Here is a 920,250-nt window from a genome sequence, read left to right as displayed (position 1 = left end):
AGCACCACCTGGTGCCGTTCACCGGGGTCGCCCACGTCGGCTACATCCCGGCCGAGACCGGGAAGATCACCGGCCTGTCCAAGCTGGCACGGCTGGTCGACCTCTACGCCCGCCGCCCGCAGGTGCAGGAGCGGCTGACCACCCAGGTCGCGGACGCCCTGATGCGGATCCTCGAGGCCCGCGGCGTGATCGTGGTGATCGAGGCCGAGCACCTGTGCATGACGATGCGCGGCGTCCGGAAGGCCGGCGCCCGCACCATCACCTCGGCCGTGCGGGGCACGATGCTGCACAGCGCCGCGACCCGCTCCGAGGCGATGGCGCTCATCCACAGCCCGCGGCTCCACCGCTAGCGCGCCCGACCCGAGGCGCAGCCGAGCCGCCGGGATATGTCGCCCGACGCCGCACCTAGCCGGCCCCGAACCGGCGGTCGACCCAGGCGCACGACAGCACGTGCGGCGCCGGGTCGGCCACCACCGCGACCGCACGTCCGCCGCGCCCGGCGGCGTCGGTCACGCCGATCCGGTCGCGGCCCACGAGCAGCACCCGCCGGCCGTCGGGGCTCAGGCAGGCGTTGGTCCAGCCCCGCGGCAGCGGGACCGGCCGTCGGCCGGGCGTCCACAGCGCGGGCGGCGTCCGGCCCCAGCCGTGCAGCACCACCGGCTGCCGGTAGCGTCCGGCGCCGGGCTCGGGCGCGAGCCGACGCCGGGCGAGCGGCCGCTCCGGCCGCGGCGGGCCCACGCGCGGAGGCCGGCCGTCGAGCCCGAGCGTGGACCACGTCGTGGGCCGCCCGGGGCGGACGAGGAGCAGCGTGCCGGGACCGAGCCAGCGCGCGGTCGTGTAGGCGGCGGTGGGCTCGGTGACCTCCTCCCACCGGTCGGCGTCGCGCCGCCGGAGCACGACCCGGTCGGCCGACCCGTCGGGCGTCGGCCGGTAGGCGATGACGTCGCCGCGGTGGTTGATGTCGGGCGACGACCCGAGGGAGGGCCGGAGCGGGGTGAGCCGGCCGTCGCGACCCAGGAGCGCGACGTGGTCGACCAGGCTCGACGCCTCGGCGACGACCAGCCCGGCGCGGCTCGCCGAGAACGACGAGACCCCCGAACGGGCCCGGCACGTCGGTGACCTGGTCGACCTCGCCGGCGGCCGGGTCGACGCGGAAGATTTCGTAGTGCCGCCCGCCGGTGCCGGCGAGGAGGTAGACGAAGCCGCGGGCGCCGAGCCCGCTCCAGTCGCCGCTCCAGTCGCCGGCCCCGCTGGGATCCGTCTCCGTGTCCCCGCGCGGGTCCGGGTCGCCCGCCGGGGCCGACGTACGCGGCGATGCGGCGGAGGACCGGTCACCCGGATCCTCCGGCTCGTCCGGGCCGTCCGAGCAGGCCGCGGCCGCCGCCAGGACGACGACGGCGACCGCGGCCCGGGCAGCCCAGGGTCGGCCGCCCCACCCGGCCCCTCTCAATCGAACGCCTCGCAGCGGCGGCCCAGCAGCTGGAACCACTTGGTGCAGTGGGCCCGGATCTTGGTCGAGATCACCGAGCGCAGCGACCGGCTGCCCGCCTGCGGCACCTCGTAGAGCGCCTGCATCGTGTTGCCGACGTGACGGTCGGTGCCCTGGAACGTCCAGTCGTCGCCGGACTCGTAGTAGGCGTTGACCCGGTTGACGTTGTCCCACCCCGAGGGGAGGTCGATCCGCGGGTCGTGCCCCTCGCTGCCCGTGAACCGGTGGTCGTCGCGGATCCCGACGGGGTGGGTCGCGCTGACCTCGGCGAACCCGGCCGACAGCTTGAAGGTGAGGTCGGAGGTGATGCCGCCGTCGTCGGTGACCCGCTCGCCCCAGTCCTGGCCGATGCGGATGTCGGCGCCGTGGTCGACGGTCATGCTGGCGCCGTTGAAATTCGACGCCCATTTGTTCCACGTGTGGCCGCCGCCGACCGCGCAGAGCTCGAACTGCTGCTGCGGACCGGTCGTGAGCCGGCGGGCCCGGTCGATGCGGTAGGTGTGGAGCGACCAGCGGTGGTAGAAGGAGCTGCCCCGGCCGTAGCTCCGCACCACCGGGTAGGCGACCGCACGGCGGCCGCGGGTGCGCACCACGCAGGAGTAGGCGTCGCCGGGCCTCGCGGTCCGGGCCAGCTGCAGGTGACGCACGGATGTCCGGAGCCGGCGGTCGACGATCCGGGGACGGTGCCGCCGGATCTTGAAGCTCACGCGGATCCACTCCTTCTGCCGCTGGACGACGTGCTTCTTGGCCGGTGGCCGCTCGGCGGCGACCGCTCGCGGTGGTTCTGCGGGCCCGGGCGGGTCGGGCTCGGCCGCGTGGGCGGCGGTGACGGTGAGCGGCAGCAACGTGGCCGCGATGACGGACAACAGGATCCGACGCATGGGAACCCCCCGACTCTGCATCGCCGCCGGCCCGAGCGCCGGCGGTCCGAGACGTGCAGCGAAGCAGCGGGTGCCGACAGCGGCAACCGCAGCCGGGTGGGGCTGTGGAGGGCCGTGGGGACACGCAGTAGGTTCGGGCGCATGCTCGAGCCCGTCGTCGACCCCGCCGCGGGGACGCAGGTGATGGGCGTCGTCAACGTCACGCCCGACTCGTTCTCCGACGGCGGACGGTTCCTCGACACCGAGCGTGCGATCGCCCACGGCCGGGCGCTGCTCGCCGACGGTGCCGACATCCTCGACATCGGCGGCGAGTCGACCCGTCCCGGCGCCACCCGGCCGCTGCTGGAGGAGGAGCTCGACCGGGTCGTCCCGGTCATCGAGGCGCTCGCCGCGGACGGTGCCGTGGTCTCGGTCGACACGATGCGCAGCGAGGTCGCCGCAGCCGCGCTGGGGGCCGGGGCCAGCATCGTCAACGACGTCTCCGGCGGGCTGGCCGACCCCGGCATCCTCGACGTCGTCGCCGCGACCGGGGCGACGTACGTCGCGATGCACTGGCGCGCGCACAGTGACCGGATGCAGCGCTTCACGGCGTACGACGTCCCCGGCGGGGTCGTCGAGGGGGTGCGGGCCGAGCTCCTGGCCCGGGTGCGGGCGATCCGCGCCGCCGGTGTCGCCGACGACCGGATCGTCCTGGACCCCGGGCTGGGCTTCGCCAAGGAGCCCGACGACAACTGGCCGCTGCTGCGCAACCTCGACCGGCTGGCGGAGCTGGGCTACCCGCTCCTCGTGGGCGCGAGCCGCAAGACGTTCCTGGGCCGCCTGCTCGCCGGTGCGGACGGCGCGCCCCGGGCGGTCGACGCCCGCGAGGCGGCCGGGGTCGCCGTCACCACCCTGCTGGCGGCGGGGGTGGGTGGTGCGAGGGTGTGGTGCGTCCGGGTCCACGACGTCCGTGCGCACCGCGACGCGCTGCGGGTCGCGGCCCGCTGGACGACCGACGAGGAGAGAGCCGACCGATGACCGACGAGCTCGCCGTGCTCGGCATCGAGTGCTGGGGCCACCACGGCGTCTTCGACCACGAGCGCCGCGACGGCCAGCGGTTCGTCGTCGACCTCGTGCTGGGGGTCGACACCGCTCCCGCGGCGGCCTCGGACGACTTGCGCGACACCGTGGACTACGGGAGCCTCGTGGAAGGCGTCGCCGACGCGGTGCGGAGGGATCCGGTCGACCTGATCGAGACGCTCGCCAGCCGGATCGCCGACGTGTGCCTCTTGGATGCTCGTGTTGAATGGGCGCGGGTGACGGTGCACAAGCCCGACGCGCCGATCCGGACGACGTTCGGGGACGTACGGCTCACGATCACTCGCCACCGACGTGCAGATCCTGCCGGAAAGGGAGAAGGCCACCGATGACCGAGACGCCCAACCCGAACATCATCGATGCCGACACCCTCACCGGGGAGATGCGGCCGATCCGCAGGGTGGTGCTCGCCCTCGGGTCCAACCTCGGCGAGCGGGCCGCCAACCTCCAGGGCGCCGTCGACGCCATCGCCGACACCCCCGACGTGTGGATCACCGGCGTGTCGCCGGTCTACGAGAGCGAGCCGGTCGGCTGCCCGCCCGGGTCCCCCTCGTTCCTCAACGCCGTCGTCCTCGCCGACACGACGCTGTCCTCCCACCGGCTGCTCGACCGGGCGCTGGCCATCGAGGACGCCTACGACCGCGACCGCAGCGAGGGCGTCAACGCCCCGCGGACGCTCGACGTCGACCTGATCGTGGTCGGCGACCGGCGCAGCGACACCGACGCGCTCAAGCTGCCCCACCCCAACGCCCACGAGCGGGCGTTCGTGCTCCAGCCGTGGCTGGACCTCGAGCCCGACGCCTACCTCCCCGACCACGGCGCCGTGGCCGACCTGCTCGACAAGGTCGGCACCGACGGCCTCACCCGACGTGACGACGTGGCCCTCGAGCACGACGGGTGAGGGACCAGCCGCAGCCGGACGACGAGGACGACACCGGGCGCCCCGAGGGGTCGCTGCGCCCGACCCAGCCCGGCGTGGTGACCGGCTGGGCCCTGGCCGGCCTGGTGCTCGGCTGGGCGCTGCACCCGGTGAGCGACCGCCTCGACCGGGTCCCGCCGCTGGTCACCTGGACGCAGCCGTTGGCGCTGCTGCTGCTGGCCTCGATCCTCGGGTACGCCGCGTGGGCGACCTGGCGCACCGTGCACGTGCGCCGCGAGCGGCTGCTGCCGCACCAGGCGGTCAACCGGTTGGTGCTGGCGCGGGCGAGCGCGCTGGCGGCGGCGCTGGTCGGCGGCGGCTACCTCGGCTACGGGCTGAGCTGGGTGGGTGACGTCGCCGAGCTGGCCGACGAGCGGCTGTGGCGGTGCCTGGTCGCGGCGCTCGCGGCGGGGCTCGGCGTCGCCGCGGCTCTGCTGCTCGAGCGCGCGTGTCGCATCAGCAACAGGGACCACAGCACTTAACCTCGGTCACATGACTTCCCCTGCGGGCTCCTCCCGCCGCCGTCAGCGGTCGACCCGGCTCGTGGTCGCCGTGCTCCTGCTGCTCGTCGCCGCCGTCGCGGTGGCGGGCACCGCGGTCACCGGGCAGTGGCTCGCCGTGACCGTCGCCGCCGGCCTCGCCGTGGTCCTGGGCGCTGCCGCCACCAAGATCGTCCACACCGAGCTGGCGGAGTCGCGGCGCGCGGCCGCCCGCGACCGGGCCGAGCAGGCCCGGGCCTACCGCGACCTCGACGTCCGCCGCTCCGCGGAGGGCGTCGAGTTCGCCGCCGACATGCAGGGCCGCATCGCCAAGCGCGACGCGACGGTCTCGCGGCTGGAGAAGCGGCTGGCCGACGCGGCCCAGGAGCTGGCCGACGCGCGACGCCAGCTGGCCGACGTACGGGAGCAGGCGGCGCGGGCCGAGAAGGAGAACGCCCGGCTCGGCGAGCGTCTCTCCGACGCCGAGGAGCGCGCCACCCAGGCCGTCGTCCGGGTCGCCGAGCTCGAGGCGCAGGTCGACACCCTCGCCGCCGAGCGGGCGGCGGCGGAGACCGCGCTCGCCGAGGCGCGGATGCGCAACACCGCCTGAGCGGACCGGCGCGACCGGCCGCACCCGCCGGTTGGCACAATCGCGGGGTGCCCCTCCCCGACGAGTCCCGCTTCGAGAGCGACCCGGCCGCCGTCGTCGGTGCGCCACCCGCACTGCCGGAGGGGTGGCTGGTCGACAGTCCCGACCCGCGTGACCGGTTCGACCTGGCCCGGCTGACGCAGCTGCTGCGCGCCCACCAGCGGCACGGCCGCGGCTGGGCGGGGGCGGGCCTCGACGACGTGCTGGTCGAGGTGGCCGAACCCGGGCTGCGGACCCGCGAGAACGTCGTCGTGCGCGACCCCCGCCGGCCAGGTGCGGGCCTGGGCGAGCGCCCACGACCGCGCCGGCGGCCGGATGCTGCTCATCCACATCGTCGACCGCGACCTGCCCGACGGCCTCGCCGACGCCTGCTCCGGCGTGCTCGTCGACTGGGCGGTCGGGCAGGCCCGCCAGGTGGGCGCCGCCCGCGGCCTCGCCGTGCAGCAGATCGACACCGGCGCGTACGCCGACGACGAGCGGCAGCACCGCTGGCTGGCGGCCGCCGGCTTCGAGCGGGTGCGCCACTGGTGGCAGATGAGCCGGCCGGTGGCGCCGGACGACGCCGACCTGGTGCCGTCGCCGGAGCTGTGGGAGGCCGACGGCGTCCGGGTCCGGCAGGTGCGCCGGGGGGCGGACGGGCTGCCCGACGTCGACGACCTGCGCGAGGTCCACCAGGTGCTCGAGCAGGCGTTCCGCGACCACTTCAACTCGTGGGAGGAGACCTTCGACGAGTTCGTCCACCGGCTCCGCGAGGACCCCGGGCACCGGTGGGACCACTGGTGGGTGGCCGAGCTCCTCGACGACCCCGGCCGACCGCAGCCCGTCGGGGCCCCTCGTCGGCACCGAGACCAGCTCGCCGGGCGGCCCGAGCGGCTCCTACGTCTCCTACATCGGCGTGCTGGGCTCCGCCCGCGGCCGCGGTGTCGGCAAGCGGCTGCTCCGCACGGTGATCGCCGACGCCGCCGCCCGCGGCCGCGACCGGGTCGGCCTCGAGGTCGACGCCGACTCGCCGACCGGCGCGACGGACCTCTACCTCGGCCTGGGCTGGCGCACGTCGTACGTCACCGAGAGCTGGCACCGCGACGTACCCGTCGAGTAGGGACCTTCTCGGCATCGAGTGGGGAGTTCCTCGTCCGCCAGTGGGGGGATTCTCGGGCCACGACGTCGGGAAATCACCTACTCGAGGGTGAGGAAGTGCCTGCTCGAGGGTGAGGAAGTGCCTACTCGAGGGTGAGGAAGTGCCTACTCGCCGCGGAGGGAGGCGCGCAGCGCCCGGTGGATCCCGGTGGGGGTGAGCACGCCGACGAAGCGGGGGCCGTCGGTCACCCCGATCATCGGGCGGTCGTCGCGGAGCAGGAGGGCCAGCGCTTCCTCGAGGGAGGCGCGGACGTCGACGGTCGCGCCGAGGTCGCCGGCAGGGACGCCGTCGAGCGGCTCGAGGTGCGCGGGGTCGATGGCGGTGACCGAGAGCCGCCGCAGGCCGCGCTCGGCGCCGACGAACGTGGCGACCTCCTCGTCCGCCGGGTGGGCGAGCAGCTCGGCAGGCGTGTCGTGCTGCAGCAGCCGGCCGCCCGCGGCGAACACCGCGACCCGGTCGCCGAGCAGCACAGCCTCGTCGATGTCGTGGGTCACCAGCACGACGGTCTTGCCCAGCTCGCGCTGCAGCCGCTGGAACTCCTCCTGCAGCCGGGCACGCTGCACCGGGTCGACCGCACCGAACGGCTCGTCCATGAGCAGCACCGGCGGGTCCGCGGCGAGCGCCCGGGCCACGCCGACCCGCTGCCGCTGGCCGCCCGACAGCTGGTGCGGGTAGCGGTCGCCGAACTCGTCGGGGTCGAGGCCGACCAGTGCCAGCAGCTCGCGGGCCCGCGCCCGCGCGGCCGACCGGGACGTCCCGGAGAGCAGCGGCACCGTCATCACGTTGGCGCTGACCCGCTGGTGCGGGAAGAGCCCCACCTGCTGGATGACGTAGCCGATCCCGCGGCGCAGCCGCACCGGGTCGCTGTGGGTGACGTCGACGCCGTCGATCTCGATCACGCCGGTCGTCGGCTCGACGAGCCGGTTGACCATCTTCAGCGTCGTCGACTTCCCGCAGCCGGAGGGGCCGACCAGGCAGACCAGCTCGCCGCGTCGTACGTCGAGGTCGAGCTGCTGCACCGCGACCGTGCCGCCGGGATAGGTCTTGCTCACGCCCCGCAGCCGGATCATCGGCCGCTCGTCGTCCGCCTTCCGCAACGAGGGCGCGCTAGCGTCCATGCCCGTGACATTACCGGGGGGCGCCGCCACCAGGGCGGAGACCTGCTACGGCCGGTTCACCGGCAACGAGTGGGTGTGCGTCGACTACCTGCGCGACTACCGCGAGGAGATCCAGCAGGCGACCGTCGACCACCTGGTGCTCACGCTGGCGGCCGTCGGTCTCGGGCTGCTGCTGGCGCTGCCGCTCGCGCTCGTCGCCCGGCGGTGGGAGCGGCTTGAGGGCCTGGTGCTCGGCCTCGCCACCAGCCTCTACACGGTGCCCTCGCTCGCGCTGCTGCCGCTGCTGGTGCCGTTCACCGGGCTCACCGCCACCACCGTGGTGATCGGGCTGGCGCTCTACTGCCTCACGATCCTGGTCCGCGCGTTCCTCGACGGGCTGCGCTCGGTGCCGGCGGAGGTGCGCGAGTCCGCGGTCGGTCTGGGCTACGACGGGTTCCGGCTGCTGACCCGGGTCGAGCTGCCGCTGGCGCTCCCGGTCGTCCTCACCGGCCTGCGGGTGGCCATGGTCTCGACGGTCGCACTCGCGACGGTCGGGACGATCGTGGCCCACGGCGGCCTCGGCGACCTGATCAACCACGGCCGGGCGACCGACTTCAAGGCCGAGCTGCTGACCGCGTCGGTGCTCTGCGTCCTGCTGGCGCTGGCCCTGGACCTGCTCGTGCTGCTCGTGCAGCGGCTGGCCACCCCGTGGACCCGCGCCCGCCTGGAGGTGGCGCGGTGAACGTCTTCCGTGAGATGTGGGCCTACCTGACCACCGGCGACCACTGGACCGGCGACGGCGGGATGCTCGACCTGCTCGGCGAGCAGCTGCTGCTCACCGTCACCGCGCTGCTCCTCGCCGTGGTGGTCGGGATCCCGCTCGCGTGCTGGCTCGGCCACCTGGGCCGGGGCGGGTTCCTGGCGGCCGGCGTCTCGAACGTCGGCCGCGCCGTGCCCATCCTCGCCCTGTTGGCGCTGCTGGTGCGCGCGGAGTGGCCAGGGACGGCGTACCTCGGGCCCTACGGTCGCGCGGGGCTGGCGACCCTCGTCGCCCTGGCGCTGTTCGCGCTGCCGCCGCTGATCACCCAGACCTACGTCGCCGTGCGCGGGTCGCCGCCGACACCAAGGAGGCGGCGGTCGGGCTGGGGATGTCGGGCTGGCAGCTGTTCCGGCGGGTCGAGCTGCCGCTGGCGCTGCCGCTCGTGGTGAGCGGGGTGCGGCTGGCGCTGGTGCAGGTGTGGGCGACGGCGACGATCGCCGCGCTGGTCGCCGGTCCCGGGCTCGGCAACGTGATCACCCTCGGCTTCGCCAACCAGGACTACGGCCAGGGCCTGGCCGGCGCGGCCGTCGTCGCGCTGGTGGCGCTGGTCCTCGAGCTGGCCGGCGCCGCGGTGCAGCGCCGGGTCCGGTTGCCCGAGCAGCGCACCCAGCGCCGGGAGCGGGTGAGACGTCCCGACGAGATGTCGGCGCTCGCCCCTAGGGTGGGCGACTGATCCGACCGGACACGCGTGGCTGCGGCCACGGGACACAGAAGGTGGCCTCATGACCCAGCAGCTCCCCGCTCCCGGACGCCGGCTCGCCGCCGCTCTCGCGGCCGGCGCGCTCCTGTCCCCTCTCCGCCTGCGCGGGCGACGACCTCGCGGGCGACGACGGCGGCTCCGGCGGCGACGCCGACGGTGGGGGCGCCGTGACCATCGCCAGCCAGTCGTTCGACGAGGCGGCGCTCGTGACCGAGATGTACGCCCAGCTGCTCGAGGCCGGCGGCTACGACGTCGAGACGACGCTGGTCGACACCCGTGACGCCTACATGGCGGAGTTCCCGGGCGACATCGACATCGTGCCGGAGTACGTCGCCGGGCTGGGCGACTTCCTCAACACCCGGACCAACGGCCCCGACGCGGCCCCGGTGACCACCAACGACGTCGACGAGTCGCTCGCGGCGATCGAGCCGCTGGCCGACGAGGCCGGCATCACCCTGCTGGAGCCGTCGCCGGCGGCGTCGCAGAACGCGTTCTTCGTCACCGAGGAGTTCGCCGACGCCAACGGCGTCACGCGGCTCTCCGACCTCGAGGGCGAGCCGGTCACCCTGGCGGCCCACGCCGACTGCGAGGGTCGCGACGACTGCGAGAAGGGGCTGCGCGAGGTCTACGGCATCGAGATCGAGAAGCTGCTCCCGCTCGGCTACGCCAGCCCGGAGACCTACCAGTCGGTCCTCGACGGGGAGTCCGAGCTGGGCCAGACCGGCACCCTCGACGGCACCCTCGACGACCAGGGCCTGGTGCTGCTCGAGGACGACCGCGGCATCCAGCCGGCGCAGAACCTGGTGCCGGCGGTGTCCAGCGGCTTCCTCAGCGACCACGAGGACGTCCGGCCGCTGCTGGAGGACCTGATGGCCGCGCTGGAGAACGAGACGCTCGCCGAGCTGATCGCCCGGGTCAGCGTCGACCGGGAGAAGCCGGCCGACGTCGCGGCCGACTTCCTCGCCGAGGCCGGGCTGGTCGAGGAGTAGCCCGGCCGGCAGCACCGGCAGCACCGGCAGGACCAGCAACGTAGGCAGCGCCCGGCAGCGCCGCCGGTCAGCGCTCCTCGGCGCGGAGCAGCAGCGCCTCCGGCGCCACCGTGGCGGGGTCGAGACCGGGCACGTCCACCCGCACCGAGCCGTCGGGCAGCGTGACCCGCGGCAGCGGGGGCGCCCAGGCTGCGCGCGTAGCCCACGACGTGCGCGGCGTCGGCGCGGCGGTCCTGCTCGACCAGCCAGCCGGTCAGCCGGTGCGCCGGCGGCAGGGTGGTGCCGGTCAGCGAGCGGCCGGGGCCCCAGAGGTCGCGGACGCCGGCGACGAGCAGCTGCCACCACTCGTCGGAGGCCTCGGGGATGTTGACGAAGTACTGCCACATGTCGCCCGGCAGCACCCGCTCGCGGAAGACCGCGGTCACCGCGGCGGCGTCGTACTCCTCGACCGAGCGCAGCGCCATCCGCTTGGTGGTCCACCGGTCGGTGAGGTCGGCGACCGTCGCCCGCTGCTGGGTGATCGACGTCCCGTCGCCGCGCACCCGCCACTGGTAGACGACCTCGGGCAGGACGCCGACCCGGCCGGCCCGCAGGTAGGCCTCGGTGGTCGTCGGCTGGTCCTCGTAGCGGACCCGCTCGGGCCAGGACAGGCCGGCGCGCTCCCAGAAGTCCCGACGGTAGAGCTTGTTCCACGCGAAGACGTCGCCGAGCAGCTCGGGGAGGTCGTCGATCGCGATCGCGGCCCGGTCGGCGTGCAGCCGGTTCATCCAGCGCAGCCCGGGGCGGCGGTCGCCGTCGAGCCGCACGACGTTTCCGGTCACCAGCGGGGCGCCGGTCGCGCGGGCGTGGGCGAGCAGCAGCTCGACGGCGCGGGGCGTCATCAGGTCGTCGGCGTCGCAGAAGCCGAGGAACTCGCCGCGCGCCTGGCGGACCCCCCTCGTTGCGGGCACCGCCGAGCCCGCGGTTGGCGATGTGGAGGACCCGCACCCGCCCGTCCCGCGCCGCGTAGGCGTCGGCGATCGCGCCCGACTCGTCCGGCGAGCCGTCGTCGACGACCACCACCTCCAGGTCGCGGTGGGTCTGCGCCAGCAGGCTGTCGAGGCACGCCGGCAGGTAGGCGGCGACGTCGTACGCCGGGACCACGATGCTGACCAGCAGTGACCTGCGACGCCTGAACACACGCGGAACGGTACTCAGCGCGCCCACCCGGCGGGCCTCCGGTGATCCGGCCGGTGTAGCCCACGTCACGTCCGCACGGGGTGTCGGGGCGGGATGGATCGCGCCTAGGCTCGTTGTTGCATCGAATGAGCACACGTCCGGTACCCACACCGGCCGGCGGCGCACGCCGCCGGTGGTCGGCGGGATTGGAACGGAAAGGTTCGAGATGATGACGCTGCCGTCGTCCGCCCGCCTCAGCGTGGGCGTCATCGGCGCCGGCCGGGTCGGCGCCGTCCTGGCGGCCCGGCTCCGGGCCGCGGGCCACACCGTCACCGCCGCCGCCGGCGAGTCCGACGCCTCCCGGCAACGCGCCGCGGCGCTGCTGCCGGGGGTGCCGCTGCTGAAGCCGAGCGCTGTCGCCCGCGCCTGCGACCTGCTGCTGCTCACCGTCCCCGACGACATGCTGCCCAACGTGGTGCGGGTCCTCGTCGACTCCGGCGCCGTCCGCGAGGGGCAGTACGTCGTGCACACCTCCGGGCGGCACGGGCTGGCCGTCCTCGAGCCGGCGGCCGCCGCCGGCGCCCGGCCGGTCGCGCTGCACCCGGCGATGACCTTCACCGGCACCGCCGTCGACCTCGACCGCCTCGACGGCTGCGTGTTCGGGCTGACCGCCGGGCCCGCGGACCGCGGGCTGGCGCAGCAGCTGGTCGCCGACCTCGGCGGCCGGCCCACGTGGGTCCCGGAGGAGATGCGGACGCTCTACCACGCGGGGCTCGCCCACGGCGCCAACCACCTGGTCACCCTCGTCAGCGAGGCGATGGGCCTGCTCGCCGCCGCCGGGTCCGACGACCCCGCGGGTACCCTCCGCCCGCTGCTGCAGGCCGCTCTCGACAACGCGCTCGCCGACGGCGACGCGGCCCTGACCGGGCCGATCGTCCGCGGCGACGTGCAGACCGTCGCCGCGCACCTCGACGACATCGCCGCCAACCAGCCCGACACGATCCCGTCGTACGTCGCGATGGCGCGCGCCACCCTCGACCGCGCGGTCACCGACGGCCGGGTGCTGCCGATCCGCGCCGCACGGATCAAGGCGCTCCTCGACGGCGCGACCGCCCTTCACGACCGCCCGGCCGCTCCCGGCACCGTCGCGCACGCCGTGGAGCGTTGATGGCGGTCGCCGGGCGGACGCCCGCGGTCGCGCGCACCCGCGCGGAGCTCGCCGAGGCCCTCGGCCCCCGGCGGTCGCAGGGGTCGCTGGCACTGGTGCCGACGATGGGTGCCCTCCACGAGGGCCACGCGAGCCTGGTGCGGGTCGCCCGCGGGCGCGCCGGCGACGACGGCGCCGTCGTCGTGTCGATCTTCGTCAACCCGCTCCAGTTCGGGCCCGGCGAGGACCTGGACCGCTATCCGCGCACGTTCGACGCCGACCTCGAGGTCTGCGCGCGGGAGGGCGTCGACGTGGTGTTCGCGCCCACCGTCGCGGAGATGTATCCCGGCGGCGTCCCGACGGGCGAGGACAGCCCGGCCGTGACCCTCGACCCGGGTCCGCTCGCCGGTGTGCTCGAGGGGCGCACCCGCCCCGGGCACTTCCGCGGCGTGCTGACCGTCGTCGCGAAGCTGTTCGGCCTGGTGCGGCCCGACCTGGCGGTGTTCGGTGAGAAGGACTACCAGCAGCTGGTGCTGATCCGGCGGATGGCCGAGGACCTGTGTCTCAGCGGCAGCGTCGGCCCGCTGGAGGTCGTCGGCGCGCCCACCGACCGGGAGCCCGACGGGCTCGCCCGGTCCAGCCGCAACCGCTACCTGGACGAGGAGCAGCGGCTGCAGGCCACCGTGCTCCACCGGGTGCTCGTCGCCGCCCGGCGCGACGCGGTCTACGGCCTCGAGCGGGCGCTCGGCGCCGGCCGCGCCGAGCTGCGGGCCGCCCAGGGCGTCGACCTGGACTACTTCGAGGTCCGGGCGCCGGACCTCGGCGAGCTCACCGACGACGCCCCGCCGGGCACCCCCGCCCGCGCGCTCATCGCCGCCCGGGTCGGCTCCACCCGCCTGATCGACAACACGGCGCTCACCCTCGGGGTGCCGCCGACGGAGGGGAGCAGCTGATGCTTCGGACCATGATGACCAGCAAGATCCACCGCGCCACGGTGACCCAGGCAGACCTGCACTACGTCGGCTCGGTGACTGTCGACGAGGACCTGCTCGACGCGGCCGACCTGCTGCCCGGCGAGCTGGTCCACGTCGTCGACATCACCAACGGCGCCCGGCTGGAGACCTACACGATCGCGGGGGAGCGGGGGTCCGGCGTGATCGGCATCAACGGCGCCGCCGCGCGGCTCGTCCACCCCGGCGACCTGGTCATCCTGATCGGCTACGGCCAGATGACGACCGAGGAGGCCCGCGCCCACCGACCGCACGTGGTCTTCGTCGACGCGGACAACAAGGTGGTCGCGACCGGGTCCGACGCCGCGGAGACCTTCGGGGACCCGGCGCTCGCGCGCGGCGACGTCACGGCCGTGGGCTGACCGGGCACCGATAGCCTGCGGCAATGCCCACGCCCGCCAGCACCCGCCGCGTGCCCGGCCGGCTCGCCGCACCCGAGCCCGGGTGGACGACGCGCGCCGACGTCGTCATCGTCGGCTCCGGCATCGCCGGGCTGACCGCGGCACTGCGGCTGCGTGAGCGGGTCGACAAGGTGCTCCTGGTGACCAAGGACGTCCTCGCCGCCGGGTCCACCCAGTGGGCGCAGGGCGGCATCGCGGCCGCCCTCGGCCCGGGCGACACCCCGGAGGAGCACGAGGTCGACACGCTCGTGGCCGGGGCCGGCGCCTGCGACCGGGCCGCCGTCCGGGCGCTGGTCACCGAGGGCCCGGAGGCGGTGCGCGAGCTGATCGCGCTCGGAACGAACTTCGACCTCGACGCCGAGGGGCTGCTCTCCCTGACCCGGGAGGGTGGCCACCACCGCGACCGGATCGCGCACGCCGGGGGGCGACGCGACCGGCGCCGAGATCCAACGGGCGCTCACGGCGGCCGTGGCGGCCGCGCCCGACATCGAGGTGGTCCAGCACGCGCTGGCCGTCGACCTGCTGCTCGCCGAGGACGGCGGCGTCGCCGGCGTCACGCTGCACGTGATGGGCGAGGGGCAGCGCGACGGCGTGGGCGCGGTGCTCTGCCGGGCCGTCGTGCTCGCCAGCGGCGGCCTCGGGCAGGTGTTCTCGCAGACCACGAACCCGGCGGTGGCGACCGGCGACGGGATGGCGCTGGCGCTCCGGGCCGGGGCGACGCTGCGCGACCTGGAGTTCGTCCAGTTCCACCCGACCGTGATGTACCTCGGCCCGGAGTCGCGCGGGCAGCAGCCGCTGATCTCCGAGGCGGTCAGGGGGAGGGCGCGTTCCTCGTCGACGACGACGGTCACCGGTTCCTCCAGGGCCAGCACCCGCTCGCCGATCTCGCCCCCGCGCGACGTGGTGGCGAAGGCGATCATGAAGCGGATGCTCGAGACCGGACGCCCGCACATGTGGCTGGACGCGCGCCACCTCGGCGCCGCGTTCTGGGAGCGCCGCTTCCCCACGATCCTCGCGACGGCGCGGTCGCACGGCATCGACCCGGTCACCCGGCTGATCCCGGTCGCGCCCGCTTGCCACTACGCCTCGGGCGGCGTACGGACCGACCTCGACGGCCGCACCGACCTGCCGGGCCTCTACGCGACCGGCGAGGTGGCGTGCTCGGGCGTGCACGGCGCCAACCGGCTCGCGTCGAACTCCCTCCTCGAGGGCCTGGTGTTCTCGCGGCGGATCGCGACCGTGCTACCCGACGAGCTGCGGCCCTGGTCCGACCCGGTCCCCGACGCCCGCACCCCCGGGCTGGTCTCCGGGGCGGTCCGGCGCGAGCTGCAGGAGACGATGTCGTCGCGGGTGGGCGTCCTCCGCTCCGCCGCCGGGCTCGCCGACGCGTCGGCCGTGCTCGACAAGCTCGCCGGGCACGCGGCCGAGCAGGTCGACCAGGACTCCTGGGAGACCACCAACCTGCTCACGATCAGCGCCGCCCTCGCCGACGCCGCCGCGCTCCGGGAGGAGACCCGCGGCTCCCACTGGCGCGAGGACTTCCCCGAGCGCGACGACCAGCGGTGGTCGGGGCACTTCGACGTCGTCATGGACGACGGGACGACCACGGTGGTGTTCGCGCCGGCGGAGCCGACCGACCCCGGCCGACAGGAGCAACCGGCATGAGCATCGCCCGCACGCCCTGCACCGACCTCCCCGCCGGCCTCCGCGACGAGCTGGCCGGCGCCGGCCTCGACCCGCAGGCGGTGCACGACCACGTCGCGGTCGCGTTCGAGGAGGACCTGCCCGGCGGCGCTCCCGACGTGACCTCGGCGGCGATGCCGGACATGGGGCGGGCCGTCGCCGACGTCGCGGCCCGCGAGCCGGGGGTCGTCGCCGGGCTGGGCGTCGCCGAGCTCGCGTTCCGCTACGCCCTCGGCACGGAGGTGCGGGTCAGCGGACGGGTCCCCCGACGGCTCCGCGGTGGCGGCCGGCGACGTCGTGATGACGGTCGAGGGGCCGGTCGCGGGGGTGCTGACGGCCGAGCGCACCGCGCTCAACTTCGCCTCCCACCTGTCGGGGGTCGCCACGGCGACCGCCCGCTGGGTCGCCGCCCTCGAGGGCACCGGCGCACGGGTCCTCGACACCCGCAAGACGCTGCCCGGCTGGCGCTCCCTGCAGAAGTACGCCGTCCGCTGCGGCGGCGGGGTCAACCACCGGTTCAGCCTGGCGGACCGGGCGATGGTCAAGGACAACCACGCGGTCGCGGCCGGCGGCGTGGTGGCGGCGTACCGCGCGGTGGTCGCGGCCGCCCCGGGGCTGCGGGTCGAGGTCGAGGTCACCGACCTCGACGAGCTGCGCGCCGTGCTCGACGCCGGGTGCACCGAGGTGCTGCTCGACAACATGAGCACCGACGACATGGCCGAGGCCGTTCGGATCACCGACGGGCGCGCCACGCTCGAGGCGTCCGGCGGCCTCACCCTCGACCGGGCGCGCGAGGTGGGTGCCACCGGGGTGGACTTCGTCTCCGTCGGGGCGCTGACCCACTCGGTGACCGTGTTCGACCTCGGGCTGGACTTCCGGGCGCCGTGACATGAGCCTGCTCGCCGTCGACATCCGCAACGCGCACACCGTGCTGGGCCTGGTGCCCGCCGGCGCCGACGCCCCCGGCGAGGTGCGCCACCGGTGGCGGGTGGCGACCGACGAGCACCGCACGGCCGACGACTGGGCGGTGCTGCTGAGCGGGCTGCTGCAGGACCACGCGTCCGAGGTCGACGGAGTGGCGGTCTGCTCGACCGTGCCCGCCGTGCTCAACGCGTGGCGGGAGATGCTCGGCGGCTCCTTTCCCGGTGTCCCGGTCGTGGTCGTCGAGCCCGGTGTCCGCACCGGCGTCCCGATCCTCGTCGACAACCCGCGCGAGGTCGGCACCGACCGGATCGTGAATGCGCTGGCGGCGGCCGACGAATTCGGCGGGCCGGCGGTCGTGGTCGATTTCGGCGGGACCGCGACGACTTTCGACGTCGTCGACGCCGACGGCCGTTATGTGGGCGGCGCGATCACGCCCGGCATCGAGACATCGCTCGAGGCCCTGCGGCGCCGCGGCGCCCAGCTGCGGATGGTCGAGCTCGTGCGGCCGCGCAGCGTGATCGGCAAGAACACCGTCGAGGCGCTGCAGGCCGGCGTGGTCTTCGGCGTCGCCAGCCAGGTGGACGGGATGGTCGAGCGCATCGTGGCCGCACTCGGCACCGACCGGGCGGACGTGCGGGTGGTCGCCACCGGTCACCTCGCGCCGCTGGTGCTCGACGACTGCCGCTGCTTCACCGACCATTCCCCGGACCTCACGCTCCGCGGCCTGGAAAAGGTCTTCCGCCGCAACGCGAGATAATCGGACCGCTATTCCACGGGTATTCCGGATAACCCGTCGATCCGAGTCGCCGGGCCTTGCCGCAATGTGGCAGTCTTTCGCCTCAGAAGTGCCGGGATATCCGGCTCCCGATCGTATTTATCGCATTCAGGAGGAGAATCCCATGGCGCAGCGGGTCAACATCGTCCTCGTCGACGACATCGACGGTTCCGACGCGACGCAGACGGTGTCGTTCGGCCTCGACGGGACGTCGTACGAGATCGACCTCAACGACGAGCACGCGGGCGAGCTGCGCGAGGCGCTGGCCACGTACGTCGGCCACGCGCGCAAGGTCGCCGGCGGCCGGCGGGGCCGCGGCGCCGGCCGGTCCGGCGGCTCGGCCGGCTCCGGCAGCAGCGGCGCCAGCGGTGGCGGTGCGTCGGCCCGGGAGATCCGCGAGTGGGCCCGCGCCAACGGCCACGAGGTCCCCGATCGCGGCCGGATCCCGGCGGAGGTGCGCTCGGCGTACGAGTCCGCGCACTAGCGCCAGCGGCGGCGCGGGCGCTGCCGCCGGCGTATCGGAAGTGAAATCTCCTGTATCACCTCGAGAACCAGGCACGGAGCATCGCCGACCTCCCCTAGGCTGCACGGGCCGCGCACGCTGGTTCGCGCGGCTCGCACACGTCACATGGGGAGATCTTCTTGCGCGCGCTCACGACCGCCCGACGTTCCACGCTCGCCGGACTAGCCCCTGGCCCTCGTCGCGGGCCTGCTGAGCGCCCTCGCGGTCGCGACGCCGGCCCAGGCCCGGTACGCGACCGACGGCTCCGGCGCCTACCTCGGCGCGATCGACTGGTTCGAGTGGGGCGGCCCGCGCGAGGCGATCCCGGCGGGCGGGCTCACCCGCACCAACGAGCGCGAGGTGGCGGGCGGCACCCTCCGCACCACCTGCACCATCGGCGCCGTCTCGGGCGGCGACCTGATCGCCTACCGGCCGGGCAACTGGGGCGGGGACGCCCTCGACGACCTGTACCGGATCGGGGAGCCCGGCAACCTCAACCAGCTGATCTCGGGTCTCGCCAACGCCGTCGACGGCACCACGATCTCCTTCCCCTTGAGCTGCTCCGCGACCCTGGGCGGCGCGCCCGTGCCGCTGGCCGGCCTGGTGATGGCCGATGCCGAGCAGAGCGGCGGCGACGAGTACGTCGAGGCGACGATCCCCGCTGGCGCGCAGTGGCGGATGATCGACCGGCTCCGCACCGACGGCTGCATCTCCGACACCACCGTCACCCGCACCGGCCAGACGCTGCGGCTGACCGGCCCGGCCGCCGTGTGCCCGACCGGACCCGCCGGCGTTGCTTTCATGGAGGACGCCACCTCGGCCGAGGTCACCCTCCAGGGCGGCGGCGTCTCGGCGATCGCGCTCGGCGTGATGCTCTTCAACGACTTCGGTGACGCGCCCGAGACCTACGGCGCCGCGGGCGCCCTCTACTCGCCCGGGTTCACCGGCGGTCCCGTGCCCCAGGGCGACAGCAGCCTGTTCGGGAGCACGCTCAACACCCCGACCCAGCCCGCCACCCGGCTGGGCGCCACGGTCGACTCCGAGGGTGCCCACCAGCCGAGTGCCGCCGCGGACGCCGACGGGTCGGACGAGAACGCGATCACGCCGCCGGCCCGGATCGCCGGCCGCCCCGGCACGACGTACACGCTCCCCCGACGTCGCGTGCACCGGCCCGGGGAACGTCGCGGGCTGGATCGACTGGGACGGTGACGGCGCCTTCCAGGCCGACGAGCGCTCCGACCGCCCCCGCCTGCGCGGGACCGGCGGTCGACCTGACCTGGGACGTCCCGGCGGACGTCGCCACCGGCACGTCCTACCTGCGGCTGCGGATCGGTCCCGACGCGGCGTCGGTCGCCGAGCCGACCGGCGTGACGACCGCCGGCGAGGTCGAGGACTACCGGGTCCGCGTCGAGCCGTTCAGCGACGCCGGTGACGCCCCCGACACCTTCGGCACCAGCCTCGCCGCGGAGGGCCCGGTGCACGGGCTGGTGGGCCACGACCCCGCAGCCGGCACGGCCGACCTGATGCTCGGCGCCACCGTCGACGCGGAGGACGACGGGCAGCCCCGCGCCAACGCCCTCGGCGACGACACGACCGGGTCCGACGACGAGGACGCCCTCGACGACGTCGTCCTCCCGCCCGGTGCGACCTCGGTGGCCCCTCACCGTGCCGGTCGTCAACGACCTCGGCGCCCCCGCCACGCTCTACGGCTGGATCGACGCCGACGAGAACGGCTCGTTCCAGGCCGGCGAGGCCGCGACCGTCGAGGTGCCCGCCGGCGCCACCTCCGCCACGCTGGAGTGGACCGGCCTGCTGGCGCTCCCCGACGGTGCCCGGCCGATGATCCGGCTCCGGCTCACCAGTGCCGCCCTCGCCGACGCCCCTGCCACGGCCGGGCTCGACGAGCGGTCCCGGGGACCGGCGCCGGACGGCGAGGTGGAGGACCACCGCGCGCGGGTCGGCACCGACGTCGCGGACGGCTGCGCGAACCCGTTCGTCGAGACGTTCGGCACCGGCACCGGCTACGGCCCGCCGCTGCCCGCCGGCCAGACGACGTACGCCCACGAGAGCGTGGAGTTCGTCAACGACGGGGAGTACGCGCTGGTCTCGAGCCTCCCCGGCACGGCCGGGCCCTGGTGGCACGAGGGCGGCGACCGCACGCCCGGCGACACCGACGGCCGGATGATGCTGGTGAACGCCGACCTGACCGCGGGGACCTTCTTCCAGAAGACGTTCACCGGCCTGCGGCCCGGCGCCACCTACGACTTCTCGGCATGGATCACCAACGCCAACAACGCCGGCTCGGCGATCGTGCCGAACGTCAGCTTCGTCCTGGTCGACCCCGAGACGCGCAACCTCATCAGGTCGGTCAGCACCGGCGACATCCCGAACACCTCCAGCCTCGAGTGGAACCGCTACGGGCTCCAGTTCGTCGCGCCGCTGTCCGAGGTGCGGGTCCTGATGATGAACAACGCGGCCGGCGGCAACGGCAACGACCTCGCCATCGACGACATCGCCTTCAACCTGGCGTGCGACTGGGGTGACGCCCCCGCCAGCTACGGCACGACTGCCGCCGACGACGGGCCGGTGCACGCCCTCGCCGGCCCGATGCTCGGCGACGAGCGCGACGGGGGAGGCCGACGGCCTGCCGGGCGTCGCCGCGGACGGTGACGACACCGACGGCACCGACGACGAGGACGGGGTCGAGTTCAACCCCGACCTCGGCTACCCGAACCCGACCCTCCCGCACCGGCCCCGACCCGGTCACGGCCGCGCCGGTGGTCAACCACCTGACGGTGAACGCGTCCGACGACGGCTTCGCGAGCGTCTGGGTCGACTGGAACCTCGACGGCGACTTCGCCGACGACGGCGAGCAGGTCGCCGCGGCCCAGCCGGTCACGGCCGGCGACAACGACGTCACGTTCAGCCGCGCGGTCAACCCCGACGACATCCGCACCCACGTCCGGGTCCGGGTCAGCAGCGACGCCACGGCGGTCGCCTCGCCCACCGGGCCGGCGCCCGACGGCGAGGTCGAGGACTACCGGGTGCTGCTGGAGCGGCTGATCAGCCCCGCCGCGTGCTCCCCGACCACCCAGCCGTACTACGCGATGACCTTCGGCGACGTCGTCGACCAGGCCGGCGGCGGCGCCCCCGGGCACCACCGCCCGCTACACCGGCGTCTCCGTGGTCGAGGGCCAGGTCGTCGACATGATCGCGACCACGGCCGGCGGCACCATCAACGCCGACGGCTTCTACGTGAGCGGCGACGACGCGATCTGGAACCTCAACGGCTCCGGCTCCCCCGTCGCGGTGACGTTCCGCTGGGTGCAGGCCGGCACCGACACCCCGGTGCCGTTCAGCAGCATCTGGACGATCAACGACATGGACAACGGCGAGCGGGCGGACTTCCTCCCGCCGACCACGCCCGAGGGGTACGCCGTGACGCCCGGCAGCCAGGTGGCGGTCACCGAGGACCCGGCCAGCGGCCAGGTGACCTTCCGCGGGACCGTCTCCGGCAACGGTGACGTGCGGAGCCGCTGGCAGGCGTGGTTCCGGGACCAGTCCGAGGTCACCGCGACCTGGCGCGGGTTCTCCAACTCCGGGTTCTTCATCGACGGCGACAACGACCTCTCCCTGCCCCAGTCGTGCGAGGACTACGGCGACGCCCCGGACAGCTACGGCACCCTGCTCGAGTCCGACGGCCCGCGGCACACGGTCGCACCCGGCCTCCGGCTGGGCGCCGACTCCGACATCGAGAGCAACGGCCGTCCCGGTGCGGGTGCCGACGGCGACGACCTCGCCGGGTCCGACGACGAGGACGGGATCGACGGCGCCATCGAGATGACGCCCGGCGACCCGACGACGGTCGACGTGACCGCGACCAACGACACCGGTGCGCCGGCCACGCTGGCCGGCTGGCTCGACACCGACGGCAGCGGCACGTTCGAGGCGTCCGAGCGGGTCGTCGTCACGGTCGCCCCCGGTACGGCGAGCCACGAGGTGACGTTCCCCGCCGGCCCGGTGGGCACGACCACGGCGTACGCCCGGTTCCGGCTCTACCCCGGTGCGGTGGCCGACCCGTCCCCGACCGGCGCGGCGGCGACCGGCGAGGTGGAGGACCACCCCGTCACCGTCCTCACCAGGAGCCTCGAGATCGAGAAGACCTCGAACGCCACGGCGGACTCCCGCCCCGGGGACACGGTGACGTACACGATCACCGCGACCAACACCGGCGACGGCGACTACAGCGCGGCCAACCCCGCCCGGGTCGTCGATGACCTCACCGCGGTGCTCGACGACGCGGACGTGACCAACGACGAGCCCACCGCCACCGTCGACGGCGATCCCGTCGGCACGGTGACGGTCGCCGAGCCGCGGCTGACCTGGTCGGGCCCGCTGGCGGCCGGCGAGGCCGTCGAGATCACCTACACGGTGCGGCTCGCCAGCGGCGGCGACGGCACGGTCCGCAACGTCGCCTGGGCGCCGCCGGTCGGCTCCCCGCCGGGTGCGACCCCCCGACTGCGACGACCCGGCGACCACGGTCCCGTGCGACAGCGAGGAGCTGCTGCTGCCGCGCTCGACCGTGACCAAGCAGACCTCGCAGGCGACGCTGCCGGCCGTCGGGGAGGAGCTCACCTACACGATCGAGCTCACCAACCCCGGGCCCGGCGACTGGACGGCCGACGCGCCGGCGTCGCTGACCGACGACCTGGGCGACGTCCTCGACGACGCCGAGCTGGTGGCGGGCTCGGTCACCGGCGGCGCCACCGTGACCGGGGACGAGCTCGCCTGGAGCGGGCCGCTGCCGGCGGGCGACAGCGTGACCGTCACCTACACGGTGCGCTACACCGGCGCGGGCGACCGGGTGCTGCTCAACAGCGCCTGCGTCCCCGTCGCCGACGTCCCGCCGGGCGGCGAGGAGTGCAGCACCACCGAGACCCCCGGGTCGGCGCTGGTGCAGTCGAAGTCGGCCGTCCCCGCGCCGGGGTCGTCGGTGGAGCCCGGTGACGAGATCACCTACACGCTGACCTTCGACAACACCGACGGCCTGGCCCCGGCCAGGGTCGACACGGTCGACGACCTGTCCGGCGTGCTCGACGACGCCGAGCTCGTGGGTCCGCCCACCGCCGACAACGGCCTGACCGTCGACCTTCCCGACGGTGACGGGCTGCTGCCGGTCACGGGGACGGTGCCGGCGGGCCAGACCGCGACGGTGACCTACACCGTCGTCGTGCTGCCCTTCGCCGACCAGGGCGACCACGTCCTCACCAACGCCCTCGCCTGCCAGCCGGGCGAGCCGGCCGGGTGCGAGCCGGAGGTCACCGAGCACCGGGTGCGGCACCTGCGCCTCACCAAGACCAGCGACGCGGCGACCGGTGTCGACACCGGCGACGAGGTCACCTACACGGTGACCGTGCGCAACGACGGTGCCGGCAGCTACTCGGCCGCCGACCCCGCGTCGGCCGTGGACGACCTGTCCGACGTGCTCGACGACGCGACGCTCGACGTCGACGACGTGACCGTCGCCGGCGGCGGGTCGGTGGAGCTGACCGGGACCGACCTGGTGTGGACCGGGCCGCTGGCCGCCGGTGCGGAGGTGACGATCACCTACACCGTGACCGTCACCAACCTCGGTGACCACGACCTCGTCAACGCCGTCAGCGGCGTGCGCTGCGACGCCGGCGACGACGCGTGCGCGCCGCCGCCGGTCGAGACGCCGCTGCCGCACGTCGTACCGGACAAGGCCGCCGACCCCGCTGCGGGCACCGGCCTGGCCGAGGGCGACGAGGTGACCTACACCCTGACCTGGCACAACGACGGCCAGGCAGCCGGTGTGGTCGACGCGACCGACGACCTCTCCGCCGTCCTCGACGACGCCGAGGTCGTCGACGGGCCGACCGTGTCCACGCCCGCGGTCACGGCCGGGCTCACCGGAGCCACCCTCCGCGTGACCGGCCCGATCGGGGTCCAGGAGACGGTGACCGTCACCTACCGGGTGCGGGTCCTGCTCGACGGGGAGCGCGGGGACAACGCGCTCGCCAACGTGCTGACCCCCGACACGCCGCAGGTCGAGTGCGAGGCCGGTGCGTGCACGCCGGTGGAGCCGCCGGCCACCGAGCACCCGATCGGCGAGCTCACCGACCGCAAGAGCGCCACGCCGGCCGACGGCAGGGCGGTCGCCACCGGCGACCGGGTCACCTACACGCTGCACTTCACCAACACCGGGACTGCCGACGTCGCGGTGGACCGTGAGGACGTGGTGAGCGGCGTGCTCGACGACGCGACCGTCGTCCGGACACCCCGTGCCTCCGACCCCGCGCTGTCCGTCTCCCCCGATCCGGGGCGGGAGGTTCGCCGTCACCGGCGTCCTCACCCCGGGACAGACGGTGACGGTCAGCTACACCGTGCGGGTCAAGCCCGTGCGCCGGCAGGGCGACCGGATGCTCGCCAACGCGCTCGTCGACCCGGGGGAGACCGCCCGGGCGCGCTGCGCCGACGACGAGGACAGCACCTGCCACCGGGTGAAGCGCCACGACCTCGCGATCGACAAGCGGGTCGCGGGCGGCACGCGGGTCACCGTCGGCGACCGGGTGCGCTACCGCATCCAGGTCTCCAACCGGGGCCCGGACGCCGCGCCGGGACCGATCCGGGTCACCGACCGCCTGCCGCGGGGCCTGGAGCTGGTCACCGCCCGGGGCAAGGGCTGGGACTGCCGGGTCCGCAAGGGCGCCGACGTGGCGACCTGCGAGCGCGCGGGCGGGATCAAGGCCAGCGGCAAGGCGGCTCCGGTCGTCGTGGTCGCGAAGGCGACGCGCGCGGTCGTCGGCCAGCGGGTCGTCAACACCGCGGTGATCAAGGGGTCGCCCGACACCCGGACCAGCAACGACTCGGACACCGCCCGGATCCGCGTCGTCAAGGTGCCGCCGCTGCCCTCGACCGGGTTCCGCTGGGGACACCTCCCCCGCGAGCCGCACGGGGCGTGAGCAGGGTCGCGCACCCACCTCGGGTGCGCTCCCTCCTCGCCGCCGGGGTCGTGCTCGGCGCCGTCCTCGTGGCGGCGCCGGGCCCGGCGTCCGGTGCGCCGGAGGGGGCGGTGCCGGCGGTGCCGGCGGTGGCGCCGGTGACCCCGGTGGCGCAGTCGGGGCAGGCGGGGCAATCGGGGGCGACACCGCGGAAGGCGTGCTCGGAGGCGGCTCGGCCGTTCCGGCCCGCGTCGGTCCGGATCCCCGGCGTCACCCGGCGGACCCGGGTGCTGGCCCGCGGCCGTGACCGGAACGGCGCGCCGCTGCCGCCGCCCCTGACCGCACGCGGCAAGTGGCAGCTCGCGTGGGACAAGCGGTCCCGCATCCGTCCGGGGAGCCGGTACGGCGTCGTACGGATGCTGGCCCACACCTATCCGCGGGACGGCTCCTACGGCTCCGCGCTCGGCAACCGGCTGCTCGACCGGCTGCGCGTCGGCGGCCGGATCGTCGTCGCCGGGCCCCGCGGCCAGCGGCTGTGCTACCGCGTGGAGCGGCGTACCCGGGTGCGGGCCACGGCCGCGATGGCCGGCTTCTACTCCTCCAGCGGCCGGTCGCGGCTCGCGATCCTCGTGTGCTCGGGCCGCCGGCGCGGGCCCGGGGACTGGTCGCACCGCACCATCTGGTTCGCACGGCCGGCGTAGGTCCGAAAGGATGAACCCGGCGCCGCGACTGCAACCTGCGCGGCACCGGAGGTGTCTACCTGTCACACGTCACCACGACCGACAGGAACCCGCCATGACCACGCCTTCTCGTCCTACCCGTCCTCCCCGTTCTCCCGGCCGCTCCCCGCGTCGTCGCGGCCGGCCTCGGCCTCGCCGCCCTCGGGGCGCTGACCGTCACCGCCGGACCGGCCGACGCCGCCGCGCCCCACGCCCGCGTCTCCGTGGCCGCGTCCGACACCACGCCCGCCTCCGGGGAGCAGTTCGTCCTCACCGGTCGCCTCACGGGCCCGCTCGGCCAGGGCCGCGCCGGCGTGGTCAAGGTCCAGACCCTGCGCGGCGGCACCTTCGTCGACCTCACCGGCGCCCGGGTCTCCACCGACGGCGACGGCGACTACCGGGTGCGCGTGGTCCTCGGCCAGACCGGCCCCCGCGTGCTGCGCGTGGTCGGCAACCCCGCCGGCAGCGACCTGCGCAACGCCCACCGCCGCGTCCAGCTCGCCGTCCACTGACCGACCCGGCACATCTCCGCGCCTCAAACCGGCCGACCCGTCGCATTTCCGCACCTCAGAGCGGCCGACCCGGCGCATCTCTGCACCTCAGAGCAGCCGACCCGGCACATCTCCGCACTGTCCCCTGCGGAGATGAGCCGGGTCGGTGCGTTTCGGGTGCGGAGATGAGCCGGGTCGGTGCGTTTCAGGTGCGGAGATGAGCCGGGTCGGCGCCGGGACCAGCGGCCTGTTCGCTGAGAGCGGACGGGATCGTGGGTTCCCGCGGAACGCGTAGGCTGTCTGCGGGGTTGTACCCCTGTACGAACAGCCCCCGTGACGTGTGAGGAGCAACGGATGTTCGAGCGGTTCACAGACCGAGCCCGACGGGTGGTCGTGCTGGCCCAGGAAGAGGCCCGCATGCTCTCCCACAACTACATCGGAACCGAGCACATCCTGCTGGGCCTCATCCACGAGGGCGAGGGGGTCGCCGCCAAGGCGCTGGAGTCCCTCGACATCTCGCTCGAGGCCGTGCGCGCCCAGGTCGAGGAGATCATCGGCCAGGGCCAGCAGGCGCCGAGCGGGCACATCCCGTTCACCCCGCGAGCCAAGAAGGTGCTCGAGCTGTCGCTGCGCGAGGCGCTCCAGCTCGGCCACTCCTACATCGGCACCGAGCACATCCTGCTCGGCCTGATCCGCGAGGGCGAGGGCGTCGCCGCCCAGGTGCTGCAGAAGCTGGGCGCCGACCTCAACCGGGTCCGCCAGCAGGTCATCCAGCTGCTCTCCGGATTCCAGGGCAAGGAGTCCGGCCAGGCCGCGGCGGCCACGGCCGGCGGTGGCGACGCGCCGTCGTCGTCGCTCGTGCTCGACCAGTTCGGCCGCAACCTGACCCAGGACGCCCGCGAGGGCAAGCTCGACCCGGTGATAGGGCGTGAGCAGGAGATCGAGCGGGTCATGCAGATCCTCTCGCGCCGGACGAAGAACAACCCGGTCCTCATCGGCGAGCCCGGCGTCGGCAAGACGACGATCGTCGAGGGCCTGGCCCAGGACATCGTCAAGGGCAACGTGCCCGAGACGCTCAAGGACAAGCAGATCTACACCCTCGACCTCGGCGCACTGGTCGCCGGCAGCCGCTACCGCGGCGACTTCGAGGAGCGCCTCAAGAAGGTGCTGAAGGAGATCCGCACCCGCGGCGACATCGTGCTGTTCATCGACGAGATCCACACCCTCGTCGGCGCCGGCGCGGCCGAGGGCGCGATCGACGCCGCCAGCATCCTCAAGCCGATGCTGGCCCGCGGCGAGCTGCAGACCATCGGCGCGACGACGCTCGACGAGTACCGCAAGTACCTCGAGAAGGACGCCGCGCTCGAGCGCCGGTTCCAGCCGATCCAGGTCGCCGAGCCGTCGATCGCCCACACGATCGAGATGCTCAAGGGCCTGCGCGACCGCTACGAGGCGCACCACCGGGTCACGATCACCGACGAGGCGCTGGTCTCGGCCGCCACGCTGGCCGACCGCTACATCTCCGACCGGTTCCTGCCCGACAAGGCGATCGACCTCATCGACGAGGCCGGCTCGCGGCTCCGGATCCGTCGGATGACGGCGCCCGCCGACCTGCGCGAGTACGACGACAAGATCGCCGAGGTGCGCCAGCGCAAGGGAGGCCGCCATCGACGGCCAGGACTTCGAGGCCGCCGCGCGTTCTCCGCGACGAGGAGAAGCAGCTCATCCTGAAGAAGGCCGAGCGCGAGAAGCAGTGGCGCGCCGGCGACATGGACGAGGTCGCCGAGGTCGACGAGGAGCTGATCGCCGAGGTGCTGGCGGTCGCGACCGGCATCCCGATCGTGAAGCTGTCGGAGGAGGAGTCGACCCGGCTGCTCAAGATGGAGGACGAGCTCCACAAGCGGGTCATCGGCCAGGAGGAGGCCGTCCGGGCCCTCAGCCGTGCGATCCGGCGTACCCGTGCCGGCCTGAAGGACCCGAAGCGGCCCGGCGGCTCGTTCATCTTCGCCGGCCCCTCCGGCGTCGGGAAGACGTGGCTGTCGAAGACGCTCGCGGAGTTCCTCTTCGGCGACGAGGACGCGCTGATCCAGCTCGACATGAGCGAGTTCGGCGAGAAGCACACCGTCTCCCGCCTGTTCGGCTCGCCTCCGGGCTACGTCGGCTACGAGGAGGGCGGCCAGCTCACCGAGAAGGTGCGGCGCAAGCCGTTCTCCGTGGTGCTCTTCGACGAGGTCGAGAAGGCCCACCCCGACATCTTCAACAGCCTGTTGCAGATCCTGGAGGAGGGTCGCCTGACCGACTCCCAGGGCCGGGTCGTGGACTTCAAGAACACCGTCATCATCATGACGACCAACCTCGGCACCCGGGACATCGCGAAGGGCGTCAACCTCGGCTTCCAGCAGGCCGGTGACACCCAGGGCTCCTACGACCGGATGAAGGCCAAGGTCTCCGAGGAGCTGCGCCAGCACTTCCGGCCCGAGTTCCTCAACCGTGTCGACGAGATCATCGTGTTCCCGCCGCTGTCGCAGGAGCAGATCGTCGCGATGGTCGACAACATGATCGCCGCGGTGGAGGTCCGGCTGAAGGACCGCGACATGCGTCTGGAGCTCACCCAGGGCGCGAAGAACCTGCTGGCCCAGCGGGGCTTCGACCCGGTGCTGGGCGCGCGGCCGCTACGCCGCACGGTCCAGCGGGAGATCGAGGACGTGCTCGCCGAGAAGATGCTCTACGGCGAGGTCGGCCCGGGCCAGATCGTGCTGGTCGACGTCGAGGGCGAGGGCCCCGACGCGACGTTCACGTTCGAGGGTCAGCGCGTCTCCGAGCTGCCCGACCTGCCGCCGTTCGAGACGGTGGTCGAGGGTGGCGGCACCGAGGGCCCGTCCGACGCGGGCTCCGGCGCCGACGTGCCGCGCGCCGGCGGCGAGTGACCGCAGCCTGACGCACGTCCCGCGCCTCCTCCCGCTCCGGCGGGGAGGCGCGGGGCATTTCCGCCGGACCCGGGCCGTGGAGGTGGACCGGACGGGGCGCAACATCGCCGAAACACGGCCGAAGCGTCGCCGCCCCCACCCCGCCGCTAGCGTCGCGCCGGCAGGTCGGCGGAGCCGGCCCCGACGGACGGAGGGCGGCGGGTGCGGGAGCGCAGACGGCAGCGTCCGGACTTCCGTGAGCGCTCGGTCTTCGACGGCCTGGCCCGACGCCAGGTGGGCCAGACCGATCTGGTGGCCCACTCGTTGGCGGTGCTCACCCCGTCGCTGAGTGCGCTCGGGACCGGTCTCGCCCTGCCGGCCCTCGTGGGCCCGGGCTTCTGGGTCAGCACGCTCCTGGGGTTCGGGCTCGCCTGGCTGCTGGCGCTGGTGTTCGACCAGTTCGCGTCCCGCTTCACCGCCGCGGGATCGGTCTACACCTACGTGGCCAAGGGGGCTCGGTCCGGCCGTCGCGCTGGTCGTGGGCGTCGCGATGGTCCTGGCGTACGGCGTCCTCGCCGGGTTCGGCCTGACCGGCGGCGTCCGCCGGCTCGAGGCGGCGTGGGTCGCGAACGGCGGCGACCAGCCCGGCGCGCCGGTGGGGTGGGTGCTGCTGACGCTGCTGGTGGTCGGCTGCGTGGCCGCGATCCACCGGGGCGTCCACTGGTCGACCCGCGCGGTGCTCGTCGCCGAGACGGCGAGCGTCGTGCTGCTCTGCGCGATCCTGGCCCTCTGGCTGGTCCGGCACGGCGCGCCGGGCCCGGAGGTGCTCTCGCTGTCGGGGGCGTCATCGGAGCGGGTCCTGGCCGGCGCCGCGCTGATCGCGACGCTCACGGTCGCCTTCGAGAGCTGCGCCACCGTGGGGCTCGAGACCGACCGCCCGCTGCGGGCGGTGCCGGGGTCGATGCGCACCAGCCTGCTCGTCACGGGCTGCCTCTTCCTCGCCGCCAACCTGGTGGGCACCGTGCAGCCCGACCGGGAGGCCGGCTACACGTGGCGCTGGTTCGCGGTCGGTCAGGAGGTGTCCCGGGCCGACGCCGCCGCCCTCGTCGTGCTCGCCGTGTCGATGGCCGCGCTGGCCGTCTGCGCCTGGATGGCGCTCTCGAGGCTGCTGTTCTCCTTCGCCCGTGAGGGCGTCCTCCCGGCGGGCGTGGGACGCACGAACGGTCACGGCGTACCGGTCGTCGCCACCTGGTGCGCGCTCCCCCGTGGTCGTGGTCGGGCCGCTGGTCGCCTGGCTGACGGGGAGAGGCACGCCGTCCGTGCCGGGGGACCTGCTCCAGACAACGACCCTCCTCATGGGCGTCGCCTACGGCTGCGCCGCGCTGGCCCTGGTGCCGTTCCTGCGCTCGCTCGACGAGCTCCGTCCCGCGACGACCGTGCTGGCGGTGGCGGCTGTGGTGGGCGTCGCCGGCGTCATCTGGCGGTGGGCGTCCGGCGACGCCCAGCTGGTGCTCCCGCTCCTGGGCGGCGTCGTGACGGTGGGCCTGGTCTGGAGCGCCGTCCTGGGCGCAGCCGCGCCCCGGCGGCTGCGCCGGGTAGGCGCGCACGAGGAGACGCTCGTCGCCGACGTCCTGGTGTCGACGGCAGCGGAGGACCACCGTGGCGACCCGTGACCGGCGCGACCGGGGAGACGGCTACGTCGCCCGGCAACCGGCGGCCGTCGACAGCGCGTTCGCCGTGCTCGAGGCCGTGGCCGAGCTGGGCGCGGGGGTGACGACGCGGGAGCTGGTCGACGTGCTGCCGATGTCGCGGGCGACGGTCTACCGGATCCTCAAGCACCTGGTCGCCGAGGAGTACCTCGTCCGGACCCCCGACCTCCGGGGATTCGCCCTGGGCGCACGCGTGCGGGCGCTCGGCAACGCGGCCGCGGTCCTCGCGCCCGCCGACCGGGCCGACGCCCGGAGCTGACCGCCCGGAGCTGACCGGTCGGAGCTGACCGGTCGGAGCTGACCGCCGGGCCGTCTCATTTGGACTCACGCGTCCGTATCCCCGGTGGAACCGTCCCGCCATGCGGCGATGGTCGACTACGGACCCGTCGGCCGAGCAGGTCGACGCCCATCGAGGAGGAAGAGGGTCCATGTACAGACGATCTCCCCAGCTGCGCGGCCGGGCGCGCGGCGCCGGCTTCGCGCTGCTCGCCGGGTCGGTCCTGGCGGCCGGCGCGCTGGGCGCGGTGTCGGCCGCACCCGCCAGCGGAGCTCCCGAACCGGCGACGCTGGTCCTGGCGGACACCGACCGCGACGGCGTGGTCACCGCGGCCGATGCCGACGGCCGTCGGTCGTGGACGAAGGACCTCGGCGCCTTCTTCCTCGCGAACCTCGACGACGACACCGGCCGGTGCCCGACCGTCGCGGCCGATGGCAGCCAGCTCAGCGACGTCCAGCTGGCGGCGTGCAACGACGCCGCCGACCGGGTGGTCAACGGGGACAGCGACACCTTGGACCTCGCCCGTGTCCGGGTGCTGCCCGTCGACACCGCCGAGGTGAGCTCGGTCCGGGTCGAGCTCCGCGGCGTGGGCGCTGCGAAGGTCAACGTCTTCGTCAAGCGCGGCGACGGTACGTCGGCGACGGACTGGGCGCCGCTGCCCGCGAACGGCGCGCTGCCGGGCGACCTGATCGGCCAGGGCGTCGAGCTCGGCATCGAGGGCCGCGACATCATCCGCGACGAGTCCTGGGACGGCACGGTCATCCTGCGCGTGGTGCACCGCAGCGGCAGCACGCAGGTCGGCACCGACCAGGTGGAGATGCGGGTCGCCCCGCTGCTGTTCGCCACCGACCGGATGCCGATGGAGAAGCTCTACATGGCCGACAACCAGACGTCGGTCTACGAGGGCGCCGAGCTCCCCGAGCCGTCCGCGTCGCTGGTGCGCTCCCAGCGCAACGCCGAGGCGCTCGCGACCGACTTCCTGGCCGGCCTGGAACGGATCGGAGCCGACGTCGAGCTGGTGCGGCTGCCCAGCCTCCAGGGCGCGCGCGGCGGCGGCAACGGCACCGACATCTGGACCCAGGACGTCATGGAGCCCGGCCTGATGTCGATCCCGTCACCGGACGGCGAGCAGCAGATGCGGGTGTTCGTCCGGGCGCCGGTGCGCGACGGCCGCGACAACGCCGGCACGAACCCGTTCCGGCAGACCGGTCGCGTCGTCTTCACCGAGCTGCGGGGACCCGACGTCGCCGGCGTGCAGCACTTCGACCCGGCGTACGTTCCGCCGACCATTCCCGGGATGAGCTATGACAGCCGCGGCTCCACCGGCAACTACGGCACCATCCCGGCGTACGAGCACGACGGCGAGTACTACCCGCTCGGCCGGAAGGTCCTCGGCGCCGTGCCGGGCACGGAGTACACCGCCGACCCTGCCTTCAACGAGATGCTGGCGCTGCAGGGCTTCCAGGACCCGATCACGCTCGACACCAGCTGGCTCAGCGTGGGACACATCGACGAGTTCATCTCGGTGGTCCCCGCCGACACCGACCGCGGCTGGGCGCTCGTCGCCGCCGACCCCAGGCTCGCGCTCGACATGCTGCAGGAGCTCGTCGACGCCGGTCGTGGCGGCGAGCAGCTCTACACGCCGTACGGGCTGGTCCCGCCGGAGGGCTCGAACCCGCCGACCATGACCGTGGCCGAGGCGGTCAGCGACGAGCGGGTCCTCAGCGGCGTGAGGATCGGCCACGCCGGCGTCAACCGCGGGCTGCGGGTCCTCCAGGAGGAGGTCGGGCTCACCGAGGACGACATCATCCGGGTCCCGGTGCTCTACCGCGACAACGGCTACGGCCGGGTGGGCGTGCTGATCCCCAACGCCGCCAACCTGATCGGCACCGGTCACGACGTGGTGTTCATCCCCAAGCAGCACGTGCCGGCGGTCGACGGCCAGGACCTGTTCCAGGCCGAGATCGAGGGCCGGTTCGCGGAGATCGGGACCGAGATCCAGTGGGCGGAGGACTACTTCTACACCAGCCGGAGCGGCCAGATCCACTGCGTCACCAACACGCTGCGGGACACGACCTACGGCGACGCGTGGTGGTCGGAGGGCGAGCCGTCCGCCGGGCCGGGCGCGGAGGAGTTCGTCACGATCTCCGAGCCCACCGTCTCCGGCGTGCTCCAGGCCGGGCGCAGGCTGACCGTCCACCCGGGTGCCCTCAGCCCCTCGCCGGACGCGGTCTCGTTCCAGTGGTACCGCGGCGCGACCGCGATCCGCGGCGCCACCGCGCCGCGGCTCACGCTCAAGAAGGCGTGGGCGGGCCAGAAGATCTCGGTCACGATCGTCAGCAGCAAGGAGGGCTACGCGTCCCTGACCACCGTCACGACGGTCGGGGCGGTGCCGCGGACGTTCACGCAGAGCCGGCGTCCCCTCCGTGCGCGGGGTGGTGAAGGTGGGCCGGACGCTCACCGCCCGGCCCGGCTCGGTCGCGCCGAGGGCGGCGACGATCGGCTACCGCTGGTACGTCGACGGCCGGCTGGTGGCCGGTGCCACGAAGCAGCGGCTGAAGCTGCGGAAGCAGTGGGCGGGCATGTCGGTGAAGGTGGTGATCACGGCTCGCAAGCCCGGCTACACGCCGCTGCGGACCACGGTCGCGGTGGGCAAGGTGCGCCGGTGACCCGGCGGCGCTGAGCTCGTCGAGCACGGCCGCCCGCTCCTGCCGCTCCCGGCAGGGGCGGGCGGCTGCGTCTCGCCCGCGGCGGCGCGCTTCGGCACCGGTCAGGGCAGCGCGTAGCGACCGTCGCCGGTCCGGACGACGAGCCCGTCCACGAGCAGCGAGTCGAGGCAGCGCTCCCGCTGCACGGGGTCGTCCCAGACGGCGTCGAGGCGGTCCCGCGGCACCGAGCCGGGAGCGTCCCGGAGCACCGCGAGCAGCCGGCCGCGCACCTGGCGGTCGGTGCCGGCGTAGGTCTGCACGGGGCGGGGCGGGCCGTCGTACGCCGGCCGGCCGGCCGCGCGCCACGCGCAGAGGTCGGCGACCGGGCAGTCGCCGCAGCGGGGCCGGTCGGCGCGGCAGACCAGGGCGCCGAGCTCCATGACCGCGACCGACCAGGTCGCCGCCGTCGGCGGGTCCTCCGGCAGCAGGGCCGCCGCGACCTCCCGCTCCGCCTTCGTCACCGACCGGGGTGGCAGCTCCGCCCCCGCCGACCGTGCGAGCCAGCACCCGACGGACGTTGGTGTCGAGGACCACCTGGCGCTGCCGGAAGGCGAACGCCGCGACCGCCGCGGCGGTGTAGTCACCGACGCCGGGGAGCGCGCGGAGCGCGTCGTGGTCGGCCGGCACCTCGCCGCCGTGCTCGGCGACGATCGCCTGTGCCGCGGCGTGCAGCCGCAGCGCCCGGCGGGGGTAGCCCAACCGACCCCACGCCCGCACCGCCTCGCCGCTCGGCTCCGCGGCCAGCGCCGCCGGCGTGGGCCAGCGGTCGAGCCACGCCTCGTGCACCCGCAGCACCCGCGACACCGGCGTCTGCTGCAGCATCAGCTCGGAGACCAGCACCGACCACGCCGACGCCGACGGGTGTCGCCAGGGAAGGTCGCGGGCGTGCTCGTCGTACCACTCCAGGACGGGTGCGACCAGCCGCTGCGGGGCGGCGAGGGCGGTGGCGGACATCGCCGTCATTGTCGCCCACACCCGTTCCCGGTGCGTCCCCGGTGCGCCTCCGCCCAACCCGGGCGATGGACGGATAACGTCCGGATCCATGCCGCAGCTGACGCGAGGCCCGCTGCCGGCGGGCGTCTACTGGCGACGCCGGCTGTTCGTGCTCAGGCTCGCCGCCAGCCTGGTGCTCGTGCTCGGCAGCTGGCTCGGCGGCGGCAGCGACGGGTCGGACGCTCCCGCTGCCCGGCAGGCCGCCGGCGAGGTGCAGCCCTCGGCCACGATCACCGTCGCGCCTTCGGAGGACCGCAAGGCCAAGGGCCGCAAGGGGCGCAAGACCCGCAACGGCCTCGGACCCACGCAGGGGCCCACCTACGACCCCGGCGTGCTCGCCGAGCCCGACGGCAACTGCGACCCCGCCGACGTGCGGGTGACCCCGGAGGTCGCCACCGCCGAGGCTGGCGACCAGGTCACCATCGGCCTCAACCTCCAGACGATCCAGGCGGAGGCCTGCTACTTCCGGGTCGGTCCCGACAAGGTCACCGTCAAGATCACCGACGGCAGCCGCGAGGTCTGGACCTCGCGCGAGTGCCCCGACGCGGTGCCCGACGAGTCGGTCGTCGTACGCCGCGTCGTCGCGACCGTACTCGAGATGGGCTGGGACGCCCGCGAGTCCGACGACGGCTGCACCAAGCGCCGCGACTGGGTGCGCTGGGGCGACTTCACCATCGCCGCCGCGGCCCTGGGCGGGGAGCCGTCGGAGTCGACGTTCGACCTGGTGCGGCCGACGCCGGAGACGGTGACGGTGCCGCCGGAGGGGGACGGGAAGCGCGACCAGGACGAGCGCGGCGACCGGCGCGGCGACCGGGACCAGCGGGGGGACCGGGACCAGCGCGGCGACCGGCGCGGCGACCGGGACGAGCGGGAGTGGCGGTCCGAGGACGCGCAGGGCGACGGCGGCGACGACCAGCCGACGCGCTGACGATCAGACGTAGCGCTCGAGGATCGTCGACTCGGCGAGGCGGGAGAGGCCCTCGCGGACGCTGCGCGCGCGCAGCTCGCCGACCCCCTCGACCGCCTGCAAGTCGTCGATGCCGGCCGACAACAGCTTCTGCAGCGTGCCGAAGTGGTCGACCAGGCCCTCGACGACGCCCGCGGGGAGGCGGGGGCACCTTGGTGAGCAGCCGGTAGCCGCGGGGGGCGACCGCGCCGTCGAGGTGCTCGCCGGCGCCGATGCCCAGCACCCGCGCGACCGAGGCGGGGTCGACCAGCTCCGTCGCCGAGAGTCCCTCCAGCTTGGCCAGCAGCTCGTTGGGGTCGCGGCTGCGCCGGCGCGACGGCACGTAGTCGCGGATCACCAGCTCGCGCTCGATGTCGACGCCGGTCACCAGCTCCTCGAGCTGCAGCGCGAGCAGCCGGCCGTCGGTGCCGAGCTCGAGGACGTAGTCCTCGATCTCGCGGGCGATCCGGGTAACCATTTCGAGCCGCTGCGCCACGACGGCGACGTCGCGCACCGTGACCAGGTCCTCGATCTCGAGGGCGGACAGCGTCGACGAGACCTCGTCGAGCCGCAGCTTGTAGCGCTCGAGCGTCGCCAGCGCCTGGTTGGCGCGGGAGAGGATCTGCCCGGAGTCCTCGAGGACGTGGCGGGTCTCGCCGACGTACGCCGCGATGATCTGCATCGACTGCGAGACCGAGATGACGGGGAAGCCGGTCTGCCGCGCGACCCGGTCGGCCGTGCGGTGCCGGGTGCCGGTCTCCTCCGACGGGATCGAGTGGTCGGGCATCAGGTGGACGGCCGCGCGGATGATCCGGGTGACGTCGCCGTCGAGGATGATCGCGCCGTCCATCTTCGCCAGCTCGCGCAGGCCGGTGGCGGTGAACGGGACGTCGAGCTCGAAGCCGCCCGTCGAGATCTCGTCGACCGTGCGGTCGCGGCCGAGCACGATGAGGGCGCCCGTGCGGCCGCGGAGGATCCGCTCGAGGCCGTCGCGCAGGGCGGTGCCGGGCGCGATCGAGGCCAGCGTCTCCCGCAGCTGCGGGTCGCCGGGCCGCTCCGTCACCACAGGGTCTCCTCCCAGCCGGACCGACCCGTCGGGCGGTCAGGGTCGTCGCACGTACCTTAGACCGGACCCGGCCGCCGGCCACCACTCTCGATGTGACTCGTCGGGCGACCCCTCAGGCGGCCCGTCAGGCGTCGACGACCCGCAGCGGCCGGTCGAGCTGCAGCAGGCGGACGGCGCTGGCGACGTCGGGGGCTTCCACGACCCGCATCCCGTCGACCGACCGGGGCGGCCGTGGGCCGCTGGACTCGGCCGGCACGAGCGCCATCTTGAACCCGAGCCGGGCGGCCTCCGCCACCCGCTGCTGCACGTCCCGGACCCGCCGGAGCTCGCCGGACAACCCGATCTCGCCGATCGCCACCACGCCGGCGGGCGTCGGCGAGAGGTAGTGCGACGACACCAGCGAGATGGCGAGCGCCAGGTCGGCGGCGGGCTCGGTCACCTTCGCGCCGCCGACGGTCGAGGCGAACACGTCCTGCTGGTGGAGCTGGATCCCGACGTGCTGCTGGAGCACCGCCAACACCATGGCCAGCCGCGACGAGTCGACACCGGACGTCGTACGGCGTGGTCGGTCCTGCGGCGACTTCGCGACCAGCGACTGCACCTCCGCGAGCAGCGGGCGGCGGCCCTCCATCGTGACCGCCACGCAGGTGCCGGCGACCCGCCCGTGGTGCCGCTCGACGAAGATGCCGGTCGGGTCGTGGACCGCGGTGATGCCCTCGGAGCCGAGGTCGAAGCAGCCGACCTCGTCGACCGGGCCGAACCGGTTCTTCACCGCCCGCACCATCCGGAAGCGGGAGTTGCGCTCGCCCTCGAAGTGGAGCACGACGTCGACGAGGTGCTCCAGCACGCGGGGACCGGCGATCGAGCCGTCCTTGGTGACGTGGCCGACGAGCACCACGGTGATGTCGCGGGTCTTGGCCACCCGCACCAGCGCGGCGGCGACCTCCTTGACCTGGGTGACGCCGCCCGGCACGCCGTCGACACCGGACGCGCCGATCGTCTGCACCGAGTCGACCACCAGCAGCCGGGGCCGGACGTCCTCGACGTGGGTGAGCAGCGCGCCGAGGTCGGTCTCGGCGGCGAGGAACAGCTCGTCGTGGACCGCGTCGGTGCGGTCGGCGCGCATCCGCACCTGGGCGGCGGACTCCTCGCCCGTGACGTAGAGCGTGCGCTGGCCGCGCTCGGCCGTGCGCGCCGCCACCTCGAGCAGCAGGGGTGGACTTGCCGACGCCCGGCTCGCCCGCGAGCAGCACCGCCGCTCCCGGCACCAGGCCACCGCCGAGCACCCGGTCGAGCTCGGGCACGCCCGAGGAGTGGTGGACCGCGGCGTCGGCGGGCACGGCGCCGATCGGCACCGCGCGCGTGGTCACCGGGGCCGCCTGCGTGCGCCCGGAGGGAGCGGTCGCCTGCGCCTCGGCGACCGAGCCCCACGCCTGGCACTCGCCGCAGCGGCCGACCCACTTCGCCGTCGTCCAGCCGCACTCGGAGCACCGGAACGACGGACGCGGCGCCGCGGCGCGGGCGGATCGGGTGGAGGCCATGACCGAGACGCTAGGTGACCCCTCCGACAGTCGTATCCTCGACACTCCAGGCGGCTGCGACAGGTTGCCGACGAGCAGGTCGGGCCGGCGTCCGGCCGGTCGATCAGAGGAGGTGGTGGGTGGCAGAGCACGACGCGCCGTCCCTGCCACCGACGGCACCACCGACGGCACCGCCCACGCCGCCACCGACGCTGCCGCCGACGCTCGCCGACGTGGCCGAGATCGCCGGGGTGTCGCGGCAGACCGTCTCCAACGCGATCAACAACCCCGACCTGCTGCGTCCCGACACCCTCGCCCGCGTGCAGCAGGCGATCGAGGAGCTGGGTTACCTGCCCAACCGCGCCGCGCGGCACCTGCGGACCCGCACCTCTCGCCTGATCGGGCTGCGGATGCCGGCGGCCGCGCAGGAGTACACCGCCAACGCCGCCATGGACCGGTTCGTGCACGCCCTGGTCGAGGCGTCGCGGGAGGCGGGCTACCACCTGCTGCTCTTCTCCGGAGGGCCCGACGGGCCGGGAGCGACGGCTGCCGCGGACCTGGTGGCCGGCTACGACGACCTGCTCCGGTCGACGGCGGTCGATGCGTTCGTCGTCACCGACACCTACCTCGGCAACCCGCAGGCCCGGTGGCTCGCCGCCCGCCGGGCGCCGTTCGTCGCGTTCGGCCGGCCGTGGGACGACCCGACCGCCACCCACCCCTGGGTCGACGTCGACGGCGCCGCCGGGGTCGCGCTCGCCACCGAGCACCTGCTCGGGCTCGGCCACGAGCGGATCGCGTGGATCGGCTGGGCGGCCGGCTCCCACCTCGGTGAGGACCGGCGCTCCGGGTGGGTGCGGACGATGACCGGCCGCGGGCTCGACGTCGACGGCCTCGACGCCCGGGTCGACGACACCGTCGCCGGCGGACGGGAGGCGGCCGCGCGCCTGCTCGACACGGCCGGCCCGACGGCGTACGTCTGCGCCTCGGACACGCTGGCGGTCGGCGTGCTCCACGCCCTCGACGAGCGCGGGCTGCGCGCCGGCCGCGACGTCGGGGTGGTCGGCTTCGACGACTCCCAGGTCGCCCAGGTCGTGCCTCCCGGCCTCACCTCGGTGCGCCAGCCCCTCGAGCAGGTCGCCGTCGAGCTGGTCCGGGTGCTCGAGGCGCTGCTCGCGCGCGAGCCCCACGACGGCCGCGGGGTCCTGCTCCGCCCCACCCTCGCCGTCCGCGGCTCCACCGCCTCACGTTGAATCGGGCCTCGTGGTGGGTTGAATCGGGCCTCGTGGTGGGTTGAATCCGGCCTCGTGGTCGGTCGAGTCCGGCCTCGTGGTGACGGGGCCCGCCACGACACCCGATTCGACGGGCCACGACACCCGATTCGACGGGCCGGCGGGCCGAGGTCAGTCGAAGGTCCGGGACCAGAGGTTGACCGCGTAGTCGACCTCGAGGCCCTCGTGGTGGCGCAGGACCTGCTCGGCGACCGCGGGTGGGAGCTCGATCCGCACCACCGCCTCGAGGTCGGCGCGGCTCTCGAAGCGCCACCCCATGTCGACCTGCGTGCGCGTCCAGCCACGCTGCGCCCAGAACCGCTCGATCACCTCAGGGGGGTCGAGGTGGGGGGTAGCCGCGGCGGAACCAGGCGCCGAACGTCGAGCGGGACCCGTCGTTGTCGATCACCAGCGCGGTCCCGCCCCGACGTACCACCCGCTCCAGCTCGGCGAGTCCGGGCTCACAGCCGGGGCCGAAGAAGTAGGCCCAGCGGGCGTGGACCACGTCGACGGAGGAGTCCGGCAGCGGCACCTCCTGGGCGGTGCCGAGCAGCACGGAGACGTTCGGGAGCCGCCGGGTACGCCGTCCGGCCAAGCGCTGCAGCGCCGGGTGCGGTTCGACCCCGACGACGCGGGCGGCGGCTTCGGCAAACCGCGGCAGGTGGAAGCCGGTGCCGCAGCCGAGGTCGAGCACGGTGCGGTCGCGCCACGAGGTGCGCTGCTCCATCGCGGCCCAGAGCCGCGCGTCGGGGTCGGCGGCGCGGTTCTCGATCTCGTAGGTGGCGGTGTGCTTCCAGATGTTGGGGCTCGGGATCGCGCCCCGGGCCGGCCGGCCGCTCAGCGCGGCCTCAGATCCGGACGATGCCGTCCGGCGTCTGCACCTGGGCGGCGAGGATGCCGGGGGTGCCGTGCGGCGCCACCCACTCGACCTTGACGTCCTCCAGCGGCGCCTCGACCGGCTCGCCGAGCCACTCGCTGACCCGCTGCGGGTCGCCCGCGATCTCGACCCCGGCGAGCGAGATCGACCCGTCGGCGCCGGCCGACGGGTGCAGGCTGTCACTGATCTCCCACTGCACGAAGAACGGCAGCTGCGGGTCGGAGATCAGGCCGTTGACGCCGATCTGCTTCCAGCGCAGCTCGGTGCCGTCGGGCCGGTGCCGGCTGCCGACGACGGCTGCGCGGCCGAGCCGCTCCTCGTAGACGGTGATGTCCTTGACGCAGACCACCCAGCCGAGCCAGCCGCCCCCGAGCGCCGACCGCGCGCGGACGGCCTGGCCGAACGGCGCCTTGTCGGACGCCGGGTGGTCGAGGACCTCGACCACCTCGAGGTAGGTGCGGTCGGCGAGCGGCAGGACCATGTTGCGGGTGCCGAACCGCGGGTGGACACCCCCGTCGACGAACTCGCGCCCGAGCGCAGCGCCCAGGCGGGCTGCCGTGCTTTCGAGGCCGTCCGGTCCAGCGGCGTAGGAGAGGTGGTCCAGGCGCATGTCGACATTCTCGGCCTGTGGTCACCGCCACGTGTCGGCGGGGTGCTGGTCTCTTGACGTCGAGAGGGTCAGGGGGCGGTTCGCCGCCGCTGGACGCGACGTGACGGGCAAAACCTCCACTTGTCCGGCATTGCTTTGCCCGACATGTTGAGGTTTCCCCGGTCGGCCGGGGAAACCTCACGTGTCCTACCCCCGGTCCGCCGGATGCAGCGCCAGCGCCGACCGGCTGCGCAGGTGGGCCTCGCAGTGGCGCACCAGCTCGTCGTACGCCGCCTGGCCCATGAGGGCCACGAGCTCGGGGGCGCTGGTGACGTAGAGCGGCTCGACGGCGACGTGGGCCTCGGTGTTGCCGGAGCAGTACCAGTCGAGGTCGTGGCCGCCGGGGCCCCAGCCGCGGCGGTCGTACTCGGTGATGGTGACCTCGGTGTAGGACGAGCCGTCCTGGCGCTCGACGGTGCGGTAGGTGCGGCGGATCGGCAGCTGCCAGCACACGTCGGGCTTGGTCTCGAGCGGGTTGCGTCCCTGCTGCAGCGCCAGCCCGTGGAGCGCGCAGCCGGCGCCGGCGTGGAAGTCGGGGCGGTTGTGGAAGACGCAGCCGCGCTGCCCCGCCACCTCGACGGCCTTGGTCTTCCGCTCGCCGTCCTCGTCGGTCTCGATCCAGTCCCGCTTCCGCACCCGGCGGCCGGGGTGCAGCTGCCACAGGTCGGGCGTCAGCTGGCCGACGTACGCCGCCACCCGCTGCTCGTCGTCGGCGTCGCTGAAGTGCGCCCCCCAGGGTGCAGCAGCCGGTGTCGGGGGAGTCGGCGTAGATGCCGCGGCAGCCGCGGCCGAAGATGCAGGTGTAGCCCGACGTCAGCCAGGTGAGGTCGCAGCGCATCACCTCGGTCTCGTCGTCGGGGTTGACGAACTCCACGAAGGCGCGGGGGAAGTCCAGGGAGACCTCGGGCACGTGCTCCAACGTACTCGCCGTCCGCGGCGGGCCAGGCACCTGGCGATACGGTGGACGCATGCGCCTGGGCGTGCTCGACATCGGTTCGAACACCGGACACCTGCTCGTCGTCGACGCGCACCGCGGCGCCGCGCCGCTCCCGGCGTACTCCTTCAAGCAGCCGCTGCGTCTCGCGGAGCACCTCGACGGCGGCGGCGGCGTGAGCCGGCACGGGATCGACGCCCTGACGGCGTTCACGGCGGACGCGCTCGTGGTGGCGGAGGAGAAGGGCTGCGAGGAGCTGCTGTCGTTCGCGACCTCGGCGGTGCGCGACGCCGACAACTCCGACGCCGTGCTCGACCACGTGCACGACCGCACCGGTGTGCGGATCGAGGTGCTGCCCGGCGAGGACGAGGCCCGGCTGACGTTCCTCGCGGTGCGGCGCTGGTTCGGGTGGTCGGCCGGCCGGATGACGGTGTTCGACATCGGAGGCGGGTCGCTCGAGATCGCCGCCGGCACCGACGAGCACCCCACCGTCGCGCAGTCGCTGCCGTTGGGCGCGGCGCGGCTGGCGGCGACGTACTTCTCGGAGCCGGTCGACGACGACGCGCTCCGCACGATCCGCCGCACGATCCGCGCGGCGATCGCCAAGGACGCCGGCCAGGTGCTGCGGGCCGGTACGACGCACCGCGCCGCCGCGACCTCCAAGACGTTCCGGTCGCTCGCGCGCATCTGCGGCGCCGCGCCCGCCGACCAGGGGCCGCTGGTGCCGCGGTCGCTGGCGCTGGCCGACCTCCGGGCGTGGATCCCCAAGCTGGCCGCGATGACGCAGGAGGAGCTGGCCGAGCTGCCCGGCGTCTCGCCGAGCCGCACGCACCAGATCGTGCCCGGCGCGCTCGTGGCCGAGGCGTGCATGGACATCTTCGACCTGCCCGCGCTGGAGATCTGCCCCTGGGCGCTGCGGGAGGGTGTGATCCTCGAGCGCATCGACCAGCTCGGCACCGCGGACGAGGCCTGACCGTGGACGCTCCTCGCTCCGACCAGCCCGACCAGCCGGCCCAGCCCGACCAGCGGGCCCAGCCGCCCCCTCGGCCGAGGATCGGCCTCTCGACGTCGTCGGTCTACCCGGAGTCGACCGCCCACGCCTTCAGCTGGGCGGCCTCGCTCGGCTACGAAGCGGTGGAGGTGATGGTCGGCATCGACGCGCTGTCGCAGCAGACGACCGCCGTCAAGCAGCTGATGGAGCACCACGAGGTGCCGATCAGCGCCATCCACGCGCCCTGCCTGCTCTTCACCCAGCGGGTCTGGGGGCTGGAGCCGTGGGGGCAAGCTCGAGCGGTCGGCCGAGATGGCGGCCGCGGTGGGTGCGGAGGTCGTGGTGGTGCACCCGCCGTTCCGCTGGCAGCGCGACTACGCGCGCGACTTCGTCGACGGCATCGCGGCGCTCGAGGAGTCGACCGGCATCGCGTTCGCCGTCGAGAACATGTATCCCTGGCGTGCCTCCACCCGCCGGCGGCTCGAGATGTACCTGCCGGGCCGCGACCCGTCGGATGAGCCGTACGCCAACACCGTGATCGACCTCTCCCACGCCGCGATCGCGCAGGACGACCCGGTCGCGATGGCCGAGCGCCTCGGGCCGCGGCTGCGCCACATCCACCTCACCGACGGGTCGGGGTCGGCCAAGGACGAGCACCTGGTGCCGGGTCGCGGGTCGGCGGGAGCGGCGGAGCTCCTGCACCACCTCGTCGACACCGGCTTCACCGGTGAGGTGGTGCTGGAGATCAACACCCGGCGCTGCACGACGCGGGAGGAGCGGGAGGCGGACCTGCGCGAGTCGCTGGAGTTCGCCCGCGAGCACCTGTCCGCGCGGACGCGCGACGCCGTCGCCGGGTCGTGACGGGAGCGGCCGGGGTGACGGGATGACGGGAGCGACAGGGCTGACCGGGAGTGGCAACGGCCGCCGTGGCCGCCGGCCCGGACGACCCGACACCCGGGCCGCGATCCTCGCCGCGGCGCGCGAGCGGTTCGGGTCCGCGGGCTTCGGCGGTACGACGATCCGCGCCGTCGCGGCCGACGCCGGCGTCGACGCGGCGCTGGTGCACCACTACTTCGGTTCGAAGGACGACCTGTTCGTCGCCGCCCTCGAGCTGCCGGTCGACCCGCGGGTCGTGATCGCCGAGCGGGTCGTCGGTCCCTCCGCCGGGCGGCCCGACGGAGCGGGCGAGCTGCTGCTCCGCGGGGTCCTGTCGGTGTGGGACGACCCCGGCGCCCGGCCCGCGCTGCTCGCGATGGTGCGACGGGTCATGGAGCCCGGCGGCGAGCAGCTGTTCCGCGACGGGTTCGTCCGCGTCGTCCTGCTGCCCCTCGGCGAGGCGATCGGCGTCGACCGGCCGCAGCTGCGGATGTCGCTGGTGGCCAGCCAGGTGCTCGGCCTGATCGTGCTGCGCTACGTCGTGCGCCTCGAGCCGCTCGCGTCGCTCGACGTCGACGCCCTGGTCGCGGCGTACGCACCGGCGGTCCAGCGCTACCTGTCCGGGCCGCTCGGGTAGGTCGCGCAGGCCCCTCCCGGCGCAGGTTTCCCAAGGTATGCAGCCGAACCCGCGCTCCCCCACGGCGTACCCACCGTGGGAGGCGCCGGTTCGTCGACATCCCTTGATGAACCTGCGCCCGCAACCCCTTGATCCATCCCGGCGCCCGCCGCATAATTCACCACATGATGAAAAATGCCGTCGAAGCCACCGCCCTGGTCGTCGAGCGCGGCGGGCGCGAGGTCCTGCACGGCCTGGACCTCACCGTCGAGGCGGGCCGGGTGACCGGCCTGCTCGGCCCGTCGGGCTGCGGGAAGTCGACGCTGATGCGGGTCCTGGTCGGCGTGCAGGCCGGCGTCCTCGGCTCGGTGACGGTGCTCGGCCAGCCCGCCGGCTCCCGCACGCTGCGCGACAGGGTCGGCTACGTCACCCAGGCGCCGAGCGTCTACGACGACCTCACCGTCCGGGAGAACCTCGCGTTCTTCGCCCGGGTGCTCGGCGTCGACCGGGCCGAGGCCGACCGGTGCGTCGAGGTCGTCGACCTCGGAGACCAGGCGGACCAGGTGGTGGGCAGCCTCAGCGGGGGGCAGCGGTCGCGGGCCAGCCTCGCCGTCGCGCTGCTCGGGAGCCCCGGCCTGCTCGTGCTCGACGAGCCCACCGTCGGCCTCGACCCGGTGCTCCGCGAGGACCTGTGGGCGACGTTCCACCGTCTCGCCGACGAGGGTGCGGCCGTCCTCGTCTCCAGCCACGTCATGGACGAGGCGGAGCGCTGCGACCGGCTGCTGCTGATGCGCGAGGGGGTCTTCATCGCCGCCGGCACACCCCGGGAGATCGCCGAGCAGGCCGGTGCGCCGGACATCGAGCGGGCGTTCCTCGCCATCGTCCGGGGGCGGGCGGCATGACCCCCCGCACCACCGCCGCCATCGCCGCGCGCGTGCTCACCCAGCTGCGGCGCGACCACCGCACGCTCGCGATCATGCTCGTGCTGCCGTGCCTGCTGATCAGCCTGCTGTGGTGGATGTTCGACGACCTGCCCGGCGACAACTTCGACCGGTTGGGACCCGGTCTGCTCGCGATGTTCCCCTTCATCGTGATGTTCCTGGTGACGAGCGTGACGACGCTGCGGGAGCGGTCGGGCGGCACCCTGGAGCGGCTGCTGGCGATGCCGATGGGCAAGCTCGACTTCCTCCTCGGCTACGCGGTCGCGTTCGGCGTCGTCGCGGCCGTCCAGTCGGCGGCCGCCGTCGCCCTCAGCGTCGGCCTGCTCGACCTGACCATCGCGGGCCCGGTGTGGCTGCTCACCGTGGTCGCGGTCGCCGACGCCGTGCTCGGGAGCGCGCTCGGGCTGTTCGTCAGCGCGTTCGCTCGCACCGAGTTCCAGGCCGTCCAGTTCATGCCGGCGCTGGTGATCCCGCAGATCCTGCTGTGCGGCCTGTTCGTGCCCCGGTCGGCGCTCCCGGACGTGCTCGAGGCGGTCAGCGACGTGCTGCCGCTGTCGTACGCCGTCGACGCCATGCAGCACCTCACCCGCTCGACGTCGACCGCCGAGGTGTGGGGCGACCTCGCCGTCGTGGCCGGGTACGCCGTCGCCGGGCTGGCGCTCGGGGCGGCCACCCTGCGCCGCCGGAGCGCGTGAGGCGTGGCGGCCGCAGCGGGTGCGGGGACCCGCCCGCGGCCGTCGTACCGTGGCCCCATGCGACCCCTGCGTGACGCGCTGCTGCTCCTGTCGCGGAGCGGCGCCGTGAAGCGGACGATCACGACGCTCCCCGTCTCCGCCGCGGTGGTGCGGTCCTACGTGCCGGGCGAGACGGCGGAGGAGGCGCTCGACGCGGCGGCCGCGCTGGCAGCCGACGGCATCGACGTCACGCTCGACCACCTCGGCGAGGACACCACCGACCTGGCGCAGGCCGAGGCCACCGTCGAGGCCTACCTCGACCTGCTCCGCCAGATCGCCGCCCGTGGCCTCGCCGGCCGCGCCGAGGTCAGCGTGAAGCTCACCGCGATCGGCCTCGCCCTCGACGAGGAGGCGGTGCCGGGCGGTGGCCGCAAGATCGCCCTCGAGCACGCCCGGGCGATCTGCCGGGCCGCCCGCAACGCCGGCACCACCGTGACCATCGACATGGAGGACCACACCACCACCGACGCGACGCTCGCGGTCGTGCGCGAGCTGCGCAAGGACTTCCCCGAGACCGGCGCCGTCCTCCAGTCCTACCTCCGCCGCACCGAGGACGACTGCCGCGAGCTGGCCTACGAGGGGTCGCGGGTGCGGCTGTGCAAAGGCGCGTACGACGAGCCGGGCGAGGTGGCGTTCACCGACCCGGACGAGGTCGACCGGGCCTACGTGCGCTGCCTCAAGCTGCTCCTCGCCAGCGGCACCGCCCACGGGCACAGCTACCCGATGATCGCCACCCACGACCCGCGATTGGTCGAGATCGCGTCGGCGCTCGCGAGCCGCTACGGCCGGCCGCAGGGCACCTACGAGTTCCAGATGCTCTACGGCATCCGCCCGGCCGAGCAGCGCCGGCTCGCGGCCGCGGGGGAGTCGGTGCGGGTCTACATCCCCTACGGCACCGAGTGGTACGGCTACCTCATGAGAAGGCTCGCCGAGCGGCCCCGCAACCTGTCATTCTTCCTGACGTCGTTGGTGAAGAAGAGCTAGGCAGGACAGGGCAGCAGGATGAAGCAGACCGCCGTCATCGGCGCGGGCGTGATGGGCGAGACCCTGCTCTCGGGGCTGGTCCGCGCCGGCCGCAGGGTCGACCAGCTCCTCGTCGGCGAGAAGCGCGAGGCGCGCGCCGCCGAGCTCGAGGAGCGGTACGGCGTCGCCGTGGTGTCCAACGTCGACGCGGCCGCCAAGGCCGACACCGTCGCCCTCGTCGTGAAGCCGCAGGACATGGCCGAGCTCCTCGACGAGATCTCCGGGGTGCTCCGGCCGGGCCAGCTGGTCGTCTCGCTCGCGGCCGGCATCACCACCGGCTTCATCGAGTCGCGGGTGCCCGACGGGGTGGCGGTGGTGCGGGTCATGCCCAACACGCCGGCGCTGGTCGACGAGGGCATGTCGGCGATCTCGGCCGGCTCCCACTGCGACGAGGCCCACCTGGCCGAGGCCGAGGACCTGATGGCGTCGGTCGGCAAGGTGGTGCGGGTCCCGGAGAAGCAGCAGGACGCGGTCACCGCCGTCAGCGGGTCGGGCCCGGCGTACATCTTCTTCGTCGTGGAGTCGATGATCGAGGCCGCCGTGCACCTCGGCCTGCCCCGGGTCACCGCGCACGACCTGGTGCTGCAGACGCTGGTCGGGTCGGCGCAGATGCTGAAGGAGACCAAGGAGCACCCGACCGTGCTCCGGGAGCAGGTCACCTCCCCCGGCGGCACGACCGCCGCCGCAGTCCGCGAGCTGGAGGTCCACCGGGTGCGGGCGGCGTTCCTCGCCGCGCTCGAGGCCGCCCGCGACCGGTCGCGGGCGCTCGGGAGCTGATCGGGCGCGGGGACGGCCGGGGGTGGCCTACCAGGCGAGGTCGGCGAGCGACCGGACCCGGGTGACGCCGGCCGGGCGCCGGTCGTAGCGGCCGAGCCGGTCGACCAGCACACCCTCGAGCCCGGCGGCACGGGCGCCCCGCACGTCGTGGCGCAGGGAGTCGCCGACCATCACCGCGCCCGCGGGTTCGACACCGAGGGCAGCGCAGGCGCGGTGGAAGGCGCGCGGGTCGGGCTTCGCCGCCGGAAGCGAGGAGGACGCGAACACCGGGACGCCGTACGTCGCGAGCCCGGTGCGCCGCAGCTTGTCCTCCTGCGCGACCTGGTCGCCGTTGGTGAGGATGCCGACCCGGAGGCCGGCCTCCAGCGCTCCGGCGAGCGCGCGGCCGGCGTCGGCGAACGCCGACCACGCCGCGCGGTAGCAGGCGAGGAAGCCGGCGAACACGTCGTCGGCGACGGCGTCGTCGCGCAGGTCGCAGTGGGGGAGGAACGCGCGGATCCGGGCGCGCCGCTGCTCGCGGAAGCCGATCTCACGGCGCTGCCACCGCTCGTAGTGGTGGGTCTCCAACGCGAACCACCGCTCGACGTGCTCCTCCAGCGACCCGTCGAGCCCCAGCCCGCCGAGCCACACCCGGAGCCCCCGGTCGACGGCGCCCCGGTGGTCGACGAGCGTGTCGTCGAGGTCGAACAGCACGCCGGTCAGCTTGCTCGCGCGCCACCCCGTCCCCGTCACGGACCCATCCTCGCAGCCGCCACCGACGGTCGAATCGGGTGTCGTGGTGCGTCGAATCGGGTGTCGTGGTGTGTCGAGTCGGGTGTCGTGGTTGCTCGAGTCGGGTGTCGTGGTGCGTCGAGTCGTACGTCGTGGTGCCGGCCGTCGCCACGACGTACGAATGAACCGACCACGAGGCCCGATTCAACCCACCACGAGGGCCGATTCGAGCAACCACGAGGCCCGATTTGACCCACCACGAGGGCCGATTCAACCCACCACGAGGGCCGATTCGAGCAACCACGAGGCCCGATTCGACCCACCACGACACCCGAATCAACATCACGGGCCACAGCGGAGAGCTACGCGTCGGGCGGGGAGGAGGCCGAGGGCGCGGGCGCGGGCGATCGCGTCGGCGCGGTCGCTGGTGCCGAGCTTGCGGTAGAGGCTGCGCTGCTGGGTCCGCACGGTGTTGTAGGACACGACCGACCGGTCGGCGACCTGCTGGGTGGTGAGGCCGGCGGCCAGGCCGGCGAGCACCTGGCGCTCCCGCGGGGTGAGCTCGACCAGCGACACCGACCCGGGGAACAGGTCCGGTGCGGAGGCGAGCGGCTCCTGGCTGACGAAGTCCCGTGCGTCCTCGTCGTGGCGGGCCAGGTCGAGGAGGTCCGCCCGCGGCACCGTGGTGAACGCCCGGACGGAGCCGGTGGCGCGACCGGTCGCGACCGCCCGGCGCAGCGCCTCCCTGGCGTGCGCCTGCTCGCCCTGGCGGTGGGCCGCGACCGCCCGCAGCAGCAGGACCTCCAGCCGGTGCCGCGGGATCGCCGACTCCTCCCACCCGATGTCGGTGGCGATCCGCAGCGCCTCGGCGGCGTCGCCGGCCATCAGGGCCAGCCGGGCCCGCCCGGCCCGCAAGAGCGGGTGGTCGCGGAACGGCCCCTCGAGCACGGCGCGGGCGGAGTTCCCGCGGCCGAGCGCCAGCAGGAGGGAGACCTCCACCGCGGCGAGGCTGGCGCCGGCGAAGGAACCGCTTGCGGTCAGCTCGCCACGGGCCTCGCGCTGCCGGCGCAGCTCCACGACCGCGTCCTGGGCGGTCCCGGTGTGGAGGGCGAGCGAGCACAGTGCCGCGGTCAGGAACGGCCAGGTCTCCTCGCGCCCTGTCCGTCCGGCGAGCACGCGCTCGCACTCCTGAGCCCGGTCGAGGTCCAGCCGGTCGAGAGCGTCGAACAGCCGCGCCGCCGCCACCGTGGCCCGGACGACCGGCGCCGTCGACCGCGGCGGGTCGGGCGCGGCGTCGTAGCGCTCGAGCCAGGTCGCGCTCTGCCGCAGGTCCCCGACGCTCGCGTGGGAGAGGGCGAGATGGGCCGCGGCGGTCGCCTCGACGTACCCGAACGGGTCGTCCCCGCTGAGGGCGTGGGCCTCCCGCAGCGACTCCTGCGCTGCCGGCAGGTCACCGACGAGCAGCTCGGCCATGCCGACCTGCACCCGCACCGACGGGTGCAGCGGCACCACCCGCGCCGGGTGCGCGGCGCGCGCCGCGGCGGCCAGCCGCACCAGCCGGTCGCCGTACGCCGTCGCCGCCGCCAGCGCGCCCCGTCGCCGCAGCGCGACCAGCACGGCGAGGCCGCTGTCGACGATCTCCGCACCATCGGACCGCACGGCGAGAGCGGTCAGCTCGTCCTCGCGCGCGGGGAGCCGCGCGATCTCGGGCAGGTAGCCGTCGGGGAGGCCGATGTAGATGTCGCGCGCCGCCAGGGCGCGGCTGCTGGCGGCGATCGGTTCGAGCGGCGTCTCGACGAACGCCCGGTGGAGGTCGTCGGGATGCTGGATCGCCAACGTCAGCCACGCCTCCTCGATCACGCGGACGACGAGGGCAGCGTCCCCGGAGCGCCGGGCGTGGTGCAGCGCGGCGGCCGGCTCCGCGTTCTCCAGGTGCCACTGCGCGAGGCGTGTGTGCAGCCCGGGCACCCGCTCGGGCGAGGTGCGCGCCAGCTCGCGCTCCAGCGCTGCCCGGGCATGCGTCGGCCAGCGGTAGACCCAGTCGCCGTCGACACGCTCGGCGAGGAGCAGCCCGTCGGCCACGAGCGCCTCGATGTCGGGCTTGACGTCGTCGCCGCCGGTGAGCACCGCCGCGAGCTCCTCGGTGAACCCGTCGGCGACGGAGGTGACGAGGGCGAGGTCGGTCCCTCGGGCGCCGCGGGTCTGCGGCACCAACCGGTGCTCGAGGTAGTCGCTCGCGACCCGGTCGACCACGGCCGGCACGACCGCGGGATCGGCAGTGGGGTCGTCCTGGAGCCGCAGCACGGCGGCGCGGGTCACCTCCGGCCACCCGGCCGTCGCGCCGTGCAGCGTCGACGCCAGCGTCGACGCCAGCACCGATGACGGGGCCCGGCCCGCGACAGCCAGCAGCTCCGCCGTCTCGTCCACGGTGAACCGGAGGTCCCGCGCCGTCACCACGGCCGTGTCGACGTCGAGGTGCCTCGGGGCCGTGAACGAGCGGTGGTCGCGGAAGGTGACGACGAGCCGGAGGTCGGGCACGTGCCGCACGATGTCGACCAGGGTGAGCTCGACCTCGGCGTCACCGGCCCGGTCGAAGCCGTCGACGACGAGCACGACCGGGCGGTGGGCGGCAAGCAGGGCCCGCTCGACGAGGCCGGCCAGGTCGTAGGAGCCGGTCGGCCACGACCTGCGGGGCGGGACCGCGAGCCCGGCGTCGGCCAGGACCTCGAGCAGGCCTGCCCAGAACGCGGCCGGGTCGGCGGCGCCCCGTCGCACGCGGAACCAGACCGCGGTGACTGCGGCCGGGTCCAGACGTCGGGCCCACTGGGTGAGGAGCGTGGTCTTGCCGAAGCCGACCGGCGCCCGCACCAGCGTGAGCGGCGACCCGGTGTCGAGCCGGGTGAGCAGCCGCGGCCGCTCGATGACGACCGAGGGAAGCCGTGGTGCTCGGCGGATCCGGCGGTGCGGCCGGTCGGCCGGGTCGGTCGGCCCGGGGTCGGGTCGATCGCCCTCGGGTTGCGCCGGGTGGCCCCCCACCGTCACCTCCTCCGGTCCGTCAGGAGCGGCAACCCTAGCGAGTACGGCGCGGGCGCGAAGCCGGTGAGACGCCCGGTGACGTCGACGGAACGCCCGCCACGGCCATGCGCGGCGGCCCGTCATCCCGGTGAACTGCCCGGTGAATTGCAGGCCGTTCCGCCGACAACGAGCGTTCGGATGCCACCAGGCTCCTGCGGGAGCCGTACGGCGGGTGCCTGCCCGCCGCGGCCGCCACCGCTCCCTCCGAACACCGCGGCAACGAAGGGTCACGACAACAACATGCGCAGCTCGCGCCGTCTCGGGCGTCACCGAATCCTCTCTCCTGCTCGTCGTGCGGACGGTGCTCGGCACCGTGCCGGGGACCACCGGGGACACCCCGACCCCCGACCGCGGCGGTGGGCGAGCATCGTCACCGCCCTGGTCGTCGGTTCCGCAGGGCTGCTCACCTCGGCCCCCGGAGCGGTGGCCGACGGCGAGCTGCCGCCGACCGACCCGCCGCCCGTGGTCGAGACGGCCGACGGCAGCGAGGAGCCGGCGCCCGAGGTCGAGGACGAGCCGACGGACGGCGACGCGGAGTCGTCCGACGACGCGGCTCCGGACGAGGACGCCGCACCGACCGACGAGGACACCGAGCCGACCTCGGAGGAGACGCAGGACCCGGACGAGGGCACCGAGGACGACGCGACGGCGGAGGCGTCGGACGACGCCACCACCGAGACCGACGCCGGTGCGCCCGGCGTGGCGCCGATGAGGTTCGCCGACGGTGGTGCCGGCCTCTACCAGGGCAGCATCGACTGGTTCGAGTGGGGCTCGCACGGCCAGTCGATCAGCAACGGAGCGACGCGGACCAACACGCGCACGGTCGCCGGCCAGGAGCTGGTCACCAGCTGCACGATCTCCGACCTCGCCGGAGAGATCTTCGCCTACCGGCCGGGCTCGTACAGCGGTGACGGCCTGGACGACCTCTACAACATCGGCGGCACCGGCTCGAACAACCAGCTGATCGCGGGGCTGAGCACCCGCAACGGCGGCCTGGTCGACTTCGACTTCGACTGCTCGGTCACCCGCGACGGGGAGGCCGTCCCGCTGGCCGGTCTGGTCATCGCCGACGCCGAGGCCAGCGTGGCCGGCAGCGCGCAGGGTGAGTTCGTCCAGGCCACCGCCCCTGCCGGGGCGACCTGGCGCGTGATCGACCGCTACCGGCCCGAGGGCTGCACCGCCGACGCGGTGATCGACCGCACCGGGCAGACCCTCCGGTTCACCGGGTCGACGCAGCCGGTCTGCGCGACGTACCCGACGGCGGTCGGCTTCATGGACGGTGCGAGCTCCGCCGACGTCAGGGTGCAGGGGGCGGCGTCTCGGCGATCGCCCTCGGTGTCGTGCTGTTCTCCGACTTCGGCGACGCGCCCGAGCAGTACGGCGAGGCGGGCGCCCTCTACTCCCCGCCGTTCGGCGGGGGCGAGGTGCCCCCGGGCACCTCCACCGCCTTCGGTCAGCCGCTCGCGACGCCGGGACAGCCCCGGCCGCGACTCGGCGGCACCGTGACGTCGGAGGACGCCCCGCAGCCGAGCGACGCCGCCGACGCCGACGGCGGCGACGACGCGATCACCGCGCCCGGGCCGATCGACGCCCGCCCGGGCACCACCTACACCCAGGACGGGATCGCCTGCACGGGTCCGGGCTACGTCGCCGGCTGGATCGACTGGGACGGCAACGGCGTGTTCGACGACGACGAGATCGCCGGCCCGCAGCAGTGCGCCGGCGGGTCGGTCGCACTGGAGTGGGAGGTGCCGGCCGACGTCGCCGGCGGTCAGAGCTTCCTGCGGCTCCGGACCGCCAGCGACGAGGACGCGGTCGCCGTTCCCACCGGCGTCACCACCGACGGTGAGGTCGAGGACCACGTCGTCGCGCTCGAGGCGCGCGACTACGGCGACGCACCCGCGACGTACGGCACCCTCGCGGCGGGCGACGGCCCGCGGCACCAGGTCCGCCCGGACGTCTTCCTCGGCGAGGACGTCGACATCGAGGCCGACGGCCAGCCGGGCCCGGCCGCCGACGGCGACGGCGCCGACGAGGACGGGGTGGCCTTCAACCCCGCGCTCGGCTACCCGGCCCCGACGCTGCGCACCGGCATCGACCCCGTCGCGCAGCAGCCGGTCGACAACACCCTGCAGGTCGACGCCTCGGCCGACGGCTTCGTCAGCGTCTGGGTCGACTGGAACCAGGACGGCGACTTCGACGACGCCGACGACCAGGAGGTCGACGCCCAGCCGGTGACCGCCGGTCCCAACGACATCACCTTCTCCCGCGCCGAGAACCCGGCGGGGATCGAGACCTACGTCCGGGTGCGCTACAGCACCGACGCCGCCTCGCTCGCCACGCCCCGGGGCGAGGCGCCCGACGGCGAGGTCGAGGACTACCGCGTCCTGGTGGAGCGGCTCGTGCAGCCCGACACCTGTGTCGTCGACGGCACCGAGTACTACGCGATCACCTTCGCCGAGCCGCAGACCACGGGCACCGGTGAGGTCGGCAGCACGGCCCGGTACGGCGGTGTGACGGTCGTCGGCGGGGTGGCGGTCGACCTGGTGACCGAGCTGGTCGACGGAACGCTCAACCCGAGCACCGCGCCGCCCAACGGCTTCACCTACGGCGGAGCCGGTACGGCGCCCGGCGTGATCGGGCCCGACGACGCGCAGTGGCAGATCACGGGCGACGCCACGATCCGGTACGCCTTCTACGCGACCGGCACCACGACGCCGGTCGACGTCAACGCCGTGTTCACCGTCAACGACATGGACGGCATCCCGAACATGCAGGAGAGCGCCACGTTCACCCGTGCCGACCTCGCTGACTACGCCATCAGCCAGGGCAGCTCGGTCACGGTCACCGAGGACGCGGAGACCGTGACGTTCCACGGGAACGGGAACAACGCCGGCGACCCCCCGAGCCGCTTCCAGGTCGTCCTCGAGGGCACCTCGACCTTCGAGGTCCCGTGGGCCGGCGGCTCCAACTCCGGGTTCGGGTTCGACGGTGACGGCGACATCGGGATCCAGCCCGCGTGCGACGACTTCGGCGACGCCCCCGACGGCTACGGCACCACGCTCGCCGAGGACGGGCCGCGACACCGGATTGTCCCGGGTCTGCTGCTCGGTTCCACGATCGACTTCGACACCGACGGGCGACCCGGCCCGGGCGCCGACGGCGACGACACCGACCGGCTCGCCGACGAGGACGGCGTGGCCGGCGACATCGAGGTGGTGGCCGGCGAGGAGACCACGGTCACCGTCTCGGCCACCAACGACACCGACGACGACGCCACCCTGGTGGGCTGGATCGACCTCGACGGCAACGGCACCTTCGACGACGACGAGCGCCGCACCGCCGCGGTGCCGGCGGGCTCGGGCACGACCGACCACGACCTGACCTTCCCCGTGCCCGCGGTCGCCGGTGACACCTACGCCCGGTTCCGGCTGTTCCCCGGTTCCCCGGCCGACCCGCAGCCGGTGGGTGCCGCGGCCGCCGGCGAGGTCGAGGACCACCCGGTGACCTACGTGCAGGGTCCGCCGATCTTCCTGGGCTGCTCCACCCTCGTGTCCTTCGACGACGGCAACGCCGGGTGGCGGGCCGCGACGACGAGGAACGGCACCGAGGTGGTGCAGGCGCCGCAACCCGTGGGCTGGGCCCCCGACGCCGGCAACCCCGGTGGCGCGGTGATCGAGGACGACATCGACGGCAACTGGACCGAGCTGTGGACCCCGCTGCTGGCCGCCTACGGCTACGCGACCGACTACTCGTTCGCGGTCGGGGAGAGCCTGCAGTTCGACTACAGGAACAACACCGGCATCGGCTACGACGTCTACGTCGGCGTCGTAGGCGCCAACGGGTCGCACTACTGGTACAACTTCCGGCCCCAGATCACCGACTCCACCCAGTGGACCCGGGTGATCGTGCCGATGGACGCCGCTCAGTGGCACACCGCCTTCGACAACGAGACCGGGCCGACCGGGCCGGCGCCCACCGACGCGGACTTCGCGGCGGCCCTGGCGGACGTCGACCGGTTCTCGTTCTCCATCGAGGGTCGGCTCGGGACCGACACGACCGCCTTCGACAACTTCGGTCAGCCCTGCGACGACTTCGGTGACGCTCCGTCCTCCTACGGCACCACCGCCCAGGACGACGGGCCGTCGCACCGGGCGCTGGGCTACAACCAGAACACCGGGACCGCGCCCCTGATGCTCGGCGCCGGCATCGACCACGAGGACGACGGCCGGCCCGGTCCGGCCGCCGACGGCGACGACACGACCGACGCCGACGACGAGGACGCCGTGGCCGACCCGATCCGGGTCGACACCGGGTCCCCGACGACGGTGACGGTCACGGCGACCAACGACACCGACGAGCCCGCGACCCTGGTGGGCTGGATCGACCTCGACGGCGACGGGCAGTTCGGGAACGGTCCCGAGCGGGTGCTCGTCCCGGTCCCGGCAGGCTCCGGCACGGCCGACTACGAGCTGACCTTCCCCGCCGGCACGACGACGAGCGACACCTTCGCCCGCTTCCGGCTGTTCCCCGGAACGGTCACAGGCCCCGACGCCCGGCCGACCGGTCCCGCCGGCGCCGGTGAGGTCGAGGACTACCCGGTGACGGTGCTCGCCACCGGCCTGGAGATCGAGAAGACCTCGGACCTCACCGCCGAGCCCCGGCCCGGGGCGACCGTGACCTACACGATCACCGCCACCAACACCGGGGTCGGCGACTACACGGACGCCAACCCGGCGCGGGTGTGGGACGACCTCTCCGGCGTGCTCGACGACGCGACGTACAACGACGACGCCGCGGCCGACCTCGGCGACGACCCGGTGTGGGCCCTCCCGGTCCTCTCCTGGACCGGACCGCTGGCGGCGGGCGAGTCGGTGACGATCACCTACACCGTCACCCTGCAGGGCGGCGGCGACGGCCTCGTCCGCAACGTCGCCTTCGCGCAGTGCGACCCGGCCGACCCCGACTGCGACACCACCACCCCGGAGTGCGACCCGCCGGAGGACGGCGTGGACCCCGCGACCGGCAAGGTGTGCGCGGAGGAGGAGATCGAGCTTCCCAAGCTGACGATCGCCAAGAGCGCGGACCGCACCGACCTGCCCGCGGTGGGCGAGGCGGTCACCTACACGGTGGTGGTCACCAACGAGGGTCCCGGTGACTACACCGCGGCCGCGCCCGGGCGGATCACCGACGACCTGTCCGACGTCGTCGACGACGCCACCATCGACGAGGCCACGATCGTCGCCGACACCGGCACCGCGTCGTACGACGGCGCCGACCAGCTGGTCTGGGAAGGCGCGCTCGCCGCGGGCGAGTCCGCCACGATCACCTATCAGGCGACGTACACCGGCGGCGGCGACCAGCGCCTGGTCAACAACGCCTGCGTCCCGGTCGAGGAGGCGCAGGACCCGCAGGACCCCTGTCGCCAGGTGACGGTCCCCGGCTCCGGACTCGACGACGTCAAGGTCGCCTCGCCGGCGTCCGGCACCGCCGTCGAGGTGGACGACGAGATCACCTACACGCTGCGGTTCGCAAACACCGGCCAGACCGCGGCGACCGTCGACACCGTCGACGACCTGTCCGGCGTGCTCGACGACGCCGACCTCCTGACCGGCTCGATCACCGCCGACGGCGGTCTCGACGCGACGTTCGACCCGGACCAGCAACAGCTCGTGATCACCGGCACCGTGCCGGTCGGCGAGTCGCTCGAGGTGACCTACACGGTCCGGGTGAAGCGGTGGGCCCTGCAGGGCGACCACGTGCTGCGCAACGCGCTGCAGTGCCAGCCCGGTGACGGTCCCGAGTGCGAGCCGGAGGTCACCGAGCACCCGGTCCGGGCGCTCGCCGTCGAGAAGACGTCCGACCACGTTCCCGGGACCGCTGTCGGAGACACCGTCACCTACACGGTGACGGCGGAGAACATCGGCGAGGCCGACTACACCGCGGCCGACCCGGCGCGCGTGCAGGACGACCTGTCCGGCGTGCTGGACGACGCGACGTACGAGGACGACGCGGTCGCGGACCCGGCCGGAGCCGGCACGGTGACCTACGCCGAGCCGATCCTCGGGTGGGTCGGCGAGCTGGCCCAGGGCGAGCGGATCACCCTGACCTACACGGTCACGCTGACCGGTGCCGGCGACCTCGCCGTCCGCAACGTGGCCTTCGCCGCCTGCGACCCCACGGACGTGGACTGCAGACGACACCACCCCGGCCTGCGACCCGCCGAACGAGAACGGCATGGACCCCGACACCGGACGGCCGTGCGCCGAGGAGGAGTTCGGGCTGCCGCGGATCATCGACTCGAAGTCGGTCGACCCGGCGGACCGGACCTCGGTGGCGGCGGGTGAGGAGCTGACCTACACCCTCCGCTTCGAGAACACCGGCACCGCCGAGGGCGACGTCGCGCGCGACGACCACCTCGGGATGCTGCTCGACGACGCCGAGCTGGTCGACGGACCCACCGTCGGCGGTGACGGCGACCTGACCGCCGAGGTCGAGGGTGACCGGATCGAGGTCCGCGGCACTCTGGGTGCCGGCGACGTCGCGACGGTGACCTACACCGTGCGAGTGAAGTCGGACGCGCAGCGGGTCGAGGACGCCGGCGACGACGTGCTCGGCAATTTCCTGGTCGACCCCGACGAGCAGCCGCCGACGGAGTGCCTGCCGGAGGCCGACGAGGACTCGACGTGCAACCCGGTGCCGCGGATCGTGGACTCCAAGGACGTCTTCCCGGCGGATCGCACGGTCGTCACCGCGGGTGAGGAGCTGACCTACACGCTGACCTTCGAGAATCTGGGTCAGGGCGAGGGCACGGTGGCCAGGGACGACCACCTCGGGATGCTGCTCGACGACGCCGAGCTGGTCGCCGGTCCGGACGTCGTCGGCGCGCCCGGCGTGACGGCCGAGCTCGACGGTGACCGGATCGAGGTCCGCGGCACCCTGGGTGGCGGCGACCTGGTCGTCGTCTCCTACACGGTGCGGGTGAAGTCGGACGCGCAGCGGGTCGAGGACGGCGGCGACGACGTGCTCGGCAACTTCCTGATCGATCCCGACGAGGAGCCGCCGACGGAGTGCCTCCCGACCGCGGACGAGGACTCCACGTGCAACCCGGTGCCGCGGATCGTGGACAGCAAGTCGGTGTCCCCGGCCGACGGGACCTCGGTGGAGGCCGGCGACGAGCTGACCTACACCCTGCGGTTCGAGAACCTCGGCCAGGGCGACGGCACGGTGGCCAGGGACGACCACCTGGGGATGCTGCTCGACGACGCCGAGCTGGTCGACGGTCCCACCGTCGCCGGTGACGGCAGCCTCACCGCCACCCGTGACGGGCGGCGGATCCAGGTCCGCGGGACCCTGGGTGCCGGCGACGTCGCGACGGTGACCTACACCGTCCGGGTGAAGCCGGACGCGCAGCGGGTCGAGGACGGCGGCGACGACGTGCTCGGCAACTTCCTGGTCGACCCCGACGAGGAGCCGCCGACGGAGTGCCTCCCGACCGCGGACGAGGACTCCACCTGCAACCCGGTGCCGCGCATCGTGGACAGCAAGTCCGTCTCCCCGGCCGACCGCACGGTCGTCACCGCGGGCGAGGAGCTGACCTACACGCTGCGGTTCGAGAACCTCGGCCAGGGCCAGGGCGACGTCGCGCGCGACGACCACCTCGGGATGCTGCTCGACGACGCCGAGCTGGTCGACGGACCCACCGTCGCCGGTGCCGGCGCCCTGACCGCCGAGGTCGAGGGTGACCGGATCGAGGTCCGCGGCACCCTGGGTGCCGGCGACGTCGCGACGGTGACCTACGCGGTGCGGGTGAAGCCGGACGCGCAACGGGTCGAGGACGGCGGCGACGACGTGCTCGGCAACTTCCTGATCGGTCCCGACGAGCAGCCGCCGACGGAGTGCCTGCCGGAGGCCGACGAGGACTCCACGTGCAACCCGGTGCCCCGGATCGTGGACAGCAAGTCGGTGTCCCCGGCCGACCGGACCTCGGTGGCGGCCGGCGACGAGCTGACCTACACGCTGCGGTTCGAGAACCTCGGCCAGGGTGAGGGCACGGTGGCCAGGGACGACCACCTCGGGATGCTGCTCGACGACGCCGAGCTGATGGCCGGACCGACCGTCGGCGGTGAGGGTGATCTCACCGCCGAGGTCGAGGGTGACCGGATCGAGGTCCGCGGCACCCTGGGTGCGGGCGATGTCGCGACGGTGACCTACACCGTGCGGGTGAAGTCGGACGCGGACCGTCAGGCCGACGGTGGCGACGACGTGCTCGGCAACTTCCTGATCGATCCCGACGAGCAGCCGCCGACGGAGTGCCTGCCCGCCGCGGACGAGGACTCCACGTGCAACCCGGTGCCGCGGATCGTGGACAGCAAGTCGGTGTCCCCGGCCGACGGGACCTCGGTGGAGGCCGGCGACGAGCTGACCTACACCCTGCGGTTCGAGAACCTCGGCCAGGGCGACGGCACGGTGGCCAGGGACGACCACCTGGGGATGCTGCTCGACGACGCCGAGCTGGTCGACGGTCCCACCGTCGCCGGTGACGGCAGCCTCACCGCCACCCGTGACGGGCGGCGGATCCAGGTCCGCGGGACCCTGGGTGCCGGCGACGTCGCGACGGTGACCTACACCGTCCGGGTGAAGCCGGACGCGCAGCGGGTCGAGGACGGCGACGACGTGCTCGGCAACTTCCTGGTCGACCCCGACGAGGAGCCGCCGACGGAGTGCCTCCCGACCGCGGACGAGGACTCCACCTGCAACCCGGTCCGGGCGCTCGACGTGGACAAGACCTCCGACCGCACCGCGGAGACCGAGATCGGCGACACCGTCACCTACACGGTCACCGCCGAGAACGTGGGTGCCGCCGACTACACCGCCGCCGACCCGGCGCAGGTCCGCGACACGCTCGCCGGCGTGCTCGACGACGCGACGTACAACGACGACGCGACCGCCGACCGGACCGGGACGCTCGACTACACCGAGCCGGTCATCAGCTGGGAGGGCGCCCTCGCCGTCGGCGAGACGGTGACGATCGCCTACACCGTCACCCTCCAGGCAGGCGGCGACCTCCAGGTCCGCAACGTCGCCTGGGGCGGCGGCGGCGACGAGCCGGCCTGTTCCCCGCCGACCGCGGACGGCTTCGACCCCGACACCGGCCGGCCGTGCGCCGAGGAGGAGTTCGGCGTACCCGTCGTCGAGGACTCCAAGTCGGTCGACCCGGCGTCCGGGACGTCGGTGGGCCCCCCGCCAGTCGCTGACCTACACGCTGACCTTCACCAACGCGGGCACCGCCCCGGGTGCCGTCGACAAGGTCGACGACCTCACCCAGGTGCTCGACGACGCCAAGGTGACCGAGCAGCCGACGTCCTCGGACCCGGCTCTGACGGTCTCCGCGATCGTCGACGGCCGGTTCACCGTGCAGGGCACGCTGGCTGCCGGCCAGACGGTCACGGTCAGCTACACGGTGCGGGTGAAGGGTCCGAACGGGCTGGGCGACCGGATGCTCGGCAACTTCCTGCTCGAGCCCGGTGAGCAACCGCCGGCCGAGTGCCTGCCCGCCATGGGCGAGGACGTCACCTGCAACCCGGTGAGTGACGTCGTGGCCGAGAAGTCGGTCGACCCCGAGGACGGCTCGGAGGTGGCGTCGGGCGACGAGCTCACCTACACGCTGACCTTCCGCAACCGCGGCCAGGGTGCCGGCGCCGTGGACTACGTCGACGACCTGCGTGGCGTGCTCGACGACGCCACCATGGTCCGCGAGCCGCGGTCGTCGGACCCGGGCCTGGACCTGTCGGTGCGCAAGGGCAGGCTCCGGATCACCGGTGAGCTGGCCGGGGGGACGACGGCGCGGGTGACCTACACCGTCCGCGTCAAGGCGTACGACGACCAGGGCGACCACGTCCTGGAGAACGTCCTCGCCGCACCCGGCAGCGGGCTGAGCGGCTGCACCGCGGGCGACCCGATGTGCACCAGGAACCCGGTCGATCCGCCGGAGGACCCGGTCACGCCCGACGAGCCGGACGACAACCCGCTGCTCCCCCGACACGGGTGGTCCCACCGTGCTCGCGCTGGTCGCGGGCCTGGCCCTCCTGGTCGGCGGCGGCGTGCTCGTGGTCCGCTCGCGCCGGAGGCGTGAGGGCCTGGCCTGAGGCATCCCCTGCTGCCCCCTGCCGCCCGCGGTCGACCGCGGGCGGCAGGGCGGCACGGCCGACCGTGGTCGCTCAGCCGAGACCGACCGCGGCCTGGGCGGCGGCCAGGACGGGCTCCGTGACCTCGCGGCAGCGCCGGGCGCCCTCGGCGTAGACGGCCGCGACGTGGGCGGGGTCGGCGGAGAGCTCGGCGTACCGCTGCTGCAGCGGCTCGAGCTCGGCGACGACCGCGTCGGTCACCGCCTTCTTGAGCGCGCCGTAGGTGGTGATGCCGTCGGCCGAGCCGCCGCACGCCTCGAGGATCTCCAGCAGGTTGGTGACACCGGGCTTCGCGTCGCGGTCGCGCCGGACGGCGCCGGCACCGGTGTCGGAGTCGGTGACGGCGCGGGCGACCTTGCGGCGCACCACGTCGGGCGGGTCGAGAAGGGCGATCACCCCGGCGTCGGCGCCGGACTTCGACATCTTCCGGGCCGGGTCGGCCAGGTCCATCACCCGTGCGCCGGCCGGGGGGACGGTCACCTCGGGCACGGTGAACACCGGCCCGTAGGTGCCGTTGAACCGCAGCGCCAGGTCGCGGGCGAGCTCCACGTGCTGCCGCTGGTCGTCGCCGACCGGCACCTGCTCGGTGCGGTAGAGCAGGATGTCGGCGGCCATCAGGACCGGGTAGGTGAACAGCGAGGCCCGCACCGACGCACCCTGCCGCGCCTTCTCCTTGAACTGGATCATCCGACCCAGCTCGCCCGTGGTCGCCACGCACTCGAGCAGGTAGCCCAGCTGGGCGTGGGCGGGCACCTGGCTCTGCACGAAGAGCGTGCTCCGGTCCAGGCCCGCCGCCAGCAGCAGCGTGGCCTGCTCGCGGACCGCCGCCCGCAGCGTGTCGGGCGCGCGCGGTGTGGTGAGCGCGTGCAGGTCGGAGATGCCGTAGAAGCAGTCCGCCCCGTCCTGTGCGGCGGCCATCGGTCGCAGCGCCCCGAGAAGGTTGCCGAGGGTCAGCCGGCCGCTCGGGGTCAGCAGCGAGAGTCGTCGGGTGGTGGTCATGGGTCCGCTCCTCGATGAGTGAGCCCACGGACGACCAGGCCGGGTACGACGAACGGCCGCCCGTGGGCGGCCGTCGGATGGGTGTGCTGGAAGGGTGGCCGCCGCTCAGGCGGGCCACCACGACGTCGTACGACTGCTCAGCACCCGACGATCATCCCACAGCGCCGCCGGGTACGGTCCCTGCATGACGACGGCCGGCACCACGGGCTCGGCTGCCCGCTGCCCGGGGCCGGCGAGCGTGGTGTTCGACCGGACGCTCGGCGCCTACGACTTCGGGCCCCGCCACCCGATGTCGCCCCTGCGGGTGGACCTGACGATGCGGCTGGCCGAGGAGGCCGGGGTGCTCGACCACCTCGAGGTGGTGGACGCGCCGATCGCGACCGACGACCTGATCGCCACCGTGCACGAACCCGCCCTGATCGAGGCCGTCGTGCGGGTCGGGGAGCAGCCCGGGCGGGTCGCGGAGGACCGCGGCCTCGGCACCGAGGACAACCCGGTCTTCCCGGGCATGCACCGTGCCTCGGCGCACGTCGTCGGCGCCACCCACGAGGCGTTCCGGCGCGTGTGGACCGGCGAGAGCCTCCACAGCGCCAACATCACCGGCGGCCTGCACCACGCCATGCCCGACCGGGCCAGCGGCTTCTGCATCTACAACGACGTCGCGGTCGGCATCCGCTGGCTCCTCGACCGGGGCGCGCAGCGGGTCGCCTACGTCGACGTCGACGTCCACCACGGCGACGGCGTCGAGCGGATCTTCTGGGACGACCCCCGGGTGCTGACGATCTCGCTGCACGAGTCCGGCCAGTTCCTCTTCCCCGGCACCGGGTTCCCCGACGACACCGGGGGCGAGGGTGCTGCCGGGTCGGCCGTCAACGTCGCGCTCCCGCCGGGCACCGGCGACAGCGGCTGGCTGCGGGCCTTCCACGCCGTCGTGCCACCGCTGCTGCGCGAGTTCGCGCCCGAGGTCCTGGTCACCCAGCACGGGTGCGACTCCCACGCCGACGACCCGCTCGCCGACCTCACGCTCAGCGTCGACGGCCAGCGGGCGGCGTACGTCGCCCTCCACGAGCTCGCGCACGAGGTCGCCGGCGGCCGCTGGGTCGCGACCGGGGGCGGCGGGTACGCCGTGTTCGGCGTCGTGCCCCGCGCCTGGACCCACCTGCTGGCCGTCGTCGCGGGGCACCCGGTCGACCCCGCCTCACCCGTGCCGCCGGGCTGGCGCGACTACCTCCGCGAGCGCTTCGACGCGCCCGCGCCGCAGCGGATGACCGACGGCGCCCGGGCGACGTACCGCCCGTGGGAGGAGGGCTACGACCCCGGCACCTGGCTCGACCGGGCGGTGCACGCGACGCGGACCAGCGTGTTCCCCCTGCACGGGCTCGACCCGGCCGCCTGGTGAGCCGAGAAGGTAAAATCTGCCGGGTGGGACGTCGGCCCGCCGCGCGGGTCAAGTCGACACGCCGTCGCTGCGGGAAGTTGCAGGCGTCCATCTCTTCCCACGAGTCACATCTGGCCCTATTCTCACGCCAGGGCGTCCGCTGATCACTGCTGGGGAAGGCGGTGACGGGCGCTTCCAGAAAGTGTGGTTGTCATGACTCCCACGTCGCACGAGCGCTCCGAGTCGCGCCCGGACCCCAAGTTCCTCACCATCGCCGAGGTCGCGGCGATGATGCGCGTCTCCAAGATGACGGTCTACCGCCTCGTGCACAACGGAGAGCTCCCCGCGGTCCGCGTCGGCCGCTCGTTCCGCGTGCACGAGGACGACGTCGACGAGTACCTGCGCAAGAGCTTCTACAACGCCGGCTGAGCCCGACCCGGCCCCGGTGCGCGCGATCCCGGCCCGGGTCCGGCCGGTCCCGCGCCCGGGCACCGATTCCACGCCGTGTGACGGGCCCGGATAGGCTGCACACTGCCCTCCGGCCACCTGCCGGAGCGTGAAGGTCGAAGACCGGGCCGCCCCGGTCCGGTGTGTTGGAGAGGTCCACGTGGGTTCTGTCATCAAGAAGCGGCGCAAGCGCATGGCGAAGAAGAAGCACCGCAAGCTTCTGAAGAAGACGCGGGTGCAGCGCCGCAAGCTCGGCAAGTAGCGCACGCCTCCCGCGCGGGATCTGGTCGACGGCAGGAGTCGGGGAGCGGGGATGAGCGGTCGGACGGTGCTGGTCACCGGGGTGTCCCGTGACCTGGGCCGTGCCTGCGCGCGCTCCCTCGCCGCCGAGCCCGGCGTCGACCGCGTCATCGGCGTCGACGTCATGCCGCCGCGCGGCGACATCGGCGACGTCCACTTCGTGCGGGCCGACATCCGCAACCCGGTGATCGCCAAGGTGATCGACCGGGAGGAGGTCGACACCGTCGTCCACATGAGCGTCATCGCCACCCCCGGCTCCGCCGGCGGGCGGGGCACGATGAAGGAGCTCAACGTCATCGGCACCATGCAGCTGCTCGCCGCCTGCCAGAAGGCCGAGCGGGTGCGGCAGCTGGTCGTGAAGTCGACGACCACGGTCTACGGCGCCAGCAGCCGCGACCCCGCGATGTTCACCGAGGAGATGGAGCCGCGCCGCCCCGCGCGCAGCGGCTACGCCAAGGACGTCGCCGAGGTCGAGGGCTACGTGCGCGGGTTCGCCCGCCGCCGGCCGGACGTGACCGTGACCCTGCTGCGGTGCGCGAACGTGATCGGCCCGCAGGTCGTCAGCCCGCTGACGTCGTACCTCCGGCTGCCGGTCATCCCCACCGTCCTCGGGTTCGACCCCCGGCTGCAGTTCCTCCACGAGAGCGACCTGACCCGCGTGCTGCGGCACGCCGTCACCACGCCGGTCACCGGCACCTTCAACGTCGCCGGCGAGGGCGTGATGGTGCTCTCCCAGGCGCTGCGCCGGCTCCAGCGCCCGACGGTGTCGCTGCCAGGGTTCGCGGTCGGCGCGCTCGGCCCGGCGCTGCGGTCGGCCCGGCTCGCCGACCTGTCCCCGGAGCTGCTGGCGTTCCTCACCTTCGGTCGCGGGGTCGACACCACCCGGATGCGCACCCGGCTCGGGTTCGAGCCGGCGTACTCCACCGCCGCGGCGGTCGCCGAGTTCGCGGCGACGCTGCCACCGACCGGCGGCCACGCCGACCGGCTCCTCGCCGCGGTCGCCGAGCACCTGCCGGAGCCCGGGCCCGAGCGGTCCGGCAGCCGACCGGTGGCCGTCGGCGGAGGTCGCGATGGGTGACGCGGAGATCATCCCGATCGGCACCCGCGGCCGCCCCGGCCGCGGCACCGGCACCCGCCCGTCGGCAGCCGCCCGCAGCCTGGCGCCGAACGCACGGCGCGGCGCCGCCCGGCCGGACCCGGCGGCCGACGAGCCCGCCGGCGAGACCTCCGACGCCGCGACGGGGGAGCCAGCCGAGGAGCAGGCCGTGCCGGCCGGGCAGCCGGCTGAGGCGGCCGGGCAGCCGGCCGGGACGGCCGCCGTACCCCGTGCGGAGGTCCGGGAGCCGCAGGGCATCCCGGTCGGCGACTGGCTCGAGGCGCTGCAGCTGGCCGCCCGCGAGGTGTTCGGGGAGCAGTGGGAGCCCAAGCTGGCACGGTTCCTCGCCTTGCTGCGGCGGCGGGTGACCGGCGACTACGAGGTCGATGAATACGGCTTCGACCGCGAGATCACCGAGCGGTTCTTCCTCGCGGCGCTGCGGCCGATCGCGAGCAAGTGGTTCCGGATCGAGGTGCGCGGCGCCGACAACATCCCCGCCGAGGGTGGTGCGCTCGTGGTCTCCAACCACTCGGGCACGGTGCCGGTCGACGGGCTGATGACGATGGTCTCGGTGCACGACCACACCGGCCGGTTCCTGCGTCCCCTCGGCGCCGACCTGGTGTTCCGCCTGCCGTTCGTCGGCACCGTCGCGCGCAAGGGCGGCGCCACCCTCGCCTGCCACGAGGACGCCGAGCGGATGCTGCGCAACGGCGAGCTCGCCGGCGTGTGGCCGGAGGGCTTCAAGGGCATCGGCAAGCCCTACTCCGAGCGCTACAAGCTGCAGCGCTTCGGCCGGGGCGGCTTCGTGTCGGCCGCGATCCGCACCGGCGTACCGATCGTCCCGCTGTCGGTCGTGGGTGCGGAGGGAGATCTATCCCCTCGTCGGCAACGTGCCCTCGCTCGCCCGGCTGCTCGGCGTGCCCTACATCCCGATCACGCCGCTGTTCCCCTGGCTCGGCCCGCTCGGCATGGTGCCGCTGCCGTCGAAGTGGCTGCTGGAGTTCGGCGAGCCGATCCGCACCGACGAGTACGACGAGGGCGCGGCCGACGACCCGATGCTGGTCTTCGACGTCACCGACCAGGTGCGCGAGACGATCCAGCAGACGCTCTACAGCCTGCTCGTGCAGCGCCAGTCGGTCTTCCGCTGAGCCGGGCCGCCGGTGTGGTCGACGGTGGTCGGCGTGGTCGAGCTGATCGGCGCGGTCGGGGTGGTCGGCGGTGGACGGCGGCCTCAGGGCCGGTCGGTCCGGGTCGGCGGGCGGACGTGACGGGCAAAACCTCCACTTGTCCGGCATTGCTTTGCCCGACATGTTGAGGTTTCCCCGGTCGGCCGGGGAAACCTCACGCCGTCCGCACCCCCGCCTCGACCGCGAATCGCGACCCGAGGTCGACGAGCCACAGGGCCGGTCGGTCCGGGTCGGCGCGCGGACGTGACGGGCAAAACCTCCACTTGTCCGGCATTGCTTTGCCCGACATGTTGAGGTTTCCCCGGTCGGCCGGGGAAACCTCACGCCGTCCGCACCCCCGCGACCGCCGCGACGGGCGCCCGGGACCGAGCCGCCGTCAGGGGCTGAGCAGTCCGTCGACGAGGCCGACCAGGCCGGTGACCAGGCCGGAGGTGGTCTCCTGCAGCGTTCGCGGCGGGTGCTCCTTCGACGGCTTGCCGCCGAGGGTGTCGCGCAGCTTGTCCTCGATCACCTTGATCGGGTTGTCGGGGGTGGTGGGTGCGCCGGGGCCGCTGGGGTCGGTGGTGTCGCCGGGCTGCTGCGCCGGCGGCTGCTGCTGGGGCGGCTGCGCCGTCTCGTCGGTGGTGGTGGGGGGGCGAGGTGTCCGGCGCCGACGTCGACGAGCCGCCGTCGCGGTCGACCTGACCGGCCTTCTCCTCGACCTGGGCGATGAAGTCGGGGGGCGGGCGCGACGGTGGAGTCGCTGGTGGTCTCGAGGCCGAGCAGGGTGGAGGGCAGGGCCGTGACGCTGGCGGCGAACTCCGGCAGCTCCGTCACCGCGCCGTCACCGCACGTCGGGCAGGCGTTGAACGCCGCGTCGTCGGCGTTGCGCACCGTCTGCGCGGCGGTGATCAGCGCCGGGCGGGCGTCGGCCGGGATCCGGTCGCCGAGCGCGTCGAGCTCGCCCATGCTGGTGCCGGTGAACGTCCGCAGCCGGTCGACACCGGCCTGCTCGCCGGTCTCGGTGTAGTCGTCGATCGCCAGCTCGGCCGCCTGGTGGGCGTGCTCGCCGAAGTCCTCGAGCGTCGCGGCGATCTCGTCGGCGTTCGCGTCGTCGCCGCGGGCGCTGAGCTCCTCGACCTCCTGCAGCCGGCGCTCGGCGTGGGCCAGCAGCGTCTCGGCCCGTTCGGCGTCGCTGGACTGGACGTTGGTCTGCGCGTTCTCGATCGCGCGCTTGACGGGGTAGAGCACGTCGCCGGGCAGGGCCGCCTGGGACGCCATCGCCATCGAGCCGGACGCGGCCACGACGGCGAACCCGCCGAGCACGGCCGCGAGCCGGCGCTCGCGGGACCCGCGACGCTGGCGGGGCGTGAGGCGGGCCACGGTGGCGGCGTCGACCGGGCGGGTCGACGGCTGCCGGGCCGCGGCCACCACCAGGCGGGAGCGCAGGTCGGCGACGAACTCGGGCCGGGCCTCGACCGGGGGAGCCGACCGCAGGGAGCCGACGACCTCGAGCAGGTCGGCGTACGCCGCCGCCGCGGCCTCGTCGCGTTCCGCGGCGGGGGTCGACAGCAGCGCGTCGAACTCGTCGGCGCGTCGCTTGCTCACGAAACCCCCCGTCATGCGTCTCGTCCTCGTCTGGTCTGCCGGTGCCTGCCGCGGTCGGCGGCGCGGTGGAGCTCCGGCCGGTCCCACACCGTCAACGACCGCTCGCGAGCGTTGGTTACGGGAGTCGGCTGCCGGGTCGTCCGGTGGGCGGCGGTCATCGCACGCCCTCCGGCATCAGCTTCGCCAGGTTGCGGACGCCGCGCAGCTGGAGCTGCTTGATCGCGCCCTCGCTGCGGCCCAGGCTCTTGGCGGTCTCGGCGATGCTCAGCCCCTGCAGGAACCGCATGACCAGGCAGTCCTTCTGCTCGTTGGGGAGCCGGGTGAGGGCCTCGAGCAGGATCTCGTTGGTGAGGCTGGCGAGCACCGCGGACTCCGGGCCCTCGGTCGCGTCGTCGTGCTGGCCCATGTCCTCGGTGGTGAGCTCGAGGCGGGTGCGGCCGGCCTTGAAGTGGTCGGTGGCCAGGTTGCGGGCGATCGTCATCAGCCACGCCCCGAAGTCCTTGCCCTGCCACCGGAAGGACGCCATGTTGCGCAGGGCGCGGAAGAACGTCTCGGAGGTGAGGTCCTCGGCCACGACGACCGAGCGGGTGCGGTAGTAGAGGAACCGGTAGACCGAGGGCTGGTAGTGGTCGTAGAGGAGCCCGAACGCGTCGGCGTCGCCCCCGCGCGCCAGCTCGACGAGGCCGATCAGCCGCTCGCGGTCCTCGGCGCTGTCCTCGGAGGAGGTGGCCAGCCGGGAGTCGCCGTAGCCGCCGCCGGCGTCGAAGGACTCCTCGGCGTGCGCCTCGCTCAGCAGCCATCCGAGCGGGGACGGGCGGCGCGGACCGGTGTCCGCGGCACCGGCGGCCGCGAGCGCCGGGGGAGGGGGGAGCACAGGGAGCGTGGGGGAGCAGGGCCGCGACGGCAGCACGCAGGGCCGCGAGGCCGCGCATGACGTCGTGGTCGCGGGACATCCCGGGCCCTCCCTCTGTGTCTCCCTCACGGGGATGGTACGGCTCCGGGGCCTCGGAGGGAACGAAAACCGGTGAACACCCGTATCGAGTTCCCGGATCTGGCCAGTCCTGGCTTGACAAGCGGGGCGGCGGTTGTTCTCGGCGGCCCTTCAGCGGAGGCGGCGCAGCAGCTGCCGCTTGACGACGACCCCCGCGACCACGGCGCCCGACGCGGCCGACCCGAGCACCAGGCCGGCGCGGGCGGCCTTGCGCCCGGTGCGGTAGTCGCGGACCCGCCAGCCCTGCTCGCGGGCGTGGGCGCGGAGCCGGGGGTCGGGGTTGATGGCGCACGGGTCCCCCGACCAGGCTCAGCATCGGCAGGTCGTTGATCGAGTCGGAGTACGCCGAGCAGCGGGCCAGGTCGAGCCCCTCCCGGTCGGCGAGCGCGAGCACCGCCTCGGCCTTGGCCGGCCCGTGCAGGAGGTCGCCGACCAGCCGGCCGGTGTAGACGCCGTCGACGTGCTCGGCCACGGTGCCGAGCGCCCCGGTCAGCCCGAGCCGGCGGGCGATCAGGCCGGCGATCTCGACCGGCGCGGCGGTCACCAGCCACACCCGCTGCCCCTGGTCGAGGTGCATCTGGGCCAGCGCCCGGGTGCCCGGCCAGATCCGGTGCGCCATCGCCTCGTCGAAGATCTCCTCGCCGAGCTCCTCCAGCTCGGTCACCGTGTGGCCGGCGATGAACGCCAGCGCGGAGTTGCGGGCCTCGGCGACGTGCTCGGGGTCCTCCACGCCCGCGATCCGGAAGTAGGCCTGCTTGTACGCCGCGCCCAGCAGGTCGCGGGTGGTGAAGAACTTCCGTCGGTAGAGGCCGCGGGCGAGGTGGTAGATGCTGGCGCCCTGCATGACGGTGTTGTCCACGTCGAAGAAGGCGGCCGCGCCCGGGTCGGACGGCAGCGCGAGCGCCGACTCGACCTCCGCGACGGCAGCGGCGGCCTCGCCGGCGAGCCTCGATCGCTGGCGGAGGTTGGGTCGCCGGCCCCTGTCCGACGGCGGTGCCATGCCAGAAGACTAGGCCGTCCCGGTGGGGCCGGGACGCCGTCGAGGGCCGGTCGCGTCGTCGTCGGCCCTGCGTAGGATCGCCCCCATGCTCTCCCCGGACGTCGCCGCGCTGGTCGCGGAGGCCGCGAGCGAGCACGGCGACCGGCTGGCGGTCGTCGAGGCGGGCGGCCGGGGGATGACCTGGGCCGGGCTGGACCTCGAGGTGAGCCGCGTCGCTTCGGGCCTCGGCGCCGCCGGGATCGTGGCCGGGCACCGGGTGATGCTGGCGCTCGGCAACCGGCTCGAGTTCGTGACGGCGTACCTCGGCGTGCTCCGGGCGCAGGCCGTGGCCGTGCCGGTCAACCCGGAGTCGACCGTCGCCGAGCTCACCCGGATGGTCGGTGACTCCGGAGCGCGCCTGGTGGTCGGCGAGGCCGCGACCCTGCCCGCGGTCCGCGCCGCGGTGGCGGGGAACGACCGGGTGCGGGTGGTCGCGGTCGGCACGTCGCCGGAGCCGGGGGAGCAGTCCTACGACGACCTCCGCGCGGCCGAGGTGCGGCCGGTGCCGCCGCTGCCCGACCCGGAGAAGCTCGCCGTGCTGCTCTACACCAGCGGCACGTCGGGGCTCCCGCGGGCGGCGATGCTGACCCACCGCGCCCTGCTCGCCAACGTCGAGCAGGTGGCGGCCGTCGACCCGCCCATGATCCACGCCGACGACGTCGTGCTCGGGGTGCTGCCCCTCTTCCACGTCTACGGGCTCAACGCCGTGCTGGGCGCCGTGGTCCGGCACCGGGCCAAGCTGGTGCTGACCGAGCGGTTCGACCCCGAGGGGACGCTCGACCTGATCGAGGACGAGGCCTGCAGCGTGGTGCCGGTCGCGCCGCCGGTCTTCGCGCAGTGGCGGCGGGTGGAGGCGCTCGCGGAGCGGCTCGGCCCGGTGCGGCTGGTGCTGTCGGGCTCGGCGCCGCTGGCGCCGGAGGACGTCGCGGAGTTCACGGCCCGCACCGGCGTCCCGGTCCACCAGGGCTACGGGCTCACCGAGGCGGCGCCGGTCGTCACCAGCACGCTGTGCTCCGCCGCCCCCGACCCGGCGTCCGTCGGCGCGCCGCTGCCGGGGATCGAGCTCCGCCTCGTCGACGACGACGGCCGCCCGCTCGACGGCGACACCGTCGGCGACCCCGGCGAGATCCAGGTGCGCGGCGCCAACCTGTTCAGCGGCTACTGGCCCGACGGGGCGGACGGGCCCGACGAGGAGGGCTGGTGGCCCACCGGCGACGTCGGCGTGGTCGACGCCGCCGGCGACCTGCACCTGGTCGACCGGGTGAAGGAGCTGGTGATCGTCTCCGGCTTCAACGTCTACCCGTCGGAGGTCGAGGCCGTCATCGAGGAGGTCGAGGGGGTGCGGCTCGCGGCCGTGATCGGGGTGCCCGACGAGGAGACCGGCGAGGCGGTTGTGGCCTACGTCGTGCCGGCCGACGCCTACGTCGTGCCGGCCGACGCCTCCGTCGACGCCGACTCCGTCGCCGCGACCGCGCTGGCCGCCGCCGTCGCCGACCGGTGCGCCGAGCGGCTCGCCCGGTTCAAGCGGCCGGAGCGGGTCGAGGTGGTCGCCGAGCTGCCGCAGACGGTGACCGGCAAGGTGCAGAAGGGCCGGCTGCGCGGCCGGGAGCGGCGCCGGGCCCTGGGGATCCTGGAGTGAGCGTGCGCGAGCCCCGGGTGACCCTCTACAGCCGTCCCGGCTGCCACCTCTGCGACGACGCCCGGGCGGTGATCGAGGCGGTCTGCGCCGAGCTGGGCGAGGCGTACGCCGAGGTCTCGATCGCCGGCGACCCCGACCTCGAGCAGCGGTTCGGGGAGGAGATCCCGGTGACCTTCGTCGACGGCCGCCAGCACGACTTCTGGCGGGTGGACCCGGTGCGCCTGCGCCGCGCCTTGGCGCCGACCCGGTGAGGCGGTGGGCACGGACCGGCGCGCTCCTCGCCGGCCTGGTGGTGCTGCTGCTCAGCCAGCAGCTCGGCCGCGCCGACCCCACGCAGGACTACCGGCCGGAGCTGCCGCCCGACGCCCTCACGACCGGCTGCTACCCGCTGCCGGGCGGCGTACGACCCGACTTCCCCTACCAGGTGCGCCGCGACCGCGACGTGACCACCGAGGCCGGACCGCGGCGCCGCCTGGAGGGCCAGTACGACGTCGTCGACGAGCAGGAGGCGCTCGCCGCCCTCGTCGCCGACTTCGAGGCGGTCGGCTTCCGGAGCCTCGCCGACCCGGGTGATCACGACGCCGTGCTGCGCCGCCCCGGCGGCGGGCCGGACGCGGTGGTCCGGATCCGGGTCGAGCCGTTCCCCGGGGTCGGGGAGGAGAGCCTGGTGCGCGGCACCTTCGAGCTCGACCTGCCCGTGCACCGGTTGCCCCCGGACGCGCCCGCCGTGTGCCACGACGCGAAGACGACCAAGCGCTGGTCGGGGACGGCCGACCGATGAGCCTCGGCGCGGTCGTCGACCGGGTCGCCCCCCTTCCTGCCGCGGCCGGAACGGGCGATCGGGTGGCTGGTCGGTGCGCACGTGGTGCTCAAGCTGCTGATCTACCCGCTCGCGATGCAGGCGCCGCCCTTCGGCGACGAGCAGCAGTACTACGACGGCGCCCGGGCGCTCTCCAACTACCTGCGCGACCTGTTCGCGTTCCAGGTGCCCGACACCCGCGAGCTCGAGGCCAACGTGGTGGCGTCGGGCTGGTTCATGCCCGGCATGTCGGTCCTGATGACGCCGCTGTTCCTCCTGGTCCCCGACGCCTCCGAGCCGGTGGCGCGGGCCTACCTCGGCGCGGCCAACCTCGTCGTGCTGCTGTGGGCGGTGAGCTCGGTCAGGCGGCACCTGGGGCCCGGGTACGCCGCGCTGGTGCTGGTGTTCCCCGCGCTGTTGCCGAGCTGGGTGCTGATGTCGTTCACCGCCTACGGCGACCCGGTCAGCGGACTGGTGCTGGTGGCCCTGGTCGCGCACGTCGTCGGCGTGCTCCGCACGCTGCGCCGCGGCGAGGCGCCCGGGTGGCGTGAGGCGGTCCGGCTCGGGGTGCTGGCGATCGCGGTGCTCTACCTGCGCTCGAGCACGCTGCCGGTCCTCGCGGCAGTCGGGGCGGTCGCCTTGCTGGCGACGGTGCTCCTCCTCCGCGGCGCGCTGCGGTGGCGCGCGCTGCTGCAGGCGGGCCTGGCCGCGGCCGTGTTCCTCGTGCTGCTGGCACCCTGGTCGCTGGCCGCGTCGCACGTGCTCGGTGCCCGGGTCGTCACCACCACGACCGTGCCGGTCTCGCTCGCCCAGACGTTCGGCGACGAGGAGCAGGTGTGCTTCGGGCCGTGCGACCCCGACAGCCCCACCTGGTTCGAGCCGCTGCGCTACTCCCGCGAGGTCGCGCGGGCGACCGGGACGAGCGAGGTCGAGGTGCAGGAGCAGATGTCGGACTTCGCGCTGCGGGACCTGACCCGGCAGGACTACGCCCGCCGGGCGTGGCGCAACATCGCCGCCTACTTCGGGATCCCGGCGAACTTCTTGCGCTACATCACCCCGCCGGAGGGCCGTGGGCCCGTCGGCGAGGTCGGCGAGCGGGTCGCGTGGGTGACGACGTACCTCCTCTACGCGCCCGTGGCGCTGGCGATGCTGGCGTCGATGTTCAGCGTGCAGCGGCGGTCGCTGGAGGCGCGGCTGCTCGACGTGGTGACGAAGCTGTGCCTCGGTGCGCTGTTCGTGCAGCCGTTCGTGCACATCGCCGGCTCCCGCTACTGGACGACGGCGGGCCCGCTGTTTGTGATCGCCGCGGCGAGCTTCCTCCGGGAGCGGCAGGTACGCCGACGCGAGGCGCCGGAGCCGCCCGAGCGGCTCGCCGAACTCGACGCACGGCTCGACCGGTGGCTCGCCGTCGTGCAGCGCACGCTCGTCGGTGCGACGGTGGCCGTCGGCGTCGTGCTCGGCCTGATGGCGATCTGAGCCGGCGGGCAAGTCGTTAGCGCGGACGGTGGGGGGTGACTAGCATCTCGGCCATGCCCGATCCCACGGACTCGGGGCGCCGTCGGGTGGCGTACGTGCTGCCGGTCTACGACGAGGCGGACGGCCTCGCCGCCTTCCACGCCGCCCTCGTCGAGGCCACCGCGCAGCGGCCCGACCTCGACTACGAGTTCGTCTACGTCGACGACGGGAGCCGGGACGAGTCGCTGGAGCGGCTGCTCGGCCTGCGCGCCGACGACCCGCGGGTCACCGTGCTCTCCCTCTCGCGCAACTTCGGCCACCAGCTGGCGGTCACCGCCGGGCTCGACCTGGTCGCCGAGGAGGGTCTCGCGGACGCGGTGGTGGTGATGGACACCGACCTCCAGGACCCGCCCCGCGTCAGCCTGGAGATGATCGCGATGTGGGAGCGCGGCGTCGACGTCGTCTACGGCCAGCGGCGCACCCGCAGGGACACGTTCTTCAAGCGCACCACCGCCTTCGCGTTCTACTGGACGCTGAGCCGGCTGGCGTCGATCGAGATCCCGCGCAACGTCGGCGACTTCCGGCTGATGGACCGCCAGGTGGTCGCCGAGGTGGCCCGCTACCGCGAGCACGGCCGGTTCCTCCGCGGGATCGTGGCGCACGTCGGGTTCCGGCAGGAGGCGCTGCTGTTCGACCGGGACGAGCGGCGGGCGGGGGAGAGCGGCTACCCGCTGCGGAAGATGCTGAGCTTCGCCGGTCACGGGATCCTCGGCTTCTCCACCGCGCCGCTGCGGCTGATCTCGCGGCTCGGCATCGCGATCTCGCTGCTGAGCGTGCTGATGGCGCTGTACGTCGTCTACGTGCGGGTCTTCCAGCCCGACCAGACGGTGCCCGGCTGGGCGTTCCTCGCGGTCGGCATGTTCATGCTCGGCGGGATCCAGCTGATCATGATGGGCGTGATCGGCATGTACCTCGGCCGGGTCTACATCGAGGCCCAGGACCGGCCGCTGTACTCCCTCGCGCTGGTCGCCCGGGACGGCCCGGTCCCCTCGGGCCCGTCGACACCGGCTCCGCGCCGGCCCCGTGACCTCACCGACACCGACCGGGGAGCGCCCCGCTGAGCGGCCGCCTCTCGTGGACCGCGGTGCGGTTCGCCGGGGTGGGCCTGTGCAACACGGCGATCGACTGGGCGCTGTTCCTGGCGCTGCACGACCGGCTCGGCATCACGCTGGCCAACCTCTGCTCCTCCAGCGCCGGGATGGCGTTCAGCTTCGTCGTCAACGGGCTGTTCACGTTCCGCGCCGGCCGCCTCACCCTGCGCCAGGCGGGCCTGTTCGTGCTCACCACCGGCGCCGTGATGTGGGTCGCCCAGCCGCTGCTCATCCACGGCTGGCTGTGGCTGCTCGACGGACTGGGGCCGGCCGTCGCCTCGGACGACTGGCGCCTCGGCGCCGCCAAGCTCGCCGCCATCGCCTGCAGCCTGGTGCTGAACTTCGCCGCCTACCGCTACGTCGTGTGGCCCGTCACCCACCGCCGTACCCCCGCCGCTCGTTGAATCGGCCCTCGTGGTGGGTCGAATCGTGTCTCGTGGTGGGTTGAATCGGCCCTCGTGGTGGGTTGAATCGGCCCTCGTGGTGGGTCGAATCGGGTCTCGTGGTCGGTCGAGTCCGGCCTCGTGGCGTTCGTCACCGACCCCGCCGGGACCGCCCGGCCGAGATTTTGTTCTCGCGTTCACAAGCTCCTATGGTGATCGGGCCGCGCCAACCACCGGCAGGGGCTGCGGCTGGAAAGAAGAGCTGTGACCGCACGGAGTTCGAGCGAGACGGCCCGGGTGATCCCTGAGGCCACGGTGGCGCGGCTGCCCGTGTACCTGCGGGCGCTCACCGCGCTGGCCGACCGCGGCATCCGCACCTGCTCCAGCGAGGAGCTCGCGACCGCCGCCGGCGTCAACAGCGCCAAGCTCCGCAAGGACCTGTCCTACCTGGGCAGCTACGGCACCAGGGGCGTCGGGTACGACGTCGACTACCTGCGCTACCAGATCGCCCGCGAGATCGGGGTGACCCAGGACTGGCCGGTCGTCATCGTCGGCATCGGCAACCTGGGCCACGCGCTCGCCAACTACTCCGGGTTCCGCAGCCGTGGGTTCCGCGTGGTCGCGCTGCTCGACGCCGACCGCTCCCGCCACCAGGAGGTCGTGGCCGGGGTGGCGGTGCGGCCCTTCGACGACCTCGAGGCGATCGTGCACGAGCACGCGGTGGCGATCGGCGTGATCGCGACGCCCGCGGCGGCCGCCCAGGACGTCGCTGACCGGATGGTCGCCTGCGGCATCACCAGCATCCTCAACTTCGCGCCCGCCGTGCTCGCGGTCCCCGACGGTGTCGACGTACGCAAGGTCGACCTGTCGATCGAGCTGCAGATCCTGGCCTACCACGAGCAGCGGAAGGCGCAGGTCGGCCAGGCCGCAGCCAGCGTCGACGGGGTCGACGGGCTCGACGGGCTCGACGGGGCGGCCGGGGTCGGCTCGGGCCAGCTCGACGGAGCAACGATCGGAGTGGACAAGTGAGCGTCCTCGTCGTCGGCATCTCCCACAACTCCGCCCCCGTCGCGCTCCTCGAGCGGGTCGCGCTCGACGAGGACGGCATCCAGAAGCTGATCGCCGACGCCTCCTCGTGCGACCACGTCGCGGAGGCGACGGTCATCTCGACGTGCAACCGGGTCGAGATCTACACCGAGGTCGAGCGGTTCCACGGCAGCGTCGAGGCGCTCTCCCGGCTGCTCGTCGAGCGGGCCGGCGAGACGACCGAGGCGATCCTGCCCCACCTCTACGTCCACTACGACGACGGCGCGATCTCCCACCTGTTCCAGGTGGCCGCGGGCATGGACTCGATGGCGGTCGGCGAGGGCCAGATCCTCGGCCAGACGCGGGAGGCGCTGCGCCGCGGCCAGGAGCTGGGCACGGTGGGGCCGGCCCTCAACATGCTGTTCCAGCAGGCGCTGCGGGTCGGCAAGCGCACCCGCGCCGAGACCGGCATCGACCAGGTCGCGCCCACGCTCGTCAGCGCGGCGCTCGCCCACACGGACGCGACCGCCGGCGCGGTCGCCGGCAAGGACGTCGTCGTCCTCGGCGCCGGCGCGATGGCGGGGCTCGCCACCGCGACCGTGAGCCGGATGGGCGCCGGCCGGATCACGGTCGTCAACCGGTCCTCCGACCGGGCCCGCCACCTCGCCGAGCAGTACGACGCCCGCCCACTCGGGATCGAGGCCCTCGCGGACGCACTGGCCGACGCGGAGGTGCTGATCACCTGCACCGGCTCCCGCCGGCACGCTGGTCGGGGCCGACCTGGTGCGGTCGGCCCGCGCCGGGACCGACCGGCCGCTCGCGGTGATCGACCTCGCGCTGCCCCCACGACGTCGACCCGGCCGTCGGCGACCTGCCCGGGGTCGCGCTGGTGGGTCTCGCCGAGCTGGCCGAGGCGCTGCACGGCAGCGAGTCCGGCGCCGAGGTGCTGGAGGTGCGGCGGATCCTCGGCGAGGAGGTCACCGCGTTCCTCGCCGCCCGTCGGCAGGCCAGCGTCACCCCCACCGTGGTCGCCCTGCGGTCGATGGCGACCTCGGTCGTCGATGCGGAGATGACCCGTCTCGAGAGCCGCCTGCCCGAGCTCGACGACGCGGTGCGCGCGGAGATCCGGCAGACGGTGCGGCGGGTGGCCGACAAGCTGCTCCACGAGCCCACGGTGCGGGTCAAGCAGCTCGCCGACGAGCAGGGCGCGGTGTCCTACGCCGCCGCGCTCGCGGAGCTGTTCGCGCTCGACCCGGAGGCGGTCGACGCCGTGACCCGTCCGATCGGCGTGCCCGAGGAGGGATCGTCGTGACGGCCTCCGGCACCCGCACGCTCCGGGTCGGCACCCGCCGCAGCGTGCTCGCCACGACCCAGTCCGAGCACGTGGCGGCGATGCTGCGCGAGCGGCTCGGCGTCGAGACCGAGCTGGTCGAGGTGACGACCGACGGCGACCGCACCCAGGCCGCCGGAACGCCGCTGCGCGGCAGCACGACCGGGGTGTTCGTCAGCGCGCTGCGAGACGCGCTGCTCGACGGTGAGATCGACCTCGCCGTCCACTCGCTCAAGGACCTCCCGACGTACGCCGCCGACGGCATCACCGTGGCCGCCGTACCGCCGCGCGAGGACCCGCGCGACGTCGTCGTCGCCCGTGACGGGCTCACCCTCGGCGAGTTGCCGGTGGGCAGCATCGTCGGCACCGGCTCGCCCCGACGGGCCGCGCAGCTGCACGCCCTCGGCCTCGGTTTGGTCGTGGTGGGCATCCGTGGCAACGTCGACACCCGGATCGGCAAGGTGCGAGCTGGAGAGTGTGACGCGGTGGTGCTGGCGCGGGCCGGGCTGTCCCGGATCGGACGGCTGGACGAGGTGAGCGAGGTGCTCGACCCGCTCCAGGTGCTTCCCGCGCCCGGCCAGGGCGCGCTCGCCGTCGAGTGCCGCTCCGACGACCCGCTCGCCGAGCGGCTCGCGCTCGTCGATGACCCCGCCACCCATGCGGCGGTGGTCGCCGAGCGCGCGGCGCTGGCGACGCTCGAGGGCGGCTGCTCGGCCCCGATCGGCGCCCTCGCCGAGGTCGCCGAGGGGGAGGAGGGCCCCGAGCTGTGGCTGCGGGCCGTCGTGCTCTCCGAGGACGGCGCGCTCTCCGTACGACGCTCGGCCTCCGCCCCGCTCACCGACCGCGCCGCCGCAGCCGACCTGGGGTCGCGGCTGGCGCAGGAGATGCTCGACGACGGCGCCGCCGAGCTCCGCTCCGAAGCCCCCGACTCCCCAGGCGACAACGAACCCCCCGCAGGATCGACAGAGGTGCAGAACGCATGACGCGAGCCCGATCGGCACAGCCGGCCACCAAGGCCAAGACTGTGCGTCCCACCGCCCCCCGCCGTCTCCGCGACCGGCGGCGTGGCGTTCGTCGGCACCGGCCCCGGTGACCCCGACCTGCTGACCGTGCGTGCGTTGCGCCTCATCGAGGACGCCGAGGTGCTGGTCACCGAGGCGCCGGAGCACCTGACGCTGGTCGCCGCGCTGCGCGGCGACCTCGAGGCCGACGGCGCGCCGGAGGTCGTCGACGGCGGCTTCGGCGAGGACGGCCAGCCGCTCACCCACGCCGCCCGCGCCAAGGTGGTCGTCAAGCAGGCCAAGCGCGGCAAGCGCGTGGTCCGCCTGCTCGGCGGCGACCCGTTCCTCTACGCCTCCGGGCCCGAGGAGGCCCAGGCGGTCGCCAAGGCCGGCATCGGCTTCGAGATCGTCCCCGGCGTGTCGTCGGTCAGCGCGGTCCCGGCGTACGCCGGCATCCCGCTCACCAACAAGGACCACCGCGAGGTCGCCGTGGTCACCTGTGGCGAGAAGATCGACTGGACGCGCTACTGCGACACCCCGACCCTCGTCCTGCTCTCCGCCGTCGGCCAGATCGGCGACATCGCCAAGGAGCTGATCGCGACCGGCCGCTCGCCGCAGACGCCGGTGGCGATGACCCGGGTCGGCACCACCACCGAGCAGCAGACCGTGACCTCGACCCTCGAGCAGATCGCCGCCGACGCCCGCGCCGCGCGGGTCGCCCCTCCGGCGGTCACCGTGATCGGCAAGATCGTCGACCTGCGCGAGACGCTGTCGTGGTTCGAGACCAAGCCGCTGTTCGGCTGGCGGGTGCTGGTGCCGCGCACCAAGGAGCAGTCGGCGTCGCTGTGCAACCGGCTGCGCCACTTCGGCGCCGTGCCCGAGGAGGTCCCCACCATCTCGGTGGAGCCGCCGCGCAACCCGCAGCAGATGGACAAGGCCGTGCGCGGCCTGGTCGAGGGCCGCTACGAGTGGATCGCGTTCACCTCGGTCAACGCGGTGAAGGCGGTGCGGGAGAAGTTCGAGGAGTACGGCCTCGACGCCCGGGCGTTCAGCGGTCTCAAGATCGCCGCGGTCGGCGACAAGACCGCGCAGGCGATCGCCGCGTGGGGCCTGCGCGCCGACCTGGTGCCGTCGGGCGAGCAGTCGGCCGCCGGCCTGCTCGAGGAGTGGCCGGAGTACGACGAGCAGCTCGACCCGATCAACCGGGTCTTCCTGCCGCGCGCCGACATCGCGACCGAGAACCTGGTCGCCGGGCTGATCGACCTCGGCTGGGAGTGCGACGACGTCACCGCCTACCGCACCGTCCGCGCGGCGCCGCCGCCGGCGCCCACCCGCGACGCGATCAAGACCGGCAAGTTCGACGCGGTGGTGTTCACGTCGTCCTCGACCGTGCGCAACCTGGTCGGCATCGCCGGCAAGCCGCACCCGTCGACGGTGATCGCCGCGATCGGCCCCGCGACCGCCAAGACCGCCGAGGAGCACGGCCTGCGGGTCGACGTGCTGGCTCCCAAGCCCGACGTCGAGCTGCTCGTCGACGCCCTCGCCGACTTCGGCGCGGCGCGCCGCCAGGCGCTGCTCGACGCCGGCGAGCCGGTCACCAAGCCCAGCGACCGCAAGCCCACGGGCCGCCGCCGTAAAGCTGAGTGACGTCGAGTAGGGACTTCTCACCGCCGAGTGGGGACTTCGTCGGCCTCGAGTGGGGGTCCGCGGCCCTCGAGCGGCCGGGCTGCGAGCGCGCAGTGCGAGGAAGTGCCTCCTCGAGCCGGCGGAACCACCCAGTGAAGCGTGAGGAAGTGCCTACTCGACCATCGGGGAGGATGGTGGGATGAGCGAGATCGAGCGTCCCGTCGTCAGGCCGCGCCGGCTGCGCACCACGCCCGCGATGCGGGAGCTGGTGGCCGAGAGCCGGGTGCGGCCCGAGCAGCTGGTGCTGCCCGTGTTCGTGCGCGAGGGGCTGGCCGAGCCGCAGCCGATCTCGTCGATGCCCGGCGTGGTGCAGCACAGCCGCGACTCGCTGCGCAAGGCGGTCACCGAGGCCGCGGCGGCCGGGGTCAAGGGCGTGATGCTGTTCGGCATTCCTGCGGCCAAGGACGCCACGGGGTCGTGCGCGGTCGACCCCGACGGCATCCTCAACGTCGCGATCCGCGACGTGGTCGCCGAGGTGGGGGACGCGCTGGTCGTGATGAGCGACCTGTGCCTCGACGAGTTCACCGACCACGGCCACTGCGGCGTGCTGACCGCCGACGGCAGGGTCGACAACGACGCGACGCTCGCGGCGTACGCCGAGATGGCGCGCGTGCAGGCCGACGCCGGCGTCCACCTGGTCGGCCCGAGCGGGATGATGGACGGCCAGGTCGCCGTGATCCGCGCGGCGCTCGACGAGGCCGGCCACACCGACACCGGGATCCTCGCCTACGGCGCCAAGTACGCCTCCGCGTTCTTCGGCCCGTTCCGCGAGGCCGTCGACAGCTCCCTGCAGGGCGACCGCCGCACCTACCAGCAGGACCCCCGCAACGGCGTCGAGGGCGTTCGTGAGGCGGTGCTCGAGGTCGAGCAGGGCGCCGACATCGTCATGGTCAAGCCGGCGCTCGCCTACCTCGACGTGCTCCGCCAGGTGCGCGACGCCCCGGAGCTGCGGGGGTGCCGGTGGCGGCCTACAACATCAGCGGCGAGTACGCCATGGTCGAGGCGGCCGCCGCCCACGGCTGGATCGACCGCGAGCCGGCGATCGTCGAGACGCTGACCTCGATCCACCGTGCCGGTGCCGACGTGATCCTCACCTACTGGGCCGTCGAGGCCGCGCGGCTGCTGCGCTGACACCGGAAGTGGTCCCGTCGGCACTGGCCGCACCGACCGGGGGGTGCGACGCTCGCGACGTGACCAGCACGGACCCGGTCGTGACCAATCCCGAGCACTACCGCGTCCTGTTCGAGAACGAGCGGGTCCGCGTGCTCGAGTACGTCGACGAGCCGGGCGCCGCGGACGGTCAGGGGCCGCTGGGGCCGCAGTCCGGCTGAGCAGTCCGGCGGCCCGGGGGCTGCCGGCGCCGCACTACCTCGGTGTTCGGGACGCTCCCTCGGTGGTGTGACCTGTCACAGCACCGAGGAAGTGTCACGAACACTGAGTTACTGCACTCCCGGCGGCGGACAGGGGCGCCCCGGTCGGGCAGTGCGCCTCAGTTCTGCGGTGTGCCGGCCAACCGGTCGACGCAGGCGTCCCGGTCGTCCAGCAGCCCCAGCTGCTGCAGCAGCCTGGTGAGGTTGAGGCCCAGCGGGTTCGTGACGTTGTCCAGGAGGCGGGTCGTGCACTCGACGGTGGCCTCGGCGACCGTCCAGAGGTCGGGCGCCACCTCCTCGAGCCCGTCGGTGACGGGGCCGAGCGGGCCCTTGTTGCCGCCACCGCCGTTGTCGTTGCCGCCGCCGTTGTTCCCGCCGTCGTCGTTGCCGCCGCCGTTGTCGTTGCCGCCGCCGGGCGTCTCGTCCTCGGGCTGGGTCGGCGGGGTGACGTCACCGCCGTCGTCGTCCGTGCCGCTGCTGTCGCCGGCCGGGTTCGGCGCGCGGTCCTTGTCGCCGGAGCCGGTGTCGTGGCTGCCGGGGTTGTACGTCGGGGCCTGCGGCACGATGTAGCCGGCCGAGGTGGTGTTGTTGGGGATCGTCGAGAAGTCGCCCTCGAGGTAGGCGTCCATGATCGAGAGCACCAGGTCGACGTAGGACTGGCTGTGGTTGTAGCGGTGGACCGCGGCGCGCTGGCCGACGACGGTGGAGAGGTCGTCGTTGCCGGAGCAGAGGTAGACGGCGCTGGCGAGGGCCGCGTCGTCGATGTCCTGCGGGTTGCGCTTGGAGTCGTTGTCGGCGTCGACGCCCACGACCGACCAGGTCGACGGGATGAACTGCATCGGGCCGATGGCGCGGTCCCACTGGGTGTCGCCGTCGAACTGACCGCCGTCGGTGTCGCTGATCGCCTTGGTGCCGCGCTTGCCGTTGAGCGGCACGCCGAAGATGCCGGGCTGCGCGACGCCGTCGTCGTCGAGCACGTTGCCGCCGTAGCGGCCGTGGTTGGACTCGACGCGGCCGATCGCCGCGACCAGCTGCCAGGTGAGCTTGCAGCTCTTGTCGGCGGCGTTGATCACGGTCTCGGCGCGCTGGTACGCCGCGAGCGCGGCGGACGGGATCTGGTTGGTCGAGGCGGTGGCGACGACGGTCTGGTCGTTGCCACCGGTGAGGCTGTCGGCGTCGGAGACGCTGGCGGGGGCCTCGATCGCCTGGTTGGGCACGCTGGTGCCGTCGGGGAGGGAGGTCTCGGGCTGCTGCTCCTCGGCGGAGGCGACCGTCGGGACGCCGCCGATGCCCGCGACGCTCGCGGTCCAGGCCGCCGACAGCAGGGCGAGCGGGACGATGGTGGCGGCGCGCTGCAGCCGCCCCAGGCGCTTCCTCGACATGTCCGTTCTCTCTCCCCTGCCCTGCCGGGCCCGTCGATCACCCGGGCCTCCGTCGAACCGGACCCGTGTGACGTCGCCCCCACCTCCCGAAGGGAGCGACAACCGGCCCAACGAACTTTGTCATACCCGCGTTACGGGTGTCACATGAGCCAATTTCCGGGTTGACCGGCGTGGCGCACCGCACAGGCGGCCCCCGAGGGCTATCCGCGCACGTGGATCGGTGACAATGGAGCGGTGACTCCTGCCCCGTCCGGCCCCGGCTCCGCGACCCGCCCGACCACGTCGGTACGCCGGTCGGCCGAGCTCTTCGACCGGGCCCGGGCGGTGACCCCCGGCGGGGTGAACTCGCCGGTGCGGGCCTTCAACGCCGTTGGCGGCACGCCGAGGTTCGTCGCGTCCGCGCAGGGCGCGTGGCTCACCGACGCCGACGGCAACGAGTACGTCGACCTCGTCGGCTCGTGGGGCCCGATGCTGCTCGGCCACGCCCACCCCGAGGTCGTCGCGGCCGTGCAGGCCGCCGCGGCCCGCGGCACGTCGTACGGCACGCCCACCGAGGGCGAGGTCGCGCTGGTCGAGGAGATCATCGACCGCACGCCCGTGGAGCGGCTGCGGCTGGTGTCGTCGGGCACCGAGGCGACCATGTCGGCGATCCGGCTGGCCCGCGGCTTCACCGGCCGCGACGTGGTGGTGAAGTTCGCCGGCTGCTACCACGGGCACCTCGACGCGCTGCTCGCCTCCGCCGGCTCGGGGCTGACCACGTTCTCCATCCCCGGCACCCCCGGCGTGCCGGCCAGCTCGACCGAGCTGACGCTGGTGCTGCCCTACAACGACCGGGCCGCCGTCGAGGCGGCGTTCGCCGAGCACGGCGACCGGATCGCCTGCCTGATCACCGAGGCCGCCCCCGGCAACATGGGCGTGGTGCCGCCGGAGCCGGGCTTCAACGCGTTCCTCGCCGACACCTGCCGCCGCTACGGCGCGCTGTTCGTCAGCGACGAGGTGATGACCGGCTTCCGCGTGTCCCGGAGCGGCCAGTGGGGCACCGACGGCGCGGCCGAGGGGTGGCGGCCGGACCTGATGACGTTCGGCAAGGTGATGGGCGGGGGCCTGCCGGCCGCGGCGTTCGGCGGCCGCGCCGACGTGATGCACCACCTCGCGCCCGAGGGCCCCGTCTACCAGGCCGGCACCCTGTCCGGGAACCCGCTCGCCACCGCCGCCGGCCTCGCCACGCTGCGGCTGGCGACACCGGAGGTCTACGACCACCTGGCGGGGGTCGCCGACGTGCTGCGCCCCGCGGTGTCGGAGGCCCTGACCGCCGCGGGCGTCCCGCACGTCGTGCAGTCGACCGGGTCGATGTTCTCGGTGTTCCTCACCGACGAGCCGGTGCGCGACTTCGCCGGTGCCTCCCGCACCGACGTGGCGGCGTACGCCGCGTTCTTCCACGCGATGCTCGACCGCGGTGTCCACCTGCCCCCCTCGGCGTTCGAGGCGTGGTTCGTGTCCGCGGCCCACGACGACCGGGCGGTGCAGGCCGTCCTCGACGCGCTGCCGGCGGCGGCGCAGGCGGCCGCTGCCGCCCGACCCGCGGAGGCCGACCAGTGAGCACACCCGACACCACGGTCCACCTCGTCCGCCACGGCGAGGTGCACAACCCCGAGGGCATCCTCTACGGCCGGCGCGACGGCTTCCACCTCTCCGACCTCGGCCGGCGGATGGCGGAGAAGACGGCCGAAGCGCTCGCCGGGCGCGACGTCACCGTGGTCCGGTCCTCCCCGCTCGAGCGGGCCCGCGAGACCGCCGCGCCGCTCGCCGAGAAGCTCGGGCTCGAGATCGAGATCGACGAGCGGGTGCTGGAGTCGACCAACCGGTTCGAGGGGCTGACGTTCGGCCGCGGCAACAACGCGCTGCGCAACCCGCTGCTGTGGCGTCACCTCTACAACCCGTTCAAGCCGTCGTGGGGCGAGCCCTACCGGGCGATCGTGACGCGGATGATGTCGGCGGTCCACGACGTACGCCGGGCGGCCGCCGGGCACGAGGGCGTGATCGTCTCCCACCAGCTGCCGATCTGGACGACCCGGCTGCACGTCGAGGGGCGGTCGTTCCTCCACGACCCGCGGCGACGGCAGTGCACGCTGTGCTCGGTGACGTCGTTCCACTTCGTCGACGACCGGATCGCCCAGGTCTCCTACCACGAGCCGGCGATCGACCTGATCCCCCGCGCGCGACGTCCACGCGCCGTTCTCGGCGGGCGACGCGCCCGAGGAGCGGCGCCCCGAGGGCTCCCTGCCCGCCGAGGAGCCCGAGTCCTGAGCGTCCGCCGTCCCGCCGCACCCGTCGCGCTCCTGCTCGGCGGCGTGCTCCCTCCTCACCGGCTGCTCCGGGTTCGCGGGCACCGGTGAGCTGGAGTACGTCCCGGGCGCGGGCAACATCGTCGAGATCCCCGCCGACGAGCGCGACGAGCCGGTCGAGCTCGTCGGCGAGACCGTGCAGGGCGACCCCCTCGACCTCGCCGACAGCCGCGGCGAGGTCGTGGTGGTCAACGTGTGGTGGTCGCTCTGCGGTCCCTGCATCGAGGAGATGCCGATGCTGGTCGAGGCGGCCGCCGAGCTGCCTGCGGCCGACACCGAGTTCGTCGGCATCAACATCCGCGACCTCGCCCCCGAGAACGCCGCGGCGTTCGAGCGCGACCGCGGCGTCGACTACCCCTCGATCTACGACCCGGGCAGCGAGACCCTCGACGCGTTCGGGCGCTACCGGCCCTCCGGGATGCCGTCGACGGCTGTGCTCGACCGCGACGGCCGCGTCGCCGCGCTGATCAGCGGCGCGATCCCGTCGAAGAGCACGCTGGTCACCATCGTCGAGGACCTGCTCGATGAGTGAGTGGTTCGAGACCCAGGCCGCGGCCGGGTCGCTCGCGCTCGCGGTGCCGGTCGCGGTGATCGCCGGCCTGGTGTCCTTCTTCTCCCCGTGCGTGATCCCGCTGCTGCCGGGCTACCTCTCCTACGCCACTGGCCTCTCCGGCGCCGACCTGGCGTCCGGTGAGGCCGCGCGGCACCGCGGCCGGATGCTGCTTGGCTCGGTGCTGTTCGTGCTCGGGTTCGCGGTGGTGTTCGTGCTCCTCGGCGCCGCGTTCGGCGGGGGTGGCGTCGTGGCTCCGTCGCTGGCAGGACGAGCTGACGACGGGCATGGGTGTGCTGCTCGTGGTCCTCGGGCTGGTGTTCTCGGGCCTCGTGCCGTGGCTGCAGCGTGACTGGCGGGTGCACAAGCTGCCCAGCGTCGGGCTCGGCGCGGCCCCCCTGATCGGCGCGCTGTTCGCGATCGGGTGGACGCCCTGCATCGGCCCGACGTACGGCGCGATCGTCGGCCTCACCTTCTCCGACGCCACCGCGATGCGGGGCGCCTTCCTCTCCCTCTGCTACGCCGTCGGGCTGGGCGTGCCGTTCATCCTCGCCGGGCTCGCCTACCGCCGCACCCTCGGCGCCGTCGCGTGGGTCCGCCGGCACCAGGCGTGGGTGATGCGGCTGGGCGGGCTGATGCTGGTCGTGATCGGCGTCCTGATGCTCACCGGCGCCTGGGACCACCTGGTGCAGTGGGTGCAGCTGCAGGTCGTGGAGTACGGGGAGACCCCCTGTGACCCAGACCCGCACCCGGACGCCTCCGACGCGCCGGCCGGGCGAGCTCACCGCCCGCGAGCTGCTGCGCTGGTCGTGGCGGCAGCTGACCTCGATGCGCACCGCGCTGCTCCTCCTGCTGCTCCTGGCGCTCGCCGCGATCCCCGGCTCGGTGATCCCCCAGAAGGGCGTCGACGCGCTGGCGGTCACCCGGTGGAAGGAGGAGCACCCCCGACCTCGCGCCGGTCTACGAGAAGCTCGGCCTGTTCTCGGTCTACGACTCGATCTGGTTCTCCGCGATCTACCTGCTGCTGGCGCTGTCCCTCGTCGGCTGCATCGTGCCGCGGTGCGCGGTCTACGCCCGCGCGTTCCGGGCGCAGCCGCCCACGACGCCGCGCAACCTGGCCCGGCTGCCCGAGCACACGACGTACGAGACCTCGGCGACGCCCGAGGAGGTGCTGGCCCGCGCCCGCGAGGTGCTCGGCCGGCGGCACCGGCTGCGCACGGTCGGCGACCTCACCGACTCGGTGAGCGCCGAGCGCGGCCACCTCCGCGAGGCCGGCAACCTGCTCTTCCACCTCTCGGTGCTGGTCGTCCTGGCCGGCTTCGCGGTCGGCGGGCTGTTCGGCTACCAGGGCGGCGTGATCCTCGTGCAGGGCTCCACCTTCGGCAACAGCCTCACCCAGTACGACGACTTCGACCCCGGCGGGCTGTTCACGCCCGAGCAGCTCGACGACTTCGACTTCACCGTCGAGGAGTTCGACGTCGAGTGGCTCGAGAGCGGCGCCGGCGCCGGCACCGCCCGCGGGTTCACCGCCGGGCTCTCCTACCGCGAGGACGACGGGCCGGCCGACGACTACGACCTGCGGGTCAACCACCCGCTCTCCATCGGCGGCACCGACGTGTTCCTCATCGGCCACGGCTACGCCCCGGTGATCACGATCCGCGACGGGGAGGGCGACGTCGCCTGGACCGGCCCCCACCGTGTTCCTGCCCCAGGATTCGTCGTTCCTGTCCTTCGGGGTGGTGAAGGCCCGGGCGGCGAAGCCGACCCCGATCGGGCTCGAGGGCGTCTTCTACCCGACGTTCGCGATGTTCGACGGCGACCCGGTCACGGTCTTCCCCGACGACCGCAACCCGCTGCTGTCGATGCTCGCCTACACCGGCGACCTCGGCCTCGACGACGGCGAGCCGCAGTCGGTCTACGTCCTCGACAAGGACGCGGCCACCCAGCTGGAGAGCGAGGACGGCAAGCCGTTCCGGCTCGACCTCTCCGTCGGCGAGACCATCGAGCTGCCCGACGGGCTCGGCTCGGTGACGTTCGAGCGGGTCGACCCCTGGGTGCGGGTGCAGATCAGCCAGACCCCCGGCAAGGAGGTCGCCCTGGCCGGCGTCGTGCTCGCCCTGATCGGGCTGTGCGGCTCGCTGTTCGTGCGCCCCCGCCGGGTGTGGGTGCGGGCCCAGGCTGCCGCCGGCACCGGGGCGGGGGACACAATGGACCGGACGGTCGTCGAGGTCGCCGGGCTCGACCGGTCCGGCAACGGCGACATGGCCGAGGTGCTGGCCGACGTGGTCACCGCCCTCCGGCAAGACGAGAAGGGAAGCACGTGACCGACGCCGCGTGGGAGACGCTGAGCAACCAGGCCGTGGCCGCCGCAGGGGTGGTCTACTTCGTCGCACTGCTGGTGCACCTCGCCGAGTGGGCGAGCCTGCGCCAGCGGCAGGAGGCGCCGCAGGCGGTCGTCGTCGGTGCAGGCGGGGCCGAGGGCACCGAGCCGCCGGTGACCGCGCACGTCGACGCGGCGGCGACCGGCCGTCGTACGCCGGCCGAGCGGATCGCCTTCCTCGGGCGGCTCGGGTTCCTGCTCACCGCGATCGCCGCCGCCGCGCACCTGGTCTCGCTCGTCGGCCGCGGGATGGCCGCCGACCCCAACCGGGTGCCGTGGGGCAACATGTATGAGTTCACGCTCGCCGGCACCTTCGTCGTGACGGTGATGTACCTCGCGCTGCACCGCCGGTTCCGGCTGGGCTGGATGGCCCCGCTCGTCGTCGGGTTCGTCGTGACCACGCTGATGGTCGCGGTGATCTGGCTGCACGAGCCGGTCGCGCCGCTCACCGAGGCGCTGAACTCCTACTGGCTGGTGATCCACGTCGTGTCCGCCGTGATCGCCACCGGTGCGTTCACCCTCGGCGGCATCGCGTCGATCATGTACCTCGTCAAGGCCCGCAAGGGCGAGACCGCGACCGGTTGGCTCGCGCGGGTGCCGTCGCTCGACGCGCTCGACAAGCTCGCCTACCGCGTGCACGCCTTCGCGTTCCCCGTGTGGACGTTCGCCGTGCTGATCACCGGGCCGATCTGGGCGCACGAGGCCTGGTCGCGCTACTGGAACTGGGACCCCAAGGAGGTGTGGGCGTTCATCACCTGGGTGGTCTACGCCGGCTACCTCCACGCCCGGGCCACCGCCGGCTGGAAGGGCCGCAACGCCGCGATCATCGCCCTCGTCGGGCTCGCCACGCTGTGGTTCAACTTCATCGGCGTGAACTACTTCTCCTCCTCCAGCCAGCACTCCTACGCCGGCGAGGCGCCTGCGGTCGTGCGGCAGCTCTGAGGATCGGGGCTGAGGGTCGCGCTCGGCGGCTGGAGCGGGGCCGGAGGAGCGGGGCCGGAAGGAGCGGGCCGGGAGGAGCGGGGCCGCGGAGGCGGCGCGGCGCTAGCCGTCCTCGGGTGGCTTCTTCGCCCGCCGCCGGCGACGCTCGAGCTCGCGGAGGAAGTCCTCGTCGTCGTCCGGCGCGACCGGCCGCGAGGGCTTCCGGGGCAGCTTCGGCCGGGGCAGGACGGGCTGGCCGCCGGGCCCGCCGCGCTCCTGCAGCGCACGCGTGACCAGGTAGGTCACCAGCGCGAAGATCGCGACCACCAGCAACAGCTTCAGCACACGTCCAGCGTAGGTCGTGGGTGGGCGGCGCGGGTCACGAATCGGACACGACCCGGGTGACGACCTAGGCTGGAGCGGTGAAGGAGTTCTGGGTCTACACCCTGATGCGGGCCGCCGTCTTCGTCGCCTCGTTCGCCGTCGTCTTCGGCCTGTGGTTCGCGGTCACCGAGGACGTGCCGGTCCTGTGGGCGATGGTCCTGGCCTTCGTCGTCAGCGGCGTGGCGTCGTACTTCCTGCTCCAGCGGCAGCGCGAGCAGTTCGCCGTCAAGGTCGAGGGCCGGGCCCAGCGCGCCGCCCGGCGGTTCGAGGAGTCGCGGTCCAGGGAGGACACGGACTGATCGTGGGGTCGGTCCCACTTGCCGCAGGTTCATCAAGGTATGTCGGTGAGTTGCCGCTTCCCATGGTGGGTACGCCGTGGGAGGCGCGGGTTCGTCGACATACCGTGATGAATCTGCGCCGGCCGTGACGGAATGAGCCCCGCCCTCACCCCCCGACGACCAGCCCGCCGAACACCCCGGCCGCCCAGAGCAGCTCGGCGACGCCGGTCTGCTGGAGCACGGGGATCAGGCCGGGTCCGCCGGCGCCGCCGAGCACGGTGCGCAGCGCGGGGACGGTGGGGGCGAGGAAGACCAGGCCGAGCAGCGCCCACCAGGTCGTGAGCGCGGCGAGGCCGGCGAGCGCGGCGACGGCCACCAGCACCAGCGCGGCGTAGAGAACGCGGGTGCGGCGGTCGCCGAGCCGGACTGCGAGGGTGAGCTTGCCGGCGACCCGGTCGGTCGGGATGTCGCGGAGGTTGTTGGCGACGAGCAGCGCGCAGGCGATCGCGCCGACGCCGGTGCCGGCGAGGAGGGCGGGCCAGCCGCTGTCGGCGAGCTCCTCGGTCTGCACGTACGTCGTGCCGACCACGGCCACCAGCCCGAAGAAGACGAAGACCATGACCTCGCCGAGCCCGAGGTAGCCGTAGGGCTTCGAGCCGCCGGTGTAGAACCAGGCGGCGAGCACGCACGCGGCGCCGACGGGCACCAGCCACCAGGCGGTGGTGGCGGCGAGCACGAGCCCGGCGGCCGCGGCGACCCCGAACGCGAGGAACGCCGCCCGCTTGACCGCGCCCGGCGACGCGAGGCCGGAGCCGACCAGCCGCAGGGGGCCGACCCGCTCGTCGTCGGTGCCGCGGACGCCGTCGGAGTAGTCGTTGGCGTAGTTGACCGCGACCTGCAGGGCGAGGCTGACCACGAGGGCGAGCAACGCCTTCCACCACACCGCGTCGCCGTCGTACGCCGCCACGCCGGTGCCGGCGAGCACCGGGGCGACCGCGGCGGGGAGGGTGCGCGGGCGGGCGCCGGCGAGCCAGTGGGCGGGAGTGGCCATGACCGGCGATCTAAGCAGGTACGGCGACGCCCTGCTGCCGCAGGTGCCGTTCGGCCATCCGGGAGGCGGGGTGGATGGCGACGGCGGCGACCACGACGATCGCGGCGATCACCAGCCAGCCGGGCGTCCCCCACTCCATCGCGAGGAACGTGTAGGCGGCGGGCGCCCAGACCGAGCCGATGGTGTAGCCCAGCTGGGAGACGCCCTGGTACTCACCGCGGCGGGCCGGGTCGGAGAGCTCGGCCTGCAGCCCCCACTCGCCGGCGGACTGGAACAGCTCGGCGCCGGTGACGGTCACGTGGCCGATCCACACCAGCGCGATGGTGACCCAGCCGACGGTGTCGTGGGTGACGAGGACGATCCCGCACGACAGCACGAAGAAGTACGCCCCGCGCCGCTGGGCGCGCAGGGAGTCGGCGACCGTGGTGATGCCGCGGGCCGCGGCGACCTGGAGCAGCACCGCCATCACGGTGTTGGTGCCGAACAGCCAGGCCAGCAGCACCCGCGGTGCGTCGGTCGCCTCCACCAGCCACAGCGGGATCACCACGTTGAGCAGCACCTGGTGGGTGGCGAGCACGCCGCCGCAGATCGACATCAGCAGGAAGCCGCGGTTGCGGAGGGCGCTGCGCCGCTCCCCGGCGGCCTCCACGGCCTCCTCCAGGGGAGCCTCGCGCTCGACGTGGTGGGCGGTCGAGGGCAACCGCGAGACCAGCACCGCGTTGAGGAGCAGGAGGGCGGCCGTCGCGACCGGGACGGCCCGGACCACGTCGTCGCTGTTAGTGGCCAGCGCGATGCCGGCGAGCAGGGCGCCGAGGGTGTAGCCGACGTTGCGGGCGGCACGGAAGTAGGCGTTGGACCGCACCCGCTCCTCGCGGGGGAAGACGTCGAACCGGTAGGCGTTGCGCGAGGACCGGGCCGAGGTCTGCACCAGGCCCAGCGCCACCATCATCGCGACGAAGGTCCACCACCCGCCGACCACGAGCCAGACGAGGTAGAGCACCGCCTCGACGAGCGAGCTCAGCGCCCACATCCGCTTGGCGCCGTAGCGGTCGGAGAGCTTGCCGAGCGGCACGGCCAGCGCGAACGTCGCCACGCCGGAGAAGGTGAGCCCGAGGCCGACCTGGGAGGCGGAGAGCCCGACGATCTGGGTGAAGAAGACGGCGCTGCCGGTGAGGAACACGCCGTCGCCGAACGCCGACAGCACCGACTGCGCGGAGAGCCGGCGGACGAGCGAGGTCGGGCCGGCGAGCCGGAGCGCCCGCTCCGAGAAGTGTCTTGACATCAAGACAACTCTACGCCGGCTCGACCGGCAGCGGCGCGGAGGGCGGTGGCTGCTCCGCGAGGGCCTCGGCCGGCGTCACCGGCGTCTCGGCCTCCGGCGGGAAGTGCTGGTCGCGGAACCGCTCGGCGAGCCGCACCGACGGGCCGAGACCGGCGGTCGCGGCGACGATGATCGCCGCGATCACCAGCCAGCCCGGGCCGGACCAGCTCAGCGCCAGGAACGTGAAGAGCGCCGGCGCCCAGCGGGAGCCGAGCGCGCTGCTCACCTCCTGGATGCCCTGGTACTCCCCCGCGCCGGCGCGGGTCCATCAGCTCGGCCTGGAACGACCAGCTCGCCGCCGAGATCGCGAGCTCGGCGCCGGTGACGGTGACGTGGCCGAGCCACACCAGCACCACCGTGAGCAGGCCCGCGGTCGAGTGGGTCGCCATCGTGATCACGCACGAGACGACGAAGAACCCGGTCGACACCCAGGCGTAGCGGATCGCGTCGTGGACGTTGCGCACCCCGCGGGAGGTGTAGGCGGGGAGGAAGATGCAGAGCACCGTGTTGGTGCCGAACAGCCAGGCGAGCAGCCAGGTCGGCGCGTCGGTCGCCTCGACCAGCCACAGCGGGATCACGGTGTGGAGCAGCACCTGGTTGGTCCAGAGCGTGCCCAGGAAGAACATCGCCAGCACCCAGCCGACGTTGCGCACCGGCCCCGGTCCGCTCGGACGCTGCCGGCGCTCGCCGCTCGCCACCCGCAGGTCGTGCGGAGCCGCCGGCAGCCGGGTGATCGCGTAGGCGTTGAGCAGCATCAGCGCCGCCGCGAACCAGGGCGTCCAGCGGATCACCTCGGGGTCGTCGAACGCCAGGGCGACACCGGCGATGAGGGCGCCGAGGGTGAAGCCGACGTTGAGCGAGGAGTACATGTACGCCTGGGTCTCCACCCGCTCCTTCGGTGGCAGCACGTCGAGCACGTAGGCCTGGTGGCTCGAGCCGCCGAGCGACTCGAACGCGGAGAACACGACGGCGACCGCGACGTACTGCCAGAAGCCCTCGACGAACGGCAGGGCCAGGAACGCCGCGGCGCGGCCGATGCCCGAGGCCGCCCACACCCGCTTCGGGCCCAGCCGGTCGACGACCCGGCCGGCGGGGTAGGCGAAGAGGAACTCGGCGACGCCGGCGATGGTGATCGCCAGGCCCACCTTGCCGGCCGACATCCCCACCACCTGGGTGAGGAACACCGCGCTGCCCGTCATGAACGTGCCCTCGCCGGTCGAGAAGAGCATCGACTGGGTGGCGAGGCGCCGGGGACAGCTGCGTGGGCGGGACCAGGCGGCGCAGGAAGCCCCGTCGGTCCCCCGAGACGGTGGTGGACATCGCCGGACATTCTCCGCCCGGCCGCTAGCGTCTGTCGCATGAATTACGTCGTTCCGCAGGGTGATCCGGACGACATCGTCGCCACCCTCCAGGGCTGGCTCGAGGGCCCGGGGGACGTGCGGCTGGTCGTGGAGACCTCCGGCTCCACCGGCCGCCCCAAGCGGGTGGCGCTCCCGCGCGAAGCGGTGCTCGCGTCGGTGGCGGCGAGCCGGCGCCGGCTCGGTGCCGCCGGCCGCTGGGTGCTCGCCGTGCCGCCGACGTACGTCGCGGGCGTGCAGGTCGTCGTGCGCTCCCTGGTCGCGGGCCACCCGCCGGTGCTGCTCGACCGCGACGGCTGGCCCGACGCCGACGGCTGGTTCGTGTCGCTGGTGCCGACCCAGCTCGGCCGGATGCTGGACGACCCGGCGGCCACCGCCGCCCTCCGCCGCGCGCACACCGTGCTGCTCGGCGGGGGCCCGGTCGACCCCGCGCTGCGCCGCCGCTGGACCGAGGCCGGGGTGCGGGTGGTGACGACGTACGGCGCGGCGGAGACCGCCGGCGGCTGCGTCTACGACGGCGTCCCGCTCGACGGCGTCGCGGTCGCGCTCGGCGACGGCGGCCGGATCCGGATCGCCGGCCCGACCCTCTTCGAGTCCTACGTCGGCGACCCGGCGCTGACCACGGCCGCGCTCGTCGACGGGTGGTACCTCACCTCCGACGCCGGGCGGTTCGACGAGGACGGCCGGCTGGTCGTCCTCGGCCGGGTCGACGACGTCGTGGTCTCGGGCGGGGTCAACGTCCCGGCGGTCGCCGTCGCCGCGCGGCTGCGCGAGCACGCCGCCGTCGCGGGCGCCGAGGTGCTCGGCGTGCCGGACGAGGAGTGGGGCAACCGGGTGGTCGCGTTCGTCGCGCCGCGCCGACCGCTCGGGCTCGACGAGCTCCGCGACTGGGTGGCCGCCGCCTGTCCGCGGTCGTGGGCGCCGCGGCAGCTCGTCGTGGTCGACGACGTCCCGCTGCTGCCCAACGGGAAGCCGGACCGGCGGGCGCTCCTCGGCCTGGTCGCGGAGGACGCCCGGTGAGGGTGGTCGCGGTCCCGATGCGGACCCGGTTCCGCGGCGTCACCGTCCGGGAGGCGGCGCTGCTGCCGGGGCCGGCCGGCTGGGGGGAGTGGAGCCCGTTCCTGGAGTACGACGCCCGGGTCGCCGAGCCGTGGCTGCGGGCCGCGGAGGAGGCCGCCGCCGGCGACTGGCCGGCGGCGGTGCGCGACGCCGTACCCGTCAACGTCACCGTGCCCGCCGTCGACCCTGCGACCGCTCACGGCATCGTCCTGCGCGGCGGCTGCCGCACCGCCAAGGTCAAGGTCGCCGAGCCCGGCCAGGCGCTGGCCGACGACCAGGCGCGGCTGGAGGCGGTGCGCGACGCGCTCGGCGCCGGCGGCCGGTTGCGCGTCGACGCCAACGGCGCCTGGTCGGTCGACGAGGCGGTGGCCGCGGTGGGCGTGCTCGACCGCGCCGCCGGCGGGCTGGAGTACGTCGAGCAGCCGTGCGCCACCGTCGAGGAGCTCGCCGCCGTGCGGCGGCGGGTGGACGTGCCGGTCGCCGCCGACGAGTCGATCCGCCGCGCCGAGGATCCCTACCGGGTGCGCGACCTCGGAGCCGCCGACGTCGCGGTGCTCAAGGTGCAGCCGCTGGGCGGCGTCCGCGCCTGCCTGCGGATCGCCGAGGAGATCGGGCTGCCGGTCGTCGTGTCGTCGGCGCTGGAGACGTCGGTCGGGATCGCCGCCGGCGTGGCTCTGGCCGCGGCGCTGCCGGAGCTGCCGTACGCCTGCGGCCTCGCCACCGTCCAGCTGCTCACCGACGACGTGGTGGACGCGCCGCTGCTGCCGGTCGACGGGGCGCTGCCCGTGCGGCGGCCGGCCGTCGACCCCGGCGCGCTCGACCGGCTGCCGGCGCCGCCGGACCGGGTGGCCTGGTGGGAGGCCCGGCTCGCGGAGGTGACCGCGCTGCGGCAGGATCGGCGTCCGTGACCCCTGCCCCCACCCCGCCCTCGGCGACCGCGCTCGCCGACGCCGTCGTCGCCCGGCTGGTGGCGGCCGGGGTCGGCCACGTGGTGCTCGCCCCGGGGTCGCGCAACGCGCCGCTGGCCTACGCCGTCTGGGGCGAGGTGCACGGGCCGGGCCGGCTCGAGCTGCACACCCGGATCGACGAGCGGACCGCCGGCTTCCTCGCGCTCGGCCTCACCAAGGTCGGCGCCCGGGCCGCGGTCGTCTGCACCTCCGGCACCGCGGTCGCCAACCTGCACCCGGCCGTGCTCGAGGCGGCCCACGCCGGCCTGCCGCTGGTCGTCCTGACCGCCGACCGGCCGGCCCGGCTGCGGGGGACCGGCGCCAACCAGACGACCGACCAGGTCGGGATCTTCGGCCGCCTCGTCACGACGTACGACGTCGCCGCGCCCGCCGACCTCGACGGTGTCCCCTGGGATTCACCCGGCGTCCTGCACGTCAACGTGCAGCTCGACCTCCCCCTCGTCCCCACGTCGAGTCCGGCCTCGTGGTCGTCCGAGTCGGGTGTCGTGGCGGGCCCTCCGTCACCACGACCCCCGACTCGAGCAACCACGAGGCCCGATTCGACCAACCACGAGGCCCGATTCGACGTGTTGCCGCAGGGGCCGCGGACGGTGGTGGTGGCCGGTGACGAGGCGGGGCCGCCGGCGCGGGTGCTGGCCGAGGCGGGCGGGTGGCCGCTGCTCGCCGAGCCGACGAGCGGCGCGCGGACCGGCCACAACGCGCTGCGCTGCTACCGGCTGCTGCTCGGCACCGACCTCGGCCGCGAGGTCGAGCGGGTGGTCGTGGTCGGCCGGCCGACGATCTCCCGGCCGGTGACCGAGCTGCTCCAGCGGCCCGACGTCGAGGTGCTCGTCGTCCCCGCGGCCGGCGTGTGGCCGGTGCGGCCGCTCGGCGCCACCCCTCCTCGCCCGGGTCCCGCGTGCCGAGGGCGCGGACGACCCGGCGTGGCTCGAGCGGTGGCGCGAGGCCGACCGGGCGGTCGGCCGCCGGGTCGACCTGCTGCTCGCCGGGCAGCCCGCGATGACGCCGTACGACGTCGCCGGCGCGGTGTCGCGCGCGCTGCCCCCCGGCGGCCTGCTCGTCGTCGGCGCCTCCAACCCGGTGCGCGACCTCGACCTGATGGCGCGGCCGGCGCCGGTGGGGGGAGCGGCGCCGGGTGGTCGGCAACCGTGGCCTGGCCGGCATCGACGGCACCGTCAGCACGGCCGTCGGTGCCGCGCTCGGCCGGCCGCACTCAACCCGCAACCTCGCCCTACTCGGCGACGTCACCTTCCTCCACGACCAGACCGGCCTGGTGCTCGGACCGGACGAGCGGCGGCCCGACCTCACCGTCGTCGTCGTCAACGACGACGGCGGCTCGATCTTCGCGGTCCTCGAGCAGGGCGCCCCGGAGCTGGCCGACTCCTTCGAGCGGCTCTTCGGCACTCCGCACGGGGTCGACCTCGGCTCCCTCTGCGCCGCCACCCGCACCCCGCACCTGCGGGGTCACCTCCCTCCCCGAGCTCGAGCAGGCGCTGGCCTCGCCCAACGGCGGGCTGGAGGTCGTGGAGGCGGTCGTCGGCCGGGCCGACCGCCGCGAGCTCGACGCGGCCATCCGCGGGCTCGCCGGCTGACCACCCGCGAGCCCGCTGCGGCGGTCCACTTGTTTGAGGTCCGGACGCAGGGGGAGGATCGCGCTCGACCAGCACCAACCAGCCGAAGGAAACCGATGAAGCCGTTCCTCCGCATCATCGCCGCGTTCGCTGCTCTCGCGATCGTCGGCAGCATCATGTCCGCGACCGGTTCCGCGCAGGCGGCGCCGGCTGCTCCCTCCGAGCGCGCCACCACGCCCGCCCTCGTCGCCAAGGCCGAGCGCGACGCCCAGCGCGCCGTCCGCTGCTTCCGCAAGTGCTTCGGCGCGGTCTCGATGTCCCGCGACCAGGCGTGGGGCGGCTACATCAACACGCCCACCCGGAAGGGTGCGATCCAGCGGGCGCACAAGCGCTGCAAGAGCCTGTCCAACTACCCCGGCCAGTGCCGCAAGCTCGGCTGGGTGCGCAACGGCTGCATGGCGGTCGCGATCAAGACCAACTCGCAGGGCTGGATCACCAGCTGGGCCACCGGCTACGCCAACCGCAAGGCCGTCGCCAACCGCAAGGCCAAGAAGCGCAACGGCGGCGGCAAGATCCGCGCGTCGATCTGCACGGCCAACTGAGCAGCTCCACCACCGTCGTCGCCCCCGCGGTCCCCACCGCGGGGGCGACGCCGCGTCCGGGGCCGGTCGCTCGGATGGCACCGACGGCAGCCGCGGCAGCCGCGACGCCCGTTGCAGGTGCGGTCCGCGGGCTACGGTGAGCGCATGCGCCTGACCAAGCTCGGCCACTCCTGTGTCCGGATCGAGCACGACGGCGTGACGGTGGTGATCGACCCCGGCGCCTTCACCGAGCCGGATGCGGCCGACGGCGTCCACGCCGTCCTCATCACCCACGAGCACCCGGACCACTACGACGCCGACCGGCTGCGCCGCTGCGACGCGCCGGTGTTCACGATCGCCGCCGTCGCCGACCGGATCCGCGACGACGCGCCCGACCTCGCGGAGCGGGTCACGGTCGTGGCGCCCGGCCAGGCCTGGGAGGTCGGCGGCCTCCCGGTGAGGGCGGTGGGGGAGAAGCACGCCGTGATCCACCCCGACCTCCCGCACTTCGACAACAGCGGCTACCTCCTCGAGGCCGGCGACACCACGGTGTTCCACCCCGGCGACGCCCTCACCGAGCACCCGAGCGTCCCGGTCGACGTGCTGCTCGCCCCGGTCTGCGCGCCCTGGATGAAGGCGGCCGAGGGCATCGACTACGCCCGGTCGGTCGGCGCCGCCCGCAACGTCGCGATCCACGACCGGGTCTACTCCGACGTCGGCCTGGCCATCGCCGACACCCACTTCGGCCGGATCCTGGGCGCCGCCGGTCTCGACTACGTGCGGCTCCCCGACGGGGCCGACCTCCCCCGCTGACCGACCGGCTGGCCGGCCCATCGACCGGCCCATTGACCGGCCCGCGCCCGTCCGCCTGCGGCGCGGGAGGCATGATGGAGCGATGCGCTCCTCGATCATCGGCGCCGCTGCCGGCGTGGTCCTGCTCGGTGGCATCGTCGGCTTCGCCGTCGGCCTGCCCGAGGTCGTCGGCGAGGGGAGCGACGTGGCCGCCGCGACCGACCGGCGCCCGGTCGCCGAGCTGCTCCCCGAGGACCTGCTGGACGGCGAGCTGCAGCGGATCGGCGCCATCAGCCCCCAGTTCACCGAGATGGCCGACCAGGTCGAGTCCTACGGCGCCGACCGGCTGTCGGAGGCCTTCGGCGGCGACGTCGCGGTCGCCCGCTACGCGACCTCCGGCCTGGACACCGAGGTGAGCATCACCGTCTACGACGGGGAGTCCACGTTCTTCCTGCCCACCGGGCCGCCGATCCCGCCGGAGCTGAGCGCCCAGCAGGGGCTCGTCAACGACGTGCAGCAGGTCGGTGACGCGGTCTGCACCGGGCAGTGGCAGGCCCAGGCCTACCAGCAGGGCGGCGCGCCGTTCCAGAACCAGTGCCAGCGGGTGGTCGACGGCCGCACCTTCAACGCCCACGCCGGCGGCGGCTACACGCTCGAGCAGACCGCCGAGGCTCTCGCCGACGTCGTCGCCCAGGCGGGCTGACTCACCGCTGCAGCGGGGTCGCCTCCGCGAGCCGCTGCATCTTGTGCGGGTTGCGCATCGCGAACAGCCGCACGACCCGGCCGCCCTCGACGGCGAGGCTGATCGCCGTGCTGCCCCACGGCTCGGGGGCGTCGACCCGCAGCGCCGGGGCGCCGTTGATGAGCACCGCGCTGACCTCGAGCTCGTCGGTGATCCGGCGGAGGTTGCCGAGGAACGCCGCCACCGGCTCCGACCCGACGACGGGCTCCCGCGCCGCGGCCGCGAAGCCGCCGCCATCGGCCACCAGCACCACGTCGGGCGCCAGCACGTCCATCAAGGACTGGACGTCGCCGGTCGTGATGGCGGTGAGGAACCGGTCGAGCACCTGCCGCTGCTGCTGCTGGTCGACCGCCATCCGCGGCCGCCGGGCCGCCACGTGCTCCCGCGCCCGGTGCGCGACCTGGCGGGCGGCGGCCGGCGTCTTGTCGATCGCGGCGGCGATCTCGTCGTAGGCCAGGTCGAAGACCTCCCGGAGCACGAACACGGCACGCTCGGTGGGGGTCAGCGTCTCGAGCACCGTCAGCATCGCGATCGAGATGCTCTCGGCGAGCTCCACGTCCTCGGCCACGTCCGGCGTCGTCAGCAACGGCTCCGGCAGCCACTCGCCGACGTAGTCCTCCTTGCGCCGCGACAGGGTCCGCAGCCGGTTGAGCGCCTGCCGGGTGACGATCCGCACCAGGTAGGCCCGCGGGTCGCGCACCTCGGCGTGGTCGACGTCCGCCCACCGCAGCCAGGTCTCCTGCACGACGTCCTCCGCGTCGGCCGCGGAGCCGAGCATCTCGTAGGCGACGGTGAAGAGCAGGCTGCGGTGGGTGACGAACGGGTCGACCGGGTCGGTCATGACGCCGACGCTACCGTCGGCTGGCCGGTCGATCGGCCGGTCGATGGGGCGGTCGATGGGGCGAGCGGCTTCAAGCCGCAGGCGGCCGCGAAGCCGTCGGACTCGATGCCGAGCGCGACGTTGGGCCGGGTCGTGAAGTTGGCGAAGGCGATCACCGCGGTCAGCTCGACCAGCGCCGGGTCGCCGAGCTGCTGACGCAGGCTCGCCACCATCTCGTCGGTGACCGTCAGCGGAGTCGTGCTCATCGCCTCGGCATAGCTCATGACCTCGCGCTCCAGGGGCGTGAACGCCGCCGACTCCCGCCACCGCGGCACCTCCCGCGCCTTGTCGAGGTCGAGGTCCTTGTTGCGGGCCTCGAAGTAGTTGAAGTCGAGGCACCAGGTGCAGCCGACGTACGACGCCACCGCCATGTGGGCGAACGTCTTGAGGCCCTCGTCGCAGGCGTCCCACTTCCTCAGCTTGCCGCCGAGGCCGCCCATGGCGGTCAGCACCTTCTCGTTGTGCCAGTAGACGCCGAGCGACGACGGCACCTGGCCCAGCGTCCGCTTCATGATCCGCTTGAGCAGCGCGCCCTTGAGCCCGGTGATCTCGGCCGGCGGGATGCGGGTCTCGGTCATGTCGTCCTCCTCGGTGGGTGTGTTCCGGTGGCATGGCTGCCATGGAGACACCGGACCCTGAGGAGGTGTGACACGCGGTCGGCAGGTCCGGCCGCCGCACCTGCTCAGGCCCAGTAGACGACGACCCGGTCGCCCACCTGGACCTGGTCGAAGAGCCAGGCGACGGCGTCGAGGTCGCGGACGTTGACGCAGCCGTGGGACGCCCCGGCGTACCCCACGGCGGCGAAGTCGGCGGAGTAGTGCACCGCCTGACCGCCGGAGAAGAACAGGGCGTAGGGCATCGGGGTGTCGTAGAGGCTCGAGACGTGGTCGCGGCTCTTGCGGTAGACGCTGAACACGCCCTCACGGGTCGGGGTGTACTGCGAGCCGAACCGCACGTCGACGCTCTTGCGGACCTCGCCGTCGACCACCCAGCGCAGCGTGCTGCTGGTCTTGTCGACGCACAGCACCCGGCCGGTGCGGCAGCGGGGGTCGAGCGCGCCCGGGGCGTTGGTCGTCGGCTGGTTGGTGAGCTCGGCGCGGGTCGGCTCGCTGGTCATCTCGTGCAGCCGGTCGAGGGTGCGCCGGTCGACCTCCCCGGTCACCGGGAAGCCGCGCTTGGCCTGGAAGCCGCGCACCGCCTCGGTGGTGACGTCGCCGTAGAAGCCGGTGACGTCGGCGGCGAACCAGTCGATCTGCGCCAGCCGCGCCTGCAGCTCGCGGACGTCGCGGCCGGAGTCGCCGGGGCCCACCAGGGTCGGACCCGGGACCAGCGCGGGCTCCTCGGGCTCCTCGCGCTGCTCGGGCTGCTCGCGCTGCTCGGGTCGGGCCGGCCGGTCCCCGTCCCGGCGGCTCCCGGCGTCGTCGGCGGTGGTCGTCCCGCCGCCGCCGTGCCGGTCGGCCGCGACGGTCGGGCCGTCGCCCGCCGCGACCTCCCACGGCAGGTCGCCGGTGTGGCTCGCCCGGCCCACGCCGTAGGCGAGGGCGCAGCAGAGCGCCGCGACGACGGCGACGACGGTGAGGCGGCGGACGATCGACATGACGGGTTCCTCGGGGGTGCAGGGCTGACGGGAGAGATGGGGAGGGCCGTGCCCGGGTCGTGGTGACCGTCGGTGCCGACGTCCTCGACAGGGTTGACGCAGCAGCCGCCCCTTTGGTTGCGACGACGGGGCCTTAGGCTGCGCGGGTGGCCCGTGCAGCGCTCGACAAGCAGCCCTCCGACGTCCGTCGGATGTTCGACGCCGTGGCGAAGCGGTACGACCTCACCAACGACGTGCTGTCCTTCGGCCAGGACCGGCGGTGGCGGCGCGAGGTGCTGCAGGCCGTCGACCCGGCGTACGGCGACAAGGTGCTCGACCTCGCCGCCGGCACCGGGACGTCGAGCCAGCCGTTCGCTGACGCCGGGGCGACCGTGGTGCCGTGCGACTTCTCGATCGGGATGCTCCAGGTCGGCAAGCGATCGCTGCCGCACCTGCCGTTCACGGCCGGCGACGCCACCCGGTTGCCGTTCCCCGACGACACCTTCGACGCGGTCACCATCTCCTTCGGCCTGCGCAACGTCGTCGACCCGCTCGCCGGTCTCGCCGAGATGCGCCGCGTCACCCGCCCGGGTGGCCGGCTCGTCGTGTGCGAGTTCAGCCACCCCACCTGGGGGCCGTGGCGCACGGTCTACCTCGAGTACCTGATGCGGGCGCTGCCGGCGATCGCGCGCACGGTGTCGTCGGCGCCCGACGCCTACGTCTACCTCGCCGAGTCGATCCGCGCCTGGCCCGACCAGGAGGGTCTCGCCGCGCTGGTGCGCAGCGCCGGCTGGCAGGCGCCGCAGTGGCGCAACCTCTCGGGCGGCATCGTGGCGCTCCACCGCGCGACCGCCTGAGCGCCGGGTCGCTTTTCGCAAGCCGATCGTGCGGTAAATCCGCAGGTCAGACCGGATCCGGGCGTCCGGACGGCGTTCCGCGCGGGGTGCCGGCCGCGGGCCGGCCCGGGCACCCCACCCCCTGTGCGGGCGCCGCCCCGGGTGGCAGTATGTGGGGCGCGCCACTACGTGATTCCATTCACAAGGTCACGATCCGCCGCACAGGGAAGGGACGGCATGGAGCTCTACACGCCGGTACTGGTCCTCGCCGCTCTCGCCGCGGTCTTCGCCGTCGGTTCGGTGGTCATGAGCGCCCTCGTCGGCCCCAAGCGCTACAACCGCGCCAAGCTCGACTCCTACGAGTGCGGCATCGAGCCGACCCCGCAGGCGGTCGGCGGCCGCTTCCCGGTGAAGTACTACATCACCGCGATGCTGTTCATCATCTTCGACATCGAGATCATCTTCCTCTACCCCTGGGCCGTCTACTTCGACGCGATGGGCTGGTTCGGGCTGGCCGAGATGGTCGTGTTCATCGCCACCGTGTTCGTCGCCTACATGTACGTGTGGCGCCGCGGCGGGCTGGACTGGGACTGAGAGGCACCACCTGTGGGACTTGAAGAGAAGCTTCCGAGCGGCGTCCTGCTGACCACCGTCGAGGGCGTCGCCGGCTACATGCGCAAGGCGAGCTTCTGGCCGGCGACCTTCGGCCTCGCGTGCTGCGCGATCGAGATGATGACCAGTGGCGGGCCCAAGTACGACCTCGCCCGGTTCGGCATGGAGGTGTTCCGCGCCAGTCCGCGGCAGGCCGACCTCATGATCGTCGCGGGCCGCGTGAGCCAGAAGATGGCCCCGGTGCTGCGGCAGATCTACGACCAGATGGCTGAGCCGAAGTGGGTGCTCGCGATGGGCGTGTGCGCCAGCAGCGGCGGCATGTTCAACAACTACGCGATCGTGCAGGGTGTCGACCACGTCGTGCCGGTCGACATGTACCTCCCCGGTTGCCCGCCCCGCCCGGAGATGCTCATCGACGCGATCCTCAAGCTGCACGACAAGGTCCAGCACGCCCCGCTCGGTGCCAACCGGCAGGCGCAGATCCGCGAGCTCGAGGCCGAGGGCCTGGCAGCGCTGCCGACCAGCGACCAGAAGGGCCTGCTGCGGTGAGCGAGGACAAGAAGGACGAGAAGGCCGGGGACCAGCTCGACAAGGCCGTCGAGCAGCCCGCCGTCGACCAGTCGCCCGAGAACGTCCCGGCACCGACCGGCGAGGTGCGCCAGGTCGGCGAGCGGCACGGCATGTTCGGCGCCCGCGGCTACCGGCGACACCAGCGGCTACGGCGGCCTGGTCGCGCCGATCGTCTTCCCGGGTGCGGCGCAGCGGCCCTACGGCGGCTGGTTCGACGTCGTCGCCGACCGGCTCGACCCGCTCATCGACGAGGTCGTCATCCACCGCGGCGAGATCACCTTCCACGTCTCGCCCGGCAACCTGGTCGAGGTGGCCCGCCTGCTCCGGGACGACCCGTCGCTGCGGTTCGAGCTCTGCACGGGCGTGAGCGGCGTCCACTACCCGGGCGACACCGGTCGCGAGCTGCACGCCGTCTACGGCTTCGTGTCGATGACCTTCAACCGCCGGATCCGGGTCGAGGTGAGCGTGCCGGACGCCGACCCGCACCTCCCGTCGCTGACCTCGGTCTACCCCGCCCTCGACTGGCACGAGCGCGAGACCTACGACATGTTCGGGCTGGTCTTCGACGGCCACGCCGCGCTCACCCGGATCCTCATGCCCGACGACTGGCCGGGCCACCCGCAGCGCAAGGACTACCCCCTCGGCGGCATCCCGGTCGAGTACAAGGGCGGCACCATCCAGCCGCCCGATCAGCGGAGGTCTTACTCATGACTACAACCTCACCCCACGGCGTTCTCCGCCTCCCCGCTCCGCTCCTCCGGCGGACAACGCCGCGGGGACCCCGAGGGCTCGGGGCGGTGTGGCATGACGCAGGACATGTACGCCGGCACCTCGGACACCACCGAGGGCAAGGTCTTCACCGTCAGCGGCCAGGACTGGGACGAGATCGCGGCCGGACTGGGCGAGGAGGGCGGCGACGCGGCCGAGCGGATCGTCGTCAACATGGGCCCGCAGCACCCCTCGACCCACGGCGTGCTGCGGCTGATCCTCGAGCTCGAGGGCGAGACGGTGACCGAGGCCCGCTGCGGCATCGGGTACCTGCACACCGGTATCGAGAAGAACATGGAGTACCGCTCCTGGGTGCAGGGCGTCACGTTCTGCACCCGAATGGACTACCTGAGCCCGTTCTACAACGAGGCCACCTACTGCCTCGGCGTCGAGCGGCTGCTCGGCATCGAGGACGAGATCCCCGAGAAGGCCCAGGTCATGCGGGTCCTGCTCATGGAGCTCAACCGGCTCTCCTCCCACCTGGTGTGCATCGCCACCGGCGGGATGGAGATCGGCGCGCTCACCGTGATGACGGTCGGGTTCCGCGAGCGCGAGCTGGTCCTCGACCTCTTCGAGCTGATCACCGGCCTGCGGATGAACCACGCGTTCATCCGGCCCGGCGGCGTCGCCCAGGACCTGCCGCCCGGTGCGCTCGACGAGATCCGCTCCTTCGTCGCGCTGATGAAGAAGCGGCTGCCCGAGTACGCCGCCCTGTGCAACGCCAACCCGATCTTCAAGGCGCGCCTGGAGGGGGTCGGCTACCTCGACCTCGAGGGCTGCCTCGCGTTCGGCATCACCGGCCCGGTGCTGCGCAGCACCGGCTACCCGTGGGACCTGCGCAAGACCGACCCCTACTGCGGCTACGAGACCTACGACTTCGACGTCCAGACCTGGGACACCGCCGACGCCTACGGCCGGTTCCGGCTCCGTCTCAACGAGATGTGGGAGTCCCTGCGGATCATCGAGCAGGCGGCCGACCGGCTCGCCAAGCTGGAGGGCGCCCCGGTCATGATCGGCGACAAGAAGATCGCCTGGCCGAGCCAGCTGGCCATCGGCAGCGACGGCATGGGCAACAGCCTCGACCACATCCGCCACATCATGGGCGAGTCGATGGAGGCACTGATCCACCACTTCAAGCTGGTGACGGAGGGCTTCCGGGTGCCGGCCGGGCAGGCCTACGTGCCGGTGGAGTCGCCGCGCGGCGAGCTCGGTGCCCACGTCGTCTCCGACGGCGGCACCCGCCCGTTCCGCGCCCACTTCCGCGACCCCTCGTTCCACAACCTGCAGGCGATGGGCGTGATGAGCGAGGGCAGCATGATCGCCGACGTGATCGTGGCGATCGCCAGCCTCGACCCCGTGATGGGAGGTGTGGACCGGTGAGCACGAGCACTCCCCTGGACGAGAAGACCCTCGCCGAGCTGCACGAGATCGCCGCCCGCTACCCGGAGAAGCGCTCCGGGCTGCTGCCGATGCTCCACCTGGTGCAGTCGGTGCAGGGCCGGGTGACGCCCGAGGGCATCGAGGCGTGCGCCGAGATCCTCGGCCTCTCGGCGGCCGACGTCAGCGGCGTCGCGACGTTCTACACGATGTACAAGCGCCACGCCGTGGGCGACTACCACGTCGGCGTCTGCACCAACACGCTATGCGCGGTGATGGGCGGCGACGAGATCTTCGCCCGGCTCAAGGACCACCTCGACGTCGGCAACGACGAGACCACCGAGGACGGGAAGATCACGCTCGAGCACGTCGAGTGCAACGCGGCGTGCGACTACGCCCCGGTGGTGATGGTCAACTGGGAGTTCATGGACAACATGACCCCGGAGTCGGCCGTGGCCATGGTCGACGACCTCCGCGCCGGCAACGAGGTGCGCTCGACCCGCGGCCCGCGCGTGTGCACGTGGCGCGAGGCGGAGCGGGTGCTCGCCGGGTTCCCCGACGGCCGTGCCGACGAGGGGCCCTGCCGCCGGTCCGGCCAGCCTGGCCGGGCTGCAGGTCGCGCGTGAGCGCGGCTGGACCGCCCCGGCAGGCGCCGCCGAGCCCGCGGCGGTCGGCTCCGCCGCGGAGGGCGGGGCCGCGGCGACCTCCGCGCCGGCCAAGGAGGGCGCGGCCGCCGAGGCCGACACGAGTCGTGCGGAGTCCGAGACCGTCGAGGAGCAGAGCCCCTCCGGCGAGTCCGGCGCCGAGAAGAAGGAGGCGCAGTGAGCGGCGCACCCACCCTGACCCCGGTCCTCACCGACATGTGGGACGTCGACCGGTCCTGGACCCTCGCCGCCTACGAGGCCAAGGGCGGCTACCGGGCGCTCGACCGGGCGTTCGCGATGGCGCCCGACGACGTGATCGCCGCCGTCAAGGACTCCGGCCTGCGCGGCCGGGGCGGCGCCGGGTTCCCGACCGGCATGAAGTGGTCGTTCATCCCGCAGGACAACCCGAAGCCGAAGTACCTCGTCGTCAACGCCGACGAGTCCGAGCCGGGCACCTGCAAGGACATCCCGCTGATGATGGGGAATCCGCACGTCCTCGTCGAGGGCGTGATCATCAGCTCCTACGCGATCCGGGCCCACAAGGCGTTCATCTACATCCGCGGCGAGGTGCTGCACGTGATCCGCCGCGTGCAGGCCGCCGTGGAGGAGGCGTACGCCGCCGGCCACCTCGGCAAGGACATCCACGGCTCCGGCTACGACCTCGACGTCGTCGTCCACGCCGGTGCCGGCGCCTACATCTGCGGCGAGGAGACCGCCCTGCTCGAGGGTCTCGAGGGCCGGCGCGGCCAGCCGCGGCTGCGCCCGCCGTTCCCCGCGGTCGCCGGCCTCTACGCCAGCCCGACGGTCATCAACAACGTGGAGTCGATCGCGTCGGTGCCGAGCATCGTCGGCAACGGCGCCGACTGGTTCGCCTCGATGGGCACCGAGAAGTCCAAGGGGTTCGGCATCTTCTCGCTCTCCGGCCACGTCACCCGGCCGGGGCAGTACGAGGCGCCGCTCGGCGTCACCCTGCGCGAGCTGCTCGACCTGGCCGGCGGCGTCCGCAAGGGTCACGAGCTGAAGTTCTGGACACCGGGCGGCTCGAGCACCCCGCTGCTGACCGCCGAGCACCTCGACATCCCGCTCGACTTCGAGGCTGTCGGGGCCGCCGGCTCGATGCTCGGCACCCGGGCGCTGCAGGTCTTCGACGAGACCGTCTGCGTCGTCCGGGCCGTGCTGCGGTGGACGGAGTTCTACAAGCACGAGTCGTGCGGCAAGTGCACCCCGTGCCGCGAGGGCACCTGGTGGCTGGTGCAGGTCCTGACCCGGCTCGAGCGCGGCGAGGGCACCGAGGCCGACCTCGACCTCCTGCTCGACCAGTGCGAGAACATCCTCGGCCGGGCGTTCTGCGCGCTCGGCGACGGTGCGACCAGCCCGATCACCAGCTCGATCCAGTACTTCCGCGACGAGTACCTCGCGCACCTGACCAACGGCGGCTGCCCCTTCGACCCCGCGCGGTCGACGGCGTGGGCCGGCGAGGAGGTGATGGCGTAGCCATGACGACCGACAAGGCTGTCACCCAGGCCGACCTGGTCACCGTGACGATCGACGGCATCCAGGTGTCCGTCCCCAAGGACACCCTGGTGATCCGCGCCGCCGAGCAGATCGGCGTCCAGATCCCGCGGTTCTGCGACCACCCGCTCCTCGCCCCGGTCGGCGCCTGCCGCCAGTGCCTCGTCGACGTGCCCGACGCGGGCAACGGCCGCGGCTTCCCCAAGCCGCAGGCCTCCTGCACGCTGCCGGTCGCCGACGGCATGGTGGTCAACACGCAGGTCACCAGCCCGGTCGCCGACAAGGCGCAGCAGGGCATGATGGAGTTCCTGCTGATCAACCACCCGCTCGACTGCCCGGTCTGCGACAAGGGCGGCGAGTGCCCGCTGCAGAACCAGGCGATGTCCAACGGTCGCGGGGGAGTCCCGGTTCTCCGGCGGTCCCTACGGCGGCGAGAAGCGCACGTTCCCCAAGCCGATCAACCTCTCGCCGATGATCCTGCTCGACCGCGAGCGCTGCATCGTCTGCCAGCGGTGCACCCGGTTCGCCGACGAGATCGCCGGCGACCCGTTCATCGCGCTCGTCGAGCGCGGCGCCCAGCAGCAGATCGGCATCGCCGAGGACGCGCCGTTCCTCTCGTACTTCGCCGGCAACGTCATCCAGATCTGCCCGGTGGGGGCGCTCACCTCCGAGGACTACCGGTTCCGTTCCCGGCCCTTCGACCTGGTGTCGAGCCCGGCGGTGGCCGAGCACGACGCCTGCGGCTCCGCGATCCGGGTCGACCACCGTCGCGGCAAGGTGATGCGCCGGCTCGCCGGCAACGACCCGGCCGTCAACGAGGAGTGGATCACCGACAAGGACCGGTTCGCCTTCACCTACGCCCAGCTCGACGACCGGCTGACCTACCCCCAGGTCCGCGACGACGACGGGTCCCTGCGCCCCGCGTCGTGGCCCGAGGCGTTCGCCGTCGCCGCGCGTGGCCTGCAGGCGGCCGGGGGCGTCGGCGTGCTGACGGGCGGCCGGCTGACCGCGGAGGACGCCTATGCCTACTCCAAGTTCGCCCGGGTCGCGCTGAGCACCAACGACATCGACTTCCGGGCGCGCCCGCACTCCGCGGAGGAGGCGGCGTTCCTCGCCGCCCACGTGGTCTCCACCGGTCCGGGTGGCGGAGGCGTCACCTACGACGACCTCGAGTCGGCGTCCACGGTCGTGCTCGCCGGGCTGGAGCCGGAGGACGAGGCCGGCGCGATCTTCCTGCGCCTGCGCAAGGCGGTCCGCGCCGGCGGCACCGAGGTGGTGGCGGTGGCGCCGTACACCTCGCGCGGCCTCGGCAAGCTGCGGGCCCGGCTGGTCCCGACGGTGCCCGGCGACGAGCCGGCAGCGCTCGCGGGGCTCGCCGGTGAGCTCGACGCCACCGCGGTGCTGCTGGTCGGCGAGCGGCTCGCCGCCGTGCCGGGCGCGCTCACCGCGGCCGCCGACCTGGCGGCGCGGTCCGGGGCCCGGCTGGCCTGGGTGCCGCGCCGCGCCGGCGACCGGGGCGCGGTCGAGGCCGGCTGCCTGCCGGGCCTGCTGCCCGGCGGCCGCCCGGTGGCCGATGCGTCGGCCCGGGTCGACGTCGCGGCCGCCTGGGGCGTCGACGCCCTCCCCGAGGTCGCGGGCCGTGACGCCGACGCCATCGTCGCGGCGCTCGCCGCCGGCGAGCTCGGCGGACTCGTGGTCGCGGGCGTCGACCCGATCGACACCGCCGACCCCGCTGCCACCCGCGCGGCGATCGCCGCCGCCGGCTTCGTGGTGGCCCTCGAGCTCCGCGAGTCCGAGGTCACCCGGGTCGCCGACGTCGTGCTGCCGGTGGCGCCGGTGACCGACAAGGCCGGCACGTTCGTCAACTGGGAGGGCCGGCCGCGGCCCTTCGAGGCCGCGCTGCGCAACCCGTCGTCGCTGCCCGAGCTGCGGATCCTGGCCGGCATCGCCGAGGAGCTGGGCCGCCCGCTGGGCTTCCGCACCGTCGAGCAGGCGCGTGCGGAGATGCAGCAGCTCGGCCCCTGGGACGGCGGACGGAGCGCGCTCGACGACTCCTCCGGCCCCCGGACGACGACGGGCGCCGGCGGGGCGCCCGCCGCGACCTCCGGCGACGGGTTCGTGCTCGCGACGTGGAAGCAGTCGGTCGACAACGGCCGGATGCAGGACGGCGACAAGTACCTCAAGGCGACCGCCCGGCAGCCCGTCGCGCTGCTGGGCCGGCGCGCCTACGACGAGCTCCGGCCGACCGTGACCCTCACCGGCGACCGCGGGTCGGTGACCCTGCCGGCCGCGCTCGCGGACGACCTCGTCGACGGCGTGGTGTGGGTGCCGGCCAACTCGTTCGGCAACGGCGTGCTCGCCGACCTCGCGTCGCCGGGCAGCCGGGTGCGGGTGGAAGGAGCACAGGTGTGAACGGCCTCGAGGCGTTCGGCAACGACCCGTGGTGGGTCATCGGCCTGAAGACGCTGTTCATCTTCGTCGTGCTGGTGCTGCTCACGCTGTTCAACATCTGGTGGGAGCGCCGGGTCGTGGCGCGGATGCAGCACCGCATCGGCCCCAACGTCAACGGCCCGTTCGGCCTCCTCCAGTCGCTGGCCGACGGCGTGAAGCTCGCGCTCAAGGAGGACATCATCCCGAAGGCCGCCGACAAGGCGGTCTACCTCCTGGCGCCGGTGATCGCGACCGTGCCGGCGTTCGTCACGTTCAGCGTGATCCCGTTCGGTCCCGAGGTGAACTTCTTCGGGCACGAGACGCCGCTGCAGCTGACCGACATGCCGGTCGCCGTGCTCTTCGTGCTGGCGATCGCCTCCATCGGCATCTACGGCATCGTGCTCGCCGGCTGGTCCAGCGGGTCGACGTACTCGCTCCTCGGCGGCCTCCCGCTCCAGCGCCCAGATGATCTCCTACGAGGTCGCGATGGGTCTGGCGTTCGTCTCCGTGTTCATGTACGCCGGCTCGATGTCGACCAGCGAGATCGTGGCCGCCCAGGACGACTTCTGGTTCGGCCTGATCCTGATGCCGTCGTTCGTGATCTACGTGATCGCGATGGTCGGTGAGACCAACCGTGCGCCGTTCGACCTCCCCGAGGCCGAGGGCGAGCTGGTCGGCGGCTTCCACACCGAGTACTCCTCGCTGAAGTTCGCGCTGTTCTTCCTCGCCGAGTACATCAACATGGCCACCGTCTCCGCGCTGGCGACGACGATGTTCCTCGGCGGCTGGCACGCGCCGTTCTGGATCGACGAGGTCTGGGCCGGCGCCAACGAGGGCTACTGGCCGCTGCTGTGGTTCTTCGGCAAGGTCCTCTTCTTCATCTTCATCTTCATCTGGCTGCGGGGAACGCTGCCGCGGCTGCGCTACGACCAGTTCATGGCGTTCGGCTGGAAGCGGCTCATCCCCATCGCGCTGATCTGGACGGTCGCGGTCGCCACCATGCGCGTCGCCCGCGACGACCTGGCGCTCGACCGGCAGACCGCGATGATCGCGGCCGGCGTGCTGCTCGTCGTCTTCCTCGTCCTGTTCCTCGTCCCCGAGGGCAAGCGGGACGACGAGGAGCAGGCACCGGCGGGCACGACCGCCCGGCGGTCCGGCGGCTTCCCCGTGCCGCCGATGCCGGCGGGCGGGGCCGTCCGCGGGGCGGCCCAGCCGCTGGTGTTCGCGTCGAACGAACCCGTCCGCACCACCACCGACCCCACGAGTGCCGGGGAGGCGCACGATGGCTGACAACCCCACGTCGGGGACCCAGTCGCTCAAGGAGCAGTTCTGGGACCCGGTCGCCGGCTTCGGCGTCACCTTCCGGACGATGTTCCGGAAGGTCGTCACCGAGCAGTACCCGAAGGAGAAGCGGCCGACCGCGCCGCGGTTCCACGGGCGGCACCAGCTCAACCGGTGGCCCGACGGGCTCGAGAAGTGCGTCGGCTGCGAGCTGTGCGCCTGGGCCTGCCCGGCCGACGCGATCTACGTCGAGGGCGCGGAGAACACCGAGGACGAGCGGTTCTCGCCCGGCGAGCGCTACGGCCGCGTCTACCAGATCAACTACCTGCGCTGCATCCTGTGCGGACTGTGCATCGAGGCGTGCCCGACCCGCGCGCTGACGATGACCAACGAGTACGAGCTGGCCGACGACAACCGCGCCGACCTGATCTACGAGAAGTCCGACCTGCTCGCCCCGCTGCTGCCCGGCATGGAGCAGCCGCCGCACCCGATGCGGCTCGGCGACACCGAGAAGGCCTACTACCGCGGCGAGCACGCGGCGGTCTCCGTCGACGCCGAGCACCGGCCGGAGGCCTCCCGCGCCGCGCAGGAGCCGACCGGGGAGGAGCACCAGTGATCGCGTTCTGGGTCCTGGCGCCGGTCATGGTCCTCGCGGCGCTGGGCATCCTGTTCGTCCGCAAGGCCGTGCACGCCGCGATGCTGCTCGCGGTGGTGATGATCAGCCTCGCGATCCTGTACGCCGTGCTCGAGGCGCCGTTCCTTTTCGCCGTCCAGATCATCGTCTACACGGGCGCGATCCTGATGCTGTTCCTGTTCGTGCTGATGCTGGTCGGCGTCGACGCGTCCGACTCGCTCGTGGAGACGATCCGCGGCCAGCGCTGGCTCGCCTGGGCCGCCGGAGCGGGCTTCGCGGTGCTGCTCGCCCTCGGTCTCGCCCAGCTGACGTTCGGCGCGGCCGTCGGGCTCGAGGCCGCCAACGAGGGCGGCAACGTCCAGGCCCTCGCGAGCCTGCTGTTCTCGCGCCACATCTTCGCGTTCGAGGTGACCAGCGCCCTGCTGATCACCGCGGCCGTCGGCGCGATGGTGCTCGCCCACCGGGAGCGGCTGACGCCCAAGGCGCGGCAGGCCGACATCGCGGCCCAGCGGGTCCGCGACTTCACCGAGAAGGGCGCCCCGCTCGGGCCCCCTGCCCCCGCCGGGCGTCTACGCGCGCCACAACGCCGTCGACACCCCGGCCCTGCTGCCCGACGGCCGGCCGGCCGCCGCGTCGGTCTCCCCGGGTGCTCGCCGCCCGCGGCTCGGTGCGGTCGGCCGACGACGTCGCCGACGACATCGACGAGGTGACCGCCCAGCTGGGCCAGGAGCCCGGCCGCAAGCCCGAGACCGCCGGCAAGGACGCCGCCGTGACCAGCTCGGAGGAGGATCCGGCATGACCGAGTACCTCATGCTCTCGGCGATCCTGTTCACCATCGGCGCGGTCGGCGTGCTCACGCGGCGCAACGCGATCGTGGTGTTCATGTGCATCGAGCTGATGCTCAACGCGTGCAACCTGGCGTTCGTCGCGTTCGCCCGCCACCACGGCAACCTCGACGGCCAGGTCGCCGCCTTCTTCGTGATGGTGGTCGCCGCGGCCGAGGTCGTCATCGGGCTCGCCATCATCATGACCATCTTCCGGACCCGTCGGTCGGCCTCGGTCGACGACGCCAGCCTGCTGAAGTTCTGAGGGGCCGATGAGTTCTCACGCGTTGCTGGCCGCTGCCGCGGCCCAGACCGAGCACGACGTCCCGGTCGTCGACCCGGGCGCCGCCGACGGGGTGTTCTCCCTGCTGTGGCTGATCATCGCGCTGCCGCTGCTCGGCGCCGCGGTGCTGCTCCTCGGCGGCCGCTACACCGACAAGTGGGGTCACTACCTCGGCACCGCGCTCCCGATCGGCTCGTTCGCCATCAGCCTGGCCTGCTTCTTCTCGCTGCTCGGCCGCGACGAGGGCGACCGCCAGGTCTCCCAGCAGCTCTACGACTGGATCCACGTCGGCGGGCTCGAGGTCGGCATGGACCTCCTCTACGACCCCCTGTCGGCCCTGTTCCTGCTGCTGATCACCGGCGTGGGGTCGCTCATCCACGTCTACTCGATCGGCTACATGGCGCACGACCCGCGCCGGCGCAGGTTCTTCGGCTACCTCAACCTCTTCGTGGCCGCGATGCTGATGCTGGTCCTCAGCGAGAACTACGTCGGCCTGTTCCTCGGCTGGGAGGGCGTCGGCCTGGCGTCGTACCTGCTGATCGGGTTCTGGCAGCACAAGCCGTCGGCGGCTGCCGCCGCCAAGAAGGCGTTCGTGATCAACCGGGTCGGCGACATGGGCATGGCGCTCGCGATCTTCCTCATGTTCGCCACGTTCGGCTCGACCAGCTTCAGCGAGATCAGCGCGGTGTCCGGAGGGGCGTCGGAGACGACGCTCAACTGGATCGGCGTGCTGCTCCTCGTCGGCGCGTGCGGCAAGTCCGCCCAGGTGCCGCTGCAGGCTTGGCTGCTCGACGCGATGGAGGGCCCCACCCCGGTGTCGGCGCTCATCCACGCCGCCACCATGGTGACCGCCGGCGTCTACCTCGTGACCCGCTCCAACTTCGTGTTCGAGCTGGCGCCGGCCGCCCAGACCGCCGTCGTGGTCGTCGCCACCGTCACGCTGCTGTGGGGCGCGATCCTCGGCTGCGCCAAGGACGACATCAAGAAGGCGCTCGCCGGCTCCACGATGAGCCAGATCGGCTACATGATGCTGGGCGCCGGGCTCGGCGTGGCGGGCTACGCGTTCGCGATCTTCCACCTGCTGACCCACGGCTTCTTCAAGGCCAACATGTTCCTCGGCGCCGGCTCGGTGATGCACGCGATGGACGACGACGTCGACATGCGCCACTACGGCGGGCTCCGGAAGATGCTCCCGGTCACGTTCCTCACGTTCGCCATGGGCTACCTCGCGATCATCGGCTTCCCCGGGTTCTCCGGGTTCTGGTCCAAGGACAAGATCATCGAGACCGCCCTCGTGGAGAACTGGGTGGTCGGGGTCTGCGCGATCCTCGGCGCCGGCATCACCGGCTTCTACATGACCCGGCTGATGCTGATGACCTTCTTCACCGAGAAGCGGTGGTCACAGGGCGTGCACCCGCACGAGTCGCCCGCGGTGATGACCGTGCCGCTGGTCGTGCTCGCGGCCCTCTCGGTGCTCGGCGGCCTCATGCTCGCCGGCGACTGGATCGTCGAGTTCCTCAGCCCGGTGGTCGGCCACGCCGAGCACCACGAGCCGCCGGTGCCGGCGATCGTGATCACGCTGATCATCGTCGCCGTGGTGGCCGTCGGCGTCGCGCTCGCCTTCCTCCTCGTCCAGAAGCGCGAGGTGCCGCGCGAGGCGCCGACCGACGTCTCGTTCGTCACCCGCGCCGCCCGCGCCGACCTCTACGGCGACGCGATCAACGACGCGCTCGTGGTGCGGCCCGGCGGCCAGCTGGTGACCGCCCCTGACCGCGGCCGACCGGACCCTCGTCGACGGCACCTTCACCGGTGGCGCCGCGACGGTCGCCGGGGTCGGCCAGGGCGTGCGCCGGCTGCAGACCGGCTACGTGCGCTCCCTACGCGCTGTCCGTGCTCGGCGGGGCCCTGCTCCTCGTCCTGACCCTGGTGGCGGTGAACCTCTGATGGAACTGACGCTGCTCGTCGCCGTCCCCCCTGGTCGGCGCCCTCGCGCTGGCGCTGGTGCCGCTCCGAGGGGTCGACGTACGCCACCTCGGGCTGGCGCTGGCCGCCGTGCCGCTGGTGATCGCGGTCGTGCTGGCCTTCCGCTACGACACCGGTGGCGGCATGCAGTTCGAGGAGGAGCACGCCTGGATCGAGGCGTTCGGCGTGCACTACGCGCTCGGCCTCGACGGTCTCGGCCTGCTGATGGTCCTGCTGACCGTCGTGCTGGTGCCGCTGGTGCTGCTCGCGGAGTGGCGCGACCTCGACGGTGAGCGGGCCCGCGCGTTCGTGGCGTGGACGCTCGCCCTGGAGGGCCTGTCGCTGGCGGTGTTCTGCGCCACCGACGTCTTCCTGTTCTACGTCGTGTTCGAGGCGACCCTGGTGCCCGCGTACTTCCTCGTCGGCGGGTTCGGCCGCGAGGGCCGCAGCGCCGCCGCGGTGAAGTTCCTGATGTTCCAGCTCGGCGGCGGGCTCGTGCTGCTCGGCTCGGTCATCGGCCTCTACGTCGTCTCCGCCGAGCAGGGCGAGCCGTCGTACCTCCTCTCGGACCTGATGGCGCTCGACATCGACACCACCGCCGGGCGCTGGCTGTTCGCCGGCTTCTTCATCGCCTTCGCGGTGAAGGCGCCGCTGTTCCCGCTGCACACCTGGCTGGCCGACACGACGGAGAAGGCGACGCCCGGCACCTCGGTGCTCCTGGTCTGCGTCCTCGACAAGATCGGCACGTTCGGCATGCTGCGGTTCTGCCTGGGGATCTTCCCGGAGGCGTCCCAGTGGGCCACGCCACTCGTGGTCGTCCTCGCGCTGATCTCGATCGTCTACGGCGCGCTCGTCGCGATCGGTCAGGACGACATCCTCCGCCTGATCGGCCTCACCTCGCTCAGTCACTTCGGCTTCATCACGCTCGGCGTGTTCGTGATGACCAGCCAGGGCGGCTCCGGCGCGGTGCTCTACATGGTCAACCACGGCATCGGCACGGCGGCCCTGTTCCTGCTCGCCGGCTACGTCATCCACCGCCGCGGCACCACGCTGATCAGCCGGATGGGCGGCCTGGAGAAGGCGACACCGGTGCTGGCCGGCCTGTTCCTCGTCGCCGGGCTCGCGACCCTCGGCCTCCCCGGCCTGAGCCCGTTCGTGTCGGAGTTCCTCGTCCTGCTGTCGGCGTTCGACTACGCCTGGTGGGCCGGCGCGGTCGCGGTCACCGGCATCGTGCTCGCGGCGATCTACGTGCTGTGGATGTACCAGCGCACGTTCACCGGTCCGGAGCGGCCGACGCAGGCACCGCCGGCCCGTCCGGGAGTCGCTGCCGACCTCGGCGTCCGCGAGGTCGTGGCGGTCGCGCCGCTGATGGTCGCGCTGGTGCTGTTCGGCTTCTACCCCGCGCCGCTGCTCGACGTCAGCAACCCGATGGTCGACGACCTGCTGGTCCACGTCGGGGCCGAGGACGACGGACCGGACGTCCCGTACGCCGAGCACACCGGCAGCACCAGCGAGGAGGGTGACCACTGATGCCCGAGTTCGGCAAGCCCACCATCGAGTACGCCGAGCTGCTGCCGCTGCTCCTCGTCTTCGGCGGCGCGTGCGTCGGCATCCTGCTCGAGGCGTTCCTGCCCCGCGAGCGCCGGCGGGTGCCGCAGGTCGTGCTGACGGTCGGCGCCCTGGTCGCCGCCCTCGTCGCCACGGTCTGGATCGCCACCGACCTCGAGGAGCACGGCGACGGGGCTGCGCGCGGCCTGGTGGCCGCCGAGGGCGGCATCGTCGTCGACGGCCCGACCGTCTACCTGTGGGGCGTGCTGCTGGTCTTCGGCATCCTCGGCGCCGCGCTCTTCGCCGAGCGCCGGCTCGAGGGCGGGCTGTCGGCGTTCGCCGGCCAGGCGGCCGCGCTCCCCGGCACCGAGGCGGAGCGCCAGGCGGCGACCCGCGGCCTCGACCACACCGAGGTCTATCCGCTGCTGCTGTTCGCGACCGGCGGCATGCTGCTGTTCCCGGCGTCCGGCGACCTGCTCATCATGTTCGTCGCGCTCGAGGTGCTCTCGCTCCCGCTGTACCTGCTCTGCGGCCTGGCGCGGCGGCGCCGGCTGCTCAGCCAGGAGGCGGCGCTGAAGTACTTCCTGCTCGGCGCGTTCTCGTCCGGCTTCTTCCTCTACGGCGCCGCACTGGTCTACGGCTACGCGGGCTCGGTGTCCTTCGCCGAGATCGACGCCGCCGTCCGCGAGGGCTCGGCCAACCACGGCCTGCTGCTCGCCGGCATCGGGCTGCTCGCCGTGGGCCTGCTCTTCAAGATCGGCGCCGTGCCGTTCCAGGCGTGGACCCCCGACGTCTACCAGGGCGCCCCCCACCGCCGTGACGGCGTTCATGTCGGCGGCCACCAAGGTCGCGGCGTTCGGCGCGCTGCTGCGGCTGTTCTACGTCGCCCTCGACGGCGAGCGGTGGAGCTGGCAGCCGATGCTGTGGGTGATCGCGATCGCGTCGATGCTCGTCGGCGCCGTGCTGGCCGTCGTCCAGACCGACGTGAAGCGGATGCTCGCCTACTCCTCCGTCGCGCACACCGGCTTCATCCTCACCGGCGTGCTCGGCGCCCAGGCGTCGGGCGAGCTGGCCGAGGGGCAGTACACCTCGCTCGAGGGGGTGCTGTTCTACCTGACCACCTACGGGTTCGCGACGATCGGGGCGTTCGCCCTGGTCACGCTGGTGCGCGACGCGGGCGGCGAGGCCACGAGCAGTGTCGCGTGGGCCGGGCTCGGCCGGCGGTCGCCGCTGGTCGCCGGCGCGTTCGCGCTGTTCCTGCTCTCGATGGCGGGCATCCCGCTGACGGCAGGCTTCGTCGGCAAGTGGGCGGTGTTCACCTCGGCGATGTCGGCCGGGGCGTGGCCGGTCGTGCTGGTCGCGATCGTGTCGAGCATCGTGGCCGTCGCGTTCTACATCCGCTACATCCGGGTGATGTACTTCGCCGAGCCCGACCCCGACTCCGGTGTCGCCGTCAGCCAGTCGTCGCTGCTGACGGTCGGCACGGTCGCGGTCTGCGCCGCGGCGACGGTGCTGCTCGGTGTCGTGCCGGGCCCGGTTCTCGACCTCGTGGTGGGTGCGGGAGACTTCATCAGGTGAGCTCCGACATGACCTCGAGCCCGGGCGACCCCGCGACACCGGCCGAGCCGGGCAAGCTGGCCCTGCCGGTCGTCGACGAGGCGCTCGCGACCCGGCTGCGGTCGCGGCTCGCGGTCGTCGAGGACGCCCTGCACCGGCACACGGCCAGCCGGGCGCCGTACGTCACCGAGGCGGCGCGCCACCTGCTCGACGCCGGCGGCAAGCGGTTCCGGCCGCTGCTGGTGCTGCTGGCCGCCGAGACGGGGCCGCGGCCGGAGGCCGACGAGGTCGTGACCGCGGCGTGCATCGTCGAGATCACGCACCTCGGCTCGCTCTACCACGACGACGTCATGGACGAGGCTGCGCTGCGTCGCGGCGCCGACTCCGCCAACTCGCGCTTCGACAACCTGGTCGCGATCCTCACCGGCGACTTCCTGTTCGCGAAGTCCTCGGAGCTCACCGCGACCCTGGGTCCGGAGGCGGTGCGGATCCAGGCCGAGACGTTCACCCGGCTCGTCGAGGGGCAGATCCTGGAGACGGTCGAGCCCGGCCCCGACGACGACCCGCTCGCCCACCACCTCGAGGTCGTCGCCGGCAAGACCGGCTCGCTGATCGCCACCTCGGCCCGCTACGGCGCGATGTTCGCCGGCGCGCCGGCGGAGGTCGTCGAGGCGCTGACGGCCTACGGCGAGCTCGTCGGCACCGCCTTCCAGCTCTCCGACGACATCCTCGACATCGCGTCCGAGTCCGAGGAGTCCGGCAAGACGCCCGGCACCGACCTGCGCGAGGGCGTGCCGACGCTGCCGGTCCTCTACGCCCGGGCCTCCACCGACCCCGCCGACGCCCGGCTCCGCGAGCTGCTCGCCGCCGACCTCACCGACGACGCCCTCCACACCGAGGCGCTCGACCTGCTCCGCAAGCACCCCGCGATGGACGAGGCCCGCAGCTTCGTCGTCGCCCGCGCCCGCGAGGCCAAGCGCCGCCTCGAAGCCCTCCCGCACGGCCCCGTGCGCGACGCCCTCGAGGCGTTCGCCGACGGCGTCGCGACGCGGACGGCGTAGGGGGTCGGGGGGCGGCGGGATCGGTGGATCGGGGGGGCCGGCGACGTGAGGTTTCCCCGGCCGACCGGGGAAACCTCAACATGTCGGGCAAAGCAATGCCCGACAAGTGGAGGTTTTGCCCGTCACGTCACCCGCCGCGACCCGACGGGCCCGACGCGCCCGGCGTGCTGACGGCTTCCGGCCTTCGTCCCTCGAGCGAGGCGCCCGCGCCTCAGGCGGCCGACGCCTCCGCGACGAGCGTGAGCTGGCGGCGCCGGTGCTGGAGCGCCTCGAAGGTGAAGACGGCGAGCGCCAGCCAGACCAGGCCGAAGCCGATCCACCGCTCCGCGGGCATGTGCTCACCGAGCACCGTCACGCCGAGGCCGAACTGCAGGATCGGCGCGAGGTACTGCAGCAGCCCGAGCGACGTCATCGGGATCCGGGTGGCGGCGCCGCCGAAGCACAGCAGCGGCACGGCGGTCACGATCCCCGACGACACGAGCAGCAGCACGTGGCCGGCGCCCTCGCCGGTGAAGTGGGCACCGCCGTCGGCGCCGAGCCACAGCAGGAACACCAGCGCGAACGGCGCGATCACGGCCGTCTCGAACGTCAGGCTCTCGACCGCACCCACCCCGGCGGACTTCTTCGCGAGACCGTAGGTGCCGAACGAGAACGCGAGCACCAGCGCCACCCACGGCGGCCGCCCGTAGCCCCAGGTGAGCACCACCACCGCGGCGAAGCCGACACCGAGCGCCACCCACTGCAGCGGACGGAGCCGCTCCTGCAGGATCAGCACCCCCCATCAGCACGGTGACGAGCGGGTTGATGAAGTAGCCGAGCGACGTCTCGACCACCCGGTCGGAGTTCACGCCGTAGATGTAGGTGCCCCAGTTGACGGTCACCACGACGGCCGCGACCACGAGGAGCAGCGTCGTACGCCGGTCGGCCAGCAGCGCCCGGAACGCCGCCGCCCGCCGGGTGAGCACGACGATGACCGCCATCGTGACGACCGACCACACGACCCGGTGGGCGAGGATCTCGACCGCCCCGCTCGGCTCCAGCAGCGGCCAGTACAACGGGAACGCGCCCCACAGGACGTACGCCGTGACCCCCAGCAGCAGCCCGGTCCGCGACTCCTTCACGCCGGGAGCCTAGAGGGCGGGGTGGACGCGCTCAGACGACGGTCCAGGTGTCGCCGGCGTTGATGAGCTGGGTGAGCCGGTCGGTGTCGCTGCCCTCGGCGGTGGCGCGGGCGTCGGTGACCTGTTGGCGGGCGAGGTCGTCGTAGGTGGGTCGCTGGATCTGGCGGAAGATGCCGATGGGGGAGCGGTTGAGGTAGCCGCTGTCGGTGAGCCGGCTGATCGCGAACGCGGTGGAGGGGTCGGGGTGGTGGGCGTCGTGGACCAGGAGCGCCTCGAGCCCGGTCTGGGCGACGTCGACGACCTCGATGCTGCCGCCGGGGCTGCGGGTCAGGCCCTTGTCGCCGTGGCCGTCGGTGCCGCGGGTGCCGAAGGTGATCGGCTGGCCGTGCTCGAGGGGGATGATGGCGTGGTCCTTGGTGTCGGGGTCCTTGATGGCGTCGAAGGCGCCGTCGTTGAAGATCGGGCAGTTCTGGTAGATCTCGACCAGGGAGGTGCCGCGGTGGGCGGCGGCGGCGGCGAGCACGGTGGTGAGGTGCTTGCGGTCGCTGTCGATGGTGCGGGCGACGAAGGTGGCTTCGGCGCCCAGGGCCAGGGAGACCGGGTTGAAGGGGTGGTCCAGGGACCCGACGGGGGTGGACTTGGTGATCTTGCCGATCTCGCTGGTGGGGGAGTACTGGCCCTTGGTGAGGCCGTAGATGCGGTTGTTGAACAGCAGGATCGTCATGTTGACGTTGCGGCGCAGGGCGTGGATGAGGTGGTTGCCGCCGATGGACAGCGCGTCGCCGTCGCCGGTGACGACCCAGACCGAGAGGTCCTCGCGGGCGGTGGCGATGCCGGTGGCGATGGAGGGGGCGCGGCCGTGGATGGAGTGCATCCCGTAGGTGTCGAGGTAGTAGGGGAAGCGCGAGCTGCAGCCGATCCCGGAGACGAAGACGATGTTCTCCCCGGCGCAGGCCGAGGTCGGGCAGGAAGGACTGGACGGCCTTGAGGACGGCGTAGTCGCCGCAGCCGGGGCACCAGCGGACCTCCTGGTCGGAGGCGAACTCCTTGGCGGTCTGCGGGCCCTCGGCGGCCGGCACCGACTCGGTGCCGGAACGGAAGGTGGGCAGTCCGAGGTCGGTGCCGGTGTTGGTCGTGGTCATGACAGGGGTGCCTCTTCGTGGTCGGCGGGAGCGTGGAGACCGTGCTCGCCCAGGTCGACGGTGATGCCCTCGGCCTGCCCGACGAGCTGGCCGATGGCCTCGGCGAGCTCGACGGCCTTGAGCGGCAGGCCGCGGACGTGGTTGTAGCCGACGGCGTCGACGAGGTACTCGGCGCGCAGCAGCTTGGACAGCTGGCCGAGGTTCATCTCGGGCACGAGGACCTTGTCGTAGCGCTTCAGGATGTCGCCGAGGTCCTGGGGAACGGGTTGAGGTGGCGCAGGTGGGTCTGCGCGACGTGGTAGCCGGCGCGGCGCACCCGCCGGCAGGCGGCGCCGATCGGGCCGTAGGTCGAGCCCCAGCCGATGACCAGGACCTTCGCTCCTGATCCTGGGGGGCCGGAGGGGTCGTCGACCTCCAGCGGCGGCAGGCTCTCGGCGATCCGCTCGACCTTGGCCTGCCGGGTGCGGACCATCAGGTCGTGGTTGGCCGGGTCGTAGGAGATGTTGCCGTGCCCGTCGGCCTTCTCCAGACCACCGATCCGGTGCTCCAGCCCGGCAGTGCCCGGGACCGCCCAGGGGCGGGCGAGGGTCGCCTCGTCGCGAAGGTAGGGCCAGAACTCGTCGGCCTCGGCCTGCTCGCCGCCCTCGGCGGCCGCCTTCGCGGCCTTCTTGGACACGTGGTTGGGACTCGTCGCGAAGGCCGGGTCGATGGCCGGCAGGTCCTCGACGGCCGGGACCTGCCACGGCTCGGAGCCGTTGGCGAGGTAGCCGTCGGAGAGCAGCATCACGGGGGTGCGGTAGGTGATGGCGATGCGGGCGGCCTCGACGGCGGCGGCGAAGCAGTCGCCGGGTGACTGCGGGGCGACGATCGGCACGGGGGCCTCGCCGTTGCGGCCGTACATCGCCTGGAGGAGGTCGGCCTGCTCGGTCTTGGTGGGCAGGCCGGTGGAGGGGCCGCCGCGCTGGACGTCGATGACCAGGAGCGGGAGCTCGGTCATGACCGCCAGGCCGATGGCCTCGCTCTTCAGGGCGATGCCGGGGCCCGACGTGGTGGTCACGCCGAGGGATCCGGCGAAGGAGGCGCCGATGGCGGCGCCGATGCCGGCGATCTCGTCCTCGGCCTGCAGGGTGGTGACGCCGAAGGCCTTGTGCTTGCTCAGCTCGTGGAGGATGTCGGAGGCCGGGGTGATCGGGTAGGAGCCCAAGAACACCGGCAGCCCGGAGCGTACGCCGGCCGCGATCAGGCCGTAGGCGAGCGCGAGGTTGCCGGTGATGTTGCGGTAGGTCCCCGCCGGCAGCCGCGCCGGCTTCACCTCGTAGCGCACGACGAACGTCTCGGTGGTCTCGCCGAAGTTCCAGCCGGCCTTGAACGCGGTGATGTTGGCGTCGCGGATCGACTCGTTCTTCTTGAACTTGCTCTCGAGGAACGTCGTGGTGGGCTCGGTGGGCCGGCCGTACATCCACGACAGCAGCCCGAGGGCGAACATGTTCTTCGCGCGGGCGGCGTCCTTGCGGGAGAGCCCGAACTCCTTGACCGCCTCGACCGTCATCCCGGTCAGGTCCACCGGGTGCACGGCGAACTCGGCGAGCTCGCTGCCCGGCTCCTCGACGGTGTCGAGCGGGTTGGCGTCGTAGCCGGCCTTGACGAGGTTGCGCTTGGTGAAGTCGTGGGTGTCGACGATGATCGTGGCGCCCTTGGGCAGGTCGCCCACGTTGGCCTTCAACGCCGCCGGGTTCATCGCGACCAGGACGTCGGGCCGGTCGCCGGCGGTGAGGATGTCGTGGTCGGCGAAGTGGACCTGGAAGGACGACACCCCGGGCAGCGTGCCCTGGGGGGCCCGGATCTCGGCCGGGAAGTTGGGCAGCGTCACCAGGTCGTTGCCGAACACCGCCGACTCCTGGGTGAACCGGTCACCGGTCAGCTGCATGCCGTCACCGGAGTCGCCGGCGAACCGGATGATCACCCGGTCCAGCTGCTTGACCTGCTTGGTCTGGCTCACGTTCGGTCCACTTTCGTCGGTGCGCGGCTGCGGAGGTGCTGCGGAGGTGGCCGTGACGGGGGAAGGACCGGCCGCCGGGCCGATCCTAGAACCTGTTCCAGTTTCTTGCCGGAGTCGTCCGGGCGCTCGGTCCGGATCGTCACGGTCAGGCCTCCAGGGTAGTCCGCGCTCCGGACGCGTCCCGATTTTCGCGCCAACTGCTGAGAGTGCTCCGCGGGGTGATGTCAATCACCTACGTGTGCGGTGTTGCCGACACGCCTCGCGGTTTCACTTGCTAATCAACTAAACATGAGTAATCTACTCGGCATTGACCAGAAGGCGCGCCGCTCGGGGTCCGGCGTACGGAGGGGCACGGCGCGAGCCTGCCCGAAGAGGGAGTGACGAGATGAGAAGGACGATCAAGGCGGCAGTGGCAGGAATGGCCGTCGTGCTGGCGGCGACTGCCTGCAGCGCGAACGCCGACGACGGCGAGACCATCCACATCGTCGGCTTCGCGGTGCCCGAGGCGGCCAACAAGGCGATCGCCGAGGAGTTCCAGGGCACCGACGCCGGGGAGGACGTCGACTTCTCCACCTCCTACGGAGCGTCCGGTGACCAGAGCCGTGCCGTCGAGGCGGGGCTGGAGGCCGACTACGTGCACCTCTCGGTCGGCAGCGACGTCGACCGCCTGGTCGACGCCGGCCTGGTCGCGGAGTCGTGGGACGACGGCCCCAACAAGGGGATCGTCTCCACCTCGGTCGTCGTGCTCGGGGTGCGGGAGGGCAACCCCCTCGACATCCAGGGGGTGGGACGACCTGGTCGAGCCGGGCGTCGGCATCGTGACCGCCAACCCGGCCTCCTCCGGCGCCGCCCGCTGGAACGCGCTCGCGGCATGGGGGCACGTCACGCAGAACGGCGGCTCCGAGGAGGAGGCGACCGCGTTCGTCGACAAGCTCTTCGCCAACGTCGTCTCGCTGACCAACAGCGGCCGTGACGCCACCCAGAGCTTCCTGCAGGGCAACGGCGACGTGCTGCTCGCCTACGAGAACGAGGCGATCCTCGCCGCGCAGAACGGCGAGGGCTTCGACTACGTCATCCCGGAGACCACGCTGCTCATCGAGAACCCCGGCGCCGTCCTCGAGGACGCGACGCCGGCGGCGGAGGACTGGCTCGACTTCGTGCTCAGCGAGGAGGGCCAGCGCCAGTTCGCCCTCACCGGCTTCCGGCCCGTCAACACCGAGCAGCCCGGCACCGTCGACTGGGACGCGGTCGGCCTGGAGCCGGGCGACATCGAGGGCGCACCCGACCCGGCGGACCCGTTCCCCGCGGTCCCGCACCTGCTGACGCTGGAGAACGACTTCGGCGGTCCCGGCTGGGACGGCGTCAAGGACAAGCTGTTCGGTGACGGCGAGGACGGCAACCCGCTCGGCATCATCACCGAGGCCATCGCCAAGTCGGGGCAGGCGACCGAGTGACCGCTCGACGACTCGGTCCGGAGCGGGGAGTCCCTGCGGGAGCCCCCTCGTGAGCACGGTCGCCGAGAGCCGGCGGGGCATCGCCCTGCCGGCCCTCGGCCACGACCTGACCCGGGCATCGGGCATCGGGCTCGGCCTGGCGATGACCTGGTTCAGCCTGCTCGTGCTGATCCCGCTGGCGGCGGTGATGGTCACCGCGTCGACCACGGGATGGAGCGGCTTCTGGTCGGTGGTGACGAACGACCAGACGGCCGCGGCCATCCGGCTGACCGTCACGGCAGCCGCCGGCGTGACCCTGTTCAACGTGGTCACCGGCACCGCGATCGCCTGGGTGCTGGTGCGCGACCGCTTCCCCGGCAAGTGGCTGCTCGAGGTCGTGATCGACGTACCGTTCGCGCTGCCCACGATCGTCGCCGGCCTGGTCCTGGTGTCGCTCTACGGGGTGGACAGCCCGCTCGGCCTCCACTGGGCGAACACGTCGATGTCGGTGTGGCTCGCGTTCGCGTTCGTCACGCTGCCGTTCGTCGTCCGGATGGTGCAGCCGGTGCTCGACGAGCTCGAGGCCGACGTCGAGGAGGCCGCGGCCTCGCTCGGCGCGAGCCGGTTCACCGTGTTCCGGCGGATCGTCCTGCCCAGCCTGGTGCCCGCGATCGCAGCCGGCGCCGCGCTCTCCTTCGCCCGGGCGATGGGGGAGTACGGCTCGCTGGTGCTGCTGTCGGGCAACCTGCCGTTCGAGTCGGAGGTGACGTCGGTGCGCATCCTCAGCGCCATCGAGAACGACAACCGGGCCGGCGCGGCAGCGATCGCGTCGCTGCTGCTGCTGATCTCGCTCCTGGTGATCGTCGCGCTCGACATCATCCAGCGGAGGGTGGCGCGTCGTGGCTGAGGTACGTCGGCACCGCAACGGGCCGGTCACCTACGCGCTGCGTCTGGCCGTCGTGGCCTACCTGGTGCTGCTGATCGGCTGGCCGCTCGCCCTGGTCGGCACGCACGCGTTCGAGAACGGGACCGAGGCCATCCGGGGGATCTTCGAGGACCCGGACATGGTCGCGGCCCTCCGGCTGACCGCGGTCGCCGCCGTCGTGGCGACCGCCATCAACACCGTCTTCGGCGTCGCCGTCTCGCTGCTGCTGGTGCGCAACGAGTTCCCCGGCAAACGGGTGCTCAGTGCGCTCATCGACCTGCCGCTCTCGGTCTCGCCGATCGTGGTCGGCCTGGCGCTGGTGCTCGTCTACGGCGGCCGCGACGGGTGGTTCGGCCCGACCCTGGAGAGCGCCGGCATCGAGGTCATCTTCTCCACCCCCGGCATCGTCATGGCGACGGCGTTCGTCGCCCTGCCGCTGGTGATCCGCGAGGTGGTGCCGGTGCTGAAGGAGGTCGGCACCGAGCAGGAGCAGGCCGCCCGGAGCCTCGGCGCCAGCGGGTGGCAGACCTTCTGGCGGATCACCCTGCCGAGCATCAAGTGGGCGGTCGTCTACGGCGTCGTCCTCACGCTGGCCCGCTCGCTGGGCGAGTTCGGCGCCGTCAAGGTGGTCTCCGGCAACGTCCTCGGCGAGACCCGCACCGCGACGCTGGCGGTCGAGGAGAAGTACCTCAACTTCGACCAGGAGGGCGCGTACGCGATCGCCTTCCTCCTCGCCAGCGTCTCGGTCCTCGCCATCCTGATCGTCTCCGTGCTCCGCGCGATCGGCGCACGCCAAGCAACGAGGTAGTCCATGAGCATCGAAGTGTCCGGAGTCAACAAGAAGTACGGCGACTTCGTCGCCCTCGAGAACATCGACCTGACGCTGCCGACCGGCCAGCTGACGGCGCTGCTCGGGCCCAGCGGCGGCGGCAAGACGACCCTGCTGCGGATCATCGCCGGGCTCGAGGAGGCCGACAGCGGCCGGGTCGTGATCGAGGGCACCGACGCCACGCGGTTGCCGGTGCAGAAGCGCAACGTCGGCTTCGTCTTCCAGCACTACGCCGCGTTCAAGCACATGTCGGTGGCCAGGAACGTCGCGTTCGGCCTCGAGATCAGGAAGACCCCGAAGGCGGAGGTGCGCCGCAGGGTCGGCGAGCTGCTCGAGCTGGTGCACCTGTCCCAGTTCGCCGACCGGCTGCCGTCGCAGCTCTCGGGCGGCCAGCGGCAGCGGATGGCGCTCGCCCGCGCCCTCGCCGTCGAGCCGAGCGTGCTCCTGCTCGACGAGCCGTTCGGCGCGCTCGACGCGAAGGTCCGCAAGGAGCTGCGCGACTGGCTGCGCCGCCTGCACGACGAGGTGCACGTGACCACGGTGTTCGTCACCCACGACCAGGAGGAGGCGATGGAGGTCGCCGACGAGATCGTCGTCGTCAACCAGGGCCGGGTCGAGCAGGTCGGCACGCCGGACCAGCTCTACGACGAGCCGGCGAACGACTTCGTGATGGGCTTCCTCGGCGAGGTCACCCGGCTCGGTCCCGTGCGGCTGCGGCCGCACGACATCGAGGTCGCCGTGACGCCGGGCAGCGCCGGCGCCCTCGAGGGCACGGTCACCCGGCTGCTGCGGGTGGGCTTCGAGGTGCGGCTCACTGTCCAGCCCGACGCCTCGCCCACCGCCGGCGGCAACGGCGGCGGGCCGGAGCCGGTCTCGGTCGTCCTCTCCCGCGCCCACGCCCGGTCGCTCGACCTCGAGCTCGGGTCCCGGGTCTGGCTCACCCCCGCGGTCGGTGCGGCCACGGTCCCGGCCATGGTCGCCGTCTAGGTCGAGGAGGGCCCGGCTCGACGGGTGCGGGAGTGGCCGGGGACGGGCCGCCCGGGCCAGGATGGACGCCCACCCCTCGAGGAGAGCGATGCCGCCGTCGTCCCCGCTCCACCGGCTCGCCTGGCCGCGGCGTACCGAACGGCTGTCGATCCGGCCGGCGACGGCCGCGGACGGCGCCGCGATCTGGCGCTACCGGCGGCTGCCGGAGGTCTCCGAGTGGCTCCCGTCCGCACCGACGACGTACGACGCGTTCCAGGAGCGCTTCGAGCGCCTGGCCGTGAGCTCGATGCTCGTGTGCGAGCGCGACGGCGCCGTCGTGGGCGAGCTGATGGTGCGGCTCGAGGACGCCTGGGCGCAGGTGGAGGTCGCCGAGCAGGCGGCCGGCCGCCAGGCCGAGGTCGGCTACGCGTTCGACCCGGCCCACGCCGGCCGCGGCTACGCCACCGAGGCGGGGCGCGAGCTGTTGCGCCTGTGCTTCGACGAGCTCGGCGTGCACCGGGTGACCGCCGCGTGCTTCGCCGACAACGCGCCGTCGTGGCGGGTGCTCGAGCGGCTGGGGATGCGCCGCGAGAGCGTCCAGCTCAGGAGCGCCCTCCACCGCTCGGGCGGGTGGCTCGACGGCTACGGCTACGCGATCCTCGCCGAGGAGTGGGCGGGCCGGGAGGCCCGCCCCGCCGACGGGCCTCAGCGGTAGTTGGTGAACTGCACCGCGAAGTCGTAGTCCTGCTCCTTGACGAGCGCGATGACGGCCTGCAGGTCATCGCGCTTCTTGGACGAGACACGCAGCTCGTCGCCCTGGATCTGGGCCTTGACGCCCTTCGGGCCCTCGTCGCGGATCAGCTTGCTGATCTTCTTCGCGTTCTCGGAGGAGATGCCCTCCTTGAGTGCGATCGAGATCTTCGAGACCTGGCCCGACTGGCGCGGCTCGGAGGCGTCGAGGATCTTCAGCGACTGCCCGCGCTTGATCAGCTTCTGCTTGAACACGTCGAGCACCGCGCTGGCCCGGTCGTCGGCCGAGGCCTCGATCTCGATCGCCTCCTCGCCCCGCCACTCGATCTTCGCCCCGGTGCCCTTGAAGTCGAACCGGGTCGCGACCTCGCGCGCGGTCTGCCCGAGGGCGTTGTCGACCTCCTGGCGGTCGATCTTGCTGACGATGTCGAACGAGGAGTCGGCCATGGAACCCACCTGCGCTGGTTTAGGAGTCGGGGACGTGCTGCGCTATTGTTTCGCGTCGTCGTCGCCCCGGCCAACATGGGTCGCGACACACCCCCGGCAGGTTGCCCGAGCGGCCAAAGGGAGCTGACTGTAAATCAGCCGGCATTGCCTACAGTGGTTCGAATCCACTACCTGCCACCGGGACAGCAACCGCCCCTGACCTGCGCCAGCCGCGGGCAGGGGCGGTCGCGCATCCGAGGACGTCATACGGGGCGAGGGCGATCGCCCACGCGTCGTATGACGTCCCCGCTCGTCCGGCGCCCTCGTCCCTGAGACTGATTCGGCGGGAAACGCGAACGTCCGGGCCGTCGCTGCGCCTAGGGTCGCGCTCGTGGGCTGGAAGGACATCGCCAAGATCGGCCGGGACTGGGCCGAGGCCAAGAAGACCGAGCTGCTGACCACCGACAACCGCACGCGCGAGCAGGCCCGGGCGGCGCAGGAGGACGCCGACCGCGCGGCGCAACGGGAGGCCGGCACGTCCCTGCTCGAGGGCGTGCTGCCGCCCGCGTGGGCGCAGCGGGTCACCGACGCCCGGCCGGAGAACCGGGCGGCGCGGGAGGAGACCGCGCGGCAGCGCGAGGCGGCCGAGCGCCGCCAGCGGCTGCAGGCGACCGCCGGAGCCCCGGTCTCCCTCGAGGTCTCCGGCGACGAGCAGGGCACGCTGGTCGCCGAGCTCCCGGTGACCGGCGAGGAGCGCCCCGCCGAGCCGCCGTACGACGACGGGCCGGCACCGCTGGCCTGGCTGGTGGTGCGGGTCGAGACGCCCGACCCGGTGCCGCTCGGCACCACCGCCCTCGGCGAGCTGTCACTGGCGGTGCCGGGCCACACCGGCCCCGGGCGCTACGACCTGGTGGACCTGATGCGCCGGGGCGAGGCCGGGGAGATCGAGCCCTGGGAGCCGTTCGACCTCTACCTGTGCCCGGCGGACGAGGTGGACGACCGCACCTGGTACGCCGACCTGTCCGGCGACGCCGGACCCGCCTGGATCGAGGTCGGCGACGGCGTGGTCACCTTCGACCTCCCGATGCAGTCGGCGGTCAACGCGGTCCGGGTCACCGGCTCGGTGCGCTGGGCCTGACGCTGCGCACCCACACCCGGTGGGTGCCGACCTCGGCGAACCCCTCCGCGAGCAACCGGGCCAGCTGCTCGCCGCGCGCGTAGCCGGTCAGCGGCCTCCCGGGGTGCAGCGCCTGCGCGGCCCGCACCGCGTCGCCGACGTCGGACCGCTCGCGGGCCCACACGTTGGACAGGCCGACGGCCGCAGGGGTGTCGTGCACGACCGCCCCGGCCACCAGCCGCCCGCTCCGGCGACCGGACAGGACCCAGAGCCGCGGGTGGTCGAGCACGTCCTCGGTCAGCACCCCGCGGTAGTCGTGGCGGTCGGCCCACTCGGCGAGCACGCCGGCGGAGCGCACGACCGACCACCCGTCCGGCAGCGGCGGCGGCGCGGCCGGCGGGTCGCGGTGGAGCCACCGCGCCTCGAACAGCACGTCGAACCCCTGCGGCCGCAGGTCCAGCCGGGCGAAGGAGTCGGCCACCGAGCCCTCGTCGCCCTCGAACGCCGCGAGCACGTGGCCGGCCCCGACCGTGGGCGCGAGGGTCACCACCTGCGAGTGCCACGGCAGGGGCCGGCCGGTCCGCCACACGTCGTCCTCGACGAGTGCGGGACGGTGGTGCAGCGCGTGCACCTCGTCGTACCACTGCCGGCTGGTGGCGACCGCCGCCCGGAGCCGCTCGTCCTCCACCCCGCCCACGCCGTGCTCCCTGCCGTCAGACCCGGCGGCCGCGGTCGAGCTCCTCGAGCGCCGCGATCAGGTTCTGCGCGTCGTAGGGGCCGACGTGCCGGCGGTCGCCGACGAAGAAGGTCGGCGTGCCGCGGACGCCGCTGGTCTCGGCGCTGGCGACGTCGCGGCGGAGCCGTTCGTGGAGGTCGTCGTCGTCGAGGTCCGTGACGAACCGGTCGACGTCGAGGCCGAGCTCGGCGGCGTGGGCGACCAGGTCGTCGAGCTCGAGGCGGTCCTGGTTGCGGAAGAGCAGGCCGTGCATCTCCCAGTAGCGGCCCTGCCGGCCGGCCGCCTCGGCGGCGACGCCGGCGAGCTCGGAGTGCGGGTGGACGGCGAGCGGCATGTGGCGGGACACGTAGCGCAGCCGGTCGCCGAAGTGGGCACGGACCTCGTGCGCCGCGCCGGTGGCCTTGGCGCAGAACGGGCACTCGAAGTCGAGGTACTCGACGAGCGTCAGCGGCGCGTCGACCGGGCCGAGGATGTGGTCGTGCTCGGGGTCGACCGGGTCGCTGAGCACCATCGGCAGGGCCGCGTCGCGCTGGTCGAACATCGACGCCGCGACCCGGAACGCCAGCCAGCCGACGGCCGTGGCGAGCACCGCGGCGAGCAGGATGCCGACCCGCGCCTGGTCGACCAGCCGCTGGTCGTCGAAGGCGAGCTCGGCGATGAGCAGGGACACCGTGAAGCCGATGCCGGACAGCGCGGCGCCGCCCAGGACGTGGCCGGATCCCACGCCCTCGGGCAGCCGGCCCAGGCCGACGCGGACGGTCGCGATCGCGGTGGCGCCGATGCCGACGAGCTTGCCCAGGACGAGCCCGGCGACGACGCCCCACGTGATCGGGGAGCGCAGCGCGTCGCCGAGCATGCCGTCGCGGAGGTCGACGCCCGCGTTGGCCAGCGCGAACACCGGGACGACGACATAGCTGGTCCAGCCGTGCAGCGCCTCCTGCAGCCGCTCGTTGACCGAGACCGCGCGGTTGAGGCTGAGCCGTGCCGTCCGCTGCACCTGCGGCAGCGGTGACTGGCGGAACGCCCGGAACCGGGTCGCCGCCTCCTCGACCAGCGCCCGGCTCGGCTCCTGCGCCGGCACCAGCAGGCCCGACACCATGCCCGCGATCGCGGCGTGCACACCGGACTCGAGGGTCGCGACCCACAGCACCACCACGACCGCGACGTACGGCGACGCCCGCCACTCGCCGACCCGGTCGAGGCCTGCGAGGGCCGCGAGGCAGACGGCAGCGACCGCGAGCGACACGAGGTCGAGGTCGTCGGAGTAGACGACGCCGATCACCGACACCGCGACGATGTCGTCGATGACGGTCAGCGTGAGCAGGAAGATCCGCAGCTGGGTGGAGACCGCGGGGCCGACCAGCGCGAGGGCGCCGAGGAGGAACGCGGTGTCGGTGCCGATGACGACGCCCCACCCGGCGGCCGCGTCACCGGAGGAGTTGACCGCCAGGTAGATCGCGGCCGGCACGAGCATGCCGCCGATGCCGGCGACGACCGGGACGACCAGGCGGCTGTGCTCGGTGAGCTCGCCGACCGCGAACTCCCGGCGCACCTCCAGCCCGATCACGAAGAAGAACACCACCATCAGGCCGTCGTTGACCCAGTGGTGCAGGTCCATCGTGAGCCCGCTGCCGCCGATGGTGATGTCGAGCTCGGTGTGCCAGAGGTCGACGTACGCGTCGGACCACGGCGAGTTCGCCCACAGCAGGGCCAGGAGCGCGACCGCGACGAGCAGCCCGGCACTGGCCGCCTCAGTGCGGATGAAGCTGCGGAGCGGACCGCGTACCTGGACCTCGAAGTCCTCGCCGTCGGTGGCCGACTGCCCGCTCACGGGCGCAAGGCTATCCATGCCTGACGCAACCGTGTGATGTGCTGGATTCATGCCCGCCCCGCTCGTGCACCCGCCCAAGGCCCGCCCCGGCGACAAGGTCGCGGTGCTCTCGCCGTCGTTCGCCGCGCCCGCCGTGGGGCCCGAGGTCCACGAGCAGGCGCTGGACCGGCTGGCCGGGCTGACCGGCCTGGTGCCGGTCGAGTACCCCACCACCCGGCAGCTGGGCGCGAGCCCGGAGGCGCGGGCCGCCGACCTCGACGCCGCCTTCGCCGACCCCGAGGTCCGGGCGGTGCTGGCGGTCGTCGGCGGCGAGGACCAGATCACCGTCGTGCCGCACCTGGACGCCGAGGCGGTGCGCCGCGATCCGAAGCCGTTCCTCGGCTACAGCGACAACACCAACCTCCACCAGTGGCTCTGGGGCAACGGCGTCGCCAGCTTCTACGGCGGCTCGACCCAGGTCCACCTCGGCCCCGGGCCGGCCGTCGACGACGTGCACGCCCGGTCGCTGCGGGCGGCGCTGCTGACCGGCGACACGCTCGAGGTGACCGACCCCGGCGAGTCCGAGGACGTCGGCCGCGACTGGGGCGACCCGCGGGCGTTGACGGAGTACGGCGACCGCGAGCCCACCGAGCCCTGGACGTGGGCGGGGCCGGCGCGCCGGGTGACCGGCCCGAGCTGGGGCGGCTGCGTCGAGGTGCTGCAATGGGTCCTGACCGCCGGGCGGTTCACCGCCGGTCCCGAGGACCTCGAGGGCGGCGTACTCCTGCTCGAGACGTCGGAGGAGCTGATGCCGGCGCGCGAGGTGGCCTGGATCGTCCGGTCCCTCGGCGAGCGCGGGCTGCTCGGCGCCGTCGGTGCCGTGCTGCTCGCGCGGCCGCCGGTGTCGGACTTCGAGACGAAGCCCGCACCCGAGGAGCGCGCGCGGCTGCGGGCGGCGCAGCGGGACGCGGTGCTCGAGCAGGTCGAGCGCTACAACCCCGGCGCGGTGGTGTGCGTCGGGGTGCCGTTCGGCCACACCCGGCCGCAGTGGATCCTCCCGCACGGCGGCGCGATCACCGTCGACGGCGCTGAGCGGAGGGTCGTCGCCGACTACTCGTGAATGGCCGTCGGCCAGGGGGCCCGGGGGTCCGGGGCCCCTGGGGGGGCAGGCGGGCCGGCGGTCAGGCGCGGGTGAGGTGGAAGACGGGGATCACCCGGTCGGTGCGCGCGGCGTAGTGGTCGAAGTTCGGCCACACCTCGACCATCGCGGCCCAGGCGCTGGCGCGCTCGTCACCCGCCAGCTCCTCCCACCGGACGGTGACGTCCTTGCCGCGGTAGCGGACCGTGGCCGTGTCGGCGGCGCGCAGGTTGGCGGCCCAGGCCGGCGGCTCCGGCGCGCCGAAGGACGACCCGGCCACCAGCCAGCCGCCGAGGTAGGGCACGGTCAGCAGGTTGGTCGAGCGCGGGATCCCGGACCTCCGGCCCGGCACGGTCAGCACGAGGCCGGGGAGCCCGGCGAGCTCGAGGAACCCCACCCGGCCGCGGGTGAGCCGTTGGAGCCGGTCGTCGAGCCAGGCGATCTGCGGCAGGAACCGCGGCATCCACGACAGCTTCCCGAGCCGGACGGCGACAGGGGTGAGCAGACCCATGGCGGCACGTTAGGGCATGGCGGGGTCGGGGCCGGGGTGCCGACTGTTCGATGGGTGTCGCGGGCGACGTGACGGGCAAAACCTCCACTTGTCCGGCATTGCTTTGCCCGACATGTTGAGGTTTCCCCGGTCGGCCGGGGAAACCTCACGCGGTCCGCGCCCCCCAGCGCCCCCAGCGACGCCGCCCCCAGCACCGCCGCGAGCGCAGCCGCCTCAGACGAGCGCGGCCTCGATCGCGGCGACGGTCGCGGCCGGGTCGGCGACCTCGACGGCCCGGCACCAGCGGCGGCCAGCGTCGAGGCCGGCGGGGTCGGGGTGCGGGGCCTCGAGGACGGCGACCGCCGCGTCGGGGCCGTGGCCGTCCCACAGCGCGGCGGTGGCGGCGAGCACGTTGAGGACGCCGTGGCCGTCGGCCGACCGGGTCGCCGCCGCGCCGTCGGTGGCGGCGAAGGCGACCTCGCGGTCGAGGGCGGCGTCCATCCACCCGGCGAGCGTCGGGCTGGCCACCGGCACCGGACCGGCGGCCAGGGGCAGCGCCAGGCCCAGCTCCGCGGCCGCCACCTCGTCGGCCGCCGTCAGCCAGGCGTACGCCGCCGGCTCCGGCGGCAGCGCCACCCGCACGGTGACGTCCTCGGCCAGCGCGCCGTCGGCGCGCGCCGCGTCGACGGCCGCGACCACGCGGCGTACGTTGCCGGCGAGGTCGTCCAGGTCGCGCACCGGCACCGTCAGGGCGGTCAGGGGCAGCCCCTTGCGCCCGCACAGCGCCGCCGGCCCCGCCAGCTGCCCGGCGCCGCCGGTCAGCCGCACGACGAGCGGCGGGCCCCCCGCCGGACACGTGGGGGAGGTCGGTGTCGAGCACGCGCCGCGCGCCGACCAGCGGCGACGGCTCCGCCCCCGCCGTCGGCGTCGACCGGACGCGCGTCGACCAGGACGCCGGCCAGCACCTCGATCCCGCCCATGCCGACCAGCCTAGGCCCGGGGCGTGGTGTGAGCCGGGCCACACCGGGTGGACACCGGCGCCGCGGCCGTCGATAAGGTCTGCCTAACTAAGGCTGCCCTAACACGAGAGGCTCGGCTCTTGTCGCACCTGCCATCCACCCCACCCGTCACCGGCCCGCCCACCCACCACCTCTTCCACCCCGACAACGCCGACGAGTACGCGCGGGTGCTGTCCGAGGGGCTGACCCACCTGGCCCACCGGCTGGCGTCCGTACGCCGACCGGTCACCGGCGTCGGCCCGGCGGAGGCGGCGAAGCCGGTCGCCGACGTCGACCTCGACCGGCCGCTCGGCGACACGGCGGCGGCGATCGAGGAGATGAGCCGGCTGTGGCTCGACGACGCCGTGTGGTTCCACGACCCGCGGTACGCCGCCCACCTCAACTGCCCGGTCGTCGTGCCCGCGCTGCTCGCCGAGCTCTACGTCGCGGCGGTCAACAGCTCGCTGGACACCTACGACCAGAGCGTCGGCGCGACCTTCGTGGAGCGGCGGCTGGTCGAGTGGACCGCCGGCCGGATCGGCTTCCCGGCCGGCACCGCCGACGGCGTCTTCACCAGCGGCGGCTCGCAGTCGAACCTCCAGGCGCTGCTGCTCGCCCGCGGGCGGGCCGAGGCGGCCGGCACCCCGCTGCCGCGGATGCGCGTGCTGACCTCCGCCGACGGCCACTTCTCGGTGCAGAAGTCCGCCCGCCTGCTCGGTCTCGGGGGAGCAGGCGGTCGTGACCGTGCCGACCGACGGGACCCGGCGGATGGACCCGGTCGCGCTCGCCGCGGCGATGGCCCGGTGCGTCGCCGAGGGGCAGGCGCCGATCGCCGTCGTCGCGACGGCCGGGACGACGGACTTCGGCGCGATCGACCCGCTGCCGCAGGTCGCCGACGCCGCCGCGTCCCACGGCGCGTGGCTCCACGTCGACGCGGCCTACGGCGGCGGGCTGCTCGTCTCGCGCCGCCGGCGGCACCTGCTCGCCGGCATCGAGCGCGCCGACTCGGTGACGGTCGACTTCCACAAGACGTTCTTCCAGCCGGTCTCCTCCAGCGCGGTCGTGGTGCGCGACCGGGCCACGCTGGCGCCGGTCACCTGGCACGCCGACTACCTCAACCCGGCCGGCTCGACCAACCCCGACCAGGTCGGCAAGAGCCTCCAGACCACGCGCCGGTTCGACGCGCTCAAGCTGTGGCTCACCCTGCGCACGATGGGTCCCGACCTGGTCGGCGACTACGTCGACGCTGTCGTCGACCTCGCGCACGCGGCGTACGACGCCCTCCGCGCGGAGCCGGCCCTCGAGATCGCGGCTCCGCCGCACCTCTCGACGCTCGTGCTGCGCTACCGACCGCCGGGCGCCGCCCTCGGCGAGGCCGACCTGGGCCGCCTCAACCGCCGCATCCGCGCGGCGCTGTTCGAGCGCGGCACCAGCGTGGTGGCGGCGACGAAGGTCGACGGGCGCCAGTTCCTCAAGCTCACCCTGCTCAACCCGAAGGCGACGCTCGCCGACGTGCTGGCGATCGCCGGCGAGGTCTGCGACGTCGGCCGTGAGCTGGCCGCACCGGCGGTGGCCGCGTCAGCCCTGCGCCCGACCCTGACGTCCGCGGGAGCCGCCCGATGACCCGCACCCACGACTTCGTCGGGATCGGGCTGGGGCCGTTCAACCTGGGGCTCGCCTGCCTGACCGAACCGTTGCGCGAGTCCGGCGAGCTCGACGGCGTCTTCCTCGAGGCCCGCGACCGCTTCGCGTGGCACCCCGGGATGCTGCTCGACGACGCCACGCTCCAGGTGCCGTTCCTCGCCGACCTGGTGACGATGGCCGACCCGACGTCGCGGTGGTCGTTCCTCAACTACCTGAAGGAGAGCGGCCACCTCTACCCGTTCTACATCCGCGAGTCGTTCTACCCGCTCCGCCGCGAGTACGACGACTACTGCCGCTGGGCGGCCGAGCGGCTGCCGAGCATCCGGTTCGGGCGCCGGGTCGAGCGGGTCGAGCACGACGGCGCCGCCTACGTCGTCACCACCTCGCGCGGGGAGGTGTTCCGCGCCCGGCGGCTCGTGGTGGGCATCGGCACGTCGCCGCGGGTGCCGGAGTGCCTGCGGCCGCTGCTCGACGCCGCCCCGGGAGACCGCCCCGCTGTCGCCCTCCACTCCGCCGACTACCTGGCGCACCGGGAGCGGCTGCAGCGGCTCGGCTCGGTCACGGTCGTCGGCAGCGGGCAGAGCGCGGCGGAGGTCTACCACGACCTCCTGGCCGCGTCGCCCGACCACGGCTACCGGCTGACCTGGCTGACCCGCAGCCCCCGGTTCTTCCCGATGGAGTACACCAAGCTGACGCTGGAGATGACGTCGCCGGAGTACGGCGCCTACCACCGCCGGCTCCCGCTGGAGACCCGCGAGCGGCTCGCCCGCGAGCAACGCCACCTCTACAAGGGAATCAGCGGCGATCTGGTCGACGCGATCTCCGACCTGCACTACCGGCTGCGGGTCAGCGGCGACGGGCCGCGCACCACCCTCGTCACCAACACGTCCGTCGTCGGCGGCCGGTGGGACGGGTCGGCGTACGACCTCGACCTGCACCACGACGAGACGGGAGAGGCGTTCGGCCTGCGCACCGAGGGGCTGGTCCTGGCGACGGGGTACGCACCCACGGTGCCGGCGTTCCTGGAGCCCGTGCGCACCCGGATCCGGCACGACCCCCGGGGGAGGTACGACGTGGCCGCCGACTACTCCGTCGACCTCGCCGGCGGGGAGGTGTTCGTGCAGAACGCCGAGGAGCACACCCACTCGCTGCTCGCGCCCGACCTCGGCATGGGCGCCTACCGCAACTCGGTGATCATCGCGGCGATGACCGGTCGGGAGGTCTACCCCGTCGAGAAGCGGATCGCCGTGCAGACCTTCGGCGTGCCCGAGCACCTGCGGCGGACCGACCCGGCGGTGGTGGGCCGGTGAGGACGACGACCGAGCCGCTCGACGTGGACCGCGACCTCGGGCGCCTGCACCGGTGGGTGACCCACCCGCGGTCGGTGTTCTGGGGGATGCAGGGCGCGAGCGTGCAGCAGGTGGCGGCGGAGTACCGCCGGATCGCCGACGACCCCCACCACGACGCGTTCCTCGGCCGGGTCGACGGAGAGCCGGCGTTCCTCGTCGAGCGCTACGACCCGGCGTGCTCGCCGCTCGCCGCCCTGCCGGAGCTGCGCGAGGGCGACGTCGGCATGCACGTGCTCGTCGCCCCGCCGGAGGGCGAGCCGCGCCCCGGGTTCACGGACGCGGCGTTCGCCGCCGCGCTCGACCAGTGCTTCGCCGACCCCGCGGCACGCCGGGTGGTCGTGGAGCCCGACACCCGCAACGACCGGATCCGCGCCAAGAACGTCGCGGCCGGGTTCGTCGAGCTGCGCGAGGTCGCGCTGCCCGGCAAGACGGCGATGCTGTCGGTCTGCACCCGCGCGGACTGGGAGCGCGCCCGCGCCGTCGCCCACCTGGCACCGGAGCCGATGGAGCAGGCGCAGCGGCGCCTGGTGGCGAAGGCGATCGCGGAGTACGCGCACGAGCGGCTGCTGGCGCCGCGCCGGGTCGGGCCCGACGCCTACGTGCTCGACGGCCCGGGGTCGACGTACACCTTCACGGCCCGGGTGCACGCCCTCGACCACTGGGTTGTCGACCCCGGCTCGCTCACCCGCACGGTGGCCGGCCGCCCCGCGCCGGTCGACGCGCAGGACCTGGTAGCCGAGCTCGCGCCGCGGCTCGGCATCCCCCGACCAGCTGCTGCCCACCTACCTCGAGGAGGTCGCGTCGACGCTCGCCTCCTCGGCGTGGAAGCTGCGCAGCTCGACCGCGACGGCCGACGACCTGCTCCGCGCCGACTTCCAGGCGGTTGAGGCGGCGATGACGGAAGGCCACCCGGCGTTCGTCGCCAACAACGGCCGGATCGGCTTCGGCATCGACGACTACCTGCGGTTCGCGCCGGAGGCGGGGCGCCCCGTCCGGCTGCTGTGGGTCGCGGCCCGGCGCGAGCACACGCACCTCGCCGTCGGCGCCGGCGTCGACGAGCAGGAGCTCTACGCCGAGCAGCTCGGCGAGCCGACCGTACGGCGGTTCCGCCGGGTCCTCGAGGGGCACCGGCTCGACCCCGACGACTACCTGTTCGTGCCGGTCCACCCCTGGCAGTGGACCAACAAGATCGCGGTCACGTTCGCCCCCGACGTCGCCCGTCGCGACCTGGTGCTGCTCGGCGAGGGCGAGGACGACCACCGCCCGCAGCAGTCGATCCGCACGTTCTTCAACGCCTCCCGGCCCGACCGGCACTACGTCAAGACCGCGCTGGCGATCCAGAACATGGGCTTCCTGCGCGGCCTGTCGCCCGCCTACATGGCCGCGACGCCGGCCATCAACGACTGGGTGGCGCGGACGGTCGCCGGCGACCCGACCCTGCGCGCGTGCGGGTTCGGCGTGCTCCGCGAGCTGGCGTCGGTCGGCTACACCGGCGACGCGTTCCACCGCGGGGGCGGGCCGTCGCCCTACCGCAAGATGATCGCCGCGCTGTGGCGGGAGAGCCCGGTGACCCGGGTGGGCGAGGGGGAGCGGCTGGTGACGATGGCGTCGCTGCTGCACCGCGACCGCGACGGCGGCGCGCTCGCCACCGCGATGGTGAAGGCCTCGCCGCTCACCGCCGAGGAGTGGGTGCGCACCTACCTCCGCGCCTACCTGCGGCCGCTCGTGCACTGCCTCCTCGCCTACGACCTGGCGTTCATGCCGCACGGGGAGAACCTGGTGCTGGTCGTCCGCGACCACGTGCCGGTGCGGGTCTTCATGAAGGACATCGGCGAGGAGGTCGCCGTGATGGGCGACCTGCCGCTGCCGCCGGAGGTCGAGCGGATCCGTGGTGACTTCCCCGACGACGTGAAGGCGCTGGCGGTCCACACCGACGTCTTCGACGGGTTCCTGCGCCACCTTGCCGCCGTGCTGGCGGAGGACGGCGTGCTGGCGGACACCGAGTTCTGGGCGGTCGTGCGCGAGGTCGTCCTCGAGCACGAGGCCGACCACCCGCACCTCGCCGAGACGGCCGCGCGCTACGACCTGTGCCGGCCGGAGTTCCGGCACAGCTGCCTCAACCGCCTGCAGCTGCGCAACACGCTGCAGATGGTGGACCTCGCCGACCAGGCCCAGTCGCTGATCTTCGCCGGCACGCTCCGCAACCCGATCGCAGGGCCGCAGCGATGACGTCGCCGTTCTCGCTGCGCCCGGTCGCTCCCGAGCGCGACGCCGACCTGCTCCTGCAGTGGGTCACCGAGGACCGCGCGGTGTTCTGGGGGGATGCAGGAGGTCGATCGCGAGCGCGTCGTCACCGTCTACCGGTGGATCGACGAGCAGCCGCACGTGGCGGCGTACCTCGTCCACCACGACGACACGCCGCTCGCCCTCTTCCAGACCTACGACCCGGCGGTCGACGAGGTCGGCGAGCACTACGACCGGCGCGAGGGCGACCTCGGCGTGCACCTGCTGCTGGCCAGCGACCCCGCGCGTGCCGGCCGCACGCCGGAGCTGCTGGCGTTCCTGCTCGGCCACTGCTTCGCCGACCCCGCGGTCCGGCGGCTGGTCGCCGAGCCGGACGTCCGCAACGCCAAGTCGGTCGCGCTGATGCAGCGGGTCGGCTTCCGGCTGGGGCCGGTGGTCCCGGACCTGCCGATGCCCGGCGGTGGGACGAAGCCCGCCCAGCTGGCATTCCTCGAGCGCTCCGACGTCGCGCCCGGCTGACGGCACGGGTCCTGCCCCGGCAGCGGACCTCGTGGACGACGACGGGGCGCCACCCGTGCGGGTGACGCCCCGTCGCAGGGCTGGGGGCCGGGGTCAGGGAGCGACCGGCTGGCCCGTCAGCTTCTTGTAGGTGTAGGCGGTGCCGATCAGCATGATCGGCAGCGTGAAGAGGATGCCGACACCACAGACGATGGCGCCCGCGCCGCCGATCAGGCCGCCGACGATGTACCAGATCAGCGTGGTGCCGAGGTTGTTCTTGACGAGGTCGAAGCTCGCCTTGATCGCGTCCATCGGCGCCAGGTTCTTGTCGACGACGAAGTAGAGCGCATAGCTGCACACGAACCCGATGACGATGCCCGGCAGGTAGCAGAGCACCGTTCCGATCATGACGCCGACGCCGACGATGATCGAGGTCACGAGCACCGGGCCGAGCCGGTCGAACTTGAAGACCTCGCCGGCCTTGAACGGCCGGCCGTCGGTGATGCCGAGGCAGCCGCGGATGATGCCCGCGCCGACCACCTGGGCGTAGATGAAGAACAGGCCGAAGGTGACGGCCCAGATCAGCATCGTGCCGAAGAAGCCGAGGCCGCCGGTGTCACAGGTCCACACGCCGTCGTCGTCGAAGCGGCACTCGGTGTCACCGGAGAGGACGACGGTCGTGAGGATGACTCCGAGGCCGAGGATGACCACGGCGCCGAGGAAGATCGCCAGCGTCGCGATGATCATCTGGCCCATGTTCTGCTGGAACTTGCTCCAGCCGTAGCTCACCGCGCTGCCGAGGTCCCACGGCTGCTGACCGGTGGGCGGCATCCCGCCGCCGTACCCGCCCGGGGGCGGCCCGCCGTACCCACCCGGAGGCGTCGCGCCGTAGCCGCCGGGCGGCATCCCGCCGGACGGCGGCGGGGGGACCCGGAGGGCCCGGAGGCGGCGGGGGAGGCTGGCTTGCCGACATGGTCGTTTCTCCTTCGAGTTCGGTCACCGACGCGGGGCGCCGATGGTCGCGGCACAATCTAGACCGTCCGGGGCCTCCCCGACGGCGAGAAGTCCCGAGAAGTCGCGACCCTGCCCGGTGGGTTCATCCCTCCGGACGAGGACACCGGCCCCAGCAGCGGCGCTGCGACCGGTTGCTAGCGTGGACGGCAGGCATGCAGCCGCGCGCCGGAGGAGGGAGCACCATGCACCGACTGGGTCGCGGCCTGGCCGCGCTCGCGGTCGTGCCCCTCCTGCTCGCGGGGTGCGGTGACGACGAGCCGTCGGCGCCCGGGGACGGGCAGGAGGCGTCGGCGCCGTCCGGCGACGACGGGATCGACTACCCCGACGAGGGCGTCGACCTGGCCCACGAGCCCGACCTGGAGGGCGTCTACGCCGACGCGCTGCAGGTCTACGTCGACTTCGAGCGCGGCCGTCAGCTCGCGGCGCGGGAGGGCGGGGCCAACGAGCTGCTCACCTTCAGCGCGGTCGGGGCCGTGGCCGACCGGGTCGTCGCCGCCGCCGAGCGGCTCGGCGACGAGGGCGCGACGTACGACGGCACCGTGGTGCTCGAGGTCCGCTCGGCGAAGCCGCGCGACACCGTGCTGCGGCTCGAGGTGTGCGTCGACGGCAGCGAGCTCGACGTGCCGGCCGGTGCGCCCGCGCTGCTCGGGACGGCCGACCGGGTCTCCCAGCAGGTGACGGTCACCAACCTCTCCGGCCCCTGGCGGGTGACGAAGGTCGAGCCGCGCGGCTCCTGCTGACGCGCCCGCTCGCGTCACCGTTGCGCACGGGGCGGCGTTGACGTGCGCGGGAGGATGGCCGCGTGAGCAACCCCGAGCAGCGACCCCAGCAGCTGACCTGCACGAGCGCCGTGCCCGAGGGAGCCGGTGTGGAGGTGATGGCGCCGCGGGAGGTGCCGCTCGGCGGGCCGCGGGCGATGACGGTGCGCCGCACCCTCCCGCAGCGGCAGCGGTCGCTGATCGGCGCGTGGTGCTTCCTCGACCACTACGGCCCGGACCCGGTCGCCCAGACCGGCGGGATGAAGGTCGCGCCGCACCCGCACACCGGGCTGCAGACGGTCAGCTGGCTGTTCGAGGGCGAGATCGAGCACCGCGACAGCGCCGGCAACCACGCCCTGGTGCGGCCCGGCGAGGTCAACCTGATGACCGCCGGCCGCGGGATCAGCCACTCGGAGGTGTCGACGGCGACGACCACCGACCTGCACGGCGCGCAGCTGTGGGTGGCGCTGCCCGACGAGAGCCGCCACACCGACCCCGGGTTCGAGCACTACGCGCCCCCCGAGGTCGCCGGCGACGGCTGGCGCGGCCGGGTGTTCCTCGGCACGCTCCTCGGCGAGACGTCGCCGGTGACGACGTACACGCCACTGCTCGGGGCCGAGGTCGTCCTCGACCCGGGCGTCGTCCTCCCGATGGAGGTGGACGCGTCGTTCGAGCACGGCGTCCTCGTCGACCTCGGCTCGGTGGTGGTCGACGGCGTCACCGCCGGCCGGGCCGACCTCGCCTACGCCCCGCCCGGCGACGGGACGCTGGTCCTGACGGCGGGCGACGAGGGCGCCCGCGTGCTCGTGATCGGCGGCCCGCCGTTCGGCGAGGCGATCGTGATGTGGTGGAACTTCGTCGGCCGCACCCACGAGGAGGTCGTCGGCTACCGCGAGGAGTGGCAGGCGCAGGTCCTGGCCGACGACGGGGCGGCCGGGGCCGGCGGGGCCGAGCGCAGCCCCGGGCAGGCGGGCGGCCTCCGCGAGGAGGGTGAGCAGCCGCTCCGCGTCGTCGAGGACGCGCAGCAGGTGCGGCCCGGCCGGTTCGGGGTCGTCGCGGGCGACCACCTGGCGCCGATCCCCGCGCCGGTGCTGCCCAACGCCCGCCTCCGGGAGCGGAGCTGACCGTGGGGCCGGTCGTCGGCGAGGACGGTGTCGCGCGCTGCCCGTGGGCAGGCGGACCCGGCGTGATGCGCGACTACCACGACGAGGAGTGGGGCAGGCGGGTGTCCGGCGAGGCGGCGTACCTGGAGCGGCTGACGCTCGAGGCGTTCCAGTCCGGGCTGTCGTGGGCGACGATCCTCGCCAAGCGCCCGGCCTTCCGCGAGGTGTTCGCCGGGTTCGACGCCGACGTGGTGGCCGGCTACGGCGCGACGGAGGTCGAGCGGCTGATGGGCGACGCGCGGATCGTGCGCAACCGCCGCAAGATCGAGGCCGCGGTCCAGAACGCCCGCGCCACCGTGGACCTGCGCGACGACGGCGGGCTGGAGCAGCTGGTGCTCGGCTTCACGCCGGAGCAGCCGCCCGCCCCGGCGACGACCGAGGAGCTGGCCACCACCTCGGCGGAGTCGGTGGCGTTGTCGAAGGAGCTCAAGCGACGGGGGTTCGCGTTCGTCGGCCCGACCACGATGTTCGCGCTGATGGAGGCGATCGGCGTCTTCGACCCCCACCTGCTGGGCTGCCACCGCCGCGGCCAGTAGCGTGCCCGCATGCCTCGCGTGCACGCCTTCTCCGACGACGCCCTCGGCGACCTCGACGCGGTCGGGCTCGTCGAGCACATCCAGGCCCGGAAGGTCTCCGTCGTCGAGGTGGTCGAGGCGGCGATCGCCCGCACCGAGCAGGTCTGCGACGAGCTGGGTGCGGTCGCGCACAAGGCGTTCGACCGGGCCCGCACGGAGTCCGCGGACCCGCGGGGCGGGTACTTCGCAGGGGTGCCGACGTTCGTCAAGGACAACGTCGACGTCGCCGGCATGCCGACCATGCACGGCACCGACGCGTGGACGCCGTACCCGGCCAAGAAGGACGGCGACTTCGCCCGGATGTACCTCGCCACCGGGCTGCTCCCGCTCGGGAAGACCCAGCTGTCGGAGTACGGCTTCAGCGCCTGCGCCGAGCACCCGCGGCTCGGGCCGGTGCGGTCGCCGTGGAGCACCGACCACTCCGCCGGCGCCTCGAGCGCCGGCTCCGCCGCGCTCGTCGCGGCCGGTGCGGTGCCGATCGCGCACGCCAACGACGGCGGCGGCTCGATCCGCATCCCGGCGTCGGTCAACGGCCTGGTCGGCCTCAAGCCGACCCGCGGCCGGCTCGCGCAGGACGCCGCCATGCGGCAGATGCCGGTGCGCATCGTCCACGACGGCGTCCTGACCCGCAGCGTCCGGGACACCGCGGCCTTCTTCCGCGAGGCCGAGCGCGTCTACCGGCCACTGGCGCTGCCGCCGGTCGGCGACATCACCCGGCCGGGCCGCAAACGGCTGCGGGTGGCGCTCAACACCACCGGTCTCTCCCGCGGCGCCGACGCCGAGGTCACCGCGCTCACCGAGGACGTCGCCCGGCTGCTGGAGGACCTCGGCCACACCGTGATCGAGGTCGACCCGCCGGTCCACGCCGGCTTCGCCGACGACTTCCTCCTCTACTGGGCCAGCCTCGCCGTCGCCATGCTCGGCACCGGCCGGCTGGTCCACGGCCGCAGCTTCGACCGCGCCCGTCACGACCGGCTGACGACCGGGCTGGCCACCCATGCCCGCCGCAACGCCCACCGGCTGCCCGGCGCCGTGCTGCGGCTGCGGCGCTGCGTCCGCGACGCCGAGCTGTTCTTCCAGAAGTACGACGCCACGCTGAGCCCGACGGTCGCCACGCCGACGCCGCGGATCGGGCACCTCGACCCCACCCAGGACTACGAGACCGTCATGGACCGGCTGCTGACCTGGGTGGCGTTCACGCCGCTGCAGAACGTCACCGGCACCCCGGCGGTGTCGCTGCCGCTCGCGACCACGGCGGAGGGGCTGCCGCAGGGGATGATGTTCGGCGCCGGGGCGGGCCAGGAGGCGGCGCTGCTGGAGCTCGCCTACGAGCTGGAGCAGGCCCGTCCGTTCCCGCGGATCACCGGCTGAGCGACCTCCGGGACGGCCGCCGTCGACGGCGGGTGCGCCCCGATTTCTCGTTGGTTGCCCGAGCCTCGTATAGTTCTCCGGCGTTGCCCCTTTAGCTCAGTCGGCAGAGCGACTCCATGGTAAGGAGTAGGTCTACGGTTCGATTCCGTAAAGGGGCTCTGGGAGCACGGGGCTCGCCCCGAACCCCTGGCGGGGTAGCTCAGGTGGTTAGAGCACACGGCTCATAATCGTGGTGTCGCGGGTTCGAGTCCCGCCCCCGCTACGCCAGACGACCAGCAGCGAAGACCAGCAGCAGAGGACTTTCCCGTGGCCAGCAAGAGCTCCGACGTTCGCCCCAAGATCACGCTCGCCTGCGTGAACTGCAAGGAGCGCAACTACATCACCAAGAAGAACCGCCGCAACGACCCTGACCGGCTCGAGCTGAAGAAGTTCTGCCCGCGCTGCCGCACCCACACGGCGCACCGCGAGACCCGCTGAGCCCCGCAGTCGTCGGCACTGCCCGCACGGCCCGGCTCCCGTCGAGGGAGGCCGGGCCGCGGTGTTTCCGGGGAGGTGTCGGGCCACAGCCGCCGCAGATTCATCAAGGTATGTCGCCGAGTCGCCGCTTCCCACGGTGGGTACGCCGTGGGAGGCGCAGGTTCGCCGACATACCGTGATGAATCTGCGCCTGCTGCGCCGCGACCAGCCCCGCCCCGGAGCCCGACCCAGCACCCCCGAGACCGTCCAGCGACCCGCGCCCCCGGGCCCCCTAGGCTGGGCCCATGCCGATCGACGCCTCGCTGGTCGGGCGGGAGTTCCCGCCGACCCGGCCCTTCGTCGTGACCGAGGAGGACGTCGCCGCCTTCGCCGCGGCGACCGGGACCCGCAGCGCTCGGGTGCCGGCGACGTTCCCCATCGTCGTGACCTTCCGTGCGCTCCTCGACTTCCTCGAGGCCGAGCAGGTCGACCTGTCGCGGATCGTGCACGGCGACCAGAAGTTCAGCTACGAGCGGCCGGTGCGGGTCGGCGACGAGCTCACCGCGACGCTGACCGTGACCGGGCTGCGCCAGATCGACGGCGCCGACATCCTCCGCACGACCAGCGCCATCACCGACGCGGAGGGCGGTCTCGTGTGCCGCACCGGCGCCACCCTGGTCCACCGGGGGAACGCATGACACCGCTGGTGCAGGGCGCCGAGCTCCACGCGCAGGAGTTCGTGGTGCGCCGCAGCGACCTGGTCGCCTACGCCGCGGCGTCGGGCGACCACAACCCGATCCACCAGGACGAGGCGGTCGCGGTCGCGGTCGGCCTGCCCGGTGTGGTGGCGCACGGGATGTACACGATGGCGCTGGCCGCCCGTGCGGTCGCGGAGTGGACCGGCGACGCGGAGGTCCTCGACCTGTCCTGCACGTTCACCCACCCGGTGGTCGTCCCCGAGGACGGCGGAGCCACGATCCGGGTCGGCGGCGTCGTCAAGAGCGTCGCCGACGACCGGGTGACGCTGGTGCTGGAGGTGACCTGCGAGGGCCGGAAGGTGCTGGGGGCGCCGAAGGCAGTCGTCCGTGCCTGAACCGGAGCCGGAGGGGCGGCTGGCCGACCACACCACGCTCCGGCTCGGCGGCCCGGCCCGCACCTGGGTGCGGGCCACCAACGAGGACGAGCTGGTCGCCGCGGTCTCGGCGGCCGACGCCGCCGGCGAGCCGGTCCTCGTGCTCGGCGGCGGCAGCAACCTCGTCGTCGCCGACGACGGCTTCGCCGGCACCGTGGTCGAGGTCGCCACCCGCGGCATCGCCGCCGACGAGGACGACGGCGACGACCCCACGTGCGGAGGCGTCCTGGTGACCGTCGCAGCGGGGGAGTCGTGGGACGACCTCGTCGCCCGGGCCGTCGAGCGCGGCTGGGTCGGGGTCGAGGCGCTCTCCGGCATCCCCGGGTCGGTGGGGGCGACACCGGTGCAGAACGTCGGCGCCTACGGCCAGGGAGGTCTCCCCAGACCATCGCCTCGGTGCGGGTCTGGGACCGCAAGCTGCGCGGCGTACGAACCTTCGCCGGCGCCGACTGCGGCTTCGGCTACCGCACGTCCCGGTTCAAGGTCGACCGCTACGACGCCTTCGGCGGCCGCCACCTGGTGCTGTCGGTGACGTTCCAGCTGCGGCAGGGCGACCTCGGCGCGCCGGTGGCGTACGCCGAGCTCGCCCGCGCCCTGGGAGTCGAGCCCGGCGACCGGGCGCCGCTGGCCGACGTCCGCGCCGCCGTGCTGGGGCTGCGCGCCGGGAAGGGGATGGTGCTCGACGAGGCCGACCCCGACACCTGGAGCGCCGGCTCGTTCTTCACCAATCCTGTCGTCCCCCTCGGGGCGGTTCCCGCGGGTGCGCCGACCTGGCCGACCGCCGACCCCGCGCGGGTGAAGACCAGCGCCGCGTGGCTGATCGAGCACGCCGGCTTCGGCAAGGGCCACGGCCCCGACCACGGCCGGGTCTCCCTGTCGACCAAGCACACGCTCGCGCTCACCAACCGCGGCGGCGCCACCACCGCCGAGCTGGTCGAGCTCGCCCGCGAGGTGCGCGACGGCGTGGAGGACGCCTTCGGCATCCGGCTCGTCAACGAGCCGGTCCTGGTCGGCTGCGAGCTCTAGCCCACCGGCCCGGCCAGGAGGGTCGGAGCGGCGGGCGTCGTCAATAGACGAAGCCGGCGTTGAACGCCAGCCCGACGTAGAACAGGTAGAACACCGTCGTCAGCGCGCCGACGACGGTGCCCAGGGCGCCGGTCACGATGCCCGACACGGCCATGCTGCGGTTGCCGTAGCGGCCGGGGTCGGCGTCGATCTCGCGGCGAGCGCGGAGGCCGGTCCCCACCGCGATCGGCCCGATCACGAGGCTGATGATCCCGCTGAAGCAGCAGAAGAGGTTGAACACAGCCAGGAAGAGGCTGGCGCCGCCCAGCGACATCGCCCGGAACGCACCGGCGTGGGCGGGCGCGAAACCCATCGCCGCCAGGTCGTGCGCGCCGAGTGGTGGGTCGTAGGGGTCGAACCGCGGGTCCCGGGAGCCCCCGCCGTCGTCGGGCCGCTCCGGCTCGGGCTCCGGGTCGGACGGCGGCTGGTACGGCGGGTACTGGTCGCCCATCTCGCCAGTCAACCACCGGGCCCTGAAACGCAGCGCCGACCCGGCTCGGCGGCGCCGACCAGGTCACCGGCCCGGGTCGGCCGCCAGCCAGGCGTCGATGTCGGCGAGTGCCTGCTTGCGCAGCTCCGCGGGCGCCCGGCTGGCGCGGAACGACATCCGGGCCAGCTCGGCGAGCTGCTCGTCGGCGAGCTCGTGCGCGGCCCGCACGGTGGCGTACTGGCCGGCCAGGCGGGTGCCGAAGAGCAGGGGGTCGTCGGCGCCGAGCGCGACCGTCGCGCCGGCCTCCAGGAGGGTCGGCAGCGGCACCGAGTACGGGTCGGAGTAGACGCCGAGCGCGACGTTGGACACCGGGCACACCTCGAGGGCGATGTCGGCGTCGACGATGCGGGCGAGCAGGTCCGGGTCCTCGGCGGCCCGCACGCCGTGGCCGAGCCGGTCGGCGTGCAGGGCGTCGAGGCAGGTCCGGATGTGCTCGGGCCCGCGCAGCTCACCGCCGTGCGGCGCCAGCATCAGCCCGGCCCGCTCGGCGATCCGGAACGCGGGGCCGAAGTCGGGGGTCGACCCGCGCCGCTCGTCGTTGGACAGCCCGAAGCCGACGACGCCGCGGTCGACGTACTGCGCCGCCAGCCGGGCGAGGGTGCGGGCGTCGAGCGGGTGGCGGGTCCGGTTGGCGGCGATGATCACCGCGATCCCGAGCCCGGTGCGGGCAGAGGCGTCGCGGACGGCGTCGAGCACCAGGTCGGTGAACGGCGTGATGCCGCCGAAGCGCGCGGCGTAGCCGCTCGGGTCGACCTGGATCTCCAGCCACCGCCCGCCGTCGGCGACGTCGTCCTCCGCGGCCTCGCGGACCAGGCGGCGTACGTCGTCCTCGGTGCGCAGCACCGAGCGCGCGACGTCGTAGAGGCGCTGGAAGCGGAACCACCCCCTTCTCGTCGGCCGCCGTGAGCCGCGGCGGCCACTCCTCGACCAGCGCGTCGGGCAGGTGGATCCGGTCGCGGGCGGCGAGCTCGAGCAGGGTGGCGTGCCGCATCGAGCCGGTGAAGTGCAGGTGGAGGTGCGCCTTCGGGAGCCGGTGGAGGTCGCGCACCCGGCGATCGTAGAGGGCGGCCGGGCCGGACCGCGGGCCCCCGGCGCCGGCCCGTGTCGGACGTTCGTCGGCGGACTGCTTTTGGCCCGGTTGGCAGGGGATGCGTAGACTCATCCCTCGGTGGCTTTCCCCCATGGTCGGTCGCGCCCTCGTGACGGTTCGTTCACGGTGACGCGGGGAGACCGGGATCGCCGTCGGAGGGCACTAGCTCAACTGGCAGAGCATCGGTCTCCAAAACCGAAGGTTGGGGGTTCAAGTCCCTCGTGCCCTGCAGGACCAGACAAGAAGCGGACTCAAGGTGGTGAGCAGCGTGTCGGACAGCAGCGCGACCCAGAAGGGTCGCACGTCCGACGCCGGCAAGGCGGGCGACAAGCGCACCGGACCGGTGACCTTCTACCGGCAGGTCGTCGCCGAGCTGCGCAAGGTGGTCTATCCCACCCGCGACCAGCTGGTGACCTACTTCTTGGTCGTGATGGCCTTCGTCCTCGTGATGATCGCGATCGTCTCGCTGCTCGACCTCGGGTTCGGCAAGGCGGTCTTCGAGATCTTCACGGGCGGCGACAGCGTGTGACGCCCGCTCCCAGCGCGGCGTCCACCCCACCGAACAGCAACTGATGGAGCAGCACGTGTCGGAGCAGTTCCCCGAGTCCACCGACTCGACCGAGCAGTCCCTCGAGGACCAGTACGGCGAGCCGAACGACGGGCCCGACGTCCTCGACGACCCGCGGCTCGACGCCGAGGTCACCGACGAGACGACCGACGCCGAGATGGGCCTCGACGACACCCAGGCCGTCCCGGTCGAGGCGCCCGACGCGGCGCTGCCCGACGACCTCGACGGTGTCGAGGGAGCCGGTGGGGCAGGGGAGGCCGACGGCGCCGCGGAGCCGGCCGACCCGCTCGAGGAGTTCCGCCGCGAGCTCGCGATGAAGCTCGGCGACTGGTTCGTGGTGCACACCTACTCCGGCATGGAGAACCGGGTGAAGCAGAACCTCGAGAACCGGATCCACTCCCTCAACATGGAGGACTTCATCCACGAGATCGTGGTCCCCACCGAGGAGGTGGCCGAGATCAAGAACGGCCAGCGCAAGATGGTCAAGCGCACCGTGCTCCCCGGCTACGTCCTGGTCCGGATGGACCTCACCGACGAGTCGTGGGCCGCCGTGCGGCACACCCCGTCGGTCACCGGCTTCGTCGGCCACAGCCACCAGCCGGTGCCGCTCAGCCTCGACGAGGTCGAGAAGATGCTGGCCCCGACGATCGTCGCGCCCGCCCCGGCCGAGGCCGAGGCCGGGGCCGCCGCCACCGGCGCCGCCGCCCCGACCGCCAAGAAGCCGATCGAGGTCGCCGACTTCTCCGAGGGCGACTCGGTCATGGTCGTCGACGGCCCGTTCGCCACGCTGCACGCCACGATCACCGAGATCAACGCCGAGGCGCAGCGGGTCAAGGCGCTGGTCGAGATCTTCGGCCGCGAGACGCCGGTCGAGCTCAGCTTCAGCCAGGTGCAGAAGGTCTGACGCCGCTCGCGGCGCCGAGGCCGGGACCACCGGGTCCGGGAGCGGGGATTTCACAAGCCCGCCCGGGAGCCGGACAATAGACAGGTTGCCCAGCAACACAGGTGGCAGAGGGCGTCGTACGCCCTCGTCATGACCACGAGAAGAAAGAGACGAGCATGCCTCCCAAGAAGAAGATTGCCGCGCTGGTCAAGGTCCAGCTCCAGGCCGGTGCTGCGACGCCGGCGCCGCCGGTCGGTACCGCCCTCGGTCCGCACGGCGTCAACATCATGGACTTCTGCAAGGCGTACAACGCCCAGACCGAGTCCATGCGCGGCAACGTCATCCCGGTCGAGATCACGATCTACGAGGACCGGTCGTTCGACTTCATCACCAAGACCCCGCCGGCCGCCGAGCTGATCAAGAAGGCCGCCGGTCTGCAGAAGGGCTCGGGTGTCCCGGACAAGGAGAAGGTCGGCAAGCTGACGCGCGACCAGGTCCGCGAGATCGCGCAGACCAAGCTCCCCGACCTCAACGCCAACGACGTCGACGCAGCGATGAAGATCGTGGAGGGCACCGCCCGCTCCATGGGCGTCACCGTCGACGGCTGAGCCCACCCCACCAGTGGCAGGGCCGCGCTGGCCCGACGACCACGCACTCCTGAGAAGAGGAACCACCATGCAGCGCAGCAAGTCCTACCGCGCCGCGGCCGCGACGTTCGACCGCAACGCGATCCACAGCCCGCTCGAGGCGATCAAGCTCGCCAAGGCGTCGAGCAAGAAGAAGTTCGACGAGACCCTCGACGTGGTCATGCGGCTCGGCGTCGACCCCCGCAAGGCCGACCAGATGGTGCGCGGCACCGTCAACCTGCCGCACGGCACCGGCAAGACCGCCCGCGTCCTGGTGTTCGCCAACGCGGCGCAGGCCGAGGCCGCCCGTGAGGCCGGTGCCGACTTCGTCGGCGGCGACGACCTGATCGAGAAGGTCAACGGCGGCTGGCTCGACTTCGACGCCGTCGTCGCGACGCCCGACATGATGGGCAAGGTCGGCCGCCTCGGCCGCGTGCTCGGCCCGCGCGGCCTGATGCCGAACCCCAAGACCGGCACCGTCACGCCCGACCCGGCCAAGGCCGTCACCGACATCAAGGGCGGCAAGATCGAGTTCCGCGTCGACCGCCACGCCAACCTGCACTTCATCATCGGCAAGGCGTCCTTCTCCGAGACCCAGCTCGCCGAGAACTACGCCTCGGCGCTGGAGGAGGTGCTGCGGCTCAGCCGGCCAGCTCCAAGGGCCGCTACATCAAGAAGGTCACGGTCTCCACGACCATGGGCCCCGGCATCCAGGTCGACCCCAACCGCACCAAGAACGTCGCGGCCGACGACGAGGCTGCCGCCTCCGCCTGAGGCCGAGTGGGGGGCTTTCTCCCCATTGAGATGTGAGGAAGTCCGGGTTCGTCCCGGACTTCCTGCCATTTTGAGGGGGAGGAACTCGCCACCCGACTTCTCGGAGGGCGGCGACGGTGTGCTCGCCGGTCTTGGCAGGATGGTCCGGTGCTGGAACCGTTGGGGGGTGCGGCCCGTCGAGGAAGCGGTCTACCGCGCCCTGCTGGCGCGGACGGCGGCCGCACCGGCCGAGTTGACGGGGCCGTCGGGGCAGCCCGAGCCGGACGTGGCGGCCTCGCTCGCGGCGCTCGAGGAGCTCGGCCTGGTGACGCGTGTACCGGGGGCCCGCGGCCGGTTCCGCGCGGTCCGGCCGGACGTCGCGGTGGACGTGCTCGCAGCGCGCCGCCGGGAGGAGCTCACGCGGGCCCAGGCGGCCGCCAGGGAGCTGGTGGCGGTGATGCCGGCCGAGGAGCGGCACCGACCCGAGGACATCGTCGAGGTGGTGGCGGGCAGGGACGCGATCGCCGCCCGGTTCGAGCAGCTGCTCGCCGCGACGCGTGAGGAGCTGCTGGTGCTCGACCGGCCGCCGTACGTCGCCGACGCCGCGCGGTCGGAGTCCTCCGTCCGCGACCTGCTGCGGGACGAGGTGGTCGTCCGAGGGATCTACGCGCCGGAGGCCCTGGAGCTGCCGGGAGCGCTGGAGGCGGCGCAGGATGCCGTCCGCGCGGGCGAGCGCTCACGCGTGCACCCTGGGCTGCCCATGAAGCTCGCCATCTCCGACCGCAGGCTCGCCCTGCTCCCGATCGACGCGGACGACGCGGTCGACGCCGCGCTGTGCATCCGGCCGTCCGCGCTCCTCGACGCGCTCGTGCAGCTGTTCGACCTGATGTGGGAGCAGGCGCTGCCGATCACGGCGCCGCCGGAGGAGGGGGTCGTCAGCAACCGCGACCTCGCCGCGCTGCTCGCGTCCGGCGCCAAGGACGACGTGGTGGCCCGGCACCTGGGCACCAGCAACCGCACCCTCAGCCGCCGGATCGCGGAGATGATGGACGCCCTGCATGTCCGCACCCGGTTCCAGGCCGGGGTGCAGGCGGTCCACCGCGGCTGGCTGCCCGCGTCAGCGGACGGCGAAGGCGTCGACCACCACCTGCTCGAGCGTCGAGCCCCCGGTGTCGGCCGCGTGCAGCCGGAGTGAGACCAGCCCCGTGCCGCGCGGCAGCTCCACCCGGCGGCGCCCCGAGACCTCTGGGCCGACGCTCGCGGGCCGCCACGTCATCCCGCCGTCGTAGGACGCCTCGACGCTGACACGGTCGATCGCCGGCCCCGACCGGGAGGCGTGGTGGCCGAGCGCGATCGTGAACGCGGCTCGGCCGCGCGGCGGCGCGGTGAGCCGGTTGCGCAGGTCGACGGGCACGTCGTAGTCGGCCACCAGGACCGGCTCCCGCCGCACCCGGTCGTCGGGCACCGGCGCCGTGGGGAAGGTCCACCGGGTCTCGGTGCGCGTCGCGAGCTCCGCCCACGACTGCGGGTTCTCGGTGCGGAAGACGATCTCGACCGTGGCGGTGTCGGTCGGCACCGCGGCGATGCCACTCGGGTCCGCGGTGGTGCCGCCCACCTCGCGGCCGTCGGCGAGGACGGTCAGCAGCGTGGCGTAGCCGGTGGTCTCGTCGGAGTACGCCGGCCCGACGTTGCCGGCGCCGTCGACGAGGCCGTGCAGGTCGACGCGGACCAGGTCGCCCGACCGCTCCACCGGCTCGTCGAGGGACGCGACCAGCGGTCCGGTGCCGTAGTGGTGCTCGACCCGCTCGCCCGAGCGGTAGTGCTCGGTGCCGGTGCTCCCCAGCTGGAGGTGCGTGACCGGCGGGCCGGGGAACTGGTGGTTGTAGGGGAACTCGGGGAACGAGACGCCGTAGGTCCACCGTGTGCGGCGGTCGGGGATCCGGTACTCCGTGCGGGTCCTGACCGGCTGCCGGAGCGGGAAGGTGCGCGAGATCGAGAACGTGTCGCCCGGCTGGTAGTGGTAGGCCGCCTCGCTGGCGGTCCGGGCGAGCGACGGCTGGCCGTGGAAGGAGCGCACCTGGGTGGCGAGCTCGTCACGGCTGTATGTGTAGGTCGGCCGGGCGGGGACCTCGCCCTCCTCCTTGATGACGAGGTCGTAGACGTACGGGCTGGCGGACTCACCGCGAACGACGACCCGGGCGCCGCGCGGCAGGCGTCGCAGTGCCCGCCCCTCCGCCCGACTGAGCCGCACCGTGGGCACCCGGAGCCGCTGCGGGTCGGCACCGGGCTCGCTGTTGTCGCCCGGCCCGTCGTTGGCGACCGCGACCAGCCGGGCACCCGCGGCCGCAGCCGCGTTGGAGAGCGCGGCGACGCCGTGGACGTCGCTGCGCCGCACGACCGCGATCGAGCGCCGGAGGTCGAGCCGGGCGATCCGGCGAGGGGCGAGGTCGCCCACGGGCACCACGCGTAGGCGCGCCCTGCCGTCCCACACCGGCCACTGCGCCGAGACGTCGGAGAACCAGTGGGCGTCGTAGTACTCGGGTACGACGGCACCGCGCAGCCGACGTGAGGAGAAGGTGATGTCCGGCGCCTCGAGGCGCAGCCGGGCAAGTGTCCGGAAGTAGCCCGCGCGGACGCGAGCGGTCGGCTGCACGTAGAACGCCTCGTCGAGGAGGCTGGCCGGCAGTGCCGTCCGGCTGGCGGTGCGCCCGTTGCGGGCGGTGCGCGAGAAGCCGAGCTCGAGCGCACCGCCCGGCACCACGCTGGTGGGCCGGCCGGGTGTCCGCACCCGCACGTGGCGTGCCCGGCGCGCGTCGAAGGTGAAGGTGCGGTCGCGGGTGATGCGCACCTCGGGCTCGCCGACGAGGGCGACGCTCTGCGCGGCGAACCCGCTCGCCGTGCTCGGCTGGTCCGCCGGGTTCGTCGTGACGAGCGCCATCACGGCGTAGTTCCCCGGCGGGACGAGCAGGCAGGTGCTCGCCGCCCACGCCTCGGTCGTGCACTCGTCGGTGTCCGCCGGCAGCCAGCGGCTGGCGTCGACCGCGCCCCTCTCGACCTCGAAGACCGCAATGTCGGCCGGCGCCGGCCGGCCGTACCTGTCGACCGCCGCGAACCGCAGCTCGACGAGGTCCTCCGAGCCCGTCGACGCGGTGGCCGGGGGCCGCGAGCCCTCGAGGAGCGTCGGGACCGGCTCGCCCGGCTCCCGCAGCGTCGTCCCGCTCGCACCGCTCGCGAGGACGAGCGAGGGCGACGTGCCGTCCCGACGCGGGAGGGGCTCGACCAGCGTCCTGCCGTGGGCGGACTCCACCAGTCGCACCTGGTCGTCGCCGACCGTGACCGTGCGGAGGCTCGCCGATCGGGCCGGGTCGTCGGTCCATCCTGGGGGCCGGCCCGTGGCGGGCACGGTCCCGCCGAGGGTGAGCCCGGCGGCCACGAGGGCGGTGGTCAGGTGGGCGGCGGCACGGGCACGCGGCATGAGGACTCCGGGCGGTGAGGGTGCGGGCACCTCTTGATAGCCCGCGGCCGCCCGTCCCGGGTAGTCCCACCGCCTGGCGATCACCCGCCATGGCCGCCATCCGCCACCGGCCGAGGCCGCGCCGTCGCAGCTCGTCCGGGAGGTCGCGGGTCACCCGCGGACGAGGGCCTCCAGGGCGGCGAGCTCGACGCAGACGGCGACGCCCGCCATCGCGGCCCGCACCTCCTCGAGCACGGGGAAGGTCGGCGCGAGGCGGATGTTGCGGTCGTCGGGGTCGTCGCCGTGGGGGAAGGCCGAGCCGGCAGGCGTCAGCGCGATCCCGGCCTCCTTCGCGAGCTGCACGACGCGGGACGCCGTGCCGTCGAGCACGTCGAGGTTGACGAAGTAGCCGCCGGTCGGGGTGGTCCACTCCGCGATCCCGAGTCCGGCGAGCCGCGAGTGCAGCGCCTCCTCGACCGCCTCGAACTTCGGCGCGATCAGGTCGCGGTGCTTGCGCATGTGCGCCCGCACACCGTCGGCGTCGCCGAAGAACTCGACGTGCCGCAGGTGGTTGACCTTGTCGGGCCCGATCGCGGCGTACGACAGCCGCTCCAGGTACCACTGGCGGTTGGCGGCCGACGTCGCGAGCGCGGCCACGCCGGCGCCGGCGAAGGTGATCTTCGAGGTCGAGGCGAACATGATCGGCCGGTCGGGGGTGGCCGGAGGCCGACGCCAGCCCGAGCGCGTCGGCGCTCTTGGTCTCGTCGTCGGTGAGGTGGTGCACGGCGTAGGCGTTGTCCCACAGGATCCGGAAGTCGGGCGCCGCGGTCGGCATCGCCATCAGCGCCGCCGCGACCTCGGTCGAGCACACCGCCCCGGTCGGGTTGGCGTACGTCGGCACCACCCACAGTCCCTTCACCGCCGGGTCGTCCTTCACCAGGGCGGCGACGGCGTCGGGGTCGGGCCCGTCGGCGGTCATCGGCACGGTGAGCATCTCGATCCCGAGCTCGGCCAGCATCGTGTAGTGCCGGTCGTAGCCGGGGACCGGGCAGACGAACTTGACCACCGGCTCCTGCGCCCAGGGGCGCGGCGAGCCGGGACCGCCCTTGAGCAGCATCCAGCTGATGACCTGGTACATCATCGTCAGGCTGGAGTTGCCGCCCGCGACGACCGCCGAGGCGTCCACGCCGAGCAGGTCGGCGAAGATCTCCCGCAGCTCGGGCAGCCCGTCGAGGCCGCCGTAGTTGCGCACGTCGGCGCCGGACCGGTCGGTGTGGCCGGTGGGCAGCGCCAGCAGGCCCTCGGACAGGTCGAGCTGGTCGGCGGCCGGCTTGCCCCGGGTGAGGTCGAGCTTCAGGCCCTCGGCCTTCAGCGCCTCGTAGTCGGCCCGCAGCGCCTCGAGGCGCTCGCTCAGCTGGTCGGGGGACAGGTCGGTCAGCGGCGTCGTCACGGGCACCATCGTGCCAGTGCCGCGACCCGCGGCGGAGCCACGGTCCACGGGGCAGGCCGACCCGTCACGGGGCCGCCGCCCCCACACGGGGCGGCGGCCCCTCCCGGGCGCCCGGGAGTCAGCCCAGCCGGAGCCGGACCGACGTCTTCGACGGCCGGAGCAGCGGGGCACCGCCGTACGTCGCCGTCGCGCGGACGCGGCCCACGAGGGCCTTGCGCGCGAGCCGCCGGGCTCCGGGACGCACGGTCACCCGTGCCCGGTAGCGGCACCGGTCCCCGGACTCGGTGACCGCAACCCGCGCGCGTCCGCGCACGGCGACCCGGGTGCGGGTGCCCGCGACCCGCGCCTTGCCGGTGACCGACACGGTCACCCGGCCGGCGCAGGCCGCCGGGACCAGGGCTCCCGTGAGCCGACCGCGGACCGTGAACACGTATGGACGCTTCTGGTCCCTGGTGGGCGACGCCGCGACGCTCAGCGCGGTGGCGGCGGGGCTCCTGCCGACGGCGAACCCGGTGGCCACGGGCGCCACCGCCGTCGGCAGCTCGTCGTCACCGACGTCCTCGGAGCCGCCGAGCCCGAGGTAGGCGCCCCGGCCCCAGCACCGCACCTGAGCGGTGTCGAGGGTGGCGCACACGAAGTCGTGACCGCCGACCGCCGCGGCCCGGACCATCCGGTCCGTGCCGAGCGGGATGGTCGGCAGGATCGGCAGCTCGTCGTCCCCGATCGTCTCCTCGCCCGGCAGCACGAGCTGGCCGTTGCCGTCGTCGCCCCAGCAGCGCAGCTGCTGGGTGTCGAGCAGCGCGCAGGTGTTGCTGCCGGCGAGGCTGACGGCGACCGCTGTGCGCCCGGGGCCGAGGTAGACCGGGCCGCCGGTGGTCACCGCCTCGTCGTCGCCGAGGTCCGTCGTCGTGCCGAGCCCCAGCTCCCCGCTGTTGTTGCGACCCCAGCAGCGCAGGGAGCCGTCGTCGAGGACGACACACGTGTTGCGCTCTCCGGCCGCGACGGCCGTCACGGTCCGGGCGCCGAGGTCGACCGGGCTCCGGGCGATGACGATCTCGTCGTCCCCGTGGTCGTCGGTGCTGCCGAGACCGAGCTGACCGCGACTGTTGTCGCCCCAGCAGCGGAGCCGCCCGTTGTCGAGCACGGCGCAGGTGTGGTCGACGCCGGCGGCGACGGCCCTGACCGTGCGCCCGGCCCCGACGTAGACCGGGGGCACGGACGCGACCGGCTCGTCGTTGCCGAGGGCGGTGGTCGAGCCGAGCCCGAGCTGGCCGTGGGCGTTGTCCCCCCAGCAGCGGAGCTGCCCGTTGTCGAGCACCGCGCAGGTGTGGTTGCCGCCGGCGGCGAGCTGGACCGCCGACCGACCGGGGCCGAGGGCGACGTCGACGCCGTCGGCCACCGGCTCGTCGTCCCCGACGTAGTCCGTGCTCCCGGTGCCGAGCTGGCCCGACGCGTTGAAGCCCCAGCACCGGACCGCTCCGGTGTCGAGGATCGCGCAGGTGTGCTGCCCCCCGGCGCTGACGGCGCGCGCCGTCCGGCCGGGTCCCAGGTCGACCGGGGGGAGGTCGCCGGGCGCTTCGTCGTCGCCGACCGGCTCCTCGTTCCCGGTGCCCAGCTGGCCGTTGCCGTTGACCCCCCAGCACCGGACCTCGCCGGTGACGCCCAGCGCGCAGGAGTGGAAGGACCCGGCCGTCAGCGCGGCGGCGGCCCGCGGGTCGAGGAGGTTCTCACCGGGCTCGGCCGTGGCCGAGGGAGCCGGCAACAGGAGGAGGCCGGTGACCAGGCCCACGAGGAGGAACACGGACGCGGTGGCCCAGCGGACGCGTTCGTGCGGGGACGACGGGCTGAACATGTGTGGCTGTCCTTTCGGTGGAGGGAGCGCCGCCCGGTGTGGACGCGCCGGAGCGCCGTGCGGCGTACCGACGGTCCCGCCACCGGCCCGCGGCAGGAATGCGGAAACCCCCACGTCTGCCCGCCCGCCCCGCCAGGATGAGCCCCATGACGGCCACGCAGCACCTGGTCGGGCGGGGACGCCGAGCTCGAGCGGGTCACCGAGGCGCTCGACCGGGCCGGCAGCGTCGTCGTCGTCGCCGGCGAGGCGGGCATCGGCAAGACCGCGTTGTGGCGCGCGGTGCTGGCCGAGCGCGACGTCCGCGAGCGGCAGCTGCGGGCGGCGGCGTTCGAGGGCGAGGCCGACCTGGGGTACGCCGCGCTCGCCGACCTCTGCGAGCCGCTGGGCCGCGACATCGCCCGGCTCCCCGAGGGCCAGCGACGGGCGCTCGACAACGCCGTCCGGCGCCGGGACGAGGGCGAGGTGGACGAGCGGACGGTCGCCGCCGCCGTGCTCGCCGTGCTCCGGTCCCTCACCGGGCCGACGGTCGTGGCGGTCGACGACGTCCAGTGGCTGGACGAGCCGTCGGCGGTGGCGCTCGGGTTCGCGGTGCGCCGGCTCGCCGACGCGCAGGTCCGCTTCCTCCTCACCCGGCGGGGGCCGGAGCCGACCCGCCTCGAGCGGGGCCTGCGCGACCGGGTGACCACCGTCGAGCTGGGTCCGCTCCCCGACGACAGCACCCGGCGGCTCCTCGGCCGGTACGACGGGCTCCGCCCGCGTCAGGTGCGCAGCGTCGTCGAGGCCGCTGCCGGCAACCCGCTGTTCGCGCTCGAGCTGGGCCGGATGATCGTCGACGGCGGTGGCGGACCGTCGCTCCCGCACGAGGTGGGCGAGCTCCTCCTCGCCCGGCTCTCCGCCGCGCCGCCGGCCGCGCTCACGGCGCTGACCGCGGCTGCGTTGAGTCCCGGTGCCCACCGGTCGGAGCTGCTCGCGGCGGTGGGTGCGGGAGCGGTCGACGAGGCGGTCGCGACCGACCTGCTGGAGGTCGACGGCGACCTGGCGCGGGCGACCCACCCGCTGCTCCTGACCGCGGCCCTCGATCTCGCCGCGCCCGCGCGGCGTCGAGCGTTGCACGGCCTGCTGGCGCCGGCCGTCGCCGACCCGCTCCGCAGCGCGCGCCACCGGGCACTGGCCGCCGACGGGCCGGACGAGGAGCTGGCTGCACGCACCCACGCCGCCGCCGAGCAGGCGGCGGCCCGGCTCGACCGCCGGCTCGCCTGCGAGCTCGGCGAGCTGGCGCTGCTGCTCACCCCTCCCGCCGGTGCCGAGCGGCCGGCCCGGCAGGTCGCGCTCGCCCACTTCCACGCCGCCGCCGGCAACAACCAGCGCAGCCTGGAGCTGACGGCGGAGCCCGATCGGCTGCCGCCCGGCAGCCTCCGCGCCCGCGCCTACCTCCTGCGCACCGACGTCGAGCTGGTGCCGTTCGCCACCCTGGTCGACCACCTCGACCGGGCGCTGGCGGAGGCCGACGACGTGGAGACCCGGGCCCGGGTGCTCACCCAGCGCGCGGCGTACGCCCTCCGCGGGCTGATCCGCGACGTCGAGGAGGCCTGCGGGTGGGCGGAGGGAGGCGGCGCGGCTCGCCGCCGACCACCCGGTCGTGCGCAACCTGGCGCTGTTCGAGGTGGCCTGGGCGCGGGCGGAGCTCAACCGGCCGGTGACCGACCTCCTCGACCCCGGGGTCCGCCCGGCGGCGGGGGTGCCGACCCACGCCTTCTCCGTCGAGCGGGTCGCCGCCATCCGGACGATGTGGCGCGGTGAGCTCGACGCGGCCCGCGACGCGTTCCGCGGCCTGCTGACGGCCAGCGAGGAGCGCGGGGAGGACGAGGCCGTGCAGATCCTGCTCACGCAGATGTGTGAGCTCGAGCTGCGGGCCGGCCGCTGGGACGAGGTGCTGCGGCTCACCGGCGAGATGACCAACGTGACCCTCTACCAGGGCGGCGCGATCTCCGACCCGCGTTGGGGGGCGGCCGTCGCCGCGGGCCGCGGCGACGTCGCGGCGACCGAGCGGTTCGCCGCGGCGGCCGAGGAGCAGGCGGGCGACGCGGAGATGCTGCGCTGGCCCCGATTCGAGATCGGCCGGTCCCGCGGGCTCGCCGCCCTGCTCGCCGGCGACTCCGCCGCGGCGGTCGGCCACCTGCTGCCGGTCTGGGAGCACCTCCGCCGCGCGGGCTTCGCCGACCCGGGCGCGTTCCCGCTCGCACCCGACCTGGTCGAGGCCCTCGTCGCGACCGGCGACCCCGACCGGGCCCGCCAGGTCCTCGACGCGCTCGCCGGCACCGAGGACCACCCCTGGGCGGCGGCGTCCGCCCTGCGGGCCCGCGGCCACCTCGCCGCGGCGGCCGGCGACGACCCGGTGCCGCACCTCACCGCGGCCGCGTCGGCCTACGCCGACCTCGGCTTCGCCTTCGACCGTGCCCGGTGCCTCGCCCTCGCCGGTGCCGCGCTCCGCGCGCGGCGCCGGGTGCGCGACGCGCGGGAGGCGCTGGAGTCGGCCGTCGCCGCGTTCCGCGGGCTCGGCAGCCCCGGGTGGGAGGCATGGGCGGCCGCCGAGCTGGCCCGCCTCGGCGGCCGCCGGGCCGGCAGCGGCCTGACCGACGCCGAGCTCCAGGTCGCCCGGCTGGTGGCGCGCGGCCGGCGCAACAAGGAGGTCGCCGCCGAGCTCTTCGTCAGCGAGTCCACGGTCGAGGCGACGCTCACCAGGATCTACGCCAAGCTCGGGGTCCGCGGCCGGGCCGAGCTCGCCGCCCGGCTCGGGAGCGACGAGGCGCCCGCCGGACACGGGGCTCCGTGACCCGGGTCCGGTCGACCCGGGCTCCATGACCGACCGGCGGAGCAGAACAGGGGGAAACCCCGATCCTCGGCGCCGGTCCACCCGCGAGCATCGGCGCCATGATCGGTCCCCGCCATGCCGTCCTCACCCAGACCGTCGTCCTCCTGCTGCTCGGCGTCGGGGTGACCTGGTTCGCGTTGGGCATGCGCCCTGTGCTCGACCTCGGCGGCGCCTCAGCCTCCGGCGGTCCCTACGTCGTCCGCGCCGAGTGCCCGGACGGCACCGGCCTGGTGCTCGCCGGGTTCCCCCTGGCCATGCTCCCGGCGATGGTCGGGTCGGTGGTCGTCAAGGGCACCGGCGCCCCCAGCCCGCTGCTGCTGATGTGGGTGCTCGTGTTCGGGGCCGGCGGGTGGAACTTCCTCGACGCCGGCCTCCTCGACGGCACGGCCGACGCCGGCTGGATCGTCACCGGCGTCCTCTTCTGGGCGATGGCGCTCCCGGCCGCGGTGCTCCTCCTCGCGCCGGCGCGGGGTACGCCGGCAGGTCGCGCCGGTCGCCGACGACCCGGGCGGCACCCGGTGGACAGGGCGGGCCTGGTGGGCGCTCGCCGTCGTGGTGCTCGCCGCCGGCGTCGCCACCGGCTGGGCGACGTACGAGGTGCTCGCGTGAGCTGGCGGCGACTGGCGTTCGCGCCCGAGGACGTCGCCGACTCCGAGCGGGCCGCTCCGACCCACGACCTGGGCCCCTGGGCGGCCGCCCGGTTCTGGGAGCTGCTCGGCTCCCGGGTGCCGTCGGGGTTCGTCTCGGTGGTGCCGGCCTGGCCGGAGTACGTCTTCAACTGCGCCCGCGGCGTCCTGCCGGGCGACGTGTTCGCGACCGTCCTGCACGAGCTCTACGAGGTGGCGCTGACCAGCCGCGGCCGGCCGGCGATGCCGGGCAGCTTCGCCGCGGTCCGCGGGACGAGCCTGCGCCGGCTGCTGCTCCCGTCGTGGTGGTCGTGGGACCGCCACGACCGGCCGTTCGGCACCGACGCGGTGTGGGCGCCGGCGACGCGGGCGGCCGCGCGGGTCCCCGAGGCCGCCCTCGTGCCGCGGCTCACGCTGCGCCGCGCCGACCGGCTGCCGCTCGCGGGCAACCCCGAGCTGTCGGGGCTCGGTCTGCCCGGCTACCGGCTGTGGGGCGCAGGGGCCGGTCCGGACGGCGCGCTCGGCGACCTGGTGGGCCGGTGGCTCGCGACGGAGGCGGGCCCGGCGCTGCGGAAGCTCACCCACCCGTACGTCGAGGTGGTCGTCCGGGCCGGGCACGTCGCGGTGGTGCGCAACGGGTTCGCGCCGCCGCACGAGGTCGACCTGCTGGCCGACACGCTCGCCGCGGTGGCCCGCGGGCTGCGGGAGGCGTGCGACAGCAGGCCGGCGCCGGCCGGCTTCGGCGCCGAGCTGCCCCCGCCCCCGTGGAGCGACCCGGGCCGACAGCCGTCCGACCGCCTCGACCTCACCTCCGAGCCCTGGTGGCGCGGCTACCGCCAGGTGGCCCACGAGCTGGGGATGACCCTGGAGGACCCGGACGCCTTCCACCGGGCGCTGCCGCACCAGCCGGTGCCGGGACGGGCCCAGGGCGTGCTGGCCGGGCCGGTGCGCGGGCTCGCCTCCCACGGCCGGCTGGCGTGGTTCGCCGACGACGCGCGGCCGGTCGACGGCTGGGTGCGCGGGGCGGTCCTGTTCCCCGCCCGCCCGGGTGCCCGGACCAGGCGCGGCGGCAGCCTCGACGCCGCGACCGGGATGTGGGCGGAGGTCGTCGACGGGTTCGCCGCCTGCTGGACGGTGCGCCGCCAGCGGCAGACCCTGGGTGCGCCCGCGCTGGTCGAGGCGGCGGGCGCCACCGCCCGCTCGCTCGGGCTGGTCTGACGACGACCGCCGGCAGTCGGCGGACGCCGATTTGTGAGCCGCGCCGCGGGCGCCGTAGGGTGGCCCGTGAAACCAGAGACCGCCGGTCGTCCGGGCTGCCTCAGCCCTGACCGAAGGTCCCGCGGAAGCGGGCGACCTGCGCAGGTGACAGAGCAAGACCGGGCACGTCCCTCCGGGGCCGAGCCGGTGTCCACGCCCTGAGCGCCTGCGCTCGGGGCGTTCGTCTTCTCCGGGGTCGTCGCGGCGGGCTCAACGTCCGGAAGGAGACCCATGGCGCGGGCAGACAAGCAGGCCGCCGTCGCGGAGATCGCTGAGTCGTTCAGCGAGGCCGCTGGCGCTGTGCTGACCGAGTACCGCGGTCTCACCGTCAAGGAGCTGCAGGACCTGCGCCGCTCCCTCGGTGCGAACGCCAACTACGCCGTGGTCAAGAACACGCTGGCCAAGCTCGCCGCCAAGGAGGCGGGCATCGAGGGGTTCGACGAGCTCCTCACGGGTCCGACCGCGATCGCCTTCATCAAGGGCGACGTCGTCGAGGCCGCCAAGGGCCTGCGTGACTTTGCCAAGGCCAACCCCACCCTGGTCATCAAGGGTGGCGTCCTGGACGGCAAGCCCCTCGACCCGACCGAGATCGCCAAGCTGGCCGACCTCGAGTCGCGCGAGGTGCTCCTGGGCAAGCTGGCGGGCGCGATGCTCGCCTCGCTGAGCCAGGCCGTCTACCTCCTCAACGCCCCGCTCGCCCAGGCGGCCCGGCTCGCCGGTGCCCTGGAGGCGAAGGCGCAGGAGGACCCCTCGATCCTCGCAGGTGGTGCCGGTACCCCCGCAGCGGACGCTGCGGAGGGACAGGTCGCCGCCGAGGAGGCCCCTGCCGAGGCTGCCGCCGAGGCCGAGGCCCCCGCCGACGAGGCTCCGGCCTCCGACGAGGGCGACAACGCCGAGGCCTGGGGGGCCCCGGCGACACACCACCTGAAAACCCCCGGCCCGTACGACGACCCGACGGGCCACCCGAGAAAGGAACCGCCATCATGGCGAAGCTCAGCACCGACGAGCTGCTCGACGCGTTCAAGGAGATGACGCTGATCGAGCTGTCCGAGTTCGTGAAGCAGTTCGAGGAGACCTTCGGCGTCACCGCCGCTGCCCCGGTCGCCGTGGCCGCCGCCCCGGCCGCCGGTGGCGCTGCCGCCGGTGGCGACGCCGGCGCGGAGGCCGCGCAGGACGAGTTCGACGTCATCCTCGAGGCCGCTGGTGACAAGAAGATCAACGTCATCAAGGAGGTCCGCGCGCTGACCTCGCTCGGCCTGAAGGAGGCCAAGGACCTCGTCGAGGGCGCCCCGAAGCCGGTCCTCGAGAAGGTCAACAAGGAGGCCGCCGACAAGGCCAAGGAGTCGCTCGAGGCCGCCGGCGCCACCGTCACCCTCAAGTGACCTCCGGGGTCACCCGGAGAGATCCGGAGTGACCCGGGAGCGAGGGGCGGCCCGGCCGCCCCTCGACGTTAGCTCGCCCGGAGGCGGGCTCCCCACGGGGAGCCCGCCTCCGGCCGTTTTTCGTCGCACGGCACCGGACGCGGCCCCCGGGTGACGCGCGACACCGAGTCGCGTAACCTGCCCGCCGGGCCCGCGTTGTTACTCCAGAGGAACAAGGTGGGCCGCGACACGTCCGACCGGTGCGGACGGGCGGGCGGCCGGCAGGTTCCTGGGTCACGGGGCCCGCGCCGGGGAAGCGATGAGGGAGAGGCGACATGGGTGTTGAGATCGCTGTCGAGGGGCTGACGAAGTCCTTCGGCAAGCAGCTGATCTGGCAGGACGTCACGCTCACGGTCCCCGCTGGCGAGATCTGCGTCATGCTCGGCCCCTCCGGCACCGGCAAGTCCGTGTTCCTCAAGGCGCTCATCGGCCTGCTCAAGCCCGACGCCGGCTCGATCGTCATCGAGGGCACCGACATCGCCTCCTGCTCCGAGAAGGAGCTCTACGAGATCCGCAAGCTGTTCGGCGTGCTGTTCCAGGACGGCGCGATGTTCGGCTCCATGAACCTCTACGACAACGTCGCCTTCCCCCTCCGCGAGCACACCAAGAAGTCGGAGTCGGAGATCCGCGACATCGTCATGGAGAAGATGGACCTCGTCGGCCTCCTCGGCGCCGAGGACAAGCTGCCCGGCGAGATCTCCGGCGGCATGCGGAAGCGCGCCGGCCTCGCCCGGGCGTTGGTCCTCGACCCCGAGATCGTGCTGTTCGACGAGCCCGACTCCGGCCTCGACCCGGTCCGGACGGCGTTCCTCAACCAGCTGATCGTCGACCTCAACGCCCAGATCGACGCGACGTTCCTCATCGTCACCCACGACATCAACACGGCCCGGACGGTGCCCGACAACATCGGCCTGCTCTACCACAAGCACCTGGCGATGTTCGGCCCGCGCGAGATGCTGCTGAGCTCGGAGGAGCCGGTGGTGCGCCAGTTCCTCAACGCCCAGCGGGTCGGGCCGATCGGGATGTCGGAGGAGAAGGACGCCAACGAGCTCGAGGCGGAGAAGGACATGGACCTGCCGCCGCTGCCGCCCATCGCGCTGCAGCTCGAGCCCTCCAACGGCATCCCGCGGCGCAGCCAGCGGCCGCCGGGCGAGTGGTGCCGGGAGCACGGGGTCACCCCCGCCGCCGGGGTCGTTCACCGCCGAGGCCGCCACGGCAGCCGGGGCCTGAGGGATCGGCATCTGGTGTCATCTCCCACGGCGGCCCGCGTCCTCGCGCCCGTCGGCACCGCAGGCAAGCTCTTCGCCTTCGGTCTCGACGTCGCCCGAGGCCTGTTCCGGCGCCCCTTCCAGCTCCGCGAGTTCCTGCAGCAGGCATGGTTCATCGCGTCGGTCACGATCATCCCCACCGCCCTGGTGGCGATCCCCTTCGGAGCGGTCATCGCGCTGCAGGTCGGCGGCCTGATCAAGCAGTTCGGCGCCCAGTCGTTCACGGGCTCCGCGTCGGTGCTGGCCGTCATCCAGCAGGCCGGCCCGATCGCGACGGCGTTGCTGATCGCCGGAGCCGGCGGCTCGGCGATCGCCGCCGACCTCGGCGCCCGCAAGATCCGCGAGGAGCTCGACGCGATGATGGTGCTGGGCATCGACCCGATCCAGCGCCTGGTGGCGCCCCGGGTCCTCGCCTGCATGCTCGTCGCGGTGTTCCTCAACGGGATGGTCAGCGTGGTCGGCGTCGCCGGCGGCTACGTCTTCAACGTGATCCTCCAGGACGGCACGCCGGGCGCCTACCTGCAGAGCTTCACCGCCCCTCGCCCAGCTGCCCGACGTCTGGGTCGGCATGGTCAAGGCGCTGGTCTTCGGGCTGATCGCCGCGGTCGTCGCCGCCTACAAGGGCATGAACGCCGGCGGTGGACCCAAGGGCGTCGGTGACGCCGTGAACGAGTCCGTGGTCATCACCTTCCTCCTCCTGTTCGTCGTCAACTTCATCATCAGCACGATCTACCTGCAGGTCGTGCCGCCAAGACCGGTTAGCGGGGCGAACGGTCATGGCGAACGTGAAGGCGGTCTACGAACGGCCGCTCAAGGGGCTCGACACCCTGGGGCAGCAGCTGTCCTTCTACCTGAAGGTCCTGCTCGCGCTGCCCCGGACGATCGCGCACTACCCGCGCGAGATCGTGCGGCTGCTCGCCGAGGTGACCCTCGGCTCCGGCGCGCTCGCGGTCATCGGCGGGACGGTCGGGGTCATCGTCGGCATGACGTTCTTCACCGGCGCCCAGGTCGGGCTGTCGGGGTACGCCGCGCTCAACCAGCTCGGGACCGCGGCGTTCTCGGGCTTCGTCTCGGCCTACTTCAACACCCGCGAGATCGCGCCGCTGGTCGCCGGCATCGCCCTCGCGGCGACCGTCGGGTGCGGCTTCACCGCCCAGCTGGGCGCGATGCGGATCTCCGAGGAGGTCGACGCGCTCGAGGTGATGGCGATTCCCTCGATGCGGTTCCTGGTCACCACCCGGGTCGTGGCCGGCATGATCGCGATCGTCCCGCTCTACGTGGTCGGCCTGCTGTCGTCGTACGTCGCCAGCCGGGTGGTCGTCACCCAGTTCTACGGCCAGTCCTCGGGCACCTACGACCACTACTTCAACCAGTTCCTGCCACCCGGCGACGTGCTGTGGTCGTTCGGGAAGGTCCTGGTGTTCTCGGTGGTCGTGATCCTGATCCACTGCTACCACGGCTACACCGCCTCGGGCGGGCCCGCCGGCGTGGGCGTGGCTGTGGGACGCGCTGTCCGCACCAGCATCGTGGCGATCAACGTCATCGACCTGTTCCTCTCGATGGCGATCTGGGGCACCACCACGACCGTCAGGCTGGCGGGGTGACGCGGCGATGAGAGGTCGGGTCCTGGCCGCCCACAAGACGCTGGGCGTGGTGTTCGTGTGCCTGCTGCTGGTCGGCGTCTGGCTGACCTACGCGGTGTTCACGAAGAAGTTCTCCGACTACGAGGAGGTCACCCTCGAGACCACCTCGATCGGTCTCCAGCTGCCCGAACGCGCCGACGTGAAGATCCGCGGCGTGATCGTGGGCGAGGTGCTCGAGGCCGACTCGCGCGGCGACGGCGCGGAGCTCACGCTCGGCATCTACCCCGACGAGATCGACACGATCCCGGCCAACGTCACCGGCGCGATCGTGCCCAAGACGCTCTTCGGCGAGAAGTACGTCTCGCTCGTGGTCCCCCTCGACCGGGCCGTCGGGCACCATCCGGGCGGGCGCACGGATCACCAAGACCGAGCTCAGCACCGAGGTCGAGGAGGTCCTGTCGGACCTCTACCCGCTGCTCCGCACGGTGCAGCCGGCCGACCTCAACCTCACCCTCACCGCGCTCGCCACGGCGCTCGAGGGCCGGGGTGCCCAGCTCGGCGAGAACCTCGAGACCGTCGACGCCTACCTCAAGCGGATCAACCCGCAGATCCCGGCGCTGCTGGAGGACCTGCGACTGACCGCCCAGGTGTCCGAGACCTACGCCGACATCCTCCCCGAGGTGGCGCAGGTGCTCGACAACACCGTGACGACGACGCAGACGCTGGAGGAGAAGGAGGTCGTGCTCAACGCGGCGCTGCGCGACATCCGCAGCTTCTCCGACACCGCCCGCGGCTTCCTCGCCCGCAACGGCGACCTGCTCGAGGAGGCGGGCGAGATCAGCACGAGCATGCTGCAGCTCTTCGCCCGCTACTCGCCCGAGATCCCGTGCATCGCGAAGGCGCTGGTCAACTACGTCCCCCGCATCGCGGAGGCGTTCCGCGGCTACGAGCTCCACATCATTCTCGAGCCGATCCCGACCCAGCCGCGCCGCTACAACGCCAACGACCAGCCCCGGTTCGGCGACACCCGCGGTCCGGAGTGCTACAACCTGCCGAACCCGCCGTGGGACCAGAAGAACCCCTACCGCAACCCGCCGAACTTCGACGACGGCGTCGACGAGCCGACGGGCAAGGGCATCATGCGGGTGGCGCCCGGCTTCGAGGAGGACCCGCTGGGCTACCGCGGCACCACCGAGGACGTCGCCGTGCTCCGCCAGCTCCTCGACGACCGCTACGGCGCCGACGCGGGGTCCGACCTCGGCGTCCTGCTCGCCGGACCGGTCGTCGCCGAGAGGGGTGACTCCTGATGCCGCGGGCGGGCCTCGACAAGAAGACGACCAGCGACCTGGTGCGGCTGCTCGTCTTCATGATCACGACCGGACTCGCGACGGGCGTCCTCGTCGTCACGATCGGCAACCTCTCCTTCGGGAGCACGAAGGAGTACCGCGCCGAGTTCTCCGACGCCACCGGGGTGGTCTCCGGAGACGACGTGCGGATCGCCGGCGTCAAGGTGGGCAACGTCCAGGACGTCGAGATCGCCGACGACAACCGCGCGCTGGTGACGTTCACCGTCGCCGACGACACCCGCATCGACGCGGCGACGCACGCGACGATCAAGTACCGCAACCTGATCGGGCAGCGCTACATCTCCCTCGGCCAGGACGGGCAGAGCGACGACGTGCTCACGGAGGGCGAGACGATCCCGGTCACCCGCACCCAGCCCGCGCTCGACCTCACCGCGCTGTTCAACGGCTTCAAGCCGCTCTTCGAGGCGCTGTCGCCCGACGACATCAACAAGCTCTCCTACGAGATCGTCCAGGTGTTCCAGGGCGAGGGCGGCACCGTCGAGGGCCTGCTCGCCAGCACCGCCTCCCTCACGCAGACGCTCGCCGACAACGACCGGGTGATCGGCCGGTTGCTGTCCAACCTCGACCACGTCCTCGACCACGTCGCCGACCGCGACGCCCAGCTGAGCCGGCTCATCGAGAGCTTCCGCGGCCTCGTGGGAGGGCTCAAGGACGACCGCCAGGCGATCCTCGCCTCGCTCGACGGCATCTCCGACCTCGCGGTCGAGACGGCCGGCCTCGTCGACGACATCAGGGAGCCGTTCGTCCGTGACATCAAGGAGCTGCGCCAGTTCGCCGGCACGCTCGACGACAACCGGGCCGAGATCGACCGGGCGCTGCAGGTGATGCCCATCAAGCTCAACAAGTTCGGCAACGTGGCCACCTACGGCTCGTGGTTCAACTTCTACCTCTGCCACTTCAAGGTGACCCTCCGCAACGGCGACCGGATCCTCCTCAACGTCCCCCTACAGCACCTTCCCGGGTGCCGCGGGCAACAACCGGTGCAGTCTGGGGTGACGGGCGATGGCTAAACCGTTCCGGGAGCGCAACCCGGTCACCGTCGGGGCCGTGAGCCTCGTCGTCCTCGCGCTGCTCATGGTCGGCGCCTTCCGGGCGCAGGACCTGCCGCTGATCGGCGGCGGCGACACCTACTACGCCGAGTTCACCGAGTCCGGCGGCCTCAAGGTCAACGACGAGGTGCGCGTCGCCGGTGTCCGGGTCGGCAAGGTGGAGTCGATCGAGCTCACCGACGGGCTGGTGCGCGTCGGGTTCCAGATCAAGACCGACGCCCGGTTCGGGGCGGAGACGCATGCCGCGATCAAGGTGAAGACGATCCTCGGCTCGATGTTCCTCTCCCTCGAGCCGGCCGGCTCCGGCCAGCTCGACGAGGGCAGCACGATCCCGGTCGCGCGCACGAGCTCGCCGTACGACGTCATCGACGCGTTCGAGGGCCTCGCGGAGACCTCCGCCGAGACCGACACCGACCAGCTGGCGGCGGCGCTGACCACGCTGGCCGACCTGACCCGCAACACGCCCGAGGAGTTCCGCGCGGCGCTCGACGGCATCTCCGCCCTGTCGGAGGTCGTCGTCTCCCGCGACGAGGAGATCAACCGGCTGCTGCAGAGCCTGCAGCGGGTCTCGACGGTGCTCGACGACCGCGACGAGGACATCGTCGCGCTGATGCGCGACGCCGACGTCCTGTTCCGGGCGCTCCTGCAGCGCAAGCAGGCGATCCACCAGATCCTGCAGTCGACGATCACGCTGAGCCGCGAGCTGACCCGCCTCGTCGAGGACTCCCGGGCCGACCTCAAGCCGGCGCTCGACCACCTGCAGTCGGTCGTCGCGGTGCTCAACAAGAACGAGGACAACCTCGACCTGTCGCTGCGGCTGGCCGGCCCGTTCTACCGGGTCTTCGCCAACGTCTTCGGCAACGGCCCGTGGTGGGACACCTACGTCTCCAACCTGCCGCCGGTGCCCGGACCAGGAGGGAGGGGCTGATGAGCGCCCGGCTCCAGCGGGTGCTCCCGCTCGTGGTGATCGGCCTGCTGCTCGCGGCCGCGGTCGTCTGGTGGGTCGGCGGCGACGGCGGCACGAAGACGGTGACGGCCTACTTCCCGCGCACCGTCTCCGTCTACGAGGGCAGCGACGTCCGCGTGCTCGGCGTCCCGATCGGCAAGGTCGACCAGGTGACCCCCGAGGGCACCCGGGTCAAGGTCGTCATGCACTACGACGAGGAGGTCGAGGTCCCGGCCGACGCCCAGGCGGTGATCGTCTCGCCGTCGGTCGTCGGTGACCGGTTCATCCAGCTCACCCCCGCCTACCGGGGCGGTCCCGAGCTGGAGGACGGCGGCGTCCTCGACACCGAGCGCACCGCGATCCCGCTGGAGCTCGACGAGATCTACGGCAGCCTCGACAAGCTGGCCGTCGCGCTCGGCCCCGAGGGCGCCAACTCAGAGGGCGCGTTGACCGACCTGCTCGAGCAGACCGCTCGCAACTTCGGCGGCCAGGGCGCCAACTTCAAGCAGACGATCCGCGACTTCGGCCGGCTCAGCTCGACCCTCGACGACAACAAGGAGGAGCTGTTCGCCTCGGCCGAGAAGCTGCAGGCGTTCGTCGAGACCCTCGCCGACAACGACGGCACCGTCCGCCGGTTCAACCGGTCGCTGGGCCGGGTCTCCGACCTCCTGGACGACGAGCGGCAGGAGCTGACCGGGGCGCTGCGGCACCTCGGGATCGCCCTCGACGTCGTCGGCGACTTCGTGCAGGAGAACCGGGCCTCGCTCGGCCGCAACATCACCGGGCTCAACCGGGTGACCCGGCTGCTGGCCCGGCACCGCGACGACATCGACATGCTGCTGCGGGCCGCGCCGCTGGCGCTGAACAACCTGGGGCTCGCCTACAACCCGCAGGCAGGAACGCTCGACACCAACGCCAACATCGCGAACCTGGCGCACAACCTGGTCAACGACCCCGCCCAGCTGCTGTGCGCCCTGCTCGCGTCCAACGACCCGAAGGGGCAGCTGTGCGGCCTGTTCGACAACCTGCTGCCCCGTGACGTGCCCTTCGGCCTCGGGACCGGGTCGTGGAGCGACGACGCCGACTACGACCCCACGCTCAACGGGCTCGTGGAGGTCGACTGACATGCGCACGAGGCTCCGCACGATGGCCCGGGCCGCGGCCGGTCTGCTGGCGGGCTCGGTGCTGCTCACCGGCTGCGACTTCGACGTCTACCAGCTCCCGCTCCCCGGCGGCGCCGACGTGGGCGACGACCCGATCACGGTGAAGGTCTATTTCGAGGACGTGCTCGACCTGGTGCCGAAGTCGTCGGTGAAGGTCAACGACGTCACCGTCGGGCAGGTGAGCGACATCGAGCTCGACGGCTACACCGCCGAGGTCACGCTGGAGCTCCGCGACGACACCGGCCTGCCCGACAACGCCGAGGCCAAGATCCGCCAGACCAGCCTCCTCGGCGAGAAGTTCGTCTCGCTCGAGATGCCCGCCGACCCCCTCCGGCGACCCGCTCGGCGACGGCGACGAGATCGAGAACGGCGGCCGCAACCCCGAGGTCGAGGAGGTGCTCGGCGCGCTCAGCCTGGTCCTCAACGGCGGCGGTGTCGCCCAGCTCAAGACGATCACCACCGAGCTCAACCTCGCGCTCGAGGGCCGGGAGGACTCCGCACGGTCGGTCCTGCGGCAGGTCGAGTCGCTGATGGGCCAGCTCGACGACCGCAAGGCCGACATCGTCGGAGCCATCCGGTCACTCAACCGGCTGTCCGTGGGCGCCCGGCGCCACATGGACAGCATCGACCGGGCGCTCGAGGAGCTGCCGAGCGCGCTCGACTCCATCGACCGGCAGCGCTCCGACCTGGTGGCGATGCTGGAGGGGCTGGAGCGGCTCGGCGACGTCGGCGTGCGGGTGATCCGGCAGACCAAGGACTCCACCATGAGCACGCTCCGGCTGCTCGAGCCGGTGCTGCTCCAGCTCAACCGCGCCGGGAAGTCGTTCGTCGACGCCCTCAACATCTTCTACAGCTTCCCGTTCGCCGACGACGTCATCGGCCGCGACCCCGCGGTCGCGCGCAACATCCACATGGGCGACTACGTCAACCTCTCCGTCGAGCTCGACCTCGACCTGCAGACGCTGGAGCTCCCGGGCCTGCCGTGCACCGAGCTGGCACCCGCCAACCTGCCCCTCCTCGACCTCGTGAAGCTCTGCGACGAGATCGGGAAGGCGCTGCAGCAGTGCATCCGCCTCAGCAACCCCGACTGCGCGTCCCTGCCGGGCAACGTCATCGGGGCGATCTGCGACGCCGCCGAGCTGCCGGTCCTCTGCGACGTCCTCAGCGGCCGGTCCGGCGGTCGCGGCGGCCAGGCGTCGGCCAGCACGGTGACCGCGCTGGCCGACGAGCTCGGGCTCGGCGGGCTGCAGCTCGACCAGCTGCTCCAGGGCCTGGGACTGGCCCGCGCGCCGGTCGGCGCGCCGGACCAGCCCTCCGCGCCGCGCATCGCCGGCGACCACGACCCGGCGCTCGTCAGCCTGCTCGCGGGCTCGCTCGGGGAGGCGGTGCCCGGTGATCACACGGCGTACGAAGATCCAGCTGCTGGTGTTCGCGGTCATCACCCTGGTCGGGGTGTCGTTCGTCGGCGCGCGCTACGCCCAGCTCGACCGGGTCCTCCTCGACCGGTCCTACACCGTGGTCGCGCACTACCCCGAGTCCGGCGGCATCTTCGTCGGCGGCGAGGTCACCTACCGCGGCGTGGGCATCGGCAAGGTCACCGAGCTCGAGCTGACCGACGACGGTGTCGACGTGCACCTCGAGATCGAGAACGCGTGGGACGAGATCCCGGCCGACTCCCGGGCGCTGGTCGGCAACCGTTCCGCCGTCGGCGAGCAGTACGTCGAGCTCCAGCCCCACACCGACGACGGCCCCTACCTCGAGGACGGCGACCGGATCACCGACGTCGCCACTCCGATCGCGACCGAGAAGCTCCTCGGCGACATCGCCACGACCGTCGACAGCGTCGACCGCGAGGCGCTCCGGACGACGATCCACGAGCTCGGCGAGGCGTTCGGCGGCACCGGCGAGGACCTGCAGCAGATCATCGACACCGGCAACTCGTTCATCGAGACCGCCGATGCGAACTTCGAGCTCACCACCGCCCTGATCCGCGACGCCAACGTCGTCCTCCGCGGCCAGCGCGACTCCGAGTCGTCGCTGCGGATGTTCGCCGACCGGCTGTCGTCGTTCTCGACGGCTCTCGTCGGCGCCGACCGTCACCTGCGCAAGGTGATCGACAGCGGCTCGTTCACCGCCAACCAGCTGCGCACGTTCCTGGAGCAGAACGAGGCGCCGCTCGCGGAGCTGCTCAACAACGTCATCACCACCGGGCGTGTGGTCGTGAAGAACATCCCGGGGATCCGGACCCTCCTCATCGCCTACCCGATCGTCCTCGAGGGGGCGTTCGGAGTGATCGCGAAGAGCCCCGGGACCAACCTCTACGACACCCACATCGGCCTGATCCTGACCACGACGCCGCCGTGCTACGCCGGCTACGAGGGCACCGTCACCCGCGGGCCCAACGACCGCGAGGACCGGCTGTTCAACCTCGACGCGCAGTGCACCGAGCCGCCGACGAAGAGCAACCCGCGCGGCTTCCAGAACCTCCCGCGGGTGACGCCCGACCTCGACGGCGTCCCGGACGCCGGCGAGGAGGTGCTCGCGTCGTTCGACCCCGAGACCGGCGAGCTCGACTGGGACGCCACCGGCCCTGCCCGGTCCACGACGCCGGCCCCATCGTCGGCGGGGTCGCCGGACGGGTCGCAGGCCGGGTTGCCGGTGGGCGGTAACGTGGCGCCGCCGTCGCTCGGAGAGGACTCGTGGAAGTGGCTCTACCTGGAACCCCTGCTGGACGCTCAGGGGTGACGGCCTCTCCTGCTGTCCGCTGGGTCGTCCTCGCCGTCCTCCTCCTGGTGACGGTCGGGTGCCTGGCCGCGGTCGCGACCGTCGTCGCCACCCGGGCCGCCGGCGACGGGATCGGCGAGCGCCTCCAGTCGTTGCGCGACGACGCGCCCCCGAACCGACCCGAGGCCGACGAGCGCGAGCAGCTGCTCGCGCTCGCCCGCGAGTTCGTGACCCGCTTCAACACCTACGGCCCCGACCTGCTCGACGACCAGGGCACGATGCCCGACTACGCCGCGGTCGCCGACCTGATGACCGCCCGGTTCGCCGACGTGTTCACCGAGAACGTCGGCTACGCCGAGGAGACCGTGAAGCAGCTCGGCGCGTCGCGGGAGGCCACGGTGTGGGGCGTCGGCGTCGCGACCCACGACGTCGACTCGGCCCAGGTGCTCGTCGCCGGCACGGTCGAGCTCTCCTACCCCGCGCCCGACCCGGGCGCCGGTGACGACGACGCGACCGGTGACGATGAGCGCGGGGACGGGGGAGGGGCCGCGGCTCACCTCGGGGCCCCAGCGGTTCCGCTACGAGGTGTCGCTGGTCCAGGTCGAGGGCCGGTGGCTCGTCGACGACCTCGACGACGTCGACGACGGGCTCCCGCCGTTCTCCCAGCCCTCGATCCCGGAGCAGGCACCGCAGGACGACAGCGGCGGACCCACCCCGTCCAGCCCGGCGAGCCCGTCCAGCCCCTCCAGCCCCTCGAGCCCTGCGAGCCCCTCGAGCGAGGCGACGACACCGTGAGCCCCAACCTCTACGACCTGCTCGACGTCCCCGAGGACGCGACGACCGACGAGATCCGCGCCGCCTGGAAGGCGGCGATCGCCGACCTCGAGCCGACCGACCGGAGGTTCCGGGCGTTCAACGACGCCGCCGCGGTGCTCCTCGACGCCGACCGCCGGGCGGCGTACGACGCCGAGCTGGCCGCCGCGCGTGCCGAGGAGGAGCCCGCTGACGACGCGGACGGCGCCCCGCAGGTCGACCTCACCAAGCCGGCTCCCGCCGTCGACGACGACGGCGCCCCCCGACGAGCCGGTCGACCCGGACCAGGAGCCCGTCGACCACCCCGACGGCGAGCCCGACCACCAGCCCGACGGCGAGCCTGCCGAGCGTCCGCGCCGGTCCGGCCCACCGAGGTGGGCGCTGGCGGCCGCCGCCGTCGTCGCCGTGGTCGCCCTCGTCCTCCTCGTGGTGGTGTGGTCGTGGCCGGGCAGCCGCGGGGCGGACTCGCCGGCGGACCAGGAGGAGCAGGCCGTGGCCGCGGAGGCGGCCGGCCAGCAGGCCGAGGACGCGGCCGCGGCGGCCGTCCCCGAGGTGTTCTCCTACGACTACCGCACGCTCGACGAGGACCTCGAGCGGGCGCGGCCGCACCTGACCGACGGCTTCGCAGAGCAGCGGTCGGCGCTCCTCGACGACATCCGCGAGCAGGTCGAGGCCGAGCAGGTGGTCGTGACCGCGGCCGTCTCCGGCACCGGGCTGACCCGGGTCGCCCCAGCAGGTGACCGGGCGGAGGTCCTCGTCTACCTCGAGCAGGACAGCCAGAAGGGCGACGCGGCCGCGCGGACGCTGCGGATGTGGGCCAACCTGACCATGGTGCGCGAGGACGGGGAGGGCGGGGAGTGGCTGATCGACGCTGCCTGCACCGAGCGCGACTGCGGGTGAGCAGCCCGCCGGACTGCTGACGGACAGTTGACGGACAGTAGACGGACAGGCCCCGCCGGGGTGGCGCGCTTGACCTGAGCCGGTGCGCACAGCATGATCCCGGGAGGGCTCGTCCCTGGCTGGAGGCTCCGGTGGTTCACGGCCTCGCCAGCGGGTGGCGCCGCGATTGGTTTGCGCCCGGATTTCGTGTATCGTGGCGCCTTGCGCCTGCCCTCAGATGCGCTTCGGCCTGCCCGGTGGCCGATGATGTGGTGGGCCTGGCGCCTCAGAGAGCGAACCCGTCGAAGGACAACTCTTGGCCGCGCGCACCACTCCCGGTAAGTCCCGCATCTCTTTCGCAAAGATCCAGGAGCCGCTCGAGCTCCCGCAGCTCCTCTCCCTCCAGACCGACAGCTTCGACTGGCTCGTCGGCAACGACGCCCACAAGGCGCGCATCGCCGCCCGCAGGGAGGCCGGCGAGGACGCCTCCGAGAAGTCGGGCCTCGAGGAGATCTTCGAGGAGATCTCCCCGATCGAGGACTTCTCCGAGACCATGTCGCTGTCGTTCGAGAACCCGGTCTTCTACGACCCGAAGTACACCGTCGACGAGTGCAAGGAGAAGGACCTCACCTACTCCGCGCCGCTCTACGTCTCGGCCGAGTTCACCAACAACGAGACCGGTGAGATCAAGGGCCAGACGGTCTTCATGGGCGACTTCCCGCTCATGACCCCCAAGGGCACCTTCGTCATCAACGGCACCGAGCGGGTCGTCGTCTCCCAGCTGGTGCGCTCGCCCGGTGTCTACTTCGAGCGCGCGGCCGACAAGACCTCCGACAAGGACATCTACACCGCCAAGATGATCCCGAGCCGCGGTGCCTGGCTCGAGTTCGAGATCGACAAGCGCGACATCGTCGGCGTCCGCCTCGACCGCAAGCGCAAGCAGAACGTCACCGTGCTGCTCAAGGCGCTCGGTCTGGCCGAGGACGAGATCCGCCGCCAGTTCGGCAACTACGAGTCGATGATGCTGACCCTCGAGAAGGACAGCATCAACACCACCTCCGTCCGCGAGGACCTCACCAAGAAGCTGCGCCAGGAGCCCACCCAGGAGCAGGTCGACGCCGAGGTCCGCCGCCTCGCGCTGCTCGACATCTACCGCAAGCTGCGCCCGGGCGAGCCGCCGACGCCGGAGGCCGCGGAGACGCTGCTCAACAACTACTACTTCAACCCCAAGCGCTACGACCTGGCCAAGGTCGGCCGCTACAAGATCAACAAGAAGCTCGGCCTCGACCAGCCGTTCGACCAGCAGACCCTGACCCTCGAGGACATCCTCGCCGCGGTCCGGTTCATCGTGCAGCTGCACAACGGCGACGACCGGCTCGTCGACGGTGACGGCAACGAGGTGCTGGACGCCGACGGTCACCCGATGGAGATCGGCGCCGACGACATCGACCACTTCGGCAACCGCCGGATGCGCACGGTGGGCGAGCTGATCCAGAACCAGCTGCGCACCGGCCTGGCCCGCATGGAGCGGGTCGTCCGCGAGCGGATGACGACCCAGGACGTCGAGGCGATCACGCCGCAGTCGCTGATCAACATCCGCCCGGTCGTGGCGGCGCTGAAGGAGTTCTTCGGCACCTCGCAGCTCTCGCAGTTCATGGACCAGACCAACCCGATCGCGGGCCTGACCCACAAGCGCCGCCTCTCGGCGCTGGGCCCCCGGCGGCCTGTCGCGCGACCGCGCCGGCATGGAGGTCCGCGACGTCCACCCGTCGCACTACGGCCGGATGTGCCCGATCGAGACCCCTGAGGGTCCCAACATCGGTCTGATCGGCTCGCTGGCGTCCTACGGCCGGATCAACCCGTTCGGCTTCGTCGAGACGCCGTACCGCAAGGTCGCCGACGGTCAGGTCACCGACCAGGTCGACTACCTCACCGCCGACGACGAGGACCGCTACGTCATCGCGCAGGCCAACGCGGCGCTCGACGCCGAGGGCCGGTTCGTGGAGGAGCGGGTGCTGGTCCGCCAGCGCAACGGCGAGGTCTCGGAGATCTCCCGCGACGAGGTCGACTACATGGACGTCTCGCCGCGGCAGATGGTGTCGGTCGCGACCGCGCTGATCCCGTTCCTCGAGCACGACGACGCCAACCGTGCGCTGATGGGCGCCAACATGCAGCGCCAGGCCGTGCCGCTGATCCGCAGCGACAGCCCGATCGTCGGCACCGGCATCGAGTACCGCGCCGCGGTCGACGCCGGTGACGTGCTCGTGGCCGAGAAGGCCGGCGTGGTCAAGGACGTCTCCGCCGACCTGGTCGAGGTGATGAACGACGACGGCACCTACCAGACCTACAAGCTGGCGAAGTTCCGTCGCTCCAACCAGGGCACGTCGATCAACCAGCGGCCGCTGGTCTCGGCCGGCGACCGGCTCGAGGTGGGCTCGCCCATCGCCGACGGCCCGTGCACCGACAACGCCGAGATGGCGCTGGGCACCAACCTGCTCGTGGCGTTCATGCCGTGGGAGGGCCACAACTACGAGGACGCCATCATCCTCAGCCAGCGGCTGGTGCAGGAGGACGTCCTCACCTCGATCCACATCGAGGAGCACGAGGTCGACGCCCGCGACACCAAGCTGGGTCCGGAGGAGATCACCCGCGACATCCCGAACGTCAGCGAGGAGATGCTCGCCGACCTCGACGAGCGCGGCATCATCCGGATCGGCGCCGAGGTGACCACCGGTGACATCCTCGTCGGCAAGGTGACCCCCAAGGGCGAGACCGAGCTGACCCCCGAGGAGCGGCTGCTCCGCGCGATCTTCGGCGAGAAGGCGCGCGAGGTCCGCGACACCTCGATGAAGGTGCCGCACGGCGAGTCCGGCACCGTCATCGGCGTGCGGGTCTTCGACCGCGAGGAGGGCGACGAGCTGCCGCCGGGCGTCAACCAGCTGGTGCGCGTCTACGTCGCGCAGAAGCGGAAGATCTCGGTGGGCGACAAGCTCGCCGGCCGCCACGGCAACAAGGGCGTCATCGCCAAGATCCTGCCGGTCGAGGACATGCCGTTCATGGAGGACGGCACCCCGGTCGACGTGGTGCTCAACCCGCTGGGCGTGCCGCGACGGATGAACATCGGCCAGATCCTCGAGCTGCACCTCGGCTGGCTCGGCAAGCAGGGCTGGCACATCGACGCCGACCTGCAGGACGAGGACTGGGCCAAGCGGCTGATCGAGATCGGTGCCGAGAGCGCCGAGCCCGACACCAAGCTGGCGACGCCGGTGTTCGACGGCGCTCGCGAGGACGAGATCACCGGCCTGCTCGGCTCCACGCTGCCCAACCGCGACGGCGTGCGGATGATCGGCTCCGACGGCAAGGCCCGGCTCTTCGACGGCCGCTCCGGCGAGCCGTTCACGGACCCGGTGTCGGTGGGCTACATGTACATCCTCAAGCTCCACCACCTCGTCGACGACAAGATCCACGCGCGGTCGACCGGTCCGTACTCGATGATCACCCAGCAGCCGCTCGGCGGTAAGGCCCAGTTCGGTGGCCAGCGCTTCGGCGAGATGGAGGTCTGGGCGATGGAGGCCTACGGCGCCGCCTACGCCCTGCAGGAGCTGCTGACCATCAAGTCCGACGACGTGCCGGGCCGGGTCAAGGTCTACGAGGCGATCGTCAAGGGCGAGAACATCCCCGACTCCGGCATCCCGGAGTCGTTCAAGGTGCTCGTCAAGGAGATGCAGTCGCTCTGCCTCAACGTGGAGGTGCTGTCGCAGGACGGCACGGCCATCGAGATGCGCGACGCGGAGGAGGACGTCTTCCGCGCCGCCGAGGAGCTCGGCATCGACCTGTCCCGTCGCGAGCCGTCGTCCGTCGAAGAGGTGTGACGAGGAGCGGCCGGCGCGCCTCGTCGCGCCGGCCGCCCCGCCCCGCCCCCCATCACTGACTTTTTCAGAACTATCGAGGGAATCAGCCAAGTGCTCGACGTCAACTTCTTCGACCAGCTTCAGATCGGCCTGGCCACCGCGGACGACATCCGCACGTGGAGCCACGGCGAGGTCAAGAAGCCGGAGACCATCAACTACCGCACGCTCAAGCCCGAGCGTGACGGCCTCTTCTGCGAGAAGATCTTCGGTCCCACCCGGGACTGGGAGTGCTACTGCGGCAAGTACAAGCGGGTCCGCTTCAAGGGCATCATCTGCGAGCGCTGCGGCGTCGAGGTGACCCGCTCCAAGGTGCGCCGCGAGCGGATGGGCCACATCGAGCTCGCCGCCCCGGTGACCCACATCTGGTACTTCAAGGGCGTGCCCAGCCGGCTCGGCTACCTGCTCGACCTGGCGCCGAAGGACCTGGAGAAGGTCATCTACTTCGCCGCCTACATGATCACCAGCGTCGACGAGGACGCGCGCCACCGCGACCTCTCCTCGCTCGAGTCGAAGATCCAGATGCAGCGCGAGAACATCCAGAAGCGCCGCGACTCGATCGTCGAGGAGCGGGCGCAGAAGCTGGAGACCGACCTCGCCCAGCTCGAGGCCGAGGGTGCCAAGGCCGACCAGAAGCGCAAGGTCCGCGAGGGCGGCGAGCGCGAGATGGACAAGCTCCGCGCCCGGCACGACGCCGAGATCGCCCGGCTCGAGGAGGTCTGGGAGACCTTCAAGAACCTCAAGGTCCAGGACCTGATGGGCGACGAGGTCCTCTACCGCGAGCTGAAGACCTGGTTCGGCAAGTACTTCGAGGGCTACATGGGCGCCACGGCGATCCAGAAGCGCCTCGAGAACTTCGACATCGACGCCGAGGTCGCCTCGCTGCGCGACACGATCGCCAACGGCAAGGGCCAGCGCAAGGTCCGTGCCCTCAAGCGGCTCAAGGTCGTCGAGGCGTTCCGCAAGACCGGCAACAAGCCGCAGGGCATGGTGCTCGACGCGGTGCCGGTCATCCCGCCGGACCTGCGGCCGATGGTGCAGCTCGACGGTGGCCGCTTCGCGACCTCCGACCTCAACGACCTCTACCGCCGGGTCATCAACCGCAACAACCGGCTCAAGCGGCTGCTCGACCTCGGCGCGCCCGAGATCATCGTCAACAACGAGAAGCGGATGCTGCAGGAGGCCGTCGACTCGCTGTTCGACAACGGCCGCCGTGGCCGTCCGGTCACCGGCCCGGGCAACCGGCCGTTGAAGTCGCTGTCCGACATGCTCAAGGGCAAGCAGGGCCGGTTCCGCCAGAACCTGCTCGGCAAGCGCGTCGACTACTCCGGCCGGTCGGTCATCGTGTCGGGTCCGCAGCTCAAGCTGCACCAGTGCGGCCTGCCGAAGCAGATGGCGCTCGAGCTGTTCAAGCCGTTCGTGATGAAGCGGCTGGTCGACCTGTCGCACGCCCAGAACATCAAGTCCGCCAAGCGGATGGTCGAGCGGGCCCGCCCGGTCGTGTGGGACGTGCTGGAGGAGGTCATCACCGAGCACCCGGTGCTCCTCAACCGGGCGCCCACGCTGCACCGTCTCGGCATCCAGGCGTTCGAGCCGCAGCTGATCGAGGGCAAGGCGATCCAGATCCACCCGCTCGTCTGCACCGCGTTCAACGCGGACTTCGACGGCGACCAGATGGCGGTGCACCTGCCGCTGTCGGCCGAGGCCCAGGCCGAGGCGCGGATCCTGATGCTGTCGACCAACAACATCCTCAAGCCGTCCGACGGCCGGCCGGTCACCATGCCGACCCAGGACATGATCATCGGCCTCTACTTCCTCACCACCGAGCGTGAGGGCTCGGCCGGTGAGGGCCGGGTGTTCTCGTCGCCGGCCGAGGCGATCATGGCGTTCGACCGGGGCGAGATCACGCTGCAGAGCAAGGTCCGCATCCGGTTCACCGACGCGGTCGTGCAGGGCGTCGAGCCCGGCGAGCCGGTCACCATGGAGACCACCCTGGGCCGGGCGCTGTTCAACGACACCCTGCCCGCCGACTACCCGTACGTGAACTACGAGGTCGGCAAGAAGCAGCTCGGTCAGATCGTCAACGACCTCGCCGAGCGCTACGGCAAGGTCGAGGTCGCCGCGTCGCTCGACGCGCTCAAGGACACCGGCTTCCACTGGGCCACCCGGTCCGGCGTGACGGTGTCGATCGCCGACGTGACGACGCCGCCCAACAAGGCGGAGATCCTCGGCGAGTTCGAGGAGAAGGCTGCGAAGATCCAGAAGCAGTTCGAGCGCGGCCTGATCACCGACGACGAGCGTCGCCAGGAGCTCATCGAGATCTGGACCGAGGCCGGCAAGCTGGTCGGTGATGCGATGGAGGCGGCGTTCGACAAGACGAACCCGATCTTCATGCAGGTCATCTCCGGTGCCTCCGGAAACTTCAACCAGATCCGCCAGGTCGGCGCCATGCGTGGCCTGGTGGCGAACCCCAAGGGCGAGATCATCCCGCGGCCGATCAAGGCGAACTTCCGCGAGGGTCTCTCCGTGCTGGAGTACTTCATCTCCACCCACGGCGCCCGGAAGGGCCTGGCCGACACCGCGCTGCGCACCGCCGACTCGGGCTACCTGACCCGGCGCCTGGTCGACGTGTCGCAGGACGTCATCATCCGCGAGGACGACTGCGGCACCGAGCGCGGCCTGCCCAAGCGGATCGGTGTCCGCAACGAGGCGGGCGTGGTCCTCAAGGACGAGAACGTCGAGACCTCGGCGTACGCCCGGACCGCGGCGGTCGACATCACCCACCCCGACTCCGGGGAGGGTGCTCGCCTCCGCCGGCGACGACCTGGGTGACGTCAAGATCGCCGAGCTGATCGCCGCCGGCATCGAGGAGGTCGTGGTCCGCTCCGTGCTGACCTGCGACGCCCGCACCGGCACCTGCGCGAAGTGCTACGGCCGCTCGCTGGCGACCGGCAAGCTCGTCGACATCGGCGAGGCGGTCGGCATCATCGCCGCCCAGTCGATCGGTGAGCCCGGCACGCAGCTGACGATGCGGACCTTCCACACCGGTGGTGTGGCGTCGGCCGACGACATCACGCAGGGTCTGCCGCGTGTCGTCGAGCTGTTCGAGGCCCGCACGCCCAAGGGCGTCTCCCCGATCTCGGAGGTCGCCGGCCGGGTGCAGATCGAGGAGACCGACAAGGCCCGCAAGGTCCTGGTCACCCCCGACGACGGCAGCGACGTCAAGGAGTACGTCGTCTCCCGCCGCTCGCGGCTCCTCGTGGGCGACGGCGACCACATCGAGGTCGGCCAGATGCTCACGCAGGGCACCCCGGACCCGAAGGAGGTGCTGCGGATCCTCGGTGTCCGGCGGACCCAGCAGCACCTCGTCGACGAGGTCCAGGAGGTCTACCGGAGCCAGGGCGTGTCGATCCACGACAAGCACATCGAGATCATCGTGCGGCAGATGCTGCGCCGGATCACGGTGCTCGAGTCGGGCGACACCAACCTGCTGCCCTCCGACCTCACCGACCGGGTGCTCTTCGAGGAGGAGAACCGGCGCGTGGTGTCCGAGAGCGGCAAGCCGGCCTCGGGCCGCCCCGAGCTGATGGGCATCACCAAGGCGTCGCTCGCCACGGAGTCGTGGCTCTCGGCGGCCTCCTTCCAGGAGACCACCCGGGTGCTCACCGACGCCGCGATCAACGCGCGCTCCGACTCGCTCCGCGGGCTGAAGGAGAACGTGATCATCGGCAAGCTGATCCCCGCCGGCACCGGCCTGGAGCGTTACCGCAACATCCGGGTCGAGCCGACCGAGGAGGCGCGCGCCGCGGCCTACGCCGTCACCGGCTACGAGTCCTACGACTACGAGTTCGGCAGCGGCGGCGGCCAGGCGGTGGCCCTGGACGACTTCGACTTCGGTTCCTACCAGAACTGAGCGGAGCACGAAGGCCCTCCCGAGCACTGCTCGGGAGGGCCTTCGGCATCTCCGGGAGACCCCGACGCAGGCCGTGGCGCCCGGCGACGCCGGCGTAGGATCCCGGCGTGCCGACGCCGGAGCAGATCGTCAGCCACGACGCGGCGCCGCCGCCGCCGGGAGCGAGCCCGTGGGTGCAGGGTGCGGCGCCCCAGGTCGGCATCAGCATCGCCGACCCCGACCCCGCCTGGACGGAGTGGTACGCCGTCCTGGCCGACCGGGTCCGCGGTGCCCTCGGCTGGCGTGTGCTGGCGCTGGACCACGTCGGGTCGACGTCGGTGCCGGGACTGCCGGCGAAGCCGATCGTCGACGTGGACCTGGTGGTCGCCGACCCGGCCGACGAGGCGGCGTACGTGCCGGCTCTCGAGGCGGCCGGCTTCGTGCTCCGGGTCCGCGAGCCGTGGTGGTGGGAGCACCGCCTGCTGCGGCACGAGCAGCCGTGCTGCAACCTGCACGTGTTCGGCCCGGACGCGCCGGAGCCGTGGCGCAACCGCCTGTTCCGCGACTGGCTGGCCGGCAACCCCGACGACCTCGCCCTCTACCGCGAGACCAAGCTCGCGGCCGCGGAGGCGGCGAACGCGGCGGGGGAGCACGTGATGGAGTACAACGCCCGGAAGGCCCGGGTGATCCGTGAGATCTACGACCGGGCCTTCCGGGCGGCGGGTCTGCTGTCCGGGTGACGCGTCAGCGGCCGGTGACCGCGCTCCTGCCGAACGCGAGCCAGACGCCGGCCGGCACCAGGCCGAACACGGCGCCACCGGCGATGCCGGGCACCCCGGTGGCCAGGCAGCCGCCGAGCGCTGCCGTGGCGAGGAGCGCCGCGCAGGCGCCGAGCCCACGGGACACCAGCCGCTCGTGGAAGGCCATCCAGGCCAGGCCGTAGGCCGACGCGAGCAGCGGCACGAACGCGATGAAGGGGCTGAAGTCGGTGAGGATGAAGTAGTTGTAGAGCCCCTCCGCGTCGTAGGTGTCCTCCTCCGCGGCGCCGGGGAGGTAGTCGCCGAGCGCGCCGCGCCAGCCGTAGGCGAGGGTCACCAGGCCTGCCGTGGCGAGCACGCCGAACGAGACGACGGTGGCGCCGAGGGAGCCGGAGAAGCGGCGCTCCACCCGGTGTCGCCAGACCGCGGCCGTGATCAGCAGGAGCAGGGCGAGGAGGTAGCCGAGGGCGCCGGAGATCCGGTAGGGCAGCCAGTCGACGGCGAGCACGTCGGCAGCCTCGACCGGGTACTCGAAGTCCTCGATGCTGGTCTCGGGGCGGCCCTCGAGGAACAGCGCGACCAGGCCGAGGACGCCGCACGCGGTGATGAGCAGCGGCCAGGCGGCGAAGCGACGGGCGGGGGAGGGGGCGTCCGGGATGCCGGGCTCGGTGAGCGGTGAGGTGTTCGTCATGCGCCGAGCGTCGCGGCGCGCGCAGCCCGGGTGCCAGGTCGCCAGGGCCCGAGCTGCCGGGCACCCCGGCCGGGACGCGTCGGCGCGCGACCGCCCGGGTCAGTCCGTCTCGTCGCCGCCGAGCCCCGCCTCCCGGGCCCGGACGATCAGCTGCGCCCGGTCGGGGACGTCGAGCTTGGCGAGCACGCCGTAGACGTAGTTGCGGACGGTCTTGGCGCTGAGCACGAGGCGGCGGGCGATCGTGGCGTTGTCGTAGCCGCGGGCCACCAGGTCGACCACCTCGCGCTCGCGGTCGGTCAGCTCGGGGAACGGCACCGCGCCGCGGGTGCGGGCACCGGACAGGTAGACCGCGGCCCGCTGGGCGAGCTGCGGCCCCATCAGGAAGTCGCCGTTGGCGACCGACCGCACCGCCCGCTCGACCTCCTCCGGCGACGCGCCCTTGAGCAGGAAGCCGCGGGCACCGGCGCGGATCGAGGCGAACAGCGAGTCGTCGTCGCCCAGCATCGTCACGACGAGCACCCCGATCATCGGGTCGCGGCGCAGCAGCTCGCGGGTGGTCTCGACGCCGGAGTCGGCACCGAGGTCGAGGTCCATCAGCACGACGTCGGGCCGGTCGCGCTCGGCCGCGGCCAGCGCGTCCGCCCCGGTGGCGGCCTCGGCCACCAGCTCGACGTCGGGGAGGGTGCGCAGCAGCGCCGCCATCCCGAGGCGGAACACCGGGTGGTCGTCCACCACCAGGACCCTGATCGACCCGACCGCCGTCATGGGAGCACCATCGCCACCCGCGTCCCTCCCTGGTCGCCGTCGACCGTCACCGTGCCGCCGAGCTCCTCGGCGCGCTCCCCGCATCGACCGCATGCCGACGCCCGGCTCGACGCCGTCGCCGATGCCGCGGCCGTCGTCGCAGACCTCGAGCCGGACACCCCCGGCGGCCGGCAGCTCCAGCCGGACCAGGCAGCGGTGCGCCTCGGCGTGCCGCCACGCGTTGCGCACCGCCTCGGCCGCGACCTGGTAGACCACGACCTGGTGGATCCCGTCGAGCCGGTCGGCGTACGGCGCGTCCACGGAGACCGCGAACCGCGAGGTGGAGTGCCGCTCGGCCAGCAACCGGAGCGCCTCGCCGAGCCGGCCGTCGTCGAGGACCGGGGGCAGCAGGACCCGGGCCATCTGCCGCACGTCCTCCGCCCGCCGGGTCAGCTCCTCGCCCAGGCGGCGCAGCAGCACCGCGTCGTCGGGGCTCAGGGCGGACGTGTGGGGGACGGCGGCCAGGGCGAGGGCGGTGCCGGACAGGGCGGGCCCGAGCCCGTCGTGGAGCTCGCGGCGCAGCAGGCGTCGCTCCTCGTGCCGCACCTCGACCAGCCGCGCCCGCGCGCGCTCCAACGCCCGGTTGGTGTCGTCGAGCTGCGCCGCCACCGCCACCAGGCCCGAGATCTGGCGCAGCAGCCGGATGCTGCGCGGGTCGAGGCGCTCGCCGCGCGGAGCGGCGGCCGTGAGCACACCCGCGACGCGCCCGCCGGACCCGAGCTCGATCCGGACCGCCCGGCCGTCGGCGTCGGCGTCCCACCGCCCGGCACTGGCGACCGGGGTGCCGTGGAGGGCCACCGCCACGTGGCCGAGCCGCAGCGCGCGGCGCAGGCTCGCCAGCAGGCCCGCGAGCAGCGGACTGTCGTCGTCGGCCGCGTCGAGAGCGTGCGCCACCCGCTGGAGGAGCACCGAGGGGTCCGCGCCGGAGCCGAAGACCAGCCGCTCGACCTGCCGCTGCAGCAGGTCGCGCAGCGGCAGCACGGCGAGCGCCAGACCCGCCACCACGACCACACCGGAGGACTCCTCGTCCCACGGCGCGACCATGCTGAGGCCCCAGACCGCGAGCACGTAGGCGGCCACGAGACTGGCCGTGAGCAGGGCCCAGACGAGCGTCCGCGAGACGGCGAGGTCGACCCGCCACGAGGTCTGGCGGCGGATGAGGACGAAGACCGACGCGGGCAGCATCACCTCCGCGAGGAAGATCAGCGCGACACCGGCGAGCAGCCACCGGCCCTCGCGGCTCAGCCCGATCTCGAACGCCAGGTAGCCCACGGCGACCAGGACGTGGGCGCCCAGGAACCACGCGAGGCCGCGGCGCTCCCGCTCCGTGCCGCTGCGCAGCCGGAACGCCAGCCGCGCGACGACCAGCAGGCCCAGCATGAAGTAGACCGGGATCAGCCAGCCGTCGACGTCGTGGGCGAGGCCGGCGAGCCGGGTGCCGCCGGTGATCGGGTTGGGTGGGGGCGCCCTCGACCTGCAGCAGCATCCGCAGCGTGGTGGCGAGCAGCACGACCGCCGCCCCGGCGAGCGCCGCTCCGCGGGCGCCCCGGCCGGGCCGCCCCGGCGTGAGCAGCCACGGCAGCACGAGCAGCGAGAGCAGCGTGGCCGTCGTCCATCCGGTCACGGTGACCGGGTTCGACCACGCCTCACCGGCCAGGCCCGGGTGAGCCGTCGCCAGCAGGGTCCAGGCGATGGCGGCCGCGGTGACGCCGTACCCCCACCCGATGGCGAGGAACACCCAGCCGACGGCGTGCCGGCTGCGGGCGACGACCAGCGCACCGACCGGGCCGTAGACCATGCTGATCACCAGGTCGAGCGGAGCCAGCTCGCGGCGGATCTCGTACGCCGGGTCGGGGGTCCCGGCCGTCAGCAGCAGGGCGACGAGCGTGGCCAGCGCCAGCCCGACGAGCGCGACGCCGAGACCGACGGCGACGCGCTCCTGGGCCTGTCGCCGGCCGGCCGGTGCTGCTGACACCGGCACATCATGGCCGCTGGCGCGGCCCGAGGTGGCGGGTTCGCGGTCCTGAACATCCGGGACGGTGCCTGCGGTCGGCGGGGTGTCCGGAGGTGACGTGACGGGCATAACCTCCACTTGTCGGGCAAAGCAATGCCGGACATGTTGAGGTTTCCCCGGCCGGCCGGGGGAAACCTCACGCCGCGCGCGAGCCCACCAGCCCCACCAGCCCCCTCAGCACCACCGCCGCACGCCGTCCCGTGCGGGCGCGCGGTCGCGGGACACGGCGGCGACCCGGTCGCCATGGGTGCGCGGTACGCGCCGGGGAGGAGTCAGGCGGGCGGGCGACCGAAGTCGACCGCCGTCCGCACCGGCTCGGGCGCGCGCTCGGCGATCGCGGCGTCGGGGGTGGGCGCCGAGCGCGTCGTTGACCGTCGAGAACGTCACGCGCAGCGCCGCGTAGAGCGTGAGGCCCAGGATCGCGCGGTCGGTGAAGCCGGCCCGCCGCAGCGCATCGACGTCGCCGGCGGTGGCCTCCTGCGGCCGCGTCGCGAGCTGCCGCGCCCAGTGGACGAGCGCCACCTCGCCGTCGTCGAGCCCGGCCGGGCGCTCCTCGCCCGTGATCACGCCCGCCGCGCTCTCCGGCGGCAGCTGCCGGCTGAACTTGGTGCCCCACGCCAGCGGGCAGTACGAGCTCCGGCGCGCGCCGGAGGTCGCCAGCACCAGCAGCGCCCGCTGCCGCACCGACAACCCACCCACGGCCGCCGCGTGTGCCGCGAGCGCGAACAGGTCGTCGTGCGACTGCGGGTCGTGCGCCCAGAGGCGCGACAGGTTCATCTCGAACCCCCAGGTCGCGCGGTCCTCCGCGAACAACGCCGCTGCGCCGTCGGAGTCCGGTGCCGGGCCGAGGAAGGTCTCCATGTCGGAACGGTAGGCGGCCGGGCGGCGACGTGACGGGCGAAACCTCCACTTGTCGGGCAAAGCAATGCCGGACATGTTGAGGTTTCCCCGGCCGGCCGGGGAAACCTCACGCCGCGCGCGAGCCCACCAGCCCCACCAGCCCCCTCAGCACCACCGCCGCACGCCGTCCGGCGTGAGAGCGCGGTCGCGGAGCACGACGGCGACCCGGTCGCCGTGGGTGCGGCAGGCGCGGCGGAAGTCGGCGCGGCGGTACTCGACGACGAGCACGCGGCCGCCGTACGACGCCACGTAGCGGCCGCACTCGTCGTAGCGGCCGCACTCCTCGGCGATGGCGAAGTCGAAGCCGAGGCGGCTGCCGTCGAGCTCGGCCCAGTTCTTCTGCGCGACGGCGAGTCCCGCGCGGTGGGCGCGGCGGACGAGGAGCCGGGCGAAGGCCTTGGCGTGTCGCTGCTTCACCAGGCCGCGGCTGCGGGCGAAGGAGTCGAGGTTGTCGAGCTCGACGGCGTCGAAGCCGTCGCGCGCGCAGCCGGTCATCCAGCGGCCGACGATCCCGGCGAGCCGCTAGCCGCTTGCGCGGGGTCCGGATGTCGAGCAGCCACTCGCCCCAGGCCTCGTCGAGGACGGGCCGGCCGTCGCGCTTGAGCACGAGTGCCGAGCGCTGGCGCCAGAACCGGCGCTCGTCGGGCTGGGTCTGGAAGCCGTTGACGTAGCAGACGTCGTAGCGGCCGGTCGGGCGGGCGTTGCGGTCGCGCACCACGACACCGACGCGGGCGGCGGGCGGTGCGGCGCCACCGAGCTGGTAGTCCACGTCGACGTCGGCCGGCGGCGGCGTGACCCGCTCGGAGCCGGAGGCGGGCCCCGGGGCGGGCGTCGGGGCCGGCGCGGGCGTGAGGGTCAGCGCGACGGTCAGGACGAGGGCGGCGATCATGCGGACAGTCTGCCCGGGGCGGGCCGGTCCGGCCGCGGCGACGCCCGGCTGAGACAATCCGGGCATGGAGGTCACGACGCCGCAGCGCACCGACGTGCTCGTCGTCGGCGCGGGTCCCGCCGGGTCCGCGGCGGCGGCGTGGGCGGCGCGTCTCGGCGCGGACGTGGTCCTCGCGGACGCTGCCGTGTTCCCCCCGCGACAAGACCTGCGGCGACGGCCTCACCCCGCGGGCGATCGGCGAGCTCGAGCGGCTCGGACTCACCGACTGGGTCCGTGCCCACACCGTCAACGGCGGCCTGCGCGCCCACGGCTTCGGCCAGACGCTGCACCTGCGGTGGCCCGGGGGCAGCCTGCCCGACTGGGGCAGCGCGGTGGCCCGCACCGAGCTCGACGACCACCTGCGCACGACCGCGCTGAAGTCCGGTGCGACCGGCGTCGACGGCGCCCGTGCCGTCGACGCCCGCGTCGAGGGCGGCCGGGTGGTCGCCGTCGTCTTCGAGCGTGGCGGCCGCGGCGGGGAGCGGTTCGAGATCCGCTGCGAGCGGCTGGTCGTCGCCGACGGCGTGCGCTCGCCGCTGGGCAAGGTGCTCGGCCGCACGTGGCACCGGGACACGGTCTACGGCGTCGCCGGCCGCTGCTACGTCACCTCGGCGACCCACGCCGACGACCCGTGGATCAGCTCGCACCTGGAGCTGCGTGGCGAGCAGGGCGAGATCCTGTCGGGCTACGGCTGGATCTTCCCCCTCGGCCCGGGCGGGGTCGAGGGCGCCGGCGGGGTCAACCTCGGCGTCGGCACCCTCGCGACCGCGAAGCGGCCGGCCGACGTGGCGATCAAGCCGCTCATGCGGTTCTACGCCGACGAGCGGCGCGAGGAGTTCGGGCTCGGCGACGAGCTGCGGATGCCGACCTCCGCGCTGCTGCCGATGGGCGGCGCGGTCACCGGCGTGGCCGGTCCCAACTGGGCGCTGATCGGCGACGCCGCGGCCTGCGTCAACCCGCTCAACGGCGAGGGCATCGACTACGGCCTCGAGACCGGCCGGCTGGTCGCCGAGCTGATGGCCGAGCGGCCCGGCGCCGACCTGGCCGCGGTCTGGCCGGCGCTGCTGCGCGACCACTACGGCGAGGCGTTCTCGATCGCGCGCCGGCTGGCCGGGCTGGTGACGGTGCCGCGGCTGCTGCCGTCGCTCGGACCGGTCGGCATGCGCTCCGACCTGCTGATGACGCTGGCGCTGCGCTGGATGGGCAACCTGGTGACCGACGAGGACCGCGACCGCGCCGCGCGGGTCTGGCGCTGGGCCGGTCGCCGGTCGATCGCGCGCGACCACCGACCACCGTTCTCCTGACGCACCCACGACCGGTCCGTCGGGAGGACCGGGATCCGTAGGCTGGGTGAGAGGAGGACGAGATGACGCAGCGGGTGCAGCGGTTGGCGGCGTACGCCGTGATCGTCCGTGGCGACCGGATCCTCCTCAGCCGGCTGTCGACGCGGGTGACCCAGCAGGAGCTGTGGACCCTGCCCGGCGGCGGGATCGACCACGGTGAGGACCCGCGCGCCGCCGTCGTGCGCGAGGTGTTCGAGGAGACCGGGTTGCGCGCGCAGGTCGGCGAGACCGCACACGTCTTCTCGCTGCACCTCTCCGACACCTGGCGCCGCGGCCGCCGGGTCGACGCCCACTCGGTCAGGATCGTGTACGACGGCTGGGTGCCGCCGGACTCGCCCGAGCCGCAGGTGCAGGAGGTCGACGGGTCGACCGCCGAGGCGGCGTGGCAGCCGATCGCGAAGGTGCTCGACGGGTCGCTGCCGACGGTGAGCCTGGTGAGCGACGCGCTGGCCGTGCACCAGCCGCACCAGCACCAGCGGGTCGCCGCCTACGCCTACGTCGAGCGCGACGGGGCGCTGCTGCTCACCCGGATCTCGCCGCTCGGCGTGGGCCCGGGCACCTGGACGCTGCCCGGAGGCGGCATCGACCACGGCGAGGCCCCGCAGGACACGGTGCGCCGCGAGCTGCGGGAGGAGTGCGGCCTCGAGGGCGAGGTCGGTGAGCTGCTCACCGTCCACGACGTGCACTTCACCGGCACCGCACCCACCGGCCGCAACGAGGACTTCCACGGCATCCACCTGGTCCACCGCGCCACGGTGCCCGACGGCGTCGAGCCCCGGGTGGTCGAGGAGGACGGCACCACCGACGCCGTCGCCTGGGTGCCCCTCACCGACATCGCGGAGGGCCGGCTCCCGGTCTACGACGTCGTTCGTGCCGCCATCGACGCCGACCAGCGCCGACGAGCGCAGTCGTCAGGGTCAGCGTGACCTCCAGGTCACCCTCACTCTGACGACCGCTACCTTGGCCCGATGAGCGAGACGGTCTTCACCTACGCGGCACCGGGGCTCAAGTTCGGGAGGGGCGCCGCCCAGGAGGTCGGGTACGACGTCGCCTCGTGGGGCGCCCGGCGGGTGCTGCTCGTGACCGACCCCGGCGTCGCGGCGGTGGGCCACGCCGCCACCGTCGGCGACGCGCTGGTGCGGCACGGGCTCGCGGTGACGACGTACGACCGGGTGCGGGTGGAGCCGACCGACGCCTCGCTGACCGACGCCGTCGACCACGCCCGGCAGGAGGGGCCGTTCGACGCCGTCGTCGCCGTCGGCGGTGGCTCGGCGATCGACACCGCGAAGGCGGTGGCGCTGTTGGTGACCAACCCCGGCGAGCTGATGGACTACGTCAACGCGCCGGTCGGCAAGGCGCGCGCCCCCGAGCAGCCGCTGCTGCCCCTGGTCGCCGTGCCGACCACGACCGGCACCGGCAGCGAGAGCACCACGATCTGCGTGCTCGACGTGCTGGCGCTCAAGGTCAAGACCGGCATCAGCCACCCGGCGCTGCGGCCCCGGCTGGCCGTGGTCGACCCGTCGCTGAGCGCGACGCAGCCGCCGCTGGTCACCGCTGCGTCGGGGATGGACATCCTCTGCCACGCGCTGGAGAGCTACACCGCCCGGTGGTACGCCGACTTCGACGCCAAGACGCCCGAGCAGCGGGTGCCCTACTGCGGCGCCAACCCGATCGCCGACCTCTGGTCCGAGCGGGCGCTCGGCCTGCTGGCGGGCGCGTTCCGGCGGGCGGTGCGGGTCGGGGGGGATGGAGCCCGAGGTCGCCGAGCAGATGGCGATGGCCGCCACCTTCGCCGGCCTGGGCTTCGGCAACGCCGGAGTGCACATCCCGCACGCCAACGCCTACCCGATCGCCGGCCGGGTCCGTGAGTTCCGGCCGGCCGACTACCCGGCCGACGAGCCGATCGTGCCGCACGGGATGGCCGTGGGCCTGACCGCGCCGGCGGCGTTCGGCTTCACGTTCGACGCCGCGCCGGAGCGGCACCTGCGCGCGGCCCGGCTCCTCGACCCGACGGCCGAGGGGAACGGTCCGGACGTTCTCCCGGGCGTCCTGCGGACGCTGATGCGCGACGTCGGCCTGCCCAACGGGCTCGCCGAGGTCGGCTACGGCTCGGACGACGTCGACGACCTGGTCGCCGGCGCGCTCCAGCAGCAACGGCTGCTCGCGACCGCCCCGAAGCCGGTCGGCGCCGACGACCTCGCCGGGATCGTCGGCGGGTCGATGGAGCACTGGTGAGGGCGGTCGGCCCGCAGGCGGTTTCCTGACGCACCCGGCCCCGGCCTCTGCGTGAGAGGCCGGGGCCGGGATGTGCCGGTCACCGGCGAGAACACCTAGTGGGTGCCGACCCGGTTGCGGACGACCAGGGAGGCCGTAGCGGTCGGCGTTGCCGACCGCGTGCACCTGGTAGGCGCGGCCCGGGCGCAGGACGAGCTCCCGCGGCCCGATCACCGCCTGGCGCGAGCCGGGGAGGGTGACCTTGACGCGGTACGTGCCGGCCGGGACGGTCAGGGTCCGCTCGTCCCGCCACGTGAACCGCTCGCCTCCGATCAGCTTCGTCCGGCCGGCCCAGACGTTCACCGCGGGGGCCTGGGCGGCGTGCCGCACGGTGATCCGCGCCGTGCCGCGCTCGGTCGGTCGCACCTTGTCGGTGAACGCCGGCAGCGCGGGCGCCCCGGACGGCCGCAGCGCCGCGAGCAGGGTGTAGCTCTTGTTCGCCCGCAGGTGCAGCCGCTCGTCGAGCACGGCGGTCCCGGAGCAGCGGTCGCCGGCAGCGACGACCTGCACCCGGTGGCGCCCGGCGGGCAGGGCGACGCCCTTGACCCGCTCGCGGAAGCGGAAGTCGCGGATGGCCTTGTCGCCGTCCACGCACACGTCGACCGCGACGCCCGGGATGCCGTGCGCCACGGTGACCGTCGCGGTGCGGGCGGCCGCCCCGGCGGGCTCGGCCTGGAGGGCGCCGGCCGCGGCGACCGCCGTGACGGTCAGTCCGAGCGCCGTCCGCCACCAGCCGCGCCGCCGCGTGCCCTGCCGCCGGCCCGGGCCGGCGTTCACGTTGTCCATCGGATGCTCCTTCTGTCGAGGGTCTGTGGAGGGTTCAGCGTGACTCGCGCCGGGGGCAACTGTCAAGAGTTTGTCTAAAGAACGTTCAAGGTGTGTACAGTGAGCGCCGTGGACGGGTTGATGCGGATCGGGGAGCTGTCGCGGCGCACCGGCGTGTCCCCGGAGCTGCTGCGGGCGTGGGAGCAGCGCTACGGGCTGCTCCGCCCCACCCGGTCGCCCGGCGGCTTCCGGCTCTACTCCGTCGACGACGAGGCGCGGGTACGCCGGACGACCGCCCTGCTCGAGGACGGGCTCTCGACCGCCGAGGCGGCGCGGGCGGCATCCGTCGAACCTCCGGCGGCGCCGCCCGCTGCCGATGCGGCCGCGCCGCCGCCGGCCGCGGTCACCGAGCTCGTCGCCGAGCTGGACCGGGCGGTCCTGCGGTTCGACGGTGCCGCGGCGCACGGGGCACTGGACCGCGTCCTGGGCGCCGTGTCGGTGGAGTACGCCCTCACCGAGGTGCTCATCCCCTACCTGCGCGGGATCGGCGACCGCTGGGCCACCGGCGAGGTGTCGGTGGCCCAGGAGCACTTCGCGTCCAACCTGGTCCGCGGCCGGTTGCTCGGGCTGGCACGGGGTTGGCCCGGGGGCGGGCCCTCGTCGGCGGTGCTCGCCTGCCTGCCCGGCGAGGACCACGACCTCGGGCTCGTCCTCCTGCACGTGCTGCTCGCGCGCCGCGGCTGGCGAGTGACGTTCCTCGGCGCCGACACACCGGTCGACACGCTCGCGGTGACGGCGCGCCAGCTGCAGCCGACCCTCGTCGTCCTGACGACGTACGACGCGGCGGTGTTCCGCGAGCACGCGGCGGCCGTCGCCGGGCTGACCGAGGTCGCGCCGGTGGGGGGTGCTGGCCCCGGTCGACGACGACGCGATCGCGGCCACCGGAGCCCGGCCGCTGCCCCGCGACATCGCCGAGGCCGCGGCCACGCTGGCGGCCGGCTGACCGGCGGCTCTCAGCCCGCGTCGAGCATCCGCCGCAGGAACCGGCGGGTCCGCTCCTCCCGCGGGTCGGTGAGCACCTCGGGCCCGCCGCGCTCGGCGATCACGCCCTGGTCGAGGAACAGCACCTGGTCGGCCACCTGACGGGCGAACCGGACCTCGTGGGTGACGATCAGCATCGTCCACCCCTGCTCGGCGAGGTCGCGCACCACGGCCAGCACCTCGCCGACCAGCTCGGGGTCCAGCGCGGAGGTCGGCTCGTCGAGCAGGAGCACCTCCGGCCGGAGGGCGAGGGCGCGGGCGATCCCGACCCGCTGCTGCTGACCGCCGGAGAGCTGGGACGGGTAGGCGTCCTCGCGGCCCGCGAGACCCACCTGCTCCAGCAGGGACCGGGCGTCGGCCGCCGCCTCCTCGGGGTCCCCGCTTCTGCACCTGCACCGGGCCCTCGACCAGGTTGCCGAGGACCGTCTTGTGGGGGGAACAGGTTGTGCGACTGGAAGACCATCCCGCTGCGGGCGCGGAGCGCCTTGACCGCACGCCGGCGGCCGGCGCGGTCCGCTGCCGGCGCCGGGAAGTCGAGGCTCGTCTCGCCGATCCGCACGTGCCCGCGGTCGGGCGTCTCGAGCACGTTCAACGAGCGGAGCACGGTGGTCTTGCCCGACCCCGACGGGCCCAGCAGCGCGGTGACGGTGCCGCCGGCGGCGGTGAGCTCGACGCCCCGGAGCACGCGGTGGTCGCCGAACGCCTTCTCCAGCCCGCGCACCTCGATCAGGTCGGTGGTCATGGCGTGAACCTGCTCAGTCGTCGCTCGAGCGGGCCCTGCGCCCGCGCGACCAGGTGGCACACCACCCAGTAGTACAGCGCGGCCAGCGCGTAGAGCGGGAGGTACTCCGTGCTCAGCGCGGCCGCCACCTGCGCCTCGCGGAACAGCTCGGGGACCAGCACCAGGGACGCGAGCGAGGTGTCCTTGACCAGCGACAGCAGGGTGTTCGACAGCGGGGGTACGGCGATGCGTGCGGCCTGCGGCAGCACGATCCGGCGCATCCCCTGCCAGTACTCCATCCCGATCACGGTCGCCGCCTCGTACTGGGCACGCGGAACGGAGAGGATCGCGGCGCGCAGGATCTCGGCCGCGTAGCCGCCGACGTTGAGGCTGAAGGCGATGCCGGCGGCGACGTACGGGTCGAGCTTGATGCCGACCTGGCCGAGGCCGTAGAACACGATGAACAGCTGCACGAGCAACGGGGTGCCGCGGATCACCGAGATGTAGGCGCGCGCCGACCAGTCCAGCGGCCGGATGGAGGAGAGCCGGGCGAGCGCGGCGCCGAGCGCGATCGCCAGCCCGACGGCGAAGCTGACCACGGTGAGCGGGATCGTGCCCTTCAGCAGTCCTCGGAACATCGGCCAGGCGGTGTCCTGCACGACCTCCCAGGTCGACCGCGCCGTGTCGGAACCGCCGACGGAGACGTCCCCCGAGCCCTCCTCGACGGTGACGTCGGCGCCGAAGTACCGCTCCGAGATCTCGGCGAGCGTGCCGTCCTCGGCCAGCCTGGCGAGCGCCGCGTCCGCCTCCTGCTGGAGCACCGGGTCGGACTGCCGGAAGGCCAGCGCCTGCCGCAGCGTCTCCTCGCCCGCGTCGCCGGCGATCCGCACCTCGTCGGTGCCCGAGGTGGCGAGGTAGTCGAGCACCGCGATGTTGTCGTTGACGATCGCGTCGACGCGGCCCTGGACGAGCAGCTCGACCCCCGGCCCGAAGTCCTGGACGTACTGCACGTCCGCGCCGGCCTCACGGGCCACCTCCGCCCAGTTGCTGCTCGACGTCTGCGCCGTCGTCCGGCCCTCGAGGTCGGCCAGCGTGGTGATGTCGTCGGTGTCGGTGCGGGTGACGATGACACCGTGGGAGTAGGTGTAGGGCGTGCTGAACAGGTAGCGCGCCTGCCGCTCCGCGCTGATCGTCACCTGGTTGGCGATCACGTCGACCCGGCCGGAGTCGAGCGCGGGGAACAGCGAGTCGAACGGCGCCTCCACGAACTCCACGTCCCACCCGGCCTCCGCGCCGACGGCCTCCACCACCTCGACGTCGAAACCGGTCAGCTCGTCGGTCTCCGGGTCGCGGTAGGTGAACGGCGGGTAGACGCCCTCCGTGCCGACCCGCACCACCCGCGTCGCACCGTCGTCGTCGGCCGTCGCCGGGCTCGCCGCGGTCGTCGCGCTCGCGAGCCCCGGCAGCAGGCCGAGAGCCACGGCGAGCAGCAGGAGGATCCGGCTCCGGGGCACGCGAAGGCCGTACCCAACCCGCGAGTGCCTAGCCTCGGCGGTTTGGGGGTGGGGCGGGTGTCGGTGGGCGTGGGGTTGCGGGTCGGGACGGGGGGCGTCGGCGACGTGAGGTTTCCCCGGTCGGCCGGGGAAACCTCAACATGTCGGGCAAAGCAATGCCGGACAAGTGGAGGTTTTGCCCGTCACGTCGGCCCCGAACGCGAGCGGGCGGTGGACCCGAGGCGCGCTGGTGCACCTCGTGCGGCCCGGGTGAGGCTGCGGGCGGCTACCGCCCGAAGACCTGGAAGATCAGTCCCATCACGCCGGCGAACAGCGCGAAGACGAGGAGCAGGGTGAGCTCGGCCATGCGGCACGGTAGCTCCGGCCGGGGCCGGTCCGAATCCTCGAAATCGGGGAAAGCGCGGGACCGGTGGAACCAGTTCGGGGGACGCCGGACCCCGGCGCCGGCTCACCGAGCCGGCTCGAACTGGCCCGACAACCCGCTTGCCGTCCTCCGGGCGGAGGGAGGATCGTGACCGCATGCTCGAGCTCCGCCCCAACTGCGAGTGCTGCGACCGTGACCTGCCGCCGGACGCCGACGCGTTCATCTGCACCTTCGAGTGCACCTGGTGCGGCGACTGCGCACGGGAGCGGTTCGGTGGGACCTGCCCCAACTGCGGCGGCAACCTGGCGCCCCGGCCGGTCCGGCCGGCGCACCTGCTCGCGGCCAACCCCCCGTCGACGGACCGGGTGCTGAAGGCCGACTGCCTGGCGGCGCACCCGCGGCGCTGAGACCCGCGGAGGCGTCAGCCGCCCTCGCGGGCGTCGAACTCCGCCCGGGCGTGGGCGATCTGGTGCTGGTGCTCCTCGGTCCAGTCGACCAGCGGCTGGATGATGTCGAGGAGGGTGCAGCCCAGGTCGGTCAGGTGGTACTCGACCCGCGGCGGCACCTCGGCGTGGACGGTCCGGCAGACCAGCCCGTCGCGCTCGAGGTGGCGGAGCGTGACGGTGAGCATCCGCTGGCTGATGCCGTCGATCTCGCGGCGCAGCTCGTTGAAGCGCATCGTGCGGCGCTGGAGGAGCGCGATCACGAGCAGCGACCACTTGTCGGCGATCCGGTCGAGGATCTGGCGCACCTCGCAGCCCTGGCGCGCGTCCCACTGGAACGCGTCGACGCAGCCGCAGTCGGCGGCACCCCGCGGCGCCCGCGGGCTCGACAGGGCCGGTGGTCACCTCCGGGGGAACCGGGTGAGGTGAAAGTGCCTACTTCCGCCATGGCTCCATCTTCCTCACGATGGAGATCGGTTACAAGAGGTAACCAACCAACGATTGATAACCAGGAGTGGAAGCGTGAGCACCACCGCCGTCCAGCAGCCCGGAGACCCGGATGACGCCGCGAGCCTGGGGGCTCCTCCTCGTGGTCTGCGGAGCCCTGTTCCTCGAGGGCATCGACATCGCCATGCTCAACGTCGCCGTCCCGGCGATCGCGGACGACGTCGGGCTGAGCGCCGGGTCCGCGCACTGGGTGATCAGCGCCTACGTGCTCGGCTACGCCGGCTTCATGCTCCTCGGCGGTCGTGCGGCCGACCTGCTCGGGCGCCGGCGGGTGTTCCTGGTCGCCCTCACCGTGTTCGTCGCCTTCTCCGTCGTCGGCGGGCTGGCGCAGGCCGACGAGGTGCTCGTCCTCGCCCGGTTCGCGACCGGCGTCTCAGCCGGGTTCCTGACCCCGGCCGGGTTCAGCATCGTCACGACCTCGTTTCCCGAGGGCCGCTGCGCGACCGGGCGCTGGTGGTCTACGGCGCCGTCGGCGCCGCCGGGTTCGTCCTCGGCATGGTCGCCGGCGGCCTGCTGACGACGGTGAGCTGGCGCTGGGTGTTCTTCGGGCCGGCCGTGCTCGGCCTCCTCCTCCCTGGCGGCCGGCTCGCTCCTGATCCGGCCGGACGGGCCCCGCGTGCCGAGGAGCGGCGGGTTCGACGCCGCCGGAGCGCTCACGGTCACCGCCGGCATGGTGGCGGTCGTGTACGCCGTGATCGCGGTCGGCGAGGGCCACGGTGCGGGTGACGCCGTGGTCGCTGTCGCTGCGGCCGTCGCGCTGCTCGTGGTGTTCGTCGTGATCGAGTCGCGCCACCGCTCGCCGCTGCTGCGGCTCGGCCTGCTGCGCGAGGGACTGCTGCCCCTACGCCAGCGGGGCGGGACTGCTCTTCATGGGCGCGTTCTTCGGCTTCCAGTTCGCGGTCACCCTGTACCTCCAGGAGCTCCGGGGCTGGAGCCCGCTGGAGGCCGGCCTGACGTTCGCGATCATGGGTCTCGACCTCGTGGTGGCGCCCCTCGTCACGCCGTTGCTCGTGCGGAGGTTCGGCACGGTCCGGGTGATGACGGTCGGGTTCGTGTCGGCCGCGCTCGCGTACGCCCGGCTGCTCGGCCTGGAGGACGACTGGACCTACCTCGACCTGCTGCCGAGCCTGCTGCTGGTCGCGACGGCGTTCGCCCTCGCCTACGGACCGCTCACGTCCGCGGCCGCCGAGGGCGTGGCCGAGGCCGAGCAGGGGGCCGCCGGTGGCGTCGTGTTCACGGCGTTCCAGCTCGGTGGTGCCCTCGGGCTCGCGGCCGTCACCGTGGCCCTGGCGGCGACCGACTCCGCCGAGGCCACGGTCGCCGACTACCGGCGGGCCCTCGTCGTCGCCACGGCGGCGGCCGGGCTGGCGCTCGTGCTCGGCCTGCTCGCGTCGACCCGGCGCCGCGCCGCCCCGGGAGCGGGCCTGGAGTCCGGGCTCGAGCCGGACCTGGACCCGCGCTGAGGCGACGGGCGGTGCTGGATCAGAGCAGGTCCTTGCGCAGGTGCACGTCGGCGACGCCGGCGCCCTCGGCGAGGAACGTCCGCCGCGCCCGCTCGTCGTGACCGTAGACCCGGAGCCGCACCTCCCGGACGCCGAGCTCCTGGACGTAGGGGCGCAGGGCGCCGAGGAACGACTTGGTGAGGCCCTGCCCGCGGTGCTCGGGGAAGAGCTCGATGGTGTTGCCGTGGAAGTCGAGGCCGTCCTCCCGGCGCACCAGCGTCGCCCACGCGCGCCCGACGACCACGTCGTCCACGGAGCCCATCATCAGCAGCTCGCCCGCGGGCGGCGGGTCCGCGGCGAGACCGGCGAGCCGGTCGTCGAGCCCGGCGAGGCCGATGGCGCCCGGGTCGACGACACCGGCCCGCTCCATCCCGGCCACCAGCAGGTCGCGGGCGTCAGCGGCGAACCGCCGCCGCTCCTCGTCGACCATCGGTCGTACGGCGACCCGCCGGTCGTCCTGCAGCTCCGGCGCGGCGTCGGGGTCGAGCCGCTTGCCCACGGTGGTCATCGTCGCCCGGAACCCGGCCGCGCCGAAGACCGGCGCGAGCTGCGGCGCGACTGCGGTGACGAGGGTCGCGGCGCCCCGCGACGCGGCGTGCGCCTCGAGCGCGGCCACGACCGCCCTCCACTGCGGACTCGCGTCGTGGGGGAGCGTGCACTGAAGCACGCGCACCAGGCAGCGGGCCCCGTGCTGCTCCAGCAGCGCCCCTCCCACCGCGACGTCGTCGACCTCGACGACGACCGCCTCCCTGCCGGTGACCTTCGTCGGGCGCCGGCAGCGGGGTGCCGTCCGCCTCCCGCGCCGAGCGCCACGAGGCGAGCTCGGCCGCCGGCATCGGCCGGAGGCGGGCGGTGATCACGGACGGTGCTGCGCGCTCGCCGGGCGCCGGGCCGGCTTGCCGGGCACCAGGCGGACCTCGTGGCTCGAGCCGTCACCGTTCGCCACGCGCACGACACCGCCGGCGCCGATCTCGCCGGTCGGCACCAGCAGCCACGCCTCGTCCCCCGACGGGCCGGGGGCGGCCATCGGCTCAGCCACGACGCTTCCGGGTGAACGTGGCGCGGGCGGTGGCCTGCTCCCTGGCGGTCTTGGCGGTGGCGCGGAGTCGGCCGTTCTCGGCGGGCCGGCCGCGTTCGGCCTTGTCCGTCACGACGACGGTGAAGGTGCCGTTCTTGCGGGTGCGGACCTTCGCGGCGAGCTTGCGCTTGCCGCCGGCCTTGATGCCGGCGTCGGCCTTGCGCCCGGGCTTGGTCTCGGTGCCGCGCAGGTAGCGCAGGTCGATGCGGCGGCCGGGGAGCGGCAGCTTGCCGATGGTGAGCCGGCCGACGTACCTGATCTTCCCGCCGGAGGGCGCCTTGCCCCCTGGCGGGGGTGAGCCGGAGCCGGGCGTCGCCGGCGACGAAGGTGGTCGTGACGGCTTCGCCGTCCGGGCCGCCGAAGGCGTGGACGAGCCGGTAGCGCCCGTCCTCGCCCTTGGGGTCGAACGGGACGACGACGCGGCCGCGGGCGTCGGTCTCGGCGTCGGTCAGCTCGGGGCGGGGTGTGCCTGCCCGGTGGAGGGCATAGCTGATCGGGACGCCTGCCTGGCGCAGCGGGGTGCCCTCCTGGTCGAGGAGCTGGATCGCGATGTCGCCCTTGCGGTACTCGTCGTCGTCGAACACGTCGCCGTCGGCGAGCACGGCCTCTGCGTCGGTGGCCACCGGGACGTAGGCGGGGGTGGTGACCTCGACGATCCGGTCGACCCCGGGCTCGTAGGCGTCGGTGTCGGTGGTGTTGACGTAGTAGGACTCGGTGGTCTCGTTCGGCTGCAGGGCGCGGACCCTTCCGCGGCCGTCGGTGTAGCCGACCAGCGACCCGTCCGAGAGGCGGCGGACCTCGGCGCCGGCGATGAAGTAGTCGCCGACCGTGTCGCGGACCGTGGCCGTGACCCACGTCCCCTTCGAGGTCACCTCGACCGACTCGGTGAGGATCCGCTCGACCTGCATCTCGAAGACGTCCGTCACCACCGAGACGCTGTCGGTGCCGCGCAGCCCGCGCACGGCGAGGTCGTTGCCCTCGGCGGCGGCGTCGTAGCCGGTGATGTCGTAGGCGACCGAGAACTCGCCACCCGGGTAGTAGGGGAGTTGTCGGGATCGTTGATGTCGAGGATCTTGAACTCGGTGGGGCTGACCGCCACGTTGGTGCCGCCCTGGAAGGTGCCGTCGGACGAGCGCCACCGCGAGAGCCGGACGTTGCCGCTTGTGGCCGAGGTGGTGCCGTTGACCGCGATCATGGTCCCGGTGCGGGAAGAGTCGGCGTAGGGCTGGACGAAGTAGCCCCGCTGGGCTCCGATGGAGACGCTGTGCACGGGGTCGTCCTGGCCGGTGACGGCCACGTCGTTGCGGGTCGAGTAGGTGGTGTCGTCCCCGACGGTGGCCACGACCCGGAGGGCGACGCTCGAGCCGACCGCGCTCTGCCCGCCGACGGTGCCGTCCCAGTACCTGCGCGCGTACCGGCCGGTCCACGTGTTCGAGCCCGCGACCGACGTCCACCCGGCGCTGTCGTCGCCGGCCTCGGGGTTGGGGTTCACCTCGAAGTCGATGCTCGCCCCGGCCTCGAGCCGCTCGGCCACCAGCTCGATGCTCGGTGTGGAGCTCCCGTCGACCCGCAGCGACGCCTTGCCGTTGGCCTGGGTGATCAGCCGGGCGCCGTCACCCTCGGCCGCGTGCGCGGGACTGGTCGTGACGGTCAGGCCGGTGATCGCGAGCGCGCCCACGGCGCTGGTGGCGAGTCCTCGGCGTAGCAGGTCGGTCCGCATGGCTTCTCTCCTCGATCCCCATGGCTCGCTGTCCCGAGAGAGCCCACGGCAGGATAGGAGAACCGGTCCTCCTCCGGTGGTCGATTCCCCGAATCAACCCCACGGATCGGTACGCCGGGTCAGCCGCTGCGCCGTTTCCGGGTGAAGGTGGCGCGGGCGGTGGGCTGCTCCTTGGCGGTCTTGGCGGTGGCGCGGAGCCGGCCGTTCTCGGCGGGCCGGCCGCGTTCGGCCTTGTCGGTGACGACGACGGTGAAGGTGCCGTTCTTGCGGGTGCGGGCCTTCGCGGTGAGCTTGCGCTTGCCGCCGGCCTTGATGCCGGCGTCGGCCTTGCGACCGGGCTTGGTCTCGGTGCCGCGCAGGTAGCGCAGGTCGATGCGGCGGCCGGGGGAGCGGGAGCTTGCCGATGGTGAGCCGGCCGACGTACTTGATCTTCCCGCCGGAGGGGGTCTTGCCCTTGGCGGGGGTGAGCCGGAGCCGAGCGTCGCCGGCCACGAAGGTCGCGGTTGCCTCGGTGGGGACGTCGGCGCCGGGAACGGTGTGGACGAGCCGGTAGCGCCCGTCCTCGCCCTCGGGGTCGAACGGGACGACGACGCGGCCGCGAGCGTCGGTCGTGGCCGAGGTCAGCTCCGGCTGCTGGGTCCCGGCGCGGTGCAGCGCGTAGCCGAGCTCGACGCCTGCCTGCCGCAGCGGTGTGCCCTCCTGGTCGAGGAGCTGGATCGCGACGTCGCCCTCGCGGTACTCGTCGTCATCGAACACGTCGCCGTCGGCGAGGACCGCCCGGGTGCCGCTCGGGATGGGTTGGTACGCCGGGGCGACGATGTCCGCGGTCACGACGTCGACGCCTTCCTCGTAGGCGTCGACGTCGGTGGCGTTGACGTAGTAGGACTCCGTCGTCTCGGTCGGCTGCAGGACCACGACCGCACCCCGGCCGTCGGTGTAGCCGACCAGCGACCCGTCCGACGTCCGCCGAACCTCGGCACCGGGGATGGAGCGGAGGTCTTGGTCGGCCACCTCGATGCGCACCGGCATGCCCTTGGAGCCGACCGGACCCGCCGTGGGGACCGAGACGCTGGTGATGACCTGCGCCTCGGGGACGTCAGCGAACAGAAAGCCGTCGGAGTCGCGCACCGCACGGATGGCCAACGAGCCGTCGGGTGACGCCGCGTCGTAGCCGGTGATGTCGAGGACGGCGTCGAACGCACCGCCGGGGACCGTCGTGCTGTCCGTGCCGTCGAAGTACTTCAGGTCTGCCGGGCTGACCGCTGCGGCCGTGGTGCCGCGGAACTCCCCGGCGCCGGAGTGCCACCACGACAGCTGCACGGCCCCGTCGGTCGCCGAGGTGTTTCCCCGCACCACCGCCAGCGTGGAGGTGCGGGACGAGTCGGCGTAGGGCTGGGTGAAGTAGCTGAGCTCGGCGGTCCTGAACCGCACGCTGTGGTCGCCGTCCAGGCCCTCGACGGCGACGTCGCGGACCGTGGAGTACGTCGTCCCGTCGCCGGTGGTCGCCGCGACCCGGATCGCGACGCTCGAGCCGGCCGCGCTCTGGGCACCGATCAAGCCGTCCCACTCGTGGCGCACGAACCGACCCGGCGGGGCGAAGGAGTCGCCCACCGGCGTCCAGCCCGGGCTGTCGTCCGCGGCGCCCGGGTCGGCGTTCACCTCGAACCGGAGGGTCGCGTCGGCGTCGAGCCGCTCCGCGACGAGCTCGACCGTGGGCGGCCGCTCCCCGATGTCCCAGGCGATGTCGACCCGCAGCGACGCCGTGCCGGTGCTCTGGCTGACCATCCGGGCGCCGTCGCCCTCGGCGGCGTGCGCAGGGCTGGTCGCGACGGTCAGGCCGGTGACCGCCAGTGCACCCACGGCGCTCGCCGCCAGTCCTCGGCGGAGCTTGTCGTGCTGCATGCCACTCTCTCCTTGGGATCCCGTGGCTCGCGTCCGCCGAGAGAGCCTCCGGAAGGATAGGGAGGTCAGGACCGGTCCGTGAGCGGAATACACGAAGTCAGCGGTCCTCCCACGGTCCGCCCGACCAGGGCGCCCGCCCGCTCGCCGAGGAGGCGCCGGCCGCCGACGGGCCCGGGGCCGCGCGTCGCTAGATTGGCGCGATGGCTGCTGTGGCGGGGGACGACCTGGTCGCCGCCCTGCGCCGCCGGGGTGTGGACGCCGACGCCTCCACGCTGACCCGGGCCCTCTACTCGTCGGACGCCTCGGTCTACCGCGTGCTCCCCGCGGCCGTGGCACGGCCGCGGCACCGCGACGAGCTGGAGGCCGTGCTCGAGGTCGCCGCCGAGGCAGGGACGTCGCTGACGATGCGCGGGGCCGGAACGTCGATCGCCGGCAACGCCGTGGGGGAGGGCATCGTCGTCGACACCCGCCGGCTCGACCGGGTGATCGCCGTCGATCCCGACGCCCGGACGGCGCGGGTCGAGCCCGGCGTCGTGCACGCGCAGCTGCAGCGCGCGGCCGCGCCCCACCGCCTGCGCTACGGCCCCGACCCCTCCACCCACACCCGCTGCACGATCGGCGGGATGGTGGGCAACAACGCCTGCGGCTCGCGCGCCCTCGGCTACGGCCGCACGGCCGACACGGTGCTGGACGCCGACGTGCTGTGGGGCGACCGCGCCGCCGCGCCGGGCGAGGTCGAGGCCCGGCTGGCCGCCGTGGTCGAGGCCGAGCTGGCCCACGTGCGGACGACGTCCGGGCGGTTCTCCCGCCAGGTGTCGGGCTACTCGCTGGAGCACCTGCTGCCGGAGCGGCGCTCGGTGCCCCGGTTCCTGGCGGGATCGGAGGGCACGCTCGGCCTGCTGCGCGAGGTCACGGTCGCGCTGGTGCCAGAGGAGCCCCGCGACCTGGTCGTGCTCGGCTACCCCTCGATGGTCGACGCGGCCGACGCCGTGCCGGCGCTGCTGGCGAGCGGCGCCCGGCTGGTCGCCTGCGAAGGCCTCGACGCCCGGATCGTCGACCTGGTGCGGGCTCGCGGCGGCAGCGTGCCGGAGCTGCCGCGCGGCTCGGGCTGGCTCTTCGTGGAGGTCGCCGGCGACGAGTCCGGAGTCGCCGCGGTCGTCGCCGCCTCCGGGGCGCTCGACGCCCGCACCGTCGGGTCGGCCGCGGAGGCGGCCGCGCTCTGGCGGATCCGCGAGGACGGCGCCGGGCTCGCTGCGCGCAGCCTGGGCCGGCCGGCGTACTCCGGCTGGGAGGACGCCGCCGTCCCGCCCGACCGGCTCGGCGCCTGGCTGCGCGACTTCGACGAGCTCTTGAAGGAGCACGGCCTCGACGGCGTGCCCCTACGGCCACTTCGGCGACGGCTGCGTGCACGTGCGGGTCGACTTCGACTTCCGCGACGGGCCGCAGCGGTTCCGGGAGTTCCTCGTCGCCTGCGCCACCCGGCTGCGGGAGCACGGCGGCTCGCTGTCGGGCGAGCACGGGGACGGCAGGGCGCGCTCGGAGCTACTGCCGCTGATGTACGACGACCGGTCGCTCGCGCTCTTCGCCGCGGTCAAGCACGCGTGCGACCCCGACGGCCTGCTCAACCCGGGAGTGCTGGTCGACCCGCGGCCCGTCGACGCCGACCTGCGGCCGGTGCGGCCGGTCGCCGACCTGCGGCCCGTGCTGCGGCTCGTCCACGACAACGGGTCGCTCGGCGCCGCCGCCCACCGCTGCACCGGCGTCGGCAAGTGCGTCGTCCCGGCGCTGCCCGGGCGCGGCGTGATGTGCCCGTCGTTCCTCGCGACGGGGCAGGAGAAGGACTCCACCCGCGGCCGGGCCCGGACACTGCAGGAGGCGCTCGACGGATCCCTCGTCGACGGGCTCGCCGACCCGTCGCTCCACGAGGCGCTCGACCTCTGCCTGTCCTGCAAGGGCTGCGCCTCCGACTGCCCGACCGGGGTCGACATGGCGACCTACAAGTCCGAGGTCCTGCAACAGACCTACCGCCGGCGGCTCCGGCCGCGCAGCCACTACCTGCTCGGCCGGCTGCCGCTCTGGGCGCGGCTCGCCGCGCCGGTCGCGCGGGCCGCCGACCTCGGCCTGCGGGTGCGACCGCTGGCGGCGGTCGCCAAGGCGGCCGCGGGGATGGACCAGCGGCGGTCGGTGCCGTTGTTCGCGTCGCCGACGCTGCGCCGCTGGGCGCGACGGTCGCAGGGCGGCCATGCCGCCCCGGACGTGTGGGTCTGGGCCGACTCGTTCACCGACCACTTCCGCACCGGGCCGGGACGGGCGGCGATCTCGTTCCTGGAGTCGGCAGGGCTCGGCGTGCGCGTGATCGACGAGACGGCGTGCTGCGCGCTGCCGTGGATCACGACCGGCCAGCTGACCGCCGCGCAGCTGATCGTCGGCCGCACGGTCGCCCGGCTCGCGCCGTACGTCGACTCCGGGGCTCCGGTCCTCGGGCTCGAGCCGTCCTGCGTGGCGGCGCTGCGCTCCGACCTCGGCGAGCTGACGGCCGACCCGGCCGCGGCCCGCGTGGCGGCCGGTGTCCTCACCTTCGCCGAGCTGGTGACCCGGCTCGACCTGCCGCTGCCCGACCTGACCGGCACCACGGTCGTCGCCCAGCCGCACTGCCACCACGCGTCGGTGCTGGGGTGGGGACCCGACCGGACGCTCCTGGAGCGGGCCGGCGCGGCCGTCACCGAGGTGCCCGGCTGCTGCGGACTGGCGGGCAACTGGGGCGTGGAGAAGGGGCACCACGAGACGTCGGTCGCGGTCGCGGAGACCCACCTGCTGCCGGCGGTGCGGGAGGCGCTCGCCGCCGACCCCGCCACCGTCGTGCTCGCGGACGGGCTCTCGTGCTCGCTGCAGCTCGACGACCTCGCCGACGTCCGGGCGCGACACCTGGCGGAGCTGCTCGCGGGGCGCGCCGCGGGTCCTGCCGCGGAGGTGGGGTAACTCAGTGTTCGGGGCGCTCCCCGGGCGGTGTGACCGGTCAGGACACCGAGGAAGCGACCGCAACGCCGAGGGGAGCGACCGAACGCCGTGGGAGTACGGCGTCCGGCCCCACCGCACGGCGCAGGCGTCAGGCCGGCTCCGGGACGGGGCCGAGCAGCTCGATGCCGTGCTGCTCGGCGATGGTGAGCACGGCCTCCATGCCGGCACTGCCGGCACTACCGGCACTGCCCTCGGCCGCGAGGGCGGCAGCGGCCCGGGAGAAGCCCTCCATGGCCGCTCCGGGTGAGTGCACGCCGAACGCGACCGCCTCCCGCTCACCCTCGTTGCGGATCGTGTGCGGCGTGCCGCCGGCGAGCGGCATGGTCTGGCCGGCGCGCACGGGCACCCGGTCGACGGCGCCGTCGGCACGGCCGACGTAGAACACGAGCTCGCCCTCGAGCACGTGGTAGACCTCGCTGGGCGCGTGCCGGTGCATCACCGGCGGTCCGCCGCCCGGCGGCATCCGGAGCAGGACGGCGAAGATGTCGCCGTTGGTGTGCGCGCAGTCGGCGAGGACCACGAGCTCGTCGGTGCCGAGGGCGATCCGCTCGGCGTTGGTGGGGTCGGCGGGCTGATCGACAGGTAGCATGTCCATATGTGGAGTATGGACAGGGAGCCTGTCTGATGTCAAGGGAACGGCCCCGTCTCGCCGGTGGCGACCGACCGGTCAACACGGTCGTGCTGCTCCGGGAGGCCTTCGTCACCCTCAACGACCGGGTGATCGCGCGTCTGGCCGAGCGTGGCCACCGCGCCGTCCGGCCGGCGCACAGCGCCGTCTTCGAGCACCTCGACGACACCGGCACGCCGGTGGCGCGGCTGGCCGAGCGGGCGCAGATGACCAAGCAGGCGATGGCCGAGCTGGTCGCGCACCTCGAGCGGCACGGGTACGTCGAGCGGCGCCCCGACCCACGCGACCGGCGCGCCAAGCTGGTGGTCGCCACGGCGAGGGGTGAGGAGGTGTTCGCCATCGCGCGCAACCTGGTGCCGGAGATCGAGGCCGAGATCGAGCGGCTGCTCGGACCCGGTCGGGCCGAGGCGCTCCGCGCCGACCTCGACCGGTTGCGCGAGGAGGAGCCGACCTGAGCGTCGCGGCCACAGGCCCCTCGCTAGATTGGGTGGGTGAACCCCCCGCCACCGCCGACTCGTGATCCCGGTCGCGCTGGTGGGCCTGCTGGCGATCGTGGTCGTGGCCGCGATCCTCAAGTGACGCGCACGGGCTGAGATGGGCAAGTCGACGACCACCGACCCGCTGCTCCGCGGGCTCGCGCGGGTGCGCAGCCACGTGCTGGACCCCGAGCTGCTGGTCCGCGCGGTCGCGTCCGGACGCCAGCGCGGCGCGCAGCCGCGGTGGCGGCGGGCCGAGCTCCGCTGGGTGGACCTCAAGGCCGGGCGCCACCTGCAGGTGACGACGTACGACGCCACCCAGGCGCACACCGCCAACCACCGGGCGGGCGACCCCGCACGCGAGGCCGTCGACGCGCTGCTCGACGAGCCGTTCGGCAACTGGCACGTCGAGACGACGACGCAGGTGCTGCAGCTGCGGGTCACCAAGAAGCTCGAGGCCGTCACCCACGTCAGCGACCGGGACCGGCCGGTGGTTGCCGAGCGCGCGCACGACCGCGACAAGGAGCGGCTGCTGCCGGAGGACGACCCCGTGCTCGCCGCGCTCGGGCTCGCCGACGCCGACGGGCGGATCAAGCCCAGCCGGCAGGCGAAGTACCGCCAGGTCGAGGAGTTCCTGCGGATCCTCGACGCGTCGATCACCGACGCGCTCGGCAACCAGCTGCGCCGCCCGACGCCGGAGGACCCGCTGCGGATCGTCGACCTCGGCTGCGGCAACGGCTACCTCACCTTCGCCGCCCACCGCTTCCTCGCCGATCGGCGCGGCCTGCCCGTGCGGCTGGTCGGCGTCGACGTCAAGGAGCAGTCGCGCGAGCACAACGCCGCCGTCGCCGAGCGGCTGGGCATCGACGCCGACTTCGTCGTCGGCACCATCGACGGCGCCGAGCTCCCCCGACCGCGACCAGCGCCCCGACGTCGTCCTCGCCCTGCACGCCTGCGACACCGCCACCGACGAGGCGCTCGCCCGGGCCGTCGCCTGGGACGCCCCGCTGGTCCTCGCCGCACCGTGCTGCCACCACGACGTCGCCGCCCAGCTGCGGCGGACGCCCACGCCGGCGCCGTACGCCGCCCTCACCCGGCACGGCATCCTGCGGGAGCGGTTCGCCGACACCCTCACCGACGCGCTGCGCGCCACGCTGCTGCGGCTGCAGGGCTACCGGGTCGAGGTGATGCAGTTCGTCGAGAGCCAGCACACGCCGCGCAACACCCTCCTGCGAGCGGTGCGGACCGGCGGGCCGGTGAAGGGCGGGGGCGTCCGCAAGGAGTACGACGACCTCGTCGCCACCTGGGGCATCACGCCGCGGCTGGCGACGCTGCTGGACGAGGGGGAGTGAGCCGGGTGGTCGGGCTGCTCGCGGCGCTGGCGGCGATGCCGTTCGCCGTGGGGGTGACCGTCGGCCAGGAGCCGGAGCCGGCGCCCGACGTCGTCTTCGCGTTCCAGGACCCCGAGATCATCGAGTCCAGCGGGCTGGTGGCCCGCGACGGGCTGTTCGCCACCCTCAATGACTCCGGCGACTCCGCCCGGGTGTTCACCCTCGACCCCGCGACCGGCGAGACGGTCGGCGTCACCGAGTGGGACGCCGACCCGGTCGACCTCGAGGCGATGGCCCCTGTCGGCGCGGGCGAGGTGCTGGTCGGCGACATCGGCGACAACCCGGGCCAGCGCGACTCGATCAGCGTCACCCGGCTGCCGGTCGGCGAGGGGACGCCGAGCGGGCCGGTGACGACGTACGAGCTGGTCTACCCGGACGGACGCCACGACGCCGAGTCGCTGCTCGTCCACCCCGGCACCGGCCAGGTGATGGTCGTCGCCAAGGAGATCATCGGCCGCCTCTACGTCGCGCCCGAGGAGCTCGCCGACGACCGGCCCAACCGGCTGGCCGAGGTCGGCGAGGTGCTGCCGGTCGCGACCGACGGCGCGTTCTTCCCCCGACGGCGACCACTTCGTGCTGCGCGGCTACACCACCGCCGCGGTCTACGAGTGGCCGTCGCTGCGCGAGGTCGGGGAGTTCCCGCTGCCCAGGCAGCGGCAGGAGGAGGGCATCGCCGTCGACGAGCAGGACCGGGTGTTCCTCAGCTCGGAGGGGCAGTTCGCCGAGGTGCTGCAGGTGCGGCTGCCACCGGAGGTGCAGGCCGCGGTCGACGGCGACGACGGCGGCGCGGACGGGGCGGACGACCCGTCGCCGGACGCCTCCTCCGACGGGAGTGAGGACGACCCGAGGGGCACCGGCGTCGACGGTGAGGCCCGGGAGGAGCCCGCCGGCGACGGTGGGTCGCCGTGGGGCTGGCTGCTCGGCGGGATCGCCGGCGCGGTGATCATCGTCGTGCTGCTGCGCTCGTTGCGGCCGCGCTGAATCCGCTGACCCCGGGCGGTGGCCCACGGGTCTTGACGCGGGCCGACGTGTAAGTGAACACTTACGCGTTATGAGGACCATCGACCCGTGGACCGCGCTGGGCGACCCGACCCGGCGCCGGATCCTCGCGCGGGTCGCGCACCGGCCCAGCTCGGTGACGACGATCGCGGGCGAGCTGCCGGTGAGCCGGCCGGCCGTCTCCCAGCACCTGCAGGTGCTGCTCCAGGCGCGGCTGGTCGACGTCCGGCCGCAGGGGGCGGGAGCGGATCTACGCCGCGCGGCTCGACGGCCTCGACGAGCTGCGCCGCGAGCTGGAGACGTTCTGGCGGCACGCGCTCACCAACTTCAAGCAGGTCACCGAGGAAGCCCACCGGAGAGAAACAGAGAAGGAGCAAGGACGATGACCGTCGCAAGCAGTGACGCCGAGGCCGCCGAGGTGCGGCTCGACATCGTGGTCGACGTCCCGCGCGAGCGGGCCTTCGCCGACTTCGTGGAGCGGTTCGACCAGATCAAGCCGCGGGAGTACAACCTGCTCGCGGTCGACGTCGAGGAGACCGTCTTCGAGCCCCGCGTCGGCGGGCACGTCTACGACCGCGGCGTCGACGGCAGCGAGTGCCGGTGGGCGCGGGTGCTCGCGTTCGAGCCGCCGGAGCGGTTCGTCATCAGCTGGGACATCGACCTGCGGTGGCAGCTCGAGACCGACCCCGACCGCACCAGCGAGGTCGAGGTGACCTTCGTCGAGCTCGGCCCCGAGCAGACGCGGGTCGACCTCGTCCACCGCCACCTCGAGCGGCACGGCGACGGCTGGGAGGGCTACCGCGAGGGTCTCGCCGCCGACGACGGCTGGCCGGTGTTCCTCGAGCGGTACCGCGCGCTGACGGGCTGAGACCGGGCCGACGTCGGCGGGACCTGCGAGCATCACCGCGTGACGTCGTACGAGTTCGAGGCGCCGCTGTGGCAGTGGCAGGCCCGCGACGAGCCGGGCGGGTGGTTCTTCGTCTCGTTGCCCTTCGACGTCGCCGACGAGATCGAGGCGACCGCACCGCCGAAGGGGTTCGGCAGCGTGCGGGTCGAGGTCACGGTCGGCGCCACCACCTGGCAGACCTCGGTCTTCCCGAGCAGCGAGGAGAAGACCTACGTCCTCCCGGTGAAGAAGCAGGTGCGCGACCGGGAGCGCCTCGTCGACGGCCGCCGCTGCCGGGTGACGTTGCGACCCCTCTGAGCGGGGTACCTGCACGGGGTGCCCCGCCTGCGCCGCTCCTCGCCCGACCAGCCCGGCTGGACGCGGCGCCGTGCCGGCAAGGGCTGGGTCTTCCTCGACGAGTCCGGCCGGCGGCTGGCGCCGGAGCTCGCCGAGCGGTGCCGGGCGCTGGTGATCCCCCCGGCCTGGCAGGAGGTCTGGATCTGCCCCCCACCCCAACGGCCACCTCCAGGTCGTGGGCACCGACGACGCCGGCCGGCGGCAGTACATCTACCACCCGGTGTGGGTGGAGAAGCGGGCGGCGGAGAAGTACGACCGGGTGCTGCGGTTCGGCAAGCGCCTCCCGCAGGTCAGGGAGCGGGTCCTCGGCGACCTGCGCGAGGAGGGGTTGTCGGTCGAGCACGCCTGTGCGCTGGCGGTGCGACTGCTCGACGTCGGCTACTTCCGGATCGGCAACGACGTCTACGCCGAGGAGAACGGGTCGTTCGGGCTGACCACGCTCGAGCGGCAGCACGTGCGCCGGCGCGGCGGCTCGCTCGTCTTCGAGTTCACCGGCAAGTCCGGCATCGAGCACCGGATCGAGATCGAGGACCCGCTCATCGTCGAGACCCTCGAGCGGATGCGCCGCCGCCGCAGCACCGACCCGTCGCTGCTCGTCTTCCGCAACGGCCGCGGCTGGGGCTCGCTCACTCCCACCCACGTCAACGGCTACCTCCGCGAGGTCAGCGGCATGGACGCCACCGCCAAGGACTTCCGCACCTGGCACGCCACCGTGATCGCCGCCGCCGCCCTCGCGCAGGCACCCGGCCCCGAGGCCACCAAGACCGCGCGCAAGCGCGCCGTCACCGCGGTGATGCGCCAGGTGGCCGACTACCTCGGCAACACCCCGGCGCTCGCCCGGTCGGCGTACGTCGACCCGCGGGTGGTCGACGCCTACGAGGAGGGCCGCACGATCCGCGCCGCCACCCGGCGGACCTTCGACGACCCCGACGCCCGGCAGGCCGCACTGGAGCGGGCGACCCTTCGGCTGGTCCTCTCCAGGTGACGGACCGGCCCGTGGGAGGCTCCTCCCATGGAGGTCACCGTCGTCGAGGGCGACATCACCCGGCAGCAGGTCGACGCGATCGTCAACGCGGCCAACCGCCGGATGCGTGGCGGCGGCGGGGTCGACGGCGCCATCCACGCCGCCGGCGGCCCCGCGGTGCTCGAGGACTGCATCCGCCGGTTCCCCGACGGGCTCGCCACCGGTGACGCCGGCTGGACCACGGCCGGCGACCTGCCGACGCGGTGGGTCATCCACGTGGTCGGCCCCAACCACGCCGCGGGCGAGCGGGACAGGTCGCTGCTGACCTCCTGCTACCGCCGCGCGCTCGAGGTCGCCGACGAGCTCGGCGCCCGCACCGTCGCGTTCCCGCTGGTCTCCCGCCGGGATCTACGGCTGGCCCAAGGAGGACGCGGTCGACGCGGCCGTCGAGACGCTGCGCGGCACGCGCACGCAGGTCGCCGAGGCCCGGATCGTGGCGCTCGGCCGGGCGACGGCACGACCTCGTCGCCGGCCGGCTCTGACGACAAACCGGAGGCCGCCGTCGGTGCGGCCCACTATCCTCACGCACTGGAGGTGTGATGACTGACGAGGCGCTGCAACCTGCCCGGCGGGCGGTCGACGCGGTGAGGGTGGCAGGTGTGCTGGCGTACGTCGTCGGCGTCATCGTCTACCTCGAGTACTTCGGCCTGCCGAAGCAGACCGTCGAGGCGGTGCTGTGGATCTACCTCGGCACGGTCGCGTGGGACGTGCGGCGACCGCTGCGCGAGCACCTCGTCTTCCTCCGCGACTGGTGGCCGCCGTTCGCGGTGTTCACGTTCTACCTCTACAGCCGCGGTCTCTCCGACGACCTCGGCATCTTCAGCGTGCACGTCACCGAGCCGATCGAGGCCGACAAGTGGCTGTTCGGAGGCACGCTGCCGACGGAGTTCCTGCAGGCGCACCTGTGCGGGGTGCCGTGCGAGCGGTCGATGCCGCCCAACTGGTACGACGTGCTCCTCACCACCGTCTACTACTCCCACTTCTTCGCGGCGATCGGTGTCGCGGCCTACCTGTGGAAGCGCAACCGGCACCAGTGGGTCCGCTACATGCGGCGCTGGCTCACGGTGATCGTCGCCGCCGTGGTCTGCTTCGTCGTCTACCCGATGGCCCCGCCGTGGATGGCGTCGCGCGACGGCTACATCACCGAGGACATCTCCCGGATCACGGGCCGGGGCTGGGACTTCACCACCGGCGACGGCGGAGGTGGCGGCGCTGCCGCCCACCAGAGCGTCTCGGCGGTCGGCAACCAGGTCGCGGCGATGCCGTCGCTGCACGCAGGGTTCGCGGTGCTCGTCGCGTGGTGGGGGATCAGCCAGATGCGCAGCGGGTGGCGGTGGCTGCTGCTGCTCTACCCGCTGACGATGACGCTGATGCTCGTCTACTACGCCGAGCACTACGTCGTCGACGCCATCGCCGGCGCGCTGCTGGTGGCGGCGGCGATGGGCTTCTGGGCCTGGTGGGAGCGGCGTCGTACCGCCGGTGCGGCGGAGCCCGCCGGCGAGGCGGAGCTGACGGCGACGCGCTGACCGCTGGTCACGACGCCTTCTTGCGGCCCTTGCCCTTCTCCGCCGCGGCGACCGCGTCGGCCAGCTCGTCGGCCGACATGCTGGAGCGGCCGGGGATGTCGAGCTCCGACGCGCGCTTGGAGAGCTCCTTCTTCGACGGGCGTTTCGACGTTCCCTTCGACCTTCCCTTCGAGGTGTCGTCGTCGGCCTTGCGGGTGCGAAGCTTGTCGACGCGGTGGGCGTTGCCCGGCTTGTGGCCCTTCGCCTGCTCGACCGACGCCTGGAGGGCGGCCAGCAGGTCGACCACCTTCTCCGAGGTCTCCTCCGTGGTCTCCTCCCGGACGATCTCGCGGTTCTTCTTCTTGGCGTCGATCAGCTTCTGCACCCGCTCGGTGTAGGTGTCCTCGTAGTTCTTCGGGTCCCACTTCGTGGTGAGCGAGGTGACCAGGCTGACCGCCATGTCGAGGTCCTTCTTCGACACCTTGGTGCGGGTGGGGAGGTTGTCGATCTCCTTGCCGGGGTCGCGGACCTCGTCGGCGAAGTACATCGTCTCCAGCACGAGCACCCCGTCGTGCGGCCGGATGGCGGCGAGGTACTGCTTGCCGCGCATGACGAACGTCGCGACACCGATCCGCTCGGCCTGCTCCATCGCCTGCACCAGCAGGGCGTACGGCTTCTTCGCGGTGTCGTCGGACGGCGCGAGGTAGTAGGACTTCTGGTAGTAGGTCGGGTCGATCTCGGCGGCGTCGACGAAGTCGGTGATGTCGATCGTCCGGCTGCGGCCCGGCTCGACCGACTCCAGCTCCTCCTGGGTGAGCATCACGTAATCGCCGTCGCCCACCTCGGCACCCTTGACGATGTCCTTGTAGGCGACCTCGTCACCGGTCTGCTCGTTGACCCGCTGGTAGCGGATCCGGTTGGAGGTGCCCTTCTCGAACTGGTGGAAGTGCACCTCGTGGTCCTGGGTCGCCGAGAACAGTCCGACCGGCACGTTCACCAGCCCGAACGACACCGAGCCGGTCCAGATCGCGCGCGCCATCTCTCCACCTCCTGGTCGGACGAGGGGTACCCCCGGGCGACCGCGACTAGACGGCGTACCGCGCCTGCGCCTCCTCCGCCGCCCACCGCCGCAGCTCCTCCTCGGTGTAGGCGCGCAGGACGCAGAACTCGTTGCCGTCGGGATCGGCCATGACCACCCAGGAGACCCCGTCGCGGGCGCGCTGCCCGACGTCGACCTGCGTCGCGCCGAGGCTCTCCAGCCGCGCCACCTCGGCGGCCTGGTCCTCCGGCCGGAGGTCGGGGTGCCACCGGTTCTTCACCGTCTTGCCCTCGGGCACGCGGAGGAACAGCAGGTCGGGGGCGACCCCGTCCTGCGGACTGCCGGCCGGCGGCTCGAGCACGACCTCGTCAGGCGTGTCGTGGGTCCGCCGCCAACCGAGCGCCTCCTGCCAGAACGTCGCGATGCGGTCGGGGTCGGTCGTGTCGAGGTTGAAGCACTGGATGGTCAGGCCGGTCATGCGGACAGCCTTCCACCGGAGCGGCGTGGGGCGGGGGGACATCCGGTCTCGGCGTCGCTCTCCCGGCGGGGCGGGAGGTCGCATCTCCGGGGCCGACGTGACGGGCAAAACCTCCACTTGTCCGGCATTGCTTTGCCCGACATGTTGAGGTTTCCCCGGTCGGCCGGGGAAACCTCACCCCTCGCGCCCGCTCGGACCCCCCGCGCCCCGCCCGCCCCCGCCGGATGCCCACCCGCCCGCCGGGTACCCGTCCACCACACCGAGACGCCCGACGACGGAGGCGAGAGATGAACGCGGACAACAGGGGACGGCTCGACGACGATCAGGAGCGGCAGGAGACGTCGTCGACGACGGACGGGCCGGCGGCGGCCGGTGAGTACGACGCGGCGCAGGGGTCGCCCGACAGCGGCACGCACCCGACCCGCGACCGGGAGGCGGGGATGCCCCGCTCGGACGCGGACGAGGGGAGCGACGCCGCGGACTGAGCCCCCGCAGCGCTACCGGATCGCCCGCCGGTACTGCACCGGCCACAGCTCCTCGGCGTCCTCGCCGAGCTCGCGGGCGGCGCGCAGCGGCCAGTGCGGGTCGCGCAGCAGCTCGCGGCCGAGCAGCACGACGTCGGCGGACCCGTCGGCGAGGATGTCCTCGGCCCGCTTGGGCTCGGTGATCAGGCCGACGGCGCCGACGGGCAGGCCGGCCTCGGTGCGGACCCGCCGCGCGAACGGCACCTGGTAGCCCGGCCCGACCGGGATGTCGGTGAGCACGTTGCCGCCGGTCGAGGTGTCGATCAGGTCGATGCCCTCGTCACGCAGCAGCGCGGCCAGGCGCACGGTGTCGTCGGCGTCCCAGCCGCCGTCGACCCAGTCGGTCGCGGACAGCCGGACGAGGAGCGGCACGCCGCTGACGCGCGCGCGGACCTCCCGCACCACCTCCAGCAGCAGCCTCGCCCGGTTGTCGAACGCGCCGCCGTACTCGTCGTCGCGGTGGTTGGACAGCGGCGAGAGGAACTCGTGCAGCAGGTAGCCGTGCGCCGCGTGGATCTCCAGGACGTCGAAGCCCGCGGCGACGCGCCCGCTCGGCCGCGTCGCCGAAGCCGGCGACGACCCGGTCGATGCCGGCCGTGTCCAGCGGCTCCGGGTCCTCGCGCAACCCGGGGAACGCGACGGCCGAGGGTGCGACGGGGCGCCACCCGCCGTCGGCGTCGTCCACGCCGCCGCGCCGCCCGGTGAAGCCGGAGTACGCCGACGCCTTGCGGCCGGCGTGCGCGAGCTGGATCCCGGCGGCCGCGCCCTGGCCGTGGAGGAACGCGACGATCCGGCTCCAGGCCGCCTGCTGCTCGTCGTTCCAGATGCCGGCGTCCTCGGGTGAGATCCGGCCCTCGGGCACGACGGCGGTCGCCTCGGTGATGACGAGACCGGCGCCGCCGCGCGCGAACGAGCCGAGGTGCACGAGGTGCCAGTCGTTGGGCACGCCGTCGACGGCGGAGTACTGGCACATCGGGGCCACCCACACGCGGTTGCGGATGGTGACGTCACGCAGGGTGATCGGGGCGAAGAGGTGGCTCACGGCGGCGGTGCCTCCTGGGCTCGGGCGAGCGGGTGTCCACCGCCCCAACCCGCACGCGGGGCCGGGGATTCCGAGACGCAGCAGGTCGCGATGTGGCCTCGCTCATCCTCGGGCGCCGGTCAGCCGAACTCCAGGCTGTCGGCGTCGGCGCCCCGCTGCTCGGCCGGTGTGGACCACGGCGTGACCGGCCGGCGCAGGAGCTCGCCGTCGACCCGGACGTCGGTGCGCTCGTTCCAGAACGCGACGTGGTCCCTGACGCGGAGCGCGTCGTCGAGCGGTTGCCGGTAGGTCCAGCCGATGTCACGGCCGGCCGCGGAGCCGTCCGCGGTCGAGAGGTACGTCGCGTGGCCCTTGTAGGCGCAGGTGCTGCGGGTGTCGCTGGGGCGCAGCAGCGACGTCGCGACGTCGGCGGGCGGGACGTAGTACCGGACCGGGAGGTGGGTCTCGATCAGCAGCAGCGGCCGGTCGGTCGCGGCCAGCACGGTGCCGTCGAGGCTGATCTCGACGTGCCGGCGGCTGCTGAGGACGTCGATCCGCTTGAACGGGTCGTGCGGGTGGCCGACGAGCTCCTCGTCCTCGGCCAGCCAGCGGTCGAAGGCCGCGAAGTCGAGCACGACCAGCCCGTCCAGGACGGGGTCGTCCGGCCGGAACCCGGCCCGGTCGAGCCGCCGGTCCGGCCCGACGAGGTCGACGACCGTCCCGGGCGTGGTGTGCGGCTCGAAGCTGTCGGGGCCGAGCATCGGCGGGTACGCCGCGAGGTCGGGCGCCGCGGGCGGCGGCTCGGTCGGCTCGACCGCGAGCAGCAGGTCGTCCTCCGGGACGGCGTAGACCGGCACCAGCCGCCGCGGCTCCCAGACCAGCGCGGCGCGCACGGTGTCGAGCGCGGGCCGCCCGTCGACGTACGCGCGGAGCCGCACCGCGACCGGCTCGAACCGCAGCTCGGAGATCGACTGACCGAGGTGTCGCTTCATGCGCAGGGCCATGGTCCATGAGACACCCGCGCCGCCCCCGGGGTCGAGGCCGTGCGGGGCGACGGCCCCGACCGCGCGGGGGTCAGCCGGTCAGAGGTTCTCGACCACGAAGTCGATGCACCGCGTGAGGGCCTCGACGTCGGCGGGGTCGACGGCGGGGTACATCGCGATCCGCAGCTGGTTGCGGCCGAGCTTGCGGTAGGGCTCGGTGTCGACGATGCCGTTGGCGCGTAGCACCTTGGCGACCTGGGCGGCGTCGATCGCGTCGTCGAGGTCGACGGTGCCGATGACGAGCGAGCGGTGCTCGGGGTCGGCGACGTAGGGCGTCGTGTAGGAGGTCTTCTCCGCCCAGCCGTAGAGGATCGACGACGACTCGGTGGTGCGCTCGACCATGCCCTTGAGCCCGCCCTGGCTGTTCATCCAGTCCAGCTGCTCGGCCATCAGGAAGAGCGTCGCGACCGACGGGGTGTTGTAGGTCTGGTTCTTCGCCGAGTTGTCGATCGCGGTCGGCAGGTCGAAGAACGCCGGGATGTGCCGCTCCGACGCCGCGATCCGCTGCGCCCGGTCGAGCGCCGCCGGCGACATCAGCGCGATCCACAGGCCGCCGTCGGAGGCGAAGCACTTCTGGGGCGCGAAGTAGTAGGCGTCGACCTGGGTGAGGTCGACCGGGAGACCGCCGGCACCGGACGTGGCGTCGACGAGCACCAGCGAGCCCTCGTCGGCACCCTGGGGGCGCACCACGGGCGCCATGACGGCGGTCGAGGTCTCGTTGTGGGCCCAGGCGTAGGCGTCGACGCCGGCCTCCGCGACCGGGGCCGGTCGGCTGCCCGGCTCCGACTTCACGACCGACGGCGCGTCGAGCCACGGCGCCTGCTCGGCGGCCTTGGCGAACTTGGAGGAGAACTCGCCGAAGCTGAGGTGCTGCGACTTCCGCTCGATCAGCCCGAACGTCGCGATGTCCCAGAACGCCGTCGCGCCGCCGTTGCCGAGCACGACCTCGTAGCCCTCGGGCAGCTCGAACAGCGCGGCGAGGCCCTCGCGGACCCGGCCCACGGTGTTCTTCACCGGCGCCTGCCGGTGGGACGTGCCCATCAGCGTCGCGCCGGTCGCGGCCAGCGCGTCGAGGTGGCTGGTCTGGATCTTCGAGGGCCCCGCGCCGAAGCGGCCGTCGGCGGGCTTGAGGTCGGCGGGGATCGTGAGGGCGTCGGTCATGTGGCTACCTTCGGTCGGGGTGGCGTGATGCTGACGACGCTGTCAGAGACGGCACCAGTGTGACAGCCAGGTCACGGCGATGTTGAATCGGGACGCTGCGCGGACACCGGGCCGCCGGCGTACGAGCGAGGAGGGGCCGATGACGACTGCCGACCGCCGTCCCGTCGACCAGCCTGCGGCGCTCGAGCTGGTGACGGTCGGCTACGGGCACCCGGACGCGCTCGCGCTGGTCGAGCGGGTCCAGGAGGAGTACGTCGTCCGCTACGGCTCGCCCGACGAGTCGCCGCTCGACCCGGCGATGTTCGAGCCGCCGGAGGGGCTGTTCCTCGTCGGCTACGTCGCCGGCACGCCCGTCGCGACCGGCGCCTGGCGCCGGTCGCCGGTGCGCGCCCTCGGCGGCACCGACGCGGTCGAGGTCAAGCGCATGTACGTCGTGCCCGAGGCCCGCGGCGCCGGTCACGCCCGCCGGGTGCTGGCCGAGCTCGAGGACACCGCGCGTGCCGCCGGTCACGACCTGGTGGTGCTCGAGACCGGCCTCCGGCAGCCGGAGGCGATCGGGCTCTACACGAGCTCGGGCTACGTCGAGGTGCAGCGCTTCGGGCACTACAGCGACAGCCCCTGTCGCGGTACCTCGGCAAGCGGATCTGACGGCGGGCCCGAGCCCGCCGCCGCTCAGGCGGCGGCGTGGTCGAGCTGCGGTGCGGCGGAGGTGAGGTGGCCGCGTCGCCACAGGGCGTGGACGACGAGCGCTGCGACCACCGAGCCGAGGGTGCCGAGCACCAGGTCGCCGAGCGTGTCGGTGTAGGCGAACTGCCGCTCGGTGCCGCCGCGGATGAACGCGACGTACTCACCCAGCTCCCACAGGATGGCGCCGGTCGCGCCGACGGCCAGCGCCCGCTCGACGGTGCGCACGAGCGAGGTCGACCGGTGCAGGGTCAGCAGGATCACCGCGGCCGCCAGCAGGCCGTTGTTCATGAAGTGCATCCAGTCGTCGAACCAGGTGATCGCGTCGTAGAGGTCCATCCGGTTGCCGAGGATGTCGGAGAAGCAGGTGATGGTGACCAGGAGGTCGGCCAGCCACGGGAACGACGCCCGCTCCTTCCACCACAGCAGCCAGATCGCCGGCACGGTGAAGGCGAGCAGCGGGTAGGCGACCGCCCGCGCCTCCGCGCCCTTGTCCCGCAGGTTCGCGACGTCGGGGTCGACGAGCGCGCTCAGCAGCATCCAGACGAGGAGGAACTTCGCCGTCACGTCCGCGGCCCGTACGACGGGCGGGGTCGGGTACCGGGCGACGACGGCCTCGGTCATGCCAGCTCCTGGTGCGAATCGAACGACGAGAACGGCGATTGTCGCATCCCGCTCCGTCCGCGCCCGCGGCGCGTTTGCCGCAGCGCCGAGCGGTTACCGCTCCGGGAACCCCGAGGAGGAACCATGGACACCTGGGTCTGGATCGTGATCGCCATCGTGGTGGCCCTGCTGGTCATCGCGGCGCTCGCCGCGCTGGCCGCGCGGAGGAAGCGCCACGTGACCCACGAGAAGCACCGCGCCGGCCGGGGAGGAGGCCGCCACCATCCGCACGGAGGCGGCGCACCGGGAGCCGGAGCTGCGCAAGCGGGAGGCGGAGGCGCAGCTGGCCGAGGCCGAGGCGCAGCGGGCGCGCGCCGAGGCCGACCGCCTCGACATGGTGGCCGGCGAGCACCGCGACGAGGTGCGGCGCGAGCGCAGCACGCTCGACGAGCAGCTGCACCGGGCCGACCAGGTCGACCCCGACACCGAGACGCCGCGGCACTCGAGCGGCTGAGAACCGGCGCAGCCACCGCGACCGGGGACGTCGTACGGACGGGGCCACCGGTGACCCCGTCCGTATGACGTCCCGCGAGGAGTCGCGAGCGCGACCGGCTCAGGCGGACCAGTCGGGGTTCCAGCCCTCGACCTCGTCGGCCTTCCGGGCGGACGGTCCGGCGTAGACCGCGGAGGGCCGGATCAGCCGGCCGGTGCGCTTCTGCTCGAGGATGTGGGCCGACCAGCCGCCGGTGCGGGCGCAGGTGAACATCGAGGTGAACATCGGCGCCGGCACCTCGGCGAAGTCGAGGACGATCGCGGCCCAGAACTCCACGTTGGTCTCGAGCACGCGGTCGGGGCGGCGCTCGCGGAGCTCGGCGAGGGCGGCCTGCTCGAGCGCCTCGGCGACCTCGTAGCGCGGGGCGCCGAGCTCGCGGGCGGTGCGGCGCAGCACCCGGGCGCGCGGGTCCTCCGCGCGGTAGACCCGGTGACCGAAGCCCATCAGCCGTTCGCCGTCGTCGAGCAGCCTCTTCACGTAGGCGCGGGCGTCACCGCTCTTCTCGACGTCCTCGATCATGCCCAGCACCCGCGACGGCGCGCCGCCGTGGAGCGGGCCGCTCATCGCGCCGATCGCACCGGAGAACGCGGCCGCCACGTCGGCGCCGGTCGACGTGATCACCCGCGCGGTGAACGTCGAGGCGTTCATCCCGTGCTCGGCCGCCGACGACCAGTAGGCGTCGATCGCGTGCGCGTGCTTGGGGTCGGCCTCGCCCTTCCAGCGGATGAGGAACTTCTCCGCCAGCGTGCGGCCCTCGTCGACCTCCTTCTGGGGCACGACCGGGAGGTGCAGCCCGCGCGCCGACTGCGCGGCGTACGACAGCACCATGACGGCGACCCGGGAGAGGTCGTTGCGCGCCTGCTCGTCGCTGATGTCGTAGGTCTGGCCGAAGCCGAACGCGGGCGCGAGCATCGCGATCGCCGCCTGCACGTCGACGCGCACGTCGCCGGTGTGCACCGGCAGCGTGAACGCCTCCGCCGGCGGCAGCCCGGGCGTGTAGGACCCGTCGATCAGCAGGCCCCACACGTGCTCGAACGGCACCCGGCCGGCCAGGTCCTCGATGTCGACGCCGCGGTAGCGCAGCGCGGAGCCCTCCTTGTCCGGCTCCGCGATCTGCGTCTCGAACGCGACGACGCCCTCCAGTCCGTGGTGTACCTCGGTCATCCGGCGTCTCCTGTCGTCCAGTGCCGCCGCGGACGTCCCGGGACGGGGGGGGCGGCGGGTCTCGCCGCATTCTGCACCACCTGCCGCGCCCGCCGGACGGGGGCGGCGGTGGTGGACGGACGACGGTCTGCCGCGCGCACCCGGCCGGGTGACAGACTCCGTGGCGTGACCGCGATGGAGGAGCCCGACCTCGCCGCGCTGCGGCAGGAGTACGGCGCCGCGGGCCTGGTCGAGGCCGACGCCGACCCGGACCCGTGGCTGATGTGGCGCCGCTGGTTCGCCGACGCGCAGGCGGCGCACCTGCACGAGCCGAACGCGATGGTGGTCGCGACCGTCTCGCCCGACGGCCGGCCCTCCGCCCGGACCGTGCTGCTCAAGGGCGTCTCGGAGGAGGGGTTCGCGTTCTTCACCAACACCGCCTCCCGCAAGGGCGAGGCGCTCGCGCACGAGCCCCGCTGCGCCCTGCTCTTCCCCTGGCACCCGCTCGAGCGGCAGGTGCGGGTCGAGGGGGTGGCCGCACCGTTGGACGCCGACGCGGTGGCGACGTACTTCGCCTCCCGGCCCCGCCACAGCCAGCTCGGCGCCTGGGCCTCGCCGCAGTCGACGGTCGTCCCGAGCCGGGAGGACCTCGCCGAGCGGTTCGCGGCCGCCGAGCGCCGCTTCGCCGGGCGCGAGGTGCCGGTGCCGCCGGAGTGGGGCGGCTACCGGGTCCGCCCCGAGACCTTCGAGTTCTGGCAGGGACGGCCCGGACGGATGCAGACCGGCTCCGCTACCGCCGGGACGGCAGCGGAGCCTGGGTGGTCGAGCGGCTGGCGCCGTAGCGCGTCAGCCGGCCGGCGGGTACACCTCCAGCTCCGCGAGCTGCAGCCGGAACAGGCCGCTGCCCGCCTCGTCCGGCGCTGCCGGGCCGAGCCGTGTGGCGCGCACGCGCAGGTAGCGGCCCGAGCCCTCGACGTCGTACCCGGTCCCGGTGGAGCCGTCGGAGACCTGCCCGGTGAAGGAGCCCACCGTCGTCCAGGTCTCGCCGTCGTCGGAGAGCTCGACCTGGAACACCTCCGGGAAGCCCGCACCGCCGTTGCCGGCCGGCTCGCCCGCGGTGGGGGTACGGGGCCACAGCCAGACCTGCCCGACCTCCTGGACGGAGCCGAGGTCGACCTGCACCCACTCCTCCGCGTCGCGCGAGCTCCGCGGCGGGTCGCTGGTGTAGCCGCGTGACGCCTCGGTGCTCGTCCGGAGGCCGTCGACGAGGTTCGCCCGGCCCCAGGAGCAGCAGTCGATGGTGGCCCGGGCGGTGACCGGCGCCCGGCCGCCAGGTTGTCGGCCGGGTCGGGAGGCGGCGGGGTCGCGTCGAGGGCGACCAGGTCGACCTGGAACCGGCCGGGCCACGGCCCGGTGGCAGACCCCGGAAGCCGACCTCGATCGCGGCGACGTCGATGCCCTCCCAGTCGCCGAGCGGCGCCCGCAGCTGGTTCCACGCGTCGGGCGTGACCCCCTGCTCGACCTCGAGCACGGTGCCGGTGCTGTCGGTGACGCGGAGCCGGCCGAAGAAGGGGCCGGAGCCACCGCCGTAGCCGTTGAGGTGGACGACCAGCGCCTGGTCGGGGGTGAAGGCGCGCGGCTGGTCGAGCCGCACCGACGCGGTGCGCCACTCGTTCGCAGCGATGCCCGGAGTAGGCGTGGCCTCCAGCAGCCGGCGGCCGAGACGAGCGATCCCCGGCCCGTTGGCGGTCGAGGTCACCGCCGCCACCGACGCGGAGCCCTCCGCGGCCGTCCAACCGTCGGTGCCGTCCTCGAAGTTGTGGATCAGCTCCACCCGCGGGTCGAGGCACGCCTCCTCCGTGACGTCGGCGGTGCAGTCGAGGTGGCGGACGAAGACCCGCGTCGAGGCGGTCTCCGACACCGAGCCGAACGCGCGCAGCTCGACCTCGAGCTCACCGCCCGCGGCGTCGACGGCGCGGGTGACCGTGAGGGGCACGACCCGCTGCCCGCGCGCCGGGACCGTCACCCGAGCGGGTCCGGCGGTCTCCCCAGCCCTCCGGGAGAGCGGTCACCGCGACCGTGACGGTGGCCGGCCGGTCGGAGCGGTTGCCGATCGTCGCGGCGACCTCGACCTCGGTCGCGTCCGGCTCCACCACCCGGGTGCCTGAGAGCCGGACGACCGCCACCGGAGCCGCGACCTGCGCCGGGAGCGCGACCGGGACGCGGAGCCCGCGTCCGGAGCGCCGGGCGGTCACCGTCGCCTTGAGGGTGTGCCCACCCTGCGCGGTCACCGGCACCGACACCTCGAACCTCGCGACCGCCTGACGACCTGCCCGGAGCCGCTTCGGCAGCGTCTTGGTCGTCCGCGCCGTCCACCCGCTGGGCAGGGCCAGCCGGGACGCCAGGCGCCGCAGCGGCACCTTGCCGTCGTTTGTGCAGCCGCAGCCGCACCTCGGAGGTCGTTCCCGCGGTCAGGCCGTCGGTCTCGATCGACGCCGCCACCTTGGTGCGCCCGGCCACCGCAGCGGTGAGCGCGGTCTGGGCGCGACGGACGTCGGCCCGCACCGCCGCGGCGGCCTTGGCCGACACGGCCCCGCGGCGCTGCTGGCGGCCCAGCCGGTCGAGCAGGAGCTGGAGTCCGCCGAGCGCGCGGGCCGCCCGGGCCTGCGCCTTCCCCGACGCACCGGCCCGGTGGGCCCGGAGCGCGGCGTCGACGGCGGTCAGCGACTGTCGCAGCGCGGGCCGGAGCACGCGCCGTGCGGCCGGCCGCACCCCCGGCCGAGCGAGGTCGGCGCGGGCGGCCACGACCGCGGTGCGTGCCTGGCGGAGCAGCCCACCGAGCCGGTCGACGGTGAAGGTGTAGGTGCCCGAGCCGACCTCCACCAGCACGTCGTCGCCGGCGCGGCGTACGTCGACCACGCCGGGGCGACCCGCGACCGGCCGGCCGCTCTCGAGCACCCAGCCGGGGCTCCCGGCGCTGACGTGGACGGTGGCCGTCGTGTTGGGCGGCACCGTCACCTGCTGCACCACGGAGCCGCGGACCGTCCGCCACGAGCTGCTGAGGTCGCCGTACGGCGTCGCCACCGTCGCGTTCCCCGACCGCACCTCGTCGGTGACCTGCGGGTCGATGACCGAGCGCCGGTAGCCGACGGACCCCGGCCGCTGCCGGATCCCGGCGACGTCGGCGTAGAGCCAGTCGTCGATCGAGGTGAACATGGGGTGGTTCAGGCTCGAGGCTCCGTTCCAGTCCTCCCAGATCGTCCCGGGTCCGTGCTCGAGCATGTAGCCCCACCCCGGGTGCTCCGTGCTGCGCACCACGTCGAGGACGACGTCGGACCGCCCGTGCATGGCGAGGGCTTGCGGGATGTAGCGGATGCCGGGCAGCCCGCCGGTGAAGTGGCCGCCGCGCTCGTCGACCACGTCGGCGACCAGGGTCTCGACGACGCCGTCGACGTGCTCGTCGGGGACGATCCCGAGGGTGAGCGGGAAGGCGTTGGCGAACTGGCTCGGCCCGTAGCTCGCGGCGACCGGGTCGAGGAACTCCCGGTTGATCGCGGCCGCGACATCGGCGGCCAGGTCGCCCAGCTCGGCTGCCTCGTCGTCCCGACCGGTGAGCTCCGCGGCGAGCGCGACGGTCTGCAGCGCCCAGTAGTAGAACCCGGAGCGGAACAGCGTCGAGTCGGTCTGCTCCACGCCGAGCCAGTCGTTGCCCCAGCGGTGTGCGGGATCGGTCACCAGGTGGTCCTCGGTGGTGGTGCCGAGGTAGTCGACGTAGGCCCGCAGCGACGGGTACTGCTCGGTGAGCAGCCGCGCGTCGCCGTAGCGCTGGTAGACGTAGAGCGGGATCAGGTAGTGCGAGGCGCCCCAGGCGGGATCCGACCGGTTCTCCCACGGGTCGCTGGGCTCGGTGGGGATGATGTCGGGGATCCGGCCGTCGGGTCGCTGGGCGGCGACGTGCTCCTCGCTCCAGTTCGTGTAGAAGGCGGCCATCCCGTAGTTGTTGATCGTCGCCTCCGCCGCGATGTGACCGTCAGCGGTCCAGCCGCGCTTCTCGCGGGTCGGCGTGTCCTCGGGCACGGCGTGCAGCCCGTTGACCTGGGTCTGCCGGTCGGCGGCGTGGAGCCGGTCGAGCATGCTGTCGTCGCTGTCGAAGGAGCCGGTGGGCGCCACCGCGTTGTGGACCTCGCGGGCGACGACGTCGCCCGGCTCGGGCGCGTGCGGCAGCCCGGTCACCTCGACCCAGCGGAACCCGGCGTAGACGAACGACGGCTCCCAGACGGCGCGGCCGCCCGCGGCGAGGTAGGTGTTGGTCTGGGCGGCACCGATGACCCCGTTGTCCACGCGGCCGTCGGTGAGCCGCTCCCCGTGCTTGAGACTGACCTCGGTGCCGGCCGGGAGGTCGACGTCGATGCGCGTCCAGCCGCTGCGGTTCTGGCCGAAGTCGAGGACGTAGACCCCCGGCGCCGGCTCGGTGACCGCGACCGGGTCGTGGTCGGCGACGACCTCCATCGGCTCGAAGGCCGCGGCGGCCATGGTCCCGGGCTCCTCGTCGGTCACCCGGACCTGCTCCCAGCCCGCGCTGTCGGTGCCGGGCTCGGACCAGCCGTCCACCTCGCGCCGGGCGTCGTACTTCTCGCCGTGGAAGCGGTGGGCACGGGTCACCGGACCCACGGTGGAGCGCCACGTCCCGTCGGTCGCGAGCACGTGTGAGGTGCCGTCGGCGAGGGTCACCGCCAGCTGCGCGAGCACGTCGGAGTCCTCGCCGATCATCAGGCCGAGGGCGTTGTCACCCTCGCCGACGAGCTCGGTGACGTCGTAGGTCCGGTAGAGGGCCCGGACGCGGGTGTCGACGCTCGTCGACTCGATCTCGGTGTCCGACACCCGCTCGCCGTTGATCCAGGCCTCGTAGATGCCGCGCGCGAGACCGAACTGCTGCTCGCAGCAGATGCCCTGCCCGTCGGGGCCGCGCTCGAAGCTGCCCCGTCCGGACACGTAGAGCCGTGCCCGGGCGACGTCGTCGGGCAGCGCGAGCTCCCCGCGCAGGTAGGAGCCGCCGGTCCGCTCGGTGCCCGGCGCGATCCAGGCGGCCTGCCAGTCCTCCGCGGCGAGCAGCCCGGTCTCGAACCACGAGGGGTCGCTCCACGACGAGGCACGACCAGCGCCGTCCCAGACCCGGACCCGCCAGTGGTAGCGGGTGGCGGACGCGAGCGCGTCGCCGGCGTACTCCACCCCGGCGGAGCGGTCGGAGGCCACGCGGCCCGAGTCCCAGGCGAGCTCGCCGGCGAAGTCGGACGTGGTGGCGACCTGGACCTGGTAAGCGGACTGCACGATGCCGCGGGGGCGGCCGGTCAGCTGCCAGGCCAGGAGAGGCTGCTCGGCGTCGATGCCGAGCGGGCGGTCGAGGTGCTCGGTCGTCAGGGACCCGACCGCGACCGGCGCCGCGGCAGCAGCGAGACGGGGCGCGGCCGGTTCCACCGCGGCTGCAGGCGCAGCGACGGGTGCGACCGTGGTGATCGCCAGCGCGGCGGCGAGAGCGGCCGGGGGCGAGGACCGAGCGGGAACGGCGGGTACGACGGGTACGGCGGGCATGGCGGGTCGGGAGCATCGAGCGGCGTCCTTTCGTCGCCGCGGACGTTAGAGGCCGGGATGTGACGACGGCAACACTTTCGCTATAACGTTTCAACGGATGGGCCGAAACGTTTCAACCCAGGTCGGCCGCTGCTCTGGCGCGCCCGAAGGGGGCGGCCCCGCTTGTGAGTGAGCGCTCACTCACTTAGTCTGGCGGCATGTCTCCGCGCGCCCGCCCGTTGTCGCCCGACGAGCGCCGCGAGGCGCTGATCGCGGCGACCCGCCCGCTGCTCTACGAGCACGGCCGCGCCGTGACCACCCGGCTGATCGCCGAAGCCGCGGGGGTCGCCGAGGGCACGATCTTCCGGGTCTTCTCCTCCAAGGAGGAGCTCGTCGACGCGACGCTCGCGCGGTGCTTCGAGCCGACCGAGTTCCTCCGCCGCCTCGACGAGATCGACCGCGGGGCGCCCCTGGAGGAGCGGCTGCTCGCGATGACCTCGATCCTGCAGCAGCGGTTCCTCGCCATCTTCGGGCTGATGCGGGCGATGGGGCTGGTCGCTCCTCCGCAGCACCTGCGTGAACACCCTGGTCTCGCGCACGGCCTGGGGGAGGCCCAGGCCCGGATGCTCGCCCTGATCGAGCCGGACGCCCACCGGCTCGCCGTACCTCCGCGGCAGGTGCTCCACCTGCTGCGCATGCTCACCTTCGCCGGCTCCCACGCGGAGATCGCCGACGGGGGAGCTGCTGACTCCCGCCCAGGTCGTCGACACCGTGCTCCACGGCGTCGTCCGCGACGCCGAGGAAGGACCCTGATGCTCCTCCGCCTGCTCCGTGACCACCTCGCGCCCTACCGCGGCTGGCTGAGCGCGATCGTCGTCCTGCAGTTCACGGCAACGGTCGCGATGCTCTACCTCCCGAGCCTCAACGCCGACATCATCGACAAGGGGATCGCTCGCGGCGACACCGGCTACGTCGTCCGGACCGGCGCCGTGATGCTCGTCGTCACGCTCGTCCAGGCGGCGTGCTCGATGTCGTCGGCGTGGTTCGGCGGCCGGACCGCGATGGCCTTCGGCCGCGACCTGCGCCGCGACATCTTCAAGCGCACCGGCGCCTTCTCCGCCCGAGAGGTCTCCCACTTCGGCGCGCCGTCGCTGATCACCCGGGCCACCAACGACGTCCAGCAGGTGCAGATGCTGGCGATGATGACCTGCCTGATGGCGGTCACCATCCCGATCATGATGGTCGGCGGGATCGTCATGGCGATGCGCGAGGACCTCGGCCTGTCCTGGATCGTCGTCGCCACGGTGCCCGTGCTGTTCGTCTGCATCGGCATCGTCGTCTCCCGGATGGTGCCGGCGTTCCGGTCGGTCCAGGAGCGGCTCGACGACGTCAACCGGGTGCTGCGCGAGCAGATCACCGGCATCCGCGTCGTGCGCGCGTTCGTCCGCGAGCCGCACGAGACCGCCCGGTTCGCGCGGTCCAACGACGACCTCACCCAGGTGTCGGTCACCGCGGGCCGGTGGATGGCGACCCTGTTCCCGCTCGTGATGGCGGTCGCCAACGTCGCCAGCGTCGGGGTGATCTGGTTCGGCGGCCACCGGGTCGACAACGGGCAGATGGAGGTCGGCGCGCTCACCGCGTTCCTCGCCTACCTCATGCAGATCCTGATGTCGGTGATGATGGGCACCTTCATGCTGATGATGATCCCCCGCGCGTCGGTCAGCGCGGACCGGATTGCCGCCGTGCTCGACACCGCCTCCAGCGTGGTCCCGCCCGCCGACCCCGTCACCGAGGTGCAGGTCGCCGGCCACCTCGACCTCGAGGGCGTCGGCCTCACCTACCCAGGCGCCGAGGCGCCGGTGCTCTCCGACGTCACCTTCAGCGCCCGCCCGGGGCAGACCGTCGCCGTCATCGGCTCCACCGGCGCCGGGAAGACGACCCTGGTCAACCTGGTGCCGCGGCTGCTCGACGCGACCGAGGGCGTCGTGCGGGTCGACGGGGTCGACGTACGACGTCTCGACCCCGAGCTGCTCTGGTCGCGGATCGGCCTGGTGCCGCAGCGGGCGTTCCTGTTCTCCGGGACCATCGCGTCCAACCTGCGGCACGGCCGCCCCGACGCGACCGACGAGGAGCTGTGGGAGGCGCTGGAGGTCGCGCAGGCGGTCGACTTCGTCCGTGCCATGCCGGAGGGGCTGGACACGCCGGTCGCCCAGGGCGGCACGACGGTCTCGGGCGGCCAGCGGCAGCGGCTCGCCATCGCCCGGGCCCTCGTGCGGCGACCCGAGATCTACCTGTTCGACGACGCGTTCTCCGCGCTCGACGTCGCCACCGACGCCCGGCTCCGGGCCGCGCTGGAGCCGATCACCACCGACGCGACCGTCCTCGTCGTCGCCCAGCGGATCGCCACGATCCGCGACGCCGACCTGATCCTCGTCCTCGAGGACGGCCGCGTCGTCGGCCGCGGCACGCACGAGGAGCTGATGCGCGACAACCCGACGTACCAGGAGATCGCGGACTTCGCAGGGCGTGACGGGGGAGGTGGCGGCATGAGCGGCACCCGCACCATGAAGCAGACCGAGCGGGTCGTCCAGGGCGCCGGTCCCGGTCGCGGTCCGATGGGCGGCGGCATGGTCGGCCAGAAGGCCGACGACTTCCGGGGCTCCGCGCGCCGGTTGCTGACCCTGCTGCGCCCGGCCCGCGGGCGAGCGGTCGCCGTACTTCTCCCTCGCCGCCGGCTCGGTCGCCTCCGTGGCGATCGGGCCCCTACCTGCTGGGGCGCGCGACCGACGAGGTGTTCAACGGGTTCATCGGCGACCGGCTCCCGGCCGGCACCACCAAGGCCGACGCCGTCGCCGACGCGGAGGCCCGCGGCGACGGGCAGTTCGCGGACTTCCTCCGCGGCCTCGACGTGGTGCCCGGGCAGGGCGTCGACTTCGGCGCCGTGGGCCAGGTCCTGCTGCTCACCCTCGTGATCTACCTCGGCGGCCAGGTGCTCGGCTGGCTCCAGGGCTGGCTGGTCAACGACATCGTCCAGCAGACCGTGCGGCGGATGCGCTCCGACGTCGAGGACAAGGTGCACCGGCTCCCCCTCGCGTACTTCGACCGCCAGCCCCGCGGCGAGCTGCTGAGCCGGGTCACCAACGACATCGACAACGTGGCGCAGAACCTCCAGCAGACGATGAGCCAGCTGCTGACATCGCTGCTGATGGTGGTCGGCGTGCTCGGGATGATGTTCTGGGTCTCGCCGCTGCTGGCGCTGATCGCCGTGGTGTCGGTCCCGGTGGCGATGTTCGCGACCGCGCAGATCATGAAGCGCTCCCAGAAGCAGTTCATCAGCCAGTGGCGGCAGACGGGCCGGCTCAACGGGCAGGTCGAGGAGGCGATCTCCGGGCACGCGCTGGTGACCGTCTTCGGCCGGCGCCGGGCCGTGGAGGCGGAGTTCGACGCCGCCAACGAGGAGCTCTACGAGTCGTCGTACCGAGCGCAGTTCATCAGCGGTCTGGTGATGCCGGTGATGATGCTGATCGGCAACCTCAACTACGTCGTCATCGCCGTCGTCGGCGGCCTGCGGGTCACCAGCGGCGCGATCACGATCGGGGAGGTGCAGGCGTTCATCCAGTACACCCGGATGTTCACGCAGCCGATCACGCAGATCGCCTCGATGGCCAACTTGCTGCAGTCGGGCGTCGCGTCCGCCGAGCGGGTCTTCGAGCTGCTCGACGCCGAGGAGGAGGCCGACCCGGTCGGCGCCGAGGTCGGGGTGGACGGGGGCGCGCGGCCGGCGGCGGACGCCACCGCGACCGGTGAGGTGCGGTTCGAGCACGTCTCGTTCTCCTACGACCCCGCCAAGCCGCTGATCGAGGACCTCTCCCTCGTCGCGGAGCCCGGCCAGATGGTCGCGATCGTCGGGCCCACAGGCGCGGGCAAGACCACCCTGGTCAACCTGGTGATGCGGTTCTACGAGCTCGACGGCGGCCGGATCACGCTCGACGGCGTCGACATCACCGCGATGCCGCGGGCGCAGCTGCGCAGCCGGCTCGGGATGGTGCTGCAGGACACCTGGCTGTTCGAGGGCACGATCCGCGACAACATCGCCTACGGGCGGCCCGACGCCACCCAGGAGGAGATCCGGGAGGCCGCGAGGGCGACGTACGTCGACCGCTTCGTGCACTCCCTCCCCGACGGCTACGACACCCGCGTCGAGGACGAGGGGTCGAACCTCTCCGCCGGGGAGCGGCAGTTGGTCACGATCGCGCGGGCGTTCCTCGCGCGACCGGCGCTGCTGATCCTCGACGAGGCGACGTCGTCGGTCGACACCCGCACCGAGCTGTTGCTCCAGAAGGCGATGGCCGCGCTGCGCACCGACCGGACGTCGTTCGTGATCGCCCACCGCCTCTCCACGATCCGCGACGCCGACCTGATCCTCGTGATGGAGGAGGGGCGGATCGTCGAGCAGGGCAGCCACGCCGAGCTGCTCGGGCGCGGGGGAGCGTTCGCGCGGCTGCACGCGGCGCAGTTCGCGGCGGCCGAGGTGTGAGCGGACCGAAAAGTCGTTGTCCGGATTTGGGACCACCGCCTACGGTTGTCGCACACGGGAAAGGAGGTGGTCCGAAGAATGAGTTCTTTCAGGACGCGTGAGGTGGCTGCGCGCTAGCAGCCCCGCTGTCGAGCCGGGACCACCCTCCGTGGGGTCAGGCTCTTGGGCGCGGTGCTGCGGCGAATCCACCGCAGTCACCCGATCCGCAGGTGACCCGGGCGACGTCCACCCGGGGAGGCCCCGACGGCCACACCTGCGGATCGTCCATTTTCGCCGACCCGGCTCGTTCCGGCAGCTGAGAGGCGCCGACCCGGCTCGTTCCGGCGGCTGAGAGGCGCCGACCCGGCTCGTTCCGGCAGCTGAGAGGCGCCGACCCGGCGCATTCCCGCACCGGAAACGTGCCGACCCGGCGCATTCCCGCACCTGAAACGTGCCGACCCGGCGCATTCCTGCAGCTGGCGGTGCGGAGATGAGCCGGGTCGACGCCTTCTGCGTGCGGAGATGAGCCGGGTCGACGCCTTCTGCGTGCGGAGATGAGCCGGGTCGGCGCCTTCTGCGTGCGGAGATGAGCCGGGTCGGCGAATTGGAGAGGGGGGACGAACCGACGTATAGTTGACAAGGTCAACCAAAACCTCCGGAAGCGAGCCGTTCCCTTCGTGACCACCTCCACCACCGTCACCACCGAGCCGGGTCAGATGACCCACCGCGAGATCATGGAGGCCCTGACCGGGCTCCTCCTCGCGATGTTCGTCGCGATGCTGTCGAGCACCGTGGTGAGCAACGCGCTGCCCGCGATCGTGACCGACCTGCACGGCAGCCAGACCGGCTACACGTGGGTCGTCGTCGCCACGCTGCTCACGATGACGGCGACCACCCCGATCTGGGGCAAGCTCGCCGACCTGTTCAGCAAGAAGGTCCTGGTGCAGGCGGCGCTGGTCATCTACACCGCAGGGTCGCTCGCCGCGGCGTTCGCGCCCAGCATGGAGGTCCTGATCGGCGCCCGGGCGGTGCAGGGGCTCGGCGTCGGCGGTCTCACCGCCCTCGTGCAGGTCGTCATCGCGTCGATGGTGCCGCCCCGCGAGCGGGGCCGCTACAGCGGCTACATCGGCGCCGTCTTCGCCACCGCCACGGTCAGCGGGCCGCTGCTGGGCGGCCTGATCGTCGACAGCGCCCTCGGCTGGCGCGGCTGCTTCTTCGTCGGGCTGCCGGTCGCCGCCCTCGCCTTCGTCGTGCTCCAGAAGACCCTGCACCTGCCGGTGGTGCGCCGCGAGGTGCAGATCGACTACGTCGGCGCCACGCTCGTGATGGCCGGCATCAGCGCGCTGCTGGTCTGGGTGAGCCTCGGCGGCAGCAGCTTCGACTGGGTGTCCACCACCTCGGCCGCCCTCGTGGTCGGCGGCGTCGTGCTGGTGGCGGCCGCCTGCTACGTCGAGGCCCGGGTGGCCGTCGAGCCGGTCATCCCGCTGCGGCTGTTCCGCGACCGCACCGTGTCGCTGGCCACCGTCGCCTCCGTGCTCATCGGCGTCGCCATGTTCGGCACCACGGTCTACCTGAGCCAGTACTTCCAGCTCAGCCGCGGCATGACCCCCACCGAGGCCGGCCTGATGTCGATCTCGATGGTCGGCGGGCTGCTGGTCTCCAGCATCGTCAGCGGCCGCGTGATCACCAGCACCGGCCGCTGGAAGCGGTGGCTGGTCGGCGGCATGGCGCTCGTCGTGGTCGGCATCGCCCTGCTGAGCATGATCGACGCGCAGACGCCGCTGTGGCTGGTCGGCCTGTTCATGGCCGTCACCGGCGTCGGCATGGGCGCGACCATGCAGAACCTGGTGCTCGCCGTGCAGAACAACGTCTCCCAGGCCGACCTCGGTGCGGCGAGCTCGGTGGTCGCGATGTTCCGCTCCATCGGCGGCTCGGCCGGCGTCTCGGCGCTCGGCGCGGTCCTCGCCCACCAGGTCGCCGACCACGTCCGCAGCGGCGTGCCCGGTCTGCTGCGCAGCGGTGACATCACCCAGCAGCAGCTCGGCGCCATGCAGCACGACACCGGCAGCATCCCCGACCTCGGCACGCTGCCGCTGCCGCTGCGCGCGCTCTACGAGCACTCCTTCGGCGACGCCGTCGGGCACCTCTTCCTCATCTCGGTGCCGTTCGCCGTCGTAGCGTTCCTCTGCATCCTCCTCATCAAGGAGGTGCCGCTGCGCACGACGTTCGCGCAGGCGGCGGAGGAGCAGGAGCTGGAGGAAGGGGTCGCCCGATGACCGAACGCACCGACGCGCTGCGTCGGCTCGAGCGTGAGGTGAGCGTGATGATCCGGCGGGTACGCCGTGTGATCGGCGAGCGCGCCCGCGCCGTGCACCCCGACCTCCAGCCGTCGACGTACCTCATGCTCGCCTACCTCGTCGAGCAGGGGCCGGTGCGGGCCTCGGCGATGAGCGCCGTCTTCGACATCGACAAGGGCGCGATCAGCCGCCAGGTGCAGACGCTGCTCGACCTCGGCCTCGTCGACCGCACGCCCGACCCCGAGGACGGCCGGGCCACCCTGGTCAGCGTCAGCGAGGAGGGGAGCCCGACGGATGTCGCAGGTCGCGGACCTGCGCCGCCAGCTGCTCGACGAGCGGCTGTCCGGCTGGACGGCGGAGGACCTGGCCGGGTTCACCGACGCGCTGCAGCGCTACAACGAGACCCTCGGCTCGGCAGCCGACTGAGCGACCACCCGGCGCTCAGCCGGTGCGCAGCCACACCGCGGTGTCGGGCGGCAGTCGGTCGCCCACCGGGCCGCTGCTGATCAGCACCTCGCCGTCGGGGAGCCGCACCGGCCCCCGGCCGGCGTTGAGGACCGCGGTGAGCGCGCCGCGGCGTACGACGAGCACGTCGTCGTGAGCCTCGGCGACGCACGCCAGGTCGGTGCCGACCACGTGCTTGCGACGCGCGACCAGCGCCCGCCGGTAGAACGACAGGGTGGAGTGCTCGTCGGCCTCCTGCGCCACCACCGTCAACGCCGCCCAGTCCGGCGGCTGCGGGATCCACGGCTGCTCGGGCGTCGTGCTGAACCCGTACGGCGGTGCGTCGCCCTCCCACGGCATCGGCACCCGGCATCCGTCGCGCCCGACCTCGCCGCCGCGCAGCCACGACGGGTCCTGCCGCGCACCGGGTGCCACGTCGACCTGCTGGAGACCGAGCTCCTCGCCGTTGTAGAGGTACGCCGACCCCGGCAGCGCCAGCATCACCAGCGTCGCCGCGCGGGCGCGGGCCAGCCCGACCGGCCCGCCGCCGTACCGGGTCGGGTGCCGCACCACGTCGTGGTTGCTCAGCACCCAGGTCGGTGGCGACCCCTGGACGGTGGCCAGCGCGGCGATCGAGCCGTTGACGACCTCGGCGAAGCCGCGGGCCGACCACGGTGTCGTGAGCCAGGCGAAGTTGAAGGTCTGGTGCAGCTCGTCGGGGCGGACGAACCGTGCCATCGACTCGGCGGTCTGCGTCCAGGCCTCGGCGACCGCGATCCGGTCGCCGCGGTCGTCGGCGTAGGAGTCGAGGAGCCGGCGCCAGCGGCGGTAGACGTCGTGCACCTCCGGCTGCTCCCACATCGGCTCGTCGCGCAGCACCCGCTCCACCATCGACGACGCCTCCGCCCCGTCGGCCGCGTCGGCCCCCGTCGGCCCCGCTCCGCTCCGGTCGCCGCTGGTCGCGCAGGCCGGCCTCCTTGAACAGCCCGTGCGCCACGTCGACCCGGAAGCCGTCGACCCCGCGGTCGAGCCAGAACCGCAGCACGTCCTCGAACATCGCGCCCACCTCCGGGTTGCGCCAGTCGAGGTCGGGCTGGGTGGCGTCGAACAGGTGGAGGTACCACTGCCCCGGGCGGCCGTCCGCCTCGGTGACCCGCGTCCAGGCCGGACCGCCGAACACCGACTCCCCAGTTGTTCGGCGGCTCGCCGCCTCCGGGGCCGCGGCCGTCGCGGAAGAGGTAGCGCGCCCGCTCCGGCGAGCCGGGCGGCGCCGCGAGCGCCGCGCGGAACCACGGGTGCTGGTCGGAGGTGTGGTTGGGCACGAGGTCGACGACGACCCGCAGCCCGAGGTCGTGGGCGCGGGCCAGCAGCGCGTCGGCGTCGGCGAGGGTGCCGAACAGCGGGTCGATGTCGGTGTAGTCCTCGACGTCGTAGCCGTGGTCCTTCTGCGGCGACCGGTAGAACGGCGTCACCCACAGGGCGTCGACGCCGAGGTCGCGCAGGTAGGGCAGCCGGGAGGTGATCCCGGCGATGTCGCCGACCCCGTCGCCGTCGGCGTCGGCGAAGCTGCGGACGTAGACCTGGTAGACGACCGCCTCCTGCCACCAGCTCACGCGAACGCCTTCGGGTCGACCGCCACCCAGACGTGCTCGGCCGCGGCCGTCACCCGGCCGGCGGGGTCGTAGAGCGTCGAGGCCGTGAACGTCTTGCGCCCCTCGACGCCGCGCACCGTGCCGACGACGACGTACCGCTCCGCCGTCGTCGGCAGCCGGTGGATCCGCGCGGTCATCCGGCCGAGCACCATCGGCCGCTCGTCGATGTCGCTGGCCCAGCCGCCGACGCAGTCGAGCGCAGCCCAGGTGATCGGGACGCCGACCTCGTACGGCGTCCAGGTCGCGGCCACCAGCGGATCACCCTCCTCGGCCGGCCGGCTGCCGCCGCTGTCGTCGGCGGACATCACCCGGCCCGGGAAGATGCGGAGCCCGTCACCGGGGCGACGCTGGGGGCCGCAGGCGAAGCAGGTCGGGAACGGGTGCCGGTGGTGGCCGGCGTAGCGCTCCTCGGCCGCCGCCGCCTCCGTCATCGGCACCCCCGGCACCGGCACCGGGTCGAGGTCGGCCAGGGCCGCCTCCGCCACCGGCCGGCCGTCGTGGTGGGCGACCGCGCCGTTGGCGGTCTCGGTGAGCGGCATCGGCACGTCGAGCGGCGGTGGCTGCCGGAGGGTGACGGTCACCGGCCCGCCGAGGCCGGCGCCCGGCAGGGTCTGGGCGAGCGCGCCGGCCGTCCAGCCGCCGTTGCCCGAGCGGGGCGGGCCGTTGAACCGGCGCGGGACGCTCAGGGTGCTCGGGGTCGAGGTGGGCGGCGGCATGGGTCCGAGCCTGCCAAACCGGTGGGCGGTCGCGCACCCCGGACGGGTGGGTGCACCGGGTTCGGTCGATGGGGGAGAATGAAGTGGTGAGCGACCTGATCGACACCACCGAGATGTACCTCCGCACCATCTACGAGCTGGTCGAGGAGGGGGATCGTCCCGCTGCGCGCCCGGATCGCCGAGCGGCTCCACCAGAGCGGCCCGACGGTCTCCCAGACCGTCGCCCGGATGGAGCGCGACGGGCTGCTCACCGTCGAGGGCGACCGCCACCTCGAGCTCACCGAGGAGGGCAAGCGGCTCGCCACCCGGGTCATGCGCAAGCACCGGCTCGCCGAGCGGCTGCTCACCGACATCATCGGCCTCGAGTGGGAGCTCGTGCACGAGGAGGCCTGCCGCTGGGAGCACGTCATCTCCGAGACCGTGGAGCGCCGCCTCCTCGAGCTGCTCGACCACCCGACCGAGTCGCCGTACGGCAACCCGATCCCGGGGCTCGACGAGCTCGGCGAGGCCCGGCCCAGCGAGCACTTCATGGAGGGCGTCGAGCCGCTCTCGAAGGCCGCCGGCGAGGAGACCAGCCGCGCCCTGGTGCGCCGGATCTCCGAGGAGATGCAGAAGGACGAGGCGCTGATGAGCGCCATGCGCCGGGTCGGCGCCCTGCCCGACAAGACGATCACGATCCAGGCCACCCCCGACGGCGTGCTCGTCGGCGCCGGCGGCGAGAGCGCGGAGATCTTCCCCGAGGCCGCCGCGCACATCTTCGTCAAGCGGCTCTGAGGGGCGGTGCGGGGCGGGTCGGTTGGCGGCGCGGCGCGTCCGAGGGGGTCGGGTCTGGTCACCCGCGGTCGGTGGTCACCCGGGTCGCTCGGGTCACGGCTGCCGCAGATTCATCACGGTATGTCGCCGAGTCCGCACTTCCCACGGTGGGTACGCCGTGGGAGGCGCAGGTTCGTCGACATACCTTGATGAATCTGCACGCACCTGGGACTGAGCACGCCCAGGAGCGACGCGGCCTGAGACCCGACTCTCCGGCCGCCCCTCGCCCCGCCCGTCACCCACCCCGTCGCGCGGCCAGCGCCGGGAGCCACTCCGACGTGCCGGCGTCGACCGTGTACGTCGCCAGGTCGTCGCCGCGGGTGCTGCCGCGGTTGACGATCACGACGGGCACGCCGAGCTTGGCTGCGCGCTTCACGAACCGGAGGCCGCTCATCACGGTGAGGCTGGAACCGGCGACGAGCAGTGTGCCGCCGGTGCCCGCGAGGGCGTCGACGGCGGCGTAGCACCGCTCGACCCGCGGCGCGGGCACGTTCTCGCCGAAGAACACCACGTCGGGCTTGAGCACGCCGCCGCACGCCTCGCACGCGGGGACGACGAACCCGTCGGTGTCCTCCAGCGCGACGTCGCCGTCGGGCCGCACCTCGACGGAGGCGTGCCGCTCCGCCCACCCGGGGTTGAGGTCGGCCAGCCGCTGCTGCAGCGCCGCGCGCGGCGTCGTACGCCGGCAGGACAGGCAGACGACCTCGGCGATCCGCCCGTGGAGCGCGACCAGCCGGGGAGTGCCGGCGGCCTCGTGCAGGCCGTCGACGTTCTGGGTGATGACCAGCTCGGCGCCGAGCGCCGCGACCGCGCGGTGGCCGGCGTTGGGCTCGGCCTGCCGCATCCGGGACCAGCCGAGGTGCGAGCGCGCCCAGTACCGCTGCTGCGGCTCCGGGCCGGCCACGAACTCCTGGTAGGTCATCGGCATCCGGGCGGGGGCGCCCGGTCCGCGGTAGTCCGGGATGCCCGAGTCGGTCGACAGCCCCGCCCCGGTCAGCACCACCAGCGGCCCGGCCGCGCACAGCTCGAGGGCCGGCGCCGCATCCCCTGCCGGACCAGGGGTCGAATCGGGTGTCGTGGTGGCACGAGTCGGGGTCGTGGTGCGGCCAGCGCGCCACGGGACCCGACTCGACCGACCACGAGGCCCGATTCAACCATCGGTGATGAGGGGGGACGAAGCGGTAGCGGCCGTGCCGCTCGATCCGGGTGCCGCCGTCGTCGCGGGTGACGCGCAGCATCACGCCGTCGGCGGGCACGACCAGGACGCCGCCGGGGGCCAGCTGGTCGACGAGGGCCTGGGGAGGGTGTCGGCGGCGGCGGAGACGAGGATCCGGTCGTACGGCGCGTCCGCCGGCCGGCCGAGCACGCCCGGCTCCGCACGGTGCACCCGCACCGCCGGGGAACCGGCCGGCGAGGACCTCCCGGCTGGCGTCGACCAGCTCCGGGATCCGCTCCACCGCGGTCACCGACCCCTCCGGCCCGACCAGCCACGCCAGCAGCCCGCTCGTCCATCCGGAGCCGGAGCCGACGTCGAGCACCCGGTCGCCGGGCCGCGGGTCGAGCAGCCGCAGCATGTCGCGGACGGTGCGCGGCTGGCTGTTGGTGACGCCGTAGCCGATGTCGAGCGCCTGGTCGAGGTCGGCGCTGCCGCGCTGGTGCGGAGGCAGGAAGTCGCGCCGCGGCACCGCCGCGAACGCGTCGGCCAGCCGACCGTCGGACGGCACCGGCTCACCCGTAGCGGAGCCGCGCCCGCTCCCGCGCCTTCGCCGCCTCGACCTCCCGGTCCTTCGGCGGCGCGGTCGTGACGAGGGAGTCGAGCAGCCGCTGCGTCACCTCGGTGACCTCGCGCACCGCCCGGTCGAACGCCTCCTGGTTGGCCTGCGACGGCCGGGTCGCCCCGCTGACCTTGCGCACGTACTGCAGCGCCGCCGCGGCGACCTCGTCCTGCGTCGCCGGCGGCTCGAAGTTGTGGAGGACCCGGATGTTGCGGCACATGCCCGAGCGTACGCCGCTACTCGACGTGCGCGGGCAGCTCGAGGAGCTCCACGTCCTCGCCGGTCACGAGCACGATCCGCCCGTCGGGCAGCGGCACGGCGCGCACCTGCTCGACGTCGGAGCCGTACTCCACCCGCTGCATCCGCTGGTCGTGCAGCCGCCCACCGTCGATCCGCAGCACGGAGAGGTAGCCGACCCGGCTGCCGCGGTGGTGCTCGACGACGGTGAGGATGGTCCGGGCGTCGTGGACGAACGTGAACGACCGCGGGTCGCGGGCCGCGAGCGGCTGGGTGCCGGGCGCGTAGTGGTGGACGTCGATCCGCCGCACGGCCCGCAGGTCGCTCACGTCGAACAGACCGGCCTGCGCCCCCCAGCCGCGGCCGGTCGGTCCCTCGCCCACGCCGACCAGCCGGCGGGGGCCGAGCGGGTGGAGGTAGGAGGAGAACCCGGGGATCTTCAGCTTCCCCAGCAGGCGCGGCCGGTCGACGTCGGTGAGGTCGACGGCGTAGAGCGGGTCGACCCGGCGGAAGGTCACCACGATCGCCAGTCCGTCGGACCACCGCACCGAGGTGATGTCCTCGTTGCGCCCGAGCCCGTCGAGCCGGCCGACCTCGACCAGGTCCTGCCCGTCGCGGCGCAGGGTGACGACGGAGTTGAACGGCCCGGTCTCCGACGTCGGGCCGACGGCCACGCGGAGCACGTCGTCGGCCTCGTCCATCGCCCACCGGTCGGCCACCGCGCCCTCGACCTCGCCCGAGGCGACGTGCGTGGCGCGGGTGCCGTCGAGGGCGAAGTCGAACAGGTGGGTGGTGCCGCCGGTGACGCTCGGCCGGTCGGCGAAGCAGCAGCCGCCCCACGCCGGGCTCGCCGCGAGGTAGAGGTGGTCGACCGACTCGTAGGCGATGTCGGTGGCGCCGGCGACGCCGATCGCGTCGACCTCGCCCGGGGCGGACGCGTCGAAGCCGACCACGGCCACGGTGTCGAGCGCCAGCTCGTCCGACGGGACGGCCACGCCGCGGCAGTCGAGCAGTCGTTCGCTGGCCCCGTCCGTCGTGATCGTCGGCAGCCAGTCGTCGATCGTCGACCGCTCGACCAGGTCGCGGTTGTGCGCCAGCGCCGCCCGGCGGTTGAACTTCCGGCCCGGGTGCACGAACCCGAGGTCGGGCAGCCCGCTCGAGAGCACCAGGCGCACCGTCGAGCCGTGCTGGCGCGCCGACAGCAGGCGGGCGTCGTACGTCGCCTCCGCCACCACCTCCGGCGCCTCCGGCCGGGTGAGGTCGACGGTGACGACGCGGGTGGCGCGCCGCTCCGCTCGGCCGTACGGCGTCCGCTCGCGCGGCGCCTCCTCGTCGACGCCGACCGCGACGACGGTGTCGCCGGCCAGCATGATCTCGCCGCCCTCGAGGCCCGGCAGGTCGAGCGTCGCCAGCCGGTCGACCTCCCCGCCTGCGACGTCGTGCACCTGCAGCTCGTCGTCGCGCAGCCGCACCAGCAGCGAGCCGTCGGTCTTCACCACGTCGGGCTCGTCGACGCCGATCTCCTGCACGTTGGTGCCGGTGTCGCTGTTCTGCTGGCGCACGGTGTGCGCGTCGGCGCTGTACTTGGCGACCCGGTTCGAGAGCGGGGTCTCGGCGTCCACCGCCCCGTCCCGCAGGATCACGTCGTCGTAGAGGGGGTAGCGAGCGGCCCACCCCCAGGCCGTCACCCGTGCGAGCGCACGGTCGACATAGGCCCCGAGCAGGTCCTCGCACGACTCCGCCGGCTCGAGGTCGGCCTGGAACGCGGCGTACGACGGCGCCTGCCCGGCCTCGCCCCCGTCCCCCGAACCGCCCGGCCCGGCGGGGCCGCCCGAGCCGCCGCCGACGGTGGTGCCGAGCACGAACGCGCCGATTAGGCCGGTCGCGACGCCCGCGGTGAGCAGCGGACGCAGCACGAGGCGGCGGCGCCGCGCGGCGGCCTGCGCACCCGCCGCGATCCGCGCCTCCCGGAGGATGTCGTGGGTGGGTGCCTTCCCGACCGGCAGGTCGTCCCACAGGCGCTCGAGGTCGGTCATCGCGAGGTCCCTCCGCTGAGGTCGAGGAGATGGTCGTTGGCAGCCAGCTGCGCGAGGGCGCGCGAGAGCCGGCTCTTCACGGTGCCGGGCGGCACGCCGAGGACGTCGGCGGTCTGCCGCTCGCTGAGCTGCACGAAGTACCGCAGCACCACCACGTCCCGGTTGGGCTTGGTCAGGCACGCCAGCGCCCGGTGCACGGCGTCGGCCACCGCGACCGCCTCCGCCGCGTCGGCCGCGTCCGCCACCCGGCCCGCGGCGCGGCTGCGGCTGTCGTCGTCGAGCGCCCCCCGTGCTCGCCCGGTCCTTCCACCACCGGGTGCGCCGGGAGTCGCGCAGGCAGTTGAGCAGCATCCGGTAGACGTAGGCGTCGCGGTTGTCGGCACGGCTCACCTTGTCCCAACCGGTGTAGCACCGCACCAGCGTGGTCTGCGCCAGGTCCTCCGCCTCGTGCGGCTGCGCGCCGAGGAACACCGCGGCCCGCACGAGCGCACCCCCACGCCTGCTCGACGTACGCCGCGTACGCCTGCTCGCTGTCTCTGTCCACGTGCTCTCCGTCGGTGGTGGGCTGCTGACGGTACGACGGCACGTCCGGCGCCGGAGGTTCCATCTGAACTGCGCTCGCTCCGCTCGCGCGTGTCGTGCCGCCCCGGACGATCCAATTGCGCTCGCTCCGCTCGCGCGTGTCGTGCCGCCCCGGACGCCTCGTCTTCCCTCCCTGCGCTCGGTCGCTCGTTCCTCGCTTCCTCGCTCCGGTCAGTCCAGACGAGGCGGGCGGCACGACGGCTTCGGCAGGTCGTGCGGGGCTGGCACGATGGCCGGCATGGCTGACGCGCGCACGTACGACGTCGTGCTCTTCGGGGCGACCGGCTTCACCGGCGGGCTGACCGCCGACTACCTCGCGGCGCACGCGCCGGACGGGCTGCGGTGGGCGCTCGCCGGTCGCAGCCGGGAGAAGCTCGAGGCGGTGCGCGACCGGCTGGCCACGACGGATCCGCGATGGGCGGGGCTCGACCTGCTCGTCGTCGACCTGACGGACGGCGCCGCCCTCGACGACGTCGTTGGCCGGACCCGGGTGGTCGCGACCACGATCGGCCCCTACCTGCAGCACGGCGGTCCGCTCGTCGCCGCGTGCGCCCGGGCGGGCACCGACTACGTCGACCTGACCGGCGAGCCGGAGTTCGTCGACCGCACCTACCTCGAGCACCACGCGACCGCCGAGGCCAGCGGCGCCCGGCTCGTGCACGCGTGCGGCTTCGACTCGGTCCCGCACGACCTCGGCGCCTACTTCACGGTGCAGCAGCTCACCGAGGCGCTCGGCGGCCCGGTCACGGTGCCGGTGCGGATGCGCGGCGTGGTGCGCGCGGGCGGCGCGGTCTCCGGCGGCACCTTCCACTCCGCGCTCGGCGCGTTCTCCCGCGCCAAGCAGATGCGGGCGGCGATGCAGGAGCGGCGGCGGGTCGAGCCGCGCCCCCAGGGCCGCCGGTCCCGGGCGGTGTCGGGCAAGCCGGGGCGCGACAAGCTGCTCGGCTACTGGCTGCTCCCGCTGCCCACCATCGACCCGTTCGTCGTGGCGCGCAGCGGCGCCGCGCTGGCGGCGTACGGCCCGGACTTCCGCTACTCCCACTACGCCGGCACCAAGACCCTCCCCTACGCCGTCGGCGGTGCCGTGGGCGCCACGACACTCGCCCTCGCTGCGCAGGTGCGGCCGCTGCGCGAGCAGCTCGGCAAGCGGGTGCCGCAGGGCAGCGGGCCGAGCGAGCGGAAGCGGGAGCGGTCGTGGTTCACCGTCGACCTCGTCGCCGAGGGCGGCGGCGCGACCGTGCACACCCGGGTGTCCGGGGGCGACCCCGGCTACACCGAGACCGCGAAGATGCTCGGCGAGGCCGCGCTCTGCCTCGCGCTCGACGACAACCCGCCGACCGCGGGTCAGGTCACCACCGCCCAGGCGATGGGCAACGCGCTGCTGGGGCGGCTGCAGGCGGCCGGGATGAGGTTCGAGCGCGTGGAGTAGGCGCCCGGCGCGAGGTGCGGCCGCTCGGCGGGCTACCTCCGCGCGACCGCCACCGCCGCCACGACGAGCACGACCGCCCACATCACCGCTGCCGCTGTCCAGAGCACCATGCCTCTACGACGCGCCGGAGGGCGATCGGGTTGCGGCGGCCGGCGGGGTTGCCGGTGGGGTTGCCGGCGGTGAGCCGGCGCCGCCGGCCCGCGTACGAGCTCGCGCGTCACCCGGTGCCCCCGGTAGGAGTCGAACCTACGACCTTTCGCTTAGGAGGCGGCTGCTCTATCCACTGAGCTACGGGGGCGGGACCCGCGCATTCTCGCAGGTCGACCCCGAGCCCGCCGGATCCGGGCCCGCGTCGGCTCTGGACGGCGACGTGACGGGCAAACCTCCACTTGTCCGGCATTGCTTTGCCCGACAAGTTGAGGTTTCCCCGGTCGGCCGGGGAAACCTCACGTCGCCCGCCACCCCCGCCACCCGGCCATCCCACTCATCCCACCACCCACCCGCCCGTACACCCGTACACCCGTACACCCGCCCGAGTTTTCACCCCGCGCCCCCGCGACGCACAATGGTGCGGAGGGGTCGGCTGGGCGTCCCCGTACCTTGGACGCGCCACGGAGCGCAGCGCCCCGATTGACATCACCAGGTGATCGATGACCGACAACCCCGGCAGCCCTGAGAGCACCGGAGGGACCGACGTCCCCGCAGCCGCGCCCGGCGGGCGTCGGGGGGCCGCGTGCACGGCGTACGGCGACCTCGGTCGCCGGCCGGCAGGGCCGGGGCAAGCGGCGGGCGCGGAAGCGGCGCACCGTCGCCCGGGTGATCACGGCGACGCTGCTGGCCCTCGGGACGGGGACGGCGGGCGCCACGGTGCTCGTCTACAACAACTGGAGCGGCAACCTCGACAGCAAGGACCTCTCCTCCCAGCTGAAGGACCGGCCGGAGAACGAGGAGGTCGCCGGGCCGCAGGAGCCGCTCGACATCCTGGTGATGGGCTCCGACACCCGTGAGGGGGCCGGCAACAACATCGACGGGCTGGTGGGCGACGGCGAGCGCTCCGACACCACGATCCTGCTCCACCTCTCCGCGGACCGGCAGGACGCCTACGGCATCAGCATCCCGCGGGACACGCTCGTCGACCGCCCCACCTGCTACGAGGAGGACGGCGTCACCGAGATCCCGGGCGCGGAGAACGCCATGTGGAACGAGGCGTTCTCGCTCGGCGGGCCGGCGTGCACGATCCAGCAGTTCGAGCAGCTCACCGACATCCGGGTCGACAACTACCTCGTCATCGACTTCCAGGGCTTCCGCGACATGGTCAACGCCCTCGGCGGGGTGGAGGTCTGCATCCCCGAGGAGATCGACGACGACAAGGCCAACATCCACCTCGAGGCCGGCACCCGTGAGCTCAAGGGCGACGAGGCGCTCGGCTACGTCCGGGTCCGCAACGTCGGCGACGGCACCGACCCCAACCGGATCCGCCGCCAGCAGGCGTTCATGGCCGCGATGATCAACAAGGCGGTGTCGGCCGGCATGCTCACCCGCCTCGACCGGCTGGTCGGGTTCGTCAACGCGGTCACCGACTCGATCACCACCGACTACGAGGACCCGCAGGACCTGGTCAGCCTGGGTCGCAGCTTCCAGGGCGTCGGCCTCGACAACGTCCGGTTCGTGACCACGCCGTGGCAGTACTCCACCATCGACCCCAATCGCGTCGAGTGGCTCCCCGAGGTCGGCAAGCTGTGGCGGCTGGTGCGCAAGGACAGGCCGCTGACCGAGCAGTTCACCGACGAGTCGATCAGCGCCGCCGAGCGGCCCGACGGGTCCGAGCCGCCGCGCGGCGAGGCGAGCGACCCCAGCGGCACCGATGACCCCAACGGCACCGACGACCCGAGCGCCACGGACGGGACGGACGGGACCGACGGGTCCGACACGGGCACCGACGACACCGACGACGGGCTCTCCGACGAGGCCCGCGAGCGGGCGGGCCTGTGCTGACGGGAGCGCCGTGACCGACGAGCAACGCCGCGACGACGTACGCCGTCCGCGCCGGGAGGCCGACTGGGAGCGCCGCCGGCGGCTGGCCGAGGTCTTCGGCGACGTGCTGCCCGAGACCACCCGCGACGAGCGGGACGCCGAGGCGCCCGACGAGGAGCCGGCGTCGGAGCGGTGGCTGCGGTCGCAGGTGCCGCCGCACCACGGCTGAGCGTCGGCCGCGCGCCCCGGCCGGCGTCCGGTCAGACCCCCTTGTCGCCCCTGGCCGCCAGGGAGTCGCGGATCTCCATCAGCAGCTCGACCTCGGTGGGGCCGGCGATCTCCTCCGGCAGGAACCGGGCCTTCGCCTTGGTGTAGGGGACCACGATCAGGAAGTAGACGACCGCGCCGAGGATCAGGAACGCGATCACGGCGTTGATGAACAGGCCGACGTTGACCCCGGCGAGCTCCGCGCTGCTGAAGTCGGGCTGGCCGCCGATCTTGCCGATGAAGCCCATCAACATGTCGGTGAACGTGGTGACCACCTCGGTGAAGGCGAGCGCCATGATCAGGCCCACGGCGATCTCGATGAGGTTGCCGCGCATCAGGAAATTCTTGAATCCGTCCATCCCACTCCTCCTCGGGGATCGGCGCCCTGCGTCGCCAGGGCTCTAGGCTGGCCCGAACCTAGCGGGGTTCCCACGCGTACGTCATCAGTGACGAGGCGGCGGCACTGCTGATCCGGGCCACCTCGTCGTCGTCGACGAGGAGGACGACCAGCCGCCCCGACAACGGGTCGGCGGCCGCGCCGGCCGGTTCGGGCACCGCCGCGACGAGCGCTCCGGGCGCCACGACGTCGGTGCTGCCGGTCTGCGGGTCGGTGGCGAGGACGTCGATCCGGTCGCCCACCGTCAGCAGCGCCGCCTGGTCGGCGTCGGAGAGCCGCACCGGCATCGCGGTCGTGCCCGGCGCTCCCTCCGCGAGCCCCGGACCCACCAGCCGCACGTCGGTCACCGGCTCACCCGCGCGCAGCGGCGCGGCCAGCAGGGCCCCGGCCGGCGCCTCGACCGCGCCGTCGGGCACGGCGTCGGGCGGCACGGTCGTCAGCCGGACGTCGTCGTCGGCCAGCGTCGTGCCCGCAGGCAGGTCGCGGGCCGCCACGAGCAGCGAGGCGCCGGGCGGCTCCGGCGGACGGGCGGCCTGCACGCCCGCACCGACCGCGCCGGCGGTGCACAGCACGGCGAGGAGGCGGCGGCGGCGCAGCACCGCGCGCCGCAGCTCGGTCAGCCGGTCGCGGAGCCGGGCACGGGCCGACGCCCGGTCGGGGTGAGGTCGCATGCGGCGACGTTAGGCGGCAGCGGGGTCGCTCCGCACCCGCCGGCGCGGTTGTCCACAGGCGGGCCGACAGTCCGGGCCGGCCGGCCCCGATCAGCCCGCCCCGATCAGCCTGCCTCGATCAGACCGCCTCGATCAGACCGCCTCGACCGGCCGCCGGCCGGTCAGCTGGAGGCGGGGGCGGCCGCGGCCGCGCTGCTGCTGGAGCCGGAGGAGGAGCTGCTCGACGAGCTCGAGGAGCTGGTCGACGAGCCGGACGACGAGCTCTCCGAGCTGCTCGAGGACGAGCCCCCGGAGCTGCCGGCGCCCGCGGTGCTGCGGCTGTCGGTGCGGTAGAACCCGGAGCCCTTGAAGACGACGCCCACGGCGTTGAACACCTTGCGGAGCCGGCCGGAGCACTCCGGGCAGACCGTGAGCGCGTCGTCGGAGAAGCTCTGGAACTGTTCGAAGGCGTGGCTGCAGTCGGTGCAGGCGTACTGGTAGGTCGGCATCGGATCTCCGTTGGCACTCTCGCGTGACGACTGCCAATACTACGGCAGCCCGAGGCGGGCGGCACAATGACGCCCACCATGGTCGACGCAGACGAGAGCGGCCCCGCCGCGACCCCACCCGCTGCCCGTCCCGGCGGCTTCCGCGCGCTTCCCGCGTCGCTGCGGTGGACGGCGTACGTCGCGGCCGGGCTGGTGCTGGTCCTCGTGCTCACGCTGGTCCTGGCCGTGGCGCTGGTGCGCCGGCCGTGGCCGCAGACCTCGGGCGAGGTCGAGATCTCCGGCCTGGAGGGCGAGGTCGAGGTGCTGCGCGACGACCACGGCATCCCGCAGATCTACGCCGGGACGATGCACGACCTGATGCTGGCGCAGGGCTTCGTGCACGCCCAGGAGCGGTTCTTCGAGATGGACGTGCGGCGCCACGCCACCGCCGGCCGGCTCTCCGAGCTGTTCGGCGAGGCGGGGCTCGACACCGACCGGGTGGTGCGCACGCTCGGCTGGCGGCAGGTCGCGCAGCAGGAGCTCACCATGCTCGAGCCCGCGACCCGCGACCTGCTCGACGCCTACGCCGAGGGCGTCAACGCCTACCTCGAGGACCGGTCGCTGTCGGAGATCTCGCTGGAGTACGCCGTCCTCGACCTCTCCGGGCTCGACTACACGCCGGCCGCCTGGACCGCCGTCGACTCGATCGCGTGGCTGAAGGCGATGGCGTGGGACCTCAAGGGCAACCTCGACGACGAGATCGGGCGGGCGCTGACCGCGGCGGCGGTCGGCGAGGAGCGGGCGGCCGCCCTGTTCCCCCGGCTACCCCTACGACCAGCACCCGCCGATCGTCGAGCAGGGCGCGGTGGTCGGCCGGGTCTTCGACCAGGACGCCGGCGGCGCCGCGGCGCAGCGGCCGCCCACGGGTCCGGCGGTGGAGGAGGCGCTCGCGGCGGTGCGGGAGGCGGCCGCCGCCGTGCCTCCGCTCCTCGGCCGCGGCGACGGCGTCGGCAGCAACGCCTGGGCGGCCTCCGGCGACCGCACCACCACCGGGGCGCCGATCCTCGCCAACGACCCGCACCTCGGCGTCTCGGTGCCGGGCGTGTGGATGCAGGTCGGGCTCCACTGCCGGGCGGTCACCCGCGAGTGCCCCCCTCGACGTCGCGGGCTTCAGCTTCTCCGGCGTGCCGGGGGTGGTGATCGGCCACAACGCCGACATCGCCTGGGGGTTCACCAACCTCGCGCCGGACACGACCGACCTCTACGTCGAGCGGATCCGCGGCGACCGCTGGCAGCACGGCGGGCGGCTGCGACGGCTCGCCACCCGCGTCGAGACGATCGAGGTGCGCGGCGGCGACGACGTCGAGCTGACCGTCCGCGCCACCGCGCACGGCCCGATCCTCTCCGACGTGGCGGGCGACCTCGGCGAGCTGGTGACCGACGCGGGGGAGAGCGGCGTCGTGCCGCACCGGGGCTCCTGGGAGCACGCGGTCTCGCTGGCGTGGACCGCGCTCGACCCCCACCCGACGGCCGACGCGCTGTTCGCGCTCAACGTCGCCCACGACTGGCGCTCCTTCCGCGCCGCCCTCGCCGACTTCGCGGCCCCCGGCCAGAACGTCGTGTACGCCGACACCGCGGGCCACGTCGGCTACCAGGCGACCGGGCGGGTGCCGGTCCGGCGGGCCGGCAACGACGGGCGGCTGCCCACCGCCGGCTGGCTGCCGCGCAACGACTGGACCGGCCGCTACGTGCCGTTCGACGCCCTGCCGCGGGTGCTCGACCCGGAGTCCGGTCTCGTCGTCACCGCCAACCAGGCGGTGGTCGGCGACCGCAGCGGCTACCCCTACCACCTCACCGACGATTGGGACCGCGGCTACCGGTCCGCACGGATCAGCGCGCTGCTGGAGGCCGACGACGCGCTGAGCGTCGACGACATGACGGCGGTGCAGCTCGACGACCGCAACCCGCTGGCGCCGGTCCTGACGCCGTACCTGCTCCGCGTCGAGCTGCCGCGCGGCTACTACTCCGACGGTCGCGAGCTGCTGCGGCGCTGGGACTTCCAGCAGCCCTCCGACAGCGCCCCCGCGGCCTACTTCAACGCGGTGTGGCGCCACCTGCTGGAGCTCACGTTCCACGACGAGCTGCCGGAGGAGCTGTGGCCCGACGGCGGGGAGCGGTGGTTCGCGGTCGTGGCCGACCTGGTGACCCGGCCCGGCGACCCCTGGTGGGACGACGTCGACACGACCACCGAGGTCGAGACCCGCGACCAGGTCCTGGAGGAGGCGATGCGCGCCGCCCGGGACGAGCTGACCGCGCGGCTCTCGCCCAACGCCGAGGAGTGGTCGTGGGGCCGGCTGCACCGGCTCGAGCTGCGCAACAGCACCCTCGGCGAGTCCGGGATCGGCCCGGTCGAGCGGCTCTTCAACCGCGGCGGCTGGGAGGTCGCCGGCGGCGGGTCGATCCCCAACGCGACCGGGTGGGACGCGGTCGAGGGCTACGAGGTGTCGTGGGCGCCGTCGATGCGGATGGTGGTGCCGTTGGACGACCTCGACGCCGCGCGCTGGATCTCGATGACGGGCGTCTCGGGCCACGCCTTCCACGAGCACTACACCGACCAGACCGACCTGTGGGCCCGCGGCGAGACCCTCCCGTGGCCGTTCGGCCGGGCCGCGGTCGACGCGGCCGCGGAGGACGAGCTGGCGCTGCTGCCGGCGGGCTGAGGGGCTCGGCCGCCCCCAGACCAGGTCAGAACCGCCGCACGCCGGCCGGCGACGCGGCGGCCGCGACCGGCATGTCGTGCGGCTCGGCGGGGACGGGCAGGCCGACCTCGTCGTCGTGGAGCAGCACGCAGGTGAACGTGCCCACCGGCACCCGGGCCAGCGCCCGGTCGTAGGAGCCGCCGCCGCGGCCGAGGCGCAGGCCGGTGGGGGGAGACGGCGAGGCCGGGGACGAGGACCACGTCGGCGGTCGCGACCGCGTCCGTGCCGAGGCGCGGGCCGAGCGGCTCGAGCAGGCCGCGGCGGGCCGGGGCCAGCGACGTGGGGCCGCGGTACGCCGACCAGTCGAGGTCGCCGTCGGGCAGCAGCACCGGCAGCACCACCCGCCGGCCCAGGTCGACCAGCCGGTCGAGCAGGGCCGAGGTCCCCGGCTCCGAGCCGACCGAGACGTAGCAGGCGACCGTGGCCGCCCGGCGTACCTCCGGGGTCGCGAGCAGGTGAGCGGCGATCGCCCGCGCCGCCTCCCCGACCTCGGTCAGCGGCCGCCGGCGCCGCGCCGCCAGCAGCTGGTCGCGCAGGGCGAGCTTGGCGACGGCGTGACCGGATTCACCACCGGGACCCGGGCGCGGTTGCGGACTCGGCACACGGCAAGCCTACGATCGGCACATGGGTAGCGCAGGGTTGGAGAAGGCACGGGCGAAGATGGTCGACGCCGGTGTCGATCCGGTAGCGATCGAGACGTTCGCCCACTACTACCGGCTCCTGGAGCACGGGGAGACCGGGATGATCCCCGAGTCGACCATCGAGCCGGTCGACATGGAGCGGCTGGCCGACGTCGAGGTGCCCGACGACGCCGCCGCCGAGGCGGTGCGGCACACCGCGGTCATCAAGCTCAACGGCGGCCTCGGCACGTCGATGGGCATGGAGCGCGCCAAGTCGCTGCTGTGCGTGCGCAAGGGGCTGTCGTTCCTCGACATCATCGCCCGGCAGGCGCTGCACCTCCGCCAGGCCTACGACGCGCCGCTGCCCCTCATCCTGATGAACAGCTTCCGCACCTCCGCCGACACCCTCGAGGCGCTCGCCCGCTACGAGGACCTCCAGGTGGAGGGACTGCCGCTGGAGTTCCTGCAGAACAAGGAGCCCAAGCTCCTCGCCGCCGACCTGATGCCCGCCAGCCACCCCAAGGACCCCGACCTCGAGTGGTGTCCGCCCGGCCACGGCGACGTCTACACCGCGCTGCGGGGCAGCGGCCTGCTCGACCGGCTCCTCGAGCAGGGCTACCGGTACGTGTTCATCTCCAACTCCGACAACCTCGGCGCGGTGCCCGACGCCCGCGTCGCCGGCTGGTTCGCGCAGTCCGGGGCGCCGTTCGCGATCGAGGCGGTCCGGCGCACCCCGATGGACAAGAAGGGCGGCCACTTCGCGCGCCGCAAGACCGACGGCCGGCTGGTGCTCCGCGAGACCGCGCAGACCCCCGACGAGGACAAGGCGGCGCTCGCGGACCTCGAGCGGCACCGGTTCTGCTCGACCAACAACATCTGGATCGACCTGCGGGCCCTGCGCGACACCCTCGACCAGCGCGACGGGGTGCTCGGGCTGCCGCTGATCCGCAACGTCAAGCACCTCGACCCGAGCGACCCCTCCACGCCGGAGGTGGTGCAGATCGAGACCGCCATGGGCGCGGCGATCGAGGTGTTCGAGGGCGCCACGCTGATCGAGGTCGACCGCGACCGGTTCGTGCCGGTCAAGACCACCAACGACCTGCTCGTGCTGCGCTCCGACGTCTACGAGATCGGCCAGGACTTCGCGCTCCGCCTGGTGGGCGAGCGGGTGCCGTACGTCGAGCTCGACGCCGAGCACTACAAGCTCGTCGGCGAGTTCGACAAGCGCTTCCCCGAGGGCGCGCCGTCGCTCGTGAAGGCGTCGTCGCTGCGGGTGGAGGGTGACTGGACCTTCTGCCACGGCGTGCAGGTCGTCGGCGACGTGGAGCTGCGGTCGAACCAGTCCAAGCGGATCGCCGCCGGCGAGGTCGTCTCCGGCAGGGATGGGTAGCCACCCCGGGACGCCGGTCGGGGAGCACCTCGAACGGGTCCTCGGGACGGTCGCGCCGCTCCCCCGGCGCCGGTGCCGTTGCCGGACGCGCTCGGGCTGGTCTGCGCGACCACGGTCCACGCGGCCGTGCCGGTGCCGCGCTTCGACCACGCCGCGATGGACGGGTACGCCGTCCGTGCCGCCGACGTCGCGGCCGCCGGCGACGGCGCCCCGGTCGAGCTGCCGGTGGTCGGTGCCGTGGCCGCCGGGGACGCGGCGGTGCCGGCGCTGGCCGCGGGCACCGCGGTGCGGATCATGACCGGCGCCCCGGTGCCGGACGGGGCCGACACCGTCGTGCCGTTCGAGTGGACCGACGAGCGCACCGGCCGCACCGGTCCGGTGCGGGTGCTGCGCGCGGCTCCGGCCGGGCGGCACGTCCGCCGCGCCGGTGAGGACGTCGCCGGCGGCACCGCCGTGGCCGCGGCCGGCGCCGTCCTCGGGCCGCACCACCTGGGCCTGCTGGCGGCGGCCGGACTGCCCGACGTGCCGGTGCACCCCGCGCCGCGGGTGGCCGTCCTGGCGACCGGCGCCGAGCTGGTCGGAGCGGGCGCGCAGCTCGACGACCTGCCGGGACAAGTGGTCGACAGCAACACCGTCGCGCTGGTCGCCGCGGTGCGGCGGGCCGGCGCCCGGGCGGTGCTGCCGGGCCCGGCGCCCGACGACACCGACCTCTTCCTCGACCGGCTGCAGCGGGCCGCCGACGCCGCCGACCTGGTGGTCACCACCGGCGGCATCTCCGCCGGCGACCACGACGTGGTGAAGGCGGCGCTCGGCGGGCGCGACGAGTTCTGGTTCGGCCCGGTCGCGGTGCGGCCGGGGCGGCCGCAGGGCTGCGGTGCCGTGCGGTCGGGCGACGGCCGGACGGTGCCGGTCGTGGCCCTCCCCGGCACGCCGGTCGCGGCGTTCACGAGCTGGTGCCTGTTCGCGCTGCCGGCGGTCCGCCGGCTCGCCGGACGGCCTGCCGGCGTCGCGCGCCGGCTGCCGCTGGGGGTGCCGGTCACCGCCGGCCCCGACCGCACCTCCGTCCTCCCCGCCACCGTCGACCGCGCGACCGGGACGGTGGCGCCGGCGGGACGTCGTACGGACGGGGCCGCCGGTGGCCCGCAGCGGATGACGTCCGCCGACCCCGCGCCCGGCGCCGGGCACTCCCTGCGGATGCTCGCGGCCGCGGACGCGTTGCTCCTCGTGCCGCCACAGGGGAGGCTGCTCCCAGCGGGCACCGACGTCGAGGTGATCCCCCTGGAGCCGGAGGACCGATGACCGAGCAGCGACTGACCCACGTCGACGAGCGCGGCGCCGCGCGGATGGTCGACGTGTCCGGCAAGGACGTCACCGCCCGCACCGCCACCGCCTCCGGGCGGGTGCTGGTCGCGCCCGAAGTGGTCGCCCTGCTGCGCGGCGAGGGGGTGCCGAAGGGCGACGCGCTCGCCGTCGCGCGGATCGCCGGGATCATGGGCGCCAAGCGCACCCCCGACCTGGTGCCGCTCTGCCACCCGCTCGCGATCGCCGGGGTCGAGGTCGACCTCGCGGTCGCCGACGACGCGGTCGAGGTGCGCGCGACGGTGCGCACCACCGACCGGACCGGCGTCGAGATGGAGGCGCTGACGGCGGTGTCGGTTGCCGCCCTCACGGTGGTGGACATGGTGAAGGCGGTCGACAAGCGGGCGACGATCACCGACGTGCGGGTCGAGACCAAGACCGGGGGGCAAGTCCGGGGACTGGGCGCGGTGACCGGGCTGCCGGCCACCGTGGTGGTGGCCTCCAACCGCGCCGCCGCCGGCGTCTACGACGACACGACCGGCCCGCTGATCGTCGCGGCGCTGCGGGAGCTGGGGTTCGAGGTCGGCGACCCCGTCGTCCGCCCCGACGGCGCGCCCGTCGGCGACGCGATCCGGGCGGCGGTCGCCGCCGGCGCGCGGGTGGTGCTGACGACCGGCGGCACCGGGCTCACGCCGACCGACCGCACGCCGGAGGAGACCCGCCCCCCTCCTCGACCGCGAGGTCCCCGGCCTGGCCGAGGCGGTCCGCGCCGCCGGCATCGCCAAGGGCGTGCCGACCGCGGCGCTCTCCCGCGGGCTCGCGGGGGTCGCCGGCGACTGCCTGGTGGTCAACCTCCCCGGCTCGCGCGGCGGGGTGAAGGACGCGCTCGAGGTTCTCACCCCGGTGCTGGTGCACGCCGTGGAGCAGGTGCGGGGAGCGACCATTGAGGCCCGACGAGCCGCTCCGCAGCCGCCCCCGCGAGCGGATGACCACCGCCACCCCGGGCCGGGCGTGGCCCAACGTGCTCATCTCCGGCACCGACCCGGTCGTCACGCTGCGCCCGATCCGCCGGTCCGACGCCCGCGCCTGGCGCACCGCCCGCCGGCGCAACGCCGCCTGGCTGGCCCCGTGGGACGCCACCGTCCCGCCCGGCGGCGAGGCGCGGCCGACGACGTTCGGCGCCCTCGTGCGGCGGCTCAACCGCGCGGCCCGGCGCGGGACGACGTACCCCTTCGTCATCGAGGTCGACGGCCGCTTCGCCGGCCAGGTCAGCATCAACAACATCGTCCGCGGCTCCGCGCAGTTCGCCTCCGTCGGCTACTGGATCGACCAGCAGTTCGCCGGCCGCGGCGTGATGCCGCGCGCCGTGGCGATGGCGATCGACCACTGCTTCTTCACCGCCCGGCTGCACCGGGTCGAGGTCTGCATCCGGCCCGAGAACACCAACTCGCTGCGCGTCGTCGAGAAGCTCGGCATCCGCGAGATCGGCTACGCGCCGCGGTTCCTCCACATCGACGGCGACTGGCGCGACCACCGGATCTTCGCCGTCACCAAGGAGGACGCGCCGCGGGGCCTCCTCGCGCGGCTGACGGAAGCGGGCGGGGGACGCGTCGGACCCGCGGTGAGGGGCGCTCTCCCGCCGGTGCCGGTGGGCGGTCTCGGTGCCTTGGCCGGCGGGCGGGTCGCCTCGGCAGCCGCAGATTCATCACGGTATGTCGACGAGCCTGCGCCTCCCACGGCGTACCCACCATGGGAAGCGGCAACTGACCTGCATACCTTGATGAATCTGCGCCGACCGCCACCGCCGACCCACTCGTCACACCAGTCACACAAGTCATTCCGTGACACACCGCTGGACTTGCGTCCCATCCTGCGCTAGCGGACCTAGCCTCTCGTCCGTGGACATGAGCGCGTTGATCTTCGTCGCCCTGGCGGTCGCCTGGGCCGTCTACCTGATCCCCAAGGCGCTCAAGCACCACGAGATCGACCGCGCGACGCGACCCGTCGAGAGCTTCTCCAACCGGATGCGGGTGCTCGCCCGGCGCGAGGCCGTCTCGGCGGACCGGGCGGCGCTCGTCGTCGAGCGGAAGGCCCCGGCACCGGACGCCGACGCCCCCGCCGAGCCGGCCGGCGCGACCGGAGCCGCCGACGCCGCCACCACCCCCACCGCCGACGCCGCCACCCCCCGACGCGGCCCCGGCCGACACCGGTGCCGCCGAGGTCGTCCGCACGGCCCTCAGCCCCCGCGCAGCGGCGCGCCCGCCGGGCCGCCGCCGCCCGCGCTGCGAAGCGGCGCCGGCGCGTCCTCGGCCTGCTCCTCCTCGCCAACCTCGCCGTGCTCGGGCTCGCCGCTGCCGGCGTGCTCGCCCTGGGCGTGGGTGGCCGCCCCCGCCACGCTGCTGGTCGCCTGGCTGGTCGCCTGCCGGCTGATGGTGCGTCGGGGAGCGCGCGGCCCGCACCGCGACCGTGCGGGTGCGCAAGCGCCGCACCACGATCGCCGACGTCGTGCTCGCCGAGGAGGACGCCCCCGACGACGGCGCGGACGCCGACGCCGCCGACGGCACCGAGGAGATCCCGGTCGTCGCCGCCGAGGAGCCGGTCGAGCAGCCGGGCGGCTGGGAGCCGGTGCCGGTGACGCTGCCGACGTACGTCGCCAAGGCGCCGGCGGGCCGGTCGGTCCGCACGATCGACCTCGACGCCACCGGCGTGTGGAGCTCCGGGCGCAACGCCTCGGACTCCGCGCTCGCCCGCGAGGCCGAGCAGCAGCGCGCCGCGCAGGCGGACTCCGCCGAGCAGCGACGCGTCTCGGGGGCCTGACAGCGGGCTCGGCGGGGTCCACACTGGACGGGTGCAGATCCTGCGAACCGTCGTCGCCCTCCTCGCCGTCGCCGCGCTCGCCCTCGGTCTCGGCAGCCCAGCGACCGCCGAGCCGGCGCCCGCCCGGGCCGACCTGGCCAGCCTGACCAGCCCGGCCCGCCCCGCGCCGCCGCTCGTCGTCGACGACCCGCGCGGCGATGCCGAGGGCGACCAGCGCCGCGGCCGCCGGGCCGCCGACCTGCTGTGGACGCGCTACGCCGTCGTCGACCGCACCCTCCGGGTGACCTGGCGGGTGGTCGACATGACCGTGCCGCTGACGCCGATCCTCGAGGTGGAGGGCCGGGTCGGCGGACGCAGCTTCACCGTCGACGTCAGCCGGGTCGGCCGCGGCCCGACCGGCGTCGAGCTCTGGATCGGCGCCGACGAGCGCCGGTGCCGCGGCCTCGGCGGCTTCAGCGACCGGCGCCGCGACGTCGGCGGGTTCTGGCTCCCGCTGCGCTGCCTCCCGGCCGGCCGGACGGCGCGGCTGCAGACGTTCGTCATCCTCGAGGCCGACCTCTTCGCCTCCGACAGCGGGCGCGCCGTCCGCCGCCGGATCCGCTGACCCGCGTCATCCGGCGACGTCCGGGTACCTCCCGCCCAGGGCCGGGACCGTCCCGGCCGCGACGACCTCCGGGAGCGACGATGACGCAGGACCCCGCCGACCGGCACCAGGACGACGGCGACTCGAGCGTGTCGGTGTCGCCCGACACCCGGCTCTCCGACCCCACCGACGGACACCCGCCGACCGAGCCGGCCGACCGCGACGACGCGACGTACGCCGCCGGCTCGGCCGACATCGACGACGAGGACGCCGACGGCGCCGACGAGGCCGACGAGGACCGGGCCGCCCGTGAGCGCGACGGCCTCTCCCGCACCGAGCACGACCCCGGCCCGCAGGGCACCGACGCGGACAGCGTCTCCGACGGTCCCGACCAGGAGTCCGGCTTCTACGGCTGAGGGCGCGCACGGGTAACCCCGGCCGCCCTGCTCCGTTGGCCCAGGTGGAAGTGCAGCTCCGCCACGCGGAGCGGTGCCCGGCGGCCGGCCCTGCAGCGGCCGCCGGGCACACCCTCGATTCGGCCGCCCCGGCGGGCGCCTGCTACCGTTTCTCCTCGCATCGGGCCGCCGGACGGCCGGTCGCACAACTCAACACGGGGCTGTGGCGCAGTTGGTAGCGCGTCTCGTTCGCAATGAGAAGGTCAGGGGTTCGAATCCCCTCAGCTCCACCGCAATCCGAGGGTCGTCAGGGTGAGAGTGACCCAGGGGTCACTCTCACCATGACGACCTCCTCACCCGCTCACTCGTAGCGCAGCAGGAACTCCTCGATCGCCTTCAGGTGCCGCACCATGCGGTAGCGGGCCAGCGCGGTGTCGCCCGCGACCAGCGCCTCGGCGATCGCGTCGTGCGCGTGCTGGGAGGCCTCCCCACCGGTCCGCGGCATCGGTGACCTCGTCCGGGCCGAACTGGCGCTCGGTGAGGCTGAGCAGGATGTCGACGAACAGGCGAATCGCCGGGTTCCCGGAGAGGTCCGCGACGACGAGGTGCAGCGTGTGCCCGTGCGGGTGACCGGCCGCCTGGTCCGAGGCCCGCTCCGGGTCGCGGTCCTCGGTGACCGAGCGTCGCAGCTTCCGGATGCCTGCCTCGTCGAGGTGCCGTCCGGCGAGGTCGATCGCAAGCGACTCGATCGCGATCCGGGTCTCGAACAGGTCGGCTGCGGAGACCTGCTGGTAGTCGAGGTAGAGCATCGCCGCCCTGCGGAACGAGCCGCCGTCGGGCGCCGTCACCACGAGGCCGCCGGACGGTCCCTGCCGCATCGCGGCCACACCGTGGTGCTCGAGCAGGCCGACGGCCTGGCGGAACACGGAGCGGCTGACCGCGTACTGGCGCAACAGATCCGGCTCGGTGCCGAGCGTCTCGCCGACCGGCCAGCCGGAGCGGACGATGTCGCTCGCGATCGCCGCCGCGACGTGCTCGGCGCGCTTGGCCGACGGCTCGACCGCGAACCGGGCGAGGACGTCGGACGCGGCGCTGCGCGCGGTCCCCGACGTCATGTCGGTGTCTCTCATCTGCACCTCGTATCTGGAGAAGGGCTAGCCCACACACCGTAAATCAGGATCCTTAATGTGTCCAGATATGTGGTCCACGGCACTGAAACGTCCTAGACTGCCGCTCAAGCGGCAAAAACAGTGACCTCAATGCTTGAAGTTGACGTCAACCAAGGTTTATGGTCGGCGCGTCGTCAGCCCGCCTCCTCCACCGACGCAGGAGCACGCAGCCGCGCTCGGCGTCGGCCGGAGGCCATCGCTCAAGGGAACTCCACATGCAGCCACGTTCGAACCGGGCGGTCCGCCGTCACCTCACCCAGCTGGCCGCGCTCGTCGCGGCAACGAGCCTCGTCGCGAGTGCCTGCGGCGGAGGCAGTAACGACGCCGAGGCCGATGACGGGTCAGCGAAGGGCTCCTGCCCGACCGGCGACCCGTTCGCTCCAGCCCCGCTGGACGAGGAGGCCAGCCTCACGGTCAACCTCCCCGCCCGCATCGACATCTTCGGTGCACTGCTCCTCGCCGACGCGCTGGGGGAGTTCGAGAAGGAGAACATCTCGGTCGAGATCCTGACCCTGCCGTCGGCGGACGCGGCGCCGCAGGTGGCCAGCGGCGACATCGACGTGATGGGTCGCGGACTCGACGCGGGCGCCTTCAATGCCCTGGACGCCGGCCTGGAGATGCGCTTCGTGTACCCCAACGGCTACCCGTCGCCGGACGACAAGTCCGGCTGGTGGTTCAGCTCGGAGATCGCCGCGCAGGGCCCCGAGGCGCTCGAGGGTGCCGTGCTGGCGTCGGCCGTCGGTGTGGGCTCGCCCGTCGTCCTGCCGTTGCTGGACCACCTGGAGGACGGAGGGCTGACGCTCGAGGACGTCGAGTTCCAGGTCGTGCCCACGCCGGACCTCCCCTGGCGCTCGAGAACGGCGCTGTCGACGGCGCCTACGTGTCCTCGCCGTTCTGGTCGGACATGGACGGCGCCGGGTTCGCGGAGTTCGCGTTCTCGATGGAGCCCCCCGACGGGCGGCTACATCTTCGGACCGCAGCTCCTCGGGGAGGACCGAGAGGTCGGCCAGGCGTTCCTGCGGGCCCTGGCGCGCACCGAGCGCGACCACCTCCAGGGCGACTACCTCGAGAACACCGAGGTGCGCGAGGCGCTGGCCGAGGGCATGGAGCTCGACGCCGCCGACCTCGCCCAGATGCCGGCTGCACAGTTCGACCCCGCCCCCGACATGGAGTGGGGCGCCGTCCTCGAGGAGCTGCAGACCGCCTGGCTGGAGGTCGGGGACGTCCTGACCTACGACGAGGCGATCGGCTACGACGAGGTCGTCGATCCCTCCTTCGCTGCTTGCATCCACGGGGACGGGGCATGATCGGCAGTCGGCACGCTCCCGAGCGGGTCGACGCCGTGGGAACGGTTCGTCTGGACAAGCGCGGCCCGGAGGCGGCGCCGTGGGCCGTCGACGCGGTCGGCGTCGGCAAGACGTTCCGAACCACGTCGCGGAGCGTCGAGGCGCTCCAGTCGATGGACCTCCGCATGCGCGAGGGTGAGTTCGTCTGCATCGTCGGCCCGTCCGGCTGCGGCAAGTCGACCTTCCTGCGGATCGTCGCCGGACTGTTGCCGCAGACGAGCGGCACCCTGCGGCTCCGGACCCGCTCCGACGCGATCGTTCCGATCGCGACCGTCTTCCAGGACTACGGCATCTTTCCGTGGAAGACGGTGCTCTCGAACGTGATGTTCGGCCTCCGGGTCAACGGGGTCGCGCGGCGGGAGAGCCGTGAGCGAGCACGTCACTGGCTGGGCCGGACCGGACTGTCGGACTTCGCCGACTCCTACCCGGCGACGCTGTCGGGCGGCATGCGGCAGCGGGTGGGGATCGCCCGGGCCCTCGCGGTCGAGCCCGCGGTCCTCCTCATGGACGAGCCGTTCGCGGCCCTGGACGCCCAGCTGCGCGAGATCCTCCAGGAGGAGCTGCTCGCGATCTGCGAGGCCGACCGGCGCACCGTCATCTTCGTCACGCACAGCCTCGAGGAGGCGCTCGTGCTGGGCGACCGGGTGTGCGTGATGTCCGCGCGACCCGGCCGGCTGCTCGCCGAGCGGGTGGTGCCGTTCGAGCGGCCCCGCGACCGCCACCTGCGTGAGTCGCCGCAGTTCGGTGCGATGCGGGCGGAGCTCTGGGACCTGCTGCGCGGCGAGGTCGAGCCGCAGCGTGCCGCACACGCCGTTGGAGGTGTGCGTCCGTGACCGTGGACCAACGGACCGCCCCCTCGGAGGTCACCCTGATCGAGACGGTGCGCCCGCGGGTAGGCCTCGAGGCGAGCAAGTCGCGGGTACGCCGTCAGGTGTGGCTCGAGCGGGGGCTCGCGATCGGTCTCCCGCTCGCGGCGATCGCCCTCTGGCAGCTGGCGTCCGACCAGGCGTGGATCGACAGCCGGCTCTACCCGGCGCCGACCACCATCGTCGACGAGGGCTGGCACCTGCTCGTCGACGGCAGGCTCCTCGGCGACATCCAGGCCTCGCTCTACCGGATCCTGGTCGGGCTGGCGATCGGCGCGACCTGCGGCCTGGTCGTCGGCACGGCGATGGGGGTGTCGAGGACGCTGCGAGCCGCGCTGGAGCCGACGCTGAACGCCATCTACGTGGTGCCCAAGATCGCCCTGCTGCCGGTGTTCCTCACCATCCTGGGGCTCGGGGAGGCGCCGAAGCTCGCCCTGGTGGGCGTGACCGTCTTCTTCTTCGTGTGGGTCGAGACGATGGAGACGATGGCCAACGTCCCCGAGGGCTTCCGGGAGGCGGGGCGCTCGTTCGGGGTCTCGCAACTCGGCATGCTCCGCCACGTCCTCGGGCCGGCGGCGCTCCCGCAGATCTTCGTCGGACTCCGGGTCGCGATGAGCGTCGCCGTGATGGTGAACACCGCAGCGGAGTTCATCGTCGGCGACGACGGCATCGGCTACCTGATCTTCAACGCTCGTGCGCTGTTCGCCGTGGACCGGATGTACGTCGGGATCGTGGTGGTCGCGCTGCTCGGGATGCTCCTCACCGCACTGATCGGAGCGGTCGGCCGATGGCTGACGCCCTGGCACCAGTCGAGCACCCGCATCCGCTGACAGTCCCGACCGGGTCGGGAGCAGCTCCCGCCCCGCCTATCGAAGGAGATCGTTCGTTGTCGTCGTACCCCGAGGCCCGGTGCTGGGCACCGGCCGTCAACCTGCTCGTCGGCGGTGGTCGGTCGTGAAGTGGCTCGCCGACCCCTGTGACATCCGGCTACGGACGGAAGGTCCCGTCGCCTACATCACGATCGACAAGCCCGAGAAGCGCAACGCCATGAGCCTCGGGACCCTCACCGAGCTGCGCGACGCGATGCTCGAGTGCGACGACCGCAAGGCCGTCCGGTGCGTCGTCCTGGAGGGAGCGGGCAAGGACTTCTGCTCCGGTGCCGACATGACCCCGGTCGGCGAAGACCTGCCCTACGACCCCGCCGACTATCGCGCGTTCGACACGGTCGAGGACGACCTCTGGCAGGTGCGTCTGCGCAGCGAGCTCCGGCTCGCGATCTTCCGGATGCACAAGCCGGTCATCGCCAAGGTGCAGGGCAACTGCCTGGCGGCCGGGACCGACGTGGCGTTCAACTGCGACCTCGTCGTCGCTGCGGACGACGCCCGCTTCGGCTTCCCGGCCGCCCGGTCGCTGGGATCGCCCGCCAACCACATGTGGCTCTACCTGGTAGGCCCCCAGTGGGCGAAGCGCCTGCTCCTCACCGGCGACGTGGTCGACGGCCGGACCGCGGCGCGGCTCGGACTGGCTCTCGAGTCGCACCCGGCAGCGGAGCTGGGGGAGAGGGTGGACGAGCTCGCGCAGCGGATCGCGCTGATGGACCCGGCCCTGGCGGCCGCGCACAAGCGGGTGGTCAACGCCGGTCTCGAGCTCATGGGCTGGGACGTGCTCCAGCGGATGGCGGCCGACACCGACGTGCGAGCGCACCAGTCCGCGGCGAACAAGGAATTCATCGCGACTGCCTCGAGCGAGGGGTTCCGCGCCGCCGTCCACCGCAGGGACGCGCCGTACGGCGCGAGCGAGGTGGTGCTCCGTGACTGACGTCGCGACCAGCGACGGCGTCGTGGTCGAGCACCACGGCACCTGTCGCGTCCTCACGCTCTCCAACCCGGGTCGCCGCAACGCCTTCCACCCGGAGATGCGCCGGTCGCTCGCAGCGCGGCTGCAGGACGCGCACGACGACCCGGACGTGCGGGCGGTCGTGATCACCGGCGACGGTGAGCACTTCTGCGCGGGGGCCGACGTGAAGCGGATCCAGGCCCGGACCACCCCGCCGACCGCGTTGGAGCTGCGGGAGAACATGCGTGACGTGCACGACCTGCTCCGGCGGATCGTGTTCGGGCCGAAGCCGGTCGTCGCCGCGGTGGAGGGCGACGCCTACGGGGCCGGTTGCTCCATCGCCATGGCGAGCGACGTCGTTGTCGCGACGACCGCCTCGCGCTTCGGCATCGCGTTCACCCGGATCGGGCTCGTGCCCGACATGGGCCTGCTGCACACGCTCGGCCAGCGCGTCGGTGCGAGTGCTGCCAAGCGGATGATGCTGACCTCGGCGGTCGTCGACGGGGAGTCGGCGCACCGCAGAGGGATGGCCGACGTGCTGGTGGAACCGGGGTCCGCCCGCCGGGCCGCGCTCGACCTGGCTGCCGAGCTCGAGTCGTACGGGCCGCTCGCCATGGCGCTGACCAAGGGGGCCCTGGCCCACGGCATCACGACGATCGAGGACGCCATGCGGGCCGAGGTCGACCTCGTGCCCGTCGTCGCCGGAACCGACGACCAGGTCGAGGGCATGACCGCTCTGCGTGAGAAGCGGCCGCCCCGGTTCACCGGGAGGTAGGAAGCGATGCCCGACGGAAACGGAGCACTCCAGGGAGTGCGGGTGCTGGACCTCGGCAGGGTCCTGGCTGCACCCTTCGCTGCCCAGGTCCTCGGCGACCTCGGTGCCGACGTCATCAAGATCGAGCGGCCAGGAGCCGGCGACATCGGTCGGCTCTACGGACGCACCGCGTTGCCCACCTCGTGGCCGGCCGGCGGCCGCGACTCGTCGTTCTTCGTGAGCACCAACCGGAACAAGAGGTCGGTGACCGTCGACCTCCAGACCACGGAGGGACGCGACGTCCTCCGCGGTCTGGTCGCCGTCTCCGACGTCCTCATCGAGAACTTCATCGGCGACACCGCCGAGCGGCTGGGGCTCGACCACGCCTCGCTCGCGGCCGTCAACGACCGGCTGGTCCACTGCTCGATCACCGGCTACGGAAAGGACGGTCCGTACGCCGGCCGCCCCGGCTACGACGCCGTGTTCCAGGCGCACAGCGGGCTGATGAGCGTCACCGGCCTCCCGGACGACGTGCCCGGCGGGGGGCCGATGAAGACCGGGCCCAGCCTGGTCGACGTGATGACCGGCCTCAACGCCGCGATCGCGGTCCTGGCCGCGCTCTCCTACCGCGACCGGGTGTCGGGGAAGGGGCAGTCGATCGACGTGTCCTTGATGGACAGCGCGGTCGCCAGCCAGACCCACCTGGTCTCGGAGTACTTCCTCAGCGGGGTCGCTCCCAGCCGGAAGGGCAATGAGGGCAACGGCGGCGGTCCGGCGCAGGTGTTCGAGTGCGCGGACGGTCCGCTGTACGTCTCGGCAGGTTCCGACGCCGCCTTCCTGGCCCTGTGCAAGGTGCTGGGCGCGAGCGACCTGGCCGAGGACCCGCGCTTCGCCGACGTCATCAGTCGTGGCGTGCACACCGAGGAGCTGGGTCCGCTCCTGGCCGAGCGGATCGCGCCGTTCGCCAAGTTCGAGCTGATGGACCGGCTCCTCGAGGCGGAGGTCCCGTGCTCGGTGGTCAAGGACTACGACGAGCTGTTCGACGACCCGCACGTCCGCGAGCGCGGCAGCCGGGTCGACCTCGCCCACCCGTGGGCCGAGGGCGGCTCGGTGCCGGTCCTCGCCAGCCCCCCTGCGCCTGGGGGCGACCCCCGCCCACCTACGCGCGCCACCCGCCTGCGCTCGGGGAGCACACCGCCGAGGTGCTCCACGAGTTGCTCGACCTGGACGACGCCGCGGTCGCCGCCCTGCGCGCCGCCGGCGCCGTCTGAACACCCAACCGAACGAACCCAACGAAAGGTCACCCGATGACAGCCCCCGCAGCGAGCCCCGAGCACGTGCGTCTCTTCGACGCCGACAACCACTACTACGAGCCCTACGACGCCTTCACCCGGCACATCGACCCGGACTTCGCGGATCGCGCGGTCACGGTCGTCCGCGCCGAGAACGGCCGCAACGTCGTCAGCATCGGCAAGACGCCGATGCGCTACAGCCCCGCGCACCCGATGGACTTCGTGAGCGCGCCGGGTTCGCTGCAGGCCATGTTCGAGGAGGGCGTCGTCGTCGACCGGGCCAACAAGAAGTTCCGGATGAAGGGCTCGGACAACCCCGCGTTCATCAACCGCGAAGCCCGCCTGAAGTTCATGGACGAGGAGGGCATCGACGGCTGCATGCTCTACCCCAGCCTCGGCGTCCAGGTCGAGCAGACCCTCGTCGACGACGTCCCCGCCACCTACGCGAACCTGCACGCCTTCAACAGGTTCCTCGAGGACGACTGGGGCTACGACGACGGCCGGATCTACGCCGTCCCGCTGCTGTCCCTGCTCGACCTCGACCGGGCGGTCGCGGAGCTCGAGCGGGTGCTCGGGCTCGGCGCCAAGGCGGTGCACCTGCGGGCCAGCCCGATCAACGGCCGATCTCCCGCCGACCCCTACTTCGACCCGTTCTGGGCCCGGGTCCACGAGGCCGGGGTGCTGGTGTCGATGCACGCGTCGTCGAACATCTACCACGCCCAGGTCTCGAGCCTGTGGGGCGAGGAGCCGCACCCGACGTTCGGTGACATCACGCCGTTCCAGATGTTCATCGGCATGGGGGAGCGGCCGATGGCCGACATGCTCGCAGCGCTCACGCTGCACGGGCTGTTCACCCGGTTCCCCGGGCTCAAGGTCGCCAGCGTGGAGAGCGGCTCGAGCTGGCTCGGCCACCTCCTCCACGAGCTCGACCACGTCGTCCTGCTCGGCCGGCGGAGCCGACTCGCACCCGACCTCGGAGCCCTGCCGAGCGAGCTGCTCAAGGAGCACCTCTACATCTCACCGCACTGGGAGGACGACCTGGTCGCGCTGGCCGAGCAGTTCCCCCGCCGACCACATCGTCTACGGGTCCGACTGGCCCCACGCCGAGGGCATGGCGCACCCCCGGGACTATCTCCCCAAGGCCCAGAAGCTCGGACCGGAGCTCGCGCCGCGGGTCATGGGTCAGACGGCGGCCTCGCTCGTCGGCGCCTGGTAGCGGGAGGACGTCGTGCCATCCGTTCCCAGGGGGACCGGCGGGGGTCCCGCCGACGTCTTCACCCAGCTGTGCGAGGAGATCGGGTGCTCGCCGGACGACGTGGTCAACATCCGGCTCAACAGCCGCGAGCTGGTGGCGGTCGTCCGCGAGCCGGACGGTCTCGCGGTGCTCAGCTTCCGCCACGACGACCAGGGCCTGCGTTTCCACACACGGGTCACGACCCTGGCGCGGTCGGGGTCCGTCGCGCGGTCGAAGGAACCACCGCTCCGGGCGGCCGGCGACTGATGCCGGTCCACCGGGCGCGGCCGGCTGACGGTCGTCATGGTGAGAGTGACCCAGGGATCACTCTCACCATGACGACCTCCTCACACCACCCGCAGCTCGACCGCCGGCTCGGTCTCGTGGTCCATCGGCAGGTCGTAGAGGCGGCGCACGGCGTCGGCGATCGCGGGTGCGCCCGCCACGAGCGCGTCGACCTCGGCGGGGTCGGCGGGGATGCCGGAGCGGGCGACGAGCGCCTCGACGAGGGTGCGGGTCGGGTCGGTCATCGGGCGGCCTCCCTGCCGGTCGAACGGGTGGGCGAGGTGGTGGTCGGTGAGCTCCTGGAACAGGCGGCCGACCGCGAGCACCCGCTGGTCGGCGTACGACGGCCCGATCAGCTGCATGCCGACCGGCAGGCCGTCGACGGTGCCGACGGGGACGGAGAGCGCGGGCTCGCCGGTGGCGTTCCAGTACTGCGTCTGCAGCAGGTCGACGACCTCCTGGAAGTCGAGGTCGTCGGCGAGCGGGGCGGGCCCGCCCGCGGTCGGGGCGACGATCACGTCCACGTCGTCGAACAGCGCCGCGGCGGCGCGCTGCACGTGGCGGCGGACCCGCTGGAGCTGCACGACGTCGGCGCCGGTCAGCAGCAGCCCGGGCAGGGGAGGGCGGCCCGGGTGACCCGGCCGTAGTCCTGCCAGCGCTCCCGCGCGTCGTCGTGGTGGTAGGCCAGTGCCTCCGCGGCGAGGCCCAGCATCACCGTGTCGTTGGCTGCGTCGTAGTGCGGCAGCCGCACCTCGCCACCTCGGCGCCGGCGTCGGCGAGCACGGCGACCGCGTCGGCCATGCGGGCCCGGACGGCGTCGGACGAGCGCTCGAGCGGCTCCACCGCGACGCCGACGCGGAGACCGCGCAGCGACCGGGGGACGGCGCCCGGGTCGGTCGCCGGACCGGACGACCCGTGCCGGGTCATCGCGTCGAGCAGCAGGGCGCAGTCCTCGGCCGACCTGGCCATCGGCCCGACGTGGTCGAACGACCAGGCGAGCGGGAGCACCCCTTCCTGGGACACCAGGCCGTGGGTGGGCTTCAGGCCGGTGATCCCGCACCAGGCCGCGGGCTCCCGGATCGACGCCGCGGTGTCGGTGCCGATCCCGCCGAGCGCGATGCCGGTCGCGACGGCCGACGCGGTGCCGGAGCTGGACCCGCCCGTCCACCGCTGCCGGTCCCACGGGTTGCGCGGCAGCGGGAACGGCTTCTCCGGGTCGGTGAACCCGAGCGCGAACTCCATCGTCGAGGTCTTGCCGAGGAACACCGCGCCGGCCTCCCGGAGGCCGGTGCACGCGGGCGCGTCGCCGGTCGGGGTCGCGTCGCGCAGCAGGCTCTGCCCGGTGGTCGGCGCGTCGGCGGTGAAGACGATGTCCTTGACCACCACCGGGATGCCGTCGAGCGGCCCGAGCACACGGCCGGCCGCGCGTCGCTCGTCCGCCCGCGCCGCTGCCTCGGCCGCCGTGTCCAGCGTGGTCCTCAGGAAGATGCCGAGGTCGCGGTCGTGCTCGGCGACGCCGGCGGCGGCGCGCTCGACGAGGTCGACGGCGGTCACCTCGCCACGGTCGAGCGCGCGGCGCGCGTCGGTGATGGTGCGGGGGCCTTCAGCCAGCGGGTGCTTCATCGAGTCCTCCGAGGACGGCGGGGTTGCGGGTGAGGAGCAGGGCGCAGAAGAGCGCCAGGACGAGGTCGACCGCGACGGCGATCGCGACGGCGGAGCGCACGCTCGCCGCCTCCACGACCGCGCCGAGACCGAGGGAGGCGAGGCCGACGGCGAGGAAGGCGACGGTGAGGTACGCCGCCTGCAGCTCGGCGCGGCGGTCGACCGGGGCGATCGCCCCGATCGCGGTGGCGGAGGCGAGCAGGCAGACACCCGCGCCGGCGCCGACGACCACCGCCCCGACGCCGAGCGCGACGGGGTGCTCGGCGGTGAGCGCGCCCCAGGTGAGCGCCCAGCCCACGGTTCCGGCCGCACAGCCGGTGACCAGGGCCGGGCGAACGGCCAGCCGGCGCAGGGCGACCTGGGCGGTGGCGACCGCCAGGAGCATGAGGGACACCAGCGCGCCGGCGGCGGCGGGGCGACGTCCACCCGGCGCCGCGGGCCAGGTCGGCGCCGAAGCTCCCGAACGCCCCGAACGCGACGTTGGTCGAGGTGATGGCCGCGGCCGCGGGTGCGAACGGCAGCCGGAGCCGGCGGGGCACCCGCACCGGGCGGACCAGCCCGCGCGCGGTCCCTCGGGTCCACGGCACCCGTGCCCGCACCAGCAGGGCGGCGGCGACGAGCGTCGGCACCGCGACGACGGCGTAGGGGGACGACGAGAGGAGCGGGCAGCCGGTCGGCGACCAGGCCGGCGAGCACCGGTCCGACCGCGACGCCGGCGGAGATGACGATCGTGAACCGGAACGCACCGGCTCGCACGCCCCGCGGGTGCAGCTCGATGATCGCGGCCGCGCCGGCGCTCGACGCGACACCGGTGCCGAGGCCCTGCAGGAACCGGGCGCCGACGAGGGCCTCGTACGTCGGGGCGGCGGCGAGCGCGACCAGCGACGCCAGCACCAGGACGGCGGCGCCGCGCAGGGTCGGCAGCCGGCCGACGAGGTCGGACAGGCCGCCGAGGCTGACCAGCACCACCAGCACGCCGGCGGCGTAGGCCGCGAAGGCCACGCTGACCTGGCCGGAGGAGAGCGACCACAGCTCCTGGTACTTCGGGTAGAGCGGGGTCGGGGTGAAAGTGCCGACCATCGAGCAGAAGAGGAGGGCGGTGACCGCCTGCACGGTCCGGGTCCGGGCGACGTCGGTCGCCGCCACCGCCCCGCACCGACCTCGTCACTGCGCGCCGCGGTCGAGCAGCAGCAGGTTGGCGTCGTACGCCGTGTCGAACCGCACCGCGCGGACCCGCTGCCCCCCGCCACCCGACCTCGTCGTCGGCGCCGACCTCGCCGTGCCCGGAGTCGCGGAGGCGGGCGAGCAGCGCGTCGAGGTCGTGGACGACCAGCGCGGGGCAGGACGGCCGGGCGGGGGGCGTCGTCCCACGCCAGCTCCTCGCCGTCGGCGTCGACCGGGCGGGCGAACTCGAGGCGGGCGTTGCGGGACGCCGGTCCGCGGAAGAGGGAGGCCTCGAGGCCGGCGCCCGGGCCGAAGCCGAGCATCGTCTCCATCGCGGGGCCGGCGAAGGTGCCGCGGTAGTACTCGTGGCCCCCGAGCACCTCGGCGGCGAACACCCGGGCGCCGGGGAGGTCGCGGGTCAGGACGACGACGGCCACGACCTCGCTGCACCAGCCCGTCTCGTCCTCGCCGAGCACCGACCGGGTGCCGCGCGGCCGGTGCTGCACCAAGGCGTGGAGGAGCCCGCTGTGGGGCTGGACGAGCATCCGCTCCCGCACCGGGATCGTGGTGCCGGGCAGGTCGTAGTGCACGACGTCGGAGGTGAACGCCCACCCCGCCTCCTCGAGCTCCCGCTCGGTCGCGGCGGAGTCGCGCAGGTAGAAGTCGAGCGCGTAGGGCCCCGGCCGGGTGGGTGGGAGCGGCGCCGGGGTGGGGGGTCGGGGCGCCGGGCGACTCGACCAGCACGACCGCGCCGCCGACGTGCTCGGCGCGCGCGAGGTGCACGACCCGCGACACCGGTGCCGACAGCCCGAGCAGCGGGCCCAGGTCGTCAGCGCCGGGCTCGTCGGCCACGACGGTGAACCCGAACCGGTCGCCGTAGAGCGCGACCAGGGGAGTCGCGTCGGCGATCACCAGGACGACCGCGTCCAGCCCGTCGAACTGCCCGTCGTACACACCGACTCCTTCTGCTCAGCGACTGCGCGGTTCTCTAAAACGTCGGACGATTGCCGGAACGGCGCGCGGGGCCACGGTCCCGCGAACGTCGGATCCTGTCAATGGTTCCGCGCGGAGACTCGACGAGCGGCGCCACCCCGCGGAGAACCGCGCGCTGGAAGATTTCACAGATCTGTCACACGATGGTCTTGCCTTGGTGACCTGGACCACTCTACCGTAATGTCCGACATATCCCCTTGGCTCGGGCGTTCGACCGCAGGACGGAGATTCTGATGGGTTCGAGATTCACACGGCGCGTGGGCGTCGCAACCGCGACGCTGACCGCCGCCGCGCTGCTGGCGGCATGCGGCGGCAACGACAGCGGCGGCGGATCGGGGTCGGACACGACCCTGACGGTCGCCTGGTCGTCGACGCCGACGCAGATGGACCCGAACGAGTTCACCGGGCTCACCTGGGTCTACGCGCTCGACGCGGCGATGGGCACCCTCCTGGAGTACGACACCACCGTGTCGGAGGACGAGCTCGTCGGCACCGACGACATCGTCCCGGCGCTGGCCGAGAGCTGGGAGGAGGACGAGGGCGGCACGTCGTACACGATCACGCTGCGCAAGGGCGTCGAGAGCCCCTACGGCAACGAGATGACCGCCGACGACGTCGTCTACTCCTTCGAGCGGATGTACAGCAACCCCGCGAGCCTCCAGGCCGCGATCCTGCTGAAGACCGCGAACGTCGACCCGGAGAAGCCGGTCGAGAAGATCGACGACTACACGATCCGCTACAACCTGACCGCGCCGTCGGCGCTGGCGATGTCGGTGCTCGCCTACCCGCTGGTCGGCATCCTCGACTCCACCGAGGTCGAGAAGCACGCCACCGACGCCGACCCGTGGGCCGCGGAGTGGCTGGCGAAGAACACCGCGAGCTTCGGCGCCTACCAGCTGGAGTCGCTCGACCCCGGCACCGAGGTGCGGTTCACCGCCAACGAGAACTACTACGGCGAGCGGAGCTTCGACGACATCGTCATCCGCGCCGTCCCGGAGGGCTCCTCGCGGGTGCAGCTGCTCGCGTCCGGTGAGGTCGACATGATCTCCGAGCCGCCGATCGACCAGCTCGACACCATCAACGACAGCGACAACGCCGTCGTCTCGCAGATGCCCGACACCAACCGGCACAACTTCACGGTGTCGGAGAAGAGCAAGGTGCTGGCGGACCCGCTCGTGCGGCAGGCGCTCAACTACGCGATCAACCGCCAGGGCATCGTCGACTCGATCTACCACGGCTACGCCGAGCCGGCCACCAACCCGGTCGCCAGCTCGCTGTGGGAGGACCAGCCGACCGTCGCCGAGCACGACCCCGAGCGGGCGAAGGACCTCCTCGCGGAGGCCGGCTACGCCGACGGCTTCACGATGCAGCTGGCCTACAACAGCGAGCGGCCCGGTCCGTTCGCCGAGAACCTGGCCCGCCTGATCCAGAGCGACCTCGCCGAGGTCGGCATCGAGGTGGAGACCCAGGCCGTCCCGTCCAACACCGACTTCGAGGCCGGCGTGGCGGAGCAGAAGTACGAGGCCTACCTCTACACCGAGCGCCCGGCGCTCCCCGAGATCGGCTACACGCTGTTCCTCTACCTGCACTCGGAGTCGGCGCTCAACAGCTCCGGCTACGACAACCCGGAGTTCGACAAGCTCGCCGAGCAGGTGCTGGTGACCCCGGCGGGCGAGGAGCGGCAGGGCATCATCGGCGACGCGCTCGACGTGCTGGCGGAGAACAACCCGCTGGTCTCGCTGGTGGAGATCCCCGACCTGGTGGGCATCGCCGAGTCGATCGAGGGCTACCACGCGCTGCCCACGGGTGGCTGGGCCTTCCAGGACCTCAGCCGCAAGTGACGGACGGGAAGTGACGGACAAGTGACGGACATGGCCGCGAGCACGACGGCACCGACCGTTCCGGTCAAGCCGAGCAGGACCAGGGGGGCGTCTGCGCCTGGTGCTCTCACGGCTGTTCTTCCTCGTCGCTGCACTCTTCGGGGTGGTGACGCTGTCCTTCCTCCTGGTCAGCGTCACCCCCGGAGACCCCGCCGAGACGATCGCCGGACCCCTGGCCGGTGACGAGCAGGTCGAGGCGATCCGCGCGGAGCTCGGGCTCGACAAGCCCGTGGGGGAGCGGTACCTCGACTACATGGGCGGCCTGCTCCAGGGCGACCTGGGCACGTCGTACTACTCGAAGCAGTCGATCACCAGCGAGATCGCCGACAAGCTCCCCCCGACGCTGCTCCTGATCGTGCTGTCGATCATCTTCGCCGCGCTGGTCGGTACGGCGGTCGGCACCACCGGTGCCTACTTCCGCGGCCGGCTTCCGGACAAGGTGGCGCGGCTCGGCACCGGCGTGTTCCAGGCCGTGCCCGACTTCCTGCTCGGCCTGCTGCTGATCTACTTCCTGTTCTTCATGCTGGGAGTGGCGCCGTCGCCGACCGGGCAGCTCGGGCTGGCCGACCTGCCGCCGCCGAAGGTGACCGGGATGATCCCGGTCGACGCACTGATCGCCGGCGACATGGCGACGTTCAGCTCGTCGATGAGCCACCACCTGCTGCCGGTGCTGACCCTCGGCCTGGTCTACGCGGCGTACTTCGCCAAGACCGCGCGGAGCACGGTCGGCAAGGCGCTCAACTCCCAGCAGGCGCAGTTCGCCCGGGCGCTCGGGCTCCCGGAGCGGACGGTGGTCCGCTACGCCTTCGTCGAGTCCCGCACCACGATCGTCACCTACGCCGGCGTCATCTTCGCGACGCTGTTCGGCGGCGAGGCGATCGTCGAGCGGATCTTCGCCTGGGACGGGCTCGGCCAGTGGGCGCTCCAGGGCATCCTGCGGCTGGACGTCCCCGTCGTCCAGGGCATGGTCCTCGTTGCCGGCGCCATCACCCTCGTCACCTACACGCTGCTCGACATCGTCGTCGGCCTGCTCGACCCGAGGATCTCCCGTGCCTGAACAGCAAGTGACCGCACCCGTCCCCACGGCCGGCGGGCCCGACGCCGAGCCCGCCACCGTGACCCTGCCCGAGCCGGACCGCGTCTCCCGCGGGCGGCGGCTGCTGCGGCTCGCCCGCGAGCACAAGGCGGCGACCGCCGGCCTGGCGTTCCTCGTCGTGCTCGTGCTGGCCAGCCTGTTCGCACCGCTGCCCTACGGCGCCGGTGACACCGACTCCTCCAGCAGCCTCGCGGCACCGTCGGGGGACCACTGGTTCGGCACCGACGCCGCGGGGGGCGACATCTTCTCCCGCGTGATCGTCGCCGCCCGGACCGACCTGTCCCTGGCCCTGCTCGGCACCGTGCTGTCGCTCGTGGTCGGCGTCCTGCTCGGCCTCGCGGCGAGCACTTGAAGGGCAAGGGCAGCGAGCGGGTGGTGCGCGGGCTCGACGCGTTCCAGGCCTTCCCGCTGCTGATCCTGGCGCTGGCGCTGGTCTCGCTGTCGGGCAACAAGCTCTACATGGTCGTGGTCGCGATCGCGCTGATCAACGTCCCGCGGTACATGCGGCTGCTGCGCAGCGAGATCCTGTCGCTGCGGGGAGTCGCGCTTCATCGAGGCCGCGACGGCGATGGGCGCCTCCCCGCTCCGCATCACGTTCCGCCACATCCTGCCCAACACGTGGGGCGTGATCCTCGTCCAGACGTCGCTCACGATCGCGAACGCGATCGTGGTCATCGCGTCGCTGTCGTTCCTCGGGGTGGGCGTGAGCGCGTCCACGGCGTCGTGGGGCTCGATGGTGCGGGACGGCTCGGGGAACATGTCGTCCGGTGAGTGGTGGATCACCACGTTCCCCGGCATCTTCATCATCCTCTGCGTGCTCTCGTTCAACCTGCTCGCCGACGCGATCGGCGACAAGACGTCGAGGAGCTTCCGATGACCAGCACCGACCGGAAGACGGTCCTCGAGGTCGCCGGCCTCGACGTCCGGATCGCGACCCCCGAGGGCGAGGTCAACCCCGTCCGCGGCGTCGACCTCGACGTCCACCGCGGCGAGATCGTCGGCATCGTGGGGCGAGTCCGGCTGCGGCAAGTCGACCACGATCAAGGGCATCCTCAAGCTGCTCGGCCCGACGAGCACCGTCACTGCGGACCGGATCATCCTGGGTGGCGACGCCGACCTGCTGGCGGCCAAGCCGGCCAAGATGCGCGAGATCCGGGGCAACCGGATCGGCTTCGTCGCCCAGAACCCGTTCGGGTCGCTCAACCCGATCTACTCGATCGAGCGGCAGTTCCGCGAGCTGCACAAGGCGCACGGGCGCAAGCTCAGCAAGGCGGAGAACCGCGAGGTCGCGCTCGGGATGCTCGAGGGCGTCGGGATCGTCAACCCGGCCCGGGTCCTCGACGGCTACGCCCACCAGCTGTCCGGCGGCATGGCGCAGCGGGTCGTGATCGCGCTCGCCACCACGCTGTCGCCGGAGCTGCTGATCGCGGACGAGCCGACGACCGGTCTGGACGCCACCGTGCAGGCCCAGATCATGGACCTGATGGCGAAGGTGGTCGTCGAGGAGCAGCGCTCGATGCTGCTGGTGACCCACGACCTCGGCGTGATCGCGCAGTACTGCCACCGGGTGGTGGTCATGTACGACGGCCTCGTCGTCGAGCAGGGCGACGTGATGGACGTGATGGTCGACCCGCAGCACGACTACACCAAGAAGCTGATCGGCTCCGTGCCGAAGACGGGGGAGAAGCTCCATGTCGCTCGTTGAGGTCCACGACGTCCACAAGACCTTCCCGTCCCGGCAGCGGGGCGGCGACCCGGTGCACGCGCTCCGCGGCGTCTCGCTGACGGTCGACGAGGGCGAGACGCTGGCGATCATCGGCGAGTCCGGCTCCGGCAAGTCGACGCTCGGGCGGGCGGTGCTGCGGCTGCTCGACGTCGACTCCGGCACGGTGTCCTTCGACGGCAAGGACCTCGGGGCGATGGACCGCAAGCAGCTGCGCGCCCAGCGCGCGGAGATGCAGATCGTGTTCCAGGAGCCGTTCGAGTCGCTCAACCCGCGGATGTCGATCGGCGCGATCGTCGCGGAGCCGCTGCAGATCCATCGGCCCGACCTCGGCACCGCCGAGACCCGCCGGCAGGTGCGCGACGCGCTGCACCGGGTCGGCCTGCCCGCGGACGCCGCGACCCGGCTCCCGGGTGAGCTCTCCGGAGGACAGCAGCAGCGGGTCGGCGTCGCCCGGGCGATCGTCAGCCGGCCGCGGTTCGTCGTCCTCGACGAGCCGACGTCGTCGCTCGACCTGTCGATCCGGGCGCAGATCCTCGCGCTGCTCGCCGAGCTGCAGGAGGACCTCGGCCTCGCCTACCTGTTCGTCTCCCACGACATGCACACCGTGGAGTGGGTGAGCGACCGGGTCGCCGTGATGTACCTCGGCCGGTTCGTCGAGACCCGGCCGACCGCCGAGCTGTTCGCCGACCCGCACCACGCCTACAGCAAGACCCTGCTCTCCGCCCGGCTCTCCGCCGACCCGCGGGAGAAGCACGCGTACAAGGCGTTCCCCGGCGACGAGGACGTCGTCGCCGTCCGAGCCGAAGGAGCCTGATGTCCGAGCCCGTGACCGTCGTCGACAACGAGTCCCTGCCGTGGGTCAACGGCGGCGAGGTGTTCGCGTCGATGGAGCCGGCGTTCCGCGACAACCTCGGCGACGACCCCGAGCTGGTGGAGCGGCTGCTGTCGCGGTACTGGATGAAGCAGCTCTGGATCGACGGGAGCTCGCGGCGCATCGACCACGTCCGCACCGACCCGGGCTACGTCGACCTCAGCGAGGCCTACCACGACAGCGTCGAGGAGGCGTACTTCCTCGGCGGCGAGGCGACGCTGAGCGCCGAGGGCACGTTCGTGGCGGGCGACTACTTCTGGCGCCCGCCGGGGTGGGTCCACATGGCCGAGGCGCCGGAGGGCTTCGAGTGCATCCTGATGATGGAGGGCGAGGACGCCTCCGAGGGCAGCGGCCGGGTGTCCCGGGTGGTGCGGCCCGACGAGGAGGCCGGCCACAACCCCACCGCGTCCGGTGAGCGCGCGATCGGCCCCCGCGGCTACGTCCGCCGTGTCGAGACGCGGTACCAGGTCTGGCGCGCCCACGACGACACCGTCACCGCGCTGGCCGGGGGGCGGCCGGCGCCACCGCTGCGTCGGGCGAGCCGCTGACCAGCAAGGTCCTCAGCCACAACGAGCACACCGGCGCCCGCAGCGTCCTGGTGCGGCTCCCCTGACGGCTGGTCGTCGTCGGGCAGCACCGTCGACCGCGAGCGGTTCCTGGTGCCCACGACCGGCACGCTCGTCGTCGACGGGCAGGGGCTCTCGCCGCGCTCCCTCGTGCGCGTCGCACCCGACGCGGCGCCGCCCGCGATCGCGGCCGACGGCGACGTCGAGCTGCTGGTGAAGGTCGGTGGACCCCGATGAGCACGGTTGTCCGTCGTCACTACGTCGACACCGCCTGGGGCCAGGTCCACGCTCTCACCGCCGGCACGACCGGCCCGTGGATCGGCCTGTTCCACGAGTCCCCGCTGTCGTCGGAGGTCTGGGTCGACGTGCTGGCGGCGCTGGCTCCCGACGCCCGCGTCGTCGCGTTCGACACCCCCGGCTACGGCGCCTCCACGCCGCCGGACGGGCCCGGCCACGAGATCCCGGAGTACGCCGCGGTGCTGGCGGAGGCGGCCGCCGGGCTCGGCATGTCGGACGCGGTCTTCGGCGGCGTCCACACCGGCGCCTCCATCGCGATCGAGGTCGCCCACCGGTTCGCCCACGGCGTGCGCGGCGTGGTGCTGAGCGGCGTCGCCCTCTACGACGAGGCCGAGCGGGCCGAGCACCTGCGCGGCTGGACGCCGCCGGTGCCGAGCGACACCGACGGCGCCGAGTTCCGGTGGGCCGTCGAGCGCTACCAGCGGATCTGGCCGGAGCTGACCCCCGGGCTGCTCCACACCGCGGCGGTCGAGCTGCTGCGGGTCAAGGACCGCTACCACTGGGGCTACCAGGCCGCGTTCCGCCACGACCCGGCCGAGCCGCTGGCCGCGCTCGACGTGCCGGTGCTGCTGCTCGACGCCGAGTTCGACCTCCTCGCCGACAAGGACCCCCGCGCGCTCGAGCTCGCGAAGGACGCCCGGCTGGTGGTGCTCGAGGGGCTGCACGGGCAGCCGCACCTGCGGGCGCCGGGCGACTACGCCCGACACCTGCTGGCGTTCGCCCGCGAGCTGGCCGCGGAAGGGGCGTCCCGATGACCGAGGTCCGCTGGAAGGCCGACGACCAGGTGATGCGCGCCGTCCTCGACGGTGAGCCGACGATGAACTCCATCGACCCCGTCGTCCTCGACGGCCTCGAGGCGATGATGGACGCGGTCGAGGCCGACCCGTCGCTGCGCGCGGTCGTCATCACCGGCGCCGGCACCAAGGCGTTCAGCGTCGGCATGGACCTCGACTTCCTCGAGCGCTGCTTCGGCGACCCCGACGGGGTCTTCGTGCCGTTCCTGGAGCGCTTCCACGCCGTTCTGCGGCGTCTGGAGCGGCTCCCGGTCCCGGTGGTCGCGCAGGTCAACGGGCTCGCCCGGGCCGGTGGCTTCGAGCTGATCCTCGCCTGCGACCTGGTCGTTGCCGCCGAGGAGGCCCGGGTCGGCGACATCCACCTCGACTTCGGGGTCCCGCCGGGGGCGGGCTCCAGCCAGCGCGCCGCCCGCAAGCTCGGTGACCAGCGGGCCAAGGCTCTGATGCTCACGCCGCGCTGGCTCCAGGGGCCCGAGCTCGTGACGTGGGGGCTGGCCCTCGCGACCGTGCCCCGCGACCGGCTCGACGAGGAGGTCGAGCAGCTGCTGGGCGGCCTGCGCGGCCGCTCCCGCCCGGTCATCGCGCTCGTCAAGCGCCTCGTGGGCGGCGCGACCGACGTGACGCTCGACGAGGGCCTGCGCCTCGAGCGCGCCCTGTTCGAGCGGTTCATCCACGAGGTGCCCGACGCCGCCGAGGGGTTCACCGCCTTCCGCGAGAAGCGGCCCGCGACCTGGGGAGACGCCGATGTCCAAGCCTTCGTCTGAGAGCCTCCCGCTGCTGCCGGAGTTCGCCCGCAGCGACGAGGAGCGCGACTTCACCCGCACCGTCGCCCGCTACCTCGACGAGCACCTCGGTGACGAGCGGGTGCTCGCCCTCGACGAGGCGCGCGAGCTGCCGCTGGAGGTGTGGCGCGGACTCGCGGACCTGGGGCTGCTGGGGGATCGGCGTCCCCGAGGAGCTCGGCGGCTCGGGCGGTGGCGCGGCGGAGGCGTTCATCGTCACCTCCGAGATCGCCCGCCGGTTCCCCTCGCTCGCCACCGACTACGTGCTGATCGCGATGACCGCGCAGACCTACGTCGAGCACGGCACCCCCGAGCAGCAGCAGCTCCTCGCCGGCCTGGCCGGCGGCGACGTCATCTGCTCCTTCGGGATCTCCGAGCCCGACGGCGGCACCGACGCGCTCGCGCTGCGCACCCGCGCGCGGGAGGTCGACGGCGAGTGGCGGATCACCGGCCGCAAGCTGTGGATCTCGATGGCCCACCACGCCGACCACATCCTCCTGCTCGCCCGCACCGACGAGCCCGACGACCCGGCGCGGCGCGCCCGGGGGATCTCGCTGATCCAGGTCCCCATGGACCAGCCCGGCATCACCGTCAACCGGGTGCCGCTCGCCGGGATGCGGGCGGCCGGCACCTGCGAGGTCGTGCTCGACGACGCCGTCGCCCCGCTCGGCAACGTGCTGGGCGAGCGCGGCCGTGGCTTCCACGGCCTGCGCACGTCGCTGGCGATCGAGCGGGTGCTGTCCGCGGCGATCAGCAACGGCATCGGCCGGCAGGCGCTCGACCTCGCGATCGCCTACGCGCAGGAGCGGGAGGCGTTCGGCCGCCCGATCGGGGCGTTCCAGGCCGTCCAGCACCGCCTGGTCGACGCGGTCGCCGGCGTCGCCGCCGCCCAGCTGCTCGTCGAGCGTGCGGTGCGCGCCATCGACGACGGCGTGGAGGCCACCGCGGCCGCCACGCTCGCGAAGGCGCACGCGGCCGAGGCCACCGCCGTCGCTGTCGACGTCGGCATGCGGACGATGGCGGCGATGGGGCTCGCGGCCGAGAGCCGGATGCAGATGCTCTTCCGCGACGCGCGCCTCCAGCTGTTCAGCCCGGTGAGCAACGACATGGCCCGCAACCTGTCCGGCGAGGCGCTCGGCCTGGGGCGGAGCTACTGATGGCCGCGACCACCACCCCGGCGGTCCTCGTGACCGAGGCGCTCGCCCACGACCTGGTCGACGCCGGCGGCTACACCCATCCCCTGTTCCACCCCGACGACCCGGCCCAGCGCCCGCTGCCCGGCCAGGCGGTGCTGCTGCTCATGGGCGGACTGGTCGAGCAGTCCGGTGCCCTCGACCACGCGGTCGCGCTGCTCGAGCTGCGCCGGATCCGGTTCCACGCCATGGTCCGGCCCGGCACCCGCCTCCACGTCGAGGTCGAGCTGGGCGCGGCCACCCCCACCACCGACGGCAGGGCCCGCCAGGACACCACCTGGACGGCGTACGACGACCACGGCACCCTCGTGGCGCAGGCAGATGCGCTCATGCTGGTGCGTGGCCCCGAGCAAGGAGAAGCACGATGACGGGAACGCCCCTCAACATGGCCGGCGGCATCCGCGAGTTCGGCCGGTCGCGGCCCAACGCGCCCGCGGTGCGCGACGGCGACCGGACGCTGTCGTTCGCCGCCCTCGACGCGCGGTCGAACCGGCTCGCGTCGGGCCTGCTCGCGGCCGGCCTGCGTCCGGGCGAGCCGGTCGCCGTGCTCTCGGGCAACCGGATGGAGTACGTCGAGATCGGCGCCGCCCTCGCGAAGGCCGGGCTGCCGATGGTGCCGCTCAACAGCCGCAACTCCCCCTCCGACAACGCCTACATCGTCGGCCACTCCGAGGCGCGCGCGCTGATCATCGACGACCCGCTCGCCGACAACGCCGGCGACCTGGTCGACCGGCTCGACGTCGTCCTCGGCTTCGAGGGCCGCGCCGGACGGCACTACGAGTCGTTCGTCGACGCCGCGGACGAGCGCGACCCGCGGGTGGCCGTGGCCGAGACCGACCCGTTCGCGATCTGCTACACCTCCGGCACCACCGGGCTCCCCAAGGGCGTCCTGCTCACCCACCGCGGCCGGGTGCTGACGGCGTACGCCACGGCGATGGAGTGGGGCCTCGGCCCCGGCCGGGAGACGATGGCGGTCTCCCCCGATGTACCACGGCGCCGGGTTCTCCTTCTCCTACGCCGGCCCGCAGGTCGGCGGTTGCGTGTCCGTGCTCCGGTCGTGGAACCCCGAGGAGTTCCTGCGCGGGCTCGAGCGCGACCGGGTCAACACGGTGTTCCTCGTGCCGACCCACGCCCAGCAGATCCGCCGGGTCTTCGAGGAGCCCGCCCGCTCCTTCGACCTGTCCGCGCTCGAGACGCTCTACTTCAACGCCGCGGCGCTGCCGATCGCGCTCAAGGAGTGGGTCCACGAGGCGTTCCCGGGCGTCGGCGTCCACGAGCTCTACGGCTCGACGGGTGCTCGGTGGTCACCGACCTGCGCCCCGAGGACTCGCTGCGCAAGCCCGGCAGCGTCGGGCACCCGTGGTTCATGAACGAGGTGCGGCTGCTCGACGACGACGGCAACGAGGTCGGCCCGGGCGAGCCGGGCGAGCTCTTCGCGCGGTCGCCGATGCTGATGACCGGCTACCTCAAGAACGAGGAGGCCACGCGGGAGGCGTTCACCGACGACGGCTTCGTGACGGTCGGCGACATCGCCGTGGCCGACGAGGAGGGCTTCATCTCCATCGTCGACCGCAAGAAGGACATGATCATCGCCGGCGGGGTCAACATCTTCCCGCGGGAGATCGAGGAGGTCCTCGCCCGGCACCCGCAGGTCGACGAGGTCGCCGTGGTCGGCGTGCCCGACGACGTGTACGGCGAGCGGGTCGCGGCGTTCGTCGTCGGCCGCCGCCAAGGCCTCGACGTCGCGGCGCTCGAGGACCACGTGCGGGCGTCGGTGGCGAAGTTCAAGCTGCCGAGAGAATGGCACGTGGTGGAGGCGCTGCCCCGCAACGCGAGCGGCAAGGTGCTGAAGCGGGACATCCGCGACCGCTACCTTGCCGAGCACCCGGGTGCGACGGGGCAGGCGACCGGCGACGCCCCGGACCGCACGGCACCCACATCGCGAACGACATCGTGAACGAGGACTCGGAGGAGACCCGATGGCCAGCGAAGACACCCGTGCTGTGACGCTCGCGCGCACCGCGAGCAGCAACGGCACCCTCGGCGTCAGCCGGGTGCGGCCGGCGTACCAGCAGGTGGCCGACCAGCTCCTCGACCTGATCCTCAGCGGCGAGCTCTCCGCCGGCGACCGGCTGCCGTCGGAGGCCGACCTCGCGGCGAGCTTCGGCGTCAGCCGGAGCACGGTGCGGGAGGCGCTGCGCTCCCTCGCCTCGCGCGACCTGGTGGAGACGACCCGGGGGCACGACCGGCGGCACGTTCGTGCGCAAGGTGGAGGTCGGCCAGGTGCGGGAGTACCTGGAGACCTCGATCGGGCTGATGTCCGGAGGGGACGCGATCTCGGTGGTCGAGATGCTCGAGGCGCGCGAGGTGCTCGAGGTGCCGGCTGCCCGGATGGCGGCCACCCGGCGCGACGACAGCCACGTCGACCAGCTGTGGGAGGCGATCGAGCGCGAGACCCACAGCCGGGGGCGCGGGCTGAAGTTCCGCGAGCACCGCAACTTCCACGGGATCGTGGTCCAGGCGGCCGGCAACGGCCTGCTGGAGCTGATGACCGAGCCGGTCTTCCGGGTGCTCCAGGCCAAGTTCCTCGACCCCGACGTCCCGCAGGCGTTCTGGGCCGACGTGGACGCCGACCACCGCACGATCACCGAGGCGGTCCGCGACGGTGACGGCGACGCCGCGGCCACGGCCATGCAGGAGCACCTGGTGCGGCTGCGGGCCTTCTACCACGAGCCGAGGTAGCGGACCGGGCGCCGGGACCCGGGCGGAGCCAGCCCTGCTGGCGAAATACATCAGAACATTCAGAAGCGCAGATCAGAACGCGGTTTCGCTCCACTCAAGGGGCTTGACCAGAATATGTCGGACATTTAGGATTCGAGTCACAAGGACCGGATCGGGAAAGGCGGCAGTGATGGCGGTGCAGGACGGCTGGACGGGCCGGTTCTTCGAGGACTTCGAGATCGGGGACGTCTACAAGCACCCGCTCGGCCGGACGGTCAGCGAGGCGGACAACACCTGGTTCACGTTGCTGACGATGAACACCAACCAGATGCACTTCAACGCCGAGTACGCCGCCAAGTCGGAGTTCGGCAAGCCGCTGGTCGTCTCGACGTTCACCGTCGCGATCGCGGTCGGGCAGAGCGTCACCGACCTCACCCAGAACGCGTTCGCCAACCTCGGCTGGGACGACATCAAGATGACGCACCCGGTCTTCGCCGGTGACACTCTGTGGAGCGAGAGCCTGGTCCTCGACAAGCGCGAGTCCTCGTCCCGCCCGCACGCCGGCATCGTCACCGTGCGAACCCGGACGATCAACCAGGACGGCGACGAGGTCTGCTCGTTCAAGCGGATGTTCCTGGTCTACAAGCGCGGCGCCGAGCAGGTCGAGGGGATCTTCCCCGAGGGCAAGCGACCCCTGACGCTCGAGGCGGAGCAGGACCGGTGACCCTCCGCATCACGTACCAGCCGTGGGGGGAGACCCTCGCGGAGCTGGTCGACGCCGGCCGCCGGGCCGAGGAGGCCGGCGCCGAGACGCTGTGGGTCTCCGAGCTGCACCGCAGCGCCACCGGTACGGCGGCCGCGCTCGCGGCCGGCACCGAGCGGGCCCGCGTCGGCACCAGCATCCTGCTCGCCTTCACCCGGAGCCCGATGGTCACGGCGCTGGAGGCCCTCGACCTCGACGAGCTCTCCGACGGCCGGTTCGTGCTGGGGCTCGGCTCGGGCGTGCAGCGGCTCAACGAGGACTGGCACAACGCCACCTTCGGCAAGCCGGTCGCCCACATCCGTGAGACGGTCCGCAACATCCGGCTGTTCTGGGAGTCCTGCCGCAGCGGCGACCCGATCGCCGTCGAGGGCGACTGGGAGCCGATGCGGATCCGCGGCTACGAGCGGCCGTTCCCGATCGTCCGCACCGACATCCCCGTCTACCTCGCCGCGATGGGCCCGCTGATGACCCGGCTCGCCGGTGCCGTCGGCGACGGCTGGATCAGCCACGAGCTGTGCTCGCCCTCCTACCTCGCCGAGCGGGTGCTGCCCGACCTCGAGGCCGGGATCGGGCGCACCGAGGGCAAGCAGCGCGCCGACCTCGACGTCGTCGTGTCGGCCTGCTGCTCGATCGCCGACGACCTGGCCGTCGCCCGCCGCCGGGTCGCGGGGCTGGTCGGGTTCTACGCCAGCGTCCGCACCTACGCCGACTTCTTCGGCTTCCACGGCCTCGCCGAGGACCAGCAGCGCGTCATCGACGCGTTCCGCGGCGGCGCCGGCGCCGACTACCTCGCCGACACGGTGAGCGACGCGATGGTCGACGCGCTCACGCTCGTCGGCTCCCGTGACGACGTCACCGCCCAGCTCGCCGCGTACGACGGCATCGCCGACTCGGTGAAGCTCAGCCCGCCCACGCACGGCCTCCCCGCGGAGGACACCCGTGCGGCCCAGGAGGAAATCCTCGCCATGATCGCCGACCTGACCGGAGCCACCCGATGAGCACCAACGCCAAGCCGCTCTCCGACCTGCGCATCATCGCCGTCGAGCAGTACGGCGCCGGACCGTTCGGCAGCATGCACCTCGCCGACCTCGGCGCGGAGGTCATCAAGATCGAGGACCCGCGCGCCGGCGGCGACGTGGGCCGCTACGTCCCGCCCTACGGCGAGGGCGAGGACTCGCTGTTCTTCGAGACGTTCAACCGCAACAAGCGCTCGGTGTCGCTCGACCTCAGCACGCCGGCCGGGCGGTCGGTGTTCGAGGAGCTGGTCAAGGTCAGCGACGTCGTCTACTCCAACCTCCGCGGCGACGTGCCGGCCAAGATCGGCATCACCTACGACGACCTCAAGCACCTCAACCCGCAGATCGTCTGCGTCTCCCTCACCGGGTTCGGCATGACCGGTCCGCGGCAGAAGGAGCCCGGCTACGACTACGTGCTGCAGGGCCTCGCCGGCTGGATGGACCTCACCGGCGAGCCCGACGGGCCGCCCACCAAGTCCGGCCTGTCGCTCGTCGACTACTCCGGCGGCTTCGTGGCGGCGATCTCGCTGCTGGCCGGCGTCCACGCCGCCCGCCGCGACGGCAAGGGCATGGACTGCGACGTGAGCCTCTACGACACGGCGATCTCGCTGCTCACGTACCCCGCGACCTGGCACCTCAACGCCGGTTACGAGCCGGCCCGCACGCACCACTCGGCCCACCCCTCGCTGGTGCCGTTCCAGGCGTTCCAGGCCAAGGACGGCTGGATGGTCGTGGGCTGTGCGAAGGAGAAGTTCTGGCAGCGGCTCGCCGTCGTCGTCGGGCGCCCGGAGTGGGGCGCCGAGGAGTCGCCGTACGGCAACTTCTCCAAGCGGCAGCAGCGCAGCGCCGAGCTGCTGGGCCAGCTCGAGGAGATCTTCCTGGAGCGCACGGTCGACGAGTGGCTCGAGGACCTCTACGCCGCCTCGATCCCGTGCGGTCCGATCAACGACGTGCCGGCCGCGCTGCGCGAGGAGCACACGCACGCGCGCAACCTGGTGGTCACGACCGAGCACCCGCGCTTCGGCACCGTGGAGCAGCTGGCCTCGCCGGTGCGGGTCGGCAGCGAGACGCCGGAGTACCGCCGGGCCCCGCACCGCAACGAGGACATGGACTACGTCGCCCGCGAGCTGCTGTCGCTCGACGACGAGCGGCTGGCCGAGCTCCGCTCGGCCGGGGCGTTCGGCAACGAGCACGTGGTGGCCGCACCGAGCGACGAGGGCATCAGCGAGACGGAGGCCGCCGCACGATGATCGCCGAGGAGCTGGCCGCGTGGGCGACGGGACCGGTCACGGTCCCCGACGCCGTGCGCGCCTGCGCGACCCGGCACCTCGTCGACGGGACGGGAACGGCGCTGGCCGCGGTCCGTCTCGGGGCGGCCGAGCCGGCCGTCACGGTCGCGCGCGGCCTCGGCGGACCCGCCGAGGCGACGATCATCGGCACCGACGCGCGGGTGAGCGCGCCCGCCGCGGCGCTGGCCAACGGCACGCTGGTGCACGCGCTCGACTTCGACGACACCCACGCCGGCGGGCTGGTGCACGCGACGGCGGTCGTTCTGCCCGCGGCCCTCGCCGTCGGCCAGGAGCGGGCGGCGTCCGGTCGTGAGGTGCTCGACGCCGCGGTGGTCGGCTACGAGGTCGCCTGCCGGGTGGCCGCTGCCGCGCCGCACCGCTTCCACGCCCGCGGGCTGCACGCGACGATGGTCGCGGGCGTCTTCTCCTCCGCGGCGGTCGCCGCGCGGCTCTACGGCCTCTCGCCGCAGCAGGCCACCGCCGCCCTCGGCATCGCCGGCAGCCAGGCCGGCGGCCTGCTCGCGTTCCTCGGCAGCGCCGCGTCGACCAAGCAGCTCCACCCGGGCATGGCCTCGCACGCCGGGGTGCTGGCCGCCCGGCTCGCCGCCGCCGGTGCCACCGGCCCGGAGACCGTGTTCGACGGCCCGCACGGCGTCTTCGACGCGCTCGCCGGCGGGCAGGCCGACCCGGCCTCGATCGTCGCCGGGCTCGGCTCCACCTGGGAGACCGAGCGGATCGGCATCAAGCCCTACCCCCGTCTGCCAGCTGAGCCACGCGACCGTCGACGCCGTGGGCGCGGCCCGGGAGGCCCGCGGCTTCACCGCCGCCGACGTCGCCGAGATCGAGGCCGACGTCCACCCCGACTCCGCGTCCGTCGTCTGCGACGACTCCCGCGACCTCACCCGCCCGGCGTCGGAGTACGCCGCGAAGTTCTCCCTGCCCTGGTGCGTCGCCGCGTTCGTCGTCGACGGCTCGCTCGGGCTGGACGCGTTCGCGCCCGACCGGCTGCACCGCCCCCGAGGTGGAGGAGCTCGCCGCGCGCGTGACCTGGCGCCTCACGGACGACCGCGGACCCGCGGCCGACGCGGCGGGCCGGGTGCGCGTGACGCTGGCCGACGGCTCCGTCGTCGAGGGCGCGGTCGCCCGCAGCGGCGGCGGCCCCGACCACCCCCTCACCCGCGACGAGGTGGTCGAGAAGGCGGTCGACAACGGCGGCGACGGCGCCGCCGACGTCGTCGCGCTGGTCGAGCGCCTGGACGACCTGGACTCGGTCGAGCCCCCTGCTCGCCGCCACGCACCACCACTGACACCTGTTCGAGAGGAAGGGCCACCGATGACGCTGCAGGCGATCCGCCCCGAGACGTTCCCCTGGTTCCCGTACGACGGCTTCACCTTCTGCCTGGGCCTGAGCGAGGGCGACTCCGCCTGGACGTCCGGACACACCGCCGGCACCTACGACGAGTCGGTCGGCAAGATGACCGTCGGCGGCTCGATGGAGCAGCAGGCGCGCACGGCGTACGCGAAGGTGCTCGCGATCCTCGCCGCGGCCGGCTTCGGCCCGGAGGACGTCACCCGGGTCACCGAGAACGTCACGCTCAGCGGCCTCCCGCACTACGAGGAGGCGGTGGCGGTGCGCACCGAGCTCTTCGGCGACCACCAGCCGACCGTGCGCACCGTGGTCGTCGAGCGGCTGGTGCGCCGGGCCGCGTTCCTCGAGGTCGAGCTGCACGCCGTGCGCGGCGGCGGCAAGCAGCTGGTCGTCTCCAGCGGCGACCGGCCGGCCGGCGGCTGGCAGGCCGCACCGGTGACCGAGGGGGCACGACGGCATCGTCTACCTCCCGACGTTCGTGCCGGTCGACGAGGCCGGCGAGGTGGTCCACCCCGGCGACCTGGCCGGGCAGTACGCCTGGTGCCTCGACCGGGCGGCCGAGATGCTCGCCGAGGCCGGGCTCACCCTCGACCACGCCGTGACGACCTACGACTACGTCACCCCCGCCAGCACCGACGCCGACCGGGCGGCCGCCGAGGAGGTGCGCCGTGAGCGGCTCGGGGGCGGCGGCACCTTCCCCGCGGGCGGGCGGATCGTGATGAGCGAGCTGCACCGCGACGGCGTGCTGGTCGCGCTCGACGTCACGGCGTCGCGGCACCCGCGCGAGCGGGTCGACCCCGGCTGGTCGGCGTACGACGGCGCCACCCGCTCCCCGGCGGTCCGCGCGGGCCGCAGCCTGTTCATCTCCGGCCTCGCCGCGCGCGACACCACCACCGGCGAGGTGCTGCACCCCGGCGACCTCGAGGCGCAGGCAGAGGTGCTCTACCAGCAGATGCTCGACCTGCTCGGCCACGTCGGCCTCGAGCCCGTGGACCTGCTCGAGACCACGGAGTACTGCGTCGTCGACGCGATCCCGCAGTACCGGGTGGTCGCTCCGGTGCGCGAGCGCCGGCTCAGCCCGCCGTGGCCCGCCTCGACCGGCGCCCTGTGCCAGGGGCCTGGAGCAGCCGGGGCTGCTGCTCGAGGTGTTCCCCAACGCGCTGTTCCGGGAGGAGGCGTGAGCCTGCTGACCGACGAGATCCGGTCGCTGGTCGGCACCACCCGGGTCTACACCGCGCCGGAGCCGTTCGGCCGCGTGGCCGGCCGCTACTTCGCGATCGCGACCGGCGACCGCAACCCGCTCTACACCGACGACGAGGCGGCCCGCGCCGCCGGGCTGCCCGGCGTCACGGTGCCGCCGACGCTGGTGTGCGAGACCAACCAGTACGCCGACCTGCCCCGCGACGCCGAGGGCTACGCCGGCCACACGTGGCGGCTCGACATCCCCGGCACCCGTCAGGTGCGGGGCGGCAACCGCTACACGTTCCACCGCCGGATCCGCCCCGACGACGTCGTGACCGCCACCTGGGAGATCACGCGGGTCGAGGAGAAGCAGAGCCGCAGCGGCGCCGACATGCTCGTGGTGCACTCGAAGGCGACCTACACCGCCGCCGACGGCGGACCGCTGGCCGAGAACGAGGAGACCATCATCTTCGTCGCCCTGGAGGGTGCGTCATGACCGCCGTCCGCCCGCAGGTCGGCGACGTCGTGCCGCCGCTGGAGAAGACCGCCGAGGCCGCGGACCTGGTGGCCTACGCCGGCGCCACCTGGGACTGGCACCGCATCCACTACGACGCGGCGTTCGTGGCCGAGAACGGCTGCCGGCGCCGATCGTGGACGGGCAGGTCTACGGCGCCTGGTTCGTGCAGATGCTGCAGGACTGGCTGGGCCCGCGGTGCTTCGTGCGGACGCTGGAGTTCTCCTTCCGCAACCTGATGTTCGTCGGGGAGACGCTGCGCTGCGAGGGCCGCGTGGTGGAGGCCCCCGAAGACGAGGTCGACGAGGTCACCGTCGAGCTCACCGCCACCGTGGTGGGCCGCGACGGCGCACCCGACCGGGTGGCCGCCGCGCCCGCCCGAGCGGTGGTCCTGCTCGGCCGGGCGGACGGACCGGCGGCATGACCGCCGTCGCGATCGTCGGTGCCGCCGAGTGCGACCTCGGGGTGACCGACAAGTCGATCCTCACCCTGCAGGCGCAGGCCGTCACCCGTGCGCTCGCCGACGCAGGCCTGACTCTCGCCGACGTCGACGGGTTCGCGACGACGGGGGTGTCCCGGTTCTCCGCCACCCAGCTCGCCGACTACTTCGCGGTCGAGGCGGCCTGGACCGACAGCACCTTCGCCGGCGGCTGCGCCTACGAGATGATGGTCGCGCGGGCCGCCCAGGCGATCGCCGCGGGCCAGGCGAGCACGATCGTCATCAGCTTCGCCTCCAACCAGCGCTCGGCGCGGTCGCGGAAGCTCGGCGGGGTGGTCTTCGAGAACACGCCCGAGGCGCAGTTCGAGACGCCGTACGACCCGCTCAACCCGATCTCCTACTACGCGATGGCGGCCCAGCAGTACCTCGGCCGGTTCGGCGGTACCCGCGAGCAGCTGGCCGAGATCGCCGTCGCGGCCCGGGAGTGGGCGCTGCTCAACCCCAAGGCCTTCCGCTACGGCGCCGGACCGCTCACCGTCGAGGACGTGGTCGGCAGCCGGATGATCTCGACGCCGCTGACCGCCGCCGACTGCTGCCTGGTCACCGACGGCGGCGGCGCCGTCGTCCTGACCAGCCTCGAGCGGGCCCGCGACCTGGCCCGGCCGCCCGTGGTCGTCCTCGGCTACGGCGAGCGCAGCACCAACACCTCGATGACCGCCGTCGACGACCTCACCACCACCGGCGCCGCCGGGTCCGGGGCCGACGCGTTCGCCCGCGCCGGCATCACCCCCGCCGACGTCGACGTCCTCGAGGTCTACGACTCGTTCACGATCACCGCGGCCCTGTCCGTGGAGGACCTGGGCTTCTGCGGCCGCGGCGAGGTGCTCGACTTCATCGCCGACGGCCGGATCCGGCCCGGCGGCGAGCTGCCGCTCAACACCTCGGGCGGCGGCCTGTCCTACTGCCACCCGGGCCAGTACGGCGTGCTCCTCCTCGTCGAGGCCGTCCGGCAGCTGCGCGGCGAGTGCGGCGAGCGCCAGGTGCCCGGCGCCGAGGTCGCCGTCGCCCACGGCACCGGCGGCATCCTGTCCGCCCACGCCACCGTCGTCCTGGGGGTCGACCGATGAATCCCGACGTACCCGCTCCCGACGACGCCACCGCCGGCTGGTGGGAGGCCACCACCGAGCACCGGCTCGTCGTGCAGACCTGCCGCGGCTGCGGCCACGCGCAGCACCCGCCGCGCGCCGTGTGCGTGGCCTGCTCGGCCACCGACGCGCTCGAGCTCGTCGACGCCGAGGGCCGCGGCACCGTCGACTCCTGGACGGTCGTCCACCGGGCGCCCCGCCCGGAGGTCCCCGTCCCCTACACGGTTGCCCGGGTCCGCCTGGCCGAGGGGCCGATCCTGCTCACCGTCATCGACAGCCCCGACGAGCCACGGCTCGACGACCCGGTCGAGGTCGCCTGGCACGACCTCCCCGACGGCCGGGCACTCCCGATCTTCCGACCAGCACCCGACCGAGAGGCCTGACATGGACTTCCAGCTCACCGAGGACCAGCGCGAGTTCCGCAGCCTGCTGCGCAGCTTCGTCGACAAGGAGATCATCCCGGTCGCCCGCGAGTGGGAGCAGAGCGGTCGCTACCCGACCGAGATCGTCGACGGCATGAAGCAGATGGGGCTCTTCGGCATCACCGTGCCGGAGGAGTACGGCGGCCTCGACCTCGACCCGGTCTCGTTCGCGCTGGTCTTCGAGGAGATCGCTCGCGGCTGGATGGGCATCGCCGGCATCCTCGGCAGCCACTCGCTGGCCTGCCGTCTCATCGCCATGCACGGCACCGAGGAGCAGAAGCAGGCCTACCTGCCCGAGCTCGCGACCGGCCAGCGCCGCACCGGCATCGGCCTCACCGAGCCCGACGCGGGCAGCGACCTGCAGGGCATCCGCACGGTCGCCCGGCTCGAGGGCGACCACTACGTGGTGTCCGGGGCGAAGATGTGGATCACCAACGCCCGCTACGCCGACCCGCTGCCGGTGCTGGTCAAGACCGACCCCGGCGCCTCCCCGGCGCACAAGGGGATGAGCGTGCTGCTGGTCGACCCGTCGCTCGACGGCTTCGAGGTCACCAAGGACATCCCCAAGCTCGGCTACAAGGGCACCGAGTCGTGCGAGATCGTCCTCGACAACGTCCGGGTGCCGCGCGAGCAGCTCCTCGGCGGCGTCGAGGGACGCGGCATGCAGCAGGTGCTGTCGGCGCTGGAGTGGGGCCGGGTCAACATCGCCGCCCGCTCGGTCGGCATCGCCCAGCGGGCGCACGAGGAGGCGCTCGCCTACGCCCAGCAGCGCAAGGCGTTCGGCAAGGTCATCGGCGACTTCCAGGCGATCCAGCTCAAGCTCGCCACGCTCGCCACCAACCTGCAGGCCGCCCGGCTGATGGCCTACTGGTCGGCCGACGCGGTGCGCTCCGGCCGCGCCGACGGCGAGACCGGCATGGCCAAGATCTTCTGCTCCGAGGTCGCCCTCGACGCCGCGATCGACGCGATGAAGATCCACGGTGGCTACGGCTACTCCACCGAGTTCGAGGTCGAGCGGCTCTACCGCGACGCGATCCTGATGAGCATCGGCGAGGGCACCAACGACATCCTGCGCACCGTGGTGGCCAAGGCCCTGCAGCGCGGGGAGACGGTCGTCGGATGACCACCTCGCTCCCGCGGTCCTACCTCTACGTCCCCCGGCAACGCGGGCGACAAGCTCGCCAAGGCGGCGCGGCGGGGCGCCGACGCGCTGATCGTGGACCTCGAGGACGCCGTGCCGCTGGCGGAGAAGGACGCCGCCCGCGAGGCGGTGGCGACCTGGCTGGCCGAGCAGCCGGCCGACGGACCGCTGGAGCTCTGGGTGCGGGTCAACCCCGGTGACCGCGGCCTCGACGACGTACGCCGGCTCGCCGGGTCGCCGGCCCTGGCCGGCCTCGCCCTGGCGAAGGCCGACGCGGCGACCGTCGCCGCCGTGGCGCAGCTGCTCGACGACCTCGGTGACCGCACCACCCGGCTGATGCCGCTCGTCGAGACGCCGGCGGCGGTGCTCGACGTCCGCGCGATCGCCGCTGGGCCGCGCGTGCACCGGCTCCAGGTCGGCGAGGTCGACCTCACCGGGGAGGCGGGCATCGACCCCGGACCCGACGAGCGGGAGCTGCTCGCGATCCGCACGATGGTGGTGCTGGCCAGCGCGGCAGCGGGCATCGAGCCGCCGGTCGGACCGGTCTCGCGGATCACCAGCGACGTCGAGGCGCTCACCGCCTCGACCCGGGCGGTCGCGCGGCTCGGCTTCGTCGGCCGCGCCTGCATCCACCCGGCGCAGCTGCCGGTCGTGCACGACGTCTTCACGCCGACGCCCGAGCAGGTCGAGGAGGCGCGCGCGACGCTGCAGCTGCTCGCCGAGGCCGAGCGCCGCGGCTCCGGGGTCGCCCTCGACGCGCAGGGCCGGCTGGTCGACCCGGCGGTCGTCCACGCGGCCCGGCGGGTGCTCGCGCTGCACGAGCTCGCCGAGCGCTCGAACGGGGCCGTCCCGTGAGCCCGGTGACCGCGCCCCACGCGCTCGACCTCGAGGCACCGCAGAAGTGGCGCCCGGCGCCGATGCCGGGGGCCAACCTGCCGCTCGACCTCGTGCGGCTCGCCTCGCCGTGGAACCGGTTCACCATCCACGGCCGGTTCCCCCGCCGGCTTCGAGCGCCCGGGACCCGGCGGCTACCTCGCCGCCGAGGAGTTCCTCGTGCTGGACGGGGAGCTCGAGATCGACGGCGCGACCTACCGGCGCGGCGACCTCACCGTCATCCCCGGTGGCCACGTCCGCACCGGCATGCGGTCGCCGGCCGGCTGCCGCGTCCTCGCCTGGTTCGGCGGCCTTCCCGACTACCTCCCGGCCTCGGCGCTGCCACCGGTCGACGTCCCGGTCCGGTCGGTGCACGTCGACGAGATGGTCGCGCTGCCCCCCCGTCGCCGCTGGCGCAGTGGTCGCGGGGCACGGTGCCCGACGGCGCCGGCTCGGTCGAGGTCGTGAGCGCCGACCTGCGCCGCTGGGCACGGGAGCCCGAGGCCGCGCCGCTGCCGGACGACCTGGTGCGCCGGGAGCGGCCGTGACCGTCACCCGGGACCCCGACGCGCGCGAGACCGACCCCCGCTGGTCGGGGTTCGACGGGCTCTTCGGCGGCTACGTCGTCGGCCTGCTGGCCGACACGGCGGTCGCCCGGTCGGCGTACCGGCTGGTGTCGCTGACCGCCAACTTCGTCTCCCGCGTCGCGGTCGGACCGGTGGCGGTGCGCACCGAGACCCTCCACCGCGGCCGGTCCACGGAGCTGCTCCGGCTGCTGCTGGAGCAGGACGGTCGCGTGCGGGTGCACGCGACCGCCGAGCTCCTGCACCTCCCCCCGATCCCGCACCCGCTCCGGCGTCGGCAGACGCGCCGGCGTGGGTGCGCACCACCTCCCCGGGCGCGGTCGCCGCGCCCTCCCTCGACGTCGGACGCGGCCGGCTGCCGTTCGACGACGTGATCGACCTCCGGCGCACCTCCGTGCCGCGCATGGCCGACCCGGCCACGTCGTGGGCGCGGATCCGTCCCGAGGCCGCCGGCGGCGGCCTCCGCTCGGCCGAGGCGGTGGCGACGGCGCTCCTGGACGCGCCGACCCCCGGACTGTTCGGCGAGCCCGAGCCGCCGGCGTTCGTGCCGACCATCGACTACGCCGTCCACCTCGCGCCGGACGCCGGGGAGTGGGACCCGGCCGGGTGGCTGCGTCTCGACCACGCCACCGCCTGGGCGACCCGGCAGCACTGCGTCGACGAGGTGCACGCCTGGACCGCCGACGGCCGGCTGCTGGCGACGCTGCGGCAGACCCGGGCGGTGTGGTGGCCGCCGGCCGGGACCGAGGAGTCGGCGTGAGCACCGAGCCCCGCCGGGTGGCGATGATCAACTCCGACGGCAAGTCGGCGCCGACGGTGGCCGACCCGCCCGGTGTGGAGACGACGCTGCACGACCTGCGGCTGCGGCTGCTGGCGCGCACCCCCTACGAGCACCTCGTCACCGAGCTCGGCACCCTCGACGCCGTCGAGCGCGCGGTGGCCGCCGGGTGCGACGCCGTCTACGTCGACACCTTCGGCGACTACGCCGTCGACCGGGCCCGGGCGGCCACCTCGGTGCCCGTGGTCGGGGCGGGGGAGGAGAGCATCAAGTTCGCGGCGACGCTCTATGCCGGGTTCTCCGTCGTCACCGTGTGGCCGCGCTCGATGGGCTACCTCTACGCCGACCGGCTGCGGTCGACGCCGGGCGGCGAGCGCTGCCGCGGCGTGCACCACCTGAGCGGCGACGACGAGCTCGACCGGGTCGGCCGTCCCGACGGCGTGAAGTCGCGGATGCGGCGGCAGGAGGCCGACGTCCTGACCGCGCTGGCCGACCTGTGCCGCCGGGCGGTCGCCGCCGACGGCTCCGACGCGGTGCTGCTCGGCTGCACCTGCATGGCGCCCGCCGCCGACGCCGTCGCCGCACAGGTCGACGTACCCGTCCTCGAGCCGTCGGCGATCGGCCTCACCGCCGCCCACGCCGCCGCCCTCTCCGGCACCCACACGCCGCCCAGCACCGGCGTCGCCCGGCACACCGGCCTGGCCACCGGGCTCGTGGACGCCTGCCTTGCGGCCGGCGGCGCGTCGTCGCCGGGGACCGACGACTGCGAGGTGTGCATCGTGCACCCCGTGCCGACCGACCACCAACAGAAGGGAACGACATGACGCTCACCAAGGACAGGACCGCGCTCCTCGTGGTCGACATGCAGAACGGCTTCCTCGACGCCGAGGGGTCGATGGCGCGGATCGGCATGCCGCACGAGGCGCTGACGCCCGCCCTGCCCGGGTCGGAGCGGCTGGTCGCCGCCGCGCGGGAGGCCGGCGTGCCGGTGATCTACACGCGCTACGTCTACCAGCCCGGCTACGTCGACGGCGGGCTGCTGCCCAACGAGCTGGTGCCGCAGATGGCGGAGGTCCAGGCCCTCGTCGACGGCACCTGGGACGCCGAGATCGTGCCGTCGCTGAAGCCCGGGCCCGGCGAGGTCGTCATCGACAAGTCGCGGCCGAGCTCGTTCTACGGGACGCAGCTCGAGCCGGTGCTCACCAGCCAGGACATCCGCACGCTCGTGATCTGCGGCGTCACCACCAACATCTGCGTCGAGACCACGGCCCGCGACGCCGGCCAGCGCGACTACCGGGTGCACGTCGTCAGCGACGCGGTCGCGGAGTACGACCCGACCCGCAACGAGGTCGCGCTCGGCACCATCGGCTTCGCGTTCGGGTGGCTGGCGACGACCGACGAGGTGGTCGCGGCGTGGGCGTGACCGCTCCGGCGCTGCCGCTGGTCGACCCGCCCGAGGTCGTCGCCCTGCGGGGCACGGTGCGGGCGATCGGCGCCCGCTACGGCCACGACTACTTCGTCCGGACCGCGCGCGAGGGCGGGAACCCCCGCGAGCTGTGGCGCGAGCTCGGCGAGGCCGGGCTGCTCGGGGTCAACATCGCCGAGGAGCACGGCGGCGGCGGCGCCGGCATCGCGGACCTGGCCGTGGTGACCGAGGAGCTGGCCGCCACCGGCGTGCCGCTGATGCTGCTGGCGCTCTCGCCCGCGGTGTGCGCGACCATCCTCGGCAAGCACGGCACCGGCGCGCAGCGCGGCCGGTGGCTGCCGGGGTTGGCGTCGGGGGAGACCGTGATGGCGTTCGCGATCACCGAGCCCGACGCCGGCTCCAACGCCCACCGGATCCGCACCACCGCCACCCGCGACGGCGACGACTGGGTGCTCGACGGCAGCAAGTACTACGTCTCCCACGTCGACAACGCCCAGGCGATCCTCGTGGTCGCCCGGACCGGGGAGGTCGACGACCGCGGCCGCGGGTCGCTGTCGCTGTTCGTCGTCGAGTCCGACGCGCCCGGCATCGGCGCGTCGCCGATCCCGGTGGAGATCACCTCGCCCGAGCGGCAGTTCGTGCTCACCTTCGACGGGGTGCGGGTGCCCGGGTCCGCCCTCGTGGGCGAGGAGGGCAAGGGTCTCGGCGCGCTGTTCAGCGGGCTCAACCCGGAGCGGATCGGCAGCGCCGCGCTGCTCAACGGCATCGCCCGCTACGCGCTGGACAAGGGCGCCCGCTACGCCGGGGAGCGGGAGGTCTGGGGCGTCCCGATCGGGGCGCACCAGGCGGTCGCCCACCCGCTGGCGAAGGCGCACGTCGAGGTCGAGGCGGCCCGGCTCCTCACCGCGCGTGCCGCGGCGCTCTACGACGCCGGCTCGCCGGAGGCGGGCGGGGCGTCGAGCATGGCCAAGTACCTCGCCGCGGAGGCGGCGGGCCACGCGCTCGACGCGGCGATGCAGGCCCACGGCGGCAACGGGATGGCGACGGAGTACGGCCTGGCCACGCTGTCCGGGCTGGTCCGGCTGTTCCGGATCGCGCCGGTGAGCGAGGAGATGGTGCTCAACCACATCGCCCAGCACGAGCTGGGCCTGCCCAAGTCGTACTGATGCCGCTCCGGGAGCCGGCCGGCGGGCTGCGGGTCGAGGACCGCGACGGGGCGCGGCACGTCACCCTGGCGCGGCCGCCGGTCAACGCGCTCTCGCTCAAGGTCTACGACGCGCTCCGGGGGGCCTTCGACCTCGACGCGGTCGGGGCGGCGGGCCGGCCGCGGCTGGTCGTCCTCCGGGCGGAGGGGCGGGCGTGGTGCGCCGGCCAGGACGTCCGGGAGCTGGCCGCGGTCACCGACCGGGCGGCGTACCTCGAGCGTGCGGGCGGCGGGGTCGCGGCCGTGGCGCGGTGCCCGGTCCCGGTCGTCGCCGTCGTCGACGGTCCGGCGGTCGGCGCCGGCGGCCTGCTCGTGGCCTGCGCCGACCTGGTGGTGGCCGGCCCCGCGGCGAGCGTCGCGTTCCCCGAGCTGCGGGTGGGGGCGCCGATGGGCGCGGCGCTGCTGGAGGGCTTCCTCCCGCCGCCGCTGGTCTCCCACGCCCTCGCGACGGGGGCCACCCTCGGTGCCGACCGGCTGCGGGAGGTGGGGGCGGTGGCCGAGGTGGTGCCGGCTGCGGCGCTGGACGACCGGGCGGCGGCCGTGGTCGCCGACCTCCTCGCCCTGCCCGACGACGGCCTGCGCTACCTGCGCGGCTCCCGGCGCCCGGCGGAGCGGGCGGCGGCCTACCTGGCCGAGGTGACGGCCGCAGCCCGCGCGCTGCGGGAGGCCTGACCCGGGCCCCGGCGCGCGGCCGCGCCGGTACGGTGTGCGCCGTGCGTCGGCGTCCGGTGATCCTCTCGACCGCGCTGCTCCCGGCGCTGGCGGTGCTGATGGGGCTGACGGCGCTGGCGGGGCTCGTGGCCGGCTGCCGGGTCGAGGCCCGCGACTTCGTCGTCGGCGAGGGCGACCAGTACGTCGCGATCGGCGACTCCTACACCGCGGGCGTCGGGTCCGGCCGCTACGACCGGGACGACCCGTGCTTCCGCTCCGCGCGCAGCTATCCCCGGCTGGTGGCGCGGGCGACCGGCGCCGACCTCGGCGACGTCAGCTGCTCCGGTGCGACGTCGGACCACCTGGTGACGGCGTACGAGCAGGTGGGCGCGCCGCCGCAGCTGGACGCGCTGTCCGCCGAGACCGACCTGGTCACCGTCGGCATCGGCGCCAACGACTTCAACCTGATCGGCAGCGTGGTCGTGACCTGCGTCCGGCTCTCGGTCGACGCCGAACCGGACGAGACCCCCGTGCACCGACGCCGACCGGTCCGGCGGCCGGAGCCTCGCCGCGGACCGGGTGGCCCAGGTCGAGGCCCGGCTCGGGCAGCGGCTCGCCGAGGTCGAGGAGCGTGCCCCCGACGCCGAGGTGCTCGTCGTCGGCTATCCCGAGGTCGTCCCGCCGGACGACGAGCGCTGCGACCAGCTGCCGATCACCGAGGGCGACCACGCTTGGGCGCGGGACGTGCTCGAGGGGATCAACGCCGCCCTCGAGACCGCCGCGTCGCGCGCCGGCGTCCGCTACGTCGACGTCTTCGCCGCCACCCGCGGCCACCACCTGTGCGCCGACGACCCGTGGGTCGCCGGCATCCGGCCCCCGGTGGGGCGGCGCCCAGTGGCACCCCTACGCCGAGGAGCAGGAGGTCGTCGCCGACCTGGTCCTCGACGCGCTTGCCGAGGAGTAGCGGTCGGCGCGGCCCGGTGGGGTCGGGTGGGTCGGGTGGGTCGGGTGGGTCGGGCCGGTGTCGGGCCGGGTCGGGCCGGAGGGGTTGTCGGCCTCTTCTCGGGGTTGTCGGCTTCTGCAAGGGCGGACAACCCGCGGGATACCCGGTCGGCCGGGTATTCCCCGCCTCGGGGTGACGCCTCGGTCGGGCCGGAGGGGTTGTCGGCCTCTTCTCGGGGTTGTCGGCTTCTGCAAGGGCGGACAACCCGCGGGATACCCGGTCGGCCGGGTATTCCGCACCTTGCTCAGGTCCGCCCCCCACCGAGCCGATAGGACGGTGCCGGTCCCCGACCCAGCTGGAGGCCGCGCTCGACTGAGAGGATCGGGATGAAGGTGTGGAAGTCCAGGTCGGCGCGCGCCGGCGTAGCCGCCGTCGCACTGGCGGCGGCCGTCGCCGGCACGGCGGTGGCGGCCAACACGCAGGAGAGGCCGTCGAACCGCGCCCGGATCACGGTGTGCGTCGGCTCCAAGCTCGACCACCTGCGGCTGGTGCCCAACAGCACGAAGCGCTGCCCCAAGGGCCAGACGCTGCTGACGTGGCAGACGACCGGCGACAAGGGCGCCCGCGGCCCGAAGGGGACCGCCGGCCGCAGTGCCTACCAGCTGGCCGTGGCCCACGGGTTCCAGGGCACCGAAGAGGCGTGGCTGGCGTCCCTGCAAGGCAAGGACGGCCGCGACGGGATCGACGGCGTGAACGGTGCCGACGGCCGCGACGGCGCGGCCGGTGCTGACGGCGCCGACGGCGTGGACGGCACTGACGGTCTGGACGGGGCCGACGGGGCCGACGGCGCAGACGGCGCCGACGGGGCCGACGGGGCCGACGGGATGAGCGCCTACGAGGTCGCGGTCTCCTACGGCTTCACCGGCGACGAGGTCGCCTGGCTCGACTCACTGGCCGGGGCGCCCGGCGCCGACGGCGAGGACGGGCTCAGTGCCTACGACATCGCGGTCGCCCACGGCTACGCCGGCACCGAGGCCGACTGGCTCGCCTCGCTCCAGGGCGCCGACGGTGCCGACGGTCGTGACGGTGCCGACGGCGCGAACGGTGCCGACGGTGCCGACGGGGTCAACGGTGCCGACGGGCGCGACGGCGCCGTGGGTCCCCAGGGCCCCACGGGCCCGCAGGGTCCGGCCGGTCCGGTCGGCCCCCAGGGGCCCGTCGGCGACACCGGCCCCGCCGGTCCCGCCGGACCGGCTGGTCCGCAGGGCCCGGCCGGCGCAGGCGGCCACACCGTCGAGGACGGCCAGGGGCGGCTGCTCGGCGACGTGGTGGCGATGTCGTCGTACGGCGTCACGGTCCTGAGCCCGACCGGCTACCTGGTCGACGTCGGTTGGGACGGTTCGCTCTACCCGGCACAGGCCTACTACTCCGGAGCCGGCTGCACCGGCACGGCGCTGCTCAACGCCGGCGGACCCGGCCAGGGCTCGATCTTCGCGCGGACCGTCGTCTACCTCGGCACGCCGAACACCCTCGCCGTCCCCGACGTGCCCGCCGGTGCCGTCGACGCGCCCAGCACGTCGATGCCGGCCGCGACGATCGACAACCCCACCTGCGGCCCGGCCTCGGGCACCATGCACGGGTGGCGGCTCGAGCCGGCGACCCCGTCCTCGGTCGGGCTGCCGCCGCTGGTGGCCCCGGGACAGTTCGCGACCCCGCTGTCGCTGTCCTGACGCTCGGTCGAGCTCAGAGCCGTCGCGGGCCGCCCCAGCCGGGGGTGGCCCGCGACGGCCCCTCCTTCAGACGGGCCACATACGGACCATTCGAGGACCACCGACGGACCATTCGCTACCGCACCTGATACCGCTGTGACCCCTGGTGCGGCATCGTCTCCGCCGCAGCCCACACCTGCGCTGCGACAGCTTTTCTCGAGGAGCGGAGATGGACATGGGGTATCTAATGGGGTCCAGCAATCACACGCGCCAACCACGGAGGTCCGGACCGGGCAGCCGTCGCCGGCTCCGGGCCGGCCTCGTCGGACTGTTGTCGGTGGTGCTCGCGGTCACCGGCCTCGGAGCACTCGTCAGCCCGGCGATGGCCGCGACGGTCTACGAGATCGAGGGCGACTGGGCGCCGGGCACCCCCCAAGCGTCGGCAAGGGTGACGTCGTCACCAGCGAGTGGCGGGTCAACGTCAACGACGACCAGCCCGCGCCGTCCAACGACCCTGTCGACAACGTGAACTTCACGGTGACGCTGGAGAACGGCCTGTTCCAGGCTCTCCCGGACCTGTGCCGCACGGCCGCGGAGCTGGACCCCGTTTCGAGCATCTCCGACGACGGCCGCACCATGGTCTGCAACCTCGGCACGGTCACCCAGGGCACGGCCCTCCTCGTGCAGGCGCCGGTGGTCGCCGACGGCATCACCGGCGACCAGATCACGGCGTCGGGCACCATCGCCGGCCAGACCGCCGACCTGGACCCGATCGACATCCAGAACACGTTCGGCATGGACATGCTCTGGGGCATCCCGACCGGTTCCGTGATCCCGTCGTCGTCGGGCAACACCGGCGACTTCGCCTTCGACTTCGAGTGGACGCTGTTCCAGGACGTGGGGAGCGACGCCGGCCCGAACTCGGTCACCTACAACCTCAACATCCCGCTCGCCAACGGGCAGCAGCTGTTCCTCGGTCAGCAGAACAACTCGGCGCCGTTCAACCAGCCCTGCACCCCGTTCCAGAACAGCAACAGCGCCGAGGGGCATCCCTACTCCGCCGGCTCCACGCCCGAACGCCGTGCGCCGTTCGTGGAGAGCTGCACCCTGGAGAAGACGGGGCCGAACACGTTCCGGATGACGATCACCGGCATCGACTACTCCCTGACCCAGGTGCCGACCCACGACTCGGCGGGCAACCCGCTGCCGACCGACCAGGTCGCCGTGGCCAGCGGCTCGATCTGGCTCGAGGTGCGCGACCTCACCGCAGCAACGTCGGCGAGCCTGACGGCGAGTGCGCCGACCTACCAGTCGGTGACCGGGCAGACCGACCCCGACGAGCCCGGCAACAACACGTCCAGCAAGGTGATCGTGTTCCCGGGCACCTGGCACCACCAGTGGTGGCGCACCAACGGGGGAACCTCGTGGGACAACACCTTCAAGGTGGCGCCGGGGACGGTCGTGAAGGACCAGACCGCCGACACGATCGCCCTGAGCGGCGTGCCGGACAACACGCCGATGGGTGACTGCGCGATCCTGGACACCGCCTTCGTCGACTACCACAGTGTCGAGCTGTTCGCGTGGGCCGCCGGTGATCCCGTCGGAGAACCCGAGACCGCGCTGCCGGGGAAGCCTCCAGTTCTACGTCGGCAACGACCCCACGGTCACGCCCGGCAGCGGCGGCTACAACCCCGACGCCTTCACCGGCTGCGGCGGGGCGGCGGGCTGGGTCAACGCCGAGCCGGCCGACCTCACCACCGTGAAGGCGGTGCGCTGGACCGGCACCGCAGGTGCGATCGATCACCAGGCCATCGCCATGCGCATGAACGTGACGATCCAGCAGGACGCGCCGATCGGCCAGGACATCTGGAGCTGGGGCGCCACCATCCGTGACGGGGCGTGGTTGTACCCGGGACGCGGCGTCTTCCCGAACAACTACACGCCGACGCCGGGCGAGCGCTACAACGGCACCAACGGCGCCCGCGACATCCTGCACGTCGTCTTCGCGACCCCGGCCATCCAGAAGCTGGCCGACCGACAGGTGATCCGGCCCGGTGAGCCGGCCACGTTCACGCTGCGCTACTCCGCCAACGGGTCGGGGACGATGCCGCCCACGGTCGACGACTACACGATCATCGACACCCTTCCGGCGGGGATGACCTACGTGCCCGGCTCGGCGACGCCGGAGCCCGCCATCAGCCCCGACGGACGGGTCCTGACCTGGAACCTCGACGGGGTGCCCACCAACGCGGTGCAGACGCTCACCTACCAGGCGGTGGCGGACGACTCGGTGACCCCGGGCCAGGCGCTGACCAACACCGTGACCTCGAGCCTGCGCGGTGAGACCTCGCGTCCGGCGGCGCGGCAGGTGACGGTCTCGACCAGCGGCTACACCGAGATCAGCAAGACCGCCGACACGCCTTTCATCCCGAACGTGGACGGCTCCGGTGACGGCGCGGGCTCGTGGACGGTGACGATGCGGTCGTTCGACCCGCTGCCGCAGGCCTACACCGACGTCATCGACATCCTCCCGTGGGAGGGTGACGAGCGCGGGACCGACTACGCGGGCGACTACGAGCTGGCCGAGGTCACGTTCCCGGCGGGATCGACCGGCACGGTCTACTACACGACCGAGGACCCGGCGACGCTCACCGACGACCCCGCCGACCCGGCCAACGGCGCCCCGAACGCGCCGTCGGCGATCTGGTCGACGACGTTCACCCCCGACGCGACTGCGGTGCGGGTGATCGGCGGCGTCCTCGAGCCCGGTGGGGTGCGTCAGTTCCAGGTGCACATCGCCACCGACGGCGCCGACCCGGAGGACTCCTACGTCAACCGGGCCCAGGGCCGTGCCGAGCACACCCGGCTCGCGATGCGCACCTCGGAGCCGATGACCATGGCGTACTACTACGCGGCGACGCTGAAGAAGTACGTCCAGGACAACCAGGGCCGGTGGCGCGACGCGCAGGACGTGACCGACTACCCGTCGTTCCGCTACGGCGACACCGTGCGCTACCGGATCGTCGTGACCAACGTCGGTCAGGGCACGTTGCGCAACATCGAGGTGACCGACGACCAGCGGCCCGACCTGGGCAACTTCGTGGTCGACGAGCTGGCCGCCGGGGAGTCGGAGACCCACGAGTTCGAGTTCGTGCTCGACGAGTCGACCAACGGCACCGTGGTCAACACCGCCTCGGCGACGACCGACCCGCCGCCGGACGCGCCGCCGCCGAACATCCCGCCCGACCCCGCCGGCTTCGAGGTGGCCAACTACACCACCGTGAAGTCGTCGGTGCCGCGGCCGGGCAAGCCGGTCGTGCCGGGTGACGTGATCAACTACACGATCACGGTGACCCAGCAGGGCACGGCTCCGGCGGAGGCCGAGCTCAGCGACAACCTGGCGCGGGTGCTCGACGACGCTCGCTACAACCGCGACGTCGAGGCCACCATCGGCACCGCCCGGGTCCGCCAGGGCCACCTGATCTGGAACGGGGTGATCCCGGTCGGCGAGGTCGCCCGGATCACCTACTCGGTGACGGTGAAGGCCAAGAAGAACCTCGGCAACCACCGACTGGTCAACGCGGTCACCTCGCCCGGCTGCGAGGTGCGCGACGGCGAGACGGTCAACTGCGACACCGAGCACGAGGTGCCGAAGTTCGACCTCAAGCTCGACAAGCGGGTCGTCGGCCGGGACCGCACGGTGGTGGGCGGCAACGTCCGCTACCGGATCCAGGTCACCAACCGGGGCCCGGCGAGGGCGCCGGGGCCGATCACCATGGTCGACCGCCTGCCGCGCGGGCTGGAGCTGGTGTCCGCCAACGGCAAGGCGTGGCGCTGCCAGGTGGACAAGCGGGCCGACGTCGTGACCTGCGAGCGGAACAAGTCGCTGGGCGACGACCGCAAGGCACCGCCGGTGTTCGTGGTCGCCAAGACCACGAAGGCCTCGGTGGGTCGTCGGCTGGTCAACACGGCCCAGGTGAGCGCCAACGGCGACACCGTCCGGTCCAACAACCGCGACAAGGCGCGGGTCAGCGTGGTGCGGGTGCCTCCGGCGCCCAACACCGGGTTCCGGCCGATGCCGAGCATGCTCTGAGGGCGGAGCCCTGAGCACGCTCCGGTGGACGCTGTCCCGCCGGCTGTGCCTGCTCACCGTCGGGCTCGTGCTGGGCGTCACCCTCGTGGCGCCCGGCGCGGGCCCGGCCGGTGAGCCGGCCCACGCACAGACTGTGGGACAGGCGGCTCGGGGGGCTGCCTGTCCCACGGCGGAGCGGGGCTTCCGGCCCCGGCACCTCGCCGTCCCCGGCGTCGTGGGCCGCACCAAGGTGCTCGCCCTCGGGCGCGACCGCAACGGCGCCCCTCGCACGCCGCCGTTGACCGACCGCGGCAAGTGGCAGCTGGCGTGGGACCGGGCGTCCCGCATCCGGCCGGGCGGCCGGTACGGCGTGGTCCGCCTCAACGCGCACACCTACCCGCGCAGCGGCGCCTACGGCTCGGCCCTCGGCAACCGGCTCCTCGCGAAGCTGCGCAAGGGCGACCGGATCGTCGTCACCGGCTCCGGCGGCCGGCGCCAGTGCTACCGGGTCACCCGGCGTACCCGCGTCCCGGCGGGACGGGCGCTGCCGCAGTACTACTCCGACTCGGGGCCGTCGCGGCTGGCGATCCTGGTCTGCTCCGGCAAGCGGCGCGGACCCGGCGACTGGAGCCACCGCACCCTGTGGTTCGCACAGCCGGACCGCTGAGGGAGCCCGGCGACCGCCCGGGGGCGGCGCCGAAGTGCAAAGTTCGACAATTCTCGTCCCGCGGTCCCGACGGCTGCGAGAGGATCCCTCCCGGGAGAGGGACGGCAGTGCGGCCAGCCGGGATGGCCACAACTGAACAACCACGAGGGCCGCTCCGTCGCGGAGCGGTCCCCGCAGGAGGAGGCTCGGTCCCCCTTGAGCGACGTCGTTCCGGGTACGCGTTGCAGCTCCAGGAAGAACACCGCGGCGCAGCCGGCGTGCCAGTCGGCTCCGCCGCAGCGCGGGCACGGCCCCGAGGCGTCCGGCGTCGTGGTCCGGCCGCCCCGCCTGCCGACCCGTTCGGTCGACCGGCCCGAGCTGCTGCGGCGGCTGGACCGGATGGCACCGCTGACGATCCTCGACGCCCTGCCGGGTCTCGGCAAGACCACGCTGGCCGCGAGCTGGGCGCGCGGTCAGCACGCCCGCGGGGTGTCGGTGCAGTGGGTGCAGGCCTCGCTCGGCCACGACGTGACGGCGGCCCTCGACGGGCCGCTCGCCGAGGGCGAGGCGCCGGTGGTCGTGGTCGTCGACGACGCCCACCGCCTGGGGGACCGGTCGGTCGTCGAGCGGCTGGTCGGTGCGGTCGAGCTCGACCACCGCCTCCACCTGGTCGTCTGCTGCCAGCCCGGACACCTGTTCCACGAGGTCGCCGAGGAGCGTGGCGTGGAGACCAACGTCCTGCGCGGCGCCGACCTCGCCGTCCCGGTCGACCGGATCCCCGAGCTCGCCGCGTCCTGGGGTCACGACGTCGACACCGCGGTCGCCGGTCGGCTGCACCGTCTCGTCGGCGGGTGGCCACTGGCGCTGCGGCTCGTGCTCGACGCGACCCCACCCGGGAAGGAGGAGCTCGCCACCCACGCAGCCCACGACTTCCTCGAGCACCGGGTGCTCCCGGTGGTCGCCGACGCGACCGCGCTCCCGACCGCCGCCCGCTTCGCCGTGCCCGACGAGCTCGACCTCCCGCTCGCGGCGGCGCTCATGCCCGATGGCGACCCGTCGCCGGAGGGGAGCCGGGCGGCCGTCGCCGCGCTGGAGCGGCTCGGGGTCCTGTGGCGCACGCCCCGCGACGACGGCGAGCCCCAGTGGCGCTTCCCCGTCCTGGTGCGCAACGGGCTGCGCCGGCTGCTCGAGTGCACCGCGCCCGAAACGCACGCTGACGCACATCGTGAGGTCGCCAGGGTCCTGACCGCGAGCGACGACCGACCCTGGCGGCAGGTGGTGCGGCACGCCCGCGCCGCCGGCGACTGGCGCCGGCTCGCCGAGGCGTGGACGGAGGACGGCTGGATGCTGCTCGGCGGGGACCCGGCGCTGTTCCACGAGGCGTACGGCGGCCTCCCCGCCGCCGCGGTCGCCGACCACCCGACGCTGGGCATCGCCGCCGCGATGGGCGACGCGCTGGCCGCGACCCGCGAAGGCGCACCCTGGCAGCAGTTGGTGGAGGACCTGCTCCGCCACTACGCGGAGATCGGCGCCGGGACACCGGTCGCCTCCGAGGCCAGGGGTCTGCTGCGGGTGGAGCAGCTGACGGCCGCGATGGTCGCCCGCCGCGCCGCGGGCCACCTGGTCGGCGCCGTCGAGCTCGCCGTCGAGGTGGAGGTCGAGCTGGGCCGACTGCGCGGGTCCGACCCGCGCAGCGCCCGCACCTCGCAGGCCGCCTGGGCCCGGCTCCAGGGGGCGCTCACCCACCTCCTCGCGGGCGACTTCACGACCGCGCTCGACCTCGCCGCGGCCGCGCACCACGCCGGAGGCCGCAGGCTGACCGGCTCCGGCGCCGCCGGGTTGCTGGCGGCGATGCACGCCATCAGCGGCCAGTCCGCCCAGGCCCGCCGCTGGCTCGACGCGCACGACGACATCGACGTCGCCGATTGCTGGGCGGCGGACCTGGCCCGGGTGCCGGCGCGGATCGCCCGAGCGATGCTCGCGCTCGACAGGCTCGACACCGCGGCGGCCGCGGCCCAGCTCGCCGAGGTGCCGCTCGAGACCGACGCGAGCGGGCTCTGGCCGCTCGCGGTGATGGCGCACACCCGCCACGCGTTGCTCGTCGACGCCCCCGCGACCATGCTGTCCCGGCTCCACGACGTCGGTCGCGCCACGGCCCGTCAGCTGGCGGAGGAGCGCAGCGTTCCGCGCCAGGCGTTCGACCGGTGCCGCGTCGACCTGACGATGGCGGTCGGCGATGCCGACCGGACCGCCACACTCCTCGGGGCGGACACCGACCCGCCACCCTGGCTGCTCGCGCCCGCCGCCCGGTTCCGCCTCGCGGCCGGTGACGCAGCGGCGGCTGTTCGGATCGCCTCGGTCGCGACCTGGGCCCCCGAGCTGCACACCCGCGACCGGCTCGAGCTGCTCGTCACGCAGGCGTCGGCCCTCCACGCCGGCGGTGACGAGGCAGCAGCGGTCGACAGCTTCCGCAAGGCAGCGGCGATCGGTCGGGAGAGCGGGAACCTCGAGCCGCTCCTCCTGCTGGACCCGGACGTGCGGCGCCGGCTCCTCGTGGCCTCTGGCGAGCACCTGGAGGACGAGGAGGTGCGCCGTCTCGACGCGGCACGTCCGGTCTACCCGCGACGGGTCGAGCTGGTGCGGCTCTCGCCGCGCGAGCGGGAGGTGCTGCGCCGCCTGCCGCGCCACGACACCGTCGCCTCGCTCGCCCGCGAGCTCAGCGTGTCCGTCAACACGGTCAAGAAGCAGCTCCGGTCGGTCTACGCCAAGCTCGGCGTGAGCAACCGGTCGGCCGCCCTGCAGACCGCCCGCCAGCTGGGCCTCCTCGAGGAGGTCCCGGCGCAGCAGCGGTGACGACCCGCCGCGGGTGAGGACCGGTGTCGTCAAGTTCACCCGGTCGACACCGGTCAACCGCGGGACGTCGGGGTACCAGGGGAGAGGTGACGTCGTCCGACGTCCCGTCCGACCTGCAGAGAGGTGGCCCGACGTGCCCGACGTCCCCGAGACCTGGCCGGGGTCGGCGTACCCCCCTCGGCGCGACCTTCGACGGCAGCGGGACCAACTTCGCGCTGTTCAGCGAGGTGGCCGACCGGGTGGAGCTGTGCCTGGTGGACGTCGCGGAGGACGGGAAGCGGAGCGAGACCCGCGTCGAGCTCACCGAGGTCGACGGCTACGTATGGCACGCCTACCTGCCGGGCGTCCAGCCCGGACAGCGCTACGGCTACCGCGTGCACGGGCCGTGGGACCCCGACCGCGGGCTGCGCTGCAACCCCGCCAAGCTGCTCCTCGACCCCTACGCCAAGGCGACGGTCGGCGACATCGACTGGGGTCCGTCGCTGTTCGGCTACCAGTTCGACGACCCCGACGCCCGCAACGACGAGGACTCCCTGCAGCAGATGATGCTCGGGGTCGTCGTCAACCCGTACTTCGACTGGGAGGGCGACCGCCCCCCGCGGACGCCGTACGCCGAGACGCTGGTCTACGAGGCCCACGTCAAGGGGACGACCGCGACCCACCCCCGACGTCCCGGACAACCTCCGGGGGACCTACGCCGGCCTCGCCCACCGCTCCGTCGTCGAGCACCTCCAGGGCCTCGGCGTCACCGCGATCGAGCTGATGCCGGTGCACCAGTTCGTGCACGACGACGTGCTGGTCCAGCGGGGGCTGCGCAACTACTGGGGCTACAACACGATCGGGTTCCTCGCCCCGCACGCCGGCTACTCGGCGTCCGGTGCTGCCCCGGGGCAGCAGGTGCAGGAGTTCAAGGCGATGGTGAAGACGTTCCACGACGCGGGGATCGAGGTCATCCTCGACGTCGTCTACAACCACACCGCGGAGGGCAACCACCTCGGCCCCACGCTCAGCTTCAAGGGCATCGACAACCCGGCGTACTACCGGCTGGTCGAGGACGACCCGCAGTACTACATGGACTACACCGGCACCGGGAACTCGCTCAACGTCGGCCACCCCCACTCGCTGCAGCTGATCATGGACTCGCTGCGCTACTGGGTCACCGAGATGCACGTCGACGGCTTCCGCTTCGACCTGGCCTCGGCGCTCGCGCGGGAGTTCTACGACGTCGACCGGCTGGCCACGTTCTTCGAGCTCGTGCAGCAGGACCCCGTCGTCAGCCAGGTGAAGCTGATCGCGGAGCCGTGGGACGTGGGCCCCGGCGGCTACCAGGTCGGCAACTTCCCACCGCAGTGGACGGAGTGGAACGGCGCCTACCGCGACACCGTCCGCGACTTCTGGCGCGGCGAGCCCAACCTCGGGGAGTTCGCCAGCCGGATCGCCGGGTCGGCCGACCTCTACGAGCACTCCGGCCGGCGGCCGGTGGCGAGCATCAACTTCGTCACCGCCCACGACGGGTTCACGCTCCGCGACCTGGTCTCCTACGAGCAGAAGCACAACGAGGCCAACGGCGAGGACGGCCGTGACGGCGCCGACGACAACCGGTCGTGGAACCACGGCGTCGAGGGACCGACCGACCGGACGGAGATCAACGAGGCGCGGGCGCGGGACCAGCGCAACCTGCTCGCGACGCTGCTGCTCAGCCAGGGCGTGCCGATGCTCCTGCACGGCGACGAGATCGGCCGGACACAGGAGGGCAACAACAACACCTACGCCCAGGACTCGCCGCTGAGCTGGATCGACTGGGAGCACGTCGACCGCCCGCTGTGCGAGTTCGTCACCGAGGTCAGCCGGCTGCGCCGCGAGCACCCGTCGCTGCGCCGCCAGCGGTTCTTCACCGGCACGTCGGTGCGCACCGAGGAGGGCGGCCGGCTCAACGACATCGTGTGGCTGCACCCGGAGGGCCGGCCGATGGAGGAGGGGGACTGGAACGGCGGCCTGCGCACGCTCGGCATGTACCTCAACGGCGACGGCATCGCCGGCCGCGACCCGCAGGGCCAGCCGATCCGCGACGACCACTTCCTGCTGTACTTCAACGGCGGCGACGACGTCGAGGCGACGCTCCCCGACGACGAGTACGCCGCCGGGTGGCAGGTCGTCGTCGACACCACCGGGAGTCTCGACCACGACGCGCAGCTGACGGCCGGGAGCGTCCTCGGCCTGCCCTACCGCAGCGTCGTGGTGCTCCAGCAGTGGCGGGGGCCCGAGCCCGACCCGGACTCCGGGCCCGCGGCGTCGGTCGCCTCGATGGCGGGCGAGTGATGCCCGGCAAGCACCGCGCGCACCGCGAGCCGAGCAGCACCTACCGGCTGCAGGTCACCGAGCGGTTCGACCTCGACGCCGCCCGGGAGGTGCTGCCCTACCTCGACGACCTCGGGGTGGGGTGGGTCTACCTCTCGCCGCTCCTCGAGGCGCACCCCGGCAGCGACCACGGCTACGACGTCGTCGACCCGAGCCGGGTGGACCCGGCTCGCGGTGGGCCGGAGGCGCTGGCGCGGCTGTCGGAGGAGGCGCACCGGCGCGGCATCGGCGTCGTCGTGGACGTCGTGCCCAACCACGTCGGCATCGAGAGCCCGGCCACCAACGGCTGGTGGTGGGACCTGCTGCGGCACGGACGGGGCTCCCGGTTCGCCTCGTTCTTCGACGTCGACTGGGAGGCGGGGGAGGGCCGGGTGCTGGTGCCCGTCGTCGGCGACGACGACCTCGGCGACGACGGCCGGATCGGCAACCTCCGGCTGGTCGACGGGCAGCTCGGCTACCACGACCACCGGTTCCCCGTGGCGCCCGGAACGGCCGACGGCACCGACGACCCGCAGGTCGTGCACGGGCGGCAGCACTACCGCCTCGTCGGCTGGCGGACCGCCGACCACGACCTCAACTACCGGCGGTTCTTCTCGGTCAACACGCTCGCGGGCGTGCGGGTGGAGGACCGGGACGTCTTCGAGGCCACGCACGTCGAGATCGGCCGCTGGTTTCGCGAGGGGCTGGTCGACGGGCTGCGGATCGACCACCCCGACGGACTGCGCCACCCCGCGGCGTATCTCGACGACCTGGCGGGCCTCACCGACTCCGCCTGGGTGGTGGTCGAGAAGATCCTCGAGCCCGGCGAGCGGCTGCCCGACCGGTGGCGCACGGCAGGGACCACCGGCTACGACGTGCTCGCGCTGGTCGACCGGGTGCTGGTCGACCCGGCGGGCGAGCAGCCGCTCGGCGACCTCGACGACCGCCTGCGCGGCGGGGTGCCCCCGTGGCCCGACCTGGTGCGCGCGAACAAGCGGGAGGTCGCGGAGACGATCCTGAACGCCGAGGTGCGCCGGATCGCGCGCGAGCTCGCCCGTGAGCTCGGGGTCGCCGCGGACGAGGAGTGGCGGGGCCCGGTCGAGGCGGTGCTGGTCGAGCTGCTCGCCGCGTTCCCGGTCTACCGCAGCTATCTCCCCCGACGGTCGTGAGCACCTCGACCTCGCCGCCGACACCGTGCGCAGGGAGCGGCCCGACCTGGTGCGGGCGCTCGACGTGGTCCTCCCGCTGCTGGCCGACCGGGTGCGCCTCCCGTCGTTGCGCTTCCAGCAGACCAGCGGGATGGTGATGGCCAAGGGCGTGGAGGACCGGGCGTTCTACCGGTGGAGCCGGCTGACGTCGCTCAACGAGGTGGGCGCCGACCCCGACCACTTCGCCGTCGACCCGGCCGGATTCCACGAGGCGATGCAGGAGCGTCAGCGCACGTCCCCGACGGCGATGACCACGCTCAGCACCCACGACACCAAGCGCGGCGAGGACGTCCGCGCCCGGCTGGCCGTGCTCGCCGAGGACCCGGCGTGGTGGGCGGAGACCCTCGACGCCCTGATCGCCGCCGCGCCGGCCCCCGACCCCGGCTTCGCCAACCTGCTCTGGCAGGCGGCGCTGGGGTCGTGGCCGATCTCGCGGGAGCGGCTGCACGCCTACGCCGAGAAGGCCATGCGGGAGGCGGGCGACCGGACGACGTGGACCGAGCCCGACCATGACCACGAGCGGGCGGTGCACGCCTCGGTCGACGCGGCCTACGACGACCCGGCGGTGCGGGCGCTGCTCGACGGCGCCGCGGAGCGCGTCGCCCGACCGGGCTGGAGCAACGCCCTGGCGGCGAAGCTGCTGAGCCTCACCGTCCCCCGGCGTCCCCGACGTCTACCAGGGCAGCGAGCTGTGGGAGCAGAGCCTGGTCGACCCCGACAACCGGCGACCGGTGGACTACGGGCTGCGCCGCGAGCTCCTGGCCGCCGGCACCGTCGCGGCCCCGCCCGGCGGTCCCGCCGACGACGGCCAGGCCAAGCTCCACGTCGTGCGCACGGCATTGCGGCTGCGCCGCGAGCACCCCGGGCGCTTCGACGACTACCGGCCGGTCGGCGCCACGGGCAGCGCCGCGGGTCACGTGCTGGCGTTCGACCGCGGCGGCGCCGTCACGGTCGTCACCCGGCTGCCGCTCGGCCTCGAGCGCGGCGGCGGGTGGGGCGACACCCGCCTGGAGCTGCCGCCCGGCCGCTGGCGCGACCTGCTGACCGACCGCCCCGCGGCCGAGCGGCTCGCCGACCTGCTCGACGTACTGCCCGTCGCGCTGCTGGTGGAGGAGGAGGGGTGAGCCCGGTGACGTTCGAGGTGTGGGCGCCGCGGCCCGGCCGGGTGCGGCTCAGCCTGGGCGAGGAGGTGCTGCCGATGACCCGCGCCGACGACGGCTGGTGGGTGCCCGAGCGCGACCCGGGGCCGGTGCCCGACGGCACCCGATACGGCTACCTGCTCGACGACGACCCGACGGCGCTGCCCGACCCCCGGTCCCGGCGGCAGCCCGACGGGGTGCACGAGCGGTCCGCGACGTTCGACGCCGCCGCGTTCGGCTGGACCGACCAGGACTGGACCGGCCGCCAGCTCGCGGGCTCGATCGTCTACGAGCTCCACGTGGGGACCTTCAGCCCGGCCGGCACCCTCGACGCCGTGACCGAGCGGCTCGACCACCTGGCCTCGCTCGGCGTGGGGTTCGTCGAGCTGATGCCGGTGAACGCGTTCAACGGCGTCCACGGCTGGGGCTACGACGGCGTGCTGTGGTCGGCGGTCCACGAGCCGTACGGCGGCCCGGCGGCGTACCAGCGGCTCGTCGACGCCTGTCACCGCGCCGGGATCGGCGTCGTCCAGGACGTCGTCTACAACCACCTCGGCCCGTCGGGCAACTACCTCCCCGGTTCGGCCCGTACCTCAAGGAGGGCCGCAACACCTGGGGCGACCTGGTGAACCTCGACGCCGAGGGCTCGGCGGAGGTGCGGCGGCTGATCCTCGACAACGCGCTGCTGTGGCTGCGGGACTTCCACGTCGACGGGCTGCGGCTCGACGCGGTGCACGCCCTCGTCGACTCCTCCGACACCCACCTGCTCGAGGAGCTGGCGGTCGAGGTCGACGCCCTGTCCGCGCACCTCAACCGGCCGCTGACCCTGATCGCCGAGTCGGACCTCAATGACACCCGGATGGTGACGCCGCGCGAGGGCGGCGGCTACGGCATCCACGCCCAGTGGAGCGACGACTTCCACCACGCGGTGCACGTCGCGACCACCGGCGAGACCCACGGCTACTACGCCGACTTCGCCCCGCTTGGTGCGCTGGCGAAGGTCCTCGACCGCGGCTTCTTCCACGACGGCACCCACTCCAGCTTCCGCGACCGGCCGCACGGCCGCCCGGTCGACACCGAGCGCATGCCCGCCTGGCGGCTGGTCGTGTGCGCGCAGAACCACGACCAGGTCGGAAACCGGGCCCGGGGCGACCGGACGGCCGAGCACCTCGACCCCGAGCGGCTGCTCTGCGCCGCGCTCCTCACGCTCGGCTCGCCGTTCACGCCGATGCTGTTCCAGGGCGAGGAGTGGGCGGCGAGCACGCCGTTCGCGTTCTTCACCTCCCACCCCGAGCCCGAGCTCGGCACCGCCACCGCTGAGGGCCGGCTCGCCGAGTTCGAGCAGATGGGCTGGGACCCCGACGAGGTGCTCGACCCGCAGGACCCCGACACCTTCGCGCGCAGCGTCCTGCGCTGGGACGAGGTCGGGGACGGGCACCACGCCCGGGTGCTCACCGGCTACCGGCGGCTCGCCGCCCTGCGGCGCGAGCACCCCGAGCTCACCGACCCCCGGTTCGGCGACGCCACCGTCGACGACGACCGCCGCCGGCTGACCCTCGACCGCGGCCGGCTGGCGATCCACCTCAACCTCGGCGACGACCCCTGGGACGTGCCGGCGGCCGAGGTGCTGTTCAGCACGTCCGACTCGCTCCCCACCGGACCAGCGTCCGAGCCCGTGGCCGTGCCGACCGGCAACGGCGTCCTCGTCCGCCGCTGAGCCCGCACCCCACCGGAGGCACCCCCTGACCACGACCACCAGCCGAGTCGCCCGCGCCGCCCTCGGCGTCCCGTTCCTGTGGCTGGGCTACGAGGCGGCCGCCGAGCCCGGCGGCCGGGTCGCAGCAGCGGCCGACCTCGGGCTCCCGCGGGCGGAGGCGGCCGTCCGGTTCAACGGCGCTGCCATGGCGCTCGGCGGCGCCGCCCTGGTCACCGGCGTGCTGCCCAGGGCCGCGGCGTGGGGACTGGTCGCGAGCCTGGTCCCCACCACGGTCGCCGGCCACGCGTTCTGGAAGGACGACGACCCGGCCACCCGCAAGGCGAACCGGATCCAGTGCCTGAAGAACCTCGGCCTCGCCGGCGGCCTGCTCCTGGTGGCGAGCGAGTCATGAGCCGGCCGGGTCAGGACCTCCGGCTACCAGCGGGTCCGGGGCTCCCGTCGGGCACCACCATCCCGGCCGCCGAGCTGGTCGAGCGGTTCTCCCGCTCACCGGGCCCGGGCGGCCAGTCGGTGAACACCAGCGACAGTCGCGTCGAGCTGGTCTTCGCGCCGGCGTCGTCGACCGGCTTCACCGATGCGCAACGCACCCGCCTGGTCACGAACCTCGCCGGCCGGACGACGGGCGACGGGGCGGTGTCGGTGGTGGCCTCGGAGCACCGCTCCCAGCTCCGCAACCGGATCGCCGCCCGCGAGCGGCTGGTCGAGCTCCTGCAGGAGGCGTTGGCCCCGACCCCGCCGCCGCGCCGTCGAACCGGGCCCAGTCGAGCCGCCCGCCGTCGGCGGGTCGAGGGGAAGAAGCGGCGCGGACGCACGAAGGCGCTGCGGGGGCGGATCCAGGCCGACTGAGCGAGCGCGCCCGCCGCTACGACGAGCCCACCAGGCCCCAGGCCGACGAGTGGACGGCGTGGGGCTGGGTACCGAGGCGCCAGCGCCCTTGCCGCGCCATGGCCGCGGCAGGACACTTGCCAGCACGGCCACCCTTCAGGAGGAGACATGACGAGCACCCCCGACGAGCCGCTCAGCGACGACGAGATGACCACCACCTCCGCCGGTGGGACCGGAGGAGGCGCGGGCGGCGACGCCGACGGCACCGACGGCGACGCCACGGACACCGTCGACGGCGACGCCACGGACGGCGACGCGACCGATGGTGACGGCACCGACGGGGACGCGACCGATGGCGACGCGACCGACGGCGACGGCACCGACGGCGACGGCACCGACAGCGACGCCACGGACGGCGACGCGACCGACGGTGACGGCACCGACGGCGACGCGACCGACGGGGACGCATCCTGAGTGAGCGCCCTCGACCTGCTCAGCGGTGACGCCCAGACCTTCCTCGCGAAGGTCTGGGCGTCCCGCGTGCACCTCCACCGCACCGACCCCGAGCTGCTCGTCGGCCTGTTGTCGCTCGACGACGTCGACCAGCTCCCTCACCGGCAGCGCCATCCGCACCCCGTCGGTCCGGCTCGCCAAGGACGGCGCGGTGCTGCCGGAGTCGGCGTACACCCGGAGCGGCGCCAGCCTCGCCGGCAAGCCGCTCACCGGCCTCGTCGACGCCCGCAAGACGCTCGCGCTCTTCGACGAGGGCGCAACGGTCGTGCTGCAGGGCCTGCAGCGTTACTGGCCGCCGCTGACCCGGCTCGTCGCCGAGCTCGAGCTCGAGCTCGGCCACCCCTGCCAGGCGAACGCCTACCTGACGCCGCCGGGGTCGCAGGGGTTCGCCGTCCACGCCGACAGTCACGACGTCTTCGTCTTCCAGACCGCCGGCTTCAAGCAGTGGGAGGTCCACGGCAGCGACGGCGCCGAGGAGGTGCTGCTCGAGCCGGGCCTGTCGATGTACCTGCCCACCGGGACGCCGCACGCCGCCCGCGCGCAGCAGACCGTGTCGTTACACGTCACCGTCGGCATCAACCAGCTCACCTGGCGCGGCCTGGTCCGCCGCTCGGTCGAGCCGCTGCTCGCGGCGGTGGCCGACGAGCACCTGCCCGCCGGCTACCTCGACGACCCCGGCCAGCTCCGCGAGGGCCTGGCCGACCGGCTCGAGCAGCTCGCGGCCGACGTACGACGCCTCGACACCGGCGCCGCGGTGGAGACCGAGGTCCGTCGCTTCCTCACCACCCGGCCGGCGCGGCTCGCCGGCGGGCTCACCGACGTGCTGGGGCTGCGCGAGGAGCTCACCGACGGCACCCGGCTGCGCCGGCGCCCCGGCCACCCGTGCGTGCTGCTCGACCGCGGCGACCGGGTCGAGGTGCTGCTCGGCGACCGCTCGCTGACGGTCCCCCGCCCGGGTCCGGCCGGCGCTGGAGGAGGTGCGCGCGCGCACCGAGCTCACCCCGGCCGACCTCGCCGACCACCTCGATGCCGGCAGCCGGCTGGTGCTGTGCCGGAGGCTGGTCCGCGAGGGACTGCTCGAGATGGTGCGCTGACCCGTTGACCACCACGACCGAGCGCTTCAGCTGTGCCGCCGCGAGCCTGGGCCGCGACGAGCCGGTCGCCGGCACCGCCACGCACGTCCGCACGTGGCTGCTGCTGGAGCACTCGGGCCCGTGGGGCAACACGGCGCTGCTCGACGCCCGGCTGCCCGAGGGCCTCGGTGCCGAGCTGCGCCGCCGCGCCAAGGAGCACCGCGCGAAGGTGCTGCTCGTCCGCCGGGCGCGAGCGGCCCGCGACCCGGAGCGGCTCAACGTCTTCGCCGCGTACGCCGACCCGCGGGCGCCGCGGCTCGAGCACGGCACGGTGGCCGACCTCCGCGAGGTGCTCGACCTCGACCTCGGCGCCCTGCGGGCCGGGAGGCTCGACCGGCCTGCCGCCGTCGGAGGAGACCCTGCACTGCGTCTGCACCAACGGCCGGCACGACGCGTGCTGCGCGGAGTTCGGGCGGCCGGTCGCGATGGCGCTCGACGCAGCCCGGCCGGAGGAGACCTGGGAGGTCTCGCACATCGGCGGAGACCGGTTCGCCGGCAACCTGGTCGTGCTGCCGGAGGGCCTCTACTACGGCCGCCTCGACGTCGGTGCCGGGCTCGCCGTCGCCGACGCCCACGGCCGGCGCCGCCTGCTCCTCGACCACCTGCGCGGGCGGTCGTCGTACCCGATGCCGGTGCAGGCGGCGGAGATCCACCTGCTGCGTCACCTCGGCCTCGACGGCGTCGACGACCTCACCCTCGTCCGGCGCCGGGTCGACGGCGACGTCACCACCGCGACCTTCGCCGCCCCCCGACGGCGCCCACCACGCGGTGCGGGTGCGCACGACCAGCGACCCGTCGGTCGCGCACCGGCTCACCTGCAAGGCGCACCGGCCCAACCCGGCGCCGCGCCACGATGTGCTCGCGGTCGAGGCCGCTGACTGAGGCGGGGCTGCCGCACTCGGGTGCTGGTCGGCGGGAGTGGGTCGGTCGGGTCGGCGCCGGCTGACGTGACGGGCAAAACCTCCACTTGTCCGGCATTGCTTTGCCCGACATGTTGAGGTTTCCCCGGTCGGCCGGGGAAACCTCACCCCCGCGAACCGCTTCTCTTGACTCGTTCAAGAAAAGGCGGAAGACTGCGCACGTGTCCACCACCCGCGACTTCGAGCAGATGCTACGGGGCGCCGACCTCCGGGTGACCCGGCCGCGGCTCGCCGTCCTCGACGCCGTCCACTCCCACCCGCACGCCGACACCGACACCGTCATCGGCGCGGTCCGCGAACGACTCGGCGAGGTGTCGCACCAGGCCGTCTACGACGTGCTCCGCGCCCTCACCGACGCCGGGCTGGTGCGGCGGATCCAGCCGGCCAGCTCGGTCGCGCGCTACGAGGCCCGGGTCGGGGACAACCACCACCACGTCGTGTGCCGCTCCTGCGGAGCGATCGCCGACGTCGACTGCGCCATCGGGCACGCCCCGTGCCTGTCCGCCTCCGACGACCACGGCTTCTCGATCGACGAGGCCGAGGTCATCTACTGGGGCACCTGCCCCGCCTGCTCGTCCGCACGACCCCGCACCGCACAAGTCAACTAGTTCGCCTCCCGGAAGGAAGCAGATGACCGACAGCACGGACAACCCGACCCCCGAGAGCCCCCAGGGCGTGGACCGCAAGGCGGAGGCGGGGTGCCCGGTCATGCACGACGGCGTGACCGAGCACGGCAGCGAGAGCGAGAACCCCGCGATCGACTCGCCGCAGCCGAAGGCGCACGCTCCGCGCAGCAACAAGGACTGGTGGCCCAACCAGCTCGACCTCTCGGTCCTGCACACCCAGTCCCCGGCGACCAACCCGCTCGGCCAGGGCTACAGCTACCGCGAGGAGTTCGCCAAGCTCGACGTCGAGGCCCTCAAGCAGGACATCGTGGAGGTGCTCACCACCTCCCAGGACTGGTGGCCCGCCGACTTCGGCCACTACGGCGGCCTGATGATTCGGATGAGCTGGCACCAGGCCGGCACCTACCGGGTCCACGACGGCCGCGGCGGCGCCGGCGACGGCAACCAGCGGTTCGCGCCGCTCAACAGCTGGCCCGACAACGCCAACCTCGACAAGGCCCGCCGGCTCCTCTGGCCGGTGAAGAAGAAGTACGGCAACAAGGTCTCGTGGGCCGACCTGCTGGTGTTCGCCGGCAACGTCGCGCTCGAGTCGATGGGCTTCAAGACGTTCGGCTTCGCGTTCGGGCGCGAGGACATCTGGGAGCCGGAGGAGATCTACTGGGGCCCGGAGGACACCTGGCTGGGCGACGAGCGCTACAGCGGTGAGCGCGAGCTCTCCGAGCCGCTGGGCGCCGTCCAGATGGGCCTCATCTACGTCAACCCCGAGGGCCCCAACGGCAACCCCGACCCGCTGGCCTCGGCGCGCGACATCCGCGAGACCTTCGCGCGGATGGCGATGAACGACGAGGAGACGGTCGCGCTGATCGCCGGCGGTCACACCTTCGGCAAGACCCACGGCGCCGGCCCGGCCGAGCACGTCGGTCCCGAGCCGGAGGCCGCGCCGCTGGAGGAGCAGGGCCTCGGCTGGAAGAGCACCTACGGCAGCGGCAAGGCCGGCGACACGATCACGTCCGGGATCGAGGTCACCTGGACCTACCACCCCACCCGCTGGGACAACGAGTTCTTCCACATCCTCTTCGCCTACGACTGGGAGCTGATGAAGTCCCCGGCCGGCGCGTACCAGTGGCGGCCCAAGCACGGAGCCGGCAGCGACATGGTGCCCGACGCGCACGACCCGTCGAAGCGCCGGGAGCCGCGGATGCTGACCTCCGACATCGCCCTGCGGGTCGACCCGGAGTACGAGAAGATCTCGCGCCGGTTCCACGAGAACCCCGACCAGTTCGCCGACGCGTTCGCGCGGGCCTGGTACAAGCTGCTGCACCGCGACATGGGGCCGGTGGGCCCGCACATGCTCGGCCCGTGGGTGCCCGAGCCGCAGGTGTGGCAGGACCCGGTGCCGGAGGTCGACCACGAGCTGATCGACGAGCAGGACGTCGCCGACCTCAAGGCGAAGCTGCTCGACGCGGCATCGGTGTCCCAGCTGGTGTCGCTCGCGTGGGCGTCGGCCTCGACCTTCCGCAAGACCGACAAGCGCGGCGGCGCCAACGGCGCCCGGATCCGGCTCGAGCCGCAGCGCAGCTGGCCGATCAGCCAGGACCCCCAGGTCCAGGCGGCGCTGCAGGCGGTCGAGCAGCTCCAGCAGGAGTTCAACGCCGCTCAGACCGGCGACAAGCGGGTCTCGGTCGCCGACCTGATCGTCCTCGGCGGCTGCGCCGCGGTCGAGAAGGCCGCGCGCGACGCCGGCGTCGAGGTCACCGTTCCGTTCCGTCCGGGCCGCACCGACGCGACCCAGGAGCAGACCGACGTCAGCTCGTTCAAGTACCTCGAGCCGCGGGCCGACGGGTTCCGCAACTACCTGCGGCCGGGGGAGAAGGTGTCCGCCGAGACGCTCCTGCTCGACAAGGCCTACCTGCTCGACCTCTCCGCCCCGGAGATGACCGTGCTGGTGGGTGGCATGCGGGCGCTGGGCGCCAACGCCGGCGGCGCGGAGCACGGCGTGCTCACCGACCGGGCCGGCGTGCTGACCAACGACTTCTTCGTCAACCTGCTCTCGCCCGGCAAGGAGTGGAAGGCGTCGCAGTCGGAGGAGAACGTCTACGAGATCCGCGACCTGGCCTCCGGCGAGGTGGAGTGGACCGCGACGGCCGTCGACCTGGTCTTCGGGGCGAACTCCCAGCTGCGGGCCCTGGCCGAGGTCTACGGCAGCGACGACGCGGGCGAGAAGCTCGTCCGCGACTTCGTCGCCGCCTGGGTGAAGGTGATGGAGGCCGACCGGTTCGACCTCCGCTGACCCGCAGCTGACCCACCGAGGCACCACGGGGTTCACCCCCAGGCCGAGGACGGCCCGTCGCCACCCGGCGGCGGGCCGTTCCGGTCCCCGGGGGTCCCGGGACCGTCCCAGGACCCCGGGACCCTCGGAATGCGTATCAGTGCAGGTCAGCGCGGTTGCACGAACCTGAACATCGCCTCGACATGGTGTTTCGACCGCCCCCGGGCTATGGTCGGAGAACGAGAAGGTATGACGCTGGAGCCACCGGGTACCGGTCGGCCCAGACGCAATATCCGTGGCCCAGCCAACCGCCACGACCGCTCTCGACACCGGGAGTCTGATCAAGTGTCTTCTCTCGCCACCACGGCGTCCCCCACCACCCATCGCAAGTCCGAGATCGGCTCGGTCCCGTCGGTCCCCTCCGACGAGCGCAAGCGACGCACGGCCGAGCTCGTCGCCAAGGCCCACGTCTCCGAGGGCCTGGAGCGTCAGCGGATCCTCGACGAGGTCATCCTGCTGAACATCCCCGTCGCCCATTCCCTGGCGGCGCGCTACCGCAACCGCGGGCAACCGCTCGAGGAGCTCCAGCAGGTCGCCTGCCTGGCGCTCACCAAGGCGGTGCACGCCTTCCGCCCCGACCGCGGCGACGACCTGCTGGTCTACGCCGTCCCGAGCATCCTCGGTGAGCTCAAGCGGTACTTCCGCGACGCCACCTGGACCGTCCGGCCGCCGCGCCGGCTCCAGGAGCTCCGGCCCCGCCTCGCCGAGGCGGAGGAGCGGCTCACCCAGGACCTCGGCCGGCCGCCGCGGCCGTCGGAGCTCGCCAAGGAGGTCGACTGCAGCGAGGACGACGTCCTCGAGGCGCTCGACTGCAGCGACTGCGCGTCGCCCGACTCGCTGCACGAGACGCCGCCGGGCGAGTCCGGGTTCGCCTGGATCGACCGGCTGCCGGCCGAGGAGCTCGGCTTCGACCGCACCGAGGCCGTCGCCGTGCTCGCGCCGGCCTGCCGCCGGCTCAAGAGCAGGGACCGCAAGATCCTGCACCTGCGGTTCTACGAGCAGATGACCCAGCAGCAGATCGCCGACGAGCTCGGCGTGACCCAGGTGCAGGTGTCCCGCCTGCTCCAGCGGATCCTCGCGGACCTCCGCGGATCCATCACCGGCAGCCGCCGCCACACCCCCCGCCGCGAAGGCTGCCTAGGGAGGCGCGCGGGGGCGGTCGGCGCACCGCCCCCGGCGCCGTCATACGAAGCGGCCCGGACCTCTCCCCATCGAGGTCCGGGCCGCTTCGGCGTCTGGTGGCTGTCGCTGCGTCGCTGTCGCTGACGGGTGACTGCGCTCGTCAGGGCTCGTCAGGGCTCGTCAATTCTCGTCGGACCGCTCCGGGCGATCGGCCCGGTCGGCGCGATCGGTCCGGCGGGCCTTGTGTGAGTTGTCGCACCACGGCATCCGCTGCGAGCGGCGGCAGCGGCACAGCGCGACCACGGGTCGGCCGACCGGGTGCACCGTGCCGTCGTCGGCCACGACCTCGTCCGCCCCGCGCAGCAGCATCGGCCCGCCGGGGCACAGCTGCACGGTGACCCGTCCGTCGCCGGTCACGACGCCGCGCTCCGGAGGTCGCGCCAGCGGTCGAGGAGTACGTCGGCCGCGAGGCCGTCGACGGCGAGGCACGCGGCAGCGCCCAGCACGACGTCGGCGCCGAGCGCGGGCTCGTTCTCGACCAGGGCGCCGCAGATGTCGCGGATGGCGAGCTGCTCGTGGACCGCGTCGGCCTCGACGTGCTCGTCGTAGTAGTCCGCGACCTCCGGCGGGAGGCCGAGCCGGCGGGCGCCCTCGGCGATCGCCGCGCACGGCAGCGAGCTGGTCGCCTCGAACGCGGCGAGGTGCCCGAGGGCCGCGCCACGCAACCGGCGGTTGAGCGCGAAGAGGGACATCGTGTTGACCGAGGCGAGCGTGGTCGCCTCGGCCCGGTCGACGTGGGTGAGCAGGTCGGTCGGGATGCCGAGGCTCGTCAACGCCTTCGCGTAGAGACCGGCGTGGATCCGGTCGGGGCGGCCGGAGCCGTACTCGTCGTACTGCAGCTCGGCGAGCGCCACCTTGGCCGGTCCGTCGATCCGGGGCAGCACGAAGCTCTGCGGGTCGGACTCGTGGAGGTGGTAGACGGCGCGCTCGGCGAGGTACTCGCGGAACTGCGTCTTGGTCGCGTGCCGGCCGAGGAACGTCGCCAGCTCGCCGGCGCCGCAGCCGTTGGTCATCCGCGTGAGCGCGGTCGCGACCTCCTTGGCCGTGGTCGGCTCGTCGTCCACGGCGGCGAGCTCGCGGACCGCGGCCTCGAGCGCGGCCTCCATCGGGCGTCGCGCGGCGATGAGCAGCGGGTCCCACTCGAGGTCGGGGTCGATGCCGTCGAACCCGCGGTAGTGGAGCTCGTAGAGCATCCACAGCGCGAGCTGGAAGTCGCGGTCGGTCAGCGGGTCGGTCACCCGCCGCGCGTCGTCGGGTGAGGGCACCGGCCGGGGGCCGGTCGGCACGGTCAGCGCCCGGATGACGGCCTCGCTCACCGGGCCGCACGGCTCCGGGAGGGTCCCGGGTGTACCCGGGATATCGCTACCGTGAGAAGTTCGGGATAGTTTCTCGTGCAGGGTGTGGCGGCTGCTCATGTGGTGGGGGGCCTCCTCTGGTGCCGTCTGAATACCCGTGCGGCTGCGGCCGCATACGCGTGACCGGTTCGAGGTGAGGGAGGCCCCATGGGTGTCGAGGAGCAGGCTGGCGAGCGCCAGACCGGGCGGTTCACCTACGACGTCGCCGCCGCGCGCTGGACGTGGGACGACGACGTCTACGCCATCCACGGCTACGAGCCGGGCGAGGTCGAGCCCACGACCGACCTGTTCCTCCGCCACAAGCACGAGCACGACCGGCAGCGCGTCGAGCAGGCGTTCCTCGACGCAGCGGAGACCGGCGAGCCGTTCAACATCTACTACCGGATCCGTGCCCGGGGCGCGGAGCGACGCGTGGTCGTCGTCGGCGAGGGTGAGCGCGACGACTCCGGCCGGGTGACCCACCTGGTGGGCTACTACCTCGACCTCACCCCCGAGTTCACCGCCGCCGCGGACGAGGCGGTGGCCGCGTCGGCCGCGGCACGCGACACCATCGAGCAGGCCAAGGGCGTGCTGATGCTCGGCTACGGCCTCGACGCGGACGCCGCGTTCGCGATGCTCCGCTGGTGGTCGCGCAACCGCAACGTGAAGGTCCGGGACATCGCCGAGCGGCTGCTCACGGTCGCGCGGGAGGGCCACGTCAGCCACCCGGGCCTCCGACGGTTGCTGGACGCCCTCATCGACGACCTCACCGCGGAGCGTCGCGCCCGGGTGCCCGCGCCGCAGCGGCCCGTGGCCGCCCGGGCGCCGGCCGACCACTCCGGTGCCAACCAGGGCTGAGACCGACGCGGACGCAGGGTCCGGCGATCGAGTCCCCCCTGTCCGGGTGATCGGCCGACTGCCCGTGGGGTGCCGGCGCCTTGCGCCGGGTCAGGATGCGGTCAGAGCACGATGCCGATGAGGACGAACACCGCCAGCACCAGCACCAGGATCGACACGAACCCGATGATCATCACCGGGCGCTTGCTCGACCACTCCGCCATGGGGGGCTGCTCCTCTCAGTCGCCTTCCTCGGACGGCCTCGCCGGCCCGTCAGTCGCCGACCGGTCGTCCGCCACCGTGCCAGTACCCGGGCGTCCCGGCCGCATCCGGTGAGGTCCGTGTCACCCGCAGCGGCGGGTCGGGCAGGGTCGGCATCCGGCGCAGGTCGGGCTCGCCACCGGCCACCGGGCGCAGCCCGTGGCGGGCGATCTCGCGCAGGGTGACCTCCAGCAGCCGGACGGTCAGCGGCTCCCCGGGGCAGCGGTGGCCGGTCGCCGGGTCGCCGCCACCCTGCGGCACCAGCGCGTACGGCGAGGGCTCGCCGTCCGCGAACCGTCGCGGCTCGAAGGCGGAGGGGGGCGGGGGTCGCCGGGGCCGGGCGACCAGGTGCGCGGGTCGGTGTGGGTGCCGACGACGTCGAGCACGATCCGGTCGCCCGGGCGCAGCACCGCTCCGCCGACGGTCGCGGTGCGGCGGACCAGGCCGGTCAGTGCGGGGGGCGAACGGCTGCAGCCGCCGGCACTCGTGGACGTAGGGCCGGAGCAGCTCGTCGGACGTGACGGTCGCAGGCTCCGGCGACCGCAGCAACTGCGCCGTCGCGAGCGTCGCGGGCCAGGCGACGGCCACCGTCGGGCGCAGCACGTTGAGCAGCTCCACGGCCGCCGTGCGGTCGTCGAGGTCGGCACGGGCGGCGATCATCCCGAGCGGCCGGTCGCGTTGCACGATCGACGACCCCTCCCGCACCTCACGGACCAACCGCCGGGCCCAGCGGTTCGCCACGAGCCGCGACCGCCAGCCGCGGGCGTAGGCGACGCCGGCGAACCCGAAGCCGTCGACGATCTCCGCCAGCCGGTGGCTGACCCGGGCGGCCTCGACGTCGTCGAGCCGGATGCCCGCCCAGCTCAGCACGGCGCCGCCGTACACCTCGACCAGCTCGTCGAAGACCGGTGTGCCGTGCTTCCACGACGGCACCCGGTCCTGCAGCCGCGCCCGCACCGCGGCCACGAGCGGCTCGGTGCGCTCGGGGGTGAGCACCTCGAGGAACAGCCGCTTGCGCTCGCGGTGGGCCGCACCGTCGAGCCCGTGCACCGCGCCGCGGCCGAACAGCAGCCACGCGAGCGGCGGCGGAACGGCGCGCGTGCGCGCGACCACCGCCTCGTCGTAGAACAGCCGCGCGCCCTCCTCGCCGCGGACGACGACCGTGCGCCGGGCGAGCATCCGGGTCGCGAAGGCGTCGCGGCCGTCGTGTCGCCGCCGCTCCCGGTCGAGCGCCCGGTAGCCGTCGCGGAGCAGGCGCCAGGCCAGGTCGTCGCGGATCAGGCCGGTCTGGCCGGTCGGTCCGGGCATCGCAGGCTCCTCACGCTCGGCAGTGCCCGGGAAGTACCCGTCGTGCTGCGCCCGATCCCGGGGTGAACGACCGGACGTGGGGTACCGCGCTCGTCATGAGCGACACCGAGTTCCCCGCCCAGCAGCAGGAGCCGCCCGGCCTGACCGGCGAGATGCGGCCGCAACCGGACCACGGTGAGGGAGAGCTACGTCGGCCACGGCCGGTTGGAGGGCAAGGTCGCCCCTGATCACCGGCGGCGACTCCGGGATCGGACGGGCGGTCGCGATCGCGTACGCCCGCGAGGGCGCCGACGTCGCCTTCACCTACCAGCCGGAGGAGAAGGAGGACGCCGACGCCACCACCGCGCTGGTCCAGGACGCCGGCCGCGCCGCGCTGCCGCTCGAGCTCGACCTGCGCGAGCGGTCGGCGTGCGACGAGGCGGTCCGTCGGACGGTGGACGAGCTCGGCGGCCTCGACGTGCTGGTCAACAACGCCGGCTACCAGATGGCGCGCCAGCACAGCATCGAGGAGCTCGACGACGAGCGGATCGACCGGACCTTCAAGACCAACCTCTACGCCCTCGTGTGGCTGTGCCGGGCGGCGGCGCCGCACCTGCGCGAGCGCACCGGCTGCATCATCAACAACACGTCGATCCAGGCCTACGAGCCGTCCTCGACGCTGCTCGACTACGCCGCCACCAAGGCCGCGATCAACAACTTCACCGTCAACCTGGCCGCCCAGCTCGGCGCCGACGGGATCCGGGTCAACGCGGTCGCGCCCGGACCGATCTGGACGCCGCTGCAGCCGGCGACGCAGGAGCCGGAGAAGGTCGAGCAGTTCGGGGCGAGCACCCCGCTCGGACGGGCCGGGCAGCCCGCCGAGGTGGCGCCCGCCTTCGTGTTCCTCGCCTCGCCCAGCGACGCGTCGTACGTCTCCGGGACGGTGCTGGGGGTGACGGGCGGCAAGCCGGTGTTCTGACGGGTGCGCAGGTGGCGCGCCGGGCCGCGCGACAGGCCGGGGACGTCATACGCCCCGTGGGCGATCGCCCTCGGCTCGTATGACGTCCCCCGTCCCGCACCGCCCCGCCCCCGTGCTCGCGGATGAGCGAGTCGGCGCGTGGGTACCGGCGAGCCATGACAGCCGTGGACACGACGACCGAGACCATCGAGTTCAGCGGCCTGCCGATCGACTGGGACCGGCGGGTGCTCCGGCCGCGCGGATGGACGGCCGCCCAGAGCCGGTGGGTCGCCGAGCTCGCCGAGGACACGCCTCCCGGGCCGATCCTCGAGCTGTGCTGCGGCGCGGGACACATCGGGCTGCTCGCCGCGTCTCTCACCGGCCGCGAGCTGGTCCAGGTCGACCGCGACCCGGTCGCCACCGACTACGCCCGCCGCAACGCGGCGACCGCCGGCGTCGCCACCGACGTCCGGACCGCCAGCGTCGTCGGTGCGCTGCGCCCCGACGAGGTGTTCCCCCTCGTCGTCGTCGACCCGCCGTGGGTGCCGTCGACCGAGGTCGGGGACTTCCCCGAGGACCCGGTCGGTGCGATCGACGGCGGTGCTGACGGCACCGACCAGATCGCGCTCAACCTCGGCGTCGCGCTCCGCCACCTCCACCCGGCCGGCCACGTGGTGCTGCAGGTCGGCACCGACGAGCAGGTGGCCGTCGTGCGCTCGGTGGTCGAGGGCCTCGGCAGCACGCAGGAGGCCCGGCACGAGGTCCTCGACGTGCGCGACTGCCGTCCCGGCGGGCTGCTCGTCCACATCGGGCGGGTCCGCGACACCCGGGAAGGCGGGCAGCGGGCGCCACGATGAGCGCCCAGGCCGACGCCGGGCTCGGCACCCACGGCCGGCCGCCGTCGCAGATCACCCGCAACTGGAACGAGCTGCTCCAGGAGCTCCGGGTGGTGCAGACCGGTGTGCAGATCCTCACCGGCTTCCTGCTCACCGTGCCGTTCAGCGACCGGTTCGAGGACCTGGTCGAGCGGCAGCGCATCATCTACCTGTGCGTCCTCGTCGGCGCCGTGCTGACGACCTGCCTGATCGTCGCCCCCGTGGCCTTCCACCGGGTGCTGTTCCGCCAACGGCAGCGGCCGTGGCTGGTGGCGGCCGCCAACGTGTGTGCCCGGGTCGGGCTCGCCGGCCTCGGCCTGGTCTCCGCCGGCGTCGTGCTGCTGGTCTTCGACATCGTCGTCGGGCCCACCGCCGGCGTGGTCGCGTCCGCGCTCGTCCTCGTCGCCTTCGTCACGCTGTGGCTGATGGTGCCCCTGGTCGCGACCGGGCGGCGCGGGGACGAGAGCGAGGACTGACGGGACTGTGATTAACTCGGTGTTCGGTCTGCTTCCCGGGTGTTCTGACCGGTCCCAGCACCCGAGGTAGTGCACCGAACACTGAGTTACATCGCTCGCGCCGGCCCGGCCGAGGTCTGCGCGTGCGCGCTCAGGCCGGGCAGTGCTCGGCGAGGAAGAACCCGAACGGCGCCTCGTCCGCCCCGGCGTGGTCGTGGCCGTCGTCGGCAGCATGGCCACCGGCCGGTACGTCGGCCGGTTCCGACGGCACGACGCTCGGGGTGAACGACGGGTCGGCGGAGGCGCGCAGGTCGTCGAGGACGGCGGTCAGCTCGGTGCGGCCGGCCTCGGCCAGGCTCTCGGGGTAGCCCATCGACCGGAGCCGCTCGACCAGTGTCAGCAGCGTGGCCGCGTCGTCGGCGCTCTGCGTGGCGACGTACTGCGCCTGCACCTGGACGGTGGCTCGCCAGGTGGCGCACCACTCCTCGTCCGGAACCGTCGCAGCCGGCGCCGACGACTCCGACGACTCCGACGACGCGGACGGCTCCGGCGCCGCGTCGGAGCCGTCGTCGGCCGCCCGGCTCAGGCCGAGGGCGACCAGCAGGACGACGACCACGACACCGAGCCCGACCGCCGCGCGCGGCGCCCCGCTCCGTGCATCGGCTCCTCCTGGTGTCCGGCCGCTCCGCAGCCTAGTGGCCGGCAATCGCGGGGCGGGCGCGGCCGGCCGGGCCGCCACCCCCGCATCCGAGCCGGTGTACCGGGTACCGCCCCGCCACCGACGACAGGAGGACCGGATGGGTGAGGAACTGACCGGCCGCGTCGCCCTCGTGACCGGGGGTGGCAGCGGGCTCGGCCGCGCGACCTGCCTGCGCTTCGCGCGCGGCGGCGCGCACGTGCTGGTGGCCGACATCGACGAGGGCTCGGCCGGGCGGACCGCCGAGCTGGCGGCCGACGCCGGCGGGTCGGCGGAGCCGGTGGCCCTCGACGTCGCCGACAGCGCCGCCGTCGACGAGGCGTTCCGGGCGGCGTTCGAGACCCATGGCGAGCGCTTCGACTGCCTGGTCAACAACGCCGGCACCGACCGCGGCGCCGACCTGGTCGACATCGACGACGAGCGGTGGCACCAGGTGTTCGGCGTCAACGTGCACGGACCGATGCACACCGGCCGCGCGTTCGTCCGCGGCCGGCTCGCCCTCGGCCGCGCCGACCTGCTGGCCGACGTCGTCAACGTGGTCTCGATCAGCGCCCTGACCGTCGGCGCCGGCGCGGGCGCCTACAACGCGTCGAAGGCGGCGCTCGGCAAGCTCACCGAGGTCATGCAGACCGAGGCACGCGAGCACGGCTGGCCGGTGCGGGTCTCGGCCATCCACCCGGCGGCGATGAACACGCCGATGATGGAGCAGTGGTCGCTGCCGCAGGAGCGGATGATGGACCCCGACATCGTCGCGCGGCTGATCGAGGTGGCGGTCACGATGCCGCCCGAGACGGTGCTGCAGAACGTCATCCCGACGCTGCGGAACGAGTACTTCCCGCGCTGACCCCAGTGGCGTCGGCGCCGGTGACCCCGGTGACCGACCCGATCACCGCCTCCCAGTCGGCGAGGAACCGCTCGAGGCCGTAGCGCGACCGGGCGTGGTCGCGCGCGACGCGGCCGGTGGCGCGGGCCAGGCCCGGGTCGGCCAGGAACCGGTCGACCGCCCGGGCCAGGTCGTCCGGGCGGGTCGCGAGCACGCCGGTGCCGGGCGGCACCGCGGCGTGCGCCTCGGTGCTCGCGACGGCGACGACGGGCATCCCGAGCATCATCGCCTCGATGAGCGACAGCCCCAGCGACGTCCAGCGGGCCGTGTGCAGGTAGACCCGCCTGCGAGCCAGCTCGACGTGGAGCCGGCTCTGCGGCAGGTCCTCGTACGTCGCGATCGCGCCGTCGGCGCTGCGCAGCTCCTCCACCCCCATGCCGAACAGGTCGACGCCGCGCGGCCGCGCCAGCCGCAGCAGCAGGTCGGTGCCGACCGTGCGACCCCGGCGCACCGGCTCGTTGACGACGACGGCCGCCCGGGCGACCTCGCCGGTGTAGCGGTGGCCGGGGTCGATCACGCCATGCTCGACCACCGTCGTCGGCGCCCGGCCGTTGTCCCAGATCAGCTCGTTGAACCCGGTGACGTGCACGATCGGGATCGCGTCCTGGTCGACCATCGGGTGCCGCGAGTCGGGCACGCCGCCGGGGGCGTCGGCGAGCGGCGTGTTGTGCTCGAGGTAGACCGCCGGGACGTCGCGCCCCGGCCGGCGGCGCAGCCACTGCTCGGCGAGCGCGAGCTCGTGCGGCCGCTGCAGCACGACCAGGTCGACGTGCTCGTCGGCGAGCCGCTCGGGCGGCACCTCGACGGCGGTGTGCGGCCAGGTCCAGGTGCGCGCCCGGCCGAGCCCGTCGGGGCCGCGGTCGGGGGTGACCGGCAGCAGGTACTCGTGCGGGCCCTGCACGAAGGCGGTGGTCCACGAGCCGTGGACGTGCCAGATCAGGATCCTCATGCCGTGGCCACGCTCCGGTGGTCCGCGGGCAGCGTCGCTGCGTCGACGCCGGGCGCCCAGTGCTGCCAGCCGGCCTGCTGCCACCGCTCCCGATCGAGCGCCCGGCGGGCGTCGATCACCCGCGGGAACCGGACCCGCCGCCGCAACCGGGCGGGGTCGAGGTCGGCGTACTCCGGCCACGGCGTCAGCACGAGCACCAGCTCGGCGTCGGTGCAGGCTTCGGCCGCGGTGGCGACGAGCTGCCACGGCCGGTCGGACGGTACGTCGTGCGCGGCCGGGTCGTGGACGAGCACGGTCGCCCCGGCGCCGGCCAACCGGCCGGCCACGTCGACCGCGGGCGACTCGCGCAGGTCGTCGGAGCCGGCCTTGAACGCCGCGCCGAGGACGGCGATCCGACGCCCGCGGACGTCGCCGCCGAGCAGGTCGGTCGCGAGTGCGACCGTGCGGCTGCGCTGGTGGTCGTTGACCCGGTCGACCTGGCGGAGGAAGTCGGCGGCGACGGCGAGCCCGGCGTCCTGCGCCGAGGCGGTGAGCCCGCGCAGGTCCTTGGGCAGGCAGCTGCCGCCGAAGCCGAGCCCGGGCTCGAGGTAGTCGCGCCCGATCCGAGGGTCGCCGCCGAGCACCTCGACCAGTCCGTCGACGTCGGCGCCGGCCTGCTCGCAGAGCTCGGCGAGGACGTTGACCATGGAGATCCGGGTCGCGAGCATCGCGTTGGCCGACACCTTGGCGAGCTCGGCGGTGGCGAGGTCGGTGGTCACGAACGGGACGTCGCGGTCGAGCCACGGTCGGTAGACCTCGCGCAGGGACACCAGGTCGGCGGCGTCCTCGGTCCCGACGACGATCCGGTGCGGGTCGACGGAGTCGGCGACGGCGTGGCCCTCGCGGAGGAATTCCGGGTTCCACGCCACCGACACCTCCGGCCCGGCCGGCGCCGACCGCTGCACGCGGTCGCGGACCTCGCGGGCGGTGCCCGCCGGCACGGTGGACCGGCCGACGAGCAGGCAGGGTCGGCGGAGGAGCGGGGCCAGGTCGTCGACCAGGCCCCAGAGCGCGGAGAGGTCGAGGCGCCCCGGCGGGTCGGTCGTCTCCGGCGTGCCGACGCAGAGGAAGTGCACGTCGGCGCCCGCGGCCTCGTGCAGGTCGGTGGTGAAGCACAGCCGCCCGGCGTCGATGCCGGCGCGCAGGAGGTCGTCGAGGCCGTCCTCGCGGAACGGCGCCCGACCGGCCGCCAGCGAGGCGACCTTCCGCGGGTCGCAGTCGACCGCGACGACGTCGTACCCCTCGCGCGCGAGACAGGCGGCGTGCGTCGCCCCCAGGTAGCCGGTCCCGAGCACGGAGATCCTCATGGGTCGTGCGGTGCCCATCGGCGGGGGGTCCAACCCGGCGCGCGGAGAACCGTTTGTGGAAGCGCTGGTGGGTACCGCTTCTCCCTACGTGGGGCTGACGACGCGCCGACCGGACATGCGTTCGACCAGGAGGAGACGTGCGGGTACTCGGGATCAACGCGCTGTTCCACGACCCGGCTGCCGCGCTCGTCGTCGACGGCCGCACGGTCGCGGCCGCGGAGGAGGAGCGGTTCTCGCGGCGCAAGCACGGCCACCCCCAACCTGCCGTTCGCGGCCTGGGAGCTGCCGTTCCTGGCCGCGCCCTGGTGCCTCGAGGAGGCGGGCCTCGAGCCCGGCGACCTCGACGCGGTCACCTACTCCTTCGACCCCGCGCTCGCCCGGCCCGCGGACGAGCTCGGCCTCGACGACCCCTGGGACGAGCTGCGGCAGCGCTATGCCCGGCACGCCCCGACGATGATCGCGGACGCGCTCCCGGGGCTCGACCCCGAGCGGGTGCGGTTCGTCCCCCACCACGTGGCCCACGCCGGGTCCGCCGCGCTCGCCGCGCCGCACCCCGACAGCGACGTGCTCGTCCTCGACGGGCGAGGGGAGTGCCGCAGCCACCTCGCCGGCCGCTACGAGGGCGGCCGGCTCACCGTCCACGCCGGCCAGGCGCTGCCGCACTCGCTGGGCCTGTTCTACGAGGAGCTCACGGCGCACCTCGGGTTCCAGCGATCCAGCGACGAGTACAAGGTGATGGCGCTGGCGTCGTACGGCGAGCCTCGGTTCCTCCGCGAGCTGCGGGCGAGCGTGGGGATCACGCCGGACGGCGGCTTCCGTGCCGGGCCGGTCGACTGGTCGGCGCTGACGAAGCCCCGGCCCGCCGACCAGGAGTGGACGCCCGACCAGACGGAGTGGGCCGACCTCGCCGCCTCCGCCCAGGCCTGCCTCGAGGAGACCCTGCTCGAGCTCGCGCGCTGGCTGCGCGAGCGCACGGGCGGCGACCGGCTGGCCCTGGCCGGCGGGGTCGCGCTCAACTGCGTGGCCAACACCCGGCTCCACGAGGAGTCCGGCTACGACGAGGTGTGGGTCCAGCCCGCCGCCGGCGACGCGGGCACCGCCCTCGGCTCGGCGCTGCACCACGCGGCGGAGTGCGGCCACCCGGTCGAGCCCATGCCGGGCGCCGCGCTCGGCCGCGGGTGGAGCGCCGAGCAGGTCCGGGCCACGCTCGACGTCGCCGGGCTGCCCTACGAGGAGCCCGCCGACGTCGCGGAGGCGGTCGCCGAGCACCTCGCCGCGGACGGGATCGTCGGGTGGTTCCAGGGTCGCAGCGAGTACGGGCCGCGGGCCCTCGGGCAGCGGTCGCTGCTCGCGCACCCCGGCCACCTGCGCAACCTCGAGCGCCTCAACGACGTCAAGGGCCGCGAGCAGTTCCGCCCGGTCGCGCCGATGGTGCGGCTGGAGCGGGCGACCGCGATCTTCGGCCGCGGGCCGGTGCCGTCGCCGTACATGCTCTTCGTCCACGACGTGGCGCCGGAGTGGCGCGACCGGATCCCGGCCGTCGTGCACGTCGACGGCACCGCCCGGATCCAGACCGTGGCCGAGGACGAGCACCCGCTGACGGCGCGGATGCTGGCGGCGTTCGAGCGCCGCACCGGGCTCCCGGTCGTCGTCAACACCAGCTTCAACACCGCCGGCCGGCCGATGGTCGACACCCCCAGGGACGCCCTCGAGTGCTTCGGCGCGTCGCCGATCACCATGCTCGCGATCGGGCCGTACGTCGTCCGGCGGCCCGGGTGGCGCCCGTGACCGGCGACGTCACGATCGTCATCCCCACCGTGGGGCGTCCGTCGCTCCACGCCCTGCTCCGCGCCCTCGCGCACCAGGAGCACCGGGTCGACGCCCCGGTGCTCGTGGTCGACGACCGACCCGGCGCCGGGCCGCCGCTGCACGTCGCCGACCTCGACCCCCGGCGGCGGGATGGTGCTGGAGGTGCTGCGCAGCGGGGGCGGCGGCCCCGCCCGGGCCCGCAACGTCGGCTGGCGGCACGCCCGGACCCGGTGGGTCGCGTTCCTCGACGACGACGTGCTGCCGGAGAGCGACTGGTACCAGCTGCTGCTGACCGACCTCACCATCGCCGAGTCGGAGGGGCAGGTCGGTTCCCAGGGCCGGATCGTCGTGCCGCTGCCGGCGGACCGGCGCCCGACCGACGACGAGCGGGTGACGATCGGCCTGGTCGGGGCGGCATGGATCACCGCCGACATGGCCTACCGCAGGGACGCGCTGGCCGCGGTCGGCGGGTTCGACGAGCGCTTCACCAGGGCCTTCCGGGAGGACTCCGACATCGCGCTCCGCCTGGGGGCCGACCGCGGCACCGTGCGCACGGGGGTCCGGCAGACGGCGCACCCGCTGCGCCCGGACCCCGGGACCTGGTCGAGCGTGCGGCAGCAGGCCGGGAACGCCGACGACCGGCTGATGCGGCGGCTGCACGGCCCGGACTGGCGGGCGCGCGCCCGGGCGCCGCTCGGCCGGCTGCCGCGGCACGCGCTGGTCACGGCCGCGGGGCTCGCGGGCCTCGGCGGCGTGCTCGCACGGCGGCCCGCGCTCGCCGGCGCCGGCGTGGCCGGGTGGCTGCTCGGCACCGGCGAGCTCGCGTGGGCGCGGATCGCTCCCGGACCGCGCACCGCGCGGGAGGTCCGGCGGATGGTCGTCACCAGTGCGGCGATCCCACCTGTCGCGGTCTGGCACTCGCTGCGCGGGCTGGTCCGGCACCGGACCGCCGGGCCCTGGCGCGGGCTGCCCGACGCGGTGCTGTTCGACCGCGACGGCACCCTGGTCCACGACGTCCCCTACAACGGCGACCCGGCGCTGGTGCGACCGACCGAGCACGCCCGCGACGTGCTCGACCGGTTGCGCGCCGCCGGCGTCCGGGTCGGGGTGGTGACCAACCAGTCGGCGATCGGCACCGGCCGGCTCGAGCCGGAGCAGGTCGCGGCAGTCAACCGCCGGGTCGAGGAGCTGCTCGGCCCGTTCGACGGGATCTACGTCTGCCCGCACGCCCCGGACGCCGGCTGCGCCTGCCGCAAGCCGGCGCCGGGGCTGGTCAAGTAGCGCCTGCCGCGAGCTCGGCGTCAGCGTCGAGCGCACGGTCGTGGTCGGTGACATCGGCTCCGACGTCGAGGCCGCCCGCGGCGCCGGCGCCACCGGCGTGCTGGTGCCGACGCCGCAGACCCGCCCGGAGGAGGTGGCGGCGGCCGACCGGGTCGCCCCCCGACCTCGCGGCCGCGGTCTCGGGGGATCCTCGGGGGGCGCTGGTGACCCACCGCCTCGCCGTCCGGCTCGACAACATCGGTGACCTCCTCGTCACCGGTCCCGCGCTGCGCGCCCTGCGCGCGACGAGCGACCGGCTGACACTGCTCTGCGGCCCGCGCGGCCGGGCCGTGGCACCGCTGCTGCCCGGTATCGACGACGTCGTGTGCTGGCGCGCTCCCTGGATCGACCCGGAGCCCGACCCGGTGCGGCCGGGCGCTCTCGACGACCTGGTGGCCACCGTCGCCGCGCTCGGGATCGACGAGGCGGTCGTCTTCACGTCCTTCCACCAGTCGCCGCTGCCGACCGCCCTCGCCCTCCGGCTCGCGGGGTGCCGTGGATCGGGGCCGTCAGCGAGGACTACCCGGGATCGCTGCTCGACGTGCGACTCGCACCGGCGGGCGACGTCCCGGAGCCGGAGGCCGCGCTCCGCCTGGCGCGCGCCTGCGGGGGTGAGCTGCCGCCCGGCGACGACGGCGGCCTGCGGGTCGACCTGCCCGAGCAGGCGAGCGGCGACGACGCGGTGCCCGGTCCGGCGACCGGCCGGCCGCGGGTGGTGCTCCACCCCGGCACCTCGGTGCCGGCCCGGGCGTGGCCGGCCGACCACTTCCGGGCAGCGGCCGCCCTCCTCGCCGAGGAGGGCTACGACGTCGTGGTCACCGGCGCCCCCCGACGAGGCGGGGCTGACCGCCCACGTCGCGGGCGGGACCGCCGCCGTCCGCGACTTGGGTGGCCGGACCGACCTGGTGGGACTGGCGGCCGTGCTCCGCGACGCCGACGCGGTCGTGGTCGGCAACACCGGTCCCGCCCACCTGGCTGCCGCGGTCGGGACGCCGGTCGTCTCCCTCTTCGCGCCGACCGTCCCGGCCGCGCGCTGGGCGCCGTACGGCGTCCCGGTCGAGCTGCTCGGCGACGCCTGGGCGCCGTGCCGCGCGACCCGCGCGACGGTGTGCCCGGTCCCGGGCCACCCCTGTCTCGCCTCGGTCACCCCGGCCGAGGTGGTCCGCGCCGTCGGGCGCATCCGGCGAGGCGCCGCCGCTCCGGTCGCCTCCGGGGTCCTGGAAGGTGGTGCTGCAGCACGATGAGGATCGCTCTCGTCTCCGAACACGCGAACCCGCTCGCCACGCTCGGTGGCGAGGACGCGGGTGGGCAGAACGTCCACGTCGCCCACCTCGCCGCCGGGCTGGCCCGACGGGGCCACGACGTCGTCGTGCACACGCGCCGCGACAGCGACGACCAGCCCGACCAGGTGCGCACCGACGCGGGCTACCTCGTCGACCACGTGCCGGCGGGGCCGCCGGTCCCCGTGCCGAAGGACGAGCTGCCGCCGTTCCTCGACGAGCTCGCGGCGGGGCTGGCCCGCCGCTGGGCGCGGGACCCGGTCGACCTGGTGCACGCCCACTTCTGGATGAGCGGGGTCGCGTCGACGGCGGCGGTCCGCCAGCTGGCGGCGCCGGTGCCGGTCCTGCAGACGTTCCACGCGCTCGGGGTCGTGAAGCGCCGCCACCAGGGCGAGGACGACACCAGCCCGCCGGAGCGGATCGCCTGCGAGAAGCGGCTGCTGCGGGAGGTCGACCACGTGATCGCGACCTGCAGCGACGAGGTGCGCGAGCTCCGGGCGCTCGGCCTGCGCTCGGGCGGCTCGAGCGTGATCCCGTGCGGTGTCGACGTCGCCCGCTGCCGGCCCGGGGCTGGGGCCGACACGAACGGCGGGCCCGAGGGGAACGGCGAGGCCGACGGGAGGGTGCCGCCGCGGCGCCGGCAGCACCGGGTCCTGTGCATCGGCCGGTTGGTCCCGCGCAAGGGGTTCGAGACGGTCCTGCGGGCGCTCCCGCAGCTGCCCGACACCGAGCTGCTCGTCGTCGGCGGGCCGCCGGGCCAGGCCGTCGAGGGCGACCCGGAGGCGCGGCGGCTGCGCTGCCTGGCGGAGTCGCTGGGGGTCGCCGACCGGGTCCGCCTCCTCGGCGGGATCGCCGGCGCCGCCGTGCCGGCGTACCTCGCGGGCAGCGACGTGCTGGTGACCGGCGCCTGGTACGAGCCGTTCGGCATCGTGCCCGTCGAGGCGATGGCCTGCGGCGTGCCGGTGGTGGCGACCGACGTCGGCGGGCACCGGGACACGGTCGTGCCGGGCGTCACCGGCGAGCTGGTGCCGCCGCACGACGTCGACGCTACCGCCCGGGCCGTGCGCGGGCTGCTCGCCGACCCCGGACGGCGGCACGCGTACGGCGCCGCCGGCCGGCGTCGCGCCGAGGAGCTCTACGACTGGTCGACGATCGTCGAGCGCACCGAGCTCGTCTACCGAGCCGCCGTCGGGGCGGCCGACCGCAAGCAGGAGGTGAGGTCATGACCCTCGAGATGTCCCCGCAGGCCGGCGTGCGCCGCCCGACCCTGTGCGACCACGACCACCTGGCCAGCCTGCGCGACGCGCTCCCGGCCTTCACCCGTTGCGTCGACCTGGTCGACGACTGGGGGACGAGGCTGGCGCCGCGCCTGCAGAACGGGGCGCGGCTGCTCGCCGCCGGCAACGGCGGCAGTGCCGCCCAGGCCCAGCACCTGACCGCCGAGCTGGTCGGCCGCTACCGCAACGACCGGGCACCGATGTCGGCGATCTGCCTCAGCGCCGAGACGTCGAGCCTCACGGCGATCTGCAACGACTACGACCCCGCCGAGCTGTTCGCCCGGCAGGTGGAGGCGCACGCGCGCCCCGGCGACGTGCTGGTGCTGCTCTCGACGAGCGGACGCAGCCCCAACCTGGTCGAGGCCGCCCGACGCGGCCACGGCGCCGGTGCCACCGTGTGGTCGCTGACCGGACCGGCGCCGAACCCGCTGGCCGAGCACTCCGACGAGTACTGCGCGGTCGACGCCGCCTACCCCGCGACCGTCCAGGAGCTGCACCTGGTCGCCGTCCACGTCCTCTGCGCCGCCGTCGACCGCTGGCTCGGTGCGGTGCCGATGGACGGGGAGGCGCCGTGACCAGCAGCCCGCTGGTGGTGGTGGGCGACCTGCTGCTCGACGCCGACGTCGTCGGCACCGCGAGCCGGCTCGCGCCCGACGCGCCGGTGCCGGTCGTCGACGTGGACCAGGAGGTGCTGCGCCCCGGCGGCGCCGGGCTCGCGGCCGCGCTCGCCGCCCGCACCGGTGACCGCGAGGTGGTGCTCGTGGCGCCGGTCGCCGGCGACTCCGACGGGGAGCGGCTCGCCGACCTGGTGCGGGAGGCGGGGGTGCGGCTCGTCGCCGTCCCCCGAACCGGCCGCACCGTCGTCAAGCGGCGGGTCCGGGTGCAGGGCCGGTCGCTGCTCCGGCTCGACGAGGGCGGACCGGGCCGGGTGGACGACCTGCCTCCTCCGGCCCGGGACGTCCTCGCCGACGCCGGCGCGGTGCTCGTCTCCGACTACGGCACCGGCGCGACCGCGAGCCCCGCGGTGCGCGGCGCGCTCGCCGCGGTGCGCGCTCCCGTCGTGTGGGACCCCCACCCCCGTGGCGCCGCCCCCGTCGCCGGCGCCGCCCTGGTCACGCCCAACGAGGCCGAGGCCCGGGCGCTCGGCGACGGGCTGGTCGACGCCGCCGCCGCCGACGGTGGCCGTGCCGAGCGGGCCGGTCTCGCCGCCCTCGCCGCCCCTGGGCGCCGCGCTCGTCGACCACTGGAGCGCCCGCGCGGTCAGCGTCACCCTCGGCCGCCGCGGCGCCCTGCTCAGCCGCGGCGACGAGCCGCCGGTCGTCGTACCGCCCGCGCTGACCGCCGCCGACGGCGACCCCTGCGGCGCCGGCGACTGCTTCGCCGCCACCGCCGCCCTCGCCCTCGCCGGCGGCGCCGTCGTCCCGGAGGCCGTCGAGGCCGCCGTGCACGCCGCCGCCCGTTTCGTGCACGCCGGCGGCGCCTCCGCGCTCGAGCCGGCGGCCGGGTACGCCGACACCGCGGGCTCCGTCGTCGACCGGGTGCGCGCCGCCGGGGGCACGGTCGTCGCGACCGGCGGCTGCTTCGACCTGCTGCACGCCGGCCACGTGGAGACCCTGCGCGCGGCCCGCTCGCTCGGCGACTGCCTGGTCGTGCTGCTCAACTCCGACGACTCGGTGCGCCGGCTGAAGGGGCCCGAGCGGCCGATCGTGCCGCAGGCCGACCGGGCCCGCGTGCTCGAGGCGCTCGACCCCGTCGACGCCGTCGTGGTGTTCGACGAGCAGACGCCGGTGGAGGCGATCCGCCGGCTGCGGCCGGACGTGTGGGCCAAGGGCGGCGACTACTCCGTGCAGCAGCTGCCCGAGGCCGAGGTGCTCGCCGAGTGGGGTGGCCAGACCGTCGTCCTGCCCTACCTCGACGGCCGCTCGACGACCCGGCTGGTCGCGGAGGCCCGCGCCGCCGCGCGGGGGTAGCGACCGTGCCCACCGCCGTCGCGCTCCGCGCCCTGGGGCTCGGTGACCTGCTCGCCGGCGTGCCCGCGCTGCGCGCGCTGCGGCGGGGCCTGCCCGACCACGAGGTCGTCCTCGCGATGCCGGCCGGCCTGGCACCCCTGGCCGAGCTCGCCGGCGTGTGCGACCGGGTCGTCCCCACCGTCGGGCTCGAGGGCGTGCCCTGGACCGGACCGCCACCCGACGTCGCCGTCGACCTGCACGGCAACGGACCGGCCAGCAAGGCGCCGCTGCTCGCCCTGCGGCCGGGGCGACTGGTCGCGTTCGCCGGGCCCGGGCCGGACGGCGAGCCGGTGGCAGGCCCGGAGTGGCGCGCCGACGAGCACGAGCGGCACCGCTGGTGCCGCCTCCTCGAGGAGGGCCTCGGGCTGCCGGCCTATCCCACCGACCTCCGGGTCGAGCCCCCTCCGGGCGCGCCGTGCCACCGCGGTCCGGGAGCGGTGCTCCTGCATCCCGGCGCGGCGTACGCCGGCCGCCGCTGGCCCGCGGAGCGTTTCGCCGCGGTGGCGGCGTGGGCCAGCGAGTTCGCGCCGGTGCTGATCACCGGCTCCGAGGACGAGCGGCCCCTCGCCGAGGAGGTGCGCCGGCTCGCGGGGCTGCCGGACCTCGCCGTGCTGGCCGGCCGCACCGACCCGCTGCGGCTGGCCGGGCTGGTGGCCGGAGCCCGGCTCGTCGTGTGCGGCGACACCGGCGTGGCGCACCTGGCGTCGGCGTTCGGCACGCCGTCGGTGGTGCTGTTCGGCCCGATCCCGCCGGCGTGGTGGGGCCCGCCGGAGGACGGGCCTCACCTCGCGCTCTGGCACGGCCGGCCGGGGGAGCGGGGCGACCCGCACGGGGCGGAGCCGGACGAGCGGCTGCTGCGGATCACCCCGGAGGAGGTGGTCGCCGCGGCGGTCAGCCTGCTCGGGCGGCCCCAGCTGCTTCCCGGGACGCCTCCTGGGACGCGAGCCAGTGCATCGTCTGCCGCAGCCCGTCCCGCAGCGGCGTCCGCGGCTCCCAGCCGAGGAGCTGCCGGGCGCGGGTGAGGTCGGGGCGCCGGAGGACCGGGTCGTCCTTCGGCAGGTCGACGTAGACGATCGGGGGAGGAGGAGCCGGTCAGCTCCCTGATCAGCTCCGCCAGGTCGATGATCCGCCACTCGTCCTCGCTGCCGATGTTGACCGGGCCGGCCTCCCCGGAGGCGAGCAGGCGGAGCAGGCCGACGGTGGTGTCGCCGGCCCAGCACAGCGACCGGGTCTGCGTGCCGTCACCCGCGACCGTCATCGGCGCACCGGTCAGCGCCTGGTGCAGCAGCGTCGAGACCACCCGCCCGTCGGCGGCCGCCATCCGCGGCCCGTAGGTGTTGAAGATCCGCGCGATCGCGGTGTCGGTGCCGCGCTGCTCGCGGTGCGCCACCGTCAGCGCCTCGCCGAACCGCTTCGCCTCGTCGTAGCAGCTGCGCGGACCGACCGGGTCGACCCGGCCGCGGTAGGTCTCCGGCTGCGGATGCACCTCCGGGTCGCCGTACACCTCCGACGTCGAGGCGAGGAGGAAGCGGGCGCCCTCCCGCTCCGCCAGGTCGAGGGCGTTGCGGGTGCCGGTCGAGCCGACCGCCAGCGTCTCCAGCGCCAGCCGGCGGTAGTGCACCGGCGAGGCCGGCGACGCCAGGTGGAGCACGTGGTCGAGCGGCCCCTCGGCAGGGATCCCGTCGGTCACGTCGGCCTCGACCAGCCGGAACCGCTCGTGGTCGCGGAGGTGCGCGACGTTGCCGGCGTCTCCGGTGACCATCGAGTCCACGCACTGCACGTGCGCCCCCGCCCGCACGAGGCGCTCGCACACCCAGGAGCCGAGGAACCCGGCGCCGCCGGTCACCAGCACCCGGGCGCCGTCGAAGGTGCGGAGGAACGTCTCGTCGGTCGGGGCGTCGACGGGGGAGCCGGTCGTGGAGTCGGTGCCGTCCATGGCCGGGCGGTACCCCGACGGTGGGCCGGGGAACCGCGACCGGTCAAACCCAGCGTGCGAACCAGATCCGGTCGAGCCACTCCGCGTTGGTCAGCAGGCCGTTCGTCCAGATCGGCCAGAACCACGCGTAGTTGACCAAGGTGAGCACGAGGAACGCGCCGCCGACGACCACCCCGGCCGTACGACGGGCCGACGGGGCCCGCGACGGCCCGATCAGGTGGCCGATCGCGAGGGTGAGCGCGATGACGACGAACGGCAGGATCGCAACCGCGTAGAACAGGAAGATCGGCCGGTCGTCGTACTGCAGCCACGGCAGCCAGGTCGACAGTGCGCCGACCACCGCGACGCCGTACCTCCAGTCCCGCGCGCCGAGCCACAGCGCCACCGCCAGCAGCAGCGCCAGGCACCCGCCCCACCAGATCGTCGGGGTGCCGATCAGCAGCACCTGCCGGATGCAGTCGCTGCCCTCGGCGGCGTCGCAGCCGGGTGCGCTCGGCGGGATGTCGTTGGTGACGGCCACGCCGACCGGCCGGTTGAGGACCAGCCAGCCGAGCGGCTTGGACTGGTAGGTGTGCTCGGAGCAGTTCAGGAAGTGGGTGTGGAACGTGTAGACGTCCTGGTGGTAGTACCAGAGCGATCGCAGCGACTGCCACGCCTCGCCGATCCCGTCGGCGTCCGGCTCGGTCGCCGTCGGCCAGCGCCGGTCGGCGTCGAGGCCGGTCGGCACGAAGCTGTCGTCGTCCTCGGCGCAGTGGCCCTCGCCGGTGAACTGGCGGTACTGCGTGGAGCTCAGGTGCTCCTCGTACTCGCCCGCGTGCGCGAGCCAGCCGCCCCAGGTCGCGACGTAGACCAGCCCGGCGACGACGACGAGGTGCACGAACGCCGGCACGCCGTCGAGCACCGCGGACTTGAGGACGGGCCACCGCACGCCGAAGCTGCGCCGCGCGCCGGCCGACCACAGCCACACCAGCAGCCCGAACGCCGCGAGCGGGTAGGCCGCGGCCCACTTGGTGCCGATCGCGAGGCCGAAGCTGACGCCGCCGGCGAGGAGCCAGGGCCGGAGGAGGGACGCGCGGAGCGGGCCCCAGCGCCAGCCGGGGGTGGGCGTCGGCGCGTCCGGATCGGCCGACTGCGCCGCGGCCGCCCGGCGAGGCCAGCCGGCGGCGGAAGTGGTCGCGGTCGGCGACCACGCAGTGGACGCCGCAGAGCAGGAAGAACGCCAGGAAGATGTCGAGCAGCGCGAGCCGCGAGAGCACGAAGTGGAGGCCGTCGAGCATCAGGAGCAGGCCGCCGACGCAGCCGAGCAGCGTCGAACCGGTCATCCGCCGCAGCAGCCGGCACATCACCAGCACCATCAGCGCCCCGACCACCGCCGACGCCACCCGCCAGCCGAACGGCTCCATGCCGAACGCCCTCTCGCCGAGCGCGATCAGCCACTTGCCGACGTCGGGGTGGACGGTCATCGACGGCTCGGTGCCCCACACGTCGAGCGTGTGCCCGGCCAGGATGTCGTCGTCGATCTCGGTCTCGGGGTCGCCGTCGGCATCGGCGAGGTAGGACCGCGCGTAACCGTTGTTGAGCAGCGACCACGCGTCCTTCGCGTAGTAGGTCTCGTCGAACGCGAACCGGTCCGGGTTGCCCAGGTGGTGGATCCGGAGGCCGAACGCGAGCAGCGTCACGCCGAGCGGCGCCAGCCACCCCACCAGCCGCTCGCTGCGGCGCAGCCCGGCGAGCGCGCCCCGGGCCCGGTCGAGCGCGAGCGGGACGGGCCCGCCGTACGCCGTCCGGGACAGGCCGGTCCAGCGCGGCCGGGTCTCCACGGCCACCGGCCCCGTCCCCTCGTCCGATGCCGACTCCTCCCCGCCCGGCGGCTCCTTCTCGCCCGGCGGCTTCTCCCCGCCCGGCGGCTCCTGCCCGCCTGGCGGCTTCTCCCCCGCCCGGCGGCTCCTGCCCGCCCGGCGGCTCCTTCCCGGCCTCCTCCGCGTCGGGCGGGTGCTCGTCGGTCGCGGTCACGAGCCTGAACTCTACGGCCGCCCCCCACGCCGACCCGGCGCATCTCCGCACGCAGGAGGGCTCGACCCGGCGCGTCTCCGCACGCTGAAGGGCTCGACCCGGCGCGTCTCCGCACGCTGAAGGGCTCGACCCGGCGCATCTCCGCACGCAGAAGGGCCCGACCCGGCGCGTTCCGGCGCGCTGAAGGGCTCGACCCGGCGCGTTTCCGCACGCTGAAGGGCTCGACCCGGCGCGTTCCGGCGCGCAGAAGGGCTCGACCCGGCGCGTCTCCGCACAGCCGTCTGCAGATTGGAGCCGGGTCGGCGGGTTTGGCGTGCGGGTTTGGGCCGGGTCGGCGGGATTTAGGTGCGGGTTTGGGCCGGGTCGGCGAGTTTGAGATGCGGGTTTGGGCCGGGTCGGCGGGTTTGAGGTGCGGGGATGGGCCGGGTCGGCGGGTTCGCGGTGCGGAGATGGGCCGGGTCGGCGGCCTGACATGATCGGCGCGTGACCTCCAGCGGCGTGCTCGTGCTCGCGGCGACACCGATCGGCCGGGTCGCCGACGCCCCGCCGCGGCTCGCGGAGGAGCTCGCCGGTGCCGACGTGGTGGCGGCCGAGGACACCCGGCGGCTGCGCCGGCTGGCGGCCGACCTCGGGGTCGAGGTGGGGGGCCGGGTGGTGTCGTACTTCGAGGGCAACGAGACCGGCCGGACGCCCCAGCTGGTCGAGGCGCTCCAGGCCGGCGAGCGGGTCGTGCTGGTGACCGACGCGGGCATGCCGTCGGTGTCCGACCCGGGCTACCGGCTGGTCGTCGCCGCGGTCGAGGCCGGCATCCACGTGACCGCGGTGCCCGGCCCGAGCGCCGTCCTCACCGCGCTCGCGGTGTCGGGGCTGCCGGTCGACCGGTTCTGCTTCGAGGGCTTCCTGCCCCGCAAGGCCGGCGAGCGGTCGCGGCGGCTGGCCGAGCTCGCCGCCGAGCCTCGGACGATGGTGTTCTTCGAGGCGCCGCACCGCACCGGCGCGACCCTCGCCGCGATGGCGGACGCGTGGGGCGACGACCGCCCCGCGGTGGTGTGCCGCGAGCTCACGAAGACCTACGAGGAGGTACGCCGTGGCGCGCTCGCCGAGCTGGCCCGGTGGGCCGCCGAGGGCGTGCGCGGAGAGGTGACGATCGTGGTGGCCGGGGCGGCGCCGGCGGCGGCCGTCGACACCGACCCCGCGAGCCTGCGCGCCGCGGTCGCGGCGCTCGAGCGCGACGGGTTGCGGCGCAAGGACGCGATCGCGGGGGTCGCCCGGCAGGCGGGCCTGCCGAAGCGGGAGGTCTACCAGGTGGTGCACGTCGAGCGGGAGGCGGACGACGATGACTGACCGGATCACGCGGGTGGAGCGCGACGGCCTGACGTTCGACGTGCGCGACGAGGGACCGCTCGACGGCGAGCCGGTGGTGCTGCTCCACGGCTTCCCGGAGCGGGCGACCGCGTGGCGGCGGGTGGTGCCGCTGCTCACCGACGCCGGCTGCCGGACGTTGGCGGTCGACCAGCGGGGCTACAGCCCGGGCGCGCGGCCACGCCGGCGCCGCGACTACCGCCTCAGCGAGCTGGTCGACGACGTCGTCGCCGTGGTCGACCGGCTGCCCGACCACACCGCCCACGTCGTCGGGCACGACTGGGGCGCCGTCGTCGGCTGGCTGCTCGCCGCCGGAGCACCCGAGCGGGTCCGCTCGCTGACCGCCGTCTCGGTGCCCCACCCGGGTGCGTTCGCCGCGTCGCTGGTGCGCTCGCCGCAGGTCCTCCGGTCGTGGTACATGGGCTTCTTCCAGCTCCCGTTCGTGCCCGAGAAGGCGGCTGCGAGCCCCCTCTGGGAGCGGTCGCTGCGGCGCAGCGGCATGACCGACGACGACGTCGCCCGGTTCCGCCGCGAGATGGTCAGAGACGACGCGCTGCGCGGCGGCCCTGAACTGGTACCGCGCGATGCCGTTCCCCGACCCCCGCGCGACGCCGCGCAAGGTGACGGTGCCGACCACGATGGTGTGGAGCGACGGCGACGCGTTCGTCGGTCCGTGGCCGGTCCGCCGCACCGAGGAGTGGGTGGACGCGCCCTACCGCCTCGTCACCCTCGACGGCGTCTCGCACTGGATCCCCACCCACGCCCCGGAGGCGCTGGCCGCCGCGGTCCTGGAGCGCGTCCGTGGCCGCTGACGCCCGACCCGGCGACCTGCCGCCCGTCCCGGAGCCGCTGCCGCACCCGGTCGTCGACAACCACTGCCACCTCGACATCGGCCGCGGCGGCGAGCCCTGGGACCCCCGCGCGGCCATCGACGCCGCCGCCGGTGTCGGCGTACGACGCATCGTGCAGATCGGCTGCGACCTGCCGGGCGCGCGGTGGGCGGTCGCCGCGGCCGCGGAGCACCCCGAGCTCGTCGCCGGCGTCGCGCTGCACCCCAACGAGGCACCCCGGCTGGCCGCCGCCGGCCTGCTCGACGAGGCGCTCGCCGAGATCGAGCGGCTCGCGCAGGCACACGACGGGGTGCGGGCGGTGGGGGAGACCGGCCTCGACCACTTCCGCACGGGCGAGGACGGCCGGGCGGTCCAGGTGGAGTCGTTCGCGTGGCACGTCGACCTCGCCAAGCGGCTGGGCAAGACCCTCGTCATCCACGACCGCGACGCACACCAGGACGTGCTCGACGTGCTCGACGCCGAGGGCACGCCCGAGCGGTGGGTGATGCACTGCTTCTCCGGCGACGCCGACTTCGCCCGCGCCTGCCTCGACCGCGGCGCCCACCTGTCCTTCGCCGGCACGGTCACGTTCAAGAACGCCGCCCCGCTGCGCGACGCGCTGCGCGTGACGCCCCGCGACCGGCTGCTCGTCGAGACCGACGCGCCCTACCTCACCCCGCACCCCCACCGCGGCCGCACCAACGCCTCCTACCTGGTGCCGCTCACGATGCGGCTGATGGCGGCCGAGCGCGGCGACGACCTCGGCGACCTGTGCGCGGCCGTCGACGCCAACACGGAGATCGCGTTCGGCGGCACCTGGTAGCGCACCGCTGGTGCCGGTGTGACCGGTGTGGTCCGACAGCGTGAATCGGCTCACGCCACCGCCGGGATCGGCGGCCCAGGAGTTGCATCCCACCCGGGTCTCTTGTTCTGGTGGAGGGACGAAGGCCGGGATCGGGACGGTCGCGACCGCCGTGCGTACGGCGGGGCCGTGGCCCGCGTGTGGCGCTGTGCGCGCCGCGCCTCCCGAGGCCCGGGACGTACGACGTTCGGAGAATCGTGCCGCTCGACGAGCACACCCCGCAGTCCCCCTCCACCACTCCCTCGCCCCTCCCCGAGGGCCAGAGCAGCCGCCCTCCTCGGCCGGGCCAGCCGCAGCCGGGTCGTCCTGGTGGCCACCGTCGCCGTGGTGCTCCTCGCGGTCACCGGCGCCACGTTCGGCTACCAGTCGATGCGCACCACCGTCACCCTCGCCGTCGACGGCGAGGAGCGGGAAGGTCACCGGGCTCGGCGACACCGTCGGCGAGGTGCTCGAGGCCGAGGGCATCGAGATCGGCGAGCACGACCTCGTGCAGCCCGCGCTCGACGCGGAGGTCGACGACGGCAGCCGGATCGCGGTGCGCTACGCCCGCCAGCTCGAGCTGACCGTCGACGGCCGGACGAGCACCCACTGGGTGACGGCGCTGTCGGTCGACGACGCCCTCGCGCAGGTCGGCGCCGTCCACCGCGACGCCCGGCTCTCCACCAGCCGCGGCACCGAGATCGACCGCGGCGGGCTGTCCCCTGGAGGTCGTCACCCCCAAGAAGCTGACCGTCACCCTGGCCGGCAAGAAGCCGCGCAAGGTCGAGGTGCCCGCCCTGACCGTCCGGCAGGCGCTCACCCAGCTCGACGTCGAGCTCGACCGCCACGACCGCACCACGCCGAAGCGCGGGGCGCGGATCACCGACGGCGACGAGATCGAGTACGTCGACATCGACGTGCGCACCAAGCGGGTGGAGGGCGAGGCCTTCCACGCCGACACGATCACCCGTGAGGACGACGCCTCCCCCGAGGGCACCGAGACCGTGGTGCGCGAGGGCCGCGCGGGCGCGCGCAACGCGACGTACCGGGTCGTCGTCCGCAACGGCGAGGTCGTCGAGCGCGAGCTCGTCCGCCACAAGGTGACCCGGGAGCCGGTCGCGGAGATCGTCGAGGTCGGCACCCAGGAGGAGCCGGAGCCGACCACCGATGTCGCCGGCGGCGGCACCGTCTGGGACGCCCTCGCGCAGTGCGAGTCCGGCGGCAACTGGGCGATCAACACCGGCAACGGCTACTACGGCGGCCTGCAGTTCTCGTTGTCGACGTGGCGCGCCTACGGCGGTCCGGGCTACCCGCACCAGCAGAGCCGCGAGACCCAGATCGCGATCGCCGAGAAGCTCCGCGCCGCCACCGGCGGCTACGGCTCCTGGCCGGCCTGCTCCGCCAGCCTGGGCCTGCCGCAGTAACTCACGAGGCGCCCGAAGAACCGGCAGTCACGACTCCGTGACTGCCGGTTCTGCGCGTCGACGCCGGGAAACCGGTTGACGCCGAGCGGCGGTGGGCCGGAGGGTGCCACCGTGCTGGTCCGTCGCGAGCAACCCGCCGACGTGGACGCGGTCCGGGCGGTCACGGCCGCCGCGTTCGACGGCGCGGCGCACAGCGCGCCGCCGGTCGAGCCGGGTGGCGAACCCGGTGAGGCGACGCTCCTGTCGTGGCTCCGCGACGACGCCGGCTGGATCCCCGCGCTGTCCCTGGTGGCGGTCGAGGACGACGCCGTCGTCGGCCACGTGGTCGCCACGCGCGCCCGCGTCGACGACCGGCCGGCGCTCGGTCTCGGGCCGCTCAGCGTGCTGCCGCACCGGCAGCGGACCGGCATCGGGTCGGCCCTGGTGCACGCGGTGCTGGGCGCGGCCGACGCGCTCGACGAGCCGCTGGTCGCGCTGCTCGGCGACCCGGCGTACTACGGCCGCTTCGGGTTCGCGCCCGCCCACACCGTCGGCGTCGTGGCACCGGACCCGGCGTGGGGCGACCACTTCCAGGTCCGGACCCTCAGCCGGTACGACGGCCGGCCCGGTCGCTTCCGCTACGCCGAGCCGTTCGACCGGCTCTGACCATCCTGGCCTTCGCGGGTCCCCTGCCCGCCGGTCCCTGGCGGCACGGATAGCCTCCTGGGACATGAGCACCCCGCCGTCGTCGCCGCGCCTGCTCGGGCCGGCGGAGGTGCGGTCGCTCGCGGCGCGGCTCGACCTGCGGCCGACCAAGCAGCGGGGGCAGAACTTCGTCATCGACGCCAACACGGTGCGCCGGATCGTGCGCGAGTCCGGGGTGACGGGTGCCGACGTGGTCGTCGAGGTCGGTCCCGGCCTGGGCTCGCTGACGCTGGCGCTGCTCGAGACGGGTGCGGAGGTGACGGCGATCGAGGTCGACCCGCTGCTCGCGGAGCAGCTGCCGGAGACGATCGCGACGCACGCCCCCGGGTGCGAGGACCGGGTCCGGGTGGTGCCCGCCGACGCGCTGCAGGTCGCCGAGCTCCCCGGCCCGCCGCCGACCGCGCTGGTGGCCAACCTCCCCTACAACGTGTCGGTGCCGGTCCTGCTGCACCTGCTCGCGCTGCTGCCGTCGCTGGAGCACGGACTGGTGATGGTGCAGGCCGAGGTCGCCGACCGGCTCGCCGCCGGGCCGGGTTCGCGGACCTACGGCGTGCCGTCGGTGAAGGCCGCCTGGTTCGCCGACGTACGCCGGGCGGGCGCGGTGGGCCGCAACGTCTTCTGGCCCGCCCCCAACGTCGACTCGGGACTGGTGGCGTGGACCCGCCGTGACCCGCCGACCAGCGCCGTGAGCCGCGAGCAGGTGTTCGCCGTGGTCGACGCGGCGTTCGCCCAGCGCCGCAAGGCCCTGCGCGGTGCGCTGCGCGGGCTCGCCGGCTCCGCGGAGGCGGCCGCGGCGGCGCTCGCCGGCGCCGGCGTCGACCCGATGGCGCGGGGGGAGTCGCTCGGCATCGACGCGTTCGTCCGCATCGCCGAGCAGCTCGAGTCCGGACGAGAAGGGCCCGAACGGATGGGGGAGGTGCCTCGATGAGCCTGCTGCCCGAGCTCGCGCCGCGCACGGTCACCGTGCGGGCGCCGGCCAAGGTCAACGTCTACCTCGGCGTCGGCCGGCTGCGACCCGACGGCTTCCACCCGCTGGAGACCGTCTACCAGGCGGTGTCGCTCTACGACGACGTCACCGTCGAGGACGCCGCGGCGTGGTCGGTGCGCACCGTCGGCGAGCCGCACGTCGACCTGGCCGCCGTGCCCGACGACGACACCAACATCGCGGTCCGCGCCGGCCGCGCCCTCGCCGCCCACCACGGCGTCGACCGCGCGGCCGCGATCACCGTGCACAAGGGGATCCCGGTCGCCGGCGGCATGGCCGGCGGCTCCGCCGACGCCGCCGCCACGCTGCTCGCCCTCGACCGCCTGTGGCAGCTCGACACGACCGACGACGAGCTGCTCGGCATCGCCGCGGACCTCGGCTCCGACGTGCCGTTCGCGCTCCTCGGCGGCACGGCGGCGGGCACCGGGCGGGGGAGGTCGTCGAGCCGCTCCCCGACAACGGCACGTGGTGGTGGGTCGTGATCTTCAACGAGGAGGGGCCTCTCGACGCCGAGCGTCTACGCGGCGTACGACGTCGTCGAGCGCGGCGACCACGACCACACGATCCGGCCCGGGCTCCGCGACGCCCTCGTCGAGGGCGACCCCGACCGGCTGGCCGTCTACGTCTACAACGACCTCGAGCCGGCGGCGTTCGACCTGCGGCCCGACCTGGAGCGGATCTGCGAGCGCGGCCTGGAGTGCGGCGCGCTGGTGACCGTGCTCTCGGGCTCGGGGCCGACGGTGCTGGGGCTGGCCCGCGACGCCGACCACGCCCGCACGATCGCCCACGAGCTGCGCGAGCGCGGGCACGACGCGGTCGCGGTGGTGCACGGACCGGTCGCCGGGGCGCACGTGGTGCGCTATGAGTAGCCAGAACCTCCTCAACCTGGAGCGGGTCTCCAAGTCCTACGGCGTCCGCCCGCTGCTCGACGACGTCTCGCTCGGCGTCGGCGCGGGCCAGCGGATCGGCATCGTCGGCCGCAACGGCGACGGCAAGACCACGCTGCTGCGGGTGATGACGGGGGAGGAGGAGCCCGACTCCGGTCGGGTCTCCCGGCAGCGCGGGCTGCTGGTCGGCTACCTGCGCCAGGCCGACGACTTCCGCGACGACCACACCGTGCGCGAGGTGGTGCTCGGCGGGCGGTCGGACCACGAGTGGGCGGCGGATGCGCGGCTGCGCGAGGTGGTCACGGTGCTGCTCGCGGGCGTCGAGCTCGACCGCGCCGTCGCCGGGCTGTCCGGCGGTGAGCGGCGCCGCTGCGCGCTCGCCGGGCTGCTGATCGGCGACCACGACCTGGTCGTCCTCGACGAGCCGACCAACCACCTCGACGTCGAGGCGGTGGCCTGGCTGGCGGCCCACCTCGCCGCCCGGCCGTCGGCGCTGGTGGTGGTCACCCACGACCGGTGGTTCCTCGACGCCGTCTGCCAGCAGACGTGGGAGGTCCACGACGGCGGGGTCGACGCCTACGAGGGCGGGTACGCCGCGTTCGTGCTCGCCAAGGCCGAGCGCCAGCGGCAGGCGGCGGCCTCGGAGGTACGCCGGCAGAACCTGGTCCGCAAGGAGCTCGCGTGGCTGCGCCGCGGCGCACCGGCGCGCACGTCGAAGCCGAAGTTCCGCATCGACGCCGCCAACGCGTTGATCGAGGACGTGCCGCCGCCGCGCGACCGGCTGGAGCTGCAGCGGTTCGCGACCCAGCGGCTCGGCAAGGACGTGATCGACGTCGAGGACGTCGACCTCAGTCGCGGCGAGCGGCAGCTGCTCTCCCACGCGACCTGGCGGCTCGGCCCGGGGGACCGGGTGGGCATCGTCGGGGTCAACGGAGCCGGCAAGACCAGTGTGCTCTCGCTGCTCGCCGGCGAGCTCGCGCCCGAGAAGGGGAAGGTGCGGCACGGGCGCACGGTCGTCCTGCGGCACCTGTCGCAGCAGGTGGACGTCGACGACCCCGAGGCGCGGGTGCTGGCGACTGTCGAGTCGATCCGCCGGGTCACCAAGACCCTCGACGGTGAGGTGAGCGCGACCGCGCTGCTGGAGCGATTCGGCTTCACCGGCGACAAGCTCACCGCGCGCCTCGGCGACCTGTCCGGTGGGGAGCGGCGGCGGTTCCAGCTGCTGCGGCTGCTGCTGACCGAGCCCAACGTGCTGCTCCTCGACGAGCCGACCAACGACCTCGACATCGAGACCCTCAACGTGCTCGAGGACTTCCTCGACGGCTGGCCCGGCACCCTCGTCGTCGTCTCCCACGACCGCTACTTCCTCGAGCGGGTCACCGACTCCGTCTGGGCCCTCCTCGGCGACGGCCAGATCTCGATGCTCCCCCGTGGTGTCGACGAGTACCTCGAGCGCCGCACCCGAGATGTCGAATCGGGTGTCGTGGCGGGCCGAATCGGGAGTCGTGGCGCGTCGAGTCGGGTGTCGTGGCGCGAGCCGGCCGCCACGACACCGGACTCGACCGACCACGAGGCCCGATTCGACACACCACGACACCCGAATCAACACGAGCCGCGACCACAGGAGCAGCCGCAGCCGAGGGCGCGGGCGGGGTCGGCGGAGGAGCGGGCGGCGCGCAAGGCGCTGGCCCGGATCGACAAGCAGCTGGAGCGGCTGGCGGCCCGGGAGGCCGAGCTCGCGGCGGCGATCGCCGAGCACGCGACCGACCCCGAGCGGCTCACCGGGCTCGCGGCGGAGATGACGGCGCTGCTGGAGGAGAAGGAGGCGGCCGAGCTCGAGTGGCTCGAGGCGGCCGAGGTGCTGGAGTGACGCTGCACCTGGTGCGGCACGGTCGCCCGCTCACCGACCCGGCCAGGCGCCCGGCGGAGTGGGACCTCGACCCCGCCGGCTACGACGACGTCTGGGCGCTGCGGACGTCCGGCCGGCTGCCGGCCGCCGCGCGGTGGTTCACCTCACCGGAGCCGAAGGCCGTGCAGACCGCCCAGCTGCTCACCGAGGGCGAGGTCGGCGTCGTCCCGGGGCTGCGCGAGCACGTCCGCGACACCGCCGACCGGATCGACGACTTCGCCGGCACGGTACGCCGGGCGTTCGCGCGGCCGGAGGAGCCGGCGTACGACGGCTGGGAGCCGTTGGCGGCCTGCCGCGACCGCGTCGCCGGCACCGTCCGCGCCTTGCTCGCCGAGCACCCCGCCGACGACCTGGTGCTGGTCGGCCACGGCACGGCCTGGACGGTGCTCGTCGCCGAGCTCACCGGCGCGCCGCCCGACCTCGAGCGGTGGGCGTCGCTGCGGATGCCCGACGTCCTGGTCGTCTGACTCCGCTACCCGGTCGCGGCGAACGGCAGCAGCAGGCGGCGCAGCAGCGCGGCGAGCGTCGCCTGGTCGTCGGGGGAGAGGTCGGCGAGCAGCTCGCGCTCTGCCTCGAGCAGCGCGCTGAACGCGCCGTCGACGGCCGCCTTGCCCTCGGGCGTGAGCCGCACCAGCACGCCGCGGCGGTCGGAGGGGTCCGGGTGCCGCTCGACCAGGCCGCGGGCGGTGAGCCGGTCGACCCGGTTGGTCATCGTGCCGCTGGTCACCAGGGGTCTCGCGGAGCAGCCGCCCCGGCGACAGCTCGTACGGCGACCCGGCGCGGCGCAGCGCGGCGAGGACGTCGAACTCCCACGGCTCGATCTCGTGGGCGGTGAACGCCTGGCGACGGGCCCGGTCGACGTGGTGGCCGAGCCGCGAGATCCGGCTGAACACCGACACCGGGCCGAGGTCGAGGTCGCCCCGCTCGCGCGCCCACGCGTCGAGCAGGTCGTCGACCTCGTCCCTCGCCATGCCTCCAGGCTACCGGACCATCGAGAATCTTGACATCAAGATATGACGGCGTAGGGTCGGCCACGTGAAGACGCTGGCCGCCGACCTCGAGCAGCTGCGCCTCGCTGCCCTGACGTGGGGCCCGGTCGACGACCGCGACCGGCCGCTCGCCGTCCTGCTCCACGGCTTCCCCGACACCGCCCACACCTGGCGCCATCTCGGCCCGGCCCTCGCCGGCGCCGGCTTCCGGGTGGTCGCGCCGTTCACCCGCGGCTACGCGCCCAGCGGCCTCCCCGCCGACGGCAGCTACCACGTCCCGGCGCTGATGCGCGACGTCCTGGAGCTGCACGCCGCGCTCGGCGGCGACGGTCGCTCGGTCGTCGTGGGCCACGACTGGGGCGCCATCACCGCCAACGGCCTGGCGGCGCTGCCCGACGGCCCGTTCGCGCGCGTGGTGTCGATGGCGGTCCCGCCGGTCCCGGCGCTGCGTCCCGCCGCCGCCGACGTGTCCCGGTGGGCGCGGATCCTGCCGCGCCAGGCCGCGCTGAGCTGGTACGTCGCCTTCAACCAGCTCCCCGCCCTGCCGGAGCGGTCGTTCGAGCGCCTGGCCGCCCACCTGTGGCGGCGATGGTCGCCGGCGTACGACGCCACCGCCGACCTCGAGCACCTCGCCGCTGCGCTGCCGACCCGCGAGCGCCGGGCCGCGGCGATCGGCTACTACCGCGCCCAGGCCCGCCCGTGGCAGCTGCCGTCCCGCTACCGCGACCTCGCCCGGGTCTGGCTCGCCGAGCCGCGGGTCCCGCTGCTCTACCTGCAGGGCTCCGACGACGGATGCCTCGCCCCCGCCTGGACGGCTCGGTTGTCGGCGCTGTCGGCCCGGCTGCCGGCCGGCAGCCGGGCCGCGGTCGTCGCCGACGCCGGCCACTTCCTCCAACTCGAGCGGCCCGACGTCGTCGCCGACCGCGTGCTCGAGTTCCTCGCCGAAGGGAACCTCCCATGACCCGACCCCACACCTGGGACCCCGACCGCTACCTCGCCTTCGCCGACCACCGCGGCCGCCCGTTCGTCGAGCTCCTCGGCCGGGTCGCCGCCACCGCACCGGCCACGGTCGTCGACCTCGGCTGCGGCCCCGGCAACCTGACGGCGCTGCTCGCCGAGCGCTGGCCGGGCGCGGAGGTGGCGGGCGTCGACAGCAGCCCGGAGATGCTCGAGCGGGCCCGGCGCGACGTGCCGGGCGTCTCCTTCGTCGAGGGCGACCTGCGCGACTGGGCGCCGGCGGACCCGGTCGACGTGCTCGTCTCCAACGCCACCCTGCAGTGGCTGCCCGACCACCTCGAGCTCCTCGGCCGGCTGGTGGGCCTGGTGCGCCCGGGCGGCTGGCTCGCGTTCCAGGTGCCCGGCAACTTCGACGAGCCGAGCCACACGATCCGCGCGGGGCTCGCCGCCGAGGAGCCGTACGCCGCGCACACGGCCGGCGCCGCCGCGCCCTCGTCCCACGACGCCGCGACCTACCTGCGCGCGCTCCAAGGCCTGGGGTGCGAGGTCGACGCGTGGGAGACGACGTACCTCCACGTCCTCCACGGCCCCGACCCGGTCTTCACCTGGGTGTCCGGCACCGGTGCCCGCCCCACCCTCCAGGCGCTTCCCGCCGACCTGCGGCCGGCGTTCGAGGACGAGCTCCGGCGCCGGCTGCGGGCGGCCTACCCCGACGACGGCCACGGCGTCGTGCTGCCGTTCCGGCGGGTGTTCGCCGTCGCCCGGGTGGGAGGTGCCGCGTGAGGCTCCACCACGTGCAGGTCGCCTGCCCGCCCGGCGGCGAGGGCCGGGCGCGCCGGTTCTACGCCGACGGGCTCGGTCTGGCCGAGGTGTCGAAGCCGCCGGAGCTCGCCGGCCGGGGCGGCGCCTGGTTCCGGGCGTACGACGGCGGCGGCGCGGTCACCGCCGAGATCCACGTCGGCGTCGAGGAGCCGTTCGCCCCGGCTCGCAAGGCCCACCCCGCGCTGGTGCTCGAATCGGTCGCCGAGCTCGAGGCGACCGCGGCCCGGCTGGAGGCCGCGGGGTTCGCCGTCGACTGGCGCGAGCGCCGGTCGTTCACCGGCTTCGAGCGGTTCCACACCGTCGACGGCGCCGGCAACCGGGTCGAGGTGATGACGCCCGCGCCGGCGCCAGTGCCGGGGGACGCCGAGCGCCCGTGACCGCGGGGCAAGCGGTCACGGGCGCTCTCTGCGTCACTCGACCCGAATGAGGGAGACCCGGTGGTGTGGAAAGGCTGGGTCAGGTTCCTGGTCGGGTGACGGTCCGGGGCGCGGGGTCACGGTGAAGGTGGACGCGAGCGGTGGCCGGTCGGGCTGTGCGTCGAGCGAGGTGACGACCGAGGTGCCGGTGCGCCGGGGCGGCCGGCCGCGGCCTCTCGACGGACAGGCCGCGGCGCGCCGCCGGACACGCACCGGTCGCACATCCCTGCATGCTGACGGATCCCCCACGATTCGTTTGGCACCGGCCTCCGGGAGCATCGGAGGCCGAGGTTGCACGCTGCGCTGCGCGCGACGCCGCCCCGGGAACTACGTTGGAGCCGCACCGGTGCTCGCCTGCCAACGCCCGACCGTCGGTTGGACCGGAGTCGGACGCCAAGCAAAAACCGGATGTCCCCGTGGTTGCTGCGACGACGCTAACGGGGGCCGCGACGACAGCCAACCGGTCCGTGGCATTTGGGTTTCACATTCGGTAATCGAGACAGCGTGTTGCCGATCACGGCCGACGGACCCGGTCGTCAGGCTCGCCTGCGACGACGGATTCCGCCGCCGGCGGCCCGCATCGACACGCGCTTCCGCAGAGGAAGGGCGGGTTGCCGCCGGTGGTTACCCGCCAGTAATGTCGGCTCGTGACCAACCTCCTCAGCCTCTGGACGACCCTCACGCGGGCACCGGTGATCGGCCGCCCGGTCGGCCAGCGGGTCTTCTCCTTCGCCTTCACCCGCAAGGCGCCGTACTTCGCCTCCATCCACCCGCGGATGACCGAGCTCCGGCCCAACCGCGCCGAGCTGGTGATCCCCAAGCGGCGCAGCGTGCACAACCACATCGGCACCGTCCACGCGATCGCGCTCTGCAACGGCCTGGAGATGGCGATGGGCGCGCTCGCCGAGGCGACCATTCCCAGCGACAAGCGGTGGATCCCGAAGGGGATGGAAGTCGCCTACACGGCCAAGGCCACCAGCGACATCACCTGCATCGCGGAGACCGACCAGGAGCAGTGGGACGCCGCCGACGGCGACCTCCCGGTCCGGGTCCGGGGGGTCCGCGACGACGGCACGGTCGTCGTCGAGGGGGTCATCACGCTGTGGGTCACCGCCCGGCCGGGCCGGTGACTGGCTAGGATGGCCGCTGCCCGGCCTCCGTCCGCGAGGAAGGTAAAGGTTTCGGGCGACCGGGTGACCCGGGGACGGGTCGCTCGTTAGCAGTTGGGCACCGCGCGGCAGCGCGCAATTTGGGGGTGTGTTGTCGGGCGGTGCCGCCCAGGGGGAAGCTTCAGCAGCGAAATGGGGGATCTCGCTGATGCATGCCATGACGTCGGTCGTCCGGCTCCAGGACGCCGACCGGATCATCACTGACGTACTCGCGCGCGCCGACCGCGTGCCACGCGGGCCGGAGGCGGTGGTGTGGCGCCGGCTCGCGGCGCAGCTCGACGGCCGGCCCGCGGGCTTCCGCAGCGCGGTGGTCGCCAACCTGCTCGCGCTGGCGACGCTCGACGACCCGGCCGACCTGCTCGTCTACCACGAGCTGGCCAAGGCGGCCGGTCATGCCGAGGTCGCGCGGCGGCAGCAGGAGGCGCTCGACCTGGCCGGCGACGGCCAGGGGCTGCCGATGACCACGGCCGTCGTACGCCGGCTCGGTGGCGCGTTCCGCGTGGAGTCCGCGCTGGTCGACGCCGTCGGCATCTCGACGACCGCGGACGTGGTCTCGACCTGCGGCGCGGGTGTCGTGCACCTGCTGCTCGCCGGCCTGCCGGCCGAGCCGCTGCCGGACGTGCGGCCGATCGCGTCGGTCGAGGAGATGCACGACCTCCACGAGCACGGCAACGCCGCGGTGTGGCGCGCCCACGTCGCCGCGATCGCCGCACACCCGTGGGGGCCCTATCCCAAGCACCTCCGTGAGCTCGCCGACCGGGCAGGGAAGCCGCACTTCGGCGCCGGTGCGGCGCTCGTGGCCGAGCTGTGCCGGGCCGACGCCGAGCAGGCGGAGCGGCGCGCGGTGGCGCGCGAGATCCGCAAGCTGGTAGCCGAGTCCGGGCTCAGCCAGCGCGCGTTCGCGTCCGCCGTCGGGACCTCGGCCTCCCGCCTGTCGACCTACGTCACCGGCTCGGTCGTGCCGTCCGCGGCGATGATGCTGCGGATCACCCGCACCGGCCGCAGGTTTGCCGAGGCGCGCGCGGTGTCGGCGGGCTGACCGGGGCTGGATCAGGCCTTCTCGGTCGCCTGGGCCTCGCCGACCATCGGCACGTCCAGCACCTTCTTCTCGCCGACGAAGCGCTTCTGCGCGAACGTCGCGACGACGGTGAGCAGCAGGTTGGCCGCGACGTAGATTCCCGCGATCACCACGTAGACCGGCACGTGGTTCTGGAACTCGAGGTAGATCGGGCGCGCCACCGCGGTGAGTCCGGGTGCGGCGATCGCATAGCCCAGGCTGGTGTCCTTCAACGTGACGACGCACTGGCTGATGATCGCCGGGATCATGATCTTCACTGCCTGCGGCAGCAGGACGACCGACATCACCTGGCTCTTGCGCATGCCGATGCCGTAGGCGGCCTCGGCCTGGCCTGCCGGCACCGCGAGGATGCCGGCGCGGAACACCTCGGCGAGCACCGCCCCGTTGTAGAGGGTCAGCGCCGCGACCACGCACCAGAACGGTCCCGCCGACCCGTGGTAGATGCCCCAGAGGAAGAAGAGGACGATCATCAGCATCAGCACCGGGATGGCGCGGAACAGCTCCACCACCGCCCAGCAAGGCACCCGGACCAGGGCGTGGTCGGAGAGCTTGCCGACGCCGAGGACCACCCCGAGCACCATCGCGCCGACGATGCCGCCAACGGCCATCTTGAGGGTCTCGAGCAGGCCGTCGACGAGGATGAACTCGACGTAGGACGGCGTGACGAAGACCTCCCACTTGTCGCCCTCGAACTGACCCTCCTGGTCGAGCCGGTAGCCGGCGAACGCGACGAGCGCGAGGAGGGCGAGAACGGTGAGGACGGTGTAGAGGCGGTGGCGCCGGACCGTCCTGGGCCCGGGTGCGTCGAACAGGACGCTCTGGCTCATCGCGCGACCCTCCACCGGCGCTCGAGCCGGCCGCTGGCGAACGACAGCAGCTCGACCAGGATCACGAACACGAGGATGAAGACGCCGATCGGCCACAGCTTCTCGACGGTTCCCGGTGTCTTGTCGAGGATCTGCTTGAGGGCGTAGGCCGACTCCAGCACGAGGACGCTCGCCGCGACCGTCGTGTTCTTCAGCAGTGCGATCAGCGTGCTGGCCAGCGGCGGGAGGGCCGCGCGCAGCGCCTGGGGGAGGACGACGTTGCTCAGCACGCCTCCGAACGGCAGCCCGATGGCCCGGGCCGCCTCGGCCTGGCCGACGGGCACCGCGTTGACCCCGGACCGCAGCGACTCGCACACGAACGAGGCGGTGTAGAGGATGAGTCCCACGGTTGCGCCGGCGAACGCGTTGGTCATCCGGATGTCGCCCCAGCCGGTGGAGATGACGATCTTCACGAACTGGAAGTTGATGCCGATCTTCGGCGCCGCGAGCGAGAAGAACACCAGGATCAGGAGCAGCGGTGTGTTGCGCACCAGGGTCACGTACGTCGCCGCCGCCCGCCGCATGACGGCGATCGGGCCCACGCGCATCGCGACCAGCAGCGTGCCGAGCAGCAGCGCACCGATCCCGGAGATCAGGAACAGCAGGACCGTGGCGGCGAAGCCGATGCCGATGAACTGGTAGTTGTCGACGACGACGTCCACGCGGGAGCTCCTCTCGGGTCGGGTCGGTGCGCCGCGTCGGCCGGGGCAGCGCTGGGGCCGCCCCGGCCGACGCGGTCGGGGGTCAGCTGCAGGAGTCCATCGACGGCGGCTCGGGCGTCTCCGCCCCGGAGTCGCCGAGCGTGGTCTCGAAGGCCTCGGCCCACGTGCCGTCGTCCATGGCCTCCTGGAGGACGCCGGTGATCCACTCGCACATCTCCGGGTACTCCTTGCCGTACCCGATGCCGATCCGCTCCTCGGAGAACTCCGGACCGACCACCTTGAGCTCGCCGTCGTACTGCGCTGCGAGACCGAGGAGGATCGAGCCGTCGGTGGACATCGCCGGCACCGAGCCGTCGGCCACCTGCTCGGCGCAGATGCTGTAGGTGTCGGCGGGCACGCCGACGGCGCCGGCCTTGGTGACGTTCTCGAGCGACGTCGACCCGGACGCCGAGCAGACCTCCTGGCCCTGCAGGTCGTCGATCGACTCCACGTCGCTGTCGGTCGGGACCAGCACCTGCTGGCCGGTGATGAAGTACGGCCCGGCCTGGCCGACGACCTGACGGCGTTCGTCGGTGATCGAGTACGACGCGGCCACGATGTCGACGCGCCCGCTCTGGAGGTACGGCTCGCGGTTGTCGGAGATCGTCTCCTCGTAGTTCACCGCGCCCGTGTCGTTCGGGTCGATGCAGAGGTCGGCCACGAGCAGCTTGGCCATCTCGACGTCGAACCCGGACGGGAGGTCGTCGGTGGCGCCCTTGAACCCGAGTCCGGGCTGGTCGAACCGGACGCCGACGTTGATCGTGCCGGCCTCGGCCAGCTCCGCCATCCGGGTGCCTTGCTCGAACTTGTCGTCGCAGTCGGACTCCGCCTCGACCTGCGTGCCGCCGCCGTCGCCGCCCTCGTCGTCGCCGGCGTCGCCGCACGCTGCGAGCGTCGCCGCAAGGAGCACCGTCGATGCGAACGCCCCGAGCCTCATTCTGCGCATAACCCAACTCCTCCTAGTGTTTGAGGATCTTGCCGAGGAAGTCCTTGGCGCGATCGCTCTGCGGATTGGTGAAGAACGTCTCCGGGTCGGCCTCCTCGACGACCGCGCCGTCGGCCATGAAGACCACCCGGTTGGCGGCGGTCCGGGCGAAGCCCATCTCGTGGGTGACGACGACCATGGTCATCCCGCGCTCGGCGAGGTCGACCATCACGTCGAGCACCTCCTTGATCATCTCCGGGTCGAGCGCGGAGGTGGGCTCGTCGAAGAGCATCACCTTCGGCTCCATCGCCAGCGCGCGGGCGATCGCCACCCGCTGCTGCTGGCCGCCGGAGAGCTGGGCGGGGTACTTCGCGGCCTGGTGGCCGACCCCCACCCGGTCGAGCAGCTCCTTGGCGCGCGCCTGCGCGTCGGCCTTCGACTGCTTGCGCACCTTGGTCGGCCCGAGCGTCACGTTCTCGAGCACGGTCTTGTGCGCGAACAGGTTGAAGCTCTGGAACACCATGCCGACGTCGGCGCGCAGCCGGGCCAGGGCCTTGCCCTCCTGGGGCAGCGGCTGGCCGTCGATCGAGATCTCGCCCTCGTCGATGGTCTCGAGCCGGTTGATCGCCCGGCACAACGTCGACTTGCCGGCACCCGAGGGGCCGATCACGACCACCACCTCGCCCCGGGCGATCGAGAGGTCGATGTCCCGCAGCACGTGCAGCTCGCCGTACCACTTCTGCACGCCGCTCAGGCGCACCAGGGGAGCGTCGGTGGTCTCCTGCATGCCGCGACGTTAGACCCGACTAGACAGATCGGCCAGACCACGCGCCGTCCGGTGATCATCTTGTGACCAGCAGCGGTCCCCTGGAAATGAGCCGACGTTCCGGCGCGGTCTCCCGCGCCGGAACGTCGTGGGCGGACCCTGGTCAGCGGCGGACGAGCCGTCGGTGCTGCCGCTTCACCTCGCTCGCGGAGAGGTCGGTGTCGAAGAACATCAGCGTGTCCATCCGGCAGTTGCACGGGTTGCGCTCGGAGCCGTCCTGCAGGGAACGAGCCGCCGATCTTGATGCCGCGCGGGTCCGTGGGCGACGTGCCGGTGCCGTCGACCTGCCAGGGGTCACCGGCGTTGGTGTAGGACCCGTCGAGCCGCTTGCCGTTGCGGTAGAGCGCCATCCGGCCCGTCGTGTAGTCGAACGTCGCGGCCAGGTGGACCCACTCGTCCTGGGGCAGCAGGTCCTGCCAGTCGCGCGTGGCGGCGAAGGTCTGCGAGGCGCCGGTGTCGATCCGGCGGCCGAGCGCGACCAGCCGGAGCTCGCCGTCGACCTCGATCAGCTCCAGCAGCGCCCGGACCCCGTGCCCGTCGGAGTTGCCGCTGAGCACCCCGGCCAGTCCGATCGCGTTGTAGCCCGCGGTGGGGTTGTTGCCGGTCATCTTGAACCAGCCCATCACCGTGATCCCCTCGGCGCCGTTGAAGGCGCGCAGCGACGAGGCTCCGTCCTCGTCCCACACGCCGGCCTTCCACGGCTCGCCGGTGGGGGACTCGGCGGCGCTGTGGACCTGGAGGGCGTTGTTGCTGCCCGGGTGGGCCCCGTCGTCGACCCGCATGTCCTCGCCTCCGTTGACCAGGTGCAGCAGCGTCCGGGAACCGCCCTGGTCCTCCTCGTAGGCGTCGTTCGCCGCGAACGGGTGCTCGAAGTCGTACGCCGCCACCAGGTCGTCGCGCAGCCCGGGCTCGACGTCCTGCGGGACCGGTGCCCGGCGGGTGCCGGTGACCTTCCAGATGGTGCCGGTGGCCTTGGCGAGCAGGTAGAGGTTGCGGTCGGAGTCGGTGCCGAACCGCAGGTCGACCCGGCCGTCGCCGACGAAGTCGGTCATCCGCATCCGGGTGCCGTCGGCGTCGTAGAGCGCGAGCTCGCGGATCGGCGCCTCCTTTCTCGCCTCGTCCCGCATCCGTGCGACGTCGGTGTAGAACACCCGGCCCTCGACGAGGTCGCCGAAGACGTACTTGCCGTTGAGCCCGCGCAGGTCGCCGCGGTGCACCAGGCCACCGGAGATGGCGTGACCGGAGTCGGAGTTGCAGGGCCAGTTGGCCGGCGGGTCGTGGTCGTAGGAGGCGACCGGGTAGTCGTACCCGGCCTCGGCCATCTCGTCGGTGAGCGGGTAGAGGTAGCACTGGTTCTCGTTGCGGTACGCCAGCCGGCCCTCGATGACCGGCCAACCGAAGTTGTCGCCGGCGTCGACGTCGTAGACCGCCTCGATCGCGTGCTGGCCGATGTGGCCGAGGAACATCCGGTTCCTGCCCTTCACGTCCCAGCTGAACCGGTGCGGGTCGCGCATGCCGACGGCGTAGATCTCACCGAGCGCGCCCGGCTCGTCGACGAACGGGTTCGACTCCGGGATGCCGTACTGCCCGTTGGGGCTGTCGTCGCCGAGCGGGTCGATCCGCAGGATCTTGCCCGCGGGCGTCGCGAGGTCCTGCGGCACGTCGCTGCTGACGCCGATGCCGCCGTCGCCGACGGCCAGGTAGAGCAGGCCGTAGTCCTCGTCGCCCGGCTCGGCGGTCGGGTTGAAGTCGATCTGCTGGATGGCGTGGATCTGGGTCCGGAACCCGAACCGGAACAGCTCGCGCTTGGTGCCGGCGAACGTGTCGGCCGACGGGTCGTCGGCGGTCCACTCGGTGACCACGCTCTGCACGGTCGACGGCGTCTGGGCGGGGTACGTCGACTCGAACGGCGCGTCGCCGGCATCGGTGTGGACGGTGTAGAGCTTGCCGTTCTCCTCGAACTCCGGGTGGAAGGCCACGAACCCGAAGCCGGAGCCCATGCCGCGCCAGGAGAAGAAGTGCGGGAACTGGTCGCGCACGTCAAGGTACTCGGTGTGGTCACCGTCCTCGAGCAGGTAGAGCGGTCCGTTGAGGTCGGGGACGTACTGCCGCCCGGAGCCGTCGGGCACCTCGCCGATGTAGTTGATCCGGTTGTGGCGGTCGCCGATCCGCGCGTCGGTCCAGGGGCCGTTCGGCTCCGACGCCGGCAGCTGGGCGTGCTCCTCGAGCACCAGCCCGAGGGTGGACTGCTCGATCTCGGCGGGGATGGGGTCGGTGATCGGGTCGTCGGCGCCGTCGGCCGTGGCCGAGGGCGCGAGAGGGTGAGCGTCACGGCGAGCACGGCTGCTGCCGCGGCACCCACCCACTGGCGGGAGGTGCGCATGGAACGGTTTCCTTTCCGAGACTTCCGAGAGGTGGGGAAGAGCGGGGTCACCGGGCGGTGCCGACGACGGAGAAGTGGCGGGTGCGGCCGTGGTTGTCGAACGATCCGAAGCCGACCCGGCCGCCGGAGAACGTGGTGTCGGTGGCGGTCATGAGCGGCTCGTCCGCGCCGTCGACGTGCACGGCGATCGCGCCGGTCCTCGCGTCGTAGTCGAGGCGGACGTCGTGCCAGTCGGTGTCGTCGATCGCGGGTGGGGCGCCGACGGCGCCGTCCCACTGGTCGTCGATCCGCCGGCGGTCGGCGTCGTCGACGACGAAGATCCCGTTGTGCGGGTAGATCGTGTTGTCCTGCGAGAGGTGGGCGTAGTAGAAGCGGGTCGGCGACCGGTAGTTCCAGACGATGATGACGTCGCGGTTGTCGACCTCGACCGGCTCGTCGATCCGCACCTGCGCCGAGATCCGCACCGAGGAGAGCTCGGGACCCTTGGTGACGATCGCGTACTCGAACGGCCGGCGCGGACCGGGCGGCGCCTCGCCCGGCTCGGTGAGGACGACCTGGCCGCGCTCGAACGCCCACTTGGCGTCGATGAGCGGGTCCCAGTGCCGGGGCGTGGGTGCGGCGTGAACCCGGACGACGCGTGGTCCGTGGTCGTGGCCGGCGGTCGCCGGTGGCGGGCCGGTCAGCATCGTGGCTGCCAGGCCGGCTCCGGCGACGACGCCGACGATCCTCGAGCGGGTCGGGTGCATGGCTTCTTCCTTCCGAGTCAGGTGCCTGCGGTGGGGAGCTACACGTGCGGCTCCACGAGCTCGACGTAGCGACGTGCGAGGGTGTCGAGGACGGCGTGCCCGTCGGCCGCCCACACGTCGGCGTTGAAGATCTCGACCTCGACGTCGCCGCGGTAGCCGGCGTCGGCGACGCAGCGGGAGAGGTGCCCGAAGTCGATGTGTCCGTCGCCCATCATCCCGCGGGAGAGCAGGGCGTCGGGCGGGAGCGGCGTGATCCACTCGCACACCTGGTAGGAGGCGATCCGGCCCGCCGCGCGGGCGATCTGCTCCTCGACACCGGGCTCCCACCACACGTGGAAGGTGTCGACGGCGACGCCGACCGCCTCGCTCGGCAGCGGCTCGGCGATGTCGAGCGCCTGGGCCAGCGTCGAGACGACGCCGCGGTCGGCGGCGAAGATCGGGTGCATCGGCTCGATCGCGAGCCGGACGCCGGTGTCGAGACGTGTGGCACGAGCCGTTCGACCGCATCCCCCCACCCGGCCCCGGGCGCCGCGGAGGTCGCGATCGGCTGCGGGGAGGCCGCCGGGCACGAGCACCAGGCAGGCAGCGCCGAGCGCGGCGGCCTCGTCGAGCGCGCGTCGGTTCTCGTCGTGTGCCCGGTCCTGCTCGGCCGGGTCGGCGGCGGTGAAGAAGCCACCCCGGCACAGCGACGAGACGCGGAGGCCGGAGTCCCCGACCATCCGCACCGCCGTGGCGAGGCCCACGGCGGCCACCGGCTCGCGCCAGACGCCGATCGCCGGCACGCCGTGCTGCACGCACGCGTCGACCGCCTCCTGCAGCGACCACCGGTCGACGGTCTTCTGGTTGAGCGACAGTCGGGCGAGCCGTGGGTCGCCGGGCGCGGGGGTCTCCGTCCGTGCGGCGATCCCGGACGGGACGTCGATGTCGGTCATCGGGCGGCTCCCGCCGCCTCGAGCCAGAGCCGCAGCCGGTGGGCGGCGAGCTCCGGGTCGGGCAGCAGCTGCGCGTCGTTGGCGAGCGCGAACAGCCGCCCGAGGTGCACCACGCTGCGGGCCGACTGCAGGCCGCCGACCATCGTGAAGCCCGGTTGGTGCCCGCACAGCCACGAGAGGAATGCGATCCCGGTCTTGTAGTGCCAGGTGGGTGTCTCGAAGACGTGCCGCGAGAGCGGCAGGGTCGGCGCCATCTCCGCGTCGTACGTCGCCAGGTCGTCGTCGTCGAGCGCCGTGAGCGCCGCCGCGGCGGCGGGGGCGATCGCGGCGAACGCCCCGAGGAGAGCGTCGGAGTGGTGCCGGCCGTCGCCGCGGATCAGCTCGGGGTAGTTGAAGTCGTCGCCGGTGTAGAGCCGGACGCCCCGGGGCAGCGCCGCCCGGAGTCCGAGCTCGTGCTCGGCGGACAGCAGCGAGACCTTCACCCCGTCGACCTTGTCCGCGTGCGCCCGCACCAGGTCGAGGAACGTGGCGGTGGCCGCGTCGACGTCGACCGAGCCCCAGTAGCCGCGCAGGTGCGGGTCGAACACCTCTCCGAGCCAGTGGAGGATCACCGGCTCGCGCACCTGACGCAGGAGGTCGGCGTACACCTCCAGGTAGTCGTCGGGCCCGGTCGCGACGGCGGCGAGGTGGCGCGAGGCCATGAGGATCACCTGGGAACCGGTGGACTCGACGAACCCGACCTGCTCGAGGTAGGCGTCGCGCACCTCGGCCGGTGTCGTCAGCCGGTCGCGGTGGTCGGTGCCGGCGCCGGAGGCGATCCGGGCGCCGAAGTCGCGGGCCTGCTCGGCGCTGCGGCGCACCAGCTCCTGCACGGCGGGCCAGTCGAGTCCCATGTTGCGCTGGGCGGTGTCCATCGCCTCGGCGACGCCGAATCCGTAGCGGAACAGCTCGCGGCGGAACGCCAGCGTCGACCCCCAGTCGACGACGGCCGGTGCACCCGGGACGTTCTCCCCGCGCGGGTCGGCGACGACGTGCGCGGCGGCGAACGCGACCCGGCGGGCGTACGGCCGGGGGTGGTCCTTCCACCGCCGCGGCTCGCGCAGCTCGACCCGCTCCCAGCCCCCGCCTGCCAGCGGGACCTCGACGTGTCCGCTCATCGGGCCGGCATCTCCACGCGGCGGCCCTCGGCGGAGGACCGCAACCCGGCGTCGACGAGCTCGAGACCCCGGACGCCCGCGGCGAAGTCGTAGGGGTGTGGCCGCCCGTGGTGGACGTCGAGCAGGAACTGCTCCCACTGCGCGCGGAAGCCGTTGCCGAACTGCTGGTTGTCCGGAACCTCGGCCCACTGTGCGCGGAAGTCCTCGCTGGTCGGCACGTCGGGGTTCCACACCGGCATCGGCGTCAGCTCCCGCGGCTGGACCCGGCAGCCGAACAGCCCGGCGACGGCGGAGCCGTGGGTCCCGTCGACCTGGAACTCCACGAGCTCCTTCCGCTCGACCCGCACGGCCCACGAGGAGTTCACCTGCGCAATCACGCCGCCCTCGAGCTCGAAGATCGCGTACGCCGCGTCGTCGGCGGTGGCGTCGTACCTCCGGCCGTCCTCGTCCCAGCGCTCGGGGATGTGGGTGACCGCCTTCGCGGTGACCGCCTCGACCCGGCCGAAGAGGTTCTCCAGCACGTAGTTCCAGTGGCAGAACATGTCGAGCACCATCCCGCCGCCGTCCTCGGCGCGGTAGTTCCAGCTCGGCCGCTGGGCGGGGAGGTAGTCGCCCTCGAACACCCAGTAGCCGAACTCTCCCCGCACGGAGAGGATCCGGCCGAAGAACCCACCGTCGACCAGCCGCTTGAGCTTCATCAGGCCGGGCAGGTAGAGCTTGTCGTGGACGACGCCGTTGATGATGCCGTGCCGTTCGGCGGCCTCCACCAGCTCGAGGCCCTCGTCGACCGACTCCGCGATCGGCTTCTCCGTGAACACGTGCTTGCCGGCGGCGGCGGCCTTGAGGATCGCCTTCTTCCGCTCGCTGGTGACCTGGGCGTCGAAGTAGATGGGGGCGGGGTCGTCGGCCAGTGCCTCGTCGAGGTCGGTGGTCCAGTCGCTGACGCCGTGCTGCCCGGCGAGCCGGGCGACCTTGTCGGCGTTCCGCCCGATCAGGACCGGCTCGACCTGCAGCCGGCCACCGGCGGGGAGCACGATCCCACCGTCCTCGCGGATCGCGAGGATCGAGCGGAGGAGGTGCTGTCGGTAGCCCATCCGGCCGGTGACGCCGTTCATCAGGATGCGGTACGTGGTGTCGGGCATGGGGTCCTCGTCGTGTCGCGGGCTGGTCGACCGGCTGGATCGGTCGGCTGGATCGGTCGGCTGGGTAGGTCAGAGGGTCGGGCTGGTCGCGGGCCGGCCACCGAGGTAGAGCTCGGCGAGCTGCGGGTCGGCCAGCAGCTCGGGCGCGGGGCCGGAGATGTGGACGCGGCCCAGGTCGAGCACGCAGCCGAGGTCGGCGGTCTCCAGCGCCCGGCGGGCGTTCTGCTCGACGAGCAGGACGGCGGTGCCGGCGTCGCGCATCCGCACCACCTGCTCGAACACGGTGGCGGTCGCCTTGGGGTCCAGGCCCATCGACGGCTCGTCGAGCAGCACCACCTGGGGGCTGACCATCAGCGAGCGGGCGAACTCCACCTGCTTCTGCTGGCCGCCGGAGAGGGCGCCGGCGAGCGCGTCCCAGCGGTCGGCGACGACGGGGAAGAGCCCCCTTGACGAAGTCGATCCGCTGGGCGATCTCCGCCTTGTCGCCCAGGGAGTAGGCGCCGAGGAGGACGTTCTCCTCGACGGTCATCTCCTTGAACACGCTGTGGCCCTGCAGCACGTGGGAGAGACCGGCGGCCAGCATCTTCTGCGGGTTGCACCCGGTCACGTCGGTGCCTGCGACCCGGATGGTGCCGGCCCTGGGCGGCAGCATCCCGCTGGCGACCTTGAGCACGGTGGACTTGCCGGCGCCGTTGGGGCCGACCAGGCAGACGATCGTGCCGGGCGGCACCTTGACCGTCAGCCCCCGCAGCACCAGGGCGGCGCGTCCGTAGCCGGCCTCGATGTCGTCGAGCTCGAGCAGGTACTCAGATGCCAAGGTAGGCCTCCAGGACTCGGGGGTCGTTCTGCACGACCGAGGGCGGGCCCTCGCAGATCGGTCGACCGCGGTCGAAGACGACGACGTGGTCGGACAGGCTCATGACGAGCTCCATGTTGTGCTCGACGACGACAAACGTCCGGCCCTCCGCGTTGAGGGAGCGCACCAGACCGGCGATGCGGTCGATGAGCGCGGGGTTCACCCCGCCGGCCGGCTCGTCGAGCATGATCGTCTCCGGGTCGGCCATCAGCACGCCGGCGAGCTCGAGCAGCTTCTGCTGGCCGTAGGAGATGTCGCGGGCCTCGGCCCGCTCCAGGTGCTCGATGCCGACCCGGGTGAGCAGCTCGCGGGCCCGTTCGACGTCGTCCGCGTGGTGGGCGGAGGTGAGCATCCGCGACAGGCCGCCGGGGCGCACGGCCGCGAGCACGTTCTCCAGCACGGTCATCCGAGGGAAGACCCGGCAGAGCTGGAAGCTGCGGCCGATCCCCCGCCCGTGCGATCCGGTGCGGGGCCCTCCCGGTGACGTCACGCCCGCGGTAGGAGACGGCGCCGGCGTCGGGCCGGATCATGCCGGTGACGCAGTTGAAGAAGGTCGTCTTGCCCGAGCCGTTGGGACCGATCAGCGCGTTGACCTTGCCGTGGTGGAAGCGCACGGTCGCGTCGTCGACGGCCTGGACGCCGCCGAACGCCTTGCTCAGGCCCTCGGTGGCGAGGCCGACCTCGGCCGGCTCGGCGGGGGTCGACCCGCCGGTCTGGTGTTGGGTGGTGGTCACGACCGCGCTCCTTCCGCGACGTTGCGGGCGGTGTCGCCCGGGCCGCCCGGTGGCTCCTCGCCCGCCTGGCCGAGCCGCCGCTGCTCGGCCAGCTCGGCCTGGGTGACTTCGCGGATCGAGGAGGCCTGCGGCGTGAAGCGCTTCACCAGGCCGGTGAGCGCGGGGATGATCCCGTCGGGCATGAACAGCACGACGATGCCGAGCAGCAGGCCGAGCGCGACCAGGTGGAACTGGGTGTCGCCGTACTCGGCCTTGAAGAACTCCAGTGCGTAACCGACGATCACCGCGCCCAGCAACGGGCCGAAGAGACTGCGGATGCCGCCGAGGAGGCTCATCAGGACCATGTAGGCGCCGACCAGGATCGAGAACTGGAAGATCGGGTCCAGGAACCCGAACCACAGCGCGTACAGGCCGCCGCCCAGCGCCGTGAAGAACGCCGAGATGACGAACGCCACCAGCTTGTAGGAGAAGGTGGGCACGCCCAGCGCCTGCGCCTTGTCCTCGTCCTCACGGATCGCCTTGAGGCCGATGCCGAACCGGGAGCGGTCGATGACCCACCACAGCAGCAGCGCGACCGCCAGCAGGCCGGCGTGGATGTAGAAGAACCGCTCGTGCTGCTCGGGTCGGAGCACGTCGGGGCCGAACGGCCGCGGGACCCGCAGTCCGTTGGAGCCGCCGGTGAGCTCGCTCCACGACTGGAAGACGAGCAGCATGATCAGCACCAGGGCGATCGAGACGATCACGAACGAGGCGCCGCGCACCCGCAGGCTGGCGATGCCGACCGGGACCGCCACCACGGCGACCAGGAGTCCACCCGCGAGCAGGGCGAGCCAGGGGTTGATGCCGGTGTGGATGACCAGCAGGCCGGTCGCGTAGCCGCCGAGGCCGGAGTACGACGCGTGGCCGAGCGACATGTAGCCGGTGAAGCCGCCGACGAAGTTCCACGACGTCGCGAGCACGGCGTAGCTCATGATCACGACGCCGACGGACAGGATGAACGGGTTGGCGGCGAGCATCGGGAACGTGACCACCGCGACCACCAGGGCGAGCAGGCCGACGGCCTTGAGCGCGGTGGCGAGGCCGGCGCGCGGGGCGCGCACGGTGTCAGAAGCGCTGGGCAAGACGACCTCCGAAGAATCCTTGCGGGCGGAGCATCAGGGTCAGGAACAGCGCGACGTAGAAGAACGTCTGCGCCCACGTGGTGCCGAGCGGGATCTGGAGCAGGCTCTGACCGAGCCCGAGCACCATCGCAGCGATCGCCGCGCCCGGGATGCTGCCCAGGCCGCCGACGACGATGATCGCCATCAGCGGGCCGATCCAGTGCCAGTGCAGCGACGGGTAGATCGTGGAGTCCAGGGAGAGCGCGGTGCCGCCGACCGCGGCGGTGGCGAGGCCGATCCCGAAGCCGTAGCCGGCGATCCGCTCGGTGTTGATGCCGACCAGCCGGGCGGCCTCGGGGTGCTGGATCGTCGCCCGGAGCGCCTGTCCGAACTTGGTCCTCGTGAGGACCAGGAACAGGGCGAGCAGCGACGCAGCCGCGAGCCCGAACGCGATCAGCTTCACCACCGCGATGTTGGCGCCGAGGACCTCGAAGTCGCCGCCGCCGTAGGACAGGCGCACCCGTCGCTGCGTGCCGGTGAAGACGTAGCCGAGCAGCCCCTCGATGGTGAGCGCGATGGCGAAGGTCAGCAGCACCGACATCATCGTCATCGTCGCCGGCCGGAGCCGCGCGATCAGCAGGCGCTGCATGCCGACGCCGACGAGGAAGAACAGCGGGACGGTGGCGACCAGCGAGACGAGCGGGTCGATCCCGGTCTCGGTGGAGAACCACCAGGCGAGGTAGGCGGCGAGGATGAGGAACGCGGAGTGGGCGATCATCACCACCCGCATCACGCCGAAGTAGAGCGTGAGGCCGGCCGCGAGGAGGGCGTACAGCCCTCCCAGCAGCACGCCGAGCACGATGCTCTGCAGGAGCAGGGACATGGGGAGTCAGGCTCTCCTTCCGGGCTTCCGGGTCACCACTCGGGCTTGACCGGGACGATGTCCGCCTCGGCCTGGTCCTCGGGCAGCACGATGCGGATCTCGCCGTCGACGTACTGCTGGATCAGGTGCGCGCCCTGCGGCTTGCCGGTCTCGTCCCACGACAGCGGCCCGACGACCGTGTCGACCTCGTTCTCGTGCAGCCAGTCGATCAGCTCCTGCTGGCACTCCGGGTCGGGATCGGCGCAGCCGACGGCCTCGACGGCCGCGGCGACGACCTCGCCGGTGCTCCAGGCGTTGGCCTCGTCCTCACCCGGTGGGTTGCCGTGCATCTCGGTGTAGAACTCGACGAACTCCTGGTTCGCCGGGAACGGCGCCTCGGGCGTGTAGCCCGTGGGGGAGAGGATGCCCTCGGTCTGCTCGCCGATTGCCTCCGGGAACTCCGGGTTGGTCGGCGCGGTCGAGAACGCGGCCATCTTCGGCTGGTAGTCGAGCTGCTGCAGCGCGATGATCAGGTTGACCGCGTCCTGGTACTGCGTGCCGCCGATGACGATGTCGGCGTCGCTGTTGGCGATCTTGGCCGCGATGCTGCTGAAGTCGGTGGTGTTGGGCGGGTAGACCTCGTCGACGACGAGCCGGACGCCCATCTCCTCCAGCCGGTCCCGCAGTCCGTACGCCGTGCCCATGGCGAACGGGTCGTCCATCGACGCCACCGCGGCGGTCTCGGGCCGCTGGCCGGCGGGCATCTGCTCGATGTAGTCGGCGAGGTGGTCGTAGTGGTCGTCGGCGACGGCGGGCGCGGCGTAGAAGAGGTTGTCGAAGCCCTGCTCGAACACCTCCGGGGCGGCGCCCGCGGGCTCGACGAACAGGAACCCGTAGTCCTGGGCGACCTGCGCGGCCGGGATCACCAGCCGGGTCGAGAACGGGCCGAAGACCAGGTCGACGCCGTCCTGGTTGATCAGCTTCTCGTAGTCAGAGGCGACCCGGTCGGCGTTCGACTGGTCGTCGAGGATGGTGAGCTCGACCTGCTTGCCCAACAGGCCGCCGTTCTCGTTGACGTACGCGGCCCATGCCTCGTAGCCCCGCTCCACGCCCTTGCCGGGCTCGGAGAAGTCGCCCGTGAGGGGCAGGGAGATGCCGATGTCGATCGTGTCGTCGTCGTCGCCGCCGTCGTCGGCCCCGCCGCTGATGCAGCCGGTGAGGGCGAGGCTGCCGACGATCGCGGCGGCAGAGATGCGCAGGGTGGTCGGAACCTTCATGACGCTCCTCGAGGTGCGGACGTAAGCGCTTTCGTAAGCGCTTTCTGGTACTCTAAGCACGGCCGGGCGGCTGTGGCAAGGGTCACAGGCGGCCGAACCCGGACAGCCGAGCCAGCAGCAGGGGAGTGTGCGTGGAGAGGAACAGGACGACGCTGCGGCTGCAGGACGTCGCGACGGAGGCCGGGGTGTCGATCGCCACGGCGTCGCGGAGCCTGTCCGGGGCGCCGGGAGTCAGCGAGGCCGTGGCCGAGCGGGTGCGGGAGGTGGCCCGGCAGATGGGCTACGTCGCCAACGTCCACGCCCGCAGCCTGGCGGCGGGAACCTCGCGCTCGGTCGGGCTCGTCGTGCACGAGATCGGCGACCCTTACTTCGCCGAGATCGCCACCGGGGTGCTGCGGGTCGGGGCACGGGAGGGCCTCACCGTCCAGATCTGCCACACCGGGCGCGACTCCGAGCGCGAGCTCGACCAGATCCGGATGCTCGTCGCCAACCGGGTCGGCGCCATCGTGGTCGCGGGCTCCGGCTTCGTCGACCCCGCCCTGCAGGCGGCGGCCAAGTCGGACCTCCAGGCCTACCGGGCCGCCGGCGGCCGGGTCGCGGTCATCGGACGACACCACCTGGGTGTCGACGCCGTGCTCCCCGACAACGTCGGGGGCGGGCGCGCGGTCGCGGAGCACCTGCTCGACCTCGGCCACCGCCGGATGGCCATCGCCACCGGCTCCCGGCAGCTGACGACGATCGTCGACCGGCTGGCCGGCGTGGCGGAGGCGTTCGCCGGCGCGGGGCTCGACTTCTCCGGGGTGCCGGTCGTCGAGGCCGAGTTCACCCGTGCGGGCGGCAAGCTCGCCGCGGAGCGGATCCTGGCCGACCATCCCGAGGTGACCGCGGTGCTGGCGCTCAACGACGACATGGCCATCGGCATCCTGTCGGTGCTGCGCGCCCGCGGCATCCGGGTGCCGGAGCAGGTCTCGGTCGCCGGCTTCGACGACGTGACCGTGGCGCAGGACCTGGCGCCGTCGCTGACGACCGTGCGGCTCCCGATGGTCGACATGGGGGAGCAGGCGCTCGAGCTCGCGCTGCGCGACCCGGCCGTGCGGCCCCGGCGCCGGGTCGCCGGGGCCGATCTCGTCGTCCGCGACTCGACCGCCCCGCCCCCCGCATGACCCGGGCGCCGCGGGTGCTGGTGGCACCCGACAAGTTCAAGGGATCGCTCGACGCGGCGGGCGTCGCCGCGGCGGTCGCGCGGGGCGTCGGCCGCGCACGTCCGGATGCCGAGGTCCGCTGCCTGCCGGTCGCCGACGGCGGCGACGGCACTCTCGCCGCGGCGCTGGCCGCCGGCTTCGACCGGGTCGAGGTCACGGTCGCCGGCCCGACCGGGGCTCCGGTGCGGACGGCGTACGGGCGGCACGACGACACCGCCGTGGTCGAGATGGCCGACGCCTGCGGGCTCGATCGCCTCCCCGGCGGCCGGCCCGATCCGCTCGGGGCTTCCTCGCGCGGCCTCGGCGAGGTGGTCGCGGCCGCGCTCGGCGCCGGCTGCCGCCGGTTGGTCGTGGGGATCGGCGGGAGCGCCAGCACCGACGGCGGTGCCGGCCTGCTGCGGGCCCTCGGTGCTCGGGTGCTCGGAGCCGACGGCCGTCCGGTCGCCGAGGGTGGCGCCGCCCTGCGCGACGTGGAGCGCCTGGACCTGGCCGGGCTGCACCCGGCGCTCCTCTCGGCGGAGCTCGTCGTGGCGTGCGACGTCGACAACCCGCTGACCGGCCCGACCGGGGCGGCGCACGTCTACGGGCCGCAGAAGGGCGCAGGATCCGGCGACATCGTGCTGCTCGACGGCGCGCTCGACCACTGGGCCGACCTGGTGGCGGAGGCGACCGGCGCCGACCGGCGGGCGACCGCCGGCGCCGGCGCCGCCGGAGGCGTCGGGTTCGCCGCGGTGGCCGTGCTCGGCGCCACGCTGCGGCCCGGGATCGACCTGGTCCTCGACCTGGTGGGCTTCGACGATGCCGTGGCCGGCTGCGACCTGGTCGTCACCGGCGAGGGAGCGCTCGACGAGCAGAGCCTGCACGGCAAGGCTCCGGTCGGGGTCGCCGCCCGGGCGCGACGAGCGGGCGCGTCGGTCGTCGCGGTCTGCGGCCGGCTCGCCGTGCCCGACGCGGACCTGCGCGCCGCGGGCATCGGGACCGCCCACGCGCTGCTCGACCTCGAGCCGGACGTCGATCGCTGCATCGCAGAGCCCGGTCCCCTGCTCGAGCGTCTCGGCGAGCAGATCGCGTCGGGGCACCTCGACCCCGCGCAGCCGGGCTGAGTTCTTCGCCCAGCGGCCGGCCGCCGTACCCTGGACCGGTCATGACCAGCACCGCCCTGCCCCGCACCTACCAGGTCCGCACCTACGGGTGCCAGATGAACGTCCACGACTCCGAGCGCCTCTCCGGGCTGCTGGAGGACGCGGGCTACGTCGCCGCGCCCGAGGGCGAGACGGCCGACGTGGTGGTGTTCAACACCTGCGCGGTGCGGGAGAACGCCGACAACCGGCTCTACGGCAACCTCGGGCACCTGGCGCCGGTCAAGGCGAAGCGGCCCGGCATGCAGATCGCGGTCGGCGGCTGCCTCGCCCAGAAGGACCGCAGCACGATCACCCGGAAGGCGCCGTGGGTCGACGTCGTGTTCGGCACCCACAACATCGGGTCGCTGCCGGTGCTGCTCGAGCGGGCCCGGGTGCAGGAGGAGGCGCAGGTCGAGATCCTCGAGTCGCTCGAGGTGTTCCCGTCGACGCTGCCGACCAAGCGGGAGTCGGCGTACGCCGCCTGGGTGTCGGTGAGCGTCGGCTGCAACAACACCTGCACGTTCTGCATCGTCCCCAGCCTGCGCGGCAAGGAGAAGGACCGCCGGCCCGGGGAGATCCTGGCCGAGGTGGAGGCGCTGGTCGCCGAGGGCGTCTCGGAGGTCACGCTGCTCGGGCAGAACGTCAACAGCTACGGCGTCGAGTTCGGCGACCGGCAGGCGTTCTCCAAGCTGCTCCACGCCTGCGGCGACGATCGAGGGGCTGGAGCGGGTGCGGTTCACCAGCCCGCACCCGGCGGAGTTCACCGACGACGTGATCGAGGCGATGGCCGAGACGCCGAACGTGATGCCGCAGCTGCACATGCCGCTGCAGTCGGGCTCCGACCGCGTGCTGCGGGCGATGCGCCGCTCCTACCGGCAGTCGAAGTACCTCGGCATCATCGACCGGGTGCGCGCGGCGATGCCCGAGGCGGCGATCACGACCGACATCATCGTCGGCTTCCCCGGTGAGACCGAGGAGGACTTCCGGGCGACGCTCGACGTCGTGCGGCAGGCCCGGTTCGCCGGTGCGTTCACGTTCCAGTACTCCAAGCGCCCCGGTACGCCGGCCGCCGAGCTGCCCGACCAGGTCGCGCCCGAGGTGGTGAAGGACCGCTACGAGCGGCTCGTCGACGTCGTCAACGAGATCGCCTGGGACGAGAACAAGCGACTGGTCGGGCGCGAGGTCGAGCTGATGGTCGCCGAGGGCGAGGGCCGCAAGGACGCCGCCACCCACCGGCTCTCCGGCCGCGGCCCCGACAACCGGCTCGTGCACTTCGAGGCCGACTTCTCCGCCATCGGCGGCGCCGCCCCCCGGCCCGGCGACATGGTCACCGTCGGCGTCACCTACGCCGCCCCGCACCACCTCGTCGCCGACGGCCCGGTGAAGGCTCTGCGCCGCACCCGCTCCGGCGACGCATGGGAACGGCGCACCGCCGCCCCGACCCCCGACCCGGCCGGCGTCTCCCTCGGCATGCCCGCGGTCGGCGTACCGGCTCCGCTGCCGGACGCGCCCGTCTGCGGGTGAGGTCGGTGGGGTGTCGGGATTGCCCGTCACGTTGAGGTTTCCCCGGTCGACCGGGGATCCCTCCACTTGTCGGGCAAAGCATTGCCGGACATGTTGAGGTTTCCCCGGCCGACCGGGGAAAACTCACGTCCCCGCGCCCACCCCGCCCCCTGACCCCTCCGCCTCGTCCAGCCGCGCGTGCAGCCGGGCGCGTACCTCGTCGGGGGTGTAGGAGCGGCGTTCCCGCTCCTGGCGGGCGATCGCCACGCCGGTCGCCGCGACGCCGGCGACCCCGGCGAGGCCGAGCCACTTCCACAGCCGCATGCGGGCAGGTTAGCCCGGAGCGGGGCCGGTGGCAGGCATGATGCGAGCGTGCTCGACATCGACGAGGCGGTCCGGATCACGCGCACCGGCGACCTGTGGCTGTTCCGCGGCCGCACCGCCGCCGACCGCGCCATCCGCGCGGTGACCAACGCGCCGGTCAACCACGTCGGGATGGCGATCGTCGTGGACGACCTGCCGCCGCTGATGTGGCACGCCGAGCTCAGCAAGGCGCTGCTCGACGTCTGGAGCGGGTCGCACCACCGCGGCGTCCAGCTGCACGACCTCGGGGACGCCGTGCGGCGGTGGCGCGACACCTACGGGCAGGCTTCCTGGATGCGGCAGCTGGCGCCCGAGGTCGGTCGCGCGGAGGAGGACGCCGCGCTCCGGGCGGTCGCCCGGCTCGACGGGGTGTCGTTCCCGAGCACCACCCGGCTGGCGACGCGATGGCTCCGCGGCCGCGGTGCCTACCTCCCGCGGCGGCGCCGCAGTCGGCGGGTCCGGCCGGAGGCGGCGTTCTGCGCCGAGACGGTGGCGCTGACCCTGCAGGAGATGGGCGTCGTGGCCGACGACCGCAAGGCGCACTGGTTCGATCCCGGCACGTTCTGGAGCGGCGCCCACCTGCCGTTGCAGCCCGGCTGGAGCTATGGCGAGGAGATCCAGGTCGGCCCGCCGCCGGACCCGTCGCGGGCGGTGCCCGACAGCCGCACCCGGTGGCGGCTCTGAGCCACCGGGGCGTGCCAGGATCGGTCCATGCCGGCTGACGCACCCACCATCCTCGCCACGTCCGGCGGCGCCGTGAGCGGCACCCGCACGAGGTGGGAGGTGGGGCCGTTGACGTCGTACGCCGTCGAGCTCGCCGGCGTCAGCGGACGGGCGCCGCGCGTGTGCTTCCTCGCGACCGCGTGCGGCGACAACCCGCAGGTGATCCGCGACTTCTACGACATGGCCCAGCTCGTGGGCTGGTCGGCGAGCCACCTGCAGCTGTTCACGATGCCCAACGTCGCCGACGTGCGGGAGCTGCTGCTCGGCCAGGACGTGATCTGGGTCTGGGGCGGCAGCGTCGCCGGGCTGCTGGCGATGTGGCGGCTGCACGGGGTGGACGCGGTGATGCGCGAGGCGTGGGAGGCGGGCGTGGTCCTCACCGGTGTCTCCGCCGGGTCGATCTGCTGGCACGTGGGCGGCACGACCGACTCGTTCGGCCCCGACCTGCGACCGGTGACCGACGGGCTCGCGCTGCTGCCCTACGCCAACGGCGTCCACCACGACTCCGAGGAGCAGCGCCGTCCGGTCTTCCGGTCGCTGGTGGCCGACGGCACCCTGCCGACCGGCTACGCCACCGACGACGGCGCCGGCGTCCTCTACCGCGGCACCACCATGGTGGAGGCGCTCACCGAGCGCGACGGCGCCGCGGCGTACCTCGTCGAGCGGGGACCCGACGGCAGGGCCACCGAGACCCGGCTCGACGCCCGGCGTCTCCGCTGACGTGGACCCGTTCCTGGACGCCGGCGTCTCGCTGCAGCCGCTCGAGGGCGGCTGGTCGGGCGAGACGTTCCTCGCCGAGGCCGGCGGTGAGCGCACGGTGGTGCGCGTCTACGCCGACCCGCGGCATCCGGCGGAGGCCGCCGAGACGACGGCGGCGCTGCTGCGGCTGGTGCGCGGGCTGCTGCCCGTGCCCGCGGTGCGCGAGGTGCGCCGTGCCGACGCCGCCTCCGGTACGCCGGCCCTGCTGGTCACCGAGCTGCTGCCCGGCGTGCGCGGCGACCTGCTGCTCCCGACCCTCGACGCCGCCGCGCTCCGCACGGCCGGCGCGGCGGTCGGCCGGGTCGCCGCCGCGCTCGCCGGCATGCCCACCGTGCGTGCGGGGACGTTCGCCGGTGGTGACCTGGCGATCGACCCGTTCGACCTCGACCTGTCCGAGTGGGTGGAGCGGCACCACCCGGCGCTGGCCGACCGCGGCTGGTCGGCCGCCGACGTCGATCGGCTGCTCGGCGTCTGCGGCGACGCCCACGCCCTGCTCGACACCGTCGACCGCACCTGCCTGGTGCACAGCGACCTCAACCCCAAGAACCTGCTCCTCGACCCGACGTCGCTGCAGGTCACCGGGGTCGTCGACTGGGAGTTCGCCCACAGCGGCAGCCCGTTCACCGACCTCGGCAACGTGCTGCGGTTCGACCGCGACCCGGCGTACGTCGACGCGGTGCTCGAGGCCTGGGCCGAACGCCGTTCTGCGGACGCCTCCGGCCCGCCGCCGGCAGCCGACCTCCTGCAGCTCGCCCGCGCCGCCGACCTGCCGGCGCTGGTCGAGCTCGCCTCCCGCGAGGGCGCCAACCCGGTGGCCGACCGAGCGGCCGCGCTGCTGCGGGAGGTCGCTCGCACCGGCGACCTGTCGGCCGTGGCGTGACCTGCGGGCCATGAATTGCGGGAGGTGAGCTGCGGGAGGTGGCGCGGGCCGGGGCCCGCGCCACCTCCCTGCGGTGTCCGTCGCCTCCCCCACGAAGGCGACGGACACCGCCGACCCCCGATCGGCCCGTGACGCCCCCCCAGACGCCCCGGACCGATCGGCCCTCCCGGGATCGCTCCCTCCGGTCTCCCTCCGGTGGCCCCGTCGGTCCGCCTCAGCCCGTGGCGTGGTCGGCCACGCGGGCGGTCCGGTCGTCGCCGCAGGGCACCGAGAGCAGCACAGGGCGCGTTGGAGCCGCGTCCCGTGCCTCACCTCGGCGCTGCAGGGCCAGGGACGTGCGCTTCATCCGCAGCAGCAGCGCTGCGGACGGGGTGACGGCGCCCGAGACGTACGTCGAGAGCCGCGACGGCGAGGTGCCGAGCCACTCCGCGAACTCGCGCTGGGTGACCCCGCTCAGCGCGACCAGGCTCCTGATCTCCTTCGCGACCAGCTCGCGCTCCCGCTCCTTCGACAGCTCGCGGCAGAGCTCGATCACGTCGGCCACGACGCGTTCGAGGTGCGGGCCCAGCTCGCGGGCCAGCTCGACCAGGCGGTAGGAGTACGGCGACCAGGGGCCCGCCACGACCATCGACAGGTGGTGCCGCCACTCCACGACCGTGCCGCGCTCCGCGATGTCGACGAACTCCTCCACGCTGTCGAGCGTGGGGGACCGTCCAGCTCTCGTCGATGCCCGCGACCAGCAGGTGGTGACCGGTCGCGGCGGACGCCGCGGCCACGTCGTCGGGGACCCGGTCGGCGAGGTCGGCCGCGAGCAGGCGGCGTACCGCCGTCGTGGTGAGGGGCAGGCCGGGGTTCGTCTCCAGGACCTGGCCGCAGCGGTGGTGGACCCCGGCCAGCCGTCGGTGGCCGAGCTGGTCCGCGAGGTCGGCGGTCGTGGCGTGGTCGGCGGGCTCGTCGAAGAGCGCGACGGCCACCAGGTTGGCCATCACGGCGCAGTTGCGGACCGCCCGCGGGTCGTTGCCGTGCTGGGCGAGGAGTTGGAGGAACCGGTGCCAGGTCTGCCGGTGCGCCGGCAGCATCCTGCGGTCGTCCCGGTCGAGGACGTCGCAGACGATGTCGACCAGCGGCGCCTGCTCGGGCCGGGCGTAGCGGGCCGCGGCGAAGTGCCGCCGCAGGGCCGCTGCCGTCGCCGTGGGCGGCTTCGCCCCCGGTCGCGGTCGGAACGGCACCACCGACGCGTTGCCGGGCCGGTCGGTGCTGGGGTGTGACGTCGTCATCTTCTGTCCGTTCGGTTGTTGCTCTCCGCAGCGCTCCTCGCGAGCGCGTCACCGAACCAGACGCACGCACCACGTGAACATCACGCGGTTTCTCGAATTTTTCTTTTTCCGGGTTAGATGAGGTTCATCATGGTGAGGCGGATCGACCGGGCGGGCCGCCTCGCCGGCGTGATGCAGGGGTGTCGCGCCGAGAGACCAAGAGGCTGAACCGTGTCGGAAGGAACGTCCGCAGAGAACCGCCCGGCTGACGACGTGCTGCTCGCCCGGGCACGGGCCGGCGACACGGGCGCGTTCGAGGAGCTCTACCGCGCGCACGTCGAGGGAGCGCGGCACCTCGCGCGCATCCTGGTGGGCACCGAGCACGCCGACGAGCTGACCGCCGAGTCGTTCGCGCGGGTGCTCGCCCAGCTGCGGGCAGGCAACGGCCCGACCAGCAACTTCCGCTCCTACCTCCACGTCACGATCCGCAACGGCTACCGCGACGGCCTGCGCGCGACCCGCGAGGCGCCGGCGTCGGACCAGCCGTGGCTCTTCGACGACGCGGAGCCGGCGGCGGAGGAGATGGTCGACGGCTTCGACGAGACCGTCGCCGTCGACGCCCTCTCCAGCCTTCCCGAGAGCTGGCAGCGGGTGCTCTGGCACGTGGAGGTCGAGGGACGCAAGCCGGGCGAGGTCGCCACGATGCTGGACATGCGGCCCGGCGCCGTCTCCTCGCTGGCGCACCGCGCCCGGGAGGGCCTGAAGCGCGCCTACCTCGACCTGCAGGTCGGCCCCGGCCCCGCCGCGCAGCAGTGCCGGTGGACCCACGCCCGGATGAGCCAGTACGCGCGCGGCGACCTCGGCGACAAGGCGCGGTCGCGGTTCGAGGCGCACGTGTCCGGGTGCGTCACCTGCAGCACGGCGTTCGCGACCGTCGAGGAGGTCAACCGCAAGCTGGCGGCGTACGTGCTGCCGGTCGTCCTCGTCGCGGTGGCCCCCGGGTCCGGCAAGGCGTTCCTGTGGCTGTGGGGGACCGGTGGCCTGGCCGCGGCCGGCGGTGGCTCGGCGGGCGGTACGTCGGGTGGGACCGTCAGCGGTGGACCGCTGCGCAGCCTGGGCAACCCGGGGCCGGCGGTGGCGGCGTCGGTGGCCGTCGTGGCCGCGGTCGCCGCGACCGTGTGGGGTCTCACTGCCGCCAGCGGCGACCAGCGCGAGCGGGTCCGCAGCACGGCCGAGGAGCCGTCGCCGGTGATGCCGACCGTCCCGTCGACCACGCCGCCGCGGGTCGATCCCGGGCAGCGGCCGGACCCGGGCAACCGGCCGGATCCTCGGGAGCGGGACGAGCGGGAAGAGCGGCCGCCGGAGGCCCCCGTCGTCACGACCGACGGCCCGGTCGACCCGGTGCTGCCGACGACACCGCCGGCCGACGAGCCCACTGATCCCGCGACCCCATCGGATGACACGCCGGACGACCCGGACCCGGTGCCGGTCGTCGTACGGCCGGTCGCTCCGGCGGTGCAGCCGATCACCGTGTGCGAGACCTACGGCTCGGTGCGGCTGCCGTCGACGACCGGGGTGACCTACCGGCTCGAGGGTGGTCGCGAGGGCCCGTGGTCGGTGGTGGCCGCCGCGCAGCCGGGCTACGTCCTGGCCGAGGGCGCGCAGACCCGGTGGAGCGGCGACCTCGGCCCGTGGTTCGCGTGCGACGTCACGCTGGGCCGGACGTCGGTGTCGCAGGTGACCCCCGGGTCGGGGGAGTGGCGGATCACCACGGGCGTGGACGTGCCGGCCGGCGGGCCGCGCGCGATCGAGCTCCTCCTCGACCTCACTGACACCCCGACCGGCCTGGTGCAGGCCGGCGGCGACGGCTGGACGTGCACCCGCGTCGCGCTGGAGATGATGAGCTGCACCTTCGACTACGCCGGCACCGCCCCCGGCCCGGTGTCGATCGTCGCCAGCGGCCTCCCGTGGATCGCCGGCACCATGACGCTCCTCGTCGACGGCGTGGAGGTGGACTCCCGCTCGTTCCTCCGGCTGTTCCGCACGCCGTCGGAGGAGCGTGGCGAGCGTGCCTCCTCGCCCGCTGCTGCCCCCGCCCCGCCGGCGCCCGAGGAGCCGGTGGTCGAGGAGCCGGTGGTCGAGGAGCCCGTGGTCGAGGAGCCCGTGGTCGAGGAGCCCGCGGTCGAGGAGCCCGCGGTCGAGGAGCCCGCGGTCGAGGAGCCCGTTGTCGAGGAGCCGGTGACCGAGGATCCGGCGGCCGACGAGCCGGCGGCCGACGAGCCGGTGACTCAGGAACCGGAGGCCGACGAGCCGGTGACCGACGATGCCCTGGTGGGTTGAATCGGGCCTCGTGGCGTGTTGAATCCGGCCTTGTGGTGTGTTGAATCCGGCGTCGTGGCGGGTTGATTCGGGCCTCGTGGCGTGTTGATTCCGGCCTTGTGGTGGGTTGATTCGTACGTCGTGGCGAGCGCGGATCACCACAAGGCCCGACTGGACGCACCACGAGACCCGATTCGGCACACCACGAGACCCGATTCGGCACGCCACAAGGCCCGAATCAACGCGCCACGAGGCCCGATTCGACCTCGTCGCCGCAGGGGTCAGGCGGTCGACTCCTGGTCGGGGCGGGGCTGGGCCTCGTTCTCCTGGGTCGCCTCGGTGTCCGTGTCGTCGGGCTCGGTGGTCTCGGCCGGGAGCTCGTCGTCGGTGGCGGGGTTGCGGGAGGGGGTCGGGGTCGCGGCCCAGGGTGCTGTAGGCGCCGTCGCCGCCCACGCCCGGTACGGCGTGCGGACCGCCCGGCGGCGGGTCCGGCTGCTCGATCTTCGGCTTCGGCAGGTCCGACGTCGGCCGGTACTGCTCCGGATCGGAGTGCCCGGACTCCTCGGTCGACTGCTCACTCATACGTGTCTCCCCTCCTCGTCCCGAGGGGTGGTGCCCGCAGGCGCGCGGTTCATGCGGTGCAACCTGCTGCGGCGGCTGCGACAGCTGCCGCGCGTCAGAACCCGTACGCCGTCAACGGGGCCAGCGTCCCGTCGCGCAGCCCCTCGAGCACGACCCGCTCGTGCGGCACGACCGGCTCGGGCAGCGCGTCGAGCGGGAACCAGCGCAGGTCGGCGCACTTGGCCGGCTCGACGATCCGCGGCTCGCCGCGCCAGGACCGGGCGGCGAAGAAGAAGTCGATCCGCTCGTCGATCGGCAGGTCGTGGGCGGTGCGCTGCATCGCGGTGAGGAACTCCAGCTCGAGGTCGGCGACGTCGACCTCCTCGGCGGCCTCCCGGCGCGCGGCCGCCACCGCGGTCTCGCCGCGCTCGACGTGCCCGGCCGCCGCGGCCGCCCAGTGCTCGTCCATGTAGCCCGTGCCGCGGCGGAGCTGGAGCAGCACCTCCGTGCCGCCGTACCCACCATCAGCACCGTCGACCGGTCGCAGCAGGAAGACGTACGCCGCCGGCACGACCACGAACCGCTCGGCGCCCGTCGCCGGGTCGTGGACCGTCATCGCGTCGGCCTCCCGGTCTTTCCGTCCCGCACGCGTCGCCCCCGCACCGGTCGGCCCCACCCGGGCCGCGTGCGGCCACCTAGCCACCGGCGGGGGACTGGACCCATGCCCGCCGCGCCGCGACCCGTGCCGATCGTCGCGATCGTCGGCCCCACGGCCGCGGGCAAGACGGGGCTCTCCCTCGACCTCGCCGAGGCCCTGGGCGGCGAGGTCGTCAACACCGACGCGATGCAGCTCTACCGCGGCATGGACATCGGCACGGCGAAGCTGCCTGCCGCCGACCGCCGCGGGATCCCGCACCACCTCCTCGACCGGCTGACGGTGCGCGACCCGGCGACGGTGGCGGAGTTCCAGGGGTGGGCGCGGGAGGTGGTCGCCGACCTGCGGGCCCGCGAGCGGGTGCCGGTGCTCGTCGGCGGGTCGGCGCTCTACACGCGGGCGGTGCTCGACCGGTTCGAGTTCCCCGGCACCGACCCGACGCTCCGGGCCCGGTGGGAGGCCGAGCTCGAGGAGCGCGGACCGGCGGCGCTGCACGCGCTGCTGGCCGAGCGCGACCCGGAGGCCGCGGCACGGATCCTCCCCGACAACGGACGCCGGGTGGTCCGGGCACTGGAGGTCATCGACATCACCGGGCGGCCGTTCTCCGCGACCCTCCCGCAGCTGGAGTACGCCGACCCCGCCACCGTGCAGGTCGGCGTGCGGATCGACCGCGACCTGCTCGAGCAGCGGATCGCGCAGCGCGTCGACGCGATGTTCGACGCCGGGCTCGTCGACGAGGTGCGCCGGCTGCTCGACGAGGGCCTCGCCGAGGGCCGCACGGCATCGCGGGCCATCGGCTACCGCCAGGTGGTCGCCCACCTCGCGGGGGAGCTCACCCTCGAGGAGGCACGGGACCGGACCGTGGTCGCGACCCGGCAGTTCGCCCGCCGCCAGCTGGCGTGGTGGCGCAACGACCCGCGGATCCACTGGGTCGACCACGACGACCCGGACCGGGTCGAGCGGGCCCTCGCCGTCGTCGCGGGCTGAGCAAGAACGGTCAGGCGCCGGCCTCGCCCGCGCGCCAGAATCGTCGTCATGACCGACACCCCGCGGGACCGGCTCCGCGAGCTGCTCGACGCGGTCCTCGACGAGGACAACCGCACGCTGGCCGACATGGCCGACGACGCCTACGCGTCGCCGTACCACTTCAACCGCACCCTCTCCCGCGCCGCCGGCGAGGCGCCGGTGGCGATGCGGCGCCGGGTGATGCTCGAGCGCGCAGCGTGGCAGCTGCGCGGTGGGGCGACGGTGACCGAGGCCGCGTGGGCGGCGGGCTACGAGTCGGTCGAGGGGTTCAGCCGGGCGTTCACCCGCGCGTTCGGGCACCCGCCGAGCACGCCGGCCGAGAGCCATTGGCTGCCGGCCCCCAACGGGATCCACTTCCACCCGCCGATGTCGCTGTGGGTGCACACGAAGGAGCAGCCCATGGACCCGCTCACCGGCCAGCTCCTCGAGCACGACCTCGACGACACCCGTGACCTGATCGAGGTGGCCAAGGGGCTCGGCGAAGCGGCGTTCCGTCAGCCGCGGCTCCCGGGCCTCACGGTGCTCGACTGGGACGGCCCGGAGGAGTCGGTCGCCGCGGTGCTCGAGCACCAGGTGCGGTCCAAGGAGGTGTGGGTCGCGGCGATCGAGGGCGCCGACTGCCCCGGGCACGAACCCGACCCCGACGCGGCCGCGCTGCTCGACCGGCACGACGCCGTCGCACCGCGGTGGCTGGCCGCCGTACGCGACATCGACCGCCGCAACGCCTGGGACGACCGGCTGATCGACGCCCTCTGCGACCCGCCCGAGAGCTTCGTGGTGAGCGCCGTCGTCGCGCACGTCCTCACCTACGCCGCCCACCGGCGGCAGCTCGCCCGACAGATGCTCGTCGCCGCCGGCGCCCCGATCGCGCGCGACGGCGGCGACCCGATCAACTGGCTCCGCGCCCGCCGCGGGGAGGAAGCAGGAACCTGATGCCCAAGGCCGTCTACTACACCGCCACCACGCTCGACGGCTTCCTCGCCGACCCGGACGATTCGCTCGCCTGGCTGCTGCGCCAGCCGCAGGACACCGCGGCCGCCGGCGACTTCGACTACGACGCGTTCATCAAGGACATCGGAGCGATCGTGATGGGCTCGACGACCTACGAGTGGGTCCTCGCCCACGAGCCCGACAAGTGGTACTACGACATGCCCGCCTGGGTGATGACCACCCGCGACCTCGCGATGCCCGCGGTCGACGGGGCTGACGTCCGCTTCGCCTCCGGTGACGTCCGCCGGGTGTACGACGACATGGTGGCCGCCGCCGGCGGCAAGGACCTCTGGGTCGTCGGCGGCGGCGACCTCGCCGGCCAGTTCGCCGACGCCGGGCTGCTCGACGAGGTGGTCGCCACGATCGCGCCGGTCACCCTCGGCGCCGGCCGCCCCCTCCTCCCGCGCCGCCTCGAGCTCGAGCTCCTCGAGACCGCCCGCAACGCCGGCTTCGTCTGCGCGCGCTACCGGGTCGACGGGCGGTTGCTCGAGGACCGGTGAGGCTGGGCGGGGGCTGGGGCTGATGGGGGTGGTGGGGGTGGTGGGTCGCGCCGCGACGTGAGGTTTCCCCGGTCGACCGGGGAAACCTCAACTTGTCGGGCAAAGCATTGCCGGACAAGTGGAGGTTCTGCCCGTCACGTCGCCGACCGACAACGGCGGGACAGCGGCCCCGCCCGCACCCGTACGACGACCGCCCGCCGCCCCGAGACACACCCGCCGTCCGCGTGGCATGGTGAAGGGGTTCGGCTCTCGGGAGGACCCATGTCTCGTCGCACCACCGTCGCGGCGGCCGTCGCCGCCTCCGCGCTCACCCTGACCCTGCTCGGCGCCGCCACCGGCCCCGGCACTGCGGCCACCAACACCGCGACCAACACCGCCACCACCGCACCCACCACAGCCACCACCGCCACCACCCCAGCCGCCCGAGACCGCGGCGGCCCGCCGTGGCCGCCGGTGAAGACCCCGACCGCGGTCGGTCACGGCGGGGCGGTCAGCTCGGTCGACGCCGACGCGTCGCGGGTGGGGGATCGAGGTGCTGCGCAGGGGCGGCAACGCCGTCGACGCGGCGGTCGCCACGGCGGCCGCGCTCGGGGTGACCGAGCCCTACAGCGCGGGCATCGGCGGCGGTGGCTACTTCGTCGTCTACGACGCCCGGTCGGGCCGGGTGCACACGATCGACGGCCGGGAGACGGCGCCGGCGGGCATCACGCCGGACGCGTTCATCGACCCGGCCACCGGCGAGCCCCTACCCGTTCACGCCCGACCTGGTCACCAGCGGCGTCTCGGTCGGCGTGCCCGGCACGCCGGCGACGTGGGAGGAGGCGCTCGACCGCTGGGGCCGGCTGTCGCTGCGCCGCGCGCTGGCCCCGGCCGCCCGGCTCGCGCGCCGCGGGTTCGTCGTCGACCCGACGTTCCGGCTGCAGACCCGGGAGAACGCGGAGCGGTTCCGCACGTTCGCGCCGACCATCGACCTGTTCCTCGACGACGGCCTGCCGCGGGTCGGGTCGCGGTTCCGCAACCCGGACCTGGCCCGCACCTACCGGCTCCTCGGCAAGCGCGGCGTCGACTGGTTCTACGAAGGCCGGCTCGCGGCGGAGATCGCCCGCGTCGTGCAGGCGCCGCCGCTCAGCGGCCAGACCGACCTCCCCGCGCCGCCGGGCAGCATGACGACCGCCGACCTCGCCGGCTACCGGGCCCTCGTCCAGCGGCCGACGCGCACGACGTACCGCGGCCACGACGTCTACGGGATGGCGCCGTCGTCGTCCGGCGGCACGACGGTGGGCGAGGCGCTCAACATCCTCGAGCGGTTCGACCTGCGGTCGATGGAGCCCGCGGAGGCGTTGCACCACTACCTCGAGGCGACCGCGCTCGCGTTCGCCGACCGCGGCGCCTACGTCGGCGACCCGGCGTACGTCGACGTGCCCGTCGCCGACCTCCTCGACGACGACTACGCCGCCGAGCGCGCGTGCGGCATCGACCCCGACGCAGCGGCGCCCAAGCCGGTCCCCGCCGGCGACGTGACGTCGTACGACGGCGCGTGCCCGCCGACCACCGCGCCGGACGACGACACCCCCGACACCGAGGGCCTCTCCACCACCCACCTCACGACCGCCGACAGGTGGGGGCAACGTGGTGGCCTACACGCTCACCATCGAGCAGACGGGCGGGTCGGGGATCGTCGTGCCCGGCCGCGGGTTCCTGCTCAACAACGAGCTCACCGACTTCACGACGGTCTACGACGAGGACGACCCCAACCGGATCGAGCCGGGGAAGCGGCCGCGGAGCTCGATGTCGCCGACGATCGTGCTGGAGCACGGCCGGCCCGTGCTCGCGCTCGGCTCGCCGGGCGGCTCGACGATCATCACCACGGTGCTGCAGGTGCTGCTCAACCGGCTCGACCTCGGGATGTCGCTGCGGGAGGCCGTGGCGGCGCCGCGCGCCGCGCAGCGCAACACCGCGGCGGTCACCGCGGAGCAGGCGTTCATCGACGCCTACGGGTCCGTGCTCGACGACTACGGGCACGTGCTGTCGGTCGCCGGCGCACCCGGCACCAGCGCCGCCGAGATCGGTGCCGTGGCGGCGATCGAGCTCCGGCGGCACGGCACGATGGTCGCCGTCGCCGAGCCGCGCCGGCGGGGCGGCGGGTCGGCGCTCGTCGTCCGCCCCTGGCGCTGGCCCGGGCACCGGTAGCCGCCGAGCCCTACCCTGGAGGGGGTGACGACCAGCGCCTGGACGGAGATCACCGACGCCGCCGAGCTCACGGCGCTCCTCGGGGAGCCCACCGAGCGGGTCGCGAACAAGGTGCGCTCCGCACTCACCGAGACCGACCGTGCCTGGCTGGCGGCGTCGCCGTTCTGCGTGGTCGCGACCGCCGACGCCGACGGACGGTGCGACGTCTCGCCGAAGGGCGACCCGGCCGGACGGCTGGCCCACGTCGTCGACGACACGACGATCGCGCTCGCGGAGCGGCCCGGCAACCGGCGGGCCGACGGCTACCGCAACGTCCTGACCAACCCGCACGTCGGGCTGCAGTTCCTGATCCCCGGCCGCGGCGACACGCTGCGCGTCAACGGTCGCGCCCGGCTCGTCCGCGACGCCGACCTCCTCGACGCGATGGTCGTCGAGGGTCACCGGCCGGCGCTGGCGCTCGTCGTCGAGGTCGAGGAGGTCTTCCACCACTGTGCGAAGGCCTTTCTCCGCTCCCGGCTCTGGCAGCCGGAGACCTGGGCACCCGAGGCGGGCGTCCCGCGCCGCGCCGTCGTCGCCCAGCAGCACGAGGCCCCGGACGTGCCGCTCGAGGTGCTCGACGCGCACTACGGCCCGCGCTACGAGGAGCGGCTCTATGGCTGAGCTGCCCGGCACGCCCTACCCGTTCCTCAAGGGCCACGGCACCGAGAACGACTTCGTGCTGCTGCCCGACCACGACGGAGTCGTGCACGGTGAGCTGTCGGCGGCGCGGGTGCGCGCGCTCTGCGACCGCCGGGCCGGCATCGGCGGCGACGGCGTGCTGCGGGTGATCCGCACCGAGCACGTCGCCGCCGGTCGCGGGCAGGACGCCGCGTGGTTCATGGACTACCGCAACGCCGACGGCTCGTTCTCCGAGATGTGCGGCAACGGAGTCCGGGTGTTCGGGCGCCACCTCGCCGAGCGCGGCCTCGTCGACCCGTCCGCGCCAGTGCCGGTCGCGACCCGCGCCGGCGTCAAGACCCTGGAGTTCGCGGGTGGTCGCGCCGACGGGGAGATCACCGTCGACATGGGCGCGCCCAAGCTGCTCGGCGACACCGAGGTCGCCGTCACCGACCATGGCGGGCGGCGACGGTGGAGCGCGCGGCACGTCGACATGGGCAACCCGCACGCGGTCGTCCTCCTCCCCGAGGGCGACGACCTCGCCGACGCCGGCGCGCTCCTCGACCCGCCGGCGTACGACCCGGCCGTCTACCCCGAGGGCGTCAACGTGGAGTTCGTCGTACGCCGCGCGCCTCGGCACGTCGCGATGCGCGTGCACGAGCGGGGGTCGGGGGAGACCCGCTCCTGCGGCACCGGCGCGTGCGCGGTGATGGTCGCCGCCGCCGAGGCCGACGGCGGCGCGCGCGACGTCGACTACCGGGTCGACCTCCCGGGCGGCACCCTGCGGATCCGGTGGACGGCCGACGACCGGGTGCTGATGACCGGCCCCGCGGTGGTCGTGGCGGAGGGCACCACGGCGCTCTGACGGCGCTCGGTGCGGCCGATCGCACCGGTCCGCGACGATCGGGCGCGCGCGGCCTCGGTCCCCCGAGACTGGATGGACGAAAGGGGGTCCGGATGCTCGCAGCGCTCAACCAGCTCGTCGACGCCGTCGAGGACGCCGCCGGTGAGGAGACCGACGTCGCCGCGGTGGCGGCGCGGCACGGGACGACGGAGTACCACCTGCGGCGGATGTTCTCGTCGCTGGCCGGGATGCCGCTGTCGGAGTACGTCCGCCGGCGCCGGATGACGCTCGCAGCCGCGGACGTCACCGGCTCGACGGACGACCTGCTGACGATCGCCGTCCGTCACGGCTACGGCTCGACCGAGGCGTTCGGCCGCGCGTTCCGCGCGGTGCACGGCGTCGGTCCCTCCGACGCGCGTCGGAAGGGCGGCCCGCTCCGGACCCAGCAACCGCTCAGGTTCCGCCTGACCGTCGAAGGGAGAGACCCCGTGCACGTCCGCATCACCGAGCAGCCCTCGTTCCGCCTGGTCGGCCACGCCGCCCAGGTGCCGTTGGTCCACGAGGGCGTCAACCCCCCACGTCCGCGACCACGTCGCGGCGATCCCGATGGCCGAGCACCAGCGGCTCAAGGACCTCGGCAACGCCACCCCCGGCGGCTTGCTCCAGGTCAGCCACCAGCCCGAGCCGGCCTACGAGGAGGGCAGCGAGCTGACCTACCTGCACGGGGTGGCGGTCACCGACGACACCCCGACGCCGGACGACCTCGACGCCATCGCCGCACCCGCGGGCAGCTGGGCGGTGTTCACCACCGAGGGACCGCACCCGCGCGTGTTGCAGGACACCTGGGCGGCGACGGCGACCGAGTGGTTCCCGTCGAACCCGTGGCGGCTGCGGCCCGGTCCGTCGTTGGTCGCCGTGCTCGAGCACGACGCCGACTTCACGACCGCGACCTGCGAGCTCTGGCTGCCCGTCGAGCGCGGTTGACGGGACCCGGCCGGTCACCGCCGGCCGCGCGGGCTGCCGGCGGTGACTAGGCACGAAGGAGGGGCCCGCTCCTCCGATCGGTCCGATTCCGGCCGATGTGCGGCGCCGAGCCGGCCTCGGTGCGATGCTCTGGCCGGGCAGCCGTCCGGGTGCCCCGAGGAGCAGGACGCGAGGGCACGAGGCCGACATGGGGACGAATGAGGAGACGGGCGTCCGCCCGTCCGGTGACGCGGCGGCCGTGCGGTCGGCGTACGTGGCGCTCGGCGTGGGACTGGTGCTGGTCGCGGCGTTCGCGCTGACGATGGGCACGCTCGTCGGCGACGCGGTCGTCTACCTGGTGGCGGCGGGCTACGGCACGGCCCTGTCGCTCGTCGGCGCGCTGCGGATGCCACCGGCCCGGCGGCGGATCTGGTGGGCGTTCTTCGCCGCCCAGGCGCTGTTCCTCGGCGCCGACGCGCTCTGGGTGCTCTACGACAACGTCCTGCACATCGAGCCCTACCCGTCCTTGGCCGACGTCGCCTACCTCGCCAGCTACCCGGCGCTCGCACTCGGGATCCTCTGGCTCGTCCGCAGCCGTCGGCGCAGCCGCGACCGCGCGGCCGTGCTCGACGCGGCGATCCTCACCACCGGCGCGACCGCCGTCGGGATCGTGTTCCTGATCGCCCCCCGCGGCCGCGGAGGGCGGGACCACCCTGTTCGGGCAGGTGGTGGCGGGCGCCTACCCCGCCGCCGACCTGCTCGTGCTCGCGCTGGTGTTTCGGATGCTGACCGGCGGGATGGCCAGCAACCGGGCCCTCTGGGCGATCATCGGCTCGGTGGGCGTGCTTCTGGTCGCCGACCTGGGCTACGTGACCAGCACCCTCGCCGGGGGTGGAGTACACGCCGTGGGTCGACGTCGGCTACCTGCTGGGGTACGTGCTGCTCGGCTTCGCCGCGCTGCACCCCTCGGCCCACGCGCTGTCCGAGCCGGCTCCCGAGCGACGCGAGCGCATCACCGTCGCCCGGATGGTGTGGCTGGGCACCGCGCTGATGCTCGCGCCGGTGACCGACCAGGTGAACCACCTGACCGGGTGGGGCCGCGGGTCCTGGGCCGTGCTGGTCGCGGGCTGCGTGGCGGCGGTGCTGGTGGTCGTCCGGCTCGGCGACCTGATCCGCGACCTCCAGTCCAACGCCGTGCAGCTGGCGGCCCTGGCCCGCCGCGACGGTCTCACCGGCATTGCCAACCGGCGCTCGTGGGACCACGAGCTGTCCCGCGCCTGCGCGCACGCCCGCGACGCCGGCAAGCCGCTGGTCGTCGCCGTCCTCGACATGGACCGGTTCAAGCTGTTCAACGACACCTACGGGCACGTGCGGGGCGACCTCGTCCTCAAGGAGACCGCCGCCGCGTGGGCCGGGATCCTGGCCGGCGACGGGTTCCTGGCCCGGTTCGGTGGCGAGGAGTTCACCGTGCTCGTGCCCAACGTGACCTCCGCGGACGCCGGGGGCGCTCCTCGACCGGCTGCGCAGGTCGGTGCCGCACGGCCAGACCTGCTCGATCGGGTACGCCGTGTGGGACGGCGTCGAGGACCCCGCCGACCTGGTGGGCCGGGCCGACGTCGCGCTCTACCACGCCAAGCACGCCGGTCGGAACCGGATCGCCTTCCACGACGGGGCCGGCGCCAGCGTGGTCACCCCGTCGACCGCCGGGCAACCTGTCGTCGGCCAGCCGCGGGCCGTCTACCAGCCGATCGTCGACCTGCGCACCGGTGAGGTGCTCGGCCACGAGGCGCTCAGCCGGTTCGAGGGGGAGGGACCCCGCGAGGCCTTCGCCCGGGCAGCGCGTGAGGGCAGCACGGCACTGCTGGAGGCCGCCGCGGTCCGCAGCGCGCTGGCCGGGTGGACCGGGTCGGGGCTGCTGACGCTCAACGCCGGTCTCGCGACGCTCCTGACCACCGAGCTGCAGGAGGCGCTGCCGAGGGACCTCACCGGCATCGTCATCGAGGTCACCGAGTCCGACCTCGTCGACTACACCGCCGAGGTGATGCTGGCGATCGACGACCTGCGTCACCGCGGCGCCATGATCGCGATCGACGACTTCGGGGTCGGGTTCTCCAACGTGCAGCGGATCGTGACGATCCGGCCCGACCTGGTCAAGCTCGACATGTCGCTCATCCGCGGCATTGACACCGACCCGATGCTGCAGGCGGTGGTCGCCGGCGCGATGCTCTTCGCACAGCGCACCGGCTCGCGGGTCGTGGCGGAGGGGATCGAGACGACGGCCGAGCGCGACTGCCTCTCCGCCCTCGGCGTGACGCTGGGCCAGGGCTTCCTCCTCGGGGCCCCCGGTCCCCTCGACGAGCCGGCCGAGGTGGACGAGGCGGTGCCGACCGCCTGACCCCCGCTGACCCGGGTCGCTACAGTCCCGGCATGGATCTCACCAGCTCATCCGCCATCGTCACCGGCGCGGCCTCGGGCATCGGCGCCGCGTGCGCCCGCCGGCTGGCCGCACTCGGCGCGACCGTCGTCGTGGCCGACCTGCAGACCGACAAGGGCGAGGCGCTCGCCGAGGAGATCGGGGGCGTGTTCGCCCTGGTCGACGTCACCGACACCGAGCAGGTCGGCGCGGCCGTCCGGGCCGCGACCGAGATCGCGCCGCTGCGCGCGGTCGTCAACTCCGCCGGCATCGGGTGGGCGCAGCGCACCATCGGCCGCGACGGCACCCTCGAGTCCGCGCACTCGCTCGAGGCGTTCACGAAGGTCATCCAGATCAACCTGATCGGCACCTTCGACATGGTCCGGCAGGCGGCGACGGCGATGAACGGCAACGAACCCGACGCCGACGGCTGCCGCGGTGCGATCGTCAACCTCGCGTCGGTGGCCGCGTTCGACGGCCAGATCGGCCAGGCGGCGTACTCCGCCTCCAAGGGCGGTGTCGTCGGCATGACCCTGCCGGTGGCGCGCGACCTGGCGGCCGCCGGGATCCGCCTCAGCACCGTCGCGCCGGGTCTCGTCGACACCCCGATCTATGGCGAGGGCGAGCAGGCCGAGGCGTTCAAGGCCAAGCTCGGCGAGAGCGTGCTGTTCCCCAAGCGGCTCGGCCGCCCCGACGAGCTCGCCTCGATGGTGGTGGAGTGCCTCACCAACCCCTACCTCAACGCCGAGGTCGTGCGCGTCGACGGCGGGATCCGGATGCCCCCGAAGTAGCGCGAGCCGGGGACGTCATACGAACGGTGGGCGATCGCCCTCGCTCCGTATGACGTCCCCGGCTCCGTGGCGTCGGTCAGCCGGTCAGCCGGTCAGCCGGTCAGCCGGTCAGCCGGTCAGCCGGTCAGCTGCTGAGGCTCTCCACCCAGTCCGGGTTGTCCTCCAGCCACTGCGCGACGGCCTCCTCCTCCTTGCCCTCGCCGAACTCGTTGACGACGAGGTCCTCGAGGCTGCCGTACTGGTCGTCGTCGAGCGTGGCGTTGGCCATCATCTCGGCGACGTCGGGGAACTCGTCGGAGAAGCCGTCGGTCGCGACCGCGGCCAGGCCCTCGGGCTCGCCGAGCGCGCCCTTCGGGTCCTCGAGGTCCTTCACCGGGTAGGCGCTGTTGGCCCAGAACGGCCGCCACAGCGTGACCACGATGTCCTCCTCGTTGTTCACCGCGGTCTCCAGCTCGGCCAGCATCGCGGTCGTGGAGGAGGTGACCAGCTCGTAGTCGCCGTCGAGGCCGTACTCCGGCATCACCGAGTTCGTGGTGACCTCGGTCAGGCCGGCGCCGGGCTCGATGCCGACGATCCGGCCGTCGAACCGGTCGGCCTCGCCGGTCAGGTCCTCGATGGAGTCGATGTCGGTGTACTCCGGCACCGCGAACGTCAGCTTCGCGTCGTCGTAGTAGGTGCCGAGGACCTCGAGGTCGTCGCCGTACTTCTCCATGTAGGAGGCGTGGGTGACCTCCGGCCAGGCCGACGGGTAGACGTCGACGTCACCCTGGGCGACCCCGGTGTAGAGGGGCGCCGCCTCGGTGACCTCCTCGATCTCCACCGTGTAGCCCTCGTCCTCGAGCACGTTCTTCCACAGGTAGGCCATCGACAGGCCGTCGGTCCACGAGGGGATGATCCCGAGGGTGATCGTGTCGCCCCCGTCGTCGCTGCCGCCGTCGCTGTCGTCGGACCCACAGGCGGCGAGGGTCAGCCCCACGGTGGCCGCCAACGCTGCTGCCACGACTCGGTTCGTCGTCCTCTTGCGCTTCATTCGTCGTTTCCTTTGCTCCGGGCGGGCGCGTCCCGCCCTCGGTTCCCGAGAGAGGTTCCTTGCAGATGGATGGTCGGGGTGGGCAGGCTCCTTCCGTCGATCTCGCTGAGGGGACCGGGCAGGGGTCAGCCGACGCGCACGGGCTCCGCGTCGGCGACCACCTCGGCCGCGGGCGCCGCCTCGGCCGGCGTACGACGGCCGGTGGCGCGGACCAGCAGGGACCGGAGGCGGCCCTGGCCGGGCTTGCGCCCCCCGGCGCCGGCGGTGACCCGGTCGAGGAAGATGGCGAGCACGACGACCGACAGCCCGGCCTCGAACCCGAGGCCGACGTCGAGCCGGGAGATCGAGGTCGTGACCGCGCCACCCAGGCCGCCCGCGCCCACCAGGCCGGCGATGACGGCCATGGACAGGGCGAGCATGATCACCTGGTTGACGCCGGCCATCACCGTCGGCATCGCGAGCGGGAGCTGCACCTCGCGGAGGATCTGGCGCGGCGTCGCGCCGAACGCGTGGCCGGCCTCGACGACCTCGGCGTCGACCTGCCGGATGCCGAGCTCGGTGAGCCGCACCCCCGGCGGCAGCGCGAAGATCACGGTGGCGACGACGCCGGCGGCGATGTCGAGCCCGAACAACGACACGACCGGCACCAGCCACACGAACGCCGGCATGGTCTGCATCAGGTCCATCACCGGCCGGACCACGCGGCTGAACCACTCCCCACCGCGCCGCGAGGATGCCGAGCGGGATCGAGAGCACCAGGGCGACGAGCGTCGCGAACGCGACCAGGCCCAGGGTCTGCATCGCGTTCTCCCACTGCTCCATGGAGATGATGAACGCCATCCCGAGGAAGGTGCCGACCCCGAGCCGCCAGTCCTTGGCCAGCCACGCCAACGCCGCGAACACGACGGCGACGACCAGCGGCGCCGGCCCGTTGAGCAGCTCGACGATCCAGTCCACCGACTCGGAGATCGTGTCGCCGACGGTGCGGAGGAACTCGCCCCAGTGGTCCTGGATCCAGCGGAAGCCGTCGTTGACCCACTCGCCGACCGGCAGCCGCGGCACGCCGTCGACCCGCTCGTCGAGCGAGAGCTCGGCGGCCGTCGTCCTCGTCATGGTCACGGTCATCGTCGTCATCCCGGTCACGCTCCTTCCACCCCGACGAGCGCCGGTTCCCCGGCAGGGGGCGTGTCGGGTGCGGTGGCGACGCTGCCGAGCGCGCTGAGCAGCGTCACCCGCGCGACGACGCCGAGCAGCCGCTGGTCCGCGTCGACCACGGCGAGCGGCAGCGGGCTCTCGGCGGCGGCGGTGAACAGGTCGGCGACCGGGGTGTCGGGCGCGACCGTGGCGGGCTCGGTGACGATGCCGGCGAGGTCGTCGCGGCCGGCGCGGACCGCCTCGGCGGCCGCGCCCTCGGTGACCGCGCCGCGCAGGCGGCGGTGGCGGTCGACGACCATCAGCCCGCTGAGCTGGTTCTCGCGGATCAGCTTGTGGGCGGCGCGCGGGCCCTGCTCGGCGCCGAGCACGGCGACCGGGGGCTCCATGACCGACGACGCGGTGAGGATCCGCGTGCGGTCGACGTCCTGCACGAACTGGGCGACGTAGTCGGTGGCCGGGTCGTTGAGGATTTCCTCGGCCGTGCCCTGCTGGACGATCCGGCCGTCGCGCATCATCGCGATCCGGTCGCCGAGCCGCATCGCCTCGTTGAGGTCGTGGGTGATGAACAGGATGGTCTTGCCCAGTTCGTGCTGCAGCTCGACGAGCTGGTCCTGCATCTCGCGGCGGATCAGCGGGTCGAGCGCGCTGAACGCCTCGTCCATCAGCATCACGTCGGTCTCGGCCGCCAGCGCGCGGGCGAGGCCGACCCGCTGCCGCATGCCGCCGGACAGCTCGCCCGGCAGGTGGCCGCCCCAGCCGCCGAGCCCGACCAGCCCCAGCGCCCGCTCGGCGCGGCGCTCGCGGTCGGCGCGGTTGAGGCCGCGGACCTTGAGCCCGTAGGCGGCGTTCTCGCCGACGGTGCGGTGCGGCAGCAGCGCGAAGTGCTGGAAGACCATGCTGACCTTCTCGCGGCGTACGGCGCGCAGGCCGCGCGCGTCGAGCGCGGTCAGGTCGGAGCCGGCGACCGTGACGGTGCCGGTGGTCGGCTCCAGCAGCCCGTTGGCCATCCGGATCAGCGTCGACTTGCCGGAACCCGACAGTCCCATCACCACGAAGATCTGGCCCGGCTCGACGGCGAAGGAGGCGTCGATGACGGCGGCGGTGTAACCCTGCCGTCGTAGGTCCTCCCTGGTCGCCCCCTCCCGCAGGCTCTGGGCAGCCCGCAGTGGCCGGCGTCCGAAGATCTTGTGGACGTCCGCGAACTCGATCAAAGGCACGTGCCCGGTCACACCTTCCGGTGGGCCACGGACACCGGCTCGGACGCCGGCGTCCTCGTCAGCAACCCCTGCCGGTGGGCCCCGAGCGGCCGCCGTCCCGGCTTGGTTGCGCACAGCAACCTAACAAATGTGCTCCGCGGCCGGTCGGCCGCCGTGGGACCGGGGGCCGACCGGCGGCCGAGCAATGGGGCGTTCAGTCCGCGACCGAGCGCCGCTCGGCGGCGCTGAACTCCTCCATCATCGGCGCCGGTGCGCCGGCCGGAGCTGCCGCGCGGGCGGCCCGCATCTTGCCGAGCTTCTCGCCGTTGAGCCGCATCGCGTCGCGGGTCTTGCCGCGGCCGTAGGTGACCGAGGCGCCGGCGGCGACGCCGAGGCTGGTGCCGACCTCGATGGCGTCCTGGTCGGCGCCCATGTAGAGGAACTGCCAGGCGTAGTCGGTGGTCTGCTGCTCCACGAGCGCCTTGATCGCCGGGTGGGTCCACTCGCGGCTGGCGTTCTCGTGGCCGTCGGTCATGACCGCGACGATGACGGTGCCGGGCCGCTGGTCCTCCGGCATCGCGGCCAGCTCGTCGCCGGCCGAGGTCACCAGCCTGCCCATCGCGTCGAGGAGGGCGGTGCTGCCGCGCGGCTGGAGGACGAGCGGCGGGACGTCGGCCAGCGGGACGGAGGAGTAGACGACGTCGTAGCGGTCGTCGAACTGGGCGAGCGTCACCCGGCACTCGCCGGGCGCCTTGCGCTGCTCGTCGACGAACGCCGCGAAGCCGCCCTCGGTGTCGGACTTGATCGACTGCATCGACCCGCTGCGGTCGAGGAGGAAGTACAGGTGGGTGAGGTCGGCTCGCGTCATCGCTGCTCCGTTCCCGGGTCCTGCTCGGCAGGTCCCGTCACTGGGTGGGTCGACGCGGCTTGAACCGCATCGGTGGCGGCGCCGCGGCCGGTTGCCGCGGCGCCCCGGACTCGAGGTCGTACTTGGCCCGCTCGACCGCCGCCGCCGTCACCCGCCCGCGCTCGTCGGCGTACGCCCCGAGAGCACGCGTGCGGGCGAGGCGCGGGCCGACGGCGTTCTCCGTCAGCCCGGCACTGGCGCCGGCGCTGCGCAGCGACGCCCCGCCGGACAGCACGGCGACCGCCATCGACTCGTCGATCAGCTCGGTCAACCGGTCGGCCGCCTCCCGAAGGTAGGGGAGGGCACCGACGGAATCCCGGCCCTCGGCCTCGTCGAGCGCCCGGCGTACGGCGGCCAGCCGCTCCGTGCCAGGCCCTGCGGCCGGGTCGTCGTCCTTGGTCACCGCACCAGGATGCCGCAGAAAGTGCGGACCCGCAAATAGTGCGTCGCGGGGTCGGAACAGGGGGCCGCGGAAACTTGTTCGCACAGGTGGACGCAACCGACCTACGCTGGCAGGCATATGACGAACCACGCTGAAGACTTCTCCCTCGAGGCCGAGCTCGCGCGCACCGCGGGCTGGGAGGCCGAGGACCCCTACGACACCGCCGACGCCGCTGACACCGACCAGGCCGAGGACGACGGCTTCGAGTCCGGGTACGCCGACCCCGACCCGGAGGACCCGACCACCGGCGACCTCGACCTCGCCGCGCGCCACGACCTGCGCCGCGTGGCGAGCCTGCGCACCGAGCTCGAGGACATCACCGAGGTCGAGTACCGCCAGCTCCGCCTCGAGCGGGTGGTGCTCGCCGGCGTCTGGACCGACGGCACCGTCACCGACGCCGAGAACTCGCTCGCCGAGCTGGCGCTGCTCGCGGAGACCGCCGGGTCCGAGGTCCTGGAGGCGATCTACCAGCGCCGGCAGTACCCCGACCCGGCGACGTACATCGGTCGCGGCAAGGTCGACGCGCTCAAGGAGATCGTCCTGGCGACCGGCGCCGACACCGTGATCTGCGACGGCGAGCTCGCCCCGTCGCAGCTGCGCAACCTGGAGGACCGGCTCAAGGTCAAGGTCGTCGACCGCACCGCGCTGATCCTCGACATCTTCGCCCAGCACGCGAAGTCGAAGGAGGGCAAGGCGCAGGTCGAGCTCGCCCAGCTCAACTACATGAAGCAGCGGCTGCGCGGCTGGGGCGGCAACCTGTCCCGCCAGGTCGGTGGCCGCGTCGCCGGCGGCGCCGGTATCGGTGGCCGTGGTCCCGGTGAGACCAAGATCGAGACCGACCGGCGCCGCATCAACGACCGGATCGCCAAGCTCCGCCGCGAGCTGAAGGCGATGGCCGGCACCCGCAGCACGATGCGGCAGGAGCGGCGCCGCAACGCCGTGCCGTCGGTCGCCATCGCGGGCTACACCAACGCCGGCAAGTCCTCGCTGCTCAACCGGCTCACCGGAGCCGGCGTGCTGGTCGAGGACGCGCTGTTCGCGACCCTCGACCCGACCACGCGGCGCGCGCAGGCCTCCGACGGCCGCATCTACACGATGAGCGACACCGTCGGGTTCGTGCGGCACCTCCCGCACCAGCTGGTCGAGGCGTTCCGCAGCACGCTGGAGGAGGTCGCCGACGCCGACCTCATCGTGCACGTGGTCGACGGGTCGCACGCCGACCCCGAGGGCCAGATCGGCGCGGTCCGCGAGGTGCTCGCCGAGATCGGCGCGGCCGACATCCCCGAGCTGATCCTCGTCAACAAGGTCGACGTCGCCGACCCGATGGCGGTGGCCCGTCTCAAGCAGCGCGAGCCGCACTCGGTCGCCGTCTCCGCCCGCACGGGGGAGGGGATCGAGGGGGCGCTCGCCGCGATCGAGGCCGACCTGCCACGCCCGCAGGTGGAGTTCGACGCGCTGCTGCCCTACGCCCGCGGCGACCTCGTCGACCAGATCCACCGGCACGGCGAGATCACCTCGCTCGAGCACACCGCCGACGGCACCCGGATCAGCGGTCGCGCCACCGAGGCACTCGCCGGCGAGCTCGCGGCGTACGCCGTCTGACCGGAGTTCCGGCACCGGAGAGCGGGAGTGGGGAAGATCGGACTGCGATAGCTCATCCGATCTTCCCCAGTTCGGTCTCGGGCGCGCAGCTGAGGCACCGAGTGGCTTCGAAGAGGCGGTCGGGCAAGCGGAGGTCGGTCGCAGGTCTTGACCTGAAGTTAGGTTCAACTTGAAGACTCGGGCGCATGCCTTCGCTGACCGAGAACCCCCTCCCGTCCACTGACAAGGACCGGTCTCGCCGGGCCACGGTCGTCGCCCTGACCGTGGTCGCGGGGACGGTCCTGATCCCGCTCGACATCACCGTCGTGGCGGTCGCGCTCACCCGACTGGCACAGGAGACCGGCGCGTCGCTGCCGGTCATCCAGTGGGTGAGCACCGGCTACACCCTGGCGCTCGCGACGGTGATCCCGGCGGCGGCGTGGGCGATCGGCCGTCACGGGGCGCGCACCGTCTTCCTGGCGGCGCTCGGCGTCTTCACGCTGGGGTCGGTGCTGGTGGCGTGCTCCTGGGACGCGCCGAGCATGATCGCCTTCCGGGTGGTGCAGGGTCTCGGTGGCGGCTTCGTGATGCCGGCGGCGATGACGCTCGCGCTGCGGGCGGCCCCGGCGGGGAGCGCGGCCGGGTGATGTCGCTGCTGGGCCTGCCGGTCCTGGTCGGTCCGGTGCTCGGCCCGCCGATGGGCGGTTGGCTGCTGGACCATCTCTCCTGGCGGTGGATCTTCCTCGTCAACGTGCCGGTCGGCCTGCTCGGGATCTGGCTGGCACGCCGCAACCTCCCGCGGGTCGCCGGGGACCGCGTCGTGCGGCTCGACGGTCGCGGTCTCCTCCTCCTGCCGCCCGCCATGGCCATGCTCGTGCTCGGCACCTCGCTGGCCGAGGGCGACCTCCTGCGTGCGTCGGTCGTCCTCCCGGTCGCCGGCGCGCTGGTCCTGCTCGCCGTCTTCGCCCGCCACGCCCTCCGCACCGCGCGACCGCTCCTCGACGTCCGGCTGCTGGCGCGCCGGCACACCGGCGGCGGGGCTTTGCTGCTGGTGCTCTTCGCGGGCGCGTACTTCTCGACCATCGTGCTGGTGCCGCTGTACTTCCAGGTGGCGCGGGGCGAGACCGCCACGACCGCCGGGCTGCTGATGGTGCCGCAGGCCGTCCTCGCCGGCGTGTCCATCCAGGTCGCCGGTCGGCTCGTCGACCGGGTGCCGCCCCCTGCGGGTCATCGGCGCGGGCATCTGCCTCGCCGTCGTGGGGTACGCCGGGTTCGCGCTGCTCCTCGGCCCGACGACGCCCTACTGGCAGCTGCTGCCGTTCCTGGCGGTGGCGACGACCGGGGCCGGCGCCACCATGCTCCCCACGATCACGATGGCCACCCGGACCCTCGACGACCCCGACATCCCGTCCGGGACCACGATGATCAACGTCCTCAACCAGCTGGCGACGTCGGTGACCACGGCGGCGGTCGCGGTGGTGCTCGCGACGGCGCTCTCCTCGCGCCTCCCGGCGACCGTCGGCGACGGCATCGGCGACCTCCAGGCACTGCCCACGGCCGACCGCGCGGCCGTGGCGCCGCAGGTGAGCGAGGCGATGCAGGTGGCGCTGGCGCTGCCGGTGGCGATGATGGCGGCGGCGCTCGTGGTCGCGGTGGTGGTGTTCCGCCGGCCGCCGCGGTGACGGATCGGCAACGGTTGCGGAAATCGCCTGACACGGGCGGGGCCGGGCGTCGATCATCGCTGGGTGCGGATCCGGGGAGCGTTGGCGGCCGCGGCCGGTATGGCCGCGGGGATCGCGGCTACCTTCACGATCGTGACCACCCAGGCGGGCGCCGACGAGGACCGCTGCACGCGCTACCGCGAGGCCGCCCGCGACCGCGCCGCGGTCGTCACCCGCACGGTGCGCACCGAGGACCAGGTGCTCGTCATCGGTGACTCCTACGCCGCCGGGCTGGGTGTGCGGCTCCCCCGAGTCGTGGCCGTCGCGGCTGCCCGGCACGGTGCGGGTCGACGGGTTCTCCGGGTCCGGGTTCAGCCGCGGGGCCAGCCCCTGCGGCGACCTGTCCTACGCACGCCGGGCGCCGCGCTCGCTGCAGGCCGACACGGCGCTGGTCGTGGTCGAGGGCGGGCTCAACGACGTCGACCAGCCGCGTACGGCGGTCGTGGAGGGGTTCGAGGCGCTGATGGCGGCGGTGGGGGACCGGCCGGTCCTCGTCGTCGGCCCTGTGCTCGCGCCCGCGCGCGCCGGCCGGGTGCCCGACGTCGACCGGCTCCTGTCCGGTCTCGCCCGCCGCCACGGGGCGACGTACCTCTCCATGGTCGCCCTCGACCTGCCGTTCCTGGCCGACGGCCTGCACCTCACCGCCGAGGGGCACCGGCTCTTCGGCGACCACGTCGCCCGCCACGTCGCCGACCTGCTCGGCTGACACCCGCGCGGGATCGATCCCTGCCCGGCCGACCCACTGTCGACGCGGAAGGGCCCCGGACCCGCGCCCTCGTGCAGGTCCGGGGCCCTTCGCCCCACGGGCCGGGACCCGGCCCGTCCCCCCGGTCGGGTCTCAGTACTCCAGGTGGTCGAGGTAGAGGTGGCCGACGGCAGCCGAGGTGAGCGGCGAGACGTCGGGGGTGTCGTTCTCGACGATGTACTCCTCCACGCGGTGCTTGCGGAAGATCCGCGGGAAGTCGATGACGCCGGTGCCGAGGTCGCACATGTCGCCGGTGGTGCCGTCGCGGTCCTTGACGTGGTACTGCCGCACCGCCTGCGGGGCGTCGCGGATCACGTCGATGGTGAACCGGTGGGGGTCGGAGGCGCCGGAGTTCACGCCGCCGGTGAACGCCCAGTAGAGGTCGACCTCCAGGTGCACGAGCCGCGGGTCGAGCCGGTCGGTCAGCACCTCCCACGGCGTGACGCCGCCGCCGAGGTCGGTCGTGAACTCGTGGGCGTGGTTGTGGTAGCCGTAGCGGAGCCCGTAGCGACGGGCGAGCGCCGCCTCCTCGTTCATCTGGTCGGCCCACTGCTGCCAGTCGCTCAGCGAGTCGGACGCGAGGTAGGGGACGACGACGTAGCGCTGGCGCAGGGTCGCGGCGTTCTCGAGCTTGGTCCGCAGCGCGGAGCGCGAGCTGCTGATCCCGTCGTGGCTGGACGTCGCCCGGATGTCGAGCCCGTCGAGGAACTTGCGCAGCTCCTTGGCGGTGCGGCCGTAGTAGCCGGCCAGCTCGACCTTCTCGTAGCCGTACTGGGCGAGCCGCTGCAGCACGACGTCGAAGCCGGGCTCGCCCCCGAGCGCGTCGCGCAGCGTGTAGAGCTGGATCGAGATCTTGTCGTGGGGGATCGACCGGCGGCGGTGGTCGTGGCCCCACGGCCCGCCGTGCGGCCGACCACGGTGCGCCGACGCAGCGGTCTGGCTGCCGACCGTGAGCGCGGCCGCGCCACCCGCCGCAGCGGTGAGCAACCCTCGTCGCTTGGCTCCCTTGCGGGCGAGCGACTCCTGGAGCGCGGTCTCACCGTCGAAACCGAAGCACATGACAGCTCCTTCCTCGCAGGACCACCCGATGCGGTCCCGACGTCTGGGTTGCGCGCCCTGCGCGCTGCAGCCGGTCGTCCCGCGTCAGTCCTCGCTCTGCTTCGAGAACGCCGCGTCGAACGACGCCGCCGGCTGGTCGTAGTCGAACCGCTTGAGGAACTCCAGCGCCTCACGCGCACCGTGGAGCCGGTCCATCCCGGCGTCCTCCCACTCGACCGAGACCGGGCCGGTGTAGCCGATCGCGGCGAGTGCGCGGAAGGCGTCCTCCCACGGTACGTCGCCACGGCCGGTCGACACGAAGTCCCAGCCGCGGTGCTGGTCGCCCCAGGGCAGGTGGGAGGAGAGGATGCCGTTGCGGCCGCCGCCCATCCTCATCCGGGTGTCCTTGCAGTCGACGTGGTAGATCCGGTCGGCGAAGTCGGTGATGAACGCGACCGGGTCGAGTCCCTGCCACATCATGTGGCTGGGGTCCCAGTTGATCCCGAACGCCGCCCGGTTGTCCACCGCTTCGAGGGCCCGCTTCGTCGACCAGTAGTCGTAGGCGATCTCCGAGGGGTGCACCTCGTGGGCGAACCGGACGCCGTGCTCGTCGAACACGTCGAGGATCGGGTTCCACCGGTCGGCGAAGTCCTGGTAGCCGGCGTCGATCCGGTCGCCGGGCACCGGCGGGAACATCGCGACGTACTGCCAGATCGAGGAGCCGGTGAAGCCGACCACGACGTCGACGCCCATCTTCCGCGCCAGCCGCGCGGTCAGCTTCAGCTCCTCGGCCGCGCGCTGCCGGACGCCCTCGGGGTCGCCGTCGCCCCACACCCGGTCGCGCACGATCGCCTGGTGGCGGAAGTCGATCGGGTCGTCGCAGACGGCCTGGCCGGTGAGGTGGTTGGAGATCGCCCAGCACTCGAGGCCGTGCCTGCGCAGGATCTCGAGCCGGCCCTCGACGTAGCCCTCCTCGTCGACCCGCCACGGGTCCAGGTGCTCGCCGGACACGGCGATCTCGAGGCCGTCGTAGCCCCACCCGGCCGCCAGCCCGGCGACCTCCTCGAGCGTGAGGTCGATCCACTGGCCGGTGAACAGCGTGAAGCGCTTGCCCATCAGTGCTCCTCGGGTCGGACGGCGACGCGGGCGCCGTCGCGGTCCGACGACGCCTCGATCGCGGTCAGCGCCTGCTGCACGGCGAGCCCGTCCGCGAACGTCGGGGTCGGGTCGGTGCCCGCGGCGATCGCGCCGAGCAGGTCGGCGGCCTGGATGGTGAAGGTGTGGTCCCAGCCGAGCACGTGCCCCGGCGGCCACCACGCCCCGATCGAGGGGTGGTCGGGCTCGGTGACCACCACCCGCTGCAGCCCGGTGGCCCTCCCGTCGGGTCGGTCCTGCACGTGCAGCTCGTTGAGGCGCTCCAGGTCGAACGCGAGCGCGCCGCGGTCGCCGTAGACCTCGAGGGTGAGGCCGTTCTTGCGGCCGGTGGCCATCCGGCTGACCTCGACGCTGGCGACCGCGCCGGAGGCGGTCTCGAGGGTCGCCCACGCGGCGTCGTCGACGGTGACCTCCTCGGGCCCGTCCGGACCGGGGCGGGTCGGCACGAACGTCCGCAGCCGCCCCTGGGCCGACACCACCGGCTCGCCGAGCAGGTGCTGCACCAGGTCGACCACGTGCGAGCCGAGGTCGCCGAGGACGCCGGAGCCGGCCGACTCCTTGCGCAGCCGCCAGGTCATCGGCGCCGACGCGTCGGCCAGCCAGTCCTGGAGGTAGGCGCCGCGGACCTGCCGCACGGTGCCGATCACGCCGTCGGCGATCAGCTCGCGGGCGAGGGCGATCGCGGGGACCCGGCGGTAGTTGAACCCGACGGCGGAACGGACGCCGGCGGCGCGGGCCCGGTCGGCCGCGGCCACGAGCCGCTCGGCCTCGCCGACGCTGTTGGCGAGCGGCTTCTCGACCAGCACGTGCTTGCCGGCCTCGAGCGCGGCGAGGGCGATCTCGCAGTGGCTGTTGCCCGGCGTGCAGACGTCGACCAGGTCGATGTCGTCGCGTCGGACCACCTCGACCCAGTCGGTCGCCGCCTCGGCCCAGCCGTACTGGTGGGCGGCCGTCTTCACGGCCGCGACGTCGCGCCCGACCAGCACCGCCTGCTCGACCGAGGGTGCGTCGGGGAAGAACGCACCGACGTTGCGCCACGCGTTGGAGTGGGCCTTGCCCATGAAGGAGTAGCCGATCACGGCCACCCGGATCGGCTCGGTCATCGCACGCCTCCTGCGGGCTCTGTGGTCGGGGTGGTCGGGGTGGTCGGGGTGGTCGGGGTCGTGCGCGGGCTCAGGGTGCGCAGGAACGCCAGCCCGTCGCGGGCCAGGTCGTCGGGCGTGGCTGCGAGCGGGCGCCAGATCGACGCCGCCACGGCGATCGCCGCGTTGTCGGGGGTGAAGCTCTCGATGTTGACGGCGCCGTCGTAGCCGACCTCGTCGAGGGCGGCCAGGAGCGCCGGCCAGTCGGTCTGGTCGCCGCCGGGGGCGCCGCGGTCGCTGCCGCAGACCTGGACGTGCACCAGGTGCGCGCCGGCGCGGCGGGACCGCGTCGGCGCTCGACCGCTCCTCGATGTTGAGGTGGTAGGTGTCGAGCGCCAGGCCGAGCGAGGGGCCGAGCAGCGGGTCGAGGGCGTCGAGCGCCTGGTCGACGGTGTTGACCAGGGAGGTCTCGTAGCGGTTGAGCGGCTCGATGCCGACCTGCACGCCGCGGTCGGCGGCGTGCTCGACGACCGGGGCCAGGTTGTCCCGCCACTCCCGATAGGCGGCGGTCCTCTCGTCCGGGGTCATCCGCCAGACCCGGCCGGTCTGTGCGTAGAACGGCCCGCAGACGGAGGCGGCGCCGATCTCGGCGGCCAGGTCGATGCAGGCCCGCAGGTAGTCGTGGGTGGCGGCGACGGTCGCGGGGGTCGTGGCGACCAGGTCGCGGCCCGGCGCCATCGCGCCGACGACGTACGGCGTCAGGCCGGTCTCGTCGAGCACGGTGCGGGTGGGTCCGGGGCTGATGTCGCCGACGTTCTCGAGCGGCAGCTCGACGGCGTCGAAGCCGAGAGCGGCGACGTGGCGCAGCAGGTCGGGGAGGTTGGTGTCGGTGAGCGGGGAGGTCCACACCCAGGTGTTGACGCCGACGGGTCTCACGGCGAGGCCTTTCCGATGGGGGTCCCGGGCGGCGGGGTGCGCCCGGTGCGGGGGCAGGGGCGGGCAGGAGGAGCCAGGGCGACCGGAGCCGCCCCGCCCCGCCGGTGCTCGGGCCGGCGGGGCGGGGGGCGTCCCGGTGGTCACCGGGACTCAGGTCACGGGATCTGGCGCTCCTGCCAGACCTCCGGGTAGCCCGGCAGGTCCTCGCCGCCGAACTTCGCGTAGTGACCGTCGGGCATGCCCTCGTTGGCCTCGAGGTAGTCAGCGCGCTGGTCCTCGGTGATCGGCTCCTGCGGGAGCACCCACTCGGTCGGCACCGGCTCGCCGGCGGCGATCTTCTCCAGCGCCAGGAGCGGGGTGCGCCACTGGAAGTTGGAGTAGACGGGGGCGAGGCCGGTCAGCCCGGTCTCCTCCCACTTGCGCAGGAAGCTCATCTCGTCCTCACCGGTCATGACCGGCAGCTCCATGCCGGCGTCCTCGAACGCCTCGATCGCGGCGACGGCGCCGTCACCGGCGTCCATCCACACGCCCTGGACCTCGCCCTTGGTGAGCTCGTCGGTGATGATCTGCTTGATCGTCTCCGGATTGGCCTCGGTGAAGTAGTCGACCGCGTCGATGCCGTTCTCGTCGAAGATCTGCTTCGCCGCACCCCAGCGGGTCTCGAGCACGTCGACGCCGGGGAGGATCCGCAGGGCCACGACCTTGTCGCCCTCCTCGAGGTTCTCCACGAGGAAGTTGGCGGTGGCGATGCCCCACGCGTAGCCACCGATCGGGTGGATGAACGTGGTGGCGCAGTCGGTCTCGACGCCGCGGTCGAACACGACGACCGGCTTGCCGGTCTCGCAGGCCCGCTCGACGGCCGGCGTCAGGGCCGCGGTCGAGTTGGGGGAGATGATGAAGGCGTCGCAGTTGCCCTCGGAGATGAAGTAGTCGATGTCGGCGATCTGCTGGTTGTCGTCGTCACCGGCGTCGCGGGTCTCCATCTCGGAGATCACGCCCGAGTCCTGGAGCACCTTCAGCTGCTGGTTCATGGTGATCCAGCCGGTCTGGCGCCACGGGTTGGAGATCGAGGCGTTGGCGAAGCACGCCTTCATCGGCTTGTCCGTGGCGTACTGCTGGGTGTCGGTCATCGGGCCGTCGATGTACTGCAGCCACGGCTCGTCGGGGTTGCCCTCGAACGTGGCGTCCATCTGCGACTCCTGCTCGTCGAAGTCAGCCTGGACGAACCACTCGCTGTCGCCCTCCGAGCCCCCCGGTGTTCTCACTCGTGGTGTCGTCACCACTCGTGGAGTCGGTGCCCGAGTCGTCGGTCGAGCACGCCGTCAGCACGACGAGAGCCGCCGCGCCTGCGAGCACGCCCCTGAGGTGGGTTCTGCGCATCAATTTTCCTCCTGTGTGAGTGCCCGGGGTGGGCTCGGTGGTGGGAGAAGGACTGTCGGGTCCCGAGGATCCGGGGGTCGTCGACCGGGTGCTCGTACGGCGGCCCAGCGTCCAGGCGCGGGCGGCGAAGGCGACGGCGACGATGATGATCACGCCCTGCACGGTGTCGCGCCACGTGGACTCGACCTCGAGGACGGTGAGCAGGGTGAACAGCAGCTCGAGGGCGAACGCGCCGGCGACGGCGGACAGCACCCAGCCGCGGCCGCCGCCGAGCACGACGCCGCCGAGCACGACCGCGGTGATCGCGGCGAACTCGTAGCCCTCGCCGACGGTGGGGTGCACGCCGGCGTAGCCGACGAGGATGATGCCGGCGACGGTGGCGGCCAGCGAGGACAGGATGAACGCCTGGGTCTTGACCCACCAGACGCGGGCGCCGGAGACCCGGGCGGCGTCGGGGTTGTCGCCGACGGCGAGCAGCGTGCGGCCGAACGGCCGGCGCATCAGCCAGGTGGCGGCGACGCAGAGGACGGTGAGGATGATCAGCGGGTAGGGGATCACCTCGACGACCGGCACGTCCTCGACGATGCCGCGGCCGAGCTGGCGGAAGTCCTCGTTGGGCGGCGCGTCGGCCGCACCTCCGGACAGGTAGCGCACGAGGCCGGTGAGCGCGAGCATCATCGCCAGCGTGACGATGAAGCTCGGCACCCTGAGCAGCGTCGTGGCCAGCCCGTTGAGGAGTCCGATGAACGCGCCGAGCAGGAGCATCAAGACCAGGCCGGTGACGTTGCGGCCGGTGTCGTCGCCGATGTAGTTGCCCGCGACCACGACCTGCGCCGCGATCACCGCACCCATCGACAGGTCGAACTCGCCGGAGACGATCACGTAGTACTGCCCGATCGCGGCGATGGCGATCGGCGCGGTGCGGCCGAGGAACCGGATGATCACGCCCGGGTCGCCGAAGTTGGGGTTGGCGACGATCGTGGCGACCAGCAGCGCGATCGCCAGCACGAAGATCGCGCCGCCCGGCGTGCTCACCGTGGCGGCGAACCGCCCGGCGAGGCCGTGGGAGTGGCGCGGCAGCGCGGACGCGCGGGTCGCGGTGGTCGTGCTCACTTCGCCTCCTGGAGGGCTGCGTCGAGGACGCCGGGTCGCTCGAACCGGGCGGGCCGGCGGTCGATGTCGCGGCGGGCGTAGACGGCGACCGCGGCGACGATCACCACACCGCGGACGACGTTGCGCAGGAACGAGTCGGTCTGCATCACGGCCATCACGTTGTCCATCACCGCGAAGATCGCGACGCCCGCCACGGTGCCGGTGATGTTGCCCTTGCCGCCGGCGAGCAGCGTGCCGCCGAGGACGACGGCGGCGATCGACATCAGGTCGTACTGGCCCTGGCTGCCGATCGTCGGGTTGCCGACCGAGAGCCGGGCCAGCAGCAGCAGGCCCGCGAACGCGGCGAGCACCGAGCACAGGACGTGGGCGGTGATGATCGGGACGGAGGTGCGTACGCCGGAGAGCCGGGCGACCTCCGGGTTGCCGCCGACGGCGTAGAGGTGGTGGCCGACGCGGGTGCGGCGCAGCAGCAGGATCGCGAGCGCGGCGCAGCCGAGCATCAGCAGCGTCGAGACCGGCAGCGGGCCGATGAACGAGATGCCGATCGAGCGGAACGACTGGGGCGCCGAGCCGTGGTTGCCCTGGTAGTTGGTCGCGATGTAGCCGCTGATGATCAGGCCCATGCCGAGGGTGGCGATGAACCCGTGGACGTGGAAGATGCTCACCACCACGCCGTTGACCAGTCCGATCACCGCCGCGACGGCGACCGCGGCCAGGATGCCGGGCAGCACGTTTCCGGTCTCGCCGGCCATGATGCCACCGGCGATCACGCCGGTGAGGCTGGCGACGAACGGCACCGACAGGTCGAGGCTGCCGCCGAGGATCACCAGCGTCTGCCCGATCGCGATGAAGCCGAGGATGCTGGTGGCGGTCAGGATGTCGCGCAGGTTGCCCGTGGTGAAGAAGTTGCGGCCCTCGACGGCGGTCAGGATCGACCCGAGCACGACCGCACCCACCAGGACGATGAGCACGATCCCGGTCGAGGTGAGGTTGCGGAACCGGTCGGGGAGACCGACCCGGCGGCCGGCGTGCGTCGTGCTCATCGGGCTCCCTCCGAGGCTCCGGTCGCGACCTGGAGGACCGCCTCCTCCGACGACCCCGCCGGCAGCTCGCCGGCCAGCCGTCCGTCGCGCATGACGAGGATCCGGTCGGACATGCCGATCACCTCCGGCAGCTCGCTGGAGACCATGAGGACGGCGACGCCCTCCTTGGCCAGGACGCGCATCAGCTCGTAGATCGCGTGCTTGGCGCCGACGTCGATGCCGCGGGGTCGGCTCGTCCATCAGCACGACCTTGGGGTCGGTGGCCAGCCACCGGGCCAGCACCACCTTCTGCTGGTTGCCGCCGGAGAGGAACTGCACCTCCTGGTCGAGCGCCCGCGCGGCCACCTCGAGGTTGGTCAGCAGGCCGGGCACCTCACGGCGGGCCCGTCCGGAGCGGCGGGCGAAGACGGCGCGGACCGGGCCGAGCGCGTTGTCGAGGATCGACTGGTTGAGGGCGAGCCCGGTGGCCTTGCGGTCCTCGGTGACGAGCGCGATCCCGGAGCGTACGGCGGCGCGCGGGGACCGCGGGCGGGTGGCCCGGCCGTCGACGAGCATCTCGCCGCGCGTGAACGGGGTGACGCCGAAGATCGCCTCCATCAGCTCGGTGCGCCCCGAGCCCTGGAGCCCGGAGATGCCGACGATCTCGCCGGCGCGGAGGGTGAGGTCGACGCCGTCGACGTACCCGTTGCCCGCGTCGCGCAGCTGCAGCCGCGGCTCGCCCAGCGACGTCCCCTCGACCGGGTCGGGGAAGAACGCCGACATCTCGCGGCCGACCATCAGCCGCACCAGCTCGTTGTCGTCGAGCTCGGTGGCGGGGCGGGTGGCGACGTGGCGGCCGTCCTTGAGGACGGTGATCGTCTGGCAGAGGTCGAAGATCTCCTTCAGCCGGTGCGAGACGTAGAGGATCGCCACGCCGCGGGCGGTGAGGCCGCGGATGATCGAGTAGAGGAGGGCGACCTCGTGGTCGGCCAGCGCTGCGGTCGGCTCGTCCATGGCGATGATGCGGGCGTCGTAGCTGACCGCCTTGGCGATCTCGACCACCTGCTGCTCGGCCACCGACAGGGTGCGGACCCGCTGCTGCGGCCGGAGCCCGGTCACGCCGAGGTCGTCGAGGAGCGCCTGGGTGTCGCGGTGCATCCGGCCGACGTCGACCAGGCCGCGGCGGCGCGGCTCGCGGCCGAGCCAGATGTTCTCGGCGACGGTGCGCTCGGGGAGGAGGTTGAACTCCTGGAACACCGTCGAGATGCCGGCGGCCTGGGCCTGGAGCGGGTGGTGGAAGCTGACCTGGCGGCCGTCGAGCTCGACGGTCCCGCGGTCGGCGGTGTGGACGCCGGCGAGGATCTTCATCAGGGTCGACTTGCCGGCGCCGTTCTCGCCGACCAGACCGTGCACCTGCCCGGCGCGCAGGTCGAGGTCGATGTCGGCGAGCACGGTGTGGCCGACGAAGCTCTTCGTCAGCCCACGGGCACGCAGCAGCACCGAGGGCTCCTCGCCTCGGTCCGCGGTCTGGGGGGTCTCCACGAGGTGCGGCACGGCGTCACTGTGGCACGCGTCACCCACTTCTGTCGAGTGTCCGGCAAAAGTCGTTCGCTGGACGTACCGAAGTGGCTCGTGCTTGACTTCGGCCCGTGCGGCCCAGTGACGTCTTCGACCTTCTGCGGGACGGTCAGCCGCGCACCCGGGCCCAGCTCGCCGAGGTCACCGGGCTGGCGCGGTCGACCGTGTCCGCGCGTCTCGACGCGCTCATGCGGCTGGGCCTCGTCGTCCCCGTGGGCGGCGTCTCGACCGGCGGCCGACCGCCGTCGCTGCTGGCCTTCAACCCCGGCGCCCGGGTGGTCGCCGGCGTCGACCTCGGCGCCAGCCACGCCCGCGCGGCGATCGCCGACCTCGACGGCAGGATCCTCTCCGAGCGCGGCGTGCGGCTCGACATCGCGCTCGGCCCCGAGCGCGTCCTCGGCTGGGTCGAGGAGGTCGTCCACGAGCTGCTCGCCGAGCAGCAGCGCGACCCCGACGAGCTGGTCGCCATCGGCATCGGCCTGCCCGGGCCGGTCGAGCACTCGACGGGCCGCGCGATCAACCCGCCGATCATGCCGGGCTGGGACCGCTACGACGTCCCCGGGCACGTGCAGCGCGCGTTCGACGTACCGGTGCTCGTCGACAACGACGTGAACATCATGGCGCTCGGCGAGCAGCACGCCCACCTGCGCGACGTCGACGACCTCGTGTTCATCAAGGTCGGCACCGGCATCGGCGCCGGCATCATCTCCGGCGGCGCCCTGCAGCGCGGCGCCCAGGGCACCGCCGGCGACCTCGGCCACGTCCACGTCGCCCGCGGCGCCGACGTCACCTGCCGCTGCGGCAACCAGGGCTGCCTCGAGGCGATCGCCGCCGTGCCCGCCCTGGCCGACGCGATCCGCGCCGCCGGCATCGAGCTGCCCGACGGCGAGGACGTCGTCGCCCTCGTCCGCGGCGGCGACCAGACCGCCGTCCAGGTGGTGCGGCAGGCCGGCCGCGACCTCGGCGAGGTGCTCGCCGCGCTGGTCAACCTCGTCAACCCGTCGGTGATCGTCATCGGCGGCGGGCTCGCCATGGCCGGCGAGGGCCTCCTCGCCGGCATCCGCGAGGTCGTCTACCAGCGCTCGCTGCCGCTCGCCACCGAGCACCTCCACATCACGACCTCCCGCGCCGGCGAGCGGGCCGGCGTCATCGGCGCCGCCGCCCTCGCGATCGGCCACGTCCTCTCACCCGAGTCGATCGACCGGGCCGTCGACCGGAGCGCCGCCCAGGCTGTCGTGGGCTGAGGCTGGGGCCGGGTGTGGGGCCGGTGTGGGGCGGGCCCCGTGTCGGGCCGGTGTGGGGCGGGCCCGGTGTTGGGGTGGGCTGAGCTTGTTGCCCTCTCGCGCCCCGGCTGCCGCAGATTCATCAAGGTATGTCGACGAACCTGCGCCTCCCACGGCGTACCCACCGTGGGGAGCGCCAACTCGCCTGCATACCTTGATGAATCTGCGCCGGCTGTGGCTGCCGCGCCCCCCGCGCCGAACCGCCGGCCGCACGACGCCCCCCGTGCCCGCACCCCTCACACCAGCCCCAAAAACACCGGCGGCCCGCCCCCGAGGGCGGGCCGCCGGCGGTGTCACCTCACTTCTTGACGAGCACCACGCTCCTCCGCGCGGTGGCCGCGTCGCCGGACGTGGCGGCGAGGGTCACCCGCACCGCGACCGGCAGTCGGCCCTTGCGGCGCAGCACCTTGCGGAACGCCGGCTTGGCCTTCACCGTGAGCCGCACCCGGCCGGGTGCGGTGGCGGTGGTCGACGTACGCACCACCTTGCCGCCGGTCAGGGTGACCCGGCCGGGGGTGTTGACGGCGACGACGAGGGTCGCGGTGCCCTTGCCCTTCCGCTTCACCACCTTGGCGACCTTCACCCGCGGGGAGACCGTCTCCTCAGTGACGGTCACGGTCAGCGCCGGCGCGGTGGTGGTCTGGCCAGCGGAGTCGGTCACGACCGCCTCGAGCGTGACGTCCTCGCCGGCCTCCGCGGCGCCCGGTGTCCAGGCGAAGGAGTACGGCGCGGAGTCGTCGGTCGCCATCTCGACGCCGTCGACGAGCAGCGTCGCCGACCGCACGGCGTGGTCGTCCCGCCCGAGCACGAGCGGCGAGAGCGTCTCGCCGACGAGCACCTCGGTGCCGCCCGCCGGGTCGACCAGCGCGGCGACCGGCGCCTCGTCGGTCATCGAGCCCGGTCCGGTCGGGACGCCGGGGATCGGCGCCGACTGCCGCTGCGGGGTGACCACCGTGGCCGCCGCCCCGCTGTCCGGGCCCGAGACCGCCTCGAGGCCCTCGCTCGGGTCGGCCGGTCCACCGACGACGGGGTTGCCGGTGCCGAGGTAGCTGCCGCGCACCGTGAACGGCGCACCCTCGCGCACCGCGGTGCCGTCGGCGTTCGCGTTGTACGCCGCCCAGCCGTTGCCGGTGACGACGCTGCCCTCGGCGAGCAGCCCGCCGTCCTCGGTGCCGGCGTCGGTCAGCAGGATGCCGAACGACTGAGCCGGGTCGGGCCGGAAGTAGTTGCCGGTGACCCGGCTGCCCCGGACGAACCCGTCGACGCCGCTGGCGTAGTGGATGCCGGTCTGCGGGACGACCCGGCCGGGCCGGCCGCGGACGACCGTGTCGACGACGTACCCGTGCTGGCGGATCCCCGTGCGCTCGACGTTGGCCGGTGCCCCGTCGGGGCCCTTCGCGCCGTCGAAGAGGATGCCGCCGGACTGGTAGCCGGTCACCAGGCTGCCGCTGACGGTCACCTCGGTCTCCACCGTGCCGGGGCCGGAGCCCTGGATCACGCCGGTCTGCACGATGCCCCAACCGTGCGGGGCGTCGGCCAGCTCCTCCTCCGAGGTGGCGGTCGCCAGCGGTCCGACCACGCTGTCGGAGACCCGGCCGGCGGCGCCGAAGAACGCGATGCCCGCCTCGGCGTACGTCGACCCCGACGTCACCGTCACGCCTGAGATGTCGACGAACATCTCGTTGGTGTCGGTCGAGCCGAGCGACTGCCGCGACACGGTGATGACGTTGCCGCCGCCGTCGCGCAGGTAGGGCTCGAGCCCCGCCAGCGAGTCGAGCGACTGGTCGGGCCGGATCGTGACCAGGTCGGCGCCGGCGCCCTTGATCGTCAGCGGCTTGGTGATGGTCAGGCCGTTGAGCGCGCCGGTCGCGACCGGGTTGCCGGGGCCGAAGACCGGCTCGGACCGCTCGTCGTAGACGCCGGCGCAGACCACGATCGTGTCCCACGGCGCGGCGTGGTCGACGGCGTCCTGGATGGAGGTGAACCCGGCGTCGGGGCACTCGGCCCGGTCGTCGTCGACGACCCAGGCGCTGCCGGAGTCCTCGTGGCCCACGGTGTCGACGAGCCGCGCGGCGCCCGGCGTGTTGTCGTACGACGCCAGCACCTCCGCCGGGTCCGGGCCGGTGGCCGGCGGGCCCCATCCGGCGCCCTGGTCGGGGTCGGTGCCGTCGGAGAGCACGAGCGGCTCGGCGACGTCGGCCTCCTGGAACCGCACGTCGGCCAGCTGGATCGAGCCCGACTGCGGCAGGCCCTCTCCGCCGAAGCGCAGCTCGAGCGTGTCGAGCGAGGTGAGGTCGACGCCCTGCGCCTCGAACTCGGTCAGCGGCACCCGCACCTGGTCGAGCACGATGTGGGTGCGCGACGTCTGGGTGCCGGTCGACATGTGCAGGGCGTTGCCCCACCGCTCGTCGCCGGCGTTGACGACGCCCTCGTTGCCGTCGGCGTCGACCAGCACGATCTCGAAGTCCTGGCTGGTCGAGGCGGGGTCGTAGGTGCGCTCCTCCGACAGGGCTCCGGGGTTGCGGGGGTCGAAGAAGTTGACGTCGGCGCCCATCGCCAGCGCCTTCAGGTCGCTGACGTCGCCGGAGGCGGCCGGGATGTCGGCGGTGAGCACGGCGTCCGCGTCCCCCCTCCACGCCAGCGCCAGCTGGCGGCCGTAGGAGTGGTTGACGGGGGCGTTCTCACGGATGCCGTTCTGGCCGCCCAGCTCGGCCTTGCCCGGCAGCGGGCAGGCCTTCGCGCCGGTCGGCTGGGTGCCGATCCCGAGCTGGGACGGGGGCGAAGTGGTCGGGCTCCGGGTTGCACCAGTCGTAGCCGCCGGCGGTCGTCTTCGGCAGCGGCGTCACCGCGCCGTTGTCGAGGTAGGGGTTGACGAACCCGCTGCCCGACAGCGACCCGCCGAGGGCGTTGAGCCCGAGCGGGTTGGTGGCCTCGGGCCGGATCACGTCGACCCGCTCCTCCGGCGGGGCGAAGTAGCTGGTCGAGACCCGCTCGGCGCAGGCGATCCGGGTGCCGGTCTCGCTGGTCGGGCAGGCGGAGGCCGGGATCTGCTCGTGGGTCTCGGTGTCCGACAGCTCGCCGGTCATGTAGGCCTCGAACGCGCCCTCGCCGCCGACGTACCGCCGGAAGAACGCGGCCATCGTCGCCAGGCCGATCTTCTCCTGGTCGCCCATCCGCTCCGGGTCGCCGGAGATCTTGGTGTTGACCAGCGGGTTGTAGGTGTCGGAGTTGTCGAGGACGTACGACGGCGGGTCATAGCTCGCCGCGCCGCTCAGCCGCAGGTTGTGGGGCTGCACGTTGTTGCCGTTGGTGGGCCGCGAGTCGCCGCACGCCGCGTCGGCGACGTTGCCACCGTCCTGGCCGTCGGCGAACCAGACGGTGTTGTACCAGTTGTGGTTGGCGCCCAGCTGCGAGGACTGGATCCGCGGGAACGGGTCGTTGCCGTTGCGGTACTGACCGCGCTCGTAGAAGCGGGCGCCCTGCAGGTTGGACACGTCGCCGTCGCACCAGGGGAGGATCGCCATGTACGGCGTCCCGTACGGCGCCTTGCGCTCGTAGTCGACCGGCGCCAGCGAGATCACCCCGCGCAGGGGGTAGCGGGGGCCGTCGGTGCGGATCCGGTTGTAGTCGATGAAGCTGGTGACCGCGTCACCGCCGCGGGAGTGGCCCATCAGGCCGATCCGCGTCATGTCGAGCTTGCCGACGAGGGTGGTGCCGATGGTGGTGTGCTCGTCGACCGGCAGCCCGCCCTCGGCGTTGGCCGCGGCGAGCGCGTCGAGCGCCGCGGCGATCAGCAGCCGCCGCTGGTGCATGCCCTTCCCCTTGGGGTTGTCCTGGCGCATCATCAGCTGGTCCTGGCTGACCGAGAAGGTCGTGTAGCCCCCAGGTGGCGAGGTTCTCCCCGAGGTAGGCGTAGCCGGCCTCGTTGCGCTTGAACTGTGCGCAGGTGAGGTTGGCGGAGTCCTGGCCGGTGTCGCAGGAGCCGTGGTTGCCGTGGACGAGCACGATGACCGGCGACGGCTCGGTGCGGTCCTCGGGGTAGTAGAGCGCGCCGCGGACCTCGATCTCCTCCGCGGCCGAGGACGTGGCGGGCTGCGGCGCGGCGCCGTTGGACGCCGGCTCCTGCAGGGCGACCAGCCCCAGCTTGGCCTCCTGGACGGTGGCGGGCGTGTAGTCGCCGCGCTCCATCGGGTCGGGCAGGTCCTCGGGTGCGGCGGCCGCCGCGGCCCGGGTCGGTGCTACCGGCGCGGCGGTGGCCTGCGTGACAGGCAGGACGGCCGCTGCCAGCGAGGCGAGGAGCATCGCGGTGACGACGCGCAGGGCAGGGTTGGGTGGACGCAAGATCGGTTCCTTGCTGCTCGGTGAGTGGTGCGCGGCCCCGAGTCGCGCGCTGCGGGCACCGGCGACCGTAGGAAGCGCGGGTTTCGCGGAGGTCCGGCATCGGCGTCGGCCGTGTTACGAACCCGGGAGCTGTGTGAACGGCGGGTGGCGCGCGGCGTGAGGGAGCGGCGCTGGAGCGGTGGTGGAGCGGCGCTGTGGAGGGTGTCCCCGGCGCGTCGGCGGGCTGCCTTAGGGTGCTCGGGTGCCCGACCAGCCCGGTGAGTCCTCCGCCTCCACACCGGTCCGCGACCTGCTCGCCGCGGCCGTCGAGGCGCTCGGCGGCCAGGAGCGTGCCGGTCAGGTGGCGATGGCCGAGGCGGTGGCGTCCGCGATGGCCGGCAAGCAGCACCTGCTCGTCCAGGCCGGCACCGGCACCGGCAAGTCGCTGGGCTACCTGGTGCCCGCGCTGCTCCACGACGAGCGGGTCGTCGTCGCCACCGCGACCCTGGCGCTGCAGCACCAGCTCGTCGAGCGCGACATCCCCCCGGCTGACGAAGGCGGTCTCGGGCCGCAAGGGTGTCGACACGTCGTACGCCGTGCTCAAGGGCCGCTCCAACTACGCCTGCCTCCACCGGGTCCGCGAGGGCGTGCCCGACGACCAGGGCGAGCTGATCCAGGCCGAGGCCGCGCTGGGGGCGATGGGCAAGAAGGTCCTCGAGCTGCGGGAGTGGGCCGAGGAGCAGGCCGGCGCCGAGGGCACCGGCGAGAAGGACGCCGCGCCGCGCCACACCGACCGCGAGTGGCGGCAGGTCAGCGTCACCGCCCGGGAGTGCCTCGGGGCCGCCAAGTGCCCGTTCGGCGAGGAGTGCTTCGCCGAGCGCGCCCGCGAGAAGGCGCAGCGCTCCCACCTGGTCGTCACCAACCACTCGCTGCTCGCGATCGACGCGATCGAGGGCATCCCGATGATCCCCGACTACGACGTCGTCGTCATCGACGAGGCGCACGAGCTGACCGCCCGGGTCACCCAGGCGGCCACCGACGAGCTGTGGGCCTCGGAGGTCGAGCGCGCCGCCCGGCGCTCGCAGCGCCACGTCGACGGCGGGGAGGCCGACGACCTGGCCGACGCGGCCGACGCGCTGCGGGCGGCGGTCGCCGACGCCCGGCCGGGCCGGTTCGAGGCGCTGCCCGAGGAGCTGGCCGACGCGCTCGCGCTGGTCCGCGACGCCGCCCGGGCGCTGGTCTCGGCGTTCCCCAAGGCCGACTCCTCCGGAGGGTCCGACGAGCCCGACGCCGGGCTCACCCAGGCCAAGGGCGCCGTGCAGGAGCTGTTCGCCACCGCCGAGCGGATGGCCGCGTGCGCCGACTCCGACGTCCTCTGGCTGACCGAGGGCACCGACCGGCTTCCCCCGCACCTCTGCGTCGCGCCGCTCCAGGTGTGGGGGCCCGATGCGCGACAAGCTGCTCGCCGAGAAGACCGTCGTGATGACGTCGGCCACCCTCATGCTCGGCGGCGACTTCACCTCCCTCGCCACCAGCGTCGGCCTCAAGCCGTCCGAGCGGGTCGGAGTGGCCGCCCCTTCGCCCGGCGGCTCGGAGAGCGACGACGCCCAGCCGTGGACCGGCCTCGACGTCGGCAGCCCGTTCGACTACGGCCGGCAGTCCATCCTCTACGTCGCCCGCCACCTGCCCCCCCGCCCGGCCGCGACGGACTCGGCCCGGCCCAGCTCGACGAGATCACCGACTTGGTCGACGCCGCGGAGGGCCGCACCCTCGGCCTGTTCTCCAGCCGGCGCGCGGCCGAGACGGCCGCCGAGCACGTGCGCACCAAGCTGCCGCACCTGACGACGCTCGCGCAGGGCGACGCGCAGCTGCCGGAGCTGGCGCGGCAGTTCGTCGCCGACCCCCACACCTGCCTGTTCGGCACCCTCGGGCTGTGGCAGGGCCTCGACGTCCCGGGCGACACCTGCCAGCTGGTGATGATCGACCGGATCCCGTTCCCCGCGCCCCGACGACCCGCTGATGAGCGCCCGGCAGCGCGCCGCCGACCAGGCCGGCGGCAACGGGTTCATGCAGGTCGCCGCCACCCACGCCGCACTCCTGCTGGCCCAGGGCGCCGGCCGGCTGATCCGCACCAGCGCCGACCGCGGCGTGGTCGCCGTTCTCGATCCCCGGCTGGCCACCGCGCGCTACGGCAGCTTCCTCAAGGCCAGCCTGCCGCCGATGTGGACCACCACCGACCCCGAGGTCGCCCGGAAGGCGCTCGGCCGGCTGGCCGCGGCCGCGGGCTGAGGCGCGGCGCCGCGCCGCACGGGGGCGACCGGCCGTCGGTGAGCCGTCGATGAGTCGCCGATGAGTTCCGGCCGCGTGCGGGGTCGTTCCCGGCATGCGCTACCTCTTCGTGCCCGGCGCCGGCGGTCAGGGCTGGATCTTCCACCGGGTGGTCCCGCTGCTCGACGACGCGGTGGCGCCGGACCTGCCCGCCGCCGACGAGACCGCCGGCCTGCACGACTACGTCGACGTGCTGGTCGACGCGGCGGGTGAGCCGCCGCCCGACGGCTACGTCGTCGTCGCCCAGTCGATGGGCGCGCTGACCGGCCCGCTGCTCTGCGACCGGCTCGACGTGCGGCACCTGGTGCTGCTCAACCCGATGATCGCGAAGCCCGGGGAGACCGGCGGCGAGTGGTGGGAGGCCACCGACCAGGCGGCCGCGATGATCGGGCCGTTCGACGAGCGCGAGACGTTCTTCCACGACGTGCCGCCGGAGATCACGGCTGAGGCGTTCGCCGCCGACCCGGTCGACCAGTCGGGGACGCCGTTCGAGGAGCCGTGGCCGCTGACCCGGTGGCCCGACGTGCCCACCCGGGTGGTGGTCGGGGCCGACGACCGGCTGTTCCCCGTGGAGTTCCAGCGCCGGGTGGCGAAGGAGCGGCTCGGCATCGAGGTCGACGTGGTGCCGGGCGGGCACCTCAACGCGCTCAGCCGGCCCGCAGAGCTGGCGGCGTACCTCCGCGCCCTCTGAACCGGAGGTCGTCAGGGTGAGAGTGATGCATAGGTCACTCTCACCCTGACGACCTCACCTGACGGTCGCCCGGAGCACGAACCGCCGGTTGTCGTCGAGCGCCCGGCCGCGGCAGGTGCGGCCGCGACCGAAGCCGGAGTTGCAGTCGTAGCGGCGGCTGGCGTTGACGAGGGTGACCTCGACCCACTGCACGCGGCCGCGGGTGAAGGGGATCCGCTTGCCGCCGATGACCTTGTTGCCCTTCGGGCCGAGCCGGACCTGCCGGGTGACCGGGGCGCGACCGGTGCGCTTGACGGTGTAGGTCGCCGCACCGCCGCGTGCGGCGCGGGGCAGGTCGAGCTGCAGCCGCAGGAAGCGGCCCTTGCCGAGCCTCTGGCCCGGCAGGAACCGGTGGGTGCGGCTGGTCAGGTGGTCGAGCCGCGCGACGGCCCGTGCGCTCGGGGCGCCGGGGGGTGAGGACGGCGCGGCCGGCCAGCTTGGTGAAGGGATACCGGTTGGCCCGGCCCTCGGCGTAGGCCTGCCGCGCGCGCCGGTTCTTCGTCGCGAACCGGACGAACTGCTGGCGCAGCGTGGTGTCGCGCCGGGTCAGGGCGCGGTTGATGGCGTGCAGCGAGTAGAGGTTCTGGCCGTCGCCGCGGGCGAGGTCCCACATCTCGCGCACCAGGCGGGGGAGCGGGCCCTGCTTGGCGGAGTAGCGCTCGGTGAGGTGGCGGAAGAAGATCCAGGCGCCGTAGTGGTAGAGGCCGCGGAAGGAGTCGAGCGGCTGCTGCGGCCGGCCGATCGGGCCGCGGGCGAGGTAGGAGACGTTGTCGTCGACAGCGTCGTAGAGCTCGTCCTCGGCCCAGGTGGCGGTGGCCTCCATGAACCAGCCGTCCTCGGCGATGTCGTAGCCGAACTGGATGGCGTGGAAGTACTCGTGAGCCGCGGTGACCTGCAGGTTCTGCCGCGGCGTGTGGAACGGGAACTGGCCGGTGCGGTAGTCGTTGTCGAGCACGCAGTAGGCGTGGACGCCGATGTGCTTGTTCCAGCGGCCGGCGTCCTCGTCGTCGGTGGTGCAGTAGCCGTAGATGCCGTTGCCGCCGATGTCGGCGAGGTAGACGTCGGTCTTGTCGGCGTGCGGCCCGTCGGGGGCGCCGACGCCGATCCCGTCGTCGGGCAGCGGCGCGTCGTAGCCGGCGGCGACGTACTTGCGGTGGATGCGGGTCAGCTCGGCGAGCACCAGGTCGACGTAGTCGGGCACCTGGTTGCCGGCCGTGCCGTAGGGCGTGCCGTCGTCGCCGCGCGGCACGCCGTGGCGGGGGGTCGACGCCCTTGCGGACGTAGTGGACGCACACGACCGCGGAGCAGACGGCGCTCGACGGGCCGTCGTACGTCGGGTCCTGCTGGTGGTCGGGCACGCTCGGGTCCGGCGGGTCGGTGGGGCGGGCGAGGTAGGCCGCCGCCTGTCGCCGCTCGGCCGGGGGCAGCTGGTCCTGCACGAGGGCGAGGTCGCGCAGCGCGAGCGTGAGGTCCTCGCGGGTCGCGGGCGTCGTCGGCGTGGGCTGCTGCAGGGTGGTGGCGGTGTCGTCGAGGAGGTCCTCGACGACCTCGAGCGCCTCCTCGGCCACCGGCGCCGGGTTGCTGGGGTCGGTGGTGTCGCCGGCTGTGGCGGGCGCTGCCGCGGCGGGGGGTGGCCGGGCCGCCCGGGGCCGCCGTCAGCAGGGTCGCCGCCATCAGCGACGCGACGGTGGCGGGCAGGAGGCGGATCAGGAGAGCCCGAGGCATGGCCGCGAGCCTATGCGGTCACGCCGACGGCGCCACATCGTCGTCCACAGCCCCCGTGGGGCGGGATCAGACCCGCCGCAGGACCGCCGTCACCTTGCCGAGCACGGTCGCGTTGGTGCCGTCGATCGGCTCGAACGCGTCGTTGTGCGGCAGCAGCCAGACCTTGCCGTCCTTGCGCTGGAAGGTCTTGACGGTGGCCTCGCCGTCGATCATCGCGGCGACGATCTCGCCGTTCTCGGCGGTCGGCTGCTGGCGGATCACGACGTAGTCGCCGTCGCAGATCGCGGCGTCGATCATCGACTCGCCGGAGACCTCGAGCAGGAACAGCTGCCCGTCGCCGACGAGCTGGCGGGGGAGCGGGAAGACGTCCTCGATGCGCTCCTCGGCGAGGATCGGGCCACCGGCAGCGATCCGGCCGACGACCGGCACGTTGGTCGGCACCGGCGCGGCGTCGCCGATCCCGGTCTCGTCGTACGTCGTCTCCTCGGCGGCGCCGATCGACTGGCGGGCCCGCATGATCTCGGGCAGGAACACCTCGAGCGCCCGCGGCCGCTTGGGGTCGCGCTTGAGGTAGCCCTTCTCCTCGAGGACGCGCAGCTGGTGGGCGACGCTGGAGGTGCTGGTCAGGCCGACGGCCTGGCCGATCTCCCGCATGCTCGGCGGGTAGCCGCGCTGCTCGATGCTGTCCTTGATGTTCTGCAGCACCCGCTGCTGCCGCGGGGTGAGCCCGGTCGCGTCCGGGGGGCCGTCCGGCAGTTCGCTGACCTTCTTGTCCGCCATGGGGCGACGGTAGCCCGATCACCTGTTCGAATCAAACATCTGTTCGAACGGGCGTGTCGGACTGTCGGATGTGGGAAGGCCTCCTGCTGTTACCCCGAGCGTTGCTGGGGCGTTCTGTTAGACAGGCCCGGTCCTGCTCGGCCGACGACTCGGGAGGGGTGCTCATGCTGCGGAGGTCCGCCGGCATCGGCGTGGTCGTGGCCGCGCTCGTGCTCTCGGTGCTGACCGTCGCCGGCCCGGCGCACGCCGCCCCGGTCGGGATCACGGTCACCCCGGGGGCAGCGTCTTCGCCGACGACGGCACCGAGTGTCACGGCGAGCGGGACCAGGAGCCGCGGCTGTGCGAGGAGCTGGAGGCCGACCCCGGCGAGAGCGTCTCCTACCGCGCGGAGCCCGACAGTGACTACGACTTCGCGGGCTGGAGGAGCGCGGGCGGCGCGGTGCCCTGCGTCGAGGCCGGGGGCGAAACGACCTGGGCGGGCGAGAACTGCAGCTTCGTCGTGCCGGCCGGAGGGGTGGACTTGACGGCGGAGTTCGTCGACCCGGACCCGCCGAAAGCGCCGGTCGTCGAGGACGGGCCGGCGGGCCCGGTGAACCGGCCCCCGTCCTTCGTCTTCGCCGACCCGACGGTGCACGATGAGGACGCCACCTTCCACGAGTTCCGCTGCGCCGTCGGCCCGGTCCAGGGGGGCGCCCCGGCGGGGGACAGCTTCGTGCCGTGCCGGCACGAGGACCCCTCCGTGCTGGGCCACACGGTCACCGACACGCTGCCCGACGGGGAGCACCTGCTCTGGGTGCTGGCTGAGGACTTCTACGGCAACCGCTCCGAGCCGACAGCGGTCGCCTGGACCTACGACCGGGTGCCGCCCACCGTCCGGTTCGAGGATCGGCCGGCCCGGTACTCCACCGAGACCACCCCGGTGTTCGGGTACTGGACGGACGGTGCGGTCAAGTCCTGCTCGCTCGACGGCGAGGAGATCCCGTGCCAGAGCATCCGGGTTCGGAATGGGCGGCACACCTTCGTGGTCACCGTCGAGGACGCCGCCAAGAACACCGCGTCGGCGTCGTACACCTGGCAGGTCGACACCGTGCGCCCGCGGGTGCGGCGGAAGGCGCCGACCGGGCGTCGGGTGTCGCGCACCGCGAACGTGACCCTGTTCTTCAGCGAGCCGATGCAGAAGGCGCTGGTCGTCCGGCGGGGGAAGCCGGCGGTGCAGCTGCTGCAGGGGAGGAAGAGGGTCGCCGCCACGGTGCGCTACGTGCGTCGCGGCCGCACCTACCGGGCGATCCTCGACCCGAAGCGGCGGCTGAGGGCGCGCACGGCCTACCGGGTCGTCGTCACGGCGCTCCCGAAGGACCTCGCCGGCAACACGCTCCGGCCGACCGGGTGGCGGTTCCGGACGCGCTGAGCCGCGCGGCGACACGCTCGAACGGATTTTCGAACAGGTCCTTGATCTGTTCGAACACGTGATCTAGCCTCGTACACGTGTTCGATCGAACGTCTGATCGACTCCGCGCCGGTTGTGGCCGGTTGCGTCGGAGGGTCTCGGTAGACATCGGGCCGAACACGACAACGACCCAGGGCTCCGCTGGAGCCACTTCCCCCGGAGGTCACGATGAGCACCACCACCCTCGCCCCGCGCACCGCCGTCCGGACTGCCCGCGCCGCAGCCCGCCCGAGCACCCGCCGCCCGTCGGCCGGCGTCCGGCTCACCCGCCGCGGCCGGGTCGTGGTGTTCGCGCTCGGCGTGCTGGTCGCGTTCGCGCTCGGCGTGTGGTTCGCGTCGGGGTCGGTGGCGAGCCAGGAGGCCGGCGAGTCGAAGGCCGAGCTCGTGACGGTCGCGCCCGGCGACACCCTCTGGGCGATCGCGTCCGACGTCGCCGCCGACACCGGTGAGGGCGACGTCGGTGACGTCGTCGAGCGCATCCAGGAGATGAACAGCCTCGACTCCGGCATGGTCTACGCCGGCCAGGAGCTCCGCGTCCCGACCGAGTAGGTCGCCGCACACTTCGTCCGCCGCTTCGACCCCGGCGGACGACAGGGGCCCACTGCCCGGGCCCACTGGGGAAGACGAGGGGCGGACCTGCCACCCACAGGCCCGCCCCTCGCGCCGTTTTCGGGAGGCGGCTCGATGGCGGGTTGGCGTGCCTGGTCGTCAGCCGCCGTAGCCGACGAGCGTGGGCCGCGCCTCGATCGCCTCGAGGGTCACCGGCGCCCCGGCGATCGTCACGCTCCCCGGCACCGGCCGCCACGCACCGCCGCCGACCCGGAAGTCCGCGACCCAGGTCGTGTCGAGCGACGGCGCGTAGTCGCCGGTGCGGAGGTAGGAGTGGGTGATCCGCAGCCGGGGATAAGGCGCCCCCGGCTCTTCCGTCGTCACCGACTCCCCGTCCCCGAAGTGCCAGGTGTAGGAATGCGGCTCGATCCGCAGGTCCACGCGCTGCCCGAGGAGGCGCACCGTGCGGCGCAGGGTGCGCTCCTCGGTGAAGAAGTTGGTGCGGAAGTTGACGAGGGTCTGGCCGCCGGGCGGCTGGATGGTGAGCTCTGACGGCGGGAGAGGGACGCGGCGAAGGGCGTTGGCGATCATGGTGGTCGTCACTTCGACAGGGGTTGTTTCGGTCGGACACCAATACGACTCCGACAGCACCTCGCCGTTCGGTCCCTCCAGCCAAGACCGCGTCTCAAAGGTCCCGTCCGGACACGTCAGTTCCCCGGTGCATATCCCTTCGCACGCTGGCGCCTGGTGATACGTGCCCGCGGGCTCCGACGTCGACGAGAAACGCCCACCGTCGGAGGTTTCGGTTTCGTGGCGAACTTCCGTCACGAACTGGCCGTCGCCAGCCTGCGTATCGACATCTGTGTCGTCCGCAGACGACGCGTTCATGACGAGCCCGAGAGCCACGATCGCCAGGCTTGCAATCACGGTGTCTCCAAGGTGGAAACGGTCCATCGGCCCGCTCGATGCCAGGTGCCGAATAGCAGCTTGCTGCGTCCACCGGGGTAGGTCTGGTCCAGATCGCCGGCTCCCCCGCACAGTCTGATCCCCAACGCGCAGGTGGGCGATGACCGTCCACGACTCCTTCGTGGCCCTCGACGTCTCCAGGCGTCTGACTTCGTACGCACCTCCGGTGATCCGTCCGCCACGGCGATAGATCTCAGCGATCGAGTCAGTTCCGGCACGACACCCCTCGCACGCCGGCTCTGCTATATCGGTCAGCGTCGCGACATCGCCGGTCTTCTGCGCATAGTTGATGAGCGCGACGTAGTACTCCACGAACGCCTCGGCCCCCGCCTTCGTCGCCTCCTCGGCCGCAGCCGGCAGCGTCGGCTCGACCGGTCCCGTGGGCGTCGGCTCGGTCGGCGTACTCGTCTCCGACACCGCGGTGCTCGACGGCGCGGTGGGTTCGGGTGTGGGTTCGGGCTCGTCGTCGCAGGCGACGAGCGCGAGCGTGAGCACCGCAGCGGCGGCTGCGGCGGCTGGTCGGCGGGGTGGTGACCCCATGCAGGCCTCCCGAGATGCTTCCTCGCCCGGACCCGGTGGCGAGGACCTGAAAGTACCGCGCCTCCGCCCCGCCCGGCCAGCGTCGATCGCAGCCTGTGGAGAACGGTCGGAGCCGTTGAACCGGGTGGTCGGTCCGTCCCACGCTGCTCCCATGACCGACCCGCTTCGTCTCCGCCGGGCCCGCGCCCTCGCGCGGCGGCAGGGCGGTGTCGTGTCGCGCCGGCAGCTCTACGGGCTGGGCGTCACCCGGTACGAGGTGCGCAGCCAGGTCCGTGCGGGTCGGTGGCAGCTGATCGGCGACCAGGCGGTGGTGCTCCACAACGGCGCGGTCTCCGACGAGGGCCACCGCTGGGCGGCGGTCTTCTCCGGCGGGCCGCGTGCTCAGCTCGACGGCGCGGCGTCGCTGGTCGCCTCGGGGTTGCAGCGCTACGACGTCGCCCGGATCCGGGTGTCGGTGCCTCGCGGCGCGCGGGTGCGCAGCAGCAGCCGCTACGACATCCGGCAGACCCGCCGCTGGTCGCGCGACGACGAGGTGGGCTCCGGCATCCCGCGCACCCGGCCGGCGGTCGCCGCGGTGCGGGAGGCGTTGTGGGCGCGGACCGACCGCCAGGCGACGTACGTCCTGACCCTCGTGGTGCAGCAGGGCCTCGCCCGGCCGGCCGACCTCGCCCGCGAGGCGCTGCGGATCCGCCGCGACAAGCGGCGCCTCCTCGTCCAGGCGACCGTCGACGACCTCCTCGACGGGGGCCGGTCGCTGGGGGAGATCGACGTCGTGCGCGAGCTCCGTCGCCGCGGCCTGCCGCCACCAAGCCAGCAGGCGCTGCGACGCGACCGCCGCGGGCGCTACTACCTCGACCTGCACTGGCCCGACCTCCGGCTCGTCGTGGAGATCGACGGCATCCACCACACGTGGGCCGAGAACGTCGTCGGCGACGCGCTCCGCCAGAACTCCCTCGCCCTCGCCGGCGACACCGTCCTCCGCGTCCCGCTCCTCGGCCTGCGGGTCGACCCCGACGCGTTCTACGGCCAGATCGCCGAGGCGATCGCCGCCGCGCAGCGCCGCGTCGCCTGAGGACTCGAAGAGGTCATACGGACGGGGTCACCGGTGGCCCCGTCCGTATGACGTCCGGCCGCCCGCCGCGGCCCAGCCGCCCGCCGCGGCGCGCACCGCCCGCCGCCACTCAGCGCACACCCCGCCCGCCCTACCGAGCCGCCCGCTTCCCGCCCTTCGGCGCGTCGGGGTCGCGCTTCGGCTTGGGCTCCGGGGGAGTGGTGAGGCCGATGGCGCGGGAGAAGCGGACGACGAGCATGAAGCCAAGGAAGAGGCAGGCGACGGCGCCGACGGAGGCGATGCCGAGGTACCACCAGGCCTCGTCGGAGTCGTCCTGGCGCGCGGTGGAGCCGAAGTCGATGGCGGCGTAGACGAGGTAGCCCCAGGCGACGACGCAGAGGGTGATGCCGAGGGCGAGTGCGAGCAGCACGGGGCGGAACGTCTGCTTGGGACGATCACCCGCCCGCTTTCCGCCCGCCACGGGCGTCATTGTGTCCGATCCGCCAAGCCTCCCGCGGGTCGCCCCGCCGACCCCGCCGACCCCGCCGACCCCCGTCACCCCCATCGAGCCGGCCGGCTCAGGTCAGCGCGGGCGCGACAACGTACTGCACGCTGGTGAGACCGCCGCCGCCGTCGGCGACGGTGAGCGTGACCGTCCAGTCGGCGCTGCTCCAGCTGCCGGCGCCGCCGAACGACTCGCCGTCGGCGCTGAACCCGGCGCTCTCGAGCTCGCCGGTGGCGTCGGCGAAGAGGTCGTCGGGGTCGCCCTCGACGTTCATCAGCAGGTACCAGCCCTCGCTGCCGCTGTCGGCCGGCGAGGACGACGCGGAGATCAGCTGCCCGTCGAGCAGCGGCACGTCGGAGGGGAAGTCGTCGGGCAGCGCGACGTCGTCGCCGACCTCGAAGGTGCCGTCGGAGCTCTCGACCTTGACCCCCGCCGTCGCCGTCGAGGTCGACCTCGACGTCCTGGCCGTCCTGCTCGGCCGCCTGCTCGATGCTCTCCTCGACGGCACGCTCGGTGACCTCGCCGCAGGCGCTGAGGGTGAGGGGTACGGCGACCACGGCGGCGGTGGCGAGGAGTCGTACGGCGAGCGGGCGCGGGGTCTTCATGAGGCCTCCGGTGGGGTCGAGGGAGCAGTGGGTGCGGCCCCGAGGCCGGCGCCCACAGTAGTGATCCGCGGCGCCCGTTTGCAGTGGCCCAAGGGATGAATTGCGGGTCCGCGGAGGTTCTACTGACGAGGCCTCAGGGCCCGCCGACGCGCCGCCCCGACACGCCGTACCGAACCCGTCGAACCGGCCCTGACCTGCACAAACACCCCCACCGCCGACCCATGTCGAAACTGATACCGCCCGGGCCTTGCACCAGTGGTGCCGGGGGCGTACGGTTACCACAACATCTAGTAGTTACAGCCGTGTAGTTCTCCACATCTAGTTCACAGATCGCGGAGCGCGAGTGCACAGCGGACCACTGGATCTGCACAGCGAACCACCCGGATATCCACAGCCGCGACCAGCCCCACCCGGGCCGGTCGAGCCCTGCCCGAAGGGAGGAGGACCAGCATGCACTGCCCCTACTGCAAGCACTGCGACACCAAGGTCCTCGACTCCCGGGTGGCCGACGACGGCGCCCAGATCCGCCGCCGCCGGGTGTGCCAGAGCTGCGAGAAGCGCTTCACCACCGTCGAGCTGATGCAGCTCACCGTGCTCAAGCGCTCCGGGGCCACCGAGCCCTTCCACCGGGAGAAGGCCGTCGCCGGCGTCCGCAAGGCGTGCAAGGGCCGCCCGGTCAGCGAGGACGACCTGGCCCGCCTCGGGCAGGTCGTCGAGGACCAGCTCCGGCTGGCCGGCAGCCCCGAGGTCGCCGCCCACGAGGTCGGGCTCGCGATCCTCGGCCCGCTCCGCCAGCTCGACGAGGTCGCCTACCTCCGCTTCGCCAGCGTCTACCGCGGCTTCGAGTCCGCGGCCGACTTCGAGTCCGAGATCCAGCTCATGCGCGCCGAGCGCGAGCTCTCCCCAGCCGAGACCGGCTGACCACAGACAGCCCCGGCAGGTAGTGGGGAAGCTGCCTGCCGGGGCCCACCATTCGGGCCGCCGCACCCCACCGGAGTGTCGGCGCCCACCGCAACACTGGAATCGACCGACCGCCCGCACAGCCAGGAACCGAGGGGACCAGGAGCACATGACCGAGACGGTGAGCAGCAAGACCGGCGCGACGACCGGCCGCAGCAACGGGCTCAAGATCGAGCGGGTGTTCAGCACCGAGGGTGTGCACCCCTACGACGAGATCACCTGGGAGCGGCGCGACGTCCTCCAGAAGAACTGGAAGACCGACGAGGTCGTCTTCGAGCAGTCGGGCGTGGAGTTCCCCGACTTCTGGTCGCTCAACGCCTCGACGATCGTCACCACGAAGTACTTCCGTGGCGCGGTCGGCACCCCGGAGCGGGAGTGGAGCCTCAAGCAGCTCGTCGACCGGGTCGTGAAGACCTACACCAAGGCGGGTGTCGACCACGGGTACTTCGCCTCCCCGGCCGACGCCGAGACGTTCGAGCACGAGCTGACCTGGCTGCTCGTGCACCAGTACTTCTCGTTCAACTCCCCGGTCTGGTTCAACGTCGGCACCAAGTCGCCCCAGCAGGTCAGCGCCTGCTTCATCCTGTCGGTCGACGACTCGATGGACTCGATCCTCAACTGGTACAAGGAGGAGGGGTTCATCTTCAAGGGCGGCTCCGGCGCCGGCCTCAACCTGTCGCGGATCCGCTCGTCGAAGGAGCTGCTCTCCAGCGGCGGCACGGCGTCCGGCCCGGTCTCCTTCATGCGCGGCGCCGACGCCTCGGCCGGCACCATCAAGTCCGGCGGCGCCACGAGGCGCGCGGCGAAGATGGTCGTGCTCGACGTCGACCACCCCGACATCGAGGAGTTCGTCGAGACCAAGGTCCGCGAGGAGGAGAAGATCCGGGTCCTGCGCGACGCCGGCTTCGACATGGACCTCGGCGGCAAGGACATCACGTCCGTGCAGTACCAGAACGCCAACAACTCCGTCCGCGTCAGCGACGAGTTCATGCGTGCGGTCGAGGACGGCACCGAGTTCGGCCTGCGGGCGCGGATGACCGGCGAGGTCATCGAGACGATCGACGCGCGGTCGCTGTTCCGCAAGATCTCCGAGGCCGCGTGGGCGTGCGCCGACCCGGGCCTGCAGTACGACGACACCATCAACGACTGGCACACCAACCCCGAGACCGGGCGGATCACCGCGTCCAACCCCTGCTCGGAGTACATGTCGCTCGACAACTCCTCCTGCAACCTGGCCTCGCTCAACCTGCTGAAGTTCCTGAAGGACGACGACACCTTCGACGTCGAGCGGTTCACCAAGGCCACCGAGCTGGTGTTCACGGCGATGGACATCTCGATCAGCTTCGCCGACTTCCCGACCGAGGCGATCGGGCAGACCACCCGCGACTACCGCCAGCTCGGCATCGGGTACGCCAACCTCGGCGCGCTGCTGATGGCGATGGGCCTCGGCTACGACTCCGAGGGCGGGCGCGCGATGGCTGCCGCGATCACCTCGCTGATGACGGGTGCGTCGTACCGTCGCTCCGCCGAGATGGCCGCCGTGGTCGGCCCTTACAACGGCTACGCCCGCAACGCCGAGGCGCACCAGCGGGTGATGCGCAAGCACCAGGCCGCCAACGACGTGCTCCGCCCGCTCCACATCGCCGACACCGAGGTGCACAAGGCGGCGACCGCGGAGTGGCAGAAGGTCGTCGACCTCGGCAAGGACAACGGCTTCCGCAACGCCCAGGCCTCGCTGCTCGCGCCGACCGGCACGATCGGCTTCATGATGGACTGCGACACCACCGGCATCGAGCCCGACTTCTCGCTGGTGAAGTTCAAGAAGCTGGTCGGCGGCGGCTCGATGCAGATCGTCAACAACACGGTGCCGCGGGCGCTGCGCAAGCTCGGCTACCAGGACGAGCAGGTCGAGGCGATCGTCGCCTACATCGCCGAGCACGGCCACGTGGTCGACGCCCCCGGCCTCAAGCCGGAGCACTACGAGGTCTTCGACTGCGCCGTCGGCACCCGCGCGCTGGGCCCGATGGGCCACGTGAAGATGATGGCCGCGACCCAGCCGTTCCTCTCCGGCGCGATCTCCAAGACGGTCAACCTGCCGTCGACGGCGACCGTCGAGGACGTCGAGGACATCTACCTCCAGTCGTGGAAGCTCGGCCTCAAGGCCACCGCGATCTACCGCGACAACTCCAAGGTCGGCCAGCCGCTCGGCGACGCCAAGGCTGACTCGAAGGGGGAGGGCGACGCTGAGGCGGAGACCAAGGTCGTCGAGAAGGTCGTGGAGAAGGTCGTCTACGCCCCGACCCGCAAGCGGCTGCCGAAGTCGCGCCAGGCCCGCACCACGTCGTTCACCGTCGGCGGCGCCGAGGGCTACATGATCTCGGGCGCCCACGACGACGGCGAGCTCGGCGAGATCTTCCTCAAGCTCGGCAAGCAGGGCTCCACCCTCGCCGGCGTGATGGACGCGTTCTCGATCGCGGTGTCGATCGGCCTGCAGTACGGCGTCCCGCTCGAGACGTACGTCTCGAAGTTCACCAACCTGCGCTTCGAGCCCGCCGGCCTCACCGACGACCCCGACGTGCGGATGGCGCAGTCGATCATGGACTACATCTTCCGCCGCCTGGCGCTCGACTACCTGTCCTTCGAGGAGCGCTCTATGCTCGGCATCTACTCCGCCGAGGAGCGCCAGCGCCACCTCGAGACCGGCTCCTACGAGCCCCTCGAGGAGACCGGCAGCGCCAGCGAGCTCGTCGCCACCGACCCCGAGCCCGCCCCCCAAGGCGGAGGCCGCGCCGGTCGTGGAGGAGGAGATCATCGACATCGGCTCGCCGAAGGCCGAGGTCAAGACCGCCCACACGTCTGCGGAGCTGATGGAGCAGATCACCGGCCACGCCGTCGACAGCCCGCTCTGCATGACGTGTGGCACGAAGATGCGGCCTGCTGGGTCTTGCTACGTGTGCGAGGGGTGCGGGAGCACCTCGGGCTGCAGCTGACGCTTACGTTGTAGATCAACCCAGTGGCCGGCACCTTCGGGTGCCGGCCACTGGCCATTGGGGTGGCCGAGGACGCCTAGCTGCGCCCGCGAGGTTGCTTCTCACCTGCGGCGAGTACGGCCGGGTGATCCGGATATCCGTGGCGCGGCCGCGTGACTCGGCTCGGTCTGGTTCCATCAGCCGATGGCATTCGACCCACCTGCTGCCCAGGGTCTGTCCGGCGCGGAGCCGTTTGATGGTCTCGACGCGTCGGTCATCGACTTCTGGCGATTCGCGATGAACGACCTCCGCACCAACAACGTGCGGGGCTACCTGGCGGAGTTCCTGGTGGCGCGTGCCGTCGGCTCCGCGGCGCCGCGAGTGGAGTGGGACCCCTGGGATGTGACGGCGCCAGACGGGACCAGGATCGAGGTCAAGTCGTCGGGCTTCCTGCAGGCGTGGGCTCAGAAGAAGCTGAGCAGTCCGACGTTCCGGGTCGCGCCCGCCTATGGGTGGGACACCGCGACGGGCGAATGGTCGGGGAAGCAGGGATTCAACGCAGACGCGTACGTGTTCTGCCTCCACACGGCCAAGAGTCATGAGGAGTACGACCCGCTCGTCATTGCCCAATGGAGGTTCTATGTCGCGGGACGAGCAGCGATCGAGGAGCGGGCCGGCGCTTCGATGGGTTTGACCACACTGGGAAGAGTCACCGGAGATCCGATCCCGTACTCCGACCTTCGGGAGGTGATTGCGTCCGCAGGCGAACCGAGTCGGCTCGCCCGGTCGGTATAGCGGCCGCTTCTCACGCAGTCTGAACGCGGCGGTAAGACGCTGCCTGAGAAAGGCCGACCTGGGCTCAAGATCGTTTGATCAGCAGCGCCTTGTGCGACCCAAGTTCCCCCGAGCACCTCGAGTTTGCAGTCAGTGAATCTCGAGACAGTGCGTCGACGCTCGTCTTCAGGCGCCAGGGCCGGGAGCGTGGCGAACACGAGCTCCCTGGCTGTCTCGAGCATGTGGTAAACGGTGGCCTGCAGCCGCGATCCACCTGCCAGCGCGAGTTCATAACCAGCGGCATGCAAGCCGACGAGGATCTCCTCGAAGGAAGCATCTGCCTCAGCGGGGTCGAATCGTCCATTCTCGATGAGTGACCGGCGTTCCAGCGTTGCCCTCATGAGGCGATCGCACTCTGACAGGAACCGTCCTGCGGTCGCTGCAGCATGGCGCCGGCGATCCCGTTGTGAGGTGAAAGCAATAGGGCCCCACGATGCTGCTAGGCCGAATATGCCACCGATCAGCAGCGCCCATGTCTCATCCACGACCGCAGGCTACTCGTTTTGCAAGCTCCCGAATTCTGGATCTCGATCGGCGCCCACGCGGTGGAAAGACGTTCGCTTGTCCGTGCCGGCCGTGGACCTGGTCAATCGGGGTGTACTTCCCGACTCTGTAGTTGGGAGAGTGCATCTTCGCAGGCGGCGATAAAGCGCCGCTCGAAGTCGAGAGCGTCGGCGTCGACTAGGTGAACCCCAAGAGGGGCGAGCTCCGCTCGTTGTCCGAGCGTCACCACGTTTGGCACCGTCGGAGCCGTCGAGACCACGACGACCTTGGCTGTCGGTGCAGCGGAACCGAAGGTTTGAGCCAGCAGAGCCAAGAAGCGCCGTCGTGCGGCGACAGACCGGACGAGCTTGTACTCAACCGGAACCTGGACGCCATCTCGCATGACCACGAAGCCGTCGAACTTGCGATCCTCGGGTCTGGTGGCGTGCGCGTAGGACCAGCCCCTGGGTGCGATGGCCTGCATCACACGACCGATAGCCGCTTGTTCGAAGACCACGTACTCGTGCATTGCATTGCTTACCGCGCTCCTTGCGCCAGCCTCTGAACCTGCAAGTCGTCCAGCAACCTCTGCCGTGCCCGCCGGGTCGAGTTGAGAAGCGACTGCGTCGGCGATGTCCTGCGCAGCGGCCTCGGACATGTCGAACTCGCTGCCGCCAATCACCCACCGAAGCGGCACCTTACCCGCCACTGTGAGCAAAGACGCGATGCCACCAACTGCGAGCAGCGCGACGGTTCCGGCTTGATTCTTCGATTCGAAGACAGCGATGGCACCGCCAATCAGGCCACCCATGCCAACTAGAGCACACAGCCCTCGCACCCCGCCTCTCAAGTCATGAACGGTTACACGAGGAGCCGGATCCATCGAGTCTTCCGCTACCACGGCATTGCCTCCCTCCGACTTCACGCCGCTGAGCATGTCAGAACACCAATCCTCGCTGGGATGCGGTCGCGAGGCCTTGATTCTATTGCGAGCGACAATCTCAGCGCCATCACGCGGCGGTATGACGCGGCTTGCAACCTCGCCTGGAGGTATTCCGCCGTTCGCCGCTTAGCTCTCCTCAATCGGGCGACGATCGCATCGTGCTCGATAGCCAACTGGGATCAACTTCCCGAGCTCGTCAGCGTAGATGACGTTTGGATTGCGCAGCGGACCCCTTGTTCACGAGCGAGAGGGAGTTCGTCGTGGGTGCCCCTGCTCGATGGCTCATGCAACGCCCAGGGCCTGTCAGAAGATGTCTTGTCGCGGAGAACAGTTGCGACTTGCGCTCATCGGCTATTCAAGAAGGAACTCACCGATGATCAAGCCCGCGCGCTTCTGCAATGCGAAATTGAATCGGTTGTAATCATCAAGTCTCGGCGTGATGTGGAGACCACGCGCTGCGCCCCCGCCGATCTCGATCCGTCCCAGTTCTTCCAACTCTGGGCCCAAGACGCTCATTGCGCTGGTGTCGGCAACGATGACGCGGATTTCCGCACCGTTCGACAACACCGTCGTCGCCAGCGAATCGGAGTCGTTGATGGAGAAGTCGCGACGTTGACAGACCACGTGCCACTGCCAGCCGGAGTAGGCGGCACTTGAGACACTGCCCTTCACGATCGCGACACCATCTGGGTCACACACAAGAAGCACAATTGTCGAATCGGACGAATCAAGTCGGTAGAGGGCGTCTATGTCCTGCGCAAGAACAACATTCGCGAGCTCACTCACGAAGGTCGCCGAATCGCCGCTATCTCCGATGCTTACATAGCCATCATCTACTTCAAGGGGCTGCTCAAAGTGCCAGGGGGAACCTTCGGCTTGAGGAACTTCTACATGGACGCCAGCTGCCGGGTCAATAGACGAAGACTGAACTGACCAAGTTCCACGTTCCCGTTTGATCTCCCGTATCGCGAGAGTCGACTCTTGGATCATCAGTTGATCACTCGAAACGAAGTGGGCCGACTTGATCTCAGGTAGCCCGCTCAGCGTGGCCGCGCCTCCTCGAGAGACGACGAGAGTTTCTCCATTGCTGTTCGACACGACGGCTTCAGTGTCATGGCCGCTCAGCGCAAGGAGTCGATGGCGCGTGGCGTCCCGTCTTCGGTCGGAGGTGGCCGCGTCAATGCTGAGGGGCCACCTCCGCATAGAGCCATCGCTAGAAACGCTAACCAACTCAACCCGGCCATCGGGGCGGAGGAGCGCCATCCCGCGAACCTCGTCTTCATGTCCGCGCAGTGTGTGGATAGCCCCGGCGGGCCCGTACTGCGCATAGATAGACCGGCCACTGGCCGCGGCGGCCAACCTGTCTACTTTCTCGGTAAAAGCGTCGAGCCGCGGCCCGACCATGAACTGTCCAAGAACTGCTCACGCAAGAACCCAAACTCGAGCCCCCAAACGCCAAACGCTGCGGTACCCGCGGCGACTACCGAGAGTTCCTGGTCTGCCGCAAATCTCGCTGGGTACAGGGCATCGACGTATCCGGCATCTGGTGCTCCAAGTGCTGAGTCAGCGGATAAGTCCTCGTGACGGAGCATTTTGATCCCGGACCCAGCCGTGCCCACTGCAATGAACGTGTCCCGGGCCGAAACAAAGCAGCATGACATTGCAGCGATTCCAATATGACCAGTCGCACGCGAGATGCGGCGGGTTAGTGAGCGCTCTTGTTTTTCGACCGACCCGTCGCTACTCGTTGCGAGTACTTCGAACCTAGTCTGGTGTCGCTGCCGGATACTGATGGAAGTGACACTTCCATCGAGCTGCGTGATTCTGCGTGCTGTCTGATGCCGGCTGTCCCAGACATAGACGTCTCCGATGTCAGTGCCGACGCCGACAACAAACTGATCGCCGGCGGCAGAAGCGGTCAAGCATGTGATCACCGCGCCGAGCGAGAGTTGGCTGAACGCTTCCGCTCGGTCGTCCGCCCATCGAAAGTTCACCACGCCATCCGCATCTGCCGCGACGATCAAGTCGTCGTTTCCGGACTTTACGACCGTGACTTCGGTATAGGGACGGCCGCGCTCAACAAGCATGTGCTCGCTCGCTACGTCCCAGTCTGCGTACCATGCGTTCCACCACGAGTGCTCGGCTCGTCCTCGGAAGCTAGGGACGTCGTACTGGTGACCCGCGAGGCTCAAGTACGCCCGACGTTCGCTGTCGGGCCGTGTCTCGAGCTCGAACGCGACGCTTGATAGCGCCAGACGCGCCTTGTCGGCCGCGGCAGAAATTCCCCGTCCGGCGCGTGCCGCATCCCGTAATGCGACGGTGATGTCGCAAGCAGTGACTGCGGTGGGGTCTAAAAGAAACTCAGAAATCATCCCAGCAGCAACGGCGTGCCCTGAGAGGTGGGTTCGCAGGTACCCGTCGTCGGCGCTAGCCGCAACCCGACCCAGCATCAGGCGGTAGACCGCTGGGGCATCCTCGGGTTCTTGAAGCATGTCGACGAGCGCTTGGTGATAGAGGCGATATCGCGGAGCCTCGTCGGTTGCCACCGTCTCAATCAGGAAGGCTGCTCCTGACCTAAGGAGCCAGTTCAGGTCTTCCTCGTTGTAGGTTCGGCCCGACACGCACGTCACAACCTCGAGCCAGGTTGCCCCTAGGGTGAAGCCCGCTCCGCGGGCGTGGCTCAATCCAGCCAAAAGGTCGCGTAGCTTCTGTTCGTCATCGCCGAATCGAGCAAGGTACTCCTCAAAAGCCTCGCCCACCGTGCGCGGAAAGGTGCGATTCTCGAGCTCCCGTTCGGTCAGGTTAGGATCATCGATCAGTGAGCGGGTCACTAGCTGAGCAACCAAGTACACGGGATAGGCCGCGTTGGCGACCTTTTCGGCAATCTCCACAACGCGGTCTTCATCGCGCCAGATGGGCATTTTATCCTCATGGTCGAGGAGACGCGCTTCGGCGAATGCAATGAAATCCTCGAGCGACACATATTCTTCGCTATCGGCTTGCACGCGCACGCAACTTCCACCGAGTAGGCGAATAAGTTCTTCGTTCTCACTCGCAGGAATGCCGGATCGGCACGAGACGATCACCGTGATGCCGAGACGCTGGGCTTCGTTACCAAGCCGTCGAATCAGGTCCCGAGCGATTCGTTTCCGGGCGTCGGTGTCCGCCGCTTCGTCGAGGCCATCTAAGACGATGATTAGGGCCCGGCCCGCGCGTCTGCGCCGGCGAACGGCGTCGATGATCCCTTTCCGCACTCTCGGCAACCGTGCCGAGTTTTCGCGCGAGGGTGGTGAGCACTTCGGCGAACGACATTTGGCGCATGTAGATGGCAATCACGTCTATGCCAGACAGGCGGAGGTCGTCGATACCGGGCGCCGCCATTGTCGCCAATCTGCGATCCGCGATCACCGGTAGCCGTGCGAGAATTGCAGACTTGCCCGCTCCAGGTGAACCAGCAACGCAGAAGTAGTTGCCTCGGCTCCGAACACCTCTAGCACTTGCGGTCAGTTCGTCGACTATTGCGCGCCGACCACTAAAGAACCAACCGTCCTCTGCGCTGCTGCCGACCCCCCTGGCCCGGGGAAGCCAGTGCTCACGCGCTTCGATGCTGCGCTCGAAGTCACTCAGCACGTGCGCTTCGAGCGGTCGCCATATCGCGGCGATCTGTTCAGACGGTAGGAAGAAGGCAGAACGCGCCTCCTCCTCCGTGTCGCGCGCAACAACGATCCCTACGACACCACCCGCTTCGGCGTCAAACACTGCCGTGCCAGAGAATCCGCGCGAGAGGGTCGGCCCGACGCCAGCTCTCGACTCGATCCGAATCCAGGTGCCTCCTGGGCCCTCTCGACCCCTGATGGTGCCGTCGCAGCGAACTGGCGTTCCGTCCCGTTGCGCGCCATATGCTCGAAACGGGTGCGACTCGAGATTCGACCCGTAGAGGAAGTCCGCCGCGCCTACCTCCGCAGGCGGAGCCTCCGAGAGCTTGAGGACGGCGAGATCCCCGCGCCCGAACTCGTCTTCGGCAGCCCATCCCTCGACGAGGACCTGTGCCCTCTGAACGTGATCAGGGCGCGTCGGCCACCTCACTTGAACTGTCGTGCTCGGACTACTCGAGGGGTGGAAGTTCGGCCCCACGATGGCGGATACGACGTGGGCGCAGGTCAACAGGACGCGGTCGTTGACAAGCGTCGCCATGCCGACATGGCCGCCCGAGGGACTAAGCACCTGAGCGACAGAGTGCAGCGGGTGACTATCCGACGAGGGTGCGGCTATGAACGCGAGCTCGACCACGTCATCTTCACCACGAGGCTAGCTTCACCTGAGCCGGACGCGACGATAACCCCTGCGGAGGCAGTGAACTTGATTCCGAATGTGACTTCGAGTGATTCCGGCGCTCGGGCCAGATTATGTGCTGTGTCTGATACCGCCTCTGCGGCCGCGCGGATGGTCTGCAGTGCCTCATTGAACGTCGCGCTGGCACGGAAGATCACGTCTGAATCGCGAGCGACGCGCTCATAGCCGCCCCTGTCTGCGTCATGCACTTCGACCAGCACAGGTCCGTCGGCAGTCTCGAACTCAACTATTTCAGTCATCGGTACCCCAGTGATTGATGTTCTCCGAACCATAGCCAGTTGCGGTGCGACAGTGACCGTGCAACACAGCTGGTGCCGTGACGAGGGCTTCTTGCGTCATTCTGGGCGGTATGACCTGGGTGGCCCGCTCCCTGATCGCCGACGGATGCCTACTGCGCCGCCACCGCCGCGGCGTTGTAGAAGTCGATCGGCATGGCGTGCTCGAGCTTCCACGTGATGGCGATCGGCCGCTCGCCTTGGTGGCTTACGTAGGTGGCCGGCCCGAGGAAGAGGTAAGGGGCGGTGCCGAAGTCGTCCTTCTTCGTCTCGCGGACGAACAGCAGGACGGTGCTCGTGCCGTTGAGGTAGCGGTGCCCGGTTGGTGAGGCGACGCTCGTGCCCGACTGCGACTCCCAGTGGAACAGGGTCGGGCTGATCGGGTAGTCGCGATACATCGTGGTCGGCGAGAACTCCTCCTCCGACTTCTTCAGGTTGACAAAGAAGGCGTCGACGTTGCGCTCGGGGACGTAGAGGACGCCCTCGCGGAACGAGTTCGGGCGGCGCTGGAGGGACGCGTAGCCGAGGGCGGCGAGCACCTCCTCGCGCTGATAGCGCGCATGGACACGCAGCGGGACGTCGAGGAGCGAGCCGGTCAGCTCGAGTGCCTGGTGGCGGGCGGCGTCGAAGGAGATGTCGATGACGCTGCGAAGTTCCTCGCGCGTCGCTCGCTCGTGGCGGAGGGCGGCGAGTCCTTCGTCGATCGTCGCGTGGCCTCCGCCGTCGGGCCAGAGCGAGAAGAAGAGCATCTGAGCCATTCGCTGCTCGAGCGGCGACATCTCCGAGTAGTGCGGGGCGTTGTCGTCGAGCACGCGGCTGTAGGCCTGGAGGCGCAGTCGGTCATCGATGTGCGCGAAGGCCCGAACCCGTCGGAGCAGCTTCTCCTCCAACGCGCTGCCGGGCGGGGTCGGCAGACGGGCGTCGCGGCGAGCGCGGGTCCACGAGTGGCTGCCGCGGCGGAGGATGTCGGCAAGCTCGATGCCGGACTCGTCGAGGAAGGTCGCCAGGTCGATGTCGCCGACAGTGCGCAGTTCGCCGACGATCTGGCTCCACCGCGTCGTGATCTGCGACCTGATGTTCTCCAGGATCGTCTGTTGCGACTGCCGGTCGAGGACGATCTGGCAGCCGGACGGCAGGAACGGGAAGCCATCCTCGATGTCCTTCGTCAAGCGCTTCTTGGTGTGGCCGGTGAGAGCACGCAGCTTCTGGTCCCACTTGAACTGGCGGTGCTGGTAGCCGACGAAGTCGAGCACCGTGAGAACGGCCTTGTCGCGCGTTCGGCGAAGCCCACGACCGAGTTGCTGCAGGAAGATCGTCGCGCTGTCGGTCGGCCTGAGCAGCAGGACAGTGTCGACCTCGGGAAGGTCCAGTCCCTCGTTGAACACGTCCGCGGAGAAGAGGATGTTCAACCGACGGGCACGTAGATCAGCCAGCGCCTGCTGTCGATCTGCTGGCGACGTCTCGCCGCTCACCGCGGCCGCCGGGATGCCGGCTTCGTTGAAGACCTCAGCCATGTAGCGGGCGTGCTGCACACCGACGCAGAACCCGAGCCCCCGCATGCTGCCGAGGTCCAGCACTTTGTCGCGCAACTCCCGCAGGATGATCTCGGCTCGTGCCCGATTGCCGGTGTAGAGATTCGACAGCTCGGTCTCGTCGTAGCGACCGCGTGACCACGTCAGGGCCGTCAGGTCGGTGTTGTCGGAGACCGCGAAGTAGTGGAACGGGCAGAGTAGGTCTGCCCCGAGTGCGTCCCACAAGCGGAGCTCGGCCGCAGTGCGCCCGTCGAAGAACTCCGCCCGGACATCGATCCCGTCGGCTCGTTCAGGTGTCGCCGTCAGTCCCAGAAGTTCCCGAGGCGCAAGGTGGTTGAGGAGCTGACGGTACGTCGCCGCCGCGGCGTGGTGGAACTCGTCGATGACGACGACCTCGAAGTGGTCCGGCGGCAGGTTCGCGACGCCGTACGACGTCAGCGACTGCACGCTCGCGAAGACATGCTGCCAGCGTTCCGGCCTCATATTGCCGAAGTACCGCTCTCCGAAGCTGCCGTCCGCCAGCACCTCCCGGTAGGTCCGTAGGGACTGGTCAAGAATCTCCCTGCGATGAGCAACGAAGAGGAGCGAGGGGCGGGCTCCAGCTTGCGCTTCGCACAGCCGTCGGTAGTCGAGCGCGGCAATGACGGTCTTGCCAGTGCCGGTGGCGGCGACAACGAGGTTGCGGTGCCGGTCGTGCACGACGCGTTCGGCCTCGATCGCCTCAAGCATCTCCGCCTGATAGGAGAACGGCCGCACTTCGAGACCCGACAGCGAGATCGTGACGTTGTCGTGCGTCTTCCGGCCGGCCGCCTCGGCGAGAGCATCGTCAAGCCGATCGCGATCCAGGTCGGGGTCATAGCGCTCGAAGCTGGAGTCACTCCAGTAGGAGTCGAACGTCGCCTCAAACTTCTGCAGCAGGGTGGGCGTCGACACGCGGGACAGCCGGACGTTCCACTCCACTCCATCGAGGAGCGCGGCGCGCGAGAGATTGGACGATCCGACGTATGCCGTGTCGAAGCCCGTGGCCCGACGGAACAGCCACGCCTTGGCGTGCAGCCGAGTGCGCTGTGCGTCGTACTGGATGCGCACCTCGGCGCCGAAGTCGCGGACCATGCGATCGAGGGCTCGACGTTCGGTCGATCCCAAGTAGGTGGTCGTGACGACTCGCAACGGGATTCCGGCCGCGCGCAACTCGGTCAACTCGGCCTCCAGCAGGCGGACGCCGTACCACTTGACGAAGGCGCAGAGCAGATCGACCGAGTCGGCAGAAGCCATCTCTGCCTTGAGCTCAGCTGCCAGATTCGGCTCGTCGCGGGCGTTGGTGAGGAGAGCCGGCTCGGACAGCGGCGTCCGTGGTCGGGTGTCGAAGCGCCGCGCGGCACCTAGGTCGACTGGTTCGAGCGCCGAGATCAGCTCACGACTGGGCGGGAGCACCGTCTCGGCGGGCTCCAACGCCGCCAGAACGTCGTTCACAGCGCGCAGCCGGGCGTCGGGGTCAGTGATCGACTCGAGGTGCCGTTGAACCACCGCGCCGACGTGACGAGCCAGGACGTGAGGCTCCTCTGCCGCATCCACGGCGCGGATCGTGGACTCGAGCGTCGTCGTGGCCAGCTGGCCGTGCAGTGCCTGCGTGACGAGTGATTCGTAGAGCCCTGGTTCCACGGCGAGGAGCTTGCCAGGCACGGCCGGCGCATACCCGGGTTATCGCGCGACTCCCGTTGTTCGCTTCGGTCGGCAGCGGCCGGTTTCGGCGAACGGGCGACCGACGGCGACCGCCGCACGTAACCTCCCGCGGGAGGTGGGAGCGGTGGCAGGGGAGTCAGCGAGCGAGGCTGCTCGTCGGATGCGGGAGAAGGCCGAGCGCTTGAGCCGCGCAGCCGCGCACTACGACAAGGGTGCGGAGGGCGAGCGCGCGACGGCCGCGGCGCTGGCGGCACTGCCGGCGGACTCGTGGACGGTGTTCCACGACCTCCGCTGGCCGGGGCGACGGTTCGCGAACGTCGACCACGTCGTCGTCGGTCCGCCGGGTGTGTTCGTCATCGACAGCAAGAACTGGTCGGGGCGGATCGACGTGCAGTACGACGCGCTCCGCCTGAACGGGCGGCGCCGCGAGCCGGCGGTCAACGGGGTGGCCGAGGCGGCGCTCGCGGTTGCGGGGCTCACGAGGGCGGTGCCACCGACGCAGGTCTTCCCTGTGCTCTGCTTTGCCCGCGAGGAGCCGGTCACCGGGTGGACGCGCGACGTGATGCTCTGCTCGCTGAGCAACGTCGTCCAGATGCTGACGACACGTCCTGCCGTCCTGGACGAGGCGAGCCGCCGGATGACGTGCCTCGAGCTCGATGCCGCGCTGCGGTCGGCGACGGCACCTGAGCCGAGGCGTCCGGTGAACGCTCGGCCGCGACGAGCAGCGACGCCGGCCGCGCGGCGTACGAAGAAGTCGTCCGGCCTCGCGCGCCTCCTCGCCGTTGTCGTCGGCGTCGCGGTCGCGTTGGCCGTGCTCGTCGTCCCGGCTTCGAAGATCCTCGGCGAGTTCGTCCAACAGATCGCCGCTTCTGAGGCGGACGCCGATCAGCCCGAACCGCGTCGCGACCTCGACCGGCGGTCCGTCCTCGGGCGGTGGAGCGGCGACTACACGTGCGGAGGCAACGTCGCTGCCGGCCGCCTGGTGATCCAGCCGGTGGAGGGCAGCCCGTCGAAGGTGCGCGCGGTGTTCGGCTTCGGGCCGTCGGCCGAGGATGCGGCCTTGGCGGAGGGGAGCTACCGGCTGACCGGGACGTATCGGGACGGCGTACTGACGCTGCGACCAGGGAAGTGGATCGAGCGACCGCCGGGGTACACGGCGATCGGGTTCGAGGCTGCCGTCGCGGCCGAGGATCCCGACGTGCTCACTGGCCGCATTCCGGAGTGCGCGGGGTTCGAGCTCACCCGGGAGCGCGGGAAGGGCTGACGCGACTCCACATGCTTCGTCGTGGGGCACCACGCCTGTCGCCCCCGCCTCCTAGGGTGGGCGCGTGTCCGACCACCGCCTGATCCTGCGCCACTTCGAGGGCTGGTTGGAGAAGCAGCAACGCGAGGTGGACACTGCGCTGGTCGGCAGGCTGCTCGACCTCCGCGGCACCTACGACGACCTCGAGCCCACCTACTGGCCGAGCGGTTCGGTCGAGGACCTGCTGCTGCGGCGCTGGTCGGCGAACGACCACGTCGCGCCTCCCGATCCGGAGGTCCTCGTGGCGGCGCTCGAGGCGTGGTTCAAGTTCCTCCGCAACACCGGGCGGATGTCGGCGCGCTCGGCCGAGGTCAAGGCGCTCGTGAAGGAGTAGTCGCCGCGCGGCGCCACAGATGGAGAAGGCACGCGACGACCCGGAGCACTACTCGCAGACGAGGACGCTGCTGGAGTTCGGGCGCTCGCAGGGCATCGACATCGACGACGCCCCCCGACACCGCGACGCTGCAAGCACGGCTCGAGGAGATCAACCGCCGCTGGAACGACCTGCCGGTGTTCGAGCGCCAGCGACTGCTGCCGTCGCCCGACTCGGAGGGTCTCTCGGAGCAGGATCGCCTCTACGCCGCCTACTACACCGACGACCCGGTCGTGGCGCTCATCAGCTCGATGGCAGGAGAGCTGCCGGACGAGCGATACTCGACGCCCCTCCAGGGCGTGGCCGACGACCTCGCGGCGTCGCCGTACCTCCGCACGCTGCTCGACTTCGCCACCTGGGCCCGCGACGGCGTGCCGCTCACAGCGACCGGCAACCTGAGGGTGGCGCCGGCGCGCGAGGCCTACGACGCGCTCGGGCTCGAGCAGTGGGCGCGCGACCTCGCCCGGTTGCAGTACGACATCGACCCACCGCTGCCGGGACCCGCCGCGATGGGCATGGAGGCCTGGATCGAGCAGCAGGTCGCTCGGGACCGGCCGACGCGGAGCGCCGGCGACAGCGTGGGCCTGGAGCGCCTCCTCGCAGGTGGCGGGGCTGCCGGCCTCCTCGTCGACGAAGGACGACGGATCGTGGGTCGGCCCGTCGAGGAAGAGCCCACCGCGAAGGGCTGGCGCGACCTCGGGATCCGGGCGGCCATCGGGGTCTTCGAGTGGCTGCGGGAGAGGGAGCTCTCCACCGCCATCGTCACCCAGGCGATCCTCCGGTCCCTGGTCCACGGCCGTCGCCCGGTCAGCCTCGAGGAGATGGACCGCTTCTGCCAAGCGTGGCTGACCCCGCCGGAAGATCGGAGGATGTCCGGCGCCGACGGCGCCCTGCGGCGCACCCACAGGAGAGGCAGGGTCAACGCAGCGCTCGGCCTCGTCGCCGACCTCGGCATCCTCGTCCTCGACCACGACTCGGTCAGGCTGACCGACGCGGGCGACGACTTCTTCTGGACCTGGTGGGACTTCCTGGAGGAGCAGGCGCCCAGGGCGTAGCCGCACGGGCTGTCAACCACACGGGCCCGATCGACGTCCAACGGGTGTTCACGAGGAGGACGCCATGACGACGATCATCTCGCGAGGTCGACGCCTCGCCGCACCGCTGGCACTCGGGCTCGCGCTGACCCTGGCGCCGGGCACGACCGCGGCCGCCGCAGCCACGCCATCAACAGCACCGGCCCCGGACTGCACGGCGACGTGGGGCTCGCTCATGAAACAGAGCGCCCAGCACTACTCCCGGCGACAGATCACCGACGTCCGGTCCGGCCGGCACGCCTGCTTCGACCGGCTCGTCATCGACCTCAACAGCGCCGGCAAGGACAAGCCGGGCTTCGGCGTGAGGTACGTCCGGCGCGTGGTCGCGGACGGCTCGGGCCAGCGGGTGCCGCTCCGCGGCGCCGCCCGACTGCAGGTCGTCGTCAACGCCTCCGTGCTCGACGAGGACCGCAGCTACACCTACCAGCCGGAGAAGTGGCGCGAGCTCGTCGACGTCGCGGGCTACGAGACGTTCCGCCAGGTCGCGTTCGCCAGCAGCTTCGAGGGGCAGACCATCATCGGGCTCGGGGTTCGGGCGCGGTTGCCGATGCGGGTGTTCCGGCTTCCTGGTGAGGACGGGGGCCATCGCGTGGTCGTCGACGTGGCGCACCGCTGGTAGGCGCGCGAGGCCGCCCCCACCTTCGTGTCGGAGGTACGCCGTACGGTCCCGCTCCCAGGACCAAGGATGGGCGGCATGGCGATCGGCGACGCGGAATGCTGGTCGCTTCGGTCACGACCGCCGACGGCAGTCAGCTCGCGCAGGCGACGCCGTCGCCGTCCGCATCGAGGTCGTAGGGGTCGGAGCCTGTCACCACGACGTACCCGGTGTAGGCCGGGCCGTCGCCCGAGCCGCCCTCGCAGTCGTAGTCGTAGGCGGGCGGGGAGGCACGGGTCGTAGCCGGCCGTGCAGTTGTGGGTCGGGGCCGGTCGCACGACGTTCGACACCACGATGGAGACGGAGGAGCCCGGCTTGGCGCGGGCGGCGCCCGCCGGTGTCTGCCGGAGGACGACGCCGTCCTTGCCGGAGGAGCGCTTCTCGGTGGTGACGTCGACCTTGAACCCGGCGTCGCGCAGGCGCGCCACGGCCGCGGCCTTCCGTCGTCCGACGACTCCAGGGACCTTGGGATAGGCCTTGGCGACGACGAGCACCACCGAGGTCCCGGTGAGGACGGACGCTCCGACCTCCGCGCTCTGCCGGAGCACGGTTCCGGGCGCCTTGCGCGAGTAGGCCTGCCGAACGTCGCCGACGTCGAGTCCGACAGCGGTCAGCCGTGCCTCGGCCTTCGCCCGGGTCAGGCCGACGAGGCGCGGCACGACCGACGTGGGCGGCTCTGTCTCGGTCTCCGTGGGAGTCGGTGCCGGCGTGGTGGAGGTCGGCGTCGACGAGGGCTCCTGGGTCGGCGAACCAGGGTCGGCGGCCGAGGCGTTCCCGGGCTGCTCCGGCTCCGGCGCCACCACCGACAGCACGGACCCCACCACGACGAGGCCGACGAGTCCGACGAACACGGCCAGGCCGGCGATCGCCCAGCCAGGGAGGCCGGACCGGCGGCGCCCCGTCTCGCCGGTGCGGCGGTCGCCCGGTCGGGGCGCGTACGTCGTCCACTGCGGACCGCCCCAGTCCGCGGGCCGTGGCGCGATGTGGGCGGTCCACCGGCGACCGTCCCAGTACCGCAGCTGGGCGGGGTTGTGGGGGTCGGCGTACCAGTCGGCGCGTGCGCCCGCGCCGGGCGTGGATGTCGAGTCGGCCATCACGTTCTCTCCCTGGATCGCGATCACGAATATCAGGGAGTCGAGGACCTCGTCCGAGAAACTCGATAAGTCAGCGGATCGGAGCCGGCTCCCGGATAATCCGCGGCTTCCGCATCCGTCGGACGATCACGCCTCCTCCGCGACGTGCCAGTCCCAGAGCCGCCGCAGCCGCTCCGCCGGCGACGCGGCGACCAGCCGCCCCGAGCTGTAGACCTTGCGCCACGCGAAGTCCGGGATGACGGCCTCGAGCTGGTCGACGCCGAGCGCGTGCTCGACCGGCACGGCCTCGACGAGCTCGACGTCGACGATCTTGGTGGTCGCGCCTCGTCGCGAACGGGTGGGGTCCCAGTGCGGGGCAGGGGCCGGGTGGCTGTGGATGGTGCCGCGGGCGACGATCCCGCGGCCGTGGGCGCCCTGCCGGTAGAGGAAGGCGTCGCCGCCGGGCTCGATGCCGTTGTGGTGGTGCGCCACGCCCCAGGTTGTCGCGACCGGGCGACCGTCCGAGCAGGGGGGCGACCACGGAGGCGTCCCACGCGGCGGGAGTCCAGACGTAGTCGTCGTCGCGGCCCGGGTTCCACGTCAGCAGGACGGCGTGCACGCGAGGCAGGTGCCCGCAGGGCAGCCGGTCAACCGCCCGCGTCGGCGCGGGGCGAGGACGAGAGCCCGGCACCGACGGCTACGTTGGTCCGGTGGCGAAGAACCGACGCAAGCCCCACCGCGCCCGCGAGCCCCGTCGGCCGACGATCGTGCGCCGGGAGCACGACGCCAGATCCGTCGCCGACGAGCTACCGCTGATCAAGGAGATCAAGCGTGCGCTGTACGCCGACCACCCGCTCGACCTGCTCGCCCTGGTCTCCGGGGTCGTCCACCTGGCGGAGCCGGCGCCGCTCGAGGAGCCGACGTACGACCTCGACGAGCTCGTCGCGTCGTTCGAGACCTTCGACGTGGCGGCCACGACCGCGGCGCTCCACGTGATCGCCGAGCTGACCGACGACGAAGCCCTCGCCACCCGGGTCCGGACCACGCTGCTGGAGCGCACCCAGCCGATGCCGGAATGGCTGCGGTCGCTCGGCGACACCAGGGTCGAGGGCGTGGTGTCGATCACCGAGCCGCTGCGCGACGGCGACAACTACCTGCTCGACGTCAGGTTCGCCGACGGGCAGCGGATGACCTACGTGGTCCTCGTCGACAACAACATGGGCGGCGTGGTCAAGGACGCTTTCCCGGCCGAGGAACCGCTCGAGTCGGTCACGGCGAAGTTCCGGATGCTCGACGAGGACGGGGACATGACGCATGCGGCGGTCGACCCCGCCGACGCCCGCGCGCTGCTCGAGCAGGCGCTGGAGCGGGGTGCGATCACGCTGGGCATGCCGGAGCAGGAGGCGTGGCCGGTCGGCCGGCCGCTCGTGCGGTGGCTGCTGCGCACGATGCCGCCCGGCGGCGCCGTGCCGGAGGTGAAGGACTGGACGGACGAGGAGTACGCCGAGATCGTCGACGCGTTCCTCGCCAGCCCCCACGGCGCGCCGTGGCGTGGTGACGGTGACGCCCGGTCCCTCGCCGAGTCGCTGGTGTGGTTCGGCTCCGCGACCGGCACCGGTGACCCGCTGCGCTGGAGCCCGGTGTCGGTGGAGGTGGCGCTCGCCGACTGGATCCCCCGCAAGGTGATCGAAGATCGGGCCGTGATGTCGCGGCTGCCCGAGGTCCTGCGCGGCTTCGTCCGCTACGCGCACGCGGAGCGCGGCGTGCCGTCGTACCGCACCGAGCCCACGATCGCCGCGATCGACCAGTGGGAGCCGGTGTACCTCGAGGCGCTGGGCGGCCCCGCGCGGGACGCGGCGACGGAGCTGGCGCAGCTGGCCATGGCGCACGTCGGAGGGCTCGACCTCGGACCCGAGGAGGAGCGGGCGGTGGGAGGCCCCGAGGCGCTCGCCGCGCTGACGACCGACCCGCTGCCCGACGAGGAATTCGACTGGTCCGGCGTCCCGGACGACCTGCGGCCGAAGGTCGGCGAGATCCTGGAGCTGTGCGATCGAGCCGCGGACGAGCTCTTCGACGTCGAGCACCGCACGGCGAACCGCCGGCTGCTCCGCGACCTGCTGGCCGCCGACGCGGCGTACTTCCGCGGCCGTGCGCAGGCCCGCACCCACGCCGCCGCGGTGGCCTGGTTGGTGGCGGCGGCCAACGACTCGATCAGCCAGTACGGACCGGTGACCGCCGGCGAGCTGCTCGAGGTGTTCGGGGTGACGTCGGTCGGCGACCGGGCGCGGCGGTTCGAGCGGATGCTGGGGATTCCGGGCGAGCGGATGTCCGGCGACCCGGTCGTTCTCGGGGACGCCGGCTACCTCGTCGCCGCCCGGCGGGCGGCGCTGATCAGGGCGCGGCTGCTGCGCGGATGAGGACGCGGCTCACTGCTCGTCCTCGGCGGTGAGGTTGGAGACCTTCGCGAGCTGCCGGTCCGGGTCCCAGTCGTCCCACGGCTCCATGTCCTCGGCGAACGGCGTGCGCCACGCCAGCGTGCCGAGGAGGGCGACGATGAACTGCGCCGTCGTCATGCCGTAGCGCCGCGCCCGCGCCTCCAGCTCCATGTGCAGCCCCGGCGGGAAGCCGTCGACCCAGAAGCCGAGCGTCTCGATCTGCTGGCCGACGGCGACGTCGCGCCAGTGGTCGAGGTCGACGTCGCGGTTGAGCGGGTTGTGCAGCAGCTCGTCGAGAGGTGGGTACGGCGTCACGAACAGCGCGGGGTCCTCCAGCAGCGCCCGCGCGATCGCCAGCGCCACCAGCTCGGGCCGGGCCAGGAGCTCGTCCTCGTAGACGTCGAGCGGCTTCGGCCAGTGGTGCTGCTTCTCCACCTGGTAGATGCTCGACACCATCCGCCGGACCTGTAGCTGCTGCTCGGGCGTGGCGAGGTCGTCCTCGGCGACCGGCTCGACCGACAACCGGCCGCCGGTGATCCGCAGCCCGACCAGCTCGTAGCGGTCGACGTCCGGGAGCCACCCCGGCGGCCCGACGAGCACCTCGTGCCCGCTCTCGGGACGGCCCACCGATCCGGAGCCGTCGAGCAGCGGGATCGACCGGAAGGCGGTGACGTTGAGGAGCGGCTGCACGCCGACGCCGAGCCACAGGTCCGTACGGCCGCCGGTGCGGGCCCGCACCCGATGGGTGAGCACGTTGTCGTCGAGCAGCGCCAGCACCTGGTCGACGGTGCCGTCCGGACGCTGCATGAGCACCGTCGACACGGCCACCGCGTCGAGCACCGACCCGTCGGTCACCCGCGCATCACGCAACACCTTCCGCGCCCGCGCGGCCAACCAGTCGGGATGCTGCGGGCCGTGCTCGGTCACCAGGTCGAGGACCGCGCGGTGGAGCCGGTCGGTCGTGATGTCGATGCTCGGGGTCATGCAGCGATGATCCGGCCATCTCTCGTTGCGCGCATCCGGTCATCCACAGGGGGCGGTCACCACTCCTCGAAGGAGACCACCGGCTCGCCGTCGACCAGGTCGACCGTCACGTCGACGTAGAGCGACGACTCCTCGGTCTCCGTGGTCCACTCGGGCGCGCCGAAGCCGTAGGACTCGTCGTACTCGTAGGTGGCGGTCGCCGTGCCCTCCTCGGTCGAGAGGTCGGCGGGGAAGGTGCCGTAGAAGCCGTCCCACGAGACCGACGGCATCGTGACGAGGGTCCAGGTGAGGTTCCGCTGCTCGTCGCCATAGGGGTAGATCTCCTGAGGGGCAGCCGGCGGGGGCGGCCTCCGTCGCGGCCATGCAGCCCTCGACCCACGCGGCCAGCTCGGCGTCGACGAGCTCCTCGAGCGCGGCGGACGGCTCGGGCTCGGGGATCTCGGCGTAGGTGCCTCCATAACCGGGCGTGACCGTCGTCGGCGCGTCGACGGGCGTCAACCACTCGCTGTCGCCGTATGGGTCGAAGGTGTAGGAGCCGGGCAGGGCCCACAGATCGACGTCGGTGCCGGCGCTCGCCTCGACCTCGACGCCGTTGACCTGCAGCGACGCACTGTCCTCCGGCACGGAGACGGTCACCTCGGTGGCGAGTCCGCCGTCGACCAGCTTCCAGTCCTCGAAGAACAGGCCGCTGCGGCCGTCGGACTCCAGGGTCAACGTGACGTCGTCGCCCTCCTCGACACCCTCGAGGTCGACCGTGACCAGCACGGTGTCGCCGAGCTCCTCGACCTGGGTGATCTCGTAGCCGGTGATCCGGTCGTCGGCAGCGCCGTAGACCTCGTCGGTCAGCAGCGCGTCCGCCGCCTCGTCGCCGTCCACCGGCGCCAGCTCGAGGGCCTCCGCCGCGGCGCCGTCGACCAGGGCGTCGAGGTAGGCCTCGGCCCGTTGCTCCGGGTCGAACATCGTCGACCCGACGACGCTGACCGCGACGAAGCCGACGAGACCGAGACCGCCCACGACGCCGACGCCGATCAGCGCCCGCTTCGCACGGGCCCGGTCGTCCGGCGTCATCGGGAGCCGTTGCACGGACGGAGCAGGCGGCGACGCGAGCTCGGCCGGTCCGCGGGCGAGCCGACGTGCGAGGGACTGCGGTAAGGCGCCGGCGAGCGCGGGAGCGACGTACCGCGAGAGCACCTCGACCGCCGCACCCCCACACGGCGAGCACCGGGATCAGCCAGTAGGCGCCGTGGAACGTGACGCCGGCGCTGGCGCCGAAGAACGCGCCCGAGACCCCGACCGTCGACAGCAGGCAGACGGCGAGCGCGGCGCCGGCGTAGGCGACCGGCAGCGCGACCCAGGACGCCGGCTGCGCCAGCAGGCCGCGATCGTGACCGCGCCGAAGGTGCCACGCGATCGAGGCGATCACGGTGAGGAGGACGGCGAGGAGCGGCAGCACGACCCCGGGAAACCAGCCCAGGTCCCACGCGAACGCGTGCTGTCCGAGCGTCGTGAGCGCACCGAGATGCCCCAGCGTGAACGCCCCGAACCCCACCGTCGGACCCCAGACCAGTGCGTAGAAGCCCGCTGCAAGGCTGCTCTCCACCCCGAACCACACCACCGCCACCGGGATCGCGACAACGACCCACAGCAGCACGTGCTGGACCACCAGGTGTGCAGCCCGGCGGCCGTCGGCCGGCAGCCAACGCGGCCAGAGCGATCCGTGGGCCGCGAACCGGCCGAGCACCGCCGCCACCCCTGCGAGCGAGAACGCGCCGAAGAACAGGCCGACGCTCGCGGCGTGCATCACCGCCCCGTCGTTGCGCATGGCCAGCACCCGGGTCGCGACCGTGACGACGACCGCGGTGACGAAGGCTCCCGAGACGGCGAGGATCACTCGCTCCGCGGCGCTCGGCGACGGCGCCGCCCTCTCGCTCCGCCTCGACAGCCAGAAGGCGGCGACGGCGAAGACGGCCGTCACGAACAGGGGAGGCGCGTAGAGCGAGATGCTGAACTCGTCGTCGCCGAGCTTGACGGGTCCGCCCAACGCCATGCCGGCGAGCTGGAACGGAATCCCGACGAGCGTGCCGATCGCCTCGATATCGATGCCCTCGGTCGGGTCGTCCTCGGTCGCGCCGCCGTCGGACTGCAGGGCCAGCGCGGCGACCAGCAGGACCGCGGTGCCGACCGCGGCCGCCAACGCCACGGCGTACGCCAGCAGCGGCTCGACGCAGGAGCGCAGGACCCGGCGGGCCGTCGGGATCGTCGTCATCGCCGGTCGGGTCGGCGGCGGGGGAGGAGCGGGCTGCGCCTCGGTCGTGCTCGGTTCTGGTGAATCCACGACGGGCAGCATGGCGGTCGCGGTCGACGGAATCAGCGAAACCGGTGATGTCTGCGCTCCGGTGAACGTGTTGTGTCGGAGCGTCCTCGTAGCCTTCTCGGCAGGTCATGAGTCCCAGCGCCAAGCCCCGGCTCGCTGGGCGGCAACCCGCCACCGTCGCGGGTGCCCCGGGCGACGACCTGCCGCGGCCGACCCGGCCGCGGAACGACGGACCGCGGGCTTGCCCGGGTCCACGAGGCCCGAGGAGGCGTAGATGAGCGGAATGTCCGAGGAGGAGCGGCGTCGGCGGGACGAGGCGGTGCGGTTCGGAGCGATCGTGCTGGGGGGCGGAGCTGGCCGATGGGCCGCCCGCGCCGGACACGCGGCTCGCCCGGGTGCAGGCGCTGCGCAGAGCGCTCGACCGCGGACTGCTGACGGAGGAGCAGACGTCGCTGTTCCTGGACCGTGTCCTCGACTTCGAAGGGGCGGGGAACGCCTCGGCGAGGGTGCGCGTCGGTGCGCTGACCTCGCCGGTGGTGCTGCACGTGCCGCACGCGTCGACGTACGTCTCGCCGGACGCGCGCCGCTCGATCATGCTCGACCACGAAGAGCTGGCGGTCGAGCTCGCGCACATGACCGACCTCCACACGGACGCGATGGCGGAGGCGGTGGCCGCGACGACGAGTGGCGCGGAGCCGTGGCTGTTCGTCAACGAGCGTTCGCGGCTGGTCGTCGACCCGGAGCGGTTCACCGACGAACGGGAGGAGATGCGCGCGGTCGGGATGGGTGCGGTCTACACCCGTACGTCGCACGGCCGCGTGCTCCGCGAGCCGGACCCGGCAGGTGAGGCCTGGTTGGTCGAGCGGTACTTCGCGCCTTATGCCACCGCCCTCGCCGACCTGGTCGACGAGCGGCTCGCCGTCGCCGGCCGTGCGGTGATCATCGACCTCCACTCCTACCCCAGCCAGCCGCTGCCCTACGAGCTGCACGGAGACCAGCGCCGGCCGGAGGTCTGCCTCGGCGTCGACGAGCAGCACACGCCGGCGTGGCTGCTGGAGGCAGCGGAGAGGGCGTTCGCGTCGTACGACGTGGTCGTCGACGAGCCGTTCGCCGGGACCTACGTGCCGTCTCGGCACCACCGGCGGGACCTCCGGGTCGCGTCGCTGATGGTGGAGGTGCGGCGCGACGTCTACATGCGAGAGCCGGGCAGTGCGACGCACGACGGGCTCGAGGCGTTGGTGAGCGCGATCGTCGCGCTGGTCGGAGGTGTGTCGGGGTGAGGCTCGCCGGGATCATCACGCGGCGCAGGTTCATCAAGGTATGTCGACGAACTCGCACCTCCCTCGGCGTACCCGCCATGGGAAGCGCCGGGTCACCTACATCCCTTGATGAATCTGACGACTCGAGTGGTCGGCGGAGCTGCGGCGCACCTCGGCGACGACTTCAGCTTTCGCTGCAGCTCAGCGCCTCGCCGCTGGCTCGAACAGCTCGATGACGTTGCCGGACGGGTCCTCGACGAGGATCTGCTGACCGCCAGGGCCGGTCACGATGTCGTTGCGGAACGGGACGCCGTTGTCGCGGAGCGCGTCGACCAGGGCGGGGAGGTCCTCGACCTCGAGCACGAACCTGTTCCAGCCGCCGGGTGCGGGCCGGCGGCCGTCGGGCATCGGCCGGGCGGCTGAGGAGGTCGGGCCGGCGAGCCACAGGGTGAGGTCGGCGCGGGACAGGATCGCGATCGCAGGCTCGTGGAGCTCGCGCACCGTGAAGCCGAGGTCGTCGGTGTAGAACCGGACGGCCTCTGCGACGTCGTCGACGAGGTAGCGGACCGAGGTCATCGACCCATCGTGCGACTGCTGCTGGATCGTGTCCACCGGGTGCGGCGGTGGCGCAGGTTCATCAAGGGATGTCGCTCGACCTGCGCCTCCCACGGCGTACCCACCGTGGGGAGTGCAGATTCGTCGACATCCCTTGATGAACCTGCGCATCCGCGGGGCGGGTGCCGCCTGACGAGACCCCGCGTCCCGGGCCGCGCCTGCCCCTCCGCAAACCCCACCGCCGCCCGGCCCGGCCACTCAGGACCTTCGCCCCTACGGCGCCACCGCGCGGCCGGCGACGATGGAGACGACGCGAGGGGAGTGGGATGGCGCCGGATGCGAAGTGCCCGTTGCGGCCGGGGGACATGTGCACCTTGTGCGTGCCCGGGGCGACGGGACCGCAGGACTGCCCGACGGTCGCGGAGGTGATGCGCGACCTGGACCTGCGCGCGCGGCTGGCGGAGCTGCGGGCGGAGTACCTGGACGAGGTCCGGGGCAGCAGGGCCTGATTTCTTAACCAAACGGAGTGTCGACAATCGAACACGCGTTCGGTAGGATGGGCGCATGCCTACTCCCGACGCCCGCTCCTCGGCCGCTGCAGCGGTCGAGACTGCCGCGGCGGTGGCGCAGGTCGACTGGGACGCCGTGGGCGGGCAGGACCTGCTCGAGGTCGCGGTGCTGCTCGGGAAGGTCAAGAACCAGGCGGACGCCGCCCTGGTGCGGATCACCGAGCGGCTGGGTGCCACCGGCTCCGCCGAGGCCGCGGGCTGGGCCTCGACCAAGGACTTCCTCACCCACGCCCTCGGTGGCCGCAAGGGTGCCGGCGCGGCCTACGACCGGGTCGCCAAGCAGACCGCCGACCTGCCGGTGGTGCGCGCGGCCATGAGCGCCGGCGACCTCTCCCTGGCCCAGGCCGGCGCGATCGGCGGGCGCGTCGCGACCCTGCCCCCAGGTACCCAAGCTGCGCATCGGCGCGGCGGAGGTGCTGGTCGACCTGGCCCGCACCAAGGGCCGCGACGCCACCGACCTCGACCAGGCGTTCCCCGGCGTGGTCAAGGAGCTCGACCCCGACGGCCGGGTGCTGGGCTCGGACCGCGATAAGGAGCTGGAGGAACGCGGCGTCCACCACGCCCGGTTCCTCTCCTTCACCAACGACACCCTCGGCGGCGTGCGGATCAAGGGCTACGCCAGCCTCGAGGAGGCCGAGCTGGTCAAGGCCACCCTGATGCCCCTGGCCGCACCCGTGGTCACCGAGCGCGGCGCCTGCGGCGGCGACCCCGACAACATCAGCCGCTTCGACGACCAGGGCCGCCGCTTCGGACGCCCCCTGCCCCACCCCCGGCTGCGCGCACGACGGCAAGGACCCGCGCGACGCCGGCGCCCGGATGTGGGACGCACTGGTCGAGACCTGCGACCGGCTCCACGCCACCGACTCCCTGCCCCACGCCCACGGCTCCACCGCCCGGATCTTCGTCACCACCACCCTCGACGACCTCCGCCAACAACTCGCCGACCACGCCGCCCACGCGACCGGCCACACCGCCGACGGCCGGGGACCGCGCCGCGGACGTCAACCCGGCATCGGCGGCACCCTGCCCTCCGGGGAGACCCTGTCCGCAGCCGCCGTACGCCGCCTGGCCTGCGACGCCGAGATCATCCCCCGCCGTCCTCGGCAGCGACAGCCAGGTCCTCGACGTCGGCCGCGCCAGCCGCCTGGTCACCGCCGCGATCTGGCTCGCCCTCGTCCTGCGCGACCAGCACTGCGCCTTCCCCGGCTGCAACCGCCTCCCCATCGCCTGCGACGCCCACCACATCCTCCACTGGGCCGACGGCGGACCCACCAGCCTCGACAACCTGGTGCTGCTGTGCCGCAAGCACCACACCCTCGCCCACCGCACACCATGGCAGGTCCAGATCGATCCCGGCACCCGCCGACCTGTCTGGACCCCACCACCACCAGTCGACGACACCAGCAGGTGCTCCTACCGCCCCGCCCAACGACCACCACCCAAGGTCGCATGAGGGACGACCGCGCCCGTGGACGCGGGCGCGGCCGCCCGCCCTACCGGACGACGTAGGCGCGGATCACCTTCTGCCGAAGCGTGCTGCCGCGACGGTCCGTCGCGCTCAGCCGCAGCGAGACGAAGCGCGCCGACCGGCGGTGCTGCACCGACGCCGTGTAGTCACCGCCGCGCGCCCGGCGCAGGTCGCGCACGCGCTGCCACGTCCGGCCGTCGTCGTAGGACACCGACAGCACCGCCCGGGAGACCGGCACCTTCGTGGCACCACCGGGACGACTGAACGACAACCCGATCCGGTGCCGGCCGCGACCAGCGCGGTTGCGGAGGTCGAGGTCGAGGTCCCAGTCGACCGACAGCATCGGCTCCACCCGGCTCTTACCCTCGGCCGGCCGGCGCGACACGAACGTCCACTCCGAGCGGGTCCGCGTCGACAACCGCGTCCCGACCGAGCGGTTCTCCGCGTCGTAGACCACCCGGTACGTCGCCCGCGACGGCGCCGCCTCGAACGTCAACGGCGTCGCGTCCATCGTCGTCGAAGCGACCAGCTCACCGCCACGGAACACCTTCGCCTCGCCGGCCACCGATTCCTCGAACCAGCCGCTGCCCGCGCCGGCGAAGTGGCCGCCGCTGTCGACGAAACCGAGGGAGAGCTCGACGACGTCCCCGACGCGGGTCGGCGGGTAGGCCCGGTCGACGCCCAGCGCCACCGGCTGCTCCAGCCACGACTGCCGGTAGCGGCGGCCGGCGGCGTACGAGCGCGGCGCAGCGGAGAAGTGGAGGTGGTGGACCGGGTCGTAGGGCCCGAACAGGCCGCCGTTCTGCCGCTCCGGCGTCGTCAGGTGGCGAGACCACCGCACGCGGCTCGGCGTCAGGTACGTGACCTGGTTGCGCGGCGCGTCACGCACCGGCACGATCTGCGACCCCGAGCTCCGCTGCCACGGCTGGAACGGATACCACGTCTGCTCCATCGACGCCGTCGCCGCGACCTGGCTGTGCAGCGCCGACGTCACCGTGGCCAGGGAGCGGGTGCGGGCCACGTGCCGCAGGTCGCGGGAGATTCCCGCCGCTCGGTGACCATCAGCTCGTAGGAGTACGGCGGCGCCGCGACGCCGCGGGCGTCCGCACGCACCCGGCCGGACCGCAGCGCCCGGAGCAGCGCCCGTCCCCTCCTCGTGGGAGATCCGGGCGGTCGGCACCGCGAGCGGCTCGGTCGTCGGGCCGGTCTCGAGGCTCGACCCCGGCCGGTCGTGGTGCACCAGCACCAGCGCGGCGCCCGCCCCGGCGGCGTTGTTGGCCTGCTCCGCCACCGGGATCTCGTCGGAGCGCTCGACCAGCGCGATCCGGCCCTGCAGCCGCAGCCGGGCGACGTCCTCCTCGCGGCCGAGCCCGGCGTCGACGACGTCGGCCCGCAGCCGGCCCTCGAGCATCGGCAGCTGGTGGGAGAAGTCGGCGAACGAGGTCTGCGGGTAGTACTGCGGGTCGACCGGCACCGGCCGCTTCCCGCGCACGTCGAGGGTCAGCTGCGGGGGCTCGAGCCGCCAGCGGGTGTAGGCGTCGAACTCACCAGTCGCCACCCGCTCGGTCGGCTGGAGGAACAGTCGCTCGTCGATCACCGCGCCGGGCCAGTTGGAGAGACCGACCTCGACGTCGGCGCCGTACTCGGGTGTCCGGTGGAAGGCGATCTCCATCGCGCCGCCGACGTTGGCCTTGGTCGGGTGGTCGGGGGTGCGGACCTTCACCTCCTTCGCCTTCCGCGCGTCCAGGACGACCGTCGTCGGACCGGTCACCTCGATCTCGGGGTCGCCCGCGAGGCTGCGGTTGAGCGCCGGGCCCCAGCTGTCGGGCGCGACGTCGGACGGCATCGTCTCGACGATGCCCATCACCGAGTAGGTGCCCGGCGGCACCAGGACGCAGGTCGAGCCGGCGTAGGGGTTCTCGTCGCACGGCGCGGCCGGGTCGCCGGTGAAGCTGCGGAGCGCGCTGACGGTGCCGTCGTCGACGTTGACGATGCTCGCCGTGCCGCGGGCCTTGCGGCCGTCGCGGGCGATGCCCTCGACCCGCAGCTCGAACAGCTGCCGCTCCTGGTGGAAGCTGACCGGCGTCCGCACCACGGTGCCGTCGGCGGCCTCCGCGACCAGGAGGCCGTTGTAGCGGCCGGGTTGGCCGGTCGAGGTGTCGAGCACGACGTCGACGTCGGCGGTGCCGCCGGCGGGCACCGTGACCGACCGCGCCGACGTGGTGACCGTGCGCGCGGGTGCCGGCTTGCCGGTGGCCATCGCGACGTCGACCGCCAGCTCCAGCTCGACGTCCGTCGCGCCGTTGTTGTGGTAGGTGACCGTGCGGCGCACCGGCTGCCGCTCGTCGTGCGGCCAGCGGAGCAGCCCGAAGCCGACGTTGCCGGGCGCGGCGAAGACCGGCTGCTCGAGCGCCCGCTCGACGTCGACCCGGCCGGTGCCCTGCTGGTTGATCGTGTAGTCGGGGTGGGGGCGGGCGGTGGCCATCAGCCAGCCCTTGAGCTCCTCGGGGCCGAGGTCGGGCTGCGCCTGCAGCAGCAGGGCGGCCGCGCCGGTGACGTGGGGCGCGGCCATCGAGGTGCCGTCCGCCCCGCTGTAGAGGTCGTCGACCGGGAAGCCCATCGACGTGCCCTGCGCACGGGCGGCGACGATGCTGATGCCGGGCGCGGTGACCTCGGGCTTGACGCCGTAGGTCACCGCCACCGGGCCGCGGTTGGAGAACCACGCGAGCCGGTCGGACTTGTCCACTGCGCCCACGCCGAGCGCCGACGGCGCGGCGGCCGGGTGCCCGATGCACTCGTCGCAGCCGGCGTTGCCGGTGGACGCGACGAACAGCGTTCCGTGCTCGGCGGTCAGCCGCTCGACGGCGGCGTCCATGATCTCGCCCTCGGCGGGGTCGGTGGTGCCGAGGCTCATGTTGACCAGGTCGGCGTCCTGCTCGGCGGCCGCCCACTCCATGCCGGCGATCACCCAGGAGGTGTAGCCCTCGCCCTTGTCGTTGAGCACCTTGCCGCTGACCAGGTCGACGCCGTCGGCGACGCCGCGCAGCCGGCCGTCGGATCCCCGCGCCGGTGCCGGCGATGGTGGAGGCGACGTGGGTGCCGTGGCCCGCGCCGTCGCGGGCGGTCTCGGTGTCGGTGAAGTTCTGCTCGCCGGTCACGACCTCGGCGAGGTCGGGGTGCTCGCGGTCGACGCCGGTGTCGAGCACGGCGACCGTGACGCCGCTGCCGTCGAGCCCGGCCTCCCACGCGGTGGGGGCGCCGATCTGCGGCACGCTCTCGTCGAGGGTCATCTCGACCCGGCCGTCGAGCCAGACCTTGTCGACGTCGCCGAGCGCGGTGGCGCGCTGCCGCCCGCGGTCGACCGCCGCGGCGAGGCCGGCCAGCCGGTCGCCGAAGGTGTCCGCGCGCTCCTTGTCGAGCTCGACGCCGACACCGTCGATGCTCTCCAGCCGCACGGTGACGTCGGTGGTCGGCACGTCGGCCTGCGCGCCGTCGCGGTGGGTCACGATCAGCGGCAGCTCCTCGACCGTCGCGTCGTCGTAGCCCTGCTCGATCAGCCCGGTCACGTTGAACAGCTCGGGGTCGAGCCGCTCCGGCACCAGGGCCTGCACGTCGTTGGGCACGACGAGCAGGTCGTCGCCGCGCTCGATGGTGAGGAAGCCGGTCGAGGTGCCGGGCGCCGCGGCGACGTCATACGTACGCCGTCCGCCGGGGTGCTCGGTCACCGTCACCACGTCGCCGGTCACCAGGGTGACCTGCTTCGCGCCGCTCGTGGGGGAAGCGGCGGGTGCTGCCGGCCCTGCCGGCCGTGTCGGCGCGGAAGCCCCGGCGGGCGCGTGGCCGCCGGCCGGTGGCGCGGAGGCCGGGGAGAGAGGAGGACGAGGGTGACTGCGGCGGCCGAGAGGCACGCGAGGGTGCGACGCATAGGGGAGGTCTAGTGGCCGGAGGTCCCGCCGGTCCATCGCTGGCGGTGTCCGGTTCCGGTCATGACGAGAAGCAGCCATCGTGGGACCATGGCGGTGTGCTGCAGGCGGTAGGGGTGTCGGCCGAGGACGAGGCGGTCTACCGCACGCTGCTGCGCACGCCGGAGTGCACGGTGCGCGAGCTCGTGGAGGCCAGTGGCCGCGACCGGACCGCCCTCCGACGGTCGCTGACCCGGCTGGAGGACCTGGGCCTGCTCAGCCGCACCGCCCACCGCCCGGCGCGGCTGATCCCGGCCCGCCCGGACGTCGCGGTCGAGGTGCTCGTCGCCCGGCAGCAGGCCCAGCTGGAGCGCACTCGGTCGGCCGCCCGCGCGCTGGTCGCGGAGATGCGGTCGCCGGCCCGGCTGCGGCCCGAGAACCTGGTTGAGGTCATCGTCGGCCAGCAGGCGATCGCCAACCGGTTCGTCCAGCTGGTCAACGGCACCGAGAGCGAGGTGCTGGCGCTCGACCGGCCGCCGTACGCCGTCCGCCAGGAGGACGCCGGCCCGCACGTCCGCGGCCGGCTGGGCGTGGGGGTGCGGGTGCGCGGGATCTACGCACCGGAGTCGCTGGAGCTGCCGGGCGCGCTGGAGGAGGCGATCCGCTCGGCCGAGGACGGCGAGGAGTCGCGGGTGCACCCGCAGGTGCCGATCAAGCTGACGATCTCGGACCGGTCGGTGGCGCTGCTGCCGCTCGCGATGGACGAGGTGCGCGGCAGCGCGCTGGTGGTGCGCGAGAGCGCGCTCGTCGAGGCGCTGGTGCAGCTGTGGCACCTGCTGTGGGAGCAGGCGGTGCCGATCGTGCCGGGGACGGCCGACGGCGAGCCGGTGACCGACAGCAGGCTGCTCACCCTCCTCGCCTCCGGCATGAAGGACGAGGCGATCGCCCGCCAGCTCGAGCTCAGCAGCCGAACGGTCGGGCGCCGGGTCGCCGACCTGATGGAGACGCTCGGCGCGCGCACCCGCTTCCAGGCCGGCGTCCAGGCCGAGCGGCGGCGGCTGCTCGGCGGCTGACCGCCGGCGGCCGCCGGGAGCCGCTGGGCTCCCGGCTACCCTCGACAGCCCCTGACCCGAGGAGCCGAGGAGCGCGATGCCCGAGCCGACCGGACCGCTCGCCGTACGCCGCGCCGGTGTGCTGCTGCACGTCACGTCGCTCCCGTCGGGCGACCTCGGTGAGGACGCCTACCGGTTCGTCGACTTCCTCGCCGCCGCCGGGTGCTCGGTGTGGCAGGTGCTGCCGCTGGTGCCGACCCACGAGGAGGGCTCGCCCTACCAGTCGCTGTCGGCGATGGCCGGCAACCCCGACCTGGTCAGCCGGGCGGACCAGGAGGCGCAGGGGCTGGCGCGGCTGGCCGACCTCGACGAGGCGCGCACTGCCGCGTTCGGGTCGTGGTGCGCCGACCAGCAGGAGTGGCTGGAGCCCTACGTCGAGTTCACCGCGCTCCGCGAGCTCCACGACGGTGCGCCGTGGCACCGGTGGCCGGCGCCGCTGCGCGACCGCGACCCGCGGGCCGTCGCCACCGCCCTCGCCCCGCTGGCCGGCCGGCTCCAGGAGCTGCGGTTCGAGCAGTGGGTGTTCGCCGAGCAGTGGGGCCGGCTCCGCGGCTACGCCGCGAGCAGGGGCGTGCTGCTCTTCGGCGACCTGCCGATCTTCGTGGCGCTCGACAGCGCCGACGTGTGGGCCCACCGCGACCTGTTCCAGCTCGACGCGACCGGTCGCCCGGTGACGGTGTCGGGCTGCCCGCCGGACTACTTCGCCGAGGACGGGCAGCGCTGGAACAACCCGCACTACGACTGGGACGCGATGGCCGCCGACGGCTTCGCCTGGTGGCGGCGCCGGATCGCGCGGCAGCGGGACCTGTTCGACCTGGTGCGGATCGACCACTTCCGGGGGTTCGAGGCCGCCTGGCAGATCCCCGTCGACGCCCCGACCGCCCGCGAGGGCCGGTGGGTGCCGGCGCCGGGGGAGCAGGTGCTCGCCGCGCTGCTGGAGGCGGCCGGCCCCGGGACGCTCGTCGCCGAGGACCTCGGACTGATCACCCCCGAGGTCGACGCGCTGCGGCTGCGGTTCGGGCTGCCGGGGATGAAGGTGCTGCAGTTCGCCTTCGACGGCGACCCCGGCAACACCCACCTGCCTGCCCACCACGGCGAGCTGAGCGTCGCCTACACCGGCACCCACGACAACGACACGACGCTCGGCTGGTGGGAGGAGCTCGACGAGGCCGTGCGGCAGCAGGTGCGCGGCCAGCTGCCCGAACCCGGCGAGCCGATGCCGTGGGCCCTGGTGCGGCTGGCCCTGCGCTCGACCGCCCGGCTGGCCGTCGTACCGGCCCAGGACCTGCTCGGCCTCGGCAGCGAGGCCCGCATGAACACCCCCGGCACCGACGAGGGCAACTGGGCCTGGCAGGCGCCGGCCGGCGCCTTCGACGACGCGCTCGCGGAGAGGGTGCGGGCGCTCGTCGAGGAGGCCGGCCGGGCCTGACGGCGCCCGGTCGAGGGAAGCTGACCCGATGAGCGAGACCGAGCCGCGGCCCTCGCCGTACCCGTCGCCCGCGACCTACCGGCGCTACGACCCGCAACGCGAACGCTGGCGGTTGCGTCGTCGCGTCGCCACCTTCGCCGCCGGGGTCGCGGTGGCGGTCGGAGGCGTGGGCGCGGTCGGGTGGCTCGGTGTCTCGGCGCTGCTCGGCGCCGACGACGTTTCCGCTCCGGCCGAGGCGGCGGAGGCGGTCGAGGCGCCGGCGGGCGCGACGACGCCCGACCTGTTCACGACCGACGGTACGGCGGCCCTGGTCGCGGCGCTGCGGGAGGAGGCGGGCTCGTCGACGGTGACGGGCGCGGTCGTCCACCGGGGTTACGCGTTCGTGATGATGCCACCGCGCGGGGACGGCCCGAGGGGCTACTACTGGGACGGCCGGCGGCTCACGGCGTCGGACGCCGCCCTGACGCGGGGCCGGTCGTTCGAGCTCGCCGCCGTCGACGGAGCGGCACTCGCCGGGCTCTGCACGGCCGACGGGACCAGCGAGCCGTCGGCCGACTGCTGGGCCGAGGTCCTGGTGGTGCCGGGCACGACGGAAGTCGGGTTCCGGGCGTGGGGACCGCACCTGCCCGGCACCGGCCGGTGGGCCGACCTGACCGGACGGCCGCTGGGTTGAGAAGGCGGGTCGAGCAGCCGTCAGGCGGAGCGGCGGCGCGCCAGGCGCTCGCGCTCGAGGTCGCGCTGGGCGCGGCGGTACTCCACCTCGAGGATCAGCGCCACCCGGGCGGGGCGCAGCGCCCGCACCGAGGTGCGGTGGGCGAGGCGCCTGCTCTCCTGGGTGGTCATCGTTCTCCTCGGTCCTGCTGACGGACGACCTGTGCTCGTGGTAAGAGCCTAGGGTCGCGGCCTTATTCCCCACTACCGACTTTCGGATGGTTCTGGTAGTGGGCAGGTCCGACTCACGTAGGAGCGAGGGCGGCGCGACTCCTACCCGGGGACGACCTCGAGGCGGGGCCAGGGGCGCAGCACGGTCAGCAGGTCGGCCAGCGGCATCGGCCGGTGCAGCAGGTAGCCCTGGGCGAGCAGCCCGTCGGTGTCCGCGCGCAGGACGGCGAGCTGCGACTCCCGCTCGATGCCCTCGACGACGACGCCGAGACCGAGCGACCGGCCCATCAGCGTGACCGACCGGAGCAGCGCCGCGGCCCGCTCGTCGGTGTCGATGCCCTGCGACAGGCTGGCGTCGGCCTTGATGAAGTGCACCGGCAGGTCGTGGAGATAGCTGATCGAGGAGAACCCGGTGCCGAAGTCGTCGATCGCGATCTGCACGCCCATGGCGGCGACGGCGTGCATCGACGCGAGCACCGTCGCGTCGATCTCGATGCCCTGCCGCTCGGTGATCTCGAGGACCAGGCCGACGTCGCCCATCCGCTGGGTGGTGCGCCGGACGGTGTCGACGAAGGACGGGTCGCTCAGCTGCCGCGCGGAGATGTTGGCGCCCATCAGGAAGTCGCCGGCCACCCGGCTGCGGAGGGTGACGGCGTCGGCGGCGACCCGCGCCAGCACGACCTCGCCGAGGTCGACGATGAGGTCGGTCTCCTCGGCCACCTTGATGAACACGTCCGGCGCGACCGGGCTGCCGTCCCGCTGCCACCGGGCCAGCGCCTCGGCGCCGATGATCCGGCCGGTGCCGGCCTCCACGACCGGCTGGTAGACCACCTCGATCTGCTCCGCGGCGACCGCGTCCCGCAGGTCCTCGACCAGGGCGAGCCGCTCGAGCCGGGAGTGACCGATCGCGTCCTCGTACTCCACGACGCGCGCCTTGCCGCGGGCCTTGGCCTCGTACATCGCGAGGTCGGCCTTGCGCAGCAGGTCGGTGGCGCGGTCGCCGGGCTCGGCGTACGCGATGCCGGCGCTGGCGCCGAGCCGCACCGGCTCGCCGCTGACCACGACGCCGGCCTGCACCGCGCGGAGCAGCCGGTCCCAGACCTGGTGCACGCGGCGCGGGTCGGCGTCCTCGAACAGGACGGCGAACTCGTCGCCGCCGAGCCGGGCCACGGTGTCGGTCGAGCGCACGCAGGAGCGCAGCCGGCCGGCGAGCTCGACGAGGACGGTGTCGCCGGCGGCGTGCCCGAACCGGTCGTTGACGGGCTTGAACATGTCGAGGTCGACGAAGAGCAGCGCGACCCCGGTGCCGTCGCGTCGCGCCGCCGCCAGGGCGTCGGTGAGCCGGTCGAGCAGGATGCCGCGGTTGGGGAGGTCGGTCAGCGGGTCGTGGCGCGCGACGTGCACCATCTCGCGGGTGAGCGCGAGCCGGGCGAGCGCGTCGGAGGCGACGGCGGCCAGCGCCCGCAGCGCCTCCTCGTCCGCGGTGACCGTCGACCGGGCCCGGTCGAGGGCCTTGGCGACCACCCACAGCGGCACCGTGCCGCCGTGGACCTCCGCGCCCACCTCGTTGCGGCCCGGCGGCGTCGGTCGCACGTGCACCCGCTTGAGGTGCAGCAGCTCACGGGCGTCCTCGGCGAGCGCGTCGAGCACCTCGCCCTGGTCGTCGAGGGTCTGGGCGCGGACGGCTGCGGCGAACAGCACGTTGAGGCGGCGCGCGTTCTCCCGGCTCCGGTTGACGCCCCAGGTGGCGACGAGCAGCGTCACCAGCGGCACCGCCAGCAGGACGAGCATCCACTCCGGCGCCGACCGGTGCACCACGGCGCCGAGGTAGCCCAGGGTGTCGAACGGCACGAAGCCGGCGACCGCGATCAGCGTGCCGCGCTGCAGGAGGTGGCGCTGCACCGGCGTGGCGGAGTCGATCGCGACCGACACCGCCGACGTCACGTAGTCGGTGGCGAAGTACGCCGACGCCGCGAGCAGCACGGCCCCGAGCTCGCGCGGCGTGGTCAGGGTGTCGCCGCGGACCGCTGTCAGGACCGTCGAGGCCAGCCCGCCCGCGGCGATGCCGACCCCGATGTTGAAGACCTTCGAGGTCCACCGCTTGCCGGTGAGGAGCTGGGTGAGGATCACGCCGACCGACCAGACGAGCAGCGCGTCGTGGGCGTCGAGCGTGCAGAGGAGGAACATCAGGATGCACGAGTCGAAGCCGACCTCGATCCCGCCGTCGCGGCTGTCGATAACCATCGGGAACCGGGCGACGAGCACGATCAGCGGGACGCCGAGGGCCCCGAGGAGGGAGGGCTCGAAACCGTCGCGCGCCACGCCGGCCAGCGTGGCGACGAGGACGGCCAGGCCGGCGGCGAAGACGGCGAGGTCGAACCACCAGCTGCGTGACGTGGGGAAGCGGGCGGGCGGAGCGGGCAACGGAGGATCCCAACCGAGACGGTGCGCGGACCTCACGAGTGTCGCTGCCACTGCGCGGCGCGTCCGGCGTTCGGCGAGGTGCGGACCGATCGGCGGACCGACCGGCCCGATGTGACTAGGTGCCGTGGTGTGCCTGGCGGTCAGCCGCAGTTGTCGCAGATGCCGGTGGCGGGCAGCACCATGAAGCAGGTGGGGCAGACCTTGACCGTCGGCGCGGCGGGCTTCGGCTCGGCCTTCGGCCGGGGAGCGCGCGGCTGCCGGACCCGGACCGGCTTCGGCTCGGCCACCGGCGGCGGGGGCGGCGGAGGCGGTGGCACCCAGCCCGGCGGCACCGGGTCGTCGACGCCGAGACCGGCCAGCACCGCCGCCGCCTCGGCGGTCGGGCGGTGCTTGGGCTTGGTGACGATGTCGTAGGGCGACGCGCCGCCCTCGAGGAAGGCCTGCGCGTCGGGGGTGCAGCTGCGAGGGGATCCGCCGGTGCCGCCACCGCTGCGGCGCGGCGCCGCGCTGGGTGATGGTCACCAGGTCGGGCCGGTTCCACCCCACCAGCGCCCAGTCGTTGGTGGTGCCCACGGCCCACACGGCGCCGGGGTTGTCGCCGAGCCGGCCGGCGGCGCGGAGCGCGATCCGCTCGGGGTTCTGGAACCGGCCGGTCACGTGGAGCACGCCCGGCACCGGGAAGGTGACGTCGTACCCCTCGTCGCGGAGCAGGTCGGCCGCGGCGGTGAGGTGGGCGGGGGGCACGTCGGGGGTGGTCTCGTCCATGGCTTCCTGCGACGGTAGCGCGGCCTCCCGCCGCCGGGTCAACCGGGTGGTTCGTGGCGGCCCGGACGGTTGTCCACAGGCCGGCGGAGGGCACTGGCGGAGCGCCCCGTCGGGAGCGCAGAGTCGAGCCATGTCCAACACGCGGAAGCCCAAGCGCAGCAGTCGTCCCCGTCCCCGGCCGCCCGCCGTGTCGGCCGAGCAGGGCCGGCTGCTGGGGCGGATCGTCGCCGTCGACGATGCCGAGCGGCGCGGCGACGCCGAGGCCGCCCTCGACCTGATTGACCGCTGGCTCCACGGGCCCGACGGCAAGGTGTTCTGGCGGCCCCTGGCGGATCATGCGGCTGGCGCAGCTGTCGACGTTCGGCCCGCTGCTGCCGAGCTGGGTGACGTCACGGTGGCTGGTCGAGCAGGCCTTGCAGGACCTCGACCGCGCCGAGGACCGGGCGATGGCCGCGGCGCTGGCCACCGCGATCGAGCTCCAGGGCGGCGAGGCCAACGTGCTCCGGCCACCGGGGGAGGACGCGGGCACCAAGGTCATCGACCACGACTGGGTGTTCCGCCAGTGCCTGCTCTACGAGCACGGGCGGCTGGCGGCATACCTCCGCCGGGCGTCGGTCGACCTCGTCACCCGCGCCGACCAGGTCGCGGAGTGGGCCCGGACGCCCATCGGGGGCTACCGGCTCGCCGAGCGGCGCCCCGCGGTCACGGTGTGGTGCGACCTCGCGTCGGGCGAGCTCGTGGAGACCACCAACATCGGCAGCGCCGTGCTGGTCATGCCGGGCGAGCACGTGATCGGGCGGCTGGTGCCAATCGAGGGCGGCCGGATGTTCGAGACCGTCCCGCTGCGGGTGCCGGAGCGGGTGGCGCGCGACGTCGCGGAGGACCCGGGCGCCTGGATCGACGCGTTGCGTGCCGCGCGCGCCGCGGGGGATCCGGCCTGGACCGGCGGCCACCGGTTCGGCTTCGTCACCGACGTCCCCCTCGAGGTCAGCACCATCACCCTCCACGACGACCGCACCGTGCTGACCGACTACCCGCGGCGGGTGCGGTCGTTCCTGGCGGCGGCGCGCGGCGCTCGACGAGCCGCCGGACGACCCGGAGCAGGTCGACGTCTGGGCGTGCCTCGCGGCGGAGGTCCTCCACCCCGAGGTGTTCCGCCAGCTCGCGCACGGCGTCGACGCCGGCGGCGCCGAGGTGCTGCTCGGGCTCGCCGGCACGCTGGCCGAGCCCGCGGCCGGCCTCTGCGGGGCCCTGGCGACGCTCGGCGAAGGGGGCGGCCTGAGGGTCGTCAGGGTGAGAGTGATCCAGAGGTCACTCTCACCCTGACGACCTGCCCTGCTCAGTCCGCGAGCTCGGTCGGCACGGCGACCGCGTCGACCAGGGCGCCGTTGCGCAGCACGGTGACCTCCATCCGCTCGCCGATCGCGTCGGCGAAGAGCCGCTTCTGCAGCGACTGGGCGTCGCCGAGCGGCGCGCCGTCGACGGCGAGGACCAGGTCGCCGGCCCGCAGGCCGCTGAGCGCCGCCGGGCTGGCCTCGACGACCTCGACGACGCGGAGCGCGCGCCGCTGCCCGAACCGCTCGGCCTGCGCCGGCGTCAGCGGGGCGGGGGGTGCTGACCAGGCCGAGGTAGGCGCGCCGGACCCGCCCGTCCTGCCGCAGGGCGTGGATGATGCGGCGGGTGGTGTCGTTGATCGGCACCGCGAGACCGAGGCCGACGCCGGCGACCGCGGTGCTGATGCCGACCACCCGGCCGCGACTGTCGGCGAGCGCGCCACCGGAGTTGCCCGGGTTGAGCGCGGCGTCGGTCTGGATGACGTCCTCGATGAGCCGCGCGGCCCGTTGCGTGCGCGCCGGCATGCTCCGGCCGAGCGCGCTCACGACACCGGCCGTCACCGTGCCCGACAGGCCGAGCGGGTTCCCGACCGCGACGACGAGCGACCCGACCAGCAGCCCGTCGGCGTCGCCGTACTCCGGTGGCGCGGGGGAGCTCGCGGTCGGCACGGATCACCGCGAGGTCGGACAGCGGGTCCCGACCGACGACCTCGAACCGCGCGGTCGTGCCGTCGGCGAACTCCGCCGTCCCGCCGTCAGCGCCGCCGACCACGTGGGCGTTGGTGACCAGGTGCGCCTCGCCGGACAGCACGACGGCCGAGCCGCCGGACTCGCCACGACGCGAGCGGATGCGCAGCGCAGCCACCCGCGGCGTCAGCGTGGCCGCCACGGACGTGACGATCGCGGAGTAGGCGTCGAGGGCGCCCGGGTCCGCGTCGGGGTCGGTGCTCATCACCGGGGGAACGTGCGGGGGAGCGGGGCGGATTCCGCGGTTCGCCGTCGGCGAACGCCGGGGACGGCCGGACGTCATACGGACGGGGCCACCGGTGACCCCGTCCGTATGACCTCCCAGGACCAGCGGCCGTCCAGGATCCCTAGTCACTCCGAGCCATCTTCGGGCGAAACCGCCGCCGTCGAGTGGTGCGGGCTCCTAGCGTCCCGCCCATGGTCCGACACCTCTGTGCCCTCGCGGTGAGCGCGTTCCTCGTCCTCACCACCCTGATCCCCGCCGGCGCCCCGGCCCACGCCCAGGTCGCCGACCGCGACTGCAGCGACTTCGCCACCCAGGCCGCCGCGCAGCGGTTCTACCTCAACCACGGCGGCCCGCACCGGGATCCGCACCGGCTCGACGCCGACGGCGACGGCCGCGCGTGCGACTCCAACCCCTGCCCGTGCAGCAACGACACCGGCGGCGGCCACGACAACGGCAGCAACGGCGGCAACGGCGGCAACCAGGCGCCGAACGACAAGCGGCGCTGGGCGAAGGTGGTCCGGGTGATCGACGGCGACACCGTCGTGGTCAAGCTGGTCCGCGGGCCGAAGGTCCGCGTGCGGCTGCTGGGCATCGACACCCCCGAGGTCTCGGGTCGGGCGGAGTGCGGCGGGCGCCAGGCGACCGCCTCGGCGCGGACCCTGATGCCGCGCGGCAAGCGGGTGCTGCTCCTCCGCGACGGCACCCAGCGCAACACCGACCGCTACGGCCGGCTGCTCCGCTACGTGATGCGCAACGGCAAGGACGTCAGCCGGGCGCAGGTCGCCCAGGGGGTGGGCCACGGTCTACGTCGTCGGCCGGCCGTTCAAGCGGGTCGCGGCCTACCGCACCTCCCAGCGGATCGCCCGCAACCAGGACCGCGGCACCTGGGGCATGTGCTGACGTGCCGACACTGACGTCGCGGAACCGCACCTTCGCCGCCCTCACCACCGTCGTCGCGCTCGGCCTTGCCGGTTGCGCCACCGGCGGGGCGGCGGAGGTCGGCCGCGACGTCGAGGCGTCGGCGCCGACGTACGTCGTCACCTACGTCGTCGACGGCGACACGCTCGAGCTCGGCAACGGCGAGCGGGTGCGGCTGGTCGGCATCGACACCCCGGAGCGGGGCGAGTGCGGCTACGAGAAGGCCCGCGACCGGCTGGCCGGGCTGGTGGAGGGCGAGCGGGTCACCCTGGGGGAGTCCGACGAGGACCGCGACGGCTACGGCCGGCTGCTGCGGTACGTCGACCTCGACGGGGTCGACGCCGGCCTGGAGCTGCTCGAGGCCGGGCTCGCCCGGGCGCGCTACGACTCCCGCGACGGCTACGGCGCCCACCCGCGGGAGCGCCGCTACATCCGCGCCGACCGCGGCTCGCCGCGGCTGCGGTGCCCGCGGCCGCCGCGCACCTTCGTCGACACCGGCGACGACGGCGACACCAGCGACGACGCCGACCGCGGCGGGGGCGACACGGCTCCCGGTTGCGAGCCCGGCTACAAGCCGTGCGTGCCGGTCTACCCGCCCGACGTCGACTGCGGCGACGTCGCCGGGCCGATCACGGTGACCGGCTCCGACCCGCACGGCCTCGACGGCGAGGGCGACGGGATCGCCTGCGAGTAGCCGCGCGGCTGCGACGGTCGGGCGCCGGCCCGGTGCCAGACTGGCCGCATGCCCGACGACTTCGTCATCGCGCGCAACCCGGACGGTGACTCGACGCTGCCGTACGTGCTGCGGATCCCCGCTCGGCGACGGCATCCTGCTCAAGGCCCGGGACACCTGGCCGCGCACCGCGAAGGTCTACTGCCACCGGGTCGAGGAGTGGCCGGAGGACGCCGAGGTCGTCGAGCGGGTGCCGGTGCGCTCGTGCGTGCGCCGGGGCGCGGCGATCGACCTGGTGCTCGACCGGGCGCGGGAGAACCGCTCGCAGTTCGTGATCACCATGATCCGCGGCGGTCGGCAGGCCATCTTCTGGCAGACCTCCCGCACCGCCAAGCAGGCCCGGCCGCGGGCGACCGTGTCGTCGGCGCGCGCCCAGGGGATCGCCGGCCTCGAGATCGTCGTCGACAGCCACGAGCGCTACCCGTGGTCGTTCGGCGAGCAGCAGGTCACCACCCGCCGGCAGTCGCTGCCGGTCGGCGACTACGCCGTCCTCGACGGGGAGCTCGTCGTCGCCGCCGTGGAGCGCAAGGGCCTGCCGGACCTGGTGAGCTCGTTGACGGCAGGCAAGCTGAAGTACCAGCTGACCGAGCTCTCCTCCGTCCCTCGGGCCGCCGTCGTGGTCGAGGAGCGCTACAGCCGGGCGCTCCAGCACGAGATGGTGCGCGCGGCGGTCGTCGCCGACGGGCTGGCGGAGGCGCAGGTCGCGTTCCCCGGCGTGCCGATCATGTTCTGCGAGACCCGCAAGCTGGCGCAGGAGTGGACCTACCGGTTCCTCGCGGCGGCCTACGCCGCGCGCGAGCTCGACGGGTTCGGCGCCACCGCGGTCTCCGGCCTGGCCGAGGCCCGGCCGCTCCCGCCGCGCGAGCCGACGCCGAAGGAGATCCGCGCCTGGGCGGTCGCCCACGGCTACGCCGTCTCCGACCGCGGCCGCGTCCCGGCCGACGTACGGGCGGCCTACCTGGCGCAGCGGGAGGCGTGAGCCGCCGGCCGGGACCCGCCGCGGCGCGACCGGCGCCCCGTCCGATTGCCGCCAGCGACGCAACGCCGGCGCCGGAAGGATCTGCGGCATGGACACCACCACTCCTCTCCAGGACCGCGTCGCCCTCGTTACCGGCGGGAGCCGCGGCATCGGCGCCGCGGTCGTCGTGCGGCTGGCCCGGCTGGGCGCCGACGTCGCCTTCACCTACCTCGACCGCGACGACCGGGCGGCCGAGGTCGTCGACCGGGTCAAGGAGGCCGGCCGGCGGGCGGTCGCCGTGCGGGCCGACGCGGTCAGCGCCGACGCCGTCCGCCGCGCGGTCGCCGACACGGTCGGGACGCTGGGGCGCCTCGACGTGCTCGTCAACAACGCCGCCGCCTACCCGGTCGGGCCGGTCGAGGACGTGACCACGGTCGAGCTCGACCGGACCCTCGCGGCCAACGTGCGGGCGCCGTACGTCGCGGTACAGGCGGCGTTGCCGCACCTGCGCGAGGGCGGCCGCGTCATCACCATCGGCAGCAACGTCACTCGCAGCCTGCCGTTCCCCGGCCTGACCCTCTACGCGATGTCGAAGGCGGCCCCTCGCCGGGATGACGAAGGGACTGGCGCGCGACCTCGGGCCGCGGGGCATCACCGCGGTGCTGGTGAACCCCGGCCCCACCGACACCGACCTCAACCCGGCCGACGGTCCGATGGCCGACACCATCCGCGGGTTCACCGCCCTCGGCCGCTACGTCACCCCCGACGACGTCGCCGAGACCGTCGGCTTCCTGGCCGGACCGGGAGGCCGGAGCATCACCGGGACGACCGTGGAGGTCGACGCCGGCATCACGGCCTGAGCCCGCGGCGGGCGTGCGGCTGCTCTATACGATCGCCGCATGCCCGGTCGTGGTGGCCACGTCTTCGTCCTGCACGGGCGGATCGAGTCGGTGGTGCACGACTACGCGATCGTGCCGACCTGGCGCGACTTCGACGTGCGGCCGTACTGGCACCCGGTGGTCGGCACCGACGACGTCGGGCGGCTGCGGCCCGACGGGTGGCCGGGCGAGGGCTACGGGCGGGCGCCCGGCGACGACCGGGTGTGGTTCGTCGACGTCGGGGTCCAACGCGGGTCGGGACCGGAGGTGGTCCTCGAGCGGGCGGTCGCGGTGATCGCCGAGATCGCCGCCGGGTCGCCCGCGCCGGGACGCAACCGCCGCAAGCCCGTGGTGGCGGTGCCCGTGCTCGGCATCGAGGGCGGCGGACTCGGCGCGCGGCGCGGGGAGGTGGTGCGTCAGCTGCTCGAGGCGCTGGCCGCGGCGGCTGCCGAGCACGACGTCGACGTCGCCCTGGTCACGCCCGATCCCGCGGTCTACGGCGCCGCGCAGCACCTGCGCCGGCAGACCTCGTCATGGCCGCTGCCGGCCCGCCAGCTGCGCAAGGCCCAGGAGCTCGGCACCCTCGCGGCGCAGGGCCAGCTGGCGCTGTTCATGGGCGCCGGCGTGAGCATCCCGGCCGGTGTGCCGCCGTGGCGGCAGTTGCTCGACCGGCTCGCCGCCGACGCCGGCGTCGACGCGGGCGAGGGCTTCGGCGCGCTGGCGCCGCTCGACCAGGCGCAGTACCTCAACGACGCGATCCCCGACCTCGGCCGCGCGGTGGCCAAGATCGTGCGCGAGGCGGCGGTGCCGTCGCTGAGCCACGGCTTCCTGGCCTCGCTGCGGTGCCGCGAGGCGGTCACCACCAACTACGACGCCCTCTACGAGGCAGCGGTCGAGGTGCAACGCGGTGCCGACGACGCGGCCGCCGTCCTCCCGTGGGAGGTGCCGAAGCCGGGCCGCCAGTGGGTGCTCAAGATGCACGGCGACGTACGCCGCCCCGACAGCATCGTCCTCACCCGACGGCAGTTCGTGAGCTACGACGCCGAGACCCGGCCCGCCGGCGCACTGCTGCAGTCGCTGCTGCTGACCCGCCACGTGCTGTTCGTCGGGGCGTCGTTCACCGACGACAACGTGGTGCGGCTCGCCTACGAGGTCGACCGGTTCCGTGAGCAGCACCGGTTGCCCGGGACGCAGGGGACGCTGCTCGACGTCGACCGCGACGACGTCCGGCGCCGGCTGTGGCGAGGCAAGCTCGGCTGGCTCACCATGGCCGGGCGGGACGTGCTCGACCGGTCGCGCACGCTCGAGATCTTCCTCGACGCGGTGGCCGCCCACGCGTCGAGCGACACGTCGTGGCTCCTCGACGAGCGGTTCGGCGCGCTCATCGACACCGACGCCGCCCTGGTGCGGGCCGCGCGCAAGGTCCACGCCCGCGCCCGGGACGCCGGCCCGGCGTGGGAGCCCCTGGTCGACGCGCTCGGCGGGTTCGGCGCCGGCTCCGAGCGCGAGGAGGGCGGCTGACCGGAGGCCACCTGTGCGGCGACGCATAGGCACGCTGGCTGCGAGATGAGCGGTCGGGGGCGACAGGTGGCGCGAGTCGGGGTTTCATCGGGTGCCAAGCCTCGGGCGCCGCGCCGTTCCGGGGTCGCCCGGGGGAGCGGCAGCACAGGGGAGGGTGAGCCTCGTGGGGACGCCTGCCCACCCGGTGCGTCGGAGTGGCTCCCGACGCGACTGCCGGCGGTCGACCCGGACGGACCGGCGCCCGGGGCTCACGGTGCTCACGGGGCTGACCGGGCAGGATGTCGCAGGTGAGCGACCGTCGGATCCTCCTCGTCGGCCTGGGCACGATCGCCCGCACCCACCTCGGCGTGCTGCGGCGACGCGCCGGCGTCACCGTGGTCGGCGGCGTCGACCCCGCGCGCGGGCCTGACCCGGCTGATCCGGGCCTCCCGGTCCACGCCACCGTCGCCGACGCGCTGACCGCCGGCGCCGAGCCGGACCTGGTGGTGGTCGCGACCCCGACCGACACCCACCCCGCGATCGTCGCCGAGGTGCTCGACGCGACCACCGCCCAGGTGCTGTCGGAGAAGCCGCTGGCCCGCGACCTGGAGGAGATCGAGCGGCTGCGGGCCGTCCGCCCCGACCTCGACGCCCGGGTCGCCGTCGCCCACCACTTCGCGTTCTCCCCGGAGGTCGCCTGGGCCCGCCGACAGGTGGCCGCCCACCCCGGGTGGGGGCGCGCCCGAGCACGTGCTGTCGGTGTTCAACGACGCCTACGCCGGCAAGCCGCCCGAGCAGCTGCGCAGCTACGTCACGCCGTGGGTCGACTCCGGCCCCAACCAGCTCAGCATGCTCGGTGCCTTCGTGAGCGGCTGGCGCCCGGCGGCCGCCGCGCACGAGCCGATGCGGTCGGTCGTCACCCTCGACCACGACGGCGGCACCAGCGTGCTCGCCTCCAACTGGCTCGCCGGCGACACCAGCAAGCAGACGACGCTCGAGTTCCGCGGCGGGTCGGTCCGGCTACGGATGGACCACACGTCGATGACCGGCCTGGTCGTCGAGGACGGCCGGGTCACCGCCCACGCCGGCTACTCCGGCGCGCTGTCACGCAAGGACGCCCACTACACCGGCCTCTACGACGTCCTGCTCACCGAGCCGGCCGACCACCGGCTCTCCGTCGCGCTGGCCGCCGACGTCGCGCGGCTGCTCGAGGCGGGCACCCGGGCCGGGGCGGCCGGCTTGCGGTGGGGCGACGTCACCGGGTGAGCGCGCATGCGCACCGCCACCTGCGGGTAACTTGCGCCGCATGGGATCCGCCATCGACGTCGGTCGCCCCACCAAGGGCGACGTCATTGAGCTCATCATCGACGACCACCGCCGCTTCGAGCGCCTGCTGGCGCAGCTGCGCGACACCACCCAGGACCGCGACGCCGTGCGCCGCGCGTTCGCCGACGTGCTGATCGCGCACGGGGAGGCCGAGGAGGAGCTGGTCTACCCGGTGCTGCGGCGCAAGGCCGCCGAGGTCGGCGAGCACGAGGTGCACCACGGCCACGAGGAGCACGCCGAGGGCAACGAGGCGCTGCTGGAGGTGCTGGAGCTCAAGGGCACCGACACCCAGGCGTTCACCGACGCCGTCGAGAAGCTCAGCAACCTGATCGCCCACCACATCGCGGAGGAGGAGCTGACGATCCTCAGCCCCGCGCGGGAGTCGGTCGGGCCGCGGATCCGCGAGGAGCTCGGCGAGAAGTGGGCGGCCCGCCGCAACCAGCTGATCGACCAGGGCTGCGGCGCGGCCGACAACGTACGCCGCATCGTCCGGCAGGCGGAGGCCGACGGGCTGCTCGACGACGAGGACGACGAGGACGACTGACCCGGGCGGGCCTCTCCGCCCGCCGCGGCATGGCCCGATCCGGCCAGCCTGAAGTGACCATGGTCCCCGGGCCGCGCCCGGTGCGACCATCGCCGCATGGCCTTCTTCGACGTCGCGGCGGATGCGTACGTGGCGTTCATGGGCCGGTTCTCCACGCTGCTCTCGGGACCGTTCGCCGACCTCGGCCTCGCCGGGGTGGACCGGTCGGCGCGGGTGCTGGACGTCGGCTGCGGCCCGGGCGTCCTCACCGGCGAGCTGGTCGGTCGCCGCGGGGCGGGCCTGGTCAGCGCCGTCGACCCGGCCGACGCGTTCGTCGAGGCCGCCGCGGCGGCGTACCCGGACGCCGACGTGCGCACCGCGTCCGCCGAGGCGCTGCCCTACGACGACGGCGTCTTCGGAGCGGCCCTCGCCCAGCTCGTCGTGCACTTCATGAAGGAGCCGGTCGCGGGCCTGGCGGAGATGGCGCGGGTCACCGCTCCCGGGGGCCGGGTGTCGGCGTGCGTGTGGGACCACGCCGGCGGCAGGAGCCCGGTCTCCGCGTTCTGGCGGATCGTCACCGAGCACGATCCCGACGCCCGCGATCAGGGCAGGCTGCCGGGCACGGTGGAGGGAGAGCTCGGCCGGTTCCTCACCGCCGCGGGGCTGCTGGAGGTGGAGGGAGACGACGCTCGAGGTGCGGCTCTCGTTCGCCACCTTCGAGGAGTGGTGGCGGCCGTTCACCTACGGCGTGGGGCCGGCCGGCGCCTACGTCGCGGGGCTCAACAAGATCTCCCGCGCCGGCCTGGAGGGCGTGCTGCGGGAGGAGGTCGGGCCGGGGCCGATCGACGTCGAGGCCGTCGCCTGGGCGGCCACCGGGATCGTCTGAGACGGGGACAGTCGGCCGGCGGCCTGCCGTGGTCCCTTCGGGCCATGGCGGGTCGCCGGCGGAGGCTCTACTTTTCCGGCATGGCCAACGACCAGGGCACCGGCCCGGAGGTCCCCGACCGGTGGCGGGTCTACGACGAGCCGGAGGGGGCGCCGAGGCCGGAGCCGGGCGACGACCCGGGACCCGTGGCCGCCGCCACCTGGCTTCCCGACGACCCGCGTCCGGCACCCCCGGCCGCGGCGACCCCCTCCGGGGGCCGTCGGTGACGGTCGCGCTGGTCATCGCCGTCGTGGTGGTGGCGCTGGCCGTGGGGGGCGGGGACGCTGATCATGTCCTTGCGTGGCGACGGCGCGATCGGCGGCAACCCGGACGCCCAGACGAGCGAGGGGTTCGCCGAGCTGGTGCGGGACATCGAGGAGGAGACCGGGGGCACGACGGTCTTCTGGGTGGGCCTCTACGACGGGTTCGCCGTCGTCGACGTCCCCTTCGCCGACGACGACCGCGAGCTCAGCTACCGCTGGGACGGCGGCTTCGACGAGCCGCGGAAGGGCACGAGCACCGACGAGCGGTTCGACCTCGCCGACGTCGACCCCGCGGTCGTCGACGGCATGTGCGACGAGGTGCTCGCGATGGTCGAGGACCCCCAGGACTGCTACATCTTCATCGAGAAGCCCGACCCGACCTTCGCCTCCCGGACCTGGATCCGGACGATGGCGAGCAACGAGTTCGGTCAGAGCGCGACCGTGGAGTACGACCTCGAGGGCAACGAGGTGGCCCGGCACGAGCCGTGACCGACCGCCCGACCGGCCCTGGCCGGACCCCGTCGGCCTAGACGCCCTGGACGATGCCCGCGGCGCGCGCGGCGGCGGCGTACGCCTCCGCCAGCGACGCGACCGTCTCGTGCGCGTTGAGCCCGCTCGGGTTGGGCACCAGCCACAGCTCGGCGCCGGCCAGCGCCTCCGGCTGCCGGCCCATGACCGCCCGCGGCTGCGCGAACGCGGTCCGGTAGGCGGTGATCCCGGCGACCGCGACCACCCGCGGCCGCTGCTCGGCGACCAGCGCGACCAACCGGCGGCCGCCCTCGCGCAGCTCCTCGGTCGTCAGCTCCGAGGCCTTGGCGGTCGCGCGCGGCGCCACGTTGGTGATGCCGATCCCGCGCCCGCGGAGCAGGTCGCGCTGCGCGTCGGTCATCCCGGCTGCCGGGTCGATCGGCTCGGGGATGATCCCGGCCCGGTGGAGGGCGGGGTAGAAGCGGTTGCCCGGGTGGGCGAAGTGGGTCTGCGTGGCCGCGGTCCACAGGCCCGGGTTGATCCCGACGAAGAGCAGCCGCAGGTCGTGCTCCGGCGACGTCGGCAGCAGGTCGGGGACGGTGGTGCCACGGAAGGTATCGAGCTCGGCCCGGGTGAACGTACGACGCACGCGGGCCAGTGTGACCGACCGGGGGAACCCGGGGGCGCGCGCTAGCGTCCCAGTGACATGCGCCGGACCCTCGTCGCCCTCGCCCTCCTCGCCGCGCTGACCGCGTGCGGGGAGGACCGGGGCGCGCCCGACCGGGAGGCCCGCGACCCGTCCTCTTCGACGTCGGCCGGGCCGACGTCCGACGCTCCTTCACCGCCCGAGGTGGTGACGGTCGTCTCGGCGCCGGCACCGCAACGGGTCGTGAGCACCGACGAGCCGACCGTGCTCGACGACGCCGGCGCGCTGGCCGACTACGTGGCCGGGCTCGGCTCCGGCGCGCTCGCCGACGAGGTCACCCGCGCGGTCGAGGCGCACCGCGCCGCGCCCGGCAGGGTGGTCGCGGCCGCCGTGGTCGCGGTCGGCTGCGACGTGCCGCGGGACGCGACGGTCGCCGAGCAGGACGGGCGGTGGGTCGTGACGCCGGTGAAGCCGGGCGGCGCCCCGAAGCAGTGCTACGTGCCGTTCGCGAGCGTGGCGGTCGTCGAGCTGCCCGCGTAGTCGGTCAGCGGGGCCGGCGGTAGACGACCTCGATCCCGTTGGGGATCCGGCGCTGGACGCCGTCGGAGGGCGAGTTGATCACCCGCACCCGGCCGTTGCGCCGAGCGGCCAGCGTCGTGGAGCCGCCGCCGTCGAGGTTGAGCGCGTCCTCGGCGCCGAGCTGCTTCATCAGCCGCGCCAGCTCGACCATCGTGTGGCCGCGGCTGAAGTCCTGCCGGCCCTCGACGGTGAGGAAGATCAGCTGCTTGATGTCGCGGTCGATCCCGACGGCGGTGCGGGGGTGCAGCTCGCGGTCGTCGGTCACCAGCACCTTGCCGCGCTTGAGCAGCACCGTGTTGCCGGAGATCGCCATCGCCACCGGACCGGCGACCCGGCGCTGGATCGTGACCCGGGTGCCGACCTTCAGCTCCTGCAGCCGGTCCTCCGCCTTGTCGCCCCGGGCGATCAGGTAGAAGCCCTTGATCTTCGTGCCCTCGGGCGGGTAGTTCGACTGACGGTTGGCGACGATCCGGCCGCGCAGGACGCGCGCCCAGCGGACGTGCCGCTTCTGGCCGTCGACCCAGCGGCTCACGGCGACCGAGCGCCCCCACCGCCAGTCGTAGACGCCGATCCCGCCGATGACGACCCGCGGCGCGTTGTAGTTGGTGATCGTGATGTCGGGCCGTTCCTTGATCGAGGTGGCCATCGGCAGCTCGCCGAGGTGCCACCGCTTGCCGTCGGCGTTGGCCCACACCGAGTTGTTCCAGCCCGACGCGGTGCCCTTCCAGAGCACGCCGCCGCGCTCGAAGGCCATGCCGAGCGGTGCGCCGGTGTCGCTGATGTCGAAGAAGTCGCCGTTGACGCCGGCGACCACGCCGGGCGTGCGGGCCAGGATCCCGGTGAGCGTGGCGGTGCGCCGCACCCGGCCGCCGTGGGCGTAGTCGACCGTGATCCCCGGCCGGCGCCAGCTGACCCGGGTGACGTAGTAGCGCACCGGCCCGCGGTGGGTGCGGGCGTCCCAGCCGGTGACGGTGACCCCCTTCACCGGCTGGTAGCTGAAGCGCATCCGTTGCGAGATCACCGCCCGCTCACCCGGCCGCGCCGGCCGCACCACCTCGCCCGGCGCCCGGTCCGAGGTCTGCCAGGTGTGCGGGTCGTCGGGGTCGGGCGCGGCCGCGCGCTCCGGCGTACGCCGTGCGTCGGGCGCCGCGGCCTGCTCGGCCGCCGGCGGGGCGGAGGGGGGAGGAGTCGCGGTCGACGAGGACGAGGGCACCCGTCGTCGCGAGGGCAGACGTCAGCAGCAGCGCGGGGAAGAGACGCATGTCGTCGAGGTTAGGAAAACCGGGCCGCCGGATCCGGGAGGCGCCGATGATCGGCGTGGCAGGCCCGGCCTGCCACGCCGGCGGCCCGCGGACGGCGATGATGGGCGGGTGCCGACGCCCGCCGAGGTCTGGAACACGTTCGCCGAGGGCGACAACCTCGACGTGCTCGGCCGGCTCCCGCCCGCGTCGTACGACCTGGTCTACATCGACCCGCCCTACAACACCGGCAGCGCGTTCGCCTACCGCGACGACTTCCGCGGCGCCCGCGGCGCCGGCGCCGCGGGGCGGCACGAGGCGTGGCTGGCGATGATGCGACCGCGGCTCGAGGCGGCGCGGCGGGTGCTCGACGACCGCGGCGCGATCTTCGTCAGCATCGACGACCACGAGGCCGCGCACCTGCGGCTGCTGATGGACGAGGTCTTCGGCGAGGCCGGCTTCCTCGCCCAGGTCGTCGTCAACCTCAACCCGAAGGGGGCGGCAGCTCGGCAGCGGCTTCGCCACCAGCCACGAGTACCTCCTCGTCTACGCCCGGGACCCGCGGCGGTGCGTGCTCGACGCGTCGAGCCCCGACCTGGTCGTGGAGGCCGACTTCCCCCTGGTCGCCGACGACGGTCGGCGCTACCGCCGGCTGCCGCTGCGCAACACCAACAAGCGGTTCAACCCGCTCACCGCGCCGACCCTGCACTTCGCGATCTGGGGCGACCCCGACACCGGCGAGGTGCGCACCGAGCCGTTCCCCGGCGCGGTCGAGGTCAAGCCGGTCTTCGGCGACGGCTCCCCGGCGGTCTGGCGCTGGTCGCGCCCGCGCATCGACGAGCGTCCCGGCGACCTGGTGTGCCGGCGGGTGCGGGGGAGGAACGGCGAACGGGTCGACGTCTACCAGCGCGACTGGCTGCACCCGGCCGTCGGCCGGCGGCGCAAGAAGCTGCGCACCATCTGGCTCGCCGACGAGGTCGGCTCCACCGACACCGCGGTCGCCGAGCTCAAGGACGTGCTCGGCCACGTCTTCGAGTCACCGAAGCCCACCGGCCTGGTGCGACGGATCCTCGACACGATGCCGCCCGACGCGCGGGTGCTCGACTTCTTCGCCGGCAGCGGCACCACCGGCCACGCCGTCGCCCTCGCCAACGCGGCCGACGGCGGACGGCGTACCTGCCTCTCCGTCAACCACGCCGAGCCCGTCCGCCCCGGCTCCAACGCCGCCCTCGCCGGCTTCGCCACCGTCGCCGACATCACCCGCGCCCGGCTGCGGGCGGTCGCCGAGCTGGTGGGCGGGGGATATGTGGAGCTGGGGGCTGGGGAGCTGGGCGGCGGCTGAGTCACGGGTCGCGGTGCGCGGGTGGGCTCGCGCCGAGGAGGTTTTGCTGCGGTTTGGTCCCAAACCGCAGCAAATCCGCCTCTGGAGCTGCGGTTCGTGACCAATCGTGGCCTGCGGTGGGCTTCCCACGGCCTGTCTCCGGCCGCGGCGCCCACCCCGCGTCGACCTGCGACCCGCGGCGGCAATTCCAGCCGGCTCAGGCCACCCCCGCCGCCTCCTCCAGCTCGGCGAGCGACTCGTCGAGGAACGTCAGCAGCCGCTGGAGGTGGGGGAGGGTACGGCGGCAGCCGGTGAGGCCGAAGCACATCCGCCCGTCGTAGGAGGTGCAGGTGATGTTGAGCGCCATGCCGTTGATCGGGATCGAGAGCGGGTAGGTGCCGACCAGCGGCGCGCCGTTCCAGTAGTGGGTGGAGCGCGGGCCCGGCACGTTGCTGATGATCAGGTTGAACGGCGGCTTGACCACGCCCCTGCACGCGCAGCACGGGTGACACGATCGCGGGGGCGAGGCCGAGCGCGCTCATCGCGACGATCTGCGCCGGCGTCATCGACGACAGCGCCTCCTTGCCGTCGCGCATCGACCGGTGGATCGTCTGCAACCGGTCGGCGGGGTCGACGAGGTCGGTCGCCATCCGCACCATCACCGAACCGACCGCGTTGCCTCCCTCGGCCGACGCGACGTGCGCCTGCTTGGCCTTGAGCCCGACCGGGACCATCGCGATCAGCGGCGCGTCGGGCAGCGCGCCCAGCTCGAGCAGGTAGGTGCGGAGCGCGCCGCTGCACATCGCGAGCACGACGTCGTTGATCGTGGTGTCGGTCGCCTTGCCGATCGCGCGCATCCGCTCGACCGGCCAGTCCTGGGCGGCGAACCGGCGGCTGCCGGTGATGTTCTGGTTGAAGATAGTGCGTGGCGCGGAGAACGACACCGCCGACGTCTCGTTGCGCACCCCCTTGCGGAGCGTCCGCACCAGCGCCGAGGGCATGCCGGCGGCGTCGGCGCTGAGGGAGAGGGCGGTGCGGAGCACGTCGGCCGGGAGCTCGGCCAGCCCCCGCACCGCCTCGACCGCCTCGGTCGCCGGGTCCGCGGGGCCGGCGGCGTCGGCACCGGAGCCGTCGGCGGCCCCGCGCCGCGGTCGCCGGGCCCAGGGCGCCGGCATGCCGCGCTGGTCGGGGTCGGTGCTCAGCACGCTCTGGAGCAGCCGCATCGCGGAGACGCCGTCGACGAGGCCGTGGTGCACCTTCGTGTACAGCGCGACCCGGCCGTCGGCCAGCCCCTCGATCACGTGGGCCTCCCACAGCGGCCGCTCCCACGCCAGCCGGGTGCTGTGCAGTCGGGAGCAGAGCTCGAGCAGCTCACGGATCCGGCCCGGCTCCGGGAGCGCGCTGTGGCGCACGTGGTGCTCGATGTCGAACTGCTCGTCCTCGCGCCACACCAGCTGGCCGGCCGTGCGGATGCTGCGGTGCGGGTGCTTGAGGAACAGCGGCGACACCTCCGGCACGTCGCGCATCTGCTCGAACATCTCCCGGATGAAGTCCGGTCCCGCGTCCGCGGGCCGCTCGAACAGCTGCAGCCCGCCGACGTGCATCAGCTGGGTCTTGCTCTCCGCGAGCAGGAACGCCGTGGACGTCGGGTCGATCGGCTTGAGGTTCGGCAGGGAGACCAACGCAGCCCCTTTCGTCAGGCGGCCGATCCTCGCCTGACCGCGGCGGTCGCCACAAGAGGACGGCCCGGGAACCGTCCACAGCCCGCCGGCGGACCCGCGTCCCTCCACAGGCCGGGCCGCGGCGGGACCGCGTCGTCGGGCCGGGCTCCTAGCGTCCCTCGCGACGTCGGACCCGCCGGCGCACGACCTCGGGAGCAACCATGCACGAGCACCAACCGACCCCGTCCACCCGACAGACCCGGCGCCGCCGCGCCCCTCACCCCTCGCCGCCGGCCTCCTGGTGCCGCTCGCCGCGGTCGGCGGCGCCGTGGCGTCGTCGTACGCCGGAGCGCCGGAGGAGGTGCGCGAGGTGCGGTTCCCGCCCGACACGATCGTCCACGTCGAGGGCGACGCCGCCAACGGCTTCGGCATCAAGATGCTCGACGGCAGCTGGCTGTTCCCGCCCACGGACTCCGAGGCGGTGGCGGAGTGCAACGAGTACGACCGCCGCGTCCAGCGGGTGCGCTGCCGGGTCGAGGTGCGCACGTGGTACCGCGACCTCGCCAACATGCAGGACACGATCGCCTACTGGCGGGCCAAGCGCGCGTGAGCCGCCACCCCGCGGCCGCCCTGGTGGCACCATCGGCCCATGGGCCGGGTGCTGCACGTCGACCTCGACCAGTTCATCGCGGCCGTCGAGGTGCTGCGCCGACCCGAGCTCGCGGGCCGCCCGGTGATCGTCGGCGGTCGCGGCGACCCCACGGAGCGGGGCGTCGTCTCGACGGCGTCCTACGAGGCCCGGCAGCACGGCGTCGGCTCGGGGATGCCGCTGCGGCTCGCGGCCCGCAAGTGCAAGGACGCCGTCTTCCTGCCGGTCGACGCGGAGGCGTACGACGCCGCGTCGGCGGAGGTGATGGCGGTGCTGCGCGGCCTGGAGTGGGGTGGCGTGCCGGTGCTCGTGGAGGTGCTGGGGTGGGACGAGGCGTTCGTCGGCCCCGGGCCGGGGCACGGCGACCTCGGCGACCCGGTGGCGTTCGCGGAGCGGGTGCGGTCGGAGGTGCTCGCCGCGACCCGGTTGCGCAGCGCGGTCGGCGTCGGGGACAACAAGCTGCAGGCCAAGCTCGCGACCGGCTTCGCCAAGCGCCGGGTCGAGGGGGCGGTGGCCCGCGAGGCCGGTGCCGGGGGCCGCGGCGACGAGCCCGGCCCGGGCGGCCGGCTCCGCGGGCAGGGCACCTACCTGATCAGCGACGAGACGTGGTTCGCCGAGCTCGGCGACCGGCCGACCAGCGCCCTGTGGGGGATCGGCGCGAAGACGGCGACCCGGTTGGCGGCGCTCGGCATCGACACCGTCGAGGACCTCGCCCGCGCCGATCCTGCCCTGCTCGCGGAGCGGATCGGGCCGACCACCGGCCCGTGGCTGCGCCGCCTCGGCCGCGGGGTCGCGTCGAGCACCGTCGACCCGACGACGTGGGTGGCCCGCGGCCACGGTCGGGAGGAGACCTTCCAGAAGGACCTCACCGACTGGGCCGAGGTCGAGGAGGCGACCCGCCGGATCGCCGCCCGCGCCATCGCCGACATCGTCGGGGAGGGCCGGCCGGCGGTCCGGGTGGGGCTCAAGCTGCGCTACCGCCCGTTCACGACGATCAGCCGCAGCCACAAGCTCGCGGAGCCGTCGTCCGACCCGGGCCTCCTCGCGGACGAGGCCGTCGCCCTCCTCGACCGGGTCGACAAGGAGCGCGCCGTGCGCCTGATCGGGGTCCGCTACGAGATGGCCGACCCGGACGGGGCGGCGGCCGGGAAGGCGGACGGGGCGGCGGACGGGGCGGCGGACGGGTAGGTCAGCGGAGGTCCTCGCGCAGCTCGCGCACCACCGAGTCGACGACCGCGACCAGGTCGCCGCCGGTGCGCTCGGCGACGGCCCGCTGGCGCTGGTACGACGCGCCGCGGGCGGCGATGTCGAGCACCGAGGCGAGCTCGGCGGAGCAGCCGAGGCGCTCGGCGACCGGCTCCAGGGCGGTGACCAGGTCGGCGAGGTCGTCGGTGACGAGCCGCTCCTCGCACCGGGCGTCCAGGATCACGATCGCGTCGACGCCGTAGCGGGCGGCCCGCCACTTGTTCTCCTGCACGTGCCACGGCGGCATCGTCGGCAGCTGCTCGCCCGCGGCGCAGCGCTCGTCGAGCCACACCACGAGGCAGTGGACGAGGGCGACCAGCGCCGCCATCTCGCGGAACGTGGAGACCCCGTCGCAGACCCGGTTCTCGATGGTCCCGTGGGCGACGGCGGGCCGGATGTCCCAGCGGATCTCGGTGAGTTCCTCGATGACGCCGGTCGTCAGCTGGTCGTCGCAGAACGACTCGAACTCCGACCACCGCTCGAACTGGAACGGCAGCCCGGCGGTCGGCAGCTGCTGGAACATCAGCGCCCGGTTGGAGGCGTAGCCGGTGTCGACGCCGGCCCAGATCGGCGAGGAGGCCGACAGCGCCTGGAGGTGGGGGTACCAGTTGAGCAGCGCCGAGAGCACCGGCATCACCCGCTCCTTCTCCGGGCACGCCGACGTGGACGTGGACCCCCCAGATCAGCATCTGGCGCCCCCAGTACTGGGTGCGGTTGATGAGCTCCTCGTAGCGGTGGCCCTCGGTCAGCTGCTGGCCGGTCCAGCTCGCGAACGGGTGGGTGCCCGCGCCGAACAGGTCGAGGTCGAGCTCGTCGCACGCCGGGACGACGTGCTCGAGCGTGCGCCGGAGGTCGGCCATCGCCTCCGGCACGGTGTGGCAGACGCCGGTGACCACCTCGACGGTGTTGCGCAGCAGCTCCTTGTGCAGCCGGGTCGGGTCGGGCATCCGCGCCTTCGCGCGGGCGAACAGGTGGGAGGCGTCGTTGCGCAGGTCGCGGGAGCGTCGGTCGACCAGCGCGAACTCCCACTCCACCCCGAGCGTCGGCTCGGGGAGCCGCGGAAGTCGATGCGCACACCTCAAGGGTTCCACGAAGTGTCCGCCCCATACCTCCGGACGAGCGGCCCGAGGTGGGAGGATCGGGCCGTGGAGGCGCCGCTGGACCGGATGTGGGAGCGCAGCCGGCTCTCGGTCAGCGGCCGGGTCCGACGCTGGCGCGGCAAGCTGTTCGTCGTCGTGCAGTGTGCGCTCGCGGCCGGCGTCGCGTGGTGGATCGCCGCCGACCTGCTCGGCCACGACACCCCGTTCTTCGCGCCGATCGCGGCGGTGGTCTCGCTCGGGACGTCCTACGGGCAGCGGCTGCGCCGTGTCGCCGAGGTCACCGTCGGCGTGGCGATCGGCGTGCTGGTGGCCGACCTGCTCGTCGCGTGGATCGGCTCCGGCGCCTGGCAGCTGGCGCTCGTGGTCGCCTTGGCGATGTCGACCGCGCTGCTGCTCGACGCCGGCACCCTCTTCGTCACCCAGGCCGCGGTGCAGTCGATCGTCGTCGCCACGCTGATCCCCGATCCCGGCGCGGGGCTGGTGCGGTGGACCGACGCCCTCATCGGCGGCGGCGTGGCGCTGGTCGCGGCGGCGGTCGTGCCGGCCGCGCCGCTGCGCCGCCCGCGCGAGCAGGCGGCGACGGTGGCGCGCAAGATCGCCGAGCTGCTGCGCGCGGCGGGCCAGGCGATGGTCGACGGCGAGTCCGAGCCGGCGCTGGAACTGCTCGCCGACGCGCGGGCGACCGACCGGCTCATCCGCGAGCTGCAGGCCGCGGCGGCCGAGGGCATGTCGGTGGTGGCCTCGTCGCCGTTCCGCGTGCGGCACCGGGAGCCGCTGCGGCGGATGGTCGAGCTCGTCGACCCGCTCGACCGGGCGCTGCGCAGCACGAGGGTGCTGGTGCGGCAGACCGCTGTGGCGGCCTACCGCCGGCGCCCGGTGCCGCCGTCGTACGCCGCCCTCACCGTGGACCTCGCCGACGCCGTCGACGCCATCGCCGACGAGCTGGCCGCGGACCGGATGGCGGCCGATGCCCGCCCGGCCGTGCTCGCCGTCGGCGAGGCCACCGGCCGGGTCGAGCGCACCGACGAGATGACGCCGCACGCGATCCTCGCCCAGCTCCGTTCGATCGTCGTCGACCTGCTGCTCGTCACCGGCATGGGCCAGCTGGAGGCGACCGACGCGCTGCCACCGCCGCCCTCCCGGTAGCCGGCGGGGACTACCCAGCGCTCGGGTGGACATACCGCTTGACCTGTTCGGTGCACGACTGTTCTCTGGGCTCATGGCGAGCACCATCCCGTGGGAGCGGGTGCGCCGGTCGGCGGCCAAGCTCACCACCCCGCTACACCCCGATGACTACCTGCGCCTGGTCAACCCGCTGTGGACGGCCCGCGAGCTGCGCGGACGGGTCGAGAAGGTCGTGCCCGAGACCGAGGACGCCGCGACCCTGGTGATCCGCCCGGGGTGGGGGGTGGCGCTACGACCACCGGCCCGGGCAGTACGTCGGCATCGGCGTGCAGGTCGACGGCCGGTTCCAGTGGCGCTCGTACTCGATCAGCTCGCCGCCGAAGCGCCGGCGCGGCACGATCGCGATCACCGTGCGGGCGATGCCGGAGGGCCTGCTCTCCAGCCACCTCGTCAACGGCCTGGCGCCGGGGACGATCGTCCGGCTGGCGCTGCCCGAGGGCGACTTCGTGCTGCCGGACCCGCCACCGGAGCGGATGCTGTTCCTCGTCGGCGGCAGCGGCATCACGCCGGTGATGGCGATGCTGCGCACGCTCGACCGCCGCGGCACCATGCCCGACGTCGTCCTGCACTACTCCTCCCCCGACGGCCGAGCGGATGATCTTCCGCGACGAGCTCGACCGGCTGGAGGCCGAGCACGACGGGCTGACCGTGCACCGGCTGCACACCGACGTCGACGGCCTGCTCGACCTCGCCGACCTCGACACGATCTGCCACGACTGGCGGGGCCGCGACACCTACGCGTGCGGGCCGGCGCCGATGCTCGACGCGATCACCGAGCACTACGAGGCCGAGGGCGCCGCCGAGCGGCTGCACCTCGAGCGGTTCTCGCTCGAGCTCGGCGGCGACGGCGGCGAGGGCGGCACGATCACGTTCCGCACCTCCGGCAAGTCGATCGACGCCGACGGCGCCACCACCGTGCTCGAGGCCGGTGAGGAGGCCGGCGTCGGGATGCCGTTCGGCTGCCGGATGGGCATCTGCCACACCTGCACGCTCACCCTCGTCTCCGGCAAGGTCCGCGACCTGCGCAACGGCGACGAGTACGACAGTCCCAACGAGCCGGTGCAGACCTGCGTCACCGCCGCCGTGGGCGACTGCACCCTCGACATCTGACCACCGACCACCCGGAAGGACCCCGATGGCCATCTCGGACGTCAAGGAGTACACCCACCTCACCGAGGAGGAGGTGGACCAGATCGGGCGCGAGCTCGACAAGATCCGCGCGGACATCGAGGAGTCCCGCGGCGCCGCCGACGCGGCGTACATCAACCGCCTGATCAAGGTGCAGCGCGGGCTCGCCACGGCCGGCCGGGTGACGCTGCTCGCCGGCACCCAGTTCCGGAGGACGCGCACGCCCGCGTGGGCGCTCGGCACCGGCTTCCTCGCCCTGGCCAAGATCCTCGAGAACATGGAGATCGGCCACAACGTGATGCACGGCCAGTGGGACTGGATGAACGACCCCGAGATCCACTCCTCCAACTGGGAGTGGGACACCGCGCAGCCCGCCGAGCAGTGGAAGCACTCCCACAACTACATCCACCACCAGTTCACCAACGTGCTCGGCTACGACAACGACATCGGCTACGGCATCCTCCGGATGGCGCGCGAGCAGAAGTGGTCGCCGGCCAACCTCGGGCAGCCGCTCTACAACAGCCTGCTGGCGTTCCTGTTCGAGTGGGGGGTCGCGCTGCACGACCTCGACATCGAGCGGATCCGCAAGGGCGAGAAGGACCCGCGGGAGATGAAGCGGCAGCTGAAGCAGATCTTCCGCAAGGGTCGCAACCAGATCGTCAAGGACTACGTCGTCTACCCCGCCCTCGCCGGACGGCAGTGGCGCACCGTGCTGACCGCCGACCTGACCGCCAACGTCATCCGCAACCTGTGGGCCTACGTGATCATCTTCTGCGGCCACTTCCCCGACGGGGCGGTGCACTTCACCGAGGAGGAGATCGAGGACGAGAGCCGGTCGGAGTGGTACCTGCGGCAGATCCTCGGCGCCGCCAACTTCGACGGCGGCCCGCTCCTGCACGTCATGTCGGGCAACCTCGGCTTCCAGATCGAGCACCACCTGTTTCCCGACCTGCCGAGCAACCGGTACGCCGAGATCTCGGTCCGGGTGCGGGAGCTGTGCGACAAGTACCAGATCCCCTACACGACGGGCCCGCTGCACCGGCAGTACGGCCAGGCGCTGCGCACGATCCTCAAGCTGTCGCTGCCGAACTCGTGGACGCGCAGCGACCAGCCCGAGCCGCCGTCGCCGTCGCGCGACCGCAAGCGGCGCACCGACGACGAGCGGCCGTCGCGCCGCACCGAGCTGGGCGGGTGGTCGCGCTCCTGGGCAGGGGCGCGCGGATGAGGACGCCGCTCGGGATGGACGGCCCGTTCGCGTGGGAGCCGGAGCCGGGGAGCGCGCCGCCGGCGCTCGGCGTCCTGGTCGGGCGCCGGGTCACCCAGTGCGCGCTGAGCCGGATCTGCGGGGTGTGCGCGGACCCGCTCGGTCGTCCGGTCGTCTTCGTCGGCACCGCGGACGAGGTCGGACGCAACGCCTTCCACGTGCCGCCGCTCCACGAGGACTGTGCCCGCGACCTGCTCGCGCACCCGGGCGCCGACCCGCGCTGGCAGGTCGTGGCGACGGCCGGGTTCGAGTTCGTGCGGCCGGCCCGGGAGGACGTCGACCGGAGGCCCACGTTCCAGCCGAACTCGCTGCTCAGCGCCGGGTGAGCCGGCCGAGCGCGTCGAGCCAGCGCCCGGCCGTGCCGTCGTACGGCGGCCGGCCGGCCCGCACCGCGGCGAGCACCTGGGCGGCCGACTCCTCGGCCATCGCGACCACCTCCGGCGGATAGCCGAACGCGACCCGGTGCTCGGCGAACTCGTCCTCGTCGTCGAGGTAGACCGTCCCGTCCTGGAGCCGGACGACGTCGAGGTCGAGGTCCACGGAGCGGAGCGTGCCGTCGTCCCACGCCGCGGGGGTCGTCATGTCGACGTAGACGGCCGCCTCGGCGTGCTCGTCGTTGAAGGCGGCAAGGTGGGCCGCGTGCCCGGCGGGCACCAGCACCACGCCGGCGAAGCCCGCGACGAAGTCCCTCCCGGGCCGCCGGTAGCGGGTGCCGGCGGGGCAACCGACCCAGTCGCCGTGGTCGTCGGACCCGAGGTAGCGGGCGTCGTACGCCCAGTGCGGGCGGTCGCCCCACTTGGTCATCCGCACGTGGATCGGCTCTCCGGGTGTCACCCGCAGGTGTCTACCAGAGCCGTGCCAGCATGACGCGCATGGCCGACCCGAAGCAGCTCGCGCAGACCCTGGACCTGTGCCTCCGGATCGGCGAGATGCTCCTCTCCTCCGGTGCCGGGGCCGCCGACGTCACGGCGACCATGCGCTCGGTCTCCTACGCGCTCGGGGTGCGCAACCCGCAGGTCGACGTGACGTTCACGTCGCTGGCGATGACCGTGCAGGACGGCGACGAGCTGCCGATCGTGCAGATCCGCTCGGTGGGCCAGCGCGAGATCGACTACGAGGACCTCACCCGGGTCGACCACCTGGTCCGCGACATCGTCGCCGAGCGCACCGGCCTGCAGGAGGCGCGGTCCGAGATCGCGCGGATCTTCTCCTCCGGCCACGCCCGGCGCCGCTGGGCCGTCACCGCCGGCTGGGGCGTGATGTGCGCCGGCGTGGCGCTGCAGCTCGGGGGGCACGGCGGCGGTCGTCGCGGTCGCGTTCGTCGCGGCGGTGTCGATCGACCGGCTCCAGCACCTGATGACCCGGCAGCGGACGCCGTTCTTCTACCAACAGGTCGCCGGCGGGGCGGTCGCGACGCTGATCGCCGCGGTCGCGACCCGGGCGCTCGAGCCGGTGGCCCGGCTGGACGCGTCGCTGGTCGTGACCGCCAACATCATCATGCTGCTGGCCGGCATCGGGTTCATGGGCGCCATCCAGGACGCCCTGTCCGGCTTCTACGTCACCGGCAGCGCCCGGCTGCTGGAGGCGATCCTCGCGACGGCCGGCATCATCGCCGGCGTCAGCGGAGGCATCAGCCTCGCCGGCGCGGTCGGGCTCGAGCTGCCGCGGCTGGAGCCCGCGCGGTCCGACCTGGTCACGCTCGGCGTGGCGGCGCTGGGCGCGGCGATCGCCGCCGCGGCCTTCGCCTACGCGTCCTACTCGCCCAAGCGGATCCTCGCCCCGATCGGCCTCCTCGCCGCGATGGCGATCGTGATCAGCAGCGTGATCGACGTCCGCGAGTTCGGCCGGCCGTGGGCGGTCGGGATCGCCGCGTTCGCCGTCGGCCTGGTCAGCTTCACGGTCTCCGGGCGGATGCGGGTGCCGCCGCTGGTGATCGTGGTGTCCGCCGTCGTTCCGATGCTGCCCGGCCTGTCCATCTACCGCGGGCTGTCGCTGCTCGGCGAGGCCGAGCGCGGCGCCATCGCCGGCGGCCTGCTCGCGATGGTGACCGCCGCGTCGGTGGCGATCGCCCTGGCCGCGGGGGTGATCCTCGGCGAGTACGTCGCCCAGCCGGTCAAGCGCGAGGCGAGGCGGGTCGAGACCCGGCTCGCGGGACCGCGGCTGGTCGGCGTGACCCGGTTCCGCCGGCGCCGCAACCGCACCCGCGAGCAGGGCCGGGCGGCCTGAGCCTCCCCGCCCTACGGGTGGCGGGCGCCGGGCACGGCCTTCTTCGGCAGCACCCGCTTGGCGACCGCGGCGTAGACGTCCTGGTAGCGCGCCCCGGCCAGCTTGGCGAAGTGGTGCACGACGTGGGCGTCGATGCCGACCAGCACCCGCGGCTGGTTGCGCAGCACGCCGCGGACGATCACCTCGGCCGCCCGCTCCGGCGACATCCGCGCGAGCCGCTTGTCGAAGAGCCGGGCGGTGGCCGCCTTGTCCTCGCGGTGGGAGACCCGCGCGTTGCGGGCGATCGCGGTCTTGATGCCGCCGGGGTGCACGACGGTCACGCCGACGGGGTGCCCGGCGATGAGCATCTCCTCGCGCACGGCCTCGGACAGGCCGCGGACGGCGTACTTTCGTCGCGTTGTAGAGGCTCTGCCCGGGCATCGACACCAGTCCGAACAGCGACGACAGGTTCACGAGGTGCCCGTCGCCGGAGGCGATCAGGTGGGGGAGGAACTCCTTGGTGCCGTGGACCACGCCCCAGAAGTTGATGCCGACGATCCACTCCATGTCGGCGTAGTCGAGGTCGGCGAGGTCGCCGGCCAGCGCGACGCCGGCGTTGTTGACGACCACGTTGACCCGGCCGAACTGGTCGGCGACCGACGCGGCGTACGACGCCACCGCGGCGCGGTCGGAGACGTCGACCCGGTCGGCGCGCACCTCCCGGACGCCGGCGTCCTTCACGAGCTCGACGGTCTCGGCGAGACCGTCCTCGTCGACGTCGGAGAGGGCGATCAGGGAGCCGCGCCGCGCGCACTCCAGCGCCAGGGCACGGCCGATGCCGGACCCCGCGCCGGTGATGACGACGACCTTGTCCTCGAGGGTCTTCATGCGGGCTGGTTCTCCTTCTCGGTGCTGGGGGCGGTGGCGGGCGCGGTGGACGGGTCGAGCGGGGCGACGGCGTACTGCTCGGCGTCGAACCGCGCGAGGTGGTGGCGGAACGTGAACGTCTGGCCCGGCCACAGGGTGGTGTTGTTGCCGAACCGGTCGAGGTACCAGCTCGCGCAGCCGCCGGTCGTCCAGACCGTCGGCCGCATCCGCTCCTGCACCGCGCCCGTCCACGAGCGCTCCGCCTCGGCGGTCGGCTCGACGGCGGCCAGCCCGCGGGCCCGCATCGTGCGCACGGCATCGACGACGTAGCGGACCTGCGACTCGATGATGAAGATCATCGAGCTGTGGCCGAGGGCGGTGTTGGGGCCGACGACCTGGAAGTAGTTGGGGAAGCCGTGCACCGTGGTGCCCTTGTAGGCCGCCATCCCGTGGTCGGCCCAGTGGTCGGCGAGGGTGCGGCCGTCGCGGCCGGTGACGTGCGCGGCGATCGGCGGGTCGGTGACGTGGAAGCCGGTCGCGACCACGATCACGTCGACCGGCCGCTCGGTGCCGTCGGCGGTGACCACCGCGTCGGCTGTCACCCGGGCGATCGGGTCGGTGACCAGGTCGACGTCGTCCGCCGCGAGCGCGGGGTACCACGCGTTGGAGATCAGGATCCGCTTGCAGCCGGCGCGGTAGCGCGGGGTGACCTTCGCGAGCAGCTCGGGGTCCTTGATCGCCCTGCGCATGTGGCGCTTGGCCTGCAGCTCGACGGCCTGCATCAGTGCGGGGACCCGGGCGAACGCCGGCACCCGCGCCTCGAGCTTGGCGTAGACGGCCGCGCGGACCGCCCGCTGGAGGCCCGGCACCGTGCGGAACGCGGTCTTCTCCAGCGCGGTGAACGAGCGCTCGTTGCGGGGGGATCACCCAGTTGGGGGTGCGCTGGTAGACGTCGACGTGCTCGGCGACCTTCCGGACCTCGGGCACCAGCTGGACCGCCGACGCGCCGGTGCCGATGACCGCCACCCGCTTGCCGGTCAGGTCGACGTCGTGCCGCCAGCGGGCGGAGTGGAAGACCTCGCCCCGGAAGGAGCCGAGGCCGTCGATGTCGGGGAGCCGCGGCTCGGAGAGGCCGCCGGAGCCGCTGATCAGCGTCCGGGCGGCGTACACGCCGTCGGTCGTGGTGACCTTCCAGCGTCGGGTGGTCTCGTCCCAGACGGCGTCCTCGACGGCGGTGTCGAAGACGAAGCGGTCGAGGACGCCCGCCTCCTCGGCGACGCGGCGCTGGTAGGCCCAGATCTCGCCCTGGGGGGAGTAGACCTTCGACCAGTCCGGGTTGAGCGCGAAGGAGAACGAGTAGAGCTGGCTCGGGACGTCGCACTCCGCGCCGGGGTAGGTGTTGACGTGCCAGGTGCCGCCGACGTCGGAGTCCTTCTCGATCACGACGAAGTCGCGCTCGCCGGCCTCGTCGAGCTTGATGGCCGCGCACAGGCCGGCGAAGCCGGCGCCGACGATGAGGTGGTCGACGTTCCTCGGTGTCATGCGCCGACGCTATTGCGGCTATTGAACAAGTGTCAATAGAGTGGTGGCGTGACCGCGCCCACCCGCACCCGGCTGAGCCCGGACCAGCGTCGCGAGCAGCTGCTCGAGCTCGGGCTGCGGCTGTTCGCCGGCGGCTCGGTCGACGACATCTCGATCGACCGGCTCTCCGACGAGGCGGGCGTGTCCCGCGGGCTGCTCTACCACTACTTCGACAGCAAGCAGGGCTTCCACGAGGCCGTCGTACGACGCGCGGCGGCGGACCTGCTCGACCAGACCGCCCCCCGACGACACCGTCGAGCCGATCGAGCGGCTGCGCGCGTCGATGGCGGCGTACGTCGACTACGTCGAGGCCAACCTCGCCGGCTACCGCTCGCTGGTGCGCGCCGCCGCCGGCGGCAACGAGACGCTGCGCGGGATCTACGAGGACGCGCGCACCGCCCTGCTCGAGCGGATCTTCGCCTCCGACGCCCTGGGCGAGGTGATCGCCGAGACGCCCGCGACCCGGCTGGTCGTGCGCGGCTGGGCGGCGCTGGCCGAGGAGACCGTGCTGACCTGGTGCGACGACCCCGGCGGCGTGAGCCGCGACCAGGTGGTCGCGCTCCTCACCGAGGGGCTGCCGGCGCTGGTCGCCAGCCTCCCCCCAGACTGACCTGCGACTGACCTGCGACCGACCGGGAACCGGGAGGGTGGTGCCGGACATGACAGGGCGTGAGAGCAGCCGGGCCGGTCCGTGAGGCGCATCGCGCGACCCGGCGCATCTCCGCAGCCGAACAGGCTCGACCCGGCGCATCTCGGCAGCTGAGATGGCTCGACCCGGCGCATCTCCGCAGCAGGAATGAGCCGGGTCGGCGCGTTTGAGGTGCGGAGATGAGCCGGGTCGGCGCGTTTGTGGTGCGGAGATGAGCCGGGTCGGCCAGGTGCAGGGGGATCAGGTGAGGACGGCGGCGAGCTGGTCGAGGCCCCAGGTGAGGTCGTCGGGGGTGACGACGAGCGGGGGAGCGAGCCGGATGGTGGAGCCGTGGGTGTCCTTGGCGAGGACGCCGCGAGCCATCAGCCGCTCGCAGATCTCGCGGCCGGTGCCGATCGCCGGGTCGATGTCGACGCCGGCCCACAGGCCGCGGGAGCGTACGGCGACCACGCCGTGGCCGACCATCGCGTCGAGCCGCTCGCGCAGCAGCAGGCCGAGCTCGGCGGCCCGCGCCTGCGGCTCGCCGGTGCGGAGCATGGCGACGACCTCGCGGCCGACCGCGCAGGCGAGCGGGTTGCCGCCGAACGTCGACCCGTGCTGGCCCGGCCGGAGCACCCCGAGCACGTCGCGGTCGCCGACCACCGCCGACACCGGGACGATGCCGCCGCCCAGCGCCTTGCCGAGCACGTACAGGTCGGGCACGACCTCCTCGTGGTCGCAGGCGAAGGTGCGGCCGGTGCGGCCGAGACCGGCCTGGATCTCGTCGGCGGCGAACAGCACGTTCTCGGCGGTGCAGATCTTCCGGACGCCACGGAGGTAGCCGTCGGGCGGGATGATGACGCCGCCCTCGCCCTGGATCGGCTCGACGAGCACCGCGACCGTCTCCGGCGTGATCGCCGCCCGGAGCGCCGCGAGGTCGCCGTAGGGGACGGTGTCGAAGCCCGGGGCGAACGGCCCGAAGCCGTCGCGGGCGTCGGGGTCGTCGGAGAAGCCGACGATCGTCGTCGTGCGGCCGTGGAAGTTGCCGCTCGCCACGACGATGCGGGCCCGGTCGGCGGCGACGCCCTTCACCTCGTAGCCCCACTTGCGGGCCAGCTTGACGGCGGTCTCGACGGCCTCGGCGCCGGTGTTCATCGGCAGCACGAGCTCCTTGCCGCACAGGTCGCCGAGGGTGGCGCAGAAGTCGGCGAACGCGTCGTGGACGAACGCGCGGCTGGTCAGCGTCAGCTTGTCGAGCTGGGCGTGGGCGGCGGCGAGCAGCCGCGGGTGGCCGTGGCCGAAGTTGAGCGCGGAGTAGCCGGCCAGCAGGTCGAGGAACCGGTTGCCCTCGATGTCGGTCATCCAGGCGCCCTCGCCGTGCGCGAGCACGACCGGCAGCGGGTGGTAGTTGTGCGCGGTGCGTGCCTCGGCGCGCTGCACCTCCGCAGGGGTGCCGGCGAGCCCTCCGATCGGATCGCTCGGGACGCTCGCCGTCGTACCGGTCGTCATGCTCATCGGTCGCCTCCTTCGGTGTGCGCGAGATTGTCTGACAATCGTGGCATCACCGTAGCCCACGAACCCCCGGAACCCACCAATCGCGACCGTTCCCAACCGATGATGGTCCGGCTCCGTCAACCAGGCAGACCGGCACCGTGCCGGTCGGGTGAGGAGGAGGCGAATGGCGCGGCGCGACGAGGCGTTCGCGGCGTACGTCGCAGCGCGACGGCCGCAGCTCTACCGGACGGCCTACCTGCTCTGCGGCGACCCGCACCGGGCCGAGGACGTCGTCCAGGCGGCCCCTGACCAGGCTGTACGTCGCCTGGCCGCGCGTCGAGCGGGCCGACTCGGTGGACGCGTACGTGCGGCGGGCGGTGGTCAACAGCCACCTCGACGAGACCCGGCGGCCCTGGCGGCGGGAGCGGCCCACCGACGAGCACCACGACGTCGCGGCGGCAACCGGCCCGGCGCCGGAGGAGACCGACGCGCTCTACGCCGCGCTGCGGCGGCTGCCGGCGGGCCAGCGCCGGGTGGTGGTGCTGCGCCACTACTGGGGGCTGTCGGTCGAGGAGACCGCCGCCGACCTGGGCGTCAGCGCCGGCACGGTCAAGAGCCAGACCTCCGCCGCACTCGCGGCCCTCCGCACGGCCCTGCAGCCGGACCTCCACTAGCCCCGACCAGACGAAGGAGCACCGATGGACACCCTCGAGCACGACCTCACCGAGCGGCTGCGCCGGATCGGCGACGACCTGGACCTGCCGACGGCACCGCCCTCGGCCGACGTACGCCGCGGGCGCCGGCGACTGCGGCGCCACCGCGGCACGGTGGTGGCGGGCTCCGCGCTCGCCGTCTCCGGCGTCGCCGGCGGGCTCGGCCTGGCCGGCCCGATCGCCGCAGGACCCGCGGAGCCGCCGGCCGAGCGGGTCGCCGACGACGCCGCGGTGGCGGCGCCCGTCCCCGGCGACCGCAGCCGGGCCGCGCCCGACCGCGAGCAGCTGTTGAGCGAGATGACGCAGCAGGCCCCCGGCGGCGCGGGGACGGAGGTCTCGATCGGCGAGCTCGAGGCCGCGGCGGCAGCCGCGGAGGCGGTCGCCGGCGACCAGCCGTGGTTCCGCATCGCCATGGGCAGCGGCGGGTCGTGGCAGGAGTCGGGGGCGACCGGCTGCGCGTCCGGCTGGACCTGCGAGGACGTGACGGTCGAGGGCGCGGCCCGCGCCCGCAGTGCCGTGACCGACGGCACCACCCAGGTGGTCGCGGAGTTCGACGGCGGCGTCGTCGTGCTGACGGTCGGCCACGTCGAGGGCGCCGAGCCCGGCTCCCTGGCGTTCGAGGGCGGGGACGAGCAGGGGTTCCTGATCGCTGCGAACTGACCCTGCGGCGTGCGGGCCCCGCCGCCATCGGTTCGCCCCGCCCTCGGGCGGTAGGGGGACAATCGGTGACGCCGTGGACATCACCTACCCGCCCGACCTCCCGGTCAGCGCCCGCCGCGACGACATCGCGAAGGCGATCCGCGACCACCAGGTCGTGATCGTCGCGGGCGAGACCGGGTCGGGGGAAGACCACCCAGCTGCCGAAGATCTGCCTCGAGCTGGGGCGGGGGCGGCCGACGAAGGACGGCCGGCCGCGGATGATCGGCCACACCCAGCCGCGGCGGATCGCGGCGCGGTCGGTGTCGGAGCGGATCGCCGAGGAGCTCGGCACCGAGCTGGGCGACCTGGTCGGCTACCAGGTGCGGTTCACCGACAAGACGTCGCGGACGAGCCGGGTCAAGCTGATGACCGACGGCATCCTCCTCGCCGAGCTCCAGCGCGACCGGATGCTGCGGCGCTACGACACGATCATCATCGACGAGGCGCACGAGCGCAGCCTCAACATCGACTTCCTCCTCGGCTACCTCAAGCAGCTGCTGCCCAAGCGGCCCGACCTCAAGCTGGTCATCACCTCCGCCACCATCGACCCCGAGCGGTTCGCCGAGCACTTCGCCGACCGCGACGGCCGCCCGGCGCCGATCGTCGAGGTCTCCGGCCGCACCTACCCCGTCGAGGTGCGCTACCGCCCGCTCGTCCAGCTGCCGGAGGCTGACGAGGAGGGCGAGCCGATCGTCCGCGACCAGACCGAGGCGATCGTCGACGCGGTCAAGGAGCTGTCGGCGGAGGGCCCGGGCGACGTGCTCGTCTTCCTGCCCGGCGAGCGCGAGATCCGCGACACCGCGGAGGCGCTGGCGCCGCTGGCCGGCGACGAGCGCAGCCCGCGGGGGATCGACGTGCTGCCGCTCTACTCCCGGCTCTCCGCGGCCGACCAGCATCGCGTCTTCCGACCCGCGCCGGGCTCGCGGCGCCGGGTGGTCCTGGCGACCAACGTCGCCGAGACGTCGCTGACCGTGCCCGGGATCCGGTACGTCGTCGACACGGGCGTCGCGCGGATCTCGCGGTACTCCGCGCGGACGAAGGTGCAGCGGCTGCCGATCGAGGCGATCAGCCAGGCCTCCGCCAACCAGCGCTCCGGCCGGTGCGGCCGGGTGGCGGCGGGCATCGCGATCCGGCTCTACTCGGAGGAGGACTTCGAGAGCCGGCCGGAGTTCACCGACCCGGAGATCCTGCGCACCAACCTGGCGTCGGTGATCCTGCAGATGACGTCGCTCGGCCTGGGCGACGTGGCGGGCTTCCCGTTCGTCGAGCCGCCGGACCGGCGCAACGTGCAGGCGGGGCAGCAGCTGCTGGAGGAGCTCGGCGCGATCGGCGGCGAGAAGGGGTCCGGGCGGCGGCTGACGAAGACCGGGCAGCGGCTGGCCCGGCTGCCGATCGACCCGCGGCTGGGGCGGATGCTGATCGAGGCCGAGCGGCTCGGCTGCGTGCGCGACGTGCTGGTGGTCGTCGCCGCCCTGTCGCTGCAGGACCCGCGGGAGCGGCCGGGCAACGACCGGCCGGCCGAGCAGGCGCAGGCCGACCAGGCGCACGCCCGGTTCAAGGCCGAGGGGTCGGACTTCCTGACCTGGCTGAACCTCTGGCGCTACCTGCGCGACCAGCAACGCGAGCTGTCGGGCAGCGCGTTCCGCCGGATGTGCCGCCGCGAGCACCTCAACTACCTCCGGGTGCGGGAGTGGCAGGAGTTCGAGGGCCAGCTGCGGCAGGTGGCGAAGGAGGTGGGCCTGCGGCTGGGTCCGCGCCCCGAGGGTGACGCCGAGCCGGACGCCGACGGCATCCACCAGGCGCTGCTCGCGGGCCTGCTCAGCCACATCGGCCTGCTCGAGGAGCGGGAGAAGCCGCGGCCCGGGCAGAAGCAGGGGCGGCGGCCGGGGCCGCGGGAGTACCTCGGCGCCCGGGGGGCGCGGTTCGCGATCTTCCCCGGCAGCGGGCTGGCGCGGCGGAACCCGCCGTACGTGATGGCGTTCGAGCTGGTCGAGACCGGCCGGCTCTGGGCGCGGCAGAACGCGGCGATCCGGCCGGAGTGGGCGGAGCGGCTCGGCGAGCACCTGGTCAAGCGCACCTACTCCGAGCCGCACTGGTCGCGGAAGCGGCAGGCGGTGATGGCACGCGAGCGGGTGACGCTCTACGGGGTGCCGCTGGCCGTCGACCGCCTGGTGTCCTACGGCAGGGTCGACCAGCCGCTGGCCCGGGAGATCTTCATCCGGCACGCCCTGGTCTACGGCGAGTGGTCGACGCGGCACGAGTTCTTCCACCACAACCGCAAGCTGCTGGCGGAGGCCGAGGAGCTCGAGCACCGCGCGCGCCGCCGCGACCTGGTCGTCGACGAGCACACCCTCTTCGACTTCTACGACGCCCGGGTGGGGCCCGACGTCGTCAGCGGCGCCCACTTCGACCAGTGGTGGAAGCAGGAGCGGCGGCGTCGGCCCGACCTGCTGACCTTCGACCCGACGATGCTCACCCACGACGCCGCGGCCGAGGTCACCGAGCACGACTACCCGGAGCGGTGGTCGGCCGCGGAGGGCGGGCTCACGTTCCCCATCAGCTACCACTTCGAGCCCGGTGCCGCCGACGACGGCATCACCATCGACATCCCGGTCTCGACGCTCAACCGGGTCGGCGACGACGACTTCTCCTGGAACGTGCCCGGGCTGCGGGAGGAGCTGGTCACCGAGCTGCTGCGCAGCCTCCCCAAGCAGCTCCGGGTCAACTTCGTCCCGGCGCCCAACACCGCGCGTGAGTTCCTGGCGGCCGTGCCGCCGGGGGAGGAGCCGCTGCTCGACGCCCTCGAGCGCTACCTGCGCGCCCGCACCGGCGTGCACGTGCCCCGCGACGCGTGGGGCACGGGCAGCCTCGCGCCCCACCTGCGGCCGACATACCGCGTGGTCGACGACAAGGGGCACGAGCAGGCTCGCGGCAAGGACCTCGGCACGCTCAAGGCGCCGCTGCGGCCGCGGTTCGAGCAGGCGATGGCCGAGGTCGCCGCCGACAGCGGGGTGGCACGCTCCGGGGAGACCGCGTGGGTCTTCGGCGAGATCGCCGGGACGGCGACCTGGACCCGCGCCGGCCACGAGGTGGCGGCCCACCCGGGCCTCGTCGACGAGGGCAGCACCGTGGGGCTGCAGGTCTTCGGCTCCGCCGAGGAGCGCGACGCCCGGCACCGGCTCGGGCTCGCTCGCCTCCTGCTCCTGGCCCTCGGCGGCCGGCCGGTCGCCGGGCTCGTCGACGGCCTCTCCAACGCCGAGAAGCTCGCGCTGGCGGGCACGCCGTACCCGTCGGTGCAGGCCCTGGCCGCCGACTGCCTCCGCGCGGTCGTCCTCGACGCCGTGGACGACGCGCAGCGCGACGGCATCGTGCGCACCGAGGCGGCGTACGACGCGCTCCTCGCCGGGCTCCGCGAGCAGGCGGCCGACGCCACCCGCGCGGTGCTGGCCGACCTGCTCCGGGTGCTCGACGGCTGGCGCGAGGCCGACCGGCTGCTCAGCGGTCGGGCCGAGCTGGCGCTGCTCCCGGCGCTGTCGGACATGCAGGCGCAGCTCGGGCGGCTCGTCCACGACGGGTTCGTCGGCGAGGCCGGCGCCGCCCAGCTGCGCCGCTACCCCGTCTACCTCGCCGCGATCCGGCGCCGGCGCGAGGCGCTGGGCGAGGGCGGCGCGGCCGTCGCCCGCGACCGCCAGCACCTCGACCGGGTGCAGCCCCTGCAGGAGGCCTACCTCCAGCGGGTCGCCGCGCTGCCCGAGGGCCGGCCGCCCGGGGCCACGCTGCGGCAGCTGAGGTGGCTGCTGGAGGAGCTGCGGGTGTCGCTGTGGGCGCCGCAGCTCGGCACGGCCGGCAAGGTCAGCGACGTGCGGATCCGCCGGGTCCTCGACGGCGCGGAGTAGGACCGCGGGCGCCCGAGGGCGTCGTACAGTGGCGGCGATGTCGGAACCCGGACGCGCCCACCACCGGCCCTCACCACGCGCCGCGGACTTCTTCGCGTCCGTCCCCGGGTCGGAGGTCGGCGACCCCGCCCGGCTGCGCGAGGCCGCCGAGCGCGCCGCGGTCCTGCTCGTGCGTGGCGCCCGCGAGAGCGGCGACGCGACCGTCGCCGACCGCCTGGTGCACCTGGCGGAGGCGGAGGGCATCGAGACCATCGCCGAGGTCTGGGCCGGCGCGCCGGCCGACTCGCTGTCCGGCTGCCTGTGGCGGCTCTACGTGCTGCGGTCGTGGGTGCACGCCGACCCGGTGCAGGTCGCCCGCGAGTTCGAGGCCGGGCGCACCAGCGCGCCGGTCGCGCGCGTCGTCGCCGGTGTCGCCGACCCGCCCGGCCCCGACGAGCTGCGAGCGATGATCGACAGCGTGCTGCGGGGGGATCGCCGGCAGCGACTTCGCCGACGTGCTGTTCCGGGCGTCGGCGTTCGCCCGCGTCGTCGCGGCGGGGCGCGCGACGATGACCGGCGCCAGCCACGACGACGTACGCCGGATGCTCGCGCTGGCCGAGCAGCTGGAGGCCGCCGGGCACCTCGAGCTCGGGCGCGGGCTCGGCTGACCGGGCCGCTCCTCGGCCCCGGCCCGGGCGCCTGTGAGGTGGCCCACCGGCCTGCGGCAAACCCTTCGGGAATGACCGGACGTCACCTACAGTTGGGACCCGAGTGCGCCGGGCCGCGGCAGCCCCGGGTCCCAACTCAAGCCGCTACGAGCGGCCACGCGCCGTGAGGCGCTCCCGGCCCGGTGCACTCGACACTCCACGCGGCAGCACGCGGCTCGCCGCTGTCGGCGACTCGATAGGGTGACGGCTCACGACGACAGGAGAGACCGTCACCGATGGACAGCTCAGGGCGCCTGGACTGGCGCACGTACGCCACCGTCGCTGTCGTCGCCGTGGCGGTGGTCGTCGGGATGCTGCTGGTCTCCGGTGAGCCGGAGAAGGCGACCCCGAAGCGGCAGCCGACCAAGGGGCCGGCCATGTCGCTGGTGTGGGCGGTGTGGGGCAGCCAGGACGAGATCGAGGCCTACTCCCGGGTCGCCGCCGGCTACAACGCCGAGTCGATGAGCGTCGACGTGCAGCTCGCGCCGTACCCCGACTCCGACCGGATGCTCGCCGCGATCCGCAACGGCAGCATCAAGCCCGACCTGTTCCTGCTGCCGCGCAGCGGCCTCGCCGAGACCCTCGAGGCCGAGCGCAACCGGCCGCTGCTCGACCTGCTCGACGCCCGCGACATCTCCTTCGGCGACGACTACCAGCGCGACGCGATCACGGCGTTCTCCGCCGACGACAACCTGCAGTGCATGCCCTACGGGACGTCGCCGATGGTCGTCTACTACAACACCGACCTGATCGACTTCGAGCGGATGGAGGCGCGCGGGCTGCCGGTGCCCAACGACGACCGCAGCTCCTGGTCGCTGGAGGACTTCCGCGCCGCCGCCGAGTTCGCCAGCCGCCCCCGGCGCAAGGCGCGCGGCGTCTTCATCCAGCCGACGATCGAGGGGCTGGCGCCGTTCGTCCTCTCCGGCGGCGGCGAGCTGTTCGACGACACCGACAACCCGCTCTCCCTCGCCCTCTCCGAGGACGGCAACGTGGAGACCCTGCGCGCCACCCTGGAGGTGCTGCGCGACCCCACGATCACGCTCAGCAACCGCCAGCTGCGCGCCAAGCCCGCTCTCGACTGGTTCAAGGAGGGGCGGCTCGGCATGATCGCCGGCTACCGCGACCTCACCCCCGAGCTCCGCCGCACCATCGGCCTCAGCTTCGACGTGCTGCCGATGCCCGACCTCGGCGAGGCGGCCACCGTCGGCGACCTCGTCGGCCTCTGCGTCGCCGAGGGTCAGCAGGAGCGGGTCGAGCAGGCCGCCGACTTCCTCGTCCACGTGGTCAGCGACGAGTCGGTCAAGGCCGTCGCCGAGACCGGCTACCTCGTGCCCACCAGCAACCAGGTCAGCTACGACGACGCGTTCCTCCAGCCGCACCGCCAGCCCGCCAACGCCCGCATCTTCGTCGACTCCACCCGCGCCCTCCAGCTGATGCCCCTGCTCGACTCCTGGACCGAGCTCGAGCAGGCCGTCGAGGGCGACCTCCGCGCCCTGCTCACCCAACCGGTGCTCTCCGACCTCGACGGTGTCCTCGCCGCCATCGACGAGGCCTCCCGCGCCGTCCTCGACCCCGAGGACTCCGAGGAGACCGACGCCCCGGAGGAGACGCCGGGGGAGGAGGAGTAGGCGGGTCGGCGGGGCTTGCGATAGGCGCGTCTGCGCGATCTTGCGGGGCTGCGCGACGTGAGGTTTCCCCCGGCCGACCGGGGAAACCTCAACATGTCGGGCGAAATATTGCCCGACAAGTGGAGGTTTTGCCCGTCACGTCGGCCCCGCGCCGACCGCGACCCGACCCCCGCCTACCGCGACGGGACCGCGACCCGACCCTTCCGGCCTCAGCTCGCCGCCACCTGCTCCGCGTCCAGCACCGCCTTCGCGAGCGCCGAGGCGGTAAGGCCGATCTGCCAGCTGCGGGAGCCGAGGCCGGTGAGCTGGTCGATGACCTGCTCGAGCAGCTCGACGGGGTCGCGGGTGCGGGGCGGGGTCCACATCACGCGCCGCAGATGGTCGGGGGTGAGCAGGTTCTCGGCGGGCAGGTCGTGCTGCTCGGCGAGGCCGGCGATCGCCGCGCGGGCGAGCTCGAGGCGCCGGGCGGCCACGGGGTCCTTCTCGGCCCAGGCGCGCGGCGTGGGCGGGCCGTCGCCGCGCGGGGTCCGGTCGGGGAGGTCCTTCTCGGGCATCTCGGCGGCCTCACGGAGCGCCTGCAGCCAGGTGCTGGCGTGGCGGGACGCGCCGCGGCCGTGGAAGCCGGGGGTCGACATCAGGCCGGCGCGGTTGGTCGGCAGCGCGGTCGCGGCGGCGACGATCGCGGAGTCGGGGATCAGCCGGCCGGGGGTGACGTCGCGCTCGCGGGCGACCGCGTCGCGGGCCTCCCACAGCGCCCGCACCGCGGCCAGGGCGCGCCGGCCGCGCACCTTGTGCAACCCGGACGTACGCCGCCAGCCCTCCGTGCGCACCACCGGCTCGAACGCCCGCAGGTGCTCGAACTCCTGCCGCGCCCAGTCGGCCTTGCCCTTCTCGGCGAGCTCGGCGGCCAGCACGTCGCGCAGCTGGCCGAGCACCTCGACGTCGAGGGCGGCGTACTCCAGCCACGGCTCGGGCAGCGGCCGGGTCGACCAGTCGACCGCCGAGTGCTCCTTCTTCATCCGCGCGCCGAGCAGCGTCTCGACGAGGGTCGCCAGGCCAACCCGCGGGTAGTTGAGCAGCCGGCCGGCGAGCTCGGTGTCGAACAGCGCGGCCGGCCGCAGCCCCACCTCGGCCAGGCAGGGCAGGTCCTGGGTGGCGGCGTGCAGGATCCACTCGGCGTCGCCGATCGCCTCCTGCAGCGGCGCGAGCGTGCTCAGCGGGATCGGGTCCACCAGGCCGGTGCCGGCGCCGTCGCGACGGACCTGGATCAGGTAGGCGCGGTTGGAGTAGCGGTAGCCCGACGCCCGCTCGGCGTCGATCGCCACCGGGCCGGAGCCGGCTCCGACCTTCGCGGCGTACGCCGCCAGCGCCTCGTCGCTGTCGATCACCGGCGGCAGCCCGTCCGACAGCGCCAGCAGCGCCACCTCGGGCTCGCGCTGCTGGTCCGTCGCGCCGACCGCGCCCCCCGGGTGCGTCGGTCTCGGGGCTCTCCGGCATCAGAGCCCGGCGCCCCGCTGGCCCCGTCGGGAGGGCATCACCGCGACGCCCTCGGGCACCGGCTCGAGCCCGCCGGCGGTGCAGAGCAGCTCGGCCCACGCCTGGACGTGGGGGTCGAGCTCGGGCGCGTCGACCGGCGTCCACGACGCCCGGACCTCCAGCTGCGCGGAGCCGCCGTCGTCGGCCATCGCGCCGAAGCCCTCGGAGGTGACCCGGGTGACGGTGCCGGAGAGGGCGGTGTACGACGCCGCGTGCGACCCGAGCGCGTCGGTCAGCCAGGTCCAGCCGACGTGGGCGAGCATCGGGTCGGCGGCGAGGGCCAGGTCGATCTCGGCCCGGCAGTAGGCGACGCAGCGGAACGTGCCGTTCCAGGCCTCGTTGCCGGCGGGGTCGTGCAGCAGCACCAGCCGACCGGTCGCGACGTCCTCGTCGTCGACGGTCACGTCGGCCGACAGCGCCGTGGCGAACGGGGCGATCCGCTGCGGCGCCGGCATCTCCTCGCAGAAGACCTCCGGGCGCAGCGCCGCCGCACGCAGGCTGGTCACGGCCGCGACGAACTCCGGGGGCTCCCCGGCCATGCCGGCCCCCTGGTGCGTCTCGTGCCGCGCCACCATGGACGTCACACTAAGCCCTCGGGCCCCGCGCGATGTGCGTACACGCCGTCGACCTGTCAGCCTTGGGAGGTGTGGAGCCGGCCGTGAACATCCCAGACCCCCCTCGCTGACGCGTCCCGCCGACGCCCTCGCCGGCCCCCTCGCCGGCAGCGCCTTCCTGAAGGCGGTGCGCGGGGAGCCGGTGCCGCACACGCCGGTCTGGTACATGCGGCAGGCGGGCCGCTCGCTGCCGGAGTACCTGCGGGTCCGCGAGGGCGTCGCCATGCTCGACGCCTGCGCCGACCCCGACCTCGTCGTCGAGATCACCCTGCAGCCGGTCCGCCGCTACGGCGTCGACGCCGCGATCTTCTTCTCCGACATCGTGCTGCCGCTCAAGGCGGTCGGCGTCGACCTCGACATCAAGCCCGGCGTCGGGCCGGTCGTCGCCGAGCCGGTCCGCACGGTGGCCGACGTCGAGCGGATCCCCGACCTCACCCCGGAGCACGTCCCGTTCATCACCGAGGCGGTGCGCGGCCTGGTCGGCGAGCTCGCCGTGACCAACGGCGGGACGCCGCTGATCGGCTTCGCCGGAGCGCCGTTCACCGTGGCGTCGTACCTCGTGGAGGGCGGCCCGTCGAAGGAGCACGCCCGCACCAAGGCGATGATGTTCGGCGCCCCCGACGTCTGGGACGCGTTGATGCGCAAGATCGCGGGCATCTCGGCGGCGTTCCTCGAGGTTCAGGTCGCTGCCGGCGCCTCGGCCGTGCAGCTCTTCGACTCGTGGGCGGGCGCGCTGACGCCGGCCGACTACGAGCAGTACGTGATGCCGCACTCGGCGCGGGTGCTGGCCCGGGTCGGCCAGCTGGGCGTGCCGCGGATCCACTTCGGCGTCGGCACGACCAACCTGCTGCCGCTCATGGCCGAGGCCGGTGCCGACGTGGTGGGCGTGGACTGGCGGACACCGCTCGGGCACGCGATCCCGCTGGTCGGCGACCGTGCCGTGCAGGGCAACCTCGACCCGACCCTGGTCTTCGCCCCCGCGGACGTGATGACGGCCCGCGCCGCCGAGATCGTCGAGGCCGGCCGCGCCGCCCGCGGCCACGTCTTCAACCTCGGCCACGGGGTCATCCCCTCCACCGACCCCGACCAGCTGAAGCGCCTCACCGAGTTCGTCCAGTCCTACCCCGTCGAGTAGGCACTTCCTCCTGGCCGAGTAGGCACTTCCTCGCCGTCGAGTCGGGGGTCAGCGGCGCCGGACCTCGCGCCGGTCGTCGGGGAGCCGGCGGGTCAGCCGCGCCCGGTCGAGGTGGGTGAGCAGCGGGAGCAGCACCCGGCGGGTGGTGCCGAGGCGCTGCCGGGCCTGCGCCGCGGTGAACGGCTGCGGCAGGTCGGCGAGCCACGACGCCGCCAGCTCGTCGGCGCCGCTCGGCAGCACCACCCCGGGCGCGACGCGGAGCAGCCGCCCGGCCCGGGCGGCCGCGGCGGCGCGGCGGTCGTCGAGGCCGAGCTCGGCCAGCCGGTCCGCCGTCGGTGCGGCGAACGGCGTGTCGGCCAGCTCGCGCTCGAGGGTCGCGACCGCCCGCTCCACCTCCGGGGGCAGGCCGGCCGCGGAGCCGGGTGGCTGCACCCGGCCGTCGGCGACGCGCAGCGGGGCCGCACCGCCGCCGCCACCAGCGCGGGGGCGGGCAGCCCGAGCCGCTCCGCGAGCGCCGTGAGCGGGATGCCGGGGTCGAGCGGCCGGGCGGCGGCGTGCGCGGCCACGGCGTCGGCGACCGCAGCGGCGACGCGCTCGCGCCGCTCGCTGCTCATCAGCCAGCCGTCCGCGAGCACCGCCCCGTCGGGCGGTCCGGCGACCGGCACCCCGATCCGCGGCAGCAGGTCGGCGCGCACCACGCCGCGGCGGCGTACCTCCTCGGCGGCGTCCGGCGTGCCGGTCAGCCGTGCGAGCACCGCCGCCCGTCGCGCGGCCGCGCCGCGTCGGCGGAGTGCCGGCGGCGCCGGGTCGAGCACGCGGAGGCCCCAGAGCCGGCGGCTGCCCGGGTCGCGGAGCACGGCGCGGTCACCCACCCGGAGGGGGAGCGGCCAGGGCAGCGCCAGCCGGACGGCGTCGCCGCCGAGCGGCCGGGTGCGCACGGCGACGGCCGCGGCGCCGACGTGCAGCAGCGGCCGCTCGGGCAGCGCGTCGAGGTCGCCGGCGACCCGGGCGTCGACCGTGGTGGTCGGCTGCCAGGCGTCGGGGGTGACCAGCGCGGCGCCGCGGTCGACGAGGGCGACGTCGTCACCGACCACGTTGAGCGCGACCCGGGCGACGCCCGCGACCTCGTCCGCGTCGCTGCCCAGCGACTGGAGGCCGCGCACCCGCACGGTGCCGGAGCCGCCCTCGGCGACGACCTGGAGGGTGTCGCCGCGGCGCACGGTGCCGGCGGGCAGGGTGCCGGTCGCCACGGTGCCCGCGCCCCCGCACGCCGAAGCGCCGGTCCACCCAGAGCCGTACGTCGGCCGCGGGCGCCGGACCGGGCAGCGCGCGGAGCACGTCGGCCAGCGCACTCCGGAGCTCGTCGAGCCCGGCCCCGGTGCGGCCGCTGACCGGCACCACCGGTGCGCCGCGCAGGGAGGTCCGGGCGACCTCCGCCTCCGCCCGCGCCGCGGCCGGGCCTGGGTCGGCCAGGTCGGAGCGGGTGACGGCGACCAGCCCGTGGGCCACGCCGAGCGCGTCGAGGGCCGCGAGGTGCTCGGCGGCCTGCGGCATCCAGGGGTCGTCGGCCGCGACGACGAGCATCGCCACCGGCACCGGGCCGACGCCGGCGAGCATCGTCGTGACGAACCGCTCGTGACCGGGGACGTCGACGAACGCGACCTGCCCGGCACCGGGCAGGTCGGTCCACACGTAGCCGAGCTCGATCGACAGCCCGCGCCGGCGCTCCTCGTCGAGCCGGTCGGGCTCCATCCCGGTCAGTGCGGCGACCAGCGTCGACTTGCCGTGGTCGACGTGGCCCGCGGTGGCGACGACGTGCACCCGGTCAGCCTCTCCCCGCCGCGGCCCGGCGCACGGCGGCGACCAGCGCGGCGTCGTCGTCGGGTGCGACGGCGACCAGGTCGAGCAGCAGCCGGCCGCCCTCGACCCGGCCGACGACCGGCAGCTCCGCGTCGGTGCGCAGGGCCGCGGCGAGGTCGTGCGGCAGCGAGACCGCGGCGCTCGGGAGCTCCACGCCGGGGGCGCCGCCGCCGCCGACGGCGGCGACGGAGGCGACCGCCGAGGCCGCGGCGACGTCGGCGACGGCGGCCGCCAGCCGCTCGGCCCGGGCCCGGAGGTCCGCGGCGTCGGCCGCCAGTGCCGCGGCGACCGGCGGGGTCGGCCCGCGGAGCGTCGCCTCGAGCGCCGCGAGCGTGAGCTTGTCGACGCGCAGCGCCCGGGCCAGAGGGTGCCGCCGGAGCCGTTCGACGAGGTCGGCCCGGCCGAGCATCAGGCCGCACTGCGGCCCGCCGAGCAGCTTGTCGCCGGACGCCGTCACCAGGTCGGCTCCGTCGCGGAGCGCGGTGGCGGCGTCGGGCTCGTCGGGCAGCCGCGGGTGCGCGGCGAGCAGGCCGGACCCGATGTCGACGACCAGCGGGACGGACAGGGCCGTCAGCTCCGCGACCGGCACCGACGAGGTGAACCCGGTGACCCGGAAGTTCGACGGGTGCACCTTGAGCACGAACGCCGTCTCGTCGCCCACCGCGGCGGCGTAGTCGTCGACCCGCACCCGGTTGGTGGTGCCGACCTCGCGCAGCCGGGCGCCCACCGACTCGAGCAGCTCGGGGATGCGGAACCCGTCGCCGATCTCGACCAGCTCCCCGCGCGCTACGACGACCTCGCGGCCGACGGCCAGGGCCGAGGTGACCAGGGCGAGGGCGGCCGCACCGTTGTTGACGACGTGTGCCCCCGCCGGCACCGGGGACCGCCTCCTGCAGCGCGGCGAGGGTCGACCGTCCCCGCCGCCCGCGGCGGCCGGTGGTCAGGTCGAGCTCGACGTCGGTGGCGCCGGCCGCGAGGGCGATCGCGTCCACCGCGGCCGCCGACAGCGGCGCGCGGCCGAGGTTGGTGTGGACGACCACCCCGGTCGCGTTGACGACCCGCCGGAGACCGGTGACGCCGGTCGGCAGCGCGGCCACGGCCGCGTCGGCCACCTGCTCCGGGGCGAGCTCGCCCGCCCGGCACCGGTCGAGGACCGTGACCACGACGTCCTTGACCAGTCGCGGACCGAGCCGGTCGGCCGCCGCCCGCAGCCGCGGGTCGGCGAGCACGTGGTCGGTGCGCGGCGTCGAGCGCCGCGGGTCGGTCACGCCGGGGTCCGTCCCGCTCATCCACGCGCCTCCCTCGTCGGCCTCCCCCGCATTGTGGCGTACCAGGCCCGGGCGCCGGTTGCTACGGTGACCGCGCGGGTTGCGGGGAGGCGTACCTCGTCTGGTGACGGGCGCGGTCCTCAAAACCGTTGTGGCCGAGCACCTCGGCCAGGCGGGTTCGATTCCCGTCCGCCTCCGCCAACCGCCCGTGGGTAGCGTGGCCGCATGGTCGACACCGCGGTCCCGTCCGGAGCCGTCCGGCTCACCCAGTACGCCGCCGGCGGCGGCTGCGCCTGCAAGGTGCCGCCCGGCGAGCTGGAGCGGGTGCTCGCGGACTTGCCGTTCGGGCCGGCGGGCGACGACCTCCTCGTCGGGCTGGAGCACGGCGACGACGCCGCTGCCGTGCGGATCGACGCCGACCGGGCCGTGGTCGCGACCACCGACTTCTTCACCCCGGTCGTGGACGACCCCCTACGACTGGGGCCGGATCGCCGCGACCAACGCGCTCTCCGACGTCTACGCGATGGGCGGGGAGCCGCTGGTCGCGCTCAACCTGCTGGCCTGGCCGCGCGACCGGGTGCCGTTCGAGCTCGCCCGCGAGGTGCTCCGCGGCGGCGCGGAGGTGTGCGCGGCCGCCGGCTGCCACCTGTCGGGCGGCCACAGCATCGACGACCCGGAGCCGAAGTACGGTCTCGCGGTCACCGGGCTCGCCCACCCCGACCGGCTCCCTGCGCAACGACGCGGCCGCGACGGGCACGCCGCTCACGCTCACGAAGCCGCTGGGCCTCGGCGTCCTCAACAACCGGCACAAGGCGACGGGGGAGCGGTTCGAGGAGGCGGTCGCGGTGATGACCACCCTCAACCGCGACGCCGCCCGCGCAGCCGTCGCCGCCGGCCACCGCGCGGCCACCGACGTGACCGGTTTCGGCCTGCTCGGCCACCTCTACAAGATGTGCCGGGCCAGCGGCGTCACCGCGGTCGTCGACGCCGCCTCGGTCCCGTACGTCGACGGTGCCCGCGCCGCGCTGCGCGACGGGTTCGTGCCGGGCGGCAGCCGCCGCAACCTCGACTGGGTGCGGCCGCACCTCGACGCCCACGTGTCCGAGGACGAGCTGGTGCTGCTCGCGGACGCGCAGACCTCCGGGGGGCTGTTGGTCGCCGGTGAGCTGCCCGGTCACCCGGTGGTGGGGGAGCTGGTCGCGGCCGGCCCGCACCCGGTCGTCGTCCGCTGAGCGAGGGCCTCCGAGAACGGGGGGGTCTGTTCCCGACAACCGCGGGTAGTGTCCGAGCCACGGAGGTGACCCGGTGGCGAAGACCTTCCTCGACTGGCCGGTGGTGCGACAGCTCACCGGCGGCGATCCGCTCGGCCGCGGCAAGGCCGCGCGCTCCCCGGCGCACCGAGGAGACCACGTCCCGCACCGAGACCGCCGACCGCGTCGTCAAGAGCGTCTGCCCCTACTGCGCCGTCGGCTGCGCGCAGGACGTCTACGTGAAGGACGAGCAGATCGTCCAGATCGAGGGCAACCCCGACAGCCCGGTCAACCGCGGACGGCTCTGCCCCAAGGGCGCTGCCAGCAAGAACCTGGTCACCAGCCCGCTGCGGGTCACCACGGTCAAGTACCGGGCGCCGTACGCCACGGAGTGGCAGGAGCTCGAGCTCGAGACGGCGATGGAGATGATCGCCGACCGCGTCGTGCGGGCCCGCAACGACACCTGGCAGGACATCGACGAGCACGGCAACAAGGTCCGCCGCACGCTCGGCATCGCCAGCCTCGGAGGAGCGACCCTCGACAACGAGGAGAACTACCTCATCAAGAAGCTGTTCACGGCGCTCGGCGCGATCCAGATCGAGAACCAGGCGCGGATATGACACTCCGCCACGGTCCCCGGTCTGGGGACCTCGTTCGGGCGCGGCGGCGCCACGGGTTTCCTCCAGGACCTGTCCAACGCTGACTGCATCGTCATCCAGGGCTCCAACATGGCCGAGGCCCACCCGGTGGGCTTCCAGTGGGTGATGGAGGCGAAGGCCCGCGGCGCGAAGGTGATCCACGTCGACCCGCGGTTCACCCGCACCAGCGCGCTGGCCGACACGTACGTGCCGCTGCGCGTGGGGACGGACATCGCGTTCCTCGGCGGGATCGTCAACTACGTGCTCAGCAACGAGCTCGACTTCCGCGACTACGTCGTCAACTACACCAACGCGGCCACGATCCTCAGCGAGGACTACGTGGACACCGAGGACCTCGACGGGCTGTTCTCCGGCTTCGACCCCGAGTCCCGCACCTACGACCCGGAGTCGTGGCAGTACGCCTCCGAGGACGACGAGTCCCGGCTGAGCGACGCCCAGGCCGAGGACTCCGGCGACACCGAGGAGCAGCGCGAGACGGCGTCGGGCCTGCAGAACGAGTCCCACGGGATGCAGGTGACCGGCAACCCGCCGCGCGACGAGACCCTGCAGCATCCGCGGTGCGTCTACCAGGTCCTCAAGCGCCACTTCGCGCGCTACACCCCCGAGATGGTCGCGCGCACGTGCGGTGTCAGCGAGGAGCAGTTCCTCGAGGTGTGCCGTGCCTGGACGGAGAGCTCCGGCCGCGACCGGACGACGGCGCTCGTCTACAGCGTCGGCTGGACCCAGCACAGCGTGGGCGTGCAGTACATCCGCACCGGCGCGATCCTCCAGTTGCTGCTCGGCAACATGGGCCGCCCCGGCGGCGGGATCATGGCGCTGCGCGGCCACGCCAGCATCCAGGGCTCCACCGACATCCCGACGCTGTTCAACCTGCTGCCGGGCTACCTGCCGATGCCGAACGGCGGGCAGCATCACACGATCCAGGAGTGGATCGACGCGGTCCGCAAGCCCGGGTCGAAGGGGTTCTGGTCCAACGCCGGCGCCTACGGCATCAACCTGCTCAAGGCCTACTGGGGCGACCACGCGACGGCGGACAACGACTACTGCTTCGACTACCTGCCGCGGATCACCGGCGACCACGGCACCTACCGCACCGTCATGGACATGATCGACGGGAAGGTCAAGGGCTACTTCCTGCTCGGCCAGAACCCGGCGGTCGGCTCCGCCCACGGCCGCGCGCAGCGGCTCGGCATGGCCAACCTCGACTGGGTGGTCGTCCGCGACCTGTTCGAGATCGAGAGCGCGACGTTCTGGAAGAGCTCGCCGGAGGTCGCCACCGGCGAGATCGTGCCCGAGCAGTGCCGCACCGAGGTGTTCCTCATGCCGGCGGCCTCGTACGCCGAGAAGGAGGGCACGTTCACGCAGACCCAGCGGATGCTGCAGTGGCGGGACAAGGCCGTCGACCCGCCGGCCAACTGCCGCTCGGAGCTGTGGTTCTTCTACCACCTCGGCCGGATGGTGCGGGGAGCGGCTGGCCGGGTCGAGCGAGGAGCGGGACCGGCCGGTCCTCGACCTCGCCTGGGACTACCCGACCCACGGGGAGCACGACGAGCCCAGCGCCGAGGCGGTGCTGAAGGAGATCAACGGCTACGAGATCGCCACCGGCCGGCCGCTCGCCAGCTTCAACGAGATGAAGGACGACGGCTCGACGCTGGGCGGCTGCTGGATCTACACCGGCGTCTACAAGGACGGCGTCAACCAGGCGCGGCGCCGCAAGCCCGCCTCGGAGCAGAGCTACGTCGCGCCGGAGTGGGGGCTGGGCGTGGCCGGCCAACCGGCGGCTGCTCTACAACCGGGCGTCGGCCGACCCCGACGGCAGGCCGTGGAGCGAGCGCAAGGCCTACGTCTGGTGGGACGAGGAGAGCGGGGAGTGGACCGGCCTCGACGTGCCGGACTTCGAGAAGGGCAAGGCGCCGTCGTACGTGCCGCCCGAGGACGCCGACGGTGTCGCGGGGATCGCCGGCAACGACCCGTTCATCATGCAGGGCGACGGGAAGGGCGCGCTCTACGTGCCACAGGGACTCATCGACGGCCCGATGCCGACCCACTACGAGCCGGTCGAGTCGCCGTTCTCGAACCCGCTCTACGGCCAGCAGGCCAACCCGACCCGCAAGGAGTACGACCGCGACGACAACCCGATGCACCCCTCGCCGCCGCAGGGGCACAGCGAGGTGTTCCCGTTCGTGTTCACCACGAGCCGGCTCACCGAGCACCACACGGCCGGCGGGATGAGCCGGTTCGTGCACCGGCTCGCGGAGCTGCAGCCGGAGATGTTCGTCGAGGTGTCGCCGGAGCTGGCCCACGAGCGCGGGCTGGAGCACGGTGGCTGGGCGACGATCGTCACGTCCCGCTCGGCGATCGAGGCGCGGGTGCTCGTCACCGAGCGGCTGACGCCGTTGCGCGTCGACGGCCGGGTCGTGCACCAGGTGTGGCTGCCCTACCACTGGGGCGAGGGCGGCCTGGTCACCGGCGACTCGGCCAACGACCTGTTCGGCATCACGCTCGACCCCAACGTGCTGATCCAGGAGTCGAAGGTCGGCACCTGCGACGTACGCCCGGGGCGGCGCCCCACCGGACCGGAGCTGCGGGCGCTCGTCGCCGGCTACGTCGACCGCTCGGGCTCCGACCACGTCCCGCACGGACCGATCGTGACCGCCGACCCGGAGGGGGGAGGACGATGAGCAGCCTCTTCAAGGAGAACGACCTGTGGGGCCCCCTCGACCCGTCGGCGGAGGCCGGCTACGGCGAGGACCGGCCCAAGCGCAAGGGGTTCTTCACCGACACCAGCATCTGCATCGGCTGCAAGGCGTGCGAGGTGGCCTGCAAGGAGTGGAACGACGTCCCGGCCGACCACTTCGACATGCTGGGCTCCTCCTACGACAACAGCCACTCGCTCAACGCCAACCAGTGGCGGCACGTCGCGTTCATCGAGCAGCCGTCGAGCCGAGGCCGGGCGACCGTCGACCTCGGGATGCCGGACGTCGGTCCGCCCGGCTCGGGCGACGGCGCCGGCGCCTACGGGGCCGCGGCGAGCGAGGACCCCGACGCGTCCCCGATGGACTTCCGCTGGCTGATGTCCTCCGACGTGTGCAAGCACTGCACGCACGCCGGCTGCCTCGACGTCTGCCCGACCGGGGCGCTGATCCGCACCGAGTTCGGCACCGTCGTCGTGCAGGACGACGTCTGCAACGGCTGCGGCTACTGCGTGCCGGCGTGCCCGTACGGCGTCATCGAGCGGCGCAAGGAGCCCGAGGGCGCCAAGAACGTCGGCATCGCGCAGAAGTGCACGCTCTGCTACGACCGGCTCGACGCCGGCAAGGTGCCGGCCTGCGCGCAGGCCTGCCCCACCCAGTCGATCCAGTTCGGCGACGTCGAGGAGCTGCGCGAGCGCGCCAACCAGCGCGTCGAGCGGCTGCACGAGGCGGGCGTCATGGACGCCAGGCTCTACGGCAACGACCCGGACGACGGCGTCGGCGGCACCGGCGCGTTCTTCCTGCTCCTCGACGAGCCGGAGGTCTACGGGTTCCCACCCGACCCGGTGGTGCCGACCCGCGACCTGCCGCACATGTTCCGCCAGGCCTCGCGGGCGGCGGTCACGCTAGCCGTCGGCGCGGCGGTCGTGTTCCTGGGGCGGCGGCGATGAGCACCGGCGGCGGCGACACCGCGGTCGGGCGCGACGGCCCCGAGGGCGTCCGGTCGCAGACCACGGCCGTGCCCGGCGTACCCGCCCACGGCGGCCGGCGCCGCGGCCGCGGCGAGCGGACGATGGTGCCGGACGCCGATTTCGTCTCCTACTACGGCCGGCCGATCGTGAAGCCCGCGCCGTGGGAGGCCGACATCCCGGCGTACCTGTTCGCCGGCGGTCTCGCTGCCGGGTCCTCGCTGCTGGCCGCCGGCGCCGACCTCACCGGCCGGCCGGTGCTGCGGCGCTCGGCCCGGCTGGCCGCCCTCGGCGGCCTCTCGTTCTCGATGGCGGCGCTGGTGCACGACCTCGGGAAGCCGTCGCGGTTCCTCAACATGCTGCGGGTCGCCAAACTGACCTCGCCGATGTCGGTCGGCACCTGGATCCTCTCCGCCTACGGACCGCCCGCCGGCCTCGCCGCCGCCGCCGAGGTGGTGCGGATGCTGCCGCCCGAGGCCCGTCGGGGACCGCTCCGCCTGGCCAGGTACGTCGACCGGCCGGCCGGCCTGCTCGCCGCCCTGCTCGCGCCGCCGGTCGCCTCCTACACGGCCGTGCTGCTCTCCGACACCTCGACACCGTCGTGGCACGAGGCCTACCGCGAGCTGCCGTTCGTCTTCGTCGGCTCCGCGGCCGCCGCGGCGTCCGGGCTCGGGCTGGTCACGGCGCCGCTCGCCGAGAACGGGCCGGCGCGGCGGCTGGCCGTCGCCGGGGCGGTGCTCGAGCTGACGATGGAGCACCGGATGGAGCAGTCGATGGGCATCACCGCGGAGCCGCTGCACCAGGGGCGGCCCGGGCGGCTGATGAGGGCCGCCAAGGTGCTGACCGCCGCCGGGGCCGCGGGCGCCCTGCTGGCCGGTCGCAGCCGGCTGGTCGCGGCCGCCTCCGGGGCGGCCCTGCTCGCGGGCTCCTGGTGCACGCGCTTCGGCATCTTCGAGGCCGGCCAGGAGTCGGCCCGCGACCCGAAGTACACCGTCGTCCCCCAGCGGCGACGGCTCGAAGAAGAAGGTCCGGTGCGCTACTCGGGGTGAGGCACGAATGCGGATGAACAGGTGGGTCCTGGTCGTCGGGGCGCTGCTCCTGCAGTTCTCGATCGGCGCCGTCTACGCGTGGAGCGTGTTCGGCGGGGCGTTGGAGGAAGCGGAGCCGTGGGAGCTCAGCAAGGTCCGCGCGTCGCTGCCGTTCACGGTGACGATCGCGATGATCTTCATCGGCAGCTACCTCGGCGGCCGGCTCCAGGACGTCAGGGGGCCACGGCTGGTGGCGCTGATCGGCGGTGTCGTCTACGCCGTGGGGATCCTGCTCGCCGGGCTCACCAACGACAGCGGCGACTACTGGCTGCTGATCCTCGGCTACGGCGTGATCAGCGGCTTCGGGCTGGGCTTCGCCTACATCGTGCCGATCGCGATGCTGCAGAAGTGGTTCCCCGACAAGCCGGGCCTGATCACGGGCCTGGCGGTCGGCGGCTTCGGGTTCGGCGCGGTGCTCACCTCCCCGGTCGCGCAGGCGCTGATCGACGCCGACCCCGACGACCCCACCCAGGCCTTCCTCCCGCTCGGCGTCGCCTACTTGGTGATGTCCCTGCTCGGGGCGTCGGTCTTCCGCAACCCGCCCGCCGACTACCAGGTTCCCGGCGCCGGCGGCGGGAGCGCCGGGGCCCGGCCGGCCGGGAAGGAGTACGAGCAGGGCGAGGCGCTCCGCACGCCGCAGTGGTTCCTGCTCACCGCGATCCTCACCCTCAACGTCACCGCCGGCATCGCGCTGATCTCGCAGGCCAAGGCGAGCGGCGCCGACATCGCCGGGCTCAGCGCGACCGCCGCCGCCAGCGTCGTCGGCGTGCTGGCGATCTTCAACGGCGCCGGCCGGATCGTGTGGGCCGCCGCCTCGGACTACATGGGCCGGATGCCCGCGTTCGCCGCGATGCTGGGCCTGCAGGGCGTCTGCCTGGTGCTGATCCCGCACGCGTCCAACGCCGTCCTGTTCTTCGTGCTCGCCGCGGTCGTCTACCTCTGCTACGGCGGCGGGTTCGGCACCATGCCGGCGACCGCCGGTGACTACTTCGGCGTCAAGAACGCCGGTGCGATCTACGGCCTGATGCTCATCGGCTGGAGCCTCGGCGGCGTGATCGGACCGGTCGTGGCCGCCGGGCTGATCGGTGACGACGAGTCCTACACCCTGGCCTACACCGTCATCGGCATCGTCGCCCTCGCCTCCGTGGTGCTGACCCTGATCACCAAGGTGCCCCGCGACCGGCGGTCGTCCGAGCCGGCGCGCGGCTGAGCGCGGCGTACGTCGTCGGGGCGCTCAGCCCTGCTTGGCGGCGGCCTTGCGCGTCGTGCTCCGCCGGCGGCCGGTCGGCTTGAGCCGGACCCGGGCGATGCTGCCCTCGTTCTCGACCTCGAGGTAGTCCTGTGCCTCCGCCAGGGCGATCAGCTTGGGGAAGCCGTAGTTGCGCGGGTCGAACGACGCCACGGCCGAGCTCAGGTAGGTGCCGACCGCACCGAGGTGGGCCCAGCCGTCGTCGAGGGAGGTGCTGTTGACGGCGCGGGTGAGCAGCCGGCGGAGGTCGGGCAGCGGTGGGCCGTCGTCGCCCGGCGCACCGGCGACGGCCGGCGGCTTGCTGCCAGCGGTGTCCCCCGTCGTCGTCGGTGCCGTCGGGACCGTCGCCGAGCACCTCGAGGTAGATGAACTTGTCGCAGGCCGCGACGAGCGAGGCAGGGGTCTTGCGGAGGCCGAGGCCGTAGACCGTCTTGCCGGACTCGCGCAGCCGGGTGGCCAGCCGGGTGAAGTCGCTGTCGCTGGAGACGATCGCGAACGCGTCGAGGTTGCCCGAGTAGAGCAGGTCCATCGCGTCGATGATCAGCGCGGAGTCGGTGGAGTTCTTGCCGGTCGTGTAGGAGAACTGCTGCACCGGCGCGATCGCGTGCTTGTTGAGCTCGGCCTTCCAGCCGCCGAGCTGGGTCGTCGTCCAGTCGCCGTAGGCCCGCTTGACCGTCGCGACGCCGTACTTCGCCAGCTCGTCCAGCAGCGCGCTGGCGTGCTTGGGAGAGGTGTTGTCGGCGTCGATCAGCACCGCCACGCGGGTCCGGGGAGTCGTCATGGACCCATGATGACCGGCGGCGGCGCCGGCACGACGGGCGGCTCCGGGCGGATCCGGGCGGGATGTCGGCAGAACCGATCACCGGGAGGGAGCGGGACGGCGCGCGGTCTCCTAAAGTGCATTAAGTCAGTATAGAAACATTGACAGTCCCGACTCCCGAGGAGCGACCTTCGCCATGACCACCACCACCCCTCCCGGCGGGCCGCAGGCCTGGCCCGTCCCGCCACCCGCCACCGACGTCGTGCGGCCCGGCACGCCGGCCTGGACCGCCCTGCTGGAGCGCATCGCGGCCGGCGCGGAGGAGCGCGAGCGCGAGCTGGTGGCTCCGCACGAGGTCATCGGCTGGGTCAAGGAGGCCGGCCTCGGCCGCCTCCGGCTGCCGGTCGAGGACGGCGGGGCCGGACTCACGCTGCCGGAGCTCTTCGCCGCGCTGATCGACCTCGCCGAGGCGGACGCCGCGGTGGCGCACATCCTGCGCACCCACTACTGGTTCGTCGAGCAGCACCTACAGAGCGCGGACCCCGTGTTCCGCAGCCGCGGGATCGCGCTCGCGGCGGCCGACAAGATCGTCGGCAACGGGTTCAGCGAGCAGAGCAAGCGCCCCGTGGGCCTGTACTTCGAGACGGCGTTCACCCCCGACCCCGAGGGCGGCTACCGGCTCAACGGCACCAAGTTCTACTCGACCGGCAGCATCTACGCCGACTACACGCAGATCTGGGCGGCCGCGCCCGGCGGCCGGATCGCCGGGGCCGTCATCCCGGTGGACCGCGAGGGCGTCACGATCCTCGACGACTGGGACGGCTTCGGGCAGCGCCTCACCGGGACCGGCACCACCCACCTCGACGACGTGAGGATCGCCGAGGACGAGCTGTTCGACCTCGGCGAGCCCGACGGCGAGCAGCCGCCCGGCTACCAGGGTGCCTTCCTCCAGCTGTTCCTGCAGGCGGTGACGGCCGGGATCCTCCGCAGCGTGCGCAACGACGCGGCGGCCCTGGTGAGGCGGCGCGCCCGCAGCTACAGCCACGCCAACGCCCCGCAGACGCCCGCGCAGGACCCGCAGGTCCTCCAGGTCGTCGGCGAGATCGCGGCCGACGCGTTCGCGGCGGAGGCGATCGTGCTCCGTGCGGCCCAGGCGCTCCAGGACGCGGCGGACTCGGTCGTCGACGGCAACCCCACCGTCGAGGCCGCGGAAGCGGCCCAGCTCGCCGCCGCGCAGGCGAAGGTGGCGGTCGACCGGTTCTCCTACGCGACCGCTGCCCGGCTCTTCGACGTCGGCGGCACGTCGGCGACCCAGTCGGCGTACAACCTCGACCGGCACTGGCGGAACGTGCGCACGATCTCGACGCACAACCCCACGTTCCTCAAGGCGTCGGCCGTGGGGGGCCACGTCGTCAACGGCACGCCGTTCCCGGCGAACGCCTACTTCTGAGGGGTTGCCGCCATGTCGTCCGTGGGACTCCTCTTCGTCGGCGCCGTGTTGTTCGTCAACGGCCTGCTCTTCCTGGGCCGGGTCGACCCCAGGAGCGCCGCCCTGCTCAACCTCTTCGTCGGCGCGCTCCAGACAGCCGTCCCGTTCTACCTCGTCGCGACCGCCGCCACGCCCGACGAGGTCCTCGCAGCCGCCGGCATCTTCCTGTTCGGGTTCACCTACCTCTACGTCGGCATCGGCAACCTGGCCGGCCACGACGGCGGCGGGCTCGGCTGGTACTCCGCGTGGGTGGCGCTGCTCGCGGCCGGGTTCGGCGTCGTCAACATCGTCCGGTTCGACGACCCGACGACGGGCCTGCTGTGGCTGCAGTGGTCGGCGCTCTGGGCGGTGTTCTGGGTGGTGCTCGCGCTCGGGGTGGAGCGGCTGACGCCCGCGGCCGGGTGGCTCACGCTCATCCTGTCCTTCACGACCTGCACGGTCCCCGGCTTCCTCCTCCTGCTCGGCGAGTGGGGGCGGGTGCCGGTCTGGGCGGTCCTCGCGTCGATGGTGGCCACCGCCGCGGTGGTCGTGCCGATCGCCCTGCGTACGCCGCAGGAACGGCCGGCGCCCGCCACCGACGTGCCTGCCCCGGCGGCCGCCTGAGACGCCGACGGCCGCCCGGGCGCCGGTCGGGACCCGCGGGTCCCGGCCGGCGCTCGCGCGTTCAGCCCGCCCGCTCCGCGACGTACCGCTCGGCGCGGGCGACGAGGTTCGCGTGCAGCTCGCGGACCTGCACCGGCTGCTGCAGGGCGCGGCGCTGGCGCACGGCCAGGGTGACCACCGTCGGGTCGCCCGTGATCGGGCGGAGCTCGACCAGGCCGGAGCGGTGCAGCGGGTCGTCCTCGACGCTGTAGTCGGGGGAGCACGGTCACGCCGAGGCCCTCGGCGACCAGCGCCTTGCCCATCTCGGCTCCGTCGGTCGTCTGGCAGACCCGGGGGAGGTCGCCGCCGAACAGCCGGTGCACGTAGCGGTGCATCAGGTAGCCGGGCCGCATCATCACGAACGGCTCGGGACGGAGGTCGTCGACGCCGACGTGGCTCCGCGCGGTGAGGGGGTGGCCGGCGGGGAGGACGACGACCGGGCGGCCCGGCACCAGCTTGGCGTCCACCAGTCCGGTGGGTGCGTCGTCACCGTCGAAGACGTTGACGAGGCCGAGGTCGAGGGTGGCCTCGGTCAACGCCTCGTCGATCTGGGCTGACCGGAGGGTGAGCACCTCGACGGTCGTGCCGGGGTGCCGCTCCTGGAAACGGCGCACGGCCGGGACGAGGAGCGTCGAGGTGGCTGCGTGGACGGTGCCGAGCCGGACCAGGCGGCGGTCCGCGCGCTGGTCGCCGGCCGCGGCGCGCAGCCGGTCGACCGCGGCCAGCACCTCGGCCATGTAGGGGAGGAGCTCGCGCCCCTCGCGGCTGATCCGCGCCCCGGAGCGCCGCCGCTCGAGCAGGGTGACGCGCAGCTCCCGCTCCAGCTTGGTGACGGCCTCGCTGAGTGCGGGCTGGGAGAGGTGGAGCTTCTCGCTGGCCCGGCGGAGGGAGCCGTGCTGCGTCACTGCGGCGAGGTACTCGAGCTGTTCGATCCGCATGCGTCGTCCTCTCGGCCGCCCGCGGGCGACCCGGTCGTCCGGCCGCAGTGGAAGGAGCCGCCGAGCAGGCGGTCGACGACTCCTGGGGTCGGGTGACCCGGGCCGGGGTCTAAAGTGGAGTAACTTGGTATACAAACACTAGCAGTTGTCACCGCGTCCAGGGAGGAACCCATGACCACTCACGTGCCCGCCGGCTCACCGCCCGGCGCCCCGGCCGTCGACGAGCCGCTCGCGTTCGCCTACTGGGTGCCCAACGTCAGCGGCGGGCTCGTCGTCAGCAAGATCGAGCAGCGCACCGACTGGGGCTACGACTACAACGTCCGGCTCGCCCGGCTCGCCGAGCAGAACGGCTTCGAGTACGCGCTGTCGCAGGTGCGCTACATCGCGTCGTACGGCGCCGCCTACCAGCACGAGTCGACGGCGTTCTCGCTCGCCCTGCTGCTCGCGACCGAGCGGCTCAAGGTGATCGCCGCGATCCACCCGGGCCTGTGGCACCCGGGCGTGCTGGCGAAGTGGATCGCCACGGCCGACCAGATCTCCCGGGGCCGGGCGGCGATCAACGTCGTCAGCGGCTGGTTCAAGGACGAGTTCACCAAGCTCGGCGAGCCCTGGCTCGAGCACGGCGAGCGCTACCGCCGGTCGGAGGAGTTCATCCGGTACGTGCGCGAGATGTGGACCTCCGACCATGCCGAGCTCGCCGGCGACTTCTACCGGCTCCACGACTTCGACCTGAAGCCGAAGCCGGTGCGCACGGCGGCCCGGCCCCATCCGGAGATCTTCATGGGCGGCAACTCCACCGATGCCCGCGGGATGGGCGGCCGAGTGGCCGACTGGTACTTCGCCAACGGCAACACCCCGGACGGCATCGAGGAGCAGGTGCGCGACGTCACGGAGGTGGCCACGGTCCACGGCCGGACGGTGAGGTTCGGCGTCAACGGGTTCATGGTCGCCCGCGACACCGAGCGGGAGGCGCGCGACGTCCTGCGCGAGATCATCGACAAGGCCGACCGCGAGGCGGTCGAGGGCTTCGGTGCGGCCGTCAAGCAGGCCGGTCAGTCCACCGGCGACAAGAGAGGGATGTGGCAGGACTCCGAGTTCGCCGACCTCGTCCAGTACAACGACGGGTTCCGGACCGGGCTGGTCGGCACGCCCGAGCAGGTCGCGACCCGGATGCTCGAGTACAAGAAGCGCGGCGTGCACCTGTTCCTGCTCGGCTTCCTGCACTACCACGAGGACGTGGAGTACTTCGGCCGCGAGGTGCTCCCGATCGTGCGCGAGCTCGAGGCCGCGGAGCTGGAGCGGGCCTCGTGACGGCAGCGGAGCAGAGCCTGGTGACCGGTGTCCCCGTCCTGACCGCCGATGAGGCGGTCGAGGTGGCGCGGGGGGCCGGCGCCCGCCTCGCAGCGGGCGCCGCCGAGCGGGACCGACGCCGGGTCCTGCCCGTCGAGCAGGTCGACGAGCTGTCCGCGTCGGGGCTGCTCGCGGTCACCGTCCCGCAGGAGCACGGCGGGGCGGGGCTCGGTGCGGAGACGCTCGCCGAGGTGGTGCGGCTGCTCGCCGCGGGCGATCCCAACGTCGCCCAGATCCCCCACAGCCACTTCGTCTACGTCAACGCGATGCGTGACCAGGGCACCCCGGCTCAGCAGGCGTTCTTCTTCGGGGAGGTGCTCGCCGGCAGGCGGTTCGGCAACGCCCAGTCCGAGACCCGCAGCCGGCACGTCCGCGACCACGCCACCACCCTCCGCCCGATCGGACCGGTCGGCGCCGACGGCAGGCCGCGCGAGTGGGTGCTCGACGGGGAGAAGGGCTACTGCACCGGCGCGCTGTTCGCCCACTGGATCCCCGTCCTGGCCCACCTCGGCGACGACGGGCCGCTGCACGTCGCGTGGGTGGAGCGCACCGCACGCGGGGTCACCGTGGTCGACGACTGGGACGGGCTCGGGCAGCGCACCACCGCCAGCGGCACCGTGCGGCTCGACGCGGTCCGGGTCGCGGCGGACCGGCTGACGCCGTACCACCTGACCTTCGACAAGCCCGGCACCTACGGCGCGTTCGCCCAGCTGCTGCACGCCGCCATCGACGCCGGCATCGCCCGCGCCGCCCTCGCCGACGCCGCCGAGTTCGTCACCACCAGGAGCCGCCCCTACCCGGACGCCGGGGTGGAGCGCGCCGCGCAGGACCCCCTGGTCGTGCAGGCGTTCGGCGAGCTGGAGCTCCAGGTCCGGGCCGCCGAGGCGCTGCTCGCCGAGGCGGGCCGCGCGGTCGACCGGGCGAACGCCGACCTCCACGAGCACAGCGCCGGTCGGGCCAGCCTCGCCGTCGCCGCCGCACGGGCGGCGACGACGGCCGCGGCGGTCGACGCCGGCAGCCGGCTGTTCGAGGTGTCGGGGACCCGGTCCGCGCTGGCGTCGCTGGGTCTCGACCGCCACTGGCGCAACGCCCGCACCCACACCCTGCACGACCCGGCGGCGTGGAAGGTCCACCACCTGGGCCGCTACGCCATCGACGGCACCCTCCCGCCCCGGCACGGCCAGGTCTAGCCCTCCGGCGACCCGACCGACCCGGCTCCACTCCGCACCCGAAAGGACTCCGATGTCCCTGAAGTTCCACTGGTTCCTGCCCACCAACGGCGGCGACGGGCGCCACGTCGTCGGCGGCGGGCACGGACTCGCACCCGGTCCGGCCGGCCGGCCGGGCGACGTGCCCTACCTCACCCAGGTCGCCCGCGCGGCCGAGGACAACGGCTTCGAGGCCGCGCTCACGCCGACCGGGGCGTGGTGCGAGGACGCCTGGATCAGCACCGCGATGCTCAGCCAGACCTCCGACCGGCTGAAGTTCCTGGTCGCGTTCCGGCCCGGCGTGGTCGCCCCCTTCCTGGCGGCGCAGATGGCCGGGACGTTCCAGAACCTCTCCGGCGGACGGCTGCTGCTCAACGTCGTCACCGGCGGCGAGGGCCACGAGCAGCGCATGTACGGCGACTTCCTCGACAAGGACGCCCGCTACCGGCGTTGTGACGAGTTCCTCGAGATCGTCCGCCGGCTGTGGGCCGGGGAGACCGTCGACCTCGACGGCGAGTTCCTCCGCGTCGAGGGCGCCCGGCTGGGCCAGGTCCCCGACCCGGTGCCCGCGATCTACTTCGGCGGCTCCTCACCGGCCGCGGGTGCCGTCGCGGCCAAGCACGCCGACGTCTACCTGACCTGGGGCGAGCCGCCCGACGCGGTCGCCGAGAAGATCGGCTGGATCCGCCGGCTGGCCGCCGCGGAGGACCGGGCCGGCCGGCCGATCCGGTTCGGCATGCGCGTGCACACGATCACCCGCGACACCGCCGACGAGGCCTGGCAGGAGGCGGGGCGGCTGCTCGCCGGGATCCCGGAGGACGTCGTCGACCGGGTCCAGGAGGGCCTGCGCCGCAGCGAGTCGGAGGGCCAGCGGCGGATGCTGGCGCTGCACGGCGGCCGGGCCGACGACCTCGAGGTCCACCCGAACCTGTGGGCCGGCATCGGCCTGGTCCGCGGCGGCGCGGGCACCGCGCTCGTCGGCAGCCACGAGCAGGTCGCCGACCGGATCCAGGAGTACGCCGAGATCGGCGTGGAGGAGTTCGTGCTCTCGGCCTACCCGCACCTGGAGGGGGCCTACTGGTTCGGCGAGGGCGTGCTGCCGATCCTCGCCGAGCGTGGCCTCTGGGAAGACCCGCGGCCGCCCCGGCCGGTCAACGCCGCGGTCCCGTTCGCCGCGGCGGGGGAGGGCGGCGTCGTGACCGTGCCCGCCGCCGCGCCGCGGACCGCCGTCGTCGTCGGCAACCCCAAGCCCGCCAGCCGCACCCTGGCCGCGGCGACGTACGTCGCGCGTGAGCTCACCGGCGCCGGCCCGGAGGTGGTCGTCGACCTGGCGACGCTCGGCTGCGACCTCCTCGACTGGGGCGCGGCGTCCGTCGACCGCCTCGTCGAGGAGGTGGGCCGGGCCGCGCTGGTCGTCGTCGCCAGCCCGACGTACAAGGCGACCTACACCGGTCTGCTCAAGCTGTTCCTCGACCGGTTCCCCGTGGGCGGGCTCACCGGCGTCGCCGTGCCGCTGATGCTCGGAGCCGGGCCCGCGCACGCCCTGGCGCCCGAGCTCGGCCTGCGCTCCCTGCTCACCCACCTCGGCGCGACCGTGCCGACGCCGGGCCTCTACCTGCTCGAGAGCGACCACGACGACCCCGACGCCTACGCCGACTGGCTCGCCGGTGCGCGGCCTGTCGTCTCCGCCCTGCTCACCCGTCCCGAAGGAGCCCCCGCATGACCGCCCAGCCCACCGTCGTCCCGGCCGAGCCCCGCGCCGCCCGGTTCCCCACCAACCAGGACCTCGACCCGGTGCGCCTCCGGCAGGCGTTCGGGGTGTTCCCCAGCGGGGTCGTCGCCGTGGCCGCCGTGGTCGACGGCCGGCCCGTCGGCCTGGCCGCCAGCTCCTTCACCTCGGTGAGCCTCGACCCTCCACTCGTCTCCTTCTCCGTCGCCCGCACCTCGAAGACCTGGCCGGACCTGCGCCGGGCGGACCACCTCGGCGTCACGGTCCTCGCCGACCACCACGGCGAGGCCTGCCGTCGGCTGGCCGGACCGGTGGAGAGCCGGTTCGACGGGATCGCGGTGTCGGTCACGTCCGCCGGCGCGGTCACCGTCGACGACGGCCTGGCCCGGTTCGACTGCACGGTCCACCGCGAGGTGGAGGCCGGCGACCACCTGGTCGTGCTGCTGCAGCTGCACGCCGTCGACCACAGCGGCGACCTCGCCGACGGGTCGTCCCCCCTCGTCTTCCACCGGTCCGGCTTCGGACGGCTGCGGTAGCGCCTCCGGTCCTCCTCCCGGTCATCCTCCGGCCGTCTGCCACCCTGGGAGGGTGCGTGCGGTCGTCGTCGGCGGGGGGATCAGCGGCCTGACGGCCGCCCGGGACCTGGCCGGGCAGGGCTGGGAGGTGCTCCTGCTCGAGGCCACCGACCGCACCGGCGGCAAGCTGCGCCGCGGCGACGTCGCCGGGGTCGCCGTCGACGTCGGCGCGGAGGCCGTCGTCAACCGGCGGCCGGAGGGGGTGGCGCTCGCCCGCGACCTGGGGCTCCCGGTCACCCACCCGACCGCGGCGACCTCCCGGGTCTGGACCCGCGGCGCACTGCGGCCGCTGCCGCGGACGCTGATGGGTGCGCCGCTCGACCTCGACCAGCTCGCGGAGTCCGGCATCCTCTCGCCCGAGGGGGTGGCCCGCGTCCGGCACCAGCAGGTCCCGCGGGTCGCCGGCGACGTCTCGGTCGGCGACCTGGTCGCGGAGCGGTTCGGCGACGAGGTGGTCGACCGGCTGGTCGAGCCGCTGCTGGGTGGCGTCTACGCCGGCCGGGCCCGCGGGATCTCGGTCCGGGCGGCGGTGCCGCAGCTCGTCGACCTGGCCACCCGCGACCGGTTCGAGCTGCCGCCACCGCCCGCGGACGCGCCGCCGGTGTTCGCCGGTGTCGAGGGCGGGATGTGGCGGCTGGCCGACGCGCTCACCGCGGCGCTCCGCGCGACGCCGGGGGTCGAGGTCCGGACCGGCGCCACGGTGCGCGCGCTGCGGCGGCAGGCGACCGGGTTCGAGGTCGCCGTCGAGGCCGGCAACCGGCACGGCACCGAGCCGGCCGACGCGGTCGTCCTCGCCACCCCGGCCGCGCCCACCGCACGGATCCTCGCGGACGTCGCCCCGGCCGCTGCCGACGAGCTGGCGGGCGTCGAGCACGCCTCGATGGCGGTGGTGACCTTCGCCTTCCACACCGCCGACGCGGCCGTCCTCGACGTCGGCGCCTCCGGCTTCCTGGTGCCGCCGGTCGACGGCCGCCGGATCAAGGCGTCGACGTTCTCGTTCGCCAAGTGGGCCTGGGTGCGCGCGGCGGGGGAGGAGCAGGAGCTGCTGGTGCTGCGGACCTCGCTGGGCAGGCACGGCGACGCCCTCGCCCTGCAGGTGCCCGACGACGAGCTGGTCCGCGCCTCGCTCGCCGACCTCGCCGAGGCCACCGGCCTGGACGCCGCTCCGGTCGACGCGGTGGTCCAGCGCTGGGGCGGCGGGCTGCCGCAGTACGCCGTCGGCCACCTCGACCGGGTCGCCCGGGTCCGCGCCGCGGTGGCCGAGGTCCCCGGGCTCGCCGTCTGCGGCGCCGCCTACGACGGCGTCGGCATCGCCGCCTGCATCGCCTCCGCCCACGCCGCCGCGCGCCGGCTCACGACGTAGCGGCCGCGGGTCCCACCGAGTGTGCCGCGCTGTCCCTCGGCGACGGGACAGCCGGACCGGCACCGTCGGGTCATCGCCCCACCGACGAACGAGAGAGACGAAGCGATGACCACTCACGACCTCAGCCAGGACCTCGACCGACCCCTGACCCGGCACCCCGTCCGGTCCGACCTGCCGGACCCGGCCGGCACCGGCCACGCCCCCGGCGCGAGCCGCCCGAGCACCCGGTGGGCGTGGGCCGGCCTCGCCGCCGGCGTCGCCAGCCTCGGCGCCCTCGTGTCCGCGTTCATGGTCGACGCGGTCTACGACCCCGACCTCGACGGCGACCCGGAGGCGATCGCGGACAAGCTCGGCGACCAGGTGCCGCAGATCGTCGCCTTCCACGTGCTCGGCACGCTGGCCGCGGTGCTGCTGGTCGTCTTCGCCGCCGGGCTCCACCGCCGGCTGCGCGCCACCGCGCCCGCCGACAGCGTCGCCCCGCTCGTGGCGTTTGCCGGCCTGCTCGGCACCGCCGTGGTGATGGTGCTCGGCACCGGCCTCGACACCGAGCTGGTGTTCGCCGTCGGCCACGACGAGTTCGTGACGCCGGACAACCAGGCGTTCTACAACACCTGGGTCGGCACCATCTGGTGGTGCTGGGTGCTCGCCGGGCTCTCGGCGATCGCCGTCTTCGTCGTGTCCCGCACCGGCGGTGTCCCCCGCTGGCTCGGCATCTGCGGCCTGGTCGGCGGCAGCCTCACCCTGCTGCTCGGCATCGCCCCGCAGCAGTACATCGCCGGCATGATCGGCCCGATCGCCGTCGTCGTCGCGTCGCTCGGCTTCCTGGTCGGCGACCGGGCCTACCGCGGCCGCTGAGCCGACGTACGACCCGTGCCGCCCCCACCGCAGCCGATCCGGCCCCGAACGGGCCGGGTCGGCTGCACAATGTGCCGGTGCAGACGGCCCCGAGCGACGCCGGCGCGACGGCCGACGACGACGCGGCCACGGCCGATCCGGCTGCGCGGCCGCGCGGCCGCCAGGTCGTCCTGGTGCTCGCCGTGCCCGCCCTGTGCGTCCTGGCCCTGCCGCTCTCGGCCTGGGTGGACGCGGCAGCACCCGCGCACGGACCGGGTGTCGACGTCACCGGCGGGCCGGGATGGCCGTGGGCCGTGCACGGCGCGGTCCTCGGCGTCCTCTCCGCGCTCGTCCTCGTGCGCGACCGCACGCAGATGTTCGGCTGGGCGCTCGCGGCGTTCGGTCTGTTCTGGGCGCTCGACGGGTTCGCCCAGAGCTATGTCAACGCCGGTCTGCGGGACGACGGGTCCTGGCCGGGGATGACCTGGGCGCTCTGGTTCCTCAACCGGTTCGGCTCCTACCTCGCCGTGGTCACCGCGGTGCTCCTCCCTGGTCTTCCCGACCGGCCGCTTCCTGCCGGGCCGGTGGGGGAACGCTCTCGCGCGGCCTGGTGGCCGTCATGGTGGTCGCCGGCCTCGGCGTGCTCGTCGCGCCGGCGGAGGGCGAGCAGGCCGTCGACCTCCCACCCGGCGTCGACCCCGACCCCACCTCGATCGGCCTGCTGTCCGGTCACGGCGAGCAGGTGCTGTCCGGCGCCGTCGCGACGGGGGTCGTCTGCTTCCTGCTCTCGCTGGTCGTCGTGGTGGTGCGCTACCGCCGCTCCCGCGGGCTGATGCGCGACCGGATGCGGTGGCTGCTGTGGAGCGTCGTCGTCATCGCCGTCACCCTGGCGACCGGCTCCGTCGTCGAGGTCCCGGGCTTCGAGATCGTCTACACCTTCGTCGTCATCGTGCTCCCGACCGCGGCGATGACCGTCGCGATCGTGCGGCCGCAGGTGCTGCCGATCCAGGATCTGCTCGCCCGCACCGTCGTCCTCGCCGCCCTGGTGCTCGTCCTTCTCGCGGCCGACGTCGGCGTGCTGGCGCTGCTCACCCTCGTCCTCGACGACGACCTGACGCAGGCCCAGGTCGTCACCGTCGTCCTGCTCGTCGCCGTGCTCCTCTATGGTCCGCTGCGCCAGCGGCTGTCGGCGGCGGCCCGCCGGTGGATGCTCGGCGGCCGCAGCAACCCCCTACGGCGCCCTCGCGGCCCTGTCGTCGACGCTGGAGAACACCGACGACCAGGGAGGAGCAGCTCGCCGCGGTGGCCCGCGCCGTCGCCACCGCGTTCGGCGTGCGGTTCGTCAGCCTCGAGGTCGACCGGCCCAGCGGCGACCGCACCGTCACGACGTACGGCGACCGGCCCGGCGCGGTTCGCACGCTGCCGATCACCTACCGGGGCGCGGACGTGGGTCGTCTCGTGCTCCCGGCGCGCGGCGTGCGCAGCCGGCTGACCGCCCGCGACGAGCAGCTGCTCGGCGACCTGGTGCGCCAGGCGGCGACCGCGGTGCGCACCGGCCAGCTCGCCGAGGAGGTGCAGCAGAGCCGCGAGCGGCTGGTCACGGCCCGCGAGGAGGAGCGGCGCCGGATCCGCCGCGACCTGCACGACGGGCTCGGCCCGTCGCTGAGCGGCATCGTGTTCCAGCTGGAGGCCGCCCGGATGCAGGTCGACACCGACCCGGAGGCGGCCAAGGAGCAGATCGCGGGCGTCAGCCGGCACGTGCAGACCGTGGTCGCCGAGGTGCGCCGGCTCGTCCACGACCTGCGGCCGCCCCGCCCTCGACGACCGCGGCCTGGTCGGCGCGATCAAGCAGCAGGCCGACCGGCTCGACGTGCCGCTGGAGGTCGCCGCGCCCGACCTCGACGGCCGGCTGCCGGCCGCGGTGGAGGTGGCGGCGTACCGGATCGCGGGGGAGGCGCTCACCAACGTCGCCCGGCACGCCTCCGCGTCCCGCACCGAGCTGACCCTCGACCTGGCCGGCGACGCGCTCACCGTCCGCATCGCCGACGACGGCGTCGGCATCGCCCCGGACCGGCAGGCGGGCGTCGGCCTGGTCAGCCTCCGCGAGCGCGCGGCCGAGCTCGGCGGCCGGGTCGAGATCACCTGCCCCGAGGGCGGCGGCACCGTCGTCCGCGCCCGACTGCCCCTGAGGAGCCCCGCATGACCAGCCCCGACCCGATCCGGGTGGTCGTCGTCGACGACCACCAGATCGTCCGCGACGGCCTGACCGCCCTGCTCGGCGCCCTCCCGGGCATGGCGGTCGTCGGCTCGGCGGCGGACGGCAAGGGAGGCGCTGCACGTCGTCGGCGAGGTCGCCCCGGACGTGGTCGTGATGGACATCCAGATGCCGCGGCTCGACGGCATCGAGGCCACCCGGTTCCTCGTCGGCCGCGACCCCGGCCTGCGGGTGCTGATGCTGACGATGAACGAGGACGACGACACCGTGCTCAGCGCGATCCGCGCCGGCGCGTGCGGCTACCTGGTCAAGGGCTCCGGCGCCGACGAGGTCCAGAACGCCATCCGCACCGCCGCCGCCGGCGGGATGGTGTTCGGCGCGTCGATGGCCCAGCAGGTCGCGGCGCTGCTGGCCAGCGGCACGGCACAGCGGTCGGAGCCGGACCCGTTCCCCGACCTGACCGAGCGGGAGCGCTCGGTGCTGCAGCTCGTGGCGGCCGGCCGCTCCAACGACGAGATCGCCGCCAGCCTCTACGTCTCCAACAAGACCGTCCGCAACACCGTGTCCGGCATCTACGCCAAGCTCGGCGTCTCCGGTCGCGCCGACGCGATCGTCCGGGCCCGCGAGGCGGGCTACGGCACCTCGGCGGGCGAGCGATGAGGAACGGTCCGGTCACCGGTCGGACCCCGTGACCAGACCGAGCGAGAACCGAGCAGAAACCCGAGCAGGAGGAGCACCGATGTCGTTCCAGGCATACCTCGACAAGGCCGAGGAGAAGACCGGCCGCACGCCCCAGGAGATCGTCGACCTGGCGCACGCCCGCGGGTTCGGCGCGGAGACCAAGGCGGGCGAGATCCTCGCCTGGCTCGCCGACGACTTCGGCCTGGGCCGCGGCCACGGCATGGCGCTGGTCCACGTCATCAAGAACGGGCCGGAGATCAGCGACAAGCACGTCGGCTCCACCGGGAGCCACCGCGACGAGTCCACCGTCCTGCGCCTCGACGGGATCGCCGCGCGCGAGTCCGGCTGAGGCCCGGCGCATCTCCGCACCCGTGAGGTGCCGACCCGGCGCATCTCCGCAGCTGTAAGGCGCCGACCCGGCGCGTCTCCGCAGCTGTAAGACGCCGACCCGGCGCATCTCCGCAGCTGTGAGGCGCCGACCCGGCGCATCTCCGCAGCTTCTTCGAGACCAAGCGATGACCCAGTGACCGCACCGAAGCACCCGTCCGCCGTCCGCAGGGGCCGGTGGTCGCGCTGGTGGCCGGCGCCCTCGTGGCCACCGCGGCCGCGACCACCGCCCACGCCGACCCCGGCGCCCCCCGCGAGCCGGCCGGCTGCGGCCGACCCGGCGTACACGCAGGGAGCGCAGCGCCCCGAGGGCGGGGATCCCAGTGCGCCAGCTGCACCGGATCGCCGAGCGGCTCCGCGACGCCGGTGCCATCGGCGTCACCGCCGAGGTGGTGTGGGGCGGGCGGCACTGGCACGAGGCCTGGGGTGCCGCGCACCGCGACCCGCGACGACCCGCGCGTGCGGATGCCCGGTTCCGCGCCGCCAGCGTCAACAAGATGCTCACCAGCGTGCTGGCTCTGCAGCTGGTCGAGCGCGGCCGGTGGACCCTGCGGACCACGATCGGCGACGTCCTCCCCGGCCTCTGGCCCGGCCGCGGCGACGTCACGCTCCGCCAGCTGCTGAGCCACACGAGCGGCATGCCCGACGCGGTCAGCGCGCTCGTCTCCTCGGTGGAGTCCGACCGCGAGCTCCTGCGGGTGATCAGCCGCCGCTACACCGACCGCGGGCTCGTGGCCCGCGCCCAGCAGGAGCCCTGGGTCTTCGAGCCGGGCACCGACTTCCACTACAGCAACACCGGCTACGTCGTCGTCGCGCTCATGCTCGAGCGCGCGACCGGCACGCCGTACCCCCGCCTCCTCCGCAACCGGGTGCTGCGTCCGGCCGGCATGCGCGACAGCTACTACGCCCGGACCCGCGGGCTGGGCCCGCCGCGGCTCGCCGAGTACGCCCACAGCGGCGGCCGGGTGCTCGACCTGCGCCGGAGCCACCCGTCGATGTTCTCCGCCGCCGGCGCCTTGGTCTCCACCGCCCACGACCTCGACCGGTTCCACCGTGCCCTCGTCCGCGGCCGGTTGATCGGACCGGAGATGCGCAAGCGGATGCGATCGGTGGTCACCCCCGATCCCATCGAGGGCGAGTACGGCCTGGGCAGCTACCGGTTGCCCAGTCCCTGCCGGACCGGCCCGGACGTCCTCCACGGTCACGACGGCGCCTCCTGGGGGACGTTCACGTGGTCGTTCGCCGCAGGACGCCACCGGCAGGTGACGATCGCGATGACCGGCCGCGCCTACGGCACCCAGCGCTTCCTCCGGCAGCAGCGGCTGCTGCACGGGTTCGTCCACACGGCCTTCGCCGGGATGTGCCCCGGCGGTGCCCGCCGGACGGCTCCCGCCGACCCCGGCCCCCGCGACCGGGTCGGCATCGACGGCCGGGCGACGCGGGTGCCGCTCGTCATGGGCGCGGGGGGACAATGACGGCATGAGCGACCCGCAGGCCGACATCAAGTCCAACGCAGCGAAGATCAACGAGCTCAACGAGACCGTCCGGTTCACCATGTGGTCGGTCTTCCGGCTCGATCGGCCGCTGGGCGAGGACGACGTGGTCCGCAAGAACGAGGCGGCCGAGGTCGAGCAGCTCCTCGCCGACCTCGCCGCCGACGACGTCGTCGTCCGCGGCACCTACGACGTCGCCGGCCTCCGCGCCGACGCCGACCTGATGGTCTGGTGGCACGCCGCGTCGAGCGACCAGCTGCAGGACGCCTACCACCGGCTCCGCCGCACCGCGCTCGGCTCGCGGCTCGCGCCCGTCTGGTCCCAGATGGCGTTGCACCGCCCGGCCGAGTTCAACCGCAGCCACCTGCCGGCGTTCCTGGCCGACGAGCGCGCCCACGCCTACGTCGCGGTCTACCCGTTCGTCCGCTCCTACGAGTGGTACCTCCTCGAGGACGGCGAGCGCCGCCGGCTGCTCGCCGAGCACGGCCGGATGGCCCGCGACTACCCCGACGTCCGCGCCAACACCGTGCCGAGCTTCGCCCTCGGCGACTACGAGTGGATCCTCGCGTTCGAGTCCGACGACCTCACCCGGATCGTCGACCTGATGCGGCACCTGCGCGGCTCCGAGACCCGCCGCCACGTCCGCGAGGAGGTGCCGTTCTACACCGGCCGGCGGGTCACCGTCGGCGACCTGGTCGACCGGCTGCCCTAGCGGGAACCGGCAGCCGGTCCGCGGCGTCGTACGACCATGAGGCTGCTGCCGCTCGTCGTCCTCCTCGCCCTCGCCGGTTGCGGCAGCGAGCCGTCCGCTCCCGCTGCGTCGGACCCGCCGACCCCGCCCGCCTCGATGCCGACCGAGGTCCCTGCCGCCGACGGCGTGGTCACCACCGGGGGACCGGTGACCGTCCTCGACGACGGCGACGGCCCGGAGCTCTGCCTGGCCGGGGTGATGGAGTCGCTGCCGCCCCAGTGCGGCGGACCACGCCTCCTCGGCTGGGACTGGGCGGCTCACCGCGGTGACTTCGAGGCCCGCTCCGGCACCCGCTGGGGCGACTTCGTGGTCACCGGCAGCTTCGACGGGACCGCGCTCACCCCGACCGAGGTGGTCCCGGCGAGGGAGCACGACACCCCTCCCGTCCCCGACGAGCCCGTCTGGCACACGCCGTGCCCGGAGCCCGCGGGCGGCTGGGCGCCGGTCGACGAGGCGACGACGACCGAACGGGCGCAGCAGGCGGCGATCCGCCTCGCCGAGCGGTTGCCGGGTTTCGGCGGGCTGTGGCTCGACCAGTCGATCAACCCGGCAGCCGACGCGGGGCCGAGCGGCATCGAGGGGGAGCTCGCGATGAACGACCCGCGGCACACGATCCTCAACGTCTCCGTCACCGACGACCTCGCCGCTGCCGAGGCGGCGATTCGTGAGGTCTGGGGCGGCCCGCTGTGCGTCTCGGAAGCGGCGATGACGGCCCACGAGATCCGCCGGATCGGGCACGAGCTCGGTGACCTTCCCGGTGTCCTGTCCTACGGCGGCAGCTCCCACCCGGTCGACGCCTCCGTGGTGTTCGACGACGGGACGCTGCAGGCGTGGGCCGACCAGACCTACGGGGAGGGCACGGTCGTGATCAGCTCCGCGCTGGTCCCGGTCGACGGCTGAGCGGCCGTCCGGCGTGGTGCCCGTCACTGGTGTGCGCGGGTAGCCTCGACACCATGGGTTACAACGTCGAGAAGACGGACGAGGAGTGGCGCCAGGAGCTCACTCCCCGAGGAGTACGCCGTGCTCCGCCAGGCCGGCACCGAGCGGGCCTTCACCGGTGAGTACAACGACACCGAGACCAAGGGCGTCTACCGCTGCAAGGCCTGCCAGGCCAAGCTGTTCGAGTCCGACACCAAGTTCCACTCCGGCTGCGGGTGGCCGAGCTTCTACCAGCCGGTCAGCGACACCATCGAGTACATCGAGGACCGCTCGCACGGCATGGTCCGCACCGAGGTGCGCTGCGCCAACTGCGGCTCCCACCTCGGTCACGTCTTCCCCGACGGCTACGGCACCCCCACCGGCGACCGCTACTGCATCAACTCGATCAGCCTGACGCTCGAGCCGGCTGACGCTAGCTGAATCTTGTCCTAGGACGAGGAAGCCGGTTGCGCGCCGCGGTGGTCGCGGCGCTTGGTTGATTGCTCCGACCGGTTGCCGGGCTGCCTCGGGTCGTCGTTCTGGGGTCGGGGACGAGACGGGTACGACGAGGGGTTGCGCGGCGTTGTCGGCCGGCGGCGTCGCGGGGGTGACGACGGGGTGTTCGGCCCACTTGTCGTCCACAGGCATCGATGTGCCGATTCCCTTTCCACAGCGGGGTTCTGAGCACCTGGCGGTGTCGGTGGCGGCGTGTTGACTAGGTCTCATGGAACTCGGGACCGCGCCGCTCTTCGACCTCCCCGCCGCGACTGCGGCGCGGGTGGTCGAGACCGAGCCTGCGGTCGCCGAGGTGCCGGTGAAGACGTTCACCCACGAGCTGCTCGACCTCGTCGCGGAGGACCGGGCGGTGATCGCGGCCCGCGAGCTCGCCCTGGTCCAGCGGGTCGCGCACTGGGCCAACCTCAACACCATCCCCACCACCGAGGGCGCGGCGACGTTGACCGAGCGGGGGCTCGACACCGGCTCCCCTGTGGCGGGTGAGGGTGCGCCGTTGGTCAGCGACTTCGCGATCATCGAGCTCGCACCGATCCTCGGCCGGTCTCTCGATTCGGCTCGGTCCTACGTGGGTTGCGTCGTCGAGCTGGCCCATCGGCTGCCGCAGGTCTGGGCCAAGGTCGAAGAAGGTGTGGTGCCGGTGTGGAAGGCGCTGCGGATCGCGGACCAGACCCGCCTCCTGAACGAGGCGGCCGTCGGTTTCGTGGACCATCACCTCGCCTCGTTCGTGGCGGGGTGTTCGTGGGCGCAGATCGACCGGCTCGTCGAGGAGGCGATCACCCGGTTCCAGCCCGACCTCGCCGAGGCCCGCCGCCGGCGTGCGGAGGAGTCTCGACGGTTCGACATCGACCTCGACCACGCCGGCACCGAGGGTGTGGTGCCGGTCGACGGCGTCCTCGACACCGCCGACGCGATGGATCTCGAGCGCGCGGTTGCCGCGAAGGCGAAGGAGCTCGCGTCACTCGGCGATGAGGACTCCCTCGACGTCCGCCGGGCGAAGGCGGTCGGTGAGATCGCCCGCGACCAGCTCACCCTCGACCTCGCCGGCGACGACGCTGACGGCGACCAGCCGGAGCACCCGCGCCCGGTCGGCGGACGCGGCATCGAGCTGTTCGTCCACCTCACCGACACCGCCCTCAGCGACGACGCCGCCGCATCCGAAGGGGCGTGCGTCGGTCGGTTGCAGAACCTGCAGGTTCCCGTCACCGCCGAGCAGATCCGTCAGTGGTGTGGTGCGGCGGGGCGGATCATCGTCCGCCCGGTCCTCGACCTCGCCGGCTGCGAGCCGGTCGACGCCTACGAAGTGCCCGACCGCCACCGCCGGACCGTGGTCCAGCGTGACCACAAGTGCGTGTTCCCCGGGTGCGCCAAGCGCGCCGAACGCAGCGACGTCGACCACATCCAGCCGCACGCCCACGGTGGCGTGACGTGTCCGTGCAACTTGGCAGCCCTGTGTCGCGGTCATCATCGGGCCAAGACCCATGCCGGCTGGAGCTACGAACGCCTCGCCCCGACGGTGTACCTGTGGACCAGCCCGTCTCGGCACCGCTACCTCGTCACCGCCGCCGTCACCCGGGCCCTCGACCCCGGTGACGACGCCGGCACCGACCCGCCCGAGCAATAGGCACCGCGCCCAGCACCCCGCCCGACTCGGCGGGGCCAGCGGCATGCCCGGTCACCGCCTCGCGGGCCTGCGCGGTGGATCCCCGTCACCAGGTGACCGCGATCAACCGCACAACCCCTCGCTTCTGCCCCGACCACAGAACGACGACCCCAAGCCACCTGGCGCACGGTCGGAGCAATCAACCAAGCGCCGCGACCCCCGCGGCGAGCGCCCACGCTGCTCGTTCTTCCTCAGTCGCCGACAACCGTCCCCAGCCGCGGACGTCATGCGCCCCGAGGGCGATCGCCCACGATCCGTATGACGTCCCCGGGTGGCACGGGCGAGCGTCCGCGCTGCTCGGTCCGCCGCCTACGGCTCGCCGGTCAGAGCGCGGCGGGGGTTGTCGACGAGCAGGGTGTGCAGGTCGTCGTCGGTGAAGCCGCGCTGGCGGAGGCGGGGGACGACCTCGACGAGGAGGTGGTCGTAGCCGGTGCCGCCGTGGGCGTGCAGGTGCTGCGGGAGGAAGACGTCGTGGCTGAGGAGCAGCTGGCGCAGGTGGCCGGCCTCGGCCAGCGCCTCGAGGTAGCCGAGGGCGCGGTCCTCGTAGTGGCCGCCGTCGGAGCCGAAGCCGTCGAGCTGGACGAAGCAGCCGCTCCGCGCGAGCTCGAGGTGGTACGCCGGCCGCGGCACGGTGTCGCAGTGCCCGACGACGACGCGGCGGGGGTCGACGCCCTCGTGCTCGAGCACGGCGAGCTGGTCGAGCCCGACCGGCCGGCGGGCGGCGTGGGTGGAGATGGTCAGCCCGGTCGCCAGGTGGGCGCGGGCGGCCGCCCGGAACGAGCGCTCCTCCGCCGCGGAGAGGTGGCCCTGGTCGCAGCCGATCTCACCGATGATCCCGGGCCGGACCCGTTCCGGGCCCACCCCGTCGGTGATCTCCGCGACCATCGCGGCGGCGATCTCGTCGACCGAGGTGCGGTCGAACCAGGCCCGGTCGAGGTAGGGGTCGCGGTAGTGCCCGCAACCCATCACGACGTGCACGCCGGTCGCCTCCGACACCCGCCGCAGCGCGGCGGGGTCGCGCCCGATCTCGTCGGTGGTGAGGTCGACGAGCGTGCCGCCGCCGGCGGCGGCGTACCGGCCGAGCTCCTGCACGGCCAGCGCCTCGTCGTCGAGGAGGCCGGCCGCGCGGTACTCCACGAGCAGGTCGCTGAAGAGGTGCTCGTGCGGCAGCACCACCCCGAGCGCGTCCGCGGCGACCGGCCCGCGGACCGTCATCACCGAGCCGGCCGCGCTCACCCGAGCACCCGTTGCGCGAGCGCGACGTGGAACCGGGCCGACAGGGCCAGGTCGGCGACGTGGATGCGCTCGTCGGCGTTGTGGTAGCCGGCCTCCAGCACGTCGGCCGGGGTGTGCACGTAGGGGTTGAAGCCGTACGCCGTGGTGCCGGCCCCGGCGCGCAGGTAGACGGAGTCGGTGAACCCGGTGCCGAGCAGCGGGAGCAGCGCGGCCGGCTCCACGGGCGACCCGTCCGGCCCGGCCGGCGCCACCTCCGCCATCGTCGCCGCGATGGCGTCCATCAGCGGGGAGGGACTCCGGCGAGCTGCTGCCCGCGACGAGGTGCTCGGGCCAGTCGAGCTCGTAGGGCAGGTCGTGGCCGAGCCGGTCACGGACGGCCCGCTCGACCTCGTCGGCGGTCGTGCCCGGCAGGATCCGGCAGTCGAGCTCGACCCAGGCCCGGGCGGGCATCACGTTGCGCTTGCTGGACCCGCCGACCATCGTCGGCGCCATCGTGGTGCCCGTGAGCGCGGGCAGCAGGTGGGCGAGGGCCGGGTGCAGCCTGCCGGCCCGCTCCGCCCCCTCGGCGAGGTCGGCCGGCACCGACCCGAGGAGCACCTCGAGGGTGCGCTCGAGCAGCGGCGAGGGCTGGGCGGCGGGCATCCCCGCGCCGACACGGCGCAGCACCTCCCGAGCAGCGGCACGGCGTTGCGGCCGATCGACGGCGTCGACGCGTGGCCGGCCTCGCCGACGGCGCTGACCCGCACGGGGTAGGTGCCCTTCGCCGACGCCGACGGGCACGACCACCCGGCCGTCGGTGAGCGGCAGCCGCTCGCCGCCGCCCTCGTTGACGGCCATCGCCGGCCGGATGTCGGGTCGCTCCTCGAGCAGCCACCGCATGCCGACGTCGTACATGCCGTCCTCCTCGTCGGCGACGGCCAGCAGCCACAGGTCGCCGCGCGGCCGGAAGCCGGACCGCGCGAGCGCCGCCATCGCGACCGCGCGGGCGGCCACCTCGCCCTTCATGTCGACGGCGCCGCGTCCGTGCAGCCAGCCGTCGTCGGTGACGACGGCCGCGAACGGCGGGTGGGTCCAGTCGCGGGCGTCGGCCGGCACCACGTCGGTGTGGCCGACGAAGGCCAGCGACGGGGCGTCGCCGGACCCCGGGATGCGCGCCACGAGGTTGGCCCGCCGCTCGTCCCGGGCGACCAGCTCGCACTCGACGCCGTGGCCGGTGAGGTAGCCGTGGAGGTACTCCGCGGCCAGGGTCTCCTCGCCCGGCGGCCGGCCCAGGTGCTCGGCGGGCGCGTTGCTGGTGTCGATGCGGATCAGGTCGCGCGCGACCCGGAGCGTCTCCTCGGCCAGATCGATGCCCGTGGGGCCCGTCGAGCCGGTCACGGGGCGACCACCCCGAGCCGGTCGAGCACCCATGCGTAGACCTCCGCCTCGTAGGCCAGGTGGCCGTAGCGGCCGGACGGCCCGTCGTGGGCGCCGGCACCGACCTCGCAGCGGAACAGGCACCGCGGCGCCCACGCGGTGTCGCTCGCCCGCAGCGCGGCGACCCACTTGGCCGGCTCGTGCACCCCCACCCGCGGGTCGTGCAGGGCACCGGTCACCAGCAGGTCGGGTCGTACGCCGACCGGTGGCAGGTTGTCGTAGGGGGAGTAGGCGAGCATCCAGGCGTGGTCCTCGGGCCGGTGCGGGTCGCCCCACTCCTCCCACTCGTTGACCGTGAGCGGGACCGTGTCGTCGAGCATCGTGGTGACGACGTCGACGAACGGCACCTCCGCGACGACCGCCCGCCATCGGTCGGGCCGCTGGCTGAGGACGGCACCCTGGAGCAGGCCGCCCGCGCTGAGGCCCCGGGTCGCGATCCGCGCCCGTCGACGTGGCCTCCGGCGAGGCCGTCGGCGACGGCGCAGTGGTCGGTGAAGGTGTTCTGCTTGTGCTCGAGCCGGCCCGCCAGCCACCACCGGCGCCCGCCCTCGCCGCCGCCGCGCACGTGGACGTGCCCGAAGACCACGCCGCGGTCGAGCAGGCTGGGCAGCGCGGGGTCGAAGTCGGGCTCGAACGTGTACTCGTAGGCGCCGTAGGCGTAGAGCAGGGCGGGTGCCGTCCCGTCGAGGGGCACGTCGCGGTGGCGGACCACCGTCACCGGCACCGCCGTGCCGTCGGCGGAGGGGGAAGGCGAGCCGCTCGGTGACGTAGCGGCCGGGGTCGTGGCCGGGCGCCACCTGCCCGCCGACGTCCGACTCGCGGCCGGTGGCCAGGTCGACCCGGCGCCACACCTCCGGCTGCACGTGCGCGCGGTCGACGACAACGACGGCGGTGGCGGCGTAGTCGGTGCTGCGGGCGAGGTGCACCGCGCCGCACGGGAACCGGCTGCTCACCAGGACGCCGTCGCCCCCGAGGTCGTCGTGCGGCAGCAGGCGCAGCCGGTGCTCCCATCCCGAGCGCACGCTGAGGACGACGTGGCCGGCGAAGGCGTCGACCCGCTCGACCCGCTCGTCCGGCCGCCCGGCGCGGACCTCGGTCCACGTCGTCCAGTCCTGGTCGCCGGCCAGCGGCACGGGGCGCGCGCACCACCCGGAGCTCCGGGGGCCCGGTCGTCGGTCACCAGCAGCAGGTGGCCCGGGCCGCCGGCGTCGTCGCGGACGTGCTCGGCGCGGTAGACGACGCCGTGGCGCCGGCCACCGGCCGACCACGGCCGGGCGTCGGGCCGGTGCGCGTCGATGCACCACACCTCGCTCGTCGTCCGGCTCTCGCTCAGGACGACGACCAGGTCGCCGCTGCGGCTGGCCCGCAGGTGCAGCTCGTAGGCCCGGTCTGGCTCCTCGAGCACGAGCCGGTCGTCGGCGACCGGGGTGCCGATCCGGTGGCTCCAGACCTGGAACGGCCGGTAGACCTCGTCGTGGACGGTGTAGAAGAACGTGGCCGAGTCGGCGCTCCAGGCGCCGCCGTAGTAGGTGCGGGGCACCTCGTCGGGCAGGTCCTCGCCGGTGCGCAGGTCGCGGAACCGGAGCCGGTAGACCTCGTCGCCGACCGTGTCGACGGAGTAGGCGAGCAGGTCCTCGTCGGGGGAGACGATGGTCAGGCCGAGGGCGAGGTAGCCGCTGTCGTCGCCGAGCGCTCCGACGTCGAGCACCGCCTCGACGCGAAAATCGTTGAGATTTTGCCTTCTGAAGAGGGAATTCGTCTCATCATGTGGGCCGGGGGTGCGAAATCGTCGGTGCAGAACCGGATATTCCTCACCAGCGGCGTGCTCGGTGTAGTAGGAAAGCGGGAACGCTGCCACGGGGGGCGACAGCTCCGTCGGAGGCAACCGCGAGGCCATCTCGGAGCCGAGCTCGGACACCAGGGAGTCCAGATGGGCGCACGCAGAGTCGTAGTAGGCCCGCTCCGCCGTGAGGTGGTCCACGACGTCGCCGGCGCCGGTGTCGCGCAACCACGACCACGGGTCGGGTCGCGCCGTCCCGTGCTCGACGTGCTGGTCCGGGCGCTGCGGGGCGAGGGGTGGCTGCACGGGCGTCAACGTACGCCGGTCCGGCCGGTCGCGGCAGCGGTCCTGGTGGCGTCGTTCGGGCTGGCAGGGCTGGCCGGGCCCGGTGCCGGACCGGCCGCGGCCGAGGACGAGCCGACCCGGTTCACCGTCGCCCTGCTCAACGAGGTCGACAGCTTCAACCCGTTCCTCGGCATCGAGGTGGAGTCCTACGAGATGTGGGCGCTCACCTACGACACGCTCACGACGCTGGCGGTCGACGACCTGTCGGTGCAGCCCCTCGCTCGCCACCGAGTGGGAGACCAGCGAGGACGGGCTCACCTGGACCTTCACCATCCGCGACGACGTGACCTGGTCCGACGGCGAGCCGCTGACGGCCGACGACGTCGCGTTCACCTACAGCCGGGTGCTCGGCAAGGGCCCGGAGTCGGCGACCTGGTCGTCGTGGCTGGCCGGCGTCACCGAGGCGACGGCGCCCGACCCGACGACGCTGGAGCTCCGCCTCCGGCGGCCCAACAGCGTGCTCCCGATGGTGCCGATCCCGATCGTCCCCGAGCACGTCTGGGGCGACGTCGACGGCAAGGAGATGCGGTCGTTCGCGGCGGAGCCCACCGACGGTCGGCCGGTCGTCGGCTCCGGGCCGTTCCGGCTGGTCGAGGGCACCGCCGGCGGGTCGACGTACCGCTTCGAGGCCAACCCGACTACTGGCGCGGCGCGCCGCACGTCGACGAGGTCGTCTTCCGGGTCTTCCAGAGCGAGGACCCGGCGGTGCAGGCGCTGGTCAAGGGCGAGGTCGACTACGTCGAGGGCATCTCGGCGCTGCAGGTGGAGGCGCTCGGCGGGCGCGACGGCATCCTCGCCCAGAACGCCAGCACCACCGGGTTCGACGAGATCGCCTTCAACGCGGGGTCGGTCGACCTCGAGACGGGGGAGCCGATCGGCGACCCCAACCCCGCGGTGCTGGACCCGGAGTTCCGCTACGCGCTGGGCTTCGCCGTCGACCGGGAGCGGCTGGTCGAGACGGTCTACCAGGGCGCCGGGGAGCCGGGCTCGACGATCGTGCCGCCCGGCCTCGCGCAGTACCACTGGGAGCCGCCGGCCGACGAGCTCGGCCACGACCCGGAGCGGGCGGCCGAGCTGCTCGACGAGGCGGGCTACACCGTCGGCGACGACGGTCTCCGGACGTTGCCGGACGGGTCGCCGATGGGGGACCCTGCGGCTGTTCGCGCGCTCCGACTCCGACACCTCCACCGACGTGATGACGTACTTCCAGGAGTGGCTGGCCGACCTCGGCATCGAGGCGGAGGTCACCAGCGTCGAGTCGTCGAAGCTGACCGACGTGATCCTCGAGGGCGAGTTCGACGCCTTCGAGTGGGGCTGGTACGTCGACGCCGACCCCACGTCGATGCTCAGCTACATGACCTGCGACCAGCGCGGCAGCTGGTCGGACTCGTGGTACTGCGACGAGGAGTACGACGAGCTGTTCGAGGCGCAGGGCGCCGAGCTCGACCACGAGACCCGGGTCGAGCAGATCCACCGGATGCAGGAGATCCTGTGGCGCGACGCGCCCTACCTCCTGACCGCCTACAACACCACCGGGCAGGCGGTGCGCAGCGACCGCTTCGCCTGCCTGCAGAACCAGCCGAGCCCGGACGGCCTGTGGCTCTTCCAGCAGGGGGATCCACTCCTACCTCTCGGTCCGGCCGGCCGACGAGGCCGGCGACTGCGACGGGCTCAGCGAGGCGACGACCGCCGAGGAGGGCTCGGGGTCCGACGGCGTGAGCACCGGCTTCGTGGTGGGCGCCGGGGTCGTGGCGCTGCTCGTCGTCGTCGCCGGTGGCGTGGTGCTGGCGCGCCGCCGGGCCACCGCCGGGGACCGTGAATGACGCTCGTCGCGGGGGCCGACCTGGTCCAGGAGGGGGCGGCCCCGCGCCGTCCGCGCGGCGGCGGCTTCGGGCGCTACGCGCTGGGCAAGGTGCTCGGCTCCCTGGGCAGCCTGGTGTTCCTGCTGGTCGTGAACTTCTTCCTGTTCCGCGTGCTGCCCGGCGACCCGGCCCGCACCCTCGGCCGCGGCCGGTTCACCACCGAGGAGCAGCTGGAGGCGTTCAACCGGAACTACGGCCTCGACCAGCCGCTCGGCGAGCAGTTCCTGACCTACCTGCGCAACACCCTCTCCGGCGACCTCGGCGTCTCGCTGCGCTACCGGGTGCCGGTCTCGGACCTGATCGTCGACCGGCTCGGCCCGACGCTGCTGCTCGTCGGCACCTCCACGCTGCTCGCCGCCTTGATCGGGATCTGGCTCGGCATCCGCGGCGCCTGGCGGCGGGGCGGCGCGTTCGACCGGTTCTCGACGAGCGCCTCGCTGACGCTCTACTCGATGCCCGAGTGGTGGCTCGGCCTGCTCCTCATCGCGGTCCTCGCCGTCGGCATCGGGCCCCTCCCCGGCCTCTTCCCGACCGGGGGCCTGCACTCCGTCGACGCCGACCCCTGGTCGGTCGCGGGCGTCCTCGACACCGCCCGGCACCTCGCCCTGCCCGTCCTCACGCTCACCCTGGCCTACCTCGCCGACTACGCGCTGGTGATGCGCAGCTCGCTGCTGGACGAGATGGGGGAGGACTACCTGACGACCGCCCGCGCCAAGGGGCTGCGCGACGTCGCCGTGCGCAACCGGCACGCGGTGCCCAACGCGCTGCTCCCGACGACGACCGTCGTCGCGCTCAACTTCGGGTTCGTCGTGGCCGGGGCGATCACCGTCGAGACCGTCTTCTCGATCCCCGGTCTCGGGCTGCTCGCCACCGAGGCGCTCTCGGTGCCCGACTACTGGGTGCTGCAGGGCACGTTCCTCGTCGCGTCCGCCGCAGTGATCCTCGCCAACCTGGCCGCCAACCTGGTCTACGGCCTGCTCGACCCGCGGGTGCGCGCATGACGACGACGAGCCCCACCGGCAGCGCGGCGCCGTCGGCGCGGACCGTCGCCCGCCGCCGCCGGGCCGCCGCCCGGCAGCGGGGCTGGCGCGAGTTCCGCCGGCACCGCTCGGGCCTCGTCGGCGCGGCCGTCCTGCTGCTGTTCGTGCTGCTGGCGCTGCTGGCGCCGGTCGTCGCCGACGCCGACGGGCTGTCGGTCACCCGCGCGACCGGCGGGGTGCTCGAGCCGCCGAGCGCGTCGTACCCGCTCGGCACCGACGACAACGGGCGCTCGGTGCTGACGCTCCTCATCTGGGGCTCGCGGATCAGCCTGCTGGTCGGCGTCCTCGCCACCGTGATCTCGATGGTCATCGGCACCGTCGTCGGGCTGCTCTCGGGCTACTTCGGCGGCTGGCCGGGCGCGGTGCTCTTCCGGCTCACCGAGTGGTTCCTCGTCATCCCGTTCCTGCCGCTGGCGATCGTGCTGGCCACGGTGATGGGGCGGTCGCTGCTCAACATCGCGATCGTGATCGGGGTGACCTCCTGGCCAGGCACGGCGCTCCTCATCCGGAGCCAGACGCTGTCGGTCAAGGAGCGCGCCTACCTCGAGCGGTCGCGGGTGCTCGGCGCCGGGCACGGCCACCTGCTGCGCCGGCACGTGCTCCCCAACGTGATGCCGCTGGTGTTCGCCAACACCACGCTGACCGTCGCCGTCGCCATCCTGTCGGAGACGACGCTGAGCTTCCTCGGCCTCGGCGACCCGACCCGGGTCTCGTGGGGGTCGATGCTCCAGGACGCCTTCCGTGCCGGCGCGATCACCACCGGCTCGTGGTGGTTCATCGTGCCGCCCGGCATCTGCGTCGTGCTCGTCGTGCTGTCGTTCACCCTCGTCGGGCAGGCGCTCGAGGCCGTGCTCGACCCCCGGCTGCGGGAGCGCCGGTGAGCGGGCTGCTGTCGGTGCGCGACCTCAAGGTCGCCTACCGCACCGACGAGGGCGACGTGGTGGCGCTGCGCGGTGTCGACCTCGACGTGCGGCGCGGCGAGGTGCTCGGCGTGGCCGGCGAGTCCGGGTGCGGCAAGTCGACGCTCGCCAGCACCGTGCTCCGGCTGCACCCCGCCACCGCCCGGGTCAGCGGGTCGGTCCTCGTCGACGGCGCCGACGTGCTCACGATGCGCTGGGGCGACCTGCGGGCGCTGCGCTGGGCAGGAGCCTCGATCGTCTTCCAGGGCGCGCTGCACTCGCTCAACTCCGTCCGGCGGATCGGCACCCAGATCGCCGAGCCGATCCGGCTGCACGAGCCGGAGGTCGGCCGGGCCGAGCTCGACCGCCGCGTCGGCGAGCTCCTCGAGCAGGTGGGGCTGCCGGCCTCGCGCCGGACGGCGTACCCCCACCAGCTCTCGGGCGGGCAGCGGCAGCGGGTGATGATCGCGATGGCGCTGGCCTGCCGGCCGTCGTTGGTCATCGCCGACGAGCCGACCACCGCGCTCGACGTGATGGTGCAGGCGCAGGTGCTCTCACTGCTGTCCGGCCTCGTGCGCGAGCTGGGGGTCGGCATGGTGCTGATCAGCCACGACCTCGCGGTCCTGCGCCAGGTGTGCGACCGGATCGCCGTGATGTACGCCGGCCGGGTGGTCGAGGAGGGACCGGCGCAGGAGGTCTTCGGCGCGGCCCTCCACCCCTATGCGGCCGCATTGTCGTCGGCGTTCCCGAGGATCGGCGACCCGGCGTCGCGCTACGCCCCCGCCGGGCTGGCGGGCGACCCGCCCGACCTGCGGCTGGCGCTCGAGGGCTGCTCGTTCGCGCCCCGGTGCCCGCGCGCCGTCGACCGGTGCACCGCCGTGGACCCGCCGCTCGAGGAGCACGCGCCCGATCGCGCCGCCGCCTGCATCCGGGTCGGTGAGCCGTGAGCGCCGGCGACCACGTCCTCGAGGGGCGCGGGCTGGCCGTCGAGCTCCCCACCCGCGGCGGCCAGGTGGCGACCGCGCTCGACGGCGCCGACGTCGTGGTGCGCTCCGGCGACATCGTCGCGCTCGTCGGCGAGTCGGGGTCGGGCAAGACGACGCTCGCCCGGACGCTGATGGGGCTCCAGCCGCCGACCCGCGGCGAGGTGCTGCTCGACGGCGCCCCCGTCGGGCGGCGGCCGCGCGACCTCCGGTCGCTGCGCCGGACGGTGCAGATGGTGCTGCAGGACCCCGCAGGCGCGCTGAACCCCCGGCACACCGTCTACGAGTCGGTCGCCGAGGGGATCCGGCTGCACCGGCTGGGCGGCTCGGAGGAGCAGCGGGTCGCCGACGCCCTCGCCGCCGCCGGCCTGCGACCCCCGGAGCGCTGGTTCCTCCGCTACCCGCACGAGCTCTCGGGCGGGCAGCGGCAGCGGGTGCTGCTCGCCGGCGCGCTCGCGCTCGAGGCGGCGCTGCTGATCGCCGACGAGCCGGTGTCGAGCCTCGACGCCTCGATCCGCGGCGAGCTGCTCGCCCTGCTCCTGCGGCTCCGCGAGGAGCGCGGTCTCGGGGTGCTCGTGGTCACCCATGACCTCGGGCTCGCGTGGAACGTCGCCGACCGGACCGCGGTGATGTACCTCGGCCGGATCGTCGAGTCCGGCCCGACCGAGGAGGTCCTCTCCGACCCGCGGCACCCCTACACCAAGGCGCTGCTCTCGGTGTTGCCCCGAGGCCGGCCGGCCCGACCCCGTCGTGCTGACAGGCGAGGTGCCCGACCCGACCCGGATCCCCGGCGGCTGTCGGTTCCACCCGCGCTGCCCGGCCCTCGCCGCCGGCCGGGCCAACGGCGTCGCCGACGCGTGCCGCGGCACGCCGCTGCCGGTCCTGCCGGCCGTCGACGACCACGTCGCCGCCTGTCACCTCGCGGCAGCGGGGGGCGACCGCGGCTAGGGTCGGGCCATGGCGAAGACCGCAGCCGCCGAGGTGCAGGCAGGCGACCGCACGGTCCGGGTCTCCAGCCCCGACCGGGTGATCTACGAGGCCACCGAGCGGACGCCGGAGGTCACCAAGCTGATGGTGGTGGAGTACGTCGTCAGCGTCGCCGACGGCCTGATGCGCGCGCTGCGCGACCGGCCGACCGCGCTCGAGCGGTGGCCGAGCGGCGTCCGCGAGGGCTTCAAGCTCGCCACCGGCCCCTGGGACAAGGACGCCGAGGCGTTCTACCAAGCGGGTCCCCAAGGGGGCGCCCGACTTCGTCGAGTCCGTGCGGATCACCTTCCCTCCGGCCGCACCGCCGACGAGATCTGTCCCACCGAGATCGCCGTCCCCCGCGTGGTGCGCGCAGATGGGCGCGCTGACCTTCCACCCGTGGCCGGTCCGCCGGACCGACGACCCCGGCAGCCTCGACCGGCCCGACGAGCTGCGGATCGACCTCGACCCGCAGCCGGGCACCTCGTTCGCCGACGTCGTCCGGGTGGCGGGACTGGCCCGCGAGGTCCTCGAGGAGCGGGGGGATCCGCGGCTACCCGAAGACCTCCGGCAACCGCGGCATCCACGTCTACGTGCGGATCGAGCCGCGGTGGACGTTCGAGGACGTCCGGCACGCCGCCATCGGCTTCGGCCGTGAGCTGGAGCGCCGCGACCCCGGCGTCACCACGGCGTGGTGGAAGGAGGAGAGGGGCGAGCGGGTCTTCGTCGACTACAACCAGAACAACCGCGACCGCACGATCGCGTCGGCGTACTCCTGCGCCCGCTCCCGGGCGCCCCGGTGTCGACGCCGATGACCTGGGCGGAGATCGCGGAGGTCGAGGACCCCCGCGAACACAACCTGTTCACCGTGCCCGACCGGGTCGCCGCCGGGGACCCGTGGGCGACCATCGACGACGAGGCGTTCTCGCTGGAGCCGCTGCTCGAGCTGTGGGAGGAGCTGCCGGGCGGCGAGCTGAGCTTCCCGCCGGACTACCCGAAGATGCCGGGCGAGCCGCCCCGGGTGCAGCCGAGCAAGAAGGTCGCCGAGCACTGGGACGACAAGGGCAATTGGGTCGGCCCGGAGCGGCTGCGGCCGTGACGACCGAGGACAAGCGGATGGCGCGCGACGACACCGAGCCGGCCAAGAGCGGACCCGCGGGCGCGGCGCGGTGGGCGGCGTACCTCGACTGGGTGCGCTCCGAGATGGTCGGCGGTGTCCTCGCCCTGCCGCCGGAGCGGCAGCGCGCGTCGCTGGTGCCGTCGGGCTGGACACCGCTGGAGCTGCTCAGCCACGTCCTGCACATGGAGCAGCGGTGGTTCGTGTGGGGGTTCCTCGGGGAGCCGGTCGCGGCGCCGTGGGGCGACTGGGACGTCGCCGACCCCACCGAGCCCGGCGCCGGCGGCCGCTGGCACGTGCCCGACGGCGTCACCGCCGAGGACCTCGCCGCCCGGCTCGAGGCGGTCGGCGAGCGCACCCGGGCGGTGCTGGCGTCGCACCCGCTCGACGCCGTGGCCCGGGTCGGCGGGCGCTTCGACGCCGACCCGCCGACGCTGGAGTGGATCTGCTTCCACGTGCTCGCGGAGTACGCCCGGCACGCGGGCCACCTCGACATCGTCGTGGAGCAGGGCGCCGCGGGGGCGTGAGGGTCAGACCCCGGAGACGCCCTCGCCGCCGCCGGCCTGCTCGTCGAACGTCTCGTGCTCCAGCAGGTGCAGCACCGGTACGCCGAGCCGGCGGCGCGCCCGCGACGTCCAGTCGACGTGGAAGAACTCGGCGACGACGTGGGGGCGGGTGAGCACGATCGCCTCCCCGGCCGTCGACCTCGGCCACCTTCGCCGCGAGCGCGTCGACCGGCGGCTCGCTGACGATCGTGCCGCTGCCGACCTCGGCGCCGGCCGCGGTGAGCGCACCGGCGGTGCTGGCCAGCTCGCGCTCGGCCCGACCGCGGTTCTCCTCCCGGAGCGCCGCGAGCTCGTCGGGCGTGGGCGTCATCGGAGGGGACAGCAGATCGGCGCCGCCCATCGCGCCGAGCGAGGCCTCGACCGCCGCCGCGGCGTCGGCCATCGGCAGCAGGACGTGGTAGACGACGTGCGCGTCGAGCCCGGCGTGCAGCGAGCGCACCTGCTCCGCGTCGACGGCGGTCAGCGGCTGCTCGACGAGGAGCACCACGTCGTACCGCTCGGCTGAGGTCTCCATGCCCCCCAGTCCTACACCCCGCCTGAGGGTTGGTCGAGCATCACCCGCCGAGGACGTCGGCCAGGTCGTAGCTCACCGGCTGCTCGAGCTGGTCGTAGCCGCACGACTCCGGGTCACGGTCGTCGCGCCACCGCTTGAAGTGCGCGGTGTGGCGGAACCGGCGCCCCTCCATGGCGTCGTACTTCACCTCCAGCACCCGCTCCGGCCGCAGCGGCACGAACGACAGGTCCTTGCCCTGGCTCCACCGGCTCTGGGTGCCGGGCTGGCGGCCCGGGTTGGCGACGAGGAACTCGCTCCACCGCCCCCACGGGTGCTCCTCGATCGGGCACACCAGCGCCTGCATCTCCTGCCACAGCTCGGCGCGCCGCTTCTCGGTGAAGCTGGCGCTCACGCCGACGTGCTGCAGCTCGCCGTCGTCGTAGAGACCGAGTAGCAGGCTGCCGAGCAGCGGCCGCTCGGGCGTGCTGGTCTTGTGCTCGCGCATCCCGGCGACCACCACGTCGGCGGTGCGCTCGTGCTTGATCTTGAGCATGGTGCGGGCGCCGGGGGAGTAGGGCGCGCCCATCGGCTTGGCGATCACGCCGTCGAGCCCGGCGCCCTCGAACTGGTGGAACCACTGCTCGGCCACGGCGCGGTCGCGGCTGGTGCGGGTGAGGTGGCAGCTGCCGGCGGCCGGGCGGCCGGCGAGCCCGGCGAGGGCGTCCTCGAGGACCGTCCGGCGCTCGGCGAACGGCCGGTCGACGTACGCCGTGTCGCCGAGGGCGAGCAGGTCGAACGTCACGAACCCGGCCGGGGTCTTCTCGGCCAGCATCTCGATCCGGCTCCGAGCCGGGTGGATCCGCTCCTGGAGCACCTCGAACTCCAGCCGGCTGCCGAGCGCCACGAAGATCTCGCCGTCGAGCACGCACCGCTCGGGCAGCTGCTCGCGGGCGGCGGTGACCAGCTCGGGGAAGTAGCGGGTGAGCGGCTTGGTGTTGCGGCTGGCCAGCTCCACCTCGTCGCCGTCGCGGAACAGGATGCAGCGGAAGCCGTCCCACTTCGGCTCGAAGCTCAGCCCCTGCCCGTCGTAGGCGCCGTCGGGGTCGAACGCGGCCGGGTCGGGCACCCCCTTCACGGCCTTCGCGAGCATCGGCTGGACGGGCGGCATCACGGGCAGGTCCACGACAGGTGAGACTAGTCCGGCGCCATCAGCTCATCGGGCCGCTGCGGCAGGACGTTCCTGATGTAGTCGGCGGCCGACTCGAAGATGTCGACCTCGTGGCCGGCGCGCTCGGAGAGGTACCAGCGGTGCACGAGCACCTCGTGGAAGAACTCCGCCGGCTCGAGCTTGCCGCGCTGGTCGTCGGGCAGCATCGCGACGAGCGGCTCGTAGACCTGCAGCAGCCAGCGGTTGGCGACGACGGCCCGGTCCTCGCGGCCGAGGTCCTGGTGGGCGGTGTACGCCGCGATGTCGTTGAGCAGCCGGCGGGCCTGGGCGTCCTCGACGCTGAGGCCGGTGAGGGCCTGCAGCTCGCGGGTGTGGTGGCCGGCCTCCACGACCTTGGGCTGGATCCGGATCCGGTCGCCGTCGAGGTCGGTGACGATGTCGAGCTCGTCGACGTCGAACCCGAGGTCGTTGAGCCGCTCGATCCGCTGCTCGATGCGCCACATCTCGGCCTGCTCGAACTCCTCCTCGGCGGTCAGCTCGCTCCACAGCGCGTCGTAGCGCTCGGCGAGCAGGTCGACGATCTCGAGCGCCTGGACGTCCGGGTCGAGCTCGTTGCCCGCCTGGAGGTCGAGCAGCTCGGCGAAGACGTTCTCGCCGGCGACGGTCAGGTCGTGCTCGCGCAGCCGGTCGGACAGGGTCGGCTTCAGCTCGCCGGTCTCGGCGTCGACGAGGTACGCCGCGAACCCGCCGGCGCTGCGCCGGAACAGCACGTTGGACAGGGACACGTCGCCCCAGTAGAAGTCGGCGAGGTGCAGCCGGACCAGCAGCACGACGAGCGCGTCGAGCAGCTCAGGGAGGTTCTCGGCCCGCAGGCCGTGGCGGAACAGGCTGCGGTAGGGCAGCGAGAACTGCAGGTGCTCGGTCAGCAGTGCGGCGGGCAGCGGCTCCCCGGAGGCGTCGACGCGGCCGGTCACGACGCCCCTGGGCACCACGGTGGGCAGGTCGAGGCGCCGCAGGTCGCGCAGCATCCGGTACTCGCGGAACGCGATGGGCTCCTGGGTCTCCTTGACCGCGAGCGTCTGGTCGCGCGCCCGGACGATCCGCACCACGTGCCGCGACAGGCCGCGGGGAGCGGTACGACGTACTCGTCCGGCCACTCAGCCAGCGGCGTCGACCAGGGGAGCGTCAGCAGGGCGGGGTCGGTCCTGCTGGCGACCACGTGCAGCGCCATGACAGCAACATACGCGGGTCGCCGACGTCGCTGCCGGAGGGCGCGGTGGCGGCCGGTCAGGGCTCGAGGAGGACCGCGCCCCGGCCGTGCTCGGCGGCGATGTCGCCGGGGTTCATCAGTGCGCAGCTCCTGAGGCTGAGGCAGCCGCAGCCGATGCAGCTGTCCAGGCGGGTGCGGAGCAGCTCGATCCGCCGGATCTGCTCGTCGAGCCGCGGGCGCCACTCGCGGCTGATCCGGTGCCAGTCGGCCTTCGTCGGCGTGCGGTTCTCCGGCAGCCCGGCGAGCGCCTCGGCGATCTCGTCGAGGGTCAGCCCGACCCGCTGCGCGGCGCGGACGAACGACACCCGGCGCAGCGTCGACTGCTCGTAGCGTCGCTGGTTCCCCGCGGTGCGGGTGGACCGGATCAGGCCCTTGGACTCGTAGAACCTGATGGCGCTGGTCGCGACGCCCGCGCGCTCCGCCAGCTGCCCGATCGTGAGGAGGGCCATGCCGTTATCGTGCCGCGAACGGACCTCGACTTCAAGCGAGGTTGAGGTCCGGGACGGCTGTGCTCCTCGCCGCCCACGGCCGCCCACCACCACGGCCGGTCCGCCGACTACCATGACCGGGTCGCCGGCCGGTGTAGCTCAGTTGGTAGAGCACCTCTCTTGTAAAGAGGATGTCGCGGGTTCGATCCCTGTCACCGGCTCCGTTTGATGGTGCAGGACTTATGCGCCGCCGGGAGCGCACTACCTCGGAGTTGCGCTGACTCCCTTGGTGCTGTGGGCAGTCACAGCACCGAGGGAGTCACCCGAACACCGAGGGAGTGCGGATTGGTCACGAACCGCAGGCACCGGAGGCCGCGGCCCGCGACCGACCCGCCCTCCCGACGTCCGGACCGATGTGCGGAGGCCGGGAGCCCTGGTGCACCATGGTCACCAGTACGAAGCGCCTCTCGGGAGGGTCCCTCGTGTCCACACCAGCCAAGACGTTCAGCCGCCGCCTGTTCCTGAGCTACCAGGAAGTGATCGAGGGGCGCGGCAAGGACGTGGACCTCGCGATCGACGCGTTCGCCGCACGCAACCGCGACGTCGACCTGGAGCAGCAGCTGACGTTCCGCCAGTGGTTCGCCGAGAACCCGCGGACCCGCGCCGCCCACGCCCGGTAGCCCGCGGTCAGCGCAGCCGGCGCGCCTCGAACCCGGTCGGCGGGTGGGCGATCGCTTCCTGGGCACCGACGATCTGCAGCTCCCGGGTGCCGGCCGCCAGCGTCGCCTCCAGCACGGCGAACACGGTGCCGGTCGTGCGCTCGAGCGCAGCCGCCGGGGAGGAGGTGTCGAGCAGGTGCGCGAGGTACAGCGCGGCTGTGATGTCGCCGCCCCCGTTGGGCGTGATCGGCAGCAGCGGCGTGGTGACCGCCCAGGCGCCCTCGTCGGAGACCGAGACCACGTCGATGGTCTGCCCCGGGCGCGGCCCGGCCGCGGCGGCGGGCGGCGGGTCGCCGTACACGACCGACGTGACCAGGACGTTGCGCGGGCCGCGCGCCCGGACCTCGTCGACCGCCGCGAGGACCTCCTCCGGCGTGCGCGTCGTGCGGCCGGACAGGAAGTCGAGCTCGAAGTGGTTGGGGGGTCAGCACGTCGGCCTTCGGCAGCACCTCGTCGCGGAGGAACTCCGGGATGCCCGGGCGCACGAACACGCCGCGTCCGACGTCGCCGATCACCGGGTCGCAGCAGTAGACGGCGTCGGGGTTGAGCTCCTTGACCCGCGCCACCGCCTCGAGGATCACCGCACCCATGGCCGGGTCGCCCTGGTAGCCGGACAGGACCGCGTCGGCCTGCCCGAGCACGCCCCGGTCCTCGATCCCGCCGATGACCGCGCGTACGTCGGCCGGGTCGAGCAGCGGCCCGCGCCAGGCGCCGTAGCCGGTGTGGTTGGAGAAGTGCACGGTGAGCACCGGCCACACGTCGTGCCCCAGCCGCTGCAGGGGGAACACGGCGGCGGAGTTGCCGACGTGGCCGTAGGCCACCGAGGACTGGATCGACAGGATGCGCACGCACCCATCGTCCCAGGTCGGCGAGCGTCAGGTGGCGGGCACCCGGAGCGCCACCACGGCGACGTCGTCGTCGGCATCGCCGGCACGGAAATCGGCGACGTCGTCGACGAGCCCGTCGACCAGCTTCGCGGGGTCGGGGCCGTGCGCCTCGACCGACGCCAGCAGCCCGGCCTCGTCGAAGAACGCGGTGCCGCGCCGGGCCTCGGTGACGCCGTCGGTGTAGAGCACGAGGCCCTCGCCCGGGGCGAGCACCAGGTCGTGGTCGGCGAACCCCGGATCGTCGAAGACGCCGATGAGCGGCCCCGCGGCGGCGACGGGCTCCGCGCCGCCGTCGGCCGCCACCCGCACCGGCGGTGGGTGCCCGCCGACGCTCAGGGTGGCCCGCCACGAGCCGCCGTCGCGGCGCAGCCGGACCAGCACGGCGGTGCAGAACCGCTCGGTCTCGTGCTGGACGAGGACCTCGTTGAGGTTGGCCAGGGTGCGGGACGGCTCGGCGAAGGTCACGCTGGCGGCCCGTACGGTCCACCGTGCGAGCGAGGTGATGACGGCCGCTTCCGCGCCCTTGCCGCAGACGTCGCCGAGCAGGACGACCCACTCGTCGTGGGCGACGGGGAACACGTCGTAGAAGTCCCCGCCGACGATCAGCCCGTCGGTCGCGGGCCGGTAGGCGGTCGCCACCTCCAGGCCAGGCACCCGGGGCTCGGCCGGCGGCACGAGGGTCTGCTGGAGGGTCCGGGCCAGCGCGCGCGCCTGCTCCTCCGAGGCCTCGGCGCGCTCCTTCGCGACCAGCAGCTCCCGCTCGTAGCGGCGGCGCTCGGTCGCGTCGAGGACGGCGACCCTGATCACCGACGGTGCCCCGGCGGGGTCGCGCTCGAGGGAGGCGTTGAGGAGCACCGGGAGGCGTCGGCCGTCGCGGCGCACCAGCTCCAGCGCCAGCTCGCGGACCGTGTCGTGCATCCGGAGCATCGGTGCGTAGTGGGTCTCGTGGTAGATCCGTCCGCCGGGCGTCAGCAGGTCGGTCAGCCGGACGCCGACGAGCTCCTGGCGCGAGCGCCCGAGCCAGGTGCAGAGGGTCGCGTTGACCTTGACCACCACCCCCGTCCGGGGTGGTGGAGAGGAAGCCGCAGGGCGCCCGGTCGTAGAGCCGGACCGGGTCGTCCTCGACGAGCGCGTCGAGGAACGCGTCGCGAGCGGGCTCCGTCACCCGGCCGCCCTGCTGCCCCTGACGAAGCCGCGGATCGCCTCGACCGTCGCGTCGGGTGCGCTCAGGTTCGGGCAGTGGCCGGTGGCGTCGAGCAGCACCAGCTCGCTGCCCGGGACCGCTGCGTGGACGTACTCTCCGACGGAGACCGGCGCGATCACGTCCTCCCGGCACTGCAGCACCAGCGTCGGGACGCCCACCCGCGGGAGGTCGGCGCGGTTGTCGGACAGGAACGTGGTCTCGGCCCACCGGCGGGCGACCGCCGGGTCCATCCGGCAGAAGCTCTCCGACAGCTCGGCGCCGAGCTCGGGCCGGTCGGGGTTGCCCATGATCGCCGGCGCCATCGCCGCCGACCAGCCGAGGTAGTTGCTGGCGAGGGAGTCGAGGAGCTCGTCGATGTCCTCCGCGCCGAACCCGCCGACGTAACCGGCGGCCGGGTCGTCGACGTAGCGGGGCGAGGGGCCCACCATCACCAGCCGGTCGAAGCGCTCGGGCTCCTCGATCACCGCCAGCGCACCGATCATCGCCGAGACGGAGTGCCCCACGAGGACGACGTCACGGAGGTCGAGCTCGCGGACGAGGTCGAGCACGTCGGCGGCGTACCCCTGCAGCGAGGAGTAGCGCTCCGGGTCCCAGGCGGCCGCGGGCGTGCCGCCACACCCGGCGTGGTCGAAGAGGACGAGGCGGAACGCGTCGGCGAACGCGGGTGTGACGAGCCGCCACATGTGCTGGTCGCACCCGAAGCCGTGCGCGAACAGCATCGGCTGCCCGTCCGGCACTCCGGAGAGGGTGACGTTGAGCCGACTGTGGACGTCCATCACGCGACCCTAGTCCACGGCGTCGTCGCCGCCCCGACCCTCCTTCCGCCACTGTGCCCGGGCCGCCTCCTCCGCCGCCCGCCGGCGCCGGGTCTCCCAGGCCTTCCTGGCCGCGCGGCTGCGGCGGCGCCGCTGCCGCTCCACCTCGAGCGCCCGCCGCTCGAGCTCACACGCCTGCCGGCGGGCCCGGTTCTCCGCGCGCCGCCGCTCCGCCTCGACCACCGCCTCGGAGCGCACCGGCCAGACGTAGGGCAGGTGGTCCGGCACGTCGGGGAACAGCGGCCGGTAGTGGTCGGGGTCCTTGCGCACCAGCGCCGAGCGGTGGCTGCGGTGCAGCTCCTCGTCGCCCAGCCACGGCGGAAGGGCGCCGGCCGCCGCGAGCTCCTCCTGCGAGCGCACCGCGGTCACGCCTGCCGCGCGCAGGTCGGCCGCGATCGTCGCCGCGCACGTGTCGCCGAACCCGCGCTCGGTCCAGACCGCGCAGCACGTGAACCCGTAGCGGCCGAGCGCCTCCTCGAAGCCCTTCCACATCAACGCGGCCGGGTGGTTGGCCCAGCCGTAGCCGGGCCGGGTCAGCGCCCGCACCACCTGGATCGTCTCGACCCGTTGCTTGCCGAGCCGCTTGGGGTCGAGGCTGCGGGCGGAGCGCTCGAAGTCGGCGTAGGGCAGGAAGGTCTGCACGCTCCCAGCCTCCGCGGTCGCCCAAGGCTCGGCCGCCCGTGGAGGGGGGCGGGCCCAGCGGGCGAAAGGGCTTCGTCCGTACGCGAGACCTGTACGCCCGAAACTAGAACGCGTTACAGTTGTCGGGCCAGCCGTGGACGAGCGCGATCAGGAGTGCGGGATGGGCAAGCGCAGGCAGCGCAGCAACGAGGCCGACTACGTCGTCGCCGGGTCGGGCAGCTCCGGGTCGATCGTGGCCGCGCGCCTGGCCCAGTCGGGTGCCAGCGTGATCCTGCTCGAGGCAGGGAAGTCCGACGAGCAGCTGCTCACCAAGGTCCCGGGGATGATCGGGCCGATGCACGCCGAGCCCCGGATCAAGAGGCTCAACGACTGGGGCTACTACTCGGTGCCCCAGAAGTCCCTCGACGGCCGCCGGATGCCGGCGCCGCGGGGCAAGGTGCTCGGCGGCTCCAGCTCGGTCAACGGGATGGTCTACGTGCGCGGCAACCGCGCCAACTACGACGCCTGGGCCGACGAAGGCAACACCGGCTGGGACGCCGACAGCGTCAACGCCGCGTTCAAGCGCTACGAGGACTTCGAGGACGGCGAGAACCAGTACCGCGGCGCCGGCGGCCCGATCCGCATCACCCGCAACAAGACGCCGCAGGAGGCCACCCTCCAGTTCATCCAGGCCACGGCGGACACCCTCGGCGTCAAGGTCCTCGACGACTACAACGCAGCCGAGCAGGAGGGCATCAGCCGGATGCAGCAGAACGCTGCCGACGGCCTGCGCTACAGCTCGGCGCGCGGCTACGTCCACCACCTCGCCCCGCCGACGCTCGAGGTGCAGACCGAGGTCCACGTCACCCGGGTCACCGTCGAGAACGGCCGGGCCACCGGTGTCGAGGTGCGCGACAAGGACGGCGTACGCCGGCACGTACGGGCCGGGAAGGAGGTCATCCTCTCCGCGGGCGTCTTCGGCTCGCCGCAGCTGCTGATGCTCTCCGGCGTCGGGCCGGCCGACCACCTCCGCAGCCTCGGCATCGACGTGGTCGCCGACCTGCCCGTCGGCGACAACCTCCACGACCACCTGTTCCACGCGATGACGTTCCACGTGCCGTCGGTGCTGCATCGCGGGAAGGCGTCGTACTTCGCCAAGGGGCTGCTCGTCGAGCTCACCCGCGGCGGCTCCTTCCTCGCCAACTCGGTGTTCGAGTCGGTGGGCTTCGTCCGCACGTCCCGCGCCACCGACGTGCCGGACCTCCAGCTGCACATGCTCCCGTGGAGCTATCCGAGCCCCAACCAGGACGAGGCCGTGCGCCACAAGGTCGACCTGCGGCCCTGCATCACCGTCTTCTCCACGCTGATCTACCCGCGCAGCCGGGGGCCAGGTGCGGCTCGCCGCGGCCGACCCCGCCGCCCCGCCGCTCATCGACTTCGGGTTCCTCGACGTCGGCGACGACCTCGAGGTGCTCGCCGAGGGCACCGAGATGATCCGGGAGATCATGGCCGGCGCCGCGTTCGGAGGCACGGTGGAGGAGGAGGTGCACCCGGGCGCCGGCCTGCGGGGCCGCGAGCTCCGCGACGCGATCCGCAACCGGGCCACGTCGGTCTACCACGGCGTCGGCACCTGCCGGATGGGGGGCGATGACCGGGCCGTCGTCGGGCCCGACCTCCGGGTCCGCGGCATCGACGGTCTCCGGGTCGCCGACGCCTCGATCATGCCGTCGATCACCGGCGGCAACACCAACGCCCCGTGCTACATGATCGGCGAGAAGGCCGCCGAGGCCGTCCTCGCCGGCAGCTGAGGAGGAAACCGTGAGCACGACGCGTCCGGCCACCCTCACCGACGACCTCCTCGAGCGGCTGGTCGCCCGGGTCCCCGGCACGACCGGCGCCACCTGGAAGCTGACCGAGGTCTACACCGGCGACGTGCTCGTCGAGCTGCCCCAGTCGACCCCGGACGACATCGAGCGGGCCTTCCACGAGGCCCGCGCCGCTCAGCGGCTGTGGGCGGAGTGGCCGGTCGCCAAGCGGCTCGAGGTGTTCTCCCGGGCGCACACCCTGCTCGTCGACAACGCGCTGACGACGGCCGACCTGATCCAGGCCGAGAGCGGCAAGAACCGGCGGATGGCGGTCGAGGAGACCTGCGACCCGCCGATGGTCATCAGCCACTACCTGCGCCGGGCCGAGAAGCTGCTCCGCCCGACCCGGCGCGGCGGGCCGGTGCCGTTCCTGTCGAGCTCGACCGAGGTGCGGGTCCCGAAGGGCGTGGTCGGGATCATCGCGCCGTGGAACTTCCCGTTCGCGACCGGCCTCTCCGATGCCATCCCGGCGCTGATGGCGGGCAACGCGGTCGTGGTCAAGCCCGACAACAAGACCGCGCTCAGCCCGCTCTACGGCGTCGCGCTGCTGGAGGAGGCGGGCCTGCCCCGCGGCCTGTTCCAGGTCGTCTGCGGAGAGGGGCCCGACGTCGGGCCGACGCTGATCGACAACGCCGACTACGTCATGTTCACCGGGTCCACCGCCACCGGCCGGGTGATCGGCGAGCGGGCCGGCCGCAACCTGATCGGCTGCTGCCTCGAGCTCGGCGGCAAGAACCCGATGATCGTGCTCGACGACGTCGACGTGGACGAGTGGGTGGACGGCGCGATCTTCGGCGTGTTCGGCAACACCGGGCAGATCTGCATGCACATCGAGCGGATCTACCTGCCCGAGGCGCGGTACGACGAGCTCCGGGACGCGTTCGTCGAACGGGCCCGGTCGCTGCGCATCGGCGCGTCGTACGACTTCGGGCCCGAGCTGGGCAGCCTGGTCTCGCCCGACCACCGCGACCGGGTCGCCGCGCACGTCGAGGACGCCGTCGCCAAGGGCGCGACGGTGCTGACCGGTGGGCGGGCCCGCCCCGACCTCGGGCCGGCGTTCTTCGAGCCGACCGTGCTCGAGGGCGTCACCGGCGACATGCTCGCGGGGCGCACCGAGACGTTCGGGCCGGTCGTCGGCCTCCACCGCTACCGCAGCGTCGACGAGGCGGTGCGGCTGGCCAACGACACCGACTACGGCCTCAACGCGTCGGTGTGGAGCAGCGACCTGGCTCGGGCGGAGGCGGTCGCGGCCCGGCTGGAGTCGGGCAACGTCAACATCAACGACGCCCTCGCGACGGCGTACGCCTCGAAGGGCACGCCGTCCGGCGGGGTGAAGAGCTCGGGCGTGGGGGCCCGCCACGGTGACCAGGGACTGCTGAAGTACACCGACGTCAAGAACGTCGCCGTCCTCAAGAAGCAGGTCCTCGGCGCGCGGCCGGGCCAGGACTACGACGCCTACGTCAAGCAGATGCTGGGCTCGCTCAAGCTGATGAAGCGGCTCCGGGTGCGCTGACCCGGGCTCGTCCCGGCGGTTGCAGACGCAGCGACGCGCCCCTGGGCGCGGTGCCCCGGGGCGCGTCGTCGGTCGCGCGGACGTGCTGCCCGTGCGGTCCGGTCAGGCCTCGATCGCCTTCTCCTCGGCCTTCTGGCCGACCGCGGGGGCGGCACCGGCCACCTCGATCCGCCGCGGCTTCGCCTTCTCGGCGACCGGGACGAGGAGGCGCAGCACGCCGCTGTCGTAGGCCGCCTCGATCCGGTCGAGGTCGAGGTTGTCGCCGAGCACGAGCTGGCGGGTGAACTGGCCGTGGGTCCGCTCCGTGGCGAGCCGCTGCCAGTCGCCGTTGGGCGCCACCCGCTCGGCCTTGACGGTCAGGACGTTGCGCTCGACGTCGATGTCGATGCTCTCGCGGCTGACGCCGGGGAGGTCGAACTCGATGACGAACGTGTCGCCCTCGCGCCAGGCGTCCATCGGCATGACCGCGGGGCGGTTGGTGGTGCCCAGGGTCGAGCCGAGGAGCTGGTTGGCCAGGCGGTCGAAGTCGCGGAACGGGTCGGTGTTTCGCAGCAACATGGTTCCTCCTCCGAGTCGGTCGAGCGGGTTGCCCGACGCTTCACTACCTGTAATGACTGTTATAGATTACGTATTCCCGAAGTTTCAAGCGGAAGGGGCGGGACGGTGGCCGAGCACTACCGCGGGGTCTACGCCATCTCGGTCGCGGCCGAGCTGGTCAGCATGCAGGTGCAGAACCTGCGGGTCTACGAGCGGCGTGGCCTGCTCGAGCCGGCCCGCACGGCCGGTGGCTCGCGGCTCTACAGCCGCGCCGACATCGACCGGCTGCACCGGATCCGCGACCTCCTCGGCGAGGGCCTCAACCTCGCCGGCATCGCCCGCGTGCTCGAGCTCGAGGCCGAGGTCGACCGGCTGCGCGCCGAGAACGAGGACCTTCGCGGGGGGCGTCAGGCAGGGTCGTGGGGGAGGGGTCCAGTCGACCGGCGCACCGCCGCGCTCGACGAGGAGCTGGTTGACCCGGCTGAACGGGCGGGAGCCGAAGAAGCCCCGGTGGGCGGAGAGCGGGGAGGGGTGGGCCGACTCCACGCAGGGGGATCGGCCCGAGGTGGGGCTTGAGCCCGGCGGCGTCGCGACCCCAGAGGATCGCGGCGATCGGCGCGCCGGCCTCGGCACGGCGTACGACGGCCGCGATCGCGCAGGCGGTGACGTGCTCCCACCCCTTGCCGCGGTGGGAGGCCGGTGCGCCGGGCCGCACGGTGAGGACCCGGTTGAGCAGCATCACCCCCCTGCTCGGTCCAGGCGGTGAGGTCGCCGTGGGGCGGGGGAGTGACCCCGACGTCGGTGGCGAGCTCCTGGTAGATGTTCGCGAGGCTGCGCGGGACCGGGCGGACGTGCGGGTCGACGGCGAAGCACAGGCCGATCGGGTGCCCGGGCGTCGGGTAGGGGTCCTGGCCGACGACGAGCACCCGCACCTCGGCGAGCGGGCGGTGGAAGGCGCGGAAGACGTGGTCGCCGTGCGGCAGGTACGGCCGGCCGGCCGCGAGCTCCTCCCGCAGGAAGCGCCCCATCGCCGCGATCCGGTCGTCGACCGGCGCCAGCGCCTCCGCCCAGTCCGGGGCGACCAGGCCCTTGTCCACGAGTCCCGCCAACGCGCTCACGGGACCGAACGTTAGATGAGCAAGTCCAAGGGTTCGCACGCTGCGCGACCCTTGGACTTGCTCATCTAGTCGGGGAGCAGTCGCTCCACGAGGACGTCCACCACCTCGTCGGTGGGCGTCGCCGGGTCGATCGAGGTCGTGAGCCGGTCGAGCAGCAGGCCGTCGACCGCGTAGTGGAACAGCGCGATCTCCCGCGCGCCGCCGGGCAGGCCGGCCTGGGTGTTGAACGCGACGTCGGCGGCGAACCCGGCGCGGAGCCAGTCGCCGAGGGGTCCGGCCACCTCGGGACGCCGCGCCGCCTCGAGGCGCAGCTCGAGCAGGGCGAGGGTGACGTCGCGGTGGGTGGTCAACCGGCGCACGATGTCGCGGACGTAGGTCGCGAACAGGGCGCGCGACGGGGGTGGCGGGAGAGCCGCTCGAGCACCTTCGGCTCGGGCGCCAGCCGCTCGCCGATCCGGTGGGCGAGCGCCTCGACGAGCTCGGTGCGCGACCGGAAGTAGTTCGACGCCGTGCCGGTCGGCACGCCGGCCTCGCGGTCGACGGCGCGGTGGGTCAGCCCGCGCGCTCCCTCGCGGGCCAGGACGGCGAGGCCCGCGTCGGCGAGCGCGGTGCGGCGGCCTTCGTTGCGGACCATGCCCGCACCCTAGCGCGAACCACTACAGACGTCGTACTGTGTGGATCACGACATCTGTAGTGATTGGAGTCCTGATGCGTGAGCTCGTCTACTTCGTCGCCGTCTCCCTCGACGGCCGGATCTCCGGCCCGGACGACGACTTCTCCGCCTTCCCCGTGACCGGCGACCACATCGACTGGATCTTCCGCGAGTACGCCGACACGGTGCCCGCGGTCGGACTGGAGGCGGCGGGGCTGCAGGCCGACCGGTCCCGGTTCTCCACCGTCGTGATGGGTTGGAACACCTACGCCGCCGGGTTCCAGCACGGCGTACGCGACCCCTACCCCCACCTCGAGCAGGTGGTCTTCACCCGGCGGCACGTCGACGAGGACGTACCCCCGGGGATCCGCCTGGTGGCCGACGACCCGGTCGCCGAGGTGCGCCGCCTGAAGAAGGAGGACGGCACTGCCATCTGGCTGTGCGGGGGCGGTCGGCTCGCCGGCGTCCTGGCGGAGGAGGTCGACCGGATGGTCCTCAAGGTCAACCCGGTCGTGCTCGGCGCCGGGGTGCCGCTCTTCGACGGCGGCTACGCGCCCCGGTTCCAGCGGCTGACGGCGAGCCGGACGTTCGAGACCGGGGTGGTCGTCAACGAGTACGCCCGCGTCCGGTAGGCCGCCTCTGAGCCTTCGAGCCCCTGGCCGGTCGGTAGCCTCGGCCGCATGACCGACACGACCACGGTGACGCGCAACGACGAGCGGCGCCGCTTCGAGATCCGCACCGACGACGGGCGGCTCGCCGGGTTCGCCGAGTACCGCGAGCGCGACGGTGCGATGGAGCTGACGCACACCGTGGTCCGCGACGAGTTCGAGGGGCAGGGCGTCGGCGGCAGGCTGGCGCGGGGCGCCCTGGACCAGATCCGGGCCGAGGGGCTGCGGGTCGTGCCCAGCTGCCCGTTCGTGAAGCGGTGGATCGACAAGCACCCCGACTACGCCGACCTCGTGGCCTGACCACGGTCGCTCCGGGAGAAGTGCCCGCGTCGCCCCTCTCCCTCCCAGGGGCGACGCAGGTCCGACTCTAGGAGTCGCGGGCCCGGTCGCGCATCGGGCGGCAGGACAGGTCCGTCTGGTCACAATTGACCAGGCGCGCGTATGCGTCGGGGCGGACGTGACGGGCAAAACCTCCACTTGTCCGGCATTGCTTTGCCCGACAAGTTGAGGTTTCCCCGGTCGGCCGGGGAAACCTCACCCGGCCTACCCGCTCCCCGCACCAGACCCGACACCCCTCAGCGGCCCAGCGCCCGGGACGCCGACGAGCGGTGCCGCCGCTCGGGGTTGGTGCCGATCGCCGGCTCCGGCGGCGCCGGGTCGGTGGACCACTCGTCGAGCCACTCGTCGAGGACCTGCCAGGTGCTCCGCCGCGCGGCGCGGCCGGTGAGCATCCCGAGGTGGCCGCCCGGCACGACCTCGAACCGCACCTCGGGCGACCCGCTGAGCATCGGGACCACCGCCTTCACCGCGGGCACCGGCGCGATCTGGTCGGTGGCCCCGCCGAAGACCAGCGCCGGCACGGCGACGTCGGACAGCCGGATGGTGCGGTCGCCGAGCGCGAGCTCGCCGGAGGCGAGCTGGTTGCCCTTCGCGAACCGGTGGTAGAGCTGGCCGAACGTCCGGCCGGGGTAGGCGATCATGTTGTCGGTGAACCGGTCGACCGCTTCCACCTGGGCGAGGAAGTCGGTGTCGTCGATGTTGGCCGCGATGGCCACCGGCTTCGTGACCAGCTTCTGCACCGACGTGAGCTGGAACGCCCAGCGGACGAGCGGCTTCGGGGCGCCGCCGAGGAGCCGGTAGCCACGGGTGACGAGCCCGCGGCCGTTGCCGAGGTCGAGCAGCGGCCGGAACGGCGCGACGAGCGGCACCAGGCTGACGTCGACCGGCGACCCGACGACCGTCAGCGACGCCACCGGGAGGTCGGTGGCGTCGGCGACCGCGAGCAGCGAGAAGATCCCGCCGAGGCTCCAGCCGACCACGTGCACCGGCCGGCCGCCGGCGTGCCGGGAGACCTCGCGGACCGCCGTGGGCACGACCTCGTCGACCCAGTGCTCCATCCCGAGGTCCCGGTCGCGGAAGGAGACCTCGCCGTACTCCACGAGGTACGTCGGCCGGCCGCCGGTGACGAGGTGCTCGACCAGCGAGCAGCCCCGGCGCAGGTCGTAGCAGAGCGAGGGCGCCGCGAGCGGCGTGACGAGCAGCACCGGGTCGCCGGTCTCCTGCACCGCGCCGGCCGGGCGGTAGTGGTAGACCTCGCGGAGCCGGCCCTCGTCGATGAGGGTCCGGGGCATCGGGCGCAGGTCGGCGAGCCCGCCGTAGAGCAGCTTGTGCGCCACGTTGCCGGCCGCGGCGACGACCTGATCGGGCTTCGGCACCAGATCCATGAGCGGCTGCTCAGGAGCGGGTGGCCGGCCGCACCATCTTGCGGTGGCTCCCGATGTCGTCGAGCTCGGTCATGAAGCTCGCCGCCCACGCCTTGACGTCGTGCTGGGTCACGGTCTTGCGCATCGCCCGCATCCGGCGGGTGAGCTCCTTGGGCTCGGCCCGGTGCGCCTCGAGCAGCGCCGCCTTCATGCCGTTGATGTCGTAGGGGTTGATGAGCCACGCCTGGCGCAGCTCGTCGGCCGCCCCGGCGAACTCCGAGAGCACGAGGGCGCCGTCCTCGTCGACCCGGCACGCGACGTACTCCTTGCACACCAGGTTCATCCCGTCGCGGTACGGCGTCACCACCATGATGTCGGCGGCGCGGTAGAGCGCCGCCATCTCCTCGCGCGGGTAGGAGGTGTGCAGGTAGCTGATCGCCGGCCGGCCGATCCGGCCGAGGTCGCCGTTGAGCCGGCCCACCAGCCGGTCGATCTCGTCGCGGAGCAGCTTGTACTGCTCCACCTGCTCCCGCGACGGCACCGCGACCTGCACGAAGACGGCGTCCTCGACGTCGACGTGGCCGTCGCGGATCAGCTCGCCGAAGGCGCGCAGCCGCGCGTAGATGCCCTTGGTGTAGTCGAGCCGGTCGATGCCGAGGAAGATCTTGCGCGGGTTGCCGAGCGCCTCGCGGATCGCCTTCGCCCGCTCGACCACCGCCTCGGAGCGGGCGAGCTCCTCGAAGCCCGCGGCGTCGATGGAGATCGGGAACGCCGCCGCCCGCACGGTGCGGCCGTCGGGCAGGTAGACGAGGTCGCGGTGGGTCTTGTGGCCGACCCGCTGCCGCACGAGCCGCACGAAGTTCTGCGCCGCGCCGGGCAGCTGGAAGCCGACCAGGTCGGCACCGAGCAGGCCCTCGAGCAGCTGCCGGCGCCACGGCAGCTGCTGGAACAGCTCGGCGGGTGGGAACGGGATGTGGAGGTAGAAGCCGATCCGCAGGTCGGGCCGCAGCTCGCGGAGGTACTGCGGCACCAGCTGGAGCTGGTAGTCGTGCACCCACACCGTGGCGCCCTTCGCGGCGAGCTCGGCGGCCCGCTCGGCGAACCGCCGGTTGACCTTGACGTACTCGTCCCACCACTCGCGGTGGAACTCCGGCTTGGCGACGAGGTCGTGGTAGAGCGGCCACAGCGTGGCGTTGGAGAAGCCCTCGTAGTGGCCCTCGATCTGCTCCTGGGTCATCGTCATCGGCACCAGCTGGAGGCCGTCGTCCTCGAACGGCTCGAGGTCCTGGTCGGTGCCGCCCGGCCACCCCATCCAGACGCCGTCGTTGGCCCGCATCACCGGTTCGATGGCGCTGACGAGACCGCCGGGGGAGCGTCGCCACGAGGTGCTGCCGTCCTCCTCGGTGATGCGGTCGACCGGCAGGCGGTTGGCGACGATCACGAGATGGTTCGGCACGAGACCCACCCCTAGATGAGTAAGTCCAAGGGTTCGCACGCTGCGCGACCTGCACGACCCCTTGGACTTACTCATCTAGCCGGACCGTCGCGCCCGGCCGGGCGGCCGCGCCCGCCTGTCGGGCTGGCCCGACACCGGCTGTCGGGCTGGCCGGATGGTGCGGGGCCCGGCGCGTTCCTAGCGTTGCTGCCATGACCGAGACGATGCTGGTGCCCGTGAGCCCGACCCCCGAGCCGGGTGCGACCGAGTCGCCCGACGACGCCGCCCGGCGCCCCGCCCCGCAGGGGCGCGACGGCTTCGTCCGTCGCCTGCTGCTCGACAGCGGCTACGGCGTGACGGCGCTGGTCCTGGCCGTCCCGTCGTTCTCCGTCGTCCTCACCGGGCTCGCGGCCGGGCTCGGCACGTTGGTCGTGGCCGGCGTCGGCCTGGCGGTGCTGCTGGGGACGGCGTACGTCGCCCGCGGGTTCGCCCACGCGGAGCGGGTCCGGCTGCGGTCGATGCTCGGCCTCGACGCGCCGTTCCCGGCCTACCTGCGCCCGGCGCCCGGCGACGGCCGGGTGCGCGCGGTCCTCACCCCGCTGCGCGACGCCCAGACCTGGCTCGACGTGCTGTGGAGCCTGGTGGCGCTGGCGACCGCTCTGTTCGCGTTCGTGGTGACCGTGGTCTGGTGGTCGCTCGTGCTCGGCGGGCTCACCTACTGGTTCTGGCAGCGCTACATCCCGTTCGACGAGGACAACGTCGGCCTGGCCGAGCTCCTCGGCCTCGGCGAGGGGCGGACCCCGGAGTCGCTGCTCAACCTGGCGATCGGCGTGGTCGCACTGGTGACACTGCCGTTCGCCGTGCGGCTCGCGGCCGGCACCCACGCGTCGGTGGCGCGGATGCTGCTGTGCAGCCGGGTGGAGATGGTCGGCCGCCTGGTGCGGATGGAGGAGAGCCGCGAGTCGGCGCACCGGGCGGAGGCGCAGTCGCTGCGGCGGCTCGAGCGCGACATCCACGACGGGCCCCAGCAGCGGCTGATCCGGCTCGGCATGGACCTCGGCCGGGCCCGCCGCCAGGTCACGACCGACCCCGCCCGGGCGGCGGCGACCATCGACGCCGCGCTGGCCCAGACCCGCGAGACGGTCGAGGAGCTGCGGGCGCTGTCGCGCGGCATCGCACCGCCGCTCCTCGTCGACCGCGGGCTCGCGGTCGCGGTGCGGGAGATGGCCGCGGGCCAGGCGATCCCGGTCGACGTCGTCGTCGACGTGCCCGACGGGCTGCCCCAGGCCGCGGAGACCGCGGCGTACTTCGTCGTCGCCGAGAGCCTCACCAACGTCGCCAAGCACAGCGGCGCCACCCGGGCGCAGGTGCGGGTCGAGGTCGTCGACGGCCGGCTGGTGGTGACGGTCGACGACGACGGCCGCGGCGGCGCCGGCCCGGCGCCGGGCCGCGGGCTGCACGGTCTGCGCGAGCGGCTCGACGGCGTCGACGGCAGCCTCGTCGTCGCCTCGCCGGACGGCGGACCCACCCGGGTGCGGGCCGAGGTCCCGCTCGGGTGAGGATCTGCCCGTGAGGACCGCCGCGTGAGGATCGTGCTGGCCGACGACTCGGTGCTGCTGCGGGAGGGCCTGCAGCTGCTGCTCCAGGAGGCCGGCCACGAGGTCGTCGCGGCGGTCGCCGACGGCCCCGGCGTGGTCGAGGCGGTCCTCGGGCATCGGCCGGACCTGGCGATCGTCGACGTGCGGATGCCGCCCAGCCACACCGACGAGGGGCTGCGTGCCGCGGTCGACGTACGACGGTCGTGGCCGGAGGCCAGGCTGCTGGTGCTGTCGCAGTACGTCGAGGTGGCCTACGCCGACGACCTGCTCGCGACCGGCGAGCAGGGCATCGGCTACCTGCTCAAGGACCGGGTCACCGAGGTGGAGGAATTCCTCGTCGCGGTCGCCCGGGTCGCCGACGGCGGCACCGTGCTCGACCCGCTCGTCGTGCGGCAGCTGATGGGCCGGCACCGCGACCCGCTGACCGCGCTGACCCCGCGGGAGCGCGAGGTGCTGGCGCTGATGGCCGAGGGCCGGTCGAACGCGGCGATCGCCGAGGAGCTGGTCGTCACCCTCGGCGGCGTGGAGAAGCACACCCAGCGGATCTTCGCCAAGCTCGGCCTCAGCCCCGACGACGACAGCGCCCACCGGCGGGTGCTGGCCGTGGTGCGGTTCCTGCGGGCGGGCGGCTGAGCCCGGCCGTCGGCCCGTCAGCCAGCCGTCAGCCCGGGGTGCGTGCCGAGCTGGCGACGGAGGTCGTCGATCTGCCCGAGGACGGTGAGGGTCTGCGCGTGCGGGACGAGGGGCGACTCGCGGAGGCCGCGGCGCAGGCAGTCGCCGACGTGGGCGACCTCGTTGCCGTAGCCGGTCCCGACCACCGGCTCCGGCGGGTCGAACCGCACCGGCTCGGCGGTGCCGCCGTCGGCTCCGCGGCGGGGATCGCGCGGATGGAACGTGAAGTGGCTCGGGAAGTGGAACTCCGTGGGCACCTCGACCCAGCCCTCGTCGGTCGCGATCGTCGCCGTGCACGGCGAGTGCGAGGTGAGGCTGGTGCGCAGCGCCGCGACCACCTCGGGCTCGCCGGGGTAGCGGCCGGCGATCGCCACGTCGAGGTCGACGCCCGGCGCGGCGTCACGGGTGTCGAGCACGCCGGTCGCCCGCAGCTCGAGTGCCTCGCCCAGCAGCACGTGGGCGAAGGTCAGCGGGTAGACGCCGATGTCGAGCAGCGCCCCGCCTCCGAGCGCGGGGTTGCGCAGCCGGTGGTCGGGACCGACGTCGGCGACGAAGGACAGGTCGGCGGCGAGCTGCCGCGGCGTGCCGAAGTCCCCGGCCCGCAGCCGCCGCGCGAGGTCGCGCCAGACCGGGTGGCAGGCGCTCCACATCGCCTCCATGAGGAACCGGTCGTGCGCCCGGGCCACGGCCACCAGCGCCTCGGCCGTGCCGCGGTCGAGGGTGAGCGGCTTCTCGCACAGCACGTGCTTGCCGCCCGCCAGCGCCAGCGTCGCTTGCTCCAGGTGCAGCGCGTGCGGGGAGGCGACGTAGACCACGTCGACCTCGGGGTCGGCGACCAGCGCGGCGTAGTCGCCGTACGCCCGGGCTCCCGGCGCGTGCGCGGCCGCGAACGCCTCGGCCCGCGTGCGGTCGCGGGAGGCGACGGCGGTGATCGCGGCGTCGGGGACGAGGGCGAGGTCGCGCGCGAGCAGCCCCGCGATCGCGCCGGGCGCGAGGATGCCCCACCGCACGGTGTCGGTCATGCGCCGGACCCTAGCGGTCCGGGCAGCCGGGCCAGGTCCGCCGAATCCGCCCGCAACACCCCGAGGGCCTGAATGACATCGCTGTGATTCGCCGTCTACAGTGGAGCCTGGAAGCAGAGTCGGACGAGCCAGCGGGTGAGCATGGATCCCCAGCGGAGCACCGAGGCCCCCCGCCGCCGCATCGCCAGGGGGTGACCTGAGCGAGCGCGACCGCGAGATCCTCGAGTTCGAGCGTCAGTGGTGGAAGTACGCCGGCGCCAAGGAGACCGCCGTGCGGGAGAAGTTCGACATGAGCTCCACCCGCTACTACCAGGTCCTCAACGCCCTCATCGACCGGCCCGAGGCCCTCGCCGCCGACCCGCTCCTCGTGCGGCGCCTCCGGCGGCTGCGCTCCCAACGCCAGCGGCAGCGCTCGGCGCGCCGCCTCGGCTTCGAGCTCTGAGCGGACCGGCCATGTCCTTCCCCACCTGGCCCCCGCACCCCCGCCGCGACGAGCGCGGCGCCGTCCTGCCCTCGCCGGTCGTCCTCCTCAGCGTCGTCGCCGTCGCCCTGGCCGCCGTGACCTTCTTCGCGACCCGCGGCGAGGAGCCCACCGAGCGCGAGATCACCCAGGCCGCCCAGCAGCAGGAGAGCCCCGAGGTCACCGCCCCCAGCGACGGCGCCGAGGACGAGGAGAAGCCGGAGAAGCCGAAGAAGACCAAGCCGCCGGTCGTGCGCAGCGACGTCGGCGTGGTGGTCTTCAACAACTCCGGCATCACCGGCCTGGCGGCCGACGTGCTCGCCCGCGTCGACGAGGTCGGGTGGAACGGCGTGGCCGCCGACAACTGGTACGGCACGATCCCCGCCACCACCGTCTACTTCCCGCCGGGCATGCGCGACGCCGCCCAGAAGCTCGCGCTCGACCTCGGCATCCAGCGGCTGATGCCCGCCGACGGCGAGATGAGCGACACCGACCTGACGGTGATCCTCACCGGCGAGCTCGCCTGACCGCTGCTTGCGGGCCGTGGTTGGGTGGAGGCGTGCAGTTCTCGTCGATCGAGGGTGAACACCGCTACGCCGCGCTGGTCCGCGCCGCGCCGCGCGCCGTCGTCGGTCTCGACTTCGACGGCACCCTGGCCCCGATCGTCGAGGACCCCACCCAGGCGCGCATCCATCCCGACGCTGCCGACGTGCTCGTCGACCTGGCCCGCGAGGTCGCGGCGATCGCCGTCATCACCGGCCGGCCCGCCCGTCAGGCGCTCGACCTCGGGGGCCTGGAGGAGGTCGGCGACGCGGTGCAGGCAGCGGGCCGCGAGCTGTTCCTCTTCGGCCAGTACGGCAACGAGCGGTGGAGCTCGAGCCACCGGCGGATCGTCGGCCCGCGCCCGCCGCGCGGGCTCGCGACGTTCGAGCGCGACCTCCCTCGTGCCCTCCGGCAGGCCGACGCGGTCGACGCCTACGTCGAGGACAAGGGCCTCGCGGTCGCCGTCCACACCCGTCGGCTGCCCGACCCGCGCGGCGCGTTCGACCGGCTGCTCCCCGTGCTGCGCGACCTCGCCGACCGCAACGGGCTGGTGACCGAACCCGGCCGCAACGTCGTGGAGGTCCGCTCGCCGGGCTCCGACAAGGGCCAGGTGGTCGAGAAGCTCGCCCACGACCTCGACGCCCGGGGCTTCCTCTTCGCCGGCGACGACCTCGGCGACCTCGACGCGTTCGAGGCGGTGGCCGAGCTGGAGAAGCGCGACGTCGCGACGCTCCGGGTGTGCTCGGCCTCGGCCGAGGAGAGCGCGCTGCAGCCGCTCGCCGACGTCGTCGTCGACGGACCGGAGGGCGTGCTCGGGCTGCTCTGCCGGTTCCGGGACGACATCCGGGCCGCCGCCGCGGAGAGCTGACCGGTCTCAGCCCAGCGCCGCGCGGCGCCGGAGCAGGTGCGCGCGCTCCGCGTCGTTGCCGCACAGCGCGATCGCGGCGTCGTACGCCGTCCGGGCGGCGGCGGTCTCGCCCTGCCGGGCCAGCAGCTCGGCGCGGACCGCGGGCAGGCGGTGGCCGCGCAGGGCGACCGAGTCGAGCGCGCGGAGCCCGGCCGCCGGCCCCTCCGCCTCTGCCAGCGCGACCGCCCGGTTGAGCCGGACGACGGGGGGTGTCGGCGAGGGCGAGCAGCTCGTCGTAGCGGGCGACGATGCGGTGCCAGGCGGTGTCCGCGGCGGTCGGGGCGATCGCGTGCTCGGCGGCGATCAGCGCCTGGAGGAGGTAGGGCGCCGGGGGCGCGGTGGCGAGCGGGGTGAGCAGCCCGAGCGCCTCCGCGATCTCGTCGTGGCGCCACAGCGCGCGGTCCTGGTCGGGCAGCAGCACCAACGAGACCTCGTCGCCGCGGCGCCGGACGCGGGCGTCGCGCCGCGCGTGCTGGAGGAGCACCAGCGCCAGCAGGGCGTCGAGCTCGGGGTCGTCGTAGGGGAGGACCGACCGGAGCACGCGCACCAGCCGGACCGCCTCGCCGGCGAGGTCGGCCCGCAGGACGTCGGCGCCGGAGCCTGGGGCGTAGCCGGCGGTGAACGCGAGGTAGGCGACGTCAGCGACGACCGCCGCCCGGGCGTGCAGCTCGGCCCCGGACGGCAGGTCGAACCGCTCGCCGGCCAGCTTCTTGCGGGCCCGGGTGAGCCGCGCGGCCATCGTCGGCGTGCTCTGGAGGAACAGCCGGGCGACGTCGTCGGTGCTGACGCCCATCACCAGCCGGAGGGTCAGCGCGGCCGCCGCCTCGCGCGACAGCCGCGGGTGGGCGCAGAGCAGGACCAGCCGCAGCCGCTCGTCGACGAGCGGCTCGCCGCCGTCGGCCATCACCCGTTGCGCGCGCTCGGCGAGCCCGGCCTCGACCTCGAGCAGCGGCATCGACCGGGCGAGCACCTGCTCGCGGCGCAGCCGGTCGAGCACCCGGCGGCGCGCGGTCGTCAGCAGCCAGGCCGCCGGGTTGGCCGGCACCCCCCCTCGCCCGGCCAGCTGCGCGCCGCCGCCTCGAACGCGTCGGCCAGGGCGTCCTCGGCCAGGTCGAGCCGCCGGAACCGCGCGACGAGCAGGGCCAGCAGCCGGCCCCACTCCTCGCGCAGCGCCCGGTCGAGCGCGTCGTGCGCCGCGGTCAGGTCACGCCTCGCCGTCGCCGTCGTGGTCGACCGCCGCCCGCACCTCGACCGCGGCGCTGCCGGGCTCGGCGAGGATCGCGCAGACCTGGACGAGGTCGTCGAGGTCGTCGGACTCCACGACGTAGAAGCCGCTGAGCTGCTCGACCGTCTCGGCGTAGGGCCCGTCGGTGACGACGACCGCGCCGTCGTCGGCGCGGGCCACCTTCCGCGTGGTGCGCGAGTGCGTGAGCTCGGCCCCGCCGGTCACCTGGTGCCCGCGCTCGGCGAGCGCCCGGGAGAACTCGTCGTGCTTGGCGAAGATCGCTGCGCGCTCCTCCGCGCTGGCCGCCTCCCAGGCGTTCTCGTCACCGGGGAGCAGGACGACGTAGGTGCTCATGGTGTGATCCTTCCGCTGTCGGGTGGGTCTGTCACGGGGATGACGCGCGAGCGCGCCGCGTTTCGACAACGGCGCTACGGATGCACTGGAGGATCCCCGTGGCCCGAGCCGGGCGTCTCAGTGGGCGGACAGCGATCTCGGATGTCGGGATCCGGTTCGGCCCGGAGCGGACCGAACCGTTAGGTTGAGCCTGCTCATCCAGAGGGACTGAGGGAACGGCCCTGAGAAGTCCCGGCAACCGCCGCGTGCTCCCTGCCGCCGCTCCGATCCGAGATCGGGGACGACGGCGGCAGACGCGGAAACGGTGCCAAATCCGGCCCGCACGACGGACGTGACGGGACAGATGAGAAGGAGGATTCCTGTGAGCGCTGTCGTCACCGAGCCGGGTACCACCGAGGGGCAGGCGGGTCAGGCCGGTCCCCGCGAGGGGGCCTTCGGCAACGCCGTCGCCCTGGCGTGTCGCGAGTGCGGCCACCGGGTCGCGCTGGGCCCGTTCTACGCGTGTCCGGAGTGCTTCGGGCCGCTGGAGGTGGCCTACGAGTTCCCCGCGGTCACCCGCGAGCAGATCGAGGCCGGCCCCCGCAACATCTGGCGCTACAAGGCGCTGCTGCCGGTGCCGACCGACATCGAGACCAGCCCCAACACCGAGCCCGGCTTCACCCGGCTGCTGCGGGCGGACAACCTGGCCCGCGAGCTCGGCATCGACCGGCTGTGGGTCAAGGACGACTCCACCAACCCGACCAACTCCTTCAAGGACCGCGTCGTCGCGTGCGCCCTGAGCGCCGCCCGCGAGCTCGACGCCAAGGTCTTCGCCTGCCCGTCCACCGGCAACCTCGCCAACGCGGTCGCGGCCGCCGGCGCCCGGGCCGGCATCAGGACGGTCGTCTTCATCCCGAGCAACCTCGAGCAGCCCAAGCAGGTCAACTCGGCGGTCTTCACCGAGAACCTGGTGGCCGTCGACGGCAACTACGACGACGTCAACAAGCTCGCCTCCGAGATCGCCGGCGAGGAGGACGGCTGGGCGTTCGTCAACGTCAACGTCCGGCCCTACTACGCCGAGGGCTCCAAGACCCTCGGCTACGAGATCGCCGAGCAGCTCGGGTGGCGGCTGCCCGACCAGGTCGTGATCCCGGTGGCGTCCGGCTCCCAGCTGACCAAGGTCGACAAGGCGTTCCAGGAGCTGATCCGGCTCGGGCTCGTGGAGGACAAGCCCTACACGGTGTTCGGCGCGCAGGCCGAGGGGTGCGGACCGGTCGCCACCGCGTTCAAGGCGGGCGTCGACGCGATCCGCCCGGTCAAGCCCGACACGATCGCCAAGAGCCTCGCGATCGGCAACCCCGCCGACGGCATCTACGTCCTCGACATCACCCGGCGCACCGGCGGCGCGGTCGAGGAGGTCACCGACGACGAGATCCGCGCCGGCATCGTCCTGCTCGCCCGCACCGAGGGGATCTTCACCGAGACCGCCGGCGGCACCACGCTCGCCGTCACCAAGAAGCTGGTCGAGAGCGGGCGGCTCGACCCCGCGAAGGAGACGGTCGTCATCAACACCGGCCACGGGCTCAAGACCCTCGACGCCGTGTCGGGCCGGGTCGGCGCGGCGGCGACCATCGCGCCGTCGTACGACGCCTTCAAGGCCGCCGGCATCGCCTGACCCTCACCCGCCACGAGCTCGAAGCAACGCACGAAGGAAACCCCCATGGCTGTCAGCGTCCGCATCCCCACCATCCTCCGCACCTACACCGGCGGCGAGTCGGAGGTGACCGCCGACGGCGCCACGCTCGCCGACGTGCTCGACGACCTGGACGCCCGGTTCGCCGGCATCAAGGGCCGGGTCGTCGACGAGGACGGGCGGCTGCGCCGCTTCGTCAACGTCTACGTCGGCAACGACGACGTCCGCTTCCTCGACGACCTCGCGACCCCGACGCCCGACGGCTCGCAGATCTCGGTGATCCCGGCGGTCGCCGGCGGCTGCTGAGCCCGCCGCGGCGATCGCCGGTCCCGGGTCAGCGCCGGACGGTGTTCTCGCACTGGGTGCGACGGTCGCCGCGCTCGACGATCGCGGTGTCGCGGTGGGCGCCGCAGTTGATCCGGTCGCGGCCGGCGCCACCGACCAGGCGGTCGTCGTGGTTGTTGCCGTCGAGGCGGTCGGCGCCGCCGCCACCCTTGATCTGGTCACGGCCGTCGGTGCCGATGATCTGGTCGGCGCCCGGGCCGCCGTAGGCGAAGTCGCGGTCCTGGCCGAGCCGGATCCAGTCCTTGCCCGCCCCGCCGCTCACCCGGTCGACGCCGGTGAAACCGTTGAAGAAGTCGGGGCCCCGGCCGAAGCGCACGTTCTCGTTGCCCCGGTCGCCCAGCACGCTCATGGCGATCGTCGCCGGCAGCGTCGACCCGTCGACGTGGTCGTTGCCCAGCCGCGGCCACACCTCGAGCAGCACCGGGCGGGCCCGGGTGGCGGACGGCATCGCGCACACAGCCGCCACGCCCTTGCCCGCCTTCACCCGCTTGCAGCCCTTGGCCACCCGCTTGAGCTTCCGGGTGCCCGTGTCGGCGAACCGGATCTTCCCGTTGTCGGTCATCGTGACCCGCAGCCGGTTGTGCTGCTGGCCGCTGATGTAGCGGTAGCCGTGCTTGGTCCGTCCGATCACCGCGGCGTTCTTCATCGGCTCCACGTTGTCGGTCATGATCGAGGTGACGAAGCGGTACGGCGGCCCGGCGGTGTAGCGACCGTCCGGCGGCGTGTCGTACCAGTAGCCACCACGGTCCGCGAGGCGCTCGGTGAGGCGGTCGGTGGGACCGTCGCCCGCCGGTGCGGCGGTGGTGGGGACGGCGGCGGCGGAGCCGCCGACGGCGAGGGCGGCGGCGCCGAGGGCCGCCACGAGGGCATGACGCAGCATTGTTCCTCCCGAGAGGTCGTGGGGGGCGCCGAGAGCATGGGCGGGCCGGGCCCGCTCGGCGGAGAGATCCACCATGCGGGGCGCCCCGGAGTGTTACAAAATCTGATACCCCTCGATCGGCGCCCGAGACGGGAAGCGGTGACGAAAACCACTCCCGGACCCCCTGGGCGGGCCGCCCGGCGGTTCGTGCCAGGGGATGCTGGGGCCATGGACCACCACTACGCACTGGGCCTCACCTGGCAGGGCAACCGCGGGACCGGCACCAGCGGCTACCGCGACTACGGTCGCGACGTGCTCGTCACGGCCGCCGGCAAGCCGGACCTGCTCGGGTCGGCCGACGTCCCGTTCCGCGGCGACGAGTCGCGGTGGAACCCCGAGGAGCTGCTGGTCGCCGCGCTCTCGCAGTGCCACCTGCTGTCCTACCTGCACTCGGCGGTCAACCACGGGATCGTCGTCGTCGACTACGCGGACACGCCGGTCGGGACGATGAGCCAGGTCGGCCAGGGCGGTCGGTTCACCTCGGTGGTGCTCCGGCCGCGGGTCACGATCACCGACCCGGCGCAGGTGGAGCTCGCCGGGTCGATCCACCGCGAGGCCAGCGCCAACTGCTTCATCGCGGCATCCGTCGGCTTCCCGGTGACGCACGAGCCGGTGACGCTCGTCGCGGAGGGTGGGCAGCCACGCCGCCACTAGCACTCCCCCTCTAGGGTCGCCCTCGTGCCGACGGTCCTGCTCGCGACGTTCAACCTGCTGCCCGAGGGTGAGAGCGGCGGCGCCGCGCTCGTGGCGGCGCTCGCCGACCACGGCGTCGACGCCCGCTGGGCCTGCTGGGACGACCCGTCGGTCGACTGGGGCTCCGCGGAGCTGGTGGCCGTCCGGTCCACCTGGGACTACCACCGCCGGCTGTCCGACTTCCTCGCCTGGGCGCGGGGGATCGAGCGGCACACCCAGCTGCTCAACGGGGCCGAGGTGTTCGCCTGGAACGCCGACAAGGCCTACCTGCGCCGGCTCCCGGTGCCGACCGTGCCCACCGAGCTGCTCGACGACAGCGACCTCGTGCCCGGGCTGACGGCCGCCCTCGCCCGCTGGGGCGGCCGCGTCCTGGTCAAGCCGCGCACCGGCGCGGGCGGCGTCGGGGTCGTCGTGGCCGAGGGGGTCGACGACCCGCGGCTCGAGGGGCTCACGGCCGGTCCGTGGGTCGTGCAGCCGGTCGTGGAGTCGGTGCGCACGGTCGGCGAGTCCTCGGTGTTCGTGATCGACGGCCGGGCGGTGGCCCAGGTCGACAAGTCGGTGGCAGGGTCAGCGGCAGGGGTCGGCGGCGGGCGACGAGGTCCGCGTCCACGAGCTCTACGGCGGCTCCAGCCGACCGGTGCCGCTCGACCCGCCCCGCGCGCGGCTGGCGGAGGACGCCGTGCGCGCCGCCGCCGGCATCACCGGCGCCGACCTCTCCTACGCGCGGGTCGACCAGATGCGCCACGAGGACCGGTGGGTGGTCAGCGAGGTGGAGCTGATCGAGCCGGGGCTCTACCTCGACGTCGACCCCGGGATCGCCGGCCCGTTCGTGGCAATGGTCCGCGACCGCCTCGCCTCCCGGTAGGCCGGTCCGTGGACCGCATACCGGTCGTGCCGCCGTACCTCCTCCTTGCACTCGCAGGGGTCGAGTGCTAAACATGGCATTGGCACTCTCCCCTGGAGAGTGACAACGCACCCCGGTCCGGGGAGTCGAGGCCAGCAGCGACGGCGGGAAGGGTCCGCCGGCTCGGACTGGCCGTCCGTCGCGGGCGACGAACCGGGCTGCCCACGAACTCAGATGCGAAGGATCGCAGGAGTTATGCCGAAGCTGATTGCTTTCAACGAGGAGGCCCGGCGCGGTCTCGAGCGAGGGATGAACACCCTCGCCGACGCCGTCAAGGTCACCCTCGGCCCCAAGGGCCGCAACGTCGTGCTGGAGAAGAAGTGGGGCGCTCCCACGATCACCAACGACGGTGTCTCCATCGCCAAGGAGATCGAGCTCGAGGACGCCTACGAGAAGATCGGCGCCGAGCTGGTCAAGGAGGTCGCCAAGAAGACCGACGACGTCGCCGGTGACGGCACGACGACGGCGACCGTCCTCGCCCAGGCGATGGTCCGCGAGGGTCTGCGCAACGTGGCCGCGGGTGCCAACCCGATGGGCCTCAAGCGCGGCATCGAGGCCGCCGTCGACGCCGTGGCCGAGCAGCTGCTCGGCATGGCCAAGGAGATCGAGACCAAGGAGCAGATCGCCTCCACCGCGTCCATCTCCGCCGCCGACCCGACCGTCGGCGAGATCATCGCCGAGGCGATGGACAAGGTCGGCAAGGAGGGCGTGATCACGGTCGAGGAGTCGAACACGTTCGGCCTCGACCTGGAGCTCACCGAGGGCATGCGCTTCGACAAGGGCTACATCTCGGCGTACTTCGTCACCGACCCGGAGCGCATGGAGACCGTCCTCGAGGACCCCTACATCCTCGTCGTCAACTCCAAGGTCTCCAGCGTCAAGGACCTGCTGCCGCTGCTCGAGAAGGTCATGCAGACCGGCAAGCCGCTGGTCATCATCGCCGAGGACGTCGACGGCGAGGCGCTGTCGACCCTGGTCGTCAACAAGATCCGCGGCACCTTCAAGTCCGTCGCGGTCAAGGCGCCCGGCTTCGGTGACCGCCGCAAGGCCATGCTGCAGGACATCGCGATCCTGACCGGTGGCCAGGTCATCTCCGAGGAGGTCGGCCTCAAGCTCGAGTCCGCCGGCGTCGAGCTGCTCGGCCAGGCGCGCAAGGTCGTGATCACCAAGGACGAAACCACGATCGTCGAGGGCGCGGGCGACTCCGCCCAGATCGAGGGCCGGGTCAACCAGATCCGCACCGAGATCGAGAACTCCGACTCCGACTACGACCGCGAGAAGCTGCAGGAGCGGCTCGCCAAGCTGGCCGGCGGCGTCGCCGTCATCAAGGTCGGCGCGGCCACCGAGGTCGAGCTGAAGGAGCGCAAGCACCGCATCGAGGACGCCGTCCGCAACGCGAAGGCCGCCGTCGAGGAGGGCATCGTCGCCGGTGGCGGCGTCGCCCTGCTGCAGGCCGCCGAGCAGGCGTTCGGCAAGCTCGAGCTCGAGGGTGACGAGGCGACCGGTGCGCAGATCGTGCGCGCCGCCACCGAGGCGCCGCTCAAGCAGATCGCGGTCAACGCCGGCCTCGAGGGCGGCGTCGTGGCGGAGAAGGTGCGCGGTCTCGAGGCCGGTCACGGTCTCAACGCCGCCACCGGCGAGTACGTCGACATGATCTCCGAGGGGATCATCGACCCCGCCAAGGTGACCCGCTCCGCGCTGCAGAACGCCGCCTCCATCGCGGCGCTCTTCCTCACCACCGAGGCCGTCGTCGCCGACAAGCCCGAGAAGGCTGCCCCGGCGATGCCGGGCGGCGACGGTGGCATGGGCGGCATGGACTTCTGATCGGAGGCCGGATCGGTCCGCAGCGCTGCTGCGGACCGTGAGGCTCCGGCCGGAGTGAAGAAGTCCGTCGAGAATGGACTTCTGATCCACCCCGCTCGTCCGAGCGACAACCACAGGGCCCCTGCTCCGGCAGGGGCCCTGTGCCGTTCCCGGGACGTTTCGCGGCGCAGCCGCGTCGGGCAGGATCGCGGTGCTCCCTCCACCGCAGCGCACCGCGCTGCCCGTCGAGAAGGACCTGGATGAGGATCCTGCGTGCCGCCGTTGCCCGTTGCTGCGTCCTCGTGGTGGTGGCCGCCGGGGTGACCGGCGTCGCCGCCGCGCCCTCCGCCGCGACCGACGCGACCTGCACGACGACCGCGCGCTGGACGGTCACCCGGCCGGCGCCGAACACGCCGTGGCGCCCGATGCCGCGGTCGATGACCATCGCCCACGGCGGCTATGCCGCGCTGGTCGGTGAGGTCGTCGCCCGGTGCACGGGCGGCACGGACCCGGTCGAGGGGATCATCCGGCCCGGGGAGCCGCGCATCCAGGTCTCCCGCGACCGCGGCAGGAGCTGGCGCACGGTCTTCCGGCACCACCAGGTCTGGTGGGAGGGCGCCGGGATCGTCGAGCGCTCCGGCTGGTTCCGGATCAGCTACCCCGGCGGCACGTCGTACGCCAACGACCGGTGGTACGGGTCGACCTCCGCCCCGGTGCGGATCTCGGTGCGGCGGCAGGCGACCGTCCGGGTCTCGAAGGCCGGGCGGGGCGCGGACGTCCGGGTCCGGGTGCGTCCGGCTGCGAGCATCCGCGGACTGCAGGTCCGCTACCAGGTGGAGCGGGACGGGAGGTGGCGGCCCTACCTCCGGGCCCGGGTGTCACGGCGGGGGCACGGTCACCGCGCACGTTCCGCGCGCCCACCTCGGCCGCACCTACCGGGTGGTCCTGCCGCCGGGTCGGGGGATGGTGGGCTCGGTCGTGGGACCGCGGCTGGTGCCCCGGCACTGACCCGGCACCCGGGCCGGGGGCATAGAACCGTGCGGATGGGTACCAGGGGGCCATGGACGGCACGATCCCCGATCCCGAGCACGCCGACGACCCGGAGCACACCGACCCCGACGCCGGACCGGCGTCGGAGCCGACCGGGGCCGCCGAGGAGACCGAGGCGGCCGAGCAGGAGGACCCGGACGCCGGGCCGGCCTCGCAGCCGGGTGCCGCCCAGGGCGGGTCGTCGTAGCCGCACCGGGGAGCCCGGTTCCGAGCGAGCGGCCCGCCGTGTCCGTCGCGCGGGCCATGCGGTCTGTGCCATGGTGGGCGGACCAAGAGCGACGTGACGGGTCACACTCGCAGGAGGTCGGATGACGGCACCAGCAGGCGTGAGCGGCAGCCGGGCCGAGGCGGTGGACGGCCGGGCATGGGTGATGCTGGCGGTCGCGACACTGGGGTTCGCGGTCAACTTCTGGGCGTGGGCGCTGCTCAGCCCGCTGGGCCCGCTGTTCCGCGACGAGGGCACGCTCGGTGAGCTGAGCGAGGGCGACGTCTCCCTGATGGTGGCGGTCCCGGTCATCGTCGGATCGCTCGGCCGGATCGTGGTCGGCGCCCTGACCGACCGGTACGGCGGCCGGGTGATGTTCCCGCTGGTGTCGGCCGCGACGGTGGTGCCGGTCCTGTTCGTCGCGTTCTTCGCCCTCGACTCCTACGCCCTGCTCCTCGTCGGCGGGTTCTTCCTCGGCATCGGCGGCACCGCGTTCGCCGTGGGCGTGCCGTTCGTCAACGCCTGGTTCCCCCCGGCCAAGCGGGGGCTGGCCGTCGGCGTGTTCGGCGCCGGGATGGGCGGCACGGCGATCAGCGCCCTCACCACGGTGAAGCTCTACGACGGCCTCGGCCACCGGGCGCCGTTCCTCATCACCGCGGCGGTGCTCACCGGCTACGCCGTGCTCGCCTGGCTGGTGCTGCGCGACGCACCGGGCCGGACGGTGCCGACCACCTCGCTGGGGAGCCGGCTGGTGGCGACCAGCCGGCTGCCGATCACCTGGCAGGCGTGCGTGCTCTACGCCGTGGCGTTCGGCGGCTACGTCGCGTTCTCCGTCTACCTGCCCGCCTACCTCAAGACGGCCCACGACCTGTCCGCCGCCGACGCGTCGAACCGGATGGCGGGCTTCGTCGTCGTCGCGGTGCTGATGCGGCCCGTGGGCGGCTGGTTGTCCGACCGCGTCGGCGCGATCCCGGTGCTGACGGCCGGGTTCGCCGTCGTCACGGTCTGTGCCGCGATCTCGGCCGGGACGCCGCCGCTCGACGGCATCGGCACGGTCGCCTTCCTCGCCATGGCGGCCGCCCTCGGGTCGGGCAGCGGCGCGGTCTTCGCTCTCATCGCCCAGGTCAGCGAGCCGTCGCGGGTCGGCGGCATCACCGGGCTGGTGGGCGCCGCCGGCGGGCTGGGCGGCTTCGTTCCGCCGCTGATCATGGGCTACGTCTACGGCCGCACCGACTCCTACGCCATCGGCCTGTGGCTGCTCGCGGCCACCGCCGCCCTCGCGTTGATCCTCACGACGACGATCGTCCGCCGCACCGCCCAGGAGAGGACCGCCGCATGACCACCCCCGGACTCGACGGCTCGCTGAGCGAGGCCCTGGTCCGCACCCGCCGCTACTTCACCCGCGGCGAGGTGTCGCCCGACCTGCGCTCGCTGACGAAGAAGGGCGGCCGGCAGGCCGACGACTTCTACCGCGACCGGTGGAGCCACGACAAGGTGGTGCGGTCCACCCACGGGGTGAACTGCACCGGCTCCTGCTCGTGGAAGGTCTACGTCAAGGACGGGATCATCACCTGGGAGACCCAGCAGACCGACTACCCGTCGGTCGGCCCGGACCGGCCGGAGTACGAGCCCCGGGGCTGCCCGCGCGGAGCCGCCTTCTCCTGGTACACCTACTCACCGACGCGGATCCGCTACCCCTACGTCCGCGGCGTGCTGCTGCAGATGTACCGCGAGGCCAAGAAGCAGCACGGCGGCGACCCGGTGAAGGCCTGGGCGCACGTCGTCGACGACCCGCGGCGCGCCCGCGCCTACAAGTCGGCGCGCGGCAAGGGCGGGCTGGTCCGCGCCACGTGGGACGAGGCGACCGAGATGGTCGCGGCCGCCTACGTGCACACCATCCGCAAGTGGGGACCGGACCGGGTGGCCGGGTTCTCGCCGATCCCCGCCATGTCGATGGTCTCCCACGCCTCGGGTGCCCGGTTCACGTCGCTGGTCGGCGGCTCGATGCTGTCGTTCTACGACTGGTACGCCGACCTCCCCGTCGCCTCGCCCCAGGTGTTCGGCGACCAGACCGACGTGCCGGAGTCCGGCGACTGGTGGGACGCCGGCTACCTCGTCATGTGGGGGTCGAACCTGCCGGTCACCCGGACGCCCGACGCGCACTGGATGGCGGAGGCGCGCTACCGCGGCCAGAAGGTGGTGGCGGTCGCCCCGGACTACGCCGACAACGTCAAGTTCGCCGACGAGTGGCTGGCCCCGCACCCCGGCACCGACGGCGCGCTCGCGATGGCGATGGGCCACGTGGTGCTGAAGGAGTTCTTCGTCGACCGCACCACGCCGTACTTCGACGAGTACGTGAAGAAGTACACCGACCTGCCGCACCTGGTGACGCTGGAGCCGGTGGCCGCCGACGCGGGTGGGCCGACGGCGTACCGCCCGGGGAAGTTCCTGACCGCCGCCGACCTCCCGGACGCCGCGGGCGAGGCCAACGCGGCCTTCAAGACCGTGGTGTGGGACGCACGGACCGGTCGGCCGGTCGTCCCCAACGGCGCGCTCGGCCACCGGTTCGGCGACGCCGACGCCGGCCGCTGGAACCTCGACCTCGGCGACGTGGAGCCGGCGCTCAGCATGCTCGACGGCACCGGCGGCATCGACGGCACAAGTGACACCGGGCTGGTGCACCTCCCGCGCTTCGACAACCCCGACGGCACCGCGGCCGACCTGCCGCGGGGGGTGCCGGTGCGCAGGATCGGCGACCGGGTCGTGACGACGGTGCTCGACCTGATGCTCGCGCAGTACGGCGTCGGGCGGCCCGGGCTGCCGGGGGAGTGGCCGGCGTCGTACGACGACGCCTCCGCGCCCTACACCCCCGCGTGGCAGGAGGCGATCACCGGCGTCCCGGCCGAGGCCGCCGCCCGGATCGCCCGCGAGTTCGCGACCAACGCCGAGGAGTCGCGGGGGCGGTCGATGATCATCATGGGCGCCGGCACCAACCACTGGTTCCACTCCGACACGATCTACCGCGGGTTCCTCACCCTGACCACCCTCACCGGGTGCCAGGGCGTCAACGGCGGCGGGTGGGCGCACTACGTCGGCCAGGAGAAGTGCCGGCCGGTCACCGGGTGGGCCCAGCTGGCGTCCGCGCTCGACTGGTCGCGGCCGCCGCGCCAGATGATCCAGACCGCCTACTGGTACCTGCACACCGACCAGTTCCGCTACGACCACTTCGGCGCCGACACGCTCTCCGCGCGCACCGGCCACGGCCAGCTCGCCGGCAAGGCGACCGCCGACGTGATCGCGCAGAGCGCACGACTGGGGTGGATGCCGTCGTACCCGACGTTCGACCGCAACCCGCTCGACCTCGCCGACGAGGCGGCGGCCGCCGGACGACCGGTCGCCGAGCACGTCGTCGACCGGCTCGCCGCCGGCGACCTGCGGTTCGCCTGCGAGGACCCGGACGCCCCCGAGAACTTCCCCCGCGTCCTGGCCATCTGGCGGGCGAACCTCCTCGGGTCGTCGGCGAAGGGCAACGAGTACTTCCTCAAGCACCTGCTGGGCGCCGACTCCTCGCTGCGCGCCACCGAGGCGCCGGAGGGCGCCCGGCCGCGCGACGTCGTCTGGCACGACGAGGCGCCGGAGGGCAAGCTCGACTTGCTGCTCACCCTCGACTTCCGCCAGACCAGCACCACGGTGTTCTCCGACGTCGTGCTCCCGGCGGCCACCTGGTACGAGAAGCACGACCTCAACACCACCGACATGCACCCCTACGTGCACTCGTTCAACCCCGCCATCGCACCGCCCTGGCAGACCCGCACCGACTGGGACGCCTGGCAGGAGATCGCCCGGAAGTTCAGCGCGCTGGCCGCGACCCACCTCGGGGTCCGCAAGGACGTCGTCGCGGTGCCGCTGCTGCACGACACCCCCGACGCGATGGCCACGCCGCACGGCGCGGTGCGCGACTGGGCGGCCGGCGAGTGCGACCCGGTGCCCGGCGTCACGATGCCCAAGCTGGTCGAGGTCGAGCGCGACTACGGCGCCGTGGCCGACAAGATGGCCGCGCTGGGGCCGCTGCTGGACAAGCTCGGCACCACCACCAAGGGCATCACCTACGACGTGCGTGCCTCGGTCGACTACCTGCGGGCCAAGAACGGGCCGGTGCGCGGCGGCGCCGCGGACGGCCGTCCCTCCTTGCGCCGCGACGTCCACGCCTGCGAGGCGATCCTCGCCCTCTCCGGCACCACCAACGGGCACCTCGCGACGCAGGGCTTCAAGACCCTCGAGAAGCGCACCGGCACCCGGCTCCACGACCTCGCCGCCGAGCACGAGGGCAAGCAGATCACCTTCGCCGACACGCAGTCCGCGCCGACACCGGTGATCACCTCACCCGAGTGGTCGGGCTCGGAGAGCGGTGGCCGCCGCTACAGCCCGTTCACCATCAACGTCGAGCGGCTCAAGCCCTGGCACACCCTCACCGGCCGGCAGACGTTCTACCTCGACCACGACTGGATGGCCGAGCTCGGAGAGAGCCTGCCCGTGTACCGACCACCGCTCAACATGGGAGCGCTGTTCGCCGAGCCGGGCGTGGGCGACGTCGGCGAGCTGGGGGTGACCGTCCGCTACCTCACGCCGCACAACAAGTGGTCGATCCACTCGGAGTACCAGGACAACCTGTTCATGCTTTCGCTCTCCCGCGGCGGGCAGACGATCTGGATGAGCGAGCAGGACGCGGCGAAGGTCGGCGTGCAGGACAACGACTGGATCGAGGCCGTCAACCGCAACGGCGTCGTCGTCGCCCGCGCGATCGTGTCGCACCGGATGCCCGAGGGCACCGTCTACATGCACCACGCCCAGGACCGGCTGATCGACGTGCCGATCTCGGAGACCGCCGGCAAGCGCGGCGGCATCCACAACTCGCTCACGCGGCTGCTGATCAAGCCGACCCACCTGGTCGGCGGCTACGCCCAGCTGGCGTTCGCCTTCAACTACCTCGGTCCGACCGGCAACCAGCGCGACGAGGTGACCGTGATCCGCAAGCGGTCGCAGGAGGTGACGTACTGATGCGCGTGATGGCCCAGATGGCGATGGTGATGAACCTCGACAAGTGCATCGGCTGCCACACCTGCTCGGTGACCTGCAAGCAGGCGTGGACCAACCGCAGCGGCACCGAGTACGTCTGGTTCAACAACGTCGAGACCCGGCCCGGGCAGGGCTACCCCCGCACCTACGAGGACCAGGAGGAGTGGAAGGGCGGCTGGGAGCTCAACGGGCGCGGCCGCCTCAAGCTCAAGGCCGGCGGCCGGCTGCGCAAGCTCGCCACCATCTTCTCCAACCCGAAGATGCCCTCCATCCAGGACTACTACGAGCCGTGGACCTACGACTACGCCACGCTCACCGACGCCCCCGCGCAGGAGCACACGCCGGTCGCGCGGCCGAAGTCGCTGCTGTCGGGCAAGGACATGAAGATCGAGTGGTCGGCCAACTGGGACGACAACCTCGGCGGGTCGCGCGCGTCGTACGACAACGACCCGGTGCTCCAGAAGGTGTCCGCGGACGTGAAGCGCTCCTTCGAGGAGACCTTCATGTTCTACCTGCCGCGGATCTGCGAGCACTGCCTCAACCCCTCGTGCGCGGCGAGCTGCCCGAGCGGGGCGATCTACAAGCGGTCCGAGGACGGGATCGTGCTCGTCGACCAGGACCGCTGCCGCGGCTGGCGGATGTGCGTCACCGGCTGCCCCTACAAGAAGGTCTACTTCAACCACCGCACCGGCAAGGCCGAGAAGTGCACGTTCTGCTTCCCCCGGATCGAGGTCGGGATGCCCACCGTGTGCTCGGAGACGTGCGTGGGCCGGCTGCGCTACATCGGGCTGGTGCTCTACGACGCCGACCGGGTGCTGGAGGCGGCGTCCCACCCCGACGAGAAGGGCCTCTACGAGGCGCAGCGGCAGGTCTTCCTCGACCCGCACGACCCCGAGGTGCAGCGCGCCGCCGAGCAGGCCGGGATCCCGCACGACTGGGTCGAGGCCGCGCAGCGCTCGCCGATCCACGCGCTCATCAACGAGTTCAAGGTCGCGCTGCCGCTCCACCCGGAGTACCGCACGATGCCGATGGTCTGGTACATCCCGCCGCTGTCGCCGGTCGTCGACGTGGTGCGCGACACCGGCGAGGACGCGGAGGACCCGCACAACCTGTTCGCAGCGATCGACGCCCTGCGGATCCCCATCGAGTACCTCGCCGAGCTGTTCACCGCCGGTGACGTCGCCCCGGTCGACGGCGTGCTCCGCAAGCTCGCCGCCATGCGCTCCTACATGCGCGACATCAACCTGGGCCGCGAGCCGAACGGCGAGATCCCCGCGTCGGTCGGGATGAGCGAGGAGCAGATGTACGACATGTACCGGCTGCTCGCCCTGGCGAAGTACGACGAGCGCTACGTGATCCCGCCCGCCCACGCCGAGCAGGCGCACTCGCTCGAGGAGCTGGCGACCGAGTGCTCGCTCGACTACGACGGCGGGCCGGGCATGGGCGGCTGGGGGCCGTTCGGCGAGGGCTCGGGCGGCGTCAGCCCGATCGCGGTGGAGAACTTCCAGATGCTCCAGGACCGGCAGACCTCCGACACGCTCGCCGCCCCGCCCGACAAGGGACAGCGGGTCAACCTGCTCAACTGGGACGGCAAGGGCTCCCCGACCGGCCTGTTCCCACCGCGCCCCGACGCGACCGGCGACCGGCCGGCCGCGGGACTCACCGGCGGCACCGGCGTCCTCGGCAGCGAGGCCGAGACCCAGGCCGGGCCGATCGGCGAGGGATCGGGCGACAACGTCGCCGACCGGCGCACCGGCGGGACGGAGGAGCCGTGAACCCGCTGCGCCGGCGTACCGGCGGCCTCGACCGCGAGCGGCTCGGCTGGACCTGGCAGGCCGCCTCGCTCCTGCTCGGCTACCCCGACGACGACCTGCTGGCGAACCTGCCGGTCGTGCGCCGCGTCGTCGCGGAGCTGCCGCCGGCCATCGCGGGGCCGTTGTCGGCCACCCTCGACCACCTCGCCACCACGGCCCCGGAGGCGCTGTGGGAGGAGTACGTCGAGACGTTCGACACCCGACGGCGGCACAACCTGTTCCTCACCTACTTCGCGCACGGCGACACCCGCAAGCGCGGCGTCGCGCTGCTGCGGTTCCGCCAGACCTACCTCGAGAGCGGGTTCGTGCCCGACGACAGCGAGCTGCCCGACCACCTGTGCGTCGTGCTCGAGTTCGCCGCCACCATCGACCAGGAGCGCGGCCGGCGGCTGCTGCTCGACCACCGCGCCGGCCTGGAGCTCCTCCGGCTCTCGCTCGGCGAGGCCGGGTCGCCGTGGGCGGGCGCCGTGACCGCGGTGTCGGCGACGCTGCCGCCCCTCGGCGACGACGAGTGGGCCGCCGTACGCCGGCTCGCCGCCGAGGGACCACCCGAGGAGGAGGTCGGGATGACGCCCTACGACACGCCGGCCTTCGACCCCGGTGCCGCCGCACCGGCGGCGGCACCGGACGGGCCGGTGCTGCTGCCGACGCCGAGCTTCCCCGGAGCGCGCTGATGGACACCTTCCTCTGGGTCGTCGTGCCCTACGTCTGCCTGACCGCCTTCGTCGTCGGTCACTACTGGCGCTACCGCTACGACAAGTTCGGCTGGACCACCCGGTCCTCGCAGCTCTACGAGGACCGGCTGCTGCGGTGGGGCAGCCCGCTGTTCCACTTCGGCATCCTCTTCGTGTTCCTCGGCCACGTCATGGGGCTGGGGGTGCCGAAGTCGTGGACCGAGGCGGTCGGGATCTCTGAGGAGATCTACCACTTCCTCGCGGTCTCCCTCGGGGCGCTCGCCGGGTTCGGGACCGTCGTCGGGATGGCCATCCTCATCTACCGGCGCCGCACGGTCGGGCCGGTGTTCTCCGCGACCACGGCGATGGACAAGGTGATGTACGTCTTCCTCGCCGTGGTCATCCTGCTCGGCCTGTGGAACACGGTCGCCTCCAACATCCTCGACCACTTCGACTACCGCGACTCGGTGTCGGTGTGGTTCCGCGGCATCTTCCGGTTCGACCCGCACCCCGAGCTGATGGCGGAGGCGCCGATCGGGTTCCAGGCCCACGGCCTGGTGGCGATGCTGCTCTTCGCGCTGTGGCCGTTCACCCGGCTGGTCCACGTCTTCAGCGCGCCGCTGGGCTACCTGACCCGCCCCTACATCGTCTACCGCAGCCGCGAGGACGCCCAGCTGGGCGCCCACCGGCCGCGGCGGGGCTGGGACCGGGTGGGGTGACCCGGCGCGGCGGCCGTCGACGGGGTAGAAATTCGGTGTCGAGTGGGCAGATGGTCCCTGTCGAGTGGCGGCTACGGGTGTTTGAGTGGGCAGGAACCGCCGGACGGCCAGACGGGCCGGACGGCCGGGAGTCGAGAGGAGACGTCGGATGGAGGGCAGGTCACTGACCGAGCTCGCGGAGGAGCAGCTGACCACGGCACGGGAGGCGCACAGCGGCCGGTCCGCGGTCACGGTCTACGGCGGCCGCGAGCACCGGCTGCGCCAGACGCTGATCGCGCTGCGCGCCGGCGCCCGCCTCGGCGAGCACGAGGCGCCCCCGGAGGCGACGCTCCAGGTGCTCTCCGGGTCGGTGGCGCTGCACGCGGGGGGAGCAGACGTGGACCGGGTCCGCCGGCGACCACGTCACCATCCCCCAGCAGCGCCACGACCTCGAGGCCACCGGTGACGCGGTGGTGCTGCTCACCGTGGCGAACTGAGGGGGTCGGGGGTCGTGAGGTTTCCCCGGCCGACCGGGGAAACCTCAACTTGTCGGGCAAAGCAATGCCGGACAAGTGGAGGTTTTGCCCGTCACGTCGGGCCCCGGACCGCCGGCACGGGCCGATGACGGCCGTGCGCGGGTTGCTGCTGGCGGCCGGTGCCGGCTCGCGGATGGGCATGCCGAAGGCACTGGTCCGCGACGCCGGGGGTGAGCCGTGGCTCGCCCGCTCGGTGGCCACCCTCGTCGACGGGGGTGCGCCGCGGTCACCGTCGTGCTGGGCGCGGCCGCCGACGAGGCAGCGGAGCTGCTCCCGGCCGACCCGCGGGCGACCGTGGTGGTCGCGCGCGACTGGGCCGACGGCATGGCCGCTTCCCTGCGTGCCGGGCTGGCCTCGCTGGCTGCGAGCGACGGGGACGACGCGCAGCCCGACGCGGCGCTCGTCCACCTCGTCGACCTGCCCGACGTCACGGCGGCGGTCGTCGCCCGCGTCGTCGCCGCCGCGACCGGGCCCGCGGCGCTCGCCCGGGCGTCGTACGACGGCCGGCCGGGGCACCCGGTCCTCCTCGGCCGCGAACACTGGGCGCCGCTGGCCGCGATCCTCGCCGGCGACGAGGGGAGCACGGTCCTACCTCGCCGCCCACGGCGCCGCGCTCGTGGAGTGCGGCGACCTCGCGACCGGCGACGACGTCGACCACCGCTGACGCCCCCGGCGGCCGCCCGGGCGCCGAGCCAACCTCGGACCAACATGCACCGACCTAGTCTCGACGGCATGGACCCGCGTGTCGCCGACGTGGCCGGCCGTCTCGAGGCCACCGGCTACCTCTGCGACGAGGAGCTCGCCACGGTGCTGTTCCTCGCGCTCCGGATGGGCCGGCCGCTCCTCCTGGAGGGGGAGCCCGGCACCGGCAAGACGGCGCTCGCCGAGGCGGTCGCCACCGCGCTCGGCCAGCCGCTGATCCGGCTGCAGTGCTACGAGGGCATCGACGCGACCCAGGCGCTCTACGACTGGGACTTCCCCCCGCCAGATCCTGCACCTGCGGGCGCTCGAGGCCGTCGCGTCGGGCTCGTCCGCGGGCACGCGCGACGTCGAGGAGGCGGAGAAGAGCCTCTACGACGCCCGGTTCCTCCTCGCGCGCCCGGTGCTCGCGGCGCTGCAGCAGAGCCCGGTCGTGCTGCTCGTCGACGAGGTCGACCGGGCCGACGACGAGTTCGAGGCGTTCCTGCTCGAGGTGCTGTCGACCTACCAGGTGACGATCCCCGAGCTCGGCACCGTGCAGGCCGCCACGCCGCCGACGGTCGTGCTGACCTCCAACCGCACCCGCGAGCTGCACGACGCGCTCAAGCGCCGCTGCCTCTACCACTGGATCGACCACCCGGGCCTCGAGCGCGAGGTCGCGATCGTCCGGTCGCGGGTGCCGGAGGTGAGCGCCGCCCTCGCCCGGCAGGTGGTCGAGGTGGTCCAGCAGCTGCGCGCGGCCGACGACCTCGCCAAGCCCCCCGGCGTCGCGGAGACCATCGACTGGGCCCGCGCGCTCCACCACCTCGGCACGACCGACCTCAACCTCGGCACCGCCGCGGCCTCGCTCGGGGCGCTGGTCAAGCACCGCGACGACGCCGACCGGGTGCGCGCCGCGCTCGACCGGATGCTCACGCCATGACGGTCCTCCACCAGGCCGACGAGGTCCTGCTCGGCTTCACCCGGGCGCTGCGTTCCGCCGGAGTGCCGGTCACCCAGGACCGCGCGCAGGCCTACCTCGACGCGGTCGCCGTCGTCGGGCTGGGCGACCGCCGCGCCACCCGGTCGGCGGGCCGCGCGACGCTCTGCTCCTCGCCCGACGACGTCGAGCGCCACGACCGGGTCTTCGACGCCTGGTTCGGCGAGGAGCTGCCGGCGCCCGGCGCCGGCGGTCGTGAGCGGCCGCCGCAGCCGGCCCCCGTCCTCGACGACGCCGAGGACGGCACCGGCGGTGACGGCGACCAGCTGCTGCGGGTGGCCGCCAGCGCCACCGAGGTGCTGCGGCACCGCGACGTGGCCGAGCTGTCGGCGGGGGAGCGGCAACGTCTCGCCGCGCTGTTCGCGACGCTGCCGGTGCGCAGCCCGCGCCGCCGTACGGCCCGCCGGGTCGCGTCGCACCGCGGCGCCGTCGACGCCTCGCGCACGCTGCGCGCGAGCCTGCGCCGGATGGGTGAGCCGGCCGAGATCCGCTGGCGGCGGCGCGGCACCCGGCCGCGCCGGGTGGTGCTGCTCGTCGACGTCTCCGGGTCGATGAGCGGCTACACCGACGCGCTGCTCCGCCTCGCGCACCGGATCGGTCACGGGTCGGGCCCGGGCCAGGTGGAGACCTTCACCCTCGGCACCCGGCTCACCCACGTCACCCGCGCGCTGCGGCTCCGCGACCCCGATCGCGCCCTCGCCGCGGCGGGCGAGGCCGTGCCCGACTGGTCCGGCGGCACCCGGCTGGGCGAGACCCTCCAGGCCTTCCTCGACCGGTGGGGCCGGCGCGGCGTCGCACGCGGCGCGGTCGTGGTGGTGTTCAGCGACGGCTGGGAGCGGGGCGACGCCGCGCTGCTGGGTCGGCAGATGGAGCGGCTGCACCGGGTCGCCCACCGCGTCGTCTGGGTCAACCCGCACCGCGGCAAGGCCGGCTACCTGCCGCTGCAGGGCGGGATCGTCGCCGCGCTGCCCCACGTCGACGACTTCCTGGCCGGCCACTCGCTGGCCACGTTCGCGGACCTGGTGGAGGTGATCGGTCGTGCGTGAGGTGCTGCCCCAGCTCCTCGAGTGGTGGGAGGCCGGCGAGACGGTGGGCATGGGCACGGTCGTCGCCACCTTCCGGTCGGCGCCCCGGCCGCCGGGCGCCTCGATGCTCGTCGGACCCGACGCGTCGGCGGTCGGGTCGGTCTCCGGCGGCTGCGTCGAGGGCGCGGTCTACGAGCTGGCGCAGGAGGTCGTCGGGACCGGAGCCCCGGTGCTCGAGCGGTACGGCGTCTCCGACGACGACGCGTTCGCCGTCGGCCTGACCTGCGGCGGGATCCTCGACGTGTACGTCGAGCGGGTGTCGCGGGAGACGTTCCCCGAGCTCGGCGAGGTCGCCGCCGACCTCGCCGACGGGACGCCGGTGGCGATCGCCACGGTGGTCGAGCATCCGGACGCCGCGCGGGTCGGCCGCCGGATGTTCCTCCGCCCGGCCACGCCCGGCGGTCGCGGCCCCGGCGACGGCGGCGACGCCAGCGGCGAGCCGGCCGAGGCCCGCGTCGACGGGTCGCTCGGGAGCCGGCGGATGGACGACGCGGTGCGCGACGACGCCCTCGGGTTGCTCGCCGCCGGCCACTCCGGGACGCTCTCCTACGGGCCGGACGGGGAGCGCCGCGGCGAGGGCACGCGGGTGTTCGTGTGGGCGTTCGCGCCGCGGCCCCGGATGCTGGTGTTCGGTGCGATCGACTTCGCGGCAGCGGTCGCCCGGGTGGGGAGCTTCCTCGGCTACCACGTCACCGTGTGCGACGCCCGCCCGGTCTTCGCGACCACGAGCCGGTTCCCCGAGGCCGACGAGGTCGTCGTCGAGTGGCCGCACCGCTACCTCGCCGCCGAGCACGAGGCGGGGCGCATCGATCCGCGGACCGTCGTCACCGTGCTGACGCACGACCCGAAGTTCGACGTGCCGCTGCTGGAGCGGGCGCTGCGGATGCCGGAGCTGTCCTACGTCGGCGCGATGGGCTCCCGGCGTACCCACGACGACCGGATGCGGCGGCTGCGCGAGGCCGGCCTCACCGACGAGGAGCTGGCCCGGCTGTCGAGCCCGATCGGTCTCGACCTCGGTGCCCGCACGCCCGAGGAGACCGCGATCAGCATCGCCGCCGAGATCATCGCCGGCCGCTGGGGCGGCACGGGCGAGCCGCTCGGCACCACCGAGGGCCGCATCCACCACCACGGCCCGGCCGAGCTGGCTGCGGGAACCTGATGACGCCCGCTGGTTCCCCGCCTATGGTGGGCGGCATGGCGCGTGCGGAGCTGCAGGCGAGGCGGGTGGAGGCCGTGCGCGCCTGGACCTCCTTCGTGGAGCGGGCGGCGACGGTCGACCGGCTGGTGCGCCCGGAGATCCTGCACAGCTGGAACCGGTCGCAGGCCGCGGTGCCCACCTCGGTGCCGGCCGCACCGCTCGCCGACGAGTCGGAGACCGCGGCCGCGTGGCGCGACTCCCCGTTGCAGGTCGCGGTCGAGCGGGTCGAGGAGGAGCTGCGCCGGACCGCCGAGGACGGCGACCTCGTCGTCGCGGTGACCGACCCGCAGACCCGGATCCTGTGGACCTACGGCGGCCGGGTGATGCGGCGCCGTGCCGAGACGGTCAACTTCGTGCCCGCCGGGCGGTGGGACGACCGCTCGGTCGGCACCAACGCGCTCGACCTCGCCAACCGGCTCGCCGCGCCCGCCATGGTGTTCAGCGCCGAGCACTACGCCCCGATCGTGCACAACTGGGTGTGCTGGGCCGCGCCCCTGCACGACCCGGCCTCGGGCGCGCGGATCGGCGTGCTCGACATCTCGACCACGTGGGACCGCACCCACCCGATCGGGCTGGCCACCGCCCGGGTGCTGGCGCGGCTGGTCGAGCAGGCGCTGCCGCGCACGCAGCAGTTCGCGGGCAGCGGCGAGGTCACCGCTGACCCGGGGCTGGTGATGACGCTGCTCGGGGCCGCCGAGACCCGCCTCGACGGCCAGCGGCTGCTGCTGAGCCGCCGGCAGACCGAGGTGCTCGCCCTGCTCGCGCTGCACCCCGAGGGCCTGTCGCTGGAGCAGCTGCACGCGATGCTCTACGGCGACCAGGCCGTCACGTTCTCGACGCTCAAGGCCGAGGTCTCCCACCTGCGGCACGCCCTCGGCGGCCAGCTCGCCTCCCGTCCCTACCGGCTGCTGATGCCGGTCGCCACCGACGTCGACCACGTGCTCGCGCTGCTGCGGCGCGGCCAGGTCGGCGCCGCCGTCGAGGCCTACGGCGGCGACCTGCTGCCCGGCACCAACAGCCCGGCGCTCATCGAGATGGGGGAGTACGTCGCGGTCGCGGTGCGGGAGGCGCTGCTCTCGGACCCGCAACCCGACGCGGTGATCCACTACAGCGAGCTCGCGCCGTACGACACCGAGGTGCTGGAGGTCTGCCTCGACCACCTGCGGCCGGTCAACGGGCGGCCGCACCCGGCCGTCGCGCTGCTGAAGGGACGGCTGGCCGTCGCCCGGGGTTGACATGCCTTGACAGGCATATGCCTGGGATGGCATGTTCGGGGCATGGTGGTGCGGGACGTCTTCGAGGTGGTCGCGGACCCGACGCGACGCCGGATCCTCGACCTGCTCCGGGAGGGCGAGCGGCCCGTCGGCGAGCTGGTCGCCGCGCTCGGGGTCGCCCAGCCGAACGTGTCGAAGCACCTGCGGGTGCTGGACCAGGCGGCGCTGGTGCGGGTGCGGGTCGAGGGCCCGCGGCGTCACCTACGCGCTGCGGCCCGACCGGCTCCGCGAGCTCGAGGCGTGGCTGGCGCCGTTCCGCGAGATCTGGGCGGACCGGCTCGACGCCCTCGAGCGGCACCTGGCTGCCATGCCCGACGACGACACCGGACCCGACGAGACCAGACCTGAAGAGACCGGGGAGGGCCGATGACCACCGAGACACCGAACGCCGCCGACCGCACGGGCGTGCTCCTCCGCGACGGCGACCGGGTCGGCCTGCGGTTCGAGCGCCGGCTGGCGCACCCGCCGGAGAAGGTGTGGCGTGCGCTCACCGAGTCCGAGCACCTGCGGCACTGGTTCCCCGCCGACATCGTCGGGGGAGCGCCGCAGCGGCGCCCCGCTCACCCTGCCGTTCTGGCCGGAGTCGGTCGAGCAGGCCGGCGAGGAGATGGCGGAGCTGGGCATCGACCCGGCCGACGCGGTGCTGACCGGCGAGCTGCTCACCTGGGAGCCGCCCCGCGTCCTCGAGCTGACCTGGGACACCGACCGGCTCCGCTTCGAGCTCCACGCCGACGGCGCGGGCACCCGCCTGGTGTTCACCACCTGGCTGCTCGGCGAGCAGGGCCCCAAGGGCACCCCCGGCACCGCCGCCGGCTACCACATCTGCCTCGACCACCTCGAGCAGCTGCTCGACACCGGCACGGCGAGCCCGGTCGACCGCGCCGCGGTCGCGGCGCTCGAGGAGCGGTACGCCGCGGCGTACGCCTGACCTCCCCGGCCTGGTCGAATCGGCCCCTCGTGGTGTGTTGAATCGGGCCTCGTGGTGTGTTGAATCGGGCCTCGTGGTGTGTTGAATCGGGCCTCGTGGTTGGTCGAATCCGGCCTCGTGGTCGGTCGAGTCCGGCCCCGTGGTCGGTCGAGTCGGCCCTCGTGGCGGACCGGCGCGCGCCACCACACCCGATTCAACACACCACGACACCCGATTCGACGAGCCACGAGGCCGGATTCAACACACCACGACACCCGATTCAACCCACCACGAGGCCGGATTCAACCCACCACGACACCCGATTCGACCGGTTCCGGCGCCACCCAACCAAGGGCCAACCGGGGGCACCTAGCGTGAGCCGGGTCACACGTTCACCGCCAACCGTGACCCAAGGGAGTGTCATGACCCGGATCAACCTCACCGTCGACGGCCAGCAGGTGACCGACGACGTCGAACCCCGGATGCTGCTCGTCCAGTACCTCCGGGAGCGGCTCGGCAAGACCGGAACGGTCGTCGGCTGCGACACCAGCAACTGCGGCGCGTGCACCGTGCACCTCGACGGCACCAGCGTGAAGTCGTGCAACGTGCTGGCCGTGCAGGCCGACGGCGCGGAGGTCACCACCGTGGAGGGCCTGGCCGGCGCCGACGGCACGCTGCACCCGGTGCAGGAGGCGTTCCGGGAGTGCCACGGCCTGCAGTGCGGCTACTGCACGCCCGGCATGATCATGCAGAGCATCGACCTCCTCAACGAGAACCCGAACCCCTCGGAGGAGGCGATCCGGCTCGGGCTGGAGGGCAACCTCTGCCGGTGCACCGGCTACCACAACATCGTGCGGGCCGTGCAGCACGCGGCGCAGACCACGTCCGGCCAGCACCCCGAGGGGTGGGGGCCTGATGACCACCACCCAAGAGGGCACCGACGCCCCCGCCGCCGAGATCGGCCGCGACCGCCGTCGCAAGGAGGACCAGCGGCTGATCACCGGCCGCACCCGGTGGACCGACAACATCACCCTCCCCGGGATGCTGCACCTGGCCATGGTGCGCAGCCCGTTCGCCCACGCCCGGGTCACGAGCATCGACACCGCCGCGGCGAAGGGCGTGCCCAACGTCGTCGACGTGTTCGTCGGCAGCGACGTCGCCGACGCGCAGGGCGTGATCGCGAACGCCTGGCCGCTCAACGAGGAGCAGAAGGCGCCCGCCCACCCGCCGATGGCGGTCGACCGGGTCAGCTTCGCCGGTGAGATCGTCGCCGTCGTCGTCGCCCGCGACGCGGCCGCCGCGCGGGACGCGGCCGAGCTCGTCGACGTGGAGTACGACGAGCTGCCCGCGGCCGTCGACCTCAAGGAGGCCGCGGCCGACCGGGTGCTCGCCCACCCCGACCTCGGCACCAACATCTCCTCGGTGTGGACCCTCGACTCCGCCGAGGCGGGCAGCGGCGGCGACGTCGACGAGGCGATCGCCCGGGCCCGCGAGGACGGGATCGTGATCGAGCGGGAGTACCGCCAGCAGCGGCTGATCCCGTCGTTCATGGAGCCGCGCTCCACCGTCGTCGACCCGACCGGCGAACAGATCACGATGTGGTCGTCGACGCAGATCCCCCACATCACCCGGTTCCTGCTGGCGGCCACGACCGGCACGCCGGAGTCCAAGATCCGCGTGATCGCCCCCCGACGTCGGCGGCGGGTTCGGCGGCAAGCTGCAGACGACGCCGGAGGAGTGGCTGACGTTCCTGGCCGCCAAGCGCACCGGGCGGCCGGTGAAGTACACCGAGACCCGGTCGGAGTCGCTGATGGCCGCCCACCACGGGCGCGACCAGTGGCAGCGGCTGACCCTCGCGGCCACGAAGGAGGGCCGCGTCACGGGCCTCAAGGTCGACCTGCTGGCCGACATGGGCTCCTACATCGGCATCGTCGGCGGCGGCGTACCGGTCCTCGGCGCGTGGATGTTCAACGCCATCTACAAGTTCGACGCCTACCGGTTCACCACCACGCAGGTGCTCACCAACAAGGCGTGGGTCGACGCCTACCGCGGCGCCGGCCGGCCGGAGGCGACGTACGCCATCGAGCGGCTGATGAACGAGCTGGCCGCGGAGGTCGGGATGGACCCGCTCGAGCTGCGCGAGCTGAACTGGATCAAGCACGAGGAGTTCCCGTTCACGACCGTGGCGGGGATGACCTACGACTCCGGCAACTACGAGGCGGCGACCGCCAAGGCCAAGGAGATGTTCGGCTACGACGAGCTGCGCGAGGAGCAGCGCCGCCGCCGGGAGTCCGGCGACCCGGTGCAGCTCGGGATCGGCATCTCGACGTTCACCGAGATGTGCGGGCTGGCGCCGTCGCGGGTGCTCGGGCAGCTCAACTACGGCGCCGGCGGCTGGGAGAACGCGGAGATCCGGATGCTCCCGACCGGCAAGGTCGAGGTGATCACCGGTACGTCGCCGCACGGCCAGGGCCACGTGACCGCGTGGTCGCAGATCGTCGCCGACCGGCTCGGCGTTCCGTTCGAGGACGTCGAGGTGCTGCACGGCGACACCCAGGTCGCCGTCCGCGGCCTCGACACCTACGGCTCCCGGTCGCTCGTCGTGGGCGGCGAGGCGCTGGTCCGCGCCGCCGACAAGGTGGTCGAGCGGGCCAAGCCGCTGGCGGCGCACATGCTCGAGGCGTCGCCCGACGACCTGGAGTTCTCGAGCGGCCGGCTGCAGGTGCGCGGCACCGACAAGGGCGTGACGATCCAGGAGGTGGCGACCGCCGCGTGGGCGGCGCACGACCTGCCCGAGGGGATCGAGCCCAACCTCGACGCGTCGGCGTCGTACGACCCGGTCAACTTCTCCTTCCCGCACGGCACCCACCTGTGCGCGATGGAGGTCGACACCGAGACCGGCCGGGTCCAGATGCGCAAGTACGTCTGCGTCGACGACGTCGGCACGATCGTCAACCCGCTGATCGTCGCCGGCCAGGTGCACGGCGGGCTCGTGCAGGGCATCGCGCAGGCGTTGTGGGAGGAGGCGGTCTACGACGACAACGGCACGCTCGTCTCCGGGTCGTTCGTCGACTACCTGCTGCCCACGGCCGCCGACACGATCAGCTTCGAGATCGACCACACCACCTCGCCGAGCACCACCAACACCCTGGGCACGAAGGGGGTGGGCGAGGCGGGCACGATCGCCTCCACCCCGGCGGTGGTCAACGCCGTGGTCGACGCGGTGCGGCACCTCGGGGTGGACGACATCCGGATGCCGTGCACCCCCGAGCGGGTGTGGCGCGCGATCCACGAGGCCGGCGCGGGCGGCGAGACCACCGGCGCGGCCGCGCCGCACATGAGCCCGGCCACCGGCATGCAGGGCACCGTCGATCGCACCGACGGCGCGAGCGAAGGAGGACAGCAGTGATCCCGGCACCGTTCGAGTACGTCGCCCCGTCCAGCGTCGAGGAGGCGCTGCAGGCCCTGGCCGAGCACGGCGACGAGGCCAAGATCATCGCCGGCGGGCAGAGCCTGCTGCCGGTGCTGCGGATGCGCCTCAACGCGCCCGAGTGGGTCATCGACCTGGGCCGGATCCCGTCGCTGCGCGGGGTCCGCGACGGCGGCGACCACCTCGTGGTCGGGGCGATGACCACGCACGACGAGGTCGGCAAGGACCCGCTGGTCCGCGAGCACGCGCTGCTGGTCAGCAAGGCGGTGGAGCACCTCGCCGACGCGCAGGTGCGCCACCGTGGCACGTTCGGCGGCGCGCTCGCGCACGCCGACCCCGCCGGCGACCTCGGCGCCCCCGCGCTCGCGCTCGACGCGGTGTTCGTGGTCCAGGGTCCCGGCGGCACCCGCGAGGTGCCGGCCACGGACTTCTTCGTCGACCTCTTCGAGACGGCGATCGGCGAGGACGAGATCCTCGTCGAGGTCCGGCTGCCCAAGCGGGCCGGCTGGGGCGCGCACTACGAGAAGTTCGTCCGGGTGGCCCACCAGTGGCCCATCGTCGCGGTCGCCGCCGCGGTCCGGCTCGACGGCGACACCATCGCCGAGGCACGGATCGGGCTGACCAACATGGGCAACACGCCGCTGCGGGCCACGGCCGTCGAGGAGGCGCTCGTCGGCAGGCCGGCCACCGCGGACGGCGTACGGGACGCTGCGGCGCTCGCCGCCGAGGGCACCAACCCGCCCAGCGACCTCAACGGCGACGCCGACTACCGCCGCCACCTCGCGACGGTGCTCACCCGGCGGGCGGTGCTGACCGCGGCCGGCCGCAACGGCGCGACGGTGCCCGGCTGACATGGAGCTCACCCACCAGTTCTCGGTCCCGACGCCGGTCGAGGAGACCTGGGCGGTCTTCCAGGACATCGCCTCCGTCGCGGAGTGCTTCCCGGGCGCCCAGGTCACCTCGGCGGAGGGCGACTCGTTCACCGGCACCTGCAAGGTCAAGCTCGGGCCGATCGCGCTCGTCTACCAGGGGTCGGGCACGTTCGTGGAGCGGGACGAGGGCGCGCACCGGTTCGTGGTCGAGGCGAAGGGCAAGGACAAGCGCGGCAACGGCACAGCCGGCGCGACGGTCACGCTCACGATGACCGGGTCCGCCGACGGCACCGACGTGGTCGTCGTGACCGACCTGGCGATCACCGGCAAGCCGGCGCAGTTCGGCCGCGGCGTCATGCAGGACGTGTCCGACAAGCTGCTCGGGCAGTTCGTCGTCTGCCTCGAGCAGCGGCTGTCGGGCGGGGACACCGGGCCGGACACTGGGCAGGACACTGGGCAGGACACCGACCAGGACGCCGGTCCGGCCTCCGCGGCCGTCGGCGCCGCCGCCGCCCCGTCCGGGTCCGGCGACCAGGACGCCGGTCCGGCCTCGTCGCCCACCCCGGCGGCAGCCGCGCGGGCCCCGGCGACCAGCAGCGGGGCCGCCGCGGCCGGAGCCGCCGATCAGGGTGTCGACGACGCGCTCGACCTCGGCGCCGCGGTGCTGCCGGTGCTGCTGCGGACCTACGGCAAGCAGGTCGCCGCCGCCGTGCTCACCCTCCTCGGCGTCGCCGTCGTCGTCCGCGTGCTCCGCCGCCCCTGACCCCGTCGCGGAGCCGGCTCACCACTGGTACTCGGAGTAGTCGCGGTCGCGGGTGGTGTCGTCGTAGTCCTGCTGGGTCTCGCGGCCCTCGTCGTTGCGCTCCTCGAGGCGGCGCTCCTTGCGCTCGCGCTCACGCTGCTCGCGCTCCTGCTGGCGCTGCTCGCGCTGCTGCCGCTCACGTTCCTCCCGCTCCTGCTGCCGGTCGCGCTGCCGGTCCCGCTGGTCCTGGGGGTCGCGGTTGCGCTCGCGCTCCTCCTGCTCCTGCTGCTGCAGCTTCTCCCGGAGCCGGCGGTCGACCTCGGCGGCGTCGGCGGTCTGCTCCTCGCCGCGGCCGGACTCCTCGGGGCAGCCGCCCTCGGCCAGGACGTCGATGCCGGCCTGCCAGTGCTCGGCCGCGGTCGCGGCGCCCTGCTCGTCCGCCGCCGCGGCGTCGCCGAGGGTCTCGTGCGCGAGCGCCAGGTTGATCCGGACGGTGCACTCCTCCTCGACCGGCACGTCGGCGAGCGCCGCCTCGTAGCGCCCGATCGCCTCCTCGGGCCGCCCGTCGGCGTGCAGCGCGGCGCCCTCGTCGAAGCGCGCCACCCACGGCTCCAGCAGGTTCAACCGGTCGTTGGCGCCGAACTCCGCAGCGGCCGCCGCGTGGTCGCCGTCGCCGAAGAGCCCGCGGCCGTCGCGGTCGTGGTCGAGCATCACCCCGACCTTCACCGCGAACGCGACCGCCAGCAGCGCAGGCAGCACCCCGAGCAGCAGCAGGACCCGACGCAGCGTCCTCACGTGCCGCTCCCGTCCCGCGGCGCCAGCACCCGGTGGGAGGTCCACAGCGCCCGCCACTGCGTGCGCAGCTCCAGCAGCACCAGGCCGAGCAGGACCAGGCCGAACACCCAGGTCAGGTCGTTCTGCGCCGTCCGGCCCTCGCCGTCGAGCGAGTACGACGCCTCGAACCCGTCGGCGATGGCGGCCATGCCGCCCGGCCCGGTGCGGTGCACGTAGTCGATCCCCATCTCGTCGGCGACGCGCTGCAGGTTCTCCTCGTCGATCCGGGAGATCGCGTCGTCGTTGGTCTCGAAGTCGTAGACGTAGCCCTCGTCCTCGGAGAGGTCGTCGGCCTCGGGCATCCGCGCGCCGTCCGCGGTGCCGTAGCCCAGCACCACGCCGCCGTCGACCAGGTCGGCCAGCTGCTCGAAGGACGCCTGGTCGGCGCCGTCGGCGGTGTTCTCCCCGTCGCTGACGAAGACCACCATCCGGCGCCGGTCGGGGGTGCTGCTCGCGCGCCCGCTCGAGGACCTCCGCCATGGCGTCCAGCGGCCGGTCGACCATGGACCCGGCGCCGTCGAAGATCCCCTCGATGCGCATCGTCTCGACCGCCGTCGTGAACGTCGCCGTGTCGCTGGTGAACGGCAGCTCGAGCGTCGCCTCCCGCCCGTGGGTGAGCAGCGCGAGCCGCGCTCCCCGGCAGCGCGGCGGCCAGGTCGGTGAGGTCCCGCTGCACGCCGTGGACCCGGGGACCGCCCTGGTGGTCGAGCGCCGCCATCGAGCGGGTGCGGTCGACGACGACCAGTACCTGCAGGTCGGCGACCTGCGTGGGCGCCGCCCGCTCGCCGAAGCCGGGCTGGAGCAGCACCAGCACGAACGCCACCACGATCCCGACCCGGCGGGCCGCCGTCAGCGGCCTCACCGCCCGGGCCTCCGTCCGCGCGCGGCCACCAGCCACTCCACCGCCCAGCCGACGAGCAGCAGCCCCACGCCGATCCCTGCGACGACCGTGCCCGGCCCGTTCCGGTCGACCACCTGGCGCAGCGGCGGCCGCTCGATCCGCGCCGCGCGCAGGTCGTCGATCGAGTCGACGACCTCCTCGGCGGTGCCGTCGGAGCCGAGCAGGGCGTAGGTGCCGCCGGTGGCCCGCGCGGCGGCGCGCAGCTCGTCGAGGTCGCCGTCCTCGGCCGGCTCCCCGGGGTTGGCGATCGTGTGGACGACCACACCCTGGTCGTCGGCGTACGCGCCGGCCTCCTCGATCGAGAACACCCCGCGTCCGCGCTGCTCGCCGTCGGTGGCGAGCACCAGCGCCCGGCCCCGGTCCTCGTCGGGGCGGTCGAAACGCTGCACGCACGACACCAGGCCGTCGCCGACGAGCGAGGACTGACGGTCGAACTCCGAGACGAAGGTGCCGGCGGTGTAGGCGTAGTACTCCTCGGTGGCGAGGTAGTCGGTCCACCCCGAGAACGCCAGCTCCGCCTGCTCCAGCTGCTCGAGCACGAACTCGTAGTCGTCGGTGAGCGGGAACTTCGTGATCGCCGCGTTGTTCCAGACCGTCAGCCCGATCCGCTCGCCCTCGAGGTCCTCGACGATGTCGCGCAGCTCCTGGACGACGTCGACGTTCCACGGCGCCGTGGAGCCCGACGCGTCGAGGCACAGCATGATGTCGCGGGCGACGTCGTCGCGCTCGAGGGTCTGCGCCTGCTGGAGCCGGCCGCCGAGGAGGATCGCGCCGGCGCAGGCCACCAGCGCGGCCGCCGAGCCGAGCCCGCCGAGCAGGGCGCGGCGGCGGACGAGCGCCCGGTAGCGGGGGAGGCGGCGTAGCCGCGTCGCGTGGGCGACGTACGCCGCGGAGCGCGGCGGGCGCCGCCACCACACGCGCAGCCACACCAGGAGCAGCACGGCGACGAGGACGCCGAGGGCGACCACCAGCCACGGCCAGCGCAGCTCGGACTCGCCCGGGACCCAGCTCACGCCCATGTCGCGACCAGTCCTCGCGCCTCGCGGACCGCGTCGTCGAACCGCTCGCGCGCGCGGCCGACGTCGTCGGGTGCGAACTCGGGCGGGTACATCAGCTCGATCGCGTCGGTGAGCGGCCGCGGCGCCCGGGCCCGGAAGTCGGCCAGCGCCATCGTCGGCGCCGGCAACGGGCTCACCGTGCCGACGTAGGAGCGCACCGCCTCGCTGAGCTGCTGGTGCCCGTCGCGTGCGGGGAGCCCGCCGGAGCGCACCGCCGCCTCGATCCGGTCGATGCGCTCGAGGTGCTCACGGCGCGCCGCGGTCACGGCGTCCTCGTCGGGCGGCCGGGCCCGGCGCCGGGTCAGGACGAGCACCGCCGCGTAGTACAAGACCACGAGGGCGATGCCGAGGAGCGCCAGCCAGAACCAGCGTCCGTCGTAGGCGACCGGGCCCGAGAACTCGCCCTGGAGGTCATCGACGGCGGGCATGCCGGTGCCTCTCCAGGAGCCGGAACACCGCGCTGATCGCGGAGTCGGTGTCGTGGACCCGCTCGTGCACGACGCCGAGCTGCTCGAGCCGGCGCCGCAGCTGCGACTCCTCGCTCGCGACCAGGGCGGCGTACTCCTGCTGCAGCAGGACGTCGCCGCGCAGCCAGTCCGGCACCTCGTCACCGGCATCGACGTCGACCAGCCGCCGCAGCGCCGGCCGGCCGCCGGGCTCGTCGTGACCGGTGCCGGGCACCGTGGGGTCGAGGTCGCCGATCGTCAGGAACAGCACCTCGTGCTGGGCGGTCAGCCGGCGCAGCGACGCCGCCACCGGCTCGGACACGTGGGTCTCGTCGGAGACCACGACCAGGATGGTGCGGCGTCGGATCGCGCGGGAGACGTAGTCGAGGACCGCCGCCAGGTCGCTCGGTGGACCGCTGGGACGAATCGCGTCGTGGACGACGCCGAGCAGCCGCTCGAGGTGCAGCTCGCCGTTGCCCGGCGGCCGCGCATGCTGCCGGTGGGCGTCGCCGTGGACCAGTGCGACCAGGTCGCCGTGGCGGGTGGCGAGGTAGCCCACCACGCCGGCGACGAACACCGCGAGGTCGCGCTTGGCGACCCGGGCGTCGTTCATCGCGGCCATCGTGCGCCCGGTGGAGACGGCGAGGACGACGGTGTGCTTGCGCTCGGCGACGTACCGCTTGACCAGAAGCGTCCGGCTCCGCGCCGACGCCTTCCAGTCGATGTCCTTCACGTCGTCGCCGCGCACGTACTCCCGCAGGTCGTTGAAGTCGATGCCGCGGCCGACGTGGATCGCGGCGTACTCGCCCTCCAGCAGCCCCCGCACCTTCCGGTGCGCGTGGATGGAGAGGCGGGACTTGACCCGGGTCAGGTGCGGCACTGCGGGCGGCTCCTCAGGGCGTCGGGACGGCGCGGAACACCGCGTCGATCACCGTCTCCGGCTGCACCCGGTCGGCCAGCGCCTCGAAGCTGAGGTGGATCCGGTGGCGGAGCACGCTGTGGCGGAGCTCGCGCACGTCCTCGGGGATCACGTAGTGGCGGCCCTGCACCACCGCCATCGCCCGCGCCGCCTGGAAGAACGCGATGCTGCCGCGCGGGCTGGCGCCGATCTCGACGTACGCCCCGAGCTCGGGACCGAGCAGCTGCTCGACGTGGCGGGTCGCGCGGACCAGCGACACGACGTAGCGCCGGATCGCGGGATCGACGTAGACCCGGCGCACCAGGTCCTGCAGCGCGACGACGTCGGCGACCGTCGCGGCGGCGGTGATCCGCTCGGCGTGCTGCCCCAGGGTGTCGTCGCCGATCCGGTCGAGCACCATCAGTTCCTCGGCCTCGGCCGGGTAGTCGACGACCTCCTTGAGCAGGAACCGGTCCATCTGCGCGTGGGGGAGGGTGTAGGTGCCCTCCTCCTCGATCGGGTTCTGGGTGGCCAGCACCATGAACGGGTCGGGCAGCCGGTGGACGGTGCCGGCGATCGACGTCTGCCGCTCCTGCATCGCCTCCAGCAGGGCCGACTGCGTCTTCGCGCTGGCCCGGTTGATCTCGTCGAGCAGCACGAAGTTGGCGTGCACCGGGCCGAGCTGGGTCTCGAACTCGTGCCGCCGCGGGTCGTAGACCTGCGTGCCGATGATGTCGGAGGGCAGCAGGTCGGGCGTGCACTGGATGCGGGAGAAGCGGGCGCTGACGGCCTGCGCGAGGGTCGTGGCCGCCAGCGTCTTGGCCAGGCCCGGCACGCTCTCGAGCAGCACGTGGCCCTCCGCGAGGAGGGTGACGAGCAGCGACGTGCGGACCCGCTCCTGGCCGACCACCCGGCTCGCGAACGTCGCGGTGATGCGCTCGACGCTCTCGCTGGCCCGCGCCACCTCCTCAGCGGTCAGGGGAGGGGCCGGCTGCACGGTCGGGGTGACGCTCACGGCCACAACCTACCCGCGGGCCGGGCGCCCGAACCGAGCCCGGTACGGCGGCCGCGCGCGGCCCCGTCGCGCCTCAGTCGCGGGCCGTCAACCGCCCGCGGAGCTCGTCCCTCACGCCGCAGCCGGGCCAGGTCGCGCTCCCGCCGCTCCGCCACGACCGCGGCGAGCACCTGGTCGGGCGGCGCGCTCGCCGGCGGCGCGGGCGCGACGTGCCGCCGTACCTCCTCGAGCAGCGCGGTGCCGACGCGGTGCCGGGTCTGCGGGTCGAGCGCCGAGACCCGGCCGAGGTATTGCCGGACACCGAGCGCGAGCCCGGTCGGGAGCGCAGCCAGGTCGGCCTGCCGCGCCCACGACGCCAGCTGGGGCGGCATCGGCGGCGGGTAGGGCAACCGCAGCGTGACCCGGTCGCGGATCACGTACGTGCCCGCGGCGTGGTCGCCGAGCCGCTTGCCCTTGGCGCTCAGCAGCATCGCGAAGAACACGAGGACGCCGGAGGTCGCATAGATCTCGACGAACCCGATCAGCGACCGGACGAGGGCGTGGTGGAACGTGATCGGACCGGCGTCGTCGCGCACGGTGCGCAGTCCGAGCGCCAGCTTGCCGAGGGAGCGGCCGCGGGTCAGGGTCTCGAGCAGGGTGGGGTAGACGACGAAGACGATCACCGTCGTGGCCACGAACGAGAGCGCGAACAGCGCACTGTCCACGCCCACCGTCGCCAGCACGAGCAGCAGGAGGACCGCGACGTAGAGCACGGCGGTGACCAGCAGGTCGAGCAACCCGGACGCCATCCGCAGTCCGAGGCCCGCCGGCGGCAGGTCGAGCGCCACGCCCTCGCCGGTGACGAGGTCGTCGCTCGTGATCGCGGCGAACTCGGCCGCCCCCTGGCCCGACATCGGGGCCAGCCTAGGCCGTGCGCGGACGCCGTACCCTTGGCCCGTGCCGCGCATCGACCTCGACGCCTACGTCGCCGCGCACTCGCGCGAGTGGGGGGCGGCTCGAGCAGCTGGTGCGGACGCGGCGGCCGACCGGCGCGGAGGCCGACGAGCTCGTCGACCACTACCAGCAGGTCGCGACGCACCTGTCGGTGATCCGCACGTCGGCCCCCGACGCCGAGGTCGTCGCCTACCTGTCGTCGCTGCTCGCCCGGGCGCGGATCCGGATGGTCGGCTCGCGGGTGCTGAGCTGGCGGGGGATCGGCCGGTTCCTCACCCTGCAGTTCCCTGCGGCGCTCTACCGGCTGCGCTGGTGGTGGCTCGGCTGCCTGGCCGCCAACGTCGTCGTGACCGGCGTGCTGATGCTGTGGTTCCTCGACCACCCCGAGGTCGAACAGGGCCTGATGTCGCCGCAGCAGGTGGAGCAGCTGGTCGAGAACGACTTCGAGAGCTACTACAGCGAGGACGCGGCCGGCGCCTTCGCCGCGCGGGTGTGGGTCAACAACGCCTGGGTCAGCGCGCTGTGCATGGCGCTCGGCATCACCGGGATCGGCGTGGTGTGGCTGCTGTTCCAGAACATCCTCAACCTGGCCGCGGTCGGGTCGATCATGACCCGGCACGACCGCGGCGACCTGTTCTGGGGGCTGATCCTCCCGCACGGGCTGCTCGAGCTGACGGCGGTGTTCGTCGCTGGCGGGGTGGGGCTCCGGCTGTTCTGGTCGTGGGTGGAGCCCGGCGACCTGAGCCGCGGCAAGGCGCTCGCCGCCGCCGGGCGGACCATGGTGACCGTCGCCCTCGGCCTGGTGGTCGTGCTCCTCGTCAGCGGCGTGATCGAGGCCTTCGTGACGCCCTCCCCGCTGCCGACCTGGGCGCGGATCGCGATCGGCGTACTGGCCGAGGTCGCCTTCTTCCTCTACGTCTTCGTCCTCGGCCGCCAGGCCGCCCGCGCCGGCCACACCGGCGACATCTCCGCCGACCTCCTCGAGGACCGGGTCGCCACCCAAGGTTGAATCGGCCCCCGTAGCGCGTCGAATCGTGTCTCGTGGTGTGTTGATTCGGGTGTGGTGGTGTGTCGAATCGGGTGTGGTGGCGGGCCGAGTCGGGTCTCGTGGCGATTCCGTCTCACCACGAGGCCCGATTCGACGGACCACGAGGCCCGATTCGACCGACCACGAGGCCGGATTCAACCCACCACGAGGCCCGATTCGACCGACCACGAGGCCCGATTCAACCCACCACGAGGCCGGATTCAACCCACCACGACACCCGATTCAACAGGTCAGAGGAGTCCCTGGGCCTTGAGCACGAGGTAGTGGTCGGCGAGGGCGGGGGGGCAGGCGCTCGGCGTCGGCGTCGACGACGTCGACCCCGAGCCGCTGGAGCACGTCGGTGGTCCAGTCGCGGCGGCGGACCTCCTGCTCGGCGGCGGCCGCGGCGTAGACGTCGTCGATGGTGCCGCGGCGGCCGGCGAGACGGGTCAGCTCGGGGTCGCGGACGGAGGCGAGGACGACCCGGTGGTGGCGGGTCAGGGTGGGCAGGACGGGCAGCAGGCCCTGCGCGACGGCCGCCGGCTCCAGCGGGGTGAGCAGGACGACGAGGGCCCGCTGCCTGCCCAGGCCGTGCACGGCGCCGGCGAGGGCGTCCCAGTCGGCCTCCACGATCACCGCGTCGAGGTCGGCCATCGTCTCCTGCAACCGCGCCGCGACGTCCCGCGCGCCGGCCGTGCGGAGCCGCGCGCGCACCCGCCGGTCGCCGGCGACGAAGTCGACCCGGTCGCCGGCGCGGGAGGCGAGGGCGGCGAGGAGGAGGGCGGCGTCCATCGCCGCGTCGAGCCGGGGTACGCCGTCCTCGCCGCCGACCCGGCCGGCCGCGGTCCGCGAGGTGTCGAGGACGAGCACCACCCGTCGGTCGCGCTCCGGCTGCCAGGTCCGCACCACCACGTGCGGTGTGCGGGCGGAGGCGCGCCAGTCGATGGACCGGACGTCGTCGCCCCGCACGTACTCCCGCAGCGAGTCGAACTCGGTCCCCTGCCCGCGGACCCGCACCGCCGCGCGGCCGTCGAGCTCGCGCAGCTGCGCCAGCCGTGAGGGCAGGTGCTTGCGCGACTCGAACGGGGGAGGGCGCGCACGGAGCCCGGCACGTCGTACGTGCGCTGGCGGGCGGCCAGCCCCAGCGGGCCCCACGACCGCACCGTGACGCCGTGGGCGCGCAGGTCGCCGCGGCGCCGCGGCAGCAGCGGCGTGCGGAGCACCCGGCGCTCGCCGGCCGGGAGCCGGAGCCGGTGCCGGTTGCCGGAGGCTCCTGCGGTCGGCTGCCAGGCGTCGCGCACCTCCAGCCGCAGCGACCGGCCGCGCTCGTTGACGACGGTCAGCGCCGACTCGGCCGGGTCGCCGAGCCGCACGGTGCCCGGCGGCCGGCGCCGCAGCGCGACGGCAGCGGGACCCGGGGCCAGCAGCAGGTCGGCGCCGGCGAGGAGCAGCACCGCGAGCAGCCACAGGACGACGGTGCCGCCCGCCGGGCGCAGCAGCACGGCGCCGACGCCGAGCGCCAGCAGGAGGGGGGACCCGTCCGGAGATCGCCATCGCGTCAGCGCGGCACCGGCACCGAGCCCAGCGCGGCGCTGAGCACCTTGCCGACGTCGACGCCCTCGAGCTCGGCCTCGGGCCGCAGTCCGAGCCGGTGCACGAGGGTCGCGTGGGCCAGGGCCTTCACGTCGTCGGGGGTGACGAAGTCGCGGCCCGACAGCCACGCCCACGCCCGCGCGGCGCGGAGGAGCGCGGTGGCGCCGCGGGGGCTGACGCCGAGCGAGAGCGACGGCGACTCGCGGGTCGCCCGCGCGATGTCGACGATGTACGTCGCCACCTCGGGCGCCACCTGCACCGTGCGCACCGCGGCCTGGGCGGCCTCGATGTCGGCCCCGGTGGCCACCGGTCGCACGCCGGCGCCGGCGACGTCGCGCGGGTCGAAGCCCGCTGCGTGCCGGGTGAGGATGGCGATCTCGTCGTCGCGGGGCGGCACCGGCAGCACCACCTTGAGCAGGAACCGGTCCAGCTGTGCCTCGGGCAGCGGGTAGGTGCCCTCGTACTCCACCGGGTTCTGGGTGGCGGCCACGAGGAACGGGCGGGGGAGCGGGCGGGTGACGCCGTCGGCGGAGACCTGGCCCTCCTCCATCGCCTCGAGCAGCGCCGACTGCGTCTTCGGCGGCGTGCGGTTGATCTCGTCGGCGAGCAGCAGGTTGGTGAAGACCGGTCCCTCGCGGAAGGTGAGCTCGCCCTGGGAGCTGTCGATCACCAGCGAGCCGGTGATGTCGCCGGGCATCAGGTCGGGGGTGAACTGCACGCGACGCGCCTCGACCGTGAGCGTCGCGGCCAGGGTCCGCACCAGCAGGGTCTTGGCGGTGCCCGGCACGCCCTCCATCAGCACGTGGCCGCCGCAGAGCAGCGCGACCATCAGGCCCGAGACCGCGGCATCCTGGCCGACGACGGCCTTGCCCACCTCGTGGCGCACGGCGAGCAGCCGCTCCCGCACCTCCTGGTGGTCGCGTCTCTCGGGCTTGCTCAGCACCTCGTGGCTGTCGGTCATCCGCGGCGTACCTCTCTGTCGAGCCGGTCGAGTTCCTCCCCGAGCCGCACCAGGTCGTGGTCGGTGGTGGGCTCGGGTGCTGTGCTGCTGATCAGGACGGCCACCTCGTCCTCGCGCCGGCCCAGGTGGTGCGCGACCGCGGTGACGACGTCGGCCTCGGTGGCGGGGCGGCCGAGCGCAAGGCGGGCGGCGAGCCGCCGCCGGGTCGCGGCGCGCAGGGCGGCGGCGGCGTGCGCGCGGTCGTCGCTACGGCGGTACATCCGGCCCCGGCTCAGCGTCGTCTCCACGGCGCGGACCACCACCGGCAGCGGCTCGGTCGTGAGCGGCCCGAGCCGCCGGAACCGCCAGCCGAGCAGCGCCACGCAGGCCAGCAGCACCGTCCACACGGCCGGCACCAGCCAGTCGGGCGCGAACGACCAGATGCTGACGGCCTCCTCGCCGACGGCGTCGTCGATGGTGGCGACGTACCAGACCAGCTCGGGCTCGTCGCCGAGCAGTCGCAGCGCGACGGCGGCGTTGTCGCCGCGGAGCACCTGGTCGTTGGTGAGCGCCTCGCCGGCGCCGAGGAGCGAGAGCCCGTCGCGTCCCGACGCGAGCAGGTAGCCCTCGTCCTCGCCGGGGAAGCACCCGCTCCCGGTGGTGTAGGCGGTGGCCCGGTCGACGGTGATCGCGAGGTCGTCGAACCGCTGGTCGGCGCAGTCGCCGCGCACCTCCTCGCCGTCGGAGTACGCCGTGTCCAGCCCGGCCTCCAGCTCGCCGAGCAGGTGGTACGGCGGCTCCACCAGCACCACGCGGGCCCCGCGCGTGTCGCGCACCAGCCGTTCCAGCGTGCTCCGCGCCAGCTGCTCGGCGCTGGTGACGACGACCGTCGTCCCGCGGCCGGCGTCGGTCGCCGCGAGCGCGTCGGCCGAGCGCACCACGGAGACGTCGACGCCCTCGTCCTCGAGCACCTGCGCGAGCGCCCGGGCACCCTCGGGGCCGGGGTTCTGCGGGTCGTAGCGGCCGTCGTGGCGTTCGTCGTCGCCGCCGATCCACACCGCGACCACGACCGCCAGCACGAGCGCGACCGCCGCGAGCACCCACACCCGGTGGCGCCGCCAGAACCCCGGCGCGGCCGGCTCCGCGGTCGCGGTCGGTGCGGCCGGCGCTGCCGTCGGCGTCGTCATCGTCGTGCCCTCCGGCCGGCGAGCTCGTCGTCGAGCGCCAGCACGTCGAGCGCCTGCTCCCGCGTGGCGGGCCGGTGGCCGTAGAGGACGGCGTCGAAGAGGTCGGCGCTCCGGTCGAGCAGGTGCCGGTGTGCCGGGAACTCGGCCCCGAGCGCCGAGGCGAGCTCGTGCGCGGTGGCCTGGGGGAGGTCCTCGACCCGGTCGCGCTCGACCTGGCGCACGGCGAGTGCGCGGTAGGCGTCGACGAGGGCCTCGTCGTGCCGGCCGTCGGCCAGCGCCGTCTCCGCACGCTCCCGCAGCTGGGCCGCGGTCAGGCGCTCGTCGGTGAGGGCCGGCCGGCCCGCCTCCCGGACCCGGGCGGTGCGGCGCGCCCGCGAGACGATCAGCGCGATCCCCGAGCAGCAGCACCAGCACGATGAGGATCCAGAGGAAGGCCTGGAGTGCCGGGACGTCGCCCGCGGAGCCGACGGTGTCGTCGAAGCGGCGCCTGATCCAGTCCTGGATCCGCTGCTGCCAGTCCACCTCGTGGTACTCCGGCCGCGCGAGCTCGCGCCGCAGGGCCGAGCGCGCGTCGTCGGGGCTCGGGTCGAGCGGGGGGTCGGCGGCGCGGACCGCCGGCAGCGGGGGGCGTCACCGTGGGATCAGCCCCGCCTCACGCATCAGCTCGACGTCGTAGGCCTCCTTGCGCATCCGCTGGTCGAGGTACTGCAGCGACGTCACCGCGCCGGAGAACGGCGCGACGAACGCGGTCTGGACGACCATCGCCAGCGCCTGGACGACGGCGAAGGAGAGTGCGGCGTACTCGGGGAACGCGAGGGTGACGCCGGCGCCGGCGAGGCTGAGCGGAGTCGCGATGACCTGACCGGCGACCGTGGCGATCAGGTAGGTCAGCAGGGCGATCCCGAACGTGCGCCAGAACTGCCTGGCGGTCAGCTCGTAGCCGCGGCCGATCGCCCGGAAGACGCCGATCGGCTCGAGCATCAGGGCGGGCGCGGGCAGGTAGTAGACCCGGATCCAGTACCAGAACATCAGGCACAGGTAGGCGGGGATCGTGATCAGCGACCAGACGAGGACCGCCACCCAGTCGGCGGTCACCGCCACGAGCACGAAGAGCGCGACGTAGGCGGTGGTCACCAGCAACCAGCCGCCGGTGACGACGAGGGTCAGGCCGAGCAGCCGCCACCGCTTCCCGCGGGTGGCCGCCCAGGCCTGCGCGAGCGTGAGCCGGCGACCGACCGCCGCGGCGTGCGCGACGTGCGCGATCATCCCGGTCACGAACACCAGCCCGATCCAGCTCAGCGCGACGCCGAGCAGCAGGCTGCCGTAGGAACCGATCAGGCCGAGGACCTCGCCGTCGGTGGCGTCGGGGTCGACGTCGCCGGAGGCGTCGGAGGCCACGCCGACGGTGAACGTCAGCACGGCGGTGGCCAGGACCGGCAGCAGCATCGCGACGGCGGTGACGAGGACGGCCGACCCCACGGTCGCCCGCGGGTTGAACCGGATGATCCGGAACGCGCCGTCGTAGATGCTGCCGAGCGTCAGCGGCCGCAGCGGGATCGCCCCCGGCTTGTGGGCCGCCCCCGAGCATGCCGGGCACCGCGCCCGGACCGCCGGGAGGGAAGGGCCCGCCCGGGCCGGACGGACCGCCGGTGGCGAGGGGCGCGCCGGGCGGCGGGTACGCCGGGCCAGCCGGGCCAGCCGGGGGGTCGGGCGGTGGCGGCGCCCCGGGCGGGGGGTAGTGGTGCGGTGGACCGTCGGTCATCGCACTCCTCTTCCCTCGTTCGTCGTGCTGGTCGGGATCCTGGACGGCGGACCCGACGACCGGGCGGCCGCGCGGCCTGGGAGCATCTTTTTCAGAGCGGCCGTGAGGAGTGCGGGCCGAGCGCCCCTCCGCGGGCGCGGGGGCTCCGGCAATTGTGAGCCCGTGCCGTTCTCTGCCAAGATATCCAGGTTGCTCCGGCGGGTCGCCGGGGTTCGGCACATCTTGACTACTGAATCGCGTCTCCCGAGTCGGCGCGCAGGACCAGGTCCCACCCGGTCCTCACCGCCGCTCTGACCGAGGTCGGTGGTGCGAGTGCGCCGGACCCGGGGGAGACCCGATCAGCCCGGAGAACCGTCGGGCAGCCCCACAACACAGCAAGACCTCCACGGGTGGTCGTGCGCGTCCGACAAGCGCGACACGCCCGAGCGCGGGGGTCGGAGCTGCGGGGGATGAGTGACCGGGACCGACTCAAGCCCGAGGACGTCTCGAACCAGCGGACGCGGACAGAAGTAAGGACGAGAGAGACCTATGGCGGGACAGAAGATCCGCATCAGGCTCAAGGCCTATGACCACGAGGTGATCGACACCTCGGCGCGCAAGATCGTCGACACGGTCACCCGCACGGGTGCCCGGGTGGCCGGCCCGGTGCCGCTGCCCACCGAGAAGAACGTCTTCGTCGTCATCCGCTCGCCCCACAAGTACAAGGACTCCCGCGAGCACTTCGAGATGCGCACCCACAAGCGCCTCATCGACATCATCGACCCGACCCCCAAGACCGTCGACAGCCTGATGCGGCTCGACCTGCCGGCCGGTGTCGACATCGAGATCAAGCTCTAGGTCCAAGGGAGCCTGTGACGCCATGACCATTGAACGCAACGTGAAGGGCCTGCTGGGCACCAAGCTCGGCATGACCCAGCTGTGGGACGAGAACAACCGCGTCGTCCCCGTGACCGTGATCGCCGCCGCGACCAACATCGTGACCCAGGTCCGCCAGCCCGAGCCCGACGGCTACAACGCCGTCCAGATCGGCTTCGGCGAGATCGAGGGCCGCAAGGTCAACAAGCCGCAGGCCGGTCACTTCGCCAAGGCCGGCACCACGCCCCGCCGGCACCTCTTCGAGATCCGCACCGCCGACGCCGCCACCTACACCGTGGGCCAGGAGCTCGCGGTCGACACGTTCGAGGCCGGCGAGGTCGTCGACGTGACCGGCACCAGCAAGGGCAAGGGCTTCGCCGGCGTCATGAAGCGCCACGGCTTCGCCGGCGTGAGCGCCTCCCACGGTGCCCACCGCAACCACCGCAAGCCCGGCTCGATCGGCGCCTGCGCCACCCCGGGCCGCGTCTTCAAGGGGATGCGGATGGCGGGCCGGCTCGGCAGCGAGACGGTCACCACCCAGAACGTCACCGTGCACGCGGTCGACGTCGAGAAGGGCCTGATCCTGCTCAAGGGCGCCGTCCCCGGCCCCAAGGGCGGCGTCGTCGTACTCCGCTCGGCCGCGAAGTCGGCCGAGCCGATGGTTCGGAAGGGCTGATCGTCATGGCCGACAACAACGTCAAGGTGGTCGCCGTCGACCTGCCGGGGGAGATCTTCGACGCGGAGGTCAGCGTCCCGCTGATCCACCAGGTCGTCGTCGCCCAGCAGGCGGCCGCGCGCCAGGGCACGCACGCCACCAAGACCCGCGGCGCCGTCCGCGGCGGTGGCAAGAAGCCCTACCGCCAGAAGGGCACCGGCCGCGCCCGCCAGGGCTCGATCCGGGCGCCGCAGTTCGCAGGCGGTGGCACCGTCCACGGCCCGCAGCCGCGTGACTACAGCCAGCGGACCCCGAAGAAGATGAAGGCCGCCGCGCTCCGCGGCGCCCTGTCCGACCGGGCCCGCAACGAGCGGATCCACGTCGTCGAGGCGCTGGTCGAGGGCGACAAGCCGTCGACCAAGGCCGCGCTCGCCGCGCTCCGCGGGCTGACCGACCGCAACAACTTCCTCGTGGTGCTCGAGCGCACCGACACCGTCACCTGGCTGTCGCTGCGCAACGCCCCCGAGGTGCACCTGGTCGCCGTCGACCAGCTGAACACCTACGACGTGCTCGCGAGCGACGACGTCGTCTTCAGCAAGGGCGCGTACGACGCGTTCGTCAGCGGCGCCGCCTACGGCAAGAAGGAGGGCGACAAGTGAGCACGCTCCACAAGGACCACCGCGACATCCTCATCGCACCGGTGGTGTCGGAGAAGAGCTACAGCCTGCTCGACGCCAACAAGTACACGTTCCTGGTGCGCCCGGACGCCAACAAGACCGAGATCAAGATCGCGGTCGAGAAGGTGTTCAACGTGAAGGTCACCTCGGTCAACACCCTCAACCGGGCCGGCAAGACCCGGCGCACCCGCTACGGCATCGGCAAGCGCAAGGACACCAAGCGCGCGATCGTCAGCCTCGCCGAGGGTCACCGCATCGACATCTTCGGAGGTCCGGTCTCCTGACCGGGCGCCTGGCAAAGGACTGAAGACACATGGCTATCCGCAAGTACAAGCCGACCACCCCGGGCCGTCGCGGCGCGTCGGTGGCCGACTTCGTCGAGATCACCCGGACCACGCCGGAGAAGTCGCTGACCCGTCCGCTCCCCAAGAAGGGCGGCCGCAACAACCAGGGCCGGATCACCACCCGGCACCAGGGCGGCGGTCACAAGCGGGCCTACCGGATCATCGACTTCCGTCGCTACGACAAGGACGGCGTGCCGGCGAAGGTCGCGCACATCGAGTACGACCCCAACCGCACCGCGCGGATCGCGCTGCTGCACTACGCCGACGGCGAGAAGCGCTACATCATCGCGCCGAAGGACCTGTCGCAGGGCATGCGCGTGGAGGCGGGTGTCAACGCCGACATCAAGCCCGGCAACAACCTGCCGCTGCGCAACATCCCGGTCGGCACGACCATCCACTGCGTCGAGCTGCGTCCCGGCGGCGGCGCCGGCTGGCCCGCTCGGCCGGCAACAGCGCCCAGCTGGTCGCCCGTGAGGGCTCCCGCGCGACGCTGCGACTGCCGTCGGGCGAGATGCGGTTCGTCGACGTCCGCTGCCGCGCCACCGTCGGCGAGGTCGGCAACGCCGAGCAGTCCAACATCAACTGGGGCAAGGCCGGCCGGATGCGGTGGAAGGGCAAGCGCCCGACCGTCCGCGGTGTCGTCATGAACCCGGTGGACCACCCGCACGGTGGTGGTGAGGGGCAAGACCTCGGGTGGTCGCCACCCGGTCTCGCCGTGGGGCAAGCCCGAGGGCCGCACGCGCAAGCGCAAGGCCAGCGACGCCCAGATCATCCGCCGCCGCAAGACCGGCAAGAAGCGCTGAGTAGGGAAGTAGACGAGAGATGCCTCGCAGCCTGAAGAAGGGCCCCTTCGTCGACGACCACCTGATGAAGAAGGTGGACGCGGAGAACGAGAAGGGCAGCCACAACGTCATCAAGACCTGGTCGCGCCGCTCGATGATCGTCCCGGCGATGATCGGTCACACGATCGCCGTCCACGACGGTCGCAAGCACGTGCCGGTCTTCATCACCGACGCGATGGTCGGCCACAAGCTGGGCGAGTTCGCGCCCACCCCGCACCTACCGCGGCCACGTCAAGGAAGACCGGAAGGGACGTCGTCGATGACCACCACTGACCGCCGGCGCGTCAGCGCCCGCCGCGAGTCGCTGCTCGGCGACCAGCCGGGTGCGTTCGCGAGCGCCCGCTTCGTCCGGATCACCCCGATGAAGGCCCGTCGTGTCGTCGACATGGTCCGCGGGCTGCCCGTGGACGAGGCGGCCACCATCCTCGAGTTCACCCCGCAGGCCGCCGCCAAGACGGTCGGCAAGGTGCTCGCGAGCGCCGTGGCGAACGCCGAGACCACCGAGGGGCTGTCCACCGCCGACCTCGTGGTGTCGATCGCCCACGTCGACGAGGGCCCGACGATGAAGCGCTGGCGTCCGCGTGCGCAGGGCCGGGCCACCCGGATCAACAAGCGCACCAGCCACATCACGATCGCGGTCCAGCCGGCCGACGTCGTCGCCCAGAGCAAGAAGGCGGGTAAGTAATGGGCCAGAAGATCAACCCGAACGGCTTCCGTCTCGGCATCTCCACCGACCACAAGTCGCGGTGGTACGCCGACAAGCTGTACAAGTCCTACGTCGGCGAGGACGTCGCGATCCGCAAGCTGCTCTCCAAGGGCATGGAGCGGGCCGGCATCGCCAAGGTCGAGATCGAGCGCACCCGCGACCGGGTCCGCGTCGACATCCACACCGCCCGGCCGGGCATCGTCATCGGCCGCCGCGGCGCGGAGGCCGACCGGATCCGCGGCGAGCTCGAGAAGCTCACCGGCAAGCAGGTCCAGCTCAACATCCTCGAGGTCAAGAACCCCGAGGTCGACGCCCAGCTGGTCGCCCAGGGCGTCGCCGAGCAGCTGTCGGGCCGGGTCCAGTTCCGGCGCGCGATGCGCAAGGCGATGCAGACCTCGATGCGCTCCGGTGCCAAGGGCATCCGGATCCAGTGCTCCGGTCGCCTCAACGGCGCCGAGATGTCGCGCACCGAGTTCTACCGCGAGGGCCGCGTCCCGCTGCACACCCTGCGTGCCGACATCGACTACGGCTTCTACGAGGCCCGCACCACCTTCGGCCGGATCGGCGTGAAGGTGTGGATCTACAAGGGCGAGGTCGCCGGCACCCGTGCCGAGCGCCAGGCCCAGGCCGCTGCCCGCGCCGGCGTCCCCCGGCCGCGGCGGTCGTCCCAGCCGCGGCGGTGACCGTCCGACCCGTGGGTCGCGCGGCGACCGTCCCACCCGCTCCGAGCGCGAGAACCCGGCGGCCGCGGGCAACACCGCTGCCGCGGAGGGTCCGGCCGAGCAGAACCCCGGAACGGAGTCCTGAGTCATGTTGATGCCCCGTCGCGTCAAGCACCGCAAGCAGCACCACCCCAAGCGGCGTGGCGTTGCTAAGGGCGGCACCACGCTGGCGTTCGGTGACTTCGGCATCCAGGCGGTCGAGGGTCACTACGTGACCAACCGCCAGATCGAGTCGGCCCGTATCGCCATGACCCGTCACATCAAGCGTGGCGGCAAGGTGTGGATCAACATCTACCCCGACCGCCCGCTGACCAAGAAGCCTGCCGAGACCCGGATGGGCTCCGGCAAGGGCTCGCCGGAGTGGTGGGTCGCCAACGTCAAGCCCGGCCGCGTCATGTTCGAGCTGTCCGGCGTCGACGAGACCGTCGCCCGCGAGGCGATGCGCCGCGCCATGCACAAGCTGCCCATGAAGTGCCGCTTCATCTCCCGAGAGGCTGGTGAGTTCTGATGGCCATCAACGCCACTCGTGCCCATGAGCTGGACGAGCTCAACGACATCGACCTCGAGGCCCGGCTGCGCGAGGCCAAGGAGGAGCTGTTCAACCTGCGGTTCCAGGCGGCCACCGGCCAGCTGGAGAGCCACGGTCGGCTGCGCAGCGTGAAGAGGGACATCGCCCGGATCTACACCGTGGTGCGCGAGCGCGAGCTCGGCATCCGGACCGCCCCGGGCACGGAGACGGAGGAGACGGCATGACCGAGCAGCCGGAGAACACCACCGAGCAGCGGAACTCGCGCAAGGTCCGCGAGGGCCTCGTCGTCAGCGACAAGATGGACAAGACCGTGGTCGTGTCCGTCGAGGACCGCGTGAAGCACCCGCTCTACGGCAAGGTCATGCGCCGCACCAGCCGGCTCAAGGCCCACGACGAGACCAACGAGTGCGGCATCGGCGACCGCGTCCTCCTCATGGAGACCCGGCCGCTGTCCGCCACCAAGCGGTGGCGGGTCGTGCAGGTCCTCGAGCGCGCCAAGTAGTCCACCCGTTCGGCCAGGCTCGTCCTCCAGCGAGGGGACGAGAACCGGCACGACAACCAGGAGAAATCGATGATTCAGCAGGAGTCGCGACTGAAGGTCGCCGACAACACCGGAGCCAAGGAGATCTTGTGCATCCGCGTGCTCGGCGGCTCCGGTCGCCGCTACGCCGGGATCGGTGACGTCGTCGTCGCCACCGTCAAGGACGCGATCCCCGGTGGCAACGTCAAGAAGGGTGACGTCGTCAAGGCCGTCATCGTGCGCACCGTCAGGAGCGCCGCCGGCCCGACGGTTCCTACATCCGCTTCGACGAGAACGCCGCCGTGATCCTCAAGAACGACGGCGAGCCCCGCGGCACCCGCATCTTCGGCCCCGTCGGCCGTGAGCTGCGGGAGAAGAAGTTCATGAAGATCATCTCGCTCGCACCGGAGGTGCTGTGATGGCTGCGTCGAGGAAGACCCCCAAGGTCGCCATCAAGAAGGGCGACACCGTCAAGGTCATCGCCGGCAAGGACAAGGGCGCCGAGGGCAAGGTCATCAAGGTGCTCCGCGAGGAGCAGCGGGTGGTCGTCGAGGGCGTCAACCGGATCAAGAAGCACACCAAGGTCGTCAACCAGGGCGGTCGTGCCGGCAGCACCGGCGGCATCATCACGACCGAGGCCCCGATCCACGTGTCCAACGTGATGCTGGTCGAGGGTGACGGCGTGACGCGGATCGGCTTCAAGCGGGTCGAGGTGACCAAGCGGCGCCCCCGACGGCTCCGAGTACACCGCGACGCGCAGCGTCCGCATCTCCCGCAAGACCGGGAAGGAAATCTGATGAGTGAGGCTGTTGCCGAGAAGGTGACCCCCGGCTGAAGACGCGGTACCGCGAGGAGATCCTCCCGGCGCTGAAGTCGGAGTTCGAGATCGCCAACGTCATGCAGGTCCCGGGCCTGACCAAGATCGTCGTCAACATGGGCGTCGGCGAGGCGGCCCGCGACTCGAAGCTGATCGAGGGCGCGATCCGCGACCTGGCCGCGATCACCGGCCAGAAGCCGTCCGTGACCAAGGCCCGCAAGTCGATCGCGCAGTTCAAGCTCCGCGAGGGCATGCCGATCGGCGCGCACGTCACGCTGCGCGGCGACCGGATGTGGGAGTTCCTCGACCGGCTGCTCGCGCTGGCGCTGCCGCGTATCCGCGACTTCCGCGGGCTGAACCCCAAGCAGTTCGACGGCCGGGGCAACTACACCTTCGGCCTGACCGAGCAGGTGATGTTCCACGAGATCGACCAGGACAAGGTCGACCGCACCCGCGGCATGGACATCACGATCGTGACCACCGCCACCGACGACGAGCAGGGACGGGCGCTTCTCAAGGCGCTCGGGTTCCCGTTCGCCGAGCGCTGAGGAAGAGGTAACTGACATGGCGAAGACTGCGCTCAAGGTCAAGGCGGCCCGCAAGCCGAAGTTCGCGGTGCGCGCCTACACCCGCTGCCAGCGGTGTGGGCGTCCCAAGGCGGTCTACCGCAAGTTCGGCCTGTGCCGGATCTGCCTGCGGGAGATGGCCCACCGCGGCGAGCTGCCCGGCGTCACCAAGTCCTCCTGGTGAACGCACGGGGGCTCCGCCCCCGTGTGCCCCCGACCAGGGGCGCCGCCTCCAGACCCCCGAACGGGACAACTCAACTGAGCTGACAGGTCCACTCGCCGCTCGAGCGGGCGGAAACCGCAGCAGAAGGAATGCACACATCATGACGATGACCGACCCGATCGCAGACATGCTGACCCGTCTGCGCAACGCCAACCAGGCGTACCACGACGCGGTGTCGATGCCGTACAGCAAGCTGAAGCAGGGCGTCGCGGAGATCCTCAAGCAGGAGGGCTACATCACCTCCTTCGACGTGGCCGACAACGAGAACGGCGTCGGCAAGACGCTGACGATCACGCTGAAGTACGGCCGCAACCGCGAGCGCTCGATCGCCGGCGTGCGCCGCATCAGCAAGCCCGGTCTGCGGGTCTACGCCAAGCACACGGGTCTCCCGAAGGTGCTCGGCGGCCTCGGCGTCGCGATCATCTCGACGAGCCAGGGCCTGCTGACCGACCGCCAGGCCAACCAGAAGGGCGTGGGTGGGGAAGTCCTCGCCTACGTCTGGTGACGAGGACCAGGAAAGGAAGCACAGCTATGTCTCGCATCGGCAAGCTCCCCGTCCCGGTCCCGACCGGGGTCGACGTGGCCATCGACGGTCCTGTCGTGACCGTCAAGGGCCCGAAGGGGACCCTGAGCCACACCGTCGCCGAGCCGATCGTCGTCGAGCAGGGCGAGGGCGTGCTCGACGTACGCCGCCCCGACGACGAGCGCCGCTCGAAGGCCCTCCACGGCCTCACCCGCACCCTGATCAACAACATGGTCGTGGGCGTGACCGAGGGCTACGAGAAGAAGCTCGAGATCGTCGGCGTCGGTTACCGTGTCCTGCCCAAGGGCCCGACCCAGCTGGAGTTCCAGCTCGGCTACTCGCACCCGATCACCTTCAACGCCCCGGAGGGCATCACCTTCCAGGTGGAGGGCCCGACGAAGTTCGGCGTCCAGGGGATCGACAAGCAGCTCGTGGGCGAGGTCGCGGCCAACATCCGCAAGCTCCGCAAGCCCGAGCCCTACAAGGGCAAGGGCGTCCGGTACGCCGGCGAGCACGTCCGTCGCAAGGTCGGAAAGGCTGGTAAGTGACCATGGCGATCACGCTCAAGCACGAGCGGCACCTCTCGGCGCGCGCCAAGTCGCGGCTGCGCCGGCAGATCCGGGGCCGCAAGAAGATCTCCGGCACCGCCGAGCGCCCGCGCCTGGTGGTCACCCGGTCGACCAAGCACATCACCGTGCAGGTCGTCGACGACGTCGTCGGCAAGACGCTGGCCTCCGCCTCCACCATGGAGGGCGACCTGCGCTCGTTCGACGGCGACAAGACGGCGAAGGCGAAGAAGGTCGGCGAGCTCGTCGCCGCCCGCGCCAAGGAGCAGGGTGTCGAGTCGGTCGTGTTCGACCGGGCCGGCAACAAGTACCACGGTCGCATCGCGGCCCTGGCCGATGGCGCCCGCGAGGGGCGGCCTGGCCTTCTGACGGCCGCGACAGCGAACACAAGGACTGAGGAGTAATCATGAGCGGAGCCCAGCGCGGACAGCGTTCGGGTGGCGACCGCGGGTCGCGCGGTCGTGACGACCGTCGCGGCGGCGCGGACAAGAACCAGTACGTCGAGCGCGTCGTCGCCATCAACCGCGTCGCCAAGGTCGTGAAGGGTGGTCGTCGCTTCAGCTTCACCGCCCTCGTGGTCGTCGGCGACGGCGACGGCCTGGTGGGCGTCGGCTACGGCAAGGCCAAGGAGGTGCCGGCGGCGATCGCCAAGGGTGTCGAGGAGGCGAAGAAGAACTTCTTCCGCGTCCCCCGCATCCAGGGCACCATCCCGCACCCGGTGCAGGGCGAGAAGGCGGCCGGTGTCGTCTTCCTGCGCCCGGCGGCGCCCGGTACCGGTGTGATCGCCGGTGGCCCGGTGCGCGCCGTCCTGGAGTGCGCCGGCATCCACGACGTGCTCAGCAAGTCGCTGGGCTCGTCCAACCAGATCAACATCGTCCACGCGACCGTCGAGGCGCTGCGGATGCTCGAGCAGCCGGAGGCCGTCGCCTCCCGCCGCGGCCTGCCGGTCGAGGACGTCGCCCCCGGCGGCGCTGCTCAAGGCGAAGGCCGAGGGCGAGGCCGAGGCGCGCGACAAGGCCAAGGACTCCGAGGCCGCACTGGCCGGGGGACCGTCTGATGGCGCAGCTCAAGGTCCAGCAGAAGAAGTCGTCGATCGGTTGCAAGGCCAACCAGCGCGAGACCCTGCGCAGCCTCGGTCTCAAGCGCATCGGCGACGTCGTCGTCAAGGAGGACCGGCCCGAGATCCGCGGCATGGTCCAGACCGTCCGTCACCTCGTGACGGTTGAAGAGGTGGAGTGAGATGACGCTCAAGCTTCATCACCTGCGCCCGGCGCCGGGGGCCAAGAAGGCCAAGATCCGGGTCGGCCGCGGTGAGGGTTCCAAGGGCAAGACCGCCGGTCGCGGCACCAAGGGCACCAAGGCCCGCAACCAGGTGCCGGCCGCCTTCGAGGGTGGTCAGATGCCGCTGCACATGCGGCTGCCGAAGCTGAAGGGCTTCCGCAACCCGTTCAAGGTGACCTACCAGGTCGTCAACCTCGACCGGATCAGCCAGCTCTTCCCCCGACGGCGGCGACGTCACGCCGGCCGAGCTGGTCGCCCGCGGCGCCGTGCGCAAGGGCCAGCCGGTCAAGGTGCTCGGCCAGGGCGAGCTCACGGTGAAGGTGGCGGTCAGCGCCGACGCGTTCTCGAGCTCCGCCAAGGAGAAGATCGAGAGCGCCGGCGGCAGCGTCACCGTTCTCTGAACGTGACCGTCCGATCGTGACCGGGGGCGCGACAACCCGACGGGTGTCGCGCCCTTCGTCGTACCCGACGGACCCCCGCACCTGGTTGCGGGACCCCTGTTAGGCTTCCGGCGGCCGTTCGAGCGGTCAGTCAGTAGGGAAATGAGGATCGTGTGCTCAGCGCGTTCGTGAACGCATTCCGGACTCCGGACCTGCGGCGCAAGCTGCTGTTCGTCCTGTTGGTCATCGTGATCTTCCGGCTCGGCTCCCAGATCCCTGCACCGGGCGTGCACGTCTACAACGTGCAGCAGTGCCTGGGCGACGCGGGAGAACCAGGAGGGCATCTACACCCTCATCAACCTGTTCTCCGGTGGCGCGCTCCTGCAGCTGACGATCTTCGCGCTCGGGATCATGCCCTACATCACCGCGAGCATCATCCTGCAGCTCCTGGTGGTCGTGATCCCGCGGCTGGAGGCCCTCAAGAAGGAGGGCCAGTCCGGGCAGACCAAGATCACGCAGTACACGCGGTACCTCACGCTCGGCCTGGCCGTGCTGCAGGCGACCGGCATCGTGGCGCTCGCCCGCTCCGGCAACCTGCTGCAGAACTGTGCCCAGGACCTGCTGCACGACAACGGCACCACGACGTTCCTCATCATGGTGATCACGATGACGGCCGGCACGGCCGTGATCATGTGGCTCGGCGAGCTGATCACCGAGCGCGGCATCGGCAACGGCATGTCGATCCTGATCTTCTGCCAGGTCGTGGCGACCTTCCCGACCGCCCTGTGGCAGGTCGGCAAGAGCCAGGGCTGGTGGACCTTCGGCGTCGTGATCGCGATCGGCCTGGTCATCGTCGCCGGCGTCATCTTCATCGAGCAGTCCCAGCGCCGGATCCCCGTGCAGTACGCGCGCCGGATGGTCGGCCGCAAGATGTTCGGCGGCAGCTCGACCTACATCCCGCTCAAGGTCAACCAGGCCGGCATCATCCCGGTCATCTTCGCCTCGTCGCTGCTCTACCTGCCGGCCATGGCGGTGCAGTTCCAGCAGAACAGCAACTCCGGCTGGGTCTCGTTCCTCGCCGACTACTTCGTCGTGGGCGACCACCCGGTCTACATGGCGACGTACTTCCTGCTGATCATCTTCTTCACCTACTTCTACGTGTCGATCACCTTCAACCCGCAAGAGGTGGCCGACAACATGAAGAAGTACGGCGGCTTCATCCCCGGGATCCGGGCGGGCAAGCCGACCCAGGACTACCTGTCCTACGTCCTGTCCCGCATCACGCTGCCGGGCGCTCTCTACCTGGGTCTGATCTCGCTGATCCCGCTGATCGCGCTGGTGCTGATCGACGCCAACCAGAACTTCCCGTTCGGAGGCACGTCGATCCTGATCATGGTCGGCGTCGCCCTCGACACGGTGAAGCAGATCGAGAGCCAGCTCCAGCAGCGCAACTACGAAGGATTCCTGCGCTGATGCGACTGATCCTCATGGGCCCGCCGGGTGCCGGCAAGGGCACCCAGGCGAAGTTCGTGGCCGACCACTTCGGCATCCCGGCGATCTCGACCGGCGACATCTTCCGGGCCAACGTGTCCGAGGGAACGCCGCTCGGGATCGAGGCCAAGCGGTTCATGGACAAGGGCGAGTACGTCCCGGACGAGGTCACCAACCAGATGGTGCGCAACCGGATCGGCGAGCCCGACGCCGCGCCCGGCTTCCTCCTCGACGGCTACCCGAGGACGCTCGCCCAGGTCGAGGAGCTCGACGGCATGATCGCGTCCTCCGGCCACCGCCTCGACGCGGTCGTGGTGCTCCGCGTCGACCAGGACGAGGTCGTGCAGCGGCTGACGCAGCGCGCGCAGGTCGAGGGCCGCGCCGACGACACCGAGGACGTGATCCGGCGCCGGCAGGCGGTCTACGCCGAGGAGACCGAGCCGCTCATCCAGGTCTACCGGGACCGCGGCATCGTCCACGAGATCGACGGCATGGGCGAGGTCGAGGACGTCACCAAGCGGATCTTCGCCGCCCTCGACGTCGTGCCCCAGAGCTGACGCCCGGCCGGTGTTCGGCTCCGGGCTCGAGATCAAGAGCCCCGACCAGGTCCTCCGGATGCGGGAGGCGGGGCTCGTGGTGGCCGCCGCCCTCGAGGCCGCGCGCGACGCCGTACGACCCGGGGTGACGACCGCCGAGCTGGACCGGGTCGCGGCGGCGGTGATCCGCGCGCACGGCGCCACCCCGTCGTTCCTCGGCTACGGCGACCCGCCGTTCCCGGCGACCATCTGCGCCTCGGTCGACGACGAGGTCGTGCACGGCATCCCCGGCGAGCGGGTGCTCGCCGAGGGCGACGTCGTCTCCATCGACTGCGGCGCGATCGTGACCGACGACGCCGGCCAGGGGTGGCACGGCGACGCCGCGGTCACCGTGCCGGTCGGCGAGGTCTCCGACGAGGTGGCGGCGCTGCTGCAGGTCACCGAGGAGGCGCTGTGGCGGGGGATCGCCGCCGCCCGGGTGGGCGGCCGGGTCGGCGACATCTCGCACGCCGTCGAGCACCACGTGCGGGAGCAGGGGCGACTACGGCGTCGTCGAGGACTACACCGGCCACGGCATCGGCACCGCGATGCACCTGGCGCCCGACGTCCCCAACTACGGCCGGCCCGGCCGCGGGCCGCGGCTCAAGAAGGGCCTCGCGCTGGCGGTGGAGCCGATGGTCACCCTCGGCACCCACGAGACGGCCGTCGCGGACGACGAGTGGACCGTCGTCACCACCGACGGGTCGTGGGCAGCCCACTTCGAGCACACCTTCGCGTTCACCGGGTCCGGTCTGTGGGTGCTCACCGCCCCCGACGGCGGCCGTGAGCAGCTCGAGCGGCTCGGCGCGCCGTACGGCGGGAGCTGAGCGGCCGGGACCGGTCGCGATGCGGGGCCGGCAGGCGCGTTGCTTACGATGGGGGTGTGACCTCGATGCCGCGGCGGCCGCTGCTCCTCGCTTCCGGCGACGACGCCTACCTGGCCGACCGGGTGCTGCGCACCTGGACCACGCCCGACGGCGCCGACGAGGCGTGGGCCGACGACGTGGTGGCCGCGCTGGCGCCGGGGGAGCGGGCGATCGGCGCGCTGTCCTTCGCCGCCGGCGCGCCGGGGATCATGCACCAGGTGGTCGGCTCCGAGCGGCCGCTCGTCGGTCCGGGCCTCCCGGTCCGCGACCGCACCTACGAGGTTCGTGAGTTCCCGACGGCCGACGAGTACGCCGGGATGGTGCGGGCGGTGCTCGACAAGATCGAGGCCGGCGTGGTGCGCAAGGTCGTCCTCGGCCGCTGCGTCGACGTGACGAGCGACCCGCCGCTGGAGCCCGCCGACGTCATCGACCGGCTGCTGCAGACCCGGCCCGGCCGCTACGTCTTCTCGGTCCCGCTCACCGCGAGCCTGGAGGACGGACCGCTCCTGGTCGGCGCCAGCCCGGAGCTGCTCGTCAGCCGCGAGGGCGACCGGATCGCCTGCACCCCTCTGGCCGGCTCGGTGCCCCGGGCGGCCGACCCGGCCGAGGACGAGCGCCGGGCGGCCGGCCTCCGCGCGTCCGAGAAGGACCTCGCCGAGCACGCGTTCGTCGTCGACGCCATCGTGAGCGCGCTCAAGGAGGTGTGCGTCGACGATGGAGCCGCCGGCCGCACCCACGCTGCTGTCGACCGACACCCTGTGGCACCTCGCCTCGCCGATCACGGCCCGGCTGGAGGCCCCGGCGTCGGGCCCGAGCGCCCTCAGGCTGGCCCAGATGCTGCACCCGACCCCCGCCGTGGGCGGGGTGCCGGCCGCCGCCGCGGCGGAGGCGATCGCCGACCTCGAGGGCGACCTGCGCGACTACTTCGCCGGTTGCGTCGGCTGGGTCGACGGCTCCGGCGACGGCGTCTTCGCGATCACCATCCGCGCCGCGGTGATCGACGGCGCCCGGCTCCGGCTGTTCGCCGGCGCGGGCATCGTGGCCGGCTCCGACCCCGAGCTCGAGGTGCTCGAGACCGGCGCCAAGCTCGGGACGATGATGCGGGTCACCGGCCTGGCCTGAGCCCACGCCGCGGCTCACCGCCGGTGTGGCACGATGGTGTCACCACGAGGGGAGTATTCCTCCGCGCGTGCTTTCGTCATCACGCCCGGCGCTGGCCGGGCCGGAGCCGCGGGTCGCCGTACCGGAAGAGACCTCGGGCCGCGTCAGCCAGCCCGAAGCCGGAGGAACCCCGTGGACGTCTCGACCCTGGAATGGACCATCACCCTCGCCGTCACCGTCGGGGTGATCGTGATCGACCTCGTCGTCATCGCCCGTGACCCGCACGAACCGACGATGCGGGGAGTGCGCGATCGCGTTCGCCGCCTACACCGGGGCGGCACTCGCCTTCGGCGGGTGGGTCGTGCTCGCCCACGGCCAGGGCCACGGCGTCGACTTCGTCACCGGCTTCCTCGTGGAGAAGAGCCTCTCCGTCGACAACCTCTTCGTCTTCCTCGTGCTGATGGCCGCGCTGAAGGTGCCGCGGAAGTACCAGCAGGAGGCGCTGATGGTCGGCATCGTGCTCGCGCTGCTGCTCCGGGGCGTCTTCATCGCGCTCGGCTACACCCTGATCGAGAGCTTCAGCTGGGTCTTCTACGCGTTCGGCGCGTTCCTCGTCGTCACGGCGATCAAGCTGGTGAGGGACCACGCCACCCACGAGGACGAGCACCCCGAGGACAGCCGCATCGTGCGCTTCGCCCGCAGCCACCTCAACGTCGCGGACGAGTACCGCGGACTGAGGCTGTGGTGGCGCGACAACGGCGTCCGGGTGGCGTCGCCGATGCTGGTCGTGGTCGTCGCACTCGGCCTGACCGACGTCATGTTCGCGCTCGACTCGATCCCCGCGATCTTCGGCATCACGCAGGAGCCCTACCTGGTCTTCACCGCCAACGTCTTCGCCCTGATGGGCCTGCGCCAGCTCTACTTCCTGCTCGGCGGTCTGCTCGAGCGGCTGATCTACCTCTCCTACGGCCTCGCCTTCATCCTCGCCTTCATCGGCGTCAAGCTGGTGCTGCACGCCCTGCACGAGAACGAGCTGTCGTTCGTCAACGGCGGCCGGCCGGTCGACGTACCGGAGGTGTCGTCGACGCTCAGCCTCGCCGTCATCCTGGTGACCCTGGGCCTCACCGCGGCCGCCAGCGTGTGGCGCCTCCGTCGCGAGGATGAAGCCGCGCTCGAAGAGCGAGGATCCGACGTACGGCGGGATGATCTCGTCTAGGGTGCTCGGGTCCGTCCCCGAGCCACGACGAGGCCCATGAGCAACCACCAGAGCGGCCCCCGCGGCGGTCAGCCGCACCTCCAGGTGCAGTGGGCGGGGACGACGAGGACGTTCGACGGCGACCGCGTCGTCATCGGCCGCGAGGCCGACTGCGACGTCGTCGTGCGCGACGGCCAGGCGTCGCGCCACCACGCGCTGCTCCAGCGCGAGGCCGGCGCGTGGGTCGTCGTCGACACCAGCACCAACGGCACGTTCGTGCAGGGGCGGCGGATCACCCGGATGCCGGTGCCGCCCAACCCGCTGAGCCTCCACCTCGGCGGCCCCGCCGGCGAACCGGTGGTGGTCACGGTGCTGTCCGTGCCGCACGCGCCGGCCCCGGTGCCGGGCGCGGGGAGCCGCCCCGTGCCGTCGCGGCCGGTCCCCGCCGCACCGGCGCCCGCGGCGCCGGCGGTGCCGCCACCGGCACCGGCCCAGTCGGCCCAGCCGGCCCCGTCGGCCCCGTCGGCCCAGCCGCCGCAGGACTGGTGGCAGCACCTCCCGCCGCCGCAGCTGCCCGCGGGAGCGGGGCCGCAGGACGCCTGGCAGCCGCAGGCCGTCGTACCTCCCGGCCAGCTGCAGCACGGCACCTCCGTCGTCCTGCCGCAACAGGTGCAGGCCGGCCGGGTGCTCACGATCGGTCGCGAGCACACCAACGACGTGGTCCTCGACGACCCGCTCGTCAGCCGCCGGCACGCGCGCCTCGAGCCGGGCGCGCCCGGGCGGGCGGCGGTGCTCCACGACCTCGGCAGCTTCAACGGCACGTTCGTCAACGGCCACCGGGTGCAGGGCGCGGTGACCCTCGAGGCCGGCGCCGAGGTGATCTTCGGCAACCAGACGTTCCGGTGGGACGGCACACAGCTGCTGGCGTCGGCGACGACCCACGAGTTCACCCTCTACGCCGACGGCCTGACCACCGTGCTGCCCGACGGCCGCCAGCTGCTCCAGAACGCGTCCTTCCAGCTCGAGCCGTCGAGCCTGACCGCCGTCATCGGCCCCTCCGGCGCCGGCAAGTCGACGCTCCTCGGTGCGCTGACCGGCCTGCGGCCGGCCACCCACGGTCGGGTCATCTGGCAGGGTCACGACCTCTACGCGCACTACGACCAGCTGCGGTTCCAGATCGGCCTGGTGCCGCAGCAGGACATCCAGCACCCGCAGCTGAAGGTGCGCCAGGCGCTCCGGTACGCCGCGCAGCTGCGGCTCCCTCCCGACACCACGCGCGAGGAGCAGGAGGCGCGGGTGCTGGCCGTCGCGCAGCAGCTGCAGCTGACCGAGCGCCTCGACAACCGGATCGGCACCCAGCTCTCCGGCGGCCAGAAGAAGCGGGTGTCGATCGCGACCGAGCTCCTGACGGCGCCGCCGCTGCTCTTCCTCGACGAGCCGACGTCCGGGCTCGACCCGGGGCTCGACCTCGAGGTGATGAAGCAGCTGCGGTCGCTGGCCGACGGCGGCCGGGTCGTCATGGTGGTCACCCACTCGGTGCTCGCCCTCGACGTCTGCGACGACGTCATGGTGCTGGCCCCGGGCGGCCGGATCGCCTACTTCGGGCCGCCGGAGGGGTGCTCGCGCACTTCGGCGCACGCAACTACCCCCGAGGTCTTCGACCTGCTCGACGAGCCGGACCTCTGGCAGCGGATCCCGGTGCCCGACCAGGCCGGCGCCACCGGCGGGATCCCGTCGGCCCCGGCGGCCGGCGTACCTGCGCCGCCGCGGCAGTCCGCGGGCCGGCAACTCTCCACGCTGGTGCGGCGCAACGCCGCCGTGGTGGTCGCCGACCGGCTCCTGCTCGGGATGCTGCTGCTCCTGCCGTTGATCCTCGGCGGCCTGAGCAGGCTGGTGCCCGGCGACAACGGCCTATCGCTCGCCGCGGGCCGGTTCTGCCGGGAGGGGTTCCGCTCCGCCGGCCCGGAGACGTGCGAGCCGCGCAACCCCCAGGCGGGGGGTGGACGTGGTGGCCAAGTTCTTCGACGCGGGCGAGTCGACGCAGCGACTGATCGTGCTGATCGTGGCGGCCTGCCTGATGGGCACTGCGATCGCGATCCGCGAGCTGGTGGGGGAGCGGCCGATCTTCCGGCGTGAGTACGCCGTCGGCCTCTCGCCCGGGATCTACTTCGCCAGCAAGGTGCTGGTCCTCGGCTCCGCCGCCTTCGCCCAGGGCCTCGCGGTCACGTTCATCGCCACGGTCGGGCTGCCCGGCGCCGACGGCGACCTCGGGACGTTGCGGGTCGCGCTCGCCGTCGCGCTGCTGGCGTTCACGATGGCCGTCCTCGGCCTCGCGCTCTCGGCGCTCGTCACGAGCACGGAGCAGACGATGCCGACCCTGGTGGGGGTGATCATGGTGCAGCTGGTGCTCTCCGGCTCGCTGTTCGCCATCGCCGGCCGGCCGGTGCTCGAGCAGATCGCCTGGCTCTCGCCCTCCCGGTGGGCCTACGCCGCGTCCGCCTCCGCGATGGGCCTGCAGCCCGCGCTCGAGCCGGAGCGCGGCTCGGACTGGATCGCCGAGCCCGGCGCCGACCACTACGTCATGGACATGGGCGTGCTCGGCGGCCTGTGCCTGCTCGTCCTCGCCCTCGGCCTCTGGCTGACCTACCGCAGCGCGACCGACGACTGATCGACCCGGCTCATCTCTGCACGCGTGACGCGCCGACCCGGCTCATCTCCGCACGCATAATGCGCCGACCCGGCTCATCTCCGCACGCAAAAGCGCCGACCCGGCCCATCTCCGCACTGCGCCTTGTCGGAATGAGCCGGGTCGGGCCTTCTAGCGTGCCGGAATGGGCCGGGTCGCGCTGTTTTTCCGTGCCGGGATGAGCCGGGTCGGGCCGTTCTGCGTGCCGGAATGAGCCGGGTCGACTTCTGCGGCGGGTCCGACAGGTTTTGGTGGGACGCCGACGACTTTTGCCTTGACGGCGACAGAAGTCTTCTGCCAACGTGACGGACGCCACATCAGCGTCGTTTCGGGAACGGGGCCACAGCGCCCCAGGTGCAGGAGGCAGCGGGATGCTCGCAAGGCTCGGTCGGGTTCGCATGGTCGCGGCGGCTCTCGGACTGGCACTCGCCGCCGGAGTCCTGGGGGCGGCCCCGGCGACCGCAGTGCAGGAGGCGGCGGCACCGGCAGCACCGGCAGCCGCGCCCGACGCCGCGGCCGCCGACCCGGCGACCTCGGTCGCAGCGGCGGCGGAGGACCCGCCGGACCTCGACAAGTTCCAGAAGGTGGTGCTCGGCCAGGGCACGCACCTGGGCGAGGTCATGGAGCTCACCGTCGCCGAGGACGGCCGGGTCTTCTTCATCACCCGCGCCGGCGACATCCAGGTCTACGACCCGACCAGCGGTGCGATCGAGGTCGTGATGAACAACCCGGAGCTCGGGGTGTGGAGCGGGCTCGAGGACGGCGGCCTCGGCATCACGCTGTCGCCGGACTTCGCGGAGACCGGCTGGATCTACGTCTACTACGCGCCGCTCCCGGAGTCGCTGAACCGCAACCGGCTGTCGCGCCTCACCCTCGAGGAGTCCGAGGACGGGCAGCTCTACATCGACAAGAGCTCGGAGAAGGTGGTCCTCGAGGTCGCGACCCAGCGCAACATCTGCTGCCACTCCGCCGGCTCGCTGCAGTTCGACAGCGACGGCGTCCTGCACCTCTCCACCGGTGACAACACGTCGTCCTCCGACAACGGCGGCTACTCCCCGCACGACGAGCGGCCGGGCCGCTCCGACTACGACGCGCAGAAGTCCTCGGGCAACACCAACGACCTGCGCGGCAAGATCCTGCGGGTCCTGCCCCGCGCCGACGACGACGGCGACATCGACCCGACGCCGGGCGACGACATCTCCTACGACATCCCGGAGGGCAACCTCTTCGGCGAGGGCGGTCAGTACCCGACCGCGCGGTACCCCGACGCGGACCCGGCGAAGACCCGCCCCGAGATCTACGTGATGGGTCTGCGCAACCCCCTACCGGCTCGGCGTCGACCCGGAGTCCGACGCGCTCTACTGGGGCGAGGTCGGCCCCGACGCGCGGTCCAACGACCCCAACCGCGGTCCGCGGCACCAGGAGGAGTTCAACCGCACCACCGAGCCGATGAACGGCGGCTGGCCCTACTGCGGCGGCGAGGTCGGCGACGACCTGACCGCGCAGGGGATCGGCGGGGCGTACGTCGACTGGGACTTCGTCGCGAACACCTGGCGGGAGAACCCCGACGGGACGCCCAAGCGGTTCCCGTGCAACGACCCCGACGGCATGGCCGACACCAACGACTCGCCCAACAACACCGGCCTCACCGACCTGCCGCCGATGACCGACGCCTGGATCCCCCTACTCCACGTCGGCGCCGTTCAAGTACCCCGAGGTCGAGGGCTCGACCCCGATCGGCGGCCAGGTCTACCGGCAGTCGCGCAACACCGCCGCCAAGGACACCGCGTTCCCGGCGTACTACGAGGGCTCGTACTTCATGGCGGAGATGAGCCGCGGCTGGATCAAGGAAGTCCGGATGGACGAGTCCGGCAACATCGAGTCGATCAACGACTTCATGAGCGGCTTCTACGCCCCCGGTGACATGGAGTTCGGCGCCGACGGCTCGCTCTACGTGCTCGAGTACGGCTCCGGGTTCTTCTCCGGCTCGCCCGACACCAAGCTGGTCCGCATCGACTACGCCGTCGACGGGCGCGCGCCGACCGCCGAGGCGTCGGCCGACGTCACCGAGGGCGAGGCGCCGCTGACGGTCGCGTTCTCGAGCGAGGGCACCGAGGACCCCGACGGCGACGACCTCACCTACGCCTGGGACTTCGACGAGGACGGGACGGCCGACTCCACCGAGCCGGACCCGACGCACACGTTCGACGCGGTGGGCGACTACGCCGTCGTGCTGACGGTCACCGACAGCACCGGCAAGTCCGCCACCGCGCAGGTGACGGTCAACGTCGGCAACACCCGGCCGAAGGTCGACATTCAGCTGCCCGTCGACGGCGGGTTCTTCGACTCCGGCGACGACATCGCGTTCGACGTCGACGTGACCGACGCGGAGGAGACCGTCGACTGCTCGAAGGTCGTCGTCTCCGAGGGCCTCGGCCACGACGGGCACGTGCACCCCAACCTCAGCGTCAACGGTTGCGAGGGCGTGATGACCACGGCCGAGTCGACCGACCACGGCCCCGACGCCAACACCTACGGCGTGATCTCCGCCAGCTACAGCGACCGTGGCGCCAACGGCGGCGCGAACGCGCCGCTGACCGGGCAGGACTTCATCACGCTCCAGCCCAAGCTCCGCCAGGCCGAGCACGCGTCGCTGCGCTCGGGCGTCGGCCAGACCGGCTACGACGACAAGAGCGGCACCCGTCCCGGCGGCGGGTCGCTCATCACCGGCATGGGTGACGGCGACTGGGTCGGCTTCGAGCCGATGAGCCTGCTCAACATGACCGGCGTGTCCCTCACCTACTCCGGCAACGCCGGCGGGGGGCGCCTCGATCGAGCTGCGCACCGGCACGCCCGACGGGCCGGTGGTCGCCGACGTCCCGCTCGACGGCGGCACGCAGGGCCTGTACTTCTACAAGACCGTCGGGGGCGACATCACCGCCCGCGACGCCGACGAGGGCGGCCGTCCGCTCTACTTCGTCTACGACGGTCCGGGCGAGATCAACTTCGACCAGGTCCGGTTCGCCGGCCGCGGCATCGCGGCCAACGTGTCGCCGACGATCACGTCCGCCGAGGCGACGCCGAACGACGGCCAGGCGCCGCTCGAGGTCGACTTCTCGGCCGAGGCGGTCGACGGCGACGGCGACGAGATCAGCTACCACTGGGACTTCGGGGTCGAGGGCACCGACGACGACGTCGCCGACACCGCGGACGCGACGTACACGTACGCCGAGCCCGGCCGCTACACGGCGACGGTCACGGCGACCGACGCCACCGACAAGTCGACCAGCGCGACCGTGCCGGTGACCGTGCGCCGGCCGTGCGTGACCGCACCCACGCCCGACGAGGGCTACCGGCTCCTGTTCGACGGCACCACCACGGAGGGCTGGTCGCAGGCCGGTCCGGGTGGGTTCGACGTCGAGGAGTGCACGCTCACCTCGCGCGGTGGCCTCGGGTTGTTCTGGTACTCCGCGGAGAGCTTCGAGGACTACTCGATGAAGCTGCAGTTCCGGCTCTCCGACGACGGCGACAACTCCGGCGTCTTCCACCGGTTCCCCGACCCGGGCACCGACCCGTGGGTGGCGGTCGACGAGGGCCACGAGATCCAGATCAAGGAGGGCCAGCCGAACGACGAGCCGCAGAAGACGGGTTCGGTCTACAACTTCGACCGCGAGGACCGGCGCAACGCGCGGCCCACCGGCGAGTGGAACGACTACGAGATCCGCGTCGTCGGGCAGACCTACACGATGCTGCTCAACGGCGAGGTCGTGAACGAGTACACCTCCGACGGCTCACGCGGTAGCGAGGGCTACGTCGGCCTGCAGAACCACGGTGACGCCGACACGGTCTCCTTCCGCAACATCCAGATCCAGGAGCTGGAGGTCGACGAGCCGTTCATCAACACGGTGACGGCCGACCCCGTCCGGGGCGCCGCTCCGCTGACGGTCGACCTCGAGGCCGAGGGCATCGACCGGCAGGGCGACGAGATCACCTACGAGTGGGACTTCGGCGACGGCACCGAGGAGACGGGCGGCGCCACGATCAGCCACGAGTACACCGAGGGCGGCACCTACCGGGCGACGGTCACCCCGGTCGACAGCGAGGGCAACCGCGGTGCGCCGCGGACGACGCAGGAGATCACGGTCCTCGTCGACCCGGTGCCGAGCGCCACCGCGGTCCCGCGGTGCGGCATCGCCCCGCTCACGGTGGCGTTCACCGGCTCCGCGGTGGACCCGCAGGGGCAGGACGTGACCTACGCCTGGGACTTCGGCGTCGACGGCACCGACGACGACACGTCGACCGAGCCGAGCCCGTCGTACACCTACGCCGAGCCGGGCGACTACACCGCGCGGCTGACGGTCACCGACCCCGACGGCAACACCGGCGTGCGCACGCTGGCCGTCCAGGTGCTCGCCGACGGTCGTTGCCGGCCGGTCGCCGACCTGAGCGCCCACTTCAACAACGACGGCATCTCCACCCACGCCAACCCGAGTGACGGCAACTTCGACGACGGCGGCTGGTCGTTCGCCGCGGAGCTGCTGCCCTCGTCGGTGCGGGAGAACGGCGGGCCGGTCGAGCTCGACGGCGTGGACTTCGAGTTCCCCAGCCCGGCCGACGGCGAGCTCAACACCGTCGAGGCGGCGGGCCAGGAGATCGCGCTCCCGTCGGGCAGCTTCGAGCAGCTGAAGGTGCTGGGCTCCGCCCACCACGGTGACGTGGACGCCCCGGTCACGGTGACCTACACCGACGGCACGAGCGAGCAGCTGCCGCTGAAGTTCACCGACTGGGCCCAGACGCCCAAGTACGGCGAGTCGATCGCGGTCAACATGCAGCACCGGCACGACCCCGCCGGCGACACCGGTCCCCGGGTCTACCTGTTCATCCAGACCCTCGAGGTCGACCCGGAGAAGGACCTGGCGTCGATCACGCTCCCCGACGAGGAGCGACTGCACGTCCTGGCGATCTCGGCGGTCAACGTCGAGGAGCCCGAGCCGTGCAACGACCGGCGGTCGGACGAGTTCGACGACGACGCGCTCGACGACAACTGCAACTGGCAGGTGCGCCGGGCCGACCCGTCGCTGTACTCGGTCTCCGACGGCGCGCTGCACCTGACCGCCGGGTCCGGCGAGTACGCCGACGCGCCCAACATCATCACCCAGGCGGCGCCCGACGGTGAGTGGACGGTGACGTCGAAGCTCACCTTCGACCCGAGCGAGGGCGGCCAGCAGGCGGGCCTGGTGGTCGCGGGCAGCGGGAGCTCCGGCTTCGCGAAGCTGATGTTCGTCAACAAGGGCAGCGGCAACGAGTGGATCGAGTTCCTCAAGAGCAGCGACCCCAACAACACCTTCGACTTCGAGGGCGACTGGCACACCGGGGGCGGCTCGTTCGACGGACCGTTCCTGCCGGCGGACTTCCCGACGACGTTCTGGCTGCGCCTCACCTCCGACGGCACCAGCCTGCGCGGCTACTACTCCACCGACGGTGACGAGTTCACCCAGGTCGGGGACCCGCGGGCGCTGGCGGGGATCAGCTCACCGCGCGTGGGTGTGATGGCGCTGCGCGGCAACGCGTCGCCGGTCGTCGCCGACTACGACTTCTTCCGGTTCGCCGGCGACGAGGAGCCCGGTCCCCGGACGTGGGTCGTCGACGCCGTCGACGAGGGCACCAGCCGGTGGGTGTCGGCGGACAACGGGACCTCGACGGTCAACGTCGAGGTCGGCGACACCGTGGAGTGGCAGTTCGACCAGGCCACGATGGCCCACGACATCACCGCCCGCAGCGACAACTGGGACATCGCCCAGTACCGCGAGCCCGGCGGCGAGCCGGTGCGGTGGACCTTCACCGAACCCGGTGTCTACGAGTACTGGTGCGCGATCCACGGCAGCATCATGACCGGCACGGTGGTGGTCGAGGAGGACGACGTCCCGGGCAACCGGCCGCCGACGGCCGACCCGTTCGTCGACCCGCGCAGCGGCGCCGCTCCCCTCTACGTGCACTTCGAGGCGCGTGCCGAGGACCCGGACGGCGACGACCTGACCTACCTGTGGGACTTCGGGATGTCGGACGAGCCGTCCGACACCTCGACGGCGGCGCACGCCCACATGCTCTACGAGGAGGCCGGCGACTACACGGCGACACTGACGGTCTCCGACGGCAAGGGCGGGGTCTACGAGGAGGAGTTCCCGATCACCGTCACCGGTGAGGCTCCGGTGGTCACGCTCGGAGCGAGCAACACCACCGGACCGGCCCCGCTCAACGTCAACTTCATCGGCAGTGCGACCGACGCGCAGGGCGGCGACCTGACCTACGAGTGGGACTTCGGCGTCCCGGGCACCGACGAGGACACCGCGACCGGGCCGGGCCGCAAGGGCTACACCTACCAGGAGCCCGGCAGCTACACCGCGACGCTCACGGTCACCGACCCGGAGGGCAACGAGGGCTCCGACACCCTCGACATCGAGGTGACCGAGGGCGGCGGGGGAGACGCCGATGCCCGAGATCGAGGCCTCCGCGCGGCCGGCGAAGGGCAAGGCGCCGCTCGACGTGCGGTTCTCGACCGAGGTGACCACCTCCGGTGAGTTCCAGCCGTTCGCCGCGGGCACGACGACGTACCCCGACCTCGCCGGTACGGCGACCATGGTGCGCAGCCGTGGCGCCACGACGACGACGGTGGAGGTGACGGGTCTCAAGCCCGAGGTCCACCACATGGTGCACGTGCACGAGGAGCCGTGCTCGTCCAACGACGGCGGCGCGCACTTCCGGTTCGACGAGTCGCAGAACTTCGGGGAGGACAACGAGATCTGGCCGATGTTCACCACCGACGCGTCCGGCGCGAGCGGCACCGTCACGGTGGAGAGCACCCAGCGCGCCGGAGCGAAGGCGCTGTCGATCGTGATCCACGACCCGGACAACCCGGCGCTGCGGATCGGGTGCGTCGACCTGGCGCCGGACCTGCGGGGGCCTGGAGTACGCGTGGACGTTCGGCGACGGCGGCACCGCCACCGGTCCCGACCCCGACCACCGCTACCGCAAGCGGGGCACCTACACCGCCCGGGTCACGGTCACCGACCCGGAGTCGGGCAGCGAGGTCACCGACACCGTGCGGGTGCGGGTCACCGGGCCGCCGGCCGACAACCGGCGCCCGGCGGTGCGCGCGCTCTCGCCGAAGGGCCGCACCAAGGACCGCACCCCGAAGGTGGTCGCGATAGTCCGCGACGCCGGCAGGGGGTGGCCCGCAGCGGCATCAAGGTGCTGGTCGACGGCAAGCGGCAGCGGTTCACCTACAACGAGCGGCGCGACCGGGTCACCGCGCAGGTGCGCAAGCGGCTCCAGCCCGGCCGGCACCGGGTGAAGGTCGTCGCGGTCGACCGCGCCGGCAACAGGACGGTCAAGGTCTGGCGGTTCCGCATCGTGCGGTAGCCCACCGCCACCGGCTCACGACTGTCGACGACGACGAGGAGTGAACATGCACCAGCGACTGCTCGCGGCCGTCGCGGGGTTGGGTGTCGTCTCCGGCACCCTGCTCGTGCCGGCCGCACCCACCACCGCGGCGCCGGCGGCGCCCGCCCAGGCCGCCCAGGCCGCCGAGCCGGCGTACGACGTCCTGGTCTTCTCCAGGACGGCGGGCTTCCGCCACAGCTCGATCGACGAGGGCATCGCCGCCGTCGAGCAGCTCGGGGCGGAGCACGGCTTCTCGGTCACCGCGACCGAGGACCCCGCCGCCTTCACCGACGCCAACCTCGAGCAGTACGAGGCGGTGGTGTGGCTCTCCACGACCGGCGACGTCCTCGACGACGCGCAGCAGGGCGCCTTCGAGCGCTACGTCCAGGCCGGCGGCGGCTACGTCGGTGTGCACGCGGCGTCCGACACCGAGTACACCTGGCCGTGGTACGGCGACCTCGTCGGGGCCTACTTCAAGAACCACCCGCCGGGCACCACCGCGGCCGACGTGGTGGTGGAGGACCCGGAGACGGCGTCGAGCTGCTTCCTGCCGTCGACCTGGACCCGCACCGACGAGTGGTACAACTTCCAGTCGCCGGAGGACCCGGTGGTCAACGGCGGGGGAGAGGACTACAGCCCGCGCGACCACGTGAACGTGATCGCCACGCTCGACGAGAGCACCTACGACGAGCAGGACGGCAACGCCACCGACGACGACCACCCGATCGCCTGGTACCACGAGTTCAACGGCGGTCGCAGCTGGTACACCGGCGGCGGCCACACCGAGCAGTCGTTCAGCGACCCGTTGTTCACCCTCCACCTCCTCGGCGGCATCCAGTACGCCGCGGGCCAGGAGCCCGACGGCTGCGCGGAGCTTCCGCCCAGCGAGAGCGACTTCGAGCAGGTCACCCTGGCCAAGGGTGTCGACAAGGTGGGCGAGCCGATGAGCCTGTCGGTGCTGCCCGACGGCCGGGTGCTCCACAACGCCCGCGACGGCCGGGTCTTCCTCACCGACCTCGAGGGCGGCACGCAGCACATCGCGACCGTGCCGGTCTACCAGCACGACGAGGACGGGCTGCAGAGCCTGGCGGTGTCGCCGGACTTCGAGGAGACCGGCTGGGTCTACCTCTACTACGCGCCTCCGCTCGACACCCCGGCCGGCGACGCCCCCAACACCGGCACCGCCGCCACCTTCGAGCAGTGGAAGGGCCACAACGTCCTGTCGCGCGTGAGGTTCGTCGACGACGACCTCGACCTGAGCACGGAGCAGGAGCTGCTCCGTGTCGACGCCGACCGGGGCATCTGCTGCCACGCCGGCGGCGCGATCGACTTCGACGCCGACGGCAACCTCTACCTCTCCACCGGCGACGACAGCAACCCGTTCGCCTCGGACGGCTACGCACCGCTCGACGAGCGCGCCGACCGCAACCCGGCGTACGACGCCCAGCGCACGTCGGCCAACACCAACGACCTGCGGGGGCAAGATCCTGCGGATCACGCCGGACCCGACCGAGGCGGTCTACACCGTCCCCGAGGGCAACCTGTTCCCCGAGGCGGACGACCCGGACGAGAAGACGCGGCCCGAGATCTACGCGATGGGCTTCCGCAACCCGTTCCGGATGACGGTCGACAAGGAGACCGGCTACGTCTACGTCGGCGAATACGGCCCCGACGCCGGCGCGGCGAACCCGCAGCGCGGCCCGCAGGGGATCGTGGAGTTCGACCAGGTCCGCGAGGCCGGCAACTTCGGCTGGCCCTACTGCACCGGGCCCAACACCGAGCAGACGACGTACGTCGACCACGACTTCGCCACCGGCGAGTCCGGTGACCGGTTCGACTGTGCGAACCCGGTGAACGACTCGCCGAACAACACCGGGCTGACCGAGCTCCCGCCCGCCCAGCCGGCGTGGATCCACTATGACGGCGGCAACGTCACCTACAACGGCAAGACCACCGACGAGTTCGGGAGCGGGGGCGAGGGCCCGATGGCGGGCCCGGTCTACGACTACGACGCCGACCTCGCGTCGGACGTGAAGTTCCCGGAGTACTACGACAACCACTTCTTCGCCGGCGAGTGGACCCGCGGCTGGATCCGCGACATCGCGATGGACGCGGAGGGCGACATCACCGCCATCCGGCCGTTCTTCGAGTCCTCGACGCTCTATGCCGTCATCGACATGGAGTTCGGCCCCGACGGGTCGCTCTACGTCCTCGACTACGGCAACGGCGGCTACTTCACCGGCAACGAGAACTCCGCGGTCTACAAGATCAACTACGTCGAGGACGGCACCCGCGCACCGCGCGCGGAGGCGTCGGCGACCCCGGACTCCGGGCAGCCGCCGCTGGAGGTGGAGTTCTCCAGCGAGGGCTCGACCGACCCCGACACCGGCGACGAGATCGTCTCCTACGCGTGGGACTTCGACGGCGACGGGACCACCGACTCCACCGCCCCGGACCCGACCCACACCTACGCCGAGGAGGGTCAGTACGACGCCCGGCTGACCGTCACCGACACCACCGGCCGCACCGGCAACGCCACCGTGGTGGTGACCGTCGGCAACACCCGGCCGACGGTCGAGATCCAGACGCCGCCCGACGGCGGGTTCTTCGAGTTCGGCGACACCGTGCACGTGACCGTAAACGTGACGGACCCGGAGGAGCAGGAGATCGACTGCACCGACGTGCGGGTGGAGTACGTGCTCGGCCACGACACGCACGGCCACCCGCTGAGCTCGGCCACGGGCTGCGACGTGCAGCTCCCGACCGTCGCCGACGAAGGCCACGACGCGTCGGCCAACGTCTTCGGCGTGATCAACGTCCGCTACACCGACGGCGGCTCGGGCGTCGCGCCGCTGACCGGCGAGGACGAGGTCGTGCTGCAGCCCAAGCGCAAGCAGGCCGAGCACTTCACCAGCCAGCAGGGCGTCCAGCTCGAGGCCGTGAACGACCCGCAGGGCGGCGCGAGCAGCGTGGCGTTCATCGACGACGGCGACCACGTCTCCTACGCGCCGGTGAACCTGACCGGCGTGGAGAAGCTGCGGTTCCGCGTCTCCTCCGGCGGCGTCGGCGGCACGATCGAGGCGCGCTTCGACTCGCCCACCGGCGAGCTCGTCGGCTCGGTGCCGGTGACGCCGACCGGCGGGTGGCAGAACTGGGGCTGGGTCGAGATGGAGGTGCCGGAGGCGGCCCGCTCGGCCGGCACGCACGAGCTGTTCCTCGTCTTCGAGGCCCCGAGCGCGGGCCAGACCGGGCTGTTCAACGTGAACTTCTTCGACGCGGTCGGCCGCGGCGTCTCGGAGAACTCCCGCCCGACCGTGACCGCCTCGGCCTCGCCGGTGCGGGGCGAGGCGCCGCTCGAGGTCGCGTTCACCGGCACCGCCGAGGACGCCGACGGCGACGAGCTCACCTACGCATGGGACTTCGGCGTCGCCGGCACCGACGACGACACGGCGGACACGCTCGAGGCGACCTACACCTACCAGCAGGCCGGCACCTACACCGCCCGGCTGACGGTGACCGACGCCCGGGGGGCCTCGCGCACGGCGAGCGTCGGGGTGCAGGTGCTGCCCGAGTGCCCGGGCGAGGCCGAGCCGAGCGACGAGTTCGACGGCGAGACTATCGACACCTGCCGGTGGAACATGATCTTCCAGGAGGACCCGGAGCTCTACGAGCTGGCCGACGGGCAGCTGACGATCACCACGACGCCGAGCGAGTTCTACCAGGACGCCGACCCGGCGGCGGTGCGGAACGTGTTCCTCCAGTCGGCCGACCACACCTCCGAGGACTACGTCCTGGAGACGCGGATCACCGCTGCGGAGCTCACCACCGGCTACTCGCAGGCCGGCCTCGTGGTCGTCGGCGACCCCGACAACTACGTCAAGCTCGTGGTGATCGCCGACGAGGGCCAGGGCCGCATCAACCGGGTCGAGGTGCGGTCGGAGGTCGGCTCGGACATCCAGGACCCGCAGCTGGACGTCGAAGCGCCGGCCAACGTGTCGGCGTACCGCCTCCGGCTGACGAAGGTCGGCACCGACTACACCGGCGAGGTTGCGTTCGACGGCGCCGACTGGCAGACCATCTCCACGGTCTCCCACCCGACGGCCGCCATGTCGTTCGGCCTGGCCGCCTTCGGCGTCAACCAGCCCGACCGCGACGTCACGTTCGACTACTTCCGCGTCACTGGCGAGGAGGAGCCCGAACCGGAGCCGGAGCCGAAGGACCGGTGGAAGCCCAAGGTGAAGGCGCTGGCGCCCAAGGGCCGAACGGCCGACCGGACGCCGAAGGTAGTCGCCAAGGTCAGCGACCGCGGCCGGGGCGTGGCCCGCAAGGGGGATCAAGGTCCTGGTCGACGGCAAGCGACGGAAGATCACCTACGACGACCGGCGCGACCGGGTCACCGCGCAGGTGCGCAACCGGCTCCGGCCCGGCCGGCACCGGGTGAAGGTGGTCGCGGTCGACCGCGCGGGCAACCGCACGGTGAGGACCTGGACGTTCCGCGTCGTCCGCCGCCGCTAGCGGCGACGGCATTCCCGCCGCCGTCGGCGGCGGCGGGAATGCCGGGCGGCGCCGGCGCCTTGTCCCTGTGATGACCGACGACGCCCTCACCGATCAGTCCCTGCCTGCCCTCTCGGTGCTCGACCTGGTGCCGGTGCGCACCGACCAGGCCACCGGCGACGCGCTCGCCGCCACGATCGCGCTGGCGCGGACGGCCGACGACCTCGGCTACCGGCGCTACTGGCTGGCCGAGCACCACAACATGGCTGCGGTCGCCGCGACCAACCCGCCCGTCCTGATCGGGATGGTCGCCGCCCACACCCGGCGGCTCCGCGTCGGCTCCGGCGGGGTGATGCTGCCCAACCACGCGCCGCTCGTCGTCGCGGAGCAGTTCGCGCTGCTCGAGGCGGCCTTCCCCGGCCGCATCGACCTCGGGATCGGGCGGGCGCCCGGCTCCGACCCGGTCACCAGCTGGGCGCTGCGGCACGGCGCCGGAGGCGTCACCGACGAGGCGGTCGCCCGCTTCCCCCAGTACGTCGACGACGTGCTCGCCATGATGGACCCGGGCGGTGTCGGGCTGGCGCTGCGCGGCCGCACCCACCTGCTGAGGGCCACGCCGGCCGCCACGTCCTCCCCGACGGTGTGGCTGCTGGGGTCGTCGGACTACTCGGCCCGGCTGGCCGCCGAGAAGGGCCTGCCCTACGTCTTCGCCCACCACTTCTCCGGCTCCGGCACCGAGCAGGCCCTCGAGATCTACCGCTCCGGCTTCCAGCCCTCGCCCGAGCTCACCGAGCCGCGCACCTTCCTCACCGTCAACGCGGCGGTCGCCGACACCACCGCCGAGGCCGAGCGGCTCGCGCTTCCGCAGCTGCTGCAGATGGCCGACCTCCGCACCGGCCGGCCGATGCAGGCGCAGCCACTGGTCGAGGAAGCCGAGAAGCTCGTCGCCGAGGGGCTGCCGCCCGGTCACCGGCAGGTCATCGACTCCATGCGGCAGCGGTGGGTGGTCGGCGACCCCGCGACCGCCCGCGCCGAGCTGCGGCGCCTCGCCGCGGCGTACGACGTCGACGAAGTGATGGTCAACCCGGTCGCCAGCGCGAGCGTCGGCACCGACCCGGCGACCGCGCCCGCGCGGGAGCAGACACTGCGGCTGCTCGCGGCGTAGCCCCTGGCCGCTGCCCGCGGCTCCGCCGAGTTGGGGATCGGACGGCGCTCGGACTAGACTGGCATGTCGGCCCAACGTGGGTCTGTGTCGTGCTGCCTCGCGGCTGCCCGGTCACCGTGGAGGAGCTGTGTTCCGACAGCGTAGGTCACGGTGCGCCGGGAGAGGCTCACGACACGGCTGCACGAGGTCCACCGGCACCGCCCCCGGGCGGCGGCGGAGGTTCCCGGGCCACCGGTAGACAGCACCCCCGAGCCAGATTGTGAGGACATGGCGAAGAAAGAAGGCGTCATCGAGATGGAGGGCTCCGTCGTGGAGGCCCTTCCCAACGCCATGTTCCGCGTGGAGCTGAGCAACGGCCACAAGGTCCTCGCTCACATCAGCGGCAAGATGCGCCAGCACTACATCCGGATCCTCCCCGAGGACCGGGTCGTGGTGGAGCTCTCGCCGTACGACCTCTCCCGCGGCCGGATCGTCTACCGCTACAAGTAACCCGACACGGGGGCTCCGCCCCCGTGTGGCAGCCGACAAGAGGAGAAAGGGCTGACATGAAGGTCAACCCGAGCGTGAAGCCGATCTGTGACAAGTGCAAGGTGATCCGTCGCCACGGCCGCGTCATGGTGATCTGCGAGAACCCGCGCCACAAGCAGCGCCAGGGCTGAGCCCGCCGCACCGACAACTGAACACCTCGCAGCGTGACCGCACGAGGAGCAACCGCTCCCCGCAACCGCCGGAACTGAGGCCGGCGCCGGGTCCACCGGGTCCCGGACGCGTCACGCCCGACACCTCAGAGTGAAATCCAAGGAGAACCGCCACCCATGGCACGCCTCGTCGGAGTCGACCTGCCGCGCGACAAGCGCATCGAGGTCGCTCTCACCTACATCTACGGCATCGGCCGTACCCGCGCCCAGCAGGTGCTGGAGGCCACCGGCGTCAGCCCGGACCTCCGCGTCCACCAGCTCGGCGACGAGGAGCTGGTCAAGCTCCGCGACGAGATCGAAGCGAACTTCAAGATCGAGGGTGACCTCCGTCGCGAGGTCCAGGCCGACATCCGTCGCAAGATCGAGATCGGCAGCTACCAGGGTCGCCGCCACCGCCAGGGCCTCCCGGTCCGCGGGCAGCGCACCAAGACCAACGCTCGCACCCGCAAGGGTCCCAAGCGCACGGTTGCCGGCAAGAAGAAGGCCAAGTGATCGCACGCCCCCGGGCGTCTCACTGACCTCATCGACCAGCTACTTCAGGAGATAACGCATGCCTCCCAAGGCTCGCGCGGGCGCCAAGAAGGTCCGCCGCAAGGAGAAGAAGAACGTCGCTCAGGGCGAGGCCCACATCAAGAGCACGTTCAACAACACGATCGTGACGATCACCGACCCGACCGGTGCGGTGATCTCGTGGGCGTCCGCCGGCACTGTCGGCTTCAAGGGCTCCCGCAAGTCCACGCCGTACGCCGCGCAGATGGCCGCGGAGGCCGCCGGCCGCCGCGCCATGGAGCACGGCATGAAGAAGATCGACGTCTTCGTCAAGGGCCCCGGCTCGGGCCGTGAGACGGCGATCCGGTCCCTGGGTGCGATCGGCCTCGAGGTCGGCACCATCCAGGACGTGACCCCCGCCCCCCACAACGGTTGCCGCCCGCCCAAGCGCCGGCGCGTCTGACCCGAGACTGAAGAAGGAGAGCGAAGGAAATGGCCCGCTACACCGGCCCCATGACCAAGAAGTCGCGCCGTCTCGGTGTCGACCTCGTCGGCGGCGACGCCGCGTTCGAGAAGCGCCCCTACCCGCCCGGCCAGCACGGCCGCGCGCGGATCAAGGAGAGCGAGTACCGCAACCAGCTGCAGGAGAAGCAGAAGGCCCGCTTCACCTACGGCGTCATGGAGAAGCAGTTCCACAACTACTACGTCGAGGCCGCCCGCCGGCAGGGCAAGACGGGTGACAACCTGCTGCAGCTGCTCGAGTGCCGCCTCGACAACGTGGTCTACCGCGCCGGGTTCGCTCGGACCCGCCGCCACGCCCGCCAGCTCGTGACCCACGGTCACTTCCTGGTCAACGGCCACAAGGTCGACATCCCGTCGTACCAGGTGAGCCAGTACGACATCATCGACGTGCGCGAGAAGTCGCTGGAGATGACGCCGTTCATCGTCGCCCGCGAGACCCACGGCGAGCGCATCGTCCCCGCGTGGCTCGAGGTCATCCCGTCGCGGATGCGGATCCTCGTCCACCAGCGGCCGGTCCGGGAGCAGATCGACGTCCCTGTCCAGGAGCAGCTCATCGTCGAGTTCTACTCCAAGAAGTAACGGTCGGGGCCCCGCCCCCACACGCCCCCGCCGGGGGCCCCGCCCCCGGACCCCGGTCCCGGCGGAAGCCCCCGGCGGACGGCACAGCACCACTTCTCCAACCTCCGCACCACGTCTGGGTCCTCATATAGCGGTCGGCCCGGAAAGGAAAGAACACAGTGCTCATCGCACAGCGCCCCACCCTCTCGGAGGAAGTCGTCGACCAGTTCCGGTCGCGGTTCGTCATCGAGCCGCTCGAGCCGGGCTTCGGCTACACCCTCGGCAACTCGCTGCGGCGTACGCTGCTCTCCTCCATCCCCGGCGCGTCGGTCACCAGCATCAAGATCGACGGTGTCCTTCACGAGTTCTCGACGATCGAGGGCGTCAAGGAGGACGTCACCGAGATCATCCTCAACCTCAAGGGCCTCGTCGTCTCCTCCGAGCACGACGAGCCGGTCACCATGTACCTCCGCAAGTCCGGCGCCGGTGACGTCACCGCCGCCGACATCGCGCCCCCCGCCGGCGTCGAGGTGCACAACCCCGACCTCAAGATCGCCACCCTCGCCGAGAACGGCAAGCTCGAGATGGAGCTCGTCGTCGAGCGCGGCCGCGGCTACGTCTCCGCCGTCCAGAACAAGGGCGCCGACAACGAGATCGGCCGGATGCCCGTCGACTCCATCTACAGCCCCGTCCTCAAGGTCACCTACAAGGTCGAGGCCACCCGAGTCGAGCAGCGCACCGACTTCGACAAGCTCGTCATCGACGTCGAGACCAAGCCGTCGATCCTGCCCCGCGACGCCATCGCCTCCGCCGGCAAGACCCTCGTCGAGCTCTTCGGCCTCGCCCGCGAGCTCAACGTCGAGGCCGAGGGCATCGACATCGGCCCGTCCCCCGTCGACGAGCAGCTCGCCGCCGACCTCGCCCTCCCCGTCGAGGACCTCCAGCTCACCGTGCGGTCCTACAACTGCCTCAAGCGCGAGGGCATCCACACCGTCGGCGAGCTCATCAGCCGCTCCGAGCAGGACCTCCTCGACATCCGCAACTTCGGCGCCAAGTCCATCGACGAGGTCAAGGCCAAGCTGCACGAGATGGGTCTCTCCCTCAAGGACAGCGCCCCCGGCTTCGACCCCCCACGCCGCCCTCGCGTCGTACAGCGAGGACGACGACGACACCTTCGTCGAGGACGAGCAGTATTAGTCGGGCCGAGCGTGTCGCATAGGTAGCGACGCCGCCCGGGACCTCGCAAGCTCGGCCCCGGGGACGTCGCCACCTGCGGCTTCGCCGCGTGCGACACGCTGCCGGCCCGCAGTCGAGGTAGGCACAACTACAGATTCCTTGGCGGCAGCCGACCGACACTTCGGTCGAGGTCGGCGGTCACCTACTGGCCGGGGCGATCCGCCCCGTCCTTCCCGCTACCCCCGGTACCTGGTACGGCCGGGGAGAAACGAGAGAAGCAATGCCCAAGCCCAAGAAGGGGCCCCGCCTCGGCGGGAGCCCGGCCCACCAGAGGCTCATCCTCCGCAACCTGGCCACCCAGCTCTTCGAGCACGGCCGGATCACCACCACGGAGGCGAAGGCGCGCACGCTGCGGCCGTACGCCGAGAAGCTGATCACCAAGGCCAAGAAGGCGCACCTGGGGGAGAACCCGCTGCACAACCGCCGCGAGGTGCTCCGGAGCATCACCGACAAGGGCGTCGTGCACCACCTCTTCACCGAGATCGCCCCGGCGTACGCCGAGCGGCCCGGCGGCTACACCCGGATCACCAAGATCGGACCGCGGCAGGGCGACAACGCCCCCATGGCCGTCATCGAGCTGGTGACCGAGGCCTACGACCCCAAGCCGGCCTCCACGCGCCGGACGGCCGAGGCCCCCGCCGTCGAGGTGTCCAAGCCCGCCGACGACGCCCCCGCCGAGGTCGAGACCGACAACGAGGCCGGTGACACCGAGGTGCTCTCCACCGAGGCCACCGAGGTCGAGACCGCCGAGGCCGAGTCCACCGCCGAGGCCGACGAGGCCGCGGAGGCCGACGAGGCCCCCGCCGCTGAGGCCGCCGAGACCGACGAGAAGGCCTGACCCGGCGCTTCTCCGCACGTCCAAGCCGCCGAGCCGTCCCGTTTCTCGGGACGGCTCGGCGTGTTTTCGTGCCGGAACGAGCCGGGTCGGCGTGTTTCTAGTGCCGGAACGAGCCGGGTCGGCGTGTTCTGCGCGCCGAGATGAGCCGGGTCGGCCCCTTTTTCGTGCGGAGACGAGCCGGGTCGGCGAGGTTTCGGGGGGAACGAGCCGCGCCCGTAGACTGGCGGCATGAGCATCGACCTCGGCACGCCGCGCGTGCTGTCCCCGCACGACGCCGAGCGGCAGGTGCTGCTCGCCGACCCGCGCGGCTACTGCGCGGGCGTCGACCGGGCCGTGGTGACCGTCGAGGAGGCGCTCGACCTCTACGGCGCACCGGTCTACGTGCGCAAGCAGATCGTGCACAACAAGCACGTGGTGGCCAACCTGGAGCAGCGCGGGGCGGTGTTCGTCGAGGAGCTCGACGAGGTCCCCGAGGGCGCGACCGTGGTGTTCTCCGCCCACGGCGTCTCGCCCGCGGTGCACGCCCAGGCGGCCGAGCGGAGCCTCAAGACGATCGACGCCACCTGCCCGCTGGTGACCAAGGTGCACCACGAGGCGAAGCGGTTCGCGCGGGAGGGCTACACGATCCTGCTCATCGGCCACGCCGGCCACGAGGAGGTCGAGGGCACCGCGGGGGAGGCGCCGCAGCAGACCGTGCTCGTCGAGCGCCCCGAGGACGTCGACACCCTCGAGTTCCCGGCGGACGCGAGGCTCGCGTGGCTGTCCCAGACCACGCTGAGCGTCGACGAGACCATGGAGACCGTCCGCCGGCTGCGTGAGAAGTTCCCGCAGCTGGAGGACCCGCCGAGCGACGACATCTGCTACGCCACCCAGAACCGTCAGGTCGCGGTGAAGGAGATCGGCGCCGACGCCGACCTGGTGATCGTCGTCGGCTCGGGCAACTCCTCCAACTCCGTGCGGCTGGTCGAGGTCGCCCTCGAGGCCGGCGCGAAGGCGGCCTACCGCGTCGACGACGCCTCCGAGATCGACGAGGCCTGGCTCGACGGCGTCGAGCGGGTCAGCGTCACCTCCGGCGCGTCGGTGCCCGACGACCTGGTGCAGGGCGTGCTCGGCTACCTCGCCGAGCGCGGCTACCCCGACGCCCGCGCCGTGCTCACCGCGGAGGAGTCGCTCACCTTCGCGCTGCCCAAGGAGCTGCGCCGCGACCTCAAGGCGGCGGGGCGCGCCTGACCGCGCCGCGTCCCAGGTTCCGATGGCCCGCTACGTCGACGTCCACCCCGACAACCCGCAGCCGCGGCTGCTGCAACAGGTCGTCGACGCGCTCAACGACGACGGCCTGATCGCGTACCCGACCGACTCCGGCTACGCCCTGGGCTGCCGGATCGGCAACCGCGACGGTCGCGACCGGATCCTGCGGATCCGCGGGCTCGACGACCGGCACCACTTCACGCTGGTGTGCCGCGACTTCTCCCAGCTCGGCCAGCTCGTCCACGTCGACAACGCCGCCTTCCGGGCGATCCGCTCCGCGACCCCGGGTCCCTACACGTTCATCCTCCCGGGCATGCCCGAGGTGCCGCGCCGGCTGCTCCACCCCAAGAAGCGCACCGTCGGCGTCCGCATCCCCGACCACACGGTGGTCCGGGCGCTGCTCGACGCGCTCGGCGAGCCGCTGCTGTCGAGCTCGCTGATCCTCCCCGGCGAGACCGAGCCGCGCACCCTCGGCTGGGACGTCAAGGAGGAGCTCGACCACCAGGTCGACGTCGTCGTGGAGGCGGGGGAGACCCCCGCCGAGCCCACCACCGTCGTCGACTGGTCCGAGGGCGCCCCCGAGGTGCTCCGCCGCGGAGCCGGCGACCCCGACCGCTTCGCCTGACCCTCCTGCCGCGGTTCGGCTGCGCACCGGCCGCACGATCTGGCATCGTGGTCGCGCTTCCCTCCCGAGGAGACCCGATGCGTCGACGTACGACCAGCCTTGCCCTCCTGCTCGCCGCCCTGCTGCTGGCCCCGACCGCTCCTGGTGCGGCCGCGCCGTCGGCAGCCGACCGGGCCGACCGCCCGGCGCCGGTGCGCAAGGTGGCCGCGCGTGTGGTCGTCGTCGGCGACGACGCCGGCGAGGAGCGGTGGGACGAACCCAGACCCGAGCGCTACCAGGTCTGGGGCGAGGTGCGGTCGAAGGTCGCCAGGTGCGCGGCCCGCCGGAACGTCCGGCTCACCGCCGTGGAGAGCGGTCAGCGGGTCCGGGGGACGCGCACCGACGGCCGCGGGCGGTGGAGCTTGAGCTCACCGGCGCTCGTCTCGGCGCCGTCGAGGACCTGGTGTTCGAGGTGCGGGCGATGCGGAAGGTGGTCCGGGTCGCCGGCCGCAAGGTCGTCTGCCGGGCCGCCGTGATGACGAGCGTGCGCGTCGACGTGGAGATGACTCCGTTCGGCGGCGGGGAGCGGCCGCAGGACCTCGTGGTCCCCGGGTACATCGTCGCGCCGCGGGTGCTCGCCTGCCGGCGGGACCGCGTGATCCGCGTCCACAACGCGACCAACGACGACGTCTTCGTGGGATCGACCCGCACCGGCCGGGCAGGGGAGTGGGTGCTGGAGTTCGACGGTGCTCCGACCGGGTCCTACATCACCAGCGAGTACCGGGCCACCGTCCCGCGCAGGATCGTCGGCCACGGCGACGGGCGCGCCACCTGCCTCGCCGCCGAGGAGACGGCCGGCTTCCGGGCCTGAGCCAGCGGCTCCGACCGGCCCTGGCGGGGGGTCAGGCGGCCGGATCGACCCGGCGGCGTACGCCGAGCACGGCGAGGCAGAGCGCGTAGCCGACCGCGAGGGCGACGGCGTGGGTCGACAGGCCCGAGACCGTCGCCTGGACGACCCCGTCGCGGGCGTGCGCGACGCTGCCCGGGTCGGCCGCGGCGAGCAGCACCACGACGGCCAGCATCGCCAGCGGCGGCAGCACGCTGACGACGAAGAAGTCGCCGGGACGGACCGCGATCGCGGCGAACAGGCTCAGCGTCACGAAGCCGAGGTCGAAGAGCAGACCCAGCCGGGCCGAGAGCAGCAGGTCGACGACCACGACCGTGAGCAGGACGGCGAGCAGCAGGGCGGCGACCTCGCGACCGGGGGTCCGCCCCCTCGTCCCAGAGCGTGCGCGACCGGGAGGGCCGCGCCTGCGGGCTCGTCACGCGACCCACGCTAGCGGCCTCCGACGCCGACTCCGGAGGACGCGCCGACGCGCCGGTCGGCCTCCACGACTGCCCGGGTGTGACCCAGGTCGCACGAACCCCTTGCCACGGCATATGTAAGTATGCTGAACTAACAAATGTGTCCTGGAGCAGCCCGAGCCCCCTCCGCAGCCGCACCAAGCTGCGCCGCGCCGACTCCCGTCGCCACCACCGCTCGATGCTCCTGCAGCACCTGTTCGGCCACGGCCCCGCGAGCCGCGCCGACCTCGCCCGGAGCACCGGGCTCACCCGGGTCACCGTCTCCGAGCTGGTCGCCGACCTGCTCGCCGAGGGCCTCGTCGAGGAGCTCGGCGCCCCGCAGGAGAGTCGCGTCGGCAAGCCGCCCACCCTGGTCGGCCTCGTCGCCGACGCCAAGCAGGTGGTGGCCGTCGACCTCTCGGTCGACGACCAGCTGGCCGGTGCGGTGCTCACGCTGACCGGTCAGGTGGTCGCGCGCAGCGCCCGGCCGCTGGAGGGACGGCGCGGCGACGACGCGGTGGCCGCGGTGCGGGACCTGGCCGCCGACCTGGTCGGCCGCTCGACCCGGCCGGTGCTCGGCGTGGGCGTCGCGACGCCGGGCATCGTCGGGCGGGACGGGGTCGTGCTCGACGCACCCAACCTCGGCTGGCACGGAGCGGCCCTGGCCGACGTCCTCCAGGACGCGCTGGACCTGGCGGTCTACGTCGCCAACGACGCCGACACCGCGGTGATGGGGGAGTACACCTTCGGCGGCGGTGCGGAGGGCGGCCTGATGCTGCTGCGGCTCAGCACCGGCGTCGGCGCCGGGCTGGTGCTCGGCGGCAACGTCCTCCACGGCCACCGCGGTGCCGCCGGCGAGATCGGTCACGTCGTGGTCGACCCCGACGGCGACGAGTGCGCGTGCGGCCGGCGCGGCTGCCTCGAGACCTACGTCGCCGTCCCGCGGCTGCGCCGCCGGATGGCCGAGGGCGACGCCGGGACCGCCCTCGCGGACGCCGGGCACCGGCTCGGCGCCGCGCTGGCGCCGGTCGTGGGGACGCTCAACCTGGGCGAGGTCGTGCTGAGCGGCCCCGCCGACCTGGTCGCGCCCCTGGCCGAGGTCGCGGCGACCGTCGTCCGCGACCGGGTGATGCCGGTCTCGGCGGAGGGTTTCGTGGTCCGGCCGACGGCACTGGGCGACGACGGGGTCCTGGTTGGTGCCACCGGCCTGGTCCTGGCCGGCGAGCTGGGGGGTCTCGTGACCGGCCGCCACGCAGAGCAAGCGGCCCCGGGCGGGTCCGCGTCCACCTCGAAGACACGATGAACCGAAGGGAACGAACGGTGCGCACCAAGAGATCAGTGGCCCTCGCGGCCGTGGCCACCCTGCTGGGGGATCACCAGCGCCTGTGGCTCCGACGACGACAGCAGCAACGAAGGCTCCGGCGGACCCGAGACGGCCGACATCGTCGTCTGGCTCAACGGCGCCGACACCCCGCAGGAGGCGCGGGACTGGCTGAAGGAGACGTTCGAGGAGCAGCACCCGGGCTCCACGCTCACCATCGAGGAGCAGGAGTGGGACGGCCTCGTCGAGCGCCTCACCACCGCCCTCTCCTCGGAGGACCAGACCCCCGACGTGGTCGAGGTCGGCAACACCCAGGCGCCGACCTTCACCACCGTCGGCGCGTTCAGCGACCTCACCGACGACCTCGACCAGCTCGGCGGCGACGACCTGCTGCCCGGCTTCGTCGAGGGCGCGACCGTCGACGGCAGGACCTACGCGGTGCCCTACTACGCCGGCTCCACCTACGTCTTCTACCGCAAGGACCTCTTCCAGAAGGCCGGCATCGACGGCGTACCGACGACGATGGACGAGTTCGTCGAGACCGCGATCGAGCTCAAGCGGGCCAGCGACGACGAGGCGTTCTCCGGCTACTGGCTGCCCGGCCAGGACTGGCGCGACGGTGCGGCGTTCCTCTGGGACGCCGGCGGCGACTTCGCCGTCGAGGAGGGCGACGGCTGGGCCGGTGCCCTCGGCACCCCGGAGTCGATCGCGGGCCTCGAGCGGGTGCAGCAGGTGTTCGAGGAGGCGTCGGGCGCGCCGGCCGACGCCAACGAGGCCGACCCGGTCACGCCGTTCTGCGCGGGGCAGATCGGCATGATGTCGCGACCCGGCTGGGTCCACGGGATGCTCACCGACCCCGAGGCCGGCTGCCCCGAGCTCGCCGAGCAGGTCGGCGTGTTCGCGCTGCCCGGCTCCGACGGCGAGCCCGCCCCGGTGCTCCTCGGCGGCTCCGACATCGCCGTGCCGGCCAAGTCGCCCCCACCAGGACCTCGCCCGCGAGGTGGTCGCGCTGATGCTCAGCGACGACTACCAGGGCATCCTCGCCGAGGCCGGCCTCACGCCGGCCAAGGAGTCGCTCACGTCGTTGCTCGGCGACGACGAGTTCGCCCGCGCGACCATCGAGGCGGCGTCCAACGCCAAGCTCACGCCGGCCGCCCAGAGCTGGGCAGCCGTCGAGGGCGAGCGGATCCTCGAGGACCTGTTCAGCCAGATCGCCCAGGGCGGCGACGTCGAGCAGCTCGCGGCCGACGCCGACGCGCGGATCGCAGAAGTCCTGAACTGATGAGGGCAGCGGCACCCGACCGGGATGATGCGGGTACCCGGCCGGGTGCCGCGGTCGCGCCCGCCCCCGGCCGCCCCCGACGCACCAGGCGGAAGGAGGCCACCGGTGGCGCGCAGGGCCCGCGCGCGTCGTACGACGCTCCCGCTGGGCCTCGTCCTGCCGTCGGTGGGCCTGCTCGCGCTGGCCCTGGGCTACCCGCTGCTGCGCCAGGTGGTGCTGTCGCTGCAGGAGTTCGGGCTGGCGCAGCAGTTCGGGCAGCCGCCGACCTGGGTCGGCGTGGCCAACTACCGCGAGCTCGTCACCGACCCCTACCTGTGGCAGGTCGTGCTCCCGCACGGTCGCGTTCTGCTTCGTCAACGCCGGGCTGACGTTCGCGATCGGGCTCGGCATCGCGCTCCTGCTGACGAGGATGAGCCGGTGGGTGCGGGTGGCCACGCAGTGCGGCCTGCTGCTGGCGTGGGCGATGCCGGTCGTCGCGGCGCTCACGGTCTGGCAGTTCCTCTTCGACACCGAGTACGGCGTCGTCAACTGGCTGCTGACCGAGCTGGGCGGGGACTTCCGCGGGCACTCCTGGCTGCAGGAGCCGCTGTCGTTCTTCGCGGTCGCCACGATGGTCGTGGTCTGGATGAGCGTCCCGTTCGTGGCGTTCACGCTGTACGCCGGGCTGACCCAGGTCCCCGACGACGTCCTGGAGGCCGCCGAGATCGACGGCGCCTCGGCCCGCCAGCGGTTCGCCCACGTGGTGCTGCCGACGATCCGCCCGGTGCTGCTGGTCGTGCTGCTGCTCCAGGTGATCTGGGACCTGCGGGTCTTCACCCAGATCTACGCGCTGCAGAAGGCCGGTGGCATCACCCGCGACACCAACCTGCTCGGCACCTACATCTACACGCTGGGGATCAAGGGCGGCGACTTCGGCACGGCAGCCGCAGCCGCCATGTTCATGCTCGCGCTCACGGTCGTGCTGACCGCGCCGTACGTCCGGATGATGCTCAAGACGGAGGAGGACTGATGCCGCGCCGTACGTCGAGGCCGGTGCGGGTCGCCGCCGACGTGGTCGGCCTGCTGGTCCTCCTCGTCTGCCTGCTGCCGTTCTACTGGATGGTCACCCGCTCGTTCCTGCCCCGCAACCAGATCCGCAGCCCCGAGCCGACCTGGCTGCCGCTCGACGGCACGTTCGCCAACTACGACCGGGTGTTCTCCGGCGGCACCTTCGGCGACGCGCTGATGACCAGCCTCAGCGTCACGCTGCTGACGGTCGCCGTCGCGCTGCTCTTCGCGTTCCTCGCCGCGCTCGCCGTCAGCCGGTTCCGCTTCCGCGGCCGGAAGTCGTTCGTCCTGACGCTGCTGGTGATCCAGATGATCCCGGCGGAGGGGCTGTTCATCAGCCAGTACAAGATGCTCGAGGGGATGAGCCTGCTCAACTCGGTCCTCGGCCTGACCCTGGTCTACGTCGCCGCGGTGCTGCCGTTCACGGTGTGGACGCTGCGCGGCTTCGTCGACGGCGTGCCGCGCGAGCTGGAGGAGGCGGCGATGATGGACGGCTGCTCACGGATGCAGGCGTTCTTCCGGGTGACGCTGCCGCTGCTCGCGCCGGGCCTCGTCGCCACGGGCGTGTTCGGCTTCATCCAGGCGTGGAACGAGTTCACGCTGGCGCTCGTCGTGATGACCGACCCGGCGAAGGAGACGCTGCCGGTGTGGCTGATCTCGTTCAGCGAGTCCCGCAGCCGCGGCGTCGACTGGGGCGCGATCATGGCGTCGTCGACGCTGATCACCATCCCGGTCATCGTGTTCTTCCTCCTGGTGCAGCGCCGGATGGTCGCCGGGCTCACCGCGGGCGCGGTGAAGGGATGACCGCTCCGCTCGCCGAGCTCGCGCTGCGGGTGCTGCTGCCGTCGTTCGCCGGCCCGACGCTCCCGGCCGCGTGGGCGAGGCTGCTCGAGGAGGGCCTGGGCGGGATCTGCCTGTTCGGCTCCAACCTCACCGGTCGTCTCGAGGACGTCGCGGCCCTCACCACCGCGGTGCACGCGGCCCGCCCGGGGGCGCTGGTCGCCGTCGACGAGGAGGGGCGGCGACGTGACCCGGCTGCACGCCGCGTGCCCCAGCGGCAGCCCGGTGCTGGGGGCGGCCCAGCTCGGGGTGCTCGACGACCTCGACCTGACCGCCGCCACGGGCCGGGCGGTCGGCGCCGAGCTCGCCGCGGCCGGCGTCGACCTCGACCTGGGTCCGGTCGCCGACGTCAACAGCAACCCGGCCAACCCGGTCATCGGCACCCGCAGCTTCGGCGCCGACCCCGCGCTCGTCGCGCGGCACGTCGCCGCCTGGTCCCGCGGGGTGCAGGAGCATGGCGTGGCCGCGTGCGTGAAGCACTTCCCGGGCCACGGCGACACCGCCCAGGACAGCCACCTCACGCTGCCGGTGCTCGACGCGCCGGCGACGACCGTGCGCCGGCGCGAGCTGGTGCCGTTCGCGGCGGCGGTCGACGCCCGGGTGGCGGCGGTGATGACGTCGCACCTGGTGGTGCCGGCGCTCGACCCCGACCGGCCGGCGACCTTCAGCCCGACGGTCCTCGGTCTGCTGCGCGACGAGCTCGGCTTCGACGGGCTGGTCGTCAGCGACGCGCTCGACATGGCCGGCGCGTCGGCCGGTCGCGGCGTCCCGGAGGCCGCGGTGCTGGCGCTGGCCGCCGGCGCCGACCTGCTGTGCACCGGCCCGGACAAGGACCCCGCCCTGGTGCGGGACATCGGGTCGGCCGTGGTCGCGGCGGTCGGCTCCGGACGGCTCCCGGAGCAGCGCCTGGTCGAGGCTGCGGGGCGGGTCGCCCGGCTCCGCACAGTGCTCCCCGTACGACGGCCGCGCGCGGTCGCGAACCCCCGAACCGGCGCCCGCACCGACGGCACTCGCGGCCGCCGCCCGGCGGGCGCTGCGCGTCGAGGGTCTACTGCCCGACCTGACCGGCGCCCGGGTGGTGAGCGTCGCGACACCGGCCAACATCGCGGTCGGCGAGCGGGCGTGGGGGATCGCGCCCGACGTCGTCGTCGGGCCGGGGGAGGCGCTGCCACCCGGACCGCTGGTGGTCCAGGTCCGTGACGCCCACCGCCACCCCCGAGGTGGCGGCCGCCGTCGCCGCGGTGAGGGCTCCGGTCGTCGAGGTCGAGTGGGGCTGGCCGGCCCCACGACCGCCGGAGCGAGGAACGTGCCACGGATCTGCACCTGGGGCAGCTCGGGCCCGGCGGTCGCCGCCGTCGAGGACGTCATCGGAGAGGCAGGGTGGGGCAGGTGAGCGCCGAGCGGGCGACCCGGGTCGGGATCGACATCGGGGCGACGAAGACGCTGGGGGTCGCGGTCGGTCCCGGCGGCCGGGTGCTGGCCGAGGTGCTGGCCACCACCCCCACCGGCGCCGAGGAGGTGGTCGCGACGGCCGGCGCGGTGGTCGACGAGCTCCGCGCGCGGACCGGCGACCCCCTCACCGGAACCCTCGGCGTCGGCATCCCCGGCCTGGTCGACGCCGGACGCGGCGCGGTCACCCACGCCGTCAACCTCGGGGTCGACGACGAGTGGTTCCCGATCGGCGACCGGCTGGCCCGGCGGACCGGCGCACGGGTCGTGGTGGACAACGACGTCAACGCCGCCGCGCTCGGTGTCGCCGCGGTGACCGGCCTGCGCGACCTGGTCTACGTCAGCCTCGGCACCGGTCTCGCGGCGGCAGCGGTGCTCGACGGTCACCTGCGCCGCGGGGCCGCCGGGGCGGCCGGCGAGATCGGGCACATCCCGGTCGACCCGGCCGGCCGCCGCTGCCAGTGCGGCCAGACCGGCTGCCTGGAGACCGAGGCGTCGGGCTCGGCGCTCGCCGAGGCGTGGCCGGCCACGGACGTCCCGCCGGCGCAGGCGCTGTTCGAGGCCGCGGCCGCGGGCGATGTGAAGGCGGTCCAGGTCCGCGACCGGTTCGCCGCCCGGGTGGCCGACGCCGTGCGCCTGGTGACGCTCGCCGTCGACCCCGCGCACGTCGTGCTCGGCGGCGGCGTGGCGCAGGTCGGCGACCGGCTGCGGGTGGCCGTGGCACACGCCCTCGCCGAGCAAGCAGCGGGGTCGCCCTTCCTGCGGGCGCTCGACCTGCCCGGGCGGCTCCGGACGGTCCCGACCGACGTCCCGGTCGCCGCGCTCGGCGCCTCGTTGCTCGGGAGCGAGCGGTGACCGAGCTGGTGGTCCGCGGGGCCACGACCGCCGACGGTGACCGGGTCGACGTCGCCATCGCCGACGGCCGGATCGCCGCCGGCCCGCGCCAGGTGGCAGACGGGCCGACGTACGACGCGGACGGGCTGCTCGTGCTCCCAGGACTGCTCGACCTGCAGGTCAACGGCGCTGCCGACATCGACCTCACCCTCGAGCCGCACCGGCTCTGGGACGTCGCGGCCGCGCTGCCGGCGTACGGCGTGACCGGCTTCCTGCCGACCGTCGTCAGCTCCGAGCCGGCGGCCCGGGAGGAGGCGCTGGCGACGCTCCGCGCCGGGCCCCCCGACGGCTGGGCGGGTGCCCGGCCGCTCGGGGTGCACCTCGAGGGCCCTATGATCGCGCCGGCCCGCAAGGGCGCCCACCCGGAGCGCTGGCTGCGCCCGCCGTCGGCGGAGCTGGTCGCCGGCTGGTCGCGCACGGCCGGCGTGGCGGTGGTGACGCTGGCGCCGGAGCTGCCCGGCGCGCTGGACGTCGTCGACGCGCTCGTGGGCCGTGGGGGTGGTCGTCGCCGTCGGCCACACCGAGGCGACCGCCGAGCAGGTGGCAGCCGCCGTCGGCCGCGGCGCGCGCCTGGTCACCCACCTCGGCAACGCGATGCCGCCGCTGGGCGGCCGGGAGCCGGGCCCGGTCGGCGCCGCGCTCGGCGACCCGCGCCTGGTCGCCGGGGTGATCGCCGACGGCCACCACCTGGCTCCGGCGACGCTCGCGGCGTACTGGCGCGCGCTCGGCCCCGGCCGGCTGCTGTCGGTGACCGACGGCACGGCGGCGCTCGGGCTGCCCGACGGCCCCGCCCGCCTCGGCGACCAGCACGTCGTGGTCCGCGACGGCACGGTGCGGCTCGCCGACGGCACCCTCGCCGGCTCGGCCGCGTCGCTCCCGCAGTGCCTGCGCGTCCTGGCGGCCGCCACGGGGGGCGACGGTGGCGGAGGTCGCCGCCACGTGCACGACGACGGCGGCCGACCTGCTCGGCCGCACCAACCTCGGCCGGCTGGCTCCCGGGGCGCGGGGCGACCTGACCCTCCTCTCGCCCGACCTCGCCGTCGTCGCCACCGTCGTCGGGGGCCGGGTCGTCCACGAGGCGGGACGCTGATGGAGGTCGTGCCGCTCGCCGACGCCGACGCGGTCGGAAGGCTCGCCGCCGACACGCTCGAGGCCCTGGTGCGCGCCCGGCCCGACGCCGTGCTGGGTCTGGCCACCGGCTCCACCCCCGCTGCCCGCCTACCGCGAGCTCGTCCGCCGGCACCGCGGGGGCAGCGGCCCGGGCTACGACCGGGTCCGGTGCTTCACCCTCGACGAGTACGTCGGCCTGCCGCCGGGCCACCCCGAGAGCTACCGCGCCACGATCGCCCGCGAGCTGACCGACCCGCTGGGGATCCCGGGCGACCGGGTGCACGGACCCGATCCGAGCCCGGACGGGCTCCCCGACCGCGGGGGCCCGCTACGAGGCGGCGCTCGAGGCGGCCGGCGGGGTCGACGTCCAGGTGCTCGGCATCGGCACCGACGGCCACCTCGCCTTCAACGAGCCCGGCTCCTCGCTCGGCTCGCTGACCCGCCTCAAGACCCTCGCCGACAGCACCCGCCTCGACAACGCCCGGTTCTTCGGGTCGGTCGACGAGGTGCCGCGGCACGTGCTGACCCAGGGGCTGGGGACGATCCGCCGCGCCCGCCACCTGCTGCTCCTCGCCACCGGCGCCGCCAAGGCGGAGGCGGTGGCCGCCGCCGTCGAGGGGCCGCTCACCGCTTCGTGCCCGGCGTCGGTGCTGCAGCTCCACCCGCACGTCTCGGTGCTGGTCGACGAGGCCGCCGCGACGCGGCTGCGCCGCCGCGACCACTACGCCGAGGTGCACGCCGGCAAGCCGGCGTGGCAGGGCCTGTAGCCCGGCCCTTGTCGACCGCGCGGCCGGCCGGGCGCTCAGTCGGCCAGGTCGACGACCACCGGCGCGTGGTCGGAGGCGCCTTGCCCGGCGCGCTCGTCGCGGTCGATGAAGGCGCCGGTCACCCGCGCGGCGAGCGCGGGGGAGCCGAGGACGAAGTCGATCCGCAGGCCGCGGTTGCGCTCGAAGCGCTGCCGGTAGTAGTCCCAGTAGGTGTAGACGCCCGGGCCCGGGCAGTGCGGCCGGACGACGTCGACGTAGCCGTCGTCGAGGAACGCCTGGAACGCCTCCCGCTCCGCCGGGGTGACGTGGGTGGACTTCGCGAACTGCTTCACGTCGAACACGTCGTCGTCGGTCGGGCACACGTTCCAGTCGCCGACGAGCGCGGTCTGGCCGTCGAGCCAGCCCGCGGCCGCGACGCGCAGCCGCGCCATCCAGTCGAGCTTGTAGACGTAGTGCGGGTCGTCGGGCTTGCGGCCGTTGGGCACGTAGAGGCTCCAGATCCGCACGCCGGCGCAGGTGGCGCCGATCGCTCGCGCCTCGGCCGCGACCGGGTCGCCCCAGCCGGGCATGTCGGGGAAGCCGATCTCCACGTCGCCGAGCCCGACCCGGCTCACCACGGCGACGCCGTTCCACTGGTTCACGCCGACCGCGGCGACGTCGTACCCCCGTGCCTGCAGGCCCATCAGCGGCAGCTGGTCCTCGCGGGCCTTGGTCTCCTGGAGCGCGAGGACGTCGACGTCGTGCCGGTCGAGGAACGCCTCCACCCGGTCGATCCGTGAGCGCAGCGAGTTGACGTTCCAGGTGGCGATCCGCACCCGGGCAACGCTAGCCGCGGGTCAGAACCCTGCAGCCGGGAGGGTTGCCACTATCTGAGGGCGGGGATCGGTTGCCCGGGCGGACGAGCGACGCGTTCCATGTGTCCACCTCGTTCCCTCTCGGAAGGTTTCCCATGTTCCGCTCTCGGGTCAGCAAGATCTTCGCCGCGGTCAGCGGCGCGGCCCTCGCCGCCTCCCTCGCCGGCACCGCCACGGCCGGCCAGACCTCGACGCCGTCGTTCAAGGAGTTCAAGGCCTCGACGTACGTCGACACCGACGGGCAGTACATCGTCAACGGCGACGAGCCGGTCGCCACCACCGGCGCGCTGCGCGACTTCTACGACCGGATGGTGAAGCCCCGGAAGGTCAAGAAGGGCGACACCAGCCTGGTCGTCAACACCGTCGGCGGCTACGACGACAAGTGGAGCGCGACCCAGGCGCGGAACCTCACCTACTGCGTCAGCACCGCCTTCGCCGGCGACCACGCGGCGATCGTGGACGCGATGGCCGGCGGGGCCGCGATCTGGGAGTCGGCCACCTCGGCGCTCGACTTCCGCTACGACGCCTCCCAGGACGGCAGCTGCAACACGCGGAACAACAACGTGCTGTTCTCGGTCGAGCCGGTGAGCACGACGCAGTACATCGCGCGTGCGTTCTTCCCGAGCAGCCCCAAGAGCGCACGCAACGTGCTCATCGACGACTCGATCTGGAGCTCCGGCAGCTGGGAGCCGGTCGACATCCTCGCCCACGAGCTCGGTCACGCCCTCGGCTTCCGCCACGAGCACACCCGGCCCGAGGCGGGCACCTGCTTCGAGGACAACAACTGGCGGCCGCTGACGGCGTACGACGACTCCTCGATCATGCACTACCCGCAGTGCAACGGCGGCTCCTCCGACCTGGAGTTCCAGGCCTCCGACGCCGAAGGCGTGCGCGCCCTCTACGGCTCCTGAGCCGCTCCTGAGCCGGCACGGCGTCCTCACCCGACGGCCCTCCCGCGACCCGCGGGAGGGCCGTCGTCGTGTCGGCGCCCCGGCGCTGGGTACCTGGCGGGCATGGCTGCCGGAATCGTCCTCGTCATCGTCGGAGCGATCTTCGCGTTCGCGGTCAAGGCGGAGTCGTCGTGGCTCGACACCCGGGTGCTCGGCCTGATCCTGATGCTGGGCGGCCTGGCCTTCGTCGCGCGGTCGCTGGTGCGGCGGCGGGAGGTCACCACCCGCGAGGCGGGCGCCGGTGCCGGCGCCGGCTCCGGTGTCGAGGAGACCACGGTGGTGGAGCGGAAGGTCGAGTAGCGGCGACCCTTCCTGATTCTCCGGCCGCCCGCCGCGCGCCGTAGACTCCGCCCACGTGGCTCTCACCATCGGCATCGTCGGTCTCCCCCAACGCGGGCAAGTCGACGCTCTTCAACGCGCTGACCAAGAACGACGTGCTGGCGGCGAACTACCCGTTCGCCACGATCGAGCCCAACGTCGGCGTCGTCGGCGTGCCGGACGACCGGCTGCCGCGGCTCGCCGAGATCTTCGGCTCCGAGCGGGTGCTGCCCGCGACCGTCGAGTTCGTCGACATCGCCGGCATCGTGCGCGGCGCGTCGGAGGGGGAGGGACTGGGCAACAAGTTCCTCGCCCACATCCGCGAGTCGGCGGCGATCTGCCAGGTCACCCGCGTGTTCCGCGACGAGGACGTCACCCACGTCGACGGCGCGGTCGACCCGGCCTCCGACATCGACACCATCCAGACCGAGCTGATCCTCGCCGACCTGCAGACCGTGGAGAAGGCGGTGCCGCGGCTGGAGAAGGAGGCGAAGGGCAAGAAGGACCTGCTGCCCGTCGTCGCCGCCGCCAAGGAGGCGCAGGAGGCGCTCGCCGCCGGCACGCCGATCATCCAGACCGACATCGACCGGGCGCTGGTCCGCGAGCTGTCGCTGCTCACCGCCAAGCCGTTCATCTACGTCTTCAACTGCGACGCCGACGAGCTCGCCGACGAGGAGCTCAAGGACCGGATGCGCGCCCTGGTCGCCCCCGCGGAGGCCATCTTCCTCGACGCGAAGTTCGAGGCCGAGCTGGTCGAGCTCGGCGACGACGACGAGGCCCGCGCGATGCTCGCCGAGATGGGCGTCGACGAGCCCGGCCTCGACGTCCTCGCCCGCGTCGGCTTCGACACCCTCGGCCTGCAGACCTACCTCACCGCCGGCCCCAAGGAGAGCCGCGCCTGGACCATCCGGAAGGGCGCGACCGCCCCCGAGGCCGCCGGCGTCATCCACACCGACTTCCAGCGCGGCTTCATCAAGGCCGAGGTGGTCTCCTTCGACGACCTCGTCGAGCTCGGCTCCATGCAGAAGGCCAAGGAGGCCGGCAAGGTCCGGATGGAGGGCAAGGACTACGTCATGCAGGACGGCGACGTGGTGGAGTTCCGCTTCAACGTGTGACGCGGAGGGTCGGCGCGGGCCTGGGCCGCGTGAGGTTTCCCCGGCCGACCGGGGAAACCTCAACATGTCGGGCAAAGCACTGCCTGACAAGTGGAGGTTTTGCCCGTCACGTCCGCCCGCGGCGCAGGACGAGGCCCGCCGCGACGGCTCCGAGCGCGGCGACGAGCCAGCCCGCCAGGACGTCGACGACGTAGTGCTCGCCGGTGTAGACGAGGGTCCAGGCCATCGCGACGACGTACGCCGACAGCGCGGTGCGGGCGAGGCGACCCACGCAGGGCCACAGGAACAGCGCGACGAGCAGGGCGGCGCCCGCGTGCAGGGACGGCATGGCGGCGACGGGGTTGCTGCCCTGCTGCCCCCACAGGACGAGCTCGGCGACGCCGTCGAGGCGCAGGTGCTCCCAGCCGAGGTGGGAGATCCGCTCGACGGCACCGATCTCTCCGCGTTCGGAGACCAGCCACGGCGGGGCGGCCGGATAGAGCACGTAGCCGGCGATCCCCAGCAGGGTCATCGTCAGGACCGCCGCGAGCCAGGCGCGGAAGCGGTCGCGCAGGAGGAACCAGACCGCCGCCGTCACCAGCGGGATCGAGACGAAGTGGGTGACGTAGACGAGCGCCGCCGCCGCGTCGTACCAGTGGGTGGAGCCGTCGACGAGCCGCTCCTGCAGCCACACCGTCGGCACGGCCCCGAAGAGCCACTCGTCGGCGCGGGCCGGGCCGACCATGTCGAGGCCCGCCCCGACCCGGTTGGTGGCCGCGCCGTCACCGAGGCCGAGCGGCGCGGTGACCCACTGCGCCACCCAGTAGCCGACGAGGATCGCGCTCAGCGGTGACCAGGCGATGAGCAGCTGCGCGATCGGGCCGTGCCGGGACTCCCCCGCGTCCTCCTCGCCGGTCGCCGACGGCGAGCGCGCCGGTCCCGGCTTCCCCGACCCGGTCCCCGGCGCGGGCCGCCGCCTCGCTGCTCATGCGCCGCCGGTCCGCTGGGTCATCCGCTCGATCAGGCCCTGGGTCCGCGCGCGGTTGTAGCGCTGGATGAGGATGAACGGCAGGTTGACCACCACGCCGTACCCGATCAGCAACGCCGCGGCCAGCGGCGGGTTCCAGATCACGAAGACCGGGCCGCACCACAGCGCCCACCAGTGCGCCAGCTCCGCGCGCCGGGTCTCGCGGACGAAGAGCTCGAGACCGGCGACGTCGAGCGCCGGCAGCTGCCGCTTGCTCATGCCGCCCGCGAAGAGGGCACCCGCCTCGGGGAGCCGGTCCTTCCACCTGTGGATCCGCAGCCACCGCCGGTACCAACGTCCCCGCGCCTCGAACGGCCGGATCCGCAGGAGCCACCCGTCCCGGCTGAGCCGCTCGTCACTCAAGCGGTGGGCGGCGTACCCCGTGCCGGCGTGGAAGCACCCCCCACGCGACGATGTCGACGGCGACGGTGACGGCCTCGGGCATCAGCAGCCGCAGCATCAGGTCACCTCCTGCCCAGGACCGCGTCGGTGCAGGTCCACCTCGCGTCCTCGCCAGCGTACGGAGCGGCGTACGGCGGTCAGCAGCGCCGAGCGGGCGAAGACGAGGTCGAAGGCGAGGAGGGGGACCGGGAAGATCGCCCAGGTCCACCAGCGGAACGAGCCGACCCGGCGCAGGAGCAGGCGCAGCTGCACGGCCACCGCCACCCAGGCCACGGCCCACAGCAGCGGCCGTCCGGCGGCCAGCGCGCCCCAGCCGGTCGCCGCCTCCACGAGCGCGAGGAGCGCGCCGACCGCGACGGCGTGCTGGGCGCAGACCCAGGCGACGGCGCCGGCGGTCGCGGCCGGGGAGGCGGCTGCGGCGCCGGAGGCGATGTTCTTCGTCCAGCCCGCGACCAGCTGGCGCAGGCCGGCGGGATAGCTGCGCATCGCCACCGCGTCGCCCCCGGCCACGCAGCGCACGTCCAGGCCGGCCCGGCGGTAGGCGCCGGCGAGCGAGACGTCGTCGAGGATCTCGCTGCGTACGGCGGCATGGCCGCCGGCGCGGCGGTAGTCCTCCCGGCTGGTCACCAGGCAGGGGCCGAAGGCCATCGCCGGCGGCTCCCGGCGGCCGGTGAAGGCCGCGCTCGCCATCAGGGACACCACGTTGAAGTACGCGGAGAGCTGCTCGTGCGGGCGCTCGACCCGGTGGAAGGGTTGCACGGAGACCAGCCCGCCGTGCCGGTCGTGCAGCTGGAGGAGCCCGGCCAGGGCGTCCGGCCTGGTGAAGGTGGTGTCGGCGTCGAGGAAGACGAGGACCTCGCCGGAGCTGGCCCGCACGCCTCGGTCGCAGGCCCACGCCTTGCCCGTCCACCCGGGCGGCGGGGCGCCGGGGAGAGCACCGTGGCGCCGCCGGCCCGGGCGACCGCGGCCGTGTCGTCGTGCGACTCGTCGTCGACGACCACCACCTCGGCCACCGGCACGGTGAGGTGGCGCAGCGAGGTGAGCAGGGCGGGGAGGGCATCCTCCTCGTCGCGGGCCGGGACGACGACCGAGACGGCCGGCGGCTCGGCCGGAGCAGCCGCTCCCGCCGGCACCCTGCGCAGGTTGCGCAGCAGCAGGTGCGCCGCACCGGCGGAGGCCACGAGCAGCACCACCAGCACGGCGTCGACGACCACCCCGGTCACGTGCGCCCCGTCAGCGGGACGAGACGCAGCGGCATGCCGCCGTCGGGGTGCACGGCCACGTCCGCCCGGGCACGGGGCCGGCGCCAGCCCGGCGGCAGCTCGACCCGGTGGCTCCTCAGGAGGCGGTCGAGGACGACCGCCATCTCCCCCGAGGGCGAAGTCGCGGCCGATGCACAGCCGGGGTCCCTGGCCGAACGGGAGGTAGGCGCGGCGACCCGCGCCGTCGTCGAGGAACCGCTCCGGCCGGAACTCCTCCGGGTCGGGCCACTCGGTGCTCCGGCGGTGCAGCAGCCAGGGGCTCACGATGGCGAGGGTGCCGGCGGGCACCGCGAGGTCGCCGATGACGTCCGCGGCGTCGGCTCGCCGGGAGACGACCCACGCCGGTGGGCACAGCCGCAGTGCCTCGTCGATCACGGCGCGGGTCCACGGGAGCCCGTCGCGGTGGTCGAGCAGCGAGACCGGCGACGCCCGCGCCGTCAGCTCGGCGCGGGCGCGGTCCTGGCTCTCGGGGTGCTCGGCCAGCAGCATCAGCGTCCAGGTCAGCGACGCGGCCACCGTCTCGTGCCCGGCGATCACCATCGTGACCAGCTCGTCGCGGATCTCCTGGTCGGTCAACCCGGTGTCGAGGAGGAGCCCGAGCAGGTCGTCGCCGTGGTGGCCGCCCCGCGGTGTGCCCCGTGTGCCGGGACCGCCGGTGCCGCGGCGCCGCGCCACCAGGTCGGCGGTGATCGCGTCGAGGCGCCGCCGCGCCCGGCGCAGCCGCAGGTTCGTCCGGGTCGGCGTCCACGCCGCCGTCGGCAGGATCGCCCGGCCGAGCCGGACCACCAGCTCGGCCGCCTCGCTCGTCGCCCGCAGCAGGTCGTGGGCGTCGGCGCTGAGGTCGGCGGAGAACAGCGCCCGGCCGACCGCGTCGAGCCCGATCCGGTGCATCGCCGCGGCGACGTCGACGACCGCACCGTCGCGGCTCGGCAGCGTCGCGAGGACGTCGTCGGCCGCGGCGCGCACCTGGTCGCTGACGGCGGCCAGGCGCTCGTGGTGGAAGGCCGGAGCGGCAGCGCGACGGTGCTCGATCCAGCTCGGCTCCGCGGCGGCGAGCAGGCCCGGTCCGGTCACCCGGGCCAGCGCGGCGTACTGCACCGTCCGCTTGCTCCAGCCGCGCGCCGAGATCTGTAGCACGTGCCGCACGTCGTCCGGGTCGTTGAGGAGCAGGGCCGGGGTGCCCGGCACCGGGAAGGCGACCCGGTCGCCGTACTCCTCCGCGACCCGCCCGAGGAACGTCAGCGGGTCCCGCCGCACCGAGCGGAAGGCGCGGGCCATGTCGAGCGGGGTGGGGCCGGGCACGCCGATGTCGGTCGGTTGCAGGCGCTGCAGCCGGTCGGTGAGGCTCACACCCGCTCCTCGCCGGACCGGCGGCCGAGCCAGGTCCACGCGACGCAGGAGAGCAGCACCAGCCCGAAGCCGAACGCCAGGTCCTCCACCGGCGCGTAGACGAGCCGGCCGTCGCCGACGAGGGGTCGGCTCGCCGCTGCCGATGATCCGGTCGCCGTCGTAGCGCACGATCTCGCGGCCGGTGAGCCAGCCGTTGGTGAGCAGCTGGAAGAAGACGATGATCGCGTACGCCGACCACCAGTCCGCGGTGCCGGTGAGCCGGGTCCGCGCCACCCAGCGGTCCACGACGACCGCGACCACGACGCCGGTCACGGCGAGGGCGGTGTAGGTCATGGCGTCTCCCGGCGCCCGCGGACCGTCCTGACGCCCTCGAAGGTCAGCACGGCGACCAGCGGGATCACGACGAAGAAGCCGATCTCCTCCAACGGCAGCCCGGCCACCCGCCACGGGAGCGTCTGGTCGGCGTCGAACCACCAGTGCCCGGCGTGCGTGGCGAACAGGTCCCACACCAGGAACGGCGTCCCGGCCAGCGCGATGGTCAGCAGCAGCCGGCGCGGCTGGTCGAGCACGCGCAGCCGGAACGCGGGGACGAGAGGCAGCGTGCCGGCCAGGCAGAAGGCGAGCATCGCGACGTAGGACCAGTGCGGGAGGCTCATCGGCGCACCTGCGCTGTCGCCCGGTGGCGGGCCAGGCGGGGAGAGGACCAGCTCGGCGCTGATCAGGCACATCGGCAGGCCGACGCCGGGCACCGTGCTCGCGCCGGCGTAGAGGAGCCCGTCGACCTTGCGGGAGACGTTGCGGGGCCGGAAGAACGCGCTCTGGCGCAGGTTGTGCTCGAGGCCGAGCGCGCCGCCGCGCCAGGAGTGGTGCTCGCGCGCGAAGTCCTCGGGACCGACGGTGTGCCGGACCCGGATGCGCGCGCGGAGGTCGGGCACGCCCGCCCAGGCCGCCACCTGGTCGATGGCCGCGTCCGCCGTCCGCTCGACCAGGGGCGACCCCGCTCCGTCGTCGCCGCCGCGCCCGATGGTGACGTCGGCGGGCACGGGCACCAGGACGAAGAGGTTCTCGCAGCCGTCCGGTGCCACGGTCGCGTCGGACGCCGACGGCTTGCAGACGTAGATCGAGGCGGGGTCGGGGATCCTGGCCGCCGGCCCGAAGATGTCGCCGAAGTTCTGGGCCCAGTCGGCGGTGAAGAAGAGGGTGTGGTGGGCGAGCTGGGGCAGTCGCCCCTCCACGCCGAGCATGGCCAGCACCGCGCCGGGTCCGGGTGAGCGGCGCCGCCAGGAGCGCTCCGGGTGGGTCTGCAGCTCGCGGGGGAGCAGTGCGGTCTCGAGGTGGTGCAGGTCGGCGGCCCCGACCACGACGTCGGCCGGCAGGCTCCGCGGCCGGCCCGCGACCGTGTAGTCGACGCCGGTGACGCTCGCGCGTCGCCGGCCGGCCCGCGGACGGGTGGCGATCGCGGTCGCCTCGGCGCCGGTGTGCACACGGACGCCGTGGCGGGTGGCGAGGTCGGCCAGCACCTGGACCAGCCGGGTGAAGCCGCCCTGGGGGTAGAGCACCCGGTCGCCGAGGTCGAGCCGGCTCATCAGGTGGTAGATGCTGGGCGTGCGGCTCGGGGAGGAGCCGAGGAAGACCGCCGGGTAGCCGAGCACCTGGCGGATCCGGCGGTCGGAGAACGAGGCGGCGACGTGCCGCTCCAGGGAGCGGGTGAGCAGGCGGCCCATCCGGGGGGCACGGCGTACGACGTCGGCGTGGAGGAAGGCCGCGGGCGAGTCGAAGTTGGTGTAGAGGAACCGGCGCAGCGCCAGGTCGTAGGTCTCGTCCGCCGACCGCAGGTGAGGCGTCGAAGCGCGCCGCGGCGCCGGGCTCCAGGGCCTCGAAGAGGGCGCGGTTGTGGGCGCGGTCGGGCCGCAGGTCGACCGGGTCGGCCTCGCCCTCGAAGAAGACGCGGTAGCTGGGGTCGAGGACGGTGAGGTCGAGCTCGGCGGACACCGAGGTGCCGAGCAGCGAGAAGAAGCGCTCGAAGACCTCCGGCATCAGGTACCACGAGGCGCCGGTGTCGAAGCGGAAGCCGTCGCGCTCGACACTCCCGACCCGGCCTCCCAGCGCGTCGTTCCGCTCGAGGAGGTCGACGCTGTCCCCACGGGAGGCGAGCAGCGCCGCGGTGGCCAGGCCCGAGACGCCGCCGCCTACCACGACGACCCGGCGCGGGCCCGGCGCTGCCACCGCGTCGGGACCGGGCACCACCGCAGGCAGGTCGAGGGTCACGAACGGCCCCCGTAGATGGCCCCGGCCGCCAGGCGCAGCTTGACCGGCGTCGGCACCCGGACCCGGGTACGGCGGATCTCGGCCGCCGACGTGCGCCGCAACCGGCAGGTGAGCTCGGCGAAGGTCGCGTGAGCGGCGCGCACGGCGCGGCGGCTGCTCGGAGGCAGGTCGGGGATGACGGCGTCCGCCGCGGCGAGGTCCTCGTCGACGTCGTCGAGGATCCGGTCGCGGTCGGCGTCGCAGAACCGGTCGGCGACCAGGCCGGGGAAGTAGTCGCGGCGCAGCACGTCGTGGTCGTCGGCCAGGTCGCGCAGGAAGTTGACCTTCTGGAACGCCGCGCCGAGCCGGCGGGCGCCGGGGGCGAGCGCCTCGTAGGCGGCTGCCCGGTCGGCGGGGCCGTCGGGCGCGGCGAGGAAGGCACGCAGGCACATCAGGCCGACCACCTCGGCCGAGCCGTAGACGTACCGCGCGAACGACTCGGGCGTGTGGCTGGTGGTGTCGAGGTCCATCCGCATGGACGCGAAGAACGGGGCGACCAGGCGGTCGTCGACGCCCACCTCCGCGGCCGTCCGGGCGAAGGCGTGCACCACCAGGTTGGCGCTGTAGCCCGTCCGCAGCGCGTGCCGGACGTCCTCGTGCAGCCAGCTGAGCAGGGTGGCCCGCGGCTCCGCGCCGAACGCGGGGTCGGGGTTGTCGGCCACCTCGTCGGCGACGCGCACCAGGGCGTAGATGTTGCGCACGTGCGTGCGCACCGGCTCGCCCAGCAGGCGGGAGGCGAGGCCGAACGAGCTCGAGTACTTCTGGATCACGATGGCCGCGCTGCCCTCGGACACGCAGTCGTAGAGGTTGCGCGGGGGAGTGCTGCGGACGAAGAGGGTCATGCTGCGACCTCCGGGCTCTGGGTCGGGATCGAGGTGAGGGAGAGGTCGGCAAGGACGGGGACAGCGATGCCGAGGTCGTCGAGAGTGGCCCGCGCAGCGGCTAGCTGCCGGTCGGCGAGCTGCTCCACGAAGTCTCGGGAGCCGGCCGCGGTGAGCAGTCGGCGTACCTCCTGGAGCTCCGCGTCGTCGAGCTCGCGCCCGGAGACGGGGGGCGATCTGCTCCCACTCCGGGGGTCGAGCGGGCGTGGACCAGCAGCGGGGTCTGCTTGCCGGCCCGCAGGTCGCTGGTCGCGCTCTTGCCGGTGATCGCCGGGTCGCCGAAGACCCCGAGCAGGTCGTCAGTGAGCTGGAAGGCGGCACCGAGCGCCCGGCCGGCGTCGCCGAGGCGCTCGACCGTGAAATCGTCGGCCTCGGCGAGCACGGCGCCCGCCTGCAGGGGGAGCACGAAGGAGTAGGCGCTGGTCTTCTGGGCTTCCATGGCCAGGCTCGCCTGCAAGGACGGCGCGGCGCTCGAGAGGGCCAGGCGTACGTCGGCCAGCTCGCCGGCCGCGCTGGTGTGGAGGGCGAGGTCGAGCAGGTCCAGCAGCCGGTGCACCGTGGCGACCGGGGCGCCGCAGGTGGCGACCGCCCGGACCGCTGCCGCCAGGGCGAGGTCGCCGGCGAGGATCCCGGCAGCGGCGCCGAACGCGCCGGCCTGCTCGGTCGTGGCGCCGGCGGCCGCGGCCTCGGCGCGGAAGGTGCCGCTGACGTTGAGCCGCCCCCCGCCGGACGTCGTCACCGTCGATGACGTCGTCGTGGACCACGAACGCGGTGTGCAGCAGCTCCACCGCCGCACCCACCAGCGCAGCCGCCTCGGCCCGGGTGCCACCGAGCGCGGCGTGCGTGGTGGTGACCAGGACGGGCCGGAACCGCTTGCCGCCCTCGGTGGCGCTGCACAGGGCGTCCCAGAGCCGCGCCTGGTCGGCGCCGACCGCCTGCGCGGAAGCCCGGCCGTCGTCGAGCAGCCGGCGAAGGGCTTCGTCGGTGCCTACGGTCATGGGTCCTCCCACCTCGTGCCGCACGTGGGACTAACCTATGCACACTGCACAAGTTGAGTCTAGGCAAGGTGAGGAGATGTCCGCATGGCCTCCCCGTCCCGCAGCGCACTGACGATCGGTGAGCTGTCTCTCCGTACCGGGGTACCCACTGCGACGCTGCGTAGCTGGGAGAACCGCTACGGGTTTCCGGCGCCGGCCCGCCAGGGCGGTGGGCACCGCCGCTACTCCGAGGCCGACGTGGACGCCGTGCTCGAGGTGGTGCGCCGCCGCCGCGAGGGGTGCCGCTCCGGGCCGCGGTGCGGGCGGCGGGCCCGGAGCCGTTCCCCACGCGGTCGGTCTTCGCCGAGGTGCGCCGTCGCCACCAGCAGCTGGTGCCGCGGGTGTTGTCGAAGCCGACGATGGTCGCCCTGAGCCACGCGATCGAGGACGAGTGCTGCGCCCGGGCGGCGCGCCCGGTGCTCTTCGGCGGCTTCCAGCAGCCGCAGCACCTCCGGGCCGCGCACGCGCGGTGGGTCGAGCTCGCGCGCACGGCGCGGGTCGCCGTCGCGTTCGGTGCGCACCAGCCGGCGCAGCGGGCAGGGTCGGCCCTGGTCGAGGCGGTCCTCCCGGACGAGGCGGCGCTCAACCGGGAGTGGCTCATCGTCTGCGACGCGAGCGACCTGCCCGCCTGTCTCCTGGCCGTGGAGCGTCCGGGGCAGAGCGGCGGGGCCGAGGCCCACCGACGGTTCGAGGTGGTCTGGTCGGTGGAACCGCTCGTCGTCCGGGACGCCGCCCGCGCCGCCGGCGCGTTGGCGGACGAGTACGCGCCGGGCTGGCGCCCCGCCGACCTGGTCGAGCCGGTCGGCGACCCGCCCCGCGCATCGCCCGACCTGGCCCGGGCGTCGGCCCTGTTCGACCGGATGCTGGGCTACCTGGAGGAGGCGCGCTGAGCGGTGCGCTGCGGGTGCGCCGTCAGCGCAGCTCGCGGTCCAGCAGCGCGCGCAGCTCGCGGGACGCCCGCTGCGCGGCGCCCTCGTCCCACGACGAGGTGTCGCTCATCGTGTAGCCGTGCGGGGCGCCCGGGACGATCTCGTTGACGTGGGGGGCGGCCGGCCTCGGCGAGCGCGGCCTCCAGGACCGCGACGTGCCGGCGGGTCAGGCTGCGGTCGCGGTCGGCGTGCAGGAGCACGTACGACGCCCGGGAGGTCGCGATCGCCAGGTGCGGGCTGTCCGGTTCCTCCGTGACCAGCCGGCCGCCGTGGAAGCCGGCGACGGCCGCGACCCGGTCGGCGTGCCACCCGGCCGTGCGCAGCGCCAACCGGGCGCCCATGCAGTAGCCGGTCGTCCCGATCGGCCCCTCCGTCGCGTGCTCGGTGAGGGCCGCGACCCACGCCGCCGCGTCGCGCTCGGCCCGGTCGGGGGTCAGCCGGGCGACCCGGGCCATCGCGCCGCGGAGGAACGCGGCCTGGTTCTCGGCGACCCGCAGGTCGGCCGTCGGCGCCAGCTCGGTGGCGGTCCCGTCGCGGTAGAAGACGTTGGGGGCGAGCACGGTGTAGCCCCAGGAGGCGATCTCCTCGACCATCGCGGCGATCCTCGGGCGCAGCCCGATCGCGTCCATGTGGAGCAGGACGCCAGGGCCGGACCCGGCGAGGTAGGCCTCGGCGGTGCCGTCAGGTGCGGCGACCTCGATCGTCTCGACCATGAGGCCGGACGGTAGCCGACCGTCCGGCCCCCGCGCCGACCGTCGCCCCGGCGGCCGGGCGCGGACTAGGCTCCGGTCCCATGGGAACGCCCGACCGCCAGCGGGTCCTGGTGGTCGGCGAGGCCCTCGTCGACGTCGTCGTGGCGCCGGACCGGCCGCAGGTCGCCCACGTCGGCGGGTCGCCGCTCAACGTCGCCGTCGGGCTGGGCCGGCTCGGCGTCCCGACCACCTTCGCCGCCCAGGTCGGCCACGACCAGCACGGGAAGCAGGTGGTCGGTCACCTGGAGCGGTCGGACGTCGTCCTCGCGGCGCTGCCGCCGACGCCGGTGCGGACCTCGACCGCCGTCGCCACCCTCGCCGGTGACGGCAGCGCGTCCTACGAGTTCGACGTGACCTGGGACCCGGCCGACCTGCCGGACGTCGCGGCGTACGACGCGGTGCACGTCGGGTCGGTGGCCACCGTCGTCCGGCCGGGCGCGGACCGGGTGGTCGGGCTGGCCGCCGCCGCGAGGGGAGCGGGGGCTCCCCGTGAGCTTCGACCCGAACGTGCGGCTCGCCGTCGAGCCGGACGCGGACGCCTGGCGGGCGGCGCTGGCCGCGATCCTGCCGCACGCGTCGGTGGTGAAGATGAGCGACGAGGACGCGTCGGTGCTGCTGCCGGGAGTGTCGCCCGCGGAGGTCGCGAGCCGGCTCGCGGCGGGCGGGCGGCTGGTCGTCGTGACGGCCGGCAGCCGAGGAGCGCACGCGGCCACCCCGTCGGCGCGGGCCCACGTGCCGGCCCCGCCCACCGACGTGGTGGACACGATCGGCGCCGGCGACTCGTTCATGGCGGCGACGGTCGCGTGGCTCGCCCGGCGCGACTGGCCCGATCCCGCCGGCCTGGGGGCGGCCGGGTTGGCGGAGCTGGGCGACTACGCCGCCGCGGCCGCCGCCCTCACCTGCTCGCGGGCCGGCGCCGACCTGCCGTGGGCGGCCGAGCTCGCCTCGTGAGGCACCGTGACGTCATGCGGGGCGGGCCACCCGTGGCCCGCCCCGCATGACGTCAGCCGGTCACCGGTGGATCAGCCGGAAGGGGCTGTCCATCTCGTTGCCGCTCAACGCCGGCGCGAGCTCCTCGACCTCCCCGTCGGGCGCCATCGCGTAGAGGTGCCAGCGGGCTCCGTCGTACGCCGTGAACGCGAGGCGGCCGTCGGCCGTCCAGGCCCAGTCGGCCACGAACGCCCCGTCGGCCGCCCAGCGCCCGGTCTCCTCGCCGGTCGCGGCGTCGAGCACGGAGATCGACGTCGGTCCGAGCCCGTCGAAGTAGCTGGGCAGCCCGGCGACGTGGTCGCCGTCGGGGGAGACCTGCCAGGCCTGGAACTCGCAGCCCCGCCACACGTGGTCGCCGGCCGCGAGGTCGTAGACGCCGCTGCAGGTCTCGAAGTCGGTGATCTCGTCCATCACCGTCACGCGCCCGTCCTCGGTGGCGTCCTTGTAGGAGAGGGCGCCAGGCACCGGGTTGTCGGAGGTGCCGTCGGCACGGAACGCGAGCGGCCGGCCGCCGGAGTTGTTGTCGACGTAGACGGTGCACGCGCTGTCGGCCGCGTCGCAGTCCGGACCGCCGGTGACGGCCGTCGCCTCCCAGGCGATGCCCTCGCCGGCGGCGCCGAGGTCGACGGTGCCGAGCACCGCCTCGCCGCCGTCCCAGGCGACGGTCACCGAGCCGTCGACGCCCACCCAGGCGAGCGTCGCGCCGGCCTCGTCGACGACCGGCGACCACGTCGTCTCGAACGAGTCGACGACCTCGCCCTCGCCGGAGATCACGTCGGCCGTGGAGAACACCTCGCCGCTGTAGGCCGTGGCCACCAGCTGGTCGTCCCACAGCACCATGTTGGTGTAGTCGCGGTCGGGCAGTGCCACGACGTCGCCGTCGGCCTGGTGCCACACGCGGTCGATGACGTAGTCGGGTCCGCTGACCTGCTCCGTGGGCTCGGGCGCGAAGTCGGGCTGCCGGCTGTCGGTGTCGCCGCCGCCGGCGAGCACGCCGATCGGGGTGACCACGGCAGCGACGCCGAGGACGCCCCCGGCGACGGCCGCGCGGCGGTTGCGGCGGATCCGGCGGGCCCTGCCCTTGACGACGGTCAGGTCCAGCGGTGCCTCGTGGAGGTCACGGACGCGCGCGTCGAAGTCGCGGCTCATCGCTGCCTCCCAGGCACGGTTGTCGGGGTGGTGGGTGTTCATCGGGTCTCCTCGCCGTAGCGGGGGTGGAGCTCGGCCGGGACGCGCTCACGGAGAGCGGCGAGTGCCCGGCTGCACTGGGACTTGACGGTTCCGGTCGAGATGCCGAGCGCGTCGGCGACCTCGGCCTCCGACATCTGCTCGTAGTAGCGGAGCACCACGACCGAGCGCGCCTTCGGCGGGAGGGTCTGCACCACTCTCCACAGCTCGTCGTTGGTGCCGTCGTCGTAGGCATCGTGGTGCGGGTCGCCCTCGGGGACGAGCTCGGTGGCGTACTCGCGCTTCTTCCACGCCCGCCGCCACAGCGAGTTGTTCTCGTTGACCATGATCCGGCGGACGTAGGCGTCCACCGCACCGCGGTCGTGCACCTTGTCCCACGCCAGGTAGAGCTTGGCGAGCGACGTCTGGAGGACGTCCTCGGCCTGGTGCCGGTCACCGGTCAGGAGGTACGCCGTCCGCAGCAGGCTGGGCTGCCGGGCCGCGAGGTACTCGGTGAACTCGGTGTCCCGCTGTGCGTCGCGGTCCTTCCGGCTCATCCGCCGACCTCCCCTCGGGGTGTGGTCTTCCCCGTCATCCTGGTCTCCGTCCGTTCGTCGGGCGTGCCCTGGTGGAACTCTGTCGCGAGGAGGACGCGAACCGTCGGAGATTGGTTGCAACCGGGGTGGGTACTCCTGTGGATTCACCCGCCCCGCCCCCCGACCGATTCGACCAACCGTCCGCCAACCCCGCTGGGATGGGCTTGGAGACCGTCCCCAGAGACCCTCCAGGAGGAGATTCGATGCAGCAGGTCAAGGCCGTGGTCGCCCGTGCCAAGGGAGCCCCGGTGGAGCTGGTCACCATCAACGTCCCGGACCCCGGACCGGGGGAGGCGGTGGTGGCGGTCCAGGCCTGCGGGGTGTGCCACACCGACCTGCACTACCGCGAGGGCGGCATCAACGACGACTTCCCGTTCCTCCTCGGCCACGAGGCGGCCGGGGTGGTGGAGGCGGTCGGCCCCGACGTCACCGGCGTCGCACCCGGCGACTTCGTCGTCCTCAACTGGCGCGCGGTCTGCGGCGAGTGCCGGGCCTGCAAGCGCGGCGACCTGCACTATTGCTTCGACACCCACAACGCCAACCAGCGGATGACGCTGGAGGACGGCACCGAGCTGACCGCCGCGCTCGGCATCGGGGCCTTCGCCGAGAAGACGCTGGTCGCCGCCGGCCAGTGCACCAAGGTCGACCCGTCGGCCCGGCCGGCCGCGGTCGGCCTCCTCGGCTGCGGTGTGATGGCCGGCATCGGGGCCGCGATCAACACCGGTGCGGTGACCCGCGGCAGGAGCGTGGCCGTCATCGGCTGTGGCGGGGTCGGCGTCGCGGCGGTCGCCGGCTCGCGGCTGGCCGGCGCCAGCCCGATCATCGCGGTCGACATCGACGCCAAGAAGCTCGACGTCGCCCGCCGGATGGGAGCCACCCACACCGTCGACTCCTCCGCGACCGACCCGGTCGAGGAGATCCGGCGGATCTGCGCCGAGACGTTCCCCGGCGCCGACGGCGCCGACGTCGTCGTCGAGGCCGTCGGCCGCCCCGAGACGTGGAAGCAGGCGTTCTACGCCCGCGACCTCGCCGGCGTGCTCGTGCTGGTCGGCGTACCGACCCCCGGACATGAAGGTCCCCGACCTGCCGCTGATCGACGTCTTCGGGCGGGGCGGCGCGCTCAAGTCCAGCTGGTACGGCGACTGCCTGCCGTCGCGGGACTTCCCGATGCTGGTCGACCTCTACCAGCAGGGCCGGCTCGACCTCGACGCGTTCGTCACCGAGGAGATCGGGATCGGCGACGTGGAGGCGGCGTTCGAGAAGATGCACCACGGCGAGGTGCTGCGCTCGGTGGTGATCCTCTGATGGTGGCACGGGTCGACCACGGCGTCGCGAGCGGCACGTTCAGCCTCGACGGCGAGACGTTCGACGTCGAGAACAACATCTGGGTCGTCGGCGACGACGCCGAGTGCGTGGTGATCGACGCGCCGCACTCGGTGGACGAGATCCTCGCGGCGGTCGGCGACCGCACGGTCCGGGCGATCGTGTGCACCCACGCCCACGACGACCACGTGCGGGTGGCGCCGGCGCTGCGCGAGCGCGTGGTGGCGCCGATCCTGCTGCACCCCGACGACCGGCCGCTGTGGGAGCTGACCCACCGCGACCACCTCTGGGACGTCGACCTCGCCGACGGCCAGCGGATCGAGGTGGCCGGGACGACGCTCACGGTGCTGCACACGCCGGGCCACGCGCCCGGGTCGGTCTGCCTCTACGCGCCCGACCTGGGGCGGGTGTTCACCGGCGACACGCTGTTCAACGGCGGCCCCGGGGCGACCGGCCGCTCGTACTCCGACCGGCCGACCCTCGAGGCGTCGATCCGCGCGAAGCTGTTCGCGCTGCCAGACGACACGGTCGTCCACACCGGCCACGGCGACGACACGACGATCGGGGCCGAGGCGGAGGCGCTCGGGCGTCAGTGACGGGGAGCGCCGCGCAGGGGTGCGATCACGAAGTCGGCGAGCACGGCGGCGAGCGAGGGGATCGAGAGGCGCACGTTCGTCACCGCACGACGAGGAAGGCGACGAGGAGCAGCAGCGGGAGCAGCAGGGCGCCCGCCACCAGCCGGTCGGCCGTGCGGCCGGCGCGGTGGACGCCGGCGGGCACCGTCCGCGGTACGGCGGGCAGGGGGCTGGGTGGCCCGGTGCTTGACCCTGGGCTTGAACTGGTCGGTCTGCATGTGTCACTCCTGTCGGTACGCCGCCCGGGGAACGGGCGGGACGCCCCGCTGCGGCCGCGCGGCAGTGCGCGGCGCCGGGGGCGCCGACCTCCTGGTACCCGTGGCGCGGCGTCTCAGAACGGGGCGACGAGGAACGCGCTGCCGTGGCCCCCGACCCGGGTGAGCACGAGGGTCGCCTCGGCGTCGCCCCGCAGCTCCAGCCGCTTGCGCAGCACCTCCGGGGTGACGTCGACGCCGCGCTTCTTGATCGTGAGCCGGCCGACCCCGCGCTCGCGGAGCGCCGCCTTCAGCGGCTTCTCGCGGTAGGGGAGCTCCTCGACCACGCGGTAGCCGCGCGCGAACGGCGACCGGAACGGCCGGTCGGAGGTGACGTAGGCGATCTTGGCGTCCACCAGCCGCCCCTCGACGCCGGCGGCGACCGCCGTGACCAACCCGGCGCGGACGACGGCGCCGTCGGGCTCGTAGAGGAACCCGCCGACCGGGCCGACGCCGACCGCGTCGAGGCCGGGGTCCTCCTCGTCCGTGATGGTGGCCAGGCCGCCGGACCCGATGACCGTCGCGCGGCGTCGGGTGGTCGCGGTGCGCCCGGACCAGAGCGCGGCCTCCTTGACCTCGCCGCCGTCGCTCACCCACTCGGCCTCGACCCCGGCCGGCACCAGGGCGTGGGGGATCCCGGGGGGCCGTCTTGACGCAGGCGTCGCGTCGCAGCAGCTCCTCGACCCACGTCCACGGCGGTGACCAGTCCTCGACCCGGAAGCTGCGCCCGGCCCCGCTGCGCCGCGCAGGGTCGGCGAACGCGAGGTCGAAGCCGGCGTGGTCGACGGCGGCGACGTCGGCCACCTGGACCGCTCCGGGAAGCCCGAGCGCGGCGAGGTTGGCCTCCGCCACGGCGACCCGCACCGCGTCGAGGTCGACGCCGGCGCAGACCAGCCCGGCCCGGGCCGCGGCGACCAGGTCGCCGCCGATGCCGCAGCCGAGGTCGATCAGCGTCCGCGCGCCGAAGGCGGCGTAGCGGCCCGCCCGGTGGGCGGCCACCGCGGGGCGGGTCGCCTGCTCCAGCGCGTCGGGGGTGAAGTACATCCGGCCGGCGGCGTCGCCGAACTTCGCCTCCGCCCTCCGCCGCAGCTCGACCTGGGTCAGCGCGGCCGCGACCTGCGCGGCCGACGCCGTACGCCGCAGCTCGGCCTGGACGTGGAGCTCGTCAGCGGTCCCGGCGAGGGCGGCGGCCCGGGCAAGCAGCGCCTGCCCCTCGTCGGTCAGCAGCCACCGGAACGCGTCGAGGTCCACGCCCCGATCCTGTCAGGCGAGCTCCTTCTGGGCCTCGCCGACGCGGGCGTCGTGCTCCTCCGGGGTCTCGTCGCCGTGGCCGGGCCACCACGCCGCGTGGCCGACCAGGGCGGTGAGCGCCGGCGTGAAGAACATCGACATCACGAACGCCGCCACGAAGATGCCGAAGGAGAGCGCGAAGCCCATCGACACGAACAGGCTGTTGCCGCCGAGCATCAGCGAGGCGAAGGTGCCGGCGAGGATCACGCCCGCGGCCGCGATGGTCGGGCCGGCGTGCTTGACCGCCTCCCGCGGCGGCGAGCCGCGGCGTCTTGCCGCCGCGCGCCCTCCTCCCGCAGCCGGGCGATCATCAGGATGTTGTAGTCGGTGCCGAGCGCGGTCACGAACAGGTAGATGTAGATCGGCAGCATGAAGATCAGCCCGGGCTCGCCCTGGACGTGCTGGAACACGATCACCGTCGCCCCGAGGGTGGCGCCGAACCCGAGGCCGACCGCCGCCATCAGGTACCACGGCGCCACCAGGCTGCGCAGCAGCAGCGCGAGGATCAGCATGATGACGAGCGCGGCCGCCGGGAACACGACGGAGTAGTCGCGCTCCATCGCGTCCTGCAGGTCGGCGAAGACCGACGGGGTGCCGCCCACCAGAGCCTCGGTGCCGTCGGGCGCGGCGCCGTGGGCGGCGTCGCGGATGGGGCCCTTCACGTCCTCCAGTGCCTGGTCGGACACGGGGTCGTGCTCGAGCACCAGGCTGAACAGCGCCGCCGTGCCGTCCTCGGAGGGCTGGGCGGGGTAGACCGAGTCGACGCCGCGGGCCTCGCCGAGCGCCTTCGCGAAGGCCTCGAACTGCTCCTGGTCGAGCGGCTCCCCGTCCTCCGACGACAGCAGGACCGGCACCGGCTCGGCCGCTCCGTCGGCGAAGTGCTCCTGGAAGGTCTCGAGCGCCTCGGTGGACTCCACGTCGTCGGGCAGGCTGGAGTTGAAGTCGAAGGACGGGTTGAAGCCGAGGGCGAACACCGCGAGCGCAGCCAGCACCAGCCCGGAGACGGCGGCGAACACGCCGGGCCGCCGGCCGAGCCCGTCGCCCATCCGCGCGAACCGGGCCCGCTCGGGCTCCTGCCGCCACTTGCGGGACGGCCAGAACAGGGCGCGTCCGAGCACGGTCACGACGGCCGGCACCAGGGTGAGCGCGGCGACCAGCGTCACGAACACCGCGATCGCCAGCGCGGGGCCGATGGCGCGGAAGATGCTCAGCGAGCTCAGCACCAGCGCCAGGAACGCGACGATCACGGCGCCGCCGGCGGACGCGATCGCCTCGCCGGCGCGCTCGAGGGCGTGGGCCACCGAACCGCGGGTGTCGCCGCCCTCCCGCAGCCGCTCGCGGTAGCGGAACAGGAAGAACAGGATGTAGTCGGTGCCGATGCCGTAGAGGACGACGATCAGGATCGTCTCGATCGACGGGTCGGCCTTGAGGTCGAACAGCTCGTTGGCCCAGCCGATCATGCCGTTGGCCACCATCGACACGAGGGTGACGACCAGCACCGGCAGCAGGCAGATGATGACGCTGCGGAAGATGAGGGCGAGCAGCACGACGATCAGCACGATCGTCGCGATGCCGACGATGGCGAGGGTTCTGCTCGCTCGACTCCTGCGAGTCGAGACCCTGGGGGACGGAGCCGGTGGCCTGCACGGAGAGGCCGGTGCCGTCGCTGAGCTCGGCGAGGGAGTCGCGCAGGTCCTCGGCGTCCTCGAAGGCCGTCGGGTCGAAGCCGGTGGCCCCCTCGGCCAGCCCGATGATGCCGATCTGCACCTGGCCGTCCTCGGACACGTTCGGCTGGCCCTGCGGGTCGACCGTCAGCACCTGCTGCACGAACGTCTCCTCGCCGAGCCGCGGGCCGAGCTCCTCGCCGATCCGGGTGACCTCGGCCTGGTCGTCGGCGGTCAGCTCGCCGCCGTCCTCGCGCTCGAACACCAGGGAGGGCGGCCGGCGTGGCGTTGTCGGAGAACTTCTCCGACTGCAGCTCGGCCGCCTGGATCGACTCGTAGTGGTCGGGGAGGAACTCCGCCTCGTCGCTGGTGGTCTCGAGGCCGGGCGCGGTGACGATCACCGCGACGGCGACCACCACCCACGCGGCGATGACGAACCAGGGACGACGGGACACGAGACGACCAAGGGCACCGAACACGGCGGAGACGCTATCGAGGGGCACCGACACCCGGTCAACCGACTTTCGTCGGTTCCGGTGGCCGTCCCTGGTCGGGTGCCTCTGGCACTCGCTGGCGCAGAGTGCTAGTTTCGTCATTGGCACTCTCGACCCGAGTGTGCCAGCGCTTGTGAAGGTGTGCGGCACCCGCGACGGCGTACTCCTCGAGCAAGCCCCCTACGTGGGAGGGCGCGGCCCTCCATCAGTCCCGAACTGATCAGACAGAGAAAGTGGAGGTCGATCCAGTGTCGATCAACATCAAGCCTCTCGAGGACCGCATCGTGGTGAAGCCGCTCGAGGCCGAGCAGACCACGGCGTCCGGCCTCGTGATCCCGGACACCGCCAAGGAGAAGCCGCAGGAGGGCGAGGTCCTGGCGATCGGCCCGGGTCGCATCGACGACAACGGCAACCGGGTCCCGCTCGACGTCGCGGTGGGTGACAAGGTCATCTACAGCAAGTACGGCGGCACCGAGGTCAAGTACTCGGGCGACGAGTACCTCATCCTCAGCGCCCGCGACGTTCTCGCCGTCGTTTCCTGACGCCGTCCGAGGGGCGCCACGCCGCAGCGTTCGACCACGGTCCGACGCCGCGCGTGGCGCCTCCGACTTTCCACTGAAGGAGCAGCAATGCCGAAGATCCTGGAGTTCGACGAGAGCGCCCGGCGCTCGCTCGAGCGTGGCGTCGACGCGCTCGCGAACGCCGTCAAGGTCACGCTCGGGCCCAAGGGCCGGTACGTCGTCCTCGACAAGAAGTGGGGCGCCCCCACCATCACCAACGACGGCGTGACAGTCGCCCGCGACGTGGAGCTCGACGACCCGTTCGAGAACCTCGGTGCCCAGCTCACCAAGGAGGTCGCGACCAAGACCAACGACGTCGCCGGTGACGGCACCACGACCGCGACCGTCCTCGCCCAGGCGATGGTCCACGAGGGGCTGCGGGCGGTCGCCGCCGGCGCCAACCCGATGGGCGTCAAGCGCGGCATGGACGCCGCCGCCCAGGCGATGTCCGACGCCCTGCTCGCCGCGGCCCGCGAGGTCGAGTCGAAGGAGGACATGGCCTCCGTCGCGACGATCTCGAGCCGCGACTCGCACATCGGCGACCTGCTCGCCCAGGCCTTCGACAAGGTCGGCAAGGACGGCGTGATCACCGTCGAGGAGTCCAACACCCTCGGCACCGACCTCGAGTTCACCGAGGGCATGCAGTTCGACAAGGGCTACATCAGCCAGTACTTCGTGACCGACCCCGAGCGGATGGAGGCCGTCCTCGACGACCCCTACATCCTGCTGCACCAGGGGAAGATCTCCGCCGTCGCCGACCTGCTGCCGCTGCTGGAGAAGGTCATCCAGGCCGGCAAGCCGCTGTTCATCCTCGCCGAGGACGTCGAGGGCGAGGCGCTCTCGACGCTCGTGGTCAACAAGATCCGCGGCACCTTCAACGCCGTCGCGGTGAAGAGCCCGGCGTTCGGTGACCGGCGCAAGGCGATGATGCAGGACATCGCGGTGCTCACCGGTGGCCAGGTCGTGGCGCCCGAGGTCGGCCTCAAGCTCGACCAGGTCGGTCTCGACGTGCTGGGCCAGGCCCGCCGCGTGGTGGTCACCAAGGACAACACCACGATCGTCGAGGGCGCCGGCGACGCCGCCGAGGTCGAGGGCCGGGTCAACCAGATCAAGGCCGAGATCGAGTCGACCGACTCCGACTGGGACCGCGAGAAGCTCCAGGAGCGGCTCGCCAAGCTGGCCGGCGGCGTGTGCGTCATCAAGGTCGGCGCCGCCACCGAGGTGGAGCTGAAGGAGAAGAAGCACCGCATCGAGGACGCTGTCTCCGCGACCCGCGCGGCGATCGAGGAGGGCATCGTCCCCGGCGGCGGCTCCGCGCTCATCCACGCGGTGTCCTCGCTCGACAAGGACCTCGGCCTCACCGGCGACGAGGCGGTCGGCGTACGCATCGTCCGCAAGTCCGCCGACGAGCCGCTGCGCTGGATCGCCGAGAACGGCGGCGAGAACGGCTACGTCGTCACGACCAAGGTCCGCGAGCTCGGCGTCGGCAACGGCTACAACGCCGCCACCGGCGAGTACGGCGACCTCGTCGCCCAGGGCGTCCTCGACCCGGTCAAGGTCACCCGCTCCGCGCTGGTCAACGCGACCTCGATCGCCGGCATGCTGCTGACGACCGAGACCCTCGTCGTCGACAAGCCCGAGGAGGAGGAGCCCGACACCGGCCACGGGCACGGCCACGGCCACTGATCCGTCGCCTCCTCACCGAGCACCTACCGGGCCGTCGCGGGAACGCGGCGGCCCGGTGGGTTTCTGGGGGTGGGGTTGGGGGAGGCGGGGGGAGGTGCAGCGTGAGGTTTCCCCCGGTCGACCGGGGAAACCTCAACTTGTCGGGCAAAGCAATGCCGGACAAGTGGAGGTTTTGCCCGTCACGTCGAGCTTGCGCGACGTTTGGTCAGAGAACGCAGCTTCCCGCGGCGGATCGTTGCGGTTCGTGACCAATCGTGCGTGAGAGGGTTCACCGGCCGCGACCCCCGCCGCCCGGCCGGACCGCCCGACCGGCGACCACCCGCCGCCGTCGCTGCCTGTCGGTCTCGACCCCCGCGGCGCGGGCCTGGCACTGTGCACGCGACCAGCGCCGCCCGGCACCGCGACCCCGCCGCCCGGCCGGAGTGCCCGACCGTCGACCTCCCGTCGCCGTCGCTGCCTGTCGGTCTCGACCCCCGCGGCGCGGGCCTGGCACTGTGCACGCGACCAGCGCCGCCCGGCACCGCGACCCCGCCGACCGGAACCCCCCGACCCGCCGATTCGCCTGCACGACCTTGCGCCGGTCGGCAGGATGCCACCGTGGACCACTTTCTCGGGGAGTGGCGGGCGTGGCACGACGCCCGCGAACGACGACTGACCGCACCGGACGGCTACCTCGCCATCACCGGCCTGTACTGGCTCGACGAGCGGTGGCAGCGTTTCGACGACGCGCCGGGTGAGTGGCGCGCGGCCGGCGACGGCGCGGAGGTGGCGCTGGGGCCGGCGGAGTGGCTGGAGGTGGGTGACGAGAAGCTCACCGGGCGGCACGTCTTCGCCGGGCTCGACCGGCGGCCGGTGCGCGCGCTGGCGGGCGACGCGACCCCTGGAGGTCGCGGCGCGGGGAGGCCGGCCGATGCTCCGGCCGCGGCACCCGGAGAGCGAGCTGCTGCGGCGGCACGTGCGGACGCCGACTTACCCGCCGTCACCGCGGTGGCGGGTGCCGGCGCGGTTCCGTCCGTACGACGAGCCGCGGCCGGTGAGCATCGAGACGGTGGTCGACTGGCTGGCGGACTCGGTCGACGCGGTCGGTGAGGTGGAGTTCGAGGTGGCCGGCACGCCCCAGCGGCTGGTCGCGTTCTCCGACGGCGACGCCGGTGAGCTGTGGCTGCTGTTCGCCGACGCGACCTCGGGCGAGACGACGTACACCTGCCGCCAGCTCGCCGTCGGCGCCCCGGCGCCCGACGGCACGCTGGTGCTCGACCTCAACCGTGCGCACAACCCGCCGTGCGCCTACACCGACTTCTCCACCTGCCCGCTGCCGCCGCCCGCCAACCGGCTGACCGTCCGGATCGAGGCGGGGGAGCGGCTTCCCGCCGACCGCTGAGCGGTCCGCGCCACACCGACGAAACCTGGATCGACGAGAATGGGCACCATGCTCTGGAGAGTCCGCGCCAACCTGCCCGACCGCCCGGGCGCCCTGGGCGCCGTAGCGCACGAATGCGGACGCGCCGGGGTCAACATCCTGCGCATCCAGGTCTTCCCCGGCCGGGCGACCGTCACCGACGAGCTCGTCGTGAGCACGCCGGACGACTGGCAGGAGCGCGACCTGGCCGCGGTGCTTGAGCGGGCCGGTGCCGAATCGGTCGTCGGGCTGACCTGCTCGGAGGCGGCGCTCGACGACCAGCCGACCCGGTTCGTCCGCGCGGCCCAGGAGATCATCGACCACCCGGCGTCGTTCCCCGACGTCGTCGCCCACCTCTTCGACGCCGACGTCGCGCCGTCCGGTGGGACGGAGGACGTCCTGGAGCTCACCGTCGGCAACGCGGTGGTGCAGGTACGCCGCGACACCCCGTTCACCGCGACCGAGCGGGAGCGCGGCGCCGCGATGGCCGAGCTGGTCAGCCACGTCCTGCACCGCGAGGTGCCGCCCGGCCCGACCGCGGGCGGCGAAGGCGGCGAGCCGGAGTACGTCGCGTCCGGCGACGCCGTCACGGCGCTGTCGTCGGGCCGGGTCGCCGGCCGGGCGTCGGTGACCGCAGGCGCGACGCCGGACGACCCGTGGCCGGTCGACCTGTGGGTCGACCCGTCGTGGCAGCGCCGCGGCATCGGCACCCGCCTGCTCGGCGAGGTTGCCCGGCTGGCCCGGTCGCGCGGCGCCACCGAGATCGTGCTCACGGCGCCGGCCGACAGCCAGGCCGTGCTGCCGATGGTGCTCTCGGCGGGGATGCGGGGCCGGATCCGGATGGCGGGGGAGACGGTGACGGTCCGGATCGCCGTCAGCGAGCTGCGCGCCGGCTGACCTGCCCGACCCCGCCACGCCCCCCGCCGACCCCCGACCCTGCCGGCGAACGCCCGGCCGCTGCGGTCGGCGTTGCTACCGTCGGCAGCAGAGGCCGGCTGGCGGCCCGGGAGGGAGCGCGGATGGAGACGATCCGCAGGCGGCTCGGCGAGGCGCTGTTCCTGCGCGTGGCGGGCCCCGACGGGGCCGTGCACCGCGACCGGATCCACGGCACCCCCGGACCGCGCTGGTTCGAGCCGGGCAGCCCGATCACGAGGGTCCACGGCGACGCGGCGATGTTCGTCGGCGGCATCCGCGCGCTGCTGCTGCAGGCGCTGCACCCGGTGGCGATGCAGGCGGTGTCGGAGCACTCCGGCTACCGCGGCGACATGTGGGGCCGGCTGGCGCGCACCAGCCGGTTCCTCGCGGTGACGACGTTCGGCACGGCCGACGACGCCCAGCAGGCCGTCGACGTGGTGCGCGCCATCCACGACCGGATCACCGGCACCACGCCGGACGGGACGCCGTACCACGCGAGCGACCCGCACCTGCTGCTGTGGGTCCACGTCGCCGAGATCGACAGCTTCCTCCTCGCCCACCAGACCTACGGCCGCCGGCCGCTCGACGCCGCCGAGCGCGACGAGTACGTCGCCCAGACCGCCGAGGTCGCCCGCCGGCTCGGGGTCGTCGACCCGCCGACCACCGAGGCCGGCCTGCGGGAGACGCTGGCGGCCTTCCGCCCCGAGCTCCGGGGAACGCCGGCGGCCCGGGAGGCGGTCCGCTACCTCCTCGTCCGGCCGCCGCTGCCGCTCGCCGCCCGCCCGCCGTACGGCGTGCTGTGCGCGGCCGGCGTCGGCCTGATGCCGGTGTGGACCCGTCGCCACCTGGTCCTCCCGTGGGTCCCGGTCGCGGAGCGCACCGTCGTCCGTGCGGCGGGGGCGGCCGCCGTCGGCACCATCCGGTGGGCGATGACGCCGCCGCCCGAGCTCGCCACCACCGCTTCGTGAAAAACGTTCACAAGGTCGTGACCGGATGCCTGCCCGGGGCGTAGCGTCGGCCTCGTGCTGACCTCCGATGTCGTCACCGAGGCCGTCGTGCAGCTCGCTGCCGAGCCGGAGGGCCTCCGCCCGGCGCGGCAGCAGATGGCGCTCTCCCTCGGCTGGCACATCATCCTCGCCTGCTTCGGCGTCGCGTTCCCGGCGATGATCTTCGTGGCGCACCTCATCGGCATCCGGCGCGACGACCCCGTCGCGCTCGGCCTCGCCCGTCGGTGGGCGAAGGTGTCGGCGGTGCTGTTCGCGATCGGCGCGGTCTCCGGCACGGTGCTCAGCTTCGAGATGGGCCTGCTCTGGCCGGGCCTGATGGGCACCTACGGCGACGTCCTCGGGCTCCCCGTTCGCCTTCGAGGGGCTGTCGTTCTTCGTCGAGGCGATCTTCCTCGGCATCTACCTCTACGGCTGGGACCGGATGCCGCCCCGGAGGCACCTGCTGATGGTGGTGCCGATGGCGGTCGCCGGCGTGGTCGGCACGTTCTGCGTGATCGCGGTCAACGCGTGGATGAATGCCCCGACCGGCTTCCGGGTGGTCGACGGCGAGGTCGTCGACGTCGACCCGTGGCGCGCGATGTTCAACGACCTGGTGCTGCTGCAGTTCGGGCACATGTGGCTCGCCGCCTACATGGTGGCCGGGTTCACGATCGCCGGGGTCTACGCCGTCGGCCTGCTCCGCGGCCGGACCGACCGGCACCACCGGCTCGGGTTCCTCGTGCCGTTCGTCTTCGCCAGCGTCGCCGCCGTCGCCCAGCCGGTCGTCGGCCACCTGCTGGGCGGCAACCTCGGCGACCGGCAGCCCGCCAAGCTCGCGGCGTTCGAGCTGGCCGAGACCACCGAGAGCCCGTCGCCGCTGCGGATCGGGGGGCATCTGGATCGACGGGGAGGTGCGCGGCGCGATCGACATCCCCTACCTCGGGTCGCTGATCGCCCAGAACTCCTTCACCGAGCCGGTGCGCGGCCTCGACACCATCCCCGTCGACGAGCACCCGCCGATCAACATCACCCACTGGGCGTTCCAGACCATGGTGGGCCTCGGCACGCTGCTGGCGCTGCTGGTCGTGGTCTTCTGGGTCGCCCGGTGGCGGCAGCGCGACCTGCTCACGAAGCGCTGGTTCCTGCGGTCCGCGGCCGCCGCGGGGCCGTTGGCCGTGGTCGCGCTGGAGGCGGGCTGGGTGGCCACCGAGGTCGGCCGGCAGCCGTGGATCGTCTACGGGTTCATGCGCACCGAGGAGGCCGCCGCGAGCTACTCCGGTCTGTGGTGGCTGCTCGGTTCGACGGCGGTCGTCTACGGCGCGCTCACCGTCGGGGCCGTCGTGGTGATCCGCTCGATGACCCGGCGATGGCGGGCGGGCGAGGCCGACCTGCCCAGTCCCTACGCACCCGAGCGCGGCGCGACGGAGCGGGTGGAGGGTCGGTCGTGAGCCTCGAGGTGGCCGTCGCGGCGGCGCTCTTCGTCGGCGTCGTCGCGTACGCCGTCCTCGGCGGCGCCGACTTCGGCTCCGGGTTCTTCGACCTCACCGCGGGCGACAGCCGGCGGGGTGCCGAGCTGCGGACGCTGGTCGACCACAGCATCGGCCCGGTCTGGGAGGCCAACCACGTCTGGCTGATCTACGTGCTGGTGATCTGGTGGACGGCGTTCCCGGAGTCGTTCGCGGCGGCGATGACGACCTTGGTGCTGCCGCTGCTGCTGGCGCTGCTCGGCATCGTGCTGCGCGGCGCGAGCTTCGCGTTCCGGAAGTTCTCCGCGACCCTCGGGCAGGCGCGGCTGTTCGGGGTGGTGTTCGCGACCTCCTCGATCCTGACGCCGTTCTTCCTCGGCGCGGTCGCCGGCGCGATCGCGTCGGGACGGGTGCCGGCCGACGGCACCGGCGACCGGTGGTCGTCGTGGCTCAACCCGACCTCGCTGTTCGGCGGGGTGGTCGCCGTCGGCACCTGCGCGTTCCTGGCGGGCGCGTTCCTCGTCGCCGACGCGGCGCGGGGCGGCCGCGACCGCCTGGCCGAGGAGCTGCGCAGCCGGGCCCTCGTCGTCGGTGTGGTGACCGGGCTGGTCGTCTTCGCGGCGCTGTGGCCGATCCACGAGGACGCGCCGACCCTCGCCGAGGGGCTGACCGGCCGCGCGGCGCCGCTCGTCGTGCTCTCGGCGCTCGCGGGGTTGGCGACGCTGGTGCTGCTGTGGCGGCGCCGCTACGCGCTGGCGCGGTTCCCCGCGGTCCTGGCGGTGGCCGCCGTCGTGTCGGGCTGGGGTGTGGGCCAGTACCCGTGGCTGCTGGTCGACGAGATGCGGATCGCCGACGCGGCGGGCGCGGACGCCACCCTGCAGGCGCTGCTGGTCGCCGTCGGTCTCGCCGCGGTGGTCGTGCTGCCGCCGCTGGTCTACCTGCTGCGGCTCACCCAGTCGGAGGAGTGGAGCCGGCACTGACCTGCGGCCGGCAGCCGGCCCGGTCGCGGGTCAGCCCTGCAGGCCGCGGTCGGGCGGGTGGTTGCCGAGCCGCCAGCCGCCCGCGGGGAGGTCGAGCGCGTCCTGCGGTCCCCACGACCCCCTTCGGGTAGGACTGCACAGGCGGCCGGTCGTCGAGCACCGGCTGGCAGACCTCCCACAGCCGCTCCACCTCGGCGGCGCTGGTGAACAGCGTGCGGTCGCCGCGCATCACGTCGAGCAGGAGCCGCTCGTAGGCCTCGAGCGGCCCGGCGTCCGGGGCGTCGTAGGCGAGGTCGAGGCGGAACACGCCCTCGACCAGGGCCATGTCGGGGCCGGGCCGCTTGGCCCGCACGTCGATGGCGATCCGCGGCTGGTCGGTGAGCTCGATGACCAGCTCGTTGGGCTGCGCCGCCGCCCCGCCGGCGGGCTTGAGCCAGCGGTGCCGGGGGTCGGTGAACCGGATCGTGATCGTCCGCCGCCCCTCGGCCATCGCCTTGCCGGTGCGCAGGTAGAACGGCACCCCGCGCCACCGGTCGTTGTCGATCCACACCTCGATCGCGACGAACGTCTCGACGTCGGAGTCCGGCGCGACGTCGGGCTCGTCGCGGTAGCCGTCGTACTGGCCGAACACGACGCGCTGCGGGTCGAGCGGGCGGACGGCCGCGAACGCGGCCGACTTCGCCGCGCGGATCGCGCCCTCGCGGAACGCGTGGGGGTCCTCGATGGCGACGAACCCGAGCAGCTGGCACAGGTGGGTGGTCACCATGTCGCGCAGGCAGCCGGTGCCCTCGTAGAAGCTGCCGCGTCCCTCGACCGTCAGCTTCTCGGGCACGTCGATCTGCACCGACTCGATGCTGTGCCGGTTCCACGCCGGCTCGAACAGGCCGTTGGCGAACCGGAGCGCGAGCAGGTTCTGCACGGCCTCCTTGCCGATGAAGTGGTCGATGCGGAAGATGTCGCTCTCGGAGAACGCGGACCCGAGCACCGCGTCGAGCTCGCGGGCCGTGGCCAGGTCGGTGCCGAACGGCTTCTCGACGACCAGCCGGGCGCGGTCGGTGAGGTCGACCCGGTCGAGCATGCCGACCATGTCCTCGACGGCCTGCGGGGGGACGGAGAGGTAGAGGAGGCGGCGTACGTCGCCCAGGGTGACGCCCGCGTCGAGCGCGAGCCGGTCCTCGGCCGCGTGCACCGCCTCCGCGAGCTCGGTGCCGTCGTCGGCGGAGGACGTGCGGAACGAGATCCGCTCGAGCAACCGCGCGGCGACCTCCTCCTCCACGTCGCCGACGAACTCGTCGAGCGCCTCGCGGACCCGGCCCCGGAAGTCGTCGTCGCTGCCGGGGGGCGGCGGCCGCTGCCGATCACCGCGAGGTGCTCCGGCAGCCGCTTGGCCAGGGCCAGCCGGTAGAGGCCCGGGAACAGCTTGCGCGCGGCGAGGTCGCCGGTGGCGCCGAAGAGGACGAGGACGTGCGGGGGCAGCTCGGGGTTCACGGGACCAGCGTCGCGTACGGCTGGGAGCGGCGCCACCGTCCGTGGAGGTCGCCGGTTCGTGGGAGCGGCGGAGGCCGCCGTAGGATCTCGTCATGGAGGTCACCGCCGTACCCGAGAAGTTCGCGCCGCTGGGCCTGACCTACGACGACGTCCTGCTGCTGCCCGGTCACTCCGACCTGGCCCCGGACGAGATCGACACCACCAGCCGGCTGACCCGCGAGATCAGCCTCCGGTCGCCGCTCGTGAGCGCGGCGATGGACACGGTCACCGAGTCGCGGATGGCGATCGCCATGGCGCGCCAGGGCGGCATCGGCGTGCTGCACCGCAACCTCGCGATCCAGGACCAGGCCTACCAGGTCGACCTGGTCAAGCGCACCCAGACCGGCATCATCTCCAACCCGGTGACGATCGGTCCCGACGCGACGCTCGAGGACCTCGACCGCATCTGCGGCGAGTACCGGGTCTCCGGGCTCCCCGTCGTCGACGCCGACAACCGGCTGCTCGGCATCTGCACCAACCGCGACCTGCGGTTCACGCCCGTCGCGGAGTGGGCGGCCACCAAGGTCGACGAGGTGATGACGCCGATGCCGCTGGTCACCGGCCCGGTGGGGATCAGCCGCGAGGAGGCCACCCGGCTGCTGCGCAAGCACAAGAAGGAGCGGCTGCCGCTCGTCGACGACGAGGGCCGGCTGGGCGGCTTGATCACGGTCAAGGACTTCGTGAAGTCCGAGCAGTTCCCCGACGCGTCCAAGGACTCCCAGGGCCGGCTGATGGTCGGCGCCGCGATCGGCTACTTCGGCGACGCGTGGGAGCGGGCGACGACGCTGGTCGAGGCGGGCGTCGACGTGCTCGTCGCCGACACCGCCCACGGCCACGTCACGCTGCTCCTCGACATGGTCCGCCGGCTCAAGGCCGACCCGGCGACCCGGCACGTGCAGGTCATCGGCGGCAACGTCGCCACCCGCGAGGGCGCGCAGGCGTTCGTCGACGCGGGCGCCGACGCGGTGAAGGTCGGCTTCGGCCCGGGCTCGATCTGCACGACCCGGGTGGTCACCGGCTGCGGGGTGCCCCAGGTCACCGCGGTCTACGAGGCGTCGCTCGCGGCCCGGCCGGCCGGCGTACCGGTGATCGCCGACGGCGGCCTCCAGCAGTCCGGCGACATCGCCAAGGCCATCGTCGCCGGCGCCGAGTCGGTGATGATCGGCTCGATGCTGGCCGGCTGCGAGGAGGCGCCGGGCGACGTGGTGTTCCACAACGGCAAGCAGTACAAGGCCTACCGCGGCATGGGGTCGCTGGCCGCGATGTCCTCGCGCGGCAGGAAGTCCTACTCCAAGGACCGCTACTTCCAGGCCGAGGTGGCCAGCGACGACAAGATCGTGCCCGAGGGCATCGAGGGGCGGGTCGCCTACAAGGGTCCGCTGGCGAGCGTCGCGCACCAGCTGCTCGGCGGCCTGTCGCAGTCGATGTTCTACGTCGGCGCCCGCACGGTGCCCGAGCTGCAGGAGAAGGGCCGGTTCGTCCGGATCACCTCCGCCTCGCTCAAGGAGAGCCACCCCCACGACATCGAGATGACCGTCGAGGCCCCCAACTACAACCGCGGCTGACCCCGCCGGCCGGCCGCCGGTTCGCGGGTCGGGGCGGGCAGGTGGGGGAGCGGCGCGGCGCGGATAGGCTGGAGCGGTGACCGACATCGAGATCGGCCGGGCCAAGCGTGGCCGGCGCGCGTACTCCTTCGACGACATCGCGATCGTGCCCTCGCGGCGCACGCGCGACCCCGAGGAGGTCAGCGTCGACTGGCAGATCGACGCCTACCGGTTCTCGCTGCCGATCCTCGCCGCCCCCGATGGACTCGGTGATGTCGCCGTCGACGGCCATCGCGTTCGGGCGCTACGGCGGCCTCGGCGTCCTCAACCTCGAGGGCCTCTGGACGCGGTACGACGACCCCGAGCCGTTGCTGGAGGAGGTCGCCGGCCTCGAGGGCGAGGAGGCGACCCGCCGGCTGCAGCAGATGTACACCGCACCGATCCGCCCCGAGCTGATCACCGAGCGGCTGCGCCAGGTCCGGGAGTCGGGCGTGACGGTCGCCGGGTCGCTGTCGCCGCAGCGCACGAAGGAGTTCGCGAAGACCGTCACCGACGCCGGCGTCGACCTCTTTCGTTATCCGAGGCACGACGGTCTCCGCCGAGCACGTGAGCAGCCAGGCGGAGCCGCTCAACCTCAAGGAGTTCATCTACGAGCTCGACGTCCCGGTGATCGTGGGCGGCTGCGCCACCCACCAGGCGGCGCTGCACCTGATGCGCACCGGTGCGGCGGGTGTGCTCGTCGGCTTCGGTGGCGGCGCGGCCCACACGACCCGCACGGTCCTCGGCGTGGCCGTGCCGATGGCGTCCGCGGTCGCCGACGTCGCCGCCGCGCGGCGCGACTACCTCGACGAGTCCGGCGGCCGCTACGTCCACGTGATCGCCGACGGCTCGATCGGCAAGAGCGGCGACCTCGCCAAGGCGATCGCCTGCGGGGCGGACGCGGTGATGGTCGGCTCGCCGTTCGCCCGCGCCACCGACGCGCCGGGGCGCGGCTTCCACTGGGGGCCGAGGCACACCACCAGCACCTGCCGCGCGGGCAGCGGGTGCAGTTCGAGCAGATCGGGACGATCGAGGAGATCCTGTTCGGTCCCTCCCGCGTCGCCGACGGCACCATGAACCTCGTCGGCGCGCTGAAGCGGTCGATGGCCACCACCGGCTACACCGAGCTCAAGGAGTTCCAGCGGGTCGAGGTCGTCGTCGAGTGACCGGTGGGCCGCTGCTGGTCGCGGCCGGGCAGGCCGCGTCGGTCGCGGGCGACCTCGCCGGCAACGCGCTGACCGCGGCGCGGCTGACCCGTCTCGCCGGGTCGCAGGGCGTCGCGCTGCTGGTGCTGCCCGAGGCGTTCCTCACCGGCTACGACGAGGCGGTCTTCGCCGGTCCGCTGCCGTCGGTGACCGACCTCGACGCGCCGGCGCTCGACCCGCTGCGGGAGGCCAGCGCCGGCTCCGGCACGGTGGTGGTCGTCGGCGCCGCCCTCCAGCGGGAGGACCGGCGGACGCTGAGCTCGGTGGTCGTGCGGCCCGACGGCCGCGTGGACGCGCCGTACGACAAGCAGCACCTCGACGGCGCCGAGAAGCAGCACTTCGCCGTCGGCGACCACGGCGCGTCGCTCGCGGTCGGCGGGCACGAGCTGGGGCTGTCGATCTGCTACGACGGCTGCTTCCCCGAGCACGCCCGCGCGGCCGCCGCCGACGGCGCCCTCGGCTACCTCAGCTCGATCGCCTACTTCCCCGGCGGCGCCCACCGCCGCGACCTCTACTACGCCGCGCGCGCCCTCGACAACGGCTTCTACGTGGTCGTCTCCGGGCTGACCGGCCGTTGCGGGTCGAGCTCCTTCATCGGCGGCTCGGCGGTCTACGACCCCGAGGGCCGGCCGCTGGCCCGCCTCGACGAGGAGGAGGGCATCGCGATCGCCGAGCTCGACCCCGAGCTGGTCGCCGAGACCCGTGCTCGCCACACGATGCACGGCGACCACCGCGCGGACCTCGGCCCGCGGGTGCGGGTCTGAGCCGGCCGGCGGAATAACCCGCGCGGCGCCGGGGCTGCGGCTGTCATGGAGCCGGGTGTCGAGGCGCTGAGGATGGGCACGCCGCGAGGCCGGTGGGTCCTGCTCGCGACCGTCCTCGGCTCCGGGCTGGCCATGCTCGACGCCACGGTGGTCAACGTCGCCCTCGAGCGCATCGGGAACGACCTCGGCGCCGGCTTCGCCGGTCTGCAGTGGACGATCAACGGCTACGCCCTCACGCTCGCGGCGCTGATCCTCCTCGGCGGCTCGCTCGGCGACCGGTTCGGCCGGCGGCGGGTCTTCCTCGTGGGCGTGGTCTGGTTCGCCGCGGCGTCGATGCTCTGCGCGCTGGCCCCCGACATCGGCACCCTGGTCGCCGCCCGGGCCCTGCAGGGCGTCGGCGGCGCCCTGCTCACCCCGGGGAGCCTGGCGATCATCTCCTCCTCCTTCCACCGCGACGACCGGGCGGCGGCCGTCGGCGCCTGGGCCGGGCTGGGCGGGGTGGCCGGGGCGGTCGGGCCGTTCGTCGGCGGCGGCCTGGTCGAGATCGGCTGGCAGCTGGTCTTCCTCGTCAACGTGCCGCTGGCCGCCCTGATCGTGGTGGTGACGGTGCGTCACGTCCCCGAGAGCCGGGATCCCGACGCGGTGCCGCGGCTCGACGTGCCGGGCACCGTCATCGCGGTGGTCGGCCTCGGCCTGCTGACCTACGGCCTGACGGCCGCCGGCGACGACGGGTTCACGGGCCTCGTGGTGCCGTTGCTGGTGCTGGGCGCGGCGGCCCTGGTCGCGTTCGTCCGGGTCGAGCAGCGGTCGCCGAGCCCGCTGGTGCCGACCAGCCTCTTCCGCGACGCGCAGTTCAGCGCCACCAACGCGGTCACCCTCCTGGCCTACGCCGCGCTCGGCGTCCTGTTCGTCCTGGTCGTCCTCCAGCTCCAGGTCGTGGCGGACCGGTCGCCGCTGGTGGCCGGGACCGCGATCCTGCCGGTGACCGTCATCATGCTTCTCCTCTCACCGCGGGCGGGCGCACTGGCCCAGCGGATCGGGCCCCGGCTCCCGATGGCCGCCGGGCTCCTCGTCGCGGCGGCGGGCGTGCTGTGGCTGGCCGCGATCGACGCCGGCGCCGCGTTCGTGGCGGACGTGCTCCTCCCGTCCGCCGTCGTCGGCGCCGGCCTGACCCTGATGGTCGCGCCGCTGACCGCGACGGTCCTGGCCTCCGCGCCCGAGCGCTACGCAGGCACCGCCTCGGGCGTCAACAACGCGGTCGCCCGGACCGCCGGCCTGCTCGCGGTCGCGGTGGTGCCGGCCGCGGCGGGGATCGGCGGGGCCGACTACACCGACCCGGACGCGTTCAGCGCCGGCTACGTGCGCGGGATGCTGATCTGCGCGGGGCTGCTCGCTGCCGCCGCCGTGCTGTCGGCGGTGGCGGTCCGCCGTCCGCTCACCGTGCCGCCGCCGTCCGGCCGCTTGACAGGCGAGCCGGGTGTGTAAAGGAGCACACTTGCTACCGGGCGGTAGGCACCGGTGACGGCGCTCACCTAGGCTCGGCGCCATGAGCGCTTCGAACCCCGCCTCGGGTGCCGGCGGTCCCCTCGTCGACGGGCCGCACGACCCCGAGCACGACCCGCGGGCGTCGTACGTCCTGGAGCCGGCGTACGTCGCCAGCCTGACCAGCCGGATCGTCGCGACGACCGGCCGCACGGTGCCGCTGAGCTCGCCCCTCGACGGGGCGCCGCTCGCGCAGGTGCCGCAGTCGGGCCCCGCCGACGTCGAGGAGGCGTTCCGCCGGGCCCGGGCCGCGCAGGCCTCGTGGGCGCGGACCCCGCTCGCGGAGCGCTCGGCGGCGATGCTGCGGTTCCACGACCTGGTGCTCGACCGGCTGCCGGAGATCCTCGACCTGATCGGGCTCGAGTCCGGCAAGGCGCGCAAGCACGCCTACGACGAGGCGGCGCACACCGCCCTCACCGCGCGCTACTACGCCCGCACCGCCCACCGGCACCTCGACACCGAGCGGCGGCCGGGCGTGCTGCCCGTGCTGACCCGGATCGACGTCAACCGGGTCCCCAAGGGCGTAGTCGGCATCATCTCGCCCTGGAACTACCCGTTCACGATGGCGATCTCCGACGGCCTCCCGGCGCTGATGGCGGGCAACGCCGTCGTCGCCAAGCCGGACGCCCAGACCGTGCTCACCGCCCTGCTCGGCGTCCAGCTGCTCGAGGAGGCCGGCTTCCCGCGAGACCTGTGGCAGGTCCTCGCCGGCCCCGGACGCGAGCTCGGCACCCCCATGATCGAGCGGTCCGACTACGTCTGCTTCACCGGCTCCACCGCGACCGGCAGGATCATCGCCCGGCAGTGCGCCGAGCGCCTGATCGGCTGCTCGCTCGAGCTCGGCGGCAAGAACCCGCTCCTCGTCCTGCGCGACGCCGACGTCGAGAAGGCCGCCGAGGGCGCCGTCCGCGCGTCGTTCTCCAACGCCGGTCAGCTCTGCGTCTCCACCGAGCGGCTCTTCGTGGCCGACCAGGTCTACGACCGGTTCGTCGAGCGGTTCGTCGCCCGCACCCAGGCGATGACCCTCGGGGCGACCCTCGACTGGGAGAACGACATGGGGCCGCTGATCTCGGCCGACCAGCTCGAGACCGTCCGCGCCCACGTCGACGACGCGGTGGCCAAGGGCGCCCGGGTGCTGGCCGGGGGACAGGCGCGGCCCGACCTGGCGCCGTACTTCCACGAGCCGACGATCCTCGAGGGCGTCACCCCCGACATGACCTGCTTCGGCGACGAGACGTTCGGGCCGGTCGTGTCTCTCTACCGCTTCCACGACGAGTCCGACGCGATCGAGCGCGCCAACGACGGCGACTACGGGCTCAACGCCGCCATCTACAGCCGCGACGGCGCCCGCGCCCGGGCGATCGCGCGGCGGATCAGGTGCGGCACCGTCAACATCAACGAGGGCTTCGGCGCCACGTTCGGCAGCGTCGACGCCCCGATGGGCGGCATGCGCGAGTCCGGCGCCGGCCGCCGCCAGGGCTCGGAGGGCATCCACCGCTACACCGAGACCCAGGCCGTCGGCACCCAGCGGGTGCTCCGGATCGCGCCCAACCTCGGGATGAAGGCCGAGACGCACGCCCGCCTGATGACGGCCGGGCTGCGGGTGCTCAACAAGCTCGGGCGGGCGTGATGGGGGAGTTCGACTACGACGTCCTCGTCATCGGGTCCGGCTTCGGCGGCTCGGTCAGCGCGCTGCGGCTGACCGAGAAGGGCTACCGCGTCGGCGTGCTGGAGGCCGGCGCGCGGTTCCGCGACGAGGACTTCGCCGAGACGTCGTGGGACCTCAAGCGCTACCTGTTCGCCCCGTCCGCCGGCTGCTACGGCATCCAGCGCATCGACATGGTCAGCGACTGCCTGATCCTGGCCGGCGCCGGCGTCGGGGGTGGCTCGCTGGTCTACGCGAACACGCTCTACGAGCCGCGCGAGCCGTTCTACTCCGACAAGGCATGGGCCCACATCACCGACTGGAAGGCGGAGCTGACGCCGTACTACGACCAGGCCAAGCGGATGCTCGGCGTGGTGGAGTACGCGCGGATGACGCCGTCGGACCAGGTGATGAAGCAGGTCGCCGACGAGATGGGACGCGGCGACACCTTCCACCCGACGCCGGTCGGCGTGTTCTTCGGCGGCCCGGGCGCACAGCCGGGCAGCGAAAACTGGCGACCCCTACTTCGGCGGCGCCGGCCCGCGGCGCAACACCTGCCTGGAGTGCGGCGAGTGCATGACCGGCTGCCGGCACAACGCCAAGAACACGCTCGTGAAGAACTACCTCTACCTCGCCGAGCAGAACGGCGCCGTCGTGCACCCGTTGACGACCGCCACCCGGGTCCGCCCGCTGCCCGGCGGCGGCTACCGGGTCGACGCCCGGTGGACGAAGGCCAAGCTGTCGAGGCTCTCCCGGAAGCCGGGCCGGCGGGCGACGACGTCGTTCACCGCCGAGCACGTCGTCTTCTCCGCCGCCGCGCTCGGCACCCAGAAGCTGCTCCACAAGCTCAAGGTCACCGGCGACCTGCCCGACATTTCCGACCGGCTCGGCCACCTGACCCGCACCAACTCCGAGTCGCTGCTCGGCGCGATGGTGCCGAAGGGCACGCCGATCGACTTCACCGAGGGCGTCGCCATCACCTCGTCCTGGCACCCCCGACGAGGACACCCACATCGAGCCGGTGCGCTACGGCAGGGGCAGCAACGCGATGGCGCTGCTCCAGACCGTCCTGACCGACGGCGACGGCCCGCTGCCGCGGTGGCGCACCTGGATGCGGGAGATGTGGTCGCAGAAGCGGCGGGCGCTGGACTTCTACGACGTCAAGCACTGGTCGGAGCGGGTCGTCATCGCCCTGGTCATGCAGTCGGTGGACAACTCCATCACCACCTTCCCGAAGAAGGTCGCCGGCAAGTGGCTGCTGCTGTCGCGGCAGGGCCACGGCGCGCCGAACCCGACCTGGATCCCGGTCGCCAACGAGGCGGTACGCCGGATGGCCAGGATCATGGGCGGGGAGCCGGGCGGCACGATCGGCGAGCCGTTCAACCGGCCGCTCACCGCCCACTTCATCGGCGGCTGCACGATCGGTGACAGCCCGGAGACCGGCGTCGTCGACCCCTACCAGCGGGTCTACAACTACCCCGGCCTCCACGTCGTCGACGGCTCGACGATCTCGGCGAACCTCGGCGTCAACCCGTCGCTGACGATCACCGCGCAGGCGGAGCGGGCGATGGCGATGTGGCCCAACAAGGGCGAGCCGGACCCGCGGCCGCCGCTGGGGTCGCCGTACCGCCGGATCGAGCCGGTCGCCCCGGCCGCGCCGGTGGTGCCCGACGACGCGCCCGCGGCGCTGCGGCTGCCGATCGTCGAGGTCGGCTGACCGGGTCGGCCGACCCGGGGCCCTCGCAGAAAACCTGCCGAGAATGCCGGAACCCGCGTAACCCCTTCCGCAGGCCCTCGTTGACCGAACGAGCCCGGAGATTCACGCTCCCTCCCGAAGCCCGGGCTCGGTCCAGGCACTGTCCAGCAGCTGCGTGGACGACCAGAGCCCGGCCACCCTCCCTCCCCGGCCGGGCTCTGGTGTTTTTCCCGGCGCCGGGGTCGATAGGATCCGGGCATGACGGCGCCCGCCCCGCTTCAGCACGACCTGGTCCTGGTGGTCGACTTCGGCGCGCAGTACGCCCAGCTGATCGCGCGACGGGTGCGCGAGGCCCGGGTCTACTCCGAGATCGTGCCGCACCACATGCCGGTCGAGGAGATGCTCGCCAAAGAGCCGAAGGCGATCATCCTCTCCGGCGGCCCGTCGTCGGTCTACGCCGAGGGCGCGCCCGGGATCGACACCGCGATCTTCGACGCCGGGCCGGCTGTCTTCGGCATGTGCTACGGCTTCCAGCTGATGGCGCAGGGGCTCGGGGGCGAGGTCGCGGCGACCGGCGTCCGCGAGTACGGCCGCACCCCGGTGACGGTCGCCGACCCAGGGACGCTCCTCGCGGAGATGCCCGGCGAGCACACGGTGTGGATGTCCCACGGCGACTCGGTGACGGCAGCGCCGGACGGCTTCCAGGTGCTCGCCTCCACGCCGGGCACGCCGGTCGCGGCGTTCGAGGCGCCCGACCGCCGGATGGCCGGGGTGCAGTGGCACCCGGAGGTGCTCCACTCCGAGCACGGGCAGCAGGTGCTCGAGCACTTCCTGCACAAGATCGCCGGCTGCCGCCCCACCTGGACGATGGTCAACATCGTCGAGGAGCAGATCGAGAAGATCCGCGACCAGATCGGCGACCGGGGGCAGGCGATCTGCGCGCTGTCCGGCGGCGTCGACTCCGCCGTGGCGGCCGCGATCGTGCAGCGCGCGATCGGCGACCGGCTGACCTGCGTCTACGTCGACCACGGCCTGATGCGCAAGGGCGAGACCGAGCAGATCGAGCGCGACTTCGTCGCGGCCACCGGCGCCGACCTCAAGGTCGTCGACGCCGAGAAGCAGTTCCTCGAGGCGCTCGCCGGGGTGACCGACCCGGAGGAGAAGCGGAAGATCATCGGCCGGGAGTTCATCCGCACCTTCGAGGCGGCCGAGGCGGAGGTGCTGGCCGGCGCCGTCGCGGAGCAGGATGAGCAGGTCGCCTTCCTCGTGCAGGGCACGCTCTACCCCGACGTCGTCGAGTCGGGCGGGGGAGCCGGTGCCTCCAACATCAAGTCCCACCACAACGTCGGCGGCCTGCCCGAGGACCTCCGGTTCGAGCTGGTCGAGCCGCTCCGGACGTTGTTCAAGGACGAGGTCCGGCTGGTCGGCGAGCAGCTCGGCCTGCCGCCGGAGATCGTGTGGCGGCACCCGTTCCCGGGCCCCGGCCTCGGCATCCGGATCATCGGCGAGGTCACCCGCGAGCGGCTCGACATCCTGCGCGAGGCCGACGCGATCGCCCGTGAGGAGCTCACCCGCGCCGGCCTCGACCGCGACATCTGGCAGTTCCCGGTCGTCCTCCTCGCCGACGTCCGCTCCGTCGGCGTTCAGGGCGACGGCCGCACCTACGGCCACCCCGTCGTCCTGCGACCGGTCACGTCGGAGGACGCGATGACCGCCGACTGGGCGCGACTGCCCTACGACGTGCTCGAGCGGATCTCGACCCGGATCACCAACGAGGTCGCCGAGGTCAACCGGGTCACCGTCGACATCACCTCCAAGCCGCCGGGCACGATCGAGTGGGAGTGAGGTCGCACGCCGGGGGCACCGCGTCCTAGGGTGACGGGATGAACGTCGCCGCCACCGCCGAGGTCGCCCACGACGTCCTGTTCGCCCGGAGCGAGGACGAGGTCACCGACGTCGCAGGCGGCCGGCTGGCCGCGGCGCTGACGGGCGGGTCCGCCGCCGTCGTGATCGCCACGCCGGAGCACCAGCACACGATCGCCGAGCGGATCGCCGCGGGCGGCGTCGACCCGGAGGCCGCCGCCCGGCACGGGGCGCTGGTCAGCCTCGACGCCGCGGAGACCCTCGACCAGATGACACCGGACGGCCGGTTCGACCCCGCCGCCTTCTCCGACGTCGTCGGCTCGGTCGTGCGGGGCGCCCGTCGCGAGCGGTCGGTGCACGCGTTCGGCGAGATGGTGGCGCTGCTGTGGTACGACGACCGGCCCCACGAGGCGGTCGAGCTGGAGTCGGCGTGGGACGCGCTGGTGCGCGAGACCTCGTCGTCGCTGCTGTGCGCCTACCCGGCGGAGCTCGTCGACGACGTCGAGCGCTCCGGTGAGCTCGCCGCGGTCTGCGGGATGCACTCGGCGGTGCTCGCCGACGCGCCCTTCGAGCGATCGTGGCGCCTCGACGCCGACCAGGACACCGCCTCGCGCGCCCGCCGGCTCTGCGGCAACGTGCTGCGCGTCCGGGGAGTCGAGGAGGACGCCTTCTACTCCACCCAGAGTGTCGTGACCGAGCTGGTGGCCAACGCGCTCGCACACGCCGGGTCGCCGGTCGACCTCACCGTCCTCGTCGATGCCGCCCAGGTGCGGGTGCGGGTCGGCGACGACCGGGCCGAGGCGCCGGTGCTGCTCGTCGACAGACCCGGTCTGCGGCCCGGACGCGGTCTCCAGGCTCGTGGACGAGCTGGCCCGCGACTGGGGCGTCGACCGGTCCGCCGACGCGAAGGTCGTGTGGGCGGAGGTGGCCCGGTGAGCGCGGCGCCGGAGCTCGACCCGGTCCACGCCGCGCTCGCCAGCGGCGGCCACGTCTGCCTCGTCGTCGACGACGAGGCCGCCTACGACGAGCTCGCGGCCGGGTTCCTGCGCCACGACCGCGCGGCGCGGGAGAAGCACGTCGTCGTCGGGCCGTTCGGCAGCGGGGCACGCAGGCCGGCATCGACCGCCGGCCACGTGATCGACCCCTACGACGACCTGCTCGGCCGGGGTGCGCTGCAGCCCGGCCGGCTCATCGCCCGGCTCCGGGACGACGCGGCGGCGGCCGCCGCCGACGGCTACCGCCGGCTCCGCGTCGTCGCCGACCTCGACTGGCTGCTCCCGACCTCGCCGACCCTCGAGGAGATCGTGGCGCTGGAGGTGCTCCTCGGGCGGGCCGTGGCCGACCTCGACGCCACCGTCCTCTGCGCCTACCGCCGCCGGTCGTTCGGGCCCGACGTGCTGCGGGCCGTGGCGTCGCTGCACACCGCCTTCGCCGGTGGTGTGCCACCGTCCTTCACCCTGGTCGCGGGCGACGACGCCGGCTGGGTGCTCTCCGGCGAGGTCGACTTCGAGTGCGCCCCCGTGCTGGCCGCGGCGCTGCGGGCGACGGCCGGCGACCCCTGGGTGGTCGACGTCGGGGGCCTGCTGTTCGCCGACGTCGCGGGCATGCGGGCGATCGCGACGGTGGCCACGGAGGTGGGCTCCGACCTCGAGCTGCGCGGCGCGCCCCGCGGCTGCGGCGGCTGTGGGAGGTGGCCGGGTTCGACCGGTCGGCGCCGGGCGTGCGGTTCCGCGACCTGCCGCGGGGCTGACGCGCGCCGACGGTTCACCCGCTCTTCACCGCCGGTGGTGGCGACGTGGGGACCCGGCCTAGTGTCGGACGGACCCGTCGCCGTTGACCGGAGCCCGCCATGCGCCGTCGTACGACCGTCGCCACCGCCCTGCTCTCCGTCGCGCTCGCCGCGGGCGCGCTGGTCGCGACCCCCGCGCCGGGGACGGCGGGGCCGCGCCACGACCGGGTCACCCACCCGGTCCGGTTCGCGACGTTCAACGCCTCCCTCAACCGGGGCGCCGCCGGCCTAGCTGGTGGCCGACCTGTCGACACGCGGGGAACGAGCAGGCGCGCAACGTCGCCGAGACCATCCAGCGGGCCGACCCCGACGTCGTGCTCGTCAACGAGTTCGACCACGACCCCGAGGCCGTCGACCTGTTCCGCGACAACTACCTCGAGGTGGGTCAGCGGGGCGCCGACCCGGTCCGGTACCCGTACGCCTTCGTCGCGCCCTCGAACACGGGGATCCCGAGCGGCCACGACCTCAACAACGACGGCAGCGTCGGCGGCGGCGACGACGCGTTCGGCTTCGGGCTGTTCCCCGGCCAGTACGGGATGGTCGTCTACTCCAAGTACCCGATCCTCACCCGGCACGTGCGCACCTTCCAGCGCTTCCGGTGGAGGGACATGCCCGGTGCGCTGCTGTCGGACGACCCCGCGACGGCGCGTCCCGCGGACTGGTACTCCCGGGCCGAGAAGGCCGTCGTGCGGCTCTCCTCCAAGTCGCACTGGGACGTGCCGGTCCTCGTCGGCAGGCGGGTCGTGCACTTCCTCGTCTCCCACCCGACGCCACCGACCTTCGACGGTCCGGAGGACCGCAACGGCCGCCGCAACCACGACGAGATCAGGTTCTGGGCCGACTACGTCCGGGGCGGGCGGCACGCCGCCTACATCTACGACGACCGTGGGCGGCGCGGCGGCCTGCCGCGGGGCGCGACGTTCGTGGTCGCGGGCGACCAGAACGCCGACCCGCACGACGGTGACTCGGTGGCGTCAGCCATCGAGCAGCTGCTCGACCACCCGCTGGTCGACGACCGGCGGCCGCCCCGGTCGCGGGGGCGCCGTCGAGGCGGCGGCCCTGCAGGGCGGGGCGAACGTCGCCCACGAGGGCGACCCGGCGCACGACACCGCCGACTTCGCGGACGACGCGCCCGGCAACCTCCGGGTCGACTACGTGCTGCCGTCGAGGCGGCGGACCGAGATCGTGCGGTCCGGCGTCTTCTGGCCCACCACCGACCACCCGCTGGTCCGGCTCACCGGGGTCTTCCCGTTCCCGACGTCGGACCACCGGTTGGTGTGGGTGGACCTGCGGATCAGGTGAAGATGCTGACGCCGCCCGGGCCCACCAGGAGGCCGACGACGATCAGGACGATGCCCCACAGGAGCTCGCCGCGGAACAGGCTGAAGATTCCGGAGATCACCAGCACCACGGCCAGGATCCACAGGATGAAAGCAAGCATCGTCCACTCCCTCTCCTCGTGACGGTCCACCTCCGGGCCGTCGGGTGAGCAGTACCCCGGGCCCGCCGCCCGCAGACGCCGGGCGTCGTGGGTGGGGCGGGCCCGCGGGCCGCTAGAGCCGCTCGTCGCCCTCCTCGGGCACGACGTGCACGGCCGCCTCCTCGGCGCTCGCGGCGGCGCCGTCGATGCCGACGTCGCGGGCGAGGAGGTCCGACTCGGTGTCCTCGGTGCCGCCCTGGTCCGGCTCCACGAGCCGACCGGCCCGCTGGTCGCCGACCTCGCCGTCGCTGTCGCTCGCCTCGGCGTCGGGGGCGGCCTCCGCCTCGGCGTACGGGTCGGGCTCCGGCTGCTCCTGCTGCAACCGCTGGTCGAGCGTCTCGCCGAGCTCCTCCTCCAGGGGCGTGTTGCCGTAGCCCTGGGCGGCGGAGTACCGCTCCGGCGGCGAGTAGGGCCCCGCTCGGCCTCGTCGACCTCGTCGTCGAGCATGAAGTCCTCGGCGGCCGGCTGGTCCTCGTCGTCGACGCTGTAGTCGCCGTAGGTCTCGCTGGGGTCCGGGCCGGTGTCGTTGCCTGTCGTCATGGCGGGGGCGATACCCCCTGCCGCACCCGCCAGACGCCTCCGCCCACCGAGTGCGGGCGCCGGTATCGGCGCGTCGGCCGGGGGTACCGCACGACGTCTCCGAGCAACTGCCGACGAGGGAGGAGCGACCGACCCATGACCGCCGAGAAGGACAAGCTGGTCGAGCTGATGAAGGACATGCCGATCGGCATGATGACCACCTACGGGCCCGAGGAGCCGCGCAGCTTTCCCGATGGCGCGCCAGGAGGTGGAGCCGGACGCGGAGCTGTGGTTCATCACCGCTCGCGACACGCGCCACGCCGCGGCGCTCGCTGCCGAGCCGCGGGTCTCGGTGACCTTCTCCGCCCGGGACTCGTGGGTGGCGATGACCGGCCGGGCCGAGCTGGTCGACGACCGCGGCAAGCTCGAGGAGCTGTGGAACACGTTCGCCGAGGCGTGGATGCCCGAGGGACCGGACGACCCGAACGCCGTGCTGCTCCTGCTCCGGGTGGAGGAGGCGGAGTACTGGGACACCCCGGGCGGCAAGGTGGCCTCGCTCGTCAGCTTCGCCAAGACCAAGCTGACCGGTGACACCTTCGACGCCGACCACGGCGAGGTGAACCTCTGAGCCGGCCCCATTGACTTAGTTCGAGACTCGTACTAAATACTGGGGGGATGGCCCTCGTCCTCGGTGTCGACTCCTCGACGCAGTCCACGAAAGCCGTCCTGGTCGACGCCGACGACGGCACCGTCGTCGACCAGCGGACGGCGCCGCACCCACCCGGCACGGAGGTCGACCCCCGCGCCTGGCTGACCGCGTTCGACACCGCCACCGCCGGGCTGCTGGAGCGCGCCGGCGCCGTCGCGGTCGGAGGCCAGCAGCACGGCCTCGTCGCCCTCGACGCCGACGGCACGCCGGTGCGGGACGCGCTGCTGTGGAACGACACCCGGAGCGCGTCCGCCGCGGTGCAGCTGATCGAGGAGATGGGCGGCCCCGAGGCCTGCGCCGCGGCCGTCGGCAGCGTGCTCGTCGCGTCGTTCACCTCCACCAAGCTCCGCTGGCTGCGCGACCACGAGCCCGACCACGCCGCCCGCGTCGCGGAGGTGCTCCTCCCGCACGACTACGTCTCGCGGCACGCGAGCGCCCCCGGCACCCCCCGCCTTCACCGACCGCGGCGACGCCTCCGGCACCGGCTACTTCGGGACCCCCGACGGCGCCTGGCGGCCGGACCTCGCCGAGCTCGCGCTCGGCCACGAGCCCGCGCTCCCCACCGTGGTGGGCCCCGGATCCGTCGCCGCCGCGACCCCCGGCGGAGCCGTCGTGGCCGCCGGCACGGGCGACAACATGGGCGCCGCCCTCGGGCTCGACCTGCGACCCGGCGACGTACTGGTCTCCATCGGCACCTCCGGCGTCGCGTCGACGGTCAGCACCCGACCGATGACCGACGGCACCGGGACCGTCACCGGATTCGCCGACGCGCGCGGCGGCTTCCTGCCGATGGTGACGACGATGAACGCCGCCGGGATCCTCGACCTGCAGGCGCGGTGGCTCGGCGTCGACCACACCGAGCTGGCCACGCTCGCCCTGCAGGCGCCGCCGGGGGCGAACGGGGTCACCCTGCTGCCGTACTACGGCGGCGAGCGCACCCCCAACCGGCCCGACGCCGTCGGGACCTGGACCGGCCTCACCCCCGCACCACCCGCGCCGACCTCGCGCGCGCGGCGTTCGAGGCGATGCTCTGCGCCCTTGCCGACGCCGTCGACGCCCTTCTGGCCGCGACGGGGGAGGAGCCGCGCCGGGTGCTGCTCGTCGGCGGCGCCACCCGCAGCCCGGCCGTCCGCGCCCTCGCGCCGGCTGTGCTCGGCCGCCCCGTCCTGCTGCCTCCCACCGGCGAGTACGTCGCCCGCGGGGCGGCCCGCCAGGCGGCCTGGGCGCTCGCCGGCTCCGCCGAGCCGCCGGCCTGGCCGCTCGGCGACACCGAGACGCTCACCGCCGAGCCCGCGCCCGGCGTACGGGCCCGGTACGCCGAGCTTCGCGACCGTTTCGCCTGACCGTCCGCCTGACCCCCACCGCCACCGAGAGGCCGCCCATGACGATCGACATCCCGAAGCCCACCCCCGCCGACAAGTTCTCCTTCGGGCTGTGGACCGTCGGGTGGCAGGCCCGCGACCCGTTCGGCGACGCCACCCGGGCCGAGCTCGACCTCGTCCACTCGCTCGAGCAGCTCGCCGGGCTCGGCGCCTACGGCGTGAACTTCCACGACGACGACGTGATCCCGTTCGGCGCCGACGACGCCACCCGGGACGCGATCATCGCCCGCTTCAAGCAGGGGCTGGCCGACACCGGCCTGGTCGTCACCACCGCGACCACGAACCTGTTCACCCACCCGGTCTTCAAGGACGGCGGCCTCACCTCCAACAGCCGCGACGTGCGCCGCTTCGCGATCCGCAAGGTGATGCGCAACATCGACCTCGCCGCCGAGCTCGGCGCCCGGGTCTACGTCGCCTGGGGCGGCCGCGAGGGAGCGGAGTTCCAGGGCACCAAGGACGTCGCCGCCGCGCTCGACCGCTACCAGGAGGCGTTCAACGTCCTGGGGGAGTACGTCGTCGACCAGGGCTACGACCTGCGGTTCGCGATCGAGCCGAAGCCCAACGAGCCCCGCGGCGACATCCTGCTGCCGACGGTGGGGCACGCGCTGGCGTTCATCGAGACCCTCGACCGGCCCGAGCTCGTCGGCGTCAACCCGGAGATCGGGCACGAGGAGATGGCCGGCCTCAACGCCGCCGCCGGCTACGCCCAGGCGCTCTGGCACGGCAAGCTCTTCCACATCGACCTCAACGGGCAGAACGGCCCGCGCTACGACCAGGACCTCCGGTTCGGCGCCGGCAACGTCCGCGGCGCGTTCTGGGTGGTCGACACGTTGCTCGCCGGCGGCTACGACGGGCCGGTGCACTTCGACTACAAACCGATCCGGCCCGAGACCGAGACCGGCGTGTGGGTCTCGGCGAAGGCGTGCATGGACAACTACCTGATCCTCCGGGAGAAGGTGAAGGCCTACCGCGCCGACCCCGAGGTGCAGCAGGCCCTGGTCGACGCCGCGCTCCCCGAGCTGGCGCAGCCCACGCTGGCCGACGGCGAGGGCTGGCGCGAGCTGCTGGAGTGGGAGCTGCCCGACCCCGAGGTGCTCGCCGCCCGCGAGGTCGCGATGGAGCGCCTCGACCAGCTCGCCCTGGAGCACCTCTACGGCGTCCGTGGCTGAGCCCGCCGGGTCGGAGTCGCTGCGCCGGAGGAACGCGGCGACCGTGCTCCGCTCGTTGCGGAGCGACGGCCCGGCGACCCGGGCCGAGCTCGCGGGCCGCACCGGCCTCGCCAAGGCCACGGTCGGCACGATCGTCGCGGGCCTCGAGGAGGCGGGCGCGGTCACCGAGCAGGAGCAGGTCCGCAGCGGTGACCGCGGGCGCCCCGGCCGGCGGCTCAGCCTGGCCGGCGGGCGGCCGGTGGGCGTCGGGCTCGAGGCGAACGTCGAGTACGTCGCCGCCGTCCTCGTCGACCTCGCCGGCGACGTCCGGCACCGCGTGACCCGCGAGGTCGCCGACGTGTCCGGCGTCGAGCAGGCCCTCGAGCGGCTGGCGGCGGAGGTGGCCTCCCCACGTCCGGGACGCCGGCCTCACCGCGGTGGGCGCCACGGTCGCCGTACCCGGGCTGATCGACGGCGACGACCGCACCATCGCCTGGACCCCCAACCTCGACGTCACGGGCGGCGGCGTGGCCGCCGCGGTGGACGCGGCGTTCGGCTGGTCCCGGCGGGCGTGCGTCAGCAACGACGCGGACTGCGCGGCGCTGGCCGAGCTCCGCTACGGCGCGGGGCGCGGCGCCGACCACCTGCTCTACCTGACCGGCACCGTCGGCATCGGTGCGGGACTGGTCGAGGACGGCCGGCTGATCCGCGGCGCCCACGGCTTCGCGGGGGAGGTCGGCCACCTCCCGTTGGGCGAGGAGGGTGCGCGGTGCGGTTGTGGCCGCACCGGCTGCTGGGAGGCGTCGATCGGGCTGCACGCGCTGCTCGACGCGGTCGGGATGCCGGAGCTCGCGACCCCCGAGCGCACCGCCGCCGCGATCGCCGGCCGGGCGGCCGCCGACGACCGGGTGCGGGCCGCCGTCGAGGAGATCGGCGGCCGCCTGGGCCGCGGCCTGGCCGTCCTCACCGGCGTCCTCGACCCCGGTGTCGTCGTGCTCGGCGGCTACTTCGGCCCGCTCGCCGACCTGGTGCTCGCGCCCGCCTGCAACGCGCTCGCCGCATCGCTCGCGACCAGTGCCCGCGCCCGCCCCGACCTCCGCGTCGGCGCCCTCGGCACCGAGTCCGCCGCGCTCGGCGCCGCCGAACGCGCCCTCAGCGCCGTCTTCGACGGCCGCGTCGGCCTCGGCTTCGGCCTCTCCTGACCGCCGACCCGGCGCATCTCCGCACCTGAGAAGCACCGACCCGGCGCATTCCGGCAGCTGAGAAGCGCCGACCCGGCTCGTTCCTGCACCTGAGAAGCGCCGACCCGGCGCATCTCCGCAGGCGTTCGGTGCGGAGATGGGCCGGGTCGGGCCGTTGGGCGTGCGGAGATGAGCCGGGTCGGGGCGTTGGGCGTGCGGAGATGGGCCGGGTCGGCCCGTTGGGCGTGCGGAGATGAGCCGGGTCGGGGCGTTGGGCCTGCGGAGATGCGCCGGGTCGGTCAGCCGGCGACCCGCGCGCCCGCGTCGACCACGCCGGCCGCGACGCTGGCGACGGGGTCGACGAAGACCGGCTCGAGCGCGATCTCCGCCGCGCCGAGGAGCACGGAGTCGGTGCCGAGGCCGGGCACGGTGAGCCGCACCGACTCCAGGTTGGGCGCCATCGCCCGTTCGGCGAGCCCCTTGCCGACCTCCACCGAGAACAGCCGGTGGAGCGGCCGGAAGTACCCGCCGAGGATGATCAGGCTCGGGTTGTAGGCGTTCACGACCGCGGCGAGGCCGCGGCCGATGTTGGCGGCGATCGGGCGCAGGGCCGCGGGCGGTACGTCGTGCTCGTCGAGCGCCTCGCCGAGCCGCACCGCCTCCTCGGGAGGCAGGTCGATCGCGGCGGCGATCGCGTGCGCGCCGACGACGGTCTCCCAGCAGCCGCGGCTGCCGCAGTGGCAGGGCTTGCCGCCCGGGTCGAAGCCCAGGTGGCCGACCTCGCCGGCGTGCCCGCCGGCACCCTGCAGCCGCACGCCACCGGTGATGACGCCCGCGCCGACACCGACGTTGCCGGAGACGTAGACCAGGTCATCGACGCCGACACCGGCGCCGCGGTTGTGCTCGGCGAGCGCGCCGAGGTCGGCGTCGTTGGCGAGCCGCACGGGGACGTCGAGGTCGAGGGCGGCGAGGAGGACCGACCCGAACGAGACGTCGCGCCAACCGAGGTTCGGGGCCTGGCGCACCAGCCCGTCGCTGCGCCGGACCAGGCCGGGAACGCTGATGCCGATGCCGAGCAGCACCGCGTCCTCGGGGGCCCACGACACGACGTGCCGGACGAGCGACGCGACCGTCGCGCCGACCTGCCACGCCTCGGTCTCGGTGCAGATCGCGGCCTGGGCCCGCTCCCACACCTGGCCGCCGAGGCCCACCCGCGCGACGACCGCCCGGTCGACGCCGAGGTCGACGGCGACGACGTACGGCCCGCTGCCGGCGATCCGCACCCCCGCCGACGGCCGCCCAGCGGTACGCCGTCCGGCCGCGGGCAGCGCGTGCTCGATCAGGCCGAGCTCCTCGAGGGCGCCGACCAGGTCGCCGATCGTGCTCCGGTTGAGGCCCATCCGGCTGGTCAGCTCGGCGCGGGAGATCTCCCCGTGCTGGTGGACGTGGCGCAGCAGGGTCCCGAGGTTGTGCCGGCGGACGGCCTCCTGGTTGGTGCCGGTGCCGCCGGAGCGGCCGGACATCGGCTAGACCCCGCTGGAGGAGCGGCGTCGACGGGAGATGGCGTCGACCGATGCCGCGAGCAGCAGCACCACGCCGGTGACCGCGAAGTTGATCTCGCTGCCCTGGTCGAGCAGGCCCAGGCCGTTGGGGATCGTCGCGATCACGAAACCGCCGATGACGCCGTCGATCACCCGTCCACGGCCGCCGAAGAGGCTGGTGCCGCCGATGACCGCGGCTCCGACGGCGTAGAGCAGCTCGTTGCCGGCGCCGTCGCCCGTGGACACGCCACCGGTGTCGGCGGCGGCGAGCAGGCCCGAGACCGCGGCCATGCTGGAGCCGATCACGAACGCCGCGATCTTGATCCGCACCACCTTGATGCCGGCCCGGCGCGCCGCCTCCTCGTTGCCGCCGATGGCGTAGAGGTGCCGCCCGAAGCGGGTGCTGCGCAGCACGAACGTCCAGAGCAGGAGCAGCACGACGACGATCGGCACCACCCACGGGACGCCCTCGATCGGGAACGCGGGGCTGCGACCGCGGTTGGTGCTCAGCACTGCGGTGAGCCCCAGCACCACCGCGGCCACCACGGCGACCTGGAGCAGCACCAGCGCGATCGGCTTGTGGGCGAGGCCCCGTCGCACCTGGCTGCGATGGCGGAGCAGCTGGAGGGCGGCGTACCCGACGGTGATGGCCACGGCTGCTATCCAGCCGACCGCGACCGGGACGTTCTTGATCGCCATGTCGCGCAGCACGCCGCGGATGGCGAGGTCGCCGCCGTTGCCGAGGATGACCAGCCCGACCGCCTGGAGGCCCAGGAAGAACGCGAGCGTCACGACGAAGGACGGGATGTCGAGCATCGAGACCAGCACGCCGACGACGACACCGACCAGTGCGCCGAAGCCGAGGGGCGGCCAACACGGCCACCCACCACGGGAACCCCTGGTCCGCGATCGCCCAGGCGGCGATCGTCGCCGCGGCGCCGCCGGTGACGCCGGCCGACAGGTCGATCTGACCGATCAGCAGCACGAACACCAGGCCCATGGCCAGCACGCAGATCGCGGCAGCCTGGGTGAGCAGGTTGGCCAGGTTGATGCGGGTCATGAAGGTGCCGCTGTCGTCGACGACGGCGAAGACCACGAAGATCACCACGAGGCCGAGGACGGCCGGGAGGGAGCCCATGTTCCCGCCGCGGAGCCGCTGGAGGTAGTCGCGGACGGCCTCGCGGAGGGAGGCCGCGTGCCGGTCGTCGAGGGAGAAGGCGGAGTCCTCGTCGACCGGTCCGGGGGTCGGTGCGCAGCGTCATCGTCGCCTCCTCAGATCGTTGCCGTCGCGACGTCGCTGATGCCGAGGTCGCCCGAGCGGCCGGCTGTGATCAGCTCGACGACCTGGCTGTGGCTCACGTCGCCGATCGCGACGTCGGCGGCGACCCGGCCGAGGTAGAGCGCGGTGATCCGGTCGGCCACCTCGAAGACGTCGTTGAGGTTGTGGGAGATCAGCACCACGCCGATGCCGCGGTCGGCCAGCCGTCGGACGAGGTCGAGCACCTGTCGCGTCTGGGCCACGCCGAGGGCGGCCGTCGGCTCGTCGAGGAGGACGACCCGCGAGTCCCACAGCACCGCCTTGGCGATCGCCACCGTCTGCCGTTGACCGCCGGACAGGCTGGCGACCGGCTGCCGCACCGACTTCACCGTGCGCACCGAGAGCGAGGCGAGCGTCTCCCCGCGCGCGCTTCTCCATGGTCAGCTCGTCGAGGACGACGCCCCGCCGCGGCTCGCGGCCCAGGAACATGTTCTGGACCACGTCGAGGTTGTCGCAGAGCGCGAGGTCCTGGTAGACGACCTCGACGCCGAGCCGGGCGACGTCGCGAGGCCCGTGGACCGCGACCGGGGAGCCGTCGAAGAGGTACTCGCCGCTGTCGCGGCCGTAGATGCCGGCGATCACCTTGATCAGCGTGGACTTGCCGGCGCCGTTGTCACCGACCAGGGCGGTGACCTGGCCGGGACGTACGGCGAAGTCGACGTCGTGCAGCACGTGCACCACGCCGAAGCTCTTGTTGACGCCGCGCAGCTCGAGCAGTGGTGCGGCCTGGTTGTCGGACATCGGTTCTCTCCCCGGGACGGTCGAGCGGGGTGCCCGCGCCCAGCGGCGCGGGCACCCCATGGCGGGTGGCGCGGCTACGGCTGGGTGACGCCGGCCTCTTCGCACATGGCGGCGTACTCACCGCTGCAGACGTCGTCGTAGGTGACGCCGCCGTCCTCGAACACGGCCCCGATCTCCTCGGCGATGTTGTCGGCGGTGATCGACACCGGCTCGAGCAGGATGGCCGGCACGTCGCGGCCGGCCTCGGTGTCCTCGACGGTGCCGGTGGTCTCTGGCTCGTCACCGTTGGCGAGGGCGATCGCTGCCTCGGCGAGCGCCTGGGCCTCCTGCGTCGCGGACTTGAACACCGTCATGCACTGACGTCCGGCGAGGATGTTCTGCAGGCCCTGCACCGTCGCGTCCTGCCCGGTCACCGGGACCTCTCCTGCGCGACCGTCCTCCTCGAGCACGCCGATCGCCGACGCCGCGAGGGTGTCGTTGGCGGCCAGGACGCCGTCGACGTTGCCGCGGTTGCGGGTGTAGAGCTGCTCGAAGATCGTGCTGGCCTCGCCGCCGTCCCAGCCGGGGACGGCCTGCTCGCCGACGACCTGGTAGTTGGTCATCGGGTCGAGCACGTTGTGGGCGCCCTGGGCGAACGACGTCGCGTTGCTGTCGTCGGGCGAGCCGTTGAGGTAGACGATGTTCTGCTGGCCGTCACCGAGGCAGCCCGCGAGCCCCTCGCCCTGCAGCTCGCCGACCCGGACGTTGTCGTAGGAGATGTAGGCCTCGGCCGAGCCGCCGAGGGTCAGCCGGTCGTAGTCGAGGGTGACGACGCCCTGGGCCGCGGCCTCCTCGTGGATGGCGGCGCCCGACGCGTCGCTCAGGTTGACGATCGCGAGAACGGCGACACCGCTGGCGATCATCTGGTCGGCGATCTGCGCCATCCGCTCCCGGTCGCCCTCGGCGTTCTGGATGGTGGCCTCCATGCCGGCCTCGTCGAACGCTGCCTCCAGCGCCGGCCGGTCGGCGCTCTCCCAGCGCACCGACGACTCGGTGTCGGGGAGGATGATCCCCACCGAGGGACCGCCGCCGTCCCCGCCGCTCCCGCCGCCGCCGCCATTGTCGTCGTCCCCACATGCCGTGAGGGAGAGGGCGAGCCCCAACCCCGCCGCGATGATCACGCCCTGCCTGCGCATCACGCCAACCGCCTCCTCAGCGATCTCGGTGCCCGGTCCGCTCCTGCCGACGGCTGGGAGCCGTCCGGGCGATATGTTGTTCCGGACAACATATGGAGTGACCGAGGTCACGTAAAGAGGTGTTCGTCAGTTTTGCCGGGCCGTGACCCGGCCGTGATCAACCGGCGCGCCGGATCAGCGGGTGCGCCTCCGGTACGCCGGTTGGTCACTTCACCCGGACGTTGACCTTGCCGGTGAAGTTGTCCGACGCCCGGCCGGTGTGGACCCGGACGATGATCCGCCCGGTGAAGTACATGCCGGTCCGGGAGGGAGCGATCTCCTCCTCGAAGTGGACCGGGGTGCCGCTGTTGTACTGGTGGAGGGTCTGGCGGCTCGGGCCCTCGGTGGACACGGTGTGGCCGACCCGGTTGGTCCCGCAGTTGTAGTGCGGCGTCGCCTGGACGCTCCACGGGTAGCCGACCCCGATGTCGACCGAGATGCCGCAGGAGGACTGGAACCAGCCCTGCCTCATCGTCGCCTTGACCCGCCACCGCGAGGTGCTGTCGCACCCGGCGCCCAGGATCGGCCAGCCCGTCACGTGGATCGACGGGTTGCGGACCTTGACCCGCCAGGTCTTGGTGTTGGGGTCGGGGTCCCCGCTGGGGATGTCGTAGGTGTAGCGCCACTTCGTGACGAGCTTGCCGCTGACCTCGATGAAGGCGCACTTGCGGAGCTTGGTCGAGCGCATCACCCAGTTCTTGCGGTAGGTGAAGGTCTTGGAGTGCCACGGGTTGGTCCCGCCGCGCTCGACGTGCTCGCGCGCGCCGTCGACGGCCGATGCCGGGCCCGGCAGTGCGGTGCCGGGTGAGAGAAGGGTGCACGCGAGCACAAGGACGGCTGCGAGCGCCACGACGCCCCGTCCCATCGACCGCACGACCATGTCTGCCTCCTGAGATGGGGGGAAGGTGGCGGGATGCTACCCCCCGGCGGCGGCGTGAACCGTGCGCTCGCCGTACGTCGTGGTGCGCTCGCGGACGGGCCGGTCGATGCCGGCGGCGATGTCGGTGATCTCGGCGACGGTCTTGGCGGAGCCGTGCTCGGAGCCGGCCATCCGGGAGATGGTCTCCTCCATCAGCGTGCCGCCGAGGTCGTTGGCGCCGGCTTGGAGCATGGCGCGGGTGCCGTCGACGCCGAGCTTGACCCAGCTGGTCTGGATGTTGCGGATCCGGCCGTGGAGGAGGATCCGGGCCATCGCGTGCACCGCGAGGTTGTCGCGCATGGTGGGGCCGGGGCGGGCGACGCCGGCGAGGTAGATCGGCGCGCTGGTGTGGACGAACGGCAGCGGCACGAACTCGGTGAAGCCGCCGACGCCGCTCTCCAGTGCGGCGTCCTGGATGCCGGAGAGGACGCGCAGGTGGGCCACCCAGTGCCGCGGGTTGTCGACGTGGCCGTACATCATCGTCGAGGTGGTCGGGAGGCCGACCTGGTGCGCGGTGGAGACGATGTCGATCCAGGTGCGGGCGGGCAGCTTGCCCTTCGTCAGCACCCATCGGACCTCGTCGTCGAGGATCTCCGCGGCGGTGCCGGGCAGCGAGCCGAGCCCTGCCTCGCGCGCCTTGATCAGGAAGTCCTCCACCGACAGGCCGGTGCGGGCGGTGCCGTTGACGACCTCCATGGGGGAGAAGGCGTGGACGTGCATCTCCGGCACCCGCTGCTTGACCGCGGCGACGAGGTCGAAGTACGCCGTCGCCGGGAGCTCGGGGTCGATCCCGCCCTGCATGCAGACCTCGGTGGCGCCGAGCCGCCAGGCCTCCTCGGCGCGGTCGGCGACCTCGTCGTAGGAGAGCTGGTAGGCGTCGGCGTCGGTCTTGCGCTGGGCGAAGGCGCAGAAGCGGCAGCCGACGTAGCAGACGTTGGTGAAGTTGATGTTGCGGTTGACGACGTAGGTGACGTCGTCGCCGACGGTCTCCTTGCGCAGGTCGTCGGCCAGCCGCGCCACCTGGGCCAGCAGGTCGCCCTCGGCGGTGATCAGCGTGTGGGCGTGCTCGTCGGACAGCCCGCCGGGGTCGGCCTCGGCGGCGCGCAGCGCGGCCCCGCCCTCGGCGTGGAGGACGGCGGGGGCGCCCGTGCTGGCCGCGGCCTCCCGTACGGCGTCCCAGTCGCCGTAGACGGTGGCGAAGTCGCTGCGGCGCTGCTCGGTGCGGCCGTCGGTGTCGACGGTGGCGTGCAGGTCGACCCGGCCGTGGCTCTGGCCGGTCTCGAACCCGCCGTCGGGCTCCTGCCACGGCCGGCCGGTGGGGCGCACGCCCGGCACCGCGAGCCCGTCGGGGCCGGCAAGCGCCGCGACGTGGCCGGCGACGCGAGGGTCGAGCCACGGCTCGCCGCGCTGCAGCGCGCCGACGACGTACTCGGGGTGGACGGTGAGCCGGGCCTGCAGCTCGAAGCCGCAGTCGGCGGTGATCGAGCGCAGCCGCTCCAGCGACGGCCAGGGCCGCTCGGGGTTGACGTGGTCGGGCGTCAACGGCGACACCCCGCCCCAGTCGTCGACGCCCGCCTTGAGCAGCGCACGGCACTCCGCGAGGTCGACGAGGTTGGGCGGGGCCTGCACCCGCGCCCGCGGACCGAGCACGACCCGGGTGACCGCGATCGCGGCGCGGTACTCCTCCAGGCCGAGGTCGTCGGTGTGGCGCATCGCCGTGTCGGGCTTGGCGCGGAAGTTCTGGACGATCACCTCCTGCACCGACCCGTAGGCGCGCATGGTGCGGCGCAGCGCGAAGATCGTCTCGGCGCGCTCGGTGAGCGTCTCGCCGATCCCGACCAGCAGCCCGCTGGTGAACGGCACCGACAACCGGCCGGCGTCGTCCAGCACCCGCAGCCGGACCTCGGGGTCCTTGTCCGGCGACCCGTGGTGCGCGAGGCCCTTGGTCTCGAAGAGCCGGCGCGAGGTGGTCTCGAGCATCATCCCGAGCGAGGGGAGACCGGCTTGAGCCGGTTGAGCTCCTCCCACGACAGCACGCCGGGGTTGAGGTGCGGCAGCAGCCCGGTCTCCTCCAGCACCCGCACGGCCATCGCCCGCACGTAGCCGAGGGTCGAGTCGTAGCCCTGCTCGTCGAGCCAGGCCCGCGCCTCGGGCCAGCGGTCCTCGGGCCGGTCGCCGAGGGTGAACAGCGCCTCCAGGCACCCCAGCTCCGCGCCGTCGCGGGCGATCGCGAGGATCTCGTCGGGGGGAGAGGTACGGCGCCCGCCCGGCGCGCTCGGCCTGCCGCGGGGTCTCCACGAACGTGCAGTAGTGGCACCGGTCGCGGCAGAGCCGGGTGACCGGGATGAACACCTTCGGCGAGTAGGTCACCACGCCGGGCCGGCCCGCCGAGACGAGGCCGGCGTCGCGCACCCGCGCCGCGACCGCGCACAGGCGGTCGAGCTCCTCGCCGCGCGCCGCCAGCAGCGCACTCGCCTCGGCCACGTCGAGCGCGGCGCCGCGCTCTGCACGGACCAGGGCTCGACGCACCTGCTGCGGGGTGGGCGCGTCGGACATCGCGCTCAGGGTATCGGCTGCCGGCGCCGGGGCGGGGCCGGTCCCGGTCACCGACCCCTCGTTCAGCGCGGGATGACCGCCTCGAGCTTGCCGACCCGGCCGGCGAAGGTGCCGTTGTAGGAGGCCGGGAACGACCAGGTCACGATCGTGCCGCGCCCGGTGACCTGGGCGAGCACGGTGTCGGAGCACGAGCCGCTCACCGACAGGCAGTTGCCGCCGTCGCTGGTGTAGACGGCCGTGATCGACTCGAACGCCCGGAACCCCTCGTACTTGAGCGCCCAGGAGTCGCACCCCGGCGAGGCCGTGCAGTTCTTCACGCGCGACCACCAGAGCCGCCGCGGCTTCGACTTCCCGCAGAACTCGTCCTCCGCGGTGGCGGTGGTGCCCCAGGCGAACGTCGTCACCGCCTGGGCGCTGACGCAGCCCCTTGCGACCGCCCTCGAGCGTGTCGACCTTGACCGTGGTGCCGCGCAGCTGGCGCCAGCCGTCGCCGCTGTCGACGTTGACCTCCAGGTCGCCGGCGCCGGCCTCGGGGAGGGTGAACGTGAACCGCACCGCCCGGTAGGCCGGCTCGGCGACGGCCGTCGGAGCCGGCGGCTCGGTGACGTAGCACTCGTCGAGCGCCGCCACCGCGTCGGCGTTCCCGCTCTCCAGGTCGGCCGGGTCGGCGACCGGCAGCTGCTCCGACGCGAAGTACGCCGCCAGGGTGGCGTCGTCGATGTCCTCGAGGCAGGCCGGGTCGTCGAGCGCCCACTCCTCGGCCACCGTGTCGGCCCAGTCGTCGGAGCAGTCGAGGACCTGCTCGACGTAGCGGGTGGCGTCGGAGCTCTCCCACTCCTCGGTGTAGGCCCAGTCGTCGCCGTCGCGCTCGACGAGGCCCCGGTCGCGCAGCCCGTCGGCGCGCCACTCCTCGGTGAGCTCGTCGACGGCGCAGCGGATGTCGTCGTCGCCGGCCCAGGTGGGCGCGCCGACGCCCTCGGCCACGGCGTCGGCGGCCGCCTCGTCGTCCGCGCTGAGCGGGCCGATGCCGAGCCGACCGGTCGTGTACAGCCACGCGCCGACCCCCGCGCCGGCGAGCAGCACCAGCACCAGGCCGAGGCCGACGAACAGCGGCCAGCGGCGTCGCCGCCGCGGCGGCGGGCCCCATCCGGGCGGTCCGCCCCATCCGGGCGGTCCGGACGGAGGGCCGGGTGGCGGCCCGGACGGAGGACCCGGCGGCGGCCCGCCGTACGGACCCTGACCTCCCGGCCCGCCCGGCGGGCCCGATGGCGGGGTCGGCGGAGCCGGCGGCCAGGCGGGCGGCTGCCCGGGCACCTGCGTCGGCGCCTCCCACGGACGCGGCCCGGGCTGTCCGGGAGCACCCTGCGGTCGGTCGGGCAGCGGCCAGCCGCCGGGCTGGGTCGGTGGCTCGGACACGGGCGCCTCCTGGCTCTTGCGGGGCCGCCCCTCCGGCCCGTGGCACGCATCCTAGGCGCGCCCGGGCCGGCGTGGTCCGGGTCGGCTCAGTTGAGCGCCGGCACCTTCTCGTGCTCGGGCTCCGGCGGCAGGTCGGGCTTCCGCCCCGCTCCGCGGTCGAGCCGGCTCGGCCACCAGATCCGCCCGCCGAGGTCGAGGTTGAGCGCCGTCACGAGCACCGAGCGGACGATCATCGTGTCGAGGAGCACGCCGAGGGCGACGGCGATCCCGATCTCGGCGAGGAACACGACCGGGATCGTGCCGAGCACCAGGAACGTCGCGGCCAGCACGGCACCGGCCGACGTGATCACTCCGCCGGTCGAGGAGAGGGCCACCAACGACCCCCGCCTGGTGCCGAGCTCGACGGTCTCCTCCCGCACCCGGGTCATCAGGAAGATGTTGTAGTCGATGCCGAGCGCGACGAGGAACACGAACGCGAACAGCGGGAAGCCGGGATCGGTGCCGGCGAAGCCGAAGACGTACTCGAACAGCAGCGCGGAGATCCCGAGGGCGGCCCCGAAGGACAGCACCACCGTCCCGATCAGCAGCACCGGGGCCAGCACCGCGCGCAGCAGGACCATCAGGATCAGAAACACGGCCAGGAGCACGATCGGGATGATCACGACGTTGTCGCGGTTGGCCGCCGTCTTGGTGTCGAGGTAGAAGGCCGAGCCGCCGCCGACCAGTGCGTCGGCGTCGTCGACCCCGTGCACCGCGTCGCGGGTCGCCTCGACGATGTCGAACGCCGCCGTCGAGGAGATGTCGGCGGACAGGACGGACTCGAAGTAAGACCGGCCTCCGCCGATCGGCGTCGCGTCGCCCGGCTCGCCCAGACCCTCCACACCCGCGACGGCGTCGCGGACGGCGTCGATCCGGTCCTCGTCGGCGACCACCTGGACGGTGTTGGAGCCGTCGACGAGGTCGTGGGCCTCCAGGAGCTTCTGGCCCTTGATCGAGTCGAACTCCTTCGTGTACGTGTCCTCGGTCGACAGGCCTGCGGTGTCGAGCCGGAACAGCCCGAGGCAGGCGACCAGGAGCAGGCCCGCGGTGATCGACCAGACGAGCCGGGGCCGCGGGGCGATCGCGTTGCCGAGCCGGGCCCAGAGGCCGGACCGGGTCGGCTCGTCGGAACCGAACGCCGGCCGCTTGGGCCAGAAGATCCACCGGCCGACGATCACGAGCAGCGCCGGCAGCAGGGTCACCATCACCACGGTGGTGACCGCGATGCCGATCGCCAGCACGGGGCCCATCCCGGCCGTGGAGTTGAGGTCGGCGAAGACCAGGCACAGCATGCCGACCACCACGGTGGCCGCGCTCGCGATGATCGCCGGGGCCGCGCGGTGCAGCGCGTAGGCCATCGCCTCGTGCCGGTCGGCGTGGCGTCTGAGCTCCTCGCGGTAACGGGCGACCAGGAGGAGCGCGTAGTCGGTGCCCGCCGCGATCACGAGGATGCCGAGGATGGCCTGGCTCTGGCCGTTGACCGTCAGGTCGGCGTACCGCGCGAGGAGGTAGACAACGCCGCCGGCGATCGTGTAGGCGACCGCGGCGCTGATGATCGGGAGCAGCCACAGCACCGGGCTGCGGTAGGTGAAGAGCAGGATCACGATGACGACGCCGAACGTGATCAGGATCAGGTTGCTGTCGATGCCCTCGAACGACTCCGCCGCGTCGGCGGCCTGCCCGCCGTAGCCGGCGAGGTGGACGGTGGCCCCGTCGAGCCCGGCGATGTCACGGACCTGCTCCGCGGCGTCGGGGACCGCGTTCCAGCCGTCGTCGCCGAAGTTCCAGGTGAAGTGGAGGTAGGCGACCTCGCCGTCGGCCGAGACCAGCGGCTGCGGGCTCCCGGCCGCCTCGGCGGCGTTGGGGGGTCAGGACGCCCTCGTCGGTGACGCCGTCGGTCCCGGCGATCTCGCGGGCGTGCTCGTCCATCGCCGCCAGGTCGGCCTCCGTCAGGCCGCCGTCGCGGTGGTAGACCACCAGGGTCGGGATGTCGTTGGGGTCGACGGTGCCCGAGAGCTCCTCGAGGACCTTCGTCGACTCCGCCGACTCCGGCAGCCAGGCCGACGCCTCGTTCTCCTGGACGTCGATCAGCTTGGCGTTGAGCGTGCTCATCCCGCCCGCGGCGACCAGCGCCACGACGAGCACGATCCACTTCGTGACCCTGCCGGTGAGCTTCCCGGCGATCTTCATGTGCATCTCGGCAGCCTCCCAGCGACCACGGACAACGGCATCAGGGTTTACCCCCGGGATGACCCGGGACGTTCCCGGAAGTCATCGCTCCCGAGCACGAGACGCCGCCGCGGCCGTCGGTGTGACAGCCGCCGGGTCAGAGGCCGAGGCTGCGGCCGATGATCTCCTTCTGGATCTCGGTCGTCCCGCCGTAGATCGTCTGGATCCGGGTGTCGGCGTAGGCCTTCGAGATCGGGTACTCGGTCATGTAGCCGTAGCCGCCGTGCATCTGCAGGCCCTGGTCGACGATCTTCTTCTGCAGCTCGGTCGTCCACCACTTCGCCATCGCGGCCAGCGGGGCGTCGGCGGTGCCGGCGTTGAGCCGCTCGACCGCGTGGTTGACGAACGACCGGGCGACGTACGCCTCGGTCGCCATCTCCGCCAGCGTGAACCGGGTGTTCTGGAACTTCCCGATCGGCCGGCCGAACGCCTCGCGGTCCTTGACGTAGTCGAGCGTCAGCTCGAGCACCGCCTCGATCGCGGCGACCGCCATGCAGGCGATCGAGATGCGCTCCTGGGGGAGGTTCTCCATGAGGTGGACGAAGCCGCGGCCCTCCTCGCCGATCAGGTTGGCCTTGGGGACCACCACGTCCTCGAAGTTCAGCTCGGCCGTGTCCTGCGCCTTGAGGCCGAGCTTGTCGAGGTTGCGGCCGCGGGTGAAGCCCTCCATCCCGCGCTCGACGGCGAGCAGGCTGATGCCCTGGTGGCCGGCGTCGGGGTCGGTGCGGGCGACGACCACGACCAGGTCGGAGAGGATGCCGTTGGTGATGAACGTCTTGGAGCCGTTGAGGAGGTAATGGTCGCCCTTGTCGACGGCGGTCGTGCGGACGCCCTGCAGGTCGGAGCCGGCGCCGGGCTCGGTCATCGCGATCGCCGTGACGATGTCGCCGGACACGAAGCCGGGCAGCCAGCGCTGCTTCTGCTCGTCGGTCGTGAGCCCGGTGAGGTACGGCGCGACCACGTCGTTGTGCAGCGTGAAGCCGGGGCCGGTGGCGCCGACGCGGGCGGCCTCCTCGGCGAGGACGACGTGGTAGCGGAAGTCGCGGATGCCGGGACCGCCGTACTCCTCGGGCACGTCGAACCCCAGCAGCCCGGCCGCGCCCGCCTTGCGCCACACCTCGCGGTCGACGACGCCGTCCTTCTCCCACTGCTCGTGGTGGGGCACGACCTCGCGCTCGAGGAACGTGCGGACGGTGGCGCGGAAGTCCTCGTGCTCGGTCTCGTAGATCGAGTTGTGCGCGGGGACCGCCATCAGGAGACCCACTCCTTCATCTGCTCCACGATCCGCCGCTGGCCGTCGGTGTCCAGCGCCGCGGGCGTGACGTTGAGGTGGGTGACCCCCGACTCCTCGAACGCCGCGATCCGCTCCTTGACGTAGGACTCCGGCCCGACCAGGTTGCCCGCCTCGAGCCACTCGAGCGGGACCAGCGCCTCGGCCTCCTTCTTCCGGCCCGAGAGGTAGAGCTCCTGGATCTCCTCGGCCTCCTTCTCGAAGCCGAGCTCGCGGGCGAGCTGGTTGTAGAAGTTCTTGCCCTTCGCGCCCATCCCGCCGACGTAGAGGGCGTAGACGGGCCGGGCGAAGTCGAGCAGCGCCTTGGTCTCGGGGCCCTCGCCGATCGCGACCAGGCCGCCGGTGGAGACCTGGAGCGGGCCGAGGCCCGGGTCGCGCTTGGCGCGGCCGCGCTCGAGCGCGGCACCCCAGACGTCGGTCGCCTTCTCCGGGTAGTAGAGGAACGGCAGCCAGCCGTCGGCGATCTCGGCGGTCATCTCGACGTTCTTGTCGCCGAGGCTCGCGATCCAGATCGGCACCGAGGAGCGCTCGGGCTTGTTGAGCAGCTTGAGCGGCTTGCCGAGCCCGAGGCCCTGGTCGGGCGGCAGCGGGAGGGTGAAGCTGCGGCCCTGGTGCTCCAGCGGCTCGCGCCGCATGCCCATCCGGAGGATCTCGACGACCTCACGGGTGCGGCCGAGGGGGCGCTCGTAGGGCAGGCCGTGGAACCCCTCGATCACCTGCGGCCCCGACGCGCCGAGGCCGATCACCGCCCGGCCGCCGGAGACGTTGTCGAGGCCGGCGGCCGTCTGCAGCAGCGCGCCGGGGGTGCGCGAGTAGACGTTGAGGATGGCCGAGCCGATCTGGACGGTCTCGGTCTTGGCGGCGAGGTAGCCCATCAGCGTGGGGGGCGTCGAACCCGTACGGTTCGGCGACCCATACCGTGTCCAGACCGGCCTTCTCGAGGGCGGCGACCTGGTCGGCCGACTCGCGGGGGTTCCCGGCGTACATCAACGGCATGGACAGCTTCATCGGCATGACGCCAACTGTGACAGTATTACTGTCACGATGGCAAGGCACTCCGAGGAGGACAGCGTGACCACCAAGTACCGCGTCGCCGTGATCGGCGGAACCGGCCCGCAGGGGAAGGGGCTGGGCTACCGCTTCGCGCGCGGCGGCCACACCGTCGTCCTCGGGTCCCGCACGGCCGACAAGGCCGAGGCGGTCGCCGCCGAGGTCGCCGAGCGGCTCGCCGGTGTCGCCGGCGCGGGCGAGGTGAGCGGCGCGAGCAACGCCGACGCCGTCGCCGCGTGCGACGTGGTCCTGCTGGCGGTGCCGTACGACGGCCACGACGAGCTGGTCGCCTCCCTGCCGCTGGCCGGCAAGACGGTCGTCTCGTGCGTGAACCCGCTCGCCTTCGACAAGCGCGGAGCGCACGGCCGGGTCGTCAACGGCGGCGAGGGCTCCGCGGCCGAGTCGGCCCAGGAGCTCGCGCCGGAGGCCACCGTCGTCGGCGCCTTCCACAACGTCTCGGCGGTGCTGCTCTGGGGCGAGGACGACTACCTCGACGAGGACGTGGTCGTCGTCGGCGACGTCGTCGACGCCAAGCAGGTCGCGATCGACCTCGCCGAGTCGGTGGTCGGCCGGCCGGGGATCGACGGCGGCAAGCTGCGGCTCGCCCGCGTGCTCGAGCCGTTCACCGCGGTGCTGATCTCGATCAACCGCAAGTACAAGGTCAACTCCGGGCTGCGGATCACGGGGCTCGAGGGGCACTGACCCTGCGGCGGCCCGGCCGGCTGGTCAGCGGGCCTCGGTCACCAGCCGGTCGAGGAGCGCGACCGCCCACCGGCCGGGCTGCCAGACCAGCCCGGCGCTGTCGTCGACCGCGAACCACGCGGTCCCGCAGTCGGAGCGCAGGAGGATCGCGTCGCCCCAGGTCGTCTCGCCGACGATGCGTGGGAACGGCGGCGCGACGCCGCAGCGCAGCACCCCGCCGCGGCGGGTGTTGGCCTCGAGGTCCTCCAGCAGCGCCTCGAGCTCGGCGGGCGCGATGTCGGCCCGCCGCGCGTCGCGGCCCTCGCCGATGCAGAGTGCCGCGACCGCCAGGTCGGCGACCTCCGCGACCGGCGACGGCTGGGTCGCGATGGTGCACGCCTCCGGGTCGAGGACCGGCGCGGCCGGCGGCTCGCTCGCGGCTCGCTGGGTGCGCAGCAGATCGGCGAACACGTCCCACGGCTCGTCCGCACCGGTGCGGGTGCTGCTCCCGACGACGACGGTGCGACAGCCGAAGAGCTGACCCGACACCATGAACCGCGACCCGTCGGCGTAGCGGAACACGATCCGGTAGCCCGGGCCGAGGTCGGCCGAGCAGGGGAACCCTTCCCCGTGGTGCCCTTCCGCAAGGTCGTTCACGGCCTCGACGAGCACGCCGACGTCGGTGACCAGCGCGTCGTCCGGCGCACCGATCGGGTTGCCCGGCCCCTGGCACAGCCGGGCCGAGACGGCGCCCTCGGGCACGGCGGCCGGCTCCGCGAGATCGGGCAGGTCGAGCGGGTCGTCGAGGTCGCTCGGTGCGGGTGGGCACTCCGGCACCGTGGCGGGATCGGTCGGGAAGGCGGGGTCGCTGGCGGCGTCGGACGGTCCGGCGGCCGGCTCCGGCCCGTCCTCGCCGCCGCCCACGACGGTGGTCAGCACCGCCACCGCGGCTACGGCTGCGGCCGCACCCGCCGCGACCAGGCCGGTGGTCCGCCGGCGCCGCCGGCGGGCGGCGCGCTCGGCGGCCCGGGCCCGGTCGGGCACGGCCGGCGGCTCGGGCACCGCGTGCCGCAGCCGCTCGCGCAGCCACTGCTCGTCACTCATCGGGGAGCTCCTCTCGTCGCAGGCGGGGAGAGGAGCGCAGCGTGGTGAGCGCCCGGGCGCACTGGCTCTTGACGGTGCCGACGCTCACGCCGAGCGCCGCCGCGGCCTGCGCCTCGGTGAGGTCGTCGAAGTAGCGCAGCACGACGACGGCCCGCTGGCCGCGCGGGAGCTCGGCGAGCGCGGCCACCAGGTCGCCCCTGGTGTCGCTGTCGGCCGTGTCGTCACGGGCGGCCGGTCGCTCGGGGAGCTCCGCGGTCGGCCGCTCGCCCCGCCAGCGGCGCCGCCACCAGGCGGCGTACGTCGTGAACAGCACGCGCCGCACGTAGGCCTCGAACCCGTCGGCGCCGACCCGCGTCCAGGCGCGCCAGCTCTTGGCGAGCGCGGTCTGCAGCAGGTCCTCGGCGAGCTGGTGGTCGCCGGTCAGCAGCCACGCCGAGCGCCAGAGCGCGTCGCCGCGCGCGGCGACGAACGCCTCGAACCCGTCGTCGACCCCCTCGTGCCTGCCGGGCCACGCCGGCGACCGTACCGTCCATCGGACTCCTCTCACCGGCAAGAAGCGGTCGAGGGCCGCGGAAGGTTGTCAGCCGGCGAGCCCGTCGACCACCTCGGCGCGGGGGAGTCGCCCGACCAGCGCGCCGGGCAGCAGCAGCTTGGAGCGGCGCAGGCCGGAGCCGACCACCGCGACCTCGACGTCGAGCACGCGGGCGTCGACCAGCAGCCGCCAGCTGTCGGGGAGCCCGAGCGGCGTGATGCCGCCGTACTCCATCCCGGACTCGGCGACCGCCCTGTCCATCGGCAGGAACGACGGCTTGCGGACGTCGAGCAGCCGCTTGACGGTGTGGTTGACGTCGGCCCGGGTGTCGGCGCGCACCACGCAGGCCGCGACGCGCTCCTCGCCCTCCCGCTTGCCGGCGACCACCACGCAGTTGGCGCCGGCCTCCATCGGGACGCCGTAGGTCGCGCTCATCGCGGCGGTGTCGGCGAGGTCCGGGTCGATCTCCACGACGGCGACACCGCCCGCCTCCGGCCACGCGGCGAGCGCGGCGGCGACGGGCGGTGCGACCAGGTCCGGGTGCTCCGTGGCCGGGAGCGACGTCAGGCCGGGGAGTCGGGGAGTCCTTCGAGCCGATCCATCCCCTCATCCTGCCGGAGGGGCCGCCCGCGCTGTGCCGCAGCACGCTCGCGAGCAGGCCGATCCCCCCGGCGATCAGCCACGGGAGCCCGAGCACCCAGCCGTGCTCCTCGACCGCGACCACGTCCCGGTCGACGAGCAGCCAGACCACGGTCAGGCCGACGAACGCGACCCCCATCACCAGGTGCCCGACGTTGACCGGGTGCCAGCCCGCGCGCGCCTCGTCGCGGGACTCCTTCGGCACCTCGTAGGCGCTCATGCCGCCACCTCCTCGGTGTGGACGTAGATCTCGCCGAACAACAGGTCGGCGTTGATGGTCAGCTCCGGCGCGTCCGGGCCGCCGTCGTGGGCGCCCTCCGTGCTGCCGTCGGTGCGGGCGTCGAAGACCCTCGCCTCACCGGCGCCCTCGATGTCGGCGTCGACGACCACGTCGAGCCCCTCCTCCGGGACGATGACGTGGATCCGCCCGAACCGGAGGTCGAGGTCGAGGGTCCGGCCGTCGAGGGCGTCGAGGTCGGTGATCCCCGTGAGGTCGACCTCGATCTCCCCGAAGCCGTGGTCGTAGCCGCTGTCGAGCTGGACGGCGCTCGTCGGCTCGACACCCACCTTGCCTGCGCTGACGTCGTCGACCGTGGTGGCAGCGGCGGTGGCGACGGCCGCGAGCAGCCCGACGAAGATCAGGCCACCGGCCCGGCCGTAGACCGCGCCGACGAGCAGCATCACGCCGCAGGTGGCGAGCACGGTCGCCGGGTAGGCGGCGATCGGCACGTCCGCACCGGCGAGGTCGACGGTGCCGAGGGCGCCGAGGAGCAGCGTGGCCAGGGCGCCGGTGAACCAGAAGAGCAGCGGGCCGCGGCGCCCTGGCCGGGGCCGGCGGCGGGGGGCCGGGCTCGTAGCCGGCGTACGTCGCTCCGCCAGGGCCCTGCGGCGCGCCCGGCGCGGCGGACGGCGGGGGTGCCGGGAGCTTGCCCTTGGCGGCCAGCACGGCGACCACCACGATCCCGACCACCGCGAGCGGCCACGGGAAGTCCCAGCCGCCGAAGGAGTCGCCGACCAGCGACAGGGCGCACAGCCCCGCCGCGGCGACCAGCACCACGGTCCGGGACCGGTCGTCGAGGCGGACGTTGGCGTCCTCCGTCTCCTCCTCGGGGATGAACAGCCAGCCGGCGGCGTAGGCGAGCACGCCGCCGCCGCCGAAGAAGACCAGCACCACGAACGCCACCCGCACGATCAGCGGGTCGATGTCGAAGTGCCGGGCGACCCCCGCGGCGACGCCGGCCAGCTTGCGGTCGGTGCGCGAGCGGCGGATCCGCCCGAGGTCGCGGACCTCGTCGCGGGTGACGCGCGGACCCGGCTCGTCCGGGCGGTCGGGGCCTCCCGGGCCACCGGCGCTGCTGGAGCTGCCGGGGCCCGTGGGCTCGGTGTCGGCTGGTGCGTTCATGACCCCAACTCTCCCGTCCGCGGGGCGCCGGGACCATCGGGGACCGCCCTGATCTTGCCCGCCCGCCACGGCGGGACGCTCAGGGTCGGGTCAGGGTTCTTCCCGCTGCTCCGGCCGGCGCCGCTGTGTGACGATGGAGGCATCATGACCACCACCGCGACCACTCCCGGCACGCAGGCGCCGCGCGACGTCCGACGCGCCTACCGCGACCTGCGGGAGCCGATGATCGGCGGCGTCGCCGCGGGACTCGCCGCGCACCTCGGCCTCCCCGTGCTGCACGTGCGGGTCGCGTTCGTCATCGGGACGGTGGTCGGCGGCGTCGGCGTCGCGATGTACGGCGCGCTGTGGGCGTTCCCTGCCCGCGGGCCCGCCGCCCAGCGCCCAGGCGCCCGGGATCGAGAGCGCGACCCGCGGCGGCCGCCGGCCGGGTCAGGGCCGCCGCCTCGCCGACGTCGGCCCGGTGATCGCGCTGCACGCCCTCGGCGTCGGCGCGGTGCTCGCCCTGGAGGCGGTCCTCGGCAACGGCTGGTGGGTCTGGCCGCTGGGCATCGCGATCGTCGGCGTCGGCCTCCTGTGGCGCCAGGCCGACGAGGCGCAGCGCGAGCGGTGGCTCGACGCGACCGGCCGGATCGACCCGGTGCGGATCGTGCTCGGCGAGGGCGGCTGGGCGTCGTACGCACGGCTCGCCGCCGGGCTCGGCCTGGTCGTGGTGGCGTCGGTGCTGTTCGCGCTGCAGGGCGGGTCGCTGGCGGTCGCGCGCGACGTCACGATCGCGGTGGTGCTCGCGCTGGGCGGCCTCGCCATCGTCGTCGGGCCATGGATCTACCGGCTCACCACCGAGCTCAGCGCGGAGCGGGAGGAGCGGGTGCGCACCCAGGAGCGCGCCGACGTGGCGGCCCACCTCCACGACTCGGTGCTCCAGACCCTGGCGCTGATCCAGAAGAACCCCGCCGACGCGACCCGGCTGGCGCGCGCCCAGGAGCGCGACCTGCGGGCCTGGCTGTTCTCCGCCGAGTCCACCGACGAGAGCACCGTCGCGAGCGCGCTGCGGTCGATGGCGGGCGAGATCGAGGACGCCTACGGCATCACCGTCGACGTCGTCGCCGTCGGCGACGGCGACCTCGACGAGACGCTCCGTCCCGTCGTCGCCGCGGCGCGCGAGGCCACCACCAACGCCGCCAAGCACGCCGGCGTGCCGCGGGTCGACGTCTACGCCGAGGTGTCCGCCGACGCGGTCGACGTCTTCGTCCGCGACCGCGGCGCCGGGTTCGACCCGGGCGCCACCCCGGAGGACCGCCTCGGCGTCCGGCGGAGCATCATCGACCGCATGCAGCGGCACGGCGGCACCGCCGAGGTGCGGTCCGCCCCCGGCGAGGGCACCGAGGTGCGGCTGCACCTCGCCCGACAGAGAGCAGAGGGAGAGAAGTGACCGGACCGATCAGGGTGGTGGTGGTCGACGACCACGCCATGTTCCGCCGTGGGGTGATCGCCGAGCTGGCGACCGGGGGACCGGGCGTGGTCGACGTCGTCGGTGAGGCCGCCGACGTCGACGAGGCGGTCAAGGCGGTCGCCGAGCACCAGCCCGACGTGGTGCTGCTCGACGTGCACCTACCCGGCGGGGGCGGCGTGGAGGTGATGCGGCGCTCGACCGCGGCCGACACCCGCTACCTCGCGCTCTCGGTCAGCGACGCGGCCGAGGACGTCATCGGCACCATCCGCGGTGGGGCGCGCGGCTATGTCACCAAGACGATCACCGGCCCCGAGCTGGTCGACGCCATCAAGCGCGTCGCGGAGGACGACGCCGTCTTCTCGCCGCGGCTCGCCGGGTTCGTCCTCGACGCCTTCGCCGGGTCGATCGAGGTCGCGACCGTCGACGAGGACCTCGACCGCCTCACCGAGCGCGAGCGCGAGGTGATGCGGCTGATCGCCCGCGGCTACTCCTACAAGGAGGTGGCCAAGGAGCTCTTCATCTCGATCAAGACCGTCGAGACCCACATGTCCGCCGTGCTCCGCAAGCTGCAGCTCTCGTCCCGCCACGAGCTGACCCGGTGGGCGAGCGACCGGCGGCTGCTCTGAGAAGTCACCCGCCGTCGCGGCACAGCAGGCCGCGCAGCAGCCGGTCGACGGTCTGCTCCTGGTAGACCCGGTCGACGGGCCGGTGGCGGACCATGAGGTGGAAGATCATCGCCCCGCCGAGGTCGAGGACCGCCGCCTCGAGGTCGAAGCCGGCGTCGATCTCCCCCACGGTCGACTGCCCGCTCGAGCACGCCGCGGACGGTCGCGTCGCTGCGGGCGTGGTACGCCGCGACCTCCGCCGCGAACGGGGCGTCGACCACCACGGCGGCGACCTGGTCGGCGAACGCCTGTCGCGGCACCCGCTGCAGCGCCTCCGCGAGGTGCGCCACGCACACCAGCAGCTCGGCGCGGACGTCGCCGAGGTCGGGGACCTCTGGCGGGGCCGAGAGCGCCACCGACTCGGCGAACGCCAGGTGCGCCTTCGTCCGGAACCGCCGGTAGAGGGTCGGCTTGCCCACACCGGCCCGTGCCGCCACCGCCTCCATCGTCACGCCGTCGTACCCGTGCTCGGTGACCAGGTCGTGCCACGCCTCGATGAGGAGGGCGTCGATCCGGGCGTCACGGGGGCGGGCCACCGGGCGATTATCCCGACCGCCGGCCCGCTCCCGTGACGCGCCCGGTCATCGCGCGCGGACCGTGGTCGTCCGCGTGGCCGGCGCCAGGTCCGGGGTGCTGAGCAGTCGCGCCCGCACCGTCAGCCGGACCCGCTTGCCCGGGGGCACCTTCCCGCCCGCGACGGTCAATCTCGCGCGGTAGCGGCAGGTCGGGTTCAGCCGGACGGTCCTGCCGGCGACCTTCATGCCGTTCTTGCGCGTCACCGTGACGCGCACCTTCCCGGCGCAGGTCGCGGCGTCGACGACGAAGGCACCGTTCACCCGGCCGCGGACCCGGTAGACGTACGGCGCCTTCCGGTCCCGCCCCGGCTTGCGGGTGAGCGTGAGCGTCGTGGCCGCGACGGCGCGGACGGTGCCTCCCACCTGCACCCGGCCGCCCTCGAGGGCGAGCTCGCCGTCGCCGACGTCGTCGGTGTCGGCCAGGCCGAGCCGGCCGTCGTCGCCCGCCCCCCAGCACCGGACGTGTCCGTCGGCGACGATCGCGCAGGTGTGGTCGGTGCCGGCAGCGACCGCGCGGACCGACTCGAGGACCGGCACCAGGCCCGCGTCCGCGGGAGTCTCGTCGTCGCCGACCGCGTCCTGGTTGCCGTAGCCGAGCTGCCCGTAGAGGCTGCGCCCGAAGCAGTGGAGCTTTCCGGACCCCAGGGCGACGCAGGTGTGCTCGCCGCCGGCCGCCACCGCGGCTGCCGCGGAGTAGAGCTCGACGTCGCCCGCCGAGGCGGGCGTCTCGTTGTTGCCGATGTTGGTGCCGTTGCCGTAGCCGAGCCGTCCGTGCAGGCCCTGTCCCCAGCACCGCACACGGCCGCCGGCGAGCACCGCGCAGGTGTGGCGGGCGCCGGCGCTGATCGCGACCACCTTGCCGCCGACCACGACGTCACCCGCTGAGGCCGGGCTCTCGTCGTCGCCGAGGTCGTCCTCGGCGGCGTACCCCAACCGGCCGGCGAACCCGCGGCCCCAGCACCGGACCTTGCCGGTGGTCAGCAGCGCGCAGCTGTGCTCGGCGCCGGCGGTGACCGCGGTCGCCTTGCCGCCGAGGGGGACGTTGCCGACCGAGCCCGGCGTCTCGTCGTCGCCGATGTCGTCGGTGGCCGCGTAGCCCAGCCGGCCGTGGTCGCCCTCGCCCCAGCACCGGACCTTGCCGGTGGTCAGCACGGCGCACGTGTGCGCGGCTCCCGCCGCGACCGCGACCGCCTTGCCGCCGAGCGGCACGTTCCCCACGGACACCGGCGCCTCGTTGTCGCCCACGTCGGTCACCGACCCGTAGCCGAGCTGACCCGAGCTGCCCTCGCCCCAGCACCGCACCCGTCCGGCCGTGAGGAGGGCGCAGGTGTGCTCGGACCCGGCGGTGACAGCGAGCGCCTTGCCGCCGAGGTCGACGTCACCGGCGAGCGCCGGGTGCTCGTTGTCGCCACGGTCGATGGTGTTGCCGTAGCCGAGCCGACCGCTCGCGCCGTCGCCCCAGCACCGGACGGCTCCGGCGGCAGTCACGACGCAGGTGTGGCGATCGCCGGCTGCGACCGATGCGGCCGCGACCCGGCGGTGGGCCGAGGACGACTGGTCGGCGGCGGCCGGCGCAGCGACGGCGGTGAGCAGGCCAGCGGCGAGGGCGAGCACGGCCAGCAGGACTGGAGGGGAGTACGGACGCATCATGGATCTCTCTCGGAGGAACGGGTATTACGTTCCGCCGTTACGGAACGTCGTAACGAAACTTAGAGCCGGTGGCCCCGGGTCGGCAACCCGTCCGCGCGTAAAGTTCCGGCGTGCGGTCCGCTCGCGTCGTCGCGACCGCCGGCGTCCTGCTCGCTGCGCTGGCCGCCGGCTCGTGCTCGACATCGGGGGCGAGGGGCCCTCCTCGGAGGGGCCGTCGCGTGGCGCGCCGCCGACGACGATGTCGACACCGTCGAGTGCCGAGGGGTCCGGCCCGGCCACCGACGGGGGCGACCGGGACGACGGGGTCGACGGGGACGACGGAGACGGCGTACGGCTGTCGGACTGGGACGTCGGCGCCCGGCCGCTCCCGCTGCGGCCCGACGGGTTCGGCGTCGTACGGCCGACGCCGGCCGAGCTGCGCGACCGGCGCCTCCCGACCGCCGACGCGCTGCCCCGGCCGCCGGACGACCGGTTCCGGGCGAGTGTCCGCCCGGTGACGCCGGAGACCCGGCGCCGGATGGGGGAGACCTGGTCGCCGGCGTGCCCCGTGGCGCTCGCCGACCTGCGCCACCTGACCCTGACGTTCCGCGGCTTCGACGGGCTCGCGCACACCGGCGAGCTGGTGGTCGCGGCGAGCGAGGCCCGTGACGTGGTCTCGGTCTTCCGCGCCCTCTACGCCGCCGACTTCCCGATCGAGGAGATGCGGCTGCCCACCACCGCCGACCTCGAGGCGCCGCCGACGGGCGACGGCAACAACACCGCCGGGCTGGTCTGCCGGGCGGCCCGCGGTGCGACCAGCTGGTCCGCCCACGCGTACGGGCTCGCCATCGACCTCAACCCGTTCCACAACCCCTACCACCGGGGCGACCTGGTCCTCCCCGAGCTCGCCTCGGCGTACCTCGACCGGTCCTGGCGGCGCCCCGGCATGGTGCTGCCGGGGTCGGTGGCGGTGCGCGAGTTCGCCCGGATCGGGTGGTCGTGGGGCGGCGACTGGAACAGCCTGAAGGACTACCAGCACTTCTCCGCGACGGGGCGGTGACCGGTGCGCGGGACTGTCCGGGGCCGCTCATAGACTGCGCCCATGGACACCCTCCGCCTGATCCTCCTGGTCCTCCACATCCTGGGCTTCGCCGCCCTCATCGGAGGTCTCCTAGCGCAGGCGGGGTCGCCGGAGAAGAAGGTCAACGGCGCGATGCGCGACGGCACCGGCACGGCCTTCCTCGCCGGCCTGGCCCTGGTCGGGGTGCTCGAGGCCGGTGACGGCGACGTCAACCACGCCAAGATCGGCGTGAAGTTCGCGATCGGGCTGGTGCTGCTCGTCCTCGTTATGGCCAACGTCCGCAAGGAGCGGATCCCCAACGGGCTGTGGGCCGGCCTCCTCGTCCTCTCCGTCGCCAACGTCTGCGTCGCCGTGCTCTGGTCGCCGGTGCACTCGTGACCCCTGCGGCCTGGCAGCGGGAGGCGCTGGAGACCGCGCACACCCACCTGTCAGCGCTCCACGACTTCGAGGTCGCCTCGGCGCAGGCCGAGGACCGGCCAGCCGCGGCGCGTTGGCTCGACGGTGTCGCACAGTGGCGCGACCGGGTCGCCGCCGCGCTCGAGCGCGCCCGTGAGCAGGAGTCGGTGGGTGACGCCGACGTCGCACTCGTGCAGCAGGTGGCGCCCTGGCTCGCGGTCGCCGTACGCCGCCTCCTCGACGTCGCCGGCCCCGAGCACGCTCCGGCCGACGCGTCCGAGCGCTCCCGGGTGCTGCTCGCCGTCGACGCGATCCCGCACATGATCACCGGCACCGACCCCCGCGAGGTCGACGAGGCGTGGCGGGTCCTCGGCTGATGCACCCGCTCCTCGAGGGTCTCAACGGTCCCCAGCAGGACGCGGTCACCCACGCGGGGCCGCCGCTGCTGGTGGTCGCCGGCGCCGGCTCCGGCAAGACCCGCGTCCTCACCCGCCGGATCGCGTGGCTGATCAGCGAGCGCAAGGCCCACCCGGGCTCGATCCTCGCCATCACCTTCACCAACAAGGCCGCGGCCGAGATGAAGGAGCGGGTCGCCGACCTGGTCGGCAACCGGGCCCGCGTGATGTGGGTGAGCACCTTCCACTCCGCCTGCGTCCGGATCCTCCGCAAGGAGGCCGAGCACGTGGGCGTGCGGTCCAACTTCTCCATCTACGACGCGCAGGACCAGAAGCGGCTGATCACGCTCGTCCTGCAGGACCTCGACCTCGACCCGCGCCGCTACCAGCCGGGCCCGGTCCTCCACGTGATCAGCGGGCACAAGAACGAGCTCCGCGACCCCGAGGAGGTCAAGGCCGACGCCCGTAACACGATCGAGGAGAGCTACGCCGCGGCGTACGAGCTCTACCAGCGGCGGCTGCGCGAGGCCAACGCGTTCGACTTCGACGACCTGATCATGGAGACGGTGCGGCTGTTCCAGGAGCGCCCCGAGATCCGCGAGACCTACCGCCGCCGGTTCCGGCACGTGCTGGTCGACGAGTACCAGGACACCAACCACGCGCAGTACGCCCTGATCCACCAGCTCTGCGGCCAGGACCTCGAGGAGCACCTCGAGCCGTCGTACGACGCCGCGCCCGCCGAGGAGGCCGACGAGCGGGTGCCGCCGGCCGAGCTCATGGTCGTCGGCGACGCCGACCAGTCGATCTACGCCTTCCGCGGCGCCGACATCCGCAACATCCTCGACTTCGAGAAGGACTTCCCCGACGCGCGGACGATCCTGCTCGAGCAGAACTACCGCTCCACGCAGACGATCCTCACCGCCGCCAACGCCGTGATCGGCCACAACCAGGGCCGCAAGGCGAAGCGGCTGTGGTCCGACGCGGGCGAGGGGCGAGCGGATCGTCGGCTACGTCGCCGACGACGAGCACGACGAGGCCCGGTTCGTCTCCGACGAGATCGACAAGCTGACCGACGGCGGGCAGCGCCCCGGCGACGTCGCGGTGTTCTACCGCACCAACGCCCAGTCCCGGGTGTTCGAGGAGATCTTCATCCGCACCGGGATGCCCTACAAGGTCGTCGGCGGTGTGCGCTTCTACGAGCGGCGCGAGGTCCGCGACGCGCTCGCCTACCTGCGGATGCTCGTCAACCCCGACGACCAGGTCTCCCTCCGCCGGATCCTCAACACGCCGCGCCGCGGCATCGGCGACCGTGCCGTCGAGAGCGTCAACGAGCTCGCCACCCGCGAGCGGATCACGTTCTGGGAGGCGCTGCAGCGCGCCGACGAGGCGCCCGGCCTGGCCACCCGCAGCCAGAGCAACATCGAGTCGTTCGTCGGCATGGTGACCGAGCTGCAGTCGATGGTGGCGGCGGGGGAGCGGCCCGACGTGATCCTGGAGACGGTCCTCGACCGCTCGGGCTACCTCGCCTCCCTGGAGGCGTCGACCGACCCGCAGGACGCCACCCGCGTCGAGAACCTCGGTGAGCTGGTCGCCGTCGCACGAGAGTTCGCCGAGGACCCCGTCGCCGGCCCGTCGGCCGACCCCGCCGACGTCGACGCCGGCCTCGTCGAGCCGGGTCTCGGCGACTTCCTCGAGCGGGTCGCCCTGGTGGCCGACGCCGACCAGATCCCCGACCAGGCCGACCCCGAGGACCCGGAGGCGGTCGAGGACCAGGGCGTCGTGACGCTGATGACGCTCCACACCGCCAAGGGCCTGGAGTTCCCCGTCGTCTTCCTCACCGGCCTCGAGGACGGCGTGTTCCCCCACTCCCGGGCGCTCGGCGACCGCCCCGAGCTGGAGGAGGAGCGGCGGCTCGCCTACGTCGGCATCACCCGCGCCCGCCAGCGGCTCTACGTCTCCCCGCGCCGTCGTCCGCTCCGCCTGGGGGGCGCCCGCCCACAATCCCGCCTCCCGCTTCCTCAGCGAGCTCCCGATCGACCTCGTCGACTGGCGCCGCACCGAGGCCGACCAGACCCGCTGGTCGCGGCCGACGTTCGCTCGTGACCTGGACGCCGACTCCGGGGGCACGCGCCTCGGCGCCCCCACCGCCTCGGGCCGCCGCAACTTCACCGCCGCCGCAGCCCGCGCCGACGCCGCCGCCAAGGCGAAGCCCAGCCGGGCGATCCCCGTGCTCGCCCCCGGCGACCGGGTCACCCACGACTCGTTCGGCCTCGGCACCGTCGTCTCGGTCGAGGGCCAGGGCGACAAGTCCGTCGCGTCGATCGACTTCGGCACGGAGGGGCAGAAGCGGCTGCTGCTGAGGTACGCGCCGGTGGAGAAGCTCTGAGCGGCGCGGGACAGGCCGGAGGCGTCTCCGAGGAGTGATCGGCGTTTGGGGTGCGCTGGGCCGGCACCTGGTGCCGGTGGAGCGCACGCTAAGGGTCTGGTGGCCTGGTGTCGTGCTTGTCGTACGCGCGGCGGGTGGTCGTGGGTCGTGGTGGGACGAACGGCCAGGCGTGGGCGCTCGCCGCGGGGGTCGAGGCACCTGGTTGCGACCCGCGGGTCGCTGCCGGGTGGCTTCGGGTCGACCCCGGCGGTTGCGGTCGAGAAGGAGGCGGTCGTGGAGGGGCTCCGAGGAGGGAAAGGGGTGTTGGGTTGCGCTGGGCTGGCACCTGGTGCCGGGGGAGCGCACCCTAAGGGTCTGGTCAGCTGGGGGTCGCTGTCGTCGGGGCGCGGCGGGTCGTTGTCGGGTCACGCAGGGACGAACGGACGGGCGTGGGCGCTCGCCGCGGGGGTCGAGGCACCTGGTTGCGACCCGCGGGTCGCTGCCGGGTTGCTCCGGGTCGACCCTTGTGGTCGCGGTCCAGGAGAAGAAGGTGATTTCTAGGTTCCGGCGCCCTGGCGCCTCGCGGGGGCGGGGGGTCAGGTTCGTCGTTTGGTGATGAGCAGGTCGCCGTCGGGCAGGCGTCGGTGCTCATAAGCCGGGTTCTCGATGAGCCGGTGGTGGTAGGCGCACAGGCAGATCCCGTTGTCGGGGTCGGTGGATCCGCCGCCTCTCCAGGGGTGGAGGTGGTGGATCTCGCACCACTGCGGTTTCACCCGGCAGCCTTTGGCGCGGCATCGTTTGTCGCGGACTCGGATCAGCTTCCGCTGGGCTGGGGTGAAGAGGCGGCGGGTGCGGCCGAGGTCGAGGACCTCGCTGTCGGTGCCGAGGACGGCGGGGATGATGGCGGCGTTGCAGGCCAGGCGGCGGACCTCGGCGGCGGTCAGGTTCGGTCCGTGCTCCAGGTCGGGCTCGACGAGCCCGGCGACACCGAGCTCGGAACGCAGATCCTCGAGGGTGACGGTGACCAGGACGGTGGTGGCGTCACCGCCGTGCTCGGGGAGCCGGCCGGGGTCGAGCCGCTCCAGCAGGGCGCAGAACGCGAGGGCGCGCTTCTGGGGTAGGGGGATCCGGTCGCCCTCCTCGTGACACCCGAGGATCTCGGTCCCATCGGGAAGCTCGGTCGTCGTCGGCTCCAACGGCGCCGTGTCGGTGTCGGTGTCCTGGTTCTCGTCCTCGACGGTCCCGGGGCCGCGGTGGCGGGGGCTGGTGAGGGCGTCGAGGTAGGTGTCCAATCGCTTCGCCGCGGGGGTGGGGGATGATTCCGGAGATCCGAGACGTCCCGTCGCCGAGGTCGCGGATCGAGAGCCGGGACCGTTCTTCGGCGGTGGCTTCTTCCTCGGCCAGCTTCTTCGCGTCCTCTTCGTCGGCGATCTCGGGTGCGACCACGTGCAGGATGTGTCGGCCGAGGATGCGGAGCTGGGTGGGGGTGAACTGGGCGGCGCAGTCGACGAGGGTTTCCTCGGCGTCGGCTTTGACCTGGGTTCCGACTCGTTTGGGGAGGGCGTCGACGGCGCGGACGATCACCCACGCCTGCTCCTCCGAGACCCGGCCGTCGGCGAACGCCGCCGCGATGACGGGGAACCGGTCGTCGAGTGCCTTCGCGAGCCGCTGGTCGGCCCGAGCGTCACGCAGATCGGCGTTGACCTCGTGCGCCAACCAGGTCCCGACATCCGGCGCTGCGTTCTCGGCCGCCACATCACTGGAGGCGGCCATGACCTTCAGCCGCAGTGCCTTGAGCCGCTGCTCGGCCCGGTGCAGCTCGGTGATCGCCGCCGCCTTTGCCGCGGTGGGCATGAACGTCGCCTCCACCCCGGCCACCTCGTCCAGCGCCGCGCTCACCTGCCGGGCGCAGGCCAGCACCGGGTGGGTGCCGGTGGTGGGGGAGTGCGACATCGAGAACCTTCTCCAAGGCAGGGCAGACGAGTGTGTTTCCACAGTCATCCTGCCGGAGGCACTCACAGGCGCAATGACACATCCACCCGCCGTGGGAAGCAGGTGGCGACAGTTGGTCCGATTCGCAGAACTCGGTCGCTTTCCTCCTCCCCCAGAAGGGGCTCCGGTCCGCGACCTGCACCCATTATAAATCGAACAAACGTTCGAACACAAGAGGTGCGACGAACTTTCTCACGCTGCCCCTCCAGCGCCCCCCGCCACCCTGAAGGCCGCCCACCCGGACGTCCGCGACCGGATCCCCGATGCCATGCTGGTCGCCCAGCACCTCGACCAGATGGCTGAGGACCTGATCGAGCACGTCGTCGCGACGGCGCGCGCAGGGGGTGAGCTGCTTCACCAGGTTCACGAGGTGCTGGAGCGCGCCTTCGACGTGGCGATCGCCGCGCGCGCGGACATGGTCGACGTCCCCCACCTCGCGGAGGCGCTCCGCAACTGAGGGCGACCGCCCGGCTCGACCGAGCCGGCGGACCGAGCCCTACGGCGTGACGCCGTTGACCGACAGGGCGGCGTACGGGTCGGTCGGGTCTCCGCCGCCGGGCCGCACCTCGAGGTGCAGGTGGGGGCCGGTCGAGTTGCCGGTGGAGCCGACGTAGCCGATCAGCTGGCCGGCGGTGACCGTGTCGCCCTCGGAGATGGCGAACGCGGTCTGGTGGCAGTACCAGATCTCGGTGCCGTCCTCGAGCGTGATCACCGTCTTGTTGCCGTAGGCGCCGTCGTAGCCGGTCTCGGTCACGACGCCGTTGGCCACCGACCGGATCTGGGTGCCGCTGGGGGCGGCGAAGTCGAGGCCGGTGTGGTAGCCGCTCGACCAGTAGCCGCCGGCCTGGCCGAACTCGGCGCTGAGCCGGTAGACGCCCTCCGCGACCGGCAGCACCCACCGGTTGAGGTTGATCTGCTTGGCTTCCTTCTCCGCCTGCTCGGCCAGCTCGCCGAGCGCGGCGTTGCGCTGCTCGGCCTGCTGCTCGACCTCCTGGACCAGGTCGACGCTGCTGGCGTCCTCGAGCGCGTCGCGGTCGGAGTCGCGGCTCACGACGGGGAGCGCTCGACCTCGCTGTGGATGCCGGTCCCGCTGGTGCCGGTGGCGGCGTTGGGCGCGGCGATCCGGCTGGAGTCGGCGCCCACCAGGGCGGGCTGCTGGGTGGAGGTCAGCACGCCGCCCGCGGACACCGCGAGCGTGGCCACGCCGGCGACGACCGGCATCGTCGGCAGCCCCCGGAACAACGCGGTGCGGGCGGCGGGCTTCACGGCCCGGCGCTTGCCTGGGACGGCCGGCTTCAGCGAGCCGGTGGTGGTCGCGTCGGAGGCGGCCAGCACGACGGCGGGGTGCGTCACGGTCTCCGTGGCGAGGACGGGCGCCGCCGGCAGCGCGGGCTGCGCGGCCGCAGCAGCGACGGGGACCTTCGCGGGAGGAGTGCTCGGCTCGGAACGGCCCGCGACACGTCGACCGACGTACCGCTCTGCCTGCTCCGAGCGTCGTCGCGACCCAGCGCGGCGGTCCGCTCGGTGGTTGCCCATCGGCTGAAGTGTCCCCGTGTCGACGATCTGGTCCCTCGCTCCACCGCACCCCTCGCCGGAGCTGACCCCCACGGATCCACTGTCGAGGTGGCCGCCGGATGACGGCCGGGTGAAACGAACGTGGAGACACTAACGGATCGGCCACCTGCCCGGAAACTCTTCGATGAACGTGTTAGCCCGGTCACGTCGGGGGTGGGGACCCTCGTCGGGCGTACGTCGGCCGGACTAGGGTGCCCGGGGACCCGCAGGAAGCGAGCCCGCACCCCGACCAGCAAGGACATGGATCAGTGGACCTGATGGAGTACCAGGCGAAGGAGCTCTTCGCCAAGCACGGTGTGCCGGTGACCCAGGGCATCGTCGCCACCACCCCCGAAGAGGCGAGGGCGGCCGCGGAGCAGCTCGGCGTCGTCGTCGTCAAGGCACAGGTCAAGGCCGGCGGCCGGGGCAAGGCGGGCGGCGTCAAGCTCGCGAAGACCCCGGACGAGGCGTTCGAGCACGCCACCGCAATCCTCGGCATGCAGATCAAGGGGCTCACGGTCAACCGCGTCCTGATCGCGCCGGCGGCCAGCATCGAGGAGGAGTACTACTTCTCGTTCCTGCTCGACCGCGCCAACCGGCAGTACCTCTGCATCGCCTCCGTCGAGGGCGGCGTCGAGATCGAGGAGGTCGCCAAGACCAACCCCGACGCTGTCAAGCAGATCCCGGTCGACCCCGGGACCGGCGTCGACGAGGCGAAGGCCCGCGAGATCGCGACCGAGGCCAAGTTCCCCGAGCCGGTGCTCGAGCAGGCCGTCGCGCTGATCCAGGCGCTCTACAAGGTCTTCGTCGAGGAGGACGCCACCCTCGTGGAGGTCAACCCGCTCGCGCGGCTGGCCGGCGACAAGCTCGAGGCGCTCGACGGCAAGGTGTCGCTCGACGACAACGCCTCCGAGGTCCGCCACCCCGACCACGAGGCGTTCGTCATCCGCGAGGAGGCCGACCCGCTCGAGGCGAAGGCCAAGGACCTCAACCTCAACTACGTCAAGCTCGACGGCCAGGTCGGCATCATCGGCAACGGCGCCGGGCTGGTCATGTCGACCCTCGACGTCGTCGCGTACGCCGGGGGAGAAGCACGGCGGCGTGAAGCCCGCCAACTTCCTCGACATCGGCGGCGGCGCCAACGCCGAGGTGATGGCCAACGGCCTCGACGTGATCCTCAACGACCCGGACGTCACGTCGGTGTTCGTCAACGTCTTCGGCGGCATCACCGCGTGCGACGAGGTCGCCAACGGCATCAAGGGCGCGCTCGAGATCCTCGGCGACGCGGCGACCAAGCCGCTCGTCGTACGTCTCGACGGCAACAACGTCGCCGAGGGCCGCAGGATCCTCGACGAGCTCGACCACCCGCTCGTCACCCAGGTCGACACCATGGACGGCGCCGCGGACAAGGCCGCCGAGCTGGCACACACCGCTCAGGGCGCCTGAGCCGCGGAAGGACGGATAGAGCAGATGTCGATCTACCTCAACAAGGACAGCAAGATCATCGTCCAGGGCATGACCGGTGGCATGGGCTCCAAGCACACCACCCTCATGCTCGAGGCCGGCTCCACCATCGTGGGCGGCGTCAACGCCCGCAAGGCCGGCACCAGCGTCGAGCTCGCCGGCAAGGAGCTGCCGGTCTTCGGCACCGTCAAGGAGGCGATGGCCGAGACCGGCGCCGACGTCTCGGTCGTCTTCGTGCCGCCGGCGTTCACCAAGGACGCCTGCATCGAGGCGATCGACGCGGGCATCGGCCTGCTGGTCGTCATCACCGAGGGCGTGCCGGTGCAGGACACCGCCGAGGTGTGGGCCTACCTGCAGGGCAAGTCCACCCGGATGATCGGGCCCAACTGCCCCGGCATCATCACGCCCGAGGAGTCGCTGGCCGGCATCACGCCGCACACGATCGCCGGCAAGGGGCCGATCGGTCTGGTGTCGAAGTCCGGCACGCTGACCTACCAGATGATGTACGAGCTGCGGGACTTCGGCTTCTCCACCGCCATCGGCATCGGCGGCGACCCGGTCATCGGCACCACGCACATCGACGCGCTCGAGGCGTTCGAGAACGACCCCGAGACCGAGGCGATCGTGATGATCGGCGAGATCGGCGGCGACGCCGAGGAGCGCGCCGCGGCGTACATCAAGGAGCACGTGACGAAGCCGGTCGTCGGCTACGTCGCCGGCTTCACCGCGCCGGAGGGCAAGACGATGGGCCACGCCGGCGCGATCGTCTCCGGCTCGTCGGGCACCGCCCAGGCGAAGAAGGAGGCCCTCGAGGCCGTCGGCGTCAAGGTCGGCAAGACCCCGTCTGAGACCGCCGCGCTGATGCGGGAGATCCTGCAGGGCAAGTGAGCCGGCTCGTTCCGGCGAGCTGACGACGCCGAGCCGTCCCGTTTCTCGGGACGGCTCGGCGTCTTTTTCGTGCGGAGATGCGCCGGGTCGGCGTGCTTTTCGTGCGGAGATGCGCCGGGTCGGCGGGGTTTTCGTGCGGAGATGCGCCGGGTCGGTCAGCCGGAGAGGTCCGCCATCGCGGCGAGTACGTCGGCCGCCTGGTCGACCGCGGCGGCGACCGCGCCGTCCTCGTTGCCCTGCGGGTTGCCCGCGTGGCCGCTGTGCACCACCACCAGGACGGCCGCGCCCGTGCGGACGACGACGATCGTCTCGCCGAACGTGGACGGCGCCCCGTCGAGGGTGTCGCTCTCGAGGAAGGCCCAGCCCTCGTCGCCGGCCGCCACCTCGCGCACCTCGGTCCGCGGGACGTAGCCGTCCTCCCGCTCGGGTGCCACCGGGCACGCCCGGTAGGCCTCGACCAGCATCGCCGTGGCCGCCTGCGCCTCCTGCTCGGTGGCGTAGAGGGTGAGCTGGCGGGCCCGCCCGTCCTCCACGTCCGACCAGCGGGCGTGCAGCCGGTCGAGATGGGCGAGGTCGTCGACCCGGTCCCGGCAGGCGGTGGTCAGGTCGAGCTCGTCGAGCTCGCGGGACGGCCCGGTGAGGCCGAAGGCCGGTCCGGGCTCGGCCTCGCTGTCGTCGGGCCAGCCCGCGGTCAGCGGGAACGAGTCGGGGATGCGGTCCGCCCCTGCAGCCGGGTCGTCGGCATCGGCGTCGACCGAGGGGCCGAGCACGAGCCGCGCCGCCGCCTTCGGGAGGATGGTCTCCATCGGTGGGTCCTCGGTCTCGTGGTCCTGCACCCCGATCCCGGAGACCACGACCTCGAGCCGGTTGCCGGCGAGCACCAGCCCGGTCTCCATGGCGGTGACGAACCCCTCGGTGCCGTCGGCGACGTACGTGGCCAGGATCCGCTGCGCCTCCGCGTCGACGTCGACCTCAACCTGCTCCTCGCTCACCACCTCGTAGCCGGTCCCGGGGACGCCGGTCAGGCACTCGCCGAGCTCCGCGGTCAGCTCCGTGTAGACGAAGCGCGCGCGGTCCGCGTCGGCGAACTCGCCGACGATCGCCGTCATCCAGCCGCCGGACGCCGGAGCGGGCTCCAGCGTGAAGCTGCGCCGGAACACGGCGTCGGCCCCGGTGCGGGCCAGCGACGTGGTCGCGCAGGGGTGGTAGACGTCTTGCCCGTCGCCGGGTCCGGTGTGGGTGGTGCGCCACTCGCCGGCGCCGCCGTACGCCGTGCCGGCGTCGTCGTCGGTCAGCAGGTTCTCCGCGGTCAGCGGCGCCCGGGGCACGGGGTCGGTGACGGAGGGCTGCGGAGCGAGGTCGTCGTCGCGGGACCCGGGCCCACCGGCGGTCAGCGCGACCACCGGCACCGCCACGGCGGCCACGACGAAGGCGCTGCCCGCGGCGATGGCGGCGTGGCGCCGCCGGCGGATCCGGTCGCCGCGGGCGCGGATCTCGGAAGCGGGCAGTGGCATCGGGGCCCCCTCCAACGCGTCGCCGAGACGGTTGAGCTCCTCGATCGGGTCAGACATGGCTCACTCCTCCCTGGAGACCGCCGGGGTTGTCGTCGGCCAGCAGCGCGGCGAGCGCCGGCCCGGCCACGGCTCAGCCGGGCCTTGACGGTGCCCTCGGCGACGCCGACCTCGGTGGCGATCTGGTGGACCGGCAGGTCGGCGATGTGGTGCAGGACGAGCGCCTGTCGCTGGGCCTCGGGCAGCTTCCGCAGCGCGGCGACGAGGGCGACGTGCGACTCGTCGACCGCGGGGGCCTCGGTGCGCGCGCCGAGCGCGCGGTCCTGGGGCCGTCGGGCCAGCCGGGTGCGACGCCACCTGCTGACGGCGAGCCGGTAGGCCGTGGTGCGGACCCACGCCTCCGGGTGCTCGGCCCGGTCGAGCTTCCGCCGGTGGGCCCAGGCGCGTGCGAAGGCCTCCTGCACGCACTCCGTCGCCTCGTCCAGGTTGCCGATCATGGCGTAGACCTGGCTGGTGATCCGGCGGAACGACGTGGCGTAGAGCTCGTCGAACTCGTGCGGTTCCACGAGGTCCCCCTTTCCCGTCCCGCGAGCGACGGTCGGACCTGCCGACCTGCCCGGGATCTGCACTGACGATGGTGGTACGCCCGGGGACCCGTCCCGGTTGCACCGGTTCCGGCGATTCCTGCGGGACCGGTCAGCGGGAGTACGGCGGCAGGCTCGCGAGCCGCTCGAGCGCCCGGCGCGTCACGTCGACGAACTGGGCCGATGTCATCCGCGCGTCAGGGGCGGAGACGAAGACCAGCTGCGACACCGCCCAGCCGTCGCGGACCACGGCGACGTCGTACTCGACCGTGCGCTCACCCGGGAGCCGGGTGCTGAGGTGCCAGGCGCTGAAGGAGCGGTCGCCGTCGTCGAAGGTCTCGAGGGGCTCGACCTGGGTGCCGGCGCTCGCGTCGAGCTCGGGGCAGGCGGCGATCGCCTCCCCGGTAGGCCTCCAGCAGCGCGCCGGCCCGCTTGCGCGGCAGCGCCGCGACCGCCTGCGTGAGGCCGAACTCGGGCGGCAGCGTGTTGCCGACCTTGAGGAACGTGCGGACCAGGTCGGTGCGGAACCGCTTGCCACGGAAGCGCTCGGCCAGCGTCGGGGGGCGGCAGCCCAGGACGCCGATCTCGGTGCGGGCGCCGGTGATCTGACGCGGCGGCGTGCCCATCCACGGCTCGTCCGGGCGGCCGACGAACGGCATGTCGACGGGCGAGAGCATCGCCGTGACCTCACCCGCGGGGAACGGCGGCACCGGACGGAGGTCGGACGGGTCGCCGGCGCACCGTCCCCCCGTCCGGGAGGCTGCAGAGCCGGTCGACCGCCTCGCCGAGGAGCGTCGCGACACCGGTGCGGTCGGCGCGGCCCGGGCCGACGTCGGTGGTCAGTGCCACCGCGGTCGTGTACAGGCCGGTGCGGGCGAGGGCGACGACGTACGTCCTGGTCGTCGGCTCCTGGGCGTGCAGGACGAGCAGCGCCGAGTCGTCGCCGACCCGCCGGGCCGCCTCCGTCGCCTCCAGCCGCACTCCCGGTGTCTGGCAGTCGGCGACCCAGTCGCGCACCTCGCGGTAGGCCGCCCGGGCGCGGCGGTCGTTGCGGGACGCCTCCGCCAGCTGGGTGACCCGGCGGGTCGCCTCGCGCGGCGGCCCGTTGCGGAAGTTGCGGACCCAGGCCGCCTCGCCCGCTGGGTCGGCGTACCTGACCCCGGCCGGCTGGCAGGGGAGGACGAGCCCGGTGCCGGCGGAGTTGTCGTGGGTCTGGCCCATCATCCAGTCGCCGCTCAGCACGTCGGTCGCCTCCGGCGGGAGCAGGCCGGACTGGGGCAGGGTGACGTCGGGGCCCGCGGTCACCGCGCCGGCCGTGGACGGCGGGGGCGGCTCCCGGTCGAGCGTCGGCCTGACCCCGGTCGCGTCGGTCACGGCGACGCCGCTGCCGACGAGCACGACCACCACCCCGACCGCGCCGACGAACGTGTGCATCCGCCGGCGGGCGGCCCCGGCGCGCCGGATGATCGTCACCCGCGGCCAGGTGACCTGCCGGGCGACCTCGCCGAGCTCCGCGAGCGCCAGCGGGATCGAGGCGCCGGGGATGTCGCGCTGCATCGCCACCTGGGAGGCGGCGGTCTGCAGCTCGCGCTGCGCGGCGTCGACGGTCAGCCCGAGCTCCCGCGCCATGTCGCTCATCGACGCGGTGGCGAGGTAGGTCAGCAGCAGCGCCCGTCGCTGCTGCACGGTGAGGCTCGCCAGTGCGGCGAGCGTGGCCCGCTCGGTCTCGCCGAGGTTCTTCTCCTTGTGGAAGGGCCGCGTGGTGGCGCGGCGCTGGGCGATCCGCCACGCGTGCGGACGCACCGAGCTCTCGGGGTCGTCGAGCCGCGACAGCTTGCGCCAGTGGTGCCAGGCGACCACGAACGCGTCGCGCACCGCGCTGCGGGCGGCGCCGAGGTCACCGGTGAGGGCGTAGGCCTGCAGCAGCAGCCGGTCGCGCGCGTCCTTGTAGAACGCGTCGAACTCCTCGGTGAGGTCGCGCTGCTGGTCGAGGGCGGTCATGGCGCGACCCACCGTACGACGCCCGGCCGCGGTCGTCGTCACCAGCGTCCGCCGTGGACGGCCGGGCGGGTGGTGGCCGCTCCGACCGGCGTGGCACCGCCCAGACGCCGCGGCGCCGGACGATCATGGGGAGCACCATGACGTCGCTGCACTCACCGCCCGCCGCGCGGGCCGGTGCGCCCGCGCGCAGCGAGGCGGAGCTGCGGCGCGAGCTCTCGACGCGCCGTCCGCTCGTGCTCACCGCGACCCTGGGCGGCGCGGTCGCGGCGGCCGCTCCGCTGGTGGTCTGCATGGCCGCGGCGCTGGTCGGCTGGTTCGTGACCGACGCCGGTGCGCACGGGTCGCCGAGCGGCGCCCTCCGGGTCGGGGCGCTCGGCTGGCTGACCGCCCACGGCTCCGGTGTCACCGTCGAGGGGGTGCGGCTGACCGCGGTCCCGCTCGGCCTCACCCTGCTGTGCGCCTGGACCGTCTGGCGGGTCGGGCAGCGCGTGGGGGAGTCGGTGTCGGGCCACGGCCCGGACGCCGACCGGATCGCCGACGGCGAGCGCGACTGGACCGTGCCGGTCGCCGGCGTGGTCTTCGCCGCCGGCTACACCGTCGTGGCCGTCGCCGCGACCTCGCTGGCCGCCACGGTCGAGACCGCCCCTGGCGTCGAGCGGGTCGTGCTCTGGTCGGTGCTGCTGTCCGCAGCAGCCGGGCTCCCTGCGCTGGCGCGGGGCAGTGGCCGCGCCGCGGTCTGGCTGCCCGGCGTACCGCCTGCGGCCCGCGACGCGCTCGCGCTCTGCCGGTCGATCCTCGTCGGCTGGCTGGCCGTCGCGACGCTCACGCTGCTCGTGGCGCTGGCCCTCGACTTCTCGACCGCGGCCAACATCGTCTCCCAGCTCCACACCGACGCCGGCGACACGGCGCTGCTGGGCCTGCTCACGCTGGCGGTGGTCCCCAACGCGGTGCTGTTCGCGAGCGCCTACCTGCTCGGCCCCGGCTTCGCGGTCGGCACCGGCACCCTGGTGTCGCCCGGTGCGGTGGTGCTCGGGCCGCTCCCGATGTTCCCGCTGCTCGCGGCGCTGCCCGACGGAGGACCGATCCCGGGCTGGGCCGGTTGGCTGATGGCCACGCCGGTGCTCGTCGCCGCGCTGGCCGCCGCCCGGTCGCTGCACCGGCGCCCCACGCGCGCCTGGGACCGCGCCGCCGTCCGCGGCTGCGGCGGCGGACTCGCCGCCGGCCTGCTCCTCGGCCTCCTCACCGCCGTCGCCGGCGGCTCCGTCGGCCCCGGCCGGATGACCGACGTCGGCCCCGCGACCGTCGACGTCGTGCTCCACGCCGTCACCGCCTTCGGCATCGGCGGCCTCCTCGGCGCCCTCGGCATGACCTGGTGGCAGCTGCGCGGGCGCGGCGCTGCTCGGCGGCTGGGTCGCCCGGGTCCGGCCACGTCGCTGAGGCGCCGGCCCACTCACTAGACTCCCCGCCGTGCCTGCCGCTCCCGCACGCCTCGTCGTGCTCGTCTCGGGCGCCGGCACCAACCTGCAGGCGCTGCTCGACGCCTGCCAGGACCCGGCCTACGGTGCGCAGGTGGTCGCCGTCGGTGCCGACCGCGACGGGGTCGAGGGGCTGGCCAGGGCGGAGCGGGCCGGCGTGCCGACGTTCGTGCTCAGGGTCGCCGACTTCGCGACGCGGGAGGAGTGGGACCGCGCGCTGGCCGCTCGGGTCGCGGACCACGACCCGGACCTCGTGGTGCTCGCGGGGTTCATGAAGCTGGTGGGGCCGGCGTACCTCTCGGTGCTGGGCGGTCGCACCGTCAACACCCACCCGGCCCTGTCGCCGTCGTTCCCGGGGATGCAGGGGCCGCGCGACGCGCTCGACTACGGCGTCAAGGTCACCGGCGCCACCCTGTTCGTGGTGGACGCGGGGGTCGACACCGGCGCGATCGTCGCCCAGACCGTGGTGCCGGTCGAGGACGACGACACCGTCGCGACGCTGCACGAGCGGATCAAGGTCGCCGAGCGGGCGATGCTCGTGACGACCGTGGGCCGGATGGCCCGCGAGGGTTTCCGCCTCGAGGGCCGGCGGGTTCGCCTCGGCCGCTGAGCCGCCCTAGGATTGGCGTACACGACTGGCGCAGGTGGGTCACCACCAGGGAGTGCGAGCCGGCATCGACCGCCTGGGTGCCCCTCATCGAGATCCGCCGACCGATGAGGAGAACCGTCCCGTGACCGACCAGATCCCGATCAAGCGCGCCTTGGTCTCCGTCTACGACAAGACCGGCCTCGACGACCTGGTGCGCGGGCTCGCGGAGGCCGGCGTCGAGCTCGTCTCCACCGGCGGCTCGGCCGCGCTCATCGAGTCCCTCGGGCTGCCGGTGACCAGGGTCGAGGACCTGACCGGGTTCCCCGAGTGCCTCGACGGGCGGGTCAAGACCCTGCACCCCAAGGTGCACGCCGGGATCCTCGCCGACCGTCGCCTCGACAGCCACGTGGAGCAGCTCGCCGAGCTCGGTGTGGAGCCGTTCGACCTCGTGGTGTCGAACCTCTACCCGTTCACCCAGACCGTGGCGTCCGGGGCGACGGCCGACGAGTGCGTCGAGCAGATCGACATCGGCGGGCCCTCGATGGTGCGCGCGGCCGCCAAGAACCACCCGAGCGTCGCGATCGTGACGTCGCCGCAGCGGTACGGCGACGTGCTGGCCGCCGTGGCGGCCGGCGGGTTCACGCTCGCGCAGCGGCAGCGCCTGGCGGCCGAGGCGTTCGTCCACACCGCGACGTACGACGTGCACGTCGCGTCCTGGATGGGCAACGTGCTGACCGACACCTCCGACGGCTCCGGCTTCCCGGCCTGGGCGGGCGCGACGTGGGAGCGGTCGGCTGTGCTGCGGTACGGCGAGAACCCGCACCAGCCGGCCGCCCTCTACCGCTCCGGCTTCGGACCCGGCGGCCTGGCCGCCGCTGCGCAGCTGCACGGCAAGGAGATGTCCTACAACAACTACGTCGACACCGACGCCGCCCGGCGCGCGGCGTACGACTTCGACGAGCCGGCGGTGGCGATCATCAAGCACGCCAACCCGTGCGGGATCGCGGTCGGTGCCGACGTGGCCGAGGCCCACCGCCGGGCGCACGAGTGCGACCCGGTGTCGGCGTTCGGCGGCGTCATCGCCGTCAACCGCCCGGTGTCGCGGGCGATGGCCGAGCAGGTCGCCGAGGTGTTCACCGAGGTGATCGTCGCGCCCGGGTACGACGAGGGTGCGGTCGAGGTCCTCCAGGGGAAGAAGAACATCCGGATCCTGCTCGCCGAGGACCTGACGAGCGGCGGCGTCGAGACCCGTCCGATCAGCGGTGGGCTGCTGATGCAGCACGTCGACCGGTTCCAGGCCGAGGGTGACGACCCCGCCGGCTGGACCCTCGCCACCGGCGACGCGGCCGACGACGACACGCTTGCCGACCTCGCCTTCGCCTGGCGCGCCGTGCGGGCCGCCAAGTCCAACGCGATCCTGCTCGCCAACGACGGCGCCTCGGTCGGCATCGGCATGGGCCAGGTCAACCGGGTCGACTCCTGCCGCCTCGCCGTCACCCGGGCGGGCGACCGTGCCGCCGGCTCCGTCGCCGCGTCCGACGCGTTCTTCCCCTTCGCCGACGGCCCGCAGATCCTCCTCGACGCCGGCGTCACGGCGATCGTCCAGCCCGGCGGCTCCGTGCGCGACGAGGAGACGATCGCAGCCTGCCGTGCCGCCGGCGTCACGATGTACTTCACCGGCACCCGCCACTTCGCCCACTGAGCCTGGGGGGCAGGTGGGTTGGTGGGTTGAATCGGGCCTCGTGGTGGGTTGAATCGGGCCTCGTGGCGCGTCGAATCGGGCCTCGTGGTGTGTCGAGTCCGGCCCCATGGTGTGTCGAGTCCGGCCCCGTGGCGCGTCGAGTCCGGCCTCGTGGTGACCGCGACCAACCACGACACCCGATTCGAGCAACCACGACACCCGACTCGACCAACCACGACACCCGACTCGAGCAACCACGAGACCCGATTCGACACACCACGACACCCGATTCGACGTCTGGGAGGATGAGCAGCGTGACCGCACAGAAGCTCGACGGAACCGCCACCGCGAGGGCCATCAAGGACGAGCTGCGCGAGCGCGTCGCCAAGCTGCGGGAGCAGGGGGTCACTCCCGGGCTGGGCACGGTGCTCGTCGGCGACGACGCGGGGTCGCGGTGGTACGTCAACGGCAAGCACAAGGACTGCGCCGAGGTCGGGATCGCGTCGATCCGCGTCGACCTGCCGGAGACCGCGACGCAGGAGGAGATCGAGCAGGCGGTCGCCGACCTCAACGCCGACCCCGCCTGCACCGGCTACATCGTCCAGCTGCCCCTGCCGCGCGGCCGTGACGAGAACCGGGTCCTCGGCCTGATCGACCCGGCCAAGGACGCCGACGGCCTCCACCCGACCAACCTCGGCTGGCTGGTCCTCGGCAACGAGGCGCCGCTGCCGTGCACGCCGTACGGCATCGTCGAGCTCCTACGCCGGCACGGCGTGCAGATCGCCGGCGCCGAGGTCGTCGTGGTCGGGCGTGGCATCACCGTCGGCCGGCCGCTCGGCCTCCTCCTGACCCGCCGCTCGGAGAACGCGACGGTGACGCTCTGCCACACCGGCACCGTCGACCTCGCCGCCCACGTCCGCAACGCCGACATCGTGGTTGCCGCCGCCGGCGTGCCGGGCATCGTCACCGCCGGGATGGTCAAGCCCGGTGCCGCCGTGCTCGACGTCGGCGTCTCCCGCGTCGACGGCAAGATCGCCGGCGACGTCGCGGACGACGTGTGGGACGTCGCCGGCTGGGTCTCGCCCAACCCCGGGGGAGTCGGCCCGATGACCCGCGCGATGCTGCTCGCCAACGTCGTGGCGATGGCCGAGAAGCAGGTGCGGCCCTGAGCGACCCGGCCGCGCCTCCGCCGCCTCCGCCGGAGCCCCGGCGCTACCCCTCCACCCTCGGCGGCGCGTTCTACATCCTGATCCTGGTGGCGACCGCCACCGGGATCGCCATGACGTGGCGCTCCGACGACTGGCGCCTCGGCGTGCGGGTCGTCGCCGGCGCGCTCGCCGCGGCCGCGGCGCTGCGCCTCGTGCTCCCGCAGAAGGACGCGGGCATGCTGGCCGTCCGTCACCGGCTGGTCGACGTCCTGCTCGTCGGTTCCGTGGCGACCGCGCTGTTCGTGCTGGTCGCCAGCATCCCCGACCAGCCGTCCTGAAAAGCAGCGGACCCCGGGCCGCAGCCCGGGGTCCGTCGCAAGCGCCGGTCAGATCAGGCCGAGCTCCGTCACCGCGTCGCGCTCCTCGGCGAGCTCGGCGGTCGACGCGTCGATCTTCCCGCGCGAGAAGTCGTCGATCTCGAGCCCCTGCACGATCGTCCAGTCACCGTTGGCGGTGGTGACGGGGAACGAGGAGACCAGCCCCTCGGGGACGCCGTAGGAGCCGTCGGACGCGACCGCCATCGAGACCCAGTCGCCGTCGGGCGAGCCGAACAGCCAGTCGCGGGCCGCGTCGATGGTGGCGGAGGCGGCCGACGCGGCCGAGGACGAGCCGCGGGCCTCGATGATCGCCGCGCCCCGCTTGGCGACGGTCGGGATGAAGGTGCTCTCCAGCCACTCCTGGTCGTTGACGACCGCAGCGGCGTTCTCGCCCGCGACCTCCGCGTGGAAGATGTCGGGGTACTGCGTCGCCGAGTGGTTGCCCCAGATCGTCATCTTCTTGATGTCGGAGACCTTGGCGCCGGTCTTGGCCGCCAACTGCGAGATCGCGCGGTTGTGGTCGAGACGCGTCAGCGCCGAGAACCGCTCGGCCGGGATGTCCGGAGCGTTCTTCATCGCGATCAGCGCGTTGGTGTTGGCGGGGTTGCCGGTGACGCCGATCCGTACGTCGTCGGCCGCGACCTTGTTGAGCGCCTTGCCCTGCGCGGTGAAGATCGCGCCGTTGGCCGACAGCAGGTCGCTGCGCTCCATGCCCGGGCCGCGCGGCCGGGCCCCGACGAGGAGCGCGAGGTTGGCGCCGTCGAAGATCTTCTCCGCGTCGTCCCCGATCTCCACGCCCGCCAGGTTGGGGAAGGCACAGTCGTCGAGCTCCATCACCACGCCCTCGAGCGCCTTGAGCGCGGGCGTGATCTCGAGCAGCCGCAGCTCGATCGGGCGGTCGCCGGCGAGGGCGCCGCTGGCGAGGCGGAAGAGCAGGCTGTAGCCGATCTGGCCGGCGGCGCCGGTGACGGCGACCTTCAGAGGCGTGTCGCTCACGAGGACTCCTTCGATGGGTGCGCGGTGCGAGTGCTTCGGACGCTAGCAGCGCCGGGGGGCGCGGCCGCACGCGGGCACGGGTGCGAGACGATGACCGTCATGACCCCGCGTGTCCGGCTCGCCGCCGCAGCCGTGCTGGCGGGTGTCGCGCTCGCCGGCTGCGGCAGTGCGACGGAGTCGAGCCCCCGGCGGGGGGTGGACGGGCTGGTCGTCCCGACCCCGGCTCCCGACGCCGCCGACTTCGTCGAGACGGTCGACAACCGGTGGCTGCCGCTCGCCGCCGGAGCCCGGTGGCAGTACGACGGCACCGGCCCGGACGGCGATCCGCTCACGGTGGTCGTGGAGGCGGCGGCCGGGCCGGTGCGCGACGGCATCGCCACGACGACCCTGCTGCGGGTCACCCGCGACGACCGCGGCCGTGAGGTCGGGCGGGTCGCCGACCACTACGCCCAGGACCGGGCCGGCAACGTCTGGTGGTTCGGCCGCGACGACGACTGGTTCGCCGAGCCGGGGCTGGCGATGCCGGCCCGGCCGCGGCTCGGCGACGGCTTCGTCATGGGGGAGCCGGTCGGCGGGCTCGTCCGCGCGCAGGTCACCGACGTGTCGGCGACGACGACGGTGCCGGCGGGGGAGTACGGCGACCTCCTCGCCCTCGACGTGCGCGGCGGGCCGGACGACCCGGCCCGCCGGGGAGCTCTACGCCCGCGACGTCGGCCTGGTGAGCAGCGAACCGGACGGCCCCGGAACGACGACGGGGCTCGTCGCGCACGACGAGCCCCGTTGACGCCTCCTGGTGAGGCCGGCCGGATCAGGCGTCCGGCGGCCGCACCTGGGTGTGCGGGTCACCGCCCGCCGGCGGCGCCCAGCCGCCCGGCTGGCCGGTGCCCGGCTGCGGGGCGGACCCTGACTGCGGCGCCTGCGGGGCCGGCGGCTGCTGCTGCGCCGGGATCCACTGCTGGGCCACCGGGTCCCACTGCCAGCCGTCCTGGATGATCGGCTGCTCCTGCGACGCGGCCTGCGGGGCGCCGTACCCGCCCTGCTGAGCGCCGTGCTGACCACCCTGCTGCCCGTGCTGACCCCCGTGCTGGGCGGCCGGCTGACCGGTCTGCTGGTTCCACTGCTGCTGGAACTGGTCGGGTGCACCGAAGCCGGGCACGGCCACCGTCGACCGGCCACCGAACCCGGAGCCGGGCACCGGGTCGCTGCCTCGGCCGAACAGCAACGGGTACAGCAGACCGGCGATCGCGCCGCCGATGAGCGGGGCCAGGATGAACAGCCACAGCTGGAGGATGGCGTCGCCGCCGGAGAACAGGTTCGAGCCGATCGACCGGGCCGGGTTGACCGACGTGCCGGTCGCGGGGATCCCCACGAAGTGGATGGCGGCGAGCGACAGGCCGATCGCGAGCGGGGCGAAGGCGACGGTGTCGTTGCGCTCGTCGGTCACGCCGAGGATCACCATGAGAAAGATGAAGGTCAGGATGATCTCGATGAGCAGCGCCCCGAACAGCTCGACCCCGCCGTGGTCGCCGTAGCCGTTGCTGCCCATCGGCTCGCCCATGTCCCAGCCGACGTCGCTGGCGAGCAGGACGATCGCGAGCAGCAGCCCGCCGACCACGCCGCCGACCACCTGGGCGGCGACGTAGAGGCCGGAGTCCTTCCACGACAGCCGGCCGCTCAGCGCCGCGCCGAGGGAGACGGCCGGGTTGAAGTGTCCGCCGGAGAGCCGGCCGAACGCGTAGGCCATCATCAGGACCGCGATGCCGAAGCTGAGGCCGATGCTCGTGATGTCACCTCCGGCGACGACGGCGGCGCCGCAGCCGATGAAGACGAGCACGGCGGTGCCGACACGCCTCGGCGGCGAGCTTCTGGATGAGGGTGGGCGGCGGCGCGGTGGCCGCCGGCGTGTCAGTGATGGTCATGAGTGATCAACTCCCCTTCGTCGGCTCCCCGAAAACCAGCACGGGCCTTCCGAACTCTAGCCATTTGCGGCGCTCAGGAGCGGGATGCGAGGCTGGCCGGGAGCCGCCGGTCACCCGCCGTCCGATATCTTGACGTCAAGCAACTTCATCGTCCGTCACGTCACAGGGAGTACCGCCCGAACATGTCGAGCATCATCTACACCCACACCGACGAGGCGCCGCTGCTCGCGACGTACTCCTTCCTCCCCGTCGTCGAGGCGTACGCCGCCAAGGCCGGGGTCACCGTCGAGACGCGGGACATCTCGCTGGCGGGCCGGATCCTCGCCCAGTTCGGGCACGTCGACGACGCCCTCGCCGAGCTCGGCGAGCTGGCGACGAAGCCCGAGGCCAACATCATCAAGCTGCCCAACATCTCCGCCTCCATCCCGCAGCTGAAGGCCGCGGTCAAGGAGCTGCAGGAGAAGGGCTTCGACATCCCGGACTACCCCGAGAACCCGCGCGACGACGCCGAGCGGGAGGTCCGGGCGAAGTACGACAAGGTGAAGGGCTCCGCGGTCAACCCGGTCCTCCGCGAGGGCAACTCCGACCGGCGTGCGCCGGTCGCGGTGAAGAACTACGCCCGCAACCACCCGCACCGCATGGGCACCTGGTCCTCCGACTCCAAGACCAACGTCGCCACCATGGGCCGCAACGACTTCCGCTCCAACGAGAAGTCGGTGGTCGTCCCCGCCGACGACACCCTCCGGATCGAGCACGTCGCCGCCGACGGCACCGTGACGGTGCTGAAGGAGTCGGTGGCGGTGCTGGCCGGCGAGGTCGTCGACGGCACGTTCCTGGACGTGGCCGCGCTCGAGGAGTTCCTCGCCGGCGCGATCCAGCGGGCCCGTGACGAGGACGTGCTGTTCTCGGTGCACCTCAAGGCCACGATGATGAAGGTCTCCGACCCGATCATCTTCGGCCACGTCGTGAAGACCTTCTTCCGCCCGGTCTTCGAGAAGTACGGCGACCAGCTCGCCGCCGCGGGGCTCTCGCCCAACGACGGCCTCGGCGCCATCCTCTCCGGTCTCGACCAGCTCGAGAACGGCGCGGAGGTCAAGTCCGCCATCGACGCCGCCCTCGCCGAGGGGCCGCGGATGGCGATGGTCGACTCCGACCGCGGCATCACCAACCTGCACGTCCCCTCCGACGTGATCGTCGACGCCTCGATGCCGGCGATGATCCGCATCGGCGGCCACATGTGGGGCCCGGACGGGGAGGAGCACGACACCCTCGCGGTCATCCCGGACTCGTCGTACGCCGGCGTCTACCAGACCGTCGTCGACGACTGCCGCGCCAACGGGGCCTTCGACCCGGCGACGATGGGCTCGGTGCCCAACGTCGGCCTGATGGCGAAGGCGGCCGAGGAGTACGGCTCCCACGACAAGACGTTCGAGGCGCCCGCCGACGGCACCATCCGCGTGGTCGACGGCGCGGGGGGAGACCCTCATCGAGCACCAGGTCTCCGCCGGCGACATCTGGCGCGCCTGCCAGACCAAGGACGCCTCGATCCGCGACTGGGTCAAGCTCGCCGTCACCCGCGCCCGGGCGACCGGCGCCCCGGCCGTGTTCTGGCTCGACGAGACCCGCGCCCACGACGCCAACCTGATCGCGAAGGTCCGCGACTACCTCACCGAGCACGACACCGACGGGCTCACCATCGAGATCATGGCGCCGGCCGAGGCCTGCGCCTACTCGCTCGAGCGGATCCGTCGCGGCGAGGACACGATCTCCGTCACCGGCAACGTGCTCCGCGACTACAACACCGACCTGTTCCCGATCCTCGAGCTCGGCACGTCGGCCAAGATGCTCTCCATCGTCCCGCTGATGAACGGCGGCGGCCTGTTCGAGACCGGCGCCGGCGGCTCCGCGCCCAAGCACGTGCAGCAGCTCGTCAAGGAGAACTACCTGCGCTGGGACAGCCTCGGTGAATTCTTCGCCCTCGCCGCGTCGTTCGACCACCTGGCCGACACCTTCGACAACGCCGGCGCCAAGGTGCTCGGCGAGACCCTCGACAAGGCGACCGAGACGTTCCTCAACGAGGACCGCTCCCCGGGCCGCAAGCTCGGCACCATCGACAACCGCGGCTCGCACTTCTACCTCGCGCTCTACTGGGCCGAGGAGCTCGCGAACCAGACGTCGAACGCCGACCTCGCCGCCCAGTTCAAGCCTCTCGCCGAGACCCTGCGCGCCAACGAGCAGACGATCGTCGAGGAGCTGAAGGCCGTCCAGGGCGAGCCCGCCGACATCGGCGGCTACTTCCGCCCCGACGAGGAGAAGGTCACGGCGGTCATGCGCCCCAGCACGACCTTCAACGAGGCGCTCGCCTCGCTCTGAGCCGGAGCCGCGAAGCCGCAAGCCGGGGAGCCGCGCACCGCGGACGAACAGCGTCATACGTGCCGAGGGCGATCGCCCTCGGCACGTATGACGTCCCCGGGTGCCCGCAGCGACGCCACGCCCAGCGGTCGCCCGTGACCAACCTCACCGGGACGATCCACGTCGCCGTGGTCACACGGGCCGGAAACTCGGAGGAGATGGTCGGCGCCGCGCCGTAGCCTTTCTCGAGCGATGACCCAGACGCTCCCACCCCCCGACCTCGGCCGCGCCCACCGGTGTCGGTCGGTCGTCGGCGCCGCCCGACGACCCTGCCCGCCGCGTCGACTGGCGGCGGCTCCGGCACCCGGTGGCGGGGGCGGCGATGACGGCGTTGGCGGCCGCGACCGTCGCGCAGGCGCTGGGCACGGTCGTGGCCGGGCAGCTGGCCGACGGGCCGACGTCGACGCTGGTCGTGCTGCTGGCGTGCGCGGTGGTCGGCGGCGCGCTGCTCGACACCGGGGCCCGGGTCGCGTGGGCGGGTGTCGTCGACCGCGCCGAGGGCGTGCTCCGGGGCGACCTGCTCGACGCCGCGCTGCACCAGCCGCTGCACCACCTCACCGAGCAGGCGGTCGGCGAGATCCTCGACCGTGTCGACGACGACACCCACGAGGTCGGGACGCTGCTGCGGATGCAGATCTGGCCTGCGCTGCGGACGGCGTTCGGCGCGATCCCGATGTGGATCATCGCGACGTTCGCCTGGTGGCCGGCGTTCTTCCTCTTCCCGATGGTGGCGGCCGTCGCCTTCTTCGTGCTGCGGCCCTACCTCTCCGAGATCGCACGCCTCAAGGTGATCGAGGAGGCGGCGTGGACCGACCAGGCGGCGGCGCTGGAGGAGGGGGTCGCCGGCCGCGACGACCTCCGCACGAGCCTCGGCCAGTCGTTCGCGGTGCAGCGGCTCGCGCGGCTGTCGGCGACCGTCCACGACAAGTTCGCCCGCGTGCTCCGGGTCGAGGCAGCCCTCGCCGTGCGGGTCGGCCTGCTGCTCCACGCGTTCCTGGTCGGCATCGCCGTCACCGGCGTCGCGCTCGTCAGCAACGACCAGCTCGGGGTCGCGCGGCTGGTCACGCTGTTCCTCATCACGACCAGCTTCGTCGGCCAGGTCAACCAGCTCGCCCACCACCTGCCCGACATCCAGGCGGGGCTGGGCGCGGTCTTCCGGCTGCGGCAGATGCTGGCGGTCGAGGCGGAGCCGGTCGGCGGCGAGCCGGTGCCGCCGGGTGGCCTCGACATCTCGATCCGCGGCCTCGACTTCGCGTACGCCGAGGGCACGTTCGCGCTGCGCGACGTCGCGCTGGACGTGGAGGAGGGCCACACGCTCGCCCTCGTCGGCCGCACCGGCTCGGGCAAGTCGACGCTGGCCTCGCTGCTGTCGCGGGCCGTCGAGCCCCCGCCGGGGACGATCTTCCTCGGCGGCGTCGACATCACCACCCTCGACCTCCACGAGCTGCGCCGCCGGGTCGGCGTCGTCACCCAGCGCACCGAGATCCTCGCCGGCACCTTGGCCGACAACATCACGCTGTTCGCCGACACACCCGTGGCGGAGGTCGAGGCGGCGGTCGAGGAGCTCGGCCTGACCGACTGGGTGGCGGGCCTGCCCGACGGGCTGCAGACCCTGCTCGGCCCGGGCGGCACCACGCTGTCGGCGGGCGAGGAGCAGCTGGTGGCGTTCGCCCGGCTGCTCGTCCGCCACGTCCAGGTGGTGGTCCTCGACGAGGCGACTGCCCGGATGGACCCGGTGACCGAGGCGCGGGTCGTCGCCGCCGCCGACCGGCTGATCAGAGGCCGCACCGGCGTGCTGGTCGCCCACCGTCTCAGCACGATCGAGCGGGCGGAGATGGTGGCCGTCCTCGACCACGGCCGGGTGGTCCAGCACGGTCCGCGGGACACGCTGGCGGCGGTCGGCGGGCCGTTCCGACGGCTGCTCGAGGCGAGCGCCACCGACGACGCCGCCGACGACGCCACCGCGGAGGTCGACGACGACCTCGTCGAGGGCACCTCGATCGGCACGCAGCGCCGCGTCGGCCCACCGCCGGAGCGCGCGCCGGTGGGCGATGGACCCTCGCTCAGCCGCGGCATCTGGCACGCGTTCTGGGTCAAGCCGTGGTGGGGCGCCTGGTCGGTGCTGCTCTTCCTCGCCGGCTCGTTGCTGGCCCCCTTGGGCGCGATCACCGGCTTCCTGTGGGGCAAGGTGGTCGAGGACCTCCAGGCGGGGGTGACGCCCACCCCGCTCACGGCGGCCCTCGGCGGCTGCCTGCTGCTCGCCCCGCTGCTGCTCGCCGACGCCTTCCGGCGCTACCCCCGCTGGTGGATCGAGGTGAAGCTCCGGGTCCGGATGGCCGTGCTGAACGGGCAGATCCGCACCCACCGGCTGCCCAGCAACCCGCCGGGCGAGGTGGTGGCGCGGTCGATGGACGCCGACCGGTTCGCCCGCTACACCGACCGCTGGGTCGACTTCGTCAACGGGCTCGCGATCGCCGGGGTCACCATGCTCGTCGGCGGCACCTGGCTCGCGGGCGCGATCCTGCTCGCGGTCATGGTCACCAGCGCCCTCGCGTCGTCGCTCGGACGGCCGATCGCGGGGCGCTCGGCGGCCAGGTCGTCCACCGCGCGCGCCCGGTTCGGCCGCGCCCTGGTGTCGGCCGTCGAGTCCGCCCGCACCGTCAAGCTCGCCGGGCGCACCCCGCAGGTGCACGCCCACCTGCGGCGCGTCGACGGCGGTCGGGTCCAGGCCGCCGTGTTCGAGCACCGGGTCCAGGCCGTGCTCGACGGCGTGCCGATCGTCATGGTGCAGGTCGGCGTGGTGGCGGCGTGGGCGCTCTTCCTCTGGGACGCCTGGGGCCTGGCCACCGCGCTGCTCGTCGCCAACGCGGTCAACGGGTTCGACTGGTTCGGCCGGGTCGCCGGCGCGGTCGTGACCGAGGCGCCCGGCACCCGGGCGTGGCAGCGGGCCACCGCCCGGTTCGCCGCCGGCGCCGACCTGATGACCCTCCCGCCGGGCGTCGACCTCGTCACCGGGCAGGCGCCCGACCCGGTGGAGCCCGAGCCGACGCGTCTCGAGCGGCTCTCGCTGGCGGGCTTCAGCGCCGTCCACGACGACGGCACCATCGGCGTCGAGCACGTCGACCTCACCGTCGAGCGGGGTGAGCTGGTGCTGCTCCTCGGCCAGGTCGGTTCCGGCAAGTCCAGCCTGCTGGCGGCGCTCGCCGGGCTGCTCCACCACGGCGGCTCGTTGCGGTGGAACGACCGGGAGGTCGACGACCCGGAGAGCTTCCTCCGGCCGCGCCAGGTCGCCCACGTCGCCCAGGTGCCCCGGGTGCTCTCCGGCACGTTCGCCGACAACGTCCGGCTCGGCCACCGGCGGGAGTTCGAGCGGCCGGCGGCCGACGCCCTGCTGACCGACGACGTCCGCGAGGCCGGCGGTCCCGACGCCGTCGTGGGCCACCGGGGGTCCGGCTCTCCGGCGGCCAGGTCCAGCGGCTCGCGCTGGCTCGCGCGCTCGCCGCCGACACCGAGCTGCTGCTCGCCGACGACGTGTCCAGTGCCCTCGACGCGACCACGGAGATCGAGCTGTGGTCGGCCCTGCGCGCGCGGGGCACGACGGTCGTGGGCGCGACCTCCAAGCGGGCGGCGCTGGCGCAGGCCGATCGGGTCGTCGTGCTCGTCGACGGCAAGGTCGCCGCCGACGGGCCGTGGCGGACCCTGGTGGGTGAGTGGGGTCACCTCGCGGGCTAGGCGGGCGCCGGAATAGCCGGCCCCGCCGCCCGGTTGGCCCCCCACGTGACCCACGCGCCGACGACCGCCCGATGACCGCCACCCAGGAGGCGTCCCCGACGCCCGCCGTGGCGACCCGGCGACCGGCGCTGGCGATCCTCGCCCTGGCCGTCGGCGGCTTCACGATCGGCACGACCGAGTTCATGACGATGGGCGTGCTCCCCGAGATCGCGGAGGGCGTCGACATCTCGGTGCCGACCGCCGGCCACGTCATCTCGGCGTACGCCGTCGGCGTCGTCGTGGGCGTCCCGATCCTCGCGTTCTTCGGGGCCGCCCTGCCGCGACGGGCGATGCTCGTCGGGCTGATGGCCGCCTACGCCGCGTTCAACCTGGCGAGCGCCGCGGCACCCACCTACGAGGTGCTGACCCTCGCCCGGTTCCTCGACGGCCTGCCGCACGGCGCCTACTTCGGCGTGGCGAGCCTGGTCGCGGCCAGCCTCGTCGTCCCCGAGCGGCGCGGGCGGGCCGTGGCGAGCGTGATGCTGGGTCTCTCGGTCGCCAACGTGGCGGGCGTGCCCGTGGCGACGTTCCTCGGGCAGCAGCTGGGCTGGCGCTCGACTTACCTCCTCGCGGCCGTGCTCGCCGTCCTCACCGTGGCGCTGGTGCTCGCCGCCGTGCCGAGCGTGCCGGGCGACCCGGGGACGAGCGGCCGGAAGGAGGCCCGGGAGTTCTTCGGCAGCCTCCAGGTGTGGCTGACGATGGCGGCGGGCGCCGTCGGCTTCGGCGGCATGTTCGCCGTCTACTCCTACATCGCCAAGACGGTCACGGTCGTCGGCGGCCTCGACCGCGGCACGGTGCCGCTGTTCGTCCTCGCGCTCGGGCTCGGCATGGTGGTCGGCACCTGGCTGGCCGGCGAGCTGGCCGCGTGGTCGGTGATGCGCAGCATGGTGCTCGCAGCCGTGGCCGGCGCGGTCGTGATGGTGGTCTACTTCCTCGCGGCGCCGGGTGGCTGGCTGCTGCTCCCGGTGGCGTTCCTCGTCACCGCGACCGGCTCGGTGCTGGTGGTCAACCTCCAGCTGCGACTGATGGACGTCGCCGGCGGGGCGGTGACCCTCGGTGCCGCGATGAACCACGCGGCGCTCAACGTCGCCAACGCGCTCGGCGCCTGGCTCGGCGGCGTCGTGATCGCCGCCGGCCACGGCTACCGGTCGCCGGCCCTCGTGGGCGCGGGGCTCGCCGTCCTTGGCCTGCTGATCCTCCTGTGGTCGGCCGCCGTGCACCGCCGCACCCCGGCCCGATCCCGCTGACCGCGCACGAAGCCATCCCTGCCACAATCCTCCCCATGTCCGCGACGACCGAGCAGCAGTCCGTGCCCGCGACCGCGCAGTCCGGTGGCACGGCGGGCGGCGCCAAGCCCCGGGTCCTGTCGGGCATCCAGCCGACGGCGGACTCGTTCCACTTCGGCAACTACCTCGGCGCCCTGCGGCAGTGGGTCGACCTCCAGCGCGACCACCAGCCGTTCTTCTTCATCGCCGACCAGCACGCGATCACGGTCGAGCAGGACCCCAAGGTGCTCCGCGAGCGCACGCTGCGCGCGGCGGCGCAGCTGCTGGCGATGGGGATCGACCCGGCGCGGTCGGCGATCTTCGTCCAGAGCCAGGTGCCGGCCCATGCACAGCTGGCGTGGGTGCTCAACTGCCTCACCGGCTTCGGCGAGGCGCGCCGGATGACGCAGTTCAAGGACAAGTCGGCCAAGCAGGGGGAGGGGGGCCGCGTCGGTCGGCCTCTTCACCTACCCGATCCTCCAGGCGGCCGACATCCTGCTCTACCGGCCGCACTTCGTGCCGGTCGGCGAGGACCAGCGCCAGCACCTCGAGCTCACCCGCGACCTGGCCCAGCGCTTCAACAGCCGCTACAAGAAGACCTTCCGGCTGCCGGAGCCCTACATCCTCAAGGCGACCGCCAAGATCGCCGACCTGCAGGAGCCGACGGCGAAGATGTCGAAGTCAGCGTCGTCGCCGAGCGGCATCATCGAGATGCTCGACGACCCGCGGGTGAGCGCCAAGAAGATCCGCTCGGCGGTCACCGACTCCGGCTCCGAGATCCGGTTCGACCCGGAGGCCAAGCCCGGCGTCAGCAACCTGCTGACGATCTACTCCGCGCTCAGCGGCGATCCGGTCGACGTGCTGGAGGAGCAGTTCGCGGGCAAGGGCTACGGCGACCTCAAGGGCGCCCTGGCCGACCTCGTCGTCTCGTTCGTGACGCCGTTCCGCGAGCGCACGCTCGAGCTGCTCGACGACCAGTCCTACCTGATGGGCGTGCTCCGCGACGGCGCCGAGACCGCGGGTGCGGTGGCGGAGGCGACGCTGCGGGACGTCTACCAGCGGGTCGGCTTCGTCGCCGCGGTCGAGGACGAGCGCGGCCGATGACCACCTTCGCCCAGAAGGTGGCCGGCTCGGGTGGTACGACGATCGGGGTCGCGATCCCGATCCCCGAGCCGTGGGCCACCGAGCTGCAGGAGTACCGCCTCGGCATCGGCGACCCCACGGCCGTCGGGGTGCCGACGCACATCACCCTGGTGCCGCCCACCGAGGTGACCGGGCGGCTCGACGAGATCGAGCAGCACCTGGCGCGGGCGGCGGTGACCCAGGAGCCGTTCCGGGTACATCTGCGGGGGACGGGTACCTTCCGGCCCGTGTCACCGGTCGTGTTCATCGGGCTCGCCGAGGGGATCTCGCAGTGCGAGCAGCTGGCGGGCGCCGTCCGCAGCGGCCCGTTGGCCGTCGACCTGCACTTCCCCTACCACCCGCACGTGACGGTGGCCCACCACCTGAGCGACGCCGAGCTCGACCGGGCGTTCGCGGAGCTGGGCGGCTTCGAGTGCGAGTTCGACGTCACCCGGTTCCACCTCTACGTCCACCAGGGCCGGGCGGGCTGGAAGGTCACCAGCACCTACCCGCTGGGCGCGGCGAGGGGCTGACCGCCGGTGCCCGCCGTGGTCGACCGGCTGAAGGAGCGGCTCGCGGACGCCCGTGAGCGGCGGCCGCTGCTCGACCAGCTGATCCGCACCGTCGAGCACTACGGCGACGTCAAGGGCAACCTGCAGGCGGGGGCGGTCACCTACTTCGCGTTCATCTCGTTCTTCCCGGTGGTGGCGCTCGCCTTCGCGGTCATCGGCTACCTCGCGAAGATCTACCCGGACGCGAACGAGGACCTGGTCAAGGCGATCAACAGCCTCCTGCCCGGACTGGTCGGCGAGGGTGAGAACCAGGTCTCGATCGACAGCATCCGCGACGCCGCCCCCGGCATCTTGTCGGTCGGCATCCTGGTCGTCCTCTACTCCGGCCTCGGCTGGCTCTCGAGCATGCGCGACTCGCTGCTGGTCATGTTCGAGATGCCCGAGTGGACCCACCCCAACTTCGTGGTCGGCAAGCTGCGCGACCTGCTCGCCCTCGCGCTGCTCGGCGCGGTCCTGCTGGTCGCGGTCGGCGTCTCCGGCGTGGCGCGTGGGTCGTCGGAGCAGATCCTCGAGTGGCTGGGTCTCGCCGACGGCCTGGGGTGGCTGCTCGGGCTGGTCGCGGTCCTCGTCGGTGTCGTGGCCAACACGGTGCTGTTCTTCTCGCTCTTCAAGGTCCTCGTCGAGCCCGACCTGCCCACCCGTGCGCTGCTGTCGGGCGCCCTCCTCGGCGCGATCGGGTTCGAGGTGCTCAAGCAGGTCTCCCAGCTGCTGCTGGCGTCGACCAAGAACGCCCCTGCGTTCCAGGCGTTCGGCATCGCGCTGATCCTCGTCGTGTGGATCAACTACTTCTCCCGGGTCGTCATGTACGCCGCGGCATGGGCGTTCGTGCACCCCGCCTCGCGGGCGCTGCGACCCGAGGCGGCGGCCCCGGTGCAGGGCCCGAAGTCGCCGCCGGCGTACCGTCGCGTCGCAGGGCCGGCCCGGGAGCCCGGGGCCCGCAGCTGGGCGGCCCCGTTCGCAGCCGGCGGCGCCGCCACCGTGGCCGCCCTCGCGCTGATCCGCAAGCTCGACAGGAGGGACCGATGAAGCTCGAGCGCAGGCATGCCGTGCTGCTCCTCGCCGTCGCGGCGTGGAACGTCATCAGCTTCGGCAACTTCGCCAAGAACCTCTGGAACGCCTACGACGCGGGGGAGGAGCGGACGACCGGCTACTGGGTCGCCCACTCCGTGCTGATCGTCGTGAACTTCCTCATCGCCGCCGTGCTCGGCTCGCTCGGCTGGAGGGCCTGGCGCGCCACCCGCTCCTGAGCGTGCTCACGCCGCCGGGGTGCTGCCGCGGCGGACCACCTCCCAGGCGTCGCGGAAGTCGGGTCGTTCGTCCGCCAGCGCGGCGCGCGCGCAGGCGGCGCCCTGCTCGCGGAGCGACTGCGCCACGGTCGTCAGGTTAGCGCTCCGCGGCGACGGGGGAGTCGTCCCAGCCGCTGACGGCGACGTCGCCCGGGACGGCCCGTCCCCGGTCGGCCAGCGCGCCGAGCACCCCGAGCGCCAGCTGGTCGCTCATCGCGGCGACGGCGTCGACGGGTCCCTCCTCGAGGAGCCGTCCGGCCTGGGCGTGCGCCTCGACCGCGCTGTTGGTCGTGCAGGTCGCGACGCGGACGCGCGACCACTCGAGGCCGAGGTCCTGCGCGGCGTCCCGGTAGCCGAGCAGCCGGGCGCGCGTGACGGGGAACGTCGCCGCGTCGGGGTCGGGACCGGTGGTGAGCACGACGGCCCGCTCGGCGGTGGTGGGGAACGCCAGGACCGCGGGATGGGCGGCGCCGGCGAGCACGAGCCGGCCCACCGCCCGTGCCGCAGCCCGGTCGTCGATGCCGACCAGCGTCGCGCCGTCGACGGCCGGACCTCCGTGCACGACCACGGGCCGGCCGGTCGCGAGCGCCGCGCGGACGACAGGGGAGTCGTCGTACGTCGTCCACAGCACGAGGCCGTCGACCGCGGCGGCGGCGACGCGGCCGACGTCCTCGGCGGAGTCGACGACGGGGAGGATCGTCATGGCGGTGCCCGCGGCTGCGCACACCTCGGCGATCCCGGCGAGGAACGCGGCGGCCTGCGGGTCGTCGAACGCGTAGGTCAGGTGCTCGCCTAGCACCACACCGAGGGCGCCGGCGCGGCCCTGGCGCAGTGAACGGGCCGACGGGTCGGGACCGGTGTACCCGAGCTCGCGGGCGGCGGTGAGCACCCGCTCGCGGGATGCGGCCGACACCCGCTCCGGGCGGCCGAAGGCGTAGGACGCGGTCATGGTGGACACGCCGGCGCGCTCGGCGACCTGCGCCAGCGTCGCGCGCCGTCCTTGGGAAGGCATGTCACCAGTATATGTGTAACGTTACACAAATGACCTCCGACACCGCCACGGTCCGCGTGCTCGTCGCGCCCGTCACCGTCGCGTTCGCCGCGTTCGGGACGTTCTGGGGCGTTTGGGGTGCGTCCATCCCTCGGCTGCGGGACCAGGCCGGTGTCGACGACACCCAGCTCGGCCTGGCCCTGCTCTTCGTCGGCGGCGGAGCACTGCCCGCGATGCTGGTCGCGGGCCGGGCCGTCGACCGCTGGGGGCACCGGGTGGCCGCGCTCGCCCTTGCCTCCCCTCGGCGCGGCCGGGGTGGTCGTCGCGGGAGCCGGCCGGGGCGTGGTGTCGTTGGCGGCAGCGATGGCGCTGGTCGGCGTCACGTCCGGCGCCGCCGACGTCGCGATCAACACCCTCGCCGGGCGAGCCGAGCGGGCGGCCGGCCGCCCGGTCATCACGCGGGTGCACGGCGTCTTCTCGACGTTCGTCGTGCTCGCCAGCCTCGGCACCGGGCTCCTCGCCGGCGCCGGGGCGCCGCCCGTCATCGGGTTCGCCGGTGCCGGACTGGTGGCCGTCGCGGCTGCGGCGGCCGTGCAGCGGTCCGTCATGCGTGGCCCCAGCGGCCCGGCCACCGGGAGCGACCCGGGTTTCGGACAGGCAGGCGGGCAGGGGAGGGAACGGGCGGTCCCGACCGCCACGCTCGTCGGCTTGGGGCTGCTCGGCGCGCTGGCCTACGCCAGCGAGAACGCCCACCAGAGCTGGAGCGCGATCTTCCTGACCGACGCGATCGGGGCGGGTGAGGGGGTCGGTGCGCTGGCCCCCGCGGTGTTCGCTGCGGCGGTCGCGGCGACCCGGTTCGCGGCGGGTGGGATCGGCACCGCGCACGCCCGGGCCGTGCTCGCGACCGGCTCCGCCGCGGCGGCCGGGGGTGCGCTGCTGGTCGCCGGCGCGCCGAGCCTGGTGCTGGGCCTGCTCGGCCTCGTGGTCGCCGCCGCGGGCACGGCGGTGCTGTTCCCGACCGTCCTGGCGGTGGTGGCCGCGCGGACCGACGAGCGCCACCGCGGACGCGCCACCTCCGTGGTCACCACGGTGGCCTACCTCGGCTTCGTCCTGGGCCCGGTCTACGTCGGCGTGTGGTCCGGAGCGCTCGGGATCCGCGGCGCGATGGTGGCCGTCGCGGTGCTCGGTGCGCTGCTGCTGGTCCTCACCCCGCTGGTCAGGGGCGAGCGGCCCCGCGTCAGCGGTTGTGGATCAGTGCGGTCCGCAGGTCGCGGTTCATCTGGCTGATCACGTCGAGCGGGATGCCCTTCGGGCAGGCCGCTGTGCACTCGCCGATGTTGGTGCAGCCGCCGAAGCCCTCGTGGTCGGCCTGGGCCACCATCTCGACCACCCGGGTGTAGCGCTCGGGCTGGCCCTGCGGCAGCTCCCCCGAGGTGGGTGATCTTGGCGCCGACGAACAGCGAGGCCGAGCCGTTGGGGCAGGCCGCCACGCACGCGCCGCACTGGATGCAGGTCGCCGCGTTGAACGCGCGGACCGCGTCGTCGCGGGGCACCGGCACCGAGTTCGCCTCGGGCGCGGAGCCGGTGTTGGCGGAGATGTAGCCCCCGGACTGGACGATCCGGTCGAGCGCCGCCCGGTCCACGCAGAGGTCCTTGATGACCGGGAACGCCGCGGAGCGCCACGGCTCGATGGTGATCGTGTCGCCGTCCTTGAACGACCGCATGTGCAGCTGGCACGTGGTCGCGACCTCCGGACCGTGCGCCTCGCCGTTGATCATCAGCGAGCAGGTGCCGCAGATGCCCTCGCGACAGTCGGAGTCGAACGCGACGGGCTCCTCGCCCTGGTCGTTGAGCTGCTCGTTGAGCACGTCGAGCATCTCGAGGAAGCTCATGTCCTCGGAGACGCCGTCGATCTCGTAGGTGTGCATCGCACCCTGCGAATCGGCATTCGCCTGGCGCCAGATCTTGAGGGTCAGTCTCACTTGTGACTCTTTCCGGTGGTGGATGCCGTTGGACAGTGGCCGCACGCGGCGGTGGCGGGCGGGACGGTCACTTGTAGCTGCGCTGCTTCATCTCGATCGCCGTGTAGACCAGGTCCTCCTTGTGGAGGACGGGCGTCTCGCCCTCGCCGGTCCACTCCCACGCGGCGACGTACGCGAACTCGTCGTCGTGGCGCAGCGCCTCGCCGTCCTCGGTCTGCGACTCGGCCCGGAAGTGGCCGCCGCAGGACTCGCGCCGGTTGAGGGCGTCGATGCACATCAGCTCGCCGAGCTCGAGGAAGTCGGCCACCCGGCCGGCCTTCTCCAGGCTCTGGTTCAGGCTGTCGGAGCTGCCGAGGACCTTGACGTTGGACCAGAAGTCGGCGCGGAGCTCGCGGATCATGTCGATCGCCTTGCGCAGGCCCTCCGCCGAGCGCTCCATGCCGCAGTACTCCCACATGATGTTGCCCAGCTCGCGGTGGTAGCTGTCGACGCTGCGGTTGCCGTTGACCGACATCAGCTTGCCGACCCGCTGCTCCACCGACTGCTTGGCCTCGAGCACCGCGGGGTGGGACTCGTCCAGCTTCTCGAACGGCCCCTCGGCCAGGTAGTCGCGGATGGTGTGGGGGAGCACGAAGTAGCCGTCGGCCAGGCCCTGCATCAGCGCCGACGCGCCGAGCCGGTTCGCGCCGTGGTCGGAGAAGTTCGCCTCGCCGGTCACGAACAGCCCGGGGATGCTCGCCTGCAGGTCGTAGTCGACCCACAGCCCGCCCATGACGTAGTGCACCGCCGGGTAGATCCGCATCGGGACCTCGTACGGGTTCTCGCCCGTGATCCGGTGGTACATGTCGAAGAGGTTGTCGTACTTCTCGCGGATCGTGTCCTCGCCGAGGCGCTCGATCGCGTCGGCGAAGTCGAGGTAGACCCCGCGCCGGAAGTCGCCGACCAGCGGGCCGACCCCCGCGGCCCTCGTCGCAGACGTTCTTGGCCGCGCGCGAGGCGATGTCGCGGGGGACCAGGTTGCCGAACGACGGGTAGATCCGCTCCAGGTAGTAGTCGCGGTCCTCCTCGGGGATGTCCCGCGGGTCCTTGTCGCAGTCCTCCTTGCGCTTGGGCACCCAGATCCGGCCGTCGTTGCGGAGCGACTCGCTCATCAGCGTCAGCTTGGACTGGTGGGTGCCCGAGACCGGGATGCACGTCGGGTGGATCTGGGTGAAGCACGGGTTGGCCATGTAGGCGCCCTTGCGGTGCGCCCGCCACGCGGCGGTCACGTTGGACCCCATCGCGTTGGTCGAGAGATAGAAGACGTTGCCGTAGCCGCCGGTGGCGAGGACGACGACGTCGGCGAGGTGGGTCTCGATCTCGCCGGTCACCATGTTGCGGGCGATGATGCCGCGGGCGCGCCTGTCCTCGCCCTCGCCGACCACGATCAGCTCCAGCATCTCGTGGCGGGTGTACTCGGTCACCGTGCCGGCGCGCACCTGCCGCTCCATCGCCTGGTAGGCGCCGATCAGCAGCTGCTGGCCGGTCTGGCCGCGGGCGTAGAACGTCCGCGACACCTGGACGCCGCCGAACGAGCGGTTGTCGAGGAGGCCGCCGTACTCACGGGCGAACGGGACGCCCTGCGCGACGCACTGGTCGATGATGTTGGTGCTGACCTCGGCGAGGCGGTAGACGTTCGACTCCCGCGACCGGTAGTCGCCGCCCTTCACGGTGTCGTAGAACAGCCGGTGGACGGAGTCGCCGTCCTCCTTGTAGTTCTTCGCCGCGTTGATGCCGCCCTGGGCCGCGATCGAGTGCGCGCGGCGGGGGAGTCCTGGTAGCAGAACGACTTCACGTTGTAGCCGGCCTCGCCGAGGGTGGCGGCCGCGGAGGCGCCCGCGAGGCCGGTGCCGACGATGATGACGGAGAGCTTGCGCCGGTTGGCCGGGTTGACCAGCCGCGCCTCGAACTTGCGGGTCTGCCAGCGCTCGGCGATCGGCCCCCCGGGTGCCTTGGCGTCGGCGACCGGGTCACCGAGGACGTAGTAGCCGGCGGCGTCGTCGTAGTCGCCGGGGCTCGGCTCGTCGTGGGAACGGTCGGACGTCAGCGTGGTGTCCGGCATGTCGGTCATGAGGGGATCCTCCGGGTAGGGGGGTCAGTCGATGATGCCGACGAGGACGCCGAGCGGGACGAGCGAGAAGCCGCCGGCCACCACGATCGCGAACCCGAGCGCGAACGCCTTGGCGCGGGCGCGGGCGGGGGCGGTGCTGGTCCAACCGAGCGTCTGCAGCGAGCTCCACGTGCCGTGGTGGAGGTGGGCGCCGAGGAAGGCCATCGACACCAGGTAGATGAGCGTCATCCACCACAGGTCGAAGGAGTCGACCAGCAGCGCGTACGGGTTGTCCCCGCCGGTCTCGCCGTTGCTGGGGTTGACCTTGACGATCGTGAAGTTCAGCAGGTGCCAGATGGTGAAGCCCAGGACCCACACGCCGGCCAGGCGCATGATCCGGGCCGCGGGGATGGCGCCGGTGTGCTTCTTCACGGCGTACTTCACCGGGCGCGCCTTCGCGGCCTTCCGCCACAGCGCGAAGCCGCTCCACACGTGCACCACGAGGGCCACGACGAGGAGGACGCGCATCAGCCAGAGGAAGCCCTCGTGCGGCAGCAGCGGCTCGCCGAGCTCGCGGATGTGGTGTGCGTACTCGTTGAAGGCGGCCTCGCCCGAGAACGCCTTGAGGTTGCCGTACATGTGGGCGAGCACGTAGCCGATGAACACCAGCCCGCTCGCCGTCATGAGGAACTTCAGGGCGATCGTGGTCCGGAAGGCCCGCGCGTCCCTCACCAGGACGGGGCGATTCGTGTGAGCAGCCACGATCGGTCACGCTACTCCCAGTCGAGCGCCCCTCGACCTCCGGGGGAGTGTGACATTTGCCCGTTAGGGCACCCTTAGTACGACGTCCGGCCCCGCGGGCCGACCGCCCGCCGGCGCCGTTTGCCCACCCTCCGGTGTGGCCCCTTTCACATTTCTCTCCGACTCGGCAGACTTCGTCCCGCTCGCTCGACGACGAGGAGACCCGATGGCGACAGGTGCACCGACCGGAGTCCAGGCCCGACGCGGGCCGCGATCGACGAGAGGACCCTGCGGACCGACCGGTGGTGGCTGTCGCCGCTCGCCACGTTCGTCGTGTTCGCGGCGTTCGTCGTCTACGCGACGGTCCGGGCGTTCATGGGCAGCGACTACTACGCCTCGCCGTACCTCTCGCCGTTCTACTCGCCGTGCCTGGGCGACTGCGTCGAGGGGGCGTCCGACTTCGGGCAGCCGTTCCAGTGGTGGCCGCTGTCGGCCGCGCTGATCATCCTGGTGTTCCCGCTCGGGTTCCGGATGACCTGCTACTACTACCGCAAGGCCTACTACCGGTCGTTCTGGCTGAGCCCGCCGGCCTGCGCCGTCGCCGAGCCGCACGCCCGCTACACCGGCGAGACCCGGTTCCCGCTGATCTTCCAGAACGCGCACCGCTGGTTCTGGTACGCCGCGGTCGTCATCGCCTCCGTGCTCACCTTCGACGTGGTGCTGGCGTTCCGCGACGAGCACCACGAGTGGGGCCACATGGGGCTCGGGACCCTCCTGATGGCGGCCAACGCGATCCTGCTCTGGCTCTACACGCTGTCCTGCCACTCCTGCCGCCACATTGTCGGCGGTCGGCTGCGGCACTTCTCGAAGCACCCGGTGCGCTACCGGCTCTGGACCTGGGTGTCCCGGCTCAACCGCAAGCACCCGCAGTACGCCTGGTACTCGCTGTTCTCGGTGGCGATCGTCGACCTGTACATCTTCCTGCTCGCACGCGGGGTGATCGAGGACGTGAGGTTCTTCTGAGCATGACCAGCGAACGACACCCGATGACGGGCAACGAGATGTCCGCCGAGGCGACCGGCGGCGTCGAGCGGCACCGGTACGACGTGGTCGTCATCGGCGCCGGCGGGTCCGGGCTGCGGGCCGCGATCGCCGCCCATGAGGCCGGGGCGCGGGTGGCGATCGTCTGCAAGTCGCTGCTCGGCAAGGCGCACACGGTGATGGCGGAGGGCGGCTGCGCCGCGGCGATGGGCAACCTCTACCCCGACGACAACTGGCAGGTCCACTTCCGCGACACCATGCGCGGCGGGAAGATGCTCAACAACTGGCGGATGGCCCAGATCCACGCCCAGGAGGCGCCCGAGCGGGTGATGGAGCTGGAGGACTGGGGAGCGCTCTTCGACCGCACGCCCGACGGCCTCATCAGCCAGCGCGACTTCGGCGGACACCGGTTCGCACGGCTCGCGCACATCGGCGACCGCACCGGCCTGGAGATGATCCGCACCCTCCAGCAGCGGGCGGTCGCGCTCGGGATCGACGTCTTCATGGAGTGCACGGTCACCGAGCTGCTCAAGGCCGACGGAGCGATCGCGGGCGCGTTCGGCTACTGGCGCGAGACCGGCCGGTTCATCGTGTTCGACGCCCCCTCCGTCGTGCTCGCCACGGGAGGCATCGGCAAGTCCTACAAGGTGACGTCGAACTCGTGGGAGTACACCGGCGACGGCCACGCGCTGGCGCTCCGCGCGGGGGCGACGCTCATCAACATGGAGTTCGTGCAGTTCCACCCCACCGGCATGGTGTGGCCGCCGTCGGTGAAGGGGCTGCTGGTCACCGAGTCGGTCCGCGGCGACGGAGGCGTGCTCCGCAACGCCGAGGGCAAGCGGTTCATGTTCGACTACATCCCCGAGTTCTTCAAGGCGGAGACCGCCGACACGGAGGAGGAGGCGGACCGCTGGTACGAGGACAAGAAGAACAACCGCCGCCCGCCCGAGCTGCTGCCGCGCGACGAGGTCGCCCGCGCGATCAACGCCGAGATCAAGGCCGGCCGCGGCACCCCGCACGGCGGCGTCTACCTCGACATCGCCTCCCGGCGCAGCCCGGAGTTCATCCGGAAGCGGCTGCCGTCGATGTACCACCAGTTCAAGGAGCTGGCCGACGTCGACATCACGAAGGAGCCGATGGAGATCGGACCCACCTGCCACTACGTGATGGGCGGCATCGAGGTCGACCCCGACACCGAGGTCTCGGCGGTGCCCGGCCTGTACGCCGTGGGCGAGTGCTCCGGCGGCATGCACGGGTCCAACCGGCTCGGCGGCAACTCGCTCTCCGACCTCCTCGTCTTCGGCAACCGCGCCGGGCGGGCGGCGGCCGACCACGCCGCGGGCCTCGGGTCGCCGCCGACCGTCGCCGACGACGACCTGGCGGCGGCCGGCCGCAGCGCCCTGGCGCCGTTCGCGGTCGAGGGCGGTGAGAACCCCTACACCATCCAGCAGGACCTGCAGCAGACGATGAACGACCTGGTCGGCATCATCCGCGAGGGCGCGGAGCTGGAGGCGGCGCTCGCGGAGATCGAGCGGCTGAAGGAGCGGGCGAGCCGGATGACCGTGGAGGGCCACCGGCAGTACAACCCCGGCTGGCACCTCGCCCTCGACCTGCGCAACATGCTGCTCGTCGGGGAGTGCATCGCGCGGGCGGCGCTCACCCGCACCGAGTCGCGCGGTGGCCACACCCGCGACGACTACCCGCAGACCGATCCCGAGTGGGGTACCAAGAACCTCGTCCTGAGCCTCGACGCCGACGGCACCGGCGTCGCGCTGACCGAGAAGCCGCTCCCGACGATGCCCGACGACCTCAAGCAGTTCTTCGAGTAGGAGGCACCCTGATGGGCTACCAGCTGAAGATGCGGGTGTGGCGGGGCGACGAGTCGGGCGGCGACCTCGGCGACTACACCGTCGAGGTGACCGAGGGCGAGGTGGTGCTCGACGCGATCCACCGGCTGCAGGCGACCCAGGCCGGCGACCTCGCCGTCCGCTGGAACTGCAAGGCCGGCAAGTGCGGCTCGTGCAGCGCGGAGATCAACGGCCGGCCGCGGCTGATGTGCATGACCCGGCTGTCGGACTACGACGAGTCCGAGACGATCACGGTGACCCCGCTACGGGCGTTCCCCGTGATCCGCGACCTCGTCACCGACGTCTCCTTCAACTACGAGAAGGCCAAGCAGGTGCCGTCGTTCGCGCCGCCGCCGCGCGACGCCGACGGCAAGCGGCGGATGGCGCAGGTCGACGTCGAGCGGGGCCAGGAGTTCCGGAAGTGCATCGAGTGCTTCCTGTGCCAGGACACCTGCCACGTCGTGCGCGACCACGAGGAGAACAAGCCGGCCTTCGCCGGTCCCCGGTTCTTCCTGCGGTACGCCGAGCTCGACATGCACCCCCTCGACACCCACGACCGTCGCGAGCTCGCCCAGGGCGCCGCCGGGCTCGGCCTGTGCAACATCACCAAGTGCTGCACCGAGGTGTGCCCGGAGGGCATCAAGATCACCGACAACGCGATCATCCCGATGAAGGAGCGGGTGGTGGACAAGAAGTTCGACCCGCTGGTGTGGCTCGGCAGCAAGATCGGCGTCCGCAGCAAGGACTACGACGGCCGCTCCTGACCGGCGCCGAGCGTCGCGGGGGCGGGGTAGAAGCGGGCGACCAGCTCGTCCACGGCGTCCCGCCAGGTGCGGCGCGCCGCCACCTGTCGAGCCTGCGCTCCGAGCAGGCCGCGGTGCCGGTCGCCGGCCACGGCAGCGACGGCGCGCCGGAGGTCGCCGGGGTCGGCGGGGTCGTAGAGGAGGCCGGTCTCGAGGTGGCGGACGACGTCCGTCGCCCCGCCGGCTCGTGGGGCAACCACCGGGACGCCCGAGGCCGCTGCCTCGCGGAGGGCGTGGCAGCAGGTCTCCTGCTCGCCGGGGTGGACCAGCAGGTCAAGCGTGGGGAGGGCGACGGTGAGGTCGCCGGTCTGGAGCGGGCCGGTGAACCGGGCGTCGGGCAGCCGCCGCTGCAGCCACTCGCGCTCCGGGCCGTCGCCGATGACGACGAGCCGCGTGCCGGCGACCTCGGCCAGCTCGGCGAGGCGCCGCGCCCCGTTGCGCTTGTGGAGGCTGCCGACGTAGCCGACGACGGTTCTGGGTCCAGCCGCCGAACGGGCCCGGGCCCACGAGTCGTGCAGCCACTGGTCACGGAGGCCGGGCGTGAACGCGACCGGGTCGACGCCCGGGGTCCAGAGCTCGGCGTCCACCCCGAGATCGGCGGCACGGGCGACCATCCAGCGGGAGGTGACCAGGAGCGTGTCGGCGCGCTCGGCGACCTTGGCCCGCCAGTAGTCGGCGGCCAGGTCGAGCACGGGCGACTGCTCCACCACGAGCGTCGGCACCCCGTGGCGGCGCGCGTGCTTGAGCGCCTTGCGGCCGACCGCCCGTGGCGACAGGGCGTGCACCAGGTCGGGGGCGAGCTCGTCGATCGCCGCCCGCACCTGGCTGCCGGTCGGCTCCAGCGGCCGCACCCGGACGACGTCGCAACCGCGGTAGGTGGACAGCCCGGGACCGGGCGCGATGATCCGCACGGTGTGCCCGAGGTCGACCAGCCGGTCGGCGGTCGCCTTGAGCGTCGTGGTCGTGCTGTCGGTCGCGGGATAGAAGGTCTCGGTCACCAGCGCGATCCTCATGTGCCCCACCGTCCGCCACGGGTGTTGCCGGGCGCCCACCTGCGGATGGCCGGACGGTGAACACCGCGAACCGGCAGGAGCAGGCCCGGGCCAGCGGGAAGGATCAGGCCTCGGACAGGTTCGGCTCGGGCACGTCGCCCCGCTCGAGCCGGGCGGCCAGGTCGTGGATCAGCACCCCGCTCGCCTGCCAGTCGCCGGCCTCCTCCTCGAGGTACGGCGTCCAGCCGCGGCGGACCTCGACGTACCAGTGCCGGCCGAGGACGATGCGCGCGCCGACGGCGAACGGCATCACGACGAGCAGCACGAGCAGCTCCAGCCCGGCGACGAGCACCAGGAGCAGGAACGGCAGCAGGATGACGAGGAAGACGAGGCCGATGATCGCGCTGACCGGGTCGTCGCCGAGCCCGCTCGGGAGGTCGGGCGCACTGTCGAGGGCGCCCTTGAGACGTCGCCGCCAGGGCACCCACCGCCGGGACACCCGCCAGGTCCGGCCGTCGGGACTGCGTACCTTCACGGCCGGGAACCTAGCGGGCGCCCCGGTGCCGGGCCTCCGCCTGAGGGCTACTTCCGGAACGACTTGGTCGCAGCGGGGCCGGCGCCGGCCACGTTGACCGCCGTGACCACCGCGGTCAGCTTCCCGGCCGGCAGCTTGCTGCGCCGCACCGTCAGCCGGGTCCCGGTGACGCTCGAGGAGAGGACCGTCCGGCCGCCCTTCTTGACCTGCACGACGTAGCGCCGCACCGCGGCGCCGCCGCTCTTGGCCGGGGCCTTCCAGGCGAGCGTCACCGACTTGCCACGCTTGGCCGTCTTGAGCGAGCGGGGCGCGCCGGGCGCCTTGGGAAGGGCCTTGAAGACCTTGATCGACCCGGGACCGGTCTCGCCGAAGAGGATCTTCACGTCGGTGACGACGAGGGTGTCGTCGGCCGCGAGCGCGGGGAGGGCAGGGACGCCGAACGCCGGGCCGGACCCGGTGAGCTCGAGGACCGGTCGGGCGCTGCCCTTCGCTCCCGCGGCGTAGACCGCCACGCTGCCCCACTGGTTGCCGGAGAAGTCGCCGGTGGTGACGTAGATGCGGTCGGCCGAGTCGACCGCCATGCCGTACTGCACCCAGGACGGGCCCTCCATCCGCGGGTAGAGCGTCCGCGACGGCGCCGCGTTGCCGTTCTTGCTCGGGGCGAACACGTGGACCAGCGGCTCCCAGCCGAACGAGCCGACCACGACGGAGCCGTTGGACAGCACGTCCAGGCCGCCACCGCCGATGGAGCCGGCCACCTCGTCGAGCCCGGTCCGGGGTCCGGAGATCGACCGGTTGGGCGCGACGTCGCCGTCGGCTCCCGCCGGGAACCTCAACAGCTCGAGACCGGGGGCGCCGTCGACCTGCGTGTCGAGCACCCAGATCGACCCGTCCGGCGCCCAGGTGGCGGTGAACGGGTCCTCGATCTGGGTGGCCGGGCCGGTGATGGTGCGGGTGGGCGCGACCGGGCCGTCCGGTTGGCCCGGGTCCACGACCACGACGCCGCTGGGCGCTCCGCTGGCCAGCACGATGCCGCGCGCCGGGTGGTAGGAGGGGATCGCGAGGAACGACGAGCCGAGGCCGGTGATCACCTTCTGCGGCGTCGCGACGCCCTTGGCGCCCGGTGCGTAGACGACCAGGTCGCTGCCGTCGAGCGCGAACACCCGGCCGTCGTTGGCGATCGCCGCCCCGGACACGTTGCCCGAGGGGACGGCGATCTTGCGCACCGGTGGCGTGCCGATGTCGGCGGCGCCGGACGGGGCGGCTGGAGCGAGGCCGACGAGTCCGGCGGCGAGGGCGACGGGGGCGGCGAGGAAGCGGCGGAGGAGGCGGGTCCGCGCAGTGAGTTGGGTCACAGCCGCGCAGTATGGCGACGGACGAGCGACTCTGTACCGGAAACGAGTACTTCTTTACCCGGCCCGCAACGCGCGGTCACCGAGTCGAGAACATCACACTGTGTAGCGGACGCCACACAGCAGTTCATAGGGTGCGCGCATGACCGAAGCCGACGGCCTCTCGTTGGCCCAGCCGGAGGACGCCCACGACCAGCAGGAGTGGGAGGCCGCGGCTGCGGCCGTGCTCCGCAAGAGCCGGAGGCTCGCGGACGACGAGCCCGACGACCTGGTCTGGGAGCGGCTGGCGCGCACGACCCTGGACGGCATCCCGGTCACGCCGCTCGGCACCCCGGCGCAGCTCGAGGGGCTGCGGACGGCCGGCCGGCCGACCCGGGCGGGGGCCTGGGACATCCGCACCCGGCTCGCGGGCGACGACGCGAAGCAGCTCAACGAGCACGCACTGGTCGACCTCGACGGCGGCGCGACGTCGCTGTGGGTGCGGGCGGGCGCGACGAGCGACCTCGGCACGCTGCTCGACAAGGTGCTGCTCGACCTAGCCCCGGTCGTGCTCGAGCCGGTCGGCGACCCGGTCGCGGTGGCCGAGGCGTTCCTCGACCACGCGTCGTACGCCGACCTCCACCCGGGCACGAACCTGGGCGCGGACGCGGCGGAGGCCGACCCCGGTGCGCTGGCCGCCGTGGCGGAGCTGGCGCGGGAGCACGGCGTGCTCGGCATCGTCGTCGACGGACTGGCCGTCCACGACCGCGGCGCCTCCGACGTGCAGGAGCTCGCCCACACCCTCGCCGCCGGTGTCCGGGCGCTGCGGGTGCTGACCGCGGCAGGCCTCTCCGCCGCGGACGCCGCCCGCCTGGTGGAGTTCCGCTACGCCGCCACCGGCGAGCAGTTCCCGACGATCGCCAAGCTGCGGGCCGCGCGCCGGCTGTGGGCGCGGGTCCTGGAGCTCTCGGACGTGCCGGCCGACGCCGGGATCGGCCAGCGGCAGCACGCCGTGACCAGCCGGCCGATGCTCAGCAAAGTACGACCCCTACGTCAACATGCTCCGCACGACGGTCGCCGCGTTCGCCGCGGGCGTCGGCGGCGCGGACGCGGTCACCGTGCTGCCGTTCGACACCCCGCTCGGTCAGCCGGACGCGTTCGGCCGGCGGATCGCGCGCAACGTCTCCCACCTGCTCATCGACGAGTCGCACGTGCACGAGGTGGCCGACCCGGCCGGCGGCGCCTACGCCGTCGAGAAGCTCACCGACGACCTCGCCGTCGCCGCGTGGGAGCTCTTCGGCCGCCTCGACGCGGGCGAGGACCTGGCCCCGATGATCGAGGCGACGGTCGCTGCCCGGGACGCCGAGGTCGCCCGGCGCCAGCGACCGATCACGGGACTCTCGGAGTTCCCGAACCCCGGTGAGACGCTGCCGACCCGCGAGCCGAACCCCGCGGAGCCGGAGGTGCGCCGCTACGGCGCCGCGTTCGAGGCGCTGCGCGACGTGCCCGCCTCCCGGCCGGTGTTCCTCGCGACGATGGGCACCGTCGCCCAGCACACGGCTCGGGCGACGTTCGCCGCCAACCTGCTGGCCGCCGGCGGGATCACCGTCGAGCCGGCCGGGCCCACCACGGGCGTCGACGACCTGGTCGCGGCGTACGGCGGCCAGCCGGTGGTCTGCCTCGCCGGCACCGACGACGCCTACGCGGCCTGGGGCGCCGCCGCCGCGTCCGCGCTCCGGGAGGCCGGCGCGCGCCGGGTGGTGGTCGCCGGCAAGCCGGCCGACTACGCCGACGACGCCTGCGCGACGGGCGTCGACGCGCTCGCTTTCCTGACCCGCACGAGGGAGGAGCTGGCATGACCGTCCCGGAGAGCTTCGCCGGGCTGCCGCTGACCGAGGGCCGAGCGCAGGAGGCAGCCTCGACCGGCGACCTGCACGGCGACCTCGTCGCGTGGCAGAGCCCGGAGGGCATCGAGATCAAGCCGCGCTACGACGCCGCCGACCTGGCCGGGCTCGACGCCCTGGACACCTGGCCCGGCCTGAGCCCGTTCCTCCGCGGGCCCTACCCGACCATGTACACCACCCAGCCGTGGACCATCCGGCAGTACGCCGGGTTCTCGACCGCGGAGGAGTCCAACGCCTTCTACCGCCGCAACCTCGCGGCCGGCCAGAAGGGGTTGAGCGTCGCGTTCGATCTCGCCACCCACCGTGGCTACGACTCCGACCACCCGCGGGTCCGCGGCGACGTCGGCATGGCCGGCGTGGCGATCGACTCGATCTACGACACCCGCACGCTCTTCGACGGCATCCCGCTGGACCGGATGAGCGTGTCGATGACCATGAACGGCGCGGTGCTGCCGGTGCTCGCGCTCTACATCGCGGCGGCCGAGGAGCAGGGCGTCGCGCCGGAGCAGCTGAGCGGGACCATCCAGAACGACATCCTCAAGGAGTTCATGGTCCGCAACACCTACATCTACCCGCCGGCGCCGAGCATGCGGATCATCTCCGACATCTTCGCGTTCACCAGCCGGCGGATGCCGCGGTTCAACTCGATCTCGATCTCCGGCTACCACATGCAGGAGGCCGGGGCGACCGCCGACCTCGAGCTCGCCTACACCCTCGCCGACGGCGTGGAGTACATCCGGGCCGGCCTCGACTCCGGGCTGACCATCGACCAGTTCGCGCCGCGGCTCTCGTTCTTCTGGGCGATCGGCATGAACTTCTACATGGAGGTCGCCAAGCTCCGGGCCGCCCGGGCGCTGTGGAGCCGGCTGGTCAGGCAGTTCGACCCCGAGAACCCCAAGAGCCTCAGCCTGCGCACCCACTCGCAGACCAGCGGGTGGAGCCTCACCGCGCAGGACGTCTTCAACAACGTGGCCCGCACCTGCATCGAGGCGATGGCGGCCACCCAGGGCCACACCCAGTCGCTGCACACCAACGCGCTCGACGAGGCGATCGCCCTGCCCACCGACTTCTCGGCGCGGATCGCGCGCAACACCCAGCTGCTGCTGCAGCAGGAGTCCGGCACGACCCACACGATCGACCCGTGGGCCGGCTCCTACTACGTCGAGCGGCTCACCCACGACCTCGCCGAGCGGGCCTGGGAGCACATCCAGGAGGCCGAGGCGGCGGGCGGCATGGCGGCCGCCATCGAGCAGGGCATCCCGAAGATGCGGATCGAGGAGGCCGCCGCGCGCACCCAGGCGCGGATCGACTCCGGTGCGCAGAAGGTGATCGGCGTCAACACCCACCGGCTGGCGGCGGAGGACCGGCTCGACGTGCTCAAGGTCGACAACGACGCGGTCTACCGGCAGCAGCTGGCCAAGCTCGAGCGGCTCCGTGAGGAGCGCGACCAGCGGGAGGTGGACGCGACGCTCGAGGCGCTCACCCGCAGCGCCGACACCGGTGACGGCAACCTGCTCGAGCTCGCCGTCGACGCCGCCCGCGCGAAGGCGACGGTGGGAGAGATCTCCGCGGCACTCGAGAAGACCTACGGCCGGCACCAGGCGGTGATCCGTACCATCTCCGGCGTGTACCGCGACGAGGCGGCCAGGAGCGAGGACGGCGGCGACTCCCTCGTGGCGCAGGTCCGCGCCGCGACCGACGAGTTCGCCGAGGCCGAGGGCCGGCGGCCCCGGATCCTCGTCGCCAAGATGGGTCAGGACGGCCACGACCGCGGGCAGAAGGTGGTCGTGTCCGCGTTCGCCGACATGGGCTTCGACGTCGACGTCGGTCCGCTGTTCTCCACGCCCGCGGAGGTCGCCCAGCAGGCGGTCGACGCCGACGTCCACATCGTCGGCGTCTCCTCGCTGGCGGCCGGACACCTCGCGCTGCTGCCGGCCCTCAAGGCGGCGCTGGCCGAGCACGACCGCGACGACATCATGGTCGTCGTCGGCGGCGTGATCCCGCCCGACGACGTGCCGACGCTGCGGGAGATGGGGGCGGCCGCCGTCTTCCTCCCGGGCACGGTCATCGCCGAGTCGGCGCTCGACCTGCTCGCGAGGCTCCGCGACCAGCTCGGCCACTGAACGCATGGCGGTCGACCTCGAGCGGTTGCTCGACGGGATCCGCGAGGGCCGTCGAGCGCAGGTGTCGCGGGCGATCACCCTCGTCGAGTCGACCAGCGCGCGGCACCGGGCGGACGCGCGGGAGCTGCTCTCCCGGCTCGACGCCCTGCGTCCCGAGCGGCCCGCCGTCCGGGTGGGCATCTCCGGCGTGCCGGGCGTGGGCAAGTCGACCTTCATCGAGTCGCTCGGCACCGCGCTGACCTCGACCGGGCACCGGGTGGGCGTCCTCGCCGTCGACCCGTCGAGCGTGCGCACGGGCGGGTCGGTGCTCGGCGACAAGACCCGGATGGCCCGGCTCTCCACCGATCCGGACGCCTACATCCGGCCCCTCCCCGTCGGCCGGCACCCTCGGCGGCGTCGCCCGGGCGACCACCCAGGCGATGACCGTCCTCGAGGCGGCGGGGTACGACGTCGTGCTGGTCGAGACGGTCGGCGTCGGCCAGTCGGAGGTCACCGTCGCCGGCATGGTCGACACGTTCCTCTTCCTCACCCTCGCGCGGACCGGGGACCAGCTCCAGGGCATCAAGAAGGGGATCCTCGAGATCGCCGACGTCATCGCGGTCAACAAGGCCGACGGCGACCGGGAGCAGGAGGCGCGCAGCGCCGCCCGCGAGCTGGCCGGCGCGCTGCGGCTGGTCCGCGGCCAACCACGGGACGGGGCAGGCTGGTCGCCGCCGGTGGTCACCTGCTCGGGGTTGACCGGCGCCCGCGTCGACGAGGTCTGGGAGCAGGTGCTCGCCCACCGCACGCACCTCGGCGAGGACGGCCTGGCACGCAAGCGCGCCGAGCAGCAGCTGGACTTCACGTGGGCGCTCGTGCGCGACGAGCTCGACCAGCGGCTGCGGCAGTCGCCCGCGGTCCGTGCGGTCCGCGACGAGATCCGCTCCGCCGTGCTGGCGGGGGGAGCTGGCCGCGCCGCTGGCGGCCGACCGGATCCTGGCGGCGTACGACGGCCGGCCGGAGCCGGGCGGCGGCGACCAGGAGCCGACGCCGTAGGCCTCACGGACCACTCTTCTCCGTCCTGAGGATGAATTCGGTCCGGCTCGGACGGCGCCGTTCCCACGCGTCACCTAGCGTCCCGACCAAGCCATGGCTCGCATCTCCGTCCTCCTGGACGACCCTGTACTCGGGTCAGGGACAGCTCCAGCAGGAGACAGGTGCCGGCGCCGACGAGGACCGGTGTCGGCACCGCTGCGACCCCCGAACCCGCTCCGACCCGAGAAGGTGAACGTGTCCACATCCACGACCAAGCGCCGGCTGATCGCCGCCGGCATCACCGCCCTGGCGGCGACCGCCGCCACGCTGGCCCCCTCCGCGACCGTCGCCCAGGCGCCGCCGAAGGCCTCGACGGTGGCCAAGGACCTCCTGTCGCCGCTGAGCGTCGAGGTCGACGCCAAGGGCGCCGTCTACTACAGCGAGAACTTCGCCGGGAAGCTGCTGGTCAAGCGTCCCGGCAAGAAGGCCAAGGTCCTCTACGCCGACGACAAGGGCCGTGAGGTCGGCGCCATCTCGGTCGCCTCCGACGGCACCGTCTACTTCGTCCGGGCCGCGGCGCTGATGAAGCGCACCCCCGTGGCGTGATCCGCAAGGTGGCCAACCTCGGGGCCCACGAGAAGTCCCGCAACCCCGACCGCAACGTCCAGTACGGCGCGCCCGGGCTCTCCGAGGAGTGCCTCGCCGAGTGGCCGGCCGAGGGGCCGCCGCCGAGCTCCGGCGGCATCGTCGAGTCGCACCCCTACGGCACCGCGGTCGTCGGCAAGAAGGTGTACGTCGCCGACGCCGCCGGCAACACGATCCTCTCGGTCGGGCCGAACGGCAAGGTGCGCACCGTCGCGGTGCTGCCGCGGGTGAAGGTCGAGATCACCGCCGAGATGGCCGGCGGCGCCGGCCTGCCGGAGTGCGCCGTGGGCGAGGACTACTTCTTCGAGCCGGTGCCCACCGACGTCGAGGTCGGCCCCCGGGGCCGGCTGTACGTCAGCAGCCTTCCCGGCGGCCCCGAGGACGGCAGCGTCCCCCGGCGGGGTGTTCACGGTGGACGCGAAGTCGGGCAAGACCCGCCGAATCGCCACCGGCCTGGTCAGCGCCACCGGTCTCGACGTGGCGCGAAACGGGGACGTGTTCGTCTCCGAGCTGTTCGCCGGCCGGATCACCCGCATCCCGGCCAAGGGCGGCGACCCGCGCACCTTCGTCGAGGCGCCCCTCCCGGCCGCCGTCGAGCTGCACGCCGGCAAGGTCTACGCGACGCTCAACGTCCTGAGCGGCCTGTCCGGCGAGCCCGGCGACGCCCCCGCGGGCCGGGTGGTCGCCTACCGACGGTGAGCCGACCAGCCTGGCCAACCCGACCAGCCTGACCAGCCGCCGACGCGGCCCGCCCGGTGCGCACCGGGCGGGCCGCCTCGGTCTGCGGGGACTAGGCTCGACCTGATGACCGCCCCCCTCGACCCCGCCGGCGACGACGCCCACCGCGTCGTCGGCGACGTCGTCGGCAAGTTCGGCGACGACCTCGTCGAGCTGCGCCGCGACCTGCACCGCCACCCGGAGCTCTCCTGGGAGGAGCGACGCACCACCGACCGGGTCGTGGAGGTCCTCGAGCGGGCCGGCTGGCGGGTCTCGCCGGCCCCGCGCAGCGGCGCCGTCGCCGAGATCGGCGACGGCGACCGGATGGTCGCGCTCCGCGCCGACCTCGACGCCCTGCCGGTCCACGACCTCACCGACGACCCCTGGACCAGCCAGGTGCCCGGCGTCGCCCACGCCTGCGGCCACGACCTGCACACGACCGCCCTCGTCGGCGCCGCCCTCGCCCTCGCCGAGGTGCACGAGCGCGGCCTGCTCCCCGGCCGGGTGCGGCTGCTCTTCCAGCCGGCGGAGGAGGTGATGCCCGGAGGCGCCAAGCACCTGGTCAACCAGGGAGCGCTCGAGGGCGTGGACCGGATCTTCGCCCTGCACGCCGAGCCGTCCGTCGACGTCGGCACGGTCGGGGTCCGCACCGGGGCGATCACCAGCGCCGCCGACCGGATCGAGGTCCGCGTCGAGGGCACGGGCGGCCACACCTCCCGGCCGCACCTCACCGGCGACCTCACCTTCGCCCTCGCCAAGGTCACCAGCGAGCTCCCGGCGGTGCTGAGCCGCCGGATGGACCCCGGTCGGGGGTCAGCGTGGTGTGGGGGGTCCTCCGCGCCGGCGCGGCGCCCAACGTCATCCCCGACCAGGGCATCGCCGCCGGCACCGTGCGGATCCTCGACGCGTTCGCCTGGGCGGGGTGCGAGGCGGTGGTCCGCGAGGCGGTCCTCGACATCGTGCGCCCCTACGGCGTGACCGCGACCGTCGACTACCTGCAGGGCGTCCCGCCGGTGGTCAACGACGCCGCCAGCGCGCGGATCGTCGCCGACACCGCCGACGCGCAGCTCGGGCCCCACCACCGCAGCGAGGTGCCGCAGAGCCTCGGCGGTGAGGACTTCGGGTGGTACCTCGAGGGCGTCCCGGGCGCGATGTTCCGGTTGGGCACGCGCACGCCCGGCGGCGCGACGTACGACCTCCACCAGGGCGACCTCCGGATCGACGAGGGGGCCGTCCCGGTCGGCGCCGCGATGCTCGCCGGCATCGCGGTGCGGGCCGTCGGGCACGGAGCGGGCACGCGCTCGTGACCCGTACCCCGTCGGCGCGCCCGTCACGGCGCGTGGGAGGCATGAACTGTCGTGCCCGTGGGAAGACGTGACACCATGGGCTCCAGCACGACGACCGATTCGCATGGGGGAACGGTGCTTTTGCTTTCTCGGATCTCTGCCCGCACGGCCGCTGGGGCCGTCGTGGCGGCGCTCGGCGCGCTGACCGCGGCGCTCCTGCTGCCGGCCGCGGCGCACGCCGACGGCCTCTCCAACCCCGGCGGTGGGGGCTACCGGGTCTCGGTCACCGCCGTCGTCAGCGGCGGCGAGGGCGACCCCGTGTCCGGCGGCTCGATCTCGCTCTCGGTCCCGCCGGTCTGCTGGTGGGAGCCGGTCGACGGCGACAGCATCTTCGCCGGGTGGAAGAGCGTCGATCCCTCCGACGCGGAGGAGTTCGACGAGTGGTACAAGGACCACATCCGGAAGTACACGAGCACGTTCGTCCCGGCCCGGCTGTTCCTGCCGACGGTCGCCGACTTCAAGGACGCGATGCGGCGGCACCAGGCCGGTGAGCCGGTGCAGTGGTACCACCTCGGCCAGGCCGACGGGGTCAACTGCGCCGACGAGGGCTTCGCCCGCAACGGCGGCCAGCTGCCCCCGGACTGGGAGCAGGACGGCTCGCGGACGGCGCCGATCAGCTACATCGCGGTGACCGGGCAGCCCGAACCGCCGATGGTCGAGGTCGAGGACGTCGTCGAGACCCTGTGGGACGAGGCGGTCCAGGGGCTCGGCGCGCCCGAGCTAGCCCGCAACCCCGAGATCGCCGAGGCCGGGCAGGCCACGCTGGTCAACATCCCGACCTGGTTCTGGGTCGAGAACCAGCAGGAGGCGCTCGCCGAGGACGGGGAGATCCACCTCGAGGTGCACATCCCCGGCACGCCGGTGCAGGCGACGCTCGACGCGGCCACGACCGGCATGGAGGTCTCCGCCCCGTCGGCCGGCGCCCGGACGTGCACGGTCGAGCAGGCGAAGACCGCCTGGGAGCGCGGCGGCTCCGACGAGAGCGCCTGCACCCTGGCGTTCCGTGAGCCCAACCCGGCGGCTTGGCCGGTGACCGCCTCCATCACCTGGACCGGCTCGTGGCAGGGCACCGACCACAACGGCGCCCAGGGCGGCGAGCTGGAGACCCAGACCCACGGGTCGACCGTCGACGTGCCGGTGGTCGAGGCGGGCGCGCTGGTGACCGGGATCGAGTGATGCCGGCCCGACGCCTGGCGGCCCCTGCTCGCGGCGACCGCCCTCGCCGCCACGGCCGCAGCCTGCGGCTCGGACGAGCCGTCGAGTCCCGCACCCGACCTCGGCGGCAGCAGTGCGGACGCCTCCGAGAGCGGCGACGACGCCACCGACGGCCGGACGGGCGGCGACGACCCGCTCCCCGCGGAGCTGCCCGCCCCGCCCGAGAAGGGCGACAAGGTCCGCGACGGCTACTCGGTGGTCGCCGGCCGGTTGCCGGAGAGCCGGCCGGACCGCAAGGTCGCGAAGGTCCTCGTCACTTACATGGACGTGCGGGTGGCCTCCTTCAACACCGGCGTCGCCTCGCCGGCGCTCGCCGGCGTCGCGACCGGCCAGGCGCTGACCGACGTCCAGGGACGCGCGGCGGAGCTCAACCAGCTCGGCCTGCGCACGGTGGGCGACATGGTCGTGCACGTCGACGAGGTCGAGACCGAGGGCGGCGAGGCGACGCTCGACGCCTGCGTCGACAACGCGACCGTCGACGTCGACCGCCGCGGCCGTGCCGTCGAGTCCCCGCCCGCGGCGTACGACGTCACCGCGACGCTCGTCGAGGTGGCGGACGGTGCCTGGCTGGTCGGCACCCTGGCAGCGAAGCCCACCGAGTCCTGCTGAGCCCGGGGGAGCCCGGCGGACCCCGGCTCCGGCGCTCCTGAGCCGCCCGGACTCGACTTGGTAACAACTTCGCGCAATCGCCTGACGCGGCGCCGACAGGCTCTAGGGTGGCGCGGAAAATGTGCGTCGACCCCGGCGCCTGGATGGATGGAGGAGCATCTTGCGCAAGGGAAGCAGGATCGCCGCGCTGGCCGCGGCCGCGTCGCTCGCACTGGTCGGCTGCGCGACCGAGGACGACGGCGGAGACAGCGGCAGCGACGACAACACGACTGCTGCAGCCGAGGGCTGCGTCGCCCCCGACGGGGACATCCAGGTCGGCCTGGCCTACGACGTCGGCGGCCGCGGCGACCAGTCGTTCAACGACTCCGCCTACGCCGGCCTCGAGCGGGCCCAGGAGGAGCTCGGCGTGAGCGCCACCGAGGCCGAGGCCAGCGACGGCGAGGCGGAGTCCGCCCGCGAGGAGCGGCTGCGCACCATGGCCGAGTCCGGCATGAACCCGATCATCGGCGTCGGCTTCGCCTACAGCGAGTCGACCAACGTCGTCGCGCCGGAGTTCCCCGACACCTGCTTCGGCGTCATCGACGGCTTCGACCCCGACGAGGAGCCCAACCCCAACGTCGCCTACCTCGGCTTCGCCGAGGAGCAGGGCTCGTTCCTGGTCGGCGTCGCGGCCGCGCTCAAGACGGAGAGCGACACGGTCGGCTTCGTCGGTGGTGTGCACAACGACCTGATCAAGAAGTTCGAGGCCGGCTACACCGCCGGTGTGCAGGCCGTGAACCCCGACATCGAGGTCATCGTCAACTACATCGAGGAGAGCGACCTCGCCGGGTTCGCCGACCCGGCCGGTGGCAAGGAGGCGGCCGCGGCCGCCTACGACCAGGGCGCCGACGTGGTCTACCACGCGTCCGGTGGCTCGGGCTCCGGTGTGTTCGAGGCCGCGACCGAGGCCGACGCCTGGGCGATCGGTGTCGACTCCGACCAGTACCTGACCGCACCGAAGAACCAGCAGCAGCACATCCTCACCTCGATGCTCAAGCGCGTCGACGTGGCGACCTTCGACATGATCCAGTCGGTGGCCGACGGTGAGCCGCTGTCGAGCTACCAGGTCTACGACCTGTCCGTCGACGGCGTCGCGTACTCGACGTCGGGTGGCTTCGTCGAGGACATCGCCTCGGACATCGACGGCTACGGCGAGCAGATCGTGAACGGCGAGATCGAGGTCCCGACCGCTCCGGCCGGCTGAGCCGCGGCACCAGCGCAGTACACGGGGCCCGGGCCAGGCGCTAGCGTCCTGGCCCGGGCCCTCGGTCTGACCGCGGGCCACGGCGGCCCGCGGACGAGGGAGGGTGGATGTGACAACCGAGGTCGAGACGTCGCCGGAGGAGCGGCCCCGGCTCCGGCGGGATCACCGTCCGCGGCGTGACGAAGAGGTTCCCCGGCGTGGTGGCCAACCACGACGTCCACGTCACCATCAAGCCGGGCACGGTGCACGCGCTGATCGGTGAGAACGGCGCCGGCAAGTCGACGCTGATGAAGATCCTCTACGGCGTGCAGCGGCCCGACGAGGGCGAGATCCTGGTCGACGGCCGGCCGGTGACCTTCCACTCGCCGACCGACGCCATCAAGGCCGGCATCGGCATGGTCTTCCAGCACTTCATGCTGGCCGACAACCTCACCGTGCTCGAGAACGTCGTGCTCGGCGCCGAGAGCCTGCACGGCATCGGGTCCGCCGCGCGCGCCGAGATCCGGCGGATCTCCGACGCCTACGGCTTCGAGCTCGACCCCGACGACCTCGTCGAGGACCTCGGCGTCGGCCAGCGGCAGCGGGTCGAGATCCTCAAGGTCCTCTACCGCGGCGCCCGCACCATCATCCTCGACGAACCGACCGCGGTGCTGGTGCCGCAGGAGGTCGACGCCCTGTTCGCCAACCTCCGCGAGCTGCGCGACACCGGCCACACGCTGCTCTTCATCTCCCACAAGCTCGACGAGGTCCTCGCGATCGCCGACGACATCACGGTCATGAGGCGGGGGGGAGACCGTCGGCGAGGCCGACCCGGCGACCGCGACGAAGAAGCAGCTGGCCGAGTTGATGGTCGGCTCCGAGCTGCCCCTCGCCGCAGACGGAGGAGTCGACCGTCACCACGACGTCGATGCTGACGATGGAGGGGTCCGGCTCGTCGACCGCGGCGGCCGCCACCTGCTGCGCGACGTCGACCTGACCATCCACCGCGGCGAGGTCCTCGGCCTCGCCGGCGTCGAGGGCAACGGCCAGGCGGAGCTGGTCGAGAACGATCATGGGCATCCGCCGGGCGACGGCCGGGCGCATCGTGCTGGCCGGCCAGGACATCACCCACTGGTCGACCCGGCGGCGGCGCGAGGCCGGGATCGGGTTCATCCCGGAGGACCGGCACCGCCACGGGCTGGTGCTCGACGCCCCGCTCTGGGAGAACCGCGTGCTCGGCCAGCAGACCAGCACGGCGATGTCCAAGCTGGGCTTCATCCGCCGCGGCGCCGCGAAGGCCGACACCCGCCGGATCGTGGAGGAGTACGACGTCCGCACGCCGTCGATCAACACCCACGCGCGGGCCCCTGTCCGGCGGCAACCAGCAGAAGCTGATCGTCGGCCGCGAGATGAGCGGCGACCCGATCCTCCTCATCGCCGCGCACCCCACCCGCGGCGTCGACGTGGGCGCCCAGGCGGCGATCTGGGACTACATCAAGGCCGCGCGCCGCGAGGGTCTCGCGGTGCTGCTGATCTCGGCCGACCTCGACGAGCTGATCGGGCTCTCCGACCGGATCCAGGTGATCCTGCGGGGGGCGGCCTCGTCGGCGAGTTCGACCCCGACACGGTCACGCCGCAGCAGCTCGGCTCGGCGATGACCGGTGGAGAGGAGAACGCGTGAAGAGCGCAGTCCTGCTGCGGAAGCTCGCCCAGGTCGTCCTGGCGCCGCTGATCGCGGTCGTCGCGGCGATGCTGGTCGAGCGCGGTGGTCTGGGTCGCCGACAGCTCGGTGTCGGACTTCTGGGGGCGTCATGCTCGACGCGCCCAACAAGCGCAACTGGGTCAACATCGTCAACCAGACGTCGATGCTGTTCCTCGCGGGGGCGGCGGCGGCGATCGGGTTCCGGATGAACCTGTTCAACATCGGCGTCGAGGGCCAGTACACGCTGGCGGCCTACTGCGCCGCGGTGTTCGCCGGCGCGGCGCTGCTGCCAGGAACCCTCAACATCTGGGCCTCGCTCGTCGTCGCGATGTGCGTCGGCGGCATCTGGGCCGGGATCGCCGGCCTGCTGAAGGTCACCCGCGGCGTCAGCGAGGTGATCTCGACGATCATGCTCAACTCGATCGCGCTCACCCTCGTCGGCTACCTGCTCAACCGCTACGGCGAGCAGGCCGGCCAGGGGCGTCGTACGTCTCCGATCCCCGACAGCAGCAAGCTGCTCGACCAGCACTTCGGCTACTTCGACACCCGCGGCACCGGTGTCTGGGCGCTGGCCTTCCTCGCGGTGGTGGTCGGTGTGGTGATGGCGGTCGTCATCAACCGCACCCGGTTCGGCTTCGACCTGAGGACCACCGGCAGCAACGAGCAGGCCGCGGTCGCCTCCGGTGTCGGCATCAAGAAGATGGTGGTCGTCGCGATGCTGATCTCCGGCGCGATCGCCGGGCTGATCTGGATGCCCGCCCTCTTCGGCGGCGCCGACTACTACGGCACCACGTTCCAGCGCGGGCTCGGCTTCACCGGCATCGCGGTCGCGCTGCTCGGGCGCAACCGGCCGCTCGGGATCGCCGTCGGCGCCCTGCTGTTCGCGTGGCTGAGCGTGCAGTCCAACCCGCTGCAGCTCAAGGCCGACATCTCGCCGTCCGTCGTGCAGGTCACCCAGGGCGTCGTCGTGCTGGCCGTCGTCATCGCCTACGAGGCAGTACGGCGCTGGGGGGCGGCCCAGGAGCAGCGGGCGCTCAGCCGGGCGCTCGACCGCAACGCGGCCCAGGAAGGAGCGTCGGCATGACCGCCACCGCCTCGGAGAGGTCGACGACGCCGGGGGCGCCGCGGCGCTCCAGGTGACCGGCGGCGCGCGGGTCGCGCTGGTCGCGGTCGCCGTGCTGCTGTCGGTCGCGACCGTGCGGCTGCTCACCGGTGCCCACGACCTCGACTCGCCCGGCAGCCTGCGCGCCGCGCTGACGGCCACCTGCCCGATCCTGCTCGCCGCGCTGGGCGGGCTCTGGAGCGAGCGGGCGGGCGTCGTCAACATCGGCCTCGAGGGCCAGATGCTCTTCGGCACGTGGGGCGCCGCGTTCTTCACCTACCACTACGACCCGTACATCGGGCTGCTCGGCGGCATCGCCTTCGGTGTCCTCGGCGGCCTGATCCACGCGGTCGCGACGGTGACCTTCGGCGTCGACCACATCGTCTCCGGCGTGGCGCTCAACGTGATCGCGCTCGGCATCACCACGTTCCTCGCCGAGGCGTTCTTCGCCGACCTCAACTCCGAGCGCGGGCGCGGCGGCGCCAGCAGCTGACCGGGCTGGAGAAGCCGGACTCGGTCACGGTGCCGGGGATCTCCGACGCGGCCAACGACCTCGCCGACAAGCACTGGTTCGTCGTCTCCGACCTGGCCAGCGTCGTGGCCACCCTCACGACCAGCATCTCCGTCGTCACGATCCTGGTGCTGCTCCTCGTCGTCGCCACGGCGGTCATCCTGTGGCGCACCCGGTTCGGGCTGCGGCTGCGGTCGTGCGGCGAGAACCCGCAGGCCGCGGAGAGCCTCGGCGTCGCCGTGCTGCGGCACAAGTACGCCGCGGTGCTGATCTCCGGCGGCCTGGCCGGCCTCGGAGGTGCCTACCTGGCGCTGGTGTCGTCGCCCGGCTTCCACACCAACCAGACCAACGGCCGCGGCTACATCGGCCTGGCCGCGATGATCTTCGGCAACTGGCGTCCCGGCGGTGTCCTGCTCGGCTCCGGCATGTTCGGCTACACCGACAGCCTGCGGCTGCGCAACCCCGACACCATCCACGCGCTGCTGCTGCTCATCGCGTTCTGGCTGTTCGTGATCGGCGTGTGGCGGGTCGTCAAGGCGGTGCGCGCGAGCACGACCCTCTCCCGGCGCGACGTCGTCGGCCACGCGGCGCTGCTCACGGCGGCGGTCGGCTTCTTCCTGTGGTGGCTGCTGACCGACGGCGTGCCCCGCGACTTCACCAGCATGACGCCCTACCTCGCGACACTGCTGGTGCTGGCGTTCGCGGCTCAACGGTTGCGGATGCCCAAGGCCGACGGTCAGATCTACCGGCGGGGAGCGCGGGCTAGCGATGACCGGACGGGACGACGAGTTCGACTGGGCGGCGCTGCAGGCCGCCGCCACCGAGGTGATGGGCCGCGCCTACGCGCCGTACTCGGGCTATCCGGTGGGCGCCGCGGCGCAGGTCGACGACGGCCGCGTGGTCGTCGGCTGCAACGTCGAGAACGCGGCGTACGGCGTCGCCCTCTGCGCCGAGTGCGGCCTGGTCAGCGCGCTGCACGCCAGCGGGGGCGGCCGGCTCACCCACTTCGTGTGCGTCGACGGTGCCGGCGCGGTGCTGATGCCGTGCGGGCGCTGCCGGCAGCTGCTGTGGGAGAACGGCGGCCCGGAGCTGCTGGTGATGACGGTGTCGGGTGTGCGGACGATGACGGAGGTGCTGCCGGATGCCTTCGGGCCCGACGACCTCGCTTGACCTGACCGCCGCGGCGCTGGTCGCCGACCCCTACCCGTTCCTCGCCGAGGAGCGGGCGCGCCACCAGGTGGCGTGGCACGAGCCGACCGGGAGGTGGCTGACCTTCGGTCACGCCGCGGCCGGCGCCAGTGCTGCGCGAGCGGCGGCTGGGCCGGATCTGGCGCGACAAGGAGCCGGCCGACTACCTCGAGCCGTTCAACCTGCTCCACCGCAACCAGATGATGGAGAACGAGCCGCCGGTCCACACCCGGATGCGGCGCCAGGTGTCCGCGGCGTTCAACCGCGGCCACGTCGAGCGGCTCCGTCCCCGGGTCCGCGAGCTCGCGGCCCGGTTGCTCGACGAGGTCGACCCGTCCGGGTTCGACGTCATCGGGCAGTACGCCGAGCCGTTGCCGGTGCTGGTGATCGCCGAGCTGCTGGGGGTCCCGGCCGACCGGGCCGACGACCTGCGGCGCTGGTCGCAGGCCATCGTCCGGATGTACGAGGTCGCGCCGTCGGAGCAGGTGGTCGCCGAGGCCGTGGCCGCCGCCGACGCGTTCGCCGGCTACGTGCGCGAGCTGGTGGCCCGGCGCCGGGTCGAGCCCGGCGACGACCTCACGAGCGACCTGGTCGCGACCGACCTCTCCGAGGACGAGGTCGTCGCCACCGTCGTCCTGCTCCTCAACGCCGGGCACGAGGCGTCGGTCAACGTCTTCGGCAACGGGCTGGTCTCGCTGCTGCGCCGGGGCCTCCGGCCGGCTGCGGACGTCACCGTCACCGTGGAGGAGATGCTCCGGTTCGACTCCGCGCTGCAGCTCTTCGAGCGCACCGCCACCACGGACGTCGAGGTGGCCGGCGTGACGGTGCGGGAGGGGCAGAAGATCGCCGCGCTGCTCGGCGCCGCCAACCGCGACCCGGCCGTCTTCGATGCTCCTGACGAGATGCGCGTGGACCGCGACCCCAACCCGCACCTGGCGTTCGGCGCCGGGGTGCACTTCTGCCTCGGGGCGCCGCTGGCGCGGATGGAGCTGCACGAGTCGGTGACCGCCCTCTTCGACCGGTTCCCCGGTCTCGGGCTCGCCGGCGAGCCGGTGTCGCGCGGCACCTTCGTGTTGCGGGGCTTCGAGACCGTGCCCGTAGGGTGCGCGCCATGAGCCACGACGCGGTGGAAGTGATCAGCGCCAAGCGCGACGGCGGCACCCTCAGCCGCAGCCAGATCGACTGGGTCGTCGGCGCCTACACCCGCGGTGACGTGGCCGACGAGCAGATGTCGGCGCTGGCGATGGCGATCCTCCTCAACGGCATGGACCGGCGCGAGATCGCCGACTGGACCGCCGCGATGATCGCGTCCGGCGAGCGGATGGACTTCTCCGCGCTCTCCCGGCCGACGGCCGACAAGCACTCCACGGGCGGGGTGGGCGACAAGATCACGCTGCCGCTCGCACCGCTCGTCGCGGCGTGCGGCGTGGCGGTGCCGCAGCTCTCGGGTCGCGGTCTCGGACACACCGGCGGCACCCTCGACAAGCTCGAGTCGATCCCCGGCTGGCGAGCCACGCTGTCGACCGAGGAGGTCCTCGGGCAGCTGGAGTCGGTCGGCGCGGTCGTCTGCGCCGCGGGGGAGGGCCTGGCGCCCGCCGACCGCAAGCTCTACGCCCTGCGCGACGTCACCGGCACCGTCGAGGCGATCCCGCTGATCGCCTCCTCGATCATGAGCAAGAAGATCGCGGAGGGCACCGGCGCGCTGGTCCTCGACGTCAAGGTCGGCAGCGGTGCGTTCATGAAGGATCTCGCCAAGGCGCGCGAGCTGGCCGAGGTGATGGTCGCGCTCGGCAGCGACGCCGGCGTGCGGACGGTGGCTCTGCTCACCGACATGGACGTGCCGCTGGGCCGCACCGCGGGCAACGCGATCGAGGTCGCCGAGTCGGTCGAGGTGCTCGCCGGCGGCGGCCCGGCCGACGTGGTCGAGCTGACGCTGGCACTGGCCCGCGAGATGCTCGCCGCCGCCGGTCGCGACGACGTCGACCCCGCCGACCGGCTGGCCGACGGCTCCGCGATGGACGTCTGGCGGTCGATGATCGGCGCCCAGGGCGGCGACCCCGACGCGCCGCTGCCGACCGCGCGCGAGTCCCACGTCGTCACCGCGCCGAGCGACGGGGTGCTGACCCGGCTCGACGCGCTGGCGGTCGGCACCGCGGCCTGGCGGCTCGGCGCCGGCCGGGCCCGCAAGGAGGACCCGGTGCAGGCGGGAGCGGGCGTCGTGTGGCACGCCCGGCCCGGCGACGAGGTCACCGCAGGTCAACCGCTGCTCACCCTCCACACCGACACCCCGGAACGGTTCGAGCGCGCCCTGGCCGCGCTCGAGGGCGGCTTCCGCGTCGACCCGCCGGGCACGGCGTACGACGCGCGGCCGCTGGTGATCGACCGGGTCGGCTGACCCCGGCCCGGCCCTACCCGGCCTACCCGGCTGTGGGCGAGCCGGACCGCGTCACTCCTCGTCCCTGCTCTCGTCGATGAGGACGACGTAGTCGTTGATGTCGTCGTAGAGGTCGGTGCCCTCGGCCTTCTGCTCCTGGAAGAAGTCGATGATCGCCTCCGGGTCGTCGGCGTCGCCGCGTCCGGTCCGCTCGAGCCACCCCTCGAACTCCGGCGGCACGCCGTGGATCTTGACGTAGAGGGCGAAGCCGAGCAGGTTGTGCTGCGCGTTGTCGCCCATCGCCTCGTCCCAGCTGGCGTCCTCCTTCTCCAGCCGCTCCATCTCGGAGAGGAGGGCGTTGAAGACACCCATCACCGGGCCGGTCAGCGGGTGCTTGACGCCGGCGCTGATGCCGCTCTCGACGATGCTCTTCAGCACGCCGTCGAGCTTGATCTGGTTGCCGAGGAGCTCCTCGGTGCGCAGCATGTAGCCGATCATCTCGGCGATCGCGTCCGGGTTGTCGCCGGCCTCGACCCGCGTCTCGATGATCTGGTTCATCAGCTCCTCGGCGTCGGCGTCGACCGTCCGCAGCGCGTCGGTGAGGCCGCGGTGGCTGACGCCGTCCTCCATCACGTCCTCGAGGTACCAGCGCAGCATCTCGGGATCGGTGACGACGTCCTCGAGGTGCTCGCGGTAGTGGTCCCAGTACAGCGGGCTGTGCGGGAAGTGCGCGTACTCCAGCAGGTCCTCGATCTCCCGGCTCGGGTACCGCGCGCCCTCGGTGCCCGCCACCTCGTTGCCGCGGTCGCGGTAGGCCTGGAGCGTCTCGCCGTAGAGGTCGGCCTTCACCTGCCACTCCTCGTCGTTGAGCGTCCCGCCGTCGGTCTGGATCGTGAGCAGGCGCTGGAGCACCTCGTCGCGCTGCTCCTCGTCGAAGTGGGTGAAGACGTCGGCCAGGTCGGAGCCGGAGCTGCGCTCGTCCCACTGCTCGAGGAGCGACGTCGCCTCGAGGTCGTAGACGTAGTGGAAGATGTGCGGCACGAGCGACGCGCCGCCGAGGCCGGCCGGAGGGCCGTTGTAGACCTCGCTGAAGTAGGCGATGGCGATCGCGTTGGTGCGTCCGCCGGCGTTGTCGGAGCCGGCGATGATCGCCCAGATGCGCGCGGAGTAGTCGTTCTCCATGAAGTCGTCGGCGAAGCGGGCGAAGGCCGGGTCGTCGAGCGACTCGATGCCGGCGGCGATGGTGTCGTTGAACGGGAGCAGGTCCTCCTGGATCCCCTCGACCGACGCGTAGCCGCGGTCGATGACGCCCTCGATCTGGTTGTAGAGCTCGAGCACGCCGTCGGGGCCGAGGACGTCGACCAGCTGGCCGGGGTAGTAGGGGTCGTCGGGTGCTCTCCGATCGCGGCTAGCGCCTCGTTGATCGCCTCCTCGTCGCCGTCCTCGAGGGCCTCCTGCAGGTCCTCGAGGTGCTCCTCCGCGCGGTCCCGTGCCTCCCGCCGCTTCCGCTCGTCGTAGGCCTCCTGCTGGTCCCGGACGTACTGCCCGGCCAGCGCCAGCGCGTCGAGGACGGAGGCGTCCGCGGTCAGCGGCCGCTCCGGGTAGCGCCCGTGGTTCCGGTAGTCGTCGAGCGCCGATGCGGGTACGTCGACCGGCGTGTGGGTGACCAGCGCGTTCCCGAGCGTCCGGGTCTTGCGCCGCAGCTCGTCCTTGAGGTCCTGGAAGTCCGCGTCGATGGCGGCACGGGTGGTCTCCCGGGCGTCGGCGGCGTCGGAGCGCGCGCCCGCGCGGATGTCGGCGTACTCCTCCCGGATCGCCTGGTTGACCGGCGGCTGACCCGGCTCGGTGCGGGTGCCCCGCTCGTAGGCGTTGTCGGCGGCGGTGACCGCCGTGTCGTAGGCGTCGTCGGCGTCCCGCCAGCGCCGGTTGAGGTCGGGCAGGTCGGTGTCGAGGGCGGTGCGGTAGCGGTTCTCCAGCGTCTGGATGGCGTCGGCGATGTCGTCGAGGTCGCTCGCCATCGGGTTCTTCATGACCCGGCCGAGCCCGGTCATCTCGCTCTTGATCGAGACCGCGGCGTCACCCGTCCACTGGTCGCCGATCTCACCGGGCGTCCCACCCACGGTGGTGCCCTTGGTGGTCAGGTGGTCGCTGAGCTTCCCGAACCACTCCCGGGCGTACTTGAGGCCGTCCGGGTCGATGTCGAGCGTGTAGTGGTCGTCGCCCATCAGTACATCCCTCGGTTGCGTGGCGGCGCGGCGGTGGAGGTGCCGGACAGGTCGAACTGCCAGGAGTAGTCCTGGTCGATCGCCGTGAGGTCGACGTGGAGGGCGTTGGTGTTGCCTGCGATCAGCCCCGCGCTGGTGGTGCCGGTCTCGAGCACGGTCCGCCAGCCGATCCGCATGGTGTCGCAGCCGGTCGCCACCTCGTCGGAGAACTCGCCGCACGCCGACTCCAGGTGGCTGACCTGCGCGCCGAACAGCGGCGCGGTCTCGTCGAACTCGTTGCTGAGGTTGTCGAACCGGTCCTTGACGCGGGCAGCGACCTCAGCGCTCATCCGGATGGCCATGCCTGCGCCTTTCCCGCTGCTGCCGGGGTCAAACGTGTGGGCACGCGGTTGCCCGGGAAGTCCTCCCTAGGATGTCGGGACGGCGCTGCCGTCGACGGAAGGGATCCCGGTGCGATTCAGCCTCAGCCTCGCCAACGGCGCCACGGGTGCGCGGTGCGACGTGCTCGTCGACGCCGACCCGGAGACCGAGGTGGCCGAGCTGCTGCCGCGGTTGCTGGCGGCCACCGGCGGCGAGATGCACCCGGCCTTCGCCCGGCAGGTCGCGGTGTGGGTCGACGGACGGCGCGTCGACGTCGGCTGGACGCTGCGCCAGGCGGGCGTCCGTCCCGGGTGCGTCGTCGCCCTGCACGAGCCGGACGGCTACGACGCGGCGCTGCCGCACGGCGTGGTGGAGCTGCGGGTGGTCTCGGGCCCGGGCGCGGGGCGGGTCCACCGGTTCGGCATCGGTGAGCACCAGGTCGGCAACGGGGCGGCCGGCATGTCGCTGCCCGACCTGTTCCTCCCCCGCCGACGCGCTCGTCATCCGGGTGACGACCGACGCCGAGGTCGAGGTCGTCGCCCACGCCCTCGACGTACGGATCGACGGTCGCGACCCGTTCGGGCCCGACCCGGAGAACGACGAGGAGGACGCCGCCGCGGTGGAGCTGCTCCCCCGACGAGGCGCTGACCCGTCGCGAGCGCCGCCGCCGGAAGCGGTCCCGGCGGCGGGAGCGGCGAGCGGCACGGAGGGCCGAGCGCCGCGGCGTCCGGCCGGCCGAGCCGGATCCGGAGCCGCGCGACCTGGTCTGGGCCGAGGGCGCCGACCTGCGGATCGGCGAGACCCTCCTGCAGTGGCGGCGGGTGTGGCAGCCCGACGCCGACACCAGCCCCAGCGACGACGTGCTCGGCATCGACTTCAACCGGCCGCCGCGGCTGCTGCGGCCCGAGCGGGAGAACGCGTTCGTGCTGCCGGCCGAGCCGGTCAAGCCGCGGCGGCAGACCGTGCCGTGGCCGATCGTCATCGCGCCGCTCTTCATGGCCGTCCCGATGTGCCTGGTCTTCGACAACTGGCGCTTCATGATGTTCGCGGTGCTGTCACCGTTCCTCGCGATCTTCAACCTGATCTCGCAGCGCAGCGGCGCCGCCCGCACCTACCGCGAGCAGATGATCGAGTTCCGGTCGGACACGTTCTCGGTGCGGCGCCGGATCGCACGGGCGCAGCGGCTCTTCCGGGAGGACCTGCGCGCCGACCGGCCCGACCCGGCGCGCGTCCTCCTCGACGCCGTGGGGCCGGGCCACGAGCTGTGGATGCGGCGGCGCTCCGACCCCGACTACCTCACCCTGCGCGTCGGCGTCGCCGACCGGCCGTCGCCGATCACGATCACCGACCGCGCACGCAAGGAGACCGAGGAGCCGCCGGAGCCGGACGTGATCGGCGACGTCCCGGTCGCCATCTCGATGCGGGACGTCCCTGTCATCGGCCTCTGCGGCGAGCAGGCAGGGGTCGACTCGCTCGCCCGGTGGCTGCTCGGGCAGGCGGCGGTGCTGCACGCGCCCGGCGACCTCGACCTGGTCGTGCTGACCGGCGCGGAGCGCGAGCAGCAGTGGGGCTGGCTGCGCTGGCTCCCGCACTGCCGCCGGCCGGGGAGCCGGTCGGCGCCACGCTCGGCACCGACCAGGACTCCGTCGCCCGCCGGCTGGCCGAGCTCGGCCAGCTGATCGCCGACCGGTCCGGCGACGAGCACCGGGTCGCGCTGCCCGGCGACCAGACGCCGCGCCCCCGACGTGCTGGTGGTGCTCGACGGCGCGCGGCGGCTGCGCGCGCTGCCCGGCATCGTCGGCGTGCTGCGCGACGGCCCCGCCGTCGGCGTCCGGGTGGTCTGCCTCGACGAGGACCAGCGGTCGCTGCCCGAGGAGTGCCGTGCCGTCCTCGACGTCCGCGAGGGGCTCGTCGAGCTGCGCCGCACCGGCTCCGAAGCGGTCGCCAGGATCCGCCCCGACCTCGTCGAGCCGGCCTGGGCGACCCGGCTCGGCCGCGCGCTGGCCCCCGTCCGCGACACCACGCCGGACGTCGAGGTGTCCGGCCTGCCGTCCTCGGCCCGCCTGCTCGACTGCATCGGGCTCGCCGACCCGACGCCGGAGCTCGTCGCCCGGCGGTGGGGGCCGGAGGCGCGCACCGACGTCGTCATCGGGGTCGGCTTCGACGGTCCGTTCCGGCTCGACGTACGCCGCGACGGCCCGCACGCGCTCGTCGCCGGCACCACCGGCTCGGGCAAGTCCGAGCTGCTGCAGACGATCGTCGCCTCGCTGGCGGTGGCGAACAGCCCGGAGCAGATGACGTTCGTGCTCGTGGACTACAAGGGCGGGTCGGCGTTCAAGGACTGCGCGCGGCTGCCGCACACCGTCGGCATGGTGACCGACCTCGACACCCACCTGGTCGCCCGGGCGCTCACCTCGCTGGGGGCCGAGCTGCGCAGGCGCGAGCACCTCCTCGCGGGTCCCGGCGCCAAGGACCTCGAGGACTACTGGGCGTTGCAGCGGCGCGACCCCACGCTGCCCACCATCCCGCGGCTGGCGATCGTGATCGACGAGTTCGCGAGTCTCAAGGCGGAGCTGCCCGACTTCGTGACCGGGCTCGTCACCATCGCCCAGCGCGGCCGGTCGCTCGGCATCCACCTGGTGCTGGCCACCCAGCGGCCCTCGGGCGTGATCTCCAACGACATCCGCGCCAACACCAACCTGCGGATCGCGCTCCGGGTGACCGACGAGTCGGAGTCGAAGGACGTCATCGACGCGCCCGACTCCGCGACGATCGGCGCCGACCAGCCCGGACGCGGCTACGCGCGGCTGGGGCACTCGTCCCTGCTGCCGTTCCAGGCCGGCCGCGTCGGCGGTGCGCGACCGGGGGCGGTCGTGGCAGCGGAGGCGGAGCGCGAGGAGCCGCTGGTGTGGCCGGTCGGCTGGACCGTGGTCGGCCACCCCGCGCCCGCCCGGCCGAAGAAGGAGGGCAAGCAGACCGACGAGGGCGACACCGACCTCTCCGTCCTCGTCGACGCGGTCCGCGGCGCCACCCGGCTGCGCGGGATCACGGAGCAGCACTCGCCCTGGCTGCCCGAGCTTCCCACCCCGGTCGGGCTGGCGCGGCTGCGCGAGCTCGCGGGCACGCCCGACGACGACCGGGTGGTGGGCTGGGGGGCGCCCTGGGCGCTGGAGGACCACCCCGCCGACCAGGCCCAGCGGCCCCGGGAGTTCGTCCTCGGCGGGTCCGGCCACCTCTACGTCGTCGGCGGGCCGCGGTCGGGACGCTCGACGGCGCTGCGCACGATCGCGGCCGGGCTCGCCGAGGTGACCCGCTCCCGCGACCTCCACCTCTACGGCCTCGACTGCGGCAACGGCGCGCTGCTGCCCCCTGACCGCGCTGCCGCACACCGGCGCGGTCGTGCAGCGCACCGAGGTCGAGCGCGCGAGCCGGCTCCTGGAACGGCTCGGCGAGGAGGTCAAGCGACGCCAGGACGTGCTCGGCCGGTCCGGGTTCGCCGACATCGACGAGCAGCGGCGGGCCGTGCCGGCCGACGAGCGGCTGCCCTACGTCGTGCTGCTGCTCGACCGCTGGGAGGGCTTCGTCTCCGACCTGTCCGAGGTCGACGTGGGCCGCCTCAACGACCGGATGCTGGGGCTGCTCCGGGAGGGCGCCAGCGTCGGCGTCCAGGTCATGGTGTCGGGCGACCGTTCGCTGCTCTCCGGCCGGGTGGCCTCCCCTCGTCGAGCACAAGCTGCTGCTCCGCCTGCCCGACCGCAGCGACTACACGAGCGGCGGCCTCAAGGCCAAGGACGTGCCCGAGCACCTCGCCGACGGCCGCGGGCTGTGGGCGGACTCGGGGATCGAGGCCCAGGTCGCCGTCCTCGGCGACGACGTCGCCGGCGCCGCGCAGAGCGCGTACGTCCGCGAGCTGGGCGCCAAGCTGACCGCGGCCGAGGAGGCGGACGCTCCGGTCCCGCCGGCGCAGGTCCCGTTCCGGCTGGCGGCGCTGCCGGCCGAGGGTCGCCGCCGCCGAAGTGCTCGCCGACCCGGCCCCGTTGCGGCCGGCCCTGGTGCCGCTGGCGATCGGCGGAGACCGGCTCGAGCTGGTCGCGGTGGACGCGACCACACCGGTCCTGGTCGTGGGGCCGCCCTCCAGCGGCCGCACCAACGCGCTGCGCTTCGTGGCGCGGTGGGCGCGTGGGCAGGGCCGGCAGATCCTGGGGTTCACCCCGACCGCCAACGCCCTCTCCGACGACCTCGGCGACGACGCCCTGGTCGGCGTGGACCACGCCCAGGAGGCGGTCGTGGAGCGGCTGCGTGCCCTCCAGAACGGCTCCCTGGTGCTGATCGACGACGGCGAGCGGCTCAAGGAGGGTCCGCTGGCGCCGGTGATGGGCGCCCTCGTGCGGCAGGCGCGCGACCGCGGGTTCAACGTGGTGCTGGGTGGCGGGGTCAGCGAGCTCAGCGCGGGCTTCTCCGGGTGGGTGGTCGAGGCCCGGGCCGGGCGCAAGGGCCTGCTGCTGTCGCCGCAGGAGCCGCTCCAGGGCGACGTGTTCGGTGGCCGGGTGTCGCGGACCTCGCTGGTGGCCCGGGTGCAGCCCGGCCGCGGCGTCGTGTTCCCGGGCAACGGCGAGCAGGTGGGCGTCCAGGTGCCGCTCGTCGACTGAGGTGCCCCTGCACGACGACGGCTCTGCACGACGACGGCCCGGCACCGAGGTGGTGCCGGGCCGTGGGGTGCGGCGGGTCGTCCGCCGCGGACGGGCTCAGAGCTTGATGGTGAACGCCTGGTCGACCTCCGAGAACGCGGAGGACGCCTTGCCGAGGTAGGTCACGAACTCGTCGATGACCGCGAACAGGTCGCCGGACTCCTTCTGCCAGCGGGAGTAGATCTCCCTGGAACGACGTACCGGAGAGACCCTTGAAGGCGCCGGAGTCGTAGAGGCTCTGGATCTGGCCGCTGGTGGTCTGCACGGCGTTCTCGAGCTCGTTCTTGAGGTCGCCGAGGTTCTTGGCCTGAGCCTCGATGGTTCCGTGGTCGATGGAGATGCTGCCGTCGGGTCCAGCCATGTCGAACTCCTGTAGGTGAGATGTAAACCCTGACGGGACCGGCCTACCCGCCCCCGATACCCCGAAACATCGGGACCCGGGAAATCGGCTCGACGGTCCCGGCCGGCTGCCGCCGGCCCGTGGTCGTCGCCTTGCATCCACCCGGCCGGTCTGACCATGCTGGGCGTCGCCGCGCACCCCTCGTCCCCGCGGGCGGACGAGTGACGGAAGATGGTGTCCGGCCAGGCGTGACTCCGGACGACATGGGGTAGGAAGAGGCCGTTCCGGCTTCAGGAGGACATGTGAGCACCGACATCAGCGGCAACCTCGCCGACCGACAGCGCTCCCGGGCGGCCCGCGCGGCCGGAGGCCCGGCGGGCCGGCAGCAGGTCAGCCCGCCCCGGCAGCGGCGCCCTGCGCTGGCGGCGCTCGCGCTGCTGCTCATCGTCGGCGGCGCCCTCGTCGCCGGTCTGCTCGCGGTCCGGATGGACAGCCGGGTGCCGGTGCTCGTCGCCGCCCGCGACATCGAGGCCGGCGCCGAGATCACCGCCGACGACCTCGAGGTGGCGCAGGTCGCCAGCGAGGGCCTGGACCTGATCGGCGAGGAGTACGCCGACCAGGTGGTCGGTGCCTACGCCGCCAGCAGCATCTCCGCCAACACGCTCCTCGACGAGCGGATGGTGACCACCGAGGACCCGATCGACGCGGAGAAGGCGGTCGTGTCGGTGCCGCTCGACCCGTCCCGCTCCGCCGCCGGCAAGGTCCGGCCCGGCGACCTCGTCCAGCTGTGGCGGGCGAGCAAGACCACCGGGGCCGGTTCGAAGCCGCAGTTCATCGGCACGGCGTACGTCCTGTCGATCGAGCGGGCCGAGGACGAGGAGTTCGTCTCCGACCGGGTGTCGTCGGCCTACCTGCTGGTGCCGGCCGAGGTCTCGGGCGACGTCATCGCCGCCGCCAGCGCCGGCGAGGCGGGCGTCGCGATCGTCGCCTCCGGGCAGGACCCCGACGTCGAGCTCGAGGTGGGCGAGTGACGGTCTTCGCCCTCGCCTCCGCGAAGGGGTCGCCCGGCGTGTCGACCGTGGCCGCCGCCCTCGCGGCCACCTGGCCCGCGCCGGTCGTGCTGGCCGACGTCGACCCCGCCGGGGGCGACGTCCTGTGGCGCAACCGCACCGTGGCGGGTGGCCCGCTCGACCCCGACCGCGGCCTGCTGTCGCTCGGGGCCGCGGTGCGCCGGGGCGTCTCCGAGACCGACCTCGCCGAGCACCTGCAGCAGACGGCGACGGGTGCCGACGTGCTGGTCGGCCTCACCGCCCCCGAGCAGGGCGGCGGCCTGGGCGGCGCCTGGGGCCAGCTCCCCGCCGTGTTCCGGCAGCACCGCACCGACGTGCTGGCCGACTGCGGGCGGCTCGTGCCCGGGACCTCCTCGATGCCGGTGCTGACCGGCGCCGACGCCGTCGTGATGGTGACCCGGCCCGACATCTCCGGCGTCGCCCACCTCCGCGAGCGGCTGCGGTCGCTGCGGCAGCCGCTCGGCCTGGGCAGCCCGGGCGGCACGCCGGTCGGCGTGGTGGTGACGACGTCCTACCGCGACACCCGCAGCCCCGCCGACCTGCAACAGCTGCTCGACGCCGACGGCCTGCACGTCGTCGTGCTGGGCATCGCGGCCGACGACGACAAGGGGGCCGCCGTGCTGGCGGGGGAGCGGGCGGGGCAGTTCCGCCGCACGCTGCTCGGCAGGTCCGGGCTCCAGCTCGCCCAGCGGCTGGCCGCCGGCATCCGCACGACCGACGCGGCAGGAGGCAGGTGATGGCCGTGATCGACCAGCAGCTGGTGCGCGGCCTGCGCGAGCAGGTCGCCGACATCATCTCCCGCCAGCGGCGCGAGGACGCCGACAACAACCTGCCGCCGATGTCGGCGGAGGACGAGCGGCAGTTCGCGCGCGCGGTGATCGGCCGGGTGCTCGACCAGTACGCCCGCGAGGAGGTCCGCTCGGGCCGGACGCCGCCGACCCCCGACGAGGAGACCAGCCTCGCCGAGGGCATCCACGCGGCGCTCTTCGGCGTCGGCCGGCTGCAGCCGCTGCTCGACGACCCCGAGGTCGAGAACATCGACATCAACGGCTGCGACAACGTCTTCATCGGCTACGCCGACGGCCGGGAGGAGCGCGGCGGCCCGGTGGCCGACTCCGACGACGAGCTGATCGAGCTGGTGCAGACGCTCGGTGCCTACTCCGGGCTGACCAGCCGCCCCTTCGACACCGCCAACCCGCAGCTCGACATCCGGCTGCCCGACGGTTCTCGGCTCTCCGCGGTGATGGGCGTCTGCCAGCGGCCGTCGGTCTCCATCCGCCGGGCGCGGCTCTCGCGGGTCTCGCTCGACACGCTGGTCGACTACGGCACGCTCACCCCGGACCTCGCGGCGTTCCTGTCCGCGGCGGTGCGGGCACGCAAGAACATCATGATCGCCGGCGCCACCAACGCCGGGAAGACGACGCTGCTGCGGGCGCTCGCCAACGAGATCGACCCGTCCGAGCGGCTGATCACGGTGGAGCGGGCGCTCGAGCTCGGCCTGGGGGAGTTCCCCGACCTCCACCCCAACGTCGTCGCGTTCGAGGAGCGGCTGCCCAACTCCGAGGGCACCGGGGCGATCGCGATGGCCGAGCTGGTGCGGCGCTCGCTGCGGATGAACCCCAGCCGAGTGATCGTCGGCGAGGTGCTCGGCGACGAGATCGTCACGATGCTCAACGCGATGAGCCAGGGCAACGACGGCTCGTTGTCGACCATCCACGCCAACTCCTCGGCCGAGGTCTTCAACCGGATCTGCACCTACGCCATCCAGAGCGCCGAGCGGCTGCCCGCCGAGGCGACGATGATGCTCATCGGCGGCGCGATCGACTTCGTGATCTTCATCGAGCGCGTCAACCAGTTCGCCGAGGGCGGCACGCTGCGCCGGATGGTGACGTCGGTCCGCGAGGTCAACGGCGTCGACGGTCGCGTGCTCTCCAGCGAGGTGTTCGCGCAGGGGCCGGAGGGCGTGGCGGTGCCCGCCGCGGCGATCTCGTGCCTCGACGAGCTCGAGGCGGCCGGCTACGTCCCGGGCGCCGCCTCGCCGTGGGTGGAGCGGGTGGGATGACCCTCTCCCCGACCCTGCTGCTGATCGTCCTCCTCGGCGCCGTCGTCGGGGCCGGCCTGGTGCTGCTCGTGCGCGCCGTGGTCGGCGTCGAGGTCGACGACCGGGTCGCGAGCGCGCCGTCGTCGCTGACCGCCCGGCTGCAGGCGTCGGGCCGGATGGTCCCGTTCGCCGTCCTCGCCTTCCTGCTCGTGCTGCTGCTCACCCGCTGGCTGGTGCTCGCCGTGGCGTGCGGCCTGCTCGTGCTGTTCTGGGACCGGCTGTTCGGCGGTGCCCGGGCGGCGCGCCAGGGCATCGCGCGGATCGAGGGGCTCGCGGCGTGGACCGAGTCGCTGCGCGACACCGTGGCGGGCGCGGTCGGTCTCGAGCAGGCGATCCCCCGCGACGGCGTACGCCGCGTCGCCGGCGATCCAGAAGGAGCTCACCGTCCTCTCCGACCGGCTGCGGGTGCGGATGCCGCTGCCCGAGGCGCTCAAGCGGTTCGCCGAGGACCTCGACGACCCGGGCGCCGACCTGATCATCGCGGCGCTGATCCTCAACGCCCGGCTCCGCGGCCCGGGCCTCCGCGACGTGCTCGGCTCGTTGGCCCGGTCGGCGCGGCTCGAGCTCGAGATGCGGCAGCGCGTCAACGCCAGCCGCGCGTCGACGCGGCGCAGCGTGCAGATCGTGGTCGGCGTGACCGTCCTCGTCGTGGTGGGCCTGGCGCTCTTCAACCGCGACTACGTCGAGCCCTACGGCACGCCGGTCGGCCAGCTGGTGCTGGTCTTCATCCTGGGCATCTTCACCCTCGGCATCCTCTGGCTGCGGGCGCTCGCCAAGGACGACGCCCCCCGAGCGGTTCCTCCACTTCCAGCGGACGGAGGCGGCGCGATGACGCTGACGCTGGTGATGCTCGCCGGCGCCCTCGCCGGCGCCGGTGCCCTGCTCCTTGCCTGGGTGGTCATGCAGCCGCGGCCCTCCGGCCCGGTGGCGCTGGCGCTGCTCGACGCGCGGCTGGCCCGCGGCCGTCGCGAGGCGGTGCTGACCGCCGACCGCCGGCACTTGGAGGAGTCGCCCCGGGCCCGGCGCCTCGGCGCCCGGATCGGCGAGCTCGTCGACGCCCAGGGGTGGAAGCTGCCCCGGGGCCTCGAGGCCGACCTCGGCATGGTCGGCCAGTCCCGCGAGATGTTCTTCGCCCGGATGGTCGGCGGCGCGCTGCTCGGCGCCGTGCTCCCCAACGCCGCGCTGCTCCCGTTCGCGCTGTTCGGCTACGTCGGCCTGACGATCCCGCTGTGGCTGGTGCTGATCGGCGCGGTCGTCGGCCTCCCTGCTCACCTACTTCGGCGTGCGCCAGAAGGCCGACGACCGGCGCCGCGCGTTCCGGCACATGGTGAGTGCCTTCCTCGACCTGGTCGCGATGAACCTGGCCGGTGGCCGCGGCGTGCCCGAGGCGCTGCAGGCCGCGTCGAGCATCAGCGACAGCTGGGGCATGCTGCGGATCCGCGACACCCTCGAGGCCGCCAAGCTGCAGGGCATCACGCCGTGGGCGGCGCTCGGGCAGCTCGGCGACGAGGTCGACGTCGACGAGCTGCGCGACCTCGCCGCCGCGCTCGCGCTGGTCGCCGAGGACGGTGCCAAGGTGCGCGAGTCGCTGACCGCCCGCGCCGCGTCGATGCGGCACCGCGAGCTCGCCGACGCCGAGGCCAAGGCGGAGACCCGCTCGCAGTCGATGCTCGTCGCCCAGCTGCTGATGTGCCTCGGCTTCCTGATCTTCCTCGTCTACCCCTCCGCCGCCCGGCTCCTGGCATAGCCCGCGAGGCGCCGGGGAACGCTCCCACCGATGAAAGGAACCAGATGATGACTCCCGAGCTGCAGTACGCGGTGATCCTGCTCCGCGGCCACCTCGCCCGGGCCAAGGACGACGAGCGGGGGGTGTCCGCCGTCGAGTGGGTCATCATCACGGTCGCGGTGGCGGCGATCGCACTGGCGCTGGTCGCCGTGATCAGGTCCGCTGTCGAGGACAAGTCGAGCCAGATCAACCTGAACGAATGACCCGCCTCCGGGCCCGCCGCCGTGACGACGAGAGCGGCGCCAGCAGTGTGGAGCTGGTGCTGTTCATGCCGCTGCTCGTCTTCATCATCTTCCTCGTCGTGCAGTTCGCGCTGGTCTGGTTCGGCAACCAGGCCGCCAACTCGGTGGCGAGGGAGACGGCGCGGATCGCCCGGATCCACCAGGACCAGGGGCTGGCCCTGCAGGCGGGGCAGCGGCTCGCCGACCAGGTCGGGCCGGGGGTGCTCGAGGACGTCGACATCGACATCCAGATCACCGGCGACACCGTGCGGGTCACGGTGACCGGCCGGGCCCAGGAGCTCTCACCGATCGGTGTGCCCCGGGTCCGCGAGACGGTCGAGGGCCCGATCGAGGAGTTCGAGGAGTGAGCGTGCGGACGCGCGACGAGCGAGGCTCGATGGCGGTCGAGGTGGTGATCCTCGTGCCGGTGCTGATGATGATGTCGGTCCTCGTCGTCGCCGCCGGTCGCTACGTCGCCGTCGAGGGCGACATCGACGCCGCCGTCCGCGACGCCGCCCGGGCCGCGTCCCTCCAGGACACCCGCGGCGAGGCGGAGGCCGCGGCTCGTGCCGCGGTCACCGCGTCGCTCGACGACGACTACTGCGGCGCAATGCACTTCGGCGGCGACTGGCGGCCCGGCGGTCAGGTGACGATCCGGCTCGACTGCACCGTCTCCTACGAGGGGCTCGGCCTGATCGGGCTGCCGGGCAGCACCGGCATCACCGCCGAGAGCACCGTGCCGCTCGACCCCTACCGGCAGCTGGGGGAGGTCGAGTGATGCGGGTCCGCGCCGCTCGCGACGACCGAGGGGCCACCTCGGCCTTCGTCGTCGGTGTGGCCGTCGTGCTGGTCGTGCTGGCCGGGCTCGTCGCCGATGGCGGCGGCGCGCTCAACGCCCGGATGCGGCTGGCCGACGACCTCGAGAGCGCCGCGATCGCCGGGGCGCAGGCGACCGACGAGGAGCACCTGCGCGCGACCGGCGAGCTGCGGATCGACCCGGTCGAGGCCGAGCAGCGGATCCGCGACCACCTCGCCGGCAAGGGCTACGAGTCGATCGTCTACGACCTGACGCAGGACGGCGTGCTGGTGCGGGCGCGGCTGGTGGTCAGGACCAAGACCCTGAACCTGATCGGAATCCCAGAGTTCACGCTCGAAGCGAGCGCGACCGCGAACACGGAGACCCTGCAATGAGCCTCACCGACCAGCCCGGCAGCGCGCAGCGCGGACCCGAGCGGTTCACCGCCCCCGCGCCGGTGAAGGAGAAGACGTCGCCACTCGCGGTTGTCGGGGCGGTGCTCGCCCTCGCGGTGCTGCTGGTCGGCGTGCCGGCCGGGCTGTGGTTGTGGCAGGGCCCGCCGCCGTACCCGACCGGCCTGCCGTCGCGCGACGACCTCACCCAGCCGCTCACCTTCGACGCCCTGGTCGTCGTGCTGCTGGTCGTGGTCTGGCTGGCGTGGTTGCAGTTCGCGGTTTGTGTCGTCGTCGAGGCGGTGGCGCTCCTGCGCGGCGGCGGCCTGCCCCGGCCGGTGCCGCTCTCCGGGCGCTCCCAGGCCCTGGCGCGGGCACTGGTCGGCACCGTGCTCGTCGGGTCCTCGGTGCTCGGCAGCGCCGGCGCGGCGTCCGCAGACGACGGTGCGGCGGGCCGCGACCGCAACCCGGTGGTCGCCACGACCGCGGCGATCGAGGACGTCGCCCGGCAGTCGCAGGCCGCCGAGGAGGCGACCGGCGACCGGAAGAGCGCCGTCCCCTCCGGCCCGGCCGCGTCGGTCGCCGGCGTCGTCAGCGGCGTGCAGGACGCCGTCGGGCAGACCGCCGACGACTTCCTCGGCCGCAAGGTCGTCGTGGTGCAGCCGCCGCAGGGCCGCTACCACCACAACCTGTGGGACATCGCGGAGCAGCACCTCGGCGACGGGCGACGCTGGAAGGAGATCTACGAGCTCAACAAGGGGCGGCCCCAGCCCGACGGCGGCGAGCTCGTCATCGGCCGGCTGATCCAGCCGGGGTGGATCCTCGTGCTCCCCGACGACGCGGTCGGCGCGGAGCGGATGAGCCGGCAGGATCCGGACCGGACGGAGCGGCAGGAGCAGGTCCGGGAGGCCGCGGAGCGTCGGGCCGACCGCGCGGACGACCGGGGCCCGGGGACCGAGGCCGTGGTGGCGGACGCGCCGGTGCAGGGGCTGGCGGGCGACCTCCTCGGCGGCGGCCTGCTCGCCGCCACCCTGGCCGGCGCGCTGCTCGCCGAACGGCGCCGGCGCCGCGGCCTCGACCTCGCCGACGACGAGGTCGACACCGAGGTCGCGCTGCTGGTGGGCGCCGACCTCGAGCGCGCGGAGCGGGTCGACCGCGCCCTGCGCCGGCTCGCCGTCAGCGCCCGCGCCGAGGGCGTTCCGCTGCCGCCGGTCTACGCGCTCACCGTCGACGACGACGCGATCGAGCTGCGGATCGCCCCCGCCGCCCCGACCGCCCCCACCCCGTGGACGCCGCTGAAGGACGGCCGCCGGTGGCGGCTCGACCGCGACGCGGCCGCGGCCGACGACGGACCGCTCGGCAACGCGCCGTACCCCGGCCTCGTGTGCATCGGCCGCGACGCCGACGACGCCGACGTGCTCATCGACCTCGAGGCGGTGGGCGGTCCGGCGTCGATCACCGGCTCCCCACGCCGTGGCTCGCGAGGTGCTCTCCGCGATCGCCGTGCAGCTGGTGACCGCCCCGTGGGCCGACGAGCAGAAGGTGCACGGCTACGACCTGTCGCCGGTGCTCCGCGACGTCTCCGACGGCAGCCTCTCGCTCGTCGACGACCTGGCCGCCCTGGTGGCCGGGTTCGAGAGCGGGCGCCCCGACCGCAGCGGGCCCGACGTCCTCTCCGGTCGCGCCGGCCGGCGGCCGGGGATCACCCCGCAGTACCTCCTGCTCGGGTCCGCGCCCGACCAGGAGGTCGTCGAGCGGCTGCAGCCGATGACCCGCACCGGCGACCGCGGGCTCGGCGTCGTGGCTGCCGCGACCCTGCCGGGCACCCGCTGGCAGCTGACCGTCGACGACGCCGGCCACCTCGAGCTGCCGCTGCTCGACGTCGCCGTGACCGCCGTGCGGCTCACCGAGCGCACTGCCGCCCAGCTGGCCGGGATCTTCGCCAAGGCGCGCGAGCAGCGCACGCCGGCCACCGGCTCCGGCGTCGCCGTGCCGCGATCGCCGCGGCCCGGCGACGACGCGCAGTGGGCCTCCCGCGCCGGTCCGCGTCGGCGTCCTCGGACCGCTCGAGACGCGGGTGCCGGGCCAGATGGACCGGGAGCGGCTCGCGCTCGCCACCGAGGTCGCGACCTTCCTCGCCCTGCAGACCGGGCCCGTGCACCCCAACGTGCTCGCCGCCTCCATCTGGCCGCGCGGCGTGACCACCGAGGTCCGCGACGCCACCGTGGCGCGGGTGCGTGACTGGCTCGGTCACGCCGTCGACGGCAGCTACCTGCTGCGCGAGACCGACGAGGGCCGGCTGTTCCTCGCCGACGAGGTCGCCGTCGACTGGCACGCGTTCTGCACGCTCGTCCACCGGTCCCGCGACGCAGCCCCGCAGACCGAGCGCGAGCTGCTCCGCCGCGCGCTGCAGCTGGTGCGGGGGCCGTTCCTCGACGACCGCACGGCCGGGCGCTACTCCTGGCTCGCCCGCACCCGGCTCGACTCCACGGTCGCCGACACCGTCGAGGCCGCCGCCCACCGGCTGGTCGAGCTGTCGACCACCGACGACCCCGACGGAGCGGCCGCCGCCGCACGCGCCGGGCTCCGGGCGGTGCCCGGCTCCCAGCTGCTGTGGCGCGACCTGCTCCGGGTGGAGGACGACGGCCCGGGCGGGCCCGGCGTCACCGCGGCGACCGACGAGATGCTCCTCGCGCTCTCCGAGCGCGGCGCCGACCTGGAGCCCGAGACCGAGGCACTCGTCGAGGAGCTGATGCCGGGCTCGCGCCGGGCACCGGGAGCCTGACGCTCCGACCCTTACGGGTCAGGCGGGGGAGCAGCAGCACGACCGTCTCGGCGACGCAGGCCGGCTTGTCCTGGCCGTCGATCTCGACCGTGTGCCGCAGGGTGAGCTGCTTGCCGGCGGGCACGTCGGTCACGCCCGCGACCGCGACCCGGCAGCGGATCCGCGAGCCCACGACCACCGGGGTGGGGAAGCGGACCTTGTTGACGCCGTAGTTGAGCCTCGCTCCGGGCGTCTCCAGCGAGAAGACCTGGCTGCCCAGCCAGGGCACGAGCGACAGCGTCAGGTAGCCGTGGGCGATGGTGCCGCCGAACGGGCCGTCCTTCGCCCGCTCGACGTCGACGTGGATCCACTGGTGGTCGCCGGTCGCGTCGGCGAACCGGTCGACGCGCTCCTGGTCGATCGTCACCCAATCGCTCGTGCCCAGCTCCTCCCCGGCAGCCGCCTCGATCTCCTCGAACGTCGAGAACACCCTCATCCGTCACGTCTCCTTCGTGCGTCGACCGCCCAGCCAGGGCGTCCCTGGAAGAATGCAGTCATGGAACCTACACGCGCGCCCTCGACCGAGCTGCTGCGGGAAGCGCCGAAGGTCCTCCTCCACGACCACCTCGACGGCGGACTGCGCCCCGCGACGGTCGTCGAGCTCGCCGCCGAGGTGGGGCACGAGCTGCCGACCACCGACGCCGACGAGCTCGACACCTGGTTCGCCGAGTCGGCCGACTCGGGCTCGCTGGTGCGCTACCTCGAGACGTTCGCCCACACCGTCGGCGTGATGCAGACCGCCGCGGCGATCACCCGGGTCGCCCGCGAGTGCGTCGAGGACCTCGCCGCCGACGGCGTCGTCTACGCCGAGATCCGCTACGCCCCCGAGCTCCACGTCCAGCTCGGCCTCGAGCTCGACCAGGTCGTCGCCGCGGTCCAGGAGGGCTTCGCGCAGGGCGTCGACGCGAGTGGCGGGCGGATCGTCGTCCGCCACCTGCTCACCGCGATGCGGCAGGCTGCCCGCTCGAAGGAGATCGCTGAGCTCGCGATCGCCTGGCGGGACCGCGGCGTCGCCGGGTTCGACATCGCCGGTCCGGAGGCGGGCTACCCGCCGACCCGCTTCCTCGACGCGTTCGAGTTCGTGCGCCGCGAGAACGGCCACATCACCATCCACGCCGGCGAGGCCTTCGGGCTGCCGTCGATCTGGGAGGCCGTGCAGTGGTGCGGCGCCGACCGGCTCGGCCACGGCGTGCGGATCGTCGACGACATCGAGGTGGGCGACGACGGCACCGCGCGGCTCGGCCGGCTGGCGTCGTACGTCCGCGACAAGCGGATCCCGCTCGAGATGTGCCCCTCGTCCAACGTGCAGACCGGTGCCGCCGCCTCGATCGACGAGCACCCGATCAAGCTGCTCGCCGACCTGCGGTTCCGCGTGACCGTCAACACCGACAACCGGCTGATGAGCCGCACGTCGCTGACCAACGAGTTCGCGCTGCTGCGCGACGCGTTCGGCTACGACCTCGACAAGGTCGAGTGGTTCAGCGTCAACGCGATGAAGTCGTCGTTCCTGCCCTACGACGAGCGCTACCGGCTGATCATGGACGTGATCAAGCCGTGGTACGCCGAGCAGCGGGCGTCGGGTCGACGCTGAACCGTCCGCAGGCGCTCAGCGCTTGATCTTGCGGCCCTTGCTGGCCTTGGTGACCGCCGGATAGCCCGGCTTCGTCACGGTCACGCGGACCTTGAGGACCTTGCGGCGATCGACCTTGCGGACCTGGTAGCGCGCCTTGGTGGCGCCGCGGACCAGCTTCCCGTTGCGGAGCCACTGGTAGCGGACCTTGACCGGCCTCGGCCCCCAACCGGGGGTGCGTGCGGTGAGCCGCTTGCCGACCCGCGCCTTCCCGACGACCGCGACCTTGCCCTGCTGGAGGGTCCGCGCGACGGTCGTCGCGGCCGAGGTGGTGACGTGCTCGGTCCACCAGCCGGGGCGGCTGATCGTCAGGTGGACGCTCAGCTGCTTGTCCTCGTCGGCGCGTCGCACCTGGTAGCGGCTCGCGGTCGCGCCCTCGATCGGCGCCCCGTCCCGCAGCCACTGGTAGCGCGCCGTCGCCTCCGGGTCGGCGATGAGGCCCGTGGGCGCCGCCAGGAACCGTCCGGCCTCCGCCCGGCCGGTCGGGGCCGGCGCCTCAGGCAGCTGCTCGACGGGGCGGCTGCCGGCGACCTGCACCTGGACCCGCTGGAAGGTGTCGGTCCCGCCGTCGTAGTTGCCCTCGGGATCGGTCTCGTGGATCCGCAGCCGGGCGTCGATGCGAGCACCGGCATGGGCGGCGGAGACCTGGAACGTCGACGTCTCGGAGTCGTACGCCGTGGCGGCCGGCTGCGGCACGCCGTCGACGTACCACGTCAGCTCGCTCCTCGTCCCCGCAGGCAGGCCGAAGCTCGCGGTGAGCGTCGAGCCGGGCTCCGCAGCGCCGCTCACCGTCAGCGGCGCGGTTGCCGGCACGCGGTCGGTGCCGACCTGCGACAAGGGCGTCGGGAGAGTGACCGGCTTGTAGCCGGGACGGCTGGCGGTCACCCGGGCGAAGACCCAGGCCCCCGTCAGCTCCGCCGTGGGGATGAACGTCGCCGAGGTCGCGCCGGGGATCGGCTCGGCGAGCGAGCCGTCACGCTGCGCCATCCACTGGTACCTGAACGCGGCGTTCGTCGGCTGCCACAGCTCCTGCCCGACGACGGTGAGCGGCTCACCGGGCAGGTAGGTGCCGACGACGAACGGGTTGACCGCCGCCATGCCGAAGCCCTGCTCCGGCAGGGTGACCGGGAGCGTCGCGGAGGGTTCGTCCGCGGGCGGGCTCCAGGTCTCCGCCGTCTCGTGCGAGTCGGCGTCACGCCAGCAGGTGTCGCGGTGGCGGACCTCGGGCTGCCAGAGGGTCACCTGCTCGCCGTCGCTCGCGTCGAAGTCCACGTCGTAGTAGGAGTCGGAGAAGCAGATGCGGTACTGCCCGCCGACCTCCACCCCGTCGTAGGTGAAGCGGCCCTCGCTGTCGGTGAGCTTCGGCCCGAACTGGAGCGTCGTCCACTCACCGCCCTCCCAGGTGTAGAGCTCCCAGTGGACGTTGGGGAGCGGCTTCCCCGTGGGGTCGAGGGCGATACCGGTGACGCTGCTGTCGTCGGCCCGCGCCGGTGAGGCGCCGATCGGGACGAGGAGCAGAGCCAGGGCGACGACGAGGAGGGAGCGGAGCAGTCGCATGCGGAGGAACCTATCGGCCGGGTTCGGCCGTGGAATCGACGCCCTCGGTGGTCGGTGTAGCCGGAGCCTGCGTCCTCGGTGACCGAGGAACGACGAGCAACGCGGTCACCCACCGCGGTGGTCGCGGCGGTTGGCTGGTTGCTCCGACCGGGTGCCAGGTGGCTTGGGGTCGACGTTCTGTGGTTGGGGTCGAGACGGGAACGACGAGGGGTTGCGCGTCGCTGTCGGCTGGCGGCGTCGGAGGTGGCAGAGGGGTGTTCGCCAAACTTGTCGTCCACAGACCCGGGTGGGCTGATTCCCTGTCCCCACGCGGGTTCTGGGCATGGGGGTGCCGGTGCGGGCTGGCTTCGACGCGCCTCGAGGGCCTCTGTGGTGGATCCCTGTCACCTGGTGACTGCCATCAACCGCACAAACCTGGCCCCTGCGCTTCCGCCCAGCGCCAGCTGCTGGACGTCATACGCCGCGAGGGCGATCGCCCACGATCCGTATGACGTCCCCGGGTGGCGCGACGAGCGCCCACGCTGCTCGCTCTTCCTCAGTCGCCCGCGCACGTCCCCGGGCCTGACGGTTGCCGAGCTACTCCTCGCTCGGCTCGTCGGCGCGGCCGGTCGGGTCGCAGCCGCGGACGTCATACGTGCAGAGGGCGATCGCCACGATCCGCATGACGTCCCGGGCGGCGCGGCACGGGCGACCCGGCGAGCGCCACGCTGCCCGTTCCTCCTCAGCCCGCGCCTAGACCACGAACCAGAGGTGGGACCAGCCGGCGACGCCGACCTGGTGGTGGGTCCACCGGTCGCGCGGGATCGTGAGCAGGCGGCCGTGGGCGGGGTCGAGGAGGCGGACCGCGGAGCCGGTCGCTCCGTCGTCGGTCGCGGCGAAGGCGAGCACGACGTGGCGGGGGAGCCAGCGGTTGCCGACGTAGACGCCGACCGGGCGGGTGCGGAGCTGCTCGACCAGCACGTCGTAGCCGGCCTCGGGGCGGGAACGGGCGTGGACGGTGGCGATCCGCCGGCCGGTCAGCCAGGTGAGCGCGTTGGCGACCGCCCACGGCGGGGTGCCGAGGCGGCGCGGCCAGGGCAGCTGGAACCGCTCGCGGAAGCTGTGGGTCGAGGTCAGGCGGCGGTGGGTGCCGGTGATCTCGCGGCCCAGGTCGTCGGGCCGGTAGGACGGGTCGAGCAGCATCCGCGCGGCGACGACCGTGGCCGCGCCGCAGGTGAACCCGTCGGGCTGCTCGAGCGCCGCGGGCCGGACGTCAGCGGGCCAGTCCATCGGCGTCGGTGCGCTCACCGTTGCGTTCGTGCGCCGCGACGATCTCGGCGTACGCCCGGTCGCCGGTCGCGACCCGGCAGCCGACCTCCGTCGCGCGCCGCACGACCTGCGCTGCGCGCGGGCGAGGGCCAGGCCGCGGCGCACCAGCACCGGCGGCGGCTTGCGGTGCTCCCGCAGGTCGCGGGTGAGCCGTCGCCAGAACGTGAGGAGCGGGTGCTGGGTGATGCAGTACGCCGCCTCCAGGACGCCCGCGGCCCGGCAGCCCGCCACGACCTCGGGCGCGAAGATGCCCTCGGCGCAGAACACCGGCGCACCGGCGAGGTCGAGCCGCTGGGAGCCGGTGCGACGGCTCTCGGCGATCGAGTAGTCGGGCACGTCGGTCGCGCCGGCACGACACAGGGCGAGCAGCGCCGCGACCGCGTCGTCGCGGTGCCAGGTCGCCGGGTGGTCCCAGTCGACGAGGCCGGCGTTGGCGCCGGAGCCGATCAGCGGGAGACCGGGCTCGTCGCCGTCGCGGTAGAAGTCGTCGAGCCGCAGCGTCGGCCACCCGAACCGCTGCTCGAGCCGCTCCGCGAGCCGCGACTTCCCAGCCCCGGACGGGCCGGCGAGGACGATCACGCGGGCGGGCACCGAACCAGCCTAGACGGCGGGACGGGGCACGACGGTCACGGGCGCCGCTCCGTCACCCCTCCAGCCCGCGCACCAGCGCGGCCAGCGCCGCGTCGAGCTGCTCGTCGGTGCAGCCGCCGAAGCCGACGACGAGACCGTGCCGCACGTGGCTGCGGCAGTAGTCGGCCAGGCCGGGCACGTCGTACCCCGCCCGCCGGGCCGCCTCCTGCGCCCGCCGGGTCGCGTCGGCGGAGAGCTCGACGGTGGCGTACATGCCGGCGACCGGGCCGTGGGTGCGTCCGTGCGTCGCCAGCGCGGCGGTGACGCGGGCGGCACGCTCGGCGTAGACCCGCCGGGCGGCGCGCACCACCTTGTCGACGTAGCCGTCGCGGAGCAGCGCGAGGAAGGCCCGCTGCACCGGCCAGGCGGCGCTGTCGTGGGTGACGCGACGGATCCGGTCGACCTCGCCGACCAGGGCCGGCGGGGCGACCAGCCACCCGAGCCGCATGCTCGGGGCGACGGTCTTGCTGGCGGTGCCGAGGTAGGCCACCCGGTCGCGGTCGAGCGACTCCAGGGCCGGGACGGGCGCGACGTCGTAGCGGAACTCGGAGTCGTAGTCGTCCTCGACGAGCAGCGCGCCGGTGCTCCGGCTCGCGGCGAGCACGGCGAGCCGGTCGGCCCCGGACATGGTCGGGCCGAACGGGTGCTGGTGGGCCGGGGTCAGGTACGCCGCGGCGCAGCGGGCGAGCACGTCGGCGGACGGCGGCGGGCCGGGCGCCGGCACGTCGACGACGCCGCGGCCGCCGAGCACGACGGTGGCGGCGGCCGCCCGGTAGCCGGGGTCGTCGACGGCGACCGGCCCCGGGGGCAATGCGGGCAGCAGGTGCCGCAGGCCGGCGGTCGTCCCCGCCGTGATCCGCACCTCGTCGGGGTCGCAGTCGACGCCGCGGAGCCGGGCGAGCCGCTCGGCGACGAGCGCCCGCAGCTCGGGGAGGCCTCGCGGGTCGTCGTACCCCGCCGGCGGACGGCTGCTCGCCACCTCCCCGCCAGGCGCGGCGCCAGGTCGCCGTGTGCCGCGGGTCGATCCAGGGCGTCCCCGCGTCGAGCCGGAGGAGGGGCCGCTCCGCGGCGGCCGTCGTACGGCGGCGCCGGGCGGTGGGCGGCAACGGCGCGGCGGCCGACACGAACGTCCCCGACCCGCGTCGCCCCTCCAGCCAGCCCTCGGCCACGAGCTGGGCGTAGGCCTGCTCGGTCACGGCCCGGGCGACCCCGAGCTCATGGGCGAGCGCGCGGCTGCTCGGCAGCCGGGCGCCTGGGGAGAGCCGGCCGTCGGTCACCTGCCGGCGCACCTCGTCCGCGAGCTGGGCGCCGAGCGGGCGGCGGTCGGCGCGGTCGAGGACGACGGCGAGCGCAGCGGTCAAGGTGTCCTGCCTGAATCGATCGGGATTGGCCCATGAGTCTAGGCCACTTCGACGCCAGGCTGGTCCCATGACGACACTGCCGCTCTCGCCGACCGCCCGCACCACCGTCACCCGCGGCCGCAACCGGGCGGTCGCCGACCGCGCAGCGCTGCACGAGCTCCTCGCGGACGCGCTGGTCGCCCACCTCGGGGTCGTCGTGGGCGAGGGCGCGGAGGCGCACCCGCTCGTGCTGCCCACCGCGTTCGGCGTCGACCCCGCGGGGCCGGACGACGGCGGCAGCCTCTACGTGCACGGATCGGTCGCCGCCGGCTGGCTGCGCCACGCCGGTGGCGCGACGGTCTGCGTGACGGTGACCGAGCTCGACGGCCTGGTCGCCGGCCGGTCGGCGTTCCACCACTCGATGAACTACCGCTCGGCGGTCGTGATCGGCACCGCCCGGCTCGTCGACGACCCCGACGAGCGCGGCCGCGCGCTCGACCTCATCGTCGACCACATGATCCCCGGTCGCTCCGCCACCTTGCGGGCGAGCACCCGCAAGGAGCTCGCCGCCACCGCGGTGCTCGCGGTGCCGCTCGCCGAGGCGTCGATGAAGGCCCGCGCCGGCGGCCCGGGCGACGAGCCGGAGGACGTCGCCGCCGGCGGCTGGGGCGGCCACATCCCGCTGTCCCGCGTCGCCGGCGACCCGGTGCCCGACGCCGACGCGGTGGGCGCCGTGCCTCCGGACGTGGCGCGGCGGTCCCGCCGCGCTGCGGTGAGGCTCAGATGCCGACCGGGTGCCAGACGGTCTTGGTCTCGAGGAAGTCGGTCATCGTCGACAGCGGCGGCGCGGCGGTGTAGTCGGGCTCGGCGTCGGGGGCGCGGCGGACCCGCTTGAGGTTGTCGGCCGCGGCGACCTCGAGCGCGGTGGTCAGCTCCTCCTGGCCGGCGGCGCCGGCGAGGTCGATCGCGTTGACGTCCATGTGGGCGGCCAGCCAGGGGCCGAGGGTGGTGGCGTCGCCGGTGAGCAGGTTGACCACGCCGCCGGGCACGTCGGAGGTGGCTAGCACCTCGGCGAAGGTCACCGCCGGCAGCGGGCGGTCGTAGGACGACACGACGACCGCGGTGTTGCCGGTGACGACCACCGGAGCGACTACGGACACCAGACCGAGCAGCGAGGACGCCTGCGGTGCGAGCACGCCGACGACGCCGGTCGGCTCGGGCGCGGTGTGGTTGAAGAACGGGCCGGCGACCGGGTTGGCGTTGCCGACGACCTGGGCCAGCTTGTCGGCCCAGCCGGCGTACCAGACGAGCCGGTCGATGGCCTCGTCGACCTGGCGCGACGCCGCGGACGACGAGGCGCCCTCCGACTGCTGCACCGCCTGCACGAACTGGGGCCGCCGGTCCTCCATCACCTCGGCGACCCGGTAGACCACCTGCCCGCGGTTGTACGCCGTCCGGCCTGACCAGCCGGGGAACGCCTTGCGCGCCGCGACGACCGCGTCACGCACGTCCTTGCGTGACGCCAGCGCGGCGTTGGCCACGAACCGCCCCTTGCTGTCGGCGACCTCGTAGGAGTGGCCGGACTCCGACCGCGGGAACGCGCCGCCGATGTAGAGCTTGTAGGTCTTGCGGACCTCGACCCGCGCCATCACTCGGCTCCCTTCAGGTACGAGACGAGGCCCTGCCGGCCGCCCTCGCGGCCGTAGCCGGACTCCTTGTAGCCGCCGAACGGGCTGGCCGGGTCGAACTTGTTGAACGTGTTGGCCCACACCACGCCAGCCCGGAGCCGGTCGGCCATGTGCAGGATCCGCGACCCCTTCTCGGTCCAGACGCCGGCGGAGAGGCCGTAGGGGGTGTTGTTGGCCTTCTCGACCGCCTCGGCCGGGGTGCGGAAGGTCAGCACCGACAGCACCGGACCGAAGATCTCCTCGCGCGCGATCCGGTGGGCCTGGGAGACGCCGGTGAAGACGGTCGGCGGGAACCAGTAGCCGGAGGAGGGCAGCTCGCACGGGGGAGACCAGCGCTCGGCGCCCTCCTGGTCGCCGATCTCGGTGAGCGCGCGGATCCGGGCCAGCTGCTCGGCGGAGTTGATGGCGCCGATGTCGGTGTTCTTGTCGAGCGGGTCGCCGACGCGCAGCGTCGCCATCCGCCGCTTGAGCCGCGCGAGCACCTCGTCGGCCACCGACTCCTGCAGCAGCAGCCGGGAGCCGGCGCAGCAGACGTGGCCCTGGTTGAAGAAGATGCCGCTGACGATGCCCTCGACCGCCTGGTCGATCGGCGCGTCCTCGAACACGATGTTGGCGGCCTTGCCGCCGAGCTCGAGCGTGACCTTCTTGCGGGTCCCGGCGATCGCGCGGGCGATCGCCTTGCCGACCTCGGTGGAGCCGGTGAACGCGACCTTGTCGACGTCGGGGTGGGAGACCACGGCCTCCCCGGTCGCGCCGGCGCCGGTGACGATGTTGACCACGCCCGGCGGCAGGTCGGCCTGCTGGCAGATCTCGGCGAACAGCAGCGCGGTCAGGGGGTGGTCTCGGCGGGCTTGAGCACGACGGTGTTGCCGCACGCGAGGGCGGGGGGCGACCTTCCACGCCAGCATGAGCAGCGGGAAGTTCCAGGGGATGACCTGTCCGGCGACGCCGTGGGGCTGCGGGTCGGGCCCGAGGCCGGCGTGCTCGAGCTTGTCGGCCCACCCGGCGTAGTAGAAGAAGTTGGCGGCGACCTGGGGGGACGTCGACGTCGCGGCTCTCCTTGATCGGCTTGCCGTTGTCGATCGACTCCAGCACCGCGAGCTCGCGGCTGCGTTCCTGGATGATCCGCGCGATCCGGAACAGGTACTTCGCCCGCTCGCGGCCCGGCATCCGCGACCAGGTGCGGAACGCCTTGCGGGCCGCCCGGACCGCCCGGTCGACGTCCTTCTCGTCGGCCTCGGCCACCTCGGCGAGGGTCTCCTCGCTGGCGGGGTTGACGGTCTTGAACGACGCCCCGTGGCCGTCGACGAACTCGCCGTCGATGAACAGCCCGTAGGACGCCTTGATGTCGACGATGCCGCGCGACTCCGGCGCGGGTGCGTACTCGAATGCCATGACCTAGTCCAGGGTGAAGTAGTCGGGCCCGCTGTAGCGGCCGGTGGCGAGCTTGGTGCGCTGCATCAGCAGGTCGTTGAGGAGCGTGGACGCGCCGAACCGGAACCACTCCGGCGTGAGCCAGTCGTCCCCGGCGACCTCGTTGACCATCACGAGGTACTTGATCGCGTCCTTGGCGGTGCGGATGCCGCCGGCCGGCTTGACGCCGACCTGGACGCCGGTGGCCTCGCGGAAGTCGCGCACCGCCTCCAGCATCACCAGCGTGACCGGCAGCGTGGCGGCCGGCTGCACCTTGCCGGTCGAGGTCTTGATGAAGTCGCCGCCGGCGAGCATCGCCAGCCACGACGCGCGGCGGACGTTGTCGTAGGTCTGCAGCTCGCCGGTCTCGAAGATCACCTTGAGGTGGGCGTGGCTGCCGTCGGGGCGGCGGCAGGCCTCCTTGACGGCGACGATCTCCTCGAAGACCTGCAGGTAGCGGCCGGCGAGGAACGCCCCGCGGTCGATCACCATGTCGATCTCGTCGGCGCCGGCGGCCACCGCGTCGCGGGTGTCGGCGAGCTTGACCTCCAGCGACGCCCGGCCGCTGGGGAACGCCGTGGCGACCGCGGCGACGTTGACCTGGTCGCCGACGACCTCCTTGGCGGTGGCGACGAGGTCGCCGTAGACGCAGACCGCGGCGACCTTCGGGCAGCCGGGATCGGCCGGATCGGGGCGCAGCGCCTTGGTGGCGAGCGCCTTCACCTTGCCGGGGGTGTCCTGGCCCTCGAGCGTGGTGAGGTCGACCATGCTGATCGCGAGGTCGAGGGCGTAGGCCTTGGCGGTGGTCTTGATCGACCGGGTGCCGAGCGCTGCCGCACGCGCCTCGGCACCCACCTGGTCGACGCCGGGGAGGCCGTGGAGGAAGCGTCGCAGCGACGCCTCGCCGGCCGTCACCTCGGCGTAGGCCGCGAGACCCTGAGCGGGGTCCGTGCGTGCAGTGGCTGTCACCTCACCAGCATAGGGTTGAGGGGTCGCCCACCGACAAACATCGAGGAGCCGAGGAGCAGCGTGGCCGAGCAGCGCACCGAGCGGTTCAGCTCGACCGGCAGCCAGGTGCTCGGGTGGATCGGGCTGGCCGCCGTCGCGGTGGCCGTCGTCCTCGGGATCGTCGACCGCGACCTCGGCTACGCCGCGTGGGCGTGGCCGCTGTGCGGCCTGGTCGCCGTGGTGCTCTGGGTCGCGCTGGTGCGGCCCTCGGTCACCGTCGAGCGGGAGCGGCTGGTGCTGCGCAACATGCTCGAGACCGTGACCATCCCGATGGCCGCGATCGAGCAGGTCGGCGTGGGCCAGATGATCGCGGTCCGGGTCGGCGACAAGCGCTACACCGGCACCGGCATCAGCCGCAGCAGGCGCCAGTCGCGCAAGGATTCCGGCCGCGGCGAGGACGACCTCGCCAACCTCTCCCCGGGCGGCCTGCTGGAGAGCCGGATCGGCCGGCTCGCCGAGGACGCCCGCGCCGTCCGCGGCGTACGCCTGATGTCCGACGAGCAGGCCGCGCTGGCCGCGGAGGTACGCCGCGAGCCGGCGCGCGTGGAGATCGCGCTGCTCGCGGTGCTCGCGGTGGCGTTCGTCGTGGCGCTGGTGCTCTGACCGGGGCCCGAGCGCTACCCGCTGAGCCCGGCCGCCGCGGCGATGTCGGCGCCGATCGCGGCCAGCCGCTCGTCCGCGACGGTGCGTGCCGCAGCGACGTCGCCGCCGTCGACCGGCACCACGACCTCGAGGTAGCACTTCACCTTCGGCTCGGTGCCGCTGGGGCGGACGATGACGCGGGCCCCCCTCGGCGAGGCGGTAGCGCAGGCCGTCGGTCGGCGGCAGGTCGCCGACGCCCTCGCTGAGGTCCTCCGCGGACTCCACGGCCAGGCCGCCCAGGGTCGTGGGCGGCGCCTCGCGGAGGCGGGTCGTCGCGCGGCCGATCTCGGCGAGGTCGGTGACCCGCACCGAGACCTGATCGGTGGCGTGCAGGCCGTGCTCGACGGCGATGTCGTCGAGGAGGTCCGGCAGCGACCGGCCGTCGGCCTTCGCCTCCGCCGCCAGCTCGCAGAGCATGAGCAGCGCGGAGACGCCGTCCTTGTCGGCGACGTGCTCGGGGTCGACGCAGTAGCCGAGCGCCTCCTCGTAGCCGAACGCCAGCCCGGGGAGCCGGCCGATCCACTTGAAGCCGGTGAGCGTCTCGACGTGGTCCTGGCCGGCAGCGGCGGCGAGCTTGCCGAGCAGCGAGGAGGACACGATGGACGTCGCGTAGGTGCCCTGCTTGCCGCGGCGCAGCAGGTGCGAGGCGAGCAGCGCGCCGACCTCGTCGCCGCGCAGCATCCGCCAGCCGTCCGGGCCGGGGACCGCGGCCGCGCACCGGTCGGCGTCGGGGTCGTTGGCGACCACGAGGTCGGCGCCGCTGCTGCGGGCGAGGTCGATCGCCAGGTCCATCGCCCCCGGCTCCTCCGGGTTGGGGAAGGCGACGGTCGGGAAGTCCGCGTCCGGCTGCTCCTGCGCCTCGACGACGCGGGGGCGGCGAAGCCCGCGGTCTCCAGCACCTGCACGACCGAGGAACCACCCACCCCGTGCAACGGGGTGTAGACGACGTCGAGGTCGCGCGGCCCGTCGGCGGCGAGCGCCGCGACGGTGTCGAGGTAGGAGTCGACGACGTCCTCGCCGAGCACGCGGCCGCCGGCCGCGCCGAGCGGCGTGCGCGGCACCGACGCGAGCGAGCCGACCGCCGCGATCCGGGCGGCGATCTCGGTGTCCGCGGGCGGGACGATCTGCGTGCCGTCGCCGAGGTAGACCTTGTAGCCGTTGTCCTGCGGGGGTTGTGGCTGGCGGTGACCATGACGCCGGCCACGCACCCGAGCTCCCGGATCCCGTAGGCGAGCACCGGGGTCGGCAGCGGCCGGGGGAGCAGCAGCGGCACGAGCCCTGCGCCGGCCATCACCTCGGCGGTGTCGCGGGCGAAGACGTCGGAGTTGTGGCGGGCGTCGTAGCCGATGACGACCGAGCTGCCGGGCGCGGCGCCCTCGTCGAGGAGGTACGACGCCAGGCCGGCCGCCGCGCGGATCACCACGACGCGGTTCATCCGGTTGGGCCCGGCGCCGAGCGCGCCCCGCAACCCGGCGGTGCCGAACTGCAGCGTCCCGCGGAACCGGTCGGCGAGCTCGGCGACGTCGTCCGGCGCCTGCCGGGCGGCCACCCGGTCGACCAGGTCCTCCAGCTCGCCGCGGGTCTGCTCGTCGGGATCCTGCGCCGCCCAGCTGCGGGCGCGGGTGAGCAGGACGTCGACGTCGGGCGTGGTCATGGACGGCACGGTAGCGCCGGACCGCCGTCCCGGTGGCCTCCCGGGTGGCCTCAGGCGTCGATCGTGCTCATGTCGCCGTAGCGCTCGCCGGCCACCGCGCCCCGGTCTGCCGAGCCTTCGTCGGTCGCGGCCGGCGAAGGAGCCAGACGATGACGATCAGGCCGACCATGGTGATGATCCGGTTCGGATCGACAGCCGGTCGCCAGGTCAGGCTCCCGTCCTCGATGACATATGCCCCGACCGGTCTGGCGTTGGCCCCGAAGCCGGCGCCCCCGCCCTGCTGTCCGTTCGGGTCGGTCCCCGAGCCGCCGCCTGCGCCGCCGGACACGGCGGCGGCTGCGATGACGGTGAGGCCGTCCTTCTCGTAGAGTCTCGCGAACACCCGTTCGACGGTGATCGCGTCGCTCGCCGCGCCGAGCACCTCTGTGATCCTCATCTCCACTCCTTCTCCTGCGTGGTTCTCCGGTCTGCGCCTCATGGTGAGGTGAGCCGGTCGGGCAGGACGTCGTTCACCATCACGTCGTGGAACTCGTCGGGCTGCTCGAAGATCGGTCGATGACCGGAGGTGTCGAGCACGATCAGCTCCTTGTGCGGTGCCTGGAGCATCCCGAACCACTCCTCGGCCAGCTCGGAGCGGCCGCGGGCCTCGTGCCTGCCCTGCACGAGGTAGACCGGGACGTCGAGCTCGACGGCGTCGACCCGGAAGTCGATGTCCTGCAGCTGCGGGTACAGCGTGGCGAAGACGTCGAGGAATGCTCCGAGGGCGTGCACCTGCTCCAGCAGCGTGTACTCCTCGACGAACAGGTTCTCGGAGAACCCGCCCTGGCCCTCGGCGTTCGCACTGTGGTCGTAGCTGTAGACCTGGTGCTCGTGGGACAGGGCGATCTCGTAGTCCGCCACGTCGTCGTAGGGCGGTGGCCCGATCTCGGTGAGCTGATCGACGAGGTCCTGGTCGCCCTCGCGCTGCGCCCACGCGAGGGTGTCCTGATAGAAGATTCGGTCGGTCTCGCGCTGGCTGACCATCTGGCCGACACCGACGAACGCCTCGAACAGGGCGGGGTCGGCTTGGACTGCGAGCACGCCGAGGGTGGCGCCCCAGGACTGGCCTACGAGGTAGATCTGCTCCTGGTCGAACCTGTCGCGCAGGTGGTGGGCGACCTCGATGACGTCCGCTACCGCGCGATCCAAGGTGAGCGTGTCGGTGGGTTCCAGCTCGCCGTGGGAGCGGCCGGTGCCGCGCTGGTCGAAGGTGGCCACGACGAAGTCCTCCTCGAGGCCCTCGGCGTGACGGCGCATCGCGCCGAGCTCGCTCCCACCCGGTCCACCCGCGAGGAAGAGCAGCACCGGGTTGTCGACGTCGTGGCCGCGGATCATCAGCCCCAGGTCGTGCCCGTCGATCTCGACGCTCGTCAGTTCCGCGACGCTGTCGGGAAGCGGCTCGCCGTCGACCCCGAGGATCGGTTCGGTCTGTGCGGGTCGAGCCAACAGGGCTCCGAACGCCACGAGCGCGACAGCGAGGGTCGCCGTGATCGCCCGGCGCAGGTACAGCGCCGACCTCGACCATCCGTGCGACGTCGGAGTCGTCCGGGGCGCTCGGGCCGCGCCGGCGCCCATAACGGCGCCCAGAGCGATCGGCGCCAGTGTCATCAGTGCCAAGAAGCCCCGCCCAACAACGAACGCCAGCGCGCCGTACGTGCTGGTCAGGCGGATGCCGTCGACGGTGGGGCCGCTCGCGCCGGCGCGCACCAGCTCGAACGCCGCGGCGAACACCAGCGGAGCGATGAGCATCGCCCACCGCGTACGCGTGAGGTAGCCGGCGACCAGGCCGACGGCGACGCTCACCACCAGTGTCGTCAGCGCCCCACCGGTCGTCACCGGGCCCCGCGGGAGCGTGACGCCCACGGCGGCGCCGTAGGCCGCGGCCAGCAGGACGGCGATCACCACGCCGGCTCGACGGCTCGCGGAAGTTGCTGGACGCGCCAAGGCCGCGAGCCGGGTCCTCGACGTACCGCGCTGCCGGCTCCGCGACCGGGGGTCTACCTCGTCCTGCGGGTTCGATGTGGGTGTCCGCATCGGGAACACATCCCTTCAGCCCTGCGGTCGGTCGTGGCGACCACACGGTGCGACACCCACTCCGGCGTGGCCGTCCGACCGCTTCCACCCTCCACCGTCGCGGCCCTCGCGGTCAGTGGCGAAGGTCTCGCGGTTCCGGGACCTTCGGCCGGGGTCCCGACCCGGGCCGGGTGGCCTCAGGCGTCGATCGTGCTCATGTCGCGGTAGCGCTCGCCGGCCACCGCGCCCCGCGGCACCGCCGTCTCCAGCGCCGTGAGGTCGTCGGCGCCGAGGGTGACGTCGAGCGCGCCGACGTTCTCCTCGAGGTAGCGCACCCGCTTGGTGCCCGGGATCGGCACGACGGTGAGGTCGTCGCCGCCCTGCGCGAGCACCCAGGCCAGCGCCAGCTGACCCGGCGTGCAGCCCTTCTGCTCGGCGAGCTCGCGGACCCGGTCGACGAGCCGCAGGTTGGCGGCCAGGTTGTCGCCCTGGAAGCGCGGGAAGTAGCCCGTCGCGCGGCTGTCGCCGTCGGCCAGGGTCTCCGGGGAGATGCTGCCCGTGAGCAGGCCCCGCCCGAGCGGGGAGTAGGGCACGAGGCCGATGCCGAGCTCGCGCAGGGTCGGCAGCACCTCGTCCTCGACGTCCCGGGTGAAGAGCGAGTACTCCGTCTGCAGCGCGGTCACGGGGTGCACGGCGTGGGCGCGCCGGATCGTCCGGGCCGACGCCTCGGAGAGCCCGAGGTGGCGGACCTTGCCGGCCTCGACCAGCTCCTTCATCGCGCCGACGGTCTCCTCGATCGGCACGCCCGGGTCGACGCGGTGCTGGTAGTAGAGGTCGATGTGGTCGACGCCCAGCCGCTCGAGCGACGCGTCGCAGGCCCGCCGGACGTAGTCGGGGCGGCCGTTGACGCCGACCCAGCTGCCGTCGGGCCGCCGCTCGTTGCCGAACTTGGTCGCGAGCTGCACCTCGTCGCGGCGGTCGGCGATCGCCCGGCCGACCAGTCGCTCGTTGGTGAAGGGGCCGTACATGTCCGCGGTGTCGAGGAAGGTCACGCCGAGGTCGAGCGCGCGCCGGATGGTGGCGATGCCGTCGGCCTCGTCGGGGGTGCCGTAGAACTCCGACATGCCCATGCAGCCGAGGCCGAGCCGCGACACGGTCATGGGGGCGGTGGTTCCGAGAGTGGGGTTCGAGTCGGTCATGCCCACCAGAGAACCCCTTGGAGCGCGCTCCAGGTCAAGCAGGGACCTCCGCCGCACCGGCGAGCTGCTGCAACCGGTCCTCGTAGAGGCCGATCTTGTGGTCGATCGCGTCGAGGTGGGCGGTCACCTCGGCCAGCTGGCGGAGCACCAGCTCCCGGTGGGCATGCAGCATCCGCAGCCGCTCGGGCTCGGTGCCGTCGCCCGCGCGGACGAGCGCCGCGTAGCGCCGGATGTCGCGGATCGGCATGCCGGTGGCCCGGAGGCAGGTCACCAGCTCGATCCAGCGCAGGTCGGTCGACGCGTAGCGGCGGTGCCCGCTGCTCGCCCGCGGCACCGGCCGGAGGAGCAGGTCGTCGCGCTCGTAGTAGCGCAGGGTGTCGGTGGTGAGGCCGAGCCGCGCGGCGGCCTCGGCGATGGGCAGTCCCTCGACGGTCACCCCTGCAGTGTCACTCCTGGAGTGCGCTCCAGGTCAAGGGTCGGTCGAGGTCGGTCAGGGGCGGGCTCAGGAGACCCGGCGGGCGGCGCCCACCACGAGCGGGACGATCGTCGGCACCACCGTCGGCATCCGCAGGTGGGCCAGCTCGTCGAGCTCGAACGGTGAGTCGAGGAGCAGCCCGACGAAGTCGCGGTTGGCGTGGCAGCCGTCGGCCAGCCGCCGCTGGAGCGGCGTGGCCAGGTCCTGCAGCACGCCGCGGAACCCGCTCCCGCGCACGTGCTCGTGGAAGAGGAACCGGCCGCCGGGACGCAGCACCCGGTGCACCTCCGCGAGGGCCCGGGCCGGGTCGGCCAGGGAGCAGAAGACCAGCGAGGCGGTCACCGTGTCGAACGTCGCGTCCGGGAACGCGAGGGCGTGAGCGTCGCCGTCGGTGACGGTCGTCGAGCGGGCCGCCGCCTCGCCGGCCCGCCCCTCGAGGGCCGTGCGGAGCGCGGCGTTGGGCTCCAGCAGCGTCAGGTCGTCGACCAGGCCGGTGTAGAACGGCACCGAGAAGCCGGTGCCGGCCCCGATCTCGAGGGTCCGGCCCCGGGCCTGGGCGAGCTGGTCGCGCCGCACGTCCGCCTGGCCGGCGTCCTCCACGCGCTGCATCATCCGGGGGTACCACCGTGCGAAGACCCGCTGGCCGCGGGAGGTGCCGGTCGTCATCGTCGTCATGGGACGAGCATGCGCCCCTCCGCCGCCGACCGCATGGCCGGTTCGGGCCATCTGGGGATGGCCGGAACGTGAGATGCGTGGACCCGGCGGACCGGGTTCGCTGGTCCCATGACCAGCTCGACGACCAGCCCGCTGCGGCTGGACCCACGTGAGAACGGCCCGAGGAGAGCGGCCAACGGCGGCTTCGCCTGCGGGACCTTCGCGCAGCTCGTCGGCGGCACGGCGAAGGTGACCCTGCGCGCCCAGGTGCCGCTCGCCACCGACCTCGCCACAGCCGTCGGCGACGGCCGCGCCGAGGTGCGCGCCGGCGACCGGCGCGGCACGGTGCTGGCCACCGTCGAGGCGGTGGACCCGTTCGTGCTCGAGCCGCCGGTGCGGCCGTCGTACGCCGAGGCGGAGGTGGCGCGGGACCGGCACCCGCTCCGCGGTGTCCGGCACCCGCTGTCCGGCTGCGTCGTCTGCGGCCCCGGGCGCCACGACGGGCTGCGGGTGACGCCGGGCCCGCTCGCCACGGACGACGCGGTGCTCGCTGCTCCCTTCCACCCGGGGGAGGGCTGGGCCGCCGGGGGCGAGGTCCGGGCCGCAGCGGTGTGGGGGGCGCTCGACTGCCCCAGCTACCCGGCGGCGGCGCTGGCAGAGCGACGGTTCTGCCTGCTCGGCAACCTCGAGGCGCACCAGGTGCGGCCGGTCCTGCCCGGCGAGCGGCTGGTGGTGGTGGGCTGGACCGGCAGCGCCGGCACCCGCTCCACCCGCACGTTCTCTGCGATGATCGCTGACGACGGCTCCGTCGTCGCCTCGGCCCGGGCGGTGTGGGTGGCCGTGCGCCACCAGCGGCTCGTGCGGGTGATGGCGCGCCTGGTGTCCTGAGAGGGGTCCTGACGATGCTCGAGGCGACCGACCAGCTCGTGCGGCACGTCGACGTGCTCGGCCAGGACGTCGCCTACGCGGAGGTCGGCGAAGGGCCGCCGCTGGTGGTCGGCGGCTGGTGGTGCAGCCACCTCGGCCTCAACTGGGAGGACCCGGCGTTCCGGTCCTACCTCTCGCTCCTGGCCGAGCGGCACCGGGTGATCCGCTACGACGAACCGGGCCGGGGCGCCTCGTCGCCGGACGGCCGGCCACCGGAGGGCCTGGGGGAGGCGACCGACGTGCTCGCGGGGCTGGTGGAGGCGCTCGGCCTCGACCGGGTCGACGTCGTCGGCGCGTCGTCGGGCGCGGCCGTCGCAGCGGCGTTCGCGGCCCGCCACCCGCGCCGCGTGAGCCACCTCGTCCTCTACGGCGCCTTCGCCGTCGGCTCCGAGATCGCGCCGGCTGCGGCCCGCGACGCGATGCTCGACACCATCGGCGGCCACTGGGGGCTGGGCTCCCGGCTGCTGGCCGACGTGTTCGTGCCCGGGGCGTCGAGTGCCGAGCGTGAGGAGTTCGCCGCGTTCCAGCGCCGGTCCGCGACCCGCGACCAGGCCCGGGCGGCGCTCGCCGCGGCGTACCGGGTCGACGCCCGGGAGCAGCTGGCCGCCGTGCGGACGCCCACCACGGTCCTGCACCGCCGCGACGACCGCGCGGTGCCGTTCGCGCTCGGCGTCGACGTGGCCCGCCGGGTCCCGAGCGCCACGTTCGTCGCGCTCGAGGGGGAGGACCACTTCCCGTGGCGCGGCAACGCGCGCTCGGTGGCGGACGCGACCCCTGCGCGGGCTCGGCCACCTGGTACCGCGCACCCCGGCGGCCCCCGGCCGGGACGCGCTCACCGACCGGGAGCGGCAGGTGCTGCGGCTGGTCGCCGAGGGGCTGACCGACGCGGAGATCGGCCAGCGGCTCGTGATCAGCCCGCACACCGTCCACCGGCACGTCGCCAACGCGCGGGTCAAGCTCGGCGTGCGGTCCCGCGCGGCGGCCGCCGCTGCCGTGCTCGGCGACCAGCGGTAGCCGGCTCAGCCGACGCCGCTGGCGACCCGGCGGCCGAGCCGCGCCAGCAGCGCGGTCAGCTCGGCCGGCTCCTCGACCTCGAAGTCGCAGTCTGCGTGCGCCAGGACGAGGACCGGCCAGTCCAGGGTGTCGGTGTTCATCGTCATCGTGCACGCCTCCGGCCCGTCCGGCTCGACCGTGCCCCACCGGCCCATGATCCGCTCGATCTGCTCCGCGGGCGCCGCCAGCCGGACCCGCACCAGGTGGCGCTGCGGCCGCGACCGCAGCCCCGCCTGGACGTAGGCGACCGCGTCGCCCCCCGGGAGCGCCCGTGGGCGGAACCGCTGGCCGGTGAGCTCCGGGGTGCCGGCGACCCGGTCGACGCGGAAGGAGCGCCAGTCCTGCCGGTCGCGGTCGTAGGCGACGAGGTACCACCGGCTGCCGAGGGTGACCAGCCGGTGCGGCTCCACCCGCCGCCTGGTCGGCGTACCGTCCGCGGCGGTGTAGTCGAAGGTGACCGCCTCGTCGTCCCGGCAGGCCTGGGCGAGCGTGGTCAGCACCGCCGCGTCGAGCACCGGCCCGCCGCTCCACGGCAGGCCCTCGGTCTGGCTGGCGAGCGCGTCCATCCGGCGCCGGAGCCGGGGCGGCATCAGCGCGACCACCTTCGTCAGCGCCTGCACCGACGTCTCCTCCAGGCCCGCGACGCTGCCACCCGCCGCGGAGCGCAGCCCGACCGCGATCGCCACCGCCTCCTCGTCCTCGAGCAGCAGCGGCGGGAGCGCGCTGCCGGCCCGCAGCTGGTAGCCGCCGGCGGCCCCGCGCAGCGCGTCGACGTCGTACCCCAGCTCGCGGAGCCGGTCGACGTCGCGGCGCAGCGTGCGCGGGCTGACCTCGAGCCGGTCGGCCAGCTCGGCGCCGGGCCAGAACCGGTGCGTCTGGAGGAGGGACAACAGGCGGAGCATCCCGCGCGCTCGTGCTCATGTCGTCCAGATTAGTTCTGAATGCGGTCAAGAACTGACCGCTTTGGTTCCTAGCCTGGTGGGCATGGACACGAACCGAGATGGACGAAGGGGTGGCCCGGTGATCCGGACGACCGGGCTCACCCGCCACTACACGCGCAACAAGCAGACGGTCGAGGCCGTGCGCGGCCTCGACCTGGAGGTCGCCGCCGGTGAGCTGGTGGCGTTCCTCGGCCCCAACGGCGCCGGGAAGTCGACGACCCTGCGGATGCTGACGACGCTGATCGCGCCGACCGCCGGCACCGCCGAGGTCGCCGGCCACGACGTGGTCGCGGAGCGCGCCGCGGTGCGCCGGGCGATCGGGTACGTCGGCCAGGGCAACGCCGCCGGCCACCAGTACCGCGGCCGCGACGAGCTCATGTGCCAGGCCCGGGCCCACGGGCTGTCGCGTCGCGACGCCCGGGCCCGCACCGAGCAGCTGCTCGAGGCGTTCGACCTCGCCGAGCACGCCGACCGTCCCGTCTCGCAGCTCTCCGGCGGACAGCGGCGGCGGCTCGACGTGGCGATCGGCCTGGTGCAGGAGCCCCGGATCCTGTTCCTCGACGAGCCGTCGACCGGCCTCGACCCGCAGAACCGGGTCAACCTCCAGGAGCAGGTGCGCCGGCTCAACCAGGAGCTCGGCACGACGATCGTGCTGACCACCCACTACCTGGAGGAGGCCGACGCGCTCGCCGGCCGGGTGGTGGTCATCGACCACGGCCGGGTGATCGCCGACGACACCGCGACCGGGCTCAAGTCGGCGCTCGGCGACCTGGTGTCGCTCGAGCTGGCGAGCCCCGAGGCCGCACACGCCGCCGCGCAGCGGGCCGACCGGATCCCCGGCGCCCAGGTCGTCGTGACCGACGACCGGGTGGCCGTGCGGGCGCCGTACGGCCGGGAGGCGGCGCCGGCCCTGGTCGCCGAGCTCGCGGCCGCCGGCACGCCGGTGACCCGGATCGAGGTCGTCGGGCCGACGCTCGACGACGTCTTCCTCGACCTGACCGGACGCAGCCTGCGCGAGTCCGCCGACCACCACGAGACCGGCGCCGAGGACGGCGCCACCGAGACCCGAGGAGAGGCAGCATGACCATTCAGATCCAGGCCGGAGCGCCCGCCGCGGCCGCGCCGTCGCGCCGCGAGCCGGTGCCGTCACGACCGGTCGGCGTGCTCGCCGACATCCGCAACGTCTTCGTCCGCGAGCTGCAGCCGGTGCTGCGGCAGCCGGCGTCGGTGCTCTTCGCGATGGTGCAGCCGCTGGTCTTCCTCGGGCTGTTCGCCCCGCTCCTGCCCGACACGGGCGCCGGCTCGGCGCTGCAGTGGTTCGTGCCCGGCATCGTGTCGATGACGGCGCTGATGAGCGCGTCGTTCACCGGCGCCAACCTCAGCGAGGAGATCATCAGCGGGTCGTTCGAGCGCCTGCTCGTCTCGCCGGTGCGGCGCTCGTCGCTGCTGGTCGGCAAGGCGCTGCGCGAGCTGGTGCCCCTGGTGCTGCAGACGCTGATCATCGTCGCCGTCGTGACGCCGTTCAGCTTCGAGCTGCACCCCGCCGGTGTGCTCGCGGGGATCGTGGTCCTGGTCCCGTTCAGCGTCGGCCTCGGTGCGCTCAGCCTGGCGCTGGCGGTCGCCGCGAAGGACCAGTCGTGGGTGTTCTGGACCGTGCAGCAGACCGCGATCTTCCCGCTGCTGCTGCTGGCCGGCGTGCTGCTGCCGCTCGACGGCGCTCCGGGCTGGCTCGAGGCCGCCGCCGACGCCAACCCGCTCAAGTACGTCGTCGACGCCGAGCGCGCCCTCTTCGCCGGCTCGTTCCCGGTCGACACCGTCGGCGCCGGCCTGGCCGCCTCGGTGCTGGTCGGCGCCCTCGGCCTCTGGGTCGGGGTGCGGACGATGAACCGGGCCGCGTGACCGGGGTCGGTCAGGCCGCCCGGTAGTCGTCGATCCGTTCGCCCAGCTCGGCGAAGAGCGCCTGGTTGAGGCGGAACGCGACCTTCACCTCGGCGACCACCCGCTCGACGTCCTCGGCCGAGAGGCCGAGGGCGTCGAGCCGTGCCCGGTAGCCGTCCTTGTAGGGGCTTGGGCTTCGGGATCGCCGGGAACGCGTAGAACCCCACGCCGACACCGGCGGGGAGGTCGAAGGTGCGCTCGAGCACCCGGCCGATCGCCTGGCCGCCGGACAGGTCGCCGAGGTAGCGGGTGTAGTGGTGGGCCACCAGGGCACCGCCCCACGCGGCGCCGCGCACGCGCTCGACGTACGCCGTCGCGGCGGGGGAGTCGACGGCGTCGGCCGACCGGTCCGGCGCCCAGTGCCGCAGGTCCTCGTCGATCGCGGCGAGACGCTCGAGCGCCGGGTCGTGGACGGCGGCGACGAGGGGGTCGCCGGCCTGCGCCCGGACGGTCTCCTCGAGGGCGGCGTAGACCCGGCGCAGCCGCAGCAGCAGGTCGGCGTACGCCGTCCGGTTGAGCCGCCCGTCGAGCAGCTCGGCCATGAACACCGAGCTCTCGGCTGCCTCGTGCTCGGCGCGCGAGCCCTCGCGCATGGCGGTGGACAGCGACGGCTGCAGGCCGGCTTCGGGAACGACTGCGGTCACCTGGGGTTCCTCCTGAGGTCGGCCCGCGAGGGCTGGCGGCCCGAGAACTTGTTGACACATTGTCAGGAAGATGCTGACATCCTGTCAAGCGATAGGTGAGGCTGCCCTAGATAATGGTAGCCTCACCTCGCTCGGTCTCGGGGCCGAACGCTCTCGCTCCCTCGCGGACCCTCGTGGCCCCGTGGACTCGGTGGACCTCAGTGAAGGACAGCCCATGCGTCATCGCGGTGCCGTCGCCGGCCTGCTGCCCGCACTCCTCGTCGCCGCCTGCGGCATCGACGTCGCCTCGTCCGACGATCCGCACGGCGGCGCGGACGCCGGCGTCGTCGCCCCGTCGCTGGCGGAGGTGACGCCGCTCGCGGACCCGCGGGCGTGGAGCGGCGACGTCCAGGCCGTGGCCGCCGACCAGGCCGTCGACCCGGTCACCGACCGGCCGGAGCCCGAGCTCCCGGTCACCGTCACCGACGCCCAGGGCACCGAGGTGACCGTCTCCGACGTCAGCCGGATCCTCGCCCTCGACGTCTACGGCACGCTGGCGCGCACCGTGTTCGAGCTCGGTCTCGGCGACAACGTCGTCGGGCGCGACGTCTCCACCCAGTTCGAGGAGGCGCGCGACCTGCCGCTCGTCACCCACGACGGGCACGACCTCGCCGCCGAGGCGATCCTCGAGGCCGACCCGTCGGTGATCGTCACCGACACCTCGCTCGGGCCGTGGGACGTGGTGCTGCAGATGCGCGACGCGGGCATCCCCGTGGTGGTCGTCGAGTCCGAGCGGGGCCTCGACCGGGTCGGCGACCTCACCCGCGAGATCGCGACCGCCCTCGGCGTCCCCGACGAGGGGGAGCGGCTGGCCAAGCGCACCCAGCGCGAGCTGGACGCGGCCGTCGACCGGATCGCCGACGTCGCTCCCGACGACCTGAGCGGGCAGCTGCGCACGCTGTTCCTCTACGTGCGCGGGCAGTCCGGCATCTACTACCTGTTCGGCGAGGAGTCCGGCGCCGACTCGCTGATCGACGCGCTCGGCCTCTACGACGTCGCGGAGGAGATCGGCTGGAACGGCATGCGGCCGATCACCGACGAGGCACTCGTCGCCGCGCAGCCCGACCTGGTGCTGATGATGAGCGGCGGGCTCGAGTCCGCCGGCGGCGTCGACGGGCTGCTCGAGCGGCTGCCCGCCCTGGCCAACACGCCGGCGGGCGAGAACGAGCGCTTCGTCCACATGGCCGACAGCCAGATCCTCGGGTTCGGGCCGGAGACGGCCGCCGTGCTGGAGGCGCTCGCCGTCGCGGTCTACGCCCCGGAGGCGGTCTCGTGACCGTCGCGCCGCCCACCGCCGCACCGACCGCCAGGACCGGCCGCGCGCCGCGCGGCCGCGGCGGCCGCCGGGTCGGCCTGGTCGGCGGCATCACCGCGGCCCTGGTGGTCGCGATGGTCGTCGGGGCCGGCCACGGCCAGATGGACATCGCCCCAGACGAGGTGGTCGGCTCGCTGCTGCACCGGATCGGCCTCGACATCGGTCCGCTGCCGAGCCACCCGCGCGGCGAGGACACCCTGTGGGACGTGCGCTTCCCCCGCGTGGTGCTCGCCGCCCTGGTCGGGGCCGCGCTCGCGACCGCGGGTGCGGTGATGCAGGGCGTGTTCGGCAACCCGCTCGCCGAGCCGGCCGTCGTCGGGGTCTCCTCCGGCGCCGCGGTCGCCGCCGGCGCCGTGGTCGTCTTCGACGTCGTCGTGCTCGGCACCTGGACGATCGCCGCCGCGGCGTTCCTCGGCGGTCTCGCCACGACCCTGCTGGTCTACCTGCTCTCGCGCGACGGCGGCCGCACCGAGGTCGTCACCCTGGTGCTGACCGGCATCGCGCTCAACGCGATGACCAGCGCCGGGCTGGCGTTCCTGATGTTCCTCGGCGACCAGCAGGCGCGCGAGGAGATCGTGTTCTGGACGCTCGGCAGCCTCAACGGCTCGCGGTGGGCCGAGGTCGCCGTCGTCCTGCCGCTGGTCGTCGTCGGCCTCGGCGTCGCCCTCGCCCTCAGCCGCCCGCTCGACCTGCTGGCGCTCGGCGACCGGGCCGCCCGCCACGTCGGCGTCGACGTCGAGCGGCTGCGCCTGGTCGCGATCGTGGTGGTCGCGGTGCTGACCGCGGCCGCCGTCAGCTTCTGCGGCATCATCGCGTTCGTCGGGCTGGTCGTCCCGCACCTGGTGCGGATGGCGGCCGGCCCGGGGACACCGGATGCTGATCCCGGTCAGCGCGCTCGGCGGCGCCGCGCTGCTCGTCTGGGCCGACGTCTGGGCGCGCACGGCGGTCGTCAACGCCGACCTGCCGATCGGCATGCTCACCTCGATCGTGGGCGGGCCGTTCTTCTTCTGGCTGATCCGGCGCTCGCGCCGCACGGCCGGGGGCTGGGCATGAGCCGGCTCGAGGCACGCGGCGTGACGGTCGTGCTCGGCGGCCGCCCGGTCCTCGACGGGGTCGACCTCGCCGTCGGCGAGGGGCGAGCTGGTCGCGCTCGTCGGCCCCAACGGCGCCGGCAAGTCGACGCTGCTCGGGGTGCTGGCCGGCGACATCGCCCCCGCGGACGGCGCGGTCGAGCTCGACGGCCGCGCGGTGGCGTCGTACGCCGCCCGGGCGCTGGCCCGGGAGCGGGCGGTGCTGGCGCAGCAGCAGCGGCTCGCGTTCGGGTTCCGGGTCGACGACGTGGTGCGGATGGGTCGCTCCCCGTGGCACCGCACCGACCGCGCGGCCGACGACGAGGCCGTCGTCGCCGACGCCATGCTCCGCGCCGACGTCACCGGCTTCGCCGAGCGCCTGTTCCCGACCCCTGTCCGGCGGCGAACAGGCCCGCACCGCGTTCGCCCGCGCGCTCGCCCAGGAGACCCCGGTGCTCCTGCTCGACGAGCCGACCGCGGCCCTCGACATCCGGCACCAGGAGTCGGTGCTCGCCACCGCCCGCGAGGTGGCCCGGGGCGGTGCCGCGGTGGTCGTGGTGCTCCACGACCTCTCCCTCGCCGCGGCCTACGCCGACCGGGTCTGCGTGCTCCACCACGGCCGGGTCCGCGCCGACGGCGCACCGCGCGACGTGCTGGTCGCCGACCTGCTCACCGAGGTCTACGAGCACCCCGTGCACGTGATCGACCACCACGGCACGCCGGTCGTGGTGCCGGTCCGCCAGGAGGTGCCGTGCGTCCCCTGAGGCTGCTCCTCGCCACCGCCGTGCTCGCGGCCGCGGCGGGGCTCGTCGTCGGGCCGGTGCCCGCCGCCCACGCCCAGGGCCGGGTCACCATCACGAACGCCGACGGTGCTCCCGCGATCGACCCGACCTACGCCACCGAGCTGCGCGTGAGCGGGTCGGGGTTCCAGGTGGTGCGCGGCGGCCGCGGCGGCGTCTACGTCTTCTTCGGCACCGTCAGCGGGTCGTGGCGGCCCAGCCAGGGCGGCTCCTCCGGCGTGGACTACCGCTACCTGCCCGACAGCGAGGCGCGCGACAACCGCGGCTACCAGCGCTACGTCGCGTTCCCCGGCTCCGACACCGCCGGCTCGGCGCAGTCCGTGATGTCCGGCGACGGCAGCTGGTCGGCGACGATCACCGTGCCCGGTGCCCGGTTCCAGGCGATCGGCCGCAACGGCGCCGTCGAGACCGTCGACTGCCGGCAGGTCACCTGCGGGATCATCACCATCGGCGCCCACGGCGTGGTCAACGCCAACAACGAGAGCTTCACGCCGGTCCGCGTCGAGGAGCTCGCGGACCCGCCGGCCGACGACGGGACGGCGACCGAGCTCCCGGACGGCACCGTCGAGGCGCCGGAGACGGCCGACCCCGGTGTCGAGCTCCCGGCTCGGCTCGGTCCGGTGCGGTTCACGGTCGACCGGGCGTCGGCGACCGCGGGCCGCGTGCTGCCGTTCGCGGTCCAGGGGCTGCGGCCCCGGAGCCAGGTCTCGGCCGTGCTCGACGACGGGCTCGCGGCGGCCGGGCCGTTCCTGGTCGGCGACGACGGGCGGATGACCGGCGTGATCACCCTCCCCGAGGACCTCCCGCCCGGCACCCACGAGCTGCGGCTGTTCGGGCTCGACCTGCCGAAGCGGACGCCGGTCGTGCGCTTCGCCGTGGCGCCGGCCGACGACGTGGCGACGCCGACGGCCGCGCCCGCGCCGGCCGCCGGCGTGTCCGCCGACGACGAGTCCGGCACCGCCGACGCCGCAGGCGTCGGGTTCTTCGTCGCAGCCGGCGTGGTGCTCCTCGCGGCCCTGCTGCGGCTCCTGCTCCTCGCACGGGGGAGGCGGGCGCGTGGCTGAGGCTCGCCGGACCGCCGGCGTGCTGCTGGCCGTCGCGGGCGTGGTGGCGCTGGTCGCCGCGGCGCTGCTGACGGTCTCGTCGTTCCCGGCCGGGCTCCCCGCGGCGTACGCCGACGGCGAGGTGCCCCCCGCCGGCGTCGCCGACCACGGACCCCGACGACCCGGACGATCCCGACGACCCGGACGACCCCGACGACCCGGACGACACCGGCGACCCGACGACGGATCCGACCGACGAGCCGACGACCACGGACCCCACGGACCCCGCCGATGCCGCCGATGCCGTCGAGGGCGCCGTGCTCCGCTGGGGGATCAACAACGAGTCCAACACCGCGGCCTACGACCCGGGCACCTTCAACTTCTTCTCCGCCGGGCGGCTGCGCGACCCCGGTCGCGGCGGCCAGGAGATCAAGCGGCGCGACTGGCGCCGCGCGGCGGGCGACGTCGCGATCGAGAAGTGGGACGCCCGCAGCAAGCGGTGGCGGCCCGCGACCTGGGCCGGTCGCGCCCGGGACAGCACGGGCAAGCCGCTGCGGATCGGCACCACGTTCAGCAACCACCAGGTGGTGTTCTCCGGCGGCGTCGGCACCCTCGACCGGGAGGCGGGCACCGCCCGGATCGCGTGGGAGGGCGACGTCACCGTCCTCTACTACTCGGGCCAGTCGTTCTTCTACCTCGCCGACCCGGTGCTCGAGGTGGCGGGCGGCAGCGGGGTGGTGACCGCCACGGTCGGCGGCTTCGGCTCGTCGCGGGAGGATCCCACCGCGTGGGAGCCGCTGCCCGACGCCGAGGTGACCGTCGCCGTGCTGCGGAAGGTCGACCTCGCCGACCCCGACGGCTTCACCGCCACGCCCGCCTACCGGGGCGTCCGGGTCGAGCTGGCCGAGGGCACCCAGGTGCGCACCGGCCCGGACTGGGGAGCGTTCCCGCAGACGTTCGTGACCTACATGGAGCGGCTGGGGACCGGCTCGTTCTGGTACTCCAGCGGCGGCGCCGCCGACCCCAACAAGGTCGCGCTGCCCCTGACCGTGGCGCTCGCGGGCGACGGTGAGGTGGTCCCCTCCCCGACCGACCCGCCGACCTCCGAGCCCACGGTCGACAACAGCGCGCCCCCCGCCGCCCGCGGCCGAGCCCCCGCCGGCCGCGCCGCCGCCGGGGCCGGTCGCCGTCGCTCCGCCCGACGCGGAGCAGCCGGCCTCGCTCGCCCCGCCGGCCATGCCGAACCAGCCGGCCACCCAGCTGCGGCTGACCTCCGCGGCGGCTGCGACCGCGACGCCGGACGCCCCCGACGACCCCCTCCGCTGGCCCTGGTGGGCCGGCGGCGGCCTGCTGCTGCTCGCGGCGGCGACGCTCGTCCTCGCGCCGCCGCGCTCCGCACGCTCCTCCCGATCGTCCTGACCACCGTCTCGGACCCCTCCACAGAAAGGCAGATCCGCATGTCCTCCTCTGTCCCCAGCCCGCTGCGCCGGGCGCTGGCAGCGGCCGTCGCCGTCGGCGTCGGCGGCGCCGGTCTGACGATGCTCCCGGCCGCGCCGGCGAGCGCCGCACCGGCACCCGTCGCCCTGCAGTGGCAGGTCTCGCAGCAGTTCCAGAACCACCTGTGCGTGCAGACGTTCGACGACGGGGCGACCGAGAGCGAGGGTGGCGTCGTCACCTTCCCGGAGGGTGAGGGCACGTTCGACGCCCAGACCGGCGTGACCGAGATCCAGTACGCCGGGTCGGTCGAGGGCGGGTTCGCGCCCGGCGAGAGGGGCGCCTGCGTCCCGGACGGCACGCCGGTCTACACGATGACGATCGCCGACCCCGCGGTGTCGGTCGACGCGTCCGGCGCCGGCGAGATCTCCGCGCTGGTCTCCACGTCGGTCGGGCCGAACGCCACGACGCCGACCCGCGTGGTCCTCACGACCTTCGAGGCGGACGCGGCCGACTGGGCCGTCGCCGAGGGAGTCGGGACGCTGACCGCGACCCCCGCCTGGGCGGCCGTCCTCCCGGAGGGCCCGGAGTCCGTGGAGCTCGGCATCCCGGCCGGGCAGCCCGTCGACGGCAAGGCGTGGAGCACCGACCTGCTCGCCGCGCTCCCGGGGTCGCTCCGGGCGCACTTCTACTTCAGCACCGGGTCCGGACGCCAAGGCCCCGTCGGCGTTCACGGCGACCGCGCCCCCTGGCGCCCGGCGAGGTCGAGGCCGCCGTCACCAAGGCGAACAAGTCGGGCGTCACCGTCTCCGTCACCGGCTCCGGCTTCACCGAGGACGTGCTGCCCGGTGGCAACGGCGGCTACGTCGGGATCGCTCCCGCCGGCGGCGTGCCGCCGGGCCTCGGCCAGGCCGAGGGCATCGCCTACTTCACCGCGGTCGACTGGGTGATGCAGCACCAGATCACCGACGGCTCGTTCACCACGACGCTCGACGTCCCGCGCGCGAAGCTCGACCCGCGCAAGAAGTACGCGGTCTACGTGTGGCCCGGCCACACCTCGTGGAGCGCGGACACCAGCACCGAGACGCCGGTGCGGATCGGCTGGAAGGCGCTCGGGTTCCCGCTGAAGGCGAAGGCCGCGGTCAAGGTGAAGAAGCCGACCCCCAAGCGCAAGGGCAAGGTGACGATCGCCCTCTCCGGCGCCCACGTGAAGCCGTTCGGCAAGGTCACGGTCGTCTGGGCCAAGGGCGCCAAGCGGAAGACGTGGAGCCCGCGTCTCCGCAACGGCAAGGCCGCCGTCGTGCTGCCCAAGACCCCCAAGGGCAAGTGGAAGCTGACCATGCGCACCGCGAAGAACCCGGTCTACAAGGCCGTGCAGGTCAAGCGCACCGTCCGCGTGACCCGCTGACGCCCCGTCCGCGTCACTGAGCCGGGCCCCCGGCGCCGACCGCCCGCAGCACGAACGACTCGATCGCTGCGGGCGGGGAGGTGCCGGGGGCTCAGGCACGCGTGGAGGAGGGACACGGTGGCGTCGAGGTCGTCGTAGGTGAACGCGCCCTGGGCGCGGCCCCGGCCGAGGATGTCGCGCAGCACGGTCTCGACCGCCACGACGTGCTGCCGGATCTCACGGCGCGCGGTGTCGGACAGCGAACCGGACAAGGCGGGGCCGAGCCCGATGTGGAACCGCTCGCCCGCCTCGAGCTGGTGCCGGACGTAGGTCCGCAGCTCCGCGGCCGGGTCGTCACGGCCGGCGAGCGCCTCGCGCAGCTCGGCGACGTACGCCGTGGTGGTGTGCGTCGCGAACGCGACCAGCACCGCCTCCTTGTCGCGGAAGTGGTGGTAGATCGCGGTGCGGCCGAGGCCCGCGCGCTCGGCCAGCCCGGCCATCGTGATCGCGTCGTAGCTGCGCTCGCCCATCAGCTCCACGAACGCGTCGAACACCTTGCGGTGCACGTGCGCGCGGTGCTTGCGCAGCGAGTCGGCGGCGATCCGGGGCACGGAGCGAGCCTAGATGAGCAGACCGCGGTCAGATCCGCGGCACGACCTGGCTCAGCAACCCGCCCATGCGCGACGCCGCGGCCCGGCCCGCCTCGAGCACCTCGGCGTGGTCGAGGGGCTCGCCGGTGATGCCGGCGGCGAGGTTGGTGACCAGGCTGATGCCGAGCACCTCCATGCCGGCCTCGCGGGCCGCGATCGCCTCGAGCGTGGTGCTCATCCCCACGAGGTGACCACCGATCGCGCGCACCATCCCGATCTCCGCGGGCGTCTCGTAGTGGGGACCGGGGAACTGCACGTAGACCCCCCTCGCCGAGGGTCGGGTCGACCTCCTTGCACAGGGCGCGCAGCCGGCTGGAGTAGAGGTCGGTGAGGTCGACGAAGTTGGCGCCCACGATGGGGGAGCGCCCGGTCAGGTTGATGTGGTCGCTGATCAGCACCGGCTGGCCGGGCCGCCAGGTGTCCTGAGCCCGCCGCACCCGTTGGTCAGCACGACCGCCCGGCAGCCGGCGGCGGCTGCGGTGCGGATGCCGTGGACGACCTTCTCGACGCCGTGGCCCTCGTAGAAGTGGGTGCGGCTGAGGAAGACCAGCAGCCGTCGCTCGCCGTCGGCACCCTCCGCCCGGATCGAGCGGATCCGGCCGCTGTGGCCGGCGACCGCCGCGGCGCTGAACCCCGGCAGGTCGGTCACCGCGATCTCGGCGGTCGCCTCGCCGAGCGCGTCGACGGCCGGCAGCCACCCCGAGCCCAGGACGAGCGCGACGTCGTGCCGGGCGACCCCGGTCAGCTCGGCGAGGCGGGCGGCGGCCTGGTCGGCCAGGTCGTACGGCGTGGGGGAGTCGCTCACGAAGCGTGAGCCTAGATCACCACTGCCGGACGAGGCTCTTGCGCACGTAGCCGTGACGGACCCGCTGCGGGTGGTTGCCGACCTTGCGGTAGGCCAGCTGCTTCCCGGTCCTCGTGTCGAGCACCGCGAGCGCGTCGGCGTCGCTGAGGGAGACCCAGCAGGTGTCGCCGAGTCCCTCGGTCGTCCAGTACGGCTTGCCGTAGTAGCGGCCGGTCGTCTTCTCGTTGAACAGCGTGCGCCTGCCGGTGCGGCGGTCGACGAGCGCGGCGTAGTCGTCCATCGTCCCGGCGACGCAGAGCGTCCGGCCGCGGCGGTCGATCGACAGGCCGTGGTGCGCGGAGTCGTTGACGTAGAGGTCGCGCGGCAGCCGGGTGTGCTTGGGCAGCCGGACCAGCCGGGTCACCGCGCCGACCCGCGGCTCCTCGACCTTCTGCCGCTGCCCGAGGGTGTAGTCGACCCGGCCGTTGAGGTCGGGCGCCCGGGTGTCGAACTCGACGAACCCGTGGAAGAACGACACCTGGAAGTAGATGAACCGCTCGTTCGGCGTCACCGCCATCGGCCGCACCGCGCTGCTCATGTGCGGGTAGCCGGCCTCCGCGAGCTCGTGCCCGATCTCCCAGCGGCGGATCACCCTGAAGTCGCGGTCGCGCACGACCTGGAACCACCGGTCGCCCTTGACCAGGTCGGAGATCGGGTCGAGCAGCGCGTCGAGCGCCTCGGTGCCGTCGCCGGGGGTGTAGACCCGCCCGATGGAGGCGTGGTAGATCCGGCGGCCGTCGCGGGAGAAGTTGCTCTCGTGCGGCGTCTCGCCGGACTCGAAGGTCCGGAGCCGGTCACCCATCCGCACCCGGGTGCCGTCGGCGAGCCGCTCGTCGACCATGGAGTACTCGATCACCTGCCGTGAGGTGGAGTCGGAGACCAGCAGGCGGCGGCCGTCGCGCGAGAGCCCCATGTGGTCGGTCCGGTAGCCGTCCATCTGCTGCTCGCGCACGATCGCGCCCGGGCGGCCGAGGGTGGCGCGACGGACGTCGATCCACACGACGTCGGCGAAGCTCGGCCGGGAGACGGCGAGGTACCGCCCGTCGAGCGTGGTGAACATGTCGTCGACGTACTGGTCGTGGCCCTCGCCCGGCCCGACCTTGATCGCGAGGTACATCGCGAGCGCGAGCGGGTTCCGCGCGATGTCGGCGAGCTCCTGCTGCTTGTCGGGGATCAGGTCCACACCGCGCTTGAGGACCTTGAACGTGCGGGCGTCGACGACGCTGGCGGTGCCGTCCCAGTTGTTGCCCACCCACATCACGTCACGCAGCCCGCGCCGGGCCACCGCCGCCCGCGTCGCGGGGGTCGGGGCCGCCGGAGCCGCCGCCGCGACCGCAGCGGGTGCGGCGGGAGAGGCCGGAGCGGCCGGCGTGGGGACGGTGAGCGCGGCGGTCGCCGCGCAGGCGACGGCGCCGGCGAGGGCCAGCCTGGGGGTGAGGCGCACGATCAGCTCCTGGGTTCGGTGCGGCTCACCGGCCAACGAGTGCCGGTGCCGCGAGGCTACGGCGGCAGCAGGTCGGCTGCCCTGCTCGGAGGGCAGGCCCTAGGGTCCCGGCCATGACTGCCAAGACCTGGTTCATCACCGGCGCGTCCCGCGGCTTCGGCCGGGAGTGGACCGTCGCCGCCCTCGAGCGCGGCGACCGGGTCGCCGCCACGGCTCGCGACACCGGCTCCCTCGCCGACCTCGCGGAGCGGTTCGGCGACGCCCTGCTCCCGCTCCGGCTCGACGTCACCGACCGGACCGCCTGCTTCGCGACCGTGCAGGAGGCACACCGCCGCCTCGGCCGGCTCGACGTCGTCGTGAACAACGCCGGCTACGGGCAGTTCGGCATGGTCGAGGAGCTCACCGAGGAGGAGCTCCGGGCCCAGCTCGAGACCAACGTCCTCGGTGCGTTCTGGGTGACCCAGGCCGCGCTGCCCCTGCTGCGCGAGCAGCGCTCCGGCCACCTGCTGCAGGTCTCCTCCGTCGGCGGGATCACCGCCTACGCCAACCTCGGGGCCTACCACGCGTCGAAGTGGGCGCTCGAGGGCTTCTCCCAGGCGCTCGCCCAGGAGGTCGCGGGGCACGGCATCCACGTCACCCTCGTCGAGCCCGGCGGGTTCGCCACCGACTGGAGCGGCGCCTCCGCGCGGCACGCGACGCCGCTGCCGGCGTACGACGGCGTGCGCGAGGAGGCCCGGCAGCGACGGGCCCGCCGCACCGTGGGCCCCGGCGACCCGCGGGCGTCGGCCCGCGCCGTGCTCGCGGTCGTCGACGCCGAGCGGCCGCCCCTGCGGGTCTTCCTCGGCTCCGCGCCGCTCGGTGTGGCCAGGGCCGACTACGAGTCGCGGCTGGCCACCTGGGAGGAGTGGCAGCACGTCGCCGAGCTGGCCCAGGGCGACGGGTGACGGCCGCCGAGCCGGGTCACAGACCGATCGAGCGGCACGGACGCCGACGCAGGGCGGCCACGTAGTCGACGGGTGCGTCGGCGGCCTCCGCTGCGTCGGCGAGCACGCCGAGGTAGGACGCCGACGGCAGGCCGCCCTCGTAGGCGTCGAGGACGTACGTCCACGCCACGACCTCGCCGGTGAGCGTCGCCACCCGGACCTTCGTCTTGCGGTAGAGACCCGAGTCCGCCGACTCCCACTCGTCGAGCACCGCCTCGTCGAGCGGGCTCACGTCGTAGACCGCGACGAAGACCTGCTCGATCGGGTCCTCCACGATCGTCGCGAGCGCGCCGTCCCAGCCGTGCTCCTCGCCGCCGAACGTGAGCCGCCAGCCGGTCAGCCACCCCGTCGTCTGCAGCGGCGAGTGCGGGCACCGCGCGTTCATCCGGGCGGGGTCCAGGTTGGTCCCGTAGGCGGCGTACGACGTCACGGCGTCAGGCTAGTGCGTCCGGTCACGGTCGCCGGGGCTCACCCGCCGGGCCCGCGGGGGCGACCACTAGGCTGAGGACGTGACCACGCACTTCGATGTCCTCGTCCTCGGCGCCGGTCCCGGTGGGTACGTCGCCGCCATCCGCGCCGCCCAGCTCGGCAAGTCCGTCGCGGTGGTGGAGAAGCAGTACTGGGGCGGGGTGTGCCTCAACGTCGGCTGCATCCCGTCGAAGGCGCTGCTGCGCAACGCCGAGATCGCCCACATCATCACGAAGGAGAAGGACACCTTCGGGATCAGCGGCGACGCGACGATGGACTTCGGCACCACCCACAAGCGCAGCCGCGGCGTGGCCGAGGCCAGCGCCAAGGGCGTCCACTACCTGATGAAGAAGAACAAGATCACCGAGATCGACGGGTGGGGGGACGCTGACCGGGCCGAAGACGGTCGACGTCGAGCGGGACGGCCAGACGTCGTCGTACACCTGCGACAACCTGATCATCGCGACCGGCGCGACAGTGCGGCTGGTCCCGGGCGTCACGCTGAGCGACAACGTGGTCACCTACGAGGAGCAGATCCTCACCGACCAGCTGCCCGGCTCGATCATCATCGGCGGCTCCGGCGCGATCGGCGTCGAGTTCGCCTACATCCTCAAGAACTTCGGCGTCGACGTCACCATCGTCGAGTTCCTCGACCGGATGGTGCCCACCGAGGACGCCGACGTGTCCAAGGAGCTGCTCCGCCAGTACAAGAAGCTCGGCGTGAAGGTGCTGACCTCCACCGCCGTGAAGGGCGTCGAGGACACCGGGTCCGGCGTGCGGGTGACGGTCGCGCCGGCCGGCGGCGGCGAGGAGGAGGTGCTCGAGGCCGACAAGTTCCTCGCGGCCTTCGGCTTCGCCCCGCGGGTGGAGGGCTACGGCCTGGAGTCGACCGGCGTCGAGCTCACCGATCGCGGCGCGATCGCGGTCGACGCGCGTGGGCGCACCAACGTCGACGGCGTCTACGCCATCGGCGACTGCACCGGCAAGCTGATGCTCGCGCACACCGCCGAGGCGATGGGTGTCGTCGCCGCCGAGACGATCGCCGGCGCCGAGACGGTCGAGATCGACTTCGACATGATCCCGCGGGCGACGTTCTGCCAGCCGCAGATCGCGTCGTTCGGCTACAGCGAGACGCAGGCCAAGGAGAAGGGCTACGACGTCAAGACCGCGTCGTTCCCGTTCTCGGCCAACGGCAAGGCGCGCGGCATGGCCGAGGGCGTCGGGTTCGTCAAGATCGTGGCCGACGCCGAGCACAACGAGATCGTCGGCGCCCACATGATCGGCCCCGAGGTGACCGAGCTGCTGCCGGCGCTGACCCTGGCCCAGAAGTGGGACCTCACCGCCGACGAGGTCGCCCGCAACATCTTCGCCCACCCGACGCTGTCCGAGGCGATGAAGGAAGCCGTCGAGGGCATCGCCGGCCACATGATCAACCTCTGACCCACCCTCACCAGCCCGACAGCCCGTCCAGCCCGTCCAGCCCGACCATGTCTGAGAGGCCTCTCATGGAACGCGTCGTCATCGTCGGCGGCGGCCCCGGCGGCTACGAGTCGGCCCTGGTCGCGGCCCAGCTCGGGGCGGAGGTCACCGTCGTCGACTCCGACGGCATCGGCGGCTCCGCGGTGCTCACCGACTGCGTGCCGAGCAAGACGCTGATCGCCACCGCCGAGCTGATGACCGACATGGCCGACGCCCCCGAGCTCGGCGTGGTGTTCCACGACGCCGAGGGCGACCAGGCGACCGGCATCCGGGTGGACCTGAGCCGCGTGAACGGGCGGGTGAAGCGGCTCGCGGCCGAGCAGAGCGCCGACATCGCCCGGCGGCTCGAGCGGGGAGGGCGTGCGGGTCGTGCAGGCGCGGGGCCGGCTCGACGGACCGGGCCGGGTCGTCGCCACGGCGGCCGACGGCACCGACGAGGTGCTCGCCGCCGACGCCGTGCTGGTGGCCACCGGTGCGTCGCCGCGGACGCTGCCGTCGGCCCGGCCCGACGGCGAGCGGATCCTCACCTGGGAGCAGGTCTACGACCTGACCGAGGTGCCGACCGAGCTGGTGGTCGTCGGGTCGGGCGTGACCGGCGCCGAGTTCGCCAGCGCCTACCTCGCCCTCGGCATCCCGGTCACCCTCGTCTCCTCCCGCGACCGGGTGCTGCCGGGCGAGGACGCCGAGGCCGCACAGGTGCTCGAGGACGTCCTCAAGCGGCGCGGGATGACCGTGCTGTCGCAGTCGCGGATGGCGTCGGTCACCCGCGACGGCGACCGGGTGACCGTCACGCTCTCCGACGGGCGCGTGGTCGAGGGATCGCACTGCATCCTCGCGCTCGGCTCGGTGCCCAACACCAGCGGGCTCGGGCTCGAGGAGGCCGGCGTGGTGACCGACGACGGCGGGTTCGTGAAGGTCGACCGGGTCTCCCGCACGTCCGCCCGCGGGGTCTACGCCGCCGGCGACTGCACCGGCGTGCTCATGCTCGCCTCGGTCGCGGCGATGCAGGGCCGGATCGCGATGTGGCACTTCCTGGGCGACGCCGTCGCGCCGCTCGACCTCAAGCGGGTGTCGTCCAACGTGTTCACCGCCCCCGAGATCGCCACCGTCGGCTGGTCGCAGCGGGCGGTCGACGCCGGCGAGATCCAGGCCGAGACCGTGATGCTCCAGCTGCGCGGCAACCCGCGGGCGAAGATGCAGGGGGTCCAGGACGGGTTCGTGAAGCTGTTCTGCCGACCCGGCACGGGCATCGTGGTCGGCGGCGTGGTCGTCGCGCCCCGGGCCAGCGAGCTGATCCACCCCGTCTCCCTCGCCGTCGCCGAGTCGCTGACCGCCGACCAGCTCGCGCAGGCGTTCACGGTCTACCCCTCGATGAGCGGGTCGGTCGCCGAGGCCGCCCGTCGCCTCCACCGGGTCTGACCGCGACCGGCTGATGAGAAGATGTGCGCCATGCGCGTGCACCTCGGTTGCGACCATGCCGGGCTCGAGCTCAAGGACCACCTGATCGGGTGGCTCGAGGAGCACGGGTACGAGCCCGTCGACCACGGCCCCTTCGTCTACGACGCCGTCGACGACTACCCCGTCTTCTGCCTCCGGGCGGCCGAGGGGTCGCCGCCGACCGGGCGGCCGGCCTCGACAGCCTCGGCGTCGTCATCGGCGGCTCCGGCAACGGCGAGCAGATCGCGGCCAACAAGGTGAAGGGCGTCCGCGCCGCCCTCGCCTGGTCGGAGGAGACCGCCACCCTCGCGCGGGGAGCACAACGACGCCTGGGTCGTCGCCGTGGGCGGCCGGATGCACCCCCCTCGACGAGATGACCCGGCTGGTCGAGGTGTTCCTCACCACGCCGTTCCCGGGGGACGAGCGGCACGTGCGCCGGATCGCGCAGATGTCGTCCTACGAGGCCAGCGGCGAGCTCCCGCCGCTGCCCCCGTCGGCGCGACCGTCCGCTCCCGAGCCGGGCGATGCCTGAGGGGCACACCCTCCACCGCCTCGCGCACCAGGTCACGGAGGTCTTCGGGGGCCGGCCGGTCCGGGTCACCAGCCCCCAGGGACGGTTCGCCGAGGCGGCCGCGCTGCTCGACGGGGCGGTGCTGGAGGACGCCGAGGCCTGGGGCAAGCACGTGTTCATCCGCTTCGGCGAGCGGTTCGTCCACGTCCACCTCGGCCTCTACGGCACGTTCGACGTCCACGCCCCGGTCGCGGCGGTGCCGGACCCCGTGGGGCAGGTGCGGATGCGGCTCGTGCGCGGCGACGGCACGGCGTACGCCGACCTGCGCGGCGCCACGACCTGCGCCCTGGTGACCCGGGCCGAGCGCGACGCCGTGGTGGCCCGGATCGGGCCCGACCCGCTGCGGGCCGACGCCGAGCCCGACCGGGCCTGGCGACGGATCAGCCGCAGCAGTGCGCCGATAGGTGGCCTGCTGATGGACCAGACCGTCCTGGCCGGCGTCGGCAACGTCTACCGGGCCGAGGTGCTCTTCCGGCACCGGATCGATCCACTTCGCCCCGGCCGCACCCTCCGCGTGGGACAGTGGCGGGCGATGTGGGAGGACCTGGTGGAGCTCATGGCCGACGGCGTGCGGAAGGGACGGATCGACACCGTCCGTCCCGAGCACACCCCCGAGGCGATGGGGCGCCCGCCCCGGGAGGACGACCACGGGGGAGAGGTCTACGTCTACCGCCGCCACGGCCAGCCCTGCCTGGTCTGCGGACGCGCCGTCCGCACCGCGGTGCTAGGCGGGCGCAACCTCTTCTGGTGCACCCGCTGCCAGCCCGCCTTCCGCTCGCGAGCCGGCCGATGAGGGCGGAACGATGAGGGCGGCGCGATGAGGGCGGCGCGATGAGGGCCTGGCGCAGGCTGGCCCGCGCCTTCGGGCGGGAGCAGCGGATCGTCACCGGCCTCGCGCTGCTGGCGGTCGGTGTGGTCGTCGGCGTGCGGGTCGCGCCCGACTACGTGCCGTTCACCGCTCTCAGCGTCCCGCTGGTGATCGGGGCGTTCCTCCTCGGCCCGCGGATGCTGGTGTCGCTGCTGGCGTTCCTGATCCTGATGATCGTCGTCGCCCAGACGGTGCGACCGGCCGACGGGGCGCGGTCGGTGATCGCGCTCGTCGTGCTCGTCCTGCTGTGCGTCGTGTCGATCATGATCAACGCCCGCCGGGTGCCGCTCGGCGTGGGGATCAACCGCGGCGAGTCGATGCTGGTCGACCTCCGCGACCGGATCCTCGCCCAGGGCGTGATCCCGGACCTGCCCCCGTCGTGGCTGGTGGAGTCGGCGCTGTCGTCGGCCGGCGGCTCGCCGTTCGCCGGCGACTTCCTGGTGGCGACCCGGCGGCGGCAGGTGGACCGGCTCGAGGTCGCGCTGGTCGACGTGTCGGGCAAGGGCGAGGCCGCCGGCACCCGGGCGCTCCAGCTCTCCGGCGCCATGGGCGGCCTGATCGGCGCGCTGCCTCCCGACCGGTTCCTCCCGGCCGCCAACGACTACCTGCTCCAGCGCGACTGGGAGGAGGGCTTCGCCACGGCCGCCCACCTCTCCCTCGACCTGCGCACCGGCGACTACGAGCTGCGCACCGCCGGCCACCCGCCCCCGGTGCAGCGGTTCGCCGGCTCCGGCCGGTGGCAGGTGCTGCGGACCGAGGGGCCGGTGCTCGGACTGCTCGAGGACGTCGCCTACGAGCCGCTGCGCGGCCGGCTCGGCCCCGGCGACGTGCTGCTGCTCTACACCGACGGCATGGTCGAGGAGCCGCGGCGCGACATCGAGCTCGGCATCGACGAGATGCTCGGGGTGGCCGAGCACCTGTTCCGACCGTCGTTCGAGGGGCTCGCCGACCGGCTCGCGGCGAAGGTCGGCTCGCGCGACGACGACCGCGCGCTGCTGCTCGTGCACCGCCGCTAGCGACGGCGTACCGGTCCGCCCCGGACGGGGTCGCCCGCGGGCGCCGGTTCGGGCCGGAGGACGCGGTTGTGGCACGATGGCACTCGCGTTTTCCGACGCGTCGCGGATGTAGCTCAATGGTAGAGCCCCAGTCTTCCAAACTGGCTACGCGGGTTCGATTCCCGTCATCCGCTCCAAGGAGCCTCCGCCGGGCTCGCCGGGACCGCCCCCAGGGCCCACCGGTGCCCGGTCGGGTGCCTCTTGGCGGGGCGTAGCGTAGTGGCTAGCGCGCCTGCTTTGGGAGCAGGAGATCGCAGGTTCGAGTCCTGTCGCCCCGACCCGCTCAGCGCTGAGCGCAGCCACGCCGTCCGAACACACCAGCAACACGTAGGAGACAACCTGTGAAGAGCGCCGTCGAGACCTTGAGCCCGACCCGGGCCAAGCTGACCGTCGAGGTGCCCTTCGAGGAGCTCAAGCCGAGCCTCGACGCGGCGTACAAGAAGATCGCCCAGCAGATCAACATCCCGGGCTTCCGCCGCGGCAAGGTGCCGCCCCCAGATCATCGACCGCCAGGTCGGCCGCGGCGCCGTCCTCGACGAGGCCGTCAACGAGGTGCTGCCGAAGGCGTACGTCGAGGCGCTCCAGGAGAACTCGCTGACCCCGCTCGCGCAGCCCGAGATCGAGGTCACCAAGTTCGAGGACAACGAGACGCTGGAGTTCGTGGCGGAGGTCGACATCCGCCCCGAGATCACCGTGCCCGACACCGAGGGCCTCGAGGCCACGGTCGACGACGTGGAGGTCTCCGACGACGACGTCACCGAGCAGGTGTCGGCGCTGCGGGAGCGGTTCGCGACCCTCATCGACGTCGAGCGGCCGGCCCAGGACGACGACTTCGTGGTCATCGACCTGCGGGCGACCAAGGACGGGGAGCCCGTCGAGGGCGCCGAGATCAGCGGCTTCTCCTACCAGGTCGGCCGCGGCGGCATGATCGACGGCCTCGACGAGGCGCTGGTCGGGATGTCCGCCGGCGACGAGAAGACCTTCACCACCCAGCTGGTCAGCGGCGACCTGGTCGGCGAGGACGTCGAGGTGCAGGTCGCCGTCGGGCAGGTCCAGGAGCAGGAGCTCCCCGAGCTCGACGACGACTTCGCCACGATGGCCTCGGAGTTCGACACCCTCGACGAGCTCAAGGACGACGTCCGCGAGCGCCTGGTGCGCGGCAAGCGGCTGGAGCAGGCTGCCGCTGCTCGCGACGCGGTGCTCGAGGCGCTGCTCGACCGGGTCGAGGTGCCGCTGCCGGAGAGCATCGTCACCGAGGAGCTCAACGCCCGCCGCCAGAGCGTCGAGCAGCAGCTCACGTTCGCCGGCATGACGCTGGAGAAGTACCTCGAGGACGAGGGCCAGACCCAGGAGGAGTTCGAGGCCGACCTCGAGCGCCGGGTCCGCGACGCCGTCGCCGCCCAGTTCCTCCTCGACGAGATCGCCGACAAGGCCGAGGTGGGCGTCGACCAGCAGGAGCTCACCGAGCACATGATGCGCCGGGCCCAGCAGTCCGGGCAGGACCCGCAGGAGTTCGTCAACCACATGCTCGAGCACAACCACGTGCCCGAGCTGGTGCAGGAGATCCGCCGCGGCAAGGCGCTCGCCCAGCTGGTCGAGGGCGCCACCGTCAAGGACGCCTCCGGCAACGTCGTCGAGCTGCAGAACCTCCGCTCGGACGGCAGCATCGGCGACCCCGAGGAGGGAGGCCGCGGAGGCCCCGGTCAACGCCCCGGCCGAGCTGGTCGCCGACGAGGCGGCCGAGGGGCGACGAGCCCGCCGAGGGCGACGCCAAGGAGTGACCGCTCCCTAGAGCAGCGAACCGGTACGGCGGCCCCGGCGGGCCGCCGTACCGGCGTTTTCGGGCGGTCCGGCGCACGTTTTTCATCCCTGAGGCGCACCCGGTTGCGTCCGTGGGACGAGGCGCGGGGTGCCCCTCCGTCCCTACCGTCACGCCGTGACCAAGCGACCCAGGAACCCCAGGACCCGGCAGCGGCGGTTCGGCGCCGCGGCGCTGCTCGCCGTGGTGCTCACCGTGCTCGGCATCCCCGCCGCCCCGACCGCGCAGGCGGCGGTGGAGTGGAACGACGGCGCGGCCCGCTACACGCGGGTGCTCAACTGCCCGTCGGTGATCTGGGGCTCGCCGTACTACGAGAACGGGATCGGGGCCTACGCCGGGCACGCGGTCGACCTGGCTACCGACCAGCCCAAGGTGGGCGAGGTGTTCTACGTCCACGTCCAGGTCTTCGGCCTCGGCAACCCGTGCGCGGGGACCCTGGTGCAACCGACGTTCAACCTGCCCGCGGGGGCGAGCTTCGCCCGCGACCACCCGATCCAGTGCTACGTCAACGGGGCCGGCGGCAACGCGCCCAACAACAACTGCCCCGGCTGGGACCACCTCGACGCCAACGGCGCCTACTACAACCGCAACCAGGGCGACTACCCCTCGGTCTGGCCGATCCCGCAGGGCGTCGACTTCGAGATCCGGGTGCCCGTGCGCGCCGACCGGCCACACACCGGGACCAACTGGTCGGTGACGCTGTGGACGGCCGACGGCAACGCGAGCCCCACGCTCCAGCTGCCGGCCACGATGTTCGTCTTCGGTGCGCCCCAGCCGCCGCCGGACCCGAAGGTCACCTACCCGACGCCGTCGACCAAGCAGGCAGCGCAGACGCCTGGCGGGCAGCCGACGCGGTACGGCCTCTACTCGGAGTTCGGTGTGACCGACCTGCGCGGGGTCGCCGGGACGCTGACCTTCCAGCTCGGCACTGCGGCGAACGACCTGAGCCCGGTCGCGTCGGTCCCGCTCCAGGCCGGCCAGGCCACCGCGTCCGCCTGGACCGACTGGGACGAGCCCGGGGTGACGCTGCGGGCCGGCCGCACCTACTACTGGCGCGGGGTCTTCGACCCCGGACAGCCCGGCGGCGGCGACGCCCGCTCGGGCCCGGTGCAGTCGTTCACGGTGCCGGGCGGCGGGCCGGGCCCGGAGCCCGAGCCGGATCCCGACCCGGAGCCCCAGCCGAACCCCCAGCCGAACCCCCAGCCGACGGCCACCTGCAAGGGCCTGCGGGTGACCGTGGACCTCGCGAAGGGCCAGCGACCGACCGCCCGCCGCGACGTCATCCTCGGCACCCCGCGGGCGGAGACGATCCGCGGCCGCGGGGGCGACGACGTGATCTGCGGTGGCGGCGGCAAGGACCGGCTCCTCGGTGAGGGGCGGTGCCGACCGGCTGTCCGGCGGCGCCGGACGCGACACCTGCATCGGCGGTGCCGGCCGGGACCGGGCGGACACCTGCGAGGTGCGGCGCCAGGTCCCGTGACGGCGACCCTCGGGACGTCATACGCCCCGGGCCACCGGTGGCCCCGGGCGTATGACGTCCGGCCGCGGCCCGTGTCCGCTGTCGGCGAACAGGGGCCGAGATCCCGTGGATCCGGGTCCGGGGACGGCTAGGGTCGGCCCCGTGACTCAGAATCCCAGTGCTCCCGAGATGAACGGCGCGGCCGGGCTCAACCTGCTCGACGACAACATCTACAGCCGGTTGCTCCGCGAGCGCATCGTGTTCCTCGGCTCCGAGGTCCGCGACCAGAACGCCAACGCGATCTGCGCCCAGCTGCTGCTGCTGTCGGCGGAGGACCCCGAGGCCGACATCTTCCTCCACATCAACAGCCCGGGTGGCTCCGTGGACGCCGGCATGGCGATCTACGACACCATGAACTACATCCCCAACGACGTGGCGACCGTCGGCATGGGCCTCGCGGCGTCGATGGGCCAATTCCTGCTCTGCGCCGGCACGAAGGGCAAGCGCTACGCCCTGCCGCACGCGCGGATCATGATGCACCAGCCGTCGTCCGGCATGGGCGGCTCGGCCTCCGACATCAAGATCCAGGCCCAGCAGTCGCTGCACATCAAGAAGGTGCTGCTCGAGCTGATCTCCAAGCACACCGGTCAGAGCGTCGAGCAGGTCACCGCCGACGCCGACCGCGACCGCTGGTTCACCGCCGACCAGGCACTCGAGTACGGCTTCATCGACAAGGTGATCGCCAGCGCCAAGGAAGCCTCCGACGAGGGTCGTCCGGCCCACAAGAAGGACTGAGGACATGAACTACTACATCCCCCAGTGGGAAGAGCGGACGTCGTACGGCTTCCGGCGCATCGACCCCTACGCCAAGCTGTTCGAGGACCGGATCATCTACCTCGGCACGCCGATCTCCGACGACGTGGCCAACGCGGTGATCGCCCAGCTGCTGTGCCTGCAGTCGATGAACCCCGACCAGGACATCAGCATCTACATCAACAGCCCGGGCGGTTCGTTCACCGCGCTGACCGCGATCTACGACACGATCCAGTTCATCAAGCCCGACGTGCAGACGGTGTGCATCGGTCAGGCCGCCTCCGCGGCCGCGGTGCTGCTCACCGCCGGCGCCAAGGGGAAGCGGCTGGCGCTGCCCAACAGCCGGATCCTGATCCACCAGCCCTACACCGAGGGCACGTTCGGCCAGACCTCCGACATCGAGATCCAGGCCAACGAGATCATCCGGATGCGTGAGCTGCTCGAGAAGATGATCAGCGACCACACCGGGAAGTCCACCGACGAGGTCAGCCGCGACATCGAGCGCGACAAGATCCTCACCGCGGAGCAGGCGATCGAGTACGGTCTCATCGACTCGGTGCTCGCCTCGCTCAAGGGCGTGCCCGCACTCACCTGACCGTCCGGGGCGGCGTCCACGGCGCTGCCCCGACCACCGGAAGCGACCATGACCGCGCCGACCCGCACCTCGTGTCCGTCCCCACGCCGGGGGCGGCACGGGGTACCGTCGGAGAGTTCGATCGACGTGAGGAGTTCCACCCGTGGCACGCATCGGTGACGGAGGCGACCTGCTGAAGTGCTCTTTCTGCGGGAAGAGCCAGAAGCAGGTCAAGAAGTTGATCGCCGGTCCGGGTGTCTACATCTGCGACGAGTGCATCGACCTCTGCAACGAGATCATCGAGGAGGAGCTCAACGAGGGCACCGAGGTGGGTCTCGACGAGCTGCCCAAGCCGAAGGAGATCTTCGACTTCCTCAACTCCTACGTGATCGGCCAGGAGCAGGCGAAGAAGTCGCTGGCGGTCGCGGTCTACAACCACTACAAGCGGGTGCAGGCGGGGGTGCAGCCGGTCTCCGGCAAGCACAGCAAGGACGAGGTGGTCGAGGTCGCCAAGTCCAACATCCTGGTGATCGGCCCCACCGGCTGCGGCAAGACCTACCTCGCCCAGACGCTGGCGCGGATGCTCAACGTGCCGTTCGCCATCGCCGACGCGACCGCGCTCACCGAGGCCGGCTACGTCGGCGAGGACGTCGAGAACATCCTGCTCAAGCTGATCCAGGCCGCCGACTACGACGTCAAGAAGGCCGAGACCGGCATCATCTACATCGACGAGATCGACAAGGTCGCCCGCAAGGCCGAGAACCCGTCGATCACCCGTGACGTCTCCGGCGAGGGCGTGCAGCAGGCGCTGCTGAAGATCATCGAGGGCACCACCGCCTCGGTGCCGCCCCAGGGCGGTCGCAAGCACCCGCACCAGGAGTTCATCCAGATCGACACGACCAACATCCTGTTCGTCGTGGGCGGTGCGTTCGCTGGGCTCGAGCACATCATCGAGCAGCGGGTCGGCAAGAAGACGCTCGGCTTCACCGCGGAGGTCCGCGGCAAGGAGGAGCGCGACGCCGAGGACCTGCTCGCCCAGGTGCGCCCCGAGGACCTCACCAAGTTCGGCCTGATCCCCGAGTTCATCGGCCGGCTCCCGCTGATCGCCAGCGTGTCCAAGCTCGACCGCGAGGCGCTGGTGCAGATCCTCACCGAGCCGCGCAACGCGCTGGTCAAGCAGTACCAGAAGCTCTTCGAGCTCGACGGCGTCGAGCTGGAGTTCACCCAGGACGCCATCGAGGCCGTCGCCGACAAGGCGATGGAGCGCGGCACCGGTGCCCGCGGCCTGCGCGCCATCATCGAGGAGGTCCTCCTCCACGTGATGTACGACGTCCCGTCGCGCGGCGACGTCGCCAAGGTCGTGGTGACCCGCGAGGTCGTCGACGACGACGTCGCCCCGACGCTCGTCCTCCGCGAGACCAAGAAGAAGAAGTCCGCCTGACGCTCAGGCCGCACGCCGCCGGGTGACCCCCGGCGCGAGCAGCGGGGCAGCCAGGTCCCAGACGTCGTCGGGGATCGGTGTCGGCCGCAGCGTCCGGCCGTCGAGGAACACGACGACCCGGTGGCCGTCGGCGTGACGCACGGTGCGGTCGGCCGAGAGGACCTGGAACCGGTAGGTGACGCTGGTCGTGCCGGCGCGCTCGACCCAGAAGTGCACGTCGACGTCGCCGATGCCGAGCACGGGCTGGTGGTAGGTCAGCTGCAGGTCGCGGATGACGAGCACCGCCTCGGCCGGGTCGATCTGCCACCCGGCGTCGAGCCAGAAGTCCTGGACGGCGTTGTCGAAGAGGGTGGCGAAGCGCGCGTGGTAGAGCATGCCGAACGCGTCGAGGTCGGCGACGTGCACCCGCTGCCGGACGACGACGCCGGTGCTGGTGTCGATCATGAGGGCTCCCTCCTAACTCTACGACCGATCGGTCGTGTTGTGAGAGGAGCGTAGCGTCGAGCCGTGGTTTGCGTCCAGTCGGTCGTATAAACTGGTCGGCGTGACGACCGACACCACCACCGACGGCCGGCGGGCCCGCGGCGACGTCACGCGGCGGCGGGTGGCGCGCGAGGCGGCGATGATCGCGACGGTCAGCGGGCTCGACTCGATCAGTGTCGGCGGGCTCGCCGAGCGCACCGGGGTGAGCAAGAGCGGCATCATGACGGTCTTCGGCTCCCGCGAGGCGATCCAGGTCGCGGCCGTCGCCCAGGCGCGGCGGATCTACCAGGAGCACGTGATCGGTCCGGCGTGGGAGCGCCCCGCAGGGCGGGACCGGCTCGTGGGGGATCCTCGAGTCCTGGCGCGCCTACCTCGGGTCGGCGGTGTTCCCCGGCGGCTGCTTCCTGGCGACGACGTCGGTGGAGTACGGCCACCGTGAGGGACCGGTTGCCGACGCCGTACGACGGCTCAAGCGCGAGTGGCTCGACCTGCTCGAGGGTGAGCTGCGCGCCGCCGGCGTGGCCGACCCTGTGGACGCCGCGTTCCGCATCGACGCCTACCTCGACGCGGGCAACGCCCGGTTCCAGCTGTTCGGTGACCGCGACGACCTCGAGCGCGGCTGTCGGCTCGCGCTCGAGGTCGTCGGGTAGACGCCGAGGTCAGCACGGCGGAGCAGGAGGTGGTCCGCGCCTACGTGGTCCGGTAGGGCGGCCGCGGGCGCGGGTGCGGTCGTCCCTCAGGCGGCCTTGGGTGGTGGTCGTTGGGCGGGGCGGTAGGGGCACCTGCTGGTGTCGTCGACTGGTGGTGGTGGGGTCCAGATGGGTCGGCGGGTGTCGGGGTGGATCTGGACTTGCCATGGTGTGCGGTGGGCGAGGGTGTGGTGCTTGCGGCACAGCAGCACCAGGTTGTCGAGGCTGGTGGGTCCGCCGTCGGCCCAGTGGAGGATGTGGTGGGCGTCGCAGGCGATGGGGAGGCGGTTGCAGCCGGGGAAGGCGCAGTGCTGGTCGCGCAGGACGAGGGCGAGCCAGATCGCGGCGGTGACCAGGCGGCTGGCGCGACCGACGTCGAGGACCTGGCTCTGGCTGCCGAGGACGGCGGGGATGATCTCGGCGTCGCAGGCCAGGCGGCGTACGGCGGCTGCGGACAGGGTCTCTCCGGAGGGCAGGGTGCCGCCGATGCCGGGTTGACGTCCGCGGCGCGGTCGCCGGTCGTCGGGGAGTTGTTGGCGGAGGTCGTCGAGGGTGGTGGTGGCGAAGATCCGGGCGGTGGAGCCGTGGGCGTGGGGCAGGGAGTCGGTGGCGTGGAGCCGGTCGCAGGTCTCGACCAGTGCGTCCCACATCCGGGCGCCGGCGTCGCGGGGGTCTTTGCCGTCGTGCGCGCAGCCGGGGGTGGGGCAGGGGCGTCCGAGGCGGCGGCCCTGGTCGTCGAAGCGGCTGATGTTGTCGGGGTCGCCGCCGCAGGCGCCGCGGTCGGTGACCACGGGTGCGGCCAGCGGCATCAGGGTGGCCTTGACCAGCTCGGCCTCCTCGAGGCTGGCGTAGCCCTTGATCCGCACGCCGCCGAGGGTGTCGTTGGTGAAGGAGAGGAACCGGGCGTGGTGGACACCGCGTTCCTCCAGCTCCTTGTCCCGGTCCGAGCCCAGCACCCGGCCCTCGGGGTCGAGCTGGTTGACCACGCCGGGGAACGCCTGGTCGAGGTCGGTGGCGTCGCGGCCCTCGGTGCGGGCCAGGTCGACCAGCACCGCGGCCGCACCGGTGCGCAGCTTGGGCACCCGGGGCAGGGTCGCGACCCGGCCGCCGATCGCGCCGGCCTGGGCCAGGGAGAGGTCACCGGCGGCCATGGCCGCGCGCACCGCCGGTAGTTCGGCGGTCTGCTTGGCGACCCGGTCGTAGGCCGCGCCGGCGCCCTTGCGGCCGCCGAGGGCGTGGGTGAGGAAGTCCTTGGTCGAGGCCCAGCCGGCGGCCTCGGCTGAGCCGGTGGCACCCAGCCGCTCGGTGATCCGCACCAGGGCGGCGTCGGCCTGGTTCTTGACCTTTCCCAGCAGCACCGCGACCTCGAGCAGGTCCTGCCCGCCCACGGCGTCGAAGTCGACCTGTGCCACCGCCGCGGCAGCCTCGACCGCTGCAGCGGCCGAGGAGCGGGCGTCGGGAGAAGGCATGCGCCCATCCTATCGAACGCATGTTCGATTGTCGACGCCTCGAGAGTAGAGATTTCAGTCGTGCGGGGTGCCGACGACCTCGAGCGCGCCTACCGGCTCGCGCTCGAGGTCGTCGGGTAGTTGTCGGTCGTCGGGTCAGCGGACGGTCGCGCAGGTCACGCTGCCGCGGAGGACGAAGTCGTCCCAGAGCGGGGAGCCGCGGAACGAGTAGCCGGTGGCGGTCGCGTTGAGCGTCGCCGTGCTGGGCGAGCGGTAGAGGACGGCGGGGCTGTAGGCGTCGTTGCCGACGTAGACCCAGGTCACGCTGCTGCCGAGCGCCTTCTTGCCCTCGGGGCAGGCGACGTCGACGTGGATCCAGTCCTCCGTGCCCTCCGAGGCCGCGCTGTCACCGGTGACGACCTGGTAGCCGCTCACGCCGTCGCGCCCGGCCGGGCCCTTGCGGCCCTGGAGCGCCTTCCGGGTCTTGGGCGCGAGGTCGGCGGTCTGGACCGCCTTGTCCTTGATGTGCTTGGTCGTGATCGCGTTCTTGGCGATGTCGCGACCGCTGATCAGCGGCGCGGCCGTGGCGACGCCGGTGATCGCTGCCAGCACCAGTGCGGCGCAGGCGACGACGAAGGAGGGCGTGACGCGGGGTCTCGTGTTCGTCTTCATGCCGCGGAGGCTAGGAGCCCCGCAGCGCGGACCCGCCGGCTCGGGCACGCGGTTCGTCCTCGGGGACGACCGATTTCATCCCCGCGAACGAGGGGGACGCGGGAGCCGCCCCGGGGCGGAACGGTCCTACGCGTCCTGCTCGGCGAGCGTGGCGTCGACGCTGATCTCGGCGAGGGCGTCGTCGACGGTGAACACGAGGTCGCCGGTGATCCGGCCCGCGGCCCGCAGGTCGGAGGCCGCCCGCTCGGCGTCGCGGACCAGCTTCTCCGGACCCCGGACCTCCACCCGGGTCAGCGGCGTCTTCATGCCGACCTTGGCCTGCGACTTCGCGCCGCGGACGCCGGCCAGGGCGGCGGCCACGCCGTCGATGATCCGGGCGTCCTCGGCCGCTGCCGAGCCCAGCTCGGCGACCGTGGGCCACGAGGCGCGGTGGACCGAGCCCGGCCGCCACCACGACCAGACCTCCTCGGTGACGTAGGGCAGGAACGGCGCGAGCAGCCGCAGCTGCACCTCGAGGGCGAGCGCCAGGGTCGCCCGAGCCGACTCGGTCGCGGCACCGCCACCACCTTCGACGCTGCCGTAGGCGCGCTCCTTGACCAGCTCGAGGTAGTCGTCGCAGAACTCCCAGAAGAACTTCTCGGTCACCTCGAGCGCCGTCGTGTAGTCGTAGGCCTCGAACGCGTCGGTGGCCTTGACGACGACGTTGGCCAGCCGGCCCACCAGGGCGCAGTCGACCTGCTCGGTGACGGCGACGGTGCTCAGCTCGGTCGCGCCGACGCTGCCGAGCACGAACTTGGAGGCGTTGAGGACCTTCATCGCCAGCCGGCGGCCGACCTTCATCTGGGTCTCGTCGAACGGGGGAGTCGAGGCCCGGCCGGGCGATGGCGGCCCGCCACCGGACGGCGTCGGCGCCGTACTTGTCGAGGATCTCGTTGGGCACCACGACGTTGCCCTTGGACTTCGACATCTTCTTCCGGTCGGGGTCGACGATGAAGCCGGAGATCATCGCGTGCGACCACGGCGCGACGCCGTTCTCGAAGTGGGCGCGGACGACCCGCCCGAACAGCCAGGTGCGGATGATGTCGTGCGCGTGGGTGCACAGGTCCATCGGGAAGACCCGGTCGAACAGGTCCTGGTCGTCCACCCAGCCGCCGGCGATGTGGGGCGTGAGCGACGAGGTCGCCCAGGTGTCCATCACGTCGGGGTCGCCGATGAAGCCGCCCGGCTTGCCGCGCTGGTCCTCGCTGTAGCCCTCGGGCGCGTCGGTCGACGGGTCGATCGGGAGCTGCTCCTCGGTCGGCAGCAGCAGCCGGGTGTGGTCGGGCTCGCCGTCGGCGTCGAGCGGGTACCAGACCGGGAACGGCACGCCGAAGAACCGCTGCCGCGAGATCAGCCAGTCGCCGTTGAGGCCGCCGACCCAGTTGTCGTAGCGGTGCCGCATGTGCGGCGGGACCCACTCGATCTCGGCGCCGCGGGCGAGCAGCGCGTCCCGGACCGGGGCCTCCGCGGCCGCCGTTGCGGACGTACCACTGGCGGGTCGAGACGATCTCGAGCGGCTTGTCGCCCCTTCTCGTAGAAGTTCGCCATCCGCTGCGTCGGCGTCGGGTCGCCGACGAGGTCGCCGGTCTCGCGGAGCTTGGCCACCACCAGCTCGCGGGCGGTGTGGACCGTCTTGCCCTTGAGGTCCTCGTACGCCGCCGCGGCGCGGTCGCCGGCCAGCCACTCGGGCGTCTCCCGGCTGAACCGGCCGTCGCGGCCGATGACGGTGCGCACCGGCAGCTGCAGCTCGCGCCACCACTGGACGTCGGTGAGGTCGCCGAACGTGCAGCACATCGCGATGCCCGCGCCCTTGTCCCTCTCCGCGGCGGGGTGGGGGAGGACCGGGATCTCGACGCCGAAGACCGGCGAGGTGACCGTGGTGCCGAACAGCGGCTGGTAGCGCTCGTCGTCGGGGTGCGCGATCAGGGCCACCACCGACGGGATCAGCTCGGGACGGGTGGTCTCGATGTGGACCGGGGTGCCGTCGGGCCGGTGGAAGGCGACCCGGTGGTAGTGGCCGGCGTACTCCCGCGCCTCGAGCTCGGCCTGCGCGACCGCGGTCTGGAACGTGACGTCCCAGAGCGTCGGCGCCTCCTGCAGGTAGGCCTCGCCGCGCGCGAGGTTGCGCAGGAACGCGCGCTGGCTCACCCGCTGCGCCTTGGCGCCGATCGTCGTGTAGTTGACGTCCCAGTCGACGGAGAGGCCGAGTGTGCGCCACAGCGACTCGAAGACCTTCTCGTCCTCCTCGACGAGCTGCTCGCACAGCTCGACGAAGTTGGGGCGGCTGATCGGGATCTGCCGCTTCGGGTCCGGCTTCGCGGGCGGGGGTGAAGTCGGCGTCGTAGGGCAGCGACGGGTCGCACCGGACGCCGTAGTAGTTCTGCACCCGGCGCTCGGTCGGCAGCCCGTTGTCGTCCCAGCCCATCGGGTAGAACACGGCCTTGCCGCGCATCCGCTGGTAGCGCGCGATGAGGTCCGTGTGGGTGTAGGAGAACACGTGGCCGACGTGGAGGCTGCCGCTGACGGTCGGCGGCGGGGTGTCGATCGCGTAGACGTTCTCGCGGGGCTGGCTGCGGTCGAAGGCGTAGGTCCGCTCGTCCTTCCACTGCGCGGCCCACTTCGCCTCGAGGCCCTCGAGGGCAGGGCGGTCCGGTACCTCGACCGCACCGGTGCCGGTGCTGGTCGGGTCGGGGGCCTGCTGCGGGGTCTCGGTCATGGCCAAATCCTAGGCGGACACGACGTCACGGTTGGATCTGGTTACCCGCCCCGGGCTACGGTCGAGCGATGACTGCGACCACCGCGCCTCGGATCCGCGTGCTCGCCGCCGCGTTCTGCGCCACCGCCCTCGCGACCGTGCTGACCGCGACGACCACGTCCGCGCCGTCCGGGGCGTCGACCGCCGCTGCGGCCGCCGGCCCGGCTTCGGTGACCCTGGAGGGCCGCGGCTACGGGCACGGCAAGGGGATGTCGCAGTGGGGCGCGCAGGGCGCTGCGTCGGAGCACGGGCGCACCTACCGCCAGATCCTGCGGTTCTACTACCCCCGTACGACGTGGGGCACGGCGCGCGGCAAGGTCAAGGTGCTGATCACCGGCGACACCAGCGACGACGTCGTGGTGCGGGCGACGCCCGGCCTGCGGATGCGGCGGGTGGCGAACGGCCGCACCTGGAAGCTCGGCCAGGCGCCGAGCCGGTGGCGGCTCACCGCCGCGAGGGGCGGTGCGGCGACCACGCTGTGGAAGCGCACCGACCGGTGGCGGGCGGTGCGCACGGTCGCGGGCGAGGCCGAGTTCGTCGGGGGGCGTGGTGACGCTGGTCAAGCCCGGCGGGGCGACCCGCTACCAGGGGGCGGTGCGGTCGGCCGTCGCAGGCAAGCGCCGCAACACCGTCAACGTGGTGTCCCTCGAGGCCTACCTCCGCGGCGTCGTGCCGCTCGAGGTGCCGGCGCTGTGGCACCCCCACGCCGTCCGGGCCCAGGCGGTCGCCGCGCGGACCTACGCCGCGTTCGAGCGCCGCGACCGGGGTGGCTACTTCGACGTCTGGGACACCACCCAGTCCCAGGTCTACGGCGGCGTCTCCGCCGCGCACCCCGCGTCCGACCGCGCCATCCGCGCGACCCGCGGCCAGGTGCTGGTGCACGGCGGCCGGCCGGCGTTCACCCAGTTCTCCGCCAGCACCGGCGGCTGGACCGTCGACGGTGGCCGGCCCTACCTGGTGGCCAAGCAGGACCCGTGGGACACCTGGTCGGGCAACCCCAACCGGCGGTGGCGGGTGACCCTCCGGGCGACGGCGATCGAGGAGGCGTTCCCCCCACATCGGCGACTTCCGCCGCCTGCGCGTGGTCGAGCGCGACGGCAACGGCGGGTGGGGCGGCCGCGCGCTCGAGGTCCGGATCGTCGGCAGCAAGGCGACGGCGACCCCCACCGGCGACACGTTCCGGTCGATCTTCGGGCTGCGCTCCACCTGGTTCCGGGTGCGCTGACCGACGGGTGCAACCCGGGGACCGGCCGCCGGCCGGTCCCCGGGAGCGCAGGTCAGCGGACCCGCACCCGCGTTCGCAGCTCGGTGTCGAGCGCGGAGTGCCCGACCCGGACCGTCACCGGCCCACGGGTCTTCACCCACCGGTCCCTGGCACTGGCCCAGTACGACAGCGCCTGGTCCGGCACGTCGATGCGGACCCGTGCCGAGCGTCCCGGCCGCACGAGCACCGTGTCGAACCCGGCCAGCTGGCGCGGCGGTGTGCGCACCGCGTCGGTGGGCAGCCGGCCGACGTACACCTGCGGCACGTCGATGCCGGCTCGGTCGCCGGTGTTGGCCACGCGGAAGGTGACCCGCAGGCCGTCCCTCGTGTCGCGCACCCGCAACCGCCGGTAGTCGAACGACGTGTACGACAGCCCGTGGCCGAACGGGTAGCTGACCTCTCGGCGAGCGAACCCGCGGTAGCCGACGAAGACGCCCTCGCGGAACCGGGCGGTGCCGGCGGGGGTGCCCGGGATGACGCTTCCGTTGCGGGGGATGGTCGCCGTCAGGTGCCCGGACGGGTTGACGTCGCCGAACAGCACGTCGGCGATGGCCGCGCCCTGCTCCTGGCCGGGGTACCACGCCTGGACAGCTCCCTCGACGGCCCGGATCCACGGCGTCACCCGCGTCGCCGCACCGGTCTCCACGACCACCACGACGTTCGGGTTGACCGCAGCGACCCGTCGGATGAGCTGTTCTTGCTCCTTCGGCAGGTGGATGCCGGGTCGGTCGACGCCCTCCGTCTCGTAGTCGCGGACGACGACGACGGCCATCCGCGAGCGGTCGGCGAGCCGCACCGCAGCGCGCATCATCGGACTCATCACCCGCTCCGGGTGCCTCCAGAAGAACCGGACCTGCCCGCCCTGGTAGGTGTTGAGCGCCGGTGCGGAGTACTCGATCTCGACCTCGACCTCCTGACCCTGCCGCAGCCGGATCCGCTTGCCCACCGACGAGAGGTCGCCGGTGTGCTCGACGAAGGTCTCACCGTCGATCGCGAGGGTGGCATCCCCACGAGCGGTGAGGCCGAGCGTGTAGACCCCCGTCGCCGGAGCCGTCAGGACGCCCGTCCACCGGGCCGAGAGGTCGCCGAAGAGCGGGAACTCGCCGACCGGCGTCGGGATCTTCGGAGAGGTGGCGTTGAACCCCGGGAACGTCTGGAAGCCGAAGCTCACGTTGACGTTGGGGTCGACCACGCTGCGGTAGGGCTCTCCACCGGGGAACCCGTCGTCGGTCCAATACTGCGCCGAGAGACCGTCCTCGCGGCTGCCGGGCGCCGAGCTCAGGACGGACGACGGCACGGGAGCAGGACCCGGCAGCAGGTCGCCCTCGGAGATCCCGTCGACGCCCTGGGCGTACCGGACGCGGGTCCGGTCACCAGCGCGCTGACGGATGCCTTGCAGGGGGCTCACCGACCGGGTGGGGACGCTGACGACCGAGGACCCGCCGCCCTGGGCGGAGATGTTGTCGGCGTCGGGGCCGATGACCGCGATCGAGCGCACCCGATCGGCGATCGGCAGCACGCCGCCCCGGTTCTTCAGCAGGACCATCGCGCGGGCGGCGACCCGCCGGGCGAAGTCGCTGTTCCGCTCCTTGTTCCACGGGTTGTAGCCGGGGCGGGTGTCGAACAGGCCGAGACCGACCATGGTGCGCAGGATCCGGCGAGCCATGTCGTCGAGCCGTGCCTGGGAGACCTCGCCGTCGGCCACCGCCTGCAGCAGCCGCTCGCCGAAGTTCGCGGTGCCGGGCCCTTGGTCCCCGGGCTGCTCCTGGTCGAGGCCGTTGTTGGCCGCCTGGACCGTGCTGGGCGTGGCGTTGTAGTCGCTCATCACGAACCCGCGGAACCGCAGCTGCTGCTTGAGGATCCGGTTGAGGGCAGGGTGCTCGCAGGCGTGCACGCCGTTGAGCCGGTTGAACGAGCACATCATCGAGCCCGGGTGCGAGCGTTCCTGGGCGATCGCGAACGGGCGGGTGTAGACCTCTTGCAGCACGCGCTCGCTCATCTCGGCCGAGACGTCGAACCGGTCTGTCTCCTGGGTGTAGGCGAACGGGTGCTTGAGGGTGGCGAACACCGGGTGGCTCTGGATGCCGCGCACCACCTCGGCGCCCATCAGCCCCGAGAGCAGTGGATCCTCGCTGAAGCCCTCGAACGCGCGTCCCCACAACGGCGTCCTCGCGATGTCGAGGGTGGGGCCGAGCAGCGCGTTGTGCCCGGTGTCGAAAGCCTCCTGGCCGAGCAGGTCGCCGTACCGCCGGGCCAGCCGCTGGTCGAAGGTCGAGGCCAGTGCCGACCCCGACGGCAGCTGGGTGGTCGACCGGTCGACCTCCGGGTTCGCCACCCGGACTCCGATCGGGCCGTCGGCCATCGTCAGCGCCGGGATGTCGAGCCGCTCGATCGGCGCGTTGTAGAAGCCGAAGAAGTTGTTGAGGTCGCCGGTCGCGAGATCGGCCTTTTTCCTCGTTCGTCATCTGGTCGAGCAGCTCCTGCACCCGCCGCTCGACCGGTCCGGAGTCGTCCCACCGCCGTGCCTGGTACCGCTGGCCGTCGGGCCGGACCGCCACTCGGTCCGGCTCGAACCCGGGTCCCTCGAAGCGGGTCCTCGGGTCGGTCGGGTCGTCGTCCTCGCCGACCGCCGACCCCATGCTGGTGATCACCGCGAGGGCGGCGACCAGCACCGTCGCCCCTGTCGTTCGTCTGGTCCTCATGCCACGTCCTCCGAGAAGGGAGTCCGCGAGGTCGTCCCCCATGGGACCGTCATCGGGGCGGTTGGGCGGCCTGGCGTCTACCCGGGGTACCCAGGGTCAGTGAGCGTATGACGGTTCGTCCTCGGCAAAGTGGGTGACGCCGGTCCGGACGGTGCATGCCCCGCGCGGCGAGCGGCAGGACTGCCCGATCGGGGTGTCAATCTGCCCTTTCCGTCGTTGACCGGGGCATGCGCAGATCGCTTCTCACCCTGGTCCTCGCCGCCGCCGTGGCGCCCGTGACGTTCGTCGGTGTGTCCGCAGCCGCCCCGCCCACCACCTGCCAGGGTCGGCCGGCCACCCTGACCGGAACCGACGGCGACGACGTCCTCGAGGGGAACCTCCTGCCCGAGGTGGTGCACCTCGGCGAGGGCGACGACGTCTTCAACGGGCACGGCGGTGACGACGTCGTCTGCGGCGGTCCCGGTGACGACCTGCTGCTCGGCGGGGCCGGCGACGACGTCCTCGACGGCGGGGCCGGCGGCGACACCCTCATCGGCGGGGACGGCGACGACCGGGTGTGGGGGCGCGGCGGCGCCGACGGCATCGGCGAGGGGCCGGGCGACGACCGGGTTGCGGGCGGTGGCGGCCACGACCTGCTCAGCTACGAGGACTTCGACGGTGGACCGGTGCGCGTCGACGGGGCGCGCGCGACCGTGGACGGCGCGGGCCACGACCAGTACGGCCAGGTCGAGATGGTCCGCGGCACGCCGGCCGCCGACCGGATGGTCGGCGGCCCCGACGCCGACGTCTTCGACGGCGGCGGCGGAGCAGACGTGGTCCGGGGCCGGGGTGGCGACGACGTGCTGCGCGGCCGGGGGGCGACGGTCAGCGGCGGCGCCGGGGCGGACGACGTCGTGGTCGTCGGCGGGAGCGGCCACGGCAACGGCGGGCACGACCGGGTGGTCGGCTCGGCCGGCGCCCGCACCACCGGCGACGGCGGCAAGGACCGGATGCGTGCCGACGGCCGGACCACTGCGCTCGGGGGCGCGGGGCACGACGTGCTCGAGGTTCGCTCGCGCCGCGCCGGGCGCCTCGACGGCGGCCGCGGCACCGACACCCTCCTGTTCCCGCGGTTCCGCACCGGCGTCCGCGTCGACCTGCCCCGCCGCCGGGCGGCGTGGCGAGGCGGCGCCGTGACCGTGGTGTCGGTCGAGGTGGTGCGCGGCACCCGGTACGACGACCGGCTGGTCGGCACCGGCGCGCGCAACCTCCTCGACGGTCGCGGCGGCGACGACGTCCTGCGGGGCGGCGCCGGGAACGACATCCTCCTCGGTCGTCGCGGGTTCGACCGCGGTTCCGGCGGGCCGGGCGGCGACGTGTGCGCGACGGAGGTGGCGCTCACCTGCGAGGTGAGGTGACGCCGGCCTCCGCCGCTCGCGGCAGTCAGTCGAGCACCAGGATCAGGTCCCCGCCCTCGACCGGTTGGGTCTCGCTGATCGCCACCCGGGACACCGTGCCGGCGCGGGGGCGGTGATCGAGGCCTCCATCTTCATCGCCTCGATCGTCGCGACCGTCTGCCCCTCCTCGATCTGGTCGCCCTCGGCGACGACGACGGTGACCGCGCCCTGGAACGGCGCCGCCACGTGGTCGGGGTTGCCGGGGTCGGCCTTCTCCTGGGCGGCGGTCTCGGCCGCGACGCCGCGGTCGCGGACACTGACCGGCCGGAGCTGGCCGTTGAGGGTGCACATGACCGTGCGGAAGCCGCGCTCGTCGGGTTCGCTGATCGCCTGGAACCCGAGGATCAGCCGCTTGCCCTCCTCGATCTCGACCTCGTGCTCGTCACCCGGGCGGAGGCCGTAGAGGTAGTCGAGCGTCGGCAGGATCGACAGGTCGCCGTAGGAGGCGCGCGCCGCCTCGAACTCGCGGGTCGGGCCGGGGGAACAGCAGCCGGTTGAGCGTGGCCCGCCGGTCCTCGGCCAGGCCCTTGCGCTGCTCCTCGGTCAGCTCGGCGGCCGGCGGCGTCCAGGACCGCCCGGCGAGCGCCTTGCTGCGGAACGGCTCCGGCCAGCCGCCCGGCGGGTCGCCCAGCTCGCCGTTGAGGAAGCCGACCACCGAGTCGGGGACGTCGTACTTGTCCGGGTTCTCGGCGAAGTCGGCCGGGTCGGCGCCGAGCCCGACGAGCGCGAGCGCCAGGTCGCCGATCACCTTCGAGCTCGGCGTCACCTTCGGCACGTTGCCGAGGATGTCGTTGGCCGCGGCGTACATGTCCTCGACCTGCTCGAACTTCTCGCCCAGGCCCAGCGCGATCGCCTGCTGGCGCAGGTTCGACAGCTGGCCGCCGGGGATCTCGTGGCGGTAGACGCGGCCGGTGGGGGGAGGCGAGCCCCGACTCGAACGGCGCGTAGACGCGGCGGACCGCCTCCCAGTAGGGCTCCATCGCGCTGACGGCCGCGAGGTCGAGCCCGGTCTCCCGCTCGGAGTGGTCGGTCGCGGCGACGAGACCGGTGAGCGAGGGCTGGGAGGTGGTGCCCGACATCGACGCGGCGGCGGCGTCGACGGCGTCGACGCCCGCGTCGATCGCGGCGAGCAGCGTGCCGAGCTGGCCGCCCGGGGTGTCGTGGGTGTGCAGGTGCACCGGGAGGTCGAAGTTCTCCCGCAGCGCCGTGACCAGGCGGCGGGCCGCCGGGGCGCGCAGCAGCCCGGCCATGTCCTTGATCGCCAGCACGTGCGCGCCGGCCTCCACGATCTCCTCGGCGAGCCGCAGGTAGTAGTCGAGCGTGTAGAGCTTCTCGCCCGGGTCGGAGAGGTCACCGGTGTAGCAGAGCGCGACCTCGGCGACCGCGGTCCCGGTCTCGCGGACCGCCTCGATCGCGGGCCGCATCTGGGAGACGTCGTTGAGCGCGTCGAAGATCCGGAACACGTCGAGACCGGTCGCCACCGCCTCCTCGACGAACGCCGCCGTCACCTCGGTCGGGTACGGCGTGTAGCCGACGGTGTTGCGGCCGCGGAGCAGCATCTGCAGGCAGATGTTCGGCATCGCCTGGCGCAGCCGCGCGAGCCGCTCCCACGGGTCCTCGGAGAGGAAGCGCAGCGCGACGTCGTACGTCGCCCCGCCCCAGGCCTCGACCGACCACAGCTGCGGCGTCGTGCGGGCGACGTGACCGGCCGCGCCGAGCAGGTCGATCGTCCGGACGCGGGTCGCCAGCAGGCTCTGGTGGGCGTCGCGGAACGTGGTGTCGGTGACCGCCACCTGCTTCTGCTCGCGCAGCCGGCGGGCGAACTCCTCCGGGCCCACCTGCAGCAGCAGCTGCCGGGTGCCGTCGGGGGCCGGCACGTCCAGCGAGAGCTCCGGCAGCTTGGTCTGCGGGTCGAGCGACACCGGCGGGTCGCCGTACGGCTTGTTGACCGTGACGTCGGCGAGGTAGTTGAGCAGCTTGGACCCGCGGTCGGCGGCCGGCCGGGCGGCGAGCAGCTGCGGGTGCGTCTCGATGAACGAGGTGGTGACGTCGCCGGCGGTGAAGTCCGGGTCGGCCAGCACGGCCTGGAGGAACCCGATGTTGGTCGCCACACCGCGGATCCGGAACTCCGCCACCGCCCGGCGCGCCTTCTCCACGGCGAGCTCGTGGGTGCGGCCGCGGCAGGTCAGCTTGGCCAGCATCGAGTCGAAGTGGGGGGCTGACCTCGGCGCCGGTGTAGATCGTGCCGCCGTCGAGGCGGACGCCCGGTCCGCCGGGGGAGCGGTAGGTCGTGATCTTGCCGGTATCGGGCCGGAACCCGTTGGCCGGGTCCTCGGTGGTGATCCGGCACTGCAGGGCGGCGCCGCGGAGCCGGATCCGGTCCTGGGTCAGGCCGAGGTCGGCGAGGGTGTCGCCGGCGGCGATCCGCAGCTGCGACTGCACCAGGTCGACGTCGGTGACCTCCTCGGTCACGGTGTGCTCGACCTGGATCCGCGGGTTCATCTCGATGAAGACGTAGTTGCCCTGCGGGTCGAGGAGGAACTCGACGGTGCCGGCGTTCTTGTAGCCGATGTGGCGGGCGAACCGGACCGCGTCGGCGCAGATCCGGTCGCGCAGGTCGGGGTCGAGGTTGGGTGCGGGGGCGATCTCGATGACCTTCTGGTGCCGCCGCTGCACCGAGCAGTCGCGCTCGTAGAGGTGGAGGACGCCGCCGTCCTCACCGTCGCCGGTGCCGTCGGCGAGGATCTGGACCTCGATGTGGCGGGGGTCGACGACCGCCTGCTCGACGAAGACCGTCGGGTCGCCGAACGCGGCCTCGGCCTCGCGCATGCAGGTCTCGATCGCCTCGCGCAGCTGCGCGGCCTGGTCCACCCGACGCATGCCGCGTCCGCCGCCGCCGGCCACGGCCTTGACGAAGAGCGGCATCGGCAGCTGCTCGGCGGCGGCGAGGAGCTCGTCGACGTCGGTCGACGGCGGCACGCTCTGCAGCGTCGGGACACCGGCCTCCCGGGCCGCGGCGATCGCCCGCGCCTTGTTGCCGGTCAGCTCGAGCACGTCGGCGCCGGGGCCGACGAAGGTGATGCCCGCGTTGACGCAGGCCTCGGCCAGCGCGGGGTTCTCCGACAGGAAGCCGTAGCCGGGGTAGATGGCGTCGGCGCCGCACTGCACGGCCACCGCGACGATGGCGTCGGGGTCGAGGTAGCTCCGGACGGGGTGGCCGCGCTCGCCGATCTCGTAGGCTTCGTCGGCCCGCAGCCGGTGCTCGGACCAGCGGTCCTCGTAGGGGAACACGGCGACCGTCCGGGCGCCCAACTCGTAGGCCGCGCGGAACGCTCGGATCGCGATCTCGCCCCGGTTGGCCACCAACACCTTGGAGAACATGCGAGCAAGGTACCTAGGGGGTGCCCGGTCGGTTGTTACCGGTACGTACTCCGGATGGCTCCCCGGCTCGTCAGGCGCCGAGCGCCGCCCGGGCGGCGAGCACCTCGGCGTAGAGACCGCGGTCGAGCGCCGCGCCCTCCCGGCGTACGTCGGCCACGGCGAGCACGACCAGCCGGTCGAGGCGCACCTCGCTGGGCCGCCGCTCCCGGTCCCATCCGCCGGCCCCGACGTCCATCCAGTGCCGGCCGGCGGCGGCCTCCCTGCGCGGCGTCGCGGTCGTGGTCCTTGCTGGTCATCACGAGGCACTCGACGACCTCGACGCCGGCCGGGTCGGTGCGGGTGCCGATCACCAGCACCGGCCGGTCCTTGCCGCGGCTCGGGTCGTCCTCGTAGGGGACCCAGGCCCAGCAGACCTCGCCGGGGTCGGGGCGGCCGTCGGGCCGCGGGCGGTAGTCGGCGGTGGTCACGCGCTCATTGTGCCGCTGCCGTCGCTTGCGGCGCCGCTGCGGTCCCGGCGGTCCGCCACCAGGCGACCGTCTCCGCCGCGACGGTCGTGAAGCGGCGTCGGTGCGAGCCCCAGCCGACGCTCGCTGGCGGAGGAGTCGAGGACGAACGGCCGCTCGAGCTGGAAGGCGAGCTCGGCGAGCTCCCGGGTGCCGCCGTGGACGGCGCCCAGCCCGCGCAGCAGCCAGCCGGGGATCGTGCCGAGCCGCGGCGCGGGCACGCCGGCGGCGTCGGCGAGCAGCCCGACCAGCTGGCGCTGGGTGACCGGCGGCGCCGTGGGGGGCGTGCAGGACGCTGTCCCACAGGCCGGGGTCGGCGGCCGCCCGGACCATCGCCGCGGCCAGGTCGGGCACGTAGGTGAACGAGTGCGGCTGGTCGAGACTGCCGACGACCCGGACGGTGCGACCGGCCAGGATCGGCTCGACCATCCGCGCGCCGGCGTGGGCGGTGCGCACGAACGGACCGATGAAGTCGGAGGCCGCGACGCTGACCGTCGGCGTGGACGAGGCGGCCCGCGCGCGGAGCAGGTCGGTGCGGACGCCCTGCTTGCCGCGGGACGCCGCGCGGGGGAGGTCCTCGGTGATCGGCCCGTCGACCTCGCCGTAGGAGTAGAGGCTCTCCGGGAACACCACGACCGCGCCGGCCCGGCCGGCCGCGGCGAGCACGGCCTGCTCCGCGCGAGGGAGCTCGGCGCGCCAGGCTGCGGCGGCGTAGCGGGACGCGTGGATGCAGTGGTGGACGGCGACGGCGCCGGCGAAGGCCTCGTCGAGGCCGTCCTCGGAGGAGACGTCCACCCGGCGCCGTTCGACGAGGGGGTGCTCGGGCCCGCTGCCCGAGCGGGTGAGGAGCCGGACGGGATGGCCCGCCTCGGCCAGCTGGAGCGCGAGGGTGGTGCCGACGGGGCCGGCGCCGGTGACGACGTGGAGCTGCATGGGATGCCTCCGGTTGGATCGGATCAGGGATGAGAGCACCGCTCTCGAAAAACGAGCATTGCACGCGGAGCCGCTCTGACGCAAGAGCGGTGCTCACTTTGTTGACGGTGCTCGCGGCCCTGGGCAGGATGACCTCCATGCCCGGCACCCCTCGCGACCGCGCCCGTGCGCAGACGCTGCGCGACATCACCCGCATCGGCCGCGACCACCTGAGCCGCCACGGTGCCGCCGCCCTGTCGCTGCGCGCGGTCGCCCGCGACCTCGGCGTGGTCTCCTCGGCGGTCTACCGCTACGTCCGCAGCCGCGACGAGCTGCTGACGCTCCTCGTCGTCGACGGCTACGACGAGCTCGGCGATGCCGTCGACGCCGCCGTCGCCGCGGTGCCGGCGGACGCCCACCGCGAGCGGTTCCTCGCCCTCGGCCGGGCGGTCCGCGCGTGGGCGCTGGCCGAGCCGGCGACGTACGCCCCTGCTCTACGGCGGGCCGGTCCCGGGCTACGCCGCGCCGGGCGAGCAGACGACCGGGCCGGGGACCCGGGTGGCCCGCGCGATGGTGGGCATCCTCGCCGACGCCCACGCCGCCGGCGTCGTCGCGGACCCCGACGACCCCGCACCGGGGCAGGCGCTCGCGGCCGGGCTGGCCGACGTGCGTGCCCAGCTCGACGCGGCCGTGCCCGACCGGCTCCTGGTGCGGGGCGTGCTCGCCTTCACCAGCGTGTTCGGGATCGTGAGCTTCGAGGTGTTCGGCCAGTTCGGTCCCGACGGCCTGGGCGACGCCGAGGAGCTGTTCGAGCGGCACCTCGCGTCGCTGGCCGACCAGCTGGGCCTGCCGCCGATCAGGCCGTGAACGGGTCGAGCAGCCCCGGCGTGGCCGCGACGGCCAGCGCCACGGCGTCGCCCGCCGGCGCGTCCGGGGCGTGCACCGCGCCCTTGCCGCCGGCGGTGGTGGCGCTGAGCGTGGTCAGCCCGACCCGGCGCTGGAACCAGGTGTCGCGGAACGTCCACCCGATCACGTGGCCGGTCGCGAGCGCGTCGCGCTCGCGGAGCATCGAGCCGGAGCGCACGACGACGAACCCGTCGACGAGCCCATGCCCCAGCCCGCGGGCCCGGTCGCGGGCCAGGGCGAGCGCGGCGGCCACGGGGACGGCGGCCCCGACGAGCAGCCACGGCGGCGCGCCGAGGGCGACCGCCACGACCGGCACGGCGACGAACGGAACCGCACCGAGCAGGGCGCGGGTGTAGCGGCGCCGTACGGCGGCCGGGCCGTGGCCGCGCAGCGGGGCCGACATCGGCAGGTCGCTGGCCAGCACGGCGCCGGCGGCCTGCGCGACCACGCCGGCCGGTGCGGGCGGGACCAGCACCGCCGAGCTGCCCCGCCCCGCGCCGAGGCCGGTGACGATCGCGGAGAGCCGGCCCCCGCGGGCCAGCCGCAGCGCGGCCTGCTCGCCGCGGGTCACCCCGGCGACCCGCGCCACGTCGAGACTGGTCTCCCGCGTGGTGAACAGGCCACGGCTCACGTGCCACGCCGACCCCTCCCGGGCGAGGGTGAACCGCCAGTTGGTGACGAGATAGCCGCCGACGGCCAGCGCGGCCGCGACGACCACCACGCCGAGCAGCACGCCCGTGACCACGAGCCCGGTGAGCGCCGCCAGGTCGTCCTCGGTCAGCTCGACCCGCAGGCGGAACGACTCGCCGGCCTGGCCGACCGCACCGAGCAGGGCGCCGGCGGCGACGACGCCGGCGCTGGTGAACGGGGCGTACCACAGCCAGCGTGCCTCGAACCGGGCGACCGGCGGGACCTGCTCCGCTGCTGCCGCCGCGGGTTCCTCGGCGGGCGCGGCCGCGGCTGCGCCGGCGCGCAGCAGCTCCGCCCGCAGGGCGGTCGCCTGGTCGCGAGGGGAGCGCGTCGAGCTCGAGCCGCTCGCCGGCGTCGGTGGCCACGCTCCCGGTGCCGACCACGACCGTCGTCAGGCCGAGCAGCCGGTGCACGAGGGAGGAGGTGAGGTCGACGGTGCGGACCCGGTCGACCGGCGCGGAGAGCGTGTGCCGCTGCAGGAGGCCGCGGCGGAGCTCCACCCGGCCCGCGGTGATCCGGTAGCTCGTGGTCAGGTAGCGGACGACGCCGAGGCCGACCGGCACCGCGACGGCGAACAGCGACCACGGCCCCAGCCCGGAGGCGCCGCCGGCGACCAGCAGGGCGACCAGCGCCGGGAGGAACCGGCCCACCTCCCGGACCGGGTGCACCAGCAGCATCCGCGGGTCGAGCCGCAACCACGCCGGGTCGGTCACGTGGCGTCGCCCTCCACCAGGTCCGCCTTGAGGGTCAGCTCGTCGACCAGCCGCAGCGCCACGGCCCGGTCGAGCCCGTCGATGCGCAGCGCGCCGGCGGCCGACGCAGTGGTCACGGTGACCGCAGCGAGGCCGAAGAGCCGGGCCAGCACGCCCTGGGAGAAGTCGACGGTCTGGACCCGCGACATCGGCGCGATCCGGCGCTCGCGGGCCCACCAGCCGCGCTGGGTGTAGACGGCCGAGTCGGTGACCTCCCAGCGGTGGACGAGGTAGCGCCACTGCGGCACCCCGACCGCGTAGACCGCGCCCAGGACCGCCACGCCGGCGACGACCACCCACCACCAGCCGTCGTCGCGCAGCACCGCGACGACCACGGCGACCACCGCCAGCACGGCCGCCTCGGTCGCGCACTCCAGGCGCCACATCGAGCGGGCCCGCGGGTCGACGCGGTGGGCGGGGTCGCGGAGCTCCCGTCACGGCACCGACCCTAGGCGACCGCGGTGACCGGCCGGATGGTCAGTCCTTGAGCTCGCAGACGACCTCGCCGTTGGCGACGGTGGCGCCGACCTCGGCCTTCAGGCCGGTGACGGTGCCGGCCTTGTGGGCCTTGAGCGGCTGCTCCATCTTCATCGCCTCCATGACGACGACGACGTCGCCCTCGGCGACCGTCTGGCCCTCCTCGACGGCGATCTTGACGATGGTGCCCTGCATCGGGCTGGTGACGGCGTCGCCGCTGGCGGCGGCGCCGGCCTTCTTGCCGGCCGCACGCTTGGGCTTCTTGGCGCCGCCACCCCCGCGGCGGCGAGCCCGCCGAGGCCGGCCGGGACGACGACCTCGAGCCGGCGGCCGCCGACCTCGACGACGACCTGCTGCCGCTCGGCCTGCTCGGCAGGCTCGCCGACCACGCCGTCGTAGGGCTGGATCTGGTTGTCGAAGTCGGTCTCGATCCAGGTCGTGTAGACGCCGAACTCGCCCTCGCCGGCGGGGTCGGACGCGCCGACGTACGCCGGGTCGTCGATGACCGCGCGGTGGAACGGGATCACGGTCGGCATGCCGTCGACGCGGAACTCCTCGAGCGCGCGGCGCGAGCGCTCCAGCGCCTGGGTGCGGTCGCGACCGGTGACGATCAGCTTGGCGATGAGGGGAGTCGAACGAGCCGGGGATGGTCTCGCCCTTCTCGTAGCCGCCGTCGACGCGGATGCCGGGCCCCTGCGGCGGCGCCCACTCGGTCAGCGTGCCGGGGGCGGGCATGAAGTTGCGGCCGCCGTCCTCGGCGTTGATGCGGTACTCGATGGAGTGGCCGCGGACCTCGGGGTCGTCGTAGCCGAGCTCCTCGCCCGCGGCGATGCGGAACATCTCGCGGACCAGGTCGATGCCGGTGACCTCCTCGGAGACGCAGTGCTCGACCTGGAGCCGGGTGTTGACCTCGAGGAAGGAGATGGTGCCGTCGCGGCCGACGAGGAACTCGCACGTGCCCGCACCGACGTAGCCCGCCTCCTTCAGGATCGCCTTGGAGGACTCGTAGAGCCGGGTCACCTGCTCCTCGCTGAGGAACGGCGCGGGCGCCTCCTCGACCAGCTTCTGGTGCCGCCGCTGCAACGAGCAGTCGCGCGTGGAGACCACCACGACGTTGCCGTGCTGGTCGGCCAGGCATTGGGTCTCGACGTGGCGCGGGCGGTCGAGGAACTTCTCCACCAGGCACTCGCCGCGGCCGAACGCCGTGACCGCCTCGCGGACCGCCGACTCGTAGAGCTCGGGGATCTCCTCCATGGTGCGCGCGACCTTCAGGCCGCGGCCGCCGCCACCGAAGACCGCCTTGATGGCCACCGGGAGCCCGTTGGCCCGCGCGAACTCGACGATCTCGTCGGCGTCCTTCACCGGGTCCTTGAGGCCCGGCGCGAGCGGAGCGTCGACCTTCTGCGCGATCTGCTTGGCCCGGGCCTTGTCGCCGAGGGCGTCGATCGCCTCCGGCGGCGGGCCGATCCAGACCAGCCCGGCGTCGATGACGGCGCGGGCGAAGTCGGCGTTCTCGGCGAGGAAGCCGTAGCCGGGGTGCACCGAGTCGGCGCCCGACCGGCGGGCGACGTCGACGATCTTGGCGATGTCGAGGTAGGACTCCGCCGGCGTCGCACCGCCCAGGGCGTAGGCCTCGTCGGCGAGCCGGACGAACACCGCGTCGCGGTCGGGGTCGGCGTAGACCGCGACGCTCCCGATGCCGGCGTCCTTGCACGCGCGGATCACCCGCACCGCGATCTCGCCGCGGTTGGCGATGAGGACCTTCTGCAGCGGCTTGCTCGTCGGCTCGGGCACGGGCGACTCCTTTCGGGACGTTGCGGCGGCCGTTCGGGGAGTCTAGGGCCAGCCGTGCGCGGCGCCCCTCAGGGGTTCCCGCCGTGGACGAGGCCCAGCTCCGCCCGCACCGTCGCGGCCATGCCCTCGCGCCACGGACGCGACGACCAGCCGAGCTCGGCCCGGGCCTTGGCGGCGTCGCCGTAGTAGGTCGCGCAACCGGCCCGCGCGGCGTCGGCCGTCAGCGTCTGCGGCAGCCGGACGACCCGCTCCAGCGGCGCCGTCAGGAGCGCGTTGGCCCGCACCAGGGGACGGGGGAGGAGGACGACCCGCGACCTGCTGCCCGCCACCTCCTTGACGAGGGCGAGCACCTCGTCGTACGTCGCCCGCTCGCCGCTGAGGAAGTACGACTCACCCGTGCGGCCCAGCTCCATGGCCAGCACGTGACCGCGCGCGACGTCGGCCACGTGCGCCCAGCACGCGCCGCCGCCCCGGGGCCCGAGCACGGTCCGGCCGGCGACGACCTGGCGCACCAGCTGGCCGAGGGTGCTGCCGGTGTCGCCGGGGCCGTAGACCACGCTCGGCTGCACGACCACCAGCGGAAGCCCCGCGGCGGCGTACTCCCGCGCCAGCCGGTGCGCCTCCCACTTCGTGCGGTCGTACTCGGCCGCCCACGGGCCCGCGTGCTCGTAGGTCTCGTCGGGCACCTGCCCGCGGGTGTCGGAGTTGATCGCGATCGTGCTGGTGTAGACGGTGCGCACCCGGGCGCGCCGGGCGGCCTCCAGCGCCTCTCGGGTGCCCTCGACGTTGGCCCGCCGCAGCGCCGCGTGCTCGCGGCGGCCGTGCCGGTACCAGCCGGCGACGTGGAAGAACCCGTCGGCTCCCTCGAGCAGCCGGTCGAGCGCGTCGGCGTTGCCGAGGTCGCCCTCGACCAGGCGGACCCCGTCCGCCTGCAGGGGCCCGGCCTTGGCGGGGTCACGCACGAGCGCGACCACGTCGTGTCCCGAGGAGCGCAGCTGGCGGGCGAGCTCGCCGCCGAGGAAGCCGGTGGCTCCGGTCATCGCGTAGCGCATGTCGTCATCGTGCTGCTTCCGCGGCCGTCGCGCCATGGTCCGGCCGGGTGGTTAACAAACGTTAACCTCGCGGGTTACGATCGCCGGCATGACCGCGTTCGAGCTCTCCCGCGACCACGAGGACTTCCGGCGGACGGTGCGCGAGTTCGCCGAGGCCGAGATCGCGCCGCACGTGGCGCAGTGGGACAAGGAGCACCACTTCCCGACCGACGTGGTGCAACGGATGGGGGAGCTCGGCCTGTTCGGGCTCACCGCGCCGGAGGAGTACGGCGGCGCGGGGCTCGACCCGGCCGACGGACCCTTCACCTCGCTCTGCCTCGCCATCGAGGAGCTCGGCCGCGTCGACCAGTCCCTCGGCGTGACCCTCGAGGCCGGAGTGGGGCTCGGGATCAACCCGATCCTCACCTACGGCACCGACGCCCAGAAGGAGCGGTGGCTGCCCGACCTGGTCGCGGGCCGGCGGCTCGCGGGCTTCGGGCTCACCGAGCCCGGCGCCGGGTCCGACGCCGGTGCCACCCGCACGAAGGCCGAGCTCGACGACGGCGAGTGGGTGGTCGACGGCGCCAAGCAGTTCATCACCAACTCCGGCTCCGCGATCACCAGCCTGGTCACCGTCACCGCACGGACCGGCACGTCGGAGACGGGTCGGCCGGAGATCTCGACCATCGTCGTGCCCGCCGGCACGCCCGGTTTCGTCGTGGAGCCGGCGTACGACAAGCTCGGCTGGCGGATCTCCGACACCCACCCGCTGACGTTCACCGGCTGCCGGGTGCCGGCCGAGAACCTGCTGGGGGAGCGCGGCCGTGGCTACGCGCAGTTCCTCGCCACCCTCGACGACGGCCGGGTGGCGATCGCGGCGCTCGCGGTCGGCCTGCTCCAGGCCTGCGTCGAGCAGTGCGTCGCCTACGCCGGCGACCGGCAGACGTTCGGCGGCCCGATCGGCCGCAAGCAGGGCGTGGCCTTCCAGGTCGCCGACCTCGAGGTGATGCTGCACGCCTCGCGCCTGCTGACCTACCGGGCGGCGGCGATGAAGGACGCCATGGGCACACCCGGCGGCCCGAGCGTCCGGGACTTCAAGCACGCCGCCTCGGTCGCCAAGCTCTACGCCACCGAGTCGGCGGTCACCGGCACCCGGATCGCCACCCAGGTCTTCGGCGGCTACGGGTTCATGGAGGAGTACCCCGTCGCCCGCTTCTACCGCGACGCGAAGATCCTCGAGATCGGCGAGGGCACCTCCGAGGTGCAGCGGATGCTCATCGCCCGCGGCCTCGGGCTCCCCGTCGAGTGAGACGTCGACCCGGCTGGCTCAGCCGCCGGTCGGGGAGGACCAGAGGTCGGTCCACTCGTGACCGAGGGAGCGGACCAGGTCGCGGAGCAGCGGGAGGCTGACCCCCACGACGTTGTGGTGGTCGCCCTCGATCCGGGTCACGAACGCGCCGCCGAGGCCGTCGACGGTGAAGGCGCCGGCGACGTGCAGCGGCTCGCCGGTGGCGACGTACGCCTCGATCTCGGCGTCGGTGACGTCGGCGAAGTGCACCTCGGTGGACGCGACACCGGCGGCGCCGGGGTGGTCGCTGCCCGCGACCCGCAGCACGTGACCGGTGCGCAGCACGCCGGCCCGGCCGCGCATCGCCCGCCACCGCGCCCTCGCCTCGTCGGCGTCGCGCGGCTTCCCCAGCGCCTGCCCGTCGAGGTCGAGCACGGAGTCGCAACCGAGCACCAGCGCCCCGGCAGGTACGTCGTCGCGCGCGGCCACCGCGGCGCACTTGAGGTCGGCCAGGTCCTCGGCGAGCCGCGCCGGCGGCAGCCCGTCGAGCTGCGACTCGTCGACGCCGGACACGATGACCGTCGGGTCGATCCCCGCGTTGCGCAGGGTGGCCAGCCGGGCGGGGGAGGCGGAGGCGAGCACGAGGTGGGGCACGAGGCGACCTTAGGGCCGGTCGCAAACTCGAGTAACTCAGTGTTACGGACGCTACCCGGGCGCTGTGACTGGCAACAGCGCCCGGGGAGTGGCTCGAACTCCCGGGTAGTGCTGCGCGAGGTCGCTGGAAACGCCGTCGCGTCCCCCGCCGATGAGGTGCGATGTGGGTGCAACCTGCGCGGGCACCCGTGGGTCGTAGGGGTGTGACCAGCGAGAGGAGGCGCCATGAGCGGTGACGGGGACGACCCGATCCAGCGGTGCTTCGACGCGTCGTACCGCCGGCTCGTCGGCCAGCTCTACGGCGTCTGCGGCAACCTGACGGAGGCGGAGGACGTCGTCGCGGAGGCGTTCGCCCGGGCGGTGAGCCGCCGCCGGACGTTCGAGCGGCTCGACCAGCCCGAGGCGTGGCTCCGCACGGTCGCGGTCAACGTGGCCCGCACCCGCCACCGCCGCCGGGTGCTGGGCGAGCGGCTCCTCGGCCGCACCCACCCGGTCGGCGAGGAGCACGCCCCCGCGCTCAGCGACGAGCGGATGGCGCTGGTGCAGGCGCTGCGCGAGCTGCCGCTGGCGCAGCGGGAGACGCTCGCGCTCCACTACCTCGCCGACCTGCCGGTCGCCGAGGTCGCGACCACGCTCGGGGTGCCGGTCGGCACCGTCAAGGCACGCCTCAGCCGAGGACGCGCAGCGCTGGCTGCCGTGATCGAGCGGGGGCGACTCGGAGGTCTTGGGAGGAACCCATGCATGACATCGCGCAGGCCGCGGCCGACGCCGCACAGGTGCCCGACTACACGGCGCTCGCGCGCCGCGGCGAGCGGCGCCGCACGGCCCGCCAGGCGGTCACGGCCGGCGTCGCGGTGCTGACGGTGACCGGGGTCGTCGGACTGAGCCAGGTCGTTGCCGGGCCGGGCGACAACCGCCCGCAGCCGGCACCGGCTCCGGAGCCCACGACCGAGCTGCCGTCGGGCGGCGAGCCGACGATCCTGCCGTCCTGGCGGGACGGGACGCTGCACGTCGGTGACGTGACCGTCGAGACCGACCTGCGGAACATCAGGTACGGCGGCGGCACCACCGTTGTCGGCACCCAGTACGGCGAGGACGCCGCGTGGTACCTCGTCGATGGCCCCGAGCTCGTGCCCGTCGTGGAGACCGGGAACGCGGTGTCCGAGGTGGTGGTCTCGCCCGACGGCACTCTGGTGGCCTACGCCGAGGTGCTGCCCGGCGACGAGGGCTTCCGGGTCGCGCTCTGGGACGCGGAGGACCACGTCGAGCTCGACGCGACGGTCCGGGGCCCCGACAGCGCGGCCACCGGTGAGCTGTTCCTCGACGGGTTCGACCTCGACGGCCGGCTGTTCTTCGTCGACGACGCGGTGCGGATGTGGTCGGCGGGCACCGAACCGGTGACGGTCGGGGTCGAGGCGACCCTGAACCGGGCGCAACCGTGGCCCGGGGGCCTGATGTACGAGGAGTGGGAGCAGGGCCAGGACCTCCCCGGCCGGCGTCTACGGCACCGTCGACGACTCGGGCGCCTTCCAGGAGGTGGACCGGGTCCCGAGCGCGCAGACCGGCCTCTGGTCGCCGGACGGTGGGACCTACGTGTTCAGCGCGTCGCGTGCGGACCCGGCGGCGTTCGCCCGCGACGGCGCGGACGCCGTGTGGGTGCTCCGGTCGGGTGCCGAGCCGGACCGACTGCCGCTGCGCGACGCCCGGTGGCAGCCCGTCGGGTGGGAGTCGCCCACGCAGGTCGTGCTCGTCGTTCCCGCCGAGGAGCCCGATCCGTCCGGCCTGCCACTGGTCGAGTGGCTGGTGCGCTGCGACGTGGCCGCCCGCGACTGCACGCCGATCGACGACGTCCCTGCCGGTCCGACGATCTGGGCGGCAGTCGGCATCTGGGCCGGTTGACCCGACCCCGCTAGCGGTCCGCGCCGGCCACGCGTCGCCGGCGTACGCCGTGCCAGGCGGCGCACGCGACCGAGCACAGGACGACGAGGGCGATCAGCCCGTGGACCACGGCGAAGTACGCCATGTCGTGGAGATCCGGTGCGTGGACGGCGCCGGAGGAGAGCCCGACGAGGGCGGCCCCCGCCACGGCGGCCGGAAGCGTCGCGGGAGGGAGCACCCGCGGCGCTCGAGGACCGGGGCGCGGCGCGCGGGACCGGAGGTGGCGGAGCGCGGCCCAGGCGACGACTGCCAGGCCGACGACGCCGGACGCGTACTGCAGCCACTTCGAACCCGGCAGGCCGGCGTGGTCGTTGTGCAGCCACTCGACGTGGCGCGGTCCCCATCGACCGGGATGGGTGAACGCGTCCCACACGACGTGCGTGGCCGCGCCGAGGCAGGCGGCCGGGACGGCGAGCAGCCACTCGCGGCGGGTCGGCCGCACCCACGGCTCCAACCGCGACCGCGCCCGGTCAGGGGCCATGTCCACGACGGCGTCACGCGCGACGACGGACCAGGCGACCAGGGCGACCATCGCGACGACCACGTCGACCGTCACCACCCCGACCGCGCTGTGGGTGACGCCGTACGCGCCCCACGACTGCAGGAAGACCGGCAGGTCCGGCGCCATCGACCCGGCGACCAGGGCGGCCATCGGCAGGCCGAGCCGGCCGAGCGGCAGCACGGCGGCGGGGTGGGCGAGCGTCACCGGCACCGCCGCAGCGTAGTGCGACCCGGGCGCCGCTCGGGTCAGCCGGCGCCGTGCTCGGCCTCGGTCTTCGCGACCAGCTCCTCGGCGATGGTGCGCAGCTTGACGTTCTCGTGCTGCGACATCCGGACGAGGAAGCCGAACGCGCGTGCCTCGTCGAGCTGGAACCGCTCCATCGTGATCCCGACCGCCTGGCCGATGACGCCACGACTGCGCATGGCCTCGCGGAGGTCCTGGATCTCGCGGGCGTAGTCGAGCGCCATCGCCGCCTGGTGGGCGAACAGCCGGCCGAGCGCGTCGAGGTCGGTGAACGCGCCGACGTGCTCGGAGTAGATGTTCAGCGCCCCCTGCGACCCGCGCGCGTCGAACAGCCGGATCCCCGCCTGGGCGCGGATCCCGGCCTTGACCGCCATCGGTGCGTAGCGCGGGAACCGCTCGTCGGCAGCGAGGTTGGGCGACGTGACGTGCACCGCGTCGACCGCGGCTTCGTAGCACGGGCCCTCCTGCAGCTCGTACTGCGCTGCGTCGACGCCCAGGAGGACGTCGTCCGTGGGGGCGAACGTCTCCAGCCGCCCGTCGGCGTGCTTGACGGTGATGCTGGCGAGCTGCACGTCGGGGAGCACCTCGACGGCGGCTGCCGTGATCCGGTCGAGGGTCGCGTCCAGGTCGCCCGGCTCCAGAGCAGTGGCCAGCCTCTGCGCGACGTCGAGGATCCGCTGGTCGTCCATCACCCCAACCTAGTCGGGGGAGCGGCGAGCTGCACGACGACCCGGGTTGCCGCCACCCGGCACGGGGTAACGCGGGGTCGGCTGACGAGATGCGCGCGTGCGAGGACTGTCGGCAAGGCCCCGGTCGGTTGAAGACCCAGCCGACCGGGGCCGCCCCGCCAGGACGGCACCGTCAGCCGCGCACGACGTCGAGCCCGAGCCAGTCGGCGAGCGCCTGCACCTCCGCCTCCACACCGTCGCCGACCTCCGGCTCCCACGGGTGGTCCTCGTGGACCGCGTGGACCCGCAGCACGCCCGCCTTGCGGTCGGCCTTCGCATCGAGCTTGCCGACCAGGCGGTCGCCGTGGAGGACCGGCAGCGCGAAGTACCCCCAGCGCCGCTTGGCGGCCGGCTTGTACATCTCGAGGACGTACTCGAAGTCGAACAGCTCGAGCGCCCGGTCGCGGTCGTAGACCAGGCGGTCGAACGGCGACAGGAGCGCGGTGCGGCCCTCGAACGGCTCCTCGGCCGCGGCCACGGCGTCGGGGTCGACCCGCCACCTTCCCGCCAGCCCCGCGACCTCGACCTCCACCCCGATCTCGCCCACGTCGACCGGCTCGGCGAACTGCGCCGCCGCACGGGTCCGGGCGACGCCGAGCGACGCCAGCCGGCGCCGGGCGAGCTCGGCCCGCGCGACGTCGTACGCCGGCACCTCGAGGTCCGCCGGGTAGACCCGCTCGGCCAGGTCCCAGCGCCGCAGCCGCCCCTGCCGGCCGGCGACGGCGACCTCGCCGACCATCATGAGGAACTCGAGCATCAGCACGACGTTCTTGTCGTTGGTCCAGCCGGTCGACTGCCAGGGCACCGCGGCGGTGTCGGGGACGTCGGCGGCGGTGAGCGGGCCGCTGTCGGCCAACCGGGCCAGCACGTCGGCCCGGAAGCCGGCGTTGGCCGCCAGCCACTCCCGGGCGCGCTCGTGACGTCCCCAGTCGCGCACGGTCGCGAGGACCAGCCCGACGTCGTCCATCGGCCGGACGTAGGAGCCGTGCTCGACGAGCGAGCGCTCCTCCTCGAGCGCGAACCGCAGGTCGGACGGCGCGTACGCGTCGCCCAGCCGGCTCCACGACACCAGGTCGACGTTCGGCGCGATCGCGGCCGTCGGGTCGATCTGGAGGAGCGTGAGGTCGTCGACCATCGGCACCAGCGCCGGCGGCCGGCGGGCGTCGAGCAGCTGCGCCCGGACGGCGATCCGGCGCGCCTCGCGGCGGTCGAGGACCCGGACGCTCACAGCCGGGCCAGCGCCGCCTTGAGCGGGTCGAGACCGAGGGCGCCGAGGTCGAGCGCGTCGGTGTGGAACCGTTTGAGGTCGAAGGCGGCCCCCTGCCGGGCGCGCGCCTCGTCGCGGGCCTGCAGCCAGATCCGCTCGCCGACCTTGTAGGACGGCGCCTGGCCCGGCCACCCGAGGTAGCGGTTGACCTCGAACCGGAGCGACCCGTCGTCCATCCGGGAGTGGGCACGCATGAACTCGAAGGCCCGGTCGGCGTCCCACACCTCGCCGGGCCGCCAGCCGAACGGGTTGTCGGCCGGGATCCGGAGGCCGAGGTGCACGCCGATGTCGACGACCACCCGCGCCGCGCGGAAGCCCTGCATGTCGAGGAACCCCAGCCGGTCGCCCGGGTCGTCGAAGTACCCCAGCTCGTCCATCAGCCGCTCGGCGTAGAGGGCCCAGCCCTCGCCGTGACCGCTCACCCAGCACAGCAGCCGCTGCCACCGGTTGAGGACGTCGGCGCGGTGCACCACCTGCGCGCACTGGAGGTGGTGACCCGGAACCCCCTCGTGGAAGACGGTGGTCGTCTCGCGCCAGGTCGAGAAGTAGGTGTTGTCGTCGGTGAAGGAGAACCACATCGTGCCCGGGCGCGAGAAGTCCTCCGAGGGCGGCGTGTACCAGGCGCCGCCGTCGTTGACCGGCGCGACCTTGCAGGCGAGGGTGCGGATCGGCTCCGCGATGTCGAAGTGGACCCCGTCGAAGTCGGCGAGCACCCGGTCGGACCGCTCCTGCATCCACGCCTCGAACGCCTCCCGGCTGCCGCAGTCACGCGCCGGGTCGGCGTCGAGCGCCTTCACCGCGTCGTCGACCGAGCCGCCCGGCACGATCCGGCCGGCAGTGGCGGCCATGTCGTCCTCGATCCGCTTCAGCTCCTCCCAGCCCCAGCGGTAGGTCTCCTCGAGGTCGACGGCCGCGCCGAGGAAGAACCGGGACTCGAGCTCGTAGCGGTCGCGGCCGACGCCGTCGACCTCGCGGCCCAGCGGCGCCAGCTCGGTCTCGGCGAACCGCCCCAGGTCGGCGTACGCCGCCGTGGCGCTCGCCGCGGCGGCGCGGAGTCGCTCGCGCACGCCCTCGGGGGCGGGGGGCGACCAGCTTGTCGAAGTACGACCCTGCGGTGCCCTCCTGGCCGGTCCAGCCGCGCACCTGGCTCGCCACCTCGACGTACTGCCGGCGGGCCGCGACCCGGCCGGCCGCCGCCTCCTCCCGCAGGGTCGTCCGGTAGCCCTCGAGCGCGGCGGGCACGGCGGCCAGCCGCTCGCCGATCACCTCCCAGTGCTCGGCCGTCGCGGTCGGCATCAGGTCGAACGCGCCGCGGACCTCGTGCAGGGCGCTGCTGATCACCGAGAACGAGCTGCGGTCGAACGGCGCCTTCTCGACGAGGAGGCCGGTGCGCTCGAGGAACGCCTCACGGGCGGTGCGCTCGCGCTCGTCGACCGGCTCGAGGGCGGCCACGTCGGCCAGGGCGTCCCGCAGCAGCGCTTCACGAGCGGCGTAGCCGTCGGGCGACAGGTCGGGCAGCTCGTGGTCGTGGCCGGCGATGCCGGCCTCGGTGGCGGTGAGCGGGTCGAGCGCGGCGTAGTCGTCGACGAACTGGTCGGTGCGGGCGTCCACGGGGCGGGTCATGCGGTGACCCTATGCGCCCGTCCCGACACGGCCTCAGCGGCCGAGGCCGCTGGCCCGCCACCCGCCCGGGCCGGCATGCAGCGGCTGCCGCACCCGCCGGGCCGGGTGCGCCCACTCCGAGCGCGGCCGCTCCGGCTCCGGCGCGCCGCCTCCGAGGGCGGAGAACACCGCCACCAGGGCGGCGACCTCCTCCGGCGTCGCGTCCGGGGTGATCACCCTCAGGACGGGCGGGGGCAGGCTGCTCTGGGTGCTCGTCAGCGCTCACAGCGGGATATTTCCATGCTTCTTGGGCGGCAGGGTCTCGCGCTTGGTGCGGAGCAGGCGCAGCGCCCGGACGATCTCGACCCGGGTCTCGTGCGGGTGGATGACGGTGTCGACGTAGCCCCGCTCGGCGGCGATGTAGGGGTTGGCCAGCGTGGTCTCGTACTCGTCGATCAGCTCCGCCCGCCGGGCGTCGACGTCGCCGCCGGCGTCGGCGACGGCCGCCAGCTCCTTGCGGTAGACGATGTTGGCCGCGCCCTGGGCGCCCATCACCGCGATCTGGGCGGTCGGCCAGGCGACGTTCATGTCGGCGCCGAGGTGCTTGGAGCCCATCACGTCGTAGGCGCCGCCGTAGGCCTTGCGGGTGATCACGGTGACCAGCGGGACGGTCGCCTCGGCGTAGGCGTAGATGAGCTTGGCGCCGCGCCGGATGATGCCGTTGTGCTCCTGGTCGACGCCGGGCAGGAAGCCGGGCACGTCGACGAAGGTCAGCACCGGGATGTTGAACGCGTCGCAGGTGCGCACGAACCGGGCGGCCTTCTCCGAGGCGTCGATGTCGAGGGTGCCCGCGAACTGCATCGGCTGGTTGGCCACGACGCCGACCGAGCGGCCCTCGACCCGGCCGAAGCCCACGATGATGTTGGGTGCGAACAGCGCCTGCACCTCGAGGAACTCGCCGTCGTCGACGACGTGCTCGATCACGGTGTGCATGTCGTAGGGCTGGTTGGGGCTGTCGGGGATCAGCGTGTCGAGCTCGCGGTCCTCGTCGGTGACGTCGAGGTCGGCGGGGGTCGTCGTACGACGGCGGCTCGTCGAGGTTGTTCTGCGGCAGGTAGGACAGCAGCGCGCGCACGTACTCCAGCGCGTCGGCCTCGTCGGAGGCCATGTAGTGGGCGTTGCCGGACTTGGTGTTGTGGGCGCGGGCGCCGCCGAGGTCCTCCATGGAGACGTCCTCGCCGGTGACGGTCTTGATCACGTCGGGACCGGTGATGAACATCGCCGAGCTCTGGTCGACCATCACGGTGAAGTCGGTGACCGCGGGGGAGTAGACGTGACCGCCGGCGCAGTTGCCCATGATCAGGCTGATCTGCGGGATCACCCCGGAGGCGTGGACGTTGCGACGGAAGATCTCGCCGTAGAGGCCGAGGGAGACCACGCCCTCCTGGATCCGCGCCCCGGCGCCCTCGTTGATGCCGATGATCGGGCAGCCGGTCTTGACGGCGAGGTCCATGACCTTGGTGATCTTCTCGCCGTAGACCTCGCCGAGCGAGCCGCCGAACACGGTGAAGTCCTGGGGAGAAGACGCACACCTGGCGGCCGTCGATGGTGCCGTAGCCGGTCACCACGCCGTCGCCGTAGGGCCGGTTCTTCTCCAGCCCGAAGTTCGTCGACCGGTGGCGGGCCAGCTCGTCGATCTCGACGAAAGAGCCCTCGTCGAAGAGCATCTCGATCCGCTCCCGGGCCGTCTGCCGGCCCTTGGCGTGCTGCTTCTCCACCGCCTTCGCCGACCCGGCGTGCACGGCCTCGTCGAGGCGGCGCTCGAGGTCGGCGAGCTTGCCCGCGGTGGTGTGGATGTCCGGCAGGTCCCCGGCCCGGTCGGTCCCGGTCGCGTCGGTGCTGGTCGGTTCGGCAGTCACGTGCTTGGCCTCCTTGACGTCGTGCGACAGGGTAGTGGCCGTGATCGGAGACCCGGACCTGCGCCCACCCCTCGACGAGAGCCGGCTCACCGCACTGCTCGGACCGACCCCCGACCTGACCCTCGAGCTGCTCGCCGAGGCGCCGTCCACCAACCAGGTCGCCGCCGAGCGGGCCCGGTCCGGGGCCGCCGACGGCCTGCTCGTCGTCGCCGACCACCAGGTCGCCGGGCGGGGCCGGCTCGACCGGACCTGGCAGACGCCTCCGGGCAGCGCGGTGACGTTCTCGCTGCTGCTGCGGCCCGACGTCCCGCCCGCCTCGTGGCCGTGGCTGCCGCTGCTGACCGGCCACACGGTCGCCAAGGCGCTCACCGCCCTCGGCTTCGACGCGCGGGTGAAGTGGCCCAACGACGTGCTGCTCGACGGCCGGAAGGTCGCCGGCATCCTCGTCGAGCGGGTCGAGACCGACAGCGGCCCGGCCGCGGTCGTCGGCATCGGGATCAACGTCGGCCTCACCGCCGAGGAGCTGCCGGTCGCGACCGCCACGTCGCTCGCCGTCGCCCGGCCCGACGCGGTGCCGGCGCGTGAGGACGTGCTGGCCGCGGTGGCGGAGGCCGTGCGCGAGGGGTACGACGCGTGGCGGGCCGGCGGTCCCGACGCCTCGGCCCGGCTGCGGTCGTCGTACGCCGACCACTGCGCGACGCTCGGCCAGGAGGTGCGGGTCGACCTCCCCGGGGGGACCAGCGTCACCGGGCGGGCGATCGACATCGACCCCCGACGGCCGCCTGGTCGTCGAGACCGCCGCGGGTCCGGAGAAGGTCGGGGCGGGCGACGTGGTGCACGTGCGCCCTGCGCAGGCCTGATCGGTGGGATGATCCTCCCGTGGCCATCTCCCAGAAGCTCCTGAACCCGGGCGAGAACCTGATCATCTCGACCCGGCAGCACCCCAAGGCGTTGTTCGTCCCGATCCTCGTGCTGGTGCTGCTGCTGGCCGTCGGCGTCACCGTCCAGGTGCTGGTCGGCGGCGAGAGCTGGGACTGGCTGGCGCTCGTGGTCTGGGCGCTCTGCGCCGTCGGGATCCTGTGGTGGACGGTCCGCCCGTTCGTCGTCTGGCTGACCACCGTCCACGGGATCACCGACCGCCGGATCATCACCCGCTGGGGGATCATCACCCGCCGCGGCCACGACGTCCCCCTCACCCGGGTCGCCGACATCTCGATCGAGATCAACCTGATCGACCGCCCGTTCGGCTGCGGCAGCCTGCTGATCACCGACCCGTCGACCTCGGGCAACATCCGCCTCAACGACGTGCCGCACGTCGAGGAGACGCAGCGCCGGATCAACGAGCTGCTCCACAACCTGCACGCGCGGCGGTCCGACGACGGTGTCTGACGACCCGCTGCCCGGCGACGGCGTCCTCGAGCGCGCCCTCCTCGGGCAGGCGCCCCGGCTCACCGCCGCCGACGTCGCCACCCTCGCCGGCATCCCGCTCGACCAGGCGCGCAAGCTGTGGCGCACGCTCGGGTTCCCGGAGCACGGCGACGAGCCGGCGTACACCCAGGCCGACGTCGACGCCCTCTCGATCGTGGCCGAGACGATCGAGGAGGGGGCTCGTCGACCTCGACCTCGCCCTGGCCGTCGCCCGCGGCGCCGGCCTCAACATGGCCCGGCTCGCCGACTGGGAGGTCGGCGCCATGGTGCAGCGCGTCGAGGAGGTGTTCGCCGCCAGCGGCGGCAAGGCCACCGACCGGGCGGCCGCCACCGTGTGGCTGCTGGAGAACTACGGGGAGCGGTTCGAGCGGCTGCTCATCTACGCCTGGCGGCGGCACCTCGCCGCCGCGCTGGCGCGGATGGAGTCGGTGCGGGCGATGGACGACGACCCGCACACCAACGAGCTGACCGTCGGCTTCGCCGACATCGTGGGCTTCACCGCGCTCTCCAACGAGCTCACCCGGGAGAAGATCGGCGACCTGGTGGAGCTGTTCGAGGCGCGCTGCAGCGACGTGGTGTCGACCCACAGCGGCCGGCTGATCAAGAGCATGGGCGACGCCGTGCTGTTCGTGAACGACGATCCCCTCGCCGCGTTCGCCACCGCCGAGGGGATCATCAACGTGATCGGCCGCGACAAGCGGATGCCCGACGTCCGCGTGGGGCTCGCCAGCGGCTCGGTCGTGATGCGGCTCGGCGACGTCTTCGGGCCGCCGGTCAACCTGGCGGCGCGGCTCACCCAGGTGGCCCGTCGCAACCGGGTGATCGTCGACCGCGCCACCGCCGACCGGCTCCCGGTCGACCAGGTCGAGGCGCGACCGCTGCCGCCGCGGCCCGTCCGCGGGTTCGGCGTCGTGGAGCCGCTCGCGGCGCGTCGGGTGTAAGCCGGACCGGCCACGAACGGCGGCGAACCGCGAAAAAGGTTCGCGGATCCGATACGTGCGTGGGGGACATCGGCAAAGTTTGCCCGGATTGCCGGGCCCCGGGGTCGCGTCGTTCCTACGGTGGCCACGTGTTCGAGGTGCAGGACGTGCGGCTCGACCCGCACAACCGCCGTGCCTGGCGGGCGGGTCGGGAGATCCGCCTGTCCCGCAAGGAGTTCGACCTCCTCCAGGCGCTGATCGCCCGCGCCGGCTCCGTGGTCACCCGCGACGAGCTGATGCGCGACGTCTGGAACGCCACGTTCTGGACCTCCTCGAAGACCATCGACGTCCACCTCGGCTGGGTGCGCAAGAAGCTCGGCGACGACACCCGGCAGCCGACGCTGATCACGACCATCCGCGGTCGCGGGCTGCGGTTCGAGACCGGCGCGCCCCACCAGAACAGCACCGCGGTCGAGGCCTGAGCGTCCCTCGGTAGGGTGCGCCCGTGCCCCCAGGGGAAGCCGACCAGCCACGAGTCCGCCCCGCGCGTCGCCGTCATCGGCGGAGGCCAGCTGGCCCGGATGATGGCGCAGCCCGCGGTCGCGATGGGCGTGCCGCTGCGCCTGCTGGCAGAGGCCGAGGGCGTCTCGGCCGCGCAGGTCATCCCGGACCACACGGTCGGCGACTACCGCGACCTCCCGACGCTGCAGCGCGTTGCGGAGGGGTGCGCGGTCGTGACCTTCGACCACGAGCACGTGCCCACCGAGCACCTGCACGCGCTCGCGGAGACCGGCGTCGCCGTCCGCCCGGGGCCGGAGGCGCTCGTCCACGCCCAGGACAAGGGCGTCATGCGGCAGGCGATGGAGCGGCTCGGCGCGCCCCAGCCGCGGTGGGCGCTCGTCGAGACGGCCGCCGACGTGGAGGAGTTCGGCGTGCCGTGCGTGCTGAAGGTGCGGCGCGGCGGCTACGACGGCAAGGGGGTCTGGGTGGTCCGTACGGCGGCCGACGTACGCGAGCCGCTCCGGGCGGCCGCGCGCGCCGGCGTCGGGCTGCTCGCCGAGGAGCTCGTCGACTTCCGGCGCGAGCTGTCCGCCGTCGTCGCCCGGGCACCCAGCGGCCAGGCGGCGGCGTACCCGGTCGTCGCGACCACCCAGCTCGACGGGATCTGCCACGAGGTCGTCGCGCCCGCGCCCGACCTCGACCCGGCGCTCGCCGGCGACGCCCAGTCGCTGGCGCTGCGGGTCGCGGGCGAGCTCGGGGTGACCGGCGTGCTCGCGGTCGAGCTGTTCGAGACCCGCGACGGCCGGATCCTCGTCAACGAGCTCGCCATGCGCCCGCACAACACCGGGCACTGGACGCAGGACGGGGCCGTGACCTCTCAGTTCGAGAACCACCTCCGCGCCGTCCTCGACCTGCCGCTCGGCTCCCCGGAACCGCGCGCCCGGTGGACGGTGATGGTCAACATCCTCGGCTCCGCCGACCCCGAGGTCGGGCACCTCTACGACGGCTACCCCCACGCGCTGGCCCGCGACCCGCTGCTGCGGGTGCACCTCTACGGCAAGGACCTGCGACCGGGCCGCAAGGTCGGCCACGTCAACGCCTACGGCGACGACCTCGACGACTGCCTGGAGCGCGCGCGCCACGCCGCGGCCTGGTTCCGCGGCGACCTGGGGCAGGAGAGCGAGTAGCGGTCACCCGTCGGCGCAGGGCCCCTCGACGATCCGGTCGACCCGCTCCTCGCGCACGTCGGACCCGTCCACCGGGTCGCCGTACAGGGCCTCTTCGGCGAGCCGCGCGGTCTCGTCGTGCTCGTCGTCGAGGGCGGCCGCGGCGCGGAACCACACGTACGTCCTCCAGACCGCGCGGGAGCCCCGGGCACCCTCGACGGTCGTGACCGCCCGGGCGGCCAGGCAGCCGGTGCCGGCGAAGAGGCCCGCGTCCGGCTCGACCCCGTCCACGCCGGCGCAGGCGTCGTCGACGACCGAGCGGCCCTCCTCGACGCTCTCCTCGTTCGGCTCGTTGCCCACGTCGAGCTCGCCGACCGCGAAGTCCGCGTGGTCGACCGCCTCGGCGACCTCCGGGGACAGCCGGCTGCTCACGACCACCTGCAGGTCCCACAGGGCGTTGTGGTCGTCGTCGCTGGCCAGCTCGTAGCCACTCAGGTCGCGCTGCTCCTCGTGCAGCCCGCACAGCACCGGCAGCAGCGCGGCCGGGTCGAGGCTCGGGTCCGGCGCGGGCCCCGCATCGGCGTCCCCGTCCTGGAGGAGCACGCCCGCCACGCCGACGCCGCCGAGGGCGAGGACGAGCACCGCGGCGGCAACGGTCGTCGATCGGCGCACGCCGGCACCTTCCCCGGGGCGACGGGTCCGCAAACGACGCCATTAGGCTCCGGCGTGTGAGCGCGCGCGTGGGCATCGTGATGGGGTCCGACTCCGACTGGCCGGTGATGCAGGCCGCGGCCGAGGCACTGGCCGAGTTCGACGTCCCCTACGAGGCCGACGTGGTCTCGGCCCACCGGATGCCGGAGGAGATGCTCGACTACGGCCGGCAGGCGGCCGGTCGCGGCCTGTCGGTCATCGTGGCCGGCGCCGGCGGCGCCGCCCACCTGCCGGGGATGCTGGCGTCGGTGACGCCGCTCCCGGTCATCGGCGTCCCGGTGCCGCTCAAGAACCTCGACGGCCTCGACTCGCTGCTCTCGATCGTGCAGATGCCGGCCGGCGTGCCGGTCGCGACGGTCGCCGTGGGCGGCGCCCGCAACGCCGGGCTGCTCGCCGTACGGATCCTGGGGGCCACCGATCCCGCTCTCCGCGAGCGGATGACGTCGTTCCAGCAGCAGCTGCGGGCGACGGCCGAGGCCAAGGGCGCCGTCGTGCGGGGCGCCGCCTCGCTGCCGCCGGTCGTCGAGTAGGACGCCGACGGAGGGCCGGCCGAGTGCGAGCGCCGCAGCCGGTCCGACCCGGGCGACTCGTCGGGATCGACGTCGCCCGGTGCCTGGCGCTCCTCGGCATGATCGCCACCCACGTCCTCGACCCGCGGACGCCGGCCGGCGAGCCGTCACTGGCCCACACGCTCGCGAGCGGCAGGGCCTCGGCGCTGTTCGCGGTGCTCGCCGGGGTCAGCCTGGCGCTCATGACCGGCGGGCCACGACCGCCGGCGAAGGGCCACCGGCTGCGGTCGGCGGCGGGGATCGCGGTGCGGGCGGTGCTGATCGCGCTGCTCGGTCTCGCGCTCGGCGACCTCGACAGCGGGCTGGCGATCATCCTGGCCTACTACGGCGTGCTCTTCCTGCTCGGCCTGCCGTTCCTCGCGCTGCGGGCGCGCCCGCTCGCCGTCCTCGCCGCCGGGTGGGTGGTCGCCGGGCCGGTGGTGTCGCACCTGGTGCGCCCCGAGCTGCCGCCGCGCGGCTTCGCGAGCCCCGACCTGGCCCAGCTCGCCGAGCCCGGCCGGCTGGCCAGCGAGCTGCTGTTCACCGGCTACTACCCGGCGGTCCCGTGGCTGGCCTACCTGCTCGCCGGGATGGCGCTCGGTCGCACCGACCTCCGTGGCCGGCTGGTCCCGGCGCTGGTCGCCGCCGGCGGCGCGGCGCTCGCCGTGGCGGCGTACGCCGGGTCGCGGGCGCTCACCGCGACCGAGCGGGTGCGCACCGCGCTGTTCCCCGACGCGCCGGAGGTGCGGCACGCGGACCTGCTCGACGCGATCAGCGGCAGCCAGCACGGCACCACGCCGACCGGAGGGCCGTGGGAGTGGCTGGTGGTCGTCTCGCCTCACTCGGGGACGCCGTTCGACCTGGCGCAGACGATCGGCAGCGCGCTGCTGGTGATCGGCGCCTGCCTGCTCGTCGTCGACCTGCTGCCGCCGACGGGCCGGGTGGCCGTGGCCGTGCTGTTCGGCGCCGGGACGATGACGCTCACGCTGTACTCGCTGCACGTGGTGATGCGCACCGACGCGGTCTGGCCGCCGGAGGAGCCGGACAGCTACGTGTGGCACGTGCTGGTGGTGCTGGCGATCGGCGCGGTCTTCGTCGCGCTCGGCCGGCGGGGGCCGCTCGAGGAGCTGGTCGGCGGGCCGGCGCGGGCGCTGCGCCGGCCGGACCGTCCGCTCTGAGCCCGAGGGTCAGGCGGCGAGGCGCCGCCACTCGATCGCGGGGCAGGTGTCCATCACCATCGGCACACCGGCCGTGGTGGTGCGCTCGAAGGCCGCCTCGTCGACCACACCGAGCTGGAACCACACACCCTTGGCGCCGACGGCCACCGCCTCGTCGGCGAACTGCCCGGCCGTCTCGGAGCGCCGGAAGACGTCGACCACGTCGACGGGAACGGCACGTCGGCCAGTGACGCATAGCCCTGCTCGCCGAGCACGACGGGGGCCGTCGGGTGCACGGGCACGATCCGCTTGCCGCGCTGCTGGAGCAGCCGCGCGATGCTGTACGCCGTCCGCGTCGGGTCGCCCGAGAGGCCCACGACCGCCCAGGTCTCGGAGTCCTCGAGCATGGCGCGGATCACATCGGGGTCCTGCCAGTCCTTGGTCGCCATGGGGGAAGAACGTAGGACTACCTAGGATTCTTCCCGTGACCAACCCCGACTTCCCCTACTACGGCCTCTCCGAGGAGCACCGGGCGATCCGCGAGGCGGTCCGCGACATCTGCGACGCGAAGGTCGCGCCGCACGCCGCCGCCGTCGACGAGGAGTCCCGCTACCCCCAGGAGGCCGCCGACGCGCTGCTCGCGGCGGACTTCCACGCACCCCACGTGCCGGAGGAGTACGGCGGCGCGGGGGCCGACGCGCTCGCCACGGTGATCGTGATCGAGGAGGTCGCGCGCGCCGACATGGCGGCGTCGCTGATCCCGGCGGTCAACAAGCTGGGGTCGCTGCCGGTGCAGATCGGCGGCTCGGAGGAGCTGAAGGCGACGTACCTCGGGGCGCTCGCGCGCGGCGAGGGCGGCTTCTCCTACTGCCTGTCCGAGCCCGACGCCGGCTCCGACGCCGCGAACCAGAAGACCCGCGCGGTGCGCGACGGCGACCACTACGTCCTCAACGGCGTGAAGCGGTGGATCACCAACGCCGGGGTCTCCGAGTATTACACGGTGCTGGCCACCACCGACCCGGAGAAGCGCTCGCGGGGCATCTCGGCGTTCGTCGTCGAGAAGTCCGACGAGGGCGTCTCGTTCGGCGCCCCGGAGAAGAAGCTCGGCATCAAGGGCTCCCCGACCCGCGAGGTCTACCTCGACAACGTCCGGATCCCCGCCGACCGCCTCATCGGCGAGGAGGGGAAGGGCTTCGAGTACGCGATGAGGACCCTCGACCACACCCGGATCACCATCGCCGCCCAGGCCGTCGGCGTCGCCCAGGGCGCCCTCGACTACGCGCTCGGCTACGCCAAGGAGCGCCAGCAGTTCGGCCGCCCGATCGCCGACAACCAGGGCCTGCAGTTCCTGCTCGCCGACATGGGCATGAAGGTCGAGGCCGCCCGCCAGATGACCTACGCCGCCGCCGGCCGCTCCGAGCGCGGCGACGACGACCTGACCTTCTTCGGCGCCGCCGCGGAGTGCTTCGCCTCCGACGTCGCGATGGAGGTCACCACCAACGCCGTCCAGGTGCTCGGCGGCTACGGCTACACCCGCGACTACCCGGTCGAGCGGATGATGCGCGACGCCAAGATCACCCAGATCTACGAGGGCACCAACCAGGTGCAGCGGATCGTGATCGCCCGGCAGCTGCTCAACGGGGTGCAGAGCGAGCTGTAGCCGCTCTCAGCGTGCTCGGATGTCGGCGTACAACGACTCCAGCACCGGCCACAGGGAGCCCGGCCGGCTTCGCGGGACGGCGTCGGTGGCGTAGTACCACCAGAAGTAGCCGCCGATGAACCGACGGCCCACGGCCTGCCGCAGCCGGTCGTGCATCCCGAGGTAGCGGCGGGCGATCCGTTCCTTCTCGGCGAACGTCGGGTCGCGGGGGAGTCCGTCGGCGCGTCCCTGCGCGCCGACCTCTCCGATCCCGACCAGCGCCCGCGGGAAGATGCGCTGCAGCGACCGCAGGGTCGCGGCGATCTGGGCGGCCGTGGGCCGGGCCCGGGGCGAGCATGCCGTCTCGTAGAAGCTGAGGGAGAACGACGTCCAGCCCGAGCCGCACGCGCCGGGGCATGCTCCGGGCGAAGGGCAGCGTGGCCTCCCAACCGTGGGCGTAGCAGTCGCGACTCGGCGTGCTCCCGCTCGACGACGTCGTAGGCCGCCGCGACCTTGGCGTTGATGGCCCGTGGCCGGCCCAGCCACTCGCCGTTCAGCTCGTTCCCGATCTCGTAGAAGTCCAGCTTCCGCCCGAAGCGGCGGACGAACGCGCGGGTCCGCTCCCGGTACTGCCGCAGCGTCGTGCGACGGACCGCGGTCGAGTCCAGGACCTGCCCCATCAGGTCCGCGTCGTCGGCCAGCCGCCGGACGGCGCGCGCGTAGTGCCCGGGACCCGTCCCGTGCTGGAACACGATCCGTGCCGTCGGCCGGCGACGGTGCCCGGCGAGCGCCCGCTCGATCGCGACGAGTCGCTCCACGGACTCGAGCGTGACCCCCCGCAACGGCCGCGGTGCCTGCTCCCGCCCGGTCGCCGCCACCGCCGTCCGCACCGGGTCCGCGTCACTGCTCCGCGCCGGTGCGCCAGGCCGCCGAGGCCGACGCAGGCCAAGAGCAACGCGACGGCGACCCTGCGGGTCGTGGGTGCCGTCATACGGATCGTGGGCGATCGCCCTCGGGGCGCATGACGTCCGCAGCTGGCGCTGGGCGGAAGCGCAGAGGCACGGGTTGTGCGGTTGATCGCGGTCACCCGGTGACGGGGATCCACCGCGCAGGCCCATGAGGCGCGTCCGAGCGTGCCGGCCCTCGAAGAAGAGAGGGTAGGGGAAACCCCACCCCCGAAGAGCGACTCAGCCCCATCGCCGCGGGGCGCAGGCGTTCCTAGCGTCGGAGGCATCCGATCCGACCTCACCAGGAGCGTCTTCATGGAGAGCACCACCAGCGCCCTCGAGGTGCAGGGGCTGACCCGCACCTACGGCACCGATGCCACGACCGTCACCGCGCTCGACGGCGTCGACCTCGCCTTCCGGCGGGGCACCTTCACCGCGGTGATGGGCCCGTCCGGGTCGGGGAAGTCCACCCTCCTGTCCTGTGCCGCCGGCCTCGACCGCCCGACCGGCGGCCGGGTGCTCGTCGACGGGCAGGACGTCACCGACTGGGACGAGGGGCGCCGTTCCCGGCTCCGCCGGGAGCGGATCGGGTTCGTGTTCCAGGGCTTCCACCTGATGCCCTACCTCACCGCCGAGCAGAACGTCGCGCTCCCGCTGCGTCTGGCCGGCCGGCGGGTCGACCGGGCGCGGGTCCGGGGCCTGCTGGAGCTGGTCGGCCTGGGGGACCGGGGCCACCACCTCCCCGGCAGCCTCTCGGGCGGGCAGCAGCAGCGGGTGGCGATCGCGCGGGCGCTGGTGAGCGAGCCGGCGGTGGTGCTGGCCGACGAGCCGACCGGGGCGCTCGACTCGGCGACCGCGCGCCAGGTGCTGGCGCTGCTGCGCACCAGCGTCACCGACCTCGGGCAGACGGTCGTGATGGTGACGCACGACCCGGTGGCGGCGGCGTACGCCGACGAGGTGCTGTTCCTCGTCGACGGCCGGGTGGCGGGGCGGATGCCCGACCCGACGGCGGACGCGGTCGCCGGCCAGATGGCGCACCTCGACGAGCTGGTGGTGGCGCGATGACCGGGCTCGCCTGGCGCAGCCTGCGCCACCGGCCGCTCGCCGCGACGGCGACCTTCCTCGCCGCGCTCCTCGGCACCGTCCTGATCGGATCGTTCGCCACGCTCGCGGAGACCGCCGGCGGCGCCTCGGGGGCTGACGCGGACACGCTCTTCACCATGGGAGTGGTGGTCGGCGCCTGGGGGTCGGTGATCGTGCTGTTCTCGGTCGTCTCGACCGTGGGCATCACCGCGAACCAACGCGATGGTGAGGTCGCGCTGCTCCGCACCGTCGGCGCCACGCCGCGGCAGGCACGCCGGCTCGTGGTCCGCGAGGCGGTCGCCGTCGCGGGTGTCGGAGTCGCCCTCGGCGCCCTGGTCGCCTCGGTCACCGGCCGGATGCTCTTCGCCCTGCTGCGGTCCGGCGGTCTGGTCACCGACCGCACCGCGTACGACGCCGGCCCGGCGTCCGTCGCCGCGGCAGCGTCGCTGGTGCTGGTCGTGTCGGCGCTCGCAGCCACCGTCGCCGCCCACAGGGCGACGCGCGGGCCGGCCGGGCTGCTGGTGCGGGAGAGCGCCGCGGCGACCGGCCGCATGCGGTGGTGGCGGGTCGCGGTCGCCGTGCTCCTCGTCGGCTACGGCGTGGCGATGGCCGTGGTGACGGTGACGGTGACCGCCGACGACCCGGATCCGTACGCGGCGATGGCGACCAGCGGGTCCAGCTCGATCCTGGTCGGCGTGGGCCTCGCGGTGCTGGCTCCGGTGCTGCTGCGGTGGGCGCCGACCCGTGTGGTGGCGGGCAGGTCGGCCAGCGGCCACCTGGCGGCGTTCAACGCCTCCCCGGCGGGCCCACCTGCTCTCCGGGGTCCTCGCACCGGTGGTGGTGCTGACGTCCGCCGCGGTCGGGACGCTGATGCTGGTCAGCATCGACGGTCGGACGCTGCCGGCGGGCACGCCGGACAGCGGCATGCTCACGCTGCTCAACAACGTGGTCGTGGGGATGATCTCGCTGTTCGCGGCGATCATGGTGGTCAACGCCTTCGTCGCGACGACCGCCCACCGGAAGGCCGAGCTGCGGAGGCTGTGGCTACTCGGCGCGACGCCGACACAGGTGCAGCGGTCGGTCGTCGCCGAGGCCGGGATCGTCGCCGTGGTCGGCGTCGTGGTCGGGACGCTCGCCTCGCTCGCGACGGTGGTGCCGTTCGCGGTGGCGCGCGACGAGGGCGTCGTCCCGGACGGTCAGCTCTGGATCCCGCCGGTCGTCGTCGCCTGCGTCGTGCTCCTCACCCTCGCCGCCGGCAGGGGCGGTCGCCGGAACGGTCCGCGACCTGGGCGGGGCGGGGCGGCGCGTGGTGGCCGGGGCCGGCCGGTGACAGACTTCGCCCCGATGGACGTGCTGGCGCCGATCAGGGAAGTGCGGCCGCTCCCGGTCACGAGAGCCGGCCTGACGGAGCGGTTGCGGCTGACGCTCGTCTCGGCGGCGTACGCGTCGACCTTCGTCGGCGCGGTTCCGCTGGCCGTCCTCACCGTCCTGAGCATCCCGTTGACGCTCGTGGCCGGCTCGGGACTGATCCTCGCGCTGGGCGTCGTCCCGGCCACCGCGCTGCTGGCCCGGGGCAGCCGCCGGATCAGCGGCGCGCTCCTCGACGAGGTGATCGAGCCCGGCTACGCGGAGACCGCGGACGTCCCCGTGCTGGGCCGTCCGCTGCGCTGGTTGCGCGACCCGGCCCGCTGGCGCGACGTCGGCTGGTTGTTCTTCGCCGCCACCGGCGGGTTCGTGATGGCGGCGCTGCCGGTGCTCCTGCTCGTGGCACCGGTCGTCCACCTGGTGGGGCTGGTCGTCGACACCAGCTGGTGGTGGCTCCTGCTGGTGGCCATCGACGGACCGGTCCTGCTCGCGTGGTGGTCGGCCACTCCCGCCCTGGTCCGGGCCCGGGCGCTGGCCGAGCGCGGCATCCTCGGCCACGGCCGGGTGACCCGGCTCGAGCAGCGGGTGGAGCAGGTCGAGGAGTCGCGCCGGGGGACGCTCGACCACAACGCCGCGGAGGTACGCCGGATCGAGCGCGACCTGCACGACGGTGCGCAGGCGCGGATCGCATCGGTGGGGATGAGCGTCGGCCTGGCGGAGAAGCTGGTCCGCAGCGACCCGGACGCGGCGGCCGCGCTGCTGCGGGAGGCGCGCGAGACCACGATGGACGCGCTCGACGACCTGCGCAGCGTGGTGCGGGGCATCCACCCGCCGGTGCTGGCCGACCGCGGCCTGGCGGGGGGCGGTCGAGGCGCTCGCGGTCGCGCTGCCGGTGCCGGTCACCGTGGCGATGTCGGTGCCGCGGCTGCCCGCGCCGGTCGAGTCGGCGGCGTACTTCGCGGTGGCGGAGTGCCTGGCCAACACCGCCAAGCACGCCGCGGCGGGTCGCGCCTGGGTCACCGGCAGCCACGACGGCCACCGGCTGCGGATCACGGTCGGCGACGACGGCCGTGGCGGCGCCGACCGCGGCGGGTCGGGACTGACCGGGGTCGCCGAGCGGCTCGACGCGTTCGACGGCGACCTCGTCGTCAAGAGCCCGCCCGGAGCGGGCACCGTCGTGCGGATCGAGGTGCCGTGCCCGACGACGTGACCGGTCCGCCGCGGCTGCGGGCGGTCCTCGCGGAGGACCAGGCGCTGCTGCGCGTCGGGCTCACCCGGATCCTCGACTCCGGCGGGATCGACGTGGTCGAGGCGGTCGACAACGCGCCCTCGCTGGTCCGGGCCCTCGGACGCGACGACATCGACATCGCCGTCGTCGACGTCCGGCTCCCCGCCGACGCAGACGACCGAGGGGCTCGAGGCGGCGACCGCTGCCCGCCGGGAGCGACGGGGCCTGCCGGTCCTCGTGCTGAGCCAGTGGGTCGAGCCGATCTATGCCCGCGACCTGCTCGCCGGGGGCGAGGGCGCGGTCGGCTACTTGCTCAAGGACCGGGTCTCCGACGTCGACGCGTTCCTGGCCGCGGTGCGCCAGGTGGCGGACGGCGGCACCGTGCTCGACCCCGAGGTCGTGGCCACGCTGGTGTCTGCCCGCAGCCGACCGCTCGACCGGCTCACGGACCGAGAGCGGGAGGTGCTGACGCTGATGGCGGAGGGGCGGTCCAACGCCGCCATCGCCGCCCGGCTCGTCGTGACCGACAAGGCCGTCGACAAGCACACCAGCAACATCTTCGCCAAGCTCGACCTGCCGCCCGCCCCCCGACGACAACCGGCGCGTGCTCGCGGTGCTCGCCTGGCTGGACGGGCGCTAGCGGGCCCGCGCCTTGTCGGGATGCACCAACGGGTGGGGCGTCGTTCGTGTGATCCGACGAGGCGCCTCGAGCCGGTGTGTTCCTAGTCTCGCCCCATGCAGCCGTCGGAGGTCGCCACCTGGCTCGGGAGCGAGCTCGGCCGCGTGGTCGCGGCGCGAGGGGTCCCGGGCGCCGCAGCGGCCGTGCTGGTGGGCGACGAGGTCGTCGACGCGGCGGCCGGGGTGCTCAGCACCGGCACCGGCGTCGCGGCGACCGCCGACTCGGTCTTCCAGGTCGGGTCGATCACCAAGCTCTGGACCGCGACGCTGGTGATGCAGCTGGTGGAGGAGGGGCTCCTCGACCTGGACGCACCGGTGCGCGACCACCTGCCCGGTTTCCGCACCTCCGACCCGGTCGCCACCGAGCGGATCACGGCCCGCCAGCTGCTCTGCCACACCGCGGGGTTCGAGGGCGACGTCTTCACCGACACCGGGCGCGGCGACGACGCCGTCGAGAAGTACGTCGCGGCGATCGCCGGCACGCCGCAGCTCGTGCCGCCGGGCGAGGTGTTCTCCTACAACAATGCCGGCTACGTCGTCCTCGGCCGCCTGGTGGAGGTGCTCCGCGGCCGGCCGTTCGACGCCGTCCTGACCGAGCGGCTGGTCGAGCCGCTCGGGCTCACCCACGTCGCACCCAGCCCCTACGAGGCGATCCTCCACCGCGCCGCGGTCGGTCACGTCGGCGAGCGACCCGACGGCACCCCGGAGCCCGCACGGCAGTGGGCATTGGTCCGCTCCAACGCCCCGGCCGGGTCGATGCTGGCGATGCGGGCCCGCGACCTGCTCGGCTTCGTCCGCCTCCACCTCGCCGGTGGGCGCGCCCCGGACGGGACCCAGGTCCTCGGCGCCGCGGCGGTGGCCGCCATGCAGGAGCGCCAGACCGCCGTCCCCGACGTCGGGACGATGGGGAGCGCCTGGGGTCTCGGCTGGTCGATCACCGAGACCGACGGCGGCACCGTCGTCGAGCACGACGGCGGCACGATCGGCCAGGCGGCGTTCCTCCGCGTCGTCCCCGAGCACGGCGTCGCCGTCGCGCTGCTGACCAACGGCGGCGACGTCCTCGGCTCCTACGAGGACGTCGTGGTCCACCTGGTCCGCGAGCTCACCGGCATCACCCTCCCCGCGCGGCCGGAGCCGCCGGCCGACCCACTCCCCGTCGCCGACCCGGCGCGCTACACCGGCCGGTACGCCGACGCCGTCCACGACGTCGAGGTCCGGGAGGAGTCCGACGGGACGCTGTGGCTCGAGCAGACGCCCAAGGGCATCCTCGCCGAGATCGGCGAACCACCCTTCCGCACGGGGCTGGTGCCCCTGCGCGGCGACTCCCTGATCGCGCTCGAGCAGAGCCACGGCATGCACCCGGTCTACGCGTTCCTCGGCGACGACGGCTCCGGCCGCGCGGCCTACCTGCACCACGGGCGCGCCGTCGCCCGGACCGACGACCCGTCCTGACCACCAGCCCACCGGAGGAAGAGGAGTCCCATGGGATCGAAGAACACGAGGGTGGTGGCAGCGCTCGCGCTGTCGCTGACGGGCGTCGGCCTGGCCGCGTGCGGCGGCGACGGGTCGTCGTCGGGTGGCGGTGGCGGTGAGTACGTCGACGGCGCCACGTTCACGCTCGCGATCACCAACGACCCCGGAGCGCTGGATCCGCAGTCATCGGTGAGCAGTGCCCACTTCCAGCTGTCGCAGTTCGCCTACGACGGCCTGGTCGGCATCGACGGGGAGGGCCGGATCGTCTCCCAGCTCGCGTCGTCGTGGGAGCTCGACGGCACCACGGCGACGATGGAGATCCAGGACGGCATCACCTGCTCGGACGGCTCGGAATTCACGGCGGAGACCGCGGCGGCCAACCTCGCCTACGTCGGCGACCCGAAGAACCAGAGCCCGTTCCTCGGCGTCTTCCTGCCGGTGGGGGGCCGAGGCGACGGCCGACGGCTCGACACTGACGCTCGAGCTGGCCTCGCCGGCGCCGTTCCTCTTCGAGAGCATCGCCAACCTGCCGATGGTCTGCCAGCCGGGGCTCGACGACCGCGACAGCCTCGCCGAGGGCACTGCGGGGACCGGGCCGTTCGTCCTGGAGGAGGCAGCACCCGGCGAGAACTACACCTACCAGGTCCGGGAGGGCTACTCGTGGGGGCCCGACGGCGCCTCCACCGACGAGACCGGGACGCCGGAGACGATCCAGGTGCGGGTGATCCCCAACGAGACCACGTCGGCCAACGAGCTCGTGGCGGGCACCGTCAACGCCGCCCAGGTCGTCGGCTCCGACACCGACCGGCTCCAGTCCGCCGGGCTGTTCGCGGTCGAGACACCCGCGATCATCGGGGAGCAGTGGCACAACCACGCCGCGGGCCGGCCGACCAGCGATCCCGTGGTCCGCACGGCGCTCACCCAGGCGGTCGACCTGTCCGAGCTGCAGCAGGTCGTGACCGCAGGCAACGGCGCGGAGCCCGACCAGCTCGCCGTGCTGCCGCCCACCGGCTGCCCCGGCGGCTCGATCGACGCGCTTCCCGACCACGACCCCGAGGGCGCCGCGGCGGCGCTCGACGACGCCGGCTGGACCGTCGGCGACGACGGCGTGCGCACCAAGGACGGCGAGCAGCTGCGGGTCAGGTTCATCCACGACGCCACCCTCGGCCCCGGCGGCCGCGCCGCCGCGGAGATCGCCGAGGAGGCCTGGGTCGCGCTGGGCGTCGAGGTCGAGGCCGCCGAGCTGCCGCAGGCGCAGATGTCGGAGATCCTCTTCGGCAGCGGCGACTGGGACGTCGCCTGGGAGCCGGTCAACGTGAGCACGCCCGAACAGCTGGTGCCGTTCCTCTCCGGGCCGGGCATCGCCGACGGCGGCACGAACTTCGCGGCCATCGACAACGCCGACTACAGCGCAGCGGTCGAGACGGCCACGGGCAAGGTCGGCGCCGAGGGGTGTGACGACTGGATGGCCGCCGAGGAGGCCCTCTTCGCCTCGGCCGACGTGGTGCCGTTCGCCAGCAACCTGGTGCGGACCTTCGGCAACGGCGCCGAGTTCGAGGTCACCGGGAGCCTGGTGCCGACCAGCATCCGGATGCTGGGCTGACCGGGCCCGACCAGGACAGACCAGGACAGACCAGGCTGATCATGACCACCGTCCCCGCAACCGTCCCGGCGCCGGGCCGCACCCCGTGGCAGGCGGTCCGGGGGCAACCGCTGGGTGCGGTTCGCCGTCCGGCGGACCGGCCGGCTGCTGGTGTCGCTGTGGGTCCTGGTGACCGCGTCGTTCCTGATGATCCACCTGGTCCCCGGCGACCCGGTGCGGGCCCTCGCTCGGACCGACGGCACCCGCCGACCTGGTCGCTGCGCGCCGCACCGAGCTCGGGCTCGACGACCCGCTGTGGCGGCAGTACGTCGAGTTCGTGCAGGGCCTGCTCACCGGCGACCTCGGGACCTCGTTCAGCCTCCGGCTGCCGGTGAGCGACGTGATCGGTCAGCGGCTGCCGGCGACCGCGTCGCTCGCCGTCGCCGCGTTCGTGGTCGCGCTCGCGATCGCCGTACCGCTCGGGGCGGCGGTCGCCGCCGCCACCCGACGCGGTCGCCGGCGCGGTCTCGAGCTCGGCTTCGCCGGCACCAGCGTGGTCGCCGGCACCATCCCCGACTTCCTCCTCGGTGTGGGCCTGGTGTCGGTGTTCGCCGTCGGGCTCGGGTGGTTCCCCGTGGCCGGCCGGTTCGGGCCGGAGTCCTACGTCCTGCCCGTCCTCGCGCTCGCGACCGGCCCGGCCGCGGTGCTCGCGCGGATCGTGAGGGTGGAGATGCTCGCGGTGCTCGATGCCGACTTCGTCCGCACCGCCCGCGCGAAGCGGTTGTCCGCGCCGCGGATCTACCTGGTGCACGCTCTTCCCAACGCGCTCACCGCCAGCCTCACGCTGGGCGGGCTGATGCTCACCTCGCTCGTGGCGGGCACCGTCCTGGTCGAGAACGTCTTCGCCTGGACCGGTCTCGGCAGCACGATCGTCCAGTCGATCCTGCTCAAGGACTATCCGCTCGTGCAGGGCACCGTGCTCGTCTACGGCGTCGCCGTGCTGCTGGTCAACACGGCGGTGGACGTGATCCTCGCGCTGATCGACCCGCGGTCGACGATCGGGGAGTCGTGATGACGCGGATCGGGCTCCCTCGCACGCCGACCGCCGTCGTCGCGGCCGTGCTGATGATCCTCGTGCTCGGCCTGGCGGTGGTGGGGCCGCTGCTGTGGGCGGACGACGCCGCCGCCCGCGACACCGGCAACATCCTCGCCGAGTCGTCGGGGGAGCACTGGTTCGGCACCGACAACGCCGGCCGCGACATCTTCCTGCGGGTGCTGGTCGCCACCCGGCTGTCGGTGGCCCTCGCGCTGCTCGCGACGGCGATCGCCGTGGTGCTCGGGCTGCTGCTCGGCGCGGCGCCGCTGCTCCTCGGCGGCACCGCGGGGCCGCCTCGTGGTGGCGGCGGTCAACATCGCCGTGGCGTTCCCGGCTCTGCTGCTGGTGCTGTTCTTCGCGGTCGTCTTCGGCGTCGGCGCCACGGGTGCGGTGCTCGCGGTCGGCGTCGCGGGCGCCCCGATGTTCGGCCGGCTCTGCCAGACGCTCGTGGCCGGCGTCGCCGGGCGCGACTTCGTGCTCGCCGCCCGGATCGCCGGCGTCGGCCGGTTCCGCATCCTGCTGCGCCACGTGCTGCCCAACATCGCGGAGCCGCTCGTCGTCAACGCGACGATCGGTGCGGGCGGCGCGCTGCTCACGTTCGCCGGCCTCTCGTTCCTCGGGCTCGGCGTCCAGGACCGGTCCTCCTACGACTGGGGCCGGCTGATGCAGGACGGCCTCGGCCGCATCTACGTCGACCCGCTGGCCGCACTCGGCCCGGGCATCGCCGTGGTCCTCGCCGGGCTGGCGTTCAACCTGAGCGGCGAGGCCGTGGCCCGCCGGTTCGGCGTGCCGTCCGACCTGGTGCTCGGTCCGGCGCACCGGCTGGCCCGGCGTCGCCCCGCGACCGCTCCTGCCGGGGTCGAGCAGCCGGCTCCCGGGCGTGAGCCCGGTGTCGTGCTGGACTTGCGGGACCTGCACGTCGGCTTCCCCGGGTCGCAGCCCGTGCGGGGTGTCAGCCTGCGCGTGCGCGAGCGGGAGGCGGTCGGCATCGTCGGTGAGTCCGGGTCGGGCAAGTCGCTCACCGCCCTGGCCGTCGCCGGCCTCGTCGAGCCTCCCGGCACCGTGGAGGCGGAGCGGGTCGAGCTCCTCGGCACCGATGTCCGCGGCCGGTCGGCGGCCACCGACCGACTGCTCGGCACGTCGCTCGCGCTGGTCTTCCAGGACCCGATGACCTCGTTCAACCCGGTGCACCGGATGGGCTCGCAGCTCGCCGAGGTCTCCCGCCGTCACCACGGGCTGGGCCGGCGGGCCGCCGCGGCGCGTGCGGTCGACCGGCTGCGGGCCGTGCGGATCGGCGACCCCGAGCGCCGCGCGCGGCAGTACCCGTTCGAGTTCTCCGGCGGCATGCGGCAGCGCGCGATGATCGGCATGGGCCTGATGGGGTCGCCCGCCCTCATCGTCGCCGACGAGCCCACCACCGCGCTCGACGTCACTGTCCAGCAGCAGGTGCTGTCGCTGCTGCAGGAGGTCCGCGAGCGCGAGGGCGCCGCGCTCGTCCTGATCAGCCACGACGTGACCGTGGTCGCGGAGGTGTGCGAGCGCGTGGTCGTGATGTACGGCGGCCGGGTGGTCGAGGAGCTGCCGGCGACCGAGCTCCACGACGGTGCCCGGCACCCCTACACCCGGGCGCTCGTCGCCGCCGTGCCCGACATGGAGACCGACGTCGAGCAGCCGCTGGCGACGATCCCCGGGCGTCCGGTCGACCCACGGACGGTCACGACCGGTTGCGCGTACGCCGCCCGGTGCCCGCTGGCCGACGGCCGGTGCCGCACCGAGGAGCCCGCGCTCGACCACGCCGGCTCGGACCACCGGGTGGCGTGCTGGCACGCGGGCGAGGCGCTGCTGCCCGTGCCGCAGGTGCCCGCGCCCGCGACGGCGGCCGCGGCCGACCCCGTCGCGACCGACCCGGTCGCGACCGGACCGGCGGAGGTGCGCCGGTGAGCGCGCTGGTGTTCGACGACGTGACCGTGCGCTACGGGCACCGCACGGTGGTCGACGGGGTCAGCCTCACCGTCCCGTCGGGGAGATCGTCGGCCTCGTCGGAGAGTCCGGGTCGGGCAAGTCGACGCTGGCGCGCGCGGCCGCCGGCCTGGTGCAGCCGACCCGGGGCACGATCACCGTGGGCGGACGGCCGCTGCCCCGGCGCGGGCGCCGGCCGCTGCAGATGGTGTTCCAGGACCCTGCCTCCTCCCTCGACCCGCGGATGACCGTGGGGGAGAGCATCGCCGAGGTGGTCCCCGGCCGGCCGCCGCGCGCCGAGCGGAGGGCCGAGATCGCACGGCTGCTCGAGCTGGTGCACCTCGACCCCGCCCGGGCCGACGACCGGCCCGCCCAGCTGTCCGGCGGCCAGCGCCAACGGGTGGCGCTGGCCCGGGCGCTCGCGGCCCGCCCCGACGTGGTGATCGCCGACGAGATCACCTCCGCCCTCGACGTCTCCGTGCAGGGGGCGATGCTCAACCTCGTCCGCGAGATGCAGCGGGAGCTGGGTCTCTCGATGCTCTTCATCTCCCACAACCTCGCGGTCGTGCGCTACGTCGCCGGCCACGTCGCGGTCCTCCACGACGGCCGGGTCGTCGAGCAGGGTCCGACCGCCGAGGTCCTCGGGAACCCCCGTGACTCCTACACCCAGGAGCTGCTCGACGCCGTCCCCGGCCGGCGCCGCGCCCCCCGCGCCCACCACCCGGCAACCCACAAGGAGCCCCCAGTGACCCGCAGCCTGAGCATCGACGACCTCGCCGACATCGCCGTCCCCTCCCAGCCGGCGCTCTCACCCGACGGGGAGCCGGTTGGTCTACGTGCTCCGCGAGCACGACCTCGAGCGTGACGCCGCCGTCACCGCGCTCTGGGCCGTCGACCGGGGCGGCGAGCCGCGCCGGCTCACCCACGGGACGGCGGACGACTCGCCCGCGTGGGCGCCCGACGGCAGCGGCGTCGCGTTCCTCCGCGAGGGCCAGCTGTGGTTGCTGCCGACCGCCGGCGGCGAGCCGCGGCAGCTCACGTCGCTGCCGCTCGGCGCCGGCCCGGCGGTGTGGAGCCCGGACTCCTCGGCGATCGCGTTCACCGCGGGGGTCGACGCCCTCGCGCAGCCGGACGAGGACGAGGACGCCCGCCGCCGGCGCCAGGAGGCGCCGATCGTCGCCGAGGCGCTCGACTACCAGGCCGACGGGGCCGGGTACCTGCGCACCGTGGTCTCCCAGGTCCACGTCGTCGACGTCGCGACCGGCGCCGTGCGCCAGGTCACCGACCTCCCCGTGCACGCGCAGAACCCCTCCTGGTCGCCGGACGGCGCCCGGCTGGTGTTCACCGCGCGGCCGGACGGCACCACCGAGCTCGACCTCCGCAACGCGGTGCACGTCGTCGCCGCGCACGACCCGAAGGCGTCGCCGCGGCTGGTGGCGCTCGCCGACGGCTTCGCGGCCTCGGCCTCCTACACCCCCGACGGGGAGCGGCTCCTCGTCACCGGCTGGCCCGGCGACCTCCGCGGCCACGCGCACCTGCTGTCGATCGAGATCGGGACCGGCGCGGTCACCGACATCGCCGGCGGCCTCGACCGCAACGTGATGCCCGGCGCGCCGGCGTACCCGGGTGCCCTGCCGCAGGTCACGCCCGACGGCAAGTCCGTGCTGTTCTGCGTCCGCGACCGCGGGTGCACCCACCTCTGGTCGGTGCCGCTCGAGGGTGGCGAGCCGCGGGCCGTGCTCGGCGGCGCGGGCAACGTGGTCAGCGGCCTCACCGTGGCCGGGCCGACCGCGGCGGTCGCCCTCACCACGGCGACCTCGTTCGGCGAGATCGTCGAGGTCGACCTCGGCACCGGCGAGCAGACGGTCGTCACCGCCCACGGCGCGGCGCTGGCGGAGGTGGAGCTCTTCGAGCGGCTGCCGCGCGAGTTCACCATCAGCGACGGCACGGTCGTCGAGGCGTGGCTCATGCGGGCGGCGGGGGACGACCGGTCCGGGCCCGCTGCTCGTCGACATCCACGGCGGACCCCACAACGCCTGGAACGCCGCCGCGGACGAGATGCACCTCTACCACCACGAGCTGGTCCGCCGGGGGTGGACGGTGCTGCTGGTCAACCCGCGTGGCTCCGACGGCTACGGCGAGGCGTTCTACGACGCCGTCCGCGGCGCGTGGGGCGAGGCCGACGCCCGGGACTTCCTCGAGCCGGTCGACGCGCTGGTCGCCGAGGGCATCGCAGACCCGGACCGGCTGGCGGTGACCGGCTACAGCTACGGCGGCTACATGACCTGCTACCTGACCGCCCACGACGACCGGTTCGCCGCGGCGGTGCCCGGCGGGGTGGTGTCCGACCTCAGCAGCATCGGTGGCAGCAGCGACGACGCGCACCTCCTCAACGCCCTCGAGCTGGAGCTCTACCCGTGGCGCGACCGGGACCGGCTGGCGCGGCTGTCGCCGTACTCCGGCGTCGACCGGGTGACGACCCCGACCCTCGTGCTCCACGGCGCCGACGACCGCACCTGCCCGGTCGGCCAGGCACAGCAGTGGCACCACGCGCTGCGCGAGCGCGGCGTGCCGACCCGGATGGTGCTCTACCCGGGGGCGAGCCACGTCTTCATCCTCGCCGGCCGGCCGTCGCACCGCCTGGACTACTACCGGCGGGTGGTCGAGTGGGTCGAGCAGCACGCCGGCGACGCGACCGGCTCCCGGCCGGCACGGATCGACGGCGGCCACTGGTCGCGCCGGCTGGCCGCGCTGGCGCGGAGGCACCAGGTGCCCGGGGCCCAGCTCGGCATCCTGCGCCTCGGGAGCGGCGGCGGGGACGACGAGGTCGTCCGCGCGGCGACCGGTGTCCTCAACGCCGCCACGGGACAGCAGGCGACCGAGGACTCGGTGTGGCAGATCGGCTCGATCTCCAAGGTGTGGACCGCGACGGTCGTGATGATGCTCGTCGACGAGGGGAAGATCGCACTGGACACGCCCGTCGGCGAGATCATCCCCGAGCTGCGCCTGTCCGCCCCGGGCCTCACCGAGCAGGTCACCGTGTGGCACCTGCTCACCCACACCAGCGGCATCGACGGCGACATCTTCACCGACACCGGCCGCGGCGACGACTGCCTCGAGAAGTACGTCGGCGAGCTCGCCGACGCCGCGCAGAACCACCCGATCGGCGCCACCTGGTCCTACTGCAACTCGGGGTTCTCGCTGCTGGGCCGGGTGATCGAGAAGGTCACGGGCACCACGTGGGACGAGGCGATGAGGGGAGCGGCTCTTCACGCCGCTGGGGCTCCGGCGCACGGGCACCCTGCCGGAGGAGGCGATGCTCCACGCGTTCGCGACCGGGCACGTCACCGGCCTGCCCGAGCCCCAGGTCGCGCCGGTCTGGGGGGCTGCCGCGCTCGGCCGGCCCCGCGGGCCTCATCAACGCCGACGCCGCCGACGTGCTCGCGTTCGCCCGGCTCCACCTGTCGGGCGGCGTCGCGGCCGACGGCACCCGGCTGCTCTCGGAGGAGAGCGCCCGGAGGATGGCCGAGTGGCAGGTGGACTGCCCGGAGAAGTACCTGCTCGGCGACTCCTGGGGCCTCGGCTGGATCCGCTTCGACTGGCACGGGCACCTGCTCTACGGCCACGACGGCAACACGATCGGCCAGGCGGCCTTCCTGCGCGTGCTGCCCGAGGCCGGGCTCGCGGTCGTGCTCCTCACCAACGGGGGCAACACCCGGGACCTCTACGAGGACCTCTACCGCGAGATCTTCGAGGAGCTCGCCGACGTGCGGATCCAGGACCCGCTCGTGCTGCCGGAGGAGCCGGTGGACGTCGACGTCACGCCCTACCTCGGCACCTACGAGCGTGCGTCGGTCCGGATGGAGGTGCTGCTCGAGGACGAGCGGCCCGTGCTGCGGACGACGCTGATGGGGCCGCTCGCCGAGCTCGAGCCCGAGCCGGTCGAGACCTACCCGATGTCGCCGGTGTCGCCGGGCGTGTTCGCGGTCCGTCCCCCCGGCATGGAGACCTGGGCGCCGGTGACGTTCTACGCGCTCCCGACGGGGGAGGAGTACGTCCACTTCGGGGCGCGGGCGACGCCGAGGAAGCCGGCCGACGGATGAGCGCGGCGGCGATGCTCGAGGACCTCCGGGTGCTGGTGGAGTGCGAGTCGCCGTCGGCCGACCGGGCCGCGGTGGCCCGCTCGGCCGAGGTGCTGGCGCGGCTCGGGACCGAGCGGCTCGGCGTCGAGCCGGAGCTGCTGGTGGTGGACGGGTGGACCCACCTGCGTTGGCGGCTCGGCCCGCAGCACAGCGGGCGCCGGGTCCTGCTCCTCGGCCACCACGACACCGTGTGGCCGCTCGGCACCCTCGAGCGGATCCCGTTCTCCGTCGTCGACGGCGTCGTCCGGGGACCCGGGTGCTTCGACATGCTCGCCGGCCTGGTGATGACGTTCCACGCGCTCGCCGACCTGCCCGACCGGGAGGGCGTGACCCTGCTCGTGACCGGTGACGAGGAGCTCGGGTCCCCGACCTCCCGGGCG

General features: G+C 73.4%; 794 protein-coding genes, 10 tRNA genes, 138 pseudogenes and 3 riboswitches (2 of these 945 running past the window's edge). Of the genes and pseudogenes, 634 read left to right on the top strand and 308 right to left on the bottom strand.

Going from position 1 to position 920,250, the window contains the following annotated elements; genetic code table 11:
• Positions 1-350: the 3' portion of a GTP cyclohydrolase I FolE gene (gene folE, locus MF408_RS07275; RefSeq protein ID WP_240250837.1), read on the top strand. The gene continues 277 nt to the left of window position 1, outside the view; only the last 350 of its 627 coding nucleotides appear in the window; its start codon lies off the left edge, out of view; it ends in the stop codon at positions 348-350.
• A gap of 55 nt (positions 351-405) precedes the next feature.
• Here the strand turns inward: folE and MF408_RS07270 are convergent, their stop codons facing one another.
• Both MF408_RS07270 and MF408_RS07265 read right to left on the bottom strand, forming a co-directional pair.
• A complete protein-coding gene (locus tag MF408_RS07270; protein ID WP_240250836.1) occupies positions 406-897 on the bottom strand; it encodes a hypothetical protein in 492 nt (163 codons plus the stop codon).
• 549 nt (positions 898-1,446) lie between these two features.
• Entirely contained in the window at positions 1,447-2,370 is a 924-nt protein-coding gene (locus MF408_RS07265; protein ID WP_240250835.1) for a hypothetical protein, read from the bottom strand.
• A 141-nt stretch (positions 2,371-2,511) separates the two neighbouring features.
• Between MF408_RS07265 and folP the strand changes: the two genes are divergently transcribed.
• The 7 genes from folP to MF408_RS07230 are packed head-to-tail and all read left to right on the top strand — an operon-like array spanning position 2,512 to position 6,593.
• Positions 2,512-3,387, top strand: coding sequence for a dihydropteroate synthase (gene folP, locus MF408_RS07260; RefSeq protein ID WP_240250834.1), 876 nt, complete (start codon positions 2,512-2,514; stop codon positions 3,385-3,387).
• Entirely contained in the window at positions 3,384-3,779 is a 396-nt protein-coding gene (gene folB, locus MF408_RS07255) for a dihydroneopterin aldolase (protein WP_240250833.1), read from the top strand. The genes folP and folB overlap by 4 nt, the downstream gene beginning before the upstream one ends.
• The gene (gene folK / locus MF408_RS07250) at positions 3,776-4,348 is read left to right on the top strand and encodes a 2-amino-4-hydroxy-6-hydroxymethyldihydropteridine diphosphokinase (protein ID WP_240250832.1); all 573 of its coding nucleotides are present in this window, start codon (positions 3,776-3,778) and stop codon (positions 4,346-4,348) included. Before folB ends, folK begins: the two co-directional genes overlap by 4 nt.
• The gene (locus tag MF408_RS07245) at positions 4,345-4,848 is read left to right on the top strand and encodes a DUF3180 family protein (protein ID WP_240250831.1); all 504 of its coding nucleotides are present in this window, start codon (positions 4,345-4,347) and stop codon (positions 4,846-4,848) included. The genes folK and MF408_RS07245 overlap by 4 nt, the downstream gene beginning before the upstream one ends.
• Positions 4,849-4,858: 10 nt before the next feature.
• Positions 4,859-5,455 (top strand): hypothetical protein, encoded by a 597-nt coding sequence (locus MF408_RS07240; RefSeq protein WP_240250830.1) that lies wholly within the window; start codon positions 4,859-4,861, stop codon positions 5,453-5,455.
• Between the two features lie 47 nt (positions 5,456-5,502).
• Positions 5,503-6,444 carry a hypothetical protein gene (locus MF408_RS07235; RefSeq protein ID WP_240250829.1) on the top strand — a complete coding sequence of 314 codons (942 nt, stop codon included), beginning with the start codon at positions 5,503-5,505 and terminating at the stop codon, positions 6,442-6,444.
• Positions 6,390-6,593: a GNAT family N-acetyltransferase gene (locus MF408_RS07230; protein WP_240250828.1), complete on the top strand. Its 204-nt coding sequence runs from the start codon at positions 6,390-6,392 to the stop codon at positions 6,591-6,593. The genes MF408_RS07235 and MF408_RS07230 overlap by 55 nt, the downstream gene beginning before the upstream one ends.
• Before the next feature lie 143 nt (positions 6,594-6,736).
• Here the strand turns inward: MF408_RS07230 and MF408_RS07225 are convergent, their stop codons facing one another.
• Entirely contained in the window at positions 6,737-7,702 is a 966-nt protein-coding gene (locus tag MF408_RS07225; RefSeq protein WP_275693448.1) for an ATP-binding cassette domain-containing protein, read from the bottom strand.
• A gap of 46 nt (positions 7,703-7,748) precedes the next feature.
• Between MF408_RS07225 and MF408_RS07220 the strand changes: the two genes are divergently transcribed.
• From MF408_RS07220 to MF408_RS07205, 4 genes are all read left to right on the top strand, one after another.
• Entirely contained in the window at positions 7,749-8,471 is a 723-nt protein-coding gene (locus tag MF408_RS07220; protein WP_240250827.1) for an ABC transporter permease, read from the top strand.
• On the top strand, positions 8,468-8,938 hold the full coding sequence (locus tag MF408_RS07215) for a hypothetical protein (protein ID WP_240250826.1): 471 nt from the start codon (positions 8,468-8,470) through the stop codon (positions 8,936-8,938). The genes MF408_RS07220 and MF408_RS07215 overlap by 4 nt, the downstream gene beginning before the upstream one ends.
• A complete protein-coding gene (locus tag MF408_RS07210; RefSeq protein ID WP_240250825.1) occupies positions 8,878-9,222 on the top strand; it encodes an ABC transporter permease subunit in 345 nt (114 codons plus the stop codon). Before MF408_RS07215 ends, MF408_RS07210 begins: the two co-directional genes overlap by 61 nt.
• A gap of 194 nt (positions 9,223-9,416) precedes the next feature.
• A complete protein-coding gene (locus tag MF408_RS07205) occupies positions 9,417-10,238 on the top strand; it encodes an ABC transporter substrate-binding protein (protein ID WP_240250824.1) in 822 nt (273 codons plus the stop codon).
• A 728-nt stretch (positions 10,239-10,966) separates the two neighbouring features.
• Here MF408_RS07205 and MF408_RS25120 read toward each other — a convergent pair.
• A pseudogene (locus tag MF408_RS25120) lies at positions 10,967-11,119 on the bottom strand (hypothetical protein); the annotation flags it as partial.
• A gap of 503 nt (positions 11,120-11,622) precedes the next feature.
• Between MF408_RS25120 and MF408_RS07200 the strand changes: the two are divergent.
• The 18 genes and pseudogenes from MF408_RS07200 (at position 11,623) to MF408_RS07110 (ending at position 33,585) form a co-directional block, all read left to right on the top strand.
• Positions 11,623-12,564 carry a DUF2520 domain-containing protein gene (locus MF408_RS07200; RefSeq protein WP_240250823.1) on the top strand — a complete coding sequence of 314 codons (942 nt, stop codon included), beginning with the start codon at positions 11,623-11,625 and terminating at the stop codon, positions 12,562-12,564.
• The gene (panC, locus tag MF408_RS07195) at positions 12,564-13,496 is read left to right on the top strand and encodes a pantoate--beta-alanine ligase (protein ID WP_240250822.1); all 933 of its coding nucleotides are present in this window, start codon (positions 12,564-12,566) and stop codon (positions 13,494-13,496) included. The genes MF408_RS07200 and panC overlap by 1 nt, the downstream gene beginning before the upstream one ends.
• Positions 13,496-13,915, top strand: a complete 420-nt coding sequence (panD, locus tag MF408_RS07190; RefSeq protein ID WP_240250821.1) for an aspartate 1-decarboxylase — start codon at positions 13,496-13,498, stop codon at positions 13,913-13,915. Before panC ends, panD begins: the two co-directional genes overlap by 1 nt.
• Before the next feature lie 23 nt (positions 13,916-13,938).
• Positions 13,939-14,349 (top strand): annotated as a pseudogene (locus MF408_RS07185) (FAD-dependent oxidoreductase); the annotation flags it as partial.
• Positions 14,342-15,619 (top strand): FAD-binding protein, encoded by a 1,278-nt coding sequence (locus tag MF408_RS07180; RefSeq protein ID WP_345893867.1) that lies wholly within the window; start codon positions 14,342-14,344, stop codon positions 15,617-15,619. The pseudogene MF408_RS07185 and the gene MF408_RS07180, both read left to right, overlap by 8 nt.
• Before the next feature lie 297 nt (positions 15,620-15,916).
• Positions 15,917-16,525 (top strand): carboxylating nicotinate-nucleotide diphosphorylase, encoded by a 609-nt coding sequence (nadC, locus tag MF408_RS07170; RefSeq protein ID WP_275693371.1) that lies wholly within the window; start codon positions 15,917-15,919, stop codon positions 16,523-16,525.
• A gap of 1 nt (position 16,526) precedes the next feature.
• Positions 16,527-17,318, top strand: a complete 792-nt coding sequence (locus MF408_RS07165; protein WP_240250820.1) for a type III pantothenate kinase — start codon at positions 16,527-16,529, stop codon at positions 17,316-17,318.
• Between the two features lie 142 nt (positions 17,319-17,460).
• A complete protein-coding gene (locus MF408_RS07160) occupies positions 17,461-17,820 on the top strand; it encodes an Lsr2 family protein (protein ID WP_240250819.1) in 360 nt (119 codons plus the stop codon).
• A gap of 207 nt (positions 17,821-18,027) precedes the next feature.
• Positions 18,028-19,047, top strand: a complete 1,020-nt coding sequence (locus MF408_RS07155; protein ID WP_345893922.1) for a CshA/CshB family fibrillar adhesin-related protein — start codon at positions 18,028-18,030, stop codon at positions 19,045-19,047.
• 456 nt (positions 19,048-19,503) lie between these two features.
• Complete coding sequence (locus MF408_RS07150) at positions 19,504-20,508, top strand: GEVED domain-containing protein (RefSeq protein ID WP_240250818.1); 1,005 nt, start codon at positions 19,504-19,506, stop codon at positions 20,506-20,508.
• A gap of 125 nt (positions 20,509-20,633) precedes the next feature.
• Positions 20,634-21,362 (top strand): GEVED domain-containing protein, encoded by a 729-nt coding sequence (locus MF408_RS07145; RefSeq protein WP_240250817.1) that lies wholly within the window; start codon positions 20,634-20,636, stop codon positions 21,360-21,362.
• 316 nt (positions 21,363-21,678) lie between these two features.
• A pseudogene (locus MF408_RS07140) lies at positions 21,679-22,302 on the top strand (GEVED domain-containing protein); the annotation flags it as partial.
• A 118-nt stretch (positions 22,303-22,420) separates the two neighbouring features.
• Positions 22,421-25,501 (top strand): hypothetical protein, encoded by a 3,081-nt coding sequence (locus tag MF408_RS07135; protein WP_240250816.1) that lies wholly within the window; start codon positions 22,421-22,423, stop codon positions 25,499-25,501.
• A gap of 242 nt (positions 25,502-25,743) precedes the next feature.
• Positions 25,744-26,031, top strand: coding sequence for a hypothetical protein (locus MF408_RS07130; RefSeq protein WP_240250815.1), 288 nt, complete (start codon positions 25,744-25,746; stop codon positions 26,029-26,031).
• Between the two features lie 333 nt (positions 26,032-26,364).
• Positions 26,365-28,937: pseudogene (locus MF408_RS07125) on the top strand (ATP-dependent Clp protease ATP-binding subunit).
• A 328-nt stretch (positions 28,938-29,265) separates the two neighbouring features.
• Complete coding sequence (locus MF408_RS07120; RefSeq protein ID WP_240250814.1) at positions 29,266-30,690, top strand: APC family permease; 1,425 nt, start codon at positions 29,266-29,268, stop codon at positions 30,688-30,690.
• Positions 30,654-30,884, top strand: coding sequence for a helix-turn-helix domain-containing protein (locus MF408_RS07115; RefSeq protein ID WP_240250813.1), 231 nt, complete (start codon positions 30,654-30,656; stop codon positions 30,882-30,884). The genes MF408_RS07120 and MF408_RS07115 overlap by 37 nt, the downstream gene beginning before the upstream one ends.
• A gap of 169 nt (positions 30,885-31,053) precedes the next feature.
• Positions 31,054-33,585 carry a protein-arginine deiminase domain-containing protein gene (locus tag MF408_RS07110; RefSeq protein WP_240250812.1) on the top strand — a complete coding sequence of 844 codons (2,532 nt, stop codon included), beginning with the start codon at positions 31,054-31,056 and terminating at the stop codon, positions 33,583-33,585.
• An 87-nt stretch (positions 33,586-33,672) separates the two neighbouring features.
• Here the strand turns inward: MF408_RS07110 and MF408_RS07105 are convergent.
• Positions 33,673-34,573, bottom strand: a pseudogene (locus MF408_RS07105) (A/G-specific adenine glycosylase).
• Between the two features lie 79 nt (positions 34,574-34,652).
• Between MF408_RS07105 and MF408_RS07100 the strand changes: the two are divergent.
• Complete coding sequence (locus tag MF408_RS07100; protein WP_240250811.1) at positions 34,653-35,531, top strand: hypothetical protein; 879 nt, start codon at positions 34,653-34,655, stop codon at positions 35,529-35,531.
• Positions 35,532-35,534: 3 nt separating this feature from the next.
• Here the strand turns inward: MF408_RS07100 and disA are convergent.
• Together disA and radA are read right to left on the bottom strand one after the other, a co-directional pair.
• A pseudogene (disA, locus tag MF408_RS07095) lies at positions 35,535-36,615 on the bottom strand (DNA integrity scanning diadenylate cyclase DisA).
• 124 nt (positions 36,616-36,739) lie between these two features.
• Positions 36,740-38,156: pseudogene (gene radA / locus MF408_RS07090) on the bottom strand (DNA repair protein RadA).
• Between the two features lie 119 nt (positions 38,157-38,275).
• On the opposite strand from radA, the gene MF408_RS07085 reads away from it, so the two are divergent.
• The gene (locus tag MF408_RS07085; protein WP_240250810.1) at positions 38,276-39,385 is read left to right on the top strand and encodes a LacI family DNA-binding transcriptional regulator; all 1,110 of its coding nucleotides are present in this window, start codon (positions 38,276-38,278) and stop codon (positions 39,383-39,385) included.
• 150 nt (positions 39,386-39,535) lie between these two features.
• On the opposite strand, the gene MF408_RS07080 is transcribed toward MF408_RS07085, so the two are convergent.
• The 4 genes from MF408_RS07080 to MF408_RS07065 all read right to left on the bottom strand — a co-directional run bounded on the left by MF408_RS07080 (position 39,536) and on the right by MF408_RS07065 (position 41,625).
• Positions 39,536-39,733 (bottom strand): hypothetical protein, encoded by a 198-nt coding sequence (locus MF408_RS07080; protein WP_240250809.1) that lies wholly within the window; start codon positions 39,731-39,733, stop codon positions 39,536-39,538.
• Between the two features lies 1 nt (position 39,734).
• Positions 39,735-40,130 (bottom strand): class I SAM-dependent methyltransferase, encoded by a 396-nt coding sequence (locus tag MF408_RS07075; protein WP_240250808.1) that lies wholly within the window; start codon positions 40,128-40,130, stop codon positions 39,735-39,737.
• Positions 40,131-40,251: 121 nt separating this feature from the next.
• Positions 40,252-40,890, bottom strand: coding sequence for a VOC family protein (locus MF408_RS07070; RefSeq protein ID WP_240250807.1), 639 nt, complete (start codon positions 40,888-40,890; stop codon positions 40,252-40,254).
• Between the two features lie 186 nt (positions 40,891-41,076).
• Entirely contained in the window at positions 41,077-41,625 is a 549-nt protein-coding gene (locus tag MF408_RS07065; protein ID WP_345893866.1) for a hypothetical protein, read from the bottom strand.
• A gap of 272 nt (positions 41,626-41,897) precedes the next feature.
• On the opposite strand from MF408_RS07065, the gene MF408_RS07060 reads away from it, so the two are divergent.
• The 7 genes from MF408_RS07060 (at position 41,898) to proC (ending at position 47,821) form a co-directional block, all read left to right on the top strand.
• A complete protein-coding gene (locus tag MF408_RS07060; RefSeq protein ID WP_240250806.1) occupies positions 41,898-42,836 on the top strand; it encodes a Ppx/GppA phosphatase family protein in 939 nt (312 codons plus the stop codon).
• A gap of 342 nt (positions 42,837-43,178) precedes the next feature.
• Positions 43,179-43,715 carry a sugar phosphate isomerase/epimerase gene (locus MF408_RS07055; protein ID WP_345893865.1) on the top strand — a complete coding sequence of 179 codons (537 nt, stop codon included), beginning with the start codon at positions 43,179-43,181 and terminating at the stop codon, positions 43,713-43,715.
• A 22-nt stretch (positions 43,716-43,737) separates the two neighbouring features.
• Positions 43,738-44,367, top strand: coding sequence for a TetR family transcriptional regulator (locus MF408_RS25110; protein ID WP_275693370.1), 630 nt, complete (start codon positions 43,738-43,740; stop codon positions 44,365-44,367).
• A 164-nt stretch (positions 44,368-44,531) separates the two neighbouring features.
• Positions 44,532-45,248, top strand: a complete 717-nt coding sequence (locus MF408_RS07040) for an ABC transporter ATP-binding protein (RefSeq protein WP_240250805.1) — start codon at positions 44,532-44,534, stop codon at positions 45,246-45,248.
• Positions 45,245-45,982, top strand: coding sequence for an ABC transporter permease (locus MF408_RS07035; protein WP_240250804.1), 738 nt, complete (start codon positions 45,245-45,247; stop codon positions 45,980-45,982). The genes MF408_RS07040 and MF408_RS07035 overlap by 4 nt, the downstream gene beginning before the upstream one ends.
• Positions 45,983-46,039: 57 nt before the next feature.
• Positions 46,040-47,005: a proline dehydrogenase family protein gene (locus MF408_RS07030; protein ID WP_240250803.1), complete on the top strand. Its 966-nt coding sequence runs from the start codon at positions 46,040-46,042 to the stop codon at positions 47,003-47,005.
• A gap of 18 nt (positions 47,006-47,023) precedes the next feature.
• Positions 47,024-47,821, top strand: coding sequence for a pyrroline-5-carboxylate reductase (gene proC / locus MF408_RS07025; RefSeq protein WP_240250802.1), 798 nt, complete (start codon positions 47,024-47,026; stop codon positions 47,819-47,821).
• 27 nt (positions 47,822-47,848) lie between these two features.
• Here proC and MF408_RS07020 read toward each other — a convergent pair whose 3' ends face one another.
• Positions 47,849-48,553 (bottom strand): HAD family hydrolase, encoded by a 705-nt coding sequence (locus MF408_RS07020; RefSeq protein WP_240250801.1) that lies wholly within the window; start codon positions 48,551-48,553, stop codon positions 47,849-47,851.
• A 321-nt stretch (positions 48,554-48,874) separates the two neighbouring features.
• Positions 48,875-51,568, bottom strand: coding sequence for a LuxR C-terminal-related transcriptional regulator (locus tag MF408_RS07015; RefSeq protein ID WP_240250800.1), 2,694 nt, complete (start codon positions 51,566-51,568; stop codon positions 48,875-48,877).
• A gap of 279 nt (positions 51,569-51,847) precedes the next feature.
• Between MF408_RS07015 and MF408_RS26715 the strand changes: the two genes are divergently transcribed.
• From MF408_RS26715 to MF408_RS06995, 4 genes are read left to right on the top strand one after another with little or no spacing between them, the layout of a single operon-like run.
• A complete protein-coding gene (locus MF408_RS26715; RefSeq protein WP_345893864.1) occupies positions 51,848-53,113 on the top strand; it encodes a CshA/CshB family fibrillar adhesin-related protein in 1,266 nt (421 codons plus the stop codon).
• Positions 53,032-57,954 (top strand): GEVED domain-containing protein, encoded by a 4,923-nt coding sequence (locus tag MF408_RS07005; RefSeq protein WP_345893921.1) that lies wholly within the window; start codon positions 53,032-53,034, stop codon positions 57,952-57,954. The genes MF408_RS26715 and MF408_RS07005 overlap by 82 nt, the downstream gene beginning before the upstream one ends.
• Positions 57,845-61,138, top strand: a complete 3,294-nt coding sequence (locus MF408_RS07000) for a DUF11 domain-containing protein (protein WP_240250798.1) — start codon at positions 57,845-57,847, stop codon at positions 61,136-61,138. The genes MF408_RS07005 and MF408_RS07000 overlap by 110 nt, the downstream gene beginning before the upstream one ends.
• Positions 61,077-61,742 carry a hypothetical protein gene (locus tag MF408_RS06995; RefSeq protein ID WP_240250797.1) on the top strand — a complete coding sequence of 222 codons (666 nt, stop codon included), beginning with the start codon at positions 61,077-61,079 and terminating at the stop codon, positions 61,740-61,742. The genes MF408_RS07000 and MF408_RS06995 overlap by 62 nt, the downstream gene beginning before the upstream one ends.
• An 85-nt stretch (positions 61,743-61,827) precedes the next feature.
• Here the strand turns inward: MF408_RS06995 and trpS (MF408_RS06990) are convergent, their stop codons facing one another.
• Positions 61,828-62,793 (bottom strand): tryptophan--tRNA ligase, encoded by a 966-nt coding sequence (gene trpS / locus MF408_RS06990; protein WP_240250796.1) that lies wholly within the window; start codon positions 62,791-62,793, stop codon positions 61,828-61,830.
• A gap of 184 nt (positions 62,794-62,977) precedes the next feature.
• Between trpS (MF408_RS06990) and MF408_RS06985 the strand changes: the two genes are divergently transcribed.
• From MF408_RS06985 to MF408_RS06965, 5 genes are all read left to right on the top strand, one after another.
• Positions 62,978-64,192, top strand: coding sequence for an acetoin utilization protein AcuC (locus MF408_RS06985; protein ID WP_240250795.1), 1,215 nt, complete (start codon positions 62,978-62,980; stop codon positions 64,190-64,192).
• Positions 64,193-64,384: 192 nt separating this feature from the next.
• Complete coding sequence (locus MF408_RS06980; RefSeq protein WP_240250794.1) at positions 64,385-64,600, top strand: helix-turn-helix domain-containing protein; 216 nt, start codon at positions 64,385-64,387, stop codon at positions 64,598-64,600.
• A gap of 178 nt (positions 64,601-64,778) precedes the next feature.
• Positions 64,779-64,880, top strand: a complete 102-nt coding sequence (locus tag MF408_RS06975) for an AURKAIP1/COX24 domain-containing protein (RefSeq protein ID WP_008356322.1) — start codon at positions 64,779-64,781, stop codon at positions 64,878-64,880.
• A gap of 51 nt (positions 64,881-64,931) precedes the next feature.
• Positions 64,932-65,996: an NAD-dependent epimerase/dehydratase family protein gene (locus tag MF408_RS06970; RefSeq protein WP_240250793.1), complete on the top strand. Its 1,065-nt coding sequence runs from the start codon at positions 64,932-64,934 to the stop codon at positions 65,994-65,996.
• Entirely contained in the window at positions 65,989-67,329 is a 1,341-nt protein-coding gene (locus MF408_RS06965) for a lysophospholipid acyltransferase family protein (RefSeq protein ID WP_240250792.1), read from the top strand. Before MF408_RS06970 ends, MF408_RS06965 begins: the two co-directional genes overlap by 8 nt.
• A 248-nt stretch (positions 67,330-67,577) precedes the next feature.
• Here the strand turns inward: MF408_RS06965 and MF408_RS25105 are convergent, their stop codons facing one another.
• The 4 genes and pseudogenes from MF408_RS25105 to MF408_RS26710 form a co-directional block, all read right to left on the bottom strand.
• Positions 67,578-67,712 (bottom strand): hypothetical protein, encoded by a 135-nt coding sequence (locus MF408_RS25105; RefSeq protein WP_275693369.1) that lies wholly within the window; start codon positions 67,710-67,712, stop codon positions 67,578-67,580.
• On the bottom strand, positions 67,709-68,803 hold the full coding sequence (locus MF408_RS06960; RefSeq protein ID WP_240250791.1) for a DUF5667 domain-containing protein: 1,095 nt from the start codon (positions 68,801-68,803) through the stop codon (positions 67,709-67,711). The genes MF408_RS25105 and MF408_RS06960 overlap by 4 nt, the downstream gene beginning before the upstream one ends.
• Positions 68,804-68,942: 139 nt before the next feature.
• Positions 68,943-69,662: a sigma-70 family RNA polymerase sigma factor gene (locus MF408_RS06955; protein ID WP_240250790.1), complete on the bottom strand. Its 720-nt coding sequence runs from the start codon at positions 69,660-69,662 to the stop codon at positions 68,943-68,945.
• A gap of 454 nt (positions 69,663-70,116) precedes the next feature.
• Positions 70,117-70,623, bottom strand: a pseudogene (locus tag MF408_RS26710) (HAD-IB family hydrolase); the annotation flags it as partial.
• 241 nt (positions 70,624-70,864) lie between these two features.
• On the opposite strand from MF408_RS26710, the gene MF408_RS06945 reads away from it, so the two are divergent.
• The 14 genes from MF408_RS06945 (at position 70,865) to MF408_RS06885 (ending at position 82,619) form a co-directional block, all read left to right on the top strand.
• On the top strand, positions 70,865-72,457 hold the full coding sequence (locus MF408_RS06945; RefSeq protein WP_240250789.1) for an AMP-binding protein: 1,593 nt from the start codon (positions 70,865-70,867) through the stop codon (positions 72,455-72,457).
• Positions 72,458-72,459: 2 nt separating this feature from the next.
• The gene (locus tag MF408_RS06940; protein WP_240251712.1) at positions 72,460-72,708 is read left to right on the top strand and encodes a glutaredoxin family protein; all 249 of its coding nucleotides are present in this window, start codon (positions 72,460-72,462) and stop codon (positions 72,706-72,708) included.
• Complete coding sequence (locus tag MF408_RS06935) at positions 72,705-73,238, top strand: hypothetical protein (protein ID WP_240250788.1); 534 nt, start codon at positions 72,705-72,707, stop codon at positions 73,236-73,238. The genes MF408_RS06940 and MF408_RS06935 overlap by 4 nt, the downstream gene beginning before the upstream one ends.
• A gap of 81 nt (positions 73,239-73,319) precedes the next feature.
• A complete protein-coding gene (locus MF408_RS06930) occupies positions 73,320-74,732 on the top strand; it encodes a hypothetical protein (RefSeq protein ID WP_240250787.1) in 1,413 nt (470 codons plus the stop codon).
• A 53-nt stretch (positions 74,733-74,785) separates the two neighbouring features.
• A complete protein-coding gene (locus tag MF408_RS06925; protein ID WP_240250786.1) occupies positions 74,786-75,832 on the top strand; it encodes a glycosyltransferase family 2 protein in 1,047 nt (348 codons plus the stop codon).
• Positions 75,833-75,855: 23 nt separating this feature from the next.
• Positions 75,856-76,266, top strand: a complete 411-nt coding sequence (locus MF408_RS06920; protein ID WP_240250785.1) for a GtrA family protein — start codon at positions 75,856-75,858, stop codon at positions 76,264-76,266.
• Positions 76,267-76,494: 228 nt separating this feature from the next.
• Complete coding sequence (locus tag MF408_RS06915) at positions 76,495-77,274, top strand: redox-sensing transcriptional repressor Rex (RefSeq protein ID WP_240251710.1); 780 nt, start codon at positions 76,495-76,497, stop codon at positions 77,272-77,274.
• Entirely contained in the window at positions 77,271-78,344 is a 1,074-nt protein-coding gene (gene hemA, locus MF408_RS06910) for a glutamyl-tRNA reductase (RefSeq protein ID WP_240250784.1), read from the top strand. Before MF408_RS06915 ends, hemA begins: the two co-directional genes overlap by 4 nt.
• Positions 78,233-78,583, top strand: coding sequence for a hypothetical protein (locus tag MF408_RS06905; RefSeq protein ID WP_240251708.1), 351 nt, complete (start codon positions 78,233-78,235; stop codon positions 78,581-78,583). Before hemA ends, MF408_RS06905 begins: the two co-directional genes overlap by 112 nt.
• The gene (gene hemC, locus MF408_RS06900) at positions 78,580-79,584 is read left to right on the top strand and encodes a hydroxymethylbilane synthase (protein ID WP_240250783.1); all 1,005 of its coding nucleotides are present in this window, start codon (positions 78,580-78,582) and stop codon (positions 79,582-79,584) included. Before MF408_RS06905 ends, hemC begins: the two co-directional genes overlap by 4 nt.
• Before the next feature lie 81 nt (positions 79,585-79,665).
• Complete coding sequence (locus tag MF408_RS06895; RefSeq protein ID WP_240250782.1) at positions 79,666-81,249, top strand: uroporphyrinogen-III synthase; 1,584 nt, start codon at positions 79,666-79,668, stop codon at positions 81,247-81,249.
• Positions 81,250-81,427: 178 nt separating this feature from the next.
• Positions 81,428-82,345 (top strand): porphobilinogen synthase, encoded by a 918-nt coding sequence (hemB, locus tag MF408_RS06890; RefSeq protein WP_345893863.1) that lies wholly within the window; start codon positions 81,428-81,430, stop codon positions 82,343-82,345.
• On the top strand, positions 82,282-82,419 hold the full coding sequence (locus tag MF408_RS26705) for a hypothetical protein (RefSeq protein WP_345893862.1): 138 nt from the start codon (positions 82,282-82,284) through the stop codon (positions 82,417-82,419). Before hemB ends, MF408_RS26705 begins: the two co-directional genes overlap by 64 nt.
• A 59-nt stretch (positions 82,420-82,478) precedes the next feature.
• A complete protein-coding gene (locus MF408_RS06885) occupies positions 82,479-82,619 on the top strand; it encodes a hypothetical protein (RefSeq protein ID WP_240250781.1) in 141 nt (46 codons plus the stop codon).
• A gap of 158 nt (positions 82,620-82,777) precedes the next feature.
• Here MF408_RS06885 and MF408_RS06880 read toward each other — a convergent pair whose 3' ends face one another.
• Positions 82,778-84,040 carry a lytic murein transglycosylase gene (locus tag MF408_RS06880; protein ID WP_240250780.1) on the bottom strand — a complete coding sequence of 421 codons (1,263 nt, stop codon included), beginning with the start codon at positions 84,038-84,040 and terminating at the stop codon, positions 82,778-82,780.
• A 234-nt stretch (positions 84,041-84,274) separates the two neighbouring features.
• Between MF408_RS06880 and hemL the strand changes: the two genes are divergently transcribed.
• From hemL to ccsB, 8 genes and pseudogenes are all read left to right on the top strand, one after another.
• Positions 84,275-85,639 (top strand): glutamate-1-semialdehyde 2,1-aminomutase, encoded by a 1,365-nt coding sequence (gene hemL, locus MF408_RS06875; protein ID WP_240250779.1) that lies wholly within the window; start codon positions 84,275-84,277, stop codon positions 85,637-85,639.
• A pseudogene (locus MF408_RS06870) lies at positions 85,636-86,274 on the top strand (histidine phosphatase family protein); the annotation flags it as partial. The gene hemL and the pseudogene MF408_RS06870, both read left to right, overlap by 4 nt.
• Positions 86,275-86,521: 247 nt before the next feature.
• Complete coding sequence (locus MF408_RS06865) at positions 86,522-86,917, top strand: TlpA disulfide reductase family protein (RefSeq protein ID WP_240250777.1); 396 nt, start codon at positions 86,522-86,524, stop codon at positions 86,915-86,917.
• Entirely contained in the window at positions 86,910-87,287 is a 378-nt protein-coding gene (locus MF408_RS26700) for a cytochrome c biogenesis protein CcdA (RefSeq protein WP_240250776.1), read from the top strand. The genes MF408_RS06865 and MF408_RS26700 overlap by 8 nt, the downstream gene beginning before the upstream one ends.
• A pseudogene (locus MF408_RS26695) lies at positions 87,223-87,825 on the top strand (cytochrome c biogenesis protein CcdA); the annotation flags it as partial. The gene MF408_RS26700 and the pseudogene MF408_RS26695, both read left to right, overlap by 65 nt.
• Positions 87,826-87,911: 86 nt before the next feature.
• Positions 87,912-88,571, top strand: a pseudogene (locus tag MF408_RS06850) (cytochrome c biogenesis protein ResB); the annotation flags it as partial.
• Between the two features lie 61 nt (positions 88,572-88,632).
• On the top strand, positions 88,633-89,259 hold the full coding sequence (locus MF408_RS06845) for a cytochrome c biogenesis protein ResB (protein WP_240250775.1): 627 nt from the start codon (positions 88,633-88,635) through the stop codon (positions 89,257-89,259).
• Positions 89,256-90,257, top strand: a complete 1,002-nt coding sequence (gene ccsB, locus MF408_RS06840; RefSeq protein ID WP_240250774.1) for a c-type cytochrome biogenesis protein CcsB — start codon at positions 89,256-89,258, stop codon at positions 90,255-90,257. Before MF408_RS06845 ends, ccsB begins: the two co-directional genes overlap by 4 nt.
• Before the next feature lie 102 nt (positions 90,258-90,359).
• Here the strand turns inward: ccsB and MF408_RS06835 are convergent, their stop codons facing one another.
• On the bottom strand, positions 90,360-90,581 hold the full coding sequence (locus MF408_RS06835; RefSeq protein ID WP_240250773.1) for a hypothetical protein: 222 nt from the start codon (positions 90,579-90,581) through the stop codon (positions 90,360-90,362).
• Positions 90,582-90,658: 77 nt separating this feature from the next.
• On the opposite strand from MF408_RS06835, the gene MF408_RS06830 reads away from it, so the two are divergent.
• On the top strand, positions 90,659-90,919 hold the full coding sequence (locus MF408_RS06830) for a DUF4229 domain-containing protein (protein WP_240250772.1): 261 nt from the start codon (positions 90,659-90,661) through the stop codon (positions 90,917-90,919).
• A gap of 145 nt (positions 90,920-91,064) precedes the next feature.
• Here the strand turns inward: MF408_RS06830 and MF408_RS06825 are convergent, their stop codons facing one another.
• The 3 genes from MF408_RS06825 to MF408_RS06815 are packed head-to-tail and all read right to left on the bottom strand — an operon-like array spanning position 91,065 to position 94,499.
• Entirely contained in the window at positions 91,065-91,949 is an 885-nt protein-coding gene (locus MF408_RS06825; RefSeq protein ID WP_240250771.1) for a 1,4-dihydroxy-2-naphthoate polyprenyltransferase, read from the bottom strand.
• A gap of 10 nt (positions 91,950-91,959) precedes the next feature.
• On the bottom strand, positions 91,960-93,231 hold the full coding sequence (locus MF408_RS06820) for an MFS transporter (RefSeq protein WP_240250770.1): 1,272 nt from the start codon (positions 93,229-93,231) through the stop codon (positions 91,960-91,962).
• Positions 93,231-94,499 (bottom strand): MFS transporter, encoded by a 1,269-nt coding sequence (locus MF408_RS06815; protein WP_240250769.1) that lies wholly within the window; start codon positions 94,497-94,499, stop codon positions 93,231-93,233. The genes MF408_RS06820 and MF408_RS06815 overlap by 1 nt, the downstream gene beginning before the upstream one ends.
• Before the next feature lie 129 nt (positions 94,500-94,628).
• Between MF408_RS06815 and MF408_RS06810 the strand changes: the two genes are divergently transcribed.
• From MF408_RS06810 to MF408_RS06785, 6 genes are all read left to right on the top strand, one after another.
• Positions 94,629-95,648, top strand: a complete 1,020-nt coding sequence (locus MF408_RS06810; RefSeq protein WP_240250768.1) for an AMP-binding protein — start codon at positions 94,629-94,631, stop codon at positions 95,646-95,648.
• On the top strand, positions 95,645-96,595 hold the full coding sequence (locus MF408_RS06805) for an o-succinylbenzoate synthase (protein ID WP_275693368.1): 951 nt from the start codon (positions 95,645-95,647) through the stop codon (positions 96,593-96,595). Before MF408_RS06810 ends, MF408_RS06805 begins: the two co-directional genes overlap by 4 nt.
• Positions 96,592-98,247 (top strand): thiamine pyrophosphate-binding protein, encoded by a 1,656-nt coding sequence (locus MF408_RS06800; protein WP_240250767.1) that lies wholly within the window; start codon positions 96,592-96,594, stop codon positions 98,245-98,247. Before MF408_RS06805 ends, MF408_RS06800 begins: the two co-directional genes overlap by 4 nt.
• 95 nt (positions 98,248-98,342) lie before the next feature.
• A complete protein-coding gene (locus MF408_RS06795) occupies positions 98,343-98,828 on the top strand; it encodes a DUF4189 domain-containing protein (protein ID WP_240250766.1) in 486 nt (161 codons plus the stop codon).
• 144 nt (positions 98,829-98,972) lie between these two features.
• Positions 98,973-99,620, top strand: a complete 648-nt coding sequence (locus MF408_RS06790; RefSeq protein WP_240250765.1) for an MBL fold metallo-hydrolase — start codon at positions 98,973-98,975, stop codon at positions 99,618-99,620.
• Positions 99,621-99,702: 82 nt separating this feature from the next.
• Entirely contained in the window at positions 99,703-100,302 is a 600-nt protein-coding gene (locus MF408_RS06785; protein ID WP_240250764.1) for a hypothetical protein, read from the top strand.
• Between the two features lies 1 nt (position 100,303).
• Here MF408_RS06785 and MF408_RS06780 read toward each other — a convergent pair whose 3' ends face one another.
• The 3 genes from MF408_RS06780 to MF408_RS06770 form a co-directional block, all read right to left on the bottom strand.
• Positions 100,304-101,182, bottom strand: coding sequence for an RNA polymerase sigma-70 factor (locus tag MF408_RS06780; RefSeq protein ID WP_240250763.1), 879 nt, complete (start codon positions 101,180-101,182; stop codon positions 100,304-100,306).
• The gene (locus MF408_RS06775) at positions 101,179-101,799 is read right to left on the bottom strand and encodes a carboxymuconolactone decarboxylase family protein (protein ID WP_240250762.1); all 621 of its coding nucleotides are present in this window, start codon (positions 101,797-101,799) and stop codon (positions 101,179-101,181) included. The genes MF408_RS06780 and MF408_RS06775 overlap by 4 nt, the downstream gene beginning before the upstream one ends.
• Before the next feature lie 104 nt (positions 101,800-101,903).
• Positions 101,904-102,818, bottom strand: coding sequence for a L,D-transpeptidase family protein (locus MF408_RS06770; protein WP_240250761.1), 915 nt, complete (start codon positions 102,816-102,818; stop codon positions 101,904-101,906).
• A 146-nt stretch (positions 102,819-102,964) separates the two neighbouring features.
• Here MF408_RS06770 and MF408_RS06765 point away from each other — a divergent pair, with 146 nt between their 5' ends.
• The 17 genes and pseudogenes from MF408_RS06765 to MF408_RS06690 all read left to right on the top strand — a co-directional run bounded on the left by MF408_RS06765 (position 102,965) and on the right by MF408_RS06690 (position 120,696).
• Positions 102,965-103,654: a demethylmenaquinone methyltransferase gene (locus MF408_RS06765; RefSeq protein ID WP_240250760.1), complete on the top strand. Its 690-nt coding sequence runs from the start codon at positions 102,965-102,967 to the stop codon at positions 103,652-103,654.
• A gap of 216 nt (positions 103,655-103,870) precedes the next feature.
• Positions 103,871-104,227 carry an NADH-quinone oxidoreductase subunit A gene (locus MF408_RS06760; protein WP_240250759.1) on the top strand — a complete coding sequence of 119 codons (357 nt, stop codon included), beginning with the start codon at positions 103,871-103,873 and terminating at the stop codon, positions 104,225-104,227.
• 12 nt (positions 104,228-104,239) lie between these two features.
• Entirely contained in the window at positions 104,240-104,794 is a 555-nt protein-coding gene (locus MF408_RS06755) for an NADH-quinone oxidoreductase subunit B (protein WP_240250758.1), read from the top strand.
• A 131-nt stretch (positions 104,795-104,925) separates the two neighbouring features.
• Positions 104,926-105,526 (top strand): annotated as a pseudogene (locus MF408_RS06750) (NADH-quinone oxidoreductase subunit C).
• Between the two features lie 93 nt (positions 105,527-105,619).
• A complete protein-coding gene (locus tag MF408_RS06745) occupies positions 105,620-106,963 on the top strand; it encodes an NADH-quinone oxidoreductase subunit D (protein WP_240250757.1) in 1,344 nt (447 codons plus the stop codon).
• Positions 106,960-107,785, top strand: a pseudogene (gene nuoE / locus MF408_RS06740) (NADH-quinone oxidoreductase subunit NuoE). The gene MF408_RS06745 and the pseudogene nuoE overlap by 4 nt, the downstream one beginning before the upstream one ends.
• Before the next feature lie 35 nt (positions 107,786-107,820).
• Positions 107,821-109,098, top strand: coding sequence for an NADH-quinone oxidoreductase subunit NuoF (gene nuoF, locus MF408_RS06735; protein ID WP_240251704.1), 1,278 nt, complete (start codon positions 107,821-107,823; stop codon positions 109,096-109,098).
• Positions 109,099-109,100: 2 nt separating this feature from the next.
• Positions 109,101-111,528: pseudogene (locus MF408_RS06730) on the top strand (NADH-quinone oxidoreductase subunit G).
• Positions 111,525-112,836 (top strand): annotated as a pseudogene (nuoH, locus tag MF408_RS06725) (NADH-quinone oxidoreductase subunit NuoH). Before MF408_RS06730 ends, nuoH begins: the two co-directional pseudogenes overlap by 4 nt.
• Positions 112,829-113,443 (top strand): NADH-quinone oxidoreductase subunit NuoI, encoded by a 615-nt coding sequence (gene nuoI / locus MF408_RS06720; RefSeq protein WP_240250756.1) that lies wholly within the window; start codon positions 112,829-112,831, stop codon positions 113,441-113,443. The pseudogene nuoH and the gene nuoI overlap by 8 nt, the downstream one beginning before the upstream one ends.
• On the top strand, positions 113,440-114,171 hold the full coding sequence (locus MF408_RS06715) for an NADH-quinone oxidoreductase subunit J (RefSeq protein ID WP_345893861.1): 732 nt from the start codon (positions 113,440-113,442) through the stop codon (positions 114,169-114,171). The genes nuoI and MF408_RS06715 overlap by 4 nt, the downstream gene beginning before the upstream one ends.
• Before the next feature lie 85 nt (positions 114,172-114,256).
• A complete protein-coding gene (nuoK, locus tag MF408_RS06710) occupies positions 114,257-114,550 on the top strand; it encodes an NADH-quinone oxidoreductase subunit NuoK (RefSeq protein WP_240250755.1) in 294 nt (97 codons plus the stop codon).
• Positions 114,551-114,557: 7 nt separating this feature from the next.
• On the top strand, positions 114,558-116,489 hold the full coding sequence (gene nuoL / locus MF408_RS06705; protein WP_240250754.1) for an NADH-quinone oxidoreductase subunit L: 1,932 nt from the start codon (positions 114,558-114,560) through the stop codon (positions 116,487-116,489).
• 80 nt (positions 116,490-116,569) lie between these two features.
• A complete protein-coding gene (locus MF408_RS06700; protein ID WP_240250753.1) occupies positions 116,570-118,060 on the top strand; it encodes an NADH-quinone oxidoreductase subunit M in 1,491 nt (496 codons plus the stop codon).
• Positions 118,060-118,827, top strand: a pseudogene (locus MF408_RS26690) (proton-conducting transporter membrane subunit); the annotation flags it as partial. The gene MF408_RS06700 and the pseudogene MF408_RS26690, both read left to right, overlap by 1 nt.
• A 67-nt stretch (positions 118,828-118,894) precedes the next feature.
• Entirely contained in the window at positions 118,895-119,656 is a 762-nt protein-coding gene (locus tag MF408_RS26685; protein WP_345893920.1) for an NADH-quinone oxidoreductase subunit N, read from the top strand.
• Positions 119,657-119,664: 8 nt separating this feature from the next.
• Complete coding sequence (locus MF408_RS06690; protein WP_240250752.1) at positions 119,665-120,696, top strand: polyprenyl synthetase family protein; 1,032 nt, start codon at positions 119,665-119,667, stop codon at positions 120,694-120,696.
• Positions 120,697-120,907: 211 nt separating this feature from the next.
• On the opposite strand, the gene MF408_RS06685 is transcribed toward MF408_RS06690, so the two are convergent.
• Entirely contained in the window at positions 120,908-121,471 is a 564-nt protein-coding gene (locus MF408_RS06685) for an EamA family transporter (RefSeq protein ID WP_240250751.1), read from the bottom strand.
• A 95-nt stretch (positions 121,472-121,566) separates the two neighbouring features.
• Here MF408_RS06685 and MF408_RS06680 point away from each other — a divergent pair, with 95 nt between their 5' ends.
• Entirely contained in the window at positions 121,567-121,830 is a 264-nt protein-coding gene (locus MF408_RS06680) for a hypothetical protein (protein WP_240250750.1), read from the top strand.
• Between the two features lie 18 nt (positions 121,831-121,848).
• Here the strand turns inward: MF408_RS06680 and MF408_RS06675 are convergent.
• A pseudogene (locus MF408_RS06675) lies at positions 121,849-122,959 on the bottom strand (2-oxoacid:ferredoxin oxidoreductase subunit beta).
• Positions 122,956-124,958 (bottom strand): annotated as a pseudogene (locus MF408_RS06670) (2-oxoacid:acceptor oxidoreductase subunit alpha). The pseudogenes MF408_RS06675 and MF408_RS06670 overlap by 4 nt, the downstream one beginning before the upstream one ends.
• 385 nt (positions 124,959-125,343) lie before the next feature.
• On the opposite strand from MF408_RS06670, the pseudogene MF408_RS06665 reads away from it, so the two are divergent.
• The 6 genes and pseudogenes from MF408_RS06665 to MF408_RS06640 form a co-directional block, all read left to right on the top strand.
• Positions 125,344-125,685, top strand: a pseudogene (locus MF408_RS06665) (substrate-binding domain-containing protein); the annotation flags it as partial.
• Between the two features lie 91 nt (positions 125,686-125,776).
• Positions 125,777-126,412 carry an extracellular solute-binding protein gene (locus MF408_RS06660; protein ID WP_240250749.1) on the top strand — a complete coding sequence of 212 codons (636 nt, stop codon included), beginning with the start codon at positions 125,777-125,779 and terminating at the stop codon, positions 126,410-126,412.
• A gap of 49 nt (positions 126,413-126,461) precedes the next feature.
• Positions 126,462-127,298, top strand: coding sequence for a sulfate ABC transporter permease subunit CysT (gene cysT / locus MF408_RS06655; protein WP_240250748.1), 837 nt, complete (start codon positions 126,462-126,464; stop codon positions 127,296-127,298).
• A complete protein-coding gene (locus tag MF408_RS06650) occupies positions 127,291-128,124 on the top strand; it encodes a sulfate ABC transporter permease subunit (protein ID WP_240250747.1) in 834 nt (277 codons plus the stop codon). Before cysT ends, MF408_RS06650 begins: the two co-directional genes overlap by 8 nt.
• A 3-nt stretch (positions 128,125-128,127) precedes the next feature.
• A complete protein-coding gene (locus MF408_RS06645) occupies positions 128,128-129,132 on the top strand; it encodes a sulfate ABC transporter ATP-binding protein (RefSeq protein ID WP_240250746.1) in 1,005 nt (334 codons plus the stop codon).
• An 88-nt stretch (positions 129,133-129,220) separates the two neighbouring features.
• A complete protein-coding gene (locus MF408_RS06640; RefSeq protein ID WP_240250745.1) occupies positions 129,221-129,826 on the top strand; it encodes a GNAT family protein in 606 nt (201 codons plus the stop codon).
• Here MF408_RS06640 and MF408_RS06635 read toward each other — a convergent pair.
• Positions 129,817-130,308 carry a YajQ family cyclic di-GMP-binding protein gene (locus tag MF408_RS06635; protein ID WP_240250744.1) on the bottom strand — a complete coding sequence of 164 codons (492 nt, stop codon included), beginning with the start codon at positions 130,306-130,308 and terminating at the stop codon, positions 129,817-129,819. The two genes, MF408_RS06640 and MF408_RS06635, sit on opposite strands and share 10 nt — an antisense overlap.
• 95 nt (positions 130,309-130,403) lie before the next feature.
• On the opposite strand from MF408_RS06635, the gene MF408_RS06630 reads away from it, so the two are divergent.
• Together MF408_RS06630 and MF408_RS06625 are read left to right on the top strand one after the other, a co-directional pair.
• Positions 130,404-130,485: transfer RNA gene (locus MF408_RS06630), tRNA-Tyr, on the top strand.
• Positions 130,486-130,678: 193 nt separating this feature from the next.
• Entirely contained in the window at positions 130,679-131,425 is a 747-nt protein-coding gene (locus tag MF408_RS06625) for a hypothetical protein (RefSeq protein WP_240250743.1), read from the top strand.
• Here MF408_RS06625 and MF408_RS06620 read toward each other — a convergent pair.
• The gene (locus MF408_RS06620) at positions 131,400-132,101 is read right to left on the bottom strand and encodes a hypothetical protein (protein WP_240250742.1); all 702 of its coding nucleotides are present in this window, start codon (positions 132,099-132,101) and stop codon (positions 131,400-131,402) included. The genes MF408_RS06625 and MF408_RS06620 overlap by 26 nt on opposite strands.
• Positions 132,102-132,117: 16 nt before the next feature.
• Positions 132,118-133,971, bottom strand: coding sequence for a Na+/H+ antiporter NhaA (gene nhaA / locus MF408_RS06615; protein ID WP_240250741.1), 1,854 nt, complete (start codon positions 133,969-133,971; stop codon positions 132,118-132,120).
• Between the two features lie 49 nt (positions 133,972-134,020).
• Here nhaA and MF408_RS06610 point away from each other — a divergent pair, with 49 nt between their 5' ends.
• Positions 134,021-135,070, top strand: a complete 1,050-nt coding sequence (locus tag MF408_RS06610; protein ID WP_240250740.1) for an LD-carboxypeptidase — start codon at positions 134,021-134,023, stop codon at positions 135,068-135,070.
• A gap of 61 nt (positions 135,071-135,131) precedes the next feature.
• On the opposite strand, the gene MF408_RS06605 is transcribed toward MF408_RS06610, so the two are convergent.
• From MF408_RS06605 to MF408_RS06595, 3 genes are all read right to left on the bottom strand, one after another.
• The gene (locus MF408_RS06605; RefSeq protein ID WP_240250739.1) at positions 135,132-135,599 is read right to left on the bottom strand and encodes a nitroreductase/quinone reductase family protein; all 468 of its coding nucleotides are present in this window, start codon (positions 135,597-135,599) and stop codon (positions 135,132-135,134) included.
• 213 nt (positions 135,600-135,812) lie between these two features.
• Positions 135,813-136,406 (bottom strand): hypothetical protein, encoded by a 594-nt coding sequence (locus MF408_RS06600; protein WP_240250738.1) that lies wholly within the window; start codon positions 136,404-136,406, stop codon positions 135,813-135,815.
• On the bottom strand, positions 136,397-136,558 hold the full coding sequence (locus tag MF408_RS06595) for a hypothetical protein (RefSeq protein WP_240250737.1): 162 nt from the start codon (positions 136,556-136,558) through the stop codon (positions 136,397-136,399). The genes MF408_RS06600 and MF408_RS06595 overlap by 10 nt, the downstream gene beginning before the upstream one ends.
• A gap of 756 nt (positions 136,559-137,314) precedes the next feature.
• On the opposite strand from MF408_RS06595, the gene MF408_RS06590 reads away from it, so the two are divergent.
• The 5 genes from MF408_RS06590 (at position 137,315) to MF408_RS06570 (ending at position 142,332) form a co-directional block, all read left to right on the top strand.
• Entirely contained in the window at positions 137,315-138,199 is an 885-nt protein-coding gene (locus tag MF408_RS06590; RefSeq protein WP_275693367.1) for a pyridoxal-dependent decarboxylase, read from the top strand.
• Positions 138,196-139,530: a SidA/IucD/PvdA family monooxygenase gene (locus MF408_RS06585; RefSeq protein ID WP_240250736.1), complete on the top strand. Its 1,335-nt coding sequence runs from the start codon at positions 138,196-138,198 to the stop codon at positions 139,528-139,530. Before MF408_RS06590 ends, MF408_RS06585 begins: the two co-directional genes overlap by 4 nt.
• A complete protein-coding gene (locus MF408_RS06580; protein ID WP_240250735.1) occupies positions 139,527-140,456 on the top strand; it encodes a GNAT family N-acetyltransferase in 930 nt (309 codons plus the stop codon). The genes MF408_RS06585 and MF408_RS06580 overlap by 4 nt, the downstream gene beginning before the upstream one ends.
• A gap of 7 nt (positions 140,457-140,463) precedes the next feature.
• On the top strand, positions 140,464-141,798 hold the full coding sequence (locus tag MF408_RS06575) for an IucA/IucC family protein (protein WP_240250734.1): 1,335 nt from the start codon (positions 140,464-140,466) through the stop codon (positions 141,796-141,798).
• 93 nt (positions 141,799-141,891) lie between these two features.
• The gene (locus MF408_RS06570) at positions 141,892-142,332 is read left to right on the top strand and encodes a GNAT family N-acetyltransferase (protein ID WP_240250733.1); all 441 of its coding nucleotides are present in this window, start codon (positions 141,892-141,894) and stop codon (positions 142,330-142,332) included.
• A 93-nt stretch (positions 142,333-142,425) separates the two neighbouring features.
• Here MF408_RS06570 and MF408_RS06565 read toward each other — a convergent pair whose 3' ends face one another.
• Positions 142,426-143,142, bottom strand: a complete 717-nt coding sequence (locus MF408_RS06565; RefSeq protein WP_240250732.1) for a hypothetical protein — start codon at positions 143,140-143,142, stop codon at positions 142,426-142,428.
• 365 nt (positions 143,143-143,507) lie between these two features.
• Here MF408_RS06565 and MF408_RS06560 point away from each other — a divergent pair, with 365 nt between their 5' ends.
• From MF408_RS06560 to MF408_RS06515, 10 genes and pseudogenes are all read left to right on the top strand, one after another.
• Complete coding sequence (locus MF408_RS06560) at positions 143,508-144,065, top strand: hypothetical protein (RefSeq protein WP_240250731.1); 558 nt, start codon at positions 143,508-143,510, stop codon at positions 144,063-144,065.
• A gap of 62 nt (positions 144,066-144,127) precedes the next feature.
• Complete coding sequence (locus MF408_RS06555) at positions 144,128-145,207, top strand: pirin family protein (RefSeq protein WP_240250730.1); 1,080 nt, start codon at positions 144,128-144,130, stop codon at positions 145,205-145,207.
• Positions 145,208-145,209: 2 nt separating this feature from the next.
• On the top strand, positions 145,210-145,782 hold the full coding sequence (locus MF408_RS06550; RefSeq protein ID WP_240250729.1) for a DNA-3-methyladenine glycosylase I: 573 nt from the start codon (positions 145,210-145,212) through the stop codon (positions 145,780-145,782).
• Between the two features lie 9 nt (positions 145,783-145,791).
• A complete protein-coding gene (locus tag MF408_RS06545) occupies positions 145,792-147,192 on the top strand; it encodes an amidase (RefSeq protein WP_240250728.1) in 1,401 nt (466 codons plus the stop codon).
• Between the two features lie 85 nt (positions 147,193-147,277).
• Positions 147,278-147,350, top strand: a tRNA-Thr gene (locus MF408_RS06540).
• 30 nt (positions 147,351-147,380) lie between these two features.
• Positions 147,381-147,454 (top strand) — tRNA-Met (locus MF408_RS06535).
• 44 nt (positions 147,455-147,498) lie between these two features.
• Positions 147,499-147,669: a 50S ribosomal protein L33 gene (rpmG, locus tag MF408_RS06530; protein WP_240250727.1), complete on the top strand. Its 171-nt coding sequence runs from the start codon at positions 147,499-147,501 to the stop codon at positions 147,667-147,669.
• Positions 147,670-147,953: 284 nt separating this feature from the next.
• The gene (locus MF408_RS06525) at positions 147,954-148,346 is read left to right on the top strand and encodes a MaoC family dehydratase N-terminal domain-containing protein (protein WP_240250726.1); all 393 of its coding nucleotides are present in this window, start codon (positions 147,954-147,956) and stop codon (positions 148,344-148,346) included.
• Positions 148,343-148,741 (top strand): MaoC/PaaZ C-terminal domain-containing protein, encoded by a 399-nt coding sequence (locus MF408_RS06520; RefSeq protein WP_240250725.1) that lies wholly within the window; start codon positions 148,343-148,345, stop codon positions 148,739-148,741. The genes MF408_RS06525 and MF408_RS06520 overlap by 4 nt, the downstream gene beginning before the upstream one ends.
• A pseudogene (locus tag MF408_RS06515) lies at positions 148,734-149,806 on the top strand (UDP-N-acetylmuramate dehydrogenase). Before MF408_RS06520 ends, MF408_RS06515 begins: the two are co-directional and overlap by 8 nt.
• 40 nt (positions 149,807-149,846) lie before the next feature.
• Here the strand turns inward: MF408_RS06515 and MF408_RS06510 are convergent.
• On the bottom strand, positions 149,847-150,296 hold the full coding sequence (locus MF408_RS06510) for a DUF4190 domain-containing protein (RefSeq protein ID WP_240250724.1): 450 nt from the start codon (positions 150,294-150,296) through the stop codon (positions 149,847-149,849).
• Between the two features lie 63 nt (positions 150,297-150,359).
• A complete protein-coding gene (gene add / locus MF408_RS06505; RefSeq protein WP_275693366.1) occupies positions 150,360-151,178 on the bottom strand; it encodes an adenosine deaminase in 819 nt (272 codons plus the stop codon).
• Between the two features lie 403 nt (positions 151,179-151,581).
• On the opposite strand from add, the gene MF408_RS06500 reads away from it, so the two are divergent.
• The 6 genes and pseudogenes from MF408_RS06500 to MF408_RS06475 all read left to right on the top strand — a co-directional run bounded on the left by MF408_RS06500 (position 151,582) and on the right by MF408_RS06475 (position 155,450).
• Positions 151,582-151,654 (top strand) — tRNA-Trp (locus tag MF408_RS06500).
• A 30-nt stretch (positions 151,655-151,684) separates the two neighbouring features.
• Entirely contained in the window at positions 151,685-151,954 is a 270-nt protein-coding gene (secE, locus tag MF408_RS06495) for a preprotein translocase subunit SecE (RefSeq protein ID WP_345893860.1), read from the top strand.
• Between the two features lie 196 nt (positions 151,955-152,150).
• Entirely contained in the window at positions 152,151-152,897 is a 747-nt protein-coding gene (gene nusG, locus MF408_RS06490) for a transcription termination/antitermination protein NusG (protein ID WP_240251700.1), read from the top strand.
• 155 nt (positions 152,898-153,052) lie between these two features.
• Complete coding sequence (rplK, locus tag MF408_RS06485; protein ID WP_240250723.1) at positions 153,053-153,484, top strand: 50S ribosomal protein L11; 432 nt, start codon at positions 153,053-153,055, stop codon at positions 153,482-153,484.
• Between the two features lie 67 nt (positions 153,485-153,551).
• Positions 153,552-154,276, top strand: a pseudogene (gene rplA / locus MF408_RS06480) (50S ribosomal protein L1).
• 139 nt (positions 154,277-154,415) lie between these two features.
• A complete protein-coding gene (locus tag MF408_RS06475; RefSeq protein ID WP_240250722.1) occupies positions 154,416-155,450 on the top strand; it encodes a helix-turn-helix domain-containing protein in 1,035 nt (344 codons plus the stop codon).
• On the opposite strand, the gene MF408_RS06470 is transcribed toward MF408_RS06475, so the two are convergent.
• The 3 genes and pseudogenes from MF408_RS06470 to MF408_RS06460 all read right to left on the bottom strand — a co-directional run bounded on the left by MF408_RS06470 (position 155,373) and on the right by MF408_RS06460 (position 161,011).
• Positions 155,373-157,730, bottom strand: a complete 2,358-nt coding sequence (locus tag MF408_RS06470) for a hypothetical protein (RefSeq protein ID WP_240250721.1) — start codon at positions 157,728-157,730, stop codon at positions 155,373-155,375. The genes MF408_RS06475 and MF408_RS06470 overlap by 78 nt on opposite strands.
• A 150-nt stretch (positions 157,731-157,880) precedes the next feature.
• Positions 157,881-159,159, bottom strand: a pseudogene (locus tag MF408_RS06465) (aminotransferase class I/II-fold pyridoxal phosphate-dependent enzyme).
• Between the two features lie 118 nt (positions 159,160-159,277).
• Positions 159,278-161,011 (bottom strand): RCC1 domain-containing protein, encoded by a 1,734-nt coding sequence (locus tag MF408_RS06460; protein ID WP_240250720.1) that lies wholly within the window; start codon positions 161,009-161,011, stop codon positions 159,278-159,280.
• Positions 161,012-161,200: 189 nt separating this feature from the next.
• On the opposite strand from MF408_RS06460, the pseudogene MF408_RS06455 reads away from it, so the two are divergent.
• The 6 genes and pseudogenes from MF408_RS06455 to MF408_RS26680 form a co-directional block, all read left to right on the top strand.
• Positions 161,201-162,811: pseudogene (locus MF408_RS06455) on the top strand (AAA family ATPase); the annotation flags it as partial.
• A complete protein-coding gene (locus tag MF408_RS06450; protein WP_240250719.1) occupies positions 162,708-163,844 on the top strand; it encodes a helix-turn-helix transcriptional regulator in 1,137 nt (378 codons plus the stop codon). The pseudogene MF408_RS06455 and the gene MF408_RS06450, both read left to right, overlap by 104 nt.
• A gap of 98 nt (positions 163,845-163,942) precedes the next feature.
• A complete protein-coding gene (locus MF408_RS06445; protein WP_240250718.1) occupies positions 163,943-165,727 on the top strand; it encodes a hypothetical protein in 1,785 nt (594 codons plus the stop codon).
• A 270-nt stretch (positions 165,728-165,997) separates the two neighbouring features.
• Positions 165,998-166,627, top strand: a pseudogene (rplJ, locus tag MF408_RS06440) (50S ribosomal protein L10); the annotation flags it as partial.
• A gap of 122 nt (positions 166,628-166,749) precedes the next feature.
• Entirely contained in the window at positions 166,750-167,148 is a 399-nt protein-coding gene (gene rplL / locus MF408_RS06435) for a 50S ribosomal protein L7/L12 (protein WP_240250717.1), read from the top strand.
• A gap of 314 nt (positions 167,149-167,462) precedes the next feature.
• Positions 167,463-168,005, top strand: a pseudogene (locus MF408_RS26680) (ATP-binding cassette domain-containing protein); the annotation flags it as partial.
• A 98-nt stretch (positions 168,006-168,103) separates the two neighbouring features.
• On the opposite strand, the gene MF408_RS25080 reads toward MF408_RS26680, so the two are convergent.
• Positions 168,104-168,364 (bottom strand): hypothetical protein, encoded by a 261-nt coding sequence (locus MF408_RS25080; protein ID WP_275693365.1) that lies wholly within the window; start codon positions 168,362-168,364, stop codon positions 168,104-168,106.
• Positions 168,365-168,431: 67 nt separating this feature from the next.
• Between MF408_RS25080 and MF408_RS06425 the strand changes: the two are divergent.
• A pseudogene (locus MF408_RS06425) lies at positions 168,432-169,209 on the top strand (ABC transporter permease); the annotation flags it as partial.
• Positions 169,210-169,231: 22 nt separating this feature from the next.
• A complete protein-coding gene (locus tag MF408_RS06420; protein WP_240250716.1) occupies positions 169,232-170,059 on the top strand; it encodes an ABC transporter permease in 828 nt (275 codons plus the stop codon).
• Here the strand turns inward: MF408_RS06420 and MF408_RS06415 are convergent.
• Positions 170,043-170,477, bottom strand: coding sequence for a hypothetical protein (locus tag MF408_RS06415; RefSeq protein ID WP_240250715.1), 435 nt, complete (start codon positions 170,475-170,477; stop codon positions 170,043-170,045). The two genes, MF408_RS06420 and MF408_RS06415, sit on opposite strands and share 17 nt — an antisense overlap.
• Here MF408_RS06415 and MF408_RS06410 point away from each other — a divergent pair.
• From MF408_RS06410 to MF408_RS06355, 11 genes and pseudogenes are all read left to right on the top strand, one after another.
• On the top strand, positions 170,437-171,345 hold the full coding sequence (locus MF408_RS06410) for an MCE family protein (RefSeq protein ID WP_345893919.1): 909 nt from the start codon (positions 170,437-170,439) through the stop codon (positions 171,343-171,345). The genes MF408_RS06415 and MF408_RS06410 overlap by 41 nt on opposite strands.
• A complete protein-coding gene (locus tag MF408_RS06405; RefSeq protein WP_240250714.1) occupies positions 171,345-172,415 on the top strand; it encodes an MlaD family protein in 1,071 nt (356 codons plus the stop codon). The genes MF408_RS06410 and MF408_RS06405 overlap by 1 nt, the downstream gene beginning before the upstream one ends.
• Positions 172,408-173,382 (top strand): MCE family protein, encoded by a 975-nt coding sequence (locus tag MF408_RS06400; RefSeq protein ID WP_240250713.1) that lies wholly within the window; start codon positions 172,408-172,410, stop codon positions 173,380-173,382. The genes MF408_RS06405 and MF408_RS06400 overlap by 8 nt, the downstream gene beginning before the upstream one ends.
• Positions 173,382-174,524, top strand: coding sequence for an MCE family protein (locus tag MF408_RS06395; protein WP_240250712.1), 1,143 nt, complete (start codon positions 173,382-173,384; stop codon positions 174,522-174,524). The genes MF408_RS06400 and MF408_RS06395 overlap by 1 nt, the downstream gene beginning before the upstream one ends.
• 1 nt (position 174,525) lies before the next feature.
• A complete protein-coding gene (locus MF408_RS06390; protein WP_240250711.1) occupies positions 174,526-175,959 on the top strand; it encodes an MCE family protein in 1,434 nt (477 codons plus the stop codon).
• On the top strand, positions 175,956-177,308 hold the full coding sequence (locus MF408_RS06385) for an MlaD family protein (RefSeq protein WP_240250710.1): 1,353 nt from the start codon (positions 175,956-175,958) through the stop codon (positions 177,306-177,308). The genes MF408_RS06390 and MF408_RS06385 overlap by 4 nt, the downstream gene beginning before the upstream one ends.
• A complete protein-coding gene (locus MF408_RS06380) occupies positions 177,305-178,840 on the top strand; it encodes a J domain-containing protein (protein WP_240250709.1) in 1,536 nt (511 codons plus the stop codon). Before MF408_RS06385 ends, MF408_RS06380 begins: the two co-directional genes overlap by 4 nt.
• Positions 178,788-179,000, top strand: coding sequence for a hypothetical protein (locus MF408_RS06375; RefSeq protein WP_240250708.1), 213 nt, complete (start codon positions 178,788-178,790; stop codon positions 178,998-179,000). Before MF408_RS06380 ends, MF408_RS06375 begins: the two co-directional genes overlap by 53 nt.
• Before the next feature lie 295 nt (positions 179,001-179,295).
• Positions 179,296-182,851: pseudogene (locus MF408_RS06370) on the top strand (DNA-directed RNA polymerase subunit beta).
• Between the two features lie 90 nt (positions 182,852-182,941).
• A pseudogene (locus tag MF408_RS06365) lies at positions 182,942-186,800 on the top strand (DNA-directed RNA polymerase subunit beta').
• A gap of 107 nt (positions 186,801-186,907) precedes the next feature.
• Positions 186,908-187,519: a GrpB family protein gene (locus tag MF408_RS06355; RefSeq protein ID WP_240250705.1), complete on the top strand. Its 612-nt coding sequence runs from the start codon at positions 186,908-186,910 to the stop codon at positions 187,517-187,519.
• Between the two features lie 4 nt (positions 187,520-187,523).
• Here the strand turns inward: MF408_RS06355 and MF408_RS06350 are convergent, their stop codons facing one another.
• Together MF408_RS06350 and MF408_RS06345 are read right to left on the bottom strand one after the other, a co-directional pair.
• Positions 187,524-188,228, bottom strand: a complete 705-nt coding sequence (locus tag MF408_RS06350) for a hypothetical protein (RefSeq protein ID WP_240250704.1) — start codon at positions 188,226-188,228, stop codon at positions 187,524-187,526.
• A gap of 99 nt (positions 188,229-188,327) precedes the next feature.
• Positions 188,328-190,412, bottom strand: a complete 2,085-nt coding sequence (locus MF408_RS06345) for a response regulator transcription factor family protein (RefSeq protein ID WP_240250703.1) — start codon at positions 190,410-190,412, stop codon at positions 188,328-188,330.
• Positions 190,413-190,476: 64 nt separating this feature from the next.
• Here MF408_RS06345 and MF408_RS06340 point away from each other — a divergent pair, with 64 nt between their 5' ends.
• Positions 190,477-191,004, top strand: a complete 528-nt coding sequence (locus MF408_RS06340; RefSeq protein ID WP_240250702.1) for a hypothetical protein — start codon at positions 190,477-190,479, stop codon at positions 191,002-191,004.
• A gap of 216 nt (positions 191,005-191,220) precedes the next feature.
• On the opposite strand, the gene MF408_RS06335 is transcribed toward MF408_RS06340, so the two are convergent.
• Together MF408_RS06335 and MF408_RS06330 are read right to left on the bottom strand one after the other, a co-directional pair.
• Positions 191,221-191,907 (bottom strand): hypothetical protein, encoded by a 687-nt coding sequence (locus MF408_RS06335; protein ID WP_240250701.1) that lies wholly within the window; start codon positions 191,905-191,907, stop codon positions 191,221-191,223.
• Between the two features lie 144 nt (positions 191,908-192,051).
• On the bottom strand, positions 192,052-192,456 hold the full coding sequence (locus MF408_RS06330) for an endo alpha-1,4 polygalactosaminidase (protein WP_275693446.1): 405 nt from the start codon (positions 192,454-192,456) through the stop codon (positions 192,052-192,054).
• A 443-nt stretch (positions 192,457-192,899) separates the two neighbouring features.
• Between MF408_RS06330 and MF408_RS25075 the strand changes: the two are divergent.
• From MF408_RS25075 to MF408_RS06300, 7 genes and pseudogenes are all read left to right on the top strand, one after another.
• A pseudogene (locus tag MF408_RS25075) lies at positions 192,900-192,971 on the top strand (hypothetical protein); the annotation flags it as partial.
• Between the two features lie 43 nt (positions 192,972-193,014).
• Entirely contained in the window at positions 193,015-194,178 is a 1,164-nt protein-coding gene (locus MF408_RS06325) for an FAD-dependent monooxygenase (protein ID WP_345893918.1), read from the top strand.
• A gap of 62 nt (positions 194,179-194,240) precedes the next feature.
• On the top strand, positions 194,241-195,143 hold the full coding sequence (locus MF408_RS06320) for an NUDIX domain-containing protein (protein WP_240250699.1): 903 nt from the start codon (positions 194,241-194,243) through the stop codon (positions 195,141-195,143).
• A gap of 42 nt (positions 195,144-195,185) precedes the next feature.
• The gene (locus MF408_RS06315) at positions 195,186-196,085 is read left to right on the top strand and encodes an iron-containing alcohol dehydrogenase (protein WP_240250698.1); all 900 of its coding nucleotides are present in this window, start codon (positions 195,186-195,188) and stop codon (positions 196,083-196,085) included.
• Positions 195,994-196,452, top strand: a complete 459-nt coding sequence (locus MF408_RS06310) for an iron-containing alcohol dehydrogenase (protein WP_240250697.1) — start codon at positions 195,994-195,996, stop codon at positions 196,450-196,452. Before MF408_RS06315 ends, MF408_RS06310 begins: the two co-directional genes overlap by 92 nt.
• Before the next feature lie 292 nt (positions 196,453-196,744).
• Positions 196,745-196,921, top strand: coding sequence for a hypothetical protein (locus MF408_RS06305; RefSeq protein ID WP_240250696.1), 177 nt, complete (start codon positions 196,745-196,747; stop codon positions 196,919-196,921).
• Positions 196,922-197,397: 476 nt separating this feature from the next.
• The gene (locus MF408_RS06300) at positions 197,398-198,399 is read left to right on the top strand and encodes a MerR family transcriptional regulator (protein WP_275693444.1); all 1,002 of its coding nucleotides are present in this window, start codon (positions 197,398-197,400) and stop codon (positions 198,397-198,399) included.
• Here the strand turns inward: MF408_RS06300 and MF408_RS25070 are convergent.
• Together MF408_RS25070 and MF408_RS06290 are read right to left on the bottom strand one after the other, a co-directional pair.
• A pseudogene (locus tag MF408_RS25070) lies at positions 198,282-199,039 on the bottom strand (amino acid ABC transporter ATP-binding protein); the annotation flags it as partial. The gene MF408_RS06300 and the pseudogene MF408_RS25070 overlap by 118 nt on opposite strands.
• Positions 199,036-200,532: an ABC transporter substrate-binding protein/permease gene (locus tag MF408_RS06290; protein ID WP_240250694.1), complete on the bottom strand. Its 1,497-nt coding sequence runs from the start codon at positions 200,530-200,532 to the stop codon at positions 199,036-199,038. The pseudogene MF408_RS25070 and the gene MF408_RS06290, both read right to left, overlap by 4 nt.
• Before the next feature lie 519 nt (positions 200,533-201,051).
• Between MF408_RS06290 and MF408_RS06285 the strand changes: the two genes are divergently transcribed.
• Positions 201,052-201,303, top strand: a complete 252-nt coding sequence (locus MF408_RS06285; protein WP_240250693.1) for a DUF1272 domain-containing protein — start codon at positions 201,052-201,054, stop codon at positions 201,301-201,303.
• A 14-nt stretch (positions 201,304-201,317) separates the two neighbouring features.
• On the opposite strand, the gene MF408_RS06280 is transcribed toward MF408_RS06285, so the two are convergent.
• Positions 201,318-201,647, bottom strand: coding sequence for a helix-turn-helix domain-containing protein (locus MF408_RS06280; protein ID WP_240250692.1), 330 nt, complete (start codon positions 201,645-201,647; stop codon positions 201,318-201,320).
• 251 nt (positions 201,648-201,898) lie between these two features.
• Between MF408_RS06280 and MF408_RS25065 the strand changes: the two genes are divergently transcribed.
• The 3 genes from MF408_RS25065 to MF408_RS06270 all read left to right on the top strand — a co-directional run bounded on the left by MF408_RS25065 (position 201,899) and on the right by MF408_RS06270 (position 203,309).
• Positions 201,899-202,363: an MFS transporter gene (locus MF408_RS25065; RefSeq protein ID WP_275693364.1), complete on the top strand. Its 465-nt coding sequence runs from the start codon at positions 201,899-201,901 to the stop codon at positions 202,361-202,363.
• Entirely contained in the window at positions 202,300-202,572 is a 273-nt protein-coding gene (locus tag MF408_RS25060) for a hypothetical protein (RefSeq protein WP_275693363.1), read from the top strand. The genes MF408_RS25065 and MF408_RS25060 overlap by 64 nt, the downstream gene beginning before the upstream one ends.
• 143 nt (positions 202,573-202,715) lie before the next feature.
• Positions 202,716-203,309, top strand: a complete 594-nt coding sequence (locus MF408_RS06270; RefSeq protein ID WP_240250691.1) for an MFS transporter — start codon at positions 202,716-202,718, stop codon at positions 203,307-203,309.
• A 19-nt stretch (positions 203,310-203,328) separates the two neighbouring features.
• On the opposite strand, the gene MF408_RS06265 is transcribed toward MF408_RS06270, so the two are convergent.
• The 3 genes from MF408_RS06265 to MF408_RS06255 form a co-directional block, all read right to left on the bottom strand.
• Complete coding sequence (locus MF408_RS06265) at positions 203,329-203,856, bottom strand: GNAT family N-acetyltransferase (protein ID WP_240250690.1); 528 nt, start codon at positions 203,854-203,856, stop codon at positions 203,329-203,331.
• Positions 203,853-205,565 (bottom strand): hypothetical protein, encoded by a 1,713-nt coding sequence (locus MF408_RS06260; RefSeq protein ID WP_240250689.1) that lies wholly within the window; start codon positions 205,563-205,565, stop codon positions 203,853-203,855. Before MF408_RS06260 ends, MF408_RS06265 begins: the two co-directional genes overlap by 4 nt.
• A 674-nt stretch (positions 205,566-206,239) precedes the next feature.
• Entirely contained in the window at positions 206,240-208,048 is a 1,809-nt protein-coding gene (locus MF408_RS06255) for a hypothetical protein (protein ID WP_240250688.1), read from the bottom strand.
• A 200-nt stretch (positions 208,049-208,248) separates the two neighbouring features.
• Between MF408_RS06255 and MF408_RS26675 the strand changes: the two are divergent.
• A pseudogene (locus MF408_RS26675) lies at positions 208,249-209,364 on the top strand (FAD-binding oxidoreductase); the annotation flags it as partial.
• 88 nt (positions 209,365-209,452) lie between these two features.
• On the top strand, positions 209,453-211,027 hold the full coding sequence (locus MF408_RS26670) for an FAD-linked oxidase C-terminal domain-containing protein (protein WP_345893859.1): 1,575 nt from the start codon (positions 209,453-209,455) through the stop codon (positions 211,025-211,027).
• A 127-nt stretch (positions 211,028-211,154) separates the two neighbouring features.
• On the opposite strand, the gene MF408_RS06245 is transcribed toward MF408_RS26670, so the two are convergent.
• A complete protein-coding gene (locus MF408_RS06245; RefSeq protein ID WP_240250687.1) occupies positions 211,155-211,655 on the bottom strand; it encodes a cupin domain-containing protein in 501 nt (166 codons plus the stop codon).
• Between the two features lie 89 nt (positions 211,656-211,744).
• Here MF408_RS06245 and MF408_RS06240 point away from each other — a divergent pair, with 89 nt between their 5' ends.
• From MF408_RS06240 to MF408_RS06200, 9 genes and pseudogenes are all read left to right on the top strand, one after another.
• Positions 211,745-212,149 carry a MarR family transcriptional regulator gene (locus MF408_RS06240; RefSeq protein WP_240250686.1) on the top strand — a complete coding sequence of 135 codons (405 nt, stop codon included), beginning with the start codon at positions 211,745-211,747 and terminating at the stop codon, positions 212,147-212,149.
• Between the two features lie 139 nt (positions 212,150-212,288).
• On the top strand, positions 212,289-214,397 hold the full coding sequence (locus MF408_RS26665) for a methyltransferase (protein ID WP_345893858.1): 2,109 nt from the start codon (positions 212,289-212,291) through the stop codon (positions 214,395-214,397).
• The gene (locus MF408_RS06225) at positions 214,297-214,542 is read left to right on the top strand and encodes a hypothetical protein (protein WP_240250684.1); all 246 of its coding nucleotides are present in this window, start codon (positions 214,297-214,299) and stop codon (positions 214,540-214,542) included. The genes MF408_RS26665 and MF408_RS06225 overlap by 101 nt, the downstream gene beginning before the upstream one ends.
• Before the next feature lie 70 nt (positions 214,543-214,612).
• Positions 214,613-215,428 carry a metalloregulator ArsR/SmtB family transcription factor gene (locus MF408_RS06220; RefSeq protein WP_240250683.1) on the top strand — a complete coding sequence of 272 codons (816 nt, stop codon included), beginning with the start codon at positions 214,613-214,615 and terminating at the stop codon, positions 215,426-215,428.
• 39 nt (positions 215,429-215,467) lie between these two features.
• Complete coding sequence (locus MF408_RS06215; RefSeq protein ID WP_240250682.1) at positions 215,468-215,764, top strand: DUF1905 domain-containing protein; 297 nt, start codon at positions 215,468-215,470, stop codon at positions 215,762-215,764.
• 18 nt (positions 215,765-215,782) lie between these two features.
• Positions 215,783-215,907, top strand: a pseudogene (locus MF408_RS26660) (DNA topoisomerase IB); the annotation flags it as partial.
• 71 nt (positions 215,908-215,978) lie between these two features.
• Positions 215,979-216,788: a DNA topoisomerase IB gene (locus tag MF408_RS06210; RefSeq protein ID WP_240250681.1), complete on the top strand. Its 810-nt coding sequence runs from the start codon at positions 215,979-215,981 to the stop codon at positions 216,786-216,788.
• 27 nt (positions 216,789-216,815) lie between these two features.
• Positions 216,816-217,367: a macro domain-containing protein gene (locus MF408_RS06205; RefSeq protein WP_240250680.1), complete on the top strand. Its 552-nt coding sequence runs from the start codon at positions 216,816-216,818 to the stop codon at positions 217,365-217,367.
• Positions 217,367-218,353: a phosphatase PAP2 family protein gene (locus tag MF408_RS06200; protein WP_240250679.1), complete on the top strand. Its 987-nt coding sequence runs from the start codon at positions 217,367-217,369 to the stop codon at positions 218,351-218,353. The genes MF408_RS06205 and MF408_RS06200 overlap by 1 nt, the downstream gene beginning before the upstream one ends.
• Positions 218,354-218,360: 7 nt before the next feature.
• Here MF408_RS06200 and MF408_RS06195 read toward each other — a convergent pair whose 3' ends face one another.
• Both MF408_RS06195 and MF408_RS06190 read right to left on the bottom strand, forming a co-directional pair.
• Positions 218,361-219,371: a Ku protein gene (locus MF408_RS06195; RefSeq protein ID WP_240250678.1), complete on the bottom strand. Its 1,011-nt coding sequence runs from the start codon at positions 219,369-219,371 to the stop codon at positions 218,361-218,363.
• A 46-nt stretch (positions 219,372-219,417) separates the two neighbouring features.
• Positions 219,418-219,849, bottom strand: coding sequence for a VOC family protein (locus MF408_RS06190; protein WP_240250677.1), 432 nt, complete (start codon positions 219,847-219,849; stop codon positions 219,418-219,420).
• A 287-nt stretch (positions 219,850-220,136) separates the two neighbouring features.
• Between MF408_RS06190 and MF408_RS06185 the strand changes: the two genes are divergently transcribed.
• A complete protein-coding gene (locus tag MF408_RS06185; protein WP_240250676.1) occupies positions 220,137-220,334 on the top strand; it encodes a hypothetical protein in 198 nt (65 codons plus the stop codon).
• A gap of 12 nt (positions 220,335-220,346) precedes the next feature.
• On the opposite strand, the pseudogene MF408_RS26655 reads toward MF408_RS06185, so the two are convergent.
• The 3 genes and pseudogenes from MF408_RS26655 to serC all read right to left on the bottom strand — a co-directional run bounded on the left by MF408_RS26655 (position 220,347) and on the right by serC (position 223,598).
• Positions 220,347-221,346 (bottom strand): annotated as a pseudogene (locus MF408_RS26655) (NADH:flavin oxidoreductase/NADH oxidase).
• Positions 221,347-221,534: 188 nt separating this feature from the next.
• Positions 221,535-222,386, bottom strand: coding sequence for a DUF427 domain-containing protein (locus MF408_RS06175; protein ID WP_240250675.1), 852 nt, complete (start codon positions 222,384-222,386; stop codon positions 221,535-221,537).
• Between the two features lie 90 nt (positions 222,387-222,476).
• Complete coding sequence (gene serC, locus MF408_RS06170) at positions 222,477-223,598, bottom strand: phosphoserine transaminase (RefSeq protein WP_240250674.1); 1,122 nt, start codon at positions 223,596-223,598, stop codon at positions 222,477-222,479.
• A 139-nt stretch (positions 223,599-223,737) separates the two neighbouring features.
• Between serC and MF408_RS06165 the strand changes: the two genes are divergently transcribed.
• Complete coding sequence (locus MF408_RS06165) at positions 223,738-224,403, top strand: GNAT family N-acetyltransferase (protein WP_240250673.1); 666 nt, start codon at positions 223,738-223,740, stop codon at positions 224,401-224,403.
• A gap of 1,095 nt (positions 224,404-225,498) precedes the next feature.
• On the opposite strand, the gene MF408_RS06160 is transcribed toward MF408_RS06165, so the two are convergent.
• On the bottom strand, positions 225,499-226,602 hold the full coding sequence (locus MF408_RS06160) for a citrate synthase 2 (RefSeq protein WP_240250672.1): 1,104 nt from the start codon (positions 226,600-226,602) through the stop codon (positions 225,499-225,501).
• A 174-nt stretch (positions 226,603-226,776) separates the two neighbouring features.
• On the opposite strand from MF408_RS06160, the gene pdxH reads away from it, so the two are divergent.
• A complete protein-coding gene (gene pdxH, locus MF408_RS26650) occupies positions 226,777-227,817 on the top strand; it encodes a pyridoxamine 5'-phosphate oxidase (protein ID WP_345893917.1) in 1,041 nt (346 codons plus the stop codon).
• A 786-nt stretch (positions 227,818-228,603) separates the two neighbouring features.
• On the opposite strand, the gene MF408_RS06145 is transcribed toward pdxH, so the two are convergent.
• Positions 228,604-232,170 (bottom strand): alpha-L-rhamnosidase, encoded by a 3,567-nt coding sequence (locus MF408_RS06145; RefSeq protein ID WP_240250670.1) that lies wholly within the window; start codon positions 232,168-232,170, stop codon positions 228,604-228,606.
• Positions 232,171-232,367: 197 nt separating this feature from the next.
• Between MF408_RS06145 and MF408_RS06140 the strand changes: the two are divergent.
• The 5 genes and pseudogenes from MF408_RS06140 to MF408_RS06120 all read left to right on the top strand — a co-directional run.
• A pseudogene (locus tag MF408_RS06140) lies at positions 232,368-232,538 on the top strand (helix-turn-helix domain-containing protein); the annotation flags it as partial.
• A gap of 423 nt (positions 232,539-232,961) precedes the next feature.
• Positions 232,962-234,659, top strand: a pseudogene (locus MF408_RS06135) (ABC transporter ATP-binding protein); the annotation flags it as partial.
• 281 nt (positions 234,660-234,940) lie between these two features.
• Positions 234,941-236,686, top strand: coding sequence for an ABC transporter ATP-binding protein (locus tag MF408_RS06130; RefSeq protein ID WP_345893857.1), 1,746 nt, complete (start codon positions 234,941-234,943; stop codon positions 236,684-236,686).
• 656 nt (positions 236,687-237,342) lie between these two features.
• Positions 237,343-238,941, top strand: coding sequence for an MDR family MFS transporter (locus MF408_RS06125; RefSeq protein WP_345893856.1), 1,599 nt, complete (start codon positions 237,343-237,345; stop codon positions 238,939-238,941).
• A complete protein-coding gene (locus MF408_RS06120) occupies positions 238,938-239,468 on the top strand; it encodes a MarR family transcriptional regulator (protein WP_240250669.1) in 531 nt (176 codons plus the stop codon). Before MF408_RS06125 ends, MF408_RS06120 begins: the two co-directional genes overlap by 4 nt.
• Here the strand turns inward: MF408_RS06120 and MF408_RS26645 are convergent.
• The 4 genes and pseudogenes from MF408_RS26645 to MF408_RS06110 form a co-directional block, all read right to left on the bottom strand.
• On the bottom strand, positions 239,404-240,297 hold the full coding sequence (locus tag MF408_RS26645; protein ID WP_345893855.1) for an alpha-amylase family glycosyl hydrolase: 894 nt from the start codon (positions 240,295-240,297) through the stop codon (positions 239,404-239,406). The genes MF408_RS06120 and MF408_RS26645 overlap by 65 nt on opposite strands.
• A gap of 130 nt (positions 240,298-240,427) precedes the next feature.
• Positions 240,428-240,586: pseudogene (locus tag MF408_RS26640) on the bottom strand (alpha-amylase family glycosyl hydrolase); the annotation flags it as partial.
• A gap of 88 nt (positions 240,587-240,674) precedes the next feature.
• Positions 240,675-241,019, bottom strand: a pseudogene (locus tag MF408_RS26635) (alpha-amylase family glycosyl hydrolase); the annotation flags it as partial.
• Entirely contained in the window at positions 241,016-241,774 is a 759-nt protein-coding gene (locus MF408_RS06110) for a hypothetical protein (protein ID WP_240250668.1), read from the bottom strand. The pseudogene MF408_RS26635 and the gene MF408_RS06110, both read right to left, overlap by 4 nt.
• 86 nt (positions 241,775-241,860) lie before the next feature.
• On the opposite strand from MF408_RS06110, the pseudogene MF408_RS06105 reads away from it, so the two are divergent.
• Positions 241,861-242,548 (top strand): annotated as a pseudogene (locus tag MF408_RS06105) (metal-dependent transcriptional regulator).
• 274 nt (positions 242,549-242,822) lie between these two features.
• On the opposite strand, the gene MF408_RS06100 reads toward MF408_RS06105, so the two are convergent.
• From MF408_RS06100 to MF408_RS06075, 7 genes and pseudogenes are all read right to left on the bottom strand, one after another.
• A complete protein-coding gene (locus MF408_RS06100) occupies positions 242,823-243,590 on the bottom strand; it encodes a Sir2 family NAD-dependent protein deacetylase (protein ID WP_240250667.1) in 768 nt (255 codons plus the stop codon).
• Between the two features lie 234 nt (positions 243,591-243,824).
• A complete protein-coding gene (locus tag MF408_RS25035) occupies positions 243,825-243,953 on the bottom strand; it encodes a hypothetical protein (RefSeq protein WP_275693441.1) in 129 nt (42 codons plus the stop codon).
• A gap of 58 nt (positions 243,954-244,011) precedes the next feature.
• Positions 244,012-244,311, bottom strand: a pseudogene (locus MF408_RS25030) (protein-L-isoaspartate carboxylmethyltransferase); the annotation flags it as partial.
• A 4-nt stretch (positions 244,312-244,315) separates the two neighbouring features.
• Complete coding sequence (locus MF408_RS06090) at positions 244,316-244,582, bottom strand: DUF2277 domain-containing protein (protein ID WP_240250666.1); 267 nt, start codon at positions 244,580-244,582, stop codon at positions 244,316-244,318.
• A gap of 16 nt (positions 244,583-244,598) precedes the next feature.
• A complete protein-coding gene (locus tag MF408_RS06085) occupies positions 244,599-246,635 on the bottom strand; it encodes a beta-propeller domain-containing protein (protein ID WP_240251694.1) in 2,037 nt (678 codons plus the stop codon).
• Positions 246,632-246,880: a sigma-70 family RNA polymerase sigma factor gene (locus MF408_RS06080; protein WP_240251692.1), complete on the bottom strand. Its 249-nt coding sequence runs from the start codon at positions 246,878-246,880 to the stop codon at positions 246,632-246,634. The genes MF408_RS06085 and MF408_RS06080 overlap by 4 nt, the downstream gene beginning before the upstream one ends.
• Before the next feature lie 121 nt (positions 246,881-247,001).
• Positions 247,002-247,106: pseudogene (locus tag MF408_RS06075) on the bottom strand (SigE family RNA polymerase sigma factor); the annotation flags it as partial.
• Positions 247,107-247,455: 349 nt separating this feature from the next.
• Here MF408_RS06075 and MF408_RS06070 point away from each other — a divergent pair.
• On the top strand, positions 247,456-248,646 hold the full coding sequence (locus tag MF408_RS06070; protein ID WP_240250665.1) for a saccharopine dehydrogenase NADP-binding domain-containing protein: 1,191 nt from the start codon (positions 247,456-247,458) through the stop codon (positions 248,644-248,646).
• Positions 248,647-248,871: 225 nt separating this feature from the next.
• Here the strand turns inward: MF408_RS06070 and MF408_RS06065 are convergent.
• Positions 248,872-248,944 (bottom strand) — tRNA-Arg (locus tag MF408_RS06065).
• A gap of 518 nt (positions 248,945-249,462) precedes the next feature.
• Here MF408_RS06065 and MF408_RS06060 point away from each other — a divergent pair.
• The gene (locus tag MF408_RS06060) at positions 249,463-250,641 is read left to right on the top strand and encodes an LCP family protein (protein WP_240250664.1); all 1,179 of its coding nucleotides are present in this window, start codon (positions 249,463-249,465) and stop codon (positions 250,639-250,641) included.
• 10 nt (positions 250,642-250,651) lie between these two features.
• Positions 250,652-250,849 (top strand): hypothetical protein, encoded by a 198-nt coding sequence (locus MF408_RS06055; protein ID WP_240250663.1) that lies wholly within the window; start codon positions 250,652-250,654, stop codon positions 250,847-250,849.
• 31 nt (positions 250,850-250,880) lie between these two features.
• Here MF408_RS06055 and MF408_RS06050 read toward each other — a convergent pair whose 3' ends face one another.
• The 3 genes from MF408_RS06050 to MF408_RS06040 form a co-directional block, all read right to left on the bottom strand.
• A complete protein-coding gene (locus MF408_RS06050; RefSeq protein ID WP_240250662.1) occupies positions 250,881-251,246 on the bottom strand; it encodes an MscL family protein in 366 nt (121 codons plus the stop codon).
• Between the two features lie 58 nt (positions 251,247-251,304).
• A complete protein-coding gene (locus MF408_RS06045; protein ID WP_240250661.1) occupies positions 251,305-251,955 on the bottom strand; it encodes an SAF domain-containing protein in 651 nt (216 codons plus the stop codon).
• Positions 251,956-252,116: 161 nt separating this feature from the next.
• The gene (locus MF408_RS06040) at positions 252,117-252,443 is read right to left on the bottom strand and encodes an FmdB family zinc ribbon protein (RefSeq protein ID WP_240250660.1); all 327 of its coding nucleotides are present in this window, start codon (positions 252,441-252,443) and stop codon (positions 252,117-252,119) included.
• Between the two features lie 66 nt (positions 252,444-252,509).
• Between MF408_RS06040 and MF408_RS26630 the strand changes: the two are divergent.
• The 3 genes and pseudogenes from MF408_RS26630 to MF408_RS06025 form a co-directional block, all read left to right on the top strand.
• Positions 252,510-253,190 (top strand): annotated as a pseudogene (locus MF408_RS26630) (penicillin acylase family protein); the annotation flags it as partial.
• A gap of 97 nt (positions 253,191-253,287) precedes the next feature.
• A pseudogene (locus MF408_RS26625) lies at positions 253,288-253,494 on the top strand (penicillin acylase family protein); the annotation flags it as partial.
• Positions 253,495-253,606: 112 nt separating this feature from the next.
• Positions 253,607-255,142 carry a penicillin acylase family protein gene (locus MF408_RS06025; protein WP_240250659.1) on the top strand — a complete coding sequence of 512 codons (1,536 nt, stop codon included), beginning with the start codon at positions 253,607-253,609 and terminating at the stop codon, positions 255,140-255,142.
• Between the two features lie 25 nt (positions 255,143-255,167).
• On the opposite strand, the gene MF408_RS25025 is transcribed toward MF408_RS06025, so the two are convergent.
• Positions 255,168-255,287 (bottom strand): hypothetical protein, encoded by a 120-nt coding sequence (locus MF408_RS25025; protein ID WP_275693440.1) that lies wholly within the window; start codon positions 255,285-255,287, stop codon positions 255,168-255,170.
• A gap of 121 nt (positions 255,288-255,408) precedes the next feature.
• Positions 255,409-255,783: pseudogene (locus MF408_RS25020) on the bottom strand (5-formyltetrahydrofolate cyclo-ligase); the annotation flags it as partial.
• A gap of 22 nt (positions 255,784-255,805) precedes the next feature.
• Between MF408_RS25020 and MF408_RS06015 the strand changes: the two are divergent.
• The 5 genes and pseudogenes from MF408_RS06015 (at position 255,806) to MF408_RS26620 (ending at position 260,369) form a co-directional block, all read left to right on the top strand.
• Entirely contained in the window at positions 255,806-257,191 is a 1,386-nt protein-coding gene (locus MF408_RS06015) for a UTP--glucose-1-phosphate uridylyltransferase (protein WP_240250658.1), read from the top strand.
• Between the two features lie 72 nt (positions 257,192-257,263).
• Entirely contained in the window at positions 257,264-258,490 is a 1,227-nt protein-coding gene (glp, locus tag MF408_RS06010) for a gephyrin-like molybdotransferase Glp (protein ID WP_240250657.1), read from the top strand.
• Positions 258,487-258,961: pseudogene (gene moaC, locus MF408_RS06005) on the top strand (cyclic pyranopterin monophosphate synthase MoaC). The gene glp and the pseudogene moaC overlap by 4 nt, the downstream one beginning before the upstream one ends.
• A complete protein-coding gene (locus MF408_RS06000) occupies positions 258,958-259,437 on the top strand; it encodes a molybdopterin-binding protein (protein WP_345893854.1) in 480 nt (159 codons plus the stop codon). The pseudogene moaC and the gene MF408_RS06000 overlap by 4 nt, the downstream one beginning before the upstream one ends.
• Entirely contained in the window at positions 259,434-260,369 is a 936-nt protein-coding gene (locus MF408_RS26620; RefSeq protein ID WP_345893853.1) for a GNAT family protein, read from the top strand. Before MF408_RS06000 ends, MF408_RS26620 begins: the two co-directional genes overlap by 4 nt.
• Before the next feature lie 357 nt (positions 260,370-260,726).
• On the opposite strand, the gene MF408_RS05990 is transcribed toward MF408_RS26620, so the two are convergent.
• A complete protein-coding gene (locus tag MF408_RS05990) occupies positions 260,727-260,885 on the bottom strand; it encodes a hypothetical protein (RefSeq protein ID WP_240250656.1) in 159 nt (52 codons plus the stop codon).
• Positions 260,886-260,956: 71 nt separating this feature from the next.
• Between MF408_RS05990 and MF408_RS05985 the strand changes: the two genes are divergently transcribed.
• The 4 genes from MF408_RS05985 to MF408_RS05970 all read left to right on the top strand — a co-directional run bounded on the left by MF408_RS05985 (position 260,957) and on the right by MF408_RS05970 (position 262,575).
• Positions 260,957-261,307, top strand: coding sequence for a hypothetical protein (locus MF408_RS05985; protein ID WP_240250655.1), 351 nt, complete (start codon positions 260,957-260,959; stop codon positions 261,305-261,307).
• A 31-nt stretch (positions 261,308-261,338) separates the two neighbouring features.
• The gene (locus MF408_RS05980; RefSeq protein ID WP_240250654.1) at positions 261,339-261,911 is read left to right on the top strand and encodes a hypothetical protein; all 573 of its coding nucleotides are present in this window, start codon (positions 261,339-261,341) and stop codon (positions 261,909-261,911) included.
• Between the two features lie 80 nt (positions 261,912-261,991).
• Positions 261,992-262,306 carry a hypothetical protein gene (locus MF408_RS05975; protein WP_240250653.1) on the top strand — a complete coding sequence of 105 codons (315 nt, stop codon included), beginning with the start codon at positions 261,992-261,994 and terminating at the stop codon, positions 262,304-262,306.
• 196 nt (positions 262,307-262,502) lie between these two features.
• Positions 262,503-262,575: transfer RNA gene (locus MF408_RS05970), tRNA-Ala, on the top strand.
• A 63-nt stretch (positions 262,576-262,638) separates the two neighbouring features.
• Here the strand turns inward: MF408_RS05970 and MF408_RS05965 are convergent.
• Positions 262,639-263,415 carry an FCD domain-containing protein gene (locus MF408_RS05965; protein WP_240250652.1) on the bottom strand — a complete coding sequence of 259 codons (777 nt, stop codon included), beginning with the start codon at positions 263,413-263,415 and terminating at the stop codon, positions 262,639-262,641.
• Positions 263,416-263,669: 254 nt separating this feature from the next.
• Between MF408_RS05965 and MF408_RS05960 the strand changes: the two genes are divergently transcribed.
• From MF408_RS05960 to MF408_RS05930, 7 genes are all read left to right on the top strand, one after another.
• Positions 263,670-264,761 (top strand): hypothetical protein, encoded by a 1,092-nt coding sequence (locus MF408_RS05960; protein WP_240250651.1) that lies wholly within the window; start codon positions 263,670-263,672, stop codon positions 264,759-264,761.
• Complete coding sequence (locus MF408_RS05955; RefSeq protein ID WP_240250650.1) at positions 264,758-265,633, top strand: ABC transporter ATP-binding protein; 876 nt, start codon at positions 264,758-264,760, stop codon at positions 265,631-265,633. Before MF408_RS05960 ends, MF408_RS05955 begins: the two co-directional genes overlap by 4 nt.
• Complete coding sequence (locus MF408_RS05950; protein ID WP_240250649.1) at positions 265,630-266,496, top strand: ABC transporter permease; 867 nt, start codon at positions 265,630-265,632, stop codon at positions 266,494-266,496. Before MF408_RS05955 ends, MF408_RS05950 begins: the two co-directional genes overlap by 4 nt.
• A gap of 79 nt (positions 266,497-266,575) precedes the next feature.
• A complete protein-coding gene (locus MF408_RS05945) occupies positions 266,576-267,484 on the top strand; it encodes a crotonase/enoyl-CoA hydratase family protein (protein WP_240250648.1) in 909 nt (302 codons plus the stop codon).
• Positions 267,477-268,277, top strand: coding sequence for an enoyl-CoA hydratase/isomerase family protein (locus MF408_RS05940; protein WP_240250647.1), 801 nt, complete (start codon positions 267,477-267,479; stop codon positions 268,275-268,277). The genes MF408_RS05945 and MF408_RS05940 overlap by 8 nt, the downstream gene beginning before the upstream one ends.
• Positions 268,278-268,283: 6 nt before the next feature.
• Positions 268,284-269,567 (top strand): CoA transferase, encoded by a 1,284-nt coding sequence (locus tag MF408_RS05935; protein ID WP_240250646.1) that lies wholly within the window; start codon positions 268,284-268,286, stop codon positions 269,565-269,567.
• Positions 269,564-271,714, top strand: a complete 2,151-nt coding sequence (locus tag MF408_RS05930) for an amidohydrolase family protein (RefSeq protein ID WP_240250645.1) — start codon at positions 269,564-269,566, stop codon at positions 271,712-271,714. Before MF408_RS05935 ends, MF408_RS05930 begins: the two co-directional genes overlap by 4 nt.
• Positions 271,715-271,778: 64 nt before the next feature.
• On the opposite strand, the gene MF408_RS05925 is transcribed toward MF408_RS05930, so the two are convergent.
• The 3 genes from MF408_RS05925 to MF408_RS05915 form a co-directional block, all read right to left on the bottom strand.
• A complete protein-coding gene (locus tag MF408_RS05925) occupies positions 271,779-272,690 on the bottom strand; it encodes an amidase (protein WP_240250644.1) in 912 nt (303 codons plus the stop codon).
• Positions 272,671-273,123: a hypothetical protein gene (locus tag MF408_RS05920; RefSeq protein WP_240250643.1), complete on the bottom strand. Its 453-nt coding sequence runs from the start codon at positions 273,121-273,123 to the stop codon at positions 272,671-272,673. Before MF408_RS05920 ends, MF408_RS05925 begins: the two co-directional genes overlap by 20 nt.
• Before the next feature lie 770 nt (positions 273,124-273,893).
• Entirely contained in the window at positions 273,894-274,847 is a 954-nt protein-coding gene (locus tag MF408_RS05915) for a hypothetical protein (RefSeq protein WP_240250642.1), read from the bottom strand.
• 296 nt (positions 274,848-275,143) lie between these two features.
• Between MF408_RS05915 and MF408_RS05910 the strand changes: the two genes are divergently transcribed.
• The 54 genes and pseudogenes from MF408_RS05910 to MF408_RS05645 all read left to right on the top strand — a co-directional run bounded on the left by MF408_RS05910 (position 275,144) and on the right by MF408_RS05645 (position 325,844).
• On the top strand, positions 275,144-276,727 hold the full coding sequence (locus tag MF408_RS05910; protein WP_240250641.1) for an ABC transporter substrate-binding protein: 1,584 nt from the start codon (positions 275,144-275,146) through the stop codon (positions 276,725-276,727).
• A gap of 100 nt (positions 276,728-276,827) precedes the next feature.
• Positions 276,828-277,823 carry an ABC transporter permease gene (locus tag MF408_RS05905; RefSeq protein ID WP_240250640.1) on the top strand — a complete coding sequence of 332 codons (996 nt, stop codon included), beginning with the start codon at positions 276,828-276,830 and terminating at the stop codon, positions 277,821-277,823.
• Positions 277,816-278,214: a hypothetical protein gene (locus tag MF408_RS05900; RefSeq protein ID WP_240250639.1), complete on the top strand. Its 399-nt coding sequence runs from the start codon at positions 277,816-277,818 to the stop codon at positions 278,212-278,214. Before MF408_RS05905 ends, MF408_RS05900 begins: the two co-directional genes overlap by 8 nt.
• Before the next feature lie 216 nt (positions 278,215-278,430).
• Positions 278,431-278,739 (top strand): ABC transporter permease subunit, encoded by a 309-nt coding sequence (locus tag MF408_RS05895; RefSeq protein ID WP_240250638.1) that lies wholly within the window; start codon positions 278,431-278,433, stop codon positions 278,737-278,739.
• Between the two features lie 141 nt (positions 278,740-278,880).
• Positions 278,881-279,567 (top strand): annotated as a pseudogene (locus tag MF408_RS05890) (ABC transporter ATP-binding protein); the annotation flags it as partial.
• The gene (locus MF408_RS05885; RefSeq protein ID WP_240250637.1) at positions 279,554-280,402 is read left to right on the top strand and encodes an ABC transporter ATP-binding protein; all 849 of its coding nucleotides are present in this window, start codon (positions 279,554-279,556) and stop codon (positions 280,400-280,402) included. The pseudogene MF408_RS05890 and the gene MF408_RS05885, both read left to right, overlap by 14 nt.
• Entirely contained in the window at positions 280,402-281,007 is a 606-nt protein-coding gene (locus tag MF408_RS05880) for a hypothetical protein (protein WP_240250636.1), read from the top strand. Before MF408_RS05885 ends, MF408_RS05880 begins: the two co-directional genes overlap by 1 nt.
• A 111-nt stretch (positions 281,008-281,118) precedes the next feature.
• Positions 281,119-281,262, top strand: a complete 144-nt coding sequence (locus tag MF408_RS05875) for a hypothetical protein (RefSeq protein WP_240250635.1) — start codon at positions 281,119-281,121, stop codon at positions 281,260-281,262.
• Positions 281,259-282,077 (top strand): alpha/beta hydrolase, encoded by an 819-nt coding sequence (locus MF408_RS05870; protein WP_240250634.1) that lies wholly within the window; start codon positions 281,259-281,261, stop codon positions 282,075-282,077. The genes MF408_RS05875 and MF408_RS05870 overlap by 4 nt, the downstream gene beginning before the upstream one ends.
• Positions 282,074-282,880 (top strand): enoyl-CoA hydratase-related protein, encoded by an 807-nt coding sequence (locus MF408_RS05865; RefSeq protein WP_240250633.1) that lies wholly within the window; start codon positions 282,074-282,076, stop codon positions 282,878-282,880. Before MF408_RS05870 ends, MF408_RS05865 begins: the two co-directional genes overlap by 4 nt.
• An 89-nt stretch (positions 282,881-282,969) precedes the next feature.
• Positions 282,970-284,055 (top strand): acyl-CoA dehydrogenase, encoded by a 1,086-nt coding sequence (locus tag MF408_RS05860; RefSeq protein ID WP_240250632.1) that lies wholly within the window; start codon positions 282,970-282,972, stop codon positions 284,053-284,055.
• The gene (locus MF408_RS05855; RefSeq protein WP_240250631.1) at positions 284,055-284,459 is read left to right on the top strand and encodes a hypothetical protein; all 405 of its coding nucleotides are present in this window, start codon (positions 284,055-284,057) and stop codon (positions 284,457-284,459) included. Before MF408_RS05860 ends, MF408_RS05855 begins: the two co-directional genes overlap by 1 nt.
• Positions 284,456-285,058, top strand: a pseudogene (locus MF408_RS25015) (AMP-binding protein); the annotation flags it as partial. The gene MF408_RS05855 and the pseudogene MF408_RS25015, both read left to right, overlap by 4 nt.
• A gap of 16 nt (positions 285,059-285,074) precedes the next feature.
• The gene (locus MF408_RS25010) at positions 285,075-285,461 is read left to right on the top strand and encodes an AMP-binding protein (RefSeq protein ID WP_345893916.1); all 387 of its coding nucleotides are present in this window, start codon (positions 285,075-285,077) and stop codon (positions 285,459-285,461) included.
• Entirely contained in the window at positions 285,392-286,048 is a 657-nt protein-coding gene (locus MF408_RS26615; protein ID WP_345893915.1) for an AMP-binding protein, read from the top strand. Before MF408_RS25010 ends, MF408_RS26615 begins: the two co-directional genes overlap by 70 nt.
• A 22-nt stretch (positions 286,049-286,070) precedes the next feature.
• Positions 286,071-286,319: pseudogene (locus tag MF408_RS05840) on the top strand (winged helix-turn-helix domain-containing protein); the annotation flags it as partial.
• A gap of 31 nt (positions 286,320-286,350) precedes the next feature.
• Positions 286,351-286,833 (top strand): FCD domain-containing protein, encoded by a 483-nt coding sequence (locus MF408_RS05835; RefSeq protein WP_240250630.1) that lies wholly within the window; start codon positions 286,351-286,353, stop codon positions 286,831-286,833.
• Between the two features lie 169 nt (positions 286,834-287,002).
• Complete coding sequence (locus MF408_RS05830; protein ID WP_240250629.1) at positions 287,003-287,536, top strand: MaoC family dehydratase; 534 nt, start codon at positions 287,003-287,005, stop codon at positions 287,534-287,536.
• The gene (locus MF408_RS05825) at positions 287,533-288,573 is read left to right on the top strand and encodes an LLM class flavin-dependent oxidoreductase (RefSeq protein ID WP_240250628.1); all 1,041 of its coding nucleotides are present in this window, start codon (positions 287,533-287,535) and stop codon (positions 288,571-288,573) included. The genes MF408_RS05830 and MF408_RS05825 overlap by 4 nt, the downstream gene beginning before the upstream one ends.
• A complete protein-coding gene (locus MF408_RS05820) occupies positions 288,570-289,841 on the top strand; it encodes a CoA transferase (protein WP_240250627.1) in 1,272 nt (423 codons plus the stop codon). Before MF408_RS05825 ends, MF408_RS05820 begins: the two co-directional genes overlap by 4 nt.
• Positions 289,838-290,926 (top strand): MmgE/PrpD family protein, encoded by a 1,089-nt coding sequence (locus tag MF408_RS05815; protein WP_240250626.1) that lies wholly within the window; start codon positions 289,838-289,840, stop codon positions 290,924-290,926. Before MF408_RS05820 ends, MF408_RS05815 begins: the two co-directional genes overlap by 4 nt.
• A complete protein-coding gene (locus MF408_RS05810; RefSeq protein WP_240250625.1) occupies positions 290,923-291,921 on the top strand; it encodes a Rid family hydrolase in 999 nt (332 codons plus the stop codon). Before MF408_RS05815 ends, MF408_RS05810 begins: the two co-directional genes overlap by 4 nt.
• A complete protein-coding gene (locus tag MF408_RS05805) occupies positions 291,812-292,927 on the top strand; it encodes a MaoC family dehydratase N-terminal domain-containing protein (protein ID WP_345893914.1) in 1,116 nt (371 codons plus the stop codon). The genes MF408_RS05810 and MF408_RS05805 overlap by 110 nt, the downstream gene beginning before the upstream one ends.
• Complete coding sequence (locus MF408_RS05800) at positions 292,917-293,369, top strand: hypothetical protein (RefSeq protein WP_240250624.1); 453 nt, start codon at positions 292,917-292,919, stop codon at positions 293,367-293,369. The genes MF408_RS05805 and MF408_RS05800 overlap by 11 nt, the downstream gene beginning before the upstream one ends.
• Positions 293,366-294,511: an acetyl-CoA acetyltransferase gene (locus tag MF408_RS05795; RefSeq protein ID WP_240250623.1), complete on the top strand. Its 1,146-nt coding sequence runs from the start codon at positions 293,366-293,368 to the stop codon at positions 294,509-294,511. The genes MF408_RS05800 and MF408_RS05795 overlap by 4 nt, the downstream gene beginning before the upstream one ends.
• Positions 294,508-294,912, top strand: coding sequence for an OB-fold domain-containing protein (locus MF408_RS05790; RefSeq protein ID WP_240250622.1), 405 nt, complete (start codon positions 294,508-294,510; stop codon positions 294,910-294,912). Before MF408_RS05795 ends, MF408_RS05790 begins: the two co-directional genes overlap by 4 nt.
• A 1-nt stretch (position 294,913) precedes the next feature.
• Complete coding sequence (locus MF408_RS05785; protein WP_240250621.1) at positions 294,914-296,074, top strand: acyl-CoA dehydrogenase family protein; 1,161 nt, start codon at positions 294,914-294,916, stop codon at positions 296,072-296,074.
• A 93-nt stretch (positions 296,075-296,167) separates the two neighbouring features.
• Positions 296,168-296,947, top strand: coding sequence for an aldolase/citrate lyase family protein (locus MF408_RS05780; protein WP_240250620.1), 780 nt, complete (start codon positions 296,168-296,170; stop codon positions 296,945-296,947).
• 5 nt (positions 296,948-296,952) lie between these two features.
• On the top strand, positions 296,953-297,513 hold the full coding sequence (locus MF408_RS05775; RefSeq protein ID WP_240250619.1) for a hypothetical protein: 561 nt from the start codon (positions 296,953-296,955) through the stop codon (positions 297,511-297,513).
• On the top strand, positions 297,510-297,923 hold the full coding sequence (locus MF408_RS05770; protein WP_240250618.1) for an acyl-CoA thioesterase domain-containing protein: 414 nt from the start codon (positions 297,510-297,512) through the stop codon (positions 297,921-297,923). The genes MF408_RS05775 and MF408_RS05770 overlap by 4 nt, the downstream gene beginning before the upstream one ends.
• Positions 297,920-298,309: a hypothetical protein gene (locus MF408_RS05765; protein ID WP_345893852.1), complete on the top strand. Its 390-nt coding sequence runs from the start codon at positions 297,920-297,922 to the stop codon at positions 298,307-298,309. Before MF408_RS05770 ends, MF408_RS05765 begins: the two co-directional genes overlap by 4 nt.
• Complete coding sequence (locus tag MF408_RS05760; RefSeq protein ID WP_240250617.1) at positions 298,306-299,151, top strand: aspartate/glutamate racemase family protein; 846 nt, start codon at positions 298,306-298,308, stop codon at positions 299,149-299,151. Before MF408_RS05765 ends, MF408_RS05760 begins: the two co-directional genes overlap by 4 nt.
• Positions 299,148-299,750 (top strand): isochorismatase family cysteine hydrolase, encoded by a 603-nt coding sequence (locus MF408_RS05755; RefSeq protein WP_240250616.1) that lies wholly within the window; start codon positions 299,148-299,150, stop codon positions 299,748-299,750. Before MF408_RS05760 ends, MF408_RS05755 begins: the two co-directional genes overlap by 4 nt.
• The gene (locus MF408_RS05750; RefSeq protein WP_240250615.1) at positions 299,741-300,919 is read left to right on the top strand and encodes an acyl-CoA dehydrogenase; all 1,179 of its coding nucleotides are present in this window, start codon (positions 299,741-299,743) and stop codon (positions 300,917-300,919) included. Before MF408_RS05755 ends, MF408_RS05750 begins: the two co-directional genes overlap by 10 nt.
• A complete protein-coding gene (locus MF408_RS05745; protein WP_240250614.1) occupies positions 300,919-301,629 on the top strand; it encodes an enoyl-CoA hydratase/isomerase family protein in 711 nt (236 codons plus the stop codon). Before MF408_RS05750 ends, MF408_RS05745 begins: the two co-directional genes overlap by 1 nt.
• 41 nt (positions 301,630-301,670) lie before the next feature.
• Complete coding sequence (locus tag MF408_RS05740; RefSeq protein ID WP_240250613.1) at positions 301,671-302,747, top strand: GDSL-type esterase/lipase family protein; 1,077 nt, start codon at positions 301,671-301,673, stop codon at positions 302,745-302,747.
• Between the two features lie 190 nt (positions 302,748-302,937).
• Positions 302,938-304,281 (top strand): hypothetical protein, encoded by a 1,344-nt coding sequence (locus tag MF408_RS25005; RefSeq protein WP_275693361.1) that lies wholly within the window; start codon positions 302,938-302,940, stop codon positions 304,279-304,281.
• Between the two features lie 504 nt (positions 304,282-304,785).
• Positions 304,786-306,153 carry a hypothetical protein gene (locus tag MF408_RS05725; protein WP_240250611.1) on the top strand — a complete coding sequence of 456 codons (1,368 nt, stop codon included), beginning with the start codon at positions 304,786-304,788 and terminating at the stop codon, positions 306,151-306,153.
• Positions 306,083-308,353, top strand: coding sequence for a DUF11 domain-containing protein (locus MF408_RS05720; protein WP_240250610.1), 2,271 nt, complete (start codon positions 306,083-306,085; stop codon positions 308,351-308,353). The genes MF408_RS05725 and MF408_RS05720 overlap by 71 nt, the downstream gene beginning before the upstream one ends.
• 214 nt (positions 308,354-308,567) lie before the next feature.
• Entirely contained in the window at positions 308,568-308,999 is a 432-nt protein-coding gene (locus tag MF408_RS05715) for a class F sortase (protein WP_240250609.1), read from the top strand.
• Between the two features lie 195 nt (positions 309,000-309,194).
• On the top strand, positions 309,195-311,831 hold the full coding sequence (locus MF408_RS05710; protein ID WP_240250608.1) for a LuxR C-terminal-related transcriptional regulator: 2,637 nt from the start codon (positions 309,195-309,197) through the stop codon (positions 311,829-311,831).
• A 23-nt stretch (positions 311,832-311,854) separates the two neighbouring features.
• Positions 311,855-312,217, top strand: a pseudogene (locus MF408_RS26610) (hypothetical protein); the annotation flags it as partial.
• Between the two features lie 328 nt (positions 312,218-312,545).
• Positions 312,546-314,150: pseudogene (glgX, locus tag MF408_RS05700) on the top strand (glycogen debranching protein GlgX); the annotation flags it as partial.
• A complete protein-coding gene (locus MF408_RS05695) occupies positions 314,150-315,337 on the top strand; it encodes an alpha-amylase family glycosyl hydrolase (protein ID WP_240250607.1) in 1,188 nt (395 codons plus the stop codon). The pseudogene glgX and the gene MF408_RS05695, both read left to right, overlap by 1 nt.
• 25 nt (positions 315,338-315,362) lie before the next feature.
• Positions 315,363-317,144: an alpha-amylase family glycosyl hydrolase gene (locus tag MF408_RS05690; protein ID WP_240250606.1), complete on the top strand. Its 1,782-nt coding sequence runs from the start codon at positions 315,363-315,365 to the stop codon at positions 317,142-317,144.
• The gene (locus tag MF408_RS05685) at positions 317,141-318,232 is read left to right on the top strand and encodes a DUF3459 domain-containing protein (protein ID WP_240250605.1); all 1,092 of its coding nucleotides are present in this window, start codon (positions 317,141-317,143) and stop codon (positions 318,230-318,232) included. The genes MF408_RS05690 and MF408_RS05685 overlap by 4 nt, the downstream gene beginning before the upstream one ends.
• Before the next feature lie 25 nt (positions 318,233-318,257).
• Positions 318,258-318,623 carry a DoxX family membrane protein gene (locus MF408_RS05680; RefSeq protein WP_275693439.1) on the top strand — a complete coding sequence of 122 codons (366 nt, stop codon included), beginning with the start codon at positions 318,258-318,260 and terminating at the stop codon, positions 318,621-318,623.
• Entirely contained in the window at positions 318,620-319,078 is a 459-nt protein-coding gene (gene arfB / locus MF408_RS05675) for an alternative ribosome rescue aminoacyl-tRNA hydrolase ArfB (protein ID WP_240250604.1), read from the top strand. Before MF408_RS05680 ends, arfB begins: the two co-directional genes overlap by 4 nt.
• Before the next feature lie 147 nt (positions 319,079-319,225).
• The gene (locus tag MF408_RS05670; RefSeq protein ID WP_240250603.1) at positions 319,226-319,531 is read left to right on the top strand and encodes a hypothetical protein; all 306 of its coding nucleotides are present in this window, start codon (positions 319,226-319,228) and stop codon (positions 319,529-319,531) included.
• A 190-nt stretch (positions 319,532-319,721) separates the two neighbouring features.
• Positions 319,722-320,672, top strand: coding sequence for a cupin domain-containing protein (locus MF408_RS05665; RefSeq protein ID WP_240250602.1), 951 nt, complete (start codon positions 319,722-319,724; stop codon positions 320,670-320,672).
• A 24-nt stretch (positions 320,673-320,696) separates the two neighbouring features.
• On the top strand, positions 320,697-321,581 hold the full coding sequence (locus tag MF408_RS05660; RefSeq protein WP_345893851.1) for a sucrase ferredoxin: 885 nt from the start codon (positions 320,697-320,699) through the stop codon (positions 321,579-321,581).
• A 230-nt stretch (positions 321,582-321,811) separates the two neighbouring features.
• Positions 321,812-322,231, top strand: coding sequence for a Fur family transcriptional regulator (locus MF408_RS05655; RefSeq protein WP_275693438.1), 420 nt, complete (start codon positions 321,812-321,814; stop codon positions 322,229-322,231).
• Positions 322,232-322,253: 22 nt separating this feature from the next.
• Positions 322,254-324,539 carry a catalase/peroxidase HPI gene (gene katG, locus MF408_RS05650; RefSeq protein WP_240250599.1) on the top strand — a complete coding sequence of 762 codons (2,286 nt, stop codon included), beginning with the start codon at positions 322,254-322,256 and terminating at the stop codon, positions 324,537-324,539.
• A 324-nt stretch (positions 324,540-324,863) separates the two neighbouring features.
• The gene (locus MF408_RS05645; RefSeq protein ID WP_240250598.1) at positions 324,864-325,844 is read left to right on the top strand and encodes a sigma-70 family RNA polymerase sigma factor; all 981 of its coding nucleotides are present in this window, start codon (positions 324,864-324,866) and stop codon (positions 325,842-325,844) included.
• Between the two features lie 36 nt (positions 325,845-325,880).
• On the opposite strand, the gene MF408_RS05640 is transcribed toward MF408_RS05645, so the two are convergent.
• Both MF408_RS05640 and MF408_RS05635 read right to left on the bottom strand, forming a co-directional pair.
• Entirely contained in the window at positions 325,881-326,117 is a 237-nt protein-coding gene (locus MF408_RS05640) for a CDGSH iron-sulfur domain-containing protein (protein ID WP_240250597.1), read from the bottom strand.
• Positions 326,114-327,076 (bottom strand): iron-containing redox enzyme family protein, encoded by a 963-nt coding sequence (locus MF408_RS05635; protein WP_240250596.1) that lies wholly within the window; start codon positions 327,074-327,076, stop codon positions 326,114-326,116. The genes MF408_RS05640 and MF408_RS05635 overlap by 4 nt, the downstream gene beginning before the upstream one ends.
• A 186-nt stretch (positions 327,077-327,262) precedes the next feature.
• Here MF408_RS05635 and MF408_RS05630 point away from each other — a divergent pair, with 186 nt between their 5' ends.
• The gene (locus MF408_RS05630) at positions 327,263-327,952 is read left to right on the top strand and encodes a PAS and ANTAR domain-containing protein (RefSeq protein WP_240250595.1); all 690 of its coding nucleotides are present in this window, start codon (positions 327,263-327,265) and stop codon (positions 327,950-327,952) included.
• Between the two features lie 252 nt (positions 327,953-328,204).
• Here MF408_RS05630 and MF408_RS05625 read toward each other — a convergent pair whose 3' ends face one another.
• Entirely contained in the window at positions 328,205-329,500 is a 1,296-nt protein-coding gene (locus MF408_RS05625) for a hypothetical protein (RefSeq protein ID WP_240250594.1), read from the bottom strand.
• Between the two features lie 95 nt (positions 329,501-329,595).
• On the opposite strand from MF408_RS05625, the gene MF408_RS25000 reads away from it, so the two are divergent.
• The 4 genes from MF408_RS25000 (at position 329,596) to MF408_RS05610 (ending at position 331,788) form a co-directional block, all read left to right on the top strand.
• Positions 329,596-329,727 (top strand): hypothetical protein, encoded by a 132-nt coding sequence (locus MF408_RS25000; RefSeq protein WP_275693358.1) that lies wholly within the window; start codon positions 329,596-329,598, stop codon positions 329,725-329,727.
• Positions 329,724-330,458: an SDR family oxidoreductase gene (locus MF408_RS05620; RefSeq protein ID WP_345893913.1), complete on the top strand. Its 735-nt coding sequence runs from the start codon at positions 329,724-329,726 to the stop codon at positions 330,456-330,458. The genes MF408_RS25000 and MF408_RS05620 overlap by 4 nt, the downstream gene beginning before the upstream one ends.
• Before the next feature lie 155 nt (positions 330,459-330,613).
• Entirely contained in the window at positions 330,614-331,294 is a 681-nt protein-coding gene (locus tag MF408_RS05615) for a methyltransferase (RefSeq protein ID WP_240250593.1), read from the top strand.
• Positions 331,291-331,788, top strand: coding sequence for a DUF6328 family protein (locus MF408_RS05610; protein ID WP_240250592.1), 498 nt, complete (start codon positions 331,291-331,293; stop codon positions 331,786-331,788). Before MF408_RS05615 ends, MF408_RS05610 begins: the two co-directional genes overlap by 4 nt.
• 130 nt (positions 331,789-331,918) lie before the next feature.
• On the opposite strand, the gene MF408_RS05605 is transcribed toward MF408_RS05610, so the two are convergent.
• Entirely contained in the window at positions 331,919-332,383 is a 465-nt protein-coding gene (locus tag MF408_RS05605; RefSeq protein WP_240250591.1) for a hypothetical protein, read from the bottom strand.
• A 181-nt stretch (positions 332,384-332,564) separates the two neighbouring features.
• On the opposite strand from MF408_RS05605, the gene MF408_RS05600 reads away from it, so the two are divergent.
• Positions 332,565-333,308: an SDR family oxidoreductase gene (locus MF408_RS05600; protein ID WP_240250590.1), complete on the top strand. Its 744-nt coding sequence runs from the start codon at positions 332,565-332,567 to the stop codon at positions 333,306-333,308.
• On the opposite strand, the gene MF408_RS05595 is transcribed toward MF408_RS05600, so the two are convergent.
• Positions 333,271-334,296, bottom strand: coding sequence for a glycosyltransferase (locus MF408_RS05595; RefSeq protein ID WP_240250589.1), 1,026 nt, complete (start codon positions 334,294-334,296; stop codon positions 333,271-333,273). The genes MF408_RS05600 and MF408_RS05595 overlap by 38 nt on opposite strands.
• The gene (locus MF408_RS05590) at positions 334,293-335,642 is read right to left on the bottom strand and encodes a nucleotide sugar dehydrogenase (protein WP_240250588.1); all 1,350 of its coding nucleotides are present in this window, start codon (positions 335,640-335,642) and stop codon (positions 334,293-334,295) included. Before MF408_RS05590 ends, MF408_RS05595 begins: the two co-directional genes overlap by 4 nt.
• A gap of 453 nt (positions 335,643-336,095) precedes the next feature.
• On the opposite strand from MF408_RS05590, the gene MF408_RS05585 reads away from it, so the two are divergent.
• The 6 genes and pseudogenes from MF408_RS05585 to MF408_RS05560 all read left to right on the top strand — a co-directional run bounded on the left by MF408_RS05585 (position 336,096) and on the right by MF408_RS05560 (position 341,903).
• Complete coding sequence (locus MF408_RS05585) at positions 336,096-337,430, top strand: carbamoyltransferase C-terminal domain-containing protein (protein WP_240250587.1); 1,335 nt, start codon at positions 336,096-336,098, stop codon at positions 337,428-337,430.
• A gap of 171 nt (positions 337,431-337,601) precedes the next feature.
• Positions 337,602-338,732: an HAD-IIIA family hydrolase gene (locus tag MF408_RS05580; protein ID WP_240250586.1), complete on the top strand. Its 1,131-nt coding sequence runs from the start codon at positions 337,602-337,604 to the stop codon at positions 338,730-338,732.
• Between the two features lie 40 nt (positions 338,733-338,772).
• Positions 338,773-338,976 carry an HAD hydrolase-like protein gene (locus MF408_RS05575; protein WP_240250585.1) on the top strand — a complete coding sequence of 68 codons (204 nt, stop codon included), beginning with the start codon at positions 338,773-338,775 and terminating at the stop codon, positions 338,974-338,976.
• 120 nt (positions 338,977-339,096) lie between these two features.
• Positions 339,097-340,015: pseudogene (locus MF408_RS05570) on the top strand (glycosyltransferase family 9 protein).
• Positions 340,012-341,277, top strand: coding sequence for a glycosyltransferase (locus MF408_RS05565; RefSeq protein WP_240250583.1), 1,266 nt, complete (start codon positions 340,012-340,014; stop codon positions 341,275-341,277). Before MF408_RS05570 ends, MF408_RS05565 begins: the two are co-directional and overlap by 4 nt.
• The gene (locus tag MF408_RS05560; RefSeq protein ID WP_240250582.1) at positions 341,274-341,903 is read left to right on the top strand and encodes an SIS domain-containing protein; all 630 of its coding nucleotides are present in this window, start codon (positions 341,274-341,276) and stop codon (positions 341,901-341,903) included. The genes MF408_RS05565 and MF408_RS05560 overlap by 4 nt, the downstream gene beginning before the upstream one ends.
• Here MF408_RS05560 and MF408_RS05555 read toward each other — a convergent pair.
• Positions 341,798-342,403: a hypothetical protein gene (locus MF408_RS05555; protein ID WP_240250581.1), complete on the bottom strand. Its 606-nt coding sequence runs from the start codon at positions 342,401-342,403 to the stop codon at positions 341,798-341,800. The two genes, MF408_RS05560 and MF408_RS05555, sit on opposite strands and share 106 nt — an antisense overlap.
• Before the next feature lie 103 nt (positions 342,404-342,506).
• Between MF408_RS05555 and rfaE2 the strand changes: the two genes are divergently transcribed.
• A complete protein-coding gene (rfaE2, locus tag MF408_RS05550) occupies positions 342,507-343,298 on the top strand; it encodes a D-glycero-beta-D-manno-heptose 1-phosphate adenylyltransferase (RefSeq protein WP_240250580.1) in 792 nt (263 codons plus the stop codon).
• Positions 343,299-343,303: 5 nt separating this feature from the next.
• Positions 343,304-344,359, top strand: coding sequence for a glycosyltransferase family 9 protein (locus MF408_RS05545; protein WP_240250579.1), 1,056 nt, complete (start codon positions 343,304-343,306; stop codon positions 344,357-344,359).
• Between the two features lie 59 nt (positions 344,360-344,418).
• Here MF408_RS05545 and MF408_RS05540 read toward each other — a convergent pair.
• The 3 genes and pseudogenes from MF408_RS05540 to MF408_RS05530 form a co-directional block, all read right to left on the bottom strand.
• Positions 344,419-345,273: pseudogene (locus MF408_RS05540) on the bottom strand (NAD-dependent epimerase/dehydratase family protein); the annotation flags it as partial.
• 43 nt (positions 345,274-345,316) lie between these two features.
• Entirely contained in the window at positions 345,317-346,240 is a 924-nt protein-coding gene (locus tag MF408_RS05535) for a hypothetical protein (protein ID WP_240250578.1), read from the bottom strand.
• 274 nt (positions 346,241-346,514) lie between these two features.
• Positions 346,515-346,676, bottom strand: a pseudogene (locus tag MF408_RS05530) (phospholipid carrier-dependent glycosyltransferase); the annotation flags it as partial.
• Between the two features lie 1,093 nt (positions 346,677-347,769).
• Here MF408_RS05530 and rsmI point away from each other — a divergent pair.
• The 12 genes and pseudogenes from rsmI to MF408_RS05465 all read left to right on the top strand — a co-directional run bounded on the left by rsmI (position 347,770) and on the right by MF408_RS05465 (position 356,675).
• A complete protein-coding gene (rsmI, locus tag MF408_RS05525; RefSeq protein ID WP_240250577.1) occupies positions 347,770-348,630 on the top strand; it encodes a 16S rRNA (cytidine(1402)-2'-O)-methyltransferase in 861 nt (286 codons plus the stop codon).
• Positions 348,623-349,093: pseudogene (locus MF408_RS05520) on the top strand (alpha/beta fold hydrolase); the annotation flags it as partial. The gene rsmI and the pseudogene MF408_RS05520, both read left to right, overlap by 8 nt.
• Positions 349,094-349,232: 139 nt before the next feature.
• The gene (locus MF408_RS05515; RefSeq protein ID WP_240250576.1) at positions 349,233-349,460 is read left to right on the top strand and encodes an alpha/beta hydrolase; all 228 of its coding nucleotides are present in this window, start codon (positions 349,233-349,235) and stop codon (positions 349,458-349,460) included.
• Positions 349,450-350,301, top strand: a complete 852-nt coding sequence (locus MF408_RS05510; protein WP_240250575.1) for a TatD family hydrolase — start codon at positions 349,450-349,452, stop codon at positions 350,299-350,301. The genes MF408_RS05515 and MF408_RS05510 overlap by 11 nt, the downstream gene beginning before the upstream one ends.
• Before the next feature lie 484 nt (positions 350,302-350,785).
• On the top strand, positions 350,786-351,292 hold the full coding sequence (locus MF408_RS05505; RefSeq protein ID WP_240250574.1) for a ubiquitin-like domain-containing protein: 507 nt from the start codon (positions 350,786-350,788) through the stop codon (positions 351,290-351,292).
• Positions 351,237-351,743 carry a resuscitation-promoting factor gene (locus tag MF408_RS24995; RefSeq protein ID WP_275693357.1) on the top strand — a complete coding sequence of 169 codons (507 nt, stop codon included), beginning with the start codon at positions 351,237-351,239 and terminating at the stop codon, positions 351,741-351,743. Before MF408_RS05505 ends, MF408_RS24995 begins: the two co-directional genes overlap by 56 nt.
• A 111-nt stretch (positions 351,744-351,854) precedes the next feature.
• A complete protein-coding gene (locus MF408_RS05490) occupies positions 351,855-352,388 on the top strand; it encodes an N-acetyltransferase (RefSeq protein WP_240250573.1) in 534 nt (177 codons plus the stop codon).
• 64 nt (positions 352,389-352,452) lie between these two features.
• A complete protein-coding gene (rsmA, locus tag MF408_RS05485) occupies positions 352,453-353,355 on the top strand; it encodes a 16S rRNA (adenine(1518)-N(6)/adenine(1519)-N(6))-dimethyltransferase RsmA (protein ID WP_240250572.1) in 903 nt (300 codons plus the stop codon).
• Positions 353,352-353,894, top strand: coding sequence for a hypothetical protein (locus MF408_RS05480; RefSeq protein ID WP_240250571.1), 543 nt, complete (start codon positions 353,352-353,354; stop codon positions 353,892-353,894). The genes rsmA and MF408_RS05480 overlap by 4 nt, the downstream gene beginning before the upstream one ends.
• 81 nt (positions 353,895-353,975) lie before the next feature.
• Positions 353,976-354,281 (top strand): hypothetical protein, encoded by a 306-nt coding sequence (locus tag MF408_RS05475; protein ID WP_275693437.1) that lies wholly within the window; start codon positions 353,976-353,978, stop codon positions 354,279-354,281.
• A complete protein-coding gene (locus MF408_RS05470) occupies positions 354,274-356,169 on the top strand; it encodes an ABC-F family ATP-binding cassette domain-containing protein (protein WP_240250570.1) in 1,896 nt (631 codons plus the stop codon). Before MF408_RS05475 ends, MF408_RS05470 begins: the two co-directional genes overlap by 8 nt.
• The gene (locus tag MF408_RS05465; protein ID WP_240250569.1) at positions 356,166-356,675 is read left to right on the top strand and encodes a histidine phosphatase family protein; all 510 of its coding nucleotides are present in this window, start codon (positions 356,166-356,168) and stop codon (positions 356,673-356,675) included. Before MF408_RS05470 ends, MF408_RS05465 begins: the two co-directional genes overlap by 4 nt.
• A gap of 5 nt (positions 356,676-356,680) precedes the next feature.
• Here MF408_RS05465 and MF408_RS26605 read toward each other — a convergent pair whose 3' ends face one another.
• Positions 356,681-356,920: a winged helix DNA-binding protein gene (locus MF408_RS26605; RefSeq protein WP_345893850.1), complete on the bottom strand. Its 240-nt coding sequence runs from the start codon at positions 356,918-356,920 to the stop codon at positions 356,681-356,683.
• A 323-nt stretch (positions 356,921-357,243) separates the two neighbouring features.
• Between MF408_RS26605 and MF408_RS05455 the strand changes: the two genes are divergently transcribed.
• From MF408_RS05455 to MF408_RS05435, 5 genes are all read left to right on the top strand, one after another.
• A complete protein-coding gene (locus tag MF408_RS05455) occupies positions 357,244-358,158 on the top strand; it encodes an alpha/beta hydrolase (RefSeq protein ID WP_240250568.1) in 915 nt (304 codons plus the stop codon).
• The gene (locus tag MF408_RS05450) at positions 358,155-358,937 is read left to right on the top strand and encodes a trans-aconitate 2-methyltransferase (RefSeq protein ID WP_240250567.1); all 783 of its coding nucleotides are present in this window, start codon (positions 358,155-358,157) and stop codon (positions 358,935-358,937) included. Before MF408_RS05455 ends, MF408_RS05450 begins: the two co-directional genes overlap by 4 nt.
• Complete coding sequence (locus tag MF408_RS05445) at positions 358,934-359,353, top strand: VOC family protein (protein ID WP_240250566.1); 420 nt, start codon at positions 358,934-358,936, stop codon at positions 359,351-359,353. The genes MF408_RS05450 and MF408_RS05445 overlap by 4 nt, the downstream gene beginning before the upstream one ends.
• A 686-nt stretch (positions 359,354-360,039) precedes the next feature.
• Complete coding sequence (locus tag MF408_RS05440) at positions 360,040-360,522, top strand: hotdog fold domain-containing protein (RefSeq protein WP_240250565.1); 483 nt, start codon at positions 360,040-360,042, stop codon at positions 360,520-360,522.
• Positions 360,523-360,718: 196 nt separating this feature from the next.
• Complete coding sequence (locus MF408_RS05435; RefSeq protein ID WP_240250564.1) at positions 360,719-361,600, top strand: helix-turn-helix transcriptional regulator; 882 nt, start codon at positions 360,719-360,721, stop codon at positions 361,598-361,600.
• Positions 361,601-361,611: 11 nt separating this feature from the next.
• On the opposite strand, the gene MF408_RS05430 is transcribed toward MF408_RS05435, so the two are convergent.
• From MF408_RS05430 to MF408_RS05365, 14 genes are all read right to left on the bottom strand, one after another.
• Complete coding sequence (locus tag MF408_RS05430; protein WP_240250563.1) at positions 361,612-362,466, bottom strand: amino acid ABC transporter permease; 855 nt, start codon at positions 362,464-362,466, stop codon at positions 361,612-361,614.
• Positions 362,463-363,167 carry an amino acid ABC transporter permease gene (locus MF408_RS05425; protein WP_240250562.1) on the bottom strand — a complete coding sequence of 235 codons (705 nt, stop codon included), beginning with the start codon at positions 363,165-363,167 and terminating at the stop codon, positions 362,463-362,465. Before MF408_RS05425 ends, MF408_RS05430 begins: the two co-directional genes overlap by 4 nt.
• 82 nt (positions 363,168-363,249) lie before the next feature.
• Entirely contained in the window at positions 363,250-364,152 is a 903-nt protein-coding gene (locus tag MF408_RS05420; protein WP_240250561.1) for a glutamate ABC transporter substrate-binding protein, read from the bottom strand.
• A 13-nt stretch (positions 364,153-364,165) separates the two neighbouring features.
• Positions 364,166-364,894 (bottom strand): amino acid ABC transporter ATP-binding protein, encoded by a 729-nt coding sequence (locus MF408_RS05415; RefSeq protein ID WP_240251678.1) that lies wholly within the window; start codon positions 364,892-364,894, stop codon positions 364,166-364,168.
• Positions 364,882-367,323, bottom strand: a complete 2,442-nt coding sequence (locus tag MF408_RS05410; protein ID WP_240250560.1) for a PQQ-dependent sugar dehydrogenase — start codon at positions 367,321-367,323, stop codon at positions 364,882-364,884. The genes MF408_RS05415 and MF408_RS05410 overlap by 13 nt, the downstream gene beginning before the upstream one ends.
• Positions 367,324-367,387: 64 nt before the next feature.
• A complete protein-coding gene (locus tag MF408_RS05405) occupies positions 367,388-368,086 on the bottom strand; it encodes a hypothetical protein (protein WP_240250559.1) in 699 nt (232 codons plus the stop codon).
• Between the two features lie 38 nt (positions 368,087-368,124).
• Positions 368,125-369,018, bottom strand: coding sequence for a sugar phosphate isomerase/epimerase family protein (locus MF408_RS05400; RefSeq protein WP_240250558.1), 894 nt, complete (start codon positions 369,016-369,018; stop codon positions 368,125-368,127).
• On the bottom strand, positions 369,015-370,175 hold the full coding sequence (locus MF408_RS05395) for a dihydrodipicolinate synthase family protein (protein WP_240250557.1): 1,161 nt from the start codon (positions 370,173-370,175) through the stop codon (positions 369,015-369,017). Before MF408_RS05395 ends, MF408_RS05400 begins: the two co-directional genes overlap by 4 nt.
• Positions 370,172-371,317, bottom strand: a complete 1,146-nt coding sequence (locus MF408_RS05390) for a Gfo/Idh/MocA family oxidoreductase (RefSeq protein ID WP_240250556.1) — start codon at positions 371,315-371,317, stop codon at positions 370,172-370,174. Before MF408_RS05390 ends, MF408_RS05395 begins: the two co-directional genes overlap by 4 nt.
• A gap of 69 nt (positions 371,318-371,386) precedes the next feature.
• Positions 371,387-371,689: a hypothetical protein gene (locus MF408_RS05385; RefSeq protein ID WP_240250555.1), complete on the bottom strand. Its 303-nt coding sequence runs from the start codon at positions 371,687-371,689 to the stop codon at positions 371,387-371,389.
• A 434-nt stretch (positions 371,690-372,123) separates the two neighbouring features.
• The gene (locus MF408_RS05380; protein ID WP_240250554.1) at positions 372,124-372,579 is read right to left on the bottom strand and encodes an ATP-binding cassette domain-containing protein; all 456 of its coding nucleotides are present in this window, start codon (positions 372,577-372,579) and stop codon (positions 372,124-372,126) included.
• Between the two features lie 324 nt (positions 372,580-372,903).
• A complete protein-coding gene (locus tag MF408_RS05375) occupies positions 372,904-374,028 on the bottom strand; it encodes a branched-chain amino acid ABC transporter permease (protein WP_240250553.1) in 1,125 nt (374 codons plus the stop codon).
• Positions 374,012-374,890, bottom strand: coding sequence for a branched-chain amino acid ABC transporter permease (locus MF408_RS05370; protein WP_240250552.1), 879 nt, complete (start codon positions 374,888-374,890; stop codon positions 374,012-374,014). Before MF408_RS05370 ends, MF408_RS05375 begins: the two co-directional genes overlap by 17 nt.
• Before the next feature lie 32 nt (positions 374,891-374,922).
• Positions 374,923-376,146 carry an amino acid ABC transporter substrate-binding protein gene (locus MF408_RS05365; RefSeq protein WP_240250551.1) on the bottom strand — a complete coding sequence of 408 codons (1,224 nt, stop codon included), beginning with the start codon at positions 376,144-376,146 and terminating at the stop codon, positions 374,923-374,925.
• Positions 376,147-376,277: 131 nt separating this feature from the next.
• On the opposite strand from MF408_RS05365, the gene MF408_RS05360 reads away from it, so the two are divergent.
• The 3 genes and pseudogenes from MF408_RS05360 to miaB all read left to right on the top strand — a co-directional run bounded on the left by MF408_RS05360 (position 376,278) and on the right by miaB (position 379,993).
• On the top strand, positions 376,278-377,309 hold the full coding sequence (locus MF408_RS05360) for a LacI family DNA-binding transcriptional regulator (RefSeq protein WP_240250550.1): 1,032 nt from the start codon (positions 376,278-376,280) through the stop codon (positions 377,307-377,309).
• The gene (locus MF408_RS05355) at positions 377,306-378,451 is read left to right on the top strand and encodes a glycerate kinase (protein WP_240250549.1); all 1,146 of its coding nucleotides are present in this window, start codon (positions 377,306-377,308) and stop codon (positions 378,449-378,451) included. Before MF408_RS05360 ends, MF408_RS05355 begins: the two co-directional genes overlap by 4 nt.
• Positions 378,452-378,492: 41 nt before the next feature.
• A pseudogene (gene miaB, locus MF408_RS05350) lies at positions 378,493-379,993 on the top strand (tRNA (N6-isopentenyl adenosine(37)-C2)-methylthiotransferase MiaB).
• 123 nt (positions 379,994-380,116) lie between these two features.
• Here miaB and MF408_RS05345 read toward each other — a convergent pair.
• On the bottom strand, positions 380,117-380,296 hold the full coding sequence (locus tag MF408_RS05345; RefSeq protein ID WP_240250548.1) for a hypothetical protein: 180 nt from the start codon (positions 380,294-380,296) through the stop codon (positions 380,117-380,119).
• Positions 380,297-380,344: 48 nt separating this feature from the next.
• On the opposite strand from MF408_RS05345, the gene MF408_RS05340 reads away from it, so the two are divergent.
• From MF408_RS05340 to MF408_RS05330, 3 genes are read left to right on the top strand one after another with little or no spacing between them, the layout of a single operon-like run.
• Positions 380,345-381,019, top strand: a complete 675-nt coding sequence (locus MF408_RS05340) for a hypothetical protein (RefSeq protein ID WP_240250547.1) — start codon at positions 380,345-380,347, stop codon at positions 381,017-381,019.
• Between the two features lie 27 nt (positions 381,020-381,046).
• Positions 381,047-381,778: a peptidase E gene (locus MF408_RS05335; RefSeq protein ID WP_240250546.1), complete on the top strand. Its 732-nt coding sequence runs from the start codon at positions 381,047-381,049 to the stop codon at positions 381,776-381,778.
• A 1-nt stretch (position 381,779) separates the two neighbouring features.
• Entirely contained in the window at positions 381,780-382,697 is a 918-nt protein-coding gene (locus MF408_RS05330; RefSeq protein ID WP_240250545.1) for an aminoglycoside phosphotransferase family protein, read from the top strand.
• Between the two features lie 214 nt (positions 382,698-382,911).
• Here MF408_RS05330 and MF408_RS05325 read toward each other — a convergent pair whose 3' ends face one another.
• The gene (locus tag MF408_RS05325; RefSeq protein WP_240250544.1) at positions 382,912-383,388 is read right to left on the bottom strand and encodes a helix-turn-helix transcriptional regulator; all 477 of its coding nucleotides are present in this window, start codon (positions 383,386-383,388) and stop codon (positions 382,912-382,914) included.
• Between MF408_RS05325 and MF408_RS05320 the strand changes: the two genes are divergently transcribed.
• Together MF408_RS05320 and MF408_RS05315 are read left to right on the top strand one after the other, a co-directional pair.
• Positions 383,369-383,965, top strand: coding sequence for a hypothetical protein (locus tag MF408_RS05320; protein ID WP_240250543.1), 597 nt, complete (start codon positions 383,369-383,371; stop codon positions 383,963-383,965). The two genes, MF408_RS05325 and MF408_RS05320, sit on opposite strands and share 20 nt — an antisense overlap.
• 219 nt (positions 383,966-384,184) lie before the next feature.
• Positions 384,185-386,293, top strand: a complete 2,109-nt coding sequence (locus MF408_RS05315) for a sigma-70 family RNA polymerase sigma factor (RefSeq protein WP_240250542.1) — start codon at positions 384,185-384,187, stop codon at positions 386,291-386,293.
• Positions 386,294-386,948: 655 nt separating this feature from the next.
• Here the strand turns inward: MF408_RS05315 and MF408_RS05310 are convergent.
• Positions 386,949-387,449, bottom strand: a complete 501-nt coding sequence (locus MF408_RS05310; RefSeq protein WP_240250541.1) for an NUDIX domain-containing protein — start codon at positions 387,447-387,449, stop codon at positions 386,949-386,951.
• Between the two features lie 105 nt (positions 387,450-387,554).
• Between MF408_RS05310 and miaA the strand changes: the two genes are divergently transcribed.
• From miaA to MF408_RS05255, 12 genes and pseudogenes are all read left to right on the top strand, one after another.
• Positions 387,555-388,475, top strand: a complete 921-nt coding sequence (gene miaA, locus MF408_RS05305) for a tRNA (adenosine(37)-N6)-dimethylallyltransferase MiaA (protein WP_240250540.1) — start codon at positions 387,555-387,557, stop codon at positions 388,473-388,475.
• A gap of 48 nt (positions 388,476-388,523) precedes the next feature.
• A complete protein-coding gene (locus MF408_RS05300) occupies positions 388,524-389,447 on the top strand; it encodes a helix-turn-helix domain-containing protein (protein WP_240250539.1) in 924 nt (307 codons plus the stop codon).
• On the top strand, positions 389,447-390,004 hold the full coding sequence (locus MF408_RS05295) for a dihydrofolate reductase family protein (protein WP_240250538.1): 558 nt from the start codon (positions 389,447-389,449) through the stop codon (positions 390,002-390,004). Before MF408_RS05300 ends, MF408_RS05295 begins: the two co-directional genes overlap by 1 nt.
• 532 nt (positions 390,005-390,536) lie before the next feature.
• Positions 390,537-390,665, top strand: a pseudogene (locus MF408_RS24990) (gamma-glutamyltransferase); the annotation flags it as partial.
• Positions 390,631-391,572: pseudogene (locus MF408_RS05290) on the top strand (gamma-glutamyltransferase); the annotation flags it as partial. The pseudogenes MF408_RS24990 and MF408_RS05290, both read left to right, overlap by 35 nt.
• A 61-nt stretch (positions 391,573-391,633) precedes the next feature.
• Entirely contained in the window at positions 391,634-392,194 is a 561-nt protein-coding gene (locus MF408_RS05285) for a gamma-glutamyltransferase (RefSeq protein ID WP_240250537.1), read from the top strand.
• A 24-nt stretch (positions 392,195-392,218) separates the two neighbouring features.
• Complete coding sequence (locus MF408_RS05280) at positions 392,219-392,854, top strand: pyridoxamine 5'-phosphate oxidase family protein (RefSeq protein WP_240250536.1); 636 nt, start codon at positions 392,219-392,221, stop codon at positions 392,852-392,854.
• On the top strand, positions 392,847-393,716 hold the full coding sequence (gene dapF / locus MF408_RS05275) for a diaminopimelate epimerase (protein WP_240250535.1): 870 nt from the start codon (positions 392,847-392,849) through the stop codon (positions 393,714-393,716). Before MF408_RS05280 ends, dapF begins: the two co-directional genes overlap by 8 nt.
• 585 nt (positions 393,717-394,301) lie before the next feature.
• A complete protein-coding gene (locus MF408_RS05270) occupies positions 394,302-394,679 on the top strand; it encodes a GyrI-like domain-containing protein (RefSeq protein WP_240250534.1) in 378 nt (125 codons plus the stop codon).
• Between the two features lie 870 nt (positions 394,680-395,549).
• The gene (locus MF408_RS05265) at positions 395,550-396,428 is read left to right on the top strand and encodes a GGDEF domain-containing protein (protein ID WP_240250533.1); all 879 of its coding nucleotides are present in this window, start codon (positions 395,550-395,552) and stop codon (positions 396,426-396,428) included.
• A complete protein-coding gene (locus MF408_RS05260) occupies positions 396,343-397,053 on the top strand; it encodes an EAL domain-containing protein (protein WP_240250532.1) in 711 nt (236 codons plus the stop codon). Before MF408_RS05265 ends, MF408_RS05260 begins: the two co-directional genes overlap by 86 nt.
• Before the next feature lie 32 nt (positions 397,054-397,085).
• Positions 397,086-397,862 carry an SDR family NAD(P)-dependent oxidoreductase gene (locus tag MF408_RS05255; RefSeq protein ID WP_240250531.1) on the top strand — a complete coding sequence of 259 codons (777 nt, stop codon included), beginning with the start codon at positions 397,086-397,088 and terminating at the stop codon, positions 397,860-397,862.
• A 124-nt stretch (positions 397,863-397,986) separates the two neighbouring features.
• Here the strand turns inward: MF408_RS05255 and MF408_RS05250 are convergent, their stop codons facing one another.
• From MF408_RS05250 to MF408_RS05230, 5 genes are all read right to left on the bottom strand, one after another.
• Positions 397,987-398,862: a glycine betaine ABC transporter substrate-binding protein gene (locus MF408_RS05250; protein ID WP_240250530.1), complete on the bottom strand. Its 876-nt coding sequence runs from the start codon at positions 398,860-398,862 to the stop codon at positions 397,987-397,989.
• Positions 398,863-399,017: 155 nt separating this feature from the next.
• Positions 399,018-399,593: an ABC transporter permease subunit gene (locus tag MF408_RS05245; RefSeq protein ID WP_240250529.1), complete on the bottom strand. Its 576-nt coding sequence runs from the start codon at positions 399,591-399,593 to the stop codon at positions 399,018-399,020.
• A gap of 438 nt (positions 399,594-400,031) precedes the next feature.
• Positions 400,032-401,264 carry a betaine/proline/choline family ABC transporter ATP-binding protein gene (locus MF408_RS05240; RefSeq protein WP_240250528.1) on the bottom strand — a complete coding sequence of 411 codons (1,233 nt, stop codon included), beginning with the start codon at positions 401,262-401,264 and terminating at the stop codon, positions 400,032-400,034.
• Between the two features lie 193 nt (positions 401,265-401,457).
• Positions 401,458-402,111, bottom strand: coding sequence for a vWA domain-containing protein (locus tag MF408_RS05235; RefSeq protein WP_240250527.1), 654 nt, complete (start codon positions 402,109-402,111; stop codon positions 401,458-401,460).
• A gap of 37 nt (positions 402,112-402,148) precedes the next feature.
• Complete coding sequence (locus MF408_RS05230; protein ID WP_240250526.1) at positions 402,149-402,553, bottom strand: hypothetical protein; 405 nt, start codon at positions 402,551-402,553, stop codon at positions 402,149-402,151.
• Between the two features lie 117 nt (positions 402,554-402,670).
• Here MF408_RS05230 and hflX point away from each other — a divergent pair, with 117 nt between their 5' ends.
• From hflX to MF408_RS05210, 4 genes are all read left to right on the top strand, one after another.
• Complete coding sequence (gene hflX / locus MF408_RS05225; RefSeq protein WP_240250525.1) at positions 402,671-404,194, top strand: GTPase HflX; 1,524 nt, start codon at positions 402,671-402,673, stop codon at positions 404,192-404,194.
• Between the two features lie 185 nt (positions 404,195-404,379).
• Positions 404,380-404,820, top strand: coding sequence for an MFS transporter (locus MF408_RS05220; protein WP_240250524.1), 441 nt, complete (start codon positions 404,380-404,382; stop codon positions 404,818-404,820).
• A gap of 609 nt (positions 404,821-405,429) precedes the next feature.
• Positions 405,430-405,855: a hypothetical protein gene (locus MF408_RS05215; RefSeq protein WP_240250523.1), complete on the top strand. Its 426-nt coding sequence runs from the start codon at positions 405,430-405,432 to the stop codon at positions 405,853-405,855.
• Between the two features lie 250 nt (positions 405,856-406,105).
• Complete coding sequence (locus MF408_RS05210; RefSeq protein ID WP_240250522.1) at positions 406,106-406,600, top strand: SGNH/GDSL hydrolase family protein; 495 nt, start codon at positions 406,106-406,108, stop codon at positions 406,598-406,600.
• Positions 406,601-406,732: 132 nt separating this feature from the next.
• Here MF408_RS05210 and MF408_RS05205 read toward each other — a convergent pair whose 3' ends face one another.
• The 6 genes from MF408_RS05205 to MF408_RS05180 all read right to left on the bottom strand — a co-directional run bounded on the left by MF408_RS05205 (position 406,733) and on the right by MF408_RS05180 (position 415,865).
• Entirely contained in the window at positions 406,733-407,698 is a 966-nt protein-coding gene (locus tag MF408_RS05205; protein ID WP_240250521.1) for a sugar phosphate isomerase/epimerase, read from the bottom strand.
• Between the two features lie 84 nt (positions 407,699-407,782).
• Positions 407,783-408,793, bottom strand: a complete 1,011-nt coding sequence (locus MF408_RS05200; RefSeq protein WP_240250520.1) for a sugar phosphate isomerase/epimerase family protein — start codon at positions 408,791-408,793, stop codon at positions 407,783-407,785.
• Positions 408,793-410,850, bottom strand: coding sequence for a TIM barrel protein (locus MF408_RS05195; protein ID WP_240250519.1), 2,058 nt, complete (start codon positions 410,848-410,850; stop codon positions 408,793-408,795). Before MF408_RS05195 ends, MF408_RS05200 begins: the two co-directional genes overlap by 1 nt.
• 155 nt (positions 410,851-411,005) lie before the next feature.
• A complete protein-coding gene (locus MF408_RS05190; protein WP_240250518.1) occupies positions 411,006-412,040 on the bottom strand; it encodes a substrate-binding domain-containing protein in 1,035 nt (344 codons plus the stop codon).
• A gap of 22 nt (positions 412,041-412,062) precedes the next feature.
• Positions 412,063-413,343, bottom strand: a complete 1,281-nt coding sequence (locus tag MF408_RS05185; protein WP_240250517.1) for an ABC transporter permease — start codon at positions 413,341-413,343, stop codon at positions 412,063-412,065.
• The gene (locus tag MF408_RS05180; protein ID WP_240250516.1) at positions 413,340-415,865 is read right to left on the bottom strand and encodes an ATP-binding cassette domain-containing protein; all 2,526 of its coding nucleotides are present in this window, start codon (positions 415,863-415,865) and stop codon (positions 413,340-413,342) included. Before MF408_RS05180 ends, MF408_RS05185 begins: the two co-directional genes overlap by 4 nt.
• A 149-nt stretch (positions 415,866-416,014) precedes the next feature.
• Here MF408_RS05180 and MF408_RS05175 point away from each other — a divergent pair, with 149 nt between their 5' ends.
• The gene (locus MF408_RS05175; RefSeq protein ID WP_240250515.1) at positions 416,015-417,187 is read left to right on the top strand and encodes an ROK family protein; all 1,173 of its coding nucleotides are present in this window, start codon (positions 416,015-416,017) and stop codon (positions 417,185-417,187) included.
• Between the two features lie 337 nt (positions 417,188-417,524).
• Here MF408_RS05175 and MF408_RS05170 read toward each other — a convergent pair whose 3' ends face one another.
• Together MF408_RS05170 and MF408_RS05165 are read right to left on the bottom strand one after the other, a co-directional pair.
• Positions 417,525-419,840 (bottom strand): Ig-like domain-containing protein, encoded by a 2,316-nt coding sequence (locus MF408_RS05170; protein ID WP_240250514.1) that lies wholly within the window; start codon positions 419,838-419,840, stop codon positions 417,525-417,527.
• A gap of 67 nt (positions 419,841-419,907) precedes the next feature.
• Complete coding sequence (locus tag MF408_RS05165; RefSeq protein ID WP_240250513.1) at positions 419,908-421,071, bottom strand: hypothetical protein; 1,164 nt, start codon at positions 421,069-421,071, stop codon at positions 419,908-419,910.
• A gap of 737 nt (positions 421,072-421,808) precedes the next feature.
• Here MF408_RS05165 and MF408_RS05160 point away from each other — a divergent pair.
• Positions 421,809-423,835, top strand: a pseudogene (locus tag MF408_RS05160) (ATP-dependent DNA helicase).
• A 94-nt stretch (positions 423,836-423,929) separates the two neighbouring features.
• Complete coding sequence (locus tag MF408_RS05155) at positions 423,930-424,565, top strand: alpha/beta hydrolase (RefSeq protein ID WP_240250512.1); 636 nt, start codon at positions 423,930-423,932, stop codon at positions 424,563-424,565.
• A 40-nt stretch (positions 424,566-424,605) separates the two neighbouring features.
• Here the strand turns inward: MF408_RS05155 and MF408_RS05150 are convergent, their stop codons facing one another.
• Positions 424,606-425,853 carry an MXAN_6640 family putative metalloprotease gene (locus MF408_RS05150; RefSeq protein WP_240250511.1) on the bottom strand — a complete coding sequence of 416 codons (1,248 nt, stop codon included), beginning with the start codon at positions 425,851-425,853 and terminating at the stop codon, positions 424,606-424,608.
• A gap of 542 nt (positions 425,854-426,395) precedes the next feature.
• Entirely contained in the window at positions 426,396-427,109 is a 714-nt protein-coding gene (lexA, locus tag MF408_RS05145) for a transcriptional repressor LexA (protein ID WP_240250510.1), read from the bottom strand.
• Positions 427,110-427,242: 133 nt separating this feature from the next.
• Between lexA and MF408_RS05140 the strand changes: the two genes are divergently transcribed.
• Positions 427,243-428,517, top strand: a complete 1,275-nt coding sequence (locus tag MF408_RS05140; RefSeq protein WP_345893912.1) for an Ig-like domain-containing protein — start codon at positions 427,243-427,245, stop codon at positions 428,515-428,517.
• Positions 428,518-428,724: 207 nt separating this feature from the next.
• Complete coding sequence (locus MF408_RS05135; RefSeq protein WP_240250509.1) at positions 428,725-429,105, top strand: LysM peptidoglycan-binding domain-containing protein; 381 nt, start codon at positions 428,725-428,727, stop codon at positions 429,103-429,105.
• A 159-nt stretch (positions 429,106-429,264) separates the two neighbouring features.
• Here MF408_RS05135 and MF408_RS05130 read toward each other — a convergent pair whose 3' ends face one another.
• Positions 429,265-430,566, bottom strand: a complete 1,302-nt coding sequence (locus MF408_RS05130) for a DUF6318 family protein (protein WP_240250508.1) — start codon at positions 430,564-430,566, stop codon at positions 429,265-429,267.
• A 196-nt stretch (positions 430,567-430,762) separates the two neighbouring features.
• On the opposite strand from MF408_RS05130, the gene MF408_RS05125 reads away from it, so the two are divergent.
• On the top strand, positions 430,763-431,683 hold the full coding sequence (locus MF408_RS05125; RefSeq protein ID WP_240250507.1) for a DUF559 domain-containing protein: 921 nt from the start codon (positions 430,763-430,765) through the stop codon (positions 431,681-431,683).
• A 130-nt stretch (positions 431,684-431,813) separates the two neighbouring features.
• On the opposite strand, the gene MF408_RS05120 is transcribed toward MF408_RS05125, so the two are convergent.
• Together MF408_RS05120 and MF408_RS05115 are read right to left on the bottom strand one after the other, a co-directional pair.
• On the bottom strand, positions 431,814-432,143 hold the full coding sequence (locus MF408_RS05120; protein ID WP_240250506.1) for a hypothetical protein: 330 nt from the start codon (positions 432,141-432,143) through the stop codon (positions 431,814-431,816).
• 97 nt (positions 432,144-432,240) lie between these two features.
• The gene (locus MF408_RS05115) at positions 432,241-432,675 is read right to left on the bottom strand and encodes a hypothetical protein (protein ID WP_240250505.1); all 435 of its coding nucleotides are present in this window, start codon (positions 432,673-432,675) and stop codon (positions 432,241-432,243) included.
• A 547-nt stretch (positions 432,676-433,222) separates the two neighbouring features.
• Between MF408_RS05115 and nrdR the strand changes: the two genes are divergently transcribed.
• From nrdR to MF408_RS05100, 3 genes are all read left to right on the top strand, one after another.
• The gene (gene nrdR / locus MF408_RS05110) at positions 433,223-433,693 is read left to right on the top strand and encodes a transcriptional regulator NrdR (RefSeq protein ID WP_240250504.1); all 471 of its coding nucleotides are present in this window, start codon (positions 433,223-433,225) and stop codon (positions 433,691-433,693) included.
• Between the two features lie 148 nt (positions 433,694-433,841).
• Positions 433,842-436,736, top strand: a complete 2,895-nt coding sequence (locus MF408_RS05105; RefSeq protein WP_240250503.1) for a vitamin B12-dependent ribonucleotide reductase — start codon at positions 433,842-433,844, stop codon at positions 436,734-436,736.
• Positions 436,737-436,905: 169 nt separating this feature from the next.
• Positions 436,906-437,496, top strand: coding sequence for a hypothetical protein (locus tag MF408_RS05100; protein WP_240250502.1), 591 nt, complete (start codon positions 436,906-436,908; stop codon positions 437,494-437,496).
• A 625-nt stretch (positions 437,497-438,121) separates the two neighbouring features.
• Here the strand turns inward: MF408_RS05100 and MF408_RS05095 are convergent.
• The 5 genes from MF408_RS05095 to MF408_RS05075 form a co-directional block, all read right to left on the bottom strand.
• Positions 438,122-438,955 (bottom strand): hypothetical protein, encoded by an 834-nt coding sequence (locus MF408_RS05095; RefSeq protein ID WP_240250501.1) that lies wholly within the window; start codon positions 438,953-438,955, stop codon positions 438,122-438,124.
• Between the two features lie 357 nt (positions 438,956-439,312).
• Complete coding sequence (locus MF408_RS05090) at positions 439,313-440,059, bottom strand: hypothetical protein (RefSeq protein WP_240250500.1); 747 nt, start codon at positions 440,057-440,059, stop codon at positions 439,313-439,315.
• A 266-nt stretch (positions 440,060-440,325) separates the two neighbouring features.
• Positions 440,326-442,215, bottom strand: coding sequence for a hypothetical protein (locus MF408_RS05085; RefSeq protein WP_240250499.1), 1,890 nt, complete (start codon positions 442,213-442,215; stop codon positions 440,326-440,328).
• A 1,014-nt stretch (positions 442,216-443,229) separates the two neighbouring features.
• The gene (locus tag MF408_RS05080) at positions 443,230-443,553 is read right to left on the bottom strand and encodes a CU044_2847 family protein (protein ID WP_240250498.1); all 324 of its coding nucleotides are present in this window, start codon (positions 443,551-443,553) and stop codon (positions 443,230-443,232) included.
• Positions 443,554-443,702: 149 nt separating this feature from the next.
• Complete coding sequence (locus tag MF408_RS05075) at positions 443,703-446,804, bottom strand: DUF3427 domain-containing protein (protein WP_240250497.1); 3,102 nt, start codon at positions 446,802-446,804, stop codon at positions 443,703-443,705.
• Between the two features lie 124 nt (positions 446,805-446,928).
• Here MF408_RS05075 and MF408_RS05070 point away from each other — a divergent pair, with 124 nt between their 5' ends.
• From MF408_RS05070 to MF408_RS05060, 3 genes are all read left to right on the top strand, one after another.
• Complete coding sequence (locus tag MF408_RS05070) at positions 446,929-448,068, top strand: nuclease-related domain-containing protein (protein ID WP_240250496.1); 1,140 nt, start codon at positions 446,929-446,931, stop codon at positions 448,066-448,068.
• A 64-nt stretch (positions 448,069-448,132) separates the two neighbouring features.
• Positions 448,133-448,441 carry a hypothetical protein gene (locus MF408_RS05065; RefSeq protein WP_240250495.1) on the top strand — a complete coding sequence of 103 codons (309 nt, stop codon included), beginning with the start codon at positions 448,133-448,135 and terminating at the stop codon, positions 448,439-448,441.
• A gap of 176 nt (positions 448,442-448,617) precedes the next feature.
• The gene (locus MF408_RS05060; protein WP_240250494.1) at positions 448,618-449,535 is read left to right on the top strand and encodes a hypothetical protein; all 918 of its coding nucleotides are present in this window, start codon (positions 448,618-448,620) and stop codon (positions 449,533-449,535) included.
• A gap of 501 nt (positions 449,536-450,036) precedes the next feature.
• Here MF408_RS05060 and MF408_RS05055 read toward each other — a convergent pair.
• Positions 450,037-451,350, bottom strand: a complete 1,314-nt coding sequence (locus tag MF408_RS05055) for a DUF2510 domain-containing protein (RefSeq protein ID WP_240250493.1) — start codon at positions 451,348-451,350, stop codon at positions 450,037-450,039.
• Positions 451,351-451,449: 99 nt separating this feature from the next.
• Positions 451,450-451,794, bottom strand: coding sequence for a hypothetical protein (locus MF408_RS05050; protein WP_240250492.1), 345 nt, complete (start codon positions 451,792-451,794; stop codon positions 451,450-451,452).
• A 218-nt stretch (positions 451,795-452,012) separates the two neighbouring features.
• Here MF408_RS05050 and MF408_RS05045 point away from each other — a divergent pair, with 218 nt between their 5' ends.
• The gene (locus tag MF408_RS05045) at positions 452,013-453,719 is read left to right on the top strand and encodes a hypothetical protein (RefSeq protein WP_240250491.1); all 1,707 of its coding nucleotides are present in this window, start codon (positions 452,013-452,015) and stop codon (positions 453,717-453,719) included.
• A 9-nt stretch (positions 453,720-453,728) separates the two neighbouring features.
• On the opposite strand, the gene MF408_RS05040 is transcribed toward MF408_RS05045, so the two are convergent.
• Together MF408_RS05040 and MF408_RS05035 are read right to left on the bottom strand one after the other, a co-directional pair.
• Positions 453,729-454,721, bottom strand: coding sequence for a hypothetical protein (locus MF408_RS05040; RefSeq protein WP_240250490.1), 993 nt, complete (start codon positions 454,719-454,721; stop codon positions 453,729-453,731).
• Positions 454,722-454,760: 39 nt separating this feature from the next.
• Positions 454,761-455,789: a hypothetical protein gene (locus MF408_RS05035; RefSeq protein WP_240250489.1), complete on the bottom strand. Its 1,029-nt coding sequence runs from the start codon at positions 455,787-455,789 to the stop codon at positions 454,761-454,763.
• A 791-nt stretch (positions 455,790-456,580) separates the two neighbouring features.
• On the opposite strand from MF408_RS05035, the gene MF408_RS24985 reads away from it, so the two are divergent.
• Both MF408_RS24985 and MF408_RS05030 read left to right on the top strand, forming a co-directional pair.
• Entirely contained in the window at positions 456,581-456,715 is a 135-nt protein-coding gene (locus MF408_RS24985; RefSeq protein WP_275693356.1) for a hypothetical protein, read from the top strand.
• 444 nt (positions 456,716-457,159) lie between these two features.
• A riboswitch (SAM riboswitch) is annotated at positions 457,160-457,270 on the top strand.
• Positions 457,271-457,430: 160 nt separating this feature from the next.
• Complete coding sequence (locus MF408_RS05030; RefSeq protein ID WP_240250488.1) at positions 457,431-458,315, top strand: N-formylglutamate amidohydrolase; 885 nt, start codon at positions 457,431-457,433, stop codon at positions 458,313-458,315.
• Between the two features lie 180 nt (positions 458,316-458,495).
• Here MF408_RS05030 and MF408_RS05025 read toward each other — a convergent pair whose 3' ends face one another.
• A complete protein-coding gene (locus MF408_RS05025; protein ID WP_240250487.1) occupies positions 458,496-458,870 on the bottom strand; it encodes a VOC family protein in 375 nt (124 codons plus the stop codon).
• 305 nt (positions 458,871-459,175) lie between these two features.
• Between MF408_RS05025 and MF408_RS24980 the strand changes: the two genes are divergently transcribed.
• The 3 genes from MF408_RS24980 (at position 459,176) to MF408_RS05015 (ending at position 460,927) form a co-directional block, all read left to right on the top strand.
• Entirely contained in the window at positions 459,176-459,358 is a 183-nt protein-coding gene (locus MF408_RS24980) for a DUF6767 domain-containing protein (protein ID WP_345893849.1), read from the top strand.
• A 55-nt stretch (positions 459,359-459,413) separates the two neighbouring features.
• A complete protein-coding gene (locus MF408_RS05020; protein ID WP_240250486.1) occupies positions 459,414-459,950 on the top strand; it encodes a DUF222 domain-containing protein in 537 nt (178 codons plus the stop codon).
• A 284-nt stretch (positions 459,951-460,234) separates the two neighbouring features.
• A complete protein-coding gene (locus MF408_RS05015; protein ID WP_345893848.1) occupies positions 460,235-460,927 on the top strand; it encodes a hypothetical protein in 693 nt (230 codons plus the stop codon).
• Here MF408_RS05015 and MF408_RS24975 read toward each other — a convergent pair.
• Positions 460,912-463,932 carry a S8 family serine peptidase gene (locus MF408_RS24975; RefSeq protein ID WP_275693436.1) on the bottom strand — a complete coding sequence of 1,007 codons (3,021 nt, stop codon included), beginning with the start codon at positions 463,930-463,932 and terminating at the stop codon, positions 460,912-460,914. The two genes, MF408_RS05015 and MF408_RS24975, sit on opposite strands and share 16 nt — an antisense overlap.
• 55 nt (positions 463,933-463,987) lie before the next feature.
• On the opposite strand from MF408_RS24975, the gene MF408_RS05000 reads away from it, so the two are divergent.
• The 4 genes from MF408_RS05000 to MF408_RS04985 all read left to right on the top strand — a co-directional run bounded on the left by MF408_RS05000 (position 463,988) and on the right by MF408_RS04985 (position 468,002).
• The gene (locus MF408_RS05000) at positions 463,988-464,824 is read left to right on the top strand and encodes a hypothetical protein (protein ID WP_240252218.1); all 837 of its coding nucleotides are present in this window, start codon (positions 463,988-463,990) and stop codon (positions 464,822-464,824) included.
• Positions 464,825-464,907: 83 nt separating this feature from the next.
• Positions 464,908-465,861, top strand: coding sequence for a helix-turn-helix domain-containing protein (locus MF408_RS04995; protein ID WP_240250485.1), 954 nt, complete (start codon positions 464,908-464,910; stop codon positions 465,859-465,861).
• 76 nt (positions 465,862-465,937) lie between these two features.
• On the top strand, positions 465,938-467,329 hold the full coding sequence (malQ, locus tag MF408_RS04990) for a 4-alpha-glucanotransferase (protein ID WP_240250484.1): 1,392 nt from the start codon (positions 465,938-465,940) through the stop codon (positions 467,327-467,329).
• Positions 467,330-467,357: 28 nt separating this feature from the next.
• A complete protein-coding gene (locus tag MF408_RS04985; RefSeq protein WP_240250483.1) occupies positions 467,358-468,002 on the top strand; it encodes a hypothetical protein in 645 nt (214 codons plus the stop codon).
• 20 nt (positions 468,003-468,022) lie between these two features.
• Here MF408_RS04985 and MF408_RS04980 read toward each other — a convergent pair whose 3' ends face one another.
• From MF408_RS04980 to MF408_RS04965, 4 genes and pseudogenes are all read right to left on the bottom strand, one after another.
• Positions 468,023-468,172 carry a hypothetical protein gene (locus tag MF408_RS04980; protein ID WP_240250482.1) on the bottom strand — a complete coding sequence of 50 codons (150 nt, stop codon included), beginning with the start codon at positions 468,170-468,172 and terminating at the stop codon, positions 468,023-468,025.
• A gap of 141 nt (positions 468,173-468,313) precedes the next feature.
• On the bottom strand, positions 468,314-471,400 hold the full coding sequence (locus tag MF408_RS04975; protein ID WP_240250481.1) for an EAL domain-containing protein: 3,087 nt from the start codon (positions 471,398-471,400) through the stop codon (positions 468,314-468,316).
• A gap of 1,339 nt (positions 471,401-472,739) precedes the next feature.
• On the bottom strand, positions 472,740-473,177 hold the full coding sequence (locus tag MF408_RS04970) for a PDZ domain-containing protein (protein ID WP_240251672.1): 438 nt from the start codon (positions 473,175-473,177) through the stop codon (positions 472,740-472,742).
• A pseudogene (locus MF408_RS04965) lies at positions 473,173-473,686 on the bottom strand (trypsin-like peptidase domain-containing protein); the annotation flags it as partial. The pseudogene MF408_RS04965 and the gene MF408_RS04970, both read right to left, overlap by 5 nt.
• Before the next feature lie 239 nt (positions 473,687-473,925).
• Here MF408_RS04965 and MF408_RS04960 point away from each other — a divergent pair.
• The 6 genes and pseudogenes from MF408_RS04960 (at position 473,926) to MF408_RS04940 (ending at position 478,715) form a co-directional block, all read left to right on the top strand.
• Positions 473,926-474,621 (top strand): thermonuclease family protein, encoded by a 696-nt coding sequence (locus MF408_RS04960; RefSeq protein WP_240250480.1) that lies wholly within the window; start codon positions 473,926-473,928, stop codon positions 474,619-474,621.
• Positions 474,609-475,319, top strand: coding sequence for a thermonuclease family protein (locus MF408_RS04955; protein WP_240250479.1), 711 nt, complete (start codon positions 474,609-474,611; stop codon positions 475,317-475,319). Before MF408_RS04960 ends, MF408_RS04955 begins: the two co-directional genes overlap by 13 nt.
• Before the next feature lie 85 nt (positions 475,320-475,404).
• On the top strand, positions 475,405-476,337 hold the full coding sequence (locus tag MF408_RS04950; RefSeq protein WP_240250478.1) for a histone-like nucleoid-structuring protein Lsr2: 933 nt from the start codon (positions 475,405-475,407) through the stop codon (positions 476,335-476,337).
• Between the two features lie 88 nt (positions 476,338-476,425).
• Positions 476,426-476,857, top strand: a pseudogene (locus MF408_RS24970) (SDR family NAD(P)-dependent oxidoreductase); the annotation flags it as partial.
• 70 nt (positions 476,858-476,927) lie between these two features.
• Positions 476,928-477,176 carry an SDR family oxidoreductase gene (locus MF408_RS24965; protein ID WP_275693354.1) on the top strand — a complete coding sequence of 83 codons (249 nt, stop codon included), beginning with the start codon at positions 476,928-476,930 and terminating at the stop codon, positions 477,174-477,176.
• Between the two features lie 39 nt (positions 477,177-477,215).
• Positions 477,216-478,715, top strand: a complete 1,500-nt coding sequence (locus MF408_RS04940) for an SIR2 family protein (protein WP_240250477.1) — start codon at positions 477,216-477,218, stop codon at positions 478,713-478,715.
• A 257-nt stretch (positions 478,716-478,972) separates the two neighbouring features.
• Here the strand turns inward: MF408_RS04940 and MF408_RS04935 are convergent, their stop codons facing one another.
• Positions 478,973-479,365 carry a hypothetical protein gene (locus tag MF408_RS04935; RefSeq protein ID WP_240250476.1) on the bottom strand — a complete coding sequence of 131 codons (393 nt, stop codon included), beginning with the start codon at positions 479,363-479,365 and terminating at the stop codon, positions 478,973-478,975.
• Between the two features lie 88 nt (positions 479,366-479,453).
• Here MF408_RS04935 and MF408_RS04930 point away from each other — a divergent pair, with 88 nt between their 5' ends.
• The 4 genes from MF408_RS04930 (at position 479,454) to MF408_RS04915 (ending at position 482,220) form a co-directional block, all read left to right on the top strand.
• Positions 479,454-479,960, top strand: a complete 507-nt coding sequence (locus tag MF408_RS04930) for a hypothetical protein (RefSeq protein ID WP_240250475.1) — start codon at positions 479,454-479,456, stop codon at positions 479,958-479,960.
• Between the two features lie 40 nt (positions 479,961-480,000).
• Complete coding sequence (locus MF408_RS04925) at positions 480,001-480,564, top strand: hemerythrin domain-containing protein (RefSeq protein ID WP_240250474.1); 564 nt, start codon at positions 480,001-480,003, stop codon at positions 480,562-480,564.
• 96 nt (positions 480,565-480,660) lie between these two features.
• Positions 480,661-481,695: a class I SAM-dependent methyltransferase gene (locus MF408_RS04920; RefSeq protein WP_240250473.1), complete on the top strand. Its 1,035-nt coding sequence runs from the start codon at positions 480,661-480,663 to the stop codon at positions 481,693-481,695.
• Between the two features lie 63 nt (positions 481,696-481,758).
• Complete coding sequence (locus MF408_RS04915; RefSeq protein WP_240250472.1) at positions 481,759-482,220, top strand: hypothetical protein; 462 nt, start codon at positions 481,759-481,761, stop codon at positions 482,218-482,220.
• Between the two features lie 37 nt (positions 482,221-482,257).
• Here MF408_RS04915 and MF408_RS04910 read toward each other — a convergent pair whose 3' ends face one another.
• Positions 482,258-482,848, bottom strand: a complete 591-nt coding sequence (locus MF408_RS04910) for a mismatch-specific DNA-glycosylase (RefSeq protein WP_240250471.1) — start codon at positions 482,846-482,848, stop codon at positions 482,258-482,260.
• Between the two features lie 57 nt (positions 482,849-482,905).
• Here MF408_RS04910 and MF408_RS04905 point away from each other — a divergent pair, with 57 nt between their 5' ends.
• Complete coding sequence (locus tag MF408_RS04905) at positions 482,906-483,385, top strand: hypothetical protein (protein WP_240250470.1); 480 nt, start codon at positions 482,906-482,908, stop codon at positions 483,383-483,385.
• Between the two features lie 4 nt (positions 483,386-483,389).
• Here MF408_RS04905 and MF408_RS04900 read toward each other — a convergent pair whose 3' ends face one another.
• Positions 483,390-484,430, bottom strand: a complete 1,041-nt coding sequence (locus MF408_RS04900) for a phosphodiester glycosidase family protein (protein WP_240251670.1) — start codon at positions 484,428-484,430, stop codon at positions 483,390-483,392.
• Positions 484,431-484,509: 79 nt separating this feature from the next.
• Between MF408_RS04900 and MF408_RS26600 the strand changes: the two are divergent.
• Together MF408_RS26600 and MF408_RS04895 are read left to right on the top strand one after the other, a co-directional pair.
• Positions 484,510-485,121: pseudogene (locus MF408_RS26600) on the top strand (DNA methyltransferase); the annotation flags it as partial.
• Between the two features lie 112 nt (positions 485,122-485,233).
• Positions 485,234-486,004: a DNA methyltransferase gene (locus MF408_RS04895; RefSeq protein ID WP_275693353.1), complete on the top strand. Its 771-nt coding sequence runs from the start codon at positions 485,234-485,236 to the stop codon at positions 486,002-486,004.
• A gap of 196 nt (positions 486,005-486,200) precedes the next feature.
• Here MF408_RS04895 and MF408_RS24955 read toward each other — a convergent pair whose 3' ends face one another.
• Complete coding sequence (locus MF408_RS24955) at positions 486,201-486,467, bottom strand: WS/DGAT domain-containing protein (protein WP_275693352.1); 267 nt, start codon at positions 486,465-486,467, stop codon at positions 486,201-486,203.
• Positions 486,468-486,763: 296 nt separating this feature from the next.
• Between MF408_RS24955 and MF408_RS24950 the strand changes: the two genes are divergently transcribed.
• The 3 genes from MF408_RS24950 to MF408_RS04880 all read left to right on the top strand — a co-directional run bounded on the left by MF408_RS24950 (position 486,764) and on the right by MF408_RS04880 (position 489,481).
• The gene (locus MF408_RS24950; protein ID WP_275693351.1) at positions 486,764-487,702 is read left to right on the top strand and encodes a hypothetical protein; all 939 of its coding nucleotides are present in this window, start codon (positions 486,764-486,766) and stop codon (positions 487,700-487,702) included.
• 243 nt (positions 487,703-487,945) lie between these two features.
• Positions 487,946-488,254 (top strand): hypothetical protein, encoded by a 309-nt coding sequence (locus MF408_RS04885; protein ID WP_240250469.1) that lies wholly within the window; start codon positions 487,946-487,948, stop codon positions 488,252-488,254.
• A 39-nt stretch (positions 488,255-488,293) separates the two neighbouring features.
• The gene (locus MF408_RS04880; RefSeq protein ID WP_240250468.1) at positions 488,294-489,481 is read left to right on the top strand and encodes a DNA polymerase IV; all 1,188 of its coding nucleotides are present in this window, start codon (positions 488,294-488,296) and stop codon (positions 489,479-489,481) included.
• Position 489,482: 1 nt separating this feature from the next.
• Here MF408_RS04880 and MF408_RS24945 read toward each other — a convergent pair whose 3' ends face one another.
• Together MF408_RS24945 and MF408_RS24940 are read right to left on the bottom strand one after the other, a co-directional pair.
• Positions 489,483-490,172, bottom strand: a complete 690-nt coding sequence (locus MF408_RS24945) for a YbdK family carboxylate-amine ligase (protein ID WP_275693349.1) — start codon at positions 490,170-490,172, stop codon at positions 489,483-489,485.
• A gap of 76 nt (positions 490,173-490,248) precedes the next feature.
• Positions 490,249-490,572, bottom strand: a pseudogene (locus MF408_RS24940) (glutamate-cysteine ligase family protein); the annotation flags it as partial.
• A 111-nt stretch (positions 490,573-490,683) separates the two neighbouring features.
• Here MF408_RS24940 and MF408_RS04870 point away from each other — a divergent pair.
• The 5 genes and pseudogenes from MF408_RS04870 (at position 490,684) to MF408_RS04850 (ending at position 494,541) form a co-directional block, all read left to right on the top strand.
• Positions 490,684-491,784 carry an FUSC family protein gene (locus MF408_RS04870; RefSeq protein ID WP_240250467.1) on the top strand — a complete coding sequence of 367 codons (1,101 nt, stop codon included), beginning with the start codon at positions 490,684-490,686 and terminating at the stop codon, positions 491,782-491,784.
• A gap of 305 nt (positions 491,785-492,089) precedes the next feature.
• A pseudogene (locus tag MF408_RS04865) lies at positions 492,090-492,209 on the top strand (FAD-binding oxidoreductase); the annotation flags it as partial.
• Positions 492,210-492,417: 208 nt separating this feature from the next.
• A complete protein-coding gene (locus MF408_RS04860; protein WP_240250466.1) occupies positions 492,418-492,933 on the top strand; it encodes an iron-sulfur cluster-binding domain-containing protein in 516 nt (171 codons plus the stop codon).
• A 25-nt stretch (positions 492,934-492,958) separates the two neighbouring features.
• Positions 492,959-494,176: an acyl-CoA desaturase gene (locus MF408_RS04855; protein WP_240250465.1), complete on the top strand. Its 1,218-nt coding sequence runs from the start codon at positions 492,959-492,961 to the stop codon at positions 494,174-494,176.
• Positions 494,173-494,541 (top strand): hypothetical protein, encoded by a 369-nt coding sequence (locus MF408_RS04850; protein WP_240250464.1) that lies wholly within the window; start codon positions 494,173-494,175, stop codon positions 494,539-494,541. The genes MF408_RS04855 and MF408_RS04850 overlap by 4 nt, the downstream gene beginning before the upstream one ends.
• Here the strand turns inward: MF408_RS04850 and MF408_RS04845 are convergent.
• Positions 494,528-495,019, bottom strand: a complete 492-nt coding sequence (locus MF408_RS04845) for a DUF402 domain-containing protein (RefSeq protein WP_240250463.1) — start codon at positions 495,017-495,019, stop codon at positions 494,528-494,530. The two genes, MF408_RS04850 and MF408_RS04845, sit on opposite strands and share 14 nt — an antisense overlap.
• A 59-nt stretch (positions 495,020-495,078) precedes the next feature.
• Between MF408_RS04845 and MF408_RS04840 the strand changes: the two are divergent.
• Positions 495,079-495,447 (top strand): annotated as a pseudogene (locus MF408_RS04840) (threonine/serine exporter family protein); the annotation flags it as partial.
• Between the two features lie 97 nt (positions 495,448-495,544).
• Complete coding sequence (locus MF408_RS04835) at positions 495,545-496,441, top strand: threonine/serine exporter family protein (RefSeq protein WP_240250462.1); 897 nt, start codon at positions 495,545-495,547, stop codon at positions 496,439-496,441.
• Positions 496,442-496,452: 11 nt separating this feature from the next.
• Here MF408_RS04835 and MF408_RS04830 read toward each other — a convergent pair whose 3' ends face one another.
• The 4 genes and pseudogenes from MF408_RS04830 to MF408_RS04815 form a co-directional block, all read right to left on the bottom strand.
• Positions 496,453-496,788 carry a hypothetical protein gene (locus MF408_RS04830; RefSeq protein WP_240250461.1) on the bottom strand — a complete coding sequence of 112 codons (336 nt, stop codon included), beginning with the start codon at positions 496,786-496,788 and terminating at the stop codon, positions 496,453-496,455.
• Between the two features lie 97 nt (positions 496,789-496,885).
• Positions 496,886-497,308: pseudogene (locus tag MF408_RS04825) on the bottom strand (SDR family NAD(P)-dependent oxidoreductase); the annotation flags it as partial.
• Positions 497,305-498,156, bottom strand: a complete 852-nt coding sequence (locus MF408_RS04820) for an NAD(P)/FAD-dependent oxidoreductase (protein WP_240250460.1) — start codon at positions 498,154-498,156, stop codon at positions 497,305-497,307. The pseudogene MF408_RS04825 and the gene MF408_RS04820, both read right to left, overlap by 4 nt.
• A gap of 112 nt (positions 498,157-498,268) precedes the next feature.
• A pseudogene (locus MF408_RS04815) lies at positions 498,269-498,829 on the bottom strand (NAD(P)/FAD-dependent oxidoreductase); the annotation flags it as partial.
• A 48-nt stretch (positions 498,830-498,877) separates the two neighbouring features.
• Here MF408_RS04815 and MF408_RS04810 point away from each other — a divergent pair.
• Positions 498,878-499,009, top strand: a pseudogene (locus tag MF408_RS04810) (TetR/AcrR family transcriptional regulator); the annotation flags it as partial.
• Positions 499,010-499,151: 142 nt separating this feature from the next.
• A complete protein-coding gene (locus MF408_RS04805) occupies positions 499,152-499,478 on the top strand; it encodes a hypothetical protein (RefSeq protein WP_240252217.1) in 327 nt (108 codons plus the stop codon).
• 279 nt (positions 499,479-499,757) lie between these two features.
• On the opposite strand, the gene rocD is transcribed toward MF408_RS04805, so the two are convergent.
• On the bottom strand, positions 499,758-501,005 hold the full coding sequence (gene rocD, locus MF408_RS04800) for an ornithine--oxo-acid transaminase (RefSeq protein WP_240251668.1): 1,248 nt from the start codon (positions 501,003-501,005) through the stop codon (positions 499,758-499,760).
• 338 nt (positions 501,006-501,343) lie between these two features.
• On the opposite strand from rocD, the gene MF408_RS04795 reads away from it, so the two are divergent.
• The 5 genes and pseudogenes from MF408_RS04795 (at position 501,344) to MF408_RS04775 (ending at position 508,612) form a co-directional block, all read left to right on the top strand.
• Entirely contained in the window at positions 501,344-501,664 is a 321-nt protein-coding gene (locus tag MF408_RS04795) for a sigma-70 family RNA polymerase sigma factor (protein ID WP_345893847.1), read from the top strand.
• Positions 501,665-501,688: 24 nt separating this feature from the next.
• Positions 501,689-502,363, top strand: coding sequence for a hypothetical protein (locus tag MF408_RS04790; protein ID WP_240250459.1), 675 nt, complete (start codon positions 501,689-501,691; stop codon positions 502,361-502,363).
• 61 nt (positions 502,364-502,424) lie between these two features.
• Positions 502,425-506,298, top strand: a pseudogene (hrpA, locus tag MF408_RS04785) (ATP-dependent RNA helicase HrpA).
• Positions 506,299-506,792: 494 nt separating this feature from the next.
• The gene (locus MF408_RS04780; RefSeq protein ID WP_240250458.1) at positions 506,793-506,945 is read left to right on the top strand and encodes a hypothetical protein; all 153 of its coding nucleotides are present in this window, start codon (positions 506,793-506,795) and stop codon (positions 506,943-506,945) included.
• A 275-nt stretch (positions 506,946-507,220) separates the two neighbouring features.
• Positions 507,221-508,612 (top strand): extracellular solute-binding protein, encoded by a 1,392-nt coding sequence (locus tag MF408_RS04775; protein ID WP_240250457.1) that lies wholly within the window; start codon positions 507,221-507,223, stop codon positions 508,610-508,612.
• Between the two features lie 209 nt (positions 508,613-508,821).
• Here the strand turns inward: MF408_RS04775 and MF408_RS04770 are convergent, their stop codons facing one another.
• Together MF408_RS04770 and MF408_RS04765 are read right to left on the bottom strand one after the other, a co-directional pair.
• Positions 508,822-510,036: a ribonuclease D gene (locus tag MF408_RS04770; RefSeq protein ID WP_240250456.1), complete on the bottom strand. Its 1,215-nt coding sequence runs from the start codon at positions 510,034-510,036 to the stop codon at positions 508,822-508,824.
• 72 nt (positions 510,037-510,108) lie between these two features.
• The gene (locus MF408_RS04765) at positions 510,109-510,687 is read right to left on the bottom strand and encodes a DUF3000 domain-containing protein (protein WP_240250455.1); all 579 of its coding nucleotides are present in this window, start codon (positions 510,685-510,687) and stop codon (positions 510,109-510,111) included.
• Positions 510,688-510,829: 142 nt separating this feature from the next.
• Here MF408_RS04765 and hemE point away from each other — a divergent pair, with 142 nt between their 5' ends.
• Positions 510,830-511,897 (top strand): uroporphyrinogen decarboxylase, encoded by a 1,068-nt coding sequence (gene hemE / locus MF408_RS04760; RefSeq protein WP_240251666.1) that lies wholly within the window; start codon positions 510,830-510,832, stop codon positions 511,895-511,897.
• A 48-nt stretch (positions 511,898-511,945) separates the two neighbouring features.
• Here hemE and MF408_RS04755 read toward each other — a convergent pair whose 3' ends face one another.
• From MF408_RS04755 to MF408_RS26595, 4 genes and pseudogenes are all read right to left on the bottom strand, one after another.
• Positions 511,946-512,137 (bottom strand): SelB C-terminal domain-containing protein, encoded by a 192-nt coding sequence (locus MF408_RS04755; RefSeq protein ID WP_240251664.1) that lies wholly within the window; start codon positions 512,135-512,137, stop codon positions 511,946-511,948.
• A gap of 843 nt (positions 512,138-512,980) precedes the next feature.
• Complete coding sequence (locus MF408_RS04750) at positions 512,981-513,718, bottom strand: GTP-binding protein (RefSeq protein ID WP_240250454.1); 738 nt, start codon at positions 513,716-513,718, stop codon at positions 512,981-512,983.
• 4 nt (positions 513,719-513,722) lie between these two features.
• Positions 513,723-514,634 carry an L-seryl-tRNA(Sec) selenium transferase gene (selA, locus tag MF408_RS04745; RefSeq protein WP_275693345.1) on the bottom strand — a complete coding sequence of 304 codons (912 nt, stop codon included), beginning with the start codon at positions 514,632-514,634 and terminating at the stop codon, positions 513,723-513,725.
• A 76-nt stretch (positions 514,635-514,710) separates the two neighbouring features.
• Positions 514,711-515,046 (bottom strand): annotated as a pseudogene (locus tag MF408_RS26595) (L-seryl-tRNA(Sec) selenium transferase); the annotation flags it as partial.
• 85 nt (positions 515,047-515,131) lie between these two features.
• Here MF408_RS26595 and MF408_RS04740 point away from each other — a divergent pair.
• The 7 genes and pseudogenes from MF408_RS04740 (at position 515,132) to MF408_RS04700 (ending at position 522,893) form a co-directional block, all read left to right on the top strand.
• Positions 515,132-515,226, top strand: a tRNA-Sec gene (locus MF408_RS04740).
• A gap of 24 nt (positions 515,227-515,250) precedes the next feature.
• Complete coding sequence (locus MF408_RS04735; RefSeq protein WP_240252216.1) at positions 515,251-515,874, top strand: hypothetical protein; 624 nt, start codon at positions 515,251-515,253, stop codon at positions 515,872-515,874.
• On the top strand, positions 515,805-516,257 hold the full coding sequence (gene selD, locus MF408_RS04730) for a selenide, water dikinase SelD (RefSeq protein WP_240251662.1): 453 nt from the start codon (positions 515,805-515,807) through the stop codon (positions 516,255-516,257). The genes MF408_RS04735 and selD overlap by 70 nt, the downstream gene beginning before the upstream one ends.
• Before the next feature lie 73 nt (positions 516,258-516,330).
• Positions 516,331-519,615 (top strand): annotated as a pseudogene (gene fdh, locus MF408_RS04720) (formate dehydrogenase).
• A complete protein-coding gene (locus tag MF408_RS04710) occupies positions 519,612-520,577 on the top strand; it encodes a 4Fe-4S dicluster domain-containing protein (RefSeq protein ID WP_240250450.1) in 966 nt (321 codons plus the stop codon). The pseudogene fdh and the gene MF408_RS04710 overlap by 4 nt, the downstream one beginning before the upstream one ends.
• Positions 520,574-521,644 carry an NrfD/PsrC family molybdoenzyme membrane anchor subunit gene (gene nrfD, locus MF408_RS04705; RefSeq protein WP_240250449.1) on the top strand — a complete coding sequence of 357 codons (1,071 nt, stop codon included), beginning with the start codon at positions 520,574-520,576 and terminating at the stop codon, positions 521,642-521,644. Before MF408_RS04710 ends, nrfD begins: the two co-directional genes overlap by 4 nt.
• A gap of 13 nt (positions 521,645-521,657) precedes the next feature.
• On the top strand, positions 521,658-522,893 hold the full coding sequence (locus tag MF408_RS04700; protein WP_240250448.1) for an OFA family MFS transporter: 1,236 nt from the start codon (positions 521,658-521,660) through the stop codon (positions 522,891-522,893).
• Here MF408_RS04700 and MF408_RS04695 read toward each other — a convergent pair.
• Positions 522,844-523,713 carry an NYN domain-containing protein gene (locus MF408_RS04695; protein ID WP_240250447.1) on the bottom strand — a complete coding sequence of 290 codons (870 nt, stop codon included), beginning with the start codon at positions 523,711-523,713 and terminating at the stop codon, positions 522,844-522,846. The two genes, MF408_RS04700 and MF408_RS04695, sit on opposite strands and share 50 nt — an antisense overlap.
• 175 nt (positions 523,714-523,888) lie before the next feature.
• Between MF408_RS04695 and MF408_RS04690 the strand changes: the two genes are divergently transcribed.
• The 19 genes and pseudogenes from MF408_RS04690 to MF408_RS04600 all read left to right on the top strand — a co-directional run bounded on the left by MF408_RS04690 (position 523,889) and on the right by MF408_RS04600 (position 542,402).
• Positions 523,889-525,142: an acyl-CoA dehydrogenase family protein gene (locus MF408_RS04690; RefSeq protein WP_240250446.1), complete on the top strand. Its 1,254-nt coding sequence runs from the start codon at positions 523,889-523,891 to the stop codon at positions 525,140-525,142.
• Positions 525,143-525,154: 12 nt separating this feature from the next.
• Complete coding sequence (locus tag MF408_RS04685) at positions 525,155-525,784, top strand: AmiS/UreI family transporter (RefSeq protein WP_240250445.1); 630 nt, start codon at positions 525,155-525,157, stop codon at positions 525,782-525,784.
• A 452-nt stretch (positions 525,785-526,236) separates the two neighbouring features.
• Positions 526,237-526,380, top strand: coding sequence for a hypothetical protein (locus MF408_RS04680; RefSeq protein WP_240250444.1), 144 nt, complete (start codon positions 526,237-526,239; stop codon positions 526,378-526,380).
• Positions 526,381-526,467: 87 nt separating this feature from the next.
• Positions 526,468-526,857 carry a hypothetical protein gene (locus tag MF408_RS04675; RefSeq protein WP_240250443.1) on the top strand — a complete coding sequence of 130 codons (390 nt, stop codon included), beginning with the start codon at positions 526,468-526,470 and terminating at the stop codon, positions 526,855-526,857.
• Between the two features lie 75 nt (positions 526,858-526,932).
• Positions 526,933-528,072, top strand: coding sequence for a dimethylsulfone monooxygenase SfnG (gene sfnG / locus MF408_RS04670; RefSeq protein WP_240250442.1), 1,140 nt, complete (start codon positions 526,933-526,935; stop codon positions 528,070-528,072).
• A 20-nt stretch (positions 528,073-528,092) separates the two neighbouring features.
• Complete coding sequence (locus MF408_RS04665) at positions 528,093-529,301, top strand: SfnB family sulfur acquisition oxidoreductase (protein ID WP_240250441.1); 1,209 nt, start codon at positions 528,093-528,095, stop codon at positions 529,299-529,301.
• Between the two features lie 52 nt (positions 529,302-529,353).
• The gene (locus tag MF408_RS04660; RefSeq protein ID WP_240250440.1) at positions 529,354-531,042 is read left to right on the top strand and encodes an LLM class flavin-dependent oxidoreductase; all 1,689 of its coding nucleotides are present in this window, start codon (positions 529,354-529,356) and stop codon (positions 531,040-531,042) included.
• Positions 531,039-531,584 (top strand): flavin reductase family protein, encoded by a 546-nt coding sequence (locus MF408_RS04655; RefSeq protein WP_240250439.1) that lies wholly within the window; start codon positions 531,039-531,041, stop codon positions 531,582-531,584. The genes MF408_RS04660 and MF408_RS04655 overlap by 4 nt, the downstream gene beginning before the upstream one ends.
• Positions 531,585-531,636: 52 nt before the next feature.
• Positions 531,637-532,986: an FAD-dependent oxidoreductase gene (locus MF408_RS04650; protein ID WP_240250438.1), complete on the top strand. Its 1,350-nt coding sequence runs from the start codon at positions 531,637-531,639 to the stop codon at positions 532,984-532,986.
• A gap of 105 nt (positions 532,987-533,091) precedes the next feature.
• The gene (locus tag MF408_RS04645) at positions 533,092-533,841 is read left to right on the top strand and encodes a DUF4386 domain-containing protein (protein ID WP_240250437.1); all 750 of its coding nucleotides are present in this window, start codon (positions 533,092-533,094) and stop codon (positions 533,839-533,841) included.
• A 589-nt stretch (positions 533,842-534,430) separates the two neighbouring features.
• A complete protein-coding gene (locus MF408_RS04640; protein ID WP_240250436.1) occupies positions 534,431-535,312 on the top strand; it encodes a hypothetical protein in 882 nt (293 codons plus the stop codon).
• Between the two features lie 378 nt (positions 535,313-535,690).
• Positions 535,691-536,023 (top strand): ATP-binding protein, encoded by a 333-nt coding sequence (locus tag MF408_RS04635; RefSeq protein ID WP_240250435.1) that lies wholly within the window; start codon positions 535,691-535,693, stop codon positions 536,021-536,023.
• A gap of 168 nt (positions 536,024-536,191) precedes the next feature.
• A complete protein-coding gene (locus tag MF408_RS04630; RefSeq protein ID WP_240250434.1) occupies positions 536,192-536,695 on the top strand; it encodes a response regulator transcription factor in 504 nt (167 codons plus the stop codon).
• A gap of 79 nt (positions 536,696-536,774) precedes the next feature.
• Positions 536,775-537,065 (top strand): DUF4287 domain-containing protein, encoded by a 291-nt coding sequence (locus MF408_RS04625; protein ID WP_240250433.1) that lies wholly within the window; start codon positions 536,775-536,777, stop codon positions 537,063-537,065.
• A gap of 361 nt (positions 537,066-537,426) precedes the next feature.
• Entirely contained in the window at positions 537,427-538,578 is a 1,152-nt protein-coding gene (locus MF408_RS04620) for a serine hydrolase domain-containing protein (protein ID WP_240250432.1), read from the top strand.
• 4 nt (positions 538,579-538,582) lie between these two features.
• Complete coding sequence (gene hemQ / locus MF408_RS04615) at positions 538,583-539,308, top strand: hydrogen peroxide-dependent heme synthase (protein ID WP_240250431.1); 726 nt, start codon at positions 538,583-538,585, stop codon at positions 539,306-539,308.
• Between the two features lie 36 nt (positions 539,309-539,344).
• On the top strand, positions 539,345-540,247 hold the full coding sequence (locus MF408_RS04610; protein WP_240250430.1) for a hypothetical protein: 903 nt from the start codon (positions 539,345-539,347) through the stop codon (positions 540,245-540,247).
• 53 nt (positions 540,248-540,300) lie between these two features.
• Positions 540,301-540,706, top strand: a pseudogene (gene msrB, locus MF408_RS04605) (peptide-methionine (R)-S-oxide reductase MsrB).
• A gap of 283 nt (positions 540,707-540,989) precedes the next feature.
• On the top strand, positions 540,990-542,402 hold the full coding sequence (locus tag MF408_RS04600) for an HNH endonuclease signature motif containing protein (RefSeq protein ID WP_240250429.1): 1,413 nt from the start codon (positions 540,990-540,992) through the stop codon (positions 542,400-542,402).
• Between the two features lie 348 nt (positions 542,403-542,750).
• Here MF408_RS04600 and MF408_RS04595 read toward each other — a convergent pair whose 3' ends face one another.
• From MF408_RS04595 to MF408_RS04585, 3 genes and pseudogenes are all read right to left on the bottom strand, one after another.
• Positions 542,751-545,054: a M20/M25/M40 family metallo-hydrolase gene (locus MF408_RS04595; RefSeq protein ID WP_240250428.1), complete on the bottom strand. Its 2,304-nt coding sequence runs from the start codon at positions 545,052-545,054 to the stop codon at positions 542,751-542,753.
• Positions 545,051-546,226, bottom strand: coding sequence for a prolyl oligopeptidase family serine peptidase (locus MF408_RS04590; RefSeq protein ID WP_240252214.1), 1,176 nt, complete (start codon positions 546,224-546,226; stop codon positions 545,051-545,053). The genes MF408_RS04595 and MF408_RS04590 overlap by 4 nt, the downstream gene beginning before the upstream one ends.
• A gap of 89 nt (positions 546,227-546,315) precedes the next feature.
• Positions 546,316-547,101 (bottom strand): annotated as a pseudogene (locus tag MF408_RS04585) (hypothetical protein); the annotation flags it as partial.
• On the opposite strand from MF408_RS04585, the gene MF408_RS24935 reads away from it, so the two are divergent.
• The 9 genes and pseudogenes from MF408_RS24935 to MF408_RS04540 all read left to right on the top strand — a co-directional run bounded on the left by MF408_RS24935 (position 547,024) and on the right by MF408_RS04540 (position 554,612).
• Positions 547,024-548,937 carry an ABC transporter substrate-binding protein gene (locus tag MF408_RS24935; protein ID WP_275693343.1) on the top strand — a complete coding sequence of 638 codons (1,914 nt, stop codon included), beginning with the start codon at positions 547,024-547,026 and terminating at the stop codon, positions 548,935-548,937. The pseudogene MF408_RS04585 and the gene MF408_RS24935 sit on opposite strands and share 78 nt — an antisense overlap.
• Positions 548,938-549,037: 100 nt before the next feature.
• Positions 549,038-550,081: an ABC transporter permease gene (locus MF408_RS04570; RefSeq protein WP_240250427.1), complete on the top strand. Its 1,044-nt coding sequence runs from the start codon at positions 549,038-549,040 to the stop codon at positions 550,079-550,081.
• Positions 550,078-551,001: an ABC transporter permease gene (locus MF408_RS04565; RefSeq protein ID WP_240250426.1), complete on the top strand. Its 924-nt coding sequence runs from the start codon at positions 550,078-550,080 to the stop codon at positions 550,999-551,001. The genes MF408_RS04570 and MF408_RS04565 overlap by 4 nt, the downstream gene beginning before the upstream one ends.
• Complete coding sequence (locus MF408_RS04560; protein ID WP_240250425.1) at positions 550,998-551,966, top strand: ABC transporter ATP-binding protein; 969 nt, start codon at positions 550,998-551,000, stop codon at positions 551,964-551,966. The genes MF408_RS04565 and MF408_RS04560 overlap by 4 nt, the downstream gene beginning before the upstream one ends.
• Positions 551,963-553,357 carry an ATP-binding cassette domain-containing protein gene (locus MF408_RS26590; protein ID WP_345893846.1) on the top strand — a complete coding sequence of 465 codons (1,395 nt, stop codon included), beginning with the start codon at positions 551,963-551,965 and terminating at the stop codon, positions 553,355-553,357. The genes MF408_RS04560 and MF408_RS26590 overlap by 4 nt, the downstream gene beginning before the upstream one ends.
• Positions 553,261-553,626: pseudogene (locus MF408_RS26585) on the top strand (ATP-dependent DNA ligase); the annotation flags it as partial. The gene MF408_RS26590 and the pseudogene MF408_RS26585, both read left to right, overlap by 97 nt.
• Positions 553,562-553,783: a hypothetical protein gene (locus MF408_RS26580; RefSeq protein ID WP_345893845.1), complete on the top strand. Its 222-nt coding sequence runs from the start codon at positions 553,562-553,564 to the stop codon at positions 553,781-553,783. The pseudogene MF408_RS26585 and the gene MF408_RS26580, both read left to right, overlap by 65 nt.
• Positions 553,780-554,067: a hypothetical protein gene (locus MF408_RS26575; protein ID WP_345893844.1), complete on the top strand. Its 288-nt coding sequence runs from the start codon at positions 553,780-553,782 to the stop codon at positions 554,065-554,067. The genes MF408_RS26580 and MF408_RS26575 overlap by 4 nt, the downstream gene beginning before the upstream one ends.
• Positions 554,064-554,612 carry a DUF664 domain-containing protein gene (locus MF408_RS04540; protein WP_240250423.1) on the top strand — a complete coding sequence of 183 codons (549 nt, stop codon included), beginning with the start codon at positions 554,064-554,066 and terminating at the stop codon, positions 554,610-554,612. Before MF408_RS26575 ends, MF408_RS04540 begins: the two co-directional genes overlap by 4 nt.
• A 3-nt stretch (positions 554,613-554,615) precedes the next feature.
• On the opposite strand, the gene MF408_RS04535 is transcribed toward MF408_RS04540, so the two are convergent.
• The gene (locus MF408_RS04535) at positions 554,616-554,768 is read right to left on the bottom strand and encodes a hypothetical protein (RefSeq protein WP_240250422.1); all 153 of its coding nucleotides are present in this window, start codon (positions 554,766-554,768) and stop codon (positions 554,616-554,618) included.
• Between MF408_RS04535 and MF408_RS04530 the strand changes: the two genes are divergently transcribed.
• On the top strand, positions 554,761-555,156 hold the full coding sequence (locus tag MF408_RS04530; protein ID WP_240250421.1) for a hypothetical protein: 396 nt from the start codon (positions 554,761-554,763) through the stop codon (positions 555,154-555,156). The genes MF408_RS04535 and MF408_RS04530 overlap by 8 nt on opposite strands.
• Before the next feature lie 49 nt (positions 555,157-555,205).
• Here the strand turns inward: MF408_RS04530 and MF408_RS04525 are convergent, their stop codons facing one another.
• The 3 genes from MF408_RS04525 to soxR form a co-directional block, all read right to left on the bottom strand.
• Positions 555,206-556,327, bottom strand: coding sequence for an ATP-dependent DNA ligase (locus MF408_RS04525; protein WP_240250420.1), 1,122 nt, complete (start codon positions 556,325-556,327; stop codon positions 555,206-555,208).
• Positions 556,328-556,338: 11 nt separating this feature from the next.
• Positions 556,339-557,469, bottom strand: a complete 1,131-nt coding sequence (locus MF408_RS04520) for a DUF4032 domain-containing protein (RefSeq protein ID WP_240250419.1) — start codon at positions 557,467-557,469, stop codon at positions 556,339-556,341.
• Positions 557,470-557,599: 130 nt separating this feature from the next.
• Entirely contained in the window at positions 557,600-558,031 is a 432-nt protein-coding gene (soxR, locus tag MF408_RS04515; RefSeq protein ID WP_240250418.1) for a redox-sensitive transcriptional activator SoxR, read from the bottom strand.
• A gap of 127 nt (positions 558,032-558,158) precedes the next feature.
• Here soxR and MF408_RS04510 point away from each other — a divergent pair.
• Positions 558,159-558,231: transfer RNA gene (locus tag MF408_RS04510), tRNA-Thr, on the top strand.
• 305 nt (positions 558,232-558,536) lie between these two features.
• Here the strand turns inward: MF408_RS04510 and pdxY are convergent.
• The 4 genes from pdxY to MF408_RS04485 all read right to left on the bottom strand — a co-directional run bounded on the left by pdxY (position 558,537) and on the right by MF408_RS04485 (position 562,277).
• Positions 558,537-559,577, bottom strand: coding sequence for a pyridoxal kinase (gene pdxY, locus MF408_RS04500; RefSeq protein ID WP_345893843.1), 1,041 nt, complete (start codon positions 559,575-559,577; stop codon positions 558,537-558,539).
• Positions 559,578-559,604: 27 nt separating this feature from the next.
• On the bottom strand, positions 559,605-560,672 hold the full coding sequence (locus MF408_RS04495) for a SpoIIE family protein phosphatase (protein WP_240250416.1): 1,068 nt from the start codon (positions 560,670-560,672) through the stop codon (positions 559,605-559,607).
• A gap of 105 nt (positions 560,673-560,777) precedes the next feature.
• Positions 560,778-561,596 carry an alpha/beta hydrolase gene (locus MF408_RS04490; RefSeq protein WP_240250415.1) on the bottom strand — a complete coding sequence of 273 codons (819 nt, stop codon included), beginning with the start codon at positions 561,594-561,596 and terminating at the stop codon, positions 560,778-560,780.
• A gap of 9 nt (positions 561,597-561,605) precedes the next feature.
• The gene (locus MF408_RS04485; protein WP_240250414.1) at positions 561,606-562,277 is read right to left on the bottom strand and encodes an MSMEG_6728 family protein; all 672 of its coding nucleotides are present in this window, start codon (positions 562,275-562,277) and stop codon (positions 561,606-561,608) included.
• A 160-nt stretch (positions 562,278-562,437) separates the two neighbouring features.
• Between MF408_RS04485 and MF408_RS04480 the strand changes: the two are divergent.
• The 3 genes and pseudogenes from MF408_RS04480 to MF408_RS04470 all read left to right on the top strand — a co-directional run.
• Positions 562,438-563,364, top strand: a pseudogene (locus MF408_RS04480) (GMC family oxidoreductase N-terminal domain-containing protein); the annotation flags it as partial.
• Positions 563,365-563,647: 283 nt separating this feature from the next.
• On the top strand, positions 563,648-564,064 hold the full coding sequence (locus tag MF408_RS04475) for a GMC oxidoreductase (protein WP_240250413.1): 417 nt from the start codon (positions 563,648-563,650) through the stop codon (positions 564,062-564,064).
• Positions 564,065-564,074: 10 nt separating this feature from the next.
• Positions 564,075-565,634, top strand: a complete 1,560-nt coding sequence (locus MF408_RS04470; RefSeq protein ID WP_240250412.1) for a succinic semialdehyde dehydrogenase — start codon at positions 564,075-564,077, stop codon at positions 565,632-565,634.
• A gap of 102 nt (positions 565,635-565,736) precedes the next feature.
• On the opposite strand, the gene MF408_RS04465 is transcribed toward MF408_RS04470, so the two are convergent.
• Positions 565,737-566,192 (bottom strand): Hsp20 family protein, encoded by a 456-nt coding sequence (locus MF408_RS04465; protein ID WP_275693342.1) that lies wholly within the window; start codon positions 566,190-566,192, stop codon positions 565,737-565,739.
• A gap of 105 nt (positions 566,193-566,297) precedes the next feature.
• On the opposite strand from MF408_RS04465, the pseudogene MF408_RS24930 reads away from it, so the two are divergent.
• Positions 566,298-566,510 (top strand): annotated as a pseudogene (locus MF408_RS24930) (MerR family transcriptional regulator); the annotation flags it as partial.
• 93 nt (positions 566,511-566,603) lie between these two features.
• On the opposite strand, the pseudogene MF408_RS04455 reads toward MF408_RS24930, so the two are convergent.
• From MF408_RS04455 to MF408_RS04445, 3 genes and pseudogenes are all read right to left on the bottom strand, one after another.
• Positions 566,604-567,289, bottom strand: a pseudogene (locus MF408_RS04455) (uracil-DNA glycosylase); the annotation flags it as partial.
• Between the two features lie 65 nt (positions 567,290-567,354).
• Positions 567,355-567,648, bottom strand: a complete 294-nt coding sequence (locus MF408_RS04450) for a hypothetical protein (protein ID WP_240250411.1) — start codon at positions 567,646-567,648, stop codon at positions 567,355-567,357.
• Positions 567,636-567,923, bottom strand: a complete 288-nt coding sequence (locus MF408_RS04445) for a TetR family transcriptional regulator (protein WP_240250410.1) — start codon at positions 567,921-567,923, stop codon at positions 567,636-567,638. The genes MF408_RS04450 and MF408_RS04445 overlap by 13 nt, the downstream gene beginning before the upstream one ends.
• Positions 567,924-567,997: 74 nt before the next feature.
• Here MF408_RS04445 and MF408_RS04440 point away from each other — a divergent pair, with 74 nt between their 5' ends.
• On the top strand, positions 567,998-568,573 hold the full coding sequence (locus MF408_RS04440) for a dihydrofolate reductase family protein (protein WP_240250409.1): 576 nt from the start codon (positions 567,998-568,000) through the stop codon (positions 568,571-568,573).
• Between the two features lie 48 nt (positions 568,574-568,621).
• Positions 568,622-568,909 (top strand): GNAT family N-acetyltransferase, encoded by a 288-nt coding sequence (locus tag MF408_RS04435; RefSeq protein ID WP_240250408.1) that lies wholly within the window; start codon positions 568,622-568,624, stop codon positions 568,907-568,909.
• A 275-nt stretch (positions 568,910-569,184) separates the two neighbouring features.
• Here the strand turns inward: MF408_RS04435 and MF408_RS04430 are convergent, their stop codons facing one another.
• Both MF408_RS04430 and MF408_RS04425 read right to left on the bottom strand, forming a co-directional pair.
• A complete protein-coding gene (locus tag MF408_RS04430; RefSeq protein WP_240250407.1) occupies positions 569,185-570,333 on the bottom strand; it encodes an alpha/beta fold hydrolase in 1,149 nt (382 codons plus the stop codon).
• A gap of 10 nt (positions 570,334-570,343) precedes the next feature.
• On the bottom strand, positions 570,344-571,768 hold the full coding sequence (locus MF408_RS04425) for a trehalose-6-phosphate synthase (RefSeq protein WP_240250406.1): 1,425 nt from the start codon (positions 571,766-571,768) through the stop codon (positions 570,344-570,346).
• 191 nt (positions 571,769-571,959) lie between these two features.
• On the opposite strand from MF408_RS04425, the gene MF408_RS04420 reads away from it, so the two are divergent.
• Together MF408_RS04420 and MF408_RS04415 are read left to right on the top strand one after the other, a co-directional pair.
• Positions 571,960-573,306 (top strand): sensor histidine kinase, encoded by a 1,347-nt coding sequence (locus MF408_RS04420; protein WP_240250405.1) that lies wholly within the window; start codon positions 571,960-571,962, stop codon positions 573,304-573,306.
• A gap of 24 nt (positions 573,307-573,330) precedes the next feature.
• Entirely contained in the window at positions 573,331-573,978 is a 648-nt protein-coding gene (locus tag MF408_RS04415; protein WP_240250404.1) for a response regulator transcription factor, read from the top strand.
• A gap of 17 nt (positions 573,979-573,995) precedes the next feature.
• Here the strand turns inward: MF408_RS04415 and MF408_RS04410 are convergent, their stop codons facing one another.
• A complete protein-coding gene (locus MF408_RS04410) occupies positions 573,996-575,039 on the bottom strand; it encodes a Gfo/Idh/MocA family oxidoreductase (protein ID WP_240250403.1) in 1,044 nt (347 codons plus the stop codon).
• Positions 575,040-575,184: 145 nt separating this feature from the next.
• Here MF408_RS04410 and MF408_RS04405 point away from each other — a divergent pair, with 145 nt between their 5' ends.
• From MF408_RS04405 to otsB, 3 genes are read left to right on the top strand one after another with little or no spacing between them, the layout of a single operon-like run.
• Positions 575,185-575,481: a DUF3263 domain-containing protein gene (locus tag MF408_RS04405; RefSeq protein ID WP_240251656.1), complete on the top strand. Its 297-nt coding sequence runs from the start codon at positions 575,185-575,187 to the stop codon at positions 575,479-575,481.
• A gap of 11 nt (positions 575,482-575,492) precedes the next feature.
• Positions 575,493-576,026: a LytR C-terminal domain-containing protein gene (locus MF408_RS04400; RefSeq protein ID WP_240250402.1), complete on the top strand. Its 534-nt coding sequence runs from the start codon at positions 575,493-575,495 to the stop codon at positions 576,024-576,026.
• Between the two features lie 32 nt (positions 576,027-576,058).
• On the top strand, positions 576,059-576,910 hold the full coding sequence (gene otsB / locus MF408_RS04395; RefSeq protein ID WP_240250401.1) for a trehalose-phosphatase: 852 nt from the start codon (positions 576,059-576,061) through the stop codon (positions 576,908-576,910).
• Between the two features lie 451 nt (positions 576,911-577,361).
• Here otsB and MF408_RS26570 read toward each other — a convergent pair.
• Positions 577,362-577,853 (bottom strand): annotated as a pseudogene (locus MF408_RS26570) (DUF6596 domain-containing protein); the annotation flags it as partial.
• A 300-nt stretch (positions 577,854-578,153) separates the two neighbouring features.
• A complete protein-coding gene (locus MF408_RS04385; RefSeq protein ID WP_240250400.1) occupies positions 578,154-578,528 on the bottom strand; it encodes a YciI family protein in 375 nt (124 codons plus the stop codon).
• A gap of 191 nt (positions 578,529-578,719) precedes the next feature.
• A riboswitch (SAM riboswitch) is annotated at positions 578,720-578,878 on the top strand.
• Between the two features lie 101 nt (positions 578,879-578,979).
• Between MF408_RS04385 and thrC the strand changes: the two genes are divergently transcribed.
• Positions 578,980-580,182 (top strand): threonine synthase, encoded by a 1,203-nt coding sequence (thrC, locus tag MF408_RS04380; RefSeq protein ID WP_345893911.1) that lies wholly within the window; start codon positions 578,980-578,982, stop codon positions 580,180-580,182.
• A 45-nt stretch (positions 580,183-580,227) separates the two neighbouring features.
• Positions 580,228-580,506, top strand: a complete 279-nt coding sequence (locus tag MF408_RS04375; protein WP_240250398.1) for a MoaD/ThiS family protein — start codon at positions 580,228-580,230, stop codon at positions 580,504-580,506.
• Positions 580,507-580,534: 28 nt separating this feature from the next.
• Here MF408_RS04375 and MF408_RS04370 read toward each other — a convergent pair whose 3' ends face one another.
• Positions 580,535-581,500, bottom strand: a complete 966-nt coding sequence (locus MF408_RS04370) for a calcium-binding protein (RefSeq protein ID WP_240250397.1) — start codon at positions 581,498-581,500, stop codon at positions 580,535-580,537.
• A gap of 132 nt (positions 581,501-581,632) precedes the next feature.
• On the opposite strand from MF408_RS04370, the gene MF408_RS04365 reads away from it, so the two are divergent.
• From MF408_RS04365 to groL (MF408_RS04355), 3 genes are all read left to right on the top strand, one after another.
• On the top strand, positions 581,633-582,118 hold the full coding sequence (locus tag MF408_RS04365; protein ID WP_240250396.1) for an OsmC family protein: 486 nt from the start codon (positions 581,633-581,635) through the stop codon (positions 582,116-582,118).
• A gap of 24 nt (positions 582,119-582,142) precedes the next feature.
• Positions 582,143-583,093, top strand: coding sequence for a hypothetical protein (locus MF408_RS04360; RefSeq protein WP_240250395.1), 951 nt, complete (start codon positions 582,143-582,145; stop codon positions 583,091-583,093).
• Between the two features lie 163 nt (positions 583,094-583,256).
• The gene (groL, locus tag MF408_RS04355; protein ID WP_240250394.1) at positions 583,257-584,885 is read left to right on the top strand and encodes a chaperonin GroEL; all 1,629 of its coding nucleotides are present in this window, start codon (positions 583,257-583,259) and stop codon (positions 584,883-584,885) included.
• A gap of 634 nt (positions 584,886-585,519) precedes the next feature.
• Here the strand turns inward: groL (MF408_RS04355) and MF408_RS04350 are convergent.
• On the bottom strand, positions 585,520-585,672 hold the full coding sequence (locus tag MF408_RS04350) for a hypothetical protein (protein WP_240250393.1): 153 nt from the start codon (positions 585,670-585,672) through the stop codon (positions 585,520-585,522).
• Between the two features lie 252 nt (positions 585,673-585,924).
• On the opposite strand from MF408_RS04350, the gene MF408_RS04345 reads away from it, so the two are divergent.
• The 19 genes and pseudogenes from MF408_RS04345 to MF408_RS04250 all read left to right on the top strand — a co-directional run bounded on the left by MF408_RS04345 (position 585,925) and on the right by MF408_RS04250 (position 606,124).
• Positions 585,925-586,101, top strand: a complete 177-nt coding sequence (locus tag MF408_RS04345; protein ID WP_240250392.1) for a hypothetical protein — start codon at positions 585,925-585,927, stop codon at positions 586,099-586,101.
• 121 nt (positions 586,102-586,222) lie between these two features.
• Positions 586,223-587,458, top strand: coding sequence for an MFS transporter (locus MF408_RS04340; RefSeq protein WP_240250391.1), 1,236 nt, complete (start codon positions 586,223-586,225; stop codon positions 587,456-587,458).
• Positions 587,455-591,177 carry a nitrate reductase subunit alpha gene (locus MF408_RS04335; RefSeq protein WP_240250390.1) on the top strand — a complete coding sequence of 1,241 codons (3,723 nt, stop codon included), beginning with the start codon at positions 587,455-587,457 and terminating at the stop codon, positions 591,175-591,177. The genes MF408_RS04340 and MF408_RS04335 overlap by 4 nt, the downstream gene beginning before the upstream one ends.
• Positions 591,177-592,970 carry a nitrate reductase subunit beta gene (narH, locus tag MF408_RS04330; RefSeq protein ID WP_240250389.1) on the top strand — a complete coding sequence of 598 codons (1,794 nt, stop codon included), beginning with the start codon at positions 591,177-591,179 and terminating at the stop codon, positions 592,968-592,970. The genes MF408_RS04335 and narH overlap by 1 nt, the downstream gene beginning before the upstream one ends.
• Entirely contained in the window at positions 592,967-593,683 is a 717-nt protein-coding gene (gene narJ / locus MF408_RS04325; RefSeq protein WP_240250388.1) for a nitrate reductase molybdenum cofactor assembly chaperone, read from the top strand. The genes narH and narJ overlap by 4 nt, the downstream gene beginning before the upstream one ends.
• Complete coding sequence (narI, locus tag MF408_RS04320) at positions 593,683-594,402, top strand: respiratory nitrate reductase subunit gamma (RefSeq protein ID WP_240250387.1); 720 nt, start codon at positions 593,683-593,685, stop codon at positions 594,400-594,402. The genes narJ and narI overlap by 1 nt, the downstream gene beginning before the upstream one ends.
• A 148-nt stretch (positions 594,403-594,550) precedes the next feature.
• Complete coding sequence (locus MF408_RS04315) at positions 594,551-594,847, top strand: LuxR family transcriptional regulator (RefSeq protein WP_240250386.1); 297 nt, start codon at positions 594,551-594,553, stop codon at positions 594,845-594,847.
• Positions 594,848-594,942: 95 nt separating this feature from the next.
• Positions 594,943-595,439, top strand: a pseudogene (locus MF408_RS26565) (NTP transferase domain-containing protein); the annotation flags it as partial.
• 210 nt (positions 595,440-595,649) lie between these two features.
• Positions 595,650-596,538 (top strand): annotated as a pseudogene (locus MF408_RS24915) (MoxR family ATPase).
• A complete protein-coding gene (locus MF408_RS04295) occupies positions 596,535-597,641 on the top strand; it encodes a VWA domain-containing protein (RefSeq protein ID WP_240251654.1) in 1,107 nt (368 codons plus the stop codon). The pseudogene MF408_RS24915 and the gene MF408_RS04295 overlap by 4 nt, the downstream one beginning before the upstream one ends.
• Complete coding sequence (locus MF408_RS04290) at positions 597,634-598,839, top strand: XdhC/CoxI family protein (protein WP_240250385.1); 1,206 nt, start codon at positions 597,634-597,636, stop codon at positions 598,837-598,839. The genes MF408_RS04295 and MF408_RS04290 overlap by 8 nt, the downstream gene beginning before the upstream one ends.
• Positions 598,840-598,874: 35 nt before the next feature.
• Complete coding sequence (locus MF408_RS04285) at positions 598,875-600,113, top strand: transcriptional regulator (protein WP_240250384.1); 1,239 nt, start codon at positions 598,875-598,877, stop codon at positions 600,111-600,113.
• Positions 600,114-600,155: 42 nt separating this feature from the next.
• Positions 600,156-600,500 (top strand): metalloregulator ArsR/SmtB family transcription factor, encoded by a 345-nt coding sequence (locus MF408_RS04280; RefSeq protein WP_345893842.1) that lies wholly within the window; start codon positions 600,156-600,158, stop codon positions 600,498-600,500.
• 18 nt (positions 600,501-600,518) lie between these two features.
• Entirely contained in the window at positions 600,519-601,121 is a 603-nt protein-coding gene (locus tag MF408_RS04275) for an SRPBCC domain-containing protein (RefSeq protein ID WP_240250383.1), read from the top strand.
• Positions 601,122-601,481: 360 nt separating this feature from the next.
• Positions 601,482-601,934 (top strand): annotated as a pseudogene (locus MF408_RS04270) ((2Fe-2S)-binding protein); the annotation flags it as partial.
• Positions 601,935-601,974: 40 nt separating this feature from the next.
• Positions 601,975-602,691 (top strand): annotated as a pseudogene (locus MF408_RS04265) (molybdopterin cofactor-binding domain-containing protein); the annotation flags it as partial.
• An 85-nt stretch (positions 602,692-602,776) separates the two neighbouring features.
• Positions 602,777-604,468 (top strand): molybdopterin cofactor-binding domain-containing protein, encoded by a 1,692-nt coding sequence (locus MF408_RS04260; RefSeq protein ID WP_345893910.1) that lies wholly within the window; start codon positions 602,777-602,779, stop codon positions 604,466-604,468.
• Positions 604,465-605,340 carry a xanthine dehydrogenase family protein subunit M gene (locus MF408_RS04255; protein ID WP_240251650.1) on the top strand — a complete coding sequence of 292 codons (876 nt, stop codon included), beginning with the start codon at positions 604,465-604,467 and terminating at the stop codon, positions 605,338-605,340. Before MF408_RS04260 ends, MF408_RS04255 begins: the two co-directional genes overlap by 4 nt.
• Position 605,341: 1 nt before the next feature.
• Positions 605,342-606,124, top strand: coding sequence for an SRPBCC family protein (locus MF408_RS04250; protein ID WP_240250382.1), 783 nt, complete (start codon positions 605,342-605,344; stop codon positions 606,122-606,124).
• An 18-nt stretch (positions 606,125-606,142) separates the two neighbouring features.
• Here MF408_RS04250 and MF408_RS04245 read toward each other — a convergent pair whose 3' ends face one another.
• The 7 genes from MF408_RS04245 to MF408_RS04215 form a co-directional block, all read right to left on the bottom strand.
• The gene (locus MF408_RS04245) at positions 606,143-606,898 is read right to left on the bottom strand and encodes a hypothetical protein (protein WP_240250381.1); all 756 of its coding nucleotides are present in this window, start codon (positions 606,896-606,898) and stop codon (positions 606,143-606,145) included.
• Positions 606,895-607,365, bottom strand: coding sequence for a hypothetical protein (locus MF408_RS04240; protein ID WP_240250380.1), 471 nt, complete (start codon positions 607,363-607,365; stop codon positions 606,895-606,897). The genes MF408_RS04245 and MF408_RS04240 overlap by 4 nt, the downstream gene beginning before the upstream one ends.
• Positions 607,366-607,795: 430 nt before the next feature.
• Positions 607,796-608,851 carry a VWA domain-containing protein gene (locus MF408_RS04235; RefSeq protein ID WP_240250379.1) on the bottom strand — a complete coding sequence of 352 codons (1,056 nt, stop codon included), beginning with the start codon at positions 608,849-608,851 and terminating at the stop codon, positions 607,796-607,798.
• Complete coding sequence (locus tag MF408_RS04230) at positions 608,848-609,324, bottom strand: hypothetical protein (protein ID WP_240250378.1); 477 nt, start codon at positions 609,322-609,324, stop codon at positions 608,848-608,850. The genes MF408_RS04235 and MF408_RS04230 overlap by 4 nt, the downstream gene beginning before the upstream one ends.
• The gene (locus MF408_RS04225) at positions 609,308-610,222 is read right to left on the bottom strand and encodes a DUF58 domain-containing protein (protein ID WP_240250377.1); all 915 of its coding nucleotides are present in this window, start codon (positions 610,220-610,222) and stop codon (positions 609,308-609,310) included. The genes MF408_RS04230 and MF408_RS04225 overlap by 17 nt, the downstream gene beginning before the upstream one ends.
• A gap of 13 nt (positions 610,223-610,235) precedes the next feature.
• On the bottom strand, positions 610,236-611,255 hold the full coding sequence (locus MF408_RS04220) for an AAA family ATPase (RefSeq protein ID WP_240250376.1): 1,020 nt from the start codon (positions 611,253-611,255) through the stop codon (positions 610,236-610,238).
• Complete coding sequence (locus MF408_RS04215; RefSeq protein ID WP_240250375.1) at positions 611,252-612,148, bottom strand: RDD family protein; 897 nt, start codon at positions 612,146-612,148, stop codon at positions 611,252-611,254. The genes MF408_RS04220 and MF408_RS04215 overlap by 4 nt, the downstream gene beginning before the upstream one ends.
• 113 nt (positions 612,149-612,261) lie before the next feature.
• Between MF408_RS04215 and MF408_RS04210 the strand changes: the two genes are divergently transcribed.
• Positions 612,262-613,197, top strand: coding sequence for a stage II sporulation protein M (locus MF408_RS04210; protein WP_240250374.1), 936 nt, complete (start codon positions 612,262-612,264; stop codon positions 613,195-613,197).
• A 261-nt stretch (positions 613,198-613,458) separates the two neighbouring features.
• Here the strand turns inward: MF408_RS04210 and MF408_RS04205 are convergent, their stop codons facing one another.
• The 5 genes from MF408_RS04205 to MF408_RS04185 form a co-directional block, all read right to left on the bottom strand.
• Positions 613,459-614,370 carry a DUF58 domain-containing protein gene (locus MF408_RS04205; RefSeq protein ID WP_240250373.1) on the bottom strand — a complete coding sequence of 304 codons (912 nt, stop codon included), beginning with the start codon at positions 614,368-614,370 and terminating at the stop codon, positions 613,459-613,461.
• Positions 614,371-614,773: 403 nt separating this feature from the next.
• Positions 614,774-615,769 (bottom strand): MoxR family ATPase, encoded by a 996-nt coding sequence (locus tag MF408_RS04200; RefSeq protein WP_240250372.1) that lies wholly within the window; start codon positions 615,767-615,769, stop codon positions 614,774-614,776.
• Complete coding sequence (locus MF408_RS04195; RefSeq protein ID WP_240250371.1) at positions 615,766-616,935, bottom strand: DUF4350 domain-containing protein; 1,170 nt, start codon at positions 616,933-616,935, stop codon at positions 615,766-615,768. Before MF408_RS04195 ends, MF408_RS04200 begins: the two co-directional genes overlap by 4 nt.
• Positions 616,932-617,210 carry a DUF4129 domain-containing protein gene (locus MF408_RS04190; protein WP_275693435.1) on the bottom strand — a complete coding sequence of 93 codons (279 nt, stop codon included), beginning with the start codon at positions 617,208-617,210 and terminating at the stop codon, positions 616,932-616,934. The genes MF408_RS04195 and MF408_RS04190 overlap by 4 nt, the downstream gene beginning before the upstream one ends.
• A 355-nt stretch (positions 617,211-617,565) precedes the next feature.
• The gene (locus MF408_RS04185) at positions 617,566-618,414 is read right to left on the bottom strand and encodes a hypothetical protein (RefSeq protein WP_240250369.1); all 849 of its coding nucleotides are present in this window, start codon (positions 618,412-618,414) and stop codon (positions 617,566-617,568) included.
• A gap of 811 nt (positions 618,415-619,225) precedes the next feature.
• Here MF408_RS04185 and rpsJ point away from each other — a divergent pair.
• From rpsJ to MF408_RS03960, 45 genes and pseudogenes are all read left to right on the top strand, one after another.
• Positions 619,226-619,534 carry a 30S ribosomal protein S10 gene (gene rpsJ / locus MF408_RS04180; protein ID WP_154615492.1) on the top strand — a complete coding sequence of 103 codons (309 nt, stop codon included), beginning with the start codon at positions 619,226-619,228 and terminating at the stop codon, positions 619,532-619,534.
• A 22-nt stretch (positions 619,535-619,556) separates the two neighbouring features.
• A complete protein-coding gene (gene rplC, locus MF408_RS04175; protein ID WP_240250368.1) occupies positions 619,557-620,228 on the top strand; it encodes a 50S ribosomal protein L3 in 672 nt (223 codons plus the stop codon).
• 5 nt (positions 620,229-620,233) lie between these two features.
• Complete coding sequence (gene rplD / locus MF408_RS04170) at positions 620,234-620,866, top strand: 50S ribosomal protein L4 (RefSeq protein WP_240250367.1); 633 nt, start codon at positions 620,234-620,236, stop codon at positions 620,864-620,866.
• Positions 620,863-621,168 carry a 50S ribosomal protein L23 gene (rplW, locus tag MF408_RS04165; RefSeq protein WP_240250366.1) on the top strand — a complete coding sequence of 102 codons (306 nt, stop codon included), beginning with the start codon at positions 620,863-620,865 and terminating at the stop codon, positions 621,166-621,168. The genes rplD and rplW overlap by 4 nt, the downstream gene beginning before the upstream one ends.
• 29 nt (positions 621,169-621,197) lie before the next feature.
• A pseudogene (gene rplB / locus MF408_RS04160) lies at positions 621,198-622,031 on the top strand (50S ribosomal protein L2).
• Positions 622,032-622,050: 19 nt separating this feature from the next.
• Positions 622,051-622,333, top strand: a pseudogene (rpsS, locus tag MF408_RS04155) (30S ribosomal protein S19).
• Entirely contained in the window at positions 622,330-622,755 is a 426-nt protein-coding gene (rplV, locus tag MF408_RS04150) for a 50S ribosomal protein L22 (RefSeq protein ID WP_240250365.1), read from the top strand. Before rpsS ends, rplV begins: the two are co-directional and overlap by 4 nt.
• Positions 622,755-623,583: pseudogene (gene rpsC, locus MF408_RS04145) on the top strand (30S ribosomal protein S3). The gene rplV and the pseudogene rpsC overlap by 1 nt, the downstream one beginning before the upstream one ends.
• A gap of 3 nt (positions 623,584-623,586) precedes the next feature.
• A complete protein-coding gene (gene rplP, locus MF408_RS04140; RefSeq protein ID WP_210439925.1) occupies positions 623,587-624,006 on the top strand; it encodes a 50S ribosomal protein L16 in 420 nt (139 codons plus the stop codon).
• Positions 624,006-624,251, top strand: coding sequence for a 50S ribosomal protein L29 (gene rpmC / locus MF408_RS04135; RefSeq protein ID WP_240250364.1), 246 nt, complete (start codon positions 624,006-624,008; stop codon positions 624,249-624,251). Before rplP ends, rpmC begins: the two co-directional genes overlap by 1 nt.
• Positions 624,248-624,529, top strand: a complete 282-nt coding sequence (rpsQ, locus tag MF408_RS04130; protein ID WP_240250363.1) for a 30S ribosomal protein S17 — start codon at positions 624,248-624,250, stop codon at positions 624,527-624,529. Before rpmC ends, rpsQ begins: the two co-directional genes overlap by 4 nt.
• Positions 624,530-624,598: 69 nt before the next feature.
• A pseudogene (rplN, locus tag MF408_RS04125) lies at positions 624,599-624,966 on the top strand (50S ribosomal protein L14).
• Positions 624,966-625,344, top strand: a pseudogene (gene rplX / locus MF408_RS04120) (50S ribosomal protein L24). Before rplN ends, rplX begins: the two co-directional pseudogenes overlap by 1 nt.
• 34 nt (positions 625,345-625,378) lie before the next feature.
• Positions 625,379-625,912, top strand: coding sequence for a 50S ribosomal protein L5 (gene rplE, locus MF408_RS04115; protein WP_240251648.1), 534 nt, complete (start codon positions 625,379-625,381; stop codon positions 625,910-625,912).
• Between the two features lie 16 nt (positions 625,913-625,928).
• Positions 625,929-626,114, top strand: a complete 186-nt coding sequence (locus MF408_RS04110) for a type Z 30S ribosomal protein S14 (protein ID WP_240250362.1) — start codon at positions 625,929-625,931, stop codon at positions 626,112-626,114.
• A gap of 139 nt (positions 626,115-626,253) precedes the next feature.
• A complete protein-coding gene (gene rpsH, locus MF408_RS04105; RefSeq protein WP_109694802.1) occupies positions 626,254-626,658 on the top strand; it encodes a 30S ribosomal protein S8 in 405 nt (134 codons plus the stop codon).
• A 26-nt stretch (positions 626,659-626,684) separates the two neighbouring features.
• Positions 626,685-627,224: a 50S ribosomal protein L6 gene (gene rplF, locus MF408_RS04100; RefSeq protein WP_240250361.1), complete on the top strand. Its 540-nt coding sequence runs from the start codon at positions 626,685-626,687 to the stop codon at positions 627,222-627,224.
• Between the two features lie 2 nt (positions 627,225-627,226).
• Complete coding sequence (gene rplR / locus MF408_RS04095) at positions 627,227-627,646, top strand: 50S ribosomal protein L18 (protein ID WP_240251646.1); 420 nt, start codon at positions 627,227-627,229, stop codon at positions 627,644-627,646.
• Between the two features lie 2 nt (positions 627,647-627,648).
• Positions 627,649-628,299 carry a 30S ribosomal protein S5 gene (gene rpsE, locus MF408_RS04090; protein WP_240250360.1) on the top strand — a complete coding sequence of 217 codons (651 nt, stop codon included), beginning with the start codon at positions 627,649-627,651 and terminating at the stop codon, positions 628,297-628,299.
• The gene (gene rpmD, locus MF408_RS04085; RefSeq protein WP_240250359.1) at positions 628,299-628,481 is read left to right on the top strand and encodes a 50S ribosomal protein L30; all 183 of its coding nucleotides are present in this window, start codon (positions 628,299-628,301) and stop codon (positions 628,479-628,481) included. The genes rpsE and rpmD overlap by 1 nt, the downstream gene beginning before the upstream one ends.
• Position 628,482: 1 nt before the next feature.
• Positions 628,483-628,924: pseudogene (gene rplO / locus MF408_RS04080) on the top strand (50S ribosomal protein L15).
• 152 nt (positions 628,925-629,076) lie between these two features.
• Positions 629,077-630,376: pseudogene (gene secY / locus MF408_RS04075) on the top strand (preprotein translocase subunit SecY).
• On the top strand, positions 630,376-630,951 hold the full coding sequence (locus MF408_RS04070; RefSeq protein WP_240250358.1) for an adenylate kinase: 576 nt from the start codon (positions 630,376-630,378) through the stop codon (positions 630,949-630,951). Before secY ends, MF408_RS04070 begins: the two are co-directional and overlap by 1 nt.
• A gap of 58 nt (positions 630,952-631,009) precedes the next feature.
• Positions 631,010-631,796, top strand: a pseudogene (gene map / locus MF408_RS04065) (type I methionyl aminopeptidase).
• A 56-nt stretch (positions 631,797-631,852) separates the two neighbouring features.
• On the top strand, positions 631,853-633,214 hold the full coding sequence (locus tag MF408_RS04060; protein WP_345893841.1) for a chorismate-binding protein: 1,362 nt from the start codon (positions 631,853-631,855) through the stop codon (positions 633,212-633,214).
• Positions 633,211-634,152 (top strand): TerC/Alx family metal homeostasis membrane protein, encoded by a 942-nt coding sequence (locus MF408_RS04055; protein ID WP_240250357.1) that lies wholly within the window; start codon positions 633,211-633,213, stop codon positions 634,150-634,152. The genes MF408_RS04060 and MF408_RS04055 overlap by 4 nt, the downstream gene beginning before the upstream one ends.
• Before the next feature lie 36 nt (positions 634,153-634,188).
• Positions 634,189-636,267 (top strand): FHA domain-containing protein, encoded by a 2,079-nt coding sequence (locus MF408_RS04050; RefSeq protein ID WP_240250356.1) that lies wholly within the window; start codon positions 634,189-634,191, stop codon positions 636,265-636,267.
• Positions 636,209-636,799: an ABC transporter permease gene (locus MF408_RS04045; RefSeq protein WP_240250355.1), complete on the top strand. Its 591-nt coding sequence runs from the start codon at positions 636,209-636,211 to the stop codon at positions 636,797-636,799. Before MF408_RS04050 ends, MF408_RS04045 begins: the two co-directional genes overlap by 59 nt.
• 416 nt (positions 636,800-637,215) lie before the next feature.
• Positions 637,216-638,649, top strand: a complete 1,434-nt coding sequence (locus MF408_RS04040) for a PQQ-dependent sugar dehydrogenase (RefSeq protein WP_240250354.1) — start codon at positions 637,216-637,218, stop codon at positions 638,647-638,649.
• A pseudogene (locus tag MF408_RS04035) lies at positions 638,637-639,095 on the top strand (PKD domain-containing protein); the annotation flags it as partial. The gene MF408_RS04040 and the pseudogene MF408_RS04035, both read left to right, overlap by 13 nt.
• Before the next feature lie 586 nt (positions 639,096-639,681).
• On the top strand, positions 639,682-643,395 hold the full coding sequence (locus tag MF408_RS04030; RefSeq protein ID WP_345893840.1) for a PKD domain-containing protein: 3,714 nt from the start codon (positions 639,682-639,684) through the stop codon (positions 643,393-643,395).
• Between the two features lie 383 nt (positions 643,396-643,778).
• Positions 643,779-644,168, top strand: coding sequence for a PKD domain-containing protein (locus MF408_RS04025; RefSeq protein WP_240251642.1), 390 nt, complete (start codon positions 643,779-643,781; stop codon positions 644,166-644,168).
• 114 nt (positions 644,169-644,282) lie between these two features.
• Positions 644,283-645,623: pseudogene (locus MF408_RS04020) on the top strand (ThuA domain-containing protein); the annotation flags it as partial.
• Entirely contained in the window at positions 645,538-648,843 is a 3,306-nt protein-coding gene (locus MF408_RS04015) for a PKD domain-containing protein (protein WP_275693340.1), read from the top strand. The pseudogene MF408_RS04020 and the gene MF408_RS04015, both read left to right, overlap by 86 nt.
• Positions 648,843-649,916 carry an LLM class flavin-dependent oxidoreductase gene (locus MF408_RS04010; RefSeq protein WP_240250352.1) on the top strand — a complete coding sequence of 358 codons (1,074 nt, stop codon included), beginning with the start codon at positions 648,843-648,845 and terminating at the stop codon, positions 649,914-649,916. Before MF408_RS04015 ends, MF408_RS04010 begins: the two co-directional genes overlap by 1 nt.
• Positions 649,917-650,183: 267 nt before the next feature.
• Complete coding sequence (gene infA / locus MF408_RS04005) at positions 650,184-650,405, top strand: translation initiation factor IF-1 (protein ID WP_028656368.1); 222 nt, start codon at positions 650,184-650,186, stop codon at positions 650,403-650,405.
• Positions 650,406-650,461: 56 nt separating this feature from the next.
• Positions 650,462-650,575 (top strand): 50S ribosomal protein L36, encoded by a 114-nt coding sequence (gene rpmJ, locus MF408_RS04000; protein WP_004008316.1) that lies wholly within the window; start codon positions 650,462-650,464, stop codon positions 650,573-650,575.
• Between the two features lie 156 nt (positions 650,576-650,731).
• Positions 650,732-651,106, top strand: a complete 375-nt coding sequence (gene rpsM / locus MF408_RS03995; protein ID WP_240250351.1) for a 30S ribosomal protein S13 — start codon at positions 650,732-650,734, stop codon at positions 651,104-651,106.
• Positions 651,107-651,164: 58 nt separating this feature from the next.
• A complete protein-coding gene (rpsK, locus tag MF408_RS03990) occupies positions 651,165-651,566 on the top strand; it encodes a 30S ribosomal protein S11 (protein ID WP_038681087.1) in 402 nt (133 codons plus the stop codon).
• Between the two features lie 29 nt (positions 651,567-651,595).
• Positions 651,596-652,204 carry a 30S ribosomal protein S4 gene (gene rpsD, locus MF408_RS03985; RefSeq protein WP_240250350.1) on the top strand — a complete coding sequence of 203 codons (609 nt, stop codon included), beginning with the start codon at positions 651,596-651,598 and terminating at the stop codon, positions 652,202-652,204.
• A gap of 158 nt (positions 652,205-652,362) precedes the next feature.
• A pseudogene (locus MF408_RS03980) lies at positions 652,363-653,380 on the top strand (DNA-directed RNA polymerase subunit alpha).
• 259 nt (positions 653,381-653,639) lie between these two features.
• On the top strand, positions 653,640-654,257 hold the full coding sequence (rplQ, locus tag MF408_RS03975; protein ID WP_240250349.1) for a 50S ribosomal protein L17: 618 nt from the start codon (positions 653,640-653,642) through the stop codon (positions 654,255-654,257).
• Between the two features lie 228 nt (positions 654,258-654,485).
• A complete protein-coding gene (locus MF408_RS03970; protein ID WP_240250348.1) occupies positions 654,486-655,487 on the top strand; it encodes a 4-hydroxy-3-methylbut-2-enyl diphosphate reductase in 1,002 nt (333 codons plus the stop codon).
• Positions 655,488-655,509: 22 nt separating this feature from the next.
• Positions 655,510-656,130 (top strand): L-threonylcarbamoyladenylate synthase, encoded by a 621-nt coding sequence (locus MF408_RS03965; RefSeq protein WP_240250347.1) that lies wholly within the window; start codon positions 655,510-655,512, stop codon positions 656,128-656,130.
• 394 nt (positions 656,131-656,524) lie between these two features.
• Positions 656,525-656,980, top strand: a complete 456-nt coding sequence (locus tag MF408_RS03960) for a hypothetical protein (protein WP_240250346.1) — start codon at positions 656,525-656,527, stop codon at positions 656,978-656,980.
• Positions 656,981-657,011: 31 nt separating this feature from the next.
• Here the strand turns inward: MF408_RS03960 and MF408_RS03955 are convergent, their stop codons facing one another.
• Positions 657,012-657,326 carry a DUF6542 domain-containing protein gene (locus MF408_RS03955; protein ID WP_240250345.1) on the bottom strand — a complete coding sequence of 105 codons (315 nt, stop codon included), beginning with the start codon at positions 657,324-657,326 and terminating at the stop codon, positions 657,012-657,014.
• A gap of 326 nt (positions 657,327-657,652) precedes the next feature.
• Here MF408_RS03955 and MF408_RS03950 point away from each other — a divergent pair, with 326 nt between their 5' ends.
• The 6 genes from MF408_RS03950 (at position 657,653) to MF408_RS03925 (ending at position 664,247) form a co-directional block, all read left to right on the top strand.
• Positions 657,653-658,756, top strand: coding sequence for an ROK family transcriptional regulator (locus tag MF408_RS03950; RefSeq protein WP_240250344.1), 1,104 nt, complete (start codon positions 657,653-657,655; stop codon positions 658,754-658,756).
• Between the two features lie 69 nt (positions 658,757-658,825).
• Positions 658,826-660,424 carry an extracellular solute-binding protein gene (locus tag MF408_RS03945; RefSeq protein WP_345893909.1) on the top strand — a complete coding sequence of 533 codons (1,599 nt, stop codon included), beginning with the start codon at positions 658,826-658,828 and terminating at the stop codon, positions 660,422-660,424.
• Positions 660,421-661,065, top strand: a complete 645-nt coding sequence (locus tag MF408_RS03940; protein WP_345893908.1) for a sugar ABC transporter permease — start codon at positions 660,421-660,423, stop codon at positions 661,063-661,065. The genes MF408_RS03945 and MF408_RS03940 overlap by 4 nt, the downstream gene beginning before the upstream one ends.
• Complete coding sequence (locus tag MF408_RS03935; RefSeq protein ID WP_240250342.1) at positions 661,065-661,907, top strand: carbohydrate ABC transporter permease; 843 nt, start codon at positions 661,065-661,067, stop codon at positions 661,905-661,907. Before MF408_RS03940 ends, MF408_RS03935 begins: the two co-directional genes overlap by 1 nt.
• 222 nt (positions 661,908-662,129) lie before the next feature.
• Positions 662,130-663,143: a glycoside hydrolase family 3 N-terminal domain-containing protein gene (locus MF408_RS03930; RefSeq protein ID WP_240250341.1), complete on the top strand. Its 1,014-nt coding sequence runs from the start codon at positions 662,130-662,132 to the stop codon at positions 663,141-663,143.
• A gap of 189 nt (positions 663,144-663,332) precedes the next feature.
• A complete protein-coding gene (locus tag MF408_RS03925; protein WP_240250340.1) occupies positions 663,333-664,247 on the top strand; it encodes an ROK family protein in 915 nt (304 codons plus the stop codon).
• Positions 664,248-664,616: 369 nt separating this feature from the next.
• Here the strand turns inward: MF408_RS03925 and MF408_RS03920 are convergent, their stop codons facing one another.
• Complete coding sequence (locus tag MF408_RS03920) at positions 664,617-665,225, bottom strand: hypothetical protein (RefSeq protein ID WP_240250339.1); 609 nt, start codon at positions 665,223-665,225, stop codon at positions 664,617-664,619.
• Here MF408_RS03920 and MF408_RS03915 point away from each other — a divergent pair.
• Both MF408_RS03915 and MF408_RS26560 read left to right on the top strand, forming a co-directional pair.
• On the top strand, positions 665,206-665,376 hold the full coding sequence (locus MF408_RS03915) for an amidohydrolase family protein (RefSeq protein WP_240250338.1): 171 nt from the start codon (positions 665,206-665,208) through the stop codon (positions 665,374-665,376). The genes MF408_RS03920 and MF408_RS03915 overlap by 20 nt on opposite strands.
• Positions 665,376-666,163 (top strand): annotated as a pseudogene (locus MF408_RS26560) (glucosamine-6-phosphate deaminase). Before MF408_RS03915 ends, MF408_RS26560 begins: the two are co-directional and overlap by 1 nt.
• Positions 666,164-666,198: 35 nt before the next feature.
• Here MF408_RS26560 and MF408_RS03905 read toward each other — a convergent pair.
• Positions 666,199-666,978, bottom strand: coding sequence for an exodeoxyribonuclease III (locus tag MF408_RS03905; RefSeq protein ID WP_240250337.1), 780 nt, complete (start codon positions 666,976-666,978; stop codon positions 666,199-666,201).
• A 134-nt stretch (positions 666,979-667,112) separates the two neighbouring features.
• On the opposite strand from MF408_RS03905, the gene MF408_RS03900 reads away from it, so the two are divergent.
• The 3 genes and pseudogenes from MF408_RS03900 to ychF all read left to right on the top strand — a co-directional run bounded on the left by MF408_RS03900 (position 667,113) and on the right by ychF (position 669,400).
• Positions 667,113-667,928: a M57 family metalloprotease gene (locus MF408_RS03900; RefSeq protein ID WP_240250336.1), complete on the top strand. Its 816-nt coding sequence runs from the start codon at positions 667,113-667,115 to the stop codon at positions 667,926-667,928.
• A 102-nt stretch (positions 667,929-668,030) separates the two neighbouring features.
• Complete coding sequence (locus MF408_RS03895) at positions 668,031-668,267, top strand: hypothetical protein (RefSeq protein ID WP_240250335.1); 237 nt, start codon at positions 668,031-668,033, stop codon at positions 668,265-668,267.
• 55 nt (positions 668,268-668,322) lie between these two features.
• Positions 668,323-669,400: pseudogene (gene ychF / locus MF408_RS03890) on the top strand (redox-regulated ATPase YchF).
• Positions 669,401-669,506: 106 nt separating this feature from the next.
• Here ychF and MF408_RS03885 read toward each other — a convergent pair.
• The 8 genes and pseudogenes from MF408_RS03885 to MF408_RS03855 all read right to left on the bottom strand — a co-directional run bounded on the left by MF408_RS03885 (position 669,507) and on the right by MF408_RS03855 (position 677,347).
• Complete coding sequence (locus MF408_RS03885; protein WP_240250334.1) at positions 669,507-670,199, bottom strand: phosphatase PAP2 family protein; 693 nt, start codon at positions 670,197-670,199, stop codon at positions 669,507-669,509.
• Positions 670,200-670,364: 165 nt separating this feature from the next.
• Positions 670,365-670,769 carry a hypothetical protein gene (locus MF408_RS03880; RefSeq protein ID WP_240250333.1) on the bottom strand — a complete coding sequence of 135 codons (405 nt, stop codon included), beginning with the start codon at positions 670,767-670,769 and terminating at the stop codon, positions 670,365-670,367.
• Between the two features lie 96 nt (positions 670,770-670,865).
• Positions 670,866-671,684 carry a glycosyltransferase gene (locus MF408_RS24905; RefSeq protein WP_275693338.1) on the bottom strand — a complete coding sequence of 273 codons (819 nt, stop codon included), beginning with the start codon at positions 671,682-671,684 and terminating at the stop codon, positions 670,866-670,868.
• Between the two features lie 86 nt (positions 671,685-671,770).
• Positions 671,771-673,315, bottom strand: a pseudogene (locus tag MF408_RS03875) (cytochrome P450); the annotation flags it as partial.
• A gap of 434 nt (positions 673,316-673,749) precedes the next feature.
• The gene (gene crtI, locus MF408_RS03870) at positions 673,750-675,255 is read right to left on the bottom strand and encodes a phytoene desaturase family protein (RefSeq protein WP_275693432.1); all 1,506 of its coding nucleotides are present in this window, start codon (positions 675,253-675,255) and stop codon (positions 673,750-673,752) included.
• A 58-nt stretch (positions 675,256-675,313) separates the two neighbouring features.
• Positions 675,314-675,616: pseudogene (locus tag MF408_RS03865) on the bottom strand (FAD-dependent oxidoreductase); the annotation flags it as partial.
• Between the two features lie 68 nt (positions 675,617-675,684).
• Positions 675,685-676,569, bottom strand: coding sequence for a squalene/phytoene synthase family protein (locus tag MF408_RS03860; protein ID WP_240250332.1), 885 nt, complete (start codon positions 676,567-676,569; stop codon positions 675,685-675,687).
• A gap of 100 nt (positions 676,570-676,669) precedes the next feature.
• On the bottom strand, positions 676,670-677,347 hold the full coding sequence (locus MF408_RS03855) for a polyprenyl synthetase family protein (RefSeq protein ID WP_240250331.1): 678 nt from the start codon (positions 677,345-677,347) through the stop codon (positions 676,670-676,672).
• A 537-nt stretch (positions 677,348-677,884) separates the two neighbouring features.
• Here MF408_RS03855 and MF408_RS03845 point away from each other — a divergent pair.
• Positions 677,885-678,535 (top strand): DICT sensory domain-containing protein, encoded by a 651-nt coding sequence (locus MF408_RS03845; protein WP_240250330.1) that lies wholly within the window; start codon positions 677,885-677,887, stop codon positions 678,533-678,535.
• Here the strand turns inward: MF408_RS03845 and MF408_RS03840 are convergent.
• Both MF408_RS03840 and MF408_RS24900 read right to left on the bottom strand, forming a co-directional pair.
• Positions 678,514-679,287, bottom strand: coding sequence for a dienelactone hydrolase family protein (locus tag MF408_RS03840; RefSeq protein WP_240250329.1), 774 nt, complete (start codon positions 679,285-679,287; stop codon positions 678,514-678,516). The genes MF408_RS03845 and MF408_RS03840 overlap by 22 nt on opposite strands.
• 65 nt (positions 679,288-679,352) lie before the next feature.
• Complete coding sequence (locus MF408_RS24900; protein WP_275693337.1) at positions 679,353-679,568, bottom strand: hypothetical protein; 216 nt, start codon at positions 679,566-679,568, stop codon at positions 679,353-679,355.
• Positions 679,569-679,815: 247 nt separating this feature from the next.
• Here MF408_RS24900 and MF408_RS24895 point away from each other — a divergent pair, with 247 nt between their 5' ends.
• On the top strand, positions 679,816-680,277 hold the full coding sequence (locus MF408_RS24895; RefSeq protein ID WP_275693336.1) for a PfkB family carbohydrate kinase: 462 nt from the start codon (positions 679,816-679,818) through the stop codon (positions 680,275-680,277).
• Between the two features lie 60 nt (positions 680,278-680,337).
• On the opposite strand, the gene MF408_RS03830 is transcribed toward MF408_RS24895, so the two are convergent.
• Positions 680,338-681,507 (bottom strand): hypothetical protein, encoded by a 1,170-nt coding sequence (locus MF408_RS03830; RefSeq protein ID WP_240250328.1) that lies wholly within the window; start codon positions 681,505-681,507, stop codon positions 680,338-680,340.
• Positions 681,504-682,040 carry a SigE family RNA polymerase sigma factor gene (locus MF408_RS03825; protein WP_240250327.1) on the bottom strand — a complete coding sequence of 179 codons (537 nt, stop codon included), beginning with the start codon at positions 682,038-682,040 and terminating at the stop codon, positions 681,504-681,506. The genes MF408_RS03830 and MF408_RS03825 overlap by 4 nt, the downstream gene beginning before the upstream one ends.
• Positions 682,041-682,237: 197 nt before the next feature.
• On the opposite strand from MF408_RS03825, the pseudogene MF408_RS03820 reads away from it, so the two are divergent.
• Positions 682,238-683,089, top strand: a pseudogene (locus MF408_RS03820) (alcohol dehydrogenase catalytic domain-containing protein); the annotation flags it as partial.
• A gap of 294 nt (positions 683,090-683,383) precedes the next feature.
• Positions 683,384-683,998: an MBL fold metallo-hydrolase gene (locus MF408_RS03815; protein ID WP_240251634.1), complete on the top strand. Its 615-nt coding sequence runs from the start codon at positions 683,384-683,386 to the stop codon at positions 683,996-683,998.
• Here MF408_RS03815 and MF408_RS03810 read toward each other — a convergent pair.
• The 5 genes from MF408_RS03810 to MF408_RS03795 all read right to left on the bottom strand — a co-directional run bounded on the left by MF408_RS03810 (position 683,992) and on the right by MF408_RS03795 (position 687,700).
• Complete coding sequence (locus MF408_RS03810) at positions 683,992-684,255, bottom strand: hypothetical protein (protein WP_240250326.1); 264 nt, start codon at positions 684,253-684,255, stop codon at positions 683,992-683,994. The two genes, MF408_RS03815 and MF408_RS03810, sit on opposite strands and share 7 nt — an antisense overlap.
• Before the next feature lie 113 nt (positions 684,256-684,368).
• Positions 684,369-684,911 (bottom strand): hypothetical protein, encoded by a 543-nt coding sequence (locus tag MF408_RS03805; RefSeq protein WP_240250325.1) that lies wholly within the window; start codon positions 684,909-684,911, stop codon positions 684,369-684,371.
• A gap of 643 nt (positions 684,912-685,554) precedes the next feature.
• Entirely contained in the window at positions 685,555-685,788 is a 234-nt protein-coding gene (locus tag MF408_RS24890) for an MMPL family transporter (RefSeq protein WP_275693335.1), read from the bottom strand.
• Complete coding sequence (locus MF408_RS03800; RefSeq protein WP_275693334.1) at positions 685,785-687,140, bottom strand: MMPL family transporter; 1,356 nt, start codon at positions 687,138-687,140, stop codon at positions 685,785-685,787. Before MF408_RS03800 ends, MF408_RS24890 begins: the two co-directional genes overlap by 4 nt.
• Complete coding sequence (locus MF408_RS03795; RefSeq protein ID WP_240250324.1) at positions 687,134-687,700, bottom strand: hypothetical protein; 567 nt, start codon at positions 687,698-687,700, stop codon at positions 687,134-687,136. The genes MF408_RS03800 and MF408_RS03795 overlap by 7 nt, the downstream gene beginning before the upstream one ends.
• Before the next feature lie 287 nt (positions 687,701-687,987).
• Here MF408_RS03795 and groES point away from each other — a divergent pair, with 287 nt between their 5' ends.
• From groES to MF408_RS03750, 10 genes and pseudogenes are all read left to right on the top strand, one after another.
• The gene (gene groES, locus MF408_RS03790; protein ID WP_240250323.1) at positions 687,988-688,281 is read left to right on the top strand and encodes a co-chaperone GroES; all 294 of its coding nucleotides are present in this window, start codon (positions 687,988-687,990) and stop codon (positions 688,279-688,281) included.
• A gap of 87 nt (positions 688,282-688,368) precedes the next feature.
• On the top strand, positions 688,369-689,985 hold the full coding sequence (gene groL / locus MF408_RS03785) for a chaperonin GroEL (protein ID WP_240250322.1): 1,617 nt from the start codon (positions 688,369-688,371) through the stop codon (positions 689,983-689,985).
• 597 nt (positions 689,986-690,582) lie between these two features.
• Positions 690,583-691,074 carry a hypothetical protein gene (locus MF408_RS03780; RefSeq protein ID WP_240252211.1) on the top strand — a complete coding sequence of 164 codons (492 nt, stop codon included), beginning with the start codon at positions 690,583-690,585 and terminating at the stop codon, positions 691,072-691,074.
• Positions 690,980-691,366: a DUF1684 domain-containing protein gene (locus MF408_RS03775; protein WP_240251632.1), complete on the top strand. Its 387-nt coding sequence runs from the start codon at positions 690,980-690,982 to the stop codon at positions 691,364-691,366. The genes MF408_RS03780 and MF408_RS03775 overlap by 95 nt, the downstream gene beginning before the upstream one ends.
• Positions 691,367-691,414: 48 nt before the next feature.
• Positions 691,415-692,281, top strand: coding sequence for a GNAT family N-acetyltransferase (locus MF408_RS03770; RefSeq protein WP_240250321.1), 867 nt, complete (start codon positions 691,415-691,417; stop codon positions 692,279-692,281).
• Between the two features lie 122 nt (positions 692,282-692,403).
• Entirely contained in the window at positions 692,404-693,267 is an 864-nt protein-coding gene (locus tag MF408_RS03765; RefSeq protein WP_240250320.1) for an oxygenase MpaB family protein, read from the top strand.
• 135 nt (positions 693,268-693,402) lie between these two features.
• A pseudogene (locus tag MF408_RS03760) lies at positions 693,403-693,603 on the top strand (cytochrome ubiquinol oxidase subunit I); the annotation flags it as partial.
• Positions 693,604-693,670: 67 nt separating this feature from the next.
• Positions 693,671-694,135: pseudogene (locus MF408_RS24885) on the top strand (cytochrome ubiquinol oxidase subunit I); the annotation flags it as partial.
• 61 nt (positions 694,136-694,196) lie between these two features.
• Positions 694,197-694,733, top strand: a complete 537-nt coding sequence (locus MF408_RS24880) for a cytochrome ubiquinol oxidase subunit I (RefSeq protein WP_275693333.1) — start codon at positions 694,197-694,199, stop codon at positions 694,731-694,733.
• On the top strand, positions 694,730-695,731 hold the full coding sequence (locus MF408_RS03750) for a cytochrome d ubiquinol oxidase subunit II (protein WP_240251630.1): 1,002 nt from the start codon (positions 694,730-694,732) through the stop codon (positions 695,729-695,731). Before MF408_RS24880 ends, MF408_RS03750 begins: the two co-directional genes overlap by 4 nt.
• Here MF408_RS03750 and MF408_RS03745 read toward each other — a convergent pair.
• The gene (locus tag MF408_RS03745; RefSeq protein WP_240250319.1) at positions 695,700-697,313 is read right to left on the bottom strand and encodes a glucose-6-phosphate dehydrogenase; all 1,614 of its coding nucleotides are present in this window, start codon (positions 697,311-697,313) and stop codon (positions 695,700-695,702) included. The two genes, MF408_RS03750 and MF408_RS03745, sit on opposite strands and share 32 nt — an antisense overlap.
• Between MF408_RS03745 and guaB the strand changes: the two genes are divergently transcribed.
• The 9 genes and pseudogenes from guaB to MF408_RS03700 form a co-directional block, all read left to right on the top strand.
• Positions 697,312-698,823, top strand: a complete 1,512-nt coding sequence (guaB, locus tag MF408_RS03740; RefSeq protein WP_240250318.1) for an IMP dehydrogenase — start codon at positions 697,312-697,314, stop codon at positions 698,821-698,823. The two genes, MF408_RS03745 and guaB, sit on opposite strands and share 2 nt — an antisense overlap.
• Before the next feature lie 76 nt (positions 698,824-698,899).
• A pseudogene (locus MF408_RS03735) lies at positions 698,900-700,007 on the top strand (GuaB3 family IMP dehydrogenase-related protein).
• Positions 700,004-700,810 (top strand): carbon-nitrogen hydrolase family protein, encoded by an 807-nt coding sequence (locus tag MF408_RS03730; protein WP_240250317.1) that lies wholly within the window; start codon positions 700,004-700,006, stop codon positions 700,808-700,810. The pseudogene MF408_RS03735 and the gene MF408_RS03730 overlap by 4 nt, the downstream one beginning before the upstream one ends.
• A gap of 72 nt (positions 700,811-700,882) precedes the next feature.
• The gene (locus tag MF408_RS03725) at positions 700,883-702,295 is read left to right on the top strand and encodes a DHA2 family efflux MFS transporter permease subunit (RefSeq protein WP_240250316.1); all 1,413 of its coding nucleotides are present in this window, start codon (positions 700,883-700,885) and stop codon (positions 702,293-702,295) included.
• Positions 702,296-702,356: 61 nt separating this feature from the next.
• The gene (locus MF408_RS03720) at positions 702,357-703,982 is read left to right on the top strand and encodes a succinic semialdehyde dehydrogenase (RefSeq protein WP_240250315.1); all 1,626 of its coding nucleotides are present in this window, start codon (positions 702,357-702,359) and stop codon (positions 703,980-703,982) included.
• Positions 703,982-705,714 (top strand): annotated as a pseudogene (locus MF408_RS03715) (GMC family oxidoreductase). The gene MF408_RS03720 and the pseudogene MF408_RS03715 overlap by 1 nt, the downstream one beginning before the upstream one ends.
• Positions 705,715-705,951: 237 nt before the next feature.
• Positions 705,952-707,538 (top strand): glutamine-hydrolyzing GMP synthase, encoded by a 1,587-nt coding sequence (gene guaA / locus MF408_RS03710; RefSeq protein WP_240250314.1) that lies wholly within the window; start codon positions 705,952-705,954, stop codon positions 707,536-707,538.
• Between the two features lie 38 nt (positions 707,539-707,576).
• The gene (locus MF408_RS03705) at positions 707,577-709,577 is read left to right on the top strand and encodes an MEDS domain-containing protein (RefSeq protein ID WP_240250313.1); all 2,001 of its coding nucleotides are present in this window, start codon (positions 707,577-707,579) and stop codon (positions 709,575-709,577) included.
• A gap of 40 nt (positions 709,578-709,617) precedes the next feature.
• A pseudogene (locus tag MF408_RS03700) lies at positions 709,618-710,424 on the top strand (endonuclease/exonuclease/phosphatase family protein); the annotation flags it as partial.
• Between the two features lie 215 nt (positions 710,425-710,639).
• Here the strand turns inward: MF408_RS03700 and MF408_RS03695 are convergent.
• Entirely contained in the window at positions 710,640-710,786 is a 147-nt protein-coding gene (locus MF408_RS03695; RefSeq protein WP_240251628.1) for a GPGG-motif small membrane protein, read from the bottom strand.
• 112 nt (positions 710,787-710,898) lie between these two features.
• Complete coding sequence (locus MF408_RS03690; protein WP_240250312.1) at positions 710,899-711,147, bottom strand: DUF5709 domain-containing protein; 249 nt, start codon at positions 711,145-711,147, stop codon at positions 710,899-710,901.
• A 450-nt stretch (positions 711,148-711,597) separates the two neighbouring features.
• On the opposite strand from MF408_RS03690, the gene MF408_RS03685 reads away from it, so the two are divergent.
• The 4 genes from MF408_RS03685 to MF408_RS03660 all read left to right on the top strand — a co-directional run bounded on the left by MF408_RS03685 (position 711,598) and on the right by MF408_RS03660 (position 715,785).
• Positions 711,598-711,972 (top strand): pyridoxamine 5'-phosphate oxidase family protein, encoded by a 375-nt coding sequence (locus MF408_RS03685; protein ID WP_240250311.1) that lies wholly within the window; start codon positions 711,598-711,600, stop codon positions 711,970-711,972.
• A gap of 47 nt (positions 711,973-712,019) precedes the next feature.
• The gene (locus tag MF408_RS26555) at positions 712,020-713,396 is read left to right on the top strand and encodes an FGGY family carbohydrate kinase (protein ID WP_345893838.1); all 1,377 of its coding nucleotides are present in this window, start codon (positions 712,020-712,022) and stop codon (positions 713,394-713,396) included.
• Positions 713,397-713,434: 38 nt separating this feature from the next.
• On the top strand, positions 713,435-714,604 hold the full coding sequence (gene xylA / locus MF408_RS03665; RefSeq protein WP_240250310.1) for a xylose isomerase: 1,170 nt from the start codon (positions 713,435-713,437) through the stop codon (positions 714,602-714,604).
• Positions 714,605-715,020: 416 nt separating this feature from the next.
• The gene (locus MF408_RS03660) at positions 715,021-715,785 is read left to right on the top strand and encodes an ROK family protein (RefSeq protein ID WP_240250309.1); all 765 of its coding nucleotides are present in this window, start codon (positions 715,021-715,023) and stop codon (positions 715,783-715,785) included.
• 278 nt (positions 715,786-716,063) lie between these two features.
• On the opposite strand, the gene MF408_RS03655 is transcribed toward MF408_RS03660, so the two are convergent.
• The 11 genes and pseudogenes from MF408_RS03655 to MF408_RS03610 all read right to left on the bottom strand — a co-directional run bounded on the left by MF408_RS03655 (position 716,064) and on the right by MF408_RS03610 (position 729,903).
• Entirely contained in the window at positions 716,064-717,287 is a 1,224-nt protein-coding gene (locus MF408_RS03655; protein ID WP_240250308.1) for an ROK family transcriptional regulator, read from the bottom strand.
• Positions 717,288-717,290: 3 nt separating this feature from the next.
• Positions 717,291-718,154: a hypothetical protein gene (locus tag MF408_RS03650; RefSeq protein WP_275693430.1), complete on the bottom strand. Its 864-nt coding sequence runs from the start codon at positions 718,152-718,154 to the stop codon at positions 717,291-717,293.
• A gap of 423 nt (positions 718,155-718,577) precedes the next feature.
• Entirely contained in the window at positions 718,578-718,961 is a 384-nt protein-coding gene (locus MF408_RS24870; RefSeq protein ID WP_275693332.1) for an ATP-binding cassette domain-containing protein, read from the bottom strand.
• Positions 718,962-719,052: 91 nt separating this feature from the next.
• A pseudogene (locus MF408_RS24865) lies at positions 719,053-719,364 on the bottom strand (ATP-binding cassette domain-containing protein); the annotation flags it as partial.
• A 74-nt stretch (positions 719,365-719,438) separates the two neighbouring features.
• Entirely contained in the window at positions 719,439-720,539 is a 1,101-nt protein-coding gene (locus MF408_RS03640) for a substrate-binding domain-containing protein (protein WP_240251624.1), read from the bottom strand.
• A gap of 205 nt (positions 720,540-720,744) precedes the next feature.
• On the bottom strand, positions 720,745-721,458 hold the full coding sequence (locus MF408_RS03635; RefSeq protein WP_240250306.1) for a hypothetical protein: 714 nt from the start codon (positions 721,456-721,458) through the stop codon (positions 720,745-720,747).
• Positions 721,459-721,494: 36 nt separating this feature from the next.
• Positions 721,495-724,053 (bottom strand): annotated as a pseudogene (locus tag MF408_RS03630) (bifunctional FO biosynthesis protein CofGH).
• 1,502 nt (positions 724,054-725,555) lie between these two features.
• Positions 725,556-727,337: an MMPL family transporter gene (locus MF408_RS03625; protein WP_240251622.1), complete on the bottom strand. Its 1,782-nt coding sequence runs from the start codon at positions 727,335-727,337 to the stop codon at positions 725,556-725,558.
• A complete protein-coding gene (locus MF408_RS03620; protein WP_240250305.1) occupies positions 727,237-727,704 on the bottom strand; it encodes a hypothetical protein in 468 nt (155 codons plus the stop codon). Before MF408_RS03620 ends, MF408_RS03625 begins: the two co-directional genes overlap by 101 nt.
• A 130-nt stretch (positions 727,705-727,834) precedes the next feature.
• Positions 727,835-728,989 (bottom strand): acyl-CoA dehydrogenase family protein, encoded by a 1,155-nt coding sequence (locus MF408_RS03615; RefSeq protein ID WP_240250304.1) that lies wholly within the window; start codon positions 728,987-728,989, stop codon positions 727,835-727,837.
• Positions 728,989-729,903: an LLM class F420-dependent oxidoreductase gene (locus tag MF408_RS03610; RefSeq protein WP_240250303.1), complete on the bottom strand. Its 915-nt coding sequence runs from the start codon at positions 729,901-729,903 to the stop codon at positions 728,989-728,991. Before MF408_RS03610 ends, MF408_RS03615 begins: the two co-directional genes overlap by 1 nt.
• A 196-nt stretch (positions 729,904-730,099) precedes the next feature.
• On the opposite strand from MF408_RS03610, the gene npdG reads away from it, so the two are divergent.
• Positions 730,100-730,780 (top strand): NADPH-dependent F420 reductase, encoded by a 681-nt coding sequence (gene npdG / locus MF408_RS03605; RefSeq protein ID WP_240250302.1) that lies wholly within the window; start codon positions 730,100-730,102, stop codon positions 730,778-730,780.
• 24 nt (positions 730,781-730,804) lie between these two features.
• Here npdG and MF408_RS03600 read toward each other — a convergent pair whose 3' ends face one another.
• The 5 genes from MF408_RS03600 to MF408_RS03580 form a co-directional block, all read right to left on the bottom strand.
• Positions 730,805-731,863 carry a hypothetical protein gene (locus tag MF408_RS03600; protein ID WP_240250301.1) on the bottom strand — a complete coding sequence of 353 codons (1,059 nt, stop codon included), beginning with the start codon at positions 731,861-731,863 and terminating at the stop codon, positions 730,805-730,807.
• Positions 731,856-732,410 carry a SigE family RNA polymerase sigma factor gene (locus MF408_RS03595; protein ID WP_240250300.1) on the bottom strand — a complete coding sequence of 185 codons (555 nt, stop codon included), beginning with the start codon at positions 732,408-732,410 and terminating at the stop codon, positions 731,856-731,858. Before MF408_RS03595 ends, MF408_RS03600 begins: the two co-directional genes overlap by 8 nt.
• A gap of 33 nt (positions 732,411-732,443) precedes the next feature.
• Positions 732,444-732,962 (bottom strand): YbaK/EbsC family protein, encoded by a 519-nt coding sequence (locus MF408_RS03590; protein WP_240251620.1) that lies wholly within the window; start codon positions 732,960-732,962, stop codon positions 732,444-732,446.
• A gap of 288 nt (positions 732,963-733,250) precedes the next feature.
• Positions 733,251-733,424, bottom strand: coding sequence for a hypothetical protein (locus MF408_RS03585; protein ID WP_240250299.1), 174 nt, complete (start codon positions 733,422-733,424; stop codon positions 733,251-733,253).
• Complete coding sequence (locus MF408_RS03580) at positions 733,390-734,436, bottom strand: PspC domain-containing protein (RefSeq protein ID WP_240250298.1); 1,047 nt, start codon at positions 734,434-734,436, stop codon at positions 733,390-733,392. Before MF408_RS03580 ends, MF408_RS03585 begins: the two co-directional genes overlap by 35 nt.
• Positions 734,437-734,580: 144 nt before the next feature.
• On the opposite strand from MF408_RS03580, the pseudogene MF408_RS26550 reads away from it, so the two are divergent.
• The 3 genes and pseudogenes from MF408_RS26550 to MF408_RS03565 form a co-directional block, all read left to right on the top strand.
• Positions 734,581-734,730, top strand: a pseudogene (locus MF408_RS26550) (PspC domain-containing protein); the annotation flags it as partial.
• A 166-nt stretch (positions 734,731-734,896) separates the two neighbouring features.
• A complete protein-coding gene (locus MF408_RS03570; protein WP_240252210.1) occupies positions 734,897-735,865 on the top strand; it encodes an ATP-binding protein in 969 nt (322 codons plus the stop codon).
• Positions 735,862-736,512 (top strand): response regulator transcription factor, encoded by a 651-nt coding sequence (locus tag MF408_RS03565; protein ID WP_275693429.1) that lies wholly within the window; start codon positions 735,862-735,864, stop codon positions 736,510-736,512. The genes MF408_RS03570 and MF408_RS03565 overlap by 4 nt, the downstream gene beginning before the upstream one ends.
• A 416-nt stretch (positions 736,513-736,928) precedes the next feature.
• Here the strand turns inward: MF408_RS03565 and MF408_RS24860 are convergent.
• Positions 736,929-737,087, bottom strand: a pseudogene (locus tag MF408_RS24860) (helix-turn-helix domain-containing protein); the annotation flags it as partial.
• A gap of 45 nt (positions 737,088-737,132) precedes the next feature.
• Complete coding sequence (locus tag MF408_RS03555; protein ID WP_240250297.1) at positions 737,133-738,776, bottom strand: hypothetical protein; 1,644 nt, start codon at positions 738,774-738,776, stop codon at positions 737,133-737,135.
• 238 nt (positions 738,777-739,014) lie between these two features.
• On the opposite strand from MF408_RS03555, the gene MF408_RS03550 reads away from it, so the two are divergent.
• From MF408_RS03550 to pcrA, 4 genes and pseudogenes are all read left to right on the top strand, one after another.
• The gene (locus tag MF408_RS03550) at positions 739,015-739,815 is read left to right on the top strand and encodes a M15 family metallopeptidase (protein ID WP_240250296.1); all 801 of its coding nucleotides are present in this window, start codon (positions 739,015-739,017) and stop codon (positions 739,813-739,815) included.
• A 42-nt stretch (positions 739,816-739,857) separates the two neighbouring features.
• A complete protein-coding gene (locus MF408_RS03545; RefSeq protein WP_240250295.1) occupies positions 739,858-740,214 on the top strand; it encodes a hypothetical protein in 357 nt (118 codons plus the stop codon).
• Entirely contained in the window at positions 740,211-740,609 is a 399-nt protein-coding gene (locus tag MF408_RS03540) for a hypothetical protein (RefSeq protein ID WP_240250294.1), read from the top strand. Before MF408_RS03545 ends, MF408_RS03540 begins: the two co-directional genes overlap by 4 nt.
• Positions 740,609-743,013 (top strand): annotated as a pseudogene (pcrA, locus tag MF408_RS03535) (DNA helicase PcrA). The gene MF408_RS03540 and the pseudogene pcrA overlap by 1 nt, the downstream one beginning before the upstream one ends.
• A 575-nt stretch (positions 743,014-743,588) precedes the next feature.
• Here the strand turns inward: pcrA and MF408_RS24855 are convergent.
• On the bottom strand, positions 743,589-744,284 hold the full coding sequence (locus MF408_RS24855) for a DUF222 domain-containing protein (protein ID WP_345893837.1): 696 nt from the start codon (positions 744,282-744,284) through the stop codon (positions 743,589-743,591).
• A gap of 968 nt (positions 744,285-745,252) precedes the next feature.
• On the opposite strand from MF408_RS24855, the gene MF408_RS03525 reads away from it, so the two are divergent.
• The gene (locus tag MF408_RS03525) at positions 745,253-745,441 is read left to right on the top strand and encodes a hypothetical protein (RefSeq protein WP_240250293.1); all 189 of its coding nucleotides are present in this window, start codon (positions 745,253-745,255) and stop codon (positions 745,439-745,441) included.
• Between the two features lie 39 nt (positions 745,442-745,480).
• On the opposite strand, the gene MF408_RS03520 is transcribed toward MF408_RS03525, so the two are convergent.
• Together MF408_RS03520 and MF408_RS03515 are read right to left on the bottom strand one after the other, a co-directional pair.
• Positions 745,481-746,035 carry a M23 family metallopeptidase gene (locus MF408_RS03520; RefSeq protein ID WP_240250292.1) on the bottom strand — a complete coding sequence of 185 codons (555 nt, stop codon included), beginning with the start codon at positions 746,033-746,035 and terminating at the stop codon, positions 745,481-745,483.
• Entirely contained in the window at positions 746,032-746,520 is a 489-nt protein-coding gene (locus MF408_RS03515) for a hypothetical protein (protein WP_240250291.1), read from the bottom strand. The genes MF408_RS03520 and MF408_RS03515 overlap by 4 nt, the downstream gene beginning before the upstream one ends.
• A 287-nt stretch (positions 746,521-746,807) precedes the next feature.
• Here MF408_RS03515 and sucC point away from each other — a divergent pair.
• A pseudogene (gene sucC / locus MF408_RS03510) lies at positions 746,808-747,984 on the top strand (ADP-forming succinate--CoA ligase subunit beta).
• Positions 747,985-748,008: 24 nt separating this feature from the next.
• Complete coding sequence (sucD, locus tag MF408_RS03505) at positions 748,009-748,890, top strand: succinate--CoA ligase subunit alpha (RefSeq protein WP_240250290.1); 882 nt, start codon at positions 748,009-748,011, stop codon at positions 748,888-748,890.
• Positions 748,891-750,280: 1,390 nt separating this feature from the next.
• On the opposite strand, the gene MF408_RS03500 is transcribed toward sucD, so the two are convergent.
• The 4 genes from MF408_RS03500 to MF408_RS03485 all read right to left on the bottom strand — a co-directional run bounded on the left by MF408_RS03500 (position 750,281) and on the right by MF408_RS03485 (position 752,986).
• The gene (locus MF408_RS03500; RefSeq protein ID WP_240250289.1) at positions 750,281-750,967 is read right to left on the bottom strand and encodes a sigma-70 family RNA polymerase sigma factor; all 687 of its coding nucleotides are present in this window, start codon (positions 750,965-750,967) and stop codon (positions 750,281-750,283) included.
• Positions 750,968-751,097: 130 nt separating this feature from the next.
• Positions 751,098-751,235, bottom strand: coding sequence for a hypothetical protein (locus MF408_RS03495; RefSeq protein WP_240250288.1), 138 nt, complete (start codon positions 751,233-751,235; stop codon positions 751,098-751,100).
• A gap of 25 nt (positions 751,236-751,260) precedes the next feature.
• Entirely contained in the window at positions 751,261-751,662 is a 402-nt protein-coding gene (locus tag MF408_RS03490; RefSeq protein ID WP_240250287.1) for a hypothetical protein, read from the bottom strand.
• 10 nt (positions 751,663-751,672) lie between these two features.
• Positions 751,673-752,986: a sigma-70 family RNA polymerase sigma factor gene (locus MF408_RS03485; RefSeq protein WP_240250286.1), complete on the bottom strand. Its 1,314-nt coding sequence runs from the start codon at positions 752,984-752,986 to the stop codon at positions 751,673-751,675.
• A gap of 137 nt (positions 752,987-753,123) precedes the next feature.
• On the opposite strand from MF408_RS03485, the gene MF408_RS03480 reads away from it, so the two are divergent.
• The 5 genes from MF408_RS03480 (at position 753,124) to MF408_RS03460 (ending at position 758,217) form a co-directional block, all read left to right on the top strand.
• Entirely contained in the window at positions 753,124-754,443 is a 1,320-nt protein-coding gene (locus MF408_RS03480) for a DUF6350 family protein (protein WP_240250285.1), read from the top strand.
• 10 nt (positions 754,444-754,453) lie between these two features.
• Positions 754,454-755,071, top strand: coding sequence for a phosphoribosylglycinamide formyltransferase (gene purN / locus MF408_RS03475; RefSeq protein ID WP_240250284.1), 618 nt, complete (start codon positions 754,454-754,456; stop codon positions 755,069-755,071).
• An 11-nt stretch (positions 755,072-755,082) separates the two neighbouring features.
• Positions 755,083-755,157, top strand: a riboswitch (ZMP/ZTP riboswitch).
• Between the two features lie 35 nt (positions 755,158-755,192).
• Positions 755,193-756,752, top strand: coding sequence for a bifunctional phosphoribosylaminoimidazolecarboxamide formyltransferase/IMP cyclohydrolase (gene purH / locus MF408_RS03470; protein WP_240250283.1), 1,560 nt, complete (start codon positions 755,193-755,195; stop codon positions 756,750-756,752).
• Positions 756,753-757,045: 293 nt separating this feature from the next.
• Positions 757,046-757,900, top strand: coding sequence for a bifunctional methylenetetrahydrofolate dehydrogenase/methenyltetrahydrofolate cyclohydrolase (locus tag MF408_RS03465; RefSeq protein ID WP_240250282.1), 855 nt, complete (start codon positions 757,046-757,048; stop codon positions 757,898-757,900).
• 86 nt (positions 757,901-757,986) lie between these two features.
• Positions 757,987-758,217: a DUF3017 domain-containing protein gene (locus tag MF408_RS03460; RefSeq protein WP_240250281.1), complete on the top strand. Its 231-nt coding sequence runs from the start codon at positions 757,987-757,989 to the stop codon at positions 758,215-758,217.
• Positions 758,218-758,265: 48 nt separating this feature from the next.
• On the opposite strand, the gene MF408_RS03455 is transcribed toward MF408_RS03460, so the two are convergent.
• From MF408_RS03455 to MF408_RS24850, 3 genes are all read right to left on the bottom strand, one after another.
• The gene (locus tag MF408_RS03455; protein ID WP_240250280.1) at positions 758,266-759,252 is read right to left on the bottom strand and encodes a malate dehydrogenase; all 987 of its coding nucleotides are present in this window, start codon (positions 759,250-759,252) and stop codon (positions 758,266-758,268) included.
• 808 nt (positions 759,253-760,060) lie between these two features.
• Positions 760,061-761,086, bottom strand: a complete 1,026-nt coding sequence (locus MF408_RS03450) for an aquaporin (RefSeq protein WP_240250279.1) — start codon at positions 761,084-761,086, stop codon at positions 760,061-760,063.
• Positions 761,040-761,171, bottom strand: coding sequence for a hypothetical protein (locus tag MF408_RS24850; RefSeq protein WP_275693331.1), 132 nt, complete (start codon positions 761,169-761,171; stop codon positions 761,040-761,042). The genes MF408_RS03450 and MF408_RS24850 overlap by 47 nt, the downstream gene beginning before the upstream one ends.
• 182 nt (positions 761,172-761,353) lie before the next feature.
• On the opposite strand from MF408_RS24850, the pseudogene MF408_RS03445 reads away from it, so the two are divergent.
• The 7 genes and pseudogenes from MF408_RS03445 (at position 761,354) to MF408_RS03415 (ending at position 771,560) form a co-directional block, all read left to right on the top strand.
• Positions 761,354-763,544, top strand: a pseudogene (locus tag MF408_RS03445) (NADP-dependent isocitrate dehydrogenase).
• Positions 763,545-763,905: 361 nt separating this feature from the next.
• On the top strand, positions 763,906-767,331 hold the full coding sequence (locus MF408_RS03440; RefSeq protein WP_240250278.1) for an ABC transporter ATP-binding protein: 3,426 nt from the start codon (positions 763,906-763,908) through the stop codon (positions 767,329-767,331).
• A 55-nt stretch (positions 767,332-767,386) separates the two neighbouring features.
• Positions 767,387-768,601 (top strand): MFS transporter, encoded by a 1,215-nt coding sequence (locus MF408_RS03435; RefSeq protein ID WP_240250277.1) that lies wholly within the window; start codon positions 767,387-767,389, stop codon positions 768,599-768,601.
• A gap of 35 nt (positions 768,602-768,636) precedes the next feature.
• Positions 768,637-769,723, top strand: a pseudogene (gene trpS, locus MF408_RS03430) (tryptophan--tRNA ligase).
• Positions 769,720-770,274 (top strand): 2'-5' RNA ligase family protein, encoded by a 555-nt coding sequence (locus MF408_RS03425; RefSeq protein WP_240250276.1) that lies wholly within the window; start codon positions 769,720-769,722, stop codon positions 770,272-770,274. Before trpS (MF408_RS03430) ends, MF408_RS03425 begins: the two are co-directional and overlap by 4 nt.
• A 6-nt stretch (positions 770,275-770,280) precedes the next feature.
• Entirely contained in the window at positions 770,281-771,339 is a 1,059-nt protein-coding gene (locus tag MF408_RS03420) for a YihY/virulence factor BrkB family protein (protein WP_240250275.1), read from the top strand.
• Positions 771,336-771,560, top strand: coding sequence for a hypothetical protein (locus MF408_RS03415; RefSeq protein WP_240250274.1), 225 nt, complete (start codon positions 771,336-771,338; stop codon positions 771,558-771,560). Before MF408_RS03420 ends, MF408_RS03415 begins: the two co-directional genes overlap by 4 nt.
• 136 nt (positions 771,561-771,696) lie before the next feature.
• Here MF408_RS03415 and MF408_RS03410 read toward each other — a convergent pair whose 3' ends face one another.
• Positions 771,697-772,611 carry a LacI family DNA-binding transcriptional regulator gene (locus MF408_RS03410; RefSeq protein WP_240250273.1) on the bottom strand — a complete coding sequence of 305 codons (915 nt, stop codon included), beginning with the start codon at positions 772,609-772,611 and terminating at the stop codon, positions 771,697-771,699.
• A gap of 270 nt (positions 772,612-772,881) precedes the next feature.
• On the opposite strand from MF408_RS03410, the gene MF408_RS03405 reads away from it, so the two are divergent.
• Positions 772,882-773,877, top strand: a complete 996-nt coding sequence (locus MF408_RS03405) for an MFS transporter (RefSeq protein ID WP_240250272.1) — start codon at positions 772,882-772,884, stop codon at positions 773,875-773,877.
• On the opposite strand, the pseudogene MF408_RS03400 reads toward MF408_RS03405, so the two are convergent.
• From MF408_RS03400 to MF408_RS03380, 3 genes and pseudogenes are all read right to left on the bottom strand, one after another.
• Positions 773,828-774,572, bottom strand: a pseudogene (locus tag MF408_RS03400) (succinate dehydrogenase/fumarate reductase iron-sulfur subunit). The gene MF408_RS03405 and the pseudogene MF408_RS03400 overlap by 50 nt on opposite strands.
• A 67-nt stretch (positions 774,573-774,639) precedes the next feature.
• Positions 774,640-776,673: pseudogene (locus tag MF408_RS24845) on the bottom strand (fumarate reductase/succinate dehydrogenase flavoprotein subunit).
• Positions 776,674-776,706: 33 nt separating this feature from the next.
• Complete coding sequence (locus tag MF408_RS03380) at positions 776,707-777,393, bottom strand: succinate dehydrogenase cytochrome b subunit (RefSeq protein WP_240250270.1); 687 nt, start codon at positions 777,391-777,393, stop codon at positions 776,707-776,709.
• Positions 777,394-777,735: 342 nt separating this feature from the next.
• On the opposite strand from MF408_RS03380, the gene MF408_RS03375 reads away from it, so the two are divergent.
• Genes MF408_RS03375 through MF408_RS03365 form a run of 3 tightly spaced genes read left to right on the top strand, consistent with a single transcriptional unit; the run spans position 777,736 to position 781,054 of the window.
• Complete coding sequence (locus tag MF408_RS03375; RefSeq protein WP_240250269.1) at positions 777,736-778,425, top strand: hypothetical protein; 690 nt, start codon at positions 777,736-777,738, stop codon at positions 778,423-778,425.
• 2 nt (positions 778,426-778,427) lie between these two features.
• Positions 778,428-780,272: a fumarate reductase/succinate dehydrogenase flavoprotein subunit gene (locus MF408_RS03370; protein WP_240250268.1), complete on the top strand. Its 1,845-nt coding sequence runs from the start codon at positions 778,428-778,430 to the stop codon at positions 780,270-780,272.
• Positions 780,273-780,283: 11 nt separating this feature from the next.
• Positions 780,284-781,054, top strand: coding sequence for a succinate dehydrogenase/fumarate reductase iron-sulfur subunit (locus tag MF408_RS03365; protein ID WP_240250267.1), 771 nt, complete (start codon positions 780,284-780,286; stop codon positions 781,052-781,054).
• On the opposite strand, the gene MF408_RS03360 is transcribed toward MF408_RS03365, so the two are convergent.
• From MF408_RS03360 to MF408_RS03350, 3 genes are all read right to left on the bottom strand, one after another.
• Entirely contained in the window at positions 781,036-782,091 is a 1,056-nt protein-coding gene (locus tag MF408_RS03360) for a glycosyltransferase (RefSeq protein ID WP_240250266.1), read from the bottom strand. The two genes, MF408_RS03365 and MF408_RS03360, sit on opposite strands and share 19 nt — an antisense overlap.
• A gap of 118 nt (positions 782,092-782,209) precedes the next feature.
• Positions 782,210-782,620 carry a hypothetical protein gene (locus MF408_RS03355; protein ID WP_240250265.1) on the bottom strand — a complete coding sequence of 137 codons (411 nt, stop codon included), beginning with the start codon at positions 782,618-782,620 and terminating at the stop codon, positions 782,210-782,212.
• Between the two features lie 47 nt (positions 782,621-782,667).
• Positions 782,668-783,975: a fibronectin type III domain-containing protein gene (locus MF408_RS03350; protein ID WP_240250264.1), complete on the bottom strand. Its 1,308-nt coding sequence runs from the start codon at positions 783,973-783,975 to the stop codon at positions 782,668-782,670.
• 139 nt (positions 783,976-784,114) lie between these two features.
• Between MF408_RS03350 and MF408_RS03345 the strand changes: the two are divergent.
• The 20 genes and pseudogenes from MF408_RS03345 to MF408_RS03255 all read left to right on the top strand — a co-directional run.
• Positions 784,115-784,936 (top strand): annotated as a pseudogene (locus tag MF408_RS03345) (methylmalonyl-CoA mutase family protein); the annotation flags it as partial.
• A gap of 73 nt (positions 784,937-785,009) precedes the next feature.
• Positions 785,010-785,810 (top strand): methylmalonyl-CoA mutase family protein, encoded by an 801-nt coding sequence (locus MF408_RS03340; protein WP_240250263.1) that lies wholly within the window; start codon positions 785,010-785,012, stop codon positions 785,808-785,810.
• Positions 785,807-787,978, top strand: a complete 2,172-nt coding sequence (gene scpA / locus MF408_RS03335; RefSeq protein WP_240250262.1) for a methylmalonyl-CoA mutase — start codon at positions 785,807-785,809, stop codon at positions 787,976-787,978. The genes MF408_RS03340 and scpA overlap by 4 nt, the downstream gene beginning before the upstream one ends.
• 4 nt (positions 787,979-787,982) lie before the next feature.
• Positions 787,983-788,294, top strand: a pseudogene (locus MF408_RS03330) (methylmalonyl Co-A mutase-associated GTPase MeaB); the annotation flags it as partial.
• 103 nt (positions 788,295-788,397) lie between these two features.
• The gene (locus MF408_RS03325; RefSeq protein WP_240250261.1) at positions 788,398-789,042 is read left to right on the top strand and encodes a hypothetical protein; all 645 of its coding nucleotides are present in this window, start codon (positions 788,398-788,400) and stop codon (positions 789,040-789,042) included.
• Between the two features lie 205 nt (positions 789,043-789,247).
• Positions 789,248-789,598 (top strand): hypothetical protein, encoded by a 351-nt coding sequence (locus MF408_RS03320; protein ID WP_240250260.1) that lies wholly within the window; start codon positions 789,248-789,250, stop codon positions 789,596-789,598.
• Positions 789,595-790,368 (top strand): ScyD/ScyE family protein, encoded by a 774-nt coding sequence (locus tag MF408_RS03315; RefSeq protein ID WP_240250259.1) that lies wholly within the window; start codon positions 789,595-789,597, stop codon positions 790,366-790,368. The genes MF408_RS03320 and MF408_RS03315 overlap by 4 nt, the downstream gene beginning before the upstream one ends.
• Before the next feature lie 73 nt (positions 790,369-790,441).
• Complete coding sequence (locus tag MF408_RS03310) at positions 790,442-791,332, top strand: amidohydrolase (RefSeq protein WP_240250258.1); 891 nt, start codon at positions 790,442-790,444, stop codon at positions 791,330-791,332.
• Positions 791,215-791,661, top strand: coding sequence for a M20/M25/M40 family metallo-hydrolase (locus MF408_RS03305; protein ID WP_345893907.1), 447 nt, complete (start codon positions 791,215-791,217; stop codon positions 791,659-791,661). The genes MF408_RS03310 and MF408_RS03305 overlap by 118 nt, the downstream gene beginning before the upstream one ends.
• 162 nt (positions 791,662-791,823) lie before the next feature.
• Entirely contained in the window at positions 791,824-792,876 is a 1,053-nt protein-coding gene (locus MF408_RS03300) for a hypothetical protein (RefSeq protein ID WP_240250256.1), read from the top strand.
• Between the two features lie 234 nt (positions 792,877-793,110).
• Positions 793,111-793,524 carry a hypothetical protein gene (locus MF408_RS03295; RefSeq protein WP_240250255.1) on the top strand — a complete coding sequence of 138 codons (414 nt, stop codon included), beginning with the start codon at positions 793,111-793,113 and terminating at the stop codon, positions 793,522-793,524.
• Positions 793,525-793,684: 160 nt separating this feature from the next.
• Complete coding sequence (locus tag MF408_RS03290; RefSeq protein WP_240250254.1) at positions 793,685-794,767, top strand: BMP family ABC transporter substrate-binding protein; 1,083 nt, start codon at positions 793,685-793,687, stop codon at positions 794,765-794,767.
• 176 nt (positions 794,768-794,943) lie between these two features.
• Positions 794,944-795,681: an ATP-binding cassette domain-containing protein gene (locus MF408_RS03285; RefSeq protein WP_240250253.1), complete on the top strand. Its 738-nt coding sequence runs from the start codon at positions 794,944-794,946 to the stop codon at positions 795,679-795,681.
• A 137-nt stretch (positions 795,682-795,818) separates the two neighbouring features.
• Entirely contained in the window at positions 795,819-796,427 is a 609-nt protein-coding gene (locus MF408_RS03280; RefSeq protein ID WP_240250252.1) for a hypothetical protein, read from the top strand.
• 130 nt (positions 796,428-796,557) lie between these two features.
• Positions 796,558-797,532: an ABC transporter permease gene (locus MF408_RS03275; protein WP_240250251.1), complete on the top strand. Its 975-nt coding sequence runs from the start codon at positions 796,558-796,560 to the stop codon at positions 797,530-797,532.
• Between the two features lie 52 nt (positions 797,533-797,584).
• Positions 797,585-798,043: a hypothetical protein gene (locus MF408_RS24840; protein WP_275693330.1), complete on the top strand. Its 459-nt coding sequence runs from the start codon at positions 797,585-797,587 to the stop codon at positions 798,041-798,043.
• A gap of 29 nt (positions 798,044-798,072) precedes the next feature.
• Positions 798,073-798,450: pseudogene (locus MF408_RS24835) on the top strand (ABC transporter permease); the annotation flags it as partial.
• 379 nt (positions 798,451-798,829) lie between these two features.
• Complete coding sequence (locus tag MF408_RS03265; RefSeq protein WP_240251614.1) at positions 798,830-799,231, top strand: cytidine deaminase; 402 nt, start codon at positions 798,830-798,832, stop codon at positions 799,229-799,231.
• Positions 799,232-799,359: 128 nt separating this feature from the next.
• Positions 799,360-800,364 carry a cytochrome P450 gene (locus tag MF408_RS03260; RefSeq protein ID WP_240250250.1) on the top strand — a complete coding sequence of 335 codons (1,005 nt, stop codon included), beginning with the start codon at positions 799,360-799,362 and terminating at the stop codon, positions 800,362-800,364.
• Complete coding sequence (locus MF408_RS03255; protein ID WP_240250249.1) at positions 800,361-801,644, top strand: thymidine phosphorylase; 1,284 nt, start codon at positions 800,361-800,363, stop codon at positions 801,642-801,644. Before MF408_RS03260 ends, MF408_RS03255 begins: the two co-directional genes overlap by 4 nt.
• Before the next feature lie 51 nt (positions 801,645-801,695).
• Here the strand turns inward: MF408_RS03255 and MF408_RS03250 are convergent, their stop codons facing one another.
• The gene (locus MF408_RS03250; protein ID WP_240250248.1) at positions 801,696-802,961 is read right to left on the bottom strand and encodes a hypothetical protein; all 1,266 of its coding nucleotides are present in this window, start codon (positions 802,959-802,961) and stop codon (positions 801,696-801,698) included.
• Between the two features lie 131 nt (positions 802,962-803,092).
• On the opposite strand from MF408_RS03250, the gene MF408_RS03245 reads away from it, so the two are divergent.
• Complete coding sequence (locus MF408_RS03245; RefSeq protein WP_240250247.1) at positions 803,093-803,917, top strand: hypothetical protein; 825 nt, start codon at positions 803,093-803,095, stop codon at positions 803,915-803,917.
• Here MF408_RS03245 and MF408_RS03240 read toward each other — a convergent pair.
• On the bottom strand, positions 803,848-804,177 hold the full coding sequence (locus tag MF408_RS03240; RefSeq protein ID WP_240250246.1) for a hypothetical protein: 330 nt from the start codon (positions 804,175-804,177) through the stop codon (positions 803,848-803,850). The two genes, MF408_RS03245 and MF408_RS03240, sit on opposite strands and share 70 nt — an antisense overlap.
• A gap of 121 nt (positions 804,178-804,298) precedes the next feature.
• Here MF408_RS03240 and MF408_RS03235 point away from each other — a divergent pair, with 121 nt between their 5' ends.
• The 15 genes and pseudogenes from MF408_RS03235 to MF408_RS03165 all read left to right on the top strand — a co-directional run.
• Positions 804,299-804,856, top strand: a complete 558-nt coding sequence (locus tag MF408_RS03235) for a hypothetical protein (protein ID WP_240250245.1) — start codon at positions 804,299-804,301, stop codon at positions 804,854-804,856.
• 173 nt (positions 804,857-805,029) lie between these two features.
• On the top strand, positions 805,030-805,887 hold the full coding sequence (locus tag MF408_RS03230; protein WP_240250244.1) for a hypothetical protein: 858 nt from the start codon (positions 805,030-805,032) through the stop codon (positions 805,885-805,887).
• 75 nt (positions 805,888-805,962) lie between these two features.
• Positions 805,963-808,134 carry an FtsK/SpoIIIE domain-containing protein gene (locus MF408_RS03225; RefSeq protein WP_240250243.1) on the top strand — a complete coding sequence of 724 codons (2,172 nt, stop codon included), beginning with the start codon at positions 805,963-805,965 and terminating at the stop codon, positions 808,132-808,134.
• A 90-nt stretch (positions 808,135-808,224) separates the two neighbouring features.
• Complete coding sequence (locus MF408_RS03220) at positions 808,225-808,857, top strand: AAA family ATPase (protein WP_240250242.1); 633 nt, start codon at positions 808,225-808,227, stop codon at positions 808,855-808,857.
• A 681-nt stretch (positions 808,858-809,538) separates the two neighbouring features.
• Complete coding sequence (locus tag MF408_RS03215; protein ID WP_240250241.1) at positions 809,539-810,267, top strand: SAF domain-containing protein; 729 nt, start codon at positions 809,539-809,541, stop codon at positions 810,265-810,267.
• Positions 810,264-811,043: a hypothetical protein gene (locus tag MF408_RS03210; RefSeq protein ID WP_240250240.1), complete on the top strand. Its 780-nt coding sequence runs from the start codon at positions 810,264-810,266 to the stop codon at positions 811,041-811,043. The genes MF408_RS03215 and MF408_RS03210 overlap by 4 nt, the downstream gene beginning before the upstream one ends.
• Entirely contained in the window at positions 811,043-812,368 is a 1,326-nt protein-coding gene (locus tag MF408_RS03205) for an ATPase, T2SS/T4P/T4SS family (protein ID WP_240250239.1), read from the top strand. The genes MF408_RS03210 and MF408_RS03205 overlap by 1 nt, the downstream gene beginning before the upstream one ends.
• Complete coding sequence (locus tag MF408_RS03200; protein ID WP_240250238.1) at positions 812,365-813,738, top strand: hypothetical protein; 1,374 nt, start codon at positions 812,365-812,367, stop codon at positions 813,736-813,738. The genes MF408_RS03205 and MF408_RS03200 overlap by 4 nt, the downstream gene beginning before the upstream one ends.
• Positions 813,690-814,154 carry a type II secretion system F family protein gene (locus MF408_RS03195; RefSeq protein WP_240250237.1) on the top strand — a complete coding sequence of 155 codons (465 nt, stop codon included), beginning with the start codon at positions 813,690-813,692 and terminating at the stop codon, positions 814,152-814,154. The genes MF408_RS03200 and MF408_RS03195 overlap by 49 nt, the downstream gene beginning before the upstream one ends.
• A gap of 44 nt (positions 814,155-814,198) precedes the next feature.
• Complete coding sequence (locus MF408_RS03190; RefSeq protein ID WP_240250236.1) at positions 814,199-814,396, top strand: DUF4244 domain-containing protein; 198 nt, start codon at positions 814,199-814,201, stop codon at positions 814,394-814,396.
• A complete protein-coding gene (locus MF408_RS03185) occupies positions 814,393-814,782 on the top strand; it encodes a TadE family protein (RefSeq protein ID WP_240250235.1) in 390 nt (129 codons plus the stop codon). Before MF408_RS03190 ends, MF408_RS03185 begins: the two co-directional genes overlap by 4 nt.
• Before the next feature lie 2 nt (positions 814,783-814,784).
• Positions 814,785-815,192, top strand: coding sequence for a TadE family protein (locus MF408_RS03180; RefSeq protein WP_240250234.1), 408 nt, complete (start codon positions 814,785-814,787; stop codon positions 815,190-815,192).
• Positions 815,192-815,605: a pilus assembly protein TadG-related protein gene (locus tag MF408_RS03175; protein ID WP_240250233.1), complete on the top strand. Its 414-nt coding sequence runs from the start codon at positions 815,192-815,194 to the stop codon at positions 815,603-815,605. Before MF408_RS03180 ends, MF408_RS03175 begins: the two co-directional genes overlap by 1 nt.
• Positions 815,602-817,803, top strand: coding sequence for a hypothetical protein (locus MF408_RS03170; RefSeq protein WP_240250232.1), 2,202 nt, complete (start codon positions 815,602-815,604; stop codon positions 817,801-817,803). The genes MF408_RS03175 and MF408_RS03170 overlap by 4 nt, the downstream gene beginning before the upstream one ends.
• Positions 817,692-818,222 (top strand): annotated as a pseudogene (locus MF408_RS03165) (BTAD domain-containing putative transcriptional regulator); the annotation flags it as partial. The gene MF408_RS03170 and the pseudogene MF408_RS03165, both read left to right, overlap by 112 nt.
• A 43-nt stretch (positions 818,223-818,265) precedes the next feature.
• On the opposite strand, the gene MF408_RS03160 reads toward MF408_RS03165, so the two are convergent.
• On the bottom strand, positions 818,266-818,862 hold the full coding sequence (locus MF408_RS03160) for a MaoC family dehydratase (RefSeq protein WP_345893835.1): 597 nt from the start codon (positions 818,860-818,862) through the stop codon (positions 818,266-818,268).
• Positions 818,863-818,922: 60 nt separating this feature from the next.
• On the opposite strand from MF408_RS03160, the gene MF408_RS03155 reads away from it, so the two are divergent.
• On the top strand, positions 818,923-820,017 hold the full coding sequence (locus MF408_RS03155) for an adenosine deaminase (RefSeq protein WP_240250231.1): 1,095 nt from the start codon (positions 818,923-818,925) through the stop codon (positions 820,015-820,017).
• 15 nt (positions 820,018-820,032) lie between these two features.
• Here the strand turns inward: MF408_RS03155 and MF408_RS03150 are convergent, their stop codons facing one another.
• From MF408_RS03150 to MF408_RS03135, 4 genes and pseudogenes are all read right to left on the bottom strand, one after another.
• Positions 820,033-821,613 (bottom strand): hypothetical protein, encoded by a 1,581-nt coding sequence (locus tag MF408_RS03150; protein ID WP_240250230.1) that lies wholly within the window; start codon positions 821,611-821,613, stop codon positions 820,033-820,035.
• A 732-nt stretch (positions 821,614-822,345) separates the two neighbouring features.
• Entirely contained in the window at positions 822,346-823,512 is a 1,167-nt protein-coding gene (locus MF408_RS03145; protein ID WP_240250229.1) for a hypothetical protein, read from the bottom strand.
• A 52-nt stretch (positions 823,513-823,564) separates the two neighbouring features.
• On the bottom strand, positions 823,565-824,530 hold the full coding sequence (locus MF408_RS03140; RefSeq protein ID WP_240250228.1) for a PLP-dependent aminotransferase family protein: 966 nt from the start codon (positions 824,528-824,530) through the stop codon (positions 823,565-823,567).
• Between the two features lie 202 nt (positions 824,531-824,732).
• A pseudogene (locus MF408_RS03135) lies at positions 824,733-824,981 on the bottom strand (GntR family transcriptional regulator); the annotation flags it as partial.
• On the opposite strand from MF408_RS03135, the gene MF408_RS03130 reads away from it, so the two are divergent.
• On the top strand, positions 824,980-825,786 hold the full coding sequence (locus tag MF408_RS03130) for a pyridoxamine 5'-phosphate oxidase family protein (protein ID WP_240250227.1): 807 nt from the start codon (positions 824,980-824,982) through the stop codon (positions 825,784-825,786). The pseudogene MF408_RS03135 and the gene MF408_RS03130 sit on opposite strands and share 2 nt — an antisense overlap.
• Here the strand turns inward: MF408_RS03130 and MF408_RS03125 are convergent.
• The 4 genes and pseudogenes from MF408_RS03125 to deoC form a co-directional block, all read right to left on the bottom strand.
• Positions 825,671-826,540, bottom strand: a complete 870-nt coding sequence (locus tag MF408_RS03125; RefSeq protein ID WP_240250226.1) for an aldehyde dehydrogenase family protein — start codon at positions 826,538-826,540, stop codon at positions 825,671-825,673. The genes MF408_RS03130 and MF408_RS03125 overlap by 116 nt on opposite strands.
• Positions 826,540-827,583: pseudogene (locus MF408_RS03120) on the bottom strand (aldehyde dehydrogenase family protein); the annotation flags it as partial. The pseudogene MF408_RS03120 and the gene MF408_RS03125, both read right to left, overlap by 1 nt.
• Positions 827,584-827,704: 121 nt before the next feature.
• Positions 827,705-827,974 (bottom strand): annotated as a pseudogene (locus MF408_RS24830) (aldehyde dehydrogenase family protein); the annotation flags it as partial.
• A gap of 3 nt (positions 827,975-827,977) precedes the next feature.
• The gene (gene deoC / locus MF408_RS03115; protein ID WP_345893906.1) at positions 827,978-828,907 is read right to left on the bottom strand and encodes a deoxyribose-phosphate aldolase; all 930 of its coding nucleotides are present in this window, start codon (positions 828,905-828,907) and stop codon (positions 827,978-827,980) included.
• Positions 828,908-829,021: 114 nt separating this feature from the next.
• Between deoC and MF408_RS03110 the strand changes: the two genes are divergently transcribed.
• Positions 829,022-829,603, top strand: coding sequence for a hypothetical protein (locus MF408_RS03110; RefSeq protein WP_240250224.1), 582 nt, complete (start codon positions 829,022-829,024; stop codon positions 829,601-829,603).
• Positions 829,604-829,617: 14 nt separating this feature from the next.
• On the opposite strand, the pseudogene MF408_RS03105 reads toward MF408_RS03110, so the two are convergent.
• From MF408_RS03105 to MF408_RS03080, 6 genes and pseudogenes are all read right to left on the bottom strand, one after another.
• Positions 829,618-831,296, bottom strand: a pseudogene (locus tag MF408_RS03105) (phospho-sugar mutase).
• A gap of 67 nt (positions 831,297-831,363) precedes the next feature.
• Positions 831,364-831,717: a spore germination protein GerW family protein gene (locus MF408_RS03100; protein ID WP_240250223.1), complete on the bottom strand. Its 354-nt coding sequence runs from the start codon at positions 831,715-831,717 to the stop codon at positions 831,364-831,366.
• Between the two features lie 53 nt (positions 831,718-831,770).
• Complete coding sequence (locus tag MF408_RS03095; RefSeq protein ID WP_240250222.1) at positions 831,771-833,240, bottom strand: alpha/beta hydrolase; 1,470 nt, start codon at positions 833,238-833,240, stop codon at positions 831,771-831,773.
• A 305-nt stretch (positions 833,241-833,545) separates the two neighbouring features.
• Positions 833,546-834,508, bottom strand: coding sequence for an aldo/keto reductase (locus tag MF408_RS03090; protein WP_240250221.1), 963 nt, complete (start codon positions 834,506-834,508; stop codon positions 833,546-833,548).
• Positions 834,509-834,581: 73 nt separating this feature from the next.
• A complete protein-coding gene (locus MF408_RS03085) occupies positions 834,582-834,983 on the bottom strand; it encodes a MerR family transcriptional regulator (protein ID WP_240250220.1) in 402 nt (133 codons plus the stop codon).
• 66 nt (positions 834,984-835,049) lie between these two features.
• Positions 835,050-835,697 carry a class I SAM-dependent methyltransferase gene (locus MF408_RS03080; protein WP_240250218.1) on the bottom strand — a complete coding sequence of 216 codons (648 nt, stop codon included), beginning with the start codon at positions 835,695-835,697 and terminating at the stop codon, positions 835,050-835,052.
• 108 nt (positions 835,698-835,805) lie between these two features.
• Here MF408_RS03080 and MF408_RS03075 point away from each other — a divergent pair, with 108 nt between their 5' ends.
• Positions 835,806-836,564, top strand: coding sequence for a hypothetical protein (locus MF408_RS03075; protein WP_240250217.1), 759 nt, complete (start codon positions 835,806-835,808; stop codon positions 836,562-836,564).
• Between the two features lie 534 nt (positions 836,565-837,098).
• Positions 837,099-837,617: a helix-turn-helix transcriptional regulator gene (locus MF408_RS24825; protein ID WP_345893834.1), complete on the top strand. Its 519-nt coding sequence runs from the start codon at positions 837,099-837,101 to the stop codon at positions 837,615-837,617.
• Positions 837,618-837,622: 5 nt separating this feature from the next.
• Here the strand turns inward: MF408_RS24825 and MF408_RS03065 are convergent, their stop codons facing one another.
• Positions 837,623-838,558 (bottom strand): YafY family protein, encoded by a 936-nt coding sequence (locus MF408_RS03065; protein WP_240250215.1) that lies wholly within the window; start codon positions 838,556-838,558, stop codon positions 837,623-837,625.
• Between the two features lie 118 nt (positions 838,559-838,676).
• On the opposite strand from MF408_RS03065, the gene MF408_RS03060 reads away from it, so the two are divergent.
• Both MF408_RS03060 and MF408_RS03055 read left to right on the top strand, forming a co-directional pair.
• Positions 838,677-839,681 (top strand): ATP-binding cassette domain-containing protein, encoded by a 1,005-nt coding sequence (locus MF408_RS03060; protein WP_240250214.1) that lies wholly within the window; start codon positions 838,677-838,679, stop codon positions 839,679-839,681.
• A complete protein-coding gene (locus MF408_RS03055; RefSeq protein WP_240250213.1) occupies positions 839,678-840,496 on the top strand; it encodes an ABC transporter permease in 819 nt (272 codons plus the stop codon). Before MF408_RS03060 ends, MF408_RS03055 begins: the two co-directional genes overlap by 4 nt.
• 10 nt (positions 840,497-840,506) lie before the next feature.
• Here MF408_RS03055 and MF408_RS03050 read toward each other — a convergent pair whose 3' ends face one another.
• Together MF408_RS03050 and MF408_RS03045 are read right to left on the bottom strand one after the other, a co-directional pair.
• The gene (locus tag MF408_RS03050; RefSeq protein ID WP_240250212.1) at positions 840,507-840,710 is read right to left on the bottom strand and encodes a biliverdin-producing heme oxygenase; all 204 of its coding nucleotides are present in this window, start codon (positions 840,708-840,710) and stop codon (positions 840,507-840,509) included.
• Positions 840,711-840,723: 13 nt separating this feature from the next.
• A pseudogene (locus tag MF408_RS03045) lies at positions 840,724-841,128 on the bottom strand (biliverdin-producing heme oxygenase); the annotation flags it as partial.
• A gap of 265 nt (positions 841,129-841,393) precedes the next feature.
• Between MF408_RS03045 and MF408_RS03040 the strand changes: the two are divergent.
• The 7 genes and pseudogenes from MF408_RS03040 (at position 841,394) to MF408_RS03015 (ending at position 848,288) form a co-directional block, all read left to right on the top strand.
• Positions 841,394-842,494, top strand: a complete 1,101-nt coding sequence (locus MF408_RS03040; RefSeq protein WP_240250211.1) for an ABC transporter substrate-binding protein — start codon at positions 841,394-841,396, stop codon at positions 842,492-842,494.
• Positions 842,495-842,607: 113 nt separating this feature from the next.
• Positions 842,608-843,336: pseudogene (locus MF408_RS03035) on the top strand (iron chelate uptake ABC transporter family permease subunit); the annotation flags it as partial.
• 70 nt (positions 843,337-843,406) lie between these two features.
• Positions 843,407-843,586, top strand: coding sequence for an iron chelate uptake ABC transporter family permease subunit (locus MF408_RS24820; protein WP_275693428.1), 180 nt, complete (start codon positions 843,407-843,409; stop codon positions 843,584-843,586).
• Between the two features lie 138 nt (positions 843,587-843,724).
• A pseudogene (locus MF408_RS24815) lies at positions 843,725-843,922 on the top strand (ABC transporter ATP-binding protein); the annotation flags it as partial.
• 432 nt (positions 843,923-844,354) lie between these two features.
• Positions 844,355-845,467: a hypothetical protein gene (locus MF408_RS03025; RefSeq protein WP_240250209.1), complete on the top strand. Its 1,113-nt coding sequence runs from the start codon at positions 844,355-844,357 to the stop codon at positions 845,465-845,467.
• 296 nt (positions 845,468-845,763) lie between these two features.
• Entirely contained in the window at positions 845,764-847,830 is a 2,067-nt protein-coding gene (locus MF408_RS03020; RefSeq protein WP_240250208.1) for an HtaA domain-containing protein, read from the top strand.
• Positions 847,770-848,288: a hypothetical protein gene (locus MF408_RS03015; RefSeq protein WP_240250207.1), complete on the top strand. Its 519-nt coding sequence runs from the start codon at positions 847,770-847,772 to the stop codon at positions 848,286-848,288. The genes MF408_RS03020 and MF408_RS03015 overlap by 61 nt, the downstream gene beginning before the upstream one ends.
• Here MF408_RS03015 and MF408_RS03010 read toward each other — a convergent pair.
• The 4 genes and pseudogenes from MF408_RS03010 to MF408_RS03000 form a co-directional block, all read right to left on the bottom strand.
• Complete coding sequence (locus MF408_RS03010) at positions 848,243-848,878, bottom strand: TetR/AcrR family transcriptional regulator (RefSeq protein ID WP_240250206.1); 636 nt, start codon at positions 848,876-848,878, stop codon at positions 848,243-848,245. The genes MF408_RS03015 and MF408_RS03010 overlap by 46 nt on opposite strands.
• 28 nt (positions 848,879-848,906) lie before the next feature.
• A pseudogene (locus MF408_RS24810) lies at positions 848,907-849,197 on the bottom strand (purine-nucleoside phosphorylase); the annotation flags it as partial.
• A gap of 111 nt (positions 849,198-849,308) precedes the next feature.
• Positions 849,309-849,722, bottom strand: a complete 414-nt coding sequence (locus tag MF408_RS24805; RefSeq protein WP_275693328.1) for a hypothetical protein — start codon at positions 849,720-849,722, stop codon at positions 849,309-849,311.
• 16 nt (positions 849,723-849,738) lie between these two features.
• On the bottom strand, positions 849,739-851,205 hold the full coding sequence (locus MF408_RS03000) for a serine/threonine protein kinase (RefSeq protein WP_240250205.1): 1,467 nt from the start codon (positions 851,203-851,205) through the stop codon (positions 849,739-849,741).
• A gap of 113 nt (positions 851,206-851,318) precedes the next feature.
• On the opposite strand from MF408_RS03000, the gene MF408_RS02995 reads away from it, so the two are divergent.
• Positions 851,319-852,149 (top strand): SDR family oxidoreductase, encoded by an 831-nt coding sequence (locus MF408_RS02995; RefSeq protein WP_240250204.1) that lies wholly within the window; start codon positions 851,319-851,321, stop codon positions 852,147-852,149.
• Positions 852,150-852,165: 16 nt separating this feature from the next.
• Here MF408_RS02995 and MF408_RS02990 read toward each other — a convergent pair whose 3' ends face one another.
• Positions 852,166-852,618 carry a gamma-glutamylcyclotransferase family protein gene (locus MF408_RS02990; RefSeq protein WP_240250203.1) on the bottom strand — a complete coding sequence of 151 codons (453 nt, stop codon included), beginning with the start codon at positions 852,616-852,618 and terminating at the stop codon, positions 852,166-852,168.
• A gap of 79 nt (positions 852,619-852,697) precedes the next feature.
• On the opposite strand from MF408_RS02990, the pseudogene lpdA reads away from it, so the two are divergent.
• From lpdA to clpX, 13 genes and pseudogenes are all read left to right on the top strand, one after another.
• Positions 852,698-854,096: pseudogene (gene lpdA, locus MF408_RS02985) on the top strand (dihydrolipoyl dehydrogenase).
• Positions 854,097-854,161: 65 nt separating this feature from the next.
• Positions 854,162-855,554, top strand: a pseudogene (locus tag MF408_RS02980) (NAD(P)H-quinone dehydrogenase).
• A gap of 30 nt (positions 855,555-855,584) precedes the next feature.
• Positions 855,585-856,104 (top strand): annotated as a pseudogene (locus MF408_RS02975) (ribose-5-phosphate isomerase).
• On the top strand, positions 856,097-856,936 hold the full coding sequence (locus MF408_RS02970; RefSeq protein ID WP_240250202.1) for a DNA-formamidopyrimidine glycosylase family protein: 840 nt from the start codon (positions 856,097-856,099) through the stop codon (positions 856,934-856,936). The pseudogene MF408_RS02975 and the gene MF408_RS02970 overlap by 8 nt, the downstream one beginning before the upstream one ends.
• Before the next feature lie 38 nt (positions 856,937-856,974).
• Positions 856,975-858,027, top strand: a complete 1,053-nt coding sequence (locus MF408_RS02965) for a PP2C family protein-serine/threonine phosphatase (RefSeq protein WP_240250201.1) — start codon at positions 856,975-856,977, stop codon at positions 858,025-858,027.
• A 102-nt stretch (positions 858,028-858,129) separates the two neighbouring features.
• A tRNA-Gly gene (locus tag MF408_RS02960) sits at positions 858,130-858,203 on the top strand.
• 68 nt (positions 858,204-858,271) lie between these two features.
• Positions 858,272-858,344 (top strand) — tRNA-Pro (locus MF408_RS02955).
• 63 nt (positions 858,345-858,407) lie between these two features.
• Positions 858,408-858,500: pseudogene (locus MF408_RS26545) on the top strand (hypothetical protein); the annotation flags it as partial.
• Between the two features lie 118 nt (positions 858,501-858,618).
• Positions 858,619-859,605: pseudogene (gene tig, locus MF408_RS02950) on the top strand (trigger factor); the annotation flags it as partial.
• Positions 859,606-860,002: 397 nt separating this feature from the next.
• Entirely contained in the window at positions 860,003-861,496 is a 1,494-nt protein-coding gene (locus tag MF408_RS02945) for a hypothetical protein (RefSeq protein ID WP_240250200.1), read from the top strand.
• 37 nt (positions 861,497-861,533) lie between these two features.
• Positions 861,534-862,139 carry an ATP-dependent Clp protease proteolytic subunit gene (locus tag MF408_RS02940; RefSeq protein ID WP_240251610.1) on the top strand — a complete coding sequence of 202 codons (606 nt, stop codon included), beginning with the start codon at positions 861,534-861,536 and terminating at the stop codon, positions 862,137-862,139.
• Positions 862,140-862,143: 4 nt separating this feature from the next.
• On the top strand, positions 862,144-862,752 hold the full coding sequence (locus MF408_RS02935) for an ATP-dependent Clp protease proteolytic subunit (protein WP_240250199.1): 609 nt from the start codon (positions 862,144-862,146) through the stop codon (positions 862,750-862,752).
• Between the two features lie 142 nt (positions 862,753-862,894).
• On the top strand, positions 862,895-864,172 hold the full coding sequence (gene clpX / locus MF408_RS02930; protein ID WP_240250198.1) for an ATP-dependent Clp protease ATP-binding subunit ClpX: 1,278 nt from the start codon (positions 862,895-862,897) through the stop codon (positions 864,170-864,172).
• Between the two features lie 3 nt (positions 864,173-864,175).
• On the opposite strand, the gene MF408_RS02925 is transcribed toward clpX, so the two are convergent.
• Positions 864,176-864,616, bottom strand: a complete 441-nt coding sequence (locus MF408_RS02925; RefSeq protein ID WP_240250197.1) for a thioesterase family protein — start codon at positions 864,614-864,616, stop codon at positions 864,176-864,178.
• A gap of 100 nt (positions 864,617-864,716) precedes the next feature.
• On the opposite strand from MF408_RS02925, the gene MF408_RS02920 reads away from it, so the two are divergent.
• Both MF408_RS02920 and MF408_RS02915 read left to right on the top strand, forming a co-directional pair.
• Positions 864,717-865,094, top strand: coding sequence for a TetR/AcrR family transcriptional regulator (locus MF408_RS02920; RefSeq protein ID WP_240250196.1), 378 nt, complete (start codon positions 864,717-864,719; stop codon positions 865,092-865,094).
• Positions 865,075-865,305, top strand: coding sequence for a hypothetical protein (locus MF408_RS02915; protein ID WP_240250195.1), 231 nt, complete (start codon positions 865,075-865,077; stop codon positions 865,303-865,305). The genes MF408_RS02920 and MF408_RS02915 overlap by 20 nt, the downstream gene beginning before the upstream one ends.
• A gap of 86 nt (positions 865,306-865,391) precedes the next feature.
• Here the strand turns inward: MF408_RS02915 and MF408_RS02910 are convergent, their stop codons facing one another.
• The 4 genes and pseudogenes from MF408_RS02910 to MF408_RS02895 form a co-directional block, all read right to left on the bottom strand.
• Positions 865,392-866,813: an HNH endonuclease signature motif containing protein gene (locus tag MF408_RS02910; protein WP_240250194.1), complete on the bottom strand. Its 1,422-nt coding sequence runs from the start codon at positions 866,811-866,813 to the stop codon at positions 865,392-865,394.
• Between the two features lie 135 nt (positions 866,814-866,948).
• Entirely contained in the window at positions 866,949-867,464 is a 516-nt protein-coding gene (locus MF408_RS02905; protein WP_240250193.1) for a hypothetical protein, read from the bottom strand.
• Between the two features lie 126 nt (positions 867,465-867,590).
• Positions 867,591-870,219 (bottom strand): annotated as a pseudogene (valS, locus tag MF408_RS02900) (valine--tRNA ligase).
• 319 nt (positions 870,220-870,538) lie between these two features.
• Positions 870,539-870,772, bottom strand: coding sequence for a hypothetical protein (locus tag MF408_RS02895; RefSeq protein ID WP_240250192.1), 234 nt, complete (start codon positions 870,770-870,772; stop codon positions 870,539-870,541).
• A 567-nt stretch (positions 870,773-871,339) separates the two neighbouring features.
• Between MF408_RS02895 and MF408_RS02890 the strand changes: the two genes are divergently transcribed.
• The gene (locus MF408_RS02890) at positions 871,340-871,483 is read left to right on the top strand and encodes a hypothetical protein (RefSeq protein ID WP_240250191.1); all 144 of its coding nucleotides are present in this window, start codon (positions 871,340-871,342) and stop codon (positions 871,481-871,483) included.
• 52 nt (positions 871,484-871,535) lie between these two features.
• On the opposite strand, the gene MF408_RS02885 is transcribed toward MF408_RS02890, so the two are convergent.
• Complete coding sequence (locus tag MF408_RS02885) at positions 871,536-873,899, bottom strand: glycoside hydrolase family 3 C-terminal domain-containing protein (protein WP_275693427.1); 2,364 nt, start codon at positions 873,897-873,899, stop codon at positions 871,536-871,538.
• Between the two features lie 552 nt (positions 873,900-874,451).
• Between MF408_RS02885 and MF408_RS02880 the strand changes: the two genes are divergently transcribed.
• Positions 874,452-875,621, top strand: a complete 1,170-nt coding sequence (locus MF408_RS02880) for a calcium-binding protein (RefSeq protein ID WP_240250189.1) — start codon at positions 874,452-874,454, stop codon at positions 875,619-875,621.
• A 42-nt stretch (positions 875,622-875,663) separates the two neighbouring features.
• Here MF408_RS02880 and MF408_RS02875 read toward each other — a convergent pair whose 3' ends face one another.
• The 6 genes and pseudogenes from MF408_RS02875 to MF408_RS02855 form a co-directional block, all read right to left on the bottom strand.
• Entirely contained in the window at positions 875,664-875,951 is a 288-nt protein-coding gene (locus tag MF408_RS02875) for a biotin/lipoyl-containing protein (protein WP_240250188.1), read from the bottom strand.
• 250 nt (positions 875,952-876,201) lie between these two features.
• Positions 876,202-876,504 (bottom strand): annotated as a pseudogene (locus MF408_RS24800) (hypothetical protein); the annotation flags it as partial.
• A 196-nt stretch (positions 876,505-876,700) separates the two neighbouring features.
• A pseudogene (locus tag MF408_RS24795) lies at positions 876,701-877,861 on the bottom strand (pyruvate carboxylase); the annotation flags it as partial.
• Positions 877,862-877,940: 79 nt separating this feature from the next.
• A pseudogene (locus tag MF408_RS24790) lies at positions 877,941-879,041 on the bottom strand (biotin carboxylase N-terminal domain-containing protein); the annotation flags it as partial.
• 70 nt (positions 879,042-879,111) lie between these two features.
• On the bottom strand, positions 879,112-879,276 hold the full coding sequence (locus MF408_RS02860) for a hypothetical protein (RefSeq protein WP_240250187.1): 165 nt from the start codon (positions 879,274-879,276) through the stop codon (positions 879,112-879,114).
• A gap of 228 nt (positions 879,277-879,504) precedes the next feature.
• A complete protein-coding gene (locus tag MF408_RS02855) occupies positions 879,505-879,765 on the bottom strand; it encodes a hypothetical protein (RefSeq protein WP_240250186.1) in 261 nt (86 codons plus the stop codon).
• A gap of 514 nt (positions 879,766-880,279) precedes the next feature.
• Here MF408_RS02855 and MF408_RS02850 point away from each other — a divergent pair.
• Together MF408_RS02850 and MF408_RS02845 are read left to right on the top strand one after the other, a co-directional pair.
• Positions 880,280-880,510, top strand: a complete 231-nt coding sequence (locus tag MF408_RS02850) for a hypothetical protein (RefSeq protein ID WP_240250185.1) — start codon at positions 880,280-880,282, stop codon at positions 880,508-880,510.
• Between the two features lie 321 nt (positions 880,511-880,831).
• Entirely contained in the window at positions 880,832-881,323 is a 492-nt protein-coding gene (locus MF408_RS02845; RefSeq protein ID WP_240250184.1) for a TetR-like C-terminal domain-containing protein, read from the top strand.
• Here MF408_RS02845 and MF408_RS02840 read toward each other — a convergent pair.
• The 4 genes and pseudogenes from MF408_RS02840 to MF408_RS02825 all read right to left on the bottom strand — a co-directional run bounded on the left by MF408_RS02840 (position 881,313) and on the right by MF408_RS02825 (position 886,127).
• Positions 881,313-882,107, bottom strand: coding sequence for a PH domain-containing protein (locus MF408_RS02840; RefSeq protein WP_240250183.1), 795 nt, complete (start codon positions 882,105-882,107; stop codon positions 881,313-881,315). The genes MF408_RS02845 and MF408_RS02840 overlap by 11 nt on opposite strands.
• 654 nt (positions 882,108-882,761) lie before the next feature.
• Positions 882,762-883,190, bottom strand: coding sequence for a PH domain-containing protein (locus MF408_RS02835; RefSeq protein WP_240250182.1), 429 nt, complete (start codon positions 883,188-883,190; stop codon positions 882,762-882,764).
• Positions 883,191-883,281: 91 nt separating this feature from the next.
• Positions 883,282-885,075 (bottom strand): annotated as a pseudogene (locus MF408_RS02830) (biotin carboxylase N-terminal domain-containing protein).
• A gap of 68 nt (positions 885,076-885,143) precedes the next feature.
• Complete coding sequence (locus MF408_RS02825; RefSeq protein ID WP_240250181.1) at positions 885,144-886,127, bottom strand: NAD-dependent epimerase/dehydratase family protein; 984 nt, start codon at positions 886,125-886,127, stop codon at positions 885,144-885,146.
• Between the two features lie 88 nt (positions 886,128-886,215).
• On the opposite strand from MF408_RS02825, the gene MF408_RS02820 reads away from it, so the two are divergent.
• Entirely contained in the window at positions 886,216-887,415 is a 1,200-nt protein-coding gene (locus tag MF408_RS02820) for an acyl-CoA dehydrogenase family protein (protein ID WP_240250180.1), read from the top strand.
• A gap of 18 nt (positions 887,416-887,433) precedes the next feature.
• Here the strand turns inward: MF408_RS02820 and MF408_RS02815 are convergent, their stop codons facing one another.
• Entirely contained in the window at positions 887,434-888,048 is a 615-nt protein-coding gene (locus MF408_RS02815; protein ID WP_240250179.1) for a Maf family protein, read from the bottom strand.
• Between the two features lie 225 nt (positions 888,049-888,273).
• Here MF408_RS02815 and MF408_RS02810 point away from each other — a divergent pair, with 225 nt between their 5' ends.
• A complete protein-coding gene (locus tag MF408_RS02810) occupies positions 888,274-888,909 on the top strand; it encodes a SigE family RNA polymerase sigma factor (protein WP_240250178.1) in 636 nt (211 codons plus the stop codon).
• Positions 888,825-889,961 carry a hypothetical protein gene (locus tag MF408_RS02805; RefSeq protein WP_240250177.1) on the top strand — a complete coding sequence of 379 codons (1,137 nt, stop codon included), beginning with the start codon at positions 888,825-888,827 and terminating at the stop codon, positions 889,959-889,961. The genes MF408_RS02810 and MF408_RS02805 overlap by 85 nt, the downstream gene beginning before the upstream one ends.
• On the opposite strand, the gene MF408_RS02800 is transcribed toward MF408_RS02805, so the two are convergent.
• From MF408_RS02800 to MF408_RS02775, 6 genes and pseudogenes are all read right to left on the bottom strand, one after another.
• Positions 889,958-890,698, bottom strand: a complete 741-nt coding sequence (locus MF408_RS02800) for a DUF4184 family protein (RefSeq protein WP_240250176.1) — start codon at positions 890,696-890,698, stop codon at positions 889,958-889,960. The two genes, MF408_RS02805 and MF408_RS02800, sit on opposite strands and share 4 nt — an antisense overlap.
• Before the next feature lie 35 nt (positions 890,699-890,733).
• Positions 890,734-891,420: a GAF and ANTAR domain-containing protein gene (locus MF408_RS02795; protein WP_240250175.1), complete on the bottom strand. Its 687-nt coding sequence runs from the start codon at positions 891,418-891,420 to the stop codon at positions 890,734-890,736.
• A 172-nt stretch (positions 891,421-891,592) separates the two neighbouring features.
• Entirely contained in the window at positions 891,593-892,687 is a 1,095-nt protein-coding gene (locus MF408_RS02790) for a crosslink repair DNA glycosylase YcaQ family protein (RefSeq protein ID WP_240250174.1), read from the bottom strand.
• Positions 892,684-894,349 (bottom strand): annotated as a pseudogene (locus tag MF408_RS02785) (DUF885 domain-containing protein). Before MF408_RS02785 ends, MF408_RS02790 begins: the two are co-directional and overlap by 4 nt.
• 33 nt (positions 894,350-894,382) lie before the next feature.
• Positions 894,383-894,565, bottom strand: coding sequence for an acyl-CoA carboxylase subunit epsilon (locus MF408_RS02780; protein WP_240250173.1), 183 nt, complete (start codon positions 894,563-894,565; stop codon positions 894,383-894,385).
• A gap of 45 nt (positions 894,566-894,610) precedes the next feature.
• A pseudogene (locus MF408_RS02775) lies at positions 894,611-896,193 on the bottom strand (acyl-CoA carboxylase subunit beta).
• A gap of 94 nt (positions 896,194-896,287) precedes the next feature.
• On the opposite strand from MF408_RS02775, the gene MF408_RS02770 reads away from it, so the two are divergent.
• The 5 genes from MF408_RS02770 (at position 896,288) to MF408_RS02750 (ending at position 900,283) form a co-directional block, all read left to right on the top strand.
• Positions 896,288-897,151, top strand: a complete 864-nt coding sequence (locus MF408_RS02770) for a biotin--[acetyl-CoA-carboxylase] ligase (protein ID WP_240250172.1) — start codon at positions 896,288-896,290, stop codon at positions 897,149-897,151.
• Entirely contained in the window at positions 897,127-897,636 is a 510-nt protein-coding gene (locus tag MF408_RS02765) for a PH domain-containing protein (RefSeq protein WP_240250171.1), read from the top strand. The genes MF408_RS02770 and MF408_RS02765 overlap by 25 nt, the downstream gene beginning before the upstream one ends.
• A 269-nt stretch (positions 897,637-897,905) precedes the next feature.
• Positions 897,906-898,616, top strand: coding sequence for an adenylate/guanylate cyclase domain-containing protein (locus MF408_RS02760; RefSeq protein ID WP_240250170.1), 711 nt, complete (start codon positions 897,906-897,908; stop codon positions 898,614-898,616).
• Between the two features lie 128 nt (positions 898,617-898,744).
• Positions 898,745-899,077 (top strand): winged helix-turn-helix domain-containing protein, encoded by a 333-nt coding sequence (locus MF408_RS02755; RefSeq protein ID WP_240250169.1) that lies wholly within the window; start codon positions 898,745-898,747, stop codon positions 899,075-899,077.
• A gap of 99 nt (positions 899,078-899,176) precedes the next feature.
• Positions 899,177-900,283 (top strand): 5-(carboxyamino)imidazole ribonucleotide synthase, encoded by a 1,107-nt coding sequence (locus MF408_RS02750; protein ID WP_240251608.1) that lies wholly within the window; start codon positions 899,177-899,179, stop codon positions 900,281-900,283.
• Positions 900,284-900,286: 3 nt separating this feature from the next.
• On the opposite strand, the gene MF408_RS02745 is transcribed toward MF408_RS02750, so the two are convergent.
• Positions 900,287-900,934, bottom strand: coding sequence for a hypothetical protein (locus tag MF408_RS02745; protein WP_240250168.1), 648 nt, complete (start codon positions 900,932-900,934; stop codon positions 900,287-900,289).
• A 56-nt stretch (positions 900,935-900,990) separates the two neighbouring features.
• Here MF408_RS02745 and purE point away from each other — a divergent pair, with 56 nt between their 5' ends.
• Positions 900,991-901,503, top strand: a complete 513-nt coding sequence (purE, locus tag MF408_RS02740) for a 5-(carboxyamino)imidazole ribonucleotide mutase (protein ID WP_275693326.1) — start codon at positions 900,991-900,993, stop codon at positions 901,501-901,503.
• 23 nt (positions 901,504-901,526) lie between these two features.
• Positions 901,527-902,699: a heparan-alpha-glucosaminide N-acetyltransferase domain-containing protein gene (locus MF408_RS02735; protein WP_240250167.1), complete on the top strand. Its 1,173-nt coding sequence runs from the start codon at positions 901,527-901,529 to the stop codon at positions 902,697-902,699.
• Between the two features lie 9 nt (positions 902,700-902,708).
• Here the strand turns inward: MF408_RS02735 and MF408_RS02730 are convergent.
• Positions 902,709-903,085 (bottom strand): annotated as a pseudogene (locus tag MF408_RS02730) (CoA-binding protein).
• 77 nt (positions 903,086-903,162) lie between these two features.
• On the opposite strand from MF408_RS02730, the gene MF408_RS02725 reads away from it, so the two are divergent.
• Complete coding sequence (locus MF408_RS02725) at positions 903,163-904,338, top strand: acyl-CoA dehydrogenase family protein (RefSeq protein ID WP_240250166.1); 1,176 nt, start codon at positions 903,163-903,165, stop codon at positions 904,336-904,338.
• Between the two features lie 6 nt (positions 904,339-904,344).
• Here the strand turns inward: MF408_RS02725 and MF408_RS02720 are convergent, their stop codons facing one another.
• Positions 904,345-904,863 (bottom strand): hypothetical protein, encoded by a 519-nt coding sequence (locus tag MF408_RS02720; RefSeq protein WP_240250165.1) that lies wholly within the window; start codon positions 904,861-904,863, stop codon positions 904,345-904,347.
• Between the two features lie 716 nt (positions 904,864-905,579).
• On the opposite strand from MF408_RS02720, the gene MF408_RS02715 reads away from it, so the two are divergent.
• Positions 905,580-906,329, top strand: a complete 750-nt coding sequence (locus MF408_RS02715) for an ABC transporter ATP-binding protein (RefSeq protein ID WP_240250164.1) — start codon at positions 905,580-905,582, stop codon at positions 906,327-906,329.
• A 610-nt stretch (positions 906,330-906,939) separates the two neighbouring features.
• On the opposite strand, the gene MF408_RS02710 is transcribed toward MF408_RS02715, so the two are convergent.
• Positions 906,940-907,137 carry a hypothetical protein gene (locus MF408_RS02710; protein WP_240250163.1) on the bottom strand — a complete coding sequence of 66 codons (198 nt, stop codon included), beginning with the start codon at positions 907,135-907,137 and terminating at the stop codon, positions 906,940-906,942.
• Between the two features lie 80 nt (positions 907,138-907,217).
• On the opposite strand from MF408_RS02710, the pseudogene MF408_RS26540 reads away from it, so the two are divergent.
• From MF408_RS26540 to MF408_RS02695, 3 genes and pseudogenes are all read left to right on the top strand, one after another.
• Positions 907,218-908,540, top strand: a pseudogene (locus MF408_RS26540) (histidine kinase); the annotation flags it as partial.
• Positions 908,541-908,936: 396 nt separating this feature from the next.
• Positions 908,937-909,580, top strand: a pseudogene (locus MF408_RS02700) (response regulator transcription factor).
• A 95-nt stretch (positions 909,581-909,675) separates the two neighbouring features.
• Positions 909,676-911,070 (top strand): serine hydrolase, encoded by a 1,395-nt coding sequence (locus MF408_RS02695; RefSeq protein ID WP_240250162.1) that lies wholly within the window; start codon positions 909,676-909,678, stop codon positions 911,068-911,070.
• A 204-nt stretch (positions 911,071-911,274) separates the two neighbouring features.
• On the opposite strand, the gene MF408_RS02690 is transcribed toward MF408_RS02695, so the two are convergent.
• Positions 911,275-911,610 carry a hypothetical protein gene (locus tag MF408_RS02690; protein ID WP_240252209.1) on the bottom strand — a complete coding sequence of 112 codons (336 nt, stop codon included), beginning with the start codon at positions 911,608-911,610 and terminating at the stop codon, positions 911,275-911,277.
• Here MF408_RS02690 and MF408_RS02685 point away from each other — a divergent pair.
• From MF408_RS02685 to MF408_RS02660, 6 genes are all read left to right on the top strand, one after another.
• A complete protein-coding gene (locus tag MF408_RS02685) occupies positions 911,564-912,694 on the top strand; it encodes an ABC transporter substrate-binding protein (RefSeq protein WP_240251604.1) in 1,131 nt (376 codons plus the stop codon). The two genes, MF408_RS02690 and MF408_RS02685, sit on opposite strands and share 47 nt — an antisense overlap.
• A 250-nt stretch (positions 912,695-912,944) precedes the next feature.
• Positions 912,945-913,745, top strand: a complete 801-nt coding sequence (locus MF408_RS02680; protein WP_240251602.1) for an ABC transporter permease — start codon at positions 912,945-912,947, stop codon at positions 913,743-913,745.
• A gap of 345 nt (positions 913,746-914,090) precedes the next feature.
• Positions 914,091-915,710 (top strand): dipeptide/oligopeptide/nickel ABC transporter permease/ATP-binding protein, encoded by a 1,620-nt coding sequence (locus MF408_RS02675; RefSeq protein ID WP_240250161.1) that lies wholly within the window; start codon positions 914,091-914,093, stop codon positions 915,708-915,710.
• 85 nt (positions 915,711-915,795) lie between these two features.
• Positions 915,796-916,593: an ATP-binding cassette domain-containing protein gene (locus MF408_RS02670; RefSeq protein ID WP_240251600.1), complete on the top strand. Its 798-nt coding sequence runs from the start codon at positions 915,796-915,798 to the stop codon at positions 916,591-916,593.
• Between the two features lie 1,193 nt (positions 916,594-917,786).
• Complete coding sequence (locus tag MF408_RS02665; RefSeq protein ID WP_240251598.1) at positions 917,787-919,637, top strand: prolyl oligopeptidase family serine peptidase; 1,851 nt, start codon at positions 917,787-917,789, stop codon at positions 919,635-919,637.
• A gap of 190 nt (positions 919,638-919,827) precedes the next feature.
• Positions 919,828-920,250 carry the beginning of a M20/M25/M40 family metallo-hydrolase gene (locus MF408_RS02660; RefSeq protein ID WP_240250160.1) on the top strand. The gene runs 699 nt beyond the window's last position, so 423 of the gene's 1,122 nt are visible here — the first part of the coding sequence; it begins with the start codon at positions 919,828-919,830; its stop codon lies beyond the right edge, outside the window.

The sequence above is a fragment of the Nocardioides sp. TF02-7 genome (assembly GCF_022437945.1).
Lineage (GTDB): Bacteria > Actinomycetota > Actinomycetes > Propionibacteriales > Nocardioidaceae > Nocardioides.
The sequence above is the reverse complement of the archived record's forward strand: the minus strand, read 5'-3'. Positions and strand labels throughout refer to the sequence as shown.

Excerpts from the sequence above, each read along its gene's own strand:
- MF408_RS07265 (WP_240250835.1), bottom strand. The coding sequence starts at position 2,370 with ATGCGTCGGATCCTGTTGTCCGTCATCGCGGCCACGTTGCTGCCGCTC.
- folP (WP_240250834.1), top strand. The coding sequence starts at position 2,512 with ATGCTCGAGCCCGTCGTCGACCCCGCCGCGGGGACGCAGGTGATGGGC.
- folB (WP_240250833.1), top strand. The coding sequence starts at position 3,384 with ATGACCGACGAGCTCGCCGTGCTCGGCATCGAGTGCTGGGGCCACCAC.
- folK (WP_240250832.1), top strand. The coding sequence starts at position 3,776 with ATGACCGAGACGCCCAACCCGAACATCATCGATGCCGACACCCTCACC.
- MF408_RS07240 (WP_240250830.1), top strand. The coding sequence starts at position 4,859 with ATGACTTCCCCTGCGGGCTCCTCCCGCCGCCGTCAGCGGTCGACCCGG.
- MF408_RS07225 (WP_275693448.1), bottom strand. The coding sequence starts at position 7,702 with ATGATCCGGCTGCGGGGCGTGAGCAAGACCTATCCCGGCGGCACGGTC.
- MF408_RS07220 (WP_240250827.1), top strand. The coding sequence starts at position 7,749 with ATGCCCGTGACATTACCGGGGGGCGCCGCCACCAGGGCGGAGACCTGC.
- MF408_RS07210 (WP_240250825.1), top strand. The coding sequence starts at position 8,878 with ATGTCGGGCTGGCAGCTGTTCCGGCGGGTCGAGCTGCCGCTGGCGCTG.
- MF408_RS07200 (WP_240250823.1), top strand. The coding sequence starts at position 11,623 with ATGATGACGCTGCCGTCGTCCGCCCGCCTCAGCGTGGGCGTCATCGGC.
- panC (WP_240250822.1), top strand. The coding sequence starts at position 12,564 with ATGGCGGTCGCCGGGCGGACGCCCGCGGTCGCGCGCACCCGCGCGGAG.
- panD (WP_240250821.1), top strand. The coding sequence starts at position 13,496 with ATGCTTCGGACCATGATGACCAGCAAGATCCACCGCGCCACGGTGACC.
- MF408_RS07165 (WP_240250820.1), top strand. The coding sequence starts at position 16,527 with ATGAGCCTGCTCGCCGTCGACATCCGCAACGCGCACACCGTGCTGGGC.
- MF408_RS07160 (WP_240250819.1), top strand. The coding sequence starts at position 17,461 with ATGGCGCAGCGGGTCAACATCGTCCTCGTCGACGACATCGACGGTTCC.
- MF408_RS07110 (WP_240250812.1), top strand. The coding sequence starts at position 31,054 with ATGTACAGACGATCTCCCCAGCTGCGCGGCCGGGCGCGCGGCGCCGGC.
- MF408_RS07100 (WP_240250811.1), top strand. The coding sequence starts at position 34,653 with ATGCCGCAGCTGACGCGAGGCCCGCTGCCGGCGGGCGTCTACTGGCGA.
- MF408_RS07075 (WP_240250808.1), bottom strand. The coding sequence starts at position 40,130 with ATGGAGCAGCGCACCTCGTGGCGCGACCGCACCGTGCTCGACCTCGGC.
- MF408_RS07070 (WP_240250807.1), bottom strand. The coding sequence starts at position 40,890 with ATGCGCCTGGACCACCTCTCCTACGCCGCTGGACCGGACGGCCTCGAA.
- MF408_RS07060 (WP_240250806.1), top strand. The coding sequence starts at position 41,898 with ATGCGCCTGGGCGTGCTCGACATCGGTTCGAACACCGGACACCTGCTC.
- MF408_RS25110 (WP_275693370.1), top strand. The coding sequence starts at position 43,738 with ATGACGGGAGCGACAGGGCTGACCGGGAGTGGCAACGGCCGCCGTGGC.
- MF408_RS07040 (WP_240250805.1), top strand. The coding sequence starts at position 44,532 with ATGATGAAAAATGCCGTCGAAGCCACCGCCCTGGTCGTCGAGCGCGGC.
- MF408_RS07035 (WP_240250804.1), top strand. The coding sequence starts at position 45,245 with ATGACCCCCCGCACCACCGCCGCCATCGCCGCGCGCGTGCTCACCCAG.
- MF408_RS07030 (WP_240250803.1), top strand. The coding sequence starts at position 46,040 with ATGCGACCCCTGCGTGACGCGCTGCTGCTCCTGTCGCGGAGCGGCGCC.
- proC (WP_240250802.1), top strand. The coding sequence starts at position 47,024 with ATGAAGCAGACCGCCGTCATCGGCGCGGGCGTGATGGGCGAGACCCTG.
- MF408_RS26715 (WP_345893864.1), top strand. The coding sequence starts at position 51,848 with ATGCGCAGCTCGCGCCGTCTCGGGCGTCACCGAATCCTCTCTCCTGCT.
- MF408_RS07000 (WP_240250798.1), top strand. The coding sequence starts at position 57,845 with ATGGACCCCGACACCGGACGGCCGTGCGCCGAGGAGGAGTTCGGGCTG.
- trpS (WP_240250796.1), bottom strand. The coding sequence starts at position 62,793 with ATGACCACCACCCGACGACTCTCGCTGCTGACCCCGAGCGGCCGGCTG.
- MF408_RS06985 (WP_240250795.1), top strand. The coding sequence starts at position 62,978 with ATGACGACGGCCGGCACCACGGGCTCGGCTGCCCGCTGCCCGGGGCCG.
- MF408_RS06980 (WP_240250794.1), top strand. The coding sequence starts at position 64,385 with ATGACTCCCACGTCGCACGAGCGCTCCGAGTCGCGCCCGGACCCCAAG.
- MF408_RS06970 (WP_240250793.1), top strand. The coding sequence starts at position 64,932 with ATGAGCGGTCGGACGGTGCTGGTCACCGGGGTGTCCCGTGACCTGGGC.
- MF408_RS06965 (WP_240250792.1), top strand. The coding sequence starts at position 65,989 with ATGGGTGACGCGGAGATCATCCCGATCGGCACCCGCGGCCGCCCCGGC.
- MF408_RS06960 (WP_240250791.1), bottom strand. The coding sequence starts at position 68,803 with ATGACGGGGGGTTTCGTGAGCAAGCGACGCGCCGACGAGTTCGACGCG.
- MF408_RS06945 (WP_240250789.1), top strand. The coding sequence starts at position 70,865 with ATGCTCTCCCCGGACGTCGCCGCGCTGGTCGCGGAGGCCGCGAGCGAG.
- MF408_RS06925 (WP_240250786.1), top strand. The coding sequence starts at position 74,786 with ATGCCCGATCCCACGGACTCGGGGCGCCGTCGGGTGGCGTACGTGCTG.
- hemB (WP_345893863.1), top strand. The coding sequence starts at position 81,428 with ATGAGCGAGATCGAGCGTCCCGTCGTCAGGCCGCGCCGGCTGCGCACC.
- MF408_RS26705 (WP_345893862.1), top strand. The coding sequence starts at position 82,282 with ATGGTCGAGGCGGCCGCCGCCCACGGCTGGATCGACCGCGAGCCGGCG.
- MF408_RS06880 (WP_240250780.1), bottom strand. The coding sequence starts at position 84,040 with ATGTCGAGGAAGCGCCTGGGGCGGCTGCAGCGCGCCGCCACCATCGTC.
- MF408_RS26700 (WP_240250776.1), top strand. The coding sequence starts at position 86,910 with ATGAGTGAGTGGTTCGAGACCCAGGCCGCGGCCGGGTCGCTCGCGCTC.
- MF408_RS06825 (WP_240250771.1), bottom strand. The coding sequence starts at position 91,949 with ATGGCCACTCCCGCCCACTGGCTCGCCGGCGCCCGCCCGCGCACCCTC.
- MF408_RS06820 (WP_240250770.1), bottom strand. The coding sequence starts at position 93,231 with ATGTCAAGACACTTCTCGGAGCGGGCGCTCCGGCTCGCCGGCCCGACC.
- MF408_RS06815 (WP_240250769.1), bottom strand. The coding sequence starts at position 94,499 with ATGCTCTTCTCGACCGGCGAGGGCACGTTCATGACGGGCAGCGCGGTG.
- MF408_RS06810 (WP_240250768.1), top strand. The coding sequence starts at position 94,629 with ATGAATTACGTCGTTCCGCAGGGTGATCCGGACGACATCGTCGCCACC.
- MF408_RS06795 (WP_240250766.1), top strand. The coding sequence starts at position 98,343 with ATGAAGCCGTTCCTCCGCATCATCGCCGCGTTCGCTGCTCTCGCGATC.
- MF408_RS06790 (WP_240250765.1), top strand. The coding sequence starts at position 98,973 with ATGCGCCTGACCAAGCTCGGCCACTCCTGTGTCCGGATCGAGCACGAC.
- MF408_RS06785 (WP_240250764.1), top strand. The coding sequence starts at position 99,703 with ATGCGCTCCTCGATCATCGGCGCCGCTGCCGGCGTGGTCCTGCTCGGT.
- MF408_RS06780 (WP_240250763.1), bottom strand. The coding sequence starts at position 101,182 with ATGACCGACCCGGTCGACCCGTTCGTCACCCACCGCAGCCTGCTCTTC.
- MF408_RS06775 (WP_240250762.1), bottom strand. The coding sequence starts at position 101,799 with ATGACCGAGACCCGCATCCCGCCGGCCGAGATCACCGGGCTCAAGGGC.
- MF408_RS06770 (WP_240250761.1), bottom strand. The coding sequence starts at position 102,818 with ATGTCGATCGTCCGCCGCCTCACCGTCGTCGCCGTCGTCGCGGCGCTC.
- MF408_RS06760 (WP_240250759.1), top strand. The coding sequence starts at position 103,871 with ATGGAGCTCTACACGCCGGTACTGGTCCTCGCCGCTCTCGCCGCGGTC.
- MF408_RS06745 (WP_240250757.1), top strand. The coding sequence starts at position 105,620 with ATGACGCAGGACATGTACGCCGGCACCTCGGACACCACCGAGGGCAAG.
- nuoF (WP_240251704.1), top strand. The coding sequence starts at position 107,821 with ATGTGGGACGTCGACCGGTCCTGGACCCTCGCCGCCTACGAGGCCAAG.
- nuoI (WP_240250756.1), top strand. The coding sequence starts at position 112,829 with ATGGCTGACAACCCCACGTCGGGGACCCAGTCGCTCAAGGAGCAGTTC.
- nuoK (WP_240250755.1), top strand. The coding sequence starts at position 114,257 with ATGACCGAGTACCTCATGCTCTCGGCGATCCTGTTCACCATCGGCGCG.
- nuoL (WP_240250754.1), top strand. The coding sequence starts at position 114,558 with ATGAGTTCTCACGCGTTGCTGGCCGCTGCCGCGGCCCAGACCGAGCAC.
- MF408_RS06690 (WP_240250752.1), top strand. The coding sequence starts at position 119,665 with ATGACCTCGAGCCCGGGCGACCCCGCGACACCGGCCGAGCCGGGCAAG.
- MF408_RS06645 (WP_240250746.1), top strand. The coding sequence starts at position 128,128 with ATGAGCATCGAAGTGTCCGGAGTCAACAAGAAGTACGGCGACTTCGTC.
- MF408_RS06640 (WP_240250745.1), top strand. The coding sequence starts at position 129,221 with ATGCCGCCGTCGTCCCCGCTCCACCGGCTCGCCTGGCCGCGGCGTACC.
- MF408_RS06635 (WP_240250744.1), bottom strand. The coding sequence starts at position 130,308 with ATGGCCGACTCCTCGTTCGACATCGTCAGCAAGATCGACCGCCAGGAG.
- MF408_RS06610 (WP_240250740.1), top strand. The coding sequence starts at position 134,021 with ATGCCCGCCCCGCTCGTGCACCCGCCCAAGGCCCGCCCCGGCGACAAG.
- MF408_RS06605 (WP_240250739.1), bottom strand. The coding sequence starts at position 135,599 with ATGGGTCTGCTCACCCCTGTCGCCGTCCGGCTCGGGAAGCTGTCGTGG.
- MF408_RS06595 (WP_240250737.1), bottom strand. The coding sequence starts at position 136,558 with ATGGGCGGGATCGAGGTGCTGGCCGGCGTCCTGGTCGACGCGCGTCCG.
- MF408_RS06585 (WP_240250736.1), top strand. The coding sequence starts at position 138,196 with ATGACCCGCACCCACGACTTCGTCGGGATCGGGCTGGGGCCGTTCAAC.
- MF408_RS06575 (WP_240250734.1), top strand. The coding sequence starts at position 140,464 with ATGACGGAAGGCCACCCGGCGTTCGTCGCCAACAACGGCCGGATCGGC.
- MF408_RS06570 (WP_240250733.1), top strand. The coding sequence starts at position 141,892 with ATGCAGGAGGTCGATCGCGAGCGCGTCGTCACCGTCTACCGGTGGATC.
- MF408_RS06565 (WP_240250732.1), bottom strand. The coding sequence starts at position 143,142 with ATGCCGCCCACCGGTCAGCAGCCGTGGGACCTCGGCAGCGCGGTGAGC.
- MF408_RS06560 (WP_240250731.1), top strand. The coding sequence starts at position 143,508 with ATGCACCGACTGGGTCGCGGCCTGGCCGCGCTCGCGGTCGTGCCCCTC.
- MF408_RS06545 (WP_240250728.1), top strand. The coding sequence starts at position 145,792 with ATGCCTCGCGTGCACGCCTTCTCCGACGACGCCCTCGGCGACCTCGAC.
- MF408_RS06525 (WP_240250726.1), top strand. The coding sequence starts at position 147,954 with ATGCCGATCGACGCCTCGCTGGTCGGGCGGGAGTTCCCGCCGACCCGG.
- MF408_RS06520 (WP_240250725.1), top strand. The coding sequence starts at position 148,343 with ATGACACCGCTGGTGCAGGGCGCCGAGCTCCACGCGCAGGAGTTCGTG.
- MF408_RS06510 (WP_240250724.1), bottom strand. The coding sequence starts at position 150,296 with ATGGGCGACCAGTACCCGCCGTACCAGCCGCCGTCCGACCCGGAGCCC.
- nusG (WP_240251700.1), top strand. The coding sequence starts at position 152,151 with ATGGGCCTCGACGACACCCAGGCCGTCCCGGTCGAGGCGCCCGACGCG.
- rplK (WP_240250723.1), top strand. The coding sequence starts at position 153,053 with ATGCCTCCCAAGAAGAAGATTGCCGCGCTGGTCAAGGTCCAGCTCCAG.
- MF408_RS06475 (WP_240250722.1), top strand. The coding sequence starts at position 154,416 with ATGGTCCGGTGCTGGAACCGTTGGGGGGTGCGGCCCGTCGAGGAAGCG.
- MF408_RS06470 (WP_240250721.1), bottom strand. The coding sequence starts at position 157,730 with ATGCCGCGTGCCCGTGCCGCCGCCCACCTGACCACCGCCCTCGTGGCC.
- MF408_RS06460 (WP_240250720.1), bottom strand. The coding sequence starts at position 161,011 with ATGTTCAGCCCGTCGTCCCCGCACGAACGCGTCCGCTGGGCCACCGCG.
- MF408_RS06445 (WP_240250718.1), top strand. The coding sequence starts at position 163,943 with ATGATCGGTCCCCGCCATGCCGTCCTCACCCAGACCGTCGTCCTCCTG.
- rplL (WP_240250717.1), top strand. The coding sequence starts at position 166,750 with ATGGCGAAGCTCAGCACCGACGAGCTGCTCGACGCGTTCAAGGAGATG.
- MF408_RS06420 (WP_240250716.1), top strand. The coding sequence starts at position 169,232 with ATGGCGAACGTGAAGGCGGTCTACGAACGGCCGCTCAAGGGGCTCGAC.
- MF408_RS06405 (WP_240250714.1), top strand. The coding sequence starts at position 171,345 with ATGCCGCGGGCGGGCCTCGACAAGAAGACGACCAGCGACCTGGTGCGG.
- MF408_RS06400 (WP_240250713.1), top strand. The coding sequence starts at position 172,408 with ATGGCTAAACCGTTCCGGGAGCGCAACCCGGTCACCGTCGGGGCCGTG.
- MF408_RS06395 (WP_240250712.1), top strand. The coding sequence starts at position 173,382 with ATGAGCGCCCGGCTCCAGCGGGTGCTCCCGCTCGTGGTGATCGGCCTG.
- MF408_RS06390 (WP_240250711.1), top strand. The coding sequence starts at position 174,526 with ATGCGCACGAGGCTCCGCACGATGGCCCGGGCCGCGGCCGGTCTGCTG.
- MF408_RS06350 (WP_240250704.1), bottom strand. The coding sequence starts at position 188,228 with ATGACGAACACCTCACCGCTCACCGAGCCCGGCATCCCGGACGCCCCC.
- MF408_RS06345 (WP_240250703.1), bottom strand. The coding sequence starts at position 190,412 with ATGCTGGGCCTGCTGGTCGTCGCGCGGCTGGCGTTCCGGCTGCGCAGC.
- MF408_RS06335 (WP_240250701.1), bottom strand. The coding sequence starts at position 191,907 with ATGGAGACCTTCCTCGGCCCGGCACCGGACTCCGACGGCGCAGCGGCG.
- MF408_RS06320 (WP_240250699.1), top strand. The coding sequence starts at position 194,241 with ATGACGCAGCGGGTGCAGCGGTTGGCGGCGTACGCCGTGATCGTCCGT.
- MF408_RS06315 (WP_240250698.1), top strand. The coding sequence starts at position 195,186 with ATGAGCGAGACGGTCTTCACCTACGCGGCACCGGGGCTCAAGTTCGGG.
- MF408_RS06310 (WP_240250697.1), top strand. The coding sequence starts at position 195,994 with ATGGCCGCCACCTTCGCCGGCCTGGGCTTCGGCAACGCCGGAGTGCAC.
- MF408_RS06300 (WP_275693444.1), top strand. The coding sequence starts at position 197,398 with ATGCGGATCGGGGAGCTGTCGCGGCGCACCGGCGTGTCCCCGGAGCTG.
- MF408_RS06285 (WP_240250693.1), top strand. The coding sequence starts at position 201,052 with ATGCTCGAGCTCCGCCCCAACTGCGAGTGCTGCGACCGTGACCTGCCG.
- MF408_RS25065 (WP_275693364.1), top strand. The coding sequence starts at position 201,899 with ATGACGCCGCGAGCCTGGGGGCTCCTCCTCGTGGTCTGCGGAGCCCTG.
- MF408_RS06270 (WP_240250691.1), top strand. The coding sequence starts at position 202,716 with ATGGGCGCGTTCTTCGGCTTCCAGTTCGCGGTCACCCTGTACCTCCAG.
- MF408_RS06265 (WP_240250690.1), bottom strand. The coding sequence starts at position 203,856 with ATGACCACCGTGGGCAAGCGGCTCGACCCCGACGCCGCGCCGGAGCTG.
- MF408_RS06255 (WP_240250688.1), bottom strand. The coding sequence starts at position 208,048 with ATGCAGCACGACAAGCTCCGCCGAGGACTGGCGGCGAGCGCCGTGGGT.
- MF408_RS06245 (WP_240250687.1), bottom strand. The coding sequence starts at position 211,655 with ATGCTACCTGTCGATCAGCCCGCCGACCCCACCAACGCCGAGCGGATC.
- MF408_RS26665 (WP_345893858.1), top strand. The coding sequence starts at position 212,289 with ATGGGCAAGTCGACGACCACCGACCCGCTGCTCCGCGGGCTCGCGCGG.
- MF408_RS06220 (WP_240250683.1), top strand. The coding sequence starts at position 214,613 with ATGAGGACCATCGACCCGTGGACCGCGCTGGGCGACCCGACCCGGCGC.
- MF408_RS06205 (WP_240250680.1), top strand. The coding sequence starts at position 216,816 with ATGGAGGTCACCGTCGTCGAGGGCGACATCACCCGGCAGCAGGTCGAC.
- MF408_RS06200 (WP_240250679.1), top strand. The coding sequence starts at position 217,367 with ATGACTGACGAGGCGCTGCAACCTGCCCGGCGGGCGGTCGACGCGGTG.
- MF408_RS06195 (WP_240250678.1), bottom strand. The coding sequence starts at position 219,371 with ATGGCGCGCGCGATCTGGACCGGCTCGGTGTCGTTCGGGCTGGTGAAC.
- MF408_RS06190 (WP_240250677.1), bottom strand. The coding sequence starts at position 219,849 with ATGACCGGCCTGACCATCCAGTGCTTCAACCTCGACACGACCGACCCC.
- MF408_RS06185 (WP_240250676.1), top strand. The coding sequence starts at position 220,137 with ATGAACGCGGACAACAGGGGACGGCTCGACGACGATCAGGAGCGGCAG.
- MF408_RS06175 (WP_240250675.1), bottom strand. The coding sequence starts at position 222,386 with ATGAAGCGACACCTCGGTCAGTCGATCTCCGAGCTGCGGTTCGAGCCG.
- serC (WP_240250674.1), bottom strand. The coding sequence starts at position 223,598 with ATGACCGACGCCCTCACGATCCCCGCCGACCTCAAGCCCGCCGACGGC.
- MF408_RS06165 (WP_240250673.1), top strand. The coding sequence starts at position 223,738 with ATGACGACTGCCGACCGCCGTCCCGTCGACCAGCCTGCGGCGCTCGAG.
- MF408_RS06160 (WP_240250672.1), bottom strand. The coding sequence starts at position 226,602 with ATGACCGAGGTACACCACGGACTGGAGGGCGTCGTCGCGTTCGAGACG.
- pdxH (WP_345893917.1), top strand. The coding sequence starts at position 226,777 with ATGGAGGAGCCCGACCTCGCCGCGCTGCGGCAGGAGTACGGCGCCGCG.
- MF408_RS06145 (WP_240250670.1), bottom strand. The coding sequence starts at position 232,170 with ATGCCCGCCGTACCCGTCGTACCCGCCGTTCCCGCTCGGTCCTCGCCC.
- MF408_RS06120 (WP_240250669.1), top strand. The coding sequence starts at position 238,938 with ATGACCGAACGCACCGACGCGCTGCGTCGGCTCGAGCGTGAGGTGAGC.
- MF408_RS26645 (WP_345893855.1), bottom strand. The coding sequence starts at position 240,297 with ATGGTGGAGCGGGTGCTGCGCGACGAGCCGATGTGGGAGCAGCCGGAG.
- MF408_RS06110 (WP_240250668.1), bottom strand. The coding sequence starts at position 241,774 with ATGCCGCCGCCCACCTCGACCCCGAGCACCCTGAGCGTCCCGCGCCGG.
- MF408_RS06090 (WP_240250666.1), bottom strand. The coding sequence starts at position 244,582 with ATGTGCCGCAACATCCGGGTCCTCCACAACTTCGAGCCGCCGGCGACG.
- MF408_RS06085 (WP_240251694.1), bottom strand. The coding sequence starts at position 246,635 with ATGACCGACCTCGAGCGCCTGTGGGACGACCTGCCGGTCGGGAAGGCA.
- MF408_RS06070 (WP_240250665.1), top strand. The coding sequence starts at position 247,456 with ATGGCTGACGCGCGCACGTACGACGTCGTGCTCTTCGGGGCGACCGGC.
- MF408_RS06050 (WP_240250662.1), bottom strand. The coding sequence starts at position 251,246 with ATGGACGGATTCAAGAATTTCCTGATGCGCGGCAACCTCATCGAGATC.
- MF408_RS06045 (WP_240250661.1), bottom strand. The coding sequence starts at position 251,955 with ATGCGACCTCACCCCGACCGGGCGTCGGCCCGTGCCCGGCTCCGCGAC.
- MF408_RS06040 (WP_240250660.1), bottom strand. The coding sequence starts at position 252,443 with ATGCCGACCTACCAGTACGCCTGCACCGACTGCAGCCACGCCTTCGAA.
- MF408_RS06015 (WP_240250658.1), top strand. The coding sequence starts at position 255,806 with ATGGGTAGCGCAGGGTTGGAGAAGGCACGGGCGAAGATGGTCGACGCC.
- MF408_RS05975 (WP_240250653.1), top strand. The coding sequence starts at position 261,992 with ATGACGCAGGACCCCGCCGACCGGCACCAGGACGACGGCGACTCGAGC.
- MF408_RS05965 (WP_240250652.1), bottom strand. The coding sequence starts at position 263,415 with ATGAGAGACACCGACATGACGTCGGGGACCGCGCGCAGCGCCGCGTCC.
- MF408_RS05960 (WP_240250651.1), top strand. The coding sequence starts at position 263,670 with ATGCAGCCACGTTCGAACCGGGCGGTCCGCCGTCACCTCACCCAGCTG.
- MF408_RS05955 (WP_240250650.1), top strand. The coding sequence starts at position 264,758 with ATGATCGGCAGTCGGCACGCTCCCGAGCGGGTCGACGCCGTGGGAACG.
- MF408_RS05935 (WP_240250646.1), top strand. The coding sequence starts at position 268,284 with ATGCCCGACGGAAACGGAGCACTCCAGGGAGTGCGGGTGCTGGACCTC.
- MF408_RS05930 (WP_240250645.1), top strand. The coding sequence starts at position 269,564 with ATGACAGCCCCCGCAGCGAGCCCCGAGCACGTGCGTCTCTTCGACGCC.
- MF408_RS05925 (WP_240250644.1), bottom strand. The coding sequence starts at position 272,690 with ATGAAGCACCCGCTGGCTGAAGGCCCCCGCACCATCACCGACGCGCGC.
- MF408_RS05895 (WP_240250638.1), top strand. The coding sequence starts at position 278,431 with ATGGGCGCCTCCCCGCTCCGCATCACGTTCCGCCACATCCTGCCCAAC.
- MF408_RS05885 (WP_240250637.1), top strand. The coding sequence starts at position 279,554 with ATGTCGCTCGTTGAGGTCCACGACGTCCACAAGACCTTCCCGTCCCGG.
- MF408_RS05880 (WP_240250636.1), top strand. The coding sequence starts at position 280,402 with ATGTCCGAGCCCGTGACCGTCGTCGACAACGAGTCCCTGCCGTGGGTC.
- MF408_RS05870 (WP_240250634.1), top strand. The coding sequence starts at position 281,259 with ATGAGCACGGTTGTCCGTCGTCACTACGTCGACACCGCCTGGGGCCAG.
- MF408_RS05865 (WP_240250633.1), top strand. The coding sequence starts at position 282,074 with ATGACCGAGGTCCGCTGGAAGGCCGACGACCAGGTGATGCGCGCCGTC.
- MF408_RS05855 (WP_240250631.1), top strand. The coding sequence starts at position 284,055 with ATGGCCGCGACCACCACCCCGGCGGTCCTCGTGACCGAGGCGCTCGCC.
- MF408_RS25010 (WP_345893916.1), top strand. The coding sequence starts at position 285,075 with ATGTACCACGGCGCCGGGTTCTCCTTCTCCTACGCCGGCCCGCAGGTC.
- MF408_RS05830 (WP_240250629.1), top strand. The coding sequence starts at position 287,003 with ATGGCGGTGCAGGACGGCTGGACGGGCCGGTTCTTCGAGGACTTCGAG.
- MF408_RS05820 (WP_240250627.1), top strand. The coding sequence starts at position 288,570 with ATGAGCACCAACGCCAAGCCGCTCTCCGACCTGCGCATCATCGCCGTC.
- MF408_RS05815 (WP_240250626.1), top strand. The coding sequence starts at position 289,838 with ATGATCGCCGAGGAGCTGGCCGCGTGGGCGACGGGACCGGTCACGGTC.
- MF408_RS05805 (WP_345893914.1), top strand. The coding sequence starts at position 291,812 with ATGCTCGCCGAGGCCGGGCTCACCCTCGACCACGCCGTGACGACCTAC.
- MF408_RS05795 (WP_240250623.1), top strand. The coding sequence starts at position 293,366 with ATGACCGCCGTCGCGATCGTCGGTGCCGCCGAGTGCGACCTCGGGGTG.
- MF408_RS05790 (WP_240250622.1), top strand. The coding sequence starts at position 294,508 with ATGAATCCCGACGTACCCGCTCCCGACGACGCCACCGCCGGCTGGTGG.
- MF408_RS05785 (WP_240250621.1), top strand. The coding sequence starts at position 294,914 with ATGGACTTCCAGCTCACCGAGGACCAGCGCGAGTTCCGCAGCCTGCTG.
- MF408_RS05755 (WP_240250616.1), top strand. The coding sequence starts at position 299,148 with ATGACGCTCACCAAGGACAGGACCGCGCTCCTCGTGGTCGACATGCAG.
- MF408_RS05745 (WP_240250614.1), top strand. The coding sequence starts at position 300,919 with ATGCCGCTCCGGGAGCCGGCCGGCGGGCTGCGGGTCGAGGACCGCGAC.
- MF408_RS25005 (WP_275693361.1), top strand. The coding sequence starts at position 302,938 with ATGAAGGTGTGGAAGTCCAGGTCGGCGCGCGCCGGCGTAGCCGCCGTC.
- MF408_RS05720 (WP_240250610.1), top strand. The coding sequence starts at position 306,083 with ATGAACGTGACGATCCAGCAGGACGCGCCGATCGGCCAGGACATCTGG.
- MF408_RS05695 (WP_240250607.1), top strand. The coding sequence starts at position 314,150 with ATGCCCGGCAAGCACCGCGCGCACCGCGAGCCGAGCAGCACCTACCGG.
- arfB (WP_240250604.1), top strand. The coding sequence starts at position 318,620 with ATGAGCCGGCCGGGTCAGGACCTCCGGCTACCAGCGGGTCCGGGGCTC.
- MF408_RS05670 (WP_240250603.1), top strand. The coding sequence starts at position 319,226 with ATGACGAGCACCCCCGACGAGCCGCTCAGCGACGACGAGATGACCACC.
- MF408_RS05655 (WP_275693438.1), top strand. The coding sequence starts at position 321,812 with ATGCTACGGGGCGCCGACCTCCGGGTGACCCGGCCGCGGCTCGCCGTC.
- katG (WP_240250599.1), top strand. The coding sequence starts at position 322,254 with ATGACCGACAGCACGGACAACCCGACCCCCGAGAGCCCCCAGGGCGTG.
- MF408_RS05630 (WP_240250595.1), top strand. The coding sequence starts at position 327,263 with ATGGGTGTCGAGGAGCAGGCTGGCGAGCGCCAGACCGGGCGGTTCACC.
- MF408_RS05625 (WP_240250594.1), bottom strand. The coding sequence starts at position 329,500 with ATGCCCGGACCGACCGGCCAGACCGGCCTGATCCGCGACGACCTGGCC.
- MF408_RS25000 (WP_275693358.1), top strand. The coding sequence starts at position 329,596 with ATGAGCGACACCGAGTTCCCCGCCCAGCAGCAGGAGCCGCCCGGCCTG.
- MF408_RS05615 (WP_240250593.1), top strand. The coding sequence starts at position 330,614 with ATGACAGCCGTGGACACGACGACCGAGACCATCGAGTTCAGCGGCCTG.
- MF408_RS05610 (WP_240250592.1), top strand. The coding sequence starts at position 331,291 with ATGAGCGCCCAGGCCGACGCCGGGCTCGGCACCCACGGCCGGCCGCCG.
- MF408_RS05600 (WP_240250590.1), top strand. The coding sequence starts at position 332,565 with ATGGGTGAGGAACTGACCGGCCGCGTCGCCCTCGTGACCGGGGGTGGC.
- MF408_RS05595 (WP_240250589.1), bottom strand. The coding sequence starts at position 334,296 with ATGAGGATCCTGATCTGGCACGTCCACGGCTCGTGGACCACCGCCTTC.
- MF408_RS05590 (WP_240250588.1), bottom strand. The coding sequence starts at position 335,642 with ATGAGGATCTCCGTGCTCGGGACCGGCTACCTGGGGGCGACGCACGCC.
- MF408_RS05585 (WP_240250587.1), top strand. The coding sequence starts at position 336,096 with ATGATCGCGGACGCGCTCCCGGGGCTCGACCCCGAGCGGGTGCGGTTC.
- MF408_RS05580 (WP_240250586.1), top strand. The coding sequence starts at position 337,602 with ATGGTGCTGGAGGTGCTGCGCAGCGGGGGCGGCGGCCCCGCCCGGGCC.
- MF408_RS05565 (WP_240250583.1), top strand. The coding sequence starts at position 340,012 with ATGAGGATCGCTCTCGTCTCCGAACACGCGAACCCGCTCGCCACGCTC.
- MF408_RS05560 (WP_240250582.1), top strand. The coding sequence starts at position 341,274 with ATGACCCTCGAGATGTCCCCGCAGGCCGGCGTGCGCCGCCCGACCCTG.
- MF408_RS05515 (WP_240250576.1), top strand. The coding sequence starts at position 349,233 with ATGCCGTTCCCCGACCCCCGCGCGACGCCGCGCAAGGTGACGGTGCCG.
- rsmA (WP_240250572.1), top strand. The coding sequence starts at position 352,453 with ATGAGCACCCCGCCGTCGTCGCCGCGCCTGCTCGGGCCGGCGGAGGTG.
- MF408_RS05480 (WP_240250571.1), top strand. The coding sequence starts at position 353,352 with ATGAGCCTGCTGCCCGAGCTCGCGCCGCGCACGGTCACCGTGCGGGCG.
- MF408_RS05470 (WP_240250570.1), top strand. The coding sequence starts at position 354,274 with ATGAGTAGCCAGAACCTCCTCAACCTGGAGCGGGTCTCCAAGTCCTAC.
- MF408_RS26605 (WP_345893850.1), bottom strand. The coding sequence starts at position 356,920 with ATGACCAACCGGGTCGACCGGCTCACCGCCCGCGGCCTGGTCGAGCGG.
- MF408_RS05450 (WP_240250567.1), top strand. The coding sequence starts at position 358,155 with ATGACCCGACCCCACACCTGGGACCCCGACCGCTACCTCGCCTTCGCC.
- MF408_RS05435 (WP_240250564.1), top strand. The coding sequence starts at position 360,719 with ATGACGTCGGTCGTCCGGCTCCAGGACGCCGACCGGATCATCACTGAC.
- MF408_RS05430 (WP_240250563.1), bottom strand. The coding sequence starts at position 362,466 with ATGAGCCAGAGCGTCCTGTTCGACGCACCCGGGCCCAGGACGGTCCGG.
- MF408_RS05420 (WP_240250561.1), bottom strand. The coding sequence starts at position 364,152 with ATGCGCAGAATGAGGCTCGGGGCGTTCGCATCGACGGTGCTCCTTGCG.
- MF408_RS05405 (WP_240250559.1), bottom strand. The coding sequence starts at position 368,086 with ATGCACCCGACCCGCTCGAGGATCGTCGGCGTCGTCGCCGGAGCCGGC.
- MF408_RS05400 (WP_240250558.1), bottom strand. The coding sequence starts at position 369,018 with ATGACCGACATCGACGTCCCGTCCGGGATCGCCGCACGGACGGAGACC.
- MF408_RS05395 (WP_240250557.1), bottom strand. The coding sequence starts at position 370,175 with ATGAGCGGACACGTCGAGGTCCCGCTGGCAGGCGGGGGCTGGGAGCGG.
- MF408_RS05390 (WP_240250556.1), bottom strand. The coding sequence starts at position 371,317 with ATGCCCGACACCACGTACCGCATCCTGATGAACGGCGTCACCGGCCGG.
- MF408_RS05380 (WP_240250554.1), bottom strand. The coding sequence starts at position 372,579 with ATGACCGTGCTGGAGAACGTGCTCGCGGCCGTGCGCCCCGGCGGCCTG.
- MF408_RS05370 (WP_240250552.1), bottom strand. The coding sequence starts at position 374,890 with ATGTCCCTGCTCCTGCAGAGCATCGTGCTCGGCGTGCTGCTGGGAGGG.
- MF408_RS05365 (WP_240250551.1), bottom strand. The coding sequence starts at position 376,146 with ATGAAGGTTCCGACCACCCTGCGCATCTCTGCCGCCGCGATCGTCGGC.
- MF408_RS05355 (WP_240250549.1), top strand. The coding sequence starts at position 377,306 with ATGACCCGGGCGCCGCGGGTGCTGGTGGCACCCGACAAGTTCAAGGGA.
- MF408_RS05345 (WP_240250548.1), bottom strand. The coding sequence starts at position 380,296 with ATGCGGCTGTGGAAGTGGCTCGGCCTCGCCGGGGTCGCCGGCGTCGCG.
- MF408_RS05335 (WP_240250546.1), top strand. The coding sequence starts at position 381,047 with ATGCCGGCTGACGCACCCACCATCCTCGCCACGTCCGGCGGCGCCGTG.
- MF408_RS05320 (WP_240250543.1), top strand. The coding sequence starts at position 383,369 with ATGTCGACGAACTCCTCCACGCTGTCGAGCGTGGGGGACCGTCCAGCT.
- MF408_RS05310 (WP_240250541.1), bottom strand. The coding sequence starts at position 387,449 with ATGACGGTCCACGACCCGGCGACGGGCGCCGAGCGGTTCGTGGTCGTG.
- miaA (WP_240250540.1), top strand. The coding sequence starts at position 387,555 with ATGCCCGCCGCGCCGCGACCCGTGCCGATCGTCGCGATCGTCGGCCCC.
- MF408_RS05300 (WP_240250539.1), top strand. The coding sequence starts at position 388,524 with ATGACCGACACCCCGCGGGACCGGCTCCGCGAGCTGCTCGACGCGGTC.
- MF408_RS05295 (WP_240250538.1), top strand. The coding sequence starts at position 389,447 with ATGCCCAAGGCCGTCTACTACACCGCCACCACGCTCGACGGCTTCCTC.
- dapF (WP_240250535.1), top strand. The coding sequence starts at position 392,847 with ATGGCTGAGCTGCCCGGCACGCCCTACCCGTTCCTCAAGGGCCACGGC.
- MF408_RS05270 (WP_240250534.1), top strand. The coding sequence starts at position 394,302 with ATGGCCGAGCACCAGCGGCTCAAGGACCTCGGCAACGCCACCCCCGGC.
- MF408_RS05255 (WP_240250531.1), top strand. The coding sequence starts at position 397,086 with ATGGATCTCACCAGCTCATCCGCCATCGTCACCGGCGCGGCCTCGGGC.
- MF408_RS05235 (WP_240250527.1), bottom strand. The coding sequence starts at position 402,111 with ATGACGCGAGCCGACCTCACCCACCTGTACTTCCTCCTCGACCGCAGC.
- hflX (WP_240250525.1), top strand. The coding sequence starts at position 402,671 with ATGACGAACCACGCTGAAGACTTCTCCCTCGAGGCCGAGCTCGCGCGC.
- MF408_RS05220 (WP_240250524.1), top strand. The coding sequence starts at position 404,380 with ATGCCTTCGCTGACCGAGAACCCCCTCCCGTCCACTGACAAGGACCGG.
- MF408_RS05205 (WP_240250521.1), bottom strand. The coding sequence starts at position 407,698 with ATGTGCTTCGGTTTCGACGGTGAGACCGCGCTCCAGGAGTCGCTCGCC.
- MF408_RS05200 (WP_240250520.1), bottom strand. The coding sequence starts at position 408,793 with ATGGGCAAGCGCTTCACGCTGTTCACCGGCCAGTGGATCGACCTCACG.
- MF408_RS05190 (WP_240250518.1), bottom strand. The coding sequence starts at position 412,040 with ATGGACGCCACGTTCGAGGGCAACCCCGACGAGCCGTGGCTGCAGTAC.
- MF408_RS05165 (WP_240250513.1), bottom strand. The coding sequence starts at position 421,071 with ATGATGCGCCAGGACAACCCCAAGGGGAAGGGCATGCACCAGCGGCGG.
- MF408_RS05155 (WP_240250512.1), top strand. The coding sequence starts at position 423,930 with ATGCGCTACCTCTTCGTGCCCGGCGCCGGCGGTCAGGGCTGGATCTTC.
- lexA (WP_240250510.1), bottom strand. The coding sequence starts at position 427,109 with ATGGCGGACAAGAAGGTCAGCGAACTGCCGGACGGCCCCCCGGACGCG.
- MF408_RS05135 (WP_240250509.1), top strand. The coding sequence starts at position 428,725 with ATGAGCACCACCACCCTCGCCCCGCGCACCGCCGTCCGGACTGCCCGC.
- MF408_RS05125 (WP_240250507.1), top strand. The coding sequence starts at position 430,763 with ATGACCGACCCGCTTCGTCTCCGCCGGGCCCGCGCCCTCGCGCGGCGG.
- nrdR (WP_240250504.1), top strand. The coding sequence starts at position 433,223 with ATGCACTGCCCCTACTGCAAGCACTGCGACACCAAGGTCCTCGACTCC.
- MF408_RS05105 (WP_240250503.1), top strand. The coding sequence starts at position 433,842 with ATGACCGAGACGGTGAGCAGCAAGACCGGCGCGACGACCGGCCGCAGC.
- MF408_RS05100 (WP_240250502.1), top strand. The coding sequence starts at position 436,906 with ATGGCATTCGACCCACCTGCTGCCCAGGGTCTGTCCGGCGCGGAGCCG.
- MF408_RS05095 (WP_240250501.1), bottom strand. The coding sequence starts at position 438,955 with ATGCTCAGCGGCGTGAAGTCGGAGGGAGGCAATGCCGTGGTAGCGGAA.
- MF408_RS05080 (WP_240250498.1), bottom strand. The coding sequence starts at position 443,553 with ATGACTGAAATAGTTGAGTTCGAGACTGCCGACGGACCTGTGCTGGTC.
- MF408_RS05040 (WP_240250490.1), bottom strand. The coding sequence starts at position 454,721 with ATGACCCCGAGCATCGACATCACGACCGACCGGCTCCACCGCGCGGTC.
- MF408_RS05035 (WP_240250489.1), bottom strand. The coding sequence starts at position 455,789 with ATGACGCCGGACGACCGGGCCCGTGCGAAGCGGGCGCTGATCGGCGTC.
- MF408_RS05025 (WP_240250487.1), bottom strand. The coding sequence starts at position 458,870 with ATGACCTCGGTCCGCTACCTCGTCGACGACGTCGCAGAGGCCGTCCGG.
- MF408_RS24980 (WP_345893849.1), top strand. The coding sequence starts at position 459,176 with ATGGCGCCGGATGCGAAGTGCCCGTTGCGGCCGGGGGACATGTGCACC.
- MF408_RS05020 (WP_240250486.1), top strand. The coding sequence starts at position 459,414 with ATGCCTACTCCCGACGCCCGCTCCTCGGCCGCTGCAGCGGTCGAGACT.
- MF408_RS05015 (WP_345893848.1), top strand. The coding sequence starts at position 460,235 with ATGTGGGACGCACTGGTCGAGACCTGCGACCGGCTCCACGCCACCGAC.
- malQ (WP_240250484.1), top strand. The coding sequence starts at position 465,938 with ATGCCCGAGCCGACCGGACCGCTCGCCGTACGCCGCGCCGGTGTGCTG.
- MF408_RS04985 (WP_240250483.1), top strand. The coding sequence starts at position 467,358 with ATGAGCGAGACCGAGCCGCGGCCCTCGCCGTACCCGTCGCCCGCGACC.
- MF408_RS04980 (WP_240250482.1), bottom strand. The coding sequence starts at position 468,172 with ATGACCACCCAGGAGAGCAGGCGCCTCGCCCACCGCACCTCGGTGCGG.
- MF408_RS04975 (WP_240250481.1), bottom strand. The coding sequence starts at position 471,400 with ATGGACGAGACCACCCCCGACGTGCCCCCCGCCCACCTCACCGCCGCG.
- MF408_RS24965 (WP_275693354.1), top strand. The coding sequence starts at position 476,928 with ATGACGAAGGGACTGGCGCGCGACCTCGGGCCGCGGGGCATCACCGCG.
- MF408_RS04940 (WP_240250477.1), top strand. The coding sequence starts at position 477,216 with ATGCCCGGTCGTGGTGGCCACGTCTTCGTCCTGCACGGGCGGATCGAG.
- MF408_RS04925 (WP_240250474.1), top strand. The coding sequence starts at position 480,001 with ATGGGATCCGCCATCGACGTCGGTCGCCCCACCAAGGGCGACGTCATT.
- MF408_RS04920 (WP_240250473.1), top strand. The coding sequence starts at position 480,661 with ATGGCCTTCTTCGACGTCGCGGCGGATGCGTACGTGGCGTTCATGGGC.
- MF408_RS04915 (WP_240250472.1), top strand. The coding sequence starts at position 481,759 with ATGTCCTTGCGTGGCGACGGCGCGATCGGCGGCAACCCGGACGCCCAG.
- MF408_RS04905 (WP_240250470.1), top strand. The coding sequence starts at position 482,906 with ATGCGCCGGACCCTCGTCGCCCTCGCCCTCCTCGCCGCGCTGACCGCG.
- MF408_RS04900 (WP_240251670.1), bottom strand. The coding sequence starts at position 484,430 with ATGCGCTTCAGCTACCAGCCGGTGAAGGGGGTCACCGTCACCGGCTGG.
- MF408_RS04880 (WP_240250468.1), top strand. The coding sequence starts at position 488,294 with ATGGGCCGGGTGCTGCACGTCGACCTCGACCAGTTCATCGCGGCCGTC.
- MF408_RS24945 (WP_275693349.1), bottom strand. The coding sequence starts at position 490,172 with ATGCCGGTGCTCTCGGCGCTGCTCAACTGGTACCCCCACCTCCAGGCG.
- MF408_RS04860 (WP_240250466.1), top strand. The coding sequence starts at position 492,418 with ATGATCTTCCGCGACGAGCTCGACCGGCTGGAGGCCGAGCACGACGGG.
- MF408_RS04855 (WP_240250465.1), top strand. The coding sequence starts at position 492,959 with ATGGCCATCTCGGACGTCAAGGAGTACACCCACCTCACCGAGGAGGAG.
- MF408_RS04850 (WP_240250464.1), top strand. The coding sequence starts at position 494,173 with ATGAGGACGCCGCTCGGGATGGACGGCCCGTTCGCGTGGGAGCCGGAG.
- MF408_RS04845 (WP_240250463.1), bottom strand. The coding sequence starts at position 495,019 with ATGACCAAGTGGGGCGACCGCCCGCACTGGGCGTACGACGCCCGCTAC.
- MF408_RS04830 (WP_240250461.1), bottom strand. The coding sequence starts at position 496,788 with ATGCTCATCGCCGGGCACCCCGTCGGCGTGACCGTCGTGCACCCCGGC.
- MF408_RS04805 (WP_240252217.1), top strand. The coding sequence starts at position 499,152 with ATGGCGGCGTACGTCGACTACGTCGAGGCCAACCTCGCCGGCTACCGC.
- rocD (WP_240251668.1), bottom strand. The coding sequence starts at position 501,005 with ATGACGACCGGTACGACGGCGAGCGTCCCGAGCGATCCGATCGGAGGG.
- MF408_RS04790 (WP_240250459.1), top strand. The coding sequence starts at position 501,689 with ATGGACACCCTCGAGCACGACCTCACCGAGCGGCTGCGCCGGATCGGC.
- MF408_RS04775 (WP_240250457.1), top strand. The coding sequence starts at position 507,221 with ATGGACAGCTCAGGGCGCCTGGACTGGCGCACGTACGCCACCGTCGCT.
- MF408_RS04765 (WP_240250455.1), bottom strand. The coding sequence starts at position 510,687 with ATGGCCGGGGAGCCCCCGGAGTTCGTCGCGGCCGTGACCAGCCTGCGT.
- MF408_RS04735 (WP_240252216.1), top strand. The coding sequence starts at position 515,251 with ATGGTCGACACCGCGGTCCCGTCCGGAGCCGTCCGGCTCACCCAGTAC.
- MF408_RS04710 (WP_240250450.1), top strand. The coding sequence starts at position 519,612 with ATGAGCAGCCTCTTCAAGGAGAACGACCTGTGGGGCCCCCTCGACCCG.
- nrfD (WP_240250449.1), top strand. The coding sequence starts at position 520,574 with ATGAGCACCGGCGGCGGCGACACCGCGGTCGGGCGCGACGGCCCCGAG.
- MF408_RS04700 (WP_240250448.1), top strand. The coding sequence starts at position 521,658 with ATGAACAGGTGGGTCCTGGTCGTCGGGGCGCTGCTCCTGCAGTTCTCG.
- MF408_RS04695 (WP_240250447.1), bottom strand. The coding sequence starts at position 523,713 with ATGACGACTCCCCGGACCCGCGTGGCGGTGCTGATCGACGCCGACAAC.
- MF408_RS04690 (WP_240250446.1), top strand. The coding sequence starts at position 523,889 with ATGACCACCACCACCCCTCCCGGCGGGCCGCAGGCCTGGCCCGTCCCG.
- MF408_RS04685 (WP_240250445.1), top strand. The coding sequence starts at position 525,155 with ATGTCGTCCGTGGGACTCCTCTTCGTCGGCGCCGTGTTGTTCGTCAAC.
- sfnG (WP_240250442.1), top strand. The coding sequence starts at position 526,933 with ATGACCACTCACGTGCCCGCCGGCTCACCGCCCGGCGCCCCGGCCGTC.
- MF408_RS04660 (WP_240250440.1), top strand. The coding sequence starts at position 529,354 with ATGTCCCTGAAGTTCCACTGGTTCCTGCCCACCAACGGCGGCGACGGG.
- MF408_RS04655 (WP_240250439.1), top strand. The coding sequence starts at position 531,039 with ATGACCGCCCAGCCCACCGTCGTCCCGGCCGAGCCCCGCGCCGCCCGG.
- MF408_RS04645 (WP_240250437.1), top strand. The coding sequence starts at position 533,092 with ATGACCACTCACGACCTCAGCCAGGACCTCGACCGACCCCTGACCCGG.
- MF408_RS04630 (WP_240250434.1), top strand. The coding sequence starts at position 536,192 with ATGGACATCCAGATGCCGCGGCTCGACGGCATCGAGGCCACCCGGTTC.
- MF408_RS04625 (WP_240250433.1), top strand. The coding sequence starts at position 536,775 with ATGTCGTTCCAGGCATACCTCGACAAGGCCGAGGAGAAGACCGGCCGC.
- hemQ (WP_240250431.1), top strand. The coding sequence starts at position 538,583 with ATGAGCGACCCGCAGGCCGACATCAAGTCCAACGCAGCGAAGATCAAC.
- MF408_RS04610 (WP_240250430.1), top strand. The coding sequence starts at position 539,345 with ATGAGGCTGCTGCCGCTCGTCGTCCTCCTCGCCCTCGCCGGTTGCGGC.
- MF408_RS04600 (WP_240250429.1), top strand. The coding sequence starts at position 540,990 with ATGGAACTCGGGACCGCGCCGCTCTTCGACCTCCCCGCCGCGACTGCG.
- MF408_RS24935 (WP_275693343.1), top strand. The coding sequence starts at position 547,024 with ATGGGCGCACGCAGAGTCGTAGTAGGCCCGCTCCGCCGTGAGGTGGTC.
- MF408_RS04570 (WP_240250427.1), top strand. The coding sequence starts at position 549,038 with ATGACGCTCGTCGCGGGGGCCGACCTGGTCCAGGAGGGGGCGGCCCCG.
- MF408_RS04565 (WP_240250426.1), top strand. The coding sequence starts at position 550,078 with ATGACGACGACGAGCCCCACCGGCAGCGCGGCGCCGTCGGCGCGGACC.
- MF408_RS26575 (WP_345893844.1), top strand. The coding sequence starts at position 553,780 with ATGACCTGGGCGGAGATCGCGGAGGTCGAGGACCCCCGCGAACACAAC.
- soxR (WP_240250418.1), bottom strand. The coding sequence starts at position 558,031 with ATGGCCCTCCTCACGATCGGGCAGCTGGCGGAGCGCGCGGGCGTCGCG.
- MF408_RS04490 (WP_240250415.1), bottom strand. The coding sequence starts at position 561,596 with ATGGACGTCCACAGTCGGCTCAACGTCACCCTCTCCGGAGTGCCGGAC.
- MF408_RS04465 (WP_275693342.1), bottom strand. The coding sequence starts at position 566,192 with ATGTTGCTGCGAAACACCGACCCGTTCCGCGACTTCGACCGCCTGGCC.
- MF408_RS04445 (WP_240250410.1), bottom strand. The coding sequence starts at position 567,923 with ATGGTCCGCAACGAAGGCCGCCGCACCGCGCTCGCCGACGCGGGCCTC.
- MF408_RS04440 (WP_240250409.1), top strand. The coding sequence starts at position 567,998 with ATGCGTGAGCTCGTCTACTTCGTCGCCGTCTCCCTCGACGGCCGGATC.
- MF408_RS04435 (WP_240250408.1), top strand. The coding sequence starts at position 568,622 with ATGACCGACACGACCACGGTGACGCGCAACGACGAGCGGCGCCGCTTC.
- MF408_RS04430 (WP_240250407.1), bottom strand. The coding sequence starts at position 570,333 with ATGGATCTGGTGCCGAAGCCCGATCAGGTCGTCGCCGCGGCCGGCAAC.
- MF408_RS04420 (WP_240250405.1), top strand. The coding sequence starts at position 571,960 with ATGACCGAGACGATGCTGGTGCCCGTGAGCCCGACCCCCGAGCCGGGT.
- MF408_RS04410 (WP_240250403.1), bottom strand. The coding sequence starts at position 575,039 with ATGACCGACACCGTGCGGTGGGGCATCCTCGCGCCCGGCGCGATCGCG.
- MF408_RS04400 (WP_240250402.1), top strand. The coding sequence starts at position 575,493 with ATGTCCTTCCCCACCTGGCCCCCGCACCCCCGCCGCGACGAGCGCGGC.
- MF408_RS04385 (WP_240250400.1), bottom strand. The coding sequence starts at position 578,528 with ATGAGCACCTACGTCGTCCTGCTCCCCGGTGACGAGAACGCCTGGGAG.
- MF408_RS04375 (WP_240250398.1), top strand. The coding sequence starts at position 580,228 with ATGGCTGTCAGCGTCCGCATCCCCACCATCCTCCGCACCTACACCGGC.
- MF408_RS04370 (WP_240250397.1), bottom strand. The coding sequence starts at position 581,500 with ATGGTGGATCTCTCCGCCGAGCGGGCCCGGCCCGCCCATGCTCTCGGC.
- MF408_RS04365 (WP_240250396.1), top strand. The coding sequence starts at position 581,633 with ATGGACCACCACTACGCACTGGGCCTCACCTGGCAGGGCAACCGCGGG.
- groL (WP_240250394.1), top strand. The coding sequence starts at position 583,257 with ATGCCGAAGCTGATTGCTTTCAACGAGGAGGCCCGGCGCGGTCTCGAG.
- MF408_RS04350 (WP_240250393.1), bottom strand. The coding sequence starts at position 585,672 with ATGCTCGCAGCCGGACGCACCCGGACCCGGACGTCCGCGCCCCGCCCG.
- MF408_RS04345 (WP_240250392.1), top strand. The coding sequence starts at position 585,925 with ATGGACGGCACGATCCCCGATCCCGAGCACGCCGACGACCCGGAGCAC.
- MF408_RS04340 (WP_240250391.1), top strand. The coding sequence starts at position 586,223 with ATGACGGCACCAGCAGGCGTGAGCGGCAGCCGGGCCGAGGCGGTGGAC.
- MF408_RS04335 (WP_240250390.1), top strand. The coding sequence starts at position 587,455 with ATGACCACCCCCGGACTCGACGGCTCGCTGAGCGAGGCCCTGGTCCGC.
- narH (WP_240250389.1), top strand. The coding sequence starts at position 591,177 with ATGCGCGTGATGGCCCAGATGGCGATGGTGATGAACCTCGACAAGTGC.
- narI (WP_240250387.1), top strand. The coding sequence starts at position 593,683 with ATGGACACCTTCCTCTGGGTCGTCGTGCCCTACGTCTGCCTGACCGCC.
- MF408_RS04315 (WP_240250386.1), top strand. The coding sequence starts at position 594,551 with ATGGAGGGCAGGTCACTGACCGAGCTCGCGGAGGAGCAGCTGACCACG.
- MF408_RS04295 (WP_240251654.1), top strand. The coding sequence starts at position 596,535 with ATGACGGTCCTCCACCAGGCCGACGAGGTCCTGCTCGGCTTCACCCGG.
- MF408_RS04285 (WP_240250384.1), top strand. The coding sequence starts at position 598,875 with ATGGCGCGTGCGGAGCTGCAGGCGAGGCGGGTGGAGGCCGTGCGCGCC.
- MF408_RS04280 (WP_345893842.1), top strand. The coding sequence starts at position 600,156 with ATGGTGGTGCGGGACGTCTTCGAGGTGGTCGCGGACCCGACGCGACGC.
- MF408_RS04275 (WP_240250383.1), top strand. The coding sequence starts at position 600,519 with ATGACCACCGAGACACCGAACGCCGCCGACCGCACGGGCGTGCTCCTC.
- MF408_RS04250 (WP_240250382.1), top strand. The coding sequence starts at position 605,342 with ATGGAGCTCACCCACCAGTTCTCGGTCCCGACGCCGGTCGAGGAGACC.
- MF408_RS04240 (WP_240250380.1), bottom strand. The coding sequence starts at position 607,365 with ATGGTGGTCTTCGTCAGCGACGGGGAGAACACCGCCGACGGCGCCGAC.
- MF408_RS04230 (WP_240250378.1), bottom strand. The coding sequence starts at position 609,324 with ATGCCCGCCGTCGATGACCTCCAGGGCGAGTTCTCGGGCCCGGTCGCC.
- MF408_RS04215 (WP_240250375.1), bottom strand. The coding sequence starts at position 612,148 with ATGTCGGGCCAGGGGGCGGCCGAGTTCGCCGCGATCACGAGCGACGAC.
- MF408_RS04200 (WP_240250372.1), bottom strand. The coding sequence starts at position 615,769 with ATGACCGACAGCCACGAGGTGCTGAGCAAGCCCGAGAGACGCGACCAC.
- MF408_RS04195 (WP_240250371.1), bottom strand. The coding sequence starts at position 616,935 with ATGACGACGCCGACGGCAGCGCCGGCCGCACCGACCGCGACCGCGGAG.
- rpsJ (WP_154615492.1), top strand. The coding sequence starts at position 619,226 with ATGGCGGGACAGAAGATCCGCATCAGGCTCAAGGCCTATGACCACGAG.
- rplC (WP_240250368.1), top strand. The coding sequence starts at position 619,557 with ATGACCATTGAACGCAACGTGAAGGGCCTGCTGGGCACCAAGCTCGGC.
- rplD (WP_240250367.1), top strand. The coding sequence starts at position 620,234 with ATGGCCGACAACAACGTCAAGGTGGTCGCCGTCGACCTGCCGGGGGAG.
- rplV (WP_240250365.1), top strand. The coding sequence starts at position 622,330 with ATGACCACCACTGACCGCCGGCGCGTCAGCGCCCGCCGCGAGTCGCTG.
- rplP (WP_210439925.1), top strand. The coding sequence starts at position 623,587 with ATGTTGATGCCCCGTCGCGTCAAGCACCGCAAGCAGCACCACCCCAAG.
- rpmC (WP_240250364.1), top strand. The coding sequence starts at position 624,006 with ATGGCCATCAACGCCACTCGTGCCCATGAGCTGGACGAGCTCAACGAC.
- rpsQ (WP_240250363.1), top strand. The coding sequence starts at position 624,248 with ATGACCGAGCAGCCGGAGAACACCACCGAGCAGCGGAACTCGCGCAAG.
- MF408_RS04110 (WP_240250362.1), top strand. The coding sequence starts at position 625,929 with ATGGCGAAGACTGCGCTCAAGGTCAAGGCGGCCCGCAAGCCGAAGTTC.
- rpsH (WP_109694802.1), top strand. The coding sequence starts at position 626,254 with ATGACGATGACCGACCCGATCGCAGACATGCTGACCCGTCTGCGCAAC.
- rplF (WP_240250361.1), top strand. The coding sequence starts at position 626,685 with ATGTCTCGCATCGGCAAGCTCCCCGTCCCGGTCCCGACCGGGGTCGAC.
- rplR (WP_240251646.1), top strand. The coding sequence starts at position 627,227 with ATGGCGATCACGCTCAAGCACGAGCGGCACCTCTCGGCGCGCGCCAAG.
- rpsE (WP_240250360.1), top strand. The coding sequence starts at position 627,649 with ATGAGCGGAGCCCAGCGCGGACAGCGTTCGGGTGGCGACCGCGGGTCG.
- rpmD (WP_240250359.1), top strand. The coding sequence starts at position 628,299 with ATGGCGCAGCTCAAGGTCCAGCAGAAGAAGTCGTCGATCGGTTGCAAG.
- MF408_RS04070 (WP_240250358.1), top strand. The coding sequence starts at position 630,376 with ATGCGACTGATCCTCATGGGCCCGCCGGGTGCCGGCAAGGGCACCCAG.
- MF408_RS04050 (WP_240250356.1), top strand. The coding sequence starts at position 634,189 with ATGAGCAACCACCAGAGCGGCCCCCGCGGCGGTCAGCCGCACCTCCAG.
- MF408_RS04045 (WP_240250355.1), top strand. The coding sequence starts at position 636,209 with ATGGGCACTGCGATCGCGATCCGCGAGCTGGTGGGGGAGCGGCCGATC.
- MF408_RS04040 (WP_240250354.1), top strand. The coding sequence starts at position 637,216 with ATGGTCGCGGCGGCTCTCGGACTGGCACTCGCCGCCGGAGTCCTGGGG.
- MF408_RS04010 (WP_240250352.1), top strand. The coding sequence starts at position 648,843 with ATGACCGACGACGCCCTCACCGATCAGTCCCTGCCTGCCCTCTCGGTG.
- infA (WP_028656368.1), top strand. The coding sequence starts at position 650,184 with ATGGCGAAGAAAGAAGGCGTCATCGAGATGGAGGGCTCCGTCGTGGAG.
- rpmJ (WP_004008316.1), top strand. The coding sequence starts at position 650,462 with ATGAAGGTCAACCCGAGCGTGAAGCCGATCTGTGACAAGTGCAAGGTG.
- rpsM (WP_240250351.1), top strand. The coding sequence starts at position 650,732 with ATGGCACGCCTCGTCGGAGTCGACCTGCCGCGCGACAAGCGCATCGAG.
- rpsK (WP_038681087.1), top strand. The coding sequence starts at position 651,165 with ATGCCTCCCAAGGCTCGCGCGGGCGCCAAGAAGGTCCGCCGCAAGGAG.
- rpsD (WP_240250350.1), top strand. The coding sequence starts at position 651,596 with ATGGCCCGCTACACCGGCCCCATGACCAAGAAGTCGCGCCGTCTCGGT.
- rplQ (WP_240250349.1), top strand. The coding sequence starts at position 653,640 with ATGCCCAAGCCCAAGAAGGGGCCCCGCCTCGGCGGGAGCCCGGCCCAC.
- MF408_RS03970 (WP_240250348.1), top strand. The coding sequence starts at position 654,486 with ATGAGCATCGACCTCGGCACGCCGCGCGTGCTGTCCCCGCACGACGCC.
- MF408_RS03965 (WP_240250347.1), top strand. The coding sequence starts at position 655,510 with ATGGCCCGCTACGTCGACGTCCACCCCGACAACCCGCAGCCGCGGCTG.
- MF408_RS03950 (WP_240250344.1), top strand. The coding sequence starts at position 657,653 with ATGCTCCTGCAGCACCTGTTCGGCCACGGCCCCGCGAGCCGCGCCGAC.
- MF408_RS03935 (WP_240250342.1), top strand. The coding sequence starts at position 661,065 with ATGCCGCGCCGTACGTCGAGGCCGGTGCGGGTCGCCGCCGACGTGGTC.
- MF408_RS03900 (WP_240250336.1), top strand. The coding sequence starts at position 667,113 with ATGTTCCGCTCTCGGGTCAGCAAGATCTTCGCCGCGGTCAGCGGCGCG.
- MF408_RS03895 (WP_240250335.1), top strand. The coding sequence starts at position 668,031 with ATGGCTGCCGGAATCGTCCTCGTCATCGTCGGAGCGATCTTCGCGTTC.
- MF408_RS03860 (WP_240250332.1), bottom strand. The coding sequence starts at position 676,569 with ATGACCCTCTTCGTCCGCAGCACTCCCCCGCGCAACCTCTACGACTGC.
- MF408_RS03840 (WP_240250329.1), bottom strand. The coding sequence starts at position 679,287 with ATGGTCGAGACGATCGAGGTCGCCGCACCTGACGGCACCGCCGAGGCC.
- MF408_RS03830 (WP_240250328.1), bottom strand. The coding sequence starts at position 681,507 with ATGAACACCCACCACCCCGACAACCGTGCCTGGGAGGCAGCGATGAGC.
- MF408_RS03825 (WP_240250327.1), bottom strand. The coding sequence starts at position 682,040 with ATGAGCCGGAAGGACCGCGACGCACAGCGGGACACCGAGTTCACCGAG.
- MF408_RS03815 (WP_240251634.1), top strand. The coding sequence starts at position 683,384 with ATGGTGGCACGGGTCGACCACGGCGTCGCGAGCGGCACGTTCAGCCTC.
- MF408_RS03810 (WP_240250326.1), bottom strand. The coding sequence starts at position 684,255 with ATGCAGACCGACCAGTTCAAGCCCAGGGTCAAGCACCGGGCCACCCAG.
- groL (WP_240250322.1), top strand. The coding sequence starts at position 688,369 with ATGCCGAAGATCCTGGAGTTCGACGAGAGCGCCCGGCGCTCGCTCGAG.
- MF408_RS03770 (WP_240250321.1), top strand. The coding sequence starts at position 691,415 with ATGCTCTGGAGAGTCCGCGCCAACCTGCCCGACCGCCCGGGCGCCCTG.
- MF408_RS03765 (WP_240250320.1), top strand. The coding sequence starts at position 692,404 with ATGGAGACGATCCGCAGGCGGCTCGGCGAGGCGCTGTTCCTGCGCGTG.
- guaB (WP_240250318.1), top strand. The coding sequence starts at position 697,312 with ATGGAGGTCACCGCCGTACCCGAGAAGTTCGCGCCGCTGGGCCTGACC.
- MF408_RS03745 (WP_240250319.1), bottom strand. The coding sequence starts at position 697,313 with ATGACGAGATCCTACGGCGGCCTCCGCCGCTCCCACGAACCGGCGACC.
- MF408_RS03725 (WP_240250316.1), top strand. The coding sequence starts at position 700,883 with ATGGGCACGCCGCGAGGCCGGTGGGTCCTGCTCGCGACCGTCCTCGGC.
- MF408_RS03720 (WP_240250315.1), top strand. The coding sequence starts at position 702,357 with ATGAGCGCTTCGAACCCCGCCTCGGGTGCCGGCGGTCCCCTCGTCGAC.
- guaA (WP_240250314.1), top strand. The coding sequence starts at position 705,952 with ATGACGGCGCCCGCCCCGCTTCAGCACGACCTGGTCCTGGTGGTCGAC.
- MF408_RS03705 (WP_240250313.1), top strand. The coding sequence starts at position 707,577 with ATGAACGTCGCCGCCACCGCCGAGGTCGCCCACGACGTCCTGTTCGCC.
- MF408_RS03695 (WP_240251628.1), bottom strand. The coding sequence starts at position 710,786 with ATGCTTGCTTTCATCCTGTGGATCCTGGCCGTGGTGCTGGTGATCTCC.
- MF408_RS03685 (WP_240250311.1), top strand. The coding sequence starts at position 711,598 with ATGGCGCGCCAGGAGGTGGAGCCGGACGCGGAGCTGTGGTTCATCACC.
- MF408_RS26555 (WP_345893838.1), top strand. The coding sequence starts at position 712,020 with ATGGCCCTCGTCCTCGGTGTCGACTCCTCGACGCAGTCCACGAAAGCC.
- xylA (WP_240250310.1), top strand. The coding sequence starts at position 713,435 with ATGACGATCGACATCCCGAAGCCCACCCCCGCCGACAAGTTCTCCTTC.
- MF408_RS03655 (WP_240250308.1), bottom strand. The coding sequence starts at position 717,287 with ATGTCCGGCCGCTCCGGCGGCACCGGCACCAACCAGGAGGCCGTCCGC.
- MF408_RS03640 (WP_240251624.1), bottom strand. The coding sequence starts at position 720,539 with ATGCGCAGGCAGGGCGTGATCATCGCGGCGGGGTTGGGGCTCGCCCTC.
- MF408_RS03635 (WP_240250306.1), bottom strand. The coding sequence starts at position 721,458 with ATGGTCGTGCGGTCGATGGGACGGGGCGTCGTGGCGCTCGCAGCCGTC.
- MF408_RS03620 (WP_240250305.1), bottom strand. The coding sequence starts at position 727,704 with ATGCACATGAAGATCGCCGGGAAGCTCACCGGCAGGGTCACGAAGTGG.
- MF408_RS03615 (WP_240250304.1), bottom strand. The coding sequence starts at position 728,989 with ATGGCGGTCCCCGCGCACAACTCGATCTACGAGACCGAGCACGAGGAC.
- MF408_RS03610 (WP_240250303.1), bottom strand. The coding sequence starts at position 729,903 with ATGGGCTACCTCGCCGCCAAGACCGAGACCGTCCAGATCGGCTCGGCC.
- MF408_RS03600 (WP_240250301.1), bottom strand. The coding sequence starts at position 731,863 with ATGAGTGACGAGCAGTGGCTGCGCGAGCGGCTGCGGCACGCGGTGCCC.
- MF408_RS03580 (WP_240250298.1), bottom strand. The coding sequence starts at position 734,436 with ATGAACGCACCAGCCGACACCGAGCCCACGGGCCCCGGCAGCTCCAGC.
- MF408_RS03555 (WP_240250297.1), bottom strand. The coding sequence starts at position 738,776 with ATGATGCGTCCGTACTCCCCTCCAGTCCTGCTGGCCGTGCTCGCCCTC.
- MF408_RS03550 (WP_240250296.1), top strand. The coding sequence starts at position 739,015 with ATGTCGACACCGTCGAGTGCCGAGGGGTCCGGCCCGGCCACCGACGGG.
- MF408_RS03545 (WP_240250295.1), top strand. The coding sequence starts at position 739,858 with ATGGACACCCTCCGCCTGATCCTCCTGGTCCTCCACATCCTGGGCTTC.
- MF408_RS03525 (WP_240250293.1), top strand. The coding sequence starts at position 745,253 with ATGCTGGTCGCCCAGCACCTCGACCAGATGGCTGAGGACCTGATCGAG.
- MF408_RS03515 (WP_240250291.1), bottom strand. The coding sequence starts at position 746,520 with ATGGGCAACCACCGAGCGGACCGCCGCGCTGGGTCGCGACGACGCTCG.
- sucD (WP_240250290.1), top strand. The coding sequence starts at position 748,009 with ATGTCGATCTACCTCAACAAGGACAGCAAGATCATCGTCCAGGGCATG.
- MF408_RS03490 (WP_240250287.1), bottom strand. The coding sequence starts at position 751,662 with ATGCTCTCGCCCGTCGACATGCCGTTCGTCGGCCGCCCGGACGAGCCG.
- MF408_RS03485 (WP_240250286.1), bottom strand. The coding sequence starts at position 752,986 with ATGACCGCCCTCGACCAGCAGCGCGACCTCACCGAGGAGTTCGACGCG.
- MF408_RS03480 (WP_240250285.1), top strand. The coding sequence starts at position 753,124 with ATGACGTCGCTGCACTCACCGCCCGCCGCGCGGGCCGGTGCGCCCGCG.
- MF408_RS24850 (WP_275693331.1), bottom strand. The coding sequence starts at position 761,171 with ATGACCATCACTGACACGCCGGCGGCCACCGCGCCGCCGCCCACCCTC.
- MF408_RS03440 (WP_240250278.1), top strand. The coding sequence starts at position 763,906 with ATGACGGCGTTGGCGGCCGCGACCGTCGCGCAGGCGCTGGGCACGGTC.
- MF408_RS03435 (WP_240250277.1), top strand. The coding sequence starts at position 767,387 with ATGACCGCCACCCAGGAGGCGTCCCCGACGCCCGCCGTGGCGACCCGG.
- MF408_RS03425 (WP_240250276.1), top strand. The coding sequence starts at position 769,720 with ATGACCACCTTCGCCCAGAAGGTGGCCGGCTCGGGTGGTACGACGATC.
- MF408_RS03415 (WP_240250274.1), top strand. The coding sequence starts at position 771,336 with ATGAAGCTCGAGCGCAGGCATGCCGTGCTGCTCCTCGCCGTCGCGGCG.
- MF408_RS03410 (WP_240250273.1), bottom strand. The coding sequence starts at position 772,611 with ATGCCTTCCCAAGGACGGCGCGCGACGCTGGCGCAGGTCGCCGAGCGC.
- MF408_RS03370 (WP_240250268.1), top strand. The coding sequence starts at position 778,428 with ATGACCAGCGAACGACACCCGATGACGGGCAACGAGATGTCCGCCGAG.
- MF408_RS03365 (WP_240250267.1), top strand. The coding sequence starts at position 780,284 with ATGGGCTACCAGCTGAAGATGCGGGTGTGGCGGGGCGACGAGTCGGGC.
- MF408_RS03340 (WP_240250263.1), top strand. The coding sequence starts at position 785,010 with ATGCTCCGCACGACGGTCGCCGCGTTCGCCGCGGGCGTCGGCGGCGCG.
- scpA (WP_240250262.1), top strand. The coding sequence starts at position 785,807 with ATGACCGTCCCGGAGAGCTTCGCCGGGCTGCCGCTGACCGAGGGCCGA.
- MF408_RS03325 (WP_240250261.1), top strand. The coding sequence starts at position 788,398 with ATGACCGTCCTCGAGGCGGCGGGGTACGACGTCGTGCTGGTCGAGACG.
- MF408_RS03310 (WP_240250258.1), top strand. The coding sequence starts at position 790,442 with ATGACCGCCCCCCTCGACCCCGCCGGCGACGACGCCCACCGCGTCGTC.
- MF408_RS03280 (WP_240250252.1), top strand. The coding sequence starts at position 795,819 with ATGGGCATCCGCCGGGCGACGGCCGGGCGCATCGTGCTGGCCGGCCAG.
- MF408_RS03275 (WP_240250251.1), top strand. The coding sequence starts at position 796,558 with ATGCTCGACGCGCCCAACAAGCGCAACTGGGTCAACATCGTCAACCAG.
- MF408_RS03265 (WP_240251614.1), top strand. The coding sequence starts at position 798,830 with ATGACCGGACGGGACGACGAGTTCGACTGGGCGGCGCTGCAGGCCGCC.
- MF408_RS03255 (WP_240250249.1), top strand. The coding sequence starts at position 800,361 with ATGAGCCACGACGCGGTGGAAGTGATCAGCGCCAAGCGCGACGGCGGC.
- MF408_RS03240 (WP_240250246.1), bottom strand. The coding sequence starts at position 804,177 with ATGAGCGCTGAGGTCGCTGCCCGCGTCAAGGACCGGTTCGACAACCTC.
- MF408_RS03205 (WP_240250239.1), top strand. The coding sequence starts at position 811,043 with ATGGCCGTGATCGACCAGCAGCTGGTGCGCGGCCTGCGCGAGCAGGTC.
- MF408_RS03200 (WP_240250238.1), top strand. The coding sequence starts at position 812,365 with ATGACCCTCTCCCCGACCCTGCTGCTGATCGTCCTCCTCGGCGCCGTC.
- MF408_RS03190 (WP_240250236.1), top strand. The coding sequence starts at position 814,199 with ATGATGACTCCCGAGCTGCAGTACGCGGTGATCCTGCTCCGCGGCCAC.
- MF408_RS03185 (WP_240250235.1), top strand. The coding sequence starts at position 814,393 with ATGACCCGCCTCCGGGCCCGCCGCCGTGACGACGAGAGCGGCGCCAGC.
- MF408_RS03175 (WP_240250233.1), top strand. The coding sequence starts at position 815,192 with ATGCGGGTCCGCGCCGCTCGCGACGACCGAGGGGCCACCTCGGCCTTC.
- MF408_RS03170 (WP_240250232.1), top strand. The coding sequence starts at position 815,602 with ATGAGCCTCACCGACCAGCCCGGCAGCGCGCAGCGCGGACCCGAGCGG.
- MF408_RS03160 (WP_345893835.1), bottom strand. The coding sequence starts at position 818,862 with ATGAGGGTGTTCTCGACGTTCGAGGAGATCGAGGCGGCTGCCGGGGAG.
- MF408_RS03155 (WP_240250231.1), top strand. The coding sequence starts at position 818,923 with ATGGAACCTACACGCGCGCCCTCGACCGAGCTGCTGCGGGAAGCGCCG.
- MF408_RS03150 (WP_240250230.1), bottom strand. The coding sequence starts at position 821,613 with ATGCGACTGCTCCGCTCCCTCCTCGTCGTCGCCCTGGCTCTGCTCCTC.
- MF408_RS03130 (WP_240250227.1), top strand. The coding sequence starts at position 824,980 with ATGACGACACTGCCGCTCTCGCCGACCGCCCGCACCACCGTCACCCGC.
- MF408_RS03125 (WP_240250226.1), bottom strand. The coding sequence starts at position 826,540 with ATGGCGCGGGTCGAGGTCCGCAAGACCTACAAGCTCTACATCGGCGGC.
- MF408_RS03090 (WP_240250221.1), bottom strand. The coding sequence starts at position 834,508 with ATGACCGTGTCGCGGCTCGGCCTCGGCTGCATGGGCATGTCGGAGTTC.
- MF408_RS03080 (WP_240250218.1), bottom strand. The coding sequence starts at position 835,697 with ATGACGACGATGACGACCGGCACCTCCCGCGGCCAGCGGGTCTTCGCA.
- MF408_RS03075 (WP_240250217.1), top strand. The coding sequence starts at position 835,806 with ATGACCAGCTCGACGACCAGCCCGCTGCGGCTGGACCCACGTGAGAAC.
- MF408_RS03065 (WP_240250215.1), bottom strand. The coding sequence starts at position 838,558 with ATGCTCCGCCTGTTGTCCCTCCTCCAGACGCACCGGTTCTGGCCCGGC.
- MF408_RS03055 (WP_240250213.1), top strand. The coding sequence starts at position 839,678 with ATGACCATTCAGATCCAGGCCGGAGCGCCCGCCGCGGCCGCGCCGTCG.
- MF408_RS03040 (WP_240250211.1), top strand. The coding sequence starts at position 841,394 with ATGCGTCATCGCGGTGCCGTCGCCGGCCTGCTGCCCGCACTCCTCGTC.
- MF408_RS24820 (WP_275693428.1), top strand. The coding sequence starts at position 843,407 with ATGCTGATCCCGGTCAGCGCGCTCGGCGGCGCCGCGCTGCTCGTCTGG.
- MF408_RS02995 (WP_240250204.1), top strand. The coding sequence starts at position 851,319 with ATGACTGCCAAGACCTGGTTCATCACCGGCGCGTCCCGCGGCTTCGGC.
- MF408_RS02970 (WP_240250202.1), top strand. The coding sequence starts at position 856,097 with ATGCCTGAGGGGCACACCCTCCACCGCCTCGCGCACCAGGTCACGGAG.
- MF408_RS02965 (WP_240250201.1), top strand. The coding sequence starts at position 856,975 with ATGAGGGCCTGGCGCAGGCTGGCCCGCGCCTTCGGGCGGGAGCAGCGG.
- MF408_RS02940 (WP_240251610.1), top strand. The coding sequence starts at position 861,534 with ATGAACGGCGCGGCCGGGCTCAACCTGCTCGACGACAACATCTACAGC.
- MF408_RS02935 (WP_240250199.1), top strand. The coding sequence starts at position 862,144 with ATGAACTACTACATCCCCCAGTGGGAAGAGCGGACGTCGTACGGCTTC.
- MF408_RS02925 (WP_240250197.1), bottom strand. The coding sequence starts at position 864,616 with ATGATCGACACCAGCACCGGCGTCGTCGTCCGGCAGCGGGTGCACGTC.
- MF408_RS02910 (WP_240250194.1), bottom strand. The coding sequence starts at position 866,813 with ATGCCTTCTCCCGACGCCCGCTCCTCGGCCGCTGCAGCGGTCGAGGCT.
- MF408_RS02905 (WP_240250193.1), bottom strand. The coding sequence starts at position 867,464 with ATGAAGACGAACACGAGACCCCGCGTCACGCCCTCCTTCGTCGTCGCC.
- MF408_RS02880 (WP_240250189.1), top strand. The coding sequence starts at position 874,452 with ATGCGCAGATCGCTTCTCACCCTGGTCCTCGCCGCCGCCGTGGCGCCC.
- MF408_RS02875 (WP_240250188.1), bottom strand. The coding sequence starts at position 875,951 with ATGTGCACCCTCAACGGCCAGCTCCGGCCGGTCAGTGTCCGCGACCGC.
- MF408_RS02860 (WP_240250187.1), bottom strand. The coding sequence starts at position 879,276 with ATGGACGTCGGGGCCGGCGGATGGGACCGGGAGCGGCGGCCCAGCGAG.
- MF408_RS02845 (WP_240250184.1), top strand. The coding sequence starts at position 880,832 with ATGCCGTCGACGCCGCCGTCGCCGCGGTGCCGGCGGACGCCCACCGCG.
- MF408_RS02835 (WP_240250182.1), bottom strand. The coding sequence starts at position 883,190 with ATGTGGCGCCTGGAGTGCGCGACCGAGGCGGCCGTGCTGGCGGTGGTC.
- MF408_RS02825 (WP_240250181.1), bottom strand. The coding sequence starts at position 886,127 with ATGCGCTACGCGATGACCGGAGCCACCGGCTTCCTCGGCGGCGAGCTC.
- MF408_RS02820 (WP_240250180.1), top strand. The coding sequence starts at position 886,216 with ATGACCGCGTTCGAGCTCTCCCGCGACCACGAGGACTTCCGGCGGACG.
- MF408_RS02810 (WP_240250178.1), top strand. The coding sequence starts at position 888,274 with ATGAGCGGTGACGGGGACGACCCGATCCAGCGGTGCTTCGACGCGTCG.
- MF408_RS02795 (WP_240250175.1), bottom strand. The coding sequence starts at position 891,420 with ATGGACGACCAGCGGATCCTCGACGTCGCGCAGAGGCTGGCCACTGCT.
- MF408_RS02760 (WP_240250170.1), top strand. The coding sequence starts at position 897,906 with ATGGCCCGGCTCGCCGACTGGGAGGTCGGCGCCATGGTGCAGCGCGTC.
- MF408_RS02750 (WP_240251608.1), top strand. The coding sequence starts at position 899,177 with ATGATGGCGCAGCCCGCGGTCGCGATGGGCGTGCCGCTGCGCCTGCTG.
- MF408_RS02715 (WP_240250164.1), top strand. The coding sequence starts at position 905,580 with ATGGAGAGCACCACCAGCGCCCTCGAGGTGCAGGGGCTGACCCGCACC.
- MF408_RS02695 (WP_240250162.1), top strand. The coding sequence starts at position 909,676 with ATGCAGCCGTCGGAGGTCGCCACCTGGCTCGGGAGCGAGCTCGGCCGC.
- MF408_RS02690 (WP_240252209.1), bottom strand. The coding sequence starts at position 911,610 with ATGCTCTCGAAGAGGAACGGCGCCGGCGAGGCCAGCTCGAGCGTCAGT.
- MF408_RS02665 (WP_240251598.1), top strand. The coding sequence starts at position 917,787 with ATGCACCTCTACCACCACGAGCTGGTCCGCCGGGGGTGGACGGTGCTG.